Source organism: Streptomyces sp. NBC_00829, assembly GCF_045161795.1.
Classification (GTDB): domain Bacteria; phylum Actinomycetota; class Actinomycetes; order Streptomycetales; family Streptomycetaceae; genus Streptomyces.
Window position 1 is genome coordinate 7,558,241 of sequence record NZ_CP108867.1, and the last position, 922,746, is coordinate 8,480,986.

Below are 922,746 nucleotides of genomic sequence, written 5' to 3' on the forward strand. Positions count from 1 at the left end.
CAGGCCTGTCCGCGCGGCTGTATGCAAGCCGGCCGCGCGGCTACGTGCCGATCCGCGCGACCATCACACAGGCATCGTCCGAACGGTCGTCCTCACCGAACTCCTCGATGACCGCTCGTACGCACTCCTGCGCGTCCCGGGCCTCGGTGAACCGCGCCGCGAGCGCGAGCAGCCGATCCGTGTCACCGTCCCCGGCTGCGCTCGTGCGCGTCAGCCCGTCGGTGTGCAGGACCAGCAGATCGCCGGGGAGCAGCTCGACCTCGGCCTGTTCGTACACGGCGCCGGACGTGGCACCGAGCAGTACCCCGTCGGGCGGCGTCAGCGCGCGCCCCGTCCCGTTGCGGAACAGCAGCGGGGCCGGGTGCCCCGCCTGCGCCCAGGAGAGGGTCCGGCTCGCCGGGTCGTAACGGCAGCACACCGCGCTGCCGAGTGCGGGCTGCGCCGAAGTCTCCAGCAGTTGGTTGAGATGCTCCATCAGTGGCCCCGGACGGATGCCCGCCACCGCCATGCCCTTCAAGGCCCCCAGCAGCATGGCCATGGCCGATGTCGCGGTCACTCCGTGGCCGGTGAGGTCACCGACGCTCAACAGCGATTCGCCGCCCGGCAGTTGGAGCGCGTCGTACCAGTCGCCGCCGATCAGCGCACTGTTCGCGGACGGCAGATAGTGTGCCGCGACATCCAGCGCGGCGGGCCCGTCGAGCGGGAACTGCAGCGAGCCCCGCCAGGGCGGGAGCACGGCCTCCTGGAGCTCGACGGCGAGCCGGTGCTCGGTCTGCGCGAAGTGCTGCCGGCGCTGGAGCGAGTCACGGCTCTCGAACACCGCGCGCTGGCTGCGGCGCAGCTCACTGACGTCCCGGAGCACTGCCCACATCGAGGCGGTGGAACCGTCGGAGTCGAGAACTGGCTCGCCCATCATGTGGACCGTACGGACGCGGCCGTCGGTGCGCACCATCCGGAACTCCCCGTCGATGGGGCGGCCGTCGACGAGGCAGTCGGTCACCATCGCCGTCAGCTGTGCCTGGTCCTCGGCGAAGACGATGGAGGGCAGTTCGTCCAGGGACATGGGTCCGCTCCGCGGGGAGCGCCCGAGGATCTGGTAGAGCTCGTCGGACCAGCTCACCTCGTCGGTGAGGAGGTTCCACTCCGCGCTGCCGACGCGGCTGAGGAGCGATCCGGTGCTCTGGGCGTTGTCCGCCTCGTACGCGGCGAGCCCGTCCTCGAAGGGTTCCAGCGGCTCCTGGGGCAGACCTTCCTTGAGCTGTCCCAGATGCGCTCCGAGGTCGTCGAGATGATGAACGGCCAGGTCGCACAGAGCCCGCTGCCATCGTCCCTGGAGATCGTCGTCATCGGCCACCGCGTCCCGGCGGACGGCGTCCACATCGCCACGCAGCCGGCGCGTCCGTGTGATCAGCGCGTCGACATCGCCGCGCTCGGGCGGCTGTGGGGCGGGACGGTCCGCGAACACATGGGACGGCATGTCGTACTCCGATACAGGCGCGGCCACGGCCAAGTCTCTACAAAGGACCGGTTACGACTGTTGCACAGGGAGCGATGACCCGTAAGGGATTCGGCAACACTCGATACGGTGGTGCCTTCGTCATATGTCACAGGCCACCCCCGGCGGGGGGCCCGGCCCGCGAGGGCGATGAGTTCCAGGCGCCTTGACGGTCTTAACAGGCCGCGAGAGCCTACGGCAAATCCGCCGTAGGCCCGAGGAGTTGGAGGTCCGCCAGGAGTTCGCGTCCGCGTCCCTGTCCGCCCGACGGAGGCGCCGGGCGTGGTGCTGCCCGTATCGCTGTATCGCATTCCGAGCGGGGCTGGAGCCTTCTGTGCAATGGTGTGATCCTCTTCGGGGACCTGGGTGAGCCGTTGCCCGACGGACGGGCGGCGTCCTCTCGGAGCCCGGCCGAAGAGCGTGTGCCCGCTGCGGCTCGAGAGGGTGAGTGCGATGGCCAAGGCTCCGCAGATCCGCATCCGTAAGCCCGTGCGGCCCAGGCCCGCCCGCGATCTGGACCTGCGGACCCCGTCGGGCCGGGTGCTTCCGTACTGACAGGGCGCGCGCCAGGCATGCGCCGATCACCAGCGACGCCAGCACGGAGACCGCGAAGCCGAGCCAGGCGGTGTCGAACCAGAGGCTGTTGAGCCGGCCCAGTCCTGTGAGATACCCCGCCCAGAGCAGTCCTCCCGTCGCCGACCAGCCCAGATACCTCCGCTGCGAGACGCCGGTGGCGCCCACGGCGAGGGCCAGCACGGTCCGGCCGCCCGGTACGAAACGGGCCGCGACCGTTGTGCGGCCCAGCCGGCCGGCGAGCGCTTCTTCGAGCCGTGCCGCGGCGGCCGTGACGGCGGCGCGCCGGGCGGGCCGCCTGCCCGCCAGCCGTACCACCAGCAGATCCCCCAGCAGCGACGCCGCGGCCACCGGCGCGGCGAGTGCGAGCGGGTCGACACCCTGCGCCGTCGCCCACAGCGAGGCCGCGAGGACGAGCGTGCCGCTTGGTATCACCGGCAGCAGAGCATCGCAGCACACGGCGATGAGCGCTATGGCGAGGACCAGCGGGGAGTTGAGGAACAACTCCGCGCTCAGGCTGGGTAACATGACTCCACCATACTGAAGATTCATAAAAGTGTGAAGCTCGGGAAGGTCGGGTGTTCGATCATGGATCTCCCGTGCGGTCACCCGCAAGAGTGCAGTGGTGATCGTCCGTGAGCAACACCTTTTGCGTCGCCGCGTGTTGACCTGCCCCCTGCGGGAAGATCGGTTCGGATCCGAGGGGGAACGATGACGACCACCGTCCTGACCGTGCGCGCCACGGAGTGCGCGCCCGCCATGCTGCTGCGGCCGTGGGAGGCAGCAGACCTGGAAGCGCTGGTGAACACGTACCGCGACCCGCTGTTGCGACGCTTCACGATGACGAATGTCGAGAGCCGCGAGGATGCCGAGCGCTGGCTGGAGATACGCCGGCGGGGATGGAAGGACGGCACGTATCTCAGCTTCGCCGTCCTTGAGAAGGACGAGACCGTCGACGGTCGACTTGTCGGCAACGTCGTGGTCAAGCGGCCCGGTCCCGGGCCGGCGGCGGCCGAGGTCGGTTACTGGACCTGCGCCACGGCCCGCGGCCGGGGAGTGGCCCCGCGCGCGCTCGAAGCGGTCACGGCGTGGGCCGTGGACGCGTTCACCGACGACGGTCTGGAGCGGCTCGAACTCCTCCACCAGGTGGACAATCCCGCCTCGTGCCGGGTCGCCGAGAAATGCGGCTACGCCTTCGAGGCGACACTGCCCGCCTGCCCCCCCGTATCCGCTTGACGGACACCTTCACATCAGAAGAGGCTCGCGCCATGAATGACGAGGAACAGTCGGTCGATGCCGCCGTCGAAGGGGAGCTGCGCCTCCTGGATCCCGCGGTGCGTGCCGTGCCCGACGAAGTCCTCGGGCTGCTCGATCCGGAGTTCGTCGAATTCGGCGCGTCGGGCAGGCGCTGGGACCGTACGACCATCCTCAGCGCGACCACGCCCGCACCCGGCGAAGAGGTGACCACCACGGCGGTCAGCGAGCTGACGGGCCGGATGCTGGCCCCCGGCCTCGTCCAGGTGACGTACGTGTCGGATCAGAGTGGCCGCCGCGCACGCCGGAGTTCACTGTGGCGCAGGCGGCCGGAAGGCTGGCGGCTGTACTTCCACCAGGGGACGCTGATCGGCGCCGAGTAGCCGGACCACCGCCGCGCCCGATGCAGGTCCGGGGCCGCTGCCCAGTGGGTGGTCCGGGGCCGTTGTCAGTGGTGGGCGGCAGTATGAGGGACATGACGACTTCCACCGCCGCTCATACCGCTGCCGCCGTTCTCGCCGACTCCACCGCGTACGCCGAGGCGGTCGGGACCGCGGCCAAGGCCGCCGCCGCTTACTACGCGACGGGTGAGAGCAGCCTCGACGACGATGCCTACGACCGTCTGGTGCGTGGCATCGAGGCGTACGAGCAGGCGCATCCCGACGAGGTGTCCGCCGAGTCGCCGACCGGGAAGGTCGCGGGCGGGGCAGCGGTGGGAGACGTGCCGCACACCGTTCCGATGCTCTCGCTCGACAATGTCTTCTCCGCCGAGCAGCTCCGGACCTGGGCCGCCTCGCTGGAACGCCGCATCGGCCGGCCGGTCGAGCGGTGGAGCGTCGAGCCGAAGCTGGACGGCCTGGCGATAGCCGCACGGTATGAAGAGGGGAGACTCACCCGGCTGATCACCCGTGGAGACGGGAGCGCGGGCGAGGACGTGTCGCACGCCATCGGCACCGTCATAGGCCTGCCCGACCATCTCGCCGAGCCGGTCACCCTCGAGGTTCGCGGCGAAGTGCTCATGACGAACGACCAGTTCGAGCAGGCCAACACCGCGCGCACGGCACACGGCGGCGCTCCCTTTGCCAACCCGCGCAACGGCGCGGCAGGCACGCTCCGCGCCAAGGACCGCGAGTACCGCGTCGAGATGACGTTCTTCGGGTACGGCGCGCTGCCGCTGCCCGACTCGGACACCGCATGCGCCGGGCAGCTGACCGACCGGCCGCACAGCGGACTCATGGAGTACGTCGCGGACCTCGGTGTGCACACCGCCGCGGCGACCTTGGTCGCGCCCCGCACTGTGACCACGGTCGAGGACATCGAGGCCCGCGTCGAGGAGATCGGGGCGCTGCGCCCTCAGCTGCCGTTCGGCATCGACGGCATCGTCATCAAGGCCGACCTCGCGGCCGACCGGTCGGCGGCCGGGTCAGGCTCACGGGCACCGCGGTGGGCGATCGCCTACAAGCTGCCCGCCGTCGAGAAGGTGACCACCCTGCTCGGCGTCGAGTGGAACGTCGGCCGCACCGGCATCATCGCGCCACGCGCCGTCCTCGCGCCCGTGGAGATCGACGGCTCGACCGTCGGCTACGCCACGCTCCACAATCCCGCCGACATCACCCGCCGTGATCTGCGCATCGGCGACCACGTGATGGTCTACAAGGCCGGCGACATCATCCCGCGCATCGAGGCGCCGGTCGCCCATCTGCGCACGGGTGACGAGAAGCCGATCCCGTTCCCCGAGGCGTGCCCGCAGTGCGGGTCCGAGATCGACACCTCGGAGCAGCGCTGGCGCTGCGTGCGGGGACGGAACTGCCGGCTGGTGGCTTCCGTCTCGTACGCGGCGGGGCGCGATCAGCTCGACATCGAGGGCTTGGGCGTGACGCGTGTCGTCCAGCTCGTCGAGGCGGGCCTGGTCGGCGACTTCGCCGATCTGTTCGCTCTCACCCGTGAGCAGTTGCTCGGCCTGGACAGAATGGGGGAGACGAGTACCGACAACCTCCTCGCCGCCATCGAGACGGCCAAGGCGCGGCCGCTGTCCCGGGTCTTCTGCGCCCTCGGCGTCCGCGGCACGGGGCGCTCGATGTCACGCCGCATCGCCCGGCACTTCGCGACGATGGAGCACATACGCGCCGCCGATGCCGAAGCCCTGCAGAGGGTCGACGGCATCGGCGTGGAGAAGGCGGCGCTGGTCGTGGCCGAACTCGCCGAACTCGGCACGCTCATCGACCGGCTCGTCGAGACGGGCGTGAACATGACCGAGCCCGGCGCGACTCCGCCGGCCGATGCGAGCGAGAAGGACGCGGCGGACGCCGTCGTGGCCGGGAACGCCGGGCCGCTGGACGGGATGACCGTCGTGGTCACCGGAGCGATGACGGGCGTGCTGGAGAAGCTCTCCCGTAACCAGATGAACGAACTCGTGGAGCGGGCAGGCGGCAAGTCGTCCTCCAGCGTCTCCCAGCGGACATCGCTGCTCGTCGCCGGTGAGAACGCGGGATCGAAGCGGGAGAAGGCCGAGCAGCTGGGCACGCGGATCGTCGGCCCGGACGAGTTCGCCGAGCTGGTGGCCGACTTCCTCGACCGGGCGGCGGCCTGAAGGCCGGGGATCCGAGGGCGGCGGGAGTGGGGGTCGGCGGCTCGACCGGTTGAACATCCGACCGGCCCGGCTCCGAGCCTCGCTCAGCCGCCGCCCTCGTTCTTTTCGCGTCTCAGGTAGGCCAGCCGGGCCCGCTTCTCCGGCTTGTCGATCTCGGGGCCGAGCTCGAAGCCCGCTCGGACCAGGCGCTCGATGGCCTTCTCGTTGCGGGCGTCCGGCTCGACGACGAGCCGGTGGAGCGCCGGGTCGGCCAGTACGAAGGCGATGAACGCCTGGAAGAGCCGACCGGTGAAGCCGGGCGTGGTGCCTCCGTCGGCCGGGCCGATCAGGAAGTGGATGCCGCAGTCGCCGGGCTGCATCTCGTAGCACTCGCCGAGCGGGTCGGCTTGCGGATCGTATGTCTGGAAGAGGGCCACCGGCTCGTCGGCCCGGTGGACCAGATAGGCGTGGTGCGTGGAGAGCGAGTCGAGGTACTCGTATATCTCCAGGACCTGTTCACGGCTGTGGTCGGTCATACCCCAGAAGCGGGCACGCTCCTCGCTGACCCAGCCGTGGATCAGGTCGACGTCGGCGGCCGGGTCGACTGGGACGAAGCGTACGGTCCCGAAGCCCTCGATGGTCTGCTCCCGCACGGCCTTGCGCGGGGAGGCGGTGGCTCCAGCGGTCATGTCATCCTCGGTGAGTCGGTCCCAGTCGGTGACGACGGGGACGAGTCCGCCGCTCAGCCACAGGGGCAGTTGGTCGCGGTGGTGGGCGTCGCCCGGTACTCCTGACGCGCCGAAGGGGACCACCCAGAGGCTTTCCTCGCGTCGGTCCAGGTCCCACACATAGCGCGCCGCGGGCCCTCGGATGCTGAGGTCGGTGATGCCCGGAACGCTCGATGTGGACAGCACACAGTCGTGGTCCCCGGCCAGCGCGGGCCACTCCTCCGGCTCGGGGTCGGGCAGGGCCTGCCAGGGGGCGAGGCGATGCCGTTCGCCCCAGGGCCCAGGGGAACCCTCCGCCGCGGTCACCTCTTCCAGGGCCTCCCGCACGACCGCCGAGCGGTCGAGTCCGGGCAGTGCCGCGGTCCTCAGCAGCCCTTCCAGTGCGAAGGCGACGCGGGGGACGAGAGCCAGCCAGGGCTGGAAGAGCGGGGGGTACGGTGCGGCCTCGATGCGTGCCGCCAACGGACGCAGAGCCGGGTGCCACGCGATCCGGCGTACGACCGCTGACCGCAGGTCGGCGTAGACCGAGGCGTCCGTGCTCCCGGCCTCCATCCGGCGGTCCCAGTTCATCAGCCGGTCGCGCAGCAGCCCCGCGCCCTCGCTCAGGCCGTCGAGTGTGGCGACCAGCTCCAGCAGAGGCCCGGCGCTTGCCAGATGGGAGTCCGTGTGAACGGCGGCCATGCTCTTCGCCGACCAGGCGGCCGACTCGCCCAGCAGGGTCCGGATGCGATCGGCCCGGTACGGAGGCGCGAACTCGACCCCGAGCGGCGCCGCGAGCTCCCGCTGGTTCGCCATGACGGCGACGCCTTCCACCGGCTCGCTGGGCAGCGGTTCGTACTGTCCGGTCCACGCGTACGAGCGGTCCCAGGCGGGCACCACACGCAGTCGGTTGTCCCCATGGCGCCGGGGCACCCGGCCCGCGACCCGGTGCAGCAGTCCACCCTGGGTGTCCGCCGCCTGGACGACATTGACCGGCTCCGCCCACCCGTCGAACGCCCGGTCCACGTCGGCGACGGTCCGGGCCCGCAGCAGAGCGGGCAGCGCGCCGAAGCCGAGGTCCTTGTCCACCCGAGGAGGAATGCGGAGACTGATCGCCATCTCCTCGTCGGGTCCGCCGATCACGACGGGCCCGCGTTCGGTCTCGATCACCTCGACCTCGACCGGGTCGCCCCCTGCCACCTCGATGGTCTCCCTGCGCGCGGAAGCCAGACGCCAGCCCTCCGGGCCGAGCGCCTCCACTTGAGCCCCGCGTCGTCGGAGCCGCTCGCGGAAGAGATCCTGATAGTCGGCCATGGCGTTGGTGATCGCCCAGGCGACCGTCCCGGTGTGCCCGAAGTGTGCGATGCCCGGGACGCCGGGCACGGCCAGTCCCACCACGTCGAACTCCGGGCAGGCCAGACGGATCTGCTGATAGATGCCCGGGTCCTCGATGAACCGGTGCGGGTCACCGGCGATGAGCGGCGCCCCGCTGGCGGTGCGCTCGCCGGTGACGAGCCAGCCGTTGCTGCCCGAGGTGCCGTTGCCGTCGGTGGCGAACAGCTCGATCGCCTCGTCACCGAGGGCCCGTGCGACCTCCTCGCGCCACAGCTTGGTGGGGAAGCCCGCGAAGAGGATGTGCGTGGCGAGCCAGATGCTCAGCGGGGTCCACGGCTGCCACCGTCCGGGTGCGAGGCCCGTTTCCGTGAACTGCGGAGCGCGGCGGGCTCCTTCGGTGAGCCCGGCGTTGACCCCGTCGACGTACTTCGTGATCCAGGAGGCGGTGTCCTCGTCGAGGGCGTCGAAGCAGCGTCGGGCGGTGTCGTCGAGCCGCGACTGCCTGGCGAAACGGTCCCAGCCGACCGCGTGCGCTCCCAGGAACGCGGCGGTGGTCCCCTCTGCCCTGTGCCGGTCGGCCTCGATCTGCCAGGCGCGGTCCACGGCGATGTTGTGCCCCTGCGCGAAGGCGAGTTCGCCGGGGCTGCCGGCCCGCAGATGCGGGATCCCCCAGGCATCCCGGTAGATCTTTGTGCTCACTCTGTTCCTGACTCTTTTTAGGTTAGGCTGACCTAACTTAAGGGACAGGTGTTCGGAAGGCAATTCCGGACCGGTACCGCGTCGGTCATGGCCACCGACCGGCGGCCGCCGCGTGTGGACCCCACGCACCACGAACTGCGACTCGTCCCGCGCCGCGACGCCGGCGCCCACCTGGTCGACGGGCGCCCTTCGTCGAAGGCCCGCCGCCCTACCGTCCCACCGGCAGTGTGACGCTGCTGACCCCGGTCCGAACCGTCAGCCGAGTCCCCGCCGGATGGCGCAGCGTGAAGTCGTGGTCGGTCGAGAGCAGCACCACACCCAGCCGGTGCCCCTTCTTGAAGACGTGGTCCTGTGGCTGCATCGCCCACTCCAGCCGGTACTCCCGGCCCTCGACGACCTTGTCCTGCCGTGCGATCGAACGGCGGTTGCGCGCGTCCAGCCAGCCCCGCGACACAATCTTGAAGTCCGTGGTCTCGGTGCGGTGCAGGGTGCGGTAGGCGCAGCCCGTGTCCTGCGGGATGCCCTCGCCGTAGCAGATCAGCTTCGACGTGTCCGTGACGGTGCCTGCGCTCGCGCGGGTGTCCCTGCCGTAGTCGACCAGCAGCGCCGTCACATACGGCGATGTCCCATCCAGCGAGGCCCGCACCGACACCTCGGGAACGCCGTTGACCCGAAGGTCCCGTGCCAGCGGACCGGTCGTGTACGCCAGCCGGTTGGGGTTCGCCGTGTCCGGTTCCGCCGCCAGCTGCTCCGCCTTCAGCGTGCGGCCCGCGTCCGACAGCGACTGTTTCACCGGCGGGCCGGGAAGCGGCGCGAGGCCGCCCGCGTTGAGCCGCAACGTCACCTCACGGGTGCCGGGTTCGGGCCATTCGGACTGCTGACGCCAGCTGAAGTCCGCCTGCTCGACATCGACGCGTGGTGCGTCCAGGGCGCCGTTGTCCAGGTCGTACAGCCAGTAGTCGAACCACTGGTGGAGCTGGCGCAGCCACTCCTCCATGCGCAGCGGCATGGGGTTGGTGTGGCCGGCCTGGTGCAGCCAGAGTTTGCGCGGCACGTCGTACTTCTTGAGCGCCTCCCACAACTGCCCGACGTGCTGGGTCTTCACGTTCCAGTCGTTGCCGCCGTGTACGGCGAAGACGCCGGCGGTGATGTTGCGGACGCCCTTGATGTAGTCGCGCTCCGCCCAGAACCTGCTCCAGTCACCGGTCGTACGGTCCTGCCCGGCCGTCAGGCCGTCCAGGAGCCGCTTGCAGATGTCCCGGTCGGTGCGGCTGTAGACGCCCTTGGCGAGGATGTCGGTGTCTTCGCCCTGGTAGCCGCCGGGGGCCACGACGCCGCCGTTCGCCCGGTAGTAGTCGTACCAGGACGAGATCCCGGAGATCGGTACGATCGCCTTGAGGCCCTTGACGCCGGTCGTGGCCACGGCGGTCGGCAGCGTCCCGTTGTAGGAGATTCCCATCATCGCCGCGTTGCCCGTCGACCAGGCCGCGCCGACCGGCCCGCCGTCCGGGTCCCAGCCCCTGGCCCGGCCGTTCAGCCAGTCCACGGCCGCCTTCGCGCCGAGGGTCTCGTTGCGTCCGCCGGACGTCGGGCAGCCGGTTGAGCCGCCCGTGCCCACGCTGTCGACCTGGGCGACCGCGTAGCCGCGCGGCAGGAAGAAGTTGTCGGTGTACCCGGGGAAGGGGACGGACGGGCCGACGAGTCCGGGCAGCCGTTCCAGGAAGCCGCGCCGGCCCGCGGGCAGCCCGTCGTCGTCCACATCCACCGGATGGAAGGGGACGTCGTTACCGCCGCCCCAGTACGGACTCGCCTCGATGATCGTGGCGACCCTCAGCCCGGCGTCGGTCTCCTTCGGCCGCAGGATCCTCATCCGTACGGTGTCGCGCCGCCCGTCGCCGTCGCTGTCGGTCTCCGTCTCGACGTCCACCTGCTGCGCGATCGCGTCCGCGCGGGAGAACGCCGGCCGGGTCTCATTGCCGACGATCTTCAGCACCGGATCGTCCGCCCGGGCGGACGGGGCGGGAAGCGCCGCCGTCAGCGACACGGCCACGGCGGCGACACAGAGCCGCCGTGCGGTACGTAATGCGTAAGGTCTCGCCACAGTGCCTCCAGGGCCCGGGAAGTAACGATCACGCCGGGAGCGCGCGCACATTCCACCGCGGACGGCTCCTCCCGCGCCAGAGCGCAACTCCCGCCATGTACGCCACACGTGTCACCGGGGTGACCGGCCGGCCCCGGCATCCGGAGCTACGCCGGGCTGTGCGGCTTCACCCCCGGGTTCTTCGGTGAGGGACCGTCGAGCAGCGGCTGCGTGATTTCCCGCAGATGCAGGTCGTAGAAGGCACCCGCAGAGCCCAGGGTGATGGCGCTCGCGCGCTTCGGGTGCGCTCAGGGCGTCACGCCATGGAGCCGACTCCGCGTACGGCTCAGGTCGGGGACACCTCCCGCGGGGACCGCCGGGAGTCGGGGGCGAGCCCGGGGGCGGCCATGAAGGACAGACGTTCCATCAGAGGTCGCTTCCTGGTGTTGTGGAAGGCGGCAATGCGCCACTGCCCGTCGGACTCGCGGACCAGGAGGTACGTCTGGACCTTGCGGAGCTTCTTCGCCCGCTTCCCCTTGCAGGTGTCCCCGCGCCCGGTGACGACGGCGGTGCCCGGACCGTGGAAGCGGATGGCGGCGATCTCGTGGGCCAGCCACGTGCCCTTGACGAAGGTGGCGAACAGGATGCGGTGGCTCTCCACGATGTCGGCGCGGCCCGTGTACCGGGTCCCGGCGAAGGTGGTGTAGGTGGCGTCCTCGGTGAAGTGCGCGCCGTACGCGTCGGCGTCGTGCAGGCGCCAGGCCTCGACGAGGCCGTCCATGACGGCGGAGATCGCGTGCTCGTCGGTTGCGGTGTCCATCGGATCCTCCTGAGGTCGGCGCACCCAAAGCTTGCGTGGTTGCAATATATGCATGTGTGCAATCAATTGGCAAGCCGCATGCGCGCACCGCGAGGGCTGGACCGCGGTAGGACTTGCGGGTGGGCCCTTACGCTGTGCTTGACCCCGAACAGTCGGCTCGGCGACTATCTTCGGGCCCGCCGCGATCTCGTGCGGCCCGAGGACATGGGTCTGCCCGCAAGCACGCGCCGGCGCGTCCACGGGCTGCACCGCGAAGAGGTCGCGCTGCTGGCCGGGATCTCCTGCGAGTACTACCTGAGGCTGGAGCAGGGGCGTGACCAGCACCCCTCCCGCCAGGTGCGCGACGCCCTCGCCCGTGCCCTGATGCTGGACGACGACGCCACCGCCCATCTGCACGCACTCGCCGGACCGGCGCCCCGCCGCCGGGGCGGGCGTCCTGCCGAGCGCGTCCCGGAGGGCGTCCGGCAGCTGGTGATGTCCCATACGGATCTTCCGGCGTTCGTCCACGACCGCTATCTGGACGTCCTGATCGCCAATCCGCAGGCCGCCGCCCTGTCCCCGGGATACCGCACCGGCGTCAATCTGCTGCGCGCCGCGTTCCTCGACCCCGAGGTCCGCGCCCTGCACGAGGACTGGCCAGAGATCTGCGAGGGTGCCGTCGCCGCCGTACGGGCGATGGCCGGCCCCCGATACGGACGACCCGCGGCTGACCGGACTCGTCGGTGAACTGGCCGTGCGCAGTGAGGAGTTCCGCCGCCTGTGGGCACGCCAGGACGTCGGACCACGCACCAGCGGTGTCTCACGCATCAAGCACCCTCACGTGGGGCTGCTGGAACTGCACTACCAGACCCTGGCCGTCACCGGCACCGACGGCCAGGTGCTCGTCATCCACCACGCCCGGCCCGGCAGCGGCACGGCCGAGGCGCTCACCCTGCTCGCGGGCCTCGCCGTCTCCGCGCCGGGCCGCCCCGCATCCACCGGAGCCGACAGCCCGACCCGGTGACCGAGGCCGACCGTAGGATGCAGCGTGCGGTGCCGCCGGCAGCGGCTCACGCACCGCGCGACGAGCGGGAGGGCGCAAGGATGCGGGACCGGGCCACGGCCTCGGGGGTGCACATCAGGCGCGCCACCGCCCGTGACGCGAAGCGGCTCACCCGGCTGGTGCGCAACTCCCGCGCCTACGAGGGCCCGTACGCCCCCATGATCGCCGGATACCGGGTCGGACCCGACTACATCGAGACCCACCCGGTCTTCGTCGCACTCGGCGACGACGAACGGCTGCTCGGCTTCTACGCCCTGATCCTCGACGCCTCGGAACTGGACCTGATGTTCGTCGCCGACGCGGCGCAGGGGCTCGGCGTCGGACGGCTGCTCATCGAGCACATGGCCGGCGAGGCGCGTGAGGCAGGGCTCACCGCCGTACGCGTCGTCTCGCACCCGCCCGCCGAGGGCTTCTACCTCAGGGTGGGTGCCGAGCGCACCGGCACCGTCGGGGCGAATCCGCCGGCGGTGATGTGGGACCGCCCCGAACTGGCCATTCCGGTGCGCTAGGGATTCTCGTTTGGATCTTGCCGGGCTAGCGTGCCCTGGTGCCGCGTCTCGCCGCGTTGTCGTCGGTCGGCATGGCTCCGCCATACCTCCCTCCTCCGCCTGGCGATCCACGGCGCCAGACCCCGCTCACCAATCCGGCCTGATCCAAACGAAAGTTCCCAGCCACCCTGACGGCAAGGGACGTGACAAGGCCTCCCAGCAGGCCGTCTCACGGACTGGACCAGTAAATGGACAGCTTCACCACCCCACCCCTCGGTGGCCTACGATCTCCGACGAGCGGTCGCGTCATGCCGCCCGCCCAGCCTGCCCACCCATGGAGGTCAACCGTGTTCTGGACGGCCAGCGGTCCCCGCAGCCACCGCACCGGCACCCGCGCTCGCGCCACGGCGGGAGCCGTCGCGGCCGGCATGTTCCTTGCCGTGGGGTGTTCGTCCGGGAGCGACGCAGCCGGCGAGGGTGCGGGCGGTGTCCCCGTGGTCACCAAGGGCAAGCTGACCACCTGCACGCACCTTCCGTACCCTCCGTTCCAGTTCGAGCAGAACGGCAAGGTCGTCGGTTTCGACGTCTCCCTGATCGACCTGGTGGCCAAGAACCTCAAGGTCGAACAGAAGGTCCTGGACACACCGTTCGAGAACTTCAAGACCGGTGCCTTCCTCAACTCCGGCGAGTGCGACCTGGCCGCCGCGGGCATGACGATCACCGACGAGCGCAAGAAGAACGTCGACTTCTCCGTCCCGTACTTCGACGCCACCCAGGCGCTCCTGGCGACCAAGAAGAGTGGTGTGACCTCCCTCGCGGACGTCAAGGCCAAGAAGAAGAAGCTCGGCGCGCAGGCGGAGACCACCGGCGAGAGCTACGCCAAGGAGCAGGGTTTCAACCCGGTCGCGTTCGAGAGCTCGGACGCGGTGCTCAACGGGCTGCGCACGGGCCAGGTCGACGCCGTCGTCATCGACTATCCCGTCGTCCAGGGCTGGCTGAAGGACAAGACCAACGCCGCCGAGTTCACCCTCGGCCAGAACATCGAGACCGGTGAGCAGTACGGAATCTCGGTGAAGAAGGGCAACGCCAAACTTCTCGCCGCGATCAACAAGGCGATCACGGACGCCCGCGCGGACGGCACGTACAACAAGCTCTACGAGCAGTGGATAGGCCCGCTGCCCAAGGGCACGTCGTGACCTCTCGGCTGACCAGGCGCCAGCGTCGCAGCATCTCGCAGGGAATTCAGTACGCCGTATTCGTCGCGGTGCTGGTCCTGATCGGCTTCCTGGCCGACTGGGGGCGGCTGCGGAACCAGTTCGCGCAGAAGGATCTCGCCGAAGAGCTCTTCCCGGACATCATCACCACCGCGCTCAAGAACACGGTGATCTACACCCTCTCCGGGTTCCTGCTCGGGCTGGTGCTCGGCCTGATCGTGGCGCTGATGAGGCTGTCGTCCGTGGCACCCTACCGATGGGTCGCGACGGTCTACATCGAATTGTTCCGTGGGCTGCCCGCGCTGCTGATCTTTATCTTTGTGGGTGTGGCGGTGCCGCTCGCCTTCCCCGGGACGCAGATTCCCGGCGGTACGTACGGCAAGGTCGCGCTCGGTCTCGGTCTGGTGGCCGCCGCCTACATGGCGGAGACGATCAGGGCGGGCATCCAGGCCGTACCCAAGGGGCAGATGGAAGCCGCGCGTTCGCTCGGCTTCTCGCACGCCCGGGCCATGGTGTCGGTGATCATCCCCCAGGCGTTCCGCATCGTCATCCCGCCGCTGACCAACGAACTCGTCCTGCTGTTCAAGGACTCCTCGCTGGTGCTGTTCCTCGGTGTCACGCTTGAGGAGCGGGAGCTGACCAAGTTCGGCCGCGACCTGGCCAGCCAGACCGCCAACTCCACCCCCATCCTGGTCGCCGGGCTCTGCTACCTCCTTGTGACCGTGCCGCTCAGCTTCGTGGTGCGCCACCTCGAAGCCCGCGCCGACAAGGCCAGGTGAGGACGAGATGCCGAAGAAGACCGAGACGGTGGACAGCATGGGCGGCCAGGACCGCGCCGAGATCGAGATCATGGGCCTGCACAAGTCGTTCGGCGACAACGAGGTCCTGCGCGGCATCGACCTCGATGTCCGCCGGGGCGAGGTGGTCTGCGTCATCGGACCTTCGGGCTCGGGCAAGTCGACGCTGCTGCGCTGTGTGAACCTGTTGGAGGAGCCCACAACCGGCCAGGTCTTCGTCGGTGGCACGGAGGTCACCGACCTGGATGTGGACATCGACGCCGTACGACGCCGTATCGGCATGGTCTTCCAGCAGTTCAACCTGTTCCCGCATGTGGACGTGACCGAGAACCTCACCCTGCCGCAGCGGCGCGTGCTGGGCCGTGACAAGGCGCGCTCGGCAGCCGTCGCCAGGGAGAACCTGGAGCGGGTGGGGCTGGCGGACAAGGCGGATGCCTATCCGGCGCAGCTGTCCGGCGGCCAGCAGCAGCGGGTGGCGATCGCCCGGGCCCTGTCGATGGGCCCCGAGGTGATGCTCTTCGACGAGCCGACCTCCGCGCTCGACCCCGAACTGGTGGGCGATGTGCTGTCCGTCATGAGGCTGCTCGCCGCGGAGGGGATGACGATGATGGTCGTCACGCACGAGATGAGCTTCGCCCGCGAGGTCGCCGACCGTGTCGTGTTCATGGACGGCGGGGTGATCGTCGAGCAGGGTCCGGCCGAGCAGGTCGTGGGTGACCCGCAGCACGAGCGGACCCGGAACTTCCTGATGCGGATCCTGGACCCGGCCGCGTCGCAAGCACCGGTCCAGGGCACGCGCAGCAACACGCCGGAATCGGGTGACGGGTCGGACGGAGGATGACGGAACCCGTGGGGGCGGGCGCGGCCTGAGTCGACCGGCCCATGGACCGAGGGCGGATGTCCTGACCGTACGGAGCCGTCTGCCCGCGGCCGGAGCGGCCTGCTCGTGGATCATGTGGAGCATGCCGAAGACCTCACGACGCACCGTGATAACTGCCTTCGCCGCCGCGGCCGTTGCGCCCCTGACCGGCGCGGCCGCCGCTCCCGCCCGTGCCGTCGCCGCCCGGCCCCCTCAGACGGTGACCGTCGCCGGCTCGACGGCCGCGGCGCCGGCCTTCGCCGGGGCAGGCACCTCGGTGACCTTGACCGCCGACGACGCCGCCGCGTTCGCCTCCCTCTCCCTGGGCACGCTCACCGCGACCACCCTGGCCGGGTCGCCCGCCCGCACCGAAATCAGCCACGCGGGCAGCCGTGTCGCCGTGCTGACCACCGGTGCCCGTACCGTCGTCCTGCCCGGCCCCGAGCGGGTCTTCCGCGAGAACAAGAAGGCCTTCGCGGACGACTTCGCCCGCACTACCACGGACGGCTGGGGCAACGCGCCGGCCGGCGGCTCCTGGAGCCACGTCAACGGCCCCGACACCGACTACGAAGTGACCGGCGGAGCGGGCGTCGTCACCCTCTCCAGCGCCAACCTCAGCAGACATGTCAGCCTCCGCGACGACGACATCGCGGATGTCGACGTCCGGTCCGAGGCCCACTTCGACGCGGCCCCGGTCGGAGCCGCCCTCTCCTACGCCCTCTCCTTCGGCTACCAGGACACCAAGAACCACTACCGGGCCCGGCTCTCCTTCGCTGCGCAAGGCGCGGTCGAACTGCGCCTGGAGAAGGAGGAGAAGGACACCGTCACCCTCCTCTGCCCGGCCGTCACCCTGGTCTCGTCCGGCGCCGCAACCGCCTCGTGGACCATCCGGGTCCGCCGCGAGGGCACTCGGCTGCAGGCCCGCGCCTGGCGGTCGGGCACCGCCGAACCGGCGGCCTGGACGGTCCAGGCCACCGACACCACGTTCGCGACCGGACGCGTCGGAATCCGCGCGGTCGCCCCCACCGGCAGCACCAACCTGCCCGTCCGGCTGCTGGTGACGGCTTTCGCCGTCGACGCCGCCGTCTGGTCCGACCCGCCCACTGTCACCCACCGCGACTGGGTCCGTGTCCTGCCCGCGCCCTTCGACGGGAACTGGACCGAGGCCATGGAGGAGCGCATCCGCGCCTGGGCGGGCTCGACCGCCCCCGATGTTCTCGCCCACGCCTCGATGTTCCTGACCGGCGCGCCGCAGGTGAGGTCCGCCGCGCTCGGCGCACCCGTCCTCGGCCAGGCGGGATACGGCCCCCTCGTAACCGACGGCACCCGGCGCGAAGGGGCCGACTTCCACGAGTACATGGGCCTTGCGTGGAAGTTCCCGGACGGCACCTCCGCTCCGGCCCCCTCCGTCCAGTGGCACAACAACCTCGACTGCTCGGGCTATGTCCGCATGGTGTACGGCCACCACATGGGTGTCCCGCTCACGGCGAAGGAGGACACGACGGGAACGGTGCTGCCCCGCCGCGCACGCGACATGGCCGCTCACGCCCCCGGCGTCGGAATCGCCCACGAGGAAGCCCAGGCACCGGCGCTGACCGGCATCCAGACGGGCGACCTGGTCCTCTTCGACGCCGACACCGGGGACGGCACGGCGGTCGACCACGTCGGGATCCACATCGGCACCGACCAGCACGGCAACCGGCGCTTCCTGTCCAGCCGCAAGACCTCGAACGGACCGACCATGGCGGACCTGGGCGGCCCCTCGGTCCTCGACGGCACCGGTCTGTACGCCCGTACGCTGCGGACGGTCCACCGCATCTGACGGCACCGCATTAGCGTGGGTTCATGGACAGGCAAGAACCGGCAGGTCCGCTGCCTCCGCCCGCGGGTTCGCCGCTGCCCGGTGACCGGGACTTTCCCGCGCGCCGGGCACCGGGCTGCGGCGGACTTGCCGAGCTGGACGCCCTTGTGAGCGGGTGCCGCGCCTGCCCGAGGCTGGTGGCCTGGCGGGAGGAGGTCGCGGCGACGAAGCGCGCGGCATTCCGGGACCAGGAGTACTGGGGGAGACCCGTCCCGGGCTTCGGCCCGCCGGACGCGGCGCTGGCCGTGGTCGGACTCGCGCCCGCGGCGCACGGCGGGAACCGCACCGGCCGGATGTTCACCGGGGACGCCTCCGGCGACTTCCTCGTCAGGGCGCTCCACGCCGTCGGCCTCGCGTCCCAGCAGACCTGCACGCATCGCGACGACGGACTGCGACTGCGCGGGGTGCGGCTCATGGCGCCGGTCCACTGCGCTCCTCCGCAGAACAGGCCCACGCCGCTGGAGCGGGACACCTGCCGGCCGTGGCTCGCGAGAGAACTGGAACTGCTGAGCCCCACCCTGCGGGCCGTGGTCGTTCTGGGGGCGTTCGGCTGGCAGGCGGTGCTGCCCGTGCTGGGCGACGCGGGGTGGCAACTGCCGAAGCCGCGCCCGGTGTTCGGACATGGTGCCGAGGCGACGCTGCTGCGGGACGGTGGTGACGGGGACGGTGCCGTACGGGAGCTGCGACTGCTCGGCTGCTACCACCCGAGCCAGCACAACACCTTCACCGGGCGGCTCACGCCTCCCATGCTCGTCGACGTCCTTCGTCAGGCCGTCGCCGTCGCCGGTCTGGATCAGTGACGACAGGACGGCGGTCCGCCCGCAAGCGGAATGCCTTTCGTTGTCTCCGCTGCTCCGGGCCGAGCCCTGCCGAGCGGCCCCTCGGTCTGGGGCGTGGGACCGGCCTTCTGCCCGGTCGCGGTTCTCCGCGCATCACACGCCGGGAACGACTGCCCTTGCGCCGGCGCGCCGTGCGTTCACAGGAGCAGACGCAGGGTCGTGTCCGCGACACCCAGCCGTACCGTCTGCCCCCAGGTCAGTTCGAGCGCGTCGTTCTCGATGCCGTCGCCGAACGCGACCAGCCGGTCGGACTCCACGACCAGCCTGAGCCGTTCGGCGCGGTTGAGCGCTCCTTCGACCAGCGACGTGCCGGTGGTGGGGGAGGGCCAGGCTTCGCGCACGAACCAGATGAGCCGCGGATCGGCGGGGCCCGGCAGCGCCAGGCGGCTCCCGCGCTCCTGCCATAGCGAGCGAAGCCAGCCGGTGGCGCCGGTGCCGGTGCCGACCAGTACCCCCGACGACGCCTGCGCCTCGGCCGGGGCTGTATCGCCGTCGTGCCCGATGTGGTAGCGGGCGGTCTGATGTCCCCGCGCGCCGAGATAGATCTCGTTGAGGGCAAGCAGGCGCTGAGTGTCGTCGGCGACCGCTTCCACCATGGTCAGCTCCTCCGTCGCGCACCCCCGGGCGACGGCCGCGGGCAGCAACGCGGGCGCGTCGCACGCCCGATGGCGGACGAGCACGCCTGGGTTGCGGCCCGGATCGGCGTCGATGCCGATCACCGGCTGTCCCGACAGATACTTGGCCGCGTTGGCGACCAGCCCGTCCTGTCCGACGACGATCACCACGTCCTCGGGGGCGAACAGGAAGCGGTCGAGGTCCGTCCGTTCCACCCGGGCCTGGCGCCACCGGAGCGGCACCGCGGCGGCCACCTGCGCGAGCGCGTCCCGGGTCCGTCGATGCCGCTCGGCCACCTCCTGGATGCCGCGCCCGCGCGAGGAGAGAAAGAAACCGGCCTGGCCGTGCGTGCCGTGGCGGGCCAGCAACTCCTCGTACTCGGTGGTGCGATGCACCAGCACGGCCCGCGGCGCGAGGCTCATCCCTGTTCTCCGCCCGGCCGGGCGAGCTTGGCGAGCAGGCCGGTCAGCACGTCGGGGGAGATGGTCAGGCTGTCGATGCGCGGCAGGTTCTCGGCGAGCCGGCTGCCGGTCAGCGCATGCAGGGTCGCCGCGTCGACATCGGCATGCACGCGCAGCCAGGCCGCCTGTGCCTGTGCCCGTGCCTCGCCGACCTCTCGCGCTGCCTCGGCCTCGGCCTTGGCGAGGCGTACCGTGCGCGCTGCCTCGGCCTCGGCCCGCACGCCGTCGGCAGCGGCGCCCTCCTCCGCCTCACGGCGGGCGTTGGTGCCGCGCTGCTCGACCAACTGCTCCTCACGACGGGCCAGTTCGATCTTACTGGCGAGTTCGTTCTCGGCGATGGCACGTTCTCGCTCCACCGCCACGGCCCGCCGCTCGTAGGTTGCCCGGTCCGCCTCCTGCTGGATCTGCTCCCGTGCCGGGGTGCGAAGGGCGCGCTCGACCTCCGGCTCGGGGCGAAGCGCGACGACACGGACGGCGACCACGGCGATGCCGGTGGCCTCCAGCCGGGGCTCCTCGGCCAGCCCCTCGGCGATCCGGTCCCGTACGGAGGCGACACCGTCGACCAGTGCCGCCGCCAGCGGGGTGCGGGCGAGGACGTCGAGGCCGTGCTGCTGGGCCGTCTCGGTGAGCAGGGTGGAGATCTGCTCCAGCGGGGCGCCGCGCCAGACGCCCGTGTCGGGGTGGACGGAGAAGTCCAGGCGGGCGGCGGCCGTGGCCGGATCGGCGATCCGGTACGTCACCGTCGCCTGCACCGTGACGTCCTGGAAGTCGGACGTACGGGCATGGAAGGCCATGGCCAGTTCCCGGTCGTCCACGGGTACTTCGCACAGCGCGGCCGTCAGCGCCCGGAACCAGAAGCTGAGTCCGGGCCCGTCGTGGACGAGCGTTCCGCGCCGGTGGTGGCGGACATGGGCGGTGGGCGCCGAGCGCAGATGGCGCCAGCCGAAGCGTCTGATGATGTCGGCCATGAGGACCTCCCCTTTTCGTCGTATCGACGATATCTGGACGATCCGCTTATCGTCAATACGACGTAATGGGGTTCTCGTGCGAGAGGGCGGCGCGCCGGTGCGTGCCGCCCTCCCGGGAGCGCTGTCCGTTCGCGATGACCGGAAGGTACAGGTGCACACGGCCGTGGACCGGGCCGCCGCACAGCCGTGGGGTGTACGCGAAAGGCCCCCGGCCGGGACGACGAGACGAATCCGGGGGCCTGAAGCGGCGCGTGCCACGGTGACCCGCCATGCGCAGGGGCCGGAGCCGGGGCTATGAGGCCGCGCAGTCGGACACGTCGGGGAGCCTGTTGTCGGGCGAGCTGATGTAGATGTTGGAGATGTAGCCGCCGTACTGGGGCAGGTAGGCCCACCAGTCATTGGAGTAGGGCGGCACCGAGACGAGCTGGCCCTTCTTCTGGCAGCCGATCAGCACCTCGACGCCGGCGGGCAGCTTGGTCCGTGACCGGGAAGACGTGGTGGCGTCGTCGCGGACGTTCACGGCGGAACTCCAGGTCCCGTACCACTTCCCCGCGGGGGCGACGCCTCCGGGCACCGTGAGCGACCGTGTCAGCCGGCCCAGATCGGTGTAGGCCTTGCCGAAGGAGGTGCTGAGCGGGTGCAGCGTGAGGACGGCCACGATGGAACGGTCACCCGTGCCGACCGTACCGGTGGTGTGCAGGGCCGGACGGGCCAGGTCCACTGCCGCGGCGGCCTTCGCGCCGGAGCCGGCCTCGAAGGTGGAGGCCGCCGTCCGTGCCGCACCCACCGGACCGCAGTCGCCCCTGGCCCCGAAGCCCGACCAGCCCTGCTTCACGGCCCATGGCTTCTCGAAGGAGCCGGCGATGCCGAAGTGCTGGTCGAAGCCGTCCGACCCGCAGCGGGTCGACTGGCGCAGATTGCCCATGACGAAGTCACGCACCGGCGCCGGCGCGGTCTCCAGCACATAGCGGTAGATCTTCACCGTGTCGCGGGCGGACAGGGCCGTGTAGCCCCAGAAACCCTCGGAACCGGCGGGCGGCGGAGCGGTGTCGGTCAGGCCGAGCCGGGAGACCATCCGGTTGACGATCGCCGCCCCGCCGTTGTTCGACCAGTAGTAGCTGGCCGCATCGTCGTTGCTGCTGCGGAGCATGGGCTCCAGCCGGGCCCGGTCGGCGGCCGGGACGGTGTAGTCGGGGCCGCGGTTCCACAGGAAGTCCAGTGCGAGCAGCAGCTTGACGACGGACGCCGAACGGAACTGCATGCTCGCGTTGAGCTGTTCGGTGAAGGTGCCGGTCTGCCGGTCGAAGACCGCCACTCCCGCCGTGACGCCCGCCGGTACCTCAGCGGTGGCGACGGCCGGAGCCGCGGGCTCGGAAGCCGCGATGGATGCCGCGGTCGCGGTCTGGACCAGGCACAGCAGAGCGGCGGCGGCGGCCAGGAGCGCTCTGCCCGCAAGTCCGGCCAGGCCGCGGACGGGTGAGGTGCGGTTGGAAGGTGCCGCGAGGGCGGCGAATGGGCTGCGCAGGGTCATGTTCTTCCCCCGTTACAGGTCGATGGCGCAGCCAGTACGCTATGCGGCCCCCGGCCCGTACGGACCCTGACACTTGTCAGGACGGCACGGACCGAAGGTGCCTCGGCGCGCGTGGTCGCTCAGCGTGTGTACTCCTTCAGGTTGGCGAGGACGCTGTCGACGTGGGCCTGCAGGCGCGGCGGCACGCCCCCCGTCTCGATGACGGTCTTGTCACTGGAGCGGTATCCGGCGGCGATCAGGGCGGGCAGATTCTCGTGCATCCCGCTCTGCTTGAAGCGCTGGTCGAGCCAGCAGGCGAACACACCCATGCTGGCGATGGCGTCCGGAGGGGACTTGTAGTCCTTGTCCCCGTCGCGGTCGGCGTCCACCGCCCACGCCTGGAACACCGAGGGTGTCCACATGGCGATGCCGTACTCGTCGCTGGCGGGCCGGGCTGCGTCGGGGTCGAAGCCGCTCTCGGCCTTGACCATGGCGGCGAGCAAGGCGGGCGTGACCTCGTCCTCCGCGCATCGCTGAGCGGCCTCGGTGATCGTCTTCCGCAGTGGGACCGGCACATCGGAGTCCGCCGGGATGGCACCGGCAGCCGTGACGGCGCGGGAAGGGGAGGACTTCGGCCGCGCGGTCGCGCCGCCGCCCCGGTCGGGGAGTGCGGTCACCGTCGCGGCCGTGGCGGCCAGGGCGAGTGCTGCGCCGAGCAGCACCACATGGCGCCGGCGCAGGCGCCGCGGCCGTGAGCCGGTGTGCAGCGCCCGTACGCGCTGGGCAAGGTCCTGCGCGCCGAGCGCGGACCGGGACGCGTGGTCGGGAGCCAGGCAGGCGGTGATGAGCTCACCCCAGCCCGGTTCCAGCCGGTCGTCGAGGCGCAGGTCGGCGGAGCCGCCGGCGTACGCCTGGGCTGCGAGCGCCCGCGCGCGGGCGGTGGAGCCCGGGAAGGGATGGAGCCCGCCGGTCAGTACCTGGTGGGCGAGGACGCCGAAGGCCCAGATGTCGGCCGTGGGACGGACCGCGCTGCCGCGGGGCCCGGTCCGCGCGGACCACCACTCCGGGGGTACGTGGTCCAGTGAACCGACCGGCGGGATGTACGCGTGCGTGCCTTCGAGTTCCACGGTGAGACCGAAGTCGGCGAGCCACACGGCCTCGTCGGGCCCGAGGAGGGTGTTGGCCGGTTTCAGATCCGCGTGCACCCACCCATGCGTGTGCATATGAGCCAGCCCCGCGGCCACACCGCTGAGGATGTGCCCCGCGCCGGGCACGGGAGTTCCGGGCTCCCCGGCCGCGATGAGATCCTGGAGACTTCGCTCGGCCCGGTCCATCACCAGGGCGATGACACCGTCCAGATCGGGCCGTTCGGCGTCGTGGAGCGTGACAGCGGTACGGGTGCGTACCAGATGGGGGTGATCCGCCTCGCGGCTGAACCTCACCTCCTGGGTGGCCAGTTCGTCCATGGAGGCGCGCTGCCCGGGGGTGAGCAGGTCGGTCCGGAGGAACTTCACGGCCGCCGGAGCCGTGCCGGCCGGACCGTCGGCGGCGTAGACACTGCCCCAGCTGCCGGATCCGATCCGCGTGGTCACCGTCCACTCGGAGATCCGGTACCCGGCGGGAATGTTCAGTGGGGGAGTGGCACTGCGCTGGTCCATCCTCGATGGGCCTTTCGGTTCAACGTCTGACGGGCGGCGGGAGCAGGCTCAGATGTTCTTCGCGGACCAGGTTGAAGCGCAGCGCGAGGGCGATGATCTCCCCCCGCTTGCCACCGCGCGCCGTCGATCCGCCGGCGTCCTCGCGCAGCCGGAGCTTGGCCGAGGCGAGATAGTCGATGTGGTAGTTGACCGCCGAGCGTGTGAGGTCCGCACAGGCGGGAAGCGGCTTCAGCCGCTCCAGTACCTCGCCGACGCCCGGGACGGCCGTGCTCGGCGAGGAGCGCAGCCGTGGTTCGCACAGCGCGAGCAGCACCAGGAAGTACTTGGACGTGGGATCGAGCGAGAACGGCGCGGCGGTCGGCTCGCCCGCCGAGGGCGAGCAGCCGGCGTCCTTGTAGGCGTGCTGCGGCGCGAACACCTTGAACTCGGCGGCGCCTTCGGCCGCGGGAAGGACCACCCGCGACAGCTCGAACGGCACGGGCGCGCCGATCCGCCCCGGCGCCACCCGGATGTGCTCGCCCGCGCCCTCCAGGTTCTCCACGACATACGTGGAGTGCGGGCTGTAGTTGGACAGCCGCCAGTAGTCCTCGGCGGCCGCGACCTCCCCGGCGCAGCGCGATACGCCGGGATCGTCCAGCCGGATGGGGATCAGCGAAGCGGGTGTGCCCCGGCCGAACTCGGCGCGCTGCCCGGGGCTCAGGTGGAGCAGCCGGGGTTTGGTCCGCGGATCGTCCGGGTGCCGACCGGCCGGTTCAGGCAGCTGAACAATCACTGTCGTCACTCTGATCAACACCCGTAATTCAGTGCACAGCTCGGTGCGTGAGAATTGCTGAAACCTGTCGGCACGTGGGCGCGGTACGGGCCGGACTGTCCGCGCTGACGCGTACGGCTCCCCCTGTTGACCGGACGGTTCAGCGGCCGAGTTGATGACAATAGCGACTGGCCCGGACTGGACGCATCATCTCCGTTTATTGTGGCCGGGCATGGTCCATGGGGCCGGTCGCGTTCATGAATGCAGACGGAGCCAGACGGGTGCGTGGTCGGAGCCGGAGGCGTCACGGCGCTCCGCGGGTTCTTCGTCGACCGAGGGCAAGGAGGGCGGGTCTGCCGCGCCGATGAGTCCCGTACCCGCCGATTCCGCTCTGCCGAGGAGATGGTGGCTGATCAGTATGTGGTCGATCAGTTCGGGCCGGCCGGAGTGGACGCGCGAGTAGCGCCGGTCCTCGGGGATCAGCGGTGCCACGTTCCACAGCCGGACGGCATCGCCCCTGTCGGGCCGGTCGAAGCCGGGCGTGCCGATCTCGGATCCCGGCGGACCTTGAAGAATCTGGGTGGTGGCGGCGCTCACCTCGTCATTGAGGTCACCCATCACGACCACGGAACGTTCCTTGCCCCTGCCGTCGAGAAGCGCGTCGGCGAGAGCCCGCAGGGTCGTCGCCTCGGCGGCCCGGCGGAAGAGGGCATAGGCGCCGCATCGTGCTCGCTCGCCTTCGTCGCGTGGCTGAAAACGTCCATTCGGATAGGTGAGCAGTTTCGATTTCAAATGACAGACGGCCGCATCCACCGCCGGACCCCGGCCGGGTTCGATGTGCACCGCGAGCGCGCCGCGGCCCATGCGGGCTATCGAATCGGCGTCGTCGTCACCCTGGACGGGTCGCAGCAGCCGAGGGAAGGCATCCGTGTCCGCGAGAACCGTGAGCGGATGGCGGCTGAGGAACCCCACACGGATACCCCGGCTGTCCGGGTGCTCCGAGAGCACCGTGTGCCAGGTGCCGCCGACCGTGCCGGCCAGATCGGCCAGGGCTCCGGGGTCGCCCACCTCCTGGACGCCCAGCAGATCGGGGGCGAGTGCCGTGACCGTCGCCGCGAGCGAGGCGAGCTTCGCCTCGTAGGACGCCTTGTCCCGCGGGCCGAAGGGGCCGCCCGGCCGGTAGAGGTTCTCGAGATTCCACGTCCCTACGAGCATGGCCGGCTCCGTCCTGCGAGTGGACTGCCTGGACACTGCCTGGACTGCCATCGTGACAGGGGCGCGACGGGGGAGCCAGCTGTCTGCCCGCGCTCATGTCGCGCGAAGACCGCGGCGGAACGTCACAGGGGCGGAACCACTCCCTGGTCGACGGAGACAGGCGCTGCCTCGCTTTCGCGTACCGCTTCGACCAGCGCCTGGTGGAGGCTGCGGCTGGCCTCTTCGGACGGGCACGGCACAGGGCTGCCGGTCATGGTGAACCAGTCAGAGGCGCCGCTGAATTGCACAGAGATCTGGGCCTCGCCCTCCGACCACGTGGTGTGGAGGGTCAAGTCTCCCTTGATCACGCCGACTTCCTCGGTGAGGACGCCTGCGGACCCTGCGTAGATTCCGGTGGTTGTCCACGATGCCCAGGTCATGGCGCATGCCTTACTGATGGTGGAGGAGCGGGATGGCGGGATGGACACGGCTGCCCGCGGGCGCTGCTCGTCGAGGAGCCGTTCTTCGAGTCTGGCACCGGCGGGCCCCGGGCGCGCGGCGATGTGCGGGGGTGCGTGGTGGGGGCCGGGCCTGGGCCCGGGAATCAAGCCCGTCGCTGTACGAGGGGCGGGGCCGGGACGCAGGCCCCGCCCTGGGCCGAGGGTGAGTTCTCCAGCACCGCGAGCCGGATGCCGTCCCGTCCCTCGTTCCGGTACCGCTCCTCGACGACACGGACCAGCTCGCGGCGCAGGTCCGCTGCCGTGCGGGTCACCGGGGCCTCGGTCCGGCTGGTGACACACAGTGCGCAGCGGCTCGACACGGTCAAGAAGAAGATCGACGCGCTCGACGCGCTGATGCCTGCGGGCGTCAGCAGCTGGCACGTCGACCCCGGAGCCAACCGGGTCGTGGTGAACGTTGTCGCCTCCGAGCGCTCTGACATCGATGTCGAAGCGTTCCCGGCGGACGCGCGCCGAACCGGCCGGCGCAGCGTGCCCCCGTCCCGGCACGCGCACTGCCGCGCCGGCATGGGGCCCGCGGCGCCGGAATGAACGGATGCCGTCCTCGGCCGAAATGGCCATGGGCGGGCATGCTATGCCGCACAGGCGACGACACACGACAAGGGAATGACTTCCGACGGGTCGCACGCGTCAACCCGTCGTCGCACTCCACCCCGTCCCTGGTCCGCCGCCCCCCGATGCCACGTCATGGGACGCCGCCCTCAATTCTTCGGAGATGAGTCGGCGACGGTGGGCGCGGACCGCTCTGTTTGACCGGCGCGTACGCGGCAACCCGTTGTCACAACGGCCATCGAGTCAAGAATCGCCGAGTCCAATCGCCGAATCGTGAACCGGGAAGGCAGCCATGTCCACAGTCCTGATCATCGTCGCTCTGGTCGCGGTGTTCGCGGCCGTCGCCGCCGCGGTGTTCTACACCGCGCGGAGCGGGGGAGGCGGCCGGCGCGGACTCAAGCGGCGGTTCGGCCCCGAGTACGACCGCGCTCTCGCCCGCCACAACGGCGACACCCAGGCCGCCGAACGCGAACTGAACGAGCGGGTCGAGCGCTACGGCGCCCTGGAGCACAAGCCCCTGACCCATGACTCCCGGCAGTGGTACGCCGCCGAGTGGGCCGTCGTCCAGGAGCGCTTCGTCGACGCCCCCTCCCAGTCGGTCGCCGAGGCTGACCAACTGCTCGGCCGACTCGCGGTGGAGCGCGGCTTCCCCGAGGCCACCCAGTACGAGGATCAGCTCGCCGCGCTCTCCGTACATCACGCGGAACAGGTCGACGGCTACCGCCGGGTGCGCCGCGTCACCAGCGGCCGGATGAACACCGAGGAACTGCGCGAGGCGATGGTCGAGGCCCGTGCGCTCTTCGAGGCACTGCTCACCGATCGACCCGCGGACAGCCGCAAGCACGAGTCGCGCGCGGCCGGGCACGCCTGGCGCGGACACCTGCTGAAGCCGAAGGGAAGTGGCGTCTGATGACGTACGAAGCGAAGCAGCCCGGGTCCGGGCACCACCCGGAGCGCCAGGAGCGGGCAGCGGGTCCCGGCAGTCCCCCGGTCTCGCAGACCCCGGTCAAACCCGAGAGGTCCGAGCGGACTGAGAGGTCCGAGCGGCCCGCGAGTCATGACAGGACGGAGAGGGCGCACCTGCCAGGGAAGGCCGCGCGGCCCACGCACCACGAGCCGGATGCCCGCAGCACGCCGGAGCAGCTTTTCGCGCAGGCCGAGCGCGAGAAACTGGCGCTGCGCCTGCAGCAGTCGCTCACCGCGTTCGTCGACGGCCCGCGGCATGCGGTCGAGGAGGCGTCCGCGGTGCTGGAGGAGGCCGCCGAGCAGATCACGGCGGCCCTCACCGAACGGCGCCACACCCTCCGCGCCGCCTGGCACACAGAGAGGGAGGGCCGTTCGGCGGAGACGGACACGGAGGAACTGCGGGTCACCCTGCGGGCCTACCGCGAGGTGACGGAACGGCTGCTGCGGCTGTAGGCCGCGGTGGCAGCCGCCCCGCACTCAGGTCGGCTTCTCAGGACCGGACCTCTCCTGATCTGACGACCGGCTCAGGCATGGTCCTTCGGGGCGGCCTGCTGGACCACCTCGAAAGACCACAGCGTAGAACCGGAGGCGGCGGGCTTGGGACGCTCGCCGCCTTCGCCGCTGCCCGGACCGCCCTGCCCGGCGCCGTGGGAGGCCCGCATCGAGCCCTCCATCCACGCCTGGAACGCGGCCTCGTCCCGCCACCGGGTGTACACGAGGTACTGATCGGTACCCTCAGCGGGCCGAAGGAGTTCGAACCACTCGAAGCCGTCGGAGTTCTCCACCGCCCCGGCGCGGGCAGCGAAGCGCTTCTCCAGCACCTCACGCTGCTCCTCGGGGACGGTCAGTACATTGATCTTCACGATGCTCATGGCTCCATCGTGCCTCACCCGCTCTCAGGGGGAGCAGGACTCCCTCGCCACCCTGCCGGGATTGCCGTCGGCACTGCCCCAGGAGGCCGCGGTCTCCTCGAAGTCGTGCCGGTTCCCGGCAGGCCTGAAGCCACCGGTGGCCTGGTGGATGGTGCCGGCCACCCGGATGTCGTCGGCGTTGTGCTCCTGGACGGTGTAGTAGGTGGGGAAGGGCGCGCCGTGCGGGGCGCAATCGCCGTCGCTGTCGGGCCAGTTCTGGACGTTTCCGCCGTCGGCCGGCCTGCCGTTGCCGTCGAAAGCGGCCTCGGGACGGCACGGATCGTTGCTGTTGGCTCGGGCGAAGTCCCACTGGGGCACGGATGCGGCGACGAATCCCCGAGGGTGGCAGGGGCCCTCCGGAAGCGGCTCGTCGGCCGACGCTTCCGGATCCGTCACGACGAGCAGGGCCACGATGGCGGACGCGGCTGAGAGAGAGCAGGTCCGAAGACGGTGATGTCGGTGGGACATTCATTCTCCTCGTGCTCAGGACATGGCGAGAGCCAGGCCGTTCCAGCGACTTTCCGCATCAGAGCAGGGACGACGTACCACCCGAGAAAGGACCGTTTCCGGAACGCCGGGTTTCCGGATTTCGCCCTGGTGCAGGCAAGTTGGCGGGCGTGGCCGTGCCGCGGCGCTCGGATGCGACGCCTACAGTGGTCGCCATGGGCGACTCACGGCCGAACTCGCCGTTCCACTCGGACAACATCAACCCGTCCAACACCGACATGCTGGTCGGCGCGCTGGACGCACAGGCCGCCACCTCGGGCGTGCGCAGGCTACGGGACTGGGCGCACCTCGGTGTGTCGGCCCGGCCCGGCGAACGCGTCGTCGACATCGGGGCCGGCACCGGATCGGTGATCCAGGTACTTGCCGCGGCGGTCATGCCGGACGGTGACGCGATCGGCGTCGAGCCGAACCCCGGTCTGCGGGCGGTCGCCGAGCAGCGCGCGACCGAGGCGGGCAGCACGGTCCGCTTCGTCGACGGCGACGCCCTCGCGCTTCCGTTGTCCGACGGTGATGTCGATGTCATCTGGTGCGAGCGGGTCTTCCAGCATCTCACCGAGCCGGAGAAGGCCGCGGCGGAGATCGCACGCGTCCTTCGCCCCGGTGGCCGGGTCGCGCTTCTGGACACGGACTGGGCGACCACGATCCTCCACCCGGGAGCCTCCGAGGTCGTCGAGGTACTGACCGGGGCCGCGCTGTCGGCCCCCGCCAACCCGCACGCGGGGCGCAAGCTGGCCGGCCAGCTGTCCGCGGCCGGACTGGAGATCGACGACCTCGGCTCGCAGGCGCTCATCCAGGACACCAGGAACGTCGCCTGGCCACTTGTCAGGATGCTCGGCGAATCGGCGGTCCGCCGCGAGCTGATCACCGAACAGCAGAGGGACGCGCTGTACGCCGATCTCGCCGCGGCCGCCGAACAGGGCGCCCTGCACATGTCCGTGACGATGTTCGGCGTCATCGCCCACCGACCCGTCGGCTGACCAGCCCGGCGGGAGGAACCGGAACGCGTATGGACCAGCAGGAGCTTCAGCGGCGGTTCGCGGCACTCACCACGGCCCATGTGGCGGACGCGTGCATCCGCGCCGGGATCCCGGTGCGCTGCGCGCCTGCCTCCGTCCACGCCGTCGTGCCCGGCAGCCGCCTCGCCGGGAGGGTGAATCCGGCCCGGCACGTGGGCAGCGTCGACATCTTCCTGGAGGCCTTCGAAGGGGCCTCGCCCGGTGATGTACTGGTGGTGGACAACCGCGGACGGCTCGACGAGAGCTGCGTGGGCGATCTCGTGGTTCTGGAGGCTCAGGCCGCCGGGCTCGGCGGAATCGTGATCTGGGGCCTGCACCGGGACACCGCCGACGTACGGGCCATCGGGCTGCCCGTCTTCAGCATGGGATCCATCCCCACCGGTCCTCTTCAACTCGACGGCCGTCCGGGCGACGCGCTGGAGGCAGCCACGGTCGGGGACTGGACCGTGCACCGCGACGACCTGGTTCTCGGCGACGACGACGGGGTGCTCTTCGTGCCGACTGCTGACGCCGGCCACCTGCTGACGCTCGCGGAATCGATCCGTGACACCGAGCGCCGCCAGGCCGAACGGATCCGTGAAGGCGTCTCCCTGCGCAGCCAGGTGCAGTTCGACGGCTATCTCGCCGCACGCCGGGCGACGCCCTCACTCACCTTCCGCGACCACCTTCGGGCGGTGGGCGGCGCCATCGAGGAGTGATGGCGCCGCCCACCGGCCACCAGGGGTGGTGAAGGCGTCCGTCTCACGGACCTCGCCCCGTTCGGCGCCCGGCTCACGTACCCGGACCGACCACGCAAACGCCAGCCCGTCCTGCCCAGTACACGTCCTTCCGTGGCATCCCTGCTGGGTGCGGGCAGGGCGCCCTCACGTCGTCCGCGCCCCCAGCCGCTCGACGGCGCCGATCACCCGGTCCCAGAACAGCCCGGCGTCCAGTTCCACCGCGACGCGTGCGTTGACCGGCCGGTCCAGGTAGCGGTGAAGGTCGACCACCGTCGCCCCGCGCGTGAACTGCCCGTGCAGTTCCACGGCCACGCTCGCATCCACGCAGCGCACGATCGCCGGGTCGATGACCCGCGCCACCGCGACGGGGTCGTGCAGCGGCGGAGCCTCGAAGCCCCACAGCCGTTTGTACGCGGAGGCGAAATAGGTCATCAGCTGGGCGCAGATGCCGCCCAGTTCGGTGCCGAGGCCGTCGAGCCGGGCGAGGACGTCGGGGGTGGCCAGCGCCTGGTGGGTGACATTGAGTCCGCACATCGTGACGGGCACCCCGCTGCGGAAGACGATGTCCGCGGCCTCGGGATCGATGAAGATGTTGAACTCGGCCGCCGGGGTCTTGTTGCCGCGTTCCGTGGAGCCGCCCATGAGAACGATCTCGTGGATGCCGGCGGCGGCATCCGGATAGCGGGTCAGCAGCAGCGCAATGTTGGTCAGCGGCGCTGTCGGGACGAGCGTGACCGGTTCGGGGTGCTCGGTCAGGATCCGGTACATGAGGTCGACCGCGTGCCCGGGGACGGTGCCGACCGTGGGGTCGGGGAACCGTGGCCCGTCCATGCCGGAGTCCCCGTGGACGTCGTCCGCCACGCGAAGGGGCTGCACAAGGGGCCGGGCGCAGCCCGCCGCGATCGGAACACCGGTGATGCCGGCGACCGTGCAGACCCGGCGGGCGTTGAAGGTGGTCTTCTCGACCGTCTGATTGCCCGCGACGGTGGTGATCGCAAGCAGGTCGATCGCGGGGTCGCCGGCCGCGAGCATGATGGCGAGGGCGTCGTCGTGCCCGGGATCGCAGTCGATGATGATCGGAACAGGCACGGTGCTCCTCGGAGTCCGGGGACGGCAACGTCCTCAGTGTGCCTGCGGGGCGGCTCGGCTGCCGGGGCTCTCCCGATCCTGGGTAACCCACGGTGCGGGCTCGGGACCGCGAAGCCACGGTCCCGAGCCCCCAAGCGGTGGTCGGCTGAACGATCACCAGCTTGTGCGGCCCGGTGGGGCGGGGGCCTGTCTTCGACTACGGCCCGGGACGCTGGATCCTGTCCGAGGACGAGCGTGCGCCGGCCGGTGACGCCGAGGACTCAGCGCACTGAGGGACCGCTCCAGTCGGACGGCACATGGGCGATGCGTACGCGCTGCGGGTGGTCGCCCACCGCGACGGACGCGACCTTCGCGCCCGTGGCGAAGTCGATCGCGGTGACACGGTCGGCGCCGCTCTCGGAGATGACACAGGCTGTGCCGTCGCCGCTCACGGTCGCCCAGTACGGCTTCGACGCCGGGACCAACGGCCCCTCCTGGAGGGTGGCCCGGTCCACGATCGTCGCGTAGTCGTCCATCGTTCCCGCGATGCACAGCTTGTCACCCGCCGCGTTCACCGACATCCCGTGGTGGCGGGAGTCATTGACCCACGTGGTGCGGTCCTCGCTGGTCGCCGGATTCTTGGGCAGCGTCCTGACCCGGGTGATCTTGTCCGATGCGACGTCGTACTCGAGGAAGCCGTTGAAGAAGGACACCTGGAAGTAGAGCCTGGACTGGTCCGGTGTGAAGGCGACGGGCCGGACCGCGTCCGAGAGGTCCTTGCGGCCGAAGGCGTCGAGGCGCTCGCGCATGTCGATGACCTTGACCACCTTGAAGGTCTGGGCGTCGACGACGGTGATGCGCCGGTCGCCCTTCGTCCAGTCCATCAAGGGATCGTCGAGAGCGGTGTTGACCTCGCCGATCGCCATGTTCCAGAGGTACTTCCCGCCGTCGGTGAAGACGTTCTCGTGCGGCTTGTCCCCGGTCTTGAACGATCCGAGCTGCTTCCCGGTCCGGATGTCGAGCACATGCACGGTGTTGGAGGTCGAGGCCGAGACGGCGACACGGGTGCCGTCCGGCGAGACCGCCATGTGGTCGGAGCGGTAACCGGAGACGGGGAAGCGCCAGTTGATCCTGCCGGTGGTGAGATCGATCGAGACGACATCGGCGAAGCTGGGGCGGGAGACCACCATGGCCGAACCGTCGGGCGTGGAGTACATGTCGTCGACGAACTGGTCGTGTCCCTCACCGGGGCCGTTGCGGATGCCGAGGAAGTAGATCAGCTTGATGGGGTTGAGGTAGATCTCGGTCAGCCGCTGGTCCTTGTCGGGGATGACGTTGATGCGGCCGATCCTGGCGAAGTCGCCGTGGGAGGCGATGACGTCGGCGGTGCCGTCCCAGTTGTTCCCGACGAACATCACCTCCTTGAGGCCGGCGGAGGTGTCGTGCGCCTCGGCCGCCGATATGGATCCTGCGAGGGCCATGACGGCGGCTGCGGCGAGAGCGGTCAGAGTGCGCAGGGACATCGTCGTTCCTTCCGTGGGGGAGCCGGGCCTGTGGTGCGCAAGTGGCCTTGTGGCTGGGCGAGTTCGGCCACGGTGAATCTGAATACGTGTGCTTTCAGATTGGGCTACTGGAAAGTAACGAGAGGTGTCACACGGCACAAGACTCATGACAGGGGAAACTGGCCCGGACCGAGGAGGGGGACGCCGTGGCAGGCAGGCTCAGACAACCGACGGGCCGATACGCGGGCAGATCCGCCCAGGAGCGGCAGGCCGAGCGGCGCCGGCGCTTCCTCGACGCCGGACTCCAGATGTTCGGCGGGAGCCCCGGCTACCGCGCCACGACGGTGTCGGCGCTGAGCGAGGCGGCGGGACTGTCCACCCGTCAGTTCTACGAGGAGTTCCGTGGCCTTGAGGACGTACTCGCCGCTCTGCACCTCCAGGTCAACGACTGGGCCGAAGAGGCTGCTCTGGCCGCGCTCGCCGAGGTCGAAGGACAGCCGGTCGTGGAACGCGCGACGGCAGCCTTCCGCGCCTACGCCGCCAACGTCACCGGCGACCCACGTCGTATCCGCATCACGTTCGTCGAGATCATCGGAGTCAGTCCGCGACTGGAGGAACAGCGGCTGGCACGGCGCTCCCGCTGGGTGGAGCTGATCTGCGCCGAGGCGGCAGCGGCGGTCGAGCGCGGCGAGGCGGAGCGCCGCGACTACCGCGTTGCCGCGGCGGCCTTCATCGGAAGCGTGAACGGGCTGCTGCACGACTGGCGGGCAGGCTGGGTGGACGCGACACTCGATCAGGTCGTCGACGAACTCGTGCGGTTGCTGCTGGGCATCCTGCGTCCGCCCCAACGCCCGGTCAGGTAGCGGAGCGAGCGCGTCAGCCGGTGCGCACCGCCGTCACCGAGAAGCGCTCCACCTCGGCGATGTGCCCGCCGGTCGAGGCGATCACGGTCAGCACCGGGTCCTTGGCGCCCGAGTAGGGCACGGTGACGGTCCAGGGCTGGTCCTCGCCGCCCGCCGGGGTGCAGCAGGAGCTGCCCAGCGGCGCCGCGGACGACGGCTGACGCACCTGCACATGGATGCCCTCGTCCACCCCGGTGATCCGTCCGCCGGTCACCAGCGGAGAGCGGGCGAACGATCCGTATCCGGGAGCCGTCAGGGAGAACGTCGAGTCGTCGGTGCCCACGACCTCCCACGGGGCGTCCGGGGCCGTGCCGAAGCGCACGAGGTGGATGACCGCCGCGGTGCCCGTGGTCTCGGGCGTGCTCAGCCCGACGCCGATGCGGGCGTCCCTGCCGTTGACGCTGCGCGAGGAGACCCGGTCGACCTCCTTGAAGCCCAGATAGCCCTTGGTGAAGGACAGCGCGGTCTGGGCCGGGTCGAGATGCCACGGCTGATGGCCGCCGGAGCGGTAGTCGCGCTGCCAGGCCTGGGCCTGGGCGAGCGTGGTGAAGGGCCAGATCGGCTGGAGGCGCGCCGAGCCGAGGGGCGGCGCGCTGCCACCGGGCGCGTGCGTGGTCGGCGTCGAAGTCACCGGCGGGGTGGTCGCCGCAGATACCGAGGCCGTGGGAGAGGTGGTCGGGGTGGCCGACCGCGATGGTGTGGACGTCCCGGATTCGGGGGACCTCAACGGCGAGGCTTTCGAGGACGCGCCGGAACTGCCGCAGGCGGTCAGCGCCAGACCGCCGGCGGCCGCTGCGGCGAGGAGTCGGAAGGAGAGCCGGATGTTCATCAATGCCCCAGGGAACATGTACCGACCGTCGATACTGTTTGTGCGTCTATGGTGCCACCGGCCCGGTTCGCGGCACAGGGCGCACGGGGGTGGCTGTCCCCCTTTTGGCCGAGCGCCCGGCCGGCGTGCTCAGCGCACCCGCAGCAGGTGGGGGGCGTACTCCCCGACCGACTCGAAGATCCGGCTCTTGGAGGGGTTGACCATGGCGTGTCCGGCCACGGTGACGGTGGGCACGGTCTCGTTCCCGTCGGCGACGGAACGGACGAACGCCGCGGCCTCACGGTCCTTCCAGATGTTGACCTTGGTGTGAGGCAGCCGCGTGAGGAACAGGCTCAGGCGCAGCTTCATGCAGTACGGGCACAGGGGACGCCAGTAGAGCACGACGCCGTCGTCGGTTCCGGTCATGAATTCCCCTGCCTCTCCGTCCGCCGACAGGTACGGCACGGTCCGCGTTTCGGCTGTCCGCATCCGCCCCCAGCCACTCCCCGGCACTAAGGGGGCGACGCACCGCTCGCCCGCCCCCTCAGACGAAGTTGACCCCGGCGCGGCCCAGCAGAGGATCCTCGACCATCTGCCACAGCGGCACGGCATAGTTGCCGATGCCGTATCGCCCGCCGAAGTGGAGGCCGAGTACACGGTGGTCGCCGAGGTCGAAGACCGGCGAGCCGCTGTTGCCGCCCAGCGTGGAGCAGTCGTGCTTCATCACGGCCTTCTCCGGCACCAGCTCCGTCGAGGTGCCCGGCAGCAGCCGCTTGACGTTGTAGATGTCCATGAAGATCCTGCGCATCGACTCCGGCTCGTTGCGGCGGCCGTCCCACGCCGGATAGCCGACGCAGTACACCGGACGGCCGGGCAGGTCGGGGGGAGCGTCGGCGGCGACGGCGAGCGGGGTCGGCAGCACTCCTGAACCCGCGGTGGGGGAGACGCGCAGCAGAGCCATGTCGACGTCCGCGTGGATACCGAGCACTTCGGCCACCTCGTACGCCGGGCTGCTGTCCTGCGGGAGCGCGCCGTACTCCTCCACCATGTCGACGCTGGCGCCCATGCCCTGCTGGAAGGTCCAGCCGCTGCCGTCACCGCGTGCGAACTCCACCGCAACATGACGATTCGTCATAACGGTGTCGGGGCCGACGAGGAAGGCGGTGCCGACCCAGTCCAGACTCGTGTGGCCGCTCACCTCGACCCGGCCGACCCGGGCGATCGACTCGCGTATCGCGGCCCGGTGGCCGTCCAGGACCGCCCAGTCGCCCACCTGCGGTGCGAAGTCGTGGTTCTGGACGAGGATGGCGGGTCTGCCTTCCAGCAGCACGATCGCCTCCATCCCGAAGGACTCCTCGTCGCTGATCTCGTCGTCCCGCCCCTCGGCCAGCTTCTCCAGACCGGTGGCGCCCGCCGACAGCACCCGGTCCCGTTCCTGCTGGGCGTACTGGGAGATCTGCCCGGCCGGCATCTCGTCCGCGGGGAGTTCCTCGGCCGATTCGGGCATCTCCCGAAAGAGCCCCTCCCTGACGCGCTGGGCGACCTCGCGCAGATCGGAGAAGACCTGGGTGGGATCGGTGGCCACCGGTGACGTGCTACGGCTGCGCATATCGCTCTCCTCACTCGTGTTGTGCCGCCACGATCTCCGCATGGATGCCGGGGCTGTTCGCCTCCAGATGCCGCATGACGGTGCTCATCTGGGTGCCGACGTTGACGAAGGCCGTGGTGTTGCCCTGGAAGGCCACGTTCTCCACGCGCCGCGTCCCCCGGTGAAGCGCCACCACCTTCCAGTCGTCGGTGAAGACGGGTGACCCGGAGGATCCGCCGCGGGTGTCGGTGAAGTAGCGGACGTCGCGCTCGTCGGCTTCGTAGACGAGGTTGTTGCGCAGCGCGACCCGCTTCGGCTGTCCGCCGGGGTGCTGGATGATGTTGACGGCCACGTAGTCGCCGCTGTTGACGGCAAGTGCGGTGGGGGACAGCTTCAGTACGGGCCGGGACGGTCCGTCGGCCAGCCGGAGAATCGCGTAGTCGAGCTCCGCGTCCGCGGCGACGAGTTCGCTGACGGTGGCCTCCTCGTTCTCCACCTCGTCGGTGTCGTAGTCGAAGCGGGCACGGGTGTGCCGGGCCTGCAGGAGCAGATCGTCGGCCGCGGCCAGGGCCCGGCCGCCTCCCGTGCCCGAACGGGCGTTGACGACATGGTGGTTGGTGACGAGCAGGGACGGCGCGATCAGCCATCCCGTGCCCGCGTGCGGGAAGCCGTTCGGCTGGAGCGGTGCGCCGCCGTCGTACGGGGAGACCTTGAGGCGTGCGACCGACGTTCCCGCCAGCACCCCGCCGCCCAGAAACCCGAACGGGACCGTGTCGTCGCGGTGGACGATCTCTTCCTTGATCTCCGGGGCGGGCACCCCGGCCAGGACGTCCGGCTCGCCGCCCGCCGTGCGCGCCACATCGTCCAGGGCACGCTGGAAGACGGCGAGCGCCGCGGCCTCCGTGGTCTGGGCGACGGCGTTGCGCAGCCACTGCTCCAGCGGGACCGAGCCGTCCACGAGCCGCTCGACACGGTTCATCTCGTTCAGGTCCGAATGCACCTGCCGCCCGGGTGCCGGAAGCAGCGGCAGAGTCCCGCGGTACCTGGGCATGATCCCGTCGAACAGCAGTGGCCTGACCATGGGGTCGGCGAGTCCGGTCTCCAGTGCGGCGTCCCGGACCCGGAGGACCTCCTCGGGCGAGAGATAGGCGCTCATGGCCGACCAGGCCGTACACGGCCGGTTCCCTCGTCCTCGGGATTGCCCTGTGCCGCTCTCTTGCGTCCGGCCTTCCGCCGCGCCGAGCGGTCCGGGCAGGTCTTGCGGTGACCCGCGCCCACGCCCATGGCGGCGGCCACCCCGGCAGCGATCTCGCCGCTCTTGTCCCGTACGGCCAGCAGCCGTCGTGCCAGAGCATCGAGCGTTCCCCGGTCACGGGCGAGGCGAAGAATCCCCGTGGTGCTGGAGGGACCCGCTCCCGACTGCGGCTTGGAGGGTCCTGCGGCGTCGCCCAGGATGTCCATCAGGGTTCCGAGCAGCTGCGGCTGGCCGGTGACCGCACGGCGTATGGCCTCCCCGATCGCCTCCAGCGCCTCGTCGTCCGCGGGCAGGCCCACGACCTCGACGGCGTGCTGCAGCGCATCGGGGTCCTGCGAGTAGATCTGCGACGCGACGGCCCGTACGAGCGCGGGCTGGTCGGCGAGGACCGCGTCGGGCATGAGGCGCAGCCGCTCGGCGAGTTCGCTGTCGGCCTCGAGGTCGGGCGCCTCGGAGCGGGAGGTGAGCCGGGCGCGGGCCAGCAGGGCGCCCATGGCTTCGAGATCCTGCCCGAGGGCGACCGCGATGTCCTCGGCCAGGCGCAGGTCATGATCGGCGCTCTGCACGTCGTCGGCGTCCTCGGCGAGACGGGCGGACAGGAGGAGCAGCTCCAGCTGCTGTTCGGCGCATCCCGAGACCGCGGCCGCGGAGGCGGCCTCCGTAACCGCCTTCCTGGCCTCCTCCGGCCGGCCGAGCCGGTTCAGCGTCTCGGCGTTCAACGAATGCAGCGGGCTGCACGGCGTCCACGGCCGGCGCTCGCCGAGCCGGACGAATGCCGCCTCGGTGAAGCCCTGGGCGAGCAGATCCTCGACCTCTCGCGCGGCGATCCGCTCCCAGTCCTTCTGGTCGGCGCCCGCGAGGACACGGTCGGGTGCCTCGCCGCCGAGTTTCGCCGTGAGGAAGCCGGCGGCCCGCGGGCTCATGTCCTGCTGCGCACCGACCAGGAAGCGCTCGACGCCGGGCACCCACCGCTCCTCCACGGACCGCGGATTCTCGTTCAGGCGCAGCCGGTGGTAGATCTCCTCGGCACGCGCCTCAAGGCCTTCCCGCTGCGCGTAGTACTCGACCGCGCGCCGCTCGACGGTGCGCATCACGTCGGTGTGGTCACCGCCCGGCAGGCGCAGCATGATCGCGCGGACGTCGCTGCGGTGCCGTACGGTCTCGGGACCGGTCTGTTCGACCAGGTCGAGGCGCGAGAGCTCGGCGAACAGATGGCGTGCGTCCTGAAGGGTCTCCACGCGCAGCCCGCACGGCTCGGCGAGGACGTCCTCGATGATCCCGGGGGTGATGACCCTGAGCACCAGTCCCGGATGGGCGAGGCGGCGTACGTCCAGGTCGGCGATGTGGTTGAGGATGCGGTCGTACAGGATGCCCTGGACGAGCATCTGCTCGACGCGGCGGAAGACCTGCTCGCGCCGGTCGGGCAGGCTGCGGATCAGCTCACCCATTCCATCGCCCTCGCTTCCGGGGATGGTGGCGGCCTGGGCGGCGAGTTTCAGGCTGAGCGGATGGCCGCCGACCCGCTCGGCCAGCGTCCGCGCCACCTCCGGGTCGTCGACGCCACAGGACTCCAGAAGACTGATGGCGGCCTCCGTGTCGAGTTCACGCAGCTCGATTTCCCGCGGGGCCATGACCCGCGCCGGATGTTCGTCGATCGGAGCCCGCCCGGAGACGATGACCCGAAAACGCGGATAGACCTTCTGGAGCGCCACGCAGATCGCCCACATCCGGCTCATGATGGGCGATCCCCGGTACTGCGCCTCCTCGTAGGAGTCGATGACCAGGACGAACGGCGGGTCTTCCCGGCCCTCCACCGCGACCGCGCGGACGAGGACGTCGGCGACGCGTGCGACGAGTCCGGTCTCGCGCTCGGTGGCGAGTATCTGGAACTCCTGCGAGGAGCTGCGCCCGAGGACCGACCGGGTGGTGGCGAGTTCGTGCAGCTGGGTCACCCGGCTCTCGCCCTCCCGCTGGCTGCGGGCCGCCTGCTGGCACTCGTCCTCCAGCGCGTCGAACTCCTCGCGGTGGGCGGGGTACTGGATGCCGAGCTGCCGGGCCGATTCGGCGATGAGGGTGACCGGTTCGTGGATCGAGAGCGTGGGCCGCTCGAAGTCGATGTACGCGAAGGGGAAAGCGGGGCAGTGGTCCTGCAGGCTGTCGAGGAGGAACTTGGCGATCAGTGTGCTCTTGCCCATGCCGCCCGGGCCGTGGATGACGATCGGGGGCACCATGGCGAGATGGGCGTCGGCGGCGGGAGCGGCCGTCGGCCGGTCGGGACCCTCCGCCGTGGACCGGGCGGACATGCCGATGTAGTCCTGCAGTTCGCCGAGTTCGCGTCCGCGCCCATGGAACTGCCCTTGGACGAGGCGTTCAAGGGGTTGCAGCAGTCTGGCCCGCTCCAGGGTGTGCTGGAGTTCGGTGACGTCCGGCAGTGCGGTCATGCCCGGCACGTGCGAGAGCCACAGCACCGCCTGGAGGATGTCGGCCAGCTGGTAGGGGGACCGGCTGTCCGGCTGCGGAGCGCTGCCGGACAGATAGGCCAGGGCGATCAGCTCCGGCCCGGGCTCGTCCCTGAACTGTGCGATGTTGCACTCCAGCGCACGCCGGGCGGCCTCGGGGCCGGAAAGCCGGCGCAGTGTCTCGTCCCGTACATCGGACTTGAGACTCCAGACGGCCTTCTCGTTCATGCCCAGCGTCGTGCAGTCGTCGAGGAGTTCGAGCACCGCGTTGCCCGTGGCGCTGTCCTCGCCGGGCAGCCGGAGCAGCATGGGGTCGAAGTGGGTGAGCAGGCAGGCGGCTTCGCGGTAGGCCGTGCGCGAGTCCGAGACGGGGGTGACGTCCTCGCCGGAGCTGAGCTCCTGACGCAGCCGGGCGGCAAAGATCTTCTGGGCCTCAGAGGGTCCGGTAGACACGGATCGCCCCCTCCGCGGCCGTACAGAGCTTGCGCATATAGCTCTCGCCGCTGTTCAGGTCCGCTTCCGCCGCCCGCAGTACCTCTTCGACGGCCACGTCCACCAGCCCGGCGATCGTGGACTCGCACGGCTCGGCGTCACCGAGGAACCCGGGCGGGGACTCGTGGAAGTACTGGTCGAAGAACTTGCGGAGATCGTCGCGTTCGGCGATCCGGGCCGTGTCCCGGCAGAGGCTTCCCCTCAGGTCGTAGGGGAGTTGGCGCATCGAGGGCCCGTAGCCGAGCAGCACCAGCCGCGGTGCCTGGTCACCGCTCACCGCGGCGCGTTCATAGATGGCGAGGGCGAGCTGGCCGATGAAGTCCCAGACATCGGAGCTGGGTTCGAGCTTGTCGCACTCGTCGAGGACCAGCCAGAACCGGTCCTCGGCGGCGGTCGCCCTGCCGACCACCCAGTGCACGGCGTCGTCGATGGACGGCAGCAGGTCGTTGAGCTCCGTGGGGTTGAGCGGGGCGACTCCGGTCCTGGGGTCGGCGACGAATTCCGCGAACCTGCGAATGACCTTGTCCGCGGTGGAGGTGGGGGACAGCGTGACCCGGGCAGGCCGGAAGCCGTGGTGCTGGCCGATGTGGCGGATGAGGTTGAACGTGTACGACCTGCCGCTGTCCGGATCGCCGTCGACCAGGAGAACTGACTTCTCGGGGTCGCCGACGAACTGGCGGAGCGTTTCCCGCAGTTTCTGCCGGTCGATGAAGACCTCGGTGCCGTTCTTCAGGACGCAGGTGCGGAAATTGTCCTCGGAGGCGTGGATGCGGCGGTCCTCGCGGAGCCGTTCCTGGAATTCAAGGGCCTTCGAGACTTCCGGAAGGACGGAAAGCCGGTCGAGTGCGGTGACCACGTCGATGAGTCTGAGCTGACGCCCGATATCTTTGCGTGAAGCTTGTACCAATTCGCGGGCGTTTTCCGCGCTCACCGCGGTGAGCCGCAGAGCGGCGACGAATTCCGCGGGGAATCCGTACTGAACGAGCTCGGAGTGCGGGTCGGTGGTGTCGAGAAGGTACTCCCGTACCCACATGGTGACGAGATCCCATTCCGTCTCGGCCAACGGCATGCCACACCTACCCAGCAGGCCCTGGGGAGCAAATACCACATTCACTCCCACTTGTCATGTTTCCATCTATTCCGTGCTCACGCAAGATGGTTGAACATCCGCTGGAACGGCTCTCTGACCTGCGGATTTCCCAGATACTCGGTGATGCCGTGATGGTTCTCGCTGTTATTCCTCACGAGGAGGTCCGTGACTCGCTCCGTCGGCGCGTACTCGGGCCGGAGCGTGTGGTCCAGGGCCACCAGATCCCGTAGGTCGGAGGCATTGCGCCAGGCCCGCACCCCGGCCGGGACCGCGGGCGGCTTCGCCAGCTGGTCCTGCACCTCGGTGATCGCCAACGGTGAGCCGACGGTGGTGAAGAGCTCGACCTCGCATCCCAGCTCTGCCAGGACCTCGTACGCGACGATGGACCCGAGGCTGTGTCCGACCACCGCGACGGGGGCGCCGTCCAGGCCCTGAAGCGCCTCCTTGACCACCTTGCGGATGGCCGGACCCGCGCCACCGAAGAAGTAGGCGTAAACGTCCTCGAAGCTGCGCCTGACGAGCCTCCGGAAGACCGCTGTGCGGGCGGCTCGCGGCAGCGGCAGCGCTTCGAGCGGGGAGTCGGTGACGGCTCCCGTGCCCTCGGCCTCGGCGAGCGTGTCGGCGAGATAGGTCATCTCGCTCAGCCAGCCGGTCAGCGCGTCGTTGCGTCCGCCGGCCGGCACCGACTCCGACGGGATCTCACCGTCCTCGGACCGCGCCCGTTCGAGGACCCGCTCGGTGAATTTCTCGGGCGTCTCGAATTCCTCGGGCGGTGTCGGCCCTTCGGTTTCGTCCGGACCCCCGTCGAGCGGATCGGACCGGAAATCGGGAAGCGGATCGGCGTATCGGATCGGAGCCCAGTACGCCATGCGCGACGCATCGGCCAGGTCCCGGCCGAAGAGGGCATTGTCCCACTGGGACTTGAGCAATTCCGAGCGAACCTTGTTGCCATTGCCGTGAACGTAAATGACGCGGGGTTGCATCGTGCCTCCCGACACCGCACGGACGCCGGTCAATGCCAGTATTGGCCGACTGCGGTACGACCGCCATTCGGTCGCCTGCCGCTCACGTCCCGAGGACGATGTCGCTGTGCGACTCCAGCTGCTTCCAGCGCGTTTCCGGGGCGCGTGTCACCGGCATCAGATCGACGTCGGGCAGCGGTCCGAAGTCCAGCAGGGTCAGTTCGGCAATGTCGGAGACCGGCACCTGGAACGTGCGGAAGGCGCCCAGCGGCGGCGGCGCGCCCGGTGTCGCCCCGGCGAGGGCGCGGTCGGCGTCCCGCGTGAGGTCGGGGCTCTGGTCGAGTACGTACGCGGTCGAAGCGAGCGTGCCGTCCTGCATGAACGCCGCGACCTTCCAGAAGCGCAGCGGCACCTGGATGCCCCGGTAGGGCGGGTCGGACTCGTGCAGCACCGGGCCGGTGAGCACGGTCAGCTTCCGGTCGAACTGTCCGGCGTGGTCGAGGAGGAAGTTCTCCAGGCCCTGCCACAGCTCCTTGCCCTGATTGAAGACATCGGCCTGCGGAGCCGCGTTGGTGAAGTGGAAGGTGTCGTCGTTGGCCGTGGCGGCTTCGCTGTCCGTACCCCACACCGGGTCGAGCCGGCGCACCAGATGTCCACGGTCGAGGGAGTTGTTCGCGTACACCGCCTTGCCGGTCTGCGCCGACTCGGGAAGCCGGGGGTCCAGCCGCCAGTTGTCGTCGCGGCCCAGGTCCTGCAGGCGCTCACCGTCGATGCAGACCGCGGTGGCCGCGGCGAGCCGCCGGTCGGGGCGCAGCACCACGGTGAAGTGGGTGTACGGAAGGACCACCGTCTCGACTTCGGGACGGGTGGGCATGGGCAGTGGTACGGACGGGCCGAGGAAGTGCTCGTCGTAGCCCTCGCGATTGGTCAGCGAAGCGCCCGACACCGCATCGTCGCTCACGCTTGAAGGCGAAATGTCAGATGAACTCATGATCGGTTAAGTACCCGTTGGTTCGGGTCGCCGATCGATGCCGGCCGCGACGCCACTCCGATGGCCGCGCAACGGTTCCACCACGGCCCGCCGGCACTTCCGCTGCCGGTCCCGTGCCTCTCCTGCCCGGCGGAGCAGGCCCGTTCAGGCGGTTGGGGTCCCGGTGAGGTTGAGAGGGCCCGTGTCCACGGAACCCATCCAGGCGGTGGCCGCCACCTCCGGCACCGTCACCCAGCACCGTCACCCCACACAAGGAGCCCCCATGCCCACAGGCCTCTCCCTCCACGTCGGACTCAACAGCGTCGACCCAGCGAAGTACGGCGGCTGGGACGGCCAGCTCGTCGCCTGTGAGAACGACGCCAACGACATGGCGCGGCTGGCCCGCGAAGCAGGATTCAACGACTCGACGCTGCTGACGGGCGACGGCACCGTCGAGAACATCACCGCCGAGCTGCGACGGGCGTCACGGCTCCTGTCCGACGGGGACATCGTGCTGTTCACCTATTCCGGCCACGGCGGCCGGATGCCGAACATCAACGGCTCGGACACCGAAGCGGACGAAATGGACGAGACCCTGGTCTTCTACGACCGGGAGTTCCTCGACGACGAGCTGTACAGGGAGTTCGGGCGCTTCGCCGACGGCGTGCGGATCCTGACCTTCCTCGACTGCTGTCACAGCGGCACCGCGATCGAGGAGCCTTCCGGCGAGAGCGATGTCGCCCCGCGGCTCATGCCCGAATTCAAGCAGCGTGAGATCTTCGAACGGGACAAGGAGTTCTTCCAGTCCCTCCAGCAGGAGCTCGGTAAGGAGAAGGGCCGCAAGGAGCCCGCGAGCGGTCTGCTGATCTCCGCCTGCCAGGACGACCAGGTCGCCGCCGACGGGCGGGTCAACGGCAAGTTCACCGAGACCCTCCTCAAGGTCTGGGCCGATGGGTCGTTCAACGGCGGGTACCGCGATTTCCACCGCGACATCCTGCGTCGTATGCCGAGGGACCAGAGCCCGAACCTGTATGTGGCGGGACAGCCGGCCGAGGGGTTCCTCGACCAGCGGCCCTTCACGGTATGACCGCAGCACGTCTTGCCCGGCCCTGAGGAGGCGGGTCCCCGCGGTGCGGCCGTCGCGGACCCGACTCCCGGACAGCGGATCGTCCGTCTTCCGCCCGGCCCGCGTCTCCGGCCATGGCGAGGCCGCCGGCGGGTCTCCCGGCGCCGCCGCCGGTGCGTTGCGGGCTCAGTCCGGTGGCCGCGGCTCGTGCGAGGCCGTGGCCCAGGCCGGTGCGGTGGACACGGCCGGTGAGCCCGCCGTCGTGGCTGCGCTGCCGCGCGCGTGATCGCCGGTATGGCTCCCGGGACGGCATCCGCGCCGGGTGGCGCGCCTCTGGGGGAACCGGCCGGAATGTGACTGCTCCCGGTCATTGACATCCGTCCGCCGCGATCGGACACTCATGCCACCCAGGAAGTGAAGATAACTTCACCAGGCGAACAAGCACTTGGTTCCCCGCCGTTCCAGGGACACTCGCACTCCAGGGACAGACCATGACTTCCTCCGCCACCTCCGGCATATCCGGTCCACGGCCGCCGCATCCCGACCGCGCCCACACCTTCCGCTCGGTGCTCCCCGTCATAGCCCTGTGCTGGCTGGCTGTCTTCTTCGACGGCATGGACGTCAACATCTAGGGCGCCGTCATGCCCCACATGCTCGACGACGGCGGGCTCGGTCTGACGCCCGCGAGCGCCGGCACGATCGGCAGCTGGACCACCTTCGGGATGCTCATCGGTGCCCTCACCGCCGGGAACATCACCGACTGGCTCGGCCGCCGGCCGATGCTGGTTGCCAGCGTCACGCTCTTCTCGCTCGGCTCCGCGGTGTGCGCCGCGGCCGGGAACCCCGCGCTGTTCGGGACCGGGCGATTCATAGCCGGGCTCGGCCTCGGCGGCCTCATGCCGCTCTGCCTGGCCATGGTCATGGAGTTCGCGCCACCGCGCCGGGCCGCGCTGACCACCGGACTGCTGATGACCTCGTACCACGTGGGCGGCATGGTGGCCACGGTCCTCGGCCTCACCGTCGCGCCGAGCGCGGGCTGGCGCTGGGTCTTCTGGGCGGGTGTGCTGCCGGCGGTCGTCGCCGTACCGCTGCTGCTGAAGCTGCTGCCAGAATCGCCTGGCGTGCTGCTGGCGCGCGGTGAGCGGGAGCAGGCGGACGCGGTCGCCGACCGGTACGGAGTGCCCCGGCCCACCGAGGTCGCGGCACCGGCGGCCGGAGCGAAGGGGCGCCTCGCGGCGGTGGGTGCGCTCTTCCGGCCCGAGTCGCGCTGGGCCACCCCGCTGCTGTGGCTGGCCTCCTTCTGCGGGCTGCTCCTCGTGTACGGCGTGAGCACCTGGCTGCCGCAGATGATGCGCGCCTCCGGGTACGGGCTGAACTCCTCCGTCAGTTTCCTTCTCGTCATCAACGCGGGCGGCATCGTCGGCATGCTCATCGCGGGCCGTACCGCCGACCGTTTCGGCGTGGTCCGGGTCTCCGCGATCTGGTTCGTCCTCACGGCGGCGGGAGCTCTGCTGCTCAGGTCCCATCTGCCGCTGGGCGTCACCTACTCCGACTCCTGAACGGGTCGACGGTGACCGCGAGGGGGCCCGCAAGGCCCCTGCCGCGGTCACCGGCTCGTCGGCGTGGCCCGCTACGAGGAAGGGCCGGCCGCCGGTACGCCGAGCGGCAAGCCCGTGTAGTTCTCGGCCAGTTCGGCGGCGGCGTGCGGCGAGGTGGCGATCCGGTCGAGCTGCGAGAGCTGCAGCCCGGTGTCGAAACCGTCCTGCGCCGGGTCGGTGTGCAGCATGGTCGTCATGAAGTACGAGAAGTGCTCGGCGCGCCACACCCGGCGCAGGCAGGTGTCGGAGTACGCGTCGAGCAACTCGGCCGAGCCCGTCCTGTCGAGGTGGGCGAAGGCCCTGGCCAGGACAGTCACATCAGCGGCGGCGAGGTTGAGACCCTTGGCGCCGGTCGGCGGCACGATGTGCGCCGCGTCCCCGGCCAGGAAGACCCGGCCGTGGCGCATCGGCTCGGTGACCGAACTGCGCATCGGCAGCACCGACTTGGCCGTGACGGCTCCGCGCTCCAGCCGCCATCCGGGTTCCGTGTCGGTGGCGAGCCGGGCGTCCAGCTCGTCCCAGATCCGCTCATCGGGCCAGTCGGCCGGGTCGGTGCCGTTGGGTACCTGGAGATAGAGGCGGCTGACCGTGGGGGAGCGCATGCTGGCCAGCGCGAACCCGCGCTCGGAGTGGGCGTAGATCAACTCGTCGTACACGGGCGGGGCTTCGGCGAGGATGCCCAGCCAGGAGTAGGGATAGGTGCGCTCGTGGGTCGTGCGCACGGACTCGGGGACCACGCCACGGACGATCCCGTGGAAACCGTCGCAGCCGACCACGTAGTCGCAGGTGAGGGTCTGTTCGCGGCCTTCGTGCGCATAGCGCACCACCGGACGCGGAGTGGCGGCGCCCTCGACGGTCAGTACCTCGGCGTCGAACAGGAGCGGTCCGCCGTCCGAGAGCTGCAGGGCGATGAGATCCTTCACCACTTCGGTCTGCGCATACACCCACACCCGGCGGCCGCCGGTCAGCGCGGGGAAGTCGACGCGGTGGGTGCGGCGGCGGAATCGCAGTTCGATGCCGTCGTGGACGAGCCCCTCGCGGTCCAGCCGGGCTCCGGCGCCGGCGGCCCGCAGCGCGTCCACCGTCGCCTGCTCCAGAATGCCGGCGCGCTGACGCTGTTCGACATAGGCCCGGTCGCGTCGCTCCAGTACCACGCTGTCGATGCCGGCGTTGTGCAGCAGGCGGGCGAGCAGCAGGCCGGCGGGGCCGCCGCCGACGATCGCGACGGTCGTGTGCATCAAGTACTCCTCAGCGCCGAGACGGAAACCGCGAGTGTTCGTCACGACGGAAACCGCGAGTGTTCGTCAGGTGAAGGTTCTTTCACTAATATGGGCCTGAGTCTGCGCTCAGCCGGTTTCCCCTGTCAACGCCCAGGCCGCCCCGCACTACGGTGACCCCAGAGATCTGCAACGGAGAGCCCGATGCCACCGTCCCTTCCCACGACGGCGCCCGCCCCCGAGGCGCCGCCCGAAGCCGTCGCGCCCCTGATGCGCGGCATCGCCGTGCTGCGCCGGCTCACCGACGCCGACGGCACGCTCAGCCGCAGCGAGCTCGAGCGCGCCACCGGGCTGGCCCGCTCGACCGTCGACCGGGTCACGGCAACCCTCGCCCGGATGGGATACCTCCGGCTCGACGGCCGGGACGCGACTCTGGCCCCCCGGCTGATGGAGCTCGGCAACGTGTACCTGGCCGGACTGCGCATGCCCGGTCTGATCGGAGCGCACGCCGACGCGCTCGCCGACGAACTCGACGAATCGGTGTCCCTCGCGGTCGCCGACGGCGACGGCATCCGCTTCATCCACCAGGCGACCCGGCGCCGCGCGATGTCTCTGAGCTTTCGCATCGGCGACCTGCTGCCCGCCGAACGCACCGCGCCCGGACCGCTGTTCGCCGCCGAGTGGACGGAGCAGGACTGGGCCCGGTGGCGCGAGCGGCGTACGGCCGACCTCGAGGACCACGGCTTTCCCGCCGTACCGCCCCGCGACCCGGCGGCATGCTCCGACGACTTCGAGGAGCGCACCGAACGCGCGCGCGAGGACGGCTGGGGCTTCGACGACCAAAGGATCGAACCCGGCCTGATCGCCCTGGCCGCACCGGTACGCGACCCGCAGGGACGGATGGTCTGCGGGGTGAGCCTCGTCAGCCACACCAGCCGACACACGCCGCGCACGCTCCACGACAAACTTCTGCCCCGGCTGCGTACGGCCGTGGCGACGATGGAGCAGGAGCTGCGGGAGGCCCCCACACCCGAGCCGGTGCCCGGACCCAGTGGCCTCGCCGCCTGGACCACCGCCTCCAAGCAGGAACTGGGCCGCGAGTTCATCGAGGCCCTCGCCCGTGGCCTGACCGTGCTGACCGCCTTCGGTGAGGGCCGCGACGAACTGACCCTCACCGCCGTCGCCGAGGCCACCGGCCTGGCCCGCGCCACGGCCCGCAGGGCCCTGATCACGCTGGAACACCTCGGATACGTCACCTCCCACGAGCGGACCTTCCGGCTCACGCCGCGCGTACTGGCCCTCGGCTTCCCCCCGCTCTCCCGTACGACGCTCGCGCAGATCGCCGCCCCCCACCTCGCCGCCCTCACCAAACAGGTGCACGACTCCGCGTCGCTGGCGCTGCTCGCCGACGGCGATGTGCAGTACGTGGCGCGGGTGGCCACCCGGCGCATCATGAGCGCGAACATCACCCTCGGCACTCGGCTGCCCGCTTACGTGACCTCCATGGGCCGTGTCCTGCTGGCGGACCTTCCCTCCGCGGAGCGCACGGCGCGGCTGGCGCTCACCGAACTCGTGCCCCTCACCCCGCGCACGGTCACCGGGCGCGGCGAACTCGCCGCGATCCTGGACCGCGTGGCGCAGGAGGGATACGCCCTGGTCGACGAGGAACTGGAAGAGGGCCTGCGCTCGATCGCCGTGCCCGTCCGCGACCGTGACGGCGCGGTCGTGGCGGCCGTCAACGTCGCCATGCACAGCAGCCGTCGCAGCACCGAGGACATCGTCACCGAGGTACTGCCGCGGCTGCGGGCCACGGCCGCCGCCGTCGAGACCGACCTGCACATCACCGGACGCTTCACCCGCGTACCGGCCCTCTGACACGGCCCCGGACTGCTGTCTCCGACCCGAGCGGCACGAGCGCGATCCCGTGTCGGTCAGGGTGGACTTCAACGACCGCATCAACGCCGTGACGCGGACGGTCTCGGGCGCCTTATGCCGGACGACCACACGTTTCATCGATAGGGAGTCGCACGTCGTGAGCGGAAAGCGGGACTGCCTTGCCGCCTGGCGCGGCTTCTTCGCTTCGTTTCCCGACTACCGCAACCCCTTTACGTCACTTTCCGCACAGGGGGATGTCGTCACCGTGATCGGCTATTCGGTCTGCTCGGAACCGGCCCTTGCCGGACCCGCGCTCTGGACCGCGAGGATCTGGGACCGCCAAGTCGTCACATGGCGTATCTATGCGAACACCGCGGAAAACCGCGGGCGGTTGGGCATTGCCGATTTTTCGTAGTTCGCCAACTCGCGCATGGATGGAACGCATTGGGCTGGTCGGCGGTCTAACTGACAAGGGGGCGGGTTGCCTTCGGCAGTTCCTGTTTGCGGAGTGTCCGGGGCCGAGCACGCTGCGCAGGCGATGTGATGCTCTTCACCTTAACTAGGCCTGAAGTGACGGAATGTAGCAAGACCCCTACATCATTTTCACGTACTGTTACGCGTGGCACAGCCACCAAGTGGGTATAGGAGGAGACTCATGCGACCGTTCGCGTTGAACTACGCGCTTCCCGCTGAGAATTCAGCGGTCGGCATTTCTTATACGTACGACTCCAATCTGCAACTGAACGTCCTGCCGGACGGCCGGCCCGCGATATTGGACCGGGCGCTTCTCCTGGCCACCGCCACGACGACATCCACAGCAGGCTCACAGACGCACTTCGACGACTGAACGGCTCGGCGCACCAATGACTGTGCTCATCCTGACGTGTCAGGAGGACGTGACGACGGACATGGTGGTGGCCAAGCTCTATGAGCGGGGCGTCCCACTGGTCCGATTCGATCCTGCTGATCTTCCCGGAGAGGCCGCCCTGTCGGCCGAGTACGTAAGTGGCGATTTCCAGGGCTACTTGTCGTACGACGGGCGGTTGCTGAGCATGAGTGCTCTGCGTTCGATATGGGTGCGAAGACCGGGCGAGCCGGCGGCGCACGCCGACGAGGCGTCGGAGTGGCTCACGGCCGAGTCCCGTCAGGCACTGTACGGGATGCTGTACTCCACCACCGCACGCTGGATGAACCACCCCTGTGTGGCCGCACAGGCGCGGTGCAAGCCGTGGCAGTTGCGCGTCGCCCATCGCAGCGGTTTCGCCGTACCGCCCACACTCGTCACCACTTTCCCGCGTGTGGCACGGCAGTTCGCGGAGCAGCACAAGGAGATCGTGGTGAAGTCGGCGACGGGTCCGCCGGCCACCGAACCTCCGATGGCCCTGCCCACCACGCGCATCGGGCCGGACACCGACTTCTCCGCCGTCGCGGCCGGACCGACCCTGCTGCAGAAGTTCATCGCCAAGCAGGCGGACATCCGGCTGACCTATGTCGGCGGGCGGATGTTCGCCGCCCGGAAGGAAGCCGAGTCCGACCAGGTGGACGGCCGCTACGGCACGGGACACCCCTGGAAGCCCAGCGAGGTTCCGGACCGCGTGGCACGGGCCGTCCGTGAATACGCGGGCATGGCCGGACTCGCCTACGGCGCTTTCGACTTCGCGGTGGACGACGAGGGCGTCTGGTGGTTCCTGGAGTGCAACCAGGGCGGTCAGTTCGGGTTCGTCGAACTCGAGACCGGCCAGCCCATCGCCGCGGCTGTCGCGTCCTGGCTGGGCGGCTCCCAACCGGCCTAGGGTCTTTCGTTGGGATCAGGGCACGCGAGCCCGGCAAGGTCCAAACGAAAGACCCTAAGGCTGTCGCCCGGGGCTATTTGACCGAGCCCGCCATCACTCCCTGCACGAAGTGCCGTTGGAAGGCGAAGAAGACCACCAGCGGCACCACCAGGGAGAGGAAGGCGCCTGGCGCCAGAACCCCGATGTTGCTGCCGAACTGCCGCATCTCGGACTGGAGCGCGACGGTCAGCGGCTGGGACTCGCTGTCGGCGAAGAGCAGCGCGACCAGCATGTCGTTCCACACCCAGAGGAACTGGAAGATGGCGAGGCTGGCCAGGGCGGGCCGGCCGAGAGGCAGGATCAGCCGGGAGAAGATCCGCCACTCGCCGCCGCCGTCCATCCTGGCTGCCTCCAGCATTTCGCGCGGGATCTCGGCGAAGTAGTTGCGCAGGAGGAAGATCGCGAATGGCAGTCCGTAGGCGACATGGAAGAGGATCACACCGGGGATCGTGCCGAACAGCCCGACCGCGCCGAACAGTTTGGCCACCGGCAGCAGCCCGATCTGCACGGGTACCACCAGGAGACCCACCACCACCAGGAAGATCGCGTTGCGGCCGGGGAACTCCAGCCAGGCGAAGGCGTAACCGGCCAGTGCGGCGATACCGACGACCAGCGCGGTGGCCGGCACCGAGATCAGCACGGTGTTCCAGAAGGACTGGGCGATGCCCGAGTCCTTGAAGAGCGCCGTGTAGTTCTCCAGCGACAGCTGTCCGGGATCGGTGAGCGCCGTCCACCAGCCCTTGGCCGCGTTGTCCTGCTCGGAGCGCATCGATGACAGGAACAGACCGGCGAGCGGGGTGATCCACACGAGAGCGACGAGGATCAGGAGAGCCTGCACCACTCCGTTGCCCAGCCAGGTGCCCAGCCGGCCGAGGGGCGGGCGCGGGCGGCGCGCCTGGACCGGAGCGGGCGCGGAGGTCTTGGCCGCCGGTCCGGAAGGACTGCGTTCCATCGTGCTGTGACCGCTCATGCTCCGCTCCTTCGGAAGCGCCGTACGTTGAAAATCATGGCGGGCACGACCAGGAGGAGGAGCAGCACGCTCAGGGCGCTGCCGAGACCCTGGTTGTTGCCGCCCCCGAACGACACCAGCCACATCCGGGTCGCGAGCACACTGGCCTCTTCCTGAACCGGTCCGGGCGCGATGATGTAGACAAGGTCGAAGACCTTCATCACATTGATCACCAGGGTCACGAAGACCACCGTCAGCACCGGGGCCAGCAGCGGGACCGTGATCTTCCGGAAGATCTGACCCTCCGTGGCGCCGTCCATCCGGGCAGCCTCCAGGGCGTCCCGGGGCAGGGCCGCGAGTCCCGCGCCGATCAGCACCATCGAGAAACCGGTCCAGATCCACAGATACGCGCCGATGATGGCCGGGGTGACCAGAGCCGGTCCGAGCCATGAAATGCCCTGGTAGGGGGCGGCGAAGTTGTCCGCGGGGAGCCGGACGGTGTACGAACCGTCCGTCAGGCCGCGGAAGCCGAACGAGCCGTCCGCCGCGGTGGTGGCCCTCGCGGCCACCTTTCCGTCCCGTACCGCTTCGAGGGTCATGCCCGGCAGTCCCTTCTCGGCCGGGTCCACCTTTCCCGGCCTGCCCCCGCCGCCGGGGGAGAAGTCGAGGTAGACCACGCCCCGCACCTCGTCGGCGGCGGGCGCGGCGGAGGACCCGGCGAGCGCGGGCAGCGCCTCGGAAGGCATCTTGTCCGGTGCCACGCCGACGAGGCCGAGGCTGACGGACGCGCCGGGACGGACCGCGTCGCCCGTTGCGTACCCCCTGCCCGGATTCCCTGTCAGCCCCTGGCCCTGGCGCGCCCTCGCCGTGGGATAGGCGGAGCCGTCGTCGAAGGCGTCATGGACCCCGACGGTCACGGCGTTGAGAACGCCCCGGTTCGGGTCCTCCTCGTACGCGAGCCGGAAGATGATGCCGGCGGCGAGGAAGGAGACGGCCATGGGAAGGAAGAGCACCAGCTTGAACGCGGTCGCCCAGCGCACCTTCTCGGTGAGGACCGCGAGCACGAGCCCGATACCGGTCAGCAGCGCCGGAGCCACGACGACCCAGATGGCGCTGTTGCGGATCGCCTTGAGCGTGGCGGGGTCGCTGAATATCTCGGAGTAGTTCTCGCCGCCGACGAAATGTTCGCCGCTCGCGTCGAAGAGACTGCGGCCCGCGGAGAACACCACGGGGTAGACGACCAGTGCGCCGAGCAGCAGCAGGGCGGGCAGGACGAACACCACCGCGATGTTCCGCTTCCTGCGCTGGGCCCGCCGCCGCGGATTCGCGGCGGCGGCGGATGTGGAGACAGCCATGGTGCGCGGCCTCAGCTCTTGTACGCCTTGGCGGCCGCGGCTTCGAGCTTGGCCGCGGTGGCCTTCGGGTCGGACGGGTCCCGCAGGAAGTCCTGCAGGAGCTTCCACTCGCCCGCGCCCTTGGTTCCGCCGAAGGCGGCCGGGGCCTGGTCCGACATGTCGAAGCGGACCGTGTCACCCGCGTCGACCAGCGACTTGGCCGTGGCACGGGTCGTGTCGTCGGCGTACGCGGCGGGGGCCACGTCCTTGTTGGGGGAGAGGAAGCCGCCCGCACCGGCCCAGACGGAAGCCGCCTTCGGGGTGGCCAGGAACTCCAGGAGCCGCTGCGCCCCCTTCTGGTTCTTGCCCTCCTTGAGGACCACGGCCGCGTCGCCGCCGCTGACCACGGGCGCCTTGCCGCTGTCGACGGCGGGGAACGGGAAGAACTTGGCGTCCTCGCCGAGCTTCTTGCCGAAGTCGTCCTTCGCCATGCCACCGACGAAGTCGCCCTCGTAGACCATGCCGGCCTTGGGCCCGGGGCCGAAGACCTGCTCGACCGAGCCGGGGAAGTCGGTGCGCAGCGCGGCCGAGGAGCCTCCGGCCACGAGCTGCTTGTCCTTGAACACCTCGCCCAGGGTGGTGAGCGCCTTGACCACGCTGGCGTCGGTCCAGGGGAGGGTGTGCGCGGCCAGCTGGTCGTACTTCTCGGGGCCCGCCTGCGAGAGGTAGATGTTCTCGAACCAGTCGGTGAGCGTCCAGCCGTCCTCACCTGCGACCGAGAAGGCCGGGAGACCGGAGTCGGCGAGGGTGCGGCCCGCCTTGAGCAGGTCGGCGAAGCTCTTCGGCTCCGCCACACCGGCCTGCTGGAACGCGTTCGGGCTGTACCAGACGGTCGACTTGTGGGCAGCCTTGAAGTAGAGGCCGTAGAACGTCTTGTCGACGGTGCCGTAGTTCTTCCACACCTCGGCCAGGTTGGCGCCGGCCGTCGTCGCGGTCTTCTGCGACAGCGGTGCGAGCCAGCCCTCCTTGGCGAACTGCTGGAGCACGCCGACCTGGGGCACCATCGCCACGTCCGGGGCGTTGCCGCCCTCGATCTTGCTGCCGACAAAGGTGGAGACGTTGTCACCGGTGGGCACGAAGACGGTCGTCGCGCCGGTCTCCTCGGTGAAGGCGTCCAGCACCTTGCGGAAGTTCTTCTGCTCACTGCCGGTCCAGACTCCGGCCACGGTCACCGTCTGGCCGCTGAGTTCCTTGCCGCCGCTCGCGGGGCTCGTGGAGCCTCCGCAGGCCGTCGCGCCGAGTGCGAGGGCGAGCACCGTGGAGGCAGCCGCCGCCGTCCGCAGGTTCGTTGTGGGTCGTCGCATGATGAGAGTCCTTCCGAAAGGGTGGGGAAAACCGGTGGTTCAGGAGGTGGGGCAGTCGCCCGTCCACCACGCGGCGGTCGCTCCGGGGAGCACTCCGTCCGGGCAGGGGCCGCTGGAAAGCAGGGGAGTGCCCACGGCCGGGGCGGGCACGGGTTCGGTGCCGAAGTTGACCGCGCAGATCAGCCCGTCACCGCGGGCCATCGCCAGAACCTGAGGGGGAGCCTCCAGCCAGCGCAGGCTCCCCTCGCCCAACTGGGGCAGGCTGCGCCGCAGTTGGAGTCCCTCGCGGTACAGGTGCCAGAAGGAGCGGGTGTCGGCCAGCGCCCGGTCGGTGGCGTGTTCGGCGAACCACTCGGGCTGCGGCAGCCAGGGCCGGGCGCCTTCCGCGCCCTGGCTGAAGCCGAACGGTGACGCGTGGCCCGACCAGGGCAGGGGCACCCGGCAGCCGTCGCGGATGCGTGCGCGGCTTCCGGTGCGGTGGAAGATCGGGTCGGTGAGCACCTCGTCCGGCAGGTCGAGGACTTCGGGGAGGCCGAGCTCCTCGCCCTGGTAGACGTACGCGGCTCCCGGCAGGGCCAGCATCAGCAGGGCCGCGGCGCGGGCGCGCGCGGCGCCCACTCCACTGGCTTCCACGCCCGGCTCGCCCGCGTAACGGGTGACCGTGCGCACCTGGTCGTGGTTGTTGAGCACCCAGGTCACGGTCGAGCCGGTCCCCGCGATGTCGCGTATCGCCTCGGTGATGGTCTCCCGGAAGGCTTCGGCGTCCCAGGGGGCGCTGAGCAGGTCGAAGAAGAACGCCTGGTGCAGTTCGTCGGACCGTACGTACTCGGCGTGCTCCCGCGCGCTCGGCACGGAGACCTCTCCGACGAGCAGCCGCTCACCGCCGTCCCGCTCGGTGTACTCCTCGCATACCGCGCGCCAGCGGCGCCACACCTGGTGGACCTCGGGCTGGTTCCAGGCCAGCTGGTTCACGGAGTCACGGGCGCGCTCGTCGGCCCCCGGGTCGTCGGAGTCGGGCAGCCGCGGGTGTTTGAACAGTCCGGCGGCGACATCGATACGGAAGCCGTCCACGCCACGGTCCAGCCAGAAGTGGAGCACCTGCTCGAACGAGTCGCCGACGTCCGGGTCGCGCCAGTTCAGATCGGGCTGCTCCGGGGTGAACAGGTGCAGGTACCACTGGCCGGGTGTGCCGTCGGGCTCGGTGATCCGGCTCCAGGCGGGGCCCCCGAACATCGCCCGCCAGTTGTTGGGCGGCTCGGCTCCGCCGGGGCCGCGGCCGTCGGCGAAGTGGAACCGGGCTCGGGCATCGCCTCCGGGACCGGCGGCGAGCGCCTCACGGAACCACGGGTGCTCGCTGGAGCAGTGATTGGGGACGATGTCGAGCAGCAGCTTCAGCCCGAGCCTGCGGGCGTCCGCCATCAGCAGGTCGAACTCGGCCAGGTCGCCGTAGACCGGGTCGACGTCGCAGTAGTCGGAGACGTCGTAACCGTGGTCGTGCTGCGGCGAGGGATAGAAGGGGCTGAGCCAGATCCCGTCGACACCGAGCTTCTTGAGGTACGGAAGCCCGGCCCGGACGCCGGCGAGGTCTCCGATGCCGTCCCCGGTGCTGTCGAGGAAGCTGCGGACGTACACCTGGTAGATCACGGCGTCGCGCCACCATGCGGTGGATGTGCCGGAGGAGTGGCCGGTGGCGGCCGGAAGAGCTGTCAGCATCTCGCGTTGACCTGTTCCTGCTGGATGCGAGGGCGTCCCAGAGCGGGGCGCTGTTATGCATGCATGTTAGGTAGGAGTGACGGCAAGGTGTCAACGATGGTGCAAGAAGCGGCCCGTATTTGCCCCGATATTTGGGGGTATGCAAGATCGGGTCGCTACTTAACATGTAAGTAGCGACCCGAGGGAATGCGCAGGCAGAGTCAGCCCTTGCGGGAAATCGGTCCCAGCTCGCGCGACAGCCGGGCGACGGCCTCCTGCGGCGTCTGGCGCAGCGCCATGACGTCCTGGACGACGGCCTGCACGGCCAGGCTCACCTGGTCGTACCGGGGGCTCTTGGGGCGTGGCTCGGCGGCCAGCACGCTCTGCCGCAGGGTCTCCAGATACGGATAGGCGCGGATCAGCGCCGGATCCTCGTACAGCGCGGCGCGCACCGGTGGCAGCGAGCCCTCGGTCAGTACCTGCCGCTGGACCCGCTCGCTGGTGAGATAGGCGATCAGGTCGGCCGCCGACTCGGGGTGCCGTGAATGGCTGCTGACGGCGAGGTTGGAGCCGCCCAGCACACTTGTCCCCGGGCCGGTCGGCCCCGGCAGCGGTACGGCGCCGAACCTCCCGGCGACCTTCGACCCCGGCGCGTTGGCCACCGAGTACACATAGGGCCAGTTCCGCAGGAAGAGCAGTCTGCCGTCCTGGAACGCCCGCCGGGACTCCTCCTCCTTGTAGCCGCGGGCCTCGGGGGAGATCCAGCCCTCCCGGACACCGCCCGCCAGGAACTCAAGGCCCGCCCGGGCCGCGGCCGAGTCCACCGCGACCCGGGCGCCGTCGTCGAGCAGGATCGAGCCGCCCGCCGAATGCACCGCCTCGGTCGCGTTCACCGTCAGTCCCTCGTACGGGAGGAACTGGCCGGCGTACCCGTCCATGCCGTACTCGGGGGCGATGGTCCGTGCCTGCCGGGCCAGCTCTGCCCAGGTGCGCGGCGGCTGCTGCCCCTCGCGGTCCAGGATGTCCTTGCGGTAGTAGAGCAACCCCGCGTTGGTGACATACGGGACGGCGTACAGACGGTCGTCGAAGGTGGCCGTGTCCACCACCGGCGCCAGGAAGCTCTTGAGCGGGAACCGGTCCCGGTTGAGGGGAGAGATGAATCCCGCCGCGGCGAACTCGGACGTCCAGGCCACATCGATGTTCAGCACGTCGAACCGGTCGCTGCCCGAACGCAGCTCGCTGATCATCTGGGCCCGGGTCTCGTCCGCGGAGTCGGGCAGCTCGACGAGCGTGACCCGTTCCCCGGCGTGGCCGCGGTTCCAGTCATCGAGGAGCGGACCGAGATAGTCGGTGAGATCGCCGGCCGTCACCAGCGTCATGGGGCCGCGGCCCCTGGGGGCCGCCGCCCCGGTCCGGTCGGTGAAGCCGGCGTATCCCGCGAGGACCACGGCGACAACGAGGAGCCCCCTACCCGCGGTATGCATCCACCGCATAGGTTCCTCCCAGTGCACCGATCCGGCCGCGCCGCCGTTCAATGTGGCCTATGTATACCTGTTAGGCATGGGCGATACTAGACGTCCAGGCGGAGAAGGCGGGTGGTACGAACCACAGCCCGCGTCCGAGCCAACAAGAAACTACGGAGCGGGAGGGAGGGGAGCGCGTGCGGCTGCCGCTCCTGGCACTCCTCACCCGTGGCCCGGCGCACGGTTACGAGCTCAAGCAGGACCTTGAGAAGCTCCTGGGCGCCGCGTACCCTCAGCCGAACGTCGGCCAGATCTATGTCACCCTCGGGCGGCTGGAAAAGGCCGGTCTCATCGCCGGTGAGGACGTCGAGCAGTCCGGTCGGCCCAACAAGCGTACGTACCGGCTCACCGAGGCCGGGCACGAGGCCGTTCTCGCCTGGTTCGACGAGACCGCGGACGAGCCGCGGGTGCGGGACGAGTTCTTCATGAAGATCGCACTCGCGCCGGAGTCAGGCCTCGCCGATCCGATCGCGCTGATCAACAAGCAGCGTCGGCAGTATCTGAACACCATGCGCGACCTGTCGAAGCTGGCTGCCGCCGAGGACCGGAACAACAGGATCTCCCAGCTCCTGATCGAGGGCGCGATGCTGCATCTACAGGCCGACCTCGACTGGCTGGAACGCTGTCAGGAGGAGCTGGAATGAGCGACGACACCGCTCCCGCCGGACCGGGCGAGCCCGGTCCGGCGGGCAGCGTGCCGATCGTGCGCGCCGAGGGGCTCACCAAGACCCACCACGGCGAAGGGGCACCCGTCCACGCCGTGCGCGGAGTGGACCTGACCGTGCAGCCCGGGGAATTCGTCGCCGTCACAGGCCCCTCAGGCGCCGGCAAGTCCACCCTGCTCCACCTCATCGGCGGCCTCCAGCGGCCCGACAGCGGCTCCCTCTGGCTCGACGGCCGACGGGTGGACGGCTACCGCGAGGCCCGCTGGGCGGTCCTGCGCCGTCGCAGCATCGGCATCGTCTTCCAGTTCTTCAACCTGGTCTCCGACCTGACCGTCGCCGACAACGTCGAACTGCCCGCACTGCTCGCGGGCGCGTCCCCCAAGGCGGCCCGCGACAGCCGTGCGGAACTCCTCGCCGAACTCGGGCTCGAAGGCAGGGAGCGGTCCCTGCCCGGCGAGCTCTCCGGCGGTGAGCAGCAGCGCGTCGCCCTGGCCAGAGCACTGGTCAACCATCCCGCGCTGCTCCTCGCCGACGAACCGGCCGGAAGCCTGGACAGCAAGGGCACCCGGGAAGTGCTCAGGCTGCTCTCCCGCTTCCACCAGCGCGGCCAGACGATTGTGCTGGTCACCCATGACGCGCGGATGGCCAGCGCCGCCGACCGGGTCATCAGCTTCTTCGACGGGCGCATAGCCGACGACGCGGCACTCGACGCGGGGCGCCGCACCACCGGCCGCGGCGTCTCCGGCGTACTCGAACTGAAGGACTGAGCGTGCGGGCCACCCTGCGCTGGGCGCACGCCGACCTGAGAGCACACCGCGGACAGTCGCTCTTCGTCGTTCTCGCAAGCGCCGGCATCATCGCCTCGCTGCTGCTGGCCGTCGCCCTGTTCAGCTATGCGGCCAACCCCTGGCAGCGGATCTTCACCCAGTCCCAGGGCGCGCACGTCTGGCTCGACACGAGCGGCACCGCGGACACGGAAGCACTCGTGGACCTGCACGGCGTCTCCGGCGTCTCGGGGCCCTTCCGGACCGGCCGGACCACCCTCGAATCCCGTGGGGTCAGGGCGGCCGTGAGCCTCAGGGCGGCGGACACCCGGCCGCCCGAGACGGCCCGGCCGCTGATCACCGCCGGGAGCTGGCTCGACTCGTCGGCCAAGGGAGTCGTACTGGAGAGCTCGCTCGCGCGGGTCCTGTGGGCCGAGCCGGGCGACACACTCACGGTCGCGGGACCCGACGGCACCGCCGACACGCTGAAGGTGACCGGTGTGGCGGAGTCCGCGGAACCCCGCTACCGCCCCGGCGGCGACTCCGGCATCGGCTGGGTGCTGCCCCGCACCCTGGAAAGCGTCGCACCACGCGCCACCGGACAGAGCGTGGGGCTGCGTCTGGAGGACCCCGCCGACATCGACTTCACCGTCCAGCAGGCCGTCACCCTGCTCGGTGCCGACCGGGTCGCCCGGGTGACCAAGTGGCAGCAGGCGCGCGCCGAGGCCGGCAGCGACGACCGGCTGCTCGGACAGCTTTTCGCCGTCTTCGGACTGGGAGCACTGCTGGCCGCGGCACTGGCCGCGTCCGGGGCCATCAGCGCCCGGATCCGCGGGCAGCTCAGGGACATCTCGATCCTCAAGGCGATCGGATTCACCCCGGGGCAGGTGGTACGCGGCTTCCTCGCCCAGCACCTCGCCTTCGCGCTCCTCGGGGTCACCCTGGGCACGGCGGCGATCGCCCTGCTGGGCGCCCGGATACCGGGCCGGATCGGGGAGGCGGCCGGGGTCTGGCAGGATCTGCCCGCCCACACAGCCCTGATGATCGGCGTCCCGAGCGGGGCGGTCCTGCTGATCGCGACCGCCACCTCGCTCGCCGCGTGGCGGGCCGGCCGCGTCCCGCCGGTGCCCGTCGCCAGGGCCGCCCTTCCGCAGGCCGCCCCGATGACCGGTCTGGGCCGCCGGGCCCTGGGCATGCGGGTGCCGCCCGCGCTGGTCCTCGGATGGCGGGCCGCGTTCCCCCGACGGCCGCGCACGCTGGTCACCGTCGCCCGTCTCGCGCTGCCCCTTCTCATGATCACGGTGGCGCTCGTCGCCTGGTCCACCCTCGACATGTTCCGCAGCCGTCCCGCGGAGATGGGCGTGCCTGCGGCGCTGACCGTACGGGCCGAACAGCCGGGCAGCCCCACCGGCCGGGCGCTGGACCGGGCGCTCACCTCGCCCCCCGACGTCGCCGCCGTCCACCCCGGCGTGGAGGTCGCCGCGCTGGTGCCCGGGCAGACCGGCACCATCACCCTGCGCGGGCTCGGGACGGCACGGAAGCCCTATCCGTTCACCGTCGTCGAGGGCCGTCCCGCGGACGGCCCGGACGAGGCGGTCGCGGGTCAGGGGCTGCTCGATCTGCTGGACGTGCGGGTCGGGGACTGGGTCCGGATGACGGTGGAGGGACGGCCGCAGATCCTGCACATCGTCGGACGCAGCATCGAACCGGAAGCGGGCGGCCGGGTCATCTCGACGACCGTCGACACCCTTGCGGAACGCGACCCCACGCTGCGGCCGGACTTCTACCATCTGGTTCTGCGGCCGGGCGCCGATCCCCGGGCGGTGAGCGGCGCGCTCGCCCGCGCGGCGGGGGGAGCGCTGGAGATCCGTGAGACGCCCAACCCCGCGGACCGGCTGGAACCGGCGCGCGCGGTGATCGCGGCCCTGATCGGGGTCCTGGCGCTGATCGGCCTCACCGAACTGCTCACCCTCATCGGTACCGGGGTCCGTGACCGTGGCCGCGATCTGCTCGCGCTCAAGGCGATCGGACTGACGCCTCGCCAGATCAGCGCGGCGATCGTGGCGGCGGCCGGATTCTCGGCGCTGGTGGCGGCCGTCCTCGGCACCGGTCTCGGCGTGCTGTCCGGCAGATGGCTGGTGGACACGCAGGGCCGCTCCAGCGGGATGGGCGCAGGAATCGCCCACGTCCCGCCCGCGCTCCTGCTCGCCTCGGTCGGGGCCGCCGCCGTGCTCGGTGCCGTCGCGGCAGCGGCTCTCCCCGCCACCCGGACCGCGCGCCGACGACTGGCGGACTCGCTCACCGAGACGCTCTGACCGACGCGCCGTGTCACCCGGCTACTGCCCCGTGCTCTCGGCCTTGTCGAGCTCCTCGTCCAGTGCCATGGCGGCCGTGATGAGCGAGAGATGGGTGAACGCCTGGGGGAAGTTGCCCAGTTGATCCCCCGTCGGGCCGATCTCCTCCGCGAACAGACCGACATGGTTGGCGTAGGTGAGCATCTTCTCGAAGGCGTAGCGTGCGTCGTCCACCCGCCCCGCACGGGCCAGCGCGTGCACATAGTGGAAGGTGCACAGGGTGAAGGTGCCCTCGGCGCCGCGCAGTCCGTCGGGTGAGGCCGACGGGTCGTAGCGGTAGACGAGGCTGTCGGAGACCAGCTCGCGTTCCATGGCGTCGAGCGTGGAGAGCCAGCGGGGCTCCCTGGGCGAGATGAAGCCGACGAGCGGCATGAGCAGCAGTGAGGCGTCCAGGACGTCGCTGTCGTAGTGCTGGACGAAGGCCTGGCGCTCCTCGTTCCAGCCGCGCTCCATCACCTGGAGGAAGATCGCGTCACGGGTGGCGGTCCAGCCGTCCAGGTCGGCGGGGCGGGCATACTCCCGGGCCAGCCGGATCCCGCGGTCGAAGGCCACCCACGACATCAGACGGCTGTACGTGAAGTCCTTGCGTCCGCCGCGGGTCTCCCAGATGCCCTCGTCCGGCTGGTCCCAGGCGCCCGTCAGCCACTCCAGGACGCGCACCACGGCCAGCCAGCCCTGGTACCCGGCCGTCTCCACAACGCCCCCGGGCTGCGCGACGGCGAACGCAACCTCGCCGTAGATGTCCAACTGGAGCTGGCCCGCGGCCCCGTTGCCGATGCGTACGGGGAAGGATCCCAGGTAGCCCTCCAAGTGGCCGAGGACCTCCTCGGACAGCTCCGGGTCGCCGTCGACCCGGTACATGATCTGAAGCGGCTGACCGGAACCGGCCGCGCCCGCGGCCACCCGCCCGCCGAGCCAACGGCGGAAGGCGTTGGCCTCCTCGGTGAAGCCCAGGCCGATCAGTGCCCGCACCGACAGGGAGGCGTCCCGGATCCAGGTGTAGCGGTAGTCCCAGTTGCGCTCGCCGCCGATCTGTTCGGGCAGTCCCGCGGTGGCGGCGGCGATGGGGGCGCCGCTGGGCGCGTAGGTGAGCAGCTTGAGGGTGATCGCCGAACGGTTGACCGTCTGCCGCCAGCGGCCTCGGTACCGCGAGGTGCGCAGCCATCGGTGCCAGAACCGCACGGTGGCCTGCCAGGTGTCCATGGCCCCTTTGATGTCGAAGGGCGCGGGTGCGTCTGTGCCGCCGGCGCAGGTGGTCAGCGCGACGGCGGCGGCCTCGCCCGCCCGCAGGGTGACCGTGCCCCGTACGTCCTGGCCGTCGCCGCTCAGTGGTGCCGTGCTCTGGAGGTGTACGTCCATGCCGGGCCCATGGAAGACCGCGGCCTCGCCCGCCGCGGACGGCGTGAGTGTGTGCGGGGCCCGGCCGTAGTCGAAGCGGGGGGCGCACTCCACGGTGAAGCGCACGCTGCCGCGCACGACACGCATCACCCGGAGGATGCGGTGCCGGTCGCTCGGGGTCTCGGGCGCGTCCACCGGCATGAAGTCCACGACCTCGCCCACTCCGTCGGCGGTGAGGAAGCGGGTGACGAGGACCGCGGTGTCGGGAAGGTAGAGCTGGGTGACCCTGCTGTCCGGGTGGTCGGCCGCGATGCGGAAACTGCCGCCGCGGTGATGGTCGAGCAGGGCCGCGAAGATACTGGGCGAGTCGAACCGGGGCACGCAGAACCAGTCGATCGCTCCGTCCGAGGAGACCAGGGCGGCGGTCTGGAGGTCTCCGATCATTCCGTGGTCGGCGATCGGCGGGTACGCGCGCATTGTGGGTTCTCCCTCGTCAGGAGCCGGTGGCCCGGCGGCGGGGATCTCGGCCAGGTCGTGTGACACCTCCAACGAGTCACCGCAGAACGGGACATGGCCCCACAAATCATTTTCGTCGGCTGCCGGCGGTCGATGGGCCGTGTCTCCGATGGCGGGACGGTCCGGTCGCTCCCGTCGGTGCGATCACCGAACTGCCCCGCCCCTGCTGCTGGTTGTCGGCGACGCGCCCGGATGAGGGCCGTCCGGCGCCGGTGACGAGAAGTGTGACGTAGATCATTTGCGAGGTTCCCGGGAATCCTCGGGTGCGTCACCGCGTATGTGGGATCGTCGGACTGGTTGTTACTCGCTGGTATTCGCGAGTCCCTCCCTGTTGCGCGTATCCCCCAAACACACGCTCCGAGGATTCCCACGTGCGTAAGCTCCCCGTCAGACATGCCCTCATGGCTGCTCTGGCCACTGTTTCCCTGCTCGCCACCGGCTGTTCGGCCGAGACGCCGTCAACACCGGTCGCGGTAAGCGTCGACCGAACCGGACCCGCAGACAGCGCGACCCCCGACCCCAGCCCCTCCCGGCAACTCGCCGTAACCGCGGCGCCCGAGGGACAGGCGAGTGCCGTCGCCCGCGCGGGCTCGGACGGCAAGGCGAAGAAGTCGCCCCTCAAGGTCGCCTCGTACGACCACAACAGCCGACGTGCCGTCATCTCCTCGACACGCACGTCGCCTTCCCCGACCGCCCCCGCCAAGGACACGCCCGCCGTCGGCGACATCATCGCCAGCGGACCCGCGCCCGGCGCTCCCGACGGCCTGCTCGCCAAGGTCACCGATGTGGCGGGCACCACCGCAAAGGGCACCGAGGTCAGGACCGCGCCGACGACGCTCGGCGCGCTGCTGCGCGACGACAAGGCCGACGGGACCGTGCCGGTGGATCCGGCGACCGTCGACGTCGAGCCGCTGGTACAGGGCGTGAAGGTCTCCTGGGCCAAGGCAGGGAACATCCATGTGGGCCCCCAGGGCGCGAAGGTGCCCCTCGGCAGCCTGCGGATCGACGTCGGGGCCTCGGCCCCGCTCCCCGTCTCCGAGGGCTCTCCCGTGTCCGGCGGCGCGTCGGTCGCGGGTTTTGTGCAACTGGCGCCCGAGGTCGAGTTCTCCTACGACGGTTCGTCCGCCTTCACCCCGGACTCGGCCTTCCTCGGCCTCACCGGTGAGTGGACCTCGAAGTGGCAGCTGAAGGGCCGGGCAGCGGCGAACGTCAAGCCCGTGCGGATCCCCTTCGCCAAACTGCACGCGGATCCCGTCATCCAGGTCGGGCCGGTGCCCGTCGTGGTGAACCTCGACCTCACGGCCTACGCCCAGGTCGCCGCGGACGGCAGCGTCACCCTTGACGTCAAGCAGAACCTCAAGGGCGGATTCCGGCTCGGCGGCAGTTACACGAAGGCAGGCGGCTGGAAGCCGGTCAGCACCTCCGACATCAGCGGCACTCCGGTCCAGGCCAAGGTGACGGCGGCCGGCCGGGTGAGGGCGGCCCTCGGAGCCGAGGCGAGCGTCGGACTGTACGGCGCGGTCGGTGTCACCGCCGACCTCGCTCCGTACGTACGCGGTGAAGTCGCTGCCTCCGCCACGCCGAGCTCCGCCACAGCGGCGTGGAAGCTGTTCGGCGGAGTCGATCTGTCGGGGTGGCTCCAGCTCCAGTTGTCCATCTTCGGCACGCCCGTCTTCGAACACCGCATCCCGCTCGGCTCGCTCCACCGTGAGTGGACGCTGGCGCAGGGCGAGGCCAGCGTCGCCTGACATCCGCGCGACCGACATGCAGGGGCCCTGCCGGGATGCCGGCGGGGCCCCTGCTCAGCCCGCCGCCGGACTCTCCGCCGCCTCGGCGGCCTGCCCGTGGCCGGGCCAGGTGTTCAGGGCGGAGGCCAGCTGCGCACGCGAACGGACGTCCAGCTTCTGGTAGATCCGGGTCAGCCGTGCCTCGACCGTCTTCACACTGAGGTACAGCTTCGCCGCCGCCTCCTGATTGCTCGCCCCCTGCCGGACCAGGTGCGCGAGGCGCAGCTCCGCCTCGGTGAGGGGCGAGGCGGAGCCCCCGCGTACCGGGTCGGGCTCGGCCGTGCGGGAGGACACGGGCTCCGTCGCCAGTGCCAGCCAGGGGATCGCGCCCGCCCGCTCGAAGAGCGTGGCCGCCGCCTGAAGGGCGTTCTGCGCGGCCGACCGTCGTCGTCGGCGGCGCTCCACCCGGGCGAGAGCGACGAGCGCGCGGCCACGCTCCAGCGGCAGACCCGCGGCCGCGAAGCGGTCCGCGGTCCCGACCAGAAGTCCGGCCGCCTCGTCGGGCTGGCCACTCGCCGCCAGGCAGAGCGCCTGCGCCCGGTCGCAGCCGAGCAGGACCGTCGTACGGCCCAGGCGCTCGGCCACCGGGCGCACACCGGCCAGCAGGCTCGCCGCCTCATCCGGGGCGTCGTTCGCCAGCAGGGCCTCCGCCAGCTCCTCGTGCCAGCGCAGCATCGAGGGGTCCACCGCGCCCTGGGCAAGCTCCCCGGCCCGGACCCGGCGCAGGGTCTCCAGGGCGTCCGCCACATCCCCCGCCACGAGCTGGACCCGGCCCAGTGCGTAGAGACTGCGGGAGAGGAAGACATGGTCCCCCTCCTCCTCGGACGCCTGGACGCTGCGGCGGGCATAGCTCGCGGCGCGGGCGAAGCTGCCGCCCGCGGTCTCGGCGAGGGCCAGCGCGTACCAGGCGGGTCCCGGTGACAGACCCGCCTCCAGCGTCAGGGCGAGCGACCGCCCGGCGTGCGCGAGGGCGGCGGCGCACTGCCCCTGCCTCGCCTCGATCTCCGCCAGCGTCCGGAACAGCTCGATCGCGTCCTCGACCGAGCCCCGGCGCTCCACCAGCGGCAGCAGGGCGTTCACCTGGTCGCGGGCGTCGCCGAGACGGTCGTCGAACAGCGCGTGACGGATGGTCAGGATCTGGGCCGCGTTGCGGATGCCGAGCGGACGCTCGAACACCTCAAGGGCCCGGGCATCGGCCAGCACCCGCTCGGCGTCGGGCGACCCGAGGGCCCGGTCCATGCGCGCCCGTACGGTCAGCGCCCTCGCCGCCGTCTTGCGGTCGCCCACCGATCCGGCCAGCTCGGCAGACTCGACGGCGGCAGCCCGCGACCGTACGGGATCGCCGTCCGCCAGCACGTACTTCAGCGCGAGCCGCAGCTGGACGGCGGCCCGCAGCGCCGTGTCGTCCTCGGAGTCCTCCATGGCGTGCACATAGATCTCGTCGAGGTCGCTCAGCCCCTGCCCGGCCGTGTCCAGCACCGCGAGCCGCGCGCGGACCCGGTCGGCCGGCGTGGCGTCGCGGGCGAGGAGATCGGTCGCGGCGCGCATCGCGAGGTCGGCGCGTGCGGCGCGTGCGGCCTCCTCGGCGGCGTGGACGAGCCTCACGATCCGCTGCGCGCCGAGCCGGCCCGGCGTGGACTCGGCGGCGAGCAGGGCCAGTTCGGCGGCGAGCGCGCTGTTCCCGCGGCGCCGGGCGGTATCCGCCGCGGCGGCGACCTCGGCCGCCAGCCCCTCGTCGGGAATGTCCGTGGCCAGAGCCCGGTGCCGTACCTCCTCGACGGGATCGTCCACCACCCGCGCCAGAGCCGCGTGCCCCTCGCTGCACTCGGTCCAGCAGGCGTCGTGCACCAGCGTGGAGGGCAGCAGTCCGGCCGTGAAGGCGACCGTGCCGTCCTCCGTGAGCGAGATCAGATTCGCCCGCTCGGCGGCGGCGAGATCGGCCTCGGCGGTCGGCCGGCCCGCGCGGCGGATCAGGGATGCCGTCGGCCGCAGCGCCAGGGCGGCCAGCAGCAGCGTGCCGTGTACGGCGGGGGAGGCGGCGCCGAGCAACTGCCGGGCGAGGTCGCGGGCGCGCCCGGACAGGGACAGAGCCTCGGCGTGGTGCACAGGGGTCCGCGCGTCGGCGAGGGACCGGCCGACCGCGAGAGCGAGCCGGGGGTTTCCGCCGCTGGCCTTGTGGATGCGGCCGGCCATCCGGGAGGGCAGCCGGTGGTGGATGAGGAGTTCGGCGACTTCGTCGGCGTGCAGAGGCGGTACGAGCAGGACATCGGCCTCGGACGGCACCCACAGGGGCTCGCGGCCCGCCGCATCCGGCGGCGGCGCATGCCCGCCGGGGGTGCCGGGGCCGTACGCCGTAGAGGTCTCGATACCGATGACCCGCAGCGCCGGGGGAGCCAGGTGCAGGGCGAAGCGCAGCAGGTCGGCGCTGTCGGCGTCGATGCGCTGGATGCCGTCGACGACGAGCAGGACGGGGCCCTGCGCGGCGAGGGTCCGCAGGGTCCGGGCGAGCGCGAGCCGCAGGGCGATGGGGTCCCAGCCCTCGTCGGGAACGGGTGCCTCGCGGCACAACATGGCGACGGCCGTCCGCTGGGGCCCGGGCAGCCCTTCGAGGATGTCGTGGGGGCGGGCGCTGCCCGGGTTCCTGGGCGCGGGCCAGGACGCGGACGCTGTGACGGAGGCGACGAGGGCGGCGGCGACCGCGCCGGGTATGTCCCGGTCAGCGGGCAGGGTGGCGATCCACAGGACGGTCTCGCCTCGGGACTCGGCGCGCGCGGCGACGGCCAGGGCGGCCTCGGTCTTGCCGACCCCGGCAGGACCTGTGAGCAGGGCGCGTCCGCGTGTGTGCAGCACCCGTTCGAGCCGCGCGAGGAGTTCCTCCCGACCCACCGGCGCGGGGCGGTACACCGCCGTCGTCACGTACCCACCACCCCCCTTTGACCTGCGCGGGACTGTGCCCGTGAGAGCAGAGCATACGAATCACGCCACCGCCGTCCAGGGCCCGTGTCCGGCATGCGGACACGCAGACACGGAAAACAGGGCGGGCGCGCCCGCGGCGGAATGCCACGAACGCGCCCTGACCAGCGCTGTTGCAGGTGTCACAGGTGTTTCAGAAGGTGAGACTCCACGAGTCGATGTAGCCGGTGTCACCCGAGGCCACATCGCGGACCTGAAGCTTCCAGGTGCCGTTGGCGACCTCGCTCGACGCGTCGAGGGTGTACGTCGCGAGGACGTTGGCGGCGCTGTCGGACGACGACGACGCCTTGAGGTTGCGCACGGTGCCGTCCGGGGCGACGAGGTCGATGACCAGATCGCCCCGCCAGGTGTGCTTGATGTCCACGTCGACCTTGAGGGCCGCGGGGGCGTTGCCGGTGCGGCCGGTGACGGCGATCGACGAGGTCGCGGTCGCGTTGTCCGCGATGGTCACGTTCGTGGCGTTGCTGAAGGTCGCGCCGCCGGGGATGCCGGTGACCGCGTTCACGGTCTTGGCGGCGTCGGCGATTCCGGTGCCGCAGCCGCCTGAGCAGGTGCCGGGCAGCGGGCGGGCGTGGGACTTGATCGCGGACTCGATCTCGGCCGGGGTCAGCGCCGGCTTGGCCGACTTGAGCAGCGCGGCGAGCCCGGCGATGTGCGGTGCGGCCATCGAAGTGCCCTGGTAGGGCTTGTAGTTCTCCGTCGACTGGGTTGTGGTGCCGGAGTTCAGCGTGGAGAGGATGGCGTTCTCCGGGGTGGTGACGGTGCCCGGCGTGTCGGTGGCCCGTCGGGTCTCACCGCCGGGCGCGGCGACGTCGACGATGCTGCCGAAGTTCGAGTAGAACGAGCGGTTGCCCTCACGGTTGGTGGACGCCACGTTGATGACGCCCGCGCAGTTGGCGGGGGTGAAGGCGGACGCGTTGGCGTTGCTGTTGCCGGCCGCGACGACGACGGTGGTGCCGCGTGACACGGCGCCGTTGATGGCGCTCTGGTAGACGCTCGGGCAGCTCGCGCTCGGGCCGCCCAGGCTCATGTTGATGACCTTGGCCGGGCTGGGGTTCGCCGGGACGCCGGGGACGGTTCCGCCGGAGGCCCAGGTGATCGCGTCGGCGATGTCCGCGGAGGAGCCGCCGCACTTGCCGAGCACCCGGACCGGCTGGATCTTCGCGTTGTACGCGATGCCCGCGACGCCCTTGCCGTTGTTCGTCGTCGCGGCGATGGTGCCCGCCACGTGCGTGCCGTGCCAGGAGGAGTTGCTCGCCTTGGAGTCGGTGCCGCACTCGCCGGCGGTGGCGTTCCAGTCACCTTCGTCCTTGGGGTTGCTGTCACGGCCGTTGCCGTCACGCGCGTCCGCGGAGGCGGAGATGAAGTCGTAGCCGGAGACGACGTTGCCCGCGACGTCCGTGTGGGCGGCGTAGCCGGTGTCGATGACGGCGACGGTGACCCCGCTGCCGGTGGTCTTGTCCCAGGCGCCGGGCACGTTCATGCCACCGGTGGCCTCGAACAGGTCCCACTGCTTGGGGTATTCGGTGTCGTCCGGGGCGACCGCCATCGCGTAGGCGCGGATGTCGGGCTCCACGGAGGCGACAGAGGGGTCGGCGCGGAAGGCGTCCATGACCTCGGCGAGGTCCTTCTTCGACGTCTCGCCGCCCAGGTCGACCAGGGCGGCGCCGCCCGCGAGCCGGCGCTCGAACGACAGGCTCTCGCCGGTCTCGGCGCCCTTGGCCGTGGCGTCACCGGCGGCGGCCGTGTTGGACGTGGCCTCGGCCGTCCTGGACTTGTAGGTGACGATGACCCTCTCGACCGGCGCCGAGGGCAGGCCGGTCATGGACTGTGACGCCGGAACGGGCTTCGGCGTGGGGCTTGCCGGGGTGGCGGCGAGTGCCACGGACGAGGTGGCTGCGACTGCGGCTATCGCGGCGCTTGCGGCCACGACGGATATGCGTCTCCGTCTGGAACCGTTCAAGGTGATCCCTTTCAAATGACGGTACGAAGCGCGGCGGGCAGCGCGGAAACCGCGGTGCGCGTGGGGGTGCGCTCCGCGGTTTCCTGGGCCGGGTGAGCCCGCGCGCCGCCCCGCCGACGCGACGGCCCCTGGTCAAGGGCCGCCACCGACGGAGCCCTGATTTACATGCACCTGACACTGAGGAGTCAGAGAACGAGATCCGCCGGTTCAGCAGACAGTAGGGAAAGCCGAGGTGAACTGGATACGGGGAAAACCCTTGTCGGCCCCGTGCGGAGCCGAAGGGGGCCGCCGGACGAGGAACGGCGGATGTCAGCGGGGGCTGGCATGCTGAAGTCGACCGACCACATCCGTCATCCACCGCGCAGACGCGGGAGGAGAACAGCGATGCTCACGACCACCTTTGTCCCTGGCGCGCCGAACTGGCTCGACCTCGGAACCCCCGACGTCGAAGCGGCCGCCGCGTTCTACCGTGCCCTGTTCGGCTGGGAGCTTCGGACCATGGGGCCCGAGGCCGGCGGGTACGGCTTCTTCCAGCTGGACGGGAAGACCGTCGCCGCGGTCGGCCCGCTCACCGAGGAGGGCGCGGCCTCGGCGTGGACGCCCTACTTCCAGACGGCCGACGCGGACGCCACGACCAAGGCGGTCGAGCAGGCCGGAGGCACGGTTCGCGTCCCGCCGATGGATGTGTTCACCGAGGGCCGGATGGCGGCGTACACCGACCCGACCGGGGCCCAGTTCGCCGTCTGGGAGCCCGGTGACACCCAGGGCCTCGGAGCGGTCACGTCCGCGAACACCATGTCCTGGACCGAGCTGTACACCACGGACGGGACGGCGGCGAAGGACTTCTATCGCTCCGTCTTCTCCTGGGACTACAAGGACATGCCGGTCGCCGGCTCCACGTACACCGTGGTCTCCCCGTCGGGCGGCGGCCCGGACGCCACACAGGGCGGCATCATGCAGCTCGCCAAGGAGAACCTGGAAGCGGGCTCCCGCTCCGAGTGGCATCCCTACATCGAGGTGGCGGACGTCGACGCGACGTTCGCCGTGGCAACGGAGCACGGAGCCACCACGTTCTTCCCGCCCATGGACGCACCGGGCGTGGGCCGCATCGCCATGTTCGCCGACCCCTTCGGCGCGCCCATGGCCATCATCCACGGCAGCTCCGGCAGCTCCGGCTGACAGGCGAGGACGAGCTGCCGGGCCGCCGTCGCGATCCACCACCGGGTCGCGGACCCGATACAGCCGTCTCACGCCGTACCCGTCATCGGCCGGCGGTCTCCGACCCGTCCGGAACCGAGCTTTCGATATGGGCGAGTTCGGCCCTGAGACTGCTCAGCCAGTGCTCCAGGTCGATGAGCGTGGGCAGGGGCAGGGGCAGGGTCAGGGAGCCTGGTGCCGGGCCGGCCGGGCGGTCGGCACCGGCCGCGGGTGGACCGGCGGGCGGTTGCTCATCGACGCACAGTGCCGCGATCCTGCGGGTCTCCAGAGCGAGCCGGTCGGCCGCGGTGCGGACCGGGCCCGTGATGTCCTCACCGACGCCGGTCGTCGGCAGGTCGATGAGGGGCAGCCAGTGTGCCCCGAGCATGACGTGGTTCGCCGTGATGAGGACGGCGTGCCAGTCCATCGGCGCGGCTGACGTCCCGCCCGGTTCGCTGCGGTTCTGGAGATAGGCGGCCTCGGCGAGGCGCAGCCGGTGCAGAACCGGGTACGTGGGCGGCGGGGACGCCGATCCCGGCGGGGTGGCGGTGAGCACTTGGACGGTTCCGGTGATCAGGGGACCGGTGGAACGCAGCAGGTCGGCCATGGTTCTTCGCACCTCGCTCGTGGCACCGGCCCGCCAGGCCAGCAGCCCGCACAACAGGCCGATGGCGCTGCCCGTGGCGACGTCGAGAATCCTTTCCCCGGCCAGATGCCAGGTGACGGGAGCGATCTGGGCGAAGGCGGTGGACACGACGAGCGTGAACAGGGCCTGGCCCCAGGCGATCCCGAGCAGCGGCCCGAGTGCGAACGCGGCGAGCATGCCGGGTCCGAGCACCGCCGCGTACACCTCGGTGTGCTGCCCGACGACGAGCAGCACAGTGCCCGCCGCCACAGCACCGGCGAGCGTGCCGACCAGGGCCGGACGGACGGCCTTCCATGTCTCCCACGCGGTGGTGCGGCCGAGGGTGAGAACCGCGAGTAGCACCCAGAAGCCGTGCGACAGATCCAGTGAGCCCGCCACGAGGCGGGCGGCTCCCAGCCCCAGAGCGGTCCGCACCGCGTTCTGGAACTGGACCGAATGCAGTGTCATATTGCCCGCGAGGCGCCGCCACCACAGCAGTGCGGTGCTAGCGTCGGCGTACCAGAAGAGCTCCCGCGGCTCGATCGGACGCGTACGTCCGCCGTCCAGGGCCACCTGTACCGAGGTCTCCAGGATCCGGGACGACTCGGCGACGGCCAGCACCGCGGACTGGCGGCGCAGCACCGGCACGTGCGGCGTGTCGTTCGCCTCCCCGGTCCCCCGCGCGTTGCGCGCAGCCTGGAAGTCCCGTATCGCCCCCTCCATGGCGAGCGGGTCGGACTGCGACCGCGGCCGGCCGGTGCGCAGGGCACTCTCGGTCACGGAGCAGGTGGTCGCGACGAGGTTCAGGAGCTCGGCCGACGCCGGATCCGTCCCGGTCCCCGCGTCCGTCGTCGCGTCGGGATCCGTCCCGGTCCCCGGATCAGTCCCCGTCGTCGCGCACGCGTCCCGGCCGGGCGCCCGCGCGGGCGCGGCCTCGGTAAGCCGCGCCAGTTGAACGAGCAGCGCGCGGGCCGCGGCTCCCGCCTCGGCCAGCGCCCGGTCCACGCGCCCGGCCCCGGCGGGCCGTTCCGCGGGCGGGAGGTACGAGAGCCGCAACTGCCGGCCGCTCTCCCGCAGCCGCTCCGCCGGGGCGGCCTGCCCTTCGGTGGCCCGGCCTCCGGCCGCGGCGTCGGCCGTTCGTCCGGCCGTCGCGACCGCGTCCGCCAGACGTTCCCGGTAGGAAACGCTGGGCGGCTCGGGCAGCAGGAAAACCTCGCAGGCGGCGAGCAGCAGCACGCCCAGGGTGAGACCGGCCAGCCGGGCTCCAAGGGCCTGCGGAGCGTACGGCGGGAAGCAGGCCAGGATGTAGAAGAGCTGGAGCCCGGGCGCCGCTCCGGCAGGGCGTGGTCCCGCGACCGCCGCGAAGGTGAGCACGAACCCGACCACGAGCATCCCGAGAACGGCCGCCCAGGTCGTCACGGCCAGCACCGTCCCGAGAGTGACCAGCGCGAGGCCGACCGGCAGCGCCCGCAGCATCACAGCGGCCCGCTGCCGCCCCGAGCCGGGGATGGGTGACAGCATCCCGAGTGCCACCGCGGCGAACAGGGCGTACAGCGCGACGTTCGGCCTGTCGACGCCGTACACGAACGGGTAGAACCCGGCGCTCGCCGCCGCCGTCACCCGGATCGCCCGGTGCACGACCGATCTGCGTTCCGGCGTGCTCGGCGCCCGCCGGCCCCGGCGCGGTCCGGTGGCGGGTGCGCGGGTCACGGCCGCTGCCCCCGGCTGCCGCCGCCCGCCTCCACGGGAGGCCAGGGCGTGTGCAGGGACAGCGGCGGCACCCTGCCGCGGACGACGAGCCGGTGACGCACGGCCATCACGACGAAGGACGCCGCCAGGGTCACCACTCCGCCGAAGCGCAGGATCGCGTCGTAGACGTCCTGCGGAGGCCGTTCCGGGGTCATCGCCGTGATCGCGGACGCCGTGGCGGCCAGTGCGATGGCGTGGGCGGCCGAGGGAGTCACACCCAGTTCGTGCGAGATCCCGGGGACGGCCGGGTTCAGGGTGAAGAAATCCACCTGGATGCAGAACAGCGCGGCCGCGACCGCGATGAAGGCCCCCGTCCGCGCGGCCGACGTCGACTTGGCGCGCATGGGCACGTTCCTCTCGGGCGACGCCGTCGCAACGCAGGCGGTGGGCCGGACGTCAGCCCGCCTCCCATTGTCGGCCGACGCGCCGGGGACCGCAGCCCGGCCGGTCCGGATCGCCGTGGACGACTTGGCGGGGCCACCATGGCTGGAGAGTGTCCGCCAAGTACCGGCGTCCGCCCCAAGAGCGTCGGGGACCGGCGGGACTTCGCGGACACGACCGAGGAGCGCCGGCCCGGACCGGGCAGCGCCCGCACTCGCACCGGTGGGAGGTGGGTCCTGTGTCGTCACAGCGCGCTGCCCCGCTCATCTGGGACGCCATCGAGCGGTACTTCGCCCTGCTCCAGGCCCACGCGTCAGCCGAACGCATGCGGGACGAGATCCTCACCGACGACTTCCGCACCGGATTCGTCGACGGGCTGATCTGGCAGGGAGAGCAGGGGCTGAGGGACTTCCTTCAGGCCCGTGCCGAGTTCTTCGACGAGTCCCACACCGTGGAGCAGATGTCCCGGCCGGAACGGCTGCCCAGTGGCCACTGGCGCGCCCACACCCGGCTGGGGTTCTTCCTGAGGCAGCGGCCCCACGGATCCCCTGTGAGCGACACCTTCACCGGAAAGGCGTTTCATGTCTGGGAGTTCGCCCCGGCGGCCGTGGCCGCGGGCATCGACCTGGGAGGCGACTGGCGGGTCGCGTCCCAACTGGTCGAAGGATTCGCCGGCCTCGACGAGAACGCCCGCCGGCTTTTCGCACGGCCCTCGTCCGGGCTGAACCTCGACGAGCCCTGACCGCGGAGGCCGACCGGCGTGCACCTCCTGCTGCCCGTACTCCTCGCGCTCTGCGCAGCCCTCAGCAACGGCGTCGCGACCGTGCTGCAGCGCAGGGCGGCGCTGAGTGTGCCGCGCTCCGACGGCTTCCGGGCGGGCCTGATGCTCGACCTTCTGCGCCGTCCCGTCTGGGTGGCCGGAATCCTGGCCGTCGTCGCCGCCGCGGTCTGTCAGGCACTGGCCCTGCTGACCGGGCCGCTGACGGTCGTTCAGCCCCTCTTCGTCCTCGAACTGCCCTTCACGCTCATCGTCGCCTCGCTGCTGATGAGGCGCGGTCTGCCGGGCGTGGGCTGGGTGGCTGTGACGGGGGTGGTGGTGGGTCTGGGCGTGGCCCTGGGCGCCGCGTCACCGACGGGCAACCGCACCCATGTGGCGCTGGATCGCTGGGTCCCCGCGCTCGCGGTGTGCGTCGCCGTGGTCGTCGTGCTCGCCGTGACCGCACTCAGGCGCCCCGAGGGCAGGGCCCGTGCGGCGTGTCTCGGTGCGGCGACCGCCATCTGTTACGCCGTGACCGCGGCGCTGATGAAGGCGGCGATGCACATCCTGGACGACGAGGGTGTCGTGGCCTTCTTCACCGCCTGGCAGACCTATGCCTTCGCCGCCGTCGGCGCGGGCGCGCTTTTCCTGCTGGAGAACGCGATGCAGGCCGGGCCGCTGGTGGCTTCGCAGCCGGCGCTCACCCTCGGCGACGCGACGGTGAGCCTGACCCTCGGCATCGTCCTCTTCGAGGAGCACGTCCGCTCCGGCTGGTGGCTGCTGCCGCAACTGCTCGGCGTCGCCATGATCGCCGCGGGCGTCTTCATGCTGGCCAGGATCCCGCTCACCCGGTCGGTCGTCGGCCCCGAGGAGTCCGCGCGCGTCGAGGCCCCCTGACGACACCGGGACCCGGCGCCCAACAGGCAGAGCACCGGCCCGCGTCGACCGGAGGTCAGGGGCCCGGCACCCTCCCTCGTACCGCCCAGGCGCGTGCGGTGAGGGACACGGACCCGTCGGCGGCGACGGGGAGACCGGAGCGCAGGCGGTCGCGCAGCCTCGTCCGCCGGTCCTCGGGCAGGGACATCGCATAGCCGGGAGCCGGTCCCTGTCCGCCGAGGAACGGCGTCCAGTAGTCGTCGAAGTCCGCGAACCGGGTGGGCACATCGATCGCCACGACCTGTACGTCCGTCAGACCGCCGCCGTCGAACAGGGCGCGCAGCGGCCCGGGGCGGCACAGGGGGAACCGGACTCCTTCGTCCAGGGCGCGGGCACCTGGGTCCAGCGCACACGCGGCGTCCCAGAAGTGACGCATGAGCCGCATGCCCTCGGCGTAGTCCCACACATATGCGCCGACCGCGCCACCGGGCCGTACGACGCGGGCGGCTTCCGCGACCGCACGCCCGGGATCGGGCACAAAGTTCAGCAACAGCCCGCTGACGGCCACCGAGGCCATGTCATCGGCGAACGGCAGCCGGACGGCGTCGCCGACGACGAAGCGCGCACGGGCGCCGGCGATCTTCCCCCGCGCGTGACGCACAAAGCCCTCCGAGGCGTCGGCGCCGGTCACCTCGGCAGGGCTGCCCAGATCCAGTACCGCCTGCGACACCGCCCCCGTACCGCATCCGATGTCCAGCCAGCGCAGACCGGGGGAGACGTCCAGCCACCGTACGAACGCGGCAGCCACCGCCCGGCTCCACCGCCCGGCATACGGCTCGTACGCCGCGCCGACGGCCCACACATCACCCGCCACGGCTTCAGCATAGGCAGCGGACCGTGCGGCGCCCCGAGAGTCGGGGCGGGCAAGGATCCCGTTCCGCTTGTGCCGGGACGGGAGAGGGCGGATTGTTGAGGCAATGAACCGTGGCGCGGCGCAATGAGCGCGGGGAACGCGGCGCAGAGAGCCGACTTCCGTGGTCCGCTCGACGTCACCAGGGCCGCCACGGTGGTTCTGGACGCCCAGGACACGGTCATCGGCTGGAGCAAGACCGCCGAGGAACTGTTCGGCTTTCCGCAGCAGGAGATCCTCGGGCACCCCCTGGACACCTTTCTGCCGACCCGGCAGCCGCCCGCCACGCTCACCGACGTCCATGTGCCCGCCCCGACCCTGGACAGCCCGCTGAGCGTCACCGGCATCCGGGTCGGCCACCACCGGGACGGGCGCAGCATGCTGCTCGCCACCGCACAGTCCCGGCTGCCCGGATCCGGCACGGCGGCCCGGGTCCTGGTCGCGACCGAGCTGGTGAGTCTGCGTGCCTGGGAGTCCCGGCTGGCCCTGCTGCACGGGCTGGCCACCCAGTCACCCGTCGGCCTCGCCATCTACGACACCGATCTGCGTCTGACGTGGTGCAACGCCGCGTACGAGCTGGAGATCGGGCTGCCGTTCGCCGAATTCAGCGGAATGCGGGCCGATGAGCTGTACTCCGACGGCTTCTTTGTGACCACGGGATATCCGCGCACCCTCGACGCGGTCATGCATCAGGTGATCGACACCGGTCAGCCGATCCTCGATCTGCACTTCCGAGGCCGCCCGCCCAGCGACCCGGGCCGGGAGCACCTGTGGTCATGCTCCTACTACCGGCTCCAGGACGCGGACGGACATGTGTTCGGCGTGTGCGAGGACGCCTTCGACATCACCGACCGCTACGAGGCTCAGCGGCGGCTGAATCTGCTGGTCGAGGCGGGTCGTGGCATCGGCACCGCCCTGGATGTCGTCGGCACCGCCGAGGGGATCGCCGAGGTGGCCGTCCCGGAGTTCGCGGACGGCGTGACGGTCGACCTCGCGGAGGGGGTACTGGAGGGCGAGGCGCCGGCCGCGGTCGGCCCGGCCGGGGCGGGGCTCGTGCGGGTGGCCTCGCGCTCGGCCGAGGGGGAGGAGCAGGGAGCCCCGGACGACGCGCGTCAGACGCAGCGTCCCGCTCCGCTCGACTACTCTGCCGACTCACCCCACGCGCGCAGTCTCTCCTCCGGTGGGCTCGTCCTCCAGGACGACACCCTGGTCGTTCCGTTGCGAGCGGGCGGCAGCACACTGGGGCTCGTCACCTTCCGCCGAGCCCCGTCGGTCACTTTCGACAACGGCGAGGTCGCACTCGCCGACGAACTGGTCACCCGCGCCGCGGTGTCCATCGACAACGCCCGGCGCTTCACCCGTGAACGGATCGCCTCACTCACCCTCCAGCGCCAGTTGCTGCCCCAGCACCTTCCGAAGCAGTCGGCCGTCGACGTGGCCCACCGCTATCTGCCCACCGACGACGAGACAGGCGTGGGGGGCGACTGGTTCGACGTCATCCCCCTGTCCGGGACCAGGGTCGGACTCGTCGTGGGCGATGTGGTCGGCCACGGCCTGCGCGCGGCGGCCACCATGGGACGACTGCGCACAACCGTGCGGGCACTCGCTCAACTCGACCTGGGCCCTGATGAGTTGCTCTCCCGGCTCGACGATCTGGTGGGCCAGTCGGCGGAGGAGCAGACAGGGGCGTCCGGCACGGTCGCGGACCCCCACGAGGACGACGCCACCGGGGCGACCTGCCTCTACGCGATCTACGACCCGGTGTCGCGGCGGTGTGTCATGGCCCGGGCGGGCCACCTGCCACCGGTTTTCGTGGGCCCCGACGGAGCACTGTCCTACCCCGACCTCCCGGCCGGACCGCCGCTGGGCCTCGGCGGTCTGCCCTTCGAGTCCATCGAGATCGAACTGCCCGTCGGCACCCTGATGGCCCTGTTCACCGACGGTCTCGTCGAGGCGCGCGGCCGTGACATCGACCAGGGGCTCGACATCCTGGGCCGGGTGCTCAGCGAACGCCGCGGCTCGCTGGAGGAACTGTGCGACCGCGCCCTGTCGGAGCTCCTCCCGGACGGCACGACCGCCGACGACACGGCCCTGCTGCTCGTGCGCACCCGCGAACTCGACGAGGGACAGGTCGCTTCCTGGGAACTGTCCGCCGAGCCCGTCGCCGTGGGCCACGCCCGCGAGCTGGCCATCGGGCAGCTCCACAAGTGGGGCCTGGAAGAGCTGGCGTTCGCGACCGAGCTCGTCGTCAGCGAACTGGTCACCAACGCGGTCAGACACGCCGAGGGACCCCTGCAGTTGCGGCTCCTGCGCGACCGCACCCTCATCTGCGAGGTCGCGGACACCGCACACACCTCACCGCACCTCCGCCACGCCGCCGTGGACGACGAAGGCGGGCGCGGGCTGTTCATCGTCGCGCAGCTGGTGCACCGCTGGGGTACGCGCTACACGGTGTCCGGCAAGACCATCTGGACGGAACAGGCCTTCCCGTCGCCGGGATGAGGACGGCCGGAGCGGTCAGTAGTAGCCCTTGCTGCCGTCGACGAGCTCCCGGACGGTGTCCATGTGCCCGGCGTGCCGGGCGGTCTCCTCGATCATGTGCAGCAGCATCCAGCGCAGATTCGCGGCCGCGGAGGTGAAGTCCGGGTGCCGGCCCACCTCATCCAGCGCGTGCGCGGCGATGATCTCGTTCGACACCGCGCACTGGCGCTCGTACTCGGCGAGCAACTGCCCGAGCGGGATGGCGTCGACCAGCATGTCGGCATCCTCCGGCCCGTCGTCGAACTGGGGCCCCTTGGCTTCGCCTCCCAGGAACAGGACCTCGAACCAGCAGTGTTCGACCCATCTCATGTGGGAGACGAGACCGGCCATCGTCATGGCGGGCGAGGTCGGAAGGACGGACCGGTGGGCGTCCTCCTCGGACAGCCCCTCGCACTTCCACCGGATGATCGCGCGCTGCATGTCGAGCCAGCCGACCAGTTGGGTCCGTTCGTCGGCGGTGAAAGGAGGGCGGATGCGGTCGGGAGTCATGTCCGCGGACGCTATCGGAGCCGATGCCGCGGCGCACGGCAGTTTCCCGGGAGCGCGCCCGGGCGCACTCCGCCGGGTGTGCGGCGGAACGCGGCCGTGGACTGCCGGCCGGTCAGCCCCGCGGCACGACCCGGGCAGATCCGGCTCGCAGCTCCCCTCCGCAGGTGCCCCCACCGCGGTCTCGATGAGCCTGGCGCCGCGTACGGCTTCAGACTGCGGGTACGCGCTCCGCCGGACCCGGGACCTGGGCGTCGAGCAGAGCCTGGGACCTGCGCACCGGCACACTGCGGGGCGCGCGGAACGACAGCAGCCCCAGCATCGGGGGTGGAACGTCGTCGGCCGGTTCCATTCCGGGCAGAAGTCCGGCGGCGGTCCGAAGTGCCACCGCCGCCTCGGTGCGGGCCAGTTGTGCCCCGGGGCAGCGATGCCTTCCGACCCCGAAGGAGAGGTGCAGCCGGGTGTTCGGCCGGTGTGGGCAGAGCCGGCCCGGCTCGGGGAAGACCTCCGGGTCCGATCCTGTACCCATCAGCATCAGCAGTAGCTCAGCGCCTGCCGGCACCCGCACTCCGGACAGCTCCGACTCATTCGCCGCGATCCGGCGCCATGTGGTGACCGGGGGCTCGCGGCGCAGAATCTCCTCCACCCAAGCCTCCGCGAACCCCTCCTCCGTGGCGGCCCGTGCCCAGGCGTCAGGGTCGGCGGCGGTGGTGCGCAGTACCGTCGAGATCAGCTGGCCCGTGGTGGACTGCCCGGCGATCAGAACGAAGAAGCAGGTGGCGACCGCGGTGCGGACATCGAGCGGGGTGCCGTCCGGGAGCAGGTGTCTTCGCAGTGATCCGATGAGGCCGTCCGCGGGGCCACCGGCATTGACCCGCTCCGTCAGCCACTGGTGGAACTCCCCGACCAGGTGCGCGAGTACGACCTGCCGATCGGTGTCGGGCCTGCCGTAGAAGAGCTCCAGGGAGGCGTCGCTCCAGGTGATCAGCGTTTCGGTGGGTACGCCCTCCACGCCGAGGATCCGCATGAGCACCTGGCAGGGCAGATGACGTGCGTACGTCGCCGCCAGGTCGTACGTGGCTCCCGTCTCCAGCGTGTCGTGGACGCCGGTCAGCAGACGCTGTGCGGTCTCCTCGATCAGCGGGACGGCGCCGGTCACCCGGCGGGACGAGAAGAACGTGGTCACCAGTCTGCGCAGGCCGGTGTGGCTGGGACCGCCGTTGTTGGCGAGGGCGGGCGGCAGGCTGAACCCGGCGCGGGCGAGCGCGCGCAGCGCGGGCACGGTGAGGCGGGCGACGGCGTGCTGGGCGTTGTCCGGCACGTAGGCGGCGGGATCAAGGAGTACCTGCCGTACGTCCGCGTACCTGCTGACCAGCCAGAGTCCGGTATCCGGGTCGTGATGGACGGGCGCGTCGCGCCGTAGTGCGGCCAGCGCGGGAGAGGGGTCGGCGACGAAATCGGTGCCGAAGAGATCCAGGAGCGCGGACGCTCCCTCGTCGCTCACAGCCGTCGTGCCTGACATCCTCGATCCTCCCTGCCCGGCGGCGCGCCCACCGAAAGCCGACGACGGGGCCGTCGCATCCGGCGTTGCCCGCCATCACGTCGTGTCCCGTACCGACACACATGTGACCCGGCCACTATCCACGTCGGCCCGCGACGGCCGACAACCGCCCCCCGGCCCGGCCTCCGTCACCGGCCGGCAACCGCCCGGGCCGGCGCCGCGGTCTTCCCCGTCCGCTGACGGCGGCATCGGCCCCAAGCCGCGTGGCCCGGTGGCCCCGCTGCGCGCTGCGGAGGTCCCGAACTCCCGCGGACCAACGGGCGGGCGGTTGTCCGACGAACACTCCGCCGCCCTGGTGAGGACACCGGGGGCGAGGATTCCGCACATGCGTGGTGGACCCATGAAGAGTGACGCCGGCCATTGAACACAGGCCGCCGGTGGTCCGTACTGATATCGGCGGCCCAGATCTCCCGGGCCTGGTCCGCCGCGCCACCACCGGGCTTCGCACGGAAGGACCTTCGGGTTGTCGCTCTTCACGCGCTCTCGTCAGCGGCCGGACACGGACAAGGCACCCATGGAGGAGGGCCCGGCACCGGACGGCTCTCCGGAGCGCACTGCGGACGACACCGCCGTGAGCGGGGAACCGGCGGGTGAACCGTCCGCGGACGCCGACGCCTCCGTCACGGGCGGCAGATGGCGGGACAAGTACCCCGATACGGCACGAGCCGTGGCCTGGGGGACCACCGCCCTGGCGGTCCTGCTGGTGCTCTGCGCCCTGCTTCTGCCGAACCAGCTCGGCCGCCTCACACCCGAGGCCTTCCTGCGCATCCCGGTGGAAGGGATCTGCGGGGCTGCCCTGCTGCTCGTCCTGCCGCCGAGGGCGAGGCGGGTGAGCGCGGTCCTCGCGGGGGTGTGCCTCGGGCTGGTGACCATCCTGAACTTCCTCGACATGGGCTTCTACTGGTCCCTCGCCCGGCCGTTCGACCTCGTGCTCGACTGGATCCTCTTCGACGACGCCGAGTCGTTCCTGACGGACTCGGTCGGCCGGACCGGCGCCGTCAGCGCGGTGATCGGAATCGTCGTCCTCGTCGTCGGGCTGCTCGTCCTCGTGACCCTGGCGGTCGTCCGGCTGAGCAACCTCATGGTCCGCCACCGCTCCGTCGCGACCCGTACGACCCTGGTCCTCGGGACCGCGTGGATCACCTTCACCGCACTCGGAGTGCAGATAGCCGGAGTGCCGGTCGCCTCCAGGAGCACGGCCGAGCTCGCCCAGGTGCGCGCGCACCAGGTGCGGGCGGGCATCAAGGACGAGCGGGAGTTCGCCAAGGAGGCCGGCGTCGACTCCTTCGCCTCAACCCCGCCGGACCAACTGCTGACCGGGCTGCGCGGCAAGGACGTCATCTTCGCCTTCATCGAGAGCTACGGCCGCAGCGCCGTGGAGGACCCGGAGATGGCGCCACAGGTGACCGCCACGCTCGCGGCGGGGACCGAACGGCTGCGCAAGGCCGGTTTCTCCTCCCGCAGCGCCTTCCTCACCTCGCCGACGGCGGGCGGCGGCAGCTGGCTGGCCCACTCCACGTTCATGTCCGGCCTCTGGATCAAGAACCAGCAGCGCTATCGCAGCGTCACGTCGAGCGATCACATGACCCTGACCGGTGCCTTCCGGCGCACCGGCGCCTGGCGGACGGTCGGCATCATGCCGGGCGTCACGAGGTCCTGGCCGGAGGGTCACTTCTACGGCCTCGACAACGTCTACGACTCCAAGGAACTCGGATACAAGGGCCCGAAGTTCAGCTGGGCGCCCGTGCCCGACCAGTACAGCCTGTCGGCGTTCCAGCGTCTGGAGCACGGCAGGAAGCACGACAAGCCGTTGATGAGCGAGATCATCCTGGTCTCCAGCCACAATCCCTGGGCACCGCTGCCCCGGATGATCGGCTGGGACGAGCTGGGTGACGGCTCCGTCTTCAAGGCCATCAGCAAGGAGGGCAAGACCCCCGGCGAGGTGTGGAAGGACCCCCACAAGGTGCGCACCGAGTACCACCGTTCCGTCGAGTACTCGGTCAACAGCCTCGTCTCCTTCGTGGAGAAGTACGGCAACGACAACACGGTGCTGGTTTTCCTCGGCGACCATCAGCCCGTCCCGATCGTCACGGGCGAGAACGCCAGCCGGGACGTACCGATCGCGATCGTCGCGCACGACAAGAGAGTGCTGGACCGGATGTCCGGCTGGGGCTGGAACGACGGCCTGAAGCCCGGCCCGAAGGCCCCGGTCTGGCGGATGGACACCTTCCGCAACCGATTCCTGACCACGTACGGCTCGAAGGGCCCCGGTGTCGCCACGGCCGGCGCCGACGCGTCCGGCCCGTCCCGTCCATCGAGACCGTCCAGCTCGACGGGCCCCACCGAGTCGGCCCGCTAGGCCGGTGGCGGCTCAGCCGCCCCCGCCACCCCGCCCCGCCCCGCCGAGCTGCGCGGACGCACTGTCCAGCAGCATCTCCAGCGCGGTGGGATACGCGCTGGAATTCATCCGCGCGACGAGCAGATGCGCGGTTGCCGCGATGTGCGGATGCGTCTCGGCGGGCAGCCGGGCGTACGTGGCCTGCCAGACCTCCTCGTCCGCCGCTCGGGCCGCCGCGGGCAGCGCCAGCGAGGCGGCGTCCAGCGCCGCGAACGCCAGGCTCTGGTCGATGAACGCGTGATAGATCCGGACCGCGTCACGGTCCGGGAACCCGGCGGTGCGCAGCAGCCCCAGGATCGTCTCGTCGGCCGCGACTTCATGGCTCTTGCCGCTCACCCGGCTGGCGGTCAGCACGGCCGCCTGCGGATGCCCGAGATACGCGGCGTGGATCCGCAGCCCGAGCTCCCGCAGGTCCCCACGCCAGTCACCCGTGGCCTCCCACCCGGCGACGGCCCGCCCGACGAGGACGTTCCCCACGGCGAGCGTCAGATCGTCGATCCCGCTGAAGTACCGGTACAGGGTGCTCGGGTCCGCGCCGAGCGCGGCACCGAGCCTGCGGACCGACAGACCCGCGCTCCCGTGCTCCCGGAGCATGCGCAGCGCGGTGTCCACGATCAGCTGCTCCGAGAGCACCGCTCCCGTCTTCGTGGGACGTCGTCGCCGCCGGGCATCCTCCGGCACCACGGGTTTGGACACAGCACGCTCCTTCGTACGTTCGTTCGCCCCCGACCTTATGCCAACACCATTGACGTGAACAGAGGCGCCCGCGTTGGATCGGGACGGTCAGGGGCCGCCACGCCTACAAGGGGCGCTCGCAGGCCGGTCCCCGCATGCTGTTTCTTGGAAAGGGAGTCTGGTCATGCGCGTACTTCTCGTGGGAGCCGGCGGCGTCGGTACCGCCATCACCAAGATCGCTGCCCGCCGGTCGTTCTTCGACCATCTGGTCGTCGCGGACTACGACCTCTCGCGGGCCGAGGCCGCGGTCGCCGCCCTGGCACCGGACGGGCGCTTCAGCGCGACAAGGATCGACGCGAGCGACGAGGCCGCCGTCACCGACCTGCTCCGCCGCGAGCGGTGCGACGTGCTGCTCAACGCCACCGACCCCCGCTTCGTGATGCCGCTGTTCCAGGCCGCCCTGGCCGCGGGTGCGCACTACCTGGACATGGCGATGTCGCTGTCCCACCCGCACCCTGAGCGCCCGTACGAGCTCTGCGGTGTCAAGCTCGGCGACGCGCAGTTCGAGCGGGCCGCGGACTGGGAGAAGGCCGGAAACCTCGCGCTCGTCGGCATGGGCGTGGAGCCGGGACTCTCCGACGTCTTCGCCAAGCACGCCGCCGAGGAACTCTTCGACGAGATCGAGGAGATCGGCATCCGTGACGGCGCGAACCTCACGGTCGACGGCTACGACTTCGCTCCCTCGTTCAGCATCTGGACCACGATCGAGGAGTGCCTCAACGCGCCCGTCGTGTACGAGGCGGGCCGAGGCTGGTTCACCACCGCCCCCTTCAGCGAGCCCGAGGTGTTCGACTTCCCCGAGGGGATCGGACCGGTCGAGTGCGTCAATGTCGAGCACGAGGAGGTCCTGCTGGTGCCGCGATGGGTGGACGCGGGACGCGTCACCTTCAAGTACGGCCTCGGCGAGGACTTCATCCGTACGCTCCAGACGCTCCACCTGCTGGGCCTGGACCGCACCGATCCGGTACCGGTGCCCGCGGCGGACGGGCCGGGCACCGTCCAGGTCTCGCCACGGGACGTGGTCGCCGCCTGTCTGCCGGACCCCGCCACGCTCGGTGAGCGTATGCACGGCAAGACCTGCGCGGGCACCTGGGTCAGGGGAACCAAGGACGGCCGACCGCGCGAGGTCTACCTCTACCACGTGGTCGACAACCAGTGGTCCATGCGCGAGTACGGCTCCCAGGCCGTCGTGTGGCAGACCGCGATCAACCCCGTCGTGGCCCTGGAACTGATCGCCGCCGGCACCTGGTCGGGCACCGGCATCCTCGGCCCCGAGGCCTTTCCCGCACGGCCCTTCCTGGACCTGCTGACGGAGTACGGCTCGCCCTGGGGCATGCGCGAGCAGTGATGGTCCGCGGCGGCCGGAGACGGGGTCAGGGGCGTTCGAACAGCTGGAGCACGCCGCCGATCGAGAAGCAGGCGGCACCCGTGATGGTTCCCCAGTTGGCGACCGCGACATTGACGGCGTCTCCGGTGCCCGGGTCGGTGAAGTCGGCGAGGGCCGAGACGAGGAACAGGACCGAACCGAGCTGGTTGACGGCGACGATCCACCAGCCGAGATCCCGTAGACGCGCGGTGAAGCGGCCGTGGCCGACCTCGATCAGGGCGAGATGCCCCGAGGCCAGGAAGAGCAGGCAGCCGACGAGGTCCGGCGTCCAGATCAGCCGGTTCGTCTGCTGGACGGTCAGCCCCTGGAGGAACGAGTCCAGCAGATTGACCCCGAAGACCACCGTGCCCATCAAGAGTACGAAGGTGCTCAGCCAGTCGATCCGCAGCGGCTCGAAGCTCCACCATCGCCAGCGACGCGTGACCAGGGCGTCCGCGCTGCTCCCACGGCGAGGGGCGTTGACCGTCTGGAGGAGGGAGGCATAGGCGCCGGTGTTGAAGAACAGGCCGCCCACGAAGTAGATCGTGGAGCTCTCAAGGGGATCGCCGGATCCGAACTGGGAGACCGCGGCGCCGGCGACGAACAGGGCTCCGCCGACGGCGAACGCCACCGAGGCCACGGTGTTGAGCATCCGCAGCCGGTGCAGCGCCACCTCGTCCGCGTACCGGGAGGTGGCCTCGGCGCCCTCGGGCCGGATCGTGAGCATCCCGCGTTTGCGGGCCGCCCGCGATTCCCAGACCGCGGTGCCGCCCTCGGCGAGCCGCCAGGTCAGACGGGTTGTGAACGGTCCTGCGCCCTCGGCGCGCTCCTCGGTGTGGCTCACGTGCCGAGCCTACGAGCGGGTGCCGCCGAGGCCGTGGACGCCGTGCCGGTGTACGGCGGAGCCCGCTTCGCTGGTCGGGGAGGCCCGGGAGTGGGAGGCTTGGAGGGGGGTCGGCCGAGGTGACTCGGGAGGGCCCGATGGGAAGAGATGTCCCGGCGCTGGTATTCAGCCGCGACGACCGCCGCCGGTACCGGATCAAGATGCAGGAGTGTCTCGACGCGTTCGCGCAGATGCTCCGCGACGCCCGGTTCGAGTTCGAGCGGCCGCAGGTGGGCCTGGAGATAGAGCTCAATCTGGTCGACGAGCGTGCCGAGCCGACCATGCGGAGCACCGATGTCCTGGAGTCGATCGCGGACGCTGCCTGGTCGAGTGAGCTGGGCCGGTTCAATCTGGAGATCAACGTGCCGCCGCGGCGGCTGACGGCGGGCGGTCCCGACGCCTGGGAGCAGGAGATCAGGGACGCGCTCAATCACGCGGAGGAGCGGGCCGCTGCCGTCGGGGCGCATCTGATCATGGTGGGCGTGCTGCCGACGCTGCGACAGCCGGACGTGACCGAGGAGGCGCTGTCGGAGAACCCCCGGTACCGGCTGCTGAACGAGCAGGTGTTCGCGGCCCGGGGCGAGGATCTGCGCATCGAGGTGGACGGCGTCGACCGGCTCAAGACGTACGCCGACACCATCACGCCCGAGGCGGCGTGCACCAGCACCCAGTTCCACCTCCAGGTCTCGCCCGAGGAGTTCGCGGACTACTGGAACGCCGCGCAGGCGATCGCGGGTGTTCAGGTGGGCCTGGCCGCGAACTCACCGTTCCTGTTCGGCAAGGAGCTCTGGCACGAGACCCGCATCCCCCTCTTCGAGCAGGCCACCGACACACGCTCGGAAGAGATCAAGGTACAGGGAGTGCGGCCCCGGGTCTGGTTCGGGGAGCGCTGGATCACCAGCGTCTTCGATCTCTTCGAGGAGAATGTGCGCTACTTCCCCGCGCTGCTGCCCCTGTGCGACGAGCAGGACCCGCAGGAGACGCTGGACGGCGGCGACACTCCCGAACTGGGCGAGCTCACTCTGCACAACGGCACGATCTACCGCTGGAACCGCCCTGTCTACGCGGTCTCCCACGACAAACCGCATCTGCGGGTGGAGAACCGCGTGTTGCCGGCCGGACCGACGGTCGCCGACGTCCTCGCGAACGGCGCGTTCTACTACGGGCTCACGCGGGCCCTCGTCGACGAGGAACGGCCGGTCTGGTCGCGGATGTCGTTCTCGGCCGCCGAGGAGAATCTGCACACGGCGGCGCGGCACGGGATCGACGCGCGGCTGTACTGGCCCGGGATGGGCGAAGTCCCGGTGTCCGAGCTGGTGCTGAGGCGGCTGCTGCCGATGGCGCACAAGGGGCTGGAGGACTCGGGCATGGACGCGGCGTGGCGGGAACCGCTGCTGGGGATCATCGAGCAGCGCTGCGTCTCCGGCCGCAACGGCGCGGTCTGGCAGAAGGAGATGTTCCATCACATCGACGCCACCACCCACGGCGGACGCCATGAGGCACTGCGGCGTATGACCCGGCAGTACATCGACTACATGCACCTCAACGCCCCGGTGCACACCTGGCCCGTGGAGTGAACGCCTCGGCCGTGGCCGCTTCCTCGGCGTATTCGGTCGGATACCGTGTGTCACCAAAGGGAAGGTGGCGAGCACGGTGACTCACGGCGGAAGGGCGCACGCATGACCTCGATCCAGGCCGCTGTCGCGCCCTGCGCACCCGAATCCGCAACGCCATGACGGCACCCGACCCGCAGCCGCGGCCGGCCTCCGAGCCGGGCGCCGCCGCCCCGGCCACTGCGGCCCGCGCCGGCGACACGGCGGCCGCACGGCTCAAGGAACGGATCTACGCGACCATCACCCTGGCCGCTGTCGTGGTGGCCCTCTCCGACGCCCATGTCGGTCCACAAGACGCGGCGCTCACCGTGACCGTGACGGCGCTCGGAGTCTGGCTCGCCACCCTGGTCGCTGACGAGCAGTCACACCGCGCCGTGAGCGGGCGCGGCGCCAACCGCGCTGAGATCCGCACGGCCCTGTACGTCTCGGCGCCCCTGCTGCTCAGCGCCGTCGGCCCGCTGGTGCTGATCGGCGTATCGGCGCTGGGCGCGATGGAGTTGGACACGGCGCTGCTGATCAGTGCCGGCGTGGAAGTGGCAGCCCTCTTTCTGTGGGGCTGGCGGACCGGACTGAGGATGGGCAACGGACCGCTCAGCGCCCTTGTTTCGGGTCTCGTCGACACGGTCATCGGTGTGGGCGTGGTGGCCGTGAAACTGCTGGCAGGCCACTGAACCGGCGACCCGTTGAAACGTTTTTGGGGATGCCGATTCAAAAAATCTTCAGATTCGATTGAGTAACGCGGCTCCCCTTTGCGTATCTACCAGCGTTGCGCTGTGCCGGGCACTCCAATCGGGTGAGGCGCGGTCCGACGCGGCCGAGGGGCACCCCCGCCTCCGGTGAACGACGACCAGAAAAGGGGCGGACTTGTGAGGAACAGGCAGAGACACAAGCGGTCCAGGTGGATCGGTATGACAGTCGCGGGAGTTGCTGCGCTGGCCGTTGGCGGCGGAGCGCTCCTGATGACGAACAACAACGCCTCGGCTGCCCGGGAGTCCGCGAACGACGCGCGCAAGCTGGCCGCCGCTCAGGCGCCGATCACCATCAGCTGTCCTGACGTCACCATCCGTTTGTCGAACGTTCCGCAGCAGGCGCGGCCCACGGTGGACAACGAACTGGCGAAGATGGACAGCCAGGTGGCCGACGCCTACGGACAGCTTGCGCGACGCGGCGGGACGGCCGACCAGGAATGGGTGCGCACCCGCGTACTGGACCCGCTGGCCTCCCAGCGCCGCAGCGCGCTGAACCGCATCACCGTCGAGATCTCCCGGGTTTCCAACCGGCCCGCGGGACTTGAGTCGCTGGCGGCCTGCACGGTCAAGCGCGACGAGTCGGCCTCCGCATCGAACGGAGCCGCTCCCAGCGCCTCCGCTCTCGCCGGGGAAGGCCAGGCGCAGGCAGGTCAGGCGCAGCCAGGTCAGGCGCAGCCAAGCCAGGCGCAGCCAAGCCAGGGGCAGGCAGGCCAGGGGCAGGCAGGCCAGGCGCAGGCCGGTCCGAACCGGGCGGACTTCGTGGATATCCGCACGGTGCGTCCCAACGTCGCGCTTCCGGCTCCGGGGAGCAACGCCTCCCGGGGCACCTTCCAGTCGCGCTGCGGCCGCAACGAGAACAAGCACTTCAACCCCGACAACGTGATCGTCGCCCCCGGTGTGAGCAACGGCGCCCACCACATGCACGACTACGTCGGAAATCTGAAGAACGACGCCTTCGCCACCAACGACATCCTCGGAGCCGCGGGGACGACCTGCACCAACGGAGACCGCTCCAGCTACTTCTGGCCGGTGGTCCGCCTGAGCAACGGAAAGGCCGAGAAGGACGCCAACATCCCCGGAGGAGGAAAGGACGGCAACATCGGGACCATCCTCCAGCCCGCCTCCGCCACGCAAACCTTCCGCGGCAGCCCCGTCAGCAAGGTCACGGCGATACCCAAGTTCCTGCGCATCATCACGGGTGACGCCAAGGCGTTCGTCAACGGAACGGCCAACGCCAACGCCTCCTGGAGCTGCACCGGCTTCGAGAACCGCCAGCTGAAGGACAAGTACCCGCTCTGCCCCCGGGGCAGCCAGGTGGTGCGCACGTTCAATTTCCAGAGCTGCTGGGACGGACAGAACACCGACAGCGCCAACCACCGCACGCATGTGACGTTCGCCGGCAAGAACGGCGCGTGCCCTCAGGGATTCAAGGCCATCCCGCAGCTGGTCCAGCGGATCACCTACAAGATCGCGCCCGGCTCGCTGTTCGCCGTCGACAGTTTCCCCGAGCAGCTGCACAAGCCGGTCACGGACCACGGTGACTTCATCAACGTGATGTCTTCCTCGCTGATGAAGAACGCGGTGAACTGCATCAACACCGGCCGTCGCTGCGGCTGACGCCCATACCCGGCAGCGGTGTGTGACACGCCGCTGCCGGGTCCACCCCGCTACATCCGGCTGCACCCCGGATAAATCATTCCCGCCTCATGCGCCTCGGCTGCGAAACTGGGCCGTGTGGACGAGATGAGGCAGTTCCGTGAGGCGGCCGTCACGTGGGCGGCCGGCGGTGTGGGCGCTCCGGCCGCTGCCGCGGCGGCACAGGGCCTGGCCGCCGGCATGGGTCTGCGGACGGTCGTACTCGTCGAGGGAATCAGCGACCTGGCAGCGCTCGAAGCGCTGGCCGCCCGGCGCGGGCGGGATCTCGACGAGGAGGGCATCTCGGTCCTCCCGCTCGGGGGCGCTACGAACATCGGCCGCTTTCTCGACCTGTTCGGCGGCGGTGGGCTCGACGCCGCTCCGGCCGGTCTGTGCGACGCGGCGGAGGAGCGCTACTTCCGGCGCGGTCTGGAGCGGGCCGGGCTCGGCGCGGGTCTGACCCGGACTGCGATGGAGCGGCTGGGCTTCTTCGTCTGCGACGCCGACCTCGAGGACGAGCTGATCCGCTCCCTCGGTACGGCCGCAGTGGAGCAGGTCGTCGACGCGGAGGGCGACCTGCGCTCCCTGCGTACGTTCCAGAAGCAGCCCGCACAGCAGGGACGCACCGCCGAGAAGCAGCTTCAGCGCTTCATGGGAACGACGAGCGGGCGCAAGGCGCACTATGCGCACGCGCTCATCGACGCCCTGGACCCCACCCGGATACCGAGGCCGCTGGACCGGCTGCTCGCGCACGTATGACGGCGCCGGTCAGCGGCGAGGGGCACCACCGCCGCGGTGTCAGTAGCGGTCGACGACCGGGGCTCCGGGGAACATGGAGCCGGACAGGCCCAGAGTCGCCTCGTACGCCTTCTTCTGGTCGCCGTTCTTGTCGTGCGCCTCGATGGCCTCGGTGACCGCTTCCCGCAGGGCCTCGTCGTCCTTGTGCATTCCGATGCCGTACGGCTCCTTGGTGAACGGGCTGCCGACCACCTTCAGCTTGTCCGGCTTCTGGGCGGCGTAGCCCATGAGGATCGCGTCGTCCGTGGTGACCGCGTCGACCTTTCCGTCGAGCAGTTGCGCCACGCACGCGGTGTACTTGGGCGACTCGACGGTCGAGGTGTTGTAGTCGGGCTTCTTGATCTCCTTGAGCGCGGTCGAGCCCTTGGCCGAGCAGACGGTCTTGCCCTGGAGCGAGTACGGCCCGCTGATGGTCCTGTCGTCCTTGCGGATCAGGAGGTCGGCGCCCGCCATGAAGTACGGCCCGGCGAATCCCACGCGCTGCTTGCGGTCGTCGTTGATCGTGTACGTGCCGACGTACAGGTCGACCTTGCCGTCGGCGACGGCATCCTCGCGTTCGCTGGTGTTGACCGTCTTGAACTCGATCTGCGCGGGGGAGAAGCCGAGGTCGGCCGCGATCATCTTGGCCATCTCGATGTCGAAGCCGGAGCGCTTGCCGTCCGCCTCCTCGAAACCGAGGAAGGGCTGGTCGTTCTTGGCGCCGATGACGAGCTTGCCGGCCTTCTGGGCCCGCTTCAGCGTCGTCGAGTCGATCTTGACGTTCTTGGCGACCTTGTACGTGGGCAGGGCCGGCCGGTTGAATCCCTTCGGGGAATTGGAGGGACTGTCGTCGGAGCCACCGGAGTCACCGCTGCATGCGGTGGCGCTGAGGCCGATCGTGAGCACCACGATCGTCGCGATTGAGGCGGACCTGCAGGACTTCATGGTGCAACTTCCTCTATGACCTGATTCAGCCGATTCGACGGCGCCCCAGGCCACAGAATGCCCGCCGTCGGCTCGTGCTCCGTCCTCCTCGTTGGGGAGGAGAATAAGGTACAGGACCCCCTTAGCGTCATTGCATCTGAGCGGAACTTGAGATTACGGTCTGGCCGCAAACGGCCATCTCGGGCCACCTGCCGTGAGGTGGCGGTTAAGGGAAAAATCACTTATGACTCGCCTCCGGGTGATAGAGGTCTCCGCGTCGCCCGCGGGGTCCGGGGGGTCTGCGGGGTCCCGCGGGGTCTGCGGGGTCCCGCGGGGTCCGCGGGGCGCCCCGAACCCGCGAGGGGCCGGGGCGCTTCGGCATGGGTCAGATGAGGCCCTGAGCGAGCATCGCGTCCGCGACACGCTCGAAGCCCGCGATGTTCGCGCCCGTCACATAGTCGCCGGGTGCTCCGTAGCGCTCGGCGGTCTCGTAGGTGACGCGATGGATGTCACGCATGATCTGGGCGAGTTCGTCCTCCACCCGCTCAGGTGTCCAGCTGTCGCGGGCCGCGTTCTGGCGCATCTCCAGCGCGCTGACGGCGACGCCGCCCGCGTTCGCGGCCTTGCCGGGGCCGAAGGCCACCCCCGCCTCCTGGAGGATGCCCACCGCCTCGGGTGTGGTGGGCATGTTGGCGCCCTCGGAGACGGCCTTCACGCCGTTGCGGACGAGGGTCAGGGCGTCCTGCCGATCCAGTTCGTTCTGCGTCGCCGAAGGGAAGGCGACATCGCAGGGAACATCCCATACGCGGCCACCAGGGACATAGCGGGCGGATGCCCCGCGGCGCTCGGCGTACTCGCTGACGCGTGCGCGCTCGACCTCCTTGATCTGACGCAGGAGTTCGAGGTCGATGCCCTTCTCGTCGACCACATATCCCTCGGAGTCGGAGCAGGTCAGTGCGTGGGCCCCGCTGCGCATCAGCTTCTCGATGGTGTGCACGGCGACATTTCCCGAACCGGAGACCACGGCCGACTGGCCCGCGAGCTCCTCGCCCCGCCGGCTCAGCATCTCGCCCGCGAAGAGCACGCTTCCGTAGCCCGTCGCCTGCGGGCGCATCGCCGAGCCGCCCCACGCCTCGGCTTTGCCCGTCAGCACACCCGCTTCCCAGCGGTTGGTGATGCGCCGGTACTGCCCGAAGAGGTAGCCGATCTCACGCCCGCCGACGCCGATGTCACCGGCCGGGACATCGGTGTGCTCGCCGATGTGCCGGTGCAGCTCCATCATGAACGACTGGCAGAAGCGCATGACTTCCGAGTCCGATCGTCCGCGCGGATCGAAGTCGCTGCCGCCCTTGCCACCGCCGATCCCCAGCCCGGTGAGCGCGTTCTTGAAGATCTGCTCGAAGCCGAGGAACTTCACGACGCCCAGATTCACCGAGGGGTGAAAGCGCAGACCGCCCTTGTAGGGGCCGAGCGCGCTGTTGAACTCCACCCGGAATCCCCGGTTGACGTGTACGGTGCCGCCATCGTCCTGCCAGGGCACGCGGAAGATGATCTGCCGCTCGGGCTCGCAGAGCCGCTCGATGAGCCCGGGCTGCGCGTATTCGGGACGAGCCGCGAACAGCGGAGCCAGGCTCTCCAGCACTTCCCTCGATGCCTGGTGGAATTCGGGCTCTGCCGGATTGCGGCGCTCGAGCTCGGTGCGCAGCGAAGCCAGTCTGGTCTTCGAGGAAGACAGGGTCACAGCATGTCCCTTCCTGCCCGGCCGACGGGATGACAGCCAGGCCGTGGCGGTGACGGTCCAGGTGTCGTTGCCAGCCAGCAGTACGGCCCGGTCGCTTCGACCGTTCATTGCCTCGGCTGTTTCGACGTGTCGGGCAGCAGTCTGTCGGAGTCTGACCCGCCGTGTCCGACTGTCCGTCATGTCGGCATGTCGGCATGTCGGCATGCCGACATGTCCTCCACGGGCAGGGATGTGACCCTGGCCGCGGGCGTATCGCCGGTGGCCGGCCTCCGCGCTGCACGGTGGGCGGAGTCGCCCGCCGGGCAGAGGCGTCCGTACGCCATGGGGGCGACGGTGAGTCCGGCCCGTCCAGCGCCCACGACGGCGACGCCGGTGCGTTCACTCCGCGCGGGGGAGGAGGCCAGGGGGCCGCGGGCATCCGATCAGTATGGCGGCGCCGCTTCGCCGTACTCGGAGCAACAGCCCTTGCACGCAGGCGAATTCATGTTCACCACACGAGCGCATCACGTGGGCGACGGCCGGGCGCCGTCCGTTCGCCGGATGCTCGCTGACGACCGATCCACAGTCCCCGACCGCGAGGAACCGTCCGTGAGAATGCACCGCTCGCCTCGTCTGGCAGCCGCCACCGCTCTGGGCGGGGCACTGGCCGCTCTCCTCGTTCCGGCTTCCACTCCCGCGCAGGCGCGACCGTCCGCGCTGCCCACGGTGACCCCGACCGCGGAGACCGCCGCTCTCTACGACGACGAGGCGGGCCAGAACTCCAATGCCGACGACCCGGCGATCTGGCGCAACCCCACCGACCCGGAGCGCAGTCTGGTCGTCGCCACGGCGAAGGAGGGCGGCCTGCGGGTCTACGGCCTGGACGCGAAGCTGGTCCAGTCGATTCCCGCTCCGGCGCCCCCGACGGCCGAGGACGCTCCCGGCCGGTTCAACAACGTCGACCTCGTCCACGGCCTGCGCACCCAGGCCGGCCGCGCCGATGTGGCGGTGGTCAGCGACCGCGGCAACGACCGGCTGCGCATCTACCGCATCGACCGGTCGCGCACCGGGCACCCGCTGACCGACATCACGGACCCGGCGGTCGCTCCCGTGTTCTCCGCGAACCAGCCCGAGATCAACGAACAGCGGACCGCGTACGGCCTCGCGACCTGGCGGGACAAGCGAAGCGGCCGCTCGTACGCCCTCGTCAGCCGGCGCAACCGCACCCAACTGGCGCTCCTGGAGCTGACGCCGACGGAGCACGGCACGGTCGGCTACAAGAAGATCCGCACCCTCGAACTGCCGTCGTCCTTCCGCCTCCCCAACGGCACCCGGTGGAGCCCCTGCGCCGAGCCCGACGAACTGCCGCAGGTGGAGGGAATGGTCGTCGACCCCGGCAACGGAGTGCTCTACGCGGGCCAGGAGGACATCGGCATCTGGCGTATGCGCGCCGACCTCACCGGCAAGCCGGTCCTGGTCGACAAGGTCAAGGAGTACGGCGTCCCCGGTGTCTACGACAAGGAGACCGAGGAGTGCACGCCGGGCGCCGACCCCGGCTACGGCGGCAAGCGGCTCGCGGCCGATGTCGAGGGACTGACCCTCCTCCAGGAGGACGACGGCGACGGCTACCTGATGGCGTCGAGCCAGGGGGACAACACCTTCGCCCTGTACGACCGGGAGATCGACGACGAGAACGAGTACGAGGGCGGCTTCCGCGTCGGCCACGCGTCGGCCACGCTCGACGGCAGCGAGAAGTGCGACGGCGCCGCCGTGCTCAACGAGCCGCTGGGTGACCGCTATCCGCGCGGCCTGCTGGTCGTCCAGGACGGGCACGAGACGCCGGCGGTGACGGACGGCGCAGGCGGCGACCGGGAGGCGACCGGCTTCAAGTTCGTCGATCTCGGCGCGGTGCTCGACGCCGTTGACGACGAGTGAAGTTGATCGGGTGATGTCGGGGCTGTTCGCCTGACGGCCTGGGGGTGGTTTCGGTAGCTGCGGACTGTGAGATACGCATAGCGCAGCACGAGAAATGCGACGTCAAAGCCGACTTGAACTCAACGGAGTTTCAACCACGCCCCGCCGACCGCAACCTGCAAGGCCCAACTCCGGCGACCGCCAACTGAAATGCGGCCTCAAGCGATCATTAAGGGAGTCTTAAGCCAGGCTTCCACCGTCGTGCGCGTGAAGCCATTCACCTAGTATCAGCCATACCCCACAGGGGAGTTCGGCGCCCGACGGGAGTCCACAACTCCACGTACGTCGTCGTTCAACCGCACACCCCCCCCCACAACCGAAGGCGCAGCGCATATGAGTACGCAAGACCAGGAAAATTCCACCCCGACAAACCCTCCCCGTTCACACCGGCGCGTTTCAGGAGGCTCAGCGCGGATGCGGATCGCGGTGACCAGCGGTCTCGCCCTCGCGTTCCTGGGCGGCGGTGTGGCCCTCGCCAGCGGCGCCTCGGCGGACGAGGGGTTCGCCCAGGGCACGTTGGCACAGGTGGCCGACGAGCCGAACGATGCCACTCCGGTAGACGCCTCCCCGGTCCCCGGCGGGAATGAGCTGCCGTGGTGGTTCCCCCACTAGTACCAGTGCTGTGCAGCCCAAGTAGCTAGGGCCTTTCCTCTCGAGAAATTCCCGGGCTCCACGGATGCCCGGAGTTCCCCGGCTCATCGGGAGGGCCTGGGAACTCCGGCGCCATCCACGCCGAGGTGGTCCGTCGCCGTGTCCTGGGCTCCCGCGGCGCCGACCTGGGCGTACGCACCCGGATTGCTGCCGCCGGGGGGCTGCCTGCATGCCCCTGTCCTGGCATTCTGTGCGGGTCCGCCGCGGTGCCGCTCCGCCGGACCCGGCCCGCTGGCCGGTTCGTGGAGGAGAGGGACCGGACGTGGAACCAACGACTGCCCGGGAGCAGCCCGGCGTGCTGCCCGCGGGGCTCGCCGCGGCGATACTCGGCACGGCCGAGGAGATCGCGGCGCTGCTGCGCGGCCGGACGGACACGGGTGTCCCGGTCCCCGGTTCCGAGTGGACCCTCGGCGAGGCGGCAGCCCACCTGGCGCAGGCCAACGAGCTGATGGCCGACATCGCGGCAGGGCAGGAACGCAGCCACGGGGACGGCACGCCGCAGAGTCTCGCGGCGGCCAATGAACGCGTCCTCGCCCAGTTCGGCGAGCGTGTGGCCGACCCGCTGGCCGAGATGATCGTCGCGCAGGCCGCGGCCTTCCTCGAAGCCGCGGACCGGCGCCCGGCCGAGGACATCGTGAGCACCCCGCTGGGCACCATGGACCTGGCCACCTTCGGCTCGTACCTGCTCACACACATGCTCGGCCATGGCTACGACCTTGCCCGCGCGGTGGGCCGGGACCATATGCTCGACCGCGCCCGGGTCGAACTGTCCCTTCCCTTCATGATCACGAGCATGCCCCGGGTCGTCGCCGCCCCGGCCGCCGGACTCCGTGCCCGCTACGAGATCCGACTGCGCGCCGGCACCCGCTTCACGGTGACCTTCACCGACGGCGCGGTGAGCGTCGGCCCCCGGCCCGTCGGCCGCCCCGACTGCACCATCGTCATCGAGCCGGTCACTTTTCTGCTGATCGCTCTCGGCCGCTGCGACCCCTGGGGCGCCATGGCGCGCGGCCGAATCCTGGCCTGGGGGCGCAAGGCATGGCTCGCGCCTCGCTTCCCCACCCTCTTCAAGGCGCCCTGAGCCGGGACTCCGCACGACCGGCGACCATCCTGACCGGTCCTACGACGGACCGGCCCCGGTCACCGCAACGGCACGGGCCACGAGCAGGGCCACGTCGTCATGGTCACCTGGCCTGCGCAGCGAGTCCAGCAGCAGGTCGCAGGTCTCCTCCAGAGAGCGCTGGGGGCCCGCGAGGAGGTCGAGAAGGGCGTCGAGACGTTCGTCGATGGCCTGGTCACGTGTCTCGACCAGGCCATCGGTGTACAGGACCAGATCGTCGCCGGGCTCCAGCGTGACCGTGGTGGTGTGGAAGGCGACGTTGCCGACGCCCAGCGGGGCACCCGTGGGCAGATCCAGCAGCGCGGGCGGCCGGCCGGGACGGACCAGCGCGGGCGGGAGGTGCCCGGCGCTGGAGATGAGGCACTGGCCCTGGCGGGGGTCGTACACGGCATAGATGCAGGTCGTGATGGTCTGCCCCATGCGGTCGGTGATGCGGTCGAGGTGGCGCTGCACCTCGGCCGGGTCGAGGTCGAGTTCGGCCAGGGTGCGGGTGGCCGTGCGGAGTTGGCCCATGGTGGCGGCGGCGCTGATGCCGCTGCCCATGACGTCGCCGACGACCAGCGCGGTCTTGTCGTCCGTCAGCGGGATGACGTCGAACCAGTCGCCGCCGACCTCGATGGCCGCCTCGGCCGGCTGGTAGCGGTACGCGATCTCCAGGCCCGGCTGGTCCGGAGGGCGCTGCGGGAGGAGGCTGCGCTGGAGCGTGAGGGCGGTGTTGCGCACCTGCCGGTACCAGCGGGCGTTGTCGATGCACACGGCGGCGCGGGCGGCGAGCTCTCCTGCCAGGACCTCGTCGTCGGCGTTGAACGGTTCGGCGTTGCGGCTGCGCTTCAGGTCCAGGGCGCCGAGTACCTCGCCGCGGGCGATCAGCGGCACCGCGAGGTAGGAGTGCACGCCCGCGGCGGCCAGCAGCGCCGCGGCGTCGGGACTGCGGGCGATACGCGCCAGATCATCGGGCTGCACTCGAGGGACACGGACCGGGCGTCCGGTGTTCACACAGTGGGTGACCAGCCGGTCCGCCTCGTAGCGGGCGACCTCGCCGGGCTGATCGGCCGCCTGGACGGCGACGGTGGGGTGGGACGCGGCCACGGCGAGGGAGCGGAACACCGCGGGGCCTTCGTGCAGCACGGATCCGGAGCGGCCGTTGAGGACGCTGTCGAGCACGTCGACGGCCGCTATGTCGGCCAGCTCGGGCACCGACACCTCCGCGAGCTCCCGTGCCGTCTGGTCGAGGTCGAGCGTGGTGCCGAGGCGGATGGACGCGTCCGCGACCAGCGCGAGGCGCTGCCGGGCCTGCGCGGCCTCGGTGGTCGCGCGGTGCCGCGCGGTGATGTCCACGACGGAGGTGGCCAGCCCCAGGACCTCCCCGTTGGACGATTCCAGCCGGTAGAAAGACACCGACCAGGCATGCTCGCGGTCCGGCTCTGCCGGGGTGCGGGCCACGGACTCCCGGTCCAGGATCGGGACGCCGGTGTCGAGCACCTCGCGCATGTCGGCCTCGATGGCTTCGGTGTCCAGGAAGGGCAGCGCCTCGCGTACGTACTTGCCGACGTGCTCGGCGGCGGGCAGGCCGTTGATGCGTTCCAGCGCCGGGTTGACCATGACGTACCGCAGCTCGGTGTCCACGACCGCCAGCCCGATGGGCGACTGCGAGATCAGCCGGGTGGACAGCGCCAGATCCCGCTCCACCCCGCGCAGAGTCGTCTGCTCGGTGGCCAGGCCCAGGGCGTACAGATCCTTCTGGTCGTCCTCCAGCCGCATGTTGCGGAACTCCACGAGCAGCGTGCTGCCGTCCCTGTGCCGCACGGGGAAGACGCCGGTCCAGCCCTCTTCGCCTCTCATGACCCTGGTGAACAGCCGGCGCACCAGTTCCAGACGGTTCTCATGGACCAGCAGGCGGCCCGCGTAATGTCCGAGCGCCTCCTCGGCGGTGTATCCGAACAGATTTGCGGCCTGCGGGCTCCACAGCACGATCCGGCCGTCCGAGTCCAGGACGACGGCGGCGACGTTCAGCACATCCAGGAGGCCTCCGGGCTCGGACGTGCTGGGCCTCGTCAAGGCGGGGTCGACCGGGAAGGGCTCGCGTGCACACATCCCAGGGTCCTCCGTCCGACTGCCGCCTGTGCTTCCCGGTGCCGACCTCCGCCCCGGGCGACGCCCGCGGCTCCCGATCTGTCCCATCGTCGCTGCTTTCCTGCCGTCGCCTCTACTGTTCCGTCCCAAGAGGTGGGCTTCTGTGGAGGTCGCTACCCCCCGCGTGCCCACCTCGGGCGAAAATATGGCTGGGGCTTCGGCGCCGTGGACCAGGCAACTCTCCGCTCTCGACGATCATGGCATAGCTGCATGGCTGGTGCATCAAAGTGGAGCGGGCCGACTGCGCCGGATGACGGTTTGGTTGCGTGCCGCCGATGTGCCGTTCCCGTGGCCTGACTGGGTCGTTGGTCGGGCATGAACGCCACCGACAACAATCCGATCCCCGTTCCCGACGCGCGCCTCACGGGCGCCTACTGGCTTGCCCCGCGGGCACATGAGCAGGACACCTGTACGTGGTGCGTGCAGCTGCGGGAAGCCGACGCCCATGCCCGGCCCGTCCAGCGGGAGGGAAGACGTTCACCCGAGCCCTGGATCGTCCCTCCGGGGCTGCCGCCGCGCCCGGCCCAGTCCGGCACCTGACCCGGAGCGTCACGCCAGGGCATTGCCGCGCACCAGCAGCAGCGCCAGATCGACCGCCGCCACGGCCACCGTCGCGGTGAATGCCGCCTTGCGCCAGTGCCGGCCGGCTGCGAGCCCCGCGACCGCCGCCGCCGACGCTGCCGCGAGTGCGGCAGCTCCCCAGACGCCGGGCGGACCCGCGGGGCCCAGCGCCAGAACCGCCGATGCCGCCACCAGGGGCACCGGCAGCAGCAGCCGGGTGGCCGTGACGCCCAGCCGGTGCGGCAGACCGCGTACTCCCGCGCGGAGATCGTCTCCGATGTCGGGAAGGACATCGCCCAGGTGGGCCGCGAGACCGAGCAGCGCTCCGGCTGTCACGGCCCACCACGGGGGCCAGGGACGGCCGGGCATGCTCAGGGCTACGACGGCGGGCAAGCCGCCGAAACCGATCGCATAGGGCAGCCACGACAGAGCGGTCGCCTTGAGCCTCACGTTGTACAGCCACGCCGCCGCCACCGCGGCCAGATGCACCGTACCGGCGAGTGGGCCGCACGCCAGCGAGAGAGGCACGCACACCAGGAGTGCCGCGCAGGCGGCCACCCACACCGCCCTCCGGCCGACCCTGCCGTCGGCCACCGGTTTGCCCCGGCGCCCGGCCGCGGCGTCCCGCCGCGCGTCGAGGGCGTCGTTGCACCAGCCCACCGAGAGCTGTCCGGCCAGCACGGCCGCGCCGATCAGCGCGCAACGGCCCCCGCCGAGCCCGGCGCTGACGGCCAGTGTGCTGCTCAGGGCGGTCACGGCGACCACCGGCCCCGGATGGCAGGACAGGGCCAGTCCGACCGTGGGGCCGAGCGGCCACGCCGTCACCTCGCACGCCTGCGGCTGATCCTGGACGTCCACGGTGCGATCGTAGGCACGGGAGCCGCCGAGAACGCGTGAGCCGCACGGGCGACTTGCGGTGACTCCTGTCCGTGCGCGGGCAGTGATGAGGTTCATGACGCCTCCGAAGCGGGACACGGGATGACCCGGATCGCAGCCGTACACGGCGCCCTGGCACCACACCGCCACACCCAGCGCGAGATCACCGACATGGTGGCGCGCGTGTGCCTTCCGCGGGGCGCGGACCGCCGTGCGCTCGACCGCCTCCACGAGAACGCGCGGGTGCGCACCCGGCATGTGGTGCTGCCCCTGGAGCGCTACGGCGAACTGGACGGCCTCGGCGACGCCAACGACGCCTTCATCGCCGCTGCCACCGACCTCGGTGCGCAGGCGGTACGCGGCGCACTGCGGAGTGCGGGGCTGAGGCCCGCCGACGTGGACCTGCTGATGTTCACCTCCGTCACCGGAGTGGCGGCACCCTCGGTCGATGCCCGGCTGGTCGGGCGCCTCGGCCTGCGACCCGACGTGAAACGCCTTCCCGTCTTCGGCCTGGGCTGCGTCGCCGGAGCCGCCGGTGTGGCGCGCCTGCACGACTACCTGCTCGGATGGCCCGACCATGTGGCCGTGCTGCTCTCGGTCGAGCTGTGCTCCCTCACTTTCCAGCGTGGCGACGCTACGCCCGCCAACCTGGTGGCGTCAGGGCTGTTCGGCGACGGGGCGGCGGCGGTGGTCGCGGTCGGCGGCCGTCGGGCGCCGGCGGGCGGGCCCGAAGTCGTGGCGACGCGCAGCCGGATGTATCCGGACACCGAACACCTGATGGGGTGGGACATCCGAAGCTCCGGCTTCAAGGTGGTTCTCGACGCCGCCGTCCCCGACGTCGTACGCCGGTATCTCGCCGACGACGTCCACGGCTTCCTGGAGGAGCACGGTCTCAAGCCGAAGGACGTCGCCCACTGGGTGTGTCACCCGGGCGGACCCAAGGTCCTGGAAGCCGTCTCCGATGCCCTCTCGCTGCCCGAAGGAGCCCTCGACGTCACGTGGCGCTCGCTGGCCGACGTGGGCAACCTCTCGTCGTCCTCGGTCCTGCACGTCCTGCGGGACACGCTGGAGCAGAGACGGCCCGAACCGGGAACACCCGGTCTCCTGATGGCCATGGGGCCCGGATTCTGCTGCGAACTGGTGCTGCTGCGCTGGTAGGTCGGAGGACGCGTGATCTGGTACACCGCTCTCGTGCTTGCGGTCGCGGGCGAGCGTCTCGTCGAACTCGCCGTGGCGGTGCGCAACACGCGCTGGAGCCTCGCCCGCGGCGGTACGGAGACCGGCCGCGGCCACTACCCGCCGATGGTCGCCCTGCACACCGCCCTGCTGGCCGGCTGTCTCCTTGAAGTCCGGGTGGCCGGCCGCCCGTTCCTGCCGCTGCCCGGCTGGACCATGGTGGCGGTGCTCCTCGCCGCGCAGACCCTGCGCTGGTGGTGCATCCGCACGCTCGGATATCAGTGGAACACCCGTGTCATCGTCGTCCCGGGCCTGCCCCGGGTCACCGGAGGGCCCTACCGGTGGCTGCGCCACCCCAACTACGTCGCGGTGGCCGCCGAGGGCCTGGCGCTGCCGCTGGTCCACGGCGCGTGGGTGACCGCCGTCGCCTTCACCGCGCTCAACGGGGTGCTGCTTGCGGTGCGCATCCGGTGCGAGGACGGGGCGCTGGCCACGATGGCGGCGGACGGACAGGCATGATCGACCTCCTGGTGGCGGGCGGCGGCCCGGCCGGCCTGGCGGTCGCGATCCACGCCGTCCGGGCGGGGATGGAAGCCGTCGTGCTCGAACCGCGCGCGGCTCCTGTCGACAAGGCCTGCGGCGAGGGAATCATGCCCAGCGGGGTGGCGGCGCTGCGGTCGCTGGGCGTCGACGTGCCCGGCCACGGCCTGCGCGGGATCCGTTACGTCGAGGGCGCCCGCCACGCGGAGGCGACGTTCGGGGAGGGAGCCGGACGCGGTCTCGGAGTCCGGCGCACCGAACTCCATGCCGCGCTGCACCGCAGGGCCGTGGAGCTGGGGGTACGGATCGTGCCGGGCAAGGCGGGGGAGATCCGCCAGGACCAGGACCGTGTGCGCACCTCGGGGCTGACGGCACGTTGGCTCGTCGCCGCCGACGGGCTGCACTCCCCGCTACGCCGCGAGCTCGGACTCGACCGGCCCGGCGGGGGGCCTCGCCGCTACGGTCTGCGCCGCCACTACCGCATCGCTCCCTGGACGGACTTCGTCGAAGTGCACTGGTCCCGTCATGGCGAGGCGTATGTGACCCCGGTCGGGGACGACCTGGTGGGCGTCGCCGTACTCAGTGGTGACCGCCGCTCCCACGACGAGCACCTGAGCGCCTTTCCCGCCCTGGCGTCCCTGCTCCACGGCCGGGCGTCGGGTCCGGTGCGCGGCGCCGGGCCCCTGCGCCAGCGGGCCCGGACCCAACGGGCCGGGCGCGTCCTGCTGGTCGGCGACGCGGCGGGCTATGTCGACGCCCTGACCGGCGAAGGCATCGCCCTGGCCATGGCGACGGCCGCCGCGGCCGTCGGCTGCCTTGTCTCCGGCCGGCCTCAGGTCTACCCGGCCCGGTGGGCACGGCTGACGAGACGTCACCGTCTGCTCACCGCGGGTCTGCTGCTGGCGGCCCGGCAGCCCGCCGCGGCACGCTTGATCGTCCCGGCGGCCTGCCGTGTGCCGGGCGTCTTCCGGGCGGCGGTGCGGGCCCTTCAGTAGACGGCGACCGTCGGGCCGGGCAGGGGCGCTCAAGCGATGCCGAGGTGGACAGTGCGATGCTGGCGGTGTGCCCCACACGCCCCGCGCGCCACAATCCATAACAGCCGACTCACCACACCCCGCGGTGAGCCCGCTGCTGACCCAGTCCTGGCTCGATCTGGCGTTCCTGCACTGGGCCGCCGATCCGGCCGATGTGGCACCGCTCCTGCCGGCCGGGACCGTCCCCGACACCCTGCACGGGGTCACCTACGTCGGACTCGTCGCCTTCCGGATGCACCGGGTCGGCTGGTTCAGTCTCCCCGGCATCCCCTACCTGGGCACGTTTCCCGAGACCAATGTGCGGCTCTATTCGGTGGACGCCCATGGACGCCGCGGGGTGGTCTTCCGGTCCCTGGACGCCTCACGGCTGATCCCGGTGGCGTTCGCGCGCACGGTGTTCCGGCTGCCGTACCTGTGGTCCAGGATGGCGATCCGGCGCGACGGCGACACCCTCACGTACACCAGTACCCGTCGCTGGCCCGGACCGCGCGGCGCGCACAGCAGGATCTCCCTGCGGATCGGTGAGCGGGTTGAGGAGCCCAGCGAGCTCGAACACTTCCTGACCGCCCGCTGGGGCATGCACAACACCTTCTTCGGACGGCAGGTGTACCTGCCGAACACTCATCCGCGCTGGCCCCTCCACCGCGCCGGACTCATCGAGTGCGACGAGAACCTGGTGACGGCGGCGGGACTGCCCGAACCGGCGGGGGAGCCGGTGAGCGTCCTGTATTCACCGGGTGTCCCGGTACGCTTCGGCCGCCCCGCCCGCCCCGGCGGCATCCCCACCCCCTGAAACCCGCGTGGGCCGGGGCTGGGACTCAGTGTGTGAGGGCCAGGACGCCGAGGATGAATCCGTCCTCGTCGACCACGGGCGAGACAGCGAGATCCCGGGCCCGCATGGCGTACTCCGCTTCGAGCAGCGACGTCTCGGACAGGGTGAAAGGGCCCCGGTCGTGGACGATGTCGCGCAACCGAGTGTCCTCGGCGTACCAGGAGCCGCTGCGGTACGCGGTGAGCTGGGTCCGGGAGACCAGACCGGCACAGCGGTCGTCCTCGCCGCGGACGATCAGATGTCCCACGCCCGCGCTGATGAGGACGGAGAGCGCGACATCGACGATCATGTCGTCACCGACCTGTGGGCCGGGCGAGGTCATGACGTCGGCGGCGGTCAGCGCGTCGTGGTGGTGCGACGTCCGGGGATGAGTGAGCATCAGCGTCAATGGACACCTTCCGTGTTGGGTGGATCAGATGAGCCGTGGCGAATGCCAGGGCCCGGATGTCATGCGGCGTTTCTGGCGGCGGACGAGCGCTGCGAGCCGCCTGTACGGCCCGACGTGCCGGTACGTCCCTGGGACGCGCCACCCGAGCGGCGGGCCTGGGACGGGCGGCTGCGCCGGCCCCGGGACGTCGAGGCGCTTCGCTTGGCCCGCTCCACGACCGGCGCGCTGATGGTGACCGGGACACCCGACGGCGCCTGCGCCCCCGTGATGCGGCTCAGTTCGGCTTCGCCGGAGCGCACCTGGGTGGTCTGCGGAGTGATGCCCGCGTGGCCCATCAGACGGGTCATCTCGCGGCGCTGGTTGGGCAGGACCAGCGTGACGACGCAGCCGGACTCACCGGCGCGGGCGGTCCGGCCGCCGCGGTGCAGATAGTCCTTGTGGTCGCTGGGCGGGTCCACGTTGACGACCAGGTCGAGGTTGTCGACGTGGATGCCGCGGGCCGCGACATTGGTGGCCACCAGGACCGTGACGTGCCCGGTCTTGAACTGGGCCAGGGTGCGGGTGCGCTGGGGCTGCGACTTGCCGCCGTGCAGCGCCGCGGCGCGCACACCGCTGTTCAGCAGATGCTTGGTGAGCTGGTCGACCGCGTGCTTGGTGTCCAGGAACATGATCGTCCGGCCCTCGCGCGCGGCGATCTCGGTCGTCGTGGCGTACTTGTCGGAGCCGTGCACATGCAGGACGTGGTGCTCCATCGTGGTCACCGCCCCCGCCGACGGGTCGACGGAGTGGACCACCGGGTCGTGCAGATAACGGCGGACCAGGAGGTCGACATTGCGGTCCAGGGTGGCGGAGAAAAGCATCCGCTGGCCCTCGGGCCGTACCTGGTCGAGCAGTTCGGTGACCTGGGGCATGAAGCCCATGTCCGCCATCTGGTCGGCCTCGTCCAGCACGGTGATGCCGACGCGGTCGAGCCGGCAGTCGCCGCGCTCGATGAGGTCCTTGAGCCTGCCGGGTGTCGCGACGACGACCTCGGCCCCGCCGCGCAGCGCGCCCGCCTGCCGGCCGATCGACATACCGCCGACCACCGTCGTCAGCCGCAGCTTCAGCGAGCGGGCGTACGGGGTGAGAGCGTCGGTGACCTGCTGGGCCAGCTCCCGGGTGGGCACGAGAACCAGAGCCAGCGGCTGCTTGGGCTCGGCGCGCCTCCCCTCGGTGCGTGCCAGAAGAGCCAGGCCGAACGCGAGTGTCTTGCCGGAGCCGGTGCGTCCGCGGCCCAGGACGTCGCGGCCCGCGAGAGTGTTGGGCAGGGTCGCGGCCTGGATCGGGAACGGCACGGTGACGCCCTCGGCGTGGAGCGCCGACAGCAACGGAGCGGGCATGTCGAGTTCGGCGAATGCCTCGATGGCGGGCAGCGCCGGGGTGATGGTGACGGGGAGCGCGAACTCCCCCTGCACCGCGGCGGGACGGCGCCCGTATCCGCCGGAGCGGCCGGAGCCGGCCGGGCGGCCGGGAGCGCCGCCGCGCCCCTGCGACTGCGAACGGAAGCCGCCGCTTCTGCCGGAGCCGGCGTTGTCGCCCTTGCGGGTGCGGGAGTAGCGGTCGTTCGTGCGAGCTGTGCGGTTCAAGCCAGAACCTTCCTCGACAGGGCACGTATCGAGGGATTCCCGGCAGCCACACAAGGCACGGAGAATCGCAAGAACGAGCCGGAGCAATACGAAGACGCAGCCCGGCCGCCGCAGCGAAATGCGGGGCGGGCTCGTTTCAATGACTGACTCGCGCCGCGTCAATGGGGCGCAAAGTCATAAGAGTTCGGCCGGAAGTGTGTCCGGCGGGAGCCATGGGCGTGTTGTCCGCCCTACGGCGAGAAGAACCGCCGGGGTCGGGCGCATGCCGATGGCAGCGGTCCGGTCGGCGTCGGGAACGCAACGAGCTGGGGCCCGCACCCCCAGGTGCGGGCCCCAGCTGCGTGTACGCGTGAGCGTCAGGCGGGAGTGATGTTCTCGGCCTGCGGGCCCTTCTGGCCCTGCGTGACGTCGAAGTTCACCTTCTGGCCTTCCTGCAGCTCACGGAAGCCCTGGGCGGCGATGTTCGAGTAGTGGGCGAAGACGTCGGGGCCGCCACCCTCCTGCTCGATGAAGCCGAAGCCCTTTTCCGCGTTGAACCACTTGACGGTGCCAGTAGCCATGTCTTTTTTCTCCTTCGGGGCAGTGCCCGGTACCCGCACTGTGCGGATACCGTGTCGCCGCGATGATCGCCCCGTCCGGAATGAATCCGGAAATACATAAGTGCACACACCGGCGGTTACACCGGTGCGGGCACTTGAAGTCTTTGGGAACCACAACTGCAACTGAGAACAACGGTAGCACGGCGCAAGCGGCCGGGCGCGGCGAGTAATATCACTCCGCCCGCCGCGCCATAAACTCTCATCGCGTACGGTCCGAATATCTGTGCCTGCGGCCATAGATATTCGGATGCCGGTGGTCAGGGGGCGGTGGATCCGCCCGCCTCCGCAGGGCTGCGGCGCAGTTCCTCGTTGATCCGCAGGGCCTCTTCGAGCTGGTCCTCCAGAATGACGATGCGGCAGGCCGCCTCGATCGGCGTGCCGCCGTCGACCAGTTCGCGTGCGCGTGCGGCGATGCGCAGTTGGTAGCGGGAGTAACGGCGATGGCCTCCCTCGGACCGCAGCGGGGTGATCAGCCGGGCCTCGCCCACGGCCCTCAGGAAGCCGGGGGTGGTGCCGATCATTTCGGCGGCACGCCCCATGGTGTAGGCGGGGTAGTCGTCGTCGTCGAATCGATCAGTGTTGGGCGAGGGGGTTTCCTGCGGCATCGTCACCTTTTCTGGAACGCGTCGAGGGGCCCCGGTGCGTAGACACCGGGGCCCCGAGGGGTATCAACACCATCTGCCGGCGCTGTGCGCTGGCTTTCGTATTCCGCGGGTCCGTCCCTGAGGGCGGAGCTGCGGGGATCGCGGATGCGTGACCGGGGACCACCTTCCCATCGGGGTCTGCGGTACCCGAGCGAAGTCGATCCTCGCCCGGGCGATCCTGATGGCGTCTGCTCCTCTCTCTTCTCGGTCCTGCTCTGATCATTTGTCGCCTCGTCGGCGACTCTGTCGGCTACGGAAGAAACCCTACCCATGAGGGAGCGTAATTTCTACTGTGTCGGGGGCAGATTTTCCTGGTTCCGGAGTGAACTATTGCCGCACCGCCGCTTCGCTGTCGCCGCCGCCCCGCCGCGGCCGGGACCCTCGGAGGCCTGCCGCGGAAACTTTTTCGGAAGATCTTGGCCGAGGATGTCGAAAACGCGGCGCCGGTTTCTACCTGTCCATGAGCGCGCCGAGAAGGTGCACCAGCGTGAGGAGCAGGCCATGAAGTACATGCTGTTGATGCAGTTCAGCGAAGCGGCGGCGGAGTTCCCGTCGATCGCCACCTGGACCCCCGAGGAGATCCAGGCGCACATCGCGTTCATGCACGAGGCGAACAAGAAGATCGCCGACGCCGGGGAGCGGGTGGACGCGCAGGGGCTGGCCATGCCGGAGCAGGCCAGGATCGTGCGCGCGGGCGAAGGCGGAGCCCCGCTGATCACCGAGGGCCCCTACCCTGAGACCAAGGAGTTCGTGGCGGGCTGGTGGATCGTCGACTGCGAGACGCCCGAGCGGGCGTACGAGATCGCGGCGTTCATCTCGACCGCGCCCGGCCCGGGCGGCGCCCCGCTGAACATGCCGATCGAAGTGCGCCAGGTGATGTCGGCACCGACCGAGGAGCTGTAGGTACTGACCGCACTGGACACGGACACCAACGCCCTGCTGCGCCAACTGGCGCCGCAGGTCGTCGGTGTGCTCACCAGGCGCTACGGCGACTTCGACACCGCCGAGGACGCGGTCCAGGAGGCGCTGCTCGCCGCCGCGACCCAGTGGCCGCAGGAGGGCGTGCCGCTCAACCCGAGGGGCTGGCTGATCCAGGTCGCGAACCGCCGTATGACCGAGCAGGTGCGCAGCGAACAGGCTCGTCGGCGGCGGGAGGACCTCGCGGCCAGACGCGAACCGGCGGACCGGCGTTCGGCACCGGCAGCCGACGAGGACGAGGCGCTGGACCGGGACGACACTCTGATCCTGCTGTTCATGTGCGCGCACCCCGCGCTGACGCGCGCCTCGGCGGTCGCTCTCACCCTGCGGTCGGTCGGCGGCCTGACCACGGGCGAGATCGCCCATGCCTTCATGGTGCCCGACGCGACGATGGCTCAGCGGATCAGCCGGGCCAAGCGGCAGATCAAGGCCTCTCGGATCCCCTTCCGGATGCCGGACCGCACCGACTGGGCCTCCCGGCTCGACGCGGTGCTCTCCGTTCTCTATCTGATCTTCAACGAGGGCTATGCCAGCAGTGGTGGCCCCGCCCTGCAGCGCGTCGAACTCTCCCGGGAGGCGATCCGGCTGGCGCGGGCCGTCCGTCGGCACCTCCCCGACGACAGCGAGGTCGCCGGACTTCTCGCGCTGATGCTGCTCAACCACGCCCGCAGCCCGGCCCGTACGGGACCGGACGGTGAACTGGTCCCGCTCGCCGGGCAGGACCGCAGCCTGTGGGACGGCGATGCCATCGAGGAGGGCATCGCCCTGGTCACCTCGGCCCTGCCCAACGGACCTGTCGGGCCCTACCAGGTCCAGGCCGCGGTGGCCGCCGTCCACGACGAGGCGAAGCGGGTCGAGGACACCGACTGGCCGCAGATTCTCGCGCTGTACGCGGTGTTGGAGCGCATCTCGCCCAACCCGCTGGTCTCGCTCAACCGGGCGGTCGCCGCAGCCATGGTCCATGGCCCGGCCGCCGGTCTGGACATCGTCAAGGCCCTCGACGCGGACGGACGCCTGGCGGACCACCATCGTCTGTACGCGGTCAGGGCCCATCTCCTTGAGATGCTCGGCGACCGGCAGGCCGCAATCGAGAACTACCGTGCGGCGGCGAACCGCACGATAAGCCTTCCGGAGCGACACCACCTCGCCATTCGCGCCGCCGAACTTGCCGCGTCGCTCGCGCCGCCGTCCGCGGGCGGTGCCCGGAAGGCCGAGAACACGGAGGAGGTCAGACGCGGAGAACGCGGCTGAGGTGTGCGGACAGCTCCGATGCCTCCGGCGGGGTCTGCCGCAGCCCCAGGTAGCCGTCCGGGCGGATCAGCAGTGCTGTGGGGCCCTGGGCGTGGTACACCTTCTGGAATTCTCCGCGGCTGTCGCGATGGGCCGGAAGCTCCAGGGTGCCCCTCTCCAGACCGGGCGCGAGCACGGCATGGGCGCCCACCTGCCCATGAGTCAGCTCCTTGGCCGCCGCGGCCAGTTCGTCGAATCCGGCGCTCCGGCCTTCGCCGTCCGCGTAGAGGAGCAGCAGATGGCCCCGGTCGCGGATCAGGTCGAACAGTCGCATCGGGAAGGTGGCGATGTCGCCGAGTAGACCGCCGCAGTCCGGTGCGCGGTCGCCGGCACGGGGACCGGACTGTCCGGGGGTGTCCGGCCCCACGATCGGGCTGCCGCGGTAGGAGATCAGCAGTTGGGCCTCCCGCAGCATGACGGTGGCCGGATCGTCGGGGTCGGCCTGGATGCCGTCGGTCGCATGCCGGACCGTGCGTCCCACCACCTCTTCCCCCACAGGCCGGCGTTCGGCGTCGTAGGTGTCGAGCAGCTGCGGGTGCGCGGTCCCGGTGAGTGTCAGGGCCAGCTTCCAGGCCAGGTTGTACGCGTCCTGGATACCGGTGTTCATGCCCTGGGCGCCGGTGGGTGGATGGATGTGCGCGGCGTCCCCGGCGACGAAGACCCGGCCGTCGGAGTAGCGGTTCACGATCCGGTGACTGATGCGGAATACGGAGGACCAGCGGAGGGAGGATGCGGTGGTCGGCTCCGGAGCCATCCGGTCGAGGACGGCCTGGACGTGTTCGAGCCCGGGCGCGCGTCCGCCCTCCAGGCCGTGGGTCACCTCGTCACCCTCCGGCTGGTTCTGGGTGGAGAGCTCGGGAGGGACGAGCATGGACATGCGGTAGCGGCAGTGGCCGGGCAGGGGAATGCACACCAGGATGTCGTCGGTCGAACCGTCGGTCTGGTGGATGGCGCGCACTCCGTAGCCCGGCGGCAGGCTCCAGTCGACCTCGACATCCGCCAGCATGTACTCGTCGGGGAAGGCTCCGCCCTCGAAGGTCAGCCCGAGTCCCTTGCGGACGGCGCTGTGCGCGCCGTCGCAGCCGATGAGGTAGCGGGAGCGGACTTCCTCCTCCTCGCCGGACGATGTGGTGAGCCGGCTCCGGACGCCGCCCGCGTCCTGCTCGAACGAGACCAGTTCGGTGCCGCGCTCGACAAGGGTGTCCCAGTGGTGGAGGTGCTCCTCGATGAGCCGCTCGGTCTCGTACTGCGGCAGGGCGGCAAAGCGGTAGGGCACGTCCGGCGGCAGCTCCAGGTCGATGCGCACATGCTGTGCGCCGTTCAGATACATCAGCTGACCGCGCGCCGGTATCGCGGCGTCCAGGACCGCGTTCACCATTCCCATCCGGTCCCAGATCTCCAGAGTCCGGGGCTGGATGCCCACGGCCTTCGCGTACGGAAGGCGGGCCGGGAGTCGGTCGATGATGCGGCAGCCGACGCCCTGCCGTCGGAGTTCGGCCGCCGCGGTGAGCCCGACCGGGCCCGCACCGACGACCAGTACATCTGTGTCCACCACTGGCGTCTCCCGCCGAGAGAACCTGGTGCTCCGGCCGGCGCACCCCGGGCCGCGAAGCCCCGGACCGCCGTCTGCCGTCCCCCGCGCTTCCATCGTCGCCCGGCGCTGCGCGTCCGGCTACTTCAGCGACGCCTCGCATGCTTCTTGACCGTGGATCGCGCCTCCACGATGCTGGTGTTGCGACACGTGAGATGCGTGCCGTAATAAGCAACGGATGTATGGGCGTCCGCGGGCGCCCGTCAGTCGAGGAGTGGCCATGGCTCACCAGGTTCGTGCTGTTGTCGCACCGGGGAAGAACGAGCCGGTGAGGGTCGAGACGATCATCGTGCCCGATCCGGGGCCGGGTGAGGTGCTGGTGAAGGTGCAGGCCTGCGGGGTGTGCCATACCGATCTCCACTACAAGCAGGGCGGGATCAGTGACGACTTTCCGTTCCTGCTCGGCCATGAGGCGGCGGGTGTGGTGGAGGCGGTCGGTGAGGGCGTCACCGAGGTGGGACCGGGTGACTTCGTCGTCCTGAACTGGCGTGCGGTCTGCGGCCAGTGCCGGGCCTGTCTGCGGGGCCGTCCCTGGTACTGCTTCGACACGCACAACGCCCGGCAGAAGATGACCCTGCTGGACGGCACGGTGCTGTCTCCGGCGCTTGGTATCGGTGCCTTCGCGGAGAAGACCCTGGTGGCTGCCGGGCAGTGCACGAAGGTCGACGAGCGTGCCTCGGCGACGGTCGCCGGTCTTCTCGGCTGTGGTGTGATGGCGGGTATCGGTGCCGCGATCAACACCGGGAAGGTGGGCCGCGGTGACTCGGTCGCCGTCATCGGCTGCGGCGGTGTGGGCGATGCCGCGGTCGTGGGAGCCCGCCTCGCGGGCGCGGCGAAGATCATCGCCGTCGACATCGACGACCGCAAACTGCAGACGGCGAAGACCATGGGCGCCACCCACACCGTCAACTCCAGACAGAGCGACCCCGTCGAGGCGATCCGCGAACTCACCGGCGGTTTCGGCGCCGACGTCGTCATCGAGGCCGTCGGACGCCCCGAGACATACCAGCAGGCCTTCCACGCCCGCGACCTGGCCGGCACCGTCGTCCTCGTCGGCGTCCCCACCCCCGAGATGAAGCTGGAACTGCCCCTCCTCGACGTCTTCGGCCGCGGCGGCGCACTCAAGTCCTCCTGGTACGGCGACTGCCTCCCCTCCCGCGACTTCCCCATGCTCATCGACCTCCACCTCCAAGGACGCCTCGACCTGGACGCATTCGTCACCGAGACCATCGCACTCGACGACATCGAAAAAGCATTCGCCCGCATGCACGAGGGCGACGTGCTGCGCTCGGTGGTGGTCCTGTGACCTCCACCGGCATCGACCACCTGGTCACCTCGGGCACCTTCTCCCTCGACGGCGGCACCTGGGACGTCGACAACAACGTCTGGATCGTCGGCGACACCTCGGAAGCGATCGTCATCGACGCCGCACACGACGCAGCCGCCATCCAGGCCGCCCTCAACGGACGAACTCTGCGCGCCATCGTCTGCACCCACGCCCACAACGACCACATCGACGCCGCCCCCGCACTCGCCGCCGCGACCGGCGCACCCATCCTGCTCCACCCCGACGACCTGCCCCTGTGGAAACAGACCCACCCCGAACGCGCCCCCGACGGCAACCTGTCCGACGGACAGACCCTCACCATCGGCGGCACCACACTCACCGTCCTCCACACCCCCGGCCACGCCCCCGGAGCCATCTGCCTCCACGCGCCCGAGCTGCGCGCCCTGTTCAGCGGCGACACCCTCTTCGCCGGAGGACCGGGGGCGACGGGCCGCTCGTACAGCCACTTCGGGACCATCATCGAGTCGATCCGGGACCGGCTGCTCGCGCTGCCCGGCGACACCGTGGTGCACACCGGGCACGGGGACACGACCACGATCGCCGCCGAGGCGCCCCATCTTCAGGAATGGATCGACCGCGGATTCTGACCTTCGCGCGGCGACCCTGCGGCCGGCGTCCCCTCGGGCCGGTCCTCCGGATCAGCACTCGATGACGTTGACCGCGAGGCCGCCGCGCGATGTCTCCTTGTACTTCACCTTCATGTCGGCGCCGGTCTCGCGCATGGTCTTGATGACCTTGTCCAGCGAGACCACATGGGTGCCGTCGCCGCGCAGCGCCATCCGGGCCGCGTTGATCGCCTTGACCGAGGCGATCGCGTTCCGCTCGATGCAGGGGATCTGGACCAGTCCGCCGACCGGGTCGCAGGTCAGCCCGAGGTTGTGCTCCATGCCGATCTCGGCTGCGTTCTCCACCTGCTCCGGCGTACCACCGAGCGCCTCGGCGAGACCGGCCGCCGCCATGGAGCAGGCCGACCCCACCTCTCCCTGGCAGCCCACCTCCGCCCCGGAGATCGAGGCGTTCTCCTTGAAGAGCACGCCCACCGCGCCCGCGGCGAGCAGGAAGCGGACGACGCCGTCCTCGTCGGCCCCCGGAATGAAGCGCGTGTAGTAATGGAGTACCGCGGGGACGATGCCGGCGGCGCCGTTGGTGGGCGCGGTCACGACGCGGCCCCCCGACGCGTTCTCCTCGTTCACGGCGAGGGCGTAGAGATTGACCCAGTCCATGACCCTCAGCGGGTCCGCGGTCCGCGTGTCCTCGGTGAGGGCGCGCAGCAGTCGGGGCGCGCGCCTGGGCACCTTCAGCCGGCCGGGCAGAGTGGTCTCGGTCCGCGAGCAGCCGCGGTCCACGCATTCCCGCATCACGGTCCAGATCCGCAGCAGACCGGCGCGCACCTCGCTCTCCGGCCGCCAGGACAGTTCGTTGGCGAGCATCACCCCGCTGAGGGGCAGACCGGACTCGTAGGCGCGCAGGAGCAGTTCGGACGCGGAGCCGAAGGGAAGGCGCACGGGCGTGTCGTCGGGCTTGATCCGGCTCGCTCCCGTCGCGCTCTCGTCGACGACGAAGCCGCCGCCCACCGAGTAGTAGGTACGGGTGCTGAGCTCGGCCCCCTCGTGGTCCAGGGCCTGGAACCTCATGCCATTGGGATGGAAGGGCAGGGTGCGCCGGCGGTGCAGCACCAGGTGCTCCGACGCGCGGAACTCCACCTCGTGCCGGCCCAGGAGCCGCAGCCGTCCCGTCTCGCGTATCCGGCGCACCCGGTCGTCCACGGCGTCCGTGTCGACGGTCTCGGGGTCCTCTCCCTCCAGGCCCAGGAGCACCGCACTGTCACTGCCGTGGCCGTGGCCGGTGGCGCCGAGGGATCCGAAGAGTTCGGCGCGGACCGAGGCGGCATGGGGGAGCACGCCGTCCTCGTGAAGTGCGGTGACGAAGACGCGGGCGGCCTTCATCGGTCCCACGGTGTGCGAGCTGGAGGGCCCGATACCGACTTTGAATAGGTCGAAGACGCTGATCGCCACGTCGTTCCTTCCGGATCGGAAGTTGTGTAGTACGCACAGCGTTGCGTAAAAAGAAACATGGAACAAGGGGTCGGACTGTCCGGGTGATGCCTTGACACGGACTGGGGGGAACCTCAAACTGACGTTGCGCTTACCGCAATCCGTTTCGCTATATGCACCCGAGGTGTCATGATGATTCCCGCGTGCCGTCTCTCGGATCTTCCCCGAGGCGAGGCCTATCGGCTCGACATCGATCCGCCGGTCTCGGTGTTCCACACCGACGACGGCGAGATCTTCGCCATCGACGACACTTGCACCCACCAGGATGCCTCGCTCGCCGACGGCTGGCTCGAGGGCTGCGAGGTCGAATGCCCGCTGCACGCCTCGAAGTTCGACCTCCGTACGGGGGCCGTCGACTCACCGCCGGCCAAGCTCCCCGTCCGTACGCACGAGGTCTTCGTCGAGGACGGCATGATCTACGTTCAGCCGTCCACCGCGGCCCCGAACCTGCCGCCCTGTGTCGCGGCGAGGCTCGCCGGAGGTCCCGCGTGAGGACGGTGGCCGTGGTCGGCGCCTCGCTCGCCGGACTGTCGGCCGCACGCTCCCTGCGCAAGCAGGGCTACGACGGACGGCTCGTCGTCATCGGCGACGAGCCGCACCGCCCGTACGACAGGCCTCCGTTGTCCAAGGAGTTCCTCGCCGGCACGATCCGTGAAGCGGATCTGGCACTGGAGGCGGACGGCGAGGACCTGCAGGCGGAGTGGCTGCTCGGTGTGCGGGCCGCGGGGTTCGACCCCGGCGAGCGTGCCGTGCGGCTCGCGGACGGCCAAACCGTCCGGGCCGACGGGCTGGTCATCGCCACGGGCGCCACCGCGCGCATGCTGCCGGGCGGCGACGACCTGGACGGGGTGCACACGCTGCGTACCCTGGACGACGCCCGAGCCCTGCGGGCCGATCTGGCCCGGGGAGGGCGGCTGGTGGTGATCGGCGGCGGATTCATCGGCGCCGAGGTCGCCTCGACCGCGTACGGCCTGGGACTTGATGTGACGGTCGTCGAGGCCGCCCCGACGCCCCTGGCGGGACCGCTCGGCGAAGTCATGGGCGGTGTCGTCTCCACGCTCCACGCCGACCACGGCGTACGGCTGCTGTGCGGCGTGGGCGTCCGGGGCCTGAGCGGCGCGCCGCAGAGCGGGTCGGACGGCTCCCCGGCCGAGGGACGACAAAGGGTGGCGGCTGTCCTGCTCGACGACGGACGGCGGCTCGAGGCCGACACGGTCGTCGTCGGAGTGGGCGCCCGCCCGTGCGTGGAGTGGCTGAGAGGATCCGGCGTCGCGCTGGAGGACGGCGTCACGTGCGGTTCGGACGGCCGCACCGGCATCGCCGGTGTCGTGGCGGTCGGCGACTGCGCCTCCTGGTACGACCCGGTCGCCCGGATCCACCGCCGCGTCGAGCACTGGACGGGCGCACGGGAGCGGCCCGACGCGGCCGTGGCCGCGCTGCTGTCCAAAGGCGCGGCGACGCCCGGGGTGCCCAAGCCGCCCTACTTCTGGTCTGACCAGTACGGCGTACGGATCCAGTTCGCCGGGCACTCCGCCGGGGCCGACAGCGTGACGGTCGAGGAGGGTCTCCCCGACGACCGGAGCTTTCTGGCGGTCTACCGGCGCTCGGGGCATCCGGTGGCCGTTCTCGGGATGAACCAGCCGCGCCTGTTCACACGCTGGCGCAAGCAGCTCGCCGCCGCGACCCTCTGACGCCGCCCGCCCGGCACCCTCAGTTGCTCAGCACGCTCTCCATTCGAAACGCACCGCGCCGCCCCGGACCGCGCGTCCCCGGCCCGGCAACCGACCGACATCGTCACCCCGCGAGGAGTGCCCTGTGACCCCGACCAGCCTGCCGGACAGCCTGATCGCCACCCTCCCCGGCTCCTATTACACCGATCCTGGGATCTTCGCCCAGGAGCAGGAGCACATCTTCGAGGCGATGTGGTTCTGCGTCGCGCGCTCGTCCGATCTCGCCCGGCCAGGAGCTTTCAGGACCGTCGACATCGGCCGCGAGAGCATCCTCGTCACACGGGCCCGCGACAACTCCGTCCGCGCCTTCTTCAACGTCTGCAGGCATCGCGGCGCCAAGCTGTGCACGGAGGAGAGCGGCGAGGTCAAGCGCGCGTTCCAGTGTCCGTACCACGCCTGGACCTACGACCTGACGGGCAAGCTCGTCGCGGCGCCCAACCTCACGAAGATGCCCGACATCGGCCGGGTGGAGTACGGCCTGGCGGGCGTGGCCACGCGTGAATGGCTGGGCTACATCTGGGTGTGTCTGGCCGAGACCCCGCCCTCGTTCGAGGAGCAGGTGGTCGGTGAGGTGGTCTCCCGCCTCGGTGACGTGGAGTCGATCGAGCGGTACGACATGGAGAGCCTCGAAGTCGGCAGACGGATCGTCTACGACGTGAAGGCGAACTGGAAGCTCATCATCGAGAACTTCATGGAGTGCTACCACTGCGCCACGATCCACCCGGAACTCACCGAGGTCCTGCCGGAGTTCGCCGACGGCTACGCCGCGCAGTACTACGTCGGGCACGGCGCCGAATTCGGCGCGGAGGTCAAGGGCTTCACCGTGGACGGCTCGGAGGGACTCGACCGTATACCCGGGGTCTCGGAGGAGCAGGACCGCCGCTACTACGCGATCACCGTCAGGCCGCAGGTCTTCATCAACCTCGTCCCCGACCATGTGATCTTCCACCGGATGTATCCGGTCGCCGTCGACCGCACGATCGTCGAGTGCGACTGGCTCTATCTCAAGGACGTGGTGGACAGCGGCAGGGACGTCAGCCGGTCCGTCGAGCTCTTCGACCGGGTCAACCGGCAGGACTTCGACGCCTGCGAGCGCTGCCAGCCCACGATGAGTTCGCGCCTGTACGCCAAGGGCGGCGTGCTCGTCCCCAGCGAGCACCACATCGGCGCCTTCCACGACTGGATCCACGAGCGTCTCGGCTCGGGGCAGTCCTAGGTTCCTTCGTCTGGATCAGCCTGGGCATGATCCAGACGAGAGACCCTCATAGCGACGGCGGCCCGCGGGGCGCCGGAACCAAGGGCGGGGACTGGGCACAGGACCTGGGCCCGCCCGGAGTCCCGCAGCCGCCCACGTCCCGCGCGCACCGGCACCGGCCGCCTTGTGCTGCCGGTGCCCGCCCGTGTCAGCCCAGGTAGCCCATGCGGTGACTGATCTCTTCCGCCCCCTCGATCAGCGCCGGGGCGAGCTCACGCATGCGCTCCTCGGTCAGCCGGTACGAGGGACCCGACGCGCTGAGGGCGGCGATGACCTCCCCGTCGCGGGAGCGGACCGGCGCTGCCATCGCGTGCAGACCGACTTCGAGCTCCTCCAGGGTGCAGGCGTACCCGCGCTCCCTGGCGTCCGCGAGGTTCTTCTCGAGCTTCGTCCTCGCCGTCAGGGTGTTCGGGGTCAGCTTCTTCAGACCCGACTGCGCCAGCAGCTCGGCCCGCTCCTTGGCGGGCATGTGGGCCAGCAGGATCTTGCCGCTGGACGTGGCGTGCAGGGGCGTCAGCTGGCCGACCCAGTTGTGCGCGGCGACCGCCGCCGGGCCACGCACCTGGAAGAGGTTGATCGCGTAGTGCTCCTGCATGACCGCGATATTGACGGTCTCGCCCATCTCCTCGGCGAGGCGCTCACAGACCGGGCGGCCCTGCTGGGTGATGTCGATACGGCCCGTGACCGCGCCGGCCAGCCGCACGATGCCGAAGCCGAGCCGGTACTTGCCGCGCTCGCCCGCCTGTTCCACCAGGCCGCGTGCCTCCAGTGCTCCGAGCAGGCGGAAAGCCGTGGATTTGTGGACCTCGATCTCGGCCGCCACGTCGCTGACACCCGCTTCACCTTGCTGGGCGAGGATTTCCAGGACGCTGATGGCGCGGTCGACCGACTGGACCCCGCCGGGCTGCGAACCTGTCGTTTCGGTATCTGGACTGAAGTTGCTCACAGCGAAACTATACGCGCAGTAAACAACAAGCGGGTAGCAGGACGGGTGGCGCGACAAGTTGCGTTGCTCGCAACCTGGTGCGTATCACGCTACTCGTACTAGCATGCGCGGCGTATCGAACGGCGCGATCGAGACGAGGCAGCCATGGCTCCCCTGCAATACGACTTCGTCATCGTCGGCGGCGGATCAGCCGGCAGCGCACTGGCGAACCGGCTCTCCGCCGACCCGGGCAACCGAGTGCTGGTGCTGGAAGCCGGCCGCCCCGACTATCCGTGGGACGTGTTCATCCACATGCCCGCGGCGCTGACCTTCCCCATCGGCAGCCGCTTCTACGACTGGAAGTACCAGTCCGAGCCCGAGCCCCACATGGGCGGCCGGCGCGTCTACCACGCCCGCGGCAAGGTGCTCGGCGGTTCGAGCAGCATCAACGGCATGATCTTCCAGCGCGGCAATGCCATGGACTACGAGCGGTGGGCGTCCGACCCGGGCATGGAGACCTGGGACTACGCGCACTGTCTGCCGTACTTCCAGCGTATGGAGAACTGTCTGGCCGCCGACCCCGACGACGAGTTCCGCGGCCACGACGGCCCCCTCGTCCTCGAACGCGGACCTGCTTCCAGCCCGCTCTTTCCCGCCTTCCTGGAGGCCGTCCAGGAAGCCGGCTACCCCCGTACCGACGACGTCAACGGCTACAAGCAGGAAGGCTTCGCGCCGTTCGACCGCAATGTCCACCGCGGACGCCGGCTGTCGGCGTCGAAGGCGTACCTCAAGCCGGTGCGCAGGCGCCCGAACCTCACGGTCACCACCCGTGCCCTGGTCACCCGTGTCCTGTTCGAGGGCAAGCGCGCCGTCGGCGTCGAATACCGGCGCGGCCGCGGCAAGCCCCAGCAGGTCCGCGCCCGCGAGGTCATCCTCTGCGGAGGCGCGATCAACTCCCCTCAGCTGCTCCAGCTCTCCGGCGTCGGCAACGCCCAGGAACTGGGCGCGCTCGGCATCGACGTCGTCCACGACCTGCCGGGAGTCGGCGAGAACCTCCAGGACCACCTCGAGGTCTACGTCCAGTACGGCTGCAAGCAGCCGGTCTCCATGCAGCCGTACATGAAGTGGTACCGCTACCCCTTCATCGGCCTGCAGTGGCTGTTCCGCAAGGGCCCGGCCTCGACCAACCACTTCGAGGCGGGCGGCTTCGCCCGCAGCAACGAGGAAGTGGACTACCCCAACCTGATGTTCCACTTCCTGCCCATCGCGGTCCGCTACGACGGCACGTCGCCGTCCGGTGGCCACGGCTACCAGGTGCACGTCGGGCCGATGTACTCCGACGCCCTCGGCTCCGTGAAGATCAAGAGCAAGGACCCGCGCGAGCACCCGGCCCTGCGCTTCAACTACCTCTCCACCGAACAGGACCGCCGTGAGTGGGTCGAGGCGATCCGGGTGACCCGCAAGCTCCTCAACCAGCCCGCGCTCTCCCCGTACAACGACGGCGAGATCTCTCCCGGGCCGTCCGTGGAGAGCGACGAGGAGATCCTCGACTGGGTCGCGAAGGAGGGCGAGACCGCCCTGCACCCCTCCTGCACCTGCAAGATGGGCACGGACGAGATGGCCGTCGTCGATCCCGCCAGCATGCGTGTGCACGGTGTGGAGGGGCTGCGCGTCGTGGACGCCTCGGTGATGCCCTACGTCACCAACGGCAACATCTATGCTCCGGTCATGATGATCGCCGAGAAGGCTGCCGACCTCATCCTCGGCAAGACCCCTCTGGCGCCCTCCAAGGCCGACTACTACCGCCACAGAGACGCCCTCAAGTGACCATGCTCCAGGCTCTGCTGCACCGCGTCCGCTACGAGGTGCTCCCCGCGAAGGCGACCCACGACGCGGTCCTCGCCCATGTGCCGCGCGACGTGGTGGTCACGGTCACCGCGTCGCCGGTCAAGGGCCTCGATCCCACCCTGGATCTCGCGACCCGGCTGGCGGGGCGCGGCTACCGTGTGGTCCCGCACGTGCCCGCGCGGCTGCTGCGGGACGGCGCGCATCTGGCCGAGGTCGTCCACCGGCTGCGCGAGGCGGGCGTGGACGACGTCTTCGTGCCCGCGGGGGACGCCAGCCCGCCCGCGGGCCCGTACGAAGGCGCACTGCCCGTGCTGCGGCGCCTCGCCGAGCTGGGCAGTCCGTTCTCCGGGGTCGGTATCACGGGCTACCCGGAGCGCCACCCCCTCATCGAGGACGACATCACCATCCAGGCCATGTGGGACAAGCACCCCCACGCGACCTACATCGTCAGCAATCTGTGCTTCGACGCGCGTGTGCTGGGTGAGTGGGTGACACGGGTGCGGCGCCGCGAGGTCACGCTGCCGGTCCATGTGGGCGTGGCCGGTCCCGTGGAGCGCACGAAGCTGCTGGCGATGGCGACGAAGATCGGCGTGGGGGAGTCGACGCGCTTCCTGGCCCGGCACGCCTCCTGGTTCGCGCGTCTGGCCGCGCCGGGCGGCTACGCGCCGGAGAGGCTGCTGCGGCGCAGTGCGCCCGTCCTGACGGCCCCCTCGGCGGCGGTGGCGGGCCTGCACCTGTTCACGTTCAACCAGATCGCGGAGACCGAGCGCTGGCGCCGTGCGCTGCTCGACCGCGTGGCCGGCTAAGCGGTCTTCACATGCGAGCGCCGGGCGGACCGACATTCGGCCCGCCCGGCGCTCGACGACCGTTCAGCGGAAGACGACCGTACGGTTCCCGTGGACCATGACACGGCTCTCGCTGTGCCACTTCACCGCGTGCGCCAGTACCTGTGCCTCGACATCCCGTCCCACCGTCACCAGTTCGTCGGGGTCGAGCGAGTGATCCACGCGGACCACGTCCTGCTCGATGATCTGCCCCTCGTCCAGGTCGGGTGTCACATAGTGAGCCGTGGCGCCGACGAGCTTCACACCGCGGTCGTATGCCTGCCCGTACGGGCGCGCGCCCTTGAAGCTGGGCAGGAAGGAGTGGTGGATGTTGATGGCCCGGCCTTCGAGCTGCTTGCACAGGTCGTCGGAGAGGATCTGCATGTAGCGGGCGAGCACCACCAGGTCGATGTCCAGCTCCCGTACCAGCTCCAGCAGGCGTGCTTCGGCGTCCGCCTTGGTGTCCCGTGTCACCGGGACGTGATGGAAGGGGATGCCGTAGGTCGCGGCCAGCTCCTCGAACTCCTCGTGGTTGGAGACGATGGCCGGGATCTCGATGTTGAGCGCGCCGGTGCGCCGGCGGAAGAGCAGGTCGTTCAGACAGTGGCCGAACTTCGACACCATGATGAGCGTGCGGGTGGGTGTCGAGGCGTCCCTCAGGGTCCACGAGATCCGGTAGGCCTCGGCAACGGGACCGAATCGGTCACGCAGTTGTTTCACGCCGGTGTCGGGGTCGGACACATCGAAGTGGACCCTCATGAAGAAGCGGTCCTGAAGGCGGTCGTCGAACTGCTGACTTTCCAGGATGTTGCCGGAATTCCGGACCAGGTAGCCGCTCACGGCATGAACCAGCCCGGCCTGGTCCGGGCACGAGAGGGTAAGGACGTATTCACGGCCAGGTTGCGGTCGAGGGGACATGCGCGGCCTCCGACGGTGCGTATTGCACAACACGGTGAGTGATACGCAACATGGTCAGTGCGTCGGGGGTCGCGGTCAAGGGATGGGTGACAACTGGCCCGTCCGGGTTGATCCGGCTGGTCCCGCCCTCTTGACGTAGGTCACACGTTCGGCCAGGGTGTTCCACCACAAGCAATGCAGTGCATGATGCGCAACGAACTTCGCTCGAAGGGCTCCGCTCGTGTCAGACCTGTATGTGGACGGAGAATGGCGCGATCCGGTGGCCGGAGGTCACCGCGAGATCCTCTGCCCCGCGGACGGCACCCTTGCGGCGGTCGTCTCCGAAGGGACGCGCGCCGACACCGAGGCCGCGATCGCGGCGGCCCGCCGGGCCTTCGACGAAGGCCCCTGGCCGCGGACCCCCGAGCGGGAGCGCGGGGCGCTGCTGCTGCGCACCGCGGACCTGATCGAGCGCGACGCCAAGGAGTTCGCCCGCGCCGAGTCGCTGGACACCGGCAAGCGGCTGGTGGAGAGCGAGTACGACATCGCCGACGTCGTCTCCTGTTTCCGCTACTACGGCGGGATCGCGGGCACCAGCAGCGGCCGGGTGGTCGACACCGGACGCGATGACGCCGTCAGCCGTGTCGTGTACGAGCCGGTCGGTGTCTGCGCACTGATCACCCCGTGGAACTACCCGCTGCTCCAGGCGTCGTGGAAGGTCGCCCCCGCTCTGCTGGCCGGCAACACGGTTGTCGTCAAGCCCAGTGAGCTCACCCCCTCCACAACGGTCATGCTGATGCGGGCACTTGAGGAGGCCGGTCTGCCGGGCGGCGCCGCCAACCTCGTACTCGGCTCCGGGCCGGAGGTGGGCGCACCGCTCGCCGAAGACCCCGCCGTCGACATGATCTCCTTCACCGGGGGCCTGGACACCGGCCGCAGGATCATGGCCACGGCAGCGGCGACCGTGAAGAAGGTCGCCCTCGAACTGGGCGGCAAGAACCCCAATGTGGTCTTCGCCGACGCCGACTTCGATGCCGCGGTGGACTTCGCCCTGACGGCGGTCTTCCTGCATTCGGGCCAGGTCTGCTCGGCCGGGGCGCGGCTGATCGTCGAGGACACCCTCCACGACGCCTTCGTCGACGAGATCGTGCGCCGCGCCGGACTGATCCGGCTGGGCGGTCCCTTCGACCCCGAGGCCGACACGGGACCGCTCGTCTCCGCGCAGCACCGCGAGAAGGTCGAGGCCTATGTCGCGGCGGGACTCGCCGAGGGCGCGGTACTGCGCTGCGGCGGCAGCCGCCCCACGGACCGGGGCCTGGAGAACGGCTACTACTACCCGCCGACCGTCCTCGACGAGTGCCGGCAGGACATGCGCGTGGTGCACGAGGAGTCCTTCGGCCCCGTCCTGACCGTCGAGCGCTTCAGCGACGAGGACGACGCCGTACGCATCGCCAATGACACCGAGTACGGACTCGCCGGAGCCGTATGGACGCAGGACGCCGGCAGGGCCCAGCGGGTCGCGCGCCGGCTGCGTCACGGCACCGTGTGGATCAACGACTACCACCCCTATGTGCCGCAGGCGGAATGGGGCGGATTCGGGTACTCGGGCGTGGGCCGCGAACTGGGGCCGACCGGCCTGGACGAATACCGCGAGCCCAAGCACATCTGGCAGAACATCCAACCCCGGCCGCAGCACTGGTTCCGCGGCTGAATGCCGAAGAGAGGCCGACCGTGACCCCAACGCAGACTGAGGTGCCGCAGCGGCGCGGCGCGTCCAAGGACCAGGACCGACCACCGGTCATCTCCGTACGCGGGCTGTGGAAGGTGTTCGGGCCCAAGGCCGCCCAGGTGCCGGGCTCCGAAGAGCTGTGCTCACTCACCCGCCGCGAGCTCATGGACCGCACCGGATGCACCGCCGCCGTACGGGACGTGCACTTCGACGTGTCGCCCGGCGAGGTCTTCGTCGTGATGGGTCTGTCCGGCTCCGGCAAGTCCACGCTGGTGCGATGTCTCACCCGGCTGATCGAACCCACCGCGGGCGAAGTCAACTTCGAGGGCGAGGACATCCGCGGTGCGGACACCAAGCGGCTGCGCGAGCTGCGTCGCAGCAAGTTCTCCATGGTCTTCCAGCACTTCGGGCTGCTGCCCCACCGCCGGGTCGTCGACAACGTGTCGTACGGTCTGGAAATTCGCGGGATGGGCAGGGCCGAGCGCACCAAGCGGGCCCTGGAGGTCGTCGAACTGGTCGGCCTCTCGGGATACGAGAACTCCTATCCCGACCAGCTCTCCGGCGGCATGCAGCAGCGCGTCGGCCTCGCCCGTGCCCTCGCCGGCGATCCGGAAGTGCTCCTCTTCGACGAGCCGTTCTCCGCGCTCGACCCGCTGATCCGCCGCGACATGCAGAACGAGGTCATCCGGCTGCACCACGAGGTCGGCAAGACCATGGTGTTCATCACCCACGACCTGTCCGAGGCGCTCAAGCTCGGCGACCGGATCCTCATCATGCGCGACGGCAAGATGGTCCAGTGCGGCACGGGTGACGAACTGGTCGGCGCGCCGGCCGACGACTATGTGCGCGAATTCGTCAAGGACGTCTCCCGCGCGGAGGTCCTGACCCTGCGCTGGATCATGCGCGACCCCCAGCCGGACGATGCCCTCGACGGACCGGAGCTGGGCCCGGACGTCGTGGTGCGCGAGGCGACGCGGGCGGTGCTCGCCGCGGACCGGCCGGTCAAGGTCGTCGAGAACGGCCGGCTGCTGGGCATCGTCGGCGACGAGGAGATCCTCGCGGTCGTCGCCGGGCACGAAGGCGGCGCGTAATGGCTGTCGCCGCCGGGACGGCCGCCCCGGTCGCGGCCACGCGCAGAGTAAGCCGCCGCGTCGTCGTGGCGGCGATCGTGATCGCCTGGCTCGTGCTGTTCGCCGCCCTGCGCGGGCGGCAGACGCTGGCACTGGCGGCGGCCGACCTGACGGACCTGCACCGCTGGTTCAACTCCGTCAACGACAGCATCGGGGCGGACCGCAACAGCAACCCCCTCTTCCTCTACTTCTTCAACGAGATCCGGCTGGTCATCGACCAACTCGTCACCTTCGTCCAGTCACTGATCTCCCAGCCCCAGGACGGGCGTGGGGTCCCCGTCATCGGCTGGCTGGGTGTCGTTGGACTCGTCGGCTATGTCTCCTGGGCCTTCGGCAGCATCAGGGTCGCGGCCCTGGCCGTGGCCGGGTTCGTCTTCTTCGGACTCCAGGGGCTGTGGCAAGAGAGCATGGACACGCTGGCGCTGACGCTGTCGGCGGTCTTCGTCTCGCTGCTCATCGGCATTCCGCTCGGCATCTGGGCCGGGCTCTCCGACCGGGTGAACCGTGCCATCACGCCGTTCCTCGACTTCATGCAGACGATGCCGACCTTCGTCTATCTGGCACCGCTCACGTTGTTCTTCCTCATCGGCCCGGCATCCGCGACGATCGCCACCCTCATCTACGCGGCGCCCCCCGCCATCCGAATCACCGCGCACGCCATCCGCTCGGTGCCCGCCACCACGGTCGAGGCCGCCGAGTCACTGGGGTCCACCCGGCGGCAGACGCTCACCAAGGTGCTGCTGCCCATGTCCAAGCGGACCGTTGTGATGGGCGTGAACCAGACCATCATGGCCGCGCTGTCCATGGTCACCATCGCCGCCCTGATCGACGCGCCCGGCCTGGGCAAGACGGTCGTCAAGGCGCTGCAGACCCTCGACGTCGGCGTCGCCTTCAACGCCGGGCTCGCCATCGTCGTCATGGCCATCGTGCTGGACCGGGTGACCACCGCGGCGGGCGACCGCGTGGAGGAGGCCAGGAAACGTGGCGCCGGCCGTTTCGCGACGTGGCGCCGTCCCCTGCTGGTGGCCGGTGGCGTGGTTGCCGCCGTGTGCGTGTGGCTCTCCCACACATATGTGTGGGCGGCGCAGTTCCCGGGCGACGCCGGGGTCGGTGCCGCCATTGCGCGTACGGCGGACTCGGTCACGCTGTGGACGCAGGACACGTTCGGCGGGCTGACGAACGGCACCCGGGACGTGATGACGACCGCGCTGCTCAACCCCTTCGAGACGCTGCTCAGCGAATCGCCCTGGTGGCTGGTCGGCGTGGTTCTCGTCTCCGTCGGCACGGTGCTCGGCGGCTGGCGAGCGGGTGCCACGGCCGCGGTCTGTGTGTCGCTCCTCGTCGGGACGGGGGTGTGGTCGGACAGCATGACCACGCTGGCCTCCACGGCCGTGGCGACCCTGATCGTCATGCTGCTCGGCGTCGTGGTCGGTGTCTGGATGGGGCGCAGTCCGATGGCCGACCGGTTGATCAGACCCAGTCTCGACGCGGGACAGACCATGCCCTCGTTCGTGTATCTGGTGCCGTTCCTGGCGCTGTTCGGCGCCACGCGGTTCACGGCGATCATCGCCGCGGTCGTCTTCGCCGCCCCCGTGACCATCAAGATCATCGCGGACGGTGTGCGGGCGGTTCCCCCGACCACGGTGGAGGCGGCCACGGCCGCCGGATCCAGCACCTGGCAGATCATCACCAAGGTGCAGCTCCCCATGTCACGCAGCGCCCTGACACTCGCGACCAACCAGGGGCTGATCTACGTCCTGTCCATGGTGGTCGTCGGTGGTCTCGTCGGTGCGGGCGCCCTGGGCTACGACGTCGTAGCCGGTTTCTCCCAGGGCGAGTTGTACGGCAAGGGCCTCGCGGCCGGTCTGGCCATCGTTCTGCTCGGGGTCATGTTCGACCGGATCACCCAGGCAGCGGCCCGGCGCACACAGCGAGCGCCCGGCGCCCACTAGGCCGGCCACCACTTCGCGGCCACAGGAAGAAGCACAGGAGGCAGCACATGATCGGGAACTTCATCACGCAGTCGAGGCCCGCGAGACGGCGGGCCGCGGTGGCCGGGCTGGCGGCGCTGGGCCTGGCCGCCGTCACCGGTTGCGGTGGCGCCAAGGTAGGCGAGTCGGGGTCGGGCGCCTCGGGCGGCGGTCCGGGCAAATGCGGCACGTTCAACCTCGCGGTCAACCCCTGGGTCGGATACGAGGCCAACGCGGCGGTCATCGCGTATGTCGCCGAGCACGACCTCAAGTGCCAGGTGACCAAGAAGGACCTCAAGGAAGAGGTCGCCTGGCAGGGCTTCGGCACCGGAGAGGTCGACGCCGTCGTCGAGAACTGGGGCCACGACGATCTGAAGAAGAAGTACATCACCGACCAGAAGACCGCCGTGGCGGCCGGGGCGACCGGCAACAAGGGGGTCATCGGCTGGTTCGTGCCGCCGTGGCTGGCCAAGGAGCACCCGGACATCACCGACTGGAAGAACCTCAACAAGTACGCCGCCAACTTCAAGACATCGGAGTCGGGCGCCAAGGGGCAGTTCCTCGACGGCGATCCGTCCTTCGTCACCAATGACGCGGCACTGGTGAAGAACCTGAAGCTGGACTACAAGGTCGTCTACGGCGGCAGCGAGGCGGCGCTCATCCAGGCGTTCAGGCAGGCCGAGGCCAAGAAGACATGGGTGATCGGATACTTCTACGCGCCGCAGTGGTTCCTGTCGGAGGTCGAGCTCGCGAAGGTGAACCTGCCGCCGTACCAGGCCGGCTGTGACGCGGACGCGGCGAAGGTGGCCTGCGACTATCCCGAGTACGAGCTGGACAAGATCGTGAGCAAGAAGTTCGCCGACTCCGGCAGCCCTGCCTACGACCTCGTCAAGAACTTCACCTGGACCAACTCCGATCAGAACCTCGTGGCCAAATACATCGCCGAGGACAAGATGACGCCGGAGGCGGCGGCCAAGAAATGGGTGGACGCCAACCGTAAGAAGGTCGATTTCTGGCTCAAGAAGGGCTGATCCACAAGAAGGGCCGGGACGTGTCGACCGTGCCCGGCGGGCTGCCGTGACAGCCCGCCGGGCACGGTCGTTTTTTTGCCCCGGTCACTGCCGTGAAGGACCCTTGACACCCTCCCCGGCGACCGGCATCGTGAGTTGCGCAACCTGAAGCATGTTGCGCTGACAGCAACTGGACGCTTGATAGCGGAGGTGCGGCGATGGCGGGACCCCGAGTGGTCATCATCGGAGCGGGCGTCGTGGGAGCGGCGCTCGCGGACGAACTCTCCTTCGCGGGCTGGACCGACATCACGGTCGTCGACCAGGGGCCCCTCCCCGCCACCGGCGGGTCGTCGTCCCATGCGCCGGGGCTGGTCTTCCAGACCAACGCGTCGAAGACCATGACCGAGCTCGCCCGCTACACCGTCGAGAAGTTCTGCAGCCTCGACGTCGACGGACAGCCCTGCTTCCTCCAGGTCGGGGGACTCGAGGTGGCCACCACCCCCGAGCGCCTGACCGAGCTGCAGCGCCGCCACGGCTGGATCACCGCCTGGGGCATCGAGTCCCGGCTGCTGAGCCCCGAGGAGTGCATCGAACTCCACCCGCTGGTGGACCGCGGACGCGTCTTCGGCGGCCTGCTGGTCCCCACCGACGGGCTCGCCAAGGCGGTCCTCGCCGTCGAGGCCCAGATCCGCCGCGCCACCGACCGTGGTGTGCGCTTCCTCGCCCGACACGAGGTTCTCGACGTCGTCCACACCGAGGGCGCCGTCAGCGCGGTCGTCACCGACCAGGGGGAGATCCCCGCCGACATCGTCGTGTGCTGCGCCGGCATCTGGGGCCCGAAGATCGCCCGCATGGTCGGCATGAACCTCCCGCTGACCCCGCTCGCCCACCAACTCGCCTGGACGGGCCCCGTGCCCGCGCTGGAGGGCCAGGCCGAGGAGGCCGTCCGGCCGATCCTGCGCCACCAGGACGGAGACCTCTACTACCGCGACCGCTTCGACCGCATCGGCATCGGCTACTACGGCCACCGGCCCATGCCCGTCGACCCCGAGGCCATCGCCTCCGTGGACGACGCCGAGCTGATGCCCTCGGTCATGAAGTTCACCGAGGACGACTTCGCCGACGCCTGGGCCGAGACACAGGCCCTGCTGCCCGCCACCCGCGATGCCAAGATCGAGGAGGGCATCAACGGCCTCTTCTCCTTCACCACCGACGGACTGCCGTTGCTGGGCGAGTCACCGGACGTCAAGGGCTTCTGGGTCGCCGAGGCCGTGTGGGTCACCCACTCGGCGGGCGTGGCGCGCGCCGTGGCCGAATGGCTCGTGGACGGCCACTGCTCGTCCTTCGACCTGCACGAGTGCGACGTCAACCGCTTCGAGCCGCACCAGCTTTCCCCCGAGTACGTCCTGGCCCGCGACTGCCAGAACTTCGTCGAGGTCTACGACATCCTCCACCCCCTCCAGCCGGCCGGCGCGCCGCGCCCCCTGCGCACCAGCCCCTTCCATCCACGCCAGCAGGAGCTCGGCGCCTTCTTCCTGGAGGCCACCGGCTGGGAGCGGCCCCAGTGGTACGAGGCGAACGAGCGCCTGACGGCCGGGCGTTCCATCCCCACCCCCAACGACTGGGCGGCGCGCTACTGGTCGCCCATCGTCGGCGCCGAGGCCCAGACCACCCGCGAGACCGTCGCGATGTACGACATGACGGCGCTCAAGCGACTGGAAGTCACCGGCCGCGGCGCCGCCGCCTTCCTTCAGCGGCTTTCCACCGGCAATGTCGACAAGTCGGTCGGCTCGGTGACGTACACCCTGCTCCTCGACGAGGACGGCGGCATCCGCAGCGACGTCACCGTCGCCCGCCTCGGCCGCGACCACTTCCAGGTCGGCGCCAACGGCAATCTGGACCTCGACTGGTTCGGCCGCCACCTTCCGGCGGACGGCACGGTCCAGGTCCGCGACATCACCGCGGGCACCTGTTGCATCGGACTCTGGGGCCCACTGGCCCGAGAGGTCCTCCAGCCCCTCGCCGACACGGACTTCTCCAACGACGGCCTCAAGTACTTCCGCGCCAAGCGTGCCCACATCGGCTCCGTACCCGTCACCGCGATGCGGCTCTCGTACGTCGGCGAACGCGGCTGGGAGCTGTACACCACCGCCGACCTGGGCCTGAAGCTGTGGGACACCCTGTGGCAGGCCGCCCAGCCCCTCGGCGGAATCGCCGCCGGCCGCGGCGCCTTCAACAGCCTCCGCCTGGAGAAGGGGTACCGCTCCTTCGGCACGGACATGACCTACGAACACGACCCGTACGAGGCCGGAGTCGGCTTCGCCGTCAAGCTCGACAAGGAAGACTTCATCGGCAAGGCCGCGCTGGAGCGGCGCAAGGCGGATGTGCGGCGGCGCCTCACCTGTCTGACCATCGACGACCCACAGGCCGTGGTCATGGGCAAGGAGCCGGTGTACGACGGGAACCGCCCGGTCGGCTATGTCACCAGCGCCGCCTACGGCTACACGATCGGCAAGGGCATCGCCTACGCCTGGCTCCCTGCCGAACTCGCCACGACCGGCACCACCGTCCACATCGGCTACTTCGACCAGCGTGTCGAGGCGGTCGTCGCCGACGAGCCGCTGTTCGATCCCTCCATGTCACGCCTGCGCGGCTGAGCGCCCACCCGTACGAGAAGGAGCGATGTGAACGCACGGATCCTGGACGGCAAGCGGACCGCGGCCACCATCCGCACGGAGCTCGCCGAACGCGTCGCCAAGCTGGCGGCGCGGGGAATCACACCGGGCCTCGGCACCGTGCTGGTCGGCGACGACCCCGGCAGCCACGCCTACGTATCAGGGAAGCACCGGGACTGCGCACAGGCGGGGATCGCCTCCATCCGGCGCGAACTGCCCGCCGACGCCACGCAGGAACAGGTGGAGTCCGTCATCGACGAGCTCAACGCCGACCCCGCCTGCACGGGCTACATCGTCCAACTGCCGCTGCCCCGCGGCCTGGACGCCAACGCGGTACTGGAGCGCATGGACCCGGCCAAGGACGCCGACGGGCTGCACCCCGTCAGCCTCGGCCGCCTCGCGCTCGGCGTGGAAGCCCCGCTGCCGTGCACCCCGCGCGGCATTGTGGAGCTGCTGCGCCGCCACGATGTCCCCCTCGCCGGAGCGCGGGTCTGCGTCATCGGGCGGGGCATCACCGTCGGCCGGCCGATCGGGCTGCTGCTCACCCGCCGCTCCGAGAACGCCACCGTCACCCTGTGCCACACCGGGACCAAGGGGCTTGCCTGGCACGTCAGGGAGGCGGACATCGTCATCGCCGCCGCCGGATCGCCCGGCCTGATCACCCCCGACATGCTGCGGCCCGGTGCCGTCGTCCTCGACGTCGGCATCACCCGCACCGACGAGGGGCTGGTCGGCGACGTCCATCCCGACGCCGTCACCGTCGCCGGATGGGTCGCGCCCATGCCCGGCGGCGTAGGACCCATGACGCGGGCGATGCTGCTCGCCAATGTCGTTGAGGCCGCCGAGAGGAACGCCGCATGAACACGCTGAACGCGCCGCTCGCCGAACTGGACCCCGAGGTCCACGCCGCCGTCTTCGCGGAACTCGACCGCCAGCAGTCCACGCTGGAGATGATCGCGTCGGAGAACTTCGCCCCCTCGGCGGTCATGGAGGCCCAGGGGTCGGTCCTGACGAACAAGTACGCCGAGGGATATCCGGGCCGCCGCTACTACGGAGGCTGTGAGCACGTCGATGTCACCGAGCGGCTCGCCATCGAGCGGGTCAAGTCCCTCTTCGGCGCCGGATTCGCCAATGTGCAGCCCCACTCCGGGGCCCAGGCGAACACCGCCGTCTTCTTCGGCCTCCTCCAGCCCGGCGACACCGTGCTCGGCCTCGACCTCGCCCACGGCGGCCATCTCACCCACGGCATGCGCATCAACTACAGCGGCAAGATGCTCAACGTCGTGCCCTACCACGTCGACAAGACCGAGAACCTGGTCGACATGGAGGAGGTGGAGCGGCTCGCCGAGGAACACAGCCCCAAGATGATCATCGCGGGCTGGTCGGCGTACCCCCGGCAGCTGGACTTCGCCGCCTTCCGGCGGATCGCCGACGCCGTCGGCGCGTACCTGATGGTCGACATGGCCCACTTCGCGGGCCTCGTGGCCGCCGGGCTGCACCCCAGTCCCGTACCGCACGCCCATGTCACCACCACGACCACGCACAAGACGCTCGGCGGCCCGCGCGGAGGAGTCATCCTCACCAATGAGGCCGACATCGCCAAAAAGATCAACTCTGCGGTGTTCCCCGGCATGCAGGGCGGACCGCTGGAGCATGTCATCGCCGCGAAGGCGGTGTCGTTCAAGGTCGCCGCATCACCGGAGTTCGCCGAGCGCCAGGCCCGCACCCTGGCCGGCGCCCGGATCCTCGCCGAACGGCTGACCCGGCCCGACGCGGCCTCCGCCGGAGTGAGCGTCCTCACCGGCGGCACCGACGTCCATCTCGTCCTCGTCGACCTCAGGCAGTCCGAACTCGACGGGAAGCAGGCCGAAGACCTGCTCCACGACATCGGCATCACCGTCAACCGCAACGCCGTCCCCTTCGACCCCCGCCCGCCCATGGTCACCTCGGGCCTGCGCATCGGCACGCCCGCACTGGCCACCCGAGGCTTCACCGACGAGGACTTCACCGAGGTCGCCGACGTGATCGCGCTCGCCCTCCAGCCCGCACCGGACATCGACGCGCTCCGCGCCCGTACCCGCGCGCTGGCCGCCAAGCACCCGCTGTACGCGCACCTTTCAGGAGACGCCCGATGAGCCCCCGCACCCCGGGCGCCGAACTGCCCGAGCACCCCGACTGGCTCTGGCGCACCCCCGAGCCGAAGCGGTCGTACGACGTGGTGATCGTGGGCGGCGGCGGACACGGTCTCGCGACCGCCCACTACCTGGCGAAGAACCACGGAATCACCAACGTGGCCGTGCTGGAGAAGGGCTGGCTCGCGGGCGGCAACATGGCCCGCAACACCACCATCATCCGGTCCAACTACCTGTGGGACGAGAGCGCCGGAATCTACGAGCACGCCCTCAAGCTGTGGGAGGGCCTCGCCGACGAACTGGACTACCCCATCCTGTTCTCGCAGCGCGGTGTGCTGAACCTCGCACACAGCCTCCAGGACGTACGCGACAGCGTGCGCCGCGTCGAAGCCAACCGGCTCAACGGCGTGGACGCCGAATGGCTCGATCCACAGCAGGTCAAGGACGTCTGCCCCATCGTCAACATCTCACCGGATGTGCGCTATCCGGTGATGGGCGGCACCTACCAGCCACGCGCCGGCATCGCCAAGCACGACCATGTCGCCTGGGGCCTGGCGCGCTCAGCCGACACCGCCGGCATCGACATCATCCAGAACTGCGAAGTCACCGGCATCGACATCCAGGGCGGACGCGTCACCGGCGTGCGGACCACGCTCGGCCCCATCGCGGCAGGAAAGGTGGCGCTCTGCTCGGCAGGTCACACCTCGGTCCTCGCCGCCATGGCGGGCTTCGAACTGCCGCTCCAGAGCCACCCGCTCCAGGCGCTGGTCTCCGAACTGCTGGAGCCCGTGCACCCCACGGTGGTCATGTCCAACGCGGTGCATGTGTACGTCAGCCAGGCCCACAAGGGCGAACTGGTGATGGGAGCGGGCATCGACGCGTACAACGCCTACACCCAGCGCGGCGCCTTCCACATCATCGAGCACCAGATGTCCGCGGCGCTGGAACTGTTCCCCGTCTTCGCCCGCGCCCATGTGCTGCGGACCTGGGGAGGCATCGTCGACGTCAGCCCCGACGCCTCGCCGATCGTCGGACTCAGCCCGGTCGACAACCTCTACCTCAACTGCGGCTGGGGAACCGGCGGGTTCAAGGCCACCCCCGGCGTGGGCTCCGTCTACGCCCACACCATCGCCCACGACGCCCCCCACCCGCTCAACGCCCCCTTCTCGCTCGACCGATTCACCACCGGCGCGCTCGTCGACGAGCACGGCGCGGCCGCGGTGGCCCACTAGGGAGCCGAATCGATGCTGCTCATCCCATGCCCCTGGTGCGGGCCCCGCGACGAGGCCGAGTTCCACTACGGAGGTCAGGCACATGTGCCCTATCCCGGGACACCCGCCGACCTGACCGACCAGGAATGGTCCCGCTACCTGTTCTTCCGCGACAACCCCAGGGGCCCGTTCGCGGAGCGATGGAGCCACGCGGCCGGCTGCCGCAGATGGTTCAACGCGGTGCGTGACACGGCGACGAACGAGATTCTCGCGGTGTACCGGGCGGGCGAGCCGCGACCGGAACCGGCTGCCTCATCCGCAGCCGGTCCGGTCGCGGGACAGGCTGCCCCGCACCGTCCGGCCCGCCCGGCGTCGGAGATCCCTGGGGCCGGGGGCGAAGCTCCCGTCGAGCTCCCGGGCGGAGCCGGCGTTCCGGCACAGGGCCGGGCAGCGGAGGAAACCGCCGAGCCCGGCTCGTCCCAGTCCTTCCGGCTGACCACCGGCGGCCGTGTCCGCCGCGACGAACGCCTGACCTTCACCTTCGACGGCACGACATACGAGGGATTCCGGGGCGACACGCTCGCCTCCGCGCTCCTCGCCAACGGAGTCATCCAGGCCGGCACCAGCATCAAGCTCGGCCGCCCGCGGGGCATCTTCTCCGCCGGGGTGGAGGAGCCCAACGCCGTCGTCCAGATCGAGGAACCGTTCCCCGAGCCGATGCTGCCCGCGACGGCCGTCGAACTGTACGACGGGCTCGTCGCCGGCAGCCTCCCCGGCCAGGGACGCCTTGCCACCGAGCCCGACCCCGCCCGCTACGACGCCGTCCACGCCCACTGCGACCTGCTCGTCGTCGGCGCCGGACCGGCGGGTCTCGCAGCCGCCGCCGCGGCGGCGGGCAGCGGGGCACGGGTCATCCTCGCCGATGACCAGCCCGAACCGGGCGGCAGCCTCCTCGGGACCGGGCAACTCCTCGACTGGGCCGCCGCGACGGCCGAACGGCTCGCCGCCGAGCCCGAGGTGCGCGTCCTGCGCCGTACGACCGTCTTCGGGTACTACGACGACAACCACGTCCTGGCCGTCGAGCGGCGCACCCAGCACCTCGGCGCCGACGCCCCCGAGCACGTCTCCCGCGAACGTGTCTGGCGCATCCGCGCCCGCCGCGTCGTCCTGGCCACCGGAGCGCACGAGCGCTCGATGGCCTTCGCCGACAACGACCGCCCCGGCGTCATGCTGGCCGCTTCGGCCCGTACGTACGTCAACCGCTACGGCGTCCTGCCCGGCCGCCGTGCCGTCGTCTTCACCACCAACGACAGTGCCTACGCGGCGGCGCTCGACCTGGCAGCCGCGGGCGTGGAGATCGCGGCGGTCGTCGACACCCGCCCCGAGGCGGGGGAGTGGGCCCGCCGCGCACAGGACGCCGGGATCGAGGTGCTGAGCGGGCATGCCGTCACCGGTACGGAAGGCGGAGCCCGCCTCACATCGGTCACCGTCGCGCCGTACGGAGAGCCGGAGGGGGACCGGGAGTTCAGCACCGATCTCCTGCTCGTCTCCGGCGGCTGGAACCCTGTCGCGCATCTGTTCAGCCAGGCGGGCGGCAGGCTCCGCCACGACGAGACGCTCGGCACGTTCGTCCCCGACTCCTGCGGCCAGCAGGTCGAGACCGCGGGCTCCGCTTCCGGTGCCTTCGAACTGCCCGACGTCCTCGCCCAGGGCGCCGCCGCGGGCGCCCGCGCGATCGAGGCCGAGGGATACACGGCCGGCGTACCCCGGCTCCCGGCCACCGTCGCCGAACCGGCCCAGTCCCCGCCCATGCAGGTCTTCGTCGTCCCCGGCGCCGACGGCGGGCCCCGCTTCGTCGACCTCCAGCGCGATGTGACCGTCGACGACCTCGCCCGCGCGACCGGCGCCGGCATGCGCTCCGTCGAGCACACCAAGCGCTACACCACCGCGGGCACCGCAAACGACCAGGGCAAGACCTCCGGCGTCCTCGCCAGTGGCACCGTCGCCCAACTCCTGGGCGTCGACATCTGCGCCCTCGGCACGACGACGTTCCGTCCTCCCTACACCCCTGTCTCCTTCGCCGCCCTCGCGGGCCGCGACCGCGGCGCGCTTCTCGACCCCGTCCGCGTGACCGCCCTGCACGCATGGCATGTGGGCCACGGCGCGCTCTTCGAGAACGTCGGCCAGTGGAAGCGGCCCTGGTACTACCCGCTGGACGGCGAGGACATGAAGACCGCCGTCCTCCGTGAGTGCAGCGCCGCCCGTGAGGGCGTCGCCTTCATGGACGCCTCCACCCTCGGCAAGATCGACGTACAGGGACCGGACGCAGCCGTCTTCCTCGACCGGCTCTACACCAACATGATGAGCACCCTGAAGGTCGGCATGATCCGCTACGGAGTCATGTGCCGCCTCGACGGCATGGTCTTCGACGACGGGACCGTCATCCGCATCGCCGAGAACCGCTTCCTCGTCACCACCACGACCGGCAACGCCGCCGCGGTCCTGGACTGGATGGAGGAGTGGCTGCAGACCGAGTGGCCCGAACTGCGCGTCCACTGCACCTCCGTCACCGAACAATGGTCCACTGTCGCCCTCGTCGGCCCCCGCTCCCGCGACGTGCTCGGCGCCCTCGCACCGGACCTCGCCGTCGACAACGACAGCTTCCCGTTCATGGCCTGGCGCGAGTCGTCCGTCGCCGGCATCCCCGCGCGCGTCTGCCGGATCAGCTTCTCCGGTGAACTGGCCTACGAGATCAATGTCTCGCCGTGGGAGGCCCGCGCGCTGTGGGAGGCGCTCGATGAGGCAGGCAGCCCGTACGGCATCACCCCGTACGGCACCGAGACCATGCACGTCCTGCGTGCCGAGAAGGGATACCCGATCATCGGCCAGGACACGGACGGCACGGTCACCCCACAGGACCTCGGCATGGGATGGGCCGTGTCCAAGAAGAAGCCCGATTTCATCGGCAAGCGCTCGCACGCACGCGCCGACACCACACGCCCCGACCGCAAGCACCTCGTCGGCCTGCTCCCCGAAGACCCGGAGTCCTTCCTCCCCGAGGGCACCCATCTGGTCGCCGACAGCGTGCTCCCCGAGCCGCCCGTGCCGATGCTGGGCCATGTCACCTCCAGCTACCACAGCGCCGCGCTCGGCCGGACGTTCGCACTTGCCCTGATCAAGGGGGGCCGGGACCGCATCGGCGAGCGGCTGTACGCCCCGGTGGGCGACCGGCTGGTCCCGGTGACCGTCGCAAGCCCCGTCCTCTACGACCCCGAGGGAGCCCGCCGCGATGGCTGACACCGTGACCCGCCACAGCCCCCTGGCGCACACCGCCGGCCGTTTCGCCAATGCCACACGCTCCTCGGGCGGCGACCTGCGCCTCGCCGAACTGCCCTTCCTGACGCAGATCGCCGTACGGCTCGACCCCAAGGGTCCGGCCGCCGACGCCGTCGGGCTCGCCCTGGGACTCCAACTGCCCCTCGAACCCGACACCGCCGTCCGCGCCGGAGGCCGCTTCGTGCTCTGGCTCGGACCCGACGAATGGCTCGTCGTCGGCCCGTCCGACAGCAGCGGGGATCTGGAGAACCTGATCCGGACGGCCGCGGGCGACGAACCCGCCTCGGTCACGGACGTCTCCGCCCAGCGAACCACCCTGCTCGTCGCGGGCCCCCGCGCCCGCGACCTGCTCGCCCACGGCTGCGCGCTCGACCTGCACCCCCGCTCCTTCGGGCCGGGGCGCTGCGCCCAGACCACCCTGGCCCGCGCGCAGGTCGTGCTGGTCGCACGCGACGATCCCAGCGCGGGGTTCTGGGTGCTCGTCCGGTCGTCCTTCGCGGGTTACCTCGCCGACTGGCTGCTGGACGCCGCGTCGGAGTACATCTGACCGAGCGCAGAGCCCCCAGGAACCGGAGGCCCGCCCACGGAGCCCCAGCAGGTGATCCGGGTCACGACGTGTCGGCGGCCAGGCGCTCGGCACGCACGGCCGCGGACCCGGCCCTGCGACGGGCCGCCCGAGCCTCGCGGTCCGCCGTCCGGGCACCGTCGCGCGCCTCGCGCGCACGGTCCCGGGCGGTCCGCTGCCCGGCCTGAGCCTCCTTCAGCTCCCGGGAGAGCGCCGACACCCGCTCTTCGGCCTCGCGCAGCCCTGCCTCGGCCCGTTCCCGCTCCGCCTTCGCCTGTTCGTGTTCCCGCTCCAGGACCTGCGCCGCCTTCTCGGCGGACTCGGCGTCCTTTCTGGCCGCATCGAGCTCCCTGTGCTGTTCCTCGGCCGGACTGCTCTCCGTGGAGGCGGTGCGTTCGTGGGAGTCGCCGGGCGGTGCCGGGGCGGGCTTCTTCCTCGGCGCCACCGTGGTCTGCACGGCCTCGGTGAATCCGACCGGCGCGCTGAGCGGCTTGGCGAGATGCCCCGCCGCCCACTCCTTGGCCGCGCCCGGATCGGCCAGCACCGCGTGCAGGGTTGATTCGATCTCCCGCTGGGCCTGGTCGCCGATCGGCTGCCCGGCTCCTTCCGCCAGCCGCCTCGCCTCGCGGGCCAGCGCGCCCACCAGCGCATGCTGCTTTCGGCTGAGCTCCCGCAACTGCTCCCCGTCGAGGTTCTGGTGGGCCTGGCGCAACCCGTCGCCAAGGCCGATCAGCGGCTGGACCTGCTCCGGCTGACGGCGCACCAGCAGATTGCTCGCCCAAGCCGACAACGTCGGACGGCGCAGCTTGCTGATCCGGGCGGCCAGATCGCGTTCGCCGGCCGTGCGCGCCGCGGCGGCCCGCTCGTCGCGCGCGGCAGTGAAGTCCTGGGGCCGCAGCTCGTACAGCTCATCGACAACGCTCTCCAGGTCCACGGTCCTCCCACCGGTGTCGCTGCTCCCGCGGTGTTGACGGGAGTTGTCGTCCCGTCACAGAATGACACGTCATTCCGCCGGGGGAGGGGTTGGTCGTGCCGCAGGGCGTGGTGGACAAGCGTGACGCGATACTGCGCGCGGCGGGCAAGGTCTTCGCCGAGCGCGGGTACCACGCGACCGGTATCTCCGACATCGCCCGTGAGCTCGGGGCCGGCCACGGCACCTTCTACCGGTACTTCAAGAACAAGGAGGACATCGCGCGCAGCGTGGTCGCCCGTGCCCTCGGCCAGGTCATGGACGCCATAGCCGACGAGGAGCCGGGCTCCAGCCGGTCGCTGGAGCAGTACCGCGCACAGGTCGGGCGCATCGGCCACAAGCTCTTCGACCTCGTGGTCGCCGAACCGGCGCTCTGCCGCATCCTCTTCTACGACGCCATCGCCATCGACCGGGCCGACCCGGGACTCGCCGGCCGGGCCATGGAGGCTGCGGCGCAGTACACCGCGGCCTTCGTCCGTAACGGACAGGACCGTGGCTTTCTCCGCCGTGACCTCGACGCCCATGTCGTGGGCCTCGCCGTGAACGGAATGATCCTGACGGGGGCCGTGCGGCTGCTGCACGCACAGGACCCGCAGGCCATGCGTGATCCATGGATCCGCACGGTGGAAGCGCTCATTTTCGACGGCCTCGGCTCCTCCTGAGCCACAGGCCCGCAAGGACCGCTCATTCATTTGCCTCAAGAACGGAATGACGTGTCATTCCGGAAGGAGAGCACGATGGTCCAGGTCGATGTCTTCTGGTCGTACGGGATAGGCGCGAGCTTCGCGACAGCCGCCTGCCGTCAACTGACGGCCCGCAACACCCGGGCGGAGCGCGGCGGCCCCTGGTCCGACCCGTATCTCATGGCCGCCGTCCTGTACTGCGCGGTTCTCTTCGCGCCCAGCGGAGCCTGGCTGCTGTGGGGCTTTCCGGACTGGGAGACCATGCAGGTGGCGAGCGGCCACGAAGCGCTGCCCGCCTGGCTCGTCGCGCTGTTCGCGGCGACCAACGTGAGTCAGGGCGTCCTCGGCTACAAGGTCGCCGAGCGGCTCATCCTGTCCGGCCGGGTGTACGCGGCCTTCCTGCAGGCCGGCATCGGATACACCGGCATGTTCTTCATCCTCGTCCACGGCTGGGACGGCCGTGGATACCAGCGGTTCTTCTCGGCCGACCGGGACGTGTTCGCCACCTGGCCTCGGGAAGCGGGCGGCGAGGAGGCACTGTCGCGCATCGCCGACTGGCTCACCTCACCCGTCGCGCTCACCCTGTACGGGATGGGGGTCGTGCTCGTCCCGGTGATGCTGGCACTGATCGCCGCCTGGATCCGGGCCGGACAGAGGGAGGCCGGCGTGACCCGGGTCGGCCTCCTCCGTGTCGTGGGGGCCGTCCTGGCAGCGGTCTTCGCCGTGGCACTCGGCACGGCCGTCACCGCCTCGGTCCTGGTGCACCTGCTGGGCTGGTGGCTCGGAGTCCCCGCCGCCGTCCTCCTCGCCGCACTTGTGGCCGTACGGCGAAAGGGAGTGGCGGAGCGGGCTTTCGCGCTGCTCGCGCTGCCCGGCCGCCTCGGCGGTCGCGAACAGACGCCAGGACTGCTGGGAGTTCACTGACCGCCCGCGGCAGGCGCGGACCTGCGGGTCAGCCCGCGGCGGTCTCCCGGTTCATCGGCGGCTCGGCAGGCGTGTCGGGCACCGGCCCGAAGAGCACCGCCCGGGCCACCTTCGGCGCGAACAGCGAAGTGAGCGGCGAGGTCAGCGTCAGTACGGAACGGAAGGCCGGGCCCACCACAGGGTCTCCCGGATACCGCTGCTGGACGCGGCTGAGGTACCAGCCGGCGGGCTTGTCGACGGCCCGTGGGGCGACCGCGTTGCCCACCGCGCCGGGCATCTTCCTGTCCGCGCCCGCGGAGATGTCCCAGGCCTGGCGCGACGCCTCGAACAGCGCCTGCTGGACCCGGCGGGTGGTCGCAGTACGCCGGACATCGGCCAGGGCGTCGCGCAGGGCCACCGCGCTCATCGCGGCGACCGCCATGCCCTGGCCGTAGATCGGGTTGAACGTGCACAGCGCGTCGCCCACCGCGAGGAAACCGGCGGGGCGGCGCCCCGGGAGGTCGTACCGGCGCCGCAGGTTCGACGTCCTGCGGAAGCCGAAGGGGGGTGTGTCCGGTTCGGCCTCGCGCAGCCAGTCATGGATGAGGGGATGCGGGAAGCGGGCCGCGAAAGCGGTGAACCCCTCCTCGTCCGTGGGCGGTTCGCTGCCCCGCAGGCCCGCGAGGATCACCAGATAGCGGCCGTCCTCCAGCGGCAGCACCCCGCCGCTGTAGACCTGCGAGGGGTTGGGGAACACGTAGTAGGCAAGGGCGTTCGTGCCGAGGTGGCTGCTCTTGTTGTGGTAGATGCGGGACGCGTACGCCAGGCCCGTGTCGATGGTCTCCTCGTGCGGGGGCTCGGCGCCGATCTCCGCCAGCCACTGCGAGGCGCGCGAACCGCGCCCCGAAGCGTCCAGCACCAGGTCGGCCTCCAGAGTCAGTTGTTCCTGGCCGGCGGCGCCCTCACCCCGTCGGCGCAGCAACACGCCCCTGACGCGCGAGGCGTCACCGACGAGCCCGACGGCCTCCGTCGAAGTGACCGTGGTGATCCTCGGGTTGGCCAGCACACGCTCGCGCACCAGATGCTCGACCTGACCCCGGGAGCCCGTGTAGATGTACGTCGTCGCCTCGGTACGCCTGAACCAGCGACCGCTCTGCCACTGCACCATGTCCGAGGGCTGCCCGACCCGGGGAGCGCCCGAGGCCCTCAACCGGTCCATGAAGCCCGGCAGCAGGGAGTCCAGCGCGAGCTGGCCGCCCTCCAGCAGGACATGCGCGTGCCTGCCCTGGGGAACCCCGGGACGGGGTTGGGGGCCGTCGGGGTAGTGGTCGCGCTCGACGACCGTCACCTTGTCGGCGTGCTGGGCCAGTACGTGTGCGGCGAGAAGTCCCGCGAGGCTGCCTCCGACGACAACGGCGTGGCGGCTGCCCGCACCCTCTCGCCAACTGCCCTTCCCCTGCGCTTGATCCAGCATGTCCGTGCCCCTCGTGGTCAGCGAGCCGATCCAGGGGCCCGGCTTTTGGATCAGGCCCCGGGGCAGCACAGTATCCCGGCCGGAGACCGCTGGATGACGAGCGTGCGCGGTGAGGAGTGCTGCCGCGAGGGTCTTGTGGGGGCCACGCCGCGCGAGCCGCTCACGCCCGTCGTCGATCGGCGCGTGCATCGGCGCCTGTGCGGTTACGAGGAGCGCCGTCGGCGGCCGTGTGCTCCAGGGGTGAGGCGGCGGTTATGATCCGCCCGTCAAGTGATCGTTTCGAGTTCACACACTCGGGAAATTGCGCACATCCTTGGGGGGATCAAGTGCGTCTCACCTTTTCGCGCGTCGTTCGCGGCGCGCTCACCGTCGGTCTCGGTGCCGGTCTGGTCGCCACCGTCACCGCCGGACCGGCCCGGGCCGCCGATGGGTACGACCGCTGTGCCTGGGGAAAGCTCTGTGTCTTCAGCGAGCCGCTGGGCAAGGGCGAGATGCTGGTCGTCAACGGGGGCACGCTCGCTCTGGGGGCGTGGGACAACCGCATCAGCTCGTTCGCCAACAACAGTGACCAGCCGGTGTGCTTCTACACCGAGCCGGGGCTCGCGCCGGCCCCCGAGCTCACGGGTGCCACGCACTACTACGCGGGACGGGTGTCGTTCGACGAGAGCGCGACCCCCGGGTTCGACAACACCGTCAGCTCCATCGACCTGGGTCCCGAGGCGGACGACTTCTGCGGGAACGAGAGCCGGTACGCGACGTACCAGTGGGACAACCAGCCGAAGCAGCGGCCCACGGGACTGCCGTCCGTGGGTGCCTTCGGCGATGTCAACGGCGACGGATACGCGGATCTGTTCACACGCAACAAGTTCGGACAGCTGTGGGTCTCCCATGGCTCCGACAGCGTGGCGAAGAGCCGGTTGCTCGGGACCGGCTGGAACTCCATGAACAAGCTCACCCGTCACGGGGACCACAACGGCGATGCCAAGGAAGACGTGTTCGCCCGCGGCAACGCCGGCGTGCTGTGGTTCTACCCCGGCAGGGGTGACGGCACGTTGGGTACGCGGGTGCGCGTCGGCGGTGGCTGGAACACCATGCGCGAACTCACCGCGGCCGGCGACCTGACCGGGGACGGCAGGGCCGATCTGCTCGCCGTCGACAGCGCGGGCACCCTGTGGACGTATCCGGGCAACGGCAAGGGCTCCCTCGGCGCGCGGCAGAAGGCCGGCACGGGCTGGAAGGCCGTCAACGAACTCGTCGGCGCGGGCGACATGAACTCCGACAGGCGTGCCGACCTCGTGGCCCGTGACACCGCGGGCAGGCTGTGGCTCTATCCGGGCAACGGCAAGGGGACCTTCGGGGCCCGCAAGCTGATCGGCGGCGGAGGCTGGAACGGGCTCACCGAGCTGGCCGGCCTGGGCGATGTCACCGGCGACGGCCGGCCTGACCTGCTCGGGCACGCGCCGGGGCAGAGCGCCCTTCGCGTGTACCCGGGGACCGGCGCGGCCGACGGCGGCCTGAAGCCCCCGAAGACGCTCGCCTCGGTCCAGGCCACCCAGCTCGTCTTCTGACCAGCCTTCCGCATCGAACGGAGTTCGGCTCATGCTCGAAACCACCCGGCGCAAGCGCGCCCTCGCCGCCGCTGTCGTCACCGCGTCGCTGGCCACCCTCATCACCCAGGCGCCGGGCGCGGTCGCCGCGGAGAATTCCGCGCGCTGCCCGGCGGGGAAGTTCTGTGTCTTCACCGGCGGGGGCTACACGGGCGACCTGAGGATCTACTCGTCCTCCCAGCCCACGCTGGGCACATGGAACGACAAGATCTCGTCGGTCGTGAACAACAGCGGCCTGTGGGCGACGCTGTATGTGCAGCCCCATTACGGAACGTCTCCCGACTACGTCATCGTCGGGCCGCACAACGGCCCGATCGATCTCAGCGACTCGTTCGACCGGCAGTTCGGCAACAAGATCAGCTCCATGAGGGTCACCACGACCGAGTTCGAGGCCGTCCAGGGTGTCCCGTGGATGGACTGGTACCAGCAGCCCGAGATCAAGCGCCCCGCCGGGCTGCCCGCCGTCGCCCAGTTCGGCGACCTGGACAACAACGGCAGCGCCGATGTCCTGGAGCGCGCGAACGACGGCCGGCTGTGGTTCCTTTCCGGCGTCGGCGACGCCAACGGCACCACGAAGGGCAAACTCGTCGGCGGCGGCTGGAACGCGATGAGCCAGTTGGTCCGACACGGCGACTACAACGCCGACGGCAGGGAGGACCTGTTCGCCCGGGACACATCGGGGGTGCTCTGGTTCTACCCGGGCAGGGGCAACGGCACCTTCGGTACGAGGGTGAGGATCGGCACCGGCTGGAACGCCATGCGCGAGATCAACGCGGCCGGAGACCTGACCGGCGACGGCCGCCGCGACCTTCTCGCGCGCGACTCGTCGGGGACGCTGTGGACATACCCGGGCAACGGCAAGGGCGCCTTCGGTGCCCGCAAGAAGGTCGGCGCCGGCTGGGGCGTCATGAACCGGCTCACCTCGCCCGGGGATCTGACCGGTGACGGCAGGGCCGACCTGCTGGCACGCGACGGTGCTCGTGCCCTGTGGCTGTACCCGGGCAACGGCAGCGGGGCCTTCGGTGTGCGCAAGAAGCTCCCCTACGCCTGGCCCGCCGACGAGCCGGTCATGTCCGTGGGTGATGTGAACGGTGACGGGCTGTCCGACATCATGCGGCCCATCGACTACCAGCTGTTCGTCTACCAGGGGGACGGGCGAAGCGGGATCAGCGGCCCCAACGCGGACATGCTCTGGGACACCGCGCCCAACGTCCGCGCCTTCTGACGCGGACGCCGCAGTGCCCCTCGCGGCACCCTCAGGAGCCCGGCTTCCGAGGGTGCCGTCGGGGCCGCGCGCCCCGGCGCGCCCACGTGGGGACGAGCCCCGCCCGGGTCCTGTCCGACCGGTCAGCATCTTGTGATCACTTACCCGCGGGAACACCTTTCCCCCCGGACTCCGCTGCTCCACTATGGGCTCTTGTTTTCTGCTGGTAACACCCGGCGTGTTTCCGCCTGTGCGGGCGGGCGGCTCACGCCGTAGTGAGGAGTCAAGAGGTGCCAGAGCTCCACCGCGTCACTCCTGACGCAACGGGCGAGAACCGCGTCTATGCCGCCCTGTCGGATGCCGAACTCACCGAGCGCATATGCGCCGGTGCCCCGCCGGCGCATCCCGCCGTGCAGGAGCTCAGGCGCCGCCACCTGCCCGCCGTCATTTCGTACGCCCGGCTCTGTGGACGCCATCAGGTCGCAGGGACCCAACTGGCCATCCAGGCCTTCTCCCTCGCCGCCGAGGAAGCGGTCCGGGGCATCGAGCCGCGCGGGAACTGGCGGCACCATGTGCTGACGCTCGTCCAGCGGGTGGGGCGCACCTGGGCCCTTGGCGACCGCCGTGACCGGCTCGAACCCGAATTCGTCGCATGGCTCGGCGACGCCGCCGACCGCCCCGCGCCGGGACAGGAGGATTTCGGCGCCCATCTCTTCGAGGTGTCGTCCGCGATGCTCGCCGGTTTCTACCGGTTGCCGGCGCTGACGCGGGGCGTCCTGTGGTACGCGGTGATCGACGACGAGCCGGACGTCACCGTCGCCACCTTCCTCAAGATCGACCCGGCCGATGTTCCCGAACTGCGGGACAAGGCACAGGACGCCATGCGTCAGGCCTACGTCCGGGAATATCTGGAAGGGTGCGGGGACAGGCGATGCCTCGGATTCCGGCGCATCATCGAGGCCGCGTCGAGCCCGGGGGACCGGCGTCGCAGTGAGGATCTGACGCTCCATCTGGCGGAGTGCCCCAGCTGCACCCGGCTGGTGGCGGAGCTGACGAGGATGACGAACGCACCTCGCGCCGTCATCGCCGAGGGCCTGCTCGGATGGGGCGGAGCGGCCTACGCGGCCCGCGGCCCCGCGCGCGGCTCCCTCGACCGTGTACCGGCGCAGCCCGAGCGGCCGACGCGCACGGCAGGCCTCTCGGGGTTCGCCGCCCCGGCGAGGCGGACGACCGGCGGCGGGACACGGACGCAGGGCGCGACGCGGTTGTTCCGGCCCGTCCTTCTCGTCGCCGCGGTGGTCGCGGTCGCGGTGGTCGCCGGTACGCTGCTTGCGACCGCGTCCGAGGACAACGCCACGGCGGCCGTCCGTGACCGCGCGGAGGAACCTCCCCTCCAGCTGACCTGGCCGCCGGTGGCCCTGCCGGACCCCAGCGTGTCGGCCACCGGCCGGGCGCCGTCGCGGGAGCCCTCCCGCTCACCGAGCCCCACCGCCTCGGTCCCCGTCTCCAAACCCCCGGCTCCCGCGCCTTCGAGGAGCGCCCCGCGCCGGCCGGTGCCGATCGTCCCAGGCGGCGGCTACACCCGGGTCGTCAACGCGGACTCCGGACTGTGCCTGGACATCGCGGACGGCGTGATGGAGGACCGTACGGACGTCGTGACCAACCCGTGCGACGGCGCGCGGACCCAGCAGTGGAGTCTGGACGCCATCGGCCTCCTCCACAGCAAGGAGGATCCGGACTACTGTCTGGACTCGCGCGGCGACACCGACAGGGGGGTCGGCATCTGGTCCTGCGACGCCGTCAACGGCTGGAACGGCCGGAATCTGCTCTTCGCCGTCGATGGTTCAGGCGTCGTACGGCCCCTGATCGCACCGGGCTTCGCCCTGGAGCCGTACGGCGGCTCGGCGGGCAGTCCGGTCGGGTTCGACCACGCCGACGGGTCCGGCGACCAGCGATGGACCGGCGGCCCCGCGTGAAGAGCCCGGCCGAAGTGTTCGGTGAGCCGCTGGTCGACCGTCCGCCGGTGACGGCCACGGCGAGCATGAACCGGCCGGCGGGCTCCGACAGGTGCTCCGACCGGCACGGTCCGCCGGTCTTCGCGCCGTGCCGGGCCCGCGGGCCGGTTCGGCCTCCCCGGGTCAGGCCTGCGCGTCCTCGGGGATGGACACCAGCCACCGGGTCGCACGGCGCGGGCGCAGATAGGCGACCCAGTACAGCGTGGCGACAGCCGTGATCCCTCCGGTCCACAGCAGGTAGATCACTTCCTGCTGGCTGAGGATGTACGCGAGGACCGCGATCAGCAGGATCGGCATGGCGGGCCACAGCGGCATCCGCCAGGCGGGCTGGTGGGCGTGCGATCCGCGGCGGGCGAGCAGGGCGGCCACCGCGACCAGGAGGTACATGCCGGTGACGGAGACCCCGGTGACGCCGTAGAGGGTGTCCAGGTTCACGAAGCACAGGAGCGCTCCGGGCACGCCCACGACGAGTGTGGCGACCCAGGGGGAGTCGAAGCGCCCGAGCTTGGCGAGCGCGTTGTTCATGGGCTGTGGCCAGGCCTTGTCGCGGGCGGATGCGAACAGGACGCGGGAGTTCTGGATGACCATGACGATGCCCGCGTTGATGATGGCGAGGGCCACACAGAGGCTGACGAAGGTGCCGACGGCGGAGTTGCTCCACGCGGTGACCATGCCGCTGATGTCGCCGTTGGTGAGGGCCGCGAGGTCCGGGGCGCCCATGGTGATGGCGATGACCGGCACCAGGATGATCACGGCGGAGATGGCAAGGGTGGTCAGGACGGTGCGGGCGACGTTGCGGCGGGGGTGCTCCAGTTCCTCGGAGAGATAGACGGCCGTGGAGAAGCCCTGCGTGACGAAGAGGGCGATGGCCAGGCCCGAGACGATGAGCATCGCCGTGACCGGGTCGGTGTTCCCGTGGGAGCCGGCGACGCTCATGTCGACGAGGCTGCCCGCTCCGCGCTCGGAGTGCGCGAATCCGAGGATGGCGACGACGGCGGCGGCGATGACTTCGAGCACGAGGAAGACGCCCGTGATCCAGGCGTTGGCCCGCAGGTCGAGCAGACCGGCCAGGGTGGCGAGCAGCATCACGCCCGCACCGGCGTACGACGCGTCGAGGTGGACGATGGGCGCGAGATAGTCAGCCGTGCCCATGGCGATCACCGGCGGCACGATCATCACGACCAGCAGGGACAGAACGAAGACGAGCCAGCCGGCGAGGCGGCCGGCCAACGTCGACACCATGGCGTACTCGCCGCCGGCGCTCGGGATGAGCGTGCCGAGCTCCGAGTAGCAGAAGGCGACCGCTATACAGAGCAGCGAGCCGATCGCGATGGTGAGCGCCGTCGCGGTACCGAGGCTGGAGAACAGGTCGGGGACGACGACGAAAAGCGTGGAGGCGGGCGTCACGCAGGAGAGCGTGAGGAGGGTGCCGCCCACGACACCGATGGAACGCTTGAGCTTCTGGGGACTGCTGCCCTGCGGCGCCCGAGGGGCTTCGGGGGCCGCGTCGGGGAGTGGGGTGCGAAGCGTCTCGGTCATGGAGTGGTGGTTCCGATCGATTCGTGCGGCGGGTGTCGAGCGGGAGCGTTATCGCCTCCGGCGGCTGTGAGATGGGTGGTGCCTGCTCCCGGTGCGTCATGGAACCCTGCGGAAACCGCAACGTCAACGGTCATTTACCTACGGATTTCGTAGTCTGCCATCTTGGTCAACCGTGCGGCTTCAACGGCTCAGTGCCTCCAATTTTGCAATTGAGTAGGGAATGGATGCTCATGACCATGTAATCAAAGGCATCTGTCATCAGATACTTTCATCACCCGTTTTATGTCGTGGTTGCGATAACCGAAGCGATGCCCGCCAAAGTTGTCCCAACGTTGACGTCTCGCGTGCGGGCCGCCGCGGGGGAGAGGTTGGAGGTGGTCCGATCGGCCGTACCGGCCCTCGGTGGTTCGGCGGCCGTACCAGGCGTTCGTGGGGCGTGCCTGTAGCAGGACATGTCCCTCCTGGGGCGTGGCAGTTGTGAAAGGAAGCGCCATGGCCGCTCATGCGGGCGTCCGGCCGGACGGCGGCGGGCGTGGAACGCGCGGCGGCGGATAGGCCGGGAGATGGATGGTCCGGCTCGTTTCCGGTCGCACGATTCTCACGGAACGCTTCTCCTGGATGAGCGGCGGACCGCTCTGTCGCTCATGCCGCCACGGGACCAGACGCAGGAGCGCTTCATGGCACCCCACGCATCCGAGCCGGATCCAACGGGCAGCGGTCAGGGACGGGAGGTCCCCGGGCCCGGCGCGAACACGCCGCCGAGACCGTCGTGACAGCGGACCAGGCCGGCCCCCTCAGCCGTCGGCAGCGCCGTCGCATGCTGCTGGTTTCGCTGCTGCGCTCGACGGCGGTCGTCGTCCTGCTCACCGCGCTGTTCTATCTGGCCCCTTTCGACCGCACCGTCGGCATCGGTACGGCGGCGGCGCTGATCGTGGGACTGCTGGCGTTCGCGGCTCTGATCGCCTGGCAGACGGTCGCCATCATCCGTTCCGAGCATCCCAGGCTGCGCGCCTTCGAGGCGCTTGCCTCGGCAGTCCCCCTCTTCCTGCTGCTGTTCGCCGCGACGTACTTCCTCATCGCCAGGGAGCTGCCGTCGTCCTTCTCCGAACCGCTGAACCGCACCGACGCGCTCTACTTCACCGTCACGGTCTTCGCCACGGTCGGCTTCGGGGACATCGTGGCCACCACGGAAACGGCCCGCGTACTGGTCATCGTGCAGATGATGGCCGACCTGGTCCTCGTGGGCCTGATTGCCAAGGTCCTCTTCGGAGCTGTTCAGATGGGACTCAAACGCAAGCAGTCCGGCCCGCGCCCTCCACAGGACACGCCATGACAGCCGGCCGGCATCGTGTCGGGAAAGGACGGGTTCCATGACGGAGCCGAAGCCTCGACCAGCGGCATCCGGTGGAGGGACGCAGCCTCCGGTGGCCGACCGGCTGCGGGACGTACTGCGCACCCCCGGCTACCTCAAACTCCTGGTCTTCAGTGCCCTGATCGGCGTTCCGGTCTCGCTCGTGGCCTTCTGGTTCCTCGCCGGACTGCAGGAACTGAACCACCTGCTGTGGACGGATCTCCCGCAGGCCATGGACCGGGACATCCCACCGTGGTGGTGGCCGCTGCCGCTCCTGCTGATCGCCGGAGTCGCCGTCGGGCTGGTCGTCCGCCATATGCCGGGCGCGGGCGGCCACATCCCCGCCTCGGGCCTCCATGCCGGCGGAGCGTCCACGGCTGCGCTGCCCGGGGTGGTCATCGCCGCCACCGCCAGCATCCCGCTCGGCGCGACCCTTGGACCGGAGGCGCCTCTGATGGCCCTCGGCGGAGGGCTGGCGCTGCTGTTCAGGGATCTCGTCCGCGCCCCGGACACCCCGCAGAGCAGCGCCCTGCTCGGAGCCGCCGGAGCCGGTGCCGCCATCGCGGTGCTCTTCGGCAACCCTCTCGTCGCCGGTGTGCTCCTCATCGAGGTGGCAGGAGTGGGAGGCCCGCAGCTGTTCGCCGTCATGCTCCCCGCTCTGCTGTCGAGTGGAGTGGGAGCCGTGGTGTTCACCGGCTTCGGGAGCTGGACCGGCCTGGACACGGGCAGCCTCACGCTCAAGCTCCCCCAGCCGCCCTCGACTCTGGACACCGGAGATGTGGTGTGGTCGATCCTGATGGCCGCGGCCATCGCGGCCCTGATCCATGTGATCATGGCCGGTGGCCGGCTGACCGCGTCCTTCGTCGCCGTGCGCACCGTGCCCAAGACGGCCGTGTGCGCGGTGGCCGCCGGGTGCTGCGCGGCCCTGTACACGCTCGTCACCGACCGCACACCGGCCGACGTCGCCTCGTCCGGCCAGGACACCCTCGCCTCCATGGCGTCCGATCCCCACGCCTGGGGAGTCGGTGCCCTGCTGGCCGTGCTGCTCTTCAAGGGCGCCGCCTACACGCTCTGCCTCGGCAGCCTGCGAGGCGGTCCTGTCTTCCCCTCCCTGTTCCTGGGCGGGGCGGTCGGCGTACTGCTCGCGCCGCTGCCCGGACTCGGAGTGGTGCCGGGCATGGCCGCGGGGATGGCGGCGGCCGTCACCAGCGCACTGCGGCTGCCCCTGAGCTGTGCGGTCCTCGTGGTCCTGATGCTGGGGAACGCCGCGACCATTCCCGTCGTGATCATCGCGGCCGTCGTCGCCTTCGTCACGACCGAGCTGCTGCCACCCGGCCCCTCGATCCGTCCGGCCGGGGGCGCGCGGCCAAAGGGAAGGGAAAGCGCGGTGGCCAAGGACTGACGTCAGCGGCGCTGCTCGCGGTTGAGGGCATCGTCGAGGGTGGTCGCGGCCATGACGAGCGAGAGGTGGGTGAACGCCTGTGGGAAGTTGCCCAGTTGCTCACCGCTCGGGCCTATCTCCTCGGCGAAGAGGCCCACATGGTTGGCGTAGGTGTGCATTTTCTCGAACGCATAGCGCGCCAGGGGGAGCCTCCCGGCGCGGGCGAGCGCGTCGACGTAGAGGAAGGTGCACAGGCTGAACGTCCCTTCGGAACCGCGCAGCCCGTCGGGGGACGCTTTCGGGTCGTAGCGGTAGACAAGGCTGTCCGAGACGAGCCTGCGGTCCACGGCATCGAGGGTGGACAGCCATCCGGGGCTCTTGGCGGCCAGGAAGCGGACCCTGGGAATGAGCAGCAGCGAGGCGTCCATGACGTCGCCGTCGTAGTGCTGGACGAGCGCCTGCTCCTTCTCGCTCCACCCCCGGTCCATCACCTGCTCCAGGATGGCGTCACGTGCGGCGGTCCAGCGTGCGAGGTCCGCGGGGCGGCTGTACTCCTGCGCCAGGCGCAGTCCACGGTCGAAGGCGACCCAGCACATGACCCGGCTGTAGGTGAAGTTCTGGCGGCCCCCTCGGGTCTCCCAGATGCCCTCGTCCGGGCGGTCCCAGGAGTCGGCGAGCCAGTCGAGCGTCGAGGCGAGCCCCTTCCAGGCGTGGTAACCCGCATGGACGCCCACCTCCTGGCCCTCGGCCAGGGCGTAGAGGGCCTCGCCGTAGATGTCGAGCTGCAGCTGGTCCATCGCGGCGTTCCCCGCCCGTACCGGGGACGAGCCGCGGTACCCCTCAAGGTGTTCGAGGATCACCTCCGGGATGTCGGGGTCTCCGTCGACCCGGTACATGATCTGCAGACGCTCACCCGGAGAGTCCGCGCGATCGTGCATCCGGTCCCCGAGCCAGCGGGTGAAACTGGCTGCCTCGTCGACGAAACCGAGGTCCAGCAGTGCCCGCACCGACAGCGCACCGTCACGCACCCAGGAGTACCGGTAGTCCCAGTTGCGCTCGCCCCCGATCTGCTCGGGCAGACCCATGGTCGCCGCGGCGACCGGCGCCCCCGTGGGGCCGTAGGTGAGCAGCTTCAGGGTGATCGCCGAACGGTTGACCATCTCCGACCACCGGCCGTTGTACCGGGAGCCGCGCAGCCAGTTCTGCCAGAAGTCGCCCACGGCGAAGACCCGGGTGGTCAGCTGTTCCACCGAGAAGGGAGCGGGCTGTTCGCCGTCCGGTTCGCAGACGGTGAACACGGCGCCGGCCGACTCACCGGCGTTGAGGGTGACCTCGCCGCGGACGTCGACCCCGTCGCGCTCCAGCGGGAACGTGGCCTGGAGGTAGCCGGTCTGGGCCGGCGCCCTGAATACCGCGACCTCCGGGCCCAGTTCGAGCTCATGGGTGGCCCGCGCGTAGTCGAACCGCGGTCGGCACTCCAGAGTGAAGCGGACAGTGCCGCGCACGGAACGTACGACACGCAGCAGTGCGTGCCGGTCCGTCGGGGTGAGGACCTGGTCCGGCGGCATGCAGTCGAGGACCTCACCGACGCCGTCAGGGGACATGAAGCGGGTCACCAGGACGGCGGTGTCCGGATAGTAGAGCTGTCTGCAGACCGAGTCGGTGTCGTCGGGAGCGAAACGGAAGTATCCGCCTCGGTCATGGTCGAGCAGGGCGGCGAAAACGCTCGGGGAATCGAAGCGGGGAGCAGGGAACCAGTTGATGACGCCCTGGGCGGAGACGAGAGCGGCTGTCTGGAGGTCGCCGATCAGACCGTGGTCGGCGATGGGGGGATAGCGGTCCATGCGAGCTCCGATCGAAACTCCGGCGCTTCGCGCGTTCGCTCAGGATCCGAGGATGCTGCGCTTCTGCTCCTCGAACTCGGCTTCGGTGAGGACGCCCTGCGCCTTGAGATCCCCGAGTTCCTTCAACTGGGCAATCTTGTTCTCCATCGTGGGCGGCGGTGCGGCCTGGGGAGGAGGCTCGGCGGCGGGCTGCTGCGCGGCTGGCTGCTGCTGGTCCTGTTCGGCCCACCGGCCGGCCTGCCGTCGTGACACACGGTTGGAGACCGTCGTCGCCGTGCCGGCGACGACGGCGGTGCGGGCGACCCCGCGGAGTAGACCGGGCATGCGCTGTGTCCTTGTCTCGCGGGCAGCCGCTGCGGGCTGCCTCAACCGGACTGGCCTTCGGAGGCTTCGAGCGAGGCCACGAGGGCCGGCACCGGAATCCGTCCACTGGCCACCAACTGGGCGCCGCTGCGCCGAAGGGCCCCTGCGAGGGGAGCGGCCCACACGTTCTCGTACACGATGATCCCCGCGGAGCTGTTCGGCTCCAGCACGGCGGCTGCGTCCTGAAGATCGTCCTGACCGAGCAGCCCCGACGAGGCGCCCTCGAAGACGGTCAGATCGAGTGTGCCGTCGCCGTCGATGTCGGCGATTTCCAGCCCTGTGACCGAACCGTCCGCTTCTTTTCTCACAAAGCTGAGATCGAGGATCCGGATGATGCCGCGCTCTACCAGATCGACGAGCAGCGGCAGGCCCTCGCCGGTCATTCGGTTGCCGGGGAATTCAACGACCAGGTAGTCGACAGGACCCATGTCGGAAAATTCTTCGACGCTCATGAGGGCTCCTCGCATGGTGCGGTTCGACGACGGTGCTCATCCGCGGCGAAACCCTTCCGAAGTGTCGGTGGGCTTTCGCGCCACCACCGCATCCATTGCATCACCGCACGGAACTCCATGCACCTCGGGTCGGGTCGCCCAGCCCCAAAGAGACCCGCGCCCCCGGTCGTCCCAGTGGGCGACCACCTTTCGCGTTTCCCCCTGGTCCGTGTCTGGCTGGATGCGGCAGACGAAAGGACGCGTCCGGGGTGGAACCGGTCCCCGCAGAGTGAGAGGGCCCAGATGACTCTCGACCTCATTCTCATCGGCCTGGCGATCACCCTCGAACCGTTTCCGGTCATGGCGTTCATCCTGGTGCTGGCCGCGGAGAGGGGCGTACGCAAGGGCCTCGTCTTCATTCTTTCCTGGCTCGCCTGCCTGGTACTCGTGATCGCCTGCGTACTGATCTTCACCGGCGGGAAGCCACCACAGCCGCACTCCGCACCGACGACCGCGTCTCTCGCGGTGAAACTGGCCATCGGTGTCGGCCTGATCGCCTACGGGGTGCACAAGCGCCGTGCCTCGGGCCGCGTCCGACGGAACTCCGCATGGCAGTCGAAGGTCCGCGACGTCTCCCCGTGGACGGCGGCCGGCCTCGCGGTCCTGCTCCAGCCCTGGGGGCTCGTCGCCGCGGGTGCCGCGACCGTGATGAAGGCGAACCTCTCGCAGCCCCTCACCTGGCTGACGCTGGTGCTGTACTGCATTCTGGCCAGCTCCAGCCTGCTGGCGATGGAGCTGTACGCGACGTTCCGTCCCATGGCTGCCGGGGCCAGGCTCGCGGCACTGCGCACCTGGATGGAGCGACACCAGGACCAGGCCATCGTCACCTTGTGCCTGGCGCTGGGCTTGTTCCTGGTCGGCAGGAGTATCGCCCAGCTCGTCTGACGGTCCCGCACCACCGGCCGAAGACCCCTGCCGCGCCCCCCGTGAGCCGGGGTGCCGTACCACCCGATGGGGGGCTTGCCGGAGACGGTCCGCGACGCGTGTGCTGGAGCTTGTCCCGATCCGCTACGGGCGGATGTCCGAGTCCCCCTTCCGGTTCTACCGGGGCGCCGCCGCGATCATGGCGAGTGATCTGGCCACGACCATCGACTCGGGCCTGCGCGCCCAGCTGTGCGGCGACGCCCACCCTGCAGCCGGGCCCTGCAACGGCTGTGCCGACGGGCCTGGGCACTGCCGACGACGGGCTCCTCGCTCGCTGTCTGGAGGTGGCTGGCCTGGATCGCCGTCTGGATGCTCGTCGTGCTCGTGCAGGGCCCCCTGCACGACGGTTTCGGCGTCGGGCTGTGGCTGGGCGTGCCGGTGACCGCCGTCAGCCTGACGCTCGTCCGGTGGTGGCCCCAGCACCTGCTGCTGGGCGGTCTGGTCCGCTGGTTGCCCCCGGCTTCCCGGCGCGTTTCTCACGGGGGCCGGCCTGACGGTGCTGTCGAGGCGGTCACCAGTCACCCCACCGCCCCATCGACCGCCGTTGCCTGCCCCAAGGGCAACATCTATGTCGTCGCGATGACCGGCCGCGACACGCTGGGTCTGGGCGACGAAGGTGCCCAGTCGGCCGGTGCGCCGTCTGTCCTCACCAGGCGGTGAAGGGCGGTCGCGTTCGTGTCGCCCCTTGCCCGGGTCCTCGCCCGCCGCCCCTCGCCGGTGTGCCTCAGGCGAGGAACGGCGAGCGGCGATCCGCCCCGGCTCACCGAAGGCGGGGTGTCATGGCGGGCCCCCACGGCTGCTGGTACCGGCTCGCCGAGGCCCCGGCGGCGAACGCGGACGACGAGGCGCGGTCGGTACCCACCCGCCAGTCGATCTCCTTCACCGCCTGGTACCAGATGACGCCGATGATGTCGGGGTGGCGCGGGAGCGCCCGGAACATGCCGGTGATCCACTCCGCCTTCCGCCCGGCCGCGTCGGTGGCGCCGAGTTCGGTGATGACGAGTGGCTTGCGGGTGAAGCGGCGCAGTTCGGTCCTGGTCGGAGAGAAGAGGCGGTCGAACGACTGGTAGTTCTCCTTGCCCACGGTGCCGTAGTAGCCGGACAGGCCCACCCAGTCGACGTACGCGTCTCCCGGGTACAGCCGGTTCAGCGCTGTGGAGTTGGTGTAGCTGACGTTGGGGCTCCACACCCACACGGCATTGCGTGCTCCCTCCGCTTCGAAGACCTTGTGGACGTGCCGCCACGCCCGGACGTACTCTCCGCGGCGGTTGCCGTTGGACTGCTCGCACCAGGGGTACCAGTAGCCGTTCATCTCGTGGGCGAGGCGGATGGCCACCGGATAGCGGAGCGATGCGATGCCCCGCGCCCATGACCGCAGGTGGGAGTCGAACGAGCCGTCGATGATCCTCGACAGCCGGTACCTGGACTGCTCCCCGCGGAGTGTGGGTTCTTTCGCCTCCGCCCTGTGGTCCCACGGTTCCCACGCCACCATCGGCAGCATGCCCCGCCTGGCCACCTTGTTGATGGCCTCCGCGTCGAAAACGTCACTCGCCCAGTCGGCCGAGAACTCGAACACCTGCGGACGGTGCCGGGTCTGCCGGGCGAAGTCCGCGGCTTCCGTGAAGTCGTGGGTGCCCTCGGACGTGAAGACCCCGATGAACGCCTTGCCCGGGGCCGGGAAGGGCACTTTGGGTTCGGATGACTCGGGCCGGGCCGGCGTGTGCTCGTCGTCCGGAAGCACGGTCGTCGGCGGCAGTACGGCGTCGGCGCGCGCGACTGCCGCCCGGCGTTCGCGGTCGGCCAGATCCGGTGCCACCTGGAAGGTGTACCAGGACAGCAGCCCGGCACACACCAGCGCGAGCACCCGAGGCGTGGTGATCCTCACTGTTCGGCCCTCGCGGTGCGCAGGCGCGTGGAGAGGCCTTCGGCGAGAGCGAGCAGCGGCGGGGCGGAGCCGGCCGCGAGGCCGAGCAGCGTCCACACCCGCATCCCGGTGTAGTCGTGGTGGCCGAGGAAACTGACGATCAGCAGCGCTCCGGCGAGCAGGGCCCACAGCAGGTGCAGGCGGAAGGTGCGCAGCGACTCCGAGCTGCGCAGATCGCCCTTGGCGGTGACGACATACGCGAGGGGGCGGCGCAGCAGGGCGTTCGCCGCGGCGGCGATGTACACGGGGCCGGCGAAGAGCGTCAGCAGGATCCCCGCCATGCCGAACTCCCGCCTCTCGTGCTCGGCGAGGTTGAACCGGCGAAGCCAGAGCCACAGGGCGAACGATCCGCCCATGCCCGCCGACCAGAGCAGGAACCAGGGGAGCCCCGGCAGTTGGATCGAGGTGACCCCGAGCAGCATGTACATGGCCGTGGCGAGGGTGCCGAGCGCCAGGTTCATGGCCACGCTCGGGTAGTAGAACTGCACCAGGTCGTAGAGCAGCCGCTGGCGGGGCCGGAGCCGGATGCCCTGCCGCAGCCGCGGGTTGAGTTTGATCTCCCAGATGCCGTAGGCCCAGCGCTTCTGCTGGTTGAAGTAGTCGGTCCAGGTGGTCGGGCCCTCGCCGACGGCTACGACGTCGGGGGTGTAGACGCCCTTCCAGCCGTTGCCGGTCGCGGGGTTGATCGTGCCGTGGACCCTCATGCTCGTCAGATGGTCCTCGATGATCGAATCCTGATAGCCGCCGATCTGCTGCCATGCGGCCACCCGGTACAGGTGGTTGGTGCCGATCAGCAACGGCGCGTCCAGGCCGTTGCCGCCGCGCTCGACGATGCTGCTGAACAGGTACTGCTGCACCGAGGCGCCGTGGGCGACCCAGTTGTCGTAGGCGTTGCCGTACACCTGGGGCGCCACCACGAACGCGGTGTCCGGGTCGTGGAAGTAGCCCAGCGTCCGCTCCAGGAAGCAGGGCAGCGGCACATGGTCCGGGTCCATCTGGGCGACCACGTCGTACTCGTTCTCGTGCTCGGCGCGCCAGGCGTTGTGGTTCCCGGACTTCGTGCGCGCACGGTAAGGGCCGGACTGCTGGTTGTACTCCGGCCGGTCCCTCCGGCTGAAATGGTGGACCCCGAGACGCGCGGCCATCTGCCGTACGGTCGGGTCATTGCCCTCGTCCAGGATCCAGACGTCCACGGCGCAGTCCCACCGCTCCACCTCCAGCATCGCCCGCAGCGTCCGCTGTACGACGGCGAGGGGCTCCTTGGACGGCACGATGGTGGTCAGCATGGCGACCCGCAGTCCGCTCGGCGGCACCATGGGGATGGGGTCCTTCGCGCGGAACGCGAACACCCAAATGGCCACCGCCTGCACGATTTTGATCGTCTCGACCGCGATCACCAGGCAGAATCCGAACCGGGCGAGGAACAGCCAGCCGCTGCCGAGTCCCGTCACCCCGGGCCCCGGCACATGCTCGGGCAGCAGCAGCCAGCCGATGAAGACGATGTCGGCCAGGGCGGTGGCCGCGGTCACCGCGGTCAGCGTGACCCTGTCGCCGAGGTGCAGCACGGAGTGGAATCCCACTTCCCGGCGCGGGTTGGCCAGCGGGCCGCAGCCCCGGGCGGCGCGCTCGTAGGCCGCGACGGCCGACGCGTTCCGGCGGTTCCTCCCCTCGGCGCGCCGATCCAGCCGGGATGGATATCTGGACATGTCCCCCCTTGATGACCAACACCATCACTCAGTCGTGAAAAGGCCACTACTTGCGGTGAGTAGGACTGTGTGCGTCGGCCGCCCGGTTCCCGGTTCGTTCAGATATCAACGGCGTACAGGGTGCTGTCGGCGCTGCCGAAATACACCGTGTCCTGTGCAACGGTCGGCGTGTGGACGGGAGCCGAGGCGGAGTAGTTCCACAGTTGCTTTCCTGTCGCGGCGTTCACCGCGTAGAGCTTGCTGTCGTCGCTGCCCACGTACACCACCGATCCCGCTGCGGCGGGGGCGTGGACGTCGGACGCGGCCGTGAACGTCCATGTGGTTCTGCCGGTGGCGGCGTCCAGCGCGTGCAGGTTCTTGCCGCCTCCCACGTAAACGGAGCCCCGGGCGATCACCGGGTTGGACCCGACGGAAGCCCCCGGGAATCGCCAGACTTCCTTCCCCGTGTCCGCGTCGACGGCGTAGAGGGTGCCGTCGGTACTGCCGAAGCAGACCAGCCCGCCCGCCACGGACGGGATGCCGGACACCGCCCCGCGTGTGGTGAAGGTCCATCGCTTCTCGCCCGTGGCCGCGTCCACCGCATAGAGATTGGTGTCGCTGCTGCCGACGTACACCGTCTCGCCCGACACGGCGGGGGAGTGGGTGTCGTTGTCCGTGGTGAAGGCCCAGCGGCGCTTTCCGCCGGCGGAGTCCACGGCGTACAGCCGGTGGTCCGCGCTGCCGACGTAGGCCACGCCGCCTGTCACGACCGGGGTGTGGACGATGCCCTTCGTGGTGAACCGCCACCGGATCTTCCCGGAGCGCGCGTCGAAGGCGTACAGGATGCGGTCGTCGCTGCCGAGGTAGACGCTGCCGCCCAGCACGGCAGGCGCGGAGCCGATGGCCGCGCCGGTGGTGTACTTCCAGCGCTGGCGCCCGTCGGCGGTGGTGAGTGCGTACAGCGTGCCGTCGTTGCTCGCCGCGTACACGAGATCCCCGGCCACTACGGGGTGGGAAAGGACCGTCCCCGTCGTCGTGAAGCGCCAGCGCAGCGAACCGGGTGCGGGGGACTCGCCGTCCCGCATGATCGCCCAGGTCGCGACAGCAAGACCGCCGGCTGCCAGCGCCCCGGCCGCGGTGTACAGCGCCTGGCGACGGCTGACCGCTCGCTCGGGCGGGCCATGGGGCGGGCTCGGCGGCTGCTGGGGGACCGGCGTCGGGGCGGGGACGAGGGTGTGCCGGGCCGTGGTCGAGGTCGGCGCCTCGGGGACGGGCGGCGCCGATGCCGTGTCCTCGTCATTCCAGGGCCTCGGCAGCCAGCCCGCCGCGAGCAGTTCGGCCGGCGGCCGACCGCCGGTCAGGGCGGGCATCAGTGCGTTCAGTGCCGGGCGGTCGGCAGGTTTCTTCGCCAGGCACCAGCCGATCAGTTCCCGCAACCCGTCGGGTACCGCCTGGAGGTCGGGCTTCTCGTTCACCACCCGGTACAGCAGCGCCGGTACGGACGCTTCGCCGAAGGGGCCCGCGCCCGTGGAGGCATAGGCGAGTACGGAGCCGAGCGAGAACACGTCGGACGACGGCTCGATCCGCAGTCCCTGGATCTGTTCGGGGGACATATAGCCCGGAGACCCGATCGTGGTCCCGGTCAGCGTCAGCCCGCTGTGCTCGGAGAGGCGGGAGATGCCGAAGTCGATGACGCGCGGCCCGTCCTGGGCCAGCAGCACATTGGCGGGCTTGAGATCCCGGTGGATCAGCGACGCTCCATGAATCGCCGTCAGTGCCTCCACCAGCGCCGCGCCCAGTGCCCGGACGGAACGTTCGGGCAACGGCCCGCTTCTCTGTACGGCTTGCTGCAGTGACGGGCCGGGGATGTACGCGGTCGCCAGCCACGGCCGGCGTCCTTCGGGGTCGGCGTCGACCACTCCGGCGGTGAAGAATCCGCTCACGGCGCGGGAGGCGATCACCTCGCGTGCGAAGCGCTGCCGGAAGGCCGAATCCTGTACGTACTCCGGGCGGATGACCTTGATGGCGACCTTCCGGCCGCTGGGCGAATGTCCGAGGTAGACCCGGCCCATGCCGCCACTGCCCAACTGGGCGACCAGTCGGTAAGGACCCACGGTGGCGGGGTCGTCGGGCCCCAATGGTTCCAAGGTGCCCCCCCGGGTCACATCCTGGACAAATAACCATGTCGCTGCCGCGGAAGTGTATCGGATACTCATGGACATCAGATATCGAAGCCGATCATCTCGATAAGTATGATCAGATGAAGGCATGTTGTGCTTGCTCGGACGAGGCGAGCATGTGCGACAGCGGTGACGCGAGTGGTCCAGGTGCGCGCGAATCTGTCGCCGAGACGGCGGCGCGATCCGGCCGATCCGGCCATCTCCTCGACGGCCTACTGCGGCGACAACTACGACCGCACCTCGCCGTCGAGCGTCGCTACGACCCGAGGGGTCTCTTCCGCCACGACCGGGCGATGGGCAGCCCCGGACGCTGAACCGTCCGGGCGTGGTCCCGGTCCGGGACCACGCCGTCGCGCGCAGAGGCGCGGGTGCAGCCGTCCGTCCCCTCCCGCCCGGCCGAGTCCGGTACCCGACGCTTCTTGAGCCGAATAAATGAATCGTGGTTCACTTCTTGCGTGGCCTACCGAAGAACACCCGGGATCCAGGCCCGGCTCACGGCTCTGCGCGAGCGGATCCTCACGGCCGCGCTGGACATCGTCGCCGAGCAGGGGTACGCGGGCTGCTCGGTCGCCGCGGTCGCCGCGCGGGCCGATGTGGCGACCGGCAGCGTCTACCGCCACTTCCCGGCCAAGTCCGACCTGGTGGCGGAGGTCTTCCGTACCGCCTCACAACGCGAGATCGACGCGGTGACCCGGGCCGCGGACCTGGAGACGACCATGGAGGCCCGGCTGGCCGCGATCGTCGAGACCTTTGCCGGCCGCGCCCTCGCGTCGCCCCGGCTCGCCTATGCCCTGCTCGCCGAGCCCGTCGACCCGGCCGTCGACTCCGAGCGCCTGGCCTTCCGCCGCGCCTACGCCCACGGCTTCGCCCGCTACATCGCCCAAGGCATCGCCCGCGGTGAACTGCCCGACCAGGACCCCGAGGTGAGCGCCACAGCGATGGTGGGCGCCATCAGTGAGGCCCTGGTCGGCCCGCTCGCGGCCGGTTCGGCCGGCCCCGGCACCATCCCCGCACTCATAGCTTTCGCCCGCCGCGCCCTAGGAGTCCGACCGTGACGACGCATGACGTGTTCAACCAGGTGCCCGAGCTCGTGGGCCACGACACCGCGGAGGACCCGGCCCTGCTGGACGGTCTCGTCCGCGAGGGCGCGGGCTGGGCAACCGCCGAGGTGCACCGGCTCGGGCGTCTGTCAGGCTCCGCCGAGGCCCAGGAGTGGGGACGGCTGGCCAACGAACACCCGCCGGTTCTGCGTACCCACGACCGGTACGGGCACCGTGTCGACACAGTGGAGTTCCACCCGGCCTGGCACGAACTGATGCGCACGGCCGTGACCCATGGCCTGCATGCCGCGGTCTGGGCCGACGACCGAGAGGGTGCGCACGTCGCCCGCGCCGCCAAGTTCTACACCTGGCGGCCCGAAGCGGGACACGGGTGCCCCGTCTCCATGACCTACGCCGCGGTACCCGCCCTGCGCCAGAGCCCCGAACTGGCCGCCCAGTACGAGCCGTTGCTCTCGGCCGGATCGTACGACTTCGGGCTCCGCGCGCCGCTCACCAAGACCGGGCTGCTGGCCGGCATGTCGATGACCGAGAAGCAGGGCGGCTCCGACGTCCGTGCCAACACCACCAGGGCCCAGCCGCAGCCGGACGGCTCGTACCGCCTGACCGGGCACAAGTGGTTCACCTCCGCGCCGATGTGCGACGTGTTCCTGACCCTGGCCCAAGCACCCGACGGCCTGACCTGTTTCCTGGTCCCGCGTGTGCGGCCCGACGGCACGCTCAACCCGCTGCGCCTGATGCGTCTGAAGGACAAGCTCGGCAACAAGTCCAACGCGTCCTCGGAGGTGGAGTACGAGAACGCGGTCGCCTGGCGGGTCGGCGACGAGGGCCGCGGCGTGCGCACGATCATCGAGATGGTCAACATGACGCGGCTGGACTGTGTGATCGGGGCCGCGTCCGGCATGCGACAGGGCGTGGTGACCGCCACCCACCACGCCGTGCACCGGCAGACATTCGGCGCGTACCTCGTCGACCAGCCGCTGATGCGCAATGTGCTGGCCGACCTGGCGGTCGAGTCCGAGGCCGCGACCGTGCTCATGATGCGGCTGGCCGGTGCCACCGACCGGTCCGTGCGCGGCGATGCGTCCGAGACCGTGTTCAAGCGCCTCGCGCTGGCCGTCAGCAAGTACTGGGTGTGCAAGCGCTGGCCGGCGCACACCGCCGAGGCTCTGGAGTGTCTGGGCGGCAACGGATACGTCGAGGAGTCGGGCATGCCCCGCCAGTTCCGCGAGTCCCCGCTGATGTCCATCTGGGAGGGATCGGGCAACGTGGCCGCGCTGGACGTACTGCGGGCCATGGTCAAGGAACCGCAGGCGGTGGAGGCCTTCTTCACCGAGGTGTCGGCCGCAGCCGGAGCCGATGCTCGGCTGGACGGCGCCGTGCGCCGGCTGCGGGGCGAGCTGGCCGACGTCAAGGACATCGAGATGAGGGCGCGCCGCATCGTGGAGCGGATGGCGCTGGTGCTCCAGGGCTCACTGCTCGTCCGGTACGGGCACCAGGCCGTCGCCGACGCCTTCTGCGCCTCCCGGCTGGGCGGCGACTGGGGCCATGCTCTGGGCACCCTTCCTTCCGGCGTCGACCTCACCGCGATCATCGCCCGTTCCACGCCGAAGGTGCTCTGACCGGAACGGCCGGCGATCGCCGAACGCGGCGGGGGAGAGCAGCGGCTGCCGCAGCACCGTCGCGCCCTTGACGCGGTCGAGAAGGCGGCCCGGGCCTCTTGGCGCGGCCGAGAGGGCCGCTCCACCATCAGTCCGCCACCACCGGCCCGCGGGCCTTCACCCCGAAGGCCCGGCTGAGCCGGGCGTCATCGTATGGTCCGGTCCATCAAGTCCCCTTCCGCGATGGGGAGACCGTATGGGCCGTTCAAGTGAAAGGCCAGGTCAGGCCCTGTAGTGCAGGGTCATGACGGGGCGTTGAGGGGCGGGGCGGCAGCGGGCAGGGGTAGCCCCGCGACCCGGTGTGCGCGCCCGTCCATGCTCCCACCGGGGGCTCCCGAGCAGCCGTTCACGGCGGCACGCGGGCTGGTTTCTCAGCCCGCGTGCCGGATCGTCCGTGGCCGCTCCGATCGCCGCTCAGGGCACCGTGTTCCCCGACGGCGTGACGCCGGAGGCAATCGGTGGCGGCTGCCGGCGCGTCAATGAAGGATTTTCTCCTTCGCCCGCTGGAACTCCTCCTCGGTCAGCTCGCCCTTGGCCTTGAGGTCCGACAGCTTGGCCAGCGCGTCGGCATCACTCGATTCACCACCCGTCGCCGCCGTATCCCTGACGTAGGAATCGAACGCCTGCTGTTGCTCCTGGGCCCGCCGCATCTCGCGTGTGCCCATGTCACGGCCGTGAACGATCACGTAGATCAGGACTCCCAGGAACGGGATGACAATCACGAAAAGCAGCCAGCACGCCTTCGCCCAGCCGTTCATGTCGTGGTCCCGGATGACGTCGGCGATGATGCGGAAGAGCAGCATCAGCCACATGATCCATAGGAAGATCCACATGACGGTCCAGAAGGCGCCCAGCACTGGGTAGTCGTACGCCATGTACAGGTCGTCCATGGTGTCCTCCCGCCGCTCGTATCGAGTCGAACTGCTTCGTACAGGACCGATTCAATATTGAGGCCGTCCGATCCATGCCGCCACACGAGGGAACGGGCGAGGCCCCCGGCGCCCACCACCGGGCCGCAGCCGATGTCGGCGCCGGCGGCGGTCAGCGCCCTCGCGCGGCCACCGCCGTCCACCGCCGGCGACCCCTCCAGAAGACAGGCAGGCCGCCACCTCGCTGGCCGCTATCGGCTCAGCGCGAGTTGGCCCAGCCGCCGCCAGTCCAGGCGCGGCCTCGCCCGGGGGACGCCGGGACGGACGCGCGGGACACGGACCCGCAGCGCGCCGGGCCACACCGTGCAGCGCACAGGCGCGGGGAGGGTGAGCGCCTCCCCGTCGATGCCGACGGGGATCGCGGACCCGTCGGCATCGACGACGACTTCGACGGCGGTCGTCGTGGTGAGGCCGGGCGCGCGACCGCCGCCCAGCAGCTCGACCGCCTGCGCGGCACTGTCGACCTTGACACTCAGCAGGCCGAGGAACCCCCCGTCCAGCCGTTGCCGTCGCCCCAGCCCGGCCCGATCTCCCACCCGGTAGGGGTTGTTGCTGACCAGAACGCCCTGAGGGGCGTCGACCGCCACGCCGACGGCGCGGACGTTCAGCCGTGGCCCGGTCTGATGGGTGAGCACGTCCGGCAGCATCCGCAGAATCGTGTGGATCTTGTCGTCGCGGTAGGCGGGACTCTGTACCACGACCGCGTACGCCCCGAACGACGCGTTGTTGACGAAGACCCGTTCCCCGATACGCCCGAGGTCCACATGGAGCTCGACGCCGTCGGTGAGGGCGTCCAGGGACCGCGCGGGGTCGTCACGGTCGAGGCCCAGGTCCAGCGCGAAATGGTTCCGCGTCCCGGCCGGAATGACCACGAAGGGGATCCCGTGCTCCGCGGCCACACCGGCGACGAGTGCCTGCGTGCCGTCTCCGCCGGCCACTCCGAGCAGGTCCGCGCCGGAGGCGACGGCATCCCGCGCGAGCGCCGCGACATCCTGGGGATGCTCGGGGTCGAGCAGCACGAGGCCGGCGCCCAGCGCCTCGGCCTTCTCCCTGAGCCCGAAACGCCCCACCTTTCCGCCGCCCGACCGCGGATTCATGATGAGGAAGGGCCTCTTGGGCGGAGGAACGGCATGCTCGACCGGAGCGGGTGACACGGTGTCCGCGCGGAGCGCGGTCCAGCCTGCCGACACCGCAACAGCCCACACCGCAAGCGAAGCGAGAGCCACCCAGAGCAACCCGGCTGCCACATACAGCGCGATCACCGCCGCCGGGGCCGCCACGGCCAGGGCGAGGGCCAGTACTCTCGCCAGGCCCCGGCGGGTGAGCGCCCACCACCCGCCGGCCGCGGCAAGGGCAAGTCCCGCGACTCCCAGTGCCAGCAGGCCGAAGCTCTTGACCCCCGCGAAGCCGAGCAGGAGCGCCACGCTCGCCACGCCTGCCGCGATCGCCAGACGCGCGGCCCAGCACTGTGCGGGGTGGCCGCGTGTGCTGGATCCGCCGTCCATGACTCTCCTCGTGAGGGGACGTCCCGGCCTCGGCCGAGGACTTCTCACAACTGCTCCGCCTTCGACTTTATGCGCTGATCCGGACGGTTGGCCTGATGTGTACGCCCGGGGCAACAGTGCGGTCAGCCCGCATGACGCTCATGGCGGACCAGCACCACCGGGGCCGCCGCGAGGGCCGGCGGATGACCGCCGAACTGCTCGGCCCCTTCGATCTCGTCGACGCCAGCGGCCCCGCCGCCACCCACTCCGGCTGTATGCGCCGCCTCGACGTCGCGATGCCCCTCCTGGTCGGCGCTCCGAGAGCACGGCGGCCTCGGCCGGGTGGTGGCTCATTCCCCGGCCGATTCGTCCTTCGACCGGCCCACCGGCGGGGGATCGGCATGCTCCTGATCAGGATGTCCCGGCGATCGGCACCGGGGTTATCGTGGCCCCCTCGATCAGCTCCGCTCGGGGCTCGGAAGGGGGCGGGACCGTGTCTGATCCAGGACGGCTTGTGGCAGGCCGCTACCGGCTGGCCGAGCAGGTGGGCCGCGGTGGCATGGGCACGGTGTGGCGCGCAGAGGACATCGTTCTCGGACGTGACATCGCGCTCAAGCAGTTGCATGTCCCCGACCACCTCGACGACGAAGAGGTCCGGATCCTGCACGAGCGTACTCGCCGTGAGGCGCACAGTGCGGCAAGGATCTCCCATCCCCATGTGATCGTGGTGCACGACGTCGTCGACGACGGGGGCCGTCCCTGCGTCGTCATGGAGTACATCCCGTCGATCACGCTGGCGGAGGCGATCAGGGAACGTGGTCCGCTGCCCCCGGCCGAGGTGGCACGCATCGGTTCAGCCGTCGCCGCGGCACTGAGCGCCGCGCATGGTGCCGGAGTACTCCACAGGGATGTGAAGCCCGCCAATGTCCTGCTCGGCGACGACGGCCGGATCGTTCTCTCCGACTTCGGGATCGCCCTGCCGTCGGGTGCGCCGTCCCTGACGACGACCGGCGAGTGGGTCGGCTCGATCGACTACATCGCGCCGGAACGGCTGCTGGGAAAGGACGGCGGACCGGGTCCCGCATCCGACCTGTGGTCGCTCGGGGCGATGCTCTACTGCGCGGTGGAGGGCAGCCCCCCTTTCCGGCGGGATGTGCCCATCGCGACGGCGCACGCCATCGTGGTCGACGAACTGCGGCTCCCGCGTCAGGCAGGAGGGGTGTCCCGCGTCATCGAGGGCCTGCTGGTCAAGGATCCCGCGGAGCGCATGGACGCCGAGACGGCCGAGCGTCTGCTGGGCAAGGCGGCGGGCGAGCGGAACGGCACGATCCGGCTGCCCGCGGCGACGGCCCCCGGCTCAGCCCGTACGGCTACGGCGCGGTGGCGTGGCCGTCGTGCGGTGATGTGGTCCCTGACGGCCGCCGTCGTCGTCGGCGTCGCGGCCTTCACACCGCTGCTCCTGGATGGCGTCGGCGATGGGGGCAGGCGTTCGGCGTCCGCCCCCTCCGGTACCGCGCCGTCCCACGCGGGCGCCACGGCACCGGCCGTTCCCGTCGGCTTCCGCCTCGCCGAGGAGGACGGCGGCCTGGCCCTTCCGGTGCCGGACGGCTGGAGCCGCACGAGCACGTACAACGGCGAGATCGCGTACGTGGACCCGTCCGGACTGGTGGGGCTGCGCCTGAGCAGTACGCGCTTCGCGGAGGGGGATGCCCTGAGGCACTGGCGCGAGGTGGAGGAGGAGCAGACCCGCCAGAACAACCCGGGCTACGAGCGGCTGCGGATGAACGCGACGACGTTCCGCGGCGGCCCTGCCGGGTACTGGGAGTTCACCTTCAAGGGAAAGAAGCGCGGCTTCCGGGCCGTGGAGCTGGCCTTCGCGGACGGTGCGGGCACCCAGCACGTGATCTATCTCAGCGCGCCCGCGGCTCAGTGGTCGCAGTACCGGCCGGTCTTCGACAAGGTTGTCGCCGGACTGCGTCTGCCGGGCGAGGCCTCGTAGCCGACGGGACGGCGCCCGCCCCGGGTCGCCCGTGAGTTGTCACTCTCCGGCCGGGTCCGCGCGTGAGTTGCCACCCGCCATGCTGAGCGACCGGTGTGATCAGGTGAGGCAGGACTCGTGCGGCGACCGTCAGCCCGCCGCGGCGGCATCACGGCTCGCACGCCGTGCCGCGGGGATCTCCGCGTCCTTGCGCCCCTCGGCCCACAGTGAGCGCACATGGCCCAAGTGCCGTGTCATACAGGCCTCGGCGCCCTTCGCGTCGCCGGCCAGCATCAGTTCGAGGAGCTCCAGGTGTTCCTCGGCGGACGGCAGCAGCTGGTCGCGTTCGTCCAGCGCCGTGAGTCCGTACAGGCGCGAGCGCTTGCGCAGATCGCCGACCGTCTCGACGAGACGGTCATTGCCCGCGAGGCCGAGCAGGGTGAGGTGGAACTGCCGGTCGGCCTCCAGGTAGCCGATGAGGTCGTGCTCGCGGGCGGCGCGGACGATCTCATCGGCGACCGGGCGCAGTGCCTCCAGGTCCTCGCGGGAGGCGCTGCGGGTGACCCGGCCGATCACCGGGACCTCGATCAGGAGGCGGATCTCGGTGTACTGGTCGAGGTCGCGCTCGTTGACCTCGGTGACCCGAAATCCCTTGTTCCGTACGGGTTCGACGAGACCTTCCCGGGCGAGGTCCAGCATCGCCTCGCGCACGGGCGTGGCGGAGATCCCGAAGTCCTGCGCAAGCCCCGGAGCCGAATAGACCTCGCCCGGACGGAGTTCACCGGAGATGAGCGCGGCCCGCAGCGCGTGAGCCACCTGGTCGCGCAGCCGCTCGCGGGCCGTGACGAGGTTGCGCTGCTTCAGGTGCCCCATGGTGTTCCTTCCGTGCTGCCGCGGATCACCAGGGTACAATGTCACGTTGTTCTCGCAGGCGAGAGGGGGACGTCCCAACCGCCCACCCGGCAGGGCCCGGTGCGGACGGCGGGGCTCACAGCACAAAGCCCGTGGGGAACGGATCATCCGGGTCGAGGAAGTACTGCGCCGTGCCGGTGATCCAGGCGCGTCCCGTGATCGTGGGCACGACGGCGGGCAGCGTGCCCACGGTGGTCTCCTCGGTCAGACGGCCGGTGAACTGCGTACCGATGAAGGACTCGTTGACGAAATCCCGGTGCAGCGGCAGCAGACCACGGGCGTGCAGCTGCGCCATCCGGGCCGAGGTGCCGGTCCCGCACGGGGAGCGGTCGAACCAGCCGGGGTGGATGGCCATGGCGTGCCGGGACCGGTGCGCGTCCGAGCCGGGCGCGGCGAGGTAGACATGCTTGACCCCGGAGATCTCCGGCTGCTCCGGATGGACGGGCCGGTCCGCGGTGTTGATCGCTTCCATGACGGCGAGTCCTGCGGCGAGCAGATCGTCCTTGCGGGCCCGCTCGAAGGGCAGTCCCAGCGTGTCGAGTTCGACGAAGGCGTAGAAATTGCCGCCGAAGGCGATGTCGTACGCCACCTTTCCGTATCCCGGTACATCCGCCGCGCGGTCCAGACCGACACAGAAAGCGGGCACATTGGTGAGAGTGACGGAGGTCGCCACACCGTCCTCGGTGCGCACGTCGACGGAGACCAGGCCCGCCGGGGTGTCCAGCCGGACGGTGGTGACCGGCTCGGTCACGGGCACCATGCCCGTCTCCACCAGGACGGTGGCCACACCGATCGTCCCGTGCCCGCACATCGGAAGCAGTCCCGAGACCTCGATATAGAGGACGCCGTAGTCGGCGTCGGCTCGCGTGGCCGGCTGGAGTATCGCGCCGCTCATGGAGGCGTGGCCGCGCGGCTCGTACATCAGCAGTGTGCGGATGTGGTCCATGTGCTCGATGAAGTGGAGCCGGCGCTCCGCCATGGTGGCGCCGGGAATGACGCCGACGCCGCCGGTGATGACCCGGGTCGGCATGCCCTCGGTGTGCGAGTCGACGGCGTGGAAGACATTACGGGTGCGCATGCGTGGGCCTCCCCGTGGTCAGTGGTGGCCGTCGGCGACGGCCTTTTCGGTGGCGGCCCGGACGGCGGCCTCGGCGCCGCCGGTGAGCGGGAGGCGCGGCGGGCGGACCGGGCCGCCGCGGCGGCCGGCGATGTCCATGGAGAGCTTGATGGCCTGGACGAACTCGGTCCTGGAGTCCCAGCGGAGCAGTGGGTGCAGGGACTTGTACAGGGGCAGTGCGGTGTCCAGGTCGCCGGAGACGGCAGAGTGGTAGAGCTCGGTGCAGGTGGCCGGGAGGGCGTTCGGGTACCCGGCGATCCAGCCCACGGCTCCGGCGACGGCGAGCTCCAGCAGGACGTCGTCCGCGCCGGCCAGCAGGTCCAGTTCGGGGGCGAGTTCGGCGATCCGGTACGCGCGGCGGACATCGCCGCTGAACTCCTTCACGGCCACGATGCTGCCGTCCTGGTGGAGTCGCGCGAGCAGCTCGGGTGTGAGGTCCACGCGGGTGTCGTGCGGGTTGTTGTAGGCGACGACCGGAAGCCCGGCCCGCGCGACGTCCGCGTAGTGGGCGTGCACGGCCCGCTCGTCTGCGCGGTACGCGTTGGGCGGCAGCAGCAGGACCGAGCCGGCGCCCGCCTCGGCCGCCCGGTCGGCCCAGCGGCGGGCTTCGGCGCTGCCGTAGGCGGCGACGCCGGGCATGACGCGGGCTCCGTCCCCGGCGGCCTCGACGGCGACGCGGACGACACGGGCCCGCTCGTCGTCGGTGAGCGTCTGGTACTCGCCGAGGGAGCCGTTGGGTACGACGCCGTCGCAGCCAGCGGCGATGAGCCAGGACACATGCTCGGCATAGGCGTCGAAGTCGACGGAGAGGTCGTCGCGCAGCGGAAGGGCGGTGGCGACCATGATGCCGCGCCACGGGCGGTTGGTGCTCCAGGAGCGGGAGGTCATGAATTTTCCCTTCGTGTAAATGGTGACATTTCATTGACTGGGCTACGGGGCGTGCAAGGGCGGGGAGTTGATTCAGCCGGACGCGCCACACGCGCCGGGGGATTCGGGGGAGTCGGAAGGATCGAGCCCGGCCAGCACCCCGAGCGGGACCGGGGTGGCGAACGGCCGGCGTTCGGGGGCACCGGCTCCTCCCGCGAGGCACGACACCGCCTGACCGCACACACGGCCCTGGCACCAGCCCATGCCCGCCCGCGTCATGAGCTTGACGCTGCGCGTGTCGCGGGCACCGAGATCGTCCACGGCGGCACGGATCTCGCGCGCGGTGACCTCCTCGCAGCGGCAGACCTCCGTGTCGTCGGTGAGCCAGCCGGGCCAGCCCGGCCCGGGGGCGTGGGCGGCGACCATGGTGTCGGCGAACGCGCGCATCCGGGCGCGCCGGCGACGCAGCGCACCGGTGACGGCCGGCGCGCCGTTCAACCCTGTGGCGATGGCCCGGGCCGCCAGTTCTCCCTCCGTCAGGGCAAGTTGTGCCCCGCCGATGCCACTCGTCTCACCCGCGGCCCATACGCCGGGCACCGAGGTCGCCTGGTCCCCGTCGAGTGCGAGCGCGAACGTGCCGTCCCCGCTTCGCACCGTGGCGCAGCCCAGGGCGGTGGCCAGTTCGATCCGCGGTACGAGGCCGTGCCCCACGGCGAGGGCGTCACAGTCGATCCGGCGGTCCGTGCCGGGCAGCGGCCGCCAGTCGCGGCCGAGACGGGAGACGGTGACCGCTTCCAGGCGGTCGGCGCCGTGCGCCTCGGTGACCGCGCTGCCGGTGCGTATCCGGACACCGTGGCGCAGCAGTGCGGCGCCATGGGTGACGGCCTCCCTCAGCTTGCCCGGGTTGGTTGCGAGGGCGCGTGGACGGCGCGCGTAGCCGACGTACCCGGACGCCTCGACCACTTCCGGAACGTGCGCTCCCGCAGCGGCCGATGACGAAGCCACCGCCAGCAGCAGGGGTCCGCTGCCGGCCACGACGACGCGGTTGCCGGGCAGCACCAGCCCCTCCTTGAGCATGGCCTGCGCGCCGCCCGCTCCCACGACCCCGGGCAAGGTCCAGCCAGGAAAGGGGAGTTGTCGCTCGTACGCTCCGGTGGCGAGCAGCACGGCCCCCGCCCGCACTCGTACGGGCCGGTCCCCGTCGCCGTCGTCGCCGGTCACAGCGTGGACGTCCCACACTTCCCTCTCGCGCACCACCGTCCAGACGTGGTGTCCGGCGAAATGACGGACGCCGCTGCTTTCGAGTCGTCGCCGCAACCGGGCGAACGTGGCCCAGCCGTGGTGCAGCCTGTCCGGACGTCTGGCGCCGAGCGCGGGGTCGGGGTGCCGGTAGTACTGCCCGCCCGCCCGGGGCTGCGCGTCGAGCAGGGCGACCCTCAGCCCCAGCCCGGCGGCTGTCACGGCGCCCGCCAGACCGGCGGGCCCGGCTCCGACCACGGCGAGGTCGTACAGGTCAGCCATGGCCGTGACCGTCCTGTGTGGTGACGGCGTCGCCGGGCCTGGCCGGTACGAGGCAGGCCCGGCGGTTGGGTCGGCCGTTGATGGTGGCGAGGCAGTCGTAGCACTGGCCGATCCCGCAGAACGCACCGCGGGGACGCCGCGCGATCCGGGTGGTGCGCCAGGCGAGGATGCCGGCGCCCCACAGTGCGGCTGCGACGGACTGCCCGGGGAGCGCGGTTACCGGGAGTCCGTCCAGCGTGATCTCGAACGACGGCTGGCCGGTGGCGTGGACGAGTTCCGCGGGGGTGCGCATGCTGGTCCTCTCGGGCGGCGCGGGTTCTTCGGTCACAGCGTGTCCTGGAAGCGGTTGGGGGCGAACGGGTCTGTCTTCATGGGTGCTTCGCCGCCGGTCAGGGCGGCGGCGATGAGCAGGCCCGTGGCCGGTGCCAGGCCGATGCCCGCGCCTTCGTGGCCGCAGGCATGCAGCAGGCCCGGCACCCGTGGGTCGTGTCCCACGGCGGGGAGGTGGTCCGGCAGGTAGGGGCGAAAGCCCGCGTAGGCGCGCATCGCCCGGACGCCGGCGAGTACGGGGAACAGTGTGGTTGCCTGCGCGGCCAGACGGCGCAGCACTTCGACGGCGAGAGAACGGTCGAAGCCGATCCGTTCGCGGCTCGCCCCTATCAGGACCGGTCCCGCGGGGGTGCCCTCGACGACCGCCGATGTCTGGAGGGCGGCCGAGCCGCTGGCCACGTCGGCCACATAGTCGGCGGCGTACACCTTGTGCCGTACCAGCCGCGGCAGGGGCTCGGTGACGAGCACGAAGCCACGCCGGGGGAGGACCGGCAGAAGGACGCCCGCCATCTCGGCGACCGAACCGCCCCAGGTGCCCGCCGCGTTGACGACGAACGGGGCGTGGAGCTCGCCGGATTCGGTCCGGACGCCCCGGATTTGGCCCGAGGTGCCGGTGAGTACCGCGGTGACGTCCTCGCCGAGCCGGACGTCGGCGCCGGATGCGCGCAGGAGATGAGCGGCGGCCAGCGCGGGCTGGACCTGTGCGTCCTGCGGGTAGTGGACCGCTCCTGGCAGGTCTGCCGCGAGATGCGGTTCCAGCTCGCGCAGTGAGCCGGCAGGCACGTCCGTGGTGGTGACCCCGGAGTCCGACTGCGCCGCGGCGAAGCCGCGCAGCGCAGTCAGCCCGGGGCCGTCGGAAGCGACGACGAGTCCGCCCTTGGCCTCGAATTCGATGTCCGGCGGGAGCAGTTCGGCCAGTTCACGCCACAGGGTCGCCGAGAGCAGGGCCAGTTCGAGTTCGGGGCCCGGCCCCTTGTCGGAGACGAGAAGATTGCCTTCGCCCGCGCCGGTCGTGCCTCCGGCGACGGGACCACGGTCGATCACGGTGACGGTCAGGCCGGACCGGGCGGCGTAGTAGGCGCATGCCGCGCCGATCACCCCGGCCCCGATGACGACGACGTCCGGGGATTTTCCTCTGGGCACGCCAGTAATATGTCACATGGCATTTTCTCTGCCAAGGCTTTTCCCATGACCGTCCCGAAGCCCTGGAAGCCTCAGCCGTCGAGGAGTTCGCCCATCCAGGCCTCGATCCCCTCGGGCGTGCGCGGCAGCGCACCGGACATCAGCCGCGCACCCTCCTCGGTGATCACCAGGTCGTCCTCGATCCGTATCCCGATGCCGCGCAGTTCCGCCGGGAGCGTCTCGTCGTCCGGCTGGAAGTACAGCCCCGGCTCCACCGTGAGCACCTGGCCCTCCTCCAGGACACCGTCGAGATAGGCATCCGCGCGGGCCTGGGCACAGTCGTGGACATCGAGCCCGAGCATGTGACCGCTGCTGCAGAGGGTGTAACGCCGGTGCTGATCGCCCTCCGGGCTCTTGAGGATGCCCCACTCGGTCAGCCCCTCGGCGATCACGCGCATGCCCGCCCGGTGGAAGTCCCGGAAGCTCGCACCTGGTCCGAGGGCGGCCATTCCCGCCTCCTGGGCGGCCAGCACCAGCTCGTACACCTGCCGTTGGACGGGGGAGAAGCGCCCGGACAGGGGCAGGGTGCGGGTGATGTCGGCGGTGTACAGGGAGTCCGTCTCCACGCCCGCGTCGAGCAGCAGCAGCTTCTGGGCGTCCAGCGCTCCGTCGTTGCGTATCCAGTGCAGGACACAGGCATGGGCGCCGGATGCCGCGATGGTGTCGTACCCCGTGCCGTTCCCCTCGGCGCGGGCACGCAGCCCGAAAACGCCCTCGATCCAGCGCTCACCACGCGGATGGGCGAGGGCGCGCGGGAGCGACCTGACGACGTCCTGGAATCCGGATGTGGTGTGGTCGACGGCCAGTTGCAGCTGATCCACCTCCCACGCATCCTTGATGAGCCGCAGTTCACTGAGTACGGAGGCGAGTTCGGCGTCATGCGCCGCGTTGCGCCCGGGGGGCAGCGGTGAGCGCGCGTCGAGAGGCTCGCAGCGGATACCGGTCGTACGTTCCGTCTCGCCGAGGTCGAGGCGACGGCCGACCCAGAACTCGCCGTAGCGGCGGTCCCGGTAGAACTCTTCACCGCCGTTCCGGGGAGAGCGCGGGCGGACATGGAGCACGGCCTCGTGGCCGCCGGGACCCGACGGCTCCAGCACCAGTACATGTCCCGCCTGGTCCTCGCCGGTGAGTCCGGTCAGCCAGGCGTAGGCGCTGTGCGGGCGGAACCGGTGGTCGCAGTCGTTCGAACGGACCTTGAGCACGCCCGCCGGAATCAACAGCCGCTGACCGGGGAAGCGTGCGGACAGCCCGGCCCGGCGCGAGGCGGTGAACCGGGCCACGGGCAGCTGGAGTTCGCCGGGCAGTGGGCTCGGCGCCCAGCCGCGGGTCATGAAGTCCTGGAACTCGGCTGAAGGCGGCAGGTCGTGGCTGCCGGTGCGGAGAGGCTGTTCGGTCATCGGATTCGTCTCCCTCGGGCAAGGTTCCGCGAAGCGGGATGTGCGCAGGGGTTGTCAGTGCAATGTCACATTACTACGTTACGCATCACATCGCGGCGAGCCCGTCTCTCAACTGCCGCGTACAGCACGGCACTTCATCTTCCGAACCCCCACTCAGGAGACATCGGTGTCCCGAGACAGACACGCCCCCAGATCCCTGCCTGCCGCGGTGATCGCGGTCGCCGCGCTACTGGCCCCGCTCGCACCGCTCGCTCAGGCAACAGCGGCGCCCGTGCCGCCGAGGCCGGCCGCCGCCTCCGCGGGCCACGCCGACCGCCACCGTCCGCACGACGAGGTGGAACGCCTCACCTCGGCACCGGCGTTCACCGCCCGGAGCGCGCCCGCCCCCGGCGGACTGCCCCAGGGGCGCATCCCCGGCCCCCGTGCGACAGGCACCGCGAGGACCACGGACCTCGCTCCGGCGGTTCCCTGCACCCTGGACGACATCACCCGCCTCGGCCCGGAGCAGTTCACGGACTTCCTCGCCGACCCGGCCGTCACCGCCGACGGCTGTCTGCGCGGCCTCATCTGGACCTGGGACGCCCGGCTCGCCCCCGTCATGTCCGACGCCCATGTGCAGGCCGTCTCCCGCCGCATCTCCACGCTCGCCCCGGCGCATGACGGGAAGAACGGCAGCCACCTGCTGGAAATGCTCACCTACCTGCACGCCGTGGTCTACCACGACTTCTCGCGCGGCGAGATCGACGTCACCGACGCCCCGACCGCCGAAGCCATGCGCCGCGCCATCAACGCCTTCGGCAGCACGGCCCGCTCCTTCACCGCGACGCGCTCCAACGCGGAGAGCCTGCGCGAGGGCCTCTACGCGGGCAGCGGCCCCGGGCTGCGCCACTCCCAGCTCGGTCTCATCACGAAGGTCCTGGCCACGCTGGACCAGTACCACACCACGACCTACAAGGACCCGGCGTGGGGCGGCGCCGCACTCGCCGGTCTCTCGGTCAACTACCTGGGCATATACCCGGGCAACAACGACACCTCCTTCCGTACGCTGGTCGCCCGGAACCCGGCCTACCGCAAAGCGTTCAGCGCGTTCGCCGGCCACACCCATCTCAAGGGCACACCGAACGAGTGGGCCGTACGGGACGCGCTCGGTGAGTACGGCCGTTTCGGCCAGATCGACGCACTCAGGTCCGAGACCGTCTCCGGTCTGGGCTCACTGCTGCCGGTCACGACACGCAACTTCGGCGAGGGCAGCCAGCCCTGGGCCAAGGTGGCGGGCTGGCTGGGCTTCTACGAGGCGTGCAAACCGTACGGCGTGTGCAAGGAGGACATCGAGCGCCGCATCTTCCCCTCCACGTACACCTACGACGCCGGCGCCATCAAGGTCCGCACCGCGCTGAGCCGGGCCACGGTCGATCAGCTCTACTACGCGAGCAAGCAGGTCAAGGCGCAGTTCCACCGCGTGCTCGGCACCGACGCGCCACTGAACGGCGACACCAACACCTCGCTGGCCATCGTTCTCTACGCCTCGCGCGCCGACTACGAGACCTACCACCCGCTGCTCACCGGGATGGGCACGAACAACGGCGGCGTCTACATCGAGCGCGGCGCGACCTTCTACACCTACCAGCGCCGCGTTCCGCAGGACTCCTCGCTCACCCTGGAAGAGCTCTTCCGCCACGAGTACACCCACTACCTCAACGGCCGGTGGGCAGTGCCCGGCTACTTCGGCGAGGGCCCCTGGTACGAGGGGGACCGCACGACCGCCATGGACGAGGGCACGGCCGAGTTCTTCGACGGCGCGACCCGCGACAACGGCATCGCCGTCCGCAAGTCGCTCGTCCAGGGCATCATCGACGACACGGCCGGCGGCGGACCGCGCATGAGCGTGGACCAGTTGCTGCACGCCACCTACGACGGCGACGGCTTCCGCTTCTACGACTACGCGGGCACGTTCTTCGAGTTCCTGTGGAACCAGCGGCCTTCCCTGATCCGCGAGATGTACGGACACCTGCGCGCGGACGACCCCGCGGGCTTCGACGCGTGGCGCAACCGCATGGGCCGGGACGCTGCGCTGCAGAGGGCCTACGACAGCTTCCTGGACGCACAGATCGCCCAGGTGGACAGGCTCTACGTGCCGGACACCACGTTCAGTCCGAACGACCGGCTGCGGGACGCGTCGTCCGAAGCGGTCCGTGGCTCGCTGGCGGCGGCCACCCAGCTCACTCCCGTGTGCGCGGCGGGTCCCGACGCGGTCATGCGGCGCTTCGTGTGCACCGGACGGATCACCGCGAACCTCACCGAGCCCTCGAACCCCGACCGTGTCTTCGAGGACATGTCGGAGACGGTCGACTACTTCGTCCTGGACCGGGCCCGCCCCGCGTCCACGAATCTGGCCGACATGAACTGTCACTTCGGCACCGTCGACATCTGGACGGACGGCCGGGCGGGCAGTGCCACCTACACCTGCGAAGGCCCGCTGCGCAGCTGACGCCCGGCCCCGGCGCGTACGGCGCGCGCAACGGCCGCCGTAGGCGCCGGGCCGCCGCCTCGACCGTCAACCCGTACCCGGGTACAGGTTGACGGTCCCGCGCGCACACCACCGGAGGTGAGGGTGCCCCCAGCGCGGTAGTTTAAATTGGAACGGGATTGAACGGGACCCGTCCGTCGAGGCGCGCCGTGAACCGGAAGCGCCGGAAGAAGGGTGAGGGCATGGGCGACGAGGCTGCATGGCTGAGCGAGCGCGAGTTGCGTGCCTGGAAGAACCTGCTCGCCGTGAACAGCATCATCGGCCGGTCCGTCGAGCAGCAGCTCAAGGATGCGGCGGGCCTGTCCCACCCGCAGTACGAGGTGCTCACCCGGCTCGGTGACGCACCCGGTGGCGAGCTGCGGATGACCGAGCTGGCGGGCGCGGCACTCACCTCCAAGAGCGGTCTCACGTATCAGGTGACACAGCTGGAGAAGGCGGGTCTGATACGGCGCAGCTCCTGTCCGAGCGACGATCGCGGGGTCGTGGCCGTGCTCACCGAGCTGGGCAAGGAGAGGCTGCGGGCCGCCGCCCCCGGGCATGCCGCCCTCGTGCGGGAGCTGTTCGTCGACGGTCTGGGGGAGCGGGAGTTCGACTCTCTCGCCGCCGGACTCGAAGCTTTGCTGGACCGCCTGCGGGGTCGCTGCTCCTCCTGAGCGCCACCGCGGCGAAGGGCTCTGTGATCCTCGCGGGTTGTTCAAATTGGAATCACCCGGTAGCTTCCTCTTGTGATTCAAATTTGAACCACATCCCGTGAACGGAGTCGCCCATGCCTGCCCAGCTCGCCGCCGCCGTACGTGCCCGGGTCCTCATTCCTCTGCGCTTCGGCGACGGCTACTCCGTCACCGCCGAAGCCATCACCTTCCACGGGCTGGCCGACGGCGCCGAGCATGTCGCCCTGCGCCTGGGCGACCCCGCACCTGGCACGGTCCCGCTGGTGCGGATGCACTCCGAGTGCCTGACCGGGGACATCTTCGGCTCCGCCCGCTGCGACTGCGGTCCCCAGCTGCGCGAGGCCGTCGAGCGCATCGCCGACGCCGGCGGCGTCCTGCTCTACCTGCGTCAGGAAGGCCGCGGCATCGGCCTCTACAACAAGCTCGACGCCTACGCCCTGCAGGATCAGGGCCTGGACACCTACCAGGCCAACAGCGCCCTCGGTCTGCCCGAGGACGCCCGCGACTACACCGCGGCCGCACAGATGCTCGGCGCTCTCGGCTTCGACGGTATCGACCTCCTGACCAACAACCCCGACAAGTCAGGCCAGTTGGAGAACCTGGGGATCACCGTCCGCCGTCGCGTCCCCACCGCCGTACACGCCACCGGCGACAATCTGCGCTACCTGCGCGCAAAGGCGGAGCACACCGGCCACACCATCGCGCTGGACGCGCTCGCGAGCTGAAGGGCCGGGCGGCCGGGTGCCCGGCCGCCCGGCACCGAAGCGAGGGCATGAGTTGACCTCAGGTTTGGTTGAGGTCATAGCGTTCCTTCTGCGCCCCGGGCCACGCAGGCCGACGGGAACCGCGTCGGCCCGCCAAGATCCGGAGGCATCTGCACATGGACATGGAAGTCACCGCGTGGACATCGCTGCACAGCGCGATGAACGCCCAACAGGACCGGAGACCCTTCTCCCGGGTGACGCTGCGCCGCATCGCCGCCTTCGCCCGGCCCCACCGCTCCCAGCTCTACCGATTCCTACTGCTCAGCGTGATCACCGCGCTGCTCGCCGTGGCCACTCCGGTACTCGCCGGCCGGGTCGTCGACGCGATCGTCGAGGGCCAGGACACCGGCACCGTCACCCGGCTCGCGCTCCTCATCGCCCTGATCGCCGTCGCCGAAGCCGGGCTCGGCCTGCTCACCCGGTGGCTGTCGGCCACCCTCGGCGAGGGACTCATCCTCGATCTGCGCACGGCGGTCTTCGACCATGTCCAGCGGATGCCGGTCGCCTTCTTCACCCGCACCCGCACAGGTGCGCTCGTCAGCCGCCTGAACAACGACGTCATCGGAGCTCAGCGGGCCTTCAGCAACACCCTCTCCGGTGTTGTCTCCAACCTCGTCACCCTGCTGCTGACGCTCGCCGTGATGCTCAGCATCTCCTGGCAGATCACCCTGCTCGCTCTCGTCCTGCTCCCGGTGTTCGTGGTCCCGGCCCGCCGGATGGGCTCCCGCATGGCCAGGCTGCAGCGCGAGGCCGCCAATCACAACGCCGCCATGGGCACCCAGATGACCGAACGGTTCTCGGCCCCCGGCGCCACCCTCGTCAAACTCTTCGGACGGCCCGACGAGGAGTCCGCCGAATTCGCGGCGCGCGCCCGCCGCGTGCGCGACATCGGGATCCGCACCGCCATGGCCCAGTCCGTCTTCATCACGGCCCTCACTCTTGTGTCCGCCCTGGCGCTCGCCCTGGTCTACGGGCTCGGCGGCTACTACGCACTCCGCGGCAGCCTGGACCCGGGCGCCGTCGTCGCCCTCGCCCTGCTCCTCACCCGCCTCTACGCCCCGTTGACCGCACTTGCCGGCGCCCGGGTCGAGGTGATGAGCGCCCTGGTGAGCTTCGAGCGGGTCTTCGAGATCCTCGACCTGAAGCCGCTGATCGCCGAGAAGCCGGACGCCCGCGCGGTGCCCGACGGACCGGTCTCCGTGGAGTTCGACTCGGTCCGCTTCGGCTACCCCTCCGCCGACAAGGTCTCCCTCGCATCCCTCGAAGAGGTCGCCACTCTCGACTCCCGCGGCGGCACGGAGGTGCTCCACGGCGTCTCCTTCCGGGCCGAACCAGGCCGGATGGTCGCACTGGTCGGCTCGTCCGGCGCGGGCAAATCCACGATCGCGCAGCTCCTGCCCCGCCTGTACGACGCCGACGCGGGCTCGGTACGGCTGAACGGAATCGACGTGCGCGATCTGACCTCCGAGTCGATCCGCCGGACGATCGGCATGGTCACGCAGGACGGCCACCTCTTCCACGAGTCCGTACGCGCCAATCTGCTCCTCGCCCGTCCGAAGGCCACGGAGGACGAACTCCAGGACGCCCTGCGCCGTTCCCGCCTCGATGAACTCGTGGCCTCACTGCCCGACGGTCTGGACACCGTCGTCGGAGAGCGGGGGTACCGGCTCTCGGGCGGTGAGCGACAGCGCCTGACCATCGCCCGGCTGCTGTTGGCCCGTCAGCGGGTCGTGATCCTCGACGAGGCGACCGCCCACCTCGACTCGACCTCGGAGGCCGCGGTCCAGGAGGCCCTGGCGGAGGCGCTGGAGGGCCGTACCGCCGTGGTGATCGCCCACCGCCTCTCCACCGTACGGGCCGCGGATCTGATCCTCGTCATCGAGAAGGGCCAGGTCGTCGAACGCGGAACTCACCCGGAGCTCCTGCGGGCAGGCGGTCGATACGAACAGCTGTACCGAACCCAGTTCGCGGACAGGGGGGCCGAAGGTGTCGAGGGGGCCGAGGAGACACACCCCGTCCACTGAACACCGGCTGCTCGGGTCCCTCGCGCATTGCCTGCCGTGCTCACCAGTGGATAGGGTGCTCTTAACGCGCGTCAGCACGCGTTAAGGTGCTGCGTCGGAGGGCGTTTTCGCAGGGGGGGTCCTCCGGCGGCAGCATGTCCGGCCTCCGTGCGGAGACCGGCCGGCGACGTACGGAAAGCGCCTGCGTTTCCGTGAACTCCGAGCCGGTCGCCGACGCGGCCCTTGCCTGTCCGGCTGTCCGGCCGGCCGGGTGATCGGACGGGCCGTCCGCCCGCGCCGCCGAAACCACGCCGCCGAACCCGCACCGTCACGGCAGCGTTGGCTCCGGCGCCACTCCGTGTCGTCAACAGGTGCGGCAACACATCGACCCTGTACCCCGTCATAGGGGCGAACACCTCGGCCTCCGAAATCAGTCCCGGCAGGAGGCTTTCTTTTCGGCCATCCTGGCGCGTACCGTCCTGCTCCCGGCACTCGCCGGAACCGCGGTGTCCCTCCCCTGTGCACCGCTGCGAGGCCCCGCCCGCGTCCGCGTGGCGGGGCCTTGCCACGCCCGGTCCCGTACGCGCCGTGCTCCTGCCCACCGCCTCGGGCGCGGTGCGGAGCCACGCGTCGACGGTGTCGGCGCCGTAACGAATTGCGGCGGTGCGCGTGGCTACGGAAAGCGTTGTCCGATGCCTTCCAGGACCCGCTCGATCGTAGAACCACGCCTGCTGCCAGGGAACTTGCCGGCAACGAAATCCGCACTTCGCATTCCGTTCAAAATCGGTAACTCCCTTCATCGTCGGATTCCGCCGTATTGAGCGCAGGTCCATCCATTGCGCTACCCGCGGGTCGTGGGAATGATTCCGGCTCACTGAACACGTCGAGGGAAGGCGCCACCCTTGAAGGGCTTGCACGACACGGGTGACGAGAGAAGCGGCCTGCGGGCCGGATCCCTCGGCACATTCGACTCGGTGATCATGGCGGTGGCGGGCTGCGGTCCCGCCTACACCGTCGCCGCCATGATTCCGGCGCTCATCGCCGCGGTCGGCTTCGCCGCACCGGCCGTGCTGCTCTACTGTGCCGTTCCCATGGTCGGAATCGCCCTCGCCTTCCGGTATCTGGGCCGTCTGGACATCAACTCCGGCGCCACGTACTCCTGGGTCGCCCGGTCCCTTCACCCCGCGCTCGGCTTTCTCAGCGGATGGGCGCTGGTCGTGTCGACCACGGTGTTCCTGGTCTCCTCCACCCAGCCGGCCGGCGAGGCGACACTCGCTCTCATCGGCAGCGAACTGTCCGACAACAGTGCTGTGTCCACCGTGGTCGGCATGGGCTGGTTCCTCATCATGGCCGCTGTGGTGGCGTACGGGACCCGAATCGGCACCCGCGCCCGTGCCGTGTTCGTCGGCGTCCAGGTTCTGCTGCTGGTGGCCGTCGCGATCAGCGCGCTGGTCATGGACGCTCCGGCAGCGGGGTTCTCCGCCGAGTGGTTCGGTTTCGGCCACTTCGACACCACACACACCTTCGCGGCGGGGGCGCTGATCGCCGGCGCGAGCTTCTGGGGCTGGGACGTGACGGCCAACCTCAGCGAAGAGACGCGCGGCGGGCGCGGCGGAGCCGGCCTCGGGGGACTCGTCGGTCTGCTGGTGACCTCCGTGGTCTTCCTCATGGTCACCGTCGGGGCGAACATCGCGCTCGGCCCCGAAGAGGTGGTCGCCGACGGAGGCGGAATCCTGCTGGCCATGGGGGACGCGGTCTGGCCGGGCGGAACCGGCCGGCTGCTCGTGCTCGCCATCCTGCTGTCCACCGTCGCCACACTGGAGACGACGCTGCTCCAGGCGACCCGGACGCTCTTCGCCATGGGACGGGACCGCACCCTGCCGCGGGTCCTGGGGCGAGTTCACGCGGCACGCAGGACGCCGTGGGTGGCCACCGTGACCGTCGCAGCGGTGGTCCTGGGGGTCGCCGGGGTGACCACGGCGACAGGTGACGGCGCCGCACTGATGGCGGACGCGCTCGCCGGCATCGGTCTCCTGATCGCCTTCTACTACGCGCTGGCCGGTATCTCGGTCGCCGTCGTCCACCGGCGGGTGCTCTTCCAGTCCGTGGGCAAACTGGTACTCCTCGGGCTGTGGCCCCTCGGCGGCGCCGGATTCATGATCTGGGTCTTCGTCGCCTCCGTCCCCGAACTTTCGGACTCGGAACTCACCATCGGTCTCGGTGCCCTGGCCCTCGGACTGCTGCCGCTGATCGTCGCGTGGTCGGGCGGAGGCCGTTCGTACTTCCGCCCCCGGCCGCTGGACCCTCACCTCGCGGATGTCCTCGGCGCGGAGGACCAGGGCCTGGCTGCCGCACCGCCGACGGGTGCGGGGGGCGGGCGCAGGGACGGCGTGCTCAGCGACTTCTGAGGTCGATCCGTCCGGCGCAGCCGATCCGTACATCCGAACCCGAGAGGACCCTCATGGCAGCCTGGCTGCGCAGGGGCGTGCCGGCGCCCGACTACGACCCGACGTTCGGCGACCGCGAGCTCAGCGACGGCTGCCAGGACATCCTGATGGGCCGTTGGGAGGGAGCGCGGGACCTGCTGGAGAAGACACCCGGCGAGTGGGACCGGCGGGCACACTGCATCAAGCTGCTCGCGGACGCAGCCGCGGGGCTTCGCACCGTGGATCTCTGGTCGGCGTCCGAGCCGCACCACCCGGACGCCGCCGTGCTGAGGGCCGAGACCGAGGTCATGCGGATGTTCGGCGGCGCGCGTGACGGCACGATGCCGGACGCGGCGACGCTCGACCGGGCGGCATGGCTGTGCTACCAGGCGATCGACCTCGCCCCGGCCGACCCCTATCCCTGGGTGTCGCTCCTGGCGCTCGGGCGCCTGTACCCACGAGGGCACCAGCACATGAAGCACTGGTGGAGCGAGGTCCAGAGTCGTGACCCCTACCATCGCGAGGGCCACCACCAGGCACTGCGCTACCTGTCGGCCCGCTGGCACGGCTCCCACGGTCAGGCGCTCAACTTCGCCTGGGACGCGGCGCTGTACGCTCCCGACGGCTCATCGCTGGCGGCACTCCCGCTGGTCGCGCGTGCCGAGCACTTCCGGCACCGTAAGGAGACCGAAGGCGACAACGCACTCTTCCTGAACGGCCACTGGAACGAGGGCGCGGTACGTAACGACCTCCGCGCGGCACTGGACCGCTGGGTCGCCCACCGAGCCGTCCCCGCGGCGCAGGACGTCGCCGACCTCAACCACCTGGCGCACGGACTGGTGCAGGCCGGGATGATCAACGAGGCCGGAGAGATCTTCACGCTGTTGAACAACCGGGCGACGACCGTCCCGTGGTCGTTCACCGGAGACGCCGAAGCCGCGTACGTCCAGTGGCGCGACCGCACCTCGGGCACCGCGAAGGGCTGAGGCCGACCGGAGGCGCGGGACGTCCGGAGGCGGGGACGTCCGACGCCTGGAACACCGCAGGGGCGCCGCTCAGAGCCGGGTGATGACGAGGGCGGTGTCGTCGGTGTTTCCGCCTGGTGGGAGCAGTTCGGCCAGGAGTGTGTCGGCGAGGTGCTCGGCATCGGCTTCACGGTGCCTGGTCAGGGAGCCGGCGAGTCGGCGCAGGCCGGTGTCGATGTCCTCATGGCGGCGTTCCACCAGGCCGTCGGTATAGAGCACCAGAGCCGCGCCGTCGCCGAAGGAGACGCTCGCCTGGGGACGGGACACATGCTCGGGCCGGGCACCCAGCGGCGGGTCGGTGGCGGCGTCGAGGAACTCCACGCGCCCGTCGGGGTGGAGCAGGGCGGGCGGCGGATGGCCGGCGCTGCTGTAGGTGATCGTGTGCGTGGCCCAGTCGATGACGGCCTGCACGGCGCTGGCGGTCTCGGCCCCGTCCACCGAGCGTGCGTACAGGCCCAGGACCTCGAGTGCCTGCGCGGGGCCGTCGGCGACCCGCACGGCTGCGCTGAGTGCGCTGCGCAACTGACCCATGACGCCGGCGGCAGCCAGGCCGTGGCCGACCACGTCTCCGACGGAAACAGCCATACGGTCGCCGGCCAGGGCAGCGATGTCGTACCAGTCGCCGCACACGTTCAGCGACCCGACGGCCGGCTGGTAGCGCACGGCGACCCCGTGACGCCCCGCCGGGCTCGGCGCGGGCAGCATCGCGTCCTGCAGTGCCAGAGCCACCTCCCGCTCCCGGGCATGGGCCTGCCGCAGCCGTTCGTTGACCTCCTGGAGCTCCCGGGCACGGGAGTACAGCTCGGCCTCCATGAGTCGCTGGTCGCCGCTGCCGACCCTGCCGCTGCGGGCCCGGATCAGTGCGGTGACCTCTTCGACCCGGTGCACGATGAACGCCACCTGGCCGTCCGGACCCAGAACGGGTGAGTTGACCGGGCTCCAGTAGCGCTCCTCGAAGACTCCCGAACCTTCCGACGCTTCCACGTCGTAGCGCTGGAGCGCCATGCTGTCGCGGATCCCGGTGTCCGCGACGCGCTTCAGCGAGGCCGCGAGGTTGCGCACCCCGGTCGCGGTCGGGTCACCGGGATTGTCGGGGAAGACCTCGAACAGGTGTCGCCCGATGATCCGGTCTTTCTCGCGACCCGACACGTCCAGGTAGGCCGCGTTGACGTCGACGATGGCGAGGTCGGGAGTGAGCAGCAGCACCGCGCTCGGCAGGGCGTCGAAAACCGCGGCGTAGTCGATCGGGAGCTGCTTCACGTGCGCGCCTGCCTTACGACCTGTCCATCCGTGTGGGTGATCATACGATAAGTGTTTCAAATAGGACAGAGTCGACTCTCGAAGCGGAGAGTCGTCCGCGACCGCGGGGCCTGCCCGTCGAGGCATGTCGCGTCCGCCGCGGGGGTGCCGCGACATGGTTTCGAATGCGTAGGCGAGGGTGCGGCGGTGGGTTCGAAAGTGGGGGTGGTGTCACTGTTACGGAATCCGGTGCCGTTGCCGGGGTGGCGTGCAAGGGGTGGCGTGCGGGCTGGTGTGCGGGCTGGTGTGGGGCTCGAAAGCGATGGTTGTTGAGCGTTGCACGGGTCGATGTGGTGGCCAAGTGAATCCGTGCTCGGATGTCCGCAAGGGTCGGTGCCCCTAACAGGGGAGTGTTACGGATATGTCCCCATTCAGTAACGCGAATCGGGTCGTCGGCTGAAGCCGGCGACGTTGCGCCACGGTGACGTCCTCGGCCCTCGGGGCCGGGAACCCGCACTGCGTCACCGGGGCCTCGAGTGGCTTCTGGGCGCATGACCTGAGGGAGCATCATGTCTGCTTCTCATACCGCTCGCCGACTTCTCGCCACCGGCCTGGCGGCCGGCGCTCTCATCGGCGCCGCGGCGCTGCCTGCCTCTGCGGAGGGCGGCCGACAGCACGGTCGGGAGCACGGCCGGGACCGCGATCACGGGTGGGACCACGGCCGTGACCGCGGCGGCGACCGCGATCGTGGGTGGGACCGCGATCGGGACCGTGACCGTGGGTGGGACCGGGACCGGGACCGCGACCGGGACCGCGACCGTCGGTGGGACCGCGACCGGGACCGGGACCGTGAGTGGGACCGGCCGACGCCGCGTTCCGCCGTCGTTCTGGGCGACATCCAGTACGACAGCCCCGGACGCGACAACCGTTCCAACCGCAGCCTGAACGCGGAATGGGTCGACATCACCAACACCGGCCGCAGGGTGGTCAACCTCGACGGCTGGACTCTCAGCGACCGTGACGGCAATCGCTACCGTTTCCGCGGTCTGCTCCTGGCCGGTCGCTCCACCGTCCGTGTCCACACGGGCACGGGCCGCGACACCCGCTACGACGTGTTCCAGGATCGTCGCGACTACATCTGGAACAACTACGGCGACACGGCGACCCTGCGCAACGACCGCGGCCGCACCATCGACGCCGAGCGCTGGGGCCGCCGCTGATCAGCGAGCGGAGCAGGGGGCTGTCCGAACGAGGCCACGGCAGCTGACGCTCAGGGCCGGACCCCCACGGGTCCGGCCCTGACTTGCGCGCGGGGCGACGGGAGGCCAGAGGATCGGGTCGGGGGATCGGGTCGGAGGGATAGGGGATCGGGCCGCTGGACGCGACCCCGCTCTGTCGCTGACCGGTGGGTGGGTTGGAAGCGGCGAGCGCGTACGGCTGGAGCGCGCTGTCGGCCGGGAGCATCCTCGGCCCGGCATGCGAGCTGGGCGCCATTCGCCTGCGACTCGGTTGACGCGGCACCACGTTGTGCCTTGCTCTGGTCGCCGGTCCTCCGTGACGGTCGTTCAAAGCCCTGTTGGCACTGGGAAGTTCTTTCTGTGGCGACCCTCATCTGGACGCGCAACTCTCTCGGAAAGGCGCCACTCGGCGGCGCTCGACCGGACATGGGGGACCATATAGTTCTGCGAAATAATTCTGCGAACACGACGACGCCGGGGCTGGTGGGCGGAGTTGATACCGTGCGGGGGTGACCGGTTCCACGCAGCGTCCACTGCTCTTTCTCGATGTCGACGGACCACTCATACCGTTCGGTGCGACGCCGCAGCAGCTGCCGGACGGCTATCCGACATATCCCGTGACCGAATCACCGGACGCTGGTGCGCATCCGCTTCTTGGCAGGATCAATCCCGAGTACGGGCCTCGATTGGCTGCACTGGCTTGTGATCTGGTGTGGGCCACGACATGGATGGCCGACGCGAACGAGTGCATCGGACCGAGGATCGGCCTGCCCGAGCTGCCCGTGGTGATCTGGCCGGAGCCGTCCGACTCTGAGGAGAGGGGCGGGCTCCATTGGAAGACTCGTGCCCTCGTTGCCCGGGCGGCCGGACGCTCATTCGTCTGGGTCGACGACGAGATATCCGACGCCGATCAAGCCTGGGTGTCCGCGCACCACCAAGGGCATGCCCTGCTCCATCGCGTCGATGCGCGCCGGGGCCTGACTGACGAAGACTTCGAGGCTCTGGACAAGTGGCTGCGCGCGATCCGGTGCCACAGCGGGCAACGCTCGCACGGCTGACGACCGGCGCTCTGCTCCGGGTGCGCACTTCATTTGAGGCAGATGCGCATCGCCAGTCGCTCGACCGGGCCAATCGACCTGGGGGCCGAGTCGTGACGAGCTGAGGGATCGGCCGGGTGTGTTATCGCGCGGGATCTGCATCACCCGGTCCGCCGAACCGCCAAATGGGGCGCGGCTGCGCCGGTCGGCAGGTCGGTTTCGGAGCGCGACGGTGATCGCGAGGCGACCTGCGAGGGGGTCCTTCGCGCGGCGCCGGGTCCTGTGCGGCCGGGGCGCTGTGCCCGGACCGGCCCCGCGCCCGGGCATCGGTCGAGCGGATCCGTTGGCGGAATCTGTCGAGCCATCAGGTCATCTGTCCCGGACTATTGACTCCGAGTGTCACAGTCGCGATTCTCGTCGCAATGATTGCGCGGGGCATGACAATCCACCGCTCGACGAGCCCGCCGCCGGACTCCCACGGGACTGTCATGGCCCAAACAGCCCGTTCCTCGACCGCTCACCCACCGCTCACCGACCCGCAATTGAGTGCTGACAGCGAAGGCATGAGTGATGACCGTGTTCCGACACTCGCACCCTCAACGCAGGCCCCTCGCGGTTCTGTCGTTGCTCCTGACCGCTGTGGCGATGGTCCTCGGCACAGCGCCCAGTTCCTCGGCCGAGTCCGGTTGGTGGACCCCGGTCGCACGTCCCGCGCCCGACTCGCAGATCAATGTCACGGGCGAGCCCTTCAAGGGGACCGACTCCCAGGGGCAGGTGCGGGGCTTCGTCGACGCACACGACCACATCATGGCCAACGAGGCGTTCGGCGGCCGGCTCATCTGCGGTAAGGCATTCTCCGAGATGGGCGTCGCGGACGCGCTCAAGGACTGTCCCGAGCACTACCCCGACGGCTCGCTGGCGATCTTCGACTTCATCACCAAGGGCGGCGACGGCAAGCACGACCCCAACGGATGGCCGACGTTCAAGGACTGGCCGGCCCATGACTCGCTGACCCACCAGCAGAACTACTACGCCTGGGTCGAACGGGCCTGGCGCGGTGGTCAGCGGGTGCTCGTCAACGACCTCGTCACCAATGGCGTGATCTGCTCGGTCTACTTCTTCAAGGACCGCAGCTGCGACGAGATGACCTCCATCCGTCTGCAGGCGCAGAAGACGTACGACATGCAGGCTTTCGTCGACAAGATGTACGGCGGCCCGGGCAAGGGCTGGTTCAGGATCGTCACCGACTCCGCGCAGGCCCGCGAGGTCATTCAGCAGGGCAAGCTGGCGGTGGTGCTGGGCGTCGAGACGTCCGAGCCGTTCGGGTGCAAGCAGATCCTGGACATCGCGCAGTGCAACAGGCAGGACATCGACCGCGGCCTCGACGAACTGCACAAGCTGGGCGTGCGCAGCATGTTCCTGTGCCACAAGTTCGACAACGCCCTGTGCGGGGTCCGTTTCGACCAGGGCGCACTCGGTACGGCGATCAACGTGGGACAGTTCCTGTCCACCGGCACCTTCTGGAAGACGGAGAAGTGCGCCGGTCCGCAGCACGACAACCCCATCGGACTCGCGGCCGCGCCTCATGCGGAGAAGGAACTTCCGGCGGGCGTGGCGGTCCCGTCGTACGCCTCGGACGCGCAGTGCAACACCCGCGGTCTCACCGCGCTCGGCGAATACGCCGTGCGCGGCATGATGAAACGCAAGATGATGCTGGAGATCGACCATATGGGCGTCAAGGCAGCCGGCCAGGCCTTCGACATCCTCGAGTCCGAGTCGTACCCGGGCGTGATCTCCTCGCACAGCTGGATGGACCTCGGCTGGACCGAACGTCTCTACCGGCTCGGTGGCTTCGCGGCCCAGTACATGAACGGCGCCGAGGCGTTCACCGCGGAGGCCAGGCGCACGGACGCGCTGCGCGACAAGTACAACGTCGGGTACGGCTACGGAACCGACATGAACGGCGTCGGCGGCTGGCCGGGCCCCCGTGGCGCGAACACCCCGAACCCGGTCCGCTACCCCTTCCGCAGTGCCGACGGCAGCGCCGTCATCGACAAGCAGACCACCGGCGAGCGCACCTGGGACGTCAACACCGACGGTGCCGCGCACTACGGCATGGTCCCGGACTGGCTGGAGGACATTCGGCTCGTCGGCGGCCAGGGCGTCGTGGACGACCTCTTCCGCGGGGCCGAGTCCTATCTCGACACCTGGGGAGCGTCCGAGAAGCACAAGGCGGGGGTGAACCTCGCCGCGGGCTCGTCGGCCTCGGCCAGCTCGGCGGAGTGGAGCCTGTTCACCAGTTACGCACCCGAGCGGGCCGTGGACGGCAACAGCGGTACCCGCTGGGCGAGTGACTGGAGCGAGGACCAGTGGCTCCGGATCGACCTCGGGACCCCCGCTCTGATCAAGCGCGTCACCCTCGACTGGGAGCGCGCCTACGGGAAGTCGTACCGCGTAGAGGTCTCCACCGACGGCTCGGACTGGCGGTCCGTATGGTCCACGACAGCCGGTGACGGCGGCCTGGACACGGCGCAGTTCACCGGAACGTCAGCCCGCTACGTACGCGTCCACGGGCTGGAGCGCGGCACCAGATGGGGCTACTCCCTGCACGAAGTCGGCGTCTACAGCAGCTGACGGGACCACGGAATGGCCGTGGGCCGGGGCCTGCCGGATCGGTGCTCCTGATCCGGCAGGCCCCGGCCGCGCGCTCCGGCGCGGCACAGAACGAGGGGAACGACATGGCACGGATGCCGTCGGCCGACCGGCGTCGGCAGCTGATCGAGGCAGCGATCCGCGCGATGACCCGCGACGGCGTCTCCAGGACGACGACCCGCTCCATCGCAGCGGAGGCGGGGGTCTCGCTGAGCGTCTTCCACTACTGCTTCGACTCCAAGCAGGCCCTGCTCGAATCGGTCATCACCACGATCACCGATCACTCCGTCAGCCTGGTGAAGGAGGCGATCCGCCCGAAGGCCACACTCAGGGAGACCATCCGGGCGGGATTCCAGGCCTACTGGGATCATGTGTCCGCCCACCCCGGTGAGCACATGCTGACGTACGAACTCACGCAGTACGCCTTGCGCCAGACGGGGTTCGCGCAGCTGGCGCGACGGCAGTACGAGCTGTACTCCGACACCCTCACCGAACTCATCGAGCAGCTCAGCCACAGCATGGAGTTCGAACTCCGGGTGCCCGTCCCCGTACTGGCCCGGTATCTGGCCGTCATGATCGATGGGCTGACCCTGAACTTCCTCGTTCTCGGCGACGAGACCGCCGCGTCGGACATCCTCGACACGGTCGCGGACCAGGTCGTCGGCCTTGTCCACGACGGGGTCGTACCCGTCGTCCCCGGAGCCGTTTCACCACCGCGCTCCGCCTGAATCGGGGAGCCCGCCGTCGGGGCGGGGCCAACCATGACCTGCCTCGTGTTTCGGGCTGCCCAATGAGAACTATTTGAACAGGATGCTGATTTCTGCAAGAATCGAAGCTCAAAGCTGCAAGGATGAGCATCGCTGATCGGCCTGTTGGTTCATTTGCCCGATTTCGTGCAGGTGGATCAGTGTCCGGCGTCTTCCAGATGTCGTCGATCCGGCGACCACGGCTCGCGCCGGCGCGGACGAGTCGTTCGGCGCACGTCCCACGAAGGAGCCACCGCATGTCGACGAACAGGTCGTCCCGCACGACCGCCGAGATCGCTTCTCAGCCCGATTGCTGGAGCCGGGCGGTGGAGATGCTTCCCGAGCTCGCCGCGGTCCTTCCCCGCCGGGGGGAACGTGTCGCGGTCGTGGGGTGCGGCACCTCATGGTTCATGGCGCAGGCGTACGCCGTCCTGCGCGAGAGTGGAGGCCATGGGGAGACGGACGCCTTCGCGGCCTCCGAATTCCCTGAAGGGCGCGCCTACGACCGCATCCTGGCCATCACGCGCTCGGGTACCACGACCGAGGTGCTCGACCTGCTCGACCGGATGCGCGGTGCGGTGCCCACCGCGGCGATCACCGCGGACGCCGCGACCCCGGTGATGAAGGCGGCCGGCGCCGTCGCGGTACTGGACTTCGCCGACGAGGAATCGGTCGTACAGACCCGGTTCGCGACCACGGTCCTGGTGCTGCTGCGGGCCCACCTGGAGGCAGAAGGCATGCTGCCCGGCGGTGTGCGATCCGTTGCCGAGGCGGTTGAGGATGCCCGGCGCGCGCTCGCCGAGCCGGTGTCGCCCGCGTGGCCGGGCGCCGAGCAGATCACTTTCCTCGGCCGCGGCTGGACGTACGGGCTCGCGCTGGAGGCGGCGCTGAAGATGCGTGAAGCGGCCGGTGCCTGGACCGAGGCGTATCCGGCGATGGAGTACCGCCACGGACCGATCAGCATCGCCGGCCCGCATCGGCTGGTGTGGGGATTCGGCTCGCTCCCGGCCGGGCTTGCCGACGACATCGAGCGTGTCGGAGGCACTCTGATCGCCGGATCCCATGACGCCGCGGGCGGCCTAGACCCGCTGGCCGACCTGATCCGGGCGCAACGCCTGGCCGTCGCGACCGCGGAGGCCCGTGGCTTCGACGCGGACCGGCCCCGCAACCTGACCCGGTCCGTGGTGCTCGCGGGACCGGACGCGTGACGCGTTCGGCCCGGGGGAGTTCGCAGGCTGCGCCCCGGTCGCACGTGCCCCGGTCGCACGTGCCGCGGCAGGCCGTGGCGCCGACGGCCGCCGCGGTCCTGCGGCTCGCCGCCGGTGAATTCGACGCAGATGTGCACCACCCATTCCGTACCGCAGCGCACGTGGAGGAAGCTCATGCCGCTCACGCCCACCCGTGAGATCGTCCACAATGCCCGGGAGAGCGGCGTCGGAGTGGGTGCGTTCAACGTCATCCAGATCGAGCACGCCCAGGCCATCGTGGCCGGCGCCGAGGCGGTCAAGCTGCCGGTGATACTCCAGATCAGCGAGAACACCGTCCGCTACCACGGCTCGCTCGAACCGATCGGTCTGGCCGCCCTCGCCGTCGCACGGGCGGCGCAGGTCCCGGTGGCCCTCCACCTGGATCACGCGGAGTCGGCGCAGCTCGTACGGCAGGCGGCCGCACTCGGCTTCACCTCGGTGATGTTCGACGGAGCGAAACTCCCGTACGAGGAGAACGTCACCGCCACGAAGGACATCACTGCGTACTGCCACGCGCGCGATGTCTTCGTCGAGGCGGAGCTGGGCGAGATCGGCGGCAAGGACGGTGCCCATGCCCCGGGCGTGCGCACCGACCCGGACGAGGCCCGGGAGTTCGTCGCGGCGACCGCTGTCGACTCCTTGGCCGTGGCTGTCGGCAGCTCCCACGCGATGCTCACGCGGGACGCCGTCCTGGACTTCGGCCTCATCGGCAGGCTGCGGGAAGCCGTCAGCGTGCCACTGGTGCTGCATGGGTCGTCCGGTGTCGACGATGCGGGACTGGCCGAGGCGGTGCGTGCGGGAATGACCAAGATCAATGTGTCGACGCATCTCAACAAGGCGTTCACCCGGGCTGTCCGGGAGTATCTCGCGGTGCATGCCCAAGCCGCCGATCCCCGCACGTACCTGGGACCCGCTCGGGACTCCGTCACCGCGGAGGTCGCCCGCCTGCTGAGGGTCTTCAAGGGCCCCGAACAGTCCTGACGGCGTAGCGGCATCTGTCCTTCCGCTCCATGCCGCGACGCTCGGTGAACCAGGGGGAGAAAAATGCCAAGTGGTCGCCGACGTCGTGCCGTTGACCGGCCTCCGCCCTGCTGCAACACTCGCAAGGCAGCCAAGTGGTTTAGACCACTTATGGTCTCCTGTGTTCTCAATCTCCGGGCGTCTCCCGGCCTCGGGCCGGGGCCGCGATCCGGCCCCTCGCCTGCCCGAGCCGCCACAGGAGGCTCGGGCGCAGTCGCGTGAGACGGCCGGGTGACGTCGACGGTCCAGGGCCGCAGCCGCGTGACGCCGCCGGCTCAGGGCGCCGGGGCATGGGCGGGCAGCGGCTGCTCCGCCCAGATGGACTTCCCGCGCGCGTTGTAGCGCGTGCCCCACAGCCTGGCGATCTGCGCGACCATGTACAGCCCCCGGCCTCCCTCGTCCGTCTCCATGGCCCGCCGGACATGGGGAGACGTGCTGCTGCTGTCGGAGACCTCGCAGATGAGGCTGCGGTCGTGGATCAGCCGGAGACGGATCGGGGGAGTGCCGTAGCGAATGGCGTTGGTGACCAGCTCGCTGACGATCAGTTCGGTGGTGAATTCCAGTTCCTCCAGGCGCCATTGGGACAGCTGTGTCTTGGTCATCGCGCGTGCCCGGTGCACGACTTCGGGTTCAGCCGACAGATCCCAGGTGACATGCCGGTGTGCCTTAAGGCCCGTCATCCGGGCTGCCAGCAGAGCCACATCCCGCGAGGGATGCTCGGGAATCATCGTGCGCACGATGTGGTCGCACATGTCGTCCAGCGTCGGGGGAGTGCCGGGCTCTGCGGCGTGCGGCACCGCCGAGAGCCGCTGAAGCAGCGTGCCCGGCGAGGCCTCGCGTCCCGGGCTCCCGGGCGGATCCTCCAGACCACTGGTGTACAGCACGAGCGCATCGCCGTCGGAAAAGACCACCTCATGGCTGTCGAACGGGGCTCCGCCGCTGCCCAGGGGCACGTTGTCCCGGAGTCCGGCGAAGGACACCTGCCCGTTCGCCCTCATCAGCGCGGGCGGCGGGTGCCCGCTGCCCGCCATTTCGCAGTGCCGGGTGATCGGGTCGATGACCGCGTACATCAGGGTTGATCCCTCGGCGCCGTCGATGAACGGGATGCCCTCCCCCTCATCGGATCGCTTGGCCTGGGCGTCGAGGTGGGTCAGCAGCTCGGCCGGCGACAGGTCCAGGTCGGCCAGGGTGCGTACGGCCGTCCGGATGCGGCCCATGGTCACCGCCGCGTGCAGTCCCCGGCCGGCGGCGTCGCCCACCACGAGCGCGACGCGCGCTCCGGAGAGCGGGATGACGTCGAACCAGGCACCGCCGAGCACGGTACGGCCGGAGGCGGGAACATACCGCGACACTGTCTCCACACCGGTGAGGCACGGCAGCTGCTGGGGCAGCAGGCTGCGCTGCAGGGCGAGCGCAGTCTTCCGTTCACGTGTGTAGCGGCTGGCGTTGTCGATGCACACGCCCGCACGGGCCACGAAGTCCTGGGCCAGCAGGACATCGTCGTCCTCGAACCGGTGCGCGCGCTGGAATCGGAGAAAGACCACGGTGCCGAGGGGGGTTCCGCGGGCGTACATGGGGACCAGCAGCCAGGAATGGACTCCGCGTTCGCGAATGAGCGCCGCACGCTGAAGGTCCATGGTGGCGATCTCGGCGAAGAGCTGCTCGCCCGTCAGGAGCACCGGCCTGCCGTTGGCCAGCGCGAGTGCCGCCGGTGAGCCGGGTCCCGAAGCGAACGGATCGACCTCGCCCGTGGCGACCAGCGTCTCCACCTGCATTCCGCCCACCACCGATTCGGCCGCGCGACGCAGGACGAAGGCGTCCGACACGGGCCCTCTACCGGGTTCCTCACCGCCGAACACCGAGTCGAGGATGTTGACATACGTATAGTCCGCGAAGCGTGGCACCGCTACGTCGGTCAGCTCCTGTGCGGTGCTCAGCACGTCGAGTCTGCTGCCGATCCTGGCGCTCGCGTCGTTGACCAGCCCCAGCCGCTCGCGTGCCCGGACCTGCCCGGTCACCTCGAAGACGGCATGAGCCAGCGCAATGACATCTCCGGAGTCACCGCGCAGGGGCAGAATCGTCTCGGACCAGACCTTGTCCCGGTCCGGGTCCTCGGGCGCCCGGCCGAGGATCTCCACACCGATCTGAGCCCTGCCGCTGGCGAGGACTGTGCGCTGACGCTCCTCGAACTCATCCAGATCGAGCAGGCCTTCCGGGGCGACCTCGCGCATGGTCCGTCCGAGCACGTCTTCCGCGAACCCCGAGGACCGGACCTGGGATTCGTTCTGGGCCAGAAAACGCAAGTGATCGTCGAAGACGTCGATGAGGAACGGTGACTCCTTGAACAAGCCCCGTAGCAGTGCGCGACGCAGTTCGTGATGGCGTGCGGCTTCCTCGCTCTCGGCCTGGAGCAGCCATTGCTCCTCACCTGCCGCCCCTTCGAGCCGGTGCGCCCACAGCACCGCATCGACGCTGCTGCCGTCGCGGGCGCGCAGTGCCACGGCCCCCAGATAGCCTTCCGGCTCCCCGCAGCGGCCGATCAGCTCGTCCGCCCGCTGCTCCGCACCCTGCGCGCAGAGCAGGTCGAGACAGGAGGACCCCTGGATCTCTTCGGCGGAGTAGCCCAGCAGACGCTGCGCGCCGGGACTCCACCGTACGAGGACACCGCGACCGTCGACGGCGGCGAAGGCGTTGCCCCGTGGCTCGGGAGGCCCACCCGAGACATCAGGGAGGACCATGTGAGGCATAGGTACAGGACACACCCGGTCGGGAGCGCACACCACTCGGGGCGCGAGCGGTTCGCCGCCTTCAGGGGGGCGGGCGACGGGAATCCGAAGGCGTGCGGCCGGCCCCGGGGACAGGGCGGCCGCACGTGCTCCGGGATGAGGTTCGGTGCCGTATGGGGCCGGCAGCCGGGTCAGCGGTGTGCCGGGCGGTTGGCCGTGAGGAATGGGCGGTGGTCCGTCAGGGGATTGCGGCCTATGACGGGGCGCTCTGGTGAACGTCGACGTCCTCAGCGGGCCGCGAAGCCGGCGGCGCGGTGACCGATCATCATCGCGGCGAGGTTGGTCTGGGCCCGCGGAAGCGAAGGCATGACCGACGCGTCGGCCACCAACAGGCCGTCCACACCCCGTACATGAAGCTGCTCGTCGACGACGCTGCCGTCATCCCGGCCCATCCTGCAGGTACCCACCGGGTGGTGGTAGGAGAGCGCCCTTAGACGGCACTCCTCGCCGAGGTCGTCGGCACGCCACCACGGATTGTCCGGAAGCTTCAAGGTGCCCTGGGCGGCCAGCTCGTCCACGATGCCGGCCACCGTCGTGACGATCTCGACCGTTCGCGCACGGTCCAGCGGGGCGGAGAGGTGGTTGAGGTGCACCCGCGCCCGGTCCGGTCCCAGTTCGAGCCGGCCGCGACTGAGCGGGGTGACCAGTGAGCTGGTGACGGACGCGGTCAAAGGGCCGGCGGTGGGATCGAAGAAGGGCGCGTGGTAGGCGAACACATGGGCCTGAGGGTGGTTCTTGCCCTCCAACTCAAAGGTGAGCAGGGTTCCTTGGCCACCCGGTAGAGGCAGCGCGGTGGGGTCGGTGACATCCACGTACATCTGGAGGATGAAGTGGTCCGACAGGTTTGCGCCCACTTCCGGAGCGTCGGCGAGCACCGGCAGGCCCGCGGCGCGCAACCGGTCGGCGCTCGCGATGCCGGAGCGGAAGAGGATCTCGGGCGAGCCGAACGTCCCGGCCGAGAGGATCACCTGGTCGGCTTCGACGGTGTGTTCCCCTCGGGCATCGCGGACGACCACTCCCTGGGCCGATCCGTGACGGATGAGCAGACGCGCGACTTCCTGCTGCGGGCGCAGTTCGACGTTGGGACGTGTCCGCAGCTGTGGCAGCAGGGTGACCAGAGTGCTCATCCGGACGCCGTCCACGCGATTGGTGGGGAAGGGGCCGAATCCGAGTTCGCCTGGGGCGTTGTGGTCGGCTACGGGGGCGTGTCCCCGGCTCCTGTACGCGCCGTGGAAGGCGAGGTCGAACGTGCCGGGCTCGTGACGCGTGACCGGGACGGGGCCGGTGGACCCGTGGTGTTCGGTGTGGCCGAACTGCTGGTCCGCCTCGATGGCTTTGAACGAAGGAAGGCACGTGTCCCAGGTCCATTCGGGCGAGCCCCAGGAGTCGTAGCACCAGGGGTGTCCCCGTACGGCGGCGGCCGCGTTGACGGCCGAGCTGCCTCCGAAGACCTTCCCCCGGGGCAGGAAATGGCCGGTGTCCGCGTCGGAGTACTCCCAGTAGTACGCGGGCGGCAGGAGTATCTCGGTGCGCAGTTCGCCGGGGACTTGCGGACCGGGATCGATGCCCGCGTCGATGATGACGACGTCGTGCCCGGGATCCTCGCTGAGTCTCCAGGCACACATGAGGCCCGCCGAGCCGGCCCCGACAATGACTGTTCGCATGAGGTGGCGCCTTCCTTCGTTCTGTGAACTTTTGTTCACGACGATTGATGTGAGCTTTCATGACAGGTCGGAGGATTGTCAACGGCGGGCCGGAAAAGGCGTGTTGCTTCGTCGGATCGCCCGGCGGGCCTGCCGGGCTCGGCTCGGCCCCCGCCGGGTGCTCAGCCGGTTGCCGTCCGATGATGATTTCCGTGCGATATGGAAGGGAATGAACATGACTGAACAGAGTCATGAGCGACGGCCTGTGGTTTCATTGCCTGGTAGGTGCACAGGCAGGGGGACAGCAGATGGCGGCGGCGCATGCTCGATGGAGTGCACTGCTGGAGATGTTGACGCGTGACGGGCGTATTGAGGTCGAGGCAGCCGCGACCGAACTGGCCGTCTCCACCGCGACGATCCGGCGGGACCTCGACGAGCTCTCCCGGCAGAACATGGTCACGCGGACTCACGGCGGCGCCGTGATCAACGCGATCGCCTACGACCTGCCTCTGCGCTACAAGGCGGCCCGCAACGCCCCCGAGAAGGAGCGGATCGCACAGTCCGCGGCGGGCATGGTGAAGGCCGGTGCCGTGGTCGGCCTGAACGGCGGCACCACGACCACCGAGGTCGCCCGGGCCCTGGCCGCCCGTACCGATCTGACCGAGAGCGGCAACGACACCTCGTTCACGGTCGTCACCAACGCTCTGAACATCGCCAACGAGCTGGTCGTGCGACGGCATGTGAAACTCGTCGTGACAGGAGGCGTGGCACGGCCCGCCTCCTACGAGCTCATCGGGCCGCTGGCCACCGAGTTGCTGGCGGAGATCACCCTCGACCAGGTTTTCCTGGGCGTCGACGCCATCGATGTCACCCATGGGGCGACGGCGCGCCACGAAGGCGAGGCAAGCATCAACCGGGCTCTGGCCCGGCGGGCACAGCAGGTCGTCGTGGTCGCGGATTCGACCAAGCTCGCCCAGCGGGCCTTCGCCCGGATCTGCCCGGTGGAGGACGTCCATGTGCTGGTGACGGACAAGGGCGCGCCGACCGAGCTCACCAAGCCGTTCAGCGCGGCCGGTGTGAAAGTCGTCCGCGCCTGACACGAACCGACTCGTCGGATACCGAGGCGCTGAGCACCCCGATCGGGAGGGCGCCCAGCCTCGCCGGGGCTTCTGCCCTGCCCGGAACTCACCCGCGCGCTGACTGAATGCGCCTGTGCGTAGGCGAGTTCAGTTCGATTGGTTTCAACACATCCCTCTTTTCGACCAATCCGATGACTTGCCGGGTCCGAATCATGCCGAGTGCGGTGTCCGGCCGCACCTGAGGGTGCGCTCGAACGCGGCGCATGCGCACAACCAGTACACGGCAACGAGCGAGGAACATGAATACGAACGCGAAGATCACCCAGGAGGCGGGCTCTGTCGATCATCCGGACGACCGAGAGGATGCGCAGATCCTCTGGTCGGGTCGGGGAACCGAGCTCATCGAGCAGGGCGGCCTCAAGGGACGTGCCGTCGGGAAGCAGGTCGTGAAGGCTGTTTTCGTCGATGCCAGCGGGCGTCGGGGCAGAAGAGTCCGCCGCCTCGGCTGGTTCGTCGGCATGGCCTGCGCCTGCTATGCCGTAGCTCTTGCCGGGGTCCTCATCGACGGGGAGTCGGGAGCCCCGTGGCTCCGCCTCCCCGTGGCCATACAGAACAAGGCCGTCGGACCGTCGAAGGTCAGGCCCGTTCCCGCTCCTGGAAGTCCTGGCCCCTCGGAGCAGGGCGCGGACTCCGGAGACGACGTGCTCGCTGGCGCGCTCCCCGTGGAGACCTTCGGCCCGGACGGCACCGGCGACACGCCCACCCCCGGTCAGGAAGTAGCCGGAGCCGGGACGTCCGGCGGCTCGGTCCCCAACCCTGCCCATTCCGCGAGGGCGGTTCCCGCACCCGGCGCGGGCGGCATGGTGCGGTACCCCACTCCCGCCCCGGAGGAAACCGACCGGCCGACGGCCGAACCGACGGCCGAACCCACAGTCGAACCCACGGCCGAACCGACCGCGGAGCCGACCGGGCAGAGCCCGGACCCCAGTACTCCGTCACCGACGGGGAGTTCCGGGGAGCCGAGCGAGGAGACGACGCCCCCCGAAGCCTGACCGGCAGACGGTCCGGGGGCGGGACCCGCGTGTTGCGCGGGTCCCGCCTGTTGTCGTTCGTAGGGCCGGATCAGCCGCGCAGGCGGTAACTGGTGGCGAATCCCGACGTGCTGCATACGCTCAGCTGGCTGCTGGTCTGGTCGTAGGTCCACCCGGACGGCACGGTGCACGCCCACAGTCCGTTGGCCGGACTGCGCAGGTGGTAGCTGGTGGCGAACCCGGACGTGCTGCATACGCTCAGCTGGCTGGAGACCCGGTCATAGGTGAGGTTCCAGTTGGGGAGGGTGCAGGCCCACAGGTTGTCCTGGGGCGCACGCATTCGGTAACTGGTGGCGAAACCGCTGGTGCTGCACACGCTGAGCTGGCTCGAGACCTGGTCGTAGGTATAGCCGGGGGAGAGACTGCAGACCCAGATATTGTCCTGCGGGGCGCGCAGGTGGTACATGGTTTGGAAACCTGACCCGCAGGTGTTGAGCTGGCTGGACACCCGGTCGTAGGTGTAGCCGGCGGGCACGGTACAGGCCCATGTGTTGTCAAGTCCGGATGCCTGAGCCCGGGCCGCGGGCGCGTTGACGGCAAAGAGCAGAGCCGTTGCGAGCAGGGCGAGTGTGGCGAGCAGGGCTCTGGACAGGTCCGGGAACGAGCGCGTGGATGTACGCATGTACCACCTCTTTCTGGCAGGGCCGCGCCGCTGGTTGAACGGCTGTTCGGACAGGCGGTGGCTGACGCCGCGTCGGGGTGAGGCGGGTCGGCCGCCGGGGTCACCGGCCTCAGCAAGTTAGCGACGCGGCCCGGAGAGTAAGAGGCTGTTTTCGGTCCATGTAAGAACAAGCCACCGGAATCAGGGATTCTGGTGCGATTCCAGACACTTCTCATCGATCGGCTCAGGCGCTGTCGAGGGCCGTGGCGTGGCGGTTCGGCGGTCTGGATCCTGCCTGCTGAATGTGGTGGCGCGCGCGAGGGATGGGGCCTCGCCTCTTTCGTGTGAAACGCGTGCCCGAGCCTGGACGCTCACAAGTGACTCGGGATTACATGCAAGTGGTAAATATCCAGCTTTGGGTGCTGTGCCCCTGGAAGGGGTTCCGGTGCCGGCGTGAACCGTGCGGCATCGGCACAGGCAAGACCGTCGGCTGTTCGAGCCGGGCACCCCGACACCTGTCGGCAGCCGAAACCCACTCCTTGTCCACTCCTTCAGGCAGGACGCACGTGATCGACCAGGTTCGCACGCTGTACCGGCATGTCAGAGGGCGGCTGAGTGGTCACGACGCGCTGGCGCAGCAGGTTCCGCTGCCACGTCGAAGTGAACCGGTCTTCACCGCCGACTTCACCTCAACCACCCAGTGGGTCCAGGGGCGCACCTGGGCCTACCCGAACGGCGGACCCACCAACCGCGGGGACAACAAGCTCGACCACCTGGTGCTGGACCCGACCTACTGCCGCACCGGCACGTTCCGCGCGACGCGGCGCCCGGAGGACACGTGGAGCGCGGGACTGCTGACCACGGAAGGCAGCGCCGAGGGATTCATGGTCCGCTCGGGCGATGTCCTGGAAGCCAGAGTGCGCCTGCCTCGCGAGATCGGCGCCTGGCCCGCGATCTGGACCTGGTACGAGGGCGGCAGCGAGGTCGACGTCTTCGAATACCACCCCGACAACCCGGACCTGTTGGAGCTGTCGAACAGGGTGAGAAGCCGGGGCCACTACTACCGCCATGAGGACATCGGCCCAGGTACCTGGGTTGAGTTGAGGGTGGAGCTGGGTGTCAAGTCCGTGGTGTGGTGGGTCAACGGCACCAAGGCGTACGCCGATCGTGCCGGAGTGGGCCGGCGCTGGCGTGCCTACCTCATCGTGAACCTCTCGGTCTGTGCGGGGGAGTACCACCCCGCGCCGGATGCCACGGCCACGGCGATGTCGTACGAGGTCAGTGACGTGCGCGTGTACCGGCCGTGAAGGGCGACCGGCTCAGCGCGGATGGGTCCCCTCGCCGATCGCGCCTTCCGCCCCTTCCGGTGCCGGTCGGTCAAAGATGCTCGCAGGGACGGGAGTTGGGGCCCTGGCTGGAGAAGTGGGTGACGGGACGCTCAAGAAGCTGCCCTTCGAGGAACATGTCGACCCGCTCGTTGTAGAAGGCCACCAGCCCGGCGACCGGCATGAGCTGCCGGGTGGGAAAGTCGTAGGTCCAGGCGAGGTCGGGATACAGCTGCTCACCGACCCTCGCCGACCAGTATCCGCTTGTCGTGCCCTTGTAGGGACAGGCGGTCACGGTGTCGGTGGCGATCAGATGCCTGAAGTCGATCAGGTTGCGGTCCAGGTAGTACCGGGTCGGCAACCCCGTCTCGAAAACCATCACCGGCGAGGCGGACTCGGCGAGGACGACCCCTTCCAGCTCCACCCGGACCTGCCGGTTCGAGCGCAGGGCGTCGACCCGGGCATACGGATGACGAGGATGGACGAAGACCTGCTCGTCTTCCTCGAACCATGCGTCCAGCGCGGCCCAGTCGAAGCGGACCGTGCCGCTCAGCCCGTCGACGGGGGAGTCCCGAAGTACCTTCGCCGCGTGCGGGCGACGGATGTCGCCCAGACCGACGCCATGCACCTCGACCGTGCCTCGGCTGCTGTGCTGGGTACGGTCCTCGCTCGTCAGCAGACCGGGACGGATGTCGTCGAGGGGGATGTAGTACTGCGGGTAGTGGCTCCACTCCCACACGTACCGAGCCCGGGTGGTGTCGAGGACGGTCTCACCGGCCAGGACGGCCCGGATCCGCCGGGGTACCGGTGCCACGTGATTGACCGGTACGACCATCTCTGGATAGTCGGGCATGTCGCTCCTCCTCGGTCGTGGGCCGACGGGCCGGCCACGTCCGTCCATGTGACCAGGCCGTCGGCTCCGCGCCGGTCAGGACGGACCTCGGGGTGTCGGCCCGCCCGGCGCGAGCGGCGCCTGCTCGGGAGAAGACCGAGACGTCGGCGTACCGGATCGCGCTCCGGTCCGCGGCCTGCGTACGGAGCTCGCTCAGGCCGTGTCCACGATCCAGTTCGGTGCGCCGCGTCTGACCGCCGTGAGTTCGGAACCGACCGAATGGAGCCCGATGGCGTACGTACCGTCGTCCTCCGTTTTGCCCGGGGCCCACGAGCTGTAGGCCAAGCTCGCGTTCCTGGCCATTGTTTGTGCCTTCGCCGCGAAGTACACAGGGACCTCGTACTCGAATGCGCCTGGCGCTGTCGGGCCCTGTGAGCGGCGTACGGCCCACCGGCAGTTCGGGAACCGCGCGGGTTCGGCGAGGTGCAGTTGCCGCAGCGCGGTGCCCAGGGCGGCGTGGGTCGGATCGGTGTCCCTCCACCACATCGTGCACAGACCGGCGTTGGGGTACAGATCGGCGTACCGAGTGATCAGTTCCTTGGCCCGGGGGACGTCGATGGCCGGCTTCCGCCAGTCCAGCTCCAGGTGCAGGTTCTCCGGGAAGATGCCCAGGGGGCCACAGGCCGCCTTCAGCTCCCTGTCGCGGGCCTTGGCGAACGCCTGCGGGGTGATAGGCGTCAGGTGGTCGTAGCCCTCGCGCTTCGGATAGTGCCAGCCCCAGTACTTGTTGGCCACCTCGCCGTTCAAGGCGCGCCGCACCCTTGAGGCGGACCCGTCCGTGGCGAGGACGACATGGACCTCCCGGCCGGAGAGCGCATGATGCGTCAGGATCCTCCAGGCCCACAGCAGGCCGTCGTCCTGGTGCGGCTCGAACCAGATGAACGGACGCCCGGTCGGGGCTACGGGGTCGACCACGGAGATAGTCGACGGAGGGTTTGGTTCTGCCTGATGTGCGTCGTGTGCCCGCTCCCCACTCGTTGCCGCCGCATGGGAAGCGGCCGTGACGGGGGCTGACGCACCCAGCCCCAATCCAGCCGCTGTGCGAAGAACCAATCGCCGGGACATCCCGGGCATTTCGTCCATGAAGTCATCGCCCTCTCCCCCCAGCCGCGAGACAGGTCTGCAACGCGGCAGCCGGCGCGCTCCGCTGCTCTCGCGTCAGCCCGGCTGCTGATGTAGAAGGCGATTCCGGCGCAGCGGTTGGCCGCTGGACGGTTCATGTGACGTACGCCATGTTTCTTGCGGCAGGGCTGGTTTTTTGGACGGCCTTATGCGGATCTCGTGGAGCATTCGACGCCGGATGCAGGGTGGTTGCCCCGGGTTTGGTGGGCGGCGCTCGGGTGGCGAGGCCGCACGCAGTCGGGGTCCACGGCCAGCGCCCTGGCGATCGCCAGCCGCTGCCGCTGTCCTCCGAGCCGCGCCTCACGGCGGCCGGGGCGCGCACTGTTTCGTACGAGGGTGACCGGCTTCAGTGGTCGATGGTGGAGCTGACGAGTGCTTCGAGCTGGTCGGCGAACCCGGTCGAGCGGCTCGGTGGACCGCTTGGCGCGGCGCAGGGCGACGGCGCCCTCGACCGCCGCGACGATGAGGGTGGCGAGCCGAACCGCCTGCTCCGGCTCCGCTCTCTGCTGTCGCAGGGATTCAGCCAGGAGCTTCTCCCCGTTGTCGAAGCGCGCGGCGACGTCATCTCCCTGCCCGCGGCGCACGAAGGAACCTGCGAGGTCTACCGGCTCAGCCGGAAATGCACAGTCGTCACCAGCGGGTGAGGCGCCGGAATCGTCCAGGGTGGGCCCATGGCACGCCCGCTCGGCGGATCTCCAGCCGGACGATCGGTCGCAAGTTACCCATTGGTATGACGTGACTTAACACGCTCGCAACAGTAGAACTTGTTCTCACTCGACCGAGAGTGAGGAACATCACATGAGTGATGCTACCAAGTGCGATGGCGGATCCAAGGGCGTTTCGCGTCGCGCATTCATCGCTGGAACGAGTTCTATTCTAGGAGCCGTCGCTGTTGGCGGCTACGCCTCGTCGGCCCGGGCGGATGCCGCACCCGCAGCTCCGATCGTCACCGGGGCCCACGTTCCGGCCCTGGTGGTCGGTACGGGATACGGCGGCTCCGTCGCCGCTCTGCGCCTCGCCCAGGCCGGCGTCGACGTGCACATGATCGAGATGGGGATGTCCTGGGACACCCCCGGGTCCGACGGCAAGATATTCGCCAACACCACCAAGCCGGACTACCGGTCCTTCTGGCTCCGCACCAGGACCAAACAGCCCCTCAGCAACTTCCTCGGCTTCCCGCTCGACAAGGACGTTCCCAAGTACACCGGGATCCTGGACGCCGAGGAGATGGGCGGCATCACCGTCTACCAGGGCCGCGGCGTCGGTGGCGGTTCCCTGGTGAACGGCGGTATGGCAGTCACCCCCAGGCGCGAGAACTTCGGCGCGATCCTCCCGTCGGTGAACGCCGACGAGATGTACTCCACCTACTATCCGCGCGCCAACGCCGCACTCGGCGTCAGCACCGTCGATCCGGCCTGGTTCGAGACCGCCGATTGCTACCGGTACGCCCGGGTCGGCCGCAAGCACGCCCAGCGCTCCGGTTTCCCGTTCGTGTTCGTGCCCGATGTATACGACTGGGACTACATGAAGCAGGAGGCGGCGGGCACCGTCCCCAGGTCGGCACTGGACGGAGAGATCCTCTACGGCAACAACCACGGCAAGAAGTCACTGCCCAAGACCTATCTCGCCCAGGCCAGGGCGACCGGCAAAGTCGCCATCTCACCCCTGCACAAGGTCACTTCGGTCGCCCCGGCGCCCGGCGGCGGCTACCGCGTCGTGATGGAACAGCTCAGTACCTGCGGCGACATCGTGGCCGCCAAGACCGTGACCGCGGACAGGGTGTTCTTCGCGGCCGGAAGCGTCGGCACCAGCAAACTGCTGGTGAAACTGAGGGTCACGGGCGCGCTGCCCGGCCTGAACGACGAGATCGGCAAGGGCTGGGGCGAGAACGGCAACGTCATGTGCGGCCGCGCCAATCACCTGTGGGACCCGACCGGCAGTCTCCAGGCGAGCATTCCCTGCTCCGGCATCGACAACTGGGCCTCCGGCGGTGCGTTCGCCGAGGTGGCACCGCTGCCCACGGGGATCGAGACATACGCCTCGTTCTACCTCTCGATCACCAGGAACCCGCATCGCGCAGAGTTCTCCTGGAACGCCTCGGCGGGCAAGGCCGAACTGAACTGGCAGACCGCCTGGAAGCAGCCGTCCATCGACATGGCCAAGACGATCTTCGACAAGATCAATGCGAAGGAAGGGACGATCTACCGGACGGACCTCTTCGGCGCGTACAAGATCTGGGGCGACCACCTGACGTACCACCCGCTCGGCGGCGCGGTACTGAGCAAGGCGACCGACAACTACGGCCGCCTTCACGGCCATCCCGGCCTGTACGTCATCGACGGCTCGCTGATCCCCGGCAACAGCAGCGTCAACCCCTTCGTCACCATCACGGCGCTCGCAGAACGGAACATCGAGAAAGTCATCGCTACCGACCTGTGAGGCACAGCCTCCCGCAGAGTGGGCCCGCTCCGCACCGGGCTCACGGAGCGACGCGGTACAACTCAGTGAGGCCGGCTCAGTGCCCGGGCAGAACGCAGACGGTATCCAGCCCCAGTACATGGTTGAGACGGCCGAACGCGAGCCAGGAGCCGATGCTCATGCTCAGCTCCACGATCTCGACCTGGCTGTAGTGCGCTGTCATCCGGGTCCAGAACTCGTCGTCGATGCCGTGGTGGTCCAAGGTGTACCGCTCGGCGTACTCGGCGGCCAGCCGTGTGCGGTCGTCGAACGCTTCGGTGGTACGCCACTTCGCCACCGCGTCGGCGAACTCCTCCTCGACCTTCTCGCCCTCCCTCTCCGTGCGCCAGTCCAGGCAGAAGACACATCCGTTGATCTGGGCCACCCGCAGTCGCGCGGCCTCGAACTCGCGCAGCCCCAGCGTCGTATGGGCGTACACCGACAGCGAGAAATTCGCGGCGGCCATCCCTATGCCGGGAACCATGTCCCCCCATACGTAGCCGATCGGCTCATGGCCCTCGGGGATGTCGATGATCATGGCTGTTTCCTTCCGAGTCTGCCTACTGCGGGGCGCAGCGGGATGTCGAGTGCGTCGTAGAGTCCGGGCTCCGCGTCCACCAGCCAGTCAATGGCGCCGACCAGGCGGCCGACAGCGGTGGCGTTCCCACCCGCGGACCGGTTCTCGCCCTCGTCGACGGCTTCGACCGTCACTTCGATGCGCGGGCGGCCCTCGATGATCACCCGGTGTGCCCCGTCGCCGTTCGGCGGCGTCGGCCAGTCGGGCGCGCAGGCGGGGTGGATGCGGGTGACGTGCTCGATGACGATGCGGGGTTCGCCCTCGACGATGCCCTGCACCTCGAAACGGACCGCGCCCTGGGTGCCGGCTGTGAACGCGCCCATCGTCCTGGTGCTCACCGTGGCATCCAGCGGGCGCCGGTCCACGGTCTCGCGTATCTCGTCGAGTTCGGCGCCCAGAGCCCTGGCCATCAGGCGTATCTGTCCGCCCCACACCATGGTCGGGACCGTCGGCAGAAGCATCGGCGGTTCGTAGTCCATCGGCTGGCCCATGCCGACCAGGTAACGGACCGAGTCCTCCTGCTCGTAGGTGGAGTAGTCGAAGATTTCCTGACAGCGGATCACATCCACGGTCGTGCCCAGTCCGCTGATCAGCAGCGGGAGTACGTCGTTGCCCCAGCCGGGGTCGACGCCCGATACGAACAGCGAGCCGCGACCGTCCGTGATGGCGGCCAGGACCGGATCCCGCATCTCCGGTGGGGCGCCCGACTGGTCGTAGAGTGCGTACAGCGCCGGGGTGACGACCACGGCTCCCGCCCGGATCGCCCTGACGATGTCCGCGAGGGCGTCGTCGGGACGGATGTCGCCGGAGGCCGCATACACCACGGCCCGTTGACCGGAAGCCAGCACGGCATCGCTGTCGTCGGTGGCCACGACGCCCAAGCGGCGGTCGAGCCCGGCGAGTTCGCCCGCGTCACGGCCGACCTTGCCGGGGTCATGGACGAGGACGGCCGAGAGTTTCAGTGCCGGATGGGCCTCTACGGCTCGGATGGCCGCGCGGCCGACATTGCCCGTACCCCAGACAACCGTGGAAATCATGCGCGGAGGGTAGCGACAGGGCCTATCAGTTCATAGTGCCGTGCCACGGGAAAATCTGGGCGGCCGTGAGCACCTCATGGCCTCGGCGGATCCTGTCGGGGCCGAAGCCGGGTCCTGTTGGGGCCGTGACCCGGGCCGGAGGGCCCGGCAGCGGAAGGGGATCGAAGATCGCCGTCGCGCCCTGCTGGTGCTCGGTCCGGGGGCTTGACGTCCGGAAGCGGTACCTCGGCGTTGACGACGAACGGGGCCGGGGCGCCCACGGACCGGCCTCTGGTCCGTACTCTGCCGCGGCCTACTTCTGGGCGTGCTGGCCGACGTAGAACAGCAGGTAGATGAAACCGGCGAAAATGTGCGTACCGGCGATATAGAAGAAGGCCCGCAGGGCTACACCCTTTGCCTTCCACTCCTCGCTTTCCCCTCCGCCGCCCCGTACGGACGCAGGCAGGCCTTCGGGCTCGTCACGCATGGCGTATCTCCTGTCGTCTGCCCGGCTCCGGCGTCCGCGGTGTGGCGTGATCGTGGGGGGTGTCGAGGCGGGTGATCGCGGACCGCGCCACCGATTCTAAGGGCTGTCCCGCCGGGGATGACGGGACAGCCCTTGGCGGGGTCCCTGCGACGCACATGTCCAGGACGGTCGAGGCCCGGGTCAGCGATCGCGGCCGTCGTCGTCCGGGCGGAGTTCCGGGTCAGGGCGGGCGGCCTCGGCGAGGAGTGCCTCGGCGCTTTCGTCATGGGCGGCGAGCGCCTCCGCGATGGTCGCGCCCAGTCGACGTATGCCGTCCTTGAGGCGCTCCCGCTCTCCGGGCGGCGCCGATTCGAGGCGCGCCCGCAGCACATCCCGGCTTTCCTCCAGGCGGGTGATCTCCTGCAGTCCGGGGACCGCGTACGGAGTGAGGGTCTCTTCCACGGTGGGCCCACCCACGGCGGTCTCTCTCGGCAGCAGCCGGTCGGAGGGAGACTCCTCCGGGTACGGAGACACCGCCCAGGCCCAGCCGTGTTCGGCCATACCTTCCGCGGTCCACTCCATCAGAAGGTCGGCGCCCTCCTCCACTCGAGTGAAGTCGTAACCGCCGCCGGTGGCGAACCAGTCCAGCAGCGCCCCGGCTGCCGGTTTGGAGGCGTCGCAGCCGGCGCACAACTCGAGATGGATCGGCTGCCCGGCGTCGTCGTCGTGAGGCATGACGACGCTGGTGATCAGCGGCCCGCCACACCGTGAACAGGCTGGCAGGCCCTCCGACAGCACGACGCGGTGCACCCGCACCTCCTCGCTCGGGACCGCTGCCCACCCCGCGGCGGTCGCCGTGGGCGTCGGTCCGAATGGTCAGGATGCACGGTTCTGCGTCGCCCCGGCCTGTCCGGAGTCATCTCAGACGGCCAGGCCGGCATCGCGGTCAAAGTACTACCTCAACCGCCTCACCACACCTCGATCCGCCTTTCGGACGGAGCGGACACCCTCCTGCTCACGGGTGGCGCGCATCGTACAGCGATCCGGTCGGCGCGTGGCCGGTACCAGGAGTTCTCGGTGGAACTGCCTTCACAGTACGTAAGGTCCCCGTCACGGACCGGGCAGGAGGCCCGGGAAACGTGAGTGACGAGGAGCAGGTACCGGTATGGCAAATGTGGAGGTCTCTCTCAAAGAGACGATGACATCGATCGAGGGCGCTGTGGGAACTGCCCTCGTCGACTACACCAGCGGTATGGCACTGGGCACCCTGGGCGGTGGCAAGGACCTCGACCTGGCTGTCGCCGCGGCGGGCAACACCGACGTGATCCGCGCCAAGACCCGCACGATGGAACAGCTCGGCCTCAAGGACGAGATCGAGGACGTACTGATCACACTCGGCGGCCAGTACCACCTCATCCGGCTGCTCAAGGGCCGCGGCGGCAACGGGCTGTTCATCTATCTCGTGCTCGACAAGGCGAATTCCAATCTGGCGATGGCCCGTCACCGGCTCAAGCGCATCGCCGACGATCTCGAGGTGTAGCTAGTCGATCCGCTCCCGGCCTCCGCACGCCCACGATGTGAAGACATCTTCAAGTCGACACATCCAGATCAGGGCAATCCCGTGAGTGTGCGGGGCCGGGAGAATGGAGGATGGATCGGTCTGCACGACACCGCACGCGGCGGCCGGGCCGTGACCGCCGCACCGGACACAGCCCGTCGAAATGCGCGGCAGGGAGCGAATTGACCATGCAGGTCCCCCTCTACCAGGCCAAGGCCGAGTTCTTCCGGATGCTCGGACACCCGGTGCGCATTCGGGTCCTGGAGCTCCTACAGAACGGCCCCGTTCCCGTCCGTGACCTGCTGAACGACATCGAGATCGAGCCTTCCAGCCTCTCCCAGCAACTGGCCGTGCTGCGCCGCTCGGGGATCGTGGTGTCCATCCGGGACGGAGCCACCGTCAGTTACGCCCTCGCCGGCGGCGACGTCGCCGAACTGCTGCGCGCCGCACGCCGGATCCTGACCGAACTGCTGGCCGGACAGAGCGAGTTGCTGGCCGAACTCCGCCAGGCCGACGTCCACCCCTCGCTGCCCCGGGAGACCGCGCGTCGTTCCGTGTAGTACCCGAACGATCCGCAGTCGCCACAGCCCTGGCGCAAGCCCGTTCGCCCACGACCGCGACACCGGGGAGCGGCACAGCCCCGGATCCGGATCCGCTTCGGGCACGGGAGGCAACCCACCACCAGACCCAGCTCACAGATCCGCGCTGATCCAAAGCAAAGGCACTAGCCTTCAACTCTCGACGAGCCGGGAAACGCGGGAGGTGGTGAACGGTGACCGCAGGACTGCGTATTGCGGCCCGTGGCGCCGGACAGTCGGTGCGCGGCTCCGGCGAGGTGCTGCGGGGCATCTCCCTGGACCTGCTGCCCGCGCAACTGACCGCCGTGGCGGGAAGCAGCGGCGCGGGCAAGACCGTCCTGCTGGAAACGCTTGCAGGGATGCGCGTTCCCACCAGCGGTGAGGTTCTGCACGACGGAACGACACCGCCAGGACCGGGGCCCGAGTTCGGCTACGTCCCGCAGGACGACATCATCCACCGCGAACTTCCCCTGCGGCGCACCCTGGTGTATGCCGCCGGCCTGCGCATGCCCTCCGGTACGACCGCCGAGGTGGCCGAAGCGGCGGTGGCCGGGGCGCTGGACACGCTCGGGCTCTCCCACCGGGCCGAGACGGCCGTGCGGGCGCTCAGCGGGGGCGAACGCAAACGCGCGAGTATCGCCGTCGAACTCCTCACCCGTCCGCGCGTCCTCTTTCTCGACGAGCCCACCTCGGGCCTCGACCCCGCCACCGGTGCCGAACTGATGCACACCCTGCGGGACCTGGCGGGCCACGGCACCACAGTCGTACTGACCACCCACAACCCCGCCGACCTCGCCCACTGCGATCAAGTGGTGTTCCTCTCGCCCTCGGGTTCGCCCGCCTTCGTCGGCCCGCCCGCCGACCTCTGTGACGCATTCGCTGTCGCCACCGTGGAAGAGGTCTACGGCGCGGTCGCCTCCGGACACTGCGCCCCCTCGCCGCTCGCCGCCGCCCGTGTGGAAGAGGCTCCTGCGGCAACCGTCCACGGCAGGCCGCCCACGCCCGGACCTGTCCGCCAGTGGCTGCTGCTCACCCGAAGATCAGCCGAAATCCTGCTGCACAACCGGCTCTCGCTCGCGGTGCTCGCCGGCTCGCCGGTCATGATCGTGGCCATGTTCGCGCTGCTCTTCCGCGCGGGCGCCTTCGACCACGCCTCGCCCGACCCCGGGTCATCGGCGATGATCCTCTTCTGGATCGCGTTCGGGGCCTTCTTCTTCGGCCTCACCTACGGACTGCTGCAGATCTGCACCGAATTGCCGGTGCTGCGCCGCGACCGCCTCGCCGGACTTCGCATCGGCCCGTATGTCGCGTCGAAACTCACCGTCATGCTGCCGGTACTGGCCGCCGCGGACGCCCTCCTGCTCGCCGTGCTCCGCGCACTCGACCGGCTTCCCGCCGCCGACACCGGCACCTACGTATCCCTCTTCGTGACCAGCGTCCTCGCATCGGCGGCGGCCCTCTCCCTCGGACTGCTCGCCTCGGCATCGGTTTCGGAACCGGGCCAGGCCACCCTCATGCTGCCACTGCTCTGCTTCCCCCAGGTTCTCTTCTCCGGCGCCTTCGTCCCTGTGCCCAAAATGGCCTGGGGCGGGCAGGCCATCAGCTGGGCCATGACCAACCGCTGGGCTTTCGAGGCACTCGGCGCCGGCGCGGGGCTCGAAGATCTGTGGCGCGCGGGCACCTCCCCGCTGGGTCCGCCGCTGCTGGCCTCGTATGGCGACAGCTTCGGGCACCCGGCGACGCGGGGCTGGCTCATCCTCGGTGCCTTCACCCTGATGCTGCTCGCGGCCACGTGGGCCGTCCTGGTCCGCAGGACCAGGCAGCTCAGCAGCCGTTCCGCGGACTGAGGCCGGCTGTGCCCGGCACCCTGTCCCGGTAGTGCTCGCGGACGAACTCCAGGAACGCGTCGACATCGGCGGCATTGGACGACAGCCCCAACGACACCCTCACGGCACCCGCGGACGCGAGGCCGAGGCTTCCCAGATAGTCGTCGATAGTGTGCACCCTGCGACGCCGAACCGAGCGCAGCACGGGCAGGCTCAGCGAGAACGCCGACTCGCCCGCACCCGGGTTGCAGAAACAGCCGGTACGCAGCGAGATGCCGAGCCGTCCGCTGTCCCGGGTGACGATCCGCTCGTCCACGACCCGGCCGTCAGCTGCGAGCAGATTCAGGGCGACGGTGCCCCCGCGGCCCTCGGTCGAGCGCGGACCATAGAGACGGACCATCGGGGAGCCGTCGGAGTGCGCCAGCAGCTGGAGGCCCGACAGCAGCCGGTTCGTCAAGGCGGACACATGGGCGCCGATCGCCTCCATCCCGATTCCGCCGATCCACTCCAGACCGGCCGAAACATCCGGGATGGACAGGAAGTTCACTGTCCCGTCCTCGAAGGCGGTCTCGTCCGCCGCCATGACGTGCCACCGGGCCTGGGCGCTGACCACGTGGATCGTACCTCCCGCGAACCAGGGCCTGCGCAGCCGTGCGAGCGCCTCCTTGCGGGCGATCAGAGTGCCTACCCCGGTGGGATAGCCGAAGACCTTGTACCAGCTGACGGCCGTGTAGTCGGCTTGCACCAGCGAGAGGTCGAGTGTGTTGGTGGGTACGAAGGCCGCGGCGTCGAGGAGTACGTCGTACCCGCGTGCGCGAGCCAGGGCCACCCACTCCAGCGGATGCTTGACTCCGGTGAAGTTGCTCTGTGCGGGAAAGGCCAGCAGCCTGCGGGGCCCTCGCCGTCCCGTGGGCAGAGCGTCACACAACACCTGCTCATCGAGGCGCAGCTCATGCCCGGTCAGCGGAACGTAGGTCACCTTTGTGTGTGCCGTCCGGGCGAATTCCCTCAGCCCGTTGACGGAGTTGTGGTTGTCGACGCTGAGCACAAGCCGGCCGCCCCGGGTGAACGGATACGCCTCGCCCACCAGCCGCAGGGCGCCGGTGGCATTGGACGTGAACACCGCGGCGTATTCGGCCGGGTCGGCGTTGAAGTGGGCGAGGACTGCGGACCTGGCCTGCGCAAGGAGGTCGCTCGACGCCTGGGAGGCCGGGTTCGCCGAGTGCGGATTGCCGAAGCAGCCTCCGCTGATGCGTTCCGTATGCCCGCGCAGCAGGGATCTCGGAGGCAGTCCGGCGCCCGTGTGGTCGAGATAGACGTGGTGGCCCTCGTCGAGATAGCCGAACTCTTCCTCGCGCAAGGTGTCCCATCGGGTCCCGCCGTCGGCCTGTGCTGCTGACACCATGCCTCCCACGCCCCCCGTGATCGCATGGTTGAAACGGTACCAACGGCCTTGCGCTGGAGGCGGCGGCGCGTCGGGCCGGTCAGGGGCGGAACCCGCGCGGACGAGCCAGGCCCGCGTCCGCCGGCTGCCGCGCCTGCTCGCGGACTGAATTTCGACTCTCTTCCGGAAGCTGCCTCGCGGTGTCCCACAGCGCTACGGACAGGCCACGGTGCCTCGTGTCGCGGAGTGCCCATGAAGCGTCAACGGACGTGCCGCTCTGGTCCGTTCCCGGCCAACTCGCGTTCCTGGCCGCCGACTTGCCGCCCAATACGCAGCACGAGGCAACCCATGGCCAACAGTTGTCGTCCTGCGGAAACGGGGAGACACCAGCGATCCCTGCGGTGTCCCGAGCGGACCGATGATGAGGATGACCATTTTGATACGTATCAGACGCGTGGTGACCGCAGCCGTGGCGGTTCTCGCTACGGCAGCGGCGACGCCGGGCCTGGCCCACGCGCAGCCCTCCGCCCCCTCCCTGCCGCACGTCTTGAACGACACGGGCGACGGCCACCTTCCACCGGGTTGGCAGGTCACGGGTACGGGAGCCGGAAAACAACTCGTCTGGACCTCGCCGAAGGCACTGCCCATGGGCGACGCACGAGTCGAGTTCTACACAGGAAACCGGCTGCTCGGACGGCCGCTGGCCGCGCCCGACAAGCGCTCGTTCCGGCTGGCAGTGGGCGGCGCTCCGATCGGGTCGGCGGCCGACCTGCGGGCGCTGGCCGGCGGCCGTCGCCTCGACGCAGCCGGGGCCGACCGGACCCCGCGCGCCCGGCAGCTCCTGGTTCCCGCGCAGCAGGAAACCCTTCCTGTGAACCCCGTCGACCCCGGGACACCGGGCAAGTACCGCACCGTCAGCGGCGCATACGATCTGAAGCCGGTACTGCTGCCCGGCTTCCCCGCCCCGGTGGAGATGCGCGCCACGGTCGTGGGACCGGCCGACTCCCCGGGAAAGCGGCCGTTGGCGCTCTTCCTGCACGGCCGCCACTCCACCTGCTTCAACGCCCAGGGAGAGGTGGGCGGTGAATGGCCCTGCAACGCCGGCAACCGGCCCGTACCGAGTGAACAGGGCTATCTGCGCGCCCAGAAGCTCCTCGCTTCCCAGGGGTATGTGACCCTGTCCATCGCTGCCAACGGCATCAACGGGCAGGACCACCTCGCGGAGGACGGGGGCGCCCAGGCCCGCTCGTCCCTGGTACGGCTGCACCTCGCCCGCTGGGCGGACTGGGCCGCGGACCGGGCCTCCGCACCGGCTGCCGTGCGCGCGACCTCGCAGGCAGACCTGTCCCGAGTGCTGCTGGTCGGCCACTCCCGCGGCGGGGAGGGCGTCAACCGGGCCGCTCTCGACAGCCTCTACCGGCCGCCCGCCGATCAGGACGGATACAAGGGGCGGGTGCGCTGGAACATCCGCGGCAACGTCCTGATCGGCCCCACCGTCTTCGGACAGAACCCGGCCCCCGACGTGCCCTCCATGACGATTCTGCCCGGCTGCGACGGCGATGTGACCGACCTGCAGGGACAGATCTACGTCGACGGGACGCGCGGAATCAGCCGCGGCACCGCCCTGAACAGCGCGGTCTTCATGGTCGGCGCCAACCACAACTTCTTCAACAGCGAGTGGACTCCGGGGCAGGCGCAGGCCCCGGCCGATGACGACGTCTCCGTCGAGAGCCCGGACCCGGTGTGCTCGCCGGGCAAGAAGACCCGTCTGAACGCCACACAGCAACAGGCCGCGGGCGCCACGTACATCGCGGCGGCGGCCCGGCTGTTCGTTGCCGGTGACGACCGGGTGCGCCCGCTGCTCGACGGCACCGGCCGGCGCGCTCCCTCGGCGGGGCCCGCCCGGGTGCTCACACACGCCGTCGGAGCGAACCGGACGTCGGCCATCCTCCCGGGATCCTCGGTCGCCGTGTCCGGCGGCCGGCTGTGCGCACAGGTGGACCCCAACCCGGCCCGCGCCTGCCTGCCGGCCGACGCGGGGAGGTCACCGCACTTCGCCGACTGGGAGACGACTCCCGAACCGGGCCGCGACGCGGTCGCCATGAAATGGTCGAAAGCAGGATCCGTCGTCTCGGTGCGCCCGGCGGGTCCGGTCTCCCTGGCGGGCGCCGGGGCACTGGCACTGCGGGTGATCGTGCCGCCCAACTCGACCGGCACCCAACTCGACATCGCGCTCGCCGACACCTCCGGCCGGCGCGCGACCCTCGGCCGGGCGCGTATCGACGGACTGCCGGGAAGCGAGCGAACCACGTCGTACTGGGCCCGCGAGATCCGCGTACCGCTCACCGCCGCGGTCCGGGCAGGCGTGGACCTGAAGCGGGTGAAGACCGTGGAACTGACACCACGCAACCGCTCCGGGCGGGCGTGGCTGATGGACGCCTGGGGCTGGCGCCCCGGCACACCGGCGGTACGCCCCGCCGCGCTGCCGCGCGTCGACATCGGTCGGTTGACGGTCAAGGAAGGGGACTCCGGGGTGCGGACCTACCGCGTTCCGGTACAGGTTTCCGGGCGAGGCAGCGGTCAGGTCCGGTTGTTCGTCGCCAAGCCGGGCACGGACAAGGTCACGCACCGGACGGTGACGGTGCGCCCGGGAAGCCATGACATCGACGTGCCGGTCGCGGTCCGCGGCAACAACCGCTTCGGGCAGGACGTCACGCACGACGTGTTCGTCAAGGCGATTCGCGGCGCGGTGGTCGGCTCTCACCACGGCGGGGTGACCGCCCAGAACGACGACGCCATGCCCAAGGTCACGGTGACGCCGGTCTCGGACCATGTCACCGAGGGCCGGCCCCTGACCTGGCGCGTGTCGCTGTCCGAGGCCGCCGACACAGCCATCCTGGGGGAGTTCACACTCTTGCCGGTCGCCGACGGCGTGGAGCTCTCCACCGTGGACGTCCAACGGAAATGGCTGGAGGACAACTTCGGCACGTCGCCGAATCCGGCCCGACCGCTGTCCCGGCTGGTGGAAAGCCCGTATCTGCCGGTCACGATATCCGCCGGCAAGTTGAGCGTCGACGTGAGCGTTCCCACCGTCGGGGACGCCGTGAGCGAGCCGGAGGAGTCGCTGCGCGCGCAGCTGACCACCTACGACGAGTCCTGGGAGCCGCGGCTCAGCCCCGTGCTGACCGGCACGGTGCGGGACGCGTCGTAGGGCGGACACGAGAGACCGTCGGACGTAACGGACACCGGTCCCCGGAAGGGGGCCGGTGTCCCGGCAAAGTCCCAGAGGCCGACCGCGTACGGAAGGCCAGTGGGACGCGATCATGACACGTGCTTGAGTGGAGCCCGCTGATCACGGCCCGGGAATCCCGTGCCACGGAAGGGGAGAGAAAGGCCATGCCGTACGAGGGCGGAAGCACCGGACGCGACGCCGATGCTCTGGGCAGGCAGATCCTGGAAGGGGCACAAGAGGCGCTCAAACTCACGCAGGAGCAACTGGCCAAAAAACTTGGTCTGAAGAGCGCCCGGACGATCCGAAACTGGAAGGCCAACCTCTCCGATCTGAGCGCGGGGCAGCTCGAAGCACTCGCCGACGCCTTGGAACTGAGCGAGCCCAACCGGGTCAACCTGTATCAGCTGACCGGGAAACTTCCCCCGGCCCCGCCGGCCAGTGAAGTGCCCACCGCGGAACTCGCCGTCTATCAGCGAATGATCGACGGCATCGAGCATCCCTGCGTCGTCTACGGCTACGCCTGGGACGTCGTGCTGACGAACGCCCCCTATCGAGCCCTCTTCGGTGTCGTCCGCCGTCACCCGACCGACTCCCCGCTCATCAACACGACCCGGTTCATCCTCTTCCACCCGGACGCCTACAGAATCCTCGGCGGGGACCGTGACGCGTTCGTCGAGTCCTGGCTCATGCCGTGCGTGGCCAACTTCACCTCCGTTCTCGGGCAGCGCCCCGACGACCCGCGATTGCGGAGCATCGAGAAGGAGATCGACGCACGTCGGGACGTCCGAAGCGCCTATCGGAACGCGCCGCGATGGCTCGCCAGGACCGGCGACATGCACCTCAACTCCAGCCCGCGCCCGATGTTCGATCCCCGGTCAGGGCGGCTGACACCCGTCCACTGCATCACGACCACCCACCCGGGATGGCAGTCGCAGGTGATCCAGGTGGCAACCTTCGTATTCCCTCCCCCCGATGACGCGGGCCGTGCCGCAGCTGCCCAACTCGGCCTGTTCCCGATGACCGGACTGATCCGCGCCCAGTCCCTGGGTGAGCCCGCGCCGGGTCCGGCCTCCCCGCAGCCCCCCGCTCCACGCGGGGAGCGGGCACCGCAGCCGGCCGCAGCCGTCGAGGGCGCGGAGGCCGCGGAGGCCGCGGAGAGCGAGGAGGCGGACGATCAGTTGAGGAGGCTGCTCGACGGGTGGCGGAAGGCACGCGGCTTCAGCCAGACCGAACTGGTGAAAGCCGTCGGAATGCAGAGTGACCGGAGCTATCGCTACTGGATGGTGGCACCCACTGAGCTGAGCGACGACCTGCTGGGCAGATTCGCGAGCGTCCTCGGCATCGACGAGGAGGACAGCGCCCGCATGTACCGCCTGGCAGGCCGTCTTCCGCCCGCCAAGACCGCGAGCGAGATGCGGAACACACCCGCCATGCAGCTGTATCAGAAGGTCCTCGACGGAATTCCGTATCCCTCTCAGGTGTATGACGCCAGTTGGGATGTGATCAGGTCGAACACCGCCTACAGGGATCTGTTCGGAAGCGTTCCGGGACGCGGACCTGATTCTCCGCTCCGCAACGGGCTGCGCTTTGTGCTCTTTCACCCGGATGCCCACGAGATGCTGGGCGGCGGTGACGCCGAGGCCTTTCATGACGCGTGGCTCATGCCGGCCCTTGCCAACTTCGCCGGCGTCCTCCACCGGAGCCCCGAGAACCCGCAGTTGCTCGGCATGGAGCTGGAGATCACAGGCCGCCCGGCGCTGCGCGAGGCGTACCGGCTGGCGCCACGCTGGCTTCGCGAGCACGGAGACATCCACGTCAATGACATGCCCCGGCCTCTGCGGGACCCGCGCACCGGACGGCTCACCCACGTTCAACTCGTGACCGAGGCACACCATGGATACCAGCGGGGCACGGGCCTGACGCACGTCACCTTCGTGCCGTCCGACTGAGCGAATCGTTTCCTTCGGTGCGAACACGCAGGTCGCCACCGCGAATCCCGGCCCTATTTGGGGACAGACGATGGCATTCGTCCCGGCAGGAGGAAGGAACCGGAAATTACGTTTCCGGTCGCTGGCGCTTCCCCGGGAAATGACCATGATGAGAACTCGTCAAGCGAACACAACTGCCCTGCTGCGCAGGGGTGGTGTCACGGAGGGCAGCAGGCGATGCCGAATTGCGAGCACTGCGGGCCACCTTCCGCACAAGGGACACGCGGCGCCCGCCCCGTCTCGGTGAGGAGCTGATGCTCAGGGCCCCGCAGGAGGCCTCGCCCTTCCGTACGCCACGGGAGGCCCCACGGACGAGGCGAGGAGGGGGCATGCCGACGCTCGGGCAACTGGTCGACCAGCGCACGGAACTGCAGTTGCGGTTCGTCGAGGCCATGGCACCGGCCGGCGCGGACACCAGGGTCTCGTCCCTGGTCAGGGTGAGCGAACCGGAGCTGATCAGCGGCCGGTTCGACGTCGCCCGGCCTTCCGGAACCCTGGTCCTCCTCGCGCTGACCACCGGAACCCTCACCGGCAGAGCGGCCCTCGCCACCGAGCGCATGCTGACCGCCCTCGCGGAGTACAGCGCGTCCGGCCTGGTGGTCACGGCGCCCGTTCACGGCCTGCATGTCTTCTCCGCCGCGACCCGCACTCTTGCCCGGCGCCTGCGCGTCCCGCTGCTCACGACGACGGCCGAGTGGGCAGCCTGGAAGACCCTCAACGAGGGCATCGCACGATGCCGGGCGCAGTACGCCGAGCGCCAGGTGGAGAACCTGGCCGGACTGCTCCACCGCCTGCCGACACAGCCGGCCGACCGCTCGGCCACCCAGCGCATCACCGAGTGGCTCGCATCAGCCTTGGAGGCGCAGGTACGGGTCGGCACGCCACGACGTGAAGCGCTCGCGGACGCCACGCAGACCGAGCCCGCCCCAGCTCACCTCGTCGAGGCCACCACCGGTTCCGCCGCACCGCGTGTTCGGGCGGAGACGGCACGCTCCGCGATTCACACCCGGCAGGTGTCGCTCGCCCCGACCGGCGCAGCTGCCGCGGTCCTGGCAGTGGAAGCGGACAGGCCTTTCGACAACGCCGACACCTGGCTCATTCAGCACGCCGCGAAGCTGTGGGGACTGGTCGACCAGGTGCACCGCGGTTACGAGATGGCGGCGCGGTCCGCGCGCGAAGCGCGAGCCGTGACGTACCAGCTCCTGATGAGCGGTGAGACCGCCACGGCGCGCAGGGTCATGGAGGGGCTCGCCCCCGGCCTGCCGCCCACCGGCGAGGTACGCGTCTATGTGATCGACTGCGGTTCCGCGGACGAGCGGGCACGAACCGTCAGCCGATACGAAGCGGTTGTCGCCGACCGGGCGCTGGTCATCCGCTGCCCCGCCCGGGAACGGCACATCGTCGTCGTGGAGCCGCTGCGGACCACCTGTCGTTCCGGGACCGGGGTCGCCCGCGATGTCGAGCGGCTCGTGCTGTCCCACGCCGGCCCCCACCGGCTCGGAGGCAGCCACCCTCGCCCGATGGCAGGGACCTCGCTGGCGCAGCTGCTGGACTGCCCCCGCATCCGTACGTGGGCCGAAACGCTCCTGGCACCGCTCGGTGCGGACCGCCGCGACCTGAGGCGCACCCTGTGGGCCTGGCTGGACCATGACGGGCGGGTGAAAGCGGTGGCCGGTGACCTGAATCCCTCGGAGGTGACCGTGCGGAACCACCCGAGGACGGTGGAGGACCTCACAGGCCGGTGCCTGACCGGTCTGAGCGGCATCCGGGACATCACCGCAGCCCTGACGGTCTGCCGGGGGATTCCCGATCTCTCCCCTTCCACCCGTGCGACGGCGCGCACATGTCGCGCCTCTCATGCCGTGATGCCTGGTCAGAATCAATATTCGGATGCTTGAGGTGGTCGAAATGACATTCCGCCGTGCTGCCGTACTCGGGCCCACGTCCGCCGACGTGCCGACCGCGGACGAGCTGTGCTCCGCCGAAGTCGCCGCGGAAACATGGTTTCTCCCGGCCGACGGCGCCGGGCGGGAGGCCGTCCGACTCGTGGGAGACCCGGCCACGGGCGTGGACGCCCACTGGCCCCGGCTTCTCGCCGACTGCGATCTCCTCGTCACCCTCTTCGACGACGCGCGGCTGTTGTCGCGGGCCGTGGTTCCTCGCCTGTTACCTCATCTGCCCATCGGCGCGGTGTGGCTGCAGCTGGGCAGGGCGAGTGCCGACGAGACCGAAGGCTTCGCCCTAGCGGCCGATGAATACGACATCAACTTCGTGAACGGGTGCATCCTCATGGAGACATGGCAGCGCGACCGGCTCGGGATCCGTCGTTCGTCGGTGGTCGCGGGAGCTCCCCGAGGGTGTGCGGACACAGCGCGTCCCCTCTCGACGCGCCGGGATCCTGGCTGGGATTTCGTGGGCGCCCCCCGGAATCCACGCTCCCGATCAGGCACGCACCACCAAGTCCCGCGCGCCACGAGGCCCCGCCACCGCAAGCCGGTCGGAGAGGGCTGATTTCTCCGCGGTTGCGGCTTGTTCCGGCTCGCCGCATTCGCGCACCCTGAAGCCGGTCGTCTCCGCGCAGCCGCACACGTGCCGTTGCGCGGAGACGGCCACCCACCCGCCGATCGGCCGGTCAGCCAGGTGTCGGGCGCCACGCGGCGGCCCACTCCAGCAGCTGGGAGTCGAACCTGGCACGTTCCGGACGGCGCAGTGCGGCGGGGGAGGGCCGAGTGCGCGGCACGGCCCGCGTGGCGCCCCACTCGTGGGCGGGGCCGAAGATCTCGTTGTAGGCGGGGCGGCCGTCCTCGCCGATTCCCGTGATCTCCCAGACATGGGAGACGTACCTCTGCGTGCGTCCACCGTTCTCTGAGGTGGACCACAATCTGCCAGGTCACGGCCTTTCGGCATGCACAGTCGCGCAGCCGGGGGTGAGCGAGGTCAGTCCGCGGCGCACCTGTCTGCCACCCCGCGCCGTCACCCGAACCGACATCCCTTGGGCGCCCGGCCCGCTCGACGCGCACCCCGCCCATCGCCACGATCGGTCGCCGCGCGACCGCGGGCCAAGGAGTGCCTCCCGGCTCTAAGGGCAGCGGGTCGTGGGTGGTCGGGACATCCCCCCTGATGATCGACCGGCCTCCCGGATGGTGAGGGCGGGGCCGAGCCGAAACCCTGAAGCGGTGGCCGCACACCCGCAGAGAAGTGGCCGCACACCCGCAGACAACAGAGGAGTACTCATGCAGTCCCGCCGCGCCGTCATGCTGACGGCCGCTGCCGCCGTCGCCCTGTCCGCCGTCCCGGCACGAGCCGCATCAGCGCAGCCGCGCGGGACCGGGCTCCTACGCCTGAGGCTTCCCGCGCCGAGCGGGCCGCACCCTGTGGGGACGGTCTCCCTGCGGCTCGTCGACGGGACGCGTCGCGATCCCTGGGTCGCGTCCCAGCCGTACCGCGAGCTCATGATCGGTATCCGCTATCCGGCCCGTGCCGTCGGCGCCCATCGGGCCGCCCCGCAGATGCTCCCCGGCGAGGCCTCCGGATTCGCCGCCCTGAACAACCTCACCGACGTGCCCAGCAGCCACGTCGACTGGGCGGCCACGCTCACCCACGCCCACGAGGGCGCACCGGTCGACCGGCACGGCGGCCCGTACCCCGTCGTCTGCTACTCACCCGGCGTCGTCGACCCGCGCTCCCTGGGTACCACGCTCTGCGACGACCTGGCCTCCCGAGGCTATGTCGTGGTGACAGTCGACCACACGTTCGACGCCGCCGCCGTCGAGTTCCCCGGCGGTCGCGTGGAGCGCTCCGTTCTGCCCGAGGAGTACGCGAAGGCGTACCCGGACGAGGACCGCGTCACTGCCCTGCTGGAGAAGACGCTGGCCGTACGGGTGGCAGACACCCACTTCGTACTGGACGAGCTGCCGAGGGCGCTGAGCGGGGACCTGCGTGGGGTGATGGACTTCGGCCGGACCGGCATGTTCGGTCAGTCGGCAGGCGGCTTCACCGCCCTGCAGGCGATGCACGACGACCCGCGGATCGCGGCAGCCGCCAACCTCGACGGCCCCCTCGCGTACGTCCAGAAGGACAGCACTCCCGGCCATCTCTCCACCGTGGCCGCCCATGGCCTCGACCGCCCCTTCCTCCTGATGGGCAAGGACGGCAACGACCTGAGCACAGTCCCGTCCTGGGGTGCGCTCTGGCGGAACAGTCCCGGCTGGCACCGGGGCCTGACCCTGCGGGGCGCGGAACACGCGACGTACACCGACGCGGAAGCCGTCGTCCCCCAGATCGCCCAACGGCTCGGCCTGTCGCGGGCGACGGTCGTCGCGAACATCGGCACGATCGCGCCGAGGCACGCCATCACCGCCGAACGGGCCTGCCTCGCCGCCTTCTTCGACCGCTGGCTGCGCGGCCGGGACGACGAGGGGCTGCTGGACGGTCCGTCGGGCCGCTTCCCGCAGGCGCGCTTCTTCTCCTGACGGGATCTCCGGCGGCATCCGCGCGTCGGGCCAGCCCTGGCCGGCGCAGAGACGACCGCGCGTGGAGTACGGGTTCCGTACTCCACGCGCGGCTTCGAAACGCGGCCTCGGCGAAACGCGGCCGGTGGATCGACGGCCTCCGGCAGGGGTGTCCGGCCGTCGCCGGATACCCCTGCGAGCCGGCGATCAGCCCTCGAAGGTCCCCGTCTTGCCGGCCTTCCAGGCTCCACCCGTCACCTTGTACACGGTGAGCTGCTTGTTGGTGGCATCGCCGTACTCGTCGAACGAGACCTTGCCCATCACTCCGTCGAAGGAGACCTTCTGCATGGCCGCCGTGACCTGGGCGCGGGCGTCCGAAGGAAGCTTTCCGTCCTTGGCGACGGCCTTCACGGACTGGATGATCGCCCAGGCGGAGTCGTAGGAGAAGCCGCCGTATGCCCCGTACGCGTCCTTGTACCCGGCCGCCTTGTAGTCCGCGATGAACTTCTTCGCGGAGGCCAGGCTCTCCACGGGAGCCCCGACGGATGTGGCCATGTCGCCCTCGCCGCGGCTGCCGGTGAGCTTGACGTACTCGTCGCTGTAGATCCCGTCGCCGCCGATCAGGGGAATGGCGGCGCCCGCCTTCTTGATCTGGGCGCTGAGCGGCCCGGCGACGGGGTACTCGCCGCCGTAGTAGACGACTTCCGCGCCGGAGCCCTTGATCTTGGTCGCCACGGAGCCGAAGTCCTTGGACTCCGGGTTGACGTGCTCGGTGCCGACGACCGTGCCACCGAGCTTGGTGAACTGGGCGGAGAAGGTCGCGGCCAGGCCTGCGCCGTAGGTCTTCTTGTCGTCGACGACGAAGACCTTCTTCTTCTTTGCCTCGTTGAACAGGTAGTCCGCCGCGAAGGGCCCCTGAATGGCGTCCGTGGTCGCGGTGCGGAAGTAGGACTTGAACGGCCGGGCCTTTTTGCCCTTGTCCCATCCGTCGCCCTGGGTGAGGGAGGGGTTGGTGTTGACCGACACCTCGACCAGCTGCGCGGTGTCGAAGACCTTCTGCATGGACTGGGCCACGGAGGAGTTCAGCGGGCCGACGACACCGAGGACGCTCTTGTCGGCGACGAGCTGGGTGGCGTTCTGCTGCCCGGAGGAGGGCTGCGCCTGGTCGTCGAGCGACTTGACCTTGAACGTGACGCCCGGAACTTCTTTTGTCTCGTTTGCCTGCTTTACGGCGAGTTCGACCGAGTTCTTCATGCCGAGGCCCAGGGCTGAGAGGTCACCGGTCAAAGGCGCGTCGAAACCGATGGTGACGACGGTGGAGCCACCGCCTGAGGCGTCCTTTGCCTGGCTGTTGTCACGAGAGCCGCAGGCCGTGAGCGACAGTGCTCCGGCAGCGAGCGTGGCGGTGACGGCTATGAGAGAACGGTTGCGCACGATCGGTCCTTTCCCCTTCGAGGCGCTTGGCCACGTCGAGGCGAAGAGCGATCGCCTCGGCGCGGTAGCTGGGCGAGACTCTAGGTGCCAACGACGCAAACGCACGAAACCGAGACCTCCCGTGACGTTCTTGTTATGGCGCGGATACCACGGCGGCGATCACCTCGACCGGCCTCCGCGCCCACCTTTGCCCGGCAGCGGGAGCATCCGGCCGCCCTACCCCGGTGCGGTGGCACAGACCATGACGACGACGGGGGAAGCGCACGGCTTCGACCGGTGCAAGCGGGCAGCGGGAGCGCCTCTTGGAGCCAGACCGCAGACCGCCGCCCGGCGGGCCCCGGCAGCGTACGGAACTCGGCCTCGCCAGACATGAGTTCACCGTCCGTACCTCGACCTGACGGCGTGTCGGGGGACGCCGAAACGGGGATATGCTGCGTCCGGCTCAGGATCTTGTACGACCGCAGCGAGACTCGCGGCCCGCGGTCCGGCGCCAGCAGCGACGTTCGTGAGCGCCCTGCCGGGGAGAGTCCCCTCCGTGACGGCGGCAGCTCCATCCCATGGCTTCGGAGGCCTCGTGACCACCCCCAGTCCAGAAGCTCGCCCCGACGGTTCCGCGGCGGTGCCGCCGCCGGGCTGCCCGGCGCACGGCATGAGTCCCGAGGGGATACGCCGGCTCTACGGCCCCGAGGCGGAGGCCAATCCGCAGGCACTGTACGAGGAGCTGCGCAAGCAACACGGACCAGTCGCACCCGTGCTGCTGCACGGCGACATTCCGGCCTGGCTGGTGGTCGGATACCGGGCCAACCTCGAAGCCATGCGGACGCCTTCCCTGTACTCCCGTGACTCGCGGCGGTGGACCGCGTTCCGCGAGGGCCAGATCTCGGCCGACTCGCCGCTGATCCCCATGGTCGGCTGGCAGCCGCTGTGCGTGTTCGCCGACGGAGAGGAGCACGCCCGGCTGCGCGGCGCGATCGTCGACGGCCTGGCGCAGTTCGACCGGCACGGTGTGCGGCGCTTTGTGAAGCGCTACACCGAAGAGCTGGTCGACGCGTTCGCCGCGAAGGGCGAAGCCGATCTGGTACGCGACTACGCGAAGCTGCTGCCGATGCTCGTCGTCACCCGACTCCTGGGGATGCCCGCCGGCAACGGAGTGCGGGAGCTGGTCGAGCCGACGCTCGACCTCATGAGCGGTTCGGAGACCGCGGGCGCCAGCAATGAGCTCGTCATGCAGAGACTGCGCGAGCTGCTGAAGCGGAAGAAGGAGGCTCCCGGAAGAGATCTGACCTCACGGCTGATCAGCCACGAGTCGAATCTGACCGACGAGGAGATCGTCGAGCATCTGCGGCTCACCCTGGTGGCCGCGCACCAGAACACGGTCAACCTGATCAGCCACACGCTCCGCCTGATGCTCACCGACCGTCGCTTCCGTGGGAACCTGTCCGGCGGGCAGATGACCCTGCCCGACGCGCTGGAGCAGGTCATGTGGGACAACCCGTCCATCGCTGTCGTCCCGGGCCGGTGGGCGACCGGTGACACGACGCTCGGCGGACAGCAGATCAAGGAGGGTGATCTGCTGCTGCTCGGCATCGCGCCGGGCAATGTCGACCCCGAGGTGCGGCCCAACCTTGCCGACCCCGTCCACGGGAACCGCTCGCACCTGGCGTTCAGCAGCGGCCCGCACGAGTGCCCCGGCGCCGACATCGGCCGGGCGATCGCCGACACGGGCATCGACACCCTGATGGGCCTCCTTCCCGGGCTGGAGCTTGCCGTCCCGGAACATGAACTCACCATTGACGCCGCCTGGTTGACCCAGCGGCCGGCATCCCTGCCGGTGAAGTTCCCGCCCCGGCGCGGCTCCGGGCAGACCACGGGGGAGAGTCCCCTTCCGGTGTCACAGCCGCTGCCGGCGCCCGCGGCCAGTTCAGCTGCCCCGGTGGCAGCGGAGGCCGCGTCGCGGCGCCGACCGTGGTGGAGGAAGCTGCTGGGGCGCTGAGGCTCCGCCAACTGCCTTTTCCGCACGGGACATCGGCGGATGACCGAGGGTCCTGACCGACCTGGGTCCTGACAGCCTGGGGTCCTGACCGGCCTGGGGCACGGCCCTGCCGGAGGAACGGGAACCGCGAAGGCCGCTCTGCTGCGACTGACTGACTCACGTTGCACAGGGCGGCCTTTCATGCCGCGGACCTGTGCGCCTGCTCCGACCCAGCAGTGCACTGTGGGCCATTGGAACCCCGGAACGCCGTCGGTACGATGCCGAACAGTTGATCATTCGGAGGTCTGTCCTCCGACCGAAGCCCACCGGACAGTCCGACAGGCCGGATCGCCTCCCTCACGCGGGGCCGGCGCCATGATCGCCTCGCGAAAGGATCCACCGTGCCGCAAGCAGCTGAGTTGACGGAAATACCGCGGGCCCGGGGCGGCCTGCCGCTCCTCGGGCACGTGCTGAAGCTGAAGAGCGACCCGCTCGGATTCCTCCGGTCCCTGCGGGAGACGGGAGACCTGGTCCGCGTGGACATCGGCACGATGCCGATCTATGTCGCCACCAGCGCGTCCGCGGTCAACGAGGTGATGGTGACGCAGGGCCGGTTCCTTGAGAAGGGCCGGCTGTTCGACCGCGTACGGCCGCTCGTCGGCAATGGGCTCGCGACGGCCGGCGGAGAAACCCACCGCCGTCACCGCCGTCTGATCCAGCCCATGTTCCACAGGGAACGCCTCGCCATGTACGCCGCCGTGATGAGCGAGCGGGCCGAGGCGCTGTCCGACTCCTGGGTCCCGGGGCAGAGCGTCGACGTGGACCAGGCCATGAGCGCGTTCACCATCGAGGCGCTCGCAGCGACCCTGTTCTCCGCCGACATCGGCCGCCCGGCGGTCGAGTCCGTTCGTCGGGACCTGCCGGTCATTCTCCAGAACATGCTGCTGCGGGCAGCGTCGCCGAAGATCCTCGACAAGCTGCCGATCTGGCGGGGCTTCGACAACGCCGCCGCAGGCATGCGGAGCGTCATCGACCATGTGGTCGCCACCACACGCGCCCGCGCCGACGGCGACGCGGAGCGGGCCGACCTGCTGTCCGTACTCCTGGCCGCCCGGGACGCCGATACGGGCGAAGCACTCACCGACGAAGAGGTCCGCGACCAGCTCGTCACGATCCTGTTCGCCGGCACGGAGACCGTCTCCTCGACCCTGGCCTGGGCCTTCCACCACCTCGCGGACAATCCGGAGGTCGAGAAACTCCTGGTCGCCGAGATCGAGGAAGTCCTCGGTGACCGGCCCGTCTCCTTCCAGGACGTGCCTCGCCTGGCCGCTGTCCAGCGGGTTCTGGACGAGGTCATCCGCCTGCACGGAGTGGTGTTGCTGATGCGCCGCACCATCGAACCGATCGAGCTCGCGGGCTTCTGGATTCCCGCCGGTGTGGAAATCGCCTTCAGCCTGTACGCCCTGCACCGCGACCCGGACCTCTACCCCGACCCGGACCGCTTCGACCCAGACCGGTGGCTGCCCGAACGGCGTGCCGAGCGCCCGAGAGAGGCGGCCGTGCCCTTCGGCGCCGGTAACCGCAAGTGCATCGGCGACGCCTTCGCGTGGACCGAAGCAACCATTGCCCTGGCCACGATTCTCCGCCGCTGGAAACTGAGACCCGCACCGGGCTCCAAAGCACCGCAGGAGTCTCTCGCGTCCATGGCCCACCCCGACCACGTTCCCATGACGGTCCTGCCGCGCGACATGTGACGTGGAGAAGGCCCGAGCCGAGGGCAGGCCGAGGACGCCCGGAAGCCGGCCCGCCGGGTCCGTCCCGGAGCCGCCCGCGACTCCGGGCAGCGAGCCCGGGCGTACCGGATCCGGAACGGGGCCTCCGGCAGGCGCCGGGCCCGAACTGCCGACCGCGCCGCACAGGGCCGCTGAGCCCGTTCCCCAGCCGTCACCGATCGCCCCGGTGCCGGGTGACCGGTGCCGAAGCGGTCGGTCAGCCCTTCTCGCCCACGGCGCGGCATCCGGCCAGGAGTATCTCCTGGTGTTGCCGGATGTGTTCGAGAGATCCTTTCAGGGCGTTGAGGTGACCGGCGACGAGTAGCCGTTCCGCGGGAGTGGTCCAGCCGGGCCGCCGCCAGTTTTCCCTGAGGTTCTGCCAGTAGTCTTCGTCGCGAATGGTGTCGAGGAGCTTTTCGATCTCCTTGACCTGGGTGTCCAGTTGTTCATCGTCGTGATACACGTGGTCCTCCGTTCGCGCAGCAGAAGGCCGCGGCAAGGTCGTGGAACTCCCTGGGAATTCGAAGGTCTTGGGATTCGGGGGATGCGTCACCGAATAATCCGACGCCCCCGTGATCCGCCAAGAAATCCAGCGCTGATGTATGAACTATTGCGTGGACCCCCCGCGAAGTATTGAACGGTGGGGAATGCCGCGCAAGCCTCCTCCGCTATTGCTCGGGTGGGGCGGGCATGATTCGGCCGTTCTCGAGCAGACTCAGTTTTCCCGCGAATCGCCACGACCTCACTGTGTGGTGGCGTTCTCTTGGCGCACCGCTCACTGCCTGCGCGCGGCGGCGCGGCAACGCGAGAAGCATTGCGACAAGGGTTGGCCTGAACTCTTCGGATTCCGCGCCCGCGGTCGTACCGCGCCCCCGGCCGGGTGGCCCGTCGCCGCTACCGGTTGGCCGGGCGTACCGCCGTCACCGAAACCGCGCGTACCCGTCCGGCGCATGGGCGTACGGACCGGATACGTCGGGCGCCGCTCGTGACGTTGTCACTCCGGTCGGGTGAGTGGCGATATCCAGCGCTCGACCGCCCGCCGTGCGTACACCTCCACAGGCCACGTGCCACTTAGGGTTTCCCTGTGAGTGATCGTCGGAGTGTGACACGGCGTGTGCGTCGCGGTGGCTACCTCCGGCCTGCGGGCGTCTTCGCGGTGTGCATGGCAGGCACCACGCTCCCCACTCCTCTCTACAGCCTCTACCAGGACGAACTCGGATTCTCCGAGCTGATCGTGACGGTCGTCTTCGCCGTCTACGCCGTAGGGGTCATCGGCGTCCTCCTGATCGCCGGCAATGTCTCCGACACCGTCGGCCGCAGACCGGTCCTGCTGCTCGGACTGGGCCTGGCCGCGCTCAGTGCCGTCTGTTTTCTCTCCGAGACCGGCCTGCCGCTGCTCTACGTGGGGCGCCTGCTGTCAGGACTGTCCGCGGGCCTGTTCACGGGTACGGCGACCGCGTATGTGATGGAGTGCGCCCCACCGGGCAAGGAGGGGCGCGCCGCCTTCGCCGCGACCGCGGCCAACATGGGGGGACTGGGCTGCGGGCCGCTGCTGGCCGGACTGTTCGCCCAGTACGCACCCTGGCCTTTGAAGCTCCCCTTCATTGTCCATCTCACCCTTGTGGCCGTCTCGTTCGCGGTGCTCTGGTTTCTGCCCGAGACCGTCCCGCATCCGCAGCCGCCGCGGGTGGTGCGCCCGAAGTGGCCAGGTCTCCCGCCTGAGGTGCGCCCGGTCTTCGTGCCGGCCGGAATCGCCGCGTTCGTCGGCTTCTCGCTGCTGGGGGTGTTCACCTCGGTCACCCCTGCCTTCCTGGCAGGCCCTCTCGGTGTCGAGAACCGTGCAGTGATCGGGCTGATCGTCTTCCTTGCCTTCTTCGCCTCCACACTGGGTCAGTTGTTCGTGGGTACCTTGGGTGTGGCGCTGGCGCTCCCTTTCGGTTGTGCCCTCCTCATCATGGGACTCGGACTGCTGGCCGGCGCGTTGATCTGGGACGTTCTTGCCCTGGTGGTGATGAGCGCACTGGTCGGGGGAGGAGGCCAAGGACTCGCACTGCGAGGAGCCGTTGCCGACGTGGCCGGCGCGGCCCCCGAGGAGCACCGGGCCGGCGCCATCTCCTCCCTGTTCGTCGTCGCGTACACCGGCATCGCGATCCCGGTCATCGGGATCGGTGTGCTCTCCGAGACGCTCGGACTCGAGAGCGCCGGCCTGATCTTCATCTGCTGCATGGTCGTCCTCGCTGCCGGTGCCGGCGTCTACCTGCTCAGACGCCCGGCGCCCGACGGAGGCGACTCACCTGAATGAGCAGGACACTCGGCAGCGGTGGTCGGTGGTGGGCGGATACCGGTTCCGGCCGGTACGGCCGTCGGCGCGTGCGGCTCCTATCGGTGTTCGGGGTTGGGGAAGTCGAAGCGGCAGCCCGCGTCCCACTCGGAGCGCTGGTTTCCGTGCGCCGGAATTCCGCCGGCACGCTTGAGCATGGCCGCCAGGTGCATGAGGTTCCATGTCATGAACGTGGTGTTGCGGTTGGTGAACTCGTTGTCGGGCCCGCCGGATCCGGGGTCGAGATACGACGGCCCAGGACCGGCCTCGCCGATCCAGCCCGCGTCGGCCTGCGGCGGGATGGTGTACCCGAGGTGCTGGAGGCTGTAGAGCACATTCATCGCGCAGTGCTTCACGCCGTCCTCGTTGCCGGTGATCAGGCAGCCGCCGACCCTTCCGTAGTAGGCGTACTGGCCCTTCTCGTTGAGCAGGCTGGAACAGGCGTAGAGACGCTCGATCACCTGCTTCATGACGGAGCTGTTGTCGCCCAGCCAGATCGGGCCGGCCAGCACCAGGATGTCGGCCGCCATCACCCGGTCATACAGGGCGGGCCACTCGTCGGTTGACCAGCCGTGCTCCGTCATGTCGGGCCACACCCCGGTCGCGATGTCGTGGTCGACGGCCCGCACGACATCGACATGCATGCCCTGGGCCTCCATCACGGCCAGGCTCTTGTCGATCAGTCCTTGTGTGTTGCTGCTTTCCGGCGAGCGTTTGAGCGTGCAGTTGATGACCAGGGCGCGCAGGTCGTCGTGGCGAGCGGGCGACGATTCGGCACCGGGCGACTGGGTGGTCACGGGTCCTCCTGGGATCCGCCGCCGTGCCGTTCACGGCGGTGCAACACCGACCATGTGTCGACAGGGCCCTCGAAACAACCGCGACGGCACAGCCTGCCCGCGGCTGTCACTCCGACAGCCGAACAGCGGGCAGGGCGGGCCGCGGCAGGTGCCGCTTCACCCATGGGAGTTCGGCGGGGGAGGCGGCGGCGGGCAGCAGCGCGCGGGATGAGCCAAGGCGCGGTGGCCCGGCGTGGTGCTGTTCGGCCGCAGACCCATCACATACGCGGGAGGCGAAGGTTCGCGCGAATCAGGTTCCCCTGCAAGGAGGAAATTCTGACGCTTTCCGCGCCGGACGCCGATCCCCCCACAACTTCGGCGGCGAACTCCAATTGACGAGGTGACGAGGGCGGCACTCGGCCCGTCGATCGGGCAGACCGTGGGGGTTGTCACAGCGACTCAAGTGCCGACGACGTATCCGCGGGCGGCGACGGAGGAACGCCGCTCGGGACTCGCCCTGACAACACCGCTGTTTCTGATGCTTGGAGTTCACCCTGTGCCTGCCGATACGTCCAGCCTCCCGCCGCTCGTCCATGACGTTCAGCCGCTGCCCGGCCAGGCCACCAGCCGCCTCGCGGCCGAAGGTCACCTGGTGGAGCGCGACCTCGTGTTCGACGGCTTCCGTTACATCTGTCGTATCGCCGAGGGGCGCGACCCGGTGAGCGAGCCCGTGCTCGTCCTCGGAGGGTCCTCGCAGGACCGCTTCTCCTGGGTGCGGCACGAGAGCACGCTGACGCGCACGAACACGGTCATCACTGTTGACCTGCCCGGCTACGGCGACGCCGACTTCCTGCCGGCCATGTACGGCATCGACTTCCTCGCTGCCACCGTCCGCCACCTTCTGCATGCGCTGGACGTTCCCCGGGTCAATCTGGTGGGGGCCTGCTACGGCGGTGCCATCAGCCTGCGGTTCGCTCAGCACTACCCGGGCCATGTCGCGCGGATGATGCTCGTGGGTGTGGCTGCCAGGATTCCGGCTGACTATTCCGCCGCCATGGAACGCTGGGCCGCCATGATTGAACGCGGGCAGACGGAAACGATCGCCCGGGAGCTCGCCGACCGCTTCATGTCCCCTCCGGGCACCGGCCGTGTCCGCAAGCACGCCGCCGTCGCGCGCCTGGTTCATCAGCAGATGGTCTCGCAGAATCCGGAACAGCTGCGGAAGTCCGCGGAGCACAACACGCGGATGATGCGACACGAGTGGTACCGCCCCGAGCCGACTCCTGACGTTCCCAGCCTCGTCGTCACCGGCGAATTCGACACCCTGACCACACCCGCCATGGGCCGCGAGGTGGCCGCATGCCTGTCGGCGGCCCGCTTCATGACCATCAACGAGACGGATCACCTCGCCCCGGTGGAGCGCATCGCCGACTTCGCGGACCTCATCACGCGCTTCTGCGGTGACCGTCCGCTCGATGCCCTGCCCTATGCGAGCGAGCCGGAGGTGGTCGCCGTCACCGGGCCGCCGGACCCGTCGACGTCAAGGCACTGACGCGAGCGGGCCTGGGACGCTCGGTCCTGGGGAGCGGCGTGGACGGCGCCGGTGTGGGTGCGGAGGCCTTTGAACCCGGGCGCGCCCCCAGCGGCGGTGGGGCGGACGCCGGTGCGGGGACCGGGTCCGTGGCAGGGAGCTCCCGGCTGAACGCCCGCCCCGGGGCCGGACCTTGGTCGGGTGTCTCCCGGTCAGGGAGAGCCCTGCTGTTCCTGGTGGACCGGACCGGACCGGACCGGACCGGCGCCAGAGCCCTGCTTGCCTGCTGCGCGGCGCCATGATCGTCCTCGTCGCGACGGCCGGCTGCGTACTACGCGTCCCACGACAGGAGTCACACCAGTCGGCCGACTGACGTGCTCTCACCGATTCTCGTCGTGCACCGCCTGCCTCAAGCCGGGCATGATCCGGTCGATCGTGGTCCAGCACCCTGCTTCGTCGGTGAAAACCAGTCCGCGGCCCTCCTCCATCGGCACGGCCCCGTGTGCCTCGTACATGGTCTCGCCGTCCAATGACAGGGCGAAGTCCAGGTCCTTCACCCGGGCGAGTTCGTAGCGGGACGTTTCAATACCGAGGGCACGGGCTCGTCTGACGGCCAGCCGTGCGAGCAGGAGAGCCCGGACGGGGCGGCCGGTTCGTGGTTCGGCCGCCGAGAATTCGCAGCGGAAGCCCAGCAGGGCACCCGGTTGAAGCCACTCCCTCTGATAGGTGGCCGTTGAGAGGAACTCCAGACGCCGTATCGGCGCCCGGAGTTCGACCGACACCCTCAGCGGGTGCTTCTCCGGGCTGAAGAAGCACTTCCTGCCCTCGATCAGAAACGGCTTGGTCAGGTCCAGCGGCCGGTGATCAGTACCAGGCCCAGAAGCAGCAGGATCAAGGCGGTCAGCGCCGCGGGAACCGCCGCCTTCCGCCACCGGGCTTTTGGGGCACTGACAACGACCTCCGAACGCGGCTGCGGAAGTGCCTCGGCCCGCGTCGCGGGGTCGCCGACCATGCCGCCCTCGATGAGTACGGCCAGTGGCCCGGGCCCCGGGGGCAGCCCGGTGATGTCCTCCGCGGAGGAGACCAGATTGAGCAGATGCGCCTGCCCGTCCTCTCCCGACAGCAGCGCGGACAGCCGGGCCAGGAAGGCCGTGCCGGCGCCCGGTGCCGCTCGTCCGGCGATCCAGCGCTCCGCGGGCTGGACGGGGGACGGGGCGGTGGTGCTGTGCGCGAGCGTGGCCGTAGGGACGGGTTCCAGGGACGCCAGCGCTATGGCGAGCCGGGCGGTGAGTTCCTTGCGCTCGGCGGTGAGCTCCGAGGGGCGGGCGGCCAGCAGCCGGTCCACCTCCGTGCTGGAACACAGACCGTCCAGGAGCTCGGACAGCACCCCCCGGCCCTCCGGGTGACCGGCGACGTCGTCCAGCCAACGGGACGCGAGCGTCAGCATCGTGTGCCGGTCCTGCCCGGCTCCCTCCGTTCCGGCCGCGTCGGGGGAGCCTTCGAGGACCAGGGTGTAGTAGATGAGGGTGCCCACGGAGTCGGTGCGGGTGGAGGGCACCCCGCTGATCAGCACCCGTGGGCGGCCGTTCGACGTGACGGCGAGGAGGCAGGGCCGCTCGGTCGCGGTGAGCTCCGAGTAGGCGTCCCACCAGCGGCTTGCCGGCGCTGGGGTGAGGAAGCCGTAGTCCAGCTTGCGCGGCACACCCCGGGTACGGAGATGAATCTGCACGGCAGTCCCTTCGACGGTCAGCTCAGATGGTGCAGACGGGGCCCGCTCTCCCGCCCGGCGAGGGCGGTGAGTACGTCGAAGAGCGACTGGGTGGTGCGCTGCGACTCGGCGAACAGCCTCTCGTCGCTGTCGGCGGTGCGCCTGCGGCGGTCGCGTTCGCCGTTGAAGTTCAGCCAGAGGTCACGGAAGAAGCCCTCCCTCAATTCGGCGTAGCTTCGCGAGTGCAGGGCGGCCGTCTGCCTCGTGGCCGTCGCCCGCTCGCTCTGCGCCCGCGCGGTGTCGACCAGTTGCCTGCACAGCAGGGTGATGAGGTCGTCCAGTCCCTTCCGGACGATCTGCCCCGGTGGCCGGACCCGGTACTTGGGCATGAGCATTTCCCCGCCGGGAGATGCCTGGGCCTGGATCCAGCGGGCGGAGACCAGCTCCACACAACCGAAGGTGTCGATCGGGAGATAGCGGACCGACGCGTGCGGGGCCGCGTCCCGGACCGTCTTGAGTACATCGCTGAACTGGTGGACGACCTTCTCCCGCAGCGTGCCCGCGTGATCCTTGAGGCTGCCGCTGTCCGACAGATATGTCTCGCCCTTGACCGGGCAGAACACGATCAGAGCGGGCTCGCCCGACAGTTCCCGCCGGTTCTTCGCCCATCTGAGGACGACCTGGTTGATCTGGAAGACGGAGAGGTGGGAGGCGAGCAGATGCGCGTGGTCGTCACCGGCGTCCATGAGCAGCACCGAGTCGATCGGAAGGATGAGCACGGAGCTGTCGGCGAGGAACGCCTCGCATTCGGTCCATTTCTGCTCGTCCTCGGTCCCTTCGCCGGCGCCCTCCAGCCATGCGCCGGGATAGTCGAGGATGTCGAACCGGATCTGCAGGCCCTGCCCCCGCGCTTCCAGCAGCAGCCGGAACCAGGAGGGGTCGCTCGTACTGGGCACCAGGCCCGGCTGGAACACCCGGGCCTTGAGCGCCCCGGTGACCAGGTTGTAGGTGGCGGCCAGCCGGTTGGTCGTGGGCCGGTCCGCGGTGAGCAGTTGTACCGAGGAGTCACCTGCCAGCAGCTGCTGGCCCTCGGTGAGCAGGCTGGCGATCAGCGTGCTCTTGCCCACGCGGCTCGGGGCGAGCAGTCCGATCTTGTAGTCGAAGAGCGGGCGGTTGGTGTCCCTCACAGCTGCTCCTCCTCGATGACGGTCGAGATCTCATCCGCGACCCGGACCACCCGCGCGAAGCGGCTGTTGGCCTCGTCGATGCCCTGGAACTCCTCCGGCCACAGGTCGTTGCGGTACGAGCGGACGAACCGCCGGAATTCCTGGACCGAGGTACCGGACCGGATCAGGGTGTCCTCGAACTGCTCCACCAGCGCGTGGATGACGGCCGCCGGCATCGCCGCCTCCTGGGACAGCGACTTCTGGATCCGGAACGCTGCCTGCTCGGCGAGGCCGTTGAACAGCTCGTAGAGGTCCTCGGCGCCCTCCTCGGTCAGGGGCACCGCCACCTGCTGCATCTGTTCGCCCGTGTCCGGGTGGGTGACCTGGAGGTTCAGCGGGGCGAGGTCGGGGCGTACCCGGGGATAGAGCAGGGTTCGGTACTCCAGCCGTACGTCCAGCAGGCTGTTGACCGCGGAGGCCAGACCCGGGCAGGGCTGGGACGACCGGGCGAACAGTTCGGCCAGCTTGGCGAGGACGTCGCGTCCGGGCCGGGCGGTGGTGTCGGCACCGGCACCGGCACCGGCACCGGCGCCGGCGCCAGGGCCGGAACTGCCGGAGCCGGGGGCCGCGTTCGCCTTCCCGCCCTCGTCATCCTTGAAGAGCGCCCCGCACTCGGCCTCGATCACCGCGGCCGTGCGGTCCCAGGCATCGGTGAGCCGTGCCGTGAAGAAGTCGTCCAGGGCCGCGAACCGGCGGCTGATCTCGACCCGGATCCTGCTGAACTCCGGGCCTGCGAACGCCGCCGCGTGGCCTTCGGTGATCATGCAGGTCAGAGCCTCCTGCCGCCATGCGTCCGCGCCCTTTCCGAATCCGTTCTCAACCCATGCGAGTACACCCTCGTACGCCTTGCCAACGGCCTCGCCGAAGCCCGGATCCACCATCGAGCCGTGTGCCTCCGCCGCCAGCTCGGCAACCAGCGTGCGCAGCTGCCTGGCGACACCGCTGCGCAACTGCGCGGCCTTGGCGTCGTTGACCTCCTCCGGCACTCCGGCCCGCCGGGCCACCTGGTCGAGCGCCCGGTGCAGATCGGTGAGCTGCAGGCCGATACGGTCCTTTACGGCGGAGGCCTGGGTCCGGGTGCCGGCGAGCACCTCGGCATCCATGACCGGCAGCCCCTCGGCCATCCGCTTCAGCAGGGGGCTGAGCACCTCGCGGCCGACCCGCTCCGGGTCGCGTACATCGGTCTCGAAGACGGTGAAGAAGCGGTCCGGCTCGCCCCAGTTGACATTGCGCAGCAGATCGCCGCGGAGGTTCTCGGCGAGATGGGGCTTGTCCGGGTCGATGTTGTGCACCAGGTAGGTGAAATCCGCGGTGCTGCGCACGAACCCCCTTACCTCGTCGAGGAGGCTGAGCCCGGCCGTGTCCGTCTCGTCGAAGAACGAGGAGGTGTCGGAGGACCGCTTGACCACCAGCACCGCGTCGACCTCGTTGCGCAGACCCGCGACATGCCGTCGGTCGGCGTCCGCGGCCACCTCGCCCAGGCCCGGCAGGTCCACGATGCCGATCCTGGCCACGTGCTCGTGCGGGAAGGTGCACTCGATACGGGCCTCACGTACGGCCGCATAGGCCCGCCCCACCTGGCCCTCCGCCGCGGTGATCTCCTCATGGGTCGGATAGGCCACGTACGACCGCACCTCCTCCAGTGGCACCGTCTTCACCCCGCCGGTCAGCAACTGCTCGTACGACTCCAGGGCACTCTGCAGTTCACGCAGCCGGGTCAGCAGCACCCGGCCCCGGGCCTCCGGCATGGCGTCCGGGTAGGCCCAGCGGCCGAACTCGGCCACCGTCCGTGGCGCGGTGGAGAGTTCGAGCGCCGCGTGCAACGGGGAGATCACATCGGCGAGGAAGCTCTCCGGGCTGTGCATCTCCAGCTCGGCCCGCCGCACCGCGGGTGAGTGGAAGATCCGGCTGCGCACCGCGGTGACCGGAATGCCGTGACCGGTCGGGATCTGGTCGTCGTCGAGACCCGAGATCGACTGCAGCAGCGTGCTCTTGCCCATGCGCGCCGCGCCGCTCACACCGATGTTCACCGTTGTCCGGGTGAACCGGGAGGCGATCACCCTGAATGAGTCCGCGGCCTCTGCCACGGCCAGCCGGATCTCGGGTAGTTGAGGAAGCGTCAGGGCCGCGACCAGCGCGCCGTCCATGGTGGTGTGCACCCGTAAATCGGCGAGTGCGCCGTCCAGCTCGTCGAGACGCTCGCCGAGTGTGTGCCAGCGGGCACTCTCGCGTTCCACCTCGGGTAACTGCCGCAACCGTGCCTGCAGCAGAGCGTCGATCGCCGTCGATATCCCTGACATGTACCCCCCCAGTCGCACTGTGGCGTCATTCGTCCCTGTGCATATGGGTCCGGGACACCACTCCCCATCTGGCAGGCAACGTACCGGTACGGGCGTGCCTTCGCCCGGTGTTCCGCAATTACCGTACGAAACTGAACAACCACACCCGGTCCGGCCTTCCGGCCCCGGCACTTCGGGGCGGCGGGCTCGGGCACGTGTTTCGTCCACTCAGGTCCGGGTGGCAGAGCCGTTGCCCTTTCGGGACGTGCTCGGGCTCATCGGCGGCCCCGGCGGGGCGCGGCTACCGGCCTCCGGGCGGCTTGCCGCCTGCGGCCGAAGCCTCGACGAACACCGCGCGCCCCTGGCGGTCGAGAGCGAGGATGGGGACCGCCTTGTTGCGGGGGTTCCCGTTGTTCTGGAAGGAGATGAAGCCGCTTGCTCCCGCGACCTGCTGGCTGCCGTCCATCTGGTGGAACATGCGGGCGACTGCGCCACCGGTCACCTCGCCCTGCCAGCGTGCGGCCATCTGGATGCCATGCGCGGCAGTGAGAACGGCATCATGAGCCATGATCGCCTGGCCGTCGTGACGGGGGTCGTTGGGGAACCAGCGATCCAGATCTCCGCCGTCCTGGAAGAATCCCGCAGAAGGGCCGGACACCGCGTTGGGCTCCTTCTTCCACATATCGGGATGGGCGAGGCCTGTGTAGAAGACACCCACCTTTGTCTCGGCGGCACGCGCGAGTTCCTGGGCCGTCAGATTGGTTGTGTCGTCTCCCGCGATAACGGTGAACTGGCGTTCCTGGCACGACCGGTTGGCGATGGCGTGCAAGAAGTGCGTCAGATGCTGCCCGCGGCCGGCGAAGTAGACGACCTGCGGCTTCTGGTCGCACAGCTGACCCGGCATGTAGCGCAGCTCGTTCTTCCAGCCGGTGCTTTCCGAGGAGTCGTAGGTCATGGCCTCGGCGACGAGCCTGTGGCCGTTGCGGTCCGGGAAGACCCTGGCGAAGGCCGAGCCCAGGGTCTTGGCGTAGAGATTGTTCTGCGCGGCGTCCTGGACCACGACGGCCGTATGGATCTTCTTCCGTTTGAGGTAGGCGGACGCCGCGTACGCCTCGTCCTCATTGGTCGGCGCGACACGCACGAAGCCTTTTATGTCCCTTATGTTGGTCGCTGTCATGGTGCTGGCGACCATGGCGATGCCGTACTCGGACAACCGCTGTAGGGCGGCCAGGTTCTGGGCGGTACTCGGACCGAGACCGGCCACGGCGACCAGTCGGTCGTCGGAGTCCTTCCGTGCGATCAGCTCGTCCACGGTGTGCCGCCACTGCCGTGAGCTGCTGCCCGTATTGGCGATCAGCAGGCGGATCTTGGGCGAGGCCGCCAGGTCGCCGTTGTTGTGCCGCTGCTGGGCGAGATAGGCACCCTCCAGCTCGTGGCGGACCGACTCTTCGGAGTTGCTGTCGTCGTCGGTGAGCGTGAACGACGTCATGTAGGCAACGCTGACGTAGTCCTTTCCCGCCTCCTTCTCGACCCGGTGGTTCTCTTCCTCGATCTTCTTGCGTACTGCTTCGAGGTGGCCGGCGAAGAGATACGTCCCGTCGGTGACACCGACGCACTCGTTGTCTTCGCCCCGCTCGACCACTCCCTCGGCGCATCGTGCTCGTTTGTCCGTGATCCAGTTCACGCTCAGGGGAACGGCGACCGCGAGGATCGCGACCAGGACCACACCGATGGCGACTCGGCGAACGATGTGCAGCGGCCATTCGATTCTGCGCATGACGCTCAGCTCTCGCAGGCAGTCGTCTGTGGGTGACGCCAGTGGCGGTAGCGCTCGGCCTCGTTGAACAGGGCCACGATGTCGGTCCTCCGCAGTTGGGACAGTTGGGTGAAGCCGTCCGCGATCATGTCGTTGAGGCGCATTGCCGGGTCTGCCAGCGGATCGCTCCACACCCAGCGAGCGGTGACCAGGCCCCGGATCGCCGAGGCGGCGTCGACGGACCGCTGGGACGTGCGGGGGGCGAGGCCGGCGAGGAGTTCGAGCGGGCCGCCTTCCACCGGGAGCCGGTTGGGGGCACCGGTGATGGAGTTGAACTCAGTGATCCACTGCACGGCGGGCACTGCGGGAAAGCGGTGGAGCAGATGGTCCGTGACCTCGTCGATCTGTCCCATGGCCATCCGGTGGTACATCTCCGGCACAGGCTGTTCCTCGCACCGGAAGTGCTCGGAGAGCAACTCGTGGACCGTGTCCCAGTCTCCGGGACGGCGGGCGAGCTCCCACAGGAGCAGCCTGCGCAGCCACGGATGGAGGGTCGGTGTGACCGCGCCGGGGCTGTGCAGCAGCCAACGGGAGCGGACCTCGCCGAACAGCCCGTCTCCGGGGCTGAGGATCCGTGCGCCTACGGAGAGGTCGCGGGCGGCGGCACACTCGGACAGGGCGGCCTTCTCCACGTCGTTGAATCCGCGCAGGAGATGAGCCAATGCCACGGCGGAGAGCGTGCGGTTCTCTTCCCCGACGCGCAGCGTGCGGTCCGGCAGGGTACGCAGCCAGCGGTCCTGACCCGGTCCGTCCTCCGCAGGGGTCGCGGACTGCCTCAACACGTCGAGGACCTGGTGCACCGCCCGCGGCAGGCCGCCGGTCAGCCGGTGAACGAAGGGGGTGAGCCGGGTGTACGTGGCCAACTCGGGATGATCGCCCAGCTGTAACTCGATCCGGATGCGGACCTCGTCGAGATTCAGGTCGCGCAGCCGCAGCGGATACCACCACGTGTCGTCGCTGTCGCGAGGGGGGCGGTGATCCTGCCAGTCCGCCAGCGAGGCACGATCGGGGCCGCGCAGCTGCCAGGGCCAGGAATCGCCGGTGGCCGGGCCCCAGCGGGGCAGCCAGCGGTTGGAACTGGCGACGACGGCAAGGGGATCGCAGCGATGGCCCGCCACCACGGAGTCGTCGTGACGGGCGCGAATGAGGAGGTCGAGGAATCGACGCCCGTACACCGAATGCGAGTTGTCGAGCAGGAGCAGATACGACCGGGGCATGAAGGAACGGGAGGAGTTGCGGCGCAGGTCCTCCAGGAAGGCCGAGAACAGCACCCGGTTCAGCTGGTCCTGCTCCTGCTCGTCTCCCTCGTGGCGCCAGAGGTTGAGTTCCACCAGCGCTTCCCACTGGTCATGGCTCCGGGTGAGCGGGTGACCTCCGTACCACGCGGCACTCGCACTGTATTTCCCGCCGAACACCCGGCCCGGCAGCCTGCGTCGGCCGCGTCGCAGGGCGTCCTGGAGGAGGGCGAGGGCCACGCCCGAGAATCCGTCGGGCGCGCCCACCGCACCTGCGGCCACGTCGAAGAATGCGGCGAGGTAGTCGCCGTGCCGCTCCTCGTTGTCTTCCTGAAAGCGGTCCAGCTGGCGCTGGATGGCGCGGCGTCCTTCGGCCAGGCTGTTGATCCGCAGTTCCTGGTCCGAGGCCAGCAGCCCGAGGGTGAGGAGGGGGAACTGGGAGCGGCCGTACCGAGGCAGTTTGCGTTCGAGCTGGCGGGCCAGCAGGGCGAGCGCATAGCGAGGCAGGAGCGAGTGTGTGCCGTCGAAATTGACGTACGCGAAGGGGTATTCGGGCCCGAAATGCTCCATGAGGGCGCTGTGCGCCTCGCTCGCGCCGCTGCCGCGAGGGCCGAGCAGCATGACGACGGGTCGTTCCGCTGTCGGAAGTTGTCTGAGGCACGCGTCGACGAGCGAGATGATCCCACTGCGCCCCCGCAGGCCCATGCCGATTCCGGGCTGCATCTACTACGCCGGCCTCCCCCCGTGCTGTCACACCGTGGTGATCAGTCCGTGCCCGTGCAAGGAGGATGCCACGCAGTGCGTGCACCCATGCCGAATCTCGCCGATTTTCACCAGGTCTGAGGAACGTCGGTGCCCCGCGTTCACGGGCGCGGGGGTGGGGGCGGGGGCGGGGGAGTCCTGCGTGTCCGGTTCAGGCAGGCGCGCCGGCCAGGACCTCCACCTTGCCGGTGTCGAGCGAGTAGTAGGCGCCGACCACCGCCAGGTCGCCCCGTCCCACAAGCGGTGCGAGGTCCTCGTTGGAGCGCAGGTCGGCCGCGGTCGACGTGACCTGCGCACGGGCCATGGTCTCGACCGGGTCGTCACCGCCTTCCCGGACCGCTTGCTCGTACGCCGGCTGCAGCGCTTTGACGATCGCCTGCGGGTTGCCGGGCAGGGGCTTGCCGTCACGCAGAGACTTGTACGCTGCCTGGACGGCGCCGCAGCGCTGATGGCCGAGGACCACGATGAGCGGGGTGCCGCTCGTTATGGGCCCGTACTCGACGGAACCGGTGACCACCGGGCCGACCGCCTCCCCGCCTGTGCGCACACGTACAGGTCGCCCAGCCCGGTGTCGAAGAGGAGTTCGGGCGGCACTCGGGAATCGATGCAGGAGAGGATCGAGCCGAACGGTTCCTGCTCTTGGGCGACCAGCTGACGCCGGTCCGGATCCCGGTCAGGGTGCTGAAGGTCTCGCCTCGTGCCCCGGCACGGTCTGCCAGGCGAGGTTCGGCCGCCGTCCTGCCGGGCCGGGGCCGGGGCCTCGATGGGGCGGAGTGTGGGCATGTTCGGCACATGGGGGCGGATCACCGTGCGTGATCGGCCTGCTCCAGCGGAACCCGGCACCCATTTTGCATCTATATGATGCATTCTGTGATCGTTTCGGGATGGTTGAGGCGCAGCCTGGCGCCCTACGGCCGGTGGGAAGCTGCCCTCCTGTCACCGGTGATCCTTACCGTCCTCATCGCGGGCCTGGCGTTCTCCACACCGAGGGAGATCGCCGTCAGCCGTCTCCTGCCTGCCGCACCTGCCCTCGCCGCCTCGATGTGGCCCGTGCTCCCCACCATCGTGCTGGGGACGTTCTGCCTGCTGGTCATGATCGGCCTCAGCTTCGTCTACGCCGACCTGGGGACGCCGTACACGGCGGCTGCGATCGTCGCGGTCACCTTGGCCGCCGCATACGCCAGCCATGTCCGACTGCAGCGCGAGGAGACGCTCTTCCACGTCCGGCTCGTCGCCGACGCAGCCCAGAAAGTGCTGCTGCGCCCTCTGCCGCGCCGCATCCAGGGGGTCGAGATCGAGTCGATGTACGTGGCGGCTCAAGAGCAGGCCCGGATCGGCGGCGACTTCTATGAGGCGCTCGACACACCGTACGGAGTCCGGCTGCTCATCGGCGACGTACGCGGCAAGGGCCTGTCGGCGGTGGGGACGGCCTCGGCGGTGATCAGCTCCTTCAGGGAGGCCGCCTACGACGAGGGCGACCTGTTGGGCATCGCGCATCGCCTGGAGACCAGCATCACCCGCCACAGCGCCGCGTTCCCCTCCGTGGACCTGCCGGAGCGCTTTGCCACCGCCCTCGTCGCGGAGATCCCGCACAGTGGCGGCCACGTGAGACTTCTCAACTGTGGGCACCCTCCGCCACTGCTGGTGCACCGCGGGGAGATCCACGTCCTGGATCCCACCGCCGCCTCGCCGCCCCTCAACCTCGCATCGCTCATCGGCGACCACTACTGCATCGACCTCGTCGCCTTCGCCCCCGGCGACCAGCTGCTGCTCTACACCGACGGCGTATCGGAGACCCGGGACCACGCCGGCGAGTTCTTTCCGCTGCCGGAGTGGATGAGTCGGCAAGGCCCGGCGCTGCCCCGCGAACTCCTCGACCGGCTTCACCGGGACCTGCTTCACTACAGCGGCGGAAGGCTCGACGACGATATCGCTGCCCTTGCGGTGCGGTACCAGTCCATCCCCGCGGAGGGCTGACCGGCGACGCGAGCGGCGTGGAATCGAACGCGCGAGCGCCGCGGTCCTCGAAAGGCGGTCCTCGAAAGGCGGTCTTCGAACGGCGGAATCCCGGAAAGAGCCGCTCGGCGGCCACCCCGTCCGGTGTCCGACGCCACTGCAGGTCAACTGAATCGGCGACGTCGAACCGGCGGCGCTCCTTTCACGGTGCCGACGCGGAGGACAGTCCCTGTTCGGTCCAGATGGTCTTGCCCTCGCGTGTGTACCGGGTGCCCCAGCGCTCGGTGAGCTGGGCCACCAGGAAGAGTCCGCGGCCGCCCTCGTCGGTGGTGCGGGCCCGGCGCAGGTGCGGTGACGTGCTGGCGGCGTCGGACACCTCGCAGATGAGGCGGCCGTCGCGGATGAGCCGTAGGACGATGGGCCCGCCACCGTACCGGTAGGCGTTGGTGACCAGCTCGCTGACGATCAACTCGGTGGTGAACCCCATCTCCTCCAGTCCCCACGCGGCCAGTTGGGATGCCGTCAGCGTCCGCGCCCGAGCAGCGGCGGTCGCCTCTACGGGCAGCTCCCACGTGGCCACCTTCTCCGCTGCCAGGACGCGGGTACGGGCGATGAGCAGAGCCACGTCGTCGGCGACGTATTCGGCGGGCCGGTCGTGCAGCAACGCGCCCTCCACCGCCTTGCACGTCTCCTCCAGCGAGCGGGCGGGCACGGCCAGTGCCCCGCACAGAACGGCCAGACTCTCGACGACATCTCGCTTGTGGCCCTGGATGAGTCCGTCTGTGTAGAGGGCCAGGAGGCTGCCTTCGGCCAGTTGCAGCTCGGCTGCCTCGAAGGGCAGCCCGCCCAGGCCCAGTGGGGGACCTGCGGGTACGTCGAGGAGGTGCACCTGTCCGTTCGGCGTCACCGCCGCGGGCGGCGGGTGGCCTGCCCGGGCCAGGGCACAATGCCGCGTGACCGGGTCGTAGACCGCGTACAGGCAGGTTGCGCCCACGACTTGAGGGGAACGTTCGTCGGTCGGCTCCTGTTCGGCCGCCAGACGGTCGACGAGATCATCGAGGTGGGAGAGAACCTCGTCCGGTGTGAGGTCGAGGTTGGCCAGGGTGTGCACTGCGGTGCGCAGCCGGCCCATGGTGGCCGCTGCGTGGATGCCATGGCCCACCACGTCGCCGACGACGAGGGCCACCCGGAGCCCGGAGAGCGGGATGACGTCGAACCAGTCGGGCCCGCCGTCGGCCCGGTCGCGTACGCATACGGCCGCCGCCTCCATCACGACGTCGTTGTCGTGGGCCTCGACCAGGAAACCGAGCGCCGCCCGCCCGAGCACCTCCTTGGACGGGTAGCCGAGAAGGGCCTCGGCCCGCTCGCTCCAGCCGATGACGATCCCGCGGTCGTCCAGCACCGCCGAAGCCGCTCGCCGCACCGCGAACGGGTCTTCCGGGCCCTCGCTGAACGTCGTCACCGGTGTCTCCATCGCTACCACCCTTGCACCTTCCCCGCGGGTCCGCGCGGGTGTCGCGGCCCGGGCCGACTCCTCACCCGGCCGCCCGAGGCAGAGTTCGGGCGAGGAGCACCGCCACGTCGTCCTGGGCCGCAGAGGGCAGCATCCGGTCCAGGACGCGGTCGCAGATCTCTTCCAACGGGTGGTCGAGGTGCCGCAGCGCCTGGGCGAGCTGTTGCATGCCCTGGTCGAGGTCTCTGTCGCGGGCCTCGATGAGGCCGTCGGTGTACAGCACCAGCAGGCTGCCGGGTGGCAGGGGCACCTCCTCGGTCTGGAAGTCCTGCGCACCCGTTCCCAGGGGCGTGCCCGAGGGGCCGTCGAGGAAGGCGATCGTCCCTCGGGCGTCGGCCACGGCCGGGGGCGGATGACCGGCCCTGGCGACCAGGCAACTGCCGGTAGCCGGGTCGTGGACCGCGTAGACGCATGTCGCCATTTCGCTCTCGCCCAGGTCGGCCACGGCGGCGTCCAGGGAGCGCAGCATCTGCGTCGGGGGGATGTCGTGGCGTGCCAGCGTTCGCACCGCGGTGCGCAGCTGTCCCATGACGGCCGCCGCATGGATCCCGTGCCCCATGACGTCCCCGATGACCAGCCCGGTCCTGCCCTTGGGCAGGGTGATGACATCGAACCAGTCGCCGCCGACCGCGTGGTCGCTGGCGGGGAGGTAGCGCCCGGTCAGTTCCAGGCCGGTCACTTCCGGCAGCGCGTTGTTCGACAGGCTGCGCTGCAGAGTGAGGGCCGCCTCACGCTGGCTGGTGTACATGCGTGCGTTGTCGATGTTCAGCGCCGCTCGGGCGACCAGCTCGTCGATGAGCACGCAGTCCTGTTCGTCGAAGGGCTCACGGTTGCGGGTACGCGTCAGCACCACGGCGCCGAGCGCCTTGCCGCGGGCGACCAGGGGGACCAGCCGCGCGCAGCCCATATGGGTACTGAGGTACGTACGCAGTCTCTCGGCCTGCGGATCGGGGATCAGCGCGGGAATATCGGCCTGGTAGAGGTTCATGGGGCGCCCCTCGGTGATCACCGCCTCGTATACCGAGCCGAGCGGCACCTGGAAGGTCATGCCCGCTGCGAGCTTTGCGGTGGGTGCGGACGGATCGGGGAAGGCGGCGGCCATCCGGCGCACCACGCCGTCGGCGGACGCGGCGGCTTCGTCGGGGTCGAGCACCGCTTCCAGCAGTTGCACATCGGCCGAATCGGCCAGCTGGGGCACCAGCACCTCTACCACTTCCTCGGCGGTCTGGCGCAGGTCCAGGGTGGTCCCGATACGGGTGCCCGCCTCAGCCAGCAGAGCGAAGCGTCGGCGTGCCCGTTCGGCCTCGACGTGTGCCTGCTGCCCCTCGGTGATGTCGATCAGGGAAGCGATCAGGCCCAGCCGCCGCCCGGCCTTGTCGAGCAGCGGGGCGTAGGAGCAGGACCAGGTTCTGCCGTGATCGGGATCGGCGGGGGTGCGACCCGTGCGACGGACGTCGACCACCGCCTCACCGCGGTCCAGAACCTGCTGCATCACCGTCTCCAGCGCCGCGGCGTTGATTCCTGGCGCGACCTCGGCCAGCCGCTTGCCGAGGTGCTTGGCTGCCGAGACACCGTTCATCCGGGCGAGCGATTCGTTGACCCGCAGAAAGCGCAGATCGCGGCCGAGTATGGCCAGACCGATCGGGGACTGGGTGAAGAGGCCTTCCAGGGCGGCGAGCGAATCCCGCATTCCCCTGACCCTGGAGGTCTCCACGGCGATGGCCAGCGTGCCCGTTCCTCCGTTCGGGTCTGCAGCCGGACAGATCCACATCTCCATCGGCACGAGGTGCCCGTCGCGGTGCCGAACGGGGACCCTCCCGACAACCGCCTCACCCGCCAGGGCCTTCTGCACCAGCCGATCGGCCGGCTCGCGCTGGGACTCGGGGACCAGGATCGGCAGACCGTACCGCCCCAGCAGTTGCTCCGCCGTGTAGCCGAGCACGTCCTGGGCGGCGAGGGACCATTCTGCGATGCGTCCCTGCGCGTCGGCCCTCCACAGCGCGATGGGAAGGAGGTCGCGGAGCACACCCGCGTACCCCACCGCCGTCAGCGGCAGGTCCGGCACCTCACTGGTCGATTCGTGTGGGTCCAACGCAAAGACCTAACCCCGGGGCGTGCGGCCTCGCTGCCGACCACTCCCTGGCGATCTTCCGGCCGGGCGCTGCTGCCGCATTGCCGATGCAGTGTCTTCGGGTATGGGGACTCTGGGCGCAGCTTCTTCGGGTGCGATTACTCGCATATCAGCTTATCCGAGGCGCTGGCATGGGCGAACGGAGCTGATGCTGTAGCCCCTGCCGGAGCCGGGACTGCTGCGCGGTACCCACTGTCCGGAGGAACTCGTTGCGCGCGACGACACGCCGCGCAAGGGTGTGGCGACGGCGGGCCCGGCGGCCATCACCCGGTGCTTCTCTGCTGTCCTGCCCCGTCCCGTTCACCCTTTCGTATCGCGCCCGGCCAGGCCTGCGCCGGTGGGCCGGTGGTCCGAGGACCCCGAGGACCCCGAGGACCCCGAGGCCGCCGGGGTGGGGGTCGCGCATCAGCGGTCGACAACCGTCCAGGAGAGGCGGCGGTTCACCAGGGGCATCGCGGTCCGTGCCCGCGCGCCGCCGTCAGCGGTGGCCCGCCTGCGCTCCATCGCCTCCGCGTCGTCGGTGCCGCCCATCGGGTCCGAAGCGGCGCCCACGACGCGGTGGCGGCGATGGGCGACGGCCGGAGCGGACCGTCGGCCCCGGCCCAGAGCACCGGCTTGTCGTGACGGTCACACGACGGTGACAGATACCTCCAGCCCTTCGGTGGCCCCCGCCCGGACGGGAACGGCCTGAGTGCTGCTCAGATCGCCTGTTCGGAGAGTTCCGGTCCCGGAGATGTCGATGTGGACGCGGAGTCCATAGGAAGCGGTGGGGTCGAGATCGGGCACCTTCACGCTGAAGGGGACCCGGCCGCCCGGAGCCAGCTCGATGTCCCTCTGGACCTGTGCCCCGACGACGATGGAGGGTGCGTCGGCCCGGGAAACGTCTCGGACCTCCACGAGGATGTAGGCGGCCGGGCCTGCCGGTGTGTCCGGCGGCAGGGACACGAAACCCGTAACGGTGTACGTCATACCGCCCTGCCCGCCGGTGACCGTACCGCCGTTGCCGGCTCGGGCTCTGGTCCGTCGAGCCGCGTCAGGAGCGCGGCGACCTCCGCCGTGATCGGCAGTTGGGTCCGCTCCTCCACGAACAGCCACTGTCCGGCGGGGTTCACCTCCAGGAACACGTACTCCCCGCTGGGACGCCGACGCAGGTCGACGGCGCCGTACACCAGGCTGAGGCTGCGCATGAGGCGCAGGAGCCGGCCGGTGAGTTCCGAGGGGAGAACCACCGGCCGTACCCGCGCTTCGTTCACGGCCATCCGCATGTCCACGGGGTAGCTGGTCTCCGAGGCGTCGATCTCGGCCGCGAAGACACGCTCGCCCACGATGGTCACGCGCAGATCGGTCCCCGGCACGAACTCCTGGAAGATCACAGGGGCGTAGCGTACGGAGTCCAGGACCGCCAAGTCCTCGGCGCGGACGAGCCGGGTCTCCCGCCACGCGTCGGCGGAGGCGATGAAGGCCTTGAAGACTGTCCGGCCGACCCCCGTCTCCCTGATGAAGCGGCGGGCCTTCTCGGGGTGGTTGGTGACCAGGGTGCGAGGCAGGGTGAGCCCCGTGCGGCGCGCGACCTCCCATTGGTAGGGCTTGTGGTGGGCGATCCCGTCCAGCGCCGGCGGATTGACCCAGGCGCAGTTGAGCGAGTGGAACAGGCCGTGCAGTGCCTGGCTGGTCTCGCTGACCGCGAAGCCCTGGTCCCGGGAGGTGCCCAGTGCCCGGTCGACGGTGAACGGGCGCACTCGCCGCCACCAGGCGACGCGGCACCGGTCGAGCCGGGCCTGGGCCGTCGGCGTCGCGATCGTGTGGACCGGGCCCTCGGCCGCGGTGTAGTCGAGAGTGATTTCGCCTCGGGCGGGGAAGTCGGCCAGATCGACACGGACCACCTCGCGGCCGGCCACCTCCAGTCGGCGCAGGACCTCGAGTGTGTGGTCCTCGTCGTACGAAACGACCAGGATCATCGCGGCTGCCCGGCACCACCGGGAAGCTGGGAAGCGAGGTGGGCCAGAAGGCTGTTGTGGCTCGCCGCGACCGCGGACAGCCCCTGCTGCAGTGTGCCGACCAGCTGGGTCAACTGGCGGACCTGCTCGGCCACTCCGTCCGGATGGCCGGTCAGAGCCGGTGATTGGTGGGGTGTGGCCAGCACGAACGGGCTGCCTGCCGGCTGGGGGTTCGCAATGTCCAGGGCGGGAAGCTTCTGCGGCAGATCGACCACCGGATCCTTGGGGATCTCCTTGAGGGTCGTGTCGACGACGGGGTCCTTGGCAACCTCCTTGATGGTGGGCGGCTGCATGGCGGGGTACATCATGTGGACTCCGTCGATGTCGCCCTGCGACAGCTTCGTACGCTGCCCCATCACCACTCCGGGTCGCAGCGGGTTCCGGGCGATGATGGTCGGCTGGTCCGGGTCGATGGCAAACGCCGTTGCCGGATAGTGCATGATCGAGCCGAAGTCGTACGCGCCCAGGTCGGCGCCGTCGGCGATGTGCTGGACGAAGTTGTGCTGCATGTCCGGCTCGACATTCGGGAACGCGATCATGACGTGCTGATCGCGGTCTTCGCGGCTCTGCTCGTGCCAGAGTCCCACCGTGTGGCCGATTTCGTGGATGGCGTTTCCGGTGGTGCAGTCGGGACCGAGTGTGATGGTCTGTCGGCCGCCCTGTCGGCCGACGTTCGAAGAGCATCCGCCGCCCGGGACGAAACGCACGAAGTCCGGGAACTGTGCCGCATTGGCCGGGGTCCGCTCCACGAAACGGATGCGGGTAAGGGAATGCCAATGAGCGATTGCGTCGGTGACGCGCTGCTGGTCCGGCAGGGAGGGATCGATCTCGAAGGGGACCGTCGCGTTCGGCCAGCGGCGCATCTGCCCCTGCTCGAAAGGCACGATCCCGACCGATTCGAGCACCGGCCCCTGGTCCGCCAGTTCTCTCATCTCGTGCACGGTGCCCAGCACGATGTCCCCTTCGAACATCGCCAGTCCGTCCACCTCGGCGTAGTGGAGACCCTTGGCACGGAAGTTCATGCCGTCCACCAGCGCGGTTCCCGCGATGGGCCCTGACCGGAGCTCGCCGCTGCCGTTCGTCCGTCGGGAGGTCGTTGCCTTGCGGGCGGCTCGCTTTCTCGGAGGGGTCGTCTTCTTGGCCGCGGTCTTGTTCTGGGCTGCGGTCTTCTTGGTTCGGCGTGCGGGTTCCGACGGGCCGGCGTTCATGCGTCACCTTCACTGCGGCGGGAGGGGGTGCTCGGGCGAGTCGCCTGATGTGTTCCACGCTCCGCCGCCCCCCTAGTACACCCATTCGGGTCGGCTACCGGGGGACGGCGTGCCTCGCGCGGGGCGCCAGCCGATGCTGTGTGCGCATGGATCTGCTCCCGATCCCCGGATTCCGGGGCGTCAGGTCCGGAAGCGCGGGAGCGCCGGTGGCGGCAGATCCGCCGGGCGCCGACGGCCGCGCGGATCCGGCGACGCCGACAGGCGCGAAGCGGCAATCCGGATGCCGCCGGTTGACGCGACCAGATCCGTCGCGGCCTGCGGCGCGGCCCGCGACGACGACCGGCCACCCGGATATCCCGAGTCGGTCATGATTCACGCGCGCGGTCACCGCCGGCGAGAGCCTCAAGCAGTCACCGCCGGAGAGAGTCTCAAGAACAAGCCCCGGCCCGGTGTACGTTCTCGGCCCGGATCCCCTGGGAGTCCCTGACGACGTCGAAGACGACCCTCTCGCCCGTCGTGAGTGCCCGGGCGCGACAACACCCCTGGACGGCGAAGGAGTCCACGTCGGCGTCCGGCTCTCCCGCGTCCTGTGCGATGACGCCGTACCCCTTCTCCGGATCGAACCACTTGACAGTTCCTCTGGGCACACCCTCACCACTCTCAAGAGATCGGATGTGAATCCAGGACTTCTCGCCGCAAGCCCGCGGTTCGCGGATGCGGTGCCATTCCCCGGTACGAGCGGATGTGCCTCCGACCGGGAACCACCAGGCCGACGGCTCGACCGCGGCGCCGACGCACCGTCACCGTCTCGTCGGCGCGGTTCGGCTGCGTCGCGGCAGATCCCTTCGTGGCGGTTCACACCGGTCCGGCCTACGTCGCTCGCCGGACAGCGCGTACGGGCGTGCCGCGTGCCGAGCCTCCCGCGATGGACCTGAGCCCGGGGCACCCGCCCTGGTGCATCGCGCGAGTCCAGCGGTTGCGCGTATTCGGGGACGGCGGACAGGCTGGGACTCAGGGTGGCTGATGCAGTTCGGCAATCGCTCGTCACAGGAGGCCGGCCATGAACAAGGCAGAGGCGAAGGCCAGGGCAACGCGGATGAAGGGCCGGCTCAAAGAGACCGCCGGGCATGTCATGGGCGACCGGCGCACGCAGGCTGCAGGTCGCACGGAGAAGGTGAAGGGCAAGATCCAGTTGGCTGTGGAGAGGGCGAAGAAATCCCTCAGGCACTGAGGCCGGCGCTACACCGTGGGCCGTCGCTCGGGCTTGAGCGGCTTCGCGGCGGATCGCAGCGCGAGCGCCACCGCGACCTCGCCGAGGCTCATCAGGACGAGCCACAGCCCGAGCAGCCTGGCCAGCGCGGTCGCGGATTCCACCGGAGACGCGAGCACCACGATGCCGGCCACGATCCCGAGGGCGGCCACGGCGAACGCCAACCCCCGGTGCGGCATGTCGCGTCCGCTGACGACGATGAACGCCGCGAGCAGACCCGAGACCAACCAGTAGGCACCTACCACGAGGGCCAGCACGGCGGTGGTCTGCAGCGGGTGCCGCAGACACAGCACACCGGCCAGGATGGCCACGATCGCCACCAGTACCGCCGCCACCCTGCCGCCGCCCTCGCTGTCCCGCGAGAAGGCCGTCACGAAGCGGAACGCGCCCGAGATGAGCAGGTACAGGCCGATGATGACCGCGAGAATGTGCAGGGTCTCGTCCGGCCAGACGAGCACGATGATCCCCGCCGTCAGGGTCACCAGAGCGACGCCGAGCAACCACGTCCATGCGCCGCCTACATCGGCCAGCACGTCACTGGGGTCGGCCGCGCCGTGAGTGGTCGCGGAATCGGATGGTGTGTTCATGACGCCCTCCCGGTTTACGGGGGTCGCGAGCCCGGTGTGCCGCCTTGAGGTGTGGGCGGCTCGGAGCAGGAACTTCTTCGGACGAGCGCGAAGATCCATGTGACCCACACGAGGATCCACATCGCCGCTCTTCCCCATCGTCGCTCGGTTTCGGCGTCGAAGCCATCCAAGGCCTGGACCGGATCGAACCGGTCGTCGGCAGGGCGCGGGTGGTCGAGGCGGCAGGGCCAAGGGGCTGTGAGCGCCGGCGGGGAGAGCGGGAGTGACGCGGGCCAGGTCTCCGGATGAGCATCGGAGAGGTGCGTCGGCGAGGGACTGCCGGCCGGTGCGGTCGGCCGCGGCCGTGCTGGGTTGCCCTCCGCTTCATCGGGGGCGAAGTGTCAGCGAGCGGTCGGTTTCACCTCACCTGAGGGGCTGGTACCGCCCCGGGCGTTGTTCGTCTTGAACGGCCGGCTCTCCGAGGCCGGCGCCCGGCCTCGGAGCACATGATCATCTGCGATGCGGGATCAGGGACAGGCGCTGGGCTTGTGCTTCATGGTCTGACTCGATCACGCTCGATGAGCGTTTCGGGCACCGAGCCCGCGTGCTCCTGCCGAGACTCGCTCAACACCAGCCGCTGCAGGCATTGGCGAACCGCTTGAATGCGGCCTGGGTCCCCGATCCCGGGTCTCCGTCGATCGCGCCGGTGTAACCCCAGCTGTTCTTCAGCAGGCGTTGCAACGCCTTCACCGTGCCGCTTCCGACGATTCCGTCGATCGCTCCGGTGTAGCCCCAATGCGTCTTGAGGTTGCGCTGGAACGCCTTCCAGCTGTTGGTGCCCAGCTGCCCGTCGATCGCGCCGGTGTATCCCCAGTTCGCCTTTAGCCAGCACTGAACGTACTTCGCCTGAGTAGTGCTCAGACCGAGGTTGACCACCGCGAGTGGTACGAGGACCTCGGAGCCCGCCGTCGGCTTCGAGGCCGGTGCGGACGCCGCGAAGCCGGAGCCCGCAGCGGCCAGGCTCCCGGCGGCAATGCCGACGACTGCAGTGACACTGACGAGTGTCCTCGCCAGGATATTGGTTCGCATTCGTTTCCCCCTTCGGGCCGTAGCGGGTACCCGGCTGGCGCGCTGATCTCGGGCCGCGTCGATGCGCCCCCGCTCGGCCGGCACTCAGCAGCGACCACGGTTGTGGTGAAACCACCCGCGTCAGCGCGGTTCGGGCAGAAGCTACCTCTTGCGCGGTATTCGCATAAGTCCGCTGTGAGGACTGGCCGATAAGGGCTGCCCACTGGCTGATCCTCCTCGCCTGCCCTTCGCTGAGGCCCCTGCCTGTTGTGCGGTGCGATGCCCTGCCCGGGTGCGCGGCACGAGCGGGAGGTACTGGAGGTCCTCGGCCGGGCTGCATGACGGTGATCACGGGCGACCCGTCGCTGTGCAGGGGCGAGGACAGGTGCGCGTTGTGCGCACACATCACGAAGCCGGGCCTGTGGACGGTCACGTAATTCCCCATGTCAAACGTCACGCAATTCCCCAGGTGTCCGATGGGCGACTTGACCGGTGGGCGCCCAGGTCGTCCGGCGTGCTCGGATCGGAGCGGCTTCATGCCGTCCGGCAGCGCCTGATCCGCGGCCCAGCAACCGTAAGCGGATAGGTCATCCGATTGTGTGCTACGGTCTCGGTAAGCGGATGATCTATCCGCATTACCGAGTGGAGGAGCGCATGAAGAAGACAGCTGTGGTCACGGCGGGGACAGCGGGTATCGGACTGGAGACAGCCCTGGGGCTGGCCGACGCCGGGTTCTTCGTCACCGTGGTCGGACGCAACGCCGACAGGGGTTCCCAGGCGGTCGACCGAATCAACGCGATGAACCCGTCCCATCCCGCGCGATTCCTGCCCGCCGACCTCGGCTCGCTCGACCAGGTGCGCGCGCTCGCCGACCAGATCGCCGCCGAACATGCCACCTCTGGTGACCCCCTGACCGTACTGGTCAACAACGTCGGCGCGATGTTCCCGGAGCCACAGACCCTGGACGGGATCGAAGCGTCGTTCCTCGTCAACCACCTTTCGCCGTACCTGTTGACGGAACTGCTACTGCCCACGCTGACGGCCGACGCGCCCAGCAGGATCGTGAACGTGACATCGAGTGCAGTCGGGCTCGCGAAGAGGTCCTTCGACACCGTTGAGCCGCCCGGCGGCTACTACGGCTTCCACTGGTACGCCCGCGCCAAGCTCGCCAACCTCGCCTACACGCTCGACCTTGCCACCCGACTCCAAGGCACGGCCGTCTCTGTCTTCGCCGCCGACCCCGGAGGCGCCGCAACCGACATGACCAACGGCACCATGACCGACCCGAAGATCGTCTCACCAGCCCTGCGGCTGCTGTGGCCCCTGGTACGCCGCAAGTTCGAACGCTCCACCTCTGGCCCGGCGTCCCTGGCTGCCCGGCCCTCGATCGTCGCCGCCACCGACGCCACCCTTACGGGCCGGACCGGCATCGTCATCGGAGCCCAGACCCACCCGGTGAAACCTCTGCGCGCAGCCACAGACCCCCGCGTCGCCCAGGACGTGCGCCGGCTCAGCGAACGGCACGCACCCCTCACGACAACCTGACCCGCCAAGCGGCACGGGTACCAGCGGCGGCATCATCCGGATGAGCCATCCGATTAGCATGTCCCCATGACGACGCCCCTTCGCAAGGACGCAGCCCGCAACTGGGACCGCATCGTCGCTGTCGCCCGTGCCCTCATCGACCAGGGCACACCCCTGCAACTGAACGACGTCGCCAGCCGCGCCGGACTCGGAGTCGGCACCGTCTACCGCCACTTCGCCACCCCCGAGGCGCTGCTGGAAACCGTCGCCACTCCCTGCCTGGAAGCCCTGACCGCCCACGGCCAGCAGGCGCTGGCCGACACCGACCCCTGGCACGCGCTCGAAGCCTTCTTGTTCCGCACCGTCGAAGCACAGGTCACCGACGCGTCCCTGGCCCCGGTCGCCGCCGCAGCCACCGACACCTTGCCGCGCACCACGGAACTCAAAGAGACGCTTCAGTCGGTCGGCATCGCACTCCTCGACCGGGCGCGCGACGCCGGGGCGGTCCGACGTGACCTGGCCGCCACCGACCTCGTCCCGCTCATGTGCGGTATCGCCTACTCCGTAAACGTCCACGGCGGCACACCCGCCGACCGGCTCGACACCGCACACCGCTACTTGGCCGTACTCCTCGAAGGGCTGCGTGCCACGCCACAGCACCCGTGAGAGCACCGCCCGCACACCAACAGGGGTGCTTCGGGTGCCCTCCGCCGGTGCGGTCAGTCCGATCGCCAGCAGGAGACGGCTGCCCGCCCCGACGGCTGCATGGCGCCCAGGTCCGCGACCGCCGTCCCCCTGGGGAACCGTGACCGCGAAGGTGGGGAATTCCGTGACGCGGAACCGGCCGAAAGCGGGGAATTTCTTGACCGTTGACAGGGCCCTGCCTCCCCCGGACAGCCGGCCGGCATCACAGCCGTCGCCGGCTGCGTCGGCGCCGACGCGGGCGCTGAGCGTGTCCCGGAGAGAATCTATGGGGGAGCTGTCGATCCGACTGCGTCCCGTTCGTCGTCATGTTGTACGGCGACCCGCCGCGTGACGAACCACAGGACCTGACAGGAGTCGGACCTTGAAGTACATGCTGCTGATCAACGCTGGCGCGATCGACGAGGGCGGCGGAGCCGCCGAGTGCACCGTCGAGGACTGGATGACCTACGACAAGGAGGTGAAGGACGCGGGGATCTGGGTTTCCGGGGAATCGCTGGCGGACCTGGTGACGGCCACGACGGTACGGGTCGGTCAGGACGGGAGGCGGGCTGTCACGGACGGGCCGTTCGCCGAGACCCGCGAGGTCCTCGGTGGCTTCTATGTCATCGACGTACCGGACCTGGATGTCGCGCTCGACTGGGCCGCCCGCTGTCCTGGCGCGCGCGGCAGCGGGTCGGTCGTGGTGCGTCCGATCGCCGAGTTCGGGGCCTGAGATGAGGGACGGGGGAGCCGCAAGCAGCGGCACACCCAACGAGTCCCCCAGTCGGTCGCCCTGCCGGTCGACGGTGGAGTCGGTGTTCCGCGAGGAACGCGGTCGGCTGCTCGCCTCCCTTGTCCGCCGCTTCGGCGATCTCGACCTGGCCGAGGAGGTCACCTCCGAGGCCGTCGAAGCGGCTCTGGTGCACTGGCCGGTCGTGGGTGTCCCGGCCAAGCCCGGCGCCTGGCTGCTGACCACGGCGCGGCGCAAGGCCGTCGACCGCCTGCGGCGGGACCAGGCCTACGCCGCCCGCCTCGCCATCCTGCAGGTGGAGGCGGACCGCGCCGACCCCGCCCCACCCGCGGACACGGACGGCGAGCTGCCCGACGAGCGGCTGCAGATGTTCTTCACCTGTGCCCACCCCTCTCTCGCCGCGGAGGACCGTACGGCGCTGACGCTGCGCTGCCTGGCCGGTCTCACGACGCCCGAGGTCGCGCGGGCCTTTCTGGTCCCGAACGCGACGATGGCCCAGCGGATCGTACGGGCGAAGAAGAAGATCCGCGAGGCTCGCATCCCGTTCCGTGTACCCGGCGCCGACGAGTTGCCGGAACGGCTGCCCGGAGTGCTCCAGATCCTCTATTCGATCTTCACCGAGGGCTACGCGGCCAGCTCGGGCCCTCGGTTGCAACGGCTCGACCTCGCCGAGGAGGCCATCAGGCTGGCACAGATCCTGCGCCGACTGCTGCCCGCCGAGCGGGAAGTCTCCGGCCTGCTCGCCCTGATGCTGCTGACCCACGCGCGACGCGACGCCCGGACCGGTCCGGACGGCGAGCTCGTGATGCTCGACGCCCAGGACCGCGGCAGCTGGGACCGCACGATGATCGAGGAGGGCCGCTGCCTGGTGCTTGCCGCGCTGACCGGAGGCCCGCCCGGCCCCTACGGGGTGCAGGCCGCCATCGCCGCCCTGCACGACGAGGCCGCTGACCTCGCGACGACCGACTGGCCGCAGGTCGTAGCGCTCTACGACGTGCTGCTCGCGCTCACGCCGTCTCCCGTCGTCGAGCTGAACCGGGCGGTTGCGGTGGCCATGCGCGACGGCCCGGAGGCAGGGCTGGTACTGCTCGACGAGCTGGCAGGCGAGCCGAGGCTGCGCGGTCACCACCCCTACCCGGCAGCCCGAGGGGACCTGCTGCAGCGGCTCGGCCGATTGCCCGAGGCGGTGACGGCCTACCGCGAAGCACTCGACCTGGCCGGCACCGAACCCGAACGCGCCCACCTGCGAAGCAGGCTGGCCGAGATCGAACCGCCCGATCCAGGCGACAGGACCGGCACATGGCGGAGGAACCCCAAGCCCGTCTCGTCCGAGGAGAGCTGACCATGGACCGCAGCGGAATACTCGCGTGGGTGAAGGCCGAAAGGCTCAGCCTCGCCGATTTCCTCGACGATCTCGACGACCACGAGTGGCAGAGAGATTCCCTCTGCGCCGGTTGGACCGTGCACGACGTGGCCGCACACATGACGCTGTCCACACGCAGCACATTCCTCGGCACGATCAAGGGCGCGATCCGGGCGCGCGGCAACTGGAACCGGATGGAAGCCGGCCTGGCTCGGGACCGGGCGGCCGTATTCGGGCCGGCCGAGCTCATCGCCCAGCTGCGCGAGACGGCGGGGTCGGCCCACCGCGCGCCGTTGTCCAGCCGGTGGGACCCACTCGTCGACGCGCTGGTGCACGGGCAGGACGTTGCACGACCGCTCGGGCGCGAGCGGGAGATGCCCGCGGAGCAGACCGTCGCCGCGCTCGAACACGTTCTCGCCAGCCCGTTCTACGGCGCCCGCAAGCGCCTGGCCGGTACGAGACTGGTGGCCACCGACAGGGAGTGGGCAGCGGGCAAGGGGCAGGACGAGATGCGAGGGCCGACGGGTGAGCTGCTCCTGCTGGCCACGGGGCGAGCCGCCGGGCTGGCAGGCGTGTGCGGACCAGGTGCCGAACGGATCGCGGCAGTGCTGCGGGTGTCCGAGCCGAAGAACGTCACGCGGTGATCGTCGCGATGCGACGAGTTCCACCACGATGGTGAGGCGATCACACCGTCCGGATCCACTCGGCCGCCTACCGCCTCATGCTCGGCTGGTCACAAAGGAGTCGAGCGCCGCGGTCAGTTCCGCGGGCTTCTCCACCGGCAGTTCGTGCCCGGCGTCCACGACCCGGACCAGCGCGTCCGGGTAGGCCTTCGCCATCCGCAACATCTGCGCCACGGGCAGCTGGATGTCGTGGTAGCCGTGCACCAGCAGGGTGGGCGTGCGGATCTCGCCGACCCGGTCGAGGACGTCGAAGTTGCGCATGGCGGCGTAGCAGGTCATGACCACCTCCCGCGGGGTGGCCGAGGAGGCCCGGATGTACTCGCGGATTTCCTCGCGCGGGTAGCCGGGGGCAAAGGCCCGTTGGATGTTGGTGGCGACGAACAGCTTGAACGGCACCCTCGTGGACGCGGCCATCAGCATGCCCCGACCACGGCTGTAGGTCATCCGGCTGATCGAGTTCACCAGGACCATGCGCTCGATCCGCTCGGGATGGCTCAGCGCCAGGGCCTGCGCGATCATCCCGCCCATGGAGTGGCCCACGGGGATGAACCGGTTCACCTCCAGGTGATCGAGGACCGCGAGGACGTCCACGGCCAGCTCGTCGACGCTCCGTCGCCCTGACCCCTCGCTCTCGCCGTGCCCGCGCAGATCGAGGCGTATGACACGCCGCCTGGAGGCGAAGTGTTCCATCTGGTGGTCCCAGCGGTGGCGGTTGGCCGTCCAGCCGTGGATGAACACCAGGGGCACGCCGTCACCGTCACGGGGGCCCTCGTCGTCGTACGCCAATGCTGCGCCGTCGACAGCGAGTTGCGGCATGGGTTGTTGCCTCCTGGGGGTGTAGCGCGGCGTTCGGCCGGGGGCCGGCGCCGGCCCGGCCCCCGGAAGCCGTCCGTCACCGCCGCTTGCCAGGAAGGCCGAGGGCGTGCCCGAACGCGTCGAGGCGGCGCCGCGGCCGGGGAACGTGTCGAGGTGACCGTAGCCGGGAATGTCGATGTGCGCCATGTCCAACAACGGCTGCTGGTGGGCGAGTACGTCGTGGCAGGGCTTCGCCCTTGACCGGGCAATTCCGGTGAGAGCTTGGACAGGCCGGCGCTCCACGCATCCGGTGACTGTTGCGGTGGCGGCGGCGACTGAGCGGTAAGCCTGGCCGCCGCAGGCAATACGGCGGCCGCCTCCGACACAGAGTCGGCGCCGCTTCTCGACACGGTACGAGGCTCCCATGGCGTGACGACGAGGCCGTGGTCGCGCGGGCGCCGGGCGGATGTCTCAGGCGCAGGACGGGCAGAGCCCGCGGTAGGTGACCTCGACCTCCGACACCGTGAAGCCGAACCGCTCCTCGGCCGGGAGGTCGGCCAGTAGATTGCCGGTCGGGCGGACGTCGCGGATGGTGCCGCACAGGGAGCACACCAGGTGCTGGTGCGGGTGGTGTGCGTTGGGGTCATAGCGCTTGGCGCGGCCGTCGGTGGAGACCTCTATGACCTCACCGAGGGAGACCATCTCGCCCAGGGCGTTGTAGACGGTCGCCCGGGAGATCTCCGGCAACCGCTGTACGGCGCGGGCGTGCACCTCGTCCGCCGTGAGATGCACGTGGTCACCGTCGAGGGCCTCCGCAACGACACGCCGCTGGGAGGTCATCCGCCAGCCACGCCCTCGCAGTCGCTCCAGCAGGTCACTCATGTCGGTTCACCTATTCAGATTCGGCGGGATGCCCGAAGTTTACCGGTCGGACGTCCGGGTTCCGATTGAATACGGGTTTGGCGCGCTTGTTGACCTGGACTCTGTCCATTGTAGGATTGGTTCCGGCAATAGCCAAGGGACAGGATGACTCCGGTAGGGCAGGAGACAGAGCCGTGACGGAACCACCACCAAGTGCCTGCGACGGGCCGGCCGGGTGACGGCCTCCCGAGTCGCGCCGCTCAAGACCGCGCGGGACGGTGATCCCCTCGGTGTCGAGGTGATCGGCTCCCGGGTGAGTGATCGCGTGGGCTGCACCTCCCTCCCTGTCGCCCCTCCGGCGGCACGCTGCGGCTGGATTCGTACACCTCGTCCAACCGGCCCGCGGGCTGGCCGCCCGGTCGGGGAGACGGGTCGTGTCCTCGCTCCGACATCGACCGAGCGGTCGGTGGCCCCCTGCCTGCCAGCATCCGCCAACCGCGGCTTCTCGACCGACGAGGCCGAAGTCATACGCTGGGGCTGTGCCCCGATTTATCCCGCCACCAGTTGTTTCTGAGTACCGTGATCGGCTTGGTCCGGAAGGATTCCCATGTCTGAGAACCATGATGCAATCGTCGTAGACGCGAAGGCGGAGGGTGGCGGTGGCTGCCCGGTCGCGCACGGGCGCGCCCCGCACCCGACCCAGGGCGGCGGAAACCGTCAGTGGTGGCCGGAGCGGCTCAATCTGAAGATCCTCTCCAAGAACCCCGCCGTGGCCAACCCCCTCGGTGAGGAGTTCGACTACGCGGAGGCGTTCAACAGCCTCGACCTCGCGGCTGTGAAGCAGGACATCGCGGAGCTGCTGACGACCTCGCAGGACTGGTGGCCCGCCGACTTCGGCCACTACGGCCCGTTCATGATCCGGATGGCGTGGCACAGCGCGGGCACCTACCGGATCAGCGACGGCCGCGGCGGCGCCGGTGCCGGGCAGCAGCGCTTCGCCCCCCTCAACAGCTGGCCGGACAACGGGAACCTCGACAAGGCCCGCCGCCTGCTGTGGCCGGTGAAGAAGAAGTACGGGCAGAACATCTCGTGGGCCGACCTCATGATCCTCGCCGGCAACGTCGCCCTGGAGCAGATGGGCTTCGAGACCTTCGGCTACGCCGGTGGCCGCGCGGACGTCTGGGAGCCTGACGAGGACGTCTACTGGGGTCCCGAGACCACCTGGCTCGACGACGAGCGCTACACCGGCGACCGGGAGCTGGAGAACCCCCTCGGCGCCGTCCAGATGGGCCTCATCTATGTCAACCCGGAGGGCCCCAACGGCAATCCGGACCCGATCGCCGCGGCCCGCGACATCCGCGAGACGTTCCGCCGGATGGCGATGAACGACGAGGAGACGGTCGCCCTGATCGCGGGCGGCCACACCTTCGGCAAGACCCACGGCGCGGGCCCGGCGGAGAGTGTGGGCGCCGACCCCGAGGCCGCTCCGCTTGAGGCGCAGGGCCTCGGCTGGGCGAACTCCTTCGGCACCGGCAAGGGCGGCGACGCGATCACCAGCGGCCTTGAGGGCATCTGGACGAACACCCCGATCACGTGGGACAACAGCTTCTTCGAGATCCTGTTCGGCTACGAGTGGGAGCAGTTCAAGAGCCCCGCCGGCGCACACCAGTGGCGGCCGAAGGACGGCGCCGGGGCGGGCACCGTTCCCGATGCCCACGACGCGGCCAAGACCCACGCCCCGACGATGCTGACGACCGACCTCTCGCTCCGCATCGACCCGGCGTACGAGCAGATCTCGCGTCGCTTCCTCGCCAATCCCGACGAGTTCGCCGACGCCTTCGCCCGCGCGTGGTTCAAGCTGACCCACCGCGACATGGGCCCGATCGTGCGCTACCTCGGCCCGGAGGTCCCGTCCGAGACCCTGCTGTGGCAGGACCCGCTCCCCGAGGTGACGCACGACCTCGTCGACGCCGAGGACATCGCGTTCCTCAAGAGTCAGATCCTCGGCCAGGACCTGTCGGTGTCCCAGCTCGTGTCCACCGCGTGGGCGTCGGCTTCGTCCTTCCGCGGCAGCGACAAGCGCGGCGGCGCCAACGGCGCCCGCATCCGCCTCCAGCCGCAGAGCGGCTGGGAGGTCAACGACCCCGACCAGCTGGCGACGGTCCTTCGCACGCTGCAGGGGATCCAGGAGGCCTTCAACGCCGCCCAGAGCGGTGGCAAGCGGATCTCGCTCGCCGACCTGATCGTGCTCGCCGGTGGTGCGGCCGTCGAGCAGGCCGCCAAGGACGCCGGCTTCGGCATCGAGGTCCCCTTCGCGCCCGGTCGTGCGGACGCCTCGCAGGACCAGACCGACGTGGAGTCGTTCGCCGCGCTCGAGCCGGGTGCCGACGGGTTCCGTAACTACCTCGGGAAGGGAAAGCTGCTGCCGGCCGAGTACCTGCTGACCGACCGGGCGAACCTGCTGACCCTGAGCGCCCCCGAGATGACGGTCCTCGTCGGTGGCCTCCGCGTCCTGGGCGCGAACCACCAGCAGTCCTCGCTCGGCGTTCTCACCACCACCCCCGGCGTCCTGACCAACGACTTCTTCGCCAACCTGCTCGACCTGGGCACGACGTGGAAGGCGACGTCCGAGGACGCGAACACGTTCGAGGGGCGCGACGCGGCCACCGGCGAGGTCAAGTGGACCGGCAGCCGTGCCGACCTCGTCTTCGGGTCGAACTCCGAGCTGCGCGCGCTTGCGGAGGTCTATGCGAGCGACGACGCGAAGGAGAAGTTCGTGAACGACTTCGTCGCGGCGTGGACCAAGGTGATGAACCTCGACCGGTTCGACCTCGTCTGATCATGACGTCCAGGTCGGCCCGCGCCGGCCGGCCTGGACGTCCTCAGCCATGGCGCATATACCCCCGGGGTTGACGTCGCGTCCATCGACGCCGATGGCGTCGGGCGTTACGGACCGCTGGCGCGCTGCTGGGGGAGCCCGGCTGCAGCCATGACCGGGCGACCCGACGCGGACCCTCGTACTGGTCGGGGTGTTCCGTTCCCCGCGCGGTGACCGCCCGCCACCCCCCTGCCGCTGTCCAGCCTTGCGGGACGGCTCTTGGCCTTCGGTGTCTTGTGGAACGCATTGGGCGCCGTACGCATCTGGACAGCGGGAGAACACCAGCGAACAGGGGGAGACGTAATGACGACTGGCCGGGGCGTTCGCCGCACGGTGGCTGCGACAGTGGCGGCACTGCTCTGCTGCGGGCTGTTGGTGTCATGCGGACAGGAGCGGTTGCGGGAGGGCGCCGAGGTGAGGGAGGGGACCGCCGATGGGCGGCCTGCCGACGGGAGCACTGACAAGACGACGGACGAGTCCGAGGCCGAGCAGCCCGACCTGACGACCGAGGGCGACGGTGAGCCGGTTCTGACGTCCGAGGAGCAGATGGAGGGCTGGTACGACGCGAAGGCGGACTTCCGCGGCCACCTCGCCTCGAACAGCTCCAGGACCGACGACGTCCTGGCTCCGATGGTGGTCAAGGTCATCATCCGCAAGCTGGGCGACACCAATGAGGCGCAGATCAGCGTGGGTGCGGGCGCCGGCTCGGAGGTGGAATTGCAGCGCACGGCCGATGCGTTCGCCACGTGGCGGCAGGAAGAGTACGACGACAAGGGGCATATGAGAGTCCTCGGGGGCGCCAAGATGACGGTCGAGAAGGACTGGTAGGCGTCCCCCGTCGGTCGGCGGACCCTCGATCGCGACGGTGGCGGCAGCTGCCCGTATCCGTCCAGGAAGTGCCCGGTGGCGGAGTCACGGACAACGTCGCGGCCGACTGCGAGATCAACGATGACGTGTTCGGCGACGGGCTGGTCCGGCCCGAAGGAGCCGTCGGGCCCGATTCCTTGGGGCTGCCCGAGGGGCAGCTCATGGAGGACTACCTGCGGCAGTTCCGGCTCGGGCCGCGTACACAGAACGCCGCCTGGCTGGACTGCGGCAGCGGCGCGGACGGACTGGAACGGGAGCGGGACCTGGGACCGGACGGCGCGCACGGCCTGCTTCCGCCGCTCGGTGAGTCTCCCGCGAATGGCGCGGAAGAACCCCGAGCCTGCGGTTGGTCCGGCCGGCCTTGAGGGCAGTGGCCGTAGTCGCGGCTGCGCGGGACGTCCGGCCGAGATCACTTGTCGGGGTAGTTCGGATTCTCCGGCAGCGGAGGCGAGAACGTCACCTTGCGGCCCTCCCAGCGCGCCCGGTACTCGCGCTCGCCCCCGGAGTGGCAGCACTGCGGATCGGTCGGCAGGAACACGGAATACGAGAGGGTGACCGTCTGCCCGTCCTGACTCTCGATCGTGGATGCGGCAACCCCGGTCGCGTCGTAGCCGGCGTACTCGTTGCCGTGGAAGAAGAACACGGCGACGCAGTGGCCATCCACACTGCCGGTGCAGTGGGCGTGGACCGCGCGAAGGGGGCCGCGGAGGTCCTTCAGAGTGCCGGGCTCGGTGTCGACCGTGTATCCCAGGCGCTTGACGCGGAGCACAGCCCGGTCCACATCGAAGGGCTCCCTCACGTCTGAGGAGGGCTTCATGGCCGAAGGGTCCGCGGTGCTCCACAAGGAGAGGGACGGGCTCGCGGTAGGCCGGGCGTCCGTCGACGCCCCGCACGCCGTCACCAGCATCAGAGTCAGCACTGTCGCAACGGCCGGGGTCCCTATCGATCGCCGCATGCCCTCACCCCCAACAGCAACCGCTCCAGCATTCCGTACCGCACAGTGATCAGATCCTCCTGTGAGATGTTCCGTGTGACGTGTGAGCACAGCTCGGCGGCCCAGTCACGGGCGGATGCCTGTCTGAGCCGGAAGACCGCCCTCATGCCCTCGGCGGTGCTCACCGGCACGCTCAGCAGCAGGCGCCCGCCGTCCGGAGACGGCACGACGGCCCGTACGTGAGCGGCCGTCGGGATACGGGTCTGGGCCGAGAGTCCGCCGGGTCCCCACCGCTCCACCATCCCCGGCCGTACGCTGACGGTCTCGTCGGAAGAGGAGAGAAAGGCCGTGGTGCGGCCGGCGTCGGCGGGGACGGCGGTTTCACGGCGTCCGTCCTCGGCAGCCCACACCTCCGCGCTCCCGTCCTTGCCCACCAGCAGCAGACGCCCACCGTCCCTGCTGAACCGAACGGCGTCCCGATCGGCGAGCGGTGCGCGGAAGCCGGGCATGAGGACGGTGACCCGCCGTCGGCCGCGCAGATCCCAGACCTCCACGCCGCGTTGATCCGGTGTCGCCACAGCGATCCGCTCGGACGCCGGGTCGGTCGCCAGCGTGGTCGCGTACCGGCGCCGGTCGACCGCCGAGTCCTCCCGGAACAGCAGCGCCCCACCCACCTCGCGGCCGGTCGTGATGTCCCACTGTGAGACGGCGCCTTTCATCAGGGCGACGAGACGGCCCCGCCGGGTGAATCCCAGGCCGGAGAGGGCCGTGTCCCTGGGTGCCGACCCGAGAGGCGTATCGACCTGGATCCGCCGCCTCACCCTGAGCGAGGGAATGCTGTAGAGCGTCACCGACTGCCCTGAGGCCTCGTTCACGGCCATGGTCTTCTCGTCGGCGTCGAAGGCCACCCGTGCGGGCGACTGGTACCCGCCCGTACCGGTGGCCGCGATCCGCCGCCCGGTCGCCGGGTCCCACACCGCGACCGCGCCCCCGACGCCCACCGTGACCAGATAGCGGCCGGAGGGAGAGAAGTGCGCAGCCTCCTCGTCGCGCTGACCGGTGTCCGCGTCGCCCCAGACGAACATGTCGGCGGTCGCGAGTGAGCCGGGCGCGGGGGCGGTGGTGACCAGGACCTCCGTTCCACGGGCGAACGCGATGCGGCGGCTCGCGCCGGCCAGGGAGTAGCGGGTGTAGCGGCCCTTGGCGCCGTCCTCGGCCAGTACGGAGAGCCGTTGTCCGGTGGCGGCGTCGTGCACGGTCACCGCGCCGTTCGCACGTGCCAGCACGATCTGGTCCGAGACGCCGGCCAACTCGCTCCCCGTGGTGCACGGGAGGCTCTGGAAGAGACGGGGGTCGGGTCTGCCGGCGGAGATGCCGGACAGCCGCCACGTGTGGTCGGCGCATACCGCGGTCACGGGGCGGGGGCCCGGGACGAACGCGGGCGCATCGAAGCCGGGCGCAGCCGACAGGTGCCCGGTGCGCGCGTCCCAGGCGTGCTGACCCAGCGAGTGGGAGGCGACGATGTGCGTGCCGTCCGTGTCGAAGACGAATCCGCTGGCCGTGCCCTCGGCGGGCGGTTCCAGGGCCAGGGGCCGGGCCGTAGGGCGGTCGAGGTTCCAGACCTGGGCCACGTCGTCCTGCGGGGGGTGCGCCAACAGACGGTGTCCCGTGCGGTCGAAGCGCAGTTCGTCCACGGCCTGACCGGTGCTGGCGGTGCTCGTCGCGGCTTGCAGGGTCAGCAGGGTTCTGCCTTCGTCCAGGTCCCAGATCCTGACGCGGTTGCCCTCGCCGCCCACGGCCAGTCGGGTGCCGTCGGGACTGACCGCGACCGCCGAGACGCCGTCCATGCGGACGATCAGGGAGGGGCCGCCGGACGCCCCGACACTCCACACCGACAGCCGACCGGCGTCGGTCCGTACGGCGACGACCCGACCGGAGTCGTCCAGCGCGGTCTCCGCGACCGCCCCGCCTGCGGGCAGGACGGCGTCGTACGGGGAGTCGTCCAGATAGCGGGCGAACAGGTTGTCACGAGCCTGCTGGGTGGGCGCGGTGCGCCAGGCGGCGACGGACAGCAGCGCGGCCGCCTCCCGATGGGCGTCCCCCTGACGCTGCGCCTGTTGCACGAGGCCCGCCGAGAGCTCGGCGGCCTTGCTGCCGCGCACCGAGTGCAGACCGGCCCCGGCCAAGGTGCCCATCGCCGCCACCACCGCGGTCGACACGACGGCCAGGCGAGAGCGGCGTCGTCGCCGCCAGTCCAGGCTTGCCCGCAGGTAGGCGCGTTCGCCCTCCGGAATGTCGTGCGGACGGCCGCGCAGCCACTCCCGCGTCTGCTTCAGTTCCGAGCCGCGCATGAGCAGGGCACGGTCGCAGCCGCTCCGCCTCCAGCGTGCGATTCGCTCGCGCAGATGCTCCTGCCAGCTCCGGAAGTCCCGGTCCGCGTCGACCCAGGAGCGCAGCGCGGGCCAGTGCTCCAACAATGTCTCGTGGGCGAGCGAGACCGTCTCCACGCCGTCGGACGCGCGGTCGAGGTGCACCAGACGCCGGTCGGCCAGCAGTTGGGCGGCGTTCCAGCAGTCGGGGTGCAGTTCCGTGCGGCGCGCGGTGCGTCCGGTGTCGACCGGGCTGTCGATGCCTCCATCGCCCGGGCGGACGAGCTGGACGAACAGCCGCCTCACTTCCTCCCGCACGTCGCCCAGCCGCTCTGTGACGATCCGCTCCGCGTGCGTCGCGAGGGCGCCCCCGACACGGCCGATCTCCTCGTATGCGGCGTGGCCGAGGACGCCGTGGCGCTGCCGCTCCCACAGCAGCGTGAGGGTGAACTCGAGCAGCGGCAGCGCGCCGGGGCTCCGCCCCGCGTCCGACAGCAGCCGCTCGACGAGCCGGTCCTCGAACCGTACGGCCCCGTGGAACGAGGCGACCGGGGACAGCACCACCTCGCGGAGCTGGTCCTCGGTCAGCCGGTCGACGAGCACCGGCGACGCCTCGCACACCCGCTCCAGAACCGGAAAGCGCCGCACAGCCTTCAGGAAGTCCAGCCGCAGGGCGAAGAGCAGCCGTACCAGCGGCCCGCCGTCCGCTGTGCGCCACCCGGTCATGCCCACCAGCTGCTCGACCAAGGCGTCGGCGGCGTCCGGCAAACCACGGAACAGCCCTTCGAACTGATCGACGATCACGAGGAGCTGGGTCGTTCCGGAGCGGGTGAGCAACTCCCTGACGACGGGTCCGGCCGCTCCCTCCTGCAACCGTCGGGCGAGCCGTTCGCGTTGGTCGAGCCGGTCGAGCGGATCGGTCGTCTCGCCCGGCGGGTCGAGCAACGGCAGCAGGGCGGAAGCGAGCATGGACTCCGCCCCGACGTCGGGCTCCGGGACCAGCGAGGCGATGCTGTAGTCCCCGCGCCGGCGCAACTCGGGGACGAGACCGGCGTGGACGAGCGAGGACTTGCCTACCCCGGACACCCCGATGACCGGGACGATCGACGACGTGGTGACCGCCGCGGTCAGCGACTTGATCTGCTCGGACCGCCCGAAGTAGTGGTCGGAGTCCTCCTCTCGAAACGACCCCAGACCACGGAACGGCGACGGCAGCGCGGCATAGCGACGCAGTTCGGGGCGGACCTCGAACAGGTCGCCGGCGGTGATGGCGTAGGCAGCCCGCTGGAGGAACCGCCCGTCGGTGGCGACGACCATGCCCACCACGCCCTTGAACTCCTCGTCCCACAGGGGCGTGCCGCTGAAGCCCTGCCGGATCTCGCAGGCGCCGGTGCTCTCGAACTGCAGCCAGCCCCGGCCGCGGTCGTCCACGATGGTGCCGAGCGACCAGACGCCCTCGTCGTCCCCGGCCGGGAAGCCGAAGGCCCGGAACGGGTGGCCGGGCACTGTCTTCACGTCCAGCAGCCGCACGGGCTCGGCCCCGGGCGGCGGGTCCTCGTCCAGCGCGAGAACGGCGATGTCGCCGGAGCCGTCCTCCGCGACAGGCAGGTGTGTGACCAACCGCGCGGTCTGGCGGCGTGTCGCCCGCCCGGCGAGAGGGAAGTCCAGGTCGACCGTGAGCCCGGCCGTCAGGGGGCTCCGCTCCCGCTCCCCGACGACGGCCGACACGACATGCGCGCAGGTGAGCACGGTCCTTGGGCCGGCCAGAAAACCGGCGCCCTGCGGAGCGGCCGACGCGCCGCATGACCACAGGCGCGCGATCCCGGGGTTGGGCTCAGGTCCGGGCACTGCCACGCCCTCGCACCCTCAGCCCGTCACGTCGCTGTCGCGCGTGGCAACGACCTGGGTGACCGGCACGGTCTCCGGCCGCTCCTTGTCCCATTCCATGGTGAGGGTGAGTGACCCCTCTGCAGCGGTCTTGGCGAGGAAGACGCCCGCTTCCGCCGACAGTTTCAGCCCGAGCGCCAGGGTGATCCGGTCCGGCTGCCGCGGCAGGTCCACCATCTTGCCGAGCACCGCCTGCGCGGCCTGCCGTACGCTCTCCAGACCCCGCTCCAGCGTCTCCGCCGCCTCAGGCACCATCCCGCCTGGCCTGGCCACCCTGACCACCGCCTGTGGTCCGTCGTCGACTTCGACCAGCACAGAGCCGCCGCTCTCCAGTGGGACCCTGAGTAATGCGGGCATCGAGTTCCCATCCCGTTACGTACTGCGATGTGATGCGAGGAACCCTAGCGCCGGGCGACGGCACTCGTGATGAGATCGGTCATTCCGCACTCGAAGGCATGACTGGTGAGGCCGAGGCGGGCCACCTCTTGTTCGTCGCGGCCTCCGGGGTGTGCCTGGGGAACGGGCCGCCGACGCTCGCCGAAGGCCGCGGACATGGGCGCGAGCAGCCCCCGTCGTCGCCCGGACGATGCCCCGCGGCCCGTGCCGGTGGCTTCCCTCACCGACGGAGAAGCCCTCAAGGACGTTCTCCCGGCGGGCACTTGGCGGCCGTCCCGCTACGGCGCCGCGCGCGACGGCGTGGTCACCGATGTGGCCCCGGACTGTGTTCCCTCACCCATGCCTCAGGGGGCAGAGTGCACTGACGCCATGTGCCGCCCGCGGGGGGCCTGTCCGCCGCCGGGGTGACGACGTCGTTCGGGAGAGGATCAGAATGGCGCTCAATCGGCAATCGGACATGGGTGAATTCGGCGAACTGGTCGACGGATACGACACATCGTTCGACGGCGACGCGGCGGCTGCGAGCCTTTTCCGGCTGGCAGTCCGGCTGCCGGTTGCCCTGGGCCAGGTATGGCGGCTCGCCTGGACCGCAAGCCCACGCGGCGCGGCACTGTTGGTCCTCGCGCAGCTGGCCGCCGGGGTGGCCACGGCACTGGCACTCCTGGCCACCGCCCATGCCCTGGGGGCACTGTTCGCCTCCGGTCCGGCGCCTGAGCGGGTGAGTGACGCGGTGCCGTCGGTGGTGGCCGCCGTGGTCGCCACAGCGGTGCGGGCGGCGTTGGAGACGGTGGTGGCCGCAGCCCAGGCGCGGCTGTCCCCGGGCGTCCGCCGGGTGGCGGAGGACCGTCTGCACGCAGCCGCGGTCGGCGCGGAGCTGGGCGCCTTCGACGACGCCGAGTGGCACGACACCATGGCCCGTGCCCGCGACCGCGGTATCGACCACACCCAGCTCGCTCTGGGCCATGCCGTGGAGTTTCTCGGGGCAGCGGTCGGCCTGCTCGTCGGCGTCGGCGTGGTGACGGGGCTGCACCCGGTGCTCCTGCCGCTCCTGGCCCTGTCGATGGCCCCGCAGGGGTGGGCCGCGCTGAGTTCGGCACGTATCGGCTTCGTGGGCATGGTCCGGCAGATGTCGCTCTACCGCCGACTGTGGCTGTTCGCCGACCTCCTCACGTCACGCGAGGCGGCCGCCGAGGTCAGGGCCTGCACCGCCGAGCGGCCTCTGCTGGGTGAATTCCGGCGGCTGGCCGGGCTGGTGGAGAGGGAGGAGATCCGGGTGGGTTACGCCCAGACCCGGGTGGGAGCGGCCGGCCGCGCACTGTCGGGCCTGGCGCTGGCAGCTACGTACACCGCTCTCGGCGTGCTGGTTCACGCCCAGGTCGTGCCACTGGCCGCGGCGGGGACCGCCCTTGTGGCGGTCCGGGCGGCCAGTACCTCACTGGCCACACTGATGGTGGCCGTGGACCGGCTCTACGAGAAGTCCCTCTACATCACGGACCATCAGGTCTTTCTCGCCGAGGCGGTGGCCCGCTCCCGGCCGTCGACCGGCCGGCCCGCCCCGGAAGGATTCACCGAAATCCAGCTGCGGGATGTCTGCTTCTGGTACCCCGGCAGCTCGAAACCCGCGCTGCGCGGCGTCGACGTCGCCATACGGAAGGGCGAGACGGTCGCCCTGGTCGGCGAGAACGGATCCGGCAAGACGACGCTTGCCCTGCTGCTCGCCGGCCTCTACCTCCCGGACAAGGGGACGGTGCAGTGGGACGGTAGCGACCTCGCCGGAGTCGACCTCGCCCAGATACGTGAGCAGGTGGCGCTGGTGATGCAGCAGCCCACGCGCTGGCCGGTGACGGCGCGCGGCAATATCGTCCTCGGCCGCTCCGGCCACCCGGACCCGGACGGTTCCGCTCTGCTGCGCGCCGCGCACGACTCCGGAGCCCACGCGATGATCGAGCGGCTGCCGTACGGATACGAGACCCTGCTGTCCAAGAAGTTCAAGGACGGCGTGGACCTGTCGGGCGGCCAGTGGCAGCGCATCGGCATCGCCCGGGGCTTCTATCGCGACGCCCGCCTGCTGATCGCCGACGAGCCGACGGCTGCGCTGGACGCACGGGCCGAGCAGGCCGTGTACGAGAACATCCGGCGGCTCGCGGCAGGCCGCACCGTCGTTCTCATCACCCACCGGCTCGCCTCCGTGCGCGACTGCGACCGGATCGTCGTCCTGCACCAAGGGGAGGTGGTTCAGCAGGGAACACACGAGCAGCTGATGCGGGCGGGCGGCGAGTACGCGGACATGTACCGGATCCAGGCGGCTGCCTACGCCGACGGGTCCCCGTGAGGGCGGGTGCCGACGGGCCCGGCATCCGCGACCCTGCCGATCGGGCGTGGACCACCGGACCGCCGCGGAGACACCTCGCCCCCGCCTACAACCCGTCGAGCAGCAGCAGCGACTGCACCGTCACAGGGCTGGAGCGGCCCATCCGGAGCAACTGGTGGACGGCGCCCGAGATGCCCGGCAGCAGGCTTGCCGTCACCGTGTCGGCCACACCCCCGGTGAGCGGGCCGTACTCCTCCAGGCCGGTGAGCGCGATCGCGTCGAGCCGGCCCTGGGTCAGGTCTTGGCCCAGGTGCGTGCGCAGCAGTCGAGGACATCCGGTCAGTACGGTGTCGACCATCTCCCACGACCCCATGTCCCCGTGGCAGAGGGTGTAGTCCCAGCCGAATCCCGACCGCCAGGTGGCCGCCGCCGCGCGTACGGCACGGTCGAGGTGATCGGGTGCGCCGGTCCTGGTGTAGAGGTCCCAGGCGGCGAGGCCGACACCCGTGCTGCCGTGGCACCAGGAGTCGAGGTACAGCGACTGGTCTGTTTCCCTGCGATCGAGCCAGCCGCCTGCTTCCGGCCGGTACAGGCTTTCCTGGAACGCGGTGGCCGCCCCCGCGAGATCCAGCCAGCGCTGTTCTCCCACGGCGAGGCCGAGGCGGGCCAGGGCCCAGCCGATACCGGCCGCCCCATGGGCGAATCCGCCGATGCCCCGGGGGAAGATCTGCGTCGGCCAGCACGCGGTGACGCCGTCGGTGGTCTCCTGGGTGACGGCGCGGTCGGCGAGATGCCGCGCGGCGGAGCCGGCGACATCGAGCCACACGGTGTCGCCGGTGTGCCGGGCCAGGGCGACGAGAGGAACGATGAGTCCGGCGGCTCCGGCCGCGATGTCCAGCATCGCGTCGTTCACCAACAGATCAGGGGCTCGTCCGGCATGGCGTACCGCAACTTCCAAGTCCGCCGCCCGTCCGGATGCCGCGTACAACGCCAGCCAGGTACGGATGGCCGAGCCGATCCCGTCGAACGCTCCGAGACGGCCGGTGGGCACAGCACCCTCCATCGCCGCCAGTGCCCGGACCGCCCCCTCGGCCACCGCCTCCAGGCCGCCGACCGTCGGCACGCGGCCGGCCCGCGATTCGGCCAGGTAGGCATGGAGAGCCAGGGCCACGCCTGCCTGGCCGCTGTAAAGGTCGGTGGCGAACGGGCGGACGTTGAAGCCGCTGTCCGTGTAGACGGGACCGATCCAGGTCGCGGTTCCGTCGTCGCCGGTCACGGCCCGCGAGCACAGCTCCTGGGCCAGCCGGCCCGCGAGGGCACGGCGCCGTGCTTCCAGGTCCTGCTCACGGGGCACCACAGGCCGACGCCGGTCGCCCTCGGGCAGGGCGCTGCGGTCACGGTAGACGCCGAGCAGCGAGGAACGGATCACGCTCTCCTCGAACGCCGGGCTGCCTGCCCGCCAGCGCTCGACGCTCTCGTCGATGAGCTGACCGGGTTTGCCCCATGTGGTCCCGCGTGAGCCGTCCAGCAGACCTCGCTCGGGCCGTGTGGTGAAGAACGGAATGTCCCCGTCAAGGAGATCGGCGACCTCGGCATCCACGACGTCCGCGCTGGACGGGGCGCCGTGCAGCGCTTTCGCCTGCCGGGTCAGGACGTCGCGGGCGCGCTGGAGCGCCGGTGCCTCGTCGTGCAGGGACGCGGGATGCCAGAGCATCCTGGCGACTTCGACGTAGCACTGAGTGGGCCGAAGGACCACGCGCAGGTCGCATCCGGTGAATACGTCAAGTGCCGGGCGCAGTCGGCCGGAGCGGTCCAACGCCTCCAGACGGTCGCGCAGATCGCGGTAGCCGCGCACGATGTCGTGCCGGTGAGCCATCGGGTCGGGGTCACGCGCGGGCAGGTTGGCCGAGCCGGGGATGTCGGCGGGTTCCATCGCAAGCCGGGCCTGGTCGGTGCCCGCGTCGGCGATCACCGGTACGGGTACGAGGGGCTGTTGGCCGGGCAACGCGCCCACCGCCGACATGTCCACGCCCTGGAGGGCGAGTTGGGACAGCCGCATGGGCAGAAGTCCGGTGCGCAGCACGGTGCGACGCACCGAGGCGGCGGCCCTGTCGAAAGCGTCCCCCAGCCCACTTGCGCCCACGTCCGGCTCGGGGCTGAACAGGGTCTCGCAGTCCACGACCCATGCGACGGGCCCGCAGGCGATGACGTTGTCCGCGTGCAGATCGGTGCCGCCGAGCAGCTGAACGACGCACATCCACTCGCCCAGCCCCTGGTAGAAGCGGGACTGTTCGGCGGTGTCGGCGCAGTACCGGTGGCCGATGTGCTCGGCCCAGCCGTAGCCGTCCCCTTCCACGACGCGCGGGACCCGGATCCGCCCCTCGGGCGGGGTTTCGGCCAGCAGTACGTCGAGGGTCGCGGCCAGCGCGGTATCCACCGCGAGCGGGCGCGGTTTGTAGACCGTGCGACCGCCTTCGAACCGTAGGAGCGCCACGGTCCGGCCACCGCGGTGCGAGTCACCCGCGTCCATGGAGACCTCCATGAGCTCCCCCGGCGCGGCTCGGAGCAGACCGTGCAGCCGTGGACGGTCCGCGGCCAGCCGGTGAGCGAGGGAGAGAACCGCTGCGCAGCGATTGCGCACCACGCGGTGCAGGCGGGGAGCGAAGGCCGGGTAAAGGGGGTCCAGACCCTTCCAGAACAGGGGGTCCGCTGCGAGTTCGATGAATTCGTCCCAGCGCTGTTGGGAGGTCGCGCGGGTGAGACGGCCGGACATGCGTGCCGAGTGAAGTTCGAGGAGGAGAAGGCGGTTGGCCTTGGGCCGTACGGCGCCGAGCAGACAGCGGCGGGCCGCGAGGAGCAGCGTCTCCCGTTCGCCGGCCGACAGCGGGTCCGGCACCGTGTGCAGCCGTTTCCGGAGATGTTCGAGCGCGGGCGCGACCAGGGGTTCCAACGCGGCGTCGAATTCTCCGGCGTCGTCGTACGAAACGACGGGACGAGGTCGGACGGGCACCGCCATACGCGAATCTCCTCCGGTCGAAGACCGACCCCTCTCCCGGAGCCACAACTGGCCCCGGGAGAGGGGTCGTTGGGGCTCGGATCAGCAGCAGGGCCGAGTACGCGATCCGGAACACGCGGTGCCGCAGGTCAGCGCGGCCACATCGATCTCGGTGAGCCCGCGTTCGGTTGCGGAACCGCCGATGTACAGGGCGCCGGCGGGATTGACCGCGCCCTCGGCCGATTCGGCGCCGGAGCGCCAGGCTCTGACCACACTGTCCGTAGAGGCATTCGATGCTAAGTGCATGGCGATACCCTTCCGCCGGTGCCCGTGCGCGCGTCCGGTGATGTGCGCCGGGGCTGCCGGTCACCGGCCCTTGGCTGGGAAGTACGGGAGGTACACGGTAGCGCCGGTGCTGAGCGGAAGACAGGCGTCCCCGGAAGGGGAAATCCCGCCGGTGTGGGTCTGGCGTGCCCCGGTGGCCGCGGCTGACGGACGGCCCGAGCGAGGTGACCATGGGGGATGACGGCAGCGCGATTCTGCGAGGCCGCGCGCCGTCGGGAACCTCAGCCGCCCGGTGCCCGGGGACACCTGTGTGACTCTCCGGCCGAGCCCCAGAATTCGGGGTTGTTCAGGCCTGGCGGCTGGTCGGGCAGCAGCCCGCAGGCCATCCAGGTGGTCACGCTCTTGTCGAGGTGCGACTCCAGAACATAGACGGCCTTGTTCGGCGGGAACTTGTTCTGGTTGTCGAGTGAGAGGAGTCCGGACGCCCCCGAGAAATTCTGAATGCCCGGATTCGACAGGCGTGCGTACACATCCGTCGGCTGGAAGCGGGCATCAGTGTTCTCGACGGTCTTGTACTGGGCGTACACCGAGTTGATCACTTCGGACGCCACGCGGAGTGAATCGTAGGCCCCTGCCGCGTTCCCCTCCGGCACCGAACCGTCCGGGAAGACCTCCCGGAAGCGGGACGTGAACTCCGAATAGGGACTGTTCGGAGCCTCCTTGCCGTTGGAGTTGTTGAACATCACGTAGTAGGGCTTCAGCACGGAATGCCTCTTGAGCATGTCCGCGGGGTCCTGAAGGTACTTTGCCGCTGTGCTCTCCGACAGGATGGCAACCTGTTTGCCGTCCGCCTTCCGGCAGTCCGCGGTGCCCTGGAGGGCGTCGAACAGCTCCGGCATCTCGCCCGAGCGTCCCGCGTAGACAATGAAGCCACCCGTGCGGCGGACCTCGGTGCACACGTTGCGGGCCACGTCCGAGACGATCTGCCCGATGCGGTTCTCGTAGTAGGGGACGGTGACCACCTTGCCCCTCTTGTACCTCAGCGCGAACTTCGCCTCCAGGTCCGCGCTGAAGAATTCGTCGTCCGGGTCGTACACCACGACCGCCGTCCGCCTGTCGTCCACCTTGCTCGTCAGCTCGCCGATCTGCTCCGAATGCATGGAGAAATCAGCCATGATCTCAGCGATTCGGTCGTTGGGTGGAGACACCTGGAAGTAGGACGAGGGGGACTTGTCGTCGATCATTCTGCTGCCGGTGACGGAATTTCCGATGACGGGGATACTCGCTGCGGAGAGTTCCTGGACGGCGGCGAACGACGAAGGCCGGCTCTGGGTGATCCCGATAACTGCCGCGATCTTGTCCCGGTCCTTGCGGTCGATGATTTCCCGTGCGATATCGGGGCCGGATGAGTTCCGCGAGCCGTATGCGAAGTACTTGCCGGAGTTGGCGATCAGCAGACGCATCTGGACGATGTCCCCCTCCCGGCCGTTCACCTGGCTCTGTGCGGCGAGTGCGCCCCGCAGGCTCTGGATGCTGACCGGCGTGGAATCGCCGGGCTCCGCGCTCAGCGGCGCGAAGAACACGACGGTGCGGTAGGGCCGTTTGCTGTTCACCGCCATGTCGTTCTGTTTCGCGGCGGTCCTCTCGAGCGCCAGCAGTTCGTCGTCGCGGCCGACGACCCCCAGATGGCATTCACGCCCGTCGGTGACGCCCACGATCTCCCCTGTGCTCACGTGATGGCACGACGGCGGTCGGTCGGTGTGCTTCACCGCGTACAGCGTCGTGCCCGACAACAGGGTGAACACGGCCAGCGGGAGTCCCACGGCCCGTGCGTAGTCGCTCCGCCCGTTCGCCCGTACGGAGACCTTCGGATTCGTGCCCACCCAGCGGTCCGCCGGACCGTCGTCGTCGTTCGCGGACAGGGGGACGAGGTGGACGCAGGAGGCGGAACTGCGGGTGTACAGCGCGTGCACCCGGTCGGCGAGGCCTGTCACGCTCCGAGGATCGGCGACGACCGTCTGGGCGTACGAGGGGGGCTCCCCGGCGAGTGCTCCCAGCACCATCAGCGGCGCCGGCCGTTCGGTGCGGGCGATGTCCGCGTAGGTGTCGAGGAACTGGCGCACGGGCGTGCCCTCGTCGCCCACCGCCGGGAGGAGCAGGACGAAAGGCCACTGCCGCCTGGCCCGGTAGACCCACAGTCTCGACGGTCGTGCGGCCCTGGACAGATCGTTCAGGAGCGCCATGAGCAACATGCGCTGGATCAGCGCGTGGTTGCTCCGCGCGGTGCCGGACCTGGTCATCGCCGGCGCCATCCGGAGGAAGTTCGCTCCCTTGGGGCGCCGGGAGCCCACCCAGCGCAAGGTTCTGCGTCTGCTGAGCCACAAGCCGTACAAGCGCCGGGGCAGTCCCACGACGAGCAGTTGGAACAGCGAAAGCCAGATGTTCGCCAGGACGTTGGTGCCGGTGGCCCCGGCCAGCCGGGCGAGAGTCCCGAAGAGGGGGCGGCGGCCGATGAGCTGGAGATACAGCTCGTCACGCAGCCGCCGCCGCTTCCCGGCCGCCGAACCGGCGCCCACGGATATGTCGAGCACCGCACGGCACGTATGGAAGCGGGGGAGCCTCAGCTCGCCCGCATCGTGCGGCATGGAGTTCTCCAGCTGGTCGACGATGCCGTCGAGCAGGGCGACATGCTGCTCGACCGGGAGCGTCGGATCCTCGCCCGGCTCGGGAGCCCGCGGAGCGAAGTCGTCGTCCTCGATCAGCGCGTGCGGGACGAGGTCGACCGTGCGGTCCAGGTCGCGTTCGAAGAGACGGTCCTGGTAGCCCATGATGATCGACCGCGCGGTGGAGCGAACATCCGAGGGTTCGGCCGGATCGACCGGGCCGGAAGCGCCGGCATCGCGCCGCAGGAGCACGACGGGTAATCGCCGGCTTCCGTGCCGCTTCCCGGCGAACACGTCGAACTGCTCGATCAGGTACTCGATCCCCTCGGGAAGCGGTCGCTGCACACATGCTCCTTCGAGCCTCGGGACGGCCCGGGGCCGCTCCCCGCCATCCTCCGGAAACGCTGCCGCGAAGCGGGAGGTCGGCCACGGCGAGGTGATCGACCGTTCCGCGTCGGCATCGGAATCAGCCACACTAGCGGTGACGGTGTGATCGCCGTGGGTGAACGAGTCGCTTGCCGGGAGCCGGTGGGGCCGAGCAACAGTGCCGGCTGCTCGGTCGACGAGCGAGGGGCCAACAGCGCCTTCGTGGCGGCTTGCGCACTCACCGCGGCGGGCCGACCGTGAGGAATGCCCCGGTCGTCGATGCCGGGCCGAAGGCAACGTCGCGCGCGAATCGGTGACCCGGCAGATCTGGGCGGGGCAGCTTTGCGTCTCGCGTCAGTCGTCCTTGCTCTGCGGGGCCTCCTCTGTGCCTGCCGCCGTCCGCGACGGCGCTGTCCGGTTCGTCGCGGTCGGCCACTTGAACTCGATCTCCAGCTCGATCTCCCCGTTTCCGACCTCGACCTCTATCTCGCTGCGCAGGTCGTCGGGGATCCGCAGGCTCAGCCTCCCCGGGCCGAGCTCCAGTTCGGCTTCGCCACCGTGCTTCAGCGCGGCGGCGAGCGCCGCGAGCTGATCAGCCGCTTCAACGCGTGACAGCGAACGCTTCTGCTCAAATTTGAGGTCCTTCATGGGTCTCCCATCCGGCGCAGAAAGCAGATAGTGCCCATTCTGACGCCATGCACCGGATCGGACATCTTCACGGCCGTTCGGCCTTCGCCGGGTGTGTGTTGCTACGGCCGTTGGCCGCGGTCCTCCGCGACGATGCGGCGGCCGGTGACGCGCCGGGGGGTGAGGGTGAGCCACAGGGTGCGGCTGCCGCCGCCGGCCCAGGGGGCGGAGTGGGCCAGTTCGTTCAGGTGGCGCACTGCGTCCGGGGCGGTGACGGCGTGAGCCGCTCCGACGGCGAGTACGCTCCAGCCTTCGCTCATGACGTCATCGATGTGGTCCACCTCGAAGGCCACCTCATGGCCGTCGGCAGCCGCCGGAACGGAATCGGGAGCGGTCCGGAAGGCGATGTTCTCGTCATCGACGCAGTAGTTGAGCGGAAGAACGGCCGGGCCGTCCGGGGTCGTGACGGCCAGGCGCCCCACGCCGTAGGCCGAGATCAGGGCCCAGCACTCCTCACGGCTCAGCTCGGTGAACTGCGGGTGCCGGGCGGCCTGGCCACGGCCGGGCGGCACGTCGGCCAGGCCACCGGTGAGCTCCTCGACGGTCGTCTCCAACGCGTCCGCCAGCCTGAGCAGAAAGCCGGGGCCGGGCATGGCGGAGCGTTGTTCCACGTACTGGATGTATTCGGGCGCCGAACCGGCCCGCCGCGCCACGTCGGCCAGGGACAGTCCCAGTTCCTCCCGGCGGTGCGCGACTCGTCTGCCGAGGTCGCCGTGAGGGAGCAGCGGGGCGGACGGGGAGCCGGCCGGAGGTTGCATTCTCAAACACATCCCTTGATCACGGGGCCGGCACCGGAGTGGTTGGCCCTGGCTACCACGCGGGACAGGACACCACCCCTCGCGGGAACGCGTCCGTTCTTCCAGCCTGCACCGCTGCCGGGCCGCGCGCATGGCCGACCGGCCGCTCGGACACCGAGGGTGTCGTCCGCCCACGTCGGCCCCGGTGGCCGAACATGCCCGAAGCGGGCCTGACCGTCCCCGGGCATGTCCGGCCTACGCCTCCCACGGAAGGGTCGGGGCGCGGCCTCGTCGGCCGTGCGACGCCTGATGGGCGGGTTGCCGGAGCGCTGTCGGTCCGCAATCCCGGACGTGAGGCGGGTCCGTGCCGCGACCGGGGTCGGTCCGGCCGAACGCGTGTCCCCGGCGCGGACGCATGGTGATCGCTATGCTCGGGAGGGTGGCTGAACTTTCTCCAGAGGTGCGCAAGCTGCTCAGTGGCCGGAACATGGCCCATGTCGCGACGTTGATGCGTGACGGCGCCCCACACGTTTCACCGGTGTGGATCGCTGTGGAGGGGGACCGCCTGGCGATCTTTTCCGCGACTGAGAACGTCAAACTCAGAAACCTGCGCCGGGACGGCCGCGTCGCTGTCTCCGTCTGCGACGAACACAACCCGTATCGCAGCGCGGTGATCCGCGGCCGGGTCGCGGAGGAGATCCAGGGGGAGGAGGCCGCCGTCATCATGGACCGGATAAGCCGTCGCTACATCGGCAGCGACTTCCCCATGCGGACGGCCTTCGTATCGTTCATCGAGCCCGAGCATGTGCTGTTCCAGGACCTTCCGTTCGAGCACCCGTCGGAGCCCTGAAACCCACAACAGCGGTAGTTTCGACCATCCGTTGTACGGCCGGAGCGGCGCTGAGCGCGCAGGCCGCCGCATCCGCCCGTGGTGAAGCGGCGTGACGTCCTGCCCACGAGAACCGGGAAACCCCGGAGCCAGCGGGCTGGTGCCGACGGGTTTCCCGTATCTCACGACCGGACACCTGACGGAGCACCACTACCGATGCGTCGGGCCGCCAGTACTCGGACCCTGGCTGCCGCGCACGTGCCTTCGAGGGCCCTATTGCGCGGCCGCGCGCAGGCGCTTGCCCCGCCTGCCCGTCACCATCTTGACGGGGATCAGCACCGCCCACCACAGCTTCGCGGCCGACGGGGAGGCGAAGGCGAGCGGGACGGCGACGGCGAAGACCAGCACCGTCGACGCCAGATCGGCCATGTCGTTGCGGGCGACGGAACCGGGCAGCGCCCTGCTACCAAGCCATGGGCGCTTCCACAACACGACCGTCAGCGCCAGCTGTGTGGCCCCCGTGGCGGCGACGGCGCCGGAGTAGACGGCCACCGCCTCCGGCAGGTCGCCGTACTCGGCCAGCAGGGTGGTGGGGAAGGGCATCAGGGCGATGAGCCCCAGGCCCAGGAGCGCGAGCTTGATGACCGTCCCATCCACATCCCGCACGTACCGGAAGATCTGGTGGTGGCCCCGCCAGAACGCCGCGACAACCAGAAAACTGAGGGCGTACGCCCACACGTTGGGCATCACATCACTCAGCGCCTCGTCGAAACCGGCGGCGTCCAGCCCGGCGGGAAGCGTAATGTCCAGCGCCAGCAGTGTCATCGCGATGGCGAACACCCCGTCCGAGAGCGCGAGCATTCGGGCCGCTGTTCCCTCGTCGTCACGCGCACGTTGGTGGCCGTTCACGACGCCACCCTAGGCGGAAAAGGTCCGGAGTATTCAGATTGATCCCATGGACGTGTTGAGCCGTGGCAAACGCAGGTGCCGGGCCATGGGCTTGGCCGTCGAGCGGGTGATTCCCGGACCGGCCACTCGACGCTTTGCGGTTGCCGGTCGCGCCAGGGGGGGCCGTCAGTCGATGCCGAGCTCCGCCATCCTGCTCCATCCGGTCGACCCGGCGATCGTGGTACTCACGATGTCCGGCGCCCGTTGCACGAGGGGCCGCATCGTCTCGATCGCGGCACGGAAGTGATCGGAGTTGACATGCGCCTCGGCGGCATCGTCCTGGAAGGCCTCGACCAGGACGTAGGTGTTCGGGTCTTCGACACTGCGCGACCACTCGAACCACAGGTTGCCGGGCTCCGAGCGGGTGGCGCGGGTGAACGCCTCGACCCGGGACGGCCACTCGTCCGAGAACTCGGGCTTCACTGGGAACTTCACAACGATGAAGATCATGTGCTTCAGCCTAAGGGCTGTGAGCCGGCGGTGCGGCGCCGGCGCCGAGGGGCACGGTCGTCGCAGGCCACCGCAGTCCAGGCCGCAGGCTGTCCGGCTGAACCGGCGGCCCCCGCGGCCCGTACTTAACTGGGCAGCGGCAAAGGCTCGCCGCACAAGACCTCGAAAGGGAGGAACATGATGACGCAGTGGAGTGAACGGGCAGCCTGCCGCAGTACGGATCCGGACGATCTGTTCGCCAAGGCGCCAGAGCAGAAGAAGGTCAAGGCGGTCTGCTCCACGTGCCCGGTGCAGATCGACTGCCTGGCCGAAGCTCTGGACAACCGGCTCGAGTTCGGGGTGTGGGGCGGCATGACGGAACGGGAACGCCGCGCGCTTCTGCGGCGCCGCCCCGCTGTCACCTCCTGGCGGAGCGTGCTGGAAATGGCCAGGACGGAGCACGAGCGCCCACGCGCCGGCTGACCGCGCCCACGCTGCGACGGGCAGGGGTGTGTCTCAGCGGTTCCGGCGTCATCCGTCCTTCGCGTGCTCTGATCCCATCCGAGCGCTACGTGGCCAGCAATGCGGCAAGACGGGCAGCGGTGCGCTCGCCCGCCCTCTGCTTGATCAGTCCCTCCTTGGCGGCCGCACGAAGCCTGACCTCCGAGCTGTTCTCTGCGGCCTTCGTCACCAGCGCGGTGACCACCACAGGGTTGAGGCCCCCTGCGCCGGCGCCGACGAGGACGCGTATCGTCAGCTGGTCACTGCCGGGTTCACCGTGGGCAAGATCGATTCTTCGCCCCGCGCGTCCGAGCTCCTTGGCCACACGCGCCACGGCTTGTTCGAAGGGGAACGGGAGGACAACGTCGACCTCATGGACGTTCTTCTTCATCCGCAGGGCCACGAAGCGCGTCAAGCGACCACCGCCGCTTGTGCCCGAGGCCAAAACGCCGAGCTCGTCGGCCAGGATCTCGTCCTCACTCCGGTGCACGTGCCCTCCGTATCGTCGCTTCACCGACCGAGCGCGCCAGGCATGCCATGAGTTTCCACTCATGGCAAGGGCTGATCGGCTCGCCGCCGACTCCGGCAGCGCCGTCTGCGGCTTCCGCGCTGAGCGGCACGGCCGGTCCGGCCGGAGCCTAACGAATCCGACTGCATCGAGTGGACTCCCGCGGACGTCCGGGGCATGAGCGATTGCCGTGAGATCGTCAGCAGTGGATCCCCCGTGGGGCGCTTGCATGTGCACATGGATGAGGGTTCGGCTGATCTGCGGGGGAGGGTGGACCCTAGGCGGACTTGAGGCTGCGGCTGCGGGTTCCCGTCGGTGCGGGGCCAACTCGTCTTAGAAATCGCGAAGGTGTCCTGCTGCTAGCTCGGATGTGACCACCGGTGCGGGCGCCGCGCTCCGGTTGCCCGCCTCGCCTCCATCGGGATCCCGTCTCTCCGTCAGGCGCCTGCGTGCTTCCCTCCCCGCTTGGGCCGTTCCGCCGCGCTTACCGGCGGTATCTTGCCGAAGTCGCACCCCGTCTGGCTTGAAACGATCGAGAACGTAAGGAACTTGTGATGTTTGCTGGTGGTCCGGGCACGCGAATGATCGGAATAATCTCTCTTGCAAAGCGCATGTGGGAGGGGTTTACGGCATGTCATGGGATACACCTCCTGAGAGCCACGGTCGGCGTACGGAGGGGACCCGATCCGGGGGCCTGCCGAAGGCGGGTACTCCGGACTTCCCCGCAGCCGGCGTCGACGCACCCGGCGGGACAGGCAAGTGGCGGTCCGCGACCGACGAGGCGGAGCGGGCCCAGCGGGTACAGCGTTCGGCGCAGCTGGAGAGCGAGGCGATTCTCGAACGCCTGGCGGTTCCGAGCTACTTGAGAGAGACCGAACCGGGAGGTCCGGATGAAGGCCCCCTGCCGGGGGAGCAGGAAGCGCACAATCCGGTGCAGACCGGCCCGGAAGCGGATGAGAGTCAAGCGCTCGGTGGGAGTCACCTTTCCGAGCACGGGCGGCACAGAGCGGGGGACCATGGACGGCAGGCGAGTCCACGGCTGAGGGCCGGACTGGTTGTTGCTGCCGTGGCGGTGCTCGGAGCTTCGGTACTGACCGGCGTACTGCTAGACGGCAGGGGGGAAGGCGAGCAGCCTCTGATGGCCGACAATCGGGCCGCGCTCCCGACGGTGTACACCACGCCGAGCGACTCGCCCATTCTCACCGTGCCGGTGGGCCCCAGTCCCTCCTCGGCCTCACCCTCGCCTTCCCCCAGCCCCTCGAAAACGAAGAAACCCCCCGCCGTGCGCACCCGGCCCGCGCCGCCTCCCACCCGGTCGGCGGCTGTCCGCACCCCATCGGCCACCCCGCCCCCGTCGCCCACGCCGGCACCCGTCGGGCTCAGCTTCGGTGACAGCGGGCAAGAGGTCGCCGACCTCCAGTGCAGGCTCGCGCAGCTGTCGTTCTACGAAGGCCGGGAGGACGGCTACTTCGATCGGGGCGTCGAGAACGCACTGGCCCGTTTCCAGGACGACTGGGGCGTGCAAGGAGAACCGCGCGGTACGTACGGCCCGGAAAGCCGCCGCCTCCTGGAGTCACGGACGATCTCGCGGAGTCAGTTCCACGACGGCTACGACGACGGATACTGACAGTCCTACGGGGCCGGGGCTCCTTGCCTTCGGCCCCGGCCGACGGTGGGTTTCCCGTCCGTACGAGGCGGCCAACGCGCCACTGGCGAGACCGTATTGCCGTCATGTCCGCGTGGTTGCCGACGTCGGGGGCACCCGAAGTCAGGTGAAGACTTCCACACCGCACGCGGAGGAACAGCGTCGGCAACCGGACGCGGCGCCGAGGCGCTGGGTGAAGCCGGTCGTCGTGGCCGCCGTGCTGCTGGCGCTTTTCGCGCTCATCGGCCGGCTCGGCCCGCTCCCGGGCCTCGGTGATCTCCTCGGCGACGAGACCCGCGACAGAACGGGTCCCGCCCTGCTCAAGTCCATTCAGGACATGAGCCGTTACGAGGGTGCTGCCGGCGACTTCCAGGTGGTCGTCGACTTCCAGAAGGACGCGAAGTTCCTGCCCGACGCCATCCGCGGCACGCGAACCCTGTACGTGGCCGCCGGTTCGGTCACCGCCTACGTCGAGCTGGGCAGGCTCGACCACGAGGACGTCCGGGTGAACTCCGACCGCACCGAGGCCGTACTGCGTCTGCCGCACGCCCGCCTCGGCAGCCCAGCCCTGGACCCCGACCGCTCGTACGCGGTGTCCAAGGAGCGGGGGCTGCTGGACCGCCTCGGCGACCTCTTCTCGGACAACCCCGCGGACGAGCGCGCCGTGCACCGGCTGGCCGCACGGCACATCGGTGACGCGGCGAAGCACAGTGAGCTCACCGCACGGGCGGAGAAGAACACCACCACCATGCTCGAGGGACTGCTGCGCTCGCTCGGCTTCGAGCGCGTCACCGTCGCATACGGCTGATCCGGCTGATCCAGCTGACATGGCGGCGCAGCGATGGCGCCGGCCGTGTGGGACCTCCGGCGTATCCGGTGGCGATCCGCCGCGGGACCTCCCGGGTGGTCGGCGCAGCCGCGAGCTGCCGATCAGTTCGCAGGCTCCGGGAGGCGTCGAGGGCGGCCCCGGGCCCGGCTCGATCGCGTGTTCCCTCGATGGTGAGGAAAGTTACATTGTCCTAATTTGGATCATTTAGTGGACTATTCTGGGCGAATTCGCTCGTGCGGGTCTGGCTCTTTCCGGCCGAACGCACCTTTCCGGCCGTCGGCGCTACAGGGAGACACATGGCACCCGCACGAAGCAAAGCAGGCAACTGGCGGATTCTTCTGCCTGTCGCGGGCGGGTCTGTCGTGCTCGGCCTGGGGGGCCTCTACATCGCAGGGCTGGTGGTCGGCGACGACATCGCCGAGGGCACCACGGTGCGCGGCGTCGGCATCGGTGGAATGAGCCGAGCGGAGGCCCAGCGGGTCCTCGACCGCAAACTCGGCCCGGACTTCGCGGCGCCGATCGCGTTGAAGATCGGTGACCGTGTCGAGAAGGCCGAACCTGCGGCGCTCGGGCTGTCCCTCGACACCGTGGCGACCGCCGACCGCGCCGCAAGCGCGGGATCCGACCCGTTCACGGTGATCGGCAGGCTCTTCGCCTCCGGTGGCGGGGACGTCGAGCCCGTGATACACGCCGACCACACGAAAAGCCTGGCGGCAACCGAACGTATGGCTACGGCTACCGAGCGGAAGGTTCGGGACGGGGCCATATCGTTCGACAACGGCAGTGCGAAGGCCGTCGCTCCCGTCACCGGCGTCGCCCTGTCCGCGGCCCAGGCCCCGGACACCATCCGTGACGCCTATCTCCGCACGGCAGGTACCGGCCCCGTGGTGCTGCCGGTGAAGCAGACACAGCCGCGGATCGGCCCGGTTGAGACCCAGCGGGCCATGAAGGAGTTCGCCCAGCCCGCTATGTCCGGCCCGGTTACGCTCTCCCTCGGCGAAACGCGCATTGCCGTCGGACCCGACACGCTCGGCAGGCATCTGGCGATGAAACCCGACGGCAGGAACCGTCTCGTGCCCGCACTCGACTCCAAGGGCCTGCTCGCCGAGCCCGCCGTCTCCCGCCCGCTGCGGGACGCCTCCCAGGGCCCCCGGGACGCCGTGCTCAGGCTCGACAGCAACGACCGTGTCGTGGTGGCCAAGGAAGCAGATGTTGCGCGACCGGTCACCGACAAGGCGCTCGAAAAGGCTGTCCTGCCTCTGCTGACCCGCACCGGCGCGGCCCGGACCGGCGAAATCGCCGCCGTCCCGGTGGAGCCGCAGATCACGCGAGCGTCGGCCCGGCGACTCGGCATCAAGGAGAAGGTCTCCTCCTTCACCGTCGCCTTCCCGGCCGCCCCCTACCGCAGTACCAACATCGGTCGCGCGGTGGACCTCATCAACGGCTCGGTCGTCCTGCCCGGACAGGAGTGGAGCTTCAACCGCACGGTCGGCGAGCGCACCAAGGAGAACGGCTTCGTCGACGGCATCATGATCAACGACGGTCGGTACGTGAAGTCTCCCGGCGGCGGCGTTTCCGCGGTCGCCACCACCATGTACAACGCCATGTTCTTCGCGGGCGTCAAGCCCGTCGAGCACGGCGCTCACTCCTTCTACATCGAGCGCTACCCAGAGGGCCGCGAAGCCACGGTCGCGTGGGGCACCCTCGACCTGCGCTGGATCAACGACTCCGGCCACGCCATCTACATCAAGGCCGAATCCACCGACACATCGGTGACCATCACGTTCCTCGGCACGAAGAAGTACGACGAGATACGGGCGACCAAGGGACCGCGCACCGACATCAAGCCGCCGCGCACGCGCACCGGCAGCGGACCGAAGTGCGAGGTGCAGACGCCTCTCGAAGGGTTCGACGTATCCGTAGGACGCGTCTTCGTGAACAACGGCCGGGAAGTCAAGCGCGAATCGTTCAAGACCCACTACACGCCTCGCGACAAGGTCACGTGCGCTCCGGAGAAAACGGCCTCGGCCGCGGGCCGGCCGGACGCTCCGCGCGCGACGACGGCGGGCGACAGCGCGCCCCTCGGCTGAGCGGCCACGCTGCGTCACCGGTCGGTCGTGGCCGCCGCTGCCGGCCTTGCTGTCTGCTCCGTCGCTGACCTGCACGGCGGAGCCCCGACACGGACGCCCAGGAGCTGACTCCCCGACGTCCCACGGTGGGCGCTCGCCGGGCGCCCACCCGGCCCTGACGGGATCAGAACTCCTCTGGCTCCGGGATCACATGCATCGCCGCCTCCTCCGCCGAGGCCGCGCCGTCGATGCCGACGTCGGTGGCGATCAGATCCTTCTCCAGGCCGGGGTGGGCTCCCTCGTCGGGTGCCACGAGCCTCCCAGCGCGCTCCGCCCCGACCTCCTCGTCGATCAGCTCGCCGTCCGTGTCCCAGGCGTCCCCCAGTTCGTCGCCCTCGGCGACCGTGACGTCCCGCACTTCCTCGGACAGCCGCTCGTCAAGGCTCTCGCCCCGCCGCCCCTCCGCGGCGGTGGTGCCCCACCGCTCCAAGGCCCACGGTTTCTCCGGCGGGGAGTATCCGTCGGAGAGGATCTGCAGCGCGGGATCCTCCAGTGTGTCCTCGGCGTCCAGAAGCCCGGCATCGTCCTGCACCTCGGACCCGTCCGGCTGGTAGACCTCGTCACCCATGGGGCTCTCGGTCATGTCTCCTCCTCACGGCTCCGTGCTTCCAGTCTCCGTCACGCCGGGGCCGAGGGCGCCCTGTGGCCGAACCGACCCGCCCGTCCGGGCGCCAGCGGGGCGGCGGGTCGCCGGTCACGGCGTAGCCACGCGGGCCATGGTCGTCGGCGGGGACGTCGCCACGAGCCTTGCGCCACGAGCCCGGGGCTCGGCACGCTCCTATGGGCTGTCCGTTCCGCCGGGCGGCCGAGGGACCGGTACGGGTGTGAAAGCTGCGCTCCGTACGGCTACCGCTTCCCTTCCCTTGCCGCTGACGCCTCGGACCGGCGTGCCGGGCACGTCCTCGTCCGTGCCACACGGCACCCGAGCGCGCGGGTCCGCAGGTTCGGGCCGGGCCACCTGCCCGACGACGCCGAGGCTGCCCGCTCCCGTGATGCCTCCACACCAGATGCCGCCGTCGTGCGGGCGCGCAATGCGGTGCGCGCCGAGGCCGATTGGTGATCCGTCGGGAAGCCCCTCCGTGCGGGCGGGCGAGGAAGGGCGGCTCGGGGGACAGCGCCAGAGCCGGGACTGACCGGCCCATGAAGTGAACCGTGCCGGGGGGCACCGAACTCGGTCTGCCCCCGGCACGGTTCACCGTTCACTGCCCCGTGGGCCCACCGTGAGGCCCGACCATCGCGGCCAGCACGGAGCGCCAGTCCTCCCCGGGCTCTTCGCCCAGTGCAAGGGCCAGCCGGTCGGCTTGATAGTGCCAGGGGTGGTCGAGGTCCGGGTGCACCGTCTCGGTCAGCTGGATCTCGCTGACGCTGCCGAGAAGCCTCCGCAGTTCTCCGGCCAGGTCCGTCCACGAGACGTGACCGCTGAGTGCATTGGCCACACCGTGGACCGGAGTGTCCAGGCATGCGGTCACCGCCCGGGCCAGAGCGGCTGCATGAACCCACGGAGCGCCGTACCAGTCGCGGCCTGCGGTACCCGGCCGCGGGAGGGTGATCGCCTCCCCGGCGAGTGCCGCCTGGTAGAGCGAACCGGTCGCACCCCAGCGCAACTGGTCGCGCAGCCGGTCGTGCGGCCCCCACACAATGGGTGAACGGACGATGCTCGCGCCGCCCCGGCCCTCGGTGCGGGCTGCTCGCAACAGCAGCTGCTCGCAGTCGATTTTGGCCTGCCCGTACGGGCTCAGCGGCTGCCGCGACGGCAAGTCCTCGGCCACCCACCCCTCGGCGGGACGTCCATAGGCATCCACGCTGCTGACGAAGACGAACGGCCCGCCGCGCCAGGCGTCGACCATCACCCGCATCGCCGCCACGTCCACCTCGGGGCTCGTGAACGTGCATGCGGCATGGATGACCGCATCGGCGCTCCGTACGGCGGCGCGCAGACCGTCGAGGTCCGTCAGGTCTCCCTCGACGACCTCCACCCCGTCCCGGGCCACCAGGTGTGCCGACTCGGGGCGCGCCAGCGCGAGCACCGGCCGTCCCTGGGCGGCCAGTTCACGCAGGACGAAGGCGCCGACGCCACCTGTGCCACCGGTCACCAGCACAGTGCCCTCGCGTGTCCGCCGGGTCTGTGACGCTCCCGGGTTCGTCGGCCTGAGCGTCGCCGCGCGCTGCCTCGCGCGCTCGTCGAGCAGCCCGGAGATGGCGCGCGAGGTGCGGTGCTGCATCACATCGAGACCGGTCATCGGGAGCCTCAGCTCGGTACGCAGCCGTTCGGCGAGCTGTACGGCGATGAGCGAGTGGCCACCCAGCGCGAAGAAGTCGTCGTCCGGCGCGGGAGCCGTGCCCAGCAGCGCGGTGAACGCCGCCGTCACGGCGAGGGCCCGGGCCCCCCGCAGTGCGGGGGCCGTCGCTGCCCCGGGCAGCCGTCCCACATCCAGCGAGCCGTCGGCCTTCCGTGGCATCACGTCCAGGAGCGTCACCGCGGCCGGGACCAGCTCGCGGTTCAGACCCGCCCTCAGGTGGTACCGCAGCTGGACGGGGGAGGGACCGCCGGTCTCCCGGAGGACCGCGTAGGCGATCAGAGGCCCGGCGGCCGGTTCGGGAACGGCCGCGTCGGCCACCTGAGGGTGGTTGCGCAGCCGGGATTCCGCCGGATGGCGGTCGTCATCGGCCGAGTCCGCCCACGGACGGACGGGCAGCCGGGACAGCCTGAGCTGCGGGTCGGTGGCCACCGCGGCCAGCACCGCGGCGAAGTCGTCGGCAAGCCGGTCTCCCTCCGCTGCCTCCAGGGCGGCTTGCCCGTACTGGACCAGGCAGCCGGGTGTGCCGGTGTCCATGACCGCGAACGACAGGTCGAACTTGGTCTCGCCCAGGCCGACGTCGACGGGCTCGGCGACCGTGCCGGGCAGCCGCAGGGCGGTGGGCTCCCCGAGGACGTCTGCGGTGACACGCACCAGGGGCGTGCCGTCGGTGTCCCGTCCGGCCGCGCCGAGCCGTTCCAGGATCAGGTCGAACGGCACGTCGCGGTGCTGCTGGGCTTCCAGCAGCGTGTCCCGGGTCCGGTCCACGACGGTCGCGAAGTCCGGGTCACCGGAGAGGTCCACCCGTATCGGCAGGGTGTTGACGCACAGCCCCACCAGGCCGCGCATCGCCGTACCCTCACGGTGGGTTCCGGCGCAGCCGACGACGAGGTCGTCCCGGCCCGTGAGCCGGTGAAGCGCCGCGAAGGCCGCGGCGAGAGACACGGTGAACAGGGTGGACCGGTGCGCTCCGCCCAGCTCGCGCAGCGCCGGCAGCACCTGCGCGTCCAGCCGTGCGCTCCGGGCGACGGCGGTCCGCGTGGCCGGGGCGGCGGGCGGGTTCGCGGGCCGGGGCAGTGGCAGCGGTGCGGCTCCCGTGAGCCGGTGGACCCAGTGGTCCAGGCCGCGGCCCGGGCGGTCTGCCGCGGTGTGCTCCCGGCGGGCGAAGTCCGTGTACTGCGGCGGCTCCGGCAAACCGTCGGGACGCCCGTCCGAGGCTGCGGCGTACAGCTGCGCCAGCTCCTCGGCGACCCTCTCCAACGAGCCACCGTCGATGGATATGTGATGGAACGTCAGAAGAACCGTGTGGTCCAGTCGGCTGTGCCGCAGAACCAGCGCACGCGGGAGGGATCCCGCGGCCAGGTCGAACGGACGGCGCGCCTCCTCGACGAGAGCGGGCAGGCCGTCGCCCTTGGACTCCACCACCTCGACGGCGATGCGGCCGGGGGCGGGGAGTACCTCCTGGTACGGCTCGCCGTCGCGCTGCCCGTAGCGCGTACGTAAGATGCCGTGGCGCCGTACGAGCACGGTCAGCGCGGTGGAGAGGGCTTTCACGTCCAGCGGCCCGCGCAGCCGGGTGGCGAACGGCACGGTGTACCGGGCGCCGCCCTGGCCGAGACGGTCCATCAGCCACATGCGGCGCTGCGCGTGGGAGAGCGGGACGGGCGTTCCGTCGTGGACGGCGGTGGACGGCGAGGTGGCCGGGCGGGCACCGGCGCGGGCCCGCGCACGGCGCAGCAACTCCTCCTGGAACGCGGCGGAGGCGGGGGTGGTGTCAGTGGCCATCGGTGTCCTCCGGCGTCTCGGGGTGGAGATCGCGGTGCTGGGCCAGCAGCGCGCGTTCGACCAGCACCGCGTGTCCGGCCACGGTCGGGTCGGCGAAGAAATCGGGCAGGGACAGCTCCACTCCGAGCTCCTCGCGCAGGTCGTCCGTGACTACCAGTGCGAGAAGGGAGTGGCCGCCGTGCGCGATGAAGTCCGCGTCCGGCCGCGTCACCTCGCAGCCCAGACCGCGGCTCCACACATCGGCGACAGCCTGTTGCAGCGGAGTCAGGCGGGCAACGGGCGCTACCGCTGTCGACGAGCCGTGAAGCGCGCCGAGAGCGCGGCGGTCCACCTTGCCGGAGACCGTCAGGGGCAGCCGCTCCACCAGCGTCAGCTCGTCGGGGACCAGATGAGCGGGCAGCTGCTGTGCGAGCCGGGTCCTGAGCGCATCGGCACGCGGCACCGGACCGGGGGCGGCCACGACGAAGGCGGCAAGGCGGGCGTCGTCCACGGACGGCCTGCGCACGGTCACGGCGGCATCGTCCACGTCCGGCTGCTCGCGCAGGATGTGCTCGATCTCGCCGGGCTCGATACGGAACCCCCGCACCTTGACCTGGTCGTCGGCGCGGCCGTGGAAGTCGAGTGTTCCGTCGGGGCGCGCCGAGACCAGATCGCCGGTGCGGTACAGGCGGCCCAGCGCCGGGTGGTCCACGAAGCGTTCGGCGGTCAGCTCCGGCCGTCCCGCGTATCCGCGTGCCAGACGGCTGCCGCCGATCCACAGTTCGCCGTGTTCGCCCCGGGCGACCGGCTGTCCGTTCCCGTCCAGGACATGGGTGACGGCGCCCGCTATGGGGCGGCCGATCGGCACCGGGCCGTCGCAGTCGGCGTCGCTGACCCGGTGGGCCGTCGCGAACGTCGTCGTCTCCGTCGGCCCGTAGCCGTTGACCAGCTCCAGCCAGGGGAACACGCGCAGCACCGCTCGGGCGTGCTGGGCAGCCATCGCCTCACCGCCCACCACGACCGTGCGCAGCACGGAGAACACCCGCGAGCGGCGTGCCGCGAGCTGGTGGAACAAGGCGGTGGTGAAGAACGCCACGCTCACACCGTGCCGCTCCACCTGCTGCGCCAGATCCTCGAACGACGGCCGCTCCACGGTGCACACCACCACGGCGGCTCCGGCCGCCAGCGCGGACCAGACCTCGAACGTCGAGGCATCGAAGGTGCTCGGAGAGTGGAAGAGCACCCGGTCGCGGTCGGTGACCGTGGCGTACTGGGGCGCGGTGACCAGTTCGGCTATGGCGCCGTGGGTGACCTCGACTCCCTTCGGGAGCCCGGTGGACCCCGAGGTGAACAGGACGAGCGCCGTGGCGTGCGGGTCCTGTCCGGCCGGCGGCAGCGCCGCGCCGGTCAGAAGCGGCTCCTCGGGCAGCGCCATCGTGGCGCCGGTGAGGTTCGCGGATTCCAGCAGCTTGCTGTCGCCGATGGTCAAGGTCACCTCCGCATCGGCGAGCATGGCGTCGATACGGGGACGAGGGTGGGACGGATCGAGCGGTACGCAGGCCGAGCCCGTCCACCACACGGCGAGCTGCGTGAGCACCGTGCGGGCGGAGCGCGGCACGAGCAGTCCCACCCGGTCACCCGGACGGACACCGTGCTCGTGCAGATGCGCGGCCAGGCGGCGGGCCGTGGTGACCAACTGCGCGTATGTCAGGGTGGTGTCGCCGTCCATCACGGCGAGGGCGTGCGGTGTCCGCTCCGCCTGCCGCGCCACCAGGGCGGGAAGGCCAAGGGCGCGGTCGGACGGCGTGCGATCGGCCGGCACCGGGAACTCCTTCGGGACGTCGGTCGTGTTCGGTCGGCGAGTGGTCATCTCAGACCACCCCCGTCGCGCCGGCGGGGCGGCGCAGGTCGAGCAGGGCGGCGACGGCACGCAGGTCCGGCTGGCGGAGGAGTTCCGGTGCGCGCAGCCGCACACCGCTGTCCTTCTCGATCGCGGTCAGCAGCCGTGAGGCGACGATCGAGGTGCCGCCGGCCTCCGTGAAGCTGTCGTCCAGCCCGGTCGCGGGGTTGTCCAGCAGGTCGCGCACCCATCGCAGGACCAGCCGCTCGCTCTGGGTCGCGCCGTCGTCCGAACCGCTGTCGGCAGGGGTGTCGTTGCCGGCGGCGGCCGGCTCGGCCGGGGCCGCGGCCTGCTTCAGCAGTGCCGCCCGGTCCACCTTTCCGTTGGCGTCGAGCGGAAAGGCGTCCACGATCCGCACGGCGGAGGGCACGGCCTGCTCGGGCAGCCAGGACCGTACGGCGGACAGGAGAGCGTCCGGGGCCGGTGTGCCGTCGGCGAGGACATAGGCGACCAGGCGGGCGCTGCCGTCGGCGGAGCGGGGCGCGGTGACCACCGCACGGCGCACCGCCGGGTTCTGCTCGAGCGCGGCTTCCACCTCGGCCGGTTCGATCCGTACTCCGCTGATCTTCACCTGGTCGTCGAGACGGCCGAGGAACTCGAGGCTGCCGTCCTCCAGCATGCGCACCCGGTCCCCGGTTCGGTACATGCGGTCCTTCGGCGTCGCGCCCAGTGCGGGCGGAGGGGCGGTGAAACGGCGCGCCGTCAGCTCCGGGTCGAGGTATCCGAGTGCCAGGCCGGTGCCGCCGATGCGCAGTTCGCCCGCCTCGCCCCGTGGGGCGATATCTCCGTCCGCCGTTGTGACGACGACCGTGGCGCCCGGGACGGGAGTGCCGATCGGCGGCGCGGTGTCGTCGCGCGCTTCGGAGTCGGTGGCACGCATGGTGTGCGTGGTCGTGACGACCGTGGCCTCGGCCGGCCCGTACGCGTTGTGAACCGTGGCCGTCACATCCGCTCCGGGGCGTCGGCGCATCCGGTCGCCACCGACCACGAGATGACGCAGTTCGAGGTCCTGCGGCCACGGACGGTCCAGTACGGGTTCTGCCATCGGCGTGGCTATGGCGCAGACCGTCACGGCGGCGTCGCGCCACCAGGCGGTGAGTTCGGCGGGGTCCCAGCGCACCGCGTCCGGAGCGGGAACCAGCGCCGCACCGGAGGTCAGACCGCCCCAGAGCTCCATCACATGGGGATCGAACGCGGCGCCGATCAGCAGGGACTGGCGGTCGCCGGGGGCCAGACCGGTCTCGGTGCGGTACCAGTCCAGGAGCGCGGACAGAGCGGGCTCCGCGACGGCAACCGCCTTCGGCCGTCCGGTGGAGCCCGATGTCAGCACGGCGTAGAAGGTCTCCGGCGGGGCGGGCCTCGCACCCACCGGGGGCGGGGCGAAGGCGGCGACCGTGGCCGGCGCGGCGTTCGTCCCCTCGGTGGGCAGCGGAAGCGGGATCTGCTCGGCGGTCCGACAGTGCTCGGGCAGCACCGCGGGGTCGCCGATGAGGCAGGCCACCTCGACGTCCTCGCTCACGGCCTGGATCCGGCGCTCCCCGGGACGTGGGCCGAGCGGCAGATAGACGGCTCCGATCCGTGCGAGCGCGACGGCGGTGACGGCCAGCGCCGCGGAGCGGTCGAGGCAGACGCCGACCAGCTCGCCGGGGCGTACCCGCCCGCTCAGCGCGTGAACGACCTCGTCGGCGGCCGTGTCCACCTGCTGGTAGGTCCAGGTGTGGGCCCCGTCCACCACAGCGGGGGCCTGCGGACTGGTGCGTAACCACTCCTCGTAGCGGGAGAGCACTCCGGTCGCGGTGGGAGCGCCGTGCGCGATGCTCGGCGCGCCGTTCGTCCGGCGGGTCTTCGTGGGCGTATCGCTCAGCATGTCGGTCATGACGACTCCCTCGGCGTGGTTGCGGCGGCGTGGGTCGGAAGGGGCGGCACGGCGGCGAGTGCGCGCGCCTGGTCGGTGAGGACCGGATTCTGGAAGAGCAGCCGGAGCGGGGGCCGTGCCCCGAGGCGCGGTTCCAGCCAGGCCGCCAGCTGGGCAGCCAGCAGTGAGTGGCCGCCGGACCGGAAGAAGTGGGAGGACTCGGTGAAGCGGCTGTGGCCGAGCACCTCGCGCCAGCCCTCGGCGAGCAGGGCCAGAGCCGGATCGGTGAATGCCGCCGGGTCTGTCCCGTCGCCGGCTTCTTCCGCGGTCGACTCCAGCGCGGTGGCCAGACGTGTCAGCGCCACCCGGTTCGGTTTGCCGCCCGCCAGCGTCGGCATGACATCCAGCCGGCCCCAGCACCCGGGTACGAGTGCTTCCGGCAGGCGGCGGCCGAGCTCGGTGTGCAGTGCCTGCTCGTCCCACGGGTGACGGCCGTCTCCGTGCTCGACGAAGCCGACCAGGCGCGGCCCGCCGGGGGCCTCCCGGTCCAGGACCACGGCGCAGGAGCGCCCGCCCAGCACGGCCGACGCCGCGGCTTCCACCTCTTCCAGTTCGACGCGGTAGCCCCGCAGCTTGATCTGGTTGTCGCGGCGTCCCAGGAAGTGCAGCCGGCCCGTGTGGTCCCGGTACCCGAGGTCGCCGGTGAGATAGACCCGCTCGTCGTCCAGCGCGTCGACATGGACGAATCGTGCCGCGGTGGCGTCCGGATTGCCGATATAGCCCTCGGCCAGACCGGCGCCGGCGATGGCCAGTTCGCCGACCGCTCCGGCCGGAAGAGGGCGCAGGGCGGCGTCGAGGACGTGGATGCGCTCGCCGGGCAGTTCGGTGCCGAGGGGGATCTCGGCACCGCTCATCAGATCCTGAACGGTGATCTCGTGCACGGTGGAGCTGATTGCCGCCTCGGTCACTCCGTAGACGTTGAGCACCCTCGCGTCGGTGTCGGAGAGGAAGGTGCGCAGCGCATCCGCCGGGATGCGCTCGCCGCCGAGGACCAGCAGCCGCGGCGTCCAGCGCCGCTCGCGCAGCGCGGGCCGTAACTCCTCGCGGACGGCCAGGAAGTAGCTGGTGGGAAGGTTGGCGACGGTGACGCGGGTGGAGGCCAGCAACTGGGCGAGTTCCGCGCCTGCGGGCACCTCCTGGTCGGGTACGACGAGGCAGGCGCCGGCGTGTAAGGACGGCAGCACTTCTTCCAGCGCCACGTCGAACGAGGGCTGGGCGAACAGCAGCACCCGGTCACCGACGGCCAGGCCGAACCGCTCGGACACACCGCCCAGATGGTTCTCCAGGGCCGCCCGGCCCACCGCGACGGGCTTCGGTATGCCGGTCGAACCCGAGGTGTGGATGATGTACGCGGCGCCCGGCACGGCGGCGGCCGGTCGTGCGGCGGGGAAGGTTTCGGCGTCGACCAGCGCCGTCGGAAGGTGAGCGGGCAGCGTCACGGCGGCGTCGGCGGAGGTGAGGACCAGCGCCGGGCCGAGCCGGTCGAGGAGCAGTTCCAGCCGGGAAGCCGGGTCGGACGGCGAGAGCGGGCAGTACACGGCGCCGGTGCGCAGACAGGCCAGCAGCGTCACCACGGAGTCGGCCCCGCGGGGCAGCACGGCGGCGACCGGGCGGCCCGCGGTCACACCGGCGGCCCGCATGCGCCGCGCGAGGGAGGCGACCTGTGCGTCGAGATCGCCGTAGGTGATCCGGCGGGCCCCGAGCAGCAGTGCGGGCAGTGAGGCGTCGTGCGCAGCTGCCGGGTCGAGGGGGTCCGTGGCCTGCGCTTCGAGGGCCGCGACAGGGGCCGCTTCGGAGGCCGGTAAGGAAGGGGCGAGGTCGGCCAGTACGGTGGCGGGAGCGTCCAGATAGGCGCGCAGCAGGTCCAGGAACCGCTCGGCCAGCAGTTTGGCCACGTCCTCGCCGAAGAGATCGGCGTCGTAGTCCCACACCAGCGTCATGCCCGGCGCGCCGTGCCGGGGGCCGACGCCGCGACGGTCGTCGGGCAGCAGCACCACGTCGAGGTCGAAGCGGGTGGTGCCGGTGTTGAAGCCTTCGAACAGGCTGATCTCCAGGCCCGGGACCTCGATCTCGGGCAGGGCCGCGTCATGGGCGCTGAACATGACACTGAACAGCGGGTTGTCCGCGCCGGAGGTGTGCAGGGCCAGCGCGCGGGTCAGCTCCTGGACCGGCACCTCCTGGTGCGGCAGAGCGCGGATGAGGGTGTCGGTCACCTCGTCCATGGTGTCCTGCGCCGACGTCGCGGGGTCCAGGCGAAGGTGCAGCGGGATGGTGTTGACGAACATGCCCACGGCGTCCTCGAAGCCGCGCGGCCGGTTGCCGACCGCGGTGCCGACGACCATCCGGGAGCGTCCGCTGTGGCGGCGCAGGAGTTCCGCGAAGAGCCCGAGCAGCGTCGAGAACGGGGTCAGACCGCGCTCGCGCGTGTGGGCGCGCAGCCGCTCCGTCAGGTCGGCGCCGATCGACTGACGCAGCTGTCCGCCGTGGTGCCGTCGCCGCGCCCCTGGCCGGGTGAGACCGGGTAACGGCATGTCGTAGGAGGCGTCGCGCAGTTCGTCCGCCCAGTACTCAAGGCTCGCCCGGCGCTCCGCGGTCCGTGCGTCGCCCGCCTGGGCGCGTACGTGGTCCGCGTACGAGGTGGCGGGGGGCAGCGTGACGGGCTCACCGAGTACATGCGCACGGTAGACGGTGAAGACGTCGCCCAGCAGGATCGCGAAGGAGTGGCCGTCGTGGATCAGGTGGTGCTCGACGTGGACGAGCCGGTGCTGGTCGTCCGCGAGGCGTGCCAGTGTCCATCGCAGCAGCGGCGCCTCGAAGGTGTCGAGCGGGGTCTCGGCCTCGGTGCGCAGCAGCCGCGCGAACGCGGCCTCCGGGTCTGACTCCCCGGTCAGGTCCACTGTGCGCAGGCGTGGCGCACAGGCGTCGACGGCCCGCTGTGCGGGCATCGAGCCGGGGACCTCGACGAGTTCCAGACGGAGTCCGGGGTGGCGATCGAGGGCCGCCGCGAGTCCGCGGCGCAGGGCGTCGGTGTCGAGTTTCCCCCACAGGTCGAGGGACGCTGTGAAGTTGTAGGCGCGGCTGCCGGGCTGCACTTGTTCGTGCAGCCAGACGATCTCCTGCGAGGAGGAGAGGGGAAGCATGGGTGATCCCTGAGGTTGTCGGGTCGTGGTCTTCGGTCGCGGCCGGGAGATTGGTCGAACTCCCGGCCGGGGTCTGTCGGGCCTGACCGCGGATCGCGTGGTCCGGCCGTGCTGTGTGTGCTCTGTGGATGTGTCTCTTCGCCGCGGGACGCGGTGGTGATGCGGTGCGCTGGCCGGTAGGGCCCGGCCGTGCGTCGTCGCGGGTACGGCGGTGCTGGTCAGCCGACGGTGGCGTTGGACGTCATCGAGGCGGACAGGGCGTGTGACAGGGCGCGTCGGAAGGCGTCGAATCCCCTCTCGGCCGGCGCGTCGTCCAGCACCGAGCGGTCCCACACCATGCGGAGGTGGAGTTCCGAGGCGTGGGTGACGGACACCGCGAACGGGGCGCGTACCCGGCGTCCTTCGATGTGGACCTCGCGGCCCGCCACACCGCCCAGCTCCAAGGGAGGGTGATGCCGGGCGTCGTTGACGGTCAGCAGACCGTCCAGCCGCCCGGTCCACTCGGCCCCGGCCGACCGCGCGGCGTGCACGACCTCGTCGAAGGGGGTGTCCGCGCGGTCGAGGTCGTCCCACCAGTCGGTGGTCGTCGCCTGGGGGTCGCCGCTCGGGCCGTTGAGGGTGTCATCGGTCCTGGCGGGAAAGACAACGGTGTTGAGGAAGCAGCCGAGCACGGGCGCGGCCGCTGGCGGGCGTCCGCCCCAGGGATATCCGATCGGTGACACCCGGCCGGTCCCGTACAGGACACCGGCTGTCGCGCGGCAGGCATCGAGCAGCGCGGGAAACGGCACGCCGTCGGCCGGCGAGGGCAGCCGCAGTTCGGCGGCGCCCGTGGGCAGCGCCGCGGCTCCGTGATGCCGCGACCGCGGCGGCGGGGCATGCTCGCGCAGCGCGCGCAGCCGGTCGCCCCAGTATGCGAGGGCGGCGGGCGACCCGGCGCGTTGCTCCGCGTCGAGTTGCAGCAGTACGGCCTCGCGGTAGGAGGCCAGTTCGGCGGCGGCATCGGCGGGTGCAACCTCGTGCGGTGCCGATCCCTCGCGGTAGGCGCCGGTCAGTTCGTCGACGATGCGGGTCAGCGACCGGCCGTCGCATGCGGCGTGGTCCAGTACGACGGCCAGCACTTCCTCCGCACAGTCGTCTCCGCCGTCGGCCAGGTACAGCCGCAGGGGCGATCCCTCGGGGCGCCAGTCGCCCAGGGCCCGGCGCAGAGCGCCTGCCGAATCCTCACCGGGCGCACGAACGACGCGTTCCACGGGAACATCCGGTTCGGCCGGGCGGAGCACGGGCGTGCCCCGGACCACCTCGGGGCGGGCGCGAAGCACCGGGTGCCGGGCGGCCAGGTGGTTCGCCGCCGCCCGAAGCCGTACCGGATCCACGGTGCCGCGGGGGAAGGCGAAGAACACCGGGACGATGTCCGGGCGCCCGTCAGGGTCCATGAATCGCACCAGGACGAAGCGCCGCTGTGCTCCGGTGACGGGCAGCAGACCGGCTCCCGCATCGTCGGCGGCGATACGCCGGTAGCGGGCCACGTACTGGGCCGTGATGCTGTGGTGCACGGGTTTCCTCTCTGTCATGGCGGCGGCGCCCGGGTCGCGTACGCGGACGTACGGGTGGCACAACGGCGCGGGTGGCACAGCGGCGGGAGATGACCGGCGGTCGGGCCGGAACGAGATGGCTCGGGCCCGGGTCAGCCGACGGTGACGGGCTCGGTCCGGCCGTCCGTTTCGTGCGGGCCCGGGTCGTCGGGGGCGGCCGGCAGATCGCGCATGCGGCGCAGCGGGGAGAGCAGCAACGGCACGGGTACGGCGAGGAAGCCGGTGGCGCAGACCCACAGCGCGGTACGGGCGCCGAAGGGTCCCGCGAGGGCGCCGCCCACCACGGCACCGAGCGGCAGGGTGCCCCAGACCAGGAAGCGCAGCGTGGCGTTCATCCGGCCGAGCAGCCGGGGTGGGCAGAGCGTCTGACGGAAGGTGACCTGGGCGATGTTGTAGACGACGGCGCCGAAGGAGACGACTGCGGAGCCGACGGCGAACAGGACAGCGGCGACGCCGGGGCGGGACAGCGGCCACAACAGCGCGAAGGGGCCGGTGGCGAGGACGGAGAGCCAGATGATGCGGGCCTGCCCGATGCGGTCGGCAAGGGAGCCGGCACTCAGTGCGCCGACGAGTCCGCCGGCGGCGGACGCGGAGAGCATGAGGCCGATCGCGGCGGGCTCCAGGCCGATGACCCGCGCCAGGAAGATGGTCTGGGTGGCCATCAGCATGGCTGCGAAGAAGTTGGCGAGGCCGGTCGTTGCGGCGATGACCCGTAGCAGCGGGTGGCCGAGGACGAACCGTAGTCCCTCGACGATGTCCTTGCGCAGCGAGGCGCCCGGCAGGGGCTCGGGCCGGCGCTCAGATGGCCGCTTCATGGCCAGCAGGAACAGTGCGGACACGGCGTAGCCCAGTGCGTCGGCCACGATCGCCAGCTGCGCGCCGACGAGCTGTACGAGTCCGCCGCCGAGCCCCGGGCCCGCGACCTGGGCTGATGAGCGGACCGTCTCCAGGGCACCGTTGCCCGCCATCAGCCGCTCCTTGGGGAGCAGTTCGGGAAGGTAGCTCTGGTGGGCAACGTCGAAGAAGACGGTGGCCGCTCCGGTGACGAGAGCGACGGCGTACAGCTGAGCCATCGTCAGGACATCGGCCACGGCGGCCAGCGGGACGCTCGCCATGGCAAAGGCGCGCACCCCGTCCGCTCTGATCATCAGCGGGAGTTTGCGCATCCGGTCGACCCAGGCACCTGCGGGCAGCCCGATCAGGAGGAACGCCGCGGTCTCGGCAGCCGTCAGCAGACCCACCTCGAAGGCGGGCGCCCTCAGCACGAGAACCGCCACCAGCGGGAGTGCGACCAGGGTGACTTGGGCGCCGACCTGCCCGGCGGCGGCGCCGGCGAGCAGGAGACGGAAGTCGCGCAGGCGCAGCAGGCTGGTGGACGCGACAGGAGGTGAAAGGGCCATGGGCCAGACCCTCATGCCGAGGTGATCGACAGTCAAAACACAAACGTTACTTTCGGTCAGATCTTTTTCGCTATTGCCCCAGGATCGATAAATCTTCCGTCGATTCCGGTCAACGTCGGGATGAACATGGCGCGTTGTGGGTGAGTGGCGGGAGGACCGGCGCAGTGTTCCCAAGGGCGATCGGGTCGATCCTGCCCAATGCGTAGTGATTCGCTCCTCTGACCGAAAGTCTTCGCGGGTTCACCCTCGGTGCACGATCACGTGTCAACAGTCGCTATGGGCGCTTCGTCCTTGTACCGGCGTGTGGCCCTCCGCGAGGGTTCCGCCCCGCCCCGGCCGGGGCGGGTTCCGGGTCCGGTCGCTCGTGGTCGGCGCGGGACGGGTGCCGCCCCTGGAGCGGGGCCGCTGCAGGCCTGTGCTGAGCCGATCTACTCGCCCGCTTCCTCATCGAGCCGGTCGACGAGGACCATCGCCACATCGTCCGCGAGGCGCCCTTGGGTGTGGCGGATCAATCCCTGGTGCAGTTCATCGAGGAACTCGCGCGGGGTGCGGTCGCGCAGCGCTTCCATGGCCTCCGGCAGAGCGAAGAAGGTGTTCTCGCCGTTGCGGGCCTCTGTCACGCCGTCGGTGTACAGCAGCAGACGGTCGCCGGGGGCGAACGGGTAACTCTCCGCCTTGGCCGCCGGGCCGGTGACGAAGTCCTCCAGGCCGAGGGGCGGCAGTGGCGTGGTGGGCATCAGGGCCTGGATCCTGCCCTCACTCAGCACCAGGGGAGGCAGATGGCCGCGGTTGACCAGCTCCACCACGGGGCCGTCCGAAACCTGGGCTACGAGCGCCGTGACGAACGATTCCGCGGAGTCCACGTCATCGTCCTCGTCGATCCCGCGAGGCATGGCACTCTCCCGGCGCAGCGCAGCCGCGCAATGATTGAGAACCTCCACCAGGTCGACCTCGTAGTGCACGGACTCCCGGAAGGCCCCCAGCACGGCAGCGGCCGAACGCACGGCAGGGAGCCCTTTGCCGCGGACGTCCCCGACGATCATCCGCACCCCGTACCGGGTCTGCACCGCCTCGTACAGATCACCCCCGATCTGCGCCCCCGTCTCCGCCGCTACGTAGATGCTCGCCGCCCGCACCGGGCCCAGTCGTTCGGATACGGGCCGCAGCAGCACCCGCTGTGCCGCCGCCGCGACCCTGCGTATCTGTTTGAGCTCGCTCTGTCTGTGCGTGTGCACGGCGCTGCTGCTCGTGATGCTGGCCGCGGATACCAGGAAGAGAGCCAGGAAGTTGGTGTAGACCTGCTGGGTGCCCCACGCCTGGTTGTAGGTAGCGGTGAAGGCGCTGATGGCGAAGGCGAAAGACGCCGCCGCGATCGTGCCTTTGGGGCCCATGGTCACCGCGGCCAGCGCCGGCGTCGCGGTGAGGAGCGGGCCGGTGTACAGGAAGTGGGCGGGCGTGACCTCGATAACCACCACGAGCAGCGCGATCGCGAACGGCACACACTTCGCCAGTGTGATCAGGACCCGGCTGTGACTGCCCGCCCCGGGGCGGGGAGCGGGGCGGAAGAGCGACCGCATGGATACAGACTGCCTTGCCGACGCGCCATGCTCCACTCGGCGACGCCTTGTACACGACACGGGGGTCCGCCGTCGATGCTCTCCCGAGGTGCCGCGCGTGCCGCCGGGCCCGGCGGGTGACCCGTATCTGTCGACGGGCCGCTCAGCTGTCGCAAGGTCGCCTGTGCCGTGCCGTGCCGTGCTGCGCTCTGTGATGTGCTGAGCGCTATCTGTGACCGGTATGGCGTGAACCTCTATTGAGGCGGCCCCGGGGAACGGCGCCTGAGTGGTTGGGCCTGGATTCCACGCGGGACAGGATGCCATCGGCAGCGGGACCGCGTCCGTGCCCGCTCTGCCGGCCTGCACTGCTGCTGGGCCGCGCATGGGCCGACCGGTCATGGGGATCCCCGATCCGCCGACGGGGCCGCCGGCAGCCGCGCGATGGCCGGAAACCGGCGCTCGTCGTCGGAGGCGGACCGGAACGAATGCGATCATGGTCGAGTGAGGCCGAGCGGACCGTCACGGACAGGGAAACGCTGTGCGGCTCCGGAATCAGCGCGGGCGTCGCCGGCGGCGGACGGCTCTCCAGCAGTACCGCACCTGGTCCGACGATCTGAGCGCGTTGTGTGCGTCCTCCGCCTCACTTGCGGGTCAGTTCTGAACGGACGTCGGGTGATCCCCGTACACGCCGACAGTGTCGAACGTTGCGTAGTCACGCGAGAGGCAGGTCACCGGTCATGGCGCTCACACTCTATGTCGACCCCGAGCGCTGGAGAGCACAGCAGGACGCGGTGACCCAGCAGTTCCCGGGAATGGTCCCGGTCGTCAGGGGGAACGGATTCGGCTTCGGATACGAGACTCTCGTAGAGGAAGCCGTGCGCCTGGAGTCGGACGTCATCGCGGTCGGAACGACGTATGAGGCAGCCCGGATGAAGGATGTCTACAGCGGCAAGGTTCTGGTCCTTTCGCCTCACTGGCGGGGTGAGGAAGCGCTCGCACTACCGGGGCGGGTGATCCGATCAGTGTCCTGTGTCGAGAGCGTGCGCTGCCTGACGGGAGCCCGCGTCGTCGTCGAGGTGATGAGCAGCATGAAGTCGCCGGGCGTCAGTGAGCACGACCTGCACCTGCTGCGTTCCGGTGTCGAGAACGTCCGTCTGGAAGGGTTCGCCATCCATATGCCGCTCGACCGTCCCGACGGCTCGGACGCGGCCGAGGAGGCAATCGCCTGCATGGAGCGACTCGACGCCGCGCACTTGCCCTTGCACACGATGTTCGTCAGTCATCTGGAAGCCGAGGAACTCAAGCAGGTGCAGAGCCGGTTCCCCGACACGTGCTTCCGCGCCCGCATCGGGACCCGGCTGTGGCTGGGCGACCACGAAGCCACCCAGTTCCGCGCGTCGGTGCTGGAGGTCAGGCGCGTGGTGAAGGGGGAGCGCTTCGGCCACCGACAGGGAAAGGCCCCCGCAGACGGCTTTCTGGTGATTGTCGGAGGCGGTACGGCGCACGGTGTGGGCCTGGAAGCTCCGAAGGACCTGCATGGCGTGGTACCGCGGGCGAAGAATGCGGCCCGACTCGGTCTGGCCACCGCCAATCACCATCTTTCGCCCTTTGTCTGGATGGGCAGAAGGCGATGGTTCGCCGAGCCGCCGCACACGCAGGTCTCCGTCCTCTTCATTCCGGAGGACGTCCCGCAGCCGAAGGTGGGCAGCGAACTCCTGGCTCGCCTGGGGCACATGGTGACCCGGCCCGATCGGGTCGTCCACAGCTCCGCCCATGGCTGGCCGCCTGCCATGGGCCGGTCTTCTGAAGTGGTCTGAGCGCGGCGAGCCCCGCTCGCCTCCCGCAAGGACGTCGGGTGGAAGCTGCTCGGGGTGCCCCGCTGCGCGACACCCCAAACCAGTACGAGATCGAGTGAAGGTCATTGTCATGGACACTTCCGATGTCGTTTGGGTCCTGCTAAGAAGTTCGAGGCAGAGATCCTGCTACAGGGAGGTTCCATGAAACTGTTCCGAATCGCGGCATTCTCATCCTCTCTCCTCCTCGGCGCCGTCCTCGCTCTCACCGGAGCCGGCCAGGCACAGGCCTCGGACAGCGCCGCAGCCCTCGACTACGTGGCCCTGGGGGACTCCTACTCATCGGGACTCGGCGCAGGCGGCTACGACGGCGCGAGCGGCGACTGTATGCGCAGCAGCAAGGCCTACCCCAGGTTATGGGCTGCTGCGCATACACCCTCGTCGTTCGCGTTCACCGCTTGCTCGGGCGCTCGCACCGGCGATGTCACCGCCGGTCAGCTCGCCCCCCTCAGCTCGGCGACCGACCTCGTCTCGATCACCATCGGCGGCAATGACGCGGGCTTCGCCGACGTCATGATCACCTGCTTCTTCGATTCCGGGTCCAGCTGCATCAGCCGGATCAACCAGGCCAGGAGCTACGTCGACTCGACCCTGCCCGGAAACCTCGACTCGGTGTACTCGGCGATCAGGACCAAGGCACCCTCGGCCCGGGTCGTCGTCATCGGCTACCCCCGCTTCTACAAGCTCGGCCAAAGCTGTACAGGTCTGAGCGAGAACGCACGGTCCGCGATCAACGGGGCCGCGGACTACCTCAACACCGCCATCGCGAGGCGCGCGGCCCACCACGGCTACGACTTCGCCGATGTCGTCCCCGCCTTCACCGGGCACGAGATCTGCTCCGGGTCGGACTGGCTGCACAGCGTGAACTGGTCCAACATCGAAGCGTCGTACCACCCCACCGCGTCCGGACAGTCCGGCGGCTACCTGCCCGTCTTCAGCGCACAGGTCTGAGAGCAGCATTGACGGCATTCGCGGAGCAGGAGCCCTTGACCGTCGGCGTCTGCGGATCGCACGTCACCGGGAATCAGCCCAGTTGAAGCGCGCCTCGGCCGGACCGCGGATCTCCATCCGGCCGGCCGTGGTGCGTCTCGCCCCGCCTGGACGTCAGCTCGCCCTCTGTTTTGGGCCATCGGACACACGTCCAGAGGCTTCCCGCCGCAGTCCACCGACGGCGTCGCCGCAGCGACCCCACCGCCGGCACGCGCCAACCTGCTTCCAGGTCCTGGCGCGACAGATGACGATGTGCTGGCCGTGGGCTCCGTGAACATCCCATGGCCGCCGGGCGGCCGTTCTCGCGGACCGTCTCGCGCGATGAGACGGAACTCAGCGAAGAAACAGTGAATTTGAGCCAGACCCGTTACCATCGATTTGTTGATCGACAAACATCCGTTCGCCGAGGTTCTCCCCCCTGACGCGCACCCCGGCCACTCCATCAGGCTGAGCGCCTCCTGTCCTCCGGCACCAACAACTCACGGGTGATCATCTGTGTCCCATCCCCATCAGCCGCCCGCGTACGACGAGTTGTCCGACGCCGAACTCACCGAACTCGTCAGGGCCGGCGCCCCCACCGCCCTCCCTGCCACCGAGGAACTACGTCGCCGTCACCGCCCCCGATGCCTGGTGTACGCACGACTGTGCGCGCGGGACGAGGTCGAGGCCCGCCAACTCGTAGACCGGGCCTTCGCCCTTGCCTGGCAGGAAATCCGCCGCGGCGACGACCCGCACGGCCCCTGGCGGCACCGGCTGCTCACGCTCATCCACCGAGCCGCGGCCGACTGGGTCGCAGGCGGCCGCCGTGGCAGGCTCGATGACGCCTACGCCTCGTTCCTCGACACGATGCACGACGCCGGGCGCGGCCCGTCCGAGCCCATGGGACCGGCTTCCCCGGCAACCTGGAGTCCGAGCGAACGACGCTTTCTGGCCGCCGGATTCGCCGCCCTCCCCATACGCACACAGGGCCTGCTGTGGCACGTGCTGGTCGAGGAAGACGCCGAGGACGACATCCCCCTGTACGTCGGTGACCTCAGGGCCGACCTGCCCACACTGGTCGCGCGCGCCATCGACGCCTGCCACGATTCGTGTCTGCGTATCCATCTGGAAGCCGGCGCAGGTACCGACTGTCCGGGATTCGGCCGCATCCTGGACGCGGCTTCCCGGCGCGCAGGCGCCAGGGAGAACACCCATCTCATACGCCATCTCGTGCGATGTCCCGGCTGCTCCAACGCGCTGAGCGCCCTCACAGCCCTGGAGAAGGCTCCCCGGACCTTCATGGCCGACGCCTTGCTCGGCTGGTCCGGCAGCGCCTACCTCGCACGGAACGCTCAGGATCCGGACCCGGCCACCGCGACCTCCGCCGCTGACACGAGCGCGATGCGCACCCGTCCCGGCCGGCGCTTTCCGATCCGGCTCCTGCCGACCCGCGCAGCCCGCCCCGCGGCTCTTCTGGGCCTCGGCGTCTTCGTGGCCCTCGCGACGGCAGCCGTCGGCAGCGCGGTCCTGATTCCCGGCGTCAGCGCGGTCCTCGGTGCCGACCCGGCGAAGCCGACGGCCGCCACCGTTCGCCCTACCGGCGCCCCGACAGACATCTCGCCCGCCCCCCCGCCGTCGGATCCGCCCACGGCGAGCCCTTCGAAGTCACCCTCGCCCTCGCCCTCGCCGTCCCGCTCCGCACCCGTCCCGACGCCCTCCGTCTCCCCCTCGAAGTCCCGCAGGCCCGTGCCGCCCAAACCCCGCCCCTCGGCCAGCGGTCCCCAGCCGTTTGGGGGCACTGTGTTCACCTCGGTCGTCAACGCGGCTACGGACCTCTGCCTCACTGTGAGCGGCGGCAGCCTCCGGAACGGTACGGGCGTCATCAGCACCCCCTGCGAGACCAGTTCCCTCATACAGAAATGGCGCTTCGACGAGAACAGCCACCTGCGTAACCTCGCCAACACCGATTTCTGCCTCGATGCGCGGGACGGCACCGAACGCGGGGTCGGCATTCGGCGATGCGCCGACGCCGAGAACGGCGACGACGATCGCACTCAGCTCTTCCTCGCCGACTCCTCGGGGCGCATCCGCCCGCGCATCGCTCAGGAGCTGGCCCTTGAGCCCGGCGGCACGGAACCCGGCGCCTCGGTCGTGCTGTCAGAGGTCAGCACCGGGTCGAAGCAGCGCTGGAACGCCGGATAACCGGCACGCGGGCCGTCCCGCCGCGACGCCGGTCCTGCCTTCACAGCCGTGGCCTTGTACGCGTACGCAGGTGTGGCGCCGCGTCCGGCGTCCGCGAACACGGCATCAGGACCTGCCGGTTCGGCTGCGGACGGCCCGCGTCTGATCAGGAATCTGCGACTCCGTTATGCCTCTGAGCAGTCCGCGACGCGCGGCCCCGGCAACGAGTTGAACACTTGTGAACGACTCGGTGAAACTCGCTTCGATTCTGACAGAAAATGATGAAGTGCTGGCTAGCGTGCGCGCATATGAAACACATACGCACAGCGGGCGGGATCTGTTTCGCGCTGCTGTTCTTCGTGCTGGGCTTGGGAGCCCAGCCTGCCATGGCGCATGTCTCCCGAGAGCACGCCGAACTCGTCGTAGCCGCTGGTGACAACGTCACCAGCGGCCGCCTTATCGTGCACCGCGACCTGGTGTCCCCGGCGCGGGCCGGTGCCTGGGCGTCCTCGATGATGTCCGCCGGCTGCCCGGCCACCGGCTCGGGCGTACCCGGGGACGACGGTGGTGTCCCCGGCGGTGTCGTCATCGAAGTGGCGTGGAGCTGCCACATCGACGCGCTCGACCTGAGTGCGCTGATCGACAAGGGCGGACTGACCCAGGTTGTCGTCGAGTTCGACGGGACGGCGTCCGACGCGTCCGCGGCCACGCCGCTCGTCGACGCCAAGGGCGCGCACGCACTGCCGGCGTTCCCCTGGCTTGCCGTCGTGCTCTTGTCCGCTGCCGGTGTCGTTCTCGTACTCGCCTTCCGGCGACTGCCGTCCCTCGTCCGCACGCTGCGTACAAACCGTTGGTTCCAGCTCACGACCGCAGGGGCCGTGGCCCTGTCCTGTCTCGCGCCCCAGGCGGCCTTCGCCGACGACACGGCACCGGCCACCGTCGCCGTCAAGGGCACCGTGTTCAAGGACCGCAACGGAAACGGCAAGCGGGACAAGGGCGAGCGCCCCATGCCGGGCGTCGATGTCACCGACGGCGCCGTGTGGGCCACGACCCGGGCCGACGGCACCTACACCCTGGAGATCGATCCGACCAGACGCGAGACTGACCTCGTCAGCATCGTCTCGCCCGACGGATACACCCCCGCCCTGCGCAAGGACTACATCCCGCAGTTCTTCCACAAGGTCCCCGAGACCGGCGGCACCGGCATCGACTTCGCGCTCGTGCGGGACCGCAACGCCTCAAACCCCACCGAGAGGTGGGTCATGAACTCCGACCCCGAGGTCAGCAACGTCAGCGAGGGGCGCACGGCACTGCCGCAGTGGACCGGCCAGGTGCAGGCGATGTCCGAGGTCGACGGCGCGACGATGCAGATCGCGACCGGAGACCTGACCGTCACGGACTACGCGCCGGAGCCGCGCCGACAGGGTGGGTACGACCTGTTCAGCAAGGGACTGGAGCAGGGGCGGCTGGGCCACCCCTTCTACCCCGTGATGGGCAACCACGACTTCGGGGGCACGGCCACATCCCAGGGCTACGCGGGCAGCCTGGAGTACTACCGCCGCAACCTCGCCCCCGAGTGGTACAGCTTCGACCGCAACGGCCGTCACATCGTCGTACTCGAGGACAACTACGACGCGAGCGGCCTGAAGCCGCAGCTGGAGTGGCTGCGCAGGGACCTCGCCCAGCACGCGGTCGGCAAGCAGGTCTTCGTCTTCGCGCACCGCTCGCTGTTCACGCAGTGGGGACCCAGCGCGGGCATGCAGCCGACCATCGACGAGCTGGCCAAGTACGACGTACGGATGGTCGCCGCAGGTCACAACCAGCAGGCCGAGTTCCGGCGCGGTGCGTTCAAGCGGTCCGTCGAGATCAACAACCAGGGCACGTACGGCATCGACGGAGCCCACCCCGACTACAAGGTGCTCGACTTCAGCACCATCACCGACAACCCGCGCACGCGCCGCAACGAGGACACCGGCCATGTGACGGGCATCCACCGGCAGTTCGACATCGACGATGATTCCGCGCTGGTCAGCCCCGCCCAAGGCAGCGTGCACGGCGCAAGGGCCTCCGTGCCGGTAGAGGTGTACGCGGAGGACGACGGCCGTACGCCCGCCAAGGCGACGCTGACGGTACGGGACAGCCGCGGCCACGTCGTGGAACGCATGAGCATGCGATTCGGCAAGAGAACAGCCAGGCCCGGAATCGAGAACTGCTACACCCCGCCCGGCGGCAGGGCAGAACCGTGCCCGGACGCACGCGGCGCATGGACCCGGGCGAGCGGCAAACTGTGCGGACTGCGGCCCGGAACCTACACCGCCGCGACGACCGTGTACGACACCCGGGGCGTGGCGTTTCCCGCGCTTCCCGCGGTGAAGTCCACCTTCCAGGTCGTACGCGACGGCGTGCTGCCGAAGCCACGAACAGGGCAGGACTGGCTGAGGCAGGGCGGCGACGAGCGCGGGGGGTCCGCGAGCGGCGACAACCCGGGCGACGCGCTCGACCTGAAGTGGACTCAGCACACCGGTGAGCAGTTCAACTTGAACGGCTCGGTGATCGCGGAGGGCAGGCTGATCGTCTCGTCCCGCGCCTTCGACTCCCCGTACAGCATGATGCTCGCCTACGACATCACCTCCGGCCGCGAGATCTGGCGCACCTACCTGGACGGCGACGCCGAGTCGGCGCCGACACTCCACGACGGAAAGGTCTATCTGACGACCGGTGTCGGACGGATCTACGCGCTGGACGCCGAGGACGGACACGTCGCCTGGGAGTCGATCGACCGCGAGGAGCAGCACGGGGACACGGTGCGCCGTTACGGTCGCGCGGGCGGACCGGTCAGCGTCTTCCCGCTCGTCGGCGGGGACCGCACGGTCGCCGTCTACCAGGACTGGGACTCCGTGCGCTGCCGTGACGCCAAGACGGGCGAGAAGCTGCCCGGCGGCTTCGGAGCCCCGGCGTCCTGGGGCCAGTCCCACAGCGGGGTGGTGCGTGAGCCCGGCTCCAACACAGCCTATCTGCACTCCTCGTCAAGCAACTCGGTCATCGCGATGGACCTCGCGAGCTGTAAGCAGTTGTGGGCGAAGGACACCGGGGGTGGCATCGACAGCCACTCGTCGCCCGTGCTGACCCAGCCCGCATCGGGCCAGGCGAAGCTGGTGACGTTCACCGCGTACGGCGTCCGCGGGCACGACCTGAAGACGGGTGCGGTGAACTGGGAGTCCAAGGTGGGGGGCGGCAGCACTTGCGAGCCCGGGCAGGCGCCGCTCACCAGCCCGGCCGTGTGGGGTGACACCGCCTATGTCGCGGGCCGTGACGGTGTCGTTCGGGCCTACGACACGAGCACTGCCGATCCGTCGAAGCCCGTGTGGGAGGCCAAGGCCGGTTATCTCGCGGGCAAGAGCCCGCTGGACGACAAGTGGCGGGTCGCCATGGGCTGCTCGGTGGGCGCCGGTTCACCGACGATGCATCCGCTGGTGACGAAGTCGCTTGTGTATGCCGGGACCTGGGACGGACGCCTGCTCGTCCTGGACCGTGCCACCGGCAGGCAGCTCGCCGCGTACAACCTGGGCGCGGGCGTGGCCTCGACGCTGGCCGTCAGCGGTGACTGGGTCGTCGCGCTCACGGACGACGGCACGGTCCACGCACTGGCCGCACGGCGGGACTGAGGGGAGCACCACCGTGCGATCACTGCGCACCGGGGTGCTGCTCGTGCCGGTTGCCGTCCCCGCGCTGCTGTTCGGCAGCGCGGGGACGGCCCAGGCGCACCCATTCGGCACACCACCCGTCGTCAAGATCGAGGCGAATGGCTCGGAAGTGGACGCGGCCTGGTCCGCGCAGAAGGACGATGTCGCCGTCCTGGAGAAGAAGGCAGGCGGCGACGTGGCGGGGTATCTCCGCTCGCACATCGTCGTACGTCAAGACGGCCGCCCATGTCGCGTTGCGGGCACGGACGGTATGAAGCTCCGCTTCCTCTGCCCGCGGCCGGCGGATCGGATCACGTTGACGATCACCGCGCTGACGGAGATCAACCCCGCCTATCGCACGCTCTCCGTGACGGACCTGGGCGGCGGTGGGCTGCACACGGCGAAGGAGCCGACCCGGGAGCTCTCCCTCACGTCGGAGGCGGCGGGGGCGGGCTCGGCCTCACGTGAGGGGAGTTGGACCACCGACCTGACGTCGCTCCTGGACCACGGACCGGCTCTCCCGGTGGCGCTTCTCCTCTCCGCGGCCGTCGGTGCGCTCCATGCGTGTGCGCCCGGGCACGGCAAGTCGCTGGCCGCCGGGTATCTCGTGGGTGGCCGGGGCCGACCCCGTCACGCGGTGTGGCTGGGCGGCATCGTGGCCGTGATGCACACGCTCTCGGTCGCGGTCCTTGCCCTCGGCTGGTGGCTGGCGGCAAAGAGCACACCGGACATGGCGGTGCTGACGGGATGGCTGCAACTCGTCGCGGCGCTGGTGGTGTCGGGGGTGGGCGTGAGCCTGCTGCGGAGGCACCTGCGCCACCGTAAGCGCCATCACACCCATGACCACGACCACAGCCCTGATCACGTGCACAGCCATCACATCCCGGACGTGCCGTCCCTGCTCACCTGGCGGGGGCTCGTCCTCCTGGGCGCATCCGGCGGCCTCCTGCCCTCGCCGTCGGCCTTCCTCGTGCTGTTGACCGGGCTGCTCAGCGGCAAGGTCGGCATCGCATTGGCGATGGTGGCAGCCTTCGGCGCCGGTATGGCCCTGACGCTCACCGGTGTCGGCCTGATCGTGCTGCGCGGTCGTGACGCGTTGCTGGACCGTGTCTCGCGATCAAGGGCCCTGCGCACCTGGACCCTGAGGGTTCCGCTGTTGGCGGCTTCGGCTGTGGTGGCCGGAGGCGCGGTGGCCTCGGCGCTGGCGGCGGGTCAACTCCTCGCACCGTAGGCGCCGTTTTGACCCAGGCGCCCCGCCCGGCTGAGAGCCGGACGGGGCGCCTGGGTATGTGGAGGGCCGGGCCCGCCGGCTTCTCTCCCCGTCAGCGATCTGATGCCCGTGCTGACTCCGGAATCGCTCAGCGAACTAATGCGTCTGGGAGGGCCGCCGGGCGTTCGGGCGGGGACTTTGCCCCATGCCCATGCCCGCACGGGGCCCGAGAGGTCCGGGCGGGCCCCGTGCGGCAGTCGATCAATTTCAGTGGGCGTAGACCTCGAACTCCTTGAGACCCCAGCCGTATCCGCTGCCCGGCGCACCGGTCTTGGCGGAGACCCAACTGTTGACGCTCAGGAGCACATAGCGGGTCTTCACCGGGGAGAAGGTGTACGAGCGCCGCTGACCGCATTCCGTCACGCCATGGTCGACGCAACCTGTGGTGCCACCAGCGGAGGTTTCGCCGGCCACCGTTCTCCAGTTGGTTCCGTCCTGTGAAACCTTGAGGTCATAGCTCTTGGGATAGTTCTCCCAGTCGGGGTTGACCACCATGCGGCTCACGGTGGTGCTGCCGCCCAGGTCCACCTTCAGGCTCCAGGGGGCGCTACTGGTCGACTGCGCCACGGTGGCGGGATCGTCGTCGACGGCGTTCTCCGTGGGCTTGCCCCAGCCGGTCGCCGGGGTGCCGTTGACCATCGTGACGGGCTTCAGGTAGGCGCGATTCGAGCGCGCCGGCGGTGGGGTCGTCGAGGCTCCCCAGGGCTGCGGCGCCGCATTCATGGTGAACTTGAGTTTCCCTCCGCCCACGAGGGCAGCATGGCTGAGGAACGGCTTGGTGATCTTCTTGCCATTGAGGCTGAGCGCCTGGACGTACGGGTTGAGCCCCGCGCGGGGGGATGTGATCACCAGGGGGCGGTGAGCCCTGGGCAGCCGGAGGGTGACCTTGTCGAAGAAGGGGCTGCCCACGGCGTACTGGCCGGATGCCGGGTTGACGGGGTAGAAGCCCATCGCGGAGAACAGGTACCAGGCAGACATCTGACCGCAGTCCTCGTTGCCGGAAAGGCCGTCAGGAGCGCTCCGGTAGTTGGTGGTCGCGATGTGCCGGACGAGCTCCTGGGTCCGCCAGGGGTGGCCCGAGTAGTTGTACAGATAGGGGACGTGGTGACTGGGCTCGTTGGTGTGGTTGTTGTGGCCGCCGGCGAAGTAGCGGTCGAGCCACGAGGCGAACTCGGCGTTGCCGCCCTTGAGCGCGATCAGACCGGGGACATCGTGCATGACGTCATTGGTGTACACCCATTTGTCGCCCTCGGTCCAGGCGCCGTCGGCCCAGGACCCGTCGAGATTGCGAGCCTGCATGAAGCCCGTTGCCGCGTTGTACTGGTGCTTGTAGTTCTTGCTCCGGTTCATGAAGTACGCAGCGTCAGAGGTCTTGCCGACTGACTTGGCGATCTGAGCGACGGCCCAGTCCTCGTAGGCGTAGTCCAGGGTGCGCGTGCCGGCTTCCGCGGTGCGGTCCGCCGCCACCCAGCCGTTCTTCTTGTATGTCGTCAGGCCTGCGCGGGCCTCGACGGGGGTGCCCTCCTGGCGATCGCTGTACCGCAAGGTGGTGTCCTGGTCGGGCGGTGTCATCGCGTTCTTGCGGACGGCCTGGTAGGCGAGTTTTCGGTCGAATCCCCGGAAGCCCTTGGCGATGGCCTCCGCAATGATCGAGTCGGCACTCGTTCCTTCCATGATGTTGGTCTCGGTGATGTTCTTCCACAACGGGAGCCAGCCGCCTTGCCGGTAGTCCTGCAGCATTGAGGTGACCATGCCGTCGATACGTTCAGGAGCGAAGAGGGTGAGAAAGGCGTTCTGCGCCCGGAAGGTGTCCCACAGGGAGTAGCCGGTATAGCTGACGCCGCGGTGGACCTTGTCGTCGTAGGCGCTGTAGTAGCGGCCGTACTCGGACATCTCCGACGGGTACTGCAGGGCGTGGTGCATGGCGGTGTAGAAGGTGGTGAGCTGCTCGGGCGTGGCGCCGTCGATGTGGACCCGGTCGAGCTTGTCGGCCCAGGCCGCCCGGGTCTTGGCCGCTGTGGCATCGAAGCTCTGGCCGTTGGGGGTCTCCCGGTTGAGGTTGGCACGTGCCTGGTCCACCGAGATGAACGACGTCGCGATCCGCACGTTGACGGTCACGGTGCCCCGGGGGAATCGAACGTAGCCTGCGACGTCCGCGTCCGTGCTGTCGGCCCGCCCGTCACGCTGGGTGGCACCTGTGGCTGTCCCGTAGCTCTTGAAGGCGGTGTCAAAGCGGGCCACGAAGTAGCCCTTGAAGCCGGATGCCTTGAACGGGCCGAGTTTGCTGTCCTGCCGGTCGGGGTTGTAGCCGGTTATCTCCCGCCGGGCGGGATCGATGTGTACCTTGCCGACGATTCCCGGCCTGGTGGCCTGCATCACGAAGTTCGTCGCCGCGCCCCGAGGGTATGTCAGTCGCAGGAAGCCGACTCGGGATGTGGCAGTGAGCTCTGCCTTCAGCGTCTGCCCAGGCACGGGATGCATATTCACCGTGTACTTGTCCGGCGAAGCTGTCTCATCGGCGTGGGAGTAGGGCAGTCCACGGTCTCCCTCGGCCGTCTTGACGGTGCCGACACCGGGCATACCCACCACATAACCGGAATCACCCATCCAGATCGCCGGCTGATGGGTGCCGATGAACCCGGTCATCTTCGGGTCGTTCAGTCGGTAGGGGAGCCTGCTGACGTAGTTGTTACGGGTCATCGGCGACCATCGTGTCATCGCGAAGGGGGGTGCCGCGCTGGGGATCATGCCGCCGTACTCGGTGTCGCTGGTGCCCGCGGTTCCGATGAACGGATCGACATGGGCCACGTTCGACCGCCGGGGGGAGGCGGGTTGAGCTGCGGCCTCCAGGTCCGTCGCGCCGATCGGCGCGACCAGCGCGGCCAGCAGCACAATCACGATCAGAACTGGTCGCGTCATCCGTACCGACTGCCGGCGCACCGCGTGCGCCACCCGAGTCGGCACTCCGGACGGCCATGGACCTAGACGAAAGAGCATTTTGCGCCTCCAAAACACGCGTGACAACGTTGTCACCCCCGCGAAGTCGCCATTCTTACGCAGAAGCAGCGCCCCCGTGAAGAGGAGCGGTCCCCTCAACTTCGTTGTGGTGGTGAGCCGGTGGCGCTGTGCACGTTGATGGTGGCTCCGATGCCCGATGGCTGATCACGGTGCGCAGTGGGGGCGCAGCCTCCGGCCGGGCCCACGCGTCGATCGGGTCAGTCGTCCGTGACATGGCGCGCCAGCGGCGGCGGGCCCTGGGGACTCTCCCGCTCCGGTGAGCGCGATGGCGGCCGTAATCGCACCGTCATCCTGCGCCGCGCGCTCACGTTCGCGTGGTGCTCGGCCGCTCACCTGGACTGCGGCGCGAAAGAGGGCGGTGGTCCATGCGATTCCGGGCCCCGTCCGCGGCGGTGGTAGGAGCAACTCCGCGACTCAGTCCGGCACATGGGTCCACGCACCCGCGACCATCGTCGCGTGGACCGGCATCCGCCGCAGGGTGTGGGGGTCTGCCGTGAGCGGATCGGTGTCGACCACCACCAGGTCGGCCCGATCACCGACGCGGATCAGCCGCCGGCCTCTGCATGCCCCGGCGAGTGCCTCCACCAGGGGCAGGCGCTGCTCCGGATGCCAGGAGGGCCGGTCGTCCCGGGTGCGGGTCACGGCGGAGGCGATGGTCAGCCACGGGTCGAGGGGCGCGACGGGCGCGTCGGAGCCGAGTTCCAGGCGGGCTCCGGCAGCGAGGAGGTCGGCGTACGCGAAGGCGCGGTGTGTCCGGCCGGCCCAGTGGCGGTCGGCGATGTCCCGGTCGTCCGGGGCATGCGTGGGCTGAACGCCCGCCGTGACGCCGAGGGCGCCGAAACGCGGTACGTCCTTCGGCGTGAGGAGTTGGGCGTGCTCGATCCGGCCACGGCAGCGGACTGCCTCGAACGCGTCCAGCGCCACCTCGTTGGCGCGGTCCCCGATCGCGTGGACGGCGGGTTCGATCCCGTGAGCCGCGGCTCGACGCATGACCGCCTGCAGTTCCTCGGGCGCGATACGGGCCACTCCGTGCGACTCGGGCCGCCCGGAGGCGATACCCGGGTACGGGTCATGGCACCACGCGGTACGGGTGTTCAGCGAGCCGTCGGTGAACAGCTTCAGTGGCCCGGCCTCCAGAAGCCCGCCGAGGGCGTCGAGCACGTCGCCGGTCCGCAGCCCGGCTTCGATCGCGGCGTCCAGGTACTCCGGATAGATGGCGGCGGCGACCCGGACCGGCACAGCTGCCGCCCCCGCACGGCGGGTCCAGTCGGTGACGTTGTCGGCGAACTCGAAGTCGAGGAAACCGGTGATCCCTCGTTCCGCCGCCGCGTGACAGGCGTCGAGCACCCAGCGGTCGGTCACCTCCTGTGGCACTGCCGGGAGTTGGGCCGTGGCTTTGAGGCACTCCTCCTCGCGCAGCACCCCGGTCGGGTGATCGGCCCGGCCGAGGAGCGCAAGCCCTGCGGAGTTGATCCAGGCGGTGTGAAGATCCGCGCTGACGAGCACCGTGGGACGGTCTAGGAGCAGCGCGTCCAGCAGGTCCTTGTGCGGCTGGTCCGGCCACAGGCCGTCACGGTAGCCGTAGCCGATCAGCATCTCCCGCGGTGGCATGCCGGCTGCCCGGTTGCGGGCGCACTCCGCCGCGGCCCGCGCCGAGACCGCTCCCGACAGGTCCAGCCGTCTGCGGGCACCGGCCCACTGGACGATGTGCAGATGCGCGTCCCACAGGCCAGGCAGGAGCGTGCGCCCGTCGAGGTCGATGTTCCGATCGCCGGGGTGGGCATTGGGGGCGTCCGCCGGATACACGGCGTTGACGAGGCCGTTCGCGATCCGTACGTTGCTGAGCGGGCCGCCCGCGCCGAGCCGCACCCGGCGCAGCGTGACGGGCGGGGCGTCCAGGGCACCGGGACGGGAGCTGGTCGCGGTCACTGCTGCCTCCAGGTCTCGCGCATGGCGCGGGCAAGGTCGGGGTGGGTGTAGGACTGATCGGACTCCAGGGCTCTCACGACCCTGCGGGAGACTTCCTCGTGCTCGTCCTGGCTGAGCTTCGCCTTGGCGTCCACCCGGGTCGCCGCCAGCCGGAAGCCGGTGACGGCACTGGCGATCCGGTGGGCGTAGGCGTCGACCTCCTTGAGGCGCCAGGGGTGGGGGAGGCGGTCCTCGAAGTGGTCGACGGTCGCGGTCAGCACGCCGTACGTCTCATCCGCGTCCAGTACCTGCGGGCGCCCGCCGGCATGCAGGACCACGAAATTCCAGGTCGGCACGTGTGGAGTCTCCTCGTACCAGGTGGGGGAGATATAGCCGTGCGGCCCATGGAACACCACAACGACGTCGTGGTCGCCGAGTTCGTGGAGTTCGGCATCGGTCCGGGCCAAGTGCCCGAGGAGGGTCAGCCCCGTGCCTGTGGTGTCCCCGCCCCGGCTGTCGTCCAGCAGGACCGGGAGATGGGAGGCGACCAGCCCGTTGCGGTCGGTGTGGCTGACGAGGGTCGCCCATGGATGGGTGCGGACCAGGTCGCGGATGCGTCCCGGATCGTCGATGCGGAAGATCTCCTGGTTCAGCATGCGGTCTCCTGCGCGGATCAGGACGGGACGGACTCGGGGAAGTGGCAGGCGGCCTGCCGTCGGCCGGGCTCCGGCGTGGCCAGGAGGGGCCGCTGCCCGGCGCACAGGTCCTGGCTCTTCCAGCAGCGGGTGTGGAAGGAACATCCGGAGGGCGGCTCGGCGGGGCTCGGCGGGTCGCCGTCCAGCACGATGCGCCCGCCGCGGCCACGGCTGCGTGGATCGGGATCGGGGACGGCCGACAGCAAGGCACGGGTGTAGGGATGGGCGGGCTGCCCGTAGACGGTGTCCCGGTCTCCCTGTTCGACGATCCGCCCCAGGTACATCACGGCCACCTCGTCGGCGACCTGCCGCACCACAGCCAGGTCGTGCGCGATGAGGACGTACGAGAGCCCGAACTCCCGCTGGAGATCCTTGAGCAGATTGATGACCTGAGCCTGGATGGAGACGTCGAGTGCGGAGACGGGTTCGTCGCACACCAGGATCCTCGGGCGGAGCGCGAGTGCCCTGGCGATGCCGATCCGTTGGCGCTGCCCGCCCGAGAACTGGTGCGGGTGGCGGTGGGCGTGGCCGGGGTCGAGACCGACCATCTCCATCAGCTCACGGGTCCGTGCCGGCCGGTCCCGTTTCGGCACGAGGTCGCGGTGGATGTCCAGGGGCTCTCGTACGATCTCCTCCGCCGTCATGCGTGGGTCGAGTGAGGTGTACGGGTCCTGCATGACCAGTTGGATGTCCCGTCTGCGGCGGCGCAGTTCGGCGCGCGGCAACTCCAGCAGGTTCCGTCCTTCGACGAGGACCGTGCCCGCGGTAGGGGCCTCGAGGGCCAGCAGCAGCCGCGCGAGTGTGGACTTCCCGCAGCCGGACTCGCCGACCAGGCCCAGCGTCGAGGCCCGCCGCAGCCGCAGGTCCACGCCGTCCAGGGCCTTGACCGTGGTCCGGCGCTGACGACCGCCGAGCAGGCCACCGGCCCGGTAGTGCTTGGTCAGGCCGTGTGCTTCCAGCAGCGGTGCCTCGGCCGGGGGTTGAGCGGACATGTCAGACCTCCAGCGGAAAGTGGCAGGCGGTGAGCCGGGCGGGCGAGTCCTGCTGTTCTGGCGGCAGTTCGTGCGGTTCCTTGGGCGGAGGTGCCCATGCGCGCAGGTCCGGCAGGAGTGGCGGCCGTTCGCGCGCACAGCGGGCACGTGCCGCGGGGCAGCGCGGATGGAACGCGCATCCCTCGGGCAGCCCGTCGAGCGCGGGAGGCGTGCCCGGAATGGGTTTCAGGGCACCGATGTCGCCGTCCAGCCGTGGCACCGCGGCGAGCAGCCCGCGGGTGTACGGGTGGGCGGGGCGCTCGAAGATGCTCTCGACCGGCGCCTGTTCGACGATACGGCCGGCGTACATGATGGCCACCCGGTCGGCGGTGCCCGCCGCGAGCCCGAGGTCGTGGGTGATCAGCAGGAGGGCGGACCTGGTCTCCTCGCGCAGTTCGGCCAGGAGTTCCATGATCTGGGCCTGTACGGTCACGTCGAGGGCGGTCGTCGGTTCGTCTGCGATGAGGACGTCGGGGCTGAGGGCGACCGCCATGGCGATGACGGCGCGCTGGCGCATGCCGCCGGAGAACTGGTGCGGGTAGTGCCGGTAGCGGCGGACCGGATCGGGGATGCGGACGCGGGCCATGAGATCGATGGCCCGGGCCCGCGCTTCGCGACGGCTGACGCCCCGGCTCCCGGCCCTGAGCATCTCCGCGATCTGGAATCCGACGGTGAACGTGGGGTTGAGTGCGGACAGCGCGTCCTGGAAGACCATGGCGATGTTGTTGCCGCGTCGGAGTCGAAGTTCGTGGGGAGTGAGCGTGAGCAGGTTCTCGCCGCGGAAGCGGACATCGCCGCTCACCCGGGCTGTGTCGGCGGGGAGCAGGCCCATCAGGGCCAGGGCGGAGATGCTCTTGCCGGAGCCGGACTCGCCGATGAGGGCGAGCGTTTCCTCCTCGTGGAGCGCGAAGGACGCTCCGGTGACGACACGGCGATCGCCGTCGCGGGTCCGGAGGTCGACTGTCAGGCCCTTGACGTCGAGCAGGGGTGCGGGGCCGGAGGCCGGCTTGTCGTGGGATGCATGCAGGGAGTCACGCATGGGTCACCGGGTCCTCGGGTCCAGGGCGTCGCGCACCGTGTCGCCGAAGGCGATGAGGACGAACACGGTGAAGGACAGGAACAGGCCGGGGAAGATCAGCAGATGGGGATGGGTCTGGAAGGAGTTCTGTGCGCTCGCCAGCTGCAGCCCCCAGGAGATCGCCGGGGATTCGACGCCCACGCCGAGGAAGGTCAGTCCCGCCTCGGCGACGACGACGCCGCCGACGGCGATGGTGGCGAGGACGAGCACCGGAGCCAGGATGTTGGGCAGTACGTGGCGTACGACGATGTGCAGTTCGCCGGCGCCCAGGCTGCGGGCCATCACGACATAGTCGGCCTCCCGGACGGAGCGTACGGACGCCCGCACGACACGCGTCATGGCAGGCCAGCCGAAGAGCACCAGCACCAGGGCGACGGTCACCACATTGCGCGAGGGCACGCTGTTGAGCACGACGATGGCGCCGAGGAGGAACGGGAATCCGAGGAACACATCGGTGATCCGGGCGATCACGCCGTCCACCAGCCGCCCGGACATCCCGGCCAGGCAGCCCAGGACCAGCGCGACGACGAGCGAGCACACGGTGGCCATCAGGCCGACGCCCAGGGACGTACCCGCTCCGTGGATCACGTTCGCGTACAGGTCGCAGCCTTGGATGTCGAAGCCGAACGGGTGTCCGGCTGTGGGGCCCTCGGCGCTGCGGCCGATGTCGCAGACCCGTGGGTCGCCGTTGCCGAACCAGCCGGCGAACAGGCCGGGCCCTGCCGCCACGACCAGGAGCAGCAGGACGCAGCTGCCGGTGAGGACGAGCAGAGGACGTCGGCGCAGCTTGCGCCAGGTGTTGCCACCGCTGCCTTCCTGGGTGCCGGGGATCTGTGCGGGGACCGCCCGGGAGGGCGGATTCCCGACGCCGGTGTGAGCCGGCGGTGAGGGGGTGGGCGGGGCGGTGCCGTCCGGCGGCCCGGTCGTCGTGTCAGTCACAGCGGATCCTCGGGTCAAGAAGGCTGTTGATCAGGTCGACGAGCACGCTCGCGGCCAGGAAGATCAGGATCAGCGTGGTCGATACGCCCACCACTGTGGGCCCGATGTGGCCGCGGACCGCCTGGAAGAGCAGCTGGCCGATGCCCGGAAGGTTGAACACGCCCTCCACGATCACGGTGCCCCCGAGCAGGTATCCGAGATCGATGGCGAGATAGGTGACCGCGGGGATGAGGGAGTTGCGCAGCACATGGACCACGACCACTCTTCGCTGGGTGAGCCCCTTGGCGAGGGCGGTGCGCACATAGTCGGCACGCAGGTTCTGCATGACTTCCGTCCGCACCAGCCGGGACACCGACGCGAGCCCGAACGAGGCGACGACCAACGCGGGCAGCACATAGCTCGATGGCCACCCGGCCGCGTCCCCCGCCACCGGGAAGAGTTTCAGTCGTACGCCGAAGACGACCTGCGCGGTGTAGCCGAGTACGAAGACCGGCACGGACACCGCGCCGATGGTGAACGTGAGCACGGCCCGGTCCGTCCAGGTCCCGCGGCGCAGGGCGGCGAGCACACCGAGGCCGATACCGGCGACGGCCTCGATCACCCAGGCGGTCAGAGCCAGTCGCAGCGTCACCGGCCAGCGGTCGGCCATCTGTTCGGCGACGGGGCGCCCGGTGAAGTCCGTACCGAGATCGCCCTGGAGCAGGCCGCCGAGGTATCGGCCGTACTGGGTGAGCAGCGGATCGTCGAGGTGGTGCTGTTCGCGCAGTGCCTTCGCCACGCTCGGCGGCAGGGGCCGATCGCCCGCGAGGGCGGCCACGGGGTCGCCTGGCAGGACGTACACCATGGAGTAGATGACGAGGCTCACCCCGAGGAAGACCAGCAGCGCTTCCAGGAAGCGGCGTACCAGGTATGGCGTCATGTGACCTCCGGGGTGGACGCGCGGGCGGTGGCCGCGGGTGGTGCTTCGCGGGAGGCCGGGGGCTCGGGCCGCCGGGTCTCGCGGCGTGAGTGGTCCGCCGCGGCCAGGAGACAGGCGTACTGGATGCCGGCGAGCGTGGCGATCGGGATGGGGCTGCCGGACACCGGCTCGGCCTCCTTCTCCCAGGTGTCGTAGATCCTGGACAGTTCCCGGTGGTGGGTGCGTACGTCGGGTGAGGCAGTACCGGCGGTCAGCTCCGCGTCCAGGGCACGCAGCAGCATGCCGCCGTAGCGGATGCGGCAGCTGTGCAGGGTGACGTTGCAGGCGTAACGTTCGGCGACCGTGGCGGGCCGGTCCTCGGTGCTGTGTGCCCGGGCCTGTTCCACTCCGGCGAGTTGGGCCAGTGACGGGACGAAGTCGCGGACGGCGCGCAGGAAGGGGGTCCGGATGCTCAGGTGCGGTCCCACCGCGTCGAGGATGCCGTTCAGGTACCGGCTGGTCTGCGCCATCCCCTCGGCCCTGCGCAGGACCACGTCGCGATAGCTCTCCAGGGTGGGTGAGTTGTCGTCCGAGTCGGGGTGGGTCCAGTGCGGGACCTCGGTGACGAAGCAGAAGGTGCCGTAGCGCTCGACGTAGGCGGCGCTGGAGGCGCCCGCCAGCTCCTCGGTGGGATCGGCCCCGAGCCGTTCGAGGTAGTCATAGGTGTCCCGCATGTCGATGCAGCCGAAGACGGCGGGGGCGTAGCGAGGGGCGTGGGCGGCCTCGGGCTCTCCGGTGGACAGCGGGATGCCGAGAGAGGAGGGGATGTCGTGGAGGAGGCCGTACAGCGAGGGCGCCGGCCGGTTCAGGTAGTAGTAGACGCCGCCCGTCTCACAGTTGTGCAGTGTGGTGAGAAAACGCGGGCGGGTCTCGTCGAGCAGGCGCATGAGGGCCTGGGTCTCGGGCAGGACGCGGTCGAAGTAGGCGTCCTTGTAGGCGAAGGGGAAGGTCCATTCGACCTGCTCCTCGCCGGCGGGGCGGTAGAAGTGGCGTCCGTAGCGGTTCTTGTCGGACGGGGTGGCGAACCAGCCCTCGTTGAGCCGTGCCCCGTCGGGGTCGATGCAGGGCACGATGTGCCATGCTCCGCCGAAGTGGGCGCGCAGCGAGGAGTCCTCGCACAGGGTGGTGGCCAGGTGCAGCGCGGTCACGGCGCCCACCGGCTCGTTGGGGTGGACTCCTCCGACGACGACGTACGAGGTGGAGTCAGGGTCGTCGGCGGCGGGGCGGTCGTCGGAGACCGTGAAGCAGTGTAGCGGTTCCCCGAGACGTGATGTTCCGATCCGCCGCTCGGTGACCAAGCGGGGATGGGCGGTTGCCAGGGTCCGGAACGAGGCGAGGAGTTCGTCGACTCCGGGGTAGGCGTGGGTCTCGGGTACGGTCCGGGCGCTCCGCGTCCATGCGGTGCGCGTGCTGCCGGACGCGGGAACGGACGGATCGGATGTCGCTGTCGCCATCGGGTGCGGTCTCCTGAGCGGGGGCGTTCGGGCGGGTGCGTGCGCGGCCGGGGTCGGCGGGATGGGCCGGCCCCGGGGCATCGCGGGTGCGGGGGGTCTGCCGGGTGGGCAGGTGCGGGAGGTCGCCGGGTGGGCGGTGCCATGGTCGCGCGGGTGAGGCGGCGGTGTGTCAGCCGACCACTGAGATGCGGTCGAGTTCCACGTCCGCGGGGCCCACGACCACACCGGTCACCTGCGCGGTGCTGGCGTAGACGTAGGTGCCGTAGTAGAGCGGCACGACGGGGAAGTCCTGGAGAATCCGCTCTTGTGCGCGGTTGTAGAGTTCCGGGGCTTTCTCCGGGGTGGCTGCGTCGGCCTGCTTCAGCAGCGCGTCGACGTCGTCGTCGCTGTAGTAGCTGCAGACGTAGCACCCGCCCGCCTTGGTGAAGATGCCGCGCAGGGTGTTCTGCATGCTGGGGTAGAGGGCGCCCCAGTGGCCGAAGTACGGTCCGGTGACCTTCTTGCCGAACACTTTGTCGCTGAACTCCGACCAGTCGGATGTGGGCTTGGCCGTGACCTCGTGGATGCCGAGGTTCTGCCGGAGCTGGTTGGCGATCGCCTTGTACAGCTCGTCGAGGCCGAGGCCGCCGGGGTAGGTGATCACCATCGTCCCGGACCAGCCGCCCGCCTCCTGCAGCAGTTGCTTCGCAGCGGCCGGGTCGAAGCGGCAGGCGTCACAGATCCCGGTCTTGGCGCCGACCTCTGAGGAGGGGGTGAGAGAGGTGGCCGGGGTGTAGAGACCGCCGTAGATGGCCTTGTTGACGGCCGCGCGGTCGATCGCCATGGACAGCGCCCTGCGGAGCCGGACGTCCTTGAAGCGCTTGTCGTACAGCGGCAGGCCCAGGAATTCGAGCGCGGGGGCGTCGTAGGTGTACAGCCGCTTGCCGAAATCGGCCTTGGCCTGACCGAGTTTGCTGGCGGGGACGCCGATCACGTCGGTGGTACCGGCCTGGGCGTCGGTATACGCGGTCTGCAGGTCGGCGTAGCTCTTGAAGGTGATGGAGGAGGAGGCGGGTTTGGTGCCGCGGTACGCCTTGAAGGTGGTGACGGTGGCACCCTTGTCCTTCGCCCAGGGGGCGGTCATCGCGAAGGGGCCGTTGCCTATCGGCTTGCGGTCGTAGCCGGTCGGGTCCTTGAAGGCGGCCTTGGGAAGCGGGTAAAAGCCGACCTGGTTGGGGGTGAGCTGCAGTGGGAACTGGCTGTCCGGGCTGGTGAGGGTGACTTCGAGGGTGGTCGGGTCGACCACTTTGACCCCGGAGAGGGTCTTGGTGACCGGCTTGCCCTTCTTCGGGTTGAGCGCCGCGTAGCCCTCGATGTTGGCGAGCTGGCCGTTGGCGACCCAGGCATTGGGAGCGTATGCGGCCTGGTTCCAGGCGTCGGCGTAGTTGGCGGCGGTCACCGGTTCGCCGTTGTGGAACGTCCAGCCCTGGCGGAGCTTGATCGTCCAGTGCCGTGAGTCGCTGGAGGTGACGGACTCGGCCTGGATGTAGCTGATACGGCCCTTGGTGTCGACCTTCGTCAGGGGGGCGAAGAGCACACGTAGCGGTTCGAGGGTGACGAGCGTACGACCGGGGGTGAGGTGCTCGGGTTCGCCGACGGCCACGGAGAAGCCTTTTGCCGAACCCGGTCGGCTGTTGCCCTTACCGCCGCCGGCGCAGGCGGTGAGTGCCAGTGCGAACGCTACGCTCGCCGCGGCGGTCCTTGAGATGGGTGATCTGAGCAAGACGACTCCCTGGGGAGGGTGAGCGCGCCATGATCCGGTCCGGGGAGGGGTGGAAGACCAGAGAGCGAGCCGGGGCGCGTACCGTGATGCTGGCCCTGCCGAGATGCCGTGTCAATGAAAAGCTGCGAAACTTTTAAAATGAGATGAACGTTTACTGGAGGAGCTGAATGTCAGCCGACACCCCGGACCGGAGCGCACGGGACACCGGCGACTGGGACCGTGCCGACTTCGTCGAGGAGATGGGACTGCTCTGGGAGGCGGCCGGTGCCGGGCGGATGGACGGACGGGTCGTTGCTTATCTGCTGGTCACGGACGTGCCGTACGTGTCCTCGGCGGAGTTGGGCCGTGCTCTGCGCGTCAGCGCGGGCTCCATCTCCCTGGTGACACGCCGCCTGGCGGAGGCCGGATTCCTCCGGCGCCACGCCGTGCCCGGAGAACGCAGCCACTACTTCCGGGTCGATGACGACGTCTGGGGCAGCTTCCTCGCGGGCGAGCGCCGGTACCTGGACCAGCAGGAGCAGCTCGCTGACCGGGCACTGGCCCTGCTGGGCCCGGACGAGGAGGCGCCGCGCCTGCGTCTGCGGAACATGCGCGACTACATGCGCTGGATCCGGGGCAGCCATCACGACCTGCTGGCCCGCTGGAGAAAGTACCAGAGCGAGTCCCGCGCATCCGGGGCGGAGGACGGTTCCGCCAGGGACGACGACACGTTCGCCGTCGGCAACGAAGCCGGACGGGCCGCCGCGGCGTCCCCCGTCCCGGAGCCGGAGACGGAGGAGATTTCGAGCCGCCTCTCCGTGACGCTGAGCACGGTACTCGCCGAACGTCTGCTGCCCGACGCGCTGTGGGCGGCGGCCGAACCGCTGCTGCCGAAGCGATCCCGCGGCGCGGGTGAGGCCTCCGGCGCCGCAAGCGAGCGGACCGTGTTCACCGCCGTCGTCTACGTCCTCACCGCAGGCTGCGGATGGCAGCAGCTCCCCGCCCAGTTCGGCGTCTCACCGGCCACGGCGCACCGGCGCTTCACCGCCTGGAGCAAGGCGGACCTCTGGAAGCGCTGGCTGGACGCCGTCAGTGAAGAGTGCCGCAGCGAGGGCGCGCAGTCCCCGCATATGGAGTGGTGCGCGTTGGTCACCGAAGCAGCAACTGCCCGCCGGTCCGCAGGCGGACGTTGACCGGCTGACGAGCCTCGCAACCGCGGCGGATCCACTGTTCCGCGCGACGGCGGCAGGCGGGTTCGCGGTGTTGATCCGCATGGGCGAGCCCCCGGTCGTTCTGGGCATGTGCGCGGAGGTGGTGGCGGCGGGGCCCGTCTCCGGCGGACGGCGTCAAGGGGAGGTGCCCAGGCCCGCGGTGGCGATGCTGAAGCGACTGCGGTGTCTGCCCGCGGAGGGCGAACGGGGAGCAACGGCACAGTGTGGTGCTGGGCGTGAACCAGGACCCCGGCTTCGCCTCCAACTCCCTCGCCGAGCATGTCGCAAGAACGGCGACCCGGGCGCTTACACCTTCAACGGAAAGCGGTACGACGAGGTCGAGACGAGCGGGCCTGTCTGGATGACCAATGTCATGGCCGCAGTCGGGGACCGCAACACCACCCTGTCGATCGCTCTCGACGGCATGCCGAACAGCCGTGGCGAGGTCGGCAATTGGGATACGCCCTAAAGTTTTCTGGATGAGTCCAGGCAGCGGCACGGCAGGGTGCCCAGTTCAACACACCGCACGAGGACAACTACCCCGGCACAGGACGCGGAACGGCCTGGGAGATGATCCTGTGGCGGGGAGGCGGCGGGAAATACTTCCCGAACACACCACACGGAAGTAGTGCAGTTGAGCGCCCCACACACATTCTCCACAACGCGTGAGTTAGAGTCCGCTCTCTGCACCCAAACATATTGAGGAGCCCTCGTGCCCACGCACACCAACACCGACCTCAAATCCCAGTATGCCGACAAGGTCACCGCCGACCTGGAACAGAACACGGCCGAACAGGACCGAATCCGCGCCGAACTCGAAACGCTGCAGACGCAGCTCACGTCCCTGGAGCAGGACCACGTGCTCCTGCAGAGCATGAGCGCGGCCCTCGGTGACACCACCATGCCGGTCCCCGTGGCACGCCGCGGAAAGAAGACCACGGCCGCCCCGGCAGCCGAGAAGGCGCAGAAGCAGGCGTCCGCGAAGAAGCCCGCGGCCAACACGGCGTCTGCGAAGACGCCCGCGGCCACGAAGAAGACGGCTGAGAAGAACGCACCTGCGAGGACGGCCGCGGAGAAGACCGCGGAGAAGACCGCGGAGAAGGGTCCGGCGCTCGCCGACCTGATCCACGCGCATCTCATTTCTCAGAGTGAGCCGCGCACGGCGGGCGAGATCGCGAAGGCCCTCGCCCAGGCGCACCCCGGCCGCAACGTGAACGACAACCTGGTGCGCACCACCACCGAACGTCTGGTGGCCCGCAGCAGGGTGGAGCGGGCCAAGCAGGGCTCCACGGTGTACTACACGGCCCTCGCCACCGGCACGGCAGCTGCCGAATCCGCGGGGAAGACCGCAGCAGCCTCCGTCTGACCCCGCTGTGCCGCCCCGGCCCGCAGCCGCGGGAACTCACCCTCCCCGCCTGTGAGCGGCTGTCCGGACCGGTGTGCGCCAGTCGCTCGTACGTCATCGGGCTGAGTGAACTCCGTGTCGCCGATCCCCGGTTCACCGCCGTGTGCGACCAGCACGCCAAGCGAGCGGCCGTGTTCGTGCGCGACTCTCTCATGGTCTACGCGGAGCGGCATCTGACCGACTGACGAGCCGACGGCCCTCGCCGCATCTGAGCGGGACTCATGTCTCGCTCAGATGCGTGCACGTGCGCGCGTCAGGGGTCGGAGGGCTCAGCGGTAGCGGGCGGCCCGGCGGCGCCGGGAGGGCTCCGTCACATCGGGTACCACGCCGGCACCCACGCCCGGAGTTTCGTCCCAGGCCCGGATCCTTGCCGCGACCCGCTCCAGACGTGCGTCGCCCGGACGTACGGTGAGGTAGAAGAGGCCCTCGTAGGGGCGGCGGTCGTCGCCACCCCAGCGGACGATGCCTTCGGTGTCGGCGATGATGTCACGGATGATCAGCTGTTGTCCGGTGGTGAAGCACCCCCGCACGCCGGGCGGGTAGAAGTCCGGCCGGATCACGACGGCGGTGCCGGACGCCTGGTTCGACTCCGGCAGCCGGCTGTCCCGGACCGCCGACGGTGGCACCCAGCCCTTGACCGGGTTGGGTTCGCCGTGCAGACCGAGGGCGTCGACCTCGTAGTGGAAGCGGCGGACCACATGGACCAGGACCGTTTCGGTGTCTCCCATGCGCACGGTGATGTCGAGGCCGGTGCCCGGCACGCTACGGGTCACGATGTCACCGCCGTCGTCGGCGGCCTTCTGCATCTCCCACCGGTTGGCCGACGGCCGGCCGGTGAGGAGGCGGCGGCGGCGCGCTTCGACGCGGCGCAGCGCCTGTTTCAGTTCGTCGTTCCTGAGGGGCCGTGGGGCGGCGGCGGCAGGGGTGGCGAGGAGAGCGGTGGAGCCGAGGCTCGCGGCGGCGGTGGCACCGGCCGCAGCGGTGAGGGCGTGTCTGCGGGTCATGTCCGTGGGGCTCAACAGGTCAGCCTTTCTTCCGTGTTGTCGTGCGCTGCTTCTGGTGGAGAAGGGCGGAGGTGAGGGCGCAGGCGAGCGCGAGCAGCAGCAGGACGGCGACGGTCGGGTTGATGTAGTCGGGGATGACGATGGAGTAGTCGCGGCCGTCCGATGCCTCGCACACGAGCCGTAGCGGGATGAAGTCGCCTCTGAGGCCGACCAGGGTGGGTGTTCCCTCGGGACGCTGCCGTTCACATTCCTCGGCCTGTTCCTGGTCCTCGAGGAAGAGGACGTGGAGACACCCCCAGAGATAGAGGGCGAGTGCCACTCCGGCCGTCGCCAGGGACACGTCCCGCCATACGGCGAACGGAGCCCTCTGCCGGCGGGCCGCTCGTGAGAACCGTGAGCACAGGTACACGGCGAGGCCCAGCACGGTCGCCGCTCCGGCGATCAGGATGGAGAACAGCGCTGCGAAGTCGTGCCCTTGCCATGGGTCGGATGCTGTGATCACGGCCTGTCAGGACCCGCGGACGATGCGGTTGTACTTCTCGAAGATCGCGTAGAGCGGCATCCGCAGCCGCGCGTCGGACACGGCCTTGTCTCCGAACCCCTGGTAGCGGCGCAGGATCTCGAACGTCTCATTGTCGGTGTAGTCGAGTGCGGGACGGCGTATCGGGGTCTCGTCATGGTCGCCCGCCTTTCCGTCCGCCGCCCAGATGTGCAGGTGGGGGACGGTGCTGAGATTGAACACGTTGTCCTGGTTGACTTTCTGCCACATCGCCCACCTGTCGCCGTCGGAGGTCGGGTTGAGGATCTCGCCCTCCAGGAGCCCCGTACGGATGGAGTTGTTTCGCGACAGGATGCACGTACGTCCCGAGACCTTGGCGACGCCGGTGCTGCTGTCGACCAGCCTGCTGACGCCCGGCAGGTCCTTGCCCCAGTCCGGGATGACGCCGGTGTGGTAGAGCACCACGCCCGCGTCCTCCGTCACGTCCTTGTAGCTGTAGTGGCAGAACTCCCAGAAGGCCGACGTTTGGATGAGGGCCTTGCGCATGCGGTACCGGCGGGACGCCGACGTGATGGCCGCGTCGAGAGTCATGATCGTTTCCAGGCACTGCTTCCGGGTGTAGACATAGCCCGTGCTGCCGGGTCGGCCGATCGACTCCATGTAGTCGTCGGCCTCCTTCAGCAGGGCGGCCCAGTGGGCCAGGTCGAAGCCGATGTCGAGCTTCTGGGACGGAGCGGGGTGGAAGTCTCCCTGGCCGGTGTCGCGGCCGGAGGCGATGTTGTTGTCGAGCTCGATACGGCCGTCACCGGATCCGACGGCCTTGGTGACGATCTGGTCGAAGGCCCAGTTCTCCGGCATCGCGTAGCCGAGGTTTCCGGAGAAGCCGGACGACATGTCGGACACGAAACTGGTGTCCGCGTAGCCTTCCGCGGAGATCCGGGAGCACGCGTTGCGCGGGCCGTAGACCCCGATCTTGTAGGGGCTGCCCAGCCGGTCCATCTGCTCCTTGACGCTTCGGAAGTAGGGCAGGATGTGTGAGGTGACCTCGTCGTTCACCGCGTCGTAGTCAACCGCGAAGTAGATGCGTGAGCCGGGCTTGAATCCGTGCTCCTCCGCCTTGAACGCGGCGTTCAGACAGTCCGTGACACCCTGCGCGACGCTGTAGTAGTCGACCGAGCGCGCCCATGTCTGGTAGATCGGGAAGCAGCGCAGGCCGTACTGCTTGATGGTCGCGAGCTCGCCCGGCTGGATCTCCTTCTCGGGCAGGCTGGTGGTGGAGGGGTTGTACAGGTAGCGGCCGACGTACTTGTAGCCGGCGTCCTTGAGGGCTTGCGCGCGGGCAGGGGTGATCTTCGTGACGCCGTCACACGCCTCGCCCTGGCGGGTCTGGTCGCCGTAGGAGACCAGCAGGGAGGACCATGTCCGGAAGTCGCCCTGCCCGTTGACGGCGAGCTTCATGAACGCCTGGAACACACTGACGCTGTCGGCCAGCGAGGAGGTGAACGACGTCGAGAAGGACACCGGGCGCTTGTTGAGCACCATGGCGGCGGTGAAGAGCTGCACCCACACTCCGGAGGAGCCGGTGGCCAGCGTGTGATTCTTCAGGCCGGCCTGCGTGCCGGGGCCGAACGCTCCGTTCGCGACACCGTCGGCCATTCCCAGCTCGTACTGGACGGCCAGGAGCATCGACCTGGCGACGTCACGGGAGTGGTGACCGTCGCAGGGGATGACGTAGTAGTCCTTGCGGAGGACGTACCGGCCGTTTAGCCACTGCTGGATGGAGCGGATGGTCTCCGAGCCGCTGTTGACGGTGACATAGGCGTCCATGTTGAACAGACCCTTGACCACCTTCGGCCACAGGGAGCTGCCCGGGTAGGTGCCGTCCACGCCCATGTTCTGGTTCAGCTTCGCCACGGCGGCCTTGACGCGGGAGTTGTACTTGCCGTCGATGTCACCGCCGTCGTAGCCCTTGCAGTACAGGGCGGACTGGATGATCCGGCAGAAGTTCGCCGAAGGGATCGTGGTCTCGTCGAGCTTGCCGTACTTCTCCTGGAGCGCCGAAAGGGTGCCCGGACCGAAGCTGTTGGACAGCGCGGTGATGCCCATCTCGTACTGCAGGGCACGGGTGAGGGCGTACATGACGGTCCAGCTGGTCTGGCCGTTCTCGTCCAGCTTGGATATGCCGAGGGTGGCACCATTCCCGTATGTGGTGTTGATGAATCTTTGGGCGCGACGCACCATTTCGTCAGCCATCGAGTTCCTTTCATGCGGACACGAAAACGGGATGGGGCACAAGGGCCCGGAAGAAGAGGGCGATCTCGTGCCGGAGTGCGGCCAAGGACGCGGTCCGGACACGCGTCGGCGCGAGTGGTCTGCCGACACGTACGCCGCTGCCGGGAATCCGGCGAGGGTTGCCGGTCGAAGGGTGTGGGACACGCGGAATACGGGTCACCGGTCGCCCGGCCCGCGAAGACCGCGGCCGAGATGGCCCCGACCGCGGATAAAGGCATCGCTCAGGCCGCCCGGACATCCCTGGGCTGGGGTCGGCTCTCCGGCCCTCTTTGGCGAGGAGTCGAATACGGTGCCGGTCTCAGGGCATCCGCGAGGAGGGTGAGAGACCCGAGGCCGCGCCTGGCACAGCGGTGTCACCCACGTGAACGAATTGCTTGCCGCTGATGGCTTGCATAACTGAAATCCCCCCTGGAGTCCGGCAGTTGCCCACCCCGCGAGTGCCCCTCCCCGGGTCCCCCGCGACAACCAAGAACCTAAATCAGTCGGGGTGGTGGCGAAAAGGGCTTTGAGTGCGGCAGGGCCACGCGGGGTGGCCGGCGGATGTCACCAAGAGTGACAGAGCCGCCGGAATGTTTGATTCTTGTACGGGAATTGAGTCTGCCCTGCCGCTGTTTCTCCATGAATACCAGCGGCGATACTCGGCCATCCGGCCGTGTGTTCGAGCGCGGGTCTGCGCCTTCGGTATGGCCGACCCGACCCCTTTGCGGTCCCCGCGCTCCAAGGTGTTCGACCCTTTTCGAGATCATCGCCGAAGGGGTTCGGCCGAGGGACTTTCCGGCCAGACTGCTCAACGGCGCTGCCGCGGAGTGTGGTTGACGAACTGACGAGCAAAGAGTGACCAGCGGTGTGCGTGTGTCGTTGATCACAGCGCTGGGGCGGTGGGCGTCCTCCTCGCTGGTGCCTGTTGCGAAAGCGTGTGCGGCGGCGTTCGTGACCCCAACGGCCGGGTGGTCAACGTGCTGGGTCACATCTGACCCGCCCGCATGCCGCGGTGGTGGGACTGGTGTCCCGCGATATGCGGAGCCGGTCCACCCGGGCCGGGCCCGCGTACACCGCCGGTACGGCGAGATCCGGAACCGTTATGCAGCAGGGTGTCTTCCGGAATAGCGGCATCCATTCTTCTCGATGCCGCTGCCGGGCTTTCCGTGTCGCCGCCTTCCCGCGGGCAAGCGCGACGGCTCCGTCCCGTCCCGGACCGCCGGCGGTGGATGTGCCCGCCTCAACCGGCTGCTGGCGGCAGGGCATGGCCCGGATTCCCACTCGCCGACACCAGGCCGACGAGCCGCGGAACGGAAGCTACGGGCTAGTGATCTGCAGCCAAAGGATACGCTTCCAGCCAAGGTCGGGCCTGGGTAGAACCGCACGGCAGAGGCTTTCTGGTGGCAAGTCCGCTGACTTTGCGTGGCTTTGCTGAAGGCGACACTGTCGAAGTATTTGCCAAACTGGATATATCGGGCCGCGTCGTGCAACTTATGGTGACCGAAGGGGCGTTGTGATGAAGGCTCTGTATGAGCCATCACATGGCGGGTGACTGCTCTGGACTCTCTACGTTCTTGACTGATCGCGGGGGCGACCAGACTTCCCTGAAGCGGGAATTGGGGGATCTCCTCTTGCGATCCCGACCATTTCGCATGAACCTAGGGGGGACAGCTATGCCCATGACCATGAGACGAAGCGTCCGTATTGCAGTGGCCGCTGCCTCGGTCGCGACCTTCGGACTCGTCGCGCCTCAGGCATCCGCCGCCGAAGACCCCACCGCCTCGGCCGTCAAGCTCTCGGCCGGAGCATCCGACGAGACCCGTGCGTTGGCCGAGGCGAACCCCGAAGCAGTGAAGCGGGCGGCGAATGTCTGCGGTGCGGGCTATGACCTGGAACGGGGAATTCCGCTGCCGGTGGGAACCGACCCGAGGATGCGTCTCGCCACACTGTTCTCCTACACCAAGGGCGGCAACGACTCCGGCTGCGTCATCCTCGACAACAACCTCGGTGTCGCCAGGAAGATGAGCATCAAGGTCTGTGCCTCGCTCCCGCCGGGTGCGCACTGTCAGACCGACAGTGGCAAGTTCTCCCAGTACGCCGGACCCGTCTACACCGATGAGCCCGTGTGTGCTCCGGTCACCGCCACGATGGCTGATGCAGCCGGAACCAGCCTCGTGATCAACTACAAGACCGAGTACGCCTTCCTGTGTGACTGATCCTGAGGCTTCGCGTCGGGACCACGTGGCGCGTCATGCGGGACTCGTACTGGCCGCGGTGCCGTAGCCGGTGGGGATGTGCGCTGTCACCTCCGAGGGGGAGCAAGAGCGACGGCGCTTGGGACCGGCACCGGTTCGGCCATCGTGTCTCCTGCGGAGGTTGGACCAGCCGCGTCCTGTCCCTCATCCGCGCATCACCTGGTCTCGATCGTGCAGGAAGGGTCCGTCAGCTCGCTGACGGACCCTTCCTGCACGTTGAGGGACGGTCCTTCCGTGGAAGAGTGACGGGGCACCGGACGCGTGTCCAGGTGGCGGTCCCCGGCAGCCCGTTCCGCGGGCGACCTCAGGGATGAATCAATGTGGTCGGCTCATGACACCGAGCCCGGCGGGATGGGCCGAGTGGTCCGCAAACCGCCCGTCAGCGCGGGGATGTGGGGCACAACACGACACCGAGGACGGAGTCACCCTGGGTTCCGTACCCGGGGAAGGTGACGGTGTCGCCCGGCCCCGCGGTGCGGCACGGGATGTCGGCCCCGCTGGTGTAGGTCACGGTTATCCGCTGAGCGGTGTCGCAGCCGTTCGTGACCAGGGTGTAGCGCCAGCCTGCCGACCACTGCACGCACGGTGGGGCACTCACGTCCGAGGGCGAGGCGACGGCCTGCGCGCCATGGGCCGGTGCGGCCGTCACGAGCGCGAGAACCCCTGCCGAAGCGACAACTAACGAACTAATACCTCTCGACATGGTCCACCTGTCTTCATGTATTGAACAAGTCGCCCGAGTCTAAGGGGTACTCGCCTCACCTGAAAGAACTTTCAGCAACTTGCGCAAGAATTTGGTTGCCGGGGTGGAGGTCTCGGTCGCCGAGCAGCGGGCGCCCCTGCGTGATCTCCGACGGGAGCCGGCTGCTGCATGCGAACGTTGAACGCAGCAGCCCGGGTGCCGACGCCATGAGTCGCCGGTACCCGGGCTGCCTGTGTGCGGAGACCGAGGGGATGAGGAACGCGAATCCGCGCAGCGGCATGGAAGTTGAGAGCCGCGGCGGCGACGACGAGGGCCCGTCGATGCCGGTGCAGGCGTCTCGCGCCCTCGGTAAGCGCTACCGGATGAACCGGGGGAGCCATTTCGCCTTGTAGGCGGGATGCCAGGCGTACTCGGCCGCGAGCTGCCGCACTGCGAAGCCGAGTCCCACGGCCCGGCCGGAGGTGAAGTCGTCGTCGGGCCGGTCGGCGTCCCGGTCCGCGACCTCCGCATACTCGCCGAGCAGGACGCGACTCGTCTCGATGCGGGCCAGCGTGCGAGCCGGATCCTGGAGTGCGATGTGCCGGTCGTACCCGGCCCCTCTCACCGTGAACGCGATACCGGACGTCCTGTCGTGGACTTCTCCGGGCACTTCCGCGGGGCACCTCCAACTCGCGCCGCCTGCATCGCTCGCGACCTGCTCCTCCTCGGCGAGCCGCGCTTCGATGAAGGCCACCATGTCTTTGTTGCCGGCCATGCGAAGGCGCTTCCTTTCGTGACGTGTTGTCTGGTTACTGCGGAGTCATTCTGGGGGACTCGGGCCTCGTGATCCAGCCCGCGACCCCACCCCTGCCTCGGAGTCTTGTCGCCGGTGAGCCGTGCCGGGTCCAGGAGGGGCTCGTGAAGCAGGCTCGGGTCCCGTGCGAGGCGGCCGGGCCTTGATCCGCCCGATGCTCCCGCACCGAGGCAAGCCGTCCGCGCGGACCCCCCATACGAGAGACCTGGACTTTCTGTCCAGTCTGGACGTACAGTCCAGTCATGGGGAATGTGGAAGAAGGCCGAAACGACCCTCGTGTGCGGATGTGGGCGCCGGTGTGTCAGGCCGTAGCGCTGCTGCTCGGTCCGTACGCCGAGGTTGTCCTGCATGACCCGGACACCGACCGGGTCCTGGAGATCTGGAACCCGATGGCGACCCGCGGCCCGGGAGACCCCTCGCTGCTCGGCGAACTGGACGAGCTCGACCCGTCGGCACAGGACGTGTACGGGCCGTACGAGAAGCTGCTCGCGGACGGCCGCCGGCTGTCCTCGGTCAGCGCGATTCTGCGGGACGTGCAGGACCGGCCGTCAGCGGTGCTGTGCATCAATCTCGACCGCACCCCGCTGGAGCAGGCCGCATCCGTCCTGTCCGCCTTCGGCGCCCCGACGGTGCAGCGCCCCGAGCCGCTGTTCGAGCAGGACTGGTCCGAGCGGATCCAGCACATCATCGGCTCGTACGTGCGCGAATCGGGTCGCCCCGTCGATCGCCTCACCCGCCAGGACCGCCTGGCCGTCCTCGGCAGCCTGGACGAGGCACGGGTGTTCGCGGTGCGCCGCGCCGCCCCGGTCGTCGCCGGGGCACTGCGGGTGTCCCGGTCCACCGTCTACGGCCTGCTGGCCGAGCTCAGACTAACGAACACAAAGGACTCACAACCATGACCCGGTTGCCCGACTTCCGTCTGGAAACATACTTCTCCCGCTGGGAGTTCACTGCCCGCTATCACCTGACCGCTTCCGACGTGCAGACCATGACCCTCAGCGAGCTGCTCGCCCACGCCGACGACAAGGACCGGTACGCCTTCGAGGACCTGCCCCTCGGCTACACCGAGACCTTCGGGGACCGGGCGCTGCGCGAGGTGATCGCCGAGACGTACGAGCACGCCGACGCCGATGACGTCATCTGCTTCGCGGGCGCCGAGGAAGCCCTCTACCTGGCGATGAACGTCCTGCTCGGCGCGGGAGACCACGCTGTGGTGGTGACCCCGAACTACCAGGCCGCGGAGACTGTGCCGCTGGCGCTGTGCGAGGTCACCGGCGTCGCCCTCGACCCGGACCGGGACTGGGCTCTGGACCTCGCCGCGGTGGCGGCGGCGATCCGGCCGAACACCCGTGTCGTGTCGGTGAACTTCCCCAACAACCCGACCGGCAAGGTCATCGACTCCGCCGACTTCATCGCGCTGGCGGGCCTCTGCGACGAGCGCGGCATCCACCTGTTCAGTGACGAGGTCTATCGAGGCCTGGAGCGCGACCCGGCCCGCACCCTGCCTCAGGCCGCCGATCTTTCGCAGGCTGCGCTGTCCTTGAACGTGACCTCCAAGTCCCTGGGACTGCCCGGGCTGCGTATCGGCTGGATCACCTGCCGCGACAGCGCGCTGCGATCACGCCTGGAACGGGCCAAGCACTACACCACCATCTGCAACTCCGCCCCCAGCGAGGTCCTGGCCCGCATCGCGCTGAAGGCCCGCGCGACGATCCTGGAGCGCAACCGAGCCCTGATCGCGTCCAACCTGCAGGCTTTCGACGAGTTCTTCGCCGAGTTCCCGGACGACTTCGCCTGGCAGGCCCCGGACGGCGGTTGCGTCGCCTACCCGCGCTACCTCGGCGCCGACGGGGTGGAGGAGTTCTGTACCCGCCTGGTGGAGGAAGCCGGAGTTCTTCTGCTGCCCGCGAGTATCTACCGCTCCGAACTCACCGCCACTCCCGCCGACCGGTTCCGCATCGGCATCGGCCGCAGCGACCCGGAAGAGGGCCTGGCCGCGTTCGCCCAGTGGATGCGAGCGCGCCGATGACGCTCCCCGTTTTCGACGCGGCCGCAATCGAGGAGGCCGCCACGTCGCGGCTGGTCCTCGACTCCGTCCGGGATGCTCTGATCGCTCACGCCGAAGGCCGCACCAGCGTGCCGCCGCCGCTGCACATGGACTTCCCGGAAGCCGACGGGGACTGCCACGTCAAAGCCGGATGGATCGCCGGAGCCGCCGACTTCACCGTCAAGATCGCGACTGGCTTCTACCGCAACGCCGGTCTCGGCCTTCCGTCGAACCACGGTCTGGTCTGCGTCGTCAGCGCACGCACCGGACAGATACGCGCACTCCTCGACGACCGAGGTCTGCTGACCGCCTGGCGTACTGCCGCCGCCGGTGCGTTGATCACCCACGCCATGGCCCGCCCCGGCGCCGACACACTGGGCGTCTTCGGCACCGGCGAACAAGCCCGTCTCCAGGCGTCCTGGCTGGCCAAGCTCCGCCCCCTCAGCACGGTGCTCGTCCACGGCCGCACCATGCGCCGAGCCGACGCCCTGTGCGAGGAGCTCAACGCGGGCGGCCTGCCCGCCCGGCCCGCTTCGGCCCAGGAGGCCGCCGCAGCCGACATGGTCATGACCACGACCCCGGCGACAGCCCCCGTCCTGGATGCCGCCCACGTGAGCGAGGGCGCGCACGTGACCGGTATCGGCACAGACATGCCGCACAAGAACGAGCTCCCCCCGGAGCTCTTCCGGCGGGCGCGGCTCATCGCGACCGACGACCACGCCCAGTGCCTCGACCACGGTGACTTCGGCCATGCCGTCCGCGCCGGAGCCGTCGCCCCGGACAGCGACATAGCGGTCGGCCAGCTGCTCAAGACGCCCGTCGAAAGGCCGGATTCGGCCATCACGGTCGCCGACCTCACCGGAGTCGGAGCACTTGACGCGGCTCTCGCCTCAGCCGTCCTCGGCCGCCTCCCCCTGTGAGTGCCGGAGCCGGACAGACACAGCGGGCGCTGCCCGGCAGGGACTCATGAGTACCGGTTATGAGGGGCGTACGCCACCGCTGTCCTGAAGTTGTGGGGCATTCTTCGCGGGACTGCCTCATGGGAGAAGCGTCCTGGCCGTACGATCCAACTCCGTGACTCCGTGACTCCGTGACTCCGTGACTCCGTGACTCCGTGACTCCGTGGAGCGCCGGGGCGCCGTCGGAACGGCGCCCCGGCAGGCGGGGAGCGATCGGGCAACCGCGCCCCGCCGTTCCCGTGCGCGGCGGGGGCTGTCCACGCACGGGGTCTCGGGTGGTGTCCTACGCCGGGCTAACGGTCCAGCGCTGTGCGGGGACACCCCGGTTGGGCTGCTGGACCAGCTGGTGCCGGGACCCGGAGACAGCCACCGCGCGACCTCCGGCGGAGACCAGCGCGTACCCTCCCTCCGGAGCCCGGACCACCCGGAACTTCTGAGCGCATACCGCTTGGCAGTTGCGCTGGACGATCGCGGCGCCGCCAGCCGTCACCTTCCCCCGGACCTGGAGACACTGGGAGCCGGACACGCTCTTGATGCCGTAGCTGCCGTCAGAATTGCGGGTGAAGACGAACCTCTGCCTGTCGGTGGCCTTCACCGGGGCGACGCCCAGCTGTCTGTCCCAGCCGACCGCGGTGACAGCACCACCGTCGCTCCGGCTCAGGATCTTGTAGACGCCACCGGAGGTGACCGGGTCGGCGAGCTTCTCGCCGGCGAGCCGGAACCAGTCGAAGTCGACCGTGATCGGCCCCTTCGTCTGCTGCGGCCCGATGGCCATCAGACCGAACCGCGGCGCGGGCACCTCGTTGGTCACGGTGCCGAGCGACGTCCAGTTGGTTCCTCCGTCGCTGATCTCTCCCGTGTAGGTGTTCCCCGACTTGGTGAGCCGCAAATGCCACCAGCCGTTCTCGGGAAGGGTGACGGCGCTTGAGCGGTTGCCGCCCTGCCCGAACACCCCGGCGTTCTCGGCGACGAGTTCCGCTTTCAGCGACGGAGTCGAGCCTGGTGCGTTGACGGCGACCACGTCGAACTTCACGTAGTCGTCATCCGTGCCATGGACCAGGATGCCGGCGAGCTGGTACCGCTCTTTCAGGCCGCCGCGCATGCGTGTCTCGACGACCCAGTCGCCGTTCGGCGCGTTCTGCAGGACAAGGTTCTCCGGGTTGTCGTTCGCGGCGCCGTTGATGTCGCCCGGCTCGGTGTCGATGCTGAGCGCGCCGTCGGCCATCCGGATCGAGTTCACGTCGGGACGGACGACCGCGTCCCAGCGGCAGCCGTCCAGCCGGTCGCCGGTGAACTCGTCGCCGACCGACTCCGTGGGATCCGGTGCGGTACAAGTGATCGGCGGCATCGGTGCCTGACGCACGACCACCTTGGCCGACGCCTTCTTGGACCGGCCGGCCGAGTCGGTGACGGTGACCGTGGCGGTGTAGGTGCCCGGCTTGGCGTAGGTGTGGGACGGCTTGGCACCGGTGCCGGAGGTCGTGTCGCCGAACGTCCACGCGTAGGTGAACGGGGTGTTGTTCTCCGGGTCCGTGGCGGTCGCGGTGAAGCTCACCGCCAGGGGCGCGGATCCGGAGGCCGGGGCGGGGGCCACGGTGACATGCGGCGCGGCGTTGACCGAGACGCCCTTGCCGATGAAGTCGAACGAGTCCACGGTGAACTGGTTGTCCGCCGTGGTCCGGAAGACCGCGTAGAGCTTCATAGTGCCGCCGGGGTCGGTGACGTCCGCCTCGGGCAGTGGTGTGTAGGTGTCGAGTCCACCGGTGGCCTTGACCGGCAGGGTGGCGACCGGTTTTCCGGTCGGGGAGTCTTGACGGAGCTCAATGGATCCGCCGGCGGACGCGGCCGAGACCTGCGCGGTCACCTTGTCGATCTTCGTCAGGTTGACCGGGTCGAAGGCGATCCAGTCGCCGTTGCCGATCGCACCGACGCGCTTGCCGGTTTCGGCGCCCTCGTGGTTCTCCACGGTGACGCCGGAGGAGGCGGAGAAGAACTCCGCCTGCTTGTGCTTGGGCTGGATCACCGTGATGTCGCGGCCGGTGAGTGAGGGCTGCCCGTTCGCACCCTTGTCCGTGTAGCTGGCGTCGATCGAGTAGAAGATGTCGGCGTCGGCGTGGCCTTCGTCGAGCAGGGTGGTGAACTCACCCGAGCATGCCTTGATCGGATCGATCGGGTGGGCGTGCGCGTCGTGTCCGAGGGCGGGCTGCACGGTCGCCCGGGAGCAGTCGGCCGCGCCGTCCTCGGGGTCGGAGATGTCCAGGTCGAACGCGACCTTGTCGCCGAAGTCGAAGAACCCCCCATGGGCCGGGGTCCTGGTGGTCACCTGCGGCGCGGTGTTGCCCACGGTCACGCTCACGTTGGCGATACCGGCCTTCTTCGACGCATCGCGGACGGTCAGCTGAACGTTGCGGACACCGTTCCCCACGAACGGGTGGGAGGGGTTGGCCTCGGTGGACGTCTGGCCGTCGCCGAAGTCCCACTCGTAGGTGACCGCCCCGCCCTCCGGATCGGTGGAACCGGCGCTGGAGAAGGCGACGTTGAGCGGGGCCTGGCCGGACGACGGGGTCGCCGTGGCCTTGGCCACCGGGCGGCGGTTGCCCTGGGTGTAGTCGATCCGGTAGACACCCGAGTCGGGATTGTCCCGGCCGAAGCCCCCGCCCCACTCCACGAGGTAGAGCGCGCCGTCGGGGCCGAACTTCATGTCCATCGGAGCGAGCGTCTTCATGCCGGCGAACCAGGGGTCGATCTTGAGGAGCTTGCCCTCGTCGTCCTGGGAGAAGGTCCAGATCCGGTTGCGGGACCAGTCGGCGAAGAACGGCTTGCCGTCGTAGAACGCGGGGAACTTGACATCGGACTTCAGGTCCGGGTCGTACTCGTAGCGCGGGCCGGCCATGGGCGCCTCGCCACCGCCGCCCATCTCCGGGAAGGAGTTGCCCTTGCTGCCGTTGCCGTACCAGACGTCAGCGGGCTTCGAGGCAGGGAGCTCGGACAGGCCGGTGTTGTTGGGTGAGTTGTTCACCGGCTTCGCACAGTCGAACGCGGCACCCGAGGTGTTCGTCGCGAAGTCGAAGTCATTGAACGCGATGTTGTTGCCGACGCAGTAGGGCCAGCCGTAGTTGCCCGGAGCGTTGATGACGTTCCACTCGACGAGACCGGCCGGGCCCCGCGAAGGGTTGTCGCTGCCGGCGTCGGGGCCGTAGTCGGCCAGGTACAGGGTGCCGTCGGAGGCCACGTTGAACCGGAACGGGTTGCGGAAGCCCATCGCGTATATCTCGGGCCTCGTCTTGGCCGTTCCGGGCGCGAACATGTTGCCCTGGGGGATGGAGTAGGTGCCGTTGGGCTGGGGATGGATCCTGAGGATCTTGCCGCGCAGGTCGTTGGTGTTGGCCGAGGTCTTCTGGGCGTCGAACAGGTCCCGGCCGCCGCGCTCGTCGATCGGCGCGTACCCGCTGGACTGGAACGGGTTGGTGTCGTCACCGACGCCGATGTAGAGGTTGCCGTTCGGTCCGAACTCAAGATAGCCACCGGTGTGTCCGGGCTCTTCGCGCCGGGAGGCGGGCACTTCGAGGACGTTGACCTCGGAGGCGGGATCGATCACCTTGCCGGTCACCGTGAAGCGGGACAGGCGGTTGACCTCCTTGGTCCCGGGCGGCGAGTAGTAGACGAAGAGATGCTTGTCCCTCGCGAAGTCCGGGGAGAGCGCGAGGGAGATCAGTCCGTCCTCGCCGCCGGAGTACACGGGCTTGGAGAGGGCCGTGCCGGTGGTCCCGGTCGCGGGGTCGAAGACCTTGATCTCGCCGAGCAGTTCGGTGTAGAAGACCTTGCCGTCGGGAGCAATGTCCAGCGACGTCGGGGCCTTGGTGCTGTCGTCCAGCGTCACCTTCTCGAAGCTGGAGTCGACGGTGGCGGCGCAGTCCGCGGGCACGGCCTTCGCGGCGGTCCTGATCCCGCCGAGCACATGCTTGACGAAGTTCGGCTCGGAGTAGTCGGCGATGTTATGGCCCATGGCCGTGGCCCACACCCGGCCGCCCTCGGCGTCCCGGCACCAGGAGATGGGGTGATCGGTGCCCATTTTCGACGGCCCCGGGTTGTACGTGGACTCGTCGACCTCGACCAGGGGATGGATCTTGCCGCGCATCCCGGGAGTGAAGTTGTACCACTCCTCCTGGCGCTGCCAGCGGTCCGGCAGGTGCTTGGTGGACTCGTGAGCTTCGTCGATCTGGTAGGCGGTGCCCTTCTCGCCGTTGGCGGAGTGGGCGGTCATGTGCACGCCGCCGTTGACGAAATCGTCCCACCAGGGGAACGACGACTCGATGCCCATGTCCGTGGCGTTGTGGATCGCGACGATGCCGCCGCCGTTACCCGCGTACTTCTTCACGGCGTTGCGCTGCGCGTCGTTGTCCCAGACCATGCCGCCGTTCTGCAGCATGATCACGACATCGAACCGCTTCAGGTCGGCGTCGTTGAAGATGGCCGAGTCGTTGGACTTCTCGACCGCGAAGTGGTTCTCCGCGCCGAGCTTCTCGACCATGGCGATGCCGGCGGGTATGGAGTCGTGTCGATAGGCGCCGGCGGCTACTTCGGTGAACAGCAGCGCCCGGAACTCGTCGTGGGCGGCTGCGGGTGTGGGCGTCAGGCCCACGAGAACGGCGCCGGCCACGGCCGTACCCATGGCCGTGCGGCAGGACAGTCTTCGGGTTCTCATCACTCTCTTTCCTCCTGGTAGGAAGATGTCGCGGCGTGTCGGCGCCGGCCTGTACGTACTCAGCCTCTTGCGGCGATCACCCCCCGCAGGAAGGCCAGTCCTTCGGCGGCAAGCGCGTCCGGGCTGGAGGCGAGTGGCCGCCAGATGGAGGCGGCGGTCGCGATGCTGGCGTTCTCGGCGGTGAACGACTCGATGCACAGCGGCCCCGAGTACTGTGCGTCGGCCAGCGCGCCGAGCAGCGCCTCCCAGTCGATGTGGTCGGCGCCGGGGGCGCCGCGGTCGTTCCCGCAGACCTGGACGTGGGCGATCCGGCCGCGGGCCGAGCGGACCGCTGACGCGATGTCGCGTTCCTCGATGTTCTGGTGGTAGACGTCGAGCGCGATGCCGCAGCCGTCCGCCGGAAGGCCCTCGATGGCCTCCAGCGTCTGCGCGACGGTGTTGAGCAGGCTGGTCTCGTAGCGGTTCAGCGGCTCCAGCGCCACCATCACCCCGGCCGCCCGCGCGTGCTCGACGACCGGGCCGAGCGCGTCGCGCAACTCCTCGTAGCAGGAACGGCGTTCGCCCGGGGACATCCGCCAGGTCCGGCCGACCGACGCGTACGCCGGCCCGGCGATCACCGGCGAACCGACCTGCGCGGCGACGTCCACGACGTGCCGCAGATAGTCCTGGGTGGCGGCCGCGGTTTCCGGTGAGGTCCGGACGAGTTCACGTCCGGGCGGCATCACCAGGCACACGCTGGCGCCGAGGCCGTGGCCGCGGAGGACCTCCGCGGCCACGGCGGGATCCCAGTCGCCCGGGTTCTCCACCGGCAATTCGAGTACGTCGAAGCCGGCTTCGGCTGCCGTGGCGGCGAGTTGGACGACCTTCGCATCGTCGAGCGGGGAGGTCCATACCCAGGTGTTCACACCGACGGTGTGCACGGCGCTCCTTGTCTCCGTCACTTCCAGGGAGCCGGGTAACCCGGCATGGTCTCGCATCCGCACATCGCGTAGTGCAGGGGCGGCAGGTCCTTCTGGACGTACCGGTTCACCGTGTCGGCGCCGATCGACGACTGCGGCAGCACCCACTCCTTGGGCACCTCCTTACCGCCGAGGATCCGCAGCGCGGCGATCACCGGCGTACGCCACTGGTAGGTCGGGTACGTGGGAGCGATGGCGGTCAGCTTCTCGTCCGCCCAGATCCGCAGGAAGTCCTGCTGGTCCTCACCGACGATCGCCGGCACCTTTCCGCCGGCGTCCTGAAATGCCTCGACGGCGGCGACCGAGGTCGCGCCCGCGTCCATCCAGACGCCGTCGATGGTGCCCTCGCGCTGGATGTAGTCGGTGACGATGCTCTTGGTCTTGGCCGCGTCGCCGTCGGTGAACTTCACTCCCACGACCTTCAGTCCGCTGTCGCCGAAGATCTTGTTGGCGGCTGCCCAGCGCTGTTCGAGCACGTCGACACCCGGCAGGATGCGCAGTGCGAGGATCTTTCCGCCCGGCTTCACCTTCTCCTTGAGGAAGTCGGCGCCCTCCGCGCCGAAGGCGAACCCGCCGATGGGGTGGATGAACGTGACCGGGCAGTCGGTCTTCACCCCGCGGTCGAAGACGATCACCGGGATGTCGGACTTGCAGGCCGCTTCGACCGCCGGGGTCAGGGTGGCGGTGGTGTTGGGCGACACGATCAGCGCGCTGCAGTTCTTCGAGGCGAACGACTGGATGTCACTGATCTGTTTGTCGTCCTTGGCCTCCGCGTCCAGCACGGTGAACCTGGCGATCTCCGGGTGCAGCTTGACCTCCTGCTGCATCGTCTTGAACCCGACCTGACGCCAGGGGTTGTCGACCGCCGCGTTGGAGAAGCACAGGTGGTACTTGCCGCCCGGCTTGGCGTACTTGGCGGTGTCCGCCATCTCGGGGGCGAGCATCTGCTCCCACGGTCTGCCTTCGGGGCCTTGCGGGGTGGTGGTGCGGAACGCGAGCTGCCGGTCGTACTCGGCCTGGTCGAAGAACTCCGACTTCGACGCGGCGTCACCGGGCTTCGAGGACGCGCTTCCGACGGCCTTGTCCTCGTCGGGCAGGTCGCTGGAGCACCCCGCCAGGGCGAGCACGCCCACAGCAGCCGCGGCGGACCATCTTCGGTTCATGTCGTTCTCCTTGTTGCAGCGGGTTGAGTCACCGCGAGCGCGGAACACAGCGGGTGGGAGCAGGCGTGCGGGCGCAGCCGGACGGGCGGCGGGCGCGCACGGGCTGAGCCGGAGCTAGGTCAGGGACGGGCTAGGTCAAGGACGGGCGAGCCCAGGGACGGTGGTGTCACTGAGGAGCGGGTGACGCGCTCGCGGCGCCGCCCCGTCCCCGCAGTCGCAGGCCGGAGCCGAGTGACGCATAGGCGACGGCGAGGATGATGATCACGCCCTGCACGGCGGACTCCAGCGAACCGGAAACCCCCAGCAGGTTGAGCAACGAGAAGAGCGCTTCGAGGGACAGCGCGCCGGCGGCCGCCGCGACCACGGATCCCCGGCCGCCCCCGAGCAGGACACCGCCGAGCACGACCGCGGTGATCGCCCGGAACTCCAAGCCCTGGCCGACCTGGGCCGACACACCGGCGAACCCCCCGAGCACCATGGCGGCGACCGCGGCGAGCACACCGGACAGCACGAACGCGAGGAGCTTCAGCAGCGCCACACGGCCACCGGCCAGGTGCACCGCCGCCTCGTTGTCCCCGATGGCGACCAGGGTGCGACCGGTGCCGCTGCGCATGAACACCACCGCGCCGACGAGGATCGCCAGCAGCAGGACCACCGACCAGGGCAGCGTGCCGATGAGCGGCAGATCGGCGCCCTTGCGGCCGAGCGTCCTGAATGCCTCCGACAGCGCGCCGCGCGGGGCGCCGCCGGACCACAGGAAGACAGCTCCGTCGAGTACCAGGAGCATGCCCAGGGTGACGATGAACGAGGGAACCAGCAGCCGAGTCGTGATCAGGCCGTTGACCAGACCGACAAGTGCGCCGAGGCCGACCAGCAGCAGCATCACCCAGACCGTCGCCGACTCCTGACCATCGATCAGCCGGGCAGCGATCACCACCTCGGCGGTGACCAGTGAACCGACGGACAGGTCGAAACCGCCGGAGACGATCACGAAGTACTGGCCGATCGCGAGGATCACCAGGGGCGCGGCACGCTTGATCAGCGCGAGCCACCCGGCGGGCTCGGAGTAGGCGGGGCCCGCCCATGCGAGGGCGACGAGCAGGACGGCGAGCACGACGAGAACCGGCGCCGTGCCGGGGTCGAGGCGGGGCCTCCAGGTCGTGGGCGCCATCACATCGTCCTCCTGGACATCCGGCGGCGGGTGTAGAGCGCCACCGCGACGATCAGGACCGCACCGCGGACGACGTCCTTGAAGAACGGGTCGACGGAGAGGTCGTCGAAGACGGTGTCCAGGGTCGCCAGGATGAAGACACCGCCGATGGTGCCGATCACGCCGCCACGGCCGCCGGCGAGCAGGGTGCCGCCGAGCACGACGGCCGCGATGGACTCCAGGTCGTAGCCGGCGTCGGTGCCCACGTACGGCGCCCCGGAGCCGAGCCGGCTCGCCAGGAACACCCCGGCGAGACCGGCCGTCACCGCGCACAGCACGTGAGCGGTGACGATGGTGCGCCGGGTGCGCACTCCGGACAGCCGGGCGACGTCGATGTCGCCGCCCACCGCGTACATGTGGTAGCCGCCCCGGGTGCGGGAGAGGTACCACCAGGCGAGACCGGCGATCGTGAGCATGATGACGGCCGACAGCGGAACGGGCCCGATGCGGCTGAAGCCCAGGTGCTGGAAGGCGCGTGGCACACTGCCGGCGGGCCCTGTGTAGGTGTCCTCCAGGTAGCCGCGCAGGATGAGCGCGACGCCGAGGGTGGCGATGAAGGGGTTGGCCCGCAGGACGGTGATGACCAGTCCGTTGACGAGACCGACCACAGCGGCGACGGCCAGCGCGAGGAGCACGCCGGACACCATCATCCCCTCGCGGCCGGCCATCGTCTCGGCCGTGACGAGGGAGCACAGTCCCACGACGTAGGCCACGGACAGGTCGAGCGATCCCGTGACGACGACCATGGTCTGGCCGATGGCGACGAGCCCGAGCACGGTGCTGCGGGTGAGGATGTTCTGCACGCCGCCCTGGTCGAGCAGGACGCCGCCCCGTATCCCCACGAGGACGCTGCCGGCGAGCAGTAGCGCCACCAGGGCGACGTAGACGGTGACCGTGGGGGTGAGCGACAGCCGCCCGGTACTCCTCGGCGCCGCAGGCACCGCCGTGGCGGTGGCCGGTTCCCTGAGGATGCTCACGCCGCCTCACCGGTCCCGTGACCGGTGGCGAGGGCCATGACGGCCTCCTCGCTCGCGCCGGCGGTCAGTTCACCCACGAGCGCTCCCTCGTGCATCACGAGTATGCGGTCGCTCATGCCGATCAGCTCCGGCAGTTCCGAAGAGATCATCAAGATCGCCACTCCCGCCTCGGCGAGGCCCCGAAGGAGGGCATGGACTGTCTGCTTGGCGCCGACATCGATACCGCGTGTCGGCTCGTCGACGATCAGCACCCGGGGGGAGACCGCCAGCCATTTGGCGAGCACCACCTTCTGCTGATTGCCGCCGGAGAGGAGGCGCACCTCCTGGTGTTCGCCGCGGGCGACCACGGTCACCGATCGCAGGAGTTCAGGGAGATCCTTGCGGGCCCTGGACGGGCCGCCGCTCAGCGCGGCCCGGCGCACCATCAGCGTGTTGTCGCGGACGGACTGGCGCAGGGCGAGGCCTTGGCTCTTGCGGTCCTCTGTGACGAAGGCGATGCGGTGGCGGACGGCGGCGCGGGGACTGCGGATGCGCAGCGGACGGCCGTCCACGGTGAGCGTGCCCCGGGTGAGCGGCTCGACCCCCCAGATGGCACGGGCCACGGCGGAACGTCCGGATCCCTGGAGCCCGGCCAGGCCGACGATCTCGCCCGCCCGGAGCATCATGTCCAGCCCGCGCACCCGGTCGTTGGCCCCGTCGCGCAGGGCGAGACGCACGTCGCCGAGGTCGACGGGGTCGGCACGGGCCGGGTACAGCGCGTCGAGCGGACGGCCGACCATGTGCCGGACCACCTGCTCGGGGGTGATGTCGCCGGCCGGAGCCGTGGTCACGAACGCGCCGTCCTTGAGCACGGTGATGCGCTGGCTGAGGTCGTATACCTCACGCATCCGGTGTGAGACGTAGAGGATGGCGATGCCGCGTTCGCGCAGCCGACGGACGAGGTCGTAGAGCAGCTCGACCTCGTGGTCGGCGAGTGCGGCCGTGGGCTCGTCCATCGCGATGACCCGGGCGTCGGTGGACAGTGCCTTGAGGATCTCGACAACCTGCTGCTGGGCGACGGGCAGGTGACCGACCGGGGCGTCGGGGCTGATGCCCTCCTCGCCCAGCCATTCGAGCAGGGCGGCGGTGTCCGCGGTCATCTTCCTCCGGTCGACGTGGCCGCGCCGGACCGGTTCGCGGCCCAGGTAGACGTTCTCCGCGACGCTCCGGTACGGAAGGAGGTTGAACTCCTGGTGGATGATGGCGATTCCGGCGCGCTGCGCGTCGAGGGGAACCGCGAACGTCACTTCCCTGCCGTCCAGTTCGATGACGCCGCCGTCGGGCCTGTGCACGCCGGCGAGCACTTTGAGCAGGGTGGACTTGCCCGCGCCGTTCTCTCCCATGAGGGCGTGGACCTCGCCGGCCCGCAGTTCGAGGTCGACGCCGCGCAGGACCGGTACGCCGAGGAAGCTCTTGGTGATGCCGGTCAGCCTCACCACGGGGTGCCCGGTCACGTGGCCACCTCCGTCCAGGTTCCGTCGTCCGCGGCGGACTTCAGCACGGCCTCGGTGATCCGCGCGGCGCGCAGGCCGTCGGCGAAGGTGGGGAGTCCATCGGGAGCGCCCTCGCCGCGCACCGCGCGGTAGGTGTCGGCGGTGAACGCGTCGAAGCAGTCCTGGTAGCCCTGGGCATGGCCGGCGGGGAGCCGGGCGTAGCGGGCTGCCGGGGCGGACATGGCCGCCGGGTCGCGCACGAGGATCTGGCTGCCCTCCCGTCGTCCGATCCAGAGCCGCTCGGGGTCCTCCTGGTCGAAGACGAAGCTGGCGTCCGTGCCGGAGATCTCCATCTGGAGCCGGTTCTTGCGGCCGGCGGCGACCTGGGACACGACCAGGGTCCCCACGCGTCCCGCGGCGGTCCGGAACTGCACGGACGCCACGTCCTCGGTCGCCGTGTCCGATCCTCGGGCGGCACGCTCATGGACGACCGAGGTCTGCGCGGACAGCCGTACGATGCGATCGCCGGAGACGAACTCGAACAGGTCGCACCAGTGTGATCCGATGTCGGCGAACGCCCGGGAGGGGCCGCCCGCCGCGGAGTCGACGCGCCAGTCGTGGTCGGTGCGCCGGGAGAGCCAGTCCTGGAGGTAGCTGCCGTTGACCGTGGAGATGATCCCGGCCTCCGCCTGGGCGAGTCGGTCGCGCATCTCCCGCACCATCGGGTGGAAGCGGTATACGAACGGAACCGTGCCCACGCGTCCGGCAGCGGCGGCCGCGTCGTTCAGCGCGGTGGCCTGCTCGACCGAGGTGGCCAGCGGCTTCTCGCACACGACATGGAGTCCGGCGGACAGCGCCGCGTGCGCGGCCTCGGCGTGCAGAGAGTTGGGCGTGCATATGTGAACCACGTCCACCGAGGCGTGGGCGAGCAGGTCGTCGAGGTCGCGGTATCCGCGTTCGGCGCCGATGCTGCGGGCCGCGGTATCCGCCCGCTCGGGGCTGCCGGCCGTGGCCGCGACCACCCGGGCGCCTGCCCGTCTGGCCGACTCGGCGTGGATGCGGCCCATGAATCCGGCGCCGACCACCGCTGCGCGCAGGGTGGGGGACGCGGTTAATTCTCCGGCCTCGTAAGTGAGGTGAGTCACCGTCATGTCCCGCAAGGTAGGGAGAACTATTGGCAACTGTCAATCAAAAGTTCGGACTTCTTCTGCAGAAGTCAGCTCCCTTGGCGGCAGAACGCTCGTGCCTTCCGTCGGGTCTGGTTCAATTGGCTGATGCACGCAGATGTCCCGGCGTCGAACGCCGCACCCCTGAGCGAGCTGCTCCGTCTCTTCCGTGACGGACGGCCCCGCACCCGTGCCGAGCTCACGGCCGAAACCGGCCTGGCCCGCTCCACGGTGCGCAGCCGCCTGGACGCCCTCCTGGACGCCGGGCTGGTCCACAGCGCCGGAAGCGGAGCGTCCACCGGCGGACGCCCCGCGGGGCGCTTTGTGTTCAACGCCCGCGCACGCGTGGCTCTCGCCGCCGACGTGGGCGCCACCCATGCCACGCTGACGGCCACCGACCTCACCGGTTCCCCCTTCGCCACCAGCAGCCTGACGCTGGACATCAGCGAGGGTCCTGAGCCGGTGCTGAAGCAACTCGTCGCCACATGGCGCCGGTTGCTGGCGGATGCGGATCTGGAGTCCGCGCCGCTGGCGGGCATCGGCGTCGGTCTCCCCGGCCCCGTCGAACACTCCACGGGCAAGCTGCAGAACCCGCCGATCATGCCCGGATGGGACGGCTACGACGTGACCGAGCGCCTCGCCGCCGACTTCGGTGTGCCGGTCCTCGTCGACAACGAGGTCAACCTCATGGCGTTGGGCGAGCACACCACGCGCTTCCCGGACACCGACAACCTCATCCTGGTCAAGGTGGCCACCGGCATCGGCGCGGGCATCATCAGCAACGGCAGTCTGCACCGCGGCGCGGTCGGCGCCGCCGGCGACATGGGCCACATCCTCGCCCCCCAGGGCGGCGAGGCACCGTGCCGGTGCGGCAACACCGGCTGCCTGGAGGCCGTCGCCAGCGGTGCGGCCATCGCTGCCGCCCTGCGCAAGCAGGGCTTGGAGGCGCACAGCAGCTCCGATGTCGTCTCCCTGCTGCGCGGAGGCAATGTGATCGCCGCCCAGGCGGTCCGCCAGGCCGGCCGCGACATCGGTGAGGTACTCGCCGGCTGCGTCAGCATGCTGAACCCGTCGTTGATCGTCGTGGGCGGATCCCTCGCCCAGGCGGGCGAGATGCTCCTGGCCGGTGTGCGGGAGGCCATCTACCGGCGGTCTCTGCCGATGGCGACACAGCAGTTGGACATCGTCGCCTCCCGCGCGGGAGCCGCCGCCGGGATGCTCGGCGCCGCCGCCATGGTCGTCCAGCACGCCCTGTCCCCCTCCGTGCTGGACAGCGAACTCGCGCGGCCGGCCTGAGCGGTACCGACGCCTCGGGAATGCTCCGAGCCCGGCGGAACCGAACACGTCACTTGCTTCCGGCCGTTGAGCGCGGAGTTGATCGACGCTAGCTTTCTTCGGCGCGTACCCGCCGGTACACGATACGGGCGGTCCCACTGATGATGTGGAGTACTTCATGCCTCAGCTGCGCTCCAGACGCCTGCGTACCGTCCTCGCGGTTCCGGCCGGACTGGCTCTGACCGCGTCGCTCGGCTTTCTGCCGGGCGCCGCCGCCCAGGCCGCTGTGCAGGACACCCCTGCCTCCGTGGCCACGGACGGCCCCAAGCTCTCGTACGTGGTCAACACCAAAGCGAACCACGGCACCGTCAAGGCCGTTGAAAAGGCGATAGCCACAGCCGGCGGCACCGTGGTCATAGCCCACGAGAAGATCGGCGTCATCGTCGTCCACTCGACGAATCCCGACTTCGCCAAGCAGATACGCACGGTCAAGGGCGTGCAGAGCGCGGGAGCCACGCGTACCGCGGCACTTGCCCCCGCGACCACCACCGAAGTCGGCGCCCCGGAGTACGTGAACGGCGCCAAGGCCACGGCACGCACGTCCGCCGCCGGCGGTGCCGAACCGCTCGAAGCCGACCAGTGGGACCTGCGCGCCATCGGTGCGGACAAGGCCGCGAAGATCAACCCGGGCAGCAGGAACGTCACTGTCGCGGTGATCGACACCGGTGTCGACGACACCCACCCCGACCTTGCCGCGAACTTCTCCAGGAGCCAGTCGGCCAACTGCGTCGGCGGCGTCGCGGACACCAGCGAGGGCGCCTGGCGCCCGTACGACCCCGCGAACGACTACCACGGCACGCATGTCGCCGGCGAGATAGCCGCCGCACGCAACGGCATCGGCGTGGCCGGTGTGGCACCGGGTGTCACGGTCGCGTCGATCAAGGTGAGCGACCCGACGACCAGCCTCTTCTTCCCCGAGAGCGTCGTCTGCGCGTTCGTCTTCGCCGCCGATCACGGTGTCGAGATCACCAACAACAGCTACTACATCGACCCGTGGCTCTACAACTGCCTCGACGATCCGGACCAGAAGGCCATCGTCGACGCGGTCAACCGGGCCTCCCTGTATGCGCAGCGCAAGGGCACGCTGCACGTGGCGTCCGCGGGGAACTCCAACCACGACCTCGACTCCGACGCGATCGTCGACGACTCCAGCCCCGACGACACGACCCCGGTCCCGCGGACGGTCGACCCGCACAAGTGCTACGACATCCCGACCCAGCTGCCGGGTGTTGTCACGGTCTCCGCGACCGGCGTGCAGAACCTGAAGTCGTACTACTCCAGTTACGGACTCGGCGTCGTCGACGTCGCGGCCCCGGGCGGCGACAAGTACCAGATCCCGGACACCCCGTCGAAGAACGGCCGGATCCTGTCCACCATGCCCAACAACGAGTACGCGTACCTGCAGGGCACGTCGATGGCCGGCCCGCACGTGGCCGGTGTCGCGGCGCTCCTCAAGTCCACCCACCCGTGGGCCGGCCCGCTGGCACTGCAAGCGCTGCTCAAGGCCCAGGCGGACAACCCGGGGTGCCCGACCGGACTGTACGACCCCGACGGCAACGGCGTCGAGGACTCGACGTGCAAGGGCTCCAAGCGGTTCAATGGCTTCTACGGCCATGGCATCGTCAACGCGCTGGACGCCGTCGGCAGGCACTGAAACACACTGCCCTGGGGTACGCGCCCGCGTACCCCAGGGCAGCGGGCCGATCGGGCGACGTCAGTGGCCGTGGGTATCCTGCCCGGTAAGACGGCACGGACGGTCTCGCCGCCGTCCGGTGCGTGCGGCCCGGGAAGCCGCTCGTGGAGCAGCTGTGGAGCAGCCTGTGGTCTTCATGGGCTCCGAAGGCGAGTGCGGCGTAGCGCCGGGGACCTGTCGGGCTTCCTCTGGGTGTTGGCCGATGGAGGCGGGCCGACGGCCTCGGGCCGATGGAGGCGGTCTCGTACGACGACCGCGAGGCCCGGCCCGACGCGGCGCCGGTGGAGCTCGCCGAGCGTTATGCCGCCTTCCCGCGCCGGCCCGCCCGGGAGATCATCGCCGAGGCCCGGGGCGGAGTTCCCCGCCTTCGCCGAGGACATCGAGGCGCTCTGCCGCTGACGCCGGACGGAAGGGGCCTCACCCGGTCGGGAACGGCGGAGCGGTCCCACGCGGGCGGTAGGCGTGTCGTCCGGGCTTCGCCAGCCGGGTGGCGGATTCCAGCAATTGCCGGGTCTTCGGTCCGCACACTCCGGCAGGATCCTGGGTGATGCCGTTTCTGCGCTGGAATGCGGCGACCGCGCGGGTCAGTGATCTGTCGTAGACGCCCGTCGGTGTCACCCGCAGTCCCAGCAGCGTCAGGCGGATCTGCACATCTCTCACTTCCTGCCCCTGGTCCCCCCGGTTCAGTGTCCGGTGAACGGGCGCGGCCACGCCAGGTGCGGGGGCGGGCGGCTTCCTCGGAGCGGATCGGGGCGGCTGTACTGGTGTGGCTTTGGCCGACGGTCGCGCCCCGGTGACCTGTGCCGGCTGTGACGGCTCGTCCGACGTGGGCAGGTCGGCGGGCGGTCCCGAGGGTGCGCCGGACGGCTCCGGGGTGTGGGCTTGCGGCGCTGTGGCCTCTACGATGCCGGGCGGCAGCGGGTTCTCCCACTCGCCCATGGCGGTGTTCTCGCCAGGTGATCCCGTGAGCGTGTACGCCGTGAGCGACGCTGATGCCAGCGCGACGACGAAAGCGGTTCCGGCGAGAACCGGGCCCGTGCGGACCGGCGTTGCCCGGCGACGGTGCCTGCCTCGGGAGCGGGGCGTCCCTTGGTCACGCGCGCCGGACGACGGGTGGAGCAGGAGCCGTAGCGTGTCCGCGGAGCGGATGCGGAGCCTGAGAGTCGCCGTGGTCTCGCCGGGTGTCGGGTCCGACAGCTCGCCGACGACCGGCCGGGCGTCGGCCCGGTCCGTTGCCGGCACCTCGGCCTCGTACGGACGGATATAAGGGCGCACACGCGCGTCGAAATCCCCTTCGGCCCCGTCGCCGAACGGCCAGTGTTCCGTGGCCGCTTGAGCATGGCAGGCGCAGGACCAGTGAAGACCCCCGTACGCATCACGCTCCAGTCCACAGACCCGGCAGTGCTGAGAACCCACTTCCCTACCCTCTGTTCAGGCCCGTACGAGAACGGGCGGACCCACCTGGCCGTCTGCCGCGTCGGCGGATGTGGCTGGTCACCAGGAGTCCTTCGTGGGATGGCTCAACAGCGTTGACGGCGAAGACCGATGCCCACGTCGTTGTCCCCCGTGAATCGTCGCGCACATGGATGTGCTCTGGGAACACCCCGGCGGAGAATGCGTGGTGATGAGTATGACCCACAAAGCGGTCTGTCGGCAGGATTAAGGACGCGGCACTGGACTTCGCGCTGGGAACCCCTTCGGCCCGAAGCGCGACGGCCGGAGCGGAAACCCCCTCACAGCCCGGGAACGGCAAGTCGCCCGCCTCATCGCTGAACCGACGGCTCAGACGCGTCGTTCCCCGAAGGGAGTCCGTGCGCTAGCGTCGCCGGCGAACACAGCTCCGCCGCGAACGGCATCGGCAGCACGTCGGCTGCCGCACACCGATGGGGAGGCATCTGTGCGCGCTCTCGTCTATGTGGGTCCCGGGTCCGCCGAGCTTCAGGAGCGGCCCGCGCCACGGCTCGTACGTGGCGATGACGTGGTGGTGAAGATCGTCGGCACGGGCATTCGCGGGACGGACCGCAAGATTCTGCTCGGCCGCTTCCCGGCCCGGCCGGGTGTGGTGCTGGGGCATCGTGCTGATCTTCGACGAAATACAGACGGGCATCGGCCGGGTGGGCCGGATGTTCGCCGCGGAGCACTTCGACGTACGACCCGACATCCTGACGACGGCGAAGGGGCTCGGCGGATCGGGCGCACAGGTCGCGGCCATCGTCACCGACGAGCGGATGTCCGGACTGAGCAGCGACCACCACTCGTTCACCTACGGCGGCAACGTACTGGCGGCCGCGGCGGCGGCGACACTGGACGTCATCGCACGACCCGGCTTCCTGGTCAATGTCCGTGACGTCGGTGCCCACATCATGGGCCGGCTGCGGCAGTTGGCCGTCACCCACCCGTGCATCGTCGACGTCCGAGGGCTCGGACTGATGATCGGTATCGAGATCGGCGATGACGACGGCCGACCCAACAGTTCGCGCGCCCAGGCGCTGGCCGCGCGCGGCATGTCGCACGGCCTGATCCTTCGGACCTCCCGCTACGGCCGCGGCAACGTGGTCAAGATCCGGCCGCCGCTCGTCATCACCCGCGCCGAAGCCGACCTGCTCTGCGACCGGCTCGAAGCCCTGATGCCGACATCGGAAACCGGCTGCTCCGCGACGACCCCGCACTGCTGCCCGAGTTCGAGCGGGCGGGCACGGGCGGGTGCTCCACCTGTTCCCGTACGACATCGCCGCGGCCGTCTTCCTCGCCGAGAAAGCGGGAGCCGTCATCACCGACGCATACGGCAGGTCACTCGGGGACACGGTGCTGACGGATCTGAGCATCGACAACCAGCGCTCCTGCGTAGCGGCCTCGACGCCCGAACTCCACCGGGCACTGCTTGAGGCCATCCGATGGAGAACATGACACGAGGAGGGGCAGACGTGCGCTCTCTCGCACCCACCGGCACCGCCGAGTTCCCAACCCTGCTGGAGCGGCTCTCGGACAAGGCCACGGCGGAGTACTACAACCCGTACACCACCTTCGAGTGGCCGAAGACGATCCCCACGGGTGACTTCTGGAATGCCCGGCAGCCCGCCACCGACCCCTTCTTCCGCAAGGACGGCCCGCGTGCCGCCCTGCAACTGCTCGCGCCGGTCAAGGAGGAGTATGTCCACAACGACGGCACGGCGGTGGCGTCGATGAACCATCACCGCAACTTCTTCGGGGAACGCTGCGCGATCTCCTACGCGGGAAAGCCGGCCTTCACCGGCTGCGTCGCCTTCGGCCTGGAGCGATGGGTTCATGTACTCGCCGAGCGGTTCGACGGGGATCTCGAATCCGCGCGCAAGGCCGTACGGCGGGCGCGGGTACGGCCGTGAACCGGCTGCAGTCGAAACTGGGTCTCGAACTCCCCCTTCTGCAGGCGGGAATGGGTGGGATCGCCGGACCGGAATTGTGCGCGGCGGTCTCCCGGGCCGGAGCCGGCGGCGCCCTCGCGCTCCACAAGGAGCCGCCGGACCGGGTCCGGGACCTCGTGTCCCAGGTGACCGCCGCGACCTCACGCCCCTTCGGTGTGAACGTCATCCCGGAGGTGACCGGTCCCGCGGCCTGCCGTGCCCAAATCCGGGCAGCGCTCCAACGCCTGCCCAGGAACGGCTTCGTCACAAGCTTCGGACTGCCCGATGCCGAGGCGGCACGCGAGGTCGTGCGGGCGGGTCACGTCCTGGTGATCCAGGTGGGGACCGTCCGCGACGCCGACGAGGCGCTGCAACGGGGAGCCGGGGTACTGGTCGTCCAGGGCACCGAAGCCGGAGGCCATCTGCTCGGTGAGCTGCCCGCTGCCCGGCTGCTGCACGACGTCCGGACCCGGCACCCGGACACCGTGCTCGTCGTGGCCGGCGGTGTCGCGACCGGCGCCGATCTCGCGGGTGCCCTGAAGCGGGGAGCGCACGGAGCGATGGCCGGCACGCTGTTCATCCCCACATCGGAGTCCACCGCCCACCCGGACTACAAGCAGCGGGTCGTCGAGGCGACGTCCCACGACACCGTCGTCACCACGGTGTTCGACATCGGATGGCCCGCCCGACGGCACCGCGTGCTGCGCAATGTCCTGACGGAGGAAGCAGAGCGCCGCCCCACGACGTTCATCGCCACCACCATGGTGGGGGCACGAAACGTGCCTGTTCCCCGCTACAGCGCGTCGGTGCCGGCATCCGGAACGGTGGGCCGTGTCGAGGAGATGGCCATGTACTGCGGCTGTTCCTGTTCGAGGGTGCGAGGGCGGGACATGGCCGGCTCCGTCGTGGAGCGGTTCCGCCGGGAGTTCGAGGCGGCCCGGAGATTCCGTGTCCGAACCACGAAAGGTGTGTCATGGACCAGGCGCTCAAACCGGTGACCGGCTGGCTGCACACGCGAAGCCCCGGGATCGCCGCGATCCCGGCCGATCTCGACCTGATCGAGAACCGGATCGTCGATTCTCTCGGCTTCATGGAGTTCATCCTCCTGCTCGAAGACCTGGTCGGCCGCGAACTGCCTCTCGACCAGCTGGATGTGGACCACTTCCGCACCCTCCGGGCGGTCTTCGAGAGCTTTCTGTCCCCGCATGCCAGGCACCGCTAGGTCTTCTGTTTGGATCAGGCCGGATGAGCGAGCCCGGCAAGATCCAAACAAGAGGCCCTAGGACACAGGAGTCCCTAGGACAGGGGAGGTGTACCGGTATGCAGCGCGGACGTGTCGTCTCCCTGCACCTGGCCGCCGCCTCCGGCGCCCCCACGTTCACCGTGGAAGCGGCGCGCGCCGTCAGAGGGCGGGGCCTGGAGGGCGACCGCAACTTCTGGTCGGGCGCAGGGCCCCGGCCGACCCGGCGCGGAAAGGGACGCGCCTCGGGAGTCTGCGACGTCACCCTGTTCGAGCTGGAGGCACTCGACGATCTCCGTCGCGCGACCGGCATCGAACTCACACCCGCGCAGAGCCGACGCAATGGGGTGTGCGCGGGAGTACGTCTCGATCCGCTCGTGGATCAGGAGTTCAGGGTCGGTGGCGTGACGCTTCGCGGCCTGCGCCTCAGCGAGCCCTGCGCGCGCCTCGAACAGCTCACTCGTCCCGGAGTAGTCCGCGGCCTTGTCCACCGGGGCGGACTGCGGGCCGAGGTGGTGGGCGGCGGTGTGATCCGCGCGGGGGACCCGATCGGTCCGGAGCCCTCGCAAACACGACGTGGGGACTCACTGTGCCGTCCGTGACCAGGCCGCCGCCTCCGAGGCCTGAAGGCGGTCCGCCGGCTGCGAGCGTGTGACCCAGGGTGATCCCTCAGGCTCCGCAGGCGACCGCATGAGTACGCGCCGTCCACCGAGGTGCGGGCGCGCCGTGATCCGCGGTGCTCCTGCCCCGCCCTGTCACGTAGCCCTCCGCAATTCGTGCCGGACACGGTTGGCAGATGTTGCCGTCGCATGTTCCCACGTCCGTGACATGTACTGGCGCACCAGGATCCGATGGAGGTGGGCAGCGTGCGTGACCTGCTGGACGACTTGGAGCAATGGTTCGCCGAAGGTGCCTCGTTCGCATTGGCCACGGTCGTCTCGACGCAGCGCAGCGCGCCGCGGGAGCCCGGGGCGGTGATGGCGGTGCGCGCCGACGGCCGGGTTCTCGGCAGCGTCTCGGGGGGCTGTGTCGAGGGAGCGGTGTACGAACTGGCGCACGAGGTGCTCGCCTCCGGGCGTCCCGCGACGGCTGCGTACGGCGTCGACGACGCGGATGCGGCGATGGTGGGGCTCACCTGCGGGGGAACGCTTGAGGTGTTCGTGGAACCGGTCGGCCCGGTCCTGTGGCCGGACTTCCCCGCCATGGCCTTCGCCGTGCGCGCGGGTGCCCGTTTGGCGGTGGCCACCGTGATTTCCTCACCCGACCCGCTTCGGATCGGTGCCCGGGTGTCGGTGGGGCTCGCGGACGTCGGGAGCGGCGGGTGCGACGGCCGCGTGGTGGACGCGGCGACGGCCATGCTGGAGTACGGGCAGTCGGGTCTCGTACGGCTCGGCGCCGACGGCCCGGAACGGGCGGACACCTTCGACGGCCAGGATGGCACCGAAGTCGTCTTCGTCCGCTCCTTCGTGCCGCCGCCCGGCCTGCTGGTGTTCGGGTCCAACGTCTATGCGGCGGCGGTGGCGCAGGCAGGTCGCTTCAGTGGCTTCCGGGTGACGGTGTGCGACGCCAGGCCGGTGTTCACCACGCCGGAGCGCTTCCCAGGAGCGGACGAGCTCGTGGTCGACTGGCCCGACCGGTACTGGGAGAAGGCGGAGGTTGATTCGCGCACGGCCGTCTGCGTGCTCACCCATGACCCGAAGTTCGATGTGCCGGTCCTGCTCAAGGCCCTGCGCTCACCCGCCGGATACGTCGGCGCCATGGGCAGCCGGACAGCACACGCCGACCGGCTGAGGCGTCTGCGGGAGGCGGGTGCCGGTGCCGGGGAGCTGAGTCGTCTGCACTCTCCGATAGGGCTCGATCTGGGCGCGCGGACGCCGGAGGAGACGGCGATCGCCGTGCTCGCGGAAATCGTCAAGTGCCGCAGCGGGGCTTCCGGCGAGCATCTGGCCCGCACCACGGGGCGGATTCACACGGACGGTCGGGACTCGAGATCGCTCATAGGTAACCCATAGTCCACGCGGATTCGGGCCGCTCACGCCGCGCCGCGGACCACACGGTGCGTCGTCCCGTAATCGGCCGACCCCGCGAGTCCGCGACAACAGCCCGGGGCGATCATGGTCGCGGTCCTCCTGTGGCGGGTGGCTATACCCCAGCACAGGTCGGACAGGCGGTTGATGCACGTTCGCGCGTGTCGCGCTGCCTGTGGGCCCGGCGCCCGATGCGCCGTTCCGCACGTCCTGGGGCGCGCCGCTCGCGTCACCCGACTGCATGCCCGTGGATCCAACGGCCGGGCCCGCCCCCGGAGTGAGCGGTGTTTTTGCAGTTCTCACGCGGGACGCCGCCTCACGCCGTTGACCTGCGAAAAGAGCCTGTGCGGCACAAGAGGGACGGCGCACTGCGCGCGTTCGTGAGTCCTGTTCCCCGAACAGGGTCGTCTCTTGTTCGGTGATTTATGCGCTGGCGCACGCCGTGGCGCGTCCAGGGCAAAGTGCATGCCCCGGAACACACCAATGAGCGGGTGGCTGATCAAGTGAAGCTGCCCGAATGCGTCGCTGAGACCCGTCATGACGGCTACCCATGGCCATGACTGTTCACCGTGAGCTGCAGCGTGGCTTCGCAGTCAGCTGCGCCACCTGATCGGCAAGGAATCCGACATGAACGCACACGCCCACCGCAAGAGACGCATCGCTCCCGTGCTGGGAGGTCTCGTGGCACTGCTGGCGGTGCTGGTCGCCTGGGCCCTGCCCTCCGCCACCGCAACGGCTCAGGAAGGCAGGATCAAAGGCTGGGGCGCCAACGACAACTACCAGCTCGGCGGCACCCTGACCAGCGCCAAGTACAACCCGGTGACCATACCGGGCCTCACCGACAGTGCGATCGAGAGCATGGCGGCAGGCTACTTCCACGGCCTCGCCCTGCTCTCCAACGGCACGGTGGAAAGCTGGGGACGCAACGCTGAAGGTCAGCTCGGCATCGGCAGTGTTTCCCCCCAGGACCAGGCGTCCACCGTCACCGGGCTCCGCGGCGTCGTCGCTGTCGCCGCAGGGAACTACCACAGCCTCGCCCTGATGGCCGACGGCACCGTACGCGCCTGGGGCGTCAACACCTACGGCCAGCTCGGCGACAACAGCACGGCCACCCGCACCACCCCGGTCACGGTCGCCGGTCTCACCAACGTCGAGGCCATCGCGGCCGGCAACCACCACAGCATGGCGGTCCTCGCGGACGGCACCGTCAAGACCTGGGGCTACAACGCCAACGGCCAGCTCGGCGACGGCAGCACGGCCAACCGCACCACCCCCGTGACCGTCACCGGCCTGAGCAACGTCCGCAGTGTCGCCGGCGGAAACGTCCACAGCCTCGCCCGGCTCGCCGACGGCACCGTCTGGGCCTGGGGCTACAACGCCCAGGGCCAGCTCGGCGACAACACGACCACCCAGCGCCTCACCCCCGTCAAGGTCGACGCCGTGGCCAATGCCCGCGAGATCAGCGCGGGGGTCCACCACAGTGTCGCCCGGCTCGCCGACGGCACTGTCAAGACCTGGGGCTACAACGCCCACGGCCAGCTCGGCGACGGCACCACCACCAACCGGCCCACCGCCATCACCCTCGACGGAGCCGCCAACATCCGCGCCATCTCCGCAGGCGGATACCACACCATGCTCCTCGACCGTGACGGTCGCGTCAGCAGTGTGGGCTACAACAACAACGGGCAGATCGGCGACGGCACGACCACCAACCGCGCCGTGCTCACCACCCCCGCGATGAGTCTCAGCAGCGTCTCGCTCATTGCGGCCGGCGGCGAGTTCAGCCTCGCCGGATAGCACAAGCCTCGCGCCGGGTCGGCCGTCGGACACGGCCGACCCGGTCCGGGATTCTCTCCTCGGACGCCGTCATGCCGTCGGACTCCGGGCCGAGTCGCCATCGCCCCCGCACCCACGGCCGCGCCCGGGTGCGAGCGCGCCGCATGCCGTGCTCCACGCAGCGGATCAGCCTGGGCTCAGCCGTCCACCGGCAGGCCGCGGAGCTCCTTGACCCGCTTCATGATGATCTGCGAGTTGACCTCGGTGACGCCGGACAGCGAGGTCAGCTTCTCGATCCACAGCCGCTCGTACGCACGCAGGTCCTCGACCGCGATACGCAGCAGGCAACCCGGGCTGCCGAAGAGCCGGTACGCCTCGATGACGTCGGGGATGTCCTGGAGGCCGGCCTCGAAGGCCTCGACAACCTCGCGGTCGCGCTTGACCTCTATGGAGACGAGGACTTCGAAGCCCCGGCCCACCGCCTCCGGGTCGATCACCGCGCGATAGCCCTGGATCACCCCGTCCTGCTCCAGTTGCCGGACACGGCGCATGCACGGTGAGGGGGTCAGCCCCACCCGCTGCGCCAGCTCCTGGTTGCTCAGCCGCCCATCACTCTGCAGCTCACGCAAGATATCTCGATCAATCTCGTCCATGGCGCAATTATTGACCACATCCAAGCCTTGAGAAGGCCTAATTTCGCGATCGCATTGCGAGCCGGGAACTCTATCATTGCGTCCGACTGCTCCGGCATCCCCGGACCAGCCATGGGGCGCAGCCCGGCGGGGCCACGAGCGAAGCCGGGCCGCGTGCCCCGTCGTATTCGCCGCAGCACGAGTGGCACGAACGAGGAGTGGGTTCTGTGGGACGTGTCGTGGTCATCAGCACCGGCGGGACCATAGCCAGCCGCTGGCAAGGATCGGGATTCGCCGCCGACGCGCACGGCCAAGAGGTCATGGCAACCGCAGCGGTGCCCCAAGGTGTCACCGTCGAGATCGTCGATCTGTTCAGCGTGAACAGCCCCCGTCTCACCACCGCTCACCAGCTCACACTGCTCCGCACGGTCCACGAGGTCCTCGCCGACCCCGGTGTGGACGGCATCGTCGTCACCCACGGCACCGACACCCTGGAGGAGTCGGCGTTTCTGGTCGACCTCCACCACGACGACCCCCGCCCGGTCGTCTTCACCGGCGCGCAGCTTCCCCTCGACGCGGTCGACGGCGACGGGCCCGGCAACCTCCACGACGCACTGCTGACCGCCGCGACCACGCGCGGCCTTGGGGTAGTGGTCGCCTTCGACGGCAAGGTGCACCCGGCCCGCGGCACCGTCAAGACGCAGACGCTGGCCGCCGACGCCTTCGGCGACCCGTCCGGCGCCCGCATCGGGAACATCGGCTTCGGCCGGGTCTCCGTACTGCGCCACCCCCAGCGCCCCGCCGCGCTGGCCCTGCCCGCCATGCCGGACGCCCCTCCCCGAGTCGACATGGTGATGCACCACTGCGACGCCGACCCGGTTCTGCTGGAAGCTGCCCTGAACGCGGGAGCGCAGGGAATCGTCCTGGTGGCCACCGGCGCCGGCAACGCCACCCCCGAGATCGTCGAAGCCGTCGCCTCCGCCACGTCCCGCGGCGTGCTCGTCGCCCTGACCACCCGGGTCCAGTCCGGACCGGTCACCGAGATCTACACCCACGGCGGCGCTGTCGACCTCGTGGCCGCGGGCGCGGTGACGACCGGTACGCTGCGGGCCGGCCAGGCCCGGATTGCCGTGCTCACCGCCCTGCTCGCGGCCACCGACCCGCACGAGCGGGAGCGGGTGCTGCGCCACGCGGTCGGCGAGGCCATGCCCGCGAACGCCGACCCGTCGGCCGAACTCCTCCCGATCTGACCGCGGGCCGACACGACTCCCCGTACGCCGTGTTGACACCGGGGATTCCCGGGCGGCCCCCCCTCTCAGCTCACCCCACCTCCGTACGCACCGGACACGAGAGTCCGCACCGCCATGGCCACGCCCGGAAGGCCGGGGAGTTCGCGGACGTCCTGAAGATGGGCCGTACCCAGCTGCAGGACGCGGTGCCCATGACCCTGGGCCAGAAGTTCGCCACGAACGCTGTCAGGCTCGCATCATGCCCGGCAAGGTGAACCCTGTCGTCCCCGACGTGGTCAACCAGATCGCGTTCGAGGTCATCGGCAACGACCTGGCGGTGACCATGGCCGCCGAGGCGGGCCAGCTCCAGCTGAACGCCTTCGAACCGGTCATCGCCCACAGCCTGCGTGGTCAATCCTGCCTGCAACCATCCGGCTCTGACGTCAACTGTGCTGCACCGGACGCGTCCGCATCGGTCGGCCCACCTGGACTCCAGCGGATGGGATGAGCGAGCGCAGAGCCGGCACGCTGCCACCGGCCATACCCAAACCCGCCGGGACCGGTGCGGCCGAGGAAGGTGAGCCTGACGATCAGCCCGAGGACGACTGCGGTCAGCAGGACGATGGCGGTGGTGTGGGTTCCCCTCTCCCACCGAACGAGTGGCGGGCACGCCCATTCGGCGCGTCCGGATTGCTGTGCCTCGGAGGGGCATCTGTGATGGGTCAGGGCGCTCCTGACGCCCCGTGGACTCGATCTCCTGGAGGCATCAGTGGCGACCCGTCGATGGTTTGTGAGCCTGGCCGGCGCGGCCGGCCTTGTCGGTTCACTCCTGCTCAGTGCGCCCTCGTCCGCTGCCGTGGACGCGCGGACGTCCGACGCCGATCGCTCCCTGACACCGGCCGGTCCCCTCCAGTGGCCGGCGCGTGAGCAGGCGGTCGAAGACGACAAGCAGCGGCGGCAGGACCGCCCGCCCGGGCCGGGCGATGAGAAGGACGGCTGCCTGGGACTGGTACCGACGCCTTACCCCTATGCGAACACAGAATTCGTGTGCAACGACTGGCGGTTCGGCCCGGTCGATCTGCCGCGCAGCGGGGTACTCGGGAGCATCCTCAGTGGCTACGACCGCTTCGGCACCCTCACCCCTGTGGAGTTCCTCAACAAGTGGTGGGACCCGACCATGGACGTCGGGCAGGGCAACTGGAAGTACCCGCCGGACGACGGCTTCGATCACGACACCGCAGGAAAGGTCATCGCGAACGAGGTGACCCTCCACCCCGGCCAGCTGCTGGACCGATTCGGCAATGAGTTCGGCAGTTTCCTCTCGCCGGCCGGTGCGAAGTACAAGGAACGCGCTCTCCCGCCGTCCAATCTCAACACCGAGGACCCGCGCTACCCGTACAACTACCACCTGTACCGGGTGAAGAAGGACACCCTTGTGTGTGCCGGGCCCATCGCCCCGGCGTTCGAGCAGCCCGGGCAGGGCGTGCAGTACGTGACCTCGTTCTCGCGGAAGCGTACGTACTGCACCAACGTGCCCACAGACAAGACGGTGCGCGCCCTGGTGATGGACGGCAATCTGGAGCGGGCGAACTGATCGCCGAGCGGGCGGAGGGCAGGGGCACGGTCGGGAATGGACCGTCATGAGTTGTGTGAGGCGCTGCGGGCGGCCGGGGTTCCGGCCGGGGTGTACGAGATCCCCGACTGCCCCGGCCCTCCCGGCGGCCCCCGGTCGGCGGACCGCCTCTATCTCGAGGAACAGGCGGGAGAGTGGGTGGCAGGTGTTCAGCAGCGGGGCGTGCGCACGGTGCTGAAGCGGTTCCCCGACGAGGACCAGGCCTGCCGCGCTGTCTACGTCGAGCTGACCGACGAGGGCCCGCAGCCCTCTCCGCTCACCCCGGAGGAGACCGAGGAACTTCTGCACGACAGCGAGGGCATCCAGCGCCGGGCCCGCGAGGGGCTGGCGCGGGCGCTGGAGGCCACCGCCCGGCAGTCACCCCCGGGTGATGCCGGGCGGCATGCCCGAGGTGATCGGGACCGCTGACCGTACGACGGGGGCCTGACCCGGCGTGGGCGGGGTCAGGCCGGGCGGGGGATGTAGGCCAGGCCGTGGGCGCCGGGCTCGCCGAGCTTGGCGATGTCCAGCCGGGCCAGGCCCCGCAGCGTCTGTAGGTCAACGATGTCGACGGTCGACGAGGCGACGCAGGACACATAGGCGATCCGGCCGTCGGGCGACGAGGTGATGGTCAGCGGGCAGAGCCCCACCTCAAGCTCGCCCAGCTGCCTGCGGGTGCCGGCGGAGAACACGGTGAGGCGACCCGGCGCGTGGCGTCCGAGGCGGGACACCGGGTCGGGTTCCATGCGCACTTCGCCCGCGAGCAGCTTTCCCGTCGACGTCAGGTGCACCGGCAGGACGACGTTCTCCGTGGGCAGGGTGTCGACGACGGACGCCGTCCGGGCGTCGATGACCCGGTGGATCTCAACCTGCTGCGAACTCTGGACGCCCTGCTCCAGGAGAACAGCGTCACCCGTGCCGCGGAGCGACTCGGCACGTCACCCGCGGCAACCAGCCGTACCCTGGCCCGGCTCCGCCGTGCCGTCGGTGACCCTCTGCTGGTCCGCGCGGGGCAGGGGATGGTTCCGACCCCGCGAGCCCTGGAACTCCGGGAGCAGGTAAGCGCGCTGCTGCGCGGCTGCGACAACGTCCTGCGGCCCGGGGCCGGTTTCGATGCCGTTCATCTCCAGCGCACCTTCACTGTGCAGGCCACCGACCTCCTCCTGGTGGGGCTGGCCGGGACTTTGACCGACCGGATCCATACGGAGGCTCCGCACGTGGACGTGGTGTTCCTGCCGGAAGCGGTCGAGGGCGGCCCCGCGCTGCGGCAGGGCTGGGTGGACGTCGAACTGGGGGTCCTCGGGCACCTGGCCCCGGAGAGCCGCACCCAACGGCTCACCCGGCTGCCGCTGGTCGGCATCGCCCGCAGCGGTCATCCCCTCTTCGACGGGCGGATTGATGCCCGCCGTTTCGCCGCGGCCGACCACATCGGCATTTCCCGGCTCGGTAAACGCCTCGGACCGATCGATGGCGCGCTCGCGGAACTCGGGCTGCGTCGGAGGATCGCGGTCGTTGTGCCCAGCCATACGAGTGCGATGATGCTCGCCCGGGACACCGACCTCGTTGCGCTCACCCTGACCGACTGGCTTCCCGACACCACCTCCGCGCTGGGACTGCGCACCTTCCCCATCCCTCTCGACCTGGCACCCCTCGAACTCGGAATGGCCTGGCACCCCCGCAACTCGACCGACCCTGGGCACCGCTGGTTCCGAGACCACCTGGCGACCGTGGTCCTGGCACCGTCCGGACCGGGGTACGGCGGCTCCGAGGGGGCACAACGCCGTAGGCGTCAGGCGTACACCCTCGACAGGTGCGAGCCATGCCCGAGTCCTGGACATGTGCGCCCCCGGCCCCATTCGCCGTCGTCGCCTTCGGCATGGACCCGTGGGTCAGGGTCACACCGACCGCGACGGAGGCTAGGACTTCCAGTCCGCGTCGAAGCAGGCTTGAGTGAAGGCATCCCCGCCGGTCTTCCACGGGCCTGCGCCGGCATCCGCTGCCTGCATCATGGCGAGAGCGTTGTCCGAGATGCCGTTGGTCACGGAAGACTCGGCCCACCACATGACCTTCTTCGCGAGGTCGATGCGGGCCTGCTGGGTCTGGGCCTTCTTGTGGCCGCTGGCGAAGACGGAGCACGCGAGGTCAGCGGCGTCGTCGAACTTCGTGCGGTCGACCTGCTCGCCTTCGGCGCCGCAGGCGGTGAGCGCGAGCGCGGCGAGGAGCAGCGCGGCTGCGCGGGTGTAGGTGTTCATGGTGCCCCCAAGAGTTGCTGGGGCCATGATGCAACGGCTTGCCAGCTGCGTCTGAGGATACGACGGCCACGGCCGGCGGAGACGACTGCCGTCCCGCCCGTCGAAGCCCCGCTGCCCCGGCGGAGGCGTGTCGGCGCGCGGGCCGTTCGAAGGACTGGTGGGAGTGGCACTGCGGCCCGGCCGACGCGGGCTCCTAGCGTTTCCGGGCATGACGAACTCATCCTCAGACCTTGCGGCGAGGCCCACCCGACGGGGGGCGCTCGCCGGTATGGCGGCCGGGGCCGGAGCGGCCTTCCTGGCCTCGACGCCGACGGCCTCCGCACTGGTACCCGCCGGAGCCCGTGGGGCAGCCGAGCCCACCCCGTCGGCGACGACCGGCGCCACGTCGCCGAAGCCCGGAGCCATGCAGCTGTTCACGGACCCCGCGCTCAACTTCGCCGCGCTGCTGGCCCTGGGCGGCGCCGGGTTCGGCTCGAGCGAGGTCGGCGAGGTCCTGACCGCCGTCAACGCGATCAACGCCGCCGGGGCGGACCAGCAGACCTTCACCGCGGAGTTCCGGCGCTGGGGGGACCGGCTGACGACCACCGCGAGCCGGCACCCGCAGACCCGGCGCTCCCGCTCGCTGCGGGCGGCCCAGTACTACGGGCAGGCGCTGTTCTTCGTGCTCGGCTCGGATACCCCCGGCGACGAGGAAGGGCTCTACCGCGCAGGGCGTCGCTCCTGGGACCGGTTCGCCCGGCTGTGCACACCGGCGGCGATCAGCGACCAGGTCCGGTACGAGGGCGGGACGTCGATCCCGGTCTGGTTCTTCCGCCCCGATGCCTCCGGCAGGGCCAGGCCGACGGTCATCCTCACCAACGGCAGCGACGGCCAGAACGTCGACATGTGGACGTACGGCGTCTCCGCCGCGCTCGCCCGCGGCTGGAACGCGCTCGTGTACGACGGACCGGGCCAGGGCCAGTTGCTCTTCGTCGATCAAGTCGTCTTCACCCCGCGCTGGGAGCGGGTCGTCTCTCCTGTGGTGGACTGGCTGGAGCGCCGCAGAGACGTCGACGAGCGGCGCATCGCCCTGACCGGGCTGTCGATGGGCGGCGACCTCGCGCCGCGCGCTGCGGCCTTCGAACGCAGGATCGCGGCCCTGGCCGCGATGCCGGGAGTGCTCTCGCCGTGGCTGGGTTTTCCGGCGGAGCTCCGGAGCATCGTGACCCCCGACAAGGCGGAGACCAACCGCATCTGGAACGAAGAAGTCGTGCCCGGGCTGAGCCCGGAGGAAGCGGGCGCCATCAAGAAGCGGGTCGAGCCGTTCTCGGTCCCGGCGATGCTGGCCGCCCGTCAGGGCCGGATCTTCACCGACTTCTGGACACCGGCTCAGCGGATCATGGCCCTCGACATCACCAGGGTCGTGGGCCGTATCACGTGCCCCACGCTGGTGCTGGACTACGACGACGAGCAGTTCTACCCCGGCCAGCCACGCGCGTTCTACGATCTGCTGCGTGCCCCCAAGCAGTATGAGCTGCTGACTGCGGCCACCGGTGCCCAGCTGCACTGCTCGCCGATGGCGCCGCAGCAGCACTGCGAGGTCGTCTTCGACTGGCTGGAGGACACCCTGCGGCGGGGCCGCCCGTAGACCCCTGGCTGCTCGACGACCCGCACGAGCGGGTGCGCCACGCGGTTGCCACGCACCCCCGGCTGCCCGCGGGGGCGCTGGTCCGGCTGCTGCGGGACACCGACACCGCAGAGGCAGTGGCCCGGCATCCGGAGCTGCCCGTCGCCGTCATGGAGCGACTGCTCCGGTGGCTCCGGCCTCCCGCCGACGCCACTCCGGGGCTGTGAGGTGCCGCTGGGGTGCCGGTGACCAGTTTGCTGACAGCGGTACCGCGCTGCGCCTACCGTGACGGCATGGCAGCAGAGGACGGGGGACCCGCCGCCGCGACAGAACGGGCCCCTGTGGTGGTTCGGAGTGTTTTCGCCTGCATCGGGGCGTCGATCGCCGTCGTCGGGCTGTGGGTGGCAGTGCTGTTCGGCGCGAAGGTCCTGGCCGGTGCCGGGTGGGCCGGCACCCCCGGCCGGCTCGCAGTCGAGACGTGCGTGGACACCGAGTCGGCCTCGGCCGACCGCGTCACCGTCCGGACGCGCTGGTGTTCCGGCACCTTCCGCCCGGACGACGGCGGAGCGGAGATCGAGCACGTCACCCTCAAGGGCGGCGCCGGCGCCGCGTACGTGCCGCCGCGGCCGGGAAGCCGGTGCTACGGCGACTCGCCGGACCGGCCCTGGTGGTGCAAGGGGGACCGGCCGACCTTGGTGGCGGTGCGCTATCTCGACGGCCAGGCGTGGATGTTCGGCAGCGGCCTGCTCCTGCCGGGTGCCGTGGCGCTTCTCGGCCTGTGCGGATTCGGGCTGGGGCTCCTGCTGGGTGTCCATCAGTTGCTGTGGCCGGACCCCGAACGGCGGCCGCCCTGGATGCGGCGCACCATGTACGGCGTCGGCGTGATCGGTGCGGCTGGTGCGGCAGGGCTGCTGCTCGCGTTGGCGTTCGACGTCAACGGCTGAAGTGCGAACCTGGGCTCCGGCTCCGGCGGCCCACCTCGGCCGCCGCCGCGGCCAGGCACCGATTCTGACACTACGTCAATGTGTTCTACATCGTTCCTTGTTCACGACACCCGGTCTGGAGCACACTGGAGTTCGAAATCGCACACAGGTTCCCTTTGGTGGTATGGGAGGTCGCCGCTCGTGCCTGTGTGGTGAAGGTGACGCGCAACGGCGACTGGACCCTGCCTTTCGCGCTCCGGTGGCCACTCCAGCGGTTGTTCGGTGTATGCACCAATCCACGTAGGGGGAATTCATGTCCGCATGTCCACCTCGGAAATCCCGGGCGAAGGTCGCCGCCGCCTCCGCCCTGACGCTGGCCGCGACGCTGACCGGAGCCGCGGTAGCGCCGACCCCGGCCGCAGCTGACGACGGCGACCGCACGCAGACCGTCAACTGCGCAAGCCTGTGGGTCAACGACTCAGCGGGAGCTACTCATGCCAGGCTGCAGGGCTGCACTGTGACCTGGGGGAAGAACATCCTCGACGGCGCCTACTGGCAGACGGTGAAGTTCCAGCTGCTCGACACCCGGACCGACGGTGTCTGTGCCCGGGCAATAGTGATTCTGTCCGACAGTGGGGCCAGCGCGTCGTCCAGTGAATGCAAGGGTGTCCCGACGACGAAAACGGCGACCTTCAGCGGCCGGGCCACGAACATCTTCATCAGGATCTCTTACGGCACCAACTCCACGTACGGGAAGATCAGTACGAATGTCACGCCGCCGTCCGGTTTCTGAGAGTTGAGGGGGGAAGCTCATGTCTGAACGTCCGCAGCGGAGATCTCTGAGAGCCGTTGAGGCCGCCGCCCTGACGGTTGCGGTCGGAATCGGCGGGGCGCTGCTGCCGGCTGCGGCGGCTGCCGATGACGGTGACCGTACGCAGACCGTCAGCTGCGGCACTCTGGAGAGCACGGACTCCGGCGGAGTGGTCCATGCGAAGATCCGGAACTGCAGCGTTACCTGGGGGAAGAACGTCCTCGACGGCGCCTACTGGCAGACGGTGAAGTTCCAGCTGCTCGACTCTCGCACCGACGGTGTCTGTGCGCGGGCGAGAGTCGCTGGGGAGCAGGGCAGCAAGGACTTCAGCGAGTGCAACGGTGTATGGACGACGAAAACGGCGACCTTCGGCGGCCGGACCTCCGTCATATTCATCTCCATCGGGTACGGACGCTCGGCGAGCGATCTGACGCACTACAAGGGCATGTTCGCGCCATCCGGTTTCTGAGCACGAGCGGTGTAGTGAAGGACCCGACGATACGTGACCTCGTTTGGTCACGTGCGAGGTGCCGATGTGGTGCCGACTCTGCGGGTGCTCGGCGCCGTTTTGCGCGGGTGGGCTTCTTGCCGTCGGGCCCTGGCGGCACATCCGCCCCAGGGCAGGGCTTCAGCGGTGTCGGCCTCGGCCGTGCCGGCCCTGAGGCCGACACGCCGTCCTGCGCAGGCCCCAAGCCCGGGCGGGCCGCCCGGCGGGGCCGAGAGTGGGCCTCGGTGCCACGGGAAGCCGACGCTCCTTCGACGACCGCAGGCAGCTGCGGACGGTCTGGACCTCCCCCCGGAGAAGCAGCCGAGCGTGAGGACGTCACGGTGAAGCGAGGGATGTCACGACATCCCTCGCTCCATCGTTGGCGCAGGTAGGGCTCGTACTCCGCGAAGACGGCCTACTGGTTGACCGCCCGGATCAGCCGATCGTCGATGCTGGTGGTGGGCGAGGCGGCGGACGGTCGGTCGGTCCAGCTGCCACCCTGCCGATCACCGTCAGGGACGTGCCCTCGGCTGCCGCTCGGTATCCGGGGCCTGACGCGCGCCGAGGCCGCGGCTGCCCTCGAACGCTCATGTCCAAGACCCACGCGAGGAGGACCCGGCCGGATCACGCCGGTGGGCTCATCGGTCCGGCTAAGCTTCCCAAGATCACGAAGGGGGATGGCATGAGGCTTGCTTGGTTCGCGTGGCTGATACGCAACGGAAGCGAATTCGGCTACAGCAGTGGGCCGTTGCGGGGCCTGATCGGAACGGTCGCCGTCCTGCTCACGGCCGTAGTGCTCGGGTGCACGTTGCACCGCTTCCGTGTGGTCGCACTGGCTGTTGCCGCCGTCGTGTGTGCCGGCGGGATCGGATGGTTGGCAACCCACTGATTTCCGCTCTGTCCAGACCAGGATCATGCGATGGCGGGCCGCTCTTCACGGGGGGCGCGAGCGCATGGGCGGCGGCCTGCGCATGGAGCCCTGGTTCGACTGGGACGTGGTGCTCGACATCTGCTCCAACAGCTTCCAGGCTCCGGGCAGTTGCTGTCTGTGGAGACGGCGACGGCGGCCTCGTCAGGCAGCTCAACTTCGTTTCGCGCGAAAGACCCTAGCCGCCGTCGCTGTCGCCGGTCCCCTTCAGTGACTGTCGCCGACTCTTCTGCGGGCGGCGCACCAGCTCGCCCGCGGCGAGCGTCACGGTCGCCACGGCACGGACCCAGCGAGGCCCACCGCGCCCCGCCCACACCACACATGCGCACCCGCCGACGACGAGCGCCAAGACGCCAAGCAGTACCAGAACGGTCACGTCCCCCACCTCTGCATTCGTACGGTCCTTGTGATCCTCTCAGACGAGGAGGCCAGGGGATCGACGAGCCGGAGGCGTGGGTACCAACGCCGGCGTCGGCGTTGGTACCCACGCCGAACCGGCCGAGGAACGCCATGGCGGAGGTCTGAGAGATCACCGAGGCAGCGGCCACGATCGACCAGGACGCCCGCACGGCCTGGACACCTCGTCACCGCCGACTGCCTCGGCCGGGACCGGCCGCGGGTTTCGCGACAACCGCTGAGCCGCGTCAGTCCAGGCAGAACTCGTTGCCCTCGGGGTCGCTCATCACGATGAAGCCGGCGCTCATCGGGGGAGCGGGCTCGTCGCGACGTACCCGCGTCGCTCCCAGCGCGACGAGCCGGTCGCACTCGGCCTCCAGCGCCGCCATCCGCTCCTCTCCCTGCAGTCCGGGAGCCGCACGGACGTCGAGGTGGACGCGGTTCTTGGCGACCTTGTCCTCCGGCACCTGCTGGAAGAACAGCCGTGGGCCGTGCCCGTCCGGGTCCTCGATGGCCGATCGCGTGTTGCGCTGCTCCTCCGGTACGCCGACGCGCGCGAGGAAGTCGTCCCACGCGGCCAGCGGGTCGGCGTCCTCGGGCAGGTCTACACCGGGCGGGCCGGGGTGGACGTAGCCCAGTACGGCGCGCCAGAAGGACGACAGCGCCCGCGGGTCGTGGGCGTCGAACGTGACCTGGATATGGCGGCTCATGGGGTAGCTCCGTTCGTAGCTGGTTTCGTGTGAAGGCAGAGGTCGGGGCAGCAGGCAGACCTCGGACGGGTGGTGGAGCAGCCCGCGGTGGATGTGCGGCAACAGATCGGCCATGGGCACCACGTGAAGGGCCCCTTCGCGCCGACCGGAGCCCGGAGTCCCCTTCGCCGAGGCCGCGCGCCCGGGAAGCCGGACGTCGCACTGGGCCTCGATCTGGTCGAGCGCGGCTCGCGCGGCGTGCGGTTCCCGTCGAGTTCGTCTGCGTCCATGGAGCCACCCTGACACCTCTGGCGGACAGAATCGGTCCGCTGTCTCCGGCAGGGTGGGCGACATGGGCGTGGCAACGGTGACGAGCGGGGTACGACGGAGCGGGTGCTCACCCTGCTCGGGCTACCTGGCGTTGCTCCCCGAGGCCTGGCGGCCAATGAGTAATCCATGTCGAATCCGAGAGTGATTCACGTGGGATTCGATAGGGTTGCGCTCGGAGATGATCCGTGCCCAACGACGAAGAGGCGCTGTTCAGTGCGGTCGACGCACTCTTGGAACAGGTCGCGCAGGACCCCCTGCCGTCACCCGCGGAACGTAAGCGGCTGCGCGAGGCGGCCGGGCTGAGCCAGGAGCAGATTGCGAAGGCCCTGCAGAGCCGGCGCGAGTCGGTGGGGAACTGGGAGACCGGCCGCAGTGACCCTCGCCCCCCGAAGCGCGCCGCATACGCCCGGCTCCTGGAAGGACTCGCGCAACGCTTTCCCGCTGAGGCCGGCGTGCCTGCTCAGGACACGGCTGCGCCCGAGACGTTCCCCGCCGCCGCGCCCACGCCGCGGGCTGCCAAGGTCACAGAACCGCGCCCCGTGTCCACAGGTCAGGCTGCAGATACCCCGCAGCATCCCGCTTTTGCCCCTGCCCGCCCGACGGGGACTGCCAGGACGTCGTCGTCCCGGTGGCCGGCGGTGAACAAGGCCACGGCGAAGCCCGCCCCCGCGGCGGCCGACACCGACCCGCGCTTCGGAAACGGGCCGCTGGCGGTCGTCGACGTCGCGGACGGCGTCGTGTTGGCGTACTGCACCGGCGGCCTGATTCTGGACGTGCCCGCCAAGTCCGTCGCGACCCTTGTCGACTGGACTCTCACGGAGGCGAAGCTCGGTGCGCCGAAGCTGTCCGGGCCGGGCAAGGACGCCGACCCGCTGATCGTGCTCACCGAGGCCGCGTGCGAGCACTACGGCCTCCCGGTCCACCTCACCGACGCAGAGCGCCTTGCCGGGCGGATCCCGGAGGGCCACAAGGTCGTCAAGCAGCTGACGCGCGCGGACTGGAAGCTGACCAAGCGCGGCTTCGGTCCGTGGGCACGGATCTACCGCCCCGCGCAGGGCTCGGAACGCTCCTGCGTGCAGCTGTGCATCCCGTCGTGGGAGGCGCTCGACACCCGGCACTGGCAGGACGCGGCGCAGCTTCCGCCGGCGGACCTCGCCCGGCTGCTCGGCACGTACTCGTCCCGGGTGATGACGCCGCGCGGCTCGACCGCGGTGACCGGCCTGGAGCTGATGACGGCCCTGCATCCGCCGACCCGCGCGTCCGAGCCGGACGCGAGCGGCAAGCGGCACAGTGAGCACAACCCCGGCAGCCTGGGGAACGAACCGGTCGACTGTGCGCCGTGCGAGGCGCCCGACGGTCACCCGCTCCTTGCCGGTATGCCGCGTTTCCACAAGCGGGGCCCGGCCGAGCTGCTCATGGAGGAGGCGTACGACTGGGCGCGTCCGCTCACCGACGACGAGTGCACGAGTCGCTATCTGGTGGGCATCGACGTGAACATGGCCTTCGCCGCCGGAGCGAACGGCACCATCGTCGGCCTCGGCGCGCCGACCCACGTCAAGAACCCGGCGTTCGACCCGAAGCTGCCCGGCTCCTGGCTGGTCGACCTCTCCCATGTCGGCCTCTCCCGCGTGAAGTTGGGCAAGGAGTGGGTGGAGCTGGACGGTGACCTGCTGCCGAGCCCGTTCACACCGAAGGGGGAGCGGCCCGAGGGTCCGGCCTGGTACGCGACACCGACCGTGGCGTACGCGGCGGAACTCGGCTACGACGTCGCGCCGACCGAGGCTTACGTGCGCTACGACAACGGCCGCTTCCTGGACGGCTGGTACAACCGGCTCCGGGACGCCTATGTGGCGACAATGGCCGACCTGGGCGTCACCGGTGATCTCACCCCGGAGGACTTCCTGGCGGCGATGGACGGCTACCGGCAGAACGACCCGCACCTCGCGCTCGTGTTGTCCGCGATCAAAGCCACGGTCAAGGGCGGCATCGGCAAGCTCCGCGAACGGCCCCGCGGGGAGGGCTGGAAGCCCGGCCAGCCATGGCGGGCGCTGTCCCGGCCCACCTGGCGCCCGGACATCCGCGCCGCGGTCATTTCGAAGACCCGCATCAACATGCACCGCAAGATGCTCAGACACGCAGCGGTGACGGGCCGGTACCCGGTCGCGGTGCTCTCCGACTGCGCCGTGTACGCGTCCGGCGGGCCGTCCCCGCTCGACTTTCTGCCCTACCGCGAAGGCAAACCGCTGCCGGGCGGCTTCCGCCTGGGCGTCTCCCCGGGAATGGTCAAGCACGAGGGCACCCAGAGCGTGCTGTGGGGCGAAGGCGTACGCGAGGAGTACGGCCCCGACCTCAACCTGGCCCGCTTCATCAAGGACGGCAGCGTCAGCCACACGGACACGGGGGAGTAGACCGCGATGAGCATGTTCGGTGACGGGCTCGACCAGGCGGTGTACAAGGCGTTCACCCGCCCCATCCCGAAGTCGGCGCCCGCGCAGATGCGGTACCTCGTCAAGCAGTACAAGGGCACCAAGCACGTTGCTCAGATGCTGCGGATCTCCCAGCGCACCGTCGAGCGCTACGTGAAGGACCAGATCAAGAAGCCCCGTCAGGACCTCGCGCAGCGGCTGGAGGCCGAGGTCAAGAAGCGGTGGCAGCCTCAGATCCGGCAGAAGGCCAAGCAGACCGCGGCCACCAGCGACGGCATCGTCATCGACTTCCGAGCCCGGCTCGGCTACACCGCGCCGATCGGCAGCACCGATCAGGACCGGATCCGCCATCTCACCGTCGCCCTGCCGCCCCGGTACGCCGCACGCCTCTTCGACGCCCGGGAACAAGGAGCAAACGACCGGCAGTTGCAGGAGATCGCCGCCGAAGCACTCAAGGAGGTCTACTTCCAGGACGGGGGCCGCCGCGCCGGCAGCCTGGAGGAAGTCCGCTTCACCGACATCGAACACATCGAGTTCGAGCTGTAGGCGACCAATCCGCGTGCCCCGCACCGGCGACGTTGGGCCATCGCCGCGGGCGGCCTGGTCAGGCGCCCTTGCGCAGGGTCTCGGTGGCCTGCTCACCTTCCGCGACCGTGGGACGACCTGTCAGTGCGGCCACGAGGTCGTCCGCGACGAGGTCGTAGGCTGTCTCCACCAGGGATGCCAGGGCCCCCGCGGAAGTGCGCCCGTAAACCCAGCCGGTAGTCCCGGACGCCGCACCCAATACCACCATCGGCCATCCGTGCCACCCGACCGCTGTCGTAGCGGCGCCGGCGGCGAGGTGCAGCAATCCCCATCCGCTCAGCTGGGCCGAGCGTTCGAAGGCGACCTGGGCGTCGTCGACGGCCCGGCGCAGATCCTCCGGGAGGAGTGTCCGCAGGGCCGGCCAGCTGAACTCCACGTCCAGTCCGTACGCGTTGCGGACGCGGGTCGTCAGCGCTGCCATCCGGTCCGCCATCCAGGTCGGCCGGGCCGGCGGGGCCAGGGATATCGCATTGCGCGCAGTCGCGGCCGCCGCCCGGGCGTTCTCTGTCGTCGCGGCAGCGGACCGGCGGTCGCGGGCCTGCCACAGAGCCCGCCGCAGCGGCGTCAGCCACCACGTCATCAGCCACCGGAACGGTGCCGCCGACAGCCAGCAGCCGCGCACGGCTGCGCCGCACACCTGGGCCAGCAGCGCCGTGCCGTATCCGGCCAGCAGCAACCCCACCAGCAGGATGGCAGCGGCCGTGAGGTGCGTGGAGAGCTGACCCACCCGCTGCTCCGCGTCGTGCAGCAGATCCTCGCGTACCTCGGGCCGGGCCCAGTCCCGGCCGCCGACAGCTGCGGTCGCCGTGAGCAGGGACACGAACAGCACGCCCGGCAGCGAGAGGAGCAGCACCCATTTCTCGCCGAGCTTCTTGCCGATCTCCCCGAAGACGGCGTTCACGGCGCCACGGTGGTCATTGCCATCGGTCCCTCGCTCACCGCGCACCAGGGCTGGGGGCCTCCTGGGGTGCGCGCCGCCTGCCGTCCGCAGCCCAGCGACGGGCAGCAGTATGCGACCCGAGCGGGCAGGCCGCCGCCGACACCGGGCATTCGGGCGCCGAGAACTTCGCCCGACGGCAGGCCGCCTATGCCGCGTACGACGACCGCCGGCCCACCGACGCTCCGGGACAGGGCGCGCAGCTCGTCGTCGGCCGGACCGTCAGGGTCGGCCTGCACCGAGGCCACCAGGGCCTCGACATCGTGGGTGAGGCCATGGCGGTCCGCCGCCTTGCGCAGCGGGGCAAGGTTCGCACAGAGCCAGGCGCGTGCTTCTGGAGACATATGAGTCCTTCCTGCGGGGGCGGCCGGTGCTGGAGTTCGCAATCGAGTTCAGGTGTGCGGGCTGTGAAGTCGGGGACTGCGGCGGGGGGAACCGGAAAGCCCTCAGGGACCGAGGTGCACGTAGGAAGCCCACAGGAAGGGGTTCGCCTCGTACTCTCTGCTCGCTGTGCACAGGACGTGGTGCAGTGCTTCGGCCGGGTGCCGCCGAGCGAGTCCGGTGTAGACGTTCCGGGCCACAGTGGGGGCGATTTCATCGTCAATCGGCCACAGTGTCCCGATCACATGGGGGTAGCCCGCCACCTGGAAGGCCGTCGAGATGTGCAGTACCTCGTCGACCAGTTCCCGGCCGGGGTCGGCGGTGGTGCACGCGGACAGGAAGGCCAGGGAGGCGTCCGCCGGGTGCAGGCTCAGCAGGTCCCGAACGGTCAGTGGCTCGTCCGCGAGCAGCAGTCGGCTCTCCAACGGGTCCGGTTCGCTGACCGCGTGGCAGGCGATGTGCGCGCAAGTGCCCGCGGGCAGGGCCGCCGCGACCGCGGCTCGCGTCGCCTTCCGGCCCAGCAGCGGCGGGCGGGCAGAGCCGAGGACGGCGGTCACCTGCTCGGCCTCCGCCACCACCTCCCTCAGCGCCGAGGGTCCTTCCCCCGGCACGGCCACCACCACCGGGCGCGAGGCGTCCAACCGGTCCACAGCAACAGCCCGCTGCTGCCGAAGCGCACGTACGGTCGGCGCGTACGAGCAGGTCCAGCGCTCCCGCAGGGCACGGTCGGGTGGGGACACGGTCCGGTGCAGTCCGGTGGCGGGCAGCGGCAACAACGCGGGCGAACCCCCGGGAACCCACCACATCCGTCCGCCGTGCCCCTCGGTCACCTCGTCCAGATGCCGCAGCACCGGCCCGCACAGGCCGTCCCACAGCTGCTCCAGCACCTCGTCCAGGGTCTCGTTGGTCTCCCAGGACTGGGTGCGCGTGGCCTTGGCCACCCGCTGCGCCGCCGCGTCGACATCGGCGGCACTGAGGCCCGGCAGCGCCAGCACGTCCAGGCCGGCCTCGGTCAGTACCAGGGCGTCGACGCGGTACTGCGAGACGTTGACGTGGACGACCGGTCCGTCCCCGGCGGCCGCGCAGAGCTCCGGGAGGCCCGGGGCGGCGAGGAACGAGGCGTTCCCGGGGATCCGGCGGGCCCGGGCAACCGCGTGCTCCCATCGCTTCGCCAGCGCTTCCCGGGCGTGCGCGTCCGGCGCTTCGCCGGCCAGGGCGTAGCCCAACTGCACGATCTCGTCCGCCAGCCGGGGGTCGTGCTCCCGAACCGCCGACAGGTCCTGCCGTGACTCCACGGCTTGCGCGATGAGTACCCCGCGGCCCTGCTCCAGCAGACCGACCGCCAACTCCGCGTCCCCGGCGGCGAGTGCCGCCGCAGCTCCGTCCCGGGCGAGGCCCTGCAGGGCCGCCAGGTGACGCTGCCGGCCGCGGCGGTCGATACGGTGATCCACCAGTTCGTCGAAGCGCTGCACAGCCGCTGCCGCGGCCGCGGCGCTTGCGTACCAGTCGTGCCCGGCCAGTAACTCCGCCAGGCGTTGCGCGGCGGTCGCGCGCAGCAGCGGAGGTGCGGTGGGCATGTCCACCGCAACCGACAGGTGTGTGCGCGCGTCGGCCAGATCCGCGTCCCGGCCCCCTCGTCGGTACCTGTCCGCCAGGGCCCGGCCCAGGTTGACATGGTGGACGGCGCCGTCACGGTGCCCGTGGGGCGTCGTCCCGACGGCCTCGCGGGCGGTCGAGACCGCGCTGTCGAGCAGGGCGGCGGAGTCCGACTCCAGCGCCTTGGTGCGCAGTGCCTCAGCGAGGTTCGACAGCCGGACGCTGTGGTCGGGAGTGCCCCGCTCGGTGGCGTCGACGGCGCGGAACAGGTTCTGTACGGCCGCGTCGAGGTCCGCAGCGTTGCCCAGAGCCTGGTGTCGACGGGCCTGGCAGGAGCCGAGGTTGGCCAGAAAGCCGGCCCGATGCCGACTCTCGGACCCTGCCTCCGCGACCGCGGCCCGCAGCGCGGCCAAGGCATCTTCGAGGTCGGCTTCGGCGCCGCGGGCGATGAAACGGTCCTGGAGCATGGCGGCAAGGTTGGATCGGTAGCCGCCAAGGTCGAGGTGGCGCGGCGGAGTGAGCTCGACCGCCTCCCGGGCACGGCGCACGGCGTCGTCCAGCAGGTCCAGGTCGCCGGTGTGACGGTGCGCCTGGTGGAGGCTCGCGGCCAGGTTGGAGGCCCGTCCCGCCCGGGCCGGGTGCCCCTGGGAAGTCGCGTCGAGCAGCGCGGTCTGAGTCTCGATCGCCCGCCTCAGGTCCTGCCGGTCGCCCTTTGCCACGAACCGCTGCCAATGTGCCACCGCAAGGTTGTTGCGCACCGACGGGTCGTTGCGAAGACCCAGCGACTCAGTGCCGGCGCCGACTGCCAGGTCAAGGTCCGAGGCGTTACCGGAGCGGGTGTACCGCAGCCGGTACACCAGGCAGCCGAGCCCGCGCGCGTCGGCCCGGGCCGAAGGCGCGGTCTCCTGTTCCAGGCTCGACAGCAATTCCGCCGCCCGGTCCAGGGAAGCTGCGCAGCCGGTGTGTTCGAACCGCAGCGCCAAAACCTGAACGAGCTCGACGGTGGCGTAGGTGACCGCCGGAAGGGGCATCCTCGGGTCCCGGCGGAGGGTATCCAGCATCTGTTCGGCCTCGGTGAGGTCGCCTTCATGGTGGAAGCGCTCGAACCGATGCCGCACCAGCCGTGCCACGTCGGTCAGCAGCACCACGTCGCCGGACCGCTCGGCGACCGCGGCGAGAAGCGAGGGTCCCGCGGCCAGGGCGTTGGCGGTGAGCTCCGGCGGGAGCAGGGAGGCGTCGAGGATGTACAGCTGTACTGACCCGGCGATCGTCTGGTTCTCGTCGGTTCCGGTGTCGCGACCGGCCTCCGCCCCCGCCAGCACCCGGCACCACAGTGCCATGACGACCAGAAGGAGGCCCCCGGGGTCGTCCGATGCCATGGAATCCGCCCGCAGCGCCCTTACCTCGGGCCGCGTGGACGAATGGAGGATCCGCGAGACATCACCGGACTCGGCGGCCGCGAGCCGGTCCCGCAGTGCGGACGCGGCCGGCGAGGCCTCCAGCGGCGGTCGCAGCCGCGCTGTCCGGCTGCGCCGCGCGACCACCTGCGGCGGCCGTAACCGCGCGTCCTGCGGCGCCGGCTCCGGAAGCCAGCGCATCGTACGGTCGGCGTCGTCCACCATGCTCCCCCTGCTGTTCCCCGTCACCCGCATCGCGGGTCTTGGTGCGTCACCCGTCCGGTCGGCACCGCCCCCTGCGGCAGACCTCCGGCACACAACCCCCGCCCCAGCCCTGCCCCTTGAGGGCGGCGGGGAAACAGCATCCCCGCTCGTCGCCTGCGAGCCACCGGTGCCTGACGCCACGCCTCGGGCTCCCGCCCGGCTGCGGAGCGGGTGGGTGACAGCACCATCGGTACCTGTCCGGGAGCCGAGTTTGCCGTTCGCGCACCGGTTCCTGTCATTCCCCGGCACCCGGATCGGCCGAAGTCCTCGTACAGACAGGCGCCCCGGACCACATCGGTGGTCCGGGGCGCCTGTCTGCGGTGGGCCTCAGCCGTTGCGCTTCACTTTGCCGGTGGCTCCGGACTCCATGTAGACGGCGGTCCTGGCGCCCTCGGGGACGAGCAGCACGAGGAACTCGGCCTCCTTGGGCGTCGTGAAGCCGCGGAACATGTCATACCTCTTGCTCGGGTCGAGCGTGAGGTCGAACTGCTTCATCGCCTTGTCCTGGAAGGGCGGATCGGTCGGCGAGAGCGTCACGCTGCCCTGAATGCTCGGGCCCGACGCCGGCCAGTGGATGGGCTTCGCCATATCCACGCCGTGGTCCTTGAGGTACTGCTCGGCGCAGTCCTTGGACACGGTGAGGCTCATCGCGAGCTTCGTGTCCGGCCAGGACGTCGTCCCCGAGAAAGACGTGACCTCGGTGGGACAAGCGGGCAGCTCCAGCGCGAAGGCCCTCAGCAATTCCTCCCGGCTCTCGCTCGCGCAGCCGGTGACGAGCTGGGCGGCGAGGGCGGACAGCGCGACCAGGCGCCAGCCCGACCCGGTCCGCAGGCCGCCGACGCATCTCATCCTGCCTCGCTCGTGCATTGCATCCCTCCGAGAAATCGTTCGGCCGAACACACGCCGTTCCCTCAGCCCACGGTCTCATCGATTTTGATGGTGCTGCTGCCCTGGACGACGTAGTCCCGGGCCAGGCCGAACCGGTGCAGCTCGGCGAACGTCCCGAGATCGACGCCCCACTTCTCCTCGCCGTAGTCGAAGTTGTAGTCCTTGAAGACATCGATCCGCGTTTCGCCCGTGGCGCGGAGTCGGCCGTCGGCCTGACGCGTCAGGGCGAGGGTGCCGCTCTGGCGGTACTGGAAGCCGCGCAGCGCGAAGTTCAGGTCGCCGTCGTCCTCGCTGAACTCGCCCGTGAGCCACCTGCTGTCGACATTGACGCGGCAGGTGGTGCCCGCGCCGGCGGGGCAGCTCTTCGCGGCCTCCTTGAGGTAGCCGTCCATCAGGTCGCTGCGTTTCTTCGCCCAGATCTTCTCACCGGTGAGGCGCGCCATCTGGCCGGCCGTGAGGTTGTAGGGGCTGTCGGGACGCGTGGTCCAGTGGCCGTACAGCTCGCAGGCGAACGGACCCTTGAAGCATGTGGCGAGATGGCCAGCGGCCATCACTCCCAGCTGCTCACGGATGGTGATGTACTCCCACCAGGAAGCCGAGTTGTACGCGGGATGTTTGTTCTGGTCCGACTCCGGTGCGTCCTTCCCCTCCCCGTTCTTGACGGAGATGTCCGCGGCGGGGCTGCGGTACTGGTCCAGGAACTTCTTCAGGGCGATGCCCACAGCCTCGACGGCCGCGTTGGCGGCCACGACGGCGTCCTGGCTGGCGGCGTACGCCGAGGCCCGGGCGGACGCGGACGACTGCTGGGCGTCGGCCGCGTAGGCGGCCGCCTTCGAGGCCGAGTAGCGGGCCGATGCCGCAGAAGCGTCGGCCTGCCTGGCTGCGCTCTGTGCCTGCTGCGCTGCGCTGCGCGCGAGCTTGGCCGACTCGGCCGCCTGCTTGGCGGACTTGTCCGCCGCTTCGGCGGACGCCTGCGCGGCAGTGGCGTACGTCGCGGCCTCCGCCTTCGACTTCTGCGCCTCCTGCGCCGCCTTGACCGCTTCGTCGGCCGAGGCCTTGGCGTTGGCGGCGGCCTCCACCGCCTGCTGGGCGTTCTGGTGGGCGATTGCGGCCGTCCGGGCCGCCCCGGCGATCAAGGCATCGATGCTCGCCGCATGGGCCGTGGCGTCCTGGTCGAGCTTGGCCGCACGGTAGCGGCCGACGGTCACGAACTCGTGCAGCATGCGTGCCGGGCCTTCAAGCGCGACGAAGGCCGCCGCCCTGACCTGTTCGCCGCCGTTCTGCTTGAGCTGCAGCGCGGTTTCCCGGTCGTCCTCCTCACGAGCCGCGTACCAGCCGGTTTCCAGGAAGGCGCGCAGCGCTTCGGTCGTCCGGGCGTCGATGGCAGCCGTGGCCGCCTTCTTGACCTGCGGGCCGCCGGTGGCGGAGATCTGCAGGACCTTGACCCGGTACTCCTCCAGCTGAGCGTCGTGCTGACCGGTCTTGAGGAAGGCGGTGACGTCTGCGTAGGAGCCCTTCAGGGCGGTGGCTGCCGCGGTGCGCAGCGGCGCGACGGATCCGCTGTCGGCGAGGCTGCTGACCCGGGCCCAGTCGTCCTGCTCCTCGGAGCGCTTGCGCAGCGTCTTGAGCCAGGCATGGACCTCGACGTCGGTGCCCGTGAGTGCGGCCTCGGCGGCCGCACGCGTCCAGGGGCCTCCGGTGGTCACGAGCCGCAGCGCGGCCGTCCGGCCCTTCGTCACCGCGGTCTGCGGGGTGACACCCGGAGCGACGGCGTCCGCGAGGATCTTTGTGGTCTCCGCGTCGCGGCGGGCGCCCTCGACCCGGTTGTCGGCGGCCTTGACGGCCTGCTCCTGCTCCTGCTTCTTCGCCTCGGCGGCGGCGCGGGCGAACTCGCCCTTCTGTGCCTCCAGCTGAGCCTTCTCGGTCGCGCGAGCGGTGTTGAAGACCTCCCTGGCCTTGTCCACGGCATCCGAGGCGTTCTTGGCCGCCGCGACGGCCGCCGCGGCGTGCCGGCCGGAGGCGTTGGCGTAGTCGACGGCCTTGCCGGCCTGGGCCACCGCCTCGTCCGCGGCCTTCGCCGCGGCCCGCGCGTGAGTGGCCGCCTCCAGCGCCGCCTTGTGCGCACCGCGGGCCGCGGTGGCCGCGGTGGCGGCCAGGCCCTCGGCCGCGTTCGCGGCGTTGGTAGCGGTCGCGGCGGCGCTGCGCGCCTGGGCGGCGGCGGCGGACGCGCGCTGTGCGTCTTCGGCCGCGAGGCCCTTCTGGGCGCTGGCCTGGGCTGCCGCCGTGGCGGCATCGGCCGCGTGCCGGCCGGCGCTTGCCGCCGACTGGGCGGCAGAGGTTGCGCCCGCCAGGGCGTTGACGGCCTGCATGGCGGCGGCGGCCGCGTTCTCTGCGCCCTGCGCAGCGTCGCGTGCCTGCTGGGATGCCTGGCTGGCGGCCTTTGCGTTGCCCGCGTCCCTGGACGCGGCGGTCGCGGAGTCGTACGCCCGGGCGGCCGCGTTGCCGGCCGCCGCGGCGGCCGAGGCGGCGGACGCGGCTGCGCTCGCCGCGGTACGGGCCGCCGAAATGGCCGTGTTGGAGGCGCGGATGGCCGTGCGGGCCGCCGTGGCGGCGCCGCTGGCGGCCTTCGCCGCCGCACGGGCCTTCAGGGCAGCCTCTTCCGAGGATTCCTTGGCTGCCGCCGTCTCCTTCCTCGCCTCCTCCGCAGCCGCCTTCGCCTTGGCTGCGGCCTGCTCCGCCTGGGCCGCTGCCGCCTTGGCCGCGTCGGTCTCTGCCTTGGCGGTCTCTCCTGCCTTGGTGGCGAGGTCGGCCAGCTGCGTGACCGTCAGCGTCTCCTGGTCGCGGGCCCGTGCGACGTACTGGCCCTCTGTCAGGAACTCGTGCATGGCGGCTGCGGAGCCGCTCAGTGCCTCCTGGGCTGCCTTCTTGAGCGCCGGCCCCGCGGAGGTGGAGATCTGCAGGATCTCCATGCGCTCGTCTTCCTCGCGGGCTGCGGGCAGCTCCCTGGCGAGGTAGTTCATCAGCGCATCGGCCGAGCCCTGGTCGATCGCCTTCGTGCCGGCGGCGCGCACGGAGTCGCCCGCCTGGTTCATCGTCTGAAGGACGGCCATCCGCTCGTCCTCGAGCAGCGCGTCGTGCCAGCCCGAGGCGAGGTAGGCGGCGAGCTGCGCCGGTGTCCCGCTGAGGGCCTCGCTGAGTCCCTTGCGGACCGAGGGACCGCTCTCGTTCATCAGTTGCAGGGCCTTGACCTGATTGTCCACCTGGACGAGGTCGGGCGCCTTGTTCGACAGGAAGTCGCTCACGGCGGCGTCATCGGCCGTCAGGACCTTTCCGGCGGCTTCCCTGGTCTCGTCCCCACCTGTGCACCACAGTTCGAGCAACTGGGCCCGCTTGTTCGGCGGGAGTGCTTCGGCGCGCGCTGCGGCCGGTGCCGCGAAGGCCTCCGCCGTACCCAGCAGGCCTGTTCCCATTGCGAGGGACAACGCCCCCGCGACCGATGCGCGGGCGATTATCCCGCCTCGCGACGGCCTTGCTCGAAAGCGTTTGTCGCTTCCCAACACTTCGTCTTCCCCCAAATATGCAAACACGGACAGCCGTTTGGTCTCCGGCCCCGTTCATCGCGATTGATGAGCCGTCATGTTCGCATCTCCCCGCTGGTGCCGATAGCCGTCAGGAACCGCCCTCACCTCGCCTGACGCATCGACATATGTGCGGCTTCGGTTGTCAACTACGTTGTGTGGCAGGTGATGTGATGCATAGTCAGATATTCTGGTGTCCCCGGAATCGAGCCGATTTGATCCCTGTTAGCCACATCACAATGGGTGGATTCGGATATTCCGGAAGTCGGCTGGTAGAAATGCCAACGCCGTCCCGGACCACAGCAGTGCGACAGGCGTGGCTGGCTGGGGCAACTAGGGGGAAACGACGGGGATCCTGGTGCCTGCCGGGCGGCCGTCCGGCAGGCATTTCGCCTGTCTCTCCGTCGCAAACAGTTGAAAGAAGAAGCTTGTGAAGCTTTCCCCTGCCGTAATCCTTGCCGCTTCTCTGGCCGGAGTCATCGCGACGGGCGGCGCCGCCGTGGCCGTCAACGCCCGTTCCGGCAGTGCCACCGTGCAGGCAGCCGCGGCCGACCTGCCGCCGTTCATCGTGGAGGACTTCCAGTACCCGCAGTCGGAGGCAGACGCCGCGCTCAAGGCGCGCGGCATCAAGCTGAAGAGCGGTGACGGACACATCATGTACGCGGCGTGCAACACCATCGCCGACCCGGACCGCATCGAGGTCTACAGCCACACGGAGCCGAACAAGCCGTTCTGCTTCCGCGTCACCGGCGACGGTTCCCTGGTCCTGGAGCTCCCTCGGGTCTACGCGGTCCGCTCGTTCGACTACAAGGTCCACGTCGACATGACCGTCGAGAACTCCGAGGTCTCGTTCGACGTGCCGAAGAACGAGTGGGTGGGCGTCGGCAAGACCACCGACCCCCAGAAGCGCGACCACGCTCTCGTGGCGCTCACCACCACCAAGTAGGCAGCGGACGCGTCTCGCGAAGGACCATTCATGTCTGCTTTCAGCACGCGCTCCGCGCGTGTCAACTCCCTGGTGCTCGCAGCCGCCACGGTCGCGTCCGGACTCTTCTCCGCCGGGTCCGCCCAGGCGGTCGAAGGCCCTGAGGCCCCGGCGGGCCGATACTCCGCCGTCGTCAATCTGCGCCTCGGCGAGGGAGACCTCACCCGCGCCTGCACGGCGACGCTGATCGACTCGTACTGGCTCGCCACCGCCGCAGCCTGCTTCGCGACGGCGCCGGACGCCCAGGTGCAGGCGGGCAAGCCCGCCCTCAAGGCGACGGCCGTCTTCGAGGACGGTCGCGCCGTCGAGGTCACCGAACTCGCCCCGCGCGCCGATCGCGACCTGGTGCTCGCGAGGCTCGCCACCCCGGTCACGGACATCGCGGCAGTCAAGCGCGCGGGCGCCGCGCCCGCGGCCGGCGCCGCCCTGGTCTCGGCCGGTTTCGGCCGCACCCGTACCCAGTGGGTGCCGGGCAAGGCGCACACCGGTGCGTTCACCGCGGACTCCGCGGACGCCACCACGCTCTCGTTCACCGGCAAGGGCACCGACGTGCTCTGCAAGGGGGACACCGGCGGCCCGGTCCTCAACGCCTCGGGCGAGCTCGTCGGCGTCAGCACCCGTTCCTGGCAGGGCGGTTGCCTGGGCACCGACCCCGCCGAAACGCGCACCGGGGCGGTCGCCTCCCGCACCGACGACCTGGCCGACTGGATCGCCAGGACCACCGAGCCGCGCCGCTCCGCCGCATCCCATGAGGCCGGCGGCAGCAACCGGGTGCGCTGGGCCGACTTCGACGGGGACCGCCGGCCCGACTACGTCACGATCGCCGACGACGGCGAGGTGAAGGTCTGGCTCAACCACGGCGGCGATCCTGCCGGGGCGAAGGGCTGGCAGGGCATCGGCCGGGTGGCCACCGGCACCACCACCGACCGTGGCCGGGTGCGCCTGGCGGACTTCGACGGTGACGGCCGGTTCGACTACCTGGTCGTCAACCCCGGCGGGTCGGTCGACGTGTGGCTCAACCGCGGTGGCGATCCTGCCGGGGCGAAGGGCTGGCAGGGCATCGGCCGGGTGGCCACCGGTGTCCCGTCGGACCACAGCAAGGTCCGCTTCGCGGACTGGGACGGCGACGGCAAGACCGACTACCTCGCCTTCAACGACAGCGGGGCCGTCGACGTGTACCTGAACCGCGGTGGCGATCCTGCCGGGGCGAACGGTTGGCAGGGCATCGGCCGCGTCGCGACCGGCGCGACCGCCGACCGCAGCCGGGTCCGCTTCGCCGACAACGACGGTGACGGCAAGGCCGACTACCACCTGATCAAGCCGAACGGTGGCATCGACCTGTTCCTCAACCGCGGCGGCGACGTGGTCCCGAACACCGGCTGGAAGTCCATGGGGCAGATCGCGACCGGCGTGACCACCGAGCACGACCGGGTCGAGTTCGTCGACTTCACCGCCGACACCCACGCGGACTACGTTCTGCGCGGCGGCAGCGACAGCAGCGCCACCGTCTACGGATGGAACGGCGGCGACGCGGCCGGAGCCACCGGCTGGACCAACGTCGGCAAGGTCGCCTCGGGTGCCTGACCCGCTCCCCGGGCCCGTCGCGGCGGTCACCCCCTCGGCCGCGCCGACGCCCTCCGCGACGGGCCTCCTCGGCGTTTTTCCGCGCGGTGGGCCCGTCAGGTCACCCGCAGCGCACCGGCCGGCGTGCCCGGCCTTCTCTCCACCCCTCAGCCACCTCACAAAGCACTAAGGAAGAACATGTCCGAAACCCGCGCGCGTGCATGGGCAAGTGTGTCGCTCACCGCTGTCACCGTCGCCTCGCTGATGTCCGCCGGCACGGCCGAGGCGATGGTCGGTACCCCGGCCGCCGACGGCCAGTACTCCTTCACCGCGAGCCTCGCGATCGGCGGGGCGGACGCCCCGCGGGCGTGCACCGCCACGCTGATCGACGACCTGTGGCTCGCCGCCACAGCCAGCTGCTTCGCCACCGTCCCCGGCGCCCAGGTCCCGGCCGGCAAGCCCGCCCTCAAGGCGACCGCCACCTTCTCCAACGGCCAGGCCCTGTCCGTGATCGACCTCCAGCCCCGCAGCGACCGGGACCTGGTCCTCGCCCGCCTCGAGCGCCCCGTGGTCGGCATCGCTCCCGTCAAACTGGCCGCGACCGCCCCCGCCCGCGACGAGGCCGTGACGGCCGCCGGGTTCGGCCGTACGAGGACCGAGTGGGTGCCGGGCAAGCTGCACACCGGCCGGTTCGGCGTCACCGACATCGCGGACACCACCGTCGCCGTCGACGGCAAGGGCACGCCGGCCGACGCGATCTGCAAGGGCGACACGGGCGCCCCGCTGCTGCGGGGCTCCGGCGCCGCGGCCGAACTCGTGGGCGTGGTCGGCCGCTCCTGGCAGGGTGGCTGCCTCGGCACCGCCCCCACCGAGACCCGCACCGGCGCGATCGGTGCCCGCGTCGAAGACATCAAGCCGTGGATCGAGAAGACGGTCGACTCGACGTTCTCGCTGATCGGTGCCGGCTCCAACCGCGCGCTGGACGTGCCCGGCGCCCAGTGGGACGCGCCGGTCCAGATCTGGGACTACTGGGGCGGACCGAGCCAGCAGTTCACCTACACCGAGGCCAAGGAACTGCGGGTCTTCGCGGACATGTGCGTGACGCCGTCCGGCGGCGTCGCCAAGGCAGGGGCAAGGCTGATCTCCTGGCCCTGCAACGGCGAGGACGCGCAGAAGTGGAACGTCAACACGGACGGCACGATCACCGACGCCGCCAACGGGCTGTGTCTCAACGTCAGCGGCGAGAAGACCGAGCGCGACTCGCCCATCGGCCTGTGGTGGTGCAACGGCAGGCCCAACAACCTGTGGAAGAAGGCCTGACCCACAGGACCGGGTACCCGCTGCCGACGGCGGCGGGTACCCGCTCCGGCCGACTGCCCCGGACCGCGCATTTCCCCCTCCGTACCCGCCCGCCGTACGGTTCGCCCCGTCGAAGGAAAGCCCCATGTATCAGTTCCGCCCCCGCTCCGCGCGGATCTCCACCACCGCCGTGGCCACCGTCACGGCCGGCCTCCTGGCCGCCGGGTCGGCCACGGCCGTCGTCGGTACGCCTGCTCCCGACGGCAAGCTCGCCCACACCGCCCGTATCACCGTCGGCACGGGCGACACCGCGCGCGCCTGCTCCGGCGTGCTCGTCGCCGCCGAGTGGCTGCTCACCTCGGCGGGCTGCTTCGCCGAGAAGGCAGGGGAACAGGTCCCGGCCGGCAAGCCCCGGGCCAAGGCCACCGCGGCCTTCGGCGCGAAGGTACTCGAACTGACCGAGCTCGCGCCGCGTGACGACCGCGACGTGGTGCTGGCGAAGCTGGCGCAGCCGGTCGCCGGTGTGGCGCCGGTCAAGATCGCCGAGGCCGCTCCCGGCACGGGCACCGCCGTGACCGCGTCGGGCTTCGGCCGGACGGCGAGCCAGTGGCTGCCCGACAGGGCCCACACCGGCACCTTCGACATCGGCGCCGCGACAGCGACCACCCTCCCGATGACGGGCACCTCCGGCGCCGCGATCTGCAAGGGCGACGCGGGCGGCCCCGTGCTCAACGCCGACGGCGAGCTCGTCGGGCTCAACAGCCGCTCCTGGCAGGCCGGCTGCCTCGGTACCGACCCGGCGGAGACCCGCACCGGCGCCGTCGCCACGCGGACCGACGGCCTCGGCAGCTGGATCCTGCGGACCCGCGCCCAGGCGCCCGGCTGGAAGACGGAGGCCCTCGTACAGAGCGGCACCGGCCTCTACCAGGGCATCCGGCTGGCCGACGGCAGCTGGACCGGCTTCGGTGACGTCCAGTCCGCGGCCGGGGACATCGGCGGTGTGCGCGCCGCCGCGGTCGCGGGCATCAACTCCGACACGCACGTCGTGGCACTGGCGGCCGACGGGCGCCTGCACCACACCATCCGCAAGGCCGACGGCACCTGGGGCACGTTCGGGCACATCGGCGCGGTGGCCGGCACGCTGACCGGCGTCACCCGGGTCTCCGCCGTCTCCGTCGGTGCCGATCTGCACGTCGTCGCCGTCGCCGGCGGCAAGGTCTACCACACCGTCCGCAACGCCACCGGCCACTGGACCCCGTTCGGCGATGTCGGCGCGGCCACCGGCCCGATCGGCGCCGTCACCTCCGTCGCCACCGCAAGCGCCGGGGGACAGCTCCAGGTCATCGCCGTGAGCGACGGCAAGCCCTTCCACACCCTCCGTAACACGACCGGCCACTGGACCCCGTGGGGGGACGTCTCCCAGGCCGCCGGCGCCACCGGCCCCGTGACCTCGGTCGCCATGGCCGGTACCGGAGGCGACACGCACGTGGTCGTCGCCACCGACAACGGCGCCCGCCAGTACCACTCCATCCGCAAGGCCGACGGCCACTGGGACGGCTTCGCCGCCCTCGACGGGGTCCTCGGCGACATCACCGCGACCTCGGTCGCCACGGCCGGTGTCGACGGCGAGCTCCAGGTGGCCGTCACGACGGCCGACCGGCGTGTCCTGCACACCGTCCGGCACACCGACCGGACCTGGAGCGGCACCGGCCCGGTGCGCCTGGAGGGCTTCACCGGGACACCCGGTGCCATCGCACTCGCCGGCACCCTCTGACAGCCGGCAACCAGGGCCGGCTCAACGGCTGATCCGGTGTCGTGCGCCGGGAACTCGCCGCGTAAGTGGTTCCCGAGTCGGCATCACGGCTGGATGGCGAGGACGGGACGGCCGAAAGCCGAGTCAGCGCCGACCGAGTAGCCGTGGTGCGCCCAGTCGGCCAGATCGGAGCACTGGACGGTCTGCCGGCTCCCGGCACATGGCCGGTGGCCCCGCCGGGATAACACCCGGCGGGGCCACCGGCCCCTGTCGCGTTGCTCCGTGAGGTCAGCCGCACCGGCCTGTCGGCCGGGTGCGGGTCACCACGCTGGTGGTGCCGGTCGTCGCGTCCAGCCACACCACCTGGCTGCCCCCTACCGCGGATGCCGAAGCCTGTTCGCCGCGGTTGCAGGAGACCCGGTTCATGCGGGTGCGCGGATCCTCGGGCGAGCCCCCCGCAGCGAACTGGTAGAGCTTGGCGGTCGACTCGTTGCGGATCTCGGTGTCGGGGATATAGGCGCCGACGGTCACCATCGCTTCGGAGACGGTCACGTCGTAGGCGTTGAGCGCGTCAGGCCCGGTCTGCGGGCTGAGGTCCACCACGCCGGAACCATCGAGCGCGGCGCGGCGAAGGGCCGTCCTGCCCTCGGCCACACCCTCGTCGAGGAGCCAGAAGAGGTGTGTTCCATTGATGGCCGTCGGGCCGAGACTCGTGGTGCCCGCGGCCCGCTGAATCTCCTTGTTCTCGCCGGTCGTGACGTCGACGACGCGCGTGGTCCACGCGTACTCGGCGCGCACTCGCCGCATCTCCTGGTAGGCGACCTTGCCGTGGCTCACCGAAGGGGAGTACGCGCGGTGGTAGGTACCCCCGCCGATCTGAACTCTGTTCTCGGGGTCCTTCAGGCTCAGATAGGCCACCCCCCGCCGTCCGCCGTGGTTCAGATAGTCGAAGGCCACGACATCACCGTCGACGTCCACCGAACTGCCCGCGCTCCGGCCGTCCCACAGTTTCTTCACGGGACCGCCCGCGAGCGGCCTGGCCAGGATGTCGACGCCGGCTGAGCCGTACGCCTGCCACACCACCGTCTTGCCGTCGGTCGCCGGATTGACGTGGTAACGGCCGTCGTTGGGACTCATCAGCTTCGGCTGCCCTTTGCCGTCGCCGCGTCCTGCCCATACCGAGTAAGGCTCCGAGCCGTTCTCGTTGGACTTGGACGCCACCCACCAGCCGCCGCCCGCACCCAGGTTCGTCCCGCGTGTATTGACCCGGTCCAGGAGACGGTCCGAGTCCACACCGAGGGACAGCTCCCAGCCGGGCACGATGCCGTGGGCGGTGAACGCGCGCCGCAGTGCTTTCTGGCCGGCCGCCGCGACCTTGAGATCCTTGGCGGCCGCGAGCACGGCGGCCCGACCCTCGGTGAAGCCGTCGAGCGGCGTGAGGTACTGGGTCAGGGCCCTGTAGACGATTCGGTCGGTGACGTCGGCGCCCAGGTCTTCGCGGGCATCCCACAGCGCGCCGCCGAAGATGGTCGAGTTGATGTGGACGCCGCCGTTGTCATGGGCGAAACCGACTCCGATGAACGACCTGGCCGTGTTCCGCCCGTCGTTGAGGTCGCGCAGCGCACAGTCGCGGGGGGTCTTCGTCCGGCAGAGCCGTTCACCGATGAGACCCCCGTCCGGGTCCGCCTCCGGAATGCCGTACACGTCCGCCTCGATGGCGTTGCCGAAGTAGTCGGCGATGGCCTCGTTCATGGCGCCGGACTGGCCCGCGTAGACGAGGTTCGCAGAGTGCTCGATCACGCCGTGCGTCATCTCGTGGCCCACGACGTCCATGCCCGCCGAGAGCGGACGGTACTCGGCGTCGCCGCTGCCGTACACCATCTTCTGCCCGTCCCAGAAGGCGTTGACGTACGGCTGCCCGTAATTGGTGATGCCCACCAGAGAGTTGATGGTCATGCCGTGGCCGTCGAGACTGTTCCGTCCGTGCTTGCTCTTGAAGTAGTCGTAGACCTGCCCGGCGGCCCAGTGCGCGTCCACGGCACCCGAGTCGGTGGCTTCGGCGCCGAACGCGGGGGTCGGCGAGCCGAACTCCCGGATGTCCGCGGGCCACTGCCCGGACACGTCACTGGCCCACCTGCCGCGCGCATCCCAGACGGACAGCACGTTGCCGGCCCCGTCTTCGCCGGGGATGCGGGAGCGATCACGCAGCACGTACAGGCCACGGCTCTCGTCGCGGTCCACGTCGAGGGCGACGGCCGTGCCGTCGAGCCTGACGCCGGTGCCCTTCTCGGCGGCCCGCCCCTGCTGTTCGGCGATGCCCGCCGCAGGCTTCCCGGCTGCCGGGCGAGGTGCGCCGAACGTCCTGATACCGCTGTACTGGAGGACCGGATATCCGGCGTGGGCATCGATGTAGACCTCGCGCCGCACGGGTTCGCCCCGCGCCGGGTCGGTGCCGTGCACGGTGACGTGCTGGGTGAGGATGCCCGTCCCGGTGGGCAGGACGACGAGCCCGTGGGCGGTGCCCTTGAGGGGGGACTCGCCCTCGTCCCCGTCGAGCGGCGGCTTCGCGGCGAAGTGTTTCGTGCTGAGCTCGGCGAGGACGGCTTCGACGGCACGCTCGACGGCGAGTGTCTCGCCGATCTCGGCTGTCGTGCCGGTGCGCAGCTCGGTGAAGTACCTGCCCGAGGTCCCGGTGACAACACGCTCGCCGCGCTTCTTGTCCATACGGACGACGTACTGGCCGCCCAGGACAGGCACGCCCCGGTGCCTCTGCTGGAGCCGGACGACGTCCCGGCCGTCCTCGGCGGTGGTCCCGGCGGGTACCAGATTGTGCTCCGCGTCCGTGATCCGGTACCTGCTCTGCCTGCCGTCCAGGTAGGTGCGGGCCGCACTCGCCGCGCTGCCCGTGGCCGGGGCCTGCTCCCGGATGCCCTGTACCAGCGCCGGTGTCTGCGTCCTCTGCCCGGGGACGACCTCCCCCGGGCTCGGCGGTGGCGCTGCTGCCGTGGCGGCGTGGGCGGGAGCCGTCGAGACGACGAGTGCGGCGGCGCTGAACAGCGCCGCCGCACCCGATCGTGCGCTCAGCTGTGCTCTGCGGCCACCTCTGCGGCGGCCTCTGACTCTTCTCGGGTGACGCACGGTCTCCCAACCCCCCTCGCTCGCGGTGCCGGTGGCAGAGCGCCGCTCGGCAAGGGGCCATCGAAGCGGCGATGCACCACTCCATCAATGGGGAGGGGGTTTCTACGGTTGACTTCCGGCCGGTCCGGGTCCGCGCGTCCGAAGTGCCGCCCCGCCCTCGGTCGTGGCGCGGACGGCTTGGTGGTCATATGTGTTCGAGTCGCGTGCCGATCCGAAGGCGTCACACCTCCGCTCCGTACATTTCACCCAATCGGCCGCAGCGGAACCGAACGGTACGCCTATCGGCTGGCCCGACAGGCAATGCCCATCACAGGCTTGTAGCGTCGGACCGCAGACGCCGAACGACTCCGCATCCGAACCGATACCTACCAGACCTCGCTACGAATCACATCGTCCCGGACCTGCCGCGGTGCCCACCTCGGTGATCCGGAGGATACGGAAGGGGAAAGAATTGTCACTCGGCAAGGTGACTTCAGTGGCGACTTCAGGAGTGGTTGCCATTGCGTTCTCCCTATTCCTCGTGGCAACTCCTTGGATGACGTTAGGCCCCCATGATGAGCGGAAAGCGGAACACGCATCTCTTCGATTCAAGGGCGGGCCGATTGAATGTGTGTCCGAAAACCTCCAGCTGGCAGAGTCCCTCACTCGCGACATAGCGAAGTCGTTGGAAAAGCGCGCCAGTCGGGCCTCGGTGGTGCTGTACGACCGAACCACTCGTACCTCGTGCGCGTACGGCGCGGACGTGCACTACGACGCCGCGAGCACAGTCAAACCGATCATCCTGGGGGCCCTGCTCCTGACCAGAGGCACCCACCTGTCCGAGAACGAGCTGGACCTGGCCAGGGAGATGATCGTGAGCTCGGACAACGACGCGGCGTACTCCCTGTGGGAGAGCCTGGGGACCAGGACTATCCAGAGCTTCCTCGACAAGGCCGGAATGAAGAACACCACCCTGGATGAATCGGGGTTCATGGGCCTGACGCAGATCACTGCGAGCGACCAAGCCAAACTGCTTGAGCTGCTCACGGGTGAGGACAACTCAGTCCTTACATCAGAAGAGCGCAGCTGCATCCTGCGACTCATGCGAGATGTGCAGGAGGATCAGCGCTGGGGAACGCCCGCAGGGGCTCCCTCGGGCGCCGCCGTCCAGGTCAAGAACGGATGGCTCCAGCGCTCCGAAACGGATCTCAAGGATCCCTGGGACCGAGGAGATTGGAAAGTCCACAGCATGAGTGCGTTCACCGGCCACTCCTACGACTACGGCCTCGTGATCCTCACCGAGAACAACAGGGTGCCGGAAGGCGAGTCGCCGGACGCGGGGTGCGACTACGGCATGGATACGATCGAGAGCGTCGCACGAGTCATCCACCATGACCTGTACCCGAACCAGACTTCTTGATCCACTCACGTGGGCTGTCCGGTTCGTATGCGGCTCCGACGATCAGCCCCCGCTTGCGGACAGGGCGTAGCCCTTGCTGCCTGACCGCCAGGAGGAGACTGGCCTTGTCCATCGGCGCAGGCGCACTACCGCGTCCTGGAGCGCGCCCACCCGGGCCGGTGCGGGTCACGTGATGTCGAGGACATCGCTCACCGACCGGCGCGGGGTCGCGGGACCTACGGGGCCGTATCCGAGGCGGATCACCATCTGTACGTGTCCCATCGCCGACCTCGGGTCGCGTAGGGCCCACCGCAGTTCCGGCCATTCGAGGGCCTGCGACGTCAGGGAGGTGACCAGCCCGTCCAGCGTGGCCTGGAGCAGCACTCGCTCCATGGCCTGACCTGCGCGCAGCCAGTCCTCCGGCCGGTCCTCGGCCGTACCGAGCAGAGCGAGGTGGGGCTGCTTCTCGAAGACGGCGGAGCCGCGGCCGGGAACGGGATGCCGGCCGGCGAAGTCGCGTATGGGAGCGGTGACATCGTGCTGGCGGGGGCCGAAGGCATATGCGGGGATTCCCTCCCGCCGCGAAGCGTCGCCCGTGGCGCCCGTGTCGGTCCAGCGTGCCATCTCCTCCTGCAATTCGGGGCTGAGCGCTTCACGGCCCTCGGCGTCGTGCACCAGGCTCAGCACGGACTTCGCGTGCCATTCGTCGGGGACGAGCAGCCGGGCGCCTTCGAGCAGGGCGGCGCCGCGCAGTCCGTCCAGGATGTCGTCCGGGATCTCCTCGTCGGTGAAGGGGTGGCGGCTGGTGTGCCGTTTGCGGACAGCGGGGTGGAGCAGGGCGAGATCGTGCTCAAGGTCTGCGGGTTCGGTGAGGTTCACCTCGGCCAGCAGCCACGGATCGGCGGGGTCGGGCAGCAGCGTGGTGACCGGTTCCCGGCCCGCGTGCACGGCGGCCACCCGCAGATTGAACAGCGCGGCGGCACAGCCGAGATGGACAGCGCGGTGCGTCGGGTCCGACCTGGCCATCGTGCGCTCCGGATCGGCGCGCAACTGCATGCTTCCGGTGCCGCTGAGGTACCGGAACTTCCAGGGCTGGGCGTTGTGCATGGACGGGGCTGCCGTGGCGTCCTCGACAAGGGCTGTCACGGTGGTCGAGTCGAGCGGTGGCGAGGGCACTTGATCCTCCTGCCGGGTGGGATCAGTCATGGGGAACGACGGCGACAGGTACGGCGCTGTGGTGCGTCACCGCGTGGGCGACGGAGCTGATGTGCGCACCCAGGGGAGCCCGGCGTGGGCGCCGGCCGACGACCACCAGACCCGCGTCGGTGGCCAGGACCTTCTCGGCCCATCGACGCCGGGCCTCTTGGCCGGATATGGGGACCGCCGCAGTCGCGGGCCACTCTTCCGCGTGAACAGGGATGAGGGGTACTTCGTGCGGCAAGGGCTCCCGGGCAGCCCATGAGGCGGCGGTCGAACTCGCGGGCGACCCGTCCAGGCCGACGCTCACATGGCGGCTCATGGTGCGGACCTCCTCCGGACCGCGCGTGCGGCCACAGCTCCAGCGTCATGGTCCGGCCTCCGTGACGGGAGGGGCCGAGAGTCCTCGGATGGGGCCGACCGGCCCTCCTGCCCAGCGGGACCTCCCCTGATCACGGCCGGTCGGCGGGATCCGCACCGCCCGTGTCCAGCCGGAACGGTGTGTACTCGTCCGCCATCGGACCCGCGTACGCGACGACCCGCAGCACCCACCGGTTCAGCCCCGTGATCAGGTCGGGGAGGGTCACGCTGATAACTCTCGGTGAAGGACAGACGACTGTATGGACCCGCAGCGTTGTCGGCGCGCCTGGTCCGTGGCTTGCCGGGCACGGGTGGCGGCCCGCAGCTTTGCTCGATGTTCTCCCTCATGACCCGGGGCGGACGGGCGACGACGCGGCGGGCTGACCCGGGCCCGTTCTGCTGAGGCTGTTCCGCCAACGCTCCTCGGGCCATGAAGCCGGGGTCGGCGAACAGGTCCCCGGCCAGCACCACCCCATCACCGGCTGGAACGGACTGTGCTCCACCCAGCCGCTGAGCAGCCGCATCGACGAGCTGAAGCAGGCACAGAAGCAGGTAATTTGACGCTTCCGCAACCTGGCGTGTTGATCCGATGGTTCTCCCAGCGGATCTGACCATCTCAAATCGCAGGCAAGCGGGGGAATTCTCACGTCGGCGCACCGCGACCCAGCCGTCCCGTCTCTCGCACGGGTGGGCGGCCGACGGGGAGTCACCAGGCCGCGCTCGTTCCAAACGGCAAGGCATCCGAAGGGATTTGCCATGACCATGGCACAAGTCAGTCAACCACCCCACATAAGACGTGGAGGCCGGCATGCCCGGCGCCGTCACGTGATTCTCCCCGTCCTGGCGCTGTGTGTCGCGACGTTGGGTCTCGTCATCTCGCCGATGTTCAACGGGCGGGCCCATGCGGAGCCGCTCAACCTGACCCAGTACGTCGACCCGTTCATCGGCACCGATGACAGTACCTCGCCCGACCCGGTGCCTGACGGCGCCGGCGGCAGTACGTATCCGGGGGCGGTCTACCCGTACGGAATGGTCCAGTTCAGCCCGGACACCCCCACGGCAAAGCCGTCGGGGTACCGCAAGAGCGACAAGGCGATCGACCAGTTCAGCATGACCCACTTCGACGGCGCCGGCTGCGCCAACAACGAGAACCTCGGGATCATGCCCACCACCGCGTCCCTCGACGGTACGAACTCACCGGGGGAGAACTGGGGCAGGTTCAAGGCGGAGAAGTACAACGAGATCGCACACCCCGGCTACTACCGCACGATCCTGGGCGACTCCACCAAGGTGGAACTCAGCGCCACCCAGCGCACCGGCGCAGCGAAGCTGACCTTTCCCTCCTCAGCCAGCGCCGCGCGGGTTCTGCTGAACACCAGCGGCAACGCCACCGGTGCGCCCCTTGCCGCGCACACCACCGTCAGCGGCGACGAGGTGGCCGGATGGACGACGGGCGGCGACTTCTGCACACCCACACGTGAAAAAGCCAACGCCTTCCGCATCTTCTTCGTGATGAAGTTCGACCGTGCGCCCACCGAGTTCGGCACCTGGCAGGGCAGCAGGGTCAGCCGCGCAACCAGTGGCCGGCTGACGAGCGAAGGCAACAACAGCGGCGGCTACCTCACGTTCGACGCACACAGCGGGAGGCCGGTCACCCTGAAGATGGGACTGTCGTTCGTGAGTGTCGACGGTGCCCGGCAGAACCTGGCCCAGGAGCAGCCCGACCAATCCACCTTCGACACGGTGGAGCGGGCAGCCCTGGTCGCCTGGAACACCAAGCTCAACAACGTCCAGGCCACCGGCGGCTCCGCCACCGACCTGAAGAAGTTCTACACGGCGCTGTACCACGTGATGCAGAGCCCCAACACAGCCAGCGACCTTGGGTACAAGGACGCCAACGGCAAGGATGTGGGCGCCCGGTACATGGGTTTCGACGGCAGCGTCCACACGGTCCCCAGTGGCATGGCAGCCGTATACCAGAACTACTCCGGATGGGACATCTACCGCTCCTGGGCCGCTCTTACCTCGCTCATCGCACCCGACGTCATGAAAGACATCGTCAAGTCCATGGTCCTCGGAGGACAGCAGGGCGGCCTGCTGCCCCGGTGGTCGCAGCAGAACACCGAGACGTACACCATGCCCGGTGACCCCGGCCCGATCGTGATCTCAAGCGCCTACGCGTTCGGCGTTCGCGACTTCGACACGGCCGAGGCGCTACGGCTGATGAAGGAGAACGCCAAAGGCGCGTCCTACGCGGAACCGCGAAGTGACGCCGAGAATCCGCCGGATTCCTACTCCTGGTTCCCCGGCAGAAGGATCCGGGACGAGTCGGTTCCCTACGAGTCCTACGGCTTCATCCCCCGCCAGCCGTCGACATCGCTGGAATACGCGGCGTCGGACTTCGCCATCGGCCAGTTCGCCAAGGCGCTCAAGGACGGAGACTCCGTCACACTCCTGCAGCGCGCGCAGAAGTGGACCAAGGTTTTCAACTCCGCCTCCGGCTACATCCAGCCGCGTTTCAAGGAGGGAGACTGGGTCTCGCCGCTCGACCCGGCCGACCACAACGGCTTCACCGAGGGCAACGCCTCGCAGTACACCTGGATGGTCCCCTTCAACCACCGTTCCCTGTTCGACCTGATGGGCGGTCGGGCGACCGCGATCCAGCGGCTCGACCAGCATTTCACCAAGCTCAACGCCGGTATCTCCAATCCGTACTTCTACATCGGCAACGAGCCCGAGCACCACGTGCCGTGGGCGTACAATTTCGCCGCCCAACCCGCAGGCACGAGCGCTGTGGTGCGACGGATCATGGATGAGTTCACCATCGGTGCGGGAGGCCTGCCCGGCAACGACGACCTGGGTGCCACCTCCGCCTGGTACGTATGGGCGGCCCTGGGCATGTACCCGCCCACCCCGGGCGCGGACACCCTCGCCCTGCACGGCCCGCTGTTCTCCTCGGTGCTCATCCAGCGCCCGGAGAACCGCGACATCCAGATCAAGAGCAACGGCGACGGGAAGTACGTCCAGCACCTGTCCGTCAAGGGCGCCCAGACAAGCCACAACTTCATCCGGTACCAGGACATCGCCGACGGAGGCACGCTCGACTTCACCATGGGCGCCTCCCCGAGCACCTGGGGAACCGCTCCCGACGACGTACCACCCTCGTTCAACGACGGCTTCACCGCCGAGAATCCCCAGCCACCCGCCGCAGCGGAACTCGGCCCGAACCTGGCCCGGGGCAAGACGGCCAGCGGCTCGGCGCCCTGCAGCGAGGGCCAGAGCCCGGCCAAGGCCGTCGACGGGGACCTCAACAGCAAGTGGTGCTCGACCGCATCGCCCGGCTATCTCCAGGTCGACCTGGGCACCCCCCAGGAGGTGTCGTCGTTCGTGGTCAAGCACGCCGGACTCGGCACCGAAAGCACCGCGTTGAACACCAAAGCGTTCACGATCCAGACGAGCACCAACGGCACCGACTTCACCACCGCCGAGACGGTGTCCGGCTCAAAGGCCAGCCGCACCCACCACTCGCTCAGCTCGCCCGTGACGGCGCGCTACGTCAAGCTGGCCATCGCCCAGCCCACCGACACCAAGAACAACAACACCTCGAACATCTACGAACTGGAGGTATACGGCCCCATCACGACAGATCGATCCGTACCAGACCGGACTCCCGCACCGAATCAGAGTTCCGGACCGGCTGACTTCATGCTGGTGAATCAGGGTTCTGGAGGGTGTCTGGACAGCGTCGCAGGGCAGTGGACATCGAACCCGGAAAGCGCGGTCACCCAACGCTGCTTCACCACCCAGCGCCCCTATAACCAGTCGTGGAGCGTCACCTCGCGCAACGAGCTCACCAGCGCGGGCAAATGCCTGGGTGCCTCCGGCAACGCCGGGCGGGGCAGCCCCGTCACCATGATGGAGTGCGGCGCTTCGAACCAGCAATGGACGTTCAATCCCGACGGGACCATCCGAGGCGTACAGTCCCGATTGTGCCTGGGCCTGGACACCAGAGCCGCCGGCAATAGCCGCACCCCGGCCCTCGTCCTCCAGGCCTGCTCCAACCCAGCCGAATCCAGCCAGAAATGGAACCGCAGCTGACCCACCACCGGCCTCTCCACACCGCTCGTCGACCAGGTGTCGAGTGCCACTGAGGATGAGCATCCGCGTGCCACTCGGATTGTTCACCAGGGCCTCTCGTTTGGATCTTGCCGGGCAAACGAAAACCCCAACCCCGACCCGTGGTCAGCCTGTGGCTGACCACGGGTTCGGTCACGCCAGGGACAGCCGTGGGGCGCTCCAGCGGGCAATCGCACCTCGTGGCGGCGCTGCTTCCTGTTCGAGTCCATCACCCAGGACGGTCGGAGTGTGCGCAGTGCTTGGACGAGGCGGACACCGACACGTCCACCGGCAGCCGTCCCCGCGCCGCCCGCATCCTGCAAGCCCTCAACTTCTACCAGGACGCTGCAGGTAGCGCCCCGTTGATCCTCACCTGTCGCACCGCCGAATACGCACAGCTTGGAGCCCTGGACTTCCGCATGCGCCGCGCCGTGCATATCGCCCTCGACAGCGTTACTGCCGACCAGGCCAGCGGCTACCTGGAGGCGCGCGGTGCCAATCGGGCGCGCTGGCGCCCCGTCCTCGAAACGCTCCAGCAACCGCACCATCTCACCCGCCACCCTCTGGCACTGGCCCTGTCCGTCCCCTGGCGCCTCAATCTGGCCGCCACCGCCTACGAGGAACGGCACCGCCACACCCATGCCTACGTGCGCTCCCCAGCGGATCTCCTCACCTTCACCACTCCCGACCAGGTTCGTGACCACCTCCTGTCCCTGCATGTCGCTTCTGCCACCAACCAACATCCCATCCAGCCTGGCCGCTACCGCTCTGCCCAGGTCCATCGCTGGCTCGCCGCTCTTGCCACCACACCATCCGCCACCCCCAGCTCCGGACCATGTACCGACCTGGTCCCACACCAACTGTGGCCACTGGCCGGCGCCAGCCTCGTCCGCGCCGCCGACGCCGCCCTCGCCGCCCTGTTCGTCCTGGTCTTTGCTGCCTTGCTTCTCGCGCAGACCCCTATAGAACCCTCCCTCCACCGGTTACTTGGAGCGGCAGGGTTCGCAACGGTGGCAGCAATAATCATCTTGCGAGCCATGTCCGCCCAGGTAGCCCCGCCGGTGATGGTGCGATTCCACCGCCCACGCACCCACGCGCGCAGACGCCGACTCGCCCGCAACATCGCAGTCGGCCTGGTCGGAGGGATCGCCGGGGGGATCGCAGTCACCCCCCACAGCCGGACTCGCCTACGGGCTTGGAACGAGCCTGGCATACGGCCTCGCAGCGGGCTTGGCAGTGAGCCTCAGCCGACAACCGCATCCCTCCGAAGGGGACGAAGAGTTCTTTCTCGCTGACCCACGCAGGCTCGCTCAGGAGGACCTCGTGATCGGGCTTGTAGCCGGACTCATAGCGGGAATCGCTACCGGGCTCACGTACGGCATCGTCGGCGGCATCGCTGGCGGGATCACCGCCGGCCTCTCCGGAGCACTCGCCTATGGTCTGGCGGCTGGTCTCGCCTACGGCGTCGTGGCCGGCCTTGGAACCGGCCTGGCGGCCGGCCTCGTGACCGGTCTCCCGACTGGGCTCACGATCGGTCTGGCCGGCGGACTCGTCGGCGGGCTCTACATGTTCACGGGGGCGGGCCGACGATATTTTGTCTTCGTCTGCTGCGCCCGGAGCCGCCGCATATTGCCCTTACGCCTGGGCCGGTTCCTGAACTGGGCTTACACGGGTGGACTTCTACGAATCTCCGGCATCGCCTACCAGTTCCGCCACCGGGAACTCCAAGAATGGCTCATCAGGCACCCCGAGACAGACGATTCTCCTTGACTGAGAAGGGTTTCGCGGTGCCGGGTCCCGCGGATGATCGCCCTGGAGCGGCCCCGCCGATCCGCAGACCGTCCACCTACAGTAACCGCCTCAAGAGGCACCGGGCTGTGGCCACCCGCTACGAGAAACTCGCCGTCCGCTACGAAGCGACCGTCCTCGTCGCGGCCATCAACGAGTGGCTGTGACCAGCGCATTCGATACACGCCCTAAGTGTTGCTCACATGTCTCGGCCCACGACACCCGGCCACGTATGCGGAGAATGCCCTGACGATTTCCTTACGTCCGCTCGTTATGGTCGGCGCCATGCAACGCACATGCAGCGTTCCGCCCCTCGTCTGTGGCGTCTCCTTATTAGGTCCTGTCCGGGCGAGCTTCTCGGGACCACACTCAGGTCCGAGGATCTGGACCGTGCCTGCGCCGCACCGACCCAGTGGCCCCGTGCCGCGGCGTCCAGGCCCTGCCCAGCGACCACACCCCCACCCACACCTCCACGTTCGTCACCCGGGCCGCAGCCGTGCGCCTGACCCGCACCTGCGACGCCTCAACGGAAGGCAGTGCAGCGCGCCCGACTTCACGCACGCCGACGGCAAGGACACCTGCGGCCGCTACGACTTCCAGGTGCACGGCGCGGGCCACAACTACTGCGACACCCAGTGCTCAGACCCGATCCTGACCCGTGCGCGCCACTCTCCGCCGGGCGTGACGCGATCGATGTGCGAGCACGGCCGGTGCCGTGGGCGCCTCACCCGGCTACGAGCCGACCAACTCACCAACCAAGAACATCCGTTGAGCAGACCACACTGCCATCAATCCACCCCGGAGAGACCACCCTTGAACCCGACCAGCATGCCCGGTCCCCTAACCGCCGCCCCCCGCACGCTCCTGCGCCGTACGTCGGCACGCCTCCACGGCGCGACCGCGGTCCTCAGTCTGTGCGCCGCCCTCGTGGTCGCACCCGCCGCGGCGGCAGAATCCCGTACGGACGGCACCCCGCCCGTCGTCAGCGCGGGCCAGGTCATGCCGCACCTTCACGCCCTGCAGCAGATCGCGGACCGCAACGGAGGCAACCGTGCCCACGGCACCCCCGGATACCGCGACTCGGTCGCCTATGTGAAAGCCGCACTGGACAAGGCCGGTTTCCAGACCAGCCTGCACAAGTTCACGTACAACGGCACCGAGGGGTACAACCTCATCGCAGACTGGCCCGGCGGCGACGCCGATCACATCCTATTCGCCGGGGCGCACCTCGACAGCGTGGAGGAGGGCCCGGGAATGAACGACAACGGCTCCGGCTCCACCGCGCTGCTCGCCACCGCCCTTGAGGTGTCCAAGGCAGGTCTCAAGCCCGACCGCCATCTCCGTTTCGCCTGGTGGGGCGCTGAAGAGCAGGGACTGAAGGGATCCGAAGCCTATCTGCGGGACCTGCCCGCCGCCGAACGCGCCCGGATCGACCTCTACCTGAACGTGGACATGGCCGGCACGAAGGACAACAAGGTGTGGTACGTCGTCGACGACAACGCCGCGGCGGCCAAGGCGTTCAAGGACTACTTCGCGGCCCGCAAACTGCGCACAGAGGAGATCGGCGTCGGCGGCAGCGACCATGAGTCGTTCGGCAACGTGGGCATCCCCACGGGCGGTTTCGCCACGGAAATCAACGAGTGCCTTCACGAGGCGTGCGACCGCATCGAGCAGATAGACCCCGAAACCGAGACGACCAGCACCAACGCGTTCATCAGCACGGTCTGGCAGCTCGCTGCGCGCAGCTGAACCCCGGCGCTGGCTCTCCATACCGCGCGCCGGAACACCCCCAAGGAGCAGTCGTATGACCCCCCACTGGAAACATCGCCATCGCATCACCCCCGTGGCCGCCGCTGTGGCCGCCGGCATTGTGTTCACCGCCGTGCCTGCCTCCGCCGTCCCCGGAGGACCTGGAGTCGGCGACCCGTACTTCCCCGACGACGGCAACTCCGGCTACGACGTCTCGCAGTACGACGTCCATGTGCACTACGACCCGGCCCGTCCCCGGTACCTGGAGGGCGACACCACGGTGCAGGCCGTCGCGACAGGGGACCTCGACCGGTTGCACCTCGACCTGGAGGGCTTCCAGGTCACTGCCGTCACCGTGGATGGCACACCCGCCCGCGCCGTCTCCAGGGAGGGCGCGCACGAACTCGTCGTCACCCCCGCAAAGCCGATCGCGAAGAACGCGAAATTCGCGGTACGCGTCAGATACTCCGGCGAAACGGTCGGCAAGGGCTGGCACACGCTCAAAAACGGCGGAGCGAACGCGTCGGGTGAGCCGCACTCCGCGACGGCCTGGTACCCGGCCAACGACCACCCCTCGGACAAGGCGTCCTTCCGGCTCACGGCCACAGTCCCCGACGGCTGGACAGTGATTGGCAACGGTCGGCCGGGCGCCACCACCACCAAGCAGGGCACCAAAACGTTCCGGTGGTACGAGGACCGTCCGATGGACACGTACCTCAGCACCATAGCCATAGACAAGTTCACGGTGCGCAACTCGAAGCTCTCCGACGGCAGCCCGGTCATCAACGCCTATAGCCCCGGGGCCGACATAGACCCCAAGAACGAGGCGCTGCTGCCGGAGGTCATCGACTTCCTGGCCTCGAAGTTCGGCCCGTACCCGTTCTCCTCGGCCGGGGCGATCGTCATCATGGGCGACGACGACACCGAGACCATACCCGCTCTGGAGACGCAGAGCCGACCGACGTACCAGGGCGGGTTCTTCGACACCTCCATGGTCCATGAGAACGCCCACCAGTGGTTCGGCAACAGCGTCTCGTTCTCCGACTGGCGCGACGGCTGCGCTGCCGAGTGCTTCGCCCAATACGCCGTACAGCTGTGGTACGAGAAGAAGGACGGATCCGATCTGGACAAGGGGTTCTACGTCTCCATGCTGGAGAGCAGCAAGGCCGACCCTGAATTCTGGAAGACCAAGCTGTACGACCCCGGCCAGGGCCGTGAGCTGGATGTCGCTCTGTACGACAAGGGGTCCATGATGCTGCACGCCTTGCGCCGTACGGTCGGCGACGATGCGTTCTTCGGCACCCTCAAGCGGTGGCAGCGTGACCACCGCTACGGCAATGCCTCCTGGCGGCAGTTCGAGGCGCTCGCCGGGAAGGTCTCCGGCAAGGATCTCACCGGCTTCTTCACCGCCTGGGTGGACGGCACCACCGTCCCGGAGAAGAAGTACCTCCTGCCAGGCTCCCTGGGGTCGATCGACCCGGGCGTCGCCCCGGGACGCCCAACGCAGTCCCGGTGATGACCCCCGTGTGGCCGCACCCTCCCAGGTGCGGCCACACGGCCGGGGAATGTCCGCCCAACGGCCCGATGCGGTCGAGGTGGGCCGAGACGGCAGCCCGTCCGGATCTGAGTGCCAGACGAGATGGCAGACCCGGTCAGCTTGGTGGTCAACCAGCCTCGCTCTTTCGGTTCGAGCGGGCTGAGGGTGTTGATCGTCAATTTACGGGTGTCTGAGCCGTGTTTTGTGAGCTGGGCGTGTTGAAGGACCGGCGTGGTGGCCGGGGTCTCCGAGGTCCTTCGGATCGTGGGTGGTCAGGGACGCGCAGGTCAGCTGGCGGGTCGGGGCAGGGCAGCGAGGCAGTGGAAGGCAGCGGCGAGTTCGTTTCTCCAGGGCCAGGTTGAAGAGATCCGCAGGTGGAGGCGGCGGCCACCGCGGATACGGCGAGCCGACCTTCAGCTGCCCGGATGGGGGGCGCTGGGACCATTCCCGCACATGCCGCGAGCGGGGCAGGCAGAGTCCGCACTGTTCGCTCTCATGCGGCAGCACCAGTTCATTCCGGCGGTGGCGAAGCGTTCGGCCGGGATCTCACTGCCGTACGCCGGCCTTCCGGGCTGCCGTAGTCCGGGTCAGACGCGGGCCAGGACATGGCCCCCAACGAGCCTGAGTGCAATGCTTGGGTTATGAGCACAAGACGACGAAGCCAGGCGGAACGAGACGAGATCACCGTTGAGATCGGCTATGCGCTACTCAGCGCATGCTTCCTCGGCGCCGTCGTCTTTGCGACGATTGCCGGTCCTGCCGCTGTCTGGCACCTTCCTCTCGCCGTCGAAAAGCTCTTGCTGGTCACGGGAGCGTCGGTCGCCGGAGTTCTCGCGGTTGTCCGTGTCGTTCATGTCCTGTCGCGACACGTAGGGCAGCACCGCTGACAACCCCTCACTCGATCGTGGGTTTTGGCGCCTTCCGTCTCCTGAACATTTGTGAACCAGGGGCTGGGCGTTTCCATCTGCGTCGACCATTTCCGTTGGTGCGGGGAGCGGGCCAGACAGCGCGCGCCCGTAGTCCAGTATCGCCCCGGCCTGCGGACACAACGGGGCGCGGGTTTTCGGCCGGTAACCCGCACCGACCAGGGGCCCGTAGAACTTCTTCGGGTCGCTCCCCGCGAGGTAGCAAAGGAAGTTGAAGACCCGTTGCTGGGTGACGGGGTGATCGCTCGAGAGCCCCTCCAGCGTCAGCTTGCCCTCCTCGCGGGCGAGCTGGTCGAAAGCGATTGCGGCTGCCAACGACGGACCCGCCCAACCTCGTTGACGGTGTAGAACGACGCGAATCCGTCGGCGGCGTCCTCCTCACGGCCTTCGGAAGCAGAAACTTACGCCGACCCGTAAGCGGTGACAGCCAGCGGCACAGCAATCGACGATGCTCGGGTGCGAACAGCGATTGCCGAGGCGAGTTACAGCGTCGCCGCTGCCGTCCAGGCCCTGCACGTACGTGAGCACTCTCACATTGAGGCAAGTGAGGCGGGTGCCGTTGTGATTGCTTCGCGTACTGAGACCAGTCGCAACAGCCTTACAAGGGACGAAAATCAGCACTGACGAAGCCTCGCCCTCCCGGTGGATACGCTCGCACCGTCCCTGTCTCATACCCGATCGTCGTAAGTGGCCGATATGTTGTGCCCATGCGCGGACCGGAGAGCATGGCGAGGCGGGCTTTGAGGGGCCTGCTCTGCGCTTCGACATGCCTGCTCGTGGGCGCCGTGAGTCACATTGCGGCGGGTGGGCAACTCCCAGGCGCGCAGTGGCTGGTCACCGCCTTCCTGGCACTGGCCTCCCTTGCGACGGCGACCTTCGAGCGGCGAAAGCGTCGCTTCGAGGGGGTCGCGCTGACACTTGGCGGTATGCAGTTCGCCCTGCATCTCGCCTTTCAGTACGCCTCGGTGTCGAGCCCCGGGCACACCACGCCGGAAGGCCGTATGAGCGGCCACCACATGGAGATGATGGACCCCTCGTCGATGTGGGCCGGAGGTATCGGGCACGAGGCGCAGCACACCATGACTGCCGGTATGACCCTTGCGCACGGCCTGGCCACCGTCGGGACCGCGCTCTGCGTGATCTACGGGGAGCGGGTGGTACGGCGGCTGGCCGCCATGGTGGTGCCGGCCATCTGCGTCAGGCCGCGCCTGTCCCTGCCGATCCTGTCGCGTCCCCGGGTGATGGGACCGTCGCCGGTGACGCCCAGCCGCGTGGGCATCCTGCTCGCGCGCTCCCGTCCGCGACGGGGTCCTCCAGAGCGGGCACCGGCCTGACTCTCTGCGCATGCCTCCATCACGCTCGTCCCTTCGCCAGGCGTCTGTCAGTCGTATGCGAACGCGAGGTCAGGTCGGCCGCGCGGCTCCGGCCGCGATCGCGCAACGCCGCTCCGGCGGTTCTCACCATCTGACGTCGCTCTGCACCCCCTGATTCAGGCGCGGGTGCCCAAGGGAGTTACGCATGCCTTCCATACCGGAGAATTCACCGCACAAGAGCCACAGCGCGGACGACGAGCCGTCGGCCGCGGCAGCCGTGGCATCCGCAGCCTCCACCGTGACGGCCGAGGTCACACCTGCCGCCGCCCCCACCGCGAGCCCTCCGCAGCCGACGCGTTCCTGGCAGGGGGTTCGGGCGCTGCTGGTGCGTCTGCACTTCTATGCCGGCGTGTTCGTCGCGCCCTTTCTTGTGGTGGCAGCACTTACCGGGCTCGCCTATACGTTCACGCCGCAGCTTGACCAGCTCGTCTACGGCGACCAGCTGCGCGTCGAGCGCGTCACCGGACAGCAGCACTCGTTGGCGGAGCAGATCGCTGCCGCCCGAGCCGCTCACCCGGAGGGAACGCTGGCCTCGGTCAGCACCCCGCCCGGTCCGGAGTACACGACCCGGGTGGTGCTGTCGGTTCCCGAACTGGGGGACAGGCAGCGGACGGTGTTCGTCGACCCGTACACGGGCAAGGTAACGGGCGAGCTGACCACATGGTGGGGATCGACGCCACTCACGACCTGGCTTGACGACCTTCACCGCAACCTGCACCTCGGCGAGAGTGGACGCCTCTACTCCGAAGTCGCCGCGAGCTGGCTGTGGGTGATCGTCGCCGGTGGACTGGTTCTCTGGCTGGGACGGAGTCGGGGGCAACGCGCCAAGTCGGTGCGCGGAGCGCTGCTGCCCGACCGTGCCGCTCGGGGCGTGCGCCGCACCCGCAGCTGGCACGCGGCCACGGGCGTATGGCTGGCCCTTGCCCTGTTCTTCCTCAGTGCCACCGGCCTGACTTGGTCCAACCATGCCGGCGCCCGCTTCGGGGAGCTCCTGGACGCCGTACACGCCCACGCTCCCGAACTGGACACCGCGCTCCCCACGGCAGACTCCGGCCAGTCGGGGGATTCCGGCGAGCATGCCGGACATGAGGCCGCGCACGGATCGGCGAAGAACGACCCAGCAGCCTTCGACTCGGTCCTGACCGTGGCCAGGGAAGCTGGACTGGGCGGCACCGTGGAAGTGACGCCCCCCGCTGATGGCAACAGTGCCTGGACCGTGGCACAGCGAGACACCACATGGCCGGTGCACTACGACCAGGTCGCTGTGGATGCAAAGACGGGTGAGGTCACTGCGGACAACAGGTGGGCCGACTACCCCGTGCTGGCCAAACTCAGCAAACTCGGTGTGGGGGGACACATGGGTGTGCTGTTCGGGCTGGCCAACCAGATCGTTCTGGCCGCTGTGGCGATTGGACTGCTCCTTGTGATCGTGTGGGGATACCGCATGTGGTGGCAGCGCCGCCCAACCCGCGACGGGCGCAAGACCACCATGGGCAAGGCTCCCGAACGCGGCGTGTGGCGTCGTCTTCCCCTGCCCGTCCTCATCTTGGGGATCCCCGCTGTGGCCGCCTTGGGCTGGGGGCTGCCGGTTCTGGGAGTCAGTCTCCTCGGCTTCGTTGCCCTCGATGCCGTCGTCGGTCTCGTCCAGCGAAATCGCGCCAGCGCTGGATAGCAACTCACCTTCACCAGCGGGCGGGAGGGCGCGCTCTGCGCGGCGCACCTCCCGCCACCTGGCCCTCTCAGCCGCTACAGTGCCGACCGGTTGAGCCGAAGCCGGATCCGCAGGATCGGTCGGCATCGTGTCACCTTGCCCTGCCGGACGAGGGTGACGGCGGAGTCATTGGACCCGAAAGCGGCGCCGGTCTTCGGCCGAGCCCGCGAGCCGGTCGGCCCGCCCGAGGTCTGGCCGACGGGGGAGCTTTCGGTGTTCACCCGGCGGGACGTGGATGCGCGGCAAGCGCGCGGCGATCCGCCTCCACCACCGTACGGGTCGGAACGCGCCGTACGGCATGCGGTCTTGGTCTGGTCACGATGGCAGCCGAGCCGTGCTCGACGTGGTGGCCATGGGCCGCACGCCGCACAAGCGGGCCTTTGACGGGGACAATGCGGAGGACCGCGGGACATCATCTTGCGCTCGCTGGAAGAACTCGATGTCGCCGCTTTGACGAACGTGCCCTTCGAGCTTTGCGGCGGGGAGAAGCAGCGGGTGCTGATCGCCCGGCCGCTCGCCCAGTGCACGGGGACGATGGTCCTGGACGAGCCGACCATTCATCTGGATCTCCGCCATGAGGTCGACGCGCTCCGGCTCGTGCGCAGGCTCGGTGTCACGACCGTCATCGCACTGCACGACCTCAATCTCGCCGCGGCGTTCTGCGACCGGATCCGCGTGGTGGACGGCGGTCGCGTGGTGGCCACCGGGACGCCCTGGGATGTCCTCTTCGGTCGGCCGACGGCCGTGGGTGATCCGAACGGTGCTGTCGCGTGGCCCGCCTACCGGCCTCGAACTAAGGTATGGCTTAGCTTGCCAACCTGAAGGCGGGTCGCCCGGCAACGCCGGAAGACCGCACCACAGGCATCCGTCTGGGAGTGTCATGACCGCGTTCCGAGCAACCGCAGTCCTGATGGTCCCCCTCGGCCTCGGAGGCGCGGCACTGGCGGGCTGCGACTCCGGAGACGGCTCCGGCGGAAGCGACTCCGTACAGGTCGAGGCATCCGACAGCGCCTGCAAGGTGTCCACGGACAGCGTGTCGGCCGGACACATCACGCTTGAGGTGCGCAACACCGGATCCAAGGTCACCGAGGTGTATATCTACGCCCCTGGTGACCGCATCGTCACCGAACGGGAGAACATCGGCCCCGGCACTCGGGCGGAGATCACCAGCGAAATCGAGCCGGGCACCTACGAGATCGCCTGCAAGCCCGGAATGAAGGGCGACGGCATCCGACAGAAACCATCCGTCACGGGTGAGGGTCCTTCGGCGAGCGGCAACCCGCGGCCTGACGCCGCGGTCGCAGGCTATCGCGCGTACGGCCAGCAGCCGGCGGATGCGACGGCATCCATGGCTGAGCAGTTCGCCGCAGCGGTCAGGAGCGGACACGTCGCCAAGGCCAAGGCGCTGTTCGCGGAAGACCACGCTTCCAAGGAGGCCGCGTGTTCGCGAACTACCTGATCGGCCTGCGTGAGGGACTCGAAGCCAGCCTCATCGTCTGCATCCTGATCGCCTACCTGGTCAAGACGGGCCAACGCGACAAGCTTGCCCCGGTGTGGGCGGGCGTCGCCGCGGCCGTGATCCTCAGCATGGGTTTCGGCGCGCTCCTGCAGTACGGCTCGACCCGGCTGAGCTTCGAGGCCCAGGAGGCGCTGGGCGGGACGCTGTCGATCATCGCGGTGGGTCTAGTGACGTGGATGGTCTTCTGGATGCGCACAGCGGCACGCCATCTCAAGGCCGACCTTCAGAGCAGGCTCGACACAGCCGTGGCGTTGGGCGCCGTCGCTCTGGTCAGCACTGCTTTTCTGGCGGTCGGCCGGGAAGGGCTGGAGACGGCCCTGTTCATCTGGTCCTCGGTCCAGGCCACCCAGGACGGTGCCCGGCCCTTGTTCGGGGCGGCGCTCGGACTGCTCACGGCTGTCGTGCTCGGCTGGCTGTTCTACCGTGGGGCGCTGCGGATCAACCTCGCCAGGTTCTTCACCTGGACCGGAGGCCTGCTGATCGTCATCGCTGCCGGCGTTCTCGCCTACGGCGTCCACGACCTGCAGGAAGCCGGCTGGATCGGCGGCCTCGACAACCTGGCCTTCGACGTCTCCGCCTCCATCCCCCCGGACAGTTGGTACGGCACCCTGCTCAAGGGGGTCCTCAACTTCCAGCCGAATCCGACCGTTCTCCAGGGCGTGGTGTGGGTCGCGTACCTCGTCCCCGTCCTCTTCCTGTTCTTGCGGCGCCCCCGCCCGGTTCCGGCGGCCCAGACGGCTGCGGCAGCCGGCCGGGATGATCACCGCAACCCCTGACCGCCGCTGCTGTGGGAGGCCACGGTGGCGCGACAGATACAGGTGCGTTCCCATGGGAAAGGGAATGCTGCCTGTGTCCGCGCCCTCCGCGAACGCCGCCTCATCATCGTGGCGCCTCATCATCGTGGCGCGTCGACATCGTGGCGTGTCGACATCCGCCGTCGTCGGCCGGGCGGCCGGTCTCGCGACCCAGGGAGGCGCAACCATGCAGGGCGATGCCGAGGTTCTCGAGCTCCGCAATGAACAGCTCACCGCCGAGCTGACGGCCATCAACCAGTACTTCCTGCACGCCAAGGTGGAGGAGCACTTCGGCTGGCCCAAGCCGGCGGCGCAACACAGTCCGGGCAGGTTGCGTCGCCGAATATGCCTGGACTTCGCGGGTCACCGTTTCAGGTCTGCGGCCAGCGGGTTTGTCCGATGTCGGTGTCGAGGAGGTCGAGGAGGTCGAGGAGGTGGAGTTGGACGCCGCGGGTGATCTGGACGGTGGGCGGGTCGGTGACGTTGCCGATCCGCAGGGTGAGTTCGCCGAGATGGTAGAAGATCATGCGGCCGGTGGGGCGTGATCACCCGGCGTGAACAGATGTCGACGACGCAGGCGAGATAGAGCCATGAGGCTCCGACCTGCACGTATGTAATGTCGCCGCACCATTTCTCGTCAAGGCTGTCGGCGGTGAAGTTGCGCCTCACCAGGTCCGGTGCCGGTGGTGCGAGCCGGTCCGGGATCGTGGTCCGCTTCTTCCGCCGCAGGTGGCGGCCGACGATGGCGTGCTTGCGCATCAGCCGCGCGACGCGCTTGCGGTTGACGGCGTGGCCGGAGCCCCGCAGTTCGGCGTGGATGCGCAACGCGCCGTAGTTCCCGCGGTGTTCGGTGTGGATCTCGCGGATCTCCTCGACCAGGGCGTCCTCGTCGGCCTGGCGGGCGGCCCGCGCGTCCGCGCTGGCGATCCACCGGTAGTAGCCCGAGCGGGAGACTTCCAGCACCCGGCATGTCGGCTTGATGCCGAAGTCCTCGGCGTGGACGGAGATGAAGTCCCAAGCGGCGGTCTTCACTTGGTGGCTGTGCCTGGTTCGGGTGCCGGTTCTTGTGCCGGATTGTCGTCCGGTCCGGCGTCATGATGTGTCGTCGGGGTGTGCTGTGGGCGGGTTTCTGAGGGTTCGCCAGAGGAGGCGGTAGAAGTCCGCGTAGCTGTGCTCGATGTGTTTGGCGTAGGTGCGTGCCTCGGTGTGGCGTTCCCCGAGACGGTTGAGAGGGACGGCCATGGCGGCATGGTGTTCGATGTGCAGGTTGTTTCCGTTGGTGAACCATGTGGTCAGCCAACTTCCGGTGATCGACCTGGTGTTGCGGAGGACGTCGGTCGTTTCGGTGTCGCACAGAAGGTGCTCGGGTAGTTCGACGAGGAAGTGGAGAGGGACGGCGAGGGCCAGGGGCAGAAGCCAGAGCCGGAGCACGTACGTGCCGTGGCCGAGGACTGTCAGGGCGGCCGCGGTAGCGACGAAGGCGCCCAGGAGGATGTGTTCGGTGACGATGCGCCGTCGCATCGCGGGTGCGAGGTGGCCGTACGCGTACGACCAGCGTCCTGCGGCGGCGCGTATGGTGTCCAGGATGACCGTGCCGAGCCGTAGGTAGTCGAGCAGTCCGCGGAGCAGAACGGCGAAGGTCAGGGGTTTGCGTGTGTCGAAGCCGAAGAACTCGCTGTCTTGCGGGGTGCCCAGGTAGCGGTGGTGTTGCAGGTGGCGGACCCGGTAGTGGCTGTAGACGACGAGCAGCGGCATCCCCAGGGGTACGCCGACAAGCCGGTGCGGCAGTGTGCGCCGGAAGGCGGAGTGGTGCAGGCACTGGTGCTGCAGTTCTACGGCGTGGGTGTACATGGCGGCGAGCAGGACGACCCCGGTGCCTGCCGCCCACGGTGACGGCTGCAGGGCGAGGGTCGCGCCGGCGGCGGTGAGGGCGGCCAGCACGGCCAGTTTGGCGATGAAGGCCAGTTCGTCGGTGCGTGTGACTCTGAGCCGGGTGAAGAGCCGGCTCTCCTGGCTGGTGGTCGTGGTGTCCTGGGGGGACGGCGGCGACGGGCGAGAGGTGGGGGCCGGGACGGCCCGCGGAGCGTGCTGGGGGAGATGTCCTTCAGCGGCCACTGAGCACCACCACGTGCACACCGGGGGCCAGGCTCGCTGTACTGGCGGTCCGCAGCAGCCCGGCCAGGGCGACGGCGCCTGCGGCGGTGGGCGTGGCACCGTACGCGGCGAGTGCGTCACGGGCGCGGCAGAGTTCCTTGTCGTCCACGCCGAGGACGGTGCCGCCGGTGGCCGCGATCGCCGCCATGGCCTCGTCGCCTTGCAGGGCATGCCAGTTGACCAGGGGCTGGTTGTGGTCGGTGGTGGAGACGGTTTCCGGGGCCAGGGGACGGTACGGGCCTGGCCAGCAGGTCACCATGGGGTTGTTGCCGGCGGAGCCGACGCCGTTGATCACCGTGCTCCAGCCGTGCTGTTCCAGCCGGCGCCGGACGGCGATGGCGGTGGTGCCATTGCCGACGGGCAGCCACAGCACGGCGGGGGGCTCGGTCAGTGCCTCCCGGAGAGCGGCGACGACCACGCCGTGTCCCTCGAACACGGCTTCGGCGTACGGTCCGTCGACGTTGCCGTCGACGCATTCCCCGGTGGCGGCGAGCCGCCGGGACTCGTCCACGGCGTCCTCGTACGCCCCGTCCACGAGATGGACCTTTGCTCCGGAGGCGCGCATCGCCTCGCCGCCGTCGCTCCAGCCGGTGGGCAGTACCACGGTGCACTCCACGCCTGCGACCTGGCAGGCCGTCGCCATGGCCCGGCCGTAGTTGCCGCACGTCGCGATGGTGATGTGACGATGGCCGTCGGCGACCGCGCGTGCCACGACGGCGCGGGCGGCGGGTTCCTTGTGGCTTCCGGAGGCGTAGCGCGTTTCGTCTTTGACCAGTACCCGGGCGCCGGGTACCAGGGCGGAGACGTCGATGAGGGGTGTGCCGAAGGCGTCGGACGGCGCCTCGGCGGTGGGCGGGGCAGGGGTGAGCATGGTGGTTCCTTCGGGGGAGAGGAGGGCTCGGCCGGTCGCCCCGGCATGGCCGGTGCCGGGTCGGCTGGCGCGTGAGGTGTCGGGTGGTCGTGTAGGAGTGGTCAGGTGGTGCGTGGGGGTGTCAGGTGGCCGCGTGGGAGCGGTCAGTTGGCGCGGGCGGTCGTCACCAGCTGCGCGTCGGCGTGACCCTGCAGGTCGTCGAGGTCACCGATCTCGGCAGGGGGGACGGCGTCGGGCAGGCCGTCCTCCAGGTGACGCAGGCGGCGGTCGGCCCAGCCGCGGGCCGCCCAGCCCAGCTGGAGCAGCCCACTGACGACGACGAGCAGGGCGAGACCTCGTCCGGGACCCGTGCCGAGTACCTGACCCACCGTGTCTGCGAGGGCCCCGTCGGCTTCGAGCAGCGGCTGGACGTAGTGCTCGGCGAGCGGGCCGACGACCAGATAACCGAGGGGCATCGTCAGCATCATCAGTGTCATGAAGATGGCCAGGACCCGGCCCTGGAGCTCGAGGCCCACCTTCGTCTGGACCAGGGCGATCCAGTGGCCGTCCGCCAGTGACTCACCGAAGGCCAGCAGGAACATCCCGGTCACGATCAGCGGCGGGCTGGCAAGGCCGACCATCGCCATCGCGACGCTGGCCACGGCCATGGAGACGATCATGCCGTGTGCCCGGCGGGGTGTGCCGCCCCACAGGCCCATCACGAGGCTGCCGAACAGACCGCCGATCCCGGCCGCGCCGAGCGCGCCGCCCAATACGGCCGGTGACTGCTCGATGAGCAGCATCGGGGTGATGACGGCGAAGCCGAGTGTGTAGAAGGCATGGTCGATGACGAAGTAACGCAGTGCCGCGCGGAGGCCGGGCCGGCGCGTGATGTAGCGCCAGCCGCCGGTGATCTCCTTGCTGAACGACTCGTCGCGGCGGCGGAAGAGGGTGTCGGGGATGCGGACGGTCAGCAGCGTCGCGACGCCCGCCGCGAAGCTGCACACATCGATCACGATCACACCGGAGATGCCAACCACGCCGATCAGGCTCGCGCCCAGCATGGGCGCGAACACCGTGCCCGCGCCGACGCCGAGTTGGCTGATGCCGCTGGCGTGCCCGAGGTATCGCTTGGGCACCAACTGGGCCACCGCGGCGAGATACGCGGGCCGTTGGAACGCGCCGGCGATCGAGGTGACCGACACGGCCAGGTACACCTGCCACATCTCCAGTCCGCGGACGAGAGCCAGCAGCGCGAGCAGCCCCATCGCCGCACCCGCCACCGCATCGCTCGTCAGCATGACGACCCGGCGGTTCCAGCGGTCCGCCACGGCCCCGGCCAGCGGTCCGGCGAGAATGCCGGGAAGCATGCCCACCGCGTTGACGATGGCGAAGTCGGTGACGGATCCGGTGCGTTGATAGACCCAGATACTCAGGACGAGCGTGCTGAGGCTGCTTCCGAACATCGAGAGGAACTGACCGAGAGCCACCACCGCGAACCGGGACAGGCTCGGCGCGGTGCGCGGTGCGCGTGCCGGCGCCAGGGACGTGCCCGAGCCGGTGCCGGCCACCGCCCCGGCCGTTCCGGGCTCGTCCACGGGCAAGCCGTCCAAGGGTGCACCGTCTGCCGGCGTACCGCCCGCTTCGACCATGACGGTTGCCGGACCGGGTGGAGGCGCCTGCCACCGTTCGGTGTGTTTCACCAGCGCCCCGGCCAGGGGCTCGGCGTGCGACTTGACGAAGAAGTGGCCCGCCTTGGGGAGCACCGCCAACGACACGTCATCCGCGAAGTGCTCCCACTCGCGGTACCGCTCCTGGTACAGCTCGGTGACCCGGTCCCGGGAACCCACCACACTCAGGACGGGGGCCCGCAGCTTGTCGGCCCCGGAGTCCTGGTAGGCCCTGGTGTAGTACTCCTCGGCGTCGCGCGCGTCGTGCCGCACGTTCCGCAGCACGAACTGCTCCTGTTCCGCGTTCTCCAGGTCGGTGAAGCCTCCCCTCGCGCGCAGGTACGCCAGGTACTGCCGGTCGGAGGTGAGCCAGTCGGTCGGCAGCAGCCGGTGCAGCCAGTCGAAGAACCGCCCGGGCAGCCGGGCCGTGGGGAAACCGGCGCCCAGGCCGACCCCTGCCAGTTCGATCCCGGCGGCCTCCGCCTGGCGCGCGATCTCCAGTGTCACGGCCGTTCCGAGGCAGTGCCCGTAGAGCAGTACGGGCCCCTTCACCGAGCCGAGTTCAGCGACGACCCGGGCAGCCGCCTCCACGCCGGGCACCAGCGGATCGTGCGGCCTGCCCATGTCGTGTCCCGGCAGTTCGATCGCGTACAGTCCCCAGTGCGCCGGGAGTTGGTCCGCAAGCGGCTGGTATGCGACGGCGCTGCCGCCGGAGAAGGGCACCGCGACGACCGTGACTCCGCCCGCCTGCGGGTCCGCCTCGTTGCGGGTCAGCCGGTGCAGCAGGCGCGGCGGTTCCTCCTGCCCGCCCTCGGCGCGCTCCGTGACAAGCGCGGCGAGGGCGCGAACCGTCGGGGCGCGGTACAGCTCCACCAGCGCGAGGCCGGGGTCGATCCGCCGGGCGACCCGCAGCGCGGCGAACGAGTCGCCGCCGAGGGAGAAGAAGCTGTCGTCGATCCCGATCGCCGATTCCTCAAGCCCGAGAGCCGCCGCCCAGACGGCGGCGATGCGTCGTTCCTCCGCGTTGCGCGGAGCCGTGCGCACCGGAGCGTTACCGGCGTCGGGCGGGGCGGGCAGGGCACGCCGGTCGAGCTTGCCGTTGGGGGTGAGCGGCAGCCGGGGCAGGAACACCACCCGTGCCGGGACCATGTGCGTGGGCAGGGTCGCCGCCAGGGCGTCACGGACACCCGTCTCGGTGAGCGCCGCCTCCGGACCGCCGACGAGGTACCCCACGAGCTGGGCTGTTCCGGACGGCAGGGTGTGCACGGCGGCCGCGCATCCTGCCGCCCCCGGCAGCGCGCCGAGCGCCGCCTCCACCTCGCCGAGCTCCACCCGGTAACCGTTCACCTTGACCTGGTCGTCGAGGCGGCCGAGGAAATCGACGGTGCCGTCGCGGCGGAAGCGTGCGCTGTCCCCGGTCCGGTACATGCGCGCCCCGGTGCCGGCGCCGGGGCCGTCGTCGTCCGCGTACGGGTCGGGGACGAACCGCTCCGCGGTCAGCTCCGGCCGCTCGTGGTAGCCCGGCGAGACACCGGCACCGCCCAGGTACAGCTCGCCCACCACACCCGGCGGCACGGGCTTGCCATGGGTGTCGAGCACATACACGCGGTTGTTGGGGAACGGCCGCCCGATGGGCAGCGGGGCGTCGGCGGGCAGGTCGTCGACGTCGCCGTCGAAGTACACGTTGTCGACGGTGACTTCGGTGACACCGTACGCGTTGACGACACGGTTTTCGGCACCGACCAGTCGTCGTGCCCGCTGGTACTCGTGCACCTGCCACTTTTCACCGCCGCCGATCAGCAGCCGGACGAAGTCCAGCCGCTGTCCGTCCTGTTCCACATGGGCCAGCAGGGCGCGCAGTACGGCCGGCACCAGTTCGGTGCACTGGACCTTCTCCTCGCGCATCAGCGCGTACAGGCCTGCCGGGTCGAGGAGTTTGTCGCGGGGGACGACGACGAGCCGGCCGCCGGTGCACAGCGCGCGCAGCGTCTCGCCGACGAACATGTCGAAGGAGAAGCTGGCTGCCTGCTGGTACGTCCAGTCCGGGTCGAGGTCGTACGCGCGCTGCCACATGCTCACGGCGTGCACGAGGTTGCGGTGGGTGACCACCACCCCCTTGGGGCGTCCGGTGGAACCCGAGGTGTAGATCACGTACGCCGCGTCGTCCGGACTTCCGGCCGGTACCGGATCGTCGTCCGCGGCGCCGTCGAGCAGAGCAGCGTCCCCGTCGAGCGCGAGCACCGGTGTGTGCTGTGACAGGTCGGCGGCGCAGGGCAGGTCGAGCCGGGTGATAAGGGCAACGGGCCGGCTGTCGTCGAGCATGTAGCGCAGCCGCTCCTGCGGATAGGCCGGGTCGAGCGGCACATAGGCGCCGCCCGCCTTGAGCACGCCCCACATGGCTGCGAACAGGTCGATCTCCCGGTCCAGACAGATCGCCACACGCTCACCCGGCCGCACTCCCCGCTGACGCAGCAGATGGGCGAGCCGGTTCGCCCTGCGATTGAGCCAGTCGTAGGTGACCGTACGGGTGCCCGAGGTGAGGGCGGGGGCGTCCGGCCGCTGCGCCACACACCGTTCGAACAGCTCCTGGACGCTGAGCGCGGGGGTGATACCGGCCGCGCTGTCGTTCCAGGTGTGCAGGATGGTGCGGCGTTCGGCGGGTCCGAGCAGGGGCAGCCGGTCGACCTCGGTGTCCGGATCCGCGGCGGCGGCGCGCAGCAGGTTCAGCAGATGGTCCACCAGGCCCTCGACGCGTTCGGGGTCGAACAGTTCGGCCGCGTAGTCGGCGTTGAGCACCGGGCCGTCCACGGGGAAGTCGAGCCCCATGGCCAGGTCCGCCATGATCGCGGCCGGTGCCTCGTCACCTGCGTACCGCACCAGGCGGTCACGAGGTGCCGTGGTGTTGTGGACGGTGACACTCACCCGGCTGAGCGGGGCCGGACGCCCTGCTTCGGAACGTCTGACGGCCGAGGTGATGTCGGCCAGCGCGAGCCCCTGGTGGTCGAGGTCGCGCAGGACCGCGTCCCGTGTGCGGCTCAGCAGCGCGCTGAAAGTGGGGGCGCCGCTCAGGTCGCCGCGCAGCGGCAGGATGTTCAGTACGGAGGCGACGACGGAGTCCAGCGCCGGATCGGAGCGCCCCGCCACCGGGGCGAGGACGGTGACATCGCTTTGCCCCGTGTACCGGCCCAGGACCACCTGTACGCCGGTCAGGAGGACCGCGAAGAGGCTGGCCCGCTGTTCCCGTGCGCAGGTCTCGAGCAGTGCGAGTGTCGCCGGGTCGAGACGGCGGGTCACCCGTCCCGCGCGGTGGTTCGCGATCGCGGAGCGTGGCCGGTCCGCGGGGAGCTCCAGGCCCAGGTCGGCATCGTCGAAGCGGCCCTGCCAGTAGGCGGCGAGCGCCGGGTCGCCGGCCGCGGTGGTCCGGTCCCGGGCGATGCGCGCGAGCCGGTCGGGTGCCGCCCGGCGTGGCTCGAGCCCGCGGGACAGGTCCCTGTAAATCTCGGCCAGTTCGTCCCCGAGCACCCCCGCGGACCAGCCGTCGAACACCAGGTGGTGGACGGCGAGCAACAGTTCGTCGCCGCCGGCCGTTCGCAGCAGTACCGCCCTGGCCAGGGGACCGCCTGCAAGGTCGATGCGCTCGCAGACGACCCTCCGGCGCTCCTGCGCCGCGCGCACAGCGCCCGACTCGGCGGTCGCATCCCGTAGGTCGACCTCGTGGAGCGGGACCGCGCCGGACGCGTCCACGACCATCACGGGCTCGTCACCGACATACGGGAAGCGGGCGGTGAGCGCGGGGTGCCGCCGGGCCACTTCGGCCAGGCATGCCTTCAGCAGCTCGGTGCGTACGGGGGCCGACCACCGGTAGCGGATGCCGAGGGTGTGCACCGGCAGGTCGGTGCTGACCACCTCTGCCATCCAGAAGTCCCGCTGCAGCGCGGTGAGCTGCAACTCCCGCAGGTCGTCCTCGGCCGGTGCACCCGCACTCACATCGATGTCGCGTGGCGGACCGGCCATGGCAGCGCGTACGGCTTCGGCCACGTCGGTGAGGCTCGGCGCCGCGTACAGCGCGCTGAGGGTGAGGTCGGCTCCGTACGCCTGCCGCAGTCTGCCGAGCATGCGGATAGCGCTGAGGGAGTCCCCGCCGAGGGCGAAGAAGTCGTCCTCGGGGCCGATATCGGCGGTCCCGAGTACCTCTTGCCAAATCCCGGCCACGCGGGCCCCGGGCGAGGCGTCCTGTGGCACGGTGGCGGTGGGGCGCGCGAAGGCGGGCTGCACGGCCGCGAGTGCCGTTCGGTCGACCTTGCCCTGCACTGTCAGCGGGAAGGCGGTGTGAACGCGGAAGACAGCCGGCACAAGATAGTGCGGGAGCCGTGCGGCCAGGTCGCGTCGTATGGCATCGGCGCCGGGGGCATCGCCGCCGGTCACGAGGTGCGCCGCGAGACGGGGCGTGCCCGCTTCGGTATCGACCAGGACGACTGCGTCGATGACGCCGGGCAGTGCCCGCAGCGCGGTCTCGACCTCGCCCGGTTCCACACGGAAGCCGCGGATCTTCACCTGCTGGTCCAGTCGGCCCAGGAACTCCAGGGATCCGTCGGGCAGTTGCCGCACCCGGTCGCCGGAGCGGTACTCGCGCCGTCCGTCCGGGCCTTCGGGGAACCTCTCCTCGGTGAGGTCCGGTCGCCGGAGGTAGCCCGTGGCCACCCCGGTGCCTGCGATGCGCAGTTCGCCGGGCTCGCCGGGTGCCGCGTCCCGGCCGTCCTGCGTCGCCACCCGGACGACGACGCCCGGCAGGGGAGTGCCGATCGGGACGGCGCCGTTGCCCTTCCACGTGGTCAGGTCCGCCGTTGTGGCGACGACTGTGGTCTCGGTCGGGCCGTAGGTGTTGAGCAGCCGTACCGTGGTGCCCACGTGCTCCTGCCAGAGGGCGACCGCACTAGCCTGTGCCGCCTCGCCACCGATGATCACCGTGTGCACGGTCGCCGGAACGGCTGCCTCGCCGCGCGCGATCGCCGCGACGAGTTCGAGCCAGTAGGCGGTCGGCAGGTCGAGCACGGTGATGCCCAGAGCGGCGCAGCGGTCCAGGAAGCCGTCCGGCGTGCTGATCATGTCGTTGTCACGGACGACGACCGCGGCTCCTGCGGTCAGGGCGGGGAAGATCTCCTCGACGCTCGTGTCGAAGCTGATCGAGGCGAACTGCAGGATTTTGTCGGCGGTTGTGAGGCCGTAGTGCTCGCGGGCCACTCGGCAGAAGTGCGCCAGGGCCCGGTGTGGCACGACCACGCCCTTCGGCCTTCCCGTGGACCCGGAGGTGAAGATGACGTATGCCGGGTCGTCCGGCACGACGGCCGTATCCGGCAGTGGGACGGCGGTGTGACCGTGTCGCCCCTCCACGGTGCTCGCCGTGTCCATGGAGAGCACGGGTGTGCCTGCGGGCAGGGCCGGTGCGGAGCCGTTCGGTCCGGAGTCGGGGACCAGCACGAGCCGGGGCCGGGTCTCCTCGGTCATCATCGCGAGTCGGGCGGCCGGATGTCCGGGGTCGAGAGGGACGTATCCGGCTCCGATGCGCAGTGTCGCCAGCATCGCCGTCACCGCGTCCCGGCCCCGCGGCAGACACAGACCCACGAGGTCACCCGGGCCGACGCCGTGTGCGACGAGCGACTTCGCTAACGTTGTCATGGATGTGAGGAGTTCGCCGTAGGAGGTCGTGCCATCGGCATCGGCTACGGCCGGTGCGTCCGGGGTCCGCCGGGCTTGTGCCTTCAGCGCGGCCAGTACGTCGAGGTTGTCGACGTCATCGTTGGGCTCGAGGGTGTCCGCGGTGGGTGTGCCTGTTCCGGCCAAGGCCGCGGTGGGTGTTGCACGCACGTGCTTGCCAACTCCAAGGAATTGTCCCTGTGATGGGGGGCGATTCGCAGCGGATCGCCTGGGTGAGCGTTAAACGCTCGCGCGACCACCGTCAGAAGGAAACAGGTTCATCTGTATACGAGTTCGTGAAGGGCTGGATCCTGACACGCCAATTCCCTTCGTGACAAGGATCCTTGGGTTCTCCATCCGGTCGTTGCTGCCGCGGAAGCGGCACGGTGAACACCGAACCGAGGCCGGGAGTGCTGGTCACAGCCACCGAGACCGTGCATGCTTCGGTTTCAGTGTGTGTGATGGCCGGCCCGAAGCCACTGCACCGGTCCGGCCGTCACGGCAGCTCCACCGACACCGCTTCCGGTCTCGACGACGCGGGGGATCACCTTCGGGGGACACCGGTGTACTGATCACGGAGGCTGCTGTTGATGTGTGCCAGGCGGTGCCTGCGGACTTTGGTGCTCTACGAGAGCTTGCTGCGGGCGGGGTAGGCGTGGTTTTGTGCGTGGAAGCGCCGGGACTCGGGGCGTGGGTGTCGACTTGCGGTGCTGGCGGGTGTGTTCGTCTGTGTATCCGTGGTCGCCGTGTGCTTTTTCTCTCCCGTGGTCTGCCTGCTGTTGTCATAGGTCGGTAACGCCGACGACTGCGGCCGTGATGTGCAGCGGTGTGTTCCGGCGTACTGCTGCCACCAGCCCGCCTGCCTTGAGGAGTTGTGGCAATCATGAAGGCTGTGGAAGAGGGCATGGATCCTCGGGTGCGGATGTGGGCCCCGGTGGGGCAGGCCGTGGCGCTCTTGCTCGGCCCGTATGCCGAGGTGGTACTGCACGACCTGGACACCGACCGGGTCCTGGCGGTCTGGAATCCGATGAGCGCCCGCGCCCCGGGCGACCCGTCCCTGCTCGGCGAACTCAGCGCGCTGGACACCTCGGCCCGGGACGTGTTCGGGCCATACGAGAAGCAGCTTGCCGACGGCCGGCGTCTGTCGTCGGTCAGCGCGGTACTGCGTGAGGCGGACGGCCGCGCTACCGCGGTGCTGTGCGTCAACCTCGACCGGACGCCACTGGAACAGGCCGCGGCCGTACTCACCGCGTTCGGCGCCCCGGCCGTCGCCCGCCCCGAGCCGCTCTTCGAGCAGGACTGGAACGAGCAGATCCAGCACATCGTCGGCGCCTACGTCCGCGAGTGCGGTCGGCCGGTCGAGCGGCTGACCCGGGCTGACCGCCTGGCAGTGCTCGCGCGACTGGAAGACGCCGGAGTCTTCGCGGTGCGCCGAGCCGCGCCGGTCGTCGCGCGCGCCCTGCAGATCTCCCGGTCCACAATCTACGGCCTGCTGGCCGAACGCAGAACATCCCGCGACGCAACGCCCAGCAGCAAGGATCATGCGCCGTGATCCACCCGAGCTTGCCGCGCCCGCCGACCGTCTGCCGACAGTCGCCCGCCCGTCCCGACCGGTCGGTCGCCACCGGAGCACCGGCGAGAACCGTCACCGGACATGAGCGCCATCGATCTGCGCTGCTGTCCCCGCGACTGCTGGCAGATGAACACCCACCACACCGCACTGCGCCACTACGCCGGGCAGATCGGACCGTCCGAACCCCCTCTGCCGGACAGCCGGCGCTGACATCACCGAACCACTCGAGCCCGCCGGCGGGCCGCACCGCGGCAGTCCCGGCACAGCGTTTCTCCGACCCTGCGGCCACCCACATCGAAGGCAAGAATCCATGACCCGGCTACCCGACTTCCGCCTGGAAACCTACTTCTCCCGATGGGAGTTCACCGCCCGCCACCACTTGACCGCCTCCGACGTCCAGACCATGACCCTCGGCGAACTGCTCGCCCTGGCCGACGACCAGGACCGCGCCGCCTTTGAGAACCTCTCCCTGGGCTACACCAAGACCTTCGGTGACCCGGCCCTGCGCGAGGTGATCGCCGGGATGTACGAGCGGGCGGACGCGGCCGACGTCATCTGCTTCGCCGGCGCCGAGGAGGCGCTGTACCTGGCGATGAACGTCCTGCTGGATGCCGGCGACCACGCGGTGGTGGTGACCCCGAACTACCAGGCCGCCGAGACCGTTCCGCTGGCGCTGTGCGAGGTGACCGGCGTCGCCCTCGACCCGGCCGGGACTGGGCGCTGGACCTCGACCAGGTGAAGGCGGCGATCCGCCCCAATACCCGCCTCGTGTCGGTGAACTTCCCCAACACCCCACCGGCAAGGTGATCGGCATCGCCGAATTCGCCGAGCTGACCATGCTGTGCGACGAGCGCGGCATCCACTTGTTCAGCGACGAGGTCTACCACGGCCTGGAGCGCGATCCGGCCGGCATCCTGCCGCAGGCCGCCGACCTGTCCGAGCGCGCACTGTCGCTGAACGTCACCTCCACGTCGCTCGGCCTGCCGGGCCTGCGGATCGGCTGGATCACCTGCCGCGACCGCGCCCTGCTGTCCCGGCTGGAGCGCGCCAAGCACTACACCACCATCTGCAACTCCGCCCCCAGCGAGGTCCTGACCCGCATCGCACTCAAGGCCCGCGGCACCATCCTGGACCGCAACCGGTCGCTCATCGCACGGAATCTGCCGCTCTTCGAGGAGTTCTTCGCCGAATTCGCCGACCTGTTCGAATGGCGGGCCCCGGACGGCGGCTGCGTCGCCTACCCCCGCTACCTCGGTCCCGAAGGGGTGGAGGAGTTCTGCACCCGCCTGGTCGAGGAGGCCGGCGTCCTGCTGCTGCCCGCCAGCACCTACCACTCCGACCTCACCCCCACCCCCACCGACCGGTTCCGTATCGGCATCGGCCGCGACAACTCCGAAGCCGGCCTCGCCGCCTTCGCCCAGTGGCTGCGAGTAAAACGATGACTCTGCCGGTCCTCACCACCACCGAGATCACCCGCGTTGCCACCCCGGAGCTGGTCCTCACCGCCGTCCGCCACGCGCTCATTGCCCACGCCCACGGCCGCACCAGCGTCCCGCCACCCGTGCACCTGGAGTTCCCCGACGACGGCGACTGCCACGTCAAGGCCGGCTGGGTCACCGGCACACCCGACTTCACCGTCAAGATCGCCACCGGCTTCTACCGCAACCCCGCCGCCGGCCTGCCCACCAACCACGGCCTGGTCTGCGTCGTCAGCGCCAGCACCGGCCGGATCCGCGCGATCCTCGACGACCAGGGCCTTCTCACCGCCTGGCGCACCGCCGCGGCAGGCGCGCTGGTCACCCATGCGATGTCCCGACCCGACGCCGCCACCCTGTCCGTGTTCGGCACCGGAGAGCAGGCCCGCCTCCAAGTCGCATGGCTGGCCAGGCTCCGCCCCATCGACACCGTGCTCGTCCACGGCCGTAACCAGGACAGGACCCGGTCGCTGTGCGAGCAGTTCCACGCGCTCGGCCATCACGCCCGGCCCGCCCCTGCCGACGAAGCAGCCGCGGCCGACATGGTCATCACCACCACACCGGCCACGGCCCCGGTCCTGCCCGCCGGTCGCGTCCGCCAGGGCGCACACGTGACCGGCATCGGCACCGACATGCCGCACAAGAACGAACTTCCACCGGCACTCTTCGCCCGCGCGGCACTGATCGCCACCGACGACCACCAGCAGTGCCTGGACCACGGTGACTTCGGCCACGCCGTGCGCGCCGGAGCCGCCACCGACACCAGCGACACACCTGCCGGCCTCCTGCTCGAAAAGCCCGTCGAGCGGCCGGACGGCGCGATCACCGTGGCGGACCTGACCGGCGTCGGCGCACTCGACGCGGCACTCGCATCGGCCGTCCTGGGCGAACTGGCCCCGCAGGCACCATGACCGCCCAGGGGCGAGGGGGCAAACGGGTATCCCGGTCCCTTCCCGGTTCTGGACCGCGAGCTGTACGCCAACGAGCTCCTCGCCCACACGCTCCTGCACGTGTACAGCGATCTCCCTGGGTACATCGGAGAGTTGCCCGTGCCACCCGAGGGCACCCTGGAAGACCGTGGCCGCGGGGACCGGGAAGTCATCGACACACCCCACCCAACGCCACACCACCGGCCCAGGACACCCCCAGACCGGTCACACGATACGAATCAACGACCCGCGAAGTGCGGGAATACGTAGGTCTACACGTTGGCGACCTCTCCCTTACCGTCGGCGAGCGCCACATCGTGGAGACGGCGACCGATGCCGGTCGGACCGGTGGGGCCGGCAGGGCCTATCCCTCCACGTACCCCTCGGTCCACTCGTCCTGGTCGACCACGGACTCCTGGATGTAGAAGCAGGTGGGCTCGTCGGCGAAGCCGGGAAGGTTCCGGGCGGACGCGATGCGTTTCTGTGCGGCCTCGCGGCTTGAGTACGTACCGAGGTGTTTGACGTCGTCGCCGGCTTCCTCGTCGGACCAGAAGTCGTCGGGCTCGCTGAAGTGCCTGATCTAGCCGTCCCCTTCAGCACGGTGGTGTACGTGCCACAGCAGGTGGACCTTGGTGGGTTCACTCATGTCGCCGCGCAGCCTTCCTTTTCGTATGTGTTGATTGCGAGCGGGTGCGGGCCCCGCTCCCTCCGCCGGTCGGCCAGTTGCTCGGACAGTGTCCGCAGGGCACGGCTGGAAAGGCCCCTTCGGACCGGAGCTACGGTGGGCCACTGTGTCTCCTGGGACCACCGCGCGCCGGTCAGGTCGGCACGGTACAGGTTTGCGCCGGTCAGGTCCGCACGGTAGAGGATTGCGCCGGTCAGGTCCGCTTTCGCGCAGGTCCGCGCCGGTCAGTCTCAAGGTCTCGACCGTCTCGTCGATGTACCGCAGCGCGGTGGCCTGCGAGACACCGAATCCGGCGGCGAGTTACGTGAACGTCTCGTACTTCCGCTCCACGCCCGCCGCCGCAGGCCGGGATGCCTACCGGCGGCTCCTGGCACCCACCCACGCCCCATATGCTCGCTCTGCGGTCACACATGGGCAGTGGCCTGGGAAAAGGCAGGTGGGGCGATATGTTGGACGGGTTCGAGTTGTGGCTGCGCAAGGCCGGTGGGCTCTTGCTGATGGGGGTAGTCATGGCGGGATACGCGGTCGCCCGTGAGCGGTGGTGGCTGCCGTGGCGCCTGATGGTCCTCCTGGCCGGCATCGGGGCGGTCGTGGGGTGCGGGGTGGAAACATGGGAGTTGATCCGCAGTCAGGAGCCGACCAAGACGGCGTTGGATCGCTTGGAGGCTGCCGAGCAGGGGGAGAGCCCGTGAAGGTTTGGGGGTGACACCAGGGAGCCGGGGCCGCGACCTGAATCTGGGCACCCGACCGGGCCGATGCCGACACAGACGATGTCACCTTTCGCCGACAGTCACGCCGCGCACGGCCATTCCACGCCTGTGCCCGGCTGAACTGGCCACCCCCGCACCGCCCTGGTTCGCGCCGAGGCGGGACAGTTCAGCGGAGTGAAGCCTCACTGGCGGTGACGAAGCGTTACATGAGCCCGTTCGCCGCCCTTCGGGCACAGGCCGACGGAGCTGGCCGGACGACAAGGGCTTTCCCGGCGAGCAGGGCGGACGTGCCGGGGGAGGAGGTGACGGTGGCGTGGGTGTTCGAGGTGTTGTCTAGTGGTGCGTGGTGTCGGGCTGTTACTGGTGGAGTGGGGTCATTGGGCCAGATAGCCGCCGTCTACCGGCAGTACCGCTCCGGTGATGAAGGAGGCCGCGGGTGAGGCCAGGAAGGCGATGGCCTGCGCGACTTCTTCCGGCTCGCCCAGGCGGTTCATGGGGTGGGCGCGGCTGACGGTTTCCAGGTATTGCCGGCCGCCGGGTTCGTCGCGGAGCGCGATGACGCGCTCGGTGCGGATCGTGCCGGGTGCCACGGCGTTGACCCGGATCCCGTGGGCGGCCCATTCCACGGCGAGGTGCTTGGTCAGGCCGGTGGCGACGAACTTGGCGGGCCCGTAGGCGGCCTGCCGGGCCTGACCGGCGACGCCGGAGACCGAGGATACGCAGACCAGGGCACCGCCCGACTCCTGGGTGCGCATCGCGGCGATCGCCTGGCGGCAGGTCAGGAACATTCCACGGCCGTCCACCGCCATCACCTCGTCCCACTGCTCCGGTGTGGTCTCCAGTACGTCCGAGAGTGGCAGGATCCCCGCGTTGGCGACCGCCACGTCCAGCCGCCCGAACTCCTTGACCGCCGTGTCGACCATCCGCTGCACGTCCTGGGGCCGGGACACGTCGCCCTCCACACAGGTCACCGTCCCGCCCTCGGCCGTCACCTGTGCGGCCAGCGCCGCCAGCCCGCCGCCGTTGCGGTCCGTGGCGACCACCTGTCCGCCAAGGTCGGCCAGGAGCCGCGCAGTCGCCCGCCCGATCCCGCTGGCCGCACCAGTGACCAGGCAGACCCGCCCCTGGAAACCCGGCTCGTAACCACTCACCCTGACTCCTCCCGCCACACCACGCGCGTCTCGGCCGGCCCCCCGGCCGCCCGGTGTACGTGTACCAAGCGCTGCTGTGCCCGGGCGTGCCGCCCCGCCACATCCGGAGCCGACCCCACCTGCACGAGTGACCCCGCAATGCCGGAATCCGCAAACTCCACCGCGTTCGGCCGGGCAGGCTCAGTCCGTGGCTTCGGGCTCCAGCCGGTCGGTGACGATCTCGGTCATCGACAGGCAGTCGCCGCCGAGCGTGACTCCGCTCGCGGTCACGCTCGGCGTGAGGGAGACGGGGCAGGCACCGGGCCGGTCGACGGCGAAGAGGCCGAAGGCGGCCGTCCCGTCGGCGATCTCGTCGCTGTCGGCGTGGCCGTAGTAGACCTGAACCCCGTCGGGCTGGCAGAGCATCACGTGGAATCCGCCGGTGCCGTCCGGCCAGGTGAGGACCAGGTAGCGGACGGAGTAATCCGTGCCGAGCGGCGCGAGCGTGGTGACCACTCCGGCCAGCGACGGCCCCTGCAGGAACGTGTCCGGCATGCCCATCTGGATGTCGGAGTCGATGCAGAGCAGCATCCGTTCATCGCCGCACTCGATGGCGAGCATCCCTTCCCGTTCGGGCCGCACCATGTACAGCTCACCGGCTGTGACCCGGCTGAGCAACGTGAAGTCCTCCTCCGTCGGCGCAGAGCTGCTGATGAAGAACACCTCCTCCTCGTCGGCAGGAATGGCAACGATGCCCGTATCGTCCGGGGCCGTGAGCTCGAAGCCCGTCCTCCCTGCCCGGTAGGCGATCACCGACAGCGCGAAGGCGGCCTGGTCACCGACCACATCCCCTGCCGGGGGCGCCATCTGGGCCAGGACGTCCAGGGAATCGGAGAGGGCCACCTGCTGCAGGGTGCGCCAGGCGGCCAGCGCGATGACCGGTTCGTCGGAGAGTGCCGCGGCCTGGGCCAACGGAACGGCGTCCCGGCCCATCACCGCGGCCCGGTCGAGCGCTGCGGCGACCGTGAAAGCGTCGGGCGCAGGCTCCGCAAGCACCTGGCCGACCGCCTGGGCCAGCGCCCCCAGCGGGCTCGGGTCGATCAGGCCGAGGATGCCCAGAGCGCGGACCCGGTGCTCGTCGTCCGCGGCGAGCGCACGGCCGAGGGCGTCGGCGAGGTCGTCGGCGTCGAGCGCGGCCAGGAGCGAGGGGTCCGCCCCGTCCTTGGACGCGAGCAGTTGGTCGATGCGGTCGGTCATGGTCTCCGCGCCTCTCTCGCAAGCCTCTGGGGTCTGACAGGGGGCCCGACCTACAGGGTGACCTGGCAGTGTGTGATCATCTTGACCGCCTGGGCGGGCGTGACCCCCGTGTTGGTCCCCGATTTCGCCCGCATGAAGTTCGCGGGGCCGCACAGCGATTCGTCCTTCTCGCAGTGCGGCAGGCCCAGGAAGTGACCGACCTCGTGGGCGAAGGTGTTGCCGCTCTCCGCCGTGCTGCCGTCCAGGGACACCACCGGTGCTCTGAGCCGGCCCTTGGCCTTGTTCTTCCCGCATGCCCCGGGCGTGGGGGAGTATCCGACGTCCGTGGGGTGGAACATATGCTTCACGATGAACACATCGAGAGCTTCGTTGTTGCGCACGGCAAACCGGTCGGCCAGCGCCACGGCGTCGGCCGCTCCCCTGATGATCGCGTTCGCCCCGGCCACAGTGAGGTCGATCTTGAAGCGGTTGACGGTGCCGATCACCGGTCCATGTCTGGCGAAGATCGTCTTCATGATGTCCACGGAGTCGTTGACCTGCTTCAACTCCGCCGGTGTGAACCTCTCCTCAGCGACGACGATCAGGTTGATGTCGAAGTGCACTGCCATGGCGGCTCCAGAGGTGGCGATGCCGGAGGTGACGACTCCGGAGATCTCCCCCGAAAAGGATGACGGCGGATCCGGCGGGCCGCCACTCGACGGCCTCTCGAATGCCGTCGAGTGTTGTCGGGCTGGGGCGGGTCGGTGTCCGACGAGACGCCCACGCTGAGGCCGGCCGGGGTGGGAACTCCGCGATCCACGTGTGGAGCGCACACCGCCCGGATCGCCTCCGGACATCTGAGGACGTCAGGACGGGCCGGACCTCGGCTCAGCCGGGTGGGCGGGGACCGGCCACTCTGCGGGAGATCAGCTCAGCAACTGGTTCTGCAAGACGACTGTCTGGTGGAACGGAAAGGGGTCCCCCCACAGACCTGGAGGCACGGAATCCATCGTCCGCGCTCATGCAACTGACCGGCAATCAGGAACCTTGGTTGTAGCGGAAACGATCACAGTTCGGCATACGGCGACGAGGCTCGTGACCAAGGTGACCACCAGGGCCGAAGCCCTATGCCGCGTCACAAGTGCCGGTGGGATGGGGCCGGTTGGCAGGCTTTTCCTCTGGCCGGGTGTCGGTTCCGGCGGTGGTGAGGTCCTGGCCGGAGGCGTCGCGGGCGACCTCGGCGCCGTCCTTCCGGATGCGACGAGTCCGAGGGCCTTTCGACGGGACCCGGGCGGACAGCCGCAGGGGCATCACGGCCTCCGAAGGCTGCTGGAGGGTCAATTGTCCGGCAAGGTGACTCCTTGAGAGCCGAGGCAGAACAAAGGTCGGGCAGCCGAAGCCGACGGCCCGCTTTGCGCAGCGACGACGCCCGCCGGGCCGCGGATGCGGCAGCGACCACACATACCGGTGTGCCTTCCGGACCGCCCGCGCGATCCCGCCCTGCATCGACGGGATTCATCCCCCGCGGGGCCACCTGTCGGCCCGTCGCGGCGGGTGACGGGCAGTACCCGGTAAGTCAGTTGATGAACGCCTCTAGACGTCCGATCTATTCTCCTGCAAAGCTGATGAGGCCCTCGACGGATGTCGACGTGGCGTCACTTCCTCCTTGAAAGAGCCGATGAATGGGCCGGGAGGTCTCACCTTGATGAATGAATCCCAACCGCAGCGAAGAAGCGTCCTCAAGTTCGGCGGTGCCCTCGCCCTGGCACCTCTGATCACTCAGCTGACCGGCGGAACGCCGGCGGGACAGGCCGTCGCCGCAGGGACCGATGCGTCGGCGGCCGTCCCGTGGCCGGTCCTGTCGCGCAAGGCGCTCAAGTATCCCATCCCCGCGATGGACTGGCAGTCGCAGGCGTTGCCGATCGGCAACGGCAGACTCGGCGCCATGCTCTTCGCCGATCCCTACGAGGAGCGCATCCAGTTCAACGAACAGAGTCTGTGGGGCGGTGTCAACAACTACGACAACGCCCTCGCGGGCAAGCCGGACAGCGCTTTCGACACCGGCATGACCGGCTTCGGCTCGTACCGGAACTTCGGTGACGTCGTCGTCACCTTCGGTCCCCGTTTGAAGGTCACGGCGCCGGGGGGACCGTACCGCACGTCCTCGTCGGAGGGTGTCGACAAGACGTACGACGGTAACGCGAGCACCAAGTGGTGTATCGAGGCGCCCGGTTCGAAGGTGCAGTGGCAGGTCGAGCTTCCCGACCCCGTAGCGGTCGCGTCCTACAGCCTGACGAGTGCCAACGACGTGCCGCAGCGCGATCCGCAGGAATGGACGCTCTCCGGTTCCGCCGACGGCGCCACCTGGACCACGCTGGACAGCCGCACTCTCGCGACGCCCTTCGAGAGCCGTTCCCAGACGAAGGAATTCACCTGTACCGGCACCGCGGCCTACCGCTTCTACCGGTTCGACTTCGTCCCCAAGGCAGGGGTCAGCCACTTCCAGGTGAGCGAGATCGGGCTGTCGGGCGTCGACCTCGGCGGGGGCGGTTCGATGTACCTGTCGTCGCCGAGCGGGCACTCCAAGGGATCCGGTGCCGGGACCGGATCCCGGGCCACGGACATCTCACGTTCGGTGGACCGCGATCCGGCCACGGTCTGGCGGGTCCATGCCGCCGCACCGGTCGTCTGGCAGGCCGACCTGCCCCGCGCGGTCGTCGTCACCTCGTACGCGCTGACGGCGGCCCCGGACCGTCCGCGGAACGACCCCCGGCAATGGGCGCTCGAGGCGTCGCAGGACGGGCGGGCCTGGGTGACCCTCGACACGCAGAACCCGGGGGCGCCGTTCGCCGGCCGCGGCGAGACCCGGACCTTCCGGATCACCAACAGCACGGCCTACCGCATCTACCGGCTCACCCTGACCTCCTGCGCGTCCTCCACCGGCTTCCAGATCGCGGAGATCGCGCTGGAAGGCAACGGCTTCGACACGCGCACACGGCGCACGGTCGTCGACTACCAGCGCACCCTCGACTTCGTCGAGGGTGTCCACGTCACCCGCTTCGGCGCGCCGGGACGGCGCGTCCTTCGGGAGGCCTTCGCCAGCCGGTCCGCGGACCTCATGGTCTTCCGGTACACGTCGGACAGCGCCCGGGGACTCTCCGGAGCGATCTCACTGACATCCGGACAGGACAACGCCCCGAGGACCGTCGACGCCGGCGCCCGGCGGATCGCCTTCAGCGGTGTCATGGGCAACGGCCTCAAGCACGCGTGCACCGTCCAGGCCGTGCACACCGACGGCGATGTGCGCGCTGATGGGTCGGTGCTCCGGTTCAGCGGCTGCACGACCCTGACCCTGCTCCTCGACGCCCGCACCGACTACAAGCTGGACGCCGCCGCCGGGTGGCGCGGAGCCGATCCGCAACCGGTCGTCGTCAGGGCGCTCGACAGAGCGGCGGCCCGGTCCTACGACGAGCTGCGTGACGAGCACACCGCCGAGATGGGCGCCCTCATGAACCGTGTCTCGGTCGTCTGGGGCACCTCCGACGCCGCCGTCATCGCTCTGCCGACCGACGTCCGGCTGGCGCGTTACGCGGCGGGCGGGGAGGACCCGACACTCGAGCAGACGATGTTCGACTACGGCCGGTACCTGCTCATCAGTTCCTCTCGCCCGAACGGCCTGCCCGCCAACCTCCAGGGCCTCTGGAACGACAGCAACCAGCCGGCGTGGGCCTCCGACTACCACACCAACATCAATGTCCAGATGAACTACTGGGGAGCTGAGACGACGGACCTGTCCGACTGCCATGAGGCACTCGTCGGGTTCATCGAGCAGGTGGCGGTGCCCAGCCGCGTGGCGACCCGCAACGCCTTCGGCAAGGACACGCGTGGCTGGACCGCCCGCACCAGCCAGAGCATCTTCGGCGGCAACGCGTGGGAGTGGAACACCGTCGCGAGCGCCTGGTATGCGCAGCATCTGTACGAGCACTGGGCGTTCACCCAGGACCTGGTCTACCTCCGCACCGTCGCCTACCCGATGATCAAGGAGATCTGCGAGTTCTGGGAGGGCCATCTCAAGGAGCGCGACGACGGACTCCTTGTCGCACCGAACGGCTGGTCCCCCGAGCACGGGCCGCGCGAGGACGGCGTCATGTACGACCAGCAGATCATCTGGGACCTGTTCCAGAACTACCTCGACTGCGAGGCCGCGCTCAGGGCGGATCCCGCTTACCGGGCCAAGGTCGCGGACATGCAGGCACGCCTCGCGCCGAACAAGATCGGCCGGTGGGGTCAGCTGCAGGAGTGGCAGAAGGACGTCGACAGCCCCACCGACATCCACCGCCACACCTCGCACCTCTTCGCGGTCTACCCGGGCCGTCAGATCACCCCGAAGGCACCCGACTTCGCGGCCGCCGCGCTCGTCTCGCTCAAAGCACGGTGCGGCGAGAAGGCGGGCGTCCCGTTCACGGCCGCGACGGTGTCGGGCGACAGCCGTCGCTCGTGGACCTGGCCCTGGCGGGCGGCCCTCTTCGCTCGCCTGGGTGACGGCCATCGCGCCCAGATCATGCTGCGCGGACTGCTGACCTACAACACGCTGCCCAATATGTTCTGCAACCACCCGCCCTTCCAGATGGACGGCAACTTCGGCATCTCGGGCGCCGTGGCGGAGATGCTCCTGCAGAGTCACGACGGCGTCATCCACCTGCTGCCCGCCCTGCCGGACGAATGGAAGGCCAAGGGTTCCTTCACCGGGCTCCGCGCCCGTGGCGGCTACGAGGTCAGCTGTAAGTGGCGGAACGGGAAGGCCACGTCCTACAGAATCGTGGCCGACCGGGCGCGGAACCAGAAGAACGTCACCGTGCGGGTGAACGGCGTCGACAGGAAGGTGAAGCCCGTCAAGCTCTGACGGCGGCGCCTGCTCGTTCCTGCAGTGGCCATGCCGACGGCCGTCCGCCGCCCGAAGCGGGGCGGCACGGGTCGTCGGCATGGCCGGCTTCTGCACCGGATCCTGGCGGGCGGCATCAGAACGCATCATGTCTGAGGCAACCGTTGGGTATCCCTGGTGCGCCGCTAGTGGACGGACCATCACTCGCGGCGACGTCCAGCTGCACCGGTGGGTCCGGCGGACGGCCCGCAGAGCGTGGGGTTTCGTAGACCTGTGGGCGGTGCGTTCGGCGGCGTGGCCCGCTGTGCGGACCTCCGCCATTCGATCAGCTGGGCCAGTAGATCCACGCCGAGCATCCGACGTGGTCCTCGCACACGCGGAACTGCTTGATCTGCGAGTTGTACGTGGCCCAGGGGCCCCAGTCGCCGTGGGCGCCGTTGCCGTCCCACTGGGACACGTGGGCGCCGTTGGCCAGGTAGGCGTCGGCGTACACGCCGTTGCCGTCCGACTCCCCGTCGAAGGCCCGCATCGAGTAGGAGGTGGCCTGTGCCCTGTCCGAGCCATGGCTGGCAGTGGCCGCGGAGGCCGAGGTTGCCGTGGTGATCGCCAGCAGAGCGGCTCCGCCCAGGACCGTCGAGGCCCTCAGCAGCGTTTTCGGTGACACCTTCATGATTTCCCCCTTCATCAAGGGCATGTGCGGTCAGCGGAAACCCTACAAATCACCTCACACAATCCACCAGCGCGGAATGCGTCAAACCTGTTGTGGTTATGCCTACTTGACACCGAGACACAAGGGTCGCGCACCGCAGGTGGGCCAGGTCAGCAGGCATGGGAGCCCCGGTGCCGAGGCGCCGCCAGGAGCACCACCTCGCCCGGCGGCGCGCGGCAGGCTGACGGGCGGGACGAAGCGGGTGCGTGCCTGGCAATCGATCGCCGACGAGTAGTCAGGCACGCAAAGCTCCTGGTGAGCATGTGTAGTTCACTGGAGCCGGGCGTGCAGGAGGCAGAATTCATTGCCCTCCGGGTCGGCCAGGACGTGCCAGCTCTCGGTGCCGGTCTGGCCGATGTCGACGGGCCTGGCGCCGAGAGCGAGCAGCCGCTCCAGCTCGGCGTCCTGGTCGCGGTCGGTGGCGTTGACGTCGATGTGCAGTCGGAGCTTCCCGGGCCGCGGGTCGCTGCTGGGGCTCAGGACGAGAGGGGGCTGCGGGCCGCCGAAGCCGGCATCGGGCGGCCCGATCTGGATGCTTCCGTCGTCCTCCCGGTCGAGTTCGACGTAGCCGAGGACCTTGCTCCAGAATGCGGCGAGCCGGTCGGGGTCGGCGGCGTCGATGACCAGCTCACTGATGCGGCATGCCATGCCCGTCAGTGTACGCAGGCAACCCGAGATGCACTGATCGCCGCGCTTCCCGGGCGGTCGCCACGGTGCCGAGCCGCATCAGCACATGAGGCAGACCAGCGATTTCCAGCAGCCTCGTCAACTCCAGTCTCAGCGCGTCCTGTTTGCCGAAGCCTTCCTCGGAACGGACGCCGGGTCGCAGGACGTCGTCACCGAAGGCGCTGTGATCGGCGGCGGCACGCAGCAGGGCCGCGGGACTCATGCCGAAGTGCCGCAGCACAGCGAGCGCCAGGAGCCCCCACCGCCCAGGAGTAGCACCGCCTTGAGTCGCCCAGCCGTCGAGCAGCAGCGCCGCGGGCGTATCGCCGTCGGCGACGGGCTCGGCGTCCACGCTCCAGTCGGGGATCCGGACCTGCTGAAACTGGGTAGGTTCTGGGCCGATGCCGCGAAAAGGAGACCCTAGGATCTCCACGTCCCTGGTGTATCCGGCGTTCTCCCTCTCGAGGGTGGCTTTCGGTCTCAGGAAACCCGCTTGATCGTCCAGGTGTTGGGGTCATGGCTGGGCACCGCCGAGTACTGGCAAGCGCCGCTGTAGAAGCGGTTCACCTGCACCCAGCCAGCCGGGGGCAGTGTGGAGGAGCAGGCGTTCACGGTGGAGCCGATGGGCATGCCGGAGACCTGCTGGATCTTCTTCATATTGGGGTTGAACGTGGTGCCGCACGCCCAGCTGTTCCACCACTGCACATCGACCCAGCCGGACGGCGTCAGGGAGCTCGAGCACATGGTCGCGGTGTCGCCGGGGGAGGCCGAGGCCGATGCCCCGGGGAGCGCGACGCAAGCGGCAGCAGTCAGCAGGGCCAGCGAGGCCGAACGGAGACGGACCATGGTGGTACCTCCAGATTCAATCGATCTTCATGCGCGAACTCCACAATCAAAACTGTTTCTCCATATGTGAAAGTAGTCAGTTATCGGACTGACCTCATCGTGACCGAAAAATGGGTGCCGCCCACGATCGCGGCTGGCCGAACGCGCTCGCGGCGAGTACCCGAGCCGCCACGAGCGGCTCGGGTACGTCCGTCAGAGCACCACGAACGCGAACCAGGCCGCGACCGGGGCGATCGCGCACACGCCCGCGCCCCAGCGGAGCAGGCCGCGGTACGTGTCCGTGCGTACCTGTTCCGGTGTGTTGGCGACCACCAGCGCACCGTTGGTGGAGAAGGGGCTCGCGTCGACGACGGTCGCGGCCGAGGCGAGAGCGATGACCATGCCGGTGGTCGCGATGGACCCCGACGCCAGGAACGGGGCCGCGAGCGGCATCAGGGCCCCCAGGATTCCCGTGGTGGAGGCGAACGCCGACACGATCCCGCCGACGTAGCAGATCAGCAGCGCCGCCATCAGTGGGGCGCCGACCGCTGCGATCGTCTCACCGAGGGAGTCGACGACACCCAGCTTCTGCAACAGGGCGATGTAGGTGACGATGCCGCACACGAGCAGGACGACGGGCCAGGCGATCTCCTTCGAGGCTCGTTGGGCCGTGGCGCGGAACACCAGGGCCAGGGCCGCGGCGAGGGTGAGCGCGAACAGGCCGGTGTCCAGGGAGAAGACGGTGGTGCCGACCACCAGGAGCACCATCGCGAGGAGCGTGGCGGCCTGCTCCGGCCCGAGGACCGGCGCGGCCGGAGTCTCGGTGGCGGACACCTTCGCCAAGGCCACGCCTGTGCGGCGACGGCGGCCGAAGAACAGCCATGTCACCACGGCGGCGGCGAGGTTGACGGCGAAGGTCCCCGCGAACAGGGCCGCTCCATCGACATGCAGATGATTGGCCGCGAGGGAGGAGTTCACGATGCCTCCCAGGATGCCTGTGGGGGCGAAGCTGCCCGCTGCGGCTCCGTTGACGGCCATCAGACCCGCGTACAGCGGGCTCATGTTGTGGCGCACCGCGAAGGTGATGCCGATGGGCGCCACGATGGCAACTGCCGCGGGGGAGGCGGCACCCGTGGCGCACAGCATCGTGGCGAGCAGGAAGAGAACCCACGGCACCACGCCGACGCGGTTGCCGGCGGCGCGCACCGCGGCATGGACGAGCCAGTCCACGGTTCCGTTCGTGCGGGCGATGCCGAAGAGGAAGGTGACGGCGATCAGGACGACGAACATGTCGGCCGGGAAACCCGCCAGAACCTCCTTGGCGGGATGTCCGAGCCACACTGCCCCGAAGAGGAAGGTGGAAATCAGGGCGAGGATGCCCATGTTGAGGCCGGTGAGGCTGGCGAGCACGAAGACGACGGCCAGGACCAGGACGCCGATCAGTTCAGTGGACATGGCGCCATTCCTTCGGGTGAGTGCTCGACGGGGGTGTCGATCCAGGCAAGGACAGAGTCGGTGTGCTCGCCCAGGGCGGGCACGGAGCGAAGGCGCGCGGGCGGCTGCCCATGGACCGTGACGGGTGGCACGAGGCCGTGCAGTTCGCCGACCGGACTGTCGAACGTCGCCCAGCGGCCCCGGGCGCGGAGCTGCGCGTGATCGCTGAATTCCTGCATGGTGCGCCGCTGTGCGTGGGCGATCCGTGCCTCGTCGAGCCGGCCGATGAGCTCGGCCGAGGTCAACGCCAGGGTCGTTTCCTGCACGATGGCGTCGAGTTCGGCACGGTGGGCGACCCTGTCGGCGTTTCCGATGAAGCGGGAGTCGTGCTGAAGCCGGGGACGGCGCAGAACGATCTCGCAGAAGGCCGCCCATTCGTGTGCGTTCTGAAGGCCGAGCATGACGCTCCGGCCGTCGCTGGTGGGGAAGGGCCCGTAGGGGGCGATGGTGGCGTGGCCGGCCCCTGTGCGGGCGGGAGCCGTGCCGCCGTAGCGGGTGAAGTACTCGGCGTACCCCATCCATTCGCCGAGCGCTTCGAGCATGGAGATCTCCAGCTGGGTGCCGAGTCCCGTACGGGCGCGGTCCAGCAGCGCCGTGAGGATGCCGGAGTAGGCGTACATCCCGGCACAGATGTCGGCGATGGACAGGCCCACCTTGGAGGGCGCTTCGGGCGTGCCGGTGATGGAGAGCAGCCCGGCCTCGCTCTGCACGAGGAGGTCGTATGCCTTGCGGTCACGGTACGCGCCGGTGCTGCCGTATCCCGAGATGTCACAGGTGATCAGCCCGGGGTGGGTCATGGCGAGTGCGGCGTGGCCGATACCGAGGCGTGCGGCGGCCCCGGGGGCGAGGTTCTGGACGAGGACGTCGGCGCGGTCGACGAGGGCGTGCAACCGCCGGTTGCCCTCGGGGGAGCGCACATCGAGCTGGACGCTCTCTTTTCCGCGGTTGAGCCATACGAAGTGACTGGACATGCCGCGTACGGTGCGGTCGTAGCCGCGTGCCAGGTCACCACTGCCGGGCCTTTCGACCTTGATGACGCGTGCGCCGAGATCGGCGAGCTGGCGGGTCGCGAAGGGCGCGGCCACGGCCTGTTCGAGCGAGACGACGACGAGGCCGGCGAGCGGACCGTCCTGGGGTCCGTCAGCGGGGTGATGCGGGGGATGCGGCTCGGGCATGAATTCCCTCCCGGGGAAATCCAGATCAGGTGTGGAGACACTTTCCTTCCACCGCAGGCCGTTGTGAAATGACGAAATGGCCAGGACGTTATGCGTGGCACGCATGGTGTGACGAGGAGGGTGGGCCATACGCCGTGCGCATGGTGAGGGACACGATTCGTCATTTCACACGCCCGGACTTACGTTCCGAGAATGAGGACATGACGAACGAGAACCACAGCGACACCGCTCAGCACCGTGCCCCCGTTGGGGGTTGGCAGGGCCGCTACTACGAGGACTTCGCGGTCGGCGACGTGTACCGGCATCCTCTTGGCCGGACCGTGCTGGAGACCGACAACGCGTGGCTGACCCTGCTGACGCAGAACACGGCCCCCCTGCACTTCGATCGGCATTATTCGGCCCAGACGGTGTGGGGCAAGCCACTGGTCGACTCCACATTCACCCTGGCCCTGGTGACCGGGCAGAGCGTCACCGACGTCTCCCAGCATGTGATGGCGAACCTCGGGTGGGACCGGGTACGGCTGCCCAACCCGGTGTTCGAGGGCGACACGATCTACTCGCAGTCGGAGGTCCTCTCCGCCCGGACCTCGTCCAGTCGCCCGGACGTCGGCATTGTGTGCGTGCGCACGATCGGTTTCAACCAGGACGGCGTCATCGTCATCACCTTCGAGCGGACGCTCATGGTCTACCGCCGGGGACACGGGCCGTCGTTCGCCGCGGTGCAGCCCGTGTGGGACGAGCGGTCGAGGGCGGCGGCGGGGCTGGACGGCTGAGCCGACTGCCACAGCACAGGGCGGGCCCCGCAGCATCTGCTGCGGGGCCGCCCCTTTTGTTTGCGGACAGGTTCTGGGGCCTGTTGTCTGGATCGGGGTCTAGAAGATCTCCGCGCCGCCCTGCGCCGCGGCCGACTCCAGAAGGCCACGGGCGTGTTCGAGTCGTGGCCGGTCGATCATCTCGCCGTCCACACGGACCGCCGCCCCGTCGCTGGCGGCGGCCTGTTCGAGTACGCGGCGGGCCCAGGCGACCTGTTCCGGCCCCGGGCTGTAAGCGGCGTTGACCGGGGAGATCTGCGAGGGGTGGACGCAGAGCTTTCCGGTGAAGCCGCCCGCCCCGCTTCGGGCGGCCTCGGACCGCACCGCCGTGACGTCGTCGAGCTGCAGGGCGGGGCCGTCGATGGGGCCACGCAGTCCTGCGGCCCGGCTGGCGATCACCAGCCGGGTGCGGGGGTAGGCCCACGCCTCGGGTGCGTCGCCGAGTCCGGTCTCGCGACGGAAGTCGGCGACGCCGAACGCGAGGGCGAAGGTTGCGGGCTCCGAGGCGATGCCAAAGGCGTTCTCGATACCGAGCGAGGTCTCGACGAGAGCGACGATCGGCAAGGCCCCGGGCAGGAGAGCGGCCGTGGCGGCGACGTCGTCGGCGCGCTCAGTCTTCGGGAGCATCACGCCGGTGACCGCGGGCAGGAGGGCGACCGCGGCCAGATCGTCACGCCAGTGGTCGCTGGTGCGATCGTTGATCCTGACCCACACGGGCAGGTCGTCGGAGCTGCGGCGGAACAGGCATTCGCGGGCGTGGAGCTTGCGCGCGGGAGCGACCGCGTCCTCAAGGTCGAGGATGACCGCGTCCGCGCCCGGCTCGTCGCGGCTCCATGAACGGCGGCGGGGGTAGCGCTCGGGCCGGTCCGCCGGCGTGAAAAGCCACGAGCGGGCGTGGCGCGGCTCAAGGGTCATCATGTCTCCTTGCAGGTGCGGAATGCTGTGACGCGAAGGCCGGCCCTGACGGTGCAACGGCGGCTCAAGGCATCGGTCTCGACCCATTCGGCGAGGTGGTCGACGATGGCGAGTCCCCGGCCGCATTCCTCGTCCCGCCGTGCGGTGCAGGGCGATGTGCGGGCCACCGGCACGTTGCCGGAGTCGGAGACCTCGATGCACAGCGTCGGGCCGTGGAGGGACAGACTCACGGCCATCTCGGCGCCCCCGTGCTGGGCGGCGTTCGCGCCCAGCTCACCGACGATCAGGATGGCCGACTCGCGGTCGGCCGCTGCCACGCCCCAGGTGATGAGCAGGGCGGAGGCGAAGTGACGGACGGAGCGCACCATACGTTCCTCGGCGACCGTGACCACCACACCACGAAGGGGGGCGGCAGCGCGGGAAAGCGGTGCTCGGACCACATCAGCCGTGCGTGGCCGGGAAGGCGGGGCTTGCGTCGAGCGCCCGTCCCCACCGAGCCGCGCAGCGGTGGTGGTTGTGTTTCTGCTCATAAGGCAATGCTGAGAGGGTTTGGCCCTCTTTGTGAAATGACGCGTCCTACACGGCTTCATGCACGCGGCGCATCGTCGCAGCGTACGGGGGGTGGGGCGCTGGTCCTACGGCTCGGTCGGCCGGGCGGTGGAGCGGACGTGGTCGTAGAAGCGCGCCACGACCGCGGCGCGCGGCCCACCGGCAGGCACGATCACGCCGATCGTCCGGAACGCTCCCGGGTCGGTCAGCGGCACGGGAACGGCACGGCCCTCCTGGGCGGACGCGTCGCCGGTGCTGGGCACCACGGCCACACCCAGCCCGGACGCCACCAGGGTCCGAAGCGTACTGAGCTCGGTGCACTCCATGACGATCCGGGCGGTGAACCCGGCTTCCTCGCACAGCCGGTCGGCCACCTGACGCAGTCCGAACTCGGGCTGCAGCGCGACGAATTCCTCCTCCGCCAGGTCGGCCGTTCCCACCCGCCTGCGGGACGCCAGGCGGTGCCCGGCAGGGACGAGAAGACACAGCGGCTCGTCCTGGAGCGGCGTCCACACGAGATCGTCACCGGCAGGGCGGGGGCTGGTGATGCCCAGATCGAGCCTGCCGTGGCGGACGCCGTCGACAACGGCGTCCGCGGCGCTGCCGCGCAGCTCGAAAGTGGTTGCTGGGGCGATCCTGCGGTATCCGGCGAGAAGTTCGGGCACCAGCCAGGAGCCGTACGAGTGGAGGAAGCCGAGGGCGATGGTCCCCGTGTCGGGGTCGACGAGGGTGGCGATGCGCTGTTCAGCGCGGTCGATCTCGCTGATGGCGCGTACGACATGTGCCCGGAACACCTCGCCGTACTTGTTCAGCCGCAGCCGGTTCTGCTGCCGGTCGAACAGCGGCACGCCCACGCGCTTCTCCAGGCGTGCGATGGCGCGGGACAGAGTGGGCTGGGCGATATTGAGCCGCTCCGCTGCCGAGGTCACATGCTCGGACTCCGCAAGAGCCACAAACCACTGCAACTCCCTGATCTCCATGAAGCCACCATACGTGCGGTGCATCATCGCGCCCCAGCCGCCGCACAGGGCTCCAGGTGCCCGTCCGTCCTCACCGTCGTCCCGGCCCGCGCCGGGGAACGCCTTCCGGCCGCTCACGGCCGCCGGTCGCCTCGGGGCGGACCGTCTGCGCCACGATGGAGTGCACATCAGGTCCGGTCAGGGAGCTGACGCGGTTCACCATCAGCTCGCGCAGACACCGTTCGGCGGCCGCGTCGGCGGGAGTAACGACGATCATGCTGTGCTCCGCGCCCTGCAGGGTGGCCAGCGTGTCGTAGCGGACGGTCAACTCGCCGACGACCGGGTGTCTGATCCGTTTGGTCCCGTGGGCGCGCTGCTTCACCGTGTGGTCGTCCCACCAGGCAGCAAACTCCGTGCTGCCCGCCCGTAGTTCGGCGATGAGCTCCCGCAGTCTCGCGTCGTCCGAACGGCGAGCGAGAGTGGCCCGCAGGTTACCGACCGTCTCGCGTGCCACATGGGCCCAGTCCAGCTGCATGGCCCTCATGCGCGTCTGAAGGAAGAGCAGCCGCGCGGCATTGCCCGCATCTCCCGTACCGAAGTCCTCGCCGAACAGCGCTGCGGCGGCGTTGTTGTGCGCCAGGATGTCGAGGCGGAAGTCGACGATGTACGCGGGCAGCAGCGGCATTCCGTCCAGCATGACGCGCAGCGACGCACCGACCGGCAGGGAGATGTGACGGGCGACCGGAGCCTGCCCCCGGGCGATCACATGCAGATGCTGCCGCTCGGCGGGCGACAGCCGCAGTGCCCCGGCCAGGGCGTCCAGCACCCCAGTGCCGGGCATACCCACGCGCCCCTGCTCGAGCCGGATGTACCAGTCGACACTGACGGCCGCCAGCTGTGCCACCTCCTGGCGGCGCAGTCCCGGGGTGCGCCGACGGCCCACGTCCGGCAGCCCGACGTCCTGGGGCAGCAGCCGTCCCCGCATGGCCCGCAGGAACTGCGCCAGCTCTTCGTGCCGCTGTGTTCGACGATGCTCCACGCCCATCATCGTCCGGCATGGCGGCGCGTTGTCCACCCCCGAGCGTGGTACCGCGCGTACCAGCATGCGAAGGGCCTTCCTGCCCGTCGGCCCGTGTCCCGATGGTGGACACCACCACCCGCCATCCTCAGGAGGACCTCATGAAGAAATCCCTGCGAACCGCCGCGTCGGCGGCCGTCGCCACCATCGCCGCCGTCACGACAGGTGTGGTCGCGACGGCGGCGATGGGGCACGGCTCCGCGGCCGGCCCCGCCGACCAGGCCGGCTATGGCTACACCAGGATCCGCAAAGGCGTCCCGGACTCCGCCGAACGCTTCACGGTGACCAGCCCGGATGTGCGCAACGGGGGCGCGTTCCCGGCCGACGCCTGGGCCGACGCCTTCGGCTGCACCGGCGCGAACCGGCAGATCCGGCTGGCGTGGAGCGGAGCGCCGCGGGCCACCCGGAGCTACGCGGTCACCATGTTCGACAGGGACGCGCCCACGGGGGCGGGCTTCTGGCACTGGCTGGTCTGGGACGTCCCCGCTTCCTACGACGGCCTCGGACCCCAGCTTCCCGCCGGAGCGGTTGCGGGGACCGGGGACTCCGGCAAGGTCGGGTATCTGGGGCCGTGCCCGCCCGGCGGCGACATCCTCCACCACTACGAGATCTCCGTGTACGCGCTGGATGTGCCCAGCCTGCATCTGCCCGCGACCACGACGCCCACCGTCGCCGCGTTCACCATGTCCAGCCATGTCATCGGCCAGGCCAGGATCACGGCGACGGCCCGCCACTGATCTTCCGCACGTGCATGACTGCGGGCTCTGGCTCAGCTTCCGTGCAGCAGCCACTGTGAGTGACGGTTGAACGTCTCCGGTCGACCTCACGGCTGAGCCACAGGCGTTTGAGGACCTGTCCGATGCCGAACGGCACGTGCGCCATTGGCAGGTTCGGGTGGGTGGACAGGAGTGGGCAGTGCTGGACAGACACCGACCCTGCAGGGCCTGGAGAGTGGACACCGCGGGAGACGAGTCTGTGGGCCATGAAGACGGACGAGGCAGCGCGCCAATGTCCTCGGCCGGGAACGGCGCTGCCGCTCACCCAGTCGCGGAAGACCCCGCACCTGCCCGGCAACGTCTCCGACAAGGCCGCACCCACACCCGCACCCGAAGGAGCATCAACCATGACGTCCCGCCCGTTCCGGACCATGACTGTGCTGACCGCCGCCGCAGCCCTCTGCGCCACCGCCTCCATCACCTCCACCGCCTACGCCGCGCAGGACACCAACCGGCGCGTGCCGGGGATCGTCAGTGCCTGGGCCCGCGCCTGGAACGGCACCGACCCCCAGGCGCTCGGCGCCCTGTTCACTGCCCGCGGCACCTACACCGACGAAGCCGTGGGCATCACCTTCCGTGGCCGCAAGGAGATCGCAGGGTGGAAGGCCCGCGCCGACACCCTCATTGACAACGTCCACGTCACCATCCGCGCTGCCCACCGCGAAGGCGACCGCATCACCGTCCGGGCCGTCTACTCCGGCCACCTCAAGGGTGCGCCCAAACCCTTCGCCGTGCCGATGACCACCCTGCTCGGCCTCGACAAGAACCACTGCCGGATCGCCTCCGACCAGGACCACTACAGCCTGGCCACTGTCCTCACCCAGTCCGGCCTGCCCGCCGACTGGACCCCGCCCGCCAGCTGACGGCAGCGCGAGCACACACCGCACACGCCGGTCTCCCCACCGCGCAACGCCGCGCTCCCAGCCGGCGAGGGGAGGACGCCCGTCCCGGCACTGGCCGGCCACGAAGGTGGCCGGCCAGTCGTCGCTTCACCGACCGCACCAGAAGTCCGACCGCGCCGCACACGGGATGCCTCGCAGGTCTCCAGCCGCCCGAGTTCGAGATCGGGCCGTAGGGCTGAGGGGTGCCGGTCGAGGTGGCGGAGCCGCTGGTGGGTGAGAACGGGGGCATGACGACCTGGTTCCGCACCTACGGCCCATGACGCCTACAACGCGCGATCGCCGCAGTCGGGGGCGTTGGGCCACGTCACCGCACCTCTGCCGCCGCGACCGTCATTTCAGCGGTACGGGCCGGTGGTTACCTCGGGGCGAATACATCGAGCTCGCACCTGTCGAGCCATTGGGCCTGCGGATCGGGCGGAAGACTGTTCGGCAGTGTGAGTGTGCCGTCGTCATTCGCGATCGCGACGATGTCGTGGGCGCGCAGGCACTTCACCCAACGGTCCATTTTTTCACGGAAGTCCGGGTCCTTCCTGGCGGACCGCTCCGTGAGGTACTCAGGCTGCTTCTGCCAGCAATGCTTCTGGCCTTTCGCGATATCGTTCTTGTTGGCGGGCTCTACCTTCTTGCCATACTTGATCATCTTGACGCCGTGCTGCTCCAGACAGTCGTTGTACACCCGGTTCACCCTTTCTATCTCCTCGGCGGAGGTGTCCGGCCTGAAGAGGGGCCGCACGTCCTGCGACTGCCGTGACGCTTCCTTCTTGCCGCCCGCTACGCTCGCGACGCCTGTGTTCTGTTCGTCCTTGGCCGAATCGGGCTCTCCCGTGCACCCTCCGAGTACGCCTATCGAGGCGAGCGCGCTGACCGTCACCAGCAGGCGACCGGCGCTTGGTGTTCGGGGACGGGGTATGTCAGTGCGTTCCATGGTGCGAACCTCAGTTGTGGTGTTGGGCCCGGTCAGGGTGGGGGTGTTGGATATGGGTGGTGTCGGGTGTGGCTGACGGAGTCCGCCGTCTGTGGGGTTGCGTTGGGTTTGCGTTGGGGTTGCGTCAGGCTGAAGCCGGCGCCGCGGTCGGGGACGGCCGGGAGGCGCGGACGGCCGGGTAGACGCCGACGAGCACCGCGCCGCAGAGCCCACTGCTCACCGCGGCCGGCGCGATGACCCGCGGTCAGTCCTTGTACGCCGCATAACCCGGCACCGAGGGACACGCTCCTGCGGGGCCCGGCCGGTTCGGCCGCCGTGTTCGGCGGTGCAGCGCGGCGGTTATTTCGCGAGGAACGCTTCGGCCTCGCACTTCTTGGCCCATGTGAACGCGTGCTCGTCCACGTTCGAGTCGTCGAGCGCGAGCAATCCGTCGTCCTGGACCGTCGCTTTGACGTCGTGGGCGCGCAGGCACTTCTCCCAGCGGTCGGCTTTCTCCCGGAATTCCGGATCCTCCCTGGCGGCCCGCATCTCCAGGAGTTCAGGCTCCTTGCTCCCGCAGGTCTTCTGGGCTTCCTTGTACGGCGCGTCCTGGCGAAAGGGGCCTTTGTAGCTGCCGTCCGCGTTCATCAACATCTTGACCCCCTTCTTGGAGAGGCAGTCCATCCACACCTGGCTCACCCTGTGCTCCTCCCCCTCGGAGGTGTCGGGCCGGATGAGGGGCCGCTCGTTCTGCGCCGACGGTGACGGCGACGCCTTCTTGGGGCCCGCTACGCTCGCGACGCCCGTGTCACGCGCGTCATCGGTCGACTCGGACCCGCCTCCGCATGCCCCGAGCAGGCCCATCGAGGCGAGCGCGGCGACGGTCGCGAGCAGGCGCACGGCGCCTGGTGAACGGGGCACATCGGCAGTGTGCATGGTGTGATCCTCTCCTGGACGCTCCAGAAACCGGTAGGGGTGCGATGCAGATCGTAGGGGTCGGGTGGCTGCCGCCCGGGGAGGCCGTCGGCGGAGCCGTCGGGCTGTAGGGCGAGGGCGCGCGCAGGGCGCGTCATGCCGAGGCCAGCGCCGTGGTCGGGGACAGCCGGGAGGCGCGGACGGCCGGGTATACGCCGGCGACGACGCCGACGAGCACCGCGCCGCAGAGCCCGCTGCTCACCGCGGTCACCGGGATGACCGGCGGCCAGTCCTTGTACGCCGCGTAGCCCATGGTGCCGAGCACGCCGAGGGTGATTCCGGCGAGGCCACCGAGGCCGGACAGTGCGATCGATTCGGTGAGGAACTGGCCTCGGATCTGGCCCCGGTTGGCGCCCAGCGCGCGGCGCAGTCCGATCTCGCGGCGGCGTTCCAGTACGGAGATGACCATGGTGTTGGCGACGCCGATGCCGCCGACCAGCAGCGCGACACCGGCCAGGCCGATGAACAGCCCCGAGAACGTGGCCTCGGTGGAGCGTTTCGCGGCCAGGGCGTCCGACGGTCGGCTGACCTGCACCTCGCTCGGGGACTGCGGGCTGATCGTGGCGGGGAGTACCGCGTGCACATCCTCGACCGCCGCTTCGTCCGCCTGGAGGAACAGTTGCGTCGGCCGGAGGTCGAAGCCGAGCATGTTGTGGGCTGCCTCCCAGCCGACCAGGACGGAGCGGTCGATGTCCGGGGTCAGTGGGACGGAACGCAGGATCCCGATGACGCTGAACCACCGGTCGTTGATCAGTACGAGCGGTGGCGGATCACCGGGGCGCAGGTCGGGGTAGCCGAGACGAGCCGCCGCGACCGTGCCGAGAACTGCGGTGGGGATCCGTTCGGTGGCCTTGGAGAAGTAACGGCCGGAGCGGACCTTTGCGTTGATCACGTCGAGCAGGTTCGGCTGGGCGGCCAGCACCGTCATTCCGGAGGCGTCGAGCGGACCCTGCTGGTCGGAACGCCGTACCACGGCGTGAGTGTTGGCCACCGCGGTCACAGCGTTCACGGGTCCGATGCGTTTGACCATCGCGACCGACTCGGGCGGGAACGAGGCTGGCTTGTCACCCGAGGTCTTGTTCGCGACGGCCTGGAGCCGATCGGTGCCGAGCGCGGTCAGCTCCTCGTTCAGTGCCTTCTGGCTGGAGGCCGGGATCCCGGTGACCACGATCATCGTGGCGATGCCGATGGAGATGCCGAGCGCGGACAGCGCCGCCCGAATCCGCCGGGTGCGAATGCCGATCAGCCCGAGGCGAAGCAGGTCGGCGGGCGAGAGCCGAACGGGCCGGTGCAGCGGAGTTGTTGCGGACTGGTGCCGCCCGCGTGTCAACAGGCGCCACCGCGTGGCGCGGCGCCACGGGGCCCCCGTCACGGCGCGACCCCGACGGCGCCGATCCTGTCGCTGGTGGCGTCCCTGCCGGCGGCGGTGTCGGTGATGATGCGGCCGTCCTGGATTTCCACCCGCCGAGGCAGGTGCGCGGCGATGTCCCGGTCGTGGGTGATGAGCGCGATCGTGGTCCCCTCCTCGTTGAGCTGGGTGAGCAGTTCCAGCACGGCATGTCCGTTCGCGGTGTCCAGCGCGCCGGTCGGCTCGTCCGCGAGTACGAGCGTGGGTTCATGGACGAGAGCCCGGGCGATGGCCACCCGCTGCCGTTCGCCGCCGGAGAGTTGGTGTGGCCGGTGGCCGGCCCGGTGGGCCAGGCCCACCCGCTCCAGCGCGGCGAGAGCGAGCGGGCGGCGCCGCTTCCTCGGAACCCCGGCGTAGAGCAGACCGGTGGCCACGTTCTCGGTGGCGGTCAGCCCCTCGGAGAGGTGGAACTGCTGGAAGACGAAGCCGAGCCAGCGTCCCCGCAGGGCGGACAGTTGCCGGTCCGGCAGGGTGGTGACATCCTGACCGGCGATCACGACGCTGCCGCTGGTCGGCAGGTCGAGGGTGCCCATGATGTTCAGCAGGGTGGACTTGCCCGAGCCGGACGGGCCGACGATGGCCAGGAGTTCGCCCTCCCGTATCTCCAGACAGACCCCGGCCAGAGCCTTGACCCCGCCGGGATATTCGACCGTGGCGTCACGGACCGACAGGACAGGGGTGTGCACGTCCGTCACGATGACGTCACCACCGAGGTGCCTTCGGCTATGCCGTCCCCGGTGATCTCGGCCATGCCCTTGGCGATCAGCCCGGTCTTCACCGCGACGACCTGCCCGCCGGCGGTGCGCAGACCGTAGCCGCCCTCGCGGAGCGCGAGCAGCGCGGTGACCGGAACCACGAGTACCCCGGCCCGGGTCTCGGAGACGAACTCCACCTGGACCGGCGCCGAGTCGAGTTTCTTCACCTTGTCCGGGTCCTTGAACGCGACCGTGACGGTCATCTTCGCCGGTCCGGGGCCCTGCTCCGGTGCCTCGGCGGCGGTGCCGACGCCGGCCACCGTGCCGGCGGCCGAGGCGCCGTCCGGGAGGCGTATGGTCACCGGATCGCCGCGTCTGATGGAGCCCGCCTGGGAGGTGTCCACCGCCACGATCACGGCCTTGGCGGTCGAGGTCACCTTCAGCAGCGGCGCAGCGGCCGCGTCACCCACCTGGGCACTCGCACTGTCCACCCGGACCGCGCCGCTGAGTACCGCCACGTCCCCGGGCGCGAGCACTCCGGTGGACGGCATCCCCATGCGGGTCTGCCAGCGTTTGATCGCCTGCACCAGCTTGTCCGTGAGGACGCCGTCACCGGACTTGACCTTCACCCGCGTTACCGTACCGGTGCCTGCGGCCGACCCCGTTCCCGCTGTTTCGGCCGTGCCCGGCGAGTGGGCGGGGCCGGCGGCGGAATCCGCAGGCGGCGGGCTCGCGCCGTCGGCCCTTCCCTTGCCGGGGGAGGTCGAGGGTTTGGCCGAGGCGGAGTTGCCGGGTGCCGGGTCCTGCTCGCCGCCCGTCGGCGCCGTGTTGTTCGCCGGAGTGGTCACGGTGACGACCTCGCCCGGCGAGGGCTGGGACCCGATGTCGTAATCCAGGGCCCGCAGGTTGTCGGCGATCACCTTCACGTCCCGCCCGACCAGGTTCCGGCCCTCAAGACGCCTGTAGAGGGGCACGGTGCCGTAGAAGACCGGCACCGGCCGGTCGTCGACGCGGTACAACTCCTTGCCCCGGGACACTGTGGTCCCGGCGGCGGCCAGCCACGTCACGATGCCGTCCTTGGCCCCTTTGACCGCCTGCGGCTTGGCGTAGCCGAGTGTGCCGTCGAGGGACCGGCTGTCGGACAGATCCTTCCGTACGACCTTGACCGTAGTCGTCTTCGGCTCCGCCTTGGAAGTCTTCGAACTGCCGCCCTCTCCCCACGGCACCCCCACAGTGAATTCCGCCCCGGCCAGCCCGATCACGAGCAGGGCAGCGATGATCCCGTTACGGCGCCGCCTGCTTGACGCAACGGCGCTCGTGGTGGCCGTGCTTGTGCCGGTGGGATCCTCGTCGGTCTGGATGTGGCCCCCTCCGCTTGGCGCAACGGCCCTGATGGTGATGGTGGCATCGTCGTTCGGCCGGACAAGGGGCTCGCTCGGGGCACCGGCGCTGGTGGCGGCGGGATCATCGTCCGCCCGGACGGGGCGCATGCCGGGCGCAGCGGCCCTGATGGTGACGGTGGCATCGTCGTTCGGCCGGGTGCCGGGCTCGCCTCCCTGGCGGGTCACCGCGAGACCACAGCGGCGGACGGGCGAAGGACCACCACTCCTGCCGCACCGCAGGAACGGGGGGCGCCGTCTGGGACACATGTGCGGCCCCGGACGTGACTCCACACGGCCGGTTCGGTGGCTTGAGCGGTGTCTCGGATCATGCGGAAGACTCCCAGAGTGACGCGGACGACCGCCGGGAACGCGGACGCGTCCGGCGGTCGGAAGCGAGCCATGGGCCCGACTTCGTGTGCAGAGCCGACCATGCCGAACTGGTATCAGGACGCCCTCAGCAAGAAGTATTGAGATTGTCAGAATGATGAGCCCGACCGAAGCCCCTGCTTATAGTCACCGTCATGAGTGCACGAATCCTGGTCGCGGAAGACGACGCCAGGCAGGCGCAGGTGCTGCGGATGTACCTGGAGTCCGAGGGGTACATCGCGATCGTCGTGCACGACGGGCGCTCGGCGATCGACGCCGTCCGCCGGATCCAGCCGGACCTGCTCGTCCTCGATGTGATGATGCCGAACGTCGACGGACTCGATGTGTGCCGCATCCTGCGCCAGGAATCGACCATGCCGGTCCTGATGCTGACGGCCAGGTCCGGTGAGAACGACCTGCTCCTCGGCCTCGACCTCGGCGCCGACGACTACGTGACCAAGCCCTACAGCCCACGCGAGCTGATGGCCAGGGTCCGAACCCTGCTGCGCCGCGTCGAGCGCGCCGCGCCACCTGACGACGGGGTCCTGCGGGTGGGAGCGATCACGTTGGACCCGCTCCGGCACGAGGTACGGGGGGCGTCCGGCCAGCCCGTCACGTGCACCCGCGGGGAGTTCAGCATCCTGTCGGCGATGGTGGCCGAGCCCGGCCGGGTGTTCACCCGCCAGCAACTCCTGGAGCGCACCCGGGGGTGGGACGTCTCCTCGACCAATCGCACCATCGACATGCACGTCATGAACCTGCGGAAGAAACTGGAACTCGACCCGCGCCGCCCCACCCATCTGATCACCGTCCACGGCATCGGCTACAAGCTGACCCCGGGAACCGACCCGGCAGGGAACTGACGTGCGCCGCTCCGGGGTTGCGCTGCACAACAGCCTCTTCGTCCGGCTGCTCGCCGCGTCCCTGCTGGTCGCGGTCTGTGCCGTGGCCGCGACCACCTGGCTGGCCGTCACCACCACGACGCGGGCGATCAGCACGGAACAGGGCCGGTCATCGAAGGCCGACGCAGGCATCTACGACGCCCTGATCGGCTACTCGGCCACCCACACCGACTGGGGCGGGGTGCAGTCACTGGTCCGTGAGCTCGGGGCGCGGACCGGCAGAGCGATCACCCTCACCACCGCCGCCCGCACCACCCTCGCCAGCTCCGAGTCGACCGTGCGTGTTCCGGACCGGCCGGCCGCCACCATCGACCCGCTGCGACTCGACCCGGTCCTGTCCCGTGAGAGCACCATCGGTCCGATCGACCCGCGCGCGGTGGGCCCGTTCCTCCTGGAGGGCGAGGACCGGGAGCTAGTGCGGCAGAGAGTGCAAAAGATCACCGACTGCCTCACCGAAAGCGGGGTCGCCACCAAGGTCAACCCTCTGCCCAGCGGGCGTTCCACGATCCAGCCCACCGGGCCCAAATCCGAAATCAGAGTGAAGCTGATGGAAGCCTGCGGCATCGATCTGCTCAAGGTGCCCACGCCGTTGGAGCGAATGCCGCTCGCCCAAGTCAGCGAACTGGCTTCGGAGTGCCTCAAGCAGCAGGCAAGACCACCAGTCGACGTATTCGCCGACTTCTCCTGGCGCTTCACCGGCCACAGCGAGCGCCAGGAGTACTCCGACCGCGCCGCGCAGGAGTGCGTGAACGAAGGCCGCCGACAGCAGCTGCGGCCCTATGTCTCGCCCCCTGTCATGCTCTTCGTCGCCGATCCAGGACATCCGACCACCGAGACCGTCAAGCTCTCGACGGCGAACACCCTGCGGATCTCGGGCGCCGCGGGCATCGTCCTGACCGTCACCTGCGCTGTGACCATCCTGCTGGGCGTCCGCCTGGTCCGGCCGCTGCGCGCCCTGATCACGGCAGCCCAACGTCCCGCCGACGAGGCGGTGCGGGTCCCGGTGCTGACCAAGGACGAGATCGGCCACGTTGCCGCCGCCTTCAACGACCTCGCCGAGCGCAGAGAGTCCCTGGAGCGGCAGCGCAGGGCGATGGTCAGCGACGTGGCGCACGAACTGCGTACCCCGTTGACCAACATCCGCAGCTGGCTGGAGGCGGCTCAGGACGGTCTGACACCGACCGATCAGCAGTTGCTCGCCCTTCTTCTGGACGAGGCGATGCTGCTCCAGCACGTCATCGAGGACCTGCGTGACCTTGCCGAGGCCGAGTCCGGCAGTCTCGTACTGCACCCTGAACCGCTGCCCGTGCGGCAGGTACTGGAACAGGTCGCGGTGGCGCACCACGGGGCCGCCGGTCCGGCGGGCGTCGAGCTTGCGATCGAGGCCGCCGAGGAACTCGAGGTGCACGCCGATCCGGTGCGGTTGCGTCAGGTGATCAGCAACCTGGTCTCCAACGCGGTCAGGCACACACCGAGCGGGGGCCGCGTCGTCCTGCGGTCCCGGGCGCAGGGCACAGAGCTGGTCGTGGAAGTCGCCGACTCCGGGAGCGGTATCGATGCGGCGGACCTGCCTCATGTCTTCGACCGGTTCTGGCGGGCGGACAAGTCCCGCAACCGGCAGACCGGCGGCAGCGGCCTCGGGCTGGCCATCACCCGCAAACTGACCGAGGCACACCACGGCACCGTCTCGGTCGTCAGCACACCCGGCGTCGGCTCGGTGTTCACCGTCCGACTCCCGAGCGGTGAGGCCCCCGACGAAGGCGCACCGCGCGGGTCGCCCCCGGGTGTGAAGGCCGACACGGACACCGGGCGGTCCTGACCCCACGATCCGCTCGGCCATCCACCTTCTGACAGCACCCGGAGAAGGAGTTCCCGCAAGAACATCGCCAACGCCCAGGTCACACCGGCGTCCGTGGGGGAGGGGCCGTCCGGCACGGGTGGACGACCGGCCGACCTCCCACCTGGAGGTACGGAAATCCCCCTGCGGCCGAAGGGGTTGGCACCGTTGGTCTTCGACGGCGGTGCCCTTCCCGCCGGGCGGGTGGCCGTCGGGCGGAGCCGTCGAACCGCGTCCTCGTCGTCGGCGTCGCTGACGGGACGGGACGGGACGGGACGGAGGAGCCTCTCGCGCTTGTCGTCGACATGCCCTGTGATCCAGATCACGGGCCACAGGTGCATCGTGGGCCGCGTGTCAGTGCCTCCTACAGGGTGTAGGCGACCGGCGAGAACAGGGACTGTGTGGATGGAACGGAGTCGAGCCCGTGCGTTCGACGAGTTCGTGGCTGCCCGCTGGCCGGTGCCGGTCCGCCTGGCCCGTCTGCTCGTCGGAGGCGACCGGCATCGGGACGAGGACTTGTTGCAGGAGTCCTTGGCCAAGCTCTGGTTCGCCTGGCCCAAGGTCGCGGATGACGCACCGGAGGCGTACGTCGGCGTAGCGGCTCCGCTGACGGCGGTGCTCGCGGTGACGTTCACCTCAGGTCACTGGACCGGCTGACACGAACCGAACCGGCGCTCTCTGCTTGGTCAGCCGAAGTCGGCAGAGCCGACCGCAGTCCCTCCATCGTCGAGTTCGTGCAGGGCCCCGCTCCGGCCCGGGGCGCGGGCAGGCAACAAAGCTTCGACCATTCGTACGTGGTGCTTGATCCACACGTACAGCGTGCACCGGATGTGCCGGACCGACAGGCCCTGCACCCACCCCTCGCTGGACGTGCCGGTACCGCGGAACCGGCCCGGCCGACCACTGGCGCGGCGCTGTCGTCACACAGAAAGGACCGCAGGAACGACGATGCAGATATCTCCCACACCCTTGCCGGTGGAATCGCACGGGGACGTGCTGGCGGTGTCCTGGAGAAAGGTCTTCACCGGCCGGGTGGCCGAACTGCGGCTGCTGGGGGACCTGATGCTCAGCGGCGAGCGCGGCTGCTTCGTGGTGTGGCTGCACGGCATGGCGGGCGTCGGCAAGAGCACGCTGCTGCGCCGGTTCGCGGAGGAGGCCGAGGCGCACGGCCGGGTCACCCGTAGCGTCGATCTGCGGCACGCGGCCCCGACGCCGGAGGCGTTCCTGGCCGCACTGGAGGCGCAAGGCGCGCCGGAGGACGCGCAGGTACTGCTGATCGACTCCGCGGAGTCGCTGGGCCCTCTGGAGCAATGGCTGCGCGACGTCTTCCTGCCCGGTATGCCCTCGCGCCCACTGCTCGTCGTCGGCGGCCGGCTGCCCCCGTCGGCCGAGTGGCGCACCGATCCGCAGTGGTGGCACGCGCTGCGCAGCGTGGAGCTGACCGGGATGGACGAGGCGGAGGCTGCGCTGCTGCTGCGCAACCGGTTCGTGGACGAGGCCGAAGTCCCGGGCATCGTGCGTGCCGCGCACGGACTGCCGCTCGCGCTGGCGCTGTTCGCCGACGCGCGGGAACGGGCCACGGGCCCCGTGGAGCAGCGCCGCCTGTGGGAGCTGCGCGACTCTCCTGACCTGGTACGCGAATTACTCTCTCTGATGCTGCGCGAGAGCGTGTCGCTGTCCCAGGCCGATGCCCTCCACGTGCTGGCGCTGGCCCGGGTCACCACCGAGGAGTCGGTACGGCACGCGCTGGAGGTGCCGCCGGCCCGGGCGCACGCGCTGTTCACCTGGCTGCGCAGCCTGTCGTTCGTACGCAGCACCGCCGAGGGCCTGGTACCGCACGAGTTGATGCGGGAGGCGCTGCTGGCCGATCTGCGGTGGCGTGGTCCGGAGAAGTACGAGTCCCTTTTCGGCCGACTGCACGGTCAGTTGACCGAGCGGCTCGGACAACGCGCCGGCGACCGCTGGGCGTCCGGTGCGGGGCTGGCCTATCTGGGCCGGACGAACCAGTTGGCGCGGGAGGCGGTGGACTGGCGGGGCGCGGACCGGATCCGGCTGCGCGCCGCCCGCCCGGAGGACCTGGACCAGGCGGTGGCCGCGATCGAGAAGGAGCACGGTGTCGCGGCCGGCGCCCTGGCCCTGCGGTGGTGGGAGCACCAACCGACCGCCTTCACCGTCGCCGAGGACGGCCGCCGGTTCGTCGGCGTGCTCGTCGCTCCCCGCCTGGATCCGGGCGCCACCCGGCTGCCGGACGATCCGGTGGCGCGCGCTGCCCTGAAGCACGCGCACGGCCGGTCGCCGCTGCGGCGCACCGAGCGGCTGCTCTTGGCCCGGTGGAGCACCGGCAGCGCGGTGGCCGCCTGTTCCGCGCTGACCACGCTGTGGGCCACCACGCCCGGCCTGGCCATGAGCTGGACCTGTACGGCCGAGAAGCAGTCGGCGCTCTCGTCGCTGCTCGACCTGTACGGGCAGCAGCGGACGGCGCCCGCCGACGGCCCGGACGGCGAGCGGGTGCTCCCCTTCGTGCAGGATTGGCGCAGTGTGCCGTTCGACCGCTGGGCTGCGGCGCTTCGCGTCCGGCTGCTGAGCGACGAGCCTGCGGGCGCGCTGGCGCCAACCGCGGCGCTGGTGGAACCCACCATGCCGTGGCAGGAGTTCGCCGACGCCGTCAAGCACGCCTACCGCAGTGTGCGGGACCCGCGGCAGCTCGCCGAGAGCGCGCTGCTCGGCACCCGGCTGGTGGCGCCCGGCGCGGACGCGACGGCGCTGCGCGAGGTGCTGACCGAGACGGTGGCGCAACTGCGCGTGTATCCCGGGCAGCGGCAGTTGGGCGACGTTCTGGAGATCACCTATCTGGGCGGGCCGCGCAGCCAGCAGGCCGCGGCCAGCAGGGCCGCGCTGTCCTTCAGCACCTATCGGCGCCGGCTCTCCACTGCGCTGACGAAAGCCGCGGAACTGTTGTGGGAACGCGAGCTGTACGGGGCGGTGCCGCGGTGACGCCGTTCGAGCGCTGCTCACCACGTGCTCATCCCGTGCTCACCCCGCTCACGCAACAGGACCGCTCGGGGCCCCCGATGGTTGACTGGCAGGCCCGGGGCTGGGCCGGACGGATGCATGCGGACAATTTCTTGCGAGTTGGGGACGGGCGTTGAGTGAGACCGAGCAGGACGACGCGAAGCGGCGGCAGCGGGCGCGGTTCGTCGACGCGTTGACGAGCACCGCCCATCAGCCGGGGGAGCGCTCCCGACTGGGCATCAGGGTCACCGGTGCCACCGCGGTGCTGGCGCTGGTGGCGGGCGGCACCCTGGGGCTGGGTGCCTGGCGCAGCTATCAGGCGGACGAGGACGCCAAGGAGCAGGAGGTGGCCGCCGAACAGGCGGCGGCGCTCAGGAAGCTCACCACCACCCCGTCCCCGTCCCGGTCGGCCGCTTCGAAGCCGGTGAAGTCGGCGGAAACGGCGCAGTCCGCCCGCCGTGCCGAGGCCCCGGTTGCCGCTCCGGCCGCCCCAGCGGCCCCTCCTTCGAGGCAGCAGCCGAAGCCCAAGACCGAGAAGAAGGAAGAGCCCCACGCACTGGTGCTCTCCGACCGGTCCGGGGTGCTGCTGAAGAGCGCGACCACCGGCCTGTGTGCCGACCTTCCGAACACCGGTCCCGGGTACTACACCATGCCGATCGTCCAGAACCACTGCAACGGCTCCGACGGGGACAATCAGCAGTGGAACATGCAGGTCCACCGCGGCGACACAGGCCCTGGCGGCGCCTCGCTCGTCCTCTTCGTCAACGCCAAGGACGGTCTGTGCATAGACGTGCCGGAGCGCGTGCCGAAGCCCGCCGGCACCCTGGTCCAGGAGGCGCACTGCCATTCCACCGTGGAGGACAACGAGTTGTGGTGGCTCGACCCGGTCGGTGACGGCACCGTCAGGATCCACAACTACATGAGCGACCAGCTGTGTCTGCAGGTCTGGGGCGCCAGCCCGAAGTCCACGAGCTGGACGTCGATCGACCGGTGCGAGGACCCCGACAGCCGCTGGCGGCTGATCGAATGACCGACCGGCTGACCGGCTGACCGGCTGACCGATGTGCGAAGGCCCCGGCGGAATCCTCCACCGGGGCCGTCGCACGTCTCAGCGGCCGGAACCGCCGGGCGCCTTGCCGAGCGAGCCGAGCGGGAACCGGGCCCCGCCGATCATCTCCCGGCACCGGTCGGCGGCCAGCATCGCGGCCAGACCGGGCATCTGCGCCCACGCGTTCTCCCACAGCTCCCGCTGGTCGGCCTGCTCCTGACGCACGCTCTCCAGCTCCCGCCTGAGCCGCCCGTGCTCCTCGTACCGCTCGTCCTGGGAAGCCTCGGCCCGGGTGACGGCCTTCGCCGCGGCCTGTTCCTCGTCGAGGGCGGTACTCACCCGCTCCCCGGCGGCGGCCAACTGTTCCTGGAGCCGCGCGACCGCGCCGGACGCGCGCTGGGCGACTTCCCGCGCCACGTCCGCCGCGCCGCGGGCGGCGTCCCATTCCGACCGGGCCGCGTCCCGCGCGGACTCCGCGGCGGACACGGCCTCCGGGCCGGGACCGGCCTGCGGCGCCGCCGTCCCGGCCGCGCCGGTGGCCGTCGGCTGGTTCCTGGCGGCCTCCTCCCGGGCCCGGCGCAGCGCCTGTTCCGCCTGCGCGAGCCGCTCCTCGGCCGTCGTGACGGCCTCGTCCCGCCGGTCCGCCGCGCCTTCGGCTTCCGCCTGGACCCGCTCGGCGTCGCCGAGCCGTACGGCGATGTACTGCCGGTCGGTCCGCGCCGCGGTGAGCGCCTCGGCCGCCGTGTCGTGCGCGGCGGTTGCGGCGGTCAACGAGGCTCGCGCCATGGCCAGTTCCCCGGCGGCGCGGACTTCCTGTGGGCCCAGCTCGGCCTCGCGGCCGGCCGCGTCCGCTTCGGCGTCGGCCGCGTCGGTGGCGTTGACGACCGCCGTGCGCAGCAGGTTCCAGGTGGGGGTGGTGGCCGGGGTGAGGTCGGCGAGCCGTCCGTCGGCGGTGAACGGCCAGAACCTCAGCCCCGTTCCGCCGCGCACCACCAGTTCCACCGGACGGTTCGCCGCCACGGCGGTCCGCGAGCCCACGTACAGGGCGCGGGCCAGCCGGCTGCCGTCCGGGTCCGGGCCGAGGTCGAGCCAGAGCTGGGCTGACCTGTCCTGGCCATCCAGCTCCCCGACCAGTACCTGGGGCAGTTCGGTCACCGGGTGGGTGCTCCAGTTCCGCAGTGGGTCGCTCGGCTGCCCGGCGAGCATTGACGGAAGGTCGTAGACCCGCGGGGCGACGCGCGGCCCGATCACGCCGTGGCCGAGCAGTTCCCGGTCGAAGAGCCGGACACTGGCGCTGCCGGTGACGTACCGGGTGCCTGCCGGTCCGGTGACCGTGATCACCGCGTCCACGAGTATCTCGTGGCTGCGGGTGTTGGCACCGGTCGCGGAACGGGTGGGGTTGCCGGTCTTGATCGCGTCCCGCTGTCCGGCCGAGTCCGCATTGCCACCGGTGCGGGTGACCGGCTGTCGGGACAGCAGCGGGACGGTGAAGGCGACCACGTGCAGGCTGGACCGGTTGCCGCTGAGGGTGGACTGGTAGCCCAGGCCCAGCGACGAGCCCACGACCGAGGAACTGCTGGTGGAGCGCACGGGTTTGCGCAGCCGCTCGACGGAGACGTCCTCGGCGTCGGTGACCGGCCGCGGGTTGTGCAGGGTCACCTGGAGAGTGGGAGTCTCGTCGGGATCGCTCCCCACGGGCCAGGCTCCGGGCATCGTGGTGGTCAGCCCCGCGGCCGTGCCGGACAGGCCGACGGTGATCTGCCCGGCCTGCATGAGTTCACCGAGGCGGGCCGCCGCGGCCTCCGGCGGCGCGTCGGCCGACAGGCCCCAGGTCCCCGCGGTGTCCGGCGCCACGGTCAGCAGCGCCTGGGCGAGCTCCGGGAAGCCGTTGAACCCGGTCACCGGTGCCGGACCGGTGGGGACCAGTGCGGGCCCGGCGGTGAAGGGCGGCCCGCCGTCCGAGAGCGGCGCGGGTGACCGCCGCGGATCAGTGTGCGAGGTACTCGGCCGCACCGGCGGATCGTGCGGGCGCGGTGCGACGGCCTCCGAGCCGACGAACCGGACGCTCACCAGCGCCGGGACCGAGATCTGAGGGCGCCGCGGGCCGCGTATCATCCGGGCGAGCCGCTCGCCGAGCCCTCCGCCGCCCCGCTCGGTCAGGGACACCCATCCCTGGTCCAGGACACCGCCGAGCAGGTCCGGCGGCCAGTCCCAGATCAGTTCGGAGCGGACGGTGCCGGTGATGTCGTAGACGATGTCGTCGAAGTCGGCGGAGTTGCCGGTCTTCGTCCACTGACGGTCGTCGGCGGAGAAGTCGCTGCGCACGCTGCTGCTTCGCGAGGTGGAGGCGGTCAGCACCGGGCCGGTCCGGTCCATGCGGCCCGGGCCGCCGCCGGGTCGCGGGTACCGGGAGATCGGGGCAGCGGTCACCTGCAACGTCCGGGTGATCCCCCGGGACTCGGAGCTGTTCTCCGGCGCGTGGATGTTCACCGTCTCCACGGAGGTCTTCTCGCCCGCGGGGCGCCCGAGCAGAGCGCCCCGGGCCGGGGCGCCCGCCTGGGGCCGGGCGCTGAGGGTGACCTCGATCAGGCGGGCGCCGCCCGTCGCGGCGTACCGGAACCACAGCCGGACCCTGCCCCGCGCGGGCAGTGCGCGCAGCGCGGGCGGTGCGGTCAGGTCGGCGAGGCGAGTGGCCACCCCGGGCAGATACGCGGAGTGTCCCGGACGGGTCACGCCCGGCGCCACCCGCTCCACCTGCGCCACCAGCTCTTCGCGCAGCCGGTCGCGGACCTCGTTGCGTCGCACCGGATCGCCGAGCTGGGAGACGGAAAGGACGCTGCCGGTGCCGATTTCGCCGGTGCGTACAAAGTGGTCCGGCGGAGGCAGCGTGGGGGCCGGCAGCTCCAGCCGGGGCAGGCCGGGCACGCCGGCGAACCAGCGTGCGTAGCGGGCCAGATGGCTGGGGGACAGGGTGAACTGCACGGCACGGGGCAGGTGGACGGCGACCGTGATGCCGTCCCGGCTGCCCAGGCCGACGAGGTTGCCGAAGAAGTTCCGCGTGCCCTGACGCAGCGTCACCAGCAGGGTGGCGTCGGAGGTGATCAGGTACTGGTCGGCGGCGTCCTGCGGCACGCGCACGGCCGAGGTGCTGGCGGAGTGTTCGATCGTGGTCTCGGTACGGCGACTGCCCGAGACCCGCACGCTCGGGTTGGCCTGCGAGACCCGCGGCGGCGGGCTGCCGGCGGGCCGGGTGGGTACCGCCTGGAGTGGGGTGACTCCACCCCCGAACTGGTGGGACGTCGCCACGGTGCGCTGCCGGCTGGACGTGTCGGTCGCGTTCAGGTCGCGCTTGCCAGTGCTGCGGAAGGAGTCGCTGTGCGTGGCGTTGTGCAGAAAGCCGGCGATCTCCAGGGACAGTTCTTGGTCGGCGCCGAGGCCGGGCAGAACCAGACCTTCGATGACGTAGGCGCCGCTGAAGATCTGCTGCGCGCGGGCGAGCAGGTTGGAGACTCGCAGGTGCTGGTTCAGGACCTCGCCGGCGAAGGCGCTCTGGTCCCCGGCGGCGGGGCCGGCCAGATACTCGCCCAGCCAGGCGCCGGGTGCGGTCACCACGTCGGGCACCCGGCTGCTGAAGGTATGCAGCCCGCGGCTGAGCGCGCCGGCGGCCGGGCGGCCGGGATAGGTGCCGGTGACAAGCTGCCGGAACGCCTCCTTGAGCGCGGCTCCGGCGCGGAAGACGTCCACGATCACATCGTCCGGCAGCCGGATCAGACCCGGCTGCGGTGCTCCGGCTGGGTCCGTGAGGCGGAGCCGTACGAAGTCGTCCTCCGCTCCGCCGCCGGTGCGGGGCGCGCGGATGTCGTCCAGGGCCGGCGCCGGCAGGATCCGGCCCTGCGCCGGGACCGTGCGATGGTGCGGCACGGCCAGCGTGACGTGTCCGGCGACGGTGGCCGGAGCCGCCGGGGCGGGGACCCGCAGGCCCAGCGGCCCGACCGGGGCGGGCTGGGGGCTCGCGGCCGGTCCGGACGCGGGGTCGGACGCCGGGTCGGCGAACCGCACCAGCGGGTCCTCGGCGCTGCCCTCGTGAAGGTTCAGCGCGAACCGGGCCGGTACGGCGAAGAGTTCGGTGCCGCCGCTGGTCGTGATCGTGTACTGATCCCCTCCCTGCGAGGATCCGACGGACGCGGAGCTCGAGTGCTGCGCGCCCCAGACGTATTCGCCGGTGGTGTCCAGCGCCCATCCGCCGTCGGCCAGCACCCACCGCGGGCCGCCTCCGCCGCCCAGCGTGCCGCCGAACTGGTTGCCGCGCTGCCGGGTACCGCGCGCCTCGTGGGAGGTGTTTCCCGCGGTCTGCACGTCCGGCAACCGCAAGGTGTGCGTGGCGGGCGGCGTGCCGACCTCACCGGGGCGCGGGTCCCGGTTCCGGGCGGCGGTGAAGCGCAGCTGGACGCGGCGGCTGCCGCTCACCAGGCCGGGCTGCTCGAACCAGACGGGCCGCCCTCCCTCGACGGCGTCCGGCAGGGCGGCGGCCAGCCCCAGCCTGGACCGCAGTTGCTCGAACCGCCGCAGGTTGGCCAACTGAGCCTGCGCCCGTCCCTCGTTCCATTCGAACCCGCTGTGCTCGCTCGGCGGCAGGAATCCCTCCCGGCGCAGCCACTCCTCGGCCCGGTCGAACATGCGCTCCGCGCCGTGGACGGCGATGGGCACGGCGGAGAAGCCGATGCTCTCGAGGTGTTCCAGGTGCCCGGGCAGTCCGCGCCGCTCCTTTGGCGTGGGTGTGTGACCGATGCCGCGCGGCAGCAGCCGCAGCTGGATGCCCTCCGGCCACGGACCGTAGGAGCCGGAGATCTCGCCGCCGCCCGCGCGCACGAGCGTGATCCGGTAGGTGACGTCCGACGGGACGTGCAGGTGAGAGCTGTCCGTGTAGAGGGCATGCATCATCGACGCCTTGTTGCTGGTGTTCAGCGCGTCGCTGGACTGCCAGGACACGCCGGCCTTGCCGAAGAGGAGCCCGTTGGTGCGGCGGGCTGCGTTCGGATGGCCCTTCGCGTGATCGGGCGTGAACATCGGCCCGCCGCTGCCGTCGAGCCCGACGCCGCTGGTGAGCCGCGCCGAGCGGTCCACGCCGGAGGTGTGGGTGACCCAGGACTCCAGCCTGAACTGACCGTGCGGGGTCTGCGCGTTCGCGCTTCCCGGCCGCACGGTGGCGGAGAGCTGGAGCATGCCGATCGCGTTGCCGCCGCTGTCCAGCAGCAGCGGCGAGTACACGCCGCGGTCCCGCTGCATCGGGAAGGTGTTGCGCAGCATCCCCTCGGAGAGGAAATCCTCCAGCTCGTCCCGGGAGGTCTCGTTCAGGCTCCGCAGGGCGGCGAAGACGGGATCGTGGAGCAGACTGTCCAGCAGCCTGCCCGGTTCGGCTACGGCCTCCACGCCCCACAGGGGGAGGTCGTCCAGCCCGGCCGGCCCCGGGAACGGGCCGAGCGCGCCGCCGTGATCGAAGGCCCGGTACTCGGAGAACCAGGCGGTCAGCGGCCCGTGGCTCTGTTCCACGCCCCAGGTGTCCCCCGGCGCGTTCCGGAAGGCGTCCACCCACACCTGCCACCGGCCGGTGAACTCGACAGCGTGCGCCTGATCGTTGGCGCGCTGCATGGACGTCGTCATGACGCCCTCACTGACCGTCGCGGACTGCGTGAGCTGATTGTGCGTCAAGGTCAGGGTGAGCGCCCCGTCGAACCAGCGCAGCGGCCCGGCGGGGCCATGGTAGATCGCGGTCCACGGGATCGGGATCGTCCGCATGGTGCCGGAGCTCTCGGCCATGGAGGAGGTCTGGCTGCCCTCGCTCTGCCGCTCCAGCTTCGTGGCGCGCGGCACCTCGCCCTGGGTTCCCCGGGTGGCCAGCCGCGGATCGGTCAGGCGCAGCCGGACGTCCACGGTGCGCTGCGTGCCGTCCACGGTGACCGTGACGCGATGCCCGCGCGTGCTGCGCACATACGGCAGATACAGCCCGATCTGCGCGGCGCTCAGCTCCTCGCCGAGCTGCCGGCGCACCTCCGTCTCCGCGGCGCTCCCCGGCGGTACGCCGAGGGTGGTCAGCACCTGCTGGTGGAGCTCGGCGAGCACGTCCTCGGGGACGGGCTCGTGGGGCACGAGCCCGACCAGGCCGTCGTGCCGGGAGCCGTAGTCGCGGACGTACGGCGACAGCGTGCGGGGCGCGGGGACGTCGCCGTCGCCGCTCTGCGGCAGGGGTGCCTGTCCGGACCCCGACCCACCGGACCCGGCCCCGCTGCCGCCGGCCGTGGGGCCGCGGGAGCTGCCTTCGCCGGGGTCGTGGGCAGCGGTGGCGCTCTCGTCGGTGGTCTGCTTCGTCGGCCGGGGGTCGGCGTCGAAGAAGACCGCGGGCCGCGCCGGGCCGGAGGCCGTGGGCCGGGCCGCGGCGGAGGACGTGCTGCCCCAGGTGAAACCGGACGTCTCGCCCGCGCGCTCGGCTCCGGGGCGCTGGGCCTGCTCGGCCGCGGCCACCGGTTCGGTCGCCGCCCAGCGGCCGGTGTGGGGTCCGGGCCGCTCCTGCTGGACGAGGACGACGGATCGTCCGTCGGCGGGTCCGACGGTCCAGGGGGCTCGGTCCGGCGTCAGCACCGTGATCCGCACCCCCAGCCCGCCTGCCGCGACCCCGAGGGCCAGCCAGTCCAGGGAGTCGGGGCCGTTCCCGGTCCGCAGCCCGCGGACGGTCGCGTCCGCACTGCCCTCGTCGGCTGTCTCGGGCAGCCGGGATGCGCCGTCCGGCCCGTCCGGCACTGTCTCCTGGGACAGCAGCGTGCGCGCGGCGGGCACCCTGCGCAGGTCGGCCGCGACCGCGTCCGCGATCTCGGCGCGCAGCTCCGCCGGGGTGGCGGGCCGGCTCTGACCGACCAGCTGCCCGCTCTCCTTCGGCGCTACGGCGATCAGCGCGTGCGCCAGCGCGTCTCCCCCCGCGGGGACGAGCACCGGGGAAAGTCCACGCTGGGCGAGTTGAGCCGTCACCGGGGCGTGGGTGAACGGTGCCTGAGTGACCGGCTGCTCCGGTGTGGTCGTGGTCGTCGGCCGCGTGGGCGCTGTAGCGGGGGCGGGCGCCTCGTCCGTGGGCGACTGGGTGGCCGGTTCCTCCAGCATGGTCGTCGTGCTCGTCGGGGGCGCCAGCAGCGGCTGTCCGGACGGTGTGCCCGCCGCGACGGGGGCCGAGTGCGTCACGGGGCCGCCGTCCTGGGGGGCCCCGACCGGCGGCACCGGGGCGTGGGGCTGCGGGTGCAGTTCCTGCTCGGCCTGGTTCCACAAGGCACGGAAGCCCGCCCAGGTCTCGTTCTCGGCCTGCACCGCGGTGATGGGGTTGGCCGCCGGGCCGTCCCCCTTCTGCCGGGGGCCGTAAAGCTGCTCCAGCAGGGGCAGCAGGCCGGGCTCGTGCCGCCGCACCCAGTCCGGGCCGTTGTTGCGGGGGGCTCCGGTGTACGGGTCGGTACCGGTGTTGGTGCCCAGGTAGGCGTTGCTGAGCTGGGCGAAGTATTCATACGCGTCGTGGGAGGAGTAGTTGGCGCCGGTGCGGACGCCAGCCGGGTCCCGCAGCGGACCGTCGGGCCAATGCGCGGCCTCGCCTTCGGCCACCCTGGCCTGGTAGGCGCTCTCGATGACCGCGCGCTCGGCCGGGCTCAGACCGCTCTCATGGATGGCGTGGGCCAACTCGTGGGTGACAGTGGAGTAGCCGTCCGGGTAGACGCCGTCGCCGGGCACTCTGGTGGCCTCGCCCAGCAGGTTCTCCTCGGAGGCCGCGACCTGACCGTTGTGGTGGATGCCGCGCAAGGTTGCGAAAGACCGTCCGTCGGCGCTGGCGCCGTGCAGTTCGGCGAACGGGCCGAGCGATGTCAGCGGGGCGTCCCGGGGGACCACGAACAGCCGGGTGCCCCCGGCCAGCAGGCGCCCGGCCACCTCGGGGTCGGCCAGCATGCCGGCGACCAGACCCTGCGCCTCGCTTCGGGCGGAGACCGGCTGCTCGACCCCTTCGGGCACGCGTACCAGCAGTTGGGCGGCGGTGGCGGCGAAGTCCGCGGGCGGCAGCTGCCGACGCAGATCGGTGATCAGCGCCGGGTCGGCGGCCAGCGCTTCCAGTTGGCCGGACGGCAGCAGCGTCAGCTCCCGGGTCCGCTCCTCGGCCGTCATCCCGGGCAGCCGGGTGGCGAGGTCGGCGAGGGGAGCCGGGAGCGCGTCGTGGGCAGGCGTCCCCGTCGTGGGCGGCGCCTGGGCGGTCTGCGCTTCCAGGACGGTCGTGTGCGTCGGAGGAGCCGCCAGGGGCTGTCCGGACTGCGTGCCCGCCGCGGTGGGCGCCGCCTGCGCCACGGGGCCGCCGACCGGGCGGAGTCCGTGCTGCCGCCGGGCCTCGTTGTAGAGGTCGAGGGACAGCTGCGCCAGGGTTTCGTACTCCTCAATGATGGTGGCCGGAGTGGACTCGATCGGGGCGTAGGGCCGGGTCTCCAGCCGGACGACCGGCGGATTGATGCGCGCTGTCCCCTGCGCGTCCGGGTTGCTGTCCAGTGTGTTGAAGTCGGTGCGGATCCGGAGCCCGTGGTACTGGCTGATGACGTGCTGGGGGTTGTCGAGGAGCAGGTTTTCGAGATAGTGCCGGATCGTCACGCCTGCGTCGTGCCGGGGCATCCGCCTGGTCAGCACAGAGTCCACCTGCATGGCCTCGGCAAGGGGCCGCTCGAACTCACCCGCGAGCCAATCGGATTCCTCCGTCAGGAACCTGCGCGGCACGGCGCCCAGCGTGGCCCGGATCGCCTGGAGGGAGTCCCGGGAGGCGGCCGCCGTGAAGTCCTTCCCCCGCGGACGCGCGCTCTTCGTGTCGCGTGCTGCGGCTGCGACCTGCGTGTACCCGAGGGCGAGCGCGCCCGCCAGCTCCCCTTCGTCCCACGCCCTCACCTGTGCCGCCAGGGCCGGATCCTGATGCGCGGCCAACCACTGCTGGAACCGCGGAACGGCGGCGCGACCGAACGCCACCCCTCCCTGCAGGTCCTGCTTGGCGATCTGGACCGGTAGGGACTCGACACGCATGTGCTCGCGGACATGCTCCAGGAACTGGATCACCCCGCTCAGCGGAGCCGTCGCGGTGTGGTGAACGAGGATCGTCCCCTGGCCATCACCCCGCACCCGCAGATTCGCCGCGTCCACCACTACTTTGAAGCCCGCCGACGCCGGGAAGATCCGCGACAGGCTGGCGCCGTGCGGCGCCTCGGCGAGCCGCTTCAGCACGTCCAGGAAGGCGGCGATCACCTCGGACCGCTCAGCTCGCCCGTCGGGGCGACCCCGCACCAGCCCCCGCGCCGGGACGGACACGACCTCCAGGACCGGCGCGTTTCCCACCTTGTCCAAGGTGATATACAACAGCCCAGGCAGCTCTACGATATGGCCGTAGGACGCCGCGTCATCCTCCGCGTCCAGCCCTGCTACCTGGAACTTGTGCAGTTCGCCCTCGAACCCGCTGGCGGGTGCATATCCCTCCACCTCGACCGGGTCCGGCTCAGCGGATTCGGACAGCGTCGCGCCGGCCTGTCCCTCAGCGGCGGACCCGGCCGGTGCGCTACCGGCCTGTGCGAAGGGGCGCTGCCGGTTCCGCTGGTCCCGCTGCCCCAACCGGTCCCGGACTTCTGCCTCGACCCGGCCCAGCCAGGCCCGGACGGCGTTCTCCAGCTGCACGACCGCCGGCCGGCGTTTGCTCGTCGTCGACTTGCCGCCCTTCCACTCCTCAATGGCGTCGAGCACACGTTGCAGGTCGTGCCGGCCCGGGTCCGGGCCCAGCTGCCGTACCGCCTCGTCGATGGCCCGCACCTGCTTGGACCGCGACTTCGGTACGGCCGAGAGGACCTCCCAGTCCCGGACCGGGTGGGCCTGGCCGGGCCGGGGCCCGGGTGCCCGGGACACGGCGAGGCCGCGGAACGGGTCCAGGTCCGGCTGACCGGGCGGCGGTGCGAGGCGGGGGCGCGGCGAGGCCGGCAGCGGCGCTTCCTCGGCGGGGGGCGGCGGGACGAGTGGTCGCGCGCCCTGGACGAGGGAGCCCAGCAGCGCCGTGGCGGGCAGGTGTCCGCCCCGCAGGTGCTCGGCCGCGACCAGCTCGACGACCTCGCCCACCCGTGGCACCACTCCTAGCGGGTTCTCACCGGGCGCCACGCGACCGATCCACGCCAGCACCGCGCCCGCGGCCCACTGGAGGGAGGTGTCCCTCCGGTCCTGCGGCACCGAGGGGGCGTCGAGCCGCGTCCGCGCGGCGTCGATGTCGAACCGCGCCTCGCCCGGGTGCCGGACGGCGCGAGCGTCTGCGGAGGCTGTGTCGTCCGTCACCGTCACCGGTGCCGACGGCTCCGGTCGGGTGAGCTGCGCCGGGGCCGGGCGCGATCCGCTGCCGTGCTCGGCCTCGGTACCGGCGGGATCGGTGGACGTGGGTCCGGTCAGACCCGAATCTGGTGCGTCCTGGACGGTCTGCGACACGGAGGTCTCCGCGGGATTCGCCGCGCCGGACGAGGACAGGAGTCCGTCGTCCCCAACGGTTCCGTCGCCTGCTTCGGGACGTGAGGCAGGGGGCTGCGTCTCGATCTGGGTGCTGCTGCCCTCATCCGCGGGGAGGTTCCCGCCGCTTTCTCCGGCTCCATGGCCGCCGCCGGTTGTGCCGCTGGGGATGTCGCCGAGGGTGGCCGGGCGGTCGTAGCCGGCCAGCGGATCTGTCACATCCGGGCTCTCCCCTTGCCAACCCCCCACCGACGGACCCGGATTCGACACCTTCCCTCGTGTCCCTTGCGGAGCCGGCCCAACGCCCAACGTCCGACCGCCAACCGCAGAACCCGAGTCCGGCACCGCACCGACCTGGTTCGGCCGCGCGCTGCCGGACTCGGGTGCGGACGGCGGCGCCACGTGGGGTTCCGGGGAAACCGGAACGAGGGAGCCCAGCAGCGCCGTGGCGGGCAGGTGTCCGCCCCGCAGGTGCTCGGCCGCGACCAGCTCGACGACCTCGCTCACCCGCGGCACCACTCCTAGCGGGTTCTCACCGGGCGCCACGCGACCGATCCACGCCAGCACCGCGTCCGTGGCCCACTGGAGGGAGGTGTCCCCCCGGTCCCGCGGCACCGAGGGGTCGTCGAGCCGCGTCCGCGCCGCGTCGATGTCGAACCGCGCCTCGCCCGGGTGCCGGACGGCGGGAGCGACTGCGGAAGCGATGTCATCCCCCGCCGTCGCCGTAGTCGCCGACGGCTCAGGTCGGCTGAGCTGCGCCGGGGCCGGGTGCGCTCCACCAGTCCTCCCATGCCCGACCTCCGTACCGGCAAGATCGGAGGACACGGCAGGAGCAACCGCGGAAGCGGCGTCATCCGCTACCGTCGTCGCCGCCGCCGACGACGGCTCCGGTCCGCTGAGCCGCTCCGGGGCCGGGTGCGCTCCGCTTGTTCCCCCGTGCTCACCCGCCGTACCGGCGGGGTCGGGGGACGTCAGTCCGGCCGGACCCGAATCGGGTGTGTCCTGGGCGGTCTTCGACGCGGAAGTCTCCGCGGGCCGCGCTGCATCGGCCGACGACGAGGGGCCGTCGTCTCCAACGGTTCGGGCGCCTGCTTCGGGACGGGCGCCGGGAGGCTGCGTCTCGACGTAGGTGCTGCTGCCCTCGTTGGTACGGAGGTTCACACCGCCCCCTCCGGCACCGCGGCCACCACCATGCGTGCCGTCGGTGACATCACCGAGCGTGGCCGGGCGGTCGTAACCGGGCCCCATGCGCGTCGGGAGCTTGGGGCCTCGGTCACCGGGACGGTCCGCGCGGGCCGGACGCGGCTGCATGCTGCCGTGCGGGTCCTCCGGTGACACACCGAGCCGCTGCCCGTCGTACGCGAAGGGACTCGGTCCCGCTGTATTGGGGGTCGCACCACTACCGGGCGGGCGGTTGTCATTCGTTGCCGGGAAGTTGTGCCCGCGGCCGCTGCGGGTGGTGTTCGGCCGTCCGGATTCGCCGGCCGCGGAACCCACGGGCTGACTCGACGACTTCGCCTGGTCCGAACCCTTCCCCGAACTGTTCCCGGTGCCCAACTTCGCCGGATCCGCCCCGAGCTCATTACCCGGCCCACGACCTGACTCCTGAACACCGCCGCCCTCAAGCTGACCCGACTTGCCACCAGGGCCGGACCCGCCGGCCTCGTCAGCGCGGCCCACACCGGACCCACTGCTCATGGAACGCAACTCGTCGGCAGACGCACCACCGCCCTTGAGCGCGGACGAGTTCGAACCGTGAGCACCCGCCCCGCCCGTACCTTCCGCATCGCCCCCGCGCGAGCCACCACCCGCATGACCGGGCTCCACCGGAACCGGACGCCCCGCACCGGTCCCCCCGGGCACACCCCCCGTACCAGCAGAACCGGAAGACGTGGACCCGGCCGAACCCTGATCAGTCGTGCCCTGCCCAGACTTCGACACGGAACTCTCCACCGGACCCGCCGCACCAGCCGACGACGACGGCACATCATCCCCAACGGTACGAGTGCCCTCTCCAGGACCGGGACGGGAAGCGGGAGGCTGCGTCTCGATCTGGGTGCTGCTGCCCTCGTTGGCGCGGAGTGTCCCACCGCCCTGTCCGGCACCACGGCCACCACCGCCATGCGTACCGTCGGCGACATCACCGAGGGTGGCCGGGCGGTCGTGGCCGACTCCCGAACGCGTCGGAGGCTTGGCGGCGCCGGCTGTCCCCTCGCCGGGCCGGTTCCCGCCGTCCGGGCGCGGCTGCATGCTCCGGTTGGGGTCGTTCGGCGGTCCGCCCAGCTTCCCCCCGGGGCGCTCGAACGGGTGCGGGGACGCCGGGGCGTTGGACGTCGCGCTGTCGCCGGTCTGGCTGGGCGGGCGATTGGCGACCGTCGCGGGGAAGTCGTACCCCCGGGCGCCCGGGGACTCGTTCACCCGCTCGGAGTTGCCGGACGCAGGGCTCTTGGTCCGGCTCGGCACCGGCGGATTCACCGGGAACTTCTGACCCGGTGTGCCGCCCAGCTTTCCTTGGTGACCCTCAAGCGGACGCGGGCCGGCCGAAGCGCTCTCGCTCCCCGACTTCGGCGGATTCACCGGGAACTTCTGACCCGGTGTGCCGCCCAGCTTTCCTTGGTGACCCTCAAGCGGACGCGGGCCGGCCGAAGCGCTCTCGCTCCCCGACTTCGGCAGATTCACCGGGAACTTCTCACCCGGTGTGCCGCCCAGCTTCCCCTCAAAACCCCCAAGCGGACGCGGGCCGGCCGAAGCGCTCTCACCCCCCGACTTCAGCGGATTCACCGGGAACTTCTCACCCGGCGTGGCACCCAACGGCCCGTCGTGGCCGCCAATCTGCTCCGGCTTGGCGTTGACGCTGATCGTCGGCCCTCCGCGTGACGTGTTCGTCGGCACACCGCCCTCGGGGCCGGCAGCAGGGCTGGCCGGGCGCGGGGTGTAGTGGTAGCCGGCGAAGCCGCCGAGGACGCCGCCCAGGAGCCCGCCCAGGCCCATGCTCCAGGCTTCGGCGCCCCAGTCGACCTCATAGTCGGTGCCCGCGATGGCGGCGCCGGCCGCGCCGACGGCGACGTCGATGCCGAGGCTGAGCGCGGCACCGGACACGGCGCCGCCGACGGCGCCGGCGGCCGTGGTGCCCAAGGTGCCGAGACGGGCGGCCATCTGGGAGAGCACCGGGATCAGCCGGCCCAGCAGCGAGCCGATCATCGACAACAGGTTGCCGAGCAGCGGCCCGAGGGCCAGGAAGGCCATCCCGACGATGGCACCGAGGATGGTCGCCCACATGGAGGCGTTGATCTTCTTCGCGTATTCGTCGGCGGCCTTCCTCAGCTCCTCCGCGTAGCGGTGGATGGTCTGGCCGACCGTCCAGGCGGTCTCGGCGGCGTCGTCGATGGTCTTGCCCAACGCCTCGTCCCACGCCCGGTGTGCCGCGTCGCCGGCGGTGCCGGTCATGCCGAGGCCGCCCAGGTGCCCGTTGACGGCGACCCGGCGCTCGTGGATCTCGTCGCCGAGCTGGATCCAGGCGTTGCCCAGGTCGATGATCTCGTCGAGGCTGATGCTGCCGAGTACGGAATCCGCGTCTGCCATGGTGTCGGCCGCCCTCCCTGGGCGCGGTGCTGCTGTCTAGGCTTGGGTGTTGGCGGTCTGGGCCGGTGCGGGACCGGAAGGGGTCCCCGGCCCGCTGTCGTCCCGGGTCTGGCCGTGGCCGTGGTCGGCGGAGCCGCCGGAGGTGCCCGGCGGCACGTCCCGTTCGTCCAGTGCGATCTGCACGAGCGTCGGTTCGGCGCTGCGCCGCACCAGCAGACCCCGGCCGGGCTGTCGGCGGCGGGCTCGCCGGTCGCCGATGAGGGCGCCTTCGCGGTGGTCGCCGGAGAGCAGCAGCCCGTCGGTGCCGATCTCCTTGAGCCTGCTGAGCAGCGGGTCCGACATCAGGGCTCGGCCGGCGCCGCCGACGCGGCGGGCCAGCACCAGGTGGAAGCCCAGTTCGTCGGCCTGCGGGATGAACTCGGCCAGGGCGGCGAGCGGGCCGCGGCCCATGCTGCCGGAGGCGAGGTCGTAGTCGTCGGCCACGACGTAGAGTTCCGGGCCCTGCCACCAGCCGCGCTCGGCGAGCTGGGCGGTGGTGAGATCGGCCGGGGGGATGCGTGAGCGCAGTGTCTCGGCGAGGGCCTGTGCCTGTCCGGCCACCAGGTCGGCGTTGCCGCCCCGGGCGCCGAGGTACTCCTCGGGCACCACGTCCAGCAGGCTGTGCCGGTAGTCGACGACCATGAACCGCACCTCGCGCGCGGAGTGCCGGGCGGCCAGGCCGCGCATCCAGCTACGCAGGAAGGCGGTCTTGCCGGAGCCGGAGTCGCCGAAGACGGTGAAGTGCGGGGCGCCGGACGTCAGATCGAGGCCGACGGTGCGCAGGTCGGACTCGCGCAGCCCGATGGGGACCTCACGCTCGCCGATGCCGGGTCCGTGGCCCTCCCAACGCTCGGCGGGGGACGGCTCGGCGGCGGTCGCCAGTTCACGTACGGTTATCCGCTCCGGCAGCACGCGCAGCGCCGGAGCCGCCGCCGTCCGCCAGCACTCGGTGATCCGGCGCACCAGCGCCTGCTCGGCGTCGGCGAGCCCGTCCAAGTCGTCCGCCCCGTCGAGCCGGGGCAGCGCGATGTGGTGAGTGAGCCCTGGTGAGGCCAGTCCGCGCCCGGGGATGCTCTGCCCCAGTCCGCGGGCGGCGGGGCGGTTGATCTCGGACTCGGACGGGTCGTTGAGGCGCAGTTCGAGGCGGCCGGGGATGTTGTCACGCAGGTTGACGCGGATCTCCGCCCAGCGGTTGGCGGTCAACCACAGATGGACGCCCACGCCGAGGCCGCGGGTGGCGATCTCGGTGAGGGTCTCCACGGCGGTCTCGTGTGTGGTGTGCAGGGCCGCCCAGTTGTCGACGGCGAGCACGATGTCCGCGGCGCGCACGCCCTCGGGCAGCTCGCCCCGGGCGCGGCGGGCGCGCAGTTCGGCGGCGGACTGGATGCGCAGGTCGCGGAACATCTGCTCGCGCGCGGTGACCAGGCGGCTGACCTCGGTCAGTACCCGGCCCACCCGTTCCTCGTCGCGGCGCCCGGCGACACCGGCCACATGGGGTGCGTCGGCCAACCCGTGCAGCGAGCCACCGCCCATGTCGATGGCGTAGAACTGCAGCTCGTCGGGGGTGTGGGTGAGCATGGCGCTGAGCATCGCGGTGCGCAGGAAGGTGGACTTGCCGCTCTGCGGCGCCCCGACCAGGGCCAGGTGCCCCTGCCGTCCGGTGAGGTCCAGCACCAGAGGGCGCTGTTCCTGGCGGGAGGGTACGTCGAGGACGCCGACGGGTAACTTCAGCTCGCCCGCGAAGGGCCACTGGATGCAGCGCAGGCCGAGGTCGGCGTCTGCTTCGGGCTCGCCGAGCAGCGGGTCGAGGGGTAAGCGGGGCGGCAGCGGCGGCAGCCACACCTGGTGTCCCGGGGTGTCCTTGTTCAGCAGGCGTTCGACGGCGATCTGGAGTTCGGTGGCGCCCGCGTCCGGGTCCCACTCCCAGCCGGCCGGCTCGCTCTCCTCGGGGGTGAGCGGGGCGAGGTCGCCGTACACGGCGTACGGCACCGGTTCCACGGCGGAGCTCGCCGCCTCGGTGTCGTGCTCGCGGTAGGGCGCGGAGACGTGGGCGACGCGGAAGCGCTCGTAGACGGACTCGTCGACCTTGAGGTAGGCGGAGCCCGGGATGGCGGGCAGCGTGTAGGCGTCGGAGGTGCCGATGACGGCGCGCGACTCGGTGGCGCTGAAGGTGCGCAGGCAGATCCGGTAGGACAGGTGCGACTCCAGGCCGCGCAGCCGGCCCTCCTCCAGCCGCTGGGTGGCCAGCAGCAGGTGCATGCCGAGCGAGCGGCCGACGCGGCCGATCTGTACGAACAGGTCGATGAAGTCGGGCCGCTGGGAGAGGAGTTCGCCGAACTCGTCCACGACGATCAGCAGGTACGGCAGCGGCTCCAGCGGTTCGCCGTGCGCGTCGGTGCCGCCGGCGGCCTGGCGGAGCTGGTACTCGCGCACCGAGTCGACGTTGCCGGCCTCGCGCAGCATCCGCTGACGGCGCTGCTGTTCGCCCTGCAGAGCCTGCCTCATCCGGTCGACCAGCGCGAGGTCGTCCGCGAGGTTGGTGATCAGGCCGGAGACGTGCGGCAGTTCGGTGGCGCCCGCGAAGGTGGCGCCGCCCTTGAAGTCGACCAGGACGAAGGCCAGATGCTCGGGCGCGTGCACCATGGCCATGCCGGTGACCAGGGTGCGCAGCAGTTCGCTTTTGCCGGAGCCGGTGGCGCCGACGACCAGGCCGTGCGGGCCGATGCCGCCCTGTGCCGACTCCTTGAGGTCCAGGGAGAGCGGTTCGCCGGTGCCGGTCACCCCGATCGGGATGCTGAGCAGGTCCTTCCGGTCCGGGGCGCGCCGGGAGGCGGCCGGGTCGAAGGCCGCGATGTCGGGGAAGCCGAGCATGCCGGAGAGGGAGACGTGCTCGGAGAGCACCTGGTCGCGTTCGCCGGACAGCCTGAGCGGGGCCAGGGCGCGGGCGGTCGCCTCCCGGACGGCGGGCGCGGTCTCGTCGGCCACGGCCTTCTCTACCGGCGCGTGCAGGCCGGGCGTACGGCCCTCCAGGACGAGGCCGCCGCGCCCATCGATGCGGGCGCGTACGTCCACCCGGCCCGGTTCGGAGCCTTCCTCCTGGACCAGGCACACCACATGCAGTCCCAGGTCGGGCCCGGCTTCGGTGAGCAGGTCGGCGAGCAGCGCCGCACGGGTCCAGGGCGCCTGGGGGTCGTAGTCGTCGAGGAAGACGACGAGGTGGCGGCGGGCGCCGGTGTCGCGCTGGGTGACGATGCGGCTGTTGCGCTCGGCACGCGCGGCGACGGCCCGGTCCAGTGTGCTCTGCAGGTGGTCCTGGAGCCCGGCCAGCTCGTCGGCGAGCAGGGGGACGACCTCCTGCTCGCGCAGCTGCGCCTCCTGGTCCGGCTGCTGGGCGTGCGGCAGCCATTTCACCCAGTCCCAGGCGGAGTCGCCGCCGGTGACAACGGCGACGCGCACGTCGTCGGGGGCGTGCAGCACCGACAGCTGGAGCAGCAGCGACTGGGCCAGCTCGCGGGTGCGCGGGCGCGGGCCGAGGAGGCTGACGACCCCGGCGCCGCGCAGGTCCAGCCAGGCGGCCTGGCCGTCGACGGTGCCGTGGGTGCGGACGACTTCGGCCGCGGCGTGCTGGGAGAGGGTGTCGATGTCGGCGGTGGGGTCGCTCTGGACGGGCATCTGCAGCCCGTGCGCGGAGGGGGCCGTGCCGGTGCCCACGCGCAGGTACAGGAAGTCGGCGTCGCCGGGCCGCCGTTCCCACACCCGGCGGCGTTGGGTGGCGATGGCCCACAGCCGGTCGGGGTGCGGGTAGTGCCAGGCGTCCGCCGCGCGCTGGGCGGCGCCGTTGTGCATCGCCTGCTTGCGGACGCTCGCCAGGTACTCCGAGTAGCGCTCGCGCTGCCGGTACTGGTTGCGCCGCCGGCTGCCGCGCAGCTGCATGCGCACACCGATGGTGATGCCGACCGACACCACGACGAAGGCGAAGCCGAGCAGGATCATCCACGCCTTGCCGTAGGCGACCATGTAGGCGGCCATGCTGATGCTGGACAGCAGCGGCAGCAGGAGCATCAGCCAGCCCGCCGCCCCTTGCTGCTGCGGCTGTTGGGGCGGGTTGGCCAGCGTCGTCCTGCCGTCCGGCATCGGCGGGGGCGTCATGCGGACGGGGCGGTGGAAGGGTATGCGACTCACGGGGGCTGCCTACTGACGGGGCTGAGGGCTGACGGGCGACGGGATGCGGGCGGCGGTCAGCCGGGGAAGGTCATGGTGACCGCCGTCTTGTTGGTGTCGGTGACTTCCTCGGGCGGGGTGTCCTTGGGCGGATCGCCTTCGCCGCCGCCGGAGGTCAGGGCGTTGCGGAAGTCCGTGAACAGCCTGACGATGCCGTCCTCGGCCTTGCTGAAGTTGCCGGAGGCCATGCCGACCCCGTTGGCGAGGGTGGGCAGGACGCCCTTGCTCGGGTCTTCCTTGGTGCCGAACAGTTCGGTGATCACCCGCAGCCACTCCCGGGCCACCTCGTCGGCCTCCGAGGCGGCCTTGCCCTGCCATGCGATCCGCAGTCCGCCGAGTGTGGTGCTGATGAGGCCGAGGCTGTCGGAGACGTCCTGTGCGAGGTTTTTCACCTGGGCGGCGGTGGTGTTCATGCCCCTCGGGGAGACGTCGATGACGGAGACGTCGTAGTCGGCTTGGCCGCTGTCAGCCATGACTCACCTTCCTCGGAAGTCCCGCGAGAGCGGGGGGTGTTGTCGCGAGCGCGGGATCTCGCAGTCGCGCTGACAATTCCTTACATAAGTGATAAACCTGGCGGAGGTTCCGTGGGGCCGCCGCCCCCAACACCGCACCGCCCGGCCGACGGACCGCGAGGCCGGCGCGAGAATGCCGAGGGAGACACCGTGACCGACCCGATCAACTCGCAGCACGACACGACACCGCTCCCCGCCGCGGAGGGGGGTGACGACCAGAGCGAGCCGGGAGCGGACCACGGCAAGGACCTCAGCGGTCTGGTGCCGACCGACAAGGTCGCCTGGGGTGAGCCGCCCTCCTTCAACGACGATCCGAAGAAGATCCCGTCCGACAGCGGCAGCGAGGAGCAGGGCGACACGGACCCGTCCGGGGACCTGAAGATCGACCTGGGCGCCATGCGCACCACGGAGAAGTCGGTCCTCACCGAGACCCGCGCCGCGGTGGCCAAGTACGAGGAGGTCCGCTCCAAGGTCATGGCGACCAAGGACAGCGTCTTCGGCCAGGGCGCGAAGGAGCAGGGGAAGTACGTCTTCAACCCGGCCACGCAGGGCCAGTCCTGGCAGGAGGGCGAGGACAACCCGTTCGCCGAGGCCGGCGCGCAGTTCGCCGCCGACATGAACCCGGCGCAGGAGCGGGCGTTGCTCCAGGTGGGCTCGGCGCTGGAGAAGCTGGGCGAGTACATCGCGCTGATCAACCACTCCGGGCAGGTCTACGCGCACACCGACCGGGAGTGCCGCTTCCCGGACCCGCCCGCCGCGCGCTGAACCGGCCGCCGCACACCTCGCCTCAGGCATTCTGCTGCCCGTCGTCGAGGTTGCCGAAGTTGGCGGCCTCCGCCTTGTGGTAGTTCCAGTAGCTGGTGGTCATCCGGTGGATGATGTCCTCCAGCAGGTACTCCAGGTCGTGCTGCGCCGTGTGGAACCAGGTCTTGATCTCGTCGAAGGTGCTGTAGGACGGGGTGGCCCAGTGGGTGCCGATCTCGTTCATCTTGGCGTCGATCGACGCCATGGTCGCGGTGATGGACGCGGCCTCGCGTTTGACCGAGCCGATCGCGTCGTTCAGCGCCGCGAGGTGGGCGCGCCACTCATCGGGAGTCAGTTGTTCCGCCATCGGTGGGGCACCTGCCTTTCACCAGATCCGAAGTCCAATCCCGGCGCGCGGTCGGCACGGTCGTCCCGTTCCGCGCCGTCGGCGGTCACGGAGCCTCGCCGGGCGGGAGGTCTGCCGGCAGCAGCGAGGTGAGCAGGTCCGGGTCCGCCGAGGCCAGGTCTGCGATGCTCAGGCCCAGCTCGGCCACGCGCTGGGCGTGCCGTTCGGTCATCAGCTGGAAGACCTGCCGGGCACTGCGCCCGTTGCCGAATCGCTCGCCGCGCGGCAGGGTCTCGAAGTAGCCGTGCAGCGCCTCGGTGGTCTCGGGCGCGACGGTGTACTCGTGGCTGTCGGCCTGGTGCCGCACGATGCGCACCAGTTCCGCGGAGGAGTAGTCCTGGAAGCGGAGGGTGCGGGTGAAGCGGGAGGCCAGGCCCGCGTTGGACTCCAGCAGCCGGTTCATCTCACCCGGGTAGCCCGCCACGATGACGACCACTTCGTCACGGTGGTCCTCCATCAGCTTCACCAGCGTCGAGACGGCCTCCGCGCCGAAGTCCGTCAGGTGTCCCTGCGGCACCAGCGAGTACGCCTCGTCGATGAAGAGCACCCCGCCGAGCGCCCGCCGGAAAACTGCGGTGGTCCTGGGCGCGGTGTGTCCGACGTACTCGCCGACCAGGTCGCCCCGGTCAGCCTCCACCAGGTGGCCGCGGCTGAGCAGTCCGAGGGCGGCCAGGAAGCCGCCGTAGAGCCGGGCGACCGTCGTCTTGCCGGTACCGGGGTTGCCGGCGAAGACCAGGTGGCGGCTGAGCGGCGGCGGTGAGAGCCCCGCGTCCTGCCGGATTTTGACCATCTGCATCAGCTTCGTGAGGTTCAGCACGTCCCGCTTGACCCCGTCGAGACCGACGAGCCGGTCCAACTCGACGTGCAGGCCGGCGAGTTTGTCCTCGGCCTGCTCGGCGTCACCGGACGCCTCCTGGTCGTGGGCACCGCCGCCGTCCGCCCCGCCGGCCGGACCCGCGGCGTGCGCGACGGCGGGCACGGCGGTACGCCCCTCCCGCGCTTCCGCGGGCGCCAGCGTGGGCAGTACCGGCTCGGACACGCCCTCCACCCGGCAGTCCTCGGCCGTCACCTCCGCCTCCTCGTCCCGCAGCAGGTCCTGTTCGGTCCCGTCCACGGTGCAGCGGCGCAGCAGGACGCGGGAGCGGGCTCCGGCGTAGACGGCGGGGAAGCGGCTTCCGGTGAAGTGGCAGTCCTCGTAGCGGCCTTCGCCGCCCTCCTCGACGAACAGTCCGTTCTTGGCGGCCGATGCGACCGTCGTGCCGCGGATCCGGGGCCGGGCTCCGGCACGGACGACGATGCCGCTGCCGGCTGGTTCGCGGACCGCGCCGCCCTCCACCACCGCCGTGCTGCCCTCCTCCAGCAGGAGACCGGCGGTGCCGCTGCCGGTGACGGTCACGTTCTCCAGCTGGGCTCCGGTGTCCCGGCCGATCCGCACCCCGGTCTCCGCGGTGCCGGTGATCTCGCAGTCGGCCAGCAGCGGACGGTGCGAGGTGCGCAGCCGCACCCCTTCCCGGGTGCCACTGATCCGGCAGCCGCGCAGCGCGGCGTCGCCGTCCTCCACGCACACCCCGGCCAGCCCGGCGCCGCTCACCTCGCAGTCGTCCGCGAGCAGTTCGGCACGCTCGGTCACGCGCATCCCGTACTCGGGGCTGTCGGCGACGGTGCAGCCGCGCACCCGGGCGCGAGCTCCGCCGCCCAGGTGCAGGGCGCTGTAGGCGGTGTCGCTCACGGTGCAGCCGGTAAGCGACACAGCGGCCCCGTCGACCGCGTACAGCCCGTTGGCCGCGGCGCGGGCGAAGGTGGAGTCGTGTGCCACGACCGTGCCCGAGCCACTGACCACGAGCGCGGTGTCCTCGCAGTCGAGCGCCCGCACCGCCGTCAGCTCCGCGGCGGCCTCGGCGGTGACCAGCACCGCGGCGCCGGAGGTGTGGTGCACATGGCACGCGTCCAGCAGGACGGCGCTGCCGCCGTCCGCCAGCACTCCGGCCCCGGCGGTGCGGAAGATCTCGCAACCGCGCAGCCGCACGCCCTGGGTACCGCGGATCGTGCGGGGCTCGACCTCACGGGGAAGGGCCGAGCCCCTGTTCTGGGGGTGCGGGTCGCTCTCCCGCACCGGGCTGCCGTCCGTGCCCGCCATGCCGCGCAGCCAGACGCCCTGGCCGCCCGTCTCGTGCAGCCGGCACTCGCGCAGCGTGGCGCCCGCGTGCCCCTCCGCGAAGACGGCGGCGGCGCCGCTGCCGCGTATCTCGCAGCGGGTCAGGGTCGCGTGGGCGCCGGCGGTCAGAACGACGCCGCGCCCGGTCGCTCCGTCCAGCAGCGCGTCGGTCAGTTCGGCACGCGCCTCGTCGCCGGCCACCAGGCCGTCCCCGGCGCAGCCGCCGACGGTCAGGCCCTCCAGCGTCGTGCGGCTGGTGCCCGAGAGCCACAGGGCCGCACCCTCGGCCTGCCGTACCGAGCAGCCGGTCATAAGCGGTGCCGCCGTTCCGGCGACCTCAACGCGGCCGCCGATGATCTCGCAGTCCCGCAGCACCGGTTCGCCGCCACGCAGCAGCACGGCCGCCTCGCGGGGCGCGGTGGCGGACAGGACGAAGCCGCTCAGTTCGGCACGGCCGGCTTGCACGGTCAGGGCCGGGCCCCGCGCGGCGACCAGCCGCACCTCGCCCTTGGCGACCAGGCTGACGTCCTTGTTGAGTACGACGCTCTCGGTGTAGGTGCCGGCCTGGACGGTGATCACGGCGCCCGGCCGGGCTCCCCGCACTGCCGCTCCGATGGTGCGGTGCGCGCCCCAACTGCCGGGCGCCACCCGCTGCGCGGCCGCCTTCACCGTGGGCCCCCGGCCGTTGCCCGGGCCCGCACGTGGCGGCCGGTCACAGACTGCTCCCCAGGTTGGCCAGCCAGCCGAAGAGGCCGAAGACACCGACGGCCAGCGGCAGAGCGACCACCGCGAGGAAGGTGGCCACCGCCGACGGCCACGTGGGACGCTCCTGCTCGACGGGGCGCAGCGCGGCACCGAAGGCGAGGAACAGACCGCAGCCGACCAGCACCAGCCCGGCGGCGAAGGCGGCGAGCGGCCCGGCGGTGCGGGAGTCGAAGAGAAACTCGGGCAGCCGGATCGCCAGCGCCAGTAACCCGATCACTCCGGCGGCCAGTTGTGGCATCACGGCGGCCAGTACCCGCACCGAGCCTGCCTGGAGCAGCAGCCCGACGCTGACCACGGCGGCCAGGGCGAGCGCGCTGGTACCACGGGAGGCGCTCAGGACCAGCAGCGCGGCGGTGAGCACCGTCGCGGTCAGCACGCTGAGCAGGGTGAGCAGCGCGTTCCCGCGGCGCACCACGGTGGCCACGTCCGCACTGTCCAGGGCCGGCATGCCGGTGTCCGGTCCGATGGGGACGAGTACCGCGATCTGGCTGCTCACCCGGGGCAGCAGGCCGGCCACCAGGTACAGCGCCAGGGCCACCACGGCGGCCGAGCCGGTGAGGCCCGCGTGCAACGCGGTCAGCGGCACCACGCACAACGCGGCCACGGCGGTGACCAGTTGGAGGACCACGGTGGACGGCGCCGGCAGCGCCACCAGCCCTGCGAGCGCGCCGAGCACGGCGGTGATCGCGACCAGCACCGGGGTGGCGACCGGCCCGTGCAGCGGTGCGCCCAGTCCGGCGCAGGCCATCAGTGGGCAGGCCGTCAGCGCCAGGAGCTGGCGGACCCCGCCCGGCAGCGGCCAGTTCTTACGGGTCGCGTACCAGGCGAGCAGCGCCGAGGCCAGCGCGGCGAGCGCGAAGAGCAGCACGGCCGGACCGGCCGACCGGTGTGCCCCGAGCCATCCCGCGGCGACGACGGTCACCAGCAGACCTGCCCCCAGCGCCGCCTGGGCGCGGCGGCGGGCGCTCCACAGACCGCCGTGCTCACGGGCCGTCGTCACCTGTTCGTCCAGGTCGGTGACGGTCAACTCGCCCCACTCGCCATCCCGGTGGTCGCGCAGGTAGAGCGTGGCACCGTCCACGATGCCCGCGCCGGCCAGTGAGTCGCCGGGGGCAAGGAGGGAGCCCCCTGACTCGGCCAGCGACCAAACGGGAGGCATCGCCTCGGATTCGGGCTGGCCGCACAGGGCGGCGAGCCGAGGGGCGTACTCGGCGATCGGGGCCTGCGCCGGGAGCGCGAGGTCGACGCGCCTGCGGTCACCGACCACGGTGACCCGGCAGCGTTCATCGGGCACGGACGATTCCTTCGGTGGTGTCGAGCTTCAAGGCCGCGGGGCGTGGCGGGACCCGCACGCCGCAGGGGGAGTCAGTGCCGCCAGGTGGAAATGTTCGACCACTCGGCGTCGCTGTAGTTGTTCCAGTTCACGTGCATGGCCTGGGCGATGCGGCCGAGCACTCCGTCGGGTCCGAACAGGCCGTTGGCCGCCATGTCCCACTCGTTCTGCATGTCCTGGTAGTAGGTGGCGGCCCGGCTCTCCCGCCAGGCGTCCACCAGTGGGGTCAGCTGGACCTTGAGGCCCTGGAGTTCGCCGGAGACCTCGGCGGCCCTGGCGTTGAGCCAGCCGCCGGCCGCGGCGAGCCCTTCGCCCACGTAGATCGGGGTGCCGTCGACATCGGCCATGATTCGCTCCTAGTGGTTGCGCCGGGATGGGCGGCGGAACACGCGGCTGTCAGGAGAAGTTGGTACCTGTCGGGGGCTTGGGCACGTCATCGCCGAGCGCGATCAGGTTGTTCACGTTCTGCTGCTCGGAGTCCTTGTAGTTGACGTAGTTGCCCTGCAGCCCCTTGGAGATCCCCTCCAGGGCGTCGTGCAGCATCCGCGCGTAGATGTCGTACTCGGCCATCAACGTCTGGAACTGGTTGTGGGCGATGCCCTGCCAGCTTGCCTCCAGGCTGGTCACGTACGTCTTCAGCTCGCTCAACTGCCCGGAGATCTCGGCAGCCGTGGACGAGGTGTTACTGGAGGCGTTGGCCAGGTACTCCGGTGTCACCCGGTAGGTCACACCGCCGACGCTCACGGAAGGCTGGTCAGCCATGGTGGGGTCCGCCCCTCTCGTTCGACACCCGTGAAGTCAAACACCGCCGCGGCCACGGCCGGGGCGTCGCGGACCCAAGTGAGCAGCGATTGAGCAGGTTCTGAGCTGCGGAGAGACGCGACCCCGCGCGGTGGCAGCGCGGGTCAGCTCACCGCTGACGGCCGGCGCTCACTCTGGTGCAGTGCCGCACGGGTGCACGCAGGGGTAACGATGTTGACTGGATCTACTGCGCGACACCCAGGATTTCTGCTGCTGGATGAGGGACGGCAACCCTTTGCTCCCGTACTCCTGGGCGCCGTGCGCGGTTTGTTCTGGTTTTTCTGCCTCGCGCAGGCGCCCGAGGCTCTGGCGACACGGAACGTGGCCTGGTAGAACTCAAGGGCTTTCTCGTGCCCAGTCGTGAGCGTGCCGCGCCACCTCCCAGACTGGGCGTGGGCCCGTGACCCGGCCCCGGCCGCGATGGCTGCCGGTACCCCGCCGATCACCACCTCGGATAGACCTGGACAATCTGACGGCATGAACTCTCAAACCCCGTCGGGCCGCCTGGGCGGATTGCTCCGCGCCGCCCGGGAGTACCCGCGCCGTGCACCGCTGACCCTCGCCTATGTCTGCCTGCTCCTGGTCAGCCACGCCTGGATCGGCCACGGGATGTCCGCCGATCGGGCGGCCACCCTGTTGGACTACCTCAGCACCAACCTGGACAACCTCCAAGACCACCCGATGACCGCGCTTCTCGGGAGCGTGCTGTTCTTCGACGGTCCGCTCACGGATGTCACCTCCCTCGAATTCGTGGGTACCTTGATCACCTTGGGCCTCGGTGTCTGCTGCTTCCTGGCCTGGGCAGAGCACCGGTGGGGAAAGGCGCGCGCCGTAGCCGTGTTCCTCGGCGGGCATGTCGCGGCCACCCTGCTCACCGCTGTCGTCACCACCGTCGCGCTGCAGCACGGCTGGTATCCAGCGGCCGTGCGGCAGGCCTTGGACTTCGGGGTCAGTTACGGCGCCCAGACCGTGCTGGCGATCGGCATACTCGCCCTGCCTCGCTGGGGCCGCCTTCCCTGGGCGGTCTTTGTGCTCGGCTGGCCCATCGGCGGTGCCGAGTGGACCGGACCGCTGCCGGACTTCACCACAGTCGGCCATCTCATCGCGGCGGTCCTTGGCTTCGGGCTGTTGGCCGTCCCGGGTTTCCGGCGGCCACGGGGCCGGGCTGCCAGGTTGTCTTCCGCTGCTCGCGGCTTCGGGGCGGACCGAGGCTGAGTTCCGGAGTCGATGTCACCGGCACCGAAACAGAGACACCCGCATCGGTCTGAGCCCCAGCGACCACGAGCGTGAGACGAGTGCGGCAGCAGCGTCTCACCGCTGGTTGTATGTGCCCAGCTCAACTACGAGTGGTCGGCACGGCGACAGGGCTCTGGTGCAAGGCGGGGTCATCCGCCGAGCGCGATCGGGCCGAGGCCGGAGGGCAGTTGACGCGCGGCAGGTGTCACGGCTTCGTGCGCTGTGGTGAACCGGCCGAGGTCCTCGCCGATGAGGCGTCTGCCCACCCCGTACGTGCCCTCGCTGTTCGCGGTCAGGCAGGGGACGACAACGGTCAGGCACGGGCGGGTGGTGGTCGAGAAGCGCAGCGCCCGGTGGCTCGTGAACGGGTATGGCCCGCTCCGCGAGTTTCACCGGAACGAGCAACCTCATCTCGTTTCCGGCGCTCCTACCCCCCGTGAAGAAAACATGGAACGCAATCGCGTTGGCGGCAGCTGTGGCTGCCCTGGGCATGACCGGGGTGGCCCAGGCGGGCACACCGCCCACCGGTCTCGGGCACGGCTACCACAACGGTGACGTGCAGATCAGCGCGAGCCGGAACGCCAACGGTGACTTCGTGCTGGTGGATCCCGAGCGCGGCGGTCTCCAGGTGCGCAACGTGGCCAACGACTACTACCAAGGCTGGGGCCAGGGCAGTCCGTCCTCGGACGCCGACAACGTCTGGGGCAACGGAAGCAAGGACGACCGGCAGACCACCGACGTGGACGCCTACTTCGCGGCCGCACGGACCTGGGACTACTTCCTGAAACAGCATGGGAGGCACGGCATTCACGACGACGGGGTGGGGCCCCGGTTGTTCACCGACGTGGGCCCGCCCGGTGAATTCTTCGCCCAGTACGACCCGGAGTGCGGTTGCATGGCCCTGGGCCCGGCGGCAGGTGGCAATGCCGCATGGAACACCACCGACGTGGTGGCGCACGAGATGACCCACGGGATCACCGGCATGACCGCAGGCCTGGATCTGAACGGCGAGGCCGGGGGCCTGAACGAGTCCACAAGCGACATCTTCGGCACCCTGGTGGAGTTCTCGGCGGACAACGGCAAGGACCGGCCGGACTACACCATCGGTGAGGGCGTGAGCGGCAGACCCTTGCGGTACATGGATGATCCCACCAAGGACGGTGTGTCCAAGGGGTGTTGGACGCCGGGTGTCGGAGGGGGAGAGGAACCCAATCACCAGATCGGTGGGATCAGCAACAAGTTCTTCTACCAGTTGGCCGTGGGTAGCGGGAAGTCGCAGTGGGGGGACAGCCCGACCTGCGGTGGAGCGCCGGCGGTCACAGGTATCGGCAACGACAAAGCCGGGAGAATCTGGTACCGCGCGCTGACCCGCTACCTGGTGCCCAACTCCAACTTCTCCGGTGCCCGTGCGGCGAGCCTGCGCGCCGCGGCCGATTTGTACGGCGCGGACAGCACCGAAGTCAAGACCGTGGCCGCGGCATGGCTCGCGGTCGGGGTTGACGGCAGCGACCCGGTGCCCCCAGCACCGCAGGCCCCGTCGTTGAAGTGGGTCAACTACCAGCGCAGCGCGGTCGGTGCGGAGATCATGGTGCGGCTGCGGGCACCCGACCCGCAGCGTCAGCGCGTCACTTTCACCGCCACCGGCCTGCCTCCGGGTCTGACTCTGAACCCAGCCACCGGTGTGGTCACCGGCATCCCCACCCAGCAGGGCAAGTTCGAGGTCACGTTCGCCGCGGCCGACAGCGATGGCAACGCCTCGAACCGTCAGATGAGCTGGGAGGTCGGGCCCCCGGTGAGGTCTTTCCGATCTTGAGCTGCGTTCCTCGAACGGGAAGTCTCGCTCGAGGAACGCAGCCGGTATCGGGAATGAGAGCAGGACCTCTTGGTAGCTCGGAGGGTGTCTACGCCATTCCCTGTACCAGGAGGTCCTGTTGTCGCAGTTGTACGCCACCGTGGAGGCGGAGTCGGCCACCCTCGCGTGCGACCGTGCGACCGTGCGACCGTGCGACCGTGCGACCGTGCGACCGTGCGACCGTGCGACCGTGTGGCTCTCGGTTCGGAGACGCCGTCGGCGACGGGGTGCGCGAGCGCCGCTACCCGACCGACCTCCGGCCCGAGAGCCTCGCCCAACACCCGGCGAACCTGTGCACGGTTGCTCAGGCGTTCCTCCGCCACATGAGGACGGCGGCGACGGCCAGCAACACGATCGCCGCCACGTCGATCCGTGCCACGCGCATCGTCGCGCTGTTGAGACCCGGTGTGGAATACGCAAGGAGCAGGAACGCTCCCATACTGATCACCCCGGCCGTGACGGCGGGGACGCGCAGCGACGGAACGAAGGCGGCGCAGATCAGGGACAGTCCAACAAGCGCCAGCAGGACGGCCCTATGGCGCAGGAGCACCGTCAGGTCGGCGGAGTCGGCGCCGTCGACTGACACCCCGTATGCCGTCGTGATCCGGGATGGCGCGACCGCGACGAAGCCGGGAAGGAGATTCACCGCCCCGACGAGAAGAAGCAGGGTGGTCGCAACGCGGTCAAGCCACATGTCAGTTCTTCCAAGGGGTGGGGGAGGGACAGCCCCTAGCATGTCTGTATGCAACCGGCGTCGCTTTCAGAAACATGCCGTGATCAGGCTGTGCTGTGGTTGTGGCCCGGTCAGGCGCTGTATGTCGGCCCGTCCCTGGTGTTGGACGTCCACTCCGGCTCGGTGAGCTGTCTGGCGGTGGGAGTCGACGCGGAGTTCACCGTCTGGCTGGAGAACGGCCCCTGCCATGTCACCCGTACGGCACTGATTGCGGCGCGGGTGCGGCACCGCATCGTCGCTCACGGGGACCGGATGGCCTTCTGCTACCTGGACCCCGTTTCGGCGCGGGAGACGGCGTGCCGTCGGATGATGAGCGGGGACGCCGAGCTGGCGCTGGGGCACCGGCACGAGCTCGAACTCTCCCGGCTGGCCGGGGTGATGGACGGGGGTACTTCCGTACCGGCTGCCCGGCACTGGCTGGATCTCGCCGGCCACGACGACGCCGCGGAGACCAGGGACGCACGGATCCGGCAGGCTACCCGACGGCTGTCGGAGGACGCCGGGCAGCAGCTCTCGGCGCAGAAACTGGCGGCGGAGGTCGGCCTGTCCGTGTCGACGTTCCTCCGGCTCTTCCGGGCCCAGACGGGGACGACGTTCCGCCGCTACCGCCTGTGGACGCGCATGTTGCGGGTGGCCACCCTCCTGGAGACATGGCCGGATCTGAGCACGGCGGCGGTGGAGGCGGGCTTTGCCAGCCCCTCCCACTTCAGCAGCGCCTTCCACGCGATGTTCGGTCTCCGCCCCAGCCGGCTCCTCGCCGGGGACGTGACGATCAGAGCCGCGTGAAATCCTCGCTTGGGGTATCGGTAGCTCTTCTCAGGGCTCTTCGGTGTTTATCGCCCTCGGACCAACGCGGTGGAGTGGGGGAGTCCTTGCGCGCATGTGCCACCTCGGCGCCGGCGCGGGCGACCTTAGTAGTCCTCGTGGCCAGGGCGTTGCCGGGTGGGCATGGAATAGCGGCAGCAGTGCGCTGACCGTCCGTCACGAAGTGCGGTCGTGAGCGAAGTGGCGTGAAAGCAAGTCGGCGACAAGAAACGTGGGTAAGGATGGCCTGCAAGGCGCTCCATGCCTAACGACTGGGGTTAACCGGGGGGAACTTCATGCGCGCATTCTTGCGCCCTGTCGAGGGACGCAGCGGGGGCCCGGGATCTGTACCCAAAGCGGAACCGGCCGCTCATCGTCCGGAAAGGAACCGGCCCCGGATACTGGGCCGGACGATCCGGGGCACCCCCTGGCCGCCACCGACGGCCTCTTGGTCGACGGCCTCTTGGTCGACGGCCTCTTGGCCGGCGACCTCTTCGTGAATTCTCACCTGTTCCCCTGTTGTGCGTTCCCGTGAACACGCCATTTTGCTGGACGGGCAGATTGACTGATCTGCCGTTAGGTTCTCGTAAAGGTGAAGCTTAAATGGAATTAGGTATTCTCGGCCCCCTCCAGGTTCTTGATGAAGGTGTCAGCGTCAAAATTCCTGGAGAGAAACTCCGGGCCATTGTCGCTGTCCTCGCCCTTTCCCCGGGGCGGCCGGTTTCCAGGAACGAGCTGATCGATGAACTGTGGGGTGAGCAGCCACCCAGGAACGCCGAGAACTCCCTGCACGGTCACATCGCTCGGCTCCGCCGGGTACTCGCCGCCCGCACGGGCAAGCGTTCGCTGCGCGAAGTCGTCGAGACATCGCCCTCCGGATACGCGCTGACCGCTCCCGAACTCGAGGTCGACGCCGCTCGCTTCGAGGAACTCGTGCACCACGCCGAGATCGTGGAGGAACGAGAACCGGATCGCGCCGCAGGACTGCTCACCGAGGCGGTCGGCCTCTGGCGCGGACCCGCACTCGTCGATGCGGGGCAGGGTGTGATCTGCCGCATGGCCTACACCCGGCTTCAGCAGACCCGGATCGCTGCCTGCGAGCGGCTGTTTGCTGCCCGCCTGAAACTGAACCAGCACCGTTCCGTCATCCCCGAGCTCGAACAGATGCATGCCATGTATCCGTTTCATGAGCGCTTCTGCGAGCAGCTCATCACTGCCCTCTATCGGTCCGGTCGGCAGGCGGACGCGCTCGACACCTACACCCAGATGTGTGAGCGCCTCTCGCACAGCCTGGGACTTGATCCCGGACGCGAGTTGAGGGACACGTTCTACGGGATCCTGCGTCAGGACCCGGCCCTACTGTGACCTGGCAAGCCGCCCGATTCGGGCCCAGCTGATCCGAGCAAGCGTGTGATGTCGTGCACCTGGTCTGCCAGTCACCGGTCATCCACGCTGTTCGGCTCCCGGGGGGACGCGGTGCTGCGGGGGGCGTAGGCCCGGCGACACCGCCGGCCCGAGCCCCCCGGACCGCTTCCCGCCCGGTTCGCGCCCAGTGCGGCCGCGCGGCGCCCGCGGCTCCTGTCCGCCGACAGAAGGCGACGAGCCGCGGGTGCCTCACGCCGCACGTCGTGCGCCGCGCTCCAGCATGCGGAGATGGGCCCGCAGCAGTGCCCTGGCCGGGCCGCGCACGGGGATCCGGGGTGCCTGGGACCGGTGCCACGGGAGCTGGTGCGCTGCGTCGCCGCCGTCCAGCATCGCGGCCGTGTGCGCCCCGTGCGCCACCGACATCGCCAGCCCGTGCCCGCAGCAGCCGCCGATGTACCACACGTCCGGACTTCCCAGGAGGGGACCGACGACCGGCAGGCCGTCGACGGTCATCCCGATGGTTCCCGACCAGCGATGAGAGACCTCCGCCTTCGACACGCTCGGGTGCAACAGACGCAGCCGCTCCTCCAGCCAGCCCCAGGCACCGGCCGAACCGGCCCGGTCCGGAGCCGTCGCCAGAACGGCCCTTCCGCCGCCCATCACCAGCCTCCCGTCGTGCGAGAGCCGGAAGTACGGCGCCAAGGGATGGGCATCGATCAGCGCGCAGTCGGTGCGCCCGCCCAGAGCCTCCCGCGCCTCCGCGGCCAGCGGCGCGGTGGCGATCGCGTGCACCCGCAGCGGCAGCACCGTGCCGACCGGCAGGCCGAGAGAGCCGGCCGCCGCGTTGACGGCCAACACCGCTTTGCCGGTCCGCACCGTGCCACCCGGGAAGACCAGAGTGGCGCCGTCGCCCCCGCCCGCCGCCGCACCGGAACGGATCGCCAGCAGCGGGCTGTTCCCCAAGAAGCGAACGCCTTTGGCGGCGCAGGCACGTGCCAGGGCACCGCTGAGCGCGGCCGGGTCGAGGGTGGCGGAGCGGTACAACAGCCCAGCGTGAAAGGGCACGTCCAGGCGGTCGTGTATCCCCGCCGCCGAGAGGACCGGTACATCCAGTCCCAGCGACCGGTAGGACTCCGCCTGCCGCGAGAGCGCCACCAGCCCCGCGGCCGCACGACTGGCCACCAACTGCTCGCCGGTACGCAGTCCACACGGCGTACCCAGGCGTGCACACAGCTCGACAACCCGGTCCACGGCGTCGACGCTGGCCAGGTACATCCGGCGGGCGGTGGAGGGACCGTAGCGGCGGACGGCCTTGTCGATGGCCGGCCCGACGCGGGGTCCGAGCAGTCCGGTGCCTCGTCCGCTCGCGCCGGCGGCCGGGCGTTCGGCGTCCACGACCAGGATGTCGAGGGAAGGACTGCGCTCGGCCAGGTAGTAGGCGGTGGCGAGCCCGGCCAGTCCCGCGCCGACCACGGTCACGTCCGCGGTGACAACACCGAGCACCCGGTGCGGCGGTGCGAGGGCGGCGGGAGGGCCGGCCGGATCACGGTCGGCCGGTGCCCAGCAAGGCTCCCCGGCCGGGGGATGCCTCATGGTGCCTCCAAGGACGGTTGGGTTTCGGGTGCAGCACGGTCGGCGGGGGTGGCCCGGCGCGGTTCGGACAGGGTGTGGAACCCCCGGTCGTGCCAGAGCAGCGGCTGGCCGCTGCCCCTGCGCACCGCCTCGATCCGGCCGACCACCAGGCAGTGGTCGCCGTACCGGCGGATGTCCTCGGACAGGCACACCGACCAGGCGAGCGCGTCCTCCAGCACCGGCACCGCGAGCACATGGCGATGGGCCTGACGGGCGAACCGCTCAGCGGAGCCGACCTGGGGGTTCGCGAAGAGTTTCGCGCGCTCCTGCTGCGACTGGTGCAGCAGGTTGACGGCGAACCGCCCCTGCCCCTCGATCACCGCGAGGGTCCGCGAACCGGCTCCCAGACAAACGAGCAGCAGGGGCGGGGCGGCGGAGAGCGAGGTCACCGCGGAGACGGTCGACCCCACCGGGCCACTGCGGCCCTGAGCGGTGACCACACTGACACCGGACGCCAGCTTGGCGTAGAAGTCCAGACAGGCCGAAGCGTGCGCGCCGGGTTCGTCGAGCGCAGTGGCCGCGTCCGTCTCACCGCGGGATGCTCCGGCCATGACCTGACGCATCACCAGGCTCCTTTCATGGGTGTGGGTGCCTGCGTGCACACGGCCTGGACTACCGGCCGCTTTCGAGTGCGTCGCGCAGCGCGGTGAGCGTGGACCGCATCGTGGTCCGGTTGCGCGCGGTCCGGCGTACGACACCGGTGAGCAGCGGAGCGACGGCGGTGATCAGTCTGCCTGGCAGGCCCGAGCGCCTGTCCTGCCACTCCTCCGTGACCTCGCAGCCGTGGGGAAGCTGAACGAAGCGGTAGGTCCAGCGGGACAGCGGGAGGCCGAACAGGCTGACGTCGAAGGCGAACACACGGCCCGGGGTGGCCTCCACGACCGTGCACAGGGTCACCCACGGCAGCCAGGAGGCCCGGTTGCGGCCGAGGAAGCGCATACCCTTGCGGGGGAGAGCGCCGCGCCCGATGATCCACGCGCCACGGCACTCAGGGCTCCACTCGCCCATCCGCGCGACGTCGCTGACGGCGGCGTAGGCCACCTCCGGCGGCACCTGGGCGATGATGCTCTCGGCCACCCGCGGGGCGGCGGTCACGTCGCTCACGACGGCACCTCTTCCGGTACCCGGCGGCCGGGGGCCTTCCGGCCGGGCATCCACCAGTTCCAGCGGGTCATCAGGCGCATCGAGGCCGGCACCACGAGCAGCCGGACAACGGTCGCGTCGAGCGCGATCGCCACCGCCATGCCGATGCCGATCTGCTGGATCGGCAGGATTCCGGTGAACGCGAACGCCGTGAAGACCGCGACCATGAGGACCGCCGCGCCGGAGATCAGCGGTGCGGTGGCGGCCATCCCCCGGGCCACACTGCCGGTGTCGTCGCCGGTGCTGACGTAGTCCTCCCGGACACGGCTGAGCAGGAAGACCTCGTAGTCCGTGCTGAGGCTGAACAGCAGTGTCACCAGCAGTACCGGCACGAAGTTCGTGAGGTACCCGCTCTCATCGAATCCGAGCAGCCCGCTGCCCAGCCCGTCCTGGAACACCAGGACCAGTACGCCGTACGTGGCGGCCATCGAGACCAGGTTCATCACGATGGCCACGAGCGGCAGGAACACGGACCGGAAGGTGAGGAGCAGCAGCAGGTAGATAACCGCGAGCATGGTGCCGATGACGGTCAGCAGGCTGTCCGAGATCACCTTGTTGGCATCGACGCCCTCGGCGGTCTCGCCTCCGACGTAGACCTGCCAGCCGTCCGCCGACGGGAGGCCGGCGGACTCGGCGCGCACCGAGCCGAGCAGTTTCCGCACGGACTCAGCGGACGCGGTGTCGCCACCGACCACCTCGAGCACCAGCGTCCGGCTGTCCGCGGAGACGAAGTGGCGGACCGTACCGCGCAGGTCGTCCGGAAGCCGGGACATCGCCTGTGGTGCCAGGGCCGCGAACGGAGTTTCCGCGTCCACCTTGCGCAGCGCGTCCACGACGGAGTCGACGCGTACCGCACCGCGCAGGCCCGCGAGTTCATCGTGCAGGCGCACCAGTCGGGCGGAGTCCTTCGCCGAACGCTGGGCAAGGGGCGTGCGGGACTCGACGACGACCTGGATCGGAGAGGCGCTGCCCACGCCGAACTGGTCCTTGGCCGTGTCGTACCCCTCGCGGACAGCGGAGGTGGCGGGCACCACCCGGGCGTCCGGCGTGAAGGTCTCCAGCCCCAGGGAGGGCACGGCCAGCAGGCCCATTCCCGTGAGGCTGATCACCAGGAAGAGCACAGGGCGGCGCATGACCGCCCGGGTCACGGCCGCCCAGCGGCCGTGGTCCCGTTGGTCTGTCCCTCGCGCACGCCGGCGACGGCCGACCGTGCCCCACTCGATACGCGGACCCAGCAGGTGCAGCAGAACGGGCAGCAGCAGCACGCTGGTGAGGATGGCGAAGGCCACCACGAGGACGGCGCCGAGCGCCATCGACCAGATGACGTTGAGGTCGACCAGGAAGAGGGTGGACATGGCGGCCACGATGGTGACGCCGGAGGCCACCACAGTCTCCCCAGAGGTGCGCAGGGTGCGGGTGACGGCGTGTTCCACGGCCTGCGCGGACGGCTTCTGGCCTTCTGCGCGCAGTTCGCCCTTGAAGCGCATGATGACGAAGAGGGAGTAGTCGACGCCCACGCCCAGGCCGAGCATGGTCGCCGCGTTCTGCACGAAGAGGGACAGTTCCATGTGCCGGGCGATGACGGCGAGCAGGCCCAGGGTGAACGCCACTGACGTGATGCCCACCAGCAGGGAGGCCAGAGCGGCGGCCACGCTGCGGAACAGCAGCAGGAGCACGATCATGATCAGGGGGAGGGTGACCAGTTCGGCCCGGATCAGCCCGCGTTCGCTGAGATGGTTGACCTCGCCCCACAGCGCGGCCTGGCTCACCAGGGCGACATCAAGGCCCTGTGGGGAGTACTCGTCGCTCAACTTGCCCTGGATCTCGGGCAGTACGCGGCGGGCGGTGCCGTCGTCGAGCCTGGAGCCGATGCGCACCAGGGTGGTGCGGTGGTCCCTGCCGAGGAAGGAGGCGCGGGTCTGCTCCGCGGCGAGGGTGGTGTAGCCGTAGCCGCTGGTGGCCTTCAGATCGGGGTCGTTGAGCACGCGGTCGGCGACGGACCGCACCCGGGTGGCGAAAGCGGGGTCGCCTTCGGCGTGGCGGGTGTCCTTCACGACGAGGGTGAGCGAGGTGGCGCCGCGCCCTTCGAACCCGTTGGTGACCCGTTGGGCGGCGGCCACGGAATCCGAGCCGGACACGTACCATCCGCCTCCGCTGAGCGATTCGGTCAGCTGAGTGGCCCCCCAGCCCGCCATCAGGAGGAGCAGCAACCACAGGGCTGCCAGCGGTCGGCGCCGGCGGCGGGTGAACCCGGCGATGCGATCGGGCAGGCGGGAGAGGGGGCCCCGCCTGCCCGGGCCTGCCGCCTGTTCGAGGCCGACCGGTAGGGCCGGCTCCCGGGGGGCGGAGCGGGTCGTCCGCTCCGTCATGCCCGGATCTCGATTCCGTGCCCGCGGTCGTCGGTGAGAATCTCCATCAGCGCCCGGTTCCCTGTGGTGAGGCGCTCGCGCCGTCCCGTGGCCTTGTTGTGGATCTCCAGCTCACAGGAGGCGATCTTGGTGTTGAGGCAGTGCTTGATGCCACCGGGCGGGTTGTAGTAGTTGAGTCCCACGAAGTGCTCCGGACTGGCGCTGAACCGGCCGCGGATGGCTACGCTCTCGTCGGATGTGGCGAAGTTCCAGTAGAAGTAGCCGAAGTCGGCCTTGGCGCGGAGCGCCTGACCGAGAGAGACCAGCGAGTAGTCCCGGTCCTTGTGCCGGAGCACCAGGAAGGTGACCATCGGGGTGGTCACCGGCCCGGCGATCCGGGTGCGCCCGGTGACGATCTCCAGGAAGCTGTCGGGTTCCTCGTCGAAGCCGGCAACCTGGCCGAAGGCGTAGTAGTCGGTGTGCCTGCTGCCCCAGTTGTGGTTCTGGCTACCGGTCCAGCCGTCGATGCCGATCGTCCGGCCGTTCACTGTGAGGGTTCCGTCATAGACCGCGAGCGGGACTCCGACCAGACTCTTCGCCTTGGGGAATCCGCCCGTGTACATCTTCGGCGGCAGCAGGAGGAGCGGCGGCTCGTCGCCTTTGTACGTCAGGTCCCAGGCTATGTGGCCGTTGGTTCCGCACGCCTCTCCCCGCAGGGCGCCGGGTTCGAGCACCCGGTCGCCGACGCGAGCGCCGAACGAGTCGGGGCTGAACTCGCATTGGGCGATGGGGTATTCCTCCTTGGCGACCACGTGTTCGCCGGTAACCCCGTCGAAGTACACGGCCCACAGCTCACCGATCGCGGCGTCGGGCATGTCCGCGGGGGTGAAGATCGTGTACCGGATCCAGAAGGCCAGGGGCTCAGTGGGGTGGTTGCCCCGCTGGTAGAAACTTTCGTAGTGTCCCGTCCTCTGGCCCGGTCGGTAGTGCGTCCGGTTGAGCGCCGCCGCGTCGGCGGTGGCGTAGTCGATGTGCATGGGATCCCGTCTCCTCCGGTCTGCCGGTACTGGTCTGCCTGCCTTAGGCGTCCGCGGCGGTGCCGGCACCCGTCGGCACGGATCCGGCAAGGGGTCCGCGCCGTTCATACAGCGTCATGACCATCCCGTACTTGGGGCGCAGGGTGATGGTTGCGTGGTTCACGACGCGGTGGGACGGCACATGCCGGAACTCGTAGCGCCGTACGAGGGCTGCCAACAGCAAGTGCGCCTCCATCAGGGCGAAGTGCTTGCCGATGCACAGGTGTGGGCCGGCGCCGAACGGCATGTACGAGAACCGGTACCGCCCCTTTCTGTTCTCCTCCGCGAAGTGGTCGGGGTGGAAGCGCTCCGGGTCGGTCCAATGGCGCTCGTGGCGGTGGATGTTGAACAGGTTCACCAGCACCCGGGAGCCCTTCGGCACGTGGTACCCGCCGAGCTGGGTGTCCTTGAGCGTCAAGCGCGGAATGATCGGGGCCGAGGGGTACAGCCGCAGCGCCTCCTCGAAGACCTGGAGCGCGTACGGCATCGAGGACAGGTCCTCAACGGTGGGCATCCGGTCGGCTCCGGCCAGCACCCCGTCCACCTCCCGCTGCACCCGGCGCAACACCTCACGATGCTGGGAGAGCAGGTAGAAGGCCCAGGTGAGGGTGACGGCGGTGGTCTCGTGCCCGGCAGCGAAGGTGGTGATGATCTCGTCGCGCAGCTCACGGTCGTTCATCTGCTGGCCCGTGTCGGCGTCCCGCGCCGCGAGCAACATGTCGAGCAGGTCGTTCCCTCCGCCCTCGGGTACTCCCGCCGCGCGGCGCTCCTCGATGACGCTGTACATCATCTCGTCGATCCCGTCCATCACTTGATGGAAGCGGCGGTTGCGCGGGGTGGGCCAGCTGGTGGGCGGACTGAACGGGTTCTGCAGCCGGTCGAACGCGTAGTTGACTGCCACGTCCACGGCCTCGGGGCTGAGCGCCTCCCGGGTTCGGCTGACGTCCGTGCTGAACATACAGCGGCTGACGATGTCCAACGTGACCCGCATCATCTCGCCGTGCAGGTCGATCTGATGGCCGGAGGCGTAGGTGGCCTCCATGTGGGCGATCTGGTCCGCCGTGGAGTCAGCCATCGAACGGAACATGCCGGAGAGGGCCTGCTTGGAGTAGATCGGCTGCATCATGCGCCGGTTGCGCATCCAGCTCTCGTGGTCATCACTGGTGAGCAGGCCCTCGCCCAGGATCAGCCGGAGCGGGTTGTCCGGGCCGAGCTTGCCGTACGTGGCGCTGTCGGTGAGCACCTCGCCGGCCAGCTCGGGGCTGGAGACGCCGTGCACGACGAGCGGACCCAGTCGGTAGCGCACGAGGTCGCCGTGGTCCCGCCATCCCTTCTGCATGGCGTCCAGGATGTTCCTGCGGAAATCCACCACGTTGCCGAGCATCGGCATGCCGTCCGCTTCCGGAGCGGGCTGCAGCCCAGCCGACGCTCGGCTCGCTGTGGTGAGCGGCGCCGTCTCCAGCGGGGGCCGTTTGTCCTGTCCGTGTGTCATCTCCCGCACCTCCTCCGTCACTTGCGCCCCAGGGCGCAGACCCAGCCGAGAGAGCGGCGCGGCTCGGCGACGAACCGGGTCTCCCGGAACCCGGCCTTGCCGAGCATCTCCGCCAGTTCCGCCCCGGAGAGGATGTGCAGCCCGTCGCGCTCCGACCGCTCGGTGAACCGCCGACCGAAGAAGCGCTGTACCAGGGACGGGTCGGTGTCCGCCTCCCGGCTCATCTCCAGGGTGATCGACACCTGGCCCCCTGGCCGGAGTACCCGGTAGGCCTCGGCCAGCCCCTGCATGGGGTCGGGCCAGAAGTAGAAGGTCTCGATGGCACACACCTGGTCGAAGCCGCCGTCTTCGTACGGCAGGGCGGCCGAATCGCCGTGCCGGACCTCCACCTGGCGCCGGGCGACGCCCTCGACGTTGCGCCGCACGGCCTGGCTCACCATGTCCATCGAGTAGTCGACGCCCGCGACGAAGCCCCGGGACGCCCGCTGCGACAGCAGCTTCACTGCCATGCCGCCCCCGCAGCCCACGTCGAGGACACGCTGGGCGCGGGTTACGTCCATGTGCTCGATCGCCCACACGGTCAGGGAGCGGTGCTGAAGCGCCATCAGATGCCCGACCAGCTGCCCGGCCGAGCCGGCCGGCTGCCGGAAGTTCGTCTCGACCAGTTCGAGCGGTTTCTTGAGCAGCGTGCCGATCATCCGGGATTCCCTTCGGGACTTCAGTGTGGGACGCGATCCTGCTGGCGGCGGAGAAGATGACCGCGGCCCCCGCGGCCGGGAACACGCCACCGGGAGCGCACATCACACCTGGACGTGCGCGTCGCCGTGCTGACGGGGCTCACGTGACGACCTGTCATGTGCCCGCCTCGGGAGTCGGACACACTGAGCACTGCCCGGGGGCCCGCGCGGAGAGGGCAGGATTCGAACCTGCGAGGGCTTTCGCCCGATCCGAGTTGCCTCGGAACCCCGTTGGGCCACTTCGGGTACCTCTCCCTGCGGCGAAGAGCAACCGAGGTCTTCCTCGCCGGTGCCCTTGATTGTGCTGCAGGGCTCTGACATTCCGCTGATACGGTCCTTAGACCCCCAGCTCACTTCCGGACAAGGCTTGTGATGCAGGTGAGGGCCGCAGACAGCCGCGACACAGGTCAGCAGAGACCGGGGATAGGGTGGGCTTCGTGGCAGACAGCCCGCTGTCCCTCGTACGCGAGGAGAACGACCCTTACTGCTTGCGTGAGGACGAGCCCGGCACATTGCTGGCCCGGTCGCGCTGGCGCCGGCTCGTCGTGCTCGGCGACGGCAGGACGGAGCGGCGCGCCGAGCGCGTCGACGGCTACGGCCAGGAGCCCTGGTATGACAGGGTCGCCGACGCGCTGCGCTTGGTACACCCCGGGCTCGCGTACCTCAACCTGCTCGGCAGACGGGAGCAGCGGGCGGCCGATGTGCGCTCCAGGCAGCTGCCCGAGGCGCTCGCCTTCCGTGGCGACTTGGCGGTGGTCCATCTGGCCGGCCACGACCTGCTGCACTCGGCGTTCGACACGAGCGCGCTGGGGACGGAGATCGTCCGGATCATCGCTCCGCTGCGCGAAAGCGGCTACGACGTCATGCTGGTGGAACCCTTCGACCTGACGCAGTCACCTTGCGTGCCGCGACAGCACAAGGAAGCACTGCGCACCCGTCAGCGGTTGCAGACGGGGCGGTCCCAAACGCTGGCTCTGCGGCACGGAGCGCTCCATGTGGACCTGTCCGCCTGCCTGCCGGAGGCGGCTGCGTCCTTCTGGGCCGACGACCGGATCACCCCCAACGGCAGCGGGCACGCCGTCGCGGCGGCCGCGGTGGTGCGTGCGCTCGGGGAGCATCTGCGGACCGGCCGAGCGGCCGGCCGCCCGGCGTTCCCCGCCGTGGGCGAGGGGACAGGCTGACCTGGCCCCTGCGCGGGCCCAGACGGCTGCCGGCCCGGTCGGTCGCTTCGCCGGGGCACTCAGCTTTCGAGACTCTCCTTGAGCCTTCGCAAAGTGGCGCGCATGCCCACCTGGTTGGCCAGGTGGCGCTGGTCGGCGCGAGTGCCGGTGAAGACACGGCCGAGGAACTGGGTGAGACCACTCCACCGCCCGGTGCGCAGGTCCTGCCAGTGCTCGACCACCCTGGTGCCCTCGGCCTCCGCGGCGAACCGGTAGCCCCACAGGGCCACCGGAAGTCCGAACGTCGTGACCCGGAACGCGAAACCGTTCCCAGGCGCGGCCTGGGTGACGCGGCATTCGGTGAACCACAGCCACGGCCCCTTGCGGTTGAAGCCGATGAACCGCGCACCGAGGGCCACCGGCCCGCGCGGCACCCCCCACACGGCTTTGCACTCCGGGCTCCAGTTCCCCATCGCCCGCACGTCGGCCACGGCGTCGTACACCTGCTCCACAGGCGCGATGATGAAGATGCTCTCCTCGACCCGCCACCGGCGTTCGACCGGACTCATCCCTTGATTTCCCTCCGGCGCCGTGTACCTGTCAGGCACGGGTGAGCAACAGTACCGCGTTCTGGCCGCCGAACCCGAAGGAGTTGCTGACCACCACTTCGACCGGCGTCTCACGCCCTTCCTTGGCCACGACGTCCAGCTCGATCTCGGGGTCGAGGGTCTCCAGGTTGGCGGTCGGCGGGACGAACGACTCCTCGAGGGTCAGCACGGATGTCACCGCCTCGATTGCTCCCGACGCGGCGAGAGAGTGGCCCACCACGCCCTTGACCGAGGTGACCAGGGGCCGGTCGCCCAGCACTCCGCGGATCATGCGTGCTTCCGTAGCATCGTTGATCACGGTCGCCGTGCCGTGCGCGTTGACGTGGTCGACCTCGTCGGGTCCGATGCCGGCGTCCCGCAGGGCGGCGCGGAGCGCGAGCTCGGCGCCCACGTAGTGGGGGTCCGGTGCTGTCGCGTGGTAGGCGTCGGCGGAGGAACCGTAGCCGCTGACCATGGCACGGATCCTGGCACCGCGTGCCCGGGCGTCCTCGGCGCGCTCCAGAACCAGGACGGCGGCGCCCTCGGCCGGCACGAACCCGTCCCGGTCGGCGTCGAAGGGACGCGAGGCGGCAGTGATGTCGTCACGTCGCCGGGACAGCGCGCCCATCTGGCTGAACCCACAGACCAGCGAGGGCGTCAGGGGCGCCTCGGCGCCCCCGGTGATCACCACATCGCAGGCGCCGCTGCGCAGGAGGTCACGCGCCGTCCCGATCGCCGTCGTGCCCGAGGCGCAGGCCGTCGCCGTCACCAGAGAGGGTCCCCGGGCGCCGTACGCCATCGACACGTACCCGGCGGTCATGTTGATGGACAGCATGGGGATGAGCCGCGGTGAGACTCTGCGCGGTCCCGCGTCGAGGAGCTTGCGGTGCTGTTTCTCCCAGGTCGCGGCGCCGCCGATGCCGTTGCCGAGGACGACGCCGACACGGCCGCCGTCCCAGGTCGCCGGGTCCAGACCGCAGTCGGCGACCGCCTCCGCCGCGGCGACCAGCGCCAGTTGGCTGGAGCGGTCGAACCGCCAGGCCTCGCGGGCGCCGAGCTCGGCCGTCGCGTCGAAGTCGGTGACGGCACAGGCGAAGTTCGCCGGGATATCCGCCAGGGCCGGTACGGCAGTTGCCTGCGTGCCGGCTCCCAGACGGATCCGCTCCCACGAGGCCGCCGTCCCGATCCCGGCCGCGGTCACCATGCCCACGCCGGTGACCGCGGCGTCGAAACGACCGGCCGTACCTGTGCGTTCTCGCCCCATCAGGCGGCCTTCAGCTTCTCTTCGATGACGCCTGCCGCCTCAGCGAGGGTGGAGTTGGCGCCCAGCTCATCCTCGGTCAGCGGCACGCCGAACTCCTCCTCTGCGGACACGGACAGTTCGACCAGGGCGAGCGAGTCCATTTCCAGTCGGCTGAAGGTGTCGTCAGGCCGGATCTCGTGTCCTTCCAGCCCGAAGCCAGTGGCCAGCAGCTTGATCAGGCGGTCATAGACGTTACTCATAGCAGGCTCCTTCGGATCGGCCGTTGTTCGGGTGGTCCTGAGGGTCGGCGGTGGCCGGTGGCCTGAGGCCGGGCGACCGCCGAAGACGGGTGGGTCGGGAACGTACCGATGGCACGCGGCCAACTGACGTGCACAGGACGGTCAGCGGGCGGGAACACCGGTCACCTCGCCGAGTGCGGCGGAGTGTTGCTCCCCTTGGTGGAACCGGTCAAGGAGGCCGACGTAGGCGGGGTGGGCCTCGGGTTCGAAGCTCAGCGCGAACGGCTTCAGATAGTTGCCGAACAGGGCGCGGTCCCCGAAGAGGTGGATCGGGATGGCCAGCAGCGCCCATTCGGCACCCCACATCCAGATCCAGGCGAGCACGACCAGCCCCTGGGTGACCAGGCTGTGCATGACGTTGTAGAGGACGAAGTAGACCTTGGAGATCCGCTTGTCGGGACTGCGGCGATAGGCGATGGCCCCGGGGAGGTATCCGACGAGGTCGATGTAGACGAACAGGCCGACTGCCGGAAGCCAGCGGACCTCGTCGAGGTGCGCGAAGAAGAGGACGGCGGCCACCACCAGGCCGAGCCCGTACTCCAAGCGGATCAGCCGGTAGGTGACGGGCGTCTCGAACAGGTTCCTGGCGTCCATCAGCCAAGCGCCGACAGGCTCGGGGCGGGCTTGCCCGCCGCGGCGGCAACGGCCCGGGCCACCGGCTCGTCACCGAGCACGGTCGCACCGTCGAACAGGCCGATGACAACCCGCGCGATGGTCTCCTTGAACACCCTCTCCGCCACCGGATCCAGGATGCCGGCCAGGCTGGGGATGCCGAAGTCGAACTCGGCGCCGAAGGCGACGAGGCAGCCCGAACCGTCCGCGCTGATCCGCCAGTTGCCCGAGAACTCGGCGAAGTCCCCGTCGATCTGCTCGAAGGAGATGGTCAGGTCGGCCCGGTCGAAGCGGTCGGTCTCGGTCCACCGCAGGATTCCGTTGCGGAAGTACACCTGCCACTCACTGGTCTCCTCCTCGTCCGAGAGCCGATGTACTTTCACATCCCGGACGACGTCGGTGAGTTGTGAGTAGCGGGCGAAGTCGCCGATCCGGTCGAACGCCGCCTCGGCATCGGCACCCTCGATACGGAGGTTCACGTGTGCACTACGCATGGTTTCGTCCGCTTCCTGCTGTGGGTGTGTAACGGGCCGCCTGCGCACGGCATGCGCGGTCGAATGCCTCGTAGAGGAAATCCACGTCGCTCCGGCTGAGGACGGCGGGCGGGGTGAGGCGGAGGACCAGGTGCGAGTTGAGGGAGTGGTTGGCGATCACGCCCTGCATGATCAGTTCGATGAGCAGATCCCCGGCGGGCCCCGGTTCGGCGAACTCGATGCCCAGCAGGAGCCCCCGGCCGCGGACCTCGCGCACGGTGTCCCCGTAGTGGCCGCGGACGATCCGGCGCAGCTGCGGCAGGAGTTCGTCGCCGAGCTCTCGTGCGCGCCCGACCAGGTCCTCCTCTTTCATCGCCGCGATGGCTCCCTGCGCGGCGGCCATGGCAAGCGGGGCACCGGAGAACGTGGAGGTGTGCAGATACGGGTCCCGGTCGAAGACGGAGAACGCCTCCTCGGTGGCCACGACGGCCGACACCGGGACGACACCGCCGCTGAGCCCCTTGCCGACCAGCATGACGTCCGGGCAGACACCTTCCGGGTCCGCCCCCCACCAGGTCCCCAGCCGCCCCAGACCGGTCTGGATCTCGTCGAGCACCAGGAACGCCCCGTAGGTGCGGCAGAGCGCCTGCACGGAGCGCAGATAGCCGGCCGGCGGGATGACGACCCCGGCCTCGCCCTGGACGGGCTCCACGAAGACACAGCACTCCCCGGGGGCTTCGGCGAGCACGGTTTCGAGCGCGGTGGCGTCTCCGTACGGGACATGCGTCGTCTCCGGCAGCAGTGGCCGGAAGGGAGCCTGGAAAACGCTACTGCCGGTGAGGCTGAGTGCCCCCATCGTCTTGCCGTGGTAGCCGTTCTCCGTGGCGACCAGCCGGTGCCGGCCCTGGGTCCTGCCGAGTTTGATCGCGGTTTCCACCGCCTCGGCTCCCGAGCCCGCGAAGTGGACTCGCCGCAGGCCGGGTGGGGCGACGGACACCAGGGCCTCGGCTGCCAGCGCCGCCCGCGGTTCAAGGAAGAGCCGGGTGGCGACCGGGTGGGTGTTCAGCTGCTCGGCGACATGCCGGATCACGGTCGGGTGGCGGGCACCGGTCAGGAAGACGCCGTAGCCGCCGCAGTTGAGGAAGCGCTGCCCCGCAGCCGTGGTGACCCATGCTCCCTGCGACGCGACCTCGATATGGCCGCCGAACATTTCGCCGAGAGTCGCGCGGCCCCTGTTCATGTAGTCGCGGTAGAGGCGCCCGAGCTCCTCACGCCCAAGGGCGCGCCGTTGCCCCGCGGCGGTACGGGTGACGTCCTCGCTCCCGAGGGCCGGCACGACCGGTGTGGACGTTGATGTGGGTGTCATGGATCTCCTCAGGCCAGGCGCAGCGGACGGCCCGCCACGTGCTCCAGGTACGGGCCGGTGAAGCTCGTCCGGGACGGCGGGTGGAAGGAAATGCCGTGGGAGGCGGCGGCGAGGCAGGCGATGTCCGAGGAGCTCATGAACGCGGTGCCACCGAGCAGTTCCACAGCCTGGTTCGTGGCGTCTCCGAGCGCGTCCTGTGCGCCGTACCGGGCGACGAGCGTCCGGGCCAGGGCCTCGTTGTCCGTGTCCCCGGCCGTCAGCATGCGCGCGATGCCCTCAAGGAGCTGGGCGGCCGTCTCCAGCCGGATGGCCAGCCCGGCGCGTTCGGAATCGCTGCCGCGCTTCTGGTCCAGGACTCGCTCGACCAGCCCGCTGACCATACCGAGGTAACAGCTGGAGATGAGGAGTTCGAACCATATGAGCCCGACCGTCTGGAGGGCGTCCAACTGCCCGGCATCACCGAACGTGCTGCGCATCACGAGCTGTTCGTCGAGGAAAACGTCGGTCAGCCGGATCTCGTCGCTCTCAGCGCCTCCGAGCGCGTGACTCGACCAGAACGGGTGGACGCTGATCCCGTCGGTCTCCCGGGGTACGAGGAGCACCGCCATCTCCGTCCCACCGTCGTCGGCGGGCAGTGCCGCGCTGGCGGTGAGCAGGTCCATGGAGTGGGACAGGCTGCACGGCTTCTTGGAGCCGTTGATCACGTAACCGCCGTCGGCCTTGGCCGCGGTCACCGTGGGGGAGAGGATGCCCTGACCCGGCCGGCCTTCGGCGAATCCCGAGGCGACAAGGAGCCCTTGTTCCGCCACGCCTTCGAGCAGCGCCCACTCCATGCCGCTGCTTTTGACGCTGTCGGCGAGGGTGAAGAGGGTCGCGACGGAGAAGTGGTGCATGGTGGTGGCCACCGACAGGGACGGCGCGCGGGACGCTATGGCCCGGGTCACAGCCATGGCTTGGCTCGGATCCGCTCCTGCCCCGCCGTACGCCTTGGGTATGACCAGCGCGGGTCCGCCGCAGGCGCGAAAGTGTGCGATGGCCGGGCTGCGAGGAGCCTCCAGTTCTTCCAGCGGGATCCCGACGAGGCGGTCGAGCAGGCCGGGAAGGAATGATTCACAGGTCTGGCGTGCCGCTTCCAGTGAGCGCATGGGTTTTCTCTGCTCCCTCGGTTCTTCGTTCTTCTGTCTCTCCCGCGCCGCGGGGTCAGTGCCCGGTGCCGAGCATGGCGTTCCAGGCTCCGAACACCGCTTCCGAGGGCCGTGCGCCGTCGGAGACGCTCACGCCCTGGATGTGGGAGGTACGCAGGATGGGGTAGTTGGCCTCCCCGAACACACCGCCGGTCAGGCCGGTTCCGCCGTGCGTGGGCAGGTAGGGCAGGAACCCGATGTGCGAGTCGTTCACCTTCAGCAGTCCGCCCTTGGTGACACGTGTGACGAATCGGTCCACCACGTCGGGGTCCCGTGCCCACAAGGAGTTCCGCAGCCCGTACGGGTTGCTGTTGACGAAGTCGATGAACCGGTCGAGAAGCACCCCGTCGGGGGCGGGCTCCGCCACGACCACCGGGAGGAGGGGGAAGAACGTCTCGTGCCGCACCGCCTGGACCTCCCGTGCCCGCTCCATCCCGCGGACCAGGACCACCGTCGGTTCGAGGAAGATCCCGGCGGTGTCCCTTGTGCCGTCGGCCTGCATCGCGTGGCCGCCGCACACCAGCTCCGCTCCCGCGGCCAGGGCGTCGTCAAGGCAGGCGAAGAACTTCTCGTTCCGCAGCACCGGGGTGAGTAGGACGTCCTCGTCCCGGACGGAGCCGCCTCGGACGCCCGCCGCCTTCTCGGCCAGGAGCGAGACCAGTTCGTCGGCGATGTCCGGATGGGCGAGCACCTGGTTGGGGATCATGCACAGCTGGCCGGACCCGTAGAAGCTCTCGATGAGTGCCTCGGCGGCGAAGTCCAGGTCGGCGTCCTTCCACACCACCACCGCGTCGTTGCCGGCGAGTTCGAGGATCGGCTTCTTGCCGGCGGCGACACAGCGCTCCTGGAACCGTATGCCGGCCTCGCTGCTGCCGAAGTACATGATGTCGTCGACGAGCGGACTGTCGAGCCATGCCGTGAGCATGGGGGCCGGGTCGCCGCACACCACGCCCAGCGTGCCCGGCGGAGCTCCGATCTCCTCCAGCACGGGTGCGACCACCTCGTGCAGCACGTACATCACGCCCAGGGGGGCACTGCGCGGGGCCCGCACGATGAGGGCGTTGCCCGCCATCATCGAGGTGACGCCGAGCAGAGCGCTGGACAGGGGGGCGTTCTGTGGCGGATTCAGGCACACCACGCCGTCCGGCCGGCGGCGTACGGAGATCCGCCGCTCCCGGTGCCGGAACTCCTGCATCATCTGGCTGCGGTAGAACCCGAGCGACTCGGGTCCGAAGCACTCGAGCGCCCCGGACACCTGCCAGCGGGCCAGCGCGAGAGGGTGGCCCTCCCGCATCAGGATGTCGATGGTGCGGTCCGCCTTCTCGGCTAAACGGCGTCGCAGCAGCGTGCCCAACTGGTCCAGCCGGACGTCCAGCGGGAACGCGGTCCACTCGCCGACCGCCCTGGACGCCGCCTCGATGGCCTGGGTCACGGTCTCACGGTCCGCCCGTGCCACGCGCCCCACGATGCCGGGGGGCAGGTTCTCGGGGGCCAGACGGCCGCTTTCGAGCTTTCGCTTCAACGTCAGGCTGGCGAAGGCGTCCTCGAGCAGCGCGTCCGAGTCGACGACGTAGACCCACTGGTCGCTGGGAACGCTTTTGCCGTCTATGAGGGATGGATAGGTCAGCAGACCGGCGCTGTCCCCTCCGGGATTGTCGGTGCCGGCATCCTCGAAGTGTGACGCCGGAAGCGTCGTACGGGCGCTGCTCACGCAGATCCTCCGCTTCCCCCGCCCCGCCCTCGGCGGGCGGGAATGTCCAAAAGTGTGCCTCGCGACAGACCTTTGCAGCCGACTCTGACAATCGCCGGAGAGAGACCTGAGATGCGCGTATCAGGGCGATGGAAGCGCCCCTCGGCAGCATGGCCTGGTACGCCCGCTGGACCGGACACCACAACAGGGGGAAGCGGATGACCACAGTCAACCGGGAGATCGGCCGGGACGAGGCCCTCTCAGCACTCCAGAAAGGAGCCGACAACCCCAGCGCTTTCCTCGCCCTGAACACGGGGAACGAGTACTTCACCGATCCGGCCGTGGACGGCGTCGTCGCCTTCCGCAGAGCCGGCCGGTACCTGATCCAGTTCGGCGGCGTCTTCGCTCCGGAAGTCGACCAGGAGTGCGTGCTGCGTTCCTTCCTCGACTTCGCACGCTCCGGCAGGCGCAAGGTGGTGGCGATCCAACTGCAGCGCGCCGACACCGATCTGTACGCGCGGTGCGGTTTCACGGTGAACCAGGTCGGCTCGTCGTACGCGGTGCGGCTGCCCGAGTACAGCCTTCGCGGTACCCGCTTCATGAAGCTGCGCAACAAGATCTCCAGGGCGAAGCGCAGCGGCCTGGAGGTCTCGGAGGTCCCCTACGAGGAGTGCGCCGACGACATCGCCGCGATCGACCGTGAGTGGCTGCGGTCCAAGGGGCGCCATGTCAAGGAGATCGAGTTCCTGGTGGGCGAGTGCGGCGGGCCGGTGCAGCATCACCGGCGGCTCCTGGTCGCACGACACGACGGCGCCATGATGGGCTACATCTCCTACTCACCGGCCTACGGGTCGCGCCCCGGCTGGCTGCACGACCTCAGCCGCAGGGCGGCGGCGGCTCCGCCGGGCGTGATGGAGGCGATCAACCTGCACGCGATGGAGGGATTCCGGGACGAGGGCGCCCAGTGGCTGCACTTCGGCTTCACCCCCTTCACCGGCCTGTCCCCAGAGCACGAGGTCCTGGGCGCGAGCAATATGACGAGCCGCTTCATGCGGTTCCTGGCCGACCGGGGCGAGAGGGTCTACCCGGCGGCCAGCCAGCTGGCATACAAAGAGAAATGGGGCCCGCAGCTGGTGCTTCCCGAGTACCTGGCGTTCGACGGACGCGCCAGCCCCGCGGCGATCTGGCACATCCTGCGCGTGACCAAGTCGCTATGAGGCCTGCCGCGCCGGCGAGCCCGCGCGGGGACCCTGGCGCGGCTGACTCTGCGCCGGCGGGAAGGACGGTGCCGTCGATGCCCGTCGAGGCCTTCCGGATCGGACGTTGGCGATCGGCGACCTCTTGTCGGCTACCGGCTGGTCGGGCGAAGGCCGCCAGAGCCTGGGAGCCGGTGCACGACGGCAAGCGCGGGGGTGGGGGCGTCCACTCCCCGTGCCAGTGGATTCTGGGGGTCTGCCTCGAGACGCTGCGTGGCGCGTATCGCCTCTCGGTAGATCGATGGATGCTCGGCGTCGGCGACGTCGGCGGCCCGCTCGAACCAGACCATCGCGGCATGGGTCTGCCGGTCGCGCACACAGCGCCGCCCGGCTCTCAGGAAGGCTCGTGCGAGCTGCTCGCGCGGCACCATCGGTCCGGCCTGCACCAAGTGGCTTGCGCTCTGGGCGGGATGGCGACCCGGCAGCGCCTCCAGGGCGGTGGCGAGACTGGCGTGCAGCAGCTGCCGGGCGGCAGGCGACAGCGTGGCGAGAACCGCGTCGCGCAGCATGCCGTGGAACCTGTAATGCCCTGCCTGCTTGTCCGTCTCCCCCTCCTGCCACACGAGGATCTGTGCCAGGAGGGCGTCGTCAATGAGCCTGAGCAGTCCTTCGCGGGAGAGATCCTGAAGGTGGGCGAGCACTTCGATATCCAGGCACTCGCCGCTCACCGCCGCATGCAGGAGCATCGTGCGTACCGGTTCGGGCATGGCTTCGAGACGGGTCAGCACCACGCTCGCGACGGCCGCCGGGATCTGCGCGGTGGGGCCCACGCGCTGTGCGGCGGGCAGCTGGAGCAGTTCGAGCAGCAGGAACGGATTGCCGTCGCTGCGGCGGTGCAGCGCGGCCGCCTCGATGATCGAGTCTGCCTCCCCGGCAGCGGTCAGCAGGTGCGCCACGTCTCCGACGCCCAGCGGCCCCAGGTGTACCCGGGCCGCGCGCTGCCGTGCCAGCTCGGCGAGGAGCCTGCCGGTCGCCGGTTCGTCCGGGGCGTGAACGGCGCACAACACGGCGACCTTCTCCTCCCGTAACAGAATGGCGAGTTGGTGCAGCAGGCGCAGACAGGCGGGACAGGTTCCGTCGAGGTCGTCCACCACGCACAACACCGGACGGGCAGAGAGTTCCCGTACCAGTTCGGCGAGGCAGTCGTCCTCGGACCGGTCTTGCGGACGTGGCTCGGCGCGGCTCTCCCTCGGGTCCTGCGGGAGGGGGGCTTCGCTGCGGAGCTCGGCGAGCAGTCGGGCGGCCGGGCCGAAGAAGGCAGCATTCCGGCTGTTGTCGACCGCGGGGCAGCAGCGCAACCGGGCGGCGGCGAAGCCCTGTTCTACCGCGCGTGCAGCGGTCTCTTCGAGTAATCGGGTCTTCCCCACGCCGGCTGCTCCGGTCAGGACGGCCCAGCGCACCCGCCCGGCGGCGGCCTCCGTGAGCAGAGCGTCGAGCCGGGCCAACTCCCAGGACCTCCCCAACAGGGGCAGTCGGCCGCCGCTGCTCTCGCCCAGCGGGGCGAGAGCGATCCGCTGAGGGCGGGCCGGACGCAGCACGGCGGAATCGTGGCGCAGGATGGCAAGGTGCAGGTCGCGCAGCTCCGGTCCGGGATCGATGCCCAGGTCCTCCGCGAGTACGATCCGGAATCGCTCGTACTGGTGGAGTGCTTCCGCCGAACGCCCGGTCGCATACAGCGCCCTCATCAGCAGCGCCCAGGATGCCTCGCGCAGCGGTGCGGAGACGATCAGGCCCTCGGCGAGACCCACCGCCCTCTCCGCCTCACCCTGATCGAGGAGGATGGTCACTCGGAGTTCTTCGGCCAGTTGACGGCTCGCCTCGAGTCTGGCTATCTCCGCTGCGGCGAACTCATGGTCGGCGGCTTCGCGCAGCGCGGGTCCCCGCCATAACTTCAGCGCCTGCTCGATCTTCTGACGTGCGTCGACGGTGCGGCCTGCGTTCTGGAGTTCCTTGGCCCGGTTGACCGATGTCTCGAAAACAGCGCTGTCCAGGGCGTCGCGCGGGGCTTCGAGTACGTACCCACCTGTGCGGCGCACCAGCAGCGTGGCCGGCTCGTTGGTGGCGCGGCGGGGCTCAAGTACCGTGCGCAGCCTGCTGATATGTGCGTGCACCGATGAAACGGCTCCCAAAGGGCGGCGGTCAGCCGGCCAGAGGTCCCGGCATAAGTGGTCGACGGAGACGGGCCGGCCGCTTTCGACGAGCAGCCGGGCCAGTAGCAACCGCCGCTTCGGGGGCCCCAGATCCAGGCTCTTTGCTCCCTGCCACGCCTCGAGGGGGCCCAGGAGTCCGAATCGAATCCTTTGACCTTGCATATTCGTCTCCGTTTCGATGAAGCGTGAGCGGTACCGCATGATCGCCTGGTCGAGCGGCACGGTCAGGAAGCAGATTCTTCACTGCCCTCAAACAGTCGGAACGGGCACCACACAGTCCGCTCGGATACGCCAAACCGCACGTCACCACCCAGTGGCGTTGGTCGCCTGGAGCGCCGGACTATACCGCCCGCACGAGCACACACCGTGCACTGACAGACAGGTGGGCCTGCGCCACATTCCGGCCGCCCAGGTCACCTGGTGGGGCGCGTCATGGAGAACACGGGAACGCCGCCGCCCGCTTGGCACCCGATGGCGGCGGCTGAGCGCCGGAGCGGTTCAGCGACATTCGGGCTGTCGACCTGCCTGCCTACAGCCGCAGAAAAAGAAACGGTCTGCCGACTTCGTCGGCAGACCGTCACGAGACCGAGGCTAGAAACTCTTCGCTTCCGTGTCGATGCCCCGGAATTTCTTGGCGCCAGTCAGAACCGGAATTGCAGACTTGTCATTCTTCAGAGTGTATGCGTAGAACGCGCGCAGGTAGGTGACCGCGAGGCTTTGCTGCTGCCGGGCGCTTGGCCGGCCGACTGTGCCCGGGCACTCGGTGTCGTCGCCGTCTCCCGGGCCCGGCCCCTTGGTCCACTCGGTGTTGTAGTAGTTGTGGTTGCCCTTCACCACGCGCAGCCGAAAGCCCCTCGCCCCCGAGTGGCTGCGGGCGTCCTCGAAGTACTCCTCGCCGCCCAGCGACCAGCACCCGGCGGAGATCACCGCGAGCGGGGCCTTCGTCACCAGCGTGTCGTAGAAGCCGCTCGGTGAGGGTGAGGCGACCGAGACCACGCCGCGGATCCGCACACCGTCCGGCAGCTCGCCGCGGTTGGCGTCGGCGGCCTGGTACATGACGCCCTCGCCGCCCACGGAATGTCCCATCGTGCCGACCCGGCTCAGATCGAGACGCTTCCTCAGGTCGACAGTCGTCGGCCGACCGGTCCGCACGTCGGTGAAGCGACCGGCAAGCGGGCCGCCACCTGACGTGGCGAACTGCTTCAGCAGCTCCAGGTGCCGATCTAGCAGCCGCGCGCGCTGCGGCGCCACGCCCATGTAGTGGTTGATACCGTTCGCGCTCGGCGACACCACCACGAAGCCGTCCCGGGCCAACGCGTCGGCGAGGTAGTCGTAGCCCCGGTAGCTGGGGTAGGGGTCGACGCCGGCCGGGCACGGCCAGCTGCCCCAGTCCTCTTCGCGGGCGGAGTGGCAGGCGAGTTGCTGACCGTGCAGCAGCACGATCACCGGCAGCTTGCGGGCAATTTTGCGCGGGTAGTGGATGACGGCCCGGATCTCGGCCGATCCCTCCCAGTCCGGCGCGTCGGTGAACGCGTTGTCGCCCAGGTCATACTCGACGACACCGACCGTTTCGGTGGCCTCGGCCTGTGTACCAGGACTGATCGTCAGTACGGCGACAGCAGCGAGCGCGAGACCGGCGACGCCGAGCCGGGCACGCCTTCCGCGGAACATGGCAGATCTTTTTGTCGTGCGGGTCATGGTGGGTAAAGCTAATGAACAGGTGTCAGGATCGTGTCAGGAAGGCTTTTCAGCCCACCTCTCTGGCATGGCCGTTGGCCTGGCAAAGCTGGACAGGGACCACGGTGTGAGGTACAGGGCGACCGACCGTCCGGTGCCTGCCCGAAGGCCGATCAGGCGCGTGCGATGCGACGCCGGGGCCGATGGTCGGGGGCGGGAGCTGCGTTGGAGGATTCACGCGGCGGACGGTAGGAAGCCGCGCGGCTCGCGTCTCGGCCTGCCGAGTCGGTCAGTCGTCCGGGCGGAAGAAGAGGATCGTGGCGAGGCCGAGCCAGGTTGCCACCGCGGCGATGAGCCCGGCGGCTTCGCTGAGCTGAGGGTCGCCGGTGTAGTGGAAGGTGCCGCCGCCGGAGAGAGCTCCGAGGAGGATGCCGAGAACGAAGATGGGCACTGGGGGGTGTCCTAACGGGCCGTGCGGGAGACGCCGGAGACGCCGGAGACGACGTAGGCGCCGATGCCGCGTCGCTGGATCACACCGCGGGGGATGGCCTTCGCGGTCGACGGCAGCTCGGGGGCCTCGTCGACCTGGACCTTCCGCTTGGCTCGCTGGGTCTGGTCACCGCCGACGGGGTGCCGGTTGTCGGGCAGAGCTTCGCACTCCCGGTCGGCGACGTCCTCGTACGGCCGCCGACGCGAAGGGCAGTACACCTCAAGGGCGTCAACGCGGGTGGTCTGTACGGTCGTGGACGAGCCGCGGAAGTCGGCGGGCTGTGCCACGCGGTCCTCGACCTTGATCTCAGCGGCGACGGTCCAGACGTGCGCGTAGGATTTTTCCGGCTCCTCGACGACCGCGGCAGGCTCGGCTGTTTCCTGCGGCAGGGCGAAGAGGTCGGCGAAGGGTTCGAAGTCCAGTTGATCGCGGACTACTGGAGTCGAGGTCGGCACTGTGGGGGTCCTCCCGGCGGCGTACATCAGATCGCGGCCAAGCGTCGACGCCTGACCGGCCTTCTAGACGTAGTCACCGCCCGAAGCGTTGCACTTCGTTCAACACGAATGTCGGCTCCGGTCCCGCTTGTCGCTGCGGGGGCGAGTTGACATTCAGTGCTATACGGGCCGGGCGGGTACGGGGTGGAGCCGGTAGCTGGTGCGGTGGCTGCGCACGAGGCCTGCCGTGGGCGGGGGGAAGTGGCTGCCGAGCAGGAGGGTGTCGGTGTCGGCGAGGGCGGTGAGCAGGTCGCGGCGGGTCGCCTCGGCCTGGGCAGGGTCGATGTCGACGTGGCTGTGGATGTCGGGCTCGGCGAGCTGGACGGGGTGGTGGATGCAGTCGCCGGTGATCAGGGCCGTGCTGCCCTGGCTGTTCAGCCGGACGGCGACCTGGCCGGGTGTGTGGCCGGGAGTGGGGACGAGGGTGATGCCGGGGGCGATGTCGAGTCCGTCGGCGCCGACATCGACGAGGTCGAGCAGGCCGTGGTCGTTGATGGGGTGGATGGAGTCGCGGAACATCTGCTTGCGGGCCTCCTCCATGTCCACCGACGCCCAGTAGTCCCATTCGGTGCGGCTGGCGGTGTAGCGGGCGTTGGGGAAGGTGGGGACCCAACTGCCCTCATGGGCATGGGTGTTCCATCCGACGTGGTCGGTATGCAGGTGGGTGAGGACGACGATGTCGATCGTCTCGGGGGAGAAACCGGCCTGCTCCAGGCGCGAGAGGTAGTCGGTGCGGAGCTGGTTCCAGGCGGGGTTGGCGCGGTCCTTGCCGTTGCCGATGCCCGTGTCGACGAGGATCCGCAGCCCGTCGGCTTCCAGCGCGAAGGTGTGGCTGGCCAGGCGCAGGACCTGATCGGCGTCGGCGAAGTCGGGCTGCAGCCAGGGTGAGCCGGCGACGATGTCGGGTGTTGCGCCGGGCAGGAGCCAGGGGCCGGTCTGCGGGGGCAGTTCCACCTCGTCGATGCGGCGGACGACGATGTCTCCGACGGTCCAGGAAGGGGCCGGGTTCTGTGGTGCGGGGGCCGTGTTCTGCGAGGTCATGAGATCTTCTTCCAGAAGCGGGCTGTGGGGGAGCGGAGGGGCGAGGAGCCGATACCGTGGTGGAACCGACTCGTTAACGCTCAGACATTGCGTTAACGGTACCTCCCTCCCGACGCTAAGGCAAAGATTGTGCGTTAATGTCGTTCGTAGGGTCGGTCCTGGCTCGCACCGATGTGGTCGCGCGTACGTCAACGCCTATGTCACCGTGGCCGCCGAGGCCGAGCAGGAGATCGCCGCGGGCCGCCGTCGCGATCGGCCGCCCGCTTGGCGAGGCCACCGTGCTGCACGTGGCCGACGCCTACGAGCAGGTCCGCGGCCCCGCTCCGCTCGCGGGTCATCCGCTGGTCTGGCATGGGACCTGTCCGGGCGGTCTCGCGTACGGGGAAGCCCCGCCGCAAGGCGAGCGGGGCAGCCACTTCTTGAAGCGAATAATTAGCGTTAAGGTAGGGGTATGAGTTCACAGCCCCGACCCCGTCCAGGAGGGCGCAGCGCCCGCGTCCAGCAGTCGGTCCACCAGGCCGTCCGCGACCTGGAAACGGAACTCGGGCGCGCGGCGCTGACAGTTCCGCTCGTCGCCAAACGGGCCGGGGTCACCCCCTCGACGATCTATCGCCGGTGGGGCGACATGCAGGAACTCCTCTCCGATGTGGCCGTGGAGCGGCTCCGCCCGGAAACGGCGCCGGTCGACATGGGAAGCCTGCGCACCGACCTGGAAGCCTGGGCCGTGCAGTTCCTGGAGGAGATGTCCTCGACGGCGGGCCGCGCCTACATTCGCGACGCACTCGCCGGCGACCCCGACGGCAGCAACGCGGGTCAGTGCTCCGCCTACGCCGTCGAACAGGTCGAGGCCATCCTCACTCGCGCACGCGCACGCGACGAGCCGGTGCCCGCCGCCGACGTGGTCATCGACCACGTGGTGGCGCCGATGATGTACCGCATCCTCTTCCGCCCCGGCCTGCTGGACGCCGACTACGCCCGCACGCTGGCAGACGCGGCCCTGACACGGCTGATGCCCCTGCGCCCAAACGCCGTGTGAGGCCGTGACGCCGTGTGAGGCCCCGGTCGGCCCGCCCGCAATCCGGCGTGCCTGAACCGGCCGCCGCGGGGCCGTGCCGGGCAGCCATCACAGATGACGCCGACGAGTTGGAGCAGACCCTGGTGGGACCGGCGCGTATCCAGTCGTGCATGCGCTGGCGTCTGAATCGGTACAGCCGGGCGGACGCGGCCTCGAAGCCCCGAGGGTTTCGCCCGGTCCGGAGCCGTACAGGGCGGCGCGGCGGATGATCCCGGAGTGCTCCCTCGGGCAGCCCGGTCCGCGAACAGCCGCCGGAGGACTGCCAGATGCCGGATCCGCGATCATCGGCGCGGAAGGGGCGCGGCTGGGGCACTTGCCCGACCACATCGGCCGTGGCGCCGGTCGGGAGGCGGGCTGCGGTAGGGGTTCGATCACGGTCGAGCCGTCGTGGGGCACCGCAGTCGCGCGGGGGCTGAGGGGGAGCCATCGAAATCGCCCTGGCCGGTACGCGACGGGCAGGTGGCACGAGAGGGCGTCGGGCAGGTGAGCGACGCGAGCCGTACGGAAGCGGTCGTGGTACCGGCGGTTCCCGGCTGGGGTAGCGCGGTCGCCTGGCTCCGGCGGGTCTGCATACGCCCGCCTCTCAGGACCACCGCCAGAGCGGTCGTGCCCGCAGCGGCGACCGTGGCGCCGAAGACCAGTGTGGTGGTGAGCAGTCCGTAGTGCACGGTCAGCAGGCCGGCGAGTACGGTCGGCAGGCTCATGGCGAGATAACTCAGCACGTAGTAGGCGGCCAGCGTGCTCGCACGGTCCGCCGTGGCGACGCGGGGCAGAACGGTGCGCAGCGCTCCCTGGGACACCGCGCCGAAGCCGACACCGGCCAGGGCCGTACCTGCGAACAGCGCGGTGAGGCTGTTCACCTGCACGCTGAGCAGGATCAGTCCGACACCGGGGAGTACGGCGCCGGCCCCGAGTAACAGAGGCGTCGTGGCCGGCAGGCGACGGACTGCCCATACGGCCAGGACCGCGCTCGTGGTCAGCGTGAAGAAGAGGAGGCCGCCTATGGCTTGGGGAACGTCCGGGTCTATCAGTCGGGCGAGTCCCGGGCCCAGCGACGAGGTGAATCCGCCGAGTGACCAGACGGCCACCACGCCAGGTGCCGCGATGAGCATTGCCTTGCGTGCGGATGCGGGCACCCTGACCGTGGGGCGCAGCGAGCGCAGTGCCCCTGGCCTGCGTCTGGCCGTCTCGGAGGTAAAGAGCAGGGCGAGAGACTGAAGCACGAACACGCCCAGCAGCGCCAGATGCACTGTTGGGCCGGGCGCCGGCGCGCACTGGACCAGGAACGTCGAGCCGAGGACACCGATGGCCATACCGGCCATAGGGGCGACACTGTTGGTGAGGGCGGCACTGCCGGCCCGCCGCGGATGCTCCAGTTCCAGCAGCGCCGCGCCTACGGCGCTGGTTGCCAGACCGGTCGCGAGTCCCTGCAGTACACGTGCGAGGAGCAGCTGCCCGACCCCGTCGGCCGCGGCGATCAGCGCCATGGCCGAAGCCTCGACAGCGAGCGCGCCGACCAGGACCGGGCGGCGACCGAGGTGGTCCGAGAGAGATCCGGTCATCAGCAGGGCCAGCAGCATGGCCATGGAGTACGCGCTGAAGATGACCGTGAGAGTCAGGGAGGAGAAGCCCCATTGGTCCTGGTAGATCGCATACAGGGGAGTGGGGGCGCTTGATGCGGCCAGCAGGGCGACCAGAATTGAGGCATCAAGTGCGAACGACGAGCGCCTGGTTAGTCGGGGGTGGGGCTTGAGTGCTCCCGGGGCGGCGCGGTCCATGACGTCCTTCCACCAAGCTAAAGCAGTGTCTTTGCTTTAAGGGAGCCTATGTCCTGCAGTCCCTAAAAGCAAAATATCTGCTTTAAGCGCTGATCCGGGTGCGAGAGGATCGGAGGCTCCACCAGGGCCCCGACGAGCCTGCCGGGTCCGACGCCGACCAGTCGGCGACCGCAGGGGCAAGGACCGCGAGATTGCCGCGTGCCGCGGCACGCGGCGGACACGACGCGGCGGTGGCCGGCAGGCGGATATACAGGAGTCCGACGGTGTCGCGCGCCTGCCGGACCGGTCGGAAGAGGCACGTAGGCCCGCGACGGAGGTCCCCGACACCCTGTAGTCGTACGACGTGCACAAACAGAGGCCGGCCCCATGCGAACCGCCCCCCGTGACCTGCCTGCACAACCCAATCCCCATGAGCTACGATCAGGCCAGCACCTGGTGAGCGGGCCACAACGCTGACAAAGCTAAGCGGCCCTCACGATCGAAAACACCTACTGACCCGCCGACGGCGTCGACCCCGTATGCCATGCTGAACGGTGATCACAGCTCAGCATCTTGAGGGGGAGGCAGGTCCGATGGGGCCTCGGTACTCCTGAGCCGACAGTGAGAATGGCGACCACATCGACGACCCGTCCGAGGACGCACTGTTCATGTTGTTGGAACCGCGTTCTCTGCGGATGGACGGCCGGGACACCGGCCGCCGTGAGAGCTTCGGCCCCCTGGTCGGCGGCCATGCCTTCGCCCCGCTCCGCGATCACGGGCCGGATGGATGACGAGTCGAGTGTTCGTGGGCTGAGTGAGAAGCCCTCCCCGCGACCGGAACCAGTGCCGCCGTTCCCTCATCCTGTACCCCGGGTGGGTCTGCTTGCCTACTCTCTCGCGGACGTTACAGGTGGAGGTGGGGGCGCATCACACGGCAGTTCATGCATCCCGACCAGGTTACGGGCGTTGCCAACCGTGGCCCTCGACTTCTACGTGCTGCCCGAACGTCCTTCGTCCCGCGGTACCCGGCGGTCCTGAACGCCGGTGAGTCGGTGCTCGCCGCCGGCAGCCGCGGGAACCCGCGAGCAGATCCTCGCCGCCCGGTTCTGCCTTGGGGCCTGCTGCCCAGCTTCGCTCGGGCCGCTGACGGTCCATGTCCCGCCTCCCCGGTACTTGTTCTTTCCGGGCACTGCCCACTTTGAGAGGTTCTCCGTCATGCCCGTGGTCAATCCCCGTTTCAGTATCCTGTCCGAGGACTTCGCCGCTGCCCCCTACCGCTGCTTCGCATGGCTGAGGGAGCAGGCTCCGGTGCACTACGAGCCGGCGATCGACAGCTATTTCCTCTCCCGCTACCAGGACGTGAAGCGGGTGCTGACCGACCATGAGGCGTTCAGCACCGAGACGCTGCAGGTGCGCGCAGAGCCGGTGATGCGCGGGCCCGTCCTCGCCCAGATGACCGGGGCCGAGCACACTGCCAAGCGAAAGATCGTCGTGAGGGGCTTCACCGGTGAGGCCCTGCAGGACCAGATACGCGCCGTGCACGCCAACGCCGCCGAACTCATGGCCCCCTTCCTTCCCCAGGGCCGGGTGGACCTCGTCAACGATTTCGGCAAGCCCTTCGCCGTCCACGTGACGCTCGATGTCCTCGGCCTGGACAAGAAGGACTGGCAGCAGGTGGCCGCCTGGCACAGCGGGGTCGCCGAGTTCATCACCAGTATCGCCCTCACCCCCGAACGCCGCCGGCACTGTCTGGACTGCGCCGAGCAGTTGGAGGCCTACCTCCTCCCCGTCATCGAACAGCGGCGCCGCCACCCGGGCGAGGACCTGATATCGAAGCTGTGCACTGCCGAGTTCGACGGCATCGCCATGAGCAACCGCGACGTCACCGCGCTGATCATCAACGTCCTGGCTGCCGCCACCGAGCCCGCGGACAAGACCCTGGCCTTTCTCTTCAAGCACCTGATCGACCACCCCGAGCAGATGGCGCAGGTCCGCCGGGACCCGGACCTGCTGCCCGCCGCGATCGCCGAGACCCTGCGCTACACCCCGCCTGTCCAGCTCATCCCCCGCCAGGCGGAGCGGGACGCCGTGTTCGCCGGCACCACCGTCCCGGCAGGTGCCACCGTCTTCTGCATGATCGGCGCGGCCAACCGCGACCCCGACGCCTTCACCGCCCCGGACACCTTCGACATCCACCGCCCGGACCTGGGCACCGCCCGCTCCTTCACCGCCGCCGCCCAGCACCTGGCCTTCGGTACCGGACTCCACCAGTGCGTCGGCGCGGCCTTCGCACGCGCCGAGATCGAGACCGTCGCCGCGATGCTCCTCCCCCTACTGGACCAGGTCCGCTACAGCCCCGGGTTCCACTACCGGGAGACCGGCCTGTACACCCGCGGTCCCGCCTCCCTGTCCCTGGACTTCACCCCCGTCCACGCAGGCTGCACCGGCCGCGGCTGACGCCCGCCCCTCGCCCCGGCCTCTGCCAGGCAGGCCGGAGCCCCTTCCTCCCCGACTCCGGGAGCCAAGGCCGCCCTGGATCCCACCACCCCTCCTACGGAGCAGCGATGACACCGACCGACATCACCCGAGCCATCAACGACCTGCTGTTCACCCCGGGCCTCGACCTCACCGAAGCCCTCGACCGACACTTCACCCCCGACTACCGCCAACGCACCGACGGCGTGTGGAGCGACCGAACCGCCTTCACCCAGCACATGACACGCCTCCGCTCCCTCATCCGCAGCGGGCACGTCGAGGTCCACGACGAACTTCGCGACGGACTGTGCTATGCCGACCGGCATACCGTCACCCTCACCCAGCACAACGGCCACACCTCCCGCACTGAGGTGTACCTCTTCGCCCGGTTCGCCCCCGACGGCCGCTTCCAGCGCGTCGAAGAGACCACCCTTCTGATCGCCGGTCACCCCGACGACGAGAACCTGGGACTCATCAAGTGACACGGAATGCAAACCTCGGTGCTTACTGAAGGCCCCGACGGTCCCCGGGTCTTGGGACCATCGTCGGAAGACAACAGAACAACGTCCGTGCGCCTCGCCGCCCGCCTCACCACCCACCGGCACACCCGACGCCTCCGTTAGGATCCCAGACGGAGCAGCGCTCCTGGGGCGGCGGAATCGGCCTCCGCGTGCCGGATACGACACCACTTCAAACAAAATATGCGGCGTGGGTTCGATCGGTCGGTGGGGGGCGAATATGGGAGGGGCCGGAGCACCGTCACACGTGCCTCGTGCCGGTGCCTGTCTCCGCGAGACACCGGTGGGTGGTGTCCTCGGGCATGGCTGTCCGGTGCAGGTACAAGGAGGATGGGAGCCGCCATGGTGTCCGTGGGAGAGAGACTGAGCAGTGCGCGAGTTCGGGCCTTCATCGGCCGGGACGAGGAACTCGGGCGCTTCGGGGAGGCTTTGGCCGGCGATCCGCAGGCGCCGTTCGTGTTCTACGTGTTCGGGCCGGGCGGCATCGGGAAGTCGACGCTGCTGCGTCGTCTGGCTGACCACGCTCGTGCGGTGGGCCGGCTGCTCGTCGAACTCGACGGCCGGTTCGTGAGCCGGGACCCGGCCGATTTCGAGCGCGCGGCCGGTCCTTTCCTGGACGTTCCGGGCACGGTCCTGGTCGTGGACTCCTTCGAGTACTGCCAGTGGCTGGAGAGCTGGCTGTGGCACCACTTCCTGCCCCGTGCCGCGGACGACACGCTGGTCGTCCTGGCCGGCCGGCGCGCTCCGCAGCCGCAGTGGACGGCCGACCCCGCCTGGGCCGGGCTCCTGCACGTGACGGAACTGGAACCGTTCTCCGAGGAACAGGCCCGCAGCCTGCTGGTCGCGGCGGAGATCCGGCACGAACTACGGGACCGGGTGCTCCGCTTCGCCGGAGGCAACCCGCTGGCTCTGTCCCTCGCGGCCGCAGCAGGATCGTCGGGCTGCGGCAGGGAGGAACTCTGGGCGCCCTCGGCGGACGTCCTGCGCACCCTGTTGGCGGGGCTGATCGGTGAGGTGCCCACGGCGGCCCACCGTCGCGCCCTGGAGGTGGCGGCACAGGCTCACTCGACGACCGAGGAACTCCTCGACGCGGTGCTGCCCGGAGAGGACGCCCATCTTCTGTTCTCCTGGCTGAGGGACCTGCCCTTCATGGAGCCCACACACAGGGGGCTCTACCCGCACGACGCCGCACGCGAGACGCTGGCCGCCGACCTGCGCTGGCGTGCACCCAACGCCTTCGAGACGATGCGCCAGCGCCTGGCGGACGAGTACCTGCGCCTACTGCGCGAGGCACCCGAGGAGCGGGTGTGGACCGTCACCGACGAGCTCTTCTACCTCTTCCGGGAGGGGAAGACCCTGGCCCGACTGCGCACCTGGTCCCGCGAGGACGAGGTGCACGACCGTCCTTTGCACCCGGAAGACATCGATGTCGTCCTGCGCATGGCAGAGGAGACCGAGGGAGCCGCCTCCGCGGAACTGGTCCGCTACTGGGCGCAGCGCCAGCCGCAGGCCTTCAGCGTCTACCGTCTCGTGAGTACGGGCCGGATCGTGGCGTTCACTGCCCGGCTGGCTCTGCCGGCCCCTCCGGACCCCCAGGACCTGGCCACCGACCCCGTCGTCGCCGCGGCGTGGGAGCACACCGACGCCACCGTGCCGGTGAGCCCCGGCGAACACATCGGCATCAGCCGCTTCTCGATCTACCCCGAGCGGTACCAGGTCCCCTCGCGCGTCATCGACCTGAGCAGTTCCCGCGCGCAGGCGGAGGCCGCCCGTGCTCGCGGCCGCGCCTACGGCTTCGCCGTCTTCCAGGACGCCGAGACATGGGCCGAGCGCGTCAAGGGCACCCTCAGCGACACAGGGGCGCGCCCGCGAGTCGGTGAGCACACCTACGGGCTGTTCAGTGTCGACTGGCGCCAGGAACCCGTGGAGAGCTGGCTTCGCCGCTTCATATCGGCCACCGAAGTGCCGGCTCCGCCCGGACCGTCGCCCATCTCGCGTAACGCGTTCGACCGGGCCGTGCGTGAGGCGCTGGCGCACTGGCGCGACGCGGGTGCCTTCGCCGCCTGTGCCCTGATGCGCGCCCGTCTAGCGGCCGATTTCGGTGATCCTGCCGGGGAATTGCGCGAGCTGCTGCGCCGGGCCGTCGACGACCTCGCCCGTGACCCGCGCGGAGTGCGCGCCTGCGAGGCGCTGACGGCGGGCTACTTCTCCGGTGCACCCACCCAGGAGGCCGCAGCCCGCCGCCTGGGCCTTCCGTACGGCACCTACCGTCGCCATCTGCGCCAGGGCCTGGACCTGCTCTGCGAAGCCCTGTGGCAGCAGGAGCTGCACGGCCCCTGACAGCAACCGAAGCCGCACGCTGAGGCAGATGCGGGTGGACGGGTGCGGACAGCAGTGGACAGTCCCCGCCCCTGCCGGGCCTGGAAAGTGGACACCGTCCCGCACCAGCCTGTGCCCCATGAACGTTGCACGCACGCAGACGAAGCAGGCAGTACGCCAAGCCCCCCGGCCGGGAGCCGTGCTCGCGGCACTCGCCGCGGCGCAGTTCACCGTCATGCTCGCCACCTCGATCGTCAACGTGGCGCTTCCGCAGATCCGCGCCGGAGTCGGCCTGTCGGACGGCGGAACCACCTGGGTGGTCAACGCCTACGGCCTGGCGTTCGGGGCACTGCTCCTGGCGGGCGGGAGGGCGGCCGACCTCCTCGGCCGCCGCCGGGTGCTGATCGCCGGACTCTCACTGTTCGCGGTGGCCTCGCTGGCAGCAGGACTGGCCGTCTCCTCGAACGTGCTGATCGCCGCACGCGCGGCCCAGGGACTCGGCGCCGCCGCCATAGCCCCGGCCGCCCTCGCCCTGACGATGGACCAGTTCCCCTCCGGCCCCGGGCGTGGCAAGGCACTGGGGGTGTGGGGAGCGGTCTCCGGAGCGGGAGGAGCGGGCGGCGTCCTCCTGGGCGGTGTGCTCACCCAGGCGTGGGGCTGGCCTTGGATCTTCCACTCGGTCGCGCTCGGGGCTGCGCTGGTCCTGGCCGCCGTGGCTGCGTTCGTGCCACGGGCGCCCGGACGGAAGGCCGGGCGGTTTGACCTGCTGGGCACGGCCACCGTCACCCTCGCCCTGACCTGCCTGGTCTGGGGCCTGACCACCGCACGCGGCACCGGCTGGAGCGACGGCCGGGTGCTGGGGGCCCTCGGGACCGCCGCCGCGCTTCTCGCGGCCTTCGCCGTGATCGAGCGCCGCCGGCCGAACGCACTGATACCGCCACGGCTGTTCACCACCGGCCGGGTCGCGGCGGGCAACCTGCTGATGGCGCTGCTGGGCTCGGTGTGGATCGCCCTGTTCTTCTTCCTGCCGCTTTACCAGCAGCAGGTCCTCGGATCCAGCCCCTTGGCAACCGGAGCGGGACAACTCCCGCTCGCCGGCGCCAACATGCTCGGCGCCTCCCTGGCGCCGCGCATCTCCCGGCGCATCGGGGCCCGCGCGACCGTGACCGCAGCCCTGCTCACCGAGGCCGCGGGCCTGATGTGGCTGTCACAAATCACCGCCCACGGCAGCTACTTCGCCAACCTCCTCGGCCCGAGCATCCTGATCGGCCTGGGCCTCAGCATCGCCTTCGTCCAGCTCACCGCGCTCGCCGTGGACGGCGTTCCACGGGAGGACGCGGGCCTGGCCGGCGGACTGGTGAACACCACCCGCCAGGTCGGCGGCGCCATCGGCCTCGCCGCCCTGGCCACCCTGGCCGGCTCCGTCACCGTCCAAGCGTCCGCCCACCAGCCCCATCTGGAAGCCCTCACCGCCGGCTACCGCACAGTCTTCACCGTCGCCGCCGCGGTCCTGGCCGCAACCGCTCTCCTCGCGCTGCTCCTCACCCGCAGCACCAGCCCGCGGACCGCAACCACCTGCACCGGCCCGGCTTCCGACCCGCAACCCGCCTGAATCTCCGAATCCGGCTGAATCTCCGAATCCGGCTGAACCAATGGATCAACCGCGTCACCGAAACATGTCATCCAGAGAGGAACCCCATGGTCACCATCGACGAGACCGCCCCCGTCATCGTCCGCCTGAGCACCGAGATCAACGCCCCGCTCGCGACGGTGTGGGAACTGCACACCGACATCGCGGCCTGGCCCACCTGGAATACCGACATCGACCGGGCTGAGCTCAACGGCCCCCTGATGCCCGGCAATTCCTTCAGCTGGCGAACTCACGGCCTGGAGATCACCTCCACCGTGAGCGAACTGGTCCCCGCCGAGCGGATCGTGTGGGGCGGCCCCGCCGAGGGCATCACCGGCATTCACGTGTGGACGTTCGAGCAGGACGGCGACCACGTCACCGTCCGCACCGAGGAGTCCTGGGGCGGCGCCCCGGTCGAAGCCGCGGCCGACCACCTGGGCAAGGTCCTCCACGACTCCCTGGAGAACTGGCTTTCCCACCTCAAGGCCCGTGCCGAACAAGCCGCCTGACAAAAAGCATCACATCCACTGAAAGAGATTTCTGCCATGACTGCTGCGAAGCCCTACCTGACCGGCCACTTCACCCCCGTCGCCGACGAGGTCACCGCCACCGGACTCACCGTGGAGGGCACGTTGCCCCCGGAGCTGGACGGCCGGCTGATCCGCAACGGCCACAACCCCAAGCCTGGCGTCACCCCGACCCACTGGTTCAAGGGCAGCGGCATGGTCCACGGCGTCCGCCTCCGTGAGGGGCGCGCCGAGTGGTACCGCAACCGCTGGGTGCACACCCCCGCCCTCGAGGGCGCCCCCTACATGACCGAGCGCGGTCCCGACCTGACCGCCAGCGCCGCCGGAACCCACGTCATCGAGCACGCCGGACGGCTGCTCGCGCTGTGCGAGGCGAACCTTCCCTTCGAGCTCACCCCGGACCTGGAGACCGTCGGCGCGTACGACTTCGACGGCAGGCTGCGCAGCGCGATGACCGCGCACCCCAAGGAGGACCCGGTCACCGGGGAGCTGCACTTCTTCGGCTCCTCGCCCTTCCCGCCGTTCCTGACGTACTACGTCGCCGACGCCAAGGGCGGGATCGTCCACAGCGCCGAGATCCCGGGAGCGACCGCCTCCCTCAAGCACGACTTCGCCCTGACCCGCCGCCATGTGGTCTTCATCGAGGGCAATGTCACCTTCGACCCGGCCGAGCACTCCGGCATCCCCTACGGCTGGAGCGACGCCCAGGCCGCCCGTATCGGCATCGTGCCCCGTGGCACCGACGGCGCCCCGCAGGTCCGCTGGTTCTCCATCGAGCCCGGCAACCTGCTGCACGTCGCCAACGCCTACGAGGACGGCCAGGGCCGCATCGTCCTGGAAGGCCCCACCGTGGACCGCGAGGGCTTCCAGCTCTCCTGGAACTGGTGGGTGGGCGCCCCCGGGCGCGGTACCGAGCCCGTCGCCCGCTCCTACACGCGCCGTTGGGTGGTCGACATGGCCACCGGTAGCGTCGACGAGCAGATCATCGACGACCTCACCGTGGAGTTCCCGACCCTCAACGAGGACTACCTGGGCTCCGAGAACCGCTACCAGTACGCCATCTCCTTCCCCGACGAGAAGGGCTTCGGCGGTTACGGCATCGTCAAGTACGACCGCACCACCGGCGCCCGCCGCATCCACCAGGTCGGCGACGCCCGCATGCCCAGCGAAGCAGTGTTCGTCCCGGCTGCCGGAGCCACCCGCGAGGACGACGGCTACCTCCTCACCGTGGCCTCAGACCTCAAGCAGGACGCCTCCCAGCTCCTCGTCCTCGACGCCTCCGGCCTCGACCGGGTCGCCACCGTCCACCTGCCCCAACGGGTGAGCGCCGGACTCCACGGCTCCTGGATCCCCGACGCCGCCCTGGAGGCCACCCAGGGCTGACCCACAGCGAAACGCACCTGAGCTCGACCAGCGGCGAGTGACGCAAGGCTGACTGGCCCCGGAGCCCTGACGGGACCTGCCGACCCTCCTTGAGCCGCTTGTGCGCCTCCAACGCCGCCGACTCGCGAGGCGTACATCGAACAACCGCACACCGCCGAAACGCCATCCCACCCAGGCAGCTGCCGGCCCGCGCGACGCTCGCGGGCCGGCAGCGCCCACAGCTCCGCAAGCATCGGCGTACCTCCGGGCCCCGCCTCCTCCCCGGAAGCACCCCGAACAACGCCTCGAACCCGCAGGCCGAGGCACACGATCAAGGAAGCCGACATGACAAGATCCGGAAAAGCGCCGGTGGGATCGCCGCCCTCTCCGCGCTCATAGCCGCCATCGCCGTACCGGCGCTCGCGGAGACCGAGGATGCCGACCAGCGGACCTCCGCCACCGGCATCGACTGGCACGCCTGCGCCGACACCGACTTCAAGTACATGCAGTGCGGATCGATCCAGGTACCAGTGGACTGGGCCCACCCCCACTCCGGCCGGACCACCCTCGCCCTGGTCCGACGCCCGGCGGATGACCGGGCCCACCGCCAGGGCACCCTGCTCCTCAACGACGGAGCCGGCGGCTCCTCCATCGAGCAGCTGCGGCTGGCGATGCACATCGGCATGCCGAACGTCGCCGGCGCCATGACCCAGAAGTTCGATCTGGTCGCCGTGGATACGCGGCCAAGCTAGGCCCGGCCGAGCATCCGAGTTGGCCTGCAGTGGCCGGCCCTCCCATAGGGTGATCGGATGTTCAACCGGCTTGAAGTCAGAGTGCTGCCGCCGGGGTCCCGGTGGGCTGCCCAGTTGCGGCTGTGGATCGACGGCGAGGATGTGGTGGCGGAGGCGCTCGGCGAGGGAGGCCGTGGCCCGTTCGCGGAAGAGGCTCTGCCCGCCAACGGTCGCAGCCCGCTGTGGGCGACCGGAGCGCGGCGTCGCGTGGTGTTGGGGGAGCCGGAGTGCACGGGCGGATGTTGCGGCTACCTCTCGGTGTTGGTGCAGCGGCAGGGGTGCTTCGTGGTGTGGTCTGGCTGGCGGGTGCCCGGCGACGAAGCGCGGCCCCCGGCATTTCACTTCGACGCCGATCAATACGACGCCGAAGTGGCCCGGGCTTCGGCAGATCGGTCGTGGCAGGTCTCCACGCAGTGACGGACACGTCCACGTGCCGGTACAACGACTTGGAGCAGTTTGCCTCGATCACCCTGGGGGACCTGGACTGGCTTCGCGACGACGTCGTGGGCGTGTGACCGAGATACGCGCCAAAGGGGCAACGGGATGATCTTGAAGTCCGGGCGAGGCAGAAGGGGCCTCACCACCCCGGCACGCGCCGCGCGCGGCCGGTGTCTCTGATGCTCCGCCGCGCTGCGGAGCAGCATTGCACGTTGCACCTTGATGGCTCAGATGCCCGGCGCAGGATGTGACAGGGCTGAGGTGCTCGGCTTGGCGAACGCCGCTCGTGACCGAACCCGTGCCGCTGCCTAGCGTGGCTACATGATCGCCATCACCGGCGCCGCCGGCAAGACCGGGCGCGCCGTCACCTCTGCACTGTCCCGGCGCGGGTTGCCCGTCCGCGCCCTCGTCCACTGTGCCAAGCAAATGCCCGCCGCCCACGCCGCCGGGGCGGTGAGCGCGCAGCCCATCGATGTCACCGACACCGCCGCGCTCGCCGACGCCCTACGCGACGTCGACGCCGTCTACCACATCGCGCCGAACGTCCACCCCGACGAGCTCGGCATGGGCCGCGCCCTGATCGATGCCGCTCGCCGCGCCGGTGTCGGCAGGGTCGTGTTCCACTCCGTGCTGCGGCCGCAGCTGCGCGCGATGTCGCATCACGAGGCAAAGCTGCGCGTCGAAGAGGCACTGTTTGTGTCGGGGCTCGCCGTGACCGTACTTCAGCCCGCGCCCTACCAGCAGAACGTCCTCGACGCCCGCGAGGCGATCACACGCGACGGTGACTACCCCGTCCCGTACCGCGTCGACGCGCCGTTCGCCGTCGTCGACCTGCGGGACGTCGCTGAGGCGGCTGCCATTGTACTTGCCGAAGAGGGGCACGTGGAGGCGGTGTACGAGCTGGCCGGCCCCGAGTCGCTAACCCCCCGCCAGATGGCTGGCTGTCTGTCCGCCGTTCTTGGCCGCTCCGTGACCGCACGCCAGGTCTCTCGGCAGGACTGGCAGCGGTCCGCCGAACGTCGTGGTCTCAGCCAATACGCGGTCGAGACCCTCCTGTCGATGTTCCGCCATTACGACGCGCACGGTCTGGTCGGCAATCCGCGGGTGCTGGCCGGACTCCTCGGCCGAGCACCGACTGCCTTCGAGGAGTTCGCGCGTGCCTCAGTGCTCGCCGAACCACAGAACTAGCCAAGGAATCCGGAAATGTTTAGGGTCCGGGCAGCGCCAGACGTCCTCACCGTCGACCGTGAGCGGGGCGGTCGCGGTCGAGCACTCCCGGCACGGAGGCGGGGAGACGAGGAGGCGAGGCCGGTCGGTCCGCAGCTCGCGAACCGACCAACCGTGCTCCCGTAACAGATCGGCGTAGGCGGACACGAGGACGTGCTCCTCCGCCGCGGCGTCAGCGAAGGAAAGACCCGTGAGCACGCCCGGGAACTGGGTGCGGTGGCTCTCCCGGACCTTCGCGGAGCCGGGAGCGCACGGGGAGCACAGGAATCCGGCCGTAGCGACCAGTCGCCAGCACAGGCGACTGACCACCGGTCAAGGCACGTGGAGCGCCCGTTGCGTGGAGACACGCACGGCGGGTGCGGCGGGCGGGTCGGGGAAACGGGCTGGTCACAAGGCCAGTACCGCGCCCCGGCCCGGCCCGACCCAGCCGCAAACGAGGGGTGATCAGTCCTTTGACCTGGAGGGTCGGGGCAGTTCTGCCGTGTTGGTCGACTCGACGAGCGCGAGAGGGCCGCCCTTCAGTTCGGGCACTAGTTGTAGATGGTGTTGCGGGAGACTCCGAGGAGCTTCGCGATCGAGGTGACGGTGTTCGCCGGGCGGGCGAGCAGGTCGCGGGCGTGACGTCCCTGTTCGTCGGTCATGGCCGGCGGCCGGCGGGCGGCGGAGCCGGGTGCATCGGGCGCGGGAGTCGTGGGGTGGTGTCGTTCCCGAACCGGTCTCGGCCAGCGTGTCGTCCTACCGCGCGGCGACGGCCAACCCGCCCCCACCGGTGTCCACACCGCCGCGCGGCTTGGGTGCGGCGAAGGGAGGCGCGTCCTGGCGGCACATTGTTCCGGTCGGCGGGAGGGCGCCGTCGATGAGGTAGCGGCTTGCATAAGCGTTGACGCAGCTGCTGGGGTTGAGCAGTGCCGTGTGCCCGACTGCATCGTGGGTCAGCAGGCGGGCATTGGCCAGCTCCTTCGCCATAGCCTGCGCGGCCGACAGGGGAGTGGAGGGGTCGTAGGTGTTCCCGACCACCAGGATGGGGTTCGCCGTCGGCTTGTTCCATGGGCCGCGGTAGCGGTCCTCGGCGACGGCCGGCCAGGAGGCACAGCCCGCGGAGGCCCAAATCCAGTAGCGTCCGGTGTCCCCCGCACGGGCGGCCTCGGCCTCTGCCAGGGTGTCGTACACACCGGGGTCCCGCGGGTTGGGGCTGTCGCCGCAGAAGACCGCGGTGCTCTGTTCCTCGCCCAGGTACGGATTCGGGTTGGGCACCGGTGGCGGGGGCGGGAGGGGGGACGGCTCCGGGACGCGGCCCTGCCACAGGTCCTGCAGCCTGCCGGCGAGTTCCGTCCCCCCGAGCTGGACGTCGTAGAGGCTGTTCACCACGTTGGCCACCGTGCCGGCGTAGGTCCACGTGCCCACGGGCTCCTTTCGGAGCCGCTTCAGCAGCTGGTCGTACTTGTCCTGGGTCGCCTTCGGGTTGCCGGCGGAGAACGCGCAGCGGGCGGTCGTCGTGGATCCGCACAACGTGAGGAACCGGTTCACGGTCTCCGCGGCGCTGCGGCCGGAGCCCAAGCGCTGGAACGACGTGGTCTGGGGGGCCTCGTCGGAGGCGTTGTTCGTCCAGGCCTGCGGGTCCCAGTTGGCGTCGAAGACCATGGCGCGGACCCTGCCGGGGAAGAGGTTCGCGTAGGTGGCGCCCAGGTACGTGCCGTAAGAGATTCCGTAGTAGGTGAGCTGCTGGTCACCCACCGCCTTGCGAAGCTGGTCGAGGTCGCGAGCGTTCTCGGCGGTCGACACATGGCGCAGGAGCTCGGGGGCACGCTGCTCACAGCGTCGGCCCAGTTCGTCGTACGCGGCGGTGAAGGCCGCCCGCTCCTTCTCTCCCACCGGGAAGCCTGCCGCTTTGCTCGCAGCCCAGTCTGCGGCTTCCTCGGGACTCGCGAAGCAGTTCACCGCGGTGCTGTTGCCGATGCCGCGGGGGTCCCAGCTGACGATGTCGAACCGCTCCCGCACCTCGCGCGGGAAGGACTCGTAGTTCTGTGGCATCTGGACCGTTCCGGGGCCGCCGGGTCCGCCGGGGTTGAAGAACAAGGTGCCGATGCGCTGTCCGGGGCCGGTGGCCTTCCGTTTGACGACGGCGAGTTCGATGGTGCGGCCACCTGGGTCGTCGTAGTCGAGCGGGACTTTCGCGGTCGCGCAGTCGAACGGACTGCCCTGGACGCAGGGTTTCCAGTCCAGCTGCGGGGCGGGCAGGGAAGGGGACGGCGCGCCACCGGCCGGAGCGTGAACCGGTCCGGTAAATGCCGTCGAGCAGATCACCACCGCGGCGAGGGCCGCGGCATGACGCCGACGGCCCGCTATCGGTGCAGGTATGTGCATGTCTTGTCCTTCCCGGTTCAGGGCCCGACGCCACCCATGCGCTGGACGTCGGCACGCATCCGGTCAACAACACCTCGGTCCGGCAAGGCGCGCGAGCGAACCGGGGCCGAATGGCGGAGCTACTGCCCACATCGTCTTAGGCCTGGGTATTGCGCCGCGAAGTACCTGGTCCGGGCTCGGAACTGCTGGCGCCGGTGTCGCGTCGGGTGGCGTGAGCACGGGGCTCCAGCCATTCGGACCCGGTCGCCTTGCGGGACCTGACCGGCCGCGGTGGGGTGGACGCGGATGCGTGCCGACGCAAGCGATCGCCTCGCACTTGCCGAGGCGACCAACACGGCGGAACTGCCCAGGCCTGCCACGTCCGAGGATTGATCACTGACGTTTGCGGCTGGTGACACGATTCTCACCGGCACGTCGGCCGTGAGTTCAGCCTGACTGAGGGACTTTCGATCGGTATGAATACGGCTTCTGGATCTGGCCAAGGCCGCGCCTTGTGGGCGGCCTTGGCCGACACCCGCAGCAGGGCCCTGTGCCGCCACGGGCGCGACGTGCTCCGCTGTGTGCCGGCTCAGACTGTGGCGGGCTGCGCAAGTACGACGGCTACCGTGCGCGCCACTGCTTCCAGGCGCGCAGTCCAGGACCACCGCCACGATCAACGACGTCGCTGCCTCTCCAGGCTTCTGCCGGAGCCCTGCGGGTCGGTAGGCGACGGAACTGCATGGGGGCGCCGCGGCGTCAGCGCGTCAGGCGGTGCGGTTGCTGGTGCGATGGGTCCGGCGGCGGGCTACCCGCCGCCGCATGGCGATGGCGCGTTCCGCCAGCACGACGGCGAGGGCGGTTGCACCGGTGAAGAGGCCGATGTTGTGGTCTGCGGCGGCGGTTACTGCGACGCCGGTCCCGGTGGCGCTGGTGACGCCGAGACCGGAGGCTGCGGTGAGCAGGAACCGTTCGACAGCTGCGTCGAGGCGCTGCAGGCGGGCGAGTTCACGTCGGAGGAGATCGGCAGACATGGTGGTCGGGTCCTGCATGGTCCGTCCTTAAGGAGTGAGGCTGCTGCGGCTGCGCGCCGTGTCCTCCAAGGGGACCAAATCGGTTCTTGTCCGTCAGGCCGGTTCGTTGCGCCAGATAACCTTTCAAGCAGGCCGCACAAGCCGTAGCGGGCCGCTAACGTTCCGTACAAACAGGATTGTCCGGACGCCTGGGGGATTCGTGGGTAGGCCATGGGGGGCATTGGATGAACACGCGAGCGCCGAGTTACGCGAGCTGGCCACCTTCTTGCGCCTTCACGTCAAGGAGAGCGGAAGCACTCTTGAGCAGCTCAAGCGGGCGGTGGGGTACTCGACGCAAAGGCTGAGCGAGTTCCTTGCCGCAAGGGCACTGCCTGAGGCTGCCACCGTGTGCAGACTCGTTGAGGTGACCGTACCCGCAGGCGTGCGGGCTGCTCAGCTCAAACGTGCACGGCAATTGCACCGGAAGGCGTACGAAGCAGCCGGCAAGACGCAGCGCCAAGTTCCGGTGCCCCGCCCGCCACAGGAGATCGAGAGCGACCTTGTCCGCCAGCTTCAACGCCTGGTCGACCTCGAACGCGAACGGGGAGAAAAGAACGAGCTGATCGTTCACCTCCGCATGATGGTCAATGCCCTCGACAGCAAGGTGTCGCGGCTGGAGAACGAACGGGACGAGCTGCTGGCTCAGCAAGCACAGGCGCTGACCTTGGACGGAGTCAACCGGAACATCGCAGTCACCCACCAGCAGAACAAGGAAGCTGCGGACGCGCTGCGCGAAGCCCAGGAGCAACGTGATCGGGCCGAGCAGATGGCGGCAGCCGCCCGGCTGGAAGTCGAAGACCTGCGCGCCCAGCTGGCCGCAGAACGCCGTCGCTCTCACGAGCAGGCCGACGGCCAGGATCACGCGATGGCCGACCCCACCAGCACGATCGATGCCGGCTCGGTGGCTGAGACGCTGGTCAAGATCCGCTCTCACCTCAGTGCCGGGGCGGACAAACTGGACCGCCTACAGGGCAGCGAACCGGACAACGACGAGCCGCCGGACAACCCGAGCACCAGCCCTTTCACTCCGGATAACCCCGGACAATGGAACGCGGTGGCCAACCGCCTGAACCCTCACGCCGTCGCGTCCGCACACTCGTTCCTTCAACGCCTGCTCGAGCTGGGGGACCACCCCGACAGAGCCCTCGCACTCCTGGAAGCAGTCGCAGCCACGTCCCCAGACCACCAGATGACCGCGCTTCTCATGCTCATCCAGGAGCACGGACGCTGGTGGTACCTGGAACGGGCAGTTCAAACCATCGCCCGGCTTCGGCCCGCCACCAGCATCGAGAGGATTGCGGCCGAGCTCAGCTTCTTCGAATGCTTCGATCTGAGATCCTGGCTCGCACCCCACACCTACAACACCACCACGCAACTCTCCGCCCGTGACGAGCGTCCCGGACGCCCTGCAACGCCGACCGAAGTCAATGAGCTTGCTCTGCATGGACTGCGCAGCACCGCCGACGACCACTTGAACGACCAGGGAACCCTGCAAGCTGCCTGTACCTGGTCGGCGCACGAACTAACGGCGCAGCTGTCTGACTACCTTCGCGGAGGCCACAAGGCCAAAGCCCGCCACCTGGCCATGGTGGCAGGACGAGAACGCTCCGGACCGTGCACCATCGCGCTCCTGCACACGCTGCACCACGCTGACGCGTCGGCGACAACCGTTACCGCGGTGCTTCAAGGCGTCGCCCAACGCTCCCCGCACAGCACCGGCCACATCCTCAAGGCGATGATGCCCGACCCCGCACTCCGCATCGCCACCCTCTACCTGCTTCTGCATCTGCGCATATCCGCTGCGCCCGCCGACGTCGACACCATCCATCGATCGCTGACCGTCCCGCAGCGCCACATCTATGCGCAGATGCTCGGCGAACGACAACTTGTACCGGCTTCTCGCGCAGCACCCTGATCATCTGAGGCCGCTGCACGCCGCTGCACGCCGCTGCTTCGGCTGGCGCACCGCCGATCACGCCATGTGAGGCAGGCAGACCTTTTCGCAAGCGGCTGGACCGGCATACGCCCGCGTAGATGCCGAAGGAGCCTCGTAAGGCCAAGCGGCCACGGAAGGCTGCGGCCAAAGCAGCTGCGCGCCCAGCCTTTCGGCTGGCCGACGCCGAGGAATGGCTGCGGGCCCACGGCAAGTTGCCGACGCGTCGAGGGTCCGCCGACCTCTGGCGGCGGACCCGGCGACGCAGCCCTGACGACGACCGCCCCAGCGCCAAGGCGACCGGCACTTCCTCCCGCTCCGGCAGTCGGCCGGCCGCCCGACGCGGTCATCGAGCACGGGCCGCTTCGCCGCTGTACCAACTCCCTCCCGTCAGAACGGGACGCCGCAGCGGAGCAGCACATTCGAGTACGGCATTGCCTCTCCCGTGCGCACCACCAAGCGGGCCTCACGGGTGCGGAGCTTGAGCTCCTCGTGGGGGATGAGCTCAAGCCGGCGGAAGTGGTTGTGGAGCAGCCCGGCCGCAGCGGGGTTGCGCAGGCTCACCTCCTGCGCGGCTGTGGCGCCCTCCACGACGAGTTCGTCGAGGATGCCGTCGAGCACCTCGGCGAAGGACGGCGTGCCCGCCCGGAAGGCGAGGTCGACGGCCTCGACGCCCGCTGGGATCGGGAGGCCGGCATCGCAGATCATCACCAGGTCGGTGTGCCCCAGGCCGGCCAGTGCTCCAGCGAGTTGCCGGTTGAGAATTCCGCTCTTCTTCATAGGGCTTCGACCTCATCGAGGGTGGGGAAGGACAGCTGGGCACCGGCACGGGTGACGGCTGCAGCGCCGACCCGTACGGCGAACCGTACGGCTGTCTCCAGGTCGTCGCCGGTGCCGAGTCGCCAGGCCAGGGCTCCGGTGAAAGCGTCACCCGCGCCGGTGGTGTCCACCGCCGCCACCGGGACTCCTGGGACGCGGGTCGTACCGGCGGGGCCGGCGACCAGCGCGCCGGAGGGCCCGAGGGTGACGACCACCGAGCGGGGGCCGCGCGCAAGCAGCGCGGCAGCCCATTCCTCGGGGGTGTCCTCCTCCGCCGCCGCGTCGTCGTCGGCCCGCAGCAAGAACCGTGCCTCGTGCTCGTTGACCACCAGCGGATCGCAGGCGGCCAGCACCTCGGCCTGAAGCGGCACGGGCGGCGAGGGGTTGAGCACGACACGCGTTCCGGCCTCCGCGGCGGCACGAACCGCGGCGGCGACGGTCTCCACCGGGATCTCCAGTTGCAGGGAAACCACCCGTGCTGCGGCCAACAGCTCACCGGCCGCCTGCACATCCTGCGGGGAGAGCCGTGCGTTGGCTCCGGGCGAGACCACGATGCTGTTGTCGCCGGAGGGATCCACCGTGATCAGGGCCACGCCGGTGGGCGCGTCACCCACCAGGACACCGGTCGTGTCCGCGCCGGCCTGTGTCAGCGAGTCGGTCAGCAGCCGCCCGTGCGGGTCGGAGCCGACCCGGGCGAGCAGGGCCGCCCGGGCACCGAGCCGGGCGGCCGCGACGGCCTGGTTGGCGCCCTTGCCGCCCGGGTAGGTGGCAAGGTCGGAGCCGAGTACGGTCTCTCCGGCCGCAGGGCGGCGTTCAACACCGATCACCAGATCGGCGTTGGCCGACCCGACGACCAGCAGGTCGTAGCCGCACATCCTTGGGTTCCTCACGTTTGTGGGCGAGTGGGTCAGGAAGAGAAGCCGGCGACGTTCTGCTTGGTGACGACCTTCACCGGGACCTTGACCGTGTCGGTCATCTTCTCGCCCTTGGCGGCCTTGACCGCGTTCTGGACGGCCAGCTTGCCGAGTTCCTTCGGCTGTTGGGCCACCGTCGCGGACAGGGTCCCGGCCTTGACCGCCGTGAGGCCGTCCGGGGTGCCGTCGAAGCCGACGACCTTGACGGACTTGCCGGCCTTGCTGCCCAGGGCCTTGATGGCGCCGAGCGCCATCTCGTCGTTCTGTGCGAAGACTCCGTTGATACCGGTGTGGGCCTGCAGCAGGTTGGTCATGACGTCCAGGCCCTTGGTGCGGTCGAAGTCGGCCGGCTGCTCGGCAACGACCTTGATGCCCGGGTACGCCTTGAGGCCTTCCGCGAAGCCCTGGCCGCGCTCACGGGCGGCGGAGGTGCCGGCGGTGCCCTGCAGAATCACTATGGTGCCCTTGTTGCCGAGCTGCTCGGCCATGGTCTTGGCGGCGAGCTTGCCACCCTCGACGTTGTCCGACGCGACGGTGGTGGCGATCTCGGCGCCGTTGACACCGCGGTCGGCGGCGATCACGGGGATGTTGGCGTTGCCGGCGACCTTCACAGAGGGGCCCGCGGCGTCGGAGTCCACCGGGTTGATGATGATCGACTTCATGTTCTGGCTGGTGAAGTTCTGGATCTGGTTCGCCTGCTGGGAGGCGTCGTTCTGGGCGTCGGTGACGGTGAGGCTGACGCCTTCGGCCTTGGCCTCCGCCTGTGCCCCGGCCTTCAACTGGACGAAGAAGGGGTTGTTGAGGGTGGAGATCGACAGGCCCACCTTCGTTCCCGTGGAGCCGGACGAGCCGGAGTTGCAGGCGGTGGCGGTGAGGGCGAGCGCGGCGACGGCGGTTGCGGTGATCGCGATCTTCTTGGTGTTCATGGCATGTCCTTATGAGTGAGACTGGTTCAGGGAGGGAAGTGCGCGGGACTGCGGGTCAGGCCCGGCGGCGCAGTGTGTCCACCAGGACAGCGAGCGCGATGACCACGCCTATGACGACCTGCTGCCAGAAGGCCGAGACCGACAGAAGGTTGAGGCCGTTGCGGAGCACGGCGAGGATGAGCGCGCCGATGAGGGTTCCGGACGCCTTGCCGACTCCGCCGGACAGGCTGGCTCCGCCGATGACGACCGCAGCGATCGCGTCGAGCTCGTAGCCGTAAGCGGCCTGGGGCTGGGCGGAGGACAGACGGGAGGCCAGGACGATGCCCGCCACCGCGGCGAAGAGACCGGACAGCGCGTAGATCACGAGTTTCTGGCGCTTGACGCGGATGCCCGAGAGGCGGGCTGCCTCCTCGTTGCCGCCGATCGCGTACATCGCGCGGCCGATGTAGCAGCGGCTCAGGATGGCGGCCGTGATCAGGCCCATCGCGACCATCACCAGTACCGGTACCGGGAGCCAGCCGCCGAGCGTACTGCCGAGCGAGGACACGGAGTCCGGCAGGGCTATGGGACTGCCCTGGGAGATGACCAGGGACAGGCCGCGGCCGATGGAGAGCATCGCCAGCGTGGCGATGAACGGCGGCAGCTTCCCGAAAGAGACCAGTACGCCGTTGACCAGGCCGCAGGCGATGCCGGCGGCGATGGACAGGAGGACCGCCGCCCAGACCGGCAGTCCCTGCGATGTCGCTGTCCAGGCCAGCACGGTGGCCGACAGCGCGGCGACCGAGCCCACTGACAAGTCGATGCCCGCCGAGACGATCACGAACGTGGAACCGAAGGCCAGGATCGCCGTGACGGCCGACTGGACGCCGACGTTGAGCAGATTCTGGGTCGTCAGGAAGTCGCCGGACAACAGCGACAGCGCCGCGACCAGGACCACCAGGGCGCTGAGCGCACCGTTGTCGAGCAGCAGTCGGCGCAGGCCGTCCACGCGTGTCGGTTTCGTGTCCAGACCCTTGCCCGGGCCGTTGCCTCTGCTGAGCACGTCAGTGGCCACGGGAGCCCTCCTTCTCGTTCGAATCGGACGCGACTTGGACCGCCAGGGCCATGACGGAGTCCTGAGTTGCTTCGTGCGCGGGGAGTTCACCGGCGATCCGGCCTTTGGCCATGACCAGGACCCGGTCGCTCATGCCCAGCACCTCGGGGAGGTCGCTGGAGATCATCAGGACCGCGTGGCCGGATGCGGTCAGTTTGTTGATGAGCTGGTAGATCTCGACCTTGGCACCCACGTCGATGCCGCGGGTCGGCTCGTCGAGGATCAGCACCTTGGTGTCGGCCAGAAGCCACTTGCCGATCACGACTTTCTGCTGATTGCCACCGGACAGGGTGCGCACGTGCTGCCCCAGGCCGGCCATCCGCACCTTGAGCTGGGCGGAGATCTTTTCGGCCGCTCGACGCTGTCCGGACCGGTCGACGAAACCGGCGCGGGTGGAGCGGCGCAGCGTGACCAGGCCGAGGTTCTCCTGGACGGTGGCGTCCAGAACCAGGCCCTGCCCCTTGCGGTCCTCAGGGACGAGGCCGATGCCGGCGTCCATCGCGGCGCTCACGTTGTGCCGCGGCAGGGTCTTGCCGAGAACCACTACGGTGCCGCGGTCGTAGGGGTCGGCGCCGAAGACCGCGCGGACGACCTCGGTACGCCCGGCTCCGACCAGGCCGGCCAGACCGACCACCTCACCGGCCCGTACCTCGAAGGCGACGTCGTGGAACGTTCCGCTGCGGGTGAGTCCTGTGACGCTCAGCAGCGGTGCGCCGATGTCGCCGCGCACGCGCGGATACTGCGCCTCGATGCTGCGGCCGACCATCAGCCGTACCAGTTCGTCCTCCGGGGTGTCGGCCCCGACCTGGGTGACGCTGCGGCCGTCGCGCAACACGGTCACCCGGTCGCCAAGGGCTGCGATTTCCTCCAGGTGGTGGGTGATGAAGACGATGCCGACACCGTCCGTGCGCAGCTTGCGCACGATCCGGAACAGTTTGTCGACCTCTTCCGTGGTGAGCACCGCGGTCGGCTCGTCCATGATCAGGATCCGGGCGTCCAGGCTCAGCGCCTTGGCGATCTCCACCATCTGCAGCTTGGCGATGCCCAGTGCGCCGACCGGGGTCTGCGGGGAGACGTCCACACCGACGCGGGCGAGCAGTTCGGCGGCGGCGGCGTTCATCTTCCGGCGGTCGATCATGCCGAACCGGCGCGGCTGCCGTCCCAGGAAGATGTTCTCGGCGACGCTGAGCGCGGGGATGAGGTTGAACTCCTGGTAGATGGTGGCGATACCGAGCCGCTCGGCGTCCTGGGCACCGTGGATGCGTACCGGGTCGCCGTCAACCAGGATCCGGCCGCCGTCCGGGCGGTGGGCGCCGGAGAGCATCTTGATCAGCGTGCTCTTGCCCGCGCCGTTCTCGCCCAGCAGGACGTGCACCTCACCGCGGCGCAGATCGAAATCGACTCCGTCGAGTGCCCTCACGCCGGGAAACGACTTGGTCACGCCCTCCATGCGGAGCAGTTCGGTCTGGTCCACGGGCTTTTCAGAAGTACTCGGCCTGCTCAACGACTTCTCCCTTCGGGCTCGCCGCATGAGCGGCGGACTACGAGGCGGGCGGAGAGGGTGACCGACGATGCGGTCCGGCCTTCCACTCGCTCGATCAGCGCTCGCACAGCGGCGCGACCGAGTTCGCCGGTGGGCTGGGCAATCGCGGTGATCGGCGGATCGGTGTGGACGAACCACGGGATGTCGTCGAACGCGGCAAGCGCCACATCGTCGGGCACGCGCAGTCCGCGAGCCCGGATCTCGTCCATCGCGCCGAGCACCATCAGGTTGTCGGCCGCGAAGATCACCTCGGGCGGCCGGGGCAGTTCCAGGAAGCGGGCGGTGGCACGCCGTCCGCTTGCCGCCTGGAAGTCGCCCTGCCCGATGTACTCCTCCGGCAGGGGCAGACCGTGCTCACGCAGCGCGTCGCGGAATGCCTCGACGCGTTCGCTGCCCGTGGTGGTCACCGCAGGGCCGGCGATGATGGCGAGTCTGCGGTGGCCGAGCCCGCAGAGATGGGCGACCAGGTCCCGTACCGCTTCACGGCCGTCGGTACGCACACCCGGGACATCGACTCCTGGAATCCAGCGGTCGACGAACACCATCGGAGTGCCGGCGTGGGCGGCCTCCAGTATCAGGGGCGAACCGCTGTCGGTTGGGCTGACGAGCAGCCCGTCGATGCGGCGCTCCAGCAGGGTGCGCACGTGATGGTCCTGCAGATCCGGCTGCTCGTCGGCGTTACCGATGATGACGCTGTACCCGAGCCTGCGCGCCTCGTCCTCGACCGAGCGGGCCAGCTCGGTGAAGAACGGGTTGAGCACGTCGCTGATGACCAGCCCGAGCGTTCTGGTCTGGTCCGTGCGCAACGAGCGGGCCACAGCATTCGGCCGGTAGCCGAGCTCGTTCACCGCGGACAGCACCCGGCTGCGGGTAGCCGGGCGGACCGACGGATGACCGTTGAGGACGCGGGAGACAGTCGCGACGGAGACATCCGCGCGGGACGCCACGTCCTTGATGCTCGCCATTGACGCATCCCTCCCTGGAATCGATTACATGGAGGGATTGAAAACGATTACAAGCGGGAGGGCAAGTGTCCGAAACCTGATTGTGACCAAACCCCCGGCAGGAACGAGGGTCCCGGCCCAGTCAAGGGCCACAAGCGCCTCCGCCGCAGGTCGGGCAGCGGATCGTCATGCTTTCGACGCTGGCGGAGGAGCGTCTGCATCCCGATCGGGCCCACGGCGGACGTGCCGACGGCTGTGCTTATCGCAAGATTCTCCATCGTCACAGTTCGACAGCGAGGACGCCGCAGACATGACGTGGGGCGAGGCCGGAGCCCTGTATTGGCTGATCCGCCCGAAGGACCTGGCCGAGCGCCGATTCGACCGGGCGAGGTTTACCTGGCAGTGCAGCTGATGGCCGCCGCTCCTCCCGCCTGGGGTGTCCAGTACACACTGTGCCTGCCCGACGAAGATGCGGCGCGGGCTGCCGCAGCTGAGCTGGCCCGGATGGGGCACCGTCTGACGGCGGTGCGGGTTCACGATCACTTCCGGTTCGTTCCATCGAGCTTCTGGTGCGGCCTACCATCGATGGATCCTGAGCTGGAGGGCCGGTGGCAGGTCTTCTCACTGCCTGTCCAGAGCGGGTACGACCGCACCGAAGCCGGTGAACATCATCGGAGCCGACACGGGCGCGAGGTCGGGCGGCGAGAGAACAGCGCGTAGCCTGCGGTGACGGCCGCAACCGCAGTTCCGGTCCAGGCGCTGCCACCACTCATGACGTCCCACTCTGCCTGTCGCAACGCGCGAAGCCGTGACCGTGGAACGGGAGAGAACGCGCGCTGCGGCCCCACTCACCGCGAACGTGCTCCTGTCACCGCGAACGTGCTCCTGTACCGGGCATCGGAGCGTCGGGCGGCAGCCCGGGCCGCAGAGGCACCGTGTCGAGCTCTGCGAGGGCCGATCAGAGATCAGGTGGCGCGAGGCGGGAATCCGAGTAGGGCACCGACACGCGTCGATGTGGAACCCCAGGACCAAACCGCCTGGCAGAGCCTGCCCGGCCAGGCGCCGCCAAGGTCCGGCTACTCGGGGCGGTACACCACCTGTCCGGCGGCGATCGTGAGCACGGCCCGGGCATCGGCCAGCGGTGCCGCGTCCGGTGTGACGAAGCCGGGGGCGAACAGGTCGCGGTCCAGGAGCACCAGGTCGGCGCGGCGGCCGACTTCCACGGCGCCTGCCTGCTCGTCGTGGTTGACATAGGCCGAGCCCAGCGTGAAGGCGTCCAGGGCATCGTCGAGGGGCAGCCGCTGGTCGGGCAGGAAAGGGGCGTTGCTGCGGTTGTCGGGATCGGTCCGTGTGATCGCAACCTCCAGTTGCCGCAGCGGATCGGCGGTGGTGACCGCCCAGTCGCTGCCCATGGCAAGGCGGGTGCCGCAAGCGAGCAGGTCGGCGAAGGGGTATTGCCGCAGTGCCCGTTCGGGGCCGAGGAAGGGCACCGTCAGGTCGTCCATCTGCGGTTCGTTCTTGGCCCAGTACGTCTGGAGGTTGGCCACGACGTTCAGTTCGGCGAAGCGCTTGATGTCATCGGGATGGACCAGCTGCAGATGAGCGATGTGGTGGCGCCGGTCGCCGACGCCGTTGGCGGCGCGGGCCGCGGCCACAGCGTCGAGCGCGTTGCGTACCGCGCGGTCGCCGATTGCATGCTGGTGCACCTGGAAGCCGTGGCCGTCGAGCTCGACCAGAGCGGCGGCGAGCACTTCCTGGTCGATGTAGGTGAGTCCGCGGTTGTCGCTGTGCCCACCACAGCCGTCGCAGTACGGTTCCAGGAGCGCGCCGGTGTGGTTCTCCAGCACCCCGTCCGTCATGATCTTCACGGAGGTCGGGTGGAAGCCCGAGCCCAGGTGCGCGCGGGGTGATGTGACGGCCAGTCCACGCTCGCGCCGGGCAAGCAGATCGCTGATCTGTTCCAGACCCTGGTGCCGGTCCCACCACAGCGCGCCCACCACCCTGGCGGTGAGACGTCCGTCGGCGGCGAGGGTTTGGTACGCCTGCTGGGTGGCGGGGGTGACCCAGGCGTCCTGCCAGCCGGTAATGCCGAGGGCGTGCAGGTGTCCCTGGGCGGTGAGGATCGCGGCTTCCCATTCTGCCTGGCCAGGGAGCGGGACGTGGGTGTCGTTGTAGCTGTAGGCGGCGCCCTCGTGGAGGGTGCCGGTTGGTTCGCCGGTGACCGGGTCGCGCTCGATCCGGCCGTCGGTGGGGTCGGGAGTGCGGCGGTCGATCCCGGCGAACTCCAGGGCACGGGAGTTGACCCAGGCTCCGTGCACGTCCCGGTTGAAGAGGAAGACGGGGCGGTCCGGGACGATCGCGTCGAGGTCCTCCTTTCGGGGGGTGCCGCCGGGGAAGTGCTCCATGGCCCAGCCGCCGCCGACGATCCACGGCTCGTCGGGGTTGGCCCTGGCGTAGGCGGCGATGGCGTCCAGGTAGGCCTGGCGTCCCTCCAGGTCGTTGAGCCAGATGCGCAGCAGATTGCGGCCGGCGAAGGGTGCGTGGACGTGAGCGTCCTGGAAGCCTGGCAGTACCAGTCCGCCGGGAGCGTGCACCCTTTCCGTACCTGGCCCGGCCAGCTCCAGGACGTCCGTATCGTCGCCGAGGGCGGCGATACGCCCGTCGCGTACGGCCACGGCCGAGGCCCAGCGGCCCGCCGAGAGGCGGGCCCGGGCACCGGTGATGATGAGGTCGGCCCGGTCAGTGGGCAAGGTCGAGTACACCTTCCTCTTCGACGATGCGGCGCTCCGCAGGAATGTCGAGTGAGCGGCAGAACATCAGGTAGAGCAGGCCGGCCACGGGCAGTCCGACGAACATGGAGTAGTCGACGCCGCCCAGTGCCGATGCGGCGAAGCCGGTGAAGGGGGTGGTCACGACGAACGGGATCATCGCCACTATGGCCAACAGGTAGGCCAGGTTGCCACGCCATCCCCAGCGGCCGTAGATGCCCTGGGGGTTGAAGATCTCTCGGATCGAGTAGGCGCCTCGACGGACGAAGAAGTAGTCCACCAGGTTGATCGCGGTCCATGGTGTGAACAGGTAGGCGAGGAAGATCAGTACGTTTCCGTAGAAGGCGTTGAACCGGTCCACTCCGACGAACTGGGCCACGCCCCAGACCAGGGCGAACATCACAGCGATGCACACCGCGCGGATTGTGCGGGTCGATCGGACGGGCTTGAAGCTGTCCCAGATGGAGATGATCGACATCATGCCGCCGTACTGGTTGATCGCCATCACTGACAGCAGGCCGAGCAGGAGCGCCGCGACCATGAACCAGCCGAGCCCGCCGACCAGGTTGTCGGCCATCTGCTTGAACGCGGCCACGGGGGTGGCGTCCGGGTAGGCGGCCGAGGCCACCGCGCCGATGGCGAAGACCCAGATCCCGGACAGTGCGCTGGGCAGGTACGTCCACCAGAAAGTGGACCGCACCCCGACACCGGCGGGCAGGTAACGGGAGTAGTCGGAAACATACGGGGCCCAGCCAAGCTGGAAGCCGGCGACGATCACGAACGCGGTCATGAAGGCTGCCGCCTTGAATCCGCCGAACGAGAATGCGTCCGCTGGCAGGCCGCCGTCAGCGAGGGCGGCGACGGTGACCACAATCATCACGGCGACCAGCGGCCAGGTCAGCCAGCGGCTCACCCGGTGGATCCAGCGGTAGCCGTACAGCGCGATCAGAGCGGCCACGGAGGCGGCGATGAAGTAGCCGTAGCTCTCGCTCAGGCCGAACAGGGTGTGCAGCGCGTCGCCGGACAGGATCGCGTCGGAGGTGTTGTAGGCGACGTAGTTGACCAGGGCGAAGACCCACACCGTCAGCGCCGCGCCCAGATAGCCGAACTGGGGTCTGGACTGCACGAGTTGGGGCAGGCCCAGTTGCGGTCCCTGGGCGGAGTGGAAGGCCATGAAGAAGGTGCCGAACAGCGAACCGAGCACGGTGGCGATCAGAGTCCACATGAGCCCGGCGCCGATGCTGAGCGCCGTCACGCCGGTGGCCATCGCCGTGAGGTTGATGTTGCCGACGAACCACAAAGCGCCGAGATGCGCGGGAGTGCCGTGCCGTTCGGCGGCGGGGATCCAGTTGATCGAGTGGACCTCGATCCCGGAGGGTGCGGTGGCGGGGGGCCCCGACTGATCGGTCGCGGGCGTTGCGGGGGACGGAGCGGGAGTGGGCATGCGGAGCCTCCTGGGATGAGCGGAGGTGGTGCCGGGGGAGCGGAGCCTCAGTGTGGGTTCAAGCCAATTGGATAGTCAATGGCATCGACTACAGATAATCTGCCGATTGGCAGCAGGAAGGCGGCCGACAGATAGCATCCTGGGGGCGCTCTGCCCAGGTCGGTACAGAACTGGCCGCACACTCATACGGAGAGGATCCAACCTCGATGGCGGCCAAGCCGCAGCGCAGGCCCCGACGGCCACGGGGCAGTCTCAACCAGCAGGTCATTGCCGAGGCCGCACTCCGGATCGCTGACCGGGACGGCATGGAGGCCCTCACCTTCGAGGCGCTGGGGCGCGAACTGGAGGCACATCCGACAGCGATCTACCGGCATTTCCGGGACAAGGACGAGCTGCTGCTCGCCCTCATCGACCTTCTGCACGCCGCAGTCACCTCCGGCGGACTTCCCGTCACCGACGACTGGGCAGCAGATCTGCGCGCCGTGGCAGGCCGCATCCACGACGCCTTCCTCGCCCACTCCCAGGTCGGTCAGTTGGTGGCAGCCCGCACCGCACGGCGGCAGCACGAGTTCGAGGTCGTCGAACACATCCTCGGCTGCATGCGCCGGGCCGGGCTTGACGAGACGGAGGCCGCCCGCTGCTACCGGGTCTTCGCCGACGCGGTCCTGGCGTACTCCAGCATGGACGCCGCACTGCACGCCCTGGACGCGCCCACGCGCGACGCCGACCTTCTTGCCTGGCACGTTGACTACCGCAAGCTGCCCGCCGAGGCGTACCCGAACCTTGCGGCCACCGTCGACCACATCCCGCCCCTCGACTCGCCCGACAGCTTCGCGCTCTTGGTCGACCTGCTGATCGCAGCGATCAGCGCCCGCGCCGGGACCCGCTAGTGTCCTGCGCCGGTAGTTGATCGACAGCCGTTCCGCGGCGGCTGGCGTGGAAGATGGAGCGGATCTGGACCCGGACGCAGAGTCCAGCGAAAACACAACGGCTCGTGCCAGAAGGGCAGTGGGACAATCGGCGGCCGCATGCTGCACCCCCGTGATCTGGTCGCCTACGAGGCCGCTGGCATCGAGGACGCCGACGCGTGGGCGGCGTCGGCGTCGCCGGCCTGGACGGCCGCATGCTCATCTCGCTCCAGCGCCGGCCATTGGCCATAAGTGGTCGACGCTCGAAATCCTTCGGGGTTGACATAGGAGTCCGAACCATGCCGTGAGGTGCTCAGCGATCTGGGTCGTGCGGTTCAGGTCGGTGCTGCCGTGCTACGTCAGGGACGCTCTCCCCCGTCACTCGGCCGTGTCTGGTCACGCCGACACGGCCTGCTCGCCGCCTTCGGCCTCTTCCGCGCAGGCGGCGGCCAGGTCGTCGAGTGACAGGTGCAGGGCGTGGGCCAAGGCTGCCACGGTGAAGAAGGCCGGGGTCGGGGCTCGGCCGGTCTCGATCTTGCGGAGGGTTTCAGCGGACACCCCGGCGGCTGCTGCCACGTCGACCATGCTGCGGTCACCGCGGGCCCGGCGAAGCAGGATCCCGAAGCGCTCTCCGCGTTGCCGCTCTTGCGGACTCAAAGGAACTCTCACCATGCCCGTGATACTAATACCGGTATAAGTATTGGGCAGCGTCGCATCGCAGGGAGTCACGGCACATGGTGGAGATCAAGACCGACACGGCACTGGAGACGATGCGGGAAGCAGGACGCGTCGTGGCCCACGCACTTGCGGCTGCCCGTGCAGCGGCAGCCGTGGGAGTTCGCCTGCGCGAGCTCGACGAAGCTGCCCGCACCGTTCTCACCAAGGCCGGAGCACGCTCTCCGTTCCTGGGCTACCAGCCTTCCTTCGCCCCCATCCCCTTCCCCGCCGTGATCTGCGCGTCCGTCAACGACGCCGTCGCGCACGGCATCCCCGACGACTACCGCCTGCGCGCCGGCGACCTGGTCAGCATCGACTGCGGAGCCGAACTCGACGGCTGGACCGGCGACGCCGCGATCAGCTTCACCGTCGGCACCCCTCGTCCCGCCGACCTCGAACTCATCGCCGCCACCCAGCAGGCCCTGGACGCCGGCATCGCCGCCACCACCGGCCATCGCATCGGCGACATCTCCCACGCCATCAGCACGGTCGCCCGCAAGGCCGACTGCGGCATGCCGGCCGACTTCGGCGGCCACGGCATCGGCCGCCAGATGCACGAAGACCCCCACGTCCCCAACCACGGACGACCCGGCCGCGGCTTCCCCCTGCGCCACGGCCTCGCCCTCGCCCTCGAACCCATGCTCATGGCCGGAGGACGCAACGAATACCGCACCGACCCCGACGGCTGGACCCTGCGCACGATCGACGGCAGCCGAGCCGCCCACATCGAACACACCATCGCCATCACCGAGGACGGCCCCCGCATCCTCACCCTGCCCTGACCTCGAACCCGCTCACACCCAACAGCCAGACACATCGGCCACTCTCGGAAAGCACCGACCAGCGATCACGGCTCCTACCGGCGCCGAGCCCAGCGCGCAACTATCGTGCTGCCGGCTGCCCGTTGGTGCTCCCATGCCCGGATGTCCGCGCAGACGCTGCTGCAGGTGGACACGGTGCGCACCTGGCGGGGCAGGTTCGCCACCGGCGGCCTGCCCGACCCTCGCCGACCGTTCTCGGAAGGGAACACGCTGCTCAATGCCTGACGACCGCGTCGATCCGGGCCAGTTCCTCGGGGTCGAAGTCCAGGTTGCGGGTGGCCGCGACGCTGTCCTCCAGTTGCTTCGGGCTGCTCGCGCCGACCAGAGCCGACGTCACCCGGCCGGAGCGCAGGACCCAGGCCAGGGCCAGCTGGGCGAGGGTCTGGCCGCGGGACTGGGCGATGGCGTCGAGGGCGCGCAGTCTGGCGACGAGTTCGCCGGTGACGGCGTCGGAGCCGAGGAACGGGCTGTCGCCCGCCGCCCGTGAGTCCTCCGGGATGCCGTCCAGGTAGCGGGCGGTGAGCAGGCCCTGTTCCAGCGGCGAGTAGGCGATGGAGCCGACCTGGAGTTCGTCGAGCGCGTCGAGCAGGCCCTCGTCCTCGGGGCGGCGGTCGAGCATCGAGTAGCGGGGCTGGTGGATGAGGAGCGGAGTACCCAGCTCGCCGAGGATGCGGGCGGCGTCGCGGGTCTGCTGCGCCGAGTAGTTGGAGACGCCGACGTAGAGCGCCTTGCCCTGCTGGACCGCGGAGTGCAGGGCGCCCATCGTCTCCTCCAGGGGAGTCTCCGGGGAGGGGCGGTGGGAGTAGAAGACGTCGACGTACTCCAGGCCCATGCGCTTCAGGCTCTGGTCGAGCGACGACAGCAGGTGCTTCCGGGAGCCCCACTCGCCGTACGGACCGGGCCACATCAGATACCCGGCCTTGGTGGAGATCACCAATTCGTCGCGGTACGGCGCGAAATCCGCCCGCAGCGCCTCGCCGAGCGCGGACTCGGCGGCGCCGGGCGGCGGGCCGTAGTTGTTGGCCAGGTCGAAGTGGGTGACCCCGAGGTCGAAGGCGCGGCGCAGGATGGCGCGCTGGGTCCCGGCCGGCCGGTCGGGACCGAAGTTGTGCCACAGGCCGAGCGACAGCGCGGGGAGCTTCAATCCGCTGCTGCCGGCCCGGCGGTAGGGCATGTCGGCGTAGCGGTCGGGGTGTGCGGTGTACAACGCGACTCCTGGGGGTTGGCACACGGGGTGTCGGATCTGCCGCTCCTACTTTTCCCGGGCCCGGTGCAGTGGTCCAACAGGAGAATCGGATGGGATTCAGCGCTTATGCTTCTCAATCATGGAACTGCGCCACCTCCAGCACTTCGTCGCGGTCGCCGAGGACCAGCACTTCACCCGGGCCGCCGAGCGGCTGATGGTGTCCCAGTCCGGCTTGTCGGCGTCGATCCGCGCCCTTGAGCGGGAACTGCGCGCGCCGCTGTTCGTGCGCACCACCCGGCGGGTGACGCTGACCGAGGCGGGGCGGGCGCTGCTCGCCGCGGCGGAGCGGATCCTCGCTCAGGTCAGGGCGGCGCACGAGGCGGTGGCCGAGGTGCAGGGCGTGCTGCGCGGGACGCTGGCGGTGGGCACCGAGCAGTGCGTCGCCGGAGTGCATGTGGCCGGGCTGCTGGCCGCGTTCCGGCGAGGGCACCCGGACGTGGAGATACGGCTGCGACAGGCCGGTTCGGCCGCGCTGGCCGAGGAGGTCGCGGCCGGGCGGCTGGCCCTGGCGTTCGCCTACCGGACCCAGGACGACCCGGACCCGCTGCGCTCGGCGCCGCTGACCAGCGAGCCGATGACCGTACTGTGCCATCCGCGGCACCCCCTTGCCGCGCCGGGGGCCGCGTTCGCGCTGGCCGACCTGGCAGGCGAGGTCTTCGTCGACTTCCACCCCGACTGGGGCACGCGCCGCAGCACCGACGCCGCCTTCGCCGCGGCCGGGGTGCGCCGCACGGTCGCGCTGGAGGTGAACGACGTGCACAGCCTGCTGGACCTGGTCGAGGAGAACCTCGGGATCGCCGTCGTACCCCAGCACTTCCGGCACAAGCGGCCCAACCTGGCGGCCCTGCCGCTGAGCGGCACAGACGAGGCGGTGTACGAGACGGTCGTGCTGCTGCCACCGGAGACCGCCGTCAGTCCGGCGGCCCGCGCGCTGATCACGCTGCTCGGCGCCCAGGACCGCGCGATGGTGGACGTAGGCACGCACGGGACATCCTCATCGACGGTTTCGGCCGTATCCGCGAAGAACCCCAGGCCGCGCTCGACGGCCTCGGACCGGCCGAGCTGCACGCCCGCCCGGCTCCCGGGGCCAACTCCATCGCCTGGCTCGTCTGGCTTCTGACCCGGGTCCAGGACGACCATGTCTCGGGCGCCTTCGACCTTGGCCAGGTGTGGCGGGCCCAGGGCTGGGGGAGCGCTTCGGGCTCGGCCTGCCGCAACGGGACATCGGGTACGGCCACCGGCCCGAGCAGGTCGCCAAGGTGCGGGTCGGCTCGGCGGTCCTGCTGAGCGGCTACCACGACGCCGTGCACGAACAGACACCCTCGGGGTGCTGCGCGAGCTGCCCGCGAAGGACCTGGAGCGGATGGTGGACGAGCGCCGGGACCCGCCGGTCAGCCTGGGCGTGCGGCTGGTCAGCGTCCTGTCCGACGATCTCCAGCGCCGAACCAGGTGGCGGTCGGGCAGGAGGTCACGCTCGGCGAGGTGGGCGTGGATCGGGGCGACCAGGCGTACGTCCTGGACGGTGGAGTCGGTCGTAGCGACGTGCGTGATCAGGTTCGGGCTGTCCGGCTCGCGGGTTTCGGTGAGGTGGAGACCTTGTAGCCGTCCCAGAAGACGCCGCGCTTCACGCTGCCCCGCGCGTCGGTGTCGTAGGGCGTAACCAGCCGCTCCGCGCCAGGCGGCCGGTCCTTGAGGTCCCGGCGACGGACCTGCCCGTCGTCGACGAGGTACTGCTGGACCCACATCTGCCGCAACGTCTGGACCCGGTCAAGCAGCCGCAGGGACGGAGGAGCGTCCTGCGCGTCTGGGCCCGGTCAAGCAGCCGCAGGGACGCAGGAGCGTCCTGTCCGTGAAGGGCCGCCAGCAGCCTCAGCCCGTCGGCGCTGATCTGCTCGATCAGCTCGGTCTGCTTCGCCTTCCCCTTGGGCAGGCGGGTGCCTTCGAACCGGTTCGCGTACCGGTCGAACCAGTCGGACGGAACCCAGTCGGCCAGCCACTCCGGCTCGCGGACGGCCACGCTGTTCAACGCAGCCAGCAGGGTCTCACCGAGCCGCACCAGGCCGTTGATCTGCCGCGAGGCGGACAGGCGTCAACTTCGCCGGTGGCCGATTCACTCTGAGCAGGGATAACCGCAAAGGTTCAACGGGGACTTTCGGCCATGACGGGGTGGGCGGGAGCGAGTTGGGAGGCATGTGTGGTGGCTGCGGTTGCCGTGGTCTCATGTATGACGGCGTGGGGGGAGTGGTTCCGGGGGCGGATTCCGCAAACGTGCCTCGCGGGATTGGCCAAAGCCCTTCACTCATCACTTTACGTGTTCGCTCGGATGCGATGCGCTACGGGATGTTTCGGCTCCGCCACGGCGCGCAGTGTGCGGCCGCCGGCCGGCGGCGCATTCCAGAAGCGTCTCGAGGGGAAGAACCATGACCACACCTCCCGCTGCTCCGCTCCGCGTCGCCCTGGCCAACGGCAGTTTCGAACAGCCCGCCGTGACCAGTGTGGAAATCCTGCCGGACGCCTCACAGACGCAGGCGGCCAAACGGGTCCCCGGCTGGCTCACCACCGCCTCCGACCACAAGATCGAGCTGTGGCATTCGGGCTTCAACGGTGTACCGGCTGCCGACGGCGCCCAGTTCGCCGAGCTCAACGCCTACGAGGTCTCCACGCTCTACCAGGACCTGCCGACCACGCCCGGTACGAAGCTGTACTGGCGGCTGTACCACCGCGGCCGCCAGGGGGACGACACCATGGCGCTGGACATCGGCGCGCCGGGCGCCACTGTGGAGCAGAGGCGCTTCACCGACGGCACCACCGCCTGGGGCTACTACACCGGCACCTACACCGTCCCGGCAGGCCAGACGCTGACGCGCTTCGCCTTCCGTTCCATCTCAGCCGCCGGAGGCAACCCCAGCGTCGGCAACTTCCTGGACGGCATCTTCTTCGGCACCGCCCCCTACGTGGAACTCGCCAAGACCGCCATTCCCGCGGGGTCGCTGGAGGTGGGCGACGTCGTCACCTACCGCATCACCGCGAAGAACGAAGGCGGCGGCGGGGCAGGGAACCTCATCGTGACCGACGTCATCCCGCAGGGCACGACGTACCTGCCCGGCTCCCTGCGCATCGTCGACGGCCCGAACGCCGGAGCGAAGAGCGACGCGCAAGGTGACGACCAGGCGTACTACGACGCCGCGGCGAACAAGGTTGTCTTCCATCTCGGCAACGGCGCTTCCGCTGTGGAAGGGGGCAGCCTGCCCAGCACCGAGACCCTGCCGGCAGGTACCACGGTGGAGTACCGGGCCGTCATCGACCGGGCCAGCGCCGGCAAGCAGATCAGCAACACCGCAACCGCCTCCTACGACAACCGGCTCGGCGACACGCCGGAGCCCTTGACATCCACCTCCAACGAACAGGTCACACAGGTCAAGCCGGCCGCCGACCTGACCGTGACGAAGGCAGCCGACGCCACCACCGTCACCGTCGGCCAGACCGTGACCTACCGCATCACCGTCCACAACACCGGCCCGAACGACGCCACCGGAGTCATCGTCACCGACCAGCTCCCCGAGGGCCTCACCTTCCTGTCCGCCGACGGCACAACCGGAAGCCACGACCCGGCCGCCGGGCAGTGGACCGTGGGCGACCTGGCCGACGGCTCGACCGCCACCCTCGTGCTGCGGGCCAAGGCCACCAAAGCCGGCCTGCTCAGCAACACCGCCACCGCCACCGGCAACGAAAAGGACCCCGACACCACCAACAACACCGATACCGTCAGCGTCTGCGTCGAACCGGCCCCCTCCTGCTGCGACCCCTGCGCCAGCCAGGAATAGCCCCCGGCCAATCGCCGCGAGGACTACTGCCAACAACTACTCCCGGCCCACCCCTGCGGAGGTACACGGCCGGGAGTAGGGCCCCGGGGCCCTACTCCTCCGCCGACAAAACCGTCATCCGCACGCTCAGGGTTTTCCGACCGGCTCATCCTGCTGCGGCGAGTCCGTGAACCCGTCCCAGCCCGCGTGGCACCCCCTCGGACCGCCAAGGAGAACACAGCGGCCGGATTCGCCAACCGGTGGCTGTCGCGGCCCGCCGCCCGGGGCGCCGCGTCATGCCGAGGCCAGCGCCGTGGTCGGGACAGCCGGGAGGCGCGGACGGCCGGATGGACGCCGGCGACGACGCCGACGAGCACCGCGCCGCAGAGCCCACCGGTCACCGCGGGCAGCGGGATGACCGGCGACCAGTCCTTGTATGCCGCGTAGCCCATGGTGCCGAGAACGCCGATAGTGATTCCGGCGAGGCCCCCGAGGCCGGACAGCACGATCGATTCGGTGAGTAACTGGCCCCGGATCTGCCCCGGTTGGCGCCCAGCGCGCGGCGCAGTCCGATCTCGCGGCGGCGTTCCAGAACGGAGATCACCATGGCGTTGGCGACACCGATACCGCCGACCAGCGGCGTGACACCGGCCAGGCCGATGAACAGCCAGGATCCGCAGCTGCGCTCGCCGCGGGCGGACGGTGCGGGCTCGGCGAGGTCGCCGCGCAGCACCTGGCCCCAGCGCCGCTCGGGCTCGATGCCCCAGCGCTCACCGACCCGGCGTCACGCCTCGCGGTGGAGCTCCGTGAGGAAGCGCCACAACGACGAGCGGTGCCGCTGCCAGGCGGGCGAGAGACGCGCGACGTCCGAGCCACCGAAGGCATCGGTGACACGGACCTCGGCGACCGGGTCCCTGGCGAGCTCGAGGCGTGCCGGGAGCGCTTCGGGCCCTCGCATCAGAGGAGACGGCCGCCAGGTCAGCTGTCCGCCGGGGATGTCCAGTTCGATGCGGGAGAAGCGCTCGAAGAGGCGGGTGAGGGCGATCGTGGTGACCGTTGTGGCCAGATCGCGGCCGGGGCAATGATGCGGCCCGGCTCCCCAGGCCAGATGGGCACGGGAGCTGACCAGCGCCTCACCGGCCATCCCGCCGCCGAACACCGGATCGGAGTGAGCGGCGGCCACCGACACCATCACCGGGTCGCCCGCGGCGATCGCATAGGAGCCCAGCCGGGTGGTGGTCGCCGCGAACCGGAAGGGCAGATTGGCCAGGGGCGGATTGGCCATCGCCACCCGGTTGATGATCTCCCCCATCTGGTGGACGGACAAGCCGTCCCGTGCTCCGCCGCCGCCGGTGAGCACCTCGGCCACCGTGTTGGAGATGAGATGCGTCGTGCAATCCCCCACGACGGAGATCAGCATCATCAGCTCCTGGCAGAGTTCGTCGAAGGTGAGGCTGGGCTCTACGGCCAGCAAGTACGACGGGAAGTCCTCACCCGGCCTGGCCCGCTTCTCAGCGGCGTGCTTGCCGAGGGCCGCCAGAAGATTCTCGGCGGCGACGAAGGAGTCGGGCCCGGCGTCCAGCACACGCCAGGCGTCCATGAGCATGTCGTCGTCCTCCTCGTCGACGAGCCCCAGGAGCCGGCCCACGACCATCAGCGACAGGGGACGCGCGTACTGGCCGCACAGATCGGCCCACCCCTCGCGGCTGCGGCCGGGCGACAGGACGTCCAGAAGCCCGTCCGCATACCGGGTGACGGCCATCCTGAGCCTTATGGCCTGCGGTCTTGCGGGGGCCTCGAAGGCTTCCAGTGAGGGCCCCCATGCGCCGCGCAGCCGACGGTGCGCCGGGCCGTCCTGGTTGGCGACGTGGCCCACCGCGTGCACGGGAACCAGCGGCGAGTCCAGGGGAATCCGCCCCTCGGCGAACGCCTTCCAGTGCCTGATGTCCTTCCGCCAGAGCCCTTCGTTGCGGAGGACCTCGAGCGCCTCTCGGTATCCGAGAACCAGCCACACGGGAACGCCCAGGACATCGACGGGGGCGACAGCGCCGTGCGCGGCGCGCAGCCGTTCGAAGACGACCTGCGGGTGGCTCGCCAGCTCTGGCGTGATCAACGGTTCCAAGGGGAGTCCCTCAAGAGATGTGCGGTAGGCCATTTCTCCGCCTTCCGAGGAGGAGGCAGTGGGACAGCAGGCGAAGCGGGGGAACGGCCGCCGTGCGGAGGATCGCCGTTCTCGGTCCGCGCCGGTGCGAGTCCTGCGCCTGTCCTGGCCGCACGGTGCCGCGACGCACAGCCAGGACGGGGGCGGCGCAGAACTACGGGAGGGGCCCCTCCGGTATCCGGGCGTACACGGTCCTGTCCGGCCGGATCGGGTGCTCGCTCGTTCCGGCCGCCTCGTCTCCGGTCCCGCGGTCGTGTGTGTGGGTGGTGGCGTTGAGGGCGTGGTAACCGAGGAGGGTGACGAGGGTGCCGAGTGCGATGCCGCTGATGGTGAAGTCGTCGGAGATCGTCACGCTGACGCCGCCGATTCCGATGACGAGTCCGGCGGCGATCGGAACGAGGTTCTTGGGGTTGGCGAAGTCGACTCTGTTCTCGATCCAGATCTTCGCGCCGAGCAGGCCGATCATGCCGTAGAGAACCACGGTGATCCCGCCGAGGACGCCGCCCGGGGTCGCGGCGGTGAGCGCGCCGAACTTGGGGCACAGACCGAACAGCACGGCCACGGCGGCCGCGACGTAGTAGGCGGCTACGGAGTAGACGCGGGTGGCGGCCATGACGCCGATGTTCTCCGCGTAGGTGGTGGTCGGCGAGCCGCCGACCGAGCTGGCGATCACGGTGCCGACACCGTCGGCGGCGATCGCCCGGCCCAGCGAGCCGTCCAGGTCCTCGCCCGTCATCTCGGCGACGGCCTTGACGTGCCCGGCGTTCTCCGCGACCAGAGCGATCACGGCGGGAAGGGCAACGAGAATGGCCGAGGTCTTGAAGTCCGGGGCGTGCATGCCCGGCAGACCGAACCAGTCGGCCTGGGACACACCGTCGAGATTGACCCGGAAATGCGCGACTGCCGTGCCGTCCGTGCTGCCCGCGGGTACCGACACGATCTGGCCCAGACTCTTGTCCAGCACCCAGGACAGCACATAGCCGAAGACCAGGCCGAGGAAGACGGCGATACGCGCCCAGAACCCGCGCAGCAGCACCGTCATCGCGACCACCGCCGCCATCGTCGCCAGCGCCACCCACTGATCCTGCGGCCAGTACACCTGCGCCACCACCGGCGCGAGATTGAAGCCGATCAGCATCACGACCGCACCGGTCACCACCGGCGGAAGCACCCGGTTCACCACCCGCGCACCGACCAGGTGGATCAGCAGGCCGACCAGGGCGAGCACCGCACCGGCGACCAGAATCGCACCGGTCACCGTCGCACTGTCACCGCCCGAGGCACGAATGGTCGCCACCGCACCGACGAACGCCGCGCTGGTGCCCAGATAGCTGGGGACCTTGCCCTGCACGATCAGCAGGAAGACGATCGTCGCGAACCCCGACATCATGATCGCAAGGTTCGGATCCAGCCCCATGACCAGCGGGAACACAAACGTCGCACCGAACATGGCCACAACATGCTGGGCCCCCAGACCCACCGTGCGACCCCACGAAAGCCTTTGATCAGGCCGGACCACCTCTCCGGGAGGCGGCGTACTGCCGTCCCCGCGAAGTTTCCAACCCATGCCGAGTGCCATACGAGCCACCTTCCAGGCCCAGGGGCGACGCCCACGGGGACATTGCGGGCGATGTGCGGGATGCGTCGTCGCACCGCTGAGGATGGAGGAAGGGTACGGACGGTCCAGCAGCGCGGGCATGGGGGACAGTTGACAGAGACCCGCCGGACCGATTGTCGAAAGTCACCCGTGCAGCGCCGCCGGCAGCCTGCCGGGCGATACGCATACGCAGCGACTGTCTCCCGCCCAGGGCAGCGGGCCCTCCGATCGCGTCCCGGCTGCGCCGACGGGCCCGCGGTGTCTTCGGCTGCGGCGACTGGAGCGCGTGGACCACAACATTGGACAGCTCGCGACAACGCGACGGGCTCGACCCCCAGGTGCGGATGCTCGGCGCGGAGCGCAGTCACCTGGGCCGGGTCGAGCTGCGCGGCGAAAGAAGCCGAGGCCGTCCGCAGGACCTCGTTCGCCCGCTTGAGCTGGGCGTTCTCCTCGCGCAGGAACGCGAGTTCCGCCCACTCGTCGGTGGTGAGCCGGTCATCGCGCTCGCCGTCCCGATGCCGAGCAGGGAGTCCGGCTATGAGCGAGCAGACCGCGCGCGCTCGTTCCCGACGATCTGCGCAGTCTTGTGACCGAGGCGGGAGCAGACGCGTACGCCCTGGCCTGGACCGACGCCGTCACCGACCCGGTCTCCTTCGACTCCCTGCCCTGATCAGCGGACCAGACCGGGCAGGTCGAGGTCGATGCCGAAAGGGACCGCTGTCTTCATGCGCTCGCGGTTAATACCGGTGGCGACGTAGGCGCGGGTGGTGTCGTCCAGCTCGTACGTGTGGATGACGGGGTGGCCATTTTCCTCCTCGATACGCCAGTAGTGCGGGATACCCGCCTGCGCGTACTTGAACGGCTTCAGCGACCGGTCCCGGTCGGCGGACTCGTCCGAGACGACTTCGATGGCGAGGGCGACCTGGTCGGGGAAGTAGCGCGTACGGTCCGGGTCGTAGGGGACCGTGACAGCAAGGACATCCGGCTCGGGCCGGTTCTTCTCGTTCAGTTTGACCGTCATTTCCCGGTCGATCAAAAAGCCCTCGGGGGCCTGATCGTCCAGCGCGGTCGTGAGCCGGGTGACGACGCGGGCGTGCCAGGACCGCTGCGGTGACATCATGAAGATCAGCGCTCCATCGATCAGCTCGGTGTGTCGGGGGAGGCCGGGTGCGTTGTCGAGGTCATCGGCCTCCCACCCACTCGGCCGCGGCGGCAGCATCCACGGCGGGAGAGCGTCCCAAGCGGTCGTCATCGTGTCCTCCTTCGGGTGCCCCGGCCAGCTTATCCGTCAGCTCCGCGCGGTGGCGGTGAGGACCGCGACGAGGGCGGCGAAGGGGTCGGTTGTGACGGGCCACCGCCCGCGCCGAGCACCTGACAGCCCTCGCTGGCGATGCCGAATCCGCCTGGCAGCAGATCGAGGCGCACATCTCCACCAAGAAGACCACCGCCTACGACCAGGCCGTAACCCTCCTCGCGGACCTGCGCGACGCATACGCCCACACCGGACGAGACACCGACTTCCACCAGCGCCTGACCCGCGTGCGCGAGGACTACCAGCGCCGCCCCGGCCTCCTCCACCGCCTCGACCGCCGCGGCCTCCGGTAAGCCCGCCTTGTCCGGGGCATCGGGCGGGCCGGGCTGCTCTGTTGCGGCGATCCGCCGAGGGGCGGTACTACGCCCATTCGATGCCCAGCTCCCGCAGCGCGTGCCGCTGCTCCTGGGCTGGTTTGTCCCGCCTCGATCACGACGGAGGGCCGAGCACAGGTAGTCGTCGGCCTGTGTGCCGCGCCGTACGGTCAGGCAGAAATCGGGTTAGTAGTTGAAAGACACGATCGCGTCGCGCGAGCAGAAGTCTGGGAGGGCGTTGCGGTCGACGCACACGTGAATCGCGGCGCGTGCTGCGGTCGCTTCATGCCTCAGCCTGCGGGACAGGGGTCCGTTGGTGTGAGTGTGGGTTCGGGCGGACTCGCTGCTGCCCGCGCTTTCCCACTTGCCCTCTACGAGGAAGAAGAATTCCACCCTTACGAACGTAGGCATGCCATCGTTGCGCAGGTCACGCCAATTGGCGCCGACCGTCGCGTAGACACCCCCGTTGTTGGCGAAGTCTCCATCTGCGGAGCCGATGGCCGTGTGGCCGCTCTTGGCGTAGATAGGCCCCCAGTGCTTGCCGGCCGCATGGGCAGCAGGCGCTACGATCGTCGACGCGAGCAGTGACGCGGCGACCATCGCGGACGCCGTGAGAACGCCCCGGAAGTCAACTCGTGCCATGATCCCTCCCAGATCAGCAAGGCGCACCGTCTGAATGCGCGAGCGGAGCATGGCACGGATTCGGCTTGGTCGTGACGCGAATGAACTTGTTCAACCCGGTCGGACCATCGAGTCGATTGTGGCCGTACCGTTTCGGCACCGGCCCAAACAAGATCACGGTTCTAAGCGTGCTCCAGGAGCAACTCCGCCAGGCCGTCCGCGAATTCGGTGAGCCAGTCCAGCCGTGGTCCGCTGCGGGCCATCCGGAATCCGTGGCGGCGGCCCCAGAACGCGGCCTGGACTGCGTGGAACTGGGCCCAACGCCGGACGCGCGAGCGATCGACTTCCGCGGCCTCGGCAAAGACGTCCAGGATGCGGTCGACAGCCTTGTGCAGGTCGTCCGCTTCGAGGAGCGTGAGTGCTCGTGACTTGAGCAGTGTGCCGCCGTCGTACGCGGGGTCTCCCGCGTACCCCTTGGGGTCGGCGGCCAGCCATGGCTCACGGTCGGCGCGCAGGATGTTTCTGGCGTGGAGGTCGCCGTGGATGAGGATGTCCGGTTGGGCACGGCCCAGCTCGCGGACAGTCGCCACGGCGGCGTCCACCGCATGACGCGACAGTCTGTGCGTCAACTCCTCGGCATCCGTGCGTAGCTGCTCCTCCCAGGCATCGGCCTGGTCCCGAAGCCGGGGCAGGTCAGGCGGCGCGGGGATGGCCAGTCGGCGATTGAGGCGGCCCGCGATCGTCACAACCTCATCGCCGTCCTCGAGCTCCGCCAGTGTCGACGTCTGGACCCGCTCAAGCAGCATCGCGAAACGCTCGTCGTCGCGCTCGTGCAGCAGGACAGCTCCGCGCCCGCCCCAGGCGGCGAACGCGTCCGGCTCATGGATGTTGCCGGGATGCGGAAACGACACCTTCACCACAGCGGTCGCCTCGTCCCGCCGTCGTACCGGGACGATGACCCCGACGCCCCCATGCATGACCTCGCCGTCCGGCACACACCCCCAACGCCCCAGCAACTCCTTGACGATTCCGGGTAGTTCGGCGAGCCACGCCGCTCCGGACTCTCCTTCACGCTCGACAGTGCTCCGCGCGGACGTCTCTGGTACCTCGATCATTCGGGCACCCTACGCGCCAGCCCGGCGCCGCCACCAAACCCGATCACAGGACGGCCAAGACCGCCGGCAGGCAGACCTCCGACCACGAAGATCACGATCTACGGCTGGCAACCAGCCCATCCTCACCGATCCTCCCGAGGCACACCATCTCGCTCAGCGGCCGGTACTCGAAGCCGATCAACCCGCACGAGATGCCAGTCTCACCGAGATCGACCGCAATCTGGGCGGGTACCTCGGGTGAGTCCTTGTCGCCCGCACCGACCGGCACGCCGACGAACTCCTGTGGCATGCGCAGGTCTTGGAGAAGCGGGCCGCCTCGGAGGCGGTTCCCGGTGTGCCACCGCGGGCGCGGACCTGGCCTTTGCCCACTGCGCGGGCCAGAGCCTGCTTGATTGACTAGACCTCTGAGGTCAGCGGAGTCGCCGGGAGCTCGGGAGCGTGGGGGTAGGTGGCTGACCGGTGCTGGAAGGAGAGGATCTTCGGGTTCTGGACGACGCCGTCGCGGATCTCGATGGCCCTTCTGACCGTGACGTCGGAGTCCCATGCCGCGGGGCCGCTCATGACCTTGCGCAGGTAGGGAAGGAGCGCCTCGCTGATTTCCCAGGTGGCGGAGTTCCACAGGTGGGACGGGCTGTGATCCACCGCGTAGTAGTGGCAGCCAGACCCCACCGCGTGCATGGGCTCGCCGAAGGTGGTCGGGCGGGCCCATTCGAAGCCCATGCCCTCGTCGCAGGCGACGTCGATGAAGAAGGTCCCCGGCCGGAACAGGGCGAGTTCCTCGTCGGTGACGAACATGAGCGGTGCGTCGGTGTCCTGCAGGACGCAGTTGACGATGATGTCGAACCCGGCCAGGTACTCCGCCAGCGGCACGGAACCGGACGCGGTGAACGCCCGCAGGCGCGACGGATCGTCCTCCTGCTCCTCGAAGTGGCCCATCACGACCGAGGGCATCGGCGAGGCGACCGCTGCGGCGGCGCGCTGGGTGAGCACCGTGACGTCCGAAACCCCCATGGCGCCCAGGCCCGTGACCGCTCCGCGCGCCGTGGCGCCGAAGCTGATGACCACCGCGCGCAGGCGGCGCCCGTAGCTGCCGGTCAGCCCGCCGAGCTGCAGGGCGTGCAGCACCGAGCAGTAGCCGGCGAGTTCGTTGTTCTTGTGGAACACATGGACGCTGAAGGCGCCCGTGGAGGTCCAGTGGTTCATGGCTTCCCAGGCGATGAGGGTCAGCCGCCGGTCGATGCCGGTCTGGGTCATCTTCTCGTCCTGCACGCAGTGCGGCCATCCCCACAGCACCTGGCCCTCGTGCAGCTCGGCGATGTCGTCGTGCATCGGTTTGGGCAGCAGCAGGACGTCACACTCGGCGAGGAGTTGCTCGCGGGAAAGCAGGCCGGCCACGAGTGGTCGTAGCGCGTCGTCGGCAACGCCGAACCGTCGGCCGTAACCCTGTTCGAGGAAGATCCTCTCGCGTACGTCCGGGGCGATCCGGTCGAGGTGGCGCGGGTGCAGCGGCAGCCGGAACTCGTTCTCCTTGTGGGAAGAGGCGAGTACTCCGAGACTCATCAGGCTCATGTGGGGCGGCTCATTTCCGACCGGCCGCGATGTGCTCCGGCCTTGCCGTTCCCGAGGGCGACGCCGAAATGGATGACAGCGTGCGAGGTGCGCTCGGTACCACCACCGTACTCCCGTCCCGGCCTCGGAACGCCCGTGGTCGTCCTCTACTCCTTGCCGAGGCGAGCGAAGGGCCTACGGGATGGTGGCCACGGCGGAATCACGTGCGACGCAGATACTCAGCATGCTTCTGCGCTGGCGGGTCCGCCGCCGAGCCGTGACCGGCGAGATCCTGAACCGTGCTGCCCGGCGCGCGCCCGGCCTCGAAGCCGGCCCGCCGGGCAGCACCAGCTTTCTGCTCCGGCTGAATCTGCCGGGGGAGTCAGGGGAGGCATTGGCCGTCGGCGAGGTTGCGGCACCCAGCCGGTCTCTCGCTCGCCGGGGTCTGGCCGCGACCCGGGCTGCGTCTCTTGTTGCGCGTCTGAGACAGCTGACCCGCACTGTCCGGACACGAAAGCGTCGCGCTGCGGGTCGACCTCGCTCTCGACGATGCCGGAGACATCCGCCTGGATGGTGACGCCGCGGCGCTTGGCCCGCGCGGTGAGGAGCTCGTGCGTGCGCGCCCCGATCCGGACGTTCAACTGTTTCTCAGGACCGCGTGCAGGGTCACTTTGACCTCGCGCTGCACTTCTTCTGCCAAGGCCAGTTGAGTGCCTTCGCGGCATCCGGGCCGTCCTTCCTGCCCGACTGCTGGGGCCGGCAGCACCTGCCGCCTCTGGTCCTGGATGCAGGCGGGATCAGAGGCGACAGGTGTCCTGTCAGACGGTGGTGGCCACCCAGCCGACGGTCTCGGTCGCGTGGCGGCCGTCACTGCGGACGTTGGCGTTGACGTTGACCTCGTTGAAGCGGATCAGGAATCCCTCAGGAGTGACGTCATGGAGGCGGATACCGGGCGTCTCCGGGCCGTTGAACGTCTGGGTCTGAGCCAGCACGATCACCTGGGATCCGCTGGGAAACGGGGTGGGGAAGTCGACGCGGGTGAAAGTGGAGGTGTTCCCCCCACGCGTCTCGATGGGCTGGTTCGACGACAGGTCGACCTTTCCGGTCTGGACCATGGACATGTGTGACTCCTTGCGGCTTCGGATTGCCAACGTCACCGACGGCGGCCGCAGGCGTCCTTCCCTGGGCGGTATTCACCCATTCGCCCGTCACTCCATCGGATGATCGCTCATCAGCCAATGCGAGCGGATTCGACGCAAACACGCGCTGACACCCGCCGTCCCACGAAGTGTCAATTTCTCGCGAACATTCACGTCCAAGCCCTGAAGGCGGCCCAGAACACCTGGCGTTCCCTCGTCGAGTGGCGTAACTGCTGCTGATGCGGATGCAGGTGTACCTCGCCTCCGCCTCGCGGCGGGGGCGGGCTGGCGGGCCGCTCGGAGGAGACCCCTGGAAGCCTGACCGGCAGGTGGACGGGTTGCCCGGGCTCGGGGCCCGCTCCCGCCTGGGCTCAGGCCACCGCGTTCGCCGCGATGACGTCGCGGTACCACAGGGCGCTGTCCTTGAGGGAGCGCCGCTGGTTCTCGAAGTCGACGTGGGTGATGCCGAAACGCTTCCCGTAACCGAAGCTCCACTCGAAGTTGTCGAGGAGCGACCAGACGAAGTAGCCCCGCAGATCCACCCCGGCGGTGATCGCCTCATGGGTCATGGCCAGATGGGCGCGCAGGTAGCGCACGCGCTGCGGGTCGTGCACCCGGCCCAGGTCGTCGGCGCCGTCGTCGTAGGCGGCGCCGTTCTCGCTGATGATCAGGGGGATGGGCGGGTAGTCCTCGTGCAGCCGCAGCAGCAGTTCGTACAGCCCGCGTGGCTGCACGGCCCAACCCATGGCGGTCCGGGGCAGACCTTCCGGCTGATGGAACTCCACGCCGTCGGTACCGGCCCACGGGCTCGCGCCTTTCTCGGTGACGCCGGAGCGCGGGCGGGCGGCGCCCGCCCACGGCCTCGGCACGCTCGACGGCTTCGCGGCGCCCACCGTGGTCGGGGTGTAGTAGTTCACCCCGAGCAGGTCGATCGGCGAGGCGATCACGCGCTCGTCCCCTTCGTGTACGAAGCCCCAATCGGTGAGATGGCGGATGTCTTCGCGGACGTCCGCCGGGTACCCGCCGAGCAGCAGCGGCTCGATGAACATGCGGTTGAGCAGCCCGTCGATGCGGCGCGCCGTATCGGAGTCGGCCTCGCTGTCCGTGGCCGCCGTCACCGGTGACAGGTTGAGCGCGACGGAGAGTTCGTGGTCGCCGCTGAGTGTGGAACGCAGCGCCTGCACCGCGAGTCCGTGCCCGAGCAGCAGATGGTGCGCGGCGCGAAGGGACAGGGCGGGATCCGTCAGGCCCGGCGCGTGTACGCCGGCCGCGTGGCCCAGGAAGGCCGCGCACCACGGCTCGTTCACGGTTGTCCACAGCGCGACCCGGTCTCCAAGCCTGTCGGCGACCGCCTCGGCGTAGTCGGCGAAGCGTGCGGCCGTGTCGCGGGCGCCCCAGCCGCCGCGGTCCTGGAGCGCCTGTGGAAGGTCCCAGTGGTACAGGGTCAGGACCGGATCGATTCCGCAGCTCACCAGCGCGTCGACGAGACGGTCGTAGAAATCGAGCCCGGCCGCGTTCACCGGTCCCGCTCCGGTCGGCTGGACGCGAGGCCACGACACCGAGAAGCGGTACGCGTCCAGGCCGATGCGCCGCATCAGCTCCACGTCCTCGGCGTACCGGTGGTAGTGGTCGGCCGCGATCTCGCCGGTGTCCCCGTTGCACACGACGCCGGGGCGCGCACAGAAGGTGTCCCAGATGGACGCGGCGCGGCCGTCCTCGCCGATGGCGCCCTCCACCTGGTACGCGGCCGTGCCGGCGCCCCACAGGAAGCCGTCGGGGAAGGTCAGGCGCTCGTCGGGAGCTTCCGCTGCGGCGCGGTCCGACGCCGTTGCGCTCACTTGTGGGCCCTTCTGGTGTCAGGGGTGCAGGGGTGCTGGTGTTTCAGGCGGCGCTGTAGACGGCGTCCGATGCCAGGGGGCGGGCCGCTTCGGGACTCTCGTACGTCCCTGCTGAGCACCCGCTCTCGTACGGGCACACCATGCGGGGTGCGTCCTCGGTGCCCGCGGGCGTCAGGATGTCCGCGAGGAGGCCGGGGAACTCGGCCCAGACGGTCTTGCCGCCGTCCCGGTGGCGCTCGACCGCGATCGTGCCGCCCAGCTCCGCGGCGAGGAAGCTCGCGATGGCCAGGCCACGGCCGCGCTCCGCGTCCTTGGACGCGTAGGCGACGGCGGGGGTCCCGGGGTGTTCGTCGCCGACGCCGAAGCCCAGCTGCCCCTCCGCCCGGACCTCCATGGTCACGACGATGCGCGGGGTGAGCCCGCCGGCGTGGCGTACGGCGTTGGTGACCAGTTCGGACGCAACCAGCTCGACGGCTGCGAGGGCATCGCCGTCCGACGGCAGACCCCACGCCCGCAGGGTGTCCGCCACGGCATGGCGTACGGCCGGGACCACCGCGTCGGCGGCGAGCACCGAGAGGCTGTGCCGGTGTCGGACGGGGGCGGGGCGCGCGGATGCGAGCGTCCTACCTGCCGCAGCCGACCGGAAGGACATATACCGCTCGTCGTGGTCGCTGGTCTGGAACATGGGCCTCTCCGTTCCTTGGCGGGCCTGGGGGTCCAGGTCCGGGAACCCAGGGCATCTCCCACGGTGCTCCCCGGCGTGTGCCAAGACATCGGCCATCCCGCCAGTCCCCGGCATTGCGGGCATGCCGCTCGGGGATCACGCAGGGTGACTGTGACGCGGAACATTACTCATGGGGCATCGCGGTATATGGTGCGACATATCGCCCACCTGTCACGGAAGTGGAAGCATGGCATCACTGCGAGCAGCCCACCGGGCACGGCGTGCAGGCACTTTCCGGCTCGCACTCCTCGGCACTGGGGCGGCGGTGTGCACGGCCGCTCTGCTGGCGGGCTGCTCATCCGGATCAGGTACCCCGGAGGGTGGCAAGACCAAGATCACCGTCGGGGCCTTCGGCGACTTCGGCTACCACGACCTGTACGCCGAGTACGAGAGACAGCACCCCGACATCGACATCGTCGAACGGCTCAAGGCCTTCGAGGACCACCACACGAGCCTCACCGCCCACCTTGCCACCGGGCAGGGCGCCGCCGACATCGAAGCCATCGAGACGGGCTTCATCGCCCGCTTCAAGGCCCGCCCACAGCACTTCGTGAACTTCCTCGACCACGGGGTCGACAACGCGAACGACCAGTGGCTGCCCTGGAAGTGGGACCAGTCCCTGTCCGTCGACGGAAAGAGCCAGATCGGTCTGGGTACGGACGTCGGGGGACTGGCCATGTGCTATCGCCCCGACCTGTTCGAGAAGGCCGGGCTGCCCACCGACCGCAACGCGGTCGCGAGGCTCTGGCCCGACTGGAACGGCTACTTCGAGGCCGGGGCCCGGTACACGGCGCGCGCACCCGCCGGAACGGCGTGGTTCGACGCCGGGAGCAATGTCTTCAACGCACGCATCGGACAGCTGCCCCTCGCGTACTACGACGCCTCCAACCGTCTCATCGTGGACAGCAATCCGGCCGTGAGGGAGGTGTGGGACCAGGTCACCGCCGCGGTGGAGGACGGGCAGTCCGCGGAACTGGCCCCGTTCACCAACGACTGGAACATCGCTTTCCAGAAGAGCCGGTTCGCCACCATCACCTGCCCCTCCTGGATGACCGCGTTCATCCAGGACCAGGCGAAGTCCTCGGCAGGCAAGTGGGATGTGACCACCGTCCCCGGCGACAGCGGCAACTGGGGCGGTTCCTTCCTCACCGTCCCCAAGCAGGGCAAGCACATCGACGAGGCCGTCGACCTCGCCCGCTGGCTGACCGCCCCCGAACAGGAATCCACGATCTTCAAGAAGAGCGGCAACCTCCCCTCCCGGCCCGCGCTGTACAAGGAGCCGGCGATCAAGAACCTGCGCAAGCCGTTCTTCAACGACGCCCCCGTCGGCAAGATCTTCACCTCCTCCGCCCTGAAGCTGAAGCCGCAACCGCAGGGGCCGAAGACGGGCGAGATCATGGTGGCGTTCGTCAATGGCATGGCCCGTGTGGAGCAGGGCAGTGAGAGCCCGCAAGCCGCGTGGAACACTGTCATGGCGGACATCGAGCATGCCGCCCGGTGACGGGCGACAGCCAGAGGCCAAGGCGTCGCAGAGGTCGCAGCCACCGGGCCGTATCAGGCGCCGCCCCAGCGCCGCCTTCCTCGCACCGTACGCGTACGTCCTGCCGTTCTTCCTGCTGTTCACCGCCTTCGGCCTGTTCCCCATCCTGGCGACCGTGTACGTGTCGCTGACGGACTGGAACCTTCTCGACGCCACCGGCACGGGCATCGGATCGGGTGCGCACTGGATCGGCCTGGACAACTACCTGCGGCTCGTGCAGGACCCCTACTTCTGGAACGCCCTGGGCAACACCGCCAGCATCCTGGTGATCGCCACCGTCCCGCAGCTCGCCGCGGCCCTGATCATCGCCCAGCTGCTCGACTGGACCCTGCGTGCCCGCACCCTGCTCGGGATGGGCGTTCTGCTGCCGTACTTCACCCTGCTGGCGGCGGTCACCATCATCTTCGGCGTGCTCTTCAGCCGCGACTTCGGGTTGCTCAACTACCTTCTCGGGCGGCTCGACATCGGGCCGGTCAACTGGCAGGCGGGCCGTCTGTCCTCGCACGTGGCGATCTCCACCATCGTCAACTGGCGATGGACCGGGTTCAACGCGATGATCTACCTTGCCGCGCTGCAGACGGTCCCGCGCGACCTGTACGACGCGGCGGCGATCGACGGGGCGGGGCGGTGGCGGCAGTTCCTGTCGATCTCGGTCCCGTCGCTGCGGCCCACCATCGTCTTCACGGTGGTCCTCTCCACGATCGGCAACCTCCAGCTGTTCACCGAGCCACTGCTCTTCGACACCTCGTCACCGACCGGCGCGACCGGCGGCTCGGACCGGCAGTTCCAGACCCTCGCCGTCTACCTCTACGAGCAGGGCTTCAAGTCGTTCGAGTTCGGCTACGCCTCGGCCGTCGCCTGCGCCCTGTTCCTCCTCACCGGCCTCGCCGTCCTCGTCAACTACGTGCTCATCCGGCGCGTCCGGTCGGACGACTGATGCGCCCCGCCGGACGATGGAGCTACGCGGCGCTGTTCGCCGTCGTGCTCGGCTCGGCGTTTCCGCTGTGCTGGTCGTTCCTGCTCGCCTCGCAGGACAACGAGGCCATCGGGAGCGTGCCTCCCACGCTGACCCCCGGCGGCAATCTGCTGCAGAACGCGACCAGGGTGTTCGGACAGGTCGAGTTCGCGAAGGCCATCGTGAACTCGCTCGTGGTCGCCGGCTCCATCACGGTGTCCGTGGTGGTCTCGTCGACCCTGGCGGGCTTCGCCTTCGCCAAGCTGCGCTTCCGGGGACGGCAGGCGCTCATGATCATGGTGATCGCCACCATGCTCATCCCCGTCCAGCTGGGTGTCATCCCGCTGTACATCCTGATGGCCGAGCTGGGCTGGACCGGCCGGATCCAGTCCGTGATCGTGCCGTTCCTGGTGTCCGCGTTCGGCGTGTTCTTCATGCGGCAGTACCTCGTCCGGGCGGTGCCGGACGAACTGCTGGAGGCCGCCCGGATCGACGGATGCTCCACCACCGGAATGGTCCGCCATGTCGTGGTCCCGGCGGCGCGGCCGGCGGCGGCGGTGCTCGGCCTGTTCACCTTCGTCCAGGCCTGGAACGACTTCCTCTGGCCCCTGGTGGTGCTCACCCCCGAGGACCCCACCGTGCCGGTCGCGCTCTCCGCGCTGGCCAGCGGCTACTACGAGGACTACGCGCTCGTGCTGACCGGCACCGTGATCGGCACGGTACCGATGCTCGTCGTCTTCGCCCTGCTCGGGCGGCACATCATCGGGGAGTTCATGCGCGGCGGGGTGAACTGAGCGGGGCGCCCCGCGCCTGTGCCCCGCCGGAGTGGCTGAGCGCCATCGTGGCGATCTCGACGCGGGAGCGCACCCCCAGCTTGCCGAGGATGTGCGAGACATGGGTCTGGACGGTCCGCCGGGACAGGAAGAGGTCGACAGCGATCTCCGGGTTCGACTTGCCCTCGGCGACCAGGTGGGCGACCTTCAGCTCGGTCGGTGACAGGGCCTCCCATCCGGTGGACGGCCGCTTGCGCGACCCCCGCACGCCGCGCCGGATGCCGAACGGGCGCAGCCGGGTGTCCGCGCGGCGCAGATCCCAGTCGGCGCCGAGCCCTCCGTACAGCTCGGCCGCGGCATTGAGGGTCCTGCGTGCCTCGTCCTGCTCGCCCGCGCGGGCGAGCAGGACGGCGGCGTCCTCCAGGCTCTGTGCGCGCTCGAAAGGCCTGCCCACGGAGAGATAGTGGGCGGCCGCGTCCACGAGCGGGCCCGGATCCGACGAGATCAGCGCACGGCAGCGGTTCGCCGCCGCCGTCGCGCGCGCCGGTACCGCCTCATGCGCGGCCTCCTGCTCGCAGGCGTGGAGCGCGGCACGCGCGGTGGCGTCGTCCCCGAGGCCGTCCGCGAGCCGGACCAGGTCGGGCAGCCACTGGTGGATGAGGGTCATCTGCCCGGGGCGCGCGCTGAGAAGAGGCACGAGCAGGGCGAGGGCGCGCGGCTCGTCGCCGTCCCGCTCGGCGTCCAGCGCCTCGGCCGCGGTCAGGAAGTCCCGGTTCTCCCAGTCGGAGACCGTGATGACGGGCTCGGTCAGCCCCGCGTCCAGGTGCTCACGGGCGGCCGGCCGGTCGTCGCGGTGCCCGGCGATGAGGGCGGCGACACCGTGGTACAGCAGGACGGGGCCGCGTTCCCGCAGGCCGTAGTGGGTCACCTCGGGCCCCTCCGCGACCACCGCGTCCAGCGAGGCGAGCGCGTCGTCCCAGCGGCCGACCCAGAAATAGTGGACGGCGGCGCCGATATGCAGCGCCGCCTGGGAGGGGTCCCCGCGGCGTTCCGCCTCGGCGGCGGACGCCTGGAGGTTGGCCTCGGCATCGGCGAGACGGTCCAGGTTCTGCAGCGTGAACATCCGGTTGTCCAGCGACCAGGAGCGCAGATCCCGGTGGTCCAGGTCGTTTCCGACGACCTCCAGGGCCCGGTCCACCCGCTCCAGCGCCCGCGTGTGGTCCCGGCGGACCGAGTCGACCAGCCACAGCACGCACAGGGCGTAGCCGATGCCGAAACGGTCCTCGGCGGCTTCGGAGAGCGCCAGCGCCTGGCCGGCGCCCGACTCGGCGATCTCGACCTCGCCTTCGTCGGCCCGCAGGAACATGGCGAGCAGAGCCTGGAGCCTGGCGCGCCACATCGCCGAAGGGCCCGCCCGGAGCGCCTGCTCGGTCACCGCGAGCGCCTGCTTGTTGCGTCCCGCGCTGAACAGCACACGGGCGAGGATCCACCGCATCTCGGCGGCGAGCTCCGGGTTACGGGCGTGGGCCAGCATCTGCCACGCCTGCCGCTCGGCCTCCTCGTTGCGGCCGAGCCGGAACAGAGCCTTGGCCAGCGTCGCGGCGATGACCTCCAGCTGGTCGGGTCCGGCCCCCGCATGATGGTCGAGGATGCGCCGCAGCAGATGTACGGCCGTCTCCGGGGCCTGGTGCGTGAGCCGCGCCGCGTTCTCGGCGGTCCAGTCGAGCGCCCAGCGGTCCACGGCGGCGGACGCGGCCAGCAACTGCTCGGCGACCCGCTCGGCCGGAGCGCCGCCGCGCGCCAGGGCTTCGGCCGCCTGCCGGTGCAGCGCCACCCGCAGGGCCGAAGGCATGCTGTCGCGCAGCGCCCGGTGGATCAGGGGGTGGCGAAACCGCAGCAGTGGACCGGACTCGACGACCACCCCCGCGTTCCTGGCGTAGTCCAGCCCGGCGAGCAGCGAGACCGGAGACGTCCCGAGCATGGCCGCCACATCGGCCACCGTGAACTCGTGCCCGAACATCGCCGCCGCCCGCAGCAGCTCCAGCACCTGCGAGGGGAGGAAACCGAGGCGGCGGGTGATGACCGCGGTGAGGGAGGCCGGTGCGCCGTCCGCGACCGCGGTGACCGGACCGGCACGAGCCCCGCTCTCTCGTTCGTGTACGAGGACATCGGCCATCTCGCGGAGGTACAGCGGGTTCCCCGACGCGGCCGCTGCGAGGTTGCGGAGACTGGCGTCGGTCGCCTCCCCGACCAGACTGCTCACCAGCTCGGAGGCCTGGGAGTCGGTGAGCGGGCCCACGGGGATCAGCACGGCGTCGCGGGCCAGCACACTGTCTCTGAGCTGGTCGACCTGCTCGCCCTGCGGCATGGGTCGGCACACCGCGACCAGCAGGAGCGGCAGCTGGTTGACCACCTGGGCCAGGCGATGCCAGGTGAACTGGCTCGCCTCGTCGGCCCACTGCATGTCGTCGATCACCATGACCAACGGAGCCGCGGCGCACAGCTCGTCCACGAGCGCGAGAAGCCCCTCCATGGCGGGCCACAGGGGGTTGGCGATACCGGGAGCGACCGTGCTCGGGCCGCCACGCAGCAATTCGGCGATCATGCCCCTGCGGCCCTCGGGCGACGTACGGGGATCGATCCGGAGGCAGTCGAGCATGACGTGCAGCGGAGAGCGCCGGCTCAGTTCGTCCGCGGTCGCCCACGCCGTCTCACAGCCGAGCGAGGCGGCCTCGGCGAGCCCGGCGGCGACGAGCGAGGACTTGCCGATGCCGGGCTCGCCCTCGACCCATACGGCTTGGCCGTGACCGGCCGCCACGTTCCTGACCAGCTCGCGCAGGCGCTCGGTCTCGCCATCGCGGCCGACGAGAGCGTTGTCGCGGGCGAGGGAGACGTCGTTGGGCACAGCGCGCTGTCCCATGGGTGAAGCCTAATGTGAGGGCTGTGTCGGCATAGGGGGTAATTCGTACCTTTCTTGAGGGGCGAATTGCGGGGAGCGGCTGGGCCTGGGGCCGGGGTGATACGAGGCCGGGGGAGGCAGTGGCACTCGCGGGGCGGGGCCTAGCCGGCTGCTGGGGGCACGTGGATCCAGACGGTCTTGGTGCCGTCGGGGTGGCGCTGGGTGGTGAGGTGCCCCCGCAGTTCCAGCAGCAGGGAGCGGACCAGGGCCAGGCCCCGGCCCCGGGTGGCATCGGACGTGGCCAGGCGAATGCGGGGGCGGTCGCGATGGCGGTCGGTGACCCCGATCCGGAGCCGGCGGCGGGCGTCGGCCTGCAGGGTGACGGTGATGTGCGGGGTCACATGGCCGGTGTGCTGTACGGCGTTGGTGACGAGCTCCGAGACGGCGAGGCGGAGGGTGTGCACGACCTCGCTCCCCGGCGGGAGGCCCCAGACTGCGAGGCTGTCGACGACGGTGCGGCGGGCGGCGGTCACCGCGGCGGGGGTGGCGGGGACCGTGAAGGTGTAGTCCAGGCTGCCGCCTTCCGGGGGCATCGCGATGCCGGTCGGTGCGATGGCGGTGTGTGCGGGTGGGGCGGCGTCCGACGCAGCGGTGCCGGCGGGTGCCGAGGCGGCGGGTGCGGGGACTGAGGCCGCGGGAGGTGCCGTGGAGGCGCCGGGCGCGGGGTCGGGCGCGGCGGAGGGTGCGGTGGCTCTGGACGCCGGCGAGGCGTTCGCGGAGCTCGGGCACCGGGCGCCGGGCTGTTCCGGCCGTTGGGGGAGCTGCCCACGGGAAGCAGGCAGGTGCGGCCGAGCGGCGGGGTCAGGCCGCGCCTGCGTACAGGCCTGGATCTGGCTCATGGCGGTCACTTCCCAAGGGGGCGGCGGTACGGTCCGAATGATTGTCGGTGCGGCTTGTCTCGGCTTTTCTCTGGGTTTGTCCGCACTACCGTGCGACCGCCCGGCCGCGAAAACATCCGCCAGGCCGCTGCGCGGTCCGTCATGTCTCTGTATCTGTCATCTGTATCTGTCGCGGACGACCTGTCGCGGACGATCTGTCGCGCATCGAAGCGCGGTCTTGGCCCGCCCCGAGCGCCGCCTAGACTGGGGGGTTGCGAAGAGCCTGCTCTCGCGTCGGGTGCCGGGGCGGGCCACTGGGCGATTCCGGCCACCGGTGCGGGGGTCGCGGGAGTACACCGTGGGCGCTGATCTGCGCGGGTCGCCGCAACTGGTCGAGCTGATCGGCCGGGCCGCAGAGCTGGACCGGCTGAGGGATCTGGTCGCCGCCACAGTCTCGGGCCGAGGGGCCCTGGTCGTGGTCGCAGGGGAGCCGGGGATCGGCAAGACCGCGCTGCTCGACGCGCTGGCGGCCGAGTGCGAGGGCGCAGGCCTGAGCGTACTGCGTGGCGCGGGAACCGAGCTGGAGCAGCAGATCCCGTTCCAGACCATCCACGAATGCCTCGCATCGGGGCACGGGGAGCACCGGCCGGATGTCGCCAAGGTCATGTCGCAGCTGCGGGCCGCGGGCGGCGAGGCCGCGGCGGGCTGGGAGTCCTCGGTCACCGAAGCGGCCGTGGAAGTTGTGGACGAGTGGTGTGCCCACGGCCCCGGCGCGCTCGTGGTCGATGATGTGCACTGGGCCGACGGCTCCACACAGCTGCTGTTCCAGCGCCTGCAACGGGCGCTGCCCACGCTCCCGCTGCTGATCACCCTGGCAATCCAGCCGGGCGAGCCGCGGTCCTGCTCTGCGGCATCGCCCACCAGGCTCGACCCGGCCGCCGTCCTGCGTGCGCTGCGGGCGGACGGGGCGATCGTGCTGGACCTGGCTCCTCTCGGTGACGCGGAGGTACTCCGGCTGGCCGAACGGCTGAGCGGACCGGCGCATCCCTCTCCCGCGCTGCTCGCGGGCCTGTCCGCGGCGGCCGGGAACCCGCTGTACGTCCACGAGCTGATCTCCGCCCACGAACAGCGTGCGGCGGCACGCGATCGTGAGGCGACGGCCACGGGCATCGGATTCGCACCGGACGCCAGTACCCCCAGTGACCCCGCTGCCCCGACCGACGCCAGTGCCGGCGATGACGCGAGGTCGGCGCTGCCCGGCTCGCTGACCGCGACGATCCTCGACGGCCTCCAGCACCTGCCGCGCCCCACACGGCAGGTGCTGGAGGAGGCCGCGGTGCTGGGCTCGCGGGTGTATCTGTCCGAGCTGGCGACGGTGCTCGGGATGCCCGTCATGAAGCTGTGGGAGGCGCTGAGCGCGCCGGTTCAGGCGGGGCTGCTGGTCGACGCGGGCGACCGTCTGGTGTTCCGGCACGACCTGGTGCGCCAGGCGCTCGCGGACGGTGTCCCCCAGAGTGCGCGTACGGCCCTTCGCGTACAGGCGTGGCAGTCGCTCGCGGCCGCGGGAGCCCCGGTCGAACGGGCGGCCGAGTACCTGGTGCTCGCGGACTCCTACGAGTACCTGCGCATCGTGGACTGGCTGGTCCGGGACGTCGCGGCGCTCGCGGTCAGGGCCCCGGCCATGGCCGTGGAACTGCTGGAACGCACACTGCCGCTCATGGACGGCGACGACCCGCGCACCAGGACGCTGCGCGGGCAACTGGCGCGTGCTCTGCTGCGGGCGGGGGACCCCGCGAGCGCACAGCGGGCGGCGACGCAGGCGCTGGACGCCGGGGGCGGTGTCGTCGTCGGCGAGACGGATCTGCGCTGGCTGCTGGCGCAGAGCGTGTTCCAGCAGGGCCGGGTGGACGAGTCGGTGGCCGTCGCCGAGGCGGCGCTGGCCTCACCTCAGGTCCATGGCGCGACGGCTGCCCGCTTCCAGGCGCTCGCCGCCCAGGGACACTATCTCCTCGGCAATCCGACGCCGTGCGCGCAGGCCGCCCGGCGCACTGTGGAGATGGGAGAGAGCAGCTCGGATCCGTACACGACCGCCTTCGGTCACTGCCTCCTGGCGATCCTGCGCCTGTCTGTACAGGAGTCGGCCGAGGCGCTGGAGCTGGTCGACCGGTCGCTCGTCCAGCTGGCCAACCAGGAGATCAGGCCCGACCTTCAGATGGCCCCTCATCTCATACGCGGTCTCGCCCTGATGGATCTCGAGCGCGGTCCCGAAGCGCACCAGGCCTTCGACGCGGCTCTGCACGACTGCGAGCACGGCGGCAACGTCTTCCTGACGTGGTACCACCTCGGCAAGGCCAGGCTCGGCTACGCCGAGGGCTGGTGGGACGACGCCCTCGCGGAGGTCGACGCCGGCCTGGAGGGCTTCGACGGGCTGGGCCTGGGTCAGAGCCTGCGCAGCCAGGCCTCGCTGATCGCCGTCCACCGCGGTGACAACCGCACCGCCGCACACCTCGCGGACCGATCCACCCTCGCGCACCGACCCACCCTCCTGCACCCGGGCAATCAGCCGGACGACACCCCCGGCGGCCGGAATCAGGAACTCCTGCGCCAGTGGGCGACGGCGCTCGTACGGGAGGCGGACGGTGCTCCCGATCGTGCGCTCGACCTGCTCCTTGAGGTCTGGACCCAGGGCGTACGGTCCCTGCCGCTCGCGTCCCTGCACGCACTCGGTCCCGACCTGGCACGCCTGGCCTCGATGTCCACCGACCCCGGGCTGCTGACGACTGTCGGTGACGCACTCGACGACCTCGCGGCCACCAGGCCGGCGCAGTGCCTGCGGGCCACGGCTCTCCTGTGCCGCGCCGCCGAAGCCCGGGATCCCGACCGGCTCGAGGAGGCGGCGCGGTCCTTCAGCCGCGTCGGCCGCCGCCTTTACGTCGGCTACGCCCGCGAGCAGGCGGCCGTCACGCTGGCGGCCCTGGACAGGAGCGACGAGGCCCGCGCGGAGCTGCACGCGGCTCTCGACGTGTACGGCACGCTGGGAGCGGCGTGGGACGCGCGCCGCGCGGAGGAACGTCTCACCGCGGCAGGCGTGGCCGCCGGCCGACGCGCGAAGCGTTCACCGGGCACGGGCTGGGACGCGCTGAGCGGTACGGAGCGCGAGATCGTGGCCCTTGTGTCACAGGGTTTCTCGAACCCCGACATCGGGGCACGGATGTACCTCTCGCATCGCACCGTCCAGTCCCATCTCACCACCATCTTCAGCAAACTGGGTGTGGGCTCCCGCGTCGAACTCGCTGTCATGGCCCACCAGCGCGAGCCCGGCCCACCCATTGGCACACCCCACTGATGGGATCACGGCACCGTGCGGCACGTCATTGGCTGAGCGCATAGCTCCTGACGTCCGTATCGCACCGTGCGGGGAGATACACTTCGCGGGCTGCCGCGATCATGCTCTCGACCGAATCGAACCCACGGTCGTGGGATGCCAGGGCGAGTTCGTCCACCGGCCGGCCCCATCGCTCAGCGAGCCACGCCGCCACTTGGTGGGCAGCTATCCGACGGTGGTCGAAGTCCGGTCGGTACGTACGTGCTGACTCGTTCAGTTCTCTGACCCGAGACACCAGTGATACGGCACGCTCGTAGGCCGCGAGCCGGCGAAACGCGCCACTGAGGAGTTCGGTGTGTACTACGCCCGGCCGGATACGACAGCTACGGACGAGGAACTTCGACATCAGCTCGGTATCGGTGAGGGTGGCTCGCTCATGGGCAGTGGTCCACTGCGGCAAGAACGCGAGGCCGTCGGGTTCGGGCGCGTACAGCCCCTTGTGTGCTCCGTGTTGGACGGCCAGCTCTGCCGGCCGGCCACCGGCAACCGTCTGAACCGGTGAACGGGAACACTCCCGCTGACAACAGTTCACTATCCAGTTCAGGACAGTCTCCTCGTGGAAGGCGGGATAATCCGGTGCGAGGATCTGGGCCAGGCAATGAGCATCACGTGCTGAGGCATTCCTGGCCTCGGTTTTCCACCCCTGCAGATAAAAAGTCGGCTCCGGATCAGGGAAAACGCCTTCGTGTGCCGATTCGCCAGCGCGCAACAGTCCGACGAGTTCCAGGGCATCCTCGCGCTTTCGATCGACTGGGTGCTCGCGGCAATACTCCACCATCACCTTCGCCGACGCCGCCGGAATCCCTACTCTGGACATGCTCCGGCCGAGTTCGGAGTAGTTACGGTCCCGGTAGGTAATTCCGCTCAAGTCTTCCACGACAGCGCGCAGTTGGTCGGTGGAACACAGGCCGGCATTCATCGCCCCGTCAAGCGTCGCGCGAATGTTTACGAGTGGCTCGGACATGTGTGGATAGCCGTCCTCTGCCGTACCGTGGACGAGCGTCACCTCGTCATCTGCCTGTAGCACCCCGGATCGGTAGTCGGCGAAGATCCCTCCCACGCCTCGCATGCCGAAGGGCTCCAGTTCTGCGGCCCGCAGGGCTCCCATGCTGGAAGCACCGAGGACTCCGGCACCGCCGCGAACTACTTCCATGATCTCCTTGTGCGGAATCGCTCTCCGCTGGTGAAAGTAGCCGTCGATGATCGCGACGACATCACCTCGCTCAAGGCGCATGGCCAGTAGGTCTCCTGCCGCCACAGGAGGCAGAATCTTCACTGCGGATCCGCGCGTCACATCCTCGGCATCGGGCAGTGTCGGCCCTACGAACAGGTATGTGGTCGGCATATCAGCCTCAGTAATCGTTGGGGCAGAGCATTCCAGGACATATGACCCGCACGACCGGAACGCCGATTTCCGGCCGGGTGTGATCGACCACCATCGGCTGATGCCCGGTCATCCCGCGCACTCGGGAAGCCAGCTCAGCCACTGCGCGATCCGAATCCCGGGGCAGGTCAACGGCCTCTACCCGCAATGGCGCGAAAGCGGGCATCGTCCGGCGCTCCCCGATCTTCGTGTCCGGATCCTGCTCGTACAGCAGGCAGCTGAAGTCTTCTCGCGTGCCGGCGATGGCCGCGAGCCTGGACTGTGCAGCTTCCGTCAGCGCTCGGCACAAAGCCGTGCCGGGATCGGCGTCGGCAGCGCTCCCGCAGAAGTCCGCCATGAAATCCTCGCTGAACGCCCTGACCCGGAAGCACGGTATCCCGGTCGGGGATTTCAGCGCCTCGATCTCCAGATCGACATTCGCCTTCTTGAATTGACGTACCAGCCCCGCCGCAGTCTCGGGGAGATCGTCGGTCAACACGTTCACCGTGGATTCCTCCGCGACTCGCGCAAGAGCGTCCCGTTCAATCACCTCAAGGAGGCCGTGAAGGATCGCATCATTTCTGGTGATGCCGCTGCTCAGGCCATTGCTCGTCACGTCGAAAAGAATGGGCTCCCACATCTCGTCGACCCTGCTGTCCAAGCGAAGTGACGCAGTCGGAACCAACGTCTCACGAGCGGTCAATATCTCCGCTGCCGATGTCCACTCGAGCCTTGTTCCCGAATTCAAATAGCTTCTCTTGGTCAGTCGCAACGCACTGACCGGATATCTCACTGTACCGTCCACCTCGCGCATCGATGCCACGAGGCAAGGGTCATCGACCCGCTCCGCATGCCATGCCTCGATCGCCTCCATTGCGGCGGATATGAAGGCCAGAAGCAGGGTGGACCCTTTCCCCTGGGCAACGGAGACGGTGCGCGAATTTGGCCGGATCGCCTGCGCACAGGGAATTCCAACCTCGTCCAGCCATGTGATGTCGGCGACTCGCGTTACTCCGACCTTTTGGATCGCCGGTTGAATGCGATTCCAGGTCTCTTCTGCTATTGATATTCGATCCATGACGACAAAGCGCTCCATCGCTTTCACTGACCGTCTTCTGCCTGCGCAACTCAGCACTCGGCACGGGGCAGGGGCCATGACACCGGAGTGGGTGTCACGGTCCCTGCCGTGCCGCACGGGTGTTTCGGCTCAGCCGGAGGGCGGCAGCGTGAGGGGAGGCGGTGCCGGGGTCGGCGGGCACCCGCAGACTTGTTCCGCCCGCGGGCTCTCGCGACGGATCGCCGCCACCACGGCCGCGGTCGCTTCGTCGACTGCGGCGAAGTAGTCTCCCCACCCGTGGCCGGCCGCCGGTTCCAGGGACAGGTCCAGCACGGGCCGACCGTCCTTGCCGGACTGACACTCCAACCGGTCCGATCCCACCAGCACGCGAACCGGGGCCGGGCACCGCGCGGTGACTGCGGCGGCCACCCGGCACAGCGCGGCTGCCACGGCGGCCCACTCCTCCGCGTCCCGGGGCAGAATGCCCACTCGCCGCGGCACGGGTGCCATGGACGCACCGGTGTACGCGTGCCCCTGACAGCTGTCGTAGGTGACGCACCCCCACTCGGACACGCAGACCTCGACCAGATCGCGCACGCCCGGCTCCAGGGCCTCCCGCCACTGGGGGTGCGCCGGGTCCAGGTCGTCCGCCTCCTGTACGCCGGGCAGGCCGACGGTGTTGATGTTTCCCTCTGTACTGGTCAACAGCGGGACCGGCACCCGGACCGCCGACGGGTCCTGCCAGCGGCGCAGAAACTCCGCCACATCCCGCATGCTGTTGGGTGTGCGGGGCCGCGAACGCAACCGACGGCAGCGGACCTGCCTTCCCGGCTGGAACGTCACATGCTCGCCCTCCGGGGCGTCACTGACCAGTTGGTCGTGCCCGTCGACCCGACGCAGTGCTTCGACCAGTGCCGGCCCCATGGGCGGTATCAGCGGCGCGTCGGCGAGATCGGCCAAGTCCAGCCAGACCAGGGAGTCCTCCTCACCATCACCGGGCAGCTGCGGTTCACTGCCGGGCAGCAGACGGGCCTCGAACGTGAACTGCACCCGCTGATATTCGGGTTCCCAGGGATCGTTCGGGTCGGGCAGGTGCTCGAAGACCAGGACCTGGCGGCCGACCTCGACCCGGGCCCGGCACTCCTGCCACAGCTTGCGGACCACGGCGTCGCGCAGGCTCTCACCGTTCAGCACCCTGCCGCCGGGCAGGTTGTAGTGGGGCTCGGGCGTGTCGTAGCCGACCAAGAGCACTGTGCCGTCACGTACGACGGCGGCCTTGGCGCTGACGCTGATGCGCTGCGGTTCCCGGGTGGTGGGCGGGGGCGGGGTGACCATCACCGAACCGGTTCTTCGACGCGGTGCCAGATCCCGGTGGAGAGCGGCGACCGCAGCGCTGCCAGGAGCCGTTCCTGTATGGGAGGCAGCAGCGGAAGTTCCGTCAGTTCGGTCAGCGGCACCCACTCGGGTGTGCCGCCGTGCGGGTCCCGGGCCGGTGGCCCGTCCCCGGGGGGCTCAGCACCGTCCGGGACGTCGGCCAGCACGACGCATTCGAACTTGTGGTGTACGGCCGGGTCGCTGCCCCGCCCGGCGGGCAGGCTCTCCTCCACGAACAGCAGGCCCCGCACCTCGGTGCGCAGGCCGCACTCCTCAGCCACCTTGCGCACCACGGTGTCGGCCAGGCCCTCGTGTGCCTTGGCCTTTCCGCCGGGCAGGTTGTAGTGCGGTCGTGGACGGTCGTAGCGCAGCAGCAGGATCTGCTCGTTGCGGAGCACTACGGCTCTGGCGGTCACGTGGACGCTGGGCACGGCGGACATGAACGACTCCTCATCGGGTCGGCTCAAGGGGCGAAATGGGCGAGGTCGCGGCCGATACCGCCAGGGCGTCCAGCTGCGAGGAGGTCAGCACCAGGCGTGCGGCCGCCGTGTTCTCCTCCAGGTGCCCGACATCGCGGGTGCCCGGGATCGGGACGACCACGGAGGACAGGGCCAGCAACCACGCGAGCGCGACCTGCGACGGTGTCGCCCCGGCCAGTTCCGCCACGTGTTGTGCCGCGGGGCCGGCGTCGCCGTACAGGACGGGGGTGTACGCCAGGAAGGCAATGTCGCGTTCCTCGCACAGCCGCAGCACGTCCGTCGATTCCCGGTCCTCGAGGTTGAGCCGGTTCTGCACTGCCGCGACAGGTGCGATCTCCAGAGCCGTGCGCAGCTGCGCGACGGTCACGTTGCTCACGCCCACGTCCCGCACGAGGCCCTCTTCCTGAAGCTGTCTCAGGGCACCCACGGATTCGGCGAACGGCACGGCTGGGTCGGGCGTGTGGAGCTGGTACAGGTCGATCGCGTCGGTTCGCAGCCGGCGCAGGCTCGCCCGGCATGCCTCGCGCAGATGCTCGGGCCTGCCGTCGGGATGCCAGCCTCGGTCGGGCGTGCGGACGAACCCGCCCTTGGTCGCGATGACGACCTTGTCGCGGACCGGAGCCAGGGCGTCGGCGACCAGTTCCTCGCAGGTGTACGGCCCGTAGGCGTCCGCCGTGTCGAACAGCCGGACCCCCAGCTCGGCCGCGCGCCGCATTACAGTGCGGGCGTTGACCGGGTCCTTGGGCGGTCCCCAGACACCTGAGCCGTTCAGCCGCATCGTCCCCAGCCCGACGCGACGGCCGGCCAGGGCGTCCACGAGCAGTGCCATGTGTTTCCTCACGATTCTCGCCGAATGTGTCTTGGGTGGTCAGGCCGCGGACGCGACTCCCGTGGGCACCGTGGCGGCCACGTGGTCGATGAGCCGCTTGCGGGCGTCGCAGTACTCGTCCGCCAGAGGTGAGCCCTCGTACCGCAGACGCTCGCCGAGCATGCCGCCGCGGCAGGTGCTCAGATGACTGCACCCGGAGCAGGAGGTCAGGACGCGCTGCAGGTCGGCGCGGAGTTTGGGACGGTGCGCGAAGGAGACCATCTCGTCCAGGCTCTGGCGGTCGTTGAGGTGTCCCAGAAGGCCATGGGGAAGGGACAGCTCGTCGGAGGTGCCGATCCGGCCGTCGGGGTAGAGCGTGACGATGTACGGGGTCTTGCGGTCGCTGAAGGACTCGAAGGAGTTCGGCTTCCCGGCAACCGCTCGGATGACGCTGATGAAGGGCTCGATCGTGAACTGCCGGTACAGGTCCAGGTCTCGCCAGGTGTCGTACATCTCGATGGCGAAGTCGGCGTACTCGGTCGGCGTAAGGGCCCAGCCGGGCACACCCACGCCGTCCGGGTTCAAAACGGCGAGCGAGCGCCGGTTGGCGGTGCGGTACTGCTTGCTGACGACGTTGTAGTCGAAGCACGGCGACATTTTGATCGCCTTGACACACGGGAAGCGGGCGATGTTCTCCAGTACTTGGGGCGCCCGGCCCAGCATCTTCCTGGTGACGACGGCGATGACGCCCACCTCCCGGCCGCGGCGTCCGAGCAGATCCAGCGCGGCGGTGATGCGGTGGTAGACCGGGCGGTCGGTGAAATCGACCCGGTGGGCGTTGCCCTCCTCGTCGCCGTCCAGGCTCACCCCGATCTCGATGTCGGGCCATTGCTCGTCGAAGAAGTCCAGCCAGGCGTCGTCCAGGAGAGTGCCGTTGGTCTGCATCGCCACGCTCACCGGCCCGGGGTATTGCCTGATGACCTCCAGCAGCTGCGCCATGCGGCGACGAGGCAGCAGCAGCGGCTCACCGCCGTGCAGCTCCAGCGCGAGTGGTCGGTCGCCGCACTTGTTCAAAAAGCGTCGGAGGGTGTCGGGCGACAGGCGCAGCGCCTGCTCGTAGGGTTTGCGCCGCTCGTAGCAGTAGTGGCAGTTGATGTTGCAGGTCTCGCCGACCAGTTTGAGGATCGTGAGCAGTGTGTCCCCGGGAGCGGGGAACTGCAGGTCCATCGTGTCGCCCTGCTTTCTTGGTCATGAGTTGATGGGCGTCTTGGTCATCGCGGCCACCGACGGCGACATGGGCGCATTCGGCAGCGCCGACCGCCTCGTCGACCACGCCGGCCAGTGCCTGCCCCGCGCGACTCCGGACGTGTCAGCGCGGCCTTCCGCGGTGCGGGGCACCGTTGCCACGGGGCGGCGGGGGCGCGTCGGCCCGAGGCCCGCCGCCCCGCAGCGGTCACGTCAGGGGGCTGAGAAGGCCCGGCAACGGATTCAGCCCTCGACGTTCTCCGCGACCTGCTGCCTCTCCACGTTCTCCGCGACCTGGTGCATGGTGCGCGAGGAGACGGAGGAGGAGTGCGCCATCTGGCGCACGTCGCTGTCGATCTCGACCTCGGAAACGGCCTCGGCGAACTGGTCGAAGTTGATTTCCTGCATGGTGTGTCTCCTTTGGGGATGGTGGGTGAACGGCGGCACAGCTGGCGTGGGCCGATGGCCGCCCCGGCGCGCGGCTGCGCGCCGGAACCTGTGGGCCTGTGAGGGGTGAGCCGGGGTGCTCAGCGGGGCCGGGCGTCCGGGCCGAGGGCATCCACGAGTGACAGCCGTTCGCCGACCAGTTCCCGCACTGCGGGGCTGGGCACGAGAGCGAGGACCCTGTCGATGTCGCGCCGATGTGCGGTGAAGACGCGGCACTCGGCGGTCAGTCGTTTCTGCCGGGGGCAGTCGGCGCCGGCAGGCCGCTCCTGGAGCGACGCGAGGTAGAGGACGACGTTGGAGAAGGCGAAGGCCGCGTGCAGGATGCCGTGCGGCGGTCGGGGCTCTCCGCGCCAAGGGGAATGAAGCCAGGGCTGTGCGGGCAACACCGCGCCCTCCGCGGCCAGGCACTCGTTCAGCCATGAGTGGCTGGACTCGTGGACCAGCACCTCGCCTGCCGTCTCCGCTGCTTCCGGCTGCTCCATGAACACGGTGCCGGGCAGGAACGACAAGGCGTAGCTGTGGGGCAGCAGACCAGGCGCCTGTGTCCCGGTCCGGACCACCACGCCGCAGGCGTCGGTGAGCAGCGGCCCGAAGCCGGCCGTCACCGCAAGTGCCCGGCCTGTGATGAGGATGTCGTGGAACGCCTGCTGGTGCGCCCGACCGGCGCCGACGACGGCTTGGTCCGTAACGCAGTACACCGGGTCGTCGAACCCCGGAGGGTGATGGCTCACCATGTGCGTGGCTTCCACAGCCATCGTCTCGCCCGCCCCGGGCAGGCGGGGCAGGTCCTCGCGGCCGGCCCACAGCGCCAGGGCGCTGTGGGCCTCGGCGCTGTCGCCGGACCGCGCAGCGGCCGAGCAGCGCTCCAGCGCATGGTGAAGCAGGGCGTAGTCCAGCACGCTGCCCGGGCGCGGTCTGCCGACCGGCGCACCGGACAGCGCCTCCAGGGCCCGCAGCGTCCGGTCGGCGCGTTGCTCGCGGTGGGCCGCCACCTGCTCGCTCAACCCCGGCGACCAGTCGGAGCACGCCGTGAAGGGAGGGGGTGGCGGGGGGATCACCTGCGCGGATCCGTTCATGTGCGTGCTCCTTCCGCCGGGGGTCGGCCAGTCGGCTTCGGCACAGAAAGCTGGGACGAAGTGCCGTTCGTCGACAGATCGAAAGATATTGACACTCAATTATGACAGAAATATTGTCTCATCTGTCAAGCAGTGAGTCACAAAGGTTCAGAAAGGGTTCGGCATGACGGAACAGCAAGTGGCTCCCGGCCTCACCGTGGTGATTCCGTGCCGCAACGCCCGGGCCACGCTGGGCGAGCAGCTGGCGGCGCTGAGTGCACAGCGCACCGCTTTCTCCTGGGAGGTCATCGTCATCGACGACCGCTCCACGGACGGCTCGGCCGATCTGGCCCGTTCCTTCGCCGAACGGCTGCCACAGCTGAGGGTGCTGGTCAATCAGCGGCACCGGGGTGCGGCATCGTCGCGCAATCAGGGCGCCCGCTGCGCGCGGGGGCGAGCGCTGCTCTTCCTGGACGCCGACGACGTGGTGGGCCCCGGCTACCTCCAGGCCATGGGCGAGGGCCTGGCCGAGCGCGTGCTCGTCTGCCCGGTCCTGGATTTCAGCTCACTCAACGACCCCAGGGAATTGGCCGGTTCGCCCAGACCCATGCCCTCGCGGCCCTACCGGATGTTCGGCTTCCTCCCCCACGCCGGTGCCGGCGGACTCGGAGTACGGCGCGACGTCTTCCTCGAACTCGGCGGCTTCGACGAATCGATCCGCTGGCTGCACGACGCGGATCTGTGCTGGCGGGCACGGCTGGCCCTCGGCCATGAACTGCACGTCGTGGACGAGGCGGTGCTCCTGCTCAGGCTGCGGCAGGGACTGCTCGCCCTGTACCGGCAGGGCGTGTCCAACGGCTGCGACGGCATGGTGCTGCGGCGCGAGTACGCCGACTACGGCATTCCCTGGACCACCTGGAGCCGGCACCTGCGGCAGTGGAGGACAACCGCCGAGGAGCTCACTCGTCTGCGTCGCCCCGAAGGACGGCGAGCGTTCGCCTGGCGCCTGGGCAAACAGGTCGGCCGACTACAGGGCATGTTGGCCAAGGAGTGACAGACGCCCTGCCGCGGAGATCCTGGACGTGATCCACTGGGCGATGGCTGGCAAAATATCCCGCGAACCGACCGGAGAATCCACATCAAACCGGCGAATCGAAACCGACAACCTGCCCACAACATCCTGAACATCGATCAGATACCCTCTCACGACCTGTGCGTGGTGGCGGGTAGTCGGGTTAAGCTTGACTGGCCAGTTTACTTACACGTCCAATCAGTCAATGGAGAGAGGGATGCATCCCAGCTCCCCAACATTGGGGTCGTATATCCGTCGAATGCGTCGGACCGCGGGTCTGTCCCAGGCGGAACTAGCCGGCGACAATCTGTCGGCGAGCTACATCTCGCTGCTTGAGGCGGGCAAGCGCGTCCCCTCGGCCGAGGTGCTTCGCCAGCTGGCGGAGCGTCTCAACTGCGACCCCGATGAGCTTGCCGCGATGACCGGACCGGTGCCGGTGGACATCAAGGACTTGGAGGTGGAGCTCCGGTACGCCGAGGTCGTCCTGCTCAACGGGGACCCGACGGCCGCGCTCAAGGCATACCAGGCGGTGCAGACCAAGGTCACCGCGGCGGCGCAGCCGCAGATCTGGTACACCGCGGAGCTCGGCATCGCCCGGTCCCTGGAGCACGCGGGCAGGCTGGAAGAGGCGGTCGTCCGTTACGAGGCGCTGCGTACGGAGGCCGCCGGCAGTCGCGCCACGACATCGCGACTGACGGTGGTCACGGCGTTGTGCCGCTGCTACCGGGAACTCGGTGACCTCTCGCACGCCATCGAAATCGCCGAGACCGCGCTGAGCGATTTGGAGGAGCTTCACCTGGCACCGACAGTCATCGGCGTGGAGTTGCTCTCCACCCTGGTGGGCGTCTACTCCGAACGCGGCGACCTCCACCGCGCCTCCTATCTGGCCTCCCAGGCCATAGAACAGGCACAGACGATCAGCGACCCGAAGGCGTTGGGCGCGGCCTACTGGAACGCCAGTGTCGTCATGCACCGCAATGGCCGCACCGCCGATGCCCTCGTGCTCATCGAGAAGGCCCTTGCCATCTACGCCGAAGGAGAGGACGACCGAGCCCTGGCGCGACTGCGCAACGCCTACGCGGTCGTACTTCTGCAATCGGGGCAGCCGGAGGCGAACACGGCCAAGGACCTGCTGGAACAGAGCATCGACACGCTGCGCCAAGTGGGGAGCAACGTGGACCTGGCCTACTGTCGAACGGCGTTGGCTCGCGCGGAGTTCATGACGGGCAACACCGCCGCGGCCGTCGACCAGGCCATCGAAGCGCTGGACCTGCTGGGGCCCGAGCACCGACTGGAGAGTGCCCGTACGCTGCTGGTGCTGGCCGCGGCCCGACTGGCCCAAGGCGATCGGGAGGGCGCCCAGGCCGCGTACGAGCGTGGGGCGCTGATGCTGGAAGCCTCCGAGGCGGGGCGCCAGGCCGCTTTCGCCTGGGCCGAACTGGCCGAAATCCTGGAGGCGTGCGGCGAGGACGAGCGCGCCCTGTGGGCCTACAAGCAGAGCATGCGGTGCGTGGGCCGCCGAGAGAGCCTCTTCGGCAACCTCCCCAAGGCCAGGCACGCGCACTGAGTCGAGTCGGGGGCGAGCCCGGACCGAGGCAGTCGAGCGAATCCGGTTCCCCGGTCGCCTTCCGCGTCTCCGGGACATCTCGGGGCCCGTATCCACGGAGCAGGGGAGTTTCCCGCAAGCGCTGGGGTCCTTCTGACGGACCTCCTTCGGGACCTTCAAGGCCGGGCGGAGTGGCAGCTCGCCGGTGAATTCCTCCCGGCGGGGGCTTGCGGCGGCCCAAGTGCCGCTTCATCCCTTTCGGCGATCCCGGCCGCTCGGGTGCAGTGCACATTCTGCTGCGCACCGTCAGCAGCACAGGGGAATGTCGCCGTCTAAGTCGGCGTCGTTCCCCGCCAGCACCACGGTGCCGGGCAGTGGCCGGCCCGTCGGGGCCACTCCGCCCAGGGCTAAGGAAGACAGCAGCATGAGCACCGACACAATACAGCGGGTCAGAAATCCGTCGCGCTTCAAGAAATCTCCTTGTAGTCCTTTTCGGGCATTCATTAAAAGCAATCGCATATTGTCAGTCTCAACGGCCTCTTGTCAATGGTCGACCGGGGAACGGAAATGCCGCTTTATTTCCGTTTTGTCACCTGCTCACCTGCGGCTTTCGCTCTGGGCTCACCCTGTCCCGACGGTCAAGATTGACTCAGTTTTCTAATCCGAGTTATAGTGAGTCACTATTGAGTCACTTAAAGTAATATTCACAGGGGCAGTGATATTCATGACGAGCGAGCGCAGGGGTCCGACCAGCGGCTCCGGGGCCTTGGAGCTGGCGGCAGCAGTACTCGGTGCGCACCGCTACCACCGTCAACTGCCGCCCGGCCTGGTTCCCGCTGGGAGCACGTCCTTCGCCTCGTATGCGGCAGCCAGTTGGCCGGACCACCTCCTCGGCTCCGTCCCGCGTCGCGGCGGAGGGGCTTACTCTCTGCGGTGGTCCATCCATACCGACCGATTGGAAGCTCCTCCGGCTTCCGTGCCCCTCACCGCCCAACGGGTACTGACTGCGGCATGGGCGGGTGACCGACCGCTCGCCGGAGCGATCGCGGAAGTCATGGAAGCCCTGGCGGAAGGAGGTATCGACCGAGCGGACACCGTCTCGGTCATTGCTTCGCTTCCGGGGCAGGCCGGCGCTGTGACATCAGCACTGGCCCGACTCGGCGTCGGATCGCGAAAGCTCGCCTTCGACCAGAGTCCCTATCTGGCGCCTGCCCGCATGCACCCCCGGCTCGGCCCCTGCCTGACCTTTCACGTCGCAGCCGGTCCCCCCTGCTCCTTGAACTGCGAGCCCGGTTGCCGGTGCGGCCGATTCCTGCTCCTCGCATACCTCCACTTCAGGATGGCGACGGGCCGCAGCGGCACGCTCCTGAGCGGCCGACCCGTGTTCGAGGCCGTGATTCTGGAAAGCTCGCTCCTGTCCGCGGCCGGCGGCACAGCCGACCCTTACGGCTCCACCCGCTTGGCCCCGCTGATCAACACCATCCGCGACTTCGTGGTCCACGAAGTGCACACGTCGATGCCTGCGCGGAGCCTGCGACTGCTCACTGACCGGTCCTTCACCGCCGCACTGCTTCTGGGCGCCGGAGCCGTGCCAGGCGCCCGGGGGCCGGACCACGTCGTGCGGCGACCGCTACGACAGGCCGGGGCCGAACTCGTACGGTTCGGAAGCACCCTGGACCAGCTGCCCCGGCTGGTGAGGGAAGCGGACCGGCTGGTGCGCGTCCCTCTGGGCCTTCCTCCGCTGACGTCCGACCAGCTGGCCCTGATCGACCGTGAGATGGAGGCCTTCTCCAGGGTGCTCGCCTCGGGACGCGACCGCTTCCTCCGGGAATTACGGCCGGGCCGGAGCCCCGAGGACCATGCCCTGAACCTTTGGCGTCTGCACTCGGTCCACGGGGTGCCCCTGAACATCGCCATGACCTGGTACCGGGAACACGCCCTGCCGGTGTCCCTGCGCCACTGCGTGGCGGTTGACTTCGCGGCTCGAAGCAGCCGCACGATGGTCACGTCCGCCGGGACGGTGCATCGACCCGGTACGGCGTCGACGGCTCGATGACGTCGGCGTCGACGGCGTCCGGCTGCGGCACCGCAACTTCGGCGTAAGTCCTTCGACCGGGTAGCCGAGTACGCGCATCCGGCGGCTGATCGCGATGCGCTTGTCCAGCGCCGCGGGGGGAGGCATGCCCCATCGGTTTGCGCAGGCCCGGCCGGGCGATCAGCAACACCGCGAACACGGAACTTCGGGGTGCTTGGCCGACGCCGAGCCAGGCTTCCCGCTCAGTCTCGGCAAAGCGGGCGAGGAGGTTGGCGCGGATCCAGGGTGGCTGACCGCGGAAGAGCTGCTGTGCGCTGACGGGGCAGTGGACGCCTCGTATGCCAGGGCGCCTACGCCCCTCAGCCCGTGGGCGCCAGCCGGTTCACCGTGGCGCCCACGACCTCCTCGATCGACGGCCAGCGGGACGGTCCGGCCAGTTCGGCGAGGCGGGACACGTCCGGCACCCGGTGCCGTACGTCGGTCCGCCCCGGAAACGCCTCCTCGTACGGGCGGAACCGGATGTCCCCGCGGCCGACCGTCCGTACCACCAGTTCCGCCAGTTCCAGGACGGATGTGCGCGCCGCTGTGCCCACGTTGACCACGGCTCCTCCCGGCTCCCATGCCCGGGGAGTGTCGATCAACCGCAGCACCAGCCGGACGAACTCGTCGACGTCCGAGAAGCAACGCGTCTGCCGTCCGTCGCCGTGCACCGTCAGCGTGCCTCCGGCGAGTGCCCTCTCCGCGAAGGAGGGCACCACCATCCCGTACCGGGACACCTGACCGGCTCCCACCACGTTGAACGGCCGCACCACCAGCACCGGCCGGTCGTGTGCGGCGCGCAGCCCGAGCTGCTCCATCTCCCATTTGCCGGTGGCGTACCCGGGCACGCCACCGTCGTAGCGCAATGGCACCGTGCGGTCCACCGGCTGCCGTTCCGACATCGGTGTCGCGATGTCACTGAGTCCGTAGACGGCGGAGGAGGAGAACAGGACGGCCGGTGCCTCCCCGGTGTGGCGGAGCAGCAGTCGGGTGCCCTCCGCCGCGACCCTGTGGGCGAGTTCGCGCTCGCGGGTGGCGAGCCGCATGCCGACGACGCCGGCGAGGTGGACCACCAGGTCCACGCCTCGTGCGGCCTCGCGCAACGTGTCCGCGTCGAGCACACTGCCGACGGTCAACTCGGCGCCCGGCGGACAGCCGGGGGTACCCGTGGAGAGGTCGTCCAGCACCCGTACCCGGCATCCCCGGCGCACCAGAGCGGCGACGAGCGGACGCCCGATGAAGCCGCAGCCGCCGGTGACCAGTACCTCGCGGGGGTGGTCCGCCACGTGCTCCACGAGCAATCTCCTCCCCTTGACTGGTCGCACGACGTTTGGTGCGCACGCAATCGAAGGTCTGTGAAAATGTATGTGACAGCCTATATTGACTACGCTGTATTGAGCAACTGACCGAACGAGAGGGGCGATTTCCTTGTCGCATGTGGACGTCGACGTGATCGCGCCGGACCCGGTACGGCCCGCCGTGCTGGTTCGGGACACGGAGGGCGGGCCGCGGCTGCCGAGCCTCGGCTTTCCCGGTAAGTGGGCGCCCTCCGACCGGCGCCTGACCGAGGAACTGGCGCGAGCGACCGGTCTGGAGGCCACGATTCTCGAACCGCTCGGCTACACGGCGTTCGTCGTCGCACCACGCGATCCGGCCGCTGCCCCGCCGGCCGGCCTGCGCTGGGCTGAGGGCGCCGAACTGGAGCGCATCGGCGACCGGGCGGACCTGGTTCGCGACTGGCTCGCCCGACGGGCCGCCGGCGCCGACGCGGCCAAGCCGGCCTGGCTGCGCCCCGGTTGGTACGAACAGGCGACCCGGTGGACCGGCGACGTGCTGGCCGGACTGGGCGCGAGGCACACCGGCGCACCGACGCAGGAGAAACTCTGGAGCATGTCCTGTGTGTTGCGGTTCGACACCGACCACGGCGCCCACTACCTGAAATCGGTACTGCCCCACCTGGCACTGGAACCGGACGTGATCGGCTATCTTGCCGCCCGATGGCCGGACCGGCTGCCCAGGATCGTCGGCAACTCCCGCGAGGACGGCTGGTGGTTGAGCCCGGACTTCGGCGGTGTCCCGACGCAGGACCTGACTGCGGGGGAGCGCACCGGCTGTCTCAGCGCGCTCGCCGAGATGCAGCGGTCCCTGGTCGACCGGACATCCGACCTGACCGCCCTGGGCTGTCCGACCTTGGGGCCGGCCGACGTGGCCCGGCGGGTACCGGAACTTCTGGCCCGGCAGGATGTGTGGGGAACCCGGGACGAACCTCTCGACGGCTTCCGCACACTCGACGGCCAGGAGACCCGCCGCTGGCTGTCCGCGGGGGCGTGGCTGGAGGACCGGTGTGCGGCACTGGACGCACTGGGCATCCCGCTGACGCTGGTGCACGGCGACTTCCACATGGGCAACGCGGTGCGCAACGCGGACGGAAGTTTCCTTCTCTACGACTGGAGCTTCGCCTCCGTCTCCCACCCTTTCTTCGACCTGGCCTCCTGGCTGCACGGCGCCACCGATGACGAGGCCGCCACCGCGGTCGGGGAGTACCTGGCGTGCTGGGGCGACGCTCTCGGCCCGGACGACCTGACCCTGGCCTGGCGGATCGCCAAGCCGGTGAGTGCGCTGGTGGAAATCCTGAAGTTCGTGGATCTGTGGGACACGGTCGGGCCCGGCTACGGCTTCAACTGGTCACCCATGGTCTACGGCTGGGCCCGCCGGCTGATGCGGGCCGCGGCCGATCCCGAGACGGAGCGCGCGGCCTGGCACAAGTGACGTCGACGCCTGCGGGACCGGACGCGGTGGATGCTGCCGGTCCCGGTATCGGACCTCTCGTTCACAACTGCTCGACCCGGGGATGGTTGAAGCGGCCGCGGCAGTCCAGGAGCAAGGGCGCGTGGGCAAGCACCATGTCGTAGTCCATCTCGTCGTGGTCGGTCACCAGAACGACCGCGTCGCTGCGGGCGCACTGCCGCGGTGTCAGCTCGACCAGCGACGGCAACCGGACGTCGCCGGTGTCGGCGCGGGGATCCGCGATCCGTACCCGGGCGCCCGCCGAGGCGATCGCGTCGCCGATCGCGAGCGTGGGCGACTCGCGGATGTCGGGCACCCCGGCCTTGTAGGACAGCCCCAGCAACAGCACCTCGGCTCCCGCCAGATCGCCGCCTCGGCGCACCAGCGAGCGTCGCAGCCGGTCCACGACGTAGGCGGGCCGGGACTCATTGACCCGCCGGGCCGACTCCAGCAGGGTGCTGGGCGTCCCGGCCGCTGCCAGCGCGTGCCCGAGGTACCGGACGTTGTTGGGCAGACAGTGACCTCCCACTCCGGGACCGTGGGAGAAGGGCAGGAAACCGTAGGGCTTGGAGGAGGCAGCCGCGACGACCTCACGGAAGCTGACACCCATGGCATCCGCGGCGACGCTGAGTTCGTTGACGAACGCGATGTTGAGATAGCGGAAGGTGTTCTCCAGCAGTTTGGCGAACTCCGCGACCTCACAACTGGAGACCGGGACCATGTCCTTGAAAACCGTCGCGTAGAAGGCATGTGCCGTTGCCGTCGCCGTGTCATCCAGCCCGGCAAGCAATTTGGGCACCTCCCGATGGTCGCCGTCCCGCCCCGGATCGATACGTTCCGGGCTGCAGGCCAGGTGCACGTCCGTGCCGGGACGCAGTCCCGAGACGCGCGTGAACCGCGGCGCGACGTGCCGGCGCAGAGCACCCGGATAGAGCGTCGACTCCACCACGACCAGGGCGCCGGGCCGCGCGGACCGCGCGACCTCGTCCATCGCGCGGTCCAGCAGTGACAGGTCCGGTGTGCCCGCCCCGGTCACCGGCGTCGGTACCGCGATGAGATAGACGTCGACGGCCTCGGCGCCGGTCAGATCCGGTACCGGGACGAACCGTTCGTCGGCGGCTGCCTCGCGCAGGTCGGCCGTGGTCACGTCGCTCAGGTAGGAGCGGCCCTCGCGCAGGGCGCGCAGGCGGACGGGGTCGGCTTCGACGGCGAGCACCGAGTGTCCGGCGCGGACCACGGCCAGGGACAGCGGAAGGCCTACGTAGCCCTGGCCGATGACGGCGACAAGCATCGCGATCCTCCTCAGCTCGCCGGTCGTCCCGCCGCCGGAACGACGGAGGGGCTCGGTTCGGTGGATGCCTCCTCGGCGGCCAGCCGCTCGGCCTCGGCGTGGGCCGCCTCGTACAGGTCCTCCTGCACCAGCGAGTCGGCCACGAGCAGGTAGTCCGCCACCGGTGTCAGCAGCAGGGTGCTGCCTTGCGGTCCCGGCCGCAGCCGGGCCGACCGCCATGCCCTGCGGGGATGCGCCCAGCGCAGCCGCATCCCGTGCACAGGCAGGCCACCGTGTGCGAGACGTGCCGCCACGCCCTGGGCCCGCGGCCCCACGCAGGCGGCGCGGCGGGCCCGTTCGTCGTCGGCCGGCCGGCCCAGGGAAGCGATGAGGTCGTCGGCCATCGATCCGAACAGGCCGGAGTTCTCCTTGCCGAAGTCGATGAGTTCCTGGAGCTCAGGGGCCAGCAGATACTCGGCCGCGGCCTCGCACAGGCCGGCCGCGGTCAGGCGCGGGTCGTGCAGCAGCAGAGCCGTGTCGAGCACGTCCTTGGCGTTGAACGGGCGCTGGAAGCGCTCCTCCGCCAGGGACAGCAGGTCGGCGACGGTCTGGTGCAGCGGCAGCGTGGTGCGCAGCGGGACGCTCTCCAGATCGCCGCAGAAGGCGAACGTGGACAGATCCACGTGGAGTGGGCGGTCCAGCAACGGGTCGGCCGCAGCCCAGTACGGAGCGACGACCAGGTGCCGTATGGGGTCGCCGAAGACGGCGACGTCCATCTCCTCCAGCTCGTACCGGTCCGCCAGGTACGCGGTGGCGTCCCACAGGGCTCCCTCGTCGGGGGCCACCAGATCCAGGTCGGACATGGAGCGCACCAGTCCGCGCGGGTACAACCGGGCCAGTGAGGGCCCCTTGACCATGCGGGCGCCGAAGAACCGCCGGCAGTCGGCGGCGATCCGCCGGTACTCGTCCACCCGGCCGCGGGCGCGGGCGAGTTCGTCACGGGAGCCGGAGCCGAGCGGCACACCGGCGCGGCCCGCCACTGACATCACCAGCGGCACCAGGGCGGAGGAGACCATTCGGGACTGGCGCACCAGGACGCGCGGACCGTCGTCCTCGTCGACGTCGAGCAGCCGGTGGAGCAGGGGCAGGTCGATTCCGTCGGCCGGGCTCGTATCGGCCATCACATGTCTCCTCGGTCCAGGGGGTGGTGCCAGTACTCATGGGTGACGCGCCAGCCCTTGGCCGTCAGAGAGGCGACGATCCGTTCGCCGTGCCCTTCGCCGTCGCTGCCGGGCGCCGAGTGGACGACGTTGCCGACGAGCGGGCGGCTCGCGCGGGCGGCCCGTTCGGCCGCGGCGGCGATGAGCAGATCCGTGGCGGGGCCGCGCAGCTCCGGCCGGGCGACGAGGGTGTCCCACAGGTCGACGAACGGCTCGCCGGTCAGGTCGTCGTACTCGTCCATCAGCAGGGTGCCGTGGCCGACGGGCTCGCCGTCGGCCACGACGACGAGCGTCACCCGGTCCGCGCGGTTCCACACCGCGTCCGCCGCGGCGGCGACCTCGGAGGCGGCCGCGCTGGTCCGGCGCGCGCGCAGACCGTTGCCGATCGCCTCGGCCAGCCAACTGCGCACGCTCCGCACGTCCGCCGCCGTCGCCTCGCGAAGCACGAGTCCGCTCGCCGGGACGGCAGCGGCGGCGTGCAGGCGCAGATAGGTGAGGGAACGGGTCCAAGGGGCGGGCAGTGCGCCTTGACCGGGGTGACGCAGGAGGACGCTCGCGGCGCCGGGCACCATCGCGTCGCTCAGGCCCGGCAGGCGGCCCGCGTGGTGCGGCGGGCCGAGCAGGGCGGGCGCGGCGTACTCGACCAGGCACTGCAGTTCACCGGTGAGCGGATCGCCGTGCTCGCCGGCCACGACGAGGTGTCCGTCGAGCCGGTGCACGGCTCCGGCGGCGTCGGCCGCCTCCAGGTAGGCCGCGCAGGGAACCCGCGCCGCCCGAGTGTGCGCGGGCCCGCTTGCCGTCGAGGTCATGACGGCTCCGGTCGCACGACGATCACCAGGTCCTCCAGGACGGCGGCGGCAGCGGCGGCGATGTCCGGGAGGCCGACCGTCTCCACCCAGGTCAGTTCTTCCTCCAGACTCCAGTGGACGGTGCCGGAGCGGGACTTGGCGGCTATCTGGGTCGCCGCGTCAAGCGGGCTGTCGGCGTCCAGGACGCTCCTGGTCAGGGCCCTGTGACGAGCGGCGGCCAGGGCTTGAGGGGTGGTGTCTCCGGCGGCGATGTTCTCCAGGGTGTCGCGGATGCCCTGGAGCACCCGGGGGCCGTTGGCCGTCTCGGCGCCCGCCAGGACCCGCCACGAGCCGCTTTCCAGGTAAGGGCGGTACCAGGAGTGGAAGGTGTAGACGAGGCCGTCCTCGACGCGCAGTCGCTGGTAGAGGGGGCCGGTGGCGGTGGAACTCATGAGGTAGGACAGCACCCGGTAGGCGTGGCGCCGAGGATCGGACGCGGCGGGCCCGCGGGACCCCACGGACATCCAGCAGAAGTCGTCGGCCGGCCATCGGACTTCGCTGCCGCCGTCTCCGAGAGAGGACAACGCGGCCCGCCGGGACTCCGCCGACGCGCGGTCCGTCGTATCCGGGCGGGACAACGGCGTGCCGTCGAGCGCGTCATGCAGCCGGTCGTCGGTAAGGCCACCCACGCTGACCAGGGCCATGCGCCGGGGCAGCAGATGACGGGCGTGTACGGCCATGACGTCGTCGGCACTCGTCCGGCGCACCTCGGATGCTGTGCCACCGACCGGTCGCCCGAGCGGATGGTCGGCGAAGAGGCGGGCCAGGTAGGCGTCCTGGACGACGTCGCTGGGATCGGCGTCAGCGGCGGCCAGTTCCTGCAGCACCGCACGCCGCTCGCTCTCCAGCGTCTCCTCGCCCACGCGCGGGTCGAGTGCCGCTTGGGCCAGGAGCCGGGCGACCTCCGCGGCGTTCTCGGTGCGTACGTGGGCGTAGAAGAGCATGCGTTCCAGGCCCGTGGTGGCGTTGGTGCTTCCGCCGAGTTCGTCGACGCGTTCGGAGAGCGAGGGGCCGGCGCCGATCGGCGCGGCCATCAGGACGTGCTCCAGCAGATGTGCCGTCCCGCCGAGCCCGGGCGGGTCGTGCCGTGACCCGAACTCGACCGACAGGCACAGTGCCGTGGTCAGCCCCTGCTGGGTGTGCGTGATCACGGTCGCCCCAGGGACGGGAACGCGTGTGATGGTCTGTGACATGGGTGTCGCCCTCCGCGCGGGCGGTCCGCGGCGCGCGCCGCCCGTGGTCCTGTGTCCGGTCTGCCGAAGCCGGGCTGCGGGATGTCCGAGCACCCCGCAGCCCGGGAGGAGCCGCTTAGCGGGTCCCCTTGACCTTCACCTTGTCCAGGCGCGGACGCATCAGAGACACGTGGTTGCGAGTCATGTTCACCTCCTGATCGATGTCGGCAAGAGAGCCGGCGACAACGGCCGGGCATCCGGAGGAAGCCCGGCCGAGCCGGTATCCGTGCCCCAGAAAGATTGAACTTGTCAAAGATCTTTGTCAATATCCGCAGTCAAAAATCGGTTCTTTTTGTCCAGGTTAATAGGCGTATATACCCTGGATTGACGCTCGCTTCGAGGGGAACTCATTTCCCCTGGCTAAATCCATGACAGGATGAGTCACATATGCGAGTCAGATAGTTGGCGCTGCGGGCGAAAGGCGTGACCGTGACGGAAGCGGGCCTACGGGACTCCGAGTGTGCGGTGGAGGTCGACCGGTTGGGGCGTACATTCGAGCAGCGGGGTGGTCGCGGCCGGGCCGGCGACGGTGCGCGGACGGCTCTGGACGGCCTGGAGCTGCGCCTGCCCTACGGCGAGGTACACGGCCTGCTGGGCCCGAACGGCGCGGGCAAGACGACCCTGTGCAAGATCCTCTCCACGGTGCTGCTGCCCACCTCCGGCACAGCACGGGTGGCCGGCCACGACGTGGTCCGCCAGGCCCGCGAGGTGCGCCGCCTGATCGGCCTGGTCTTCGGCGGTGAGCGGGGTCTCTACAACAGACTGACGGCCCGTCAGAACCTGCGGTACTGGGCGGCTCTGTACCGGCAGCCCGGCGGCGGCCGAGGCCGGGTCGACCGACTGCTGGAGCGCGTGGGGCTGGCCGACCGGGCCGACGATCCGGTGGAGACCTACTCGCGCGGCATGAAGCAGCGGCTGCACCTGGCCCGCGGTCTGATCGGTGACCCCCGCGTCGTCATCCTCGACGAGCCGACGACCGGCATGGACCCTGTCGCCGCCCACGAGTTCCGCACCCTGGTGCGGGAACTGCGCGACGAGGGCCGCACCGTACTGCTGACCACCCACGACATGGCCGAGGCCGAAGCGGTGTGCGACCGGGTCTCGCTCATCGACCGCGGCCGGCTGATCACGACGGCGGAACCGCGGACGATCGGCACGTGGCTGACCCGCTTCGAACGCGTGCGGGCCCACGATGTCAGCACCGTGCTGGCCGCCACCGTGGCAGAACTGCCGGGAGTCGCCCGGGTCCGCTGGCACGAGCAGCCCGGTTCGGTGACCTTTGAGACCGAGGCGCAGGGAGCGGCCCGCACGGTCGTGCAGTGTCTGATGGCCGCCGGGGTCACGTCGATCACCACGGGCCCGCCGCCGCTGGAAGAGGTCTACCTCCATCTCCTCGGAAAGGACAGGGGGTTGACCGTATGAGCGGCCTGACGGTGTTCCGGGCCGCCCTGCGCCAGCAGGCGCAGTTGCTGCGCCGGTCGCCGGGAGACCTGGTGAGCCTGGTGATCACGCCGCTGTACGCGGTGATCTTTCTGGCCATCACCGAACACGCCGGACGGTCCGGTCTCACCGCATACGCGGTCGTCGCGCCCCCGGTGATGGCGCTGTGGTCGATGGCCCTGCTGGTGTCCGGCAACATCGTCGACAGCGAGCGCTCCGGCGGCACGCTGGAGGCGCTGCTGGCCACACCCGCCTCGCTCACCACCGTCATTTCCGCGCGCGTCTGCACGGTCACACTGATCAGCCTGGCGGGCGTGCCCGAGAGCTGGCTGGTCGCCCGCCTGCTCTTCGACGTCACGCTGCCGGTACCGCATCCGGTGCTGTTCACGGTGGTGATGCTGTCCACCGCTCTGGCGACAGCCGGCACGGCAACCGCGCTGTCCACGCTCTTCGTCCTGGCCCGGGCCGCCCGGGCTTACCAGAACTCGCTGAACTACCCGCTGTACATCCTGGGAGGCATCATCGTCCCGGTGGCGCTGCTGCCGCACTGGCTGCACCCGTTGACGCACGTCGTCTTCCTGTCGTGGTCCTCTGAGCTGCTCCGCGACTGCCTGGCCGAGCCACCGGTGCACGCGGTCCTCCCGCGGCTCGGCGCCGTGCTGGGACTGGGCGCCGCCGCCTACCTGCTGGGCAGCCTGGGGCTGCGCAGGGCCGTCGACCGGCTGCGTGCCACCGGGGCGGTGGGACAGGCGTGACCACCGTGCTGAACACCGTGCGAGTGCTGCGCTATGCGGCGGCGACCGGATTCGCCGACTTCTTCGCCGTGTACACCTGGCGTACCTGGATCTTCGGCTGGCTCTCCCGCGTACTGTGCCAGGTCGCCTTCTTCGCACTGATCGGCCAACTGGTCGACACGCCGGGACAGACCCGTTTCCTGCTGGTCGGCAACGCCGTGACGATCGCCGCCATGGAGAGCTCCGCCGTCGTGGCCTCGACCACGTGGGAGCGGCGCGCGGGAACGCTGCCCCTGCTGGTGGCCTCGCCGGCCGATCCCGCCGTGGTCTTCTGCGGACGCAGCGTGCATTGGATCGTCAGCGGTGTCGTCACCTCGCTGACCTCGCTGCTCGTCCTCGGCCCCTTCTTCGGTCTGCGCTACGGCCCGGCACAGGCGCTGGCCGCCGCCGGGATCACGGTGGTGGTCTCGCTGTCCAGCTACACCTTCTGTTTGGTGCTGGCCGGTCTGGTACTTCGGCGCATGGGCCTGCGCAACATCGTCGGCAATCTGGCATCGCTGAGCATGATGGCGTTCTGCGGGGTACAGGTGCCCACCGACTTCTGGCCGCGATGGGTCGCGGCGGTGGCCGCCGTGCTGCCGGTGACGCACGGCCTGTCGGCGATGCGGGCGCTCCTGGACGGCGCCGGAGCCGGCCGTGTGCTGCCCGCGGTCCTGCTGGAGGCCGTGGTCGGCGTGGGCTGGGCCGTGGTGGCGGCGCTGACCTTCCGCCGGCTCGCCGAGCGAGGCCGCGCCGACGGTTCGATCGAGTTCGGTGACTGACCCGGACATCGCACACCCCTGGGGAACTTGGAGGCGATCATGAACGGAACGGAACGGGTGCTGGTAGTGGCACCGCACCCCGACGACGAGGTGCTGGGAGCCGGGGGGACGATGGCCGCGTTCGCCGCGGCCGGCGCGGACGTGCGGGTAGTGATCATGACCAAGGCCGGGCCGCCGCGTTTTCCCGCCGCGCTGGGAGAGGCAGGCATCAGGGAGGCGAAGCAGGCACACGCCCTGCTCGGCGTCAAGGAGACCGTGACACTGGACCTGCCGATCGCCGAACTGGACACCCTGCCGCACGCGGACGTCAACGCCCGGCTGGGGGAGGTGTTCGCCAGGATCGCGCCCACCCACGTCTTCCTGCCCTTCGGCGGTGACCTGATGGAGGACCACCAGCGCGTGTCGCTGTCGGCACTGGTCTGCTCCCGCCCGCTGGGCGCGGACGCCCCCGTGGGCGTGTACGCGTACGAGACCCTCTCCCAGACCAACTGGAACGCGCCCTACGCGCCCCGCTTCGCCCCGACCGCCTTCGTGGACGTCTCCGAGCACCTGGAGTCCAAGATCGAGGCGATGGCCCAGTTCGAGTCGCAGCTGCGCCCCTTCCCCCACGAGCGCTCCCTGGAGGCGATCCGGGCGCTGGCCACCCTGCGCGGAGCGCAGCACGGCTGCGTGGCCGCCGAGGCATTCGTGACGATCCGACAGCGGCTGGGGTGAGGCGGCGGTGAGGACCGTGGATTGCGAAGTGCTGGTTCTGGGAGCCGGACTGACCGGGCTGAGCGCCGCCGCCGCGTACGGCCCCGGGGCGGTCGTCCTCGAGCAGGAGGACCGCCCCGGCGGCCTGGTGCGGACCGAATGTTTCGACGGATGGTGGTTCGACCGCGTCATCCACCTGCTGCACATGTCCGATCCCGGCACCGAGGCCTACCTGCGCGCGTTGCTGGGCGACACGTTCGCCCCCTGCCCACCGCAGGCCTGGATCGACACGGCGGCCGGCACGGTCCGCTACCCGTTCCAGCTGCATCTGTCCGGGCTGGAGCCGGCTGTCCGGAAACGTTGCCTCGCGGACTTCGCCCGTGCCGGCCTCGGACCGGACCCGGCGGGCGCGGCCGACTACGCCGAGCTGTTGGAGCGGGCGTTCGGCCGGGGTATGTGCGAACAGTTCTTCCTGCCCTACAACACCAAGATGTGGCGGCGCCCGCTGACGGAGCTCGCCCCGTCCGGCTTCCAGTGGAACCTGACTCGTCCCACGCTCGCGGAGGTGGAGCGGGGCGCATCGGGCGAGGACGGTTCGGCGCTCGCCTACAACGGCAACGGCTGGTACCCGCGTCCGCCGGCCGGCGCCGAGGTCCGCGGTATGGAGGTATTGACCACCGCACTGGCGGACCGGGTCGCCGACCTGCGCACGGCACACCGCGTGGTGCACATCGATCCCGCGAAGCGCACGGTCCTTGCCGAGCACCAGGGCCGCACCGTGTGCTTCCGGTACCACCGAGGGTGCCTGTCCACGATTCCGCTGCCCCGGGCCGTGGAGCTGTGCCCGACCGTGCCCAGGAGCGTGCGTGACGACGTACGGCTGCTGCTGTGGAACCGGGTGCGCTCGGTCGCGCTGTCCATACGCGGGCCTCGACCGCGCGGAACCGGGCACTGGAGGTACTACCCCGATGCGGAACTGCCCTTCACCCGACTGGTCTTCATGACGGAATTCGATCCGTTGACGGCCCCGCCGGACGGCTGGGGGCTTCTCGCGGAGGTTCCCGAGCGGGCCGAGGAACGGCCCGGGACCGACGCGGCTGTGGCGGAGGCCGTCTGGCGCGGGGTCGGCCGGACCGGTGTCCTGCCCGCCGGTTCGCAGCTGACCGCCTCACATGTGATGACCGCGGACCCGGCCTACGTGGTGTTCACCCCGCAGAACCGGGCCGCGATGGAGCGGGTGCGCGCCTATCTGAGCGCGTTGGGCGTCACTCCGCTGGGCCGCTACGGGTACTGGGAGTACTCCTCGATGGAGCGAGCGGTGGCCGACGGCCTGAGCTGGGGACGGTCCCACCGTCCGGAGTGTGTGCGCCCGTCCGCGCTATCCGGGTGAGCACCTCCTCGGTGACGGCGTCGAGCGTGTCCTGAAGGGGGCCGGAGTTGTCGATCCGCACGACGGGGGCGGACAGTTCGGGATAGGAGTCCCCGAGCGCGACGTCCCGGAGCAGGTCGTAGATCCGCCGCTGGGTGGACTGCGCGTCCCACGGATGGTGGCGGGAGGCCGGCCGCTCGCCCAAGTGCCGGGCGGCAGCCTCCGGCGGGGTGTCGATGAAGAACACCGCGTCCGGACGCAGCACCGTGCTGGCGGCGTACGCGCGGTACGTGACGTCGGGGGGAGTGCCGAACAACACCGAGTGGTAGACCACGTCGCTGATCACATAGCGGTCGCTCAGGACATGCCGATGACGCAGGTGCGGTCGCAGCAGTTCGTTGCAGAGTGCCTCCTTGTCCGCGACGTAGGCGCTGGTGACCGCCGCCCTCGGGTGCCGTTCACCGTTGTAGCGCGCACCCGCGATGACGGCGGTGTGTTCGGGGACGAGCCAGTGATTGCCCGTCGTGGCGAGGACGTCCATCCCGTGTTCGCGCAGCACGCGGAACACGTGCTTGCGGATCGTCGTCTTTCCGGAGCCGTCGGTGCCCTCCAGGGCGAAGAACATTCCCATGGGCGGAAATCTAACAGGGGAGAAGTCTCGATCACAGTTATTGACAAGCAATATTGACTATTGATGACAGCTAGTTGATATCCTGAAGGCCCGGGTCGGGGGAGAGACGCAGCCGACGCCTCTCCCGGCCGCCTTCATCAGACCTCTCGCCCAGGAGGAACCATGGCCGTGACCGCCCAGGACCTGGTGCTCGCCACCAGCTTCGACCCCAGCCGCACCGCAGCCCGATGGAAGGACCTGTGCCCCACGCCGCCCGTGCTGGACGGCGAGTTCCTCTATCACTGCTACTCGCACCACGTGGGCGGCATCGCCTATGACGCCCTGGTCGAGCTGGGCTGGGACTCCCTGCTGCCGCCGTTCGCGGTGACCGTGCTGCCCCGGGGCGCCGGACTGTCGGAGGCGGTGTGGGAGGAGCACCGCGCCGCGCTGGCCGAGCTGGCCCAACGCCATCCCGATCTGGTGCGCGAGTCCTTGCTCGTCAAGGGCGCTCTGCTCGGCACGGCCTACCGCTCCAAGCGGCACCGTGTCATGGGCGACTTCGACCTCATCGTCAGCAGCGAACGCCTCGGACCCCTGCTGGCCGCCCTGGAAGCCGAGGGCTACGAACGACGCTCCGACATGGCCTACGACCTGATCAAACAGGTGGGTCCGCTGTACACCGGCGCAGGCGAGGTCGCCATGCACGTGTGGGACCTGCCGCAAGGCTGGGAGCGGCACATCGAGGACGGCACGGTCGACGGGATCCCCTGCAAGGTGCCCAGCGTCGAACTCCACCTGGTGGAGCTGCTGCTCAACGCCCATGAGCACGCTGCCAGCTGGTACTACGCCCTGTGGGAGTCCGACCTCCAGCTGGTCCGTTCGCTCGACGTGGAGCTGCTGAACGAGCAGGCGGGCGGCGTGGACCCGCACCGTCTGTGGGCGGTGGCGGAGGATCTCGGCATGCAGGCGGAGATCGCCCTGGGCCTGTGGGTCCACCGCGAACTGCGCGGCGGTCTGCCCGCGGGCTGGGACGCTCTCACCCCCGTCGTGGACGCGGTCGCCCCGTTCGGCAACCTGTTCGCGCTGCCGGCCGCGGCCGAGGGCGAGCGGATCCGTACCTGGCAGCTCGGGGTGCGGGAGCGCGCCTTCCACCCCAGCCGCCACGAGCTCGCGGTGGCGCAGCTGCCGCGGCATCTGCGCACCCCCGAATTCCTCGGCGCGATCAAGAACGGGGCGGTCTCCCGCTCCCAGCCGGTGGCCCAGATCGCCTACCGCGCCCGTGCCGCACTCACCGGCGTGCGCCCGGCCGATGCCCGGGCCTGACCGCGACGCGGAAGGGTTCGAGGACATGTACACGACGACCGCAAGCTTCCGCGCGTCCGCGCGACCGCACGCCGACCGGGCGCTCGACGTGCGGGACGGCTGGCGGACACTGGCCGACGGCATGAACGTCCTGCGCTGGTTCCTGACCTCCCACGTCCAGGGCGAGGCCCTGCTCAAGCGCAGATACGACCAGGCGACCGACGAAGTCGGGCCGGCTCGCCGCTTCCCTGGCCTCGACGTGCTGCGCACACGGTGGAGCAGAGGAGCACTGCTGCATCTGCTCCACCCCGGGCAGCCCCTGTCAGAGGCCGCCGAGGTGCTGGCGGGCCCCGGCGCCGGCCCGGCAGCCGTCCTCGCCGTCGCCGTCGGCGTCGGTGACCCGCGGGCCGGGGACACCGTGCTGGCCGCTCCCGCCGCCTTCACCGGCCCGTCGGCATTGCCGCCCGGCCTGTTGCAGCGGGCACTGGACCTGGTCAGCGGGGCCGGGATGGGTCCGCTGTGCACTCCGGCAGCCGAAGTGCTGTTGGTCGGCGCACCGGCGGACATCCCCCACCCGTACCGAGGGGACTGGGGATGCGCTCCGACCGGTCCCGTCACCGACGCCGAGGAACTGGCCGCGCGGCTGGCGGTCGGCGCCGGCGTCCAGGTCCTGGCCGGCTACGCCGCCGCGTACGGGGTACCGGCCACCGCGACAGAGCCCTGCCTCACCGACCCCCGTATCGGTCGCCGTAGCAGCGCCCAAGACCTGGCCCTGGCCATGGTCGCCGTCGGCCACCGGCATCGGGTCCTGAGCGGCCCGGCGGCGGACCGGGCCGGTGCGGAGGCGGCACTGCTGGCTCCGCTGCTGCCGGCCCTGCGCGAGCGGCTCGAACTCACCGCGTTCGAGTACGTGAACGTCACCCTGCCCGGACCGACCCAGTGGGAGAAGTACGAGAAGGGCGGAGGCATCGGCCAGGGCTGACGCCCGTCGGTCCCTCCACCCACGTGCGCGGCGAAGTACCGGATACGGCACGTCCGCGAACGGCCCGGCCGGCGGCGCCTCTGTGAGGGACCACCGGCGCCCCCAGCCTCCCGCAGGCCTCGTGACCAAAAGCCCGCCGACGCCGGCCACCGGTCGCCGTCCGCAAAGGAGAACGACAGCCATGCCTTCTGCTGACACCGCACTCGCCGCCGCGCCCTCGCCCGGGGCACGGCTGCGCACTCTGATCGACTCGCCGCGGCTGAGTTTCCTGATGGAAGCGCACGACGGACTGTCGGCCCGGATCGCCGAAGCCGAGGGCTTCGAGGGCATCTGGGCATCGGGGCTGTCCATGACCACCGCACTGGGCCTGCGCGACAGCGACGAGGTCACCTGGTCGCAGTTGCTGGACGTGGTCGCATACATGGTCGAGGCCGTCTCGGTGCCCGTCCTGGTGGACGGCGACACCGGCTACGGAAACTTCAACACCGCACGCCGCTTCGCCAAAGCGGCCGTCCGTAGCGGGGTGGCCGGCATCTGCCTGGAGGACAAGGTCTTCCCGAAGATGAACTCCTTCGTCGGCGACCGGCACCAACTGGCGGACCTGCACGAGTTCACCGCTCGGCTGCGCGCCTGCCGGGAGGCGGCCGCGGACCCGGACTTCTGCATCGTCGCCCGCACCGAGGCGCTGATCGCCGGTCAAGGCATGCCCGAAGCACTCAAACGCGCGGAGGCGTACCGGGAGGCCGGGGCCGATGCCATCTTCATCCACTCAAGGCGGTCGGATGCCACGGAGATCAGGCACTTCGCCGCTGAATGGGGCGGCCGGCTCCCGCTGGTCATCTCGCCGACGACGTACGCCGCGACGCCGACGGACGACTTCCGGGCGTTCGGCATCTCGACCGTTCTGTGGGCCAATCACAGCATGCGCGCCGCGGTCGGCGCGATGCGTTCGGTCTGCCGGCGGATCCGTGCCGACGAGAGTGTCCAGGGCATCGAACCGGACATCACGCCGATCGCCGAGGTCTTCGACCTGCTGGACTACGCAGAACTCGACGCCACCGAGCGGCGTCTGATGGGGTATCGGTGAGCGCCGACACCCCTGCCGTCCCTCTCGTGGTCTCCCGGCGGCCGGGACCGGGGAGCCCCGCCGTGCCGGTCACCGGACGCACGGTCGTGGTGCTGGACCCGGTGGCGTCCGGTGTCCTCGCCGAGCTGGGCCGGGACTGCGACCTACGGGTCCGGCTGCAGCCGGACCCGGCCGAACTGCCCGCGCTGCTGGCCGAGAGCGACGTCGCCGTGGTGCGCAGCGGAGTGCAGCTGACCGCGGCGGCCATCGGCACGGGCGGGCGGCTGCGTGCGATCGTGCGAGCCGGTTCGGGAACGGACAACATCGACCTCGCCGCTGCCCGACGGGCCGGCGTCACAGTCTGCAACGCCCCTGGCGCCTCAGCCCGGTCGGTCGCCGAATGCGCGCTGGCTCTGATGCTCGCGCTGTCCCGCAAGATCTGTCTGGCCGACCGGCAACTACGCTCCGGCATCTGGGACAAACCCGGCCTGTCCGGTACCGAACTCGCGGGCAGGACACTGGGCGTGGTCGGGCTCGGACGCATCGGCTCCCGGATCGCCGATCTCGGCCGCGCCCTGGGAATGCGCGTCGTCGGCTGCGTCGAGCGGCCCACCCCCGAGCGACGCACCGCCCTGCTCGGCCGTGACATCGACCTGGCCGGCTTCGCCGATCTCCTGGCCGCGTCGGACGTGTTGTGTCTGGCCGTGCCGCTGACCGAACGGACCCGCGGGTTGATCGGGGCGCGAGAGCTCGCGCTGATGAAGCCCTCCGCTCACCTGGTGAACGTCTCCCGCGGTGGCGTGGTCGACGAACAGGCCCTGCACGAGGCACTGCGCTCCGGTGGCCTCGCGGGGGCCGGGATCGACACCCCGCTGCGGGAGGGCGAACCGTCCGTGCTCGCCGGACTGGACAACGTGGTGCTGACACCGCACATCGGGGCCATGACCCAGGAGGCTCAGGACCGCGTCGGGGCGGTGGTCGTGGAGTCCGTCCGTGCCGCGCTGGACGGCTGCCCCGTTCCGTATCCCGTCGCCTGACGGATCGTCGCCGCCTCCTCTCGAAGGACACCATGGTCCATCCCCTCGCACCGCTGTCCGAGGCTTCGGCGATACCGAGGGTCAGGCGACTGAGCGACAGGCACATCGCGGTCGGCGAGCGCTGGATCTTCTCCGCGGGCTTCAACGTCCGGTCCGACCTGGCAGACACCGGGCGGGTGGACGTGGAGCTGGCCGACATCGCCCGGCTCGCCGACGCCGGCGCCAGAGTCGCGGTCGTCTCCCACCAGGGGAGCTACCGGGACGGCACTGCCCGGCACCTGGACTTCGTCGCCTGCCACCTCACCGCACTGCTCGGCCGTGCGGTGCGCTACGTTCCCGGTACCGTGTCGGACGCGGCGGTCCGAGCGGCCCGTGCACTGCGACCGGGCGAGGTGGCGCTGTTCGGAAACGTGCGGCTGCACGCCGGCGAGGAGGCGAACGATCCGCGGTTCGCCGCGCGACTGGCCATGCTGGGGGACCGCGTCGCCGTCGGAGGCTTCTCCAAGGCCCACCGCCGCAACGCCTCCAACGTGGGCGTCCTGCGCCTGCTGCCCGGGTTCGCCGCGGCGAGCCTGCTGGCCGAGGCGGAGCGGCTGAGGCCGTGGAGCGGACGTGATTCCGGACGATATTCCGTGGCGGTCCTCGGCGGGACGAAACCGGAGAAGACGGAGATCGGTCTGGTCCACCTGGCGAGCACCTACGACCTGGTCATCCCCGGGGGCGCCGTGCTGAACGCGCTGCTCGCCGCCCGCGGCCACAGGATCGGCGCCTCGGTGCTGGGCGGGGGCGGGCGACGGTGCGTCGCCACGGCCGCCGAGGTGATGGCGCGGACCGATCGCTGCGAGATCCATGTGCCCCGGCGGGTGGTGGTCGCCCCGGCGGGTGCGCCGTACTCGCCCCGCCGAGTCGTCGACCTCGACGACGGCGTTCCGCCCGGACACGCCGTCGTCGACTTCCTGCTGTCGCCCTGGGCCCGCGACCGGCTGCGCCGCCTGGCCGCGGACGGCGGCCGGGCCCTGGTCGCCGGACCACCGGGGATGCCGACACCCGCGGGTACCGACAGCTGGCGGGCGCTGGGGCGGTACTTCTCGGCTCCCCGCGTACGGACCTTGCTGCTGGGCGGCGACACCGTGGCGGAGCTGCCGTACGAGGGGCCGGCCTCGACCGGGGGCGGCGCCGCCCTGTACCAGCTCGCGCACGGCACGGTGCCGGTGCTCGACGAACTGGCGCGCAGTGCCGCGCACATGAGCGACATGCCGGCGTGAATCCCGCGGTGCGGACGTCGGCCGTCCCGGGCGTCGGCCCGCCCCGGACGACTCCCTTCGGTCGGGGCAGAGCGCCGCGCGCGGCCGGTGGTCAGCCGTTCTTGGTCACGATGATGTCGCCGATCGCCATCATGTCCAGGCCGCTCCCCCAGAAGGTCCGCAGGGCGTCCGAGGGAGAGCACACGATCGGTTCGCCCCGGACGTTGAAGGACGTGTTGAGCAGGACCGGCACGTCGGTCCGGAGCCCGAACTCGGTCAGCAGCCGGTGGTAGCGGGGCAGCACGTCCCGCTCGACGACCTGCGGCCGGACGGTGCCGTCGACGTGGACGACGGCGGGCGCGTCCTGGCGCAGGCGTTCGGTGGCCCGGCACGAGACGGTCATGAACCGGCTGTCGCCCGGCCGTTGCAGATAGCGGTGGACCTGTTCCTCCGGCAGGGACGGGCAGAACGGTCGCCAGGGCTCGCGGAACTTCACCGCCTCGTTGACGCGTTCACGGGCGGCCGCGTCCCGTGGATCGGCCAGGATGCTGCGCTGGCCCAGCGCGCGGGCCCCGGCCTCCACGCCCCCGTCCATCCACGCCACCACCAGACCGTCCGCCAGCGCGTCCGCGACTTCTTCGCAGGTCTTGTCCGAGCGGCGGTAGGAGCAACGCGCCCGGCGCACCTCCCTCACCACCTCCTCCTCCGAGAAGGACGGGCCGAGGGCCACGTGCCGCAGCCGCTCCGGAGCGTGTCCCTCGCGTGCCGAGACAGCCAGCGCCGCTCCCGCCGCCGCACCGGCGTCGCCGCACATGGGGTGCGCAAAGACCGCGTCGACCTCGGGCAACTTCCGGATCGCCCCGTTGAGTTTGACGTTGTTGGCGACGCCGCCGCCGACGGTGACCCGGCGCAGGCCGGTCTCGCGCACCGCCCAGCGCACCAGCCTGAGCACGGACTCTTCCAGCGCCTCCTGTACCGCGCGGGCCAGGTCGTGGTGCCAGGGTTCCAGCGCGCTGCCACGCGTGCGCGGCGGCATGCCGAGCAGCTCGGGCAGCCGGTCGGTGAACCGGTCGGACCAGGTGTGCTCGCCGTAGTGCAGGTAGGAGGCGTCCACGTGGTATCCGACGCCGTCATCGGCGGCGGAGAGCACACGGCCGACCGCCCGTTCCAGGGCAGGGTCCCGCCTGCCGTAGGCCGCCAGCCCCATCACCTTGTACTCCTCGTCGTACGCGTCGAACCCGAGGTACTCGGTGAAGGCGGCGTAGACCCAGCCGAGGGAGTGGGGCATCGGCAGCTCGCGCAGCGGGCGCAGCCCATCCCCACGGTGCTCCCACACCATGCTGCACTCGCAGTCGCCGCTGCCGTCCAGGGTGAGCACGACAGAGGAGTCGTAGGGAGACTGCAGCGCCGCCTGGAGGGCGTGCGCCCGGTGGTGGTGTACGCCGTGCACGGCGGGCAGTGGCACGCCGCCGAACATACGACGCCAGGCCCGCGCGTGCCGGGCGCGCTGGCCCGCACCGGAGAAGGTGCGCAGCTTGGCGTCCTGCCATCCCCGGGTCGCCGCGTCGATGTCAAGCTCCCGCCGCATGCGTGCGTAGTGCTCGGCGACCCGGCCGGAGTCGAAAGCGGCGGTGTCCCAGGCCACCGCGATGCCGTCGACCTCTTCGGGGGAGACGCCGGCCTTCTCCAGGCACCATCGGACGGCCCGCTCGGGGTAGCGGCCCGCGGCGTGCTTCTCACGGACCAGGCGCTCCTCCTCCACGAATGCGACGATCCGGCCTTCGCACACCAGCGCCGCAGACGGGTCCTGGTGCCCCTCATGGATGCCGAGATAGATGGACAAAGCCAGCCCTCCTCGCTATGACAGAAATCTTGACTTGTGGGTCACGTTCTTGACATTATCAGTCACTAATCGAATCATAAAGATTGCGGGGATTTCGTGACCAATTTGCACGCGCCGATCGCCCCCTCGGCCGACGGGCACACAGCGGTCTCGTCCGCGCCCGAGGAGAACGCCCTGGGCCGGCTGTGGGCCCTGGGCGACTACGTCACCCCCCTGGCCCTGCGCATGATCAGCGACCTGGGAGTGGCCGACGCCCTGACCGACGGCCCCCTGCCGGTGAGCGAGCTCGCCGGACGGACCGGAGCACACCCGGACGCGCTGCGCCGGGCCATGAGGGTCCTCGTCGCCCAGCAGGTCTTCGAGGAACCGTCCCTCGGCGTGTTCGCCCTGAACGAGACCTCGCAACCGCTGCGCTCGGACCACCCCCTCTCGGCTCGGGACGCCTTCAGCCTGCTCTCCTGTGACCTGCACGCCTGGGCCGAGGCGGCCCACAGCATGCGCACCGGCGAACCGGCCTTCGAGCACGTCCACGGCACGACCCGCTGGAAATATCTGGACGAGCATCCCGAGGACGCCGAACGTTTCCACCGCCGGATGCGCAGCGCCAGCCGGCAGTGGGGGACGCTCCTCGCGTCCTGCTATCCCTGGGCCGGCGACGAGGACGTGGTCGACGTGGGCGGTGGCACGGGAGGTGTGCTGGCCGAACTGCTGCACGTCTTCCCCGGTATGCGCGGTCACCTCCTGGACCAGCCGTCGGTCGTCGAGGCCGCCCCCACGGTGCTGTCCGCACACAACCCCGAGGTGGCCGACCGCTGCACGGTGACCGGGGGAGACTTCTTCACCGCAGTCCCGTCCGGCCACGGCACCTACCTGCTCGTCAACGTGCTGCACGACTGGGACGACGACCACGCCCTGCGCATCCTCATGACCGTGCGTGCGGCCATGCGGGACGACAGCACGCTGCTGATCGTCGAAGGCGGGGTCACCGAGCAGGCCGGATCGGCCTCCGGACCACTCGATCTGCACATGCTGGTCGTCTGGGGCGGCCGGGAGCGGACCCGTCCCGAGTGGAACACGCTGCTGAGCCGCAGCGGCCTGGCCGTCGAGCGGGTCCTGCCCGCCAGCCCGCGCCACATCGTCGTCGTCCGCCCCGCTGCCTGAACCCCACCAACAGCCACACCCGGCCCTCCCGGGCCACCCAACAACTTGCGGAGGCTCCATGAACACAGCACTGGCGCCCATCACGACCGACCGGGAACACCCCTCGTACGCGACACTCATCGAAGAGGCAGTGCGGCGCGCCCCCATCGCGGAAGACCCCTTCGCCCACGTCCAGCTCGACGGAGTCTTCGGGTCCACGGTCTACGACGAGCTCCTGCACCATCTCCCGGACCCCGAGACCTATCTGGCCGGACGAAGCCCGGACTCGGTGAGCGAGCGCAACCCGGCACGCTCCAGCTGGCGGCTCAAGGACGACCAACTACAGCGGCCGGACGTGCCGGCAGACCTGCTGTCGTTCTGGATCGCCTTCGCCCGGGACCTGAAGTCCTCCGGGCTGCGCAGGACTCTGCTGGAGAAATTCGCGGCCTGGCTCCCGGACGACGCGCTGCGCAACCCCGAACGACTGAAGTTCGGGGTGCGCCTGTGCCGCGACGAGGGAGGCTCCGTGATCGGCCCGCACACCGATGGTCCGGACAAACTGGTGACCTGCATCCTCTACCTGCCCGCAGACGCGGGCCGGACGGGTTTGGGGACATCGCTGCTGGCCCCCCAGGACCCGGGTTTCCGCCCGCCCGACGACGCCGACTACCGTCACGACCGCTTCTACGACAAGGCCGACCTGTTCACCGTCGCCCGCCGGATGCCGTTCGCACCGGACTCCGGCATGGCCTTCGCCCGCAGCCCGATCTCTTTCCACGCGCTCGACGTGCCGGTCACAGAGACCCCCCGGTACACCCTCCTCCTGGCAGTGCGCGAGCGCTCCTGACCACGCGTCCCCACCCACCGACGGTGACGCGCCGGGTCCCCACACAGTCAGAGCGGCGGGTCGACCGGGCCCACCAGCAGGGCGGCGTGGGGTTCTTCGTCACCGGCCCGCCGACACCACGCACTTGTACCCGAAGGACGCCACGAACCCACCGCCGTCCCGGTCCTGCGGCTCCTCCGCCACGGACGCCACTCTCTGGCAGGATCGTCGGCATGCCGATCCACCCCCTGCTGGACGCCGTGTCCGTCGACCGCCTCGAGCCCTATCTGACGGAAGTGGGAGAGATCTTCCAGGCTTTCAGGGAGCAGGACTCCGGCTGCGTCTCCTACGGAGTGCGGGTGTCCGGTGAGCGCTGGTTCGTGAAGGGAGCGACCACCGCCGCAGCCGCCGAGTCGCTGCGCCGCGCCGTGCGGGTGCACAGCGTGGCGCAGCATTCGGGAATCGTGCCGCTGCGCCACCACTTCGCTGTCCGCGACGGCCTGGCCCTGGTCCACCCATGGGTCGACGGGCAGGTCCTGTATCAGCCGACTGTCCGGCAGCATGGCGGGCGCGACGCCCCGAACAGCCCGCTGGCCCGGTTCCGGCGGCTGCCCACAACGGAGATTGTGTCGGCTCTGGACACCGTCCTGGCGGCACACGTCGTCGTGGAGCGAGCCGGACTGGTGGCCGTCGACTTCTACGACGGCTGCATGATCTACGACTTCGACGCCCACCGCATGATGCTGTGCGACCTCGACGAGTACCGTCCGGGACCCTTCACGCTGAAGGCGGACCGGCTCCCTGGATCACGGAGGTTCATGGCGCCGGAGGAATTCACCCGGGGCGCGCGCATCGACACCAGGACGACGGTGCATGCGCTCGGTCGTACCTTCCGCCTGCTGCTGGACGCCGGCGACCAGGAACAGCGGTGGCGCGGCGGCGCCGCTCAACTGACGGTCATCGCGCGGGCCACGGCTGCTGAACCTGCCCGCCGTCACCCCACCGTCGAGGCGCTCGCCCAGGACTGGCGAGCAGCGTGCAGCTCAGACGTCGGCTGACGCGACGCGCCGGGATGCGCCAAAGCGCTGGACCGCTGCCGGCAAACAACGCTGGCGCACCCTGCAAGATGTCACCTCAGCCCAAGCCGAATCGGCGACATCACCCGCGCCGCCCTCGTCCTCAACAGACACTGGAATTGACCTTCACTGAGAAGACGTCACTGACTGGCCCGTTCTTCCCAGGACTCGGCGGACGAGCCGGCTAACGCGCCACGCGGTAGCGGAGGTAGACGACTTTCGAGCTGAAGGTGCGGGTCTCGACGAGTTCGAGATCCACCCGGCGCTCGCGTTGAGGAAAGAACGGAATGCCACCGCCAACCAGCACCGGGTAGACCATGAGCTGGTACTCGTCGATCAGACCCAACGCGGCCGCCTCGGCGGCGAGAGTCGCGCCGCCGATCGCGATATCGCTCTCACCCGGCTCGGCTCGCAACCGCTCGATCTCTTCCGCCACGCCGCCGGAGGCCAGGCGGGCATTGCCCTGCACCGCCGACAGCGTGGTGGAGAACACCACCTTTGGGAGCGGCTTCCAGAGCGCGGTCCACTCGCGATCTGATTCGTCGAGCGTTGGATCCTGGTCGGCGGTCTCCCAGTACAGCATCGTCTCGTACAGCCGTCGTCCCAACAGGTGGACGCCGACCTGTCGAATCTCGTCGATCCAGAAGCGAAAGACCTCCTCGTCGGGGGCCGTCCAGTTGAAGTCGCCGTCCGGCCCGACGATGTAGCCGTCGAGTGAGACGCCCATCGAATAGGTCACGCTGCGCATCAGAAGTCCTCCTCGGGAACGGGTTCGACAGTATGACCGCCGGACGCCGCAGGACTCTTCGCGGCTCGCGGGATCCCCTGGGCCGAGTCACCCCACGAGATCATTTCGTTGAGAAGCCTCAGTGGCTCCGAATGTAGCGAGGAAAGCTGCCGCGAAAAAGAAACACAGAGTGGAAGGAAGTCGACGTCCCTCACGCACCTGGCCGTCAGGGCCAGCAGATCCTGTCCCTGGCCGGCGGCCGCATGGGCCGCGTCGGACTCACCTTCGGTGACTGACCACCAGGACGGCGGCCGGCCGTGGATTCAGGTGGCGGGGGCCGTGTGGATCCGGCCGACATGGTGGCGACGGAGAGCGTCCGGTCTGGTCGGCGGGCCCCGGAAGACGGCCCAGGTGCCTTGGCGGATCGGTGGCGCACGTGCATGCAGTCGGCGGTGTCCCAGGCAGGAGAGCTCCACAGCCTGGGCGAGGAACCTTCTCGGGTTCCCGATTTACGGGATGCGGATGTACGTGCAGGTCGGCCCGCGCTGGGTGCGTGATTCACACACGTCGTCGGTTCCGTCGCCCGCGTTGAGGGCGACGATGCTGATGCCCCCCGCCTGTGGTGGCAGCGCCATCGGCATGCTGACGCGCTGCTCGACCGCGCCTTCGTCGTCAGGTCTGAGCTCACTTGAGTAGTCGTCGACCGAGTCTTGGACGGGCGTATTCAAGTCGGCCCGCATGGGGGTCACGAACACCTGGATGGTCGCCCATGTCTCCACTCCGGTGGCGTGGACATCGAAGCTCACTCGTAGTTGGGACCGCGGGCCTTCGACCTTGACGTTGGTGATGTTGGGCCGTCCGTTCCCGCCGGCGGCCTTGGCCGCGCCGATCACCGCCACGCTGAGAGCCACCATGTAGAAGATGACTCCGAGGACGAGAACGCCGGTCTCCCACAGGTTGCCCCGCCGTGTGGGGTGGACGAGCAGGGCGACGATGCTGCAGACGATGGCGAGGATGGCGCAGAGCGAGGCCACGTAGATCGGCCATGACTCGTTGTTGAGGGCGACGAACACGATGTCGCTGGACAGCCCGAGCGTTGTCATGATCCCGGCAACGGTGATCAGTGCGCCGGCCAGGATCTTGGCGACGTCGTCCAGGCGCTTTCCGACCCTGGCTTGGATTTCGTCGGGTGTCGGCGGAGCCTGTTGCCCGTCGCCCGTGTTCGGCACCCTCATGGTGGCCCTCCATGCGGTAGGCCCACGCAGCCGGGTCATACATGGCCGGGCGTCCCTGATGGATACGGATCCTTCGGGAATCTACCTGGACGTTTCCCGCGGACAGCGAGGTTGGGCCACTTGGTGGCGAGCCGTGGTTCGCTCGGGACGTTCGTTAACGGCACCCGACCTCGGTCCTGTGTCCGCCCGGTTCACATGGGGCTGTGCGGGTGGGGGCGTGTGGTCGTCACAGGGGAGGGCGGGGTGGCGGCCGGCCGAAGCATTTGGCCGGCCGCCAGTTCGCGGTAGATGGAGCTGCTGGTGAGTAGTTCCTCGTGACGTCCGCAGGCGACGGCTCTGCCCTCGTCCAGCACGATGATCCGGTCGGCGTGCTGGACCGTGGACAGCCGGTGCGCGATCACCAGGACGGCGCATTCTCGGGCCACGTCCCGCATCGCGGCGGTGAGCGCGGCTTCGTTGACGGCGTCCAGGTGGGAGGTGGGCTCGTCGAGCAGGAGGATCGAGGGGCGGGCGAGCAGGGCGCGGGCAAGGGCGACCCGCTGTCGCTCGCCCCCGGAGAGCGTGCCGCCGTGTTCGCCGAGCATGCCCGGCAGGCCACCCGGCAGCCGCTCGACAACGCCTGCGAGCTGGGCGAGTTCGACCACGCGCCGGACCTCGGCCTGTGAGGCGTCGGGTACGGCATAGGTGATGTTGTCCCACAGAGAGCCATGGACGACGTGGGTGTTCTGGTCGACGACCGCGATGCGTGACCGGCACTCCCCGCGGCTCAGTTCGGTGGCGGGCAGACCGTCGAACAACAGGGCCCCGGAGTCCGGTTCGTAAAATCTGGCGATGAGGGCGAAGATCGTGCTCTTTCCGGCACCCGACAGACCGACCAGGGCTGTCTGGCGCCGGTGAGGGGCGGTGAAGGAAATGCCGCGCAGCACCGGCCGGCTCGGATCGTAGCCGAAGCTGAGGTCCCGCAGGGCGAGGGCGGGTTTCTCGTACGAGACGGTCTGCCGGGCCGCCTCGCGCGTACGTGTCCGGACAGCCGGCGTTTCCTGGACAGGCTCCGTCGGCAGCGACAGCGCCTGCTCGATGCGCTGGTAGGCCCCCATGCCACGCTGGATCAGGCCGACCGCCCGGAAGACCGAGGACAGTGGAAGGACCAGGTAGGAGGCGTACAGCAGGAAGGCGACCAGGTCGCCGAGGGAGTTGGCGTGGCCGTTGACCCGCAGGCCGCCGATGACCAGGACGATCAGGAAGGAGCCCTGTACCGCGAGCTCGACCGCGGGGCTCATGACGGAGGCGAGTTTCGCGGTCCGTACGCCGGCGCTGTACGCCGATTCGACGCATTCTCCGATGCGGCCCGCTTCACGGTCCTCGGCTCGGTGAACCCGGACCATCGGCAGGGCGCCGAGCGCGCGTTCGAGGTCGGCGGCGATCGCGCCGACGGCGGTCTGCATGCGTTCGGAGGCAGCCCGGATGCCCTGGAGGAGCGAGGCGACGATCACGGCGGCGGTAGCCACGGTCGCCGCGACCAGAAGCAGTAGCAGCGGGTCGATCCACACCATGAGGACGATCGCCCCCGCCGCAACGAGGGCACCCGTCATCAGATCGACCAGTGCCTGGGAGACGACTTCTCTGAGCAGGGTGGTGTCGGCGGTGACCCGGGAGATCAGGTCGCCGCTGCGGTGCCGGTCGTACTCCCGCATCTCCAGCCGGAGCAGCCGCCCGACCAGGCTGTGGCGCAGCCCTCGTACGATGCTTTCGCCCATGCGCTCCAGAACGAAACGGCCTACCGCGCCGGTCACCGCTTCGGTGACGAACAGCCCGGCGAGGAGCAGCAACAATAACCACGGCACATGTCCGCGCCCGCTCGTGTCCACGACCTGTTTGGCAGCGAGCGGCTGGGCAAGCCCGAGCGCGGAGCCGACGAGGGTGAGTACGGTGGCGGCGGTGATGGAGGCCCGGTGGCCGGTGGTGAGCCGGTACATGGTGGCGACCGCGGCCCGGGTGGAGCGGTCGTCCTCGGCCGCCGGCTGTTCCTGATCCATGACGGTGTCGGTCATCGGCCTGATCGGCTCGCGACGGCGACCGTGATGAGCCGGGTGAAGTAGTCGTCGGGTACACCCTCCTCCACAGGGCGGCCGTCCGCCTCGATCCAGGCGTGCGCCGTGAACGGCGGCACCACGCGCACCCCGGTGCACCAGGTCGGCCAGCTCCCTCCCAGGCGGCACAGCAGCGCGGCTCCCAGAGACCGGGGCAGGCAGCCTTTCGGGCCTGCGCAGCGCAGGCTTACCGCGCACATCGCCTTCCGTGCGTTCTTTGCCTGTGCGGCGGTGGCCGGCGTGGCTCCGCGACTTGCGAGGTGGAGCACAGCGCGGATCCGGCGGGGCGGCAAGAGCGAGAGCGCGAGGGCGGGGGCCAGGACGAGACGGGCGGCCAGGCGCCGGGCGAAGGGCACGCCGGTGGGCCGCTCCAGGGCGCTGGGGGTCGTCATTCGGCCAGCCCCGAGGTCCGCAGTTGCTGTACGAGGGCGTCGACGTCCTGCTTCGCCTGGACGAGGTCGATGTCGAACTCGTGGGCGAGCGCGGCGACCGCGGCGCCTTCGTCACCGCCCGCCATCAGCGTGTTGACCACCAGGGTGCCGGTGGGATTCAACTCCCAGTATTCCCCGGCGCGTTCGTCCAGGAGGACCGTGCCGTAGTCCGTCTCGGCAGTGGAGACATTGGCGCCGAACTTCAATGCCATGCGTGTGCCTTTCTGCTGGGGGAACGGTGGTCATGAGGAGGCGGGAGCTTTGGGCTCGGTCGTTGGGTGGAGGCCGCGCAGCCACACTTCGGCGGCGATGGTCGAGTAGAGGATCGCGTTGCGCAGTTCGGGTGTGGCCGGCCGCTGAGCGAGCCGGCGCAGGGCTGCGCCGTCGATGAGGCCGAGCTGTTCCAGCCGGGAGTCCGCCCAGAGCGCCAGCAGATCGGCGCGGTGTTCGCGCAGTCCGTTGGATGCGTCCATGGAAGCGGCGGCCTTGTTGGTGCGCCGTAGGCACGCATCGGGCACGATCCCGCTCATGGCGGCGGTCAGGAGGGGTTTGTACTGCCAGGGCGTGACGCGCTCGCTCGGGCGGATGGCGAGGCATTCCTCGATGACGCGGTCGTCGAGGAACGGCGATGCCATCGGTACGCCGGCCCGGGCGGCCATCCGGTCCCACTGGCGGATGATGCGGGTGCAGGAAAGGATCTGTTCGAGGTCGGTGTGCATGCCGCGGTCCGGGTGCAGCGGTACGGCGGTCATGGCGGCCTCGCGCAGCGCCCGTTGGGCCATCCGTTCGGCGTCGGGGGTGACCCAGTCGAAGAGGCGAGGGGGCATGCCCCAGCCGAGGCTGGTGCCGACGGTGGCGGGCAGCGGGTCTCGCAGACGGCCGCTGGAGTCGGCCAGCCACTTCCCGTACGGCCGCGAGTCGGCCAGCGCGCGTGCCGTGCCGCCAAGTGGCCACTGCCACAGGGCCCTGAAGCCGCGCAGCTGGCGCAGCGCGAACAGCGGGCGGGTGCGGAGCAGTCGGTGGTAGTACGCCTCCGAGCACCAGGCCACGTGGTCGCCGCCGATGCCGGTCAGGTGCAGCCGGCTGCCGCGCTCCGCCAGACCGGGCAGGTGGTGCAGGACCCTTGATCGGTCCATGACGCCGATGGTCGGTTCGTCCAGCAGGTCATCGATGCCGAGCAGGCCGGTGTAGACGAGCGGCGAGGCATCGGCGTCCCAGACCACATGGTCGATGTCCGGCAATGAGCGGGCGGCCTGTTCTGCCCAGTACAGATCGGTGTCGGCGGGGTCGCGACCCGGCCAGGTGCTGGCCACTACCCGAGCCGGTGAGCGGTTGGCCAGGAAACAGATGGAGGTGGAATCCAGGCCGCCTGACAGGTCGCAGCTGACCACGCCACCCTGCCGGGTACGGGCGTCGACCGCCGTGGCCAGGGCTTCGCGGACGAGAGGGGCGCCATCGGCGAGGGTGCGTACCGGTTCCGGCGGTGTCCACCAGCGCGAGTGGCGTACGGTCCGGCCGTCCGGCGAGACGATCAGCGCGTCCTGCGGGGACACGGCCGTGATGCCTCGCCACATGGGTGCCTCGGCGAGCGGATGGGGAACCGGCCACAGCAGCCGGACGGCCAGTTGCTCCTCGTCCGGGTCGGTGCCGAGCGCGGCGGCGAGTACGTCGGCGCGGGTGGCAGCCACCTGTGTTCCGTCAACGGGGGCATGGAAGACCAGCCGGAGCCCGGAGGCGGTGCCCTGCACCCTGAGCCGCCCGCCGAGCGCGGCGACGAGATGGAAGCTTCCTGGAAGGGAGCGGGCCAGTGCGTCGAGTTCGGCGAGATCACGTAGCCGCCCGGCTTGGTGCTTGAGCTCTACGGCATCGACCGGGCAGCAGCCGATGACGGCGAGGGCCGTCTGGCCGGCGCGTACGGTGACGATCTCCTCATCGTGCCATCGCCCCACCAGCCAGGGCCGGCCCGAAGCGTGCTGCAGGATTCGCGTTCCGGGGCGGGCGAAGGAGCGGGCCACGGCGGCCGCGTCTTCCCGGTCGGTGAAGACCGTGAAGTGCGCGTCGCCGGGGCCCGTCCCCGCACTCTCGTGCAGTTCAGTCATGACGTCGGGTCAGGAACCGTCGCTCGTCAGTTCTTGCTCAGGATGAGACGGTCGTTGCCGGAGCTCTGCAAGAGCCCGGTCTTCTTCCGGAACGTCCCGAGCCGGACCAGCGTCGGCGCCTCGTAAGCCTTCTTCATGACTTCTCCTCACGTACAGGTGTCACGACCGCCCCTCCTGGCCGGCTGCGAACCGGAGGCGGTTCACTGCCGCCCTGTCCAGGCCCATCGGGAGCCGGAACAAGGAAGCGGGTGTACGCAAATAGCTACGTGCATAGGTGGATGCCGCAGCAAGGGCGCTAGAGAAAATGGGATCATATGTAAAGTTCTAAAGGGGCCAGAGGGATGTACTGCGGCTCACGAGGTTCGTCAAAAATGAAACATTAGGCGAGCGGGATGCGCGAGGACGGAAAATCGTTTCGACCTGCGCATCGAGAAGCGCACGGTGAGTGTGGCGAAGAGGGCGCGCCGACGGAGCCGCCGGGGCGCACTCAGATCTTCCCCCTGCTTCTTCCCCGCTTCTTCTGCCTGAACGGCTGGATGCTGTCGCCGACGCCGTCGGCCTGGTCGCTCACCTGCTCGACGAGGGCGCCCAGTTCATCCGCTTCACCGGCTGGGTCGGAAGCTTCGTGCGCGCAGTCCACGGGCACGCGCGGGAACGCAGTCAGCCCTCCACTACGACCGAGGAAGCCCGCCGAGCGCTCGCGCTGGCCACAGAGTTCACGTACCAGCAGCGGCCCGAGATTCCATGGCAGGTCCAGCGTTCCCAGACTGGGAACCGGCCACAGCGCGAACGGCGATGTGACCTCTCGCAGCGAAGGTTGAGTGTTCTCACCGAAGGCTGAGCACTGAGCCGCGCGAGACCGAACGGATGGGAGCCGGGTGGAGCCTCGCGCGTCGCGGGGGAACGCCACCTGTCCCGCCTCTCCCCATCGCTTCTCCCCGTGCTGTGACGGCGCTCACCGTAAGTCACATGATCAGCGGATGCGGCGCCGGGGCCTGCCGGTTCAGGCTGTCGAGTGCGGTCCGATGTCGGCCGACGGGACGGCTCGGAGCCGTTCGAGGAGTTCGCCAACGCCTGCGGTGTGCGTTGACGCGGCTGGCCAGGTCCAGGGAGCGGGTGGCGGTCGGGGCGGCGATTTTCCGGTTCGCCGTCGCGGAGGTAGGTCTCGGCCTGGTAAGTCAGCAACACGGCCCGTGTCTTGGAACGGGTACCGGGCAGCAGGGCGAAACCCTCGTCCATGAGCTGGTGGGCCCGCCGCCGCTGGCCGAGGTCAGCGAGGCAACGGCGGCTGTCTTAGGCCAGATTGACCGTATCCGGGCCGGATGCGGCGCATCCCGGGCATCTCCCGCCGTAGGATGCCCGCATGTACCTGCTGATGACCCCTCCGCCGCCCGCCGCCTGAGGCGGGCAGTCACACAGCCATTCCGGGATGCCGGGGTGGCTGCGTGGGTTGCCCACGAAGACTTCGTGTTGGCAATCGACCGAGGAGACCTCCTTTGCAGTCCTCTTCCGCCCTGCCCGTGTGGCGGGGCGCCCTTTACGTCGCGATCGCGGCCACGGCCTGGGGCACCGGCGGTGCCGTGGCCACCGAAATGTACGACGTCGGCGGGATCGGTCCCGTCGCCGTTTCCTTCTGGCGGTTCCTGACCGGACTCGGGCTGCTCCTGGCGGCCCACTCCGTCTGGCGGGCCAGGCGGCCCGAGACGGTGTCCTCGCTGCGCGCGATGTTCGCGGCGAACCCCCGGCGGGCCCTGATCACGGGCTTCGGGATGGCGGTGGCCCAGTCCGCTTACTTCGCCTCCGTGCAGCAGGCCGGACTGGCCGTGGGCACAGTGGCGACCCTGGGCCTGGGCCCGCTACTGGTGGCCGTCGGCGCCCGGTTGACCCTGGGCGAGCGCACCGGCGCCGCCGGAACTGCCGCGGTGGCGAGCGGCGTTGCCGGCCTGGCGCTGCTGATGGGGGGAGCCGACGGGAGCACCGGCCCCAATCCCCTCCTGGGCATCGGATACGCACTGCTCTCCGCCGCGGGCTACGCGGGTGTGACCCTGCTGGGCCGCTTCGCCGGGCGGGACAACCCCAGTGGCGCCTTCGAGTCCACGCTGCCCGGCTTCACCGTGGGCATGCTCTGTCTCCTGCCGATGGCCGTGTGGGAGGGCTTGGTGCCCGACATGGATCGGCCGGCGTGGACCCTTGGCCTGATCCTCTATCTGGGGGCGGTGCCGACGGCGCTGGCGTACATCCTGCTCTTCATCGGCCTCCGGGTGGTCCGGGCGACCACGGCCTCCGTGGTCGCCCTGGTCGATCCGCTCACTGCGGCGGCCATCGGCGTCCTGGTCTTCGGCGAGCGGCTGAACGCGATCGCCCTCACCGGCACGGCCCTGCTGCTCTTCGCTGTGCTCTTCCTCGCGGCCCGCGAGGGATTCGGACAACCGCGCTCCCGAAGGAGTCCTGACCTGGACCGGGGCCGCGCCAGGCGCGCTCCCCAGCCGTCCACACGGACCGAGGAGTGATCGCGCGGGAGCGGTAATGCGCCTGGGCGGTGGGCCTTCGGCCCACCGCCCGTTGCCCTTTCGTGGGATTCATCAGGTTCGTCGATGAGTGTTGCGCCATGTCATTTCGCCCCGATCGCTTCCCTATACAAGGTGTGTCAACCCCTGCCTTCTCGCCAAACTCCTGATGCGATGTGGCTCCTGGGTTGACGGGGCACTAGCGTTTGATAGTGGCCATGCCATTGGCATGGGGATTCGGCATACGCCAGGAGGCGGTGTGAGTACGGAAGCTCACTTACTAGATCAGAAATCAGGTGTGGACGCCTATCCGGTGGTAGAGGAAGTCTCCTCGCTGCTGAAACGTCCGGCAGAAGATCTCGACGCATCAGTGACCATAGCTGAACGGGCGGCGTTACGGGCGGCCGTCAGTGATCTCAACGCACGGTCGGCAGCCGGTGATCCGGCGGCGTTCTACGGCCAGCAACTGTTGCTCTCCCGTATCTACGGGCTCTCCACCCGGCTCCCCGAGGGACCCACTGCCGAAGGCTCCACGTTCGTCCACGAGGTGCTTCGCCTGTTGGAGCAGGCCACCGCGGTCGCCGAGGACGCCGCGTTGGAGTCGGGCGCACTCGACGCGGCACCCGCCGAGCCGTCCGCGTATCTGTCCTGGTTGAAGAAGTCCGCGCGTGAACACCGCGTGTACAAGCACCCGTACTACCGGGAATTTATCCGCCATCATGCCACGGCGGACGATCTACGGAACTACGTGATCCAGGAATCGGTCGTTGACGGTCGATTCGATGATCTTCTTGCCACGATGCAGGTCGGTACCAGCGGCGACTCGAAGAGGGAGATCGCCGAAAACTTCTGGGACGAGATGGGAAATGGTGATCCTTCGCAGGTTCACACCCATCTCTTCAATCAGATCCTCCGGGTCTTCGATATTCCCGCCGAGGAACTGGAGCGGTCGCTCACCGCCAACGCCCTGCTGTCGGGAAACCTCGCCGTGCTCCTGTGCCGGTACCGGCACCTGTATCCGGAAGCCGTCGGATTCCTCGGGATGACCGAATGGCTGGCGCCCGAGCGCTTCGTCCACGTCGTGCACGCCTGGGAACGGCTCGGGCTGCCCGACGTCGGCATCGTGTACCACAAGCTGCACATCACCATCGACTCCCGGCACGCAGCCGGCTGGTTCCACAACGTGGTCGTCCCCGCCGCCACCTCCGAGCGCATGCGGCGGGCGATCGCCCGAGGAACACTGTGGCGGCTCAACTCCTCCGCCCGCTACCTCGACGAACGCATGCCCGATCTCGCCACCCACCGACCGGTCTGACAGGAAGGGCTCAGCGCCATGGCAATCGGCTCACAGGGGTTCTCGATCATCGACTTGCCCCCGGCGACACCGGAGACGTTGGACAGCTACGACAACCTCCCGCTCGACCCGTTCATGGGCCACGGCACGCGCTACAAGCGGTTCACGCAGTACCAGCTGTCGCCGGAGCCCGGAAGCGACCGGGGCTGGATCTACGAGAAGCTGCCGCAGCGCGACTACATCATCTCCAAGAGGTACAACAACGTGGCCGGCGGCATCCGCCGCACCTACGAGCCGATCGAGGTCGACTTCACCCCGCTGGTCACCATCGGCGCGGACGCGCTCGATCTGGACCGCAGCCATGACTGGCAGATCAACATCCACCAGAACCGCAGCAGGGCCGAAAGCGAGCGCTGCGCACCGATAACCCCGGAGGGCGTGCACAGCGACGGACACGAGTACATCATGATCGCCGTGCTGCGGCGGAACAACGTCGCCGGAGGCGAGACCCGCCTGTGGATGCCGGACGCCGACGCGCCGATCTGGACGGGCACACTGGCGGCGGGGAAGGCCGTCGTGTTGGACGACAAGGCGATCAAGCACGAAGCCACCGACGTCATCTCCGCCGACGGTGGCCCCGGCCACCGGGACATCGTGATCGTCGCCTACTCCACCTGGGAAAAAGGGTGGTACGGCGAGGAGTACGAAGCGGCTGCCCTCGCCGACCGCCCGCTGAACTGACCGGCCGCGGCGGCCGGTTCATGGGCGACTTCGTGAAGTACCAGGCGCTCGGCAACGACTACCTGATCATCGACCCCCGAGGCGGAGGTACGGCCCTGGGCACGGAGCCCGTCCCCGAGGCCGTCCGGCTGCTCTGCGACCGGCACCGCGGAGTCGGCGCCGACGGACTGCTCTTCGGACCGCTGGATGCGCCCCGGCCCGGCACCGCCGCACTGCTGCGCATCTTCAACGCGGACGGCAGCGAGTGCGGGATGAGCGGCAACGGGCTGCGCATGTTCGCGCTGTACCTCGGCGAGCACTACGTGCAGGAGTGGCGTACGGGGACGCCGTTCACCGTACGCACGCCCGGCGGCGACGCGGAGGTCCGGATCACGGACGTCACCGACGGGCGGGTGTGCGTGGGCATGGGTCGGGCGCGCTTCACCACCGGCGGGGGCACGGACGACGGTGGCGCGGCAACCACCGTCGTCCCGCTGGCAGGCGCCGGACCGGGCGACGAGGTCACCGTCACCGACCTGCACCTCGGCGTCCCCCACACCGTCGTCCTCAGGGACACGATCGACGGTGAGCTGGTGCAGCGCCTGGGCCCCGTCCTGGCCTGGCACCCCCGCCACCCCGAGGGCACCAACGTGGAGTTCGTGCGTGTCCACGACGACCGCACGCTGGACATCGCGGTCTGGGAGCGGGCCGCCGGCCCCGTACCCGCGTCGGGCAGCGGCGCGTGCGCCGCGGCGGCCGTGGCACGCGCACGCGGCCTCGTCGGCCCCGACGTGACGGTCCGCATGCCCGGTGGCGAGGTCGACGTGAGCGTGGCGCGGGACGGCCGGATCAGCTCGGCCGGCACCGCGCAGGAGGTGATGACAGGAGTGCTCTCGCGGTCGCTGCTCAAGGAACTGGCCCAGCGGGGCACGATGCTCGACGAGCCGTCGGGAAGGAGGGGCACATGAACGTCCCACTGGTCCCCGGGGCGTGCCCGCTGGACTGCGCGGACGCCTGTAGCTGGCAGGTGACGGTCCGGGACGGCGAAGCCGTTGCGCTGCGCGGCACCCCGGACCACCCCTACACCCGGGGCACCCTGTGTGTGAAGGTCAACCAGTTCCTGGAGCACACCCGCGCCCCCGACCGGCTGCTCCACCCCCTGCGGCGCGTCGGTCGCAAGGGGGAGGGCCGGTTCGAGCGCATCAACTGGGACAGCGCCCTCGAAGAGATCGCCCAGCGGCTGAGGCAGACGATCGAACGCCACGGCGGCGAGGCGATCTGGCCGTACCAGGGCACCGGCACCCTCGGCTTCCTCCAGGGGCTCCAGGGGCGCGCCGGCAGCCGGCTGTGGAACGTCTTGGGCGCCTCGCGCCACGACATGACGATCTGCTCCATCGCCGGTCTCGCCGGCCTCCGGTACACCCTCGGCGTCAGTATGGGGATCGACCCGGAGAGCCTGGCGTACTCCCGGCTGGTCCTGCTGTGGGGGAGCAATCCCCTCACCAGCCGCCACCACCTGTGGAAGGTGATCCAACGCGCGCGCAGGAAGGGCGCACACGTCGTCGTCATCGACCCGATCCGCAGCCGTTCGGCGGCCCAGGCCGACGAACACATCGCGCCCATCCCGGGCTCGGACGCCGCGCTCGCCCTGGGCCTGCTGCACGTCGTACTCCAAGAGGGCGCCGAGGACCGGGAGTACCTGGCCGCCCACACCGTGGGGTGGGAGGTGTTCCGGCAGCGGGTGCTGGAGTTCGATCCCGGGCGCACGGCGCGGGAGACGGGCGTGAGAGAGGAGGAGATCGTCCGACTCGGCCGGCGCATCGCCCGCAGCAGGCCAACCGCCCTGGGGGTGTCGCAAGGCATCCAGCGCCACGCCGGCGGCGGCGCCGCCCTGCGGACCCTTGCCTGCCTGCCCGCCGTCACCGGGGACTGGCAGCGGCCCGGCGGCGGACTGCTCTACTCGACCGACGGCTACTTCGGCGCGAACCGCGAAGCCCTCTACCGGGACGACCTGCTGCGCCGCCCCGTGCGCACCCTGTCCATGACGCGGCTGGCCGAAGGACTGCTGGAGGTGGACGATCCGCCCGTCGAAGCACTGGTCGTCTACGGCGCCAACCCGCTGGCCAGCTCTCCCGACCAGAATCGGATCCGCCGCGGCCTCGCCCGCGAAGACCTCTTCACCGTGGTCATGGACCACTTCCAGACCGACACCGCCGACTACGCCGACATCCTGCTGCCCGCCACCATGCAAACCGAGCACCTGGACGTGCACGACGGCTACGGCCACCTGTACGTCAACTGGAACGAACCGGCGGTCGCTCCGCCAGGGGAGTGCCTGTCCACCACCGAGACCTTCCGACGCCTGGCCCGGGCCATGGAGCTGACGGAACCCGCTCTCTACGCCGGCGACGAAGAGTTGGCGAGCGATCTCCTCGACTCCGCGCACCCGTCCCTGGCCGGTATCACCGTCGACACGCTGCGCACCAAGGGATGGGCCCGGCTCGCCTACCCGGACGCATTCGTGCCCTTCGCGAACGGATTCCCCACCCCTTCGGGGAAGCTGGAGTTCGTCTCGGAGACCGCCCGGGCGGATGGCCACGACGCTGTGGCCGGATACGTTCCGGCGAGCGAGACCGACGACGCCGAACGGGCGCGGTCCTTGCCCCTCGTCCTCCTCTCCGTCGCGAACCACTTCTTCCTGAACACCGTCTTCGGGAACAAACCCGAACTGCGCCGCCGGGCCGGCCCGCCGTACGTCGTACTGCACCCGCAGGACGCCGCGGCGAGCGGCATTGCAGCCGGCGACCGCGTTCGAATCAGCAACGAACGGGGCGCCTTCGAAGCCCTGGCCAGGATCGACGACGTGGTGCGCCCGGGAGTCGCCATGACGACGAAGGGCCACTGGCTCAAGTTCACCGGCGGCTCCGGCCCCAACGCCACCGTCGACGAACGGGACGCGGACATGGGCGGCGGAGCGGTCTTCCACGACAACCGCGTACGGATCACGCCCCTTGCCCGGAGCGAGGACGACAGCAGTGAGGACGGCGGATGAAGTTCCGACGACTGGGCCGCAGCGGGCTCCAGGTCAGTGAGATCGCCTACGGCAACTGGGTCACACACGGCGCCCAGATCGACGACGGCCGGGCCGTGGAGTGCGTGCACGCGGCATTGGACGCCGGCATCACCACCTTCGACACGGCCGACATATACGCGAGCACGGCCGCCGAGACCGTGCTCGGCAAGGCGCTGCAGGGCCAGCGCCGCGAGTCCCTGGTGATCTCGACCAAGGTGTTCTTCCCGACCGGCCCCGGACCGAACGACGGCGGCCTGTCCCGCAAACACATCACCGAGGCCGTCAACGGCTCGCTGACCAGGCTCGGGACCGACTACATCGACCTGTACCAGGCACACCGCTTCGACGAGCGCACTCCGCTGGAGGAGACGCTCAGGACTTTCGACGACCTCGTGCGGCAGGGCAAGGTCCTCTACATCGGCGTCTCGGAGTGGACCGCCGACCAGATCGCCCGGGCCGTGAAGCTCACCGGCGAACTCGGCCTGGAACGGTTCGTCTCCAACCAGCCCCAGTACTCGATGCTCTGGCGCGTCATCGAACCGGAGATCGTGCCCCTGTGCGAACGGGAAGGGCTCAGCCAGATCGTCTGGTCACCCCTCGCCCAAGGCGTGCTCACCGGCAAATACCTGCCCGGACGGCCGCCGCCCGCGGGATCGCGCGCCACGGACGAGGCGGGTGCCCGCTGGGTGAGGACCTTCCTGCGCGACGAGGTGCTGGAGCGGGTGCAGCAGCTGGCCCCCGTCGCCCGGGAGCTGGACCTGACCCCGGCCCAGCTCGCCGTCGCCTGGACGCTCCAGAACCCGAATGTCGCCGCGGCCATCGTGGGGGCCTCCCGGCCGGAGCAGGTCTGTGACAGCGCGAAGGCGGCGGGCGTCCGCATCGACCCGGCGGTGATGCAGCGCATCGACACCGTCCTCGGCCCGGCCGTGGAGCGCGATCCCGCCAAGGTGGACAGCGCCGAATAGAGCCGCCTCTCCCGCCTCCATTCCGCCGAGTACCTGGAGACATCCATGACCTTCATCCCGTTCGAACTGCTCGAGTGGCAGCAGAAGCGGGGAGCCACCGCCACATACAGCCTGGCCGACAGCGGCTGTCGGCCGATCCGGCTGCGCGAGCTGTTCGACGACGAACAAGCGCTGAGCCGGCTCCTCGACAGCGAGCTGGGCTACCCGCCGACGTGCGGCACGGACCACCTGCGCGCGCAGATCGCCCATTGGCACGCCGGGAGCACCGACCACGCATCGGAGGTCATCGTCACCGTCGGGGCGGCCGAGGCCAACACGGTCGCTGTCGACACCCTCGTCCGCCCCGGGGACCACGTGGTGACGATGTCACCCGGCTACCGCCAGGTCTGGGGTGCGGCCCAGAACCGGGGCGCCGACGTCGACGACGTCCCCCTGGACCCGGAGCGCGGCTGGCGACCCGACGTCGACGCCCTGGCCCGCGCGGTCCGCCCGAACACCCGGGCCATCGTGCTGACAACCCCCAACAACCCGGCGGGCACCGTCCTGACCGAAGGGGAGATACGAGCGATCGTCTCCGTCGCCGACCGGGTCGGCGCCTGGATCCTCTCCGACGAGGTCCACCGCGGCACCGAACTCCACACCGACGAGCTCAGCCCCACCTTCTGGGGCCGCTACGACCGCGTCGTGTGCGTCGGCAGCCTCTCCAAGGCGTTCGGCATGCCGGGGCTGCGCCTCGGCTGGCTGATCGCACCACCCGCGCTCCTTCCGCAGCTACGCCAACGGCACGAGTACACCACCCTCTCCGCGGCCGGGACGGCGATGGCGCTCGCGGAACTGTCGCTCGCGCCGGCCACCTGCCTCCGGCTGCTCGACCGCTACCGCGGCTTCCTGCGCGAGAGCTGGACCCAGATGCGGCGGTGGATCGACTCCCATGACCACCTGCTCTCGGTCGTGCCGCCCCAGGCCACCTCCCTGGCATTCGTCCGCTACCACCTGGACCTGCCCAGCACCGACGTCGCCGAGGCCCTGTACGCCCGCGGCAAGGTGCTGGTCGGCGCCGGGGCACACTTCGGAACCGAGCACCACCTACGGTTCACCTACGGGCAAGAACCGGCCCAGTTGGCGGCGGCGCTGGAGAAGACCTCGCACGTCCTGAAGGAACTGAGCGCGTGAACCCCACAAAACTGCCCCTGATCGACGCCGAGGAACTGGCGCGCCGCCTGCCCATGCCACGGGCCATCGCGGCACTGGACCGGGCCCTGCGCGCCGGGCTGGATCCCGAAGCGGACGTACCGCGCACCGTACTCGACGTCCAGGCGGGCCAGCTCCTGCTGATGCCCGCCACGTCGTCCTCGTACGTCGGGGTGAAGATCGCCACGGTCGCGCCCGACAACCCCGCCCGCGGCCTGCCGCGCATCGTCGCCTCCTACCTCCTCATGGACGCGGCCACGCTCTGCCCGACAGCCCTGATCGACGGCTCCGCCCTGACCCTGCTGCGGACGCCCGCGGTCTCCGCCGTGGCCGTGGACCACCTGGCGGTCGCAGACGCCGAACGGCTCGTCGTCTTCGGAGCCGGACCGCAGGCATGGGGCCACGTGGAGGCGGTCAGGGCGGTACGCCCCATCTCCTCGGTCGGCGTCGTCGCGCGTCGTCCGGAGCAGACGGCCGAACTCGTCGAGCGCTGCCGGTCGGCGGGTCTGCCCGCGGAGGCCGTCCCACCGCATGCCGTGGCGACCGCCGACGTGGTCGCCTGCTGTACGACGGCGCGGACGCCGCTGTTCCCCGCCGCGGCGGTCGCGGACCACGCGGTCGTCGTGGCGATGGGATCGCACGAACCGACGGCCCGCGAGGTGGACGGCGCCCTCGTCGCCCGCGCCACCGTCGTCGTCGAGGCGCGCACCGCGGCGCTGCGTGAGGCGGGCGACCTCCTGATCCCCCTGCGCTCGGGCGACGTCGACACCGGGGTGATCGCGGGCAACCTGTCCGAACTCGTGCGCGGAGCCGTGGACATCGCGCCCCGGCGGCCGAAGCTGTTCAAGGGCACGGGCATGGCGTGGCAGGACCTGGTGGTGGCCGCTGCCGCCGTCGACGGGTCCCCGTGAGCGCGCGAAGGTGACCGGAACCTGACGGCATCCCCGGCCAACGGGTCACGATGCGTCGCCGCCAAGCGTGAGGAACTGGTCCTGCTGACCGCTGTACGCGCTTGTACGCGCTGCCGCCCCGGACACGTACATCCTCGCCGACCGCTTCAGCTGCCGCACCCAGATCGCCCAGCCGACCGACCGCACCGGCACACATGTCGCACCGCTCATCGCCGCTCACTATCCCCGGCCCAACGCCTCCCCGGCCTGAACCACCGCCGACATCTCTGCTGACAAGGACCTTCCGTGACTGATGCACTTTCCCTCGTCGACGACTGGGGCCCCGAGAAGATCGTCGTCGTCTCCCACCGGCGCACCGGCATGAAAGGTGTCCTGGTCATCGACAACACCGCCCGGGGTGTGGGCAAGGGCGGTACCCGGATGAGCCCCACCGTGACCGTCGGCGAAGTGGCCCGCCTGGCCCGCGTCATGACCTGGAAGTGGGCCGGCGTCGACCTCTTCTACGGCGGCGCCAAAGCAGGTATCGCCGCCGACCCCGCCTCCCGCGGCAAGGAAGCGATCCTGCGCGCGTTCGCCCGCGCACTGTCCAACGAGGTCCCCCGCGAGTACGTGATGGGCCTGGACATGGGGCTGACCGAGAGCGACGCCGCCATCATCCAGGACGAACTCGGTGACCGAGGCGCCGCCGTCGGCACCCCCGAACACCTCGGCGGCGTCGCCTACGACAAACTCGGCGTCACCGGCTACGGCGTCGCCGAGGCCACCGACGCCGCGGCCCAGCACCTGGGACTGCCCCTGGCCGGTTCCCGCGTCGCCATCCAGGGCTTCGGCGCCGTCGGCAGCGCGGCCGCCCGGCGTTTCGCGGAACTCGGCGCCACCGTCGTAGCGGTCTCCACAGCCCACGGCGCCCTGCACAACCCGACCGGCCTCGACGTCGCGGACCTCCTTGCGGCCCGCGACGAGCACGGCGACCACTTCGTCACCCGCCACTACCACGGCACCCCTCTGCCCCTCGGCAGCGAACTCACCGTGGACTGCGACATCCTCGTGCCCGCCGCCCTCCAGGACGTCATCAGTCGCACCACCGCGCAGCACATCAAGGCCCGGCTCGTCGTCGAAGGCGCGAATCTGCCCACGTCCCCCGAAGCCCAGTTCCTTCTCGCCGAGCGCGGCATCGCCGTGATCCCCGATTTCGTCGCCAACGCCGGAGGCGTCGTCGCGGCAGCCTTCGCCATGGACTCCCGCTACTCCGGCTTCCGTCCCGACACCACCACCATCTTCGAAACGATCTCGACCAGACTGCGAGCCAACACGGTCACCGTCCTCGACGAAGCCCGGCGACGGGAGACCACCCCGCACACCGCGGGCCGCACCCTGGCCCAAGAACGCGTCCGCACCGCGATGCGGAGCAGGGGACGGATTCCACTCGCCTGAGCACCGCTGTCCTGCCGGTGTCTGGCCAATCCGTTCGGCACATCACTCGAACTGAAGCCCTCGGCGGCGCTGGTCTTCTTTCGCAATGAATCCCCAACTCCCGTCGGGTGCCTGAGCGTTACGCCCGAATCCGGCCGGGGCCGGTCAGGCAGGCGGCTGCGGCAGGGCGGTGAAGCGGCCGGCGGGGATGCGGTGCAGCCAGCCCCGGTCCGCCAGGCGCCTGAGCTTGTGCCCGATCACCACCTCGGTGGCCTCCAGCCGGGGCACCTCCGCGTCGAGGCCATCGCTGCCCGCCAGGGCGGCAGCATCGCCATCACCATCGCGCAGGCGCCGGACGGGCCACCCCCGCCCCGGCCAGACCGCGCGCCTCCATAGAGACCATGATCAATCTCACCGGGATTTCCCTCGCCGGAGGTGAAGCAGCGGGATCCGCGAGATCTTTTGTCCCTTCCTTAACTGCGATGAGATAGATCTCAGAGAATCCGCGGCTACGCGAGCAACTATCAATATTCGTCCTGTTATGCCCAGTGGTTTGCCGTCGACTGGGGGACGGCCGGGCTGAGATCTCGATCTCTCCGACCCCTGTCCCGGTCATACGATCATGGGCATGGCTGCCGCATAAAGCGTGTCAACACCCCAGCCGTCACCCTGACTTCCACCTTCAGAAAGGGATCAAGTGAAGCTTCGCCGTGCTCTCGCGACGGCTGCTGCCGTAACTGTGACCACCCCCGTCGTGCTGCTCTCCGCCGCTCCGGCATTCGCCGACGCCAAGCCCGCGACACCGATGCTGAATCAGCCCAAGACCTACGCCGAGCTGGAGAAGGCCGCCGCCGACGCGGAGAAGGCGTACGGGGACGCGGTCGCCGCCAAGGCGGCCGGGCTGAAGAAGTTGAAGGCCGCCATGGCCGCCCTGGACTTGGACACGCACCCGCTCAAGGCCGCCGCCCTGGCCCACGACGCGGTGGCCAAGGCCGCGGCGGCCGACAAGACGGCCGCAGACAAGGCCCTCACCGACGCCGAGGCCAAGCTGGAGACGGCCAAGGACGAGGCCGGGAAGGCCGAGGCGAAAAAGGCTCTCACGGCGGCCAAGACCGACGCCAAGAAGGCCGCCGACGCCAAGGCGGACGCCGATGCCAAGAAGGAGGCGGCCTGGGAAGCGTGGAACGACGCCAGGGTCAAGGTGTCGCAGGAGTACAGCCTGGTCCAGGACGCCCCTGAGAAGGCCCTCAAGATCAAGGAAGCCGCAGACAAGGCGCGCGCCGCCGCCGCGGAGTGCGTGCGCGTTTCGGGCCTGACCGTCCTCGCGGACGGCCTGCCGTCCAAGATCGTCGCCGGGACCACGGTCGACTTCTCGTTCACGGTGACCAATGGCACCGACAGGACACTGAACGTGGACCCGCTGGCCTTGGTCGTCCTGAGGGAGCGAAAGAACTGGGACTTCCTCAAGGTGCAGTGGTCCAACGGTTCCGGCTGGCAGGAGCTCGAAGCCAAGGGCAACAGCTATGTCGCGTCCATCGACGCCATGAAGCCCGGCGACCACAGCGATGTGAAGATGCGGCTCACGATCGATGCCGCGGCCACGACGGGCAAGGGCGTCGGCCAGTTCGCCGGCGATGCCTCCAGCCAGTACAACCCGTGCCTCCTCGGTCCGATGAAGCGCTACGACTTCACGGTCCTGGCCGCCGGCAGCAAGCCCGGAAAGGTCGACGACGCCAAGCCCGACACGGTCGACGACAAGGACAGGCCGACCCCCAAGCCGAGCCCGTCCGCGCAGGGCGGCACCTCCGCCGGCCCGGCTGGCACCTCCGCCACGCCGGAGACGGCCATCGCGAACGGGGGCGACCTCGCCACAACCGGTTCGTCCTCCGTCCTGCCGCAGCTCGCTCTCGCGGGCGGTGCTGCCATCGCGCTCGGCGCCGGTGCGGTCTTCATCGTTCGCCGCCGCAAGGCCAACGACAGCTGACGCCTGCCTGCTTGCGGAGCTCCGGATGCGGGCCCTGTTGTTCTGACCGTCCTCGCAGAGCCCGGGCCATCACTCGCAAGGGGCCACGTCCCCGCATGCGGTGTGGCAACGATCAACGGCAAGCTGCAGGCCGGCCTGGGGGCTGAGCCGGACATCTGGGCGAGGGGGCCGGCCGGCCGCTGGGGCGGTTGCGGTCTCCTCGCCCGGTATCGAACAACACCCCAATGGGCGGTCAGTGTGACCAGCACGTGGTCGAGGGGCGGCAGGGAACTCGGCATCTCGTCGGTGACCCAGGCGAGCTCCATGGAAGCCTGGGCCGACCCGATCTCCCCCAACCCGGACACCACCTGGTGGTTTTGAGGGCACGGGGGCCTTCTCCCTCGACATCCGCGACAGGTACTCGCAGCCCAGCAGCAACGACGAGTGTGGCTTCACTTGCGCCAGATCTTCTCGTACGCCTCGCGGTAACCGGACGGATCCCAGGATGTGGCGCCGCTGCTGTTATCGGCCGTGGCGATGTGCACGGGTGCGACGTAGCCGCTCGCGGGCCGGTCGGCGAAGGCGCGGTTGAACTCGTCGATGATCTGCCAGCCCTGCTGGGACAGCGGCTCGGGGACGGTTGCGGCCTGGAACTGCTCGCTGTTGATGCGCTGGAAGGCGGAGGGGTCGCCGTCGCCCGCGCCGATGTTGAAGGGCGGTCCGGACCCCGGTTTGCCCGCTGCGCGGAAGGCCGGGGCTGCATCGGCGAAGTAGAGGTCGTTGATGGCGACGGAGTAGGTCCAGCTGTTCTGGAAGCGGGACAGGAGGGAGGAGACCGCCTGGGGGGTGCGGCTGCTCGCGTCTGGGATGGGGATGTTCACGGACGTCAGGAGCCGCACGTCGGAACAGGCGGCGAGCTCCCTCTTGATCAGTTCGGACTTGTTCTTGGCGAACGGGATGGAGTCATCCGTGAAGACGACGACTCCGGCATTGCCGTTGGACCGGGCGATGATCCAGTCTGCGCTGATCTTCGCCACATCCTCCACGTTCGTGGTGACGTTCGTGTAGAGCCCGGCGTTCTCACTCGGGCCGGGAGAATCCACCGCGTGCCAGCCGATGACCGGGATGTCCGCCGCCTGGGCCCGCGCCACCTGCTGCGAGGTCAGGCGGGGATCGAAGCCGCCGATGACGACGCCTGACGGCTTGAGGGTGATGGCCTGGCTGAGCGCGGCCTGGATGCCGGCGGGGGTGCCCTCGCCGTCGATCACCCGGACCTTCCAGCCGATGGTCTTTGCGGCTTCCTCGACGCCCTTCGCGACGCCTGCGACGCCGGGATTGGTCATGGTCTGCGCAACGTAGACGATGGCCTTGTCGGGAACCGCCGCGGGACCGCTGATGGGGCCGTTCCAGGAGGCGTCGGTGTTCTCGGCCCGCTGAACGGCTGCCTTTGCCTTCGCGAGGGCGGCGGGGCAACCGGCTTTCGACGGCCCGCTGCCGGTCGACGGGCTGCTGTCGCAGCCGTAAACCAGGGTAGCGGCTGTCGTCAGCAGCGCTGCGGTTGTGACGCTGGTCTTGCGGTTCGGGTACACGGTGCTCCTGACGCAGGTACGCGTACGAAGTGTTCTAGGGGTGGCCGTTCTTCGACGGTGCAGCCGACTGCTCGGCTGACCGGCGGGTCGCGGTGGCGCCGGTGCGCAGCCGGCGGCGGGCGGAGTAGCCGGCCAGGCCGACGGCGATGAGCAGGGTGCAGCCGTTGAACAGCGGCGTCGCCCAGAACTGCGCGCCGAGCTGGCCGATGCCGGCGAGGCCGATGGCCAGGACGGCGACGGCCACGAGGGTGCCGAGGGCGTTGGCGCGGCCGGGTCTGATCGTGGTGGACCCGAGCAGAGCGCCGACGAAGGCGGGCAGCAGATAGTCAAGACCGACACTCGGGTTGCCGGTCTGCTGCTGGGCGGCGAGGAGGACGCCGGCGAAGCCGACGACCAGGCCCGATCCGGCGAAGGCGTAGACGGAGTAGGTCCGGGTGTGGATGCCGATGATGCCCGCGGCACGCGGGCTGGAGCCGATGACGTACAGGTACCGGCCGAGCGGCAGCCGCTCCAGTACCAGCCAGAGGGCGGCGGCGACGGCCAGGACGTAGAAGGCGGGTACTGGCAGCCCGAGGAACCGGGAGTCGTAGATGTCGGTGAAGGAGGCGGGCAGGCCGTCCGGGCCGGGAACGATCCGGGAGCCATCGGTGATCCAGCCGGTGAAGGCGTACATGATGCTGCCGGTGCCGAGTGTGGCGATGAAGGAGTCGATCTGCCCGAACTCGACGATGACGCCGTTGAGAGCGCCGACCACCGCCCCTCCGCACACCACCACCAGGCAGGCGAGGGGCCAGGGCCAGCCTTCGTTGACGATGAGCTGCATCACCATGACGTGCGCCAGGCCGAGCCCGTAGCCGATCGACAGGTCGAACTTTCCGGTGGCGATGGGGATCGTCGCGCCGAGCGCCAGGAGGGCGGGGATCGACTGGTTGGAGAGGATCGAGGAGATGTTGTCCCGGGTGGGAAAGGTGTCCGGCAGGGCGATGGAGAAGACCAGGAAGAGGAGGGCGGCGAGGACCAGGAGGCCGTAGGTGCCGATGAGGTGCCCACGAAGACGGTCCAGCACGGATCGGGGCGAGGGGAAGGTGGTCATCGGCTCGTTGCGGCTCCGGTGATGGGGGGCATGGCCGAGGCGGTCCGAGTGAGCTCGGTGACGGTGAGGGCCGCGCCGGTGAGCTCGGCGCGCACGGTCCCGCGGACGAACACCAGAGCGCGGTGGCAGACGCCGGCGACCTCCTCGAAATCGGTCGAGATGAGCAGAACCGCCAGGCCGGAGGCGAGCGCGTCGTCGAGCAGCCGGTAGATCGTGGCCTTGGCACCCACGTCCACGCTGGCGGTCGGCTCCTCGAGGATGAGCAGGCGCAGGTTCCCTCGAAGCCACCGGCCGACCATGACCTTCTGCTGGTTGCCGCCGGACAGGGTGCCGATCGGCGCCTCGCTGTCGCGGGGGCGCACCGAGAAGCGATCGATCAGGGCGGTGGCCTCGGCGCGCTCGCGCCGGGGGCTGATCCAGTGCAACGCCGGCACACCGGCTGCCCGGGGGTTCGCCAGGAAGTTCTCCCGCACGGTCAGTTCGGCGGCGCAGCCTTCCTCCTGACGGTTGCCCGCCACGAGGCCGACGCCGCAGGCGAGAGCGGCGGAGACCGTGCGCGGGTGGTACGGCCTGCCGTGGAGCAGCACGCGTCCTTCGAGGATCGGCCGGGCGCCGGCGAGGGCGCGGCCCAGCTCCATATGGCCCGCGCCGGTCAGACCCACCATGCCGAGGATTTCGCCGGCCCGCAGCTCCAGGCTGACCTGTCCGGTGTCCTTGGTCCTCACGCCGCCGAGGCTCAGGAGGGGCGGGCCGGCGGCGGGGGTGGTGGCGGGCGCGTAGCGGGCCGGTTCCCGGCCCACGATGGCCTGCACCAGACGGGCAGGGCTGTAGCCGGCGAGCGGACCTCGGTCGACCAGACGGCCGTCACGCAGGATGGCGAACGCGTCGGCGACCTTGTACACCTCGTCGAGCCGGTGGCTGACGTAGAGGATTGCGTGCCCTCGGTCGCGCAGGGCGTGCAGCAGGTCGAACAGCCGGGCGCAGTCCGCGGCGGGGAGGGTGGCAGTCGGCTCGTCGAGGACGATGAGTTCGGCCTGTGTCGCCAGGGCGCGGGCGATGGCGACCAGCGAGCGCTCGGCGGGGGCGAGGTCGGCGATCCGGGCGTCGGCGTCCAGGTGCCCGGCGACGAACCGCAGGGCTTCCTCGCAGCGCTCTCGGGTCTGCCGCCAGGAGATCAGTCCGCAGCGGCGTGGGTAGCCGGTGCCCAGGGCGATGTTCTCAGCCACCGTCATCCACTCGACCAGACCGAGATCCTGGTGGATGAAGGACATGGTCCGGGTGGCGGCATGGGAGCCGAGCGGGTGCCCGGCCACGGTCACCTCGCCCTCGTCGGCGTGGTGGACCCCGGCGAGCACCTTGATGAGTGTGGACTTCCCGGCGCCGTTGGGGCCGAGCAGAGCGAGGACGCTGCCTCTGTGGATGTCGAGATCGACCGCGGCCAGCGCGGGAGTGCCGCCGAACCGCTTGCTGAGACCGCGCATGCGGACGAGCGGTTCTCCACCGAAGCGCGAGGGTGGGCTCATTGAGGTGTCGGGAGCGTCGCGCACAGACTTCTCCGGGGGTCGGCCTCCGAGTTCTTCCCGACTGCATGCGGGATACTATCGGGATCTTTCACTGCATTTCCGGCATACCGCCTCGTTCGTTGACTCCAATGGGCGAATTGTTGGGATGGTCGGAGGCTCGTGTACGCCTCCCGGGGCGCCGGTCACCGGTCACGCCGCGTCCAGGGCGCACTCGGCCCAGATGACCTTGCCGTCGGTGGTGTAGCGGGTGCCCCAGGTCTGGGCGAGCTGTGCGACGAGGAACAGGCCACGGCCACCCTCGTCGGTGGTGGCCGCGTAGCGCATGCGGGGGGCGGTGCTACTGGTGTCGTACACCTCGCAGATCAGGGTGCGCTCGTGGATCAGGCGTACCCGGATGGGCTCGGCGCCGTAGCGGACGGCGTTCGTAACCAGCTCGCTGAGCAGCAGTTCCATGGCGAAAGCGGACTCGTCCAAGCCCCACTGGCTCAGCTGGCCCACGGCAGCGGCGCGGACGTCGGAGACGTGGGAGGGGTCGGCGGGCAGCTCCCAGGTGGCGATCCGGTCGGGAGGCACGGCTTTGGTCCGGGCGACGAGGAGTGCGATGTCGTCGCCGGGGTGGTCGGGCGCCACGGCGTCGAGGACCGCCTGGCAGGTGTCCTCGGGGGTACGGTCCGGGTGGGCCAGCGCGCGGCGCAGCTCGTCGAGGGCCACGTCGATGTCGCGATGGCGGTCTTCGATGAGGCCGTCGGTGTAGAGGACCAGCTGGCTGTGTTCGGGGAGGTGGATCTCGGCTGATTCGAAGGGCAGACCGCCCAGGCCAAGAGGCGGGCCCGCGGGCAGGTCGGGGAAGGTCACGGTGCCGTCGGAGTGGACCAGCGCGGGCGGAGGGTGGCCGGCGCGGGCCATCGTGCACTGCTGTGAGGTGGGGTCGTAGATGGCGTACAGGCAGGTGGCCCCGACGATGCCGGTGCTGCCGACGGCGGGATTGTCCCCGCCCTCCTCCCGGTCGAGGCGCACCATGAGGTTGTCCAGGTGGGTGAGGAGTTCATCGGGGGCGAGTTCCAGTTCGGCGAAGTTGCGGGCGGCGGTGCGCAGCCGGCCCATGGTGGCGGCGGCGTGCAGTCCATGGCCGACGACATCGCCGACGAGGAGGGCGACGCGGGTCCCGGCGAGGGGGATGACGTCGAACCAGTCGCCGCCCACTCCGCACTCGGCGGGCAGATAGCGGTGGGCGACCTCGACGGCGTCCTGTTCGGGGAGGCCGCGCGGGAGCAGGCTGCGCTGTAGGGCCAAGGCCAGGGTGTGCTCGCGGGTGTAGCGGCGGGCGTTGTCGATGCAGAGGGCGGCGCGGGCGGCGAGTTCCTGGGCCAGCGAGCGGTCGTCGTCGCCGTAGGGGGCGGGGTCCTGCGAACGGTAGAAGCTGGCAATGCCCAGGAGGACGCCGCGGGCGAGCAGGGGGACGGTGATGAGGGAGTGGATGTTGTGCGTGAGGAGCCGCTCGGCGTGACCGGGGTCCTGGGCGATCCAGCCGAAGGCGGCCGTCAGGTCGGGTTCCAGCACCGGCTGCCCGGTGACCAGGCAGCGCATGTGGGGCGTGGTCGGGCGAAGGCTGACCTGCTCGCCCACCGGGTAGAAGGGGCAGTCCTCGCGTATGCCGTGGACCACCGTGCGGTGCATCTCGGTGGTGGGATGGGCGGATTCCTCGCCACGCAGTACGGCCTCGGGCACGTCGATGGTGACGAAGTCGGCCAGGCGCGGGACCGCTGTCTCGGCGAGTTCCCAGGCGGTGCGGCTCACGTCCAGGGTGGTGCCGATCCGGTTGCTGGCCTCGGCCAGCAACTCCAGACGGCGTCGTGCCGCGACCGCGTACCTCCCCACTTCCGGCTCGCCCACCAGCACCAGCCCTCTGACCATGCCGTTGGCGGAGTCGTGGGCGCCCGGTGTGGCGGGTGCGGCGGGTGTGCGGACCGTCGTCGGGGGCGGTCCGGGCGGTCCGGGCGGTCCGGGCGGTGCGGGCGGTGCGGGCGGTGCGGGCGTGACGCGGGGCCAGGCCAGCGAGGCTGCGAGGGCGGGGGCAGGCGCGTGCCGCTCCTTGATTTCGGGGTTTTCGGGCAGGAGCACCTCGACGACGACGCCCTCCACCCCGGAGGAGCTCGTCACAGGACGGCTCACGAGGGTGACCCACCGGCCGCGGGACAGGGGCACCTCGGCGGCGGCCAGCTGGGCCGAGGACATCAGCTCCGTGGCCTTCTCCTTGAGGATCAACTGGTCGGGCTGGTCCAGCTCGCTCTGGAGCAGATCGTCCATTCCGATCGGGTGCCCGTTCGGGGAGCCCTGGACGGTCCGGGCGAGGCTCCCGGCATCGAGATACGCCTGCAGCAGGCCGCGCTCCCGCGCCGAACTCTGCTCCATCAGCCGTCGTTCGACGGCCGCGGCCGCCCGGCGTACCAACGGGACCAGCGCCGGGTCCGCATCGGTGTAGGGATAGCCGAGGCACAGGACGCCCTCGATGCCCCCGCTGAGCTGGTCGCGGACGGGGATCGCGGTACAGGCGCTCGACTGGGACCGCTCGGCGAAGTGCTCGGCGCCGTAGACCTGAACGAGTCGCCGTTCCGCGATCGTGAGACCGATGCCGTTCGTCCCCGCGACCTGTTCGGCGAATACGAAACCGGGAACGCTCTGGATCGGGGCGAGGTGCCTGGGCAGGGACTTGTCCCCGAAACGGCGTTCAAGCACCGTGCCGCGTCCGTCCGCGAGACAGATGTTCATCCGGCTGCCCGCGAAAATCGACTGCAGCCGGTCGAGCACGGGCCCGGCGGCCCGGACGAGCGGACCATCCGGGTCGAAGTCCTCGTTGAAGGGAAGCATGGACTGGTCCGGCGACAGCCCCAGCAGCTGGCAGCGCTGCCACGAGCTCAGGATCGGACTTCTCACGGTCCCCGCGACTGACTCGACCGACCCCCCGTGCAGAAACCGGTCACGGGAGCCCACGGGGCCGATGCGGTCTCCCACGACCCCCATCTGCACCACTTCCCTCATCGGAATACTCTCGATCGCCAGGTTTGAGTATATTCCTCACATTTAGGACTGGTATGGACGGGGAGTGGGGGCAGAGTGGCAGGCGGGCCGGGCATCACAGGACGGCGACCGGATTGACGGGCGAGCCCGTCCCGCCGGGGACGTTCAGCGGCGTCACGACGAGCATGAACTCGTACCGGCCCGCCTCGGCGCAGGCGGCGGAGAGTGGTTCGAGGTCGAGGTTGTCCAGCAGCGGCACCCCCATGGCCGTGATGGCGAGCGCGTGGACGGGGGAGTGCAGACCCTCGACCGGTGACGGCCGCACGTCGCTGTCCCCGTCGCCGCCGAGCAGAGCGATGGCGCGCTCGGCCAGCAGTGGCAGGGCGTCCACATGCCAGCCCGCGCTCGCCGCAGCAGGGTTCCAGGGGCCGATTTCCCGGCGCCGGCGGAAGCGGCCGGAGCGTAGCAGTACCGCATCGCCGTCCCCGATCGTCACATCGAGTGCCCTCTCTGCGGAGAGGATGTCCTGCACGTGCACCGCACGCCCGGGTTCCAGCCAATCGGCCCCGAGGACAGCGGGCAGGTCGAGGAGTACGCCCTTGGTGACGAGGGGGCCGAGCGCCGAGACCGCGCCGAAGCGGGCACCCCTGGCGTCGACGACTTCGCGCGCCGTCCGGCCGTCGTAGAGTTGCCCTCGGTAGGCGATGTGCGACAGAGCGTCGAGGTGGCTCACGCTCTTGCCGTGAAAGTCCACAGCGAGGAAGTCCATGTAGGCCGATGGCTCCGGGGCCTCCACGTCGCCGAGGTCGGACATGTAGTGCAGCGCCGGCTTTCCGTTGTCCGGTCCGGGCCGGGTGTCCCAGGGCCGCCCCATCGGGACGACCGTGCCAGACCGGATCAGTGCGGCTGCCCTCTGCACGTGGCCCGCTGTCACCCTGTTCCAGGCGCCGCGGTCGGCTGCAGTCCAGCGGCCCCATGTGCGGACCGCCTCGAAGAGTGCGTCGAACTCCTGGCGGGAGACCGCGGCCCCGTCCCCTGGACCGGCAGGCGGGGGAGTGGGGGCGTCGGCGGGGTTGCTGTTCATGTGTACTCAGCGCTCCAAGGGTTGTACGGATGTCGCCCGGGGCGCCGGGCGCGCTACAGCTTCCCGGCGCAGCTCCTGCTGGGGTGCGGTCGCTCCCCGGGGCAGTTGACGGTTCGGCGGGCCTGGCGGCGTGAGATCGACGTCTGCGTCGGCAGCTTCCGGCGCTTCGCCCACGCGATGTGCCTGATGCCGCCCCGGACAGGATTCCTGTCTGCGCGCACCACACGAACGAGGGCGCGCGGGCGGCCTGCCGCTGACATGTTTCCGTGGCCGACGGCTACCAGGGCCGCGGTGGCTTGTCCGGGAACGTCCCCGCGTACCGTCCGCCTTCCTCGTCGGACACACTGGGCGGCTTCTGCCTTCCGCGAGCGACGGGCTTCGGCGCCCACCGCAACGCCGTGTCCCGCGGGCCGGCGACCGCGTGGTGCACGCGACGTCCCGGCGGCGCCTGGACATCCTGCCGACCAGGATCCAGGCGCACCCCGTGCCGCTGGCCGCCTCGGCCGGCACGTCGGCCACGGACCGAGACGCCTGCTGAGACGCGGGCCGGTGAAGTCTCGCAAATTCCTTGCCCGTTCCTGCTTCGCTGGTCCTTGCCTGAGAGCGAAGGGGAATGGATGGCCAAGCGTGCGCTGATCACCGGCGTCACCGGACAGGATGGGGCGTATCTGGCGGAGCACCTGCTCCTTGGGGTACCGGGTCTGGGGGCTGACCAGGAGGCAGGCGAATCCGCGCAAGGACCGCGTCAGCCGGCTGATCCCCGATCCCGAATTCGTGGACGGCGATCTGATGGACCAGGGCAGCCTGGTCTCCGCGGTCAACGCGGTCTCCGCGGTGAAGCCGGACGAGGTCTACAACCTGGGGGCGATCTCCTTCACCTCCTCACCCCGCAGCGAGGACACTCCGATCATCGGCGGCCCCCGGCTGCCCCCCTCGCGCCACGCGGCCTCGGTCTGCGCCAGCAGATCCAGGGAGGGCACGTGCACCAGCGACCGTGGTTGGCGCGTAGGCCTCGAACTCGTACAACGAGAAGCCCCACGTCGTCGCCCGCGCCGTCCCCTGCATGCGGATATAGCGGCCGGTGCCGGACAGCCCGGTCAGGTCGTCGAGGCCACCGTCACCCGTGGTCGTGGTGTAGATCGTGGTCCACGTGGTGGCGTCGTCGGAGACCTGGATCTGGTAGCCCGTACCGTACGCCTTCTCCCAGTAGAGCTTGACCCGGTTGATCTTCCTGGACGATCCGAGGTCGACGGTGATCCACTCGTTGTTGGTGTAGCTGCTGGACCAGCGTGTGCCGTACTCGCTGTCCAGGGCGTTCACCCCGGGAAAGCTCGTGGTCTCGGTGCTGGAGACGGTCGCCGGCTTGCCCGCAGCGAGGTTGCCCGCCTGCATGGTGGACGGCCAGGCGGGGTTGCGGCCGATCGTGTTGATCACCGGGACGAAGTTCGACCAGGATGTCACCAGCTTCGGCGAGCCCCAGGTTTGCTGGGCAAGCATCCGCAGCCCCTGCTTGATGTCGGAGGCGATGCGCTCCTCGGTGGCCACTTCGGGGTAGTCGCACCAGACGTGGAGCTTCGAGCCGAGGTTCTTCGACTTCGACGCCTCGGTAATGGTCTGGTTGCCCTGGAACAGGTCGGGGTTCCAAGTGTCGTAGCCCCACTGGCTGGACGGGCCGCTCGGGCCGCCGGAACCGAGCACGTAGTACGTGGGAGTCCAGCTCTCGTTGGAGATCAGGTGCCCGTTGTCAATGTGCGTCTGCGGTGATTTGCCGATGTTGTACCAGAACTCGAGGATGACATTCCTGTTGACGGTGACCGCGGCGCCGCCGCCGATGCCGTCGTTCCAAGCGCGGGTGGTCCTGCCGGCACCGCGGATGATCCCGTCGGCCCAGTTGACGAAGCCGAGGTAGGCGTCCTTGCCGTTGGCGTTGGCGCCGTAGGTGGCCTTGGCGTACTGCTCCAGCTGCGGGTAGGAGCTGTAGTTGACGTCGTACTCGTCGGCGCCGATGTGGAAGTACGGGCCGGGGAACAGTGCCAGGTACTCGTCGTACAGGTCCTTGATCAGCGCGTACGCCTCGGGCTTGCTCAGGTCGATGTACGACTCGTGCGCCGCACCGGTATTGCTGACCAGCTTCAGCTCGGGATGGGCGGCCAGGATCGGAGCCATGTGGCCCGGCGCGTCGATCTCCGGCACGATCGTGATCTTGTACTTCGCCGCGAGCGCGATGAGGTCCCTGACTTCCTGCTTGGTCAGGTGCTCCGGCGAGACGATCTCAGGGTGCGACGTGCTCTCGATCCGGAAGCCCTTGTTGTCCGACAGGTGCAGGTGGAAGTAGTTCATTTTCAGATAGGCCAGTTCCTTCACGTGATTCCGCAGCCACTGCGGAGTGAAGTACTTGCGGCCGTTGTCCACCATCAGACCGCGCTCGGGCTTGAGCGGCCAGTCCCGCGCGGAGCCCCGCGGGATCGAGGTTCCCTGCTTGAGCAGCTGCAGGACGGTCCGGGTGCCGTAGAAGGCGCCGCGATCGTCTCGGGCGCTGATGGTGATCTTGTCGGTGATGGAGAGCTCGTAACCTTCATCGCCGAGCCCGCTGTCGGTCGAGCCGAGCGACAGGAAGATGTCACCGGCCCGCAGGTCGGCGATGGTGCCGACGCGCCGGGTGACCGGGCGGCCGGTCAGGGCCCGCAGGTCGTCGGCTAAGACCTCACTGGTCGACGCCAGGGCCGACGCGTTGTCGGCGGACCAGACGATCCGGGTGGCATCGGTGAAGGTGAACGAGCCGGTGTCGCCGGTCCACTCTTGCAGTGCCGGGATGGTCAGGGGCTTGGGATTCGACGCGCTCTGCGCCGCCACCGGGCTGGCCCCCACCGAGATGGTGGCGACCAGAAGGACAACCACGGCAAGCGTGCCGCGGGACAGCGATCTCAGGAGGCTCATCGTGTTCCTCGAGGTGAATAGTGGTACGACCCGCCACAATCGGATGACTGGTCTATATCATTGGTCTAAACCGCTCGCCCAGTTCAGCGCTTCGTCAGGCCCACGTCAAGAGCAATGTCTGTTCACCCGGCAAGAGCGTCCTGCCCGGTGGCACCTCAACACCCGTGCTACGAGCTTGGCTTGCTGCTGCACCGGGATGGTTGGCAGCGGCTACGAGCTCCCCTTGCGACGCAGGGCCACACGCAGAGCCGACCAGAGGCGTCGCGGGGCCAGGGCCGCGGCCGCGCTCGCCCCGTCCTATCCATCGGCAGGCTCAGCGGTGGCACCTCGGTCACCGACTCGGTCGCCGGCGCCATCACCGCCCGATACAACGCCGACGGCAACCTGACCACCCAAGGTCTCCCCGGCGGCTACACCATGAAGCAGGAACAGGACCCCACCGGGGCTGCCACGAGCCGCGTCTACACCCGCGACAGTGACGGCACCGTGCTGGTCTCCGACCGCGTCGCCCAAACTTCTTGATCCGGCGGTCTTGGGTGACGAGGCCCTTGTCGTTGATGCCCGGCTGGTCGCCCTCGGCACGTGAGTCGGAGGCGAAGTCGAACATGGCCCACACGAAGGTGCCCCACAGATACGGCCGCGCATCAGTTTGCTTGAGGCGGCGCCATCCCGGGCCACTGCGGCGATCTGCACCGCGAACGAGTTGTCCCCGGTGATCGCCCAGTGCCGGCACCGGCTCGGGTCCGGTCCTGCCGCGGGCCCAGCGGGTATCTACGCAAATCGGATGAATAAGTAGGTAGGGTGCGCGAAATGCAGTAGAAGTACGGATGTACTCGCGGAGGCGCAGGGCAACGCTGAGGTCGTAGAAACTTTGCGCCGAAGGGCTTCCGCCATGAACGCCACTACCCTCTCCATCAGGGCCGTCGATCACACCGAGAACGTCTGCCTGCACATGAACATCATCTCCCCCGGCCCCGCCGACGTCAGGGCCATGCGCCGCTGCGTCGCCCAGATGCTCGCCCGCTGCGGCGTGCCGCAGGAGACCGTCGACTCCGCCGAGCTGCTGGCCAGCGAACTCCTGGCGAACGCGGTCCTGCACTCCCGGTGCCCGCACGGTACGCCGCTCCGGGTGGCCGTGGACATCCGGCTGGAGCGCTGCCGGGTGCTGATCGACGTCAGCGATTCCGACCCGGCACCGCCGCGGTTCCACGCCAGCGACACCGACGACGAGAACGGGCGCGGTCTGGCCCTGGTGACCACGCTCGGCTCGGCCTGGGGGTGCCGGCCCCGCGCGGACGGGAAGACGGTGTGGTTCACCCTGCGCATCCCCGAGGTCACCTCTCGCCGCGGGTACGCGCTCGCCGCGGGCGCCGCCCTGGAACCCGTGGCGGCCTGAAGCCGAACCAGCCGGTCGGCCACCGCGCGGTCGACCGGCCGCGCCCCGCCCGGGTCAGGCGCTTTCGCGCTGGGTGACCCAGGACGCGATCTGGGCTCGTGAGGTGAAGTCGAGCTTGGTGAGGATGTGCTCCACATGGGCTTCGGCGGTGCGCTGGGAGATCACCAACTGGTCGGCGATCCGCTTGTTCGACATGCCCCGGGCCACCAGCTCGGCCACCTGCTCCTCCCGTCGCGTCAGCGGGCTGGGCTCGGCCGCCGCAGACCCTTCGGCAGCGGGCGCGGCGCCGGAGCCGAGTGCGTACTCCATGGTCTGCTCCAGGTCGAAACCCAGACCGCGGGAAAAAGCACGCTCGAAGGCGTCCGTACCGAGCTGTTCCCGTGCCCGGACCTCGAGTTGCTCGGTCTGCGCGTCCCACGGGATGACGCTTCCGGAGAGGTCGTACGACTTCCGCAGCCTCCGGTGTGCCCCCAGGAGCACAGTCCCGCGCAGCAGGTCTCCGGAGGCCAGCGCCGTCCACGTCAGCACCATGACGGCCAGGCCGATGCCCACGGTGTCACCGAAGCCCCGTTTGATCTTCATGGCCTCGCACGCGTGCGCCGCCGCGGACGCGCGATCCCCTTTGTCGAAGTCCGCCACGGCGCGGGTGCACAGCGCCCACGAAAGATACGAGACCTCCCCGCACGCCGCGCTGTACCGGCGGATCGCGTCGCTGGCCGCTATCGCCTCGTCGTGCTCCCCGCGGAGCGACCGGACCATGATGAGGGCGAGCCACGCCTGGCAGGCCTGGGGCTCCCGTGCGTACTCCGGACATGCCAACGCCTCGTGGGCGAGCGCGACGGCCTCATCGAGGTCTCCGCGCATGGCGACGGTGGCCAGAGTGCCGAGGGCGTACGCCTCCAGGAAGGCGTCACCGAACCGCCGGGCCAGATCGCGGCACTCCTGGAGCGCCGGGTACCCGGTGGGGTTGTCCCCCTGGATGCTGGTGATGAGCCCGAGGGCCTGTAGGGCCCGCGCCCGGGCGAGCGTGGGACGGGGATCGAGCGCCAGGGCCCGGTCGAGCCAGAGCCGGGCCTCGGTGATGATCCCGGAGGTGGACCAGTAGAAGACCATGGCCGCGACCAGGCGTAGAGCGGACTGGCTCTCTCCGGGGACGGTCAGGCAGTAGGCGAGGGCCACCTGTAGGTTGGCGTGCTCACGGCGCATGCGTCGCGACCAGTCGAGCTGTTCGGGGCTGAACCACTCGGCCTCCATCCGCTCGGTCAGCTCCAGGTACCAGTCCCGGTGCCGACGGGCCATGACCGCCGCTTCACCAGCCTCGTGCAGCCTCTCCCGGCCGTACTGAGCCAGCGTGTCCAACAGCCGGAACCGGACGTGGCCGAGCAGCTCCTCCCGAACCAGGACCGACTTGTCCACCAGCCCCGACACGGCGTCCAGGACCTTCGCGACCGGCAATCGGTCGTCCGCACACACGCCCTCGGCCGCGTCGAGTTCGAAAGGGCCGGCGAAGACGGAGGCGCGCGCCCACAGCAGCTGTTCCTCCGGCGAGCACAGCTCGTAGCTCCCGGAGACTGCCGCTTCCAGGGAGCGGTGCCGGGAAGGGGCCGCCCGGTCGATCGCTTCCAGGAGCTCGAACCGGCCGTCGAGCCGCTGGAGGATCTCCCCTGCCGACATCATCCGGGTGCGCACCGCCGCCAGCTCGATCGCCAGCGGGAGCCCGTCCAGCCGACGGCACAGCCGCGCCACGGTCGGCCAGTTCTCCCCGGTGAGGGAGAACTCGGTCACCGCCGCCGCCCGCTCAGCGAACAACGCCATGGCGGGGTACTCCGCCAGCGCACCGGGCCCGGAGCCGCTGGGCCCGTCAGCGTCCGCCGCGGGCACCGGCAGTGTGGACACCGACCGCACGTACTCACCCGTGACACCGAGCCGTTGCCGGCTGGTCGCCAGCATCCGTACGCCCGGAGCGGCCCGGAGCACGCTGTTCATCAGCCGCGCACAGGCGTCCACGACGTGCTCGCAGTTGTCGAACACCAGGAGCATCTGCCGGTCGCGGAGGAAGTGCGTAATGACCTCGGTCTGGTCACCACCAGACTGGTCCCGGACCGCAAGCACCTCGCCCACCAGATAGGGCAGCAGCTCCCCCTCCCGGAGCTGGGCGACGTCCACGAACCGGATCCCGTCGGCGAAGGCCCTGCGCACCTCGGTGGCCACCCGCAGTGCCAGCCGCGTCTTCCCGACCCCGCCGGGACCGATCAGCGTCACCATCCGGGCACGCGAAAAAAGCGCCCTCACCTCGCTGACCTCGTGTTTCCGCCCCACGAAGCTCGTCAGCTCGGTAGGCAGACCGACCGGGCACTCTTGCTTGGCGGCACCCACGCATGTACGTTATGCAACTTTTGCGCACTGCGTCAAACAAGGAAACCGGACCGGAGAAAGCACACCGTCCGGAGCCGTCACTGCGTGTGCTGTGGTGAGCCGGAATGCGACATCACCGCACCGTGAAGGCGAGGGTGCCGTCGCGGATCTGCCAGCCACCTCCCGATGAGGCCTGCTGGACTGATCGCGCACTGCCCTGCCTCTCACCGGACGGAACATGATGCCTGCAACCGCCGCCACTCCGGTCAACGGCCAACGCTCCTCCCCATCCTTCCCCGCTGACGGGGGTGGCTGGGCATGGTCTCGGTGATGCTGGGGATCTTCGCCACCGTCACCAACGAGATCCTGCCGACCGGTCTGCTGACCAGCGCCGTTCTCTCCCAGCGGTACAAGGTCCCCGCGCTGTCCACGCTGATCGTCGTCGACCCGGCCGGCAAGGTCACCTTCAAGGCCACCGACCCCGGCCCGGACCAGATCCCGACCGCCTTGCAGAAGCCGGGCGCGAGGTGAACGGCCTGCTCGCCCTCGCGTTCGCCGCCGGGATGATCGCCCCGGTCAACCCGTGCGGGTTCGCCCTGCTGCCCGCCTGGATCACCTACGCTCTCGACGACGGCGACACCTCACCCCTGCCGGTGCGCCTCGCCCGTGCGCTGCGGTCCGGGGCAGCCCTCACCGTCGGCTTCGCCGTCACCCTCGCGGCGGCCGGGCTCGTCGTCAGCGCTGGCGCCCGGCCCGGATCCAAGCGGCCCTGGCGCCGGGCCTTCCGCAACCATGGTGCCGTTCTCCAGATCACGGCCCCATCGCCCACCACGGCCAGCCCCGCTGCGGCCGCCGCCGGCCTCGTGCAACTGGGCGTCGTGCAGCTCAGCTTCGGCGGCAGCGGCACCTGGTGAACGCCGTACGCGCAAGCGCGTGAAAGCCCGCCCCGCCCGGCTATCGGGGCCGAAGGCTTCCACGATGTCGGACCTGAGCTCCTCCAAGTGGGTGTGTCAATTCAACGGCCCTGTCTCGGATTCGGTGGAAGCCCACCGGGCGGGTGCACCGCGTGATCGGCGTCGACGAATTCGCGCTGTGCCGGCGGCACCGCTATGCCACCGTGGTCATCGACGCCGAGACCCATGAGCGGATCGACGTGCTGCCCGACCGCACAGCCGACACCCTGGAAGCGTTGCTGCGCGAACATCCGGGCATCGAGGTCGTATGCCGTGACGGCTCCGATGTGCCCTCATCGCCGCGGCATCGGTGTGTCAACCGTCCGCGCCCGTACGGATATTCCGGATCGTTCCTGTCGCCGTGCAGCCTGCACCGACATCCAACGGGTGCTTCGTTCTGCGCGAAAGTTGCGCGATGCGCGCAGTCGCCGTCAGGGTGCCCCTCACGGCCGCGTGGCAGCCGGAAGTGGCAAAAATAGGGGACTGATTCCGCAATATCCCTATAGCTAACGGCAGTTCGGCCAGAGGCGGCCGACGTGGAGCTCTTGTTGGATCGTCAAATCCGTGCAGCTGAACTGTTGACAGGTGACTTCCATCGCCGCAATATGAGCAAAATCTTGCAGCAGCGCCCTGGTAGATCACAGGCCCCGTCAACCAGAGGACGAGCATTGCACCCACACTCCTCCAGGCGCGGCAGGCTCCTGGCCGCCGCGCTGGCCCTGGCGCTCATGCCTACCGTCTCCGCCGTTCTCACCCCGTCCGCCCAGGCCGACCCGGCGGACCGAATCAAGGTGACCCAGCGCGGAGACGACGTCACCGTGTCTGTCCCCGCCACGAAGGGGGCGCCCGGATACACGGTCGATGTCGCCACCGACAGGCTGGCACTGACCACCTCGCGCGGCGGCAAGCCCCTGCTCGGCACCGCCGTTGGGGACAGCGGCGGACTGCGATTCAGGTCCGGCGGAAGCTGGCAGCACGCCACAAAGGTCACCGACTGGTCATGGAAGAAGGGTGTCCTCAGCCTCACCGCCGCCACCACACTCGACGGTGCCACCGTCACCGCGCACCTGACGCCCAAGGCCGACCGCTACCAACTGAACTGGGACGTCGACGGCGGTAGCCCCGACCAACTCGGCCTCGTCTACGACCTCTCGTCGGCGGGCCACTGGTACGGGCACGGTGAGGCGCTGACGCCGCAGGGAGGCCCGGGCACCGACCAGCCGTGGCCGCTCGACAGCGGCGAGGTCAAGGACGAGGCGTTCGGCCCGGCCTCTTACCACATGGTCGACCCGTTCTGGTACACCTCCAGCGCGACCGGTCTGCGCGTTGACACCGGCAGGACGATGGACGTTTCCATCAACGGGCACAAGGACGGCCTGGGCCGCTTCACGGTCGAGTCCGCGGAGACCTACAAGGCGACGGTGTTCGTCGAGTCCACGCCGCTGGAGGTCTACCGTGACTACGTCGGCGTCGTCGGCAAGCCGAGCAAGAGCGACGCCACCTACGAGCAGTACGCCAAGCCGCTATGGAACTCGTGGGCGCAGTTCTACACCAATGTCGACCAGGACAAGCTCCTCGACTACGCCACCGACCTCCACAAGAACGGCGTGGACGGGCACACCATCCAGCTCGACGACAAGTGGGAGTCCGGATACGGGAACCTGACCTTCGACAAGAAGACCTTCCCCGACCCCAAGGGCATGTCCGCCAAGATCCACAACATGGGGTTCGACTTCGGCATCTGGGTCACCTTGTGGATCAATCTGGACTCCGACAACTACCAGTACGCGGTCGACCACGGGTACCTGCTCAAGGACGCCAAGGACACGAGCAAGCCGTGCAAGGTCACCTGGTGGAACGGCAATGCCGGGATCATCGATCTGGCGAACCCGGACGCCAAGGCCTGGTACGTCGGCAACCTGAAGAAGCTCATGAGCGACAACGAGATCGACGGGCTGAAGTTCGACACCCGCTTCTTCGACGACGCCTGCGCCCCGCACAGCGGCCACCAGGCCGCGGACTACCAGAGGCTCGGCGCGCAGCTCGCCGATGAGTTCGACCTTCAGGGCTCGGGCATCCGGGTGCACTGGGGCGAGATGGGACACAAGGCCGGCTTCGTCACCCGGCAGGTGGACAAGGGCACCAACTGGGAGTCCCTGCGCGCATCCGTGACCCAGAACCTCGCGATCTCCACCATCGGCTACCCGTTCATCGAGTCCGACATGATCGGCGGCTCCGGCAGCCACCCCGCCCCGTCCAAGGGTGTGCTGGTGCGCTGGGCCCAGTCGGCCTCGCTGATGCCGCTGATGTACTCCTCGACATCCCCGGTGGACACCAACGATGTGACCACCGGCCAGAAAGTCGTCTACGACCAGGAGACCATCGACCTCTACCAGAAGGCGATCAAGGCCCATGAGCGGCTCGCCCCCTACATCTGGGACCAGGTCCAGCACACGGTGGCCACCGGCGACCCGATCATGCGTCCACTGTTCTTCGACTACCCGAAGGACCGCAAGAGCTACAGCGTCGGCGACGAGTGGATGCTCGGCCCGGCCGTGCTCGCCGCTCCCAACCTCACCAACAAGGCCTCCCGCACGGTCTACCTGCCGGCCGGCGCCTGGTACGACGTCAACCACGGAACCGTGATCCACGGCCCCAGGACGCTCACCGGATACGGGGCGCCGCTCGGCGTCACCCCGGCGTTCGTCAACCTCAAGGCCAAGGGCGCCGGCAAGGCCGTTCGGGCGCTCAAGCGCCACGACGTGCCGGCCGCGGGCATCGCGATCAGCCCGGAATCCCCGTCCACCGGCAGCGGTACCCCGTTCAAGGTCACCACCACGGCGGCCAACTGGAGCGACCGGCCGATCCTGGGCGTCAAGGCGGCCCTGAAGGTGCCCGACGGCTGGACCGCCGAGGCCACCACCGCGGCCACCGCACGCATGCTCAACAACGGCGCGGCCCTGACCACCGACTGGACGGTGACTCCGGCGGAGCAGGCCCGGTGGGGCAGCCACGACATCACGGCCGAGGTGACGTACGACTACGGCAAGGAGGTCTCGGACACTGTCCAGGCGCAGGTGAAGGCCGTCCCGGGCAGTGTCATGGCGCCCTACAGGACAACAGCCACCACCGACGCCAAGTACGGCCAGGCCGGTGACCAGATCGCGATCTGGGCCGGCGGGCAGGACCTGTCCGGCGGGCAGGACGAGAAGGGCGCCGTCTACCTCGACGACGTGGCCGGTCCCAAGGCCACCGTGCAGGCCGAGGTGACCTCCCAGGAGGGCATCACCCCCGCCGGCAAGGCCGGGATCGCCGTGGCCAACGACCTCACCGCACCGGAGAAGGGCGGCTACGCGGTGCTGGTCATGACGAACAAGTACGGCCTGGAGTTCATGACCGACAGCAATGGCGACGGACGGCTCGACACCTGGGCCGGCGGCGGCGCCACCTACCACCCGGCCCATCTGAAGCTGACCCGCGACGGCGCCACCTACACGGCGTACGCCAGCAAGGACGGACGGACGTGGACCCAGGTCGGCACCGCCCAGGTGCCGTCGGCATCCGGTACCGGTGACGCCGGGATGGTGGCCAGTGCGGTCAACCTCTTCTACCCCGGCGAGACCGTGGAGGCGCACTTCCGCGACTTCGAAGTCACATCATGACCCCGCGTCCCGACTCCCGAGTCATGGACCCACCTCCTGGACGCACGTGCCGGCAGCGGCCTCCTGGCACCCGCGCCCACCCCCCTTGCACCTCCCCCTCGGCCCCGGCAGGTCCACCCACCCGTGCCGGGGCCTCGTACCGAAGCGAGGAACCGACCCATGGCACGTATGTCCACCGTCATCGCCGCCTTCGTCGCGGGGGTCGCCGTGGCCGCGAGCACCGTCGCGGTCGCGCGTAACGGCACCGACACCACCGACCTCAACTCCAAACCCACCACCACCTGGCTCACCGTCAAGGTGGCCGATGCCATGGGCACCAGAGACACCATCACCTGGGTCCCCACGGGATCGTTCGGCAGCTCCGCCGAGGTCCGGGTCCCGCGCTACCCCTTCAGCATCGACGGCAAGGACACCAAGGCCCTGTCCCTGTCCGCCGTGCGCAACGAGCAGGTCTCCGCACAGCTGGCGATCGCCTCCGGCCACGATCTCGGCAGCGTCCGCGCCCGGGTCGGCGATCTCACGGGCCCCGGCGGGGCGCGGCTGTCCTCCCGGTCGGCGAAGGTCCGGTTCGTCAAGTACGTGCCGGTCCAGCGGTCCAAGAGCGAGGTCGACTGGTCCGCCACCATCGACGACGTCAGCTCCGGCAAGGAGGTCTCGGGGGACCGCAACCCCGACGTGGTCGGCGACCCGCTCGAAGAGCGCCCCTACGTCGATGTGCCCGCGTACGCGGCACAGCCGCTGTGGTTCACCTTCCACATCCCCAAGGACGCCAAGCCCGGCACCTACACCGGCACCGTCAAGGTCGACGCGGACGGCAGAACCGAGGCGAGCTACCCGCTGACCATCGAGGTCGCGGACGCCACCGTGCCCGACGCCGCCACCTCCTCGTTCTTCCTCGATGTATGGGCCCAGCCGGAGACGATCGCCCAGGCGCACGGGGTCAAGCTCTGGTCCGACCGGCACTGGAAGCTCATCGAGCGATACGACCGGGACCTGGCCGGCCGCGGCCAGCGGGTCATCAACACCACCATCGTCGACAACCCCTGGCACCACCAGTGGTCGCTCGGCACCCGCCAGTCGCAGACGGCCACGCCGTACTCGAGCATGGTGGGCTGGACCTGGAACGGCAGCAGCTTCGCCTTCGACTTCTCGCGCTGGGACCGATATGTCTCGACCGCCAAAAGGGCCGGCGTCGGCCCGGAGATCGGTGCCTTCTCCATGCTGGCCTTCCAGGACGGCGAGCACCTGACCTATACCGACTCCCGTACCGGCAAGACCGTCTACGAGAACGTCGACCTCGGCGGTGCCCGCTGGCGGCAGGCCTGGGGGGCGTTCCTCCCGGCCTTCGAGGCGCACGTGAAGGCGAAGGGCTGGCTGCCGCACACCTGGCTGTCGTTCGACGAGCGGCCGGTCGACACCATGAAGGTCGTCAAGGACTTCGTCCACGAGACCGCCCCGGCCTTCGACGAGCGCATCTCCGTCGCCGGATCGATCAACACCGAGAACATCGCCTCCAACCTGTCCGTGGACTGGGGCGGCATCGACGCCATGACGCCGGAGAAGGCCGCGGAGCGGCGCAAGGCCGGGAAGATCACCACCTTCTACACCTACGGCCTGCCCGCGCACCCCAACACCCTCACCTACTCGCCCGCGGTCGAGGCCCGGATGCTGCCCTGGATCTCCGCGCAGCGGCACCTGGACGGGTTCTTGCGCTGGTCCTACAACAGCTGGACGCCCGACCCGTTCAAGCAGCCGGTGCATATCTTCAGCCAGGGCGACGAGTACCTGGTCTACCCGGGCGAGAACGGCCCGATGTCCTCCATCCGCTGGGAGCAGCTGAAGGAGGGCATCGAGGACTTCGACCTCGTCGCCCAGCTCCGGAAGAAGGACGGCGGCACGGACAGCGCCGCGCTCACCGATGCCCTCGCCACCGCCACCCGGGACCTCGACGGCCGCAAGAAGGACGTCACCGACATCGAGACCGCACGGGCGGCCGTCGTCAAGGCGCTGACCCGGTGACACACCGGACCACCTGAACGCGTGACCCGCGTGACCACCTGACGGCATGTCTGTCCAGGTCCTGTCCTCATGGCCGCGCCATCCGCTCGGAAAGGAAAAACATGCACGACAGCAACGGCGTCACCCGCAGACGGGTACTGACCGGCGCGGCCGCCATCGGCGGCGCGGTGCTCCTGGCTCCCCCGCAGGGCGCGTGGGCAGACACCTCCGAACCCTTCGACACGGCTCCCGCCGCCGCGGCCCTGCGGCGGCTGGTGCCCTGCCACCACCGGCAGGTCGAACTGCGCGCCGTCAGCCCCAAGGGCGGCGACCGCTTCCGGGTCACCGGCCGCAGAGGGCACATCACGGTGGAGGGCACCAGCCCCGCCGTGCTGCTCACCGGCTTCAACACCTACCTCACCCAGGTGGCCAAGGCCGACATCTCCTGGAACGGCGAACAGCTCGACCTGCCCCGGCTGCTCCGGGCCCCCACCCGCGAGATCAAGGGAACGGCGAACGTACGCCACCGGTTCGCACTCAACGACACCAACGACGGCTACACCGGCCCCTACCGGGGATGGCGGGCCTGGGAGCGCGAGATCGACGTGCTCGCGCTGCACGGCATCAACGCCGTCCTCGTCTACATCGGCGCGGACGCCGTCTACTACGACACCTTCCGCGAATTCGGCTACTCCGACGCCGAGATGAGGTCGTGGATCCCCGCACCATCGCACCAGCCGTGGTGGCTGCTGCAGAACATGTCCGGGTTCGGCGGCCCGGTGTCCAAACAGCTGATCGACCGGCGCGCCGCCCTCGCCGAGAAGATCGTCGCCAGGGTGCGGGAGCTCGGGATGACCCCGGTGCTGCCCGGCTACTACGGCACGGTGCCGGACGGCTTCGCCGCCAAGAACCCCGGCGCCTCGGTGGTCGAACAGGGCGCCTGGGGCGCCTTCCAGCGCCCGGACTGGCTCGACCCGCGCACCCCGGTCTTCGCCAAGGTCGCCCGCTCCTTCTACCGGCACCAGCGGGAGCGTTTCGGTGACAGCACGATGTACAAGATGGACCTGCTCCACGAGGGCGGCAAGCCCGGCGACGTGCCCGTCGGCGACGCCGCCAGGACCGTCGAGGCAGCCCTGCGCTCCGCCCACCCGAGGGCGGTCTGGGCGATCCTGGGCTGGCAGGACAACCCCCGCAAGGAGATCCTGGACGCCGTCGACAAGAGCGGGATGCTCATAGTCGACGGGCTCTCGGACCGCTACCCCGCAGTCACGGACCGCGAGAGCGACTGGGGCGGCACCCCGTACGCGTTCGGCAGCATCTGGAACTTCGGCGGGCACACCCCCATCGGCGCCAACACCCCCGACTGGGTCAGCCTCTACCCGCGCTGGAGGGACAAGAAGGACAGCGCACTGGCGGGCATCGCGATGATGCCCGAGGGAGCCGACAACAACCCCGCCGCAATGGCCCTGTTCACCGAACTGGCCTGGACCCCCGGCACCATCGGCCTCGACGACTGGTTCACCTCGTACGCGACCTCACGGTACGGCGGCAAGGACCGGCATGCCGCCGCGGCCTGGAAGGTGATCCGGGAGACCGCGTACGGAACGACCCGCGCCGACTCGTGGAGCGAGGCGGCGGACGGGCTGTTCGCGGCACGGCCGAGCCTGAGCGCCACGAAAGCCGCGTCGTGGAGCCCCGAGGCGGAGCGCTATGACACCGCGGCGTTCGACAGGGCGCTCGCCGAACTGGTCGGGGTCGCGCCCGAGCTGCGCGGCAGCTCGGCCTACCGGTACGACCTCGCCGACGTCACCCGCCAGGTGCTCTCCAACCGCGGCAGGATCCTGCTGCCGCAGATCAAGTCGGCCTACGACGCCGGTGACCGCAAGCGGTTCGCCGAGCTCACCGGGACCTGGCTGAGCTGGATGACGCTGATGGACGAGGTGCTGGCCACCAGCGAGCAGCACCTGCTCGGGCGCTGGCTGGCGGACGCCCGCTCCTGGGGCGCCACCCCCGCCGAGAAGGACCGGCTGGAGTACGACGCCCGGTCCATCATCACCACCTGGGGTGGGCGGACCAGCAGCGAGCAGGGGCTGCACGACTACGCCAACCGGGAGTGGGCCGGGCTCGTCGGCGGCCTCTACCGCACCCGCTGGAACACCTACTTCCACGAGCTGACGAACGCGCTCGCGACAGGCCGACCGCCCGCGGAGATCGACTGGTTCGAGATCGAGGACCGCTGGGCGCACCGGCACGACACCTATCCGACGAAGGCCGAAGGCGACATCCACAAACTGGCCAAGCAGGTGCTGGCCGCCTTGGCCGCCGACCCGCACCAGGTCGCGCTGACCGCGTCAGCCGACCATGTGTCGGTGACGCCGGGCAAGCCGGTCAAGGTCGCCGTGTCGTTCACCAACCGCAACGGCTTCGCCCCGGCCAAGGGCGTCGAACTGTCGGTCGAGACACCGGACGGTATGACCGCCGAGCCCGTCGGCGCCACCTCGGCGGCCTCGGTGGCTCCGGGGGATACCTTCACGGCGGCGTTCGAGGTCGGCATCACCGGGGGCGCCGACACGCTGGTCACCGCGGTGCCGGTCGCCGCCTCCTACACCTTCGGCCGCTCGGCCGGCTCAGTCGCGGCGGCGGTGCGGCTGATGGCCGGTACCGGGGTGCGCGACCCCTACCGGACCGCGTCCTTCAATGAGGCGGTCTTCGGCCAGTCGGGCGGCGCCGGGAGCGCACTCGCCATCGAGGGCGCCGGGGCCGACCTGTGGGGCGGAACCAACGAGTTCGGGGCGATCTACCGCCCCGGCGCATTTGGGGGCACCTCGACGGCGACGGTCGCGGTCGTCTCCCAGGACACCACGGGTGGCTGGGCCCGCGCGGGCCTGATCGTCCGCAACCGCCTCGCCGCGAACGGGGACGCCGGATACGTCAACCTGTCGGTGACCCCGTCCAACGGCTGTGTGCTCTCCTGGGACTCCGACGGCAACGGGACGTTCGACTCGATCGCGATGAACGGCTCCTCGGCCGCGCCCATCCATCTGCGCCTGACCCGCTCGGGTGGCAGCTACACGGGCGAGTTCAGCACGGACGGCACCACGTGGACCAAGGTCGGCACGGCCACCCCGTCCGGCGCCGCCGACACCCAGGACATCGGTGTCTTCATGACGGCGGCCAACGGCTGGACGGGCACCCGCGGCATCGCCGAGTTCAAGGACTTCACCGTCGCATAGGGGTTGTCCCCCCGACAGGGGCCGACCCAGGGGGGCGGCCCTCGTCGCTGCCCGCCGAACCGCACGCTTCCTCGGATGTGCGTGCACGGCAGGACGCCCCGCCGTGCTGGCCGCGGACCGCGAAGGGGCGGTCTTCGGCATGTGGGAAGGCAGAACACTGCGCTGGACCGTCGGCCACGGAAGCGCAACGGCGCGCCTTGAGCTGCGCACCGGTCGGCATACCGCCCATAGAGCCCTGAATTCGTCATCCTCGTCAAAGGAGGCCCGAAGCGTCTCATCGTAGGACTACGCTCACTCGGCCACCATGTCCAGCTGTCCATCCCCGGGGAGACCCCGGACATAATCCTGTCCGGCGTCGGGGCCATCCCCGCGCGCGGGGAGCAGCATGACGCCTGCCCCTCCTGTCGGTTGACGATGGGACCATCCCCGCGGGGCCTCTTGATCGATTTCAGCTCTGTGACACTCCTCCGGCTTGACGCATGCCGATATCGGAATATGATGGACCCCATGGCACGAGCAGCGACGACGTCGGACGTCTTCAACGCGATCGCCGAGCCGCAGCGCCGGGAGATCCTGCTGCTGCTGCGGGCGGGTGAGCGGCCGGTGACCGAGTTGGCCCAGGAGTTGGGGATGACCCAGCCGGGGGCGTCCAAACATCTGCGGGTGCTCCGGGAGGTCGGGCTGGTGCGGGACCGCAAGGCAGGCAAGCAGCGCCTGTATGGCCTTGACGCCCGCGGGCTGCGACCGGTCCACGAGTGGACCGGCGGGTTCGAGCGGTTCTGGAACGAGAGCTTCGGCCGGCTGGACGAGTACGTGCAGGACCTCAAGCAGGCAAGGCAGGAGGAGTGACCGATGGCAGCGACAGGACGGGACGCGTCGGCGCGGTCAGCGACGGCCGACCGCGAGATCGTGATCTCCAGGGCCATCAGTGCCCCACGGGAGCTGGTGTTCGAGGCGTTCACCGAGGTGCGGCACCTGTCGCGGTGGTGGGGACCGGAGGGGTTCACCACCACCACGCGGGCGTTCGAGTTCCGCGTCGGCGGGGAGTGGGACTTCGTGATGCACGGACCGGACGGGACGGACTACCAGGAGTGGATCTCCTGGACCGAGATCGCCCCGCCGGAGCGGATCGCGTTGCTCCACGGTGAGTCCCGCGGTGACCCGAACGCCTTCGAGTCGACCCTCACCTTCGCGCCCGACGGCGCGGCGACCCGGATCGAGATGCGCACAGTGTTCCCCACCAAGGAGCTGCGCGACGAGGCTGTCGAGAAGTACCACGCGATCGAGGGCGGCCAGCAGACCCTGAGCAACCTGGCTGCCTACGTCACCGAGATCGTTCGGAAGGGAGCGGAGGGCTGATGGCCGGAAAGGTGTTCTTCAGCGTGACGATGTCGCTGGACGGTTTCATCGCGCCCGAGTCCCTCGAGGACTTGATGGGGCAGCAGTGGATGGAACTGCAGCAGTGGATCTTCCCGCAGCGGTTCATCCGGGAGAACCTGAAGCTCGGCGAGGGCGGCGAGGAAGGGCGCGACAACGACATCGTGCGGGAGACGTTCGAGCGCACAGGCGCGAGCGTGATGGGCAAGCGCATGTTCGACGCCGGCGAGCAGGCGTGGCCGGAGGAGGCGCCGTTCCACACGCCGGTCTTCGTCGTGACGCACGAGAAGCGTGACCCCTGGGAGCGGCTGGGCGGGACCACCTTCCACTTCGTCAACGACGGCATCGAGACCGCGCTCGACCAGGCACGCGAGGCCGCCGGCGACCGGGACGTCCGCATCGCGGGCGGCGGCGCGACGATCCTGGAGTACGTGAACGCGGGCCTGGTCGACGAGTTCTCGATCGCGCTGTCACCCGTGCTGTTCGGCTCCGGGATCCGCCTGTTCGAGGGCGTGGACGCGGGCCGCGTGGCCCTGGAGCCGGTCCGCGCGGAGCCCTCCCCAAGGGTGACGCACCTGACCTACACCGTCCGGGAGCGGTAACTGTCCCGAACTCAGCGCTCTCCCGCCGAGGTCAGCTGCCCGCGGACAGCCGGCCCGCCCTGGCCGCGACGGCCCGCCCTGGCCGCGACGACGGATGGCGAGTGGAGATCGACCGCCTAGCCACCGACGTGACGGGCCCATGCAGGGATCGCCATCAGCGCCGTGGTTGGGCCGTGATCCCGTAGCCGGCCGGCGTCCAGGATGTGGACGGTGTCTGTGTAGGCGGCGATCAGGTGGAGTTCGTGAGAGACCATCGCGATCGTCATGGCGTGCTCGGTCCGCAGATGGGTGAGAAGGTTCATGACTGCGGTGGCGGTGGCAGGGTCGAGGGCGGATGTGATCTCGTCGCAGAGCAGGACGTCGGGAGCGGCGGCCAGAGCGCGGGCGATGGAGACGCGCTGACGCTGACCGCCGGAGAGCTCTGGCGGGTAGCGCCCGGCGAAGTCGCCGGGAAGTTCTACCTGCTTGAGCAGCTCGGCGATCCGGCCGGGTATGGCGGTTCGGGAAAGGCCGGCGTGCAGGCGCAGGGGCCTGGCCAGGGCGGCCGCGACGGTGTGTGAGGGGTTGAGGGCGGCCAGCGGGTTCTGTGGGACGAACTGGATACGGCGCTGGTCTTCTCGTGTACGCCGGCGCGCAGTGTGTGCCAGTGACCGTCCGTCGAGCGTCAGGTGGCCCGTGTCCGGGGGGTGCAGTCCGGCGAGGACCCGCAGGAGTGTGGTCTTCCCGGAACCTGAGGGGCCGACGATGCCGGTGGCGGACCCGGCGGGGGCGGTGAAGTCGATGGCGTCGAGGGCGGGGTGGCGGCCACCGCGGTGACGGAACGCGACGCCGACGGAGCGTGCCTGGAGCCCGTTCCTCGTGTTCTCGCGCGTGGCTGGAGTCAGGGGGGTTGGGGGCGTTGGGCGCTTCTGGGCGGGAGGGCTCCGGAATGTTGGGGAGGACAGCTGGATGACGTCGTCGGCGTAGGACCGGACGAGATCAGGGTCGTGGGTGGCCATGACGACGGCGAGGCCCCGGGTGGCTGCCAGGTCACGCAGCAAAGTGGCGATCTCGTCACGAAGGGCTGCGTCGAGTCCTGCGGTGGGTTCGTCCAGCAGCAGAACGTCGGGCGTGCGGGCGAGCGCCCGGGCAATTGCGACGCGGCGTTGCTGGCCTCCGGAGAGGGCGGTGGGACGTCGCTCGGGGAGTCCGTCGTCGACGGGGAGCCGGCATTCGCGCAGGAGGCCGAGGACGGTTGCGTCGCTGCGGTCGCGGGCTACTTCGGCCACGAGCTGACGGACCTTCATCCGTGGATTGAGAGCCGATCCGGGATCCTGCCCGACGTAGGCGACACGTGAGCGGCGCACATTCCGCAACTGTTTCGGGGGGAGTGTGGGGGTGTGGTGTCCAAGGACATCGAGTGTTCCACCGGAGATGGCGGCGCCGGGCGGGATGTGGCCGATGAGGGCGCGCAGCAGGGTTGTCTTGCCGGATCCGGAGGCGCCGGTGAGGGCGGTGACACGGCCTGCGTGGAAGGCGGCGGAGACAGTCTGCAGCAGCACAGGCCCATCCGGGACGGCGATCTTGAGATCGGTAACCGTGGCGACGGGCGACGACGCGTCTTTCTGCGAGGTCTGGTCGGTCGGGAAGGCTTGTGTGTTGTGATGCGCGGTGTCGCTCATGAGGTGGTCACCGTCCCGCGGACGAAGTGGGGCGCCAGGGTCGTGGAGGCGAGGTTGACGGTGATCGCGAGCAGCGCGATGGCAAGGCTCGGGGCCACGACGGCCCAGGGGTTGAGCAGAATGCCGGGGGCGTTCTCGCGGACCATCAGGGACCAGTCGGGGTCCGGCGGCTGCGGGCCGATCTGGAGGAAGCCGGCCATCGAGATGACGTAGGTGGCTTCGACGAACCGGAGGCCGAACAGGGCCAGGATGGTGGCGCGGAGGTTGGGCAGCAGCTCGCGCAGTGCGATGTAGGTCAGGCCTTCGCCGCGGGCCCAGGCTGCTTCGACGTAGCCGGAAGCGGCGAGGGGGGCCGCAGCACTGGCGACGATGCGCACGGCGTACGGGATGCCGAGGACGATCGCGGCGCAGATGACCGCCCAGCGTCCGCCGCCGGGCCAGGCCAGGGCGATGAGCATGATGCCGAGAATGGGCGGGAGAAGGATCGCGACATCGGCAGTGCGCTCGACCGCTCGGCCGACGGCGGGTCGCAGTACGGCGATGCAGCCCAGGAGAGTTGCCACCAGGGTGACGACGACCGCCACCAGCAACGCGCTGCCGATCAGGGCGGTGCCGCCGTGCAGTAGGCGGCTCAGGACATCGCGGCCCAGCTGGTCGCCGCCCAGGGGAGCGCCGTCGCCCGGCGCCATGTACGGGCCGGTGACGGGGGTGTCGATGGTGTGAGGGGAGAGGAAGGGGCCGCACAGGGCCAGGAGCACGAGCAGAACACCGGGGGCGATGCGAGGCAGGGTTGCGCGGGCGGATGCGGGCGACCGTTTGCGGGCCGCGGTGGTGGCGCTCATGCGCGGGCTCCCAGGGCGCGGGCGCGGATGAGGTCCGCGGCCAGCAGGATGAGGCTGATGACGGTGCCGGCGCAGATGACGACGCCGGCGATGAGCGGGGTGTCGCGGGCGGCGACGGCGCCGGCCAGGACACTGCCGATGCCGGGGTAGTTGAAGAGGGTCTCCACTACCACGGCGCCGCCCAGGAGCATGCCGGTCGAGGTGGCGATGCCGGTGGCGATGGTCGGGACGGCTCCGGGCAGGGCGTGTCGCAGGAGAACCTGGTGGGTGGGCAGCCCGTCCAGATGGGCGGCTTCGACGTGGGGGGTTGTGACCTGGTCGGCAAGGGCTCCGCGCACGATCCGTGTGTTCCAACCGGTCTGCGGGATGACCAGGGCGAGGACCGGCATGATCAGCATCGTCCAGGTCGCCGGGGAGCCGTCGGCGCCGGTGACGGTGACGGCGGGCAGCCAGCCTGTCCACAGCGACAGCACGAGGAGCAGCAGGACGGAAATGACGAACTCGGGTACGGCGAATGCCGCGGTGGCCGTGTGTCCGACGATCCGGTCGACGAGCCGTCCGGGGCGGGCCGCCGCCCAGCAGCCGAGAGCCAGGGACACCACGACCGTGATCACGAACGCACTCGCCCCCAGCAGCAGGGTGTTGGGGAAGGGGTCGGCCAGCAGCTCGGTGACGTTCTGGCCGCGCGCGGACGTGCCGAGGTCACCGGTGGGCAGTGCGGTCATCCAGTCCCAGAACCGTTCCCACAGCGGCCGGTCCAGCCCCAGCAGATGACGTCGGGCGGCCACGTCGGCCGCGCTGTCACCGCGCTCGGACGATGCCGATGCCGCGTCGCCCGGCAGTACTTCGACGGCGGCGAAGACCACGGCGAGGAGCACCACCAGCATCAGCGCACGGCGAGCGACGGCCGCTGCTGCCCTTCCGGCGAGCGCGGTGGCGCGACGCGGCGGCGTGGCCGCCCCTGCCGAAGCGGGGGCGGCCACCGTGTCGGTGTTGACCGTGGGTATCAACGAAGCCACACGTTCTCGAGCTGGACCCGGCCGTAGCCGGCGAGCTTGGGCAGGTTCTGGACCTTGGATGCCGCCAGGTCGATGCCGTCGGCCATGCCCCACAGCAGGTAGCCGGACTTGGCGAACTCGATCTGCTGGAGTTCCTTGAGCGCCGCGGCGCGGGCCGTTTCGTCGGCCGTGCCGATGACCTTGAGGTAGGAGGCGTCGAACTCCTTGTCCGCCCAGCCGGCTTCGTTCTGTCCCGCCTCGCTGACCATGGTCTTCGAAGCGAAGAAGACGACCGAGTCGTTGGTGCCCCAGTACGTGGTGTAGAAGTCGCCGTTCTTCCAGGTCTTGTCCCAGAAGGTGCCGGACTCCTGCTTGACGACCTTGATCTTGATGCCTGCCTCGCGGGCCTGGTTCGCGAAGAGGGTCGCGGACTCGGCCAGGCCGGGGATGTCCTCGGTGGTGACGAGGTCGTAGGTCTTGGACAGGTCGAACTTGGCCTCCGCAAGGAGGGACTTGGCCTGTGCCAGGTCCTTCTTGCGCTGGGGTATGTCCTTGGCCAGGTGAGGGTCCCCGGTGCCCATGATGTCGTTGGCGACTGTGCCGTAGCCGGACAGGACCTGCTTGACCATCGCGTCGCGGTCGACGACCAGGCGCATGGCCTCACGCACGCGTACGTCGGCGAACGGTCCGCTCGCCGTGCGCATCACGATCGGCATCGCCATGTCGTTGGGGCGACGCAGGACCTGGATGTCCTTGCGGCTCGCGGCAGTGCGGGCGGCGACCGCGCCGGCGTTGGAGGCCACGTCGATCTGACCGGCAAGGAGGGCGTTGGCCATGGCCTGCGGGGTTTCGAACATGGTGACCTCGATGGCATCGAGGTGCACCGCGCCGCCGTACCACTTGTCGTTCTTCACCAGGCGCGCATTGCCGCCGCGGAACCAGTCCAGCCTGAACGGACCGGTACCGGGCGCCTTCTCCACGGCCTTCTCGGCGGTGCCCTTCTTCAGCACGAACGTCGTCAGGCGGGTCAGCAGCGGCAGTTCGGCGTTGGCGTAGTCGGAGACCAGGACGACGGTGTCGGTTCCCTCGGCCCGTATGTTCTCAGGCTTGATGCCCGGCAGTCGCGCGGCGCCCGAGGGGGTGTTGCGCAGGCGCTTCAACGACCAGACGACGTCATCGGCCGTCACCGGGCTGCCGTCGTGGAAGGCGGCCCCCTTGGCGATCTTGAACTTCCAGGTCTTCAGATCGGCCGACGGCTCCCACGAAGCCGCCAGCCGGGGCTTGGTGTTGGGGTTGGCGCCGGGGATCGTGAGGGTGTCGTAGATGAGGGCCAGGATGAGGTAGTCGCTCTCGTTGGCCTGGGTGCCGTGCGGGTCGCGAGTGATGGCGCTGGCCCGGCCGAGGGCTCCGACGCGCAGTACGCCGCCGCTCTTTGGCTTGCTGCCACCGGCCGGTGCGGTGTCGGTGTCTTCCGCCCCCGAGGAGCAGGCCGCGAGCAGTGCGGTCGCGCCTATCGCTCCGCCGGCCAGAAGCAGTTGGCGCCTGTTGATGTCCACGTACGTCCCTCGATCCACTGGCAACTGGGGGTGCTTAGGTTTGCCTACCCTAATGACCCGCGGGGCTGCAACCCGCCACCCGCGATGGATCACATGTCCGATTTCAGCAACGACCTTCGTAACTAAGGTTTGCCTTACCTAAGTTTCCTGCTATGTTCGAGCCGTTCGCCGGATCCGCGCCGCCACGGTTGGTCACCAACCAGCCGTCAAATACCGCCAGTTACGAAGCCTCGCCTTCGTCGCGAGAGAACTGCGCCAGTGAACCGGCGTTCCCCCCTGCCATCCGACTGAAACGGATTCCTTCGCCATGAGCACGGCAGCCGCACCTGTCCGCACGCTCGATGCCCCCGTGGTGGGCGAACTCCGCCAGGCTGCGGAGAAACTGCTCGCCGAGTTCCGAACCTCCGCCACGAGCCCGCAGCTTCTGGTCCGGGTCCGCGAAGTCGCCCATGGGTTCAGCCAGGCATTGCGCGACGAGTGCCGCCCCGTGGACACCGCTGACGGACTGTTCGTCATCCGGGGCCTGGACGTCGATGACGAGGAAGTCGGCCCGACTCCCTCCAGCTGGGCCACGGCCGGCGACAGCGGCGCGGTGTATGACCTCGCCCTGCTGCTTCTCGCCACCGTGATGGGCAATCCCATTGCGTGGGACGGCCAGCAGGACGGCCGCTTCGTCCACAACATCGTCCCGTCCCCGGGACATGAGGCGGAGCAGACCGGCGCATCCAGCAGCGTGCTGCTGAGCCCTCACACCGAGGACGCGTTCCACCCAGGCCGCGCCCATCTGCTGATGCTCGGCTGCATGCGCAACCCCGACAACATCGCCACCACCGCGGCCAGCATCCGCAAGACCCGCCTCACCGACTCTGACACCGAAGTGCTGAAGAAGCCGGTCGTGCCGATCCTGCCCGACGACGCCTACGAAGCCGCTCAGGGCTACACGGACGAGGCCGCGCCCGCGGTACCGGCGCTGTACGCCGCCGAGGACGGGATGACGCTGCGCTTCGACCCGGCGTACACGCCGCTGGACGACGCGGACGACACCTACCGCAGCGCGTACGGACGGCTGTCGGACGAACTCGCGCGGGTGTCGGTGGCCGTCAGCCTCAGCCCCGGCGAAATCCTCGTCGTCGACAACGACATGGTCGTCCACGGCCGAGTGCCGTTCCAGGCCCGGTACGACGGAACCGACCGCTGGCTCAAGCGCGCCTCCGTCCGCGTCCCAGGGCGCCGCACACGCCCCGCGGCCGAATCCACCGAGCACGGGTACGGTCAGGCCGCCCTCGAAGCGCACGCGAGCTGAACACCCGCCCCGCACTGGAGGAAGCATCACCATGACGGACACTTCGGCCGCCCACGGCATACCGATATCCGGCGGCCCCAAGAGCCTGCGGGTCCTGTCGACCACCGACCTCGCCGGGATCGACATATCCCTCGCGGACGTGGTCGCCACCGTGGAGGGGGCGTACCGCACCCTCCACGCGGGCCAGTCCGACAACCCCCGGAAGCTGACCGTCAAGCCGCAGGACGGTCACTCGGTCTCCTACGCGATGCTCGGCCGGGACGGCTCCCGCAACGTTGTGGCGATCAAAACCTCGTACAAGCACGGCTTGGACAAGGGCCGCGAGGAACAGCGCTACTACACCGCGTTGACGATCTACGACGACACCACCGGGCTCCCGGTCGCGATGATGGACTGCTCCCGCATCGGCTCCTTGCGGACGCCCGCCGTGTCCGCCCTGCTGGCCCGCGAATGTGCGGCCCCCGCCTCCCGCTCGGCCCTGGTCATCGGAACAGGTACTCAGGGCCGCCTCGCTCTGCCGTTCCTCCTGACGACTCTGCCCGGTTTGGACCGGCTGATGGTGTTCGGGACTCACCCCGACGGCATCGCCGCCGTTCGCGAGGAGCTGCGCGTCCACTTCCCCGACCGGGACATCGAGATCGTCACCGATGTGCGGGAAGCCGCCGCGGACGCCGATGTCGTCGTCGCGACCGCCGGCGCCCACACCCTGGCTGCGGTTGAAGCGGAGTGGCTGAAGCCCGGCGCGCTGTCCGTGCTGGTCGGCCACGGACTCGCGCCCTCGACCCTGCACCGGGCTGACCGTGTCATCGCGACCAGCGAGGCGCAGATGAACGTCACCGGCACCGACATGGCCGACGTCGACGGCAAACTGCCCGCCGTCGACTCGGAGTTCCCGCCCGTACTCGCGGGAATCACCGCGGGCCGCCTCAGCAGCACGGAGCGGATCTTCGCCTACAACAGCGGCCTCGTCGTCACCGACATCGCCCTCGGGCATCACTTCGCCCAGCTGGCCATCGCCCAGGGCCTGGGCACCGAGGTGCCGCTGTGGCAGTGAGCCCCGCCCGCTGGCCCGCGCTCCCCGCCCTCGCCGACCCGGCAACGGATCAGGTGCTGGGCAGCGGGCTGCTGCCCGAACTCGCCTACGCCTTCGGCGGCCCATTCCACTTCCTGCTCCCCGACGCGTTCGACGCCAATCTCCGCGCCATGCAGGATGCGCTCGCGGCCGCAGGAGTGGACGGCTTCGTGTACTTCGCCAAGAAGGCCAACAAGGCCGCGGTGTTCGCCGAACGGGCGGCGGCGGGCGGCGCCGGCGTGGATGTCGCCTCCGTAGCTGAACTGCGTGAAGCCCTCGGTCACGGTGTACGCGGCGAGCATGTCGTGGTCACCGGCCCGGCCAAGGACGCCTCCCTGCTCCGTCCGGCGGTCCAGCACGGCGCGCTCATCGCGGCCGACGCGCTCGACGAACTCGACACGCTGATCACCATCGCACTGACCGGTCGGGTGCGCCCGGCTCGCGTCCTGCTGCGCTGCCTTCCCCCCGAGCAGCCGCACAGCCGCTTCGGGATGAACGACAGCGAACTGGCCACTGCCATGGACCGGTGTGTCCAGGCGGGGGACGCGCTGCGCATGGAGGGCTTCAGCTTCCACCTGTCCGGCTACGCCCTCCAGCCCCGCACCGACCTGGTCGGCCGTCTCGTCGAGCGATGCCTCAAAGCCCGCGTCCAGGGTCTGGAAGCCAGCCGGATCAGCATCGGCGGCGGCCTGCCCATCAGCTACACCGACGCGAGCAGTTGGCGCACCTTCCTCGCCGGGCACCACAGCCGCTACTACCACGCGGGCAAGGCATTCCAGACGGGTGACTTCTACCCCTATCACTCTCCAAAGGCCGGGCCCGTCGCCCTGGCCTCACTGCTGGCAGCCACACCCGAGGGAAGCCAGCGGTCTGTCGCCGAGATGGTGAAGGACGCCGACGTCGAGCTGCTGCTCGAACCGGGCCGCGCACTCCTCGACCAGGCCGGGGCGACCGTCTTCAGCATCCAGGGTGTCAAGGACCGGGACGGATACCAGCTCCTGACCGTCGACGGCACCAGCCTCAGCCTGTCCGAGCAGTGGTTCAACAGCGAATACCTGCCCGATCCCCGGCTCCTGCCGCAGGACACCACCGGAGCCGCCGGTGTCCACCCGGCCAGCGTCGGGGCCGCCACCTGCCTGGAGTCCGACATGATCACCTGGCGCAAGGTCGGCTTCCCCCGGCGTCCGCGCACCGGTGACCTGCTGGTGTATCCCAACACCGCCGGATACCAGATGGACTCCAATGAGTCGCCCTTCCACGACCTGCCGCTGCCGCCCAAGGTCGTCATCGACCGGACCGACCTGCCCCGCCCGCGCTGGCGCCTCGACCGCCACGTCGCGTGACCGGTCCCGCCTGCCCGCCCGCCCCCCCGCAACAGGAGCATTCGATGCCCGGAGCACTTCAGCGCCCCGCCGTGGTCTCCCGTGTGTCCGACCTCATCGGCTACACCCCCCTGCTGGAACTCGCCTCCACCGAGACAGGCAGCAGCCTGTTGCTGAAGCTGGAGATGTTCAACCCCACCGGCACGGCAAAAATCCGTATGGCCCGTGCCATGGTCACCGCCGCCGAAGAGGCCGGCGAACTGCGGACCGGCGGCAGAATCATCGAGTCCACCTCGGGCAACACGGGCCTCGGACTGGCCGTCATCGCCGCCGAACGCGGCTACACGTTCACCGCGGTGGTCGACAACCACGCCTGCGCGGACAAGCTGCGCGGCATGAAAGCCCTGGGCACCGAACTCGTCTATGTCGTCGACGACGGCACGGAGGAACTCGCCACGGCCGCCCGCGAGGAACTCGCTGAGGACATGGCCCGCGGCCAGGACAACACCATCTTCACCGAGCAGCACAACAACCCCGCCAACGGCGTCGGATACTTCCCCGTCGCCCACGAGCTCAACGAAGCTCTCGACGGGGCAATCGACGTCCTCATCGGGGCGGTCGGCACCGGCGGCGCCCTCTGCGGCACCAGCCGGGAACTGCACAAGCTGATCTCCGGCTTCACCGTCATCGGCGTCGAACCCAAGGGATCCATAGCCTTCGGCGGTCCCGCCCACGACTACTACCAGTCCGGCACAGGTACTCCCGAAGGTGCCGAGATCGGGGCCCTGGTCGACTTCGACCTGATCGACGAAGGCGTCAAGGTCGGTGACGTCGAGGCATTCGCGACATGCCGGGCCGTGGCCCGGACCGGACTGCTCATCGGAGGCTCCGCCGGCGGCGTCGTATACGAGGCGCTGACCCGCCTGCCGGCCCTTCCTCCGGGCAGCACTATGGTCGCCCTGATCAACGACGGTGGGGAGAAGTACATGGACACCGTCTTCAACGACGACTGGATGCAGGAGCGCGACCTCCTCAACGACGAGGCAGAGCGAGAAGTCGACGAACTCCTCAGCAAACTCCGCAGGAACCGATAACCCCATGCTGACCACGCTTCTCCGCGACAGCCGCGCCCTGGCCACCCTTGCCGTACCACTCGTCCTCACCCAGCTCGCCCAGGTCGCCCTGACGACCACCGACACCGTGATGATGGGCCTGCTCGGCACCCAGGAACTGGCCGCCGGTGGTCTGGCCATCGTCATCTTCAACCAGCTCCGCACCATGGGTGTCGGTCTCGTCACCTCCGTCGGCAACCAGATCGCCGCCGCCGCGGCCAGAGCGGAGAAGGACGGGCAGGGCGAAGGAGAGGCTGCGATCGAGGAAGTCCGCAAGATCGTGCGGGCCGCCCTCGCCGTCGCCACCCTCGCCGGTATCGCCGGGGCCATCCTCATGATCCTCATCGGACAGGCCCTCACCTGGCTCGGCCAGGACGCGGCCGTCGTCGACCGCACCCAGACCATGCTCATCGCGCTGGCCCCCGGTCTGCTGCCCTGCCTGTGGTTCCAGGCCATCCGCCAGTTCACCGTCGGCATGCGCCGTCCCCAGGCCCTGCTGCAGATCACCATCGCGTCCGTCGCTGTCAACGCCGGCCTCAACTGGGTACTCATCCACGGCACGTTCGGCCTGCCCCGGCTCGGCGTGACCGGCATCGGCGTCGCCACCTCCACCGTCTACCTGCTGTCCTTCATCGCCCTCTACCTCTCGGCCAAGAAGGACAGCGACCTGGCGCCGCTGCTCAGCCTGAACATCGCCAAGGCGGACCCGGCCACCGTGAAGCGCCTGATCGCACTCGGCGTGCCGATCGCTGCGACGTACGGATCCGAAGCCGGTTTCTTCTCCGTCACCGCGCTGATGGCCGGTTCCTTCGGCCCCGACGCGCTCGCCGCACACACTGCCGTCAACCAGCTCGTCTACATCGTCTTCCAGGTAGCCGTCGGGCTGTCCCACGCCGCATCCATCAACGTCAGCCGTGCACTGGCTCTTGGTCGCACGGATGACGCCCGCCGCATCAAGAACACCGCTCTGGCCTGCGCCGCCACCGTCATGACGCTCGTCGGCATCCTGTATCTCACGATCCCCCACCTGGTCCTGGCCCCCTTCCTCGACTCCGACTCCGGGCAGGCGTTGACTATCGCCACCCACCTGCTCGTCGTCACCGCCTTCCTCCAGTTCTTCGACTGCGCCCAGAACATAGGCGTCGGACTTCTGCGCGGCCTCGACGACACCAAGAGCGGATTCCGCATCACCCTCATCGGCTACTGGGCCATCGGACTGCCGGCAGCCTGGCTCCTGGCCTACCCGCTCGGCCTCGACACCCTCGGCATCTGGTTGGGACTACTCACCGGACTGGCTGCAACCGCGGTGCTCTTGCTGCGCCGCTATTCCGCCTCTCGGACCATGCGAACCACCGACCGGATCGTGTCGGCGCCCTCCACGCCGCTATAGATGACTGGCGGCCTGACCCGGCCGCGGTCCGGGGCACCGTGCGGTGCTGCCCCAGGCCCTTCACTCGGCGTCACGTGACGAACTACCTCAGGTGTCCACCGGCATGCCTCGCGCCTCCGGCACAGCGAACACGACGCCACCGCTCGTGGCCCCCACCGTTGAGGATCTCTAGGCTAGGTGCTGGTGGGCTGAAGCCGTGACTGCCTGCTGTGCTCGGCGCGGGGTGGCAGGAGGGATCTCAGCGAGGGGGAGGGCTCCAGTCCCAATTCTTCTCGCAGGATGCGGCGGCATTGTTCGAATTGGCGCAGTGCCGCACCCCTGTTGCCGGCAGCCAAATGTGCTTTCACCAGTACGCGATGAGCGCTTTCCCGCAACGGCTCGGTTCGTACGGCGGCGAGTCCGGCGGCGACAGCTTCACCGTAGCGCCGCGCTGACGTGAGTCGCTCGGTCATCGCTTCCAAGGCATAAAGTCGCAGCTGATGGTATTGCTCCTGCTCGATCAGCATCCAGTCGTTTTCCGGCCACTCCGGCAGGAGGTCCGCCGACAGGTTTGCCAGCGTCTGCATGGTGAGGATGTCATCGCACGGGCGTGCGCTGTCGAGGAGTCGGTGTGCGCGTGCAATCGCCTCGTGCAGGTCCACGGTGATGTGTCTGGAAAGGGTCAGCTCGCGCGTGGACACGTCGATGACGGGGTGGCCCATGCGTGTCACTCGCCAAAGCGATGACCTCAGGTTCGCGTTGGCACGTGACGCCGCGACATCCGGCCAGAGGATTCCGGCCACGTAGGCGCGGGATCGCGGCATGTCCTGCAAAGCCAGGAACGTGAGGAGCCGTTGAATGCTGGAGCACACCGGAATGCGTGTGTGGCCCACCGCGAGCGTGAAGCCCTTGAGCAGCCTCAAAGTAATGAGATGTGCTTGTCCGTTCATCGACGCCCCCGGTACCGATGTCGGTTTGGTGATCTCTGGTTCGGCCCGTTGAATTCCCGAGGCCATGTTACGAGCAAATTATGCCCGCAGGATCAACCAATATAGGGATGGGCGTCACAAAGGAATCAACGGAACGTCGCAGAAACGTCACCCGTCCCGTTCCAGCAGCTCATCGAGCCAGGTCCGCACCGCCAAGAGGACGTCGACGGTCTTGCTCGCCGCCGCGGGGGGCTTCTGCTCCCCGTCGACGGTCTGGATGATGCGCGCGCGGAAGCCGTCCGACCTGTCGCCTTCCACCCACACCCGAAGTATGAGGACGCCGGACCGCGTCGAGGGGGTCTCCATGAAAGAGCAAGTGTCCCTCACCGGTGTCACCCCGGCGTCGTCGGTCCGTGTCCGGTGACGTCATAGCGCGCGGCGAGGACGCATCGGTGACGCCGGTGCGACGGTTGGGTCGCGGACGGATCACAAGTGAGCCTGCATGCTCTCGGCATACGTGTTCAGCACGCGCCGGGCCGAGGGGGGCTTCGCATGGGTGACTTCGGTGTGATCGCCGATGTCTCGTCGGTCATCGTGAGCACTCTGACGCAGGCCTTGCGCGGGTTGAGCCCGGTGGATCCGCCGATCGCGGAACTGAACGACCTCTCCGAGACGGTGCAGACGCCGCCCCCCAAACTCACGGTGTTCCTCTACGAGATCGCCGAGGACCCCACCTCCCGCAACCGGCCTCCGGTGCGCTCCCAGCCGCCCGAACCGCTGACCGCCCGCAAGTCGCCGATGGCCCTGCTGCTGCGCTATCTGATCACTCCCTGGGGCGGAGACCAGGCGACCCAGCACCGGATGCTCGGGCGCGCTCTGCAGACCTTCTACGACGACGCGATCCTGGACGGCGCACAGTTGTCCGGCAGTCTGGCGGGCAGCGCCGACTCGCTGCACCTGACCCTGACGCCGCTGACCCTCGACCAGAAGTCCTGGGTCTGGTACGCGATCCAGAAGCCGTACCGGCTCTCGCTGAACTACGAGGTCCGCGTCGTCAACCTGGACTCGGCTGTTCAGACGGCGGTGCGGCCGGTGCGGAGCCGGACCATCGCGGGGACGGCGGCATCGTGAGCGCCTTCCTGCCCCTTGCCCGGTCGACGCTCTACAGCCCCGTCTGGCTGGTGCCGTTCGACGACTACGCACGGCGGGTGCGTGCCGCGGGCGTGGAGGTCCGCCTCGAACGGTTCGACGACGCGGGCGGCGGCTGGCTGCAACTGGACGTCCGGGCAGTGCTCACACCCAGCGGGTCCATCGCCTTTCCCGGGCTCGGCAGGCGGGCAGAGCCGTGGGTGGCCCGGCCGGAGCGTCACCGGGCCTGTTTCGCGGCCGCCGGCTACCAGCCGCTGTACCCGGCCGACGGTCAGCCGTTCTCGGCCGACCTGGTCGGCGTCGAGTTCCTGGTGTACCCGTACGACGACACCCACCCGCCCTCCGTCGAGGCCTCCCCGCGGCTGGTCCGGCTGTTGCCGGCGGTCGCCTTCCCCTATCCGCCGCGTACGCGCACGGTCCACGGTGTCGTGGTCGACGCCACCACCAGGGCGCCTGTTGTGAACGCGCTCGTCGAGGCCAGGGGGCGCACCAGCCAGGACCTGACACCGTGGCATGAACGCACCCTCTCCGACACCCGGGGAGCCTTCCGGCTCGCCCTGCGGTGGGAGGGCGAGAAGGCCGCCGAGCACGCCGTCGAGGAGACATTCCGCCTGGAGGCCACCGAGCGGCCGGGCCGGACCGGGTCGCTGGTCGTGCACCTGCCCCAGGACGCAGAGCGTCAGCACGTCATCGAGATCCGTGAGCAGTGAGGAGCCCATACATGGCCGAGTATCTGAGCCCCGGGGTCTATATCGAGGAGATCGACGCGGGGCCCCGCCCGATCGCGGGGGTGAGCACCAGCACCGCCGGGATGGTCGGGGTCACCGCGCGCGGCCCGTACACCGGCAAACCCAAACTGGTCACCAACTTCCTGGAGTTCCAGAACACCTTCGGAAGTTTCCTGCCCGAGCCGGAAGCCTCCGTGCGGGACGCGTGGGCGAACAACCCTTCCGAAGGCGGCCGTTGGTGGCTGTTCCCGCTGGCCGTCAAGGGCTTCTTCGACAACGGCGGCCAGCGTCTCTACATCAAGCGGGTCGCCAGCGCCCTGGCCAAACCCGCCTCGGGCGTCCTCGGCCAGGGCCTGGTGAGCCACATCGCCGTCGACGCCGCGCGCGGCGCGACCAGTCTGCAGCTGGGCCACCTGGTCGGCTTTGCCGGCGTCGGTCAGCAGATCGAGATCTTCCGCGGCGACGATCAGCAGACGATCCACACCGCCACGGTCTCCGGCTATGACATGGCCACGCGCCGCGTCACGCTGGGCGCCGCGCTGCCCGCCGAGGTCAGGGCGGCTCGCGGGGACTACGTCCAGGTCGGGGCGCGCGGCACCGAGCAGACACTGCGCTTCTCTGCGGTCAGCCCCGGTGCATGGGGCGCGGCCGTCCAGGTCCGCGTCCAGCCGATGGTCGGCGCCGCGCTGCCTGTGCTGCCCGACCCGCAGGAGGGCGCCCTGTTCATCACGCGCCTGGTCGCGGACGCGGAGGCGGACAGCCAGACGGTCGAGGTGGCCGCGGTGCCCGGGCTCGACCCGGACGAACTGCCCGCCGATGTCTGGGCCCAGATCGGCTCCGCCCGATTCAAAGTCCAGGTGGGCCAGCCCGCCGACGGCAAGGTCACGCTGTCCCTCCCGGCCGGAACCGAGCACCCCGCGTGGGAGACCGGGCTCACAGTGCGCCGGGTGCGCCGGGGCAACACTGGGGCGGGGCGGACCCTCAGGGTCGGCGGCGCGAGCAGGCTGTACGAGGGCGCCGTCGTCCAACTCGACGACGGCACCACCCTGACCGCCGTGAACCTCTCGATGGTCACAGGCGACGCCGTCACCTTCGACCGCGACGTACCGGGGACGTTCTTCGAGACCGACCGGATCCATCTGATCGAGGCCGAGGTCAGCACCCGGTTCACCGACTCGGGCGGCACGGCCGTCACCGAGACCTTCCCGGGCCTCCGCCTGACGGGCGACACCCCGTCGAACCTGGTGACCGCCCTGGCCGGCCGATCGCAGCTGGTACGGGCCACCGCGCTGCCAGGACTGTCCACCGACCCCACGCTGTTCCCGGTACCCGCCATCGGCTCCTGGCTCACCCTCGCCGACGGCGACGACGCGTACGAGTCCCTGAGCGTGGCCGACTTCGTCGGCACCGACGGCGGCAGCGGGCGGCGCACCGGAATCGTCGCGCTGGAGGACATCGACGAGGTGGCGGTCTGCGCGGTGCCCGGCATGTGGTCCGGCACAGTGGAGTCGAGCCTGGTCACCCACTGCGAACAGCTCAAGGACCGGTTCGCGATCCTCGACGCGCGCGACGGCCTCGACATGGAGGGCATCCAGGCGTTCCGCGAGCCGTTCGACACCAAGTACGCGGCGCTCTACTACCCGTGGCTGGTCACCCGTGACCCCTCCGCCAACCGCGACGTCGAGGTGCCGCCGTCGGGCCACATGGCCGGTATCTACGCCCGCGTCGACGTCGAGCGCGGCGTGCACAAGGCACCGGCCAACGTGGTCGTGCGGGGCATCCGGCAGACCGACGGCTTCGCCCAGGACATCACCAGGCGCCATCAGGACCTGCTGAACCCCAAGGGGATCAACGCGCTCAGGTTCTTCCCGGGCCTGGGCCACCGGGTGTGGGGCGCGCGCACGCTCTCCTCGGACAGCTCGTGGAAGTACGTGAACGTCCGGCGGCTCTTCCTCTACCTGGAGGAGTCCATCGACGAGGGCACCCAGTGGGTGGTCTTCGAGCCCAACGACGAGTCGCTGTGGGCCCTGGTCCGCCAGACGGTCACCAACTTCCTCACCACGGTCTGGCGCAGCGGCGCACTCGCCGGCACCACCGCCGACGAGGCGTTCTTCGTCGCCTGCGACCGCACCACGATGACCGAGGACGACCTGGCCAACGGCCGTCTGGTCTGCGTCATCGGTATCGCGCCGGTCTTCCCAGCCGAGTTCGTGATCTTCCGGATCCAGCAGAAGACCCGCGAGACCCAGCTCGCCTGAGCATCCGACCGAGGAACACCAAGGATGAGGAGGGACCGCCATGCCGCCCGTGACCAGGGACGACCCGTACGCGTCCTATAACTTCCAGATCATCGTGACCAACGTCAGCGACGACGGTGTCGCGGTGAGCGGTTCTTTCACCGAGGCCAGCGGCCTTGAGCTGGAGATCCCGCCGATCGAGTACCGCAACGGGAGCGAGGACATCACCGTCCGCAAGATCCCGGGACTGAAGAAGTACACCAACCTCACGTTCAAGCGCGGCATCACCGGCCATGTCGGCTTTTGGAACTGGGTGGTCGAGGCGCTCAACGGCAAGGTGCGGCGCACCTCCGGTTCGATCGTGCTCTTCGACGAGAACCGCCAGGAGGCCATGCGCTGGAACTTCGACCGGGGCTGGCCCACCAAGTACACCGGCCCGACCCTGAGTGCCACCAAGAACGAGATCGCCATGGAGACGCTCGTCCTGGCGGTCGAGAAGCTGGAGATCGACGCCTGACATGACCAGCGAAGCGCTTCCCGGCGTGTCCCTGACGTTTCCACCGCTCGGCTCCGGCGCGGAGCCGCTGCGCACGGATGTGGCGGCGTTCCTGGGCCGGCTCCACCGGGGCCCGGTCGGTGCCCCGGTGCGGGTGGAGAGCTGGAACGATGTCGTGGGCACCTTCGGGCCTCCGGACGGCGCCTGCGCCACCCCGTACGCGCTGCGTGGCTTCTTCGAGAATGGCGGCCGCACGGCCTGGGTGCTCCGCGTGTCCGGGCCGGCCGCCACCGCCCGGGCGCGGTGGACGGTCGGGCCGATCGGCGGATTCCCCGCCACGCGCTACCAGGTGGTCGCCAGCAGCCCGGGGGCCTGGGCCAACGGCGGGCATGTCGAGATCCGTTACCAGGCGAGCACGGTCGCCGGACTGCCGACGGTGAGCGTTCGGGTCACGATGCCCGGCGAGGCGCCCGAGGCCTTCCCCGGTCTGCCGCCCGGCGAGGTGGCCGACCGGCTTGCCGCATCCCGTTTCATCCGGCCTATCCCGGACGGACCCCCGCCCCCCGACGGGGAGCCCGGCCCGATCTCGATGTCCTGGGACCTCACCCTCGCGGGTGGCACCGAGAGCGCGCCCACCTCGGGCGAGTACGAGGATGCCGTGGCCGTTCAGGCGGAACTGCCGGAACCGGCGCTGGTGGCGCTGCCGGACCTCGGTACGGATCTGTCCGGGAGCGCGCACACCGACGTGGTGCTCGGACTGCTGCGCAGTGTCGGCCCGTTGCACGACCGCCTTGCCGTACTCGATGTACCACCCCGGCTGTCTTCCGTGGACGAGGCGGTCGACTGGGTGGGCTCGCTCACGGGGACGGGCGACAGCCGGCTCCTGGGCTGCGCGGCCGTCTACCACCCGGCGCTGCGCACCCCCGACGGCCACGGGCTGCGCACCGTCCCCGCGTCCGGGCACGTCCTGGGCGTGATCGCCCGCCTCGACGGCGAGCGCGGAGCGCACCACACGCCCGCGAACGCCGTGGTCCTGGAGGCGGTCGATCTGGCGGACGCGTTCCCCGAGCCGCAGCAGGTGCGGCTGTTCGACGCGGGCATCGATCTGGTGCGGTGCACCCGCGGGCGGGGGCTGATGGTGTGGGGCGGGCGCACACTCTCCGCCGACCCCCGCACCCGCTACATCGCGCACCGCCGTCTCGTGCATCTGCTGGTGCGCGCGATCCGGCGGGTGGCGGGCCCGCTGGTGTTCGACGTCAACTCGCTGGAGCTGCGGCTGACGTTGGTGAGGGCGATCACCTCGGTGCTGCTCTCGGCCTTCCGGGCCGGGGCTCTCGCCGGGGCCCGGCCCGAGCAGGCGTTCCGGGTGGTGTGTGACGACACCAACAACCCGCCCGAGCAGGACCCGGGGCAGCTCGTCTGCGAGATCGAGGTCGCCCCGGCCGTCCCCATGGAGTTCATCCGGCTGCGTCTCGTACTCGGCCAGGACCGAGGGTTGGAGGTGATCGAGGCATGAACCAGGACCCGCTGCCGAAGTACCGCTTCCTGGTCACCCTCGACCCCGGCGACGCGTATCTGCCCTCCGCGCAGGCGCTGCTGCTGCCGCTGGTCGCCTCCGGCGCGTTCCAGGAAGTCGCGGGCCTCGGCGCGCAGTTGGAGGTGACGAGCTATCCGGAGGGCGGCCGCAACGACTCGGTCCACCAACTGCCGCTGCGCCACTCGTGGAACCGGATCACCCTCAAGCGCGGCGTGGTGCGCGACCCGGGCCTGTGGTCCTGGTACCAGGCCGGGCTCGCCGACTCGCTCGGCGCCCGCCGCGACGGCGCGGTGATCGTGCTCGGCCCGGACGGGGTGCCCGGCGCGGCCTGGGCGTTCCACGGCGGGCTCGCCGCCAGGTGGACCGGCCCGGACCTGCACGCCGAACAGAACGCGATCGCCATCGAGTCGCTGGAGATCGCCCACGAAGGGCTGACCAAGGTCCTTCAGGACACCGCGGCAAACACCTTGCCGCGACCGAACCCAGGGAGGTGACCGACGTGCCGAAGGTGACCATTCACCACCTCGAAGTGCGCTTCCAGGTGGACGGCGACGACGGTGCCGTGTTCACCCGCCTGTTCAACAAGCACATCCAGGCCTGGTCGAAGCTGTACGAGGACGAGTGCGCCCGCGCCCAGCACACCCGGACCGAACGCCGCTTCGGCGACGAGGAGGGTTGATCATGAGCGTCACGCCCGTGTCCTTCGCCCGCCAGGGCGCGGCCCAGGCCCGCCTGGAGATCGTCCGGCCAGTGATCGCCGACGAGCGGAAGCGGCGGATTCCGCTGCGGTTCAACCCCACCGACTACAAGCTGAGCAAGTCCAACACCTTCGCCGAAATCACCATCCCCGGCCTGGAGACCCCGCCCCTGCAGTACGTACGCGGCGGCACCGAGACCCTCACCGTCCAGGCGCTCGTCGACACCTCCGACACCCTGGAGAACGTCCGCAAGGCCTACGTCGACGCCCTGCGCAACCTGCTGAAGCCCGACAGCCGTGAACACGCGCCGCCGATCGTCCGGTTCGTGTGGGACGAAGAGGTCTTCACCGGCGTCGTGGAGAAACTCGACGTCAACTACCAGCTGTTCCGGCCGGACGGCGTACCGCTGCGCGCCCTGCTGGACCTCTCCCTCAAGGAGTACCGCACGGCCGCCGTGCAGGTCGCCGGCACACCGCGCTCCTCGCCCACGGTGGAGAAGAGCTATGTGGTGCGCCGCGGCGACACGCTCAGCTCCATCTCCAGCGCGCTGTATCGACGGCCCGACGCTTGGCGGGAGCTGGCGCGCGCCAACGGGATCAGCGATCCACGGGACCTACGGCCGGGCCGGGTGCTGACCGTGCCCCGGCTGCCGTGAGGAGCGCCCGATGAGCTCTCCCACGCCCGAGGTCGCCTCGCCCGACCGGTACGCGCCCGAGTTCGAGGTGCGCATCGAGGGCCTGGAGATGGACCCGTCCACCAAGAACGACATCATCGACATCAAGGTGAACAGGGATATCGACGAGATGTCCGGCTTCGACCTGACCCTCAACAACTGGGACGACGCCAACCTGCGCTTCAAGCACAGCGACTCGCCGACCTTCAAGCTCGGCGGCCGGGTATCGGTCCGGCTCGGCTACGCCGACAAGCTGCTCACCGTCGCCACCGGCACCATCTCCACGCTCAGCCCGAAGTTCACCGAGAGCGCGTCGCCCACCGTCCAGGTGAGCGGCGTGGACGGGCTGTTGAGGCTCAAGGACCGCAAGCCCACCGAGAACGAGACCAAGATCTACCGCAATCTGCCCGACTGGCGGATCGCCGAGCAGATCGCCCAGCGCAACCACCTGCGCATCGAGGTCACCAGGGAAGGTCCCACGCACGACCGCGTGGTGCAGAAGAACCAGGACGACGCGACGTTCCTGCTGGAGCGGGCCAAGAGGCTGGACTTCGACTGCTACATCCTGCCGGACCCCAGGTCGGGCGAGGACACGCTCTACTTCATCAAACCGACCGACGGCCGCGATGGCCGCCCCATTCGCGTGTACCGGCTCGCCTACGCGCCGGGGCTGTCCACCGGTCCCAGTGCCCAGCCCGATGGGCTGATCCCCAACCTGATGGAATTCACCCCGACGCTGACGGTGTCCCAGCAGGTCAGCAAGGTCACCGTGCGCGGCTGGGACCCCCGTACCAAACAGCCCATTGCGTTCACCGCGACCGCCGAGAACCTCCCCGCCGGACAGAACACCGCCGACGGGCAGAGCGGGCCGCAGGTCGCCGAGTCCACACTGCAGGGCCGCCAAGAGGTCCTGGTGGACGCTCCGGTCAGCAGCGACCAGGAGGCCCGCGAACTGGCGATCAGCCTGCTGCGGGAACGCGCGTACGAGTTCATCACCGCCACCGGCAAGGTGGCGGGCCTGCCCGAACTGCGGCCCGGCGACAACCTGGAGATCTACGGCCTCGGACGCCGGTTCTCCGGCACGTACTTCGTCAAACGCGTCGAACACACGCTCGGCATCGGTGGCTTCTTCACCCAGTTCACCGGCCGGCGCATCCACCAGGGGGACCAGTGACCACCAGGACCACACCGCGGGCCCGCTCCACCGACAAGCGGTACTACGGCGTCGTCGAAGCCCTCGTCGTGGAGAACGACGGCGACGACGAGGCACGGGTCAAGCTGAAGTTCCCGTGGTTCGACGACGTCACCGTTACCGACTGGATCCGCGTCAGCCAGCTGTACGCAGGCCACGGCTACGGCACCGTGTTCGTGCCAGAGAAGGGCGACGAGGTCCTCGTCGCCTTCGTGCACGGGGACATGCGGTTCCCGATCGTGCTCGGGGGCCTCTACAACGGCAAGGACAAGCCGCCCGCCGCCCGCACCGAAGGCCGCGACCAGAAGATGATCCGCACCAGGCACGGGCACGAGGTGCTCCTCGACGACACACGGGACAAGGCCGCCGTACGGATCACGTCGGCCGCCGGGCACGTGGTGGAGCTGGACGACCAGGGCAAGGCGATCCGGATCACCGCCGCCGAGGGCGGCAGCGTGACCGTGACCGCGCAGGGAGAGATCACCCTCAAGGCGCCGAAGGTGACGGTCGATTCCCCCTCCATCGACCTCGGCGGCGGCGCCACCGAACCCCTCGTGCTCGGCAACACACTGCTCCAGGCGTTCAACACGCACACCCACCCCTCACCCGCGGGTCCGACCGGCCCGCCAACCGTGCCGCTCACCCCCGCCGTACTGGCCAAGAAGGCGAGGACGGCATGAGCGAGGAGTTCCTCGGGACCGGCTGGCGGTTCCCGATCCTGCCCGACGCGTCCGGGCGGCTCGGGTACGCCGTCGGCGAGGAGAGCATCGAGCACTGTCTGCGGGCGCTGCTGCTCACCGGCGCGGGCGAGCGGGTCATGCGTCCCGAGCTCGGCACGCGTGCCCATGAGTTGGTGTTCGCACCCGGCAGTGTGCAGAACCTGCGCGACCTGGAGAACTCGATCTCCGCCGCCGTCCGCGACCACGAGCCGAGGGTGGAACTGGACGAGGTCCGCGCGGAGGCCGCCCCGGCCGACGAGTCGCGGATCACCGTCTCGGTCGTCTACCGCATCCGGCGCAGCAACACCAAGGCGAACCTGGTGTTCCCGTTCTACACCGGCCTCACCGGGGCGGCGGGGAGGACGACATGACCCTGCCCGCGCCCAAGCTGGACGACCTCACCTGGGCCGACATGATGGCGGCCATCCGCCGCCGGATCCCCGCCGAGTCGGACGGCGCCTGGACGCTGCATGCGCCTGTCGACCCCGGTGTCACCCTCCTCGAACTCTTCGCCTATCTCCTCGAACAGCGACTGTACTGGCTCGATCAGGTGCCGGACGCGCTGGTCGTCGCCATACTGCGGCTGCTCGGCCTCGAACCGCCGCACCCCGCCCGGTCCGCCGCCACCGTGCTGTGCCTCGCGGCACGGCAGACGGGCACCGCCGTTCCGGTCGCCCCCGCCGGGACGGCGCTCACCCGCGACCCGGCGGGCCAGGTCGTCTTCACCCTCGACGACGACGTGGCCGTCTTCCCTCTCGCCGAGCAGGGCGAGGTCACCGTATGGGCCGACCGTGACCGCACGGCGGACCTGCGGGCCCGCCGAGGCATCCCGCTCCTGACAGGCGACGGCGCTCCCGCCCGGGCCCGGTTCACCCTGCCGCTCACCGGGGCACACCCCGCGCCCGGCCCGCTCAGCCTGCTGTTCGAACTGGAAGCGCCCGCCGCGTCCACGGCGTCGTGGCTGCCCGGGGCGGTCGCCGATGTGCCGCCGCCCGCGGAGCTGACCTGGTCCTGGTTCCGGCCGGGCACCGACACCTCCGGCTTGTTCGAGAAGGTCGAGGACGGCACGGCCGGGCTCAGGCGCTCCGGAGTCGTACGCCTCCACCCGCCCTCCGGCTGGACCACCCAGGACAGCGGGATCCTCCTGTCCACCCCGACCGCGACCCATGCCGCCCCGCCGCGCCTGCTCCAGCTCGCCGTCAACGTGTCCGCCGCGCACCACCGTCAGCGGCGCACCGCCGCCGGCGTACTCCAGGAGCAGCTCGACGCCTGGCTCAAGCTGCCGGGCCGGCACCTCGTCCTGCCGGAAGCCGCCGAGCGCCTCCTGGAGGCGAGCCTGCGGCTCGCGGGGGAGGAGTGGTGGCCGGTGCCGGACTTCACCTTCGGCGGGCCGGCCGACCGGATCTTCGTGCTCGACCGGACCGAGGGCGCCCTGGTGTTCGGCGACGGCCTCACCGGCCGCATCCCCCGCCCGGGCCAGGCAGCAAGCGTCGAGTACGCGATCGGCGGCGGCCCGGGCGGCAATGGCGGCATCACCGCGAACTGGGTCCCGGCCGGGGAACCCACAGCGGCGATCACGGCCGCCAGCCTCGTACGCGCCGAAGGCGGCGCCGAGGCGGAGACCGTCGCCGAGGCGCGGCAGCGCGCGGCGGCATCCCTGGGCGAGGTGACCCGTGCGGTCACCGCCGACGACTTCGTCACCCTCGCCCGTACGACACCGGGCGTCGCCATCGCGCGCGCATACGCCTCCCTGGGCGAGCACCCCGGCTTCCCGTGCACCCCGGTGCCCGGCGCGGTCACCGTGCACCTCGTGCCGGCGGTGCCGCGCGACGACCTGGCCCGCGAGGACTTCGTCGCCGCGCCGCGCCCCGACCCGGGCATGCTGTGCGCGGTCGCCAAGCGGCTGGAGGGGGCGCGGCTGCTCACCTCCGAGGTCTTCGTCCGCGCGCCCAGCTACCGCGATGTGGCGCTGCGCGCCGACCTGTCGGGCGACCCGGCCGACCGCGCCCGGGTGTCCGCCGTGCTCACCGAGGCGCTGCGCCGCTTCCTCGATCCGCTCGTGGGCGGCGACGACCAGGACGGCTGGCCGTTCGGGCAGCCGCTGCGGCCCTCGGCCCTGCTGCGGGCCGCGCAGCGCGCGCTGGGGGACCTCGCGGACGTGTCCGCTGTGGCCATCGGCCTGGACGGGGCCGCCCCGGATGAGGACTGCCAGGAAGTGCCGCTCGGGCCCGGTGAACTACCCGTCCTGCGGGCGGTCCGCACCCGGATCGTGCCCACCACTGAACCGGGAGAGGGGCTGGCATGACCGGCGACGTCTGGTGGGAGAAGGCCGCGCGTGAGAAGGAGGGACGGGTCGTGCCGGGCCCCGGGCCGACCGGTGTCCAGCCCGAGTTGACCGAGGCGACCCGTGAGGCGGTCCGCGCGGCCGTACGCGGCAGGATCGCGGGCCACACCCCGGACTGGACCGACCCCGACCGCCAGGATGCCGGTGTCGCGCTGGTGCGCCTCTTCGGCACCCAGGCGGAACCCGTACTCACGCGCGTCAACCGGTTGCCGGAGAAGGTGCTGGCCGAGCATCTGACGACGGCCGGGGTGCATCGGCGCCCGGCCGGAGCGGCGGCCGCCCTCCTGGAGTTCACCGTGAACCCGCCCGATGGCGCCTCCGTCCTCGTACCCGCCGGGTTTCAGAGCGCGGCGCCGGGCCCGGCAGGGCAGGTGGTGTACGAGACGGACCAGGACCTGTACGCCACACCGGCCGCCCTCGCCGCCCTCGCGGTGCAGGAGGCGGGAACGCTGGAGACCCTGCCGCTGGGAGCGGCCGGGCCCAGCCGCCCGTTCGCGCCGTTCGGCGTCGATCCCGAGCCCGGCAACGGTCTGTGGATCGGGCTCGCCGGGACGGCCGCCCCCTACCCGAGCCTCACGCTGGGCTTCGTGGTCGTCGCCGCTCCGCCCGCGCCCGCCGAATCCGGTGGTCTGGTGCCCCTGCCACTGCCTCCCGCGCCGCTGCTGCGCTGGGACGTCCTGGACGGCAACCGGCTGGTTCCCGCCGAACTGGTACGCGACTCCACGGCCGCCTTCCGGGCGAGCGGGACAGTCGAGCTGCGCATCCCGCGCTCGTGGGAGCCGGGCAGCCCGCCCGGCTCCCGGCCCAGGCCCCCGCTGCGCTGGCTGCGCCTGCGGATCGCGCACGGCGCCTTCGACGGACCGGCGCCGATACTGTCAGGGCTGCGGCTGAACATGGTCGCCGCCACGGCCGCCCGCACCATCAGGGACGAGCCGCTGCAGCCGATCCAGGACACCGGAGCAAGCGGCCGCCGACGCATGACGCTCAGCCAGGTGCCCATCCTCGCCGGATCCGTGGTCATCGAGGTCGACGACGACCGCTGCACCGACGTGTTCGGCACCACGGCCGGATCCGCCTCCCGGTGGCAGGAGGCGGAGAGCCTGGCCACCCATGGCGCCGACGACCGGGTCTTCACCGTGGACCACGAGAGCGGCGAGGTGACCTTCGGGGATGGTGTCCACGGTGCGGCCGTCCCGCCCGGCTTCCGCAACGTCCGCGCGGTGCGCTACCGCGTGGGCGGCGGCAGCGTTGGAGCCGTGCGCGCGGGCTCCGTCACCGCGGTGGTGACCGCGCTGCCGTACGTCGTCGGCGTGAACAACCCCTTCCCGGCCTCGGGAGGCACAGATGCCGAGCCCGACGCCGACGCGATGCGCCGGGGGGTGGGCGAACTGCGCGCCCGGGGCCGGGCCGTGGCGCCGGCCGACTACGGCCTGCTGGCCACCCGCTCGCCCGGCGCGTCGGTGGCCCGCGCCCGAGGCGTGCCCGGCCTGCACCCCGACTTCGCCGGAGCGCCGATCCCCGGCGTTGTGGGGGTCCTCGTCGTACCGCCGCTGCCGCCAGGCGACGACCACGACCCGGCTGAGCCGCCGGTGCCCACCGCCGCGACGCTGCGGGCCGTCGCCGACTTCCTCACCCGCGAAGCCGCCCCCGCCGGGGTCACGGTGGTGACGGCCCCCGCGCCGTACCGCCGGGTCGCCGTCGAGTCCTGGATCACCCTCGACCCGGACCTCGACCGCGCCGCGGTCCTGATCAGGGCGGGCGACGCCGTGCGTACCTATCTGGATCCGCTGCGCGGTGGGGAGGACGGCGCGGGCTGGCCGTTTGGCGGGGCCCTGCGGCACACAGCACTGGTCCGGCGCCTCTTCGCGGTCGACGGAGTCCTGGCCGTCTCCCGGCTCTCGCTCACCATCGACGGAGTCCGGCTGCCGCCCTGCACCGACCACGCCCTCCCGCCCCATCACCTCGTCTGGCCGGAGCGCCCCCTGCTCATCCCGGTAGGAGACCGGCCATGACGTGCACACCACACCCCGCGACCTTCCGCCTCCTCGACGCGTACGTCGGCTGGGACGAGACCCCCGCCGGGAGCGAGCCCGGCACGGGCGGCATCGTCGGGTTCGACGACCCGGCCGGGATCCGGCTCGCCTACCAGGGCACCGCGCCGGAAGGCCCCACCAGGGCCCAGCTCCTGCCGTGGTTCCCCGACCCGCGCCTCGCGCCCGGGTGCGGGCCGTGCGCCTGGTATCTGCTCGTGCCCCAGGAGCGGCGGCTGCTGCGCCGTGACGTCTGTACCGGGGCTTTCACCCCCGTATGGCCGCTCGAGTGCGACCCGGGCCTGCTGCGCGAGCCGGTTTCGGTGGCCGCGCGCGGACACCGGCTGGCCGTGGTGGAGTCTGACCGGGTGCTCGTCTGGCGCCGCGAGGGCGACCAGCTCGCCGGAGTGATCCGGGTGCGGCGGCCCCGATGGGCCGCGCTCGCGCCCGGCGACGAGATCCTGATCGCCTGCCAGGGCAGCACAGACCTGCGCCGGTTCGACTCGACGGGCGGCTTCCGCGGGGTGCTGCGCACCGGCGCCCGGGGCGAGATCGTCGGCCTGCGCACCGGACCGGAGCGCACGGTATGGCTGCTCACCGACGACGGCGCCCGGCTGAGGATCTACCGGGGCGCTCACGGCCGCCCCTTCCGCACCGCGACCGTGGACGAACTGGCCGAGGCCCTGCCGCCGTCCACACTTACCTCGTTGGACGCGGATGGGTTCTGCCTGGGTGACAAGGGCTCCGACGGGCCCGAGACGCACTGCTACACGTGGCGGGGTCTGCCCCGGGACACTGTGCCGGGGCCCACCGATGTGTATGTGACCGGCGGCTCGTACCTCACCACCCTGATCGACAGCGGTATCTCGCGCTGCCGCTGGCACCGCGTGCGCGTCGACGCCGACGTGCCCGCCGGCACGGCGGTCTCCACCGAGATCGTGGTGACCGAGGACGGCCGCTATGAGCAGAGCGACTGGCAGGCAGCTGCTGCGGGCGTCGGGGACTTCCTCGCCGACCAGCCGCCCGGCCGCTTCCTGCGACTGCGGCTACGGCTGTCGGGCGACGGCGGCGCGACCCCGCTCGTGCACCGGATCCGGCTGGACTTCCCCCGGGTCACCAGCGCCGACCTGTTGCCGCCCGCCTTCCGCCAGGACCCCGCCGCCGACGACTTCACCGAGCGGTTCCTGTCCCTGTTCGACGCCACGTTCGCCGAGCTGGACCGGGTCATCGAACGGTATCCGGCCCTCCTCGATCCGGGCGGAGTCCCCGATCGTGTGCTGCCGTGGCTCGCCGGACTGCTGGGCCTGTCGTTCGAGGCGGGCTGGGACGCGCGGACCCGGCGTGCGCTGCTGGCCGCGGCCCCGGAGCTGTACCGGCGACGGGGCACACCGTGGGCGCTGCGCGAGGCGGTGCGCATCGTGTTCGGGGTGACCCCGGTCATCGACGAGCTGGCCGGGCACCGCCGCTGGGCGCAGCTGCGCGCGGCCGTCGGCTGCGCCGGGCCGGGCCCGGCACCAGGGCAGGGGCCGGATCCCGGGCCCGGCCAGGGGCTGGGCGCCGTACGGCTGTTCGGGCGCTCGGCGAGTCGCTTCCGGGTCGGCGGCTCGGCTTTGGATGCGGCACCGCTGCGCGCGTTCGGGGATCCGGACAGCGATCCGCTGACCGCGCACGCGCACCGGTTCCGGGTGCTGCTGCCCGCCGGATCGGCGGACGCGACCGCGCTGAGGCGGCTGGTGGAGCGCCAAGCGCCCGCGCACACGGTGGGGTCGGTACGCACCGGCGGCGTGGGCTTCGTGGTCGGCTCCCGCTCCACGGTCGGCGTGGACACCGCATTCGTCCCGCTGCCGCCACCCGTGCTCGGCGGCACCAGACCGCTGCGGCTGAACCGTGACGGGGTGCTCAGGCCGGGACCCAGAGGATTGCGCCGAGGGGTGGGCGTGGGAGTCGTCTCCGCCGTCGGTGCGCATACGCAAGTGTCATGAGAGGACGGGGCGATGACCCAGACAGGGAAACAGGCGACAGCGGAGTTCGACGCGCCGCCGCTGCGCAGGCTGCGCTACTTCCACGGCCAGATGCTGGGCGCCAGGGACTTCCAGCGTGAACAGGAGTACCACCGCGAGAAGTTGAAGCTGCGCATGCGTTGCCTGCTCGGCTACGGCGTGGTGTGCGGGCTGCACGTGGAGCCGGTGCCGCAGGACGACGACTGTGCGCCCGGTGGCGACGAGCACACGACGGCGGCCGGCGAGTCCGTTCCGGCCGAGGAGAGCGCCGCGGAGCCGGAGCACACCCGGCACAGGGCCAAGGTGAGGATCACCCCTGGCCTCGCCGTGGACTGCGACGGCAACGAGGTCGTGGTGCGGGGCGGGTGCGTGATCGACCTGTGGAAGGCGCTGCCCCCCGACGAGCGGGACACCGACACCGTCTGGGTCGGCATCCGGTACGCCGAGCGGCCCGTCGAGGCCACCCGTGCCGTCTACAACGACGGCTGCGCGGACACCTCCGACTGCGAGTTCGGCTGGACGGAGGAGTGCTACAAGGTGTGCGTCACCGGTTGCGAGCCGCCGGTGGACGAACGCTGCGACACCTGCTGCTCTCGGTGCGAGCACAAAACGCTGTGGCTGGCCAGGATCGACTCCGCAGACCGGCACGAGCCGGTGCGCCAGGACCGGATCCATATGAACGTGCGCCGCCCGTTCGGCCGCCATCTGCCCACGGTGATCACCGGTATCAACTGGATCCACGGCCACACCTACACCGTCGACGAGGCCAAGGCGCTGCTCGGCACCCAGGACGAGGACGCCGGGCTCGTGGTGCGGTTCTCCTCCGACGTGCGCACCGACACACTGCGGCCTGGAGTGGTGGAGCTCCAGGTGATCGAGGGCGGCAGCGGCCGCAACGCCTCCACCTGGTACATGGGCGGCACCTTCGCCGAACCGGATGCCGAGTGCGGGGAGTTCACCCAGGAGTTCCGCTACCGCCAGACCACGCGCGAGACGCTGCAGGACGGCGACCGCGTCATGATCACCGTCCGCGCCGCGTTCATCCTGGACCGCTGCTGCCGCCCGGTCGACGGCACCCATGTGGGCGGACGCGTACCGAGCATCGACGCCGACACGGACGCGTCCGCGGCCCGCGCGGGGTGCGACCTCCCGCCGTCCGGCATCGGGCCCTGGACGTCCGGCACCGGTGCGGGCGGGGACGTCTTCGAGAGCTGGTTCTTCGTGAAGGAGCACTGATCATGCCCACAGACTGCGGATGCGGATGCGGTGGCGACGCCACCCGGACCTCCGCCTTCGTACGCCCTCGCTTCTTCGCGGGCCAGCTTCTGACCGAGGACGACCTCAGCCTGCTGGTCGACTACACCACCGCGAAGAGCAGACTGCGCAACCGTTCCCTGTTCGGACCGGGTGTCGTCTGCGGCCTCGGCGTCACCTGCGCCCCCTGCGGCGGCGGAACCGTGACGGTCCACCCCGGGCACGCGCTCGACTGCGCCGGGAACGACATCGTGCTGCCCTGCACCGAACAGGTCGACGTACGGGCCCTGGTGCAGGAACAGCGCATCAGCGCTCTCGGCGTGGACTGCGGGGAGGACTGCGACGACGAAGGCGGGCGCCGCTACGGCCTCTATGTGCGCTACCACGAGCTCTCCGTCGAGCCGGTGGCGCCGTACGCCACGGAGGAGCCCTGCCCCTCACCGGGCTGCGTGCCCTCCAGGATCCAGGAGGGGTTCCGCTTCGTCGTCAGGTGCGACGACTTCGAGGACCACCGCCACAACCCCGGCACCCGGCTGCTCGCCAGCATCGGCGACCTCGCACGGGCCGGCCTGGCCCGCACCCGGGACCGACGCCTCGGCCACTACCTCGACGCCCTGTTCACCGCCTCGCTCGGCACGGGCCGGACGTTCCGTTTCGACGCCGCCGACGCCAAACGGTACGCCACCTCCCTGGCGTGGCTGCGCGAGAACGCGGGCGGCGAGGGGCCGCCTCCACCGCCGGCAGCCCGCGAGATGACCGAACACGTCCGCGCCCTCGCCAGTGGCGTGGCCCGGTTCGACACCCACGACCCGGCCGGGCAGGACCGGCTCACAAGGGAGTACCCGGACCTCGCCACCGTCCAGCAGGCCCGCGGCGCCCTGGGGGCGGCCTGCGACCGGCTCCGCGGCACCGACATGGAAGCGGCCTGGCCGGACCCCCTGCGCCGCACGCTCGCTCGCGCGGTCGTCACCGAGACCGTGGCCCGGGTCGTACCGGAACGAGGCGACCCCGACGCGCCCCTGGAAGTGCGCATGCTGGCCCAGGGCACCCCGCTGAGCCACGCGCTGCGGGTGGAGTTCCGCGCGGACCTCAGCCTGATCCGGGAGTGGCTGCTGTGCCGCCTGGACCAGGCGAGCGAGACCGGCGACTGCCGGCTGCGGCCGGAGGCCGCCGCCGTCGACGTACCGCCGCCGCTGCCGGCCCCGCCCCCGGACAGCGTGGAGAAAGCGACCATCGCCGAGGTACAGCAGATCACCGAAGCGGCGGCGGCCCTGACCGCCCTGCTGCGCCGCTTCCTGACCGACGCGGCGTGCGCCACGCTCAACCCGCCGTGCGGCGACAGCACGGACACCGACGTCCTGCTGGCGCATCTGGAGCTGGACGGCTGCGATGTCGTACGGATCTGCTCGGCCACCCGGGAACAGGTGCTGCCGGGCGGCTCGGCATACGGCGAGTGGCTGCCCAAGCTCTACCGGCTGCGTGAACTGGCCGAACGGGTCTGCTGCCAGCCCCTGCCGCGACACCAGAAGCCGACACTCCCGCCGAAGGGCGATGTGGCACGGCCGTACGCCGAAGGGCTGCTCGGCGACTGGCCGCGCACCGGGGACCTGGAGGAGATGCTGTCCCTGCTGCTCACCCCGGCACCCGGGGAGACACCGCCCAAGGCACTACACGAACAGGTCTACACGACCCCCAGCGAAGTGACGGACAGCATGCACGAGTTGGCCGTGCTGAGGACGCAGGTCGCGGATCTGACAGCCACGCTGGAAGGGCTGCGCACCCAACTGGGCAGTGCCCAGACCCAGGTGAGCACGCTTCGGGAGCAGGTTCCGGAGCGGCTCGGTCCCCGCCTCGCGGAGCTCGAAGGCGCCCCGGACCAAGCACCTGACCAGGCACGGGCCGGGGCCTCGGGCGAGCCGTCGGGCCAGGACGAGCCGGCCGAGCCCCCGGCCACGCGCACCCGCTCCTCCCGTAGCCGCAAGTCCGGGGAGAAGCCATGACGGGCCCGCTGCGCCCCGCCTTCCACGAGGGCCAGGTACTGGCGGCTGCGGACCTGTCGGCCACGGTGGACTACGCGCTCGGCCAAGCCGTCCGGCACGCGCGGCACCTGCACGAGTGGGGCATCGCCGAAGGGCTCGGCCTCCTCACCGAGCCCCGCACCGACCCGCTGACCAATGCCCGCTACGTCGCAGTGAGCGTGTCGCCCGGGATCGCCGTCGACGGCACCGGCCGCGAGGTGGTCCTCACCGATCCGGTCGTGCTGCGCGAAAGCGACTTCGAAGAGGTCAACGGAGCGGACCGGCCCACCGACGAGCCCTACCCGGTCTTCCTCACCGCGGCCGACCGGGAACCGGCCCGGGCCCCCGGGCCCCTCTCGTGCACCGGCGGCGCCACCAGGACGCGCGTGGAGGAGTCGTACCAGATCCTCTTCGGGCGCCTCGGCGACGAGCGGCTGGTCGACGAGCAGCGCCCGCCCGCGACCGGCGCCCCGCCGGCCGATCCGCCCGCCCGCTGGCTCGTCCTGCTCGGCTACGTCCGCTGGGCCAACGGCCACTTCAGCGGCGTGGAGACCACGGCGCGCGGAGTCGGCGTGCGCGGAGTCGGTGTGCGCGCGGACACCGTCTCCGCCCACTCGGGCTCGCTGACCCTGCGGACGGGCCCCTCAGCCCAGGAGGGCAAGCCCGCCCTGGTGCTGTCCGGCGGCGACCAGCCGAGCCTCGTCTTCGGCCTGTACCAGGGCAGCGGCACGGTCGCTCCGCTGATGACCGTGGCGGCCAACGGCAACCTCGCCATCGAGGGCAGCTTCAGCGGCCGGATGCCGGCCGGCAGCACACTGGTGACCTCTGGGACGGCCACCGACGGGATGCTGCTGCCGCTGCCCTCCGGTATCACCCCGGAACAGATCGCCGACGGCCAGGTCGTGATCCACGTGCAGCTGAGCCCGCGCACACCGCCGCCCGCCACGGACTCCACGCTGGTCAGCACGGTAGAAGCCGCCGTGGACGGCGACCGCAGGGTCAGGTGCCGGACACGTCTGTACGACCCCGTGGCGGCCCCGGGCGAGGTCGTCGAACGGCCCGGGGCGGTCGACTTCCTCGTCGTGGCAACCGTCGCGGCGACAAACGGAGGTGGCTGACGATGGCTCTGTCCGTGGTGTACTCGGCCGACACCGGCCATGCCGTGGGCGCGCTGGCCCTAGCCGGCGCGAGCGCCCCGCCCGATGTGGCCGCGCTCGTCGGACGCGCGCTGCCGCTGCGGGTCTCCCTGGGCGGGGGCCGCACCGCGACCCTCCCGCTGAACGCCAGACAGCTCGCCGTGGCGGCCGTGGACGACGAACCGGCCGCCCTCGCCGACCCGTTGGCATTCGGGGTCGAACTGACCCCCGAGGGCAAGCCCAAACCCACGCTGCAGCGCCTCGCATCATGGACCGGCAACGACGGAATCGCGCTGGCAAGGGACGGGCTCACCGTCACCGTGCGGGTCGCTGCTGCCGGGCCCACCAAGGTGCTCGCCCTGGTCTCCGAGGACCAGGACGCCCATGTCCTCGCCGGGGAGATCCCCGCCCAGCAGACCCAGGTGAAACTGCCGGTGACCCTCAAACCGGGCAGCACGCACGGTGTCCTGGTGCTCGTGGCCGGCTGGGCGGGCCGCCTGGATAAGACGGGGGTGACGTGAGCACACCCACCGCACGGACCGCTGACGGGCCCGGTGAGATCACGGTGCGCCGGTGCACGGTGACGGTGGTCCGGCGGGGCGGGTGGAGCTGGGGACCAGATCCGCACGGCCTGGTCCAGCAAGTGATCGACACGCTCCCGGAGCTGCTGGCAGACCACTTCGGGCCGCAGCTGACGGGCGACGGCCCGGACGTGGAGATCACCGAACTGGTGACCGTCACCGTCCGCTCGGGCGGGCCCGGGTGGCCCGGCCGGACGCACGCGCCCGCCGAGGTCCACTTCGCGCCGGTCCCGATGGTGGAGGTCCCCGGCGACGCGCCCCGCGACGCGGTGTCGTTCGAGGAGTCCTTCACCGCGGCGGCGAGTCCGTGGGCCGAGCCGACGGCCGCCACGCTCTTCGGCGAACTCACCGAGCGCGGCGAACTCGACGCGCTGCTGGCGTTGTTGCCCGAGGAATCGCTCCAAGCGTACGTGCTCGCCCTGCTCGGCGCCGACGATACGGCGGCCGCCCGGCTGCTCACGGAACTCGCCCGGCGCACCCGTGCCGGAAGGCTCCCCGAGCTGCTGCCCGAGCCTCTGCGCACCAAGGTGGCGGGCGCCGGCCCTGCGGCCCTGCCCGGGCTGCTCGCCGAGTACGTGACGTCGTCGGACTACGAAGAGGTGGCGCGGCTGGCGCGGTCCCTGGCGGGCGGGCACGACCAGGCCGCCCCGGAACTGGCTCCGCAGGCGGCCGCTGCCGCCGCGGTCCGCGCCACCGAAGAGGTACGCGTAGGGTCCGTGCTGCCGTTCCTGCTCGCCGGACCCCTGGCACGCATCGGGTACCTCGACGCGATCGGCCCCGCCCTGGCCGCAGTCGAACTGGCCGAGGACGCCCCGCTGTTCGCCTCGGCAGTGGCGTACAAGGTCCTGGGCGTGACCGCGCGCGGCTGGCGCCGCGCGGAACAGGACAGCGAGGCGGCCGCCGCCTTTGCCGGGCTGCAACCGCCCGTCCCCGAGGAGCGCCTGACCGCGTTCGCCCGCGCCGTACGCCCCGCGCTCCCGGTGCTCGACGGCGTCCTGGCGCTCGCGGTGTGCCGCGGCCACGACCTCACCGACCCACTCCTCCTCACCGGGGCCGACGACGGGCTCTTCCTCGTCGACGCCCAGGGCATGTTCCCGATCGCCTGGGCGGCGGACCTCGCGGCGCTGCTGCCGTGCTGGCAGGCCTGCGGGCGGCCGCCCGTGCTGATCTGCGATGGCCCCCTGCCCCCCGGCACCCTGCGCGAACTGGCATCGGCGGGCGTGGCGTTCCTGACCGGCGTACGGCCGCTGCGCGGCGATCCGGTCACCCGGCTGCCCTGGCGTACGCCCCTGTGGACAGGTGCCGCACAGCAGCTGTCGGAGCCGCGCCTGGCCGCTGAACTGCCCGGCCACGCCGACCGGTTCGCCAGCCTGGTCACCGCCCTGGCCACCGAGCGCCGGGCGGTACCGCTCGCACAGGACAGCGGACTGGAGCGCACCGTCACCCTGGCCGCCGGCCTGGGTCTGGCCACGATCGCCTGGAGACTCTGGCGCGGTCGGGAGACCCCCGATCCCCTGCTGGCCCTGAGCCGCTTCGCCGACCTGGAGGCCACCGTCCGCTTCGAACCTGACGCCGTCCGGGTGCGCGTCCCGATGGGACGGCGCCACACGGACCTGCTGCGCGGCGGCCTGCTCGCCGACGTGCCCGACGTGGTCTGGCTGGGCGGTCGGACCCTGACGTTCTCGGGAGGATGAGCCACATGGGCGAACCGGCACTGGAGCACCTGCGGATCCGCCTCGCGGACATCCACCGGGCGCTGCACGCCGCCGTCGAACGGCAGACGCGGATCGCGGCTCGCCTCACCCGGCCGGACCTCGCACCGTACTGCGTGACCGACGAGCAGGTCGAGGTGCTGCTCGGCGAGGTGCGCGCGTTCACCGACACCATGGCCGGGCCCGCCGCACCCCAGCGGCCCGAGCCGGCCGCCGAACGGGACCTGAGGCGGCGCGCGTCGGCCGAGGGCAGGGCCCTGCCGCTGGACGCACTGGCCACCAGGTTCGGCCTGACCCACGCCGAGCAGGACGCCCTCCTCCTGGTGGCCGCGCCCGAACTGGACCGCGGCTACGAGCGGATCTACGCGTACATCGTGGACAACCTGAACCGGCGACTGCCCAGTGTGGAACTGCTGGTCACGGTGGTGGCGTTGAGCGCGGAGGACGGATCGGAGGACGGATCGGAGGACGGATCGGAGTGCGAGGCGGGGGAGCCGAGCGCCGCCGCCCGCCTCGCGCTGCGCCGCGCGCTCGGACCGGCCGGGTCGCTGCGCCGGTACGGCCTGCTGCGCACCTACGGAGAGTCCGCGCTCGAGCTCGCCCAGGAACTGGTCCTGGGCCCCGGTGTGCTGGACTTCCTACTGGGCTGGGGCGCGGACGTCGGACTGCTCGGCCACGACCCGGGCGAGGTCTCCCAGCAGGAGCCGGGGGTTCTCTCCCCGTACCTCTCCTCGGACCGGCTCACCCGGCTCGGCCGGGGGCTCGGCTCGGGCGACATCGACCTCGCCGGGCTGTGGGGCTGCCCGCCCGACGGCCAGCTCGACGCCGTCCACGCGCTTGCCCGTGCGGCGGGAGCACCGCTGAGGTGCCTGACCGCCGATCCCGAAGCCGACCTGCGGACCGCCGCCGCACTGGGCGCGTTGCTGTGGATCCCCACCGACGACCTGCACGGCGAGGCGCACCGACAGCACGCCGACGCGGTGTCCGCCGCCCTGCTCCGCTCGCGGGCCCCGGTGTGCCTGACCGGCCTGAAGCCCTGGCGCCCGCCGGGGCTGCTCGCCGCCCGCGCGTACGCTGAACTCACGTTGCCCACACCGGAGTTGATTGACCGCCGGGCGATGTGGTCGGCCGCCCTGCCGGACCTGAACGGCACGCTCCTCGAAGACCTGGCCGTCCGCTACCGGATGAGCGGCGGCGAACTGCGCGCCGTGGCATCGGTGGCCGGGGCCGGGGCGCGCCTAGCGGGCAACGGGTACCCGGAGCCGGTCGTCGACCACGTGGAGCCCGCCATCGCCACCGTCATCCGGGGACGCGGCGGCAGTGCGGTGCACTCGGTCGTGCCCCGTCGCACCGTGGACGACCTCGTCCTGCCGCACGTGCAGTTCACCCAGATCCTGGAGATCGCCTCGGCGTGCCGCGCATGGCCCCGGATCGCCGAGACCTGGGGCTTCGCCCGCCGCTCGGCGCACGGCGGGGTCAAGGCGCTCTTCACCGGCGAGCCCGGCACCGGCAAGACCCTGTCCGCCGAGATCGTCACCGGCATGCTCGGCCTGGAGCTGCTGAAGGTGGACCTCGCCCAGATCGTCTCCAAGTGGGTGGGGGAGACGGAGAAGAACCTGGAGGCCGCGTTCCGGCAGGCCGAGGAGAGCCACGCGGTGCTGCTCTTCGACGAGGCCGACTCGTTGTTCGGCAAGCGCGGAGAGGTCAAACACGGCACCGACCGGTACGCCAACCTCGAAGTCGGCTATCTGCTCCAGCGGCTGGAGGCCAGCGACGGCCTGGTCATCCTGACCAGCAACCTCAAGGACAACATCGACGTGGCGTTCACCCGCCGCTTCCACTTCGTGGTCCACTTCCCCCGGCCGGCCGCCGCCGAGCGACGCAGGCTGTGGCGGCTGGCGTTCCCCGAGGAGGCCCCGCTCGCGCCCGACGTGGACCTGGACGTGCTGGCCCGCTTGGACATGACGGGCGCCGGCATCACGGCGGCGGCACGCACCGCCGCCCTGGCCGCCGCGGACAGGGACAGCGCCACGATCAGCATGCGCCATGTCGTACGGGGCGTGGCCCGCCAGTTCCAACGCGAGGCCCGCCTGCTCCGCCCGGGCGAACTCGGCCCGCACGCCCATCTGCTGGACGACGCATCCCAGGGGTGACACCTATGCTGCCCGCCGAACCCCCGCTCTCCCTCCACCTCCTGTCCCCGGTTCCCCCGGCGAGGACGGCAGAAACCGCGACGGCGACCCGCCAGACAGCGCCGGCCACGGCGCCGGCACCCCTGAGCAACGCGACGATGGCCCGGTCGGTACATACCCGGGCCCTGGTGGGCGCCGCGCTCCTGGCAGGTCACGACCAGTCGGGCAATGCGGCGGTGGTGACGGCGGCCCTCCGGACGATGCCAGGTGCGGCGCCGCCCAGGGTGATCGTGCCCATGACGTGACGGTGCGCTGATCCTCAGTCCCTCTGTCGCCCGGCGGCCTGGCGCTCGGCTACCTGTCTCTGCAGCTCGCGGACTCGCTCGAGCGACTCGTATGCCTCCTCGACCTCGTCGTCGTCCACCGACCCGGCGCCCCAGTTAGACGGATTCTCCTGCTGCCGCTCAAGCTCTCGGGCGGATTCCGCGTGCTCCTTGTGCAGGACATCGAGCACTGAGTCCTCACAGGCCAAGGCACTGTGCGCGGCGCCGGTCCGGAAGAGGCGGAAGGCCGTGGAGCGGCCTGCCCGGAGTTCGCTGAGCCGGTAGCAGACGAGCCGGTCGTCCCTCCCCAGCACGGCAGAAGGGATGCGCAGGAGGGGCAGTAGGTCGGGATCCTCGGTCAGGAGCCGCAATTCGACGTCCACCAGACTGTTGGGCGTCTCCTGCGGACCGCCACGGTCTGGCGGAAGGGCCAGCTGCCACGGCTGGTTGGTGAAGCGGGCCAGCAGGCCCAGTCGCCAGAGCCCGCCACCGACGAGCACGAAGACCTCTTCGGGGAAGTCGACGCCGTAGCACGCGCGCAGCACCTCGCGCGGGCCGAGCCCGTCCCTGTACAGGGCCTCTGCCAGCCGGACCATCGACCCGTAGTCGTCGCGTGAGGCCTCGGCGCGCAGCCGCTCCAGCACGTCATCGGTCATCGTGGTCCTCCCTGGCCCCCTGACTCCATCATGCCTTGCAGCGCCCTTGCCCTTCCTCCAGGGGCATCGCCGTGTCCCTTATCTCGGAGGCTTCTTCGTGACGTCGTCCAGGACCCGGCTGATGCGTTTCCAGAGACCGGAGAGTTCCGGTGCGGTCATCGCCGAGATGATCTCCTTGGTGATCTCGTGCGCCTTCCCGATGGCCTGCCTGTACCGCTCGTTCTCCCGTCCGATGTCGCTGCCGACCATCTCGATGACGCTGACCTCCAGCTGCTGCAGTTGTGCCCGCACAGCCGGGCTACTGACGTTCAGCCTCGGGTTGTCGGCCATCAGCATGGCAACGTTCTCGACGTGAACGAAGACGGTGGTCAGCAGTTCCCTTTGGACGTCCTGGCCCAGTCTGGCGGCGCGGGAGAACTCCCTGGCCAGGGTTCGGGCGCTGGCCGTCGTCTGCGATTGGATGAGGAGTGCGTACATCCGGTGTGCGACGCGGATGTCCACTTCTCGACCCCTTTGGAGCATCCGTCCCCGCAGGGCCCGACGGACGTTCGCCACCGTAACCGTGAGTCCCCGGGCGTGATCATCGGGCAGCGGGCTGGTGCCGGTGCTGGCGTCCGGGGCGTACACCACCGAGAAGTCCTCGCCGAAGAGCTTCATCATCATGTCCCGTAGGGCGCGTCCCTCGGCGCTGCGGACCCCGAAGGTCTTGCCCTGGACCTCGAGCAGGGCACGCATCCGGGCGTTCTGGAAAATCCCGTTGGGGTGGGACCGGTCCCACGCCTTGATGAGCATGTTCGGCTCGGTCGGGTACAGCATCTGGGGGTACTTCCTGGCGATGGCCTCCCGGACAGCCCGGTCCAGGCCGTTCGCCAGCCTCGTCAGCTGCTTCGCGCGGCGGTCCGCGTTCTTGCCCCAGTCGAAGCCCTCGAAGTGGTAGCCGCCGATGGTCAGCAGCGGGTGCCGGTCCATGCCGGACAGCACCTTCTCGTACGCCTTGAGGACGCCCTTCCCGCTGATGGTGGCGACGCCGGTGTCGGCGTCCTGGCTCACGATGTGGACCTGATTGTTCACCTCTCGGAGGAGCTCCACCGCCCTGTTGGTGTACGACGAGCCGAGCACCTCCTCGCGGAAGAGGCCGTAGGGGAGCGCCCCCTTGTCGCGCATGCCCTTCTCGTTGGCCTCGGCGCGCTTCTTGTTGCGGCCTCGCAGATGTTGGTAGGCGGCGCGCACCTCTTCGATGTCGACCGGGGTCTTCTCCTTGGCCCTGATCCACTGGGGCGTCCACAGAAAGCCGAACACCGCAAGCAGGAGTTCGGGTTTCCGGTCGACGCTGTTCACGGCGTTCCGGATGGCGTCGCCCTCCTGCGGGTTGAGCCGCTCGAACGTGTTGATGCCGATGACCACGGCAGTCCGTGCCGCCGCCAGATCCTGGGCGTTCTTGGCCCCGGTGTCCTGCCACCCCTGGTCCAGGTAGCGAGTCGCCACGTCCTTCTTGATCTCACCGGGGATGGCCGCCATGTTGACGACGAAGCCGATCCAGCGGTCACTGGCCTCCATGGTGAAGGGCACCATGATTGCCCGCAGCTGGACGACCGAGTGCGGGTGCCTCCTGGTGGTGAAGCGGCCGCTGGCCTTGCCGATCTTGTACGGGAAGAGGTCCTTGTAGGAGGTTCGCTTCGTGGGGTTGATGGCCGCTGTGACGAAGTAGGTGCCGGGGGCGGCCCGCTCCAACTGGATCCGGGTGAGGCGGTGCCGCTTCTTGATGTCCGGCAGTCCCTGGCGTACGGAATCCTCCGTCGCCCCCTCCGCATCGAGCAGCCGCGTGGCTTCGCGCACGGCGGCGTCGAGGGCGCGCAGCATGTCCTTCCTGGACCGCTTGGCGGCAGGCTTCTTCCTCGGGTCGGGCCTGTCCTTTCGCTGCGGCCGGCGCCGGTCCGGACGTCGACGCCGGTCCGGGCGGCGCTTGCGCGGCCTGCGCGGCTTGTCCGGCCGCTTGCGATCCGGGCGGGGCTTCGGCTTCGACTTCGGCTTCTCGAACTTCGACTTGATCTTGGCCCACAGCTTCTTCACCAGGCCGACGATTTTGTCGATCACCCAGTCCACCGCCCGGTCGACCGGCTTGGACAGGGCCTGGACGATCTGCTTGACCTTGGCGGCGATGCCGCCGACGCCGAGGAGGGCGGCCAGGAAGCCGAGCAGGACCGGGATGGAGCGGACCAGGGCGCGTTCGATCAGGCCCGGTACGCCGCCGCTGCCGCCCCGTGCGATCGCGATGACCGCGTCGAGCACGGCGTTGACGAACTCGAAGATCTGGCGTGCCTGGGTGACGATGAAGCGCACGATGTCGATGATCAGCTTCACCGCCCGGACGAGCGCCGAGGCGGGGTTGAGCAGCGAGATCACCCACATGATGCCGGCGACCACGATCGTGGGGGTGACGTAGGCGATGACCTTGTCCAGGAGGTCCTTGCGTAGATCGCCCACGCGGGTTTGGAGGTCGTCCCACATGGCGGCGACGCCGCGTTTGCGGACATCCGCGACCAGCGGCAGCGAGGTCTCGGCAGCCGCGATCGCGGGTTCCATGCCCGGGGCCTTGCGGGTGATGCGGGCGCGGATGTTGGTCCAGGTCAGCCCGAGCAGGCCGGTGAGCATCTTCACCACGCCCTGGGTGTCGAACTTCGCCGGCAGCTCGATGCCCGCCTCGGCCGTCTTGCCCAACAGCCAGGACAGAATGCCCTGTTGGAGATGGTGACCGATGTTCCGGAGGAACTGCCGCAGGCCGGCGCCGACGGCGGAGACCAGGTTGCGCAGGAAGCCGATCGGGTCCTTCAGGATCAGCATCACGGCCGAGGCAGCCTTGGCGAGGACCGACAGCAGCAGCCGCTTCAGCTCCAGAATGGTGTTGATCACGGCCTTGACCGCGTCCATGGCCTTGGCCACCAGGCCCTTGTTCTTCTCCTTCTCCGCGGCGATCTCGTCGTCGACGGCCTTGAGCGCCTCGGTGTACTTGGTGGCCAGCGTGTCCACCAGCTGGGTGCCCTTGTCGTCCACGGACTGCGTGAGTTCGTCGAACTTGTCGGTGAACTCGGCCGCCGCCTGCCGTCCGATGGATCGCAGGTCCGCCGGGAGCTTGCGCACCGCGGTCTGCATCTCGGTCCGGCCCTGTGCGATGCGCCGCTTGGCCCGGTTCAGCTCCGCGCCGATGGAGTCGGCGACCCCGGAGATCACCTGCCGCATCCGGCGTACGTAGTTGTCGCGAGCCTCCTCGAAGATCTTGTCCGCCTCCGCGGGCAGCCCGGCGAACTTGTCCCGCACCCAGCGAAGCTTGCCCCTCACGCCCGAGTAGCGGCGGTCCTTGTACTCGTCCATCTTCCGCTTGTGCTCGGCGGTGAACGCATCCCGGGCCGCTTTCTCGCCCCGGCCGAACTGGTCGTCCACGAGCTTGTCGAGGCCTTCGAGGATCGCCTCGACGTCCTCCTTCATCGTGTCGAAGACGCCCTGCAGGACCGCCGTGACCTGGGCCCGCTTCTCCTCGTCCCGGCTCTTCGTGCCGGTCTTGCCCGTGTCGACCTGCTGCCCGGTGCGCACCCGCTGGGCGCCCATCGCGCCCATCGCCGCCACCCCAAGCTGCCGAGCCCGGGCGGTGGAAGCACGCAGTTCGTTCACCTCGTACTTGCGCATGGCACCCGGGGCCGTCTCGGAGTGCCGCTCGGCGATCTTCTTCTCGCCCAGTGCCTTGGCGAACGTCGGCTCGTTGGACTTCCGCAGCTGCCCCTCGGTGACCTGCGCGTGTGCCATCCGCTGGTTGACCTCGGCCGGACCGGCGGACAGATCCGTCGCGGACGGCGGCAGCTTGTCCGGTACGGCTTGCGCGGGGTTCGGCGCGCCCGGCGTGCCGGGGGGCCGGTCCGCGCTCATCGGCACGACCTTCTTGGGCACGGCCGCCGAGGTGTCCGGCGGAGCGGCGGTCCTCGTCGAGATCTGCTCGGCGGAATCCGACTTGCCCTCGCCGACCTGTCCGTGCACCTCCGCGCGGACCTCGTCCGCCTTGCCGGAGCCGGCGAACTTGTCCGCCTCGTCCAGGTTCTTCGGCGCCTTGTCCGCGATCGCCTTCTCGACCGCCCTGATGAACGCGTCCTTGTCGAAGTCCTTCGGCTTGGCCTCGTTCATCTTCTCGGCGTTGGCGGTCTTGCCCTGCGCCACCTCGTCGTCCTTGGGAGGCAGCGCAGCGTCCTGCGCCGACCCCGCCTCGGTACGCGGCGGCGGATGCGAGGCCGCGAGGGAGCGCTTCTTCTGCCGTACGTCCTTCTTCAGCACCGCGAACTTCGGATCCGCTTCGGGGCCCGACCGGGCCTTCACCTCCACGGCGCCGGGGGCCCCCGGCGCCTCGGTGCCCTGTGCCGCCGGCGGGGCGGCACCCGCCTCGCCGCGGCCGGCCGTCGCGACGGCGCTGTTGCCGACCATGTTCTGGGCGGTGGCGCCGTTTCCGGCCGGATTCGGGGCGACGCGCGCCGGCCGTCCAGGGAAGGGCGGGCCCGTCACCGGTCCGCCACCCACCAGGGCCGCCGCCACGGCCGCGTTGGACGCGGCCATCGGGGACGGTGCGGAACCTGTTGTCTCCGGCGGCTGCTTCGTCGGCGCGGATACCGCCGTCGACACCGTCGGCCGCACCGCGAGAGCCTTCGGCGCTGGCATCGGACGGAATCCCTCCCACGACATGTCGGTGGTGACAGGAGCTCGGTGCCCGGGGACATCCCCACGCAGTGTGCCAACACGGGCGTGACGGGTTCGTCACCTCCGTATCCCTCGAAGCGTCTCCGTGCGGCACGCGCGGTCGTTCCCGCACTCCGCCTCACGACTCGTCAGCCTCGCCAGCTACCGACAGCAGTTCCGCGACGAGCCCCACGGCCTGAGCGCCGTATCATCCGCGGCGGAAACAACGGACATCGCTGACCAGCAGGGATGCGGTTTGGGCTGGTGGTCAGTTTTCGGGTCCGACGGGTTTGGCGGCGCCCTCGCGGTGCTTGCGTAGCTCTCGATAGAGCGTGGAGCGGCTGATGCCGGAAGCCGGTGGCGACCTGTTCGGGGATTGCGCCGTCTTTGATCCGATCACACCCGAGTACGCGGATGGCTTCTCAGTCTGCTTCGGGTCGCCAGGATGGTGCGGCGCGGCGTGCCGAGTGCGCCGCGAGAAGGCCGATCGCCACAGCGGCGAGTGAGAAGCCGGTGGCTGCTGTGGCCAGGACTGGCCAGGAGAATTTGCCTTCTCGCAAGGAGATGACGAAGAACAATGAGTGCCAGTTGGTGATGAATGTGGCGATGCAGGTAGCGATGAGCAACGGCACGGTCAGGTACCACGTGGCGATGGTACGGAAGATTTGGGTGTTGCCGGTGAGGACGCTCAGCGGTGCCAGTCCTCGCCTGATGCGTACGAACTCGGCGGCTGCGCTGATCAGTCCTGTCACCAGCAGCAGGCTCAGACCTGTGCCGCCGAAGAGGTAGAGCCAGTAGTTAAGCCGATTCTTCTGTTGGGCGCCGATGACCCAGGATTCGCCGGGTGTTTCCACATTGATCCCGGGGAGTACGGCATAGGCGGCCTTCTCGATCTCTGCTCGGTGCCCGGGCTCGTCGGCGGTCACGATCAGCGACTGGCGGGGACGACCCGTCGGTAGTGCGCCGTTAACGGCTTGGACAGTGAGGTTGTCCTGGTAGGGGGCGGCCAGTTCTCTCAGCCGTGGGTCTTGTGTGGTGATGGGCTTGGCGGTTGTCGGGCAGGGCAGGCGCAGTGCCTTGAGGTCGTGGCAGGCGCCGGCCAGGTCGATGTGGGGGTGCTCACCTTCGGGATGGGCGGTGGTGGCCAGGAGGTGAGTCCTGTCCGGAAGAGTGCGTGCCAGGTGTTCAGTGGCGCGGGGGGTCAGGTTGCTGCTGGAGACGGTGAAGAGGGTGTCTCCCACGCGTTGGGTCAGCTGCTTGGCAGCGGCGGCGCTGTCTCCCAACCGGCTGTTCCAGACCTGCAGATGGCTGATGAGACCGATACCGATGATGAAGACCACAGAGAGGCGGACAAGCACTCCTGGATGAGCCGCGGTCCAGCGGCCGGCGATGAGGCGCCCCGGGTTCCCCTTGCGATAGCCGCTTGCGGCGATGCGCTTCCCGTTGGTGACGCTGAGCATGGCGGCAGCTGACGGCAGAGTGGCCCACATCAGAACGGTTCCGGCCAGGAAGACCACAACATCCGGACCCTTAGGAGCATATTGACTGAAGGCGATTGCCAAGACGCCGATGACGCACAAGACCAAGCGCCATTTGGGCAGGCGTGAGGAGGAGGTGCTGGGCCGTGTTGCCGTCTTCGTGCGTTGAACCCGGTGAAGTACCACGACCATAAGGAGTGTCAAGACGAGGGAGGCAACGAGCGCGGCGATCAGCTGCGGCCATGCATGGCGCAGGTCATCGGCGTTGACGATAAAGCCCGTAAAGGGCAGCCGTACGTCGGTGGCCAGCAGGACGGCGGCAGGGATGAGAGGTAGGAGTGTCCCTACGGCAGCCGGGGTGAAGGCTTCCCCTACGTTCATTACTGCTCGGTGTGTCCAGGAGGCTCCCAGGGCGTTGACGAGGTCGCTTCGGCGGTCTCGGGTGGCTGATCCGACCCGGGTGGCCACGACCAACAGAGCCAGGCCCGGTACGGCCATCAGGACTGCGATGACTCCGACAGTCTCCGCCTTGGTGTGGGGGTAGATGTCCTCGTTCATCGGGAAGAGCTGGCCGAAGCCCGTGATGTACTGCCAAGACGCCGCCGTGGGGTTGGCCGGAGGATGAGCGGGGCGGGCGTATGCGATACGTTCAGACGGTGACCTGAGCCCCTGCTTGTCGATTGTCCCGGCGTAACGGCCGTATCTGTCGAGGCTGTTGTTGTCTTTTGCCGCTTCGGCGAGTTCCGGGGACAAGAAGACCTCGCCCGGCCGAGGCCAGCGTGAGAGGCCCGGTGGCGGAGGCGTGCCGGTCGCGAGAGGCTCGACGTAGATGACGCTGTGCGGTGACGCGCCGAACGAGTCGATGGCCTCTTTCCACAAGGCTGTGGCCTGGTGCGCGCTGCTGGCCAGAAGGGGGCCTCGCGCCGTATCGCGCTGCGTGCGGCCGTCGAAGGTCGCGCTGGTGGTCACCATGGCCAGGGCGGTCAGTGCAACAGCGGCAGAGGCCATCATCAGGGCCCACATGCGCAGTCGCGTGCCGGGCGTGGTGCGTCCTGCGGCACGCCCGATCCTCAGAAGCTGGACCCAGAGCCTTCCAGGGCGGCGGAGACGTGGTGAGCGCTGGTCAGTCACGCGTGCATCCCCCGCTGGACAGGGATGAGCGTGCTCTCCTGGAGCTGGAACTCGTCGTCCGCGCAATCGGCGACCGCGGGATCGTGAGTGACTACCAGCAGCGCGCAGTCCCGCTCGCGACAGATCCGGAACAACTGGTCGGCCACGTTCTCGCGTGCTTTCGGGTCCAGCGCACCGGTGGGCTCATCCGCCAGCAGCACGGACGGCCGCGCAATGAGTGCCCGGGCCACGGCCGTGCGCTGGCGTTCTCCTCCGGAGAGCATGCCCGTTGGGGTACTGCCATGGGGCACTTCGAGTTCTTCCAGGAGCCGTGTGGCTGACTCATAGGCACGATGATGGTCGGCGCCGTCGAGGAGCATGGGCAGAGCCACGTTCTCCACTGGTGTCAGTTCGGGCAGCAGCTCGCCGAATTGGAAGACCATGCCGAGGTGCTTGCGGCGGGCCTTGGTCAGGGAGCCGGGCAGGAGTCCCGTAAGGCGATGCCCTCCTGCAGTGATCGTGCCGGAGGCCGGTTTGATCAGACCGAGCACGCACATCAGCAGTGTGGACTTGCCCGATCCACTAGGCCCGGTAACGGCCACCGACTTCCCCGGGTCCACGGTGAGGTCGACGTTGTTGAGGAGAACACGGTCTCCGACCTTATAGGTCAGGCCCTTGATTTGGAGACCGCCGCCCAGCGGAGGGGTGTGGGTCACAGCACGTCCGTATCTTGAAGTAGGCGAGCGGAGATGAAACGGACCCGTCGGGTAAGCCATGAACGGCTTACCCGACGGGCACTCAAGCGGTAACTCCGGTTACGGAGCCTTCCAACTGGAGCAGTCGTCACTGTCCCAGTCATTGTCGTCGCACGCCTTGAACTTGATGACCTTCGAGCCGTCGCCCGAGATCACGCGGGTCTTGTAGCCGCTGTGGTTCCACAGCGTGCGCAGGGTACCGGGGCTGGCCTGGCGGTAGTACTCGGCCTTGCCCGGGTCCCCGTCGTCGCTGCCGTCGTAGACGGAGATAAGGCCGTCGTCGCCGTTCCACGGGCTGGTCGCGGTCACGCCGCCGCCCTTGGCGTCAAGCGCCATCGCGGTGCTGGTCGGCACCCCTATACCGATGATCAGCGCTATGCCGGCAATCGCCTTGATTCTGCGCATAGTTGATCCCTCCCCTGTTTGAAGTGATCTGTGCGGCTCGTGTGCCGCCTGGTGCAAATGCTGATCATGGTCCGGTCAAGATTCCTTCACAAGGGATTACTCTCAGCGTGAGTGATGTCACTCAGTGGAATGTGGGGCTCCGGACTCGGCACGTCACATTCGCCACCGCGCCGTGGACCGCCCGCCGTGATTCTCGGCGCGGCCGGCGACGTGGGCGGCCCAGTCCTAGCGGATGTAGTTGAACCAGTGGGTGGTGCTGCGCAATAACTCCGAGGCATTGCCTGTACTAGACCGAAGTCATCAAACCGTGGAGACCGGGGAAGTCGCTCGCACGCGTCGAACTGACCACCACCTCGACGGCAGCCTGCTCATCCCGACCGCCACGAACCTGGCCGATATCGACCTTGCCGCTTACCCTGATGCGCCCTGGATAATTCTGCCGTCGATGCCGCGCGCTGTCGGCACGACGCCTCCTTTTTGAAGCCTCATTTCACCTTCCCTATCCGATCTACCTCAGCTCTCTCGGTTCCGCTCTGTTCCGCGCCAACCGGGAATTCAATGATGGTCATTCACACTCATGGAAGGGTTCGGCACCTCTTCCATCAACCGAAGAGATCCTGGGAGACACACGTGAGCAAGATGAAGCTGGCCAGCAGATCGGCCCGACTGGCCTCAGTGCTGGCCGTAGGCATACTTATGATGACTGGGCTGTCGGCCACGTCGGCCAATGCGGCGTCGTCCTCGGCCAACGCCGCACCCGAACTGGGGGTTCGGTTCTACCCCGATGGAAACGGCCAGTGCGATGGGCCGACGAATCCGCCGGAGCGGTGGGTCCCCGCTTCCGACTGGACCAGTACCATCCGTCTGGACACCGACAACCGCGCGGGCGGCTGTCAACTCGCCTTCGGCATCTACGACCCGTCGAACTCCCTCGCGGGCCTCACCGTCACCTACACGTGGGCGGCAGAGCCCGGCAGCGACGAAGGCCAGTGCCAAAACGCGGGCACGCATACGATCCCGATCAAGCCGTTCAAGACGTTCGGCGACGACATTCGGGTGGACACCGACGGCCGAGCGGGCTGGTGCAACCTCACCTTCACGTTGTCCGGTCGCTCGGACATTGGCGTTGGCGTGCAATTCTACGGCGACGGCGGCGGCGACGCCTCGGGACAATGCAAGAACAACATCCCGCAGGGCACCTACGACACGGCCTATGAGGGCCACCCCGTAACAGTCAGCGATGACACTGACGGCCGCGCTGGCGGCTGCTACCTGTCCCTCCGCCTGAGCCGCCTGTTCTAGTACCAACACCTCGGAGTTAGAAGGTGTCCTACGTGGTGAGGCGGACGAGGTGTTTGTAGCAGCAGAGTGCGGCGGCGAGGCCGAGAAAGGCCAGGTAGTTGCGGGGATGGCGTTCGTCGCGGGGGCTGAGTCTGCGATGGCCGGACAGCCAGGAGATGGTCCGCTTGATCACCCAACGCCGCCGGCCCAACCGTTCGCTGGACTCGAGGCCCTTGCGTGCGATGCGCACTCCGATCCGTTTGCCTCGCAGTCATTTTCGCAGGTGAGGAATGTCGTAGGCCTTGTCCGCATGCAGACGCTGAGGCTTGAAGTACCGGCCGCGGTGGGGGTCGTGTCTCGTTTGGTGACCGGCCACCATGGGCTTCAGACCTTCGCTGTCGTGGTCGTTGGCAGCGGAGACACCGACGATCAGAGGCAGTCCGTTCGCGTCCGACAGGATGTGCATCCTGGAACCCGGCTTACCCCGGTCCACGGGGCTCGGACCTGTGTGTTCGCCCCCTTTTTAGCCCGCACGTGCGCGGAGTCGAGGACGACGCGGGAGACGTCGATCAGGCCGGCGTCGTCCAACTGGTGCAGGACCGCCTCGTGCAGACGGCCCCACACACCGGCTCTCGACCAGATCATGAAACGACGGTGCGCGGTCGACTTCGATATCCCAAAGCACGGCGGCAACGCCCGCCACGAACACCCGCTGACCAGCACGTAGATGATCGCTGCGAACAGCGTCTCATCAGGCGTATTCGCAGTTCCGCCGCCTTGCGGTCGTGCCCGGTCCTCCGGGATCAACGGCCGGGCAATCTCCCACAGCCCGTCCGGAACAATCCAACTCCATGTACCCCGCCCCATGGACAGTCCACCCCGGTCCGCCGGCCGGGCACGGTGGGGAGCTGTCACGTTGTCGGGCGCGTGATCGTCTGACGGTGTGCCGGGGTGTGGTGGGGCCCTGGGTCAGGCCGCGGTGGGCCGGACGGCCGCGCCGGTGATGAGGTCCCGGAGAGTGAAGCGGAGGGTCATCTCCAAGCGGTACTGAGTGGCTGTCAGAAGATGGCGTCGGGGCCGGAAGTGGGGCGAGATGCCGCTGAACGCGGACGGGAACCGCTGGGCCGCGCCGGGTGAGCGGAAGTACTTCATGGCCCGCTCGCGTTGGCGGGTGGCTGGTGGCTGTTCCCAGCCCGGTTGTTCAGTCCCTTGTGGGAGCGGTGCCCGACCGGGGCCATGAGTTCCCGATGGGCAGCGCCGTAGCTCCTCAGCTTGTCGGTGACCAGCACCCGCGGGACGCGGCACTGCTTCTTCTGAGCTTGGCCATGAACCGCTTCGCGGCCTTCGCGTCACGCCTGGACTGCACGAGAATGTCCAGGACGTCGCCATACGAGGTCGAGGCGGATGGTGTCGCCGGGCTGGAAGTGCCGGGTGACGCGCAGCCAGCCGTCCCGCTCCGCGACGTTCTCGGGCATGCCGTTCACGAACAGGGCCGTGGCCGGCGGACCAGGCGGGCAGCCGCAGCGACAGTGTCCGTTCCGAGGCGGGGGCGGTCTCGACGGCCACGTCCACCACGCCGTGCCAGGGGTAGCCCGTGGTCACCCGCACCGTGAAGTCGTCACCGCTGTAGGTGCCGCTGGCGTACTGGTGCAGTTGCAGGCCGTCGGTGTCGGTGCTGGCGACGTGGTGCGGCAGGGGGGCGAGCGAAGCCGATGACCTTGTCGACTCTCGCCTCGGTGTCCATGAACACCGGGGCCGCGTGCACAGCGGCGACGGTTCGCTTGGTGGAAGCGGGAGATGACATCGGAGTCCTCCTCAGAGGCTGTGTGCACCAGCGGGAATCAGCCAATGAGAGGCGCCCGTGGCACATGGCCCGGATGCGGGTGAATAACCCCCGAGCACGTACGACTTCCTCCGAGCAAGGTTCCATGCCCTTGCATCCGTCTCCCGTTCAAGCGCGGCCGGTGGAGGCGAGGGGTGGGTGACCAGAAAACGCCAGGTCAGGCCAGCGTAGCGCCGATTGGGGGTGCGGGTCACCGAGGGGGTCGGCAACAAAATCGACCCCACCCCTTGCCAGATCGAGATCGTACGTGCTCGGATTAGTTCCGTCGGCGGCGCTCTCTCGCGTCGCAACCCAGGGCATCGGCCCCTGCCCACCTGGCTGGATCCATGCCCTCACTCGCATCCCCTGACCGCGCGTTCACCGCCTCTCACCCCTCCCATCCCTAGGAGCGAGACATGCTCGACCTCACCTCCGTCGACCTGCTCGACGCGTTCACCCAGGAGTTGAAGCTGTGTAGGCTCAGGCCCGGCGAGCACGTCGTCATCCTGTCCGAGCCGACCAGTCGCGGAGACTACGTCGCGGCCGCCTTCGGTGCGGCGAAGGCCTGCGGCGCGCACGTCATCGCCGCCACCGTGCCCAGTGGAAATCCCTCCCCGACGGACAGCACCCACACCGGCGCCGGCCCCGGCCTGACCGCGGTGCTGAACGACGCCACCGCCCAGGAGCTGCTCAAGGCGGCCGACCTGGTCGTGGACCTCACGCGGGAGGGCTTCATCCACGCCCCCCTGCAGCAGGAGATCCTGCGGACGGGGACCCGCATCCTCTTCGTCTGCGACGCCCCGGACGTCCTCATCCGTAACCTGCCCAAGCCGGGGGACAAGGCCGAGGTCCTCAAGGGCGTGGAGCTGGTGAAGAACGCCTCCGTGATGAGGGTGACCTCCGAGGCGGGGACGGACCTGACCGTCGAACTGCCAGGCTCCAAGCCTGAGTTCCAGGTGGGCTTCGCCGACGACCCGGGTCGCTGGGACCACTGGCCGAGCACCATGGTGCTGTGCTGGCCGCAGTTCTCCGACGGCCGGATCGTGCTGGCCGAGGGCGACATCCTGCTGCCGTTCAAGGAGTACGTGCGTCAGCCGGTCACCTTGGAGATCGCGGGCGGGCGCATCGAGAAGGTGTCCGGAGGCGCCGAGGCGCAGCTGCTGAACACATTCTTCGAGGACGCGAACGACGAATGGGCGCGCGGCCTGTCCCACATGGGCTGGGGCCTGATGCGGACCGCCGACTGGTTCGCCACCGCCCTGTACGGCAAGGAAGAGCTGATGGGCATGGACGCGCGGGCGTTCGCCGGGAACTTCCTGTGGTCCACCGGGCCGCATCCCGTGCTCGGCCGTGAGTCGTACGCGCACCTCGACATCGCCATGCGCGGCTGCACCGTGTCCGTCGACGACCAAGGCGTCGTCACCGCAGGCCGACTCGTCGACTACTGATCCCGCCTGCCGCACCTGCATCTGGAGAAACACACATGGCATCCACCCAATCGTTCGAAGTCCTCATCGTCGGAGGTGGCCTCGGCGGGATGACAGCCGCCCTGTCGCTGCGGCAGCGGGGCCTGAGCGTCACCGTGCTCGAGCAGGCACCGCAGTTCGGCGAGATCGGCGCGGGCATCCAGACGGCGCCCAACGCGAGCCGGATCCTGCTCGGGCTGGGTCTGCGCAAACAACTGGAGGCGATCCACACCGAGCCCCAGGACCAGGTGCGGCGCCGGTGGAAGGACGGCAGCGTCATCGGGCTGACCCGGCTCGGCAACCACGTGAAGCAGCGCTACAACGCCCCGTACTGGCACTACCACCGTGCCGACCTGCACGGCGTCCTCACGGAGGCCTGCGTCGACCCGACCGGTCCCGGACCGGTCGTCGAACTGCGTACCGCGAGCCGGGTCACCGAACTGGACCGCAGCAACCCCCGCCGCCCGGCCGCCGTGACCGAGGACGGCCGGCGTTTTGAAGCCGATGTGCTGATCGGCGCCGACGGCATACGTTCCCACGTCCGTGACCTGATGGGGCTGCCGGACACCCTCGAGTTCTCGGGGGAGATGGCCTTCCGGGCCCTGATCCCGGGCGACCTCATCGCCGCCGACCCGGCGACTCGTTTTCTGATGGACCACTTCCAGAGCACCATCTGGTACGGCCCCGGCCGGCACCTGGTCCACTATGTGATCCGTGGCGGTGAGTACCTCAACGTCGTCGGCTGCGTCCCGTGCACCGACGAGGTCGCCGAGAAATGGACCGCCTCCGCCACCGCCAACGATCTCGTCAGCGCCTACCCCGGCTGGGACGACCGCGTCGCGGCGATGCTGTCCAAGGCCAAGGACGACGTTCTGAGCTTCGCCCTCTACCACCGGCGCCGCGACCCCGTCTGGGTGGACGGCCACGTGGCCCTCATGGGCGACGCCTGCCACGCCATGCTGCCCTACCAGGCCCAGGGCGCCTCCCAGGCCATGGAGGACGCCGCCGTCCTGGCCGAGGAACTCGGCCGAGCCACCGCCGACGGCGTCGAGGTCGCGCTTCGCCGCTACGTCGACCGGCGTGCCAAGCACGCAGGCATGGTCCAGGACGCCTCGCTGCAGAACAAGTCCTTCTACCACTATCCGGACGGTCCCCGGCAGGAGGCCCGGGACGAGCTGCTCAGGCGCGGCTTCGACGGAGAGTCCGACGTGTCCTACGACTGGCTGTGGAGCGGCACCCCGCTCAACGACCCGGATCTGGGTGCCTACGACTACCGCTTCGCCCGCTGAGCGAGCACCGCAGCCCTCTCCGCTCACCACTCCCTTCTCTCATCCCCCTTCCCCCGGGATCCACCCTGCTTTTCCAACCCCGGTGTCCGCCCAGTGTGGGCGCGTCCCCCTTGAACACCCCCGTGGAGCACACGTGAAAACAGGCGACCAAATTGTTCAGGACCTCCCTTGGAGATGGTCGGTCCAGGGCAAGATCTTCATCATCGGCGGCCTCGGCTACTTGTTCGACGCCTACGACATCGCCCTCAACGGCTTTCTGATGCCGCTGCTGGGTGAGCACTTCGATCTGACGCTCTCCCAGCGCGGCCTCGTGGCCACCGCCAACCTGGTCGGCATGGCCCTGGGCGCGGTCATCTGGGGCGGGGTCGCCGACCGCATCGGCCGCAAGAAGGCCTTCAGCGTCACGCTGCTGATCTTCGCGGTGTTCTCGGTGCTCGGCGCCCTTTCCCCGAGCTACGCCGTCTTCCTGGCCCTCCGCTTCGTGGCCGGCATCGGACTCGGCGGCTGTATCCCCGTCGACTATGCCCTGGTGGCGGAGTTCTCCCCGCGGAAGTACCGCGGGCGGGTGCTCACCGCGCTGGACGTGTGGTGGCCGATCGGCGTGACGCTGTGCGGTCTCGTATCGACCGCCATGTTGACACTCGACAACAACTGGCGATGGATGCTCACCACGATGGCCCTCCCGGCGCTGCTGCTGTTCTGGGTGCGCCGGGGTGTCCCGGAGTCGCCGGTCTACCTCAGCAAGAAGGGCAGAGAAGCCGAGGCGCGCACCGTCATCGACGACCTGGTGGCCCGCACCGGAGCGCCTGTCGAGCCGTACGTCATCCCCGTCCCGGTGGACGAGGGCAAGGCGAAGGGGCCTCGAGTCGCATTCGAGCAGCTCCGCGACGTCTGGAGGTTCAGCGCGCGGATCACGTCTGCTGCCTGGCTGCTGTTCGCCACCGTGATGCTGGTGTACTACGCGGCGCTGAGCTGGATGCCGTCCATCCTCAAGGAGCAGGGCCTCGGCGACAGGGCCGCCTTCATGAGCACCACGCTGATGAGCGGCGTCGGTATCGTCGCGGTCCTGGCGTCCACCCTCCTGGTGGACCTGGTGGGCCGGAAGTGGCTCATCGGCGCCACGGCCCCGCTCGCCGCGCTCGCGCTGGTGGCGTTCGCGCTCCTGTTGGACATGCCCACAGGGTCCGTCGTGGCCATCGGTGTCTTTGGATTCCTGATGCAGCTGACCATCCCCGCGATGTACGCCTACGTGTCCGAGCTGTACCCGACGCTGCTGCGGGCTAGCGGCTTCGGCTGGGCGTCGTCCTTCAGCCGGGTGCTGACCGGCTTCGCACCGCTGCTGTTCGGCTCGGTGCTGTGGCCGCTGCTGGGGCTGCCCCTGACCTTCGCGGTGCTGGCCCTGGCCGTTGTGGCGGCCGTCGTCTGGACGGCGGTCGCGGCTCCCGAGACCAGGGGACGGGCGCTCGACGACGCCACCGAGGACGCGCCGGGACCCCACCGGGTCCCGGTACCGGGACCCGGTCAGGCGGTGCTCTGAGGCTTCGCCCCGCCTGACCGGGCATACCTCCCCGTCAGGTTCCGTACGACAGGAGAGACATGAAGCCCGCTTCCTTCCGCTACCACCGGGCGCGTGACGTCGAGGGCGCCGCCGTGCTCCTCGCCGAGCTGGGCGACGACGCCAAGGTCATCGCCGGCGGCCAGAGCCTGGTCGCGATGATGAGCTTCCGGCTGGCCCGGCCAGGACACCTGGTCGACATCGGCGGCCTGCGTGAGCTCGACCATCTCGGCGTCGGCGCCGACGGCGCTCTGCACATCGGGGCACTCACCACCCACCGCACGGTGGAGATCGCCCCGCCGCACGAACTGGGGGCTGGCTTCGACGTCATCCGTGACGCCATGGGGTGGATCGGCCATCTGCCGATCCGCACCCGCGGCACGGTCGGCGGCAGCATGGCGCACGGCGACCCCACGGCCGAGTGGTGTCTGCTCGCCGTACTGCTGGACGCCGAGTTCGTGGCCCACAGCCCGCGCGGCCGACGCCGTGTCCCGGCCGGGGAGTTCTTCCTCGGCTACTACACGACCGCCCTGGACCCCGACGAGATCCTGGTCGAGATCGTCTTCCCCCGTCCCGGGCCCCACGCGGCGCTCACCGAGTTCGCCGAGCGCCGCGGGGACTTCGCCATCGTGGCGGCTGCCGTCGACCTGGACGCTGGAGGTACGACCGTCCGCGGCGGCCGGGTCGCCCTCGGCGGCGTGGCCGCGATGCCGGTACGGGTCCCTGAGGCGGATGCGGTGCTGGCTGCCGGCGGCTCGTTCCGCGACTGCGCGGAAGCGGCGGCGACCGCCGTGGATCCGCCGGGCGACGCGAACGGCAGCTCCCAGTACCGCAAGCACCTCATCCGCACCCTGGTCGAACGAGCCTGCGAGGAGGCGATGTCCCGATGAAGTCCACCAAGGACGACCGGCTGGTCGGCAGGTCGGTGACCCGCCGTGAGGATCCTCGGCTGCTGACCGGGCACGGCCGTTTCGTCGACGACATCGAGCTGCCCGGCATGCTCCACGCGCAGTTCGTGCGCAGCACGATCGCCCACGGAGCGATCACCGCCGTGGATCTCACGGAAGTGCGCCGAGTGCCGGGCGTCGCCGCCGCGTTCACCGCCGCGGACCTGGCGCTGGCCGACATCATGGCCCAACTAGGCCGTCCTCTCTCGGAGTTCGTGCCGACCGCCATGCCCGTCCTCGCCCGCGACCGGGTCCGCTACGTCGGCGAGCCCATCGCCGTGGTCGTCGCCCGCGACCCGTACGCCGCCGAGGACGGCCTGGAGGCGGCCAAGGTGACGTACGAGTCCCTCCCGCCCGTCACCCACGAGGAACAGGCCCTCGCCCCCGGTGCCCCGCCGGTGCACGAGGAGGCGGTGCACAACACCCTGGTCGACGTCTCCTTGTTTGCCACCGAGGGCATCGACGGGATCTTTGACCAGGCTCCCTGCGTGGTCCGCGTGGAGGCGAGGACCGGCCGGCAGAACGCGCTGCCGCTGGAGACCCGCGGGGTGGTGGCGCAGTGGGACGACCGGGAGGAACAGCTCATCCTGCAGACCTGTACCCAGGTCCCGCACCAGGTGCGCACCGTCGCCTCACGCTGCCTGCGGCTCCATGAACGCGCGGTCCGCGTGATCGTCCCGGACATGGGCGGCGGCTTCGGCCTCAAGTGCGTGGTCGGCCGTGAGGAGATCGCCGCCGCAGCGGCGGCGCTGCGGCTCCGCCGGCCCGTGAAGTGGATCGAGGACCGCAAGGACGCCCTGTCCGCGTCCTTCCTTGCCCGCGAACAGCACTACACCGCACGCGCCGCCTTCGACGCCGAGGGCCGGATCCTGGGCCTCGACGCGGACGTGGTGTGCGACATGGGCGCCTACTCCTGCTATCCGTTCACCGCCGGCATCGAGCCGCTGATGGCCACCGCCGAGATGCCCGGCGTCTACAAGGTGCCCGCCTACCGGGTGCGCGGCCGGGCCATCACCACCAACAAGGCGCCCACCGCCCCCTACCGGGGCGTGAGCCGTCCGCAGTACGTGATGGTCATCGAGCGGCTCATGGAACGCGCCGCCCGCGAACTGGGCCTGGACCCGGTCGAGATCCGGCGCCGCAATGTCATCACCGAGTTCCCCTACACCGGCGTCAACAACATCACCTACGACCCCGGCTCGTACCTTGAGTCCCTCAACCTGTGCGAACTGGCGCTGAAGGAGGCGGGCTGGTACGACCGGCAGGCCGCCGCCCGGGCCGAGGGACGGCACATCGGGATCGGCTACAGCTGCTTCAGCGAACGCACCGGCTACGGCTCGACCGCCTTCGCCGCGCGCAAGATGGAAGTCGTGCCCGGCTTCGACCTCTCCGAGGTCCGCATGGACATCAGCGGCGCGGTCACCGTCACCACGGGCACCATGAGCCACGGGCAGAGCCACGAGACGACGATGGCGCAGATCGTCGCCGACGCGCTCGGCGTCGACATCGCCAAGGTCAAACTCCACCAGGGTGACACCGACCGCATCACCTACGGCTGGGGCACCTTCGCCAGCCGCTCGATCACCGTCGGCGGCAGCGCCGTGCGCCTGGCGGCGGCCAAGCTGGGCGACAAGCTCCGCGCGATCGCCGCCGCCGAGTGGGGCATCTCCCCGGACGAGACCGAACTTGACCGGGGCGGAGTGCGCCGCCGCGACGACCCCGACGCCGTGCTCACCCACGAGCACCTGGCCGAGACCGCGTACCTCAAGTCGCACCTGCTGCCCAAGGGCATCGACCCTGGCCTCTCCGCCACCGCCGTCTTCGACGTCTTCAACGACGGCACCTTCTCCAACGCCACCCACGGAGTCGTCGTCGAACTGCACGAGGGCACCGGTCAGGTGGAGATCCTCGCGTACGTCTGCGTCGAGGACTGCGGGGTGGCTATCAACCCGCAGGTCGTGGAGGGCCAGTGCCGCGGCGGCATCGCCCAGGGCATCGCCGGAGCGCTCTTCGAGCAGGTCACCTACGACGCGCAGGGCGAGCCGTCGGCCACCAGCTTCATGGACTACAAGGTCCCCACCGCCCACGAGATCCCCGACGTCACCATCCACCACCTTGAAACCCCCTGCGCCTTCACCGAGACCGGGGCCAAGGGCGCGGGAGAGGGCGGCACCATCGGAGCCCCCGCCGCCGTGCTCAACGCCGTCAACGACGCGCTGCGCGCCACCGGCGTCGAACTCGACAACACCCCCATCACACCGGAGACCGTCCACCGTGCCCTGACCGCACCAGCACCGGAGCAGACACCATGAACGACATCAGCGGCCTGGGCGACGACGTCCAGCTCCTCACCCTCGACGTCAACGGCACGTCGTACGAAGTGATCACCGCGCCGCGCCGCACCCTGGTGGACGTGCTCCGCCACGACCTGCGGCTGACCGGCACCCACGTCGGCTGCGAGCACGGCATCTGCGGAGCCTGCACCGTCCTCGTCGACGGGCTCCCGGCTAGGGCCTGCCTCATGTTCGCCGCACAGGCGGAGGGAGCGCGGATCACCACCGTCGAATCCCTCGCCGACCCCGACTCCGGCGAACTCAGCGACCTGCAGCGGGCCTTCACCGAACACCACGGCCTGCAGTGCGGCTTCTGCACCCCCGGATTCCTGATGCTCGCCGAAGGCTTCCTCGCGGAGCAGCCGGAGGCGTCCAAGGAGGAGATCAGGGAGGTGGTCGCCGCGAACCTGTGCCGGTGCACCGGTTACCAGACCATCGTCGAGTCGATCGAGGCCTGCGCGACCGCCCGGCGCGCCCAGCGGGCCGTTGGCACCAAGGCGACACCATGCAACTGATCAACACCGTTCCCGTCAAAGCCGCGCCCGACGCGGTGTTCGCCCTGATCAGCGACGTCCAGAGAGTGGCCTCCTGCATGCCGGGCGCCGCTCTCGAAGGCCGTGACGGCGACGCCTGGCGCGGCGCCGTCAAGATCAAAGTGGGCCCGATCACGGCCGCCTACGACGGCACCGTGCGTTTCCTGGAGGTCGACGCCGAGAAGAGGCAACTGCGTGTCCACGCCAGTGGCGCCGACACGCATGGCAGCGGTGACGCCGAGGCCGAGGTCTCTCTGGAGGTGGTCCCGACCCCGGACGGCGCGCTACTGAACCTCAGCACGGACCTGGTGATCCGCGGCAAGATCGCCCAGTTCGGCAAGGGCGCCATCGTCACTGTGTCCGACCGGATACTCCAGCAGTTCGCCCAGAACCTCGGAAACCTCCTCCTCACCCAGAGCGGGGCGGCAGCGCCCACGGCCACCGCCGCCGCAGTTTCCGCCACGTCCATTCCCGCGGCAGCCGTGGCCGCCACTATATCCGCCGAGCTCAACGGGCTGTCGCTGGTCGCGGTACCGCTGCTGAAGAAGTACGGCCCGGTGGTCGCCGCCTTCCTGTTCGGACTCCTCCAGGGCCGACTCCTGGGCAGGCGACGATGAGCGGCGGACTCTACGGTGCCGACACCGATCGCACCTACCAGAAGTCCGGCTTCGGAGCCCCGGTCCGGCGCGGCAGCCGTCCGGCGATCGTCGTGGTGGACCTGACCCGGGGCTTCACCGAGGACTCGTACCCCTCCGGCACGGATCTGACCGACGTCGTGGCCGCGACCACCTGCCTCATCAAGGCGGGGCGTCCGGCCGGCGTGCCGGTGATCTTCACCGCCATCGCCTACACCAAGGCCGAGGCGTCCGGCGAATCCGTCACCTGGCTGTGCAAGGCACCGGGTCTGCGCGAGCTGGTCGAGGGCAGCGACGCGGTGGCCGTCGACCCGCGGTTGCCCCTGCGGCAGGGACACGACCTGCTGGTGGTGAAGAAGGGGGCCTCCGCGTTCTTCGGCACCCACCTCGCCGCCACCTTGACCGGACTCGGCTGCGACACCGTCGTGGTGTGCGGCGCCACCACCAGCGGCTGCATACGCGCAACCGCCGTCGACGCCGTCCAGTCGGGCTTCTCGGTCCTGGTTCCCCACGCCTGCGTGGGCGACCGGGCCGACGGACCGGCAGACGCAGCACTGTTCGACATCCAGGCCAAGTACGGCGACGTCATCAGCCTTGAGGACGCCGTCAGCTACGTCAGCACCGCGCCCGCCCCCGCCGCCCGGCGCGCCCGCTCATGAGGAGGAGTCCCGTGTTCCAGCGATCGGTCCTGCAGACCGCGCTCGCCGATCTGGCCGACGTGCCCGCCACCAGCCGATGGGTGCACTCCGGCGGCATCCGGCTGCACGCCCTCGACTACGGCGGCGATCTGCCTCCGCTGGTCGTCCTGCCCGGCATCACCAGTCCCGCGATCACCGTGGACTTCGTCGCCCGAGAGCTGACCGACCTGGTCAGGCCGGTGGCCCTGGACGTCCGCGGCCGGGGGCTGTCGGACGACGGCCGGAGCTACGGACTGGAGGAGTACGCCGAGGACACCGAGGCCCTCATCACCGGCCTGAAACTCGACCGCCCGCTGCTGCTCGGCCACTCCATGGGCGCGCGGATCGCGGCGGTCGTCGCGGCGCGGGCCAAGGTCCCCCTGCGCGGGACCGTCCTGGCCGATCCACCCATGAGTGGCCCGGGCCGGGGACCGTATCCCACCAGCCTGGAGATGTTCTCGCGACAGCTGTCCGAGGCCCGGCGAGGCACGGACGCCGACGAAGTGGCCGCCTCCTGGCCCACCTGGCCGAGGCGTGAGCAGGAACTGCGGGCGCGCTGGCTGTCCAGCTGCGCCGAGGCGGCCATCGCGGGGACACATCACGGTTTCGAGCACGAGGACTTCTTCGACTGGTGGCCGCGTGTACCCGAGCCGGCGTGCATGCTCTACGGAGCCGACAGCCCCGTCGTCACCGCCGACGGGGCACGGGAGGCCGCCGGGAGCAACCCGACGGTGCCGTTGCACCGGATTCCCGGCGCCGGGCACATGATCTTCTGGGACGCCCCGGCGACCGCCCTCACGGCCCTGCGTACGGCCCTGAGCACCGTCCTCTCCCTGCCTCGCACCGATTCCCAACAGCGTGCGTAAGTGTGGTCATGCATGATGCGACACCATCTTCGGAGACCGCCCCCAGGCCCCGACCGCCCTGGCCGCAGCCCCCGGCTACCAGGGCGCTGCCTGTACCAGGCATATCTCGCCCTGTGGCTGCGCGAGGTGGACCCGGTGCTCACCGGCCCGGAGTCCGCCGTGCTCCAGACCGTCCAGGCATGTTCCGGACACGACCAGCGCTCCCTGGCCACCGCTGTGGCGCTGGACACCTCGCCGATGGCGGACGTGCCCCGCCGTCTGGAAACCCGGCGGCTGATCACGCGCCGCACCGCGGCCGACGACGGCCGACGCAAACTGCTTCACCTCGCCGAGGAAGGCCAGGACCTCCTCCGTGCGGCCGAGCACCGCGCACGGGCGCTCGACCGGCTCCTGACGGAGCCGATCGGCGCGACCGAACACGCAACCTTCCTGAACACGCTGACGTCCCTCACCGACCACTGGGTGGGACTGGCCTCGGGCTCGTAGCCCTTCTCCTGGCCACCGGACCGCTCGTCGTACTCGGGCGTGCTCCAGCAGGGGAGAGGCGCCGGCCCGCGCCGCAACCGGAGGACCAAACCCATGACCGACCATCACATCGGCCTGATCGTGCCCAGCTCCAACCTGACGATGGAAACCGAACTGCCGCGCATGCTGAACGCCCGCGAGGCCGTCGAGCCCGGCGACCGTTTCGTGTTCCACAGCAGCAGGATGCGGATGAAGCACGTCACCCCCGAGGAACTGCGCGGGATGAACGCGCAGACCGAGCGAGCCGCCCTGGAACTGGCCGACGCCCGGCTCGACGTCGTCGCCACCGCCTGCCTGGTCGCCATCATGGCCCAAGGACCGGGCCACCACTGCGTGGCGGAGGCCGAGATCACCGCTGCGCTGCGCGCCGAAGGCGCAAAGGCCCCGGTGGTCTCCAGCGCCGGTGCCCTACTCAGCGGCATCGGGGCCCTCGGGGCCAGGCGGGTCGCCATCATCACGCCGTACATGAAGGAACTCACCGCCCAAGTCGCCGACTACATCGAGGACGCCGGCGTCGAAGTGGTGGACGCGCTCAGCCTCGAAGTGCCCGACAACCTGGCGGTCGCCCGCCTCGACCCCGCCGATCTGCGCGAGCACTGGAAGCGACTCGACCTGCGCCGGGCCGATGCCCTGGTGCTGTCGGCCTGCGTGCAGATGCCCTCCCTCGCGTCGATTCAGCCGGTCGAGGACGAAGCCGGGCTGCCCGTGCTGTCGGCAGCCACGTCGACGGCGTTCCGCATCCTGACGGAGCTCGGCCTGCCCCCTGTCGTGCCGGGTGCCGGAAGCCTGCTGGGCGGGCGTGCGACCAGCCCTGCCGTGAGCTGAGGGCACATACGACCTGGGCGCGGTCCGGTGCCGAAAGGAGTGGCGCATGCGTGACGTGCTGGACCCGCTGCTGGCCTGGTGGGCCGAGGGCAAGGCGTCGGCGCTGGCCACTGTCGTGGCCACCCACCACTCCGCTCCTCGTCAGCCGGGTGCTTCGATGCTGGTGGGCCCCGGCGGCGAGGCGGTCGGCAGTGTCTCGGGCGGCTGCGTCGAAAGCGCCGTCTACGACCTCGGCCAGGAGGTGCTCGCCGGGGCCCGGCCGGTGCTCCAGCGGTACGGAGTGTCCGACGACGATGCCGACGTCGATGTCTTCGCGGTCGGGCTCACCTGCGGCGGCACCCTCGATGTGTTCGTGGAGAAGGTCGACCCCGCCACGTTCCCGCAGCTGGGTGAGGTGGCCGAGACGGTGCGGGCCCGACGGCCGGTCGCGGTGGCCACCGTGATCGCCCGAGCGCCGGAACACCTCGGTCGCCGACTGGTCGTCTGGCCGGACCGGGCGGCGGGCGGCACCGGCTCGGACCGGCTGGACGGTCTGCTCTGCCGGGACGCCCGCGGCCTGCTGGAAGCCGGCCGCGCCGGTGTGCTGCGCTACGGCGCGGACGGACCGTGCCGCGGCCAGGATTCGGAGGTCTTCGGTGAAGGGCTGGACGTGTTCGTCGAGTCCTTCGCACCGCCGCCCCGGATGATCGTGTTCGGCGCCATCGACTTCGCGGCCGCCCTGGCCCAGGCGGGCTCGTTCCTCGGCTACCGGGTCACGGTGTGCGATGCGCGCCCGGCGTTCGCCACCGCCGCCCGGCTGCCCGGCGCGGACGAGGTCGTGGTGGAGTGGCCGCACCGCTACCTGAAGGCCGAGGCGGAGGCCGGGCGGATCGACGGGCGCACCGTGATCTGCGTACTGACCCACGACCACAAGTTCGACGTTCCGCTGCTCGAGGTCGCGCTGCGCCTGCCCGACGTCGGCTACATCGGCGCGATGGGCTCCCGGGGCACCCACCAGGACCGGTGGAGCCGGCTGACGGAGGCAGGGCTCACCGAGGCCGAACTGGAACGGCTGTCCAGCCCGATCGGCCTGGACCTGGGCGCCCGCACCCCGGAGGAGACCGCGATGTCCATCGCAGCCGAGATCGTTGCCCTGAAGCGGGGGGCCAGCGGCCTTCGGCTGGTCGACCGGGCAGGCCCGATTCACCTCGATTCCAGTCCTTGACCGCGCAGCCCGCCCTACCTCACGGAAGCCCTGTGGCGGCTGGACCGGCGGAAGTCGCGTACAGGGAAGGAACCGGACGAAAGACGCATGCGGTGAAGGAATGTGCTGGGGACGGCTCAGCAGGGACGGAGAGTTCCCCCGTGGAGAATGACGAGCAGCACGACGTGGTCCGACAGCGATTCGACGTGGCCGATGCCGCGCCGTTGCTGCTGGACTCGCACGCGGCGGTGACCAGCTGGACCCCGGACGCGGAGCGTCTGCAAGTCCGGCCACCGAGGCAGTCGGCCGAACCGCAGCGGACCTGCTGCTTCCCGAAGACGTGGCGCGGCTGCCGGAGCTGGCCGAGCGATGCCGTGCGAACGGCGGCTGGGCCGGCCTGCTGACGGCCCGGCACCGCGACGGGCATCCGGTCAGGCTGATGGTGCGGATCGTCCTGGCCGCAGAGGTGCCCGGCCAGGAACGGTGGCGGGTACTCCTCGAGGACTTCGGCCGTGCTCCGGGATGGGACATGAGCCGCGGAATCCTGGAACAGGAAGCGTTCTACGAGGAAGGCCTCAGCCTGGCCGAGGACCTGGTCGCCCGCGCCGCGGTCTGCATCGACAACGCCCGCCGTTACACCCGTGAGCGCGACGCGGCCATCGTTCTGCAGCGCAACCTGCACCGACTTCCGGAACAGGACGCGGTGGAGGTGGCAGTCTGCTACCGGCCGGCCGACGAGCTCTCCGGCCTCGGCGGCGACTGGTACGACGTCATTCCGCTGTCCGGGGCGCGGGTAGCGCTGGTGGTGGGCGAGGTCCCCGGTCACGGCATCGACGCGGCCGCGGCGATGGGACAACTGTGCACCGCCGTACGCACCCTTGCCGACCTGGACCTGTCTCCCGAGGAGGTGCTCGCCCACCTCGACGACCTGGTTGTTCAGGCCGCGCGGGACGAGAACGCCGAAGCCGGCGCCTCGGCCGCCGACGGCCACCGGAGGGTGGGAGCTGGCTGCCTGTACGCGGTCTACGACCCGGTCACCGGCCGGTGTGTCATGGCCGATGCGGGACACCCGGTGCCGGGACTCGTCGGCCCCGACGGCACCGTCACGTTCGTCGAGCTGCCCGCCGGACCAGCCCTCGGCGTGGGCGGTCTGCCCTTCGAGGCGGTAGAACTCGACCTGGCGGAAGGCACCACGATCGCGCTGCACACCGACGGCCTCCTCCAGGCCGAAGGCGCGGAAGGCACGGGCGAAGGCCGGGTCACGGACCTGGAAGCGGCGAGAGAGCGTCTGCGCCGGCACCTGGAGCGCGCCGACGCGTCACTTCACCACCGGTGCCGGGCCGTGGTCGACGCACTGGTCCCCGTCCGTCCGCAGGACGACGCGGCGCTGTTGACGGTGCGCACCAGGAGCCTCGGCACCGAACAGGTCGCCACCTGGGACCTGCCGGTCGACCCGGCCGTCGTCGCCGAGGCCCGTAGGAAGAGCACTCGGCAGCTCGCCGCGTGGGGGCTGGAGGAACTGTCCTTCACCACCGAACTCATGGTCAGCGAAATCGTCACCAGTGCGATGCGGCGTGCCGTCGGGTCCCATCCGGCTGCGCTTGATCCTGGAGCGGTCTCTGATCAGCGAGGTCTTCGACGGCGGAGCCACCGCCCCTCACCTGCGCCATTCGAAGACGACCGACGAGGGCGGCCGCGGCCTGCTCCTCATCTCCCAGTTCACCCACGCTGGGGCACCCGCTACCTGCCGGAGGGGAAGGTCACTGGGCCGAGCAGTCCCTCACGGAGCCGGCTCCGTGACGTCGTTCCGCACGAGCTCCGGCATCCGGCGGTCGTGGCCCGGGGAGGGACGCGAGCGGCGTTGCGCAGCCGCGTCGCGCCAGGTGGTGGGCGCGATACCGCCACCCCGCTCTCGCTCGGAGTCGGCCGTGCGTGCTTAAGTAGGCCCCATGGCTGACCAGACCGCGCCTGCCGAGAGCACCCCGGAGATTCCCGCTGCCCTGATCACCGCCCCCGGCTATCAGGTCCGCCGTCTCTACCAGGCGTATCTCGCGGTGTGGGCGCGCGAGGTGGACCGGGTACTGACAGGTCCCCAGTTCGCGGTACTGCAGGCAGTGGAAGCCAACCCGGGCCGCGACCAGCGTTCCATGGCTGCCGCCGTAACCCTGGACACCTCCACCATGGCCGATGTGGCCCGCAGGCTGGAAAACCGCGGCCTGCTTGCCCGCCGTACCGCGGCCGCCGACGGTCGCCGCAAACTGCTCTACCTCACCGACGCGGGCCGGGAGGCTCTCCGCGAGTCCAACGACCGTGCCCGGATGCTCGACAAGATCCTCCTGGAGACTTTCGACGAGACGGAGCGCGCCCCGTTCGTGGCCGCGCTGCAGGCGCTCGCCGACCACTGGGAGGGGCTGGCGGAGGGCTAGCCCCACCACGAACCGGGCCCTGGTCTGTCCGTCATCTCCGACCTGCCGACCGCCCGCGGCGGCGGTCGATTCCTCGATCCGCAGGATCACTTGCTCGACCAGTTGCGGCAAAGCGACTACTCCTGATCTGCTCGACGTCCACGGCGTCGGGGATCGAAGGTGCGACGCACCGTCTACCAGTAGGACGCCGAACTCTCCGACCAGCAGGCCATCCGCGACATGCCTGAGCTCGTCCGCCTGGACTGGTTCATCCCGCACGGAAAGGCCAGGGCGCGCTTCTACGGGCCCGGGCCGCGGATGGCATCTGTCCAGGAGACGGTCCGTCAGTCCCTCGAACCGTACGCCGACCCCTACCGAAGCTGACCGGCTCGTTCGCCGTAGCTACTACGAGAACAGGTTCGAGCACCTCACCCCCGCCGGAGGTGCCGGCGTCTCCAGTTCGTCCGGATGCGGTAGATCCGCGCGGAGGACTTCGCGATGCCCGCACCGATGAGGTAACGCTCCACCGCCGCGGTGTACGTGGCCGGAGGGGCGGACAGGGGCGCCACCCGGGCGCACGGCAGCCTGAGCGCGCCCCCGCTCCCGAGTTCGGTCGCTGGTTCGATCATCGCGCCCGCCCCAACCCTTCCGGTACTGCCGCACTAAATGCGTACACCTCGTCCCGGCGGCCGGAATCGCCCGTCACAGGTCGCGGTGATCACCGTAGGGGCTCTGCCGCAGTAAATCCGGCATCTACTGCGGCAGCCCTGTCCCGGACAGGGCTCTGGCCAGGCCGGACAGCCCATCCCCTGTCCGGGACAGTCCGGGACGGCCCTCTTCTACTAGCTTTCTTCTCTATCCCCGTCACTCTTGAGGCTGTCAGTCGGGAGTTGCCCCAGCTGAATCCGGAAGCGGCCCGTGGTGCGGCCGTTTCGCTGCCTGACAAGTGGTCAGGTGCATGATCATTTACTGCAGAGAGGAGCAATCGTGCGATTAGGACGGACTCTTGCGAGCGGGCTGTTCGGCGCCGCGCTCGTCCTAGGCTTCGCCGCCTCACCGGCCTCGGCGGCCGACGGTGTTCAGCGAGCGTCGGTGGTCGGCGGGAGCGGTCCGAAGGACTCTCGGGCCTGTGGGCTCAGCGACTGGAACGCCACCGCGTGCTTCGAGCCGGACGGTGAATGGTTCTGGCTCAAGGATGAAGACGCGGACAACCTTCCCGTCGCCATCAAGTGGAGTTACAGCAACCCGGGGTACCCAAGCCGCAGCGGCGTGATCTACAACGATCACGGCAAGGCCGCCGGTTGGACGAACGTCAACAAGAGATTCGAAGAACACGGCTTGATCTATTACGAGCTCTGCGATTTCAACGTTTCCACGCAGCGGACGTCCAACTGCTGGGGACCGGCATGGTCCCAAACCTGAGCCACCGCCCGTAGGCGGCCTCGGGGAACATCGGTGCAGCGGCTTTCCTCCCTCGGTCTCTGCGCACGGAGTTCGAAGTGGAAGTCTGACGATAGGAGTGTGGCGTTCCGCTGCTGGCGACGAAGTCGCCGGCAGGTCTCAACAGGAGGAATTCATGAGGAGAAACGTAGCTGCGGGATTACTGTGTGCTGCGGCCGCTACTGGTTCAATCGCCGCACCTGGTGTCGCGCACGCGGACACCTCAAGTGCGGCGGCCACCAGTTGCTACGCGGTTGCCGCCACGCCGTTCTACTCCCATGGCACTGTCTATGCGACAGGTCATGCTTACTGCTCGCCGTGGGCCGACGTGGAGATCACGGTGACAATTACGGCTGACGGTGCCTTCGAGGGCAAAACGGAGACCGGCGTGACCGCAGCGCCGCACATCTCCGACACCGCAGCCGCACCGAACCGCTCTGGGAATCAAAGGTGGTGCACCAGAGTGAACGGAAAGTACTACACCGGCGGGAGGACGTACATCATCTCCGATTCGGCGTGCGAGTCTTCCTCGGCGTTCTAGCTAGAAGCCGATTTGACGGCTCCTGGCCAGCCCTGGCGCGGGTGTGCCCTTTATAGGGGGAGCCTATCCGGAGTCCAGAGGCCGGGGCGGGCCACCATGCGCGAGACCCGCACCCCCGGGCTGTGGAGTGCGGGTCTCGGCGGCGGGACCGGAAACTCTGAACGATGTACAGAATTTCCGGCGGCCTGTGTCGTCTGCAACGACCGAACGGACGGTGCGTCACTCGTGAGGGACTGCCCCGGCGGCAGGCAGCATCGGCCGGACGTCGCCCGCGCCGCCGGGGCGCACGGCCGATGCCGCCCACCAGAGCGGACGTGGGTGCGGCATCAGCCGGATGCCCAACCGGTGGCGGCGTTGAACGGGCCTCGGCGTCTTCAACGAACGTGAGAACTGCTGGTCACCTGTCGTTGCTGCGGTCGGCGAGCCAGGCCACGTACTCCTGGCGTAGGTAGGGGCGCGATCCGCCGGCGCTGTGTCACTCGTGGGCGAACGGGGCGTGCTTGCCCCGGTGGGTGCCGGGAGGCGTCGAACTCGCGCAGCAGTCAGGCGCTCGACTGGGCGTCGCCGGCCGCCAGATGTTCGACGGTGTTGTTGAGCGCGACGCGGTCCGCGGCTGCGGCCGGTTGTCGCGCGATTCGGTGGGTGTCCATCAGGCGCTCGATCGCGGTCAGCTACGTCCTCTGTTCTCGACGGGCGGGGCCTGGCGGTAGGCGTCCAGCGGCAGCGGGGCGTCGTAGACCTCGGCGGGCAGTGGGACGTAGGGCGTCCTCATCGTGACGGCTGCTTGGTCGGGACGGTGCATGACCGTAGGGGAGGGCTCTGACATCCGAGGGGCCGCGCAGCGGCGCGGCGAGTGCCGCGAGGCCGGGCAGGCTGAGGATCACAGGGCGACCAACGGCCCCGGTTGCCTGTTCCCGGCCCCTTCGGTACGTGGCCCACGAAGCCGTCGGCGACGTGTCGCGGCTTGTCGGTGAACGAGGCGGCGAAGCCGTCCGGTGCCATGATTGCGGGTCACGCGCCCCATGCCACACCCCCAGGCCACGGACGGCCCAGCCGCCACACCGAGCGAATCAGCGCTGTGCGCTTCCGGTTTCTCCGGCCAGTGGCGGAGAAACCGGTGACTACGGCACGGCGCAGCGGACCCGTCGGTGCAGCAGGTGCGCTCTCACGCACGGCGCAGGCCGGGGAGCCGTTCGACGGGGGCGTTCTGCGCCCCGGCCCGCGCGGCCGAGCCGGAAATGCCGTACACCGAGGCCGAGATGGAGGACGCCATGGGCCACCTGCTGGCCCGCATGGTGCCGCTCACGCGCCGCGCGGGCTGGAAGGTCGAAGAGATCATCGAGTCCGAAATCTTCGGACGCTCGCGCTGGCCTACGTCGCCGCGCTGCGCAAGAACCCCCCGGCCGACGCGCTCGACGCCCTCGCGTTCTCCTACTACATCCGGATGCTCGCCAGCGCACAGGGCTTTGACGATGTCACCGACCTGATCGTCCTCGACAGCATCCAGTGGTGCGCCCCGGCGCTCGACACCGCCGCTCAGGCCCGCGCCCTGCACCTCGTCCAGGACTGATCACCCCCGGGGCGCAGCCGACCGGCTACGCCCCGGTTCACGCAGTGGGGGAGTTGGCACCCCCGCCGCAGCTGCGCTTCAGGGTGGTTCTCGCTGTTCAGGACCTGATCTGACCCTTGCCCGGCGGGGGCGACCACAAGACCGCTCCCGCCGCAGCGCTACCAGTCTCTATGCGTCGGCCGGCCAGAACTGGATGAGGTAGCGCTCCACTCCGACACCGGTGCCTTGGCCCTCCGACAGCGCAGCGGCCTCGGCCCGGCCACAGCTGACCCGGACACGCCAGGAGCCGCCCGAGTCCGCCAGTTTGATGACCTCGTCCATCCGGCCCGTGTGCATCGACCACACCGCAAGCTGTCCGCTCGTCGACTCGAAATCAGTGTCGGCTTGCTCATCCCAGTCCGCAGGATCCTGCGGCGGCGGAGTTGCGTCCCACACCTCGACGTCCACCGTGGCGGTGTGGGTGTGACCGCCACTTGTGATGTCCAGACGCCCCGTATGGGTGCCGAGGAATGCGTCGCGGTGGAAGTCGTCGGGAAACGGTATGGGAAGGTCTGCGTCGTCGGACTCCTGCAACCCGAATGCGTAGTACCCCACGTACGCACTCACGCGCTGCCGTCGGACAACCTGCGCCACGAGCACCCTTCGGTTCAGCGGACATGCCTTGGCCAGGATGCTAGCCGCGCCCTGCATGGACCTGGAACACAGCGCAGAGAACCAGCCGAAGCGCGCCTGTAGCCCGCCGCGTCCGCCTGGCCTGGCCGCCTGATCCTGCCCCGGGCCTGCCGCCTGCCGCCTGCCGCCTGCCGCGGCGGGCCCTCGGATGCGTCCCGGTCCTGGCTATTCGTGACTTGGCACGCAGTTCGGCGGCTCCGCGGCGGGGGAGGAGCCCCGCCGGGGTCGGTCTGGGCATCGCCTTGGCGGCCGCTCTTCCAACGGGCCCCGGGCCCGCACCATGTCTCCCGGCCCCGCCAGGGGCCCAGCTGTCCCGCTGTCCCCGTCAGCGGGCAGCCCCTGCCGGCCCGCGGCAGGCGCGTTTCAGCGGGTGGTGGGCTGCCGATGAATGCGGCTCGCGGGGGACGGCGCCCATCGCGTGATTGGAGGGGACGCCGCGGCCACCGATAGATCTCAAACGCGGTCTCAAAACAACTGTCCGAGGATCGCAGGGCGCCTCATGCGCGGGGCCTTCGCGAGGTGAGCCGGATCCTCAAGCGCCGGACGGGCTGCGGGGCCGGCCCGCGTCACAGGACGTGACCACCGTCGCCCAGCGGTCGGTCAGGCCGCCCCAGAGTGCGCGCAGCGCCGGCTCGTCGTGGTCGACCGTGCGCACCACGTCGTCCGGGTCGAGGCCCAGCGCACGTACCGGGGTGTCGTCGGCGCGGCCCCAGTTCGCGATGTCCGCGGCCAGCACTTCCGGGTGGAACTGCACGCCCCAGACGTGGTCGCCCAGCCGGTACGCCTGGTGGGCGCAGCGTTCGCTGGTGAGGAGCCGGACCGCCCCGTCCGGGAGGGTCTCCGTCTCCTCCCAGTGCCACTGCACGGCACGCGGCTGTTCCTGCAGAGCGCCGAACAGGACGTCGTCCGCGCTTTCCTGAAATGGCGTCAGTTTTACGAGGCCGACCTCGGGACGGAGCGCGTGTCCGACCTTGCCGCCGCAGGCCACGGTGAGCAGTTCCATGCCCAGGCAGATCCCCAGCGTGGGAAGGTCCCGGGCCACGGCCTGCCAGAGCAGTTCCCGTACCTGCGGCAGCCAGGGCGCCCGTTCGTCCTCGCACGGGCCCATGGACCCGCCCAGAACCAGCAGCGCGTCATGGTTGTCCAGGCTGCCGGGCAGCGGGTCGCCCTGCCAGGGGCGCCGGAGATCGAGCCGCAGCCCCGCCTGTACGAGCCGTTCCCCCACCATCGCGGGTCCGGTGCCGTCCTCGTGCTCGACGACCAGGACCACCGGGGCGCTCACAGGCGTCCCGCCTTGACGATGCGGCGCAGGAAGGCCCGCGTCCGTTCCTCCTGCGGGTCGCCGAATATCTGCTCCGGCGGCCCTTCCTCCAGGAGTACGCCCTGGTGCAGGAAGCACACCTTGCTCGACACCTCCCGTGCGAAGCCCATCTCGTGGGTGGCCAGCAGCATGGTCATGCCTCCCTCTGCGAGTTCCCGGACAATGGCCAGGACTTCGGCGACGAGTTCGGGGTCGAGCGCCGAAGTGATCTCGTCGAGCAGCAGCGCACGCGGCCCGGTGGCCAGTGCACGCACGATGGCGACGCGTTGCTGCTGTCCGCCGGAGAGCCGGTCCGGCAGGCTGTCCGCCTTGTCGGCTAGGCCGACTCGTGCGAGCAGGCCACGGGCCTGCTCCTCGGCTTCTTCGCGCGGCAGGCCGCCCACCCGCATCGGCGCCAGTGCGACATTCCTCAGCACGCTCATGTGCGGGAAGAGATTGAAGTGCTGGAAGACCATGCCGACGTCACACCGCAGCTGGTCCACGTCGGTGCCGCGCCCGGACGAGACCTCGCCGCCCACCCGGATCTCGCCGCCGTTGATGTCCTCAAGGGCGTTGATGCAGCGCAGCAGGGTGGATTTGCCGCTGCCGGAGGCGCCGATCAGGGTCACCACCTGGTGCTGTTCGACGTCGAGGGAGATGCCGCGGAGGACAGGGTTTCCCCCGTAGCTCTTGTGAACCGCGTCTATTTCGATGAACGGCATGTCAGGCTCCCTTGCCGTGCCGGTGCTCACGGGCCACGAGCCGGTCGACCAGCCGGGCCTGCGGGATGGTGATGACGACGAAGAGCAGCGCGACCACGGTCACCGAGGAGAGGTTGAAGTGGTTAGACGCGTAGATCTTCGACTGGTTGAAAGCGTCGATCGTGCCGATGACGTTCACCAGAGCGGTGTCCTTCTGCAGGCTGATGAAGTCGTTGAGCAGCGGCGGCACGACGCGGCGGGTGGCCTGCGGCAGCACCACATGGCGCAGGGTGGCGCCCCGCGAGAGGCCGAGCGAGCGGGCGGCCGCGGACTGTCCGGGCGCGATGGACTCGATGCCGGCCCGGAACACCTCGGCGACATACGCCCCGTAGGTGAGGGTGAGGGCGAGGATCGCGAACCAGACCGGGCTGAGCGAGCTGAGCAGCGGCACCTCGGCCAGCGGAAGTCCGAAGCCGATCAGATAGATGATGATGATCGCCGGTACGGCCCGGAAGCCGTCGATGTAGGCGGTGGCGAGCAACCGCAGCGGACGGCCGACGCGGCCCGGTGCCATCCGGGCCAGGGCGAGCGCCAGTCCCCAGACAAGGATCAGCAGCTGCGCGACCACGGCGATGAAGAGGTTGGTGCCGAAGGCCGAGGCGATCTCCGAGAAGCTGAGGCCGATCACCTCGCCGTCGAAGAAGGTCCGCTGCACGGCCCGGTCGTTGGCCAGTACGAACCACGCCGCGCCGAGCACGCAGACCGCGACCAGGCACCAGCCGAGCACGGTCCAGGCGTCCTCGCGGGCTTCGGAGGAGTGGCGCCGCGCGTCGGCCCGGCGGTCCTCGGACCAGGCGGCCGCGGCCGCGCGTCCCGAGCGCAGTGCGCGCACGGCGGGCCGTAGCAGCGGCAGTACGGCGGCCGTCATGGCCAGCGCCCCGGCGACGGCCGTGATCCCGGTTCCGGGCAGGGCGTCGCGTACGGACCAGGCGGTGGCCGCGGTGAGGGCGACGACGGCGAGGATGCCGGCCGTCGCGGCCCATGCGAGGGGCAGGGACGGCGGGGGCTGTGTCGGGCTGATTGCCGCCCCGGTCCGCTTGGGTGTCAACAGGTCGGAAGAGAGGCTCACTTGGCGCTCCACTCGGGGATCGCGGCCGGGTCGCCGCCGAAGGCCCTGGTCAGATAGGTAGTGGAGAGGGCGTTCAGCGTGCCGTCCTTCTGCATCTCGGCGATGGCGCCGTTGATGGCCGGGGTGTTCTTGCTGCCCTTGGGGTAGAGCGCGCCGTACGACTCGCCCGTGGCGTACTGGCCGATCACGGCGAGCTTGCCCTTCGACTCCCTGGCCTTGCCGAGCACGATGGCGACATCGGTGAGGGCGGCGTCGATCTGGCCGGCCTGGAGTGCCGCCTGGAGCTCGACGTCACCGGCGAAGATCTTCGGGCTCTGCGTCGGCTTGAGGGTGTCGCGTACGAAGTCGGCGCCGGTGGTGCCCTGCTTGACGCCGAGCCGCTTGACGACGATGTCGTTCTCGGTGACGCCCGATCCGGCCTTCACCAGCACACCGATGTTGGAGTTGAAGTAGGGGGCGGAGAACTCCACCACCTTGCGCCGCTCCTCGGTGATGGATATCTCGGCGAGCGCCATGTCGAAGTCCCGGGACCTGCCCGCCACGAGGGCGTCGAAGGAGACATTCCGGACGGTGAGCTTGTCGAGGCCGGCGCGGTGAGCGATGTTCGCGGCCATGCAGTACTCGTAACCGTTGTCGATCTGCCGGACCGTGTCGCCGTTCCACCAGCCGGGGCTGGGCAGGTCGCCGACCACGGTGAAGGTGCCGTCCTGGACGGTGTCGAGCTTGATGGAGTCTCTCTTCCCGGTCACCTTGCAGTGGCCGTAGGTCCCCGAGCCCTTGGAATCGGTGGTGTGGGTGGTGGAGTCACCACCTCCGCCACCACCGCAGGCGGTGAGAGTCGCCATCAGCAAGGCGGCGAGTGCGGGCACTGCGGGCAGGCGGAAGTTGCGCATGGAGCGCTCCTCGGGGGTTGTTGTCCTGGGGTGTGCGCAACAGTGCACAAAACGTTTTGGGCGCGTCAATACTCGCAGCTCAAAGAAACCAAAACGTTTTATCGAGAGGGCTTGGACCGCGGGCTCCCTTCTGCCAGCCTTGACCCACGAACAGCGGACGGCACGGAGGGGACAGCACCTGATGAGCAGCGGGGGAACGGCACGAGGTCCGGCCGGGCGGCGGACCGGAATCCGCGATGTGGCCCGTGCCACGGGCCTGTCCATCACCACCGTCTCCCACGCCCTCAGTGGCAAGGGGAAGATCGCCAGCGCCACCCGCGACCGGGTGCTGCGCGCCGCCGAGGAACTCGGCTACCGACCGGATCCGGTCGCCCGCGGACTGGTCTCGGGACGCACCGGCATCCTCGGCCTGGCCGTCAGCCACATGACCGACAAACCCTGGGAGGGCACCTACCGGCCGTACTACGCGGCGCTCTCGTCAGGGGCCTCCATGGCCGCCGTCGAACGCGACTACGCACTCGTCGTCGTCCCCGGCGACCCGGTCTCGGGGCTGTGGGCACGGGTCCCGATGGACGGCCTGATCATCGTCGACCCGGTGCGCGAGGATCCGCTGCTGGCCGACTGCGCGCGCCGCGGCCTGACCGTGGTCACCGACGGGCGCCCCATCGACCCCGGTTACGAGCATGTGCCGACCGTCGAGAGTGATCTGAACCGCGGAATGGCCGACGTTCTCGGGCATCTGCGGGACGCTGGCGCGGGCCGTGTCGGACTGCTCTCCGGGCCCCAGCCGGATGCGTACACCCAGGACACCGAGCAGCTCTACCGCGAGTGGTGCGCGACGGCTGGGCAGGCCCCGCTGATCGAGTCCCCGGCCCCCTCGGAGGATCCGGTCGAAGCGGCGCTGCGCCTGCTGTCGCGCCCCGACCGCCCGGCTGCCGTCCACGGACTCAACGAGACCTACGGCCGGGCCCTGCTGGCCGCGGCCCGCCGACTGGGCCTGGACATCCCGCACGATCTCCTGGTCAGCGTAATGCGCGAAACGGACCAGTCGAGTACGGCGGAGGACTGGGACGTGCCCCTCACCACGCTCAGCCTGGACGCCCGGCAGCTGGGCTCGGAGGCGGTGGGCCTGCTGATCGACGTGCTCGACGGACGTCCGGTGCGCGATGTGCTGGTGCCGTGCACGGTGGTGGTACGGGCGTCGACGCGGCGCGACTGAGCGGTCGTCAACCCGGCGACGGCAATCACTCGTCCCGGCGATTGCCGCACCTTCCCCAGGCGCATGCCGGATGCCACTCATAGCGTCCCGCTCACGGCCAGCTCATCGCACGAGACCGCACCAGATCTTCCAGGACAACCCCGGCCTGTTCACCGGCACCTTCCGGCGACGAGACCGGATGAATGCCGCCGCGATCCTGCCCAGCCGCAAAGAGCCGGCCACCATCGTCGCCGTCACCGTCGATGCGGCCCTCGGCGACCCGGGGCGCCGAGGGCCCGTCGATCAGTACGGAGGCTATGTTGGCCACTCGCGCCGAGTTGACGGAGCGTGGTCATGCGGCTTTGAGCGGGCTGCTGTCGTGGGCCCCGCCGATGGACTACTCCAGCGGGGTGCAGGACCGGCCGCTGAGAAGCGGTAGGCGCCAGCTGAAGACCCAACGTCAGCCGGGAGAGCATTGCCGTCCCGGAGTTTAGGGGGCACCCACCCCATTCGTATCTCACGCGTGTGGAACGTGGGAAACCCCGCTGGGGTCCGCACGCGCAAGCGTCCGGTGGTCAAGCGCCTGAAGTCGTACGACGGGCCCGTGGGCATCGGCATCATTGAGGACGGCGACGGCATCACCGCCAGGGCCACCCTCTCGATGGGCGACACCACCGTCACCATGCGCCCGCTGGAGGGCGAGCTGCCCAAGCACAAGAGCCTGTTCCCGACGGAGTGCGACACCTCCGTCCAGGTAGACCGTGTCGCCCTTGTGCGGGCCGGGAAGAAGTGCCATGCCCTGATCAGGGCCAAGGGCGAGAACAACAGTCCTGTCGGCTTCGCGTGGGACGACGAGGACACCCTCACGCTCGCCCCGCGCATCGGCACCGCCGAAGACCAGGCCCGCACCAAGGGGATGACCATCCTGTCCACCATCACGCGTGGCAGTGCCGACGACATCCGGGGCAGCATCCTCTCCCTCAATCCGGTCTCGGGGTGCTCGCGCAACTGGTCAAGGGCAGGCGGGATCGGTGATGATGCGTCGGCAGGTACGGTCTTCCACTCGGATCACGGGGGATAGAGAACTCCATGATCTTGGAAGCCCGTGCCTGTCACCGTGCGGGCACCTCTCGCCTGGCAAATCGTCGCGAATCGGATGTCACGCGACTACGCTGAAGCCTTGGGCTGTAGGTGGGCAAGGTGTCCCTGTCTCAGCGGACATCATGCAGTCCAATTGGGGGGTCTGCTCGTATAGCTACGGCCAGGTGGTGAGTAGCGCTCCGCAGTCGGAAGAAAGCGCAGATCGGCCACAACGAACAAGGCTCTGAACTGTGCTGATGCCCTACCAGGTACGAACGGCGCCCCTATGCTCCCGATCCCGGGGCCCTTCGTGCCGTTGGCCGTCTATCACAGACTGCTGTCCCGCAGCTCCGTTACGTCATTGTCGTTGTGGGGAACTGTCGACCCGTCCCATCCTGAGGAAGACAGCAAGGTATATCGCCATTGAGGTTCCCCCGAGATGCGAAGGATGCTGACAGCGGGTCAGATGGGACTCATGAGAGGAACATCGACCATGGCTGCCCCCCCCCGGAAATACTCGCTGGAGTTGGGTGAGCGTGCGGTGCGGATGTATCGCACCACGGATCCGAAGCCGCAGATCAAGAAGCTGGCCGTCGACCTCGGCGTGCATCCCGAGGCCCTGCGCGGCTGGATCCGGCAGGCCGAGGCGGACGCCGGCGAGCGCGACGACCGGCTGACCACCGACGAACGCGCCGAGCTTGCCGCGCTGCGCAAGGAAAATGCCCAGCTCAAGCGGGCCAACGAGGTACTGCGGACGGCTTCGGCTTTTTTCGCGGCCCAGCTCGACCCGACCCGGCCCAGGTGACGGCGCTCGTCGACGAGCACCCGCACCTGGGGGTCGAGCCTGTCCTTCGGGAACTGCACATCCCCTCCTCGACGTACTACCGGTGGCGCCGGACGGAGAAGGAGCCGTGCGAACGGCGCCGCCGGGACGCGGAGCTGACCGAGCAGATCCGGCAGATCCATGCCGAATCCGGCGGCAACTACGGCTCGCCGCCCGTGCACGCCGTCCTCAAACGCGAGGGCGTCCACGTCGGCCGCAAGCGGGTAGAGCGGTTGATGCGTGAAGCCGACATCACGGGTGTGAGCCCACGCCGCAGGGGCTTCACACGCCGGGACCCGAAGGCCACCCTGGCACCTGACCTGGTGAACCGGAACTTCACCGCCAAGGCGCCGAACCGGTTGTGGGTCACCGACCTGACGATGATCTCCACCGCTGAGGGCCCGCTGTGGCTCTCGGCGATCCGCGACGCCTTCTCCCGCCGGGTGGTGGCCTGGGAGACCTCCGCCCGCGCGGACGCCGACCTGGTCCTGACCACGCTGGAGTACGCGCTCGCCAGTCGTGAGGTCGAGCCCGGAAAGCTCATTCATCATGCCGATCACGGCTGTCAGTACACATCTATCAAGCTCACAACCCGCCTGCTACGGGCTGGAGTTGAGGCATCCATGGGCTCTGTCGGGGACTCGTACGACAACGCCCTCGCGGAGAATTTGTGGATACTGATCAAGACCGAGTGCGTGCGGGGGCGAGTCTTCGCCACACGTGCCGAGGCGAACCTCGCGCTCTTCGAGTACATCGACGGCTTCTATAACTCCCGCCGCATCCAGGAACGGCTCGGCTACCTCAGTCCAATCGAGTTCGAGGAGAAGCACTACACCGAGCAGGTGACGACCGAACAAGCGAACCTGAACACCCGTCAACCCGCTCTGACCAGCTGATCAGCACCTCCCGCACAACGGGGGAACCTCAGACCCAGGCCAGGCGGGTGACGTCGTAGCCGGCGTCGCTGACGATCACGATGGCCGGGTCACCGGCCTGCCACTGGCCCGCGGCGATGAGCCGCTCCACGACACCCCGCAGTTGGGCGGCGGTGATCGCGGTCGCGTCGTCCGCCGGTCCGAGCCGGACTGCGTCCAGGATCGCGGTCCTGGCGCCCGGCTCCAGCACGGCGACGAAGGCGTAGGGCCAGCCCGGAATGAACTGCGACGCCGTCTTCGCGCGGCCGTAGACGTGGCAGAACAGTCGCTCTGCCGAGCACAGCGCGTCCGAACGAAGCCACGGCGACACATCGACCGCCAGGACCAGGCGCCCGCCGTCGAACCGCGGCAGCGGCAGTCCGGCCAGCACCGTCCGCAGCCGATCGACGTTGATCCGGCCGTGGTTCAGGCCGCCGTACATCGCTCCGTACCCACGACGATGCTCGGGCAACAGAGTCAGGTCCACCGGGGACTTCACCGCACCGTCCGCACACAACACCGCGTCCACCAGCTCGAACAGCTCATCGCGCCGAGCGGTCAAACACTCGTAGAACTCGCCCCGGAAGCGTGACGCTTCCGCGAGCGCTTCCCTCCGGACAGCATCAGGCAGCAGACTCACCCTCACGGCCTTCGTCTCGGTCACATGCACCTTGGTCGGAGCACATGATCAGACGAAGGCCGCCCCCACGTCCGGCGAATCCCCATGTGAGCGACCCAGTTCGAGACGCCCTTCGAGGGGGTGAAGTCGGCCCGGGGCGCGGTTCCGATCTTTCGACCGGCCCGTTTCCCCGGAGCCGCTTCCCGAACCGGGCATGCGACTTGGCACCGCACCCGGCTCTCCACAAGCCCCGAGGGCTTTGTGGTGGTTGTTCTCATCCCGTGGCGTCCCAGGGAGTGGGAATCGTCAGGCCCCGGTAGCGGTAGCGAGTGGTGCCTACCGTGATCGGGTTGAACAACTCCCGGGTCTCCCCGGTCCACCATGATCTACGGCAGCAGTAGCGGCGGAAGATCTTCCTCCGGCCCGTCTTGGGGTGCTTGCGCTGGACCCATCGCCATACCGTGTGCCACAGGTAGTTGCGCAGGTAGGAGAAGGTCGCGAAGGACACCCCGGGCCGGAAGTAGGCGCACCAGCCCCGCACTGCCGGATTGATCCGGACGAGCAGGGCGTCGAGCGGCTGGTTCGTGCCGACCTCCCGGCACAATGTCTTGACCTTGGCCATGACGGCCCGCAGGGCCTTCTTGGCCGGGTAGGTATAGACGTAGTGCCGGTTGGTGCCTGGTTTCCGGTGGCGCTGGATGTGCCAGCCGAGGAAGTCCAGGCCTGCTCGATATGGGTGATCAGAATCTTCTCCGGCGACAGGCGCAAGCCATCGTGGTGAGGACTTCCGCGATCTCTTCGCGTAGCGTTTCGGCGTCTGCCTTGGTGCCGTGAACCATCAGGCACCAGTCGTCCGCGTACCGGACCAGCCGGTAGTTGGGCAGACCTCGGCGTCGACGCCTCCGGCGCTCGTTGAGATCAGTTCCGGCGCCTCCCGACGCCTGGGCGATGTGCTCGTCCAGGACCGAGAGAGCGACGTTGCTGAGCAACGGCGAGAGGATCGAGCCCTGCGGGGTGCCGGTGTCGTTGTCCCGCAGCTGGCCGTCCTCGCTGAGGATGCCCGCTTTGAGGAACGCCTTCACCAGGGCCAGGACCCGTTTGTCCCCCGACGCGTGCCCGCACCCGCTCCATGAGAGCGGTGTGTGAGATCTCGTCGAAGCAGGCTTTGATGTCGCCTTCCACGATCCACTCGTACTTCTTGGACGTGAGTAGACGCACCTCGGCCACCGCGTCATGAGCCCGGCGGTTCGGGCGGAACCCGTAGGAACACGGGAGGAAATCCGCCTCGAAGATCGGCTCCAGCACCAGCTTCAAGGATGCCTGCACCACCCGGTCGGTGATCGTCGCGATCCCCAGACGGCGTAGCTTGCCGCCCGCCTTGGGGATCATCCGCTCCCGCACCGGCATGGGCTGGAAACTGCGGTCCTTGATCTGCGATCGCAGCACGTCGAGGAACTCCTCGACACCGACCCACAGCGCGATGGAGGACGCCGTGCGTCTGTCCACCCCGGCCGTGCGTGCACCCTTGTTACCCCGCACCCGATCCCAGGCCACCAGCAGGAAGCCGGGATCGGCAACGAGATTGAACAGGTCGTCGAACCTGCGATGAGGATCATCACGAGCCCAACGGTGCAGCTTGGTCTGGATCTTCAGTACCTGACGCTCCGCCTCATACAAGGCGCGCTCCAGCTCGTCGGTATTCACCGGCGACCCTCCCGACATTCCAGTACTTCGGCCACTGACTTGCTGGCCCCCTTTGCCCTGCGACCGGCTTTCCCGGTCTCCACGACGGGTCGTTGCTCCCGCGACTACTACGGGGCCTCCGCCCCACCCACGGCCATCAGTCGGCAACGGACCTGCCCACCACCGAACCGGCTGTCCGGTGGCTCGGGCGACCGCGGATGGTTCCCACGTTCACCACGCAATCGATCGGTCAGGGAGACGCCCAGCTCTACTCCGGCAGCATCGCCACACCTACGCCGCAGGCTTTCAACGTGGCCTCCCCACCGGAACAGGAAATCCGGCTTCGGAGTTGACCCACCCGTCCGAGGGCGAGCAGGTCACGCGCTGCATACACAAGGTAGGACACTGGCGAGGTGCCTGCTCAGCAGTTCCTTTTCCAGTGCCCCCCTTCCGAACCGGACGGACCCGTTTCCGAGTATCCGGCTCTCCAGTGACTATTCCGTGAATTCAGCGGTCAGTTGCCGAACATGGATTTCGTCGTGGCAAGCGACGCAGACTACAAGCGTCTTGCGTCGCTTTTTCGCCATGATTAGCGCCCATGCAGGCTGCGGCTGTCCCGGGGTTGCGAGGTCAGCGAGCTTGCGGACGTGATGCACGAGGACATCCGCCTGTTGCTCGCATAGTTCGCATCGCCGCGCCTGGAGCCGCAAAATCAGCTCCTTGCGGTGAGTGGTAGCCGGGCCTGGCCGACGGTCGTCAAGGACCGTTTTCTTCTGCCGCTTCAGAGGAATTCCGCCGAATCGTGCGACCAGTGGTTTCCTGCCGTCGCCTCGATCGGTGCTCACCTGTATGCAGACGCGTGGACCGTGCGGAGTGTCGATGGTGGCCTTGTATTTAGCCGCCATCTTCGGCACGGTCGAGTCGTACTTGCATGCAAGCGTTTTGAGCATCGAGGTCTGGGCGGTCCATAGCAGCCGGTTCAGTCGGTGGACGTCGCCGGCCATCAGGTAGTACTGGACATAACCTCTGTACTCGGCCCCGAACCTGCTGATGATTGAGTGATCATCGAGGTTTACCATCTGGGTCCGACGCGCGGGCTGTCCCCGCTCCATGTACGAGGCGCACTTGGCCTTGATCGCCGCCCTGGGCACACGCAGGCCGATTACACCGTTGACCGCTCTGCGGCCACCGGTGAACCTTTGCTGATTGTGCTGGACGGTTATCTCGTAGCCGAGGAATTTCGCCGCTCCGGTTCGCCCATGAGTAATGAGGGTCTTGTCCTCGGAGAGTTCCAGCTTGAGATCGTCGCGCAGGAACGCCGCGAGGCGTGCTTTGATTTCCTCTGCTTCGGCCTTCGGGCCGACGAACCCGAGCAAGTGATCGTCCGCGTACCTTACGTAGCGCAGCCGTCGGTAGCCAGGATCGTGAAGATCCTTGCTAGGAAGGCTGCGTAGCTGCTTACGCAGCTCCCGGACCGTAGCTCGGTCGCCACGGTAGCGGGCACGCGCGATTGCGTTGATCATCTGACGGTAGGCCGGATTGTTCTTCCGAACTACCCCTCGGGTGTATTCCGGTATCAGAACGGTCTCGACAAATTTATCCAACCTATCTAAATAGATATTGGATAGGACGGGGGACGCCACTCCGCCTTGCGGGGCTCCGCTAAGCGTGGCGTTCCATATCCAGTCCTCTAGGTATCCGACTTTTAGCATGTGACGCAACAGCCGAAGGAACCGGTTATCGTGAATCTTCTCGCCGAGAATCCCGAGCATGACGTCGTGATCGAGCGATCCGAAACAATCGGAGATGTCCCCTTCGATGAACCAGTTTGCCCCAGCCCAGGTATTGACAACTTCTGTCAGTGCCGTGTGGCACCCTCGGCCAGGGCGGAAACCGTGTGAACTGTCAGAGAATCGTGGTTCGTAATATGCCTCCAGAAGGAGGCGGATAACTTCGCCGACGAGCTTATCTGACCACGACGGCAAGCCTAGCGGTCTTTTCTTCCCATTTTTCTTCGGGATGTATGTCCGCTTCACGGGTTGGAATCGATAGCGCTCGTGGCGCAGCGCGTCGATAATGCGCTCAATCTTCCCCAGTGACATGCCGTCCACGGTCTCCCCATCGACCCCGGGAGTCATCGCTCCATGGTTGGAGTAAAGACGTCCGTAGGCCGTTAGATACAGATCGGGGTTGAACAACTGTCGATACAGTTCGTTGCACGGCAGGCCAGACCTACCGCGTTCACGGAGGACACCTATCACCGTTTCGGCGTTTTGCATTACGCAGACCTCCCGGTTTCTTGGTATCCGATCACCTGTGCTCCTTGGCCCTGTGGAACGGCTTTCCCGTCCTCCTTGGCAGGACGTTACCCCTGCGACTACTACGAGCACTCTGTCACCTTAGGGTTCGCACCCCTTAGGTGATCCCACGTTCGTCTCTGTCATACGGAATAGCGCGACTTAGGTGGCTCATTCATCTCCTTGAATGCCCTCACTGGGCATCGCTCCACACTCTGGAAGTTGTCTCGGTAGGGCCGGGATACTAAGACAGGGTGCGGCGCCGGTTTCAGACGTTTTTCCGGCGGACGGGATCTTGCGTCTTCTGGAGATTGAGCTTCAGGCAATTCAGCTTTCACCGTATCGCGCAGGTCCCTCAACGCGCCGCTCCATACGCCTGAACGCGACCGTTGATTTTCTGCCATGCTGTTGTTCCCTTTTCCTTTCGGATCCAGGTTAGGCATCGGACCTAGAAACGACCTTCCAAGTTTCTAGCGACTACGTCGGGAATATGACAGAGCGCCTCGTGGCGCAGCGGCCCGTATCCACCAGGTTTGAGCCGGCTCGCTGCTTACGGAGCTTCAACCACTGGTTCGCTTTCGCTACACCTTCTGACCTCGCTAGACGGGCCCGCACCGTCCGGTAGTCCCGGCACGTCCCGCCGTTGTCGGGGCTGCTTGCCACCCTCCCCGGCGTTCCCCGGGTCAGGCTGCCCCCAGCTTCACCAGGCCGCTGCGACGACCCGGCGGTGGTGGTCTTTCACCTCCACTCGATTGCATAGCGCCTCGTGGCGCACTCCTGTGACAACGAACCTCGAGCGAATTCCATACCAGCTTGATTGCTGCTGGCGCCCTACCAACCCATGTCCTTGGCCACCTCGGCCTGGGCTGCGGCGATCTCTTCGTCGGTGGACTCGATGACGTCCACCTCCTCCAAGCGTGCCAGCAGGTCCGCGAGAGCCTGCTTCTGAGCCGGGTGCGTGATCGGTACGGCGTTCAGGTCGGTGCTCATCAGCCAGTCGAACAGCACGATGGCGTCAGAACGCCACAGGCGGAGATCGACGGTTGGCGTTGACCCCCAGGGGAACCCAGTTTCCATGTGAGCATCTTGCCAGGTCAGCGCGCTATGGATCGTCACAGATCAATGGTCACGCGGCCGCCTGCCCAAACCTTCGGTGACGCAGCTTCACGCTCGCCCGTCAAACGTCGATGGTAATGATCAAGGCCCAGTTTCACAGGACGAGGCCGGTAGATAAAGAACAAGCCGAGTGCCTGTTTCTGAGCTGGGCATGACATGGCAGTCGGTTGGGTTTCGTCGTTTGCCCAGCTCAGAACTCGAACGGCAGGGTTTGAGCGGTGAGGTTGGCCGGTCGACGGGTGACGGCTGGCCTCGCTGGTGCGGATTGCCCGGTGGAGCCGTCGTGGTGGTGCGACAATGAGGCCGGTTCAGGGGCCCGGTGACCTCTTGGTGGGACTGCTGACCGTCAGTGCCGAGCTGGTCCGTCGGCGCCTGACCGGCGAGGACTTCGCCACAATCGCCCGCGAGCTGGACTACCCCGACGCCGCCGACGCTGCAGCGGACTTCGCCCAGGCACTCGCCGCCGAGCCGTTCGAGCCCGCCGTACGCCACGAAGCCGACCAGCGCGCGTTCGACGAACTCCAGCACGCCGTATGGGACTCGGCGACCGACGGCGACCTCGACGCCATCGCTACCGCGCGCCCTGATAAGGCGGTTGCCGCGCCCTGTGGGGGAGGGCACGGCGACTGCCCGCTCAGTGATGGGGCCGGTCGTTCTTACGGCCTCGGGGGAAATTGAGATCTGGGTGTGCTGGCCTGGCGGTTCGGCTGGGGGGTGATCAGCAGGCAGCGTCGCGGACGAGGACGAGCTCGGTGCTCGCCTGTCGGCGGGTGGCCCGCTGGGCGGATCGGTCGGAGACGAGGCCGGCGATCGCGAGGTGGGTCTCGGCGTAGGTGTCGCGCCGTCCGGTGAACCGGCGCAGGGGCGCCCACTGGCGGAGCTCGGCGTTGGTGTGCTCGACGCAGATCCGGGCCGAGGACTGGCGGCGCCTGGCCTCCTGCCAGGCGTACTTGTCGCCGTCGCACGCCTCGTCCGCGGGCTTCTTCGGCGGTGCGCTGACCTGGTCGGGGAACTCCTTGGCCAGCCCCTGGTACCCGGAGTCGACCCGGGCCTTGACCATGGGACGGGTCCGGAACTGCTCGGCGATGCCCTCGGTGCGTAGGGCGGTCTGATCGTGCATGCGGCCCGGCCGGACCGCGCCGGACAGCAGCATGCGGCCCTGGCCGTCGCTGAACGTGGTGGTCTTGATGGTGTTCTGCCTGCGCTTGCCGGAGACGAACGCCCGGCGGCCCGGGCGTCCCGCCTGAGGGCGGCGGACCTGGGTCTCGGCCCCGTCCATCCGCAGCTCGACGCCCTCGGCCTCGGCATAGGCGAAGACGTCCTCCAGGGTCTTCAGCCGCAGTCCCGCCCGGTCGGGTACGGCGAACCCGCGGGCCGCGAGGAGCGGACGGACCTCACGGATGGCCTCGGAGACGGTGGAGCGGTCCACGGCGAAGAGTTCGGCGAGGACCGCGTGCGGCAACTGGTGGCGCAGATGGACCAGGGTGACCAGCAACCGTTCGAAGAAGACCAGCTTCGGCTTGCGCCCAGCCCCTTCCGCCCGCCGGCGCGGGCCACCCCGTGCCGCACGCAACGCGGACTGGCGGGCCGCTTCCCACGGCCTGGCGAGTTCGGCGAACAACTCGCCGAAATGTGCGCGGGAGACACCGGACAGGGCAGGATGGGAACAGACCGCACGGGCCCAGGTCAGCTTCACAACTCACCCAACCCGTGCGGTCCTTCTCATGTCACGGCCCGACCGGGGCGATCACTATTTCCCCCAAGGCCGTTAGTCGACGACCTTCAGCAGCCTGTTGGGCGTGGCCGGGCCGGGGTTGGTGATCTTGTCGGCCGTGGCGCCTTCGGTCAGCGCCTTGGCAACCTCTTCCGGGTTGGCGTACTGGTGGTCGCCGAGGTAGACCGCCGCGGCGCCGGCCACGTGAGCCGCCGCCATGGAGGTGCCGGACCGGGTCTTGGTGCCCTCGTCGCTGTCCTTCCAGGCCGAGGTGATGTCGGTCCCTGGCGCGTAGATGTCCACGGACGGGCCGAAGTTGGAGGTGGCCGCGCGGGCGTCCATCTTGGTGGCGTTCGCCACGGTGATGGCCTCCTTGACGTGCGCCGGGGAGTACCAGCTCGCGTCCCTCCATTTGTTGCCCGCCGCGGTCACGACGGTGACGCCGGAGGCGACCGCCTTGCGGACGGCCGCGTCGACCGCCTGGTCGAGGGGACCCTCGGTGCTCATGTTGACGACCGAGGCGCCCCAGTGGTTCTTGGTGACCCAGTCGAGGGCCCCCACCTCCCGCTCGGAGTTGGTGAGGTCGTCGTTGCCGGTGACGCGGAGGGCGACGATCTTCGCCTTCTTGGCGACACCGTACGTGCTGCCGGCGATGGTGCCGGCGACATGGGTGCCGTGACCGAGGCCGTCGTCGGCGAAGGCGTCGTTGTCGACGAAGTCCCAGCCGTACGAGGCACGGCCGCCGAACTCCTTGTGGGAGATACGGACCCCGCTGTCGATCACGTACACCGTCACGCCCTCGCCGCCGCTGTCGGGGTACGTGTACTTCTTGTCGCCCTCGAAGTCGGCCTGGTCGATGCGGTCCAGGCCCCACGACGGCGGGTTGTCCTGGGTCGCGGCGAGGGAGAACTTCTTGTTCTGGACGACCTTGGCGACGGCCGGGTCGGCAGCCAGGCGCTTGGCCTCGGTCTCCGAAAGGCCGCTGGCGGAGAAGCCGTTGACGGCGGAGTTGTAGCTGCGCTGGAGCTTGCCGCCGTACTCCGAGGCCAGGTCCTTCTTGTCGGCCTTCTGATCGAGCATCACGATGTAGCTGCCGTCGATGGCGCCTTCGGCGTTCATGCCGTACACCGTGCCCTCGGCCGGAGTCGCCGCGCCGGCGAACGACGTAGTGAGTGTCACTCCAGCGGCTGCTGCCACGGCGGCCATCGCCGCGATCAGCTTGATTCTGCTCGCGCGCTTGTGAGTTGCCATGAAGAGGGAGCTCCTCGTCAACATGTGTGGGGGGATTGGGCCCCACGGACGGAAGATCTCCGGGGACTGGCTCGAAACCCTCACCGATTGACGCGCCCAGATCAAGACCCTCATGCAGCTGTGACTTGCTCGAAAGGGTCTCTTAAGGTTGAACCAGTCACCCCGCACAAATCCGACTTCCACCCTCAGTGCCTGCTTCTGAGCTGGGCATGACATGGTAGTCGGTCGGGTTTCGTCGTTTGCCCAGCTCAGAACTCGAATTCAGGGGCCCGGGGGTCTGTCAAACGAGCGGTGTAACTCGCAATGCCCCGCAGTTAAGGTCCTGACCTGCCTGTCAAGAGAGTCGTGGGTGGAGTGATCTTGGAGGTGATGGTCACCTTGCGCATGGGTTTGTCCCACTTGGATTTGTTGTAGGCGAAGGGAGAGATCGGCCGTTTGATGCGGCGGGGCCAGATCCGGGTTCGCCGTCGTGCCGGACCCAGCGCCCGCGGATGAAGAACTGCCGAGCGGATCCTGGGAGTTGGACGGGCGTCGTGTTCGGGCACTGTGCCGGTGGCGTTGATTACGGTGAGGCGTGCGGTCCGCAGGGTGACGGTCAAAGAGATGCGGTCGGGATCTATGCCGGTCTCGGCTGCGGCATCGGCAGCGATGCGCCGGGCCGCCTGATAGACAACAAGCATGCCGAAGAGCTCTTGCCTGATGCCGTCGACAGTGCGGGAACGCAGGATTCTGCCGCTGCCTCGCAGGGTGACCTTCAGGCCGTAGAAGGCCGTCTCGGCTTCCCAGCGTTCGTGGTAGAGGGTGATGAGTTCCTCTGCTGGGTAGGCATCGGGGTCCAGCAGCGTGGTGACCAGGCGGAGGGTGCCGGTCCTGGTGCTGCCGTCGGCACCGTCGCGGTTACGGTGGCATCGATCACCCGGACTGCGACCCCCTCGACCTGGGGTGGAACCGGGCGGGGATGACGGGCCCAGTACCGCAGCCGGTCCCGGCCGCGGACATCAGCGACCATGGACAGGTAGGAACCGTCCGGGAGCGTGTGGATCACGGCCAGGCTCCGGTTGTTCTGGATCCGCCACAGCAGATCAGCCCCGGTGGCCACCGCCTTGCACATCAGCGGATACCCGTCCGAGGCGCGATCGGCGAGCACCAGCATGCCCGGCCGGAGCGACCGACACAGCACGGCGTTCTGCTCGGGCTCCGGTGTGTCGTGCGGGCCGAAGACGACATCGATCAGCGCCCTCGTGCCGCACTCCACCAAAGCCGACAGCTTCAGTGCCGGATAGCTGCCCGGCCCATGACAGCTGATCTTCCGGCCGAAGAATCCAGCGGTCTCCGGGGTGTCCGCGATCTGCAGCCCGGTGCCGTCCCCCAGGCCACCGTCCGCAGCCCCCGCCACCACGCTCCGGAACAATCCGCCTTGGCCGCAGGCCCTTTCAGCCGGTCGAACAGGATGGCCAGCGGAGCTGACCCAACCCTCCTGCGGGCTTGACGCAACGCGGCCTCCGACGGCGCCACGTTCTCGCCGCCCAGGCTGGCGGTCAACGCGGCCCACACTCCCAGATAGCCTTCCGTGCCAAACAACGACAGCGCGAGTACGAAGTACACCGTGACCCGGGCAGGTAACTTGCGGGTCCGCCGCTGGACCCGCCGCGTCAGTTCGAGCGCCTCATCTACCAGGGCAGGTCGGATGATCTGCGTCAGCTCTCCGAGATGGCCAGCCGCGAACGCGCGAACCGACCCCCGTCCCGGTACGGGCATGCCAAACTCGATGAACAACGGGACTCCGTCAGAACAGAGGATCTTGGTCGACTCTCTGTCCTACGCGGAGTCCCGCCCTCATGTCCAGGCTTACCCGGAACCGCTTGACAGACAGGTCAGGACCTTAACTGCGGGGCATTGTCAATTACACCGGTGAGCGTACAGACCCGCGCCAAACGCGTGAACCGGTCGAGCAGCGCCGCCGCGGCCGTGACATCTTCGGTCAGCGGCCGGTCTGCCTGCTCCTCGTCGAGCACGGTCTCGGCCAGTTCGAAGGCCCTGCCCACCGGGAGGGCGGGCTCGGGCCGCAGTCCGCGCTGGCGCAACGCCCGTACGGCGGCGACGAGTTCGCAGCCGACGACGAGCCGGTACGCGCCCTGAGCACGCAGCGTCTGGCGCGCGGCCAGCGAGGCGAAGCTGGCCTGTTCCTCGACGCCCCGGGAGAGTACCGCGTGGCCGAGGGAGGCGGGCGCGGAGAACGCACGCAGATCGCCGAGGGCCGCGCCCGCGGCGTACTCCAGGATCATCACGCCGGAGCCGGCCGCCTCGGCGTCGGCGAGGAAGGGCCGCAGCCGGGTGAACGCGGGCTCGTTCAGGGCGGAGAGCCGTGAGGTGGAGAGCCGGGCGGTCTGGGTGATGGCGAGCCGGAAGTGGTCCAGGTCCAGGGCGAGTTGGGCCATGTAGAAGCCGCCGTGGTGGTAGGCGGCCATGTCGGATGGCTGTATCAGCGGGTTCTCGGCGGCTGCGTTGATCTCGACGGTGAGGGTGCGCTCCAGGGCGTCCGCCGCGTCCTGCGCGGGTCCGTGGATCTGGGGGAGGCAGCGGAAGCCGTAGGGGTCCTGGATGCGGCCGAGCGGCGGGGTGGGCCGCTCGGGGGCACCGAGCAGCTGCCGCATGCGGGCGGCGACGGCGTAGGTGCCGGGGTGGGGGCGGGCCGCGTGGACGGGTTCGGCGAACGCCTCGTAGGAGCCGTCGACGGCGAGGAGTGAGAGGGCGCCGACCAGTTCGGTGGCGGTGACGAGCGCGCGCAGCCCGTCGAGGGCGAGGGCGGCCTGGCCGAGGGTGAGTGCGTTGGAGCTGATCAGGGCGAGGGCGTCGTTGTTGTCGAGGGCCTGCGCCTCGGGGGGCGGACCGTCCTGCCAGGGGTGTTCGCCGGCGAGTGCGAGGCCCACCTGGGCGAGGGCGGCGATGTCTCCGGTACCGACCGAGCCGAATTCGTTGACGAGGGGGTGGGCCCCGCTCTCCAGCGCCTCGCACAGGGCGGTGACGACGCCGGGGCGCAGTCCGGCGCCTCCGGCGAGGAGCTGGTTGGCGCGGACGGCGAGCATGGCGCGGACCTCGCGGGCGGGCAGCGGCTCACCGATCGCCCCGGCGTGGGAGCGCAGGAGTCGCAGTCCGTGGTCGGCGGCGGCCTCGGTGGGGACGTTCTCGTTCCGGTTGGCGCCGACGCCGGTGGAGCGGCCGTAGACGCGGCCGGAGGCGGCGAGCTCGCGCGCGGCCTCCCATGCGGTCTCGACGCGCTTCATCGCCTCGGATCCGGGTACGGGCCGTGCCGTGCCGTCGGCCAGCCGGATGATGTCCGCGACCGGGAGGTTCTTCCCGTCAAGGGGCACGGTGTCAGCGCGCTGGTCCACCATTCGAGACGCCATTGGGATAGATCCTCCATTATGGGACGGTTCGTCCTGCCTGTCGGGTGTTTGTCGTAAGCGATTCACGCCGAAGCATTGACAACCTATTCAGCCAACGAGAACTCTGCATGACTATATGCAGGCCGGGCAAGGGACGATCGATGATCAAATTCGAAGCAGTGAACAAGTGTTTCCCCAACGGCACGACGGCAGTGAACGACCTCACCCTGGAGATGCCGGACGGCGGGATAACCGTCCTCGTCGGATCGTCGGGTTGCGGTAAGACCACCACGCTCCGCATGATCAACCGGATGGTCGAGCCGACTTCCGGCTCCATCCATGTGGGTGGGAAGGACGTCCTTCGGCAGGACGCCGCCGTACTGCGTCGGTCCATCGGGTATGTGATCCAGCAGTCCGGCCTGTTCCCGCACCGGACGATCCTCGACAACATCGCCACTGTGCCGCTGCTGTTGGGCTGGGGGCGCAAGAAGGCGCGGGCCCGGGCGGCGGAGCTGCTGGAGACGGTGGGTCTGTCACCGGAGGCCGGACGCCGTTATCCGCACCAGCTCTCCGGCGGCCAGCAGCAGCGCGTGGGGGTGGCCCGTGCGCTGGCGGCGGACCCGCCGGTACTGCTGATGGACGAGCCATTCGGCGCCGTCGACCCGGTGGTGCGCACCCAGCTCCAGGACGAACTACTCCGACTCCAGAAGGAGTTGGGCAAGACGATCGTGTTCGTCACGCACGACATCGATGAGGCGGTTCGCCTCGGCGACCGCATAGCCGTCTTCCGCACCGGCGGCCACCTCGTCCAGTGCGCGACCCCCACGGAACTGCTGGCCCGCCCCGCCGACAGCTTCGTGGCCGACTTCCTCGGCGCCGAGCGCGGGCTGAAACTGCTCTCGCTCTCCACGCTCACGGACGTCCCGCAGGGCCCCGCACCCGAAGGTGGCCGCTGGGAACTGGTCCTCGACGACGCACGCGCCCCGCTCGGCTGGCGCGACAAGCAGTCGGACCGGGCCGGGGACCTGCTCCCCGTACGCCCCCTGCGCGACACGGACTCGCTGCTCTCCGCGCTCAACGAGTCCGTCGCATCCCCCGCCGGCCTGGTCGCCCGGGTCGACGCCAACGGCGCGCTGACGGGCGTCACCTCGCACGAGGAGATCCACCAGCAGGCCGGATCGGCCCACTCCACCGCACGGGTGGTCGTATGAGCATCGACTGGTCGTGGATTTCCGACCACACGTCCGACCTCACGACTCTCGCTGTCTCCCACCTTCAGGCTGCCCTGACCGCCGTCCTGTTCGGGTTGCTGGTTTCGCTTCCGTTGGCTGTGCTGGCCCATCGGGTGCGCCCCCTGCGCGGATTCCTTCTGGGGCTGTCCAACGTCCTGTTCACCATTCCGTCGATCGCGGTGTTCGTGCTGCTCCTCCCTGTGTCCGGGCTGACGCGCACCACCACGGTCATCGGTCTGACGGTCTACACGCTGGTTGTCCTGCTCCGGAACACGGTGGAGGGCCTGGATTCGGTGCCGGTGAGGACGAAGGAGGCGGCGCGGGCGATGGGCACGCGCCCGGTGCGCATCCTGCTGACGGTCGAGTTGCCGCTGGCCCTGCCGGTGATCATGGCGGGTGTGCGCATCGCCACGGTCATGTCGATCTCGCTCGTCTCCGTGGCCACGTATATCGGTGACGGCGGACTGGGGCAGCTGTTCACCGACGGTTTCCAGCGCAACTTCCCCACCCCTGTGGTCGTGGGCGTCGTGCTGACCCTCCTGCTCGCGTTGATCGCGGACGCGTTGCTGGTCGCCGTCCAGTACGTCCTCACCCCGTGGACCAGGAAGGGCAGGGCCTAGAGATGTACGAGCTCTTCAAAAACCTCGGCTCGTGGCTGACCGGCAGCGAGCAGTGGACCGGCAGCGACGGGATCGCCCACCGGCTCACCGAACACCTTCAGTACTCACTTCTCGCCACCCTCATCGCCGCCGTGATCGCCCTGCCCGTCGGCCTGCTCATCGGACACACCGGCCGCGGCGCCTTCCTGGCCATCAACCTCTCCTCCTTCGGCCGGGCGCTGCCCACCGTCGGTCTCGTCGTCCTGGTCTTCCTGGCCAGCGGCCTGTCGATGACACCGGTGTATGTCGCGCTGGTCGCCCTCGCCGTCCCCTCGATCGTCACCAACACCTACGCGGGCATGGCCGCTGTCGACCCCGAAGTCAAAGACGCAGCCCGCGGCCAGGGCATGCGCGGCCACCAGGTCCTCCTCCAGGTCGAGATGCCGCTCGCTCTGCCGCTGATCATGACCGGGCTGCGGCTCGCGCTGATCCAGGTCGTGGCGACGGCCACCATCGCCGCCTACGTCAGCTTCGGCGGACTGGGCCGGTACGTCTTCGACGGCCTCGCCCAGCGCGACCTCGTCCAGGTCCTGGGCGGAGCCGTCCTCGTCGCCGTCGTCGCCGTCGTCCTCGACCTCGCGCTCGCAGCCCTCCAGCGCGTCCTGTTCAGCAACCGCCCCGCCTAAGGACACCCCATGAACCGACGCACGCTCCTCGGCGGCCTCCTCGCCGCAGCCTCTGTCCCCACACTCGCCGCCTGCAGCAGCGGCATCACCTCCCTCGAAAACGAAGGCGGTGATCTGTCAGGAAACGGCACCAGCAAAGACGGTGTCACCATCGGCACCGCCAACTTCACCGAGAACCAGATACTCGGCTACCTCTACGCAGCGGTGCTGGGCGCGGCCGGCGTGAAGACCAGAGTGCGCCCCAACCTGGGCACGCGCGAAATCCTCATCCCCGCCCTGCGCGGCGGGGACATCGACCTGCTGCCCGAGTACCAGGGAGCGCTTCTGCATTACCTCGACCCGAAAGCGGAGGCCACCGAGGAAGGCGAGATGCAAAATGCCCTCGCCATCGCCCTCCCCAGGGGGCTGCAGGTTCTCCCCTACGGCATGGCCGAGGATTCCGACGCCTTCGCCGTCACCCGCCAGACCTCCCAGAAGTACGGCCTCACAACCCTCGCCGACCTCGCCAGACACAACGGCAAGCTCATCATCGGCGCGGCCCCCGAGGTCAAGAAGCGCGTCGTCGGCGTGGTCGGCCTGAAAGACGAATACGGCGTGGAATTCAAGGAATTCAAGTCACTGGACTCCTCCGGACCACTGGTCAAGGGCGCACTCAAGAAGGGCAACGTGGATGTCGCCAACCTCTTCACCACCGACACCGACATCGCCGCCGAAGGCTGGGTAGTACTCGCCGACCCCAAGAACCTGATCCCCGGCCAGCACATCGTCCCCCTCATCGCCGACCGTAAAGCCGACTCGACCGTACGCAAAGCACTCGCCACACTCGGCACTACCCTCACCACCGAACAACTCACCGAACTCAACAGGCAAGTCGACAAAGACAAGAAAGACCCCGAAGACGTCGCCAACACCTGGGCCAAGAAGAACGGCCTCACGGGGAACTGACGCCGTCGGGGGGCAGGCCGTCGTCGTGTTCAGGGGTGGGGTCCGGCGTCGTTGCGTGGGGTGCATCTGGCGGAGATCTCGATCGCCCACAGCGAGTTCGCTGCCCTGACCCGGCGCTTCGAAGAGGTCGCGGAGAAGCACGACCGCGAGTTCGGGATCATCAAGTCCGACCTCACCTCGGTACGCCTCCAGATCGGCGACCTGGACCAGAAGGTCGAAGCCCTCAACAAGAAGATCGACCGGAACCAGGCCCAGATCATCGGGCTGCTCGCCCAGCTTGTCGGTCAGCGGCCCGACGTCGGCTGATTCCCCGGGCCTGGTGCCCGGTCCTAGCTGTACGCGCGACGGCCCCGAACCAATATGTGACGCTGCCGATACCTGCGGCCTCATCGACACGCGCCCCACCCCAAACAGCAACGTCGGCCTTCGAGACCACAACTGGGTCTCGAAGGCCGACGTCACGCCGCAGGCCCTATTCGCCAACAGCGTCCCAATATATGTCGGTTTCGGGCCGTCGCGCGTTTCGGGTTCCGTTTCCGGTGCGGAGGTGTTCCTGCGGGACCTGGACCAGGCTCCGCCATGCGGTGCGGACGTGTGCTTCGCTCTCGGTCCAGCGGATGGCCGATGGCTCCGGCAGGGGAAGCGCGGCCATGTAGTGGGCGATGTCGGTGAAGTAGGCGAAGCCGCCGGTGGCCGTGAGGGCGCGCAGGCGGTCGATGGTGGTGGCCAGGTCCTGGTCTTCGCCACGGGCCAGCGTGGTGGAAGGCGAGGGCGAGTTCCACGTAAAGCCCTCGGCACGTTCACTGGATCAAAGAACGAAACGCGTGGGTGATGCGCATCGGCGGAGCCATGATCATCACAACCGGCCTGCTGCTGCTCACCGGCGTATGGGACAGCATGATTCAGTCGATGCAAGTCTGGTCGAACGGCTTCGCCGTCAGCATCTGAGCTTGACGTTTTAAGAGGTCCTGACAAAGGCGTTGGACGTGTCGGTGGGTGATGAGGCAGGTGGCGAGGCCGAGGAAGGCTTCGTGGATGTCGTCGCGCCATTCCCAGCGGACGCGTAGGCGTCGGAAGCCGTGGAGCCAGGCGGTTGGGTCGGCCGCGCGGTGAGGTGCTCGCCGTGGGGCGAGTCCTGTTCCGCGCGGCCTCCCGCCGAACCGGACATGACGGTTTCCCGGTCATCCGGCTCTCCAGTGACTACGGCGTGAGTGATCGGGCTGGCCGTTCTGAATGGATACGGTCGTGGCAGACGTCGCAGGCCACGACCGTTTTGCGTCGTCGGTGAAGCATGACGCGTGCCCAGTCGGAAGGCTGCCATCCGGCATGTGCGAGGTCGGCGAGAGCACGGACGTGGTGCACTTGCACATTGCCCTTGCTTCCGCAGATCTCGCAGGTGTCCGCCAGGAGTCTCGCGATGAGTTCCTTCTGCGGATAGTCCACCCGCACCGGCTCGCGGTCGGCGAGTTCTGCCGCTCGCTGCCGTTGGAGGGGAATCCCACCGAACCGTGCCACCAGTGGTTTCCTGTTCTTCCGCTCGATGCGGGCCTCGAAGCACACCCGGGGCCCGTTGGGCGTGTCAATTCTGGCCTTGTGCTTGGCGGCCATCTTCGACACTGACGAACGGTGCTTGGCGGCAAGGGTCTTGAGCATGGACGTGACCCATTGCAGCCGGTGCAGCCGGAAGACATCTCCGGCGAGCAGGTAGTACTGGACAACGCCCCGGTAAACGGTCCCGAAGGTCGCCACGATCGCATGATCGCTGCTGTTGATCAGGGCTGTCTTCTTCGCGGGTTCTCCGCGGGCGAGATAGGGGGCGCACTTGGACTTGATCACGTCCTGAGGGACGCGGAGAGCGATCTGGCCGTTGATCCGACGGTAACGGCCGGTTTTCTTCGTGTCGTTGTGCTGGGTCGTGATCTCGTAGCCGAGAAACCTCGCTGCCCCGGTGCGGGCATGAGTGATCAGCGTCTTTTCCTGGGACAGCTCCAGCTTGAGTTCGTCGCGCAGGAACTGGTCCAGGCGTTGCTTGATCTGCTCGGCCTCGGCTTTCGGTCCGGTGAAACCGAGGAGGTGATCGTCCGCGTAGCGTATGTAGCGCAGTCTGCGGTATGCCGGATCGTCGGGATCCGCGCTCGGCAGGCTGACCATCCGCTGACGCAGCTTGCGGGCCTGGACCCGGTCGCCGCGCCGGCGGGCTTTCGCCAGCAGATTCTGCAACTCCAGGTAGGCCGGGTTTCGGGCCCGGCGCTTCCCTCGGGTGTAATCCGGAATCAGAACTGTCTCGATAAACTCATCCAGCTTGTGCAGGTAGATGTTGGACAAGATCGGGGAGGCCACTCCGCCTTGCGGCGCTCCGGAGAGCGTGGCACCCCATCTCCAGTCCTCCAGGTATCCGGCCTTGAGCATGTTGCGCACCAGCCGCAGAAACCGCTGGTCATGGATCTTCTCGCCGAGGATCGACAGCAGCACCTGATGGTCCAGGCTGCCGAAGCAGTCGGCAATGTCCCCTTCGATGAACCAGGACGTCCCGGTCCAGGTGTGGTCTACCTCCCGCAAAGCGGTATGGCAGCCACGGCGGGGACGAAACCCATGAGATCGGTCGGAGAGCGTTGGCTCGTAGTACGCCTCTAATAACAGGCGGATCACTTCACCGACGAGTTTGTCCGACCAGGTCGGCAGCCCCAACGGACGCATCTTCCCGTTCTTCTTCGGGATATGGATGCGCCGGACCGGCTTGAAGCGGTAGCGCTCGTGGCGTATCGCCTCGATGATCCGGTATATCTTCCGCTGCGACATGCCGTCCACGGTTTCCGACGTGACCCCGGGTGTCATCGCACCATGGTTGGCGTAGATCCGCCCGTAGGCCAGCAGATACAACTGCGGATTGAACAGCTGCCGAAACAGTTCATTGCACGGCAGGCCACGCCTGCCGCGTTCACGCAGGACACCCAGCACCGTTTTGGCGCTCTGCATTACGCATACCTCCCGACTCTGTGGTGTCCAAATCACCTGGCCCCCTTCGCCTGATGTGGACGGCTTTCCCGTCCTCCCTGACCGGTCGTTACTCCGGCGACTACTACGGGGCCTCCGTCGCCATAGGACTCGCATCCCGTAGGCGATCCCACGTTCGTCCCTGTCTGTACGTTCTAGCGCGACACAGGCGTCCCACTCATCTCCTTGAATGTCCTCGCTGGACATCGCTCCGAGCTCCGGAAGTGCACCGGACAACCTTCGAATCCAGGGCAGAGCACGGCGCCGGTTTCAGTCGTCTTTCCGACGGATGGGAACTTGCATCTTCTGGAGATTGGGCTTCAAACAATCCAGTCTTCGCCATATCGCGCGGGCCGCCCAGCACACCGTCTCTGACAACTGAGCCCGGTCACTGGTTTTCTGACATGCTGTTGTCCCCTTCACCTTTCGGATCCAGGTAAGTCATCCGGCCCAGAAACCTCCTTCCGAGTTCCTCCCGGCTGAGCCGGGGATACAAACAGAGCGCCTCGTGGCGCACTAGGTTCGCTCGACCGCCCAGTGTTTCGGAATCGGTTGAACCCCCTGGTACCGGGCGGGCGTTGGGTGATTTCCAGATCGATGCGGAGGGTGGCGGCGTGTTCGACGAAGCGCTGGCGGTAGCCGCCGTCGACCCGGACTTCGCGGATTGTGGGATGGTCCGCGGCGGTCTGCTCGAGCAGGCGTGTGCCGGCCACGGAGTCCTGCACGTGTCGCGGTGACGAGTACGGCCAGGGGCAGTCCGAGGGTGTCGGTGATGACGCTGCGTTTGCGGCACGATCTTCTTGCCGACGTCTTCTTGCCGACGTCGATGACCTGATTCGAGGCGGGCTCGCTGGTGGACGTCTTGACGCTCTGCGTCGATGACACACGCCAGCGGGCCTGCTTTCTGCTGCACTGATTCCCGCAGCATCCCGTTGACCTGTGCGAACACGCCGTCCTTCTGCCACTTGGCGAAGTAGCGGCAGACGGTTGCGTGTCGTCCCCTACTCGGCGTTGACCGGGGTTCTGCTGTCTGGCTATCTCACCCATCGGGCCACGATCAGCCGAGCCCGTGGGCCGCTGTTCTTGTCCGAGTCGCGCCGTAACTACGGCCAGCCGCTGACGCTTTGGACCTGGTCGAAGGTGATTCGGCGGGTTGGTCTCGCCGCCGACCTGCCGCGGTTCTCGACGCACACCACACGCCACCTGTGCTTGACAGACCTGGCCAGGATTGGGCTGGGAACTGCACGCCATCGCTCTTTCGCCGGGCACCGCAGCACCGAGTCGACGCTGACCTACATCCACCTGTCGGGCCGCGACCTGGCCGAGAAGCTGAACCGGGGCATGCAGCAGATCCATTCCTGGCGTGTGGACATGCTCACCCGTGCTGCTGATGCCTCTGAGGCGGTCGCCGAGTGACCGCACAACCGAGTACGGCAGCCACACCGCCGACAAGCACTCCGACCTGGGCACCGGTCATCGACCTTGCCCGCTATGACCGTCGCGGCCTGCTCACTGAGGCTGGGGCGGAAGCACTTCGGACACTCAGCATCGATCAGCTCCGGCACGACGGCCTCAGGCTCGACTCGCTGCCACTTCGGCCGGTGGCCCGGCTGGTGAGGCCGTTGGCAGACATCCTCACCGGTCTGCACTGGCCGCCTAACGACCATCATCAGCCGCCAAGCCGGCCGCGGTGATCTGCCAGATGCTGCTGCTGAACCGCAGCCCGCTGCTGGAGGACCTGTCCACCGAGGCCCTGGCCGCACTCCGCGGCCATCCCGCGATGAGCGGGCAGTGGGGCAAGGACATCTACGGCCTCCACCGGGCGGTCGCGGCACTCGGCCACGAGGATGGACAACTAGCCGGTCGCGCGGCCGGTCAGGCCGGTGACGACGATGTCGTGGCCGAGCACGTTGAGCACTCGGGCGACGTTGGTGCCTTTGCCGCCGACCTGCTGGGCGACCTGGTGCACGTGGTTGCCGCTGTGCCGGTGGGGTGGTGGTGAGGGTGACGGCGAGGACCAGTCGGCACCATCTCAGGGGCGGCTGTGGTTGCCCAGAAGGTCCTGGGCAAGCAGGGCGGAGCCGAGACAGCCTGCTTGGTGGCCGAGTTCGGCGGGGAGCAGTTGCGGCGCGTGCTGGAAGGTGAGCCGTTGGGTCAGGGCTGTGCGGAGTGGGGCGAAGAGGGTCTCGCCGGCTTTGGCCAGGCCGCCGCCGAGGATGATGCGTTCGGGGTCGAGCAGGGTGACGGTGGTGGCCAGTCCGTCGGCGAGTGCTTCGATGGCTTCGCCCCAGATTCTCGTGGCCTCTGGATCGCCCGCTTGGGCGCGGCGGTCGACTTCCTGGGCGGTGACGTGTGGCTCTCCGGTCGCGTGGGTGTATCGGCGGGCGATGGCGGAGGCGGAGGCGAGGGTTTCGAGGCAGCCGTGACTGCCGCAGGTGCAGGGGTCGCCTCCGGGGCGTACCACCAGGTGGCCGAGTTCCCCGGCGGAGCCGTGGGCGCCGGGCAGGGCTTGGCCGTCGGTCATGACAGCGGCGGCGATCCCGGTGCCGAGCGGGACGAAGAGGAAGCTGTGGCAGCCGCGGCCGGCGCCCAGGCGGGCCTCGGCGAGGCCACCGGCCCGGACGTCGTGTCCGAAGGCGACCGGGAGGTCCAGGTGCTTGGCGAGCGTGTGCCGCATCGGCACTTTGTGCCAGGCGAGGTTGGTGGAGTGGACCGCGATTCCTGCTGTCTCGTCAACGATGCCGGGAACGACGATGCCTACGGCTTCCGCGGGTCGGCCCGAGCGTGTGGCGAGACCGGCTAGTTCGTCGGCGCAGCGGAGGATCGTGTCGATCACGGCGTTCGGTCCGCGTTCGGCTCTGGTGAGCCATTGCTCGGAGTGCTGGACAGTGCCGTTGCCGGTGAACACGCCGCCCTTGATCTGGGTGCCGCCGACATCGAGGGCGATCACGGATCGGTCGACCGATGCTGCGGTTTGCTCGCTCATGGCCGGCTCGCGATCTCCTCGGTTACAGGGGTCATCAATTCCTCCTGCACCATCGCAGGCGTGCTCGAAGATGCTCATAACTTAGCTCTTTCACGCAGCTTCGTGCATCTACTGTCCAAAAACCGCTATCCAACTGGCCGGGCAAACCCGGGCGAAGGCCCCGCGGCCGAGATCGGGGGATCGGCTATCACGAGCGCCGCGCCTGCCCGATCGGCCATCGCGCGATCGACCCGGCCTCCAAGCAAGTGGTGGCACGGCGGAACCCGACGATGGATCCGGACCGGTGAGCGCGCGTCCTGCGTGCCGCAACACCGTCGCCCGATAATCCGCGACGCGCTCGGCGAACAGGTCGGCGACATCCGTACCCGCGCGGCTGTGCACGTGTCGCGAGGAGCTGGCACGTCCTCAGGCGTCTCACGAGTCGGGTCGTCAGCCAGGGCGGCGCGGATCCGTCCCACCACCTTCCGGGAGGAACTCATCAGCTCTCCGCTCCTCCGTCGGCGGAGCCCGTCGGTGTCGTCGTGCCGGTCGCACATCGCCGCGGCAGGCACTGCCGTCGGCGGTCAGGTGGAAGACGGAACGAGCCCGAACAGGCGCTCCTCCACCTGCTGAAGTCCGTGGCGCACTGCGCCGAGCGCGACGGACTCGTCGCCGAGGGTTGAGGCTTCGACATCCGGCGGGAACAGGCACAGATCCACCAGGTGTCTGCGGACAGGTTCGATGATGTCGTCGCCGGCCCGGGAGATGCCGCCGCCGACGATGACCAGCGACGGGTCGATGGTCATCGACATGACGGCGACGCCGGTGGCCAGGTCGCGGGCGAAGCTGTCGACGAATTCCCGGGCCCGTTCGTTGCCGTCGAGCAGGTCGCTGAAGACTCGCAGCGTCGCATCGCCCGTCGTGCTGTCGGGGACGTAGGACAGCATCCGGCGGTAGCTGTTCACCCAGTCCAGGAGGCCGAGGGTACCGATCTCCCCGGCCGCGCCCCGGCGGCCGCGGTAGGGCTTGCCGTCGATGATGACGGCCGCGCCCATGCGGTGGCCCGCGTGGATGTACACGAGGTCGGGCACGCCGGCGGCGACACCCCGCCACTGTTCGGCCAGGGCGGCCAGGCGCACGTCGTTCTCGGCGCGGATCGGCCCGTCGACCCTTCCGGGGCCCAGGATTCGGGCGAGTTCCTCCGCAAGGTTCAGCCCCGTCCACTGCGGCAGCGGGTTGGACAGCACGACCCGGCCCTCGGCGTCGATGATCCCCGGGGAGGCGATCACGGCTGCCAGCAGAGGGCTGTGGCCGGGAGAGGTTTCGGAGGCAGCCAGACATGCGGTGACGGCGTCGCCCATCGCAACCAGTCGCTCCTTGGCGGGCAGGGCCGGATCGACGTCGGTACGCACGACTGCCTTCACGGCGCCTCGCAGGTCCGCCACCGTCGCGAGGATCTTGTGCGCGCCGACGTCCACACCCAGCACCCGCCCCGCGCCGGCGTTGAACTCGTACCGCTTGGCCGGGCGCCCCGGCTGCCGAGCGGCGGTCGGGTCCGGCGGCGCGATCTCCGTCACCCAGCTCTGGGCCACGAGCTCGATCACACCTTCCTCGCAGGTCGGCCGGGACAAGCCCGTGGACCGGGCGAGCTCGGTAACCGTGTGGGCCCCGTGCTCGTACACCCTGCCCAGCATCGTCGCCAGGTTCCGTCTGCGCAGTGCCGACGGGTCCCCGCCCTTGATTCGCATCTGGCCTCTTCCTCGGTTCGGAGAATGTCGTTCGTCGCACGCCTTGACAACCACTTGGACGGCGGCGCTACCTTCTCCTCTCAGATGTTAAATAAATCTTGTTATCTATTCAAGCGCGATGGAAGGAGAGTTCCGTGAGACGCACGTTGCTATCCCTGGCCACCTCCGGACTGGCGGCAGGGTTGGTCCTGTCGGGCTGTACGGCCGGCGGCGGCAAGCCGTCGGGCAGCGGCAAGGAGGGGGACGTCACACTGACGTTCCTGACCTTCGAGACCCCGAACCTGACCGCGAAGTACTGGGACGACGCGATCGCCCGGGCCTCGGCGAAGGTGCCCGGCGTCACCATCAAGAAGATCGTCGCCCCCTCGGCGGACCGGGCCGGCTATGCCAAGCAGCTCGCCGCCTCCGGCCAACTGCCGGACATCATGATCGCGGTGTCGCCGAACGGCTTCGCGCAGGCCGGTCAGCTCGCGCCGTGGAGCGACGAGCAGCTTGCGGACTTCGTGTCTCCGCACTCCAACCCGATCGGCGGGAAGATCTACCAGCTCCCGTACAACACCCAGCCGACGCCGCTCGTTTACTACAACAAGGCCGACTTCGCCGCCGCCGGGATCGACGCCCCGCCGAAGACCTACCAGGACCTGCTGGACGCTTCCGCGAAGTTGAAGGCCAAGGGGATCAACCCGTTCGTGGTGGGCGGCGGCGGCAAGGACACCTGGGCCGATATGTATCCGCTGATCGGCGCGGTGGCCACCGACACCTACAAGCAGACCCCTGACTGGCTGACACAAAAGGCGAAGGGCTCGGTGAAGTTCACCGACCCGGCGTTCACCAAGGCCGCGGAGAAGATCTCAAGCCTGGCGAGGAAGGGCTACATCGACACCGCGGGGCTGTCCCGCTCCTACGCCGATGACGAACAGGCGTTCCGCGACAACAAGGGCGCGATGTACCCGATGGGCTCGTGGTTCGCCGCTTCTGCGGACGCCAAGAAGCCCGGCTTCGACGTCGGCGTGTTCGCCTGGCCCTCCGACGACGGCTCCCTGGTCGTCCCGGCCTACACCGGCGGTGGCATGTCCGTGTCCTCCAAGGCCGCCGACGTCACCCTGGCCCAGAAGTGGGCGCTGGCGTTCATGCTCGACAAGTCGTCGCTGGACGCTTCGGTCAAGGCCGACGGCTCGATCATCGCACTGAAGGACTACACACCGCCCACCGGCATGGGCCCCGTCTACAACGCGACCCTCGACGTGTACCAGCAGGCAGTCAAGCAGAACGCGATCGTCAACGCCTTCTCCATCGAGACCGGCGATGGCTCGCTGCCGGCCGGCGTCGCGGACAAGGCCGCCGCCGGAGTCGCTGACCTGATCAACGGCAAGAAGTCGGCGGCGGACTTCGGGGCGTTCCTCGACTCCGCGTGGGCCAAGGCCGACCAGTAGCCCGAATTCTCAGCACGCGAAACCCAGGAACGAGGAGAAGGCCGACATGACCGCGACACTCGTGCCCCGGGGCACCCACACCCGGGGCGCCCCGGATACCGGTCCAGCCAGGCGACGGTCCGCCCGCTGGTCCACGGCGTGGCACTTCCTGACCTTCGGCACACCCGGACTCGTCGTCTACCTCGTCTTCGTCCTGGTGCCGATAGGGATGACGGCCGGTACCAGCCTCACCAACCGCAACCCGGCCAACCCGCCGACCAGGTGGGTGGGCCTGCGGAACTACACCCGGCTGTTCTCCGACACCGACTTCACCGTCGCGTTGAAGAACACCGTAACCATCACCGTCATCGTGACGGTCGCCGCCAACGTCCTCGGCCTGCTGATCGCCCAGTTGCTCGACCGGCGTGGCTGGTTCTACAACGCGCTGCGCTCGGTGTTCTTCACCCCCGTCGTGCTGTCCTCGGTAGTGGTCTCGGTGATCTGGCAGGCGATCCTCACCGACGACGGCCTGCTGAACTCGACGCTGAAGAAGCTCGGCATGCACCACCCACCGGGCTGGCTGTCGGATGCGGACATCGCGCTGTACTCGGTGGCGTTCATCATCACCTGGCAGATGCTCGGGTTCTGCGTCGTCGTCTACCTGGCCGGCCTGGCCGGGGTCCCGGCCGAACTGCACGAGGCCGCCTCGATCGACGGTGCCGGAACGTGGTCGCGCTTTCGGAACGTCACCTGGCCGATGCTGGCGTCGGCGCTGACGATCAACACGGTCATGCTGCTGATCACCGGGTTCAAGGCCTACGACCAGATCCAGGTCATCACCAACGGAGGCCCGGGCAACGGCACCACCTCCACGGTCGCCTTCCAGGTCGTGCAGACCACGTTCACCGGCAACCACATCGGGTACGGCGCGGCGATGGCCACCGTCATGCTCGGCATCATCGCCGTGATCTCGGTCGTCGTGCTCCGCATCCTGCAGCGGCGGGAGGTCAGCCTGTGAGCGGCTCCCAGCGTTCTTCCTGGTTCCGGCCGGTCGCGGCGCTGTTCGTCACAACCCTGTTCTTCCTCCCGCTCTACCTGGTCCTGGTCAACGTGTTCAAACGGGGCTCGGACATCACCACGGACCCCGTGAGCCTGCCGATCCCGCCGACGCTGTCCTCGATCGACCAGGTGGTGTCCCGTCCGGACCACCTGTTCTGGTTCGGCCTGGTCAACAGCGTCGAGGTGACCGCCCTGTCCATCACTATGCTGACGATCGTCTCCGCCATGCTCGGCCACTATCTGGCCCGGGCCAACGGCGTCTGGGCCAAAGCGGTGCTGGCGACCCTGCTCTGTGGATTGATGATCCCGCCCTCGGTGATCCTGGAACCGGTGACCGAGGTGCTGCGCGCGCTCGGGCTCATGACCACGATCCCGGGCCTGGTGCTGGTCAACGTCGGCTACTACGTGCCCTTCGGCGTGTTTGTCTTCATGGGCTTCGTCAAGAACATCCCGATCGAACTGGAGGAAGCCGCTTCCCTGGATGGCGCCGGGCGATTCCGGATCTTCTGGATGGTTGTGTTCCCGCTGCTGCGGCCGGCCTCCGCGTCCGTCCTCATCTTCCTCGGTGTCTGGATCTGGAACGACTTCCTCAACCCCCTCATCATCCTGGGCCCGGCGAACGGCACCACCGTCACCGTCGGGATCTACCGCGCGATCGGGGAGCACCAGTCGGACTTCGGGGCGGTCTTCGCGCTGATGTTCCTGGCCACACTCCCGATCCTCGTCCTCTACCTGGCATTTCAGCGCCACTTCGTCAAGGGTCTGACCGGCGGGGCGACCAAAGGATGACGCCACCTGCCTCCGTCTCGGTCCCGTGTCGACCAGATACCTCAACGGGAGTAGTTGTGAACTTTGCCGCTGTGCCGGCCAGTAGCGCACATGACTCGGCGCCGTTCCTCACCGGGGACTTGGCCACGCCGCTCGGCCGTCCGCTGTCGCTGGCGGTCCTCGGCGCGGGTGCCCGCGGCTCGGCCTACGCCGACCTGGCCGCCAAGCGTCCCGAGCGGGCCCGGGTGGTGGCCGTCGCCGAACCCCGCGAGGTCGTCCGCACGGCGTTCGCCGCCAAGCACGATCTCACCGATGAGTACTGCTTCGCCGACTGGCGTGAACTGCTCGATCGCCCGCGGCTGGCCGATGTCGCGATCGTCGCGGTCCAGGACGCCGACCACGTCGAGGCGGCCGTCGCACTGGCGGACCTGGGCTATCAGCTGCTGCTGGAGAAGCCGATGGCCACCACTGAGAAGGGTTGTGATGCCATCGCCGAGGCTGTGCGGCGCAACGGCACAGCACTGGCCCTGTCGCATGTCATGCGTTACACCCCCTACACCGTCGCGCTGAAGCAGATCCTTCTGGAAGGCGCGATCGGTGACATCGTCTCCGTGCAGCATCTGGAGCCGATCGGCTACTACCACTTCGCCCACTCATTCGTCCGCGGCAACTGGCGGCGTGAGGACCAGTCGTCGTCACTGCTGCTGGCCAAGGCATGCCACGACATCGACTGGCTCTGCGACGTCGTCGGCCAACCGGTCCGGCGGGTGTCGTCTTTCGGGTCGCTCACCCACTTCCGTGCCGAATCCGCCCCCGACGGCGCCACCGACCGCTGCGTCACCTGCCCACTGGAATCCTCGTGTGCCTTTTCGGCCCCCCGCCTCTATCAGGGAGGGCTGCGCAAGGGCGGCACCAAGCAGTACTTCACCCGGATCACGACGGCCGGGGAGCTGACCGAAGCGGCCGTGACCGAGGCGCTGGCCGAAGGGCCGTACGGCCGCTGCGTCTACCACAGCGACAACGACGTCCCGGACCACCAGGTGGTGAACCTGGAGTTCGACAATGCCGTGACCGCATCGTTCGTCCTCACCGCGTTCACTCCGCTGGAGAACCGGCACACGAAGATCTTCGGCACCCGCGGGCAGCTCACCGGGGACGGCCGCCGCATCGAGGTCTACGACTTCCTCACCGAACGCGCCACCGTCGTGGACACCTCCCTCGACGGCTCCTCGGCGGCTGAAGGCCATGCCGGTGGCGACGAGGCGATGTTCAACGCCTACGTCGACGCTCTACAGGACGGCCGCCCCGAACTGATCGTCTCCGGGATCGACGCCAGCCTGGCCAGCCACCGCGTGGTGTTCGCCGCCGAGCGGGCCCGGCACGCCGGGACGGTCGTCGAGCTCTGAGCGCCGGCAGGTCCTGAAAAGTGTCCGGGCACGTCCGCCACTACGGAGGGACTACGTACGGCGCCCGTCGCGATGCGCTCCGAGCAGGACGGGGCCGTCGAGGTTCCGAGCGCGGCGGGTGAGCACCACCGCACCACGGCTCGTGAAGATCACATCCTCGTCCGAGGAAGGACGCATCACGTATGAACCTGAGACGAAGAATCACTGCACGCCTGACGGCCACGCTTGCGGTCGTAGGCCTGATGACCGCCGGGCTCGCCGCGGCGGGCACCGGAAGTGTGTCGGCGGCGGCCCGCCCGGGCGGTTCCGGCGGTGTCCTGGTGAACGCCGGGTACCTGCGCGTGGGGCTGGACGCCACCGGTGCCGTCACGAGCCTGGTCGACTCCCGCAACGGCCGGGACTACCTGGTGACCGGGCACGGCACGGCTCCGCTGGTCAGCCTGGTGATCGACGGACGGCAGGTGAAGCCGACCGCGGTGAAAAGGTCAGGCAGCACGCTGGCGTTCAAGAACTCCGCGGCAGGCACCGAGGTCGACGTGGCGGTGCACGATCGGACGACGTATGCGACGTTCACCGTCACGAAGGTCAAGGCGCCGCCCACCGCTGATCTGCAGACCCTGCTGTGGGGTCCATTGGCGACCTCGCTCACAGGCACGATCGGGGAGTCGGTCGGCATCGTGGGCAACGGCGGCTTCTCGGCGGGGATGAAGGTACTCAACGACCGCACCGAGGGCGGCTGGCCTCGCGAGGGCACCGGCATGGGCTGGCAGAACGAGGTGTCGAACAACCCCTCCAACCTGCAGGTGGCGGCACTGGAGCAGTGGAGCGTCGGCGGCCACACCCCCTGGAGCAACCTGCTGCGCGCCTTCACCTTCGACTACACCAAGCAGCGCCTGCGGCTGAACGATTCCGGCTACCGGATCCCGGTCGGGCCGTTGCCCAGCGGAGGCGGGATCGTCGGGTCGAAGATCGCGCTGTTCGGTACCACGCCGGATCTCGCGCCGACCGTCCTGTCGGAGATCGCCAAGGGCCAGAATCTTCCGTACCCGAAGATCAACGGGCAGTGGCAGAAGGCGGCGCAGGCGACCTCCAAGTCCATCCTCGTCCTGTCGGACCTGAACACCGGCAACGTTGGGACGGCCGACCAGTTCGCCAAGGCCGCCGGCATAGACATGATCTACTCGCTGCCCGGGGCTGACGGCCCCTGGCAATCGGCCGGGCACTACCAGTTCAATTCCAGCTTCGGTGGCAGCGATGAGGGCGCAAGCAGTCTGGTGAACACGTCCACGTCCAACGGCGTCGCGGTTGGCGCGCACACGCTCTCGAACTTCATCGACACGAACGACCCCTACATCAAGCCTTCACCCAGCCCGGATCTCGCACGCGGGCAGAGCACCACGCTGACCCGGCCCCTGTCCTCCGGCGACACGTCGCTCCATATGGCGAGCTGTGACCCCCTGGCCGGCGGCCTCCAGGGCAAGCGTCTGCTGATCGACAACGAATTCCTGACCTACACCGGGTCCAGCACGGTCGGCAGCGAGTGCGAGGTGACCGGGCTGGCCCGGGGGCAGTGGTCGTCGGCTGCGGCCTCCCATTCCGCCGCCGCCACCGTCGCCCGCGTGCAGATGAACGGCTACGGCGGCGGCTACGGCAATCTGAACATCATCAACTCGATCGCCACCCGGTTCGCCGCCATCTGGAACACCACCGGCATCACGGCGACGTCCTTCGACGGGCTGGAGTCCGCCTCGGAGTCCGGCTGGGGCCAGTACGGCATGGCCCGCATGGTGAACGGATCCTTCGCGCGGCAAAACGCCAAGGACGGCTTCATCTCCGAGACCAGCCGTATGGGTTCGAACGTCTGGGACGGACTGTCCCGGGCCAGCTGGGGCGAAGTCGGGGTGACCAGCATGAGCCAGGTGTTCCTCAACAACGCCTACTACCAGGCCAACTACCTGCCCGGGATGCTCGGCTGGATTGCGCTGCCGGGCAACGCCGGTCTGCGTAACGTCGAGGACAACCTCGCGCGGGGCGCGGGCCTGAACGCAGGCGCCGGATTCCAGACCTCCGTGTCCAGCCTGACCCGCGGTGGGCAGAACACATCGGTGCTGCTGGACGCGGTCAAGCAGTGGGAAACGGCCCGCAACCTCGGAGCCTTCACCACCGCCCAACGCGCGCAGTTCCGAGACGTTTCCACACACTGGCACCTGAGCGTCATCACGCCCCGTCAGTCCTGGTCGCTGCAGCAGCGCGACGCCTCCGGCAACAACATCGGCGCGCCGCGGACAGTCACCGTCCCCACACCAGGCTTCCCGAGCATCAGCCTGCCGGGCATGACGGCCGGCAAGCTGTACGAGGCACGACCGGCCGCGAACGTCCCCTCCATCATCCGCTACGAGCTCACAGCGGGCGCCCTGCCGGCCGGCCTGCGACTGAACGCCGACACCGGCGGCATCACCGGCATCCCGACCACCTGTGCCGCATCCAGGTTCACCCTCACCGGCATCGGCGCCCCCGGAACCCCGAACGCGCGGCAGACCTTCACGATCAGTCCCCGGACCTCGCCGAAGCCGCCCACCGCGGGGACGCTGAGTTTGACGTCGGCGTTCAACAACGTGGGAATCACTTCACAGACCGACGTCGCCACCGGCAACTTCGACGGATACGGCAACAGCTTCTCAGCTGAACAGCTCGCCGCGGCCGGCGTCACACCTGGTGCCACCGTGACGGTGCAGGGCACGGAGTTCGCCTGGCCGAACGTGGCCGCGGGCACGCCCGACAATGTCGTCGGCTCGGCGGTGATCCAGGGCTCCGGTCGTGGCGGCAGCACCCTCGCCTTCCTCGGATCCGAGGCCGGCGACGTGACAGACGACATCACGGTGACCTACACCGACGGCACCGCCACCACCGCGTCCATCGGGTTCCCGAACTGGCTGGATTCGAGCCCCACCGAGTTCGGTGCCACTCTGGCCTTCTCCACTCAGGGACGCAACACACCCGGCGGATACGGCAACACGAGCGGTGCCTACCGGGTCTTCTACAACCAAATCCCCCTCGACTCCACAAAGACCATCGAGACTGTCCGGCTTCCCGCCAGTACGAAGATCCACGTGTTCGCACTGACCGTGCGCTAGGTGTGCGGCTGACGGACGCCTGTGACAGTGGGTCTTGGGCTTTCTGTCATAGGCGTTCGTCGGAGGCCTGGCCGGCGAGATGTGGGCCATCTCCCCGCTTGGTTCCCGTGACCGGTCGGGTGCTCGTCGAGTGCCGACAAGGCGATGTTCGCCAGGGGCGGTGAGAGGATGCCGCCCTGCGGGCTGCCGGTGAGTTCGTGCTCGTGCAGGGACGGAAGCCGTATCGAGTGCCGCCTGGCGTCGTTGGGCAGTTCGTGACGATGACCACGTTCGCCGAGGCCCTGTACCGCGGCATAGCAGTGCGGCCGGAGACGTTCCGAACCGGGGCATGGATTCCAGCGCTGGAGGAAGAGGAGCTCGCCGGGTTCGGCAGGCGCAGCGGCTGGAGTGGTGCCATCCGTAATGCCGTGCATCAGGTGCTGCCCATCGTTCGGTCCGGCTGGCTCATCGGTGTCCTCGCATCCGCCGTTGCTGTCCTGGACCAGGCGGCTGACGGAGGCACGGTGTTCCGGCTGGGTGGTGCGTGAGGTGGGATCTGCATCTGGGGGTGGTGAGCCGGGCGGGCAGCGTGTACCGCTGCCTGGTGCGGTATCGCTGCAGCGGCTGAAGACTGTCCCGGTGGCCACTGCGCTCATCGATCCCGAGGGGCGCGTTCAGGAGTGGAGCGAGGCCGCGCAAGCCCTGACCGGCTATCGGGATGAGGAGATCATCGGCCGGGACGCGGCTCTGCTCGGGGACGCCACGGGGTTTCGGGGAAAGGGTTTCGTCCGTGCGGTACTGCGCAGCGCCGGCTCGGTGCGTACCGACTGGCTTCGCGGAGGCCTGGCCGGCACCACCGGCCCGGCGCGTGGACCTGCCTCCGCGAATCGTTCCGCTGAGGGACCATCCCCGCGGGTGCGGGGAGCAGCCTGCGGCAGCAGGTCCGCCTTGGTCTCGGGACCATCCCCGAGCGTCAGGCCAGCGGCAGGTGGGCGTGGGTCTCCCTTTCATGCATCTGGCGGTGACGGCCGAGGACGGTCAGTTCGACGGCTGTGATCCTCGCCGTCGCGGGTTCGGGGCTGACGCTTTCGAGGGCGGCCGAGTCCGTCCCGAAACGGGCTGCCTGTCGGCGGGGCACGGACTGCGCTTGGGACGGCAGGACCGAACCCCTGGGGCCACGGGGGCGGTCGGCGGCGCGAAGGCAGCTGCACCGGCCGCCGGGCGGACCGGGCAGCGTCCAGCCCGTTGGCGCCGAAGCTGTTAGCGCAGGCGCCGTGGGCCGCTCTGCTGGTGCAGGGCCGGCTCGGGCGCCCCCAGGCCCTCGCGCAGATCGGGAACGGCGGCCCTCGCGGCCTCGTACCAGGCGCCGTAGCGGTCGGCGAGGAACGGGGCGGAGATGCCGTGCAGCAGAACGCTGAGGCCGATGGTGACCGCGACGACCCGGCCCAGCAGTTCGACCCCGGGCACGTGCTCCTCCACCACGAGGAGCCCGAAGACAATGGACGCCAGGCCACGGGGCCCGAACCAGCCGACGTATGCCACGGTGGGCAGCCGCATGCCGGTGCCGGCCAGCGCCAGGGCCACCGGAACCATTCTGACCACCGTCAGGCTGAGCACCCCGTACGTGACGATCCGCCAGTCCAGGTGCTCCAGCGTCGGGCCGAGCAGTACCGCGCCGAAGACCAGGAAGCTCAGTGTCCCCAGCAGCCCGCCCAGGTACTCGGCCAGTTCGGCAGGCCGTTCACCTGTCGGCTCCTCGGCGAAAGGCTCCTCCCTGCGCAGTGCGACGCCGAACGCGAAGCCCCCCATCCAGGTGGCGATGAACCCGCTTCCGTCCAGAGCCGTCGCGACTGCGTATGCGCAGAACGCCACCGCCAGGACGAAGACCTGCCGCCATTCATCAGTCACCCAACCCCGGGCCCGCGCGATGGTGAGCAGTCGCCTTCCCAGCCAGCCGAAGGCCAGGCCCACCGCCGTGCTGAGTACCAGGGCCCGCCAGAACACTCCGCCCACGCCCTCCTCGGAGGCTGCCGTGCCGGGAATCGCGGCGAGGAACAGGAGGAAGAACGGCAGCGCCAGGCCGTCGTTCAGGCCGCTCTCCACGTTGAGCCCGTGGCGCACCAGTGCCGGGAGGCGAGGACTGGAACAGGCCGCCTTGCCGAGCGCCGCATCGGTGGGTGCGAGGATCACACCGATCAGTGCGAACTCCCACAGGGTCAGGCCCGGCAGCAGGGGCCACGCCAGCAGCCACCCCACCCCGATGCTCAGCGGCAGGCCGATGGCGAGCAGACGCAACGGCAGGAAGCCACCCGTGTGCAGGTCGCTTCGGCGTACCGTCATCGCGTCCGTGAAGAGCAGGAGGGCCAGCGCGGCCTCAATCAGCGTCAGCACCGGACCGGCGTCGTGCCCCAGGTCGAGAACATCCAGCCCCACCGGCCCGATCAGTACCCCGAGGCCGGTGAACACCATCGGCGCCGACACCGGCGTCGAGGCCAGCCGGCGCGAGAACAGCGCATAGCCCCCGGTGACCGCTGCAAGAGCCGCGCCGGTCCACGCGCTGCCACCACTCATGACACTCCACTCTTCCTGTCGCAGCGAGCGACTCCGTGATGGGGAGGATCCCGGGAACTTCCGCAGCACAGCCCGTCCGCCCAGTCACGACCTGCTCCCGTCCAGAGGGCGGGTCCTGGCCGCGCGCTAAGCCGCATTCCAGCAGTTAGGTGACCGAGGGCCAGGCACTAAGGAGACCGAACGAAGGCCCAGTGTGGCCCGATGCCATGGCCTGGGCAGCGGACGACACGCGCACGAAATTGCCTGGGAGCAGGGTCCGTCCAACGGCTCGCACCCCCCGCGCGTGATGAGCAAGGTCGCCTGCTGTTGCACCCGAAAGGCCGCCGGGTGTACGAGCAGGCGCGGATGCGGCCCTCGCCGGGCGCGCGCAGCATGAGGACATGAACGAGTCGGTGGCTGCCGGCGACGGTCTTCGCGGCGCGGCTGCACCCAGTCGCCGTGTTCTGCCGAGCCTGGCGAGCACAGACGGGAGAAACATCATGGCCAAGCCCGACGCAGTCTTCATCTACATCGGTACCTAGGTGGGCGGCCACTTGTGGCGATGGCATGTCGCGGGCGGACGTCAAAGAGTTCGGCGAGACCATCGACGAGGGACAGGCCGTGATGGTTGCTTCCGGTTCCGACCAGCAGGCGATCTCGCCTAGCGGCTGGAATGCCCGCCTGTACTGGTTGTGGATCCTGTACAACACGATCGCCTTCATCACCGTCCTGACTGTCGGCTTCCTGCTCGCACTCCTGGGCAGCGACGTGCTCCACCTCGGCCTTTCCAGCGGTCACGCCTTGGTGGCGCTGCTGATCGCGACCCTTGGGGCCGTGCTGTTCGGAGGCGTCCTGGGCGCCCTGCAATGGCTCGTCGTCCGGGAGCGAGTGCCCGTCCCGCGCAAGGCGTGGATCACCGCCAACATCGGCCCGGCGCTACTGGCCTGGCTGCTGGTCATCATGCCTGCCGTGATCGACGCCCAGGACACCCACAAGGACGCGTCGACCGCCTACCTGCTGGCCGCCAGTCAGTCCCTGGCCCTGGGCCCGCTGCTCGGCCTGTCGCAGTCACTGGTGCTCCGCAAGGTCACTGCCCGCTGGGCCTGGTGGATCGGGGCAAACCTCGCCTCCTGGCTCATTGTCGATGCAGCTGTCTACCTGCTGTCGGAGCTGTCCGGCGGCTCCGACGTCCTCACTGGTCACGGCTCGATCGCCGAGGTCTACCTCACCTTGATCGCGACCACGCCGCTGACCGGCCGGGCGCTGCTGTGGGTACTCGCCCCCTCCGCCCAGACCCGTCCCGAAATGCAGCAGCCACCATGACCAGTGCGCTCCCGCCAACGGCCCTGCGGGAGGCGGGTGCGCAGATGCGGGGCCGAACAGACAGGTCCACTACGCGGAGGAAGGGCCGTTCTCGCCGACGCGGCGTTGGGCGATCGTGAGCGGTCATGCGCACACGGGCTCCCTGTCGACTGTCCGCCGACGTCACCCGGGTGCCACGCGTGGCTGGTACTGCAGGTCAGCACAGCTGACGCTGGACGGAAGCGCCGTCGAGCCGGGAGAAGCCATGGAACGCCAGGTCAACCGATGCGCTGCTACGTGGGTGGCCGTCATGCTCGGCTTGGCCGGACTGACTGGCTGCTCGTCGGACGAGTCTTCAAGCTCCCCCGCGTCCTCGGCGGCTTCCGCGGTGAAGTCAAAGGCATCTGGACTTGCTTCCTCGGCGGCTTCCGCGGTGAAGTCAGAGGCATCTGGACTTGCTTCCTCGGCCAGCAGCGCGGCAGCGTCGGCAGCGGCCTCTGCGCTCGCTTCAGCTGAGGCGGAAGCATCGTCCGCTCTGGCGAAGGTGAAGGGCGGACTGGACGCCAAAGCGGACGTCACCCTCGGCAGCGTCGCGACCGGCTCCAACGGCCGGGCAGAGGTCCCAGTGAACGTCACCAACCACGACTCGAAGCCCAGGCGCTACACCCTCGTGGTCAACTTCAAGGACCCGTCAGACACCCTGCTCGACGTGGTCGTCCTCCAGGTCCCCCAGGTCGCTGCGGGCGGCACGGCCCACGCCACTGCACGGAGTCACTGGGCCCTGAGCGGCACAGTGACCGCTGAGGTCCGCGACGCATTGCGGTACTGATGCCACAGCGCGACCTCAAGGGATACGGCAAGCGCCGCCGCGAGAACGACCGGAGCATGACCGACCGCACACGCGTCCGCCAGCCCCTGCTGCCCACGTTCGTCCAGCACGTTGAGACAGCTGAATACGCGAGTTCACCAGTAAGTACGGGACCCCTTACTGAAGGCGCTGGCCAAGGACGCAGAACTCGTTGCCTTCGGGGTCTGCCAGTACAACCCACGATTGATCACCCTGGCCAATATCAACACGCTGTGCGCCATGAGCCACCAGACGAGCCACCTCGGCGTCCTGGTCATCAGGCCTGAAGTCGAGATGCAGTCGGCTCTTAACCTTCTTGCTCTCATCAAGCCGGACGAAGTCCAGCCCCGGCAGGCGATCCGGCTCCGGGCGGATCTCGAACTCCTCATCAGAGGAGTGGACCACAACCCAACCAAGAGCCGTAGCCCACCACTGCCCCAAGGCCACCGGATCTACCGAGTGAACAATTACCTGTTCCCATTCCAAGGTCATCCGCCGAGCTTAGACCTGCCAGGGCTTCAGGAACAGGCAGTTGTGCCCTCGCGGCCTCGGTCAATGATCTTGATCGGCTGCACCGGACCGCCGGCGCGACCGCGCCACGTCGCCGTTCGGCTGCCCGATGGGCGTACGGCGCTGTCTCAGGTACTGGCCGCGCAGATCGCTGCGCAGATCGCGGCGGCCGAAAGTCAAGGAACGCCAGCCCCGGCCGTGGCGTGAGCTCACCCCACGGCTCGATGAGAGAACATGCTCGATCTTCGGCGCTCGCGACCGGCGGTCCGGCGCAACTCCCGGGCGCGGGTGCCCGGATGGTTCCTTGGGTGCACGGTCCCTTCGGTAGCCTTCAGCTGAGCTGTTCGGCCAGTCCGACGATGATGCCCTCAGGGCCGCGGACGTAGCAGAGCCGATAACTGTCCTCGTACTGCGCCAGCTCGCCGATGAGTTCGGCGCCCTGGGTGCGCAGGCGGGCAACGACGTCCTCGATGTCGTCGACGGCGAACATGATGCGACGAATGCCCAGCGTGTTCGCCGGCGCGTTCTTCGGCTCGGCACTGATCGCCTTCGGCGTGTGGAACATCGCCAGCTCGATTCGGCCGTGGCCGTCCGGGGTCCGCAGCATCGCGATGTCCTGTCGGACGCCGTCGAGCCCGATGACACGCTCCACCCAACGTCCCTCGATCGGCCCCTTGCCCTCCAGCTCCATGCCAAGCTCGACGAAGAACGAAATAACAGCGTCAAGGTCGTCGACAACGATGAGGACGTTGTCCATCCGCTGGATTGTCATGCTGGGCCTCCTTGGTGTGGCACGGCCACGGTGTCCGCATCCGCCCCTGAGACGGAGCCGCCCGGCCGTTCTCGACATCCTCTGCCAGATCTTCTTCGAATGACCTGCGCCACTCATACGTCGATGGCACACCCTCAAAGTTCAGTGACACACGACAACTGCCCCTAATCTTCTGTGATCTGTCGGGGCCGCGCGCCTCGGGAATCGGCGCCTCGGGCATAATCAGGAGCCGTGTCCTCTCCTCCTGATCCCGCTGTCCTGTACCTCGACGTCGCTGCCTGCGGCAGCCTCGCCACAGCGCTCCGGGCCGAGGCGGAGGCCTGCCTCGGTGCCGTCCCCGTCACGTCCCCGGGCTTCGCTCCGCTGCTCCACGCGACCGTTGCAAGCACCCTGCCGGACCGTGAGCCGCTGCAGATCAGTGCATGGTCGCACGAACGGCGGTGGTCGATCCGCGGCACGGAGCCGTTCCAGAGCATGGCCCTCATCGACGGCACGACCGACGACCTGGCGGAGGCCGCTCGGGCCGCCCGGGCGTGGCACGACGGGGCGGCCCTGGACGACATCCGCCGGGCGGCACCCTTCGTGCACCTGACCGGCAGGTTCGAGGTGCCCGACCACGATCCCGCGCGCCTTACGGAATCAGAGTGGCAGAGCATGCGGCAGGAGGCGGGCGAACTGGAATACGCATGGCAGGAGACCTACCAAGCCCTGAGCGGATGCGGGTAGCGCTCCCGGTCTTCTTCGGGAGATCCCGTGAGGTGGGAGCTCTGCCACTCGATGCCGTTGTGCTCGCTCGTACCGAACGGCGTCCGGAGGTAGAGGAAGTCGCAGAACTCTCCCCAGCCGTAGGTCTCGACGAGCTGTTTGTAGTCGTTGGGCAGCCGGGTACCGATCACAGTCTCCACGGCCGCCCACTCACCGTGGGCGTCCACGGGCACGGACGGCGGCGCCACGAGCTGCACCAGCCGATCGCGGCGAGTCGCGCTGGTCTTCGGATCGCCCATGAACGCAGCATATGCATCACTCCGCGATACGATCGACGAATTTTGGGCTGGCAGTATTTCCACAGGTCAGACGGTATGGCGTAGCCGTTCGCGATCTTCGCGGCTCTGCCAGGCTGACGTGGCCCGGGTCGCCCTGGCCGGTGGACGTGAGGGCGGCCTTCGTCTGATCCAGTGCTCCGTCCCAGAGGCAGAGGAACAGCGCGAAGGCCGTGGTCGTGAGTCCGGAGCGTCAGGGTGTGCTGCGTGACGCGTTCGCGGAAGTGTCAGCCTTCCGGACGGAGTTGTACGCCTCCCTGACCGCGCGGGCGACGCGACGGCTGCCGTCCGCTGCGCGGGTGGTGGCCGGAAGGTTCTGGTGGTGCGGCGGACATGGCGCCGGGACCGCACGAGCTGGTCAGTGATGAGGAACGGGCACACTGTTCCAGGCGATGGCGGACTACTTGCCCGAGGAGTCGCTCATCGGCGCGGGGGCAAAGCTTCCCCCAGCCGGCGGGGACGGTGGCCGCGGACAGGGCGACCGCGTGAGCGAGGCGTTCGGGCCAGCTCTCTCCGCACGCCGATCCTGGAGCCCCCGGTCCCGCGCGGCAGGGCCGCACGGAACCGGGGGAGTGGGACGAGCGCCACGTAGCACCCCTACCCGGGCAGGATGCCTGCCCCGCGCCCGGCTGCCTCCAGTGCCGCTTGATCGGCCTGGCGCTGGAGGGTGTCGCGGTCTTCGATCACGGCGTCGGGTACGGCGTCGGGCAGGACGTCCTCAAGGAAGCGCAGACGCCGGTCGTACCACCCGCGAACCGCCCACAGCAGTTGGAGCACTCCGCTGGCCACGACGACCACAGCCAGCCCGCGTCCGGGTCCCGTCCCGGTGACGGTTCCGAGGGTGTCGGCCAGTGCCCCGCCGGGTTCGAGCAGGGGGCGGACGTAGGCGTCGGTGAGCGGGCCGATCACGACGTACCCCAAGGGCATCGTCAGCATCATGGCGGTGATGAAGATCGACAGTACTCGGCCCTGCAGCTCCAGCCCGACCTTGGTCTGCACCAGTGCGATCCAGTGTCCGTTGATCAAGGATTCCGTGGCCGAGAGGCCGAACATGCCGACAGCCATCAGCCAGGGCTGCCCGCTGAGGCCGATCGCGGTCATGGACAGGCTGCTCACCCCCATGAACGCGATCATGCCGTCGGCCCGTCGCGCGGTGCCGCCCCACACTCCCATGATGAGAGCCCCGACGAGGGCGCCAAGCCCGCCGGCCGACAGCACCGTGCCCAGGACGGCGGAGCCGTGCTCCACCAGGATGAGCGGTGTGAGCAGGGCGAATCCAACGGTGTAGAGGAAGTGGTCGACCAGGAAGAACCGCAGGGCGCGGACGAGTCCCGGCCGCTTGGCGACATACCTCCAACCGTTGGCGATCTGGTCCCGCACCGGTTCCTCGCGCTTGCGGAAGAGCCGGTCGGGAAACCGGACGAGGAGCAAGGTGGCCACCCCCACCAGGAAGGTGGCGGCGTCCACGAGCAGGATCTGCGACAGGGACAGCACGTTGAGCAGCCCGGCGGCCATCATCGGCGCGAACAGCGCCCCCGCTCCCGCGCCGAGTTGGCTGATGCCGTTGGCGTGTGCGAGGAAGGGCTTGGGCACCAGCTGCGAGACGGCCGCGAGGTAGGCCGGCCGCTGGAACGCCCCGCACAGCGAGGTCAGCGCGCACACCAGGTAGACCTGCCACATCCGAAGGTTCCCACCGGCCATCAGGCAGACCAGTGCGACGGTGCCGAGGCCCGCTGCGACATCGCTGGCCATCATCACTTTCCGGCGGTCGTAGCGGTCGGCCACCGCCCCGGCAAGCGGTCCGGCCAGGATGCCGGGCAGGAGGGCGACTGCTGAGACGAAGGCGAATTGGGTGACCTGCCCCGTCCGGTGGAACACCCACAGGCTCATCACGAGTTGGCTCAGGGCGCTGCCGACCATGGAGACGAACTGTCCGGCGGCCACCACGCCGAACCGCGCCAGCGAGGGACACGGTTCGCCGCCCCGTCGGCCGCGGGAGCGTGGGGGAACGGTCCGCGGCACCGGCCCACGTTCCGCGGGCACCCGACCCGCCGACCGGATGGGGGACGCGGCTTCGGGTCCGGCAGCCGCTGCCGGCCGCGGCGCGGCAGGCTCCTGCGTTCCGTGCGGCCGGGCCCAGTGTGTCACCAGCTCCGCGACGCTCTCCGCCTGGTGCTTGATGAAGAAGTGGCCGGCTTTGGGGATCACCTTGAGCTCGACCTGGTCGGCGAACTGCTGCCACTCCTGGTGCCGTTCCTGATAGAGCTCCGTGACCCGGTCCCTGTCCCCCACGATGCTCAGCAGGGGAGCGCGCAGGCGCCGGAGGTCGCGCTGCCGGAGGGCTGCGGTGAAGTACTCCTCGGTGTCGCGGACATCGTGCCGGACCGCGCGCAGGACGAAGTCGCGCTCGTCCTGGTCGACCACGTCGGTGAAGCCGCCCCGCGCCCGCAGGTAGGCCAGGTACTCGCGGTCGGAGGTCAGCCGGTCGACCGGCAGGTGCCGGTACGCCCAGTCGAAAAGCCGACCGGGGAGCCGGGCGACCGGGAACCCCGCGCCGATCACCACACCAGCCGCAGGACGTCCCGAGTCCTCCAGGCAGTGGGCCAGCGCCATGGTGACGGCTGATCCGTGGCAGTGGCCGTAGAGCACCAGCGGCCCGGGGATGTCGCGCAGTTCGTCCAGGCAGCGCGCGGCGATGGCCTCGGCATCCAGCAGTTCCTCGTCCGGCCTGCTCCGCTCATGGCCCGGCGGCTGGAGGGCGTACAGCGACCAGTCCTCGGGAAGGGCCGAGGCAAGGGGCTCGAAGGCCACCGCCCCGCCGCCGGAGTACGGTACGCACACCAGTGTGGCCGCGACCGGCCCGGTCCGTTCGGGGGTGAGCCGGTGCAGCAGCGGCTGCCCGGCCTCGGGGACCACGGCGGCGTCGAGGAGTTCGGCCAGGCTTCGCACCGTGGAGTTGCGGTACAGGTCGAGCAGGGCCAGTCGAGTACCGCAGGCGGACTCCACGGCTCGCACCAGGCGCAGCGCGGAGAAGGAGTCACCGCCGAGCTCGAAGAATCCGGCGTCCGGGCCGACGTGCTCCACCGAGAGCACGCGCTGCCAGATCCCCGCCAGCATCAGTTGCGTCGGCCCCTCGGGCTCCGCCCGCTCCTGCCCTTCCCGCCCCGGTGAGGGCGGTGGGAGAGCCGCGCGGTCGAGCTTTCCGTTGGGCGTCGTGGGCATTCGCTCCAGGACGGTGATCGTGGCGGGGACGGCGAAGTGCGGGAGACGGTCCTGGAGCTGCCGGCGCATCTCACCGGTGCTGGGGAGTTCGGCCGGCTCGCGGGGTACGACGTATCCGGCCAGCCGCGGGGCCATGCCCGGACCGGAGTGCACGGCCGCCGCGCCCACCAGGACGGCGGGCAGCTCGCTCAGCGCGGCTTCCACCTCGCCGAGTTCGATGCGGTGGCCGTTGACCTTGACCTGGTCGTCGAGTCGGCCGAGGAAGTCGACGGTGCCGTCGGAGCGCAGGCGCGCGCTGTCGCCGGTGCGGTACATCCGGGCGCCGGGCCGAGCGGTGAAGGGATCGTCGTGGAAGCGGTCCCGGGTCAGTTCGGGCCGGGCGTGGTAGCCGGTGGCGACGCCTTTGCCGCCGATCCACAGTTCTGCGACGACGCCGGGCGGAACCGGCTCGCCGTGCCGGTCCAGGACGTAGAGCCGGTTGTCGGGGTACGGGACGCCGATGGGCAGCGGGGCGTCAGGTGCAAGATGCTCGGCGGGGCCGTCGAAGTAGGCATTGTCCACTGTCGCCTCGGTCACGCCGTAGGAGTTGACGACGCGTGCGCGCGGGCCGACGAGTCGGCGGGCGAGGCGGTACTCGTGGACGTACCACTTTTCGGCTCCGCCGATCAGCAGCCGCAGGAAGTCCAGGCGCTCGCCCCGCGCCTCGGCGTGGGCGAGCAGCGCCCGCAGTACGGCCGGAACGAGCTCGGCGACCGCCACGTGCTGCTCGCGCATGAGACCGAGCAGGGCGGCCGGGTCGAGCAGGGTCGGCTTCGGGCAGATGAGCAGCCGGCCCCCGGTGCCGAGGGCGCGCAGGGTCTCGCCCGCGAAGACGTCGAACGAGAATGCCGCGGCCTGCAGATGGGTCCACTGCGGGCTGAGCCGGTAGGCGTGGCGCCACATGCGCACCGCGTGCAGCAGGTTGCCGTGGGAGACGACCACGCCCTTGGGCAGGCCCGTCGTGCCCGAGGTGTAGAGCACGTAGGCCGGATCGTCGCGATGGGGCGCCGTCTCCAGAGGGCCGGTGGACTCCGAGGCGAGCGCGTCGTCGTCGCACCGGACGACGACGGTGCCGGGCGGAGGCTGCGGATGGCTGCCCCCGGCGGTGATCAGAGCCGAGGCGCGGCTGTCGCCGAGCATGTGGCGCAGCCGCTCGGCGGGGTAATCGGGGTCGAGGGGAACGTAGGCGGCGCCGGACTTGAGTACCCCCAGCAGCGCGGCCACGGCACGGGGCCCACGGGCCAGATGGATGCCGACTCGATGTCCGCGCCCGATGCCGTGGGCGTGCAGGGTGTGCGCGAAGCGGTTGGCCTCGGCGTCCAGACTCCCATAGCTCCACTGCTGCCCCTCGTGGCTGACCGCGGGGGCGTCGGGGGTGCGCCGCGCGAACTCCTCGACCAGCTGGTGGATTCCGCCCAGCGTGTCCTCAGGACCGGGCGGCAGGGCATGCCGGTCGTTCAGCTCCCGCACAAGGTGGTCGCGTTGTGCGGCGGTCAGCAGTGGCAGCCTGCTGATGGGGAGCTCGGGCTCGTCCAAGCAGCTCTCGAGCAGGACGAGGAGTTGGTCGAGCATCCGCTCCACCGTCTCGGCGGCGAACAGCTCGGTGGCGTATTCGGCGGTGAGCACCGGTCCTTCGGCGGGGAAGTCGATGCTGACGGTGAGGTCGAGCCGGGTGGTGCCCGGGTGGGTGTCGCCGATGTGCTCCACCCGCACGGGGCCGTGAGCGGCTGCGGCCGTGGGGGTGTTCTGCATGATCAGCATCGTCTGGGTCAGCGGGCTGCGGTCGGGCCGCCGGGGGAGGTCGAGCGCGTCGAAGACCTCGCCGAGGGGGAGGTCCTGGTGGGCCAGGGCGTCGACCACGGTGCCGGACACCCGGCCGAGCAGTTGGCGGAAGGTGGGGTCGCCGGTGAGGTGGGTTCGCATCGGCAGGACGTTGATGAAAGCGCCGATGGTCTCCTCTTCCGAGGTGTCGCGGTGGGCGACCGGTGACAGGACGGTGATGTCCGTCGAGCCGGAGAGGCGGTGGATGAGGGTTTGGAAGACCGCCAGGACGAATGTATAGGCGGTGATGGATTCGTCCCTGACAACGTTGTTCAGGCGCTCGATGAGGGCTGCGCCGAGGCGGCGGTCGATCCTGGCGCCGGCGAAGGACCGGACGGACGGCCGGGGGCGGTCGGAGGGGAGCTGAAGCTCGGTGTCCACCCCGGCCATCCGCTCGGCCCAGTGGCGGCGCAGCGCTACGCGTTCGTCGCCCACGGCAGCGCGGGCCTGGTGGTACAGGTGCTCGGCGAAGGGAGCGGGGGTCCGCTGGACATCGCCTTCCGCGAGGAGCTCGGCGAGTTCTGAGGCCAGCACCGAGGAGGACCAGCCGTCGAATACGAGGTGATGGACGCTCACCACGAGTTCGAGTTCGTCCTCGGCGAGGATCAGCAGGCCGGCCGAGAGCAGTGGGCCGCGCCGCGGGTCCAGGGCGGTGGAAGCGAACCCGGCACGCAGGACCTGCGCCCGCTGGTCTCGTTCGGCGGCGGGTTCGGCGCTGAGGTCGTGCACATCGAGGGGAACGTCGCGGGCCGCTCCCACGGTGAGGAAGGGCCCCTCGTCCGTCTCCGAGAAGCAGGCGCGCAGGGCGTCGTGGCGTTCCACGACACGGCGCAGCGCCCTGCGCACGTCCTCGGCGGACGTGGGTCCGGTGATGCGGTAGCGCAAGCCGAGTGTGTGCATGGCGGTGCCCGGCAGGAACTGCTCGGCCAGCCAGGTGTCGCGCTGGAAGGCGGTCAGAGGCAGCCGGTCGGCGGGTCCCGGCTCTGCGGGCCGGTCCCTGCGCGGGGCGGGCACCGGCTGCCCGGATGGTGCCGCCGACTCCACCAGGGCCGCCAGCCCGGTCGCGGTCGGGTGGGCGTACAGCTGCGCCAGGGACAGCCGTACCCCGAAGTCCCGCTGGATCCGGCCGACCAGCCGTCCCGCCGTCAGGGAGTGGCCGCCCAGGGCGAAGAACGATTCCCCGGCCGCCGCGTTGCTCACGCCCAGCACCTCGGCGAAGAGGGCGGCCACCGCGGCCTCGGTGCCGTGCGCGGGCGGGCGCGGTTCGGTCCCTCGCGGGCGGGCGGCCGCCGCAAGTGCCGCATGGTCGATCTTCCCTCGGGAGGTCATGGGGAAGGAGGCCACCGGTATCAGGAGCGACGGCACGCAGTGTGCGGGAAGCCTGTCCCGCACATGGCCGAGGATGTCGTCCAGCGGCGGCGGCACATGACCATGGATGTCGTCCAGCGGCGGCAGCACGTGGCCGATGAGGGTCGAGGTGCTCCGGTCGAGCAGGACGACGGCGTCACGGACGCCGGGGTGGGAGCGCAGGGCCTGCTCCACTTCCGCGGGCTCCACCCGGAATCCGCGGACCTTCAGCTGCCTGTCGCTGCGGCCCAGGTAGAGCAGGCGGCCGTCCGGCAGCTGCCGGACGCGGTCACCGGTGTTGTAGAGCCGCGCCCCGTCGGCCGTGGTGGCGAACCGCTCAGCGGTCAAGTCGTCGCGTCCCAGGTAGCCGAGGGCCAAGGTCGCGCCTCCCAGGTGCAGTTGCCCGGCAGACCCGGGCGCCACCGGTGCTCCGTCCTGGCCGAGCACGCGTGCGATGACACCGGGAAGCGGGGTCCCGATCGTGACCTCCTGCCCGTCCGCTTCAGGCAGCGCGCGAGGACCCGCGAGATCGGCCCAGGTGGCCACCACTGTGGTCTCGGTCGGTCCGTAGGTGTTGACCAGCCGGACGTGCCGCACCGAGGGCAGGGCCCGCCACGCCGCCACGCGGTCCGCCCGGGCTTCCTCGCCGCCGATGACGAGCAGCCGTACGGCGGGCGGCAGGGACAGCCGCTGCGCGCCCATGGCGTCGACCAACTCGTGCCAGTAGGCGGTGGGCAGATCCAGCACGGTGATGCCAGCCGCGGCGCACCTGTGCAGAAAGTCCGTCGGCGAGGCGATCGCTTCGTCGTCCCTGACCACCACCGTGGCCCCGGCAGACAGGGCCGGGAAGACCTCCTCGATACTGGTGTCGAAGGCGGGGGAGGCGAACTGCAGGACGCGGTCGGCCGGTCCCAGCTCGTACCCGGTGACGGCCGTACGGCAGAAGTGGGCCAGGGCCCGCCTGGGTATGCACACCCCTTTCGGCCGTCCGGTCGTCCCGGAGGTGTGAATGACGTACGCGGGATCGGCCGGCCCGGCCGGGGCCACGGTCCGCTTCCCCGCGTCGTCGGGATTCTCCGGCAGGTACAGGATGTCGAGGCCCGCCATCTCGAACGGTGCTGCGTCCTCCTTCGGGCACACCATCGTCCGCACCCCGGCTTGCTGGGCTGTGGCCGCCAGCCGCTCGCCGGGATCCTGCGGGTCCAGGGGGACGAACGCGGCCCCCGCCATGAGTACGCCCACCTCGGCGACGATCGTGTCTATCGCGCGGCGGGCCTGGACACCTACGGGTTCGCCGGTGCCAACTCCTCGTTCGATCAGATCGGCGGCCACCGTCCCGCCCAGGTCCAGCAGCTCGCCATAGCTGAGAGTTCGTATGCCGTCGGTGACGGCCGGAGCATCGGGAACCGTGGCCGCCCACGCTTCGAAGTCGGCTAGCGGGTCACAGAGGGAAGGTTGCTCCTCCTCGAATGAGGAAGAAGCGCCTACGGAAGGGTGATTCGTATCGCTCATGTGTGCTACTCGCTCTTGGGGGACAAGGATTGGTCCTCGAGGCCGTCCCAGTACTCCCGCACTCGGGCGACCGCCGCGAGCGGAACCTAGCGAGCACGGATGATCACGGAAGGAAGCGCGGATGAATGGCGTGCGACGCCCCGGAGCGTGTGATTTACCGTCAACTACGCAACAGATGGCGGGTCAGCTCTTCCGCCTCAGGTGGTGCTCCCCGTGGGGGCATCGGTCGCACCGGCCTGACGTGCCGGCGGCCATGCCGCGCCCGCCTCGGGCAAGGGTTCCCTCGGCGGACGGCGACTTGGGGCATCGACACTGGGCAACTGCCAACGCAGGACACCAGGGTCCGTCTTCAAAGATCACCGGTGGTAGATCACGGTGGGGTGGTACGCCGCCATGAACTCACCGATCGGGAGTGGGAGTTGCTTGCTCCGCTCGCACCTGGGCCGCGACAGGACGGTCGCGTGTGGAAGACGGGCAGGTCATCAACGGGATGGTCTGCAAGATCCGCACCGGGATCTGCTGGCGTGATCTGTCGGAACGCTACGGGCCGTGGAAGACGGTGTACCCCCGCTTCCGCCGCTACGCGCTGGATGGTGTGTTTCAGAGAGGACCGACCAGCGGGGACAACGGCACAACCGCGGTCGCCGTGGTGGGCGGCCACCGACATTCGAGCGGCAGAGCTACCGTCGACGCAACATCGTTGAGCGCTGCTTCTACCGTCTCAAGGGTGTCCGCGGAATCGCCACCAGAGACGACAAGACCGCCACTTCGTACGAAGTGGCGGTCAGTCTCGCGTCGTTCCTGCTCTGGGCAGGATCCCTTTGAGGACGGACCCTAGGTCCCGCCGCTGGCACCGAGATCCTCCGTACTCGGCCTCTCCGTTATGTAAGGCTCCAGCACAGTTTTCGGTGTGCCGAACTCACACGGGGCATGAGATCAGGGGCAGTTGACCATCGAGTCGCCGATGTCGCCGTTGCAGGAGTCGAAGGCGAGACCGCCGTCGAGGCTGTCATTGGCGTTGACGCCGTCCGTGGCGTTGAGGGTGTCGTTGCCCTCGTCGCCGCTCAATGTGTCGTTACCGCTTCCTCCGGCCAGGGTGTCGTTGCCGGTGTTCCCGTTGAGGGTGTCATTGCCCTCGTCCCCGTTGAGGGTGTCGTTCCCTGCGTTGCCGTTGATGGTGTCGTTCCCTCCCAGTCCGGAGATGGTGTCGTTCCCCGGTCCACCGTTGATGGTGTCGTTGCCCGGCGTCCCTGCCGTTAAGCCGAAGAGAGCGGCCGGGTCGTCGCCGACGAGGTGATCGGCGCGGGGGCCGCCGTTGAGCCGGTCCTCGCCGTCACCCCCGAAGAGAGTGGCAGGAGCATCCAGATTCGGGGAGACCGTGATGTCGTCATCGGCGTCCTGGCCGTTGACTTGCACGGCCGTGGGGAGAGGGCAGGCCGCGATGTTCTGCGACCGTGTCTCGCAGGGCGCGACGGCGCGCACCTCGTCCGCGTTGTCCGACACGAGGACGACACTGCCCTGACGGCGGATGGTGATGTCATTGGCCACACCCTTGTCGGCCGTGACGATCAGGGTGCTGCCGACCATCTCGACCACCGTGGCGTCCGCGAGGTGCCGGGGATCGGCGGTGAGCGGGGTTGCCGATGCCGAAGTTCCGGTCAGCGCGGCGCAGAGGAGCGCTCCGGCCGAGAGGATCACATACATACGTCGCGCTGTCATGGTTCTGCGTCTCCTTCGTCGTGTCTCCGTCACGCTCTGACCTGATCCCCGCGCCGTTCGCCTCCGCTGGTCACGGGCACTCTGAAACGTTGTCGCCCAGGTCGGCGGTGCAGGTGTCGACCTCCGTGCCCCCTTGGACGTAGTCGTTGCCGCTGACGTCGTCGACGGCGTTGATACTGTCCCGGCCCGCGCCCCCTTCTACGAAGTCGTTGCCGGTGCCGGCGATCACCTGGTCACCGCCGGCGCCGCCGCTCACCACGTCGTTCCCGGGGCCTGCGTTGATGACGTCGGCGCTGCCCCGGCCCTCGATCGAGTCGTTGCCGGCGCCACCGAAGATCCGGTCCGCGTCGCTGGCACCGGTGAGCGTGTCGTTGCCACCTCCACCGGAGAGGAAGTCGGAGCCCTCGTCGCCTTCCAGCGTGTCGTTGGCGTTGCCACCCTGGAGGTTGTCGTCTCCCGAACCACCGACGAGGGTCACTCCCAGACCGGTCAGGGAGGACGTGACGTAGTCGGACTGGTCACCGGCGTTGACGACCAACTCGGTGAGGTTGCCGGCCCCCGGACAGACAGCCTCTGTGGCGCTGAGCGCGGTGCATCCGCCGAAGACTGCGAGGGCGTCACCGGTGTCTCTCACCCGGATCGTGTCGCCGACCTGCCACACGGTGATGTTGTTGCCCAGCCCCACAGCGGCGGTGACGGTGAGCGATGTACCGTTCTTGCCCACCAGCGTGCCGGCCAGAGCGGAGCCGGGCGACTGGGTGCTGGGTGTCGCACTCGCCGGGCCGGTGAGGCACAGAGTGATGCCGAACACCGTTGTCAGAAGCGCAACGGTGCGTTGAAGCGACTTATCCATGAACTACCTCCTGGAAAGCGTGCGGGATCGTTACTCGGCTCGAAATGCTTTCGCGGATCAGTGGTGACATGGTGCAGCTCGCCACGCCCATACTGGGAACGGCGCTTCGCCGTTTGGACGCGTGCGGCGGGTTCCGCGGGGGCCCGCGAGTCGTTGCTTCGTCACTTTGGTGCAGCGGGAATTCTGCCCGCCGGAAATGATTCTTGCGGTGTGCTCGCCTTTCCGGCGCTCATGACGGCAGCAGGGCAGTGCGGGGTGGCTCACGGCGGAACTGGACGCGCGTTGTAGGGAACGTTGCCATGCGTCGGACGATGCGGGGCTCCTCTTCAACTGCCGGGCCTGAGTATGCCGTGTGGAGAACATGTGGAGGAGGAGGTTTAGCGCCATTGTGGGGATGACCCCTCACGCAGACGTTTCCCCTTTCTGACGTGCGGTTGTCGGTGCCAGTGGCGAGAGTGCTGCAGAAATGAACGCGTCGAGGGTGGCGGAAACACTACTCATGGCTTTCAGAGTGCCGGTATGAGTTGCCGCCGCGCATCACAGCTCTTCGGCTCGGCGCTAGAGACTTGACACGATGGTCCATCTGTCAGTTGCAGATGCCAGGGCGAGATGCCGGTTGACGTCGGGTGTGGTGAAGGTGAACTCGACGTGGTGGATTCCGCCTTCGGCGAGGGCTGCGCACAGGGCTGGCCCGTCCGCGATGTGGGGTGCGCGGATGACGGCGATCACTTGGGCGGCGGCGAGCTCTGCCGTAAGGGACAGAGGCGTGGTCATGCTCTGGGGCTCCCTGGCCGCGTTGTCGTGGTGTGCGTACGCAGGCCCATCAGGCTGTGCGGTCAGGTCAGGGCAGGCGAGTGGCTTGCGCCGACGCAGACCCGGGTCGCGGCCCATTCGTCAGGGAGGCGGAGAGCAGAGCGGCGGCGAGATCGGCGGAGGGTGGGGTGCCATGGTCGCCGTGGGTGATGAGGGCGGTTGCGGCGGTGAGGTGGCCCAGACGCAGGCGGGAGCGCTGATCCAGGCCGCGCAGGGTCGCGGCGAGGTAGCCGGCGGCGAACGCGTCGCCGGCGCCGGTGGGTTCAACGACCTGTCGGGTGCCGGAAAATCCATCCGATCGCGGGCTGGTCAAGGGCACATGGGACACCGATCGGTCCGGGTGAACAGAAGGCGGGGCCCGGGCCGGGAGCATCGCGTGTCCGAGCCGGCCTGCTCGTCCGCCCCAGCGGAGCACAACCGTACGCGCACCCGACCAGGGGAGCGGGCAGGCCGCGTTCAGACACGATGCGATGTGCCCCTGTTCTTCACGCCCTTCACGTACTCGAGGAAATCCTTCGCCATGCCGAGCACCTGGCGGTTGGAGAGCGCCGATTCAGGCCGGTCCGGACGGTAGTCGGGGTGTTCTAGGCTGCTCCAGCCGCTCAGTTCTACCGTGGCGCTTTGGAAGGTTCGATATGCGCCATCAGTGCACAGATATGAGGTCACGGAGGGGCTGTTGTTTGTCTTGGTGGGGCTCTGGAAGAAGGGCTCATCCCGCACCCTGGCTGCGAAGTCTTCAGCGCCCTCTGTCAGTTCGCTGTAGTACCTGAGGCCGATTTCCTTCCCGGGAATCGGGCGAGGTGCTGTGAAGCTCAGGCTTTGTGCTTTTGTGGCCCGTCGCATGATGTTGCCGATCAGGAACTGGCCAGCATCAGGCTGCAGGTACACCACCTCCTTCACTGATGCTAGGCACATGATTCCTGTGCACTGCGCGCAGGACTCCAATGACGTGTAGACCGTCACGTCGCTCAGCAACGTAGAGTAGCCGGAGGCAACCTTCTCCGGGGTTCGTGGTGTAACGCGGTCGCCTCGGTCGGTGACGGCGGTGGCGAACACCCGTCGTTGCTGCCGATCAGGGGCAGCGATCCTCCGATGCCGGGTCTCTCCGTTCCCTTCCCACTGGTCGTAGACCTGATTGAGGGCGAACACCCGGCGCACCAGCCGGGACTCGGCATGCTCGACCGAGCTGTCGAAGATTTCATTGTGGTTGAAGTCGTAATCGATCACGCGCCCTTCGGCATCTACTGCGAGCGCGGCGATGTTGTGTCCTAGGTAGCTTCCTCCTCGGTAGACATTCGCCGCCTGCGGCATTCTCTGGTCAGCTCGCCACTGCCCGTAGTCTCCGACCTCGCCGTACTTGTTGCCGTTCCAACTGTCGAGGACGATCGACATGAGCAGCATGGAATAGATTCTGTGGCGTTCCTGCATGGCAGGGTCGATCGGAGCTTCGTCGAGGTGAACGAATTTCTCGACGGTCCAATCGCGAAATGAATGAAGGCCCGGGGGGAGGTCCGTCGGAACCTGCCCGGTCAGTGCCCTCTCTGATTCCATAGAGCCTGTCCCTCCTCCGTCATGAGGTGCTTCGCATGATCTATGGCAGAGAAGGACACATGTGAAGGACGCGCGCGGGGGACACCCTTGATCACCTAGGCGGGTGCGATGTCGGCATGGAGGCTCACGCCGAGCAGGAATCCTGGAACTCTCCCCTGTCTGAGAACCTGCATTCGCACGTTGGCTGAGTACTCTGCGCAGTACGCGGACAGCAGGTCTGCTTTCAGGGTCCGCCGCCCCACGGGCGGCGGGTTGACGACTCAATGGGCGAAGCTGCCTCATTTGCTCGTCGAGGCCACCGCTCTGCTCCAGGTCGGTCATGAACTGATACGACGTCGCCCGCGGCGAAAACGCCGGGGATGGTGGTCCGGGTGGAGGGCGCGTCGACCTTGAGGCAGCCCTCGCCGTTCAACTCCACCTGTCCTTGGAAGTGTTCCGCACCACCGTAGACGAGGGGCTTGAGGTCGGCGCCGGACGCGTAGAGGGCGGCCGTGTATCCGGCGGGCCGGAGCCTATGACGATGACGTTCCTGATCTCACCGCTCACTTCGCGGCCGCCGCGTCGATCTCGGCGATCAGGCCCTCGACGAGCTTCTTGATCTCGTCACGGATGGGGCGTACGGCCTCTACGCCCTGCCCGGCCGGGTCCTCCAGCTGCCAGTCGAGGTACCGCTTGCCCGGGAAGACGGGGCACGTGTCGCCACAGCCCATGGTGATGCAGACATCGGATTCGCGGACGGCGTCGATCGTGAGGATCTTCGGGGTCTCGGCGGAGATGTCGATGCCGACCTCGCGCATCGCCTCGACCGCGGCCGGGTTCACGGCGTCGCCGGGGTTGGATCCCGCAGAGCGGACCTCGAGACGGTCCCCAGCCAGGTGGGACAGCCAGGCAGCGGCCATCTGTGAGCGGCCGGCGTTGTGGACGCAGACGAACAGCACGGAGGCGGCAGGGGTGGAGGACATCGGTTTCTTCCTTTGTGAAAGGGCTTCAGTGGGGCAGGGAGTCGAGAAGTCCGGTGATGTGCGCGTCGATGTCGTCGCGGACTTTCCGTACGTCGGCGATCGGCGCTCCGTCAGGGTCGGCGACGGGGCCAGTCCAGGTACTGACGGCCGGGCGCGACCGGGCACACGTCGCCGCATCCCATGGTGACGACGATGTCGGCGGCCTCGACGAGAAGTGACTCCGATGCCGGTTGGCGCGGCGCGCGGCACCGGCGGCGAGACGTTCATCGGAGAGGGCGGGGAGTGATGAGGCGGACATGGGGCACCCCTTCGACGGGCCCTACGGCTCAGCCGGACTGGTATCAGCCCCGACTGATGTGACAGTATCAGCCCATGATGACGTCAGTCGACACTGATCTGATCCGGGTGCTGTCCGACCCGCTCAGGCTCCAGATCGTCACCCTCCTCGCCCACGAGACGCTCTGCACCACGCATCTGGTCGAGGAGACGGGTGCGAGGCAGACCAATCTCTCGAACCATCTGAAGGTCCTGCGCGAGGCCGGGGTCGTGGAGACGGAGCCTTGCGGGCGCTTCACGTACTACAGGCTTCGCCTCGACGTCATCGCCTCCATCGCGGGTCAGTTCGCCGACCTGGCGGAGACCGCGCGTGCCACCGCGCAGGCGAACGTCAAGCGGTCCTGTCCCTGATCCCCGCGCCCTGTGGCGACTGCACCGAGGAGTCTTGTTGAGCACGACCGAGGCCGCTTCCTCCGAGTCCACTGCGGAGTCCGCCATAGCCACCCCTACTGAGCCGCAGCCCGCGCCGGGCGCCACCCCGCCCCGCACTCCATTGATCGCGCGCGGGGCGGCCGAGTTCGTCGGCACAGCCGCTCTGGTCGCGGTCGTGGTCGGCTCCGGCATTCAGGCCACCGAGCTGACCCAGGACGTGGGCCTGCAACTCCTCGCCAATTCCATCGCCACCGTCTTCGGGCTCGGCGTCCTGATCGCGCTGCTCGGCCCGGTCTCCGGCGCCCACTTCAACCCGGCCGTCACTCTGGCCGAGTGGTGGACCGCCCGCCGCGGCGGCGCCGGGGTCACCGCGCGCGAGGTGGGCGTCTACGTCCCCGCGCAGATTGCAGGCGCGATCGCGGGCGCCGTGCTGGCCGACGCGATGTTCGGCGAGCCGCTGGTGAAGTGGTCCACGCACGATCGCTCGGCCGGGCATCTGCTGCTGGGCGAGGTCGTGGCCACCGCCGGGCTGATCCTCCTGATCTTCGGCCTGGCGCGCGCCGACCGCCTGCGCTTCGCTCCGGTCGCCGTCGCCTCATACATCGGTGCCGCGTACTGGTTCACGTCGTCCACCTCGTTCGCCAATCCGGCGGTGACGATCGGGCGCGCCTTCACCGACACGTTCGCCGGCATCGAGCCCGCCTCCGTCCCCGGCTTCATCGGCGCCCAACTGGCCGGTGCCGTGGTCGGGCTGGCACTGGTGGCGCTCATCTTCATGCAGGGACGGGACGCTTCCCGGCGGTCGGCCGGATGACGAAGCACTCCAATCGGTGGTGACCGGCGGCGGTGAGGCAGGACTCGCCCCCGGTTACCCTGCGCCGCCTCGGCCGAACTGGTCGCTGCCGACCGGTGGAGCCGTGCTCAGGCCAGGGAGCGGACGATTGGCGGACTTGGGCCGCCACGTCCTGCGGACGTGGAGCGTAGGCAATCCGGGAGAGGTCCTTCTGCCCTTCCGGTCCCCCGGCGCGGGCCAGCAGGGACTTGAGTGCAGACAAAACGTCTCGGGGGTGCCCGAAAGAGAGCTCGAAGTAGCCGATGGCACCGTTCGTCCCGGACACCTGGGACGCCACCCCGACAGAGCTTTCCCCGGACTCGCACTCCTCGCCGTCGTCTTGTCCTAGGCAGGCGCCGTGCTCCTTTGCGCCTGCGGGCAAAGCCCCTCGGACGGCGAGGGGCCGCTGCAAACCGCCGAACAGCCGGATCTCGTGCGCGGCGCGGGGACGGCTGGCCGCCCGACAGCGCTGGCCCTGGCGCGCGTCACTCGGTGTAGCGGCCCAGGATGTGGCCCATAGCAGCGAGCACGGACGGCTCGACGCGGTAATAGACCCAGGTGCCGCGCCGCTCCGAGCTGAGCAGGCCCGCCTCCTTGAGCTTTTTCAGGTGGTGGCTGACGGTGGGCTGGGAGACGCCGACGTCAGAGATGTCGCAGACGCATGCCTCGCCGCCCTCGTGCGAGGCGACCGCGGAGAAGAGCCGCAGCCGGATGGGATCCCCGAGGGCCTTGAACATGGCGGCGGTGCGGACCGCCTCGTCCGCCGTGAGGGGGCGCTCGGTCAGCGGCGGGCAGCACGGCTCGACATCCGGTTCGAGCAGCGGCAGCACCTTCGTATTCGGCATACGTCTATGTTGACATACATCGAACCAAGCGCCCAGGGGGCTCTCCGCCCTGCGGCCGGGTTGCGGGCGGGGTGAGGCTGTCATGGCAGTGCGGCCAGGAATCGGCCGCCCTTTCGAATGCTTTCAGTGGCGCTGGCGCCAGGCCTTGCTCGCGTAGGGGCGTATGTGGCGGCCGGACGGGACTGGCTGCCGCCGCAGCGCTATGGAGATGTCTCGCCTTCTCCGATTTGACGAATGTCTATGTTGACGTTCATCGAAGCAGGTGCCATCCTGGCGGTGCAAGGCATCGACAGATGTCGAAACAGATTCGGGAGTCATCGTGAACGCGTCCACCGCCGCCCTGCCCACCGTGGTGATCGGAGCCGGCCCGATCGGCCTGGCCGCCGCCTCCCACCTCATCGAGCGCGGCCTTGAGCCCCTGGTCCTGGAGGCCGGAGACAGCGCGGGCAGCGCCGTGCGCGGGTGGAGCCACGTGCGGCTGTTCTCCACCTGGGGCGAAGTCGTTGACCCGGCCGCCGAGAAGCTGCTGGCCCCCACTGGCTGGGTGAAGCCCGACGCCAGCACCTACCCCACCGGCGGCGACTGGGCCGAGCAGTACCTCAAGCCGCTGGCAGAGGTGCTGGCCGGCAAGGTGCGCTTTGATGCCCGCGTCACCGGCGTCTCCCGCCTGGGCCGTGACCGTGTCGTGGATGCCGACCGCGAGCAGCAGCCCTTCACCGTCCACGTCCTCAGCGCCGACGGAACCCAGGAGCGGATCACTGCCCGCGCCGTCATCGATGCCTCCGGCACCTGGTCCACCCCCAGCCCGATCGGCGGCGACGGCCTGCCCGCACTGGGGGAGCGCACCGCGTCCCACCGCATCTCCTACCGCGTTCCCCACCTCAAGGACCCGGCAGTACGCGCCCGGTACGAGGGCCGGCGCACCGCTGTCATCGGCTCCGGCGCCTCCGCCTTCACCGCTCTCGCCTACCTCGCCGATCTGGCCAAGGACGCCCCCGGCACCCACGCCGTGTGGATCCTGCGGCGCGGCATCGGCGGCTCCACCTTCGGCGGAGGCGAGGCCGACCAGCTGCCCGCCCGCGGCGCACTCGGCCTCGCGGCCAAGGCCGCCGTCGACAACGGATACGCGGATGCCGTCACCGGCTTCCGGACAGCAGCCATCGAGAAGAGCGGCGAGCAACTGGTCCTGGCGGCCGAGGACGGCCGCCGCCTCGACCCGGTCGACGAAGTCATCGTGCTGACCGGCTTCCGCCCCGACCTCTCGTTCCTCGATGAGCTGCGCCTCGGCCTGGACGAGCGCCTGCAGGCCCCGGCCGAACTGGCTCCGCTGATCGACCCGAACGTTCACTCGTGCGGCACCGTCTACCCGCACGGCGTCAACGAGCTCTCGCACCCGGAGAAGGACATCTACCTGGTCGGCATGAAGTCCTACGGCCGCGCCCCCACCTTCCTCGCCATGACCGGCTACGAGCAGGTCCGCTCCATCGCCGCCGCCATCGCCGGCGACCAGGAAGCCGCCCAGCGTGTCGAACTCACCCTTCCGGAGACCGGCGTCTGCGGCGGCGCGGGCCTTTTCGACGAGCCCGACACCGCCAAGGACGGCGCTGACGGCGGCTGCTGCGCGACCCCCGCCACCCTCCGGATCGGCGTCGGCGCCCCGGCCTCGACCGGCGGCTGCTGACACACCTCGCGACCCAACCATCCAGCAGGAGGCTCGTCATGTCCCGCGTCCAGCTCGCCCTCCGCGTCCCCGACCTCGCCGCGTCAATCGCCTTCTACACCAAGCTGTTCGGCACCGAACCCGCCAAACTCCGCGACGGCTACGCCAACTTCGCCATCACCGAGCCCCCGCTCAAGCTGGTCCTCATCGAAGGCACCGACGGTGAGGACACACGCATGGATCACCTCGGCGTCGAAGTCGACACCACCGACGCCGTACACGCCGCCACCACCCGGCTCAGCGAGGCCGGCCTGGCGACGGCGGAGGAGAACGACACCACCTGCTGCTACGCCCTCCAGGACAAGGTCTGGGTCCACGGCCCCGGGCAGGAACCGTGGGAGGTGTACGTCGTCAAGGCCGACGCCGACACCCTGGCCAAGCAGCAGGGCAGCACCTGCTGCACCACCTCGCCCGACGCCGATACCAGCACGACCGAACCGGTCGCCGCCCCCGGCTGCTGCTGATCCGAGGATGAGCGATCTTCACACCGACGAGGCCGCGACCGGAACGGGGGACCGGTCGCGGCCTCGTGCCGCCCTGCCGGCTCTGTGCGCCACCCAGATCACCAGCTGGGGCGTCGTCTCTTCACCGTCCCGGTCCTGCTCCCGCATCTGACGTCGGACACGGGCTGGTCCACCGGCGCGCTACGCGCACCGAGTCCCTCGGGACGGCACGGTTCCCTTGAGCAGGTAGGCGTCCACCAGGGCGGTCAGGCACGGATTTCCTGTCGCGCTGTAGGCACCGTGCCCTTCACCTTCGACGGAGATGTCGACGCCGACCTTGTCGCCGAGTGCGCGGGCCAGCTTCTTCGCACCGTCGTGGGGAGTCGCCGGGTCTCCTGTCTGACCGATGACGAGGATGGGCGCGGCGCCGGCGGCCCGTACGTCCCGGTGCGCGGAGGTGCCGCGCACCGGCCAGTCGTTGCAGCCGCGTTCCCATGCGGCGCTCTCCCCGAACACCGGAGACGCCTCACGGAACTTCGGCAGCAGGGCCGCCATCTCCCGCTCGTCGACGCGTTCGTTGGTGTCGACGCAGTCGATGGCCAAGTTCGACGCATGCAAGGTGCTGTACCGCCCCTTGACGTCGCGTTCCAAGTACATGTCGGCGAGGGCGAGCAGGACGTCACCGCTGCGCCCTGCCATGGCCTGTTCCAGACCCTGCGTCAGCAGTTTCCATGCCTGCTGGGAGTACAAGGCGGCGCCGATTCCGGTTTCGGCGAGGTCCGCGGTGAGCCGGCGGCCCTGCGATGTGGGAAGCGGCTTGGAGTCGAGCTTGTGCAGGAGCGCGGTGATTCTGGTGTTGCCGTCCTTCCCGCCCGAGCCGGTCGGGCAGGTGGCTGCCTGCTTCGCGCAATCCTTCATGTAGTGGTCGAGCGCCAGCTGGAAGCCCCGGACCTGATTGAGCCTCAACTGCGTCTTGCCCTCCGTGGGGTCCACCGCCGCGTCCAGCACGAACCGCCCGACCCGGTCGGGGAAGAGGTGGGCGTACACGGCCCCGAGTTCGGTGCCGTAGGAGATGCCGAAGTACTTGGTCCTGCTCTCGCCCAGCACCCCTCTCAGAAGGTCGATGTCACGAGCGGCGTTTTCGGTGCCGACGTGGGGAAGGATCTTCCCCGAGTTCTTCTGGCAAGCCTTGATGTACCGCTTCGTGGATGCCTTGAGCAGTGCCTCTTCCGCGGCGTCGTCGGGGGTGAGGTCGACTGCGTAGTGGCGGTCCAGGTCTTTCCCCTGGAGGCAGGTGACACCGCGGCTCATCCCCACACCGCGCGGATCGAAGCTCACGAGGTCGTAGCGGGAGCCGAGCCGGCTGAAGTCCTTGCCGGTCTGGGGAAGTGACGCGACGCCTGACCCGCCCGGTCCTCCGAAGTTGAATATGAGGGAACCGAGGCGCTTTCCCCGGTCCTTCGCCTTGGTGCGGATCAGCGCGAGTCTCATGGTTTCCCCACCGGGCTTGCGGTAGTCGAGGGGGACTTTCAGCGTGGAGCACTGCCATGCCGCGCCCGGGGCCGGTCCGGGGCCCTGGGACGGGGCGGGCGGCGGGCACGCGTGCCATCGCAGTGCTTGACTGGTCAAGGAGGCCGGGATACGTACCGCCTCGCGTGAGGGGGCAGTCGTCGGGATCGTGGCAGCCTCGTTGACCCGGCATCCGGACAGGGCGACGAGGGTCACGCCGACCGCCGCGCAGGTCAGGGAACGCAGCCGAAGCCGCCGGGGAGAAGCACTCGGGAAGTGTGGTGCGGACGCATGTGGCTTCATGAAGGTGCGGCCAGAACTTTCGTGTGTGGGGGAGATTGGCGCACGACCGGCCGGTGCCGCGTACGTGATCGTGGACATGGGGGCCGGGTGTGCTCACCATGCAATCGCCCTGCGGAGGGCGGTCCAAGGGGGTACCGACCGAAGCTCACAATGTCTTCGGCCGAACCTCGGTCCGCGCTTCGGTGTATCGGAGTATGGGTGGGGCAGCGCAGCGGCCAAGTGGCAAGCCGTAGGCTGCCTGTTGCGGTGAATGATTCGACCGTGACCACCGGTGGGAACGCGACGCAGTGCCCGAGGCGAGCGACTGCGACATGGTCTTCGTGAACCGCTACCGGTCGCCTTCTCGGCTCCGACGCCACCCCCACCCCGGCCACGTCGGCGCCCGGGGCAAAGAATCCGCAGCACACCATCGCACAGGAGACCGGAGCCGAACGGAACGACTGATCGAGCAACTGCAGGGCATCACCCCCGCACCCGGGCGCTGCCCCCGGACGCCGCCGACTGCGACGACACCGGCGCGCTGTGCTACTGCGACCGAGACCCGCAACAGATTGCCCGGCTGGTCAGCCTGCGCGCGCTCGCCCTGCACGGCATCAACACCACGGTCAGGCCTTCCCGAACGTCCGGCGAGCCCGGACCAGTTGGTCCGGGCTCGCCCGCGTATGCGCGGGGGGCGGATGTTCATACACGCGATGCCGTGCTCAACGCCGCCCTGGGCGCGGACGGTTACGTCTCCTGGTGGTCGAAACCCCTGAGGACGGGATCGAGTTCGGCGGCGGCACACAGCGAGCACAGCTGGACGCCCCGCTGCCCGGCTGCATCCAGCGGCCACGTGGCAGGAACGGATCAAGGCCGCGGCTGACGACCTGGCCGCCACGCGCAAGTGGACCCGCCTTGGCGGCGCGGGGGTGAGCCGGGACGCGGAGGCGGACGACACCGACTTCCGGAGGCGTGTCAGACGGATTGGCGAGAACACGGGTGTGACGCCCGTTTGCCGCGGGGCAGGCTTGCCGGACGGAGACGCGATCAGTGGAGGGTTCTGTGGGATACACCGTTCTGCACAGCACCAGCGTGCCCCCGGAGCAACGCTTCGAGTGGTGGTGCGACCTGATAAGCCGTGACGTCGCGCCGGTTCGGATCCAGAGTCGGCACACCTCCGATTTCCTGGCCGACGCCGGCGCGCTGGACCTGGGGGCGGTCCAGTTGACCACCATGTCCTTTCCCCCCATCCGGTCCCGGCGTACGCCCGCGCTGATAAGGCATTCCGACCCCGAGGGCTACGAACTGGCGCTCATCCTGGACAGCGAGATGTGGATATCGCAGTCCCGGCAGGAAAGCCGCCTGTCGACCGGTGACTTCGCTCTGTGGAGCACATCACGGCCGTACGAGGGACAAGGACTGAGCGGGACGGGCGGCCCGCTCCTGCGCGGCATCGTGCTGCACCTGGCGCGCTCCGGGTTCCCGCTGCCGAGCGGCAGAGTGGACAGGATCCTGGCACGGGCCATGTCGGGTCGCACCGGTGTCGGCGCGGTGCTCGCCGGATTCCTGCGGAGCGTCGTCGAACAGGCGCCGTCGCTGGAGCGGCCGGAGTTGGAACGGCTGGGCACAGCGGCCTGGGAACTGACCGTCGCCTTCCTCGCCCACCACCTCGACGTGCACGACCGCCTGCCACCGGAAGCCCGCAGCCGCATGCTGCTGGCCCGCGTCAACGCGTTCATCGAGGACAATCTGGCCGAGCCCGGTCTGTCTCCCGCGTCCGTCGCGGCCCATCACGGTATCTCGGTACGCACGCTCCACTATCTCTTTCGGCAGCGGCAGGAGACCGTCGCGGCGACCATCCGCCGCCGCCGGCTGGCGCGCTGCCACGCGGCCCTGAGCGACCCCGCGCTGCGTGCGCTACCCGTCCACGCCATCGGCGCGCGATGGGGCTTCACCAACGCCGTCACCTTCAGCCGGTCCTTCCGCAGCGCCTACGGAATCACCCCCAATGAGCACCGGCGATCGACGCTTCCCGTTCCCCCTGCCGTCCCTCCCTCCCGAATCGGCCCTGCCCCTCTTGCGCGCAGAATCAAGAAAGACTGCGCCGACGGGCAATGACAGGGGCAGGCGGCCGAACGCAGACTTCTCGCAGGGGGCAAAAGGCAGTGCACACGAGGTGCGTCCAGGTGCGGGAGGAACGAGCCCGCGCGAGACCGCTCGTTCGTCACGGCCGCGGGCCCCGACCCATCTCACGACCGAGGAGCGAAGATGCGCAGACGAGGTCTGTTACTGACGGCACTCGCCACGTTGAGTCTCACAGCGGGCTCCGTGGCGGCGGCCGCCCCGGCGAGCGCGGACAGTTGCGTCGACGGGTGGTTCTGTCTCTACTACAACTCGGGCGGAGGCGGATCGTTCGTCAGGATCGGCGGGAACATTCCCAACCTGACGAACACCAAGTTCAACGCCTGCGGTACGAACTGCAACGGCGTCGGGCAAAGCGTCTGGAACAACGCCGGATCGGCGCGGAACACGAACAACTTCTACGCTGCCACCGTCTTCTACCGGTTCGAGTACAAGGGACCGAGCGACTTCGTTCCGACCAACTTCCTCAGCAGCCTGCCGGCTACGTACAACGAGGATGCGTCAGTGCTGTTCGGGCCGTGACAAGACGGACCGTGGTCACGGCATGTGCTGTCGCCGTGTGTGTGGCGGTCGGCGGCGCGGTGGGATACGCGACGACCGCCGGCGGTACGGAGAGAGCCGGGACCGGACGGGCGGAACTCCCCGTGCAGGCGTATCTGCTCAGCTACCAGCAGCGCGACGACCTGAACAGGGCGTACGAACGACTGGTGGAGCGCTGCATGCGCGAACGGGGCGCGCCGGTGAAGGCGCTGACGCACGTACGCCCGCCTCTGAAGGACTTCTTGGAACGCCGTTACGGCTTGACCGACCTGGAACAGGCCGAGCAGTACGGTTACGGGCTTCCTCCGTCCAGAGACGCCGCGCCACCCACCGCGCCAAAGCTGACGACGGCCCAGCGCCGTGTCTACGACGGTGCTTCCGGCGGGGGACAGCCACGAGGCTGTGTGGGCTGGGCCGTACGCCAACTCGGCGACACCTCCAGGGCGCGGGACACGCCATTCGCCATGGATCTGCAGCGGAAGACGTGGGACGCGTCGGCCAAGGATCCCCGCGTCGTCGCGGCGGTGGCCAGATGGTCGTCGTGCATGAGTGCGCGCGGCTACCACCTCTCCTCGCCCGTGGACACGACCGGCAAGGCAGCCGTCGGCAAGGCCGCGGAGCGGGCACAGGCCACCGCGGAGGTACGGTGCAACCGGTCTTCCGGCGTCGTCCGCGACTGGTTCGCGGTCGAGGCCGCCTACCAGGAAGAATCGATCGAACGCGACAAGGACACACTGATCGCCGAACGATCCGCCGCGTTGCGAGTCGTCGGCCGGGCACGAGCGGTGCTCGACGACTGACGAGGGCCGGCTCGTGGTGGGGATCGTGGTCGCGGTCCACACTTCGCTGCGGGGCGACGACGGAGAGTTGACGAACAGGGGTGAGGGGGCGACAGCACGGCTACCGCCCCCTCACCTCCTCCGATCCTCGGGTCGGTCAGGGCAGCATCGCGCTACGGCTGATCCACTCCGGCACGACGTCCGAGGGCCGCCTCCCGCTCAGCGACTTCGGTGAGCGCACCTGCGCTGCGACCTCCTGAACGCCGCACCTGGCACGTCCCGCCAACTGAAGCGCTCAATCACACATTGTGGCTGAGTGCTTCAGTTGGTTGTGACCGTTCTTCCGAGAACCCTCGCACTGATTCGGTAGCCCTGATTGGCCAGCGTCCGTATCCATCGCGGACGAGCGATCACAGCCGCTGCGGCGACCGTGACGGCGCCCCACGCTCCGGCGGGGTGACGGCCGATGCCGCGGGTCAACTCCTGGGAAACCGCGGGTGGAGGCTTGCCAACCTCGGTCCGGCTGAACGATCGTGAGCCGGTGACCGACCCGAGTCCCACTCAGCGACGCATCGTATCCGGAGCCCGCAACGCGGCACGCATTCTGGCCTTCGGCGGTCTGCTGGCCGTCGCTGTCGTGCTCACCCGTCTCCTGGCGGGAGGCCAGTCCCTCCAGGTGGCCACAGTCTCCGTGCCGGTCGACCGGATGTGGCTCGTCTTCACCGCGCTGACGGTCGCTCACGTGTTCACGGCCCGGTTCCTCGCCGCCCACATCGAGGATTATCTGGACCGGATGCCGTCGCCCAAGCGGGCAGGCTGGGTGTTCGACGAGATCACGACCGAGGGAAACGTCTTCGTCCACGGGCTGATCTCGCGTGCCGTCTCCCGACGTCGGCTCAGCTTCGTCCATCGGATGTCACGCCATGACCCATCCGCCTGGGTGGCGCGGGGCGCCGGCGTCCTGCTGTGGCCATGAGTGAACGTGAGATACCGAACCGGCCGATCCGTCTGCTGCGCGCGGCAGTGCCCGCCGCCGCGGACGGTGTTCTGTCTGCACGCGCCGCCGACGAGTACGTACGCCAGGCCGTGCGCGAGACCGCCCGAGGCCGGGACGCGGTCGGCGGGCCGGGAGCAGTGGTGCTGGACACCACCCACTTCGACACGGTTCGCTTTCCGCCGCCCCAGTGGGCGCTTCCCCTGTTCACCGCCGCGGCCGAGCGCGGAGAACTCGCCTACACCGCCTATCGGGGCGAGGCCGGGGTGCGGCGTCAGGTGGCGGAGGCGGTCGGCGCCTTCATGAGGGTGCCGGTCGATCCCGAACGCGAGGTTGTTCTCACGCCGGGAACGCAGGCGGGCTTGTTCGCGGCACTGTCGGCCACGGCGGAGGAGGGCGGCCGGGTCGCTGTCCCGGACCCGGACTACCTCTTCGACGAGCGGATCATCAGCTACCTCGGCGCCGGTATCGACCGTATCGGACTGCGTCTGACGCCCGCCGGCCCGGAACTGGACGTCGACGCCATCGAAGCGTCCGCCCGCGCCGGCGCGAGGGTGCTGCTGCTGTCCCACCCCAACAACCCGACCGGCGCCGTCTACAGCAGGGCGACCATCGCCGCCATAGGGAAGATCGCTGAGCGGTACGGCATGACCGTCATCGCCGACCAGCTCTACGCCCGTCTTGTCTACGACGGCCCTCTGCCGCACTTCGCCGCAGAGCCCGCCCTGGCGGGGCGCTGCGTCACCCTGTTGGGACCGTCCAAGACGGAGTCGCTGTCCGGATACCGGCTCGGTGTCGTCATCGCCCCACCCCACCTGGCCGACGCGATCGAGGACGTCCTAGGGCGTGTGTGGAGTTGTGATCAATGCTGTGATCCGAGGTGTCGGATCCAGAGGAGGCCGGCGCATAATTCGAGTCCGGCCTGGTAGCTTTCAGGCTTTTTGTCGTAGCGGACGGCAAGGCCGCGCCAGTCCTTGATCTTGTTGATGGTGCGTTCGACGCTGTTGCGGAGCTTGTACAGCTGCTTGTCCCAGGTGACGGGCCGTCCGCCGCGTGAGCCGCGGTTCTTGCGATGGGCGGCCTGATCCTTCTTCTCGGGGATGACCGCCTTGATCCCACGCTTGCGCAGGTGGGAACGGTTCTTGCGGGACGAGTACGCCTTGTCGCCCGCGACCGCGTCGGGCCGGGTACGGGGCCGGCCGGCCGGGCCGGGGACGCGGATCTTGTTCAGGACGGGGATGAACTGCGGACTGTCTCCCGCCTGCCCTGCGGTGATCTTGAGTGACAGGGGCAAGCATTGCGGCACACAGGAAAGGTGCGTCTTGGTGGTCAGTCCACCGCGGGAACGCCCCAGGTCAGCAGCGGCGAGCCGGGCCCTGCGGCGACGCCTCACGCGTCGTCGTTCTTCCCGCTCCGGGTCCAGTTGCCCGTCTTGTTCCTCGCTGGTGCCCCTTTTTCCGCGGCGGCCTTCTCCACCGCGTCCAGGGTCTCGGGCTTCATGATCATCCCTGCGGCGTCATGATGGGCCCGGGCTGTGGTCGAGTCCACGCTGACCAGCGACAAGTCCACCAGGCCCCGCTTCGCCGCCTCGGCGATCGCGCCCTGGAACACCGCGGTGAACACCCCGGCATCCCGCCACTGCCGAAACCGGCCGTAAACGGTGGACCAATGCCCGAATCGTTCGGGCAACTCCCGCCATTTCGCGCCGTTCCTGAACCGCCACACGACACCCTCGAAGTGTGCCCGCAGGTTCTCCGGGTACGGCCCGTACTCACCGACCGGCAGAAACGGAGAGATGAACTCCCACTCGGCATCCGAAAGTTGAGGTCGAGACACCCCACCGTTCTACTCCAAGGGCCCCGACCCTCCCAAGCCGGGGGACCCACGAGATCACAACTCCACACACGCCCTAGCCCTGATGGCGCTGCGGGCGCCCGCCTACGCCCAGCACGTCCTTGTTCCGTGGCTGCGTGAGGACCTTCCCTGGGTCGGCAGCCGGGTGGAGGACCTGCGCGCACTGCGGGAGAGGAGCGTGGAGTGGCTGCGCGAGGTGGACTACCTCACCGTGCAACCCCAGGCCGGTACCGCCTACCTCTTCCCCGACATTTCCGCCCTCGGCCTGCCCGACCAGGAGGTCGCCGCCCGCCTCGTCCGTGACGCCGGCGTCCTGGTCAGCCCGGGCTACCAGTTCGGCCCGGCCGGTCGGGGCCACTTCCGGCTCTGCTACGCGCGTGACGAGCAGCAGTGGGCGGCGGCCCTCAAACGCATCACCACCACCCTCAAGGCCCTCGGCAAGGAGCAAGGACTGTGAACCCCGAACCGCCGAAGTCCGCTCCGATCTCCACGAGCGCAGCCCCTGCACCGGCCGGCACCTACAGCCAGGCCGTCCGCGCAGGCGATCTCGTCTTCCTCTCCGGACAGACCCCCCCGCCACCCCTCCGGCGAGCGGATGACAGACGAGGAGCCGTTCACCCTGCAGGCCCGCCAGACCCTGGACAACCTCCAAGCCGTCGCCCTGGCCGCAGGCGGCAGCTTGCACCACGCAGTCAAGGTCAACGTCTACCTGCGCGATGCGGCCCGCAAGGGCGACTTCGACGAGGTCTACCGCGCCTACGTCGGCGACCCGCCCCCCGCCCGCACGCTCACCCAGACCGACCTGCCCGGCATCGCCATCGAAATCGACGCTGTCCTCCACCTCCCCGGACCTTTGCCGACATCACCGGACAGCTGAGACCACGCCCCGCCGGCCCCCGCGGCCGGCCCCGTGCCGCCGCCGCGGCCTCCCCTCAATCGGCGGCGGCCACGGGCCCCACACACCACCCCTCAAAAGGACCCCGCCATGCACCACCCCGTCTACGAGGTCGACGTCCCCATCCACGACCCCCGAACCAACACACACGGCATCCACGTACTCACCGGCACCGCGGCCACCGCCGAAGAAGCCTTCCGCGCCGCCCGCCACGTCTACACCCAGGCCCTGCACCACCACCGCAGTGGTTCCACCCTCCGCACAGACGCCCGGACGGCTGGGGCGTGAGCGGCCTTCGGCCCGAGTGGGAACCCGACTGGAACAACGCCACCTCCCACCCATGGACCGAAGCAGCCTGAAGGGCACGCGCCCTTCCAGACGGTCAGCCAGGCTCTCCACCCGCCACGGGTACCAACCGCCAAGACAATTGAGACGGCGGAGAAGGAAGATGACCATGCCACTGCCCCCTCACCGTCACGGGCGGAACATGCTTCCCCCGTCGGCCGCCCTGTCCCGCAGCCTCGGCCTGCTCACCTCCGCCGGCCCCGGCACACCGTCCCTCGCGCCCCGCCTGGACAGGGCAGGGCTCTACATCACCGCGCGCGCCCGCTGGCACGACAGCGCAGCCCTGGCAGAACTCCACTCCCGAGGCCCGGCGCTCCTTCTGCTGGACGTACCCGAAACTGAGGAGGAAGCCGTACCCGAACTGATCAGGGCGGCGCGGCTGATCGCCCCCATCGCGGTCCTGCCGCCCACCCTCGCCTGCACCCTTGCCGCCTTCGACGCAGGAGCCGTCGACGTCCTGGACCGGCGCGCGCCCGCCGCCGAACTGACATGGCGTATCCACGCCAGCCTCCGCCGTCTCACGACGCCGACTCCGACTCCGACCGCATGCCGCATCAGCCGCTCCGGCGTACAGAACATGCTGTTCGACATCCTGACCAGGGCCCGGCAGCCTGTCTGCTGCCACCACCTGCGACTGCTCATGGGATCACCAGGCTTCCCCATCACCCTGCGCGCCCTCAAGGCACGCATCCAGCGACTGCACCCGGCCTTCCACGAACACCAGCGCACACTGCTGGTCGACCAGCAGTGGGGGCTCGCCACATTCCGCACCCGACCCCTCTCGCACTGGCGCCCGACCGCAGCATGACCCACCGTCAGGCGGCCAGACCTCCCGACCCGGCACTGACGAACCCGACGTCCTCAGGTTGGATAGCAGCATGACGCGTCCGGAGGGAGCCTGATCCATGTTCGGCGTACTGCTGTTGGCAACAGGGCTCGCACTGTTCACACTGGCTGTCGCCTGGGCGGTGATGGGAATACACGCCCTGCTTCTCGGCCGCATGCCGGGCAGATGGCTTCGGCGACATGTCCGCCAACCCAGGCTCTGGGGACTGGGTGCTGTGCTGATGGTCTTGAGCGGAGGCATTCATTCGCCATCACTCCTCGCCATCGGGATCGGCTTCGTCGCCCTGGGGCACGTCGTAACGTCGACGAGATGACACAGCGGCCCAAAGGACCCGGAGGTCAAACGAACAGGTCCAGGGGGAACTTCAGTTCGGGGGTGCTGTGCCGGCTGAGTGGAGCTGACTCGGTGGTGGTTCGTTCGCGTCACCAGGGCGGGTGGGGGAGTTCAATGACGATGTTGCAGCCGTGCTCGGTGAGTTGTTGGATTCGTTCCTGGGCGGGTGCGTTGTGGAGGTCGAGGACCCAGGAGCCGGGTATGAGCAGGATGGTGTGTCGTCCCGCGGCGATCGATCGCAGGAGTCGTTCGTACTCGGGGCGGTGTGATCGTCGGCCGTTGTCGAAGTAGAAAGTGGGGGTGGGCAGGTTGAGGTGGTGGGCGTAGGCCTCCAGGGCCTGTCGGTGGTGTGTCATGGCCCAACGGTCGTAGGGGTAGCAGCGCAGGTAGGCGGCGGTACCGGGAGGAATGTGACGACGGGTCGGTGCGGGAATGGGCATGGCTCTCAGACCGTTCGAGGATGGGCGGCCACGTGCGCCCGACAGGCACGGATGTGAAGCCTTGACGGAGTTGCAGCGACCGGGGAAGTAAGCGCGGTCGGACTTGTGCGGGGCGTGTGATCTGGTGCATGGTGCCGTGAGAATCGACGGCCCAGACGAGTTGCGCGGGTAGTACCGCAGGCAGGCGGCAGAGGGAGTGCCGGGGGCGTGCCGTGTTCGGTCATGGGAGTTGTCCCTGGATTTGGGGGATGTCGAGCAGGGATGGTGGAGACGGGCCAGCGCCTGGCTCCTGTGTGACTGGGGCTGTCAGCTGTCAGCTGACCGATCACCGGACCTTGGGATGGGGGCTGGAGGGGGCGGCGAATGCCGAGCTTCAGACCGCGACGGGGAGGTCTGCCCAGTAGGCTGTGCCGGCGGGGAGAGAGTGTGTGCCGTGGGCCGTCGCCAGCAGGGCGACGATGCCGCCGCCACGACCGTGTTCCTCCTGTCCGCCGGTAGTGGCCCATGCGCCCTCTTGTGCCGCGGGCCCCCCGTCATCGACCTTCACGTGAACGGTGCCCTCGGTGGAGCGCTCGAGGTGGAGGGCGACGGGGGGCAGGGCGTGCTCGACGGCGTTGGTGACGAGTTCGGAGACGACGAGGACGATCTCCTCGGTGGTGTCTTTGTCCATGCCCCACTCGGCGAGTGCGGCGCGCGTGACGCGCCGAGCGGTGCCGGCCGATTCGGACCGGTGGGGAAGGGGCCAGACGCAAGGCGGCTCCTCGGCCCGCATTTCGGTCCGCGACCGTGCGAAGGGGGTAGTCACAATGGCCGTGCCGGCGTCCGGTCGGCGAGCGGTGGCACCATGCGACGGGGAACGCCGCGGGTTCACGGCGGTACGGTTGTCACTGCGCTCGATGTCGGCATTCACGATTCTCGCCTATCCCCAGATGATTTCTTCCGGTTTGTCGACTCCCGTCAAGGAGATCTGAAACCGGACGCCGAATCAATGGGAAAACGACCCTCTTTTGGTCAAAGTTCGCGCGATCGTTGGGGGGAAGGTATGGGTGATGGAAAGATTGGCACGGGGAGGGGTAGGTAGTGATAGGTGATTGTCTAGGTAGTGCGTTAGGTAGTGGGGAGATAGGTTGCTGGGAAAGGGAGTTTCTTGATCCGTCGGAACTCTGCGCCGCGGGCGCCCTGCGCGGTTGAGGTGTTGCGTCCGCAGTCGGAAATGATAGATCAAAGCCAGGATGGCTTCGAGGGTGCCGATCGGCTGAGTCCAGCACCGTATAGGAAGTGCCGTTGGCGAGGGGCCGGGCAGGAGAGGCTGAAAGGAAAATGGGGGGCGGCTGTCCTCGCCCAGCGCGGGATCATAGCGGCGAGAAATGCAAGATCAAGTAATCGGAGGAATCGCGAGACGCTTGGAAAACGACCTGTGTTCGCGTCTGTCCCAAGCGGTGCAACCGCCGCCTCCAAACGTGTCTCTCGGCGTTGTTCAGCATTCGAAGCTGCGACGAACTCCGCCGGTTCTGCGATCGAAAGCGCGCTGAAGGAAATCGGCACATCCAAGCGGTCCTCGCTCTTGTCCGCCGCCGGGTGAACGTCCTCTGGGCTCTCCTGGATGACGGCCGATGCTGTAACCGTCGCCCCCACCGCTCGCGCAGCTCGACGGAGCGCATGAGAATCAGCGGATCACCGCGCAGCCCCGGTCCCAGCCGACTCCGGCGTGCGTGGCCCGGTGCCAGATAGCTCCGGCATCACGTCACGGATCAGATCTGCGTGTCTCAGCCAGTCCGATACGTGCTGCCGTGCCACGGCCTCTGCGGGTTGCAATTCCCCGTGCGTCACCGTGTATCCATGGCGTTGGTCTGCGGCGGGCCTTGGTGGGTCGTCGCGCGACGTTGTGAGCAGGTATGTCATAGCCTTCTTGTATGAGTCTTGAGATCCGTACGATCACCGACTCAGAGCTGACCGGCTGGCTGCGCGCTATGTTCGTTGGCTTTCTGGACACGCCGGAGGTCACGGACGAGGAGGTCGAAATACGGCGTGGGGGCATCGCTCTCGACCGTACGCAAGGAGCATTCGAGGACGGGCGTTGCGTCGCCACCTTCCGCAGCTTCGATCAGCAGCTCACCGTGGTCGGCGGTTCCTCCGTACCGGTCAACGCGATCACCAATGTCACCGTTTCGCCCACGCACCGTCGCCGAGGTCTGCTCAGCCGGATGATGGAAGAGGATCTGGCGCGGGCCAAGGAGCGCGGCGACGTGGCAGCCACTTTGATCGCTATGGAATACCAGATCTACGGACGCTACGGCTTCGGCCCCGCCACCTGGGTCAGCAATTGGCAGATCGACGTCCTCCGCGCAGGGCTCGACCCCCGCTGGTCCGGCCCTGACGACGGGGGCAGCATTGACCTGGTCGACGGCGACGCCGTCCGTGTGGCCGGGCCTGAACTGCACGACCGGCTGCGCGTCACCCGGCACGGCGTCGTCAGCCGTGACAAGCGCTGGTGGCAGTTCAACACAGGCGAGCTGTCCCTTCCGAGCCAGCCGTGGAAGTTCCCCCACCAGGCCTTCTACCGGACCGATCAAGGACGTGTCGACGGCCTGGTGGTCTACTCCACCGGCGACACCTGGCATGACCAGCTGCCCGATGGCGAGGCCAGAGTCCGAAGTCTGATTGCGGCGTCACCGGCTGCGGAACGCGCGCTCTGGCACTACCTGCTCTCCGTGGACTGGATCACGAAGGTCAGCAGCGGCTTCCGGGCTCCCGATGACCTGCTGCCGCTGTTCTTGCCCAATCCCCGTGCGGCGCGGATTACCACGCAGGTGGACTTCATGTGGGTACGGCTGCTGGACGTGCCGCGTGCCCTGGAGGCCCGCGCGTACCGAGTTCCGGGTTCCCTGGTTCTCGACGTCCATGACGGGTTGGGCCTGTCAGGCGGACGATTTCGCCTGGACGCCCAAGCAGATGGCGCCTCGTGCTCAGCGACGACATTGCCCGCCGAGCTGTCCTTGGGGCTGAGCGGGCTGAGCGCACTCTATTTGGGCGACGAATCGGCCAGCAGGCTCATGGCCCTCGGCCTTGCCGAAGAGCACCGGCCCGGGGCGGCCGCCACTGCCGACGCACTACTGCGCACGGCGAGTCGCCCCTGGTGCCCTGACTACTTCTGACCGGGGCTCATGGGGCAGCTCATGGCCGGCGTACGCAGGCTGGCTGCCAGTCGGCGTACGCCGGCCAGGGGTATGGGGCGGCGCGCTGCCAGGCGTGACTCAACCGCGTGCGTGTACGTGTCGGCCGCGTGGGAAGTGCCACGGGTGGGCTGGTGTGCCGCGGAGACAGGTGCCCAGGTCGATGGGACGATGTGAGAAGGAAGTGGCGTCATCCATGCCCAGTTTGCGACAAAGCGTCGGGAACTTGCCCCGCCGCCATGGAGTGCAGCAGCTGGGTTGGGTGCCTGGGACTCGCCGGAGGCGGCAATGACACGAGGGGCAATCCGGCGATGTTTGGCGGCCGCTGTCGTGATCATGGCCGGCTTTACGGCCGTCGGTTGTGGTGACGCATCTGAGCCGAAAGTCGCGGTGTCGAGACAGAACGCGGATCCTGCCTTGGCCAGACTGGTGCCGCAACACCTGAAGGAGAAGGGGGAGATCATCATCGCGACGGACGCTTCCTATGCCCCGATGGAATTCAAGGATTCCAAAGGACGGATCGTCGGTGTGGACATAGATCTGGGCAAGGCCATCGCTGCCCGTCTGGGACTCAAGGCGCAGTTCCAAGGCGTGAAGTTCGATGGCATCCTGGCGGGAGTCCAGGCAGGTAAGTATGACATGAGCATCTCGGACTTCGCTGCCACCAAGGAGCGCCAGAAGGTCGTCGACATGGTTACCTACTTGGCTTCCGGGCAGGCGATCGCCGTCAGGGCCGGCAACCCGGACGGCGTGGACGCCCAGCTGCTGTGCGGGGTCCGTGTTGCTGTTCAGACCGCCACAATCGCGGCTGATGAGATCAAGGAGATCCGCAATCCCAAGTGCAAGGCGGCTGGTAAGGCGCCTATTCCCGGAGACGGCGATAGGTTCGACCTCCAGACTGAAGTGACGGCGGCTGTGGCAGCCGGGCGTGCTTCCGCGATGATTGCGGACTCCCTGGTCGTTAACTATGCGGTCGAGCAATCCGGTGGCAAGCTCGAAAGGCTCGGCGAGCCCTACAGTGTCAGCCCGACAGCCATCGTCGTACCCAAGGGCGACGGTCAGCTCACCCGAGCAATTCAGGGCGCTGTGCAGCTCCTCATTGAGGATGGCACCTATAAACGAATCCTGGGTGAATGGGGTGTCGAATCGAACGCTGTCACCCGGGCGGTGATCAATGGTGCCACCGAGTGACATGTCCCACCAGGAAGGTAAACGTGCCTAGGCCGCATCCTGAAATGATCTTGCTTGGTGGATCATGGTTGGGCAAACGTCGCCATGAACTGTCTGATGCCGCCCCGAATCGGACCCGGCCGACCCTGGGCGAAGCCCGACCACGACCTTGGGGGCGAGGGCTACAGCTTCAGGGGCATCCCCACCTGGCTGCGGCGCCGGAGCATCGCCCACACCATCCCCGAACGGGCCGATCAGGTCCGCAACCGGGCCCGGCGCAGCAGCCGCGACGGACGCCCGCCGGCCTTCGACCCACACCTCTCCAGGCAGCGCAACATCGTCGAACGCCAATTCAACCGTCTCAGGCAATGGCGCGGCATCGCTGTCCCCACGACAAGACCACCGAGCCCTATCAAGCAGCCGCCACCCCGGCATCGATCCTGACGTGGGCGTGACACCTTGACGTCCCCGCGGTCCCCTCAACCGAAGGCGAAGCCGACCAGGGCAGAAAACATCCGCGCCGTGCCCGTGCGTCACCCCGGGGAGTGGCTGGGGATGGTGGTGGTCGGCGTGCTCGCCGCGATGTTCGTCCACGCCATGGTGGCGAATCCGAACCTTCAGTGGAGCGTGGTCTGGGACATCCTGTGGGACGCCACCGTGCTCCGGGGCTTACAGACCACCCTGGTTCTCACGGCTGCAGCCATGATCATCGGTTGTGCGGGCGGCCTCTTGCTGACCGTTCTGCGGCTCTCGCACAACCGTGTGCTCTCCGGAGCCGCATGGATTTACGTCTGGCTCTTCCGCGGCACGCCGGTCCTCGTTCAGCTGTTTCTCTGGACGTTCCTCGGAGCTTTGTGGCCCCGCATCTCCATTGGCGTTCCGTTCGGGCCCGAGTTTCACTCCTGGGTCTACAACGATCTCGTGTCGCCTTACACCGCGGCGTTGCTGGGCCTTGGCTTGAACGAGGCCGCCTATATGTCGGAGATCGTGCGAGCGGGTGTCCTGTCGGTGGACGAGGGCCAGTCCGAAGCGGCCGCGTCTCTGGGGTTGACCCGTCTCCAGGCGCTGCGCCGGATCACGATTCCTCAGGCAATGAAGGTGATCATTCCCCCCACGGGCAACGAGACCATCGGCATGCTCAAGATTACCTCGCTGGTCAGCGCGATCTCCCTTGTCGATGTGACCCGGGCCGGACAAGACATCGCATCCAGGACCTTTGAAAGCCTTCCCGCCCTGATCGCGGTCAGTATTTGGTACCTTGCCTGCACTTCTGTACTGACGATCGGTCAGTTCTACATCGAGCGTCACTACGGGCGCAGTACTGGCCGCAGTCAGCGCCTCACCTTAGCCGGGTGGCACTGACGGCAGCGTCTACCGTGCAGGTCACGGGTCTTCGACAGGGAGACTGACATCACCCTCCTGAAGGGCCCGTCTGGTGACCCGCAGCTTCTGCAGGGCGTGTGCGACGTGGTGTTCGACAGTCCGGGGAGACAGAGACAGAGCCTGTGCGATGTCCTGGTTGGTAGCCCCGTCCGCGAGAAGGCTTGCCACCTGGCTTTCGCGCGGAGACAGGGTCCTGCCGTAGCGCCGCCCGCCGCTGGGGGAAGGGCGCGTCAGGCCGAGTTCGCGCAGAGTCTGCTGGCAACGTGCGGCGTCGGCGGTGGCACCGAGATCTGTGTAAGCGTCGGCAAGCCGAGTCAATTGCCGGGCGGCTTCCTGCGGCGCCGTGGGGACACGGGTTCGGGCGTAGAATTCAGCGGCTTGCACGCTGTGGTAGGGACGGCCGGTTGCGTCCCAAATCAGGTGTGCTTGGTCGAAGTGTGCGGCGGCGGCGTCGAGTTCGCCATCGTCTTGAAGGATCAGGCCATGGGTGAGATGAAGCACGGCATCGACCGTGGGTGAATCCTTGTTGTGGATTCTCTCCTCGACCGAGGAAAGCAGACTTCCAGCGATCTCGCGGTGGCCGCAGGCCAGCGCAGCCCGTACGGCTACTGTGAGCAGGCCATCGGCCCAGGGCCGAGGCGCGGTGGGCACCGGGTCAAGAGCCGGTCTCACAGTGGCCCAGGCGGCCTCGGGATCTCCCTGGGCCAGGCGCACCTGAGCAATTCCCGCAATGCCACACAGAACCTCGCCCGCCTCGGAATACTGATCCTCCATGACCGCTGCGCGGCCGAACTCTCTCAAGGCGCGGGCCCATTGTCCGCGGGCAGCAGCCAGGTTTCCGCCGATCTGTGCGGCAGTTTTGGTGACGGGGATCATTTCGGGCGCTTCATTGCCGAGTGCGGCGAGATGGTCTTCCAGTCCCGTCCACCGGCCTGCCAGCCAATCCAGAACCAGCAGACCCAGTTGGCTGAAGTACTCCATTGTGCTAAAGCCCGAGTGCTTGCACAACTCCCGGCTCTCCCTGAGGAGGTCGGCGGCTCGCTCGTCGTATCCCCGTTCCATCGCGGCGACGCCACAGTTGGTCAGCGCCCGCAGATAGTGCCTCAGGACCTCGCGATCGTCGACCTGCCGCGGCAGGAGGTCGAGCAGCCACCACACCTCGTCCTCCCCGTCCAGAGCCATCAGGTTCAGCCGAGTGGCCCACACAGCAGCATGCGCCCACAACTCGGATGCCTCGATGACCGTGCGCTCGGCCCGCTGCATCCATGCCTGCGCCATACGCGCGCTGACGTGGGGCTCGCCGCAGGCCAGCGCAACCATGGCACGGACAGCCAACGCGGGTCGGTGAGTCAGCTCCTCTACGGCCCGCTCAAGCTCCCTGAAGCCCCCCTTGTCTTGGCACTGGTTGATCATGAACAGGCCCAGAGCGAGTCGGATCTCTCCCCGGGTCTCAACAGAGAGGTGGGGATCATCCATGATCCGGCGCAGAGCGTCGGCGCTGGAGGCGTAGTCAACGCTGTAGTGGGCGATTCGGCTGAGGGTGAGGGCGGCTCGGGTACGTTCCTGGGGCGGGAGCGTGGATTCGGCGAGAAGCTGTTGCAGGAGGTCCTCGGCGATGCCGTCGTCGCCTACCTCGACGGCGTGGACGGCAGCGGCCTGGGCACGCGGGAGCCATGCTTGCACATCGCCCAGCTGCCGGGTGTGGTGTGCAATCTGGACCAGTGCCGGCGGAACCTGCGTTTCCAGCGCTTCAACGGCTCGCATGTGCAACCGGCGTCGCCGCGGTCCCACGATCCGTTCGTAGACGGACTGGCGGGCCAGGACATGCCGGAACCCGTACAGGCCCGGGGCGGTCTCGACGAGCACACTCGCTTCCAGCGCAGCCGTCAGTCCCTCTTCCGCCTCGTCCTCGCTCAGCTTCGCCAGCGCCCCCAGCAGCTGCTCGCTGGCGGGCACCGCCAGCACCGCCGCCGCCTGCACCACTGCCACCGCCACCGGATCCAGCCCCCCTACCCTGGCCTGCACGGCCTCCTGCAAGGCCCGCGGCACGCCTGCCCCCTTGAGACGCCCCAACGCTGTGCCCGCAGACTTCCCGAGGCCCTCGGCCAGGACCAGCAGATCCTCCTCCGCCACCAAGGGCAGCCCCCCGCAACGCTCAAACAGCTGCCGGCCCAGGGCTGCGGCCGCCGACTGGCCCAGCACCGAAACGGCGAGTTCCCGGATCTGAGCTTCAGGCAACGGTGAAAGCGAGATCTCCGTGCCCCCGACGCCCACCGGGCGTCGGTAGGGCGAACCAAACACACCTGCGTCATCCGCAAGATCCTGTGCACGGTAGGTAACCACCAGCCGCAGTTCCTGCGGCGGATTCCTCGCCAGGAACAGAAGAAGCTCCCGGGTCGCCTCGTCCGCCCAGTGCATATCCTCCACGACCAGCACCACCGGCCCCAACGCCGAGAGGACCTCATGCACCGCCCGCATCAATTGCTGCCGCCCCCCTTCCTGCACCTCGGGGCCAGGCGCCGGGTCCGGGAATCGATCAGCGAGCGCAGGGAGGAAGGGGTGCAGTGCCCACACCACCAAGCTCAGCTTGACGTCGTGAGGGATGTGGGGATGAGCGCTGCGCAACGCGTCAATTACCGGCCCGAACGGCAACGGCTCACGCAACGGGTGACACCAACCCGTCAGCACCGGGATCCCATCCTTGATCAGCCGATCGGTGGCTTCGCCCACAAGGCGGGACTTCCCTACCCCCGCTTCACCCTCTACGAACACCACCGCTGGCCCGGAAGGCAGCGCCTCGACCAGCGCGCGCAGCTCGGCACCACGCCCCACGAACGCGAACCTCTGACTACCGTGAGTCACCACCGCCACCGTCCCGGGCCCCACAGGTCCTGAGTACCTGACCGTCACTCCAGGCTAGCGCCGCTCTCGGCACTGGCACCGTCGGAGAGTGAACACACCCGATGGCCAGCGCTAGCACAGCGAGCGTTGGGCGTCATGCCTCGGCCGCAGTCGTCGAAATCGCTTGATGACGAGAACTCCAGGCAGAGATCGTGTCCTGAGCCGGTTCGTCTTCGGTAGTGGAAGTGTTGGGCGAGCATCCGGTTCTCCACGTGATCCGCTGGATCAGGCGAGGTATTCGCTGTCCTGGCCGACGAAGGCCACATCGTGGTTCATCCGGCGGAAACGCGCTCCGTCAGGATCGACCTCGTCGATGTTGTACAGCGTGCTGATCTGCGCTCCATGAAACGTGTATCGCTGGACCCGCATCTTCGCGGGTTGCTGGGAGCGCGAGGCTCAGTATCCGCCGTTGATGGCCGCCTCGGTGACAGCTCCGTTCTTGACGCCCCACTTCTCCAGGACCGTCGCGTACTCGCCGTTCTTGATGATCGCGTTCAGAGCTTCCTTGAGCGCGTCACGCAGCTGGATGTTGTCCTTGTCGACGGCGATGCCGTACAGGCCCGCGTTGGTCGGGTTGCCCGCTACCTCGAAGTCGTTGCCGCCGCCCGCGGTGTTCGCGATGTACGTGGCGACCGGGTAGTCGTTGAGTTCGGCGACGGCGCCGCCGGACTTCAGACGGGCCTGAGCCTCCGGGTCGGTGTCGAACGCCTCGATGGTGAGCGTGCCCTTGCCGCCCTCGGCGCACTTGGTGGCCTGGGTCTTGAGGATGCCCTCGTAGACGGTGCTGTGCCCCGCCGCCACCGTCTTGCCGCATAGATCGTCGAGCGACTGGATCTTGTCCGGGTTGCCCTTCCTGACGAGGAGCGATACGCCGGAGGTGAAGTAGTCGACGAAGTCGACGCCCTCGCCGACCTTCTTGCCAGAATCGTCCAGGCCCTGCTGGCGGGCCTTGGTGTCGCTCATTGCGGACATGGCAATGTCCTGGTGGCCGGTGTTCAGCGAGGAGATCAGGCTGTCGTAGGGGCTACTGGTGAACTGGAACGTGACGCCCAGCTCCTTGCCGAGGGCCGCGGCGATGTCGGGGTCGACGCCGACGATCTTGCCGCCCTCGTCGTACTCCATCGGAGCGTAGGCGGCGTCGGTGCCGACCTTGATGACTTTGGAGTCCTGGGTCGTCTTCGGCAGCTTGTTGAACAACGCCGACACGCCTGCCCCGGGAGGGGTTGTCCCTGGAGGTGTTGTCTCTGGCTTCTTCTCACCCTGACTGGAGACCACAAGGACAACTGACACCACCGCCACCACAAGGGCTCCCGCGATGAGCACCACGCCCCGCGTGGAACGCCACCAAGGGGAAGAAGGGCTTGGTTCGGGTTCCCCGCCAGTCCCCGGCGCAGGGGGAGGCGGCGGCGGTTCGGGTGGCGAGCCGTCGGAGGGAGGCTCCGGCGGGCGGTCGGAGGGAGGCTCCGGCGGGCGGTCGGACAGTGGACCGGCCGGCGGTCCGGACGGACGGCGGGGCGGCGGTTGGGAACTCACGATGGATTCCTGGTCCTTCTCGACTCGAATCGGTTCAGACCATGCAATACCCCTCGGATGCAGGATGATCTTTAAGGATGGGCGTGTCGCGGGCAAGGGTTCACAGGTACGGCGTTCACTACGTCGTTCCCCTGGTACACGGGACCCGCCTGCTGGCCTGCCCGATCCGTCCCAGGACTGCCTCGCCCGTACCGGGCCGGAATGCCCTCGCCGTGCTCGGCGGCCGCAGCCAAGCGACTTCTCTGGCCTGGGCACGGGCCCAGCCCAGAGAAGACAGCCCTCTCATCGGGGTCGGCGAGCAGCCGCCAGGCCGTCGGTGTCGAGGCGACCGAACCAAACACCCCTGCCTGGTCCCGCAGTACGGCCAGATCCGCAATGGCCTCGCCGCCATCGGCGAGCGTCACCGCCAGGTCGGTGGCGATCCGGCCCGGATCATGTCCCGTCCCGCGCGGCCGGCCTCCCTTGCCCAACTCTCAACTTCCGCCGAGCACTCGCCGGATGTCGTCGATTACTTCGGGATCCTCGATGGTGGAGGGCGGTGCAGGATCTCCGCCGTCGGCGATCTCTCGCATGGTGCGCCGCAGGATCTTGCCGGAGCGGGTCTTGGGCAGGGCGGCCACGACATCGATCCGGCGCAGTGCCGCCACGGGCCCGATGGCGTCGCGTACGCGGGTGACGAGTTCTGCGCAGATGTCTTCCGGAGCGCGGCCCACGCCGGCTTTGAGCACCACCAACCCGCGGGGAACCTGCCCCTTGAGCTGATCCCTGACACCGATGACAGCGCATTCGGCCACGTCGGGGTGAGCAGCGATCACCTCCTCCATCGCCCCGCTGGACAGGCGATGTCCTGCGACGTTGAGCACATCGTCGACCCGCCCCATGATGTACACGTATCCGTCCTCGTCCTTGTGTCCGCCGTCGCCGGTCAGGTAATGGCCGTCGTACGTGGACAGATAGGAGCGGACATACCGCTCGTCGTCCCTCCAGAGCGTGGTGAGGGTGCCCGGCGGCAGCGGCAGCCGGATGGCCACCGCGCCCTCCGCTCCTGCCGGTGCCTCCTGGCCCGCTTCGTCGAGGATGCGCACGTTGTAGCCGGGTACCGGCAGGGTCGGTGACCCCGGTTTGGTCACATGCGACTCCAGGCCCACGGGGTCGGACACGATCGGCCATCCCGTCTCTGTCTGCCACCAGTTGTCGATCACCGGCACGCCGAGCAGCTCGCCTGCCCAGCGGTAGGTCTCCGGGTCCAGGCGCTCGCCCGCCAGGAACAGATGGCGCAGCGAGCCGATGTCGTGCGTGGCGAGCAACTCGCCCTTGGGGTCGTCCTTTCGCACGGCTCGGATCGCGGTGGGTGCGGTGAAGAGCGTGGTGACGCCGTGTTCTGCGACGACCCTCCAGAACGCTCCGGCGTCGGGGGTGCCGACGGGCTTGCCCTCGTAGAGCACGGTGGTGCAGCCGGTCAGCAGGGGGCCGTAGACGATGTAGGAGTGGCCGACGACCCAGCCCACGTCCGAAGCGGCCCAGAACACCTCCCCTGGGTGGGTGTCGAAGAGATACTGCATCGACCAGCGCAGCGCGACGGCGTGACCCCCGTTGTCGCGGACGACGCCCTTGGGCCGGCCGGTGGTACCGGAGGTGTAGAGGATGTAGAGCGGGTCGGTGGCCGCCACCGGAGTGCAGGGAACCGGTTCGGCTGCGGCGGCGGTTTCGGCCCAGTCCAGGTCCCGGCCCACCGTCAGTTCGGCGGTGTATTGCGGGCGTTGGCGGATCACGCAGTGGTCGGGCCGGTGACGGGCCTGGGCGAGGGCGGCGTCGAGGAGGGGCTTGTAGGGCACGACACCCTTGGGCTCGATTCCGCACGAGGCGGACATGATGACCTTGGGCTGGGCGTCGTCGATCCGCACGGCCAGTTCACGCGCAGCGAATCCGCCGAAGACCACCGAATGGACTGCACCGATACGGGCACAGGCCAGCATGGCGATCACCGCATCGGGAATCATCGGCAGGTACAGCACGACGCGGTCGCCCTTGATCACCCCCAGCCCGGCGAGCAGACCCGCTGTGCGAGCGACCTCGTCACGCAACTCCCGATAGGTGAAAGCGGTCTGCGCACCGGTCAGGGGACTGTCGTGGACGAGGGCAAGACGGTCGCCGTGTCCGGCATCGACGTGCCGGTCCAGGGCGTTGTGGCAGGTGTTCAGCTCACCATCCGGGAACCAGCGGTACAGCGGTGCACGAGCGTCGTCCAGTGCCGTCGAGGGGGGAACGGTCCAGTCGATCGCTCGCGCCGCCTCAAGCCAGAACTGCTCGGGATCCTCCAGGCTCCGGCGGTGGGTTGCGGCATAGCCGCCCCGCTCGGAAGGTGATGCTGGCACGGTGTTCTCCTGTCTGGGGGCACAGAGGGACGGTGCGACCTGTTCCGGAATGGACGGGTCGGCATGTGTGCATGTACGTGCGGTGTCGACTGTTTCTTCGCCGTGCTGGCCGTGCGTGCTGCCTGCCTGGTCAGCGGTTACCGGGTGATCATGCGGGGCATTTGGTCCGACCGGCCCGCGCGGTCACAGGCGGACGCGATCCGAACGCATTATGGATTGTACAGTACAGTCTATGGGGTTCCCCATGGTTGCACCATCGTTCGCGCGGAGCGCCGGATGGGGTCCGGAGGGTCCCGCAGGCTCCCCGTGACAGCGATGCCGCCGGTACACGGGTATGTGCCGAATACCGCCTCAGTGGTGTGCCGGAGATCGTGAAGGAGGCGGGCGCAGGAGGTGCGTCAGGACTTCGACGGGCGCACCTCGTCGAGACCCGGAGGGCCGGGACTAAACTGGACTGGGCAATCTAAAGGAGGCTCTCGATGTCGGCCGACACCAGCAGTCCGTCGCTCGCGCCCGGACGCCTGGCAAGCAAGCGGTCCAGCGCCACAGCCCTCAAGATCTTGAATGCCTCCAAAGCCCTCTTCCTCGAAGACGGGTACGACGGTGTCAACCTCGACCGGATCGCCACCCGCGCAGGCGTGGCCCGGCAGACCGTCTACAACCTGTTCGGGAGCAAGGAAGCGGTCTTCCGGGCGACGATGGAGCACCACTGGGCAGCCTTCGGGCTCGAAGAACTGTCGGCGCGCCTGGATCGTGATATCTCACGCGCCGATCCGGCCGACTTTCTGCGCCGTTTCGCCGAGATGGTCCTCACCTTCATCGCGGAGACGGATCAGGTCTCCTTCACGCGGCTGGTCATCGCGGAGTCGCGCAGGCTTCCCTGGATCGCCACGGAGTTCTACCGGCTCGGCAAGGCGCCGTTGGCGGAGACGTTCACCGCCTGCCTGCGGGAGATGTCGGAGGCCGGTGTCATCGACTGCGCCCACCCGGAACTGGCGGCGCGCCAGTTCCTCGGGCTGATCCAGGAGTTCGTGATCTGGCCGCAAGTCATGGCGATCGGCCCTGACGTGATGAAGCTCCCGCCCACCGGCATTGTCGTGGAAGAGGCCGTCGCCATGTTCCTGAGCCGCTACGTGCCGGCGGATACGGCGGCGTAGTACCTGCCGCCACCGTGCCGTCGGTTCACACGGTCGTAGCGGTGCGGCCGCTCCCCGGCGCCCCGCGGACGGCCGCGACCATACGCGCCCGGCCTGGGGCTGCTGCTCATCCGGTGCGCGGTGGTACGCCGTGGACGGGTGACAGGCGGTAGGTGCCGCTGTCGCCTTCGGAGCGGACGAAGCCGGCGGTGGGGGCGCGAAGTGGCTGCCCAGGAGCAGGGTGTCGCTGCCGGCAAGGCGCGCGAGAAGACGGCGGCGGGTGCGGGCGGCTTGTTCCGGGTCGACGTCCACCGATGGCGTCACCGACGTTCCGCCGAGGAGCGATGTCGGGCGAAGCGGGGGTGCGCGGGAGGGAACTCATGCGGAACTCCGTGTACTTGGGGGATGTCATAGGGCGCGGCGCGGCCGACGGTCACCGAGGCGGTGGCGGCTTGAGCGCTTCTTGACGCGCTCCGGCTCCGTAGCGGCTGAGAAAGGTGGAGACCGCCTCTTCTATGACCACATCGGTCGGCGGGATGTTCGTCCGGCTCGCATCGGCGGCCATGACCTTGGGCCAGACAGCGAACTCCTGGACGAGCCCCAGGAACTGCCGCGCCGCCGTACTGGGGGAGGGGCACGAGATTGTGCCTGCCTCGCAAAGTCGCTCCAGGCACGACGCTAACACCCGCAGCAGCGGCGCCTTGCCGAGCCGGTGGAACTCCCCGGCGATCCATGGGATGCGGCTGGACTCGGCGATGACGAGCCGGGTGAAGGCGATCTGGTCCGTCTCGTCGATGAAGGCGAGCAGTGCGTGGGAGAACCGGCGCAGAAACCCGGCCGGGTCACCGCCGCTCTCGAGCCCTTCTTCGAAGCGCGAGGGCAGGGTGTCGAGGTCGAGGCTTGCCCAGTGGTGCTCCACCACGGCGCGGAAGACGGCCTCCTTGCCGCCGAACCGGTTGTAGACCGTCTGCCGGGCGACCCCCGCCCGCGTGGCGATCCGGTCGAGGTTGACACCGTCGTACCCGTCTTCCAGGAAGAGCGCCTTCGCCGCGGAGAGGATCTTCGAACGGCTGCGGGCGCGCGCTGCCTTGTTGCCGGACACGTGCGGCGTACACGCGGCGGAGACCACGGTCGACACCTCCTTGTGGACTGTACAGGACAGTCTAAATTAGCAGGCCGGAGTATTGCCAGAGCCTGAATTTAGATTGTACTGTCCAATCCAACTCCGGGGGTCACGGGACCCCCCATCGGCTCCAGTGGGAGAAGCGATGCAACGTTCAGAGGACACCGGAAGCCTGCTCGTCGCCACCCGGCTCGACCGACTTCCGACGACAGCACTCCACAAGCGGTTCGTCGCCATCATGGCGCTCGGCAACTTCTTCGAGATCTACGAGCTCTTCCTGGCGGGAGTCCTCGCCACCACGCTGAAGGCGACCTTCTCGCTGGCCGGCTTCGATCTGTCCCTCGTTCTCGCATCGACGTTTGTCGGCGCTTTCCTCGGGGCCGTAGTGATCGGACGGCTGGCCGACCGCATCGGGCGCCGCGGTGCCTACATGCTCACGCTCACCACGTACTCGGCGGCCACACTCCTCTGCGCCTTCGCCCCGAACCTGTGGAGCCTGGTCCTCTTCCGCTTCGTCGCCGGGATCGGCCTGGGAGGCGAACTGCCGGTAACGGATTCCTTCCTCGGCGACATCCTGCCGCCGAAACAGCGTGGGCGTTACGCGGCCTGGGCGTTCACAGCCGCCTATCTCGCCGTACCCGCGGTGGGGTTCCTGGGCATGAAGCTGGTCGGCGAAAGCCCGCTCGGCATCGCGGGATGGCGGTGGATGTTCGCGATCGGCTCCCTCGGCGCCCTGCTCACCTTCCTGGTCCGCCGGGGTCTGCCCGAATCACCGCGCTGGCTGGAGTCGGTCGGAAGATCGGCGGAAGCCGACGCGATCACCACTCGATTCGAAGAAGCCGCTGAGGCGGAGGGGTGGACACGCCCCGCGGCCACCGACGCCAGGCCGCAGCCGCGCCCGGTCCAACTGCCCATCCGGAGCATCTTCCGGGCACCTCTCGCCCGCCGTACGGCGTTGATGGCCGTTCTGTGGGTTCTCGCCCCCATCGGGTACTACGGCTTCAGCAGCCTCGCCACGCTCGTGCTCGCCGCCAAGGGATTCACCGTCAGCAGCTCGCTGACCTACCTGACCTTCTCCTTCATCGGATACCCGCTCGGCTCCTTCCTCTCGGTGCTCGTCATGGAGAGAGCCGAACGAAAGTGGATCCTTTGTGCCTCGCTGGTGGGCATGGGGCTGTCCGGGCTGGCCTACGGCAACGCCGCATCGCCAACGGGGATCATCCTCGCGGGCTTCTGTTTCACCATGGTGGCCAACGTCATGTCCAACTCCGGCCACATCTACCAGCTGGAGCAGTTCCCGACGAGCGTGCGTACCACCGCGACCGGCTGGCTGTACTCGCTCAGCCGGCTGTCGACCGCCGCAGCACCCTTCTACCTGATCCCCCTTCTCGACGCCTACGGCGCCGGAGCCGTCTTCGCCGCGGTGGCCGCGGCGATGCTCCTGGCCGCGCTCGCCGTCGCCTTCGGGGTGCGGACCACAGGCCTGTCAGTAGAGAGCATCTCCGCCGCTCCGCAAGAAGCGGACTCCCCGCAGCCGTCCACCGGCGTGCCCGCGCACCTCGCTTCCGGACGGCTCTCCGAGACACCGTGAAGCCCCCGGCCGCACATCGCCCCGCCAGGACGTAGTCGCTCTCTCCTGCCGCCAAGCCCACAACCAGCCGCACAGCCCCGCCCATCGGCCAAGAAGGGACACACCGCACCATGACGGAAGTTCTCTGGAACCGCATGACCGCGCCGGAGCTGCGGAAACGGGCCGCTCAAGGCGCCCCGGTCCTGCTGCCCGTCGGATCCACCGAGCAGCACGGACCGCACCTGCCCACCGGTGTGGACGACTTCCTCAGCGCCGAGGCATGCAGCCGGGCCGCCGCCATCATGGTCGACCACGAGCGGCCCGCCGTGGTCGCACCCTCCCTGTGGTGCGGACTCTCCGATCACCACCTCGCCTTCGGCGGCACCTTCTCACTCACCCTGCCGACCTACCATGCGCTCCTGCGCGACCTGTGCCGCTCCATCATCACCGCAGGCTTCGGCAAGATCCTCATCGTCAACGGGCACGGAGGGAACATCACCGCCCTCAACGCCATCAGCAACGAACTCACCCGGGAGTTGTCCATCCCCATCGCCGTCACCAGCTACTTCCTGGCCGGGATGGAACGGACGGCGGAGATACTGGAGGACCAGCCCACCCTCATGCACGCCTGCGAAGGCGAAACCTCCATGATCATGGCGATCGCCCCCGACCTCGTCGACCGCACCCGGCTCGCCGAGGCGACCGGCCCGCACATCGCGCTCCAATCCGACGCGAGCCACGTGTTCCACGCGTCGCGGTCGTTCAAGGAGGTCACCTCCTCGGGCGTGGCGGGTGATGCGCGCGCGGCAACTCCGGAAAAGGGGGAAGCCATCCTCGACGCATGCGCCCAAGCCATCGCCGAATGGCTGCTGAAGTGGTCATAACGCCGCGCCGCGGCTTCCGCCTCACCGCGCCGAACCGGTGAGGGGACTGCCGGGCCGTCGTACTCGCCTTGCCCACTGCGCGGCCGTGGGCAAGGCGAGGGCTGCACGCAGGCTCAGCTTCCGGTCGGCCAGAGCACGGGGGTGGCTCCGCGCGATGCGGCGGACCGCTTCGGTGACCGCGTCAGTGCCGGGCTGTTCGGGCCAGGTTTCCGGATCGTCGTTCAGCTCCCGGGGGAGCGGGAGCATCCGCCGACCATGCGCACACAACCTTGTCTGTTGAAGTTGATCAGCTGTGGAATGGCTGCTTGTCCAGCGGTATGCACGGGTCGGCTGTCGCCGACCGAACCGCCGCGATGAACGCAAGGCGCAACACTTCCTCGCCTTCGCCGGCAGCGCTGCAGCAACATCTGCTACCGCAGACGCTCGTCACGACACCGACCTCTCTGACCGGCAGCGGGAAACGGGCTGGATGCCAAGGCGTCCCACCCGTCGGCCCGTGTCCCCATCCGAAGCCACCGGGTCCGGGGCAGCGCCGGGGACGGTCGACCCTGAAGCCCGGTCGGGCAACGCGGAGCCGGGTCCGGTCCCTCCGAATCGGACCCGGCTGAGCGCGTTCCCGGATCACAACAGGTGCTTGCGTCCCCGGATGAGGATGAACGCCGCGAGAGCGGCGGTCAGGGCCAGCAGGACGGCGGCGCCCATCCACTGTATGGCGGACATCTGGGAGACCGGGAGGTAGTCGACCGCCCAGCCGCCCACCTGCTCCTTCTTGAGGCAGGCGGCCGTCGCCTTCTCCGTGATCTCGCCGCAACTGCCGTAGCCGATGCGGGCGCCGGACGCGGTGAGGTAGGACTGGTCCAGCACATCGGCACCGCCGGGCAGTTTCGGGTAGGCGTTGTCGCCCTGGACACCGGTGTGTGTGGTTGCGGTGAGGACGTGGCCGAAGGACAACCGTACCTGCGCCCAGGCGATCTGTACGGCGACGGCGAAGCCGAAGGTGACGACCACGGCCATCAGGGTGCGGCGCCCGGGTGCAGCATTGACCACTACGCCGAGATCGGCTTCCGCGGCTTCGTTGACCTTGTGGACGACGTGGGGGGCGTACGGCTGTGCCTGGACCACGACATCAGGCGGCAGACCTCCAAGTCGCTCTCGATGCGCCTCAGCGCATGGCGGGCCAGCGCGAGATTGCTCCGGGAGCGGTCGAGCGCGAGGTAGAGGAAGAGGCTTGCGCGGCTGCTGACCAGCGCCCGGGCGCGATGCCTGCCACGGCGGCTCCGCCGCCCCGCCGTAGCCCCGGCACGCACGGCCTCACCGGACACACAGGGTGAGTGCGACCTTCGAGGCCAGCACCGACTCGGCCTGCAGTGACGGGCCGCGTCTATTCATGCCTCCCTCTTCCTTGTTGAGTGACACCCAACTCACAGCACCCACCCGCCGCTGGGATGCACGTACTACGTCAACGCGCGTACCAGCGACGACGCCAATCCCGGCGCCTCGCTGAAGAAGCCCCGGAAGACGCTGGCCGAGGTGTCCGCGGCGAAGCTGCAGCCGGGCGAATACCGTGGCCAGCGCGCGTGGCCAGGGGTTGGCCGGGCCAGCAGCTCCGCCCTTCCAGGTCGGGCGTCGAGGGCAAGCCCCTCACGTACACCGCCTGCGGCTGCGGGGCGCTGCCCAGGCTCGACGCGTCGAGCGCGTCCGGTGAGTTGGAGGGCGATGAGTGCGCAGTCGCCCGCCGGGTGACCTCGGCTCGCGCGGAGATGACTTGGGCTTGCGAGCCGGTCCGGCTCGGTCTGCGCCCTCTGCGCGGGAGTGGGGGTGTTCCTTTCCTGGCTTCCGCGAGTCGCCCTCGCGGAAGCCAAGGAGAACTTGAGCCGGCCGGCCCCGACGTAACCCTTCAGGTGAGGGTTTTCAGAAGGTGGGCAGTCAGCCGCAGGAGCGTCAGGGCCAAGGCCGCACCACAGACCCACAGGGCCCAGCCGAAGTCGCCGTTGACCAGGCGATCCAGCCCATAGCCTGCGAACAGCACGCCGAACAGCGCGAGATACCCGCCTTCACGTGTCCACCAGGCCCGCCGACCGGCCTGGTCGGCCAGCTCCAGGGCATAGACCTCCACCGGCCCGAACTCCTCGGACGGGGCACAGCCGGTGGCAGTCAGGTGGAGCCGGGCATCGGCGACGAGTTGCCGCACCTGACTGCGGGGTAGTCCGTGCCTGCCAGTCAGCAGGTCACCGAGGCGCCCCAGCCACCGATCGGCATCAGACGGGTCGGTTCCCCCAGGGGCCGCGGATTCCTTGCCGCCTGTCTCCTGGCCCGGTGTGGTCGCGGCTCTGTGCGGCGAGCCGGACGAAGGCTCCAGCCGCCAGGCAAGGAGAGCGAGCAGTGCCCCGCACACTGCGAACACCCACACCGGCAGCCGCCCGAAAGGGTCGCGCGACAGTCCGAGGAAGGCCATGGCAGCAGCCACGACCAGGACCAGCATGCCGACCGCGGCGGCGGCCGCGACCCTGGCCCGCCCGGCGGCCCGCAGAGCAAGGGCAGTGCCACTCGCCATCGTCGCGGCCACGACCAGGACGGACCCGGCGACACTCGCGAACGTGAGATTCACCCACCACTCACCGCGGACCAGCAACAGCCCGGACCCGACCACCAGCAAGACGGCAACGCCGTACATACCTAGGCGCAGATAGTCGGCCGGACGAAGGCCGGCCCAGTCCCGCCCGGCCCGCTCACCGACCGGATCACGCTCCCTGGCAACCCGCACGGCGTATTCGTCCGGATCTCCGAAAGCCTCTCGTGGGCTCTCGCCCGTCTCCGCGCAGTATCCGGCGACCTCCCCGAGTACGTCCTCTACCGAGGCCCGGTCCATACCCGGCTGCAGAGCCAGCCGCAGCTCCAGACGCGCCGCCCACTTCTCATACGCCTCGCCGTGCTGTGCAGTCATTCGTCCTCCTCTTCGATTAGGTCCGTCCCCAGCAGGCCGCCCATCAGGACCGAGAACCGCGCCCACTGCGCCCGCTGCTCGCGGAGTGTGTCGCGTCCCGCCTCGGTGAGCGCATAGACCTTTCTCCCCGGCCCGCCCTCGCCCGGTTCCCACGTAGCACTCACCACCCCGTCGCGTTCCATCCGCCCCAGCACCGGATACAGAGCGCCACCCCGCACCCGGCCGAAACCCTGCTCCGCCAGGCGCTGAGCCAGCGCATACCCATGTCCGGCCCCCTCGGCCAGGACCGCGGCGAGAGCGAGTTCGAGAGCCCCCCGCAGCCATCCCGTCTGCCAGTCGGCCGACGCATCCACCATCCCACCCCCTAAACAGCATTCACGAGTACCACCAAACTCTTACTAGTACGAGTCTAGACTAGATGAGGCCGGGAAGCCAAGGCTGCTCCGGAACATGCGTCAGGACCTCGCCCCAAAGCCTGAGGTGATTCGCGGACGCCGGAGCTGACACAACTCGACGGCCTCGAAGCAGCCGTTGGCGGCGGAGCCGTAAGAGCTTTCCTCGTTTGGTCGGCACGCTGTACGACGCCCGCCCGGCCCCGCCAATGCGGCTGCAGGAGAGGCGCCCGCGGCGTGCCCTTCGACCATGGCCATTACCTGACGTGCGGGCGGCCGTACTACTCGAAGAACCCCGGATCGAGGGTCGCCACCTCCAGGAGCGCCCGCAGGGCCGCGCGTTCCTCCGGGCGTCGGCGAAGCACATCGTGATGCCGGCGCCGGGTGACAACTCCGCGGTCAGCAACCGCTGGCGGGCCGCTACGTGCGCTGCCTTTGTGCTGGCCCGCGTCGACGCGCGCGTCCTGACGGAGTCCGAAGCCCGGCGATCTCTCCGGTTTTGGAGGGCGTCGAAGTCGGCGTGGGCATGTTCGACGGCTCCGGGGTATGCCTGGCGCTTCTCATGTTCGGCGGGCGCCCGGTCGATGCTGGCCAGGCCGGGTTCCGGCCCTTGCGCTTGCCGGTGGGAATGATCAGGTCCGGGCGGATCTGCCCGGCGGACTCGCCGTTCGCGCGGCGCCGCAGCACGGTGTGCAGCATGTCGTCGGTGATGACGGGTGGGCGCCCCGCCGTGCCTTGCCCTTACGGCGGCGACGTCCAGCCCTCCCGGGTGGCTTCGCGGATGCTCTCGCGCTCGCTCTCGGCCGCGGCGGCGAAGAAGCCGAAGAGCATGCGCCCGGGGCCGCTGGGGTCGTAGATGCCGGGCAACGGTCCGGCGAGCACTTCCAGGATCAGGCCGTGGGCGGTCAGGTGGTCGGGCGTTCGCGTGAAGGTCGTCGTGGTGACCTTGGCCCGGAGGTCAGGCGGCCCGAGCCGCCGATCGGCAACTCGGGCCGGAGCCGCTGTCTTGGCGGCGAGAAGAAGCCCTGGGGGCGGCATCCTGCCAAGACCCAGGGCTCAGAAGCAGGTTGTCAGCGGCGCGCGGCGTTCTTGGCGATGCTCGCAACAATCTGGTCGCAGAGCGGCGCGGGTAGGTCGTGGCCCATCGCATTGAGCGGCAGGTAGGTCGAGTCGGCGAGTGCGGCGTGGGTCGCCTCGCCGCCGGCGATTTTGATCAGTGGATCTTCGGCACCGTGGATCACCAGCGCCGGGAGCCTCAACTGCTCGAGGCGTCTCGTGCGGTCAGGCGCGATCACGGCCGCAGTCACCTGGCGTGCTCCGCCGTCGGGGTGCTGCGCGCGGTCGTAGGCCTGCGTCGCCAGCGCGAGACGGCGCTCACGCTCGCTGTCCGCATAGGTCTTCGAGCCGATGGTCGCGTACAGGTCAGCGATCTGTCGGATTGCATCCTCGCGATCCGGTGGCAGCGGTTTGGTCAGCTCCTGCAACACATCGCCGTCGGCCATGCCGATGCTGATGTGCGGCGTGCTCATGATCGAGCACAGGCTGAGCACGCGCGGCGTGTGCTCGATCGCGAGCAGCTGGGCAATCATCCCGCCCATCGAGGCGCCGACGACGTGCGCCTGCTCGACGCCGAGATGGTCGAGCAGCTCGACCGTGTCACGCGCAAGTGCTCTCAAGAAGTACTGGCGCGGTGTGGTCTTCCATTCCGTCAGACCGCTGTCGCGGTTGTCGGGACGAATCACCCGGTAGCCCCGCTCGCCGAGCGCGTCGACGATCTCCTGCGGCCAATGGATCAGCTGCGAGCTGAGTCCCATGATCAGCAGCAGCGGCTCCCCCTCTGGATCCCCCTCGTCGCGGAAGCACATTCTCACCGTCGTCAGCTCCGCGAACTGATCGCGCTCATCGCTCATGACATCCTCTCCGGCAGTTGAATCCCCCTGCCAACCGAGCAGCGCCGGCTCGGCGCGCGCGTAGACCGCTCCGCACCCGCCAGGCCCCGGCGGCGTACTGGAAAGCAGAGTGGGGCGGGACCGACGTCCCGTCCCAGAACAACGAGTCATCGATCAAGGAGACACGCCATAGCGGCAATGCCGGCGCATTACGGTCTTGCGGGTTGGGGTCTTGTGATGAGGACGGCTTGGGTGCGGGCGTGCGTGGGTTGGGGCCAGGCACGGTGTTGGGGGTGTTTGAGTCGGTGGTTGGGCATTTTGGGTTTCCCGATGCGGGGGTGGCTGCGCAGTCGTCTGGGTGGGGGAGTTGTTCCAGGAGTTCCTGTTCGAGCCTGACCACGGCCCTGACCGGGAGGCCAGGGGGACACTGCCCGGCGTGACGGTCACGCTGCGCCGGGCGGAGCACAGGGTTTCGGTGAAGGAGACCCGGTCCGGGGCCACGCCACGGGTGCCGGCCGTTCTCAGCATCAGTTCGCGCAGGCCACGGTGGACCAGCAGGTGCGCCCAGATCTGTCGATGCCTTTTGCAGGAGCGCCGGATGTGGACGAGGCGGATGCGGCCGAGGCGGCATGGCCCCACGCGCGCGGCGTGGCCGGCAGGCCACGGCGTCAGCCGGGGTAGGTGAACTCGTCGACGGGGACGGCGCGGGACAGGTAGCCGTTCACCAGCACCCTGATGTCGACGGTCTTGCTGAAGGGCGTACCGGACGGCGGCGCCGTCGCGGTGATCTGGGTCGGCGAGTCGAGCGTGTACTTCGCGAGGTTCTTCCCGAAGTACACCGTGGGATTGGCGGCGAAGCCCATGCCCGTGATGGTGACCGTTTGCCCGGTCTTCCCGTTGTCCGGAGAGATGCCGGTGACCAGGACGGGCTGCGGCCCGCCGTAGGCGAACTGCCCCGTCGGGACGGCCGGGGAGGTGCCCAGACTCCCGGTGACCCTGACGTCGACGACGCCGACCCCCTCGGGTGCGGTCGCGATGATCTGGGTGTCGCTGAGGACCGTGCTCTCGCACGGGACGGGGCCGAAGTCGACGACGCTGTCCGAGCCGAAGCCGCGCCCGGTGATGGTGATCTGCGTAATGCCCGCGGTGCCGACGTTGGGGCTGACGGCCTGCACCACCGGCCCGGTGGGCAGCGGCGGTGCCTGCAGCAGACCCAGGTAGGTGGGGTTGGCGTGCTGATAGGCGACCTGGGCCAGGAAGTCCTCGGTCGAGCTCTTGACCACAGCGGGGTCGAACGTGTCGTAGTTGGGGTTCAGGGGCGGCATGGCGTTGTTCGGCTGGACGTAGACGTTGGGCCCGGTGAGGGTCTCGATCTCCGGAATGAGGACGTCCTTGACGTCGGCGGGCGCGACCGGCCCGTGGGTGGCGGGGTACCACTTCTTGGCCGCGTCCAGGTCGGCCCAGGCCCGTGGCACGATGTCGTAATTGTTGACGTACCCCTGGTTCACGTTCCACTGCACGGAGTTGAAGCGGTCGGCGAAGTCCTTCAGGCCGGCGGTGGGGGCGGCGAAGGTGATCACCCCGAACTGCGGCGCGAGACTGCCCCAGTTCTGGGCCTGCAGGTACAGCGCGAGCACGGTGGCGATGCAGCCGCCCAGGCTGTGGCCGATCACGTTGACCGTCGCCCGCTGGGGCGCGTCCGTCAGAAGGAGGGTGAGCGCCCGCATGAGGTTGGAGCCCGCCCCCGGGGACCCGTCGGTCATGCCGGCGACCTGGGTGAACGCCGTCATGGAGCCCTTCGAGATGGAGACCGGCGACGATCCGCCCACGGTGAAAGGGACCACCGTGCCGACGTCGAGGTCTTCGAGGGTGTCGATCGCGTTGGCGACCGTCCCGCGGACGACCACGGCGAACGCGTTCGAGCCGGAGGTGTCCTTCGCGATGTACGCCATGTTCGCGTTGTCCGGGCTCAGCGCGAGCCAGGCCAGCTGCCACGTGCCCTTCGTCGCCAGGCTGGGGTCGGACAGTTGCTGCTTGATGCCGGCGGCGATGCGCAGCTTCTGCGCCGTCACGCTCTCTCCGGACGGGCGCGGGGTCGCCCCGGTCGCCGCGAGCGCGGCCAGTCATGGCCACTGCGGCCGTCGGCGCGGTCGAATCTACCGTCACGATCACTCCTCTGGTGCTCACGTGAGCACCCAACGAGCCGAATGGGTCGTATTCAACCTATTTTCGGGAGTGGGCGGCCGAGGGCATGCGGGCTCCTCGGGGGGCCGGGTTCAGGCCATTGGGCTACTGCTGCAACGGTGCTTATCGTGATGAGGCTTCAGCTCGTGGGCTGTGGCCTCGTCGCTTGTAGTGGCTGGTCGCTGGCGTCGTCGGCGCCAGCGCGACCAGCGCGGCACGTGGTCGACGGTGCCGCGGCCGGGTCGGCCGAGGTGAGTGATCAGTCGCCGGATCTCGGGGACGGTCTGGGGAATCAGGTCTGGCGTCGATCCGGTCCGGCCTCTTTGAGAAGTCATTTCATTTGGTAACTGTGCGGTAGCAGATGAGTGCTGCGGCGATGCCTGCGAAGGCGAGGAAGTGTTCCGCTCGCTGTGCGTTCGTAGTGGCGGTGCAGTCGGCGGTGTCTGCCCAGCCTGGCAACGGAGCGTTCGACGACCCAGCGGTGTCGGCCCAGGCGCTGGGAGTAGTCGATGCCGCGGCGGGCGATGCGCGGTGTGATGCCGCGTGATCGTAACCGTCGGGATCTGGGGCTGACGATCCTGCCGGACCTCGTCAGCACGCCGCCGGTAAGGTCCCGCGGCTCGGTGGAGCCCGCAGCGCCGAAGACGCAGCACAGGACGTCGTACGTGTCGGTCATGGTGTGCCGGTGGCACACCACGTCGGCGCCTGCCGTTTGGCTCAAGACACCGGACAACACTGGCCGAGGGGTGGTGTGACACACGCGTCACACCACCCGCTCGGAGTCGCTCTCCAGTGTCTACTGCGGTGCGGTTGGCGGGAGTCGGTAGCTGCGCTCGAGTTCGACGGCTTCCACACCGTCGATCGCTCTGAGTGCATCGAGCCGGTCCTCCCTGACCGTGCCGGTGACGGAGCCGATGTCGGGATAGTCGGCTTCCACGGCCAGCCCAGCTTCTCGCAGGGCCCGCAGTGTGCCGGTGAAGTGCTGAGGGTCGACGGCCAGCACGACACGGATCTCGGGTGCTGCGGTCACGGGGCCTGGACCAGCCCTGCTCCCACGTCGACGCCCGGGATCGGCAGCCGACGTGCTCCGGCGAGCAGAAGCGATTTGAGTTCGGCTGCGGTCGCGGTGGGGTTGGCCTGGGCGAGCAGGGCGACGATGCCCGCGACATGCGGGGTGGCCATGCTGGTGCCCATCAGCCGCTTGTGTTCGGTGGGCTGGGGCCAGGCCGAGTACACGTCGACGCCGGGTGCAGCGATGTCGACCTGTCCGCCGTCGGGATTGAGGCCCGCGTCTGTGAAGAACGCGATCTTCTCGTTCCTGTCGAGCGCGGCGACGGCCATGATCGAGGGGCAGTTGGCGGGGTGTCCGACCGGGTTGACCGTATCGGGGCGGTCACTCTCGTTGCCGGCGGCTGCGACGATGAGGGTGCCGGCACGCATGGCGCGGCGTGCGACGTGCTCGTAGACCTGGGAGAAGCCCTCTCCGAGCTGGGTGGGGGCGCCGAGCGACATGGAGATGACCCGGCAGCCGTTTGCGACCGCCCAGTTGATGCCGGCCAGGATCTGGCCGTCGGTGCCGCTGCCCTGGTTGCTCAGGACCTTGCCGGCGAAGATCTCCGCCTCGAACGCTACGCCGTAGCGGGGGAGCACGCGCGGTGCTTTGGGCCCGCAGGCCGTGCCGATGCAGTGGGTGCCGTGCCCCTGGACGTCGTCGATGCTCTGGCCCGCAACGAAGGACATGGTTTCGACGGACCGGCCGGTCAGGTCGGGGTGGCTGAGGTCGACCCCGGTGTCCAGGACAGCAATCTTGACTCCTTGACCGGAGAAGGCGCACTCCATCACGCGGGTCGCCTGCAGGCCCCATGTTGCCTGGGCCTCGTCCAGTCCCGCCGTGCGGACATCGGCGAGGGTGCTCTGATCGAAGAACTCGAGCGCGTGGCTGACGAGCTCTTCCACACCGTCCTGGTAGCCGCGCAGGTAGTCGGCGGGGGCCGCGGTGATCTGCGAGGCGTACAGCACCCGTTCCCGTTCCGTGGCCAGGATCGCGGATTCCTCCTGGGCGGTGGCTCTCAGCGCCGGGAGCTGATCGGGCGCCACATCCACGACGGCCACGCCCAGTTCTTCGAACACCACCGGACCGCCCCGGTCCAGGATCTCGGCCACATCCGCAGTCGCGCTGCCGCGGATGCGTTCTGCCCGGCCGGCCCCGGCCCGGGACTGCATCGCGGCCATGCCCTGCTCACTGTTGTCGGGATCGAGCAGCACGAGGAATCGCCCGGTGTACTCCTCCGTGTGCTTCATGACTCCCGCGTCTGCCATCGAGGTCCGAGCGCTGCGCGCACGACCGTCTGCCGACTCGTGGTTCATGGTCTCTCCGCATCAGGTGCTGCCCCCACTGGAGGTGCGAACGCGCATCAATCCGACCAGAAGCCTTTGTCCGGTCGTGTCACCCACGGCGATTGTCTGCGCGTGTCTGGTGCCTCCCCGATCAATGCGGTTCCACTGTCGCCCTGGCATGGAGCTACTGCAACCGGGGGATCGAGGTGCCCTCCGGTTGCGTTTCTGCTGTTCACAGGGCAGATCGGGCCTGCGGCACGCGGAGAGTGCAACACGTCCGGGCCCCGCGTTACACCCGAATGGCGGGAGGTACAGAGGGCGCTCGGCTCGGCGTCGACGGGCAGTAGCCCGCCGGAACGGCGGACGGCGGCGTGCTGCGTGCGTAGGATCACAGGCCTCCTGAGTCAGTCCGCCACAGGCCCTTCCATGACCTTGCTGATGAACTGGATCGGGCCCTCGCCCATGCTGGGGACGTACGTTCTGGCATTGTGCCGACCCCCCTGTATCTCTCTGAGGCTTGTGTGTATGGGCCCCTTGCCGTAGGTGGCGATAAAGCTCTTCACTGTCGGCAGGGTGTGGGTATTGCTCTCGGCGGTTCCGACCTGGAACGCAAGATAGACGTCCGGGCCGCCTTTCGCGATCAGCTTCTTCGCGAGGGCCTTCGGACTGTTCTCCTCCTTCTCCTTCTCGTGGCCCTTCCACAGACGTGAGTCCGGCGCGACGTCCGGACCGGAGGCGATCACGGCCTTGAATTTGTCCGGGTGCTTCAGGACCGCCTTCAGGCCCGCGAACCCGCCGGTGGAGGAGCCCATGAACGCCCATCCGTCACGGGATTTGATCGTGCGGAAATTGGCCTTGACGAGATCCGGGACATCCTCGGTCAGCCATGTGCCCATCTTGGGCTGGTCGGGTATGTCGGATCCGTCCCAGTACAGACCGCCGTTGTCCGGGGCCGGGTTGAGCACCGGCATGGCCAGGATCAAGGGCTTGCTCTTGCCCTCCTGGGACCAGGTGGGGATGCCCTTCTGCAGCCCGAGGTCGGTGCCCATCCAGTAGTTGTTCGGGTAGCCGGGGCCACCTGGGAGGGCGATCATGGCGGGGAAGCCGCTGTTCGCGTACTTGGGGTCGAAGTACTGCTTGGGCGCCCACACCCACACCTTGCCCTTGAAGCCGGACTTCTTGCCCTCCAGGGTGCCCTCGCGATTACACCAACCGGCCGTGAAATCTTCCCCCGCGCCGTGAAAAGAGGTCCGCTGCCTGGTGGGTGCTCTTCCGCCCGCCGGGCCCACGAAGGCGGCGACGCGATCCTGTCCAGAACAGCCTCACGGGGCCCGCTAATCGGCCCAGTTCATCGACTTTGAGGCGGACCGGCCGATCATCGGCGGGTAGTTGAACATCGGTGAGGACCAGCACGTGAGGATGAGTATGGAACCCACCCTTCCCGCCCCTCCTCCGCTGCAGCGATTACCCTCCATGCCGCCCCGATTACCCACATCCGGCGCACCGGCCCGTCCATCGCGGTTGGGCTGGCTGGACGCGTTACGAGGCATCGCGGCACTCGTCGTGGTGTTCGACCACTCGTCATACGCCTTCATGGCGGAGTTCCGGCGAGAGTTGATGCCGGAATTCAACACCAGCCGGTACGGCATCATGGTGTTCTTCCTCGTGAGCGGCTACATCATCCCCGCGTCGCTTGAACGCCGGGGCTGCGTCCGGACCTTCTGGATCGGACGATTATTCCGTATGTACCCGCTGTGGGCAGTTGTCGTCACCGCGGTACTCGCCCTCAACCTGCTGGACATCGCGGAGATCCCCGTCGAATTCGGTCGGCAGAGCGCTGCCACCGTGGCCGTCGCCCATGTCACCTTGCTCCAAGAACTGCTGGCGACGCCCAATCTCCTGCTCGTCCTGTGGACGCTCTCGTATGAGATGGCCTTCTACCTGCTCGCCGTTGCCCTTTTCACGGTCCGCCTTCACCAGCGGTCGGCCGCCGTCGCCGTCACCCTGGCCGTGCTCGCCGCCGTGAGCGGGACGGCAGGGGTCATGCTGCCGACCTCCGCCCTGTCTGGCAGGGTCGGCACCGGCCCGCTGGTCGCGCTCGCCTCGATCGCGATGGTGATCGCCATCTGCTGCACAAGTGCCGGGCCACCCGTGCTCCGCGTTTTCGGGGGCGTATTGGGTGGGGTGCTGGCGCTCGTCCTCGTCGCGTTCAACGGCACGGTCCCCATGTGGGAGGGCCTGGTAATCCTCGCCGTGATGTTCCTCGGCACCGCCGTCTACCGAGCCGAAAACGGTCAGAGCACCTGGCGGTGGGCGGCCTGCACAGCCGCCGTGGTGGTCGCCTGCGCCGTGGGGAGCGCAACGGGGCAGGGTGGCGGGTCCCATTTCACACGGCGCGGCTGGATCACAGCGTTCTTGCTGGCCGTGATCACCTTCGGTGTCGGACTGGCGTTACGCCACCGACGGCTACCGCGTCGGCTGATCGGGCTGGGAACGATCAGCTACTCGGTCTACCTGGTGCATCCGGTGCTGCTGGCGGTGACCGACGGCACGATCGGCCGGTGGCGGAGGGACAACCCCCTGCTCGAAGTGGCCTTCTATGCCGTGCTGCTACCACTGTGCGTGCTGACCTACCGTTACATCGAAGCGCCGAGCCAGACATGCGGCCGGAAGCTGGCGCGCCGCGTTCAGCCGCCGTGACGAGCACCCTGGACGCACACGTGCCGAAATCCTGCGTGGAGCAAGCCACAACGCCCCGGACCAAGGTCCGGGGCGTTGTGACGGCAAGTCCTGAGGGCTTGAAGCGTGCTGGCTAGCCTCAGAGTCCGGACCGCGCCCGATGAGGGACGCCCGGCCGGAACCCTCGATGCCCACTCAATCAGTGATTGAACAGTGACCAGCCCTGGTTAGTGGACCCATCGCAGCGGAATTGGGCGGCCTGCGCACCATTCGCGGTGCTCGCGCCAGAAATTCCCAGGCACAGGCCGCTCTTGCGATTCTTCATTGCGAAGTAACCGTCGGGGTAACCAGCGACCGGAACGAGTAGCCAGTCCTGATTGGCGTCGCCGGATCCATTCGCCTGGATAGCCGCCGCTCCGGCCGCGGTGCTTGCGTGGTCGATACCGAGGTTTCTGCCTGAACCGGCGTTCTCGAAGCTGGTATAGGGGCTGTCATTGACAGGGGTCCAGTTCTGCGCGGGCAAATTCTGGTTTCCGGTCTGCTGGACGATTTTGGCGCCGTTGGCGGTACTTGCGCCTGTGGGCTGCAGGAACTTCCCGGACTTTAAGTTCCCAATCCCAATAGTGGCGGCCTTGGCCCGGAGAGCCGTCGACAACGACACGGGCTCGTTCCAGGGCTCGCTCTGCTGCGACTGGGCGTGAGCGACCGCCGGACCAGCCACCGCAATCATTGCCCCGGCCAGAACTGTTGCGACGGCATTCTTGGTGCGTGTTGTGCGCATGATGCATCCTCACGTCTGGTGCGTCTGGTGCGTTTGTCGTCACCGGGAGCACCCAATCAGGCCGCCGGGGGAGTTCGCCAGATCGTTCGAACACTTAGACCGAAAGGGCTTGCTTGACGAGCGTGCACTCGGCATGTTCTCGAAGTCCAGCGCGAACTGAACGTGGCGAACGTCAACGACGCACTCAGCCCTTGGGAGCCGGGACGGGGCGTACCGCTCCAGGGAGCGGACGCGTGGCGGGAGCGGGCCAGCAGCATCGGGGGAGTTGCCGCCCTCGGCGTCGTGACCCGCCATCAGTTCTAGCGGTCCTTTTCGGCCTGCCGCAGCAGCCGCGCGCTGACATTGTCGTACGTGTTACTCCAAAAGCCCGAAAGCCTTGCAAGAATGGACTTCTGCGGGGCTCCGGGGTCTTCAAGATGCTTACGCAGCGCACGGTCCGCTCCTTGGCTGCAATGGAGAGCCATTCCTCCGGAGCGCAGTGAGAGTCTCCGGATCGACTCGCGCCACGCTGCCGACCACCCCAGGGTGGCGACGGGGAGAGGCGAGGCAAGGACCATCCTCAGGATGTTGTTTCGTCACCGATTGCGCGAAGCACCTCGGCAAGCCACACGAACCCGTGGCCCACGACCCTGTTGGGGTCGGACAGCATCTGCTCCAGATGCCCCCATGACTCGGAAAGCGTACCGATGGTGAGATCTCCCGGATCACTGTATATATCGTAAGCCTGATCTCGAGGCACGGACCAGAATGCTTCCTTGTTGATTTCCAACACCTGCTCATCGGCAAGAATCCGTTCCATGAGCAAGTTGAAAACACGTTTTAGCTCATCTACTGGAACCTCGGGCATCAGAAAAACACTCCCTGCATTTTTTGGCGATGTTTCTCGTGGAAGGGTTGTATTTCTTTCCTGAGGTGCCTGGCGCGCTCATCGATGATTCGTGGCGAACCTCTTCACTCGGCCGATTCTTGAGGAAACCCTTATTATCGTGCGCATCAGGATTTTCTGGATAATCCCGGAGCTTCGCCTCGCGCTCGTCTATCGGCTTCTGATACGACTCGATCGACGCTGCCCGGCCGAGACACCACGGAGGACACCATGACGACTACGCCCGGCAACGCGAGCAGCCACCTCCCCGGCAAGCCGCCCGTCGTCGACCTGGCCACCTGGCAGGCGGCGCGCGAGGAACTGCTGGTCCGCGAGAAGGCGCACACCCGTGAGGGCGACGCGATCGCCGCGGCCCGGCGGCGGCTGCCGATGGTCGAGCTCGACGGCGCGGTCGAGGTCACCGGCGTTGACGGGCCGGTCCTGTTCCTCGACCTGTTCCAGGGCCGCGACGAGCTCGTGGTCTACCAGCACATGTGGTACGACAGCGCGCCGTACCAGGGGCAGTGCGAGGGCTGCACCACCACGGCCTGGCATGTGAAGGACGCCGTCTACCTCAACGCCCGGGGCGTCTCGTTCGCCGTCCTGACCTCGGGCCCGTGGGACGAGGTGGCTCCCTACGTCGAGTTCATGGGTTACACCCAGCCCTGGTACTCGGTGCGGGGCGTGGAGGCGCCGGTCGGTGGAGAAATGGGGCACGTCGTCTGTTTCCTGCGCGACGGCGACCGCGTGTTCCTCACCTACTCCACGACGGGCCGTGGCAACGAGCCGGTCAACGGGTCCCTTGGCCTGCTCGACATGACGCCCTACGGCCGCGGCGAGGCGTGGGAGGACAACCCCGAGGGCTGGCCTGTGATCGGCGACGTCCGCGAGGGGTACCCGTCCGAGGGCCGCCAGGCCTGCTGGTACTGGCGCTCGGACGCTGGCGGCGTCGCCACCTGGGGCCCGACCAGCCGGCCCGTGCCGCAGTGGACCCGCCCCGGCGCGACCCCCGTGGAGACCCTCGGCCGGCACGGCCACCACCACTGACGCGCCTTCGTCGAAGCCGTCGGTGTTGAAGCTGTGGATCACGTCACGGACCCGGTCGGCGCTGGTGAACGTCACCTCGGTGAACTTCGCCACCGTCATGCCCTGTACGGACAACAGCACCAACTGCACCCTCCGCCATGTCAACCGAGCCCATGCCGCGGCGGATGATCCGCGGCAACCGCCTGCCTCGTCGTCATCGATGTCACGCACGCTGCGTCCCCAACCTCACAGGGCAACACACCTGGTCTGGGCCAGTTCGCGTGCCGTGGCCATATCGCTGAAGGGGAGGAGCTCCTCGCCAACGATCTGGTGCGGTTCGCTGCCCTTGCCGGCGATCAGGACCGTGTCGTCGGGGCCCGCCGCGGACAGGGCGAAGGCGATCGCCTGGCGGCGGTCGGCGTAGCGCCGGAAGGGAGTGCCGGTCGCCGTGAGGCCGGGGGAGACCTGGTCCAGGATGGCCTCGGGGTCTTCGTTGCGGGGGTTGTCCGAGGTCAGGACACAGAGGTCGGAATGGGTACCGGCGATCTGGCCCATCTCGGCCCGTTTGGTGGTGTCGCGGTCCCCGCCGCAGCCGAAGACCGTGATCACCCGGCCGCGGGCGAAGCCGCGGATGGTGGTCAGGACCTTGTCCAGGGAGTCCGGCGAGTGGGCGTAGTCCACGATCACCGACGTGCCCAGCGGAGTCCGGAAGCGTTCCAGCCGGCCCGGGACCGGCGGCATCCGGTCGAGCGCGTCGACCAGGGAGCCCAGCTCGTGCCCCAGCACGTGGCAGGCTGCCACCGTGGCCAGCGCGTTGGCCACCGAGAACCGGCCGGGTACGGGGATCGAGGCCGGGTAGGCGCGACCGTCGTGGTGGAGGGTGAACCGCGTGCCCGAGGCACTCACCACGAGGTCGGTGGCCCGGTAGTCAGCCGGGCGGTCCAGGGCGTACGTGGTCACGGCACCTGGCATCATCGACACGATGCCCGCGCCCACCGGGTCGTCGGCGTTGACCACCGCACGCCGGCACAGGCCCTGGAAGAGCCGCAGCTTGGCGTCCCGGTAGTCCGCCATCGTCCCGTGGTCGTCCAGATGGTCCTGCGTCAGGTTGGTGAAGACCCCGACGTCGATGAACGTACGGTCCACCCGGTGCGTCAGCAGCGCCATCGAGGTGGCCTCCAGCACCACGCCGGCCGCCCCGCGGTCGCGCATGTACCCCAGTAGGTACTGCAGGTCGGGAGATTCCGGCGTGGTCAGCACCGATCGCGGCATGGGGATCAGCTCGTCGCCGATCCTGCTTCCGGCGGTTCCGATCACCCCCACCCTGGAGCCCTCGGCGATCCGCAGGACGGACTCGACCATGTACGAGACGGAGGTCTTCCCGTTGGTGCCGGTGATCGCCACCATGTCCATCTGCCGCCCGGGCTCGCCGAAGTAGCGGGAGGTCACCACCGCGGCGGCCGTCCGCGCGTCGGGTACCCGGACGGCGCAGGTGCCCGGGGGCCACACCGCGGCCGGCAGGGCGGGTTCACTGCCATCGACGAGTACGGCGGCGGCGCCCCGGGCCAGGGCGGGCGAGACGGAGCCGGGGCCGCCCTCCCGGTGTCCGGGTACGGCGATGAAGAGGGAGCCCGGCGTCACCCGGTCGGCGTCGAACGTGGTTCCCGCGGTGATCAGCGTCGTGTCCGGATCACCCTGGAGTACGTGGTGCTCCTGCCCGGCCAGCAATTCGCTCAGCTTCACAATGATCCCTTCGAGGAGGCGCGGCCCGGGCGTGCGGCCGTATAGCCAGGCGGCAGCGCCGACGGCATGCCGGGAAGCTGCTGTGGTGATGTGGAGCGGAGGAGACGGAGGCGCGAAGCGCTCAGCCGTGGCCGTGCAGGGCGGTACGGCGGGTCTCGGGCGCCGCGGCGAGGGCCGCGTCGGCCGGGTCGACGACTGTCGGAATCCCGGCGGCCGGGCGCATCCCGGAGGCGGCCTGCTGCAGGCATTGCCTCGAGGAACGTGTGCGACCCATGGGCCGAGTGTACGGCCCACCCAGCGGAACGCTGCGCTTGGCCGGGCGCGGTCCCCTGCCACTCGACACACACATCGGCCGGTGTCGACACCATGACCGCGGCCGTGTGCATCCCGTGGCGCTTCCCGGCGGCGACCGCGGCGCCCTGGCATCGCGGGATGATCGCTCGCGGTCGCCGTCCAGCCGTCGCGGGGCAGGCCGGGCGCGGCGGGCTCCATCGCAAGGGCGGGAGCAGCCTGGTGATGCGGGGCCGGCGGGGCGGGGACGTCGGATCCGCCGCAGGCAGCGCTCGCCCCTGCCCGCGCTCGCCTGCCGCCGAAGGCTAAACGCACTGCGCATGCTCGGCGTCCTGTCACACCCATTCGGTGCCCGGCCGGCGAGGGCGGCACGCCGGGGCTCGGTGAACTGTGGCGGCGTTGTTTCTGGTTCTGCACCAGATACCGAGCGCGAGTTGGTGCTCTTGGCCGTCGAGACGGTCGACAATCACCGTCTCGAGGCCGGAGGCGCCCCACCGCTGTTGTGCCCTCGCGTGCGATGTCCTGGGCGAGGGCGGTCACGTCCTGCTGGAACGCCGCCGATGTCCTGCCCGGGACTGCCGGACTACTACGGAACCTGCTGCCCCGCCCGATCACCCGTTCCCGCTGATCGAGGAACCACAACTCCGTTGTCAGTGAAGCCGTTTTATTGACAGCGGATGGGTAAATCCGCAATGCCATTGACAATGACCGCGCGTAGTTGCGGCTCGCTGGGCTCTATCCATCGCCTCTGAGGTTGTGCTGCGCGCCTCCGAGCCGTTCCCACAGTACGCCTTGATCTGAGGCGAGAGTGCGGGCATGGTGCGCTCAGGGCAGCTCGCGCAGTGGCGCGGTAGCGCGTTCGTAGAGGCGTTGCGCGCCGTGGCGGAGCACGAAGTTGCGCACGGCGGGGGGCAGGGACCTGGTGCGGTCGCGCTGGCGGGTCTGCCGCTGCACCCATCTGGTCCGGGGGAGCCTGCGCTGTACGTACTGCTGGAGCAGGTCGGGGATGTGTCCCTCGGCGGTCAGTGTGTCGGCGAGGACTTGGGCGTCTTCCACGGCCATGGCGACGCCCTGCCCCATGTTGGGCGAGCTGGCGTGGGCGGCATCGCCGACGAGCATGACGTGCCCGGACGTCCATGTTCCGCAGCTCACCTCTTCCACTGGTGAGGCGTACGCCGCGCGGGCGGCGGGCGTGGCCAGGAGGTCCTGTACACGCGGGTCGAAGCCGGAGAAGAAGGGTGAGAGTTGGGCCGTTCCGTCCGTGGGGTCCTGTGGCGAGGCGGCGGATACGTCGGCATAGCAGCACGCCTGGCCCCGGCCGACGGGGTAGGCCGCAAAAGCCGTCCCGCGGCCGAGCCACACTGTCCACCGGTCGATGCCGGAGGCATCATCGGTCAGGAAGCGCCAGCAGACCTGCCCGAGGTAGCGCGTAGCGGCAGCCGGGTCGACGTACTCCCGTAGGCTCGAACGTATGCCGTCCGCTCCGACCACTACGTTGTACCGGCCGGTCTTCCCGTCAATGAACTCGACGTCCACCCCGTCGCCGGACTCTTTGAGCGATTGCAGCGTGACGCCATGCCGGACGGGCACCGGCACTATGTCGTGCAGAGCCGCATGCAGCGCCGCGCGAGTGGTTCCCACGCAATCGGCCGTGCCTCTCCACAGGTCCGCCGTGCTGATGTCGGCCAGCACCCGACCCCGGTGGCTCTGCAGCCGTTGACTGGGGAGTGGCGCTCCCGACGTGGCGAGGTGGTCCCGAAGACCCAGCGCGTTCAGCGCGCGGACGCTGTTTCCCGTCAGGAAGAGTCCGGCGCCGGTGGCACGAGGGTGGGAGGAGCGCTCAATGACGTCGACGGACATCCCCCGGTGGTGCAGCTCGGTGGCGGCGGCCAGTCCGGCGATACCGGCCCCGACCACAAGGACTTCGAGGTGAGTGGGCATGCGCCTCTCCGGTAGGGGTTTTCGTGTGTGTCATGGCTACGGCACGGTTCGTGCTCGGGGTCAACGCACAGGCCGGCGACGTGCGTTGGCGCCCCTGGTGTGTGATTGCCTCGCGGACCTGTACGGGAACGCGGGCACCGGCCGGGGCGGCGGCGCCGAGGGTTTTCCAGACGGCATCCGCATCCACCAGTGCGGCAAGCGGCCGGTCCACGTCATCCCGCGGCAACTCCACCCGCTGCCAGGCAGTCAACTCCCGCTCCTCCCGCCATCCCTTCACCGACGGCATTCGCCGCCCCCGCCGCAGAGGCGACACGATGTGCCGTCTCTGCGGCAGGGCAGCCGGGTTCATGCCTGACCAGCCCAAGAGCAGCGGCCACGTTCGGAAAGACACCCGCTGCCGACACAGCGTGTCGGTGGTGCAGGGCGTTGGCCGGACGCCCCGCACTGGCCCGAGGCGGGGCTCAGGCCATGACGGTTCGGTTCGCCAGCGCGGCTTTGGCGCCCGGATTCAGGGGCAGCGGCGTGGTGTTGGGAGCGTCGCTGGCGCTGATCTCCTTGGCGGCCGGGTTGACCTGCTCCAGATTGGACTGGTGGTCGAAGAGCACATTGGTGATCTTCTTGGCCAGTTCCGGGTCGAAGCCCTTCTTCACCAGCAGCACGTTGGGCACGATCACGGTCGGGATGTCGCCAGGCTGCTTGTAGGCGGAGGCCGGTATCGTGCCCCGCCGGTAGACGTCGCCGTACTCCTTGCGCAGCGCCGACAGTTGCGGGGTGATGTCGAGGAAGCGCACCTTGCCGCCCAGCGTGGTGGTGAGGTCCGTGATTCCCGCGGTGGGCACGCCGCCCGACCAGAACAGGCCGTCCACCGTGCCGTCCTTCATGGCGTCGACGGTCTCGGGCAGTTGCAGGCGCTGTGCCCGTACGTCCTTGTTCATGTCGAGCCCGCCGGCGGCGAGAAGACGCTTGGCAATGACCTCGGTGCCGGAGCCGGGCGCTCCGGTGGAGATGCGCTTGCCCTTCATGTCCGCCAGCGACTTGATTCCGGAGTCGGCCCGGACGACCACCTGGGTGTAGTTCGGGTAGAGCCGGGCGAGCGCCTCCACCGGCTGCCGGGTGGTGAAGGAACCCTTGCCGCGGACCGCGTCGCCGGCGGTGTCCAGGAGGGAGAAGCCGATGTCGTAGTCGCCCGCGACGACGCCCTGGATGTTCTGCACGGAGCCGCCGGTGGCGGTCGCGGTGGCGCGGTAGCCCTCGATGTTGTCCGAGATCAGCTTGCCCAGACCGCCACCGAGTTGGTAATAGACCCCGGTGGTATTGCCGGTCGCGATCGTGATCCGACCGCCGCCGGCACCCTTGTCGGCCTGGTCGTGCTGGTCGTGCTGCTTTCCGCCGCAACCGGCGGCAGTGAGGACCAGGGCCGCAACCGCGGCGGCAAGTCCCAGGGCACGAGGACGCATGTTCATGGGGTGGAGCTGCCTTTCATCAGAGGAACTTCAGTAGTGGCCCCCTCCGCGGCGCAGCGTATTCGCGCTGCCAGGCGACGGCGGACGACATGGATGGCGAGCGCGACCGCCGAGAGCGCCGAGCCGGCGATCAGCGAGACGGGCTCGAGGTACAGCAGAAGGAGTGCGGCGACAGCGCAGAGGCCACGTTCGACCCGAGTGCTCGGCCCGAGCATCCAGCCGCCGGTGGCGGCCGCCAGTGCGGCGACCGCGAGCGCGGAGACGCAGGTGACCCAGGCGATGTCCGCGAAAGATCCCTGGCCCAGCAGATGGGCGCCATTGTCGGTGAGCACGAACGAGAACGGGATCAAGAACGCGGGCAGGGAATACTTCCAGGTTTCGTTCATCGTCCGGATCGGACTGCCGCCGGTGACGGCCGCGGACGCCGCGGCGGCCAATGCCGTGGGCGGGGTCACCTCGGACAGCACGGCGTAGTAGAAGATGAACATGTACGCCTCCGGGGCGGTGACGCCGAGGGAGGTCATCGCCGGTGCGATGATCACCGCGGAGATGATGAACGACGCGGTCACCGGCACGGCAAGTCCGAGGATCGAGACGGAGACAGCCGCGAAGAGCGCCGTCAGCGTGAGCTTCACGACCGGATCGTTGCCGAGCGCGCCCGCAGCGTCCACGATGATCGACGCGAGGTTCAGGCCGAGCCCGGTCTCGGTGACGACGGCGACGATGATCCCCGCCGCGGCGCACGTGGCGATCACCGGCAGCACCGACCTTGTGCCCTGCGCCAGCGCCTGGTACAGCCGTCGTGGGGTCATCCGGTGGGCAGGGTCGAGGAACGACAGCGCGAACTGCACCGCCGTCGCGTAGACCACCGCCTTGAAGGGGGGCAGGTCCGCCGCCATGAAGCCGACGATGAGGAAGAGCGACAGAAAGTGGTAACCGAACCTGGCAAGCAGCCGCCAAGGCGATCGGCGCTCGCCCTCCACTGTCTCGTTGAGGCTTTTGCGGGCGTCGATCTCGATCGCCAGCAGAATGCCGAGGTAGTACAGGAGCGTCGGCACGGTGGCGTAGATCAGCACCGTGACGTAGCTCTCCCGTAGGTACTCTGCGATGACGAAGGCGGCGGCCCCCAGAGTGGGAGGCGACAGGATCGCCCCGATCCCCGCGGCGGCGAGCACACCCCCGCCCTTCTCCGGCGAGTAACCGGCCCTGCGCAACAACGGCCACGCCACCGAGCCGAGGCTGACCGCCGTTGCGGTGCCGGAACCGGAGACGGTGCCCATCAGCAGGCCCGCAGCCGTCACGGTGCGGCCAGGTGCGCTGCGGGACCCGCGGAACGCGGCGAAGGACACGTCGATGAAGAACCTCCCGGCTCCCGACAGCTCCAGCACGGTTCCGTAGAGCGTGAACAGGACGATGTAACCGGCCGCCACCTTGAGTGGCATCCCGTAGAACCCGTCGGCGCCCATGAAGAGGTTGGCAAGGATCGCGTCCACATCGAGGCCGCCGTGCGCCAGCGACCACTCGTACGGGAGCAGGCCCCCGTAGTAGGCGTAGAGCAGGAAGCCCGCACAGAACACCGGCAGCACCCACCCAGTGGTCCGCCGACACGCCTCGAGGACCAGCAGGAGCAGTACCAGTGCAACGACGGTGTCAAGAACGGTGGGCAGTTGCCGCCGCTCGAGGAAGCCGTCGAAGTCGAGGAGCGGATACCCGCAGACCACCACCGCGACCGCGGCCAGCACCCAGTCGACGACCCCCGGATCGTCGCCACGGGGCCTGTCGACGCCGGCGCCGTCCCCCGGGTCGCTCAGACCCGCCCCTGTCGCGCGACGCCACGGCAGCCGGAGGGCTGCGGTGCGCAAACCCGCGCGGTGCGTCAGGAAACAGAGCGGCAGCGCCACGGCGAGGAAGACGGTGACGTAGTACTGGGAACCCTCCTCCAGCGGAAAGAAGACCGTGCAGAGTGCGAAGACCGAAAGCGCGGCGCAGACCGCTGACACCACGGCACCGACGACGGGCGAGTGCCGCCGCATCGGCCGCTCCTGCTCGTACTCGGCAACCAGCTCTTCGACGGTCGGCTGGGGCGGCAACGGCGTGTTCTCTTTTCTGGTGTTCCGGGAAAGGTGCACGACCAGAAGGCTGGTCTTGGCGCGGGGAGCGATTTTCCAGCGATCTTGAGGCGCAACGCACATGCCAGCAGAGCGCCCGGCCCGCCGTCTACCGAGGAGTAGGCGATAACCGTGAACTTTTCGGCCTCGGGGCCATGGTTTCGGTCACCTCTTTTCGGGTGAGTGACCTTCAAAGGCGCGCCCCTGCCGACCTGAACGGCGTCGGCAGCATCGCTGGGCGGGCCGACGCCCATGAGGTAGCGACCTACGCTGCTTCCGCATGGCTGCCGTCGGTGCCCCTGGAGCATCCAGGTGCGCGGAGAGCGAATCGGCCCCCAAATCGCGCGTCTGCAGCCGCGGATGGTCTGGAGCAGCGCCCGGTCCGCGGCCGATTGCGGCGAACCGGGAGTCGGCACCACGAATCCGCCATCGGCCCCTTGACGGCTGAGCCGCCGACCACCCCAGTCGCTCGTGCGGGACCCGCCGCGCGGCTTGGCCAGCCGGCACCGCCACCACTGGCCCGGTCGACGCGTCCCCAGCCCAGTTGGCTTCCCTTGAGACCTCTGTGAAGGCCCCGTTGGCCACGGCGGCTCTCAAGAGGAGATCACCCTCAATGCCTCCGGACGCGCCCCTCCCGCACAGCGGGGGAACCTCACTCCGACACCTGGCGATCAACACCCTCCGCGCAAGCGGGCACCCCAGCATCGCCGCCGGCCTGGGCGTCGACGTCCTACGAGCCCTTCACCCGACCACTCGACGTCCTTGCCATCACCTGGCCCGGGAACCCGCATGGCCACCATGCCTTTGAATCAGCCCTGGCCGTACCCGGGCGGAACAAGAATGAGTGCCCGGGACTTGGCGCCGACAGGTCATACGGCAATGGCTGTCACCTCGCTTCGGTAAACGCTGCTCACGTCCTTCGGCAGGGCCGGTCACGGTCTTCCGTTCGCGGTACGACCCGGGCGTAGAAGCTCTTTGTACGTTCCTCACCCGGCGATCCGGAAGACCAAAAGCGTCAGCGGCGCAATTGCGTCAAAGCGCGATACCGGCCGCCACCTGCATGCCGGGTCGACTCCTCGGAATAATTCCGCACTTGAGAATGTCGCAGCCTTGCCGTGGACACGCCACGACTGCTACAACTTCGGCTGCCGGAAAGCGCGTTGTAAAAGAAAGTCGCTCTCCGGAAAACCGCAGCCGCCCTGGGTCGACATCGCCCTGCGGCATTTCCCCCCTCGGAGTCCACGTGCAGAAGAAGTCCATTCCCCTGCTGATCGCCGCCGCAGGCAGCGTCGTACTGACCCTCACCGCCGCCCCGGCGACGCACGCGGCCGACCCCCACCCCGGAGTCTCAACCGAGGCCCGCCAGCACCACGGGCTCGGAGCGCTGCCCGACCGCCGCACGGGCAAACTGCCGTCCCACGCGCAGATCTCGTCCGCTCTGCGAGCCATCGCACCGGTCACCGGGACCGCTCACGCGGCCGCGGTGACCGCCGGCCGTGTGCCCTCGTCGGCCGGCGTCGACCTGTCCCGCTACGCCGCCAGTCCGGGCAACCAGGGTTCGGTCAACTCCTGTGTGTCGTGGGCGATCGCCCACTCGGCCTTCAGCATTCTGGAGAACGAACAGGGAATATCCGGCGGCCCCCAGGCCCCGATGTACACCTACTCCCAGCTCGTGCGCGGCCAGAACATAGGCACATACCCGTCCGCCACGCTCGCCATAGCCGAGCGTCAGGGCGTGGACGCCCGTTCGCACTACTGGCAGGGCGACTACGACTACACCACCCAGCCCACCAGCAGCCAGCGGGCCAACGCCGCGCGCTGGAGGCTATCGGGTCACGTCGCGCTGCGCACGGGCACCAGCATCACAACGGATGTCCAGAGCGCCCTCAACCATGGCGAACCCGTCATCGTCTCCATCCCGTACTACGACGGCTTCGGGAGGCTCAACACCCAGCAGGCGGACACCTACACCTACTACCCGTCCCCGGCCGACGTGAGTTCGTGGCAGAGGCAGGGGCGGCCCAGCCACGAGGTCACCATCGTCGGCTACAACAGTCAGGGCGTCAAGATCGAGAACTCCTGGGGCACCGGGTGGGGTCACGGCGGCTTCGCCACCCTCCCCTGGCGCTTCCTGACCAACCTGGCCCTGGACGCCAACGCGCTCGGCAGGCTGGTCCAGTAACTCATCCTTGCACCGGGGGCGGCACGGGCCATGTGCCCGCACCGCCCCCGGTGCCCAGGTCAGCAGGGCCTTTCCGGCGGCATGCGTGGGCCCGTGACCGCTCGCTGAACCGAGTGGACCTGCTCACGGCGTCCACCCGGCGGCCTTGGCCTTCAGCGCAAGTTGAAACCGGCTCGATGTACCCGTGAGGTCCATCAAGCGCTCGACGTGGCGGGTGACGGTGCGCCTGCTGACACCGAGGTTGCGGGCGGCGACCTCGTCCGTCACTCCGGCGGCGAGGAGACTGATCAGCTGGCGTTCCACGGGGCGCAGCCGCTCCGCGCCCCTGTTTGACAGCGCGGGCCGCTCGTCGGCGGAGAAGGGAGTGGCACTGCGCCAGTACATCTCGAACAGGGCGGTGAGGGCGGGCAGAAGGCTGCACCAGCGCACGAGAAGCGCGCTGTGGTGGGCGTCGGCCTCGGAGTCCGTCAGCGAGACGAGGGCAAGACGATCGTCGACGATCATCATTTTCGCGGGGACCTCGGGCAGTACTCTCGCCTCCTCCCCCGCGAGAATGCAGGGAAGGACATTACGCTGATAGCGCTGTGCGTTCTCAATGGCAGAACGAACGTACAGAACTTGGTACGAGACCCCGCGCGCCAAGTTCGCCGTCTCAATATCGTTCTCGATGGTGGGAGCGCCGTAGGGGGGAGTGTCGAAGGTCCGTATGCGGTGCACCGCGCTGCGTTCCAGCTCGGCGACGCGGATTTGTACGTCCCCTGCCGCCACGATCTCCACGGCCGACGGGGCCGGAATACCGAAATTCCTGCGATAAGTACCGTATGCGTCGCACGTGGCATTCTCCCGTACGGCGAGATCGGCCTGCCGGCGAAGCGCGAGAAAACTCAGCCCTGCGGTGGGTTCCAACGGAGCCAGCGGACCATCACCCTCGGCCGGACAGCTCACCATGGCAAAACCCTGCAGCTCCGCGACGGCGGCATACAGCGAATCGCGGGACATACCCAGCCTCTCCGCGATGTGCGCCCGGGTGCACGACCCGGCGTCCAGCAGTACCTCGTAGACCCGTGCCGCGTCCAAGGGCAGGCCCAGCTCAATCAAATGACGCGCAATGGAACCGGGCACTGTCGCCTCCTCATACGAGTAAACGACGGCCGGTAGCCGGGCAGGACCGCCGTAGCGGCACCCTATCGCCGGGGCTCCGGATTTCGCCCACCAGTCCGCAGGCCCTCGGCACCCCATGGCTGCCCGATCAAGCCACGGGATTCCGGGCGCATTCGGCGTCGCCGGTTCTGTGAGCCGAGGACCGTGAAGGTGTGTTGACTGAACCAACTCAGGCATATTCGCAGGCCAGTTCAGGTTTCCGCTAGCTTCCCGCCATGCCCGACGAACGGCACGGAAGGGATCTGAAGAGCGTCGTCCTGGGCACACCTCCGTACGGCCCCCGGCACGCTACGCCCTCGTCAGGCGGCGCTGCATCCGGGTGGCGCGTCCCGGCCTTCGGGCTGGCACGCGCCAGTCTCCGATCCGTGTCGGCGTACGCCGGTCACGTGTCAACGTCCGTCTCGTGCGCTCGCCTGGACGGTCGGAGTCCGAGGCGCCGTTCCGGGCAGAACCCTTCCACGGGCTGGTTCTCTGCATATGTGTGCGGCAATTAATGGGCCAAGGCTTCCGCCAGGTATGTGTCCGCGGAGCCGAGAGAGAGCTCGCCCGTCTGATCGAGAGGTGAGCCATGAGTGAGCAGAACAGCGATGTCGACCGGAGCGCGCTGGGCCTGTACCACGCGATGTCCGGTTTGGCAGGGCCGCTGAGTTCTGGTGTCAGTGCCCCGCTGGACTTCACCGCCGCACCGCGCGCGGCCGGGGAGATGCGGTCCGTCCTGATCCTGGGGGCGGGCGTCGGCGGATTGACCGCCGCCTACGAACTGAGCAGGCTCGGCTACCGGTGCACGGTCCTGGAACCTCAGCTCCGCACCGGCGGCCGCAACCGCACCGCCCGAGGCGGCGACGAACTGTACGAGCTGGACGACACCGGCGCCTCGGTACTGACCCACACCGTCGACTTTGACCCCGGCCTGTACCTCAACCTCGGCCCGGGGCGCATTCCGTACCATCACCGCCGTGTCCTGCGGTACTGCTCCGAGCTTCGGGTCGAGCTGGAGCCGTACATCATGGAGACGACGGCGAACCTCCTGCACCGCGCCGGACACACCCCGCCCGGCGCGCCCTGGCGCAACCGGCGGATCGCCAACGACACCCGGGGCCATATCGCGGCGCTGCTGTCCGCCACGCTCGACGAGGACGACGAGCAGTCCGAACTGCTGCGGAACCTGCTGCGCAAGTTCGGTGACCTCGACGAGGAAGGGAAGTACGAGGGGTCCACCCGCTCCGGCTACGCCGAGCCGGTGGACGTGCACGACTTCCCGACCCCCGCAGCACCCCCGCTGGCCCTCGCCGACCTCGTCGCCTCCGAGTTCTGGGATTACCCCTTCTACCAGCCGGTCGATCATCTGTGGCAAGCCACGATGTTCCAGCCGGTCGGCGGCATGGACAAGATCGTCGAGGCACTCACGAAGACGATCACCGGACGGTACGACGTCGCCGTCGAGTTGGGAGCCAAGGTCACCGGCATCGAGCTGACGGACAACGGGGTCGAGGTCAAGTACGTTCAGCGCGGGCAGACTCGCACGGAGACGGCCGACCTCTGCGTGAGCAACATCCCGCTGCCGGTATTGAAGGATCTGACGCTGACCGGCTTCTCACCGGAGTTCCGGCACTCCGTCGGACTGGTGGGCTTCGCGCCGACGTGCAAGGTCGGCTGGCAGGCGAACCGGCGGTTCTGGGAGGACGACCGCAACCAGATCTACGGCGGCATCAGCTGGACCGACCATCCCATCACCCAGGTGTGGTATCCGTCCAACGACTACTTCTCGGGGACGGGCACCCTCACGGGGGCGTACAACTTCGGCGAGAACGCGCTCAGCCTGGGCAAGCGTGAGCCCGCCGACCGGCTGCGCTTCGCCCTTGAGGGCGCGGCTCAGCTGCACCGGGAGTTCAACGACCGCGGCACTGTGCCGTCCGAGCTGGGAGTCAGCATCGCCTGGCACAAGGTGCCCCACCAGCTGGGCGGCTGGGCCGACTGGGACCCGTCCGACTCGGACCACATGGTCGCCTACAAGCAACTCCTCGAGCCCGAGGGCAACGGAAGCTTCTACGTCGTCGGCGACCAGGCGTCGCCGCTGCCCGGCTGGCAGGAGGGCGCGATGATGTCGGCACAGTACGTCGTCGCCCAAGTCCTCGGCCTCCTGCCACGTACTGCACCGGACACGGTCCAGGTCCCCGACGCCACCTTCCTCACGCAGGGTCTCGTCTAGGACCTGTCTCCGGGAGCGGGACCCTGCACACACGGGCCAGCTAGGTGTTCTGTCCTGGGAGGTTGTGGACGGGTGAGCCAGGTCTCGGTTGAGGGATCTTGAACAGGACCTGTTGCACCGGCGGCAGCGGGACGGCACCTGGCATCGGATCTTCACCGCGCTCCAGGCCCAGGCCGACGCGAAAGGGCTGATTACCTGGGACATCAACGTCGACTCCACGGTGTGCCGGGCGCACCAGCACGCCGCCCGGGCGAGGAAAGGGGAGCTGCAGAAGGAACCGCCCGGCGGCGTCACCGTCGACTTCCGGAGTGAGGCTGGCCGCGACCCTCGTCCAGCAGGCCGGACTCAGTCCGGAACAGCTCCGTTCGTTGCCCACGCCCCCGTCCCGCCAGAAGGCTCCGGCGAGGGTGCCGGACGCGCGGACCAGCCCTGTTGGTGTGATTCGACGGGCTCGACGCCCTCGGTCGGCTGTGCCGTGCCCGTCTGCTGAGTTGGGTCCTGCTGGCCCGCACCGACGTGTTCGTCACTGCTGCTCTCATGGCTGACCGGCGTCCCCTGCCCTTGCCCGGGCGCAGTGTTCGCCTGCGTCTTCTCCGCCGTCGGCCCCGGTGCGTTGTGGTAGGCAGGTGTGGCGGCTTGGCTCGGTGTCCCGACCTCGCCTGTTTGGTGGCGCGGCGATCGAGTCGCGGAAGGGGAGGGAGCGGATGTCGGCGTGGTGTTGGCAGCCGATGGAGCCGAAGGGAAACGTGCGGGAAGCGAATCGCTCTGAGCCTCAGGCCGACAAACCTGGCCAAGCCGACCGGAGTCCATCGGATCCTGAAACCTGGCCGAACCTGACTGGATCGTGATGCCGTAGTCCCCAGCAGGCTGGTAGCCATTGTGCTGGGTATGCGAGAACCAGTGCCTTTGCTGGTCCTCCGGAGTGGGTGACCTCTGCCCCTGCTGGTCCCGCGGAGTGGGTGTGCGGGGGAGCGGCGCCGCGGCATCGCCCGGGTTCGGCGTCCCAGCGTGTCCGCCAGCGCCGGGAAGCTGTGGGCTCGGGTCGTCCGAGGGCAGCGAGGATGGTGATGATGACGTGCCGTCACTGCTCAGCATCCAACCGACGACAACGAGACTTCCTGCCACGCCGATCCCGCAGGCTCCCGCGAGCTTGCCGGCCTTGCCCACGGGGCGTGTTGACCTGCTGAACTGGCCTGAGGTCCGGCGCCGACTCGGCTGCGCCAGCGGAAGGTCGGCCTCTGGCAGTGCGTTGCATTCGACCCCCCTGCCGGACGCGGTGAGATTCTGCTGCTCGGTGTCGCTGCTCGATTGAGGCGTGTCGCTCCTTCGGTCCAACTGGACTGCCTCGCCTGTGGGAGGCATGTCCCAGGCCGACCGGAGAGGGACGGAACCTCGACGCGAGGACCAACTGCCCGGATCTGACCCTCTTGTTCGGTCCGCGCGCTCGGATGCTCCCACGGCAGCTGCAGAGTTGGTGTCCTGAAGCTGCGTCCCACGGGCCCACAGTGGTTGTACGGCATTTGCTTCCGAAACAGTGGTGCGCTCCCCGGACGCCGGGCTCATCTCCTTCCGCGGCCGGAACGCATCCCAGTTCTCGACGCCGGAAGCAGATTCGCGCGACGACTCGGTGGGCGCGACATCGGGCAGAGACGGCGGGCGACTGCGGCCGTGGTCGTCCCGCCACACGGTGTGAGGCAGGGGCGGGGACTGCGGACTCGTCCCCAGCGCGGGCCCGCTGAGCCTGTGTTGCAGAAAGACATCGGTTGTGCGCAGCTCGGTGCGTGCGGCGTCCAGGGCGTCCAGAATGTCATGGAAAGCCTCCGTGATCGAACGGCCGAGGTCGGGTTCCGAACGGTGTTCTCCCCGCGGTTCGATGGGGTCGGTTCGCATCACAGTCCTCCTCAGCCGACACGCCCGAAGTGACCGGGTACGGGCAACCGACGCGTCTCTGGTGATCAGATAAGCATCTGAACGATCGAGCATGTCCTTTCCTCGATGCCCCGGCGAACCGAGACCGCGCAAAATCGTTCAGTTGCTCAGTCATACGCATCCCGCCGGAACTTTTCTCAAGTGACCTTCCTCGGTGTGCTTCTCCCTGCAAGTTCAGAGACGCGCTGAGGAATGGTCAACGGGCAGGGTGCGACGGGTGTCTCAGGTCGAGCTTCGGCGGTCGGCCGCCGCGCGGGCCGCGGTTCTTCCGGGAGGCGTACGCCTTGTCGGCGCGCACGCGATCTGGCCGGGTGCGCGGCCTGCCCGGCCCAAGGCGCGGGACACGGACCTTGTTCAGGACAGGCTCGAACCGCGGGGAATCGCCCCGCTGCCCGGCCGTGACCACGATGGACATGGGCTTCTGGCCCGGTTCGACGGCCAGGTGCAGCTTGGTGGTCACGCCGCCGCGCTGGTGGGTTTCCTGGTCGTTGGTGGGTGTGAGCGAGGATCGGGACATGCGTCGTCTGTCGCCTGCTGCGCAGGAGGACCTGCGGTTGCGGGTGGTTGCGGCGCTGGAGTCCGGGCGGTACGGATGTGCGTCCAGGCGGCGGAGGTGTTCGGGGTCTCCGAGCGGTCGGTGGGCACGTGGTCGCGGGTCGTGCGAGCCGAAGGCAGGCGGGCGGTGCTGGCTGCCCGCGTGAATTATGCGCCGGGAAGGGCGAGTTGATCGGCGAGTCCGCGCGCGGGGCCGTGTCGCAGGCGATGCGGGACTACACTCCGGTGGGCGTCGGGCAGAGAGGGGTGCTGTGGACACGGGCCTCGGTGAAGGCGCTGATCAGCCTGGTGTGCGGAGTGTCGATGACTGAGCAGGGCGTGGGCAAGTGGCTGCGTCGTCACGGTTTCCCTCCGCAGCGGCCTGACGCGGCTGGCCTCACCCACCAGCTCGTCCTCAACCGGCTCGACGGCCGGCTTCTCGTTGTGACTCATGTCCGTCCGATCCGGGAGGCGAGGGCCCAGCAGCAGGGCCCCGCCAACCCGTCACATGACGGACTTGCGCGATCTTTCAGGCACGCCCAAGCGGGTCAGGCCAGCAGCGAAAGGCGGGCGAAGCCGCCGGGTGGGATGCCGAGGACGCTTAGACCCTCGAATGTGACCGTCCCTTCGTCGACGACATTGCCCTCGCAGTCGCTGATGCGGTAGACGGCAGTACGGGTGCGGGCCGTACGGACGGCGACCTCGCCATCGTGGGCGTTGACGAGAATCCACTCACTGGCTTCGTGCGGTATATCGCAGAACGCGGGCGCGTACTGGGCGGTGACAGTGGCTCCATTGAGGCTGGCTTCGGCAACCGTGTAGTTGCCGGCGATGCCGGTCACGCGCAGTGATCCGTGCAAGAGCACATCGGAGTACTCAGTCCACAGCTGCATCCAGGTCCGTAGGGTGGCCAGCTGCCGCTCGGACTGACCGGTGAGGGCAACTGAGACCTGTGGCACGCCGAACAAACTGCTGTGGAGGTGCTGGGCCACCCGTTCTGGGCTGTCAGCCTCGCCCCACATGATGGGGTCACTGTGCACGGCGATCCCGTCAGTCATCAGCCTCAGGTCGATCACGCCGGTGCGGTTGACAACGGGGCTGAGGGGACAGTCCGCGACGCGGAGCATGGTGGCACGACGGACCGTGTCCCCGGAGATGTAGGGGGCCCGGAACTCCAGGGACGGCTGAGCCACGTGGGCGGTGAGGGCGTCATGGATTTCGTCCAGGAGACTGAGTGCGGCCTGGGTGACGGAGGGTTCGACCGCGTCGGCGGGCGGTGCCGTTGTGGTTTCAGCGGCCCACCGCTCCAAGAAGTCGATCTTCAGGCCCGCGGCGCCGGTGCTGCCCACCAGGTGGTCGAGACGGCTGATGAGGTGGCTTCGGGCGCGCCGGGAGCGGGGGTCGAGGACAGCGGCTTCCATATCCGGTTCGTCGTACAGGGTGGGGAGGTCGTCGGTGTATGCCTTGGAACGGTGGCCGAGGAAGGGGGTACCGATCCACCACAGGGTGCGCAGTCCCAGGCGACTGATCTTCTCGACGAGTGCGGATGCGTCACCGATCTTGGCGGGGTGGATGTTCCAGTCGCCGCAGGATCCGTAGCCGCGGTCGCAGTCCTCGGTCTGCCACCCGTCGTCGACGATGAGGTTGCCAAAGCCCAGCTTGGCTGCTGCTGCGGCTTCCTCCAGCAGGCGGTCGGGGTCGAGGGCCTGATGGAAGGAGTACCAGGTGCACAGCACCGGAGCGTACTCGGACGGGCTGACCGGGGGGCGGGTCATGCCCAGGGCGCGGCCGACGGTGGCGACCGCAGTCTCGAAGCGGTCGCCGTTGAGCTTGAGAACGATCTCCATGGGGCCTTCGGTGAGATCGGCCTCGAAGGACAGCAGAAGGTCTGCCGTCTCCTCGACCATGCCGGCGCGCATGCGCAGGCTCCCGGACGCAGTCGTGGCACCGAAGGTGACCAGAGCCCGGTCGCCTCGGCCCAGCAGGCTGCCGATCGCGGGACCGGTGAACGGGGTGACGGAGGTGTCGTCGACCCATGACGGAGGCAGCGAGGAGCGGTCGCTGGAGCTGTGTGGGAGCCAGAGGGCCACAGGGTCGGCGGCGGGTAGCAGCAGGACGGCGGTGGCCGTGCTCGGACCGCGCAGCCGTAGGCGCAGCGTTCCGTCCTGGTCGTCGGTCCGCGTCTCGGCGGACACGCCGGCTGCATCGTCGACGGCGGTGATGTAGGCGCGCAGGTTGGACGCGGCGCCGGGCGGCAGCGGAAGGAGCCGGGTTGACTGGCTCCGGGGAGCTCCCGGAATCCAGGGGGTGTCCTCTTCGGGCAGTGAGGTGGTCATGTGGATCCAGTGAAGGAGAAACCGCCGATGATGTGCCGTTGCGCTGCGAAGAAGATGACAACGCATGGCATGACTACGACGATTGCGGTGGACAGGGGCAGTGGGTGCTGGTTCCGTTCACCGAGGTGAAGCCGGCGAGCGCGAGGGGCAGCGTCTTGAGCTGGTCGTCGTCGCAGATGTAGGTCGCGGGGGTGAGGAAGTGTTCCACCCTGTGCCGGTGACGGGCGGTGGTTTCCCGCGGGTGTCAGGCGATCTGCGGTGTGTGGGAGTGGAAGGGCCGTCCGTCGAGTGTCCAGTGGGAATCGGGCGTGATGCCCAGGGCTGCGTAGGCGTGGGCGGCGACATCGGCGTGCCGGAGACTGTCCGGTGCTGTGGAGGGTGCGATGCCGGGGCCGTTCGCGACGATCCAGGCGGTGCGTTCCTCTGTGGTGCGTCCTCCGTGGCCGCCTTCGTCGCGGTGGCCGTGGTCGGTGACGACGATGATGGTCCATGTCTCCGCCGAGGCGTTGGGGCGCTCGCGTACGGCGGCGAGAATCCGGCCGAGGCTTCGGTCCGCGGTCTCGATGGCGCTCCGGTACTCGGGGCCGCAGCCGAGGAAGTGGGCGGTTTCGTCGACGGCGCCGAGGTAGACGAAACTGGCGTCCAAGTCCTCGCCGGAGCTGAGGACCCTGACGGCTTCGGCGGTCACGTTCTCATCGCACTCGTCCCATGCCTCCGGGGTGTCCTCCCGAGGCGCGATGTAGGAGAGCCTGCTGGGAGCGGTGAAGAGCGGTCCGCCGTGTTGCGCGGTGAAGAGTGGAGCCCAGCCGCCGACGGCGAACGTGCGCCGTCCGTGTTCGGCGGCCAGGCGGGTGGTGAAGTCCGGGAAGAGGTCGATGCGGTTGCCGTCGAAGCGGTTGCCCCAGACCGCGTGCTTGGTCACTCCGACGCCGGTGACGATGGTCGTCCAGCAGGGGCCCGACATGGTCGGTGTGTCGTCGTCGATGTGGACGGGCGCGAGGAAGCCGGCGTTCGCGAGTTCGTCGAGGTTGGGGGTGTCCAGCGATGGCAGCAGGTCGAGGCGGACGCCGTCGATACCGACGACCAGGACTCGGGGTGTGGCCACGTTCGGTTCCTTCGTGAGTCGGGTGCCGAGGAGGGCGGGGGTCAGATGGTCCGGCGCAGCCGGATCAGGCGGCTGGCGTAGTCGCCGGCGGGCAGCCTCAGGTCGATGCCCTGCCGGGTCAGAACGGCGCCGCTGTGGGCGATGCCCTCGTCGACGTCCAGGTAGCGGGCCGTGGGGTCCAGGGCCGGCAGGGCGAGCCCGGGGGGCGCGTGGCCGAAGCGGGTTGCGGGGCGCCAGGCAAGGATGGCGTGTTCGGCGCCGTCCTCGGACGCGTAGTGCACGGCCGTCACTCCGCCGAGGCCGTTGAGGCGGTGCTGGCGGCCGTGCTGGATCAGGGAGCGGATCTCCTTGTAGACGGCGACGAGCGCGGCGGCCTCGTCGAGATCCTCCTCGGACCACGTGGTCAGGTCCCCGCCGAGGCCGAGCGCTCCGGCCATGGCGACGTGGAAGCGGAACCGAAGGGGCGTGGTGCGGCCGGTGGCGATGTTGGGGCTGTCGGTCACCCAGGCGGCCATGGTCTGGGCGGGGAAGAGCTGGCTGAAGCCGTGCTGGATGCCTATCCGGTCGACGGGGTCGGTGTTGTCGGAGGTCCAGGCCTGGTCGGTGCGGGCGAGGATACCGAGGTCGGCCCGGCCGCCTCCGCCCGCGCAGGCCTCGATGCGCAGGCCGGGGTGGTCGGCGCGGAGGCGGTCCATGATCCGGTACACGGCGCGGGTGTGGTCGATCCACAGCCGGTCGGGGTCCGGGTGGCCGGCCCAACCGGCTTCGGTGACGACCCGGTTGGCGTCCCACTTGAGCCAGTCGGCGCCGTGATCGCGCACCAGTTGGTCGAGGGTCCGGTGGGCCCAGGCTTCGACGTCAGGGCGGGCGAAGTTCAGCATGAGCTGGTTGCGCAGCTCGGTGGCGTCCCGAGTCGGCGCGTGGATGACCCAGTCGGGATGGGCGCGGTAGAGGTCGCTGTCGCGGTTGACCATCTCCGGCTCCACCCACAGTCCGAAGGCCATGCCCAGGCGGTGCACCTCGTCGGCCAGCGGGCGCAGCCCGTCGGGGAACGCCTTGGGCCGGGGCGTCCAGTCGCCGAGGCCCGCCCGGTCGCTGGTACGGCTGCCGAACCATCCGTCGTCGAGGACGAAGAGTTCGGCGCCCAGACGTGCGGCCAGCTGGGCCAGATGTGTCTGGCCGGGCTGGTCGACGTCGAAGCCGGTGGCCTCCCACGAGTTGTAGAGGACGGGCCGGTCGCGGTCGGGGGCAGGAAGGACGCTGGTGCGGATGTGGGTGTGCCAGGCGCGGCTGGCGGCGCCGAAGCCGCCAGGGGTGTAGAGGCCGGAGAAGACGGGGGAGTGCAGGCTCTGGCCGGGCTGGAGGGTCCAGCTGATTCCCTCGTGGCCGAAGCCCCCGGTCCAGGTGGTCCGGCCGACCGGGTCGCGGTGCACGGCGATGCGCCAACTCCCGCTCCAGGCCAAGGCGGTGCTCCAGACCTCGCCGCCTTCCTCGGTGGCGGTGCCGTCGTCGAGGGCCAGCCAGGGGTTGGCCTGGTGGCTGGTGAGGCCGCAGCGGCTGGTCAGGACGGTCTCGGCGACCGGGAGCCGGTCGCGCCGCAGCTGGAACTCGCTGTTCCAGCCGCCCACGAGGTGGCTGAGCCGGTAGTCGGGCAGTGGCGGTACCGTCCAGGAGGCCGAGTCCAGCCGGTCGACGGTGATCGGACCCGAGTCGTCGGCTCCGGTGTGGGTGAGTTCCACCCAGCGCTCGATGACGTCGCTGTCGGGGCGGACGCGGTAGCACAGTTCGGCGGCCAGTGGGTAGCGGCGGTCGGCCAGGCGCAGGCGCAGCTCCCCGTCGCGGACGGTGTGCCCGGTGAAGTGCCACTGGGCGCCGCGGGTGCCGTCGGCGAACCGCAGCTGGAGGCCTGCGGGCCCGAACCGCGCACCGGTCTGCGAGGCCAGCTCGTCCGGGGCGGGGTCGGCCTCGAAGCTGCTCGCGGCGGGTGAGGTGGCCGCGGGCAGCCCACCGAGGGCGTCGGTGTCGAGTACCGCCCCCCAGTGCAGATGCCGGGGGCTGCCGTCGGCGCCGACGCGCACGGCGTAGACGCTGTTCGGGGTCCGCAGGACGGCTAGCCCGCTAGTGCGGTCGAAGGAGACGGGCGAGGCAAGGGGAGGCACAGGTGGTCCCGGGGGGTGGGGAGTGGTTTGTGACGATCAAGCGCGGAACAGAGGGCCGGTCTTGATGAAGAGCTCCGAAGCACGGAGGTGGCCAGAGAGTAGGAGCATGGAAGCCGAAAAATCAATACTGGACGAAGTTATTTATTTGCTCTAGGTTGCCACCGTGTTTCCCAACCATGCGCAGCCGCTGGTCACCGCACCGGCCGAAACCGCCATTCTCGCCCTGCTGCTGGCCGAGAGCCCGCTCAGCCGGGTTGAGCTGGCCCGCCGGACGGGCCTGTCCTCGACCGCTGTGACCAAGGCCGCTCGGCCACTCATCAACGATGGCTACCTGAAGGAGCTCCCCCCGGAGCGCACCGCTCCGGGCGCCGGACGCCCGGTGAACCCGCTGGCCGTCACTCTCGACCGGGAGTTCTTCGTCGGTGTGAAGATCAGTGCCGACACCCTCTTCGGCACGGTCTGCGACCTACGGGCCCGGATGCGCACCACCGCCAGCCGACCGCTCGGCGACCGCGACCCCGCCGCGGTGTGTGCGCTGCTGGCCGACCTGGTCGCCGAACTGCTCGACGCGAAACCCGAGTACCGCGCCCGCACCCGGCACCTGGGCATCGCGGTCTCCGGTGACGTGGACCGCCACGGCGGGCGCGTCCGCTACTCCGTGCTCCCCGGCTGGCGCGATGTGCAGCTGGCCGAGACCGTCGCCGCGGCGACCGGCCTGACCGTGACCGTGGAGAACGACGTCAAGGCCCTGACCGTCACCGAGCACTGGTTCGGCGAGGGCATCGGCACCGAGTACTTCGCACTGGTCACCCTCGGAGCCGGGATCGGCTCCGGGATCGTCGTCAACGGTGAGCTGGTCGCCGGCGCGTACGGCGTCGCCGGCGAGATAGGGCACATCTGCGTCGACCCCTCCGGCCCCCGCTGCCACTGCGGCGCGGCCGGCTGCGTCGAGGCCATCGCCTCCAGCGACGCAATCCTCGGCACCGTCCGCCGCGCCACCGACGACCCGGACATGGACTTCGACGGCGCCGTTCAGCTCGCCCGCAGCGGAGACCCCGCCGCGCAGGGCGCTTTCGCCAGGGCGGGCCACGCTATCGGCGTCGGCATCGCCACCCTGGTGAGCCTCGTGGGTCCCGAGCGCGTCGTCGTCACCGGAGAGGGGCTCGACACCTACGACCTTTTCGGAGCGCACATCAAGGCCGCCTACGTGGCGCACTGCTTCAAAGCAGCGGCGAAATGCCCACTGACCCTGCGTCCACTCCCCTGGGAGGAGTGGGCCCGCAGCGCCGCCGTCGTCGGCATCCAGGCACTCTTCCCCTGAGGAAGTGCCACCACCCCGATCCCGGGCAGCCGGGATCCCGATCGCAGGCCCGAGCCTCCGGCACGACCGATGTCCGTCACCGCCTGCCAGCTGTGAACGTCGGACACCGGCCACGCCGGACAGCAACCCGTACCTCACACCTCACCCTCAAGGATGCGAAATGAGCGCACGCAGAGCCCAGCTTAGCCGCAGAGGATTCCTCGGCGGATCCCTCCTGTTCGTCGCCGGAGCAGCAGTCGGCTGCACCACCAGCCCGACCGGCGCGGCCTCCGCCGGGGCGAAGACCACTCTGAACGTCTGGTCACACGCCTATGGCGAGGCCGGCACCCAGCAGGCCCTCACCCGTTACGCCGCTGCCTTCACCAAGGCCAACCCGGACATCGCGGTCAAGGTCACCTGGGTTCCCGGCGACTACGGCAGCAAGCTCAACGCGACGCTGCTCACCGACGCCGCCCCCGACGTCTTCGAGATCGGCGACTTCAGCGAGAGCCTCGCCCGGCGCGGCCAGATAGCCGTGCTCGATGACCTCTACGGCAGCGCCAAGTCCGACTTCAACCAGGGCGCCCTCGACATGGTGACCGTCGACGGCAAGCTCTACGGCGTCAAGATGATCGACGACATCATGATGCTCTTCTACCGCAAGAGCGTGCTGTCCAAGGCCGGGATCGCCCCGCCCCGGACCTTCGATGACCTCGTCGCCGCAGCCAAGGAGCTGACCGCCAAGAAGACCAAGGGCCTGTTTCTCGGCAACGACGGCCTGGGCGACTCAGCGGCGCTGGCCGTGCTGTCCAACGGCGGCGCCCTGATCGCCGATGGCAAGGCGGCTTTCGGCTCCCCTCAGGCCGCCCAGGCAGTGGCCGGCCTCCGACGCCTGCACCGGGACGATTCCCTGTTGCTCGGCTTCACGACCGACTGGTGGGACCCCGCGGCGTTCATCCAGAACGTCGTCCCGATGCAGTGGTGCGGCCTGTGGGCGATGCCCGCCATCCAGAAGGCACTTGGTGACGACTTCGGTGTCCTGCCCTGGCCCGCATTCGGCACCGGCGGCAGTCCCGTTGTGCGGGTCGGCGGCTGGAGCAGTTGTGTCAACGCCAAGGGCAAGAACATCGATGCCGCCAAGAAGTTCGTCCAGTGGCTCTGGGTCGAGGGCACCGACCTCCAGATGGACTGGTCGGTAAGCTACGGCTTCCACGTCCCTCCACGTACATCCGTCGCCGCCAAGGCCGACAAGCTGGCCGAGGGCGCTGCCAAGGAGACCGTCACCTTGGCCACCAAGTACGGCAAGCACAACCCCTCCACCTGGAACAGTGCCGTGAGCACCATGTTCAGCGCTGCCGCAGCCAAAATCGTCAAGGGAGGCGACGCGGCTCGGCTCCTGACCGACGCGGCCAAGCAGGCTCAGCCCGAGATCGACAAGCAGCGCTCCTGATGAACCCCGTACCTTCTGCCACGCTTCACAGCAAGCGTGCCGGTGGCCCCGCGGCTCAGCCGCGGGGCGCCGCCCCCATCCGCCGGGCTCGCCCCGACTGGCGGGCCTGGGGGGCCTTCGCACTGCTCGCCGGCCCCATGCTGATCGGCCTGGGTGTCTTCAAGTACGTCGCCATCGGCTGGAGCTTCCTGCTCAGCTTCAGTGAAGCCCGAGGCACCATCTCGCTGGGCCAGTGGGTCGGCCTGGACAACTACCGGACACTGCTGTCCGACGCCGCGTTCCGCCAGTCGCTCACACAGATCGTGCTGTTCACGGTGTTCATCGTGCCCGTGACATTCGCCGCCTCCCTGGCGCTGGCGCTGCTGGTGCACCGGATCCGGCGCGGCCGCGCCCTGCTGCGCACGGCCTTCCTGATCCCGGCCGCCGTTTCCTACGTCGCCGCCTCACTGCTGTGGAAGATGTCCTTGTTCAGCGGCCTGCCGACCAGCATCGCCAACATGGTCGGTGACTGGTTCGGGATGTCTCCGGTTCCCTGGATCCAAAGCACCGAACCACCGCTGTACTGGGCAGTCCTCGTCACCTTGCGTCTGTGGCTCCAGGTCGGCTTCTACATGGTGCTCTTCCTCGCCGGACTCCAGGCCATCCCCAAGGAGATCTACGAGGCGGCAGCCCTCGACGGCGCCACCGGCCCGCGCCTGCTGCGCCGGATCACCCTGCCGATGCTGCGCAACACTTCGGTCGCCGTCCTGATGCTGCAGTTCATTGCCGCGTTCCAGGCTTTCGACGAGTTCTACAACCTGTTCAGCAGTGGGCTCAGCGGAACCGGCACGGCCCCGGTGCAGACCCCGCTGGTCTATCTCTACAACACGGCCATGGGCGCCCAGAACTACGGTCTCGGCTCGGCCGGAGCCTTCGTGCTCACCGCCCTCATCGTCGGCGTAACCCTGCTCCAGGGCCGGATCACCGGCTTCGGCAAGGGTGAGGAGTGAGCGGCATGACCACTGAGCGACATGTCCTGCGGGTGTCACGTCTGCCTGTACGCGGCCTGGTGGCCGGCTTCCTTACGGTGGTGTTCCTCGCCCCCTTCTACCTGATGTTGCGCAATGCGCTGATGGACACGCAGGGCCTGACATCACCGCAGTGGACGTGGTGGCCGTCGACGATGCACTGGGAGAACTTCACCTCCCTTTTCAGCGACCCCACCCTGCACATGGGCCAGGCCCTGGGCAACTCGCTGCTGATCGCAGCGATCACCGCCCCGGTGTCGACGCTGCTGGCTTCGGCCGCCGGCTACGCCCTCGCCCGGATCCCGGTACCCGGGCGCGGCGTCCTGCTGGCGCTGGTGGTGGCCACGCTGATGATCCCGGGCTCGGTGACTTTCGTACCCACCTTCGTGGTCGTCGGGTCGTTGGGCGGGGTGAACACACTCTGGGGCATCATCGTTCCCGGGCTGTTCAACCCCTTCGCGGTCCTGCTGTTCAGAAACTTCTACCTGCAGCTCCCGAGCGAGATTGAGGAAGCGGGACGCATGGACGGGCTCGGCTGGCTCGGTCTGTACCGCCGGATCGCGCTGCCGTCTTCCGGAGCGATGCTCGCCTCGCTCGGCGCGCTCGCCTTCATCGAAAGCTGGAATTCCTTCCTGTGGCCGCTGGTCATCGGCCAGGACCCGTCCGCGTGGACGGCCCAGATCGCGCTGTCGACCTTCCTCACCTCCCAGACCATCAACCTGCCCGGCCTGTTCGCCGGAGCCGTCGTGACCATCGCACCTCTGGTGGTCATGTTCCTGGTCGCCCAGCGCCACATCGTCGAAGGCATCGCCACCAGCGGCCTCAAGGGCTGAGTCGCCTGGCCTGCCCCCCACTGACTCCGGACCGCCGGTCCGGCATTGCGGCACCTCCTTCACCCCTACACGCCTTGGAGGGCAGCACCATGAGACCAATCAGGCGCAAGCCTGTCTTAAGAGGATCCCTTGCGCGGGCGTTGCCCGCCGCGCTGGCAGCGGCAGTGCTGCTGATCGGCGCCATCCCCGGCTCGGTGGCCGCCGCCACGCGCACCGACAGCACCACCAGCCTCCCCGTGCTCACCGGGGAGCAGCTCGCCGCGTCCTGGACGGGGCCGCTGAGCACGCGCGGACGGTACGTCGTCGACGCCGATGGGAGGCGCTTCAAGCTGAAGGCCGGCAACTGGGCCGGCGCTCAGGGCACCTACGAAGGCAGCGGCGACGTCAACGATCCCGCGAACCACCAGGCGGACCAGATGTCGCACAACATCCCGCTGGGCCTGGACCGCGCCCCGATGGCGCAGATCACGGCCGACTTCCACGAGCTCGGGCTGAACACCATCCGCCTGCCGTTCGCCAACGCGATGATGCGCGACACCGCGGTGGTACCGGACTCCGCGGTCGCGGCCAACCCGCAGCTGAAGGGCAAGACTCCGCTGCAGGTGTTCGACGCGGTGGTCGCGGCCCTGACCGCCGACGGGTTCGCGGTCATCCTCAACAACCACACCACCACCTACCGCTTCTGCTGCGGTCTGGACGGCAACGAGCGCTGGAACAGCAGCCAGTCCGCCGAGCAGTGGCAGGAGGACTGGCTCTTCCTGGTGAACCGCTACAAGGCGAACAAGCGGGTGGTCGGCGCCGACCTGCGCAACGAGATCCGCCGCGACTTCTGGCACAACCCGAACTGGGGCTGGGGCGACGAGCGCGACACGTACGCGGCCTTCGAGTTGGCGGGCACCCGCATCCTGGAAGCCGATCCCGACATGCTGATCATCATGGAGGGCATCAACTGGTACGGCATCCCGCTGAACGGGCTGGACTACGGCAGGCCGATGCTGACCCCGGTCCGTGAACTCTCCAACACCCTGACCGCCTCGGGGAAGCTGGTCTACGCCGCGCACTTCTACGGCTACACCGGGCCGAACTACACGGGTGTCGACAGTGGACCGGGGCACACCAACGACTGGCCGTACGAGGACTTCCCGCTCGACAAGCTGAAGCAACTGGTGCACGACGAGGCCCTGTTCGTCACCCAGTCCGGCCAGCACTTCACTGCCCCCGTCTGGATCAGTGAGTTCGGTGCCGCCGGCCGAGGGTCGGACGACACCAAGGAGAAGACCTGGTTCGCCAACTTCACCGATATTCTGGTCGAGAACGACACCGACTTCGCCATCTGGCCACTGGTCGGCTGGACCGGCGCAGGCGGCGCGCCGCAGGACAACTGGGCCCTGATCTCCTACGACGCGGCCGGCAAGCGACAGAGCCTCAGCGACCCCGGTGACTGGCGGTCCGCCGACTGGAACAAGCTGATCAACGCCCCCGGTGTCACCGGTCCGGTCGCACCGGTCGACCACTGGAACATGCTCAACCTCGACTTCCGGGACCACAACGTCTCCTCCCACATGCTCGCCAAGGGCGACTGGAGCCCCGGCTACCGCAAGGGCAACTGCCCCGACAGCCAGCGCCTGATCGGCCTCGGCCGCAGCGACAAGCGCGGCTTGTGCACCGACGCGAACCAGCCCGCCAAGGGAGCCGGTGACTGGGTGGCCGTCCATGACGAGCGCTACGTCACCCACGGCGACTGGGCTTCTGGCTACAACAAGCTCCAGTGCCCCGACAACACCTTCGCCGTCGGCTACAGCGTCAGCGGCAAGTCCATGGCCGGCCTGCTCTGCGCACCGTCCGCAAAGCCGCTGCCGCTGAACGGCCGCAAGGTCTGGTTCGACCACGGCGACAACCGCCCCGCCACGGGCGGCTCGGTCGAAAGCGACTGGGCCCCCGGCTACTACAAAGGCCAGTGCACCGACAACGAGTACATCGCCGGCGTCGCCTTCACCTGGAAGTGGCTCCACGGTGGAGTCCCCGACGCCCTGCTCTGCCGTCCGCTGACCTGACCCACCCCCATCAGTCCTATCTGCCCCACCATTTGAGGAGCACCACGGCCATGGCACGACTCGAGATCGCCGCAGACGGCTTCCGTCTCGACGACCGACTGCTGCGGATCATCTCCGGTGGCCTGCACTACTTCCGGATCCATCCGGAGCAGTGGGCCGACCGGCTTCGCAAGGCGCGCCTGATGGGACTGAACACGGTCGAGACCTACGTCCCGTGGAATCTCCACTCGCCCCACCCGGGTGAGTTCCGGCTGGACGCGGGTCTCGACCTGCCCCGCTTCCTCGACCTGGCCGCCGCCGAAGGACTGCACGTGCTGCTCCGCCCCGGCCCGTACATCTGCGCAGAGTGGGAGGGCGGCGGCCTGCCCTCCTGGCTGCTCGCCGACGAGGACATCGAACTGCGCAGCCGCGACCCGCGCTACCTGAAGGCGGTGGACGACTACCTCGGCGCCCTGCTGCCGCCCGTACTCCCGTACCTCTCCACTCGCGGCGGCCCGATCCTCGCCGTCCAGCTGGAGAACGAATACGGCGCGTACGGCGACGACTCCGGCTACCTGGAGGATCTGGCGGAGCTGCTGCACCGGCACGGAACCGACGTGCCGCTGTTCACCTGCGACCAGCCCTCCGACCTGCAGCGCGGCGGCCTCGACGGCGTCCTGCGCACCGTCAACCTCGGCAGCCGGGTGGACGCGGGGCTCGCCCAACTGCGCACGCATCAGCCGTCCGGGCCGCTGATGTGCAGCGAGTTCTGGATCGGCTGGTTCGACCGCTGGGGCGGCACCCATGTCACCCGCAGCACGGCCGACGCCGCGGCGGACCTCGACCGGCTGCTCGCGGCCGGTGCCTCGGTCAACATCTACATGTTCCACGGCGGTACCAACTTCGGCTTCACCAACGGCGCCAACAACAAGGGCACCTACCGGCCCAGTGTCACGTCGTACGACTACGACGCGCCTCTGGACGAGGCCGGCGACCCCGCCCCCAAATACGCCGCCTTCCGCGAGGTCATCGCCCGGTACGCGCCCCTCCCCGAGAAACCGGTACCCGCTCCCGCACCCAAGCTCGCCCCGGCCGTCGCCGAACTCACCGCATGCGCAAGCCTCCTGGACCAGTGCGAGCGGCTCGGCAGCACGGTGCACGCCGACCGCCCGCTGGTCATGGAACAGCTCGGCCAGTCCTTCGGATTCATCCTGTACGAGACGGCGCTCCCGGCGGCCGGGCCGGCCGTCCTGCGCATCGGGGAGGTACACGATCGCGCCCAGATCTTCGTCGACGGCCAGCCGGTCGGCGTCCTGGAACGCGAGAGCCATGAGCACACCCTCGCCTTCCACGCCCCCCGGCGCGGCGCGCACCTGGCCGTGCTGGTGGAGAACCAGGGCAGGGTCAACTACGGGCAGGGCATGCACGACCGCAAGGGGCTGCTCGGCGAGGTCACGGTCAACGGAACGGCCCCGGACGGCTGGTACAGCCGGCCACTGCCTCTCGACGATCTGGGCGCGCTGTCCTTCACCGCGTTCGAGCCCGCCTCTCCCTCGGTCGGCCCGACCTTCCACCGCGGACACCTGGACATCGAGCAGCCGGCCGACGGCTTCATCGCCATGGACGGCTGGACCAAGGGCCATGTCTGGATCAACGGCTTCGCACTCGGCCGGTACTGGTCCCGAGGCCCGCAGACCACTCTCTACGTCCCCGCACCGATCCTGAAGGCCGGCCGGAACGAGATCACGGTCCTCGAACTGCACGGTTCCACCACCCCGACGGTGGAACTGCGGGGGACGCCCGATCTGGGCCCCATCGAAGACTGACATCCACGACACCGCACAGCGCGCCTCGGCCGGTGGAACGACAGGCCTTGTGTAGCCGCGCAGTCTCGCCGACAGGAACGGTGACGGCATGGGCGACTCCCGGGCGTGCGCAGCCGGCGGTCGTCTCTGCTGACGACTTCCCCGCTCCCGCTCCCGCACCGCTCCTTACGGCCGACCACACAAGATCACCGTTCTCCACCGACGACAGAGGAACTCATGCACAGCACGCAACGTCTCACCGAGCAGCGACTCGACCGTGTGCTGAACGAGCGCATCCGGCCCGCGGTCCACGCCCGTTCAGTCCCGGTCGAGATCGCGATCTGGAGCGTCCCGGGCGAGCCGGTCCCCGTGGCCGACGGCCTGGCCGCAGCGTACGAGCCGGTGACGCTCGGGCACCGGTGGGGGCCGCCCTGGTCCACGAGCTGGTTCAGGATCAGCGGCAGGGTTCCCAAGGAGTGGGCCGGCCTGCGGGTCGAGGCGGTCATCGACCTCGGCTTCAACGTCACCGGCGCGGGCTTCTCCACCGAGGGCCTGGTCTACCGGGCGGACGGCAGCGTGGTGAAGGCACTCAACCCCCGCAACGCCTATATCCCGGTCGCCGACCCGGCGGTCGGCGGCGAGGAGTTCACCTACTACGTCGAGGCCGCCGCCAACCCGAACCTGAACGATGACCACATCCCGTCCCGGACCGGGGACCAGCCCTCCTGGATGACGGGAGTCGGCTCCGCGGGCGCGCCCTTGTACCAGCTGCTCCGCCTGGACGTGGCGGTCTTCGACGCACAGGTGTGGGAACTCGCCCAGGACCTGGACGTCCTCGGGGAGCTCATGCGCGAACTGCCCGAGGCCGACCCGCGCCGCTGGCAGCTTCTGCGCACCATCGAACGCGCCCTGGACGCCGTCGACCTACAGGACATCGCCGGCAGCGCCACGGCCGCCCGCGAGGTGCTGCGCCCGGCGTTGGCCGCCCCCGCGGCCGCCAGCGCCCACCGCATGTCCGCCGTCGGACACGCCCACATCGACACGGCCTGGCTGTGGCCGCTGCGCGAGAGCGTCCGCAAGGTCGCCAGGACACTTTCCAACGTCACCCATCTCATGGACGACCACCCGGGCTTCCTCTTCGCCATGTCCCAGGCCCAGCAGCTGGCCTGGCTCAAGGAACACCGCCCCGAGGTGTACGGCCGGGTGCAGGAGAAGGCGAAGAACGGGCAGTTCCTCCCCGTCGGCAGCCTGTGGGTGGAACCCGACACCAACATCACCGGTGGCGAGGCCCTCGCCCGGCAGCTGATCCACGGAAAGCGCTTCTACCTCGACGAGTTCGGCGTCGAGACCAGGGAGATGTGGCTGCCCGACACCTTCGGCTACAACGCGGCCATGCCGCAGCTGATGGAACTGGCCGGGGTGCGCTGGTTCCTCACCCAGAAGATCTCCTGGAACACCACGAACAAGTTCCCGCACCACACCTTCTGGTGGGAAGGCATCGACGGCACCAGGATCTTCAGCCACTTCCCCCCGGTCGACACCTACAACGCCGAGATCACCGGTGCCGAACTCGCCCACGCCGTCAGCAACTTCCAGGACAAGGGGGCGGCCAACAGCTCGCTGCTCCCGTTCGGCTACGGAGACGGCGGCGGCGGCCCCACCCGCGAGATGCTGGCCCGCGCGGCCCGCCTCGAGGACCTGGAGGGCTCGGCCAGGGTCGTCGTCGAGAGCCCCGCAGCCTTCTTCGAGCGGGCGCACGCGGAGTACCCCGACGCACCGGTGTGGCTCGGCGAGCTCTACCTGGAGTTCCACCGCGGCACGCTCACCAGCCAGCTGCGGACCAAGCAGGGCAACCGGCGCAGCGAGCACCTGCTGCGCGAGGCCGAGCTGTGGTCGGCGACCGCCGCCCTCCGCACCGGGTTCGCCTACCCGTACGAGGCCCTGGACCGGCTGTGGAAGACGGTCCTGCTGCACCAGTTCCACGACATCCTGCCCGGCTCCTCCATCGGCTGGGTGCACCGGGAGGCTGAGCAGACCTACACCGCCGTCACCGCCGAGCTGCGCGGGATCGTGGACGCCGCCCAGCGCGCACTGGCCGGGGACGGCGACGGGACCGTGGTCTTCAACTCCTCCCCGTTCACCCGCGACGCCATCCCCGCCCTCGGAGCCTCGCTCCGGACCTCGTCAGCGGGCCGTCCGGTCGCCCCGACCCCGTACGGAGACGGCTACGTGCTGGACAACGGACTGGTCCGTGTCCGGATCGACGCCCAGGGCCTGGTGACCTCGGCGTACGACATCGCGGCCGGCCGTGAAGCCCTGCCCCCCGGTGCCGCCGCCAACCTCCTCCAGCTGCACCAGGACTTCCCCAACGAGTTCGACGCCTGGGACATCGACGCCTTCTACCGCAACACCGTTCACCATCTCCTCGACGCAGACTCGGTCAGGGCAGAGGAACGCGGCCTCCGGGTCGTACGGACCTTCGGCGATTCCCAGATCGAGCAGCTGATCTCCCTGAACGAGGGATCCCGCCGCCTGGACATCGATTCCCAGATCGACTGGCACGAGAACGAGAAGCTCCTCAAGGCCGCCTTCCCTCTCGACATGCGGGCCGACCACTCCAGTGCGGAGATCCCCTTCGGACACGTCCAGCGCTCCACCCACACCAACACGAGCTGGGACGCCGCCAAGTTCGAGTTCTGCGCCCACCGTTTCCTGCACCTCGGCGAACGGGGGTGGGGCGCGGCTGTGGTCAACGACTCGACCTACGGGCACGAGGTCACCCGCGACGTCCGCGACGACGGCGGTACCACCACCACCGTCCGGCTCTCCCTGCTCCGTGCCCCCCGCTACCCCGACCCCAACGCCGACCAGGGCCACCATCGCCTGCGCTACGGCTTCGTCATCGGCGCCGACATCACCGACGCCGTCCGCGAGGGCTACGCGTTCAACCAGCCGGAGCGCAGCCTCCCCGGCTCCACCGAGGTCCAACCGCTCGTCACCGCGGACAACGAGGCCGTCGTCATCGAGACGGTCAAACGTGCCGACGATCGCTCCGGCGACATCGTCGTACGCCTCTACGAGGCCCACGGCGGACGCGCCCGAACCGTCCTGACCGCCGGCTTCCCGCTGGCGTCGGCGATCGTGACCGATCTGCTGGAGCGCGAACTCGACCCGCGCGAGAACGCGGCCGCCGTGCAGCCGGACGGCCGACAGGTGCGCCTGGAATTCCGCCCGTTCCAGATCCTCACTCTCCGGCTGCGGCCCCGGACGGCTGACTGACCGAGCGACGTCCCCGGCACCGCTCGTCCTCGCGGGCCACGCCCAACTCCGACGGGCGCGGCCCGCGCACCGCCGACTCCGTAAGGAACCGCCATGCCCGCCTTCCCCGCCGCCGTCCTGTTCGACATGGACGGCACGCTGGTCGACACCGAGCACCTCTGGCTCCAGGCCACCGCCGAAGTCTCCGCGGAACTCGGCCACGCCCTCACCGAGGAGGACGTGCCCGAGGTGCTCGGCCGCGCCGTCGACCACACCGCCGCCCACCTGCACCGCACGACCCGGACCTCCATCACTGCGGACGCCTTGGCCGAGCGCCTCAGCGACGCGTTCAGCAGCAAGGTTGCCGCCGGCGTCGTCCCCCGGCCAGGCGCGCTGGCGCTGCTCGCCGAACTGGGCGACGCGGCCGTGCCGACCGCGCTGGTCTCGGCCTCCCCCCGCCGCGTGGTGGACCTGGTCCTCGGCAGCCTCGGCGATCACTGGTTCACCCTCACCCTCGCTGCCGAGGACACCAGGCTCACCAAGCCCGACCCCGCCCCCTACCTGGCCGCCGCCGAGCGGCTCGGGCTGGACCCCGCGGCCTGCGTGGCCGTCGAGGACACTCCGACCGGGGTCGCCTCCGCGCGTGCCGCCGGCTGCTCGGTGCTGGCCGTGCCCTCTACCGTGCCGATCGCCGAGGCCGAACGGATCACCCTGCTGGACAGCCTCGAACAGGCCGACCTGGCGCTGCTCTCCACGCTGACCGCCCGGACGACGCCCACCGCCTGATGCCGTGCCCGCTGCGCGGCCCGGGGAGATACGGGTCGCGGCGGCCCGGCCAGCACCGTCTCGGCGGTGTGCCCGGCGGCGGGTGTCAGGGTTCGATGGTCACCTTGATCGCGTCACCGGCCGCGACGGTGTTGATCGCGTCCAGGACGTTGTCCAGCGGCATCCGGTGTGTGATCAGGTCGCCTACGGGCACGGCACCGGAGGCGATCAGTTCCAGGGCCCGCTTGTTGTGGGCGGGACTGGAGCCGTTGGCGCCGACGACGGTCAGTTCTCGGTAGTGCACGAGGTTGGAGTCGAGTGTGATGGTGGGGGCCGTCTTGGGGAGGCCGCCGAAGAGGCTGATACGGCCTCTGCGTGCGGTCATGCGGAGCGCGTCCTCCTGTGCCGCGCCCGAGGCGGCGGCAGTGATCACCACGTCGGCGCCCCGGCCGTCGGTCAGTTTGAGGATCGCCTCCACGATGTCGCCGTCGCTTGCGCAGACCGTCTCGTCCGGCCGTACGAGGGCGGCTGACTTCTCCAGCCGGGCCGCGTTGAGGTCGGCCAGGATCACCTGGCGGGCACCGCGGGCCCGGGCGAGGCGCACGTGCAGGCAGCCGATCGGTCCGGCCCCGATCACGACCACGTCATGGCCGCTTTGGACTCCGGCGAGTTCCTGACCGTTGAGGACGCAGGCGAGAGGTTCGGCCACGGACGCCTCGGCGAAGCTCACGCCGTTGGGGATGTGGTTGAGTCCGTCCACTTTGAGGACGGCGTGCGGGACGATCAGGTACTCGGCGAAGCCGCCGTCGTACTGGTAGCCGACGGAGGTCTGGTGAGGGCAGATCGTCATGCGGCCGTGGCGGCAGTCCTCGCAGTCGCCGCAGGGGACGGCGGCGATGACCTGCACGCGGTCGCCCACGGACCAGCCGTCGACCTCGGCGCCGACCTCGGCGATCTCGCCGGCGATCTCATGGCCCATCACACGCGGTGGGGACAGGTGCTGGTGGCCGTGATGGAAGATCTTCACGTCGGTGCCGCAGGTCGAGCAGTTCCGGACGCGGATCTTGATCTCGTTCGGCTGCGGTGAGGGCTCCGGTACGTCCTCCAGCCTGAGGTCGCCGGGGGCGTAGAAGCGTGCCACTCTCATGCTGCGATGTCCTTACTGATCGGCTTGAGCAGGTGGTAGATCTCGTCGGGGTCGGAGGAGCAACGCAGCCTTTCGGCCTGGTCGGCTTCCAGAAGGACGAGGGCGAGCGCGGATAGCACCCCGACGTGTTCCTCGCCCCTGGCGGCGATGGCCACGCAGGTGGTGACCGTTTCGCCGTCCCAGTTCACGCCGATGGGGAACTGGAGCACGGCGAGCGTGGTGCGGCGGACCATGTCGCGGCTGGCTTCGGTTCCGTGGGGGATGGCCACGCCCTCGCCTACGTAGGTGCTGATCGATTGCTCGCGCTCGAGCATCGTGCGTGCGTATCCGTCGTCCACGGCGCCGAGTTCCTCCAGCACCGCGCCGCACTGGCGCACGGCGTCCCACCGGTTGTCGGCGCTCAGGCCCAGTCGGATGCCCTCGCGGCGCAGTACGTCAGCCATGTATGTCGCCGCCGTCTCGGATGGTGGCCTCGAGCTGGTCGAAGGCCGGGTCGTTGAGGAAGGACTGGAAGGGGATGATCACCGCGTCGGGCACCACCGCGCGGGCGCGATCGGCCAGGTTGGTGTGGGTCACCACGACCTGCGTCCCCTGGGGAATGTCATTGACCGGCTTGTGCGTGGCCGTCACGCCGTACGGCTTGAGCCGCTTGGTGAGCTGGCTGGCCAGCATCACGCTGCTGCCCATGCCCGCGTCGCAGGCGACCACCACGGAGGTGATGGCCGTGACCGATACGGACCGCGTCGCGGTGGACTCCTCCTCTTCCTTGTCGGCCTCCGGCTCCGGGGTGTGCCCGATGCGCAGCAGGGCGGCGGCCGAGGCGAAGGACACGGCGGCGGCGACCGTTATGGAGGCGAGGACGGGGAAGTAGCCGCCCTTGGGGGTGACCGCGAGGTAGGCGAAGATGCTGCCCGGCGACGGGGTGGCGACCAGGCCGGCGCCCGTGACCAGGGCGGTCGCCACGCCGGCCATGCCGCCTGCGATCGCGGCGAGGATCAGCCGCGGCTTCATCAGCACGTACGGGAAGTAGATCTCGTGGATGCCGCCCAGGAACTGGACGATGATCGCGCCGGGCACGGTGGGGCGCAGCCGCGTGGGGCCGAAGAACAGGTAGGCGAGCAGGATGCCCAGGCCCGGGCCCGGGTTGCTCTCGATCATGAACAGGATCGACTTGCCGGTCTCGGTGGCCTGCTGCACGCCCAGCGGGGAGAGCACTCCGTGGTTGATCGCGTTGTTGAGGAACAGGACCTTGGCGGGTTCGACGATGATCGACACCAGCGGCAGCAGCCCGGAGTCCACCAGGACGTCGACTCCGTTGCCCGCGGCCTTGGTGAGTCCTGAGACGACCGGCCCGATGCCGAGCAGTCCGGCCAGGGCCATGGCGCCGCCCAGGATGCCGGCGGTGAAGTTGTCCACCAGCATCTCGAAGCCGGGGCGGGTGTGGCGGGCAGAGACGCCGTCGACCAGCTTGAGCAGGTAGGCCGTCAGCGGGCCGATGACCATCGCGCCCAGGAACATCGGGACGTCGGAGCCGACCGCCACGCCGACCGTGGCGATCGCGCCGACCACCGCCCCTCGCTGGCCGTGCACCAGGCGTCCGCCGGTGTAGCCGATCAGCACCGGCAGAAGCATGGTGATCATCGGCCCGACCAGCTTGGCCAGCGTCTCGTTGGGCAGCCAGCCCGTCGGGATGAACATCGCGGTGATCAGGCCCCAGGCGATGAAGGCCGCGATGTTCGGCATCACCATGCCGGCCAGGTGGCCCCCGAGGTGCTGGACCCTGGCCCTCAACCCGTTGCCTTCCACGTGCTTGAGGTGCGCTGTGTCAGTCATGACACTCTCCGATCCGCTCCGGTGTAGGACTGTGAGACGTCCCCGACCTCCGGTCGGCCGTGGGGCCGGCCGGTTCGGCCGCCGAGCGGCCAGCCCAGCGGAATGTCCGCCGTGACAGTGACTCCGGCCGGATCCAGATCGGCAGGTGTCGGTATCGCGCTGCCCGGTAGCTTCACCGCGGCGGCACCGTGTGCCACCGCTGCTGCCAGGGCCTTCGGTCCGGCGCCGCCTGCGCCGAGGAAGCCTGCGAGCGAGGCATCACCCGCTCCTACATCACTGCGGACCAAGGTCACGGGCGCGCTGCCGTACCAGCTGCCCTCCTCCGCGACCAACAGCATTCCGTCCGCGCCGAGGCTGGCCAGCACCTGCTGGGCGCCGAACCTGCGCAGTTCGGCTGCCGCGTCCACCGCGTCGCCGAGGGTGGCCAGCGGGTGGCCGACCGCCTCGGAGAGTTCCTCCCGGTTGGGCTTGACCACGTCGGGACGGGCCGCGAGCGCCGCCAGCAGCGCGGAACCCGAGGTGTCCAGCGCGATGCGGGCGCCGCCGTCGTGAACACGCGCCACCAGGTCGGCGTACCACTCGGGCGCCAGGCCGCGCGGCAGGCTGCCGCAGCAGGCCAGCCAGTCGGTGTCCGGCCCGATGAGGCCGCGCACGGTGTTCAGCAGGGCGTCCGATTCGTCTGCGGTGAGTTCGGGGCCCGGCGCGTTGATCTTGGTGAGTGCGCCGTTCGTCTCGACCACGCTGACGTTGATCCGGGTGTCGCCGCGTACTGGTACGGATACCACCTCGATGCCCTGGCGGCTGAGGAGCTCGGATAGCAGCAGTCCGGAGAATCCGCCGAGCGGCAGCACAGCCGTGGTGCGGTGGCCTGCGGCGTTCAGTGCCCGGGACACGTTGACGCCCTTGCCACCCGGGTCCACCTGGTCGGCCGTGGCACGGTTGATCCCACGGGACAGCCGTTCCAGTTCGAAACTGCGGTCCAGGCTCGGGTTCGGGGTGATGGTGACGATCATGCGCGGATCACCTCCGGTCCGAGGGCGGCGATCTCGGCGGCCTGTTCCTCGGTCAGCCCGGTGTCCGTGACCACCACGTCCACCTGGTTCAGGGTGGCGAACCGGGCGAAGTACCGGGCGCCGTACTTGGTCGAGTCCGCGACCAGCACCACCTGGCGGGAGCTCGCCACCATGGCCCGCTTCACCGCGGCCTCGGCGAGGTCCGGGGTGCTCAGTCCGGCCTCCGGCGAGAAGCCGTTGGTCGCGATCACGGCCATGTCGGCGTCCAGGTCCGCCAGGTCGCGCAGGGCCCAGGCGTCCACCGCCGCCTGTGTACGGTGCCGCAGCCGGCCGCCGACCAGGTGGAGGTTCAGCTGGGGGTGTTCCGCGAGCCGGGCGGCCACCGGGAGCGCGTTGGTGACCACGGTGAGCGTGCTGTCCAGGGGCAGCTGCGCGGCCAGCCGGGAGACGGTGGTGCCGGCGTCCAGCAGCAGGCTGCCCTCGTGGGGCAGCAGCGCGAGGGCGGCCTTGGCGATCCGCTCCTTGTCGGCGGCAGCGGTGGAGTCCCGCTCCGCCAGCCCGGGCTCCAGGTGGAGACTCCCGGCGGGCAGTGCGCCGCCGTGCACCCGGCGCAGCAGTCCGGCTCGTTCCAGGGCGCTCAGGTCCCGCCGGACGGTCTCCTGCGTGACGCCGAAGTCTTCTGCCAGCGAGGGGACTTCGACCCTGCCACGCTCCTGGGCCAGCTCAAGGATCCGTTGCTGACGCTCGGGTGCGTACATGTGGGATCAGGTCCGTTTCATGTGGGGCGATGCCTGTCTGGGGCGGACATTACTCGCACCCACGGGAAAGGCAAGACGTCCGAGTGTGTTGATTCATTTTTCCGAATGTGTTGACATCGTCGCTCAGGTGCCCGTAGAACCGTCAAAAACAACCACCTCGGGTGGCAAACGCAGACGTCCGGACACGTCCCCGACCGCGGGTTCGGACTCGGGGCAGTCTGATCCGCCTTCGGGCTGCCCCAGTACCACACACATATGCAGTAGCCCGCCCCACCCGCGGGGCTGCCGCTCGCCCTCACCGTCGAAGGAATCGCGATGCCCCACCTCCTGGTCACCGTCGGCTCTCGGAACGGGCTCCACGCCCGCCCGGCCACCCTGTTCGTACAGGCCGCGGCCCGCCAGCCTGTCAAGGTCACCGTCGGCCGCCCCGACCAGCCCCCCGTGGACGCCGGGAGCCTGCTGTCCGTGCTCGCTCTCGCGGCGGAGCACGGCGACGCCCTGCAACTCGCCGCCGAAGGCGAGCACGCCCAAGCCGCCCTTGAGGAGCTGGCCCTGCTGCTGTCCCAGGACCTGGACGCATGAGCACGGTTCTCCCCGGCGTCGGCGTCGGCATGGGAAGCGCCTCGGGTCCCGTGGCCCGGATGGCGTCACCGCCACAGCTGCCCGCACCCCGCCCGGTCACAGACCCCGAAGCCGACGCGGCCGCCGTGCGCCGGGCCCTGACCAGCCTGGTCGCGGACCTCGAGCACCGCGCCGCGCGAGCTCCCCAAGGGCCCGCCGCCGACGTGCTGCACACACAGGCGCAAATGGCGGCCGACCCAGCCCTGGCCGATCACGCAGCCGACGCAGTCCACCAGGGCACCGACCCCGCCCATGCGCTGACCGCAGCTTTCGACGGCTTCCGCGCCCAGTTACTTGCCGCCGGCGGCTACTTCGGCGAACGTGCCGCGGATCTGGACGACCTACGCGACCGCGCAGTCTCCCACCTGCTTGGACTCCCGCTGCCAGGGCTGCCCGACCCCGGCCACCCGTACGTGCTGGTGGCCGACGACCTCGCCCCCGCTGACACCGCGATCATCGACCCGCAGAAGGTGCTGGCCCTGGTCACCGTACGTGGCGGCCCCACCAGCCACACCGCGATCCTCGCCAAGGCACTCGGCCTGCCCGCCGTCGTCGGCTGTGCCTCGGCGACCTACCTGCAGAACGGCCAGACCGTGCTCGTCAACGACGGCACGGTGGAAGTCAACCCGCCGCCGGAAACGGTCGCCGAGGCGGCCCGGCGGGAACGACACCGCCGGGGGCGGGCCGCAGCCTTCCACGGACCCGGCATCACCGCGGACGGGCACCCGGTGGCGCTGCTCGTCAATCTCGGCGCGCCCCATGAACTCGACCCGGCCGCCGCGGCCGACTCCGAAGGCGGCGGACTGTTCCGCACCGAGTTCCTCTACCTCGACCGGCCCGATCCACCCGGCCTCGATGAGCAGACGGCGGCCTACCGCCGGGTCTTCGACGCCTTCACCGGCCGCCGGGTGGTCGTGCGCACCCTCGACGCAGGTGCGGACAAGCCGTTGCGCTTCGCCAGCGCCGACGACGAGGAGAACCCGGCCCTCGGCGTGCGCGGCCTGCGCACCGCTGCCAGGCACCCACGGCTGCTGGACACCCAGCTCGCCGCCATCGCGGAAGCGGCGCGTGGCAGCACCGCCGACGTCTGGGTCATGGCGCCGATGGTCTCCCTGCCCGGCGAGGCCGCGGAGTTCGCCGCCCGGGTCCGCTCGCACGGACTGCCGGTGGCCGGTGCGATGGTTGAGGTCCCGGCGGCCGCACTCCGCGCCGACGAACTGGCGGGTGTCTGTGACTTCCTCAGCATCGGCACCAACGACCTCGCCCAGTACACCTTCGCCGCCGACCGGGCTCTCGGCGCCCTCGCCGAGCTGGTCGACCCCTGGCAACCCGCCCTCCTCGACCTGGTCGCCACCACAGCCCGCGCCGGCACGGACCTCGGCCGGCCCGTCGGCGTGTGCGGCGAAGCGGCATCCGACCCGGCCCTCGCCCTGGTGCTGGTAGGGCTCGGCGTGAGCAGCCTGTCCATGGCCCCGGCCTGCCTGCCCGCAGTCCGCACCGTCCTCAGGGCACACTCCCTCGCCCATTGCCAGGACCTGGCCGCTGTGGCCCGCCGCGCGCCTGACGCCGCCACAGCACGTGCGGACGTTCGCCGCCGCATGCGCTGAGCGGGGCCCACATCGGCCGCGGTCCCGGGACCCTCAACCTCACGCTGCACCAAGTTCTTCACCACGAGTGAGCACGCACCACGGCCACGGGCCCGACTCGCTCGCGAACAACAGCTCGCCCATTCGTAGGTCCGGAGACGTGCAGCGGCAGTTTGACTTCCGAGCCCGACGCCGGCTGCGTCAACGCGCCATGAAGAACTTCCGCTCACCCGACGGGGCACAGCTTCCGGTCGGTCTTCGTCGCGATCGCACCGCACTTCCGAACCGGCGCCTCCGCCCTCCGGGATCACGGGAAGTGGCGGACGTTCAGTCAGCGCTGATCAGCCGGTACGTGTGCTCGGTAAGCCGGAGCAGGGTTGCTCCGACCGTGTGGAGGGCCGCTGACGAACGGACTTCCGCCCGCGCCCTACGAGCAGTGGATCGACAAGTGCCAGGCCGAGGCCTTCAAGACGCAGTAACCGCCGGGTCTCGGCCGTGGGTTGATCCGCCCAGGCGCCGTCCCACAACGACCCATGGCTGCGGTGGAGAAGTCGTGCTGGTAGCGGGCTGTGTACCGGCGTTCGTGTTCGAGCTGGCCGTGGCAGGCCCAGTACGCGTCGAAGCCGCCGTTGTCGATGACGGCTCGTAGGAGCAGGATGGCTTCGGCTCCGCTCAGACCTGACGGAAGATCAGTCGATTACCCTCAGAAACACGGTCCTGACATGCGGCGATAGCGAACTGACACCGAAGTGTAGACACGATCACCGAACGGCCGTGTCCAACGCCGTCCGCGCCGCTGCCGCCTCTTCCCGTGCCCGGTTCGCAGCCTCGAGGTCACCGGCGAGAGCATGAGCCTTGGCGAGGGTGTCCAGGCCGACGGCCATCCAGATGCGCGAACCGATCTGCCGCCACAGTCTGACGGCGGCCTCGGCACGCAGACGGGCCGGCACGAAACGGCCGACGACGAGCTGCGCCTCCGCGAGCGCGTACAACGTCGCCGCCTCCCCCCACAGGTTGCCGAATTCCCGGTACGTCCACAGGCTGCGGGCCAGCAGTCGGCGCCCTTCCCGTTGCTCGCCCTGTCGCACCAGTACGTCCCCGAGCCAGCAGGCGGCGTGGGTGGCACTGAGCCGGTCGCCGAGCTCGTCACTGATCGAGGCCGCCCGGCGGAAGGAGTCGGCGGCAGCCGGATAGGCGCCCAGTGCGCGTTGGCTCTGACCCTGGCAGCGCAGGGCCTGTGCCTCGCCGGGCCGGTAACCGGCGGCTCGGCTCACCTCAAGACATTCCGTGAACCGCTCCAGGGCCGCCTCGACGCGTCCTTGTTCGAGGTCAATGACACCGATGCCGTTGGTCGCGTAGACCATGCAGTTGACGTTTGCGGCCGATCGAGCCAGCTCAACGGCACGTTCGAAATGATGTACCGCCAAGGAGTAGTGGCCGAGCAGCCGGTGCACATACGCCAGTCCGGCCGTGGCGCTTGCCCGGTAGGCCGGCCCCAGCTCTTCAGCGAGCTGCAGGGTCCGCTCGAAGTGGTCCAGCGCTTCCGGGTACCGGTCGAGGATGGTGGTGAGTTCGCCGAGACAGCGGTGGAGCTTCGCCGCGCTGCGCCGGTCGTGGGCGTGCAGCGCTGCCTTGAGCGCCCGGTTCTGAAGCCGCTCCCAGTCGTCGAAGTGGCTGCCGACCTGGAACAGGGTGGTGAGCGCGGTGGCCAACCCGACGGCCGGTGCGACGACCCCTCTGTCGAGCGCCTGGGCCGCCGCGTCGATGAGGAACTCTCGCTCGTCGTTGAACCAGGCCAACGGATCGGCGAGGAGTGGGTCCGTGTCCGTCGGGGAGAGCCGCCAGGCGGTCAGGTCGGTCTGTGAGATGCCCAGAAAGTCAGCGCTGAGGGTTTCCCCCGCGCAGTCGGCCAGGTGCAGGCTCGCACCGAGAAGCCGCGTGAGCGCCGCCGTGCGTACCTGGAGCGGTACCTCCTTCTCCGCCCGTTCCCGGCCGAGCAGCCGTACCAGGTCGTGCAGCCGGTAACGGAACTTGGTGGCATCGACCGATGTGATCTCCACCAGGTGTACCTCGACCAGGTCATCGATCGCGGTCTCCGCGTCGGACAGGCCCACATCCAGTAGCGCGGCCAGGGCCCAGGCGGCGAAATCGGTTCCGGGTAACAGGGCGAGCATCGCCAGCGCGTGCTGTGTGGTCGACGGCATTGCCTGGTAGGTCAGTTCGAGGCTGGCCCGTACGGCGATGTGGCCGACGGCCAGCTCGTCTAGCTTGCGCTGTTCGTCAGCGAGCGCGTGGGCGACCTTGGCGAGGGGCCAGTGCGGTCGTGCGGCCAGTCGTGCGCCGGCCACCCACATCGCGAGAGGCAGGCCACCGCAGGTCTGCACGATGGACCGGGCCGAGTCGGACTCCGCGGCTGTCCGGTCCGGGCCGAGCATCTCGCGCAGCAGGAGCAGCCCTGTCTCGGAGTCGAGGATTCCCAGGGGGAGCCGGCGACCTCCCACGTCCGCCAGTGTCGTTCGACTGGTGACGACGGTGGCGCAGTGCGGGCCGCTGGGCATGAGGTCGCGCACCTGCAGTACGTCGGCGGCGTTGTCCAGGACGACGAGGGTCCGCCGCCGGGCCAGCAGGGTGCGGTAGAGGTGAATCCGGCCCGTCAGTTCCGGGGGTACCGCGCCACCGCTCATACCAAGGGCGCGCAGGAAGGTGCCCAGGACGGTGAAGGGATCAGCCGGCTCGGCGCCGAAGCCCCGCAGGTCCACGTAGAGCTGGCCGTCCGGGAACCGGGAGGCCAGCACGTGGCCCGTGCGCACGGCGAAGGCCGTCTTCCCCACACCGGCGGGGCCGGTGACCAATAAGGTCACCGGCCCCGTTCTTTCCTCAACGAGCAGCCGACAGGCCTCGCTCACGTCGTCTTCCCGGCCGACGAAGAGAGACAAGTCCGCAGGGAGCAGACAAGGCGCCAACTGCCCTCCGGCCGCACCGTCCTGACCCTTCTGGCCGCCTCCGGTGTTGGTCTCCGGTTGGTCCGGAGCCCTCCAGGGACTGTCCTTCACGGGTGCGGAGCCTTCTCGCAGTGCCAATGCGCAACGCGCCTCTGCCCATTCCGCCACCGTCACCTGGTCGCCGCCGCACGCCCGGACCAGCGCCAACACCATGTCCTCGCTGGGCAGTGAGGCCCGGTTGAGTGCACCCGCCAGGGTGCTCACCGGCAGGTAATCGCCGCCCCCTCGGGCCTTGCGCTCCAACGCCCGGTACGACAGGCCGGACCTGGCTTTCACCGTGCGGAGCAGGGCAACAAACTCTGCGGCAGTCCGGACCGAACCGGGCTTGGGCAACGGCGTCGTCACACACCTGATGCTATCGACCGGCGCCAAGGCGAGACCATCCCACAACCAGCCACGCGGAACCTCCATGAGGATCGGAGGAGCAAGCCGGCCTCCCGGTCGGGGGAGTCCGGCCTGGAGGTATCAGTGGGGGAGACCGATGGGGCGTTCGCCGTTGCGGCGTTGCTGGATGACGACGGCGGCGACGAGGAGGGTGCCCTGGGCGACGTTCTGCCAGAAGGTGTTGATGCCTTCGACGGTGAGGCCGTTCTCAAGGCAGCCGAGGAGGGCGACAGCGAGGAGGGTGCCGCCGATGCCGCCCTTGCCGCCCTTGAGGGCGGCGCCGCCGAGCGCGGCGGCGGTGATGGCCTTGAGTTCGAGGCCTTCGGAGCCGGAGACGGGCTGGCCGGAGCCGGTGCGGGCGGTGAGAAGGATGCCGGCTATGGCGGCGACGATGCCGATGAGGGCGTAGACGCAGATCAGGTACTTGTTGATGTTGATGCCGGCGAGGCGGGCGGCGGTGTCGTTGCCGCCGATGGCGTAGAGGTTGCGGCCGATGTCGGTGTACTTGAGAAGGACGTGGACGGCGGCGGCGACGAGGATGAGGATCCAGACCATGACGGGCAGTCCGGCGATCTTGCCGCGGCCGAGGAAGATGAAGACGTCGTTGTTGAGGACGTAGCCCTGGGCGCGGCCGTCGGACAGGAGTTGGGCGAGTCCCTTGTAGGCGGCAAGGCCGGCGAGGGTTGCGATGGTGGGGTTGACGCGGCCGTAGACGATGACCAGGCCGTTGACGACGCCGATGACCAGTCCGACACCGAGGGCGGCGGCCATGCCGACGAAGGCGTTGGAGCCGGTGGTGGTGAAGACCATGGCGGTGACGACGGAGGCGACGCCGGCTTGGGAGCCGACGGAGATGTCGAGGCCGGCGCAGATGATGACGATGGTCTGCACGATGGCGAGCAGGCCGGTGATGGTCGCCGCCTCGGCGATCACCTGCATGTTCGACCAGCTCAGGTAATTGTCGTTGAGGATGCCGAAGAGGGCCAGCACGAGCACCAGGGCGCCGATCAGGCTGATGTTCTGCCCGCTGATCTGCGCAAGCAGCTTCGGCCGCAAGGGTCCGGCGCCGTCGGAGGGTCCCTTCACGTCCGGGGAGGGGGTGCTGGTGAGGGTCATGAGGTGGCTCCGGGGGCGATGGTGCCGGCGAGGTCGTCGGCCATGGCAAGGGCGAGGATGGATTCTTCGGTTGCTTCGTGGTGGGCGAGTTCGCCGGTGATCCGGCCGCCCTGCATCACGACGACACGGTCGGCGAGACCGAGGAGTTCGGGCAGCTCAGAGGAGATGACGAGGACGGCGACGCCCTCGGCGGCGAGGTCGGCAATGATCTGGTAGATCTCGGCCTTCGCGCCGACGTCGATGCCTCGGGTCGGCTCGTCGAGGATCAGGACCTTGGGCTTGTGCGCCAGCCAACGGGCCAGGACGACCTTCTGTTGGTTGCCTCCGGACAGTTTGCGGACCTCGTGGTCGATCGAGGGGGTGCGCACCCGCAGCCGGTCGGTGAACCGCTGGGCGAGTTTCCGCTCGGCGCTCCTGCGCACGAAGCGGAAGCGGCGCAGCCGGCCGAGCACGACGAGGGAGGTGTTCTCGCGGATGCTCTGCTGCAGGAACAGGGCCTGGGCCTTGCGTTCCTCCGGCGCGAGTCCGAGACCGGCGCGGATGGCCTGGCCCGGGCGGCCGCTTCTCAGCGGCACACCGTCGAGGGTGGCGCTGCCGCTGAGGACGGGCAGGTCACCGACGAGGGCCAGGGCGAGTTCGGAACGCCCGGCGCCGATCAGCCCGGCCAGGCCGACGACTTCACCGGCATGCACCCGCAGGCTGATGTCCGTGACGTCGTCGGTGGTGAGGTTCTTGACGTCGAGGACGAGCCGGTCGGTGGCCACCCGCTGGCGTACGAACATGCCGGCCAGGTCACGCCCGACCATCAGCCGCACCAGCTCGCCCTCGTTCGTGGTGCTCGCCTGCTGCACGCCGGCGAGGCACCCGTCGCGCAGCACGGCGATCCGGTCCGCGAGCTGGAAGATCTCCTGCATGCGGTGGGAGACGTAGACGATGGCGATGCCCTGGTCCCGCAATCGGCGGATGAGGGCGAACAGGGCGTCCACCTCGTGCTCCGAGAGGGAGGAGGTCGGCTCGTCGAACGCGATCGCCTTGGGCGGCACCGCACCCGTCAGCGCGCGCATGATCTCGACCAACTGCCGCTGCGCGGGGGTGAGTTTGGAGCCGATCAGATCCGGGTCGAGAACCTCGGCGAAACCGAGCCGGTCCAGGTCCGCAGTGATCCGGCGGCGCAGTTCCCTGCGGTCCAGCACCCGGCCGGCCTTACGGGGCAGGGCACCGGCGTAGACGTTCTCCGCGACGGAGATGTGCGGGATGATCTCCGGCTCTTGCGGGATGATCCGGATTCCCGCGGCACGGGCGTCCGCCGGGGACGGGAGCGAGACGGTCTCCCCGTCGATCAGCACATGCCCCTCGGTCGGCTGATGGTCACCGGTCAGAATCTTGAGCAGGGTCGACTTCCCGGCGCCGTTCTCCCCCATCAGCGCGGTGACCTGACCGGCCGGGAAGTCCAGCGTCACATCGCTGAGGGCCTGAACGGCACCGAAACGCTTGGTGACCCTGGCCACTCCGACCACGTCTGATCGCGGTGCCACATCGGGCTGCTCATCGGAACGGCCGGGGTTTGCGGCCGAGTTGGGCACTTGGGTCATAAGTCGGTTACCTCGAAGGCGTCGTGCTCGTGTGGTCGTGGGCACCCGTAGACCGGGAGGGGCGGGGGCAGTCGGCCGACGGCTCTGGGGGAGCCGTCGGCCAATGGCGCGTCAGTTGCAGGTGAGACCGCTGGACTTCCAGCCGGTGCGGTCGACCATGGTGGTGGGGGCGAAGGCCTCCTGAGGGAAGTCCTTGCCGTTCTTGAGCTTGTCGTACATGGTCTGGACGGCCAGCGCGCCGACGTCCTTGCCGTTGATGAACAGTGCGGCCTTCATGCCGGACGGCTTGTCGGTCTGCCATTCCTTGCACGCGAGGTAGGCGCCCAGCCCGACGCCGACCACGTTGGCGGGCTTGATGCCGGCGTTCTGCAGAGCGGTCACGCCGCCCATGACGTTCTCGTCGTTGCAGCCCCACACGACCCAGTTCTTGACCTTTGCGTTGGCGGTGACCGTCGCGGCGATCTTGTCCTGCGCGCCGGTTGGGGTGTTGTCGGTGGGCACGTCAATGGTCTTAACGCCCGGGACGGCGGCGTCGAAGGCCTTCTTCGCCGCATTGATCCGGTCGCCGCAGACGGTGACGTCCTGCTTCCAGGCGGAGAGCACACGCGTGTCCGCCGCGCTGAAGCCGGCCTTCTTGAACTCCTCGGCGGCGCGCTTGCCGACCTCGGTGCCCATCTGCTCGCCGCTGAAGCCGATCCGGGGCACCAGATCCTTGGCGTCGCACTCAGCGGGGTTGGGGCCGGTGGTGCAGATCTGGTCGTCCGAGGTCAGCAGGGCGACCTTGCCGTCCTTCGCGGTCTGGACGATCTGGGGGCCGACGGCCGGGTCGGGGACGACGATGACGAGTCCGCTGGTCTTCTGCGCGATGGCGGACTGCACCTCGGAGATCGTCTTGTTGGCGTCGTTGCCGAGGTTGACCACCTTGAGGTCGATCCCGAGTTCCTCGGCCTTCGCCTTGGCGCCGGCCGCCTCACCGACGAAGTACTCCTGGTCGCCCTGCTTCTGCAGATAGGTGATCGAGATCTTGCCGTCGACCTTGCCGACGGTGTCCTCCGTGACTTCCTCCTTGCCGGAGGAGCATGCCGTGCTCACACCCAGGGTGAGCAGCAGGCCGATCGAGGCGGCCAGGGTACGGCGGTGCGGGGTGCTGAGCATTGCGGCTCCAGAGGGATGAATGGATGTTCGCGGGAGCGGAGAAGGCGAAGTGGTGCCGACATGGCGCTGCGTCCCGCAGGCATGGTCGGTGCCTCGTACGGTCCGGACACGGCGTCGTTCCGACCGTGACCGAGGACCTGAGGCTCGATCGGTGGTGCACGGCGATGCCGTGCTCCGAGGCGGGCCCTCTGTGGTCCTGGGCGATGATCCTGCGATCGCGGGACTCCCCTGTCAAGATGTTTGCATAATTAATGTCCACGGGTACGGTGTGCGCCATGACGAAGAAGACGGGCCGCAGATTTCAGGGCCGCGTAGCGGTGATCACCGGCGCTGCCGCGGGCATTGGCGCCGCGGCAGCGAGGCGTCTCGCCGACGAGGGAGCGTCGGTGATCGCCGTCGACATCACCGACGAGGCAGGTCGTGCGACTGTCGCGGCCATAACGGAGTCGGGCGGCTCGGCCGAGTACCGGCACGGTGACGTCACGTCCGCGTCGATGTGGGACGATCTCGCCCGGCACGTCGAGTCGCGCTACGGCCGGCTGGACGTGCTCCACTCCAACGCCTATGCCGTGGTCGTCAAACCTGCGCACGAACTGACCGAGGCGGAATGGGACAGCCAGCTGGACGTCACGCTGAAGGCGTCCTGGCTGGGGATCCGGGCCTTCGCCTCGGCGCTGCGCGACAGCGAGGGCGCCGTGGTGCTCACCTCCTCGGTGCACGCCCTGGTCGGGCTTCCCGGCCATCCCGCCTACGCGGCCGCGAAGGGCGCACTGTGCTCGATGGGCCGTCAGCTCGCGGTCGAGTACGGACCGCAGGTCCGTGTCAACACGGTCGTGCCGGGTCCGATCATGACGGCCGCCTGGGAGCGTGTGGACGAAGCGGGGCGTGCCGACAGCGTGGCCGAGACGGTGGCAAAGCGATTCGGCACCCCGGAGGAGGTCGCGGCCGCGGTCGCGTTCCTCGCCTCCTCCGACGCCTCCTACGTCACCGGCACCACCCTTGTGGTGGACGGCGGCTGGTCCGTGGTCAAGGCTTCCTCATGACACGTACGAAGATCGCCCCGCCGTCATGCCGGCCGGGCGCAGGAGGGGGGAGCCGGCCATGAACCAGCCGACACGCAACCTGCACCAGCAGATCGTTGACATCATCGGGCAGCACATCATCGCCGGTACGCACGCCCCGGGCGATTCGCTCCACCCGGACCGGCTGGAGCAGGAACTCGGCGTCAGCAAGACCGTGCTCCGCGAAGCGCTGCGCGTGCTCGCCTCGAAGGGCCTGATCGACTCCCGGCAGAAGCGCGGAACGTTCGTCCGTCCCCGCTCCGACTGGAACCTCCTCGACAGCGACCTGCTGCGCTGGCAGGGCGCTGGCGCCGCGGACGAGAACTTCCTCGCCAACCTTGGTGAGGTCCGCTCGATTGTGGAGCCGGCCGCCGCGCGGCTGGCCGCACAGCGCCGCGACGACGCCGACCTCGCCGCCCTGGCCGACGCGTTGCACCTCATGGCGGAGGCCGGAACCGACACGCACGCCTCGGTGGAAGCGGACCTCGCCTTCCACGCGTCTCTGCTCGCCGCCGCGCACAACGAACTGCTGACGCGTATGGAGGTGGTGATCGAGGCCGGGCTTCGGGTCCGCGACCACCTTGTCCACAGCGCCGACGAGTGGGCCGACCCCGTACCCGCGCACCGCGCCGTGATGGACGCCGTACGCGACCGGGACCCGGATGCCGCCGAACGCGCCGTGCAGCACCTGCTCGCCCAGGCCACCGCCGATCTCGACGACCTGATTCACGACCCGGACCGGGGACAGCACACATGAAGATCACATCCCTGGAGACCTTTCTCGTCGCACCGCGCTGGCTCTTCCTGCGCGTCGCCACCGACGAGGGCATCACCGGCTGGGGCGAACCGGTCGTCGAAGGCCGCGCCGAGACGGTCCGCGCCGCCGTCCACGAGCTGGCCGACTACCTGATCGGCGAGGACCCGCTGCGTATCGAGCACCACTGGCAGGTTCTCACCAAGGGGGGCTTCTACCGAGGCGGGCCGGTCCTCTCCAGCGCTGTCGCCGGTATCGACCAGGCCCTGTGGGACATCGCCGGCAAGGCGTACGGCGTTCCTGTGCACCAGTTGCTCGGCGGCCCGGTGCGTGACCGGCTGCGGGTGTACGCGTGGATCGGCGGCGACAGCCCCGACCACGTCGCCGAACTCGCCCGTGAACAGATCGAGGCCGGATTCACCGCCGTCAAGATGAACGGCTCCGCCCAGATGCGCGCCATCGACACCCCCGCGCAGACCCAAGCCGTGATCGACCGCGTAGCCGCCGTACGCGAGGTGCTCGGGCCCGACCGCGATGTGGCGGTCGACTTCCACGGCCGGATGTCGACCGCGATGTCCCGTCGACTGCTGCCCCTGCTGGAGCCGCTGCACCCGCTGTTCGTCGAGGAACCCGTTCTCCCCGAACACGCCCGCGATCTGCGGCAGTTGGTCGACTCCACCTCCATACCCCTGGCGCTGGGGGAACGGCTCTACTCGCGCTGGGACTTCCGTGACGTGCTGAGCACCGGCATCGCCGTCGCCCAGCCCGACCTGTCGCACGCCGGCGGCATCTCCGAGGTCCGCCGTATCGCCGCCCTCGCCGAGGTGCACAACGTGTCCCTGGCTCCGCACTGCCCGCTCGGACCGATCGCACTCGCGGCATCCATGCAGGTCGGCTTCGCGACGCCGAACTTCCTCATCCAGGAACAGAGTCTCGGCATCCACTACAACAAGGGGAACGAGCTGCTGGACTACCTGCTCGACCCGACACCGTTCCGTTTCACCGACGGCCACGCCGACCGGCCCTCCGGGCCCGGTCTCGGCATCGACATCGACGAGGACGCCGTGCGGCGCGCCGCCTCGACCGGGCACCGCTGGCGCAACCCCGTCTGGCACCACAGCGACGGGTCGTTCGCGGAATGGTGAACCACGTCCCTGTCACTGCCGAGACCGACCCCGGACTCGGCGGCCGGTGGACCTCCCTCGCCGCCGCCGGCCGGGAATGGCTCTGGCACCGGCCGGACCCCGCCCGCCACACCGTGCGGCCCGGTGGCGCCTTCGTCGACGCGGGCGGCCTGGAGGAGTGCATCCCCACCATCCGCGGCCTTCCCGACCACGGGGATGCCTGGTCCCGCCCCTGGCGTCGGGCGGGCGACGCCGACGTGGTGGAATCCCCCGACTTCGTCCTGCACCGGAGCATCGACCACCGCGCGGGCGCCGTGCACGCGCGGTACCGGCTGTCCGCGGACCCCGGGTACCGCCTTCTGTGGGCCGCCCACGCACTGCTCGACCTCGGCGCCGGCGCCCGGCTCCACGCACCCGCGGGCACGGCCACCCGGATCTTCCCGGAGGCCGCCCACCTGATCGACCAGCCCTGGCCGGACAACGCCCCGCACCTGACCGGACCGTGGCCCACTCCGTACGGTCTGGCCCTGGACCGCTTCGGGCCCGCCGACGGCACCGCCGTGGGCGCCGTGCTCACCGACTGCTCGGACGTGAGGGTCACCGACGGTCCGGACACTCTCCGTCTGACCCTCCACACCGACGCCGACATCCCCGTCTCGATCGCGCTGTGGCGCAACCTCGGCGGCTACCCGGCCGCCGCTCCCTACCGCAGCATCGGCGTCGAACCCATGCTCGGAGCCGTCTTCGATCTCGCCGAGGCGAGAGAGGACGAAGCCGCCGTCGTTCCCTCCGACGGCGAGCTGCGCTGGGAACTGGAGATCACCGCCACCCGCACCACACCTCACGAAAGCACCCCATGAAACTGACCCAACTACCGCACCGCACCCTCGCCATCGTGCGGGGACGTGACCGCGCCGCCGCGCTGCGCACCGTGCTCACCCTCGTGGAAGAGGGCATCACCGCGACCGAGGTGTCCCTCACGACCACCGACGCCCTGTGGGTGATCGAACAGGCCCGCCGCGAACTCGGCCCCGACGCCCTCCTCGGCGCCGGCACCGTCCTGACGTCCGACGAAGCCGCCCGTGCGGCCGACGCGGGAGCCGACTTCCTCGTCACTCCGGGCGTGGTCGAGGGCCTCGGCACCGGACTGCCCGTGCTGATGGGCGCCGTGACGCCCACCGAGATCATGTCCGCCACCGGCCGCGGAGCCGTCGCCGTCAAACTCTTCCCCGCCTCCTTCGGCGGCCCCGCCTACCTGACGGCGCTACGCGCCCCGTTCCCCGACGTCCCGTTCCTACCGGTCGGAGGCATCGACGCGGCTGCCGCGCGCGCGTTTCTCGCCGCCGGGGCCGTCGCCGTCGGCGTCGGCTCACCCCTGATCGGCGACGCCGCCGACGGCGGAGACCTCGCAGCGCTGCGCGCCCGTGCCGCGCAGTGGCGCTCTTCCCTCGCAGGGGCGGCGACCATATGACCACCGCCTCCGGAATCGAGATCGTCACCGTCGGAGAGGCCATGGCCGCCCTCCGGGCCACCGGCCCGGTCAAGCTCGCCCCGGCCATGGAACTGTCCGTCGCCGGAGCCGAGGCCAACGTGGCCATCGGGCTGTCCAGGCTCGGCCACCGCGTCGCCTGGGCAGGGTGCGTCGGCGACGACGAGTTCGGCGCCCTCGTCCTGCGCACCCTGCGCGCCGAACAGGTCGACGTCAGCCACGCCCGCACGGACACCGACGGACGGCTCACCGGTCTCCTGGTGCGTGAGGACGGGATCGGCGACCTCGCCAAGGTCCGCTACTACCGCAGCGGCTCGGCCGGATCGTCGGTCCGGCCCGACGATGTCCTTCCCGCACTCAGGCCGGGGGTGCGCATCCTGCACCTGACCGGAATCACCCCCGCGCTCGGCTCCTCGGCCGCATGCGCAGTCCGGGCGGCGGCCGTCCGCGCCCGGGAACTCGGGACCCTCGTCTGCCTCGACGTCAACTACCGGGCGCGACTGTGGCCGACCGGGCAGGCGCGCGAGGTGCTGCTGCCGCTGGCCCGCATGGCCGACATCCTTGTGGCCTCCGCCGATGAGCTGCACCTGGTCTGTGACGACCCGTCACTCGGCGAACAGGAGACCGTCGCGGCTCTGCTCGCCCAGGGCCGCAGCGAAGTGGTGATCACCCGCGGCGGCGACGGAGCGAGCGTCACCACCCGGGGCGGGAGGGTCAGTTCCCCGGTCCGGCGGGTGCCCGTCAAGGACGTGATCGGCGCCGGTGACGCGTTTGTCGCCGGCTACCTCTCCGCCCTCCTCGACGGGCTCAGCGTCGAAGAGCGGCTGCACCGCGCCACTACCACCGGCGCGTTCGCCGTCACCACGCGGGGCGACTGGGAAGGCCTGCCCACCCGAGCCGACCTCGCACTGCTCGACAGCCCCGCCGGCACGACCTTGCGCTGACCCGCCGGCGCGACCTTGCGCCGACACACGAAGGAGTCCCCATGCACCACGACCACCCCCCGGCGGGTATCTGGGCCCGCGGCGACCACGAACTGGGAGAAGGCGCCCGCTGGGTCGACGGGCGGCTGGTCTTCGTCGACATCCTCACCGGACGCCTCCTCGAAGCCCGGGGTCCCGCCCCCGCTGTCGTGCGTGAACTGCTGCGCCTCGATGTTCCGCTCGGCGCCGTCGCACCCGTCCACGGACGCCCGCGCCACTGGATCGCCGCCGCGGGAACCGGCATCGCCCTGATCGCCCCCGGCGGACACACCGAGTGGCTGGCCCGCCCTGAGGACCACACCCCCGCCCAGACCCGGATGAACGACGGTGCGTGTGACCCCCACGGCAGATTCTGGGCCGGCAGCATGCCCTACGACGGCACTCCCGGCGCCGGATCCCTCTACCGCACCGATCGGGACGGCTCCGTCCACCAGGTCCTCGACGGCCTCACCATCGTCAACGGGCCCGCGTTCACCCCCGACGGCGATCGGCTCTACGTCGCCGACAGCGCGGCCGGTGTCATCCACCGCTGCGCTCTCGACGCCGACGGGAACATAACCGCCTGCGACGAGTTCGCCCGCATCGGCTCCGGCGGCTCCCCGGACGGCATGACCGTCGACACCGACGGCCACCTCTGGGTCGCAGTCTGGGGCCACGGCGCCGTCCACCGCTACACACCGGACGGCACGCTGCTCGCGACGATATGCCTGCCCACGTCGCAGCCCACGTCGGTCTGCCTCCCGCCGCAGGGCGGCAGCCTGCTGGTCACCACGGCCCACTACGGCATGACGGGCGACCCCGACACCGCGGGATCCGTTCTCCACGTCCCCGTCGACGCCGCAGCGCCGCCTGCCTGTGCCTATGGCGATGCGCTCCCGGCCAGCGCCAACAGTAACGTTCTGGCCGCAGAGTGGCGCAATCGAGCCACCGGACGCAGTAGGGACACGTAGAAGGGCAGTACTTCGTCCGCGACGGAGGCCATCCGCATGACCTCCAAGAGCCTGACGGAACTCATGGCAGAAGCCGACCGGCGCGCGGCCTGGCCGCGAGCGGGCTCGCCTGCCTCGACCGATGCCTGTGTCGCCTCGGGCCACCTGGCCGTGTGCCGCCTCCCGCTGCTCGCCAGGGAGGACACACGCTGCGCCCGCTCTGGGCAGGGGTCTGGCCGGCGGCGAGGAGGTCTGGGCCGACGAACTCACCGCTGCGCAAAAGGCCCTGGGGTGGAGATGGTCCGCTTGGACGCCTGGGCGGGATGGGCGGAGATCTCGCCGTGTGTGAGGCCCTTCGCCGACAGCGACAACACCATCTCGTCCACGCCCGTCAGTCGGCGCTGCCGCTTCTTGACCATCTGCGGCTCGAAGGTGCCGGCGGTCCCGGGGCACCCTCACCCCGATCGGCCCGACGTCGGTCAGCAGGGGCTTTGACCGCGTGCCGTTGCGGCTGTTGCCGTTGTTCTTCGGCCGGATCGTACTGCTCGTAGCCGACGTGGGCGGTGATCTCACCCTCCAAGGGCCGACTCCAGCATCCGCTTGGTCAACTGCTGCAACAGCCCGCCCTCGCCGGTCAGCCGCAGGCCGCTCGCGCGGGCCCGGTCGATCAGCTGCCCGATCAACTTCTCGTCCAGCGTCCGCCGCAACTCGGCCGGCCGGATCCCTTCAACCCCCTCGACAGAGACAGTCACTCGCTTCTCAGGTGCTACTTCCATGATCGGGAGTTACACCGAAGACCGTACAGAACCGTGCGGGTCACCCGTCCTGCGTCTGGGCCTGTGCGCGGCGGGTGCGCAGGTGTCGGCGGACTCTGGGGAGGGTGGTGGCTGCGGTGATGAGGGTGAGGAGGAGGGTGAGTGCTGCCCAGGGTATGGCGGTGAGGGTGGTGCGGGCGGTGGTCTGGGGGCCGTTGTCGGGTGTGGTGGCGCGCAGGGTGAGGGTGTAGCGGCCGAGTTGGGGTGCGTTGGGCCAGGGTTCGGTCAGCTCGACGCGCTGTCCGGGCAGGAGGGTGAGGGCCAGGTCGCGGGGTTGGGTGTGGAGGGTGGTGTGGCCGAGAAGGTTGGTGGCGGTGAGGTCGAGGCGGGGCTGGAGGCGGGTGTTGCCGCGGTTGACGAGGGTGTAGTGGAGGGTGGCCTGGCTGGGTCGGGTCCAGGGGAGGGTGGGTGCGTCGTGGTCGAGGCGGACGTTCTCGATGGCCAGGTCGGGGTGGGTGGGGCCGTTGACGCGGAGGTAGAGGCGGGCGCCGACGGCCCGTTTGATGCCGACGGTGACGGCGCCGTGGTTCTGGGTGCCTTCGACGGTGGGGTCGAGGGCGACGACTGCGCCGGAGTGGTCGCCGGGCGTGGCGTTGGCGGGGATGCTGAGGGTGAAGGGGATGGCGGTGCGTTTCTTGGCGGGGACGGTGACTGTGGTGGTGTCGAGTTTGATCCAGGCGCCGATGTCGGTCTGGGGCTCGTCGGTGCCGCGGAGGGCGAAGCCGCCGTCGCGGGGGGTGTTGTAGGCGTCGGCGCCGTAGACCTTGAAGGTGATGGGGTGGTCGCTTTGGTTGGAGATGGTGACGTGGTCCTTGAGGGTGGCTCCCGGGGGGCTGGTGAGTGTGAAGTAGGTGCGGCTGGCGGGGTCTGTGGCTTTGCTCGGGGTGGGGTAGACCGACCAGGTTCCGTTGTCCGCGGCGTGGGCGACTGGGCTGGTCGGGCTGCCCGGCACTGGCGCCAGGGCCAGGGCGAGAGCGAGCAGGACGACACGTGCGATGCGTCTCAGGGTGTCGGCGGCGGGTGCGGGGGACATGGTGTGCGCCTTTCGGGGGCGTGGCCTGGGGCAGTGTTGCGACCGGCGTGGGTTGTGGCGGGGGATGGTGTGGGGCCCGCGTGCTGCCTGGGGGAAGGCCGGCAGCGCGCGGGCGTGTTGGGCAGGGGTCAGGCGAGGGTGAGGGTGAGGGTGGTGGTGTAGGTGCCGGTGGGGGTGAAGGCGGGGATGTTGAGGTTGAGGTCGGCTCGGGCGGTGAAGTCGCCGCCGGTGCCGGTGGTGGAGGTGGGGGCGCCGGCCAGGGTGGCGGCGGTGGTGCCGAGTGCGCCTGGGGTGCCGGGGGTGCAGGTGCTGGGGCTTCCTGCGGTCGTGGTGGTGCAGGCGGGTGTCCAGTGGAGGTTGGTGGCGGGGATGGTGTGTTTGTCCGGGGAGGTGAGGTCGCTGTCGAGTTTGCCGGTGAGTGACCAGCCGGCCTTTCCGCCGCGGTAGTCGTGAACGGTGGTGGCGGGCAGTGGGGCGCCGGTGCTGGCGGCCGGGCCGAACTTCACTGGTGGCAGCTCGACTTTGGCCCCGTCCGGCACGGTCATGGTCAGTTCACCCGCGGTCACCGACGCACCCACCCGAACTCCGCCAGGCGCCCCGGTGCCGGGGCCTGCGGAGACCGCGGAGAGGCGCACTGCATAGCCCGAGTTGGCGGTCAGAGTCGGCTTCAAGACGGTACCCGAGTCGACGAGTTGCTCCTTCGCGACCACACCGTTGACGGGGTTGGCCGGGTCCTTCTCGAAGATCGCTGCACGGTAGGTCACTCCGGGCGTCAGGAAATTCAAGGGAATGTTCGCGGTTCGGTCGATTGCGGAGAGACTCCCGACCCACCACTCACTTCCGGACTTCCTGGCGACCGTGGCGTGCTCTTGAGCTTTTGCTTCGAGGAAGGAGCTCTTGTCCCATGTTGTGGGGAGGTTGTCCCATAGTTCGGGTGCCGGATTGTTGATCTCATGAGGCTTGTCGTACCAGTACAAGAACTGAAGCGGGCTGTAGAAGACTACGGGTCCTGCGTAACGGAACGATTTTGAGGTGTTGCGCGTCAGCATGTGGGTCCAGGTGTGGTCCGCAGCACCGTTCGCCCCTCGGGTGAACAGGGTGCCGAGATCCGTCGCTGCGCTGGGATTCTCTTCGTCACCGCGGATGGCCTCCATGGTGAGGATGTTCGGGTAGGTGCGCTCGAGGCCTGTTGTCAGCATCTCGTCGTGGATATCGACGACCAGCTTGTGCTGGGCTGCTATCTTCGCCCACTCGTAAACTTCTTTGGTGATCTCCTGAGATCCGACCGGGACGAACCCGAACTTGACTCCGTCGATATTCCAGTCAGCGAACTTCTTGAAGAGATCGCCGAGTTCGCCTTTCTTGTGGTAGCTGCGGAGTCCCCGGTAGTTGACATACAAGATAACTTTCTTGCCCTTGGCTGCGGCATAGTCACCGATGGTCTTCGGGTCGAAACCGGCGATCGGCACTATCGGGTAGTTCTTAGCCTCGTCCTCCTCCTTGCCGTACCAACGCGCGTCGACCCCCAGGTAGTCGATGTTGCGGGCCACCATGGTATCGATGGTCTGCAGCGAGCCCTCCGTGGTCAGAGGGTCCATCGGCCGTAGTACGGTACCGGGCTTAATCCATGACGTATTGGCAAACGGTGATCCCGGCGCCGTGTCCGGTTCCGGGCTGAGCGTCTTCAACAGGTAGTTTCTCTCGACGAGCTGGCCCTCGTTGTCTCCGAGGATGATGGTCCGCCACGGGGAGGAGAAGTCTTTGGAAGCACGGTCCACACTGGCCCCGGATTCGAGCGCAGATTGGATTGTTCCCGGCTGATCACTGGCGACGGGCCTCAGCGGCATCCGAGGGTAGTCGTACTGATTCGCCTCGGTGACCGTTGCCGCGTACCCGCTACCAACAACCGTCAAAGGGCGAGCAAATTTGGAGTTCTTATCCGCCAGGGAGCTCACGTTCACCTTTTTGACCGCATTCTGCTGGTGTCCGTCTGGATGAACGTAGGCGACTGCGGTGTTGTCGAGATTGAACTGACTGTCCTCACGGCCGATCGTGAACTGAGGCACCGTCGTACTCACCGGGAACAGATACTTGAACGCGACGCCCTCGTCATAGGCGCGGAACACCATGTCGAACCGAAAGCCGTTCGAAGCCTGTAGCTGTACCGTGAGCTCCTTGTAGATATCTGGCACATCAGAGCGCGTCCCGAAAGAATCCTTCCACGAGCCAGCGGACTCACGGAAATTCGGGTCCCCCACAAACTTAAGGTCGCGACTATAGTCGATCCGCTTGTCGATGACGTCAGGTTTCGCGACGGTGGTGAACCCGAGTCGCGAATTCTCGATTACATGGCTGCCCTTGTAGTCCACTTCGTACCTGGGATCGCCGTCCGAGCCAAGCCAGAAGCGCACGGTTTGGTCTCCGTGCGCGAGCACGAGTGGATCCTGTGCGGTTCCCGCCGCCGTGGCACCATGGGCTGTTCCCAACGACACCAAACCAACGGAAAACAGAGCAGCAGCGATGGCCGCGGCCAGCCCTCGGATCGCCTTTCGGCGTCTAGCGGAAGTCGGCTTGGTTTGGGATGAACCGGGCGACATGCGCGTCTCCTCCTGTGAGTGACCCATGTCGGATCAGTAGTAAATGAGTTATGTGCGATTGGGCGGTTGAGCTGTCAAGACTCCGTGCATGGGTATGGCCGCCTGAGATGATCTCTGCGTCTCTCGCGGTGGAGAGCGTTCGCCGGGGTGGCCAAAAAGGCTGCAGCGGTGATCGGTTACCGGATGGGATCAACCGGCATGGATCCTGGCCCCCGCGGGCTTCGATGAACAGCGTAAAATTACCTGTCCCATTACCTCAGCTTGATGGTTGACCTCGCTGCTGTTTCAAGCGGACGTGTTCGGTGAGGGTTTCGGCTCGGTCACGGTCTGGTTCGTGCCGTGGGGCTGGCCTGCGGTTTTTCGAGCCGGGTGGGCGCCTGTACCCATAATTCGAGGTTTGGGCACGCTGGCGGGACGGGCGGGAGGGCGGATGTGCCTGCCGAGCGGATCGGCCGCAGCAGGGTGACCTGCTGGCGGCGCCCGCGGGACTGGACCGAGGCCGGCCTCTGGCCCCGCCATCACGAGGCCCCTGCTGGTCGAGCTGCGCGGGGCCGGTCTCCTCGACATGGACGACCGCTCGATCGACGGCCTCGTCGCGGTGGGCCGCGACCCAGCGCAGGTGCCGGGCCGTCTCCGCGACATCGGGGACGCCGCGTACACCGCGGTGCTCCAAGTGCGGTTCGTGCACGTCCTCCCACCGCGACGGGCGCACTGTCAGTGTCGGGGGCCAGTGTGATGCGCAGCGTCAGTTGGTCATACGCTCGCTGGGGCGAGGACTGTCCCGTGCCTGCCAGGACCGGCGGTAGGCGAGGAATACGACGTCGACGGTGGCCAGCGCTCAACTCGTGGGACCATCCCCGCGGGTGGGTGGAGCAGTCTTCCGTCTGGCCCTCGTGCTTCAGCGGCTCGGGGACCATTCCCGCGCCTGCGGGGATGCTTCCCGCAGGCATCGAAAGTGCCCGCTCCTGAACGAGGAGCGGGCACCCGTGTTTTCCGGGGGCTTACAGGAGGGCGATCGAGCTCGCGCGGTCGTTCATCGTGTCCCCGACGTACGAGGTCGACTGCTGGTACTCCTGATGGGTGCCGCCTGTGCCGGGTGAGTCCCACAGCTCCAGCCAGCAGGACAGCGTGACGAGCGAGCTGACCGCGTTGTCCATGCTTCCGGTGATGTCGAACTGGTAGTCCCGGCCGTTTCCGCTCTGGCATCCGCTGCCGGCGCTGTAAGTTACCGAGGTGCCTCCGTAGTTCGAGTCCTGGTAGACGATGCCGAGCTGGACGTCCTGCGTCCCGATGGAGGTGGCTGTGAGCCGCTCGGCCAGCTTCTGGTCGATGTCCTTGGCGGACAGCGGGGCGTTGGTGATACGGCCGTGGGTGGAGGCGGCGATGGCCTCACGGAAGGTCGTGAAGCACTGCTTGCTGCCCGAATCGACGTTGACGACGCAGTTGTCCGCCGGCTCGGCGGCGTTCGCGGTGGCGGTGGCCGTACCCGCTGCCAGCAGGGCTGCGGCGGCTGTGACGGCGATGCGGGTCACTCGTAACGGCACGGATCACTCCTGTCTCGCGGATGGTTTGCGAACGAGGGGAATACTCTCGCCCCATTCCCGAGATGCACCAGAGGCATATTCGGCCACGCCCCAGCGATCCCAGCGCAGCGCACGGCCGCCGCGAGCGCCTGGGCGAGCACGGCACGGGGGCTGTCCGGTCGGAGTAGCAGGTCAGCCGGACGGTTCCGGAACGGCCTGGCTACGGCCGGAGATGCCAGGGTCATGATGCTCACGCCGCCGTCCGCTCAAGGAGGCTACCGGGGGCTGTATCTCTGCCATCCACAGCGGAGGCCGCGCCACATTCGGGGTACGGGCAAGTGTTCCAGAGTCCCCGCGGGGAGGGTCCCGGCAACCCGCTGACCTCCCGGCTGCCAACCACTAGCCAGATCAATGGACGGGGCGGCGGCGGAACGGGGTGGTGTAGTGGGCATGGCGTGCCGTCTCAAGCGACGGGTGCTCCAGCAACGGCCTTGGAGTCCGATCCACGTGTCATCGGTGGGCCCGGGCGACCGACACGCATGATGTGAGAGCCTCAGAGGGAGTCAGTACGGCCTGTGCGCAGCTGAGTGGGGGTGACTGCATACCTCCGCGCGAAGGCCCGGGTGAAGGTCGTACGATCGGTGAAGCCCAGCGTCGAGGCGATGCCCGCTATCGTGCGGTGGGACTGTTGGGGGTCGGTCAGGGCCCGGTGGGCGGCGCGCAGGCGCTCGGACCTGATGTAGGCCGCCGGTGATGTGCCGGCCTCGGCGAAGAGTTCCCCCGCGTAGCGGACCGAGATGCCGTGCCGTCGGGCCAGCACCTCGGGGGTCAGACGAGGGTCGGTCAGATTCTCCCCGACGAAGGCACGCATCGCCGCGAGGAGAGCCTGCCGCCCGGCTGGTGCTTCGTGTCCGTCGCCCGCCAGCGTACGCAGCGCGGTGGCCAGCAGGTCCACGGCGGCCCCGCCGAGTTCGGCCCGCTGGGCCGCGTCGAGTTGCGTGGAGACGCTGGACAGCTCGCGCAGGAAGACCGCGAGGACACGGGTCGCCGGGTGCTCTGCGGGAAGGGCGCGTCCGCAGATCTCCTCGGCACGGGTGATCCGCTCGCGCAGTTGCCTGTGGGGTACCTGTAGCACGATCTCCCAGGTGTCGGTCGGGAAGACCAGCCGGTAGGGGCGAGCGGCGTCGTATAGGGCGCCGCCGCCGTGTGCCATCGGTGCCTCACGCTCACCTTGGACAACGGCCCCGGCACCGTCCAGGTGGAGCGAGAAGATGTAGGCGTCGCGGGGTTCGGTGCGGGTCAGTCGCAGGGTCCGGGTCACTATGGAGGGGCCCCGCGTGCGGACCTCGGTTACGGTCAGGCCGGGCTGCAGGATGCTCTGCCGAGCCGTGCCCTGGAAGGTTTCGCACGCCGCCGCGAGCGAGAGCGGTACGAAGCTCTCACTGATGACTTGCGCCCATTCGTCGGCGCCGTCCGCGACGCGTACGTTCATTGAGGGCATCCTTCAGCGCGAATGTTGCGCAACAATCTCGGACGAAACACATGTTTTGAACGATCCCCCATGGGAGTGGCTGGTATTTGCCCACCATTCGCCCACTTCGCGGGCGGCGCTCGGGCTGAGGCCGGAAACGGCCTTGGTGACGTGGCCGAAACTCGCCGGGCCGGCACCGCCCCTGTGTGATCTCGCCATGCCGACGAGAAGGCCGGCGAGCCGGGGCGGGCAGCAGGGATACGACAGAGCCCACCGCGGCCCGCCGGTGTGGCCGGCGTCGACCGCGTCTCGGCCGGTTGCCGCAGTCTGCAGAGCCGATGATCGGCAACGTGGGTGAAGCAGGCTGGACTCCTGCGGTTCCAGCCCTTCCCAGCGGGCACCGACCACCGGAGTCGGTGCCCACCGCTGGCCTCACCCGAGACCGTCGGCGCCGACCTGTATGGCCGACTCGTCGAGCAGGGCGTTGGAGACGGGCTGCGGTCCGCCGTCGAGGCCGAGGACCGGGGTGGCCTCCTTGTACCAGGACTCGATGACGGCGTTGCCCCAGAAGTCGCGGCGCCGGTCGTCGTGCACGCTCCACCGGTAGGTCTCGTGGTCCGGGTCGCCGGTGTAGTAGTCGGAGGTGTAGATCTCCACCCGGTGTCCGTCGGGGTCACGGAGGTAGAGGTAGAAGGCGTTGGAGACGCCGTGCCTGCCGGGGCCCCGCTCGATGTGGTGCTCCTTGCGCAGGGATCCGAAGATGTCGGCGCAGCGCAGTACCTGGTGGGATTCGTGGGTGGCGACCCCGAGGTGGTGCAGGCGGGGGCCGGCGCCGCCGGTGAAGGCGACGTCGTGGACGGTCTGCTTGCGGTACATCCAGGCCGCGTACAGTTCGTGCTCGTCGCCCTCGATGGTCTCCGAACAGCCGAAGCCGAGGGACTTGTAGTGCGCGTAGGCGGCAGGGATGTCGGGAGTGCAGAGGTTGAAGTGGTCCATGCGGGCGACCTCGGCGCCGTGCCGGAGGTCGTAACGCTGGATGAGGCGTTCGGCCCGCTCGATCTCGTGAAAGAACTCCACCGGGAAGCCGAGGGGATCGATGACGCGGACGGCGTCGCCGACGCCCCGGGTACCCTCGCCCGCCGGAACACGGCGCACCGGGCGGCCGAGGCCGGCGAAGAACTTCTCCGCCCTGTCGACGTCCTCGGGGGTGCGCACACGGTACGCGATGTGGTCCAGGGCCGCGGTCCCGCCGAGACGAAGGACCAGCGAGTGGTGGGTCAGCTCGTCGGTGCCGCGCAGGTAGAGCGACTGCTCGTCCTCGTACTGGACGTGGAAGCCGAGCATGTCGACCCAGAACCAGCGGGCCTTGACGAGGTCCGTGACGACGATCTGGGCGTAGGCGGACCGGACAACGTCAGGTGCTGCGCTGGTGCTCATGTGGTGGCTCCGAAGCGTGGAGTGTGCACATCGCCGAGTGCTACGTGCACGATCTTGGACTCGGTGTAGAAGTCGATGCTGTGGGCGCCGCCCTCGCGACCGACCCCGCTGGCCTTGACACCGCCGAAGGGCGTGCGCAGGTCGCGCACGTTGTGGGAGTTGATCCAGACCATGCCCGACTCGACGGCGTGCGCGATGCGGTGCCCCCGCTTGAGGTCCGAGGTCCAGATGTACGCGGCCAGGCCGAACTGTGTGGCATTGGCCAGCTCGATCGCCTCGGTCTCGTCTTCGAAGGGCGCGACGGCGACGACCGGGCCGAAGATCTCCTCCTGGAAGATCCGGGCATCGCGCGGTACGTCTGCGAAGACCGTCGGCTGAAGGTAGTTGCCCTCCGGCAGATGAGCGGGCCGGGTGCCGCCCGCGACGAGGCGGGCTTCCTTGGTGCCGATCTCGACATAGTCCAGCACGCGGGCGTAGTGCTCCTGGTGGACGAGGGCGCCGACCTCGGTGTCGGGGTCGGCGGGGTGGCCGACGCGGACCTGGGCGGCTCGCTCGGCGAAGCGCCGGATGAACTCCTCGTACACCGGTCGCTCGACCAGGACCCGCGAACCGGCGGTGCAGCGCTCGCCGTTCAGGGAGAAGACCCCGAACACGATGGAATCCAGGGCTGCTTCGAGGTCCGCGTCGGCGAAGAGGACGACCGGGGACTTGCCGCCCAGTTCCATGGAGGTGGTCTTGAGGTGCTGTGCCGAGCTGCGGATGATGTGTCGCCCGGTGTCGGTGGATCCGGTGAAGGAGATCAGCGGCACGTCGGGGTGGTCCACCAGGGCCTGCCCGGCTTCCTCGCCGATGCCGTGCACGATGTTGACGACACCGGCGGGCACGTTCGCCTCGGTGAGGATCTCCGGCCACAGGCTCGCGGACAGCGGGGTCCATTCGGCGGGCTTGAGGACCAGTGTGCAGCCGGAGGCCAGCGCGGGTGCGAGCTTCCAGCTCTCCAGCATGAAGGGGGTGTTCCACGGGGTGATCAGCCCCGCCACGCCCACCGGTGTACGGACGACGTAGCTGAACTGGTCGGTGCCCTGACGGAAGGCCTCCTCACCGAGGGAGACGAGGACGTCCGCGAAGTACCGGAAGTTCTCGGCGGCCCGGCGGGCTTGGCCGCGCGTCTGGGTGATGGGCAGCCCGGAATCGTACGACTCGAATTGCGCCAGCTGGTCGTGGCGTGCCTCCACGGCATCTGCGATCCGGTTCAGGGTGTTGGCACGTTCACGGTTGGACAGCCGCGACCAGGCAGGGAAAGCTGCCTTGGCGGCGGCCACAGCCCGGTCGATGTCCCGATGTCCGCCGGCGGCGGCCTTGGAGTAAGGGGAGTTGGCGACCGGGTCTTCTACGTCGAAGGTGAGTCCGTCGGCGCTGTCGACTGCCTCGCCGCCGATCCAGTGACGGATTGCCTGCGGCAGCCCGTCGGGGCGGATGATGGGGGTGGGTGGCATGGCTCCTCGTTTCCGTCTGTGTCTGATGTCTGGGTCGTGGTCGGTGGTGACCGAAGGTCCCTGACCCCCACCAGGTGGGGGTCAGCAAGCCGTTGCGGGCCCAGGGTGGTTCGGGGCCGTCAGATCTGCGCGGTCAGATCCCCGCCGTCCACCAGCAGTGCCTGGATGCGCGCCAGACCCGTGTCCGTGGGCTGCACGAGCGGAGGCCGCACATGCCCCGACGCGATGCGCCCCTGGCGCTCCAGCACCCACTTCGCGGGAGCCGGGTTCGTTTCGACGAACAGCAGGTCGACCAGCGGATGCAGCCGGTAGTGCAGGTCCCGCGCGCCGTCGAAGTCGCCGGCCTCCCACAGTTCGTACATCCGGGCCACGGCCGCCGGGGCGAGGTTGGCAACGGCGCTGACGAATCCCGCCCCGCCCAGCGCGAGCAGCGGCAGGCACAGAAGCTCGATGCCCGACCACACCATCAGCGAGCGCCCGCAGGCGTGCAGCACACGAGAGAAGTGCTCGAAGTCCTTCGTGGTCTCCTTCACTCCGACGAAGTTGTCGAAGTCGGTGAACAGCCGCTTGACCGTCCAGGGGGCGATGTCGACGGCCGTGCGCGAGGGCACGTTGTAGGCGACGATCGGCATGTCGGGAAACTCCCGGGCCACGGTGGCGTACCACTGGTAAAGCGCCTCCTGGGTCGGCCGGGCGTAGTACGGGGTGATGACGAGCGCCGCGTCTGCGCCCAACTCCCGTGCAGCTGCGGTGAGTTGTAGGGTTTCGTCGAGCTTGTGGGAGCCGGTGCCGGGCAGGAAGGGCACCTGGTCGGCGACCTCCTCGGCCGTGGTGCGCATCGTGGCGATGCGCTCGGCGACGCTCTGGGCGCTGGGCTCACCGGTCGAGCCGCCCAGCGAAATGCCGTGGGAACCGGATTCCAACTGCCAGCGGATGAGAGCGCGCAGGCTGTCGTGGTCGACCTCGCCCTCGGCTGTGAAGGGGGTGACGACGGGGGCGATGGACCCGCGGATGGTAGACGGGTCACTGCGGAACTTCATGTGGTATCTCCTTGCTGGGGCAACTGCTTGAGCCACTGCTCGTACGGCTCACGCCACTGCGGACCGATCGGGTAGAGCCCGTCGATGCCGCGCCCTGCCAGAACCTGCTCGGTGATGTAGCGCTCCTGCAGTTCCTGTTCGACGCTGTCGGCGATGAGCTCCTGGGCCAACCCGGGGGGTACGACGACGACGCCGTCCGCGTCGCCGACGAGCAGGTCGCCGGGCTGGACCAGCGCACCGCCGCAGGCGATGGGGACCCCGGTGTCCCAGGGGACGTGGCGGCGGCCGAGTACGGAGGGGTGCTCGGCGGCGGCGTAGACCGGGAGGTCGAGCGCGGCGATGGCAGCGGAGTCCCGTACCGCGCCGTCGGTGACGACACCGGCGGCGCCGCGCTGCTGGGCGCGCAGGGCCAGGATGTCGCCGATCGTCCCCGCGCTGGTGTCCCGCCGGGCGTCCATGACCAGCACGTTGCCGGGCCGCAACTCCTCGATCGCCCGCTTCTGGGCGTTCATGCCGTTGCCATACGCCGTGAACAGGTCCTCACGCAGCGGCAGATAGCGCAGCGTGTGGGCGACGCCGACCATCTTGTCGCCGGGCCTGGTGGGCCGTACACCGTCGATGCTCATGTGGGGCAGACCGCGCTTGCGCAGCTGGGCGCTCAGGGTCGCGACGGCGACACCGCGCAGCCCTTCCGCGATCTGCCTGTCGAGCTGGGGTTCCGGCTCGTACGCGGCGCCCCAGGCGGCGGCGCGCTCCGCCGGGTCGGCCTTGGGCAGGGCGCCCCACTTCTCCAGCTCGTGTCCGGCGACGGCTATATGGTTGCGCAGTCGGCCGGTGCTCAGTTCACCTCCGGTGACCTCGACTTCGACGACGTCACCGGGCATGACCACCGACGCCCCGGCCGGGGTGCCGGTGAGGATCACGTCTCCCGGCTCCAGGGTGACCAGCCGGGACAGGTCCGCGACCAGTTGCCCGAAGGGGAAGAGTAGGGTGTCGGTGGTGTCGTCCTGCGCCAGCTGCCCGTTGACCCAGGTCCGCAGCCGTAGCGCGGCCGGGTCCAGTGTGCGGGCGTCCAGCAGCCGGGGGCCGAGCGGGGTGAAGCCGTCCGCGCCCTTGGCACGGAGGTTGGAGCCGCGGTCGGCGTACCGCAGGTCGTACACCCCCGCGTCGTTCGCGGCCGTGACCCAGGCGACGTGGCTCCAGCCCTCCTCTGGGGAGACCCGGTGGGCGCGGCGGTCGATGACCAGTGCGATCTCGCCCTCGAATCCCATCAGTTCACAGCCACGCGGCCGGTCGATGGCCTCCCCGCTGCCCGCGAGCGAAGACGGGGGCTTGAGGAAGTACGACGGCTCGGCTGGAATGCGGCCGCGCTCCGCCGCCCTGCTGCGGTAGTTGACATGGACAGCGATGATCTTCGAAGGCGGCCGGCCCAGGGGGTGCGGCATCAGGCACGCTCCAGGAAGGCTTGGACCTTGGCCTTGTAGGGCTCGCGGTCGTAGGACTTGACGTATGCGCCGGCCATCCGCACCGGATCGCCGAAGAAGTAGTACTCATACAGCGCCTGCCGGCTGGAGAAAGCGGAGATGCAGGTGTCCCAGACCAACCGGAAGAGCTTGACGCGCTCCGCACCGCTGAGGGTCGCGGACTGCAGGTAGGCCTCGATGTCTGCGGCGGCAGGGCCGGTGACGTCGAGTTCGGTCGGGGTGGCCATGAGACCGGAGGCGCCGAGCTTGCGCAGTATCTGGGGGAAGCGTTGGTAGAGCTTGGGATAGAGGTTGCGGGCGGCGTTCAGCGGGGCGAACGCCGGTGTGAGCACCCCGTATTCGTTGACCTCGGCATCGGCCTCGGCGGCGCGCAGGAACGCGCGGAGCGTCTCCAGCGTGGCGATGATTTCGGCGATGTCCTCCTGGACGTGCTGGAACTGTTCGACACCGATCGCCTCGGTGAGCAGCGAGACCAGGCCGAGGATGTACTCGGTCTTGGCGGAGGTGCGGGTGACGACCTGGTGGGTCATGTGCACCACCGCCCCGGTCTGTGAGTAGAAGCCGTTGCACAGCTCGGCGTTGCCGAGGGCAAAACACCGCTCGAAGGGCACGTGCACGTCGTCGAAGACGACCACGGCGTCCGATTCCTCGAAGCGTGAGCCGAGTGGGTGGTCGTGGCGCGGGCGGTCGTAGTCCAGGGGTTCGCGGGCGATGTAGCGCAGGCCCTTGGCGTCGTTGGGGATGGCGAAGGCGTAGGAGTACGGCTTGTCCTCCGGTGTGCCGCGCAGCACGGTCGAGGGGAAGACCAGCATCTCGTCGGCGAACGGGGCGATGGTGGCGAGCATCCGGGCGCCTCGGATGACCACGCCGTTGTCGTCTTCCTTGACGATGCGGGCCGCGAGCTTGCCGCCGGCTTGGGCGGTGCCGGCGACGGCGCGGTTGACCTGCGGAGGGATCAGGGTGTGGGTGCAGAGAAGGTCTTCTTCGCGGACCTTCTCGTAGTAGCGGCGGATGTTCTCACCGAAGGCGGGATCGGCCTGGGCGAACCAGTCGGCGGCCGAAGCGAGCGACATCAGTGAGCTGTTCATGTAGTCGCCGGTGCGGCCGAGCATGCCGAGACTGTGGTCCGCCCACGCCTTGAAGGCGCCACGCCGCCTGACCAGGTCCTCGGGGGTCTTCGGGGTGAGGAAGGAGGTGCCGACGGGCTCGCCCGAGGTCGGAGAGGTGTAGGTCAGAGTGTCCTTGAGCGCGGGGTCGTGCTGGAGGTCGTACAGCTCGGCGTAGGTGCGGACCACGTTGCGGAATGCCGGGTGGTCCTGGATGTTTCCTGTGACGGTCTCGCCCTGGATGTGGACGGTGGGGCGGGAGGCGGCGAGGCGCTCGATGAATTCCTTGCCGGTGCGTGCTGCCATGGGGGTCTCCTAGATGAGGTGTTCGATGCCGTCGGCGGCTTCGGCTGCTGTGCCGAAGCGGCTCCAGGCGTAGGTGAGGGCATCTCCGTCGCGGTGGCCGAGGCCGGTGACCAGGCCGAGGAGGAGGGTGTGGTCGCCACCGTCGTACGAGCGCCAGGGGTCGCACTCCACCCAGGCCAGGGGGTTGGCGAGGCGGGGCACGCGTGCGCCGGGCGTCCAGCGAGGCTCGGCGCTGCCCGGCCGGCCGGCGAACTGCATGGCCAGCGGTTCCTGTTCGGCGCCGAGGACGTTGACACAGAACGGACGGTCGATCAGCTGGTCGTGGGAGCGGGCACGGCGGGCGAGGCTGATCAGGACCAGCGGGGGGTCGGTCGAGACGGAGGTGAAGGAGTTCATGGTCGCGCCACGGGGCCCGTCGTCACCGGCGAAAGTGACCACGGTGACGCCGGTGGCGAACCGGGACATACAGGCCCGCAGAGCAGCGGAGTCGGGCGGGGCGATGGATTCGGGTGTCACAGGCATGGGGGTTCCCTTGCAGTCGGGGTTCCTGCGGGGCCACGGTGGCGGGCCCTGGGAAAGGTGCGGCCGGGGCCTTAGGGGCATCGGACGGGATGTCCGAGGGGACGCCGTCTCCCGGGCCGTGGGATGGATGCGTGGTGGAACAGTGCGACCCGAGGCAACTAATCAAAGCTTTGATTAACTGGAAGATACCTTCGGCGGCGGCCCTTGTGAAGTCCCCCGCACGGATTCGACGCCGCCTTTGTCCGGCTCCTCCATGCCGTGCATGCGCCGTCGGCGGGGGAGGGGGCGGGCGGATCTCCCGGATGGTGGCCAGACGGGCCAGTTCCCTTCATGCGCATGTCCACACGGCGGCATGGGCCTCGCACGCCCGGGGTGCTCTCGGAGGCCGTCAGTCATCCGCGGCGGCCCCGGCAGCTCAAACTCCAGCCCCACCCTGGGCGGCGGTGGGCCGAGCGCGCCGCGAAGCACAAGGTCCCCGACTCGGGAGCCACGAGCCCGCCGGAGGGCGACCTGCACCCGCCCGCACGGGGTCAGGCACCGCCCCTGCATCATCTGGCGCGACAAGCGGGCCGCCGGCGAACGCCTGCGCAAGGTGGTGGACAGGACGAACGTCGCCTGATGCCGCACATAGAATCCTTCTGTGACTGCGCACGGCGACGACGAGCTCCACTTCTGGTCCTTCATCGATCACGCGATCGCGCGTGCGCACCAGGAGCTTCCCGGCATCGACCCCCTCGCGATGCGGCTGGTGCTCACCCTGCACCGCGCCGCGAACATGCTGGTATACGACCTCGAATCCACCGTGCACCGGCCGCGGGGGTGGTCGTGGCCCGGTTTCCGGGTGCTCTTCGTGATCTGGCTCGCCGAACCGGTGGAGGCCAGGAAGGTCGCCGAGCTGTCCGGCATGAGCCGAGCCGCCGTCTCCGCGCTCGTCGGCACCCTCGAACGCGACGGCCTGGTGACCAAGGAGCGGGCCCCGTACGACGGCCGGGCGATCCTCCTCGGCCTCACGCCCCAGGGGCGCGAGGCCATTGCCGAGGCCTTCCGCGTGCACAACGCTCGGGAGCGGTCATGGGCGGGGGCTCTCAGTCCGGACGAGCAGCAACTTCTGATCGGTCTGCTCGAGAAGATCAGCGCCCACGCGGCCGACATTGGGGCGCGGCAGCGCTCCTGAGCCGGTGGGGAGGGTCGTTGCTCCACCCTTTTCCGGTCGGGCGTCGACCCCCTTGAGGTGGCTGCCGTCGTGCTTCGCCGTCGTACAACGCAAGATCGTGTCACCCGACGACTTCACCGGCCTGGCCCAGGTCAGGATGGATCGGAGCTTCGAAGGCCGCTGCAACGCCGCAGCGCAGCCGTTCCCTTGGAAGTTCACCAATGTGTGCGAAGCCGACAGGCGGGTGCGGAGGTAAATTCCCGGTGTTGCGAGCGTTGGTGCGCAGCCGCTGCCGGGTTGCGTGACGGTTCGGGTCGACGCCGAGCGCCCGGGCAGGGGCCTCTCGCACGAGTACTGGACGGGGCCCCGCCGGGCCGGTTTGACCCGCGCTACACCGGCGAGGACGGCGAGGGATCGCCGCAGACGGAGATCGAGGATTACCGTTGCTCCTGATAGGGGCTCTTTTGCTTGATTTGTGCGGCGGCGAGGGCCATCCACCCGCCGCCGCGTCATCAGAACCAACCTCTGAGTGAGCAGGAGCTGAGGCTGTGGAAGGCAAGGCCCGGCCCGCGTGTCATGCTGAGCAGTCGAAGTCGGCGCGGCTCAGTTCCGCAGCGGCCTCGGACGAAGGGCTATGGCGAGCGGAGACGCTCACGCTGGGTCTCCAGCATGCCACGGTACGCCTGGGCGGCCTGGCCGCGATGGTGCACAGGTACGATCCCGCTGCTGGTCGGCTGCGGCTGGTAGCGGCCAGCGGACTTGCCCCGGAGGGTGCCGAGGAGCGGGCGGTTCTGCGCGAGGAGGAGGCGCCCGTACGCGCCGTGCGCAGCGGGGCCTTTGTCTGGGTGGGCGGGGACAGCTTCGGAATCGGGGCGGCTGGCATGGCGGCGGTTCCCCTGCTCGGTGCTGATGGACCGGTCGGGGTGCTGTCCGTGCTCACGGCAGGGGTCGGCGAGCCGGATGACGAGCAGCGGTCCTATCTGCGCGAGGTGGCAGCTTGGGCTGCGGCGCGACTGAAGGACTCGCCTGGCGCACCGCCGGCCTTTGGTGCAGCGGCCGGGGGCGAGCGGACGGTCCGGATGGGCGAACTGACCGCGGCGCTCGCCAAGGCCATCACCTCCCAGGAGGTCGTGCGGACCGTCGCGGATCATGTCCTGCCTCCGGTCGGTGCCGACGGACTGCTGGTCCAGGTGATCGAAGGAAACCGAGTAGGTGTGGTGGGCTCCGCGGGCTACCCGCAGGAATTCATCACTCTGACCGAACGGGTCACGCTTCCCGAACATCCCGTGCTCAGCGACGTGCTGACGGCTGGTATCCCCCGGTTCGTCGAATCGAAGGCCGACGCCCTCCGACGCTATCCCTCACTGAAGGGCCTGTGGGCCACGACGCCGAAGAACTCGTGGGCGTTCCTGCCCCTGATCGCGTCCGGGCGTTCCATCGGCTGCTGCGTGGTGTCCTTCAGCCGGCCACGTTCTTTCAGCGATGAGGAACGCATCCTGCTGACAGCGCTGAGCGGGATGGTCGGCCAGGCGCTGGAGCGTGCCCGGCTGTACGACGCGGAGCACGCCCGCGCTCAGGAACTCCAGCGCGGCCTGCTCCCCCGGGAGCTGCCCCGCCTGCCGGCCGCCCACGCCGCCGCCCGCTACTTGCCCGCCGGCCGGGGCGCGGAGGTCGGCGGCGACTGGTACGACCTGATCCCTCTCTCCGCCGACCGGGTCGCCATGGTGATCGGCGACGTCATGGGGCACGGCATCTCCGAAGCGGCCACCATGGGCCGCCTTCGCACCGCCGTACGCACCCTTGCCGACCTGGAATTCACCCCCGACGAGCTGCTCGGCCACCTCAACGTCCTGGTCAGCGACCTCGGTGAGGACTTCTACGCCACCTGCCTGTACGCCGTCTACGACCCCACCAACAGCACCTGCACCTTCTCCCTGGCCGGCCACCCCCCGCCGGTCGTCGTCCACCCCGACGGCACGGTCTACAGCCCCGCCCCGAGCCCCGACCCACCGCTGGGCGCCGCCACCCCACCTTTCGAACTGCACGAGCTGCACCTGCCAGAAGAGAGCCTGCTGGTGCTGTGCACCGATGGCCTGGTCGAGTCCGCCACCCGCGACACCAACCAGGGGCTGGCCCAGCTCAGGCGGACCCTGGCCCAGGCCGCCGCCCGGACCTCGTACTTCCCCCGCGAGGCCGCCGACGCCGGATACCTGGAAGACCTGTGCGACACGGTCGTCTCCGCGCTGCTCCCCGACCGTGACCAGACCAACGACGACGCGGCCCTGCTCATCGCCCACACCCGGTGCACCGCTGCCGCCGACATTGCCACCTGCAGCCTCCCCGACGATCCCCAGGCCGCTGGACAGGCCCGCCACTACGTCCGCAGACAGCTGGCCACCTGGGGACTGGACGACCTGGCGTTCACCACCGAACTGCTGGTCAGCGAGCTGGTAGGCAACGTGGTCCGGCACGCCAAGGGCCCCATCCGCCTGCGCCTGCTGCGCAGCAGTTGTCTGATCTGCGAGGTCTACGACTGCAGCCTCACCACCCCGCGCATCCGCCGCGCCGCCTACACTGACGAGGGCGGCCGTGGCCTGCAACTCGTCGCCTCCATGTGCCAGCGCTGGGGCGCGCGCTACCTCCGCGATGGCAAATGCATTTGGACGGAGCAGGACCTCCCCCCATGAGGCGTGGGGCGTTGCTCGCGTCGCTCATGGAGCGGGCTGGTGCCGTCGGTGTTCGGTCTGCTGGTGGCCCGGGAGAAGAGGGTCCAGGAGGAAGCGATGCGGCTGGGGGAGGAGGCCGAGCGGGCGCAGGCCGCTGTCCGATTCGTACTCGGCTCCGGCGGACAGCCGCTGGTGCGCCTTCGGCCGGAATATTTCGTGCCGGGGTGCCACAGTGAGCGGTCATGTAGCCAGGTAGGCCTCGTGCAGTACACCGGGGTTCTCGTCGAGTTCCGAGGGAGTACCGGAGAAGACGACGCGCCCGCGGTCGAGCACATGCACGGTGTCGGCCAGTGGTACGACCAGGGTGGCAAACTGCTCGACCAGCAGCACTGTCATCCCACGGTCGGTGAGGGATCGGACCACCGGCAGCAGGCGGGATACGACCACCGGAGCGAGTCCGAGGCTCAGCTCGTCGAGCAGCAACAGCCTGGGGGGCGCGACGCGCGGCGAGTCGCTGCTGATCAGCGCCCTGGCCAGGACCAGCATCTGCTGCTCGCCTCCCGACAGCAGCCCGGCCCGGGTGTGCAGGCGTTTCTCCAGCTCGGGGAAGAGGCCCAGGGCCTCGTTGTGCCGCCGGGCAGGAGCGACGACAGCGAGGTTCTCGGCGACGGTGAGGTCGGCGAAGACCGTACGACCCTGTTCCACATGGCGGATGCCGAGCCGGGCCCGCCTGGTCCGGGACAACCCGGCCAGGTTCCTGCCATCGAGTCGGATAACGCCGGTTCTGGGCTGGACGAGTCCCGACACAGCGTCGAGCAGCGAGGTCTTGCCCGCTCCGTTGGGCCCCAGCAGCACGGCGAGTTCGCCCGGGCCGACACCGAGCCGGGCGTCGCGCAGGACGTCCCCCGAGCCCCGGTCGACGCTGAGGCCGCTGATGTCGAGCAGATGGTCCGTCATGAGCCCACCTCCAAGGTGGCGCCGTCGTTGCTGTGTGTGGTGCTATCGCCGGATCCGAGATATGCACGGACGACCGCGGGGTCGCGCAGCACGTCCGCCGGAGTTCCGTTCGCGATCACCCGGCCGAAGTCGAGTGCCGTGGCCTCGTCGCAGCAGGTCGCAACGAGTTCGATGTCGTGCTCGACCAGGAGAACTGAGCAGCCGAATTGTTGGGGTATCCCGGCGATTCCCCGGCCGAGCCGAGCGGACTCCTCGGCGGACAGCCCGGCGGCGGGTTCGTCGAGCAGCACCACGGAGGGCCTCGCGGCCAGGGTCGCGGCCACCTCGACCACCCTTCGGGTGCCGACGTCGATATCGGCGACCCTCGTACCGGCGGGCGGGCAGCCGAAGGCCCGGATCAGCCGTTCGATCAGGTCCTGGTCGGCCCGGCCGCGCCCGGAGAGAGTCAGGTACTGGCCGATGGTCAGCTGGGGGTTGACCCTGCCCTGCTGGAAGGAGCGCCGGATGCCCCCGCGGGCACGCAGATGGGGAGGCATACCGTCCAGCGGGACGTTGCTGAGCAGCACCCGTCCGGCGGTGGGCGCGACGAAACCTGAGAGCACATCGATCAGGGTGGACTTACCAGCCCCGTTGGGACCGATCAGTCCGTGCACACTGCCCTGCCGGATCGTCAGTTTCACCGCGTCCAGCGCAGTGACGGCACCGTAGACGACGCCGAGGTCTGAGACCCCCAAGACCGGTTCCCCCTGTGCCGGGGGCCTTGGAAGCGGCGGCGGACCGGCGACCGCCTCTGCGGCCGGTGCGGCAGGGTACTCCGTGCGCCGCTTGCCGAACCGGGCCCGGAGGGCCGCTCTCAACTGCCCGGCGATACCCTCCGAGCCCGCCGCCAGCGCCTGCAGTGCGGCCAGTGCGAACAGCCCGGGGGCGATGTCCTGCGGCAGGCCCAGCTGGCGCAGCACTTCGGGGACGACGGTCGCCGCCACACCGGCCAGCAGGGCTCCCTCCACATACGACGAACCGAATGCCACAGCGGCGGTGAACACGACGATGGACGCCATCGGCTGGAACCCGACCCCACTGAGGATGCCCAGTTGCCCGGCCATCAGAGCGCCGCCCAGACCGGCGATGAATGCGCTGGTGGCGAAAGCGAGCAGCTTGGTGGTGGTGACGCTGTAGCCCAGCGCCGCAGTGGCCCGCTCGCTGTCGCGCACGGCTGTCCAACGTGCGCCGGTGCTGCGGCGGGAGGCGGCGGACAAGGCCGCAGCCACCAGTGCCAGAACAAGGACGGAGAGCAGGAAGAAAGCGGATTCGGACGACGCGAAGGACGGCCGTTCCACAGGAATGCGCTCCGCGGCTCCAGGAAACCCTTTGTCGAACACCACAACGGCCACCGCCCCGCCGAACGCCAAGGTCGCCACCGCTAGATTCACCCCGCGCAGCCGAAGCGCGGGGAGACCTATCAGCACACCCACGGGTACGGCGGCCAGGCCCCCGACCACGACCAGGACCAGAAAGGGCAGCCCCGTGCGCACCCCCAGCCAGCCAGTCGTCCAGGCCCCCACTCCGGCGAAGGCCATGGGACACAGGGTGACCATGCCGGCACGACCGTGCACGACGCCCACACTCAACGCGATCAGTGCGCTGAGCACCGCGCTGGTGGCCAGGAACAACCAGTACGAGGAGAACCCGAAGGCGACCCCGGCGACGGCGAGCACCAGCGCGGTACCGCCGAGCACGGTGGTGAGTTCAGCGCGCTTCATCCCACACCTGCTTCCGCTGCGACCACAGCAAGGCGACGATCACGAAGAGAAACGGCAGTACTGCCTTGTACGAGGAGATGGCCGGCCAGGTGACCGAGACCGACTCGATCACACCGAGCGCCAGCCCTCCGGCCAGCGTGGCGGGGACGCTGCGGAAGGCTCCGACCAGCACCGCCGCCAGCGCGGGCAGGACGAGCATCCCCATGGTGCGGAAGTCGTCGGAGCGGGCGGGGGCGATCAGCAGCATCGCCACGGAGGACACGGCGCCGGTGAACGCCCACATGCCGATCGACAGCAGTCGCACCCGTACGCCGAGCAGTTCGGCGGTCGCAGGCCGGGCCGACACCGCGCGCAGCACCGCGCCCAGCCGGGTACGGCCCAGCACGAACGCCGATCCCGCGGCGAGCAGCAGCCCGAGGGCGAGCAGCACCACCGTGTCCAGCCCGACCGTGGCCTGGGCGCCGAGATCGATTACCGTCACCGGGACCACCGGGGCCACCGGGAGCGGCACATCGCCGAAGAGCCTGAGGCCCAGGGTGAGCAGGCCCACCGTCACGGCGATCATCGCTGTCGCCCGGACGGCGACCTGGCTGTCCTTGAACAGCCAGGTCGTCAGGGCGCCCACGGCGATGGCGAGCAGCGTCCCGCTCAGCACTCCGACAGCCGCGGCCGACGCGGCGGTCAGGCCCAGCGAGTCATAGGTCTCGGCCGCGATGCAGGCACCGAAGGCGCCCAGCACGGCCTGGGCGAAGTTGAGCACGCCGGTGGTCCTAAAGAGAAGGATCACGCAGCAGCCGATGATCGCGTAGGCGGCGCCGGGGGCCAGCCCGGCGACGGTCATCTGCACCATCTGGATTCCACCTCCTTTTCACGTCTGTGGAACGGTTGTCAGCGGCCGTCGGGCAGCGTGATCCAGTCCTTCGTTGCCACCGTCCACTTGCCGCCGCTGAGCACCACGAACTTGCTGGACTGGTTAGGTGCGTGGGTGTTGCCGGGGCCAAAGGAGTAGGGGGAGCCGATGAGCGGGGTGTTGAAGGTCTTGAGCTTGGCCAGCGCCGCGTCGACCGACTCGCGGGTCACCTCGCCCTTGATGTTCAGCAGGACGGTCTCGGCGATGGTCGCGGCGAGATAGCCGCCCTCGGCGAACGAGGTCAGGGGGATGTCGTTCTTCTTGAGCAGGCCCCGCATGTCGCGCATGGCGGCGGAGTCGGCGTTGGCGTCGCTGTAGGGTTCGAACTCCGCGTTGGCGTACAGACCGTCTCCGGCGGAGCTGAGCTGCTTTGCCACGCCGTCGGTGTAATAAGAGGTCAGGCCGATCCAGGTGATGTCGTTCAGTCCGTTGGCCTTCACGGCCTTGCCGACCGCGGCGCCCTGGGCCTCGAGACCGTCTATGACCACTGCCTGACACCCGGCCTTCCTTGCCTGCAGCAGAAGGGGAGTCACGTCATCGGTTGTCTTGCCGATCGCTCCCCGGTAGGTGAGCTTCTTGCCGGTGATCTTCTCCCAGCGCGTCCCGGCGGCGTCGAAGGCGGAGACGAAACCGGGGACGTCGAAGAGCCTGATGCGGCAGACCTTCTCCTTTTTGAGGATCTCGCTGGCGTAGTACAACGACACGGTCACACCCGTGAAGGGGCCGGTGTTGACGGGGGAGATGCTGGGGGAGTTGAAACAGACAGGGTCGACGCCGGTTCCCTGGATCGACAGGAGTTTCTGCTTTCCGTAGTAAGCGGAGTTGACCGCGCAGTCGAGCAGGCTGGCGCTGCCCACGTTCAGTACGACCTTGTCCTGCTCCGCCAGCCGCCGGGCGACCTGGGCCGAGACCGTCGGGTCGCCCTGGTCGTCCTCGATGTGCAGGCGTACGGGGCGTCCCCCGACGCCACCGCAGGCGTTCAGGCGGTCGAAGACAGCCTTGACGGCCTTGGACGTCTCCGGGAATGTGCCGGGGCCGGTGAGCGAGCCGATGTTGCCGATGTCGATCGGAGTACCGGTCGCCTTCTTGCGCGACAGGTTCATGGGACAGTCCGCTGCCTCGGCTTTGGGCTGTGCGCCGGCGCCAGTGGTGGTGGAGGAGGTTGTGTCCCGGGCACAGGCGGCCGAACCGAGCAGCAGTGCGGCCGTGGCTGTGGCGACGACGGTCCGGCGGAAGCGGCCGACCGCGGGCGTGGATCTGTGGGGCAGAGGGGATCTCATGACGTTTGACTCCAGGGCGCGTGCCAGGTGGGGAAGGGGCGTGGGTGACCGAAGTGGACGAGATGTCCCCCTCGGGCGGCGGGGCCAGCCGTAGCCTGCAACCGGCCCCCGGCAGGGAACCGGCCGTCTCCGGGCTACGTGCCCAGCGGCGCCGAAATGCCCGTAACGGGAAGGCAGTTGACGTATTCGAACTCCGCGGCGCCGGCGGGCAGCACACAGACCTCGTGCCACAGGCGCAGGTCGATCGTGAACTCATAGCGCTGCAGCAGCTGGTGGAAGGCGCCGAAGATCACCTGGTGGGTGGGGTGGTTGACGGTCCACTCCTCCAGGTGGGCGAGTGACAGCCACCAGGCGAGCACACAGGTCCGGTCCTGGACCTGCGACCAGGTCTCGTCCAGTTCCTGGACGTAGCGGGCGGAGGTGCAGCCGGTGTCGGGGTGACTGCCTATGTAGTCGGCGCCGGCCCGCAGCGTCGGTGCGACGGTCTCGCTGTAGGTGGTCCGCTCGGCGTCCTGACAGTGCGACCAGTCCTGCGCCGTACGGATGAAGCACAGATTGTCCGGGTTGGTGAAAATGATCCGGCGATTGCCGGCGGCGGTCAGGTCGCCGGCCTCTCCCGGCGCGAGCTCGTCGTGGTGCGAGTCCCGGATCCGGTCACGCATGCCGCCCCAGTAGTCGTGGTGCTCCGTGACCTCGATGGGCGTGAAGTGCGAGACGCCGTTGTCGTGCCATTCACCGGAGTGCAGTGACTCGAACCGGGTCACCGGGATGGTGGCGACTTCCCGCCAGTAGCCCAGTGGCCCGTCGTCTGGGAGTGATTCCCACCAGCTGCGGACGGACGATGAGGACCACCACACGCGATAGCTCTCGACGCTGTCCCAGTAGGCCAGCGCGATCCTGGTGTGCTCCCCGGCTTCCTGGACCGGGCGGACCCTGTCGAGGTGCCGGGGGCCCGCCGTGCCGGCCAGCAGGGCGTCCAGCTCCCTGACGGCGGCCGTCACCTCTGCGAGGTCCGTTCCCTCGACCGCCAGCTGGGCGAAGACGATGGCGTCCGTGGCGTCGGGGAACCGGGAGGTGAACGCGGGATAGCTGGGTTGGTGGCCTTCCGGCTTTCGCATGCTGTCTCCATTCGCTGTCTCGGTCGGAGCGGTGCGTTTGGTTGCCGTCGTCGTTCAGGCGGCGGTGTTGGTGTTGCCGGGTTCGTCGATCGAGTCGTCCAGGTCCGGGAACAGCGGTCCGACTGCCCCGCCCGGGGTGATCACCGGGCTCTTGGGCCGGTTGTCGAGGACCAGCCGGGTGGCGTCCGGCTTTGCGTAGTGGCCGGCCGGATCGGCGGCCATCTTGGCCAGGTCGATGTGGGCTAGGTCGATGTCGGCGACGGCCAGGCCCTCGGCGTGCTCGTCGAGCGGCTTGCTGATCACTGAGCCGTCAGGACCGTAGACGCGGGAGCAGCCGCTGCCGGGGGTCAGCAGGGCACGCTGCTCGTCGGTGCTCGCGAAGATCTCCACGGCTTCGGCGCTCAGGACCTGGGTCGAGGCCAGCACGAAGCAGCTGCCCTCCAGCGCGTACGTCTGGGTGGCGGCCATGTTGGCCTCGGCGCCGAGCGAGTAGGCGATGCCTTTGTAGAGGCCGAATGCCGGCCAGCAGGCGACGTGGACCTGTTCGTGCTGGGCGTACATGGCGTACTTGCTGAGCGGCTGGAGGTGTTCCCAGCAGTTGAGCGCGCCGACCCGGCCGAGGTGGGTGTCGACCACCTTGAGGTGGCTGCCGTCGCTCTCGCCGAAGAGGGTGCGTTCGACGTGGGTGGGCTTGAGCTTGCGCCGGTGCAGCAGAACGTCGCCCTCGGGGCCGATGACGCTCTGGGACATGTAGAGGCTGCCGTGGTCCTTCTCGCTGTAGCCCAGCGCCACACTGATGCCGTTGCGGCGGGCGGCCTGCCGGATCGCGGTGAGGTGTTTGCCGCCCACGGTCATGGAGTTCGCGTGGTAGCGGCCGACGAAGGGCATCTGCCCGGCGACGGGGCCGAGCCACAGAAACAGCGGGTACCCCGGGATCCAGGTCTCAGGGAAAGACACCAGATCCACGTCCTGGCTGGCGGCCTCGTCGATGAGTGCGATGGTCTTGTCAACGGTGGCGTCGATGTCGAGCCAGACCGGCTCGGCCTGGACAGCGGCGACGCGGAAAGTGGTGGGCATGTCGGTCGCTCCTCGTGAGGGGGATCGAAGTGCGCCAAAGTTAGGAGGCTGCGGGGCTGCCGCTGCGGCACTGCGCGCACAGACGTGCGGCGTTTTGGGAACTGCGGTGTGGCGGCGACGAGAAGGATCTTGGTTTCGCGGTGACGTACTGCTGCGGAGGAGGCATGGCAGAGCCACGCCTCCTCCGCAGCAGTACGTCACCGCGGCGGGGCGCGTGCCAGGGCAACTTGAGCCCCGGCAGGATTCAGACGAAAGACGGAAGTGGCTGATGCACAGGCCGCAGCCAGCGAGAAGAGGCCGCCAGGGGCCAGGGTGATCCGTCGTCTACAGACACGGGGCGGGACGGACGACCGTCGGCGCCGACCGGGTCCGGTTCCCGCGGGCGTCGGCTCTCCGGAAGGCCGGGAAGGAGGGCGGGTCCCGCCGTCGTCTGCGTGACAGCACGCGGGCGGCCCCCGGGTTCACCTGATGGGGAAGGGGCGAGCGCCTGCACAGCAGTTGCACTGGATTCGGCCATGCGACAGGGTCCCGGCTGGAACACATCAAGTGAAGGACGGGTACGGGTACGTACCCGTATCCTGGGTGGGATGGGAAGGAGTACGACGATGCCCGATGCCAACGTCCGTATCCCCGAGGAAGCGAAAGACCGGCTTGCCGCCATAGCCGCCGCTGAGGGGCTGTCGCTGCGCGCCTATCTGGCCCGCCTGGCGGAGACCCTGCTGACACCGGCTGAGCGAGCCGCGCAGGCAGAGAAGGCCCGGTCCGCGCTGAAGGAGTGGAACGGCTACGCGCCGACTCCGGCCGAGGAGCAGGACCTCGACAGTGAGCTGGACCGGCGCCTGGCCCGGGTGGCCGGCCGGTGAGCGACGCCGTGCACATCGTCCTGGACGACACCGCGATGGCCGCGGCCGGGCAGGGCAACATCCTCGCCTCCCGCCTCATCCATCGCGCCCACGCCGAAGCCGGCTGGTTCCTGTACGCCCCGGCTTGCGCGCTGGTGGAGGCCGACCGGGCCCGGCCCGGCACGGCGGAGCATCTGGCCTCCCTGCCGGGCGTCACCGTCCTCGATCTGGACTTGGCCGCAGTCCTGGCCGTGGCGCGCCAGGACACCTGGGCCGCGGCACACAGCCAGCACGCCGCACAGCCCACCCCGGACCGACCCGACGGGGCGATCATCGCCACCACGAACCCGGACAGATGGAGCGGCGAAGCGGTCCGCGTCCTGGACCTCACCTGAACGGCAACGCAGCCCGGCCTGCAGCCACCCCATAGGGCCGTCCACGTTCGGGATATGACGCACGACCAACGACCTTGCGGTGTGACCTGAATCACGCCGGGAAGGGTGAGGTCAGACGGTCGGCTCCGCTGATGAGCAGGACGGCAGCGGCACCGTTCTTGCGGCCGACGGCCCAGGGTTCCGGCGTGCTGTCTTCCCGCTGCTCGACGACTCTGCTCAGCTGGTCGGGGGCTTGGAGGACGTGATCGGGCTGGCGGGATTCACCGCCCCCCTGCCACCCTCTGAGCGGGATCTCTGAGGTGTCCGATCTGGCCGGCTTCGGGGCGGCGTCGGCCCTCGCTCACATCGAGTTGCCGATCCTCCAGGTACCGAAAGTCACAGAGATCATCGGTACGTCGATGAGCCGACAGCCTCAGCGGCACTCGTACCGGTCGCTGACCGGCCGCTCAACGTCGAGTTCAACCCGGCCCGCGACGGGAACGCCGCCAAGGCGATCGAGCTGGACAACAAGAACCCAAGCTGTGGGACGGTCAGACCTCCCGGCACGGCAAACAGACCGCCACCGTGCCGGCCTTGGAAGCCGCGCGGGCAGGGGTCCACCTCGCCGCCACCGTCGTGCAGTGGTTCGTCTCCGGGGCCGCGGTCCGTATCCGCTATGGCGACGGTCAACTTGCCCTGTGGGTTACCAATCTCGCCGAGCACGGTGCCGAGCGTGGCCCGCGAATGGTTGGGCTGGACGACGGCATACCCGGCTGACTCGACCGCCGTCCCTCTGTCGCACTTCGGCACCGCCGACTCCGGCACGAGGGAGACGGGACCTCTCGTGGACCATCCCCGCGCGTGCGGGGAGTGGTTCGAGCAGGCGCCCGTACAGGTGGACGGACTTGGGGCCCGATAGGATTGAAGTCCGGAACGGCGGAGAGCAACACCCCCGGACGAAAACCGCCCGAGGGTGCTCCAAAACGCCCGAATTTACACCACCCGCTCCCGCTCCTTCCTCCGCCGATCAACAACCGTCGCGCTGCGTCCGGCGAATTCACCGATGCGGCGCTGGGTCCATTCCTGGGTGAGGTCTTGGTCGATACGGGCGGTCACGCGTGTGGTGGCTGCTGCCGGTTGGCAGCAGCCACCGCCGGTCAAGGCCGGTCGGTCAGGCGTTGGCGCAGATCGCGTAGACGCTGATGCCGACGGAGGAGTAGCCGTCCTGTCGGCCGAGTGCGATCCAGCCAGTCCCGTCGTCGGTGGGGAAGCTGCCGACCAGCACCGCGCCGTTGCCCTGGGCTTCCCCGCCGCCGCCGATGACCCTCTTGCCCGCCGGGCAGTAGACGGTCCGGCGCTGGAAGTTGGGCACGTTGGCGTTGGGGAGCTTGACGATCTGGTACCCGTCCACCGCGGCCCGCGCCGGTGACTTGGCCGCTGCAGCCTGGCCGGCGGCACTCTCGCCGGTGGCGGCCTGAGCTGCCCAGCCGGCCCCGGACACCAGGGCCAGGGCCAGAACGCCCGCACCGATCGCCTGATTGGCTCGCATACACATGTCCTTCCATCCCGGAGGACCCCAAGCATTGGAGCCCTCTCGGCGACCATCCTCACGACACTGACCAGCGATCAAGCAAGGAACCTACGTAAACGACTCGATAGGGCGAACGCGGGGCATAGAGGGCGCTCACGCAAAGCGTGCAGGAGCCCGGCGGATGCCCCGGCTCTGCCTGCCCGGACACACCAGCCCCGCCCGGACACGCCAGCAGCCGTGGACCCTCGGGTCTGCCAGTTCCTTGCTCGTCCCGCAGTTCCTCGGCGACCTTCAGTAGTGCCAGGGCTCCGCGGCCCAGGCGCTTCATGTCGTGCACCACGAGCGTGACCTTCGCCCCCAGCGAGCGGCTCCTGGGCTGCCGCGAGGGCGGCTTTCATCTCGGGCGCTCCCTGACCCGGGTGCTGATCTGTTCCTGGAACGGTGGTGTACGCCGGGGGTGTTCGCCCATGCGGCGCGTGCGGGTGGCAGGACCGAGTCAGAGCGTCGAGTGAGCCGGGACGATGCGGAGAGAGCCCTCTCCGTATCCCGGCGGCTTGATAGGGCCCCGTGCTCATCCTTTCGACACATGGGCATTCGTTTCTGCTTGCGCCGAAGGAGTGACGCGGCGACTACGAGCGATGTGCCCGGGAATCCCAGGAACTGTCCGAACCCGATCCGAAGACTCACGACACAACAAAGGAGGTGGGTGGGTTTTCGGGGTGAAGGCATGGGCGAGTTAAGGGATCGACCGGGCAACTACAGTCAGACCGGGAGTGTCGATGAAGACTGCAATCGCTGCGGTAGCCGTAGTTGTGGGAGATGTCCTCTGCCCGGCCTTGGACCCCGCGGATCCGGCGAAGTTGACCAAGGCCACCCGCGCCGCGCTCACGGCCGGTACGGCCGTGGTGGGGGTCGCCGCGCTGGCGGCCGAGGCAGGTGCTCAAGTCAGCTACTTCGCGGCCGACGCCGAGCTCTTCGAGGACAGGCTGGTGCCATCCGCGACGACGGGTCTGGGGCCCGGGCCGGCGACCGCCGTCGTGGTCGACGACTTGGCGCGCGCGGTACGCCGGGCCCCCGTACCGGCCGACGCCTGGGTCGTCGGGCACTGTGATGCACAGGGAGTCCTGACCTTGGCGCCGCATCACGGTTTCGCCAATGTGCTGGACTTCGGGGCGAAGGGCGACGGCGCGACGGATGACTGGGCCGCCATCACGGCGGCGGTGAATTCGCTGAAGCCCGCCTCCGGTACGGGCAGCGGTACCGGCACCGTGTATTTTCCGCCGGGGACATACACCGTCTTCCGTCCGCTGTTCATCAGCGGCTTTCCCGGGATCGAACTGCTCGGGGAGAACCGGGACACCAGTGTCATCCGCTTCAACGCCGCCTTCGGTCCGGCGCTGTGCATCTGCCCGGCCGAGGTCGGGCACTTCCCCACCGGTGACGCCCTGTTGTCGGGCCCGGGCAAGGCCGGAGTGCTCCAGAAGGGACGCGTCAACACGCTTGACCTCCGTGACAGCCCCGTGCTCGACACCATGGACGGGCTGCCCGCGTTCTCGGTCGAGTGCACCGTCCGTGTCGACGACGGGCCACGGGACGTGATCTCAGCGGTCATCACCAGTTCGGGACGGCGCACCGCGCGAGACCGGGTGAACACGGCGTTCAGCGTGTATCTGGTCGACACCGGGGCTGCGAAGCTCGCGGTCTCAGCCACCTGCCGTATCGGTGGCCAGGACGTGACGGCCCGTCTGGACGAGGCGGTGCCGGTGGGTGTCACCACGCACATCGCGCTGACCTACGACGGCACCAGGCTCAGGCTGTTCACCGGGGTGCCGGGGGCACCGGCGGAGCAGATGAGGATGGACGAGAAGGCGGCGAGCGGGCCGCTGAACCAGGCCATCGAGGAGGGCGTTTACCTCGGTATCCACAGCATCTACAACTGGCCCGAGTTTCACGCGGAAACCCAGCCGTTCCCCGGCAGGATCGACTCGATCCGCATCTCCGGCCGGGCCACCCGGACCACGCGGTTCACCGCGCCGACGGCCAAGTTCCCGACCGACGACACAAGCAACCAGGGCACCCTGCTGCTCATCAACTTCGACCGTGACGTCGATGTCTTCACCGTCGGCTATACGTGGAAGGACCGGCCGCTGGGGTCCGGTCCGGTGCTGGTCTATCTGCTCCACCACTTCGACCGGATCCCCGGCTACTCCTCGCCGATCGTGCGGCGGCTGGGCTTCCAGTCCGTGGGAGGCGCAGGTATCCACGGCCAGCTGGCGCTGAACGCCGTACTCGACCGGGTGAAGGTGTCGGCCGCGCGGGACGGGATCCGGTTCCGCAACAATTCCTACCTCGCCGAGTTCGAGCACATCGACATCGGGGCCCGCCGCCTCGGGCTGCAGCTGAGCGGCAACACCGGGTTGGTGAACGTCAAGAGGTTCCAGACCCATGGCGCTCAGTACGACTTCGTGGCCACGGACGCGGTCGGGATCTTTGCACGGGACTGGTACATCGGCACGGTGGAGTCGCTCGTGCCCGTTCTCCTGACATCCCAGGGGGCCTTCGGTTTCTTCCACGGGGTCGGTATCGCGATCAGCTCGGAGGGCTACCCGGAGGTGGGCCCCAAGGACCGGTGGCAGGCGGCGGTGATGACCGCGAGCCTCAGCAGCCTGGTACTGGAGAGCTCGGTGCTCCAGACGCCCGACCCGGACCCCACCGAGCGTCCGTGCGTCATCATCGACAGCTCCGGCCCGACAGCGAGCAACTACACCTTCGTCAACTGCGACTTCCAGCTCAGCCCCAACGCGAAATCGGTGATCGTGCTGTCCGGCGAAACCCTGCCGCACCCGGTGCGGATCATCGGCAGCAGGAAGAACCGGCCGGCTACCGCCCAGGGGCCGATTCCCTGGACACTGCCCCAGCACGCCCCCTTCGTAGCGTTCATCGGCGGCGCCGTCTCCACGACGGACACCGGGCTGACACAGTGGCAGGGCACCAGGGACTGGGTCTTCGCCTATGACCGGGCAACCGGTCGGATCCAGGCCGGCGAGCGGG

Annotated in this window: 736 protein-coding genes, 1 tRNA gene and 38 pseudogenes (1 of these 775 running past the window's edge); 377 read left to right on the forward strand and 398 right to left on the reverse strand. The window is 69.6% G+C overall.

Features of this window, described 5'->3' with window-relative positions:
* Positions 1 to 40: 40 nt before the first annotated feature.
* Positions 41 to 1,477 carry a PP2C family protein-serine/threonine phosphatase gene (locus OG293_RS33910; RefSeq protein WP_406003798.1) on the reverse strand — a complete coding sequence of 479 codons (1,437 nt, stop codon included), beginning with the start codon at positions 1,475 to 1,477 and terminating at the stop codon, positions 41 to 43.
* Positions 1,478 to 1,791: 314 nt separating this feature from the next.
* Here OG293_RS33910 and OG293_RS33915 point away from each other — a divergent pair, with 314 nt between their 5' ends.
* A complete protein-coding gene (locus OG293_RS33915) occupies positions 1,792 to 1,980 on the forward strand; it encodes a DUF5999 family protein (RefSeq protein WP_406003799.1) in 189 nt (62 codons plus the stop codon).
* 175 nt (positions 1,981 to 2,155) lie between these two features.
* On the opposite strand, the pseudogene OG293_RS33920 reads toward OG293_RS33915, so the two are convergent.
* A pseudogene (locus OG293_RS33920) lies at positions 2,156 to 2,620 on the reverse strand (VTT domain-containing protein); the annotation flags it as partial.
* 159 nt (positions 2,621 to 2,779) lie between these two features.
* Here OG293_RS33920 and OG293_RS33925 point away from each other — a divergent pair.
* The 3 genes from OG293_RS33925 to ligA all read left to right on the forward strand — a co-directional run bounded on the left by OG293_RS33925 (position 2,780) and on the right by ligA (position 5,912).
* Positions 2,780 to 3,304, forward strand: a complete 525-nt coding sequence (locus OG293_RS33925) for a GNAT family N-acetyltransferase (RefSeq protein WP_406002560.1) — start codon at positions 2,780 to 2,782, stop codon at positions 3,302 to 3,304.
* Positions 3,305 to 3,336: 32 nt separating this feature from the next.
* Positions 3,337 to 3,705, forward strand: a complete 369-nt coding sequence (locus tag OG293_RS33930; protein ID WP_406002561.1) for a DUF4440 domain-containing protein — start codon at positions 3,337 to 3,339, stop codon at positions 3,703 to 3,705.
* 83 nt (positions 3,706 to 3,788) lie between these two features.
* Positions 3,789 to 5,912: an NAD-dependent DNA ligase LigA gene (gene ligA, locus OG293_RS33935; protein WP_406002562.1), complete on the forward strand. Its 2,124-nt coding sequence runs from the start codon at positions 3,789 to 3,791 to the stop codon at positions 5,910 to 5,912.
* A gap of 83 nt (positions 5,913 to 5,995) precedes the next feature.
* On the opposite strand, the gene OG293_RS33940 is transcribed toward ligA, so the two are convergent.
* The 3 genes from OG293_RS33940 to OG293_RS33950 form a co-directional block, all read right to left on the reverse strand.
* The gene (locus OG293_RS33940) at positions 5,996 to 8,632 is read right to left on the reverse strand and encodes a GNAT family N-acetyltransferase (protein WP_406002563.1); all 2,637 of its coding nucleotides are present in this window, start codon (positions 8,630 to 8,632) and stop codon (positions 5,996 to 5,998) included.
* Between the two features lie 208 nt (positions 8,633 to 8,840).
* Positions 8,841 to 10,733 carry a Xaa-Pro dipeptidyl-peptidase gene (locus tag OG293_RS33945; protein ID WP_406002564.1) on the reverse strand — a complete coding sequence of 631 codons (1,893 nt, stop codon included), beginning with the start codon at positions 10,731 to 10,733 and terminating at the stop codon, positions 8,841 to 8,843.
* Between the two features lie 325 nt (positions 10,734 to 11,058).
* Positions 11,059 to 11,532, reverse strand: a complete 474-nt coding sequence (locus tag OG293_RS33950; protein ID WP_406002565.1) for an SgcJ/EcaC family oxidoreductase — start codon at positions 11,530 to 11,532, stop codon at positions 11,059 to 11,061.
* Positions 11,533 to 11,670: 138 nt separating this feature from the next.
* On the opposite strand from OG293_RS33950, the gene OG293_RS33955 reads away from it, so the two are divergent.
* The 8 genes from OG293_RS33955 (at position 11,671) to OG293_RS33990 (ending at position 18,593) form a co-directional block, all read left to right on the forward strand.
* On the forward strand, positions 11,671 to 12,258 hold the full coding sequence (locus OG293_RS33955; RefSeq protein WP_406002566.1) for a helix-turn-helix transcriptional regulator: 588 nt from the start codon (positions 11,671 to 11,673) through the stop codon (positions 12,256 to 12,258).
* A 7-nt stretch (positions 12,259 to 12,265) separates the two neighbouring features.
* On the forward strand, positions 12,266 to 12,535 hold the full coding sequence (locus tag OG293_RS33960; protein ID WP_406002567.1) for a hypothetical protein: 270 nt from the start codon (positions 12,266 to 12,268) through the stop codon (positions 12,533 to 12,535).
* 80 nt (positions 12,536 to 12,615) lie between these two features.
* A complete protein-coding gene (locus OG293_RS33965; protein ID WP_406003800.1) occupies positions 12,616 to 13,083 on the forward strand; it encodes a GNAT family N-acetyltransferase in 468 nt (155 codons plus the stop codon).
* Between the two features lie 407 nt (positions 13,084 to 13,490).
* Complete coding sequence (locus tag OG293_RS33970; protein WP_406003801.1) at positions 13,491 to 14,258, forward strand: ABC transporter substrate-binding protein; 768 nt, start codon at positions 13,491 to 13,493, stop codon at positions 14,256 to 14,258.
* The gene (locus tag OG293_RS33975) at positions 14,225 to 15,055 is read left to right on the forward strand and encodes an amino acid ABC transporter permease (RefSeq protein ID WP_406002568.1); all 831 of its coding nucleotides are present in this window, start codon (positions 14,225 to 14,227) and stop codon (positions 15,053 to 15,055) included. The genes OG293_RS33970 and OG293_RS33975 overlap by 34 nt, the downstream gene beginning before the upstream one ends.
* Before the next feature lie 7 nt (positions 15,056 to 15,062).
* Positions 15,063 to 15,914, forward strand: a complete 852-nt coding sequence (locus OG293_RS33980) for an amino acid ABC transporter ATP-binding protein (RefSeq protein WP_406002569.1) — start codon at positions 15,063 to 15,065, stop codon at positions 15,912 to 15,914.
* A 121-nt stretch (positions 15,915 to 16,035) separates the two neighbouring features.
* Positions 16,036 to 17,754 carry an NlpC/P60 family protein gene (locus OG293_RS33985; protein WP_406002570.1) on the forward strand — a complete coding sequence of 573 codons (1,719 nt, stop codon included), beginning with the start codon at positions 16,036 to 16,038 and terminating at the stop codon, positions 17,752 to 17,754.
* 23 nt (positions 17,755 to 17,777) lie between these two features.
* Positions 17,778 to 18,593, forward strand: a complete 816-nt coding sequence (locus OG293_RS33990) for a uracil-DNA glycosylase (RefSeq protein WP_406002571.1) — start codon at positions 17,778 to 17,780, stop codon at positions 18,591 to 18,593.
* A 176-nt stretch (positions 18,594 to 18,769) separates the two neighbouring features.
* On the opposite strand, the gene OG293_RS33995 is transcribed toward OG293_RS33990, so the two are convergent.
* From OG293_RS33995 to OG293_RS34030, 8 genes are all read right to left on the reverse strand, one after another.
* A complete protein-coding gene (locus tag OG293_RS33995; protein WP_406002572.1) occupies positions 18,770 to 19,669 on the reverse strand; it encodes a hypothetical protein in 900 nt (299 codons plus the stop codon).
* Positions 19,666 to 20,676 carry an SPFH domain-containing protein gene (locus OG293_RS34000; protein ID WP_406002573.1) on the reverse strand — a complete coding sequence of 337 codons (1,011 nt, stop codon included), beginning with the start codon at positions 20,674 to 20,676 and terminating at the stop codon, positions 19,666 to 19,668. Before OG293_RS34000 ends, OG293_RS33995 begins: the two co-directional genes overlap by 4 nt.
* Positions 20,677 to 20,968: 292 nt before the next feature.
* Entirely contained in the window at positions 20,969 to 22,207 is a 1,239-nt protein-coding gene (locus OG293_RS34005) for a hypothetical protein (RefSeq protein WP_406002574.1), read from the reverse strand.
* Between the two features lie 119 nt (positions 22,208 to 22,326).
* Positions 22,327 to 23,844, reverse strand: coding sequence for a protein kinase domain-containing protein (locus OG293_RS34010; protein ID WP_406002575.1), 1,518 nt, complete (start codon positions 23,842 to 23,844; stop codon positions 22,327 to 22,329).
* Between the two features lie 19 nt (positions 23,845 to 23,863).
* Complete coding sequence (locus tag OG293_RS34015; RefSeq protein WP_406002576.1) at positions 23,864 to 24,625, reverse strand: serine/threonine protein kinase; 762 nt, start codon at positions 24,623 to 24,625, stop codon at positions 23,864 to 23,866.
* 225 nt (positions 24,626 to 24,850) lie between these two features.
* Positions 24,851 to 25,810 (reverse strand): endonuclease/exonuclease/phosphatase family protein, encoded by a 960-nt coding sequence (locus tag OG293_RS34020; protein WP_406002577.1) that lies wholly within the window; start codon positions 25,808 to 25,810, stop codon positions 24,851 to 24,853.
* Positions 25,811 to 25,932: 122 nt separating this feature from the next.
* On the reverse strand, positions 25,933 to 26,229 hold the full coding sequence (locus OG293_RS34025; RefSeq protein ID WP_406002578.1) for a hypothetical protein: 297 nt from the start codon (positions 26,227 to 26,229) through the stop codon (positions 25,933 to 25,935).
* A gap of 164 nt (positions 26,230 to 26,393) precedes the next feature.
* Positions 26,394 to 26,561: a hypothetical protein gene (locus OG293_RS34030; protein ID WP_406002579.1), complete on the reverse strand. Its 168-nt coding sequence runs from the start codon at positions 26,559 to 26,561 to the stop codon at positions 26,394 to 26,396.
* Between the two features lie 19 nt (positions 26,562 to 26,580).
* On the opposite strand from OG293_RS34030, the gene OG293_RS34035 reads away from it, so the two are divergent.
* From OG293_RS34035 to OG293_RS34045, 3 genes are all read left to right on the forward strand, one after another.
* On the forward strand, positions 26,581 to 26,838 hold the full coding sequence (locus tag OG293_RS34035; RefSeq protein WP_406002580.1) for an alpha-lytic protease prodomain-containing protein: 258 nt from the start codon (positions 26,581 to 26,583) through the stop codon (positions 26,836 to 26,838).
* Positions 26,839 to 27,151: 313 nt separating this feature from the next.
* Positions 27,152 to 27,769 carry a hypothetical protein gene (locus OG293_RS34040; protein WP_406002581.1) on the forward strand — a complete coding sequence of 206 codons (618 nt, stop codon included), beginning with the start codon at positions 27,152 to 27,154 and terminating at the stop codon, positions 27,767 to 27,769.
* Positions 27,769 to 28,278, forward strand: a complete 510-nt coding sequence (locus OG293_RS34045; protein WP_406002582.1) for a hypothetical protein — start codon at positions 27,769 to 27,771, stop codon at positions 28,276 to 28,278. Before OG293_RS34040 ends, OG293_RS34045 begins: the two co-directional genes overlap by 1 nt.
* 71 nt (positions 28,279 to 28,349) lie before the next feature.
* Here OG293_RS34045 and OG293_RS34050 read toward each other — a convergent pair whose 3' ends face one another.
* Complete coding sequence (locus tag OG293_RS34050; RefSeq protein WP_406002583.1) at positions 28,350 to 28,697, reverse strand: antibiotic biosynthesis monooxygenase family protein; 348 nt, start codon at positions 28,695 to 28,697, stop codon at positions 28,350 to 28,352.
* A 24-nt stretch (positions 28,698 to 28,721) separates the two neighbouring features.
* The gene (locus OG293_RS34055) at positions 28,722 to 29,204 is read right to left on the reverse strand and encodes a hypothetical protein (RefSeq protein WP_406002584.1); all 483 of its coding nucleotides are present in this window, start codon (positions 29,202 to 29,204) and stop codon (positions 28,722 to 28,724) included.
* A 194-nt stretch (positions 29,205 to 29,398) separates the two neighbouring features.
* Here OG293_RS34055 and OG293_RS34060 point away from each other — a divergent pair, with 194 nt between their 5' ends.
* On the forward strand, positions 29,399 to 30,220 hold the full coding sequence (locus OG293_RS34060; protein WP_406002585.1) for a methyltransferase domain-containing protein: 822 nt from the start codon (positions 29,399 to 29,401) through the stop codon (positions 30,218 to 30,220).
* Between the two features lie 29 nt (positions 30,221 to 30,249).
* Complete coding sequence (locus OG293_RS34065; RefSeq protein WP_406002586.1) at positions 30,250 to 30,957, forward strand: RraA family protein; 708 nt, start codon at positions 30,250 to 30,252, stop codon at positions 30,955 to 30,957.
* A gap of 165 nt (positions 30,958 to 31,122) precedes the next feature.
* Here the strand turns inward: OG293_RS34065 and OG293_RS34070 are convergent, their stop codons facing one another.
* On the reverse strand, positions 31,123 to 32,067 hold the full coding sequence (locus OG293_RS34070) for a nucleoside hydrolase (RefSeq protein ID WP_406002587.1): 945 nt from the start codon (positions 32,065 to 32,067) through the stop codon (positions 31,123 to 31,125).
* Between the two features lie 260 nt (positions 32,068 to 32,327).
* Positions 32,328 to 33,569, reverse strand: a complete 1,242-nt coding sequence (locus OG293_RS34075; protein WP_406002588.1) for a YncE family protein — start codon at positions 33,567 to 33,569, stop codon at positions 32,328 to 32,330.
* A gap of 185 nt (positions 33,570 to 33,754) precedes the next feature.
* Between OG293_RS34075 and OG293_RS34080 the strand changes: the two genes are divergently transcribed.
* Complete coding sequence (locus OG293_RS34080) at positions 33,755 to 34,411, forward strand: TetR/AcrR family transcriptional regulator (RefSeq protein WP_406002589.1); 657 nt, start codon at positions 33,755 to 33,757, stop codon at positions 34,409 to 34,411.
* Positions 34,412 to 34,424: 13 nt separating this feature from the next.
* On the opposite strand, the gene OG293_RS34085 is transcribed toward OG293_RS34080, so the two are convergent.
* The 8 genes from OG293_RS34085 to OG293_RS34120 all read right to left on the reverse strand — a co-directional run bounded on the left by OG293_RS34085 (position 34,425) and on the right by OG293_RS34120 (position 44,065).
* Positions 34,425 to 35,081: a hypothetical protein gene (locus OG293_RS34085; RefSeq protein WP_406002590.1), complete on the reverse strand. Its 657-nt coding sequence runs from the start codon at positions 35,079 to 35,081 to the stop codon at positions 34,425 to 34,427.
* A gap of 327 nt (positions 35,082 to 35,408) precedes the next feature.
* Positions 35,409 to 35,684, reverse strand: coding sequence for a glutaredoxin domain-containing protein (locus OG293_RS34090; RefSeq protein ID WP_406002591.1), 276 nt, complete (start codon positions 35,682 to 35,684; stop codon positions 35,409 to 35,411).
* Between the two features lie 118 nt (positions 35,685 to 35,802).
* Positions 35,803 to 36,867, reverse strand: a complete 1,065-nt coding sequence (locus OG293_RS34095; protein WP_406002592.1) for a trypsin-like serine peptidase — start codon at positions 36,865 to 36,867, stop codon at positions 35,803 to 35,805.
* A 10-nt stretch (positions 36,868 to 36,877) separates the two neighbouring features.
* A complete protein-coding gene (locus OG293_RS34100) occupies positions 36,878 to 38,002 on the reverse strand; it encodes a trypsin-like peptidase domain-containing protein (protein ID WP_406002593.1) in 1,125 nt (374 codons plus the stop codon).
* Positions 37,999 to 41,013, reverse strand: a complete 3,015-nt coding sequence (locus OG293_RS34105) for an AAA family ATPase (RefSeq protein WP_406002594.1) — start codon at positions 41,011 to 41,013, stop codon at positions 37,999 to 38,001. The genes OG293_RS34100 and OG293_RS34105 overlap by 4 nt, the downstream gene beginning before the upstream one ends.
* A complete protein-coding gene (locus OG293_RS34110; RefSeq protein WP_406002595.1) occupies positions 40,994 to 42,121 on the reverse strand; it encodes a hypothetical protein in 1,128 nt (375 codons plus the stop codon). Before OG293_RS34110 ends, OG293_RS34105 begins: the two co-directional genes overlap by 20 nt.
* 77 nt (positions 42,122 to 42,198) lie before the next feature.
* Positions 42,199 to 43,125 carry a hypothetical protein gene (locus OG293_RS34115; RefSeq protein WP_406002596.1) on the reverse strand — a complete coding sequence of 309 codons (927 nt, stop codon included), beginning with the start codon at positions 43,123 to 43,125 and terminating at the stop codon, positions 42,199 to 42,201.
* Between the two features lie 82 nt (positions 43,126 to 43,207).
* Positions 43,208 to 44,065, reverse strand: coding sequence for a DNA/RNA non-specific endonuclease (locus tag OG293_RS34120; RefSeq protein WP_406002597.1), 858 nt, complete (start codon positions 44,063 to 44,065; stop codon positions 43,208 to 43,210).
* 292 nt (positions 44,066 to 44,357) lie between these two features.
* Here OG293_RS34120 and OG293_RS34125 point away from each other — a divergent pair, with 292 nt between their 5' ends.
* The 4 genes from OG293_RS34125 (at position 44,358) to OG293_RS34140 (ending at position 46,699) form a co-directional block, all read left to right on the forward strand.
* On the forward strand, positions 44,358 to 45,161 hold the full coding sequence (locus OG293_RS34125) for a caspase domain-containing protein (protein WP_406003802.1): 804 nt from the start codon (positions 44,358 to 44,360) through the stop codon (positions 45,159 to 45,161).
* 43 nt (positions 45,162 to 45,204) lie between these two features.
* The gene (locus tag OG293_RS34130) at positions 45,205 to 45,426 is read left to right on the forward strand and encodes a hypothetical protein (RefSeq protein WP_406002598.1); all 222 of its coding nucleotides are present in this window, start codon (positions 45,205 to 45,207) and stop codon (positions 45,424 to 45,426) included.
* Positions 45,427 to 45,631: 205 nt separating this feature from the next.
* Positions 45,632 to 45,772 carry a hypothetical protein gene (locus tag OG293_RS34135; protein ID WP_406002599.1) on the forward strand — a complete coding sequence of 47 codons (141 nt, stop codon included), beginning with the start codon at positions 45,632 to 45,634 and terminating at the stop codon, positions 45,770 to 45,772.
* 9 nt (positions 45,773 to 45,781) lie between these two features.
* Entirely contained in the window at positions 45,782 to 46,699 is a 918-nt protein-coding gene (locus OG293_RS34140; protein WP_406002600.1) for an MFS transporter, read from the forward strand.
* A 71-nt stretch (positions 46,700 to 46,770) separates the two neighbouring features.
* Here OG293_RS34140 and OG293_RS34145 read toward each other — a convergent pair whose 3' ends face one another.
* Positions 46,771 to 47,976, reverse strand: coding sequence for a 4-hydroxybenzoate 3-monooxygenase (locus OG293_RS34145; RefSeq protein WP_406002601.1), 1,206 nt, complete (start codon positions 47,974 to 47,976; stop codon positions 46,771 to 46,773).
* A 183-nt stretch (positions 47,977 to 48,159) separates the two neighbouring features.
* Here OG293_RS34145 and OG293_RS34150 point away from each other — a divergent pair, with 183 nt between their 5' ends.
* The 4 genes from OG293_RS34150 to tgmB all read left to right on the forward strand — a co-directional run bounded on the left by OG293_RS34150 (position 48,160) and on the right by tgmB (position 51,623).
* Positions 48,160 to 49,830, forward strand: coding sequence for an IclR family transcriptional regulator C-terminal domain-containing protein (locus tag OG293_RS34150; RefSeq protein ID WP_406002602.1), 1,671 nt, complete (start codon positions 48,160 to 48,162; stop codon positions 49,828 to 49,830).
* Positions 49,831 to 49,891: 61 nt separating this feature from the next.
* Positions 49,892 to 50,245 (forward strand): hypothetical protein, encoded by a 354-nt coding sequence (locus OG293_RS34155; protein WP_406002603.1) that lies wholly within the window; start codon positions 49,892 to 49,894, stop codon positions 50,243 to 50,245.
* A gap of 240 nt (positions 50,246 to 50,485) precedes the next feature.
* Positions 50,486 to 50,677: a putative ATP-grasp-modified RiPP gene (gene tgmA / locus OG293_RS34160; RefSeq protein ID WP_406002604.1), complete on the forward strand. Its 192-nt coding sequence runs from the start codon at positions 50,486 to 50,488 to the stop codon at positions 50,675 to 50,677.
* A gap of 16 nt (positions 50,678 to 50,693) precedes the next feature.
* The gene (gene tgmB, locus OG293_RS34165) at positions 50,694 to 51,623 is read left to right on the forward strand and encodes an ATP-grasp ribosomal peptide maturase (protein ID WP_406002605.1); all 930 of its coding nucleotides are present in this window, start codon (positions 50,694 to 50,696) and stop codon (positions 51,621 to 51,623) included.
* 73 nt (positions 51,624 to 51,696) lie between these two features.
* On the opposite strand, the gene OG293_RS34170 is transcribed toward tgmB, so the two are convergent.
* The 5 genes from OG293_RS34170 to OG293_RS34190 all read right to left on the reverse strand — a co-directional run bounded on the left by OG293_RS34170 (position 51,697) and on the right by OG293_RS34190 (position 58,494).
* Positions 51,697 to 52,632, reverse strand: coding sequence for a carbohydrate ABC transporter permease (locus tag OG293_RS34170; protein WP_406002606.1), 936 nt, complete (start codon positions 52,630 to 52,632; stop codon positions 51,697 to 51,699).
* Complete coding sequence (locus tag OG293_RS34175) at positions 52,629 to 53,966, reverse strand: ABC transporter permease subunit (RefSeq protein WP_406002607.1); 1,338 nt, start codon at positions 53,964 to 53,966, stop codon at positions 52,629 to 52,631. Before OG293_RS34175 ends, OG293_RS34170 begins: the two co-directional genes overlap by 4 nt.
* An 11-nt stretch (positions 53,967 to 53,977) precedes the next feature.
* On the reverse strand, positions 53,978 to 55,309 hold the full coding sequence (locus OG293_RS34180; protein WP_406002608.1) for an ABC transporter substrate-binding protein: 1,332 nt from the start codon (positions 55,307 to 55,309) through the stop codon (positions 53,978 to 53,980).
* Between the two features lie 39 nt (positions 55,310 to 55,348).
* Complete coding sequence (locus OG293_RS34185; protein WP_406002609.1) at positions 55,349 to 57,022, reverse strand: glycoside hydrolase family 13 protein; 1,674 nt, start codon at positions 57,020 to 57,022, stop codon at positions 55,349 to 55,351.
* Between the two features lie 200 nt (positions 57,023 to 57,222).
* On the reverse strand, positions 57,223 to 58,494 hold the full coding sequence (locus tag OG293_RS34190) for an ABC transporter substrate-binding protein (RefSeq protein ID WP_406002610.1): 1,272 nt from the start codon (positions 58,492 to 58,494) through the stop codon (positions 57,223 to 57,225).
* A gap of 167 nt (positions 58,495 to 58,661) precedes the next feature.
* Here OG293_RS34190 and OG293_RS34195 point away from each other — a divergent pair, with 167 nt between their 5' ends.
* The 3 genes from OG293_RS34195 to OG293_RS34205 are packed head-to-tail and all read left to right on the forward strand — an operon-like array spanning position 58,662 to position 62,268.
* Positions 58,662 to 59,168, forward strand: a complete 507-nt coding sequence (locus OG293_RS34195; protein WP_406002611.1) for a PadR family transcriptional regulator — start codon at positions 58,662 to 58,664, stop codon at positions 59,166 to 59,168.
* Positions 59,165 to 59,956, forward strand: coding sequence for an ABC transporter ATP-binding protein (locus tag OG293_RS34200; RefSeq protein ID WP_406002612.1), 792 nt, complete (start codon positions 59,165 to 59,167; stop codon positions 59,954 to 59,956). The genes OG293_RS34195 and OG293_RS34200 overlap by 4 nt, the downstream gene beginning before the upstream one ends.
* Positions 59,957 to 59,958: 2 nt before the next feature.
* Positions 59,959 to 62,268 carry an FtsX-like permease family protein gene (locus OG293_RS34205; protein ID WP_406002613.1) on the forward strand — a complete coding sequence of 770 codons (2,310 nt, stop codon included), beginning with the start codon at positions 59,959 to 59,961 and terminating at the stop codon, positions 62,266 to 62,268.
* A 21-nt stretch (positions 62,269 to 62,289) separates the two neighbouring features.
* Here OG293_RS34205 and OG293_RS34210 read toward each other — a convergent pair whose 3' ends face one another.
* Positions 62,290 to 64,122, reverse strand: a complete 1,833-nt coding sequence (locus OG293_RS34210; protein ID WP_406002614.1) for a glycoside hydrolase family 15 protein — start codon at positions 64,120 to 64,122, stop codon at positions 62,290 to 62,292.
* A gap of 410 nt (positions 64,123 to 64,532) precedes the next feature.
* Here OG293_RS34210 and OG293_RS34215 point away from each other — a divergent pair, with 410 nt between their 5' ends.
* Positions 64,533 to 65,909, forward strand: coding sequence for a hypothetical protein (locus OG293_RS34215; protein ID WP_406002615.1), 1,377 nt, complete (start codon positions 64,533 to 64,535; stop codon positions 65,907 to 65,909).
* Between the two features lie 54 nt (positions 65,910 to 65,963).
* Here the strand turns inward: OG293_RS34215 and OG293_RS34220 are convergent, their stop codons facing one another.
* Together OG293_RS34220 and OG293_RS34225 are read right to left on the reverse strand one after the other, a co-directional pair.
* Complete coding sequence (locus tag OG293_RS34220) at positions 65,964 to 68,864, reverse strand: AAA family ATPase (RefSeq protein WP_406002616.1); 2,901 nt, start codon at positions 68,862 to 68,864, stop codon at positions 65,964 to 65,966.
* Positions 68,865 to 69,054: 190 nt separating this feature from the next.
* Entirely contained in the window at positions 69,055 to 70,851 is a 1,797-nt protein-coding gene (locus tag OG293_RS34225; protein WP_406002617.1) for a S8 family serine peptidase, read from the reverse strand.
* Positions 70,852 to 71,268: 417 nt separating this feature from the next.
* On the opposite strand from OG293_RS34225, the gene OG293_RS34230 reads away from it, so the two are divergent.
* Positions 71,269 to 72,063: a VOC family protein gene (locus OG293_RS34230; RefSeq protein ID WP_406002618.1), complete on the forward strand. Its 795-nt coding sequence runs from the start codon at positions 71,269 to 71,271 to the stop codon at positions 72,061 to 72,063.
* A gap of 82 nt (positions 72,064 to 72,145) precedes the next feature.
* Here OG293_RS34230 and OG293_RS34235 read toward each other — a convergent pair whose 3' ends face one another.
* Positions 72,146 to 74,416, reverse strand: a complete 2,271-nt coding sequence (locus tag OG293_RS34235) for an FUSC family protein (protein ID WP_406002619.1) — start codon at positions 74,414 to 74,416, stop codon at positions 72,146 to 72,148.
* Positions 74,413 to 74,799, reverse strand: coding sequence for a hypothetical protein (locus OG293_RS34240; RefSeq protein ID WP_406002620.1), 387 nt, complete (start codon positions 74,797 to 74,799; stop codon positions 74,413 to 74,415). Before OG293_RS34240 ends, OG293_RS34235 begins: the two co-directional genes overlap by 4 nt.
* Positions 74,800 to 75,074: 275 nt before the next feature.
* Between OG293_RS34240 and OG293_RS34245 the strand changes: the two genes are divergently transcribed.
* Together OG293_RS34245 and OG293_RS34250 are read left to right on the forward strand one after the other, a co-directional pair.
* Positions 75,075 to 75,578 carry a hypothetical protein gene (locus tag OG293_RS34245; RefSeq protein WP_406002621.1) on the forward strand — a complete coding sequence of 168 codons (504 nt, stop codon included), beginning with the start codon at positions 75,075 to 75,077 and terminating at the stop codon, positions 75,576 to 75,578.
* A gap of 18 nt (positions 75,579 to 75,596) precedes the next feature.
* Complete coding sequence (locus OG293_RS34250) at positions 75,597 to 76,490, forward strand: DMT family transporter (RefSeq protein ID WP_406002622.1); 894 nt, start codon at positions 75,597 to 75,599, stop codon at positions 76,488 to 76,490.
* A 55-nt stretch (positions 76,491 to 76,545) separates the two neighbouring features.
* On the opposite strand, the gene OG293_RS34255 is transcribed toward OG293_RS34250, so the two are convergent.
* Entirely contained in the window at positions 76,546 to 77,343 is a 798-nt protein-coding gene (locus OG293_RS34255) for a class I SAM-dependent methyltransferase (protein WP_406002623.1), read from the reverse strand.
* 123 nt (positions 77,344 to 77,466) lie between these two features.
* On the opposite strand from OG293_RS34255, the gene OG293_RS34260 reads away from it, so the two are divergent.
* Positions 77,467 to 79,881: a SpoIIE family protein phosphatase gene (locus tag OG293_RS34260; protein WP_406002624.1), complete on the forward strand. Its 2,415-nt coding sequence runs from the start codon at positions 77,467 to 77,469 to the stop codon at positions 79,879 to 79,881.
* A 15-nt stretch (positions 79,882 to 79,896) separates the two neighbouring features.
* Here OG293_RS34260 and OG293_RS34265 read toward each other — a convergent pair whose 3' ends face one another.
* Together OG293_RS34265 and OG293_RS34270 are read right to left on the reverse strand one after the other, a co-directional pair.
* The gene (locus OG293_RS34265) at positions 79,897 to 80,409 is read right to left on the reverse strand and encodes a DinB family protein (RefSeq protein ID WP_406002625.1); all 513 of its coding nucleotides are present in this window, start codon (positions 80,407 to 80,409) and stop codon (positions 79,897 to 79,899) included.
* Positions 80,410 to 80,617: 208 nt separating this feature from the next.
* Complete coding sequence (locus OG293_RS34270) at positions 80,618 to 81,928, reverse strand: cytochrome P450 (RefSeq protein ID WP_406002626.1); 1,311 nt, start codon at positions 81,926 to 81,928, stop codon at positions 80,618 to 80,620.
* A 502-nt stretch (positions 81,929 to 82,430) separates the two neighbouring features.
* On the opposite strand from OG293_RS34270, the gene OG293_RS34275 reads away from it, so the two are divergent.
* Positions 82,431 to 84,326, forward strand: coding sequence for a sulfatase (locus tag OG293_RS34275; protein WP_406002627.1), 1,896 nt, complete (start codon positions 82,431 to 82,433; stop codon positions 84,324 to 84,326).
* A gap of 12 nt (positions 84,327 to 84,338) precedes the next feature.
* Here the strand turns inward: OG293_RS34275 and OG293_RS34280 are convergent, their stop codons facing one another.
* Entirely contained in the window at positions 84,339 to 85,061 is a 723-nt protein-coding gene (locus tag OG293_RS34280; protein WP_406002628.1) for a TetR/AcrR family transcriptional regulator, read from the reverse strand.
* A gap of 163 nt (positions 85,062 to 85,224) precedes the next feature.
* Here OG293_RS34280 and OG293_RS34285 point away from each other — a divergent pair, with 163 nt between their 5' ends.
* Positions 85,225 to 86,448, forward strand: coding sequence for a saccharopine dehydrogenase family protein (locus OG293_RS34285; protein ID WP_406002629.1), 1,224 nt, complete (start codon positions 85,225 to 85,227; stop codon positions 86,446 to 86,448).
* Positions 86,449 to 86,473: 25 nt separating this feature from the next.
* Here OG293_RS34285 and OG293_RS34290 read toward each other — a convergent pair whose 3' ends face one another.
* Positions 86,474 to 87,310: a hypothetical protein gene (locus OG293_RS34290; RefSeq protein ID WP_406002630.1), complete on the reverse strand. Its 837-nt coding sequence runs from the start codon at positions 87,308 to 87,310 to the stop codon at positions 86,474 to 86,476.
* A gap of 137 nt (positions 87,311 to 87,447) precedes the next feature.
* Here OG293_RS34290 and OG293_RS34295 point away from each other — a divergent pair, with 137 nt between their 5' ends.
* From OG293_RS34295 to OG293_RS34310, 4 genes are all read left to right on the forward strand, one after another.
* Positions 87,448 to 88,926 carry a glutamate--cysteine ligase gene (locus tag OG293_RS34295; RefSeq protein WP_406002631.1) on the forward strand — a complete coding sequence of 493 codons (1,479 nt, stop codon included), beginning with the start codon at positions 87,448 to 87,450 and terminating at the stop codon, positions 88,924 to 88,926.
* Positions 88,927 to 89,081: 155 nt separating this feature from the next.
* Positions 89,082 to 89,633, forward strand: coding sequence for a hypothetical protein (locus tag OG293_RS34300; RefSeq protein ID WP_406002632.1), 552 nt, complete (start codon positions 89,082 to 89,084; stop codon positions 89,631 to 89,633).
* A gap of 237 nt (positions 89,634 to 89,870) precedes the next feature.
* Positions 89,871 to 91,328, forward strand: coding sequence for a DUF1996 domain-containing protein (locus OG293_RS34305; RefSeq protein WP_406002633.1), 1,458 nt, complete (start codon positions 89,871 to 89,873; stop codon positions 91,326 to 91,328).
* A gap of 117 nt (positions 91,329 to 91,445) precedes the next feature.
* Positions 91,446 to 92,105, forward strand: coding sequence for a TOPRIM nucleotidyl transferase/hydrolase domain-containing protein (locus OG293_RS34310; protein WP_406002634.1), 660 nt, complete (start codon positions 91,446 to 91,448; stop codon positions 92,103 to 92,105).
* A 39-nt stretch (positions 92,106 to 92,144) separates the two neighbouring features.
* Here the strand turns inward: OG293_RS34310 and OG293_RS34315 are convergent, their stop codons facing one another.
* The gene (locus OG293_RS34315) at positions 92,145 to 93,068 is read right to left on the reverse strand and encodes a glutamate ABC transporter substrate-binding protein (protein ID WP_406002635.1); all 924 of its coding nucleotides are present in this window, start codon (positions 93,066 to 93,068) and stop codon (positions 92,145 to 92,147) included.
* A gap of 364 nt (positions 93,069 to 93,432) precedes the next feature.
* Positions 93,433 to 94,788, reverse strand: coding sequence for an NADP-specific glutamate dehydrogenase (gene gdhA, locus OG293_RS34320; RefSeq protein ID WP_406002636.1), 1,356 nt, complete (start codon positions 94,786 to 94,788; stop codon positions 93,433 to 93,435).
* A gap of 594 nt (positions 94,789 to 95,382) precedes the next feature.
* Here gdhA and OG293_RS34325 point away from each other — a divergent pair.
* The 3 genes from OG293_RS34325 to OG293_RS34335 all read left to right on the forward strand — a co-directional run bounded on the left by OG293_RS34325 (position 95,383) and on the right by OG293_RS34335 (position 98,473).
* A complete protein-coding gene (locus OG293_RS34325) occupies positions 95,383 to 96,702 on the forward strand; it encodes a phytase (RefSeq protein ID WP_406003803.1) in 1,320 nt (439 codons plus the stop codon).
* Between the two features lie 453 nt (positions 96,703 to 97,155).
* A complete protein-coding gene (locus OG293_RS34330) occupies positions 97,156 to 97,353 on the forward strand; it encodes a hypothetical protein (protein ID WP_406002637.1) in 198 nt (65 codons plus the stop codon).
* A gap of 301 nt (positions 97,354 to 97,654) precedes the next feature.
* Positions 97,655 to 98,473: a maleylpyruvate isomerase family mycothiol-dependent enzyme gene (locus OG293_RS34335; RefSeq protein ID WP_406002638.1), complete on the forward strand. Its 819-nt coding sequence runs from the start codon at positions 97,655 to 97,657 to the stop codon at positions 98,471 to 98,473.
* Positions 98,474 to 98,512: 39 nt separating this feature from the next.
* Here OG293_RS34335 and OG293_RS34340 read toward each other — a convergent pair whose 3' ends face one another.
* On the reverse strand, positions 98,513 to 100,606 hold the full coding sequence (locus OG293_RS34340) for a SpoIIE family protein phosphatase (RefSeq protein WP_406002639.1): 2,094 nt from the start codon (positions 100,604 to 100,606) through the stop codon (positions 98,513 to 98,515).
* A gap of 354 nt (positions 100,607 to 100,960) precedes the next feature.
* Here OG293_RS34340 and OG293_RS34345 point away from each other — a divergent pair, with 354 nt between their 5' ends.
* Positions 100,961 to 101,185, forward strand: a complete 225-nt coding sequence (locus OG293_RS34345; protein WP_406002640.1) for a hypothetical protein — start codon at positions 100,961 to 100,963, stop codon at positions 101,183 to 101,185.
* A gap of 9 nt (positions 101,186 to 101,194) precedes the next feature.
* Here OG293_RS34345 and OG293_RS34350 read toward each other — a convergent pair whose 3' ends face one another.
* On the reverse strand, positions 101,195 to 102,064 hold the full coding sequence (locus OG293_RS34350) for a UbiA family prenyltransferase (protein ID WP_406002641.1): 870 nt from the start codon (positions 102,062 to 102,064) through the stop codon (positions 101,195 to 101,197).
* Positions 102,065 to 102,184: 120 nt separating this feature from the next.
* Between OG293_RS34350 and OG293_RS34355 the strand changes: the two genes are divergently transcribed.
* From OG293_RS34355 to OG293_RS34370, 4 genes are all read left to right on the forward strand, one after another.
* On the forward strand, positions 102,185 to 103,240 hold the full coding sequence (locus tag OG293_RS34355) for a type III polyketide synthase (RefSeq protein WP_406002642.1): 1,056 nt from the start codon (positions 102,185 to 102,187) through the stop codon (positions 103,238 to 103,240).
* Between the two features lie 12 nt (positions 103,241 to 103,252).
* Positions 103,253 to 103,777 carry an isoprenylcysteine carboxyl methyltransferase family protein gene (locus OG293_RS34360; RefSeq protein ID WP_406002643.1) on the forward strand — a complete coding sequence of 175 codons (525 nt, stop codon included), beginning with the start codon at positions 103,253 to 103,255 and terminating at the stop codon, positions 103,775 to 103,777.
* The gene (locus OG293_RS34365) at positions 103,774 to 104,793 is read left to right on the forward strand and encodes an NAD(P)/FAD-dependent oxidoreductase (protein WP_406002644.1); all 1,020 of its coding nucleotides are present in this window, start codon (positions 103,774 to 103,776) and stop codon (positions 104,791 to 104,793) included. The genes OG293_RS34360 and OG293_RS34365 overlap by 4 nt, the downstream gene beginning before the upstream one ends.
* Positions 104,794 to 104,860: 67 nt before the next feature.
* Positions 104,861 to 105,625, forward strand: a complete 765-nt coding sequence (locus tag OG293_RS34370; RefSeq protein ID WP_406002645.1) for a YqjF family protein — start codon at positions 104,861 to 104,863, stop codon at positions 105,623 to 105,625.
* 25 nt (positions 105,626 to 105,650) lie between these two features.
* Here OG293_RS34370 and OG293_RS34375 read toward each other — a convergent pair whose 3' ends face one another.
* From OG293_RS34375 to OG293_RS34390, 4 genes are all read right to left on the reverse strand, one after another.
* Positions 105,651 to 106,043, reverse strand: coding sequence for a CBS domain-containing protein (locus OG293_RS34375; RefSeq protein ID WP_406002646.1), 393 nt, complete (start codon positions 106,041 to 106,043; stop codon positions 105,651 to 105,653).
* A gap of 68 nt (positions 106,044 to 106,111) precedes the next feature.
* Positions 106,112 to 107,677, reverse strand: coding sequence for a DEAD/DEAH box helicase (locus OG293_RS34380; RefSeq protein WP_406002647.1), 1,566 nt, complete (start codon positions 107,675 to 107,677; stop codon positions 106,112 to 106,114).
* A 356-nt stretch (positions 107,678 to 108,033) separates the two neighbouring features.
* The gene (locus tag OG293_RS34385; protein WP_100580096.1) at positions 108,034 to 108,237 is read right to left on the reverse strand and encodes a cold-shock protein; all 204 of its coding nucleotides are present in this window, start codon (positions 108,235 to 108,237) and stop codon (positions 108,034 to 108,036) included.
* A gap of 296 nt (positions 108,238 to 108,533) precedes the next feature.
* Positions 108,534 to 108,881 carry a MerR family transcriptional regulator gene (locus tag OG293_RS34390; protein ID WP_406002648.1) on the reverse strand — a complete coding sequence of 116 codons (348 nt, stop codon included), beginning with the start codon at positions 108,879 to 108,881 and terminating at the stop codon, positions 108,534 to 108,536.
* 540 nt (positions 108,882 to 109,421) lie between these two features.
* On the opposite strand from OG293_RS34390, the gene OG293_RS34395 reads away from it, so the two are divergent.
* Both OG293_RS34395 and OG293_RS34400 read left to right on the forward strand, forming a co-directional pair.
* Complete coding sequence (locus tag OG293_RS34395; protein WP_406002649.1) at positions 109,422 to 109,823, forward strand: YciI family protein; 402 nt, start codon at positions 109,422 to 109,424, stop codon at positions 109,821 to 109,823.
* A 12-nt stretch (positions 109,824 to 109,835) separates the two neighbouring features.
* Positions 109,836 to 111,149, forward strand: coding sequence for an RNA polymerase sigma factor (locus OG293_RS34400; protein WP_406003804.1), 1,314 nt, complete (start codon positions 109,836 to 109,838; stop codon positions 111,147 to 111,149).
* Here the strand turns inward: OG293_RS34400 and OG293_RS34405 are convergent.
* A complete protein-coding gene (locus OG293_RS34405; RefSeq protein WP_406002650.1) occupies positions 111,127 to 112,743 on the reverse strand; it encodes an FAD-dependent monooxygenase in 1,617 nt (538 codons plus the stop codon). The two genes, OG293_RS34400 and OG293_RS34405, sit on opposite strands and share 23 nt — an antisense overlap.
* Positions 112,744 to 112,999: 256 nt before the next feature.
* Here OG293_RS34405 and OG293_RS34410 point away from each other — a divergent pair, with 256 nt between their 5' ends.
* Both OG293_RS34410 and OG293_RS34415 read left to right on the forward strand, forming a co-directional pair.
* A complete protein-coding gene (locus OG293_RS34410; RefSeq protein WP_406002651.1) occupies positions 113,000 to 114,085 on the forward strand; it encodes an S-(hydroxymethyl)mycothiol dehydrogenase in 1,086 nt (361 codons plus the stop codon).
* Entirely contained in the window at positions 114,082 to 114,714 is a 633-nt protein-coding gene (locus OG293_RS34415; protein ID WP_406002652.1) for an MBL fold metallo-hydrolase, read from the forward strand. The genes OG293_RS34410 and OG293_RS34415 overlap by 4 nt, the downstream gene beginning before the upstream one ends.
* Positions 114,715 to 114,765: 51 nt before the next feature.
* Here the strand turns inward: OG293_RS34415 and OG293_RS34420 are convergent, their stop codons facing one another.
* Positions 114,766 to 116,142 (reverse strand): L-serine ammonia-lyase, encoded by a 1,377-nt coding sequence (locus OG293_RS34420; RefSeq protein ID WP_406002653.1) that lies wholly within the window; start codon positions 116,140 to 116,142, stop codon positions 114,766 to 114,768.
* A gap of 168 nt (positions 116,143 to 116,310) precedes the next feature.
* Between OG293_RS34420 and OG293_RS34425 the strand changes: the two genes are divergently transcribed.
* The 3 genes from OG293_RS34425 (at position 116,311) to OG293_RS34435 (ending at position 119,127) form a co-directional block, all read left to right on the forward strand.
* Positions 116,311 to 116,673: a bifunctional 3-phenylpropionate/cinnamic acid dioxygenase ferredoxin subunit gene (locus OG293_RS34425; protein WP_406002654.1), complete on the forward strand. Its 363-nt coding sequence runs from the start codon at positions 116,311 to 116,313 to the stop codon at positions 116,671 to 116,673.
* A complete protein-coding gene (locus tag OG293_RS34430; RefSeq protein ID WP_406002655.1) occupies positions 116,670 to 117,872 on the forward strand; it encodes an NAD(P)/FAD-dependent oxidoreductase in 1,203 nt (400 codons plus the stop codon). Before OG293_RS34425 ends, OG293_RS34430 begins: the two co-directional genes overlap by 4 nt.
* Positions 117,873 to 117,996: 124 nt before the next feature.
* Positions 117,997 to 119,127: an aromatic ring-hydroxylating dioxygenase subunit alpha gene (locus tag OG293_RS34435; RefSeq protein ID WP_406002656.1), complete on the forward strand. Its 1,131-nt coding sequence runs from the start codon at positions 117,997 to 117,999 to the stop codon at positions 119,125 to 119,127.
* Between the two features lie 187 nt (positions 119,128 to 119,314).
* Here the strand turns inward: OG293_RS34435 and OG293_RS34440 are convergent, their stop codons facing one another.
* Positions 119,315 to 120,112, reverse strand: a complete 798-nt coding sequence (locus OG293_RS34440) for an IclR family transcriptional regulator (RefSeq protein WP_406002657.1) — start codon at positions 120,110 to 120,112, stop codon at positions 119,315 to 119,317.
* Positions 120,113 to 120,256: 144 nt separating this feature from the next.
* Here OG293_RS34440 and betA point away from each other — a divergent pair, with 144 nt between their 5' ends.
* Entirely contained in the window at positions 120,257 to 121,918 is a 1,662-nt protein-coding gene (gene betA / locus OG293_RS34445) for a choline dehydrogenase (protein WP_406002658.1), read from the forward strand.
* A 2-nt stretch (positions 121,919 to 121,920) separates the two neighbouring features.
* Entirely contained in the window at positions 121,921 to 122,745 is an 825-nt protein-coding gene (locus tag OG293_RS34450; RefSeq protein WP_406003805.1) for a 5,10-methylenetetrahydrofolate reductase, read from the forward strand.
* A 63-nt stretch (positions 122,746 to 122,808) separates the two neighbouring features.
* On the opposite strand, the gene purU is transcribed toward OG293_RS34450, so the two are convergent.
* Positions 122,809 to 123,681 carry a formyltetrahydrofolate deformylase gene (gene purU / locus OG293_RS34455; protein WP_406002659.1) on the reverse strand — a complete coding sequence of 291 codons (873 nt, stop codon included), beginning with the start codon at positions 123,679 to 123,681 and terminating at the stop codon, positions 122,809 to 122,811.
* 220 nt (positions 123,682 to 123,901) lie between these two features.
* On the opposite strand from purU, the gene OG293_RS34460 reads away from it, so the two are divergent.
* The 10 genes from OG293_RS34460 (at position 123,902) to OG293_RS34505 (ending at position 139,400) form a co-directional block, all read left to right on the forward strand.
* Positions 123,902 to 125,371, forward strand: coding sequence for an aldehyde dehydrogenase family protein (locus OG293_RS34460; protein ID WP_406002660.1), 1,470 nt, complete (start codon positions 123,902 to 123,904; stop codon positions 125,369 to 125,371).
* A 20-nt stretch (positions 125,372 to 125,391) separates the two neighbouring features.
* A complete protein-coding gene (locus OG293_RS34465) occupies positions 125,392 to 126,480 on the forward strand; it encodes a glycine betaine/L-proline ABC transporter ATP-binding protein (protein WP_406002661.1) in 1,089 nt (362 codons plus the stop codon).
* Complete coding sequence (locus tag OG293_RS34470; RefSeq protein WP_406002662.1) at positions 126,480 to 128,471, forward strand: ABC transporter permease; 1,992 nt, start codon at positions 126,480 to 126,482, stop codon at positions 128,469 to 128,471. The genes OG293_RS34465 and OG293_RS34470 overlap by 1 nt, the downstream gene beginning before the upstream one ends.
* Positions 128,472 to 128,518: 47 nt before the next feature.
* A complete protein-coding gene (locus OG293_RS34475) occupies positions 128,519 to 129,520 on the forward strand; it encodes an ABC transporter substrate-binding protein (protein ID WP_406002663.1) in 1,002 nt (333 codons plus the stop codon).
* 197 nt (positions 129,521 to 129,717) lie between these two features.
* Complete coding sequence (locus OG293_RS34480; protein ID WP_406002664.1) at positions 129,718 to 132,156, forward strand: FAD-dependent oxidoreductase; 2,439 nt, start codon at positions 129,718 to 129,720, stop codon at positions 132,154 to 132,156.
* Positions 132,157 to 132,183: 27 nt separating this feature from the next.
* The gene (locus OG293_RS34485; RefSeq protein ID WP_406002665.1) at positions 132,184 to 133,035 is read left to right on the forward strand and encodes a bifunctional methylenetetrahydrofolate dehydrogenase/methenyltetrahydrofolate cyclohydrolase; all 852 of its coding nucleotides are present in this window, start codon (positions 132,184 to 132,186) and stop codon (positions 133,033 to 133,035) included.
* Complete coding sequence (gene glyA / locus OG293_RS34490) at positions 133,032 to 134,309, forward strand: serine hydroxymethyltransferase (RefSeq protein WP_406002666.1); 1,278 nt, start codon at positions 133,032 to 133,034, stop codon at positions 134,307 to 134,309. The genes OG293_RS34485 and glyA overlap by 4 nt, the downstream gene beginning before the upstream one ends.
* Positions 134,306 to 135,538 (forward strand): sarcosine oxidase subunit beta family protein, encoded by a 1,233-nt coding sequence (locus OG293_RS34495; protein ID WP_406002667.1) that lies wholly within the window; start codon positions 134,306 to 134,308, stop codon positions 135,536 to 135,538. The genes glyA and OG293_RS34495 overlap by 4 nt, the downstream gene beginning before the upstream one ends.
* 12 nt (positions 135,539 to 135,550) lie before the next feature.
* Entirely contained in the window at positions 135,551 to 138,814 is a 3,264-nt protein-coding gene (locus OG293_RS34500; protein WP_406002668.1) for a sarcosine oxidase subunit alpha family protein, read from the forward strand.
* The gene (locus OG293_RS34505; protein WP_406002669.1) at positions 138,807 to 139,400 is read left to right on the forward strand and encodes a sarcosine oxidase subunit gamma; all 594 of its coding nucleotides are present in this window, start codon (positions 138,807 to 138,809) and stop codon (positions 139,398 to 139,400) included. The genes OG293_RS34500 and OG293_RS34505 overlap by 8 nt, the downstream gene beginning before the upstream one ends.
* 61 nt (positions 139,401 to 139,461) lie before the next feature.
* On the opposite strand, the gene OG293_RS34510 is transcribed toward OG293_RS34505, so the two are convergent.
* Positions 139,462 to 140,352 carry a hypothetical protein gene (locus OG293_RS34510; RefSeq protein WP_406002670.1) on the reverse strand — a complete coding sequence of 297 codons (891 nt, stop codon included), beginning with the start codon at positions 140,350 to 140,352 and terminating at the stop codon, positions 139,462 to 139,464.
* A gap of 95 nt (positions 140,353 to 140,447) precedes the next feature.
* On the opposite strand from OG293_RS34510, the gene OG293_RS34515 reads away from it, so the two are divergent.
* A complete protein-coding gene (locus OG293_RS34515; RefSeq protein WP_406002671.1) occupies positions 140,448 to 141,050 on the forward strand; it encodes a TetR/AcrR family transcriptional regulator in 603 nt (200 codons plus the stop codon).
* A 75-nt stretch (positions 141,051 to 141,125) separates the two neighbouring features.
* Complete coding sequence (locus OG293_RS34520) at positions 141,126 to 141,995, forward strand: hypothetical protein (protein ID WP_406002672.1); 870 nt, start codon at positions 141,126 to 141,128, stop codon at positions 141,993 to 141,995.
* A gap of 28 nt (positions 141,996 to 142,023) precedes the next feature.
* Here OG293_RS34520 and OG293_RS34525 read toward each other — a convergent pair whose 3' ends face one another.
* Entirely contained in the window at positions 142,024 to 143,448 is a 1,425-nt protein-coding gene (locus OG293_RS34525; RefSeq protein WP_406003806.1) for an FAD-dependent oxidoreductase, read from the reverse strand.
* A gap of 326 nt (positions 143,449 to 143,774) precedes the next feature.
* On the opposite strand from OG293_RS34525, the gene OG293_RS34530 reads away from it, so the two are divergent.
* The 3 genes from OG293_RS34530 (at position 143,775) to OG293_RS34540 (ending at position 148,235) form a co-directional block, all read left to right on the forward strand.
* Positions 143,775 to 145,016 carry an FG-GAP-like repeat-containing protein gene (locus OG293_RS34530; RefSeq protein WP_406002673.1) on the forward strand — a complete coding sequence of 414 codons (1,242 nt, stop codon included), beginning with the start codon at positions 143,775 to 143,777 and terminating at the stop codon, positions 145,014 to 145,016.
* Between the two features lie 31 nt (positions 145,017 to 145,047).
* Entirely contained in the window at positions 145,048 to 146,280 is a 1,233-nt protein-coding gene (locus OG293_RS34535) for an FG-GAP-like repeat-containing protein (RefSeq protein WP_406002674.1), read from the forward strand.
* 269 nt (positions 146,281 to 146,549) lie between these two features.
* A complete protein-coding gene (locus OG293_RS34540) occupies positions 146,550 to 148,235 on the forward strand; it encodes a ricin-type beta-trefoil lectin domain protein (protein ID WP_406002675.1) in 1,686 nt (561 codons plus the stop codon).
* 162 nt (positions 148,236 to 148,397) lie between these two features.
* Here OG293_RS34540 and OG293_RS34545 read toward each other — a convergent pair whose 3' ends face one another.
* Positions 148,398 to 149,813: an APC family permease gene (locus OG293_RS34545; RefSeq protein WP_406002676.1), complete on the reverse strand. Its 1,416-nt coding sequence runs from the start codon at positions 149,811 to 149,813 to the stop codon at positions 148,398 to 148,400.
* An 817-nt stretch (positions 149,814 to 150,630) separates the two neighbouring features.
* On the opposite strand from OG293_RS34545, the gene OG293_RS34550 reads away from it, so the two are divergent.
* Both OG293_RS34550 and OG293_RS34555 read left to right on the forward strand, forming a co-directional pair.
* Positions 150,631 to 151,146 carry a potassium channel family protein gene (locus tag OG293_RS34550; protein ID WP_406002677.1) on the forward strand — a complete coding sequence of 172 codons (516 nt, stop codon included), beginning with the start codon at positions 150,631 to 150,633 and terminating at the stop codon, positions 151,144 to 151,146.
* A gap of 37 nt (positions 151,147 to 151,183) precedes the next feature.
* Positions 151,184 to 152,566, forward strand: coding sequence for a chloride channel protein (locus OG293_RS34555; protein ID WP_406002678.1), 1,383 nt, complete (start codon positions 151,184 to 151,186; stop codon positions 152,564 to 152,566).
* Between the two features lie 2 nt (positions 152,567 to 152,568).
* Here the strand turns inward: OG293_RS34555 and OG293_RS34560 are convergent, their stop codons facing one another.
* Genes OG293_RS34560 through OG293_RS34570 form a run of 3 tightly spaced genes read right to left on the reverse strand, consistent with a single transcriptional unit; the run spans position 152,569 to position 155,204 of the window.
* Positions 152,569 to 154,389, reverse strand: coding sequence for a glycoside hydrolase family 15 protein (locus OG293_RS34560; protein WP_406002679.1), 1,821 nt, complete (start codon positions 154,387 to 154,389; stop codon positions 152,569 to 152,571).
* Between the two features lie 39 nt (positions 154,390 to 154,428).
* Entirely contained in the window at positions 154,429 to 154,713 is a 285-nt protein-coding gene (locus OG293_RS34565) for an SHOCT domain-containing protein (RefSeq protein ID WP_406002680.1), read from the reverse strand.
* A 41-nt stretch (positions 154,714 to 154,754) separates the two neighbouring features.
* The gene (locus tag OG293_RS34570; RefSeq protein WP_406002681.1) at positions 154,755 to 155,204 is read right to left on the reverse strand and encodes a DUF6325 family protein; all 450 of its coding nucleotides are present in this window, start codon (positions 155,202 to 155,204) and stop codon (positions 154,755 to 154,757) included.
* A gap of 282 nt (positions 155,205 to 155,486) precedes the next feature.
* On the opposite strand from OG293_RS34570, the gene OG293_RS34575 reads away from it, so the two are divergent.
* From OG293_RS34575 to OG293_RS34585, 3 genes and pseudogenes are all read left to right on the forward strand, one after another.
* A complete protein-coding gene (locus OG293_RS34575; RefSeq protein ID WP_406002682.1) occupies positions 155,487 to 156,128 on the forward strand; it encodes a GAP family protein in 642 nt (213 codons plus the stop codon).
* 85 nt (positions 156,129 to 156,213) lie between these two features.
* Positions 156,214 to 156,372 (forward strand): annotated as a pseudogene (locus OG293_RS34580) (DUF2252 family protein); the annotation flags it as partial.
* 104 nt (positions 156,373 to 156,476) lie between these two features.
* The gene (locus OG293_RS34585; protein ID WP_406002683.1) at positions 156,477 to 156,827 is read left to right on the forward strand and encodes a hypothetical protein; all 351 of its coding nucleotides are present in this window, start codon (positions 156,477 to 156,479) and stop codon (positions 156,825 to 156,827) included.
* 100 nt (positions 156,828 to 156,927) lie between these two features.
* On the opposite strand, the gene OG293_RS34590 is transcribed toward OG293_RS34585, so the two are convergent.
* The 3 genes from OG293_RS34590 to OG293_RS34600 all read right to left on the reverse strand — a co-directional run bounded on the left by OG293_RS34590 (position 156,928) and on the right by OG293_RS34600 (position 161,923).
* Positions 156,928 to 158,052, reverse strand: coding sequence for a glycoside hydrolase family 26 protein (locus OG293_RS34590; protein WP_406002684.1), 1,125 nt, complete (start codon positions 158,050 to 158,052; stop codon positions 156,928 to 156,930).
* A complete protein-coding gene (locus tag OG293_RS34595; RefSeq protein ID WP_406002685.1) occupies positions 158,049 to 159,797 on the reverse strand; it encodes a glycosyltransferase family 2 protein in 1,749 nt (582 codons plus the stop codon). The genes OG293_RS34590 and OG293_RS34595 overlap by 4 nt, the downstream gene beginning before the upstream one ends.
* 98 nt (positions 159,798 to 159,895) lie before the next feature.
* Positions 159,896 to 161,923, reverse strand: coding sequence for a PQQ-binding-like beta-propeller repeat protein (locus tag OG293_RS34600; RefSeq protein WP_406002686.1), 2,028 nt, complete (start codon positions 161,921 to 161,923; stop codon positions 159,896 to 159,898).
* 488 nt (positions 161,924 to 162,411) lie between these two features.
* On the opposite strand from OG293_RS34600, the gene OG293_RS34605 reads away from it, so the two are divergent.
* Entirely contained in the window at positions 162,412 to 163,011 is a 600-nt protein-coding gene (locus tag OG293_RS34605) for a TetR/AcrR family transcriptional regulator (protein WP_406002687.1), read from the forward strand.
* A complete protein-coding gene (locus OG293_RS34610; RefSeq protein ID WP_406002688.1) occupies positions 163,008 to 164,636 on the forward strand; it encodes an acyl-CoA dehydrogenase family protein in 1,629 nt (542 codons plus the stop codon). The genes OG293_RS34605 and OG293_RS34610 overlap by 4 nt, the downstream gene beginning before the upstream one ends.
* Positions 164,637 to 165,151: 515 nt before the next feature.
* Here OG293_RS34610 and OG293_RS34615 read toward each other — a convergent pair.
* From OG293_RS34615 to OG293_RS34625, 3 genes are all read right to left on the reverse strand, one after another.
* Positions 165,152 to 165,565 carry an SHOCT domain-containing protein gene (locus OG293_RS34615; protein WP_406002689.1) on the reverse strand — a complete coding sequence of 138 codons (414 nt, stop codon included), beginning with the start codon at positions 165,563 to 165,565 and terminating at the stop codon, positions 165,152 to 165,154.
* A 230-nt stretch (positions 165,566 to 165,795) separates the two neighbouring features.
* Positions 165,796 to 167,109 carry a diacylglycerol/lipid kinase family protein gene (locus OG293_RS34620; protein ID WP_406002690.1) on the reverse strand — a complete coding sequence of 438 codons (1,314 nt, stop codon included), beginning with the start codon at positions 167,107 to 167,109 and terminating at the stop codon, positions 165,796 to 165,798.
* Between the two features lie 122 nt (positions 167,110 to 167,231).
* Positions 167,232 to 167,354 (reverse strand): hypothetical protein, encoded by a 123-nt coding sequence (locus tag OG293_RS34625; protein ID WP_406002691.1) that lies wholly within the window; start codon positions 167,352 to 167,354, stop codon positions 167,232 to 167,234.
* 227 nt (positions 167,355 to 167,581) lie between these two features.
* Here OG293_RS34625 and OG293_RS34630 point away from each other — a divergent pair, with 227 nt between their 5' ends.
* Entirely contained in the window at positions 167,582 to 169,087 is a 1,506-nt protein-coding gene (locus tag OG293_RS34630) for a serine/threonine-protein kinase (protein WP_406002692.1), read from the forward strand.
* A gap of 129 nt (positions 169,088 to 169,216) precedes the next feature.
* Here the strand turns inward: OG293_RS34630 and OG293_RS34635 are convergent, their stop codons facing one another.
* The 7 genes from OG293_RS34635 to OG293_RS34665 all read right to left on the reverse strand — a co-directional run bounded on the left by OG293_RS34635 (position 169,217) and on the right by OG293_RS34665 (position 176,392).
* On the reverse strand, positions 169,217 to 169,939 hold the full coding sequence (locus OG293_RS34635) for a GntR family transcriptional regulator (RefSeq protein WP_406002693.1): 723 nt from the start codon (positions 169,937 to 169,939) through the stop codon (positions 169,217 to 169,219).
* A gap of 115 nt (positions 169,940 to 170,054) precedes the next feature.
* Positions 170,055 to 171,056, reverse strand: a complete 1,002-nt coding sequence (locus OG293_RS34640; protein WP_406002694.1) for a proline racemase family protein — start codon at positions 171,054 to 171,056, stop codon at positions 170,055 to 170,057.
* 18 nt (positions 171,057 to 171,074) lie between these two features.
* Positions 171,075 to 171,983, reverse strand: coding sequence for a dihydrodipicolinate synthase family protein (locus tag OG293_RS34645; protein ID WP_406002695.1), 909 nt, complete (start codon positions 171,981 to 171,983; stop codon positions 171,075 to 171,077).
* 72 nt (positions 171,984 to 172,055) lie between these two features.
* Positions 172,056 to 173,483, reverse strand: coding sequence for an NAD(P)/FAD-dependent oxidoreductase (locus OG293_RS34650; RefSeq protein WP_406002696.1), 1,428 nt, complete (start codon positions 173,481 to 173,483; stop codon positions 172,056 to 172,058).
* Complete coding sequence (locus OG293_RS34655; RefSeq protein WP_406003807.1) at positions 173,476 to 173,775, reverse strand: (2Fe-2S)-binding protein; 300 nt, start codon at positions 173,773 to 173,775, stop codon at positions 173,476 to 173,478. Before OG293_RS34655 ends, OG293_RS34650 begins: the two co-directional genes overlap by 8 nt.
* 32 nt (positions 173,776 to 173,807) lie before the next feature.
* A complete protein-coding gene (locus OG293_RS34660) occupies positions 173,808 to 174,956 on the reverse strand; it encodes an NAD(P)/FAD-dependent oxidoreductase (RefSeq protein WP_406002697.1) in 1,149 nt (382 codons plus the stop codon).
* A 71-nt stretch (positions 174,957 to 175,027) separates the two neighbouring features.
* Positions 175,028 to 176,392, reverse strand: a complete 1,365-nt coding sequence (locus OG293_RS34665) for an aminopeptidase P family protein (RefSeq protein ID WP_406002698.1) — start codon at positions 176,390 to 176,392, stop codon at positions 175,028 to 175,030.
* Between the two features lie 166 nt (positions 176,393 to 176,558).
* Here OG293_RS34665 and OG293_RS34670 point away from each other — a divergent pair, with 166 nt between their 5' ends.
* From OG293_RS34670 to OG293_RS34695, 6 genes are all read left to right on the forward strand, one after another.
* Complete coding sequence (locus OG293_RS34670; RefSeq protein WP_406002699.1) at positions 176,559 to 178,880, forward strand: collagenase; 2,322 nt, start codon at positions 176,559 to 176,561, stop codon at positions 178,878 to 178,880.
* A gap of 188 nt (positions 178,881 to 179,068) precedes the next feature.
* Positions 179,069 to 179,572 carry a MarR family winged helix-turn-helix transcriptional regulator gene (locus OG293_RS34675; RefSeq protein ID WP_406002700.1) on the forward strand — a complete coding sequence of 168 codons (504 nt, stop codon included), beginning with the start codon at positions 179,069 to 179,071 and terminating at the stop codon, positions 179,570 to 179,572.
* Positions 179,573 to 179,685: 113 nt separating this feature from the next.
* The gene (gene ribA, locus OG293_RS34680; RefSeq protein WP_406002701.1) at positions 179,686 to 180,315 is read left to right on the forward strand and encodes a GTP cyclohydrolase II; all 630 of its coding nucleotides are present in this window, start codon (positions 179,686 to 179,688) and stop codon (positions 180,313 to 180,315) included.
* 155 nt (positions 180,316 to 180,470) lie between these two features.
* Positions 180,471 to 182,378, forward strand: a complete 1,908-nt coding sequence (locus tag OG293_RS34685; protein ID WP_406002702.1) for an ABC transporter ATP-binding protein — start codon at positions 180,471 to 180,473, stop codon at positions 182,376 to 182,378.
* 881 nt (positions 182,379 to 183,259) lie between these two features.
* Entirely contained in the window at positions 183,260 to 184,765 is a 1,506-nt protein-coding gene (locus OG293_RS34690; protein ID WP_406002703.1) for an APC family permease, read from the forward strand.
* 53 nt (positions 184,766 to 184,818) lie between these two features.
* Positions 184,819 to 185,769 carry a hypothetical protein gene (locus OG293_RS34695; RefSeq protein ID WP_406002704.1) on the forward strand — a complete coding sequence of 317 codons (951 nt, stop codon included), beginning with the start codon at positions 184,819 to 184,821 and terminating at the stop codon, positions 185,767 to 185,769.
* 69 nt (positions 185,770 to 185,838) lie between these two features.
* On the opposite strand, the gene OG293_RS34700 is transcribed toward OG293_RS34695, so the two are convergent.
* Positions 185,839 to 187,068, reverse strand: coding sequence for a PP2C family protein-serine/threonine phosphatase (locus tag OG293_RS34700; protein ID WP_406002705.1), 1,230 nt, complete (start codon positions 187,066 to 187,068; stop codon positions 185,839 to 185,841).
* 548 nt (positions 187,069 to 187,616) lie between these two features.
* Between OG293_RS34700 and OG293_RS34705 the strand changes: the two genes are divergently transcribed.
* The 6 genes from OG293_RS34705 to OG293_RS34730 all read left to right on the forward strand — a co-directional run bounded on the left by OG293_RS34705 (position 187,617) and on the right by OG293_RS34730 (position 194,948).
* Complete coding sequence (locus tag OG293_RS34705; RefSeq protein WP_406002706.1) at positions 187,617 to 188,267, forward strand: lamin tail domain-containing protein; 651 nt, start codon at positions 187,617 to 187,619, stop codon at positions 188,265 to 188,267.
* 527 nt (positions 188,268 to 188,794) lie between these two features.
* Positions 188,795 to 189,343, forward strand: coding sequence for an HAD domain-containing protein (locus OG293_RS34710; RefSeq protein ID WP_406002707.1), 549 nt, complete (start codon positions 188,795 to 188,797; stop codon positions 189,341 to 189,343).
* 549 nt (positions 189,344 to 189,892) lie between these two features.
* Positions 189,893 to 191,956 (forward strand): discoidin domain-containing protein, encoded by a 2,064-nt coding sequence (locus OG293_RS34715; RefSeq protein WP_406002708.1) that lies wholly within the window; start codon positions 189,893 to 189,895, stop codon positions 191,954 to 191,956.
* 104 nt (positions 191,957 to 192,060) lie between these two features.
* Positions 192,061 to 192,702 (forward strand): TetR/AcrR family transcriptional regulator, encoded by a 642-nt coding sequence (locus tag OG293_RS34720; RefSeq protein ID WP_406002709.1) that lies wholly within the window; start codon positions 192,061 to 192,063, stop codon positions 192,700 to 192,702.
* Between the two features lie 275 nt (positions 192,703 to 192,977).
* On the forward strand, positions 192,978 to 193,928 hold the full coding sequence (locus tag OG293_RS34725) for an SIS domain-containing protein (RefSeq protein ID WP_406002710.1): 951 nt from the start codon (positions 192,978 to 192,980) through the stop codon (positions 193,926 to 193,928).
* Positions 193,929 to 194,102: 174 nt separating this feature from the next.
* On the forward strand, positions 194,103 to 194,948 hold the full coding sequence (locus OG293_RS34730; protein ID WP_406002711.1) for a ketose-bisphosphate aldolase: 846 nt from the start codon (positions 194,103 to 194,105) through the stop codon (positions 194,946 to 194,948).
* Between the two features lie 314 nt (positions 194,949 to 195,262).
* Here the strand turns inward: OG293_RS34730 and OG293_RS34735 are convergent, their stop codons facing one another.
* Together OG293_RS34735 and OG293_RS34740 are read right to left on the reverse strand one after the other, a co-directional pair.
* Complete coding sequence (locus OG293_RS34735; protein ID WP_406002712.1) at positions 195,263 to 197,734, reverse strand: SpoIIE family protein phosphatase; 2,472 nt, start codon at positions 197,732 to 197,734, stop codon at positions 195,263 to 195,265.
* A gap of 266 nt (positions 197,735 to 198,000) precedes the next feature.
* Positions 198,001 to 199,437, reverse strand: coding sequence for a GMC family oxidoreductase (locus OG293_RS34740; RefSeq protein ID WP_406002713.1), 1,437 nt, complete (start codon positions 199,435 to 199,437; stop codon positions 198,001 to 198,003).
* A gap of 287 nt (positions 199,438 to 199,724) precedes the next feature.
* Between OG293_RS34740 and OG293_RS34745 the strand changes: the two genes are divergently transcribed.
* Both OG293_RS34745 and OG293_RS34750 read left to right on the forward strand, forming a co-directional pair.
* Complete coding sequence (locus tag OG293_RS34745) at positions 199,725 to 200,513, forward strand: DeoR/GlpR family DNA-binding transcription regulator (protein WP_406002714.1); 789 nt, start codon at positions 199,725 to 199,727, stop codon at positions 200,511 to 200,513.
* 281 nt (positions 200,514 to 200,794) lie between these two features.
* Positions 200,795 to 201,547, forward strand: a complete 753-nt coding sequence (locus OG293_RS34750; RefSeq protein ID WP_406002715.1) for a hypothetical protein — start codon at positions 200,795 to 200,797, stop codon at positions 201,545 to 201,547.
* A gap of 70 nt (positions 201,548 to 201,617) precedes the next feature.
* On the opposite strand, the gene OG293_RS34755 is transcribed toward OG293_RS34750, so the two are convergent.
* Complete coding sequence (locus tag OG293_RS34755; protein ID WP_406002716.1) at positions 201,618 to 202,208, reverse strand: hypothetical protein; 591 nt, start codon at positions 202,206 to 202,208, stop codon at positions 201,618 to 201,620.
* Positions 202,209 to 202,798: 590 nt separating this feature from the next.
* Between OG293_RS34755 and OG293_RS34760 the strand changes: the two genes are divergently transcribed.
* The gene (locus OG293_RS34760) at positions 202,799 to 203,494 is read left to right on the forward strand and encodes a beta-glucanase (RefSeq protein WP_406003808.1); all 696 of its coding nucleotides are present in this window, start codon (positions 202,799 to 202,801) and stop codon (positions 203,492 to 203,494) included.
* Positions 203,495 to 203,564: 70 nt separating this feature from the next.
* On the opposite strand, the gene OG293_RS34765 is transcribed toward OG293_RS34760, so the two are convergent.
* The 3 genes from OG293_RS34765 to OG293_RS34775 all read right to left on the reverse strand — a co-directional run bounded on the left by OG293_RS34765 (position 203,565) and on the right by OG293_RS34775 (position 206,110).
* Positions 203,565 to 204,365 carry a DUF427 domain-containing protein gene (locus tag OG293_RS34765; protein ID WP_406002717.1) on the reverse strand — a complete coding sequence of 267 codons (801 nt, stop codon included), beginning with the start codon at positions 204,363 to 204,365 and terminating at the stop codon, positions 203,565 to 203,567.
* Between the two features lie 192 nt (positions 204,366 to 204,557).
* Entirely contained in the window at positions 204,558 to 205,319 is a 762-nt protein-coding gene (locus OG293_RS34770; protein WP_406002718.1) for a PIG-L family deacetylase, read from the reverse strand.
* 353 nt (positions 205,320 to 205,672) lie between these two features.
* Entirely contained in the window at positions 205,673 to 206,110 is a 438-nt protein-coding gene (locus OG293_RS34775) for a hypothetical protein (RefSeq protein WP_406002719.1), read from the reverse strand.
* A gap of 214 nt (positions 206,111 to 206,324) precedes the next feature.
* Here OG293_RS34775 and OG293_RS34780 point away from each other — a divergent pair, with 214 nt between their 5' ends.
* Positions 206,325 to 207,965, forward strand: a complete 1,641-nt coding sequence (locus OG293_RS34780) for a GMC oxidoreductase (protein WP_406002720.1) — start codon at positions 206,325 to 206,327, stop codon at positions 207,963 to 207,965.
* A gap of 76 nt (positions 207,966 to 208,041) precedes the next feature.
* Here OG293_RS34780 and OG293_RS34785 read toward each other — a convergent pair whose 3' ends face one another.
* From OG293_RS34785 to OG293_RS34800, 4 genes are all read right to left on the reverse strand, one after another.
* Positions 208,042 to 208,521: a carboxymuconolactone decarboxylase family protein gene (locus OG293_RS34785; protein ID WP_406002721.1), complete on the reverse strand. Its 480-nt coding sequence runs from the start codon at positions 208,519 to 208,521 to the stop codon at positions 208,042 to 208,044.
* Complete coding sequence (locus OG293_RS34790; RefSeq protein ID WP_406002722.1) at positions 208,518 to 209,597, reverse strand: dihydrodipicolinate reductase; 1,080 nt, start codon at positions 209,595 to 209,597, stop codon at positions 208,518 to 208,520. Before OG293_RS34790 ends, OG293_RS34785 begins: the two co-directional genes overlap by 4 nt.
* 292 nt (positions 209,598 to 209,889) lie before the next feature.
* Positions 209,890 to 210,063 carry a DUF6126 family protein gene (locus OG293_RS34795; RefSeq protein WP_406002723.1) on the reverse strand — a complete coding sequence of 58 codons (174 nt, stop codon included), beginning with the start codon at positions 210,061 to 210,063 and terminating at the stop codon, positions 209,890 to 209,892.
* Between the two features lie 180 nt (positions 210,064 to 210,243).
* The gene (locus tag OG293_RS34800; RefSeq protein WP_406002724.1) at positions 210,244 to 210,858 is read right to left on the reverse strand and encodes a DUF6300 family protein; all 615 of its coding nucleotides are present in this window, start codon (positions 210,856 to 210,858) and stop codon (positions 210,244 to 210,246) included.
* Between the two features lie 349 nt (positions 210,859 to 211,207).
* Between OG293_RS34800 and OG293_RS34805 the strand changes: the two genes are divergently transcribed.
* From OG293_RS34805 to OG293_RS34815, 3 genes are all read left to right on the forward strand, one after another.
* The gene (locus OG293_RS34805) at positions 211,208 to 211,582 is read left to right on the forward strand and encodes a hypothetical protein (RefSeq protein ID WP_406002725.1); all 375 of its coding nucleotides are present in this window, start codon (positions 211,208 to 211,210) and stop codon (positions 211,580 to 211,582) included.
* A 206-nt stretch (positions 211,583 to 211,788) separates the two neighbouring features.
* Positions 211,789 to 212,160 (forward strand): ArsR/SmtB family transcription factor, encoded by a 372-nt coding sequence (locus tag OG293_RS34810; RefSeq protein WP_406002726.1) that lies wholly within the window; start codon positions 211,789 to 211,791, stop codon positions 212,158 to 212,160.
* A 212-nt stretch (positions 212,161 to 212,372) separates the two neighbouring features.
* The gene (locus tag OG293_RS34815) at positions 212,373 to 214,025 is read left to right on the forward strand and encodes an ATP-binding cassette domain-containing protein (RefSeq protein ID WP_406002727.1); all 1,653 of its coding nucleotides are present in this window, start codon (positions 212,373 to 212,375) and stop codon (positions 214,023 to 214,025) included.
* Here the strand turns inward: OG293_RS34815 and OG293_RS34820 are convergent.
* Positions 214,003 to 215,409, reverse strand: a complete 1,407-nt coding sequence (locus tag OG293_RS34820; RefSeq protein ID WP_406002728.1) for an aminotransferase class V-fold PLP-dependent enzyme — start codon at positions 215,407 to 215,409, stop codon at positions 214,003 to 214,005. The two genes, OG293_RS34815 and OG293_RS34820, sit on opposite strands and share 23 nt — an antisense overlap.
* A 415-nt stretch (positions 215,410 to 215,824) precedes the next feature.
* On the opposite strand from OG293_RS34820, the gene OG293_RS34825 reads away from it, so the two are divergent.
* The 4 genes from OG293_RS34825 to OG293_RS34840 all read left to right on the forward strand — a co-directional run bounded on the left by OG293_RS34825 (position 215,825) and on the right by OG293_RS34840 (position 223,119).
* A complete protein-coding gene (locus tag OG293_RS34825) occupies positions 215,825 to 218,599 on the forward strand; it encodes an alpha/beta hydrolase family protein (protein WP_406003809.1) in 2,775 nt (924 codons plus the stop codon).
* A gap of 185 nt (positions 218,600 to 218,784) precedes the next feature.
* Positions 218,785 to 220,569: a helix-turn-helix domain-containing protein gene (locus tag OG293_RS34830; protein WP_406002729.1), complete on the forward strand. Its 1,785-nt coding sequence runs from the start codon at positions 218,785 to 218,787 to the stop codon at positions 220,567 to 220,569.
* A gap of 368 nt (positions 220,570 to 220,937) precedes the next feature.
* Positions 220,938 to 222,506: a hypothetical protein gene (locus OG293_RS34835; RefSeq protein WP_406002730.1), complete on the forward strand. Its 1,569-nt coding sequence runs from the start codon at positions 220,938 to 220,940 to the stop codon at positions 222,504 to 222,506.
* Between the two features lie 10 nt (positions 222,507 to 222,516).
* Complete coding sequence (locus OG293_RS34840) at positions 222,517 to 223,119, forward strand: hypothetical protein (RefSeq protein WP_406002731.1); 603 nt, start codon at positions 222,517 to 222,519, stop codon at positions 223,117 to 223,119.
* 121 nt (positions 223,120 to 223,240) lie between these two features.
* Here OG293_RS34840 and OG293_RS34845 read toward each other — a convergent pair whose 3' ends face one another.
* Positions 223,241 to 223,489, reverse strand: coding sequence for a hypothetical protein (locus OG293_RS34845; RefSeq protein WP_406002732.1), 249 nt, complete (start codon positions 223,487 to 223,489; stop codon positions 223,241 to 223,243).
* Between the two features lie 352 nt (positions 223,490 to 223,841).
* Here OG293_RS34845 and OG293_RS34850 point away from each other — a divergent pair, with 352 nt between their 5' ends.
* Entirely contained in the window at positions 223,842 to 225,080 is a 1,239-nt protein-coding gene (locus tag OG293_RS34850; RefSeq protein WP_406002733.1) for an alpha/beta hydrolase family protein, read from the forward strand.
* 186 nt (positions 225,081 to 225,266) lie between these two features.
* On the opposite strand, the gene OG293_RS34855 is transcribed toward OG293_RS34850, so the two are convergent.
* Positions 225,267 to 226,493, reverse strand: coding sequence for a branched-chain amino acid ABC transporter substrate-binding protein (locus tag OG293_RS34855; RefSeq protein ID WP_406002734.1), 1,227 nt, complete (start codon positions 226,491 to 226,493; stop codon positions 225,267 to 225,269).
* Between the two features lie 574 nt (positions 226,494 to 227,067).
* Between OG293_RS34855 and OG293_RS34860 the strand changes: the two genes are divergently transcribed.
* Together OG293_RS34860 and OG293_RS34865 are read left to right on the forward strand one after the other, a co-directional pair.
* On the forward strand, positions 227,068 to 228,486 hold the full coding sequence (locus tag OG293_RS34860) for a cytochrome P450 (RefSeq protein ID WP_406002735.1): 1,419 nt from the start codon (positions 227,068 to 227,070) through the stop codon (positions 228,484 to 228,486).
* A 380-nt stretch (positions 228,487 to 228,866) separates the two neighbouring features.
* Positions 228,867 to 230,219: a cytochrome P450 gene (locus OG293_RS34865; protein WP_406002736.1), complete on the forward strand. Its 1,353-nt coding sequence runs from the start codon at positions 228,867 to 228,869 to the stop codon at positions 230,217 to 230,219.
* 235 nt (positions 230,220 to 230,454) lie between these two features.
* On the opposite strand, the gene OG293_RS34870 is transcribed toward OG293_RS34865, so the two are convergent.
* Complete coding sequence (locus tag OG293_RS34870; protein WP_406002737.1) at positions 230,455 to 230,700, reverse strand: hypothetical protein; 246 nt, start codon at positions 230,698 to 230,700, stop codon at positions 230,455 to 230,457.
* A 699-nt stretch (positions 230,701 to 231,399) separates the two neighbouring features.
* Between OG293_RS34870 and OG293_RS34875 the strand changes: the two genes are divergently transcribed.
* Positions 231,400 to 232,539, forward strand: a complete 1,140-nt coding sequence (locus OG293_RS34875) for an MFS transporter (RefSeq protein ID WP_406003810.1) — start codon at positions 231,400 to 231,402, stop codon at positions 232,537 to 232,539.
* 77 nt (positions 232,540 to 232,616) lie between these two features.
* Here OG293_RS34875 and OG293_RS34880 read toward each other — a convergent pair whose 3' ends face one another.
* Positions 232,617 to 233,354, reverse strand: a complete 738-nt coding sequence (locus tag OG293_RS34880; RefSeq protein ID WP_406002738.1) for a flavodoxin family protein — start codon at positions 233,352 to 233,354, stop codon at positions 232,617 to 232,619.
* 535 nt (positions 233,355 to 233,889) lie between these two features.
* Here OG293_RS34880 and OG293_RS34885 point away from each other — a divergent pair.
* Positions 233,890 to 234,885: an alpha/beta fold hydrolase gene (locus OG293_RS34885; protein WP_406002739.1), complete on the forward strand. Its 996-nt coding sequence runs from the start codon at positions 233,890 to 233,892 to the stop codon at positions 234,883 to 234,885.
* Positions 234,886 to 235,244: 359 nt separating this feature from the next.
* Here the strand turns inward: OG293_RS34885 and OG293_RS34890 are convergent, their stop codons facing one another.
* The 7 genes and pseudogenes from OG293_RS34890 to OG293_RS34920 all read right to left on the reverse strand — a co-directional run bounded on the left by OG293_RS34890 (position 235,245) and on the right by OG293_RS34920 (position 244,757).
* Entirely contained in the window at positions 235,245 to 235,646 is a 402-nt protein-coding gene (locus OG293_RS34890; protein WP_406002740.1) for a hypothetical protein, read from the reverse strand.
* A 62-nt stretch (positions 235,647 to 235,708) separates the two neighbouring features.
* On the reverse strand, positions 235,709 to 236,593 hold the full coding sequence (locus OG293_RS34895; RefSeq protein ID WP_406002741.1) for a hypothetical protein: 885 nt from the start codon (positions 236,591 to 236,593) through the stop codon (positions 235,709 to 235,711).
* A 17-nt stretch (positions 236,594 to 236,610) separates the two neighbouring features.
* On the reverse strand, positions 236,611 to 237,759 hold the full coding sequence (locus tag OG293_RS34900) for a hypothetical protein (RefSeq protein WP_406002742.1): 1,149 nt from the start codon (positions 237,757 to 237,759) through the stop codon (positions 236,611 to 236,613).
* Positions 237,756 to 240,098 carry a hypothetical protein gene (locus OG293_RS34905; RefSeq protein WP_406002743.1) on the reverse strand — a complete coding sequence of 781 codons (2,343 nt, stop codon included), beginning with the start codon at positions 240,096 to 240,098 and terminating at the stop codon, positions 237,756 to 237,758. Before OG293_RS34905 ends, OG293_RS34900 begins: the two co-directional genes overlap by 4 nt.
* A gap of 280 nt (positions 240,099 to 240,378) precedes the next feature.
* The gene (locus OG293_RS34910) at positions 240,379 to 241,854 is read right to left on the reverse strand and encodes a branched-chain amino acid ABC transporter substrate-binding protein (protein WP_406002744.1); all 1,476 of its coding nucleotides are present in this window, start codon (positions 241,852 to 241,854) and stop codon (positions 240,379 to 240,381) included.
* A 5-nt stretch (positions 241,855 to 241,859) separates the two neighbouring features.
* Positions 241,860 to 243,851, reverse strand: a complete 1,992-nt coding sequence (locus tag OG293_RS34915; protein WP_406002745.1) for a hypothetical protein — start codon at positions 243,849 to 243,851, stop codon at positions 241,860 to 241,862.
* A 190-nt stretch (positions 243,852 to 244,041) separates the two neighbouring features.
* Positions 244,042 to 244,757 (reverse strand): annotated as a pseudogene (locus OG293_RS34920) (carbonic anhydrase).
* 75 nt (positions 244,758 to 244,832) lie between these two features.
* Between OG293_RS34920 and OG293_RS34925 the strand changes: the two are divergent.
* Positions 244,833 to 245,867 (forward strand): PP2C family protein-serine/threonine phosphatase, encoded by a 1,035-nt coding sequence (locus OG293_RS34925; protein WP_406002746.1) that lies wholly within the window; start codon positions 244,833 to 244,835, stop codon positions 245,865 to 245,867.
* A 181-nt stretch (positions 245,868 to 246,048) separates the two neighbouring features.
* Here the strand turns inward: OG293_RS34925 and OG293_RS34930 are convergent, their stop codons facing one another.
* The 7 genes from OG293_RS34930 to OG293_RS34960 all read right to left on the reverse strand — a co-directional run bounded on the left by OG293_RS34930 (position 246,049) and on the right by OG293_RS34960 (position 253,342).
* Positions 246,049 to 247,320 (reverse strand): SpoIIE family protein phosphatase, encoded by a 1,272-nt coding sequence (locus tag OG293_RS34930; protein WP_406002747.1) that lies wholly within the window; start codon positions 247,318 to 247,320, stop codon positions 246,049 to 246,051.
* Between the two features lie 61 nt (positions 247,321 to 247,381).
* The gene (locus OG293_RS34935; protein ID WP_406002748.1) at positions 247,382 to 249,451 is read right to left on the reverse strand and encodes a SpoIIE family protein phosphatase; all 2,070 of its coding nucleotides are present in this window, start codon (positions 249,449 to 249,451) and stop codon (positions 247,382 to 247,384) included.
* Positions 249,452 to 249,895: 444 nt separating this feature from the next.
* Complete coding sequence (locus OG293_RS34940; protein WP_406002749.1) at positions 249,896 to 250,042, reverse strand: hypothetical protein; 147 nt, start codon at positions 250,040 to 250,042, stop codon at positions 249,896 to 249,898.
* 75 nt (positions 250,043 to 250,117) lie between these two features.
* Positions 250,118 to 250,459: a YbaY family lipoprotein gene (locus OG293_RS34945; RefSeq protein WP_406002750.1), complete on the reverse strand. Its 342-nt coding sequence runs from the start codon at positions 250,457 to 250,459 to the stop codon at positions 250,118 to 250,120.
* Positions 250,456 to 251,448: an MvdC/MvdD family ATP grasp protein gene (locus OG293_RS34950; protein ID WP_406002751.1), complete on the reverse strand. Its 993-nt coding sequence runs from the start codon at positions 251,446 to 251,448 to the stop codon at positions 250,456 to 250,458. The genes OG293_RS34945 and OG293_RS34950 overlap by 4 nt, the downstream gene beginning before the upstream one ends.
* Positions 251,445 to 252,695: a Dot/Icm T4SS effector Zinc-dependent metalloprotease LegP gene (gene legP, locus OG293_RS34955; protein WP_406002752.1), complete on the reverse strand. Its 1,251-nt coding sequence runs from the start codon at positions 252,693 to 252,695 to the stop codon at positions 251,445 to 251,447. Before legP ends, OG293_RS34950 begins: the two co-directional genes overlap by 4 nt.
* Before the next feature lie 428 nt (positions 252,696 to 253,123).
* The gene (locus tag OG293_RS34960) at positions 253,124 to 253,342 is read right to left on the reverse strand and encodes a cold-shock protein (protein WP_406002753.1); all 219 of its coding nucleotides are present in this window, start codon (positions 253,340 to 253,342) and stop codon (positions 253,124 to 253,126) included.
* A gap of 413 nt (positions 253,343 to 253,755) precedes the next feature.
* Between OG293_RS34960 and OG293_RS34965 the strand changes: the two genes are divergently transcribed.
* On the forward strand, positions 253,756 to 253,926 hold the full coding sequence (locus tag OG293_RS34965) for a CsbD family protein (RefSeq protein WP_406002754.1): 171 nt from the start codon (positions 253,756 to 253,758) through the stop codon (positions 253,924 to 253,926).
* An 8-nt stretch (positions 253,927 to 253,934) separates the two neighbouring features.
* On the opposite strand, the gene OG293_RS34970 is transcribed toward OG293_RS34965, so the two are convergent.
* Together OG293_RS34970 and OG293_RS34975 are read right to left on the reverse strand one after the other, a co-directional pair.
* Positions 253,935 to 254,552, reverse strand: coding sequence for an HdeD family acid-resistance protein (locus OG293_RS34970; RefSeq protein ID WP_406002755.1), 618 nt, complete (start codon positions 254,550 to 254,552; stop codon positions 253,935 to 253,937).
* A 603-nt stretch (positions 254,553 to 255,155) separates the two neighbouring features.
* The gene (locus tag OG293_RS34975) at positions 255,156 to 255,620 is read right to left on the reverse strand and encodes a peptidoglycan-binding protein (protein WP_406002756.1); all 465 of its coding nucleotides are present in this window, start codon (positions 255,618 to 255,620) and stop codon (positions 255,156 to 255,158) included.
* A 633-nt stretch (positions 255,621 to 256,253) separates the two neighbouring features.
* On the opposite strand from OG293_RS34975, the gene OG293_RS34980 reads away from it, so the two are divergent.
* The 5 genes from OG293_RS34980 (at position 256,254) to OG293_RS35000 (ending at position 260,565) form a co-directional block, all read left to right on the forward strand.
* Positions 256,254 to 257,144, forward strand: coding sequence for an SDR family NAD(P)-dependent oxidoreductase (locus OG293_RS34980; RefSeq protein WP_406002757.1), 891 nt, complete (start codon positions 256,254 to 256,256; stop codon positions 257,142 to 257,144).
* Positions 257,145 to 257,210: 66 nt separating this feature from the next.
* Complete coding sequence (locus OG293_RS34985) at positions 257,211 to 257,789, forward strand: TetR/AcrR family transcriptional regulator (RefSeq protein ID WP_406002758.1); 579 nt, start codon at positions 257,211 to 257,213, stop codon at positions 257,787 to 257,789.
* A gap of 400 nt (positions 257,790 to 258,189) precedes the next feature.
* Positions 258,190 to 258,540, forward strand: a complete 351-nt coding sequence (locus OG293_RS34990; RefSeq protein ID WP_406002759.1) for a YciI family protein — start codon at positions 258,190 to 258,192, stop codon at positions 258,538 to 258,540.
* Between the two features lies 1 nt (position 258,541).
* The gene (locus OG293_RS34995) at positions 258,542 to 259,900 is read left to right on the forward strand and encodes an RNA polymerase sigma factor (RefSeq protein WP_406002760.1); all 1,359 of its coding nucleotides are present in this window, start codon (positions 258,542 to 258,544) and stop codon (positions 259,898 to 259,900) included.
* Positions 259,901 to 259,902: 2 nt separating this feature from the next.
* Complete coding sequence (locus OG293_RS35000) at positions 259,903 to 260,565, forward strand: maleylpyruvate isomerase family mycothiol-dependent enzyme (protein WP_406002761.1); 663 nt, start codon at positions 259,903 to 259,905, stop codon at positions 260,563 to 260,565.
* A 75-nt stretch (positions 260,566 to 260,640) separates the two neighbouring features.
* Here OG293_RS35000 and OG293_RS35005 read toward each other — a convergent pair whose 3' ends face one another.
* Together OG293_RS35005 and OG293_RS35010 are read right to left on the reverse strand one after the other, a co-directional pair.
* A complete protein-coding gene (locus tag OG293_RS35005) occupies positions 260,641 to 261,420 on the reverse strand; it encodes an alpha/beta fold hydrolase (RefSeq protein WP_406002762.1) in 780 nt (259 codons plus the stop codon).
* 450 nt (positions 261,421 to 261,870) lie between these two features.
* Positions 261,871 to 262,281: a Fur family transcriptional regulator gene (locus tag OG293_RS35010; RefSeq protein WP_406002763.1), complete on the reverse strand. Its 411-nt coding sequence runs from the start codon at positions 262,279 to 262,281 to the stop codon at positions 261,871 to 261,873.
* A 586-nt stretch (positions 262,282 to 262,867) separates the two neighbouring features.
* On the opposite strand from OG293_RS35010, the gene katG reads away from it, so the two are divergent.
* The 3 genes and pseudogenes from katG to OG293_RS35025 form a co-directional block, all read left to right on the forward strand.
* Positions 262,868 to 265,099 carry a catalase/peroxidase HPI gene (gene katG, locus OG293_RS35015; protein ID WP_406002764.1) on the forward strand — a complete coding sequence of 744 codons (2,232 nt, stop codon included), beginning with the start codon at positions 262,868 to 262,870 and terminating at the stop codon, positions 265,097 to 265,099.
* 342 nt (positions 265,100 to 265,441) lie between these two features.
* Positions 265,442 to 265,966: a hypothetical protein gene (locus OG293_RS35020; RefSeq protein WP_406002765.1), complete on the forward strand. Its 525-nt coding sequence runs from the start codon at positions 265,442 to 265,444 to the stop codon at positions 265,964 to 265,966.
* A 92-nt stretch (positions 265,967 to 266,058) separates the two neighbouring features.
* A pseudogene (locus OG293_RS35025) lies at positions 266,059 to 266,295 on the forward strand (hypothetical protein); the annotation flags it as partial.
* A gap of 119 nt (positions 266,296 to 266,414) precedes the next feature.
* On the opposite strand, the gene OG293_RS35030 reads toward OG293_RS35025, so the two are convergent.
* From OG293_RS35030 to OG293_RS35045, 4 genes are all read right to left on the reverse strand, one after another.
* On the reverse strand, positions 266,415 to 266,822 hold the full coding sequence (locus OG293_RS35030) for an LppP/LprE family lipoprotein (RefSeq protein ID WP_406002766.1): 408 nt from the start codon (positions 266,820 to 266,822) through the stop codon (positions 266,415 to 266,417).
* Positions 266,823 to 266,944: 122 nt separating this feature from the next.
* Entirely contained in the window at positions 266,945 to 271,162 is a 4,218-nt protein-coding gene (locus tag OG293_RS35035) for a trypsin-like peptidase domain-containing protein (protein ID WP_406002767.1), read from the reverse strand.
* A gap of 12 nt (positions 271,163 to 271,174) precedes the next feature.
* Positions 271,175 to 271,552: a CU044_2847 family protein gene (locus OG293_RS35040; RefSeq protein ID WP_406002768.1), complete on the reverse strand. Its 378-nt coding sequence runs from the start codon at positions 271,550 to 271,552 to the stop codon at positions 271,175 to 271,177.
* A 44-nt stretch (positions 271,553 to 271,596) separates the two neighbouring features.
* Positions 271,597 to 271,749: a hypothetical protein gene (locus tag OG293_RS35045; RefSeq protein WP_406002769.1), complete on the reverse strand. Its 153-nt coding sequence runs from the start codon at positions 271,747 to 271,749 to the stop codon at positions 271,597 to 271,599.
* Between the two features lie 275 nt (positions 271,750 to 272,024).
* On the opposite strand from OG293_RS35045, the gene OG293_RS35050 reads away from it, so the two are divergent.
* Complete coding sequence (locus tag OG293_RS35050) at positions 272,025 to 273,923, forward strand: ABC transporter ATP-binding protein (protein ID WP_406002770.1); 1,899 nt, start codon at positions 272,025 to 272,027, stop codon at positions 273,921 to 273,923.
* An 85-nt stretch (positions 273,924 to 274,008) separates the two neighbouring features.
* Here OG293_RS35050 and OG293_RS35055 read toward each other — a convergent pair whose 3' ends face one another.
* From OG293_RS35055 to OG293_RS35075, 5 genes are all read right to left on the reverse strand, one after another.
* The gene (locus OG293_RS35055; RefSeq protein WP_406002771.1) at positions 274,009 to 276,918 is read right to left on the reverse strand and encodes a type 2 lanthipeptide synthetase LanM family protein; all 2,910 of its coding nucleotides are present in this window, start codon (positions 276,916 to 276,918) and stop codon (positions 274,009 to 274,011) included.
* An 81-nt stretch (positions 276,919 to 276,999) separates the two neighbouring features.
* Entirely contained in the window at positions 277,000 to 277,203 is a 204-nt protein-coding gene (locus OG293_RS35060) for a DUF6229 family protein (RefSeq protein ID WP_406002772.1), read from the reverse strand.
* Between the two features lie 260 nt (positions 277,204 to 277,463).
* Positions 277,464 to 280,190, reverse strand: a complete 2,727-nt coding sequence (locus OG293_RS35065; RefSeq protein WP_406002773.1) for an ABC transporter substrate-binding protein — start codon at positions 280,188 to 280,190, stop codon at positions 277,464 to 277,466.
* Between the two features lie 375 nt (positions 280,191 to 280,565).
* A complete protein-coding gene (locus OG293_RS35070) occupies positions 280,566 to 280,859 on the reverse strand; it encodes an amphi-Trp domain-containing protein (RefSeq protein ID WP_406002774.1) in 294 nt (97 codons plus the stop codon).
* A gap of 101 nt (positions 280,860 to 280,960) precedes the next feature.
* Positions 280,961 to 281,656, reverse strand: a complete 696-nt coding sequence (locus tag OG293_RS35075) for a helix-turn-helix domain-containing protein (RefSeq protein WP_406002775.1) — start codon at positions 281,654 to 281,656, stop codon at positions 280,961 to 280,963.
* A 439-nt stretch (positions 281,657 to 282,095) separates the two neighbouring features.
* Here OG293_RS35075 and OG293_RS35080 point away from each other — a divergent pair, with 439 nt between their 5' ends.
* On the forward strand, positions 282,096 to 282,485 hold the full coding sequence (locus tag OG293_RS35080; RefSeq protein ID WP_406002776.1) for a PPOX class F420-dependent oxidoreductase: 390 nt from the start codon (positions 282,096 to 282,098) through the stop codon (positions 282,483 to 282,485).
* 252 nt (positions 282,486 to 282,737) lie between these two features.
* On the opposite strand, the gene OG293_RS35085 is transcribed toward OG293_RS35080, so the two are convergent.
* Entirely contained in the window at positions 282,738 to 283,325 is a 588-nt protein-coding gene (locus OG293_RS35085) for a TMEM175 family protein (RefSeq protein ID WP_406003811.1), read from the reverse strand.
* A 213-nt stretch (positions 283,326 to 283,538) separates the two neighbouring features.
* Complete coding sequence (locus tag OG293_RS35090; protein WP_406002777.1) at positions 283,539 to 283,862, reverse strand: putative quinol monooxygenase; 324 nt, start codon at positions 283,860 to 283,862, stop codon at positions 283,539 to 283,541.
* A gap of 177 nt (positions 283,863 to 284,039) precedes the next feature.
* Between OG293_RS35090 and OG293_RS35095 the strand changes: the two genes are divergently transcribed.
* Positions 284,040 to 284,324 carry a WhiB family transcriptional regulator gene (locus OG293_RS35095; RefSeq protein WP_406002778.1) on the forward strand — a complete coding sequence of 95 codons (285 nt, stop codon included), beginning with the start codon at positions 284,040 to 284,042 and terminating at the stop codon, positions 284,322 to 284,324.
* 85 nt (positions 284,325 to 284,409) lie between these two features.
* On the opposite strand, the gene OG293_RS35100 is transcribed toward OG293_RS35095, so the two are convergent.
* Complete coding sequence (locus tag OG293_RS35100) at positions 284,410 to 284,832, reverse strand: hypothetical protein (protein WP_406002779.1); 423 nt, start codon at positions 284,830 to 284,832, stop codon at positions 284,410 to 284,412.
* 1,156 nt (positions 284,833 to 285,988) lie between these two features.
* On the opposite strand from OG293_RS35100, the gene OG293_RS35105 reads away from it, so the two are divergent.
* The 3 genes from OG293_RS35105 (at position 285,989) to OG293_RS35115 (ending at position 289,414) form a co-directional block, all read left to right on the forward strand.
* On the forward strand, positions 285,989 to 286,477 hold the full coding sequence (locus OG293_RS35105; RefSeq protein WP_406002780.1) for a peptidoglycan-binding protein: 489 nt from the start codon (positions 285,989 to 285,991) through the stop codon (positions 286,475 to 286,477).
* A gap of 145 nt (positions 286,478 to 286,622) precedes the next feature.
* Positions 286,623 to 287,303 (forward strand): DUF4230 domain-containing protein, encoded by a 681-nt coding sequence (locus OG293_RS35110; RefSeq protein ID WP_406002781.1) that lies wholly within the window; start codon positions 286,623 to 286,625, stop codon positions 287,301 to 287,303.
* A 317-nt stretch (positions 287,304 to 287,620) separates the two neighbouring features.
* Positions 287,621 to 289,414: a VanW family protein gene (locus OG293_RS35115; protein ID WP_406002782.1), complete on the forward strand. Its 1,794-nt coding sequence runs from the start codon at positions 287,621 to 287,623 to the stop codon at positions 289,412 to 289,414.
* Between the two features lie 163 nt (positions 289,415 to 289,577).
* Here the strand turns inward: OG293_RS35115 and OG293_RS35120 are convergent, their stop codons facing one another.
* The 8 genes from OG293_RS35120 to OG293_RS35155 all read right to left on the reverse strand — a co-directional run bounded on the left by OG293_RS35120 (position 289,578) and on the right by OG293_RS35155 (position 305,038).
* Complete coding sequence (locus OG293_RS35120) at positions 289,578 to 290,036, reverse strand: DUF5709 domain-containing protein (protein ID WP_406002783.1); 459 nt, start codon at positions 290,034 to 290,036, stop codon at positions 289,578 to 289,580.
* A gap of 616 nt (positions 290,037 to 290,652) precedes the next feature.
* The gene (locus OG293_RS35125; protein ID WP_406002784.1) at positions 290,653 to 293,535 is read right to left on the reverse strand and encodes a condensation domain-containing protein; all 2,883 of its coding nucleotides are present in this window, start codon (positions 293,533 to 293,535) and stop codon (positions 290,653 to 290,655) included.
* Entirely contained in the window at positions 293,525 to 295,384 is a 1,860-nt protein-coding gene (locus tag OG293_RS35130) for an amino acid adenylation domain-containing protein (RefSeq protein ID WP_406002785.1), read from the reverse strand. Before OG293_RS35130 ends, OG293_RS35125 begins: the two co-directional genes overlap by 11 nt.
* Position 295,385: 1 nt before the next feature.
* Positions 295,386 to 297,290, reverse strand: coding sequence for a non-ribosomal peptide synthetase (locus tag OG293_RS35135; protein ID WP_406002786.1), 1,905 nt, complete (start codon positions 297,288 to 297,290; stop codon positions 295,386 to 295,388).
* Positions 297,287 to 300,469 (reverse strand): non-ribosomal peptide synthetase, encoded by a 3,183-nt coding sequence (locus OG293_RS35140; protein ID WP_406002787.1) that lies wholly within the window; start codon positions 300,467 to 300,469, stop codon positions 297,287 to 297,289. The genes OG293_RS35135 and OG293_RS35140 overlap by 4 nt, the downstream gene beginning before the upstream one ends.
* A 218-nt stretch (positions 300,470 to 300,687) precedes the next feature.
* A complete protein-coding gene (locus OG293_RS35145) occupies positions 300,688 to 302,022 on the reverse strand; it encodes a non-ribosomal peptide synthetase (RefSeq protein ID WP_406002788.1) in 1,335 nt (444 codons plus the stop codon).
* A gap of 131 nt (positions 302,023 to 302,153) precedes the next feature.
* Positions 302,154 to 303,461 (reverse strand): MFS transporter, encoded by a 1,308-nt coding sequence (locus OG293_RS35150; RefSeq protein ID WP_406002789.1) that lies wholly within the window; start codon positions 303,459 to 303,461, stop codon positions 302,154 to 302,156.
* A gap of 428 nt (positions 303,462 to 303,889) precedes the next feature.
* Complete coding sequence (locus OG293_RS35155; RefSeq protein WP_406002790.1) at positions 303,890 to 305,038, reverse strand: PP2C family protein-serine/threonine phosphatase; 1,149 nt, start codon at positions 305,036 to 305,038, stop codon at positions 303,890 to 303,892.
* A gap of 716 nt (positions 305,039 to 305,754) precedes the next feature.
* On the opposite strand from OG293_RS35155, the gene OG293_RS35160 reads away from it, so the two are divergent.
* The 5 genes from OG293_RS35160 (at position 305,755) to OG293_RS35180 (ending at position 314,934) form a co-directional block, all read left to right on the forward strand.
* The gene (locus OG293_RS35160; RefSeq protein WP_406002791.1) at positions 305,755 to 306,834 is read left to right on the forward strand and encodes an alanine racemase; all 1,080 of its coding nucleotides are present in this window, start codon (positions 305,755 to 305,757) and stop codon (positions 306,832 to 306,834) included.
* Positions 306,835 to 307,014: 180 nt separating this feature from the next.
* A complete protein-coding gene (locus OG293_RS35165) occupies positions 307,015 to 307,821 on the forward strand; it encodes an SGNH/GDSL hydrolase family protein (RefSeq protein WP_406002792.1) in 807 nt (268 codons plus the stop codon).
* A 534-nt stretch (positions 307,822 to 308,355) separates the two neighbouring features.
* A complete protein-coding gene (locus tag OG293_RS35170; protein ID WP_406002793.1) occupies positions 308,356 to 310,041 on the forward strand; it encodes a ricin-type beta-trefoil lectin domain protein in 1,686 nt (561 codons plus the stop codon).
* 287 nt (positions 310,042 to 310,328) lie between these two features.
* A complete protein-coding gene (locus OG293_RS35175; RefSeq protein ID WP_406002794.1) occupies positions 310,329 to 313,685 on the forward strand; it encodes a PQQ-binding-like beta-propeller repeat protein in 3,357 nt (1,118 codons plus the stop codon).
* 13 nt (positions 313,686 to 313,698) lie between these two features.
* Entirely contained in the window at positions 313,699 to 314,934 is a 1,236-nt protein-coding gene (locus OG293_RS35180; protein WP_406002795.1) for a nickel/cobalt transporter, read from the forward strand.
* A gap of 246 nt (positions 314,935 to 315,180) precedes the next feature.
* Here OG293_RS35180 and OG293_RS35185 read toward each other — a convergent pair whose 3' ends face one another.
* The 9 genes from OG293_RS35185 to OG293_RS35225 all read right to left on the reverse strand — a co-directional run bounded on the left by OG293_RS35185 (position 315,181) and on the right by OG293_RS35225 (position 327,816).
* Positions 315,181 to 317,892 (reverse strand): GH92 family glycosyl hydrolase, encoded by a 2,712-nt coding sequence (locus OG293_RS35185; RefSeq protein ID WP_406002796.1) that lies wholly within the window; start codon positions 317,890 to 317,892, stop codon positions 315,181 to 315,183.
* Between the two features lie 513 nt (positions 317,893 to 318,405).
* A complete protein-coding gene (locus tag OG293_RS35190; RefSeq protein ID WP_406002797.1) occupies positions 318,406 to 319,920 on the reverse strand; it encodes an amidohydrolase in 1,515 nt (504 codons plus the stop codon).
* Positions 319,917 to 320,555 (reverse strand): FMN-binding negative transcriptional regulator, encoded by a 639-nt coding sequence (locus OG293_RS35195; RefSeq protein WP_406002798.1) that lies wholly within the window; start codon positions 320,553 to 320,555, stop codon positions 319,917 to 319,919. The genes OG293_RS35190 and OG293_RS35195 overlap by 4 nt, the downstream gene beginning before the upstream one ends.
* A 17-nt stretch (positions 320,556 to 320,572) precedes the next feature.
* A complete protein-coding gene (locus tag OG293_RS35200; protein ID WP_406002799.1) occupies positions 320,573 to 321,586 on the reverse strand; it encodes an ABC transporter ATP-binding protein in 1,014 nt (337 codons plus the stop codon).
* Between the two features lies 1 nt (position 321,587).
* Positions 321,588 to 322,664, reverse strand: coding sequence for an ABC transporter ATP-binding protein (locus OG293_RS35205; RefSeq protein WP_406002800.1), 1,077 nt, complete (start codon positions 322,662 to 322,664; stop codon positions 321,588 to 321,590).
* A gap of 3 nt (positions 322,665 to 322,667) precedes the next feature.
* Positions 322,668 to 323,642, reverse strand: coding sequence for an ABC transporter permease (locus tag OG293_RS35210; protein WP_406002801.1), 975 nt, complete (start codon positions 323,640 to 323,642; stop codon positions 322,668 to 322,670).
* Complete coding sequence (locus tag OG293_RS35215) at positions 323,635 to 324,561, reverse strand: ABC transporter permease (protein ID WP_406002802.1); 927 nt, start codon at positions 324,559 to 324,561, stop codon at positions 323,635 to 323,637. The genes OG293_RS35210 and OG293_RS35215 overlap by 8 nt, the downstream gene beginning before the upstream one ends.
* The gene (locus OG293_RS35220; protein ID WP_406002803.1) at positions 324,558 to 326,054 is read right to left on the reverse strand and encodes a M14 family zinc carboxypeptidase; all 1,497 of its coding nucleotides are present in this window, start codon (positions 326,052 to 326,054) and stop codon (positions 324,558 to 324,560) included. Before OG293_RS35220 ends, OG293_RS35215 begins: the two co-directional genes overlap by 4 nt.
* A 169-nt stretch (positions 326,055 to 326,223) precedes the next feature.
* A complete protein-coding gene (locus tag OG293_RS35225) occupies positions 326,224 to 327,816 on the reverse strand; it encodes an ABC transporter substrate-binding protein (protein WP_406002804.1) in 1,593 nt (530 codons plus the stop codon).
* A 167-nt stretch (positions 327,817 to 327,983) separates the two neighbouring features.
* Between OG293_RS35225 and OG293_RS35230 the strand changes: the two genes are divergently transcribed.
* The 4 genes from OG293_RS35230 to OG293_RS35245 all read left to right on the forward strand — a co-directional run bounded on the left by OG293_RS35230 (position 327,984) and on the right by OG293_RS35245 (position 330,596).
* The gene (locus OG293_RS35230) at positions 327,984 to 328,988 is read left to right on the forward strand and encodes a transposase (RefSeq protein ID WP_406002805.1); all 1,005 of its coding nucleotides are present in this window, start codon (positions 327,984 to 327,986) and stop codon (positions 328,986 to 328,988) included.
* A gap of 79 nt (positions 328,989 to 329,067) precedes the next feature.
* Positions 329,068 to 329,475, forward strand: a complete 408-nt coding sequence (locus OG293_RS35235) for a hypothetical protein (RefSeq protein ID WP_406002806.1) — start codon at positions 329,068 to 329,070, stop codon at positions 329,473 to 329,475.
* Positions 329,476 to 329,718: 243 nt separating this feature from the next.
* Entirely contained in the window at positions 329,719 to 330,372 is a 654-nt protein-coding gene (locus OG293_RS35240; protein WP_406002807.1) for a BlaI/MecI/CopY family transcriptional regulator, read from the forward strand.
* A 71-nt stretch (positions 330,373 to 330,443) separates the two neighbouring features.
* The gene (locus OG293_RS35245; protein ID WP_406002808.1) at positions 330,444 to 330,596 is read left to right on the forward strand and encodes a TipAS antibiotic-recognition domain-containing protein; all 153 of its coding nucleotides are present in this window, start codon (positions 330,444 to 330,446) and stop codon (positions 330,594 to 330,596) included.
* Between the two features lie 84 nt (positions 330,597 to 330,680).
* On the opposite strand, the gene OG293_RS35250 is transcribed toward OG293_RS35245, so the two are convergent.
* From OG293_RS35250 to OG293_RS35260, 3 genes are read right to left on the reverse strand one after another with little or no spacing between them, the layout of a single operon-like run.
* Positions 330,681 to 331,415 (reverse strand): hypothetical protein, encoded by a 735-nt coding sequence (locus OG293_RS35250; protein ID WP_406002809.1) that lies wholly within the window; start codon positions 331,413 to 331,415, stop codon positions 330,681 to 330,683.
* Between the two features lie 19 nt (positions 331,416 to 331,434).
* Complete coding sequence (locus OG293_RS35255; RefSeq protein ID WP_406002810.1) at positions 331,435 to 331,917, reverse strand: hypothetical protein; 483 nt, start codon at positions 331,915 to 331,917, stop codon at positions 331,435 to 331,437.
* 6 nt (positions 331,918 to 331,923) lie between these two features.
* On the reverse strand, positions 331,924 to 334,167 hold the full coding sequence (locus OG293_RS35260) for a glycoside hydrolase domain-containing protein (protein ID WP_406002811.1): 2,244 nt from the start codon (positions 334,165 to 334,167) through the stop codon (positions 331,924 to 331,926).
* A gap of 1,697 nt (positions 334,168 to 335,864) precedes the next feature.
* Between OG293_RS35260 and OG293_RS35265 the strand changes: the two genes are divergently transcribed.
* Positions 335,865 to 336,401: a hypothetical protein gene (locus tag OG293_RS35265; protein WP_406002812.1), complete on the forward strand. Its 537-nt coding sequence runs from the start codon at positions 335,865 to 335,867 to the stop codon at positions 336,399 to 336,401.
* A 418-nt stretch (positions 336,402 to 336,819) separates the two neighbouring features.
* Here the strand turns inward: OG293_RS35265 and OG293_RS35270 are convergent, their stop codons facing one another.
* A complete protein-coding gene (locus OG293_RS35270) occupies positions 336,820 to 337,089 on the reverse strand; it encodes an alpha-amylase (RefSeq protein ID WP_406002813.1) in 270 nt (89 codons plus the stop codon).
* A gap of 409 nt (positions 337,090 to 337,498) precedes the next feature.
* Positions 337,499 to 337,897, reverse strand: a complete 399-nt coding sequence (locus tag OG293_RS35275) for a DUF6221 family protein (protein ID WP_406002814.1) — start codon at positions 337,895 to 337,897, stop codon at positions 337,499 to 337,501.
* A gap of 281 nt (positions 337,898 to 338,178) precedes the next feature.
* Here OG293_RS35275 and OG293_RS35280 point away from each other — a divergent pair, with 281 nt between their 5' ends.
* From OG293_RS35280 to OG293_RS35290, 3 genes are read left to right on the forward strand one after another with little or no spacing between them, the layout of a single operon-like run.
* On the forward strand, positions 338,179 to 338,835 hold the full coding sequence (locus tag OG293_RS35280) for a transcriptional regulator (protein WP_406002815.1): 657 nt from the start codon (positions 338,179 to 338,181) through the stop codon (positions 338,833 to 338,835).
* Positions 338,832 to 339,965 (forward strand): aminotransferase class I/II-fold pyridoxal phosphate-dependent enzyme, encoded by a 1,134-nt coding sequence (locus OG293_RS35285; protein ID WP_406002816.1) that lies wholly within the window; start codon positions 338,832 to 338,834, stop codon positions 339,963 to 339,965. Before OG293_RS35280 ends, OG293_RS35285 begins: the two co-directional genes overlap by 4 nt.
* Positions 339,962 to 340,903: an ornithine cyclodeaminase family protein gene (locus OG293_RS35290; RefSeq protein ID WP_406002817.1), complete on the forward strand. Its 942-nt coding sequence runs from the start codon at positions 339,962 to 339,964 to the stop codon at positions 340,901 to 340,903. Before OG293_RS35285 ends, OG293_RS35290 begins: the two co-directional genes overlap by 4 nt.
* 322 nt (positions 340,904 to 341,225) lie before the next feature.
* On the opposite strand, the gene OG293_RS35295 is transcribed toward OG293_RS35290, so the two are convergent.
* The 7 genes from OG293_RS35295 to OG293_RS35325 form a co-directional block, all read right to left on the reverse strand.
* Positions 341,226 to 345,647, reverse strand: a complete 4,422-nt coding sequence (locus tag OG293_RS35295; protein ID WP_406002818.1) for a ThuA domain-containing protein — start codon at positions 345,645 to 345,647, stop codon at positions 341,226 to 341,228.
* A gap of 59 nt (positions 345,648 to 345,706) precedes the next feature.
* Positions 345,707 to 346,567, reverse strand: coding sequence for a sugar phosphate isomerase/epimerase family protein (locus tag OG293_RS35300; RefSeq protein ID WP_406002819.1), 861 nt, complete (start codon positions 346,565 to 346,567; stop codon positions 345,707 to 345,709).
* 17 nt (positions 346,568 to 346,584) lie between these two features.
* Entirely contained in the window at positions 346,585 to 347,769 is a 1,185-nt protein-coding gene (locus OG293_RS35305; RefSeq protein WP_406002820.1) for a substrate-binding domain-containing protein, read from the reverse strand.
* A gap of 166 nt (positions 347,770 to 347,935) precedes the next feature.
* On the reverse strand, positions 347,936 to 348,940 hold the full coding sequence (locus OG293_RS35310; protein WP_406002821.1) for an ABC transporter permease: 1,005 nt from the start codon (positions 348,938 to 348,940) through the stop codon (positions 347,936 to 347,938).
* Complete coding sequence (locus OG293_RS35315; protein WP_406002822.1) at positions 348,940 to 349,956, reverse strand: ABC transporter permease; 1,017 nt, start codon at positions 349,954 to 349,956, stop codon at positions 348,940 to 348,942. The genes OG293_RS35310 and OG293_RS35315 overlap by 1 nt, the downstream gene beginning before the upstream one ends.
* Positions 349,953 to 351,434, reverse strand: coding sequence for a sugar ABC transporter ATP-binding protein (locus OG293_RS35320; protein WP_406003812.1), 1,482 nt, complete (start codon positions 351,432 to 351,434; stop codon positions 349,953 to 349,955). Before OG293_RS35320 ends, OG293_RS35315 begins: the two co-directional genes overlap by 4 nt.
* Before the next feature lie 11 nt (positions 351,435 to 351,445).
* Positions 351,446 to 352,579: a Gfo/Idh/MocA family protein gene (locus OG293_RS35325; RefSeq protein ID WP_406002823.1), complete on the reverse strand. Its 1,134-nt coding sequence runs from the start codon at positions 352,577 to 352,579 to the stop codon at positions 351,446 to 351,448.
* A gap of 123 nt (positions 352,580 to 352,702) precedes the next feature.
* Between OG293_RS35325 and OG293_RS35330 the strand changes: the two genes are divergently transcribed.
* Complete coding sequence (locus OG293_RS35330) at positions 352,703 to 353,890, forward strand: ROK family protein (protein ID WP_406002824.1); 1,188 nt, start codon at positions 352,703 to 352,705, stop codon at positions 353,888 to 353,890.
* Positions 353,891 to 354,047: 157 nt separating this feature from the next.
* Positions 354,048 to 355,583 carry a S8 family serine peptidase gene (locus tag OG293_RS35335; protein ID WP_406002825.1) on the forward strand — a complete coding sequence of 512 codons (1,536 nt, stop codon included), beginning with the start codon at positions 354,048 to 354,050 and terminating at the stop codon, positions 355,581 to 355,583.
* A 456-nt stretch (positions 355,584 to 356,039) separates the two neighbouring features.
* Here the strand turns inward: OG293_RS35335 and OG293_RS35340 are convergent, their stop codons facing one another.
* Positions 356,040 to 356,897, reverse strand: a complete 858-nt coding sequence (locus tag OG293_RS35340; protein WP_406002826.1) for a peptidoglycan-binding protein — start codon at positions 356,895 to 356,897, stop codon at positions 356,040 to 356,042.
* An 800-nt stretch (positions 356,898 to 357,697) separates the two neighbouring features.
* On the opposite strand from OG293_RS35340, the gene OG293_RS35345 reads away from it, so the two are divergent.
* From OG293_RS35345 to OG293_RS35375, 7 genes are all read left to right on the forward strand, one after another.
* Complete coding sequence (locus tag OG293_RS35345; RefSeq protein ID WP_406002827.1) at positions 357,698 to 358,507, forward strand: aminotransferase class III-fold pyridoxal phosphate-dependent enzyme; 810 nt, start codon at positions 357,698 to 357,700, stop codon at positions 358,505 to 358,507.
* Between the two features lie 39 nt (positions 358,508 to 358,546).
* Entirely contained in the window at positions 358,547 to 358,984 is a 438-nt protein-coding gene (locus OG293_RS35350) for a hypothetical protein (RefSeq protein WP_406002828.1), read from the forward strand.
* Positions 358,981 to 360,000: an NAD(P)H-dependent flavin oxidoreductase gene (locus OG293_RS35355; protein ID WP_406002829.1), complete on the forward strand. Its 1,020-nt coding sequence runs from the start codon at positions 358,981 to 358,983 to the stop codon at positions 359,998 to 360,000. Before OG293_RS35350 ends, OG293_RS35355 begins: the two co-directional genes overlap by 4 nt.
* Positions 359,976 to 360,224 carry an acyl carrier protein gene (locus OG293_RS35360; RefSeq protein WP_406002830.1) on the forward strand — a complete coding sequence of 83 codons (249 nt, stop codon included), beginning with the start codon at positions 359,976 to 359,978 and terminating at the stop codon, positions 360,222 to 360,224. Before OG293_RS35355 ends, OG293_RS35360 begins: the two co-directional genes overlap by 25 nt.
* A gap of 98 nt (positions 360,225 to 360,322) precedes the next feature.
* A complete protein-coding gene (locus OG293_RS35365) occupies positions 360,323 to 360,844 on the forward strand; it encodes an MOSC domain-containing protein (protein ID WP_406002831.1) in 522 nt (173 codons plus the stop codon).
* 264 nt (positions 360,845 to 361,108) lie between these two features.
* Complete coding sequence (locus OG293_RS35370; protein WP_406002832.1) at positions 361,109 to 362,254, forward strand: XdhC family protein; 1,146 nt, start codon at positions 361,109 to 361,111, stop codon at positions 362,252 to 362,254.
* A 642-nt stretch (positions 362,255 to 362,896) separates the two neighbouring features.
* Entirely contained in the window at positions 362,897 to 364,066 is a 1,170-nt protein-coding gene (locus tag OG293_RS35375) for an RCC1 domain-containing protein (RefSeq protein WP_406002833.1), read from the forward strand.
* 176 nt (positions 364,067 to 364,242) lie between these two features.
* Here the strand turns inward: OG293_RS35375 and OG293_RS35380 are convergent, their stop codons facing one another.
* The gene (locus OG293_RS35380; protein WP_406002834.1) at positions 364,243 to 364,698 is read right to left on the reverse strand and encodes an Lrp/AsnC family transcriptional regulator; all 456 of its coding nucleotides are present in this window, start codon (positions 364,696 to 364,698) and stop codon (positions 364,243 to 364,245) included.
* Between the two features lie 206 nt (positions 364,699 to 364,904).
* Here OG293_RS35380 and OG293_RS35385 point away from each other — a divergent pair, with 206 nt between their 5' ends.
* The 5 genes and pseudogenes from OG293_RS35385 to OG293_RS35405 all read left to right on the forward strand — a co-directional run bounded on the left by OG293_RS35385 (position 364,905) and on the right by OG293_RS35405 (position 367,947).
* The gene (locus tag OG293_RS35385; protein ID WP_406002835.1) at positions 364,905 to 365,927 is read left to right on the forward strand and encodes an asparaginase; all 1,023 of its coding nucleotides are present in this window, start codon (positions 364,905 to 364,907) and stop codon (positions 365,925 to 365,927) included.
* A gap of 158 nt (positions 365,928 to 366,085) precedes the next feature.
* Positions 366,086 to 366,181 carry a lyase family protein gene (locus tag OG293_RS35390; RefSeq protein WP_406002836.1) on the forward strand — a complete coding sequence of 32 codons (96 nt, stop codon included), beginning with the start codon at positions 366,086 to 366,088 and terminating at the stop codon, positions 366,179 to 366,181.
* Positions 366,163 to 366,312 (forward strand): annotated as a pseudogene (gene aspA / locus OG293_RS35395) (aspartate ammonia-lyase); the annotation flags it as partial. The gene OG293_RS35390 and the pseudogene aspA, both read left to right, overlap by 19 nt.
* Positions 366,313 to 366,675: 363 nt before the next feature.
* Positions 366,676 to 367,500 carry a TNT domain-containing protein gene (locus tag OG293_RS35400; protein WP_406002837.1) on the forward strand — a complete coding sequence of 275 codons (825 nt, stop codon included), beginning with the start codon at positions 366,676 to 366,678 and terminating at the stop codon, positions 367,498 to 367,500.
* A 36-nt stretch (positions 367,501 to 367,536) separates the two neighbouring features.
* A complete protein-coding gene (locus OG293_RS35405; RefSeq protein WP_406002838.1) occupies positions 367,537 to 367,947 on the forward strand; it encodes a hypothetical protein in 411 nt (136 codons plus the stop codon).
* Between the two features lie 35 nt (positions 367,948 to 367,982).
* Here the strand turns inward: OG293_RS35405 and OG293_RS35410 are convergent, their stop codons facing one another.
* Positions 367,983 to 368,309, reverse strand: a complete 327-nt coding sequence (locus OG293_RS35410; RefSeq protein ID WP_406002839.1) for a YncE family protein — start codon at positions 368,307 to 368,309, stop codon at positions 367,983 to 367,985.
* A gap of 66 nt (positions 368,310 to 368,375) precedes the next feature.
* Between OG293_RS35410 and OG293_RS35415 the strand changes: the two are divergent.
* Positions 368,376 to 369,185 (forward strand): annotated as a pseudogene (locus OG293_RS35415) (LysR family transcriptional regulator); the annotation flags it as partial.
* A gap of 249 nt (positions 369,186 to 369,434) precedes the next feature.
* On the opposite strand, the gene OG293_RS35420 reads toward OG293_RS35415, so the two are convergent.
* Complete coding sequence (locus OG293_RS35420; protein ID WP_406002840.1) at positions 369,435 to 369,770, reverse strand: hypothetical protein; 336 nt, start codon at positions 369,768 to 369,770, stop codon at positions 369,435 to 369,437.
* Between the two features lie 208 nt (positions 369,771 to 369,978).
* Here OG293_RS35420 and OG293_RS35425 point away from each other — a divergent pair, with 208 nt between their 5' ends.
* From OG293_RS35425 to OG293_RS35445, 5 genes are all read left to right on the forward strand, one after another.
* Positions 369,979 to 371,397 carry an alpha/beta hydrolase family protein gene (locus OG293_RS35425; protein WP_406002841.1) on the forward strand — a complete coding sequence of 473 codons (1,419 nt, stop codon included), beginning with the start codon at positions 369,979 to 369,981 and terminating at the stop codon, positions 371,395 to 371,397.
* Between the two features lie 32 nt (positions 371,398 to 371,429).
* Positions 371,430 to 371,603, forward strand: a complete 174-nt coding sequence (locus OG293_RS35430) for a hypothetical protein (RefSeq protein WP_406002842.1) — start codon at positions 371,430 to 371,432, stop codon at positions 371,601 to 371,603.
* Between the two features lie 66 nt (positions 371,604 to 371,669).
* Positions 371,670 to 372,320: a hypothetical protein gene (locus tag OG293_RS35435; RefSeq protein ID WP_406002843.1), complete on the forward strand. Its 651-nt coding sequence runs from the start codon at positions 371,670 to 371,672 to the stop codon at positions 372,318 to 372,320.
* 292 nt (positions 372,321 to 372,612) lie between these two features.
* Positions 372,613 to 373,092 carry a hypothetical protein gene (locus OG293_RS35440; RefSeq protein WP_406002844.1) on the forward strand — a complete coding sequence of 160 codons (480 nt, stop codon included), beginning with the start codon at positions 372,613 to 372,615 and terminating at the stop codon, positions 373,090 to 373,092.
* A 19-nt stretch (positions 373,093 to 373,111) separates the two neighbouring features.
* Complete coding sequence (locus tag OG293_RS35445) at positions 373,112 to 373,579, forward strand: hypothetical protein (RefSeq protein ID WP_406002845.1); 468 nt, start codon at positions 373,112 to 373,114, stop codon at positions 373,577 to 373,579.
* Positions 373,580 to 374,703: 1,124 nt separating this feature from the next.
* On the opposite strand, the gene OG293_RS35450 is transcribed toward OG293_RS35445, so the two are convergent.
* Positions 374,704 to 374,901, reverse strand: coding sequence for a hypothetical protein (locus OG293_RS35450; RefSeq protein WP_406002846.1), 198 nt, complete (start codon positions 374,899 to 374,901; stop codon positions 374,704 to 374,706).
* 268 nt (positions 374,902 to 375,169) lie between these two features.
* On the reverse strand, positions 375,170 to 375,631 hold the full coding sequence (locus OG293_RS35455; protein ID WP_406003813.1) for a VOC family protein: 462 nt from the start codon (positions 375,629 to 375,631) through the stop codon (positions 375,170 to 375,172).
* A gap of 494 nt (positions 375,632 to 376,125) precedes the next feature.
* Between OG293_RS35455 and tap the strand changes: the two genes are divergently transcribed.
* Both tap and tpg read left to right on the forward strand, forming a co-directional pair.
* On the forward strand, positions 376,126 to 378,348 hold the full coding sequence (tap, locus tag OG293_RS35460) for a telomere-associated protein Tap (RefSeq protein ID WP_406002847.1): 2,223 nt from the start codon (positions 376,126 to 376,128) through the stop codon (positions 378,346 to 378,348).
* A gap of 6 nt (positions 378,349 to 378,354) precedes the next feature.
* The gene (tpg, locus tag OG293_RS35465) at positions 378,355 to 378,912 is read left to right on the forward strand and encodes a telomere-protecting terminal protein Tpg (RefSeq protein ID WP_406002848.1); all 558 of its coding nucleotides are present in this window, start codon (positions 378,355 to 378,357) and stop codon (positions 378,910 to 378,912) included.
* Between the two features lie 58 nt (positions 378,913 to 378,970).
* Here the strand turns inward: tpg and OG293_RS35470 are convergent, their stop codons facing one another.
* The 5 genes from OG293_RS35470 to OG293_RS35490 form a co-directional block, all read right to left on the reverse strand.
* Positions 378,971 to 379,852 carry a hypothetical protein gene (locus tag OG293_RS35470; RefSeq protein WP_406002849.1) on the reverse strand — a complete coding sequence of 294 codons (882 nt, stop codon included), beginning with the start codon at positions 379,850 to 379,852 and terminating at the stop codon, positions 378,971 to 378,973.
* Complete coding sequence (locus tag OG293_RS35475) at positions 379,849 to 380,232, reverse strand: hypothetical protein (protein ID WP_406002850.1); 384 nt, start codon at positions 380,230 to 380,232, stop codon at positions 379,849 to 379,851. The genes OG293_RS35470 and OG293_RS35475 overlap by 4 nt, the downstream gene beginning before the upstream one ends.
* Positions 380,233 to 380,334: 102 nt before the next feature.
* Positions 380,335 to 383,487: a CHAT domain-containing protein gene (locus tag OG293_RS35480; RefSeq protein WP_406002851.1), complete on the reverse strand. Its 3,153-nt coding sequence runs from the start codon at positions 383,485 to 383,487 to the stop codon at positions 380,335 to 380,337.
* Positions 383,488 to 383,853: 366 nt separating this feature from the next.
* Entirely contained in the window at positions 383,854 to 384,393 is a 540-nt protein-coding gene (locus tag OG293_RS35485) for a hypothetical protein (protein WP_406002852.1), read from the reverse strand.
* A gap of 44 nt (positions 384,394 to 384,437) precedes the next feature.
* Positions 384,438 to 387,884: a hypothetical protein gene (locus OG293_RS35490; RefSeq protein WP_406002853.1), complete on the reverse strand. Its 3,447-nt coding sequence runs from the start codon at positions 387,882 to 387,884 to the stop codon at positions 384,438 to 384,440.
* A gap of 538 nt (positions 387,885 to 388,422) precedes the next feature.
* Between OG293_RS35490 and OG293_RS35495 the strand changes: the two genes are divergently transcribed.
* The 4 genes from OG293_RS35495 to OG293_RS35510 all read left to right on the forward strand — a co-directional run bounded on the left by OG293_RS35495 (position 388,423) and on the right by OG293_RS35510 (position 393,613).
* On the forward strand, positions 388,423 to 388,938 hold the full coding sequence (locus tag OG293_RS35495; protein WP_406002854.1) for a hypothetical protein: 516 nt from the start codon (positions 388,423 to 388,425) through the stop codon (positions 388,936 to 388,938).
* A 30-nt stretch (positions 388,939 to 388,968) separates the two neighbouring features.
* Positions 388,969 to 390,561, forward strand: a complete 1,593-nt coding sequence (locus OG293_RS35500) for an FG-GAP-like repeat-containing protein (protein WP_406002855.1) — start codon at positions 388,969 to 388,971, stop codon at positions 390,559 to 390,561.
* 177 nt (positions 390,562 to 390,738) lie between these two features.
* Entirely contained in the window at positions 390,739 to 391,860 is a 1,122-nt protein-coding gene (locus OG293_RS35505) for a ricin-type beta-trefoil lectin domain protein (protein WP_406002856.1), read from the forward strand.
* Between the two features lie 124 nt (positions 391,861 to 391,984).
* A complete protein-coding gene (locus tag OG293_RS35510) occupies positions 391,985 to 393,613 on the forward strand; it encodes a trypsin-like serine protease (protein WP_406002857.1) in 1,629 nt (542 codons plus the stop codon).
* Positions 393,614 to 393,880: 267 nt separating this feature from the next.
* On the opposite strand, the gene OG293_RS35515 is transcribed toward OG293_RS35510, so the two are convergent.
* Positions 393,881 to 396,730 carry a M4 family metallopeptidase gene (locus OG293_RS35515; RefSeq protein ID WP_406002858.1) on the reverse strand — a complete coding sequence of 950 codons (2,850 nt, stop codon included), beginning with the start codon at positions 396,728 to 396,730 and terminating at the stop codon, positions 393,881 to 393,883.
* 742 nt (positions 396,731 to 397,472) lie between these two features.
* Here OG293_RS35515 and OG293_RS35520 point away from each other — a divergent pair.
* Positions 397,473 to 398,129, forward strand: a complete 657-nt coding sequence (locus OG293_RS35520) for a serine hydrolase (protein WP_406002859.1) — start codon at positions 397,473 to 397,475, stop codon at positions 398,127 to 398,129.
* Positions 398,130 to 398,294: 165 nt separating this feature from the next.
* Here the strand turns inward: OG293_RS35520 and OG293_RS35525 are convergent, their stop codons facing one another.
* The 3 genes from OG293_RS35525 to OG293_RS35535 form a co-directional block, all read right to left on the reverse strand.
* Positions 398,295 to 399,314, reverse strand: coding sequence for an Acg family FMN-binding oxidoreductase (locus OG293_RS35525; protein WP_406002860.1), 1,020 nt, complete (start codon positions 399,312 to 399,314; stop codon positions 398,295 to 398,297).
* Positions 399,307 to 399,627, reverse strand: coding sequence for a universal stress protein (locus OG293_RS35530; protein ID WP_406002861.1), 321 nt, complete (start codon positions 399,625 to 399,627; stop codon positions 399,307 to 399,309). The genes OG293_RS35525 and OG293_RS35530 overlap by 8 nt, the downstream gene beginning before the upstream one ends.
* Before the next feature lie 130 nt (positions 399,628 to 399,757).
* On the reverse strand, positions 399,758 to 399,892 hold the full coding sequence (locus OG293_RS35535; RefSeq protein WP_406002862.1) for a hypothetical protein: 135 nt from the start codon (positions 399,890 to 399,892) through the stop codon (positions 399,758 to 399,760).
* Between the two features lie 598 nt (positions 399,893 to 400,490).
* Between OG293_RS35535 and OG293_RS35540 the strand changes: the two genes are divergently transcribed.
* The 7 genes from OG293_RS35540 (at position 400,491) to OG293_RS35570 (ending at position 409,742) form a co-directional block, all read left to right on the forward strand.
* Positions 400,491 to 403,763, forward strand: coding sequence for a GH92 family glycosyl hydrolase (locus tag OG293_RS35540; protein WP_406002863.1), 3,273 nt, complete (start codon positions 400,491 to 400,493; stop codon positions 403,761 to 403,763).
* Between the two features lie 278 nt (positions 403,764 to 404,041).
* The gene (locus OG293_RS35545) at positions 404,042 to 405,076 is read left to right on the forward strand and encodes a hypothetical protein (protein ID WP_406002864.1); all 1,035 of its coding nucleotides are present in this window, start codon (positions 404,042 to 404,044) and stop codon (positions 405,074 to 405,076) included.
* Between the two features lie 28 nt (positions 405,077 to 405,104).
* Entirely contained in the window at positions 405,105 to 405,551 is a 447-nt protein-coding gene (locus OG293_RS35550; protein WP_406002865.1) for a hypothetical protein, read from the forward strand.
* Positions 405,548 to 405,736: a hypothetical protein gene (locus OG293_RS35555; RefSeq protein ID WP_406002866.1), complete on the forward strand. Its 189-nt coding sequence runs from the start codon at positions 405,548 to 405,550 to the stop codon at positions 405,734 to 405,736. Before OG293_RS35550 ends, OG293_RS35555 begins: the two co-directional genes overlap by 4 nt.
* A 661-nt stretch (positions 405,737 to 406,397) precedes the next feature.
* The gene (locus OG293_RS35560) at positions 406,398 to 407,318 is read left to right on the forward strand and encodes a M28 family peptidase (RefSeq protein ID WP_406002867.1); all 921 of its coding nucleotides are present in this window, start codon (positions 406,398 to 406,400) and stop codon (positions 407,316 to 407,318) included.
* Positions 407,319 to 407,373: 55 nt separating this feature from the next.
* Positions 407,374 to 408,834, forward strand: coding sequence for a M1 family metallopeptidase (locus tag OG293_RS35565; RefSeq protein ID WP_406002868.1), 1,461 nt, complete (start codon positions 407,374 to 407,376; stop codon positions 408,832 to 408,834).
* A 662-nt stretch (positions 408,835 to 409,496) separates the two neighbouring features.
* Positions 409,497 to 409,742, forward strand: a complete 246-nt coding sequence (locus OG293_RS35570; RefSeq protein ID WP_406002869.1) for a DUF6332 family protein — start codon at positions 409,497 to 409,499, stop codon at positions 409,740 to 409,742.
* 210 nt (positions 409,743 to 409,952) lie between these two features.
* Here the strand turns inward: OG293_RS35570 and OG293_RS35575 are convergent.
* Positions 409,953 to 410,096 (reverse strand): annotated as a pseudogene (locus OG293_RS35575) (hypothetical protein); the annotation flags it as partial.
* 470 nt (positions 410,097 to 410,566) lie between these two features.
* Here OG293_RS35575 and OG293_RS35580 point away from each other — a divergent pair.
* From OG293_RS35580 to OG293_RS35605, 6 genes and pseudogenes are all read left to right on the forward strand, one after another.
* Positions 410,567 to 411,115 carry a hypothetical protein gene (locus OG293_RS35580; RefSeq protein WP_406002870.1) on the forward strand — a complete coding sequence of 183 codons (549 nt, stop codon included), beginning with the start codon at positions 410,567 to 410,569 and terminating at the stop codon, positions 411,113 to 411,115.
* 184 nt (positions 411,116 to 411,299) lie between these two features.
* Complete coding sequence (locus OG293_RS35585) at positions 411,300 to 412,826, forward strand: PepSY-associated TM helix domain-containing protein (protein ID WP_406002871.1); 1,527 nt, start codon at positions 411,300 to 411,302, stop codon at positions 412,824 to 412,826.
* Between the two features lie 456 nt (positions 412,827 to 413,282).
* Positions 413,283 to 413,687, forward strand: a complete 405-nt coding sequence (locus OG293_RS35590) for a hypothetical protein (protein ID WP_406002872.1) — start codon at positions 413,283 to 413,285, stop codon at positions 413,685 to 413,687.
* Positions 413,688 to 413,745: 58 nt separating this feature from the next.
* Positions 413,746 to 414,324, forward strand: coding sequence for a cupredoxin domain-containing protein (locus OG293_RS35595; RefSeq protein WP_406002873.1), 579 nt, complete (start codon positions 413,746 to 413,748; stop codon positions 414,322 to 414,324).
* Positions 414,306 to 415,160, forward strand: a complete 855-nt coding sequence (gene efeU, locus OG293_RS35600; RefSeq protein ID WP_406002874.1) for an iron uptake transporter permease EfeU — start codon at positions 414,306 to 414,308, stop codon at positions 415,158 to 415,160. The genes OG293_RS35595 and efeU overlap by 19 nt, the downstream gene beginning before the upstream one ends.
* Positions 415,161 to 415,365: 205 nt before the next feature.
* Positions 415,366 to 415,488 (forward strand): annotated as a pseudogene (locus OG293_RS35605) (bacterioferritin); the annotation flags it as partial.
* A gap of 61 nt (positions 415,489 to 415,549) precedes the next feature.
* Here the strand turns inward: OG293_RS35605 and OG293_RS35610 are convergent.
* The 5 genes and pseudogenes from OG293_RS35610 to OG293_RS35630 form a co-directional block, all read right to left on the reverse strand.
* Positions 415,550 to 415,705, reverse strand: coding sequence for a hypothetical protein (locus OG293_RS35610; protein WP_406003814.1), 156 nt, complete (start codon positions 415,703 to 415,705; stop codon positions 415,550 to 415,552).
* 73 nt (positions 415,706 to 415,778) lie between these two features.
* Positions 415,779 to 416,210, reverse strand: a pseudogene (locus OG293_RS35615) (IS3 family transposase); the annotation flags it as partial.
* A 60-nt stretch (positions 416,211 to 416,270) separates the two neighbouring features.
* On the reverse strand, positions 416,271 to 417,293 hold the full coding sequence (locus tag OG293_RS35620; protein WP_406002875.1) for a fatty acid desaturase family protein: 1,023 nt from the start codon (positions 417,291 to 417,293) through the stop codon (positions 416,271 to 416,273).
* Entirely contained in the window at positions 417,283 to 418,203 is a 921-nt protein-coding gene (locus OG293_RS35625) for a pyridoxal-phosphate dependent enzyme (RefSeq protein ID WP_406002876.1), read from the reverse strand. The genes OG293_RS35620 and OG293_RS35625 overlap by 11 nt, the downstream gene beginning before the upstream one ends.
* 143 nt (positions 418,204 to 418,346) lie before the next feature.
* Positions 418,347 to 425,717 (reverse strand): amino acid adenylation domain-containing protein, encoded by a 7,371-nt coding sequence (locus OG293_RS35630; RefSeq protein ID WP_406002877.1) that lies wholly within the window; start codon positions 425,715 to 425,717, stop codon positions 418,347 to 418,349.
* A 712-nt stretch (positions 425,718 to 426,429) separates the two neighbouring features.
* Here OG293_RS35630 and OG293_RS35635 point away from each other — a divergent pair.
* The 5 genes from OG293_RS35635 (at position 426,430) to OG293_RS35655 (ending at position 429,505) form a co-directional block, all read left to right on the forward strand.
* On the forward strand, positions 426,430 to 427,098 hold the full coding sequence (locus tag OG293_RS35635; RefSeq protein ID WP_406002878.1) for a transcriptional regulator: 669 nt from the start codon (positions 426,430 to 426,432) through the stop codon (positions 427,096 to 427,098).
* Positions 427,099 to 427,200: 102 nt separating this feature from the next.
* On the forward strand, positions 427,201 to 427,329 hold the full coding sequence (locus OG293_RS35640; protein WP_406002879.1) for a hypothetical protein: 129 nt from the start codon (positions 427,201 to 427,203) through the stop codon (positions 427,327 to 427,329).
* A gap of 100 nt (positions 427,330 to 427,429) precedes the next feature.
* Positions 427,430 to 427,858, forward strand: coding sequence for a hypothetical protein (locus tag OG293_RS35645; protein WP_406002880.1), 429 nt, complete (start codon positions 427,430 to 427,432; stop codon positions 427,856 to 427,858).
* 64 nt (positions 427,859 to 427,922) lie between these two features.
* The gene (locus OG293_RS35650) at positions 427,923 to 428,561 is read left to right on the forward strand and encodes an aminotransferase class I/II-fold pyridoxal phosphate-dependent enzyme (RefSeq protein ID WP_406002881.1); all 639 of its coding nucleotides are present in this window, start codon (positions 427,923 to 427,925) and stop codon (positions 428,559 to 428,561) included.
* Entirely contained in the window at positions 428,558 to 429,505 is a 948-nt protein-coding gene (locus tag OG293_RS35655; protein ID WP_406002882.1) for an ornithine cyclodeaminase family protein, read from the forward strand. The genes OG293_RS35650 and OG293_RS35655 overlap by 4 nt, the downstream gene beginning before the upstream one ends.
* A gap of 660 nt (positions 429,506 to 430,165) precedes the next feature.
* On the opposite strand, the gene OG293_RS35660 is transcribed toward OG293_RS35655, so the two are convergent.
* Positions 430,166 to 430,405, reverse strand: a complete 240-nt coding sequence (locus tag OG293_RS35660) for a pentapeptide repeat-containing protein (protein ID WP_406003815.1) — start codon at positions 430,403 to 430,405, stop codon at positions 430,166 to 430,168.
* 249 nt (positions 430,406 to 430,654) lie between these two features.
* Here OG293_RS35660 and OG293_RS35665 point away from each other — a divergent pair, with 249 nt between their 5' ends.
* Entirely contained in the window at positions 430,655 to 430,900 is a 246-nt protein-coding gene (locus OG293_RS35665) for a hypothetical protein (protein ID WP_406002883.1), read from the forward strand.
* A 392-nt stretch (positions 430,901 to 431,292) separates the two neighbouring features.
* Here OG293_RS35665 and OG293_RS35670 read toward each other — a convergent pair whose 3' ends face one another.
* The 3 genes from OG293_RS35670 to OG293_RS35680 all read right to left on the reverse strand — a co-directional run bounded on the left by OG293_RS35670 (position 431,293) and on the right by OG293_RS35680 (position 433,913).
* Positions 431,293 to 432,069 (reverse strand): SDR family NAD(P)-dependent oxidoreductase, encoded by a 777-nt coding sequence (locus OG293_RS35670; RefSeq protein WP_406002884.1) that lies wholly within the window; start codon positions 432,067 to 432,069, stop codon positions 431,293 to 431,295.
* A gap of 180 nt (positions 432,070 to 432,249) precedes the next feature.
* A complete protein-coding gene (locus OG293_RS35675) occupies positions 432,250 to 433,305 on the reverse strand; it encodes a hypothetical protein (RefSeq protein ID WP_406002885.1) in 1,056 nt (351 codons plus the stop codon).
* A gap of 50 nt (positions 433,306 to 433,355) precedes the next feature.
* Complete coding sequence (locus tag OG293_RS35680) at positions 433,356 to 433,913, reverse strand: hypothetical protein (protein ID WP_406002886.1); 558 nt, start codon at positions 433,911 to 433,913, stop codon at positions 433,356 to 433,358.
* A 1,076-nt stretch (positions 433,914 to 434,989) separates the two neighbouring features.
* Between OG293_RS35680 and OG293_RS35685 the strand changes: the two genes are divergently transcribed.
* On the forward strand, positions 434,990 to 438,187 hold the full coding sequence (locus tag OG293_RS35685) for a glycosyl hydrolase family 95 catalytic domain-containing protein (protein WP_406002887.1): 3,198 nt from the start codon (positions 434,990 to 434,992) through the stop codon (positions 438,185 to 438,187).
* A 304-nt stretch (positions 438,188 to 438,491) separates the two neighbouring features.
* Here the strand turns inward: OG293_RS35685 and OG293_RS35690 are convergent, their stop codons facing one another.
* From OG293_RS35690 to OG293_RS35715, 6 genes are all read right to left on the reverse strand, one after another.
* Positions 438,492 to 438,836 (reverse strand): hypothetical protein, encoded by a 345-nt coding sequence (locus OG293_RS35690; protein WP_406002888.1) that lies wholly within the window; start codon positions 438,834 to 438,836, stop codon positions 438,492 to 438,494.
* A 309-nt stretch (positions 438,837 to 439,145) separates the two neighbouring features.
* Positions 439,146 to 439,523, reverse strand: coding sequence for a VOC family protein (locus OG293_RS35695; protein WP_406002889.1), 378 nt, complete (start codon positions 439,521 to 439,523; stop codon positions 439,146 to 439,148).
* On the reverse strand, positions 439,504 to 439,893 hold the full coding sequence (locus tag OG293_RS35700) for a hypothetical protein (protein ID WP_406002890.1): 390 nt from the start codon (positions 439,891 to 439,893) through the stop codon (positions 439,504 to 439,506). Before OG293_RS35700 ends, OG293_RS35695 begins: the two co-directional genes overlap by 20 nt.
* 128 nt (positions 439,894 to 440,021) lie before the next feature.
* Entirely contained in the window at positions 440,022 to 440,387 is a 366-nt protein-coding gene (locus tag OG293_RS35705) for a hypothetical protein (protein ID WP_406002891.1), read from the reverse strand.
* A 192-nt stretch (positions 440,388 to 440,579) separates the two neighbouring features.
* The gene (locus OG293_RS35710) at positions 440,580 to 441,821 is read right to left on the reverse strand and encodes an SLC13 family permease (RefSeq protein WP_406002892.1); all 1,242 of its coding nucleotides are present in this window, start codon (positions 441,819 to 441,821) and stop codon (positions 440,580 to 440,582) included.
* Positions 441,806 to 443,035 carry a CaiB/BaiF CoA transferase family protein gene (locus OG293_RS35715; RefSeq protein WP_406002893.1) on the reverse strand — a complete coding sequence of 410 codons (1,230 nt, stop codon included), beginning with the start codon at positions 443,033 to 443,035 and terminating at the stop codon, positions 441,806 to 441,808. The genes OG293_RS35710 and OG293_RS35715 overlap by 16 nt, the downstream gene beginning before the upstream one ends.
* Before the next feature lie 200 nt (positions 443,036 to 443,235).
* On the opposite strand from OG293_RS35715, the gene OG293_RS35720 reads away from it, so the two are divergent.
* The gene (locus tag OG293_RS35720) at positions 443,236 to 443,808 is read left to right on the forward strand and encodes a MaoC family dehydratase (RefSeq protein WP_406002894.1); all 573 of its coding nucleotides are present in this window, start codon (positions 443,236 to 443,238) and stop codon (positions 443,806 to 443,808) included.
* A gap of 99 nt (positions 443,809 to 443,907) precedes the next feature.
* Here the strand turns inward: OG293_RS35720 and OG293_RS35725 are convergent, their stop codons facing one another.
* The 4 genes from OG293_RS35725 to OG293_RS35740 all read right to left on the reverse strand — a co-directional run bounded on the left by OG293_RS35725 (position 443,908) and on the right by OG293_RS35740 (position 447,315).
* On the reverse strand, positions 443,908 to 444,765 hold the full coding sequence (locus OG293_RS35725) for an HpcH/HpaI aldolase/citrate lyase family protein (protein ID WP_406002895.1): 858 nt from the start codon (positions 444,763 to 444,765) through the stop codon (positions 443,908 to 443,910).
* Positions 444,762 to 445,130 (reverse strand): ATP-binding protein, encoded by a 369-nt coding sequence (locus tag OG293_RS35730; RefSeq protein ID WP_406002896.1) that lies wholly within the window; start codon positions 445,128 to 445,130, stop codon positions 444,762 to 444,764. Before OG293_RS35730 ends, OG293_RS35725 begins: the two co-directional genes overlap by 4 nt.
* Positions 445,131 to 445,397: 267 nt before the next feature.
* On the reverse strand, positions 445,398 to 446,408 hold the full coding sequence (locus tag OG293_RS35735) for a LysR family transcriptional regulator (protein ID WP_406002897.1): 1,011 nt from the start codon (positions 446,406 to 446,408) through the stop codon (positions 445,398 to 445,400).
* On the reverse strand, positions 446,362 to 447,315 hold the full coding sequence (locus tag OG293_RS35740) for a helix-turn-helix transcriptional regulator (protein ID WP_406003816.1): 954 nt from the start codon (positions 447,313 to 447,315) through the stop codon (positions 446,362 to 446,364). The genes OG293_RS35735 and OG293_RS35740 overlap by 47 nt, the downstream gene beginning before the upstream one ends.
* Before the next feature lie 134 nt (positions 447,316 to 447,449).
* Between OG293_RS35740 and OG293_RS35745 the strand changes: the two genes are divergently transcribed.
* Together OG293_RS35745 and OG293_RS35750 are read left to right on the forward strand one after the other, a co-directional pair.
* Positions 447,450 to 448,085: a YbhB/YbcL family Raf kinase inhibitor-like protein gene (locus tag OG293_RS35745; protein WP_406002898.1), complete on the forward strand. Its 636-nt coding sequence runs from the start codon at positions 447,450 to 447,452 to the stop codon at positions 448,083 to 448,085.
* A gap of 386 nt (positions 448,086 to 448,471) precedes the next feature.
* Complete coding sequence (locus tag OG293_RS35750) at positions 448,472 to 448,987, forward strand: nuclear transport factor 2 family protein (protein WP_406002899.1); 516 nt, start codon at positions 448,472 to 448,474, stop codon at positions 448,985 to 448,987.
* A gap of 394 nt (positions 448,988 to 449,381) precedes the next feature.
* Here the strand turns inward: OG293_RS35750 and OG293_RS35755 are convergent, their stop codons facing one another.
* The 5 genes from OG293_RS35755 to OG293_RS35775 all read right to left on the reverse strand — a co-directional run bounded on the left by OG293_RS35755 (position 449,382) and on the right by OG293_RS35775 (position 454,576).
* A complete protein-coding gene (locus tag OG293_RS35755) occupies positions 449,382 to 449,951 on the reverse strand; it encodes a hypothetical protein (RefSeq protein WP_406002900.1) in 570 nt (189 codons plus the stop codon).
* A 339-nt stretch (positions 449,952 to 450,290) separates the two neighbouring features.
* On the reverse strand, positions 450,291 to 450,866 hold the full coding sequence (locus OG293_RS35760; RefSeq protein ID WP_406002901.1) for a hypothetical protein: 576 nt from the start codon (positions 450,864 to 450,866) through the stop codon (positions 450,291 to 450,293).
* Positions 450,867 to 450,999: 133 nt separating this feature from the next.
* Positions 451,000 to 452,235, reverse strand: a complete 1,236-nt coding sequence (locus tag OG293_RS35765) for an ABC transporter permease (protein WP_406002902.1) — start codon at positions 452,233 to 452,235, stop codon at positions 451,000 to 451,002.
* A gap of 38 nt (positions 452,236 to 452,273) precedes the next feature.
* Positions 452,274 to 452,999 carry an ABC transporter ATP-binding protein gene (locus OG293_RS35770; RefSeq protein WP_406002903.1) on the reverse strand — a complete coding sequence of 242 codons (726 nt, stop codon included), beginning with the start codon at positions 452,997 to 452,999 and terminating at the stop codon, positions 452,274 to 452,276.
* 5 nt (positions 453,000 to 453,004) lie between these two features.
* Positions 453,005 to 454,576 (reverse strand): hypothetical protein, encoded by a 1,572-nt coding sequence (locus OG293_RS35775; protein WP_406002904.1) that lies wholly within the window; start codon positions 454,574 to 454,576, stop codon positions 453,005 to 453,007.
* Between the two features lie 335 nt (positions 454,577 to 454,911).
* Here OG293_RS35775 and OG293_RS35780 point away from each other — a divergent pair, with 335 nt between their 5' ends.
* The 5 genes and pseudogenes from OG293_RS35780 to OG293_RS35800 all read left to right on the forward strand — a co-directional run bounded on the left by OG293_RS35780 (position 454,912) and on the right by OG293_RS35800 (position 461,537).
* A complete protein-coding gene (locus OG293_RS35780) occupies positions 454,912 to 455,619 on the forward strand; it encodes a response regulator transcription factor (protein ID WP_406002905.1) in 708 nt (235 codons plus the stop codon).
* A 1-nt stretch (position 455,620) separates the two neighbouring features.
* Positions 455,621 to 457,477 carry a sensor histidine kinase gene (locus tag OG293_RS35785; RefSeq protein WP_406002906.1) on the forward strand — a complete coding sequence of 619 codons (1,857 nt, stop codon included), beginning with the start codon at positions 455,621 to 455,623 and terminating at the stop codon, positions 457,475 to 457,477.
* A gap of 423 nt (positions 457,478 to 457,900) precedes the next feature.
* Positions 457,901 to 458,086 (forward strand): annotated as a pseudogene (locus tag OG293_RS35790) (SigE family RNA polymerase sigma factor); the annotation flags it as partial.
* A gap of 357 nt (positions 458,087 to 458,443) precedes the next feature.
* Positions 458,444 to 460,489, forward strand: a complete 2,046-nt coding sequence (locus tag OG293_RS35795; protein ID WP_406002907.1) for a hypothetical protein — start codon at positions 458,444 to 458,446, stop codon at positions 460,487 to 460,489.
* A gap of 151 nt (positions 460,490 to 460,640) precedes the next feature.
* Positions 460,641 to 461,537, forward strand: coding sequence for an RICIN domain-containing protein (locus OG293_RS35800; protein ID WP_406002908.1), 897 nt, complete (start codon positions 460,641 to 460,643; stop codon positions 461,535 to 461,537).
* Positions 461,538 to 461,615: 78 nt separating this feature from the next.
* On the opposite strand, the gene OG293_RS35805 is transcribed toward OG293_RS35800, so the two are convergent.
* Genes OG293_RS35805 through OG293_RS35815 form a run of 3 tightly spaced genes read right to left on the reverse strand, consistent with a single transcriptional unit; the run spans position 461,616 to position 480,397 of the window.
* Positions 461,616 to 475,664 carry a hypothetical protein gene (locus OG293_RS35805; protein WP_406002909.1) on the reverse strand — a complete coding sequence of 4,683 codons (14,049 nt, stop codon included), beginning with the start codon at positions 475,662 to 475,664 and terminating at the stop codon, positions 461,616 to 461,618.
* A gap of 36 nt (positions 475,665 to 475,700) precedes the next feature.
* Complete coding sequence (gene eccCa / locus OG293_RS35810; protein ID WP_406002910.1) at positions 475,701 to 479,885, reverse strand: type VII secretion protein EccCa; 4,185 nt, start codon at positions 479,883 to 479,885, stop codon at positions 475,701 to 475,703.
* 56 nt (positions 479,886 to 479,941) lie between these two features.
* A complete protein-coding gene (locus tag OG293_RS35815; RefSeq protein ID WP_406002911.1) occupies positions 479,942 to 480,397 on the reverse strand; it encodes a WXG100 family type VII secretion target in 456 nt (151 codons plus the stop codon).
* Between the two features lie 189 nt (positions 480,398 to 480,586).
* On the opposite strand from OG293_RS35815, the gene OG293_RS35820 reads away from it, so the two are divergent.
* Positions 480,587 to 481,201 carry a hypothetical protein gene (locus tag OG293_RS35820; protein WP_406002912.1) on the forward strand — a complete coding sequence of 205 codons (615 nt, stop codon included), beginning with the start codon at positions 480,587 to 480,589 and terminating at the stop codon, positions 481,199 to 481,201.
* Between the two features lie 22 nt (positions 481,202 to 481,223).
* Here the strand turns inward: OG293_RS35820 and OG293_RS35825 are convergent, their stop codons facing one another.
* From OG293_RS35825 to OG293_RS35845, 5 genes are all read right to left on the reverse strand, one after another.
* The gene (locus OG293_RS35825) at positions 481,224 to 481,547 is read right to left on the reverse strand and encodes a hypothetical protein (protein ID WP_406002913.1); all 324 of its coding nucleotides are present in this window, start codon (positions 481,545 to 481,547) and stop codon (positions 481,224 to 481,226) included.
* 85 nt (positions 481,548 to 481,632) lie between these two features.
* Complete coding sequence (locus tag OG293_RS35830; protein WP_406002914.1) at positions 481,633 to 484,410, reverse strand: right-handed parallel beta-helix repeat-containing protein; 2,778 nt, start codon at positions 484,408 to 484,410, stop codon at positions 481,633 to 481,635.
* Positions 484,411 to 484,453: 43 nt separating this feature from the next.
* A complete protein-coding gene (locus OG293_RS35835) occupies positions 484,454 to 485,800 on the reverse strand; it encodes an EsaB/YukD family protein (RefSeq protein WP_406002915.1) in 1,347 nt (448 codons plus the stop codon).
* A gap of 71 nt (positions 485,801 to 485,871) precedes the next feature.
* Positions 485,872 to 486,186 (reverse strand): WXG100 family type VII secretion target, encoded by a 315-nt coding sequence (locus OG293_RS35840; protein ID WP_406002916.1) that lies wholly within the window; start codon positions 486,184 to 486,186, stop codon positions 485,872 to 485,874.
* 49 nt (positions 486,187 to 486,235) lie between these two features.
* Positions 486,236 to 486,601, reverse strand: a complete 366-nt coding sequence (locus OG293_RS35845) for a WXG100 family type VII secretion target (RefSeq protein WP_406002917.1) — start codon at positions 486,599 to 486,601, stop codon at positions 486,236 to 486,238.
* 516 nt (positions 486,602 to 487,117) lie between these two features.
* On the opposite strand from OG293_RS35845, the gene OG293_RS35850 reads away from it, so the two are divergent.
* Positions 487,118 to 487,855, forward strand: coding sequence for a rhomboid-like protein (locus OG293_RS35850; RefSeq protein WP_406002918.1), 738 nt, complete (start codon positions 487,118 to 487,120; stop codon positions 487,853 to 487,855).
* Positions 487,856 to 488,025: 170 nt separating this feature from the next.
* On the opposite strand, the pseudogene OG293_RS35855 reads toward OG293_RS35850, so the two are convergent.
* Positions 488,026 to 488,235 (reverse strand): annotated as a pseudogene (locus OG293_RS35855) (DUF6193 family natural product biosynthesis protein); the annotation flags it as partial.
* Between the two features lie 104 nt (positions 488,236 to 488,339).
* Here OG293_RS35855 and OG293_RS35860 point away from each other — a divergent pair.
* Positions 488,340 to 489,689 carry a M4 family metallopeptidase gene (locus OG293_RS35860; RefSeq protein ID WP_406002919.1) on the forward strand — a complete coding sequence of 450 codons (1,350 nt, stop codon included), beginning with the start codon at positions 488,340 to 488,342 and terminating at the stop codon, positions 489,687 to 489,689.
* Between the two features lie 343 nt (positions 489,690 to 490,032).
* Here OG293_RS35860 and OG293_RS35865 read toward each other — a convergent pair whose 3' ends face one another.
* Positions 490,033 to 490,422 (reverse strand): hypothetical protein, encoded by a 390-nt coding sequence (locus OG293_RS35865; protein ID WP_406002920.1) that lies wholly within the window; start codon positions 490,420 to 490,422, stop codon positions 490,033 to 490,035.
* A gap of 90 nt (positions 490,423 to 490,512) precedes the next feature.
* On the opposite strand from OG293_RS35865, the gene OG293_RS35870 reads away from it, so the two are divergent.
* Together OG293_RS35870 and OG293_RS35875 are read left to right on the forward strand one after the other, a co-directional pair.
* Complete coding sequence (locus tag OG293_RS35870; RefSeq protein ID WP_406002921.1) at positions 490,513 to 491,247, forward strand: helix-turn-helix domain-containing protein; 735 nt, start codon at positions 490,513 to 490,515, stop codon at positions 491,245 to 491,247.
* A 621-nt stretch (positions 491,248 to 491,868) separates the two neighbouring features.
* Positions 491,869 to 492,630, forward strand: coding sequence for a BTAD domain-containing putative transcriptional regulator (locus OG293_RS35875; protein WP_406002922.1), 762 nt, complete (start codon positions 491,869 to 491,871; stop codon positions 492,628 to 492,630).
* Positions 492,631 to 492,879: 249 nt separating this feature from the next.
* Here the strand turns inward: OG293_RS35875 and OG293_RS35880 are convergent, their stop codons facing one another.
* The 8 genes from OG293_RS35880 to OG293_RS35915 form a co-directional block, all read right to left on the reverse strand.
* A complete protein-coding gene (locus OG293_RS35880; protein WP_406002923.1) occupies positions 492,880 to 494,223 on the reverse strand; it encodes an NAD(P)/FAD-dependent oxidoreductase in 1,344 nt (447 codons plus the stop codon).
* Positions 494,220 to 494,825, reverse strand: a complete 606-nt coding sequence (locus OG293_RS35885; RefSeq protein ID WP_406002924.1) for a flavin reductase family protein — start codon at positions 494,823 to 494,825, stop codon at positions 494,220 to 494,222. The genes OG293_RS35880 and OG293_RS35885 overlap by 4 nt, the downstream gene beginning before the upstream one ends.
* Before the next feature lie 49 nt (positions 494,826 to 494,874).
* Entirely contained in the window at positions 494,875 to 495,366 is a 492-nt protein-coding gene (locus OG293_RS35890) for an SRPBCC family protein (RefSeq protein ID WP_406002925.1), read from the reverse strand.
* Complete coding sequence (locus OG293_RS35895) at positions 495,363 to 497,774, reverse strand: MMPL family transporter (protein ID WP_406002926.1); 2,412 nt, start codon at positions 497,772 to 497,774, stop codon at positions 495,363 to 495,365. The genes OG293_RS35890 and OG293_RS35895 overlap by 4 nt, the downstream gene beginning before the upstream one ends.
* Positions 497,771 to 498,790 (reverse strand): hypothetical protein, encoded by a 1,020-nt coding sequence (locus tag OG293_RS35900; RefSeq protein WP_406002927.1) that lies wholly within the window; start codon positions 498,788 to 498,790, stop codon positions 497,771 to 497,773. The genes OG293_RS35895 and OG293_RS35900 overlap by 4 nt, the downstream gene beginning before the upstream one ends.
* 43 nt (positions 498,791 to 498,833) lie before the next feature.
* Complete coding sequence (locus OG293_RS35905; RefSeq protein WP_406002928.1) at positions 498,834 to 500,321, reverse strand: cytochrome P450; 1,488 nt, start codon at positions 500,319 to 500,321, stop codon at positions 498,834 to 498,836.
* Positions 500,322 to 500,338: 17 nt separating this feature from the next.
* The gene (locus tag OG293_RS35910; protein WP_406002929.1) at positions 500,339 to 501,019 is read right to left on the reverse strand and encodes a class I SAM-dependent methyltransferase; all 681 of its coding nucleotides are present in this window, start codon (positions 501,017 to 501,019) and stop codon (positions 500,339 to 500,341) included.
* A gap of 207 nt (positions 501,020 to 501,226) precedes the next feature.
* A tRNA-Cys gene (locus tag OG293_RS35915) sits at positions 501,227 to 501,313 on the reverse strand.
* A gap of 182 nt (positions 501,314 to 501,495) precedes the next feature.
* Between OG293_RS35915 and OG293_RS35920 the strand changes: the two genes are divergently transcribed.
* Positions 501,496 to 502,239 (forward strand): GDSL-type esterase/lipase family protein, encoded by a 744-nt coding sequence (locus OG293_RS35920; protein ID WP_406002930.1) that lies wholly within the window; start codon positions 501,496 to 501,498, stop codon positions 502,237 to 502,239.
* A gap of 59 nt (positions 502,240 to 502,298) precedes the next feature.
* Here OG293_RS35920 and OG293_RS35925 read toward each other — a convergent pair whose 3' ends face one another.
* The 8 genes from OG293_RS35925 to OG293_RS35960 form a co-directional block, all read right to left on the reverse strand.
* Positions 502,299 to 502,787 carry an SRPBCC family protein gene (locus OG293_RS35925; protein WP_406002931.1) on the reverse strand — a complete coding sequence of 163 codons (489 nt, stop codon included), beginning with the start codon at positions 502,785 to 502,787 and terminating at the stop codon, positions 502,299 to 502,301.
* Positions 502,788 to 502,818: 31 nt separating this feature from the next.
* Entirely contained in the window at positions 502,819 to 504,069 is a 1,251-nt protein-coding gene (locus OG293_RS35930; RefSeq protein WP_406002932.1) for a beta-ketoacyl-[acyl-carrier-protein] synthase family protein, read from the reverse strand.
* The gene (locus OG293_RS35935; protein ID WP_406002933.1) at positions 504,069 to 504,308 is read right to left on the reverse strand and encodes an acyl carrier protein; all 240 of its coding nucleotides are present in this window, start codon (positions 504,306 to 504,308) and stop codon (positions 504,069 to 504,071) included. Before OG293_RS35935 ends, OG293_RS35930 begins: the two co-directional genes overlap by 1 nt.
* Positions 504,309 to 504,449: 141 nt before the next feature.
* A complete protein-coding gene (locus OG293_RS35940) occupies positions 504,450 to 504,941 on the reverse strand; it encodes a hypothetical protein (RefSeq protein ID WP_406002934.1) in 492 nt (163 codons plus the stop codon).
* The gene (locus OG293_RS35945) at positions 504,941 to 505,453 is read right to left on the reverse strand and encodes a type II toxin-antitoxin system RatA family toxin (protein ID WP_406002935.1); all 513 of its coding nucleotides are present in this window, start codon (positions 505,451 to 505,453) and stop codon (positions 504,941 to 504,943) included. Before OG293_RS35945 ends, OG293_RS35940 begins: the two co-directional genes overlap by 1 nt.
* On the reverse strand, positions 505,446 to 506,672 hold the full coding sequence (locus OG293_RS35950) for an aspartate aminotransferase family protein (RefSeq protein ID WP_406003817.1): 1,227 nt from the start codon (positions 506,670 to 506,672) through the stop codon (positions 505,446 to 505,448). Before OG293_RS35950 ends, OG293_RS35945 begins: the two co-directional genes overlap by 8 nt.
* A gap of 134 nt (positions 506,673 to 506,806) precedes the next feature.
* On the reverse strand, positions 506,807 to 507,943 hold the full coding sequence (locus tag OG293_RS35955) for an acyl-CoA dehydrogenase family protein (protein ID WP_406002936.1): 1,137 nt from the start codon (positions 507,941 to 507,943) through the stop codon (positions 506,807 to 506,809).
* A gap of 55 nt (positions 507,944 to 507,998) precedes the next feature.
* Positions 507,999 to 509,693 (reverse strand): aldehyde dehydrogenase family protein, encoded by a 1,695-nt coding sequence (locus OG293_RS35960; RefSeq protein ID WP_406002937.1) that lies wholly within the window; start codon positions 509,691 to 509,693, stop codon positions 507,999 to 508,001.
* A 197-nt stretch (positions 509,694 to 509,890) separates the two neighbouring features.
* Here OG293_RS35960 and OG293_RS35965 point away from each other — a divergent pair, with 197 nt between their 5' ends.
* Entirely contained in the window at positions 509,891 to 510,889 is a 999-nt protein-coding gene (locus tag OG293_RS35965) for a bifunctional lysylphosphatidylglycerol flippase/synthetase MprF (protein ID WP_406002938.1), read from the forward strand.
* Between the two features lie 131 nt (positions 510,890 to 511,020).
* Here the strand turns inward: OG293_RS35965 and OG293_RS35970 are convergent, their stop codons facing one another.
* From OG293_RS35970 to OG293_RS35990, 5 genes are all read right to left on the reverse strand, one after another.
* Positions 511,021 to 513,279 carry a BTAD domain-containing putative transcriptional regulator gene (locus OG293_RS35970; protein ID WP_406003818.1) on the reverse strand — a complete coding sequence of 753 codons (2,259 nt, stop codon included), beginning with the start codon at positions 513,277 to 513,279 and terminating at the stop codon, positions 511,021 to 511,023.
* 390 nt (positions 513,280 to 513,669) lie between these two features.
* Entirely contained in the window at positions 513,670 to 514,749 is a 1,080-nt protein-coding gene (locus OG293_RS35975) for a hypothetical protein (protein ID WP_406002939.1), read from the reverse strand.
* A gap of 295 nt (positions 514,750 to 515,044) precedes the next feature.
* A complete protein-coding gene (locus OG293_RS35980) occupies positions 515,045 to 515,206 on the reverse strand; it encodes a hypothetical protein (protein WP_406002940.1) in 162 nt (53 codons plus the stop codon).
* A gap of 11 nt (positions 515,207 to 515,217) precedes the next feature.
* A complete protein-coding gene (locus OG293_RS35985) occupies positions 515,218 to 515,700 on the reverse strand; it encodes a hypothetical protein (RefSeq protein WP_406002941.1) in 483 nt (160 codons plus the stop codon).
* A gap of 159 nt (positions 515,701 to 515,859) precedes the next feature.
* Positions 515,860 to 516,780: an MBL fold metallo-hydrolase gene (locus tag OG293_RS35990; RefSeq protein WP_406002942.1), complete on the reverse strand. Its 921-nt coding sequence runs from the start codon at positions 516,778 to 516,780 to the stop codon at positions 515,860 to 515,862.
* A gap of 451 nt (positions 516,781 to 517,231) precedes the next feature.
* Here OG293_RS35990 and OG293_RS35995 point away from each other — a divergent pair, with 451 nt between their 5' ends.
* Positions 517,232 to 517,816 carry a TetR/AcrR family transcriptional regulator gene (locus OG293_RS35995; protein ID WP_406002943.1) on the forward strand — a complete coding sequence of 195 codons (585 nt, stop codon included), beginning with the start codon at positions 517,232 to 517,234 and terminating at the stop codon, positions 517,814 to 517,816.
* A gap of 410 nt (positions 517,817 to 518,226) precedes the next feature.
* Here OG293_RS35995 and OG293_RS36000 read toward each other — a convergent pair whose 3' ends face one another.
* A complete protein-coding gene (locus OG293_RS36000) occupies positions 518,227 to 519,633 on the reverse strand; it encodes an MFS transporter (RefSeq protein ID WP_406002944.1) in 1,407 nt (468 codons plus the stop codon).
* Positions 519,634 to 520,827: 1,194 nt separating this feature from the next.
* Between OG293_RS36000 and OG293_RS36005 the strand changes: the two genes are divergently transcribed.
* The 9 genes from OG293_RS36005 to OG293_RS36045 all read left to right on the forward strand — a co-directional run bounded on the left by OG293_RS36005 (position 520,828) and on the right by OG293_RS36045 (position 530,860).
* Positions 520,828 to 522,069, forward strand: coding sequence for a cytochrome P450, cyclodipeptide synthase-associated (locus OG293_RS36005; RefSeq protein WP_406002945.1), 1,242 nt, complete (start codon positions 520,828 to 520,830; stop codon positions 522,067 to 522,069).
* A gap of 107 nt (positions 522,070 to 522,176) precedes the next feature.
* Complete coding sequence (locus tag OG293_RS36010) at positions 522,177 to 522,569, forward strand: nuclear transport factor 2 family protein (RefSeq protein WP_406002946.1); 393 nt, start codon at positions 522,177 to 522,179, stop codon at positions 522,567 to 522,569.
* A 387-nt stretch (positions 522,570 to 522,956) separates the two neighbouring features.
* Positions 522,957 to 524,945, forward strand: a complete 1,989-nt coding sequence (locus tag OG293_RS36015) for an ATP-binding protein (protein ID WP_406002947.1) — start codon at positions 522,957 to 522,959, stop codon at positions 524,943 to 524,945.
* Between the two features lie 118 nt (positions 524,946 to 525,063).
* On the forward strand, positions 525,064 to 526,536 hold the full coding sequence (locus tag OG293_RS36020; protein ID WP_406002948.1) for an MFS transporter: 1,473 nt from the start codon (positions 525,064 to 525,066) through the stop codon (positions 526,534 to 526,536).
* Positions 526,537 to 526,622: 86 nt separating this feature from the next.
* Entirely contained in the window at positions 526,623 to 527,063 is a 441-nt protein-coding gene (locus OG293_RS36025) for an SRPBCC family protein (protein WP_406002949.1), read from the forward strand.
* Between the two features lie 36 nt (positions 527,064 to 527,099).
* Positions 527,100 to 528,464 carry a carotenoid oxygenase family protein gene (locus OG293_RS36030; RefSeq protein ID WP_406002950.1) on the forward strand — a complete coding sequence of 455 codons (1,365 nt, stop codon included), beginning with the start codon at positions 527,100 to 527,102 and terminating at the stop codon, positions 528,462 to 528,464.
* A gap of 89 nt (positions 528,465 to 528,553) precedes the next feature.
* A complete protein-coding gene (locus tag OG293_RS36035; protein WP_406002951.1) occupies positions 528,554 to 529,195 on the forward strand; it encodes a hypothetical protein in 642 nt (213 codons plus the stop codon).
* Between the two features lie 57 nt (positions 529,196 to 529,252).
* The gene (locus tag OG293_RS36040; RefSeq protein WP_406002952.1) at positions 529,253 to 529,651 is read left to right on the forward strand and encodes a hypothetical protein; all 399 of its coding nucleotides are present in this window, start codon (positions 529,253 to 529,255) and stop codon (positions 529,649 to 529,651) included.
* Positions 529,652 to 529,993: 342 nt separating this feature from the next.
* On the forward strand, positions 529,994 to 530,860 hold the full coding sequence (locus OG293_RS36045; RefSeq protein ID WP_406002953.1) for an SDR family oxidoreductase: 867 nt from the start codon (positions 529,994 to 529,996) through the stop codon (positions 530,858 to 530,860).
* A gap of 774 nt (positions 530,861 to 531,634) precedes the next feature.
* Here OG293_RS36045 and OG293_RS36050 read toward each other — a convergent pair.
* Together OG293_RS36050 and OG293_RS36055 are read right to left on the reverse strand one after the other, a co-directional pair.
* Entirely contained in the window at positions 531,635 to 533,263 is a 1,629-nt protein-coding gene (locus OG293_RS36050) for an alpha/beta hydrolase (protein WP_406002954.1), read from the reverse strand.
* A gap of 743 nt (positions 533,264 to 534,006) precedes the next feature.
* Positions 534,007 to 534,291 (reverse strand): hypothetical protein, encoded by a 285-nt coding sequence (locus tag OG293_RS36055; protein ID WP_406002955.1) that lies wholly within the window; start codon positions 534,289 to 534,291, stop codon positions 534,007 to 534,009.
* A gap of 385 nt (positions 534,292 to 534,676) precedes the next feature.
* Between OG293_RS36055 and OG293_RS36060 the strand changes: the two genes are divergently transcribed.
* Complete coding sequence (locus tag OG293_RS36060; RefSeq protein WP_406002956.1) at positions 534,677 to 536,227, forward strand: hypothetical protein; 1,551 nt, start codon at positions 534,677 to 534,679, stop codon at positions 536,225 to 536,227.
* Between the two features lie 408 nt (positions 536,228 to 536,635).
* On the opposite strand, the gene rbsD is transcribed toward OG293_RS36060, so the two are convergent.
* The 6 genes and pseudogenes from rbsD to OG293_RS36090 form a co-directional block, all read right to left on the reverse strand.
* A complete protein-coding gene (gene rbsD / locus OG293_RS36065) occupies positions 536,636 to 537,025 on the reverse strand; it encodes a D-ribose pyranase (protein WP_406002957.1) in 390 nt (129 codons plus the stop codon).
* Positions 537,022 to 537,939, reverse strand: coding sequence for a ribokinase (rbsK, locus tag OG293_RS36070; RefSeq protein WP_406002958.1), 918 nt, complete (start codon positions 537,937 to 537,939; stop codon positions 537,022 to 537,024). Before rbsK ends, rbsD begins: the two co-directional genes overlap by 4 nt.
* Positions 537,940 to 537,971: 32 nt before the next feature.
* Positions 537,972 to 538,877 (reverse strand): annotated as a pseudogene (locus OG293_RS36075) (substrate-binding domain-containing protein); the annotation flags it as partial.
* Positions 538,878 to 538,962: 85 nt separating this feature from the next.
* Positions 538,963 to 539,958, reverse strand: a pseudogene (locus tag OG293_RS36080) (ABC transporter permease); the annotation flags it as partial.
* Positions 539,948 to 541,447: a sugar ABC transporter ATP-binding protein gene (locus tag OG293_RS36085; RefSeq protein ID WP_406003819.1), complete on the reverse strand. Its 1,500-nt coding sequence runs from the start codon at positions 541,445 to 541,447 to the stop codon at positions 539,948 to 539,950. The gene OG293_RS36085 and the pseudogene OG293_RS36080, both read right to left, overlap by 11 nt.
* A gap of 50 nt (positions 541,448 to 541,497) precedes the next feature.
* Complete coding sequence (locus OG293_RS36090) at positions 541,498 to 542,505, reverse strand: LacI family DNA-binding transcriptional regulator (RefSeq protein WP_406002959.1); 1,008 nt, start codon at positions 542,503 to 542,505, stop codon at positions 541,498 to 541,500.
* 289 nt (positions 542,506 to 542,794) lie between these two features.
* On the opposite strand from OG293_RS36090, the gene OG293_RS36095 reads away from it, so the two are divergent.
* Positions 542,795 to 542,896 carry a DUF1963 domain-containing protein gene (locus tag OG293_RS36095; protein ID WP_406002960.1) on the forward strand — a complete coding sequence of 34 codons (102 nt, stop codon included), beginning with the start codon at positions 542,795 to 542,797 and terminating at the stop codon, positions 542,894 to 542,896.
* A gap of 664 nt (positions 542,897 to 543,560) precedes the next feature.
* On the opposite strand, the gene OG293_RS36100 is transcribed toward OG293_RS36095, so the two are convergent.
* Together OG293_RS36100 and OG293_RS36105 are read right to left on the reverse strand one after the other, a co-directional pair.
* Positions 543,561 to 545,234 carry an amidohydrolase gene (locus OG293_RS36100; RefSeq protein ID WP_406002961.1) on the reverse strand — a complete coding sequence of 558 codons (1,674 nt, stop codon included), beginning with the start codon at positions 545,232 to 545,234 and terminating at the stop codon, positions 543,561 to 543,563.
* Positions 545,224 to 546,696 carry a purine-cytosine permease family protein gene (locus OG293_RS36105; protein ID WP_406002962.1) on the reverse strand — a complete coding sequence of 491 codons (1,473 nt, stop codon included), beginning with the start codon at positions 546,694 to 546,696 and terminating at the stop codon, positions 545,224 to 545,226. Before OG293_RS36105 ends, OG293_RS36100 begins: the two co-directional genes overlap by 11 nt.
* Before the next feature lie 206 nt (positions 546,697 to 546,902).
* Between OG293_RS36105 and OG293_RS36110 the strand changes: the two genes are divergently transcribed.
* Positions 546,903 to 547,586, forward strand: a complete 684-nt coding sequence (locus tag OG293_RS36110) for a TetR/AcrR family transcriptional regulator C-terminal domain-containing protein (RefSeq protein WP_406002963.1) — start codon at positions 546,903 to 546,905, stop codon at positions 547,584 to 547,586.
* Between the two features lie 414 nt (positions 547,587 to 548,000).
* Here OG293_RS36110 and OG293_RS36115 read toward each other — a convergent pair whose 3' ends face one another.
* Positions 548,001 to 548,276, reverse strand: a complete 276-nt coding sequence (locus OG293_RS36115; RefSeq protein WP_406002964.1) for a helix-turn-helix domain-containing protein — start codon at positions 548,274 to 548,276, stop codon at positions 548,001 to 548,003.
* A 62-nt stretch (positions 548,277 to 548,338) separates the two neighbouring features.
* Between OG293_RS36115 and map the strand changes: the two genes are divergently transcribed.
* Both map and OG293_RS36125 read left to right on the forward strand, forming a co-directional pair.
* On the forward strand, positions 548,339 to 549,103 hold the full coding sequence (gene map, locus OG293_RS36120; protein WP_406002965.1) for a type I methionyl aminopeptidase: 765 nt from the start codon (positions 548,339 to 548,341) through the stop codon (positions 549,101 to 549,103).
* Between the two features lie 141 nt (positions 549,104 to 549,244).
* Complete coding sequence (locus tag OG293_RS36125; protein ID WP_406002966.1) at positions 549,245 to 549,367, forward strand: hypothetical protein; 123 nt, start codon at positions 549,245 to 549,247, stop codon at positions 549,365 to 549,367.
* Here the strand turns inward: OG293_RS36125 and OG293_RS36130 are convergent.
* Positions 549,357 to 550,349, reverse strand: a complete 993-nt coding sequence (locus OG293_RS36130; protein WP_406002967.1) for an aldo/keto reductase — start codon at positions 550,347 to 550,349, stop codon at positions 549,357 to 549,359. The genes OG293_RS36125 and OG293_RS36130 overlap by 11 nt on opposite strands.
* Positions 550,350 to 550,467: 118 nt before the next feature.
* On the opposite strand from OG293_RS36130, the gene OG293_RS36135 reads away from it, so the two are divergent.
* Together OG293_RS36135 and OG293_RS36140 are read left to right on the forward strand one after the other, a co-directional pair.
* Positions 550,468 to 551,508 (forward strand): LysR family transcriptional regulator, encoded by a 1,041-nt coding sequence (locus tag OG293_RS36135; RefSeq protein WP_406002968.1) that lies wholly within the window; start codon positions 550,468 to 550,470, stop codon positions 551,506 to 551,508.
* Positions 551,403 to 551,826, forward strand: a pseudogene (locus OG293_RS36140) (DinB family protein); the annotation flags it as partial. The gene OG293_RS36135 and the pseudogene OG293_RS36140, both read left to right, overlap by 106 nt.
* A 112-nt stretch (positions 551,827 to 551,938) precedes the next feature.
* On the opposite strand, the gene OG293_RS36145 reads toward OG293_RS36140, so the two are convergent.
* A complete protein-coding gene (locus tag OG293_RS36145; protein ID WP_406002969.1) occupies positions 551,939 to 552,133 on the reverse strand; it encodes a hypothetical protein in 195 nt (64 codons plus the stop codon).
* Between the two features lie 675 nt (positions 552,134 to 552,808).
* Here OG293_RS36145 and OG293_RS36150 point away from each other — a divergent pair.
* Complete coding sequence (locus tag OG293_RS36150; protein WP_406002970.1) at positions 552,809 to 554,212, forward strand: isopeptide-forming domain-containing fimbrial protein; 1,404 nt, start codon at positions 552,809 to 552,811, stop codon at positions 554,210 to 554,212.
* 273 nt (positions 554,213 to 554,485) lie between these two features.
* Here OG293_RS36150 and OG293_RS36155 read toward each other — a convergent pair.
* The 13 genes and pseudogenes from OG293_RS36155 to OG293_RS36215 form a co-directional block, all read right to left on the reverse strand.
* Positions 554,486 to 554,867, reverse strand: a pseudogene (locus OG293_RS36155) (ABC transporter permease); the annotation flags it as partial.
* 108 nt (positions 554,868 to 554,975) lie between these two features.
* Complete coding sequence (locus OG293_RS36160) at positions 554,976 to 556,346, reverse strand: cytochrome (RefSeq protein WP_406002971.1); 1,371 nt, start codon at positions 556,344 to 556,346, stop codon at positions 554,976 to 554,978.
* Between the two features lie 160 nt (positions 556,347 to 556,506).
* On the reverse strand, positions 556,507 to 557,931 hold the full coding sequence (locus OG293_RS36165; protein WP_406002972.1) for a uracil-xanthine permease family protein: 1,425 nt from the start codon (positions 557,929 to 557,931) through the stop codon (positions 556,507 to 556,509).
* Positions 557,932 to 558,341: 410 nt separating this feature from the next.
* Positions 558,342 to 558,431, reverse strand: a pseudogene (locus tag OG293_RS36170) (XRE family transcriptional regulator); the annotation flags it as partial.
* Between the two features lie 188 nt (positions 558,432 to 558,619).
* Positions 558,620 to 559,201 (reverse strand): Uma2 family endonuclease, encoded by a 582-nt coding sequence (locus OG293_RS36175; protein WP_406002973.1) that lies wholly within the window; start codon positions 559,199 to 559,201, stop codon positions 558,620 to 558,622.
* Between the two features lie 29 nt (positions 559,202 to 559,230).
* Complete coding sequence (locus OG293_RS36180) at positions 559,231 to 559,527, reverse strand: hypothetical protein (RefSeq protein WP_406002974.1); 297 nt, start codon at positions 559,525 to 559,527, stop codon at positions 559,231 to 559,233.
* Positions 559,528 to 559,761: 234 nt separating this feature from the next.
* Complete coding sequence (locus OG293_RS36185; RefSeq protein ID WP_406002975.1) at positions 559,762 to 560,217, reverse strand: hypothetical protein; 456 nt, start codon at positions 560,215 to 560,217, stop codon at positions 559,762 to 559,764.
* A gap of 161 nt (positions 560,218 to 560,378) precedes the next feature.
* On the reverse strand, positions 560,379 to 561,311 hold the full coding sequence (locus tag OG293_RS36190) for an aminoglycoside phosphotransferase family protein (protein WP_406002976.1): 933 nt from the start codon (positions 561,309 to 561,311) through the stop codon (positions 560,379 to 560,381).
* Positions 561,312 to 561,402: 91 nt separating this feature from the next.
* Positions 561,403 to 561,600, reverse strand: a complete 198-nt coding sequence (locus OG293_RS36195; protein ID WP_406002977.1) for a hypothetical protein — start codon at positions 561,598 to 561,600, stop codon at positions 561,403 to 561,405.
* Positions 561,601 to 561,707: 107 nt separating this feature from the next.
* Positions 561,708 to 562,880 (reverse strand): N(5)-(carboxyethyl)ornithine synthase, encoded by a 1,173-nt coding sequence (locus tag OG293_RS36200; protein ID WP_406002978.1) that lies wholly within the window; start codon positions 562,878 to 562,880, stop codon positions 561,708 to 561,710.
* A gap of 797 nt (positions 562,881 to 563,677) precedes the next feature.
* On the reverse strand, positions 563,678 to 563,980 hold the full coding sequence (locus OG293_RS36205; RefSeq protein ID WP_406002979.1) for a hypothetical protein: 303 nt from the start codon (positions 563,978 to 563,980) through the stop codon (positions 563,678 to 563,680).
* Between the two features lie 389 nt (positions 563,981 to 564,369).
* Positions 564,370 to 565,836: a glycoside hydrolase family 1 protein gene (locus OG293_RS36210; protein WP_406002980.1), complete on the reverse strand. Its 1,467-nt coding sequence runs from the start codon at positions 565,834 to 565,836 to the stop codon at positions 564,370 to 564,372.
* Between the two features lie 43 nt (positions 565,837 to 565,879).
* On the reverse strand, positions 565,880 to 566,521 hold the full coding sequence (locus OG293_RS36215; RefSeq protein WP_406002981.1) for an ATP-binding protein: 642 nt from the start codon (positions 566,519 to 566,521) through the stop codon (positions 565,880 to 565,882).
* 226 nt (positions 566,522 to 566,747) lie between these two features.
* On the opposite strand from OG293_RS36215, the gene OG293_RS36220 reads away from it, so the two are divergent.
* Genes OG293_RS36220 through OG293_RS36230 form a run of 3 tightly spaced genes read left to right on the forward strand, consistent with a single transcriptional unit; the run spans position 566,748 to position 569,849 of the window.
* On the forward strand, positions 566,748 to 568,061 hold the full coding sequence (locus OG293_RS36220; RefSeq protein ID WP_406002982.1) for an extracellular solute-binding protein: 1,314 nt from the start codon (positions 566,748 to 566,750) through the stop codon (positions 568,059 to 568,061).
* On the forward strand, positions 568,048 to 569,037 hold the full coding sequence (locus tag OG293_RS36225; protein WP_406002983.1) for a carbohydrate ABC transporter permease: 990 nt from the start codon (positions 568,048 to 568,050) through the stop codon (positions 569,035 to 569,037). Before OG293_RS36220 ends, OG293_RS36225 begins: the two co-directional genes overlap by 14 nt.
* Entirely contained in the window at positions 569,037 to 569,849 is an 813-nt protein-coding gene (locus tag OG293_RS36230) for a carbohydrate ABC transporter permease (RefSeq protein ID WP_406002984.1), read from the forward strand. Before OG293_RS36225 ends, OG293_RS36230 begins: the two co-directional genes overlap by 1 nt.
* Here OG293_RS36230 and OG293_RS36235 read toward each other — a convergent pair.
* A complete protein-coding gene (locus tag OG293_RS36235) occupies positions 569,827 to 572,748 on the reverse strand; it encodes an AAA family ATPase (protein WP_406002985.1) in 2,922 nt (973 codons plus the stop codon). The genes OG293_RS36230 and OG293_RS36235 overlap by 23 nt on opposite strands.
* 140 nt (positions 572,749 to 572,888) lie before the next feature.
* Entirely contained in the window at positions 572,889 to 573,320 is a 432-nt protein-coding gene (locus OG293_RS36240; protein WP_406002986.1) for an ATP-binding protein, read from the reverse strand.
* Positions 573,321 to 573,963: 643 nt separating this feature from the next.
* On the opposite strand from OG293_RS36240, the gene OG293_RS36245 reads away from it, so the two are divergent.
* Positions 573,964 to 576,951: an AAA family ATPase gene (locus tag OG293_RS36245; RefSeq protein ID WP_406002987.1), complete on the forward strand. Its 2,988-nt coding sequence runs from the start codon at positions 573,964 to 573,966 to the stop codon at positions 576,949 to 576,951.
* 25 nt (positions 576,952 to 576,976) lie between these two features.
* Here the strand turns inward: OG293_RS36245 and OG293_RS36250 are convergent, their stop codons facing one another.
* From OG293_RS36250 to OG293_RS36285, 8 genes are all read right to left on the reverse strand, one after another.
* Positions 576,977 to 578,335, reverse strand: coding sequence for a TfuA-like protein (locus tag OG293_RS36250; protein WP_406002988.1), 1,359 nt, complete (start codon positions 578,333 to 578,335; stop codon positions 576,977 to 576,979).
* 7 nt (positions 578,336 to 578,342) lie between these two features.
* Complete coding sequence (locus OG293_RS36255) at positions 578,343 to 579,449, reverse strand: YcaO-like family protein (RefSeq protein ID WP_406003820.1); 1,107 nt, start codon at positions 579,447 to 579,449, stop codon at positions 578,343 to 578,345.
* 111 nt (positions 579,450 to 579,560) lie between these two features.
* Positions 579,561 to 580,745, reverse strand: coding sequence for an NUDIX domain-containing protein (locus OG293_RS36260; RefSeq protein WP_406002989.1), 1,185 nt, complete (start codon positions 580,743 to 580,745; stop codon positions 579,561 to 579,563).
* Complete coding sequence (locus tag OG293_RS36265; RefSeq protein WP_406002990.1) at positions 580,745 to 581,224, reverse strand: NUDIX domain-containing protein; 480 nt, start codon at positions 581,222 to 581,224, stop codon at positions 580,745 to 580,747. Before OG293_RS36265 ends, OG293_RS36260 begins: the two co-directional genes overlap by 1 nt.
* A gap of 10 nt (positions 581,225 to 581,234) precedes the next feature.
* Complete coding sequence (locus OG293_RS36270) at positions 581,235 to 582,092, reverse strand: aldo/keto reductase (protein ID WP_406002991.1); 858 nt, start codon at positions 582,090 to 582,092, stop codon at positions 581,235 to 581,237.
* Positions 582,093 to 582,131: 39 nt separating this feature from the next.
* Complete coding sequence (locus OG293_RS36275) at positions 582,132 to 583,298, reverse strand: radical SAM protein (RefSeq protein WP_406002992.1); 1,167 nt, start codon at positions 583,296 to 583,298, stop codon at positions 582,132 to 582,134.
* A gap of 261 nt (positions 583,299 to 583,559) precedes the next feature.
* Positions 583,560 to 583,724: a hypothetical protein gene (locus OG293_RS36280; protein ID WP_406002993.1), complete on the reverse strand. Its 165-nt coding sequence runs from the start codon at positions 583,722 to 583,724 to the stop codon at positions 583,560 to 583,562.
* Between the two features lie 119 nt (positions 583,725 to 583,843).
* Positions 583,844 to 584,839, reverse strand: coding sequence for an aKG-HExxH-type peptide beta-hydroxylase (locus OG293_RS36285; protein ID WP_406002994.1), 996 nt, complete (start codon positions 584,837 to 584,839; stop codon positions 583,844 to 583,846).
* 163 nt (positions 584,840 to 585,002) lie between these two features.
* Between OG293_RS36285 and OG293_RS36290 the strand changes: the two genes are divergently transcribed.
* Entirely contained in the window at positions 585,003 to 585,872 is an 870-nt protein-coding gene (locus OG293_RS36290; RefSeq protein ID WP_406002995.1) for a glycosyltransferase family 2 protein, read from the forward strand.
* A 235-nt stretch (positions 585,873 to 586,107) separates the two neighbouring features.
* A complete protein-coding gene (locus OG293_RS36295) occupies positions 586,108 to 587,457 on the forward strand; it encodes a helix-turn-helix domain-containing protein (RefSeq protein ID WP_406002996.1) in 1,350 nt (449 codons plus the stop codon).
* Between the two features lie 285 nt (positions 587,458 to 587,742).
* Here the strand turns inward: OG293_RS36295 and OG293_RS36300 are convergent, their stop codons facing one another.
* Positions 587,743 to 587,907, reverse strand: a complete 165-nt coding sequence (locus OG293_RS36300; protein WP_406002997.1) for a hypothetical protein — start codon at positions 587,905 to 587,907, stop codon at positions 587,743 to 587,745.
* A gap of 868 nt (positions 587,908 to 588,775) precedes the next feature.
* Between OG293_RS36300 and OG293_RS36305 the strand changes: the two genes are divergently transcribed.
* Complete coding sequence (locus OG293_RS36305; protein WP_406002998.1) at positions 588,776 to 589,492, forward strand: alanine--tRNA ligase-related protein; 717 nt, start codon at positions 588,776 to 588,778, stop codon at positions 589,490 to 589,492.
* A 338-nt stretch (positions 589,493 to 589,830) separates the two neighbouring features.
* Here the strand turns inward: OG293_RS36305 and OG293_RS36310 are convergent, their stop codons facing one another.
* Entirely contained in the window at positions 589,831 to 590,805 is a 975-nt protein-coding gene (locus tag OG293_RS36310; RefSeq protein ID WP_406002999.1) for an NAD-dependent epimerase/dehydratase family protein, read from the reverse strand.
* A gap of 142 nt (positions 590,806 to 590,947) precedes the next feature.
* Between OG293_RS36310 and OG293_RS36315 the strand changes: the two genes are divergently transcribed.
* The gene (locus OG293_RS36315; RefSeq protein ID WP_406003821.1) at positions 590,948 to 592,279 is read left to right on the forward strand and encodes a phosphotransferase family protein; all 1,332 of its coding nucleotides are present in this window, start codon (positions 590,948 to 590,950) and stop codon (positions 592,277 to 592,279) included.
* A gap of 61 nt (positions 592,280 to 592,340) precedes the next feature.
* Here OG293_RS36315 and OG293_RS36320 read toward each other — a convergent pair whose 3' ends face one another.
* Genes OG293_RS36320 through OG293_RS36335 form a run of 4 tightly spaced genes read right to left on the reverse strand, consistent with a single transcriptional unit; the run spans position 592,341 to position 596,828 of the window.
* Positions 592,341 to 593,588 carry a nucleotide sugar dehydrogenase gene (locus tag OG293_RS36320; RefSeq protein WP_406003000.1) on the reverse strand — a complete coding sequence of 416 codons (1,248 nt, stop codon included), beginning with the start codon at positions 593,586 to 593,588 and terminating at the stop codon, positions 592,341 to 592,343.
* A gap of 11 nt (positions 593,589 to 593,599) precedes the next feature.
* On the reverse strand, positions 593,600 to 594,748 hold the full coding sequence (locus OG293_RS36325) for a hypothetical protein (RefSeq protein WP_406003001.1): 1,149 nt from the start codon (positions 594,746 to 594,748) through the stop codon (positions 593,600 to 593,602).
* The gene (locus OG293_RS36330) at positions 594,748 to 595,596 is read right to left on the reverse strand and encodes a hypothetical protein (RefSeq protein ID WP_406003002.1); all 849 of its coding nucleotides are present in this window, start codon (positions 595,594 to 595,596) and stop codon (positions 594,748 to 594,750) included. Before OG293_RS36330 ends, OG293_RS36325 begins: the two co-directional genes overlap by 1 nt.
* On the reverse strand, positions 595,593 to 596,828 hold the full coding sequence (locus tag OG293_RS36335) for a M16 family metallopeptidase (RefSeq protein WP_406003003.1): 1,236 nt from the start codon (positions 596,826 to 596,828) through the stop codon (positions 595,593 to 595,595). Before OG293_RS36335 ends, OG293_RS36330 begins: the two co-directional genes overlap by 4 nt.
* Positions 596,829 to 597,296: 468 nt before the next feature.
* Here OG293_RS36335 and OG293_RS36340 point away from each other — a divergent pair, with 468 nt between their 5' ends.
* From OG293_RS36340 to OG293_RS36360, 5 genes are read left to right on the forward strand one after another with little or no spacing between them, the layout of a single operon-like run.
* Positions 597,297 to 598,289 carry an ABC transporter ATP-binding protein gene (locus tag OG293_RS36340; RefSeq protein WP_406003004.1) on the forward strand — a complete coding sequence of 331 codons (993 nt, stop codon included), beginning with the start codon at positions 597,297 to 597,299 and terminating at the stop codon, positions 598,287 to 598,289.
* Entirely contained in the window at positions 598,286 to 599,062 is a 777-nt protein-coding gene (locus OG293_RS36345; RefSeq protein ID WP_406003005.1) for an ABC transporter permease, read from the forward strand. The genes OG293_RS36340 and OG293_RS36345 overlap by 4 nt, the downstream gene beginning before the upstream one ends.
* Positions 599,059 to 599,862 carry an ABC transporter permease gene (locus OG293_RS36350; protein WP_406003006.1) on the forward strand — a complete coding sequence of 268 codons (804 nt, stop codon included), beginning with the start codon at positions 599,059 to 599,061 and terminating at the stop codon, positions 599,860 to 599,862. Before OG293_RS36345 ends, OG293_RS36350 begins: the two co-directional genes overlap by 4 nt.
* Positions 599,863 to 599,901: 39 nt before the next feature.
* Entirely contained in the window at positions 599,902 to 600,576 is a 675-nt protein-coding gene (locus OG293_RS36355; protein ID WP_406003007.1) for a PIG-L deacetylase family protein, read from the forward strand.
* Between the two features lie 28 nt (positions 600,577 to 600,604).
* On the forward strand, positions 600,605 to 601,945 hold the full coding sequence (locus OG293_RS36360; RefSeq protein WP_406003008.1) for a protoporphyrinogen/coproporphyrinogen oxidase: 1,341 nt from the start codon (positions 600,605 to 600,607) through the stop codon (positions 601,943 to 601,945).
* A gap of 127 nt (positions 601,946 to 602,072) precedes the next feature.
* Here the strand turns inward: OG293_RS36360 and OG293_RS36365 are convergent.
* Positions 602,073 to 602,555, reverse strand: a pseudogene (locus OG293_RS36365) (dTMP kinase); the annotation flags it as partial.
* Positions 602,556 to 602,717: 162 nt separating this feature from the next.
* On the opposite strand from OG293_RS36365, the gene OG293_RS36370 reads away from it, so the two are divergent.
* The 5 genes from OG293_RS36370 (at position 602,718) to pgk (ending at position 608,186) form a co-directional block, all read left to right on the forward strand.
* The gene (locus tag OG293_RS36370; protein ID WP_406003009.1) at positions 602,718 to 603,857 is read left to right on the forward strand and encodes a nucleotidyltransferase family protein; all 1,140 of its coding nucleotides are present in this window, start codon (positions 602,718 to 602,720) and stop codon (positions 603,855 to 603,857) included.
* Between the two features lie 25 nt (positions 603,858 to 603,882).
* The gene (locus tag OG293_RS36375) at positions 603,883 to 604,818 is read left to right on the forward strand and encodes a hypothetical protein (RefSeq protein ID WP_406003010.1); all 936 of its coding nucleotides are present in this window, start codon (positions 603,883 to 603,885) and stop codon (positions 604,816 to 604,818) included.
* 181 nt (positions 604,819 to 604,999) lie between these two features.
* Positions 605,000 to 605,905 (forward strand): phosphoenolpyruvate mutase, encoded by a 906-nt coding sequence (aepX, locus tag OG293_RS36380; protein ID WP_406003011.1) that lies wholly within the window; start codon positions 605,000 to 605,002, stop codon positions 605,903 to 605,905.
* Positions 605,902 to 606,921 carry a hydroxyacid dehydrogenase gene (locus tag OG293_RS36385; RefSeq protein WP_406003012.1) on the forward strand — a complete coding sequence of 340 codons (1,020 nt, stop codon included), beginning with the start codon at positions 605,902 to 605,904 and terminating at the stop codon, positions 606,919 to 606,921. Before aepX ends, OG293_RS36385 begins: the two co-directional genes overlap by 4 nt.
* A 32-nt stretch (positions 606,922 to 606,953) precedes the next feature.
* A complete protein-coding gene (gene pgk, locus OG293_RS36390) occupies positions 606,954 to 608,186 on the forward strand; it encodes a phosphoglycerate kinase (RefSeq protein ID WP_406003013.1) in 1,233 nt (410 codons plus the stop codon).
* 91 nt (positions 608,187 to 608,277) lie between these two features.
* Here the strand turns inward: pgk and OG293_RS36395 are convergent, their stop codons facing one another.
* Positions 608,278 to 610,008, reverse strand: a complete 1,731-nt coding sequence (locus OG293_RS36395; RefSeq protein WP_406003014.1) for a carbamoyltransferase — start codon at positions 610,006 to 610,008, stop codon at positions 608,278 to 608,280.
* Positions 610,009 to 610,104: 96 nt separating this feature from the next.
* Here OG293_RS36395 and OG293_RS36400 point away from each other — a divergent pair, with 96 nt between their 5' ends.
* The 3 genes from OG293_RS36400 (at position 610,105) to OG293_RS36410 (ending at position 613,032) form a co-directional block, all read left to right on the forward strand.
* The gene (locus tag OG293_RS36400) at positions 610,105 to 611,169 is read left to right on the forward strand and encodes a methyltransferase (RefSeq protein ID WP_406003015.1); all 1,065 of its coding nucleotides are present in this window, start codon (positions 610,105 to 610,107) and stop codon (positions 611,167 to 611,169) included.
* Positions 611,170 to 611,227: 58 nt separating this feature from the next.
* On the forward strand, positions 611,228 to 611,995 hold the full coding sequence (locus tag OG293_RS36405; RefSeq protein ID WP_406003016.1) for a hypothetical protein: 768 nt from the start codon (positions 611,228 to 611,230) through the stop codon (positions 611,993 to 611,995).
* Positions 611,996 to 612,207: 212 nt separating this feature from the next.
* Positions 612,208 to 613,032 (forward strand): serine/threonine protein kinase, encoded by an 825-nt coding sequence (locus OG293_RS36410; protein WP_406003017.1) that lies wholly within the window; start codon positions 612,208 to 612,210, stop codon positions 613,030 to 613,032.
* A 202-nt stretch (positions 613,033 to 613,234) separates the two neighbouring features.
* On the opposite strand, the gene OG293_RS36415 is transcribed toward OG293_RS36410, so the two are convergent.
* The 8 genes from OG293_RS36415 to OG293_RS36450 form a co-directional block, all read right to left on the reverse strand.
* Positions 613,235 to 613,798, reverse strand: a complete 564-nt coding sequence (locus OG293_RS36415) for a dihydrofolate reductase family protein (RefSeq protein ID WP_406003018.1) — start codon at positions 613,796 to 613,798, stop codon at positions 613,235 to 613,237.
* 488 nt (positions 613,799 to 614,286) lie between these two features.
* Entirely contained in the window at positions 614,287 to 615,012 is a 726-nt protein-coding gene (locus OG293_RS36420) for a hypothetical protein (protein ID WP_406003019.1), read from the reverse strand.
* Between the two features lie 191 nt (positions 615,013 to 615,203).
* Positions 615,204 to 617,048, reverse strand: coding sequence for an ABC transporter ATP-binding protein (locus OG293_RS36425; protein WP_406003822.1), 1,845 nt, complete (start codon positions 617,046 to 617,048; stop codon positions 615,204 to 615,206).
* 11 nt (positions 617,049 to 617,059) lie between these two features.
* Positions 617,060 to 617,494: a lasso peptide biosynthesis B2 protein gene (locus OG293_RS36430; RefSeq protein WP_406003020.1), complete on the reverse strand. Its 435-nt coding sequence runs from the start codon at positions 617,492 to 617,494 to the stop codon at positions 617,060 to 617,062.
* On the reverse strand, positions 617,491 to 617,745 hold the full coding sequence (locus OG293_RS36435; RefSeq protein WP_406003021.1) for a lasso peptide biosynthesis PqqD family chaperone: 255 nt from the start codon (positions 617,743 to 617,745) through the stop codon (positions 617,491 to 617,493). Before OG293_RS36435 ends, OG293_RS36430 begins: the two co-directional genes overlap by 4 nt.
* Positions 617,746 to 617,775: 30 nt before the next feature.
* Positions 617,776 to 619,632 (reverse strand): lasso peptide isopeptide bond-forming cyclase, encoded by a 1,857-nt coding sequence (locus OG293_RS36440; protein ID WP_406003022.1) that lies wholly within the window; start codon positions 619,630 to 619,632, stop codon positions 617,776 to 617,778.
* 26 nt (positions 619,633 to 619,658) lie between these two features.
* Positions 619,659 to 619,769, reverse strand: coding sequence for a keywimysin-related RiPP (locus OG293_RS36445; protein WP_107050258.1), 111 nt, complete (start codon positions 619,767 to 619,769; stop codon positions 619,659 to 619,661).
* A 350-nt stretch (positions 619,770 to 620,119) separates the two neighbouring features.
* Positions 620,120 to 620,278, reverse strand: a complete 159-nt coding sequence (locus tag OG293_RS36450; RefSeq protein WP_406003023.1) for a hypothetical protein — start codon at positions 620,276 to 620,278, stop codon at positions 620,120 to 620,122.
* Between the two features lie 850 nt (positions 620,279 to 621,128).
* On the opposite strand from OG293_RS36450, the gene OG293_RS36455 reads away from it, so the two are divergent.
* From OG293_RS36455 to OG293_RS36490, 8 genes are all read left to right on the forward strand, one after another.
* Complete coding sequence (locus OG293_RS36455) at positions 621,129 to 622,142, forward strand: DMT family transporter (protein WP_406003024.1); 1,014 nt, start codon at positions 621,129 to 621,131, stop codon at positions 622,140 to 622,142.
* A gap of 295 nt (positions 622,143 to 622,437) precedes the next feature.
* On the forward strand, positions 622,438 to 623,454 hold the full coding sequence (locus OG293_RS36460; RefSeq protein ID WP_406003025.1) for an iron-containing redox enzyme family protein: 1,017 nt from the start codon (positions 622,438 to 622,440) through the stop codon (positions 623,452 to 623,454).
* An 18-nt stretch (positions 623,455 to 623,472) separates the two neighbouring features.
* Positions 623,473 to 624,174 (forward strand): 2OG-Fe dioxygenase family protein, encoded by a 702-nt coding sequence (locus tag OG293_RS36465; RefSeq protein ID WP_406003026.1) that lies wholly within the window; start codon positions 623,473 to 623,475, stop codon positions 624,172 to 624,174.
* A gap of 20 nt (positions 624,175 to 624,194) precedes the next feature.
* On the forward strand, positions 624,195 to 625,121 hold the full coding sequence (dapF, locus tag OG293_RS36470) for a diaminopimelate epimerase (protein WP_406003027.1): 927 nt from the start codon (positions 624,195 to 624,197) through the stop codon (positions 625,119 to 625,121).
* Positions 625,118 to 627,205, forward strand: coding sequence for a molybdopterin-dependent oxidoreductase (locus OG293_RS36475; RefSeq protein WP_406003028.1), 2,088 nt, complete (start codon positions 625,118 to 625,120; stop codon positions 627,203 to 627,205). The genes dapF and OG293_RS36475 overlap by 4 nt, the downstream gene beginning before the upstream one ends.
* A complete protein-coding gene (locus OG293_RS36480; RefSeq protein ID WP_406003029.1) occupies positions 627,202 to 628,191 on the forward strand; it encodes an aldo/keto reductase family protein in 990 nt (329 codons plus the stop codon). Before OG293_RS36475 ends, OG293_RS36480 begins: the two co-directional genes overlap by 4 nt.
* A 45-nt stretch (positions 628,192 to 628,236) precedes the next feature.
* Complete coding sequence (locus tag OG293_RS36485) at positions 628,237 to 629,364, forward strand: aminotransferase class I/II-fold pyridoxal phosphate-dependent enzyme (RefSeq protein WP_406003030.1); 1,128 nt, start codon at positions 628,237 to 628,239, stop codon at positions 629,362 to 629,364.
* Entirely contained in the window at positions 629,361 to 630,293 is a 933-nt protein-coding gene (locus OG293_RS36490; RefSeq protein WP_406003031.1) for an ornithine cyclodeaminase family protein, read from the forward strand. The genes OG293_RS36485 and OG293_RS36490 overlap by 4 nt, the downstream gene beginning before the upstream one ends.
* Before the next feature lie 45 nt (positions 630,294 to 630,338).
* Here OG293_RS36490 and OG293_RS36495 read toward each other — a convergent pair whose 3' ends face one another.
* Positions 630,339 to 630,503, reverse strand: coding sequence for a hypothetical protein (locus OG293_RS36495; RefSeq protein ID WP_406003032.1), 165 nt, complete (start codon positions 630,501 to 630,503; stop codon positions 630,339 to 630,341).
* 75 nt (positions 630,504 to 630,578) lie between these two features.
* Here OG293_RS36495 and OG293_RS36500 point away from each other — a divergent pair, with 75 nt between their 5' ends.
* Positions 630,579 to 631,727 carry a Glu/Leu/Phe/Val dehydrogenase gene (locus OG293_RS36500; RefSeq protein ID WP_406003033.1) on the forward strand — a complete coding sequence of 383 codons (1,149 nt, stop codon included), beginning with the start codon at positions 630,579 to 630,581 and terminating at the stop codon, positions 631,725 to 631,727.
* A gap of 144 nt (positions 631,728 to 631,871) precedes the next feature.
* On the opposite strand, the gene OG293_RS36505 is transcribed toward OG293_RS36500, so the two are convergent.
* Positions 631,872 to 631,994, reverse strand: coding sequence for a hypothetical protein (locus OG293_RS36505; RefSeq protein WP_406003034.1), 123 nt, complete (start codon positions 631,992 to 631,994; stop codon positions 631,872 to 631,874).
* Positions 631,995 to 632,445: 451 nt separating this feature from the next.
* Between OG293_RS36505 and OG293_RS36510 the strand changes: the two genes are divergently transcribed.
* Together OG293_RS36510 and OG293_RS36515 are read left to right on the forward strand one after the other, a co-directional pair.
* Positions 632,446 to 633,690 (forward strand): hypothetical protein, encoded by a 1,245-nt coding sequence (locus OG293_RS36510; protein WP_406003035.1) that lies wholly within the window; start codon positions 632,446 to 632,448, stop codon positions 633,688 to 633,690.
* A 237-nt stretch (positions 633,691 to 633,927) separates the two neighbouring features.
* The gene (locus tag OG293_RS36515) at positions 633,928 to 634,050 is read left to right on the forward strand and encodes a hypothetical protein (RefSeq protein ID WP_406003036.1); all 123 of its coding nucleotides are present in this window, start codon (positions 633,928 to 633,930) and stop codon (positions 634,048 to 634,050) included.
* A 71-nt stretch (positions 634,051 to 634,121) separates the two neighbouring features.
* Here the strand turns inward: OG293_RS36515 and OG293_RS36520 are convergent, their stop codons facing one another.
* From OG293_RS36520 to OG293_RS36540, 5 genes are all read right to left on the reverse strand, one after another.
* Positions 634,122 to 635,258 carry a substrate-binding domain-containing protein gene (locus OG293_RS36520; protein WP_406003037.1) on the reverse strand — a complete coding sequence of 379 codons (1,137 nt, stop codon included), beginning with the start codon at positions 635,256 to 635,258 and terminating at the stop codon, positions 634,122 to 634,124.
* A gap of 34 nt (positions 635,259 to 635,292) precedes the next feature.
* Entirely contained in the window at positions 635,293 to 636,351 is a 1,059-nt protein-coding gene (locus OG293_RS36525; RefSeq protein ID WP_406003038.1) for an ABC transporter permease, read from the reverse strand.
* A complete protein-coding gene (locus OG293_RS36530; protein ID WP_406003039.1) occupies positions 636,348 to 637,898 on the reverse strand; it encodes a sugar ABC transporter ATP-binding protein in 1,551 nt (516 codons plus the stop codon). Before OG293_RS36530 ends, OG293_RS36525 begins: the two co-directional genes overlap by 4 nt.
* A 165-nt stretch (positions 637,899 to 638,063) precedes the next feature.
* The gene (locus OG293_RS36535; RefSeq protein ID WP_406003823.1) at positions 638,064 to 640,895 is read right to left on the reverse strand and encodes a SpoIIE family protein phosphatase; all 2,832 of its coding nucleotides are present in this window, start codon (positions 640,893 to 640,895) and stop codon (positions 638,064 to 638,066) included.
* Positions 640,896 to 641,007: 112 nt separating this feature from the next.
* Positions 641,008 to 641,976, reverse strand: a complete 969-nt coding sequence (locus tag OG293_RS36540) for a cyclase family protein (RefSeq protein WP_406003040.1) — start codon at positions 641,974 to 641,976, stop codon at positions 641,008 to 641,010.
* 617 nt (positions 641,977 to 642,593) lie between these two features.
* Here OG293_RS36540 and OG293_RS36545 point away from each other — a divergent pair.
* Positions 642,594 to 642,852 (forward strand): annotated as a pseudogene (locus OG293_RS36545) (GDP-mannose 4,6-dehydratase); the annotation flags it as partial.
* A 6-nt stretch (positions 642,853 to 642,858) separates the two neighbouring features.
* Here the strand turns inward: OG293_RS36545 and OG293_RS36550 are convergent.
* On the reverse strand, positions 642,859 to 644,913 hold the full coding sequence (locus OG293_RS36550) for a family 20 glycosylhydrolase (protein WP_406003041.1): 2,055 nt from the start codon (positions 644,911 to 644,913) through the stop codon (positions 642,859 to 642,861).
* 180 nt (positions 644,914 to 645,093) lie between these two features.
* On the opposite strand from OG293_RS36550, the gene OG293_RS36555 reads away from it, so the two are divergent.
* Together OG293_RS36555 and OG293_RS36560 are read left to right on the forward strand one after the other, a co-directional pair.
* Complete coding sequence (locus OG293_RS36555) at positions 645,094 to 645,435, forward strand: hypothetical protein (protein WP_406003042.1); 342 nt, start codon at positions 645,094 to 645,096, stop codon at positions 645,433 to 645,435.
* Positions 645,436 to 645,805: 370 nt separating this feature from the next.
* Entirely contained in the window at positions 645,806 to 646,309 is a 504-nt protein-coding gene (locus OG293_RS36560) for an ATP-binding protein (RefSeq protein WP_406003043.1), read from the forward strand.
* A gap of 54 nt (positions 646,310 to 646,363) precedes the next feature.
* Here OG293_RS36560 and OG293_RS36565 read toward each other — a convergent pair whose 3' ends face one another.
* The gene (locus tag OG293_RS36565) at positions 646,364 to 648,685 is read right to left on the reverse strand and encodes an ATP-binding protein (RefSeq protein ID WP_406003044.1); all 2,322 of its coding nucleotides are present in this window, start codon (positions 648,683 to 648,685) and stop codon (positions 646,364 to 646,366) included.
* A 297-nt stretch (positions 648,686 to 648,982) separates the two neighbouring features.
* On the opposite strand from OG293_RS36565, the gene OG293_RS36570 reads away from it, so the two are divergent.
* The 9 genes and pseudogenes from OG293_RS36570 to OG293_RS36610 all read left to right on the forward strand — a co-directional run bounded on the left by OG293_RS36570 (position 648,983) and on the right by OG293_RS36610 (position 660,489).
* Positions 648,983 to 649,195: a hypothetical protein gene (locus OG293_RS36570; RefSeq protein ID WP_406003045.1), complete on the forward strand. Its 213-nt coding sequence runs from the start codon at positions 648,983 to 648,985 to the stop codon at positions 649,193 to 649,195.
* Positions 649,192 to 649,416 (forward strand): annotated as a pseudogene (locus tag OG293_RS36575) (cytochrome c biogenesis protein CcdA); the annotation flags it as partial. The gene OG293_RS36570 and the pseudogene OG293_RS36575, both read left to right, overlap by 4 nt.
* 293 nt (positions 649,417 to 649,709) lie before the next feature.
* Positions 649,710 to 649,901: pseudogene (locus tag OG293_RS36580) on the forward strand (transposase); the annotation flags it as partial.
* Between the two features lie 444 nt (positions 649,902 to 650,345).
* Positions 650,346 to 653,279 (forward strand): TIM-barrel domain-containing protein, encoded by a 2,934-nt coding sequence (locus OG293_RS36585; RefSeq protein WP_406003824.1) that lies wholly within the window; start codon positions 650,346 to 650,348, stop codon positions 653,277 to 653,279.
* A 159-nt stretch (positions 653,280 to 653,438) separates the two neighbouring features.
* Positions 653,439 to 655,298, forward strand: coding sequence for a glycoside hydrolase domain-containing protein (locus OG293_RS36590; protein ID WP_406003046.1), 1,860 nt, complete (start codon positions 653,439 to 653,441; stop codon positions 655,296 to 655,298).
* Between the two features lie 101 nt (positions 655,299 to 655,399).
* Positions 655,400 to 658,510 carry an alpha-N-acetylglucosaminidase TIM-barrel domain-containing protein gene (locus OG293_RS36595; protein ID WP_406003047.1) on the forward strand — a complete coding sequence of 1,037 codons (3,111 nt, stop codon included), beginning with the start codon at positions 655,400 to 655,402 and terminating at the stop codon, positions 658,508 to 658,510.
* 507 nt (positions 658,511 to 659,017) lie between these two features.
* Positions 659,018 to 659,359, forward strand: coding sequence for an ArsR/SmtB family transcription factor (locus tag OG293_RS36600; RefSeq protein WP_406003048.1), 342 nt, complete (start codon positions 659,018 to 659,020; stop codon positions 659,357 to 659,359).
* Between the two features lie 3 nt (positions 659,360 to 659,362).
* Complete coding sequence (locus tag OG293_RS36605; RefSeq protein ID WP_406003049.1) at positions 659,363 to 659,869, forward strand: SRPBCC family protein; 507 nt, start codon at positions 659,363 to 659,365, stop codon at positions 659,867 to 659,869.
* Positions 659,869 to 660,489 carry a dihydrofolate reductase family protein gene (locus tag OG293_RS36610; RefSeq protein ID WP_406003050.1) on the forward strand — a complete coding sequence of 207 codons (621 nt, stop codon included), beginning with the start codon at positions 659,869 to 659,871 and terminating at the stop codon, positions 660,487 to 660,489. Before OG293_RS36605 ends, OG293_RS36610 begins: the two co-directional genes overlap by 1 nt.
* A gap of 116 nt (positions 660,490 to 660,605) precedes the next feature.
* On the opposite strand, the gene OG293_RS36615 is transcribed toward OG293_RS36610, so the two are convergent.
* The 4 genes from OG293_RS36615 to OG293_RS36630 are packed head-to-tail and all read right to left on the reverse strand — an operon-like array spanning position 660,606 to position 665,546.
* Entirely contained in the window at positions 660,606 to 662,150 is a 1,545-nt protein-coding gene (locus OG293_RS36615) for an ABC transporter ATP-binding protein (RefSeq protein ID WP_406003051.1), read from the reverse strand.
* Complete coding sequence (locus OG293_RS36620) at positions 662,147 to 662,992, reverse strand: ABC transporter permease (RefSeq protein WP_406003052.1); 846 nt, start codon at positions 662,990 to 662,992, stop codon at positions 662,147 to 662,149. The genes OG293_RS36615 and OG293_RS36620 overlap by 4 nt, the downstream gene beginning before the upstream one ends.
* Entirely contained in the window at positions 662,989 to 664,011 is a 1,023-nt protein-coding gene (locus OG293_RS36625) for an ABC transporter permease (protein ID WP_406003053.1), read from the reverse strand. Before OG293_RS36625 ends, OG293_RS36620 begins: the two co-directional genes overlap by 4 nt.
* Positions 663,999 to 665,546, reverse strand: a complete 1,548-nt coding sequence (locus OG293_RS36630) for an ABC transporter substrate-binding protein (RefSeq protein WP_406003054.1) — start codon at positions 665,544 to 665,546, stop codon at positions 663,999 to 664,001. Before OG293_RS36630 ends, OG293_RS36625 begins: the two co-directional genes overlap by 13 nt.
* A 307-nt stretch (positions 665,547 to 665,853) precedes the next feature.
* Here OG293_RS36630 and OG293_RS36635 point away from each other — a divergent pair, with 307 nt between their 5' ends.
* The 5 genes from OG293_RS36635 to OG293_RS36655 are packed head-to-tail and all read left to right on the forward strand — an operon-like array spanning position 665,854 to position 671,745.
* Complete coding sequence (locus tag OG293_RS36635) at positions 665,854 to 666,849, forward strand: TauD/TfdA family dioxygenase (protein ID WP_406003055.1); 996 nt, start codon at positions 665,854 to 665,856, stop codon at positions 666,847 to 666,849.
* Positions 666,850 to 666,880: 31 nt separating this feature from the next.
* Entirely contained in the window at positions 666,881 to 667,903 is a 1,023-nt protein-coding gene (locus OG293_RS36640) for an ornithine cyclodeaminase family protein (protein WP_406003056.1), read from the forward strand.
* Positions 667,894 to 669,264, forward strand: coding sequence for a Y4yA family PLP-dependent enzyme (locus OG293_RS36645; RefSeq protein WP_406003057.1), 1,371 nt, complete (start codon positions 667,894 to 667,896; stop codon positions 669,262 to 669,264). The genes OG293_RS36640 and OG293_RS36645 overlap by 10 nt, the downstream gene beginning before the upstream one ends.
* Before the next feature lie 44 nt (positions 669,265 to 669,308).
* The gene (locus OG293_RS36650) at positions 669,309 to 670,337 is read left to right on the forward strand and encodes a cysteine synthase family protein (protein ID WP_406003058.1); all 1,029 of its coding nucleotides are present in this window, start codon (positions 669,309 to 669,311) and stop codon (positions 670,335 to 670,337) included.
* A gap of 4 nt (positions 670,338 to 670,341) precedes the next feature.
* A complete protein-coding gene (locus OG293_RS36655; protein WP_406003059.1) occupies positions 670,342 to 671,745 on the forward strand; it encodes an MATE family efflux transporter in 1,404 nt (467 codons plus the stop codon).
* A gap of 173 nt (positions 671,746 to 671,918) precedes the next feature.
* On the opposite strand, the gene OG293_RS36660 is transcribed toward OG293_RS36655, so the two are convergent.
* Together OG293_RS36660 and OG293_RS36665 are read right to left on the reverse strand one after the other, a co-directional pair.
* Positions 671,919 to 672,740 (reverse strand): BTAD domain-containing putative transcriptional regulator, encoded by an 822-nt coding sequence (locus tag OG293_RS36660; protein ID WP_406003060.1) that lies wholly within the window; start codon positions 672,738 to 672,740, stop codon positions 671,919 to 671,921.
* 81 nt (positions 672,741 to 672,821) lie between these two features.
* Positions 672,822 to 673,019: a hypothetical protein gene (locus OG293_RS36665; RefSeq protein ID WP_406003061.1), complete on the reverse strand. Its 198-nt coding sequence runs from the start codon at positions 673,017 to 673,019 to the stop codon at positions 672,822 to 672,824.
* 186 nt (positions 673,020 to 673,205) lie between these two features.
* Here OG293_RS36665 and OG293_RS36670 point away from each other — a divergent pair, with 186 nt between their 5' ends.
* From OG293_RS36670 to OG293_RS36765, 20 genes are read left to right on the forward strand one after another with little or no spacing between them, the layout of a single operon-like run.
* The gene (locus OG293_RS36670; protein ID WP_406003062.1) at positions 673,206 to 673,784 is read left to right on the forward strand and encodes a DUF4255 domain-containing protein; all 579 of its coding nucleotides are present in this window, start codon (positions 673,206 to 673,208) and stop codon (positions 673,782 to 673,784) included.
* Complete coding sequence (locus OG293_RS36675; protein ID WP_406003063.1) at positions 673,781 to 674,512, forward strand: carboxypeptidase regulatory-like domain-containing protein; 732 nt, start codon at positions 673,781 to 673,783, stop codon at positions 674,510 to 674,512. The genes OG293_RS36670 and OG293_RS36675 overlap by 4 nt, the downstream gene beginning before the upstream one ends.
* Before the next feature lie 11 nt (positions 674,513 to 674,523).
* On the forward strand, positions 674,524 to 676,788 hold the full coding sequence (locus tag OG293_RS36680) for a phage tail sheath family protein (RefSeq protein ID WP_406003064.1): 2,265 nt from the start codon (positions 674,524 to 674,526) through the stop codon (positions 676,786 to 676,788).
* 40 nt (positions 676,789 to 676,828) lie between these two features.
* Positions 676,829 to 677,284, forward strand: a complete 456-nt coding sequence (locus OG293_RS36685) for a phage tail protein (protein WP_406003065.1) — start codon at positions 676,829 to 676,831, stop codon at positions 677,282 to 677,284.
* A 1-nt stretch (position 677,285) separates the two neighbouring features.
* Positions 677,286 to 678,779 carry a phage tail sheath family protein gene (locus tag OG293_RS36690; RefSeq protein WP_406003066.1) on the forward strand — a complete coding sequence of 498 codons (1,494 nt, stop codon included), beginning with the start codon at positions 677,286 to 677,288 and terminating at the stop codon, positions 678,777 to 678,779.
* Positions 678,776 to 679,294, forward strand: coding sequence for a phage tail protein (locus OG293_RS36695; protein ID WP_406003067.1), 519 nt, complete (start codon positions 678,776 to 678,778; stop codon positions 679,292 to 679,294). The genes OG293_RS36690 and OG293_RS36695 overlap by 4 nt, the downstream gene beginning before the upstream one ends.
* Before the next feature lie 5 nt (positions 679,295 to 679,299).
* The gene (locus OG293_RS36700; RefSeq protein ID WP_406003068.1) at positions 679,300 to 679,479 is read left to right on the forward strand and encodes a putative phage tail protein; all 180 of its coding nucleotides are present in this window, start codon (positions 679,300 to 679,302) and stop codon (positions 679,477 to 679,479) included.
* Between the two features lie 2 nt (positions 679,480 to 679,481).
* Positions 679,482 to 680,153 (forward strand): LysM peptidoglycan-binding domain-containing protein, encoded by a 672-nt coding sequence (locus OG293_RS36705; protein ID WP_406003069.1) that lies wholly within the window; start codon positions 679,482 to 679,484, stop codon positions 680,151 to 680,153.
* A 10-nt stretch (positions 680,154 to 680,163) separates the two neighbouring features.
* Positions 680,164 to 681,345, forward strand: coding sequence for a phage late control D family protein (locus OG293_RS36710; protein WP_406003070.1), 1,182 nt, complete (start codon positions 680,164 to 680,166; stop codon positions 681,343 to 681,345).
* Entirely contained in the window at positions 681,342 to 682,043 is a 702-nt protein-coding gene (locus tag OG293_RS36715; protein ID WP_406003071.1) for a phage baseplate assembly protein V, read from the forward strand. The genes OG293_RS36710 and OG293_RS36715 overlap by 4 nt, the downstream gene beginning before the upstream one ends.
* A complete protein-coding gene (locus OG293_RS36720) occupies positions 682,040 to 682,453 on the forward strand; it encodes a GPW/gp25 family protein (RefSeq protein ID WP_406003072.1) in 414 nt (137 codons plus the stop codon). Before OG293_RS36715 ends, OG293_RS36720 begins: the two co-directional genes overlap by 4 nt.
* Positions 682,450 to 684,387, forward strand: a complete 1,938-nt coding sequence (locus tag OG293_RS36725) for a baseplate J/gp47 family protein (protein WP_406003073.1) — start codon at positions 682,450 to 682,452, stop codon at positions 684,385 to 684,387. The genes OG293_RS36720 and OG293_RS36725 overlap by 4 nt, the downstream gene beginning before the upstream one ends.
* A complete protein-coding gene (locus OG293_RS36730) occupies positions 684,384 to 686,438 on the forward strand; it encodes a putative baseplate assembly protein (RefSeq protein ID WP_406003074.1) in 2,055 nt (684 codons plus the stop codon). The genes OG293_RS36725 and OG293_RS36730 overlap by 4 nt, the downstream gene beginning before the upstream one ends.
* Complete coding sequence (locus tag OG293_RS36735) at positions 686,435 to 688,438, forward strand: phage tail protein (RefSeq protein WP_406003075.1); 2,004 nt, start codon at positions 686,435 to 686,437, stop codon at positions 688,436 to 688,438. The genes OG293_RS36730 and OG293_RS36735 overlap by 4 nt, the downstream gene beginning before the upstream one ends.
* 12 nt (positions 688,439 to 688,450) lie before the next feature.
* Positions 688,451 to 689,692, forward strand: a complete 1,242-nt coding sequence (locus tag OG293_RS36740; RefSeq protein WP_406003076.1) for a hypothetical protein — start codon at positions 688,451 to 688,453, stop codon at positions 689,690 to 689,692.
* Positions 689,693 to 689,694: 2 nt separating this feature from the next.
* The gene (locus tag OG293_RS36745; protein ID WP_406003077.1) at positions 689,695 to 691,710 is read left to right on the forward strand and encodes a hypothetical protein; all 2,016 of its coding nucleotides are present in this window, start codon (positions 689,695 to 689,697) and stop codon (positions 691,708 to 691,710) included.
* Entirely contained in the window at positions 691,707 to 692,846 is a 1,140-nt protein-coding gene (locus OG293_RS36750) for a hypothetical protein (protein WP_406003078.1), read from the forward strand. Before OG293_RS36745 ends, OG293_RS36750 begins: the two co-directional genes overlap by 4 nt.
* A 2-nt stretch (positions 692,847 to 692,848) precedes the next feature.
* Complete coding sequence (locus tag OG293_RS36755) at positions 692,849 to 693,385, forward strand: hypothetical protein (RefSeq protein ID WP_406003079.1); 537 nt, start codon at positions 692,849 to 692,851, stop codon at positions 693,383 to 693,385.
* Positions 693,382 to 695,139, forward strand: a complete 1,758-nt coding sequence (locus OG293_RS36760) for a hypothetical protein (RefSeq protein ID WP_406003080.1) — start codon at positions 693,382 to 693,384, stop codon at positions 695,137 to 695,139. The genes OG293_RS36755 and OG293_RS36760 overlap by 4 nt, the downstream gene beginning before the upstream one ends.
* A 5-nt stretch (positions 695,140 to 695,144) precedes the next feature.
* Entirely contained in the window at positions 695,145 to 697,310 is a 2,166-nt protein-coding gene (locus OG293_RS36765; RefSeq protein WP_406003081.1) for an ATP-binding protein, read from the forward strand.
* A 298-nt stretch (positions 697,311 to 697,608) separates the two neighbouring features.
* Here OG293_RS36765 and OG293_RS36770 read toward each other — a convergent pair whose 3' ends face one another.
* From OG293_RS36770 to OG293_RS36790, 5 genes are all read right to left on the reverse strand, one after another.
* Positions 697,609 to 698,268: a hypothetical protein gene (locus OG293_RS36770; RefSeq protein ID WP_406003082.1), complete on the reverse strand. Its 660-nt coding sequence runs from the start codon at positions 698,266 to 698,268 to the stop codon at positions 697,609 to 697,611.
* A gap of 78 nt (positions 698,269 to 698,346) precedes the next feature.
* Entirely contained in the window at positions 698,347 to 702,963 is a 4,617-nt protein-coding gene (locus tag OG293_RS36775) for a hypothetical protein (protein WP_406003083.1), read from the reverse strand.
* A 440-nt stretch (positions 702,964 to 703,403) separates the two neighbouring features.
* Positions 703,404 to 705,482 carry a permease gene (locus OG293_RS36780; protein ID WP_406003084.1) on the reverse strand — a complete coding sequence of 693 codons (2,079 nt, stop codon included), beginning with the start codon at positions 705,480 to 705,482 and terminating at the stop codon, positions 703,404 to 703,406.
* Between the two features lie 104 nt (positions 705,483 to 705,586).
* On the reverse strand, positions 705,587 to 706,285 hold the full coding sequence (locus OG293_RS36785; RefSeq protein WP_406003085.1) for an ABC transporter ATP-binding protein: 699 nt from the start codon (positions 706,283 to 706,285) through the stop codon (positions 705,587 to 705,589).
* A 99-nt stretch (positions 706,286 to 706,384) separates the two neighbouring features.
* The gene (locus tag OG293_RS36790; RefSeq protein ID WP_406003086.1) at positions 706,385 to 706,729 is read right to left on the reverse strand and encodes a hypothetical protein; all 345 of its coding nucleotides are present in this window, start codon (positions 706,727 to 706,729) and stop codon (positions 706,385 to 706,387) included.
* Positions 706,730 to 706,967: 238 nt separating this feature from the next.
* Here OG293_RS36790 and OG293_RS36795 point away from each other — a divergent pair, with 238 nt between their 5' ends.
* Both OG293_RS36795 and OG293_RS36800 read left to right on the forward strand, forming a co-directional pair.
* Complete coding sequence (locus OG293_RS36795) at positions 706,968 to 707,210, forward strand: hypothetical protein (RefSeq protein WP_406003087.1); 243 nt, start codon at positions 706,968 to 706,970, stop codon at positions 707,208 to 707,210.
* A 158-nt stretch (positions 707,211 to 707,368) separates the two neighbouring features.
* Entirely contained in the window at positions 707,369 to 708,031 is a 663-nt protein-coding gene (locus tag OG293_RS36800; RefSeq protein ID WP_406003825.1) for a hypothetical protein, read from the forward strand.
* Between the two features lie 28 nt (positions 708,032 to 708,059).
* Here OG293_RS36800 and OG293_RS36805 read toward each other — a convergent pair.
* The 4 genes and pseudogenes from OG293_RS36805 to OG293_RS36820 form a co-directional block, all read right to left on the reverse strand.
* Positions 708,060 to 708,877 (reverse strand): annotated as a pseudogene (locus OG293_RS36805) (IS5 family transposase).
* Between the two features lie 102 nt (positions 708,878 to 708,979).
* Positions 708,980 to 709,397 (reverse strand): annotated as a pseudogene (locus tag OG293_RS36810) (transposase); the annotation flags it as partial.
* Positions 709,360 to 709,485 carry a hypothetical protein gene (locus tag OG293_RS36815; protein WP_406003869.1) on the reverse strand — a complete coding sequence of 42 codons (126 nt, stop codon included), beginning with the start codon at positions 709,483 to 709,485 and terminating at the stop codon, positions 709,360 to 709,362. The pseudogene OG293_RS36810 and the gene OG293_RS36815, both read right to left, overlap by 38 nt.
* A gap of 82 nt (positions 709,486 to 709,567) precedes the next feature.
* A pseudogene (locus tag OG293_RS36820) lies at positions 709,568 to 709,618 on the reverse strand (hypothetical protein); the annotation flags it as partial.
* A 630-nt stretch (positions 709,619 to 710,248) separates the two neighbouring features.
* Here OG293_RS36820 and OG293_RS36825 point away from each other — a divergent pair.
* From OG293_RS36825 to OG293_RS36895, 15 genes and pseudogenes are all read left to right on the forward strand, one after another.
* Positions 710,249 to 711,280, forward strand: coding sequence for a hypothetical protein (locus OG293_RS36825; RefSeq protein WP_406003088.1), 1,032 nt, complete (start codon positions 710,249 to 710,251; stop codon positions 711,278 to 711,280).
* Positions 711,281 to 711,315: 35 nt separating this feature from the next.
* The gene (locus tag OG293_RS36830) at positions 711,316 to 712,587 is read left to right on the forward strand and encodes an FAD-dependent oxidoreductase (RefSeq protein ID WP_406003089.1); all 1,272 of its coding nucleotides are present in this window, start codon (positions 711,316 to 711,318) and stop codon (positions 712,585 to 712,587) included.
* A 133-nt stretch (positions 712,588 to 712,720) separates the two neighbouring features.
* The gene (locus OG293_RS36835; RefSeq protein ID WP_406003090.1) at positions 712,721 to 714,124 is read left to right on the forward strand and encodes an MFS transporter; all 1,404 of its coding nucleotides are present in this window, start codon (positions 712,721 to 712,723) and stop codon (positions 714,122 to 714,124) included.
* Positions 714,125 to 714,183: 59 nt separating this feature from the next.
* Positions 714,184 to 715,032 carry an FAD binding domain-containing protein gene (locus tag OG293_RS36840; RefSeq protein WP_406003091.1) on the forward strand — a complete coding sequence of 283 codons (849 nt, stop codon included), beginning with the start codon at positions 714,184 to 714,186 and terminating at the stop codon, positions 715,030 to 715,032.
* Entirely contained in the window at positions 715,029 to 717,401 is a 2,373-nt protein-coding gene (locus OG293_RS36845; protein ID WP_406003092.1) for a xanthine dehydrogenase family protein molybdopterin-binding subunit, read from the forward strand. Before OG293_RS36840 ends, OG293_RS36845 begins: the two co-directional genes overlap by 4 nt.
* On the forward strand, positions 717,398 to 717,937 hold the full coding sequence (locus OG293_RS36850; RefSeq protein WP_406003093.1) for a (2Fe-2S)-binding protein: 540 nt from the start codon (positions 717,398 to 717,400) through the stop codon (positions 717,935 to 717,937). The genes OG293_RS36845 and OG293_RS36850 overlap by 4 nt, the downstream gene beginning before the upstream one ends.
* A complete protein-coding gene (locus OG293_RS36855; protein WP_406003094.1) occupies positions 717,928 to 718,572 on the forward strand; it encodes an SRPBCC family protein in 645 nt (214 codons plus the stop codon). Before OG293_RS36850 ends, OG293_RS36855 begins: the two co-directional genes overlap by 10 nt.
* Positions 718,569 to 719,249, forward strand: a complete 681-nt coding sequence (locus tag OG293_RS36860) for an isochorismatase family protein (protein WP_406003095.1) — start codon at positions 718,569 to 718,571, stop codon at positions 719,247 to 719,249. The genes OG293_RS36855 and OG293_RS36860 overlap by 4 nt, the downstream gene beginning before the upstream one ends.
* Entirely contained in the window at positions 719,246 to 720,133 is an 888-nt protein-coding gene (locus OG293_RS36865; RefSeq protein WP_406003096.1) for an alpha/beta fold hydrolase, read from the forward strand. Before OG293_RS36860 ends, OG293_RS36865 begins: the two co-directional genes overlap by 4 nt.
* Before the next feature lie 135 nt (positions 720,134 to 720,268).
* Positions 720,269 to 720,619 (forward strand): MarR family winged helix-turn-helix transcriptional regulator, encoded by a 351-nt coding sequence (locus tag OG293_RS36870; protein WP_406003097.1) that lies wholly within the window; start codon positions 720,269 to 720,271, stop codon positions 720,617 to 720,619.
* Positions 720,620 to 720,712: 93 nt separating this feature from the next.
* Complete coding sequence (locus tag OG293_RS36875) at positions 720,713 to 721,483, forward strand: Asp/Glu racemase (protein WP_406003098.1); 771 nt, start codon at positions 720,713 to 720,715, stop codon at positions 721,481 to 721,483.
* A 46-nt stretch (positions 721,484 to 721,529) separates the two neighbouring features.
* Positions 721,530 to 722,687: an XdhC family protein gene (locus OG293_RS36880; protein ID WP_406003099.1), complete on the forward strand. Its 1,158-nt coding sequence runs from the start codon at positions 721,530 to 721,532 to the stop codon at positions 722,685 to 722,687.
* Between the two features lie 140 nt (positions 722,688 to 722,827).
* Positions 722,828 to 724,466: pseudogene (locus OG293_RS36885) on the forward strand (SpoIIE family protein phosphatase).
* A gap of 149 nt (positions 724,467 to 724,615) precedes the next feature.
* Positions 724,616 to 725,092, forward strand: coding sequence for a MarR family winged helix-turn-helix transcriptional regulator (locus OG293_RS36890; RefSeq protein WP_406003100.1), 477 nt, complete (start codon positions 724,616 to 724,618; stop codon positions 725,090 to 725,092).
* Positions 725,093 to 725,311: 219 nt separating this feature from the next.
* Positions 725,312 to 725,455 carry a hypothetical protein gene (locus tag OG293_RS36895; RefSeq protein WP_406003101.1) on the forward strand — a complete coding sequence of 48 codons (144 nt, stop codon included), beginning with the start codon at positions 725,312 to 725,314 and terminating at the stop codon, positions 725,453 to 725,455.
* A 44-nt stretch (positions 725,456 to 725,499) separates the two neighbouring features.
* Here OG293_RS36895 and OG293_RS36900 read toward each other — a convergent pair whose 3' ends face one another.
* Positions 725,500 to 725,700, reverse strand: a complete 201-nt coding sequence (locus OG293_RS36900; protein WP_406003102.1) for a hypothetical protein — start codon at positions 725,698 to 725,700, stop codon at positions 725,500 to 725,502.
* A gap of 358 nt (positions 725,701 to 726,058) precedes the next feature.
* Here OG293_RS36900 and OG293_RS36905 point away from each other — a divergent pair, with 358 nt between their 5' ends.
* Positions 726,059 to 726,493: a hypothetical protein gene (locus tag OG293_RS36905; protein WP_406003103.1), complete on the forward strand. Its 435-nt coding sequence runs from the start codon at positions 726,059 to 726,061 to the stop codon at positions 726,491 to 726,493.
* Positions 726,494 to 727,719: 1,226 nt separating this feature from the next.
* On the opposite strand, the gene OG293_RS36910 is transcribed toward OG293_RS36905, so the two are convergent.
* On the reverse strand, positions 727,720 to 727,854 hold the full coding sequence (locus OG293_RS36910) for a hypothetical protein (RefSeq protein ID WP_406003104.1): 135 nt from the start codon (positions 727,852 to 727,854) through the stop codon (positions 727,720 to 727,722).
* 642 nt (positions 727,855 to 728,496) lie between these two features.
* Here OG293_RS36910 and OG293_RS36915 point away from each other — a divergent pair.
* Positions 728,497 to 728,622: a hypothetical protein gene (locus OG293_RS36915; protein WP_406003105.1), complete on the forward strand. Its 126-nt coding sequence runs from the start codon at positions 728,497 to 728,499 to the stop codon at positions 728,620 to 728,622.
* 168 nt (positions 728,623 to 728,790) lie between these two features.
* Here the strand turns inward: OG293_RS36915 and OG293_RS36920 are convergent, their stop codons facing one another.
* The 5 genes from OG293_RS36920 to OG293_RS36940 form a co-directional block, all read right to left on the reverse strand.
* Positions 728,791 to 729,228: a hypothetical protein gene (locus tag OG293_RS36920; RefSeq protein WP_406003106.1), complete on the reverse strand. Its 438-nt coding sequence runs from the start codon at positions 729,226 to 729,228 to the stop codon at positions 728,791 to 728,793.
* Positions 729,229 to 729,826: 598 nt separating this feature from the next.
* Entirely contained in the window at positions 729,827 to 730,576 is a 750-nt protein-coding gene (locus tag OG293_RS36925) for a type 1 glutamine amidotransferase (protein WP_406003107.1), read from the reverse strand.
* The gene (locus tag OG293_RS36930; protein WP_406003108.1) at positions 730,573 to 731,316 is read right to left on the reverse strand and encodes an amino acid ABC transporter ATP-binding protein; all 744 of its coding nucleotides are present in this window, start codon (positions 731,314 to 731,316) and stop codon (positions 730,573 to 730,575) included. Before OG293_RS36930 ends, OG293_RS36925 begins: the two co-directional genes overlap by 4 nt.
* A gap of 1 nt (position 731,317) precedes the next feature.
* Entirely contained in the window at positions 731,318 to 732,424 is a 1,107-nt protein-coding gene (locus OG293_RS36935; RefSeq protein WP_406003109.1) for an amino acid ABC transporter permease, read from the reverse strand.
* Complete coding sequence (locus OG293_RS36940; RefSeq protein ID WP_406003110.1) at positions 732,421 to 733,317, reverse strand: ABC transporter substrate-binding protein; 897 nt, start codon at positions 733,315 to 733,317, stop codon at positions 732,421 to 732,423. Before OG293_RS36940 ends, OG293_RS36935 begins: the two co-directional genes overlap by 4 nt.
* A gap of 181 nt (positions 733,318 to 733,498) precedes the next feature.
* On the opposite strand from OG293_RS36940, the gene OG293_RS36945 reads away from it, so the two are divergent.
* The 4 genes from OG293_RS36945 (at position 733,499) to OG293_RS36960 (ending at position 737,314) form a co-directional block, all read left to right on the forward strand.
* Positions 733,499 to 734,536, forward strand: coding sequence for a LacI family DNA-binding transcriptional regulator (locus OG293_RS36945; RefSeq protein WP_406003111.1), 1,038 nt, complete (start codon positions 733,499 to 733,501; stop codon positions 734,534 to 734,536).
* Positions 734,537 to 735,038: 502 nt separating this feature from the next.
* Complete coding sequence (locus OG293_RS36950) at positions 735,039 to 735,596, forward strand: hypothetical protein (protein ID WP_406003112.1); 558 nt, start codon at positions 735,039 to 735,041, stop codon at positions 735,594 to 735,596.
* 492 nt (positions 735,597 to 736,088) lie between these two features.
* Positions 736,089 to 736,400 carry a transposase gene (locus OG293_RS36955; protein ID WP_406003113.1) on the forward strand — a complete coding sequence of 104 codons (312 nt, stop codon included), beginning with the start codon at positions 736,089 to 736,091 and terminating at the stop codon, positions 736,398 to 736,400.
* A complete protein-coding gene (locus OG293_RS36960) occupies positions 736,397 to 737,314 on the forward strand; it encodes an IS3 family transposase (RefSeq protein WP_406003114.1) in 918 nt (305 codons plus the stop codon). The genes OG293_RS36955 and OG293_RS36960 overlap by 4 nt, the downstream gene beginning before the upstream one ends.
* Before the next feature lie 31 nt (positions 737,315 to 737,345).
* Here the strand turns inward: OG293_RS36960 and OG293_RS36965 are convergent.
* From OG293_RS36965 to OG293_RS36990, 6 genes and pseudogenes are all read right to left on the reverse strand, one after another.
* A pseudogene (locus tag OG293_RS36965) lies at positions 737,346 to 737,972 on the reverse strand (transposase); the annotation flags it as partial.
* A gap of 253 nt (positions 737,973 to 738,225) precedes the next feature.
* Positions 738,226 to 738,573 (reverse strand): group II intron maturase-specific domain-containing protein, encoded by a 348-nt coding sequence (locus tag OG293_RS36970; protein ID WP_406003115.1) that lies wholly within the window; start codon positions 738,571 to 738,573, stop codon positions 738,226 to 738,228.
* Between the two features lie 118 nt (positions 738,574 to 738,691).
* Complete coding sequence (locus OG293_RS36975; RefSeq protein WP_406003826.1) at positions 738,692 to 738,988, reverse strand: reverse transcriptase domain-containing protein; 297 nt, start codon at positions 738,986 to 738,988, stop codon at positions 738,692 to 738,694.
* Positions 738,870 to 739,655: a reverse transcriptase domain-containing protein gene (locus OG293_RS36980; RefSeq protein WP_406003116.1), complete on the reverse strand. Its 786-nt coding sequence runs from the start codon at positions 739,653 to 739,655 to the stop codon at positions 738,870 to 738,872. The genes OG293_RS36975 and OG293_RS36980 overlap by 119 nt, the downstream gene beginning before the upstream one ends.
* Before the next feature lie 473 nt (positions 739,656 to 740,128).
* Positions 740,129 to 741,913 (reverse strand): reverse transcriptase domain-containing protein, encoded by a 1,785-nt coding sequence (locus OG293_RS36985; protein ID WP_406003117.1) that lies wholly within the window; start codon positions 741,911 to 741,913, stop codon positions 740,129 to 740,131.
* A gap of 849 nt (positions 741,914 to 742,762) precedes the next feature.
* On the reverse strand, positions 742,763 to 743,008 hold the full coding sequence (locus tag OG293_RS36990; protein WP_384833064.1) for a hypothetical protein: 246 nt from the start codon (positions 743,006 to 743,008) through the stop codon (positions 742,763 to 742,765).
* Between the two features lie 336 nt (positions 743,009 to 743,344).
* Here OG293_RS36990 and OG293_RS36995 point away from each other — a divergent pair, with 336 nt between their 5' ends.
* Positions 743,345 to 743,725: a hypothetical protein gene (locus OG293_RS36995; protein WP_406003118.1), complete on the forward strand. Its 381-nt coding sequence runs from the start codon at positions 743,345 to 743,347 to the stop codon at positions 743,723 to 743,725.
* Positions 743,726 to 743,765: 40 nt separating this feature from the next.
* On the opposite strand, the gene OG293_RS37000 is transcribed toward OG293_RS36995, so the two are convergent.
* The 6 genes and pseudogenes from OG293_RS37000 to OG293_RS37025 all read right to left on the reverse strand — a co-directional run bounded on the left by OG293_RS37000 (position 743,766) and on the right by OG293_RS37025 (position 749,419).
* Positions 743,766 to 744,743, reverse strand: coding sequence for a transposase family protein (locus OG293_RS37000; RefSeq protein WP_331752170.1), 978 nt, complete (start codon positions 744,741 to 744,743; stop codon positions 743,766 to 743,768).
* Between the two features lie 72 nt (positions 744,744 to 744,815).
* On the reverse strand, positions 744,816 to 746,012 hold the full coding sequence (locus tag OG293_RS37005) for a S8 family peptidase (RefSeq protein ID WP_406003119.1): 1,197 nt from the start codon (positions 746,010 to 746,012) through the stop codon (positions 744,816 to 744,818).
* Between the two features lie 314 nt (positions 746,013 to 746,326).
* Complete coding sequence (locus tag OG293_RS37010) at positions 746,327 to 746,866, reverse strand: transposase (RefSeq protein WP_406003827.1); 540 nt, start codon at positions 746,864 to 746,866, stop codon at positions 746,327 to 746,329.
* Complete coding sequence (locus OG293_RS37015) at positions 746,767 to 747,411, reverse strand: hypothetical protein (protein WP_406003870.1); 645 nt, start codon at positions 747,409 to 747,411, stop codon at positions 746,767 to 746,769. The genes OG293_RS37010 and OG293_RS37015 overlap by 100 nt, the downstream gene beginning before the upstream one ends.
* A gap of 101 nt (positions 747,412 to 747,512) precedes the next feature.
* Positions 747,513 to 747,770: pseudogene (locus tag OG293_RS37020) on the reverse strand (transposase domain-containing protein); the annotation flags it as partial.
* Between the two features lie 116 nt (positions 747,771 to 747,886).
* Positions 747,887 to 749,419 carry an aromatic amino acid ammonia-lyase gene (locus OG293_RS37025; protein WP_406003120.1) on the reverse strand — a complete coding sequence of 511 codons (1,533 nt, stop codon included), beginning with the start codon at positions 749,417 to 749,419 and terminating at the stop codon, positions 747,887 to 747,889.
* Between the two features lie 140 nt (positions 749,420 to 749,559).
* Here OG293_RS37025 and OG293_RS37030 point away from each other — a divergent pair, with 140 nt between their 5' ends.
* From OG293_RS37030 to OG293_RS37055, 6 genes and pseudogenes are all read left to right on the forward strand, one after another.
* On the forward strand, positions 749,560 to 750,609 hold the full coding sequence (locus tag OG293_RS37030) for an ABC transporter ATP-binding protein (RefSeq protein WP_406003121.1): 1,050 nt from the start codon (positions 749,560 to 749,562) through the stop codon (positions 750,607 to 750,609).
* A complete protein-coding gene (locus OG293_RS37035; RefSeq protein WP_406003122.1) occupies positions 750,606 to 751,250 on the forward strand; it encodes an ABC transporter permease in 645 nt (214 codons plus the stop codon). The genes OG293_RS37030 and OG293_RS37035 overlap by 4 nt, the downstream gene beginning before the upstream one ends.
* A 2-nt stretch (positions 751,251 to 751,252) precedes the next feature.
* Positions 751,253 to 751,915 (forward strand): ABC transporter permease, encoded by a 663-nt coding sequence (locus tag OG293_RS37040; protein ID WP_406003828.1) that lies wholly within the window; start codon positions 751,253 to 751,255, stop codon positions 751,913 to 751,915.
* 9 nt (positions 751,916 to 751,924) lie between these two features.
* Complete coding sequence (locus OG293_RS37045) at positions 751,925 to 752,860, forward strand: ABC transporter substrate-binding protein (RefSeq protein WP_406003123.1); 936 nt, start codon at positions 751,925 to 751,927, stop codon at positions 752,858 to 752,860.
* A gap of 60 nt (positions 752,861 to 752,920) precedes the next feature.
* On the forward strand, positions 752,921 to 753,166 hold the full coding sequence (locus OG293_RS37050; protein WP_406003124.1) for a hypothetical protein: 246 nt from the start codon (positions 752,921 to 752,923) through the stop codon (positions 753,164 to 753,166).
* 475 nt (positions 753,167 to 753,641) lie between these two features.
* Positions 753,642 to 753,808 (forward strand): annotated as a pseudogene (locus tag OG293_RS37055) (cytochrome c biogenesis protein CcdA); the annotation flags it as partial.
* A 50-nt stretch (positions 753,809 to 753,858) separates the two neighbouring features.
* Here the strand turns inward: OG293_RS37055 and OG293_RS37060 are convergent.
* The 3 genes and pseudogenes from OG293_RS37060 to OG293_RS37070 all read right to left on the reverse strand — a co-directional run.
* A pseudogene (locus OG293_RS37060) lies at positions 753,859 to 753,951 on the reverse strand (IS5/IS1182 family transposase); the annotation flags it as partial.
* Between the two features lie 109 nt (positions 753,952 to 754,060).
* The gene (locus OG293_RS37065) at positions 754,061 to 755,836 is read right to left on the reverse strand and encodes a reverse transcriptase domain-containing protein (protein ID WP_406003125.1); all 1,776 of its coding nucleotides are present in this window, start codon (positions 755,834 to 755,836) and stop codon (positions 754,061 to 754,063) included.
* Between the two features lie 537 nt (positions 755,837 to 756,373).
* Positions 756,374 to 756,842: pseudogene (locus OG293_RS37070) on the reverse strand (transposase); the annotation flags it as partial.
* 23 nt (positions 756,843 to 756,865) lie between these two features.
* On the opposite strand from OG293_RS37070, the gene OG293_RS37075 reads away from it, so the two are divergent.
* A complete protein-coding gene (locus OG293_RS37075) occupies positions 756,866 to 757,270 on the forward strand; it encodes a tyrosine-type recombinase/integrase (RefSeq protein WP_406003126.1) in 405 nt (134 codons plus the stop codon).
* Positions 757,271 to 757,709: 439 nt separating this feature from the next.
* On the opposite strand, the gene OG293_RS37080 is transcribed toward OG293_RS37075, so the two are convergent.
* The 3 genes from OG293_RS37080 to OG293_RS37090 form a co-directional block, all read right to left on the reverse strand.
* Positions 757,710 to 757,823, reverse strand: coding sequence for a hypothetical protein (locus OG293_RS37080; RefSeq protein WP_406003127.1), 114 nt, complete (start codon positions 757,821 to 757,823; stop codon positions 757,710 to 757,712).
* A gap of 63 nt (positions 757,824 to 757,886) precedes the next feature.
* Complete coding sequence (locus OG293_RS37085; protein ID WP_406003128.1) at positions 757,887 to 758,840, reverse strand: ROK family protein; 954 nt, start codon at positions 758,838 to 758,840, stop codon at positions 757,887 to 757,889.
* Positions 758,841 to 759,403: 563 nt separating this feature from the next.
* On the reverse strand, positions 759,404 to 760,567 hold the full coding sequence (locus OG293_RS37090) for an ROK family protein (protein ID WP_406003129.1): 1,164 nt from the start codon (positions 760,565 to 760,567) through the stop codon (positions 759,404 to 759,406).
* A gap of 134 nt (positions 760,568 to 760,701) precedes the next feature.
* On the opposite strand from OG293_RS37090, the gene OG293_RS37095 reads away from it, so the two are divergent.
* The 4 genes from OG293_RS37095 to OG293_RS37110 all read left to right on the forward strand — a co-directional run bounded on the left by OG293_RS37095 (position 760,702) and on the right by OG293_RS37110 (position 765,212).
* Positions 760,702 to 762,000: an ABC transporter substrate-binding protein gene (locus OG293_RS37095; protein ID WP_406003130.1), complete on the forward strand. Its 1,299-nt coding sequence runs from the start codon at positions 760,702 to 760,704 to the stop codon at positions 761,998 to 762,000.
* A gap of 46 nt (positions 762,001 to 762,046) precedes the next feature.
* Positions 762,047 to 762,997, forward strand: a complete 951-nt coding sequence (locus OG293_RS37100; protein WP_406003131.1) for a carbohydrate ABC transporter permease — start codon at positions 762,047 to 762,049, stop codon at positions 762,995 to 762,997.
* Entirely contained in the window at positions 762,994 to 763,827 is an 834-nt protein-coding gene (locus OG293_RS37105) for a carbohydrate ABC transporter permease (protein WP_406003132.1), read from the forward strand. Before OG293_RS37100 ends, OG293_RS37105 begins: the two co-directional genes overlap by 4 nt.
* Before the next feature lie 71 nt (positions 763,828 to 763,898).
* Positions 763,899 to 765,212 carry a Gfo/Idh/MocA family protein gene (locus OG293_RS37110; RefSeq protein ID WP_406003133.1) on the forward strand — a complete coding sequence of 438 codons (1,314 nt, stop codon included), beginning with the start codon at positions 763,899 to 763,901 and terminating at the stop codon, positions 765,210 to 765,212.
* A 51-nt stretch (positions 765,213 to 765,263) separates the two neighbouring features.
* On the opposite strand, the gene OG293_RS37115 is transcribed toward OG293_RS37110, so the two are convergent.
* Positions 765,264 to 765,392, reverse strand: a complete 129-nt coding sequence (locus tag OG293_RS37115; RefSeq protein ID WP_406003134.1) for a hypothetical protein — start codon at positions 765,390 to 765,392, stop codon at positions 765,264 to 765,266.
* A gap of 2 nt (positions 765,393 to 765,394) precedes the next feature.
* Here OG293_RS37115 and OG293_RS37120 point away from each other — a divergent pair, with 2 nt between their 5' ends.
* The 3 genes and pseudogenes from OG293_RS37120 to OG293_RS37130 form a co-directional block, all read left to right on the forward strand.
* Entirely contained in the window at positions 765,395 to 768,346 is a 2,952-nt protein-coding gene (locus OG293_RS37120; protein ID WP_406003135.1) for a putative Ig domain-containing protein, read from the forward strand.
* A 260-nt stretch (positions 768,347 to 768,606) separates the two neighbouring features.
* Complete coding sequence (locus OG293_RS37125) at positions 768,607 to 768,873, forward strand: hypothetical protein (protein WP_406003136.1); 267 nt, start codon at positions 768,607 to 768,609, stop codon at positions 768,871 to 768,873.
* A gap of 1 nt (position 768,874) precedes the next feature.
* Positions 768,875 to 769,057, forward strand: a pseudogene (locus OG293_RS37130) (PAS domain S-box protein); the annotation flags it as partial.
* Positions 769,058 to 769,298: 241 nt separating this feature from the next.
* Here OG293_RS37130 and OG293_RS37135 read toward each other — a convergent pair.
* A complete protein-coding gene (locus OG293_RS37135; protein WP_406003871.1) occupies positions 769,299 to 769,463 on the reverse strand; it encodes a hypothetical protein in 165 nt (54 codons plus the stop codon).
* A 122-nt stretch (positions 769,464 to 769,585) separates the two neighbouring features.
* The gene (locus tag OG293_RS37140) at positions 769,586 to 770,896 is read right to left on the reverse strand and encodes a cation:proton antiporter (protein ID WP_406003137.1); all 1,311 of its coding nucleotides are present in this window, start codon (positions 770,894 to 770,896) and stop codon (positions 769,586 to 769,588) included.
* A gap of 546 nt (positions 770,897 to 771,442) precedes the next feature.
* Between OG293_RS37140 and OG293_RS37145 the strand changes: the two genes are divergently transcribed.
* Positions 771,443 to 772,198, forward strand: a complete 756-nt coding sequence (locus tag OG293_RS37145; protein WP_406003138.1) for a hypothetical protein — start codon at positions 771,443 to 771,445, stop codon at positions 772,196 to 772,198.
* Between the two features lie 523 nt (positions 772,199 to 772,721).
* The gene (locus OG293_RS37150) at positions 772,722 to 773,006 is read left to right on the forward strand and encodes a hypothetical protein (RefSeq protein WP_406003139.1); all 285 of its coding nucleotides are present in this window, start codon (positions 772,722 to 772,724) and stop codon (positions 773,004 to 773,006) included.
* Between the two features lie 156 nt (positions 773,007 to 773,162).
* Here OG293_RS37150 and OG293_RS37155 read toward each other — a convergent pair whose 3' ends face one another.
* Positions 773,163 to 773,516, reverse strand: coding sequence for a VOC family protein (locus OG293_RS37155; RefSeq protein WP_406003140.1), 354 nt, complete (start codon positions 773,514 to 773,516; stop codon positions 773,163 to 773,165).
* A gap of 349 nt (positions 773,517 to 773,865) precedes the next feature.
* Complete coding sequence (locus OG293_RS37160) at positions 773,866 to 774,306, reverse strand: VOC family protein (protein ID WP_406003141.1); 441 nt, start codon at positions 774,304 to 774,306, stop codon at positions 773,866 to 773,868.
* Between the two features lie 231 nt (positions 774,307 to 774,537).
* Between OG293_RS37160 and OG293_RS37165 the strand changes: the two genes are divergently transcribed.
* Complete coding sequence (locus OG293_RS37165) at positions 774,538 to 775,032, forward strand: hypothetical protein (protein ID WP_406003142.1); 495 nt, start codon at positions 774,538 to 774,540, stop codon at positions 775,030 to 775,032.
* Here the strand turns inward: OG293_RS37165 and OG293_RS37170 are convergent.
* Both OG293_RS37170 and OG293_RS37175 read right to left on the reverse strand, forming a co-directional pair.
* On the reverse strand, positions 775,005 to 775,310 hold the full coding sequence (locus OG293_RS37170; RefSeq protein ID WP_406003143.1) for a hypothetical protein: 306 nt from the start codon (positions 775,308 to 775,310) through the stop codon (positions 775,005 to 775,007). The two genes, OG293_RS37165 and OG293_RS37170, sit on opposite strands and share 28 nt — an antisense overlap.
* 633 nt (positions 775,311 to 775,943) lie before the next feature.
* The gene (locus OG293_RS37175; protein ID WP_406003144.1) at positions 775,944 to 783,287 is read right to left on the reverse strand and encodes an amino acid adenylation domain-containing protein; all 7,344 of its coding nucleotides are present in this window, start codon (positions 783,285 to 783,287) and stop codon (positions 775,944 to 775,946) included.
* A gap of 412 nt (positions 783,288 to 783,699) precedes the next feature.
* On the opposite strand from OG293_RS37175, the gene OG293_RS37180 reads away from it, so the two are divergent.
* Complete coding sequence (locus tag OG293_RS37180) at positions 783,700 to 784,125, forward strand: transposase (protein ID WP_406003145.1); 426 nt, start codon at positions 783,700 to 783,702, stop codon at positions 784,123 to 784,125.
* Positions 784,126 to 784,223: 98 nt separating this feature from the next.
* On the opposite strand, the gene OG293_RS37185 is transcribed toward OG293_RS37180, so the two are convergent.
* The 9 genes and pseudogenes from OG293_RS37185 to OG293_RS37225 all read right to left on the reverse strand — a co-directional run bounded on the left by OG293_RS37185 (position 784,224) and on the right by OG293_RS37225 (position 789,483).
* A complete protein-coding gene (locus OG293_RS37185; protein WP_406003146.1) occupies positions 784,224 to 785,006 on the reverse strand; it encodes a calcium-binding protein in 783 nt (260 codons plus the stop codon).
* Between the two features lie 70 nt (positions 785,007 to 785,076).
* Positions 785,077 to 785,859: a calcium-binding protein gene (locus OG293_RS37190; RefSeq protein ID WP_406003147.1), complete on the reverse strand. Its 783-nt coding sequence runs from the start codon at positions 785,857 to 785,859 to the stop codon at positions 785,077 to 785,079.
* A 558-nt stretch (positions 785,860 to 786,417) separates the two neighbouring features.
* The gene (locus OG293_RS37195; RefSeq protein WP_406003148.1) at positions 786,418 to 786,633 is read right to left on the reverse strand and encodes a hypothetical protein; all 216 of its coding nucleotides are present in this window, start codon (positions 786,631 to 786,633) and stop codon (positions 786,418 to 786,420) included.
* Positions 786,634 to 786,700: 67 nt separating this feature from the next.
* Positions 786,701 to 786,985, reverse strand: a complete 285-nt coding sequence (locus tag OG293_RS37200) for a PfkB family carbohydrate kinase (protein ID WP_406003149.1) — start codon at positions 786,983 to 786,985, stop codon at positions 786,701 to 786,703.
* A 143-nt stretch (positions 786,986 to 787,128) separates the two neighbouring features.
* Entirely contained in the window at positions 787,129 to 788,223 is a 1,095-nt protein-coding gene (locus OG293_RS37205; protein ID WP_406003150.1) for a hypothetical protein, read from the reverse strand.
* Between the two features lie 328 nt (positions 788,224 to 788,551).
* Positions 788,552 to 788,659 (reverse strand): annotated as a pseudogene (locus OG293_RS37210) (thioredoxin-disulfide reductase); the annotation flags it as partial.
* Positions 788,660 to 788,769, reverse strand: a pseudogene (locus OG293_RS37215) (thioredoxin-disulfide reductase); the annotation flags it as partial. It abuts the pseudogene before it with no gap.
* Positions 788,766 to 789,185: an arsenate reductase ArsC gene (locus tag OG293_RS37220; RefSeq protein ID WP_406003151.1), complete on the reverse strand. Its 420-nt coding sequence runs from the start codon at positions 789,183 to 789,185 to the stop codon at positions 788,766 to 788,768. The gene OG293_RS37220 and the pseudogene OG293_RS37215, both read right to left, overlap by 4 nt.
* A gap of 25 nt (positions 789,186 to 789,210) precedes the next feature.
* On the reverse strand, positions 789,211 to 789,483 hold the full coding sequence (locus OG293_RS37225; RefSeq protein WP_406003152.1) for a hypothetical protein: 273 nt from the start codon (positions 789,481 to 789,483) through the stop codon (positions 789,211 to 789,213).
* 74 nt (positions 789,484 to 789,557) lie between these two features.
* Here OG293_RS37225 and OG293_RS37230 point away from each other — a divergent pair, with 74 nt between their 5' ends.
* Positions 789,558 to 789,872, forward strand: coding sequence for an ArsR/SmtB family transcription factor (locus OG293_RS37230; RefSeq protein ID WP_406003153.1), 315 nt, complete (start codon positions 789,558 to 789,560; stop codon positions 789,870 to 789,872).
* 37 nt (positions 789,873 to 789,909) lie between these two features.
* Positions 789,910 to 790,707 (forward strand): aquaporin, encoded by a 798-nt coding sequence (locus tag OG293_RS37235; RefSeq protein WP_406003154.1) that lies wholly within the window; start codon positions 789,910 to 789,912, stop codon positions 790,705 to 790,707.
* 503 nt (positions 790,708 to 791,210) lie between these two features.
* Here the strand turns inward: OG293_RS37235 and OG293_RS37240 are convergent.
* Positions 791,211 to 791,570 carry an ArsR/SmtB family transcription factor gene (locus OG293_RS37240; RefSeq protein WP_406003155.1) on the reverse strand — a complete coding sequence of 120 codons (360 nt, stop codon included), beginning with the start codon at positions 791,568 to 791,570 and terminating at the stop codon, positions 791,211 to 791,213.
* Positions 791,571 to 791,889: 319 nt separating this feature from the next.
* Here OG293_RS37240 and OG293_RS37245 point away from each other — a divergent pair, with 319 nt between their 5' ends.
* Positions 791,890 to 793,251, forward strand: a complete 1,362-nt coding sequence (locus OG293_RS37245) for an NAD(P)-binding domain-containing protein (RefSeq protein WP_406003156.1) — start codon at positions 791,890 to 791,892, stop codon at positions 793,249 to 793,251.
* A 38-nt stretch (positions 793,252 to 793,289) separates the two neighbouring features.
* On the forward strand, positions 793,290 to 793,754 hold the full coding sequence (locus OG293_RS37250) for an ArsI/CadI family heavy metal resistance metalloenzyme (RefSeq protein WP_406003157.1): 465 nt from the start codon (positions 793,290 to 793,292) through the stop codon (positions 793,752 to 793,754).
* Positions 793,755 to 793,934: 180 nt separating this feature from the next.
* Here OG293_RS37250 and OG293_RS37255 read toward each other — a convergent pair whose 3' ends face one another.
* A complete protein-coding gene (locus OG293_RS37255; RefSeq protein WP_406003158.1) occupies positions 793,935 to 795,545 on the reverse strand; it encodes an alpha/beta hydrolase in 1,611 nt (536 codons plus the stop codon).
* Positions 795,546 to 796,586: 1,041 nt separating this feature from the next.
* On the opposite strand from OG293_RS37255, the gene OG293_RS37260 reads away from it, so the two are divergent.
* The 5 genes from OG293_RS37260 (at position 796,587) to OG293_RS37280 (ending at position 800,908) form a co-directional block, all read left to right on the forward strand.
* Positions 796,587 to 797,642 carry a helix-turn-helix domain-containing protein gene (locus OG293_RS37260; protein WP_406003159.1) on the forward strand — a complete coding sequence of 352 codons (1,056 nt, stop codon included), beginning with the start codon at positions 796,587 to 796,589 and terminating at the stop codon, positions 797,640 to 797,642.
* 150 nt (positions 797,643 to 797,792) lie between these two features.
* The gene (locus tag OG293_RS37265) at positions 797,793 to 798,188 is read left to right on the forward strand and encodes a peptidase inhibitor family I36 protein (RefSeq protein WP_406003160.1); all 396 of its coding nucleotides are present in this window, start codon (positions 797,793 to 797,795) and stop codon (positions 798,186 to 798,188) included.
* Complete coding sequence (locus OG293_RS37270; RefSeq protein WP_406003161.1) at positions 798,185 to 799,006, forward strand: hypothetical protein; 822 nt, start codon at positions 798,185 to 798,187, stop codon at positions 799,004 to 799,006. Before OG293_RS37265 ends, OG293_RS37270 begins: the two co-directional genes overlap by 4 nt.
* 520 nt (positions 799,007 to 799,526) lie before the next feature.
* Positions 799,527 to 799,961, forward strand: coding sequence for a hypothetical protein (locus tag OG293_RS37275; RefSeq protein WP_406003162.1), 435 nt, complete (start codon positions 799,527 to 799,529; stop codon positions 799,959 to 799,961).
* Entirely contained in the window at positions 799,958 to 800,908 is a 951-nt protein-coding gene (locus tag OG293_RS37280) for an aminotransferase class I/II-fold pyridoxal phosphate-dependent enzyme (RefSeq protein WP_406003163.1), read from the forward strand. Before OG293_RS37275 ends, OG293_RS37280 begins: the two co-directional genes overlap by 4 nt.
* On the opposite strand, the pseudogene OG293_RS37285 reads toward OG293_RS37280, so the two are convergent.
* A pseudogene (locus OG293_RS37285) lies at positions 800,842 to 801,815 on the reverse strand (IS5 family transposase). The gene OG293_RS37280 and the pseudogene OG293_RS37285 sit on opposite strands and share 67 nt — an antisense overlap.
* Before the next feature lie 82 nt (positions 801,816 to 801,897).
* Between OG293_RS37285 and OG293_RS37290 the strand changes: the two are divergent.
* The 4 genes from OG293_RS37290 to OG293_RS37305 all read left to right on the forward strand — a co-directional run bounded on the left by OG293_RS37290 (position 801,898) and on the right by OG293_RS37305 (position 803,881).
* Positions 801,898 to 802,290 (forward strand): aminotransferase class I/II-fold pyridoxal phosphate-dependent enzyme, encoded by a 393-nt coding sequence (locus OG293_RS37290; protein ID WP_406003164.1) that lies wholly within the window; start codon positions 801,898 to 801,900, stop codon positions 802,288 to 802,290.
* An 87-nt stretch (positions 802,291 to 802,377) separates the two neighbouring features.
* A complete protein-coding gene (locus OG293_RS37295) occupies positions 802,378 to 802,710 on the forward strand; it encodes a RidA family protein (protein ID WP_406003829.1) in 333 nt (110 codons plus the stop codon).
* Between the two features lie 108 nt (positions 802,711 to 802,818).
* Positions 802,819 to 803,016 (forward strand): hypothetical protein, encoded by a 198-nt coding sequence (locus OG293_RS37300; protein ID WP_406003165.1) that lies wholly within the window; start codon positions 802,819 to 802,821, stop codon positions 803,014 to 803,016.
* A gap of 166 nt (positions 803,017 to 803,182) precedes the next feature.
* Complete coding sequence (locus OG293_RS37305) at positions 803,183 to 803,881, forward strand: hypothetical protein (RefSeq protein ID WP_406003166.1); 699 nt, start codon at positions 803,183 to 803,185, stop codon at positions 803,879 to 803,881.
* Between the two features lie 461 nt (positions 803,882 to 804,342).
* Here the strand turns inward: OG293_RS37305 and OG293_RS37310 are convergent, their stop codons facing one another.
* Complete coding sequence (locus OG293_RS37310) at positions 804,343 to 804,609, reverse strand: hypothetical protein (protein ID WP_406003167.1); 267 nt, start codon at positions 804,607 to 804,609, stop codon at positions 804,343 to 804,345.
* A gap of 457 nt (positions 804,610 to 805,066) precedes the next feature.
* On the reverse strand, positions 805,067 to 805,465 hold the full coding sequence (locus OG293_RS37315; RefSeq protein ID WP_406003168.1) for an ATP-binding protein: 399 nt from the start codon (positions 805,463 to 805,465) through the stop codon (positions 805,067 to 805,069).
* A 1,141-nt stretch (positions 805,466 to 806,606) separates the two neighbouring features.
* Here OG293_RS37315 and OG293_RS37320 point away from each other — a divergent pair.
* The 4 genes from OG293_RS37320 to OG293_RS37335 all read left to right on the forward strand — a co-directional run bounded on the left by OG293_RS37320 (position 806,607) and on the right by OG293_RS37335 (position 810,398).
* Positions 806,607 to 807,848: a GNAT family N-acetyltransferase gene (locus OG293_RS37320; protein ID WP_406003169.1), complete on the forward strand. Its 1,242-nt coding sequence runs from the start codon at positions 806,607 to 806,609 to the stop codon at positions 807,846 to 807,848.
* A gap of 333 nt (positions 807,849 to 808,181) precedes the next feature.
* A complete protein-coding gene (locus OG293_RS37325) occupies positions 808,182 to 809,057 on the forward strand; it encodes an ABC transporter substrate-binding protein (RefSeq protein WP_406003170.1) in 876 nt (291 codons plus the stop codon).
* 96 nt (positions 809,058 to 809,153) lie between these two features.
* The gene (locus tag OG293_RS37330; protein WP_406003171.1) at positions 809,154 to 809,480 is read left to right on the forward strand and encodes a hypothetical protein; all 327 of its coding nucleotides are present in this window, start codon (positions 809,154 to 809,156) and stop codon (positions 809,478 to 809,480) included.
* Between the two features lie 111 nt (positions 809,481 to 809,591).
* On the forward strand, positions 809,592 to 810,398 hold the full coding sequence (locus OG293_RS37335; RefSeq protein ID WP_406003172.1) for an amino acid ABC transporter permease: 807 nt from the start codon (positions 809,592 to 809,594) through the stop codon (positions 810,396 to 810,398).
* A gap of 21 nt (positions 810,399 to 810,419) precedes the next feature.
* Here OG293_RS37335 and OG293_RS37340 read toward each other — a convergent pair whose 3' ends face one another.
* The 5 genes and pseudogenes from OG293_RS37340 to OG293_RS37360 all read right to left on the reverse strand — a co-directional run bounded on the left by OG293_RS37340 (position 810,420) and on the right by OG293_RS37360 (position 817,228).
* Positions 810,420 to 813,251, reverse strand: coding sequence for an ATP-binding protein (locus OG293_RS37340; RefSeq protein ID WP_406003173.1), 2,832 nt, complete (start codon positions 813,249 to 813,251; stop codon positions 810,420 to 810,422).
* 294 nt (positions 813,252 to 813,545) lie between these two features.
* Positions 813,546 to 813,689 (reverse strand): hypothetical protein, encoded by a 144-nt coding sequence (locus OG293_RS37345; protein WP_406003174.1) that lies wholly within the window; start codon positions 813,687 to 813,689, stop codon positions 813,546 to 813,548.
* Between the two features lie 27 nt (positions 813,690 to 813,716).
* Positions 813,717 to 814,526, reverse strand: coding sequence for an ABC transporter substrate-binding protein (locus OG293_RS37350; protein WP_406003175.1), 810 nt, complete (start codon positions 814,524 to 814,526; stop codon positions 813,717 to 813,719).
* A 556-nt stretch (positions 814,527 to 815,082) separates the two neighbouring features.
* Positions 815,083 to 815,314 (reverse strand): annotated as a pseudogene (locus OG293_RS37355) (IS1380 family transposase); the annotation flags it as partial.
* Positions 815,315 to 815,326: 12 nt separating this feature from the next.
* Complete coding sequence (locus OG293_RS37360) at positions 815,327 to 817,228, reverse strand: propionyl-CoA synthetase (RefSeq protein WP_406003176.1); 1,902 nt, start codon at positions 817,226 to 817,228, stop codon at positions 815,327 to 815,329.
* A 479-nt stretch (positions 817,229 to 817,707) separates the two neighbouring features.
* Between OG293_RS37360 and OG293_RS37365 the strand changes: the two genes are divergently transcribed.
* A complete protein-coding gene (locus tag OG293_RS37365; RefSeq protein WP_406003177.1) occupies positions 817,708 to 818,385 on the forward strand; it encodes a TetR/AcrR family transcriptional regulator in 678 nt (225 codons plus the stop codon).
* A gap of 412 nt (positions 818,386 to 818,797) precedes the next feature.
* Here OG293_RS37365 and OG293_RS37370 read toward each other — a convergent pair whose 3' ends face one another.
* Complete coding sequence (locus tag OG293_RS37370; protein ID WP_406003178.1) at positions 818,798 to 819,502, reverse strand: TetR/AcrR family transcriptional regulator; 705 nt, start codon at positions 819,500 to 819,502, stop codon at positions 818,798 to 818,800.
* Between the two features lie 130 nt (positions 819,503 to 819,632).
* Here OG293_RS37370 and OG293_RS37375 point away from each other — a divergent pair, with 130 nt between their 5' ends.
* Both OG293_RS37375 and OG293_RS37380 read left to right on the forward strand, forming a co-directional pair.
* Positions 819,633 to 821,078, forward strand: a complete 1,446-nt coding sequence (locus OG293_RS37375; protein ID WP_406003179.1) for an MFS transporter — start codon at positions 819,633 to 819,635, stop codon at positions 821,076 to 821,078.
* A 110-nt stretch (positions 821,079 to 821,188) separates the two neighbouring features.
* Complete coding sequence (locus OG293_RS37380; protein ID WP_406003180.1) at positions 821,189 to 821,941, forward strand: creatininase family protein; 753 nt, start codon at positions 821,189 to 821,191, stop codon at positions 821,939 to 821,941.
* Between the two features lie 21 nt (positions 821,942 to 821,962).
* On the opposite strand, the gene OG293_RS37385 is transcribed toward OG293_RS37380, so the two are convergent.
* The 10 genes and pseudogenes from OG293_RS37385 to OG293_RS37430 form a co-directional block, all read right to left on the reverse strand.
* On the reverse strand, positions 821,963 to 822,187 hold the full coding sequence (locus tag OG293_RS37385; RefSeq protein ID WP_406003181.1) for a hypothetical protein: 225 nt from the start codon (positions 822,185 to 822,187) through the stop codon (positions 821,963 to 821,965).
* Between the two features lie 1,651 nt (positions 822,188 to 823,838).
* Entirely contained in the window at positions 823,839 to 824,885 is a 1,047-nt protein-coding gene (locus OG293_RS37390; protein ID WP_406003182.1) for a hypothetical protein, read from the reverse strand.
* Positions 824,882 to 825,241, reverse strand: a complete 360-nt coding sequence (locus tag OG293_RS37395) for a PadR family transcriptional regulator (RefSeq protein ID WP_406003183.1) — start codon at positions 825,239 to 825,241, stop codon at positions 824,882 to 824,884. Before OG293_RS37395 ends, OG293_RS37390 begins: the two co-directional genes overlap by 4 nt.
* A 777-nt stretch (positions 825,242 to 826,018) precedes the next feature.
* A complete protein-coding gene (locus tag OG293_RS37400) occupies positions 826,019 to 826,315 on the reverse strand; it encodes a hypothetical protein (protein ID WP_406003184.1) in 297 nt (98 codons plus the stop codon).
* Between the two features lie 32 nt (positions 826,316 to 826,347).
* Positions 826,348 to 827,187: an alpha/beta fold hydrolase gene (locus OG293_RS37405; RefSeq protein ID WP_406003185.1), complete on the reverse strand. Its 840-nt coding sequence runs from the start codon at positions 827,185 to 827,187 to the stop codon at positions 826,348 to 826,350.
* A 647-nt stretch (positions 827,188 to 827,834) separates the two neighbouring features.
* Positions 827,835 to 829,238: an IPT/TIG domain-containing protein gene (locus OG293_RS37410; RefSeq protein WP_406003186.1), complete on the reverse strand. Its 1,404-nt coding sequence runs from the start codon at positions 829,236 to 829,238 to the stop codon at positions 827,835 to 827,837.
* Positions 829,239 to 829,686: 448 nt separating this feature from the next.
* Positions 829,687 to 829,900: pseudogene (locus OG293_RS37415) on the reverse strand (IS5/IS1182 family transposase); the annotation flags it as partial.
* A gap of 246 nt (positions 829,901 to 830,146) precedes the next feature.
* Positions 830,147 to 830,380 carry a hypothetical protein gene (locus tag OG293_RS37420; RefSeq protein WP_406003187.1) on the reverse strand — a complete coding sequence of 78 codons (234 nt, stop codon included), beginning with the start codon at positions 830,378 to 830,380 and terminating at the stop codon, positions 830,147 to 830,149.
* Positions 830,377 to 831,651, reverse strand: coding sequence for a S8 family peptidase (locus OG293_RS37425; RefSeq protein WP_406003188.1), 1,275 nt, complete (start codon positions 831,649 to 831,651; stop codon positions 830,377 to 830,379). The genes OG293_RS37420 and OG293_RS37425 overlap by 4 nt, the downstream gene beginning before the upstream one ends.
* Positions 831,652 to 832,091: 440 nt before the next feature.
* Positions 832,092 to 832,976, reverse strand: coding sequence for an alpha/beta hydrolase (locus OG293_RS37430; RefSeq protein ID WP_406003189.1), 885 nt, complete (start codon positions 832,974 to 832,976; stop codon positions 832,092 to 832,094).
* A gap of 184 nt (positions 832,977 to 833,160) precedes the next feature.
* On the opposite strand from OG293_RS37430, the gene OG293_RS37435 reads away from it, so the two are divergent.
* Positions 833,161 to 834,387, forward strand: coding sequence for an acyltransferase family protein (locus tag OG293_RS37435; RefSeq protein WP_406003830.1), 1,227 nt, complete (start codon positions 833,161 to 833,163; stop codon positions 834,385 to 834,387).
* Positions 834,388 to 834,565: 178 nt separating this feature from the next.
* Here OG293_RS37435 and OG293_RS37440 read toward each other — a convergent pair whose 3' ends face one another.
* Complete coding sequence (locus OG293_RS37440) at positions 834,566 to 835,147, reverse strand: RICIN domain-containing protein (protein ID WP_406003190.1); 582 nt, start codon at positions 835,145 to 835,147, stop codon at positions 834,566 to 834,568.
* Between the two features lie 559 nt (positions 835,148 to 835,706).
* A complete protein-coding gene (locus OG293_RS37445; protein WP_406003191.1) occupies positions 835,707 to 835,994 on the reverse strand; it encodes a hypothetical protein in 288 nt (95 codons plus the stop codon).
* A 249-nt stretch (positions 835,995 to 836,243) separates the two neighbouring features.
* Here OG293_RS37445 and OG293_RS37450 point away from each other — a divergent pair, with 249 nt between their 5' ends.
* Positions 836,244 to 837,059: a DUF899 domain-containing protein gene (locus OG293_RS37450; protein WP_406003192.1), complete on the forward strand. Its 816-nt coding sequence runs from the start codon at positions 836,244 to 836,246 to the stop codon at positions 837,057 to 837,059.
* 9 nt (positions 837,060 to 837,068) lie between these two features.
* Here the strand turns inward: OG293_RS37450 and OG293_RS37455 are convergent.
* The 6 genes and pseudogenes from OG293_RS37455 to OG293_RS37480 all read right to left on the reverse strand — a co-directional run.
* Positions 837,069 to 837,269, reverse strand: a pseudogene (locus OG293_RS37455) (IS630 family transposase); the annotation flags it as partial.
* Between the two features lie 15 nt (positions 837,270 to 837,284).
* Positions 837,285 to 838,781 (reverse strand): UDP-N-acetylmuramoyl-L-alanyl-D-glutamate--2,6-diaminopimelate ligase, encoded by a 1,497-nt coding sequence (locus OG293_RS37460; RefSeq protein WP_406003193.1) that lies wholly within the window; start codon positions 838,779 to 838,781, stop codon positions 837,285 to 837,287.
* A gap of 121 nt (positions 838,782 to 838,902) precedes the next feature.
* A complete protein-coding gene (locus tag OG293_RS37465; protein ID WP_406003194.1) occupies positions 838,903 to 839,055 on the reverse strand; it encodes a hypothetical protein in 153 nt (50 codons plus the stop codon).
* Between the two features lie 842 nt (positions 839,056 to 839,897).
* Positions 839,898 to 841,013 (reverse strand): FAD-dependent monooxygenase, encoded by a 1,116-nt coding sequence (locus OG293_RS37470; RefSeq protein ID WP_406003195.1) that lies wholly within the window; start codon positions 841,011 to 841,013, stop codon positions 839,898 to 839,900.
* Positions 841,014 to 841,474: 461 nt separating this feature from the next.
* The gene (locus tag OG293_RS37475; protein ID WP_406003196.1) at positions 841,475 to 842,476 is read right to left on the reverse strand and encodes a TAXI family TRAP transporter solute-binding subunit; all 1,002 of its coding nucleotides are present in this window, start codon (positions 842,474 to 842,476) and stop codon (positions 841,475 to 841,477) included.
* Complete coding sequence (locus OG293_RS37480) at positions 842,473 to 844,605, reverse strand: TRAP transporter permease (protein ID WP_406003197.1); 2,133 nt, start codon at positions 844,603 to 844,605, stop codon at positions 842,473 to 842,475. The genes OG293_RS37475 and OG293_RS37480 overlap by 4 nt, the downstream gene beginning before the upstream one ends.
* Before the next feature lie 1,222 nt (positions 844,606 to 845,827).
* On the opposite strand from OG293_RS37480, the gene OG293_RS37485 reads away from it, so the two are divergent.
* Complete coding sequence (locus OG293_RS37485) at positions 845,828 to 846,766, forward strand: C1 family peptidase (protein WP_406003198.1); 939 nt, start codon at positions 845,828 to 845,830, stop codon at positions 846,764 to 846,766.
* Between the two features lie 123 nt (positions 846,767 to 846,889).
* Here the strand turns inward: OG293_RS37485 and OG293_RS37490 are convergent, their stop codons facing one another.
* Positions 846,890 to 847,765, reverse strand: coding sequence for a helix-turn-helix domain-containing protein (locus OG293_RS37490; protein WP_406003199.1), 876 nt, complete (start codon positions 847,763 to 847,765; stop codon positions 846,890 to 846,892).
* Positions 847,766 to 848,495: 730 nt separating this feature from the next.
* Here OG293_RS37490 and OG293_RS37495 point away from each other — a divergent pair.
* Together OG293_RS37495 and OG293_RS37500 are read left to right on the forward strand one after the other, a co-directional pair.
* Complete coding sequence (locus OG293_RS37495) at positions 848,496 to 850,136, forward strand: flavin monoamine oxidase family protein (RefSeq protein WP_406003200.1); 1,641 nt, start codon at positions 848,496 to 848,498, stop codon at positions 850,134 to 850,136.
* 115 nt (positions 850,137 to 850,251) lie between these two features.
* Positions 850,252 to 850,395: pseudogene (locus tag OG293_RS37500) on the forward strand (IS5/IS1182 family transposase); the annotation flags it as partial.
* Positions 850,396 to 852,261: 1,866 nt separating this feature from the next.
* On the opposite strand, the gene OG293_RS37505 reads toward OG293_RS37500, so the two are convergent.
* A complete protein-coding gene (locus OG293_RS37505; protein WP_406003201.1) occupies positions 852,262 to 852,582 on the reverse strand; it encodes a transposase in 321 nt (106 codons plus the stop codon).
* Between the two features lie 245 nt (positions 852,583 to 852,827).
* Here OG293_RS37505 and OG293_RS37510 point away from each other — a divergent pair, with 245 nt between their 5' ends.
* Complete coding sequence (locus tag OG293_RS37510) at positions 852,828 to 853,265, forward strand: winged helix-turn-helix domain-containing protein (protein WP_406003831.1); 438 nt, start codon at positions 852,828 to 852,830, stop codon at positions 853,263 to 853,265.
* Here the strand turns inward: OG293_RS37510 and OG293_RS37515 are convergent.
* From OG293_RS37515 to OG293_RS37530, 4 genes are all read right to left on the reverse strand, one after another.
* Positions 853,148 to 854,935, reverse strand: a complete 1,788-nt coding sequence (locus tag OG293_RS37515) for an alpha-galactosidase (RefSeq protein WP_406003202.1) — start codon at positions 854,933 to 854,935, stop codon at positions 853,148 to 853,150. The two genes, OG293_RS37510 and OG293_RS37515, sit on opposite strands and share 118 nt — an antisense overlap.
* Positions 854,936 to 855,008: 73 nt before the next feature.
* Positions 855,009 to 855,143 (reverse strand): hypothetical protein, encoded by a 135-nt coding sequence (locus tag OG293_RS37520; RefSeq protein WP_406003203.1) that lies wholly within the window; start codon positions 855,141 to 855,143, stop codon positions 855,009 to 855,011.
* A gap of 36 nt (positions 855,144 to 855,179) precedes the next feature.
* Positions 855,180 to 856,040 (reverse strand): alkaline phosphatase family protein, encoded by an 861-nt coding sequence (locus tag OG293_RS37525; protein ID WP_406003204.1) that lies wholly within the window; start codon positions 856,038 to 856,040, stop codon positions 855,180 to 855,182.
* Between the two features lie 41 nt (positions 856,041 to 856,081).
* Positions 856,082 to 858,199 carry an alpha-galactosidase gene (locus OG293_RS37530; RefSeq protein WP_406003205.1) on the reverse strand — a complete coding sequence of 706 codons (2,118 nt, stop codon included), beginning with the start codon at positions 858,197 to 858,199 and terminating at the stop codon, positions 856,082 to 856,084.
* Positions 858,200 to 858,362: 163 nt separating this feature from the next.
* Here OG293_RS37530 and OG293_RS37535 point away from each other — a divergent pair, with 163 nt between their 5' ends.
* The 8 genes from OG293_RS37535 to OG293_RS37570 all read left to right on the forward strand — a co-directional run bounded on the left by OG293_RS37535 (position 858,363) and on the right by OG293_RS37570 (position 870,671).
* On the forward strand, positions 858,363 to 859,520 hold the full coding sequence (locus OG293_RS37535) for an ROK family protein (protein WP_406003206.1): 1,158 nt from the start codon (positions 858,363 to 858,365) through the stop codon (positions 859,518 to 859,520).
* Between the two features lie 160 nt (positions 859,521 to 859,680).
* Positions 859,681 to 860,949, forward strand: coding sequence for an ABC transporter substrate-binding protein (locus tag OG293_RS37540; protein WP_406003207.1), 1,269 nt, complete (start codon positions 859,681 to 859,683; stop codon positions 860,947 to 860,949).
* Complete coding sequence (locus tag OG293_RS37545; protein ID WP_406003208.1) at positions 860,949 to 861,938, forward strand: carbohydrate ABC transporter permease; 990 nt, start codon at positions 860,949 to 860,951, stop codon at positions 861,936 to 861,938. Before OG293_RS37540 ends, OG293_RS37545 begins: the two co-directional genes overlap by 1 nt.
* A 5-nt stretch (positions 861,939 to 861,943) precedes the next feature.
* Positions 861,944 to 862,789 carry a carbohydrate ABC transporter permease gene (locus OG293_RS37550; protein ID WP_406003209.1) on the forward strand — a complete coding sequence of 282 codons (846 nt, stop codon included), beginning with the start codon at positions 861,944 to 861,946 and terminating at the stop codon, positions 862,787 to 862,789.
* 140 nt (positions 862,790 to 862,929) lie between these two features.
* On the forward strand, positions 862,930 to 864,843 hold the full coding sequence (locus OG293_RS37555; RefSeq protein WP_406003210.1) for a glycoside hydrolase family 5 protein: 1,914 nt from the start codon (positions 862,930 to 862,932) through the stop codon (positions 864,841 to 864,843).
* A 50-nt stretch (positions 864,844 to 864,893) separates the two neighbouring features.
* The gene (locus OG293_RS37560; protein ID WP_406003211.1) at positions 864,894 to 866,648 is read left to right on the forward strand and encodes a beta-galactosidase; all 1,755 of its coding nucleotides are present in this window, start codon (positions 864,894 to 864,896) and stop codon (positions 866,646 to 866,648) included.
* Positions 866,649 to 866,864: 216 nt separating this feature from the next.
* The gene (locus OG293_RS37565; RefSeq protein ID WP_406003212.1) at positions 866,865 to 869,906 is read left to right on the forward strand and encodes a glycoside hydrolase family 38 C-terminal domain-containing protein; all 3,042 of its coding nucleotides are present in this window, start codon (positions 866,865 to 866,867) and stop codon (positions 869,904 to 869,906) included.
* A gap of 93 nt (positions 869,907 to 869,999) precedes the next feature.
* Positions 870,000 to 870,671, forward strand: coding sequence for an HAD family hydrolase (locus OG293_RS37570; protein ID WP_406003213.1), 672 nt, complete (start codon positions 870,000 to 870,002; stop codon positions 870,669 to 870,671).
* A gap of 85 nt (positions 870,672 to 870,756) precedes the next feature.
* Here OG293_RS37570 and OG293_RS37575 read toward each other — a convergent pair whose 3' ends face one another.
* Genes OG293_RS37575 through OG293_RS37595 form a run of 5 tightly spaced genes read right to left on the reverse strand, consistent with a single transcriptional unit; the run spans position 870,757 to position 875,401 of the window.
* The gene (locus OG293_RS37575; RefSeq protein ID WP_406003214.1) at positions 870,757 to 871,797 is read right to left on the reverse strand and encodes a zinc-dependent dehydrogenase; all 1,041 of its coding nucleotides are present in this window, start codon (positions 871,795 to 871,797) and stop codon (positions 870,757 to 870,759) included.
* The gene (locus OG293_RS37580; RefSeq protein WP_406003215.1) at positions 871,794 to 872,240 is read right to left on the reverse strand and encodes a PTS sugar transporter subunit IIA; all 447 of its coding nucleotides are present in this window, start codon (positions 872,238 to 872,240) and stop codon (positions 871,794 to 871,796) included. The genes OG293_RS37575 and OG293_RS37580 overlap by 4 nt, the downstream gene beginning before the upstream one ends.
* The gene (locus OG293_RS37585; protein WP_406003216.1) at positions 872,233 to 873,630 is read right to left on the reverse strand and encodes a PTS mannitol transporter subunit IICB; all 1,398 of its coding nucleotides are present in this window, start codon (positions 873,628 to 873,630) and stop codon (positions 872,233 to 872,235) included. The genes OG293_RS37580 and OG293_RS37585 overlap by 8 nt, the downstream gene beginning before the upstream one ends.
* Positions 873,627 to 874,643 (reverse strand): 1-phosphofructokinase, encoded by a 1,017-nt coding sequence (gene pfkB, locus OG293_RS37590; protein WP_406003217.1) that lies wholly within the window; start codon positions 874,641 to 874,643, stop codon positions 873,627 to 873,629. Before pfkB ends, OG293_RS37585 begins: the two co-directional genes overlap by 4 nt.
* A complete protein-coding gene (locus OG293_RS37595) occupies positions 874,640 to 875,401 on the reverse strand; it encodes a DeoR/GlpR family DNA-binding transcription regulator (RefSeq protein ID WP_406003218.1) in 762 nt (253 codons plus the stop codon). The genes pfkB and OG293_RS37595 overlap by 4 nt, the downstream gene beginning before the upstream one ends.
* A 315-nt stretch (positions 875,402 to 875,716) precedes the next feature.
* On the opposite strand from OG293_RS37595, the gene OG293_RS37600 reads away from it, so the two are divergent.
* Together OG293_RS37600 and ptsP are read left to right on the forward strand one after the other, a co-directional pair.
* On the forward strand, positions 875,717 to 875,983 hold the full coding sequence (locus OG293_RS37600) for an HPr family phosphocarrier protein (RefSeq protein ID WP_406003219.1): 267 nt from the start codon (positions 875,717 to 875,719) through the stop codon (positions 875,981 to 875,983).
* Positions 875,980 to 877,629 carry a phosphoenolpyruvate--protein phosphotransferase gene (gene ptsP / locus OG293_RS37605; RefSeq protein ID WP_406003220.1) on the forward strand — a complete coding sequence of 550 codons (1,650 nt, stop codon included), beginning with the start codon at positions 875,980 to 875,982 and terminating at the stop codon, positions 877,627 to 877,629. Before OG293_RS37600 ends, ptsP begins: the two co-directional genes overlap by 4 nt.
* A gap of 740 nt (positions 877,630 to 878,369) precedes the next feature.
* On the opposite strand, the gene OG293_RS37610 is transcribed toward ptsP, so the two are convergent.
* The 4 genes from OG293_RS37610 to OG293_RS37625 form a co-directional block, all read right to left on the reverse strand.
* Positions 878,370 to 881,021, reverse strand: a complete 2,652-nt coding sequence (locus OG293_RS37610; protein ID WP_406003221.1) for an ATP-binding protein — start codon at positions 881,019 to 881,021, stop codon at positions 878,370 to 878,372.
* A 54-nt stretch (positions 881,022 to 881,075) separates the two neighbouring features.
* Positions 881,076 to 882,110: an ABC transporter permease gene (locus tag OG293_RS37615; RefSeq protein WP_406003222.1), complete on the reverse strand. Its 1,035-nt coding sequence runs from the start codon at positions 882,108 to 882,110 to the stop codon at positions 881,076 to 881,078.
* Positions 882,107 to 883,645: a sugar ABC transporter ATP-binding protein gene (locus OG293_RS37620; RefSeq protein ID WP_406003223.1), complete on the reverse strand. Its 1,539-nt coding sequence runs from the start codon at positions 883,643 to 883,645 to the stop codon at positions 882,107 to 882,109. The genes OG293_RS37615 and OG293_RS37620 overlap by 4 nt, the downstream gene beginning before the upstream one ends.
* A gap of 168 nt (positions 883,646 to 883,813) precedes the next feature.
* A complete protein-coding gene (locus OG293_RS37625; protein WP_406003224.1) occupies positions 883,814 to 884,857 on the reverse strand; it encodes a substrate-binding domain-containing protein in 1,044 nt (347 codons plus the stop codon).
* Positions 884,858 to 885,132: 275 nt separating this feature from the next.
* On the opposite strand from OG293_RS37625, the gene OG293_RS37630 reads away from it, so the two are divergent.
* Genes OG293_RS37630 through OG293_RS37660 form a run of 7 tightly spaced genes read left to right on the forward strand, consistent with a single transcriptional unit; the run spans position 885,133 to position 891,218 of the window.
* Positions 885,133 to 885,900 carry an SDR family NAD(P)-dependent oxidoreductase gene (locus OG293_RS37630; RefSeq protein ID WP_406003225.1) on the forward strand — a complete coding sequence of 256 codons (768 nt, stop codon included), beginning with the start codon at positions 885,133 to 885,135 and terminating at the stop codon, positions 885,898 to 885,900.
* Between the two features lie 58 nt (positions 885,901 to 885,958).
* Positions 885,959 to 886,675: a FadR/GntR family transcriptional regulator gene (locus OG293_RS37635; protein ID WP_406003226.1), complete on the forward strand. Its 717-nt coding sequence runs from the start codon at positions 885,959 to 885,961 to the stop codon at positions 886,673 to 886,675.
* Positions 886,672 to 887,817: a galactonate dehydratase gene (dgoD, locus tag OG293_RS37640; RefSeq protein WP_406003227.1), complete on the forward strand. Its 1,146-nt coding sequence runs from the start codon at positions 886,672 to 886,674 to the stop codon at positions 887,815 to 887,817. Before OG293_RS37635 ends, dgoD begins: the two co-directional genes overlap by 4 nt.
* On the forward strand, positions 887,811 to 888,656 hold the full coding sequence (locus OG293_RS37645; RefSeq protein ID WP_406003228.1) for a hypothetical protein: 846 nt from the start codon (positions 887,811 to 887,813) through the stop codon (positions 888,654 to 888,656). The genes dgoD and OG293_RS37645 overlap by 7 nt, the downstream gene beginning before the upstream one ends.
* A complete protein-coding gene (locus tag OG293_RS37650; protein WP_406003229.1) occupies positions 888,653 to 889,267 on the forward strand; it encodes a bifunctional 4-hydroxy-2-oxoglutarate aldolase/2-dehydro-3-deoxy-phosphogluconate aldolase in 615 nt (204 codons plus the stop codon). Before OG293_RS37645 ends, OG293_RS37650 begins: the two co-directional genes overlap by 4 nt.
* Positions 889,264 to 890,229, forward strand: coding sequence for a sugar kinase (locus tag OG293_RS37655; RefSeq protein WP_406003230.1), 966 nt, complete (start codon positions 889,264 to 889,266; stop codon positions 890,227 to 890,229). The genes OG293_RS37650 and OG293_RS37655 overlap by 4 nt, the downstream gene beginning before the upstream one ends.
* A gap of 41 nt (positions 890,230 to 890,270) precedes the next feature.
* Positions 890,271 to 891,218, forward strand: a complete 948-nt coding sequence (locus OG293_RS37660) for an SMP-30/gluconolactonase/LRE family protein (protein WP_406003231.1) — start codon at positions 890,271 to 890,273, stop codon at positions 891,216 to 891,218.
* 269 nt (positions 891,219 to 891,487) lie between these two features.
* Here the strand turns inward: OG293_RS37660 and OG293_RS37665 are convergent.
* From OG293_RS37665 to OG293_RS37715, 11 genes and pseudogenes are all read right to left on the reverse strand, one after another.
* Positions 891,488 to 891,973, reverse strand: a pseudogene (locus tag OG293_RS37665) (transposase); the annotation flags it as partial.
* 40 nt (positions 891,974 to 892,013) lie between these two features.
* Positions 892,014 to 893,045 (reverse strand): WxL protein peptidoglycan domain-containing protein, encoded by a 1,032-nt coding sequence (locus OG293_RS37670; protein WP_406003232.1) that lies wholly within the window; start codon positions 893,043 to 893,045, stop codon positions 892,014 to 892,016.
* Positions 893,046 to 893,173: 128 nt separating this feature from the next.
* On the reverse strand, positions 893,174 to 895,642 hold the full coding sequence (locus OG293_RS37675) for a glycoside hydrolase family 97 N-terminal domain-containing protein (protein ID WP_406003233.1): 2,469 nt from the start codon (positions 895,640 to 895,642) through the stop codon (positions 893,174 to 893,176).
* Between the two features lie 1,001 nt (positions 895,643 to 896,643).
* On the reverse strand, positions 896,644 to 897,186 hold the full coding sequence (locus OG293_RS37680; RefSeq protein WP_406003234.1) for a hypothetical protein: 543 nt from the start codon (positions 897,184 to 897,186) through the stop codon (positions 896,644 to 896,646).
* 532 nt (positions 897,187 to 897,718) lie between these two features.
* The gene (locus OG293_RS37685) at positions 897,719 to 898,657 is read right to left on the reverse strand and encodes a helix-turn-helix domain-containing protein (protein ID WP_406003235.1); all 939 of its coding nucleotides are present in this window, start codon (positions 898,655 to 898,657) and stop codon (positions 897,719 to 897,721) included.
* Between the two features lie 411 nt (positions 898,658 to 899,068).
* Positions 899,069 to 900,073, reverse strand: a complete 1,005-nt coding sequence (gene hpaD, locus OG293_RS37690) for a 3,4-dihydroxyphenylacetate 2,3-dioxygenase (protein WP_406003236.1) — start codon at positions 900,071 to 900,073, stop codon at positions 899,069 to 899,071.
* Complete coding sequence (gene hpaE / locus OG293_RS37695; protein ID WP_406003237.1) at positions 900,070 to 901,569, reverse strand: 5-carboxymethyl-2-hydroxymuconate semialdehyde dehydrogenase; 1,500 nt, start codon at positions 901,567 to 901,569, stop codon at positions 900,070 to 900,072. Before hpaE ends, hpaD begins: the two co-directional genes overlap by 4 nt.
* A 119-nt stretch (positions 901,570 to 901,688) precedes the next feature.
* Positions 901,689 to 902,609, reverse strand: a complete 921-nt coding sequence (dapA, locus tag OG293_RS37700; protein ID WP_406003238.1) for a 4-hydroxy-tetrahydrodipicolinate synthase — start codon at positions 902,607 to 902,609, stop codon at positions 901,689 to 901,691.
* Positions 902,606 to 904,054: a fumarylacetoacetate hydrolase family protein gene (locus OG293_RS37705; protein ID WP_406003239.1), complete on the reverse strand. Its 1,449-nt coding sequence runs from the start codon at positions 904,052 to 904,054 to the stop codon at positions 902,606 to 902,608. Before OG293_RS37705 ends, dapA begins: the two co-directional genes overlap by 4 nt.
* Positions 904,054 to 905,505 (reverse strand): 4-hydroxyphenylacetate 3-monooxygenase, oxygenase component, encoded by a 1,452-nt coding sequence (gene hpaB, locus OG293_RS37710; RefSeq protein ID WP_406003240.1) that lies wholly within the window; start codon positions 905,503 to 905,505, stop codon positions 904,054 to 904,056. The genes OG293_RS37705 and hpaB overlap by 1 nt, the downstream gene beginning before the upstream one ends.
* Positions 905,506 to 905,514: 9 nt before the next feature.
* Positions 905,515 to 906,027, reverse strand: a complete 513-nt coding sequence (locus OG293_RS37715) for a flavin reductase family protein (protein ID WP_406003241.1) — start codon at positions 906,025 to 906,027, stop codon at positions 905,515 to 905,517.
* Between the two features lie 640 nt (positions 906,028 to 906,667).
* On the opposite strand from OG293_RS37715, the gene OG293_RS37720 reads away from it, so the two are divergent.
* Both OG293_RS37720 and OG293_RS37725 read left to right on the forward strand, forming a co-directional pair.
* Positions 906,668 to 907,201 carry a MarR family winged helix-turn-helix transcriptional regulator gene (locus OG293_RS37720; protein WP_406003242.1) on the forward strand — a complete coding sequence of 178 codons (534 nt, stop codon included), beginning with the start codon at positions 906,668 to 906,670 and terminating at the stop codon, positions 907,199 to 907,201.
* A 527-nt stretch (positions 907,202 to 907,728) separates the two neighbouring features.
* Positions 907,729 to 909,867: a SpoIIE family protein phosphatase gene (locus OG293_RS37725; RefSeq protein WP_406003243.1), complete on the forward strand. Its 2,139-nt coding sequence runs from the start codon at positions 907,729 to 907,731 to the stop codon at positions 909,865 to 909,867.
* Positions 909,868 to 910,086: 219 nt separating this feature from the next.
* On the opposite strand, the gene OG293_RS37730 is transcribed toward OG293_RS37725, so the two are convergent.
* The 6 genes from OG293_RS37730 to OG293_RS37755 form a co-directional block, all read right to left on the reverse strand.
* Positions 910,087 to 910,803, reverse strand: a complete 717-nt coding sequence (locus tag OG293_RS37730; RefSeq protein WP_406003244.1) for an ABC transporter ATP-binding protein — start codon at positions 910,801 to 910,803, stop codon at positions 910,087 to 910,089.
* The gene (locus OG293_RS37735) at positions 910,800 to 912,563 is read right to left on the reverse strand and encodes an ABC transporter permease subunit (protein ID WP_406003245.1); all 1,764 of its coding nucleotides are present in this window, start codon (positions 912,561 to 912,563) and stop codon (positions 910,800 to 910,802) included. Before OG293_RS37735 ends, OG293_RS37730 begins: the two co-directional genes overlap by 4 nt.
* Entirely contained in the window at positions 912,550 to 913,413 is an 864-nt protein-coding gene (locus tag OG293_RS37740) for a branched-chain amino acid ABC transporter permease (RefSeq protein ID WP_406003246.1), read from the reverse strand. Before OG293_RS37740 ends, OG293_RS37735 begins: the two co-directional genes overlap by 14 nt.
* A 38-nt stretch (positions 913,414 to 913,451) precedes the next feature.
* Positions 913,452 to 914,753 (reverse strand): ABC transporter substrate-binding protein, encoded by a 1,302-nt coding sequence (locus OG293_RS37745; RefSeq protein ID WP_406003247.1) that lies wholly within the window; start codon positions 914,751 to 914,753, stop codon positions 913,452 to 913,454.
* A 134-nt stretch (positions 914,754 to 914,887) separates the two neighbouring features.
* The gene (locus OG293_RS37750) at positions 914,888 to 915,871 is read right to left on the reverse strand and encodes a phenylacetaldoxime dehydratase family protein (protein ID WP_406003248.1); all 984 of its coding nucleotides are present in this window, start codon (positions 915,869 to 915,871) and stop codon (positions 914,888 to 914,890) included.
* Positions 915,872 to 915,925: 54 nt separating this feature from the next.
* A complete protein-coding gene (locus OG293_RS37755; RefSeq protein WP_406003249.1) occupies positions 915,926 to 916,948 on the reverse strand; it encodes a carbon-nitrogen hydrolase family protein in 1,023 nt (340 codons plus the stop codon).
* A 605-nt stretch (positions 916,949 to 917,553) separates the two neighbouring features.
* On the opposite strand from OG293_RS37755, the gene OG293_RS37760 reads away from it, so the two are divergent.
* The 3 genes from OG293_RS37760 (at position 917,554) to OG293_RS37770 (ending at position 918,941) form a co-directional block, all read left to right on the forward strand.
* A complete protein-coding gene (locus tag OG293_RS37760) occupies positions 917,554 to 917,811 on the forward strand; it encodes a hypothetical protein (RefSeq protein WP_406003250.1) in 258 nt (85 codons plus the stop codon).
* Positions 917,808 to 918,185, forward strand: coding sequence for a hypothetical protein (locus OG293_RS37765; RefSeq protein ID WP_406003251.1), 378 nt, complete (start codon positions 917,808 to 917,810; stop codon positions 918,183 to 918,185). Before OG293_RS37760 ends, OG293_RS37765 begins: the two co-directional genes overlap by 4 nt.
* A 564-nt stretch (positions 918,186 to 918,749) precedes the next feature.
* The gene (locus OG293_RS37770; protein WP_406003252.1) at positions 918,750 to 918,941 is read left to right on the forward strand and encodes a hypothetical protein; all 192 of its coding nucleotides are present in this window, start codon (positions 918,750 to 918,752) and stop codon (positions 918,939 to 918,941) included.
* Between the two features lie 394 nt (positions 918,942 to 919,335).
* Here the strand turns inward: OG293_RS37770 and OG293_RS37775 are convergent, their stop codons facing one another.
* Positions 919,336 to 919,713 carry a hypothetical protein gene (locus tag OG293_RS37775; protein WP_406003253.1) on the reverse strand — a complete coding sequence of 126 codons (378 nt, stop codon included), beginning with the start codon at positions 919,711 to 919,713 and terminating at the stop codon, positions 919,336 to 919,338.
* A 761-nt stretch (positions 919,714 to 920,474) separates the two neighbouring features.
* Between OG293_RS37775 and OG293_RS37780 the strand changes: the two genes are divergently transcribed.
* Positions 920,475 to 922,746, forward strand: the 5' portion of a protein-coding gene (locus OG293_RS37780; RefSeq protein WP_406003254.1) for a glycosyl hydrolase family 28-related protein. Its footprint extends 371 nt past the window's final position; only the first 2,272 of its 2,643 coding nucleotides appear in the window; it begins with the start codon at positions 920,475 to 920,477; its stop codon lies off the right edge, out of view.

What these genes read in the sequence shown, in the direction of transcription:
- OG293_RS34000 (WP_406002573.1), bottom strand. Translation starts at nt 20,676, where the DNA reads ATGGCCGACATCATCAGACGCTTCGGCTGGCGCCATCTGCGCTCGGCG.
- OG293_RS34930 (WP_406002747.1), bottom strand. Translation starts at nt 247,320, where the DNA reads ATGGAGACACCGGTGACGACGTTCAGCGAGGGCCCGGAAGACCCGTTC.
- ligA (WP_406002562.1), top strand. Translation starts at nt 3,789, where the DNA reads ATGAGGGACATGACGACTTCCACCGCCGCTCATACCGCTGCCGCCGTT.
- OG293_RS36145 (WP_406002969.1), bottom strand. Translation starts at nt 552,133, where the DNA reads ATGTGGGTCCAGCAGTACCTCGTCGACGACGGGCAGGTCCGTCGCCGG.
- OG293_RS36375 (WP_406003010.1), top strand. Translation starts at nt 603,883, where the DNA reads ATGTACACGACGACCGCAAGCTTCCGCGCGTCCGCGCGACCGCACGCC.
- OG293_RS34315 (WP_406002635.1), bottom strand. Translation starts at nt 93,068, where the DNA reads ATGAAGTCCTGCAGGTCCGCCTCAATCGCGACGATCGTGGTGCTCACG.
- OG293_RS34270 (WP_406002626.1), bottom strand. Translation starts at nt 81,928, where the DNA reads ATGTCAGGCACGACGGCTGTGAGCGACGAGGGAGCGTCCGCGCTCCTG.
- OG293_RS35440 (WP_406002844.1), top strand. Translation starts at nt 372,613, where the DNA reads ATGTCCGCATGTCCACCTCGGAAATCCCGGGCGAAGGTCGCCGCCGCC.
- OG293_RS36730 (WP_406003074.1), top strand. Translation starts at nt 684,384, where the DNA reads ATGACCGGCGACGTCTGGTGGGAGAAGGCCGCGCGTGAGAAGGAGGGA.
- OG293_RS35940 (WP_406002934.1), bottom strand. Translation starts at nt 504,941, where the DNA reads ATGGACGCCAGGAACCTGTTCGAGACGCCCGTCACCTACCGGCTGATC.
- OG293_RS34300 (WP_406002632.1), top strand. Translation starts at nt 89,082, where the DNA reads ATGACGGCACCCGACCCGCAGCCGCGGCCGGCCTCCGAGCCGGGCGCC.
- OG293_RS34740 (WP_406002713.1), bottom strand. Translation starts at nt 199,437, where the DNA reads ATGCGAACAGTCATTGTCGGGGCCGGCTCGGCGGGCCTCATGTGTGCC.
- OG293_RS34945 (WP_406002750.1), bottom strand. Translation starts at nt 250,459, where the DNA reads ATGACGTACACCGTTACGGGTTTCGTGTCCCTGCCGCCGGACACACCG.
- OG293_RS35885 (WP_406002924.1), bottom strand. Translation starts at nt 494,825, where the DNA reads ATGCGTCAGGTCATGGCCGGAGCATCCCGCGGTGAGACGGACGCGGCC.
- OG293_RS34185 (WP_406002609.1), bottom strand. Translation starts at nt 57,022, where the DNA reads ATGCTGACAGCTCTTCCGGCCGCCACCGGCCACTCCTCCGGCACATCC.
- OG293_RS36865 (WP_406003096.1), top strand. Translation starts at nt 719,246, where the DNA reads ATGAGGAGGAGTCCCGTGTTCCAGCGATCGGTCCTGCAGACCGCGCTC.
- OG293_RS34910 (WP_406002744.1), bottom strand. Translation starts at nt 241,854, where the DNA reads ATGCGCAGAATCGAATGGCCGCTGCACATCGTTCGCCGAGTCGCCATC.
- OG293_RS35250 (WP_406002809.1), bottom strand. Translation starts at nt 331,415, where the DNA reads ATGACCCGCAGACACGCCCTCACCGCTGCGGCCGGTGCCACCGCCGCC.
- OG293_RS36525 (WP_406003038.1), bottom strand. Translation starts at nt 636,351, where the DNA reads ATGACCACCTTCCCCTCGCCCCGATCCGTGCTGGACCGTCTTCGTGGG.
- OG293_RS34395 (WP_406002649.1), top strand. Translation starts at nt 109,422, where the DNA reads ATGAAGTACATGCTGTTGATGCAGTTCAGCGAAGCGGCGGCGGAGTTC.
- OG293_RS35965 (WP_406002938.1), top strand. Translation starts at nt 509,891, where the DNA reads ATGACCACAGTCAACCGGGAGATCGGCCGGGACGAGGCCCTCTCAGCA.
- OG293_RS36150 (WP_406002970.1), top strand. Translation starts at nt 552,809, where the DNA reads ATGACCACACCTCCCGCTGCTCCGCTCCGCGTCGCCCTGGCCAACGGC.
- OG293_RS37380 (WP_406003180.1), top strand. Translation starts at nt 821,189, where the DNA reads ATGACGGAAGTTCTCTGGAACCGCATGACCGCGCCGGAGCTGCGGAAA.
- OG293_RS34950 (WP_406002751.1), bottom strand. Translation starts at nt 251,448, where the DNA reads ATGATCCTGGTCGTTTCGTACGACGAGGACCACACACTCGAGGTCCTG.
- aepX (WP_406003011.1), top strand. Translation starts at nt 605,000, where the DNA reads ATGCCTTCTGCTGACACCGCACTCGCCGCCGCGCCCTCGCCCGGGGCA.
- OG293_RS36275 (WP_406002992.1), bottom strand. Translation starts at nt 583,298, where the DNA reads ATGGACCTGCAGTTCCCCGCTCCCGGGGACACACTGCTCACGATCCTC.
- OG293_RS35690 (WP_406002888.1), bottom strand. Translation starts at nt 438,836, where the DNA reads ATGAAGGTGTCACCGAAAACGCTGCTGAGGGCCTCGACGGTCCTGGGC.
- OG293_RS35505 (WP_406002856.1), top strand. Translation starts at nt 390,739, where the DNA reads ATGTCCGAAACCCGCGCGCGTGCATGGGCAAGTGTGTCGCTCACCGCT.
- OG293_RS34620 (WP_406002690.1), bottom strand. Translation starts at nt 167,109, where the DNA reads ATGGACGGCGGATCCAGCACACGCGGCCACCCCGCACAGTGCTGGGCC.
- OG293_RS35205 (WP_406002800.1), bottom strand. Translation starts at nt 322,664, where the DNA reads ATGCGTGACTCCCTGCATGCATCCCACGACAAGCCGGCCTCCGGCCCC.
- OG293_RS35585 (WP_406002871.1), top strand. Translation starts at nt 411,300, where the DNA reads ATGCCTTCCATACCGGAGAATTCACCGCACAAGAGCCACAGCGCGGAC.
- OG293_RS35195 (WP_406002798.1), bottom strand. Translation starts at nt 320,555, where the DNA reads ATGCTGAACCAGGAGATCTTCCGCATCGACGATCCGGGACGCATCCGC.
- OG293_RS36430 (WP_406003020.1), bottom strand. Translation starts at nt 617,494, where the DNA reads ATGACGACCCCCAGCGCCCTGGAGCGGCCCACCGGCGTGCCCTTCGCC.
- OG293_RS34055 (WP_406002584.1), bottom strand. Translation starts at nt 29,204, where the DNA reads ATGTCCCACCGACATCACCGTCTTCGGACCTGCTCTCTCTCAGCCGCG.
- OG293_RS35935 (WP_406002933.1), bottom strand. Translation starts at nt 504,308, where the DNA reads ATGAGTAACGTCTATGACCGCCTGATCAAGCTGCTGGCCACTGGCTTC.
- OG293_RS34535 (WP_406002674.1), top strand. Translation starts at nt 145,048, where the DNA reads ATGCTCGAAACCACCCGGCGCAAGCGCGCCCTCGCCGCCGCTGTCGTC.
- OG293_RS34240 (WP_406002620.1), bottom strand. Translation starts at nt 74,799, where the DNA reads ATGCGCGCCAAGTCGACGTCGGCCGCGCGGACGGGGGCCTTCATCGCG.
- hpaD (WP_406003236.1), bottom strand. Translation starts at nt 900,073, where the DNA reads ATGAGCACCAGCGCAGCACCTGACGTTGTCCGGTCCGCCTACGCCCAG.
- OG293_RS35185 (WP_406002796.1), bottom strand. Translation starts at nt 317,892, where the DNA reads ATGACGCGACCAGTTCTGATCGTGATTGTGCTGCTGGCCGCGCTGGTC.
- OG293_RS37540 (WP_406003207.1), top strand. Translation starts at nt 859,681, where the DNA reads ATGAGCGCACGCAGAGCCCAGCTTAGCCGCAGAGGATTCCTCGGCGGA.
- OG293_RS35755 (WP_406002900.1), bottom strand. Translation starts at nt 449,951, where the DNA reads ATGGAACGCACTGACATACCCCGTCCCCGAACACCAAGCGCCGGTCGC.
- OG293_RS35635 (WP_406002878.1), top strand. Translation starts at nt 426,430, where the DNA reads ATGAAGGCTGTGGAAGAGGGCATGGATCCTCGGGTGCGGATGTGGGCC.
- OG293_RS34735 (WP_406002712.1), bottom strand. Translation starts at nt 197,734, where the DNA reads ATGCCTCACATGGTCCTCCCTGATGTCTCGGGTGGGCCTCCCGAGCCA.
- OG293_RS35115 (WP_406002782.1), top strand. Translation starts at nt 287,621, where the DNA reads ATGGCACCCGCACGAAGCAAAGCAGGCAACTGGCGGATTCTTCTGCCT.
- OG293_RS34125 (WP_406003802.1), top strand. Translation starts at nt 44,358, where the DNA reads ATGCCCACAGGCCTCTCCCTCCACGTCGGACTCAACAGCGTCGACCCA.
- OG293_RS37655 (WP_406003230.1), top strand. Translation starts at nt 889,264, where the DNA reads ATGACCACCGCCTCCGGAATCGAGATCGTCACCGTCGGAGAGGCCATG.
- OG293_RS33980 (WP_406002569.1), top strand. Translation starts at nt 15,063, where the DNA reads ATGCCGAAGAAGACCGAGACGGTGGACAGCATGGGCGGCCAGGACCGC.
- OG293_RS35740 (WP_406003816.1), bottom strand. Translation starts at nt 447,315, where the DNA reads ATGGGCGTGGAGCATCGTCGAACACAGCGGCACGAAGAGCTGGCGCAG.
- OG293_RS36650 (WP_406003058.1), top strand. Translation starts at nt 669,309, where the DNA reads ATGCCCGGAGCACTTCAGCGCCCCGCCGTGGTCTCCCGTGTGTCCGAC.
- OG293_RS34705 (WP_406002706.1), top strand. Translation starts at nt 187,617, where the DNA reads ATGTCTGCTTCTCATACCGCTCGCCGACTTCTCGCCACCGGCCTGGCG.
- OG293_RS34100 (WP_406002593.1), bottom strand. Translation starts at nt 38,002, where the DNA reads ATGAGCGCCTATCTCTCGCCCGAGGAGGTCCTCCGGGTCCGGGACGCC.
- OG293_RS35160 (WP_406002791.1), top strand. Translation starts at nt 305,755, where the DNA reads ATGGCGCTCACACTCTATGTCGACCCCGAGCGCTGGAGAGCACAGCAG.
- OG293_RS34010 (WP_406002575.1), bottom strand. Translation starts at nt 23,844, where the DNA reads ATGGACCAGCGCAGTGCCACTCCCCCACTGAACATTCCCGCCGGGTAC.
- OG293_RS34650 (WP_406002696.1), bottom strand. Translation starts at nt 173,483, where the DNA reads ATGGCTGACCTGTACGACCTCGCCGTGGTCGGAGCCGGGCCCGCCGGT.
- OG293_RS36620 (WP_406003052.1), bottom strand. Translation starts at nt 662,992, where the DNA reads ATGAGCGCCACCACCGCGGCCCGCAAACGGTCGCCCGCATCCGCCCGC.
- OG293_RS36665 (WP_406003061.1), bottom strand. Translation starts at nt 673,019, where the DNA reads ATGGAGACCCCCTCGACGCGGTCCGGCGTCCTCATACTTCGGGTGTGG.
- OG293_RS36135 (WP_406002968.1), top strand. Translation starts at nt 550,468, where the DNA reads ATGGAACTGCGCCACCTCCAGCACTTCGTCGCGGTCGCCGAGGACCAG.
- OG293_RS36105 (WP_406002962.1), bottom strand. Translation starts at nt 546,696, where the DNA reads ATGCCCACTCCCGCTCCGTCCCCCGCAACGCCCGCGACCGATCAGTCG.
- OG293_RS37315 (WP_406003168.1), bottom strand. Translation starts at nt 805,465, where the DNA reads ATGCGGGCCGAGGAGCCGCCTTGCGTCTGGCCCCTTCCCCACCGGTCC.
- OG293_RS36585 (WP_406003824.1), top strand. Translation starts at nt 650,346, where the DNA reads ATGCCTACCGTCTCCGCCGTTCTCACCCCGTCCGCCCAGGCCGACCCG.
- OG293_RS33910 (WP_406003798.1), bottom strand. Translation starts at nt 1,477, where the DNA reads ATGCCGTCCCATGTGTTCGCGGACCGTCCCGCCCCACAGCCGCCCGAG.
- OG293_RS37330 (WP_406003171.1), top strand. Translation starts at nt 809,154, where the DNA reads ATGCCGCCCCGAATCGGACCCGGCCGACCCTGGGCGAAGCCCGACCAC.
- OG293_RS36890 (WP_406003100.1), top strand. Translation starts at nt 724,616, where the DNA reads ATGGCTGACCAGACCGCGCCTGCCGAGAGCACCCCGGAGATTCCCGCT.
- OG293_RS36550 (WP_406003041.1), bottom strand. Translation starts at nt 644,913, where the DNA reads ATGAGCCTCCTGAGATCGCTGTCCCGCGGCACGCTTGCCGTGGTTGTC.
- OG293_RS36045 (WP_406002953.1), top strand. Translation starts at nt 529,994, where the DNA reads ATGATCGCCATCACCGGCGCCGCCGGCAAGACCGGGCGCGCCGTCACC.
- OG293_RS37005 (WP_406003119.1), bottom strand. Translation starts at nt 746,012, where the DNA reads ATGGCAACTCACAAGCGCGCGAGCAGAATCAAGCTGATCGCGGCGATG.
- OG293_RS34520 (WP_406002672.1), top strand. Translation starts at nt 141,126, where the DNA reads ATGGTCCAGGTCGATGTCTTCTGGTCGTACGGGATAGGCGCGAGCTTC.
- OG293_RS36745 (WP_406003077.1), top strand. Translation starts at nt 689,695, where the DNA reads ATGCCCACAGACTGCGGATGCGGATGCGGTGGCGACGCCACCCGGACC.
- OG293_RS35475 (WP_406002850.1), bottom strand. Translation starts at nt 380,232, where the DNA reads ATGTCTCCAGAAGCACGCGCCTGGCTCTGTGCGAACCTTGCCCCGCTG.
- OG293_RS35325 (WP_406002823.1), bottom strand. Translation starts at nt 352,579, where the DNA reads ATGACGGTGACTCACCTCACTTACGAGGCCGGAGAATTAACCGCGTCC.
- OG293_RS37660 (WP_406003231.1), top strand. Translation starts at nt 890,271, where the DNA reads ATGCACCACGACCACCCCCCGGCGGGTATCTGGGCCCGCGGCGACCAC.
- OG293_RS37225 (WP_406003152.1), bottom strand. Translation starts at nt 789,483, where the DNA reads ATGTCCGCCTCATCACTCCCCGCCCTCTCCGATGAACGTCTCGCCGCC.
- OG293_RS35525 (WP_406002860.1), bottom strand. Translation starts at nt 399,314, where the DNA reads ATGACTGATCCCACCCGGCAGGAGGATCAAGTGCCCTCGCCACCGCTC.
- OG293_RS36660 (WP_406003060.1), bottom strand. Translation starts at nt 672,740, where the DNA reads ATGGCCTCGGGAATTCAACGGGCCGAACCAGAGATCACCAAACCGACA.
- OG293_RS36020 (WP_406002948.1), top strand. Translation starts at nt 525,064, where the DNA reads ATGAACGTTGCACGCACGCAGACGAAGCAGGCAGTACGCCAAGCCCCC.
- OG293_RS36215 (WP_406002981.1), bottom strand. Translation starts at nt 566,521, where the DNA reads ATGTTCCAGACCAGCGACCACGACGAGCGGTATATGTCCTTCCGGTCG.
- OG293_RS35380 (WP_406002834.1), bottom strand. Translation starts at nt 364,698, where the DNA reads ATGGACGAGATTGATCGAGATATCTTGCGTGAGCTGCAGAGTGATGGG.
- OG293_RS34640 (WP_406002694.1), bottom strand. Translation starts at nt 171,056, where the DNA reads ATGCGCACCCGTAATGTCTTCCACGCCGTCGACTCGCACACCGAGGGC.
- OG293_RS35235 (WP_406002806.1), top strand. Translation starts at nt 329,068, where the DNA reads ATGGGCGAGCCCCCGGTCGTTCTGGGCATGTGCGCGGAGGTGGTGGCG.
- OG293_RS35335 (WP_406002825.1), top strand. Translation starts at nt 354,048, where the DNA reads ATGCCTCAGCTGCGCTCCAGACGCCTGCGTACCGTCCTCGCGGTTCCG.
- OG293_RS34835 (WP_406002730.1), top strand. Translation starts at nt 220,938, where the DNA reads ATGCCGACGCTCGGGCAACTGGTCGACCAGCGCACGGAACTGCAGTTG.
- OG293_RS35995 (WP_406002943.1), top strand. Translation starts at nt 517,232, where the DNA reads ATGAGTTCACAGCCCCGACCCCGTCCAGGAGGGCGCAGCGCCCGCGTC.
- OG293_RS36055 (WP_406002955.1), bottom strand. Translation starts at nt 534,291, where the DNA reads ATGCAGGACCCGACCACCATGTCTGCCGATCTCCTCCGACGTGAACTC.
- OG293_RS34595 (WP_406002685.1), bottom strand. Translation starts at nt 159,797, where the DNA reads ATGTCCAGATATCCATCCCGGCTGGATCGGCGCGCCGAGGGGAGGAAC.
- OG293_RS37730 (WP_406003244.1), bottom strand. Translation starts at nt 910,803, where the DNA reads ATGACGGACCATCTGCTCGACATCAGCGGCCTCAGCGTCGACCGGGGC.
- OG293_RS37345 (WP_406003174.1), bottom strand. Translation starts at nt 813,689, where the DNA reads ATGCGGGTCCAGCGATACACGTTTCATGGAGCGCAGATCAGCACGCTG.
- OG293_RS34790 (WP_406002722.1), bottom strand. Translation starts at nt 209,597, where the DNA reads ATGATTTCCACGGTTGTCTGGGGTACGGGCAATGTCGGCCGCGCGGCC.
- OG293_RS35900 (WP_406002927.1), bottom strand. Translation starts at nt 498,790, where the DNA reads ATGCACATCGACTACGCCACCGCCGACGCGGCGGCGCTCAACCGGACG.
- OG293_RS37715 (WP_406003241.1), bottom strand. Translation starts at nt 906,027, where the DNA reads ATGCCTGTGACACCCGAATCCATCGCCCCGCCCGACTCCGCTGCTCTG.
- OG293_RS36720 (WP_406003072.1), top strand. Translation starts at nt 682,040, where the DNA reads ATGAGCGAGGAGTTCCTCGGGACCGGCTGGCGGTTCCCGATCCTGCCC.
- OG293_RS36560 (WP_406003043.1), top strand. Translation starts at nt 645,806, where the DNA reads ATGAACGCCACTACCCTCTCCATCAGGGCCGTCGATCACACCGAGAAC.
- OG293_RS36265 (WP_406002990.1), bottom strand. Translation starts at nt 581,224, where the DNA reads ATGTCCGCCGTGCCCAGCGTCCACGTGACCGCCAGAGCCGTAGTGCTC.
- OG293_RS35715 (WP_406002893.1), bottom strand. Translation starts at nt 443,035, where the DNA reads ATGCCCGAGCCGCATCCCCCGCATCACCCCGCTGACGGACCCCAGGAC.
- OG293_RS34060 (WP_406002585.1), top strand. Translation starts at nt 29,399, where the DNA reads ATGGGCGACTCACGGCCGAACTCGCCGTTCCACTCGGACAACATCAAC.
- OG293_RS35005 (WP_406002762.1), bottom strand. Translation starts at nt 261,420, where the DNA reads ATGCCGCAACTCGCTGTCGACGGCGCAGCATTGGCGTACGACGACGAG.
- OG293_RS35200 (WP_406002799.1), bottom strand. Translation starts at nt 321,586, where the DNA reads ATGTCCGCTCAACCCCCGGCCGAGGCACCGCTGCTGGAAGCACACGGC.
- OG293_RS34550 (WP_406002677.1), top strand. Translation starts at nt 150,631, where the DNA reads ATGCTGCTGGTTTCGCTGCTGCGCTCGACGGCGGTCGTCGTCCTGCTC.
- OG293_RS34720 (WP_406002709.1), top strand. Translation starts at nt 192,061, where the DNA reads ATGGCACGGATGCCGTCGGCCGACCGGCGTCGGCAGCTGATCGAGGCA.
- OG293_RS35895 (WP_406002926.1), bottom strand. Translation starts at nt 497,774, where the DNA reads ATGACGGAGCGGACGACCCGCTCCGCCCCCCGGGAGCCGGCCCTACCG.
- OG293_RS35140 (WP_406002787.1), bottom strand. Translation starts at nt 300,469, where the DNA reads ATGCTTCCCCTCTCCTCCTCGCAGGAGATCGTCTGGCTGCACGAACAA.
- OG293_RS35710 (WP_406002892.1), bottom strand. Translation starts at nt 441,821, where the DNA reads ATGTCCACTGAACTGATCGGCGTCCTGGTCCTGGCCGTCGTCTTCGTG.
- OG293_RS34780 (WP_406002720.1), top strand. Translation starts at nt 206,325, where the DNA reads ATGAGTGATGCTACCAAGTGCGATGGCGGATCCAAGGGCGTTTCGCGT.
- OG293_RS35795 (WP_406002907.1), top strand. Translation starts at nt 458,444, where the DNA reads ATGCAGATATCTCCCACACCCTTGCCGGTGGAATCGCACGGGGACGTG.
- OG293_RS35175 (WP_406002794.1), top strand. Translation starts at nt 310,329, where the DNA reads ATGAAACACATACGCACAGCGGGCGGGATCTGTTTCGCGCTGCTGTTC.
- OG293_RS36420 (WP_406003019.1), bottom strand. Translation starts at nt 615,012, where the DNA reads ATGAGGGTGCCGAACACGGGCGACGGGCAACAGGCTCCGCCGACACCC.
- OG293_RS34065 (WP_406002586.1), top strand. Translation starts at nt 30,250, where the DNA reads ATGGACCAGCAGGAGCTTCAGCGGCGGTTCGCGGCACTCACCACGGCC.
- OG293_RS35840 (WP_406002916.1), bottom strand. Translation starts at nt 486,186, where the DNA reads ATGGCCGATGTCGACGGCACCCCGATCTACGTGGGCGAAGGGCTCGCC.
- OG293_RS35055 (WP_406002771.1), bottom strand. Translation starts at nt 276,918, where the DNA reads ATGGCGGTGCCCGTCCGACCTCGTCCCGTCGTTTCGTACGACGACGCC.
- map (WP_406002965.1), top strand. Translation starts at nt 548,339, where the DNA reads ATGGTGGAGATCAAGACCGACACGGCACTGGAGACGATGCGGGAAGCA.
- OG293_RS34365 (WP_406002644.1), top strand. Translation starts at nt 103,774, where the DNA reads ATGATCGACCTCCTGGTGGCGGGCGGCGGCCCGGCCGGCCTGGCGGTC.
- OG293_RS34915 (WP_406002745.1), bottom strand. Translation starts at nt 243,851, where the DNA reads ATGCAGCCCGGAATCGGCATGGGCCTGCGGGGGCGCAGTGGGATCATC.
- OG293_RS35745 (WP_406002898.1), top strand. Translation starts at nt 447,450, where the DNA reads ATGAAGAAATCCCTGCGAACCGCCGCGTCGGCGGCCGTCGCCACCATC.
- OG293_RS36815 (WP_406003869.1), bottom strand. Translation starts at nt 709,485, where the DNA reads ATGCCCGAGAACGTCGCGGAGCGGGACGGCTGGCTGCGCGTCACCCGG.
- OG293_RS35905 (WP_406002928.1), bottom strand. Translation starts at nt 500,321, where the DNA reads ATGACACACGGACAGGACAAACGGCCCCCGCTGGAGACGGCGCCGCTC.
- OG293_RS37300 (WP_406003165.1), top strand. Translation starts at nt 802,819, where the DNA reads ATGCACCACCCCGTCTACGAGGTCGACGTCCCCATCCACGACCCCCGA.
- OG293_RS34505 (WP_406002669.1), top strand. Translation starts at nt 138,807, where the DNA reads ATGGCTGACACCGTGACCCGCCACAGCCCCCTGGCGCACACCGCCGGC.
- OG293_RS36325 (WP_406003001.1), bottom strand. Translation starts at nt 594,748, where the DNA reads ATGGCCGATACGAGCCCGGCCGACGGAATCGACCTGCCCCTGCTCCAC.
- OG293_RS36320 (WP_406003000.1), bottom strand. Translation starts at nt 593,588, where the DNA reads ATGCTTGTCGCCGTCATCGGCCAGGGCTACGTAGGCCTTCCGCTGTCC.
- OG293_RS36290 (WP_406002995.1), top strand. Translation starts at nt 585,003, where the DNA reads ATGACGGAACAGCAAGTGGCTCCCGGCCTCACCGTGGTGATTCCGTGC.
- OG293_RS36280 (WP_406002993.1), bottom strand. Translation starts at nt 583,724, where the DNA reads ATGCAGGAAATCAACTTCGACCAGTTCGCCGAGGCCGTTTCCGAGGTC.
- OG293_RS34970 (WP_406002755.1), bottom strand. Translation starts at nt 254,552, where the DNA reads ATGAACACACCATCCGATTCCGCGACCACTCACGGCGCGGCCGACCCC.
- OG293_RS35730 (WP_406002896.1), bottom strand. Translation starts at nt 445,130, where the DNA reads ATGGTGCGCTCCGTCCGTCACTTCGCCTCCGCCCTGCTCATCACCTGG.
- OG293_RS36860 (WP_406003095.1), top strand. Translation starts at nt 718,569, where the DNA reads ATGAGCGGCGGACTCTACGGTGCCGACACCGATCGCACCTACCAGAAG.
- OG293_RS34145 (WP_406002601.1), bottom strand. Translation starts at nt 47,976, where the DNA reads ATGCACACGACCGTCGCGATCGTCGGCGGCGGCCCCGCCGGCCTGCTG.
- OG293_RS34150 (WP_406002602.1), top strand. Translation starts at nt 48,160, where the DNA reads ATGCCACCGTCCCTTCCCACGACGGCGCCCGCCCCCGAGGCGCCGCCC.
- OG293_RS36480 (WP_406003029.1), top strand. Translation starts at nt 627,202, where the DNA reads ATGAAGTTCCGACGACTGGGCCGCAGCGGGCTCCAGGTCAGTGAGATC.
- OG293_RS37470 (WP_406003195.1), bottom strand. Translation starts at nt 841,013, where the DNA reads ATGCCCACTCACCTCGAAGTCCTTGTGGTCGGGGCCGGTATCGCCGGA.
- OG293_RS36775 (WP_406003083.1), bottom strand. Translation starts at nt 702,963, where the DNA reads ATGCCAGCGCCGAAGGCTCTCGCGGTGCGGCCGACGGTGTCGACGGCG.
- OG293_RS34795 (WP_406002723.1), bottom strand. Translation starts at nt 210,063, where the DNA reads ATGCGTGACGAGCCCGAAGGCCTGCCTGCGTCCGTACGGGGCGGCGGA.
- purU (WP_406002659.1), bottom strand. Translation starts at nt 123,681, where the DNA reads ATGTCCCCTCGACCGCAACCTGGCCGTGAATACGTCCTTACCCTCTCG.
- OG293_RS35060 (WP_406002772.1), bottom strand. Translation starts at nt 277,203, where the DNA reads ATGCACTTAGCATCGAATGCCTCTACGGACAGTGTGGTCAGAGCCTGG.
- OG293_RS37585 (WP_406003216.1), bottom strand. Translation starts at nt 873,630, where the DNA reads ATGACTGACACAGCGCACCTCAAGCACGTGGAAGGCAACGGGTTGAGG.
- OG293_RS35085 (WP_406003811.1), bottom strand. Translation starts at nt 283,325, where the DNA reads ATGCTCGCGCTCTCGGACGGGGTGTTCGCCATCGCGATGACACTGCTG.
- OG293_RS36185 (WP_406002975.1), bottom strand. Translation starts at nt 560,217, where the DNA reads ATGGCACGAGTTGACTTCCGGGGCGTTCTCACGGCGTCCGCGATGGTC.
- OG293_RS34295 (WP_406002631.1), top strand. Translation starts at nt 87,448, where the DNA reads ATGGGAAGAGATGTCCCGGCGCTGGTATTCAGCCGCGACGACCGCCGC.
- OG293_RS36160 (WP_406002971.1), bottom strand. Translation starts at nt 556,346, where the DNA reads ATGGCCTACCGCACATCTCTTGAGGGACTCCCCTTGGAACCGTTGATC.
- OG293_RS36200 (WP_406002978.1), bottom strand. Translation starts at nt 562,880, where the DNA reads ATGAGCCTGATGAGTCTCGGAGTACTCGCCTCTTCCCACAAGGAGAAC.
- OG293_RS34115 (WP_406002596.1), bottom strand. Translation starts at nt 43,125, where the DNA reads ATGCAACCCCGCGTCATTTACGTTCACGGCAATGGCAACAAGGTTCGC.
- OG293_RS36685 (WP_406003065.1), top strand. Translation starts at nt 676,829, where the DNA reads ATGCCGCCCGTGACCAGGGACGACCCGTACGCGTCCTATAACTTCCAG.
- OG293_RS37085 (WP_406003128.1), bottom strand. Translation starts at nt 758,840, where the DNA reads ATGAGCGAGCAAACCGCAGCATCGGTCGACCGATCCGTGATCGCCCTC.
- OG293_RS37615 (WP_406003222.1), bottom strand. Translation starts at nt 882,110, where the DNA reads ATGACCCTCACCAGCACCCCCTCCCCGGACGTGAAGGGACCCTCCGAC.
- OG293_RS37155 (WP_406003140.1), bottom strand. Translation starts at nt 773,516, where the DNA reads ATGACCTTGGAATGGGAACAGGTAATTGTTCACTCGGTAGATCCGGTG.
- OG293_RS34715 (WP_406002708.1), top strand. Translation starts at nt 189,893, where the DNA reads ATGACCGTGTTCCGACACTCGCACCCTCAACGCAGGCCCCTCGCGGTT.
- OG293_RS34140 (WP_406002600.1), top strand. Translation starts at nt 45,782, where the DNA reads ATGCCCCACATGCTCGACGACGGCGGGCTCGGTCTGACGCCCGCGAGC.
- OG293_RS36010 (WP_406002946.1), top strand. Translation starts at nt 522,177, where the DNA reads ATGACACCGACCGACATCACCCGAGCCATCAACGACCTGCTGTTCACC.
- OG293_RS33965 (WP_406003800.1), top strand. Translation starts at nt 12,616, where the DNA reads ATGCGGGACCGGGCCACGGCCTCGGGGGTGCACATCAGGCGCGCCACC.
- OG293_RS37045 (WP_406003123.1), top strand. Translation starts at nt 751,925, where the DNA reads ATGAACCGACGCACGCTCCTCGGCGGCCTCCTCGCCGCAGCCTCTGTC.
- OG293_RS34330 (WP_406002637.1), top strand. Translation starts at nt 97,156, where the DNA reads ATGCGGATCGCGGTGACCAGCGGTCTCGCCCTCGCGTTCCTGGGCGGC.
- hpaB (WP_406003240.1), bottom strand. Translation starts at nt 905,505, where the DNA reads ATGGCAGCACGCACCGGCAAGGAATTCATCGAGCGCCTCGCCGCCTCC.
- OG293_RS34040 (WP_406002581.1), top strand. Translation starts at nt 27,152, where the DNA reads ATGTCCACAGTCCTGATCATCGTCGCTCTGGTCGCGGTGTTCGCGGCC.
- OG293_RS35565 (WP_406002868.1), top strand. Translation starts at nt 407,374, where the DNA reads ATGACCCCCCACTGGAAACATCGCCATCGCATCACCCCCGTGGCCGCC.
- OG293_RS35365 (WP_406002831.1), top strand. Translation starts at nt 360,323, where the DNA reads ATGCAGCGCGGACGTGTCGTCTCCCTGCACCTGGCCGCCGCCTCCGGC.
- OG293_RS37310 (WP_406003167.1), bottom strand. Translation starts at nt 804,609, where the DNA reads ATGACACACCACCGACAGGCCCTGGAGGCCTACGCCCACCACCTCAAC.
- OG293_RS34570 (WP_406002681.1), bottom strand. Translation starts at nt 155,204, where the DNA reads ATGAGCGTCGAAGAATTTTCCGACATGGGTCCTGTCGACTACCTGGTC.
- OG293_RS34200 (WP_406002612.1), top strand. Translation starts at nt 59,165, where the DNA reads ATGAGCGACGACACCGCTCCCGCCGGACCGGGCGAGCCCGGTCCGGCG.
- OG293_RS36830 (WP_406003089.1), top strand. Translation starts at nt 711,316, where the DNA reads ATGGCATCCACCCAATCGTTCGAAGTCCTCATCGTCGGAGGTGGCCTC.
- OG293_RS34745 (WP_406002714.1), top strand. Translation starts at nt 199,725, where the DNA reads ATGGCGGCGGCGCATGCTCGATGGAGTGCACTGCTGGAGATGTTGACG.
- OG293_RS36790 (WP_406003086.1), bottom strand. Translation starts at nt 706,729, where the DNA reads ATGCGCAGAATCAAGGCGATTGCCGGCATAGCGCTGATCATCGGTATA.
- OG293_RS35310 (WP_406002821.1), bottom strand. Translation starts at nt 348,940, where the DNA reads ATGGCGCCCACGACCTGGAGGCCCCGCCTCGACCCCGGCACGGCGCCG.
- OG293_RS34805 (WP_406002725.1), top strand. Translation starts at nt 211,208, where the DNA reads ATGGCAAATGTGGAGGTCTCTCTCAAAGAGACGATGACATCGATCGAG.
- OG293_RS34545 (WP_406002676.1), bottom strand. Translation starts at nt 149,813, where the DNA reads ATGACCGAGACGCTTCGCACCCCACTCCCCGACGCGGCCCCCGAAGCC.
- OG293_RS36000 (WP_406002944.1), bottom strand. Translation starts at nt 519,633, where the DNA reads ATGGACCGCGCCGCCCCGGGAGCACTCAAGCCCCACCCCCGACTAACC.
- OG293_RS36765 (WP_406003081.1), top strand. Translation starts at nt 695,145, where the DNA reads ATGGGCGAACCGGCACTGGAGCACCTGCGGATCCGCCTCGCGGACATC.
- OG293_RS36475 (WP_406003028.1), top strand. Translation starts at nt 625,118, where the DNA reads ATGAACGTCCCACTGGTCCCCGGGGCGTGCCCGCTGGACTGCGCGGAC.
- ribA (WP_406002701.1), top strand. Translation starts at nt 179,686, where the DNA reads ATGCCTGCCCAGCTCGCCGCCGCCGTACGTGCCCGGGTCCTCATTCCT.
- OG293_RS35645 (WP_406002880.1), top strand. Translation starts at nt 427,430, where the DNA reads ATGACCCGGCTACCCGACTTCCGCCTGGAAACCTACTTCTCCCGATGG.
- OG293_RS35950 (WP_406003817.1), bottom strand. Translation starts at nt 506,672, where the DNA reads ATGAACAGGGGCCGCGCGACTCTCGGCGAAATGTTCGGCGGCCATATC.
- OG293_RS36085 (WP_406003819.1), bottom strand. Translation starts at nt 541,447, where the DNA reads ATGGAGGGCGTGACCAAGTCGTTTCCCGGCGTGAGGGCACTCGACGGA.
- OG293_RS34725 (WP_406002710.1), top strand. Translation starts at nt 192,978, where the DNA reads ATGTCGACGAACAGGTCGTCCCGCACGACCGCCGAGATCGCTTCTCAG.
- OG293_RS36540 (WP_406003040.1), bottom strand. Translation starts at nt 641,976, where the DNA reads ATGAACAGCAACCCCGCCGACGCCCCCACTCCCCCGCCTGCCGGTCCA.
- OG293_RS34645 (WP_406002695.1), bottom strand. Translation starts at nt 171,983, where the DNA reads ATGACCTCCCGCTCCTGGAGCACCAACCGCCCGTGGCGCGGCATCATG.
- OG293_RS35435 (WP_406002843.1), top strand. Translation starts at nt 371,670, where the DNA reads ATGGCAGCAGAGGACGGGGGACCCGCCGCCGCGACAGAACGGGCCCCT.
- OG293_RS36880 (WP_406003099.1), top strand. Translation starts at nt 721,530, where the DNA reads ATGCGTGACGTGCTGGACCCGCTGCTGGCCTGGTGGGCCGAGGGCAAG.
- OG293_RS35665 (WP_406002883.1), top strand. Translation starts at nt 430,655, where the DNA reads ATGTTGGACGGGTTCGAGTTGTGGCTGCGCAAGGCCGGTGGGCTCTTG.
- OG293_RS37565 (WP_406003212.1), top strand. Translation starts at nt 866,865, where the DNA reads ATGCACAGCACGCAACGTCTCACCGAGCAGCGACTCGACCGTGTGCTG.
- OG293_RS34655 (WP_406003807.1), bottom strand. Translation starts at nt 173,775, where the DNA reads ATGCGCACCCCCGCGGAACTCGTCCACGCCACCGGCCAGCCGTCGTTC.
- OG293_RS36725 (WP_406003073.1), top strand. Translation starts at nt 682,450, where the DNA reads ATGACCCTGCCCGCGCCCAAGCTGGACGACCTCACCTGGGCCGACATG.
- OG293_RS37740 (WP_406003246.1), bottom strand. Translation starts at nt 913,413, where the DNA reads ATGGTGCAGATGACCGTCGCCGGGCTGGCCCCCGGCGCCGCCTACGCG.
- OG293_RS36610 (WP_406003050.1), top strand. Translation starts at nt 659,869, where the DNA reads ATGGCCGGAAAGGTGTTCTTCAGCGTGACGATGTCGCTGGACGGTTTC.
- OG293_RS35490 (WP_406002853.1), bottom strand. Translation starts at nt 387,884, where the DNA reads ATGGGAACAGGCCTGCTGGGTACGGCGGAGGCCTTCGCGGCACCGGCC.
- OG293_RS35675 (WP_406002885.1), bottom strand. Translation starts at nt 433,305, where the DNA reads ATGACCGACCGCATCGACCAACTGCTCGCGTCCAAGGACGGGGCGGAC.
- OG293_RS35120 (WP_406002783.1), bottom strand. Translation starts at nt 290,036, where the DNA reads ATGACCGAGAGCCCCATGGGTGACGAGGTCTACCAGCCGGACGGGTCC.
- OG293_RS36595 (WP_406003047.1), top strand. Translation starts at nt 655,400, where the DNA reads ATGCACGACAGCAACGGCGTCACCCGCAGACGGGTACTGACCGGCGCG.
- OG293_RS35640 (WP_406002879.1), top strand. Translation starts at nt 427,201, where the DNA reads ATGAGCGCCATCGATCTGCGCTGCTGTCCCCGCGACTGCTGGCAGATG.
- OG293_RS37090 (WP_406003129.1), bottom strand. Translation starts at nt 760,567, where the DNA reads ATGCGAATCAAGGGCGGGGACCCGTCGGCACTGCGCAGACGGAACCTG.
- tgmA (WP_406002604.1), top strand. Translation starts at nt 50,486, where the DNA reads ATGCGACCGTTCGCGTTGAACTACGCGCTTCCCGCTGAGAATTCAGCG.
- OG293_RS36755 (WP_406003079.1), top strand. Translation starts at nt 692,849, where the DNA reads ATGGCTCTGTCCGTGGTGTACTCGGCCGACACCGGCCATGCCGTGGGC.
- tgmB (WP_406002605.1), top strand. Translation starts at nt 50,694, where the DNA reads ATGACTGTGCTCATCCTGACGTGTCAGGAGGACGTGACGACGGACATG.
- OG293_RS36090 (WP_406002959.1), bottom strand. Translation starts at nt 542,505, where the DNA reads ATGGCGAGCATCAAGGACGTGGCGTCCCGCGCGGATGTCTCCGTCGCG.
- OG293_RS36235 (WP_406002985.1), bottom strand. Translation starts at nt 572,748, where the DNA reads ATGGGACAGCGCGCTGTGCCCAACGACGTCTCCCTCGCCCGCGACAAC.
- OG293_RS37570 (WP_406003213.1), top strand. Translation starts at nt 870,000, where the DNA reads ATGCCCGCCTTCCCCGCCGCCGTCCTGTTCGACATGGACGGCACGCTG.
- pgk (WP_406003013.1), top strand. Translation starts at nt 606,954, where the DNA reads ATGGTCCATCCCCTCGCACCGCTGTCCGAGGCTTCGGCGATACCGAGG.
- OG293_RS36410 (WP_406003017.1), top strand. Translation starts at nt 612,208, where the DNA reads ATGCCGATCCACCCCCTGCTGGACGCCGTGTCCGTCGACCGCCTCGAG.
- OG293_RS37390 (WP_406003182.1), bottom strand. Translation starts at nt 824,885, where the DNA reads ATGACTGCACAGCACGGCGAGGCGTATGAGAAGTGGGCGGCGCGTCTG.
- OG293_RS35420 (WP_406002840.1), bottom strand. Translation starts at nt 369,770, where the DNA reads ATGAACACCTACACCCGCGCAGCCGCGCTGCTCCTCGCCGCGCTCGCG.
- OG293_RS36485 (WP_406003030.1), top strand. Translation starts at nt 628,237, where the DNA reads ATGACCTTCATCCCGTTCGAACTGCTCGAGTGGCAGCAGAAGCGGGGA.
- OG293_RS34020 (WP_406002577.1), bottom strand. Translation starts at nt 25,810, where the DNA reads ATGCTCGTAGGGACGTGGAATCTCGAGAACCTCTACCGGCCGGGCGGC.
- OG293_RS33990 (WP_406002571.1), top strand. Translation starts at nt 17,778, where the DNA reads ATGGACAGGCAAGAACCGGCAGGTCCGCTGCCTCCGCCCGCGGGTTCG.
- OG293_RS36030 (WP_406002950.1), top strand. Translation starts at nt 527,100, where the DNA reads ATGACTGCTGCGAAGCCCTACCTGACCGGCCACTTCACCCCCGTCGCC.
- OG293_RS34575 (WP_406002682.1), top strand. Translation starts at nt 155,487, where the DNA reads ATGACTCTCGACCTCATTCTCATCGGCCTGGCGATCACCCTCGAACCG.
- OG293_RS34340 (WP_406002639.1), bottom strand. Translation starts at nt 100,606, where the DNA reads ATGTGTGCACGCGAGCCCTTCCCGGTCGACCCCGCCTTGACGAGGCCC.
- OG293_RS36750 (WP_406003078.1), top strand. Translation starts at nt 691,707, where the DNA reads ATGACGGGCCCGCTGCGCCCCGCCTTCCACGAGGGCCAGGTACTGGCG.
- OG293_RS37475 (WP_406003196.1), bottom strand. Translation starts at nt 842,476, where the DNA reads ATGAACATGCGTCCTCGTGCCCTGGGACTTGCCGCCGCGGTTGCGGCC.
- OG293_RS34905 (WP_406002743.1), bottom strand. Translation starts at nt 240,098, where the DNA reads ATGTCAGGGATATCGACGGCGATCGACGCTCTGCTGCAGGCACGGTTG.
- OG293_RS37775 (WP_406003253.1), bottom strand. Translation starts at nt 919,713, where the DNA reads ATGCGAGCCAATCAGGCGATCGGTGCGGGCGTTCTGGCCCTGGCCCTG.
- OG293_RS36850 (WP_406003093.1), top strand. Translation starts at nt 717,398, where the DNA reads ATGAACGACATCAGCGGCCTGGGCGACGACGTCCAGCTCCTCACCCTC.
- OG293_RS36600 (WP_406003048.1), top strand. Translation starts at nt 659,018, where the DNA reads ATGGCACGAGCAGCGACGACGTCGGACGTCTTCAACGCGATCGCCGAG.
- OG293_RS36640 (WP_406003056.1), top strand. Translation starts at nt 666,881, where the DNA reads ATGACGGACACTTCGGCCGCCCACGGCATACCGATATCCGGCGGCCCC.
- OG293_RS36875 (WP_406003098.1), top strand. Translation starts at nt 720,713, where the DNA reads ATGACCGACCATCACATCGGCCTGATCGTGCCCAGCTCCAACCTGACG.
- OG293_RS36690 (WP_406003066.1), top strand. Translation starts at nt 677,286, where the DNA reads ATGACCAGCGAAGCGCTTCCCGGCGTGTCCCTGACGTTTCCACCGCTC.
- OG293_RS34615 (WP_406002689.1), bottom strand. Translation starts at nt 165,565, where the DNA reads ATGGACGACCTGTACATGGCGTACGACTACCCAGTGCTGGGCGCCTTC.
- OG293_RS34385 (WP_100580096.1), bottom strand. Translation starts at nt 108,237, where the DNA reads ATGGCTACTGGCACCGTCAAGTGGTTCAACGCGGAAAAGGGCTTCGGC.
- OG293_RS36095 (WP_406002960.1), top strand. Translation starts at nt 542,795, where the DNA reads ATGACGTGGGGCGAGGCCGGAGCCCTGTATTGGCTGATCCGCCCGAAG.
- OG293_RS37465 (WP_406003194.1), bottom strand. Translation starts at nt 839,055, where the DNA reads ATGGGTCGCACACGTTCCTCGAGGCAATGCCTGCAGCAGGCCGCCTCC.
- OG293_RS35850 (WP_406002918.1), top strand. Translation starts at nt 487,118, where the DNA reads ATGAACTCTCAAACCCCGTCGGGCCGCCTGGGCGGATTGCTCCGCGCC.
- OG293_RS36770 (WP_406003082.1), bottom strand. Translation starts at nt 698,268, where the DNA reads ATGACCGATGACGTGCTGGAGCGGCTGCGCGCCGAGGCCTCACGCGAC.
- OG293_RS35105 (WP_406002780.1), top strand. Translation starts at nt 285,989, where the DNA reads ATGGCCGACAATCGGGCCGCGCTCCCGACGGTGTACACCACGCCGAGC.
- OG293_RS35290 (WP_406002817.1), top strand. Translation starts at nt 339,962, where the DNA reads ATGACGCTCCCCGTTTTCGACGCGGCCGCAATCGAGGAGGCCGCCACG.
- OG293_RS36855 (WP_406003094.1), top strand. Translation starts at nt 717,928, where the DNA reads ATGCAACTGATCAACACCGTTCCCGTCAAAGCCGCGCCCGACGCGGTG.
- OG293_RS36930 (WP_406003108.1), bottom strand. Translation starts at nt 731,316, where the DNA reads ATGCCGTTCATCGAAATAGACGCGGTTCACAAGAGCTACGGGGGAAAC.
- OG293_RS34975 (WP_406002756.1), bottom strand. Translation starts at nt 255,620, where the DNA reads ATGCGAACCAATATCCTGGCGAGGACACTCGTCAGTGTCACTGCAGTC.
- OG293_RS36655 (WP_406003059.1), top strand. Translation starts at nt 670,342, where the DNA reads ATGCTGACCACGCTTCTCCGCGACAGCCGCGCCCTGGCCACCCTTGCC.
- OG293_RS37170 (WP_406003143.1), bottom strand. Translation starts at nt 775,310, where the DNA reads ATGGGCGATCCGAAGACCAGCGCGACTCGCCGCGATCGGCTGGTGCAG.
- OG293_RS36945 (WP_406003111.1), top strand. Translation starts at nt 733,499, where the DNA reads ATGAGCAGCGGGGGAACGGCACGAGGTCCGGCCGGGCGGCGGACCGGA.
- OG293_RS36615 (WP_406003051.1), bottom strand. Translation starts at nt 662,150, where the DNA reads ATGAGCGACACCGCGCATCACAACACACAAGCCTTCCCGACCGACCAG.
- OG293_RS35215 (WP_406002802.1), bottom strand. Translation starts at nt 324,561, where the DNA reads ATGACGCCATACCTGGTACGCCGCTTCCTGGAAGCGCTGCTGGTCTTC.
- OG293_RS36985 (WP_406003117.1), bottom strand. Translation starts at nt 741,913, where the DNA reads ATGCAAAACGCCGAAACGGTGATAGGTGTCCTCCGTGAACGCGGTAGG.
- OG293_RS34005 (WP_406002574.1), bottom strand. Translation starts at nt 22,207, where the DNA reads ATGACCCTGCGCAGCCCATTCGCCGCCCTCGCGGCACCTTCCAACCGC.
- OG293_RS37400 (WP_406003184.1), bottom strand. Translation starts at nt 826,315, where the DNA reads ATGCCGCCCCCAGGGCTTCTTCTCGCCGCCAAGACAGCGGCTCCGGCC.
- OG293_RS35130 (WP_406002785.1), bottom strand. Translation starts at nt 295,384, where the DNA reads ATGACCACTCGCCGACCGAACACGACCGACGTCCCGAAGGAGTTCCCG.
- OG293_RS35000 (WP_406002761.1), top strand. Translation starts at nt 259,903, where the DNA reads ATGGACCGCAGCGGAATACTCGCGTGGGTGAAGGCCGAAAGGCTCAGC.
- OG293_RS35720 (WP_406002894.1), top strand. Translation starts at nt 443,236, where the DNA reads ATGACGAACGAGAACCACAGCGACACCGCTCAGCACCGTGCCCCCGTT.
- OG293_RS36240 (WP_406002986.1), bottom strand. Translation starts at nt 573,320, where the DNA reads ATGCCCCCGGAAGGCGGCAGCCTGGACTACACCTTCACGGTCCCCGCC.
- OG293_RS36915 (WP_406003105.1), top strand. Translation starts at nt 728,497, where the DNA reads ATGCTCGCCAGCGCACAGGGCTTTGACGATGTCACCGACCTGATCGTC.
- dapA (WP_406003238.1), bottom strand. Translation starts at nt 902,609, where the DNA reads ATGAAGTTCCGCAGTGACCCGTCTACCATCCGCGGGTCCATCGCCCCC.
- OG293_RS36370 (WP_406003009.1), top strand. Translation starts at nt 602,718, where the DNA reads ATGGCCGTGACCGCCCAGGACCTGGTGCTCGCCACCAGCTTCGACCCC.
- OG293_RS35280 (WP_406002815.1), top strand. Translation starts at nt 338,179, where the DNA reads ATGGGGAATGTGGAAGAAGGCCGAAACGACCCTCGTGTGCGGATGTGG.
- OG293_RS35695 (WP_406002889.1), bottom strand. Translation starts at nt 439,523, where the DNA reads ATGGCATGCCGCATCAGTGAGCTGGTCATCGACGCCGCCGACCCCGAC.
- OG293_RS35295 (WP_406002818.1), bottom strand. Translation starts at nt 345,647, where the DNA reads ATGAGAACCCGAAGACTGTCCTGCCGCACGGCCATGGGTACGGCCGTG.
- OG293_RS35655 (WP_406002882.1), top strand. Translation starts at nt 428,558, where the DNA reads ATGACTCTGCCGGTCCTCACCACCACCGAGATCACCCGCGTTGCCACC.
- OG293_RS36845 (WP_406003092.1), top strand. Translation starts at nt 715,029, where the DNA reads ATGAAGTCCACCAAGGACGACCGGCTGGTCGGCAGGTCGGTGACCCGC.
- OG293_RS37030 (WP_406003121.1), top strand. Translation starts at nt 749,560, where the DNA reads ATGATCAAATTCGAAGCAGTGAACAAGTGTTTCCCCAACGGCACGACG.
- OG293_RS34500 (WP_406002668.1), top strand. Translation starts at nt 135,551, where the DNA reads ATGCTGCTCATCCCATGCCCCTGGTGCGGGCCCCGCGACGAGGCCGAG.
- OG293_RS34285 (WP_406002629.1), top strand. Translation starts at nt 85,225, where the DNA reads ATGCGCGTACTTCTCGTGGGAGCCGGCGGCGTCGGTACCGCCATCACC.
- OG293_RS34850 (WP_406002733.1), top strand. Translation starts at nt 223,842, where the DNA reads ATGCAGTCCCGCCGCGCCGTCATGCTGACGGCCGCTGCCGCCGTCGCC.
- OG293_RS36345 (WP_406003005.1), top strand. Translation starts at nt 598,286, where the DNA reads ATGAGCGGCCTGACGGTGTTCCGGGCCGCCCTGCGCCAGCAGGCGCAG.
- OG293_RS36270 (WP_406002991.1), bottom strand. Translation starts at nt 582,092, where the DNA reads ATGGCACTGCTCGTGGACGCCCTGGCCGGCCGTCGCGTCGGGCTGGGG.
- OG293_RS36495 (WP_406003032.1), bottom strand. Translation starts at nt 630,503, where the DNA reads ATGAGCGGTGCGACATGTGTGCCGGTGCGGTCGGTCGGCTGGGCGATC.
- OG293_RS36330 (WP_406003002.1), bottom strand. Translation starts at nt 595,596, where the DNA reads ATGACCTCGACGGCAAGCGGGCCCGCGCACACTCGGGCGGCGCGGGTT.
- OG293_RS36670 (WP_406003062.1), top strand. Translation starts at nt 673,206, where the DNA reads ATGGGTGACTTCGGTGTGATCGCCGATGTCTCGTCGGTCATCGTGAGC.
- OG293_RS37670 (WP_406003232.1), bottom strand. Translation starts at nt 893,045, where the DNA reads ATGTCCCCCGCACCCGCCGCCGACACCCTGAGACGCATCGCACGTGTC.
- OG293_RS37195 (WP_406003148.1), bottom strand. Translation starts at nt 786,633, where the DNA reads ATGACCACGCCTCTGTCCCTTACGGCAGAGCTCGCCGCCGCCCAAGTG.
- OG293_RS36940 (WP_406003110.1), bottom strand. Translation starts at nt 733,317, where the DNA reads ATGCGCAACTTCCGCCTGCCCGCAGTGCCCGCACTCGCCGCCTTGCTG.
- OG293_RS36800 (WP_406003825.1), top strand. Translation starts at nt 707,369, where the DNA reads ATGAAGCTGGCCAGCAGATCGGCCCGACTGGCCTCAGTGCTGGCCGTA.
- OG293_RS37040 (WP_406003828.1), top strand. Translation starts at nt 751,253, where the DNA reads ATGTACGAGCTCTTCAAAAACCTCGGCTCGTGGCTGACCGGCAGCGAG.
- OG293_RS34230 (WP_406002618.1), top strand. Translation starts at nt 71,269, where the DNA reads ATGCTCACGACCACCTTTGTCCCTGGCGCGCCGAACTGGCTCGACCTC.
- OG293_RS37160 (WP_406003141.1), bottom strand. Translation starts at nt 774,306, where the DNA reads ATGACAATCCAGCGGATGGACAACGTCCTCATCGTTGTCGACGACCTT.
- OG293_RS34665 (WP_406002698.1), bottom strand. Translation starts at nt 176,392, where the DNA reads ATGACCGAACAGCCTCTCCGCACCGGCAGCCACGACCTGCCGCCTTCA.
- OG293_RS36990 (WP_384833064.1), bottom strand. Translation starts at nt 743,008, where the DNA reads ATGGAAACTGGGTTCCCCTGGGGGTCAACGCCAACCGTCGATCTCCGC.
- OG293_RS35570 (WP_406002869.1), top strand. Translation starts at nt 409,497, where the DNA reads ATGAGCACAAGACGACGAAGCCAGGCGGAACGAGACGAGATCACCGTT.
- OG293_RS35075 (WP_406002775.1), bottom strand. Translation starts at nt 281,656, where the DNA reads ATGCAACCTCCGGCCGGCTCCCCGTCCGCCCCGCTGCTCCCTCACGGC.
- OG293_RS37510 (WP_406003831.1), top strand. Translation starts at nt 852,828, where the DNA reads ATGCGGGACTACACTCCGGTGGGCGTCGGGCAGAGAGGGGTGCTGTGG.
- OG293_RS37630 (WP_406003225.1), top strand. Translation starts at nt 885,133, where the DNA reads ATGACGAAGAAGACGGGCCGCAGATTTCAGGGCCGCGTAGCGGTGATC.
- OG293_RS36440 (WP_406003022.1), bottom strand. Translation starts at nt 619,632, where the DNA reads ATGACTGAACTGCACGAGAGTGCGGGGACGGGCCCCGGCGACGCGCAC.
- OG293_RS35910 (WP_406002929.1), bottom strand. Translation starts at nt 501,019, where the DNA reads ATGATCGGCACGCTGCTCAAGAAACCGCTCGAACTGGTCGAGACGAAC.
- OG293_RS35780 (WP_406002905.1), top strand. Translation starts at nt 454,912, where the DNA reads ATGAGTGCACGAATCCTGGTCGCGGAAGACGACGCCAGGCAGGCGCAG.
- OG293_RS37185 (WP_406003146.1), bottom strand. Translation starts at nt 785,006, where the DNA reads ATGACAGCGCGACGTATGTATGTGATCCTCTCGGCCGGAGCGCTCCTC.
- OG293_RS33950 (WP_406002565.1), bottom strand. Translation starts at nt 11,532, where the DNA reads ATGGACACCGCAACCGACGAGCACGCGATCTCCGCCGTCATGGACGGC.
- OG293_RS36840 (WP_406003091.1), top strand. Translation starts at nt 714,184, where the DNA reads ATGAAGCCCGCTTCCTTCCGCTACCACCGGGCGCGTGACGTCGAGGGC.
- OG293_RS35530 (WP_406002861.1), bottom strand. Translation starts at nt 399,627, where the DNA reads ATGAGCCGCCATGTGAGCGTCGGCCTGGACGGGTCGCCCGCGAGTTCG.
- OG293_RS37065 (WP_406003125.1), bottom strand. Translation starts at nt 755,836, where the DNA reads ATGCAGAGCGCCAAAACGGTGCTGGGTGTCCTGCGTGAACGCGGCAGG.
- OG293_RS37205 (WP_406003150.1), bottom strand. Translation starts at nt 788,223, where the DNA reads ATGGAATCAGAGAGGGCACTGACCGGGCAGGTTCCGACGGACCTCCCC.
- OG293_RS36680 (WP_406003064.1), top strand. Translation starts at nt 674,524, where the DNA reads ATGGCCGAGTATCTGAGCCCCGGGGTCTATATCGAGGAGATCGACGCG.
- OG293_RS34565 (WP_406002680.1), bottom strand. Translation starts at nt 154,713, where the DNA reads ATGCCCGGTCTACTCCGCGGGGTCGCCCGCACCGCCGTCGTCGCCGGC.
- OG293_RS35275 (WP_406002814.1), bottom strand. Translation starts at nt 337,897, where the DNA reads ATGGCCGGCAACAAAGACATGGTGGCCTTCATCGAAGCGCGGCTCGCC.
- OG293_RS36435 (WP_406003021.1), bottom strand. Translation starts at nt 617,745, where the DNA reads ATGGCATTGAAGTTCGGCGCCAATGTCTCCACTGCCGAGACGGACTAC.
- OG293_RS35305 (WP_406002820.1), bottom strand. Translation starts at nt 347,769, where the DNA reads ATGAACCGAAGATGGTCCGCCGCGGCTGCTGTGGGCGTGCTCGCCCTG.
- OG293_RS37335 (WP_406003172.1), top strand. Translation starts at nt 809,592, where the DNA reads ATGGTGGTGGTCGGCGTGCTCGCCGCGATGTTCGTCCACGCCATGGTG.
- OG293_RS34730 (WP_406002711.1), top strand. Translation starts at nt 194,103, where the DNA reads ATGCCGCTCACGCCCACCCGTGAGATCGTCCACAATGCCCGGGAGAGC.
- OG293_RS34985 (WP_406002758.1), top strand. Translation starts at nt 257,211, where the DNA reads ATGACGACGCCCCTTCGCAAGGACGCAGCCCGCAACTGGGACCGCATC.
- OG293_RS37745 (WP_406003247.1), bottom strand. Translation starts at nt 914,753, where the DNA reads ATGAGATCCCCTCTGCCCCACAGATCCACGCCCGCGGTCGGCCGCTTC.
- legP (WP_406002752.1), bottom strand. Translation starts at nt 252,695, where the DNA reads ATGAACGCCGGCCCGTCGGAACCCGCACGCCGAACCAAGAAGACCGCA.
- OG293_RS36125 (WP_406002966.1), top strand. Translation starts at nt 549,245, where the DNA reads ATGTCCGCGCAGACGCTGCTGCAGGTGGACACGGTGCGCACCTGGCGG.
- ptsP (WP_406003220.1), top strand. Translation starts at nt 875,980, where the DNA reads ATGAGCACGGTTCTCCCCGGCGTCGGCGTCGGCATGGGAAGCGCCTCG.
- OG293_RS37735 (WP_406003245.1), bottom strand. Translation starts at nt 912,563, where the DNA reads ATGAAGCGCGCTGAACTCACCACCGTGCTCGGCGGTACCGCGCTGGTG.
- OG293_RS35485 (WP_406002852.1), bottom strand. Translation starts at nt 384,393, where the DNA reads ATGCACGAGCGAGGCAGGATGAGATGCGTCGGCGGCCTGCGGACCGGG.
- OG293_RS35685 (WP_406002887.1), top strand. Translation starts at nt 434,990, where the DNA reads ATGAATGAATCCCAACCGCAGCGAAGAAGCGTCCTCAAGTTCGGCGGT.
- OG293_RS35625 (WP_406002876.1), bottom strand. Translation starts at nt 418,203, where the DNA reads ATGCTCACCCCTGCCCCGCCCACCGCCGAGGCGCCGTCCGACGCCTTC.
- OG293_RS34965 (WP_406002754.1), top strand. Translation starts at nt 253,756, where the DNA reads ATGAACAAGGCAGAGGCGAAGGCCAGGGCAACGCGGATGAAGGGCCGG.
- OG293_RS35945 (WP_406002935.1), bottom strand. Translation starts at nt 505,453, where the DNA reads ATGCGTAGTGCACACGTGAACCTCCGTATCGAGGGTGCCGATGCCGAG.
- OG293_RS37175 (WP_406003144.1), bottom strand. Translation starts at nt 783,287, where the DNA reads ATGAGCGATACGAATCACCCTTCCGTAGGCGCTTCTTCCTCATTCGAG.
- OG293_RS35500 (WP_406002855.1), top strand. Translation starts at nt 388,969, where the DNA reads ATGTCTGCTTTCAGCACGCGCTCCGCGCGTGTCAACTCCCTGGTGCTC.
- OG293_RS36995 (WP_406003118.1), top strand. Translation starts at nt 743,345, where the DNA reads ATGAGGCCGGTTCAGGGGCCCGGTGACCTCTTGGTGGGACTGCTGACC.
- OG293_RS37705 (WP_406003239.1), bottom strand. Translation starts at nt 904,054, where the DNA reads ATGCCGCACCCCCTGGGCCGGCCGCCTTCGAAGATCATCGCTGTCCAT.
- OG293_RS35930 (WP_406002932.1), bottom strand. Translation starts at nt 504,069, where the DNA reads ATGGGGCGAGAACGCACAGGTACGGCCGGTCGTTTCGACGCCGCGGTC.
- OG293_RS36825 (WP_406003088.1), top strand. Translation starts at nt 710,249, where the DNA reads ATGCTCGACCTCACCTCCGTCGACCTGCTCGACGCGTTCACCCAGGAG.
- OG293_RS35925 (WP_406002931.1), bottom strand. Translation starts at nt 502,787, where the DNA reads ATGAGTCCGGTCGAACGCCGGTGGCGGGTCGAGGAGAGCATCTTCATC.
- OG293_RS36405 (WP_406003016.1), top strand. Translation starts at nt 611,228, where the DNA reads ATGAACACAGCACTGGCGCCCATCACGACCGACCGGGAACACCCCTCG.
- OG293_RS35375 (WP_406002833.1), top strand. Translation starts at nt 362,897, where the DNA reads ATGAACGCACACGCCCACCGCAAGAGACGCATCGCTCCCGTGCTGGGA.
- OG293_RS35880 (WP_406002923.1), bottom strand. Translation starts at nt 494,223, where the DNA reads ATGAGGCATCCCCCGGCCGGGGAGCCTTGCTGGGCACCGGCCGACCGT.
- OG293_RS34450 (WP_406003805.1), top strand. Translation starts at nt 121,921, where the DNA reads ATGCTCCAGGCTCTGCTGCACCGCGTCCGCTACGAGGTGCTCCCCGCG.
- OG293_RS35230 (WP_406002805.1), top strand. Translation starts at nt 327,984, where the DNA reads ATGTCAGCCGACACCCCGGACCGGAGCGCACGGGACACCGGCGACTGG.
- OG293_RS35095 (WP_406002778.1), top strand. Translation starts at nt 284,040, where the DNA reads ATGATGACGCAGTGGAGTGAACGGGCAGCCTGCCGCAGTACGGATCCG.
- OG293_RS35455 (WP_406003813.1), bottom strand. Translation starts at nt 375,631, where the DNA reads ATGAGCCGCCATATCCAGGTCACGTTCGACGCCCACGACCCGCGGGCG.
- OG293_RS34050 (WP_406002583.1), bottom strand. Translation starts at nt 28,697, where the DNA reads ATGAGCATCGTGAAGATCAATGTACTGACCGTCCCCGAGGAGCAGCGT.
- OG293_RS37035 (WP_406003122.1), top strand. Translation starts at nt 750,606, where the DNA reads ATGAGCATCGACTGGTCGTGGATTTCCGACCACACGTCCGACCTCACG.
- OG293_RS34045 (WP_406002582.1), top strand. Translation starts at nt 27,769, where the DNA reads ATGACGTACGAAGCGAAGCAGCCCGGGTCCGGGCACCACCCGGAGCGC.
- OG293_RS36535 (WP_406003823.1), bottom strand. Translation starts at nt 640,895, where the DNA reads ATGGGGGTCGTGGGAGACCGCATCGGCCCCGTGGGCTCCCGTGACCGG.
- OG293_RS36285 (WP_406002994.1), bottom strand. Translation starts at nt 584,839, where the DNA reads ATGAACGGATCCGCGCAGGTGATCCCCCCGCCACCCCCTCCCTTCACG.
- OG293_RS34785 (WP_406002721.1), bottom strand. Translation starts at nt 208,521, where the DNA reads ATGATCATCGACATCCCCGAGGGCCATGAGCCGATCGGCTACGTATGG.
- OG293_RS34095 (WP_406002592.1), bottom strand. Translation starts at nt 36,867, where the DNA reads ATGCGCAGCCGTAGCACGTCACCGGTGGCCACCGATCCCACCCAGGTC.
- OG293_RS34175 (WP_406002607.1), bottom strand. Translation starts at nt 53,966, where the DNA reads ATGGCTGTCTCCACATCCGCCGCCGCCGCGAATCCGCGGCGGCGGGCC.
- OG293_RS36205 (WP_406002979.1), bottom strand. Translation starts at nt 563,980, where the DNA reads ATGTCCATGGTCCAGACCGGAAAGGTCGACCTGTCGTCGAACCAGCCC.
- OG293_RS34820 (WP_406002728.1), bottom strand. Translation starts at nt 215,409, where the DNA reads ATGGTGTCAGCAGCACAGGCCGACGGCGGGACCCGATGGGACACCTTG.
- OG293_RS37255 (WP_406003158.1), bottom strand. Translation starts at nt 795,545, where the DNA reads ATGAAGCCACATGCGTCCGCACCACACTTCCCGAGTGCTTCTCCCCGG.
- OG293_RS37240 (WP_406003155.1), bottom strand. Translation starts at nt 791,570, where the DNA reads ATGCCGAATACGAAGGTGCTGCCGCTGCTCGAACCGGATGTCGAGCCG.
- OG293_RS34810 (WP_406002726.1), top strand. Translation starts at nt 211,789, where the DNA reads ATGCAGGTCCCCCTCTACCAGGCCAAGGCCGAGTTCTTCCGGATGCTC.
- OG293_RS37125 (WP_406003136.1), top strand. Translation starts at nt 768,607, where the DNA reads ATGACCACGTTCGCCGAGGCCCTGTACCGCGGCATAGCAGTGCGGCCG.
- OG293_RS33985 (WP_406002570.1), top strand. Translation starts at nt 16,036, where the DNA reads ATGCCGAAGACCTCACGACGCACCGTGATAACTGCCTTCGCCGCCGCG.
- OG293_RS34555 (WP_406002678.1), top strand. Translation starts at nt 151,184, where the DNA reads ATGACGGAGCCGAAGCCTCGACCAGCGGCATCCGGTGGAGGGACGCAG.
- OG293_RS37580 (WP_406003215.1), bottom strand. Translation starts at nt 872,240, where the DNA reads ATGGCTGACGTACTGCGCCGCGAGGGCATCCGACTGGGCCTGAGCGCC.
- OG293_RS36260 (WP_406002989.1), bottom strand. Translation starts at nt 580,745, where the DNA reads ATGGTCACCCCGCCCCCGCCCACCACCCGGGAACCGCAGCGCATCAGC.
- OG293_RS36040 (WP_406002952.1), top strand. Translation starts at nt 529,253, where the DNA reads ATGTTCAACCGGCTTGAAGTCAGAGTGCTGCCGCCGGGGTCCCGGTGG.
- OG293_RS35010 (WP_406002763.1), bottom strand. Translation starts at nt 262,281, where the DNA reads ATGAGTGACCTGCTGGAGCGACTGCGAGGGCGTGGCTGGCGGATGACC.
- OG293_RS34025 (WP_406002578.1), bottom strand. Translation starts at nt 26,229, where the DNA reads ATGACCTGGGCATCGTGGACAACCACCGGAATCTACGCAGGGTCCGCA.
- OG293_RS34305 (WP_406002633.1), top strand. Translation starts at nt 89,871, where the DNA reads ATGACAGTCGCGGGAGTTGCTGCGCTGGCCGTTGGCGGCGGAGCGCTC.
- OG293_RS37290 (WP_406003164.1), top strand. Translation starts at nt 801,898, where the DNA reads ATGGCGCTGCGGGCGCCCGCCTACGCCCAGCACGTCCTTGTTCCGTGG.
- OG293_RS34075 (WP_406002588.1), bottom strand. Translation starts at nt 33,569, where the DNA reads ATGTCCCTGCGCACTCTGACCGCTCTCGCCGCAGCCGCCGTCATGGCC.
- OG293_RS36895 (WP_406003101.1), top strand. Translation starts at nt 725,312, where the DNA reads ATGCCTGAGCTCGTCCGCCTGGACTGGTTCATCCCGCACGGAAAGGCC.
- OG293_RS37305 (WP_406003166.1), top strand. Translation starts at nt 803,183, where the DNA reads ATGCCACTGCCCCCTCACCGTCACGGGCGGAACATGCTTCCCCCGTCG.
- OG293_RS35725 (WP_406002895.1), bottom strand. Translation starts at nt 444,765, where the DNA reads ATGATGACCCTTGAGCCGCGCCACGCCCGCTCGTGGCTTTTCACGCCG.
- OG293_RS36025 (WP_406002949.1), top strand. Translation starts at nt 526,623, where the DNA reads ATGGTCACCATCGACGAGACCGCCCCCGTCATCGTCCGCCTGAGCACC.
- OG293_RS36425 (WP_406003822.1), bottom strand. Translation starts at nt 617,048, where the DNA reads ATGGATCAGGAACAGCCGGCGGCCGAGGACGACCGCTCCACCCGGGCC.
- OG293_RS35560 (WP_406002867.1), top strand. Translation starts at nt 406,398, where the DNA reads ATGCCCGGTCCCCTAACCGCCGCCCCCCGCACGCTCCTGCGCCGTACG.
- OG293_RS34265 (WP_406002625.1), bottom strand. Translation starts at nt 80,409, where the DNA reads ATGACTCCCGACCGCATCCGCCCTCCTTTCACCGCCGACGAACGGACC.
- tpg (WP_406002848.1), top strand. Translation starts at nt 378,355, where the DNA reads ATGAGCATGTTCGGTGACGGGCTCGACCAGGCGGTGTACAAGGCGTTC.
- OG293_RS34875 (WP_406003810.1), top strand. Translation starts at nt 231,400, where the DNA reads ATGGCAGGCACCACGCTCCCCACTCCTCTCTACAGCCTCTACCAGGAC.
- OG293_RS37220 (WP_406003151.1), bottom strand. Translation starts at nt 789,185, where the DNA reads ATGTCCTCCACCCCTGCCGCCTCCGTGCTGTTCGTCTGCGTCCACAAC.
- OG293_RS36970 (WP_406003115.1), bottom strand. Translation starts at nt 738,573, where the DNA reads ATGGCCAAGGTCAAGACATTGTGCCGGGAGGTCGGCACGAACCAGCCG.
- OG293_RS37250 (WP_406003157.1), top strand. Translation starts at nt 793,290, where the DNA reads ATGTCCCGCGTCCAGCTCGCCCTCCGCGTCCCCGACCTCGCCGCGTCA.
- OG293_RS37440 (WP_406003190.1), bottom strand. Translation starts at nt 835,147, where the DNA reads ATGCGCACAACACGCACCAAGAATGCCGTCGCAACAGTTCTGGCCGGG.
- OG293_RS36705 (WP_406003069.1), top strand. Translation starts at nt 679,482, where the DNA reads ATGAGCGTCACGCCCGTGTCCTTCGCCCGCCAGGGCGCGGCCCAGGCC.
- OG293_RS36605 (WP_406003049.1), top strand. Translation starts at nt 659,363, where the DNA reads ATGGCAGCGACAGGACGGGACGCGTCGGCGCGGTCAGCGACGGCCGAC.
- OG293_RS37450 (WP_406003192.1), top strand. Translation starts at nt 836,244, where the DNA reads ATGACGACTACGCCCGGCAACGCGAGCAGCCACCTCCCCGGCAAGCCG.
- OG293_RS35705 (WP_406002891.1), bottom strand. Translation starts at nt 440,387, where the DNA reads ATGGTCCGTCTCCGTTCGGCCTCGCTGGCCCTGCTGACTGCTGCCGCT.
- OG293_RS37760 (WP_406003250.1), top strand. Translation starts at nt 917,554, where the DNA reads ATGCCCGATGCCAACGTCCGTATCCCCGAGGAAGCGAAAGACCGGCTT.
- OG293_RS37650 (WP_406003229.1), top strand. Translation starts at nt 888,653, where the DNA reads ATGAAACTGACCCAACTACCGCACCGCACCCTCGCCATCGTGCGGGGA.
- OG293_RS33995 (WP_406002572.1), bottom strand. Translation starts at nt 19,669, where the DNA reads ATGAGCCTCGCGCCGCGGGCCGTGCTGGTGCATCGCACCACCGAGTAC.
- OG293_RS34765 (WP_406002717.1), bottom strand. Translation starts at nt 204,365, where the DNA reads ATGCCCGACTATCCAGAGATGGTCGTACCGGTCAATCACGTGGCACCG.
- OG293_RS37435 (WP_406003830.1), top strand. Translation starts at nt 833,161, where the DNA reads ATGCCGCCCCGATTACCCACATCCGGCGCACCGGCCCGTCCATCGCGG.
- OG293_RS37025 (WP_406003120.1), bottom strand. Translation starts at nt 749,419, where the DNA reads ATGGCGTCTCGAATGGTGGACCAGCGCGCTGACACCGTGCCCCTTGAC.
- OG293_RS37645 (WP_406003228.1), top strand. Translation starts at nt 887,811, where the DNA reads ATGGTGAACCACGTCCCTGTCACTGCCGAGACCGACCCCGGACTCGGC.
- OG293_RS35815 (WP_406002911.1), bottom strand. Translation starts at nt 480,397, where the DNA reads ATGGCTGACAGCGGCCAAGCCGACTACGACGTCTCCGTCATCGACGTC.
- OG293_RS36255 (WP_406003820.1), bottom strand. Translation starts at nt 579,449, where the DNA reads ATGGAGCGCTTTGTCGTCATGGATCGAATATCAATAGCAGAAGAGACC.
- OG293_RS34090 (WP_406002591.1), bottom strand. Translation starts at nt 35,684, where the DNA reads ATGACCGGAACCGACGACGGCGTCGTGCTCTACTGGCGTCCCCTGTGC.
- OG293_RS37635 (WP_406003226.1), top strand. Translation starts at nt 885,959, where the DNA reads ATGAACCAGCCGACACGCAACCTGCACCAGCAGATCGTTGACATCATC.
- betA (WP_406002658.1), top strand. Translation starts at nt 120,257, where the DNA reads ATGGCTCCCCTGCAATACGACTTCGTCATCGTCGGCGGCGGATCAGCC.
- rbsK (WP_406002958.1), bottom strand. Translation starts at nt 537,939, where the DNA reads ATGTGCGGCTACGACCTGCTGGTCGTCGGGTCGGCCAACGCCGATCTG.
- OG293_RS34585 (WP_406002683.1), top strand. Translation starts at nt 156,477, where the DNA reads ATGCTCGTCGTGCTCGTGCAGGGCCCCCTGCACGACGGTTTCGGCGTC.
- OG293_RS35445 (WP_406002845.1), top strand. Translation starts at nt 373,112, where the DNA reads ATGTCTGAACGTCCGCAGCGGAGATCTCTGAGAGCCGTTGAGGCCGCC.
- OG293_RS37505 (WP_406003201.1), bottom strand. Translation starts at nt 852,582, where the DNA reads ATGTCCCGATCCTCGCTCACACCCACCAACGACCAGGAAACCCACCAG.
- pfkB (WP_406003217.1), bottom strand. Translation starts at nt 874,643, where the DNA reads ATGATCGTCACCATCACCCCGAACCCGAGCCTGGACCGCAGTTTCGAA.
- OG293_RS37550 (WP_406003209.1), top strand. Translation starts at nt 861,944, where the DNA reads ATGACCACTGAGCGACATGTCCTGCGGGTGTCACGTCTGCCTGTACGC.
- OG293_RS35045 (WP_406002769.1), bottom strand. Translation starts at nt 271,749, where the DNA reads ATGTCCGCGGCCTTCGGCGAGCGTCGGCGGCCCGTTCCCCAGGCACAC.
- OG293_RS37445 (WP_406003191.1), bottom strand. Translation starts at nt 835,994, where the DNA reads ATGCCCGAGGTTCCAGTAGATGAGCTAAAACGTGTTTTCAACTTGCTC.
- OG293_RS34375 (WP_406002646.1), bottom strand. Translation starts at nt 106,043, where the DNA reads ATGCTCACTCATCCCCGGACGTCGCACCACCACGACGCGCTGACCGCC.
- OG293_RS34170 (WP_406002606.1), bottom strand. Translation starts at nt 52,632, where the DNA reads ATGAGCGGTCACAGCACGATGGAACGCAGTCCTTCCGGACCGGCGGCC.
- OG293_RS36225 (WP_406002983.1), top strand. Translation starts at nt 568,048, where the DNA reads ATGCCGCCCGGTGACGGGCGACAGCCAGAGGCCAAGGCGTCGCAGAGG.
- OG293_RS34475 (WP_406002663.1), top strand. Translation starts at nt 128,519, where the DNA reads ATGATCGGGAACTTCATCACGCAGTCGAGGCCCGCGAGACGGCGGGCC.
- OG293_RS35610 (WP_406003814.1), bottom strand. Translation starts at nt 415,705, where the DNA reads ATGATCTTCTACCATCTCGGCGAACTCACCCTGCGGATCGGCAACGTC.
- OG293_RS37610 (WP_406003221.1), bottom strand. Translation starts at nt 881,021, where the DNA reads ATGGAGGTTCCGCGTGGCTGGTTGTGGGATGGTCTCGCCTTGGCGCCG.
- OG293_RS37495 (WP_406003200.1), top strand. Translation starts at nt 848,496, where the DNA reads ATGAGTGAGCAGAACAGCGATGTCGACCGGAGCGCGCTGGGCCTGTAC.
- OG293_RS35135 (WP_406002786.1), bottom strand. Translation starts at nt 297,290, where the DNA reads ATGACCGACATGCTGAGCGATACGCCCACGAAGACCCGCCGGACGAAC.
- OG293_RS34840 (WP_406002731.1), top strand. Translation starts at nt 222,517, where the DNA reads ATGACATTCCGCCGTGCTGCCGTACTCGGGCCCACGTCCGCCGACGTG.
- OG293_RS35020 (WP_406002765.1), top strand. Translation starts at nt 265,442, where the DNA reads ATGACGACTGGCCGGGGCGTTCGCCGCACGGTGGCTGCGACAGTGGCG.
- OG293_RS35825 (WP_406002913.1), bottom strand. Translation starts at nt 481,547, where the DNA reads ATGGCGGAACAACTGACTCCCGATGAGTGGCGCGCCCACCTCGCGGCG.
- OG293_RS36050 (WP_406002954.1), bottom strand. Translation starts at nt 533,263, where the DNA reads ATGCACATACCTGCACCGATAGCGGGCCGTCGGCGTCATGCCGCGGCC.
- OG293_RS35680 (WP_406002886.1), bottom strand. Translation starts at nt 433,913, where the DNA reads ATGGCAGTGCACTTCGACATCAACCTGATCGTCGTCGCTGAGGAGAGG.
- OG293_RS35805 (WP_406002909.1), bottom strand. Translation starts at nt 475,664, where the DNA reads ATGGCAGACGCGGATTCCGTACTCGGCAGCATCAGCCTCGACGAGATC.
- OG293_RS35030 (WP_406002766.1), bottom strand. Translation starts at nt 266,822, where the DNA reads ATGAAGCCCTCCTCAGACGTGAGGGAGCCCTTCGATGTGGACCGGGCT.
- OG293_RS33970 (WP_406003801.1), top strand. Translation starts at nt 13,491, where the DNA reads ATGTTCCTTGCCGTGGGGTGTTCGTCCGGGAGCGACGCAGCCGGCGAG.
- OG293_RS33930 (WP_406002561.1), top strand. Translation starts at nt 3,337, where the DNA reads ATGAATGACGAGGAACAGTCGGTCGATGCCGCCGTCGAAGGGGAGCTG.
- OG293_RS37385 (WP_406003181.1), bottom strand. Translation starts at nt 822,187, where the DNA reads ATGCTCCCGCTCCCCCGGGAGCTGAACGACGATCCGGAAACCTGGCCC.
- dapF (WP_406003027.1), top strand. Translation starts at nt 624,195, where the DNA reads ATGGGCGACTTCGTGAAGTACCAGGCGCTCGGCAACGACTACCTGATC.
- OG293_RS34480 (WP_406002664.1), top strand. Translation starts at nt 129,718, where the DNA reads ATGGCGGGACCCCGAGTGGTCATCATCGGAGCGGGCGTCGTGGGAGCG.
- OG293_RS34410 (WP_406002651.1), top strand. Translation starts at nt 113,000, where the DNA reads ATGGCTCACCAGGTTCGTGCTGTTGTCGCACCGGGGAAGAACGAGCCG.
- OG293_RS35480 (WP_406002851.1), bottom strand. Translation starts at nt 383,487, where the DNA reads ATGGTGGACGACGCCGACCGTACGATGCGCTGGCTTCCGGAGCCGGCG.
- OG293_RS35285 (WP_406002816.1), top strand. Translation starts at nt 338,832, where the DNA reads ATGACCCGGTTGCCCGACTTCCGTCTGGAAACATACTTCTCCCGCTGG.
- OG293_RS37575 (WP_406003214.1), bottom strand. Translation starts at nt 871,797, where the DNA reads ATGAGAGTGGCACGCTTCTACGCCCCCGGCGACCTCAGGCTGGAGGAC.
- OG293_RS37750 (WP_406003248.1), bottom strand. Translation starts at nt 915,871, where the DNA reads ATGCGAAAGCCGGAAGGCCACCAACCCAGCTATCCCGCGTTCACCTCC.
- OG293_RS36175 (WP_406002973.1), bottom strand. Translation starts at nt 559,201, where the DNA reads ATGACGACCGCTTGGGACGCTCTCCCGCCGTGGATGCTGCCGCCGCGG.
- OG293_RS36165 (WP_406002972.1), bottom strand. Translation starts at nt 557,931, where the DNA reads ATGGCACTCGGCATGGGTTGGAAACTTCGCGGGGACGGCAGTACGCCG.
- OG293_RS37140 (WP_406003137.1), bottom strand. Translation starts at nt 770,896, where the DNA reads ATGAGTGGTGGCAGCGCGTGGACCGGCGCGGCTCTTGCAGCGGTCACC.
- OG293_RS36900 (WP_406003102.1), bottom strand. Translation starts at nt 725,700, where the DNA reads ATGATCGAACCAGCGACCGAACTCGGGAGCGGGGGCGCGCTCAGGCTG.
- OG293_RS34180 (WP_406002608.1), bottom strand. Translation starts at nt 55,309, where the DNA reads ATGCGACGACCCACAACGAACCTGCGGACGGCGGCGGCTGCCTCCACG.
- OG293_RS37100 (WP_406003131.1), top strand. Translation starts at nt 762,047, where the DNA reads ATGACCGCGACACTCGTGCCCCGGGGCACCCACACCCGGGGCGCCCCG.
- OG293_RS34355 (WP_406002642.1), top strand. Translation starts at nt 102,185, where the DNA reads ATGACCCGGATCGCAGCCGTACACGGCGCCCTGGCACCACACCGCCAC.
- OG293_RS36735 (WP_406003075.1), top strand. Translation starts at nt 686,435, where the DNA reads ATGACGTGCACACCACACCCCGCGACCTTCCGCCTCCTCGACGCGTAC.
- OG293_RS35595 (WP_406002873.1), top strand. Translation starts at nt 413,746, where the DNA reads ATGACCGCGTTCCGAGCAACCGCAGTCCTGATGGTCCCCCTCGGCCTC.
- OG293_RS36335 (WP_406003003.1), bottom strand. Translation starts at nt 596,828, where the DNA reads ATGTCACAGACCATCACACGCGTTCCCGTCCCTGGGGCGACCGTGATC.
- OG293_RS34560 (WP_406002679.1), bottom strand. Translation starts at nt 154,389, where the DNA reads ATGGACCGCTATCCCCCCATCGCCGACCACGGTCTGATCGGCGACCTC.
- OG293_RS35510 (WP_406002857.1), top strand. Translation starts at nt 391,985, where the DNA reads ATGTATCAGTTCCGCCCCCGCTCCGCGCGGATCTCCACCACCGCCGTG.
- OG293_RS34685 (WP_406002702.1), top strand. Translation starts at nt 180,471, where the DNA reads ATGGACATGGAAGTCACCGCGTGGACATCGCTGCACAGCGCGATGAAC.
- OG293_RS36195 (WP_406002977.1), bottom strand. Translation starts at nt 561,600, where the DNA reads ATGCCACAGGAGTTCGTCGGCGTGCCGGTCGGTGCGGGCGACAAGGAC.
- OG293_RS37395 (WP_406003183.1), bottom strand. Translation starts at nt 825,241, where the DNA reads ATGGTGGATGCGTCGGCCGACTGGCAGACGGGATGGCTGCGGGGGGCT.
- OG293_RS36590 (WP_406003046.1), top strand. Translation starts at nt 653,439, where the DNA reads ATGGCACGTATGTCCACCGTCATCGCCGCCTTCGTCGCGGGGGTCGCC.
- OG293_RS34425 (WP_406002654.1), top strand. Translation starts at nt 116,311, where the DNA reads ATGATGATTCCCGCGTGCCGTCTCTCGGATCTTCCCCGAGGCGAGGCC.
- OG293_RS35875 (WP_406002922.1), top strand. Translation starts at nt 491,869, where the DNA reads ATGGAATTAGGTATTCTCGGCCCCCTCCAGGTTCTTGATGAAGGTGTC.
- OG293_RS35050 (WP_406002770.1), top strand. Translation starts at nt 272,025, where the DNA reads ATGGCGCTCAATCGGCAATCGGACATGGGTGAATTCGGCGAACTGGTC.
- OG293_RS37265 (WP_406003160.1), top strand. Translation starts at nt 797,793, where the DNA reads ATGCGCAGACGAGGTCTGTTACTGACGGCACTCGCCACGTTGAGTCTC.
- hpaE (WP_406003237.1), bottom strand. Translation starts at nt 901,569, where the DNA reads ATGCCACCCACCCCCATCATCCGCCCCGACGGGCTGCCGCAGGCAATC.
- OG293_RS34210 (WP_406002614.1), bottom strand. Translation starts at nt 64,122, where the DNA reads ATGCGCGCGTACCCGCCGATCGCCGACCACGGAATGATCGGAGACCTC.
- OG293_RS37625 (WP_406003224.1), bottom strand. Translation starts at nt 884,857, where the DNA reads ATGCTCAGCACCCCGCACCGCCGTACCCTGGCCGCCTCGATCGGCCTG.
- OG293_RS36190 (WP_406002976.1), bottom strand. Translation starts at nt 561,311, where the DNA reads ATGATCGAGGTACCAGAGACGTCCGCGCGGAGCACTGTCGAGCGTGAA.
- OG293_RS34190 (WP_406002610.1), bottom strand. Translation starts at nt 58,494, where the DNA reads ATGCGGTGGATGCATACCGCGGGTAGGGGGCTCCTCGTTGTCGCCGTG.
- OG293_RS35125 (WP_406002784.1), bottom strand. Translation starts at nt 293,535, where the DNA reads ATGGCCACTGACACCACCCCCGCCTCCGCCGCGTTCCAGGAGGAGTTG.
- OG293_RS34135 (WP_406002599.1), top strand. Translation starts at nt 45,632, where the DNA reads ATGACTTCCTCCGCCACCTCCGGCATATCCGGTCCACGGCCGCCGCAT.
- OG293_RS36295 (WP_406002996.1), top strand. Translation starts at nt 586,108, where the DNA reads ATGCATCCCAGCTCCCCAACATTGGGGTCGTATATCCGTCGAATGCGT.
- OG293_RS37595 (WP_406003218.1), bottom strand. Translation starts at nt 875,401, where the DNA reads ATGTACGCACCCGAGCGTCAGCAACGGATCCTTGAGCTGGCCCAGGAG.
- OG293_RS35865 (WP_406002920.1), bottom strand. Translation starts at nt 490,422, where the DNA reads ATGTGGCTTGACCGCGTTGCGACCACCCTGCTTCTTCTCGTCGGGGCG.
- OG293_RS35265 (WP_406002812.1), top strand. Translation starts at nt 335,865, where the DNA reads ATGACCATGAGACGAAGCGTCCGTATTGCAGTGGCCGCTGCCTCGGTC.
- OG293_RS36220 (WP_406002982.1), top strand. Translation starts at nt 566,748, where the DNA reads ATGGCATCACTGCGAGCAGCCCACCGGGCACGGCGTGCAGGCACTTTC.
- OG293_RS35975 (WP_406002939.1), bottom strand. Translation starts at nt 514,749, where the DNA reads ATGTTCCGCGGAAGGCGTGCCCGGCTCGGCGTCGCCGGTCTCGCGCTC.
- OG293_RS35090 (WP_406002777.1), bottom strand. Translation starts at nt 283,862, where the DNA reads ATGATCTTCATCGTTGTGAAGTTCCCAGTGAAGCCCGAGTTCTCGGAC.
- OG293_RS36710 (WP_406003070.1), top strand. Translation starts at nt 680,164, where the DNA reads ATGAGCTCTCCCACGCCCGAGGTCGCCTCGCCCGACCGGTACGCGCCC.
- OG293_RS37675 (WP_406003233.1), bottom strand. Translation starts at nt 895,642, where the DNA reads ATGTCGCCCGGTTCATCCCAAACCAAGCCGACTTCCGCTAGACGCCGA.
- OG293_RS35330 (WP_406002824.1), top strand. Translation starts at nt 352,703, where the DNA reads ATGCACGCAGATGTCCCGGCGTCGAACGCCGCACCCCTGAGCGAGCTG.
- OG293_RS35750 (WP_406002899.1), top strand. Translation starts at nt 448,472, where the DNA reads ATGACGTCCCGCCCGTTCCGGACCATGACTGTGCTGACCGCCGCCGCA.
- OG293_RS34470 (WP_406002662.1), top strand. Translation starts at nt 126,480, where the DNA reads ATGGCTGTCGCCGCCGGGACGGCCGCCCCGGTCGCGGCCACGCGCAGA.
- OG293_RS35360 (WP_406002830.1), top strand. Translation starts at nt 359,976, where the DNA reads ATGGACCAGGCGCTCAAACCGGTGACCGGCTGGCTGCACACGCGAAGC.
- OG293_RS35970 (WP_406003818.1), bottom strand. Translation starts at nt 513,279, where the DNA reads ATGCGGTACCGCTCACGCTTCATCGAAACGGAGACGAATATGCAAGGT.
- OG293_RS36250 (WP_406002988.1), bottom strand. Translation starts at nt 578,335, where the DNA reads ATGCCGACCACATACCTGTTCGTAGGGCCGACACTGCCCGATGCCGAG.
- OG293_RS37405 (WP_406003185.1), bottom strand. Translation starts at nt 827,187, where the DNA reads ATGAGCGATGAGCGCGATCAGTTCGCGGAGCTGACGACGGTGAGAATG.
- OG293_RS35760 (WP_406002901.1), bottom strand. Translation starts at nt 450,866, where the DNA reads ATGCACACTGCCGATGTGCCCCGTTCACCAGGCGCCGTGCGCCTGCTC.
- OG293_RS35405 (WP_406002838.1), top strand. Translation starts at nt 367,537, where the DNA reads ATGGACCGTCATGAGTTGTGTGAGGCGCTGCGGGCGGCCGGGGTTCCG.
- OG293_RS37545 (WP_406003208.1), top strand. Translation starts at nt 860,949, where the DNA reads ATGAACCCCGTACCTTCTGCCACGCTTCACAGCAAGCGTGCCGGTGGC.
- OG293_RS36115 (WP_406002964.1), bottom strand. Translation starts at nt 548,276, where the DNA reads ATGGTGAGAGTTCCTTTGAGTCCGCAAGAGCGGCAACGCGGAGAGCGC.
- OG293_RS34750 (WP_406002715.1), top strand. Translation starts at nt 200,795, where the DNA reads ATGAATACGAACGCGAAGATCACCCAGGAGGCGGGCTCTGTCGATCAT.
- OG293_RS34390 (WP_406002648.1), bottom strand. Translation starts at nt 108,881, where the DNA reads ATGCCGCAGGAAACCCCCTCGCCCAACACTGATCGATTCGACGACGAC.
- OG293_RS37190 (WP_406003147.1), bottom strand. Translation starts at nt 785,859, where the DNA reads ATGGATAAGTCGCTTCAACGCACCGTTGCGCTTCTGACAACGGTGTTC.
- OG293_RS35990 (WP_406002942.1), bottom strand. Translation starts at nt 516,780, where the DNA reads ATGACCTCGCAGAACACGGCCCCCGCACCACAGAACCCGGCCCCTTCC.
- rbsD (WP_406002957.1), bottom strand. Translation starts at nt 537,025, where the DNA reads ATGAAGAAGAGCGGAATTCTCAACCGGCAACTCGCTGGAGCACTGGCC.
- OG293_RS34995 (WP_406002760.1), top strand. Translation starts at nt 258,542, where the DNA reads ATGAGGGACGGGGGAGCCGCAAGCAGCGGCACACCCAACGAGTCCCCC.
- OG293_RS35260 (WP_406002811.1), bottom strand. Translation starts at nt 334,167, where the DNA reads ATGGCTGACGAAATGGTGCGTCGCGCCCAAAGATTCATCAACACCACA.
- OG293_RS34110 (WP_406002595.1), bottom strand. Translation starts at nt 42,121, where the DNA reads ATGCCGTTGGCCGAGACGGAATGGGATCTCGTCACCATGTGGGTACGG.
- OG293_RS34260 (WP_406002624.1), top strand. Translation starts at nt 77,467, where the DNA reads ATGAGCGCGGGGAACGCGGCGCAGAGAGCCGACTTCCGTGGTCCGCTC.
- OG293_RS34830 (WP_406002729.1), top strand. Translation starts at nt 218,785, where the DNA reads ATGCCGTACGAGGGCGGAAGCACCGGACGCGACGCCGATGCTCTGGGC.
- OG293_RS35040 (WP_406002768.1), bottom strand. Translation starts at nt 271,552, where the DNA reads ATGCCCGCATTACTCAGGGTCCCACTGGAGAGCGGCGGCTCTGTGCTG.
- katG (WP_406002764.1), top strand. Translation starts at nt 262,868, where the DNA reads ATGTCTGAGAACCATGATGCAATCGTCGTAGACGCGAAGGCGGAGGGT.
- OG293_RS36635 (WP_406003055.1), top strand. Translation starts at nt 665,854, where the DNA reads ATGAGCACGGCAGCCGCACCTGTCCGCACGCTCGATGCCCCCGTGGTG.
- OG293_RS36695 (WP_406003067.1), top strand. Translation starts at nt 678,776, where the DNA reads ATGAACCAGGACCCGCTGCCGAAGTACCGCTTCCTGGTCACCCTCGAC.
- OG293_RS37280 (WP_406003163.1), top strand. Translation starts at nt 799,958, where the DNA reads ATGAGTGAACGTGAGATACCGAACCGGCCGATCCGTCTGCTGCGCGCG.
- OG293_RS37230 (WP_406003153.1), top strand. Translation starts at nt 789,558, where the DNA reads ATGATGACGTCAGTCGACACTGATCTGATCCGGGTGCTGTCCGACCCG.
- glyA (WP_406002666.1), top strand. Translation starts at nt 133,032, where the DNA reads ATGAACACGCTGAACGCGCCGCTCGCCGAACTGGACCCCGAGGTCCAC.
- dgoD (WP_406003227.1), top strand. Translation starts at nt 886,672, where the DNA reads ATGAAGATCACATCCCTGGAGACCTTTCTCGTCGCACCGCGCTGGCTC.
- OG293_RS34495 (WP_406002667.1), top strand. Translation starts at nt 134,306, where the DNA reads ATGAGCCCCCGCACCCCGGGCGCCGAACTGCCCGAGCACCCCGACTGG.
- OG293_RS37515 (WP_406003202.1), bottom strand. Translation starts at nt 854,935, where the DNA reads ATGACCACCTCACTGCCCGAAGAGGACACCCCCTGGATTCCGGGAGCT.
- OG293_RS37600 (WP_406003219.1), top strand. Translation starts at nt 875,717, where the DNA reads ATGCCCCACCTCCTGGTCACCGTCGGCTCTCGGAACGGGCTCCACGCC.
- OG293_RS36780 (WP_406003084.1), bottom strand. Translation starts at nt 705,482, where the DNA reads ATGTGGGCCCTGATGATGGCCTCTGCCGCTGTTGCACTGACCGCCCTG.
- OG293_RS36740 (WP_406003076.1), top strand. Translation starts at nt 688,451, where the DNA reads ATGACCCAGACAGGGAAACAGGCGACAGCGGAGTTCGACGCGCCGCCG.
- OG293_RS37365 (WP_406003177.1), top strand. Translation starts at nt 817,708, where the DNA reads ATGTCGGCCGACACCAGCAGTCCGTCGCTCGCGCCCGGACGCCTGGCA.
- OG293_RS37490 (WP_406003199.1), bottom strand. Translation starts at nt 847,765, where the DNA reads ATGTCCCGCGATTCGCTGTATGCCGCCGTCGCGGAGCTGCAGGGTTTT.
- OG293_RS37425 (WP_406003188.1), bottom strand. Translation starts at nt 831,651, where the DNA reads ATGAAGCACACGGAGGAGTACACCGGGCGATTCCTCGTGCTGCTCGAT.
- OG293_RS36465 (WP_406003026.1), top strand. Translation starts at nt 623,473, where the DNA reads ATGGCAATCGGCTCACAGGGGTTCTCGATCATCGACTTGCCCCCGGCG.
- OG293_RS35425 (WP_406002841.1), top strand. Translation starts at nt 369,979, where the DNA reads ATGACGAACTCATCCTCAGACCTTGCGGCGAGGCCCACCCGACGGGGG.
- OG293_RS35390 (WP_406002836.1), top strand. Translation starts at nt 366,086, where the DNA reads ATGGGCCGTACCCAGCTGCAGGACGCGGTGCCCATGACCCTGGGCCAG.
- OG293_RS36305 (WP_406002998.1), top strand. Translation starts at nt 588,776, where the DNA reads ATGGCGACGGGCCGCAGCGGCACGCTCCTGAGCGGCCGACCCGTGTTC.
- OG293_RS35845 (WP_406002917.1), bottom strand. Translation starts at nt 486,601, where the DNA reads ATGGCTGACCAGCCTTCCGTGAGCGTCGGCGGTGTGACCTACCGGGTG.
- OG293_RS34345 (WP_406002640.1), top strand. Translation starts at nt 100,961, where the DNA reads ATGAACGCCACCGACAACAATCCGATCCCCGTTCCCGACGCGCGCCTC.
- OG293_RS36955 (WP_406003113.1), top strand. Translation starts at nt 736,089, where the DNA reads ATGGCTGCCCCCCCCCGGAAATACTCGCTGGAGTTGGGTGAGCGTGCG.
- OG293_RS34980 (WP_406002757.1), top strand. Translation starts at nt 256,254, where the DNA reads ATGAAGAAGACAGCTGTGGTCACGGCGGGGACAGCGGGTATCGGACTG.
- OG293_RS36415 (WP_406003018.1), bottom strand. Translation starts at nt 613,798, where the DNA reads ATGCGCAGCGTGACCTATTCGATGGGCGTCTCACTCGACGGCTACATC.
- OG293_RS37320 (WP_406003169.1), top strand. Translation starts at nt 806,607, where the DNA reads ATGAGTCTTGAGATCCGTACGATCACCGACTCAGAGCTGACCGGCTGG.
- OG293_RS34635 (WP_406002693.1), bottom strand. Translation starts at nt 169,939, where the DNA reads ATGGGGCACCTGAAGCAGCGCAACCTCGTCACGGCCCGCGAGCGGCTG.
- OG293_RS34325 (WP_406003803.1), top strand. Translation starts at nt 95,383, where the DNA reads ATGCACCGCTCGCCTCGTCTGGCAGCCGCCACCGCTCTGGGCGGGGCA.
- OG293_RS37685 (WP_406003235.1), bottom strand. Translation starts at nt 898,657, where the DNA reads ATGAACGTACGCGTCGCGGACGGCGCCGACGAATGGGCGCAAGTCATC.
- OG293_RS35155 (WP_406002790.1), bottom strand. Translation starts at nt 305,038, where the DNA reads ATGCGGTCGCTCTTCCGCCCCGCTCCCCGCCCCGGGGCGGGCAGTCAC.
- OG293_RS34525 (WP_406003806.1), bottom strand. Translation starts at nt 143,448, where the DNA reads ATGCTGGATCAAGCGCAGGGGAAGGGCAGTTGGCGAGAGGGTGCGGGC.
- OG293_RS35150 (WP_406002789.1), bottom strand. Translation starts at nt 303,461, where the DNA reads ATGGCCCTTTCACCTCCTGTCGCGTCCACCAGCCTGCTGCGCCTGCGC.
- OG293_RS37145 (WP_406003138.1), top strand. Translation starts at nt 771,443, where the DNA reads ATGTCGCGGGCGGACGTCAAAGAGTTCGGCGAGACCATCGACGAGGGA.
- OG293_RS36005 (WP_406002945.1), top strand. Translation starts at nt 520,828, where the DNA reads ATGCCCGTGGTCAATCCCCGTTTCAGTATCCTGTCCGAGGACTTCGCC.
- OG293_RS37120 (WP_406003135.1), top strand. Translation starts at nt 765,395, where the DNA reads ATGAACCTGAGACGAAGAATCACTGCACGCCTGACGGCCACGCTTGCG.
- OG293_RS37375 (WP_406003179.1), top strand. Translation starts at nt 819,633, where the DNA reads ATGCAACGTTCAGAGGACACCGGAAGCCTGCTCGTCGCCACCCGGCTC.
- OG293_RS36570 (WP_406003045.1), top strand. Translation starts at nt 648,983, where the DNA reads ATGGTCTCGGTGATGCTGGGGATCTTCGCCACCGTCACCAACGAGATC.
- OG293_RS36230 (WP_406002984.1), top strand. Translation starts at nt 569,037, where the DNA reads ATGCGCCCCGCCGGACGATGGAGCTACGCGGCGCTGTTCGCCGTCGTG.
- OG293_RS37560 (WP_406003211.1), top strand. Translation starts at nt 864,894, where the DNA reads ATGGCACGACTCGAGATCGCCGCAGACGGCTTCCGTCTCGACGACCGA.
- OG293_RS36910 (WP_406003104.1), bottom strand. Translation starts at nt 727,854, where the DNA reads ATGCACCGTCCCGACCAAGCAGCCGTCACGATGAGGACGCCCTACGTC.
- OG293_RS36110 (WP_406002963.1), top strand. Translation starts at nt 546,903, where the DNA reads ATGGCGGCCAAGCCGCAGCGCAGGCCCCGACGGCCACGGGGCAGTCTC.
- OG293_RS35070 (WP_406002774.1), bottom strand. Translation starts at nt 280,859, where the DNA reads ATGAAGGACCTCAAATTTGAGCAGAAGCGTTCGCTGTCACGCGTTGAA.
- OG293_RS35955 (WP_406002936.1), bottom strand. Translation starts at nt 507,943, where the DNA reads ATGCGCTCACTGGAAGCGGCACGCCAGACCTGTGAATCATTCCTTCCC.
- OG293_RS34755 (WP_406002716.1), bottom strand. Translation starts at nt 202,208, where the DNA reads ATGCGTACATCCACGCGCTCGTTCCCGGACCTGTCCAGAGCCCTGCTC.
- OG293_RS35220 (WP_406002803.1), bottom strand. Translation starts at nt 326,054, where the DNA reads ATGGCGACAGCGACATCCGATCCGTCCGTTCCCGCGTCCGGCAGCACG.
- OG293_RS34695 (WP_406002704.1), top strand. Translation starts at nt 184,819, where the DNA reads ATGGCAGCCTGGCTGCGCAGGGGCGTGCCGGCGCCCGACTACGACCCG.
- OG293_RS33925 (WP_406002560.1), top strand. Translation starts at nt 2,780, where the DNA reads ATGACGACCACCGTCCTGACCGTGCGCGCCACGGAGTGCGCGCCCGCC.
- OG293_RS35165 (WP_406002792.1), top strand. Translation starts at nt 307,015, where the DNA reads ATGAAACTGTTCCGAATCGCGGCATTCTCATCCTCTCTCCTCCTCGGC.
- OG293_RS37755 (WP_406003249.1), bottom strand. Translation starts at nt 916,948, where the DNA reads ATGCCCACCACTTTCCGCGTCGCCGCTGTCCAGGCCGAGCCGGTCTGG.
- OG293_RS36355 (WP_406003007.1), top strand. Translation starts at nt 599,902, where the DNA reads ATGAACGGAACGGAACGGGTGCTGGTAGTGGCACCGCACCCCGACGAC.
- OG293_RS36445 (WP_107050258.1), bottom strand. Translation starts at nt 619,769, where the DNA reads ATGAAGAAGGCTTACGAGGCGCCGACGCTGGTCCGGCTCGGGACGTTC.